Here is a 922,746-nt window from a genome sequence, read left to right on the forward strand (position 1 = left end):
GCGCTGGAGCAGGGCGACGGCCGCCGCCGCTTCCGGGGCGTCGCGATGGTGCCGACCGATGCGAGCGTTGACGACCTCACCGCGCTAAAGGCGCGCGGCGTCGCGGGCGTCGCGCTGAACGTGCCGATGTGCGGCGCGGATTACGTGCTGGCGTCGGCGGCGTTTTTGGAGACGCTGCGCTCGCTCGACCTGTTCGTGCAAATCCAGGTAGAAGGCGATCAACTCGCCGTCGTGCGCGGCGTGCTGGAGGCAAGCGGGGCGCGGGTGATCGTCGATCATTGCGGGCGGCCTGACGTCACTGCCCGCGCGGGACTCGGCCAGCCGGGCTTTCAGGCGTTGCTGGCGATGGCGTCGAACGGGCGCACGGCGGTCAAGCTTTCCGGCTACGCGAAGTTCTCGCGCGAGCCGCATCCGCACGCCGACGCCGCGCCGTATGTCCGCGCGCTGCTCGACGCGTTCGGACCGGATCAATGCGTGTGGGGTTCGGACTGGCCGTATCTGCGCGCGCCGGAACGGATCGACTACGGGCCGTTGCTGAAATTGTTCGAATCGCTCGTGCCATCAGCCGACGATCGGCGCCGCGTCCTTTACGACACGCCGCGCCGGCTTTTCGGATTCGACGACGCCTGAGCGGGCCGCCCGTACAATGCCCGTTCATTGTTTGCCCCAAAGCGGAGCGTCGGAACCATGCAAATTCTTCAGGCACGTCTTGTCCTCCGGGCGTTGATCGGCATCGTTGCGCTCGTGGCGCTGCTCGGCGCGAGCGGCTGCGCGAGCATCTTCAACCACGATCCGATCCGCGTGAACGTGGTCGGTCTCGAACCGATGGAAGGACAAGGCCTCGAAGTGCGTTTCGGGCTGAAGCTGCGCGTGCAGAACCCGAACGAATCGACGGTCGATTTCGACGGCGTCGCGCTCGATCTCGAACTGAACGGCAAGCCGTTCGCGTCCGGCGTCAGCGATCAACAGGGTCATATTCCGCGCTTCGGCGAAGCCGTGGTGACGGTGCCGGTCACGGTGTCTGCGTTCGCGGCGGCGCGCCAGGCGCTGCATCTCGCCGATACCGCGTCGCTCGACAACATTCCCTACGTGCTGCGCGGCAAGCTCGGCGGCGCGCTTGGCGGCGCGCGGTTTATCGATCAGGGCACGCTGAATCTTCCGGGCATGCGGTGAATAATTTCTCGGCCGGGTCATCTCGGAAGCGGTGCGCGCGATGGACCAGATCAGCGGGTCGTCGAAGAAAATCGGGGAAATCATCGGCACGATCGAGGCGATTGCCGCGCAGACCAATATCCTCGCGCTCAACGCGGCGGTCGAGGCGGCGCGCGCAGGCGACGACGGGCGCGGCTTCGCGGTCGTGGCGAACGAGGTGCGCAATCTCGCGAACCGTTCCGCCGATGCCGCGCGCCAGATCAAGGGGCTGATCGCGGAATCGGTGGCGAGTATCGGCGCGGGCAGCGAGTTGATCGGCCGGGCGAGCGCGACGATGGAAGGCGTGCTGGAAGGTGTCGAGCGCGTGACGCGGACGGTCGAAACCATCGCGGCGGCGAGCGTCGAGCAGGCGGAAGGCATCCGCCAGATGAACGACGCGATTGCGCAAATGGATCAGGTAACGCAGAGCAACGCGGCGCTGGTCGAGGAAGCCGCAGCCGCCGCCGACGCGGTGCAAAACCGCGCGACGGGGCTGGTTCACAGCGTGGAAGTGTTCAAGCTGGCGGTGTGATCGTCAGTCCGGCGACCCGTTGGATACGCAGCGGAATCCGGCGTACACGTGCGGGTAATGCGCCTGAAACCAGTTGCGGAACGCCGGGCGCAGCATGCACGCGGCCGTTCGCGGCGATCCGCCTTTGAGCACGAAATGCTGGTTGTCGAAGAAATTGGCCGAATAGCCTAGATAGAACGGGAACGGCTCGAAGCCCGGATGCGGCCCGAAATGGGTCGAGGTCCATTCCCAGCCGTTGCCATACTGACCTTCGACACCGAACGCGCTGCGGTTTTCCGGATGCGCCTGCACGGGCGACGGATCCCAGCGGCGGAAATCGAAGTTGCCTTCCGCCGCCAGCGGCGCGCCTTCGGCGGCGCGCTGCCATTGCGCTTCGGTCGGCAGCGACTTGCCGGCCCAGCGCGCGTACGCGCGCGCCTCAGCGTGGCTCACGTAGGCTGGCCAGTCGGGCGGCAGTGGGATTTCGTCGAACATCGTGCGCAGATTCCAGCCATCGCCCGCGCGCGACCAGAACGCCGGATGCGCGATGCCCTCGCTTTCCTTCCACGTCCAATCCACGTCGGTCCAGTACGCGCGATTCGTATAACCGTCCGCGCGGATGAAATCGAGATAATCGGCGTTCGTCACCATATACCGGTCGATCGAAAACGCCGGCACGTCTATCTCCTGCGTCCCGAACTCGTTGTCCCAGCCGAACACACCCGCATCGCGATCCATTCCGAGCGTGACCGTCCCAGCCGGGACGCGCAGCATTTCGCGCGTCGCTTTTAACGGATGTTCGGCGCGGCGTTCATCGGCGCGCGGACCGGTTTTGTGATTCAGCGACAGGCGATGCAGCATGTAGGCGAGCGTTTCCGCGTGCATCAGCCGATGTTCGATCGCCACTTCCAGCAGCGTCGCCGGCGGATATGCGCCCGGCGTCGAATCTGCGAATTTTGTAATTTCTATCGGATCGAATCGCGCGTCGATATCGGCGCGAATCTGTTGCGTGTACGCGCGGATTTTTTCGAGTGTCGGCCATTCTTCGGGTTGATCGGTCGGCAAACCGCCGTCCACCGGATCGATCCCGAACGCAAACAGCCGGTCGTATTCCGGATTCATGTCCGGCAGATCGAAAAGGCGTTTATCGAGGAGATTGCGGTCAAATGCTTCCAGATGACCGATATAGAACACAATCCGATGCCGTTCGGCGATCGGGCGTTCATAGAGGAATTCAGGTTTGACGATATCGAAAAGCGCGTCGGTCAGGCGGCGCGCTTCGTCGAGCCGCGTGAGCAGCGGATGACGCAGGGCGGGTTCGCGATTCATGTGCCGAGTCTCCGGGCAGAGGCCAGTGCAAAAGAGTAATCGCTAGCAGCGGTCATGCCAACCGCGAATTTATCCCGCCCTTCGGCCGCGTGGTCAGACCGCGCGCAAGCCGTCGAAATCGCGGATACGGATCAGTTTCCCGCGCGCGTCGATCAACCCGCGTTTCTGGAAGCGCGAAAGTGTGCGGCTGACGGTTTCGAGCGTCACGCCGAGATAGCTACCCATGTCGTCGCGCGTCATGCGCAGCGTGAATTCCGCCGCCGCGTAGCCGCGCCGCGTAAAGCGCGCCGACAAATCGAGCAGAAAGCGCGCGACGCGTTCGTCGGCGCGCAGCGTGCCGAGGGTCATCATCTGGCTGGTTTCGCGGACGATCTCGCGGCTCATCATCTGGTGCAGACGGCGCTGGATCGAGCCGGTTTCGCGGCACGCGCGCTCAAAATGCGCGTACGGAATCAGGCAGACGGAACTGTCTTCCAGCGCAATCGCATCGCAGGCGTGACGATTTTCCCCGATCCCGTCGAGTCCGAGCGCGTCGCCGCCGAGGAAGAGGCCCGTGACCTGCTCGCGCCCCGTTTCATGCATGACGACGGTTTTGATCGAGCCGGAGCGGATGGCGTAGAGGGTGTCGAACGTGTCGCCCGTGCGGAACAGCGCCTCGCCGCGTTTCAGCGGTCTCGACGTGGAGATAACGGCTTCGAGGCGGATGGTGTCGTCGGCCGAAAGGCCTTCGGGCATGCACAAATGCCGCATCGCGCAGGTCGAACACGTAGCCGCGCGGCGGGGCGCCACGGCGGCGAACGATAAGCGGGCGGCGGAAGGGGCTTCGGTATGTCCGGAGGAGTTCGGCATGGCGCGCTCGGTAGGTTGATCGATGACAAAGATTCTCCCATCTAACCTGCGCGCCACTGGGCGACATAGCGCCGCGTCGCCCCGCTAGGCGTTCCCGGCCGCCGCCGGAATCAACAAGACCGGCAACGTTGCCGAACGCAGACAGCGCTCGGCGACGCTCCCGAGTATCAGCCGCTGGAAACCTTTGCGGCCATGCGTGCCCATCACCAGCAGATCGGCGTTGAACGTTTTAGCAGCGTCGAGCACCAGCGCCGAAACATCGTCGAGCGACGATGCTTCGCCCACCGCGATCGACCCGGCGACACCGCGCGCTGTCATCGCCTCGGAGGCATCGCGTCCGAGTTCGCTGCCCTGGTCGATCAACTGCTGGCGCAAGATGGATGGATCGTAGCCGGGCACGTCGAAATAGACCGCCGCGTTTTCCACGACGTAATAGGCCTGAAGCGCCGCGCCATGCGTCCCGGCGAGATCGAGCGCCGCCTCGAATGCGAGCCGCGAGGTCCGGCTCCCGTCGATTGCCACGATAATGCGTTTGAACATGCTGTCCTCCCCAATGTGGGAAATGCCTGAGAAACTCAGATGAATGATGGCCGAGTCCGAGCGCATTTGCATTGACCTCGGATAAATTTGAGACAGCCGTGCTTGTAAGACTTCATTAAGCATCTACTGATGAAGTTGCCTTACAATTTGAACTGTCCTGTCCCGGCAGCTTGCCCACCGTCCGCCTAACTTTCGCCTTTCTCCGTGACCCAAGCCACGTCTGCCCTGCCGTTTCGCCACGCCCTCTTCGCGATGCTCGGCATCGGGCTCGTCAACATGCTCGTCGCGCTCGATCAAACGGTCGTGAGCACGGCGCTTCCGTCGATCGTCGCCGAACTTCACGGTTTCGAGTACTACGCGTGGATCGCGAGCGCGTATCTGCTGGCCTCGGTGGTGACCGTGCCGGTATTCGGCCGGCTCGGCGATTATTTCGGCCGCAAACGCTTTGTCATCGCGGCGGTCGCGACGTTCACGCTGGCGTCGGTGCTGTGCGGCGTCGCGAACAACATGCTGTTTCTCGTGTTCGCGCGCGGCTTGCAGGGCGTCGGCGGCGGGATGATGGTCGGCACGGCGTTCGCGTCCATCCCCGATCTCTTCCCGGACCCGCGCGCCCGCGTGCGCTGGCAAGTGGTGATGGCGGCGGCTTACGGCATCGGCACGGCAGCGGGTCCGTCGCTCGGCGGCTGGATGAGCGAGCACTGGGGCTGGCGCTCGACTTTTCTCGTGAATCTGCCGGTCGGCATGGCCGCGTTCTATTTCATCTGGGCGCATCTGCCGAACTTTCATCGTCCGCGCGATGGCGAAGTCCAGATCGACTGGCTCGGCGCCGCGCTTGTCGCGCTGGTGCTCGGCGGCTTGCAGGCGTTTATCGAGGCGGTGCCGAAAGACGGCCTGACGCCGGGCAACCTGGCGTTGGCGGCGGGCGTGGCGGTCGGCGCGGCGGCGCTTTTGATCTGCGAAAAGCGCGCGACTCATCCGATCATTCCGCTCGACCTCTTCCGGAACCCGCAGCTCGTCACGCTTTTCACGCTGTCGCTGTTGTCCGGATTCGTGATGTTTTCGCTGATTTTCTTCGCGCCGCTGTTGCTGCAAGGCGGGTTCGGCTTGTCGCCGCAGCAGGCCGGGCTGCTCGCCACGCCGATTGCCGCGTTTATCGCCATCGGCAGTCTCATCAACACGCGCATCGTGATTCATTTGCCGCGTCCGACGCTGATTCTCACCATCGGCTTCACGCTGTTGCTGTTCGCCGCCATCGCGCTGGGTTTCGCCAATATCTCGACGCCGCATATCTGGATTGAAGTGCCGATGGCGGCGGTCGGGATCGGTCTCGGATTCATCCTGAACAATCTAAACGTGTTCGGGCAGGAAATCGCCGGGCGCGAACGTTTCGGCATTACGACTGCGTTGCTGCAATCGACGCGGATGGTCGGCGGCATGCTCGGCACGAGCATCGTCGCGACGATCGTGTCGCACCATTACCGAAACGTCGTCACGCGTACGCTGAGCGTGATCGGCGAGCCGGCGGCAACCGTCTGGCTGCCGCGTTTCGCCGACCCGCGCATTCTTATCGACGAAAGCTTGCGCCGCACGCTCGTCGCCGATCTCCAGCCGACTAACCTCGACGCCGCCGCGCTGGTTGCCGCCGCGCGCGATGCGCTGGTGCAATCCATCCACATCGGTGTGTTGCTGACCGCCGTGGCCGCGCTGGCCGCCGCGCTGCTGGTGCGGCCGATCTCGCACATCACCTTCCGGCGCGCGAGTTGATCGGAATATTCTTGAGCGCTTCGCGGCGACGCGGGCGCGGCCGGGTTAAGCCAAGTTGTTTGACAAATTATTGGACGCGGTGCTAGTTTGGGCCGCGTCGATGCGACCGCGCATGGCACGGTCACGCCCGCCTTGCCGCGCGCGGGTGTCGACTCGGGAACGCCGCGTGCGCGCGCCGGTCTGCGTTAATGGTTGAAATTGCATGCTGGTCGGCGTTGTATGCGAAAACGTCATGCGAATACTGTTGGCAATTCGATCCATTCCACACGGTTCGCCTGCGCTCGATAGCGCGGGCGGCGTCTCAAAGGAGCTCTTATGAAGATCACCGGAGAAATGTTGATCGGTGCGAGTGCCGTGCGCGGCCAGGACGCGACGCTGCACGCGTTCGACCCGGTGCGCAACGCCGATCTCGAACCCGCGTTCGGCGGCGGCGGCGCGGCGGAAGTGGCGCGTGCCTGCGATCTCGCGGAAGACGCTTTCGACGCCTACCGCGCCGCGCCGCTGGAAACGCGCGCGCAGTTTCTGGAAGCCATCGCCGATAACATCATGGCGCTCGGCGACACGCTGATCGAACGGGCGCACGTCGAATCGGCGCTGCCGAAAGCGCGGCTGGAAGGCGAGCGCGCCCGCACGATCGGGCAGTTGAAAATGTTCGCGTCGCTCGTGCGCGAAGGCCGCTGGCTCACCGCGACGCTCGATTCCGCGCAGCCGGAGCGCAAGCCTTTACCGCGTCCGGATTTGCGTTTGCAGAAAATTCCGGTTGGACCGGTCGCCGTGTTCGGCGCGAGCAATTTCCCGCTGGCGTTCTCGGTTGCGGGCGGCGACACGGCGTCGGCGCTCGCGGCGGGTTGTCCGGTGGTCGTGAAATCGCATCCGGCGCACCTCGGCACGTCCGAACTCGTCGGCCGCGCGATCCAGAAAGCGGTCGCCGATTCGGGCTTGCCCGAAGGCGTGTTTTCGCTGGTGGTCGGCGGCGGGAATGCGATCGGCGAGGCGCTGGTCGCGCATCCGGCGATCAAATCGGTCGGCTTCACGGGATCGCGACGCGGCGGCCTGGCGCTCGTCGATATTGCCGCGAAGCGTCGCGAGCCGATTCCCGTCTTCGCGGAAATGAGCAGTATCAACCCGTTTTTCGTGCTGCCGGGCGCGCTGGCGGCACGCGGCGACGCGCTCGCGAGCGGATTTGTCGACTCGGTTGCGCTCGGCGTCGGTCAGTTCTGCACGAATCCGGGCCTCGTGATTGCGCTCGACGGCCCGCACGTCGAGGAATTCATCGAGGCTGCCGCCGTCGCGCTCGCCAAAAAGGGCGCGCAGACCATGCTGACGGCGGGCATCGCGGCGGCTTATTGCGAAGGCATCGCGGCGCGCGATGCCTCGGGCGTCGAGCAACTCGCGCGCGGTGAAAAAAGCGAGGCCGCCAGCGCCGCGCTGCCCGCGCTGTATCGCGCGAGCGCCGAGCAGTTTCTCGCGACGCCGCAACTCGAAGACGAAATTTTCGGACCGACCTCGCTGATCATCGTGTGCGACGACGAAGATGATTTGTTGCAAGTCGCGCGTCATATCGAAGGGCAGCTCACCGTCACGTTGCAAATGGAAAGCGACGATGTCCCGCTCGCGCGCCTTCTCATGCCAATCCTGGAGCGGCGCGCCGGGCGGATTCTCGCGAACGGTTTTCCGACCGGCGTCGAAGTGTCCTACGCGATGGTCCACGGCGGCCCGTTCCCGGCGACCTCCGATAGCCGCGCGACGTCGGTGGGCGCGACCGCGATCGAACGTTTCCTGCGGCCGGTCTGCTATCAGGACTTGCCCGCCGCGCTGTTGCCCGAATCGCTGAAAGACGACAATCCGCTCAATCTCTGGCGTCTGCGCGACGGCGAACTCGGGCCGAACTGACCCACGACGGCTTTAATTCAATTTGCGGGCGCATCGACGCCCGCTTTTTTCGTTATCTCAGGAGACACAATTCATGACTGGACAGGAGCGCCGTTATCCCGATCCCGCCGTCCGCGTGCTGGATCCGCGCTTCAAGGCGTTGCGGATCGCCTCGGCTTCGGTCGAATGCCTGTATCAGGGCGCGCGCTGGTCGGAAGGGCCGGTGTGGTTTGGCGACGGCCGCTATCTGCTCTGGAGCGACATTCCGAACAATCGGATCCTGCGCTGGGACGAGGCTTCGGGGCAGGTCGGCGAATTCCGCGCGCCGTCGAATAACGCGAACGGCAACACGCGCGACCGCGAAGGGCGGCTCGTCACCTGCGAGCACTTGACGCGGCGCGTAACGCGCACCGAATACGACGGCTCGATCACCGTGCTGGCCGATTCCTACAACGGCCGCCGCCTGAATTCGCCGAACGACGTGGTGGTGGCGCGCGACGGCGCGATCTGGTTCAGCGATCCGACGTTCGGGATCGACGGTTTTTACGAAGGCGAGCAGGCGTCGCCGGAACTGAAACCGGGGGTGTATCGCGTGGACGGGCAGAGCGGCGAAATCACGCTGATGTTCGACCACTACGTCGGGCCGAACGGACTGGCGTTTTCTCCCGATGAATCCGTCCTGTACGTGGTCGAATCGCGCTCGGTGCCGCGCAAGATTTTCGCCTTCGACGTCTCCCCCGATGGCCGCACGCTATCCAACGAGCGCGAGGTGATCGACGCCGGTCAAGACGGCACGCCGGACGGCTTTCGCGTGGATATTCACGGCAACTTGTGGTGCGGCTGGGGCATGGGCCGCGAGGAACTCGACGGCGTGCGCGTTTTTACGCCGCAAGGCGAGGCGATTGGCCATATCGCGTTGCCGGAACGCTGCGCCAATGTGTGCTTCGGCGGGCGTCATCGGAACCGGCTATTCATGGCCGCGAGCCACGGCCTGTATGCGCTGTATGTCAACACGCAAGGCGTGGCGGGCGGCTGAGACGTCAGCGGTGGACGGTATAGACGCGGCCGGTTTCCGCGCCTTCGACGCTGCGGCTGTACGCCAGCGCGACGCGTGTGCCGGGCGCGGCTTCGAAGCCGCGAAAATACGGGCCGAAGCTTTCGCGCGATTCTTCGAGCATCGTCGGGCTGACGGCGTTGATGCGCAGACCGCGCGGCAGTTCGATCGCCGCGCCGCGCACGAAACCTTCAATCGCCGCGTTGACCGCAGCGGCGCTGGCGCCATTGAGAATCGGTTCAGCGCCGACGATGCCGCTCGTCAGCGTGAACGAGCCGCCGTCGTTCAGGAAATCGCGCGCGGTGAGCACGAGATTGACCTGGCCCATGAGTTTGTCGTCGAGGCCGAGGCGGAACTGTTCGGGCGTCATCTCCGTCAGCGCGCCGAAATGGACGTGGCCCGCCGTCGCGACGATTGCATCGACGCGGCCAATCGCGCCAAATAGCGCGGCGATGCTTGTCGGATCGGTGAGATCGACCTGATGCGCGCCCCGCGTCCTGCCGATTGCGATGGTTTCGTGCCGCGACTGGAATTCGTGGAATACGGCACGGCCCACTGTGCCCGTTGCACCAATGACAGCAATTTTCATCGTTCGCTCGCTCGGTAAATGGGATGCGGACCGTTTTGACCCGTTCGCCAGCGGAACGTGCGAACGAGCGATTATGCGGGCGCGCGCTTGCCCGCATTCAGCAGGAAGATCGCCGCCGACACTTTGCAAGCGAGCGCCGCGCCGGAAACGACGGCCGCTGCGGGAAAGACGTGCCATTGCGTGGAGAGCGTCGGCGCGACGAACGCGACCGAGGCGAAGCCGAGCGCGACGGTCAGCCAGCGCGCCCACTGCAATTTCCCGGCGACACACAGATACAGTACGCCCACCAGCGCGCGCGCCACGATCGAAGCCGCCAGCGGATGCGCATCCGCGTCGCCCGGCAACCCGACCGCCGACGCGAGCGCGAGCTCGACCCAGGACAGCGCGTAGGCGACGCCGAGGCTCGCAAGCGCGGTCGTGAAACGGTCGGCGCGGACCAGCAGGCTGAAGCCGCGTTTCGCGTCGATCGCGTCGATCGCGGTGCCGGGTTGGCGGGAATACGCGTTGAGAGTGTTCATGGCCGGCTCCGTGGCGAGTGCGTCGTTTTAATTTGTACTTTGGTCAGAAGGTATCGCGATTCTCGCCCTCGCACGGCGCGTGCCCGCACATTGGGAATAATGATTGCTGCCTGTGAAAGCGGATCGAAACCATTCTGGGAGAGGCAAAATGAACCAACCGAAAGAGCAGAACCCGCATTCGGAGCGCGACGAGGAAGACGTCGATAAAGCCGTCGAAGACACGTTTCCCGCGAGCGATCCACCCGCGACCGGCGGCGTAACGCGCATCGAAACCGACGACGACGCCAAAAAGAAGACGTAAAAATGGGCCACGCATCGAGATGCGTGGCCCTTCTGATTTGAGCAGGACCGCGTTATTTGTCCCGGTTCAACTCGATCAGCCGCGACGGCCGCATGTGGTTGAGCGCGTAGTGTTTGCGACCGCGCAGCACGTGGCCGTGGGCATCGCGGCCATCGAAGCGTAGTTTCTCCTCGATCTCCACGACCGCGGGCGCAACCATTCCCTTGTCCACGAGGCTGAAGCCGCGTTCGAGCGCGAGCAACAGGCCGCTTCGTCCCGGACGGCTGTCGAATCCGCCCAGGCCGTCGCCCTGTTCGAACACGTAGTTATCGAGCGTTGCGTTGCTCTGGATGACCGAATCGGGTTCGTTCTGGCGCATTTCCATGTCGCGCGTGGCGTCGCGATTCTTGCCGTCGGCGTCCACGGTGTTGTCGAGCGTGCCATCGTTCAGCACGTCGATGCCCTCGCGCCGCTCGTTCGCCGCCTGGATCGGCGAATCGCCCGCGCGTTCGTCGCGCGAAATGGATTCGGCGGGCGCGCGCGGCTGCCCGGAATCCCCGGCAGCCGCTGCGTTGGCGACATCGTGCGGATGCGCGTGCGCGGTCTCCGTGGCCGGTTTTTTCATCGGACTTTCAGCGGCGCGCTGGCCCTGTTTATCCTGCGATTCATTACTTTCTGCATTGTTCATGGCGGCTCCATTTAGCGTGTCTGCATTAACACGACGCAAGAGTTGTTCCGGGTGGCGCTTAATTTTTTTCTGTTTCCGCAGATTGAATATTTGAAAATCTTCTAATCATTCAAGCAGATTTTTCAGCCCATCGCACAAATTCTAGAGAGTATTATTTGAAACTCGCCAGCCGCAACGCGTTACTCCGCGAACCGCGCGCAGCCCTTGATGGGCGCGCCCTCGCGCCCGTTCGGCCCCTCGCACGCGAGCATCGGCGAAGCGCTTCAGAACGGATTCCGGGACCGATATCAGCAGGGCACTTTCATACAGGGTGACTCATGCATCACGATGCTGCATTTTCACATCGCGGCTATTTACTGAATTGCACGCCCGCACGGGCAGGGGATGGCTGCTTTCAACCTTATGTGGTCATTTTGCGGTCGAGCGACGGCGAACTCGTCGCGAATCGTTTTTTCCCGTCCGAACTGCGATTCCGCGATTTCGACGAAGCCATCGCCCATGCACGCGACTGGGCGGTGCGCTGGATCGACGCGAGCAACATGAACGTGTGATGGCGCACACAGCGGCGTCCGGGCGGGCGATCCGGCGCCGCGACGACATTCCGAAAAGCAGGTAATCTTGGGGACAATTCACCGCTCCCGCCGTTTCTGGCGGCTGTCTTAAACCGTCGATCCCGCCCATGTCGAACTTGCCTTCTTCATCGCTCATGCTGCAGCCAGCGCCCGCTCCCGAGTGGGGCCTCGCGCAGATCGTCGGCGATCTGCGCGCGTCGCGCGAGGAACTGCACCGCACACGCCATCCGCTTGGCATTCGCGAGCTGCCGTCGCGCGACGCGATCGTCAAGATCGTGAACGGTCTGCGTTCCGCGCTTTTCCCCACGCACTACGGCGCAGCCGACCTGACCGACGAAAGCGTCGATTATTATGTCGGCCAGACCCTGGAAAGCACGTTGCGGCTGCTTCACGAGCAGATCCGGCGCGCGTTGCGGTTCCTGCCCGAGTTCAACGAAACGGGCGACGCCGAGTTGCGCGCCCATGCCTTCGAGATCGCGCGGAAGTTCGCGCACCAGTTGCCCGCGATCCGCGCGCTCCTGGTGAGCGACATCCAGGCCGCATTCACCGGCGATCCGGCCGCGCAGCACATCACCGAAATTCTGCTTTGCTACCCCGGCGTCTGGGCGATGACGCACCACCGTTTAGCGCACGGGCTGCATATGCTGGGCGTGCCGCTGCTCGCGCGCTTTATCAACGAGATTGCGCACTCCGCGACGGGTATCGACATTCACCCGGGCGCGACGATCGGGCCGAGTTTCTTCATCGACCATGGAACGGGCGTGGTGATCGGCGAGACGGCGGTGATCGGCGAGCGCGTGCGCGTTTATCAGGCGGTGACGCTTGGGGCGAAGTCGTTTCCGTCGGATAACGACGGCAAGCTCGTTAAGGGCAATGCGCGGCATCCGGTGGTCGAGGACGATGTCGTGATTTACGCTGGCGCGACGATTTTGGGACGAGTCACGATCGGGCGCGGCTCGGTGATTGGCGGGAATGTTTGGCTCACGCACAGTGTGCCGCCGGGGAGCAGCGTTTCGCAGGGGAAAGTGCGCGAAGGCGGACGGGATGGCGCGCCGCAGGCGCTGGATGATGGACGAGGAGGATAGGTTTTGCTGGCGCCGTTTGTTTTGGTTTCTTGGGCGCTTTCGGGGAACTTGCTTTCGTGTAGGTCTATTAGCACGCCGCTATGCGCGGCAGCAGTCACTTTCTTTGCTGCTGCAAAGAAAGTAACCAAAGAAAGCAGCTTATCCGCCTAAGTGTCCATTACGAATAACTGCGCGGATAGGCGCGCAGGCTGACTCGGTCAACTCGCAGTTCAAGGTATTGGCACAGCGCCTGTCAGGTCCATCCTCGCTGTGCTCGGACGATGGGCATATTCAGAAAAACGGCGGGTTAAGCTGCGGCCTTCGATTGACCTTAGATTTTGGCCTTGGCCTTGGATTTTTGGTTATGCCGTTCCGGCAGGCACTTTGTGCCTGAGGGGATGAATGAGCGGCTCCACTCTGTTGTGTGATGCGATGGCCGAATCAGCTTGCGCACCACTCCCGGTTGCGGTTCGTGGTGGACACTTAGTAGGTCACGCTGCTTTCTTTGGTTACTTTCTTTGCTGCTGTGTACAGACCGGAGACATAGCTGACAGGTGTACGGAGACATGGTTGACACTTTCGGGTAATCGAACGCCCGAAATCCTCCCATGCCCTGGAACGTAAAAGACACCATGAGTCTCCGACAGGAATTCGTTCAACTCGCCACCCAACGGAGCGTGCCGTTCAGCGAGTTGTGCCGACGCTTCAACGTCAGCCGCCAGACCGGCTACAAATGGCTTGCCCGCCACTCGACGCAAGGCCTTGAAGGTCTCGTCGATCGCTCGCGTCGTCCGCACGACAGTCCCGCGCGCTCACCCGATGAGATCGTCGCCGTCGTGCTCGACCTGCGCCGCGAGCACGGCTGGGGCGGACGCAAGATCGAGCGTCGTCTGCAAGATCTCGGCCACATCAATGTGCCCGCACCCTCCACGATCACCGAGATCCTGCGCCGTCACGACCTGCTCCACGCGCCTGAGGACAGACCGCAGCGGCCCTGGCAGCGCTTCGAGCACGAGCATCCGAATGCGCTGTGGCAGATGGATTTCAAGGGCGATTTCCCGACCCTGGAGGGTGGCCGCTGCGCGCCGCTGACCGTGCTCGACGATCACTCGCGCTTTAACATCGTGCTCGCCGCCTGCGGCCGGACAACCACGGAAGTCGTGCAGACCGAGCTCGAGCGGGCGTTTCGCTGCTACGGGCTACCGTCACGCATCAATACCGATAACGGTGCGCCGTGGGGTTCTCCGAGCGCGCCGGGCCAGTTGACCGAGCTTGCGGTGTGGCTGATCAGACTGGGTATTCACGTGAGCTACAGCCGACCGTATCATCCTCAGACGAATGGCAAGGATGAGCGATTTCATCGCTCGCTGAAAGCTGAAGTGCTGGCGCGGCACGTGTTCACGACCCACGCCCACGTGCAGCAGGAGTTGGAACGCTGGCGACAGGTGTACAACACGCAACGCCCGCATGAGGCGCTGGACCTGGCGACGCCGGTGAGCCGCTACCAGCCCAGCCCGCGGACGATGCCGGAGCATCTGCCAGAACCGCAATACGGGCCTGCCGACGAGGTGCTGCGGGTCAATTCAAATGGCCTGGTGCGTTTCAGAGGCGAGGCGCTGCGTCTGTCGACTGCGCTCAAAGGGCTGTACGTGGCCGCACGTCCAAAGCACGACGAAGACGGCTTAATTGAGTTCTGGCTTGCCCATCAACGCGTTGCGAAACTTGACCTGAAAGCAGCAAAACCCTGAACATCAGGTGTCAACGATGTCCTCGTACATGTGTCAACTATGTCTCCGATCTGTACACAGCAGCAAAGAAAGTGACTGCCGCCGCGCATAGCGGCGTGCTAATAAACCTACGCGAAAGCAAGTTCACAAGTAGCGCACGCAGACAAAATCCAAAGCGCCAGCAACCCTAAGCCCGTCCCCCCGGCACCCCTTCCTCAACCAAAACCGCAACCGGCATCGCCCGTAGCGCGTCGCGCAAGTACAACCGCGTGCCCTCGGACTTCGGCGCGTTCGTACTAAACCAGTCAAACAGCGCACGCGATGCCAACGCCTCCGGCAAGATCACGGCCGTGTCACTCCACCGCGAAGGATCGACGAGCGGCAAATCGCCATCGGCCAGCAACGAATCGGCCAGCCGCGTTGCGATCGTCACCGCATACGCGCTCCCCGCATGCCGCGCAAACGCAATCACGCGATCCGCATGCTCGCCTTCCACCTTCAGTGGCAAGTACTCACCCTGCGTGAACAGCGCCTCGGCGTGCGCGCGCAACGCTAGCGCCCGATGCACCAAACCCAGCTTCACGCGGCCGTCGCGCCAGTTCGGCAACTGCTCGGCAGGCGATCCCTGCGCGTTCCCATCGGCAAGCCACGCGCGACGCGCGGCGTAATCGACAGGACGACGATTGTCGGGATCGACGAGGCTGAAATCCCATAGCTCCGTGCCCTGATACAAGTCCGGCACGCCCGGCGATGTCAGCCGCAACACGGTCTGCTGAAAACTATTGATCGCGCCGGTCCGCGCAATCCGGCCCACAAACCCAGCCAGTTCCGTCAGGAATCCGTCGCGTCGCTGCGGCGCGAGGATGTCGAACAGGAACTCGCGGCAACCGTTCTCATACGCTTCGTCGGGCGCGAACCAGCTCGTGCGCAATTTGGCCTCGCGCAACGCCTTCAGTTGCCATTGCGCGACGCGTTCCGCCAGTTCCTTGACGCCCGCTTCGTCGTCGGGGGAAAGCGTTGGCGGCCAGCAACCGACCAGCGTCTGATAAAGCATCGCTTCCGGACCCGTGCCAGGCGCCCAGTCTTGACTATCGGCGCCGCCGGGCGCGCGACGTTGCGGCGTGTTCAGCGTGGACCAACTGCGCAGTGTCGCTGCCCATTCGTCGGGAATCTCGCTCAACGCCGCGATCCGCGCGCGCACGTCCTCGCCGCGCTTGTGATCGTGCGTGGCGGTCGCGAGCATCGCGTGCGGGAACGCGGTCGAACGCTCCAGATTCCCGCGATGAAACTCATCGACGGACAACGAAAATTCGCCCGGATCCGCGCCCACTTCGTTGCGCGACAGGAGCCGCCCATATCGATAACACGCGGTGTCCTCCACCGCCTTCGCCGCGACCGGCGAGGTGAGTTGCGAGAACAGCGTCTGTGCGGCGCGGCGCTGCGAACCGGTGATGCCGGCGGCGGCGTTGGCGGCCTGCGCGCTCGCGGACTGCGCGGCAGCGTGATTGCGGTCGCGTCCGCGATCGGCCGAGCGCTCGCGCGGTCGCGGCGCGGGCGCTTCCTCGGCATCTTTGCCGCCGAGCCATTGCGCGACTTGATCGAGCACGACGTGATCGGCGGGCGAAAGGGTCGCGCGCGCGGCGGCAAGTGCCTGCGCGAAGTAGCGTTCGTCTTCGTCGCTACGCACGGCGTTGACCGGATAGATCCGGTACACCGGAAACTGCACGACGAGTTCGCCGACGACGCGACGCAGCGACGAAAACGTGAAATCGCGCGTCATCGGGGAATCGCGGGCAATGCGATGCAGCGCGCGCGCCACACGGTCCCATTCCGCCGAGAGGTTCTCGGCCAGAATCTTGCGTCGCGCGGTGAGCGCCTCGTCGGCAAATTCGGCGGTGCGGCCCGACAGTTCCGCCCAAGCTTCGGCGAGCGGCGCGGCGCCTTTCGGGTCGTGCAGCAGCGCGCCGACGTCGTTCATGAAGTCGTAGCCCGTCGTGCCGTCGACATGCCAGTTCTGCCGCAGCGGCTCGCCGCGCGCGAGAATCTTCTCGACGACGAAATACGTGCGTCCCGTGTTCAGGAATGCCGGGCGCTGCGGCGCGAGTTCCTCCAGCCGCTGACGCAGGCGCTGGCAGTATTCGCGCGGTTCCGCGAGTCCATCGACGTGATCGATCCGCACGCCGTCGATCAGCGCCTCGGTGAAGAGCCGAAAGATGAGCGCGTGCGACGCCTCGAACACCTCGGGCCGCTCGACACGCACGCCGCCGAGCGTGCTGACGTCGAAAAAGCGCCGCCAGTTGACTTCGTCGGACGCGGTGCGCCACCACGCGAGACGGAAATGCTGCCGTTCGAGCAGGCGATGCAGCCGATCGCGGCCCGGCGCGGTCTCGCTCGAATGCGCGGCAAGCGCGGCCTCGATCGCGTTTTTGCCCGGCTGCGTCTCGGCGGCGGCGCGCAAGGCGTCGCGGGCGTCGTCGGCGCGCGGGTGATCGGCGGGCTGGGTCGTCAGGCCCGCGAAACGTTGCGCGAGGCTCGGCGCGTCCTGAAGGATGGACGGGTAATCGACCGGGCAGATGGGAAAGCGGTGCGTGTAGTACTCCGCGACGAAACGGCCTTCGGCGGCATCGAACGCCAGCTTGATCTTGCCGCCCTGCAATTCCTCGCCGTAGGCCGCGCCGAGAAACGGGGCGAGCACTTTGCCGCGCAGCGCGGGGTCGGGCGAATGCCAGTCCACGTCGAAATAGCGCGCGTGCGCGGCGTGGCGGCCCCACTCCAGAATATCGAGCCACCAGCCGTTCTCCGCGCCGCCGACGCCCATATGATTGGGCACGACATCGACGATCAACCCCATCTCATGCGCGCGCAACTTTTCGACCAGCCGCCGCAATCCTTCCTCGCCGCCGAGTTCCGGGTTCACGCGCGTGTAATCGACGGTGTCGTAACCGTGCGTGGAGCCGCGCGTCGCGGTGGTGATCGGCGATGCGTACACGTGGCTCACGCCGAGCGCGGCGAAATATTCGACCTGCGCGGCTGCGTCGTCGAAGGTGAAGTCGTGGTGCAACTGGAGCCGGAGCGTGGAGCGCGGTACGGTCATGGAGTGTCTTTGGGTGCTTGAGGCGGATTTTTCGGATCGAGCGGAGCCTGCGCGGCGCGGCGGCGCGCGCTGTCCACGGCGAGCAGACGGTCGACGAACGCGTCGTCGCTGGCGAACAGTTCGGCGACCGGTGCGCTCAGGCGGCGGCGCCAGTTCGGATGTTCGTCGATGGAGCCGGGCAGGTTCGGCTGCTCGGCGAGCGCGAGCAGGTCTTCGAGCGGATACGTGACGAGCGGCGCGGGCGTCGCGGCGACGAACGCGAGCGCTTCGTCCACCGGCGCGCTTTCGACCGGCGGCGCGGACACGCCCGGCGCGGCGACGCCGGCGTCCTGGAACGCTTTCCACAGCAGGTCGCGGTCGCCAGCGCGTTCGTCGAGCGCCAGCGCGACCGGATCGCGGCCATCCGCGCGCGCCGCCGTCTGGCCGATCTTCGCGCGCCACACGATATCCTCGCCGCGCCACCAGCCGGTCACGGTCGGCAGGTCGTGCGTCGTCGTGGTCGCCGCGACGTTGCGGTCCCAGTCGGCGGGCGGCTTGAAACCGGGGCCTTCCTCGGCGCCTTCGAACCACAGCACGCGGATGCCGAGCAGCCCGCTTTCGTCGAGCCGTTCGCGGAAACCGGGCGGCACGGTGCCGAGATCCTCGCCGATCACCACCGCGCGATGCCGCCACGATTCGAGCGCGATCAGCCGCAGGAGGTCGTCGAGCGGATAGCGCAGATACGCGCCGTTCTTTGCGCTTTCGCCGTCGGGCACGAGCCAGAGCCGCCGCAAGCCGAGAATATGGTCGATCCGGATGCCGCCCGCGCGGGCGAACGCGGCGCGCAGCATGTCGATGAACGCGCTGAAGCCCTGCGTGCGCATCGCGCGCGGCGAAAAGGTGGTGAGTCCCCACGATTGCCCGGCCTGATTGAACAGATCGGGCGGCGCGCCGACCGACACGCCGGTCAGCATTTCATCGCGATACGACCACGCGTGGCTTCCCGCGCTATCGCAGCCGACCGCGAGATCGGCGATCAATCCGACCGCCATGCCCGCGTCGCGCGCCGCGTGTTGAGCATGCGACAAACCCTTTGCTGCGAGCCATTGCATGAACAGATGAAACTGGACTTCACGCGCATGTTCCGCCGCGAACGCTTCGACCGCTTCGCTGCGCGGATCGCTCAGATCGTCGGGCCAGTTGCGCCAGTGGCCTTGGCCGCCCGACGCCAGTTGCTCCGCCTGCAACGCTTCGAAGCGCGCGTGATCGGTGAGCGCGCGGCCGCCCGACTTCACGAACGCGGCGAAATCGCGGGCGAGCGGCGAATCGCCGTCGGGATCGAAGGCGTCGAACAGCGCGCGCAGCACGGCGAGTTTCGCTTTCATCGCCCGCGGCCAGTCGATCAGTTGCGAGGTTTCGAGCGCAGCGAATTCGTCCGCGACACCGGTCGCTTGAATCGCGGCGCGCGCGGCGGCCACGCCGAACACGGCGGCGGGATCGATATGCGCGACGTTCAGGAATAGGCGCGACGACGGCGAATACGGACTGAACTTGTTCGGCTCCGCGCTGAACATGGCGTGCATCGGGCTGATCGCGACCGCATGCGCGCCGCGCTTCGCACTCTCGACACCAAGCGTCGCGAGCGCCGAGAAATCGCCGATCCCGCCGTCGCCGTCGCGCCGCAGGCCGTAAACCTGCGCCGCGACGCCCCACATCGGCGGGACGTCGCCTTGCGTGCCAAGCGCGCGCCAGGCGTCGGCGAGCGTGTAGCAGCGCGACGGCGCGACGGCGAGCGTGCTGCGCTGCTCGTTGATGACGAGCGTGTGATAGCCCGGTTCCGAGATCGGCGAGAGCAGCGCCAGTTCGCCTTTCGGCGCGGTGAATCGGCCGTCGATCACCGCGCCGCCCTGCAGTTCGATCCGGTAACGCGTGCCCGATTTAGCCACCGAAACCGGCAGCGCAATGGCGCGATCCACCTCTGCGGTAATGAGCGGCGGCAGCCGGCGGCCGGACAACTCGGCTTCGAGCGCGGTCATGCTCTGCTTCAACTGCGTGGCGTTGCCGCACGGCAAGCCGAGCCGTTCAAGCAGCACGCGCAAGGTTGGTTCCGGCACGCGCTGCATGTTCTTGTGCGCGTCGCGCCATTCGACTTCGAAACCGGCGCGCACCGCGAGCGCCTCCACGGCGCTTTGCGGACTATCGGTCGGGGTTCTGGACGTTGGGCTCACGAAGGTCTTCCTGTGGATGCGGCCGATGCATTGCCGGATGCTGCGCCTTCGGTCGCCTCGAAGCGGCGTCCGTCGTGTGCGATGGCGTAATCGTTGACCTGGCCGGTGAGCCACGCGACAAACGACTGAGCGCCAATCTCACCTTGCCGCGCGCGATCCTGCGCGCGTGCCGGCGTCTCGAAAATAACCTTGCCCGGCGGCGTTTCTGACAGCGCGACCGGCGTGTCCGCGAAATTGAGCGCGAACGTGAGCGTTTCGCCGTCGCCGAGTTTCCAGCGCGCGATCAACGCCTTTTCGCCGAGCACGGTCGCGCCAGCGGCCCGCGCGTGCTTCAGGCGCGGCGTGATGAGCTTGGCGCGCACGGTCAACGCCGAGCGGTAGAAGTGCAGCCAGTCGAGCCGGTCGGGCGCGCCCTCGGCCGTTCCCGGCGACGATGCCTTGAAGGTCGCCGCGTCGTTCGGATCGGGAATCTGCGCGCGGCGTTTTTCATCCGTGAACGCGGAGAATTTGGCGAATTCCCGCCGACGCCCTTCGCGCACGGCATCGGCGAGTTCGTCGTGGTAATCGGTGAAGAACAGGAACGGCTGCGTCGAGCCGTATTGCTCGTCCATGAACAGCATCGGAATTTGCGGCGACAGCAGCAGAAGCGCGGTTGCGGCGTACAGCGCGTCGGCGGACGTGAGCGAGCGCAGACGGTCGCCCATTGCGCGATTGCCGACTTGATCGTGGTTCTGCAGGAACATCACGAACGCCGTGGGCGGCAGGTCGCCGCTCGGCTCGCCGCGCGGTTTGCCATCGTGGATCGGCGACGGCTCGCCTTGGTACACGAAGCCTTCGGAAAGCACGCGCGCGAGCTTTTCGATCGGTTTGTCGATATACGCGCCGTAGTAGCTCTCGCTCTCGCCGGTCAAAAGGACGTGCAGCGTGTTGTGGGCGTCGTCGCTCCATTGCGCGTTGAAATGCGTGGCGAGCAGGTTCGACGTGTTGTGCTCGTTCTCCAGCACGAGATGCACATGACGGCCATGTTCGACCGAACTGCGGACGCGGTCGGCGAGTTCGCGCAGCCATTCGTCGTCGCCGATGGCGTGCACGGCGTCGAGCCGCAGGCCGTCGAAGCGATATTCGCGCAGCCAGTAGAGCGCGTTATCGAAGAAGAAATCGCGCACTTGCGGGCGCTCGAAGTCGATCGCCGGACCCCACGGCGTGTGGACGCCTTCGCGGAAAAACGTCTCGGCATACGCGTGCAGATAGTTGCCGTCCGGGCCGAAGTGGTTATAGACGACATCGAGAAACACCATCAGGCCGAGGCCGTGCGCGGTGTCGATCAGTTCTTTGAGCGCCTCGGGGCGTCCATACGACGAATCCGGCGCGTAAGGCAGCACGCCGTCGTAGCCCCAGTTGCGAGTGCCGGAGAAATCGTTGAGCGGCATCAGTTCGATGGCCGTCACGCCCAGTTCGGCCCATTCCGCGAGCCGCGCCGTGACGCCCGCGTAACCGCCGAGCGCGCCAACGTGGACCTCGTAAAGCACCGTTTCTTCCCACGGCCGGCCGTGCCAGTTCGTGTGCTTCCACGGATACGCGCGCGGATCGATCACTTCGCTCGGACCGTGGACGTCGTCCGGCTGGAAGCGCGACGCGGGATCGGGCACCGCGAGGTTTTCGTCCAGCCGGTATCGATACCGCGTGCCCGCGCCGCCTTCGGCTTCTGCTTCATACCAGCCGTCGCCGGTGTGCTCCATGCGGATCAGCTTCGGCGTGCCGTCCGGCTCGTAGAGTTCGAGCTGGACCGCATCGCGCGATGGCGCCCAGAAACGGTAGCGCGTGCGCGGACTGCGCCCGGCTGCGCCCGTCAGATGCGCGCCGAACGGCAGGCAATAAGCGTGGTGATGCTGATGCGGATCAATCGGACATTCGGACATGTTTTCTACCGTTCGGTGCTGTTCGGTACTACGTGTGATGACGGATCAGCCGGGCGTATCGGGCTCGTGCGGCGTGCTCGGCGTGAGTGTTCCGGGGTCGGGCGGCAGCGCCGTCAGCAACCTCGGCCCCTGATGCGCGCCGGCCATCCAGACGGCCTGCCAGTCGGCGTCGCTCGTCGGCTGCGCGCGCATCACGACCACGCTGTGCGCCTCGACCGCCCATTCCCCGCCGACCAGCGGACACGGCGGCATATCCGGCGCCGCGCTATCCAGAAGCACGTTCCATTCCAAGTGCGGCGGCGGCGGCGCGAACGTCAGTGCTTCCGACGAACCGTTCATCATGATGAGCAGCACGTCCGTTTCATCGCTTACGCCCGGTCCCGCGCGACGCAGTGTCAGCGCGCGTCCGGCCGGATCCTGCCAGGCTTGCGTCGCGAGCGCCGTGCCGCGTTCGTCGAACCAGCCGACGTCGTAAAGACCCGGCAGCACTTCGCGATCGCCGTACAGGAAGCGCGTTTCGCGCAACACCGGGTAGTTTTGTCGCAATGCAACGACGCGCGCGACGAACGCGTTCATCTCCTGCCCGTCGGGCGTTTTAGCCCGTTCCCAGTCGATCCACGAAATCTCGTTGTCCTGGCAATACGCGTTGTTGTTGCCGTTTTGCGTGCGGCCGAACTCGTCGCCCGCGAGCAGCATCGGCGTGCCGAGCGCGAGCAGGTTCGTCGCGATCAGCGCGCGCGCGACGCGGCGGCGCGTGGTGAGGATCGCGGGGTCGTCGGTCGGGCCTTCCACGCCCCAGTTATTGCTGCAGTTTTCGTTGTGGCCGTCGTTGTTGCCTTCCTGATTGATCTCGTTGTGCTTGTGCTCGTAGGCCGTCACGTCCGCGAGCGTGAAGCCGTCGTGCGAGGCGACGAAATTGATCGATGCCCACGGTTTCCGGAAGCGCCGGTTGAACAATTCCGCCGATCCGGTCAGGCGCGCCGCGAGGTCGGGGCGCATGCCCGCATCGCCGCGCCAGAAGCGGCGCACGCCGTCGCGGAACTTGTCGTTCCACTCGGCGAAACCCGGCGGATGATTGCCCACTTGATAGCCATCGGGGCCGATATCCCACGGCTCGGAAATCAGCTTGCGCTGCGAGAGAACCGGGTCTTGCAGAATGGCGTCGAAGAAGCCCGAGCCGGGATCGAAACCGTGGCCCTCGCGGCCGAGCGTCACGCCGAGATCGAAGCGGAAACCGTCGATATTGAACGCGGTCGCCCAGTAGCGAAGCGAGTCCATGACCATCTGGAGCACGCGCGGATGCGAAAGATTGAGCGTGTTGCCGCAGCCGGTGTCGTTGATGTAATGGCGCTCGTCGCCGGGCATCAGGCGGTAGTAGCTGGCGTTGTCGAGGCCGCGCCACGAGATCGTCGGGCCGAGTTCGCTCCCTTCGCAGGTGTGGTTGTAGACCACATCGAGAATCACTTCGATACCCGCCGCGTGCAGTTGCCGCACGGCGATCCGCATTTCGTTCAGGCGATGCGTGGAAAGATACGAGGGATCCGGCGCGAAAAACGCGGCTGTGTTGTAGCCCCAGTAATTGCGCAGCCCTTTTTCGACCAGGAAGCGGTCGTTGAGAAACGCGTGGACCGGGAGAAATTCCACGGCGGTGACGCCGAGCTTCTGCAGATGCTCGATGAACCACGGCGACGAGAGCGCGGCGAACGTACCGCGTTCGTGCTGACGAATCTCGGGGCGCAGCATCGAGGTGCCGCGCACGTGCGTTTCGTAGATCACCGTCTTGCCCCACGGCGTGTTGGGACGCGTATCGCGCGACCAGTCGAAGGCGTCGTCCACCACGATGCACTTTGGCATTGCAGCCGCCGAATCCCGCCGATCCATCGAAAGATCGCTGCGGTTCGAATGCGCGCGATAACCGAAGAGCGCGTCCGACCATCGCCATGGGCCGACGAGTTTTTTCGCGTAGGGGTCGAGCAGGAGTTTGTGCGGGTTAAAGCGATGGCCGTGGTTCGCCTGATAGGGGCCGTGCGCGCGCAGGCCGTACACGGTGCCGGGATGCGCGCCTGGCAGATAGCCGTGCCAGATTTCGTCGGTGCATTCGGGGAGTTCGTAGCGGATCAGTTCTTTTCGGCCGGTACTGTCGAAGAGGCACACCTCGATGCGGTGGGCGTTGGCGGAAAAGACCGCGAAGTTGACGCCGAGACCGTCCCAGTTGGCGCCGAGCGGGTACGGCACGCCCGGGAGCAACTTGTCGGGAAGTGCATTTGCCATAGAGTTATGCCCATGTGGGGTTGCTGGCGCCCCGGGTTTGGTTTGCTGGCGCTTGGGGTTTGGTTTGCTGGCGCCTTTGCTTTGGACGCTTTGCTTGCTTTGGTTGCTTGGGCGCTTCTTGGGAACTTGCTTTCGCGTAGGTCTATTAGCTCGCCGCTATGCGCGGCAGCAGTCACTTTCTTTGCTGCTGCAAAGAAAGTAACCAAAGAAAGCAGCTAGTCCGCCTAAGTGTCCACCACGAATAACCTCGCGGATAGGCGCGCAAGCTGATTAGGTTAGCGCGCATTCAACCTCATTGGCACAGCGCCTGTCAGTTCCGTCCTCGCTGCGCGCGGACGACGGGAACATCGAAAACCAGCGGTCGGGTTGGTTCGGTTTTTCAGTTATGCCTTACCGGCAGGCACTTCGTGCCTGCCGGGATGGATGAGCGGCTCCACTCTGTTTTGTGGTGCGATGGCCGAATCAGCTTGCGCACCACTCCCACATAACGCCAGCGGGGGACACTTAGGCGGTCACGCTGCTTTCTTTGCTTACTTTCTTTGCAGCAGCAAAGAAAGTAAGTCCCGCCCCGGACAGGGGCATCGCTAATAAACGCACACGAAAACAAGTTTCCAGGAAGCGCAAGCAAACAAAAGGAACGAGCGCCAGCGAACCAAAACCCGAGCAAGTTTCCAGAGGTCACAAGCGAACCACCCAAACCCCTCCCTCAGTCAGCCCGCAAAACAATCGTGGCCAAAGGCGGCAACACAAGCGCCGCCGAAAACTCCCGTCCATGACTGGAAATGTCCTGCGCGTGAATCACGCCACCATTCCCAAGATTAGCCCCGCCATAAATCGACGCATCGGAGTTCAGAATTTCACTCCACCGTCCGCCGCGAGGCAACCCAATCCGATACCCCTCGCGCGGCACCGGCGTCAAATTACAGATCACTACCAGCTCGCGACCCTCGCCGTCCGTGCGGCGGAACGCATAAACGCTATTGCCGCTGTCATCGCCGATCAGCCAGTCGAACCCGCCCGGATCGCTATCCAGCTTGTGCAGCGCCGGCTCCTCGCCATACACGCGGTTCAAATCGCGCACGAGCTTCTGCAAGCCGCCATGGAAAGGATCGTCGAGCAAATGCCAATGCGGCGTTTCGTCGTGATTGAACTCCGCGAACTGGCCGAATTCGCCGCCCATGAACAGCAGCTTCTTCCCAGGATGCGTCCACATGAACCCGAGATACGCTCGCAAATTCGCAAACTTCTGCCAGCGGTCGCCCGGCATCTTGCCAATCAGCGATCCCTTGCCGTGCACGACTTCATCGTGTGAAAGCGGCAGCACGAAACGCTCGGAATACGCGTAGACCATGCCGAACGTCATGTTGTGATGGTGGTATTGCCGATAAACCGGGTCCTCCTCCATGTAGTGCAACGTGTCGTGCATCCAGCCCATGTTCCACTTGAAATCGAAACCGAGTCCGCCATCCTCGACGGGCGCGGTCACGCCCGGCCACGCAGTCGATTCCTCGGCGATCGTCATTGCGCCCGGAATCTGCCGTACTTCATGATTCAACCGCTTGAGAAACGCGATGGATTCGAGGTTCTCGCGGCCGCCGTACATGTTCGGCACCCACTCGCCCGCCTTGCGCGAATAGTCGCGATACAGCATTGACGCCACGGCATCCACGCGCAGGCCATCGACGTGATAGCGCTTGAGCCACGCCAGCCCCGATGCGATCAGGAACGCGCTCACCTCGTTGCGGCCGAGGTTGTAGATCATCGTGTTCCAGTCCTGGTGATAGCCCTCGCGCGGATCGGCGTGCTCGTAAAGCGGCGTGCCATCGAACTCGATCAAGCCGTGCGCGTCGTTTGGAAAGTGCGCCGGAACCCAGTCGAGAATCACGCCCAACTCCGCCTCGTGCGCGCGATTGACGAACTCCGCGAACTGCTCGGGCGTACCGAACCGCGCCGACGGTGCGAACTGCCCAAGCGGCTGATAGCCCCACGATCCACCGAACGGATGCTCCGCGATCGGCATGAATTCGAGGTGCGTGAACCCCATGCCCTTTGCATACGGAATCAGCCGCTCGGCGAGTTCGTGCCAGTTCATGCCGCGATTGCCTTCATCCTGCACACGCAGCCACGATTCCGCGTGCACCTCGTAGATCGAGATCGGCGATTGCGGTGTTTGCTTCGCGCCGCGTCCGCTCATCCACGCGGCGTCGGTCCACGCGTAGGTTTCAACGGCGTCGGCATCCGCGACCACCGATGCCGTCGCGGGCGGAAGCTCGCTCTGCATCGCGCACGGGTCGGCTTTCAGCGGCAGCGTCTGGCCGTTCCGCGCGACGACCTCGTACTTGTAGCGCGTGCCCGCGCCGAGACCCGGCACGAACAGTTCCCACACGCCTGCGTTGTGCCGCAGCCGCATCGGATGACGCCGGCCATCCCACGAGTTGAAGTCGCCGACCACGGACACGCGCCGCGCGTTCGGCGCCCACACGGCAAACCGCACGCCCGCGACGCCGCCATGCGTGACCGGCCGCGAGCCGAGACAGTCGAGCACCGCATACGGATCGCCGCCGGCGAGACGGTTGAGCACATCGTCGGCGAGAACGGGGCCGAACGCGTAGGTGTCGTGCGTTTCCTGCGGCGTGCCATGCCAGTCGATCGCCAGCCGATACGGCTGCGCACCGTCGATAAATCCCGCGAACAGTCCGGCGTCGTGGATCTTCGTGAGCGTGCCGAGCGGCGCGCTGCTGTCGCTCGCGAGCACGCTTACCGCCGCCGCGCCCGGCAGCAACACGCGCACCACCGCGCCCGACGCGGTCTCGTGCAGGCCGAGCTGCGAGAAAGGATCGGGATGGCGAGCTTCGACGAGCGCGTCGATATCGAGCGGATGCAATCCTTCAGCCGGATCGCGTTCGTCCGTGCGCTTATTCATGGTCGGTTCCATCTGAGGTGTCCTTGTTTGCTTCGATCGACGGCCGCGTGCCGGGTACGGGCGGTGCGCCCGTGTCGCCGAGCAGGCGGCTCGCAAGCGATGCGAGGCCACGCAGCGGGAGGCCGATCCAGGTCGGCCGGTTCGCTGCTTCGTAGCGGATTTCGTAGGCGGCCTTTTCGATCAGGAAAAGGTCGAGCAAAGCCGCATGGACGGCGTCGGACGCGATCGGTTCGGGCGAGTGCGTGATTGCGTCGCGATACTGACGCAGGAAGCTCTCTTCGGCATGCACGCGCAGGCGTTCGAACAACGCACGCTTGCGATCCGCCGTCTGTTGCGGCGCGTTTTCCGAGGTCGGCTGCGCTGCCGCGCTCGCATAAGAGAACGAGCGGAGCAGTCCCGCCACATCGCGCAGCGGACTCGTCTTCTTGCGGCGTTCGTCGAGCGGACGCGCCGGTTCGCCTTCGAAGTCGATCAGATACGCGTCGCCTTGCGCCATCAGAACCTGGCCCAGGTGGAAGTCGCCGTGGATGCGGATGCAGAGCGCGTCGGCGTCGTCCGGCACGAGCTTTTCGACTGCCGCGATCAGCAGATCGCGCCGGTCGAGCAGGCTTTGCGCGAGACCGCGTTCGTGTTCCTGCAGATCGCGAATCCGTTCTGCGACGATATCGAGCGCCGTGACGAGCAACGCGCGCGTGCCGGAAATCCAGCCTTGCACGTCCTTCTTCGTTGCGCGCTGCGGGCTGAAGGCTTCGTCGTCGGTGGGCGAGGCGAGCGCGACGTGCAACTCACCAAGCCGCCGGCCGATGATGCCCGCAATCGCGCGATAGCCTTCGAAGCCCGGCAATTCGTGCTCGCGATCCGCCGAATGATCGTCGGATTCGACCGCGACCGCCATCTCGTCGATCGTGCGGCGCAGATAGTCGAGCGCGTAGTTCCACGCGTCGCCCTGGTTATCGACGAAGCCTTGCAGGATACAGAGCGTATGCGGCACGTTTTCAGGATCGACGCGCACCACTTCGCCGATCAGCGGACCCGTGTTCTTGTAGCCGAGCTTCGTCAGATAGCGGCTCATTTCCGCTTCCGGATGAATCCCGCCCACCACGCGGCGCACGAGTTTCAGCACGACCTTATCGCCGATCACGAGCGAGCTGTTGCTCTGCTCCGCCGCGAGCCAGCGAATCTCGGGCGGCGATGCGGGACTGAAGCCGAGCGCGTCGAAACGCTCGGTCGGGATGAAGCGGATTTCGCTCTTCTGCACCGTCGGAACGACGGCCCGCTCGTGCAGTTTTCTCAGCACGCCATAGGTGAAGGACGGCACGGAGAACGCGTCCGTCAAGTGACCAATGTTGCGGTTGCGGCGCACGCGGGCCAGCGCGAGTTGCATGTAAAGCGGCGAACTCGTCTCGCTGCCCCATGCAATCGCGAGCGGCAGAACGTAGCGTTCCGTGTGATCGCCGACATCGGCCTCGATTTCGGTGAACGCGAAACCCGCGCCTTCGATGGTCGTGAGCGCGGCCAGCCGCACGCCGTTGAGCTTTTGATCCTTCGATGCGAACCAGCGGCGCTTGCTCAGATACGACGGCAGCACTTCGGATTCGAGCAGACGCACGTTCTCGGGCGTCGGCCCGGTTTGGCCGGCGCGGATCACCATCGTCACGAATTCCGGCAACTGTTCCGACGGCGCCTGACTCCACGCCGGACGCAAATTGCCCGGGCAAAGCTGGAACCAGAGGAAGCCGTAGGGCGGGAACGTGAGCAGATACGTCAACTGGCCGATCGGCGGGAACGGCGAATCGGCGGTCATTTCGAGCGGCACTGAACCCGCGAATTCCGACAAATCGAGTTCCACTGCTTGCGGCGCACGCGACAAATTGGCGACGCACAGAATGGGCGGCTCGCCGGGCAATTCGCGCAGGTACGCGAGAATCTTGCGGTTATTCGGGCGCAGGAAGCGAATGTTGCCGCGGCCGAACGCGTGCTTCGAGCGGCGCACCGCGAGCATCTTGCGCGTCCAGTTGAGCAGCGAATGCGGATCGCGGCTCTGCGATTCCACGTTGACCGCGTCGTAGCCGTAGAGCGAACCCATCACCGGCGGCAGCACGAGCTGTTCGGGATCGGCGCGCGAGAATCCGCCGTTACGATCCGACGACCATTGCATCGGCGTGCGCACGCCGTCGCGGTCGCCGAGGTGGATGTTGTCGCCCATGCCGAGTTCGTCGCCGTAATAGATCACGGGCGTGCCGGGCATCGAAAGCAGCAGCGAGTTGATCAATTCGATCCGGCGCCGGTCGCGTTCCATCAGCGGCGCAAGACGGCGGCGAATGCCGAGATTCAACCGCGCGCGGCGATCGCTCGCGTAGGTATTCCACAGGTAATCGCGCTCGGAATCCGTGACCATTTCGAGCGTGAGTTCGTCGTGATTGCGCAGGAAAATCGCCCATTGATTTGTCTCGGCGAGGTCCGGCGTTTGACGCATGATGTCGGTGATCGGGAAGCGGTCTTCGCTCGCAATCGACATGTAGATACGCGGCATCAGCGGGAAGTGGAACGCCATGTGGCATTCGTCTTCGTCGCCGAAATATTCCTTCACGTCTTCCGGCCACTGGTTCGCTTCCGCGAGCAGCATGCGGTTCGGATATTCGGCGTCGATGGTCGCGCGGATCTTCTTCAGGATCGCGTGCGTTTCGGGCAGGTTCTCGTTGTTCGTGCCTTCACGTTCGACGAGATACGGCACGGCGTCGAGCCGCAGCCCGTCGATCCCCATGTCGAGCCAGAAGCGCATGACCTGCAGCACCTCTTTGAGGACGGCGGGGTTATCGAAATTCAGGTCGGGTTGATGGTTGAAGAAGCGGTGCCAGTAGTACTGCCCCGCGACGGGATCGTGCGTCCAGTTCGACGGCTCCGAGTCGATGAAGATGATGCGCGTTTCCTCGTACTTCTTGTCCGTATCGGACCATACGTAATAGTTGCGATGATTCGAGCCGGGCTTGGCGAGCCGCGCGCGCTGGAACCAGGGATGTTGATCGGACGTGTGGTTGATGACCAGTTCCGTGATGACGCGGATACCGCGCGCGTGCGCTTCCTGGATGAAGCGCTTCACGTCGGCAAGCGTGCCGTAGTCCGGGTGGACGTTGCGGTAATCGGCGATATCGTAGCCGTCGTCGCGGCGTGGCGAGGGATAGAAGGGCAGCAGCCAGATCGTATCGACGCCGAGTTCCGCGATGTAGTCGAGCTTGGCAAGGAGCCCGGGGAAGTCCCCGATTCCGTCGTTGTTGGCGTCGAAGAACGACTTGATGTGAATCTGGTAGATGATTGCGTCTTTGTACCAGAGCGGGTCGTTGCTCAATGTCGAGTTCTTGTTGCGCTTCACAATTTCGCTCCAAATTAGTCGCTGGTTTTTTTCTTGCTGGCGCTTTGGTTCTGGGTCGGTCTGGGTCGGTCTGGCTCGGTACACCGTTTGATCTTGACGCGCTTTCTGTGAACTTGCTTTCATGTCGGTCTATTAGCACGCCGCTATGCGCGGCAGCAGTCACTTTCTTTGCTGCTGCAAAGAAAGTAACCAAAGAAAGCAGCTTATCCGCCTAAGTGTCCACCACTCATAACCACCCGGATAGGCACGCAAGCTGAACAGAACAACCTGCATTCATTCGGATTGGCACAGCACCTGTCAGTTCCATCCTTGCTGCGCTCGGACGACCGGCATATTTAGAGACCCGGCGGTTTTCCGATGGTTCGTGCTGGCAGGCATTTATGCCGGCCAGGATGAATGAGCGGCTCCACTCTGTTTCGTGGTGCGATGTCACGGCTGTTCTATCGCACCACTCCCAGAAACCACTAGTGAACGACATTTAGACGGTCACGCTGCTTTCTTTGCTTACTTTCTTTGCAGCAGCAAAGAAAGTAAGTCCCGCCCCGGACAGGGGCATCGCTAATAAACGCACACGAAAGCAAGTTCCCCGAAGCGCCAGATCGACCACCCAACCCAACCCTTAATCCTTCGGCAAACCCCAAACCGGCGCGATGCGCCAAACCACGAACGGCCGCGTGTTCGGATCCAACCGCACATGCTGCCTACGTCCGCGCCACTCAAACCGTTCACCGGTCATCTGATCCTCGACCGCCAGCGCGTCCCACTCATGCACGCCCCAAGCTTCGAGCGTGCCCCACGGCAACTCGATATCCGCACCTTGCTCGTTGAACGGATCGAGATTGATCGCGACCAGCACGACGTTGTCACGCGCCGCGTTGGCCTTCTCGAAGAACAAAATATGCTCGTTGTGCGCGGTCAGGAAATTGACGCCCAAATGCGTCTGCAAGGCCGGATTCGCGCGCCGGATCCGATTGAGCGCCGTCACCTCGCCAACGATATTCCCCGGCCGGTTCCAGTCCCACGCGCGCAACTGATACTTCTCGGAATCGAGATACTCCTCGCTATTCGGCAGCGCGGCCGCTTCGCACAGCTCGAAGCCGCTATACACGCCCCAAAGCCCCGACAACGTCGCCGCCAGCGCCGCGCGAATCACGAACCCGGCGCGCCCGGAGCGCTGCAAAAAGCGCGGATTGATGTCCGGCGTATTCACGAAAAAGTTGGGCCGGAAATAATCCTTCGCGTCGGTTTGCGTCAGATCGTGCAGATAGTCGATAAAGTCGCGCTTCGACTCGCGCCACGTGAAGTACGTGTACGACTGCGAGAAGCCGAGCTTTGCCAGCCGGTTCATCACGCGCGGGCGCGTGAACGCTTCGGCCAGGAACATGACGTCGGGATGCCGCGCGCGCACATCGCCGATCACCCATTCCCAGAACGGCATCGGCTTGGTATGCGGATTATCGACGCGGAAAATCCGCACGCCCGCCGCGACCCAGAAGAGGAACACGTCGCGCAGCGCGAGCCACAGTTCGGGCTTTGCATCGGCGGCGTAGAAGTCGGGATTCACGATGTCCTGATACTTCTTCGGCGGATTTTCCGCATAGCGCAGCGTGCCGTCCGGACGCCACGCGAACCATGTGGGATGCTCCTTCAGCCACGGATGATCCGGCGAACACTGCACCGCGAAATCCAGCGCGATCTCAAGTCCATGCGCGTGCGCCGCTTCGAGCATCAGCTTGAAATCGTCGAGATTGCCGAGGTCTGGATGCACCGCCGTATGACCGCCTTCCTTGCCGCCGATGGCATACGGGCTGCCCACATCGCCGGGCTGCGCGGTCAGCGTATTGTTCTTGCCTTTGCGATTCGCCACGCCGATCGGGTTGATCGGCGGGAAATAGAGCACGTCGAAACCCATGTCGCGAATGCGCGGCATCTTGCCGATCACATCGACAAACGTGCCGTGGCGGCTCTCGTCGTCGCTCATCGAACGCGGGAAGATTTCGTACCAGCTTGCGAAGCGCGCGGCGGCGCGTTCGGCGTCGATGCGATAGGTGACCGGATCGCGCGACAGGAATGGCCGGTGACGCGCAACCGCGATCGCGCTCGCGGTTTCTTCGGCAAGCACGAGTTCGAGCCTGCGCTCGGCGCTCGCCTTCGCGAATTCCTTCACGATGCCTTCCAGCGGATCGGTCGCCGCGCCTTCGACCGTCTTCACTTCGGCGAGGATCAGCGCGAACAGATGCCGCGCTTCTTCCAGTTCGAGTTCGACGGTCTGCCCGGCCTTCAACTTCTTCTGCATGTGATCGACGAGCGATGCAAAGTCGTCGCGCCACGCGATCACGGTGAATTCATGGCGTCCAAGCCGATCGAGCGGAAGCTGCGCCGTCCAGAGATCGTTGCCGAGCGGGATCACGGCGCGCATCGGCGCTTCGTGCCATTCGGTTTCGTCGGCGGCGCGCCATTGCACGGCGGCCGCGATCTTGTCGTGACCTTCGGCAAAGATCGCCGCCGTCACCGTCACCGATTCCCCGACGATGCGCTTTGCCGGAAAGCGGCCGTGATCGACGGAAGGCATCACACTTTCGATCGCCACGCGCGGCGCAGTCAGCGCCTCGGTCACCGACTTCTTGTCGGCCGCCTTTGCGCCGCGCTTCACCTGCGGCTGGGCGAGCAGCACCGGCGGCTGGGAGGACGCGCGGAACAATCGCACGTCGCCCGGCGCGAGCGTGAACGCAGGGAGCGGCAACGCGGCTTCGGCGGGATCGTCGATAGGCAGGAAACGCGTGAAGTTGCCCGGTACGCCTTCCACGAGATGCGTCGGATCGATACGAACCGGCGTCGTCAGGTCGGGATTGATCACGATCAGCGCCGCGCTTGCCGAGTGCCGCAGATCCGGCCCGGCGGCGCGGATCAACGCGGCGAACGGCGTGCCCGCGCCGGTCAGCGCGCGCAGTTCGCCCGTGCTGCCAAGCGCCGCCGAGTCGCGCTGGAGCGCATTCGCGTGCGCGACTTCGGCCGAGAGATTGAAGCGCGCCTGATCCTTTGCGCGCTGGTACTCGGTGGCGCTGCCGTACTCATGCGAAAGCGGCTGCGTGACACCGAACTCGAAACCCATCGGCACGAGCAGGCCCGTGCCGACACCGGCCGCCGTATAAAGCGCCCGCCGATACGCCCGCTCGACCAGCGACGAATCGCTCGTATCGTGCAGGTCCGACAGCAGACGCGCGCCGTAGGGTTCCTCGGGAAACGCGATGGGCGGCGCGATCCGCACGAGCGCCGCATGTTCATCGACAAGCCAGCCGCCCTTGAAGTCCCACCAGCGAGCAGACGAAAACACCGCGTCGAAACCCACGCCCGCGAGCGCCGCGACGTCGTGGCGGCTCACGCCGACTGTCCACGCGAGCCAGCGTGTCTCGGGATGACGTTCGCGCACAGCCGCGCCCAAGCGCCGCCAGACATGCGCGGGCACCTTATGCGGTGCGTCGAAGCGGAAACCGCCCACGCCTGCATCGGCGAGCAGCGTCAGTTCGCGCGCCCACCACTCGGTGAGATGCTGGGCGGCTTCGCCATCGCCGAAATTCGCATACGCGACGTTCTCTTCGCGCGGTGCATGACGCGGATCGAGCCGCGCTTCCGCGCCTTCGAACGGATGAAACCAGTGTTTGTTCTGCTGAAAGAGACCGCCATCGGCACTCACGCGATCGATCACGACATCGAGCAGCACCGTCAGGCCGTGCTGCTTCGCTTGGGTTGCAAGCGCGCGCAGACCGTCGCTTGCCTCGCCGGTAAATTCGAAAACAGGATGCAGTTGATGATGATCCGCGACTGCTTGCCGCTGGCCGTTCACGCCCGGCACGAACGGCGCGCCGATCAGAACGTGATCGAAGCCGAGCGAGGCCGCGTGCTCGAACTGAGCGTTCCAGCCGGACATTGTTCCGACGAGAAGGGGGTCGAGAAAATAAATTCGTGGCGCAAAGGCGCGAGACGCAGATGCGTGAGACGCAGATCCATGATGGGCTTGATGGTTTTCCATCGGTCGTCGTTTCCAGAGTCGTCCTGCGGTGGCGGGGATGCGGGTAAAACGCGATCACGCTCACGTGGGCCAAGGAGCCGATCTACACCGCTTCACGGCGGCGGACGAACCTCGAACAGTCATCAAGCATCATAGCGAGGATCGCGCATCGGCTCGCACCGGCTTTGGCCGATACGCCGTTCGGTGTGGCGCTTAAAAGTCGCGAAGGACTGTGAGCACGTAACGTGCCGCAGTCCTTCGTCATTCGAGAAGCGCAACCTTCGACCGACCTCACGCGCTCCGCGCAACGAGCGGTTCGCGAGCGGCGGCCACCATCGGCCGTGCGGCGTCGGGCGTCCGGCGCACTCGCAGCGCCGAGCGTGCAGGACGTGCACCGCTCAAGTCCGAATAGAGTGTGGCGTACTTGGAGACAGCCTGCTTCCACCCATAGTCGCGCGACATTGCGTTGCGCTGAAGTGTGCGCCATTGCTGCGGGCGCATGAAGGCATCGATTGCACGGGTTGCGGCCGCGCAGAGATCGTGCGCCGTCTCGCCATCGAAGAGAAAGCCCGTCGCCAGCCGCGCGGCGCTCGCGCCTTCTTCATGCGCGATGGGCAGATCGTAGGTCGCCTCGCGCTGAATGACGTGTGCGCTCTCGGCATAATCGGCCAGGTCGAGTGCATCGACGATCGTATCGGCCAGTCCGCCCACGCGCGATGCCACCGGCAACGTACCGTAGCGCATCGCGTAAATCTGCGTCAGGCCGCACGGCTCGAAGCGGCTGCCATGCAGCAGGATGTCCGCGCCCGCGTGCAGCACATGCGCGCGGCGCTCGTCATAGCCGATATATACGCCCACGCGATCCGGCCACGTTTGCGCGAGACGCCGGAACGCGACTTCGAGATGCGCCTCGCCCTGACCGATCACCGCAATCTGCAAGCGCGGATGACGTTCGAGCAAGTGCGGGATCGCGTCGATCACCACGTCGGCCATCTTTTGCGTCGTCATGCGGCTGCCGATCGCCATCACCGGCACGAACGGATCGGCGGGCAGGCCGAACTGCTGTTGCAGCGCGCGCTTGTTGGCATGCTTGCCGCGCAGATCGTCGAAGGCGTAATGACGCGCGATCAGCGGGTCCGTCGCCGGATTCCACGCCGCCATGTCGATCCCGTTGATGATGCCCGAGAGCTTGTCGGCGCAGCTTTGCAGCACGCCTTCCATCAGATGGCCGAAGCGCGGCGTGAGGATTTCGCGCGCGTAAGTTTCGCTGACGGTCGTGACCTTGTCCGCGTGGACGATGCCCGCTTTCATCAGACTCAGCGCGCCGTAGAACTCGATGCTCTTCGGCTCGGTGAGCGCCGGCACGAGCCATTCGGGCGGCACGCCGAGCGTTGCACCAAGCGCGAGCGAGTAGTTGCCCTGAAACGCCAGATTGTGGATCGTGTAAACACTCTTCGCGTGCACGTTGGCGCGCTTCATCAGGAGCGGCGTCAAGCCCGTGTGCCAGTCGTGCGCATGAACGACATCCGGCTTCTTCACGCCGCGCAAGCCTTCCGCGACCCGCACCGCCGCCGCCGATAACGCCGCGAAGCGGATGGCGTTGTCCGTATAGTCGCGGCCCTGTTCGTCCTGATACAGCCCCTCGCGTGCGTAGAGCGCGTCCATGCGCAAGAGCAGCACGGGCACGCCGGTGTCCGGCATGCGGCCGCGCAGCAGGGTGCCGTCGCCGCCGGGAAGCCCTTCGAGCGTCGCCACTTTCTGCAGCCCGACGGCCCGCGCGACCGCGCCGGGATAGGCGGGCATCAGGATGGCGGCATCGACGCCGGCTTCGCGGAGCGCGGCGGCGTAAGCGCTTACCATGTCGCCGAGACCGCCGGTCTTGGCGAGCGGCACGGCTTCGGATGCGACTAGCAGAACGTTCAAGGACAAAATGGGCTCCCGGTGCGAGGGTGACTCGATGGTGCTGGAGGGAAGCGGCTCGGAGCAGAGCGCGACGCTAACGTTTCAACGCTGGCGTGACGCATGTTCCGGGGCTTCCTCGGGTTATCTTCTGAACAGTCGGAGGGACAGAGCAAAGCCTGTGCCATCCGCGTGACTTTTCGATGAACCCTCGGGAAAGCGATGAGTGCGAAAGCGCACCTTGGGATCGTGCGGGGCGAGGCGGGGAGAAGGACGGGGCTGGAGTGTAAAAGTAGCAGCGTCCTGGCGCGCTTTTTTACATGACACTGGGCGTCGGAATTATTAGGATTGCGATGCGGTAATTCATGCTTTTAAAACGAACCGGTTCGATAATATTTGCCGGTCCAAAAGAAATTACGATCCGAGCAAGCCCGCCGCGATATTCACGCTGAGCCCGATCACCGCCGAATTGAAAAAGAACGACAGCACGGATTGCGCGAGCGCCGTGCGGCGCACTTCGGTCGAGCGCAATACGACATCCGACGTCTGCGACGCCACGGCGATCGTGAACGAGAAATACAGGAAATCCCAGTAATCGGGCAAAAGGTGGTGGTCGGGAAATTTCAGTGAGGTTTCGTTATCCGGCGACTGGTAGTAATGGCGGGCGTAATGAAGCGTGAACATCGTCGGGATCAGGAACCAGCCGCCGAACATGGTCGCGGCGGTCAGCGCGACGCTCTCGAACGCCCCGCGATGCCCGAGCGTCTTCGCGGTCGCCAACTCCAGCACGATAGCGACGAAGCTCGCCACCGCCGCCACGCTCACGGCAGCGAGCACCGTGCCGGCGCTCTCGTCCTCGCGCTCGGCGAGTTGCTGCACGCTTTCCTGCCCGGCGCGCGCCATCTTGATCCAGATCAGCACCAGATAAAGCCAGACAGCGATGTCCCAGCCCAGCAAAACGCGAGTGACGGGCTGGAGATGCCATGGCGCGAGACTTGCTGCAAGGATGCCTATCACGAGGCCAATGACCGCGCGCGGGCGGTAACGCAGAGCTTGCGGAATCAGGTTCATCGTCTCGTATCGCTTAGGGAAATGTGGCCGGACGTGCCGATTATTGCGCAGACGCCTTTCAGCCAGCTAGACAGAAAGTGGATTCCGGCACAACGATGCCTTGCTGAACCCGTTCCACCGCGTTTTGCTGACGAAAGCGCTACAGCGCGCACACGGCTTTTCGATCGAGGATTAAGATTGTTCCCATGAATGCTCCTACCCATCCCGCGGTGCTCTGGCACCCCGCAAACACGGCAGGTCGCGACTTCGTGGTCGGCGATTTGCATGGCTGCGTCGATGCGTTGCGCTTTCTTCTGAACGAAATCGGCTTCGATGGCGAGCGCGACCGGCTGTTCTCGGTCGGCGATCTGATCGATCGGGGCAGCGCATCGCTCGCGGCGATCGACTTGATCGACAAGCCTTGGTTTCACGCCGTGCTCGGCAATCACGAAGAGTCGCTTTGCGACGTCGCGCGCGGCCGCATGCGGCGCGACGCGTGGTATTCCATCGGCGGCGGCTGGGCGCAAAGCCTGAGCGACGAAGAACTCGCCGTGCTCGCCGCGCGGCTGGAGACCTTGCCGCTGGTGCGGATTGTCGGCGATGGCCCGGCGCGCTTCAACGTGCTGCACGCCGAATTTTTCGGCAGCGACGCCGATCTCGAAGTGGCCGCTTTTCCCGAAGACGTGCGTCATCAACTGCTGTGGGGACGCGGCCTCGCGCTCGGCAGCGCCGCGCCGACGCGCCAGCTCGGACTGTCGCGCACTTACTGCGGCCACACGCCCGCGAAGACCGTGAAGCAGATCGGCTCGCAGATTTTCATCGATACCGGCGCGTTCATGAGCGAAGGCCGGCTCACCATCGTCGAGCCCGCGACCGATCGCCGCTGGTCCGTCAAAGAGGCGTGGGCGAGCGCGGAAGGCGCACGCGCGCTCGCTTTGCCGTAAGGCTTTTCCAAAAGCGTCCGGCACGTCGGCACACGCTTTGCTCGTTCGGTTGCATCGAACGAACTCTGCGGCGAGGTGCACAGTGACCCTTTCACGATCCAGCGACGTTTCTTGCCCGGAGGATCTTCCGCCGGGCCTGCGCTACGTCGACGATTCGCGTGCGGGTTATACGCGGCAATGGACCGACGGCGCTTTTGCTTATTTCAATACGCAAGGCACGCGAATCGCCGATGAAGCGGAGATTCGGCGTATCAACGCGCTGGCGATTCCGCCCGCTTATGCCGATGTGTGGATCTGCCCGGACCCGCGCGGCCATCTGCAGGCGACCGGACGTGACGCGCGCGGACGCAAGCAGTATCGCTATCACCCGCGCTGGCGCGAGACGCGGGATGCCACCAAATACGAGCGGCTGATCGCATTCGGCGCCGTGCTGCCGAAACTGCGCGCACGCGTAGCGCGCGATCTCGCCCTCGACGGCATGCCGCGCGACAAGGTGCTCGCGACCGTGGTGCGGCTCCTCGACACGACGCTGATTCGCGTCGGCAGCGAGGAATACGCGCGCGAGAATCGCTCTTATGGACTCACGACGCTGCGCAAAAAACATCTGAAGATGAAGGCGGGCACGCTGCGCTTCCAGTTTCGCGGCAAGAGTGGGATCGAGCACGATGTGTCGGTAAGCGACGCGCGGGTGGCGAAGATCGTGAAGCGCTGCATGGATCTGCCGGGACAGGACCTTTTCCAGTATCTCGATAGCGACGGCGCGCGGCATACGGTGGCGTCGTCCGATATCAACGACTATCTGCGCGACGTGACCGGTGCGGATTTCACCGCGAAGGATTATCGGACGTGGGCGGGGAGTGTCTTCGCGCTGGCGGCGTTGCGGCGGCTTTCGTGGGAAACGGTCAGCGAGGCGCGCAAGCACGTGGTCGGGACGATCAAGGACGTGTCGCAGTTGCTGCGCAATACGCCGGCGGTTTGCCGGAAATGTTATGTGCATCCGGCGGTCATCGAGGCGTTCGAAGCAGGCGCGCTGGCCGATTCTTTGCCCGCTGCGCGGCGGGCCGGTCTCAAGGTCGATGAAGTCGCGCTGGCGATTTTTCTGGAGAAGGATGCGCGGCGGCGGGTGAGGGAGGCGGCGCGGGCGGGTTCTTCCTCCTCTTCCTCGGATGCGCGGTTAACCAACCTGCTTGCCAAGTCGAGTCGTAAGGCTCGGGCTTTCAAAGGCAGCGATAAGGCGCTCGCCGATCTTGCTCAAGAGTCCGCTAAGCCGCGTGGGTCTGGGTCTGCTCGTAAAGCGGCTCGGCCCGCTGCTAAGAAGATTGCACGCACGCGGACGGGAGCGGCGGTGGCGATTCGATAGCTTTTTGCCGGCGTTCCGCACTTTCTGGGAACTTGCTTTCTACGTTGCATAGCGCTCGTCGCGTGCGCCGTGCCTGTCGCCAGTTATCCGACCCGGCTCGTTTCCATCACGTAATCCACCGTTTCTCCATTCCAGTTGTATTCCAGATAGGCCGCGTGCCGGCAATTGCGCAGCAACGTCGTCCGGAATGCCGCCAGGCACTCGCCGCCCGTATCCCGCACCGATGGATACGCGATTCCCGGTGCACCCGCTTCCCGCGCCGCCCGGCCCAGCGACTTGCCCGGGCCGTAATCGTCCGGCGCGAGGATGCGTGGATCGAGTCGCGCTTCCGCAATTCGCGCGCCGCGCAAATCCACGACGTCGCCTCGCGCCATCACCGTGTACAGACGCATTTGCTGGCGGGTCGGCGCTTCGTTCGTTGCGGCGAGGAAAAGTCCGGAGTGATAGCGCGTTTCCGCGATCGCCGTCCGGCGCTCGCGCGCGCAATAAAACACGCCATAGCCGCCATCGGAAAAACGGCTGCCGCTCGCGTTCAAGTGCGTGAATGCCGCCATGATCGGGCCGCAACCCGGGCCGAAGCAGCGTTCGTCGCGCGGGACGAGGTCGAGTTCGCCGGTTTCGGTGCGCAGGCGGTCGTTGGTCATGGCTTCGAGCGCGTACAACGCCTCGAAATCTTCCGGCGACGCCACGCGATCGAACAGGTTGACCGCCGGAAAACGCGTCGGGATCACCCGGTACGCAGGCGACCAATCCAGCGCGCCGTGCGGCCAGCGCGCGCGCCAGTTGTCTTGCAAGAACGGTTGCGTCACGCCCAGCCGCCTCGCATCGCATCCAGATATTGCCGCACCGCGATCAGGTCGCTCACGTTGCCCGCCAGCATGCGTTCGAGCGCCGGACGCCCGCCGAACGGCGGCGCACTGTTCGGGCGCTTGATCCAGGTATCGGCGGATTGTGGGTCAGGCAGCAGGATTTGCAGCGCCTTGTAAATGCCGAGAATCAGCGACAGCCGCTCCAGCGTGTCGCGCCCGAGCCGCGCCGATTGCGGCTCGCCTTTCCACTTAAAGAAGGTCGAACGGCCCGGCGAACCGAGCAGGACGATCTGTTCCTCGATACTCAGCGACCAGGCAAGTGCGATCTTGATAAACGCGCGAAGTCCGGCTCCGCTCAAGCCGGATAAATCGTGCGCGGGCCGGGGCGCGGGCGGTCGCAGCGGATCGGAATTGGAACGGGCGGCTTGCGGCATATAATGACTTTGGGTCTCGTTCGAAACTATGAACGCATATTAGTCCATATATGGATTAATTCAAGTATTACCGGCGTAAATGCAAAAAAGCGCCATTCGGACGAATGGCGCTTTCGAAAGCGAGAGGGAAGATGCGGTTATTGCGTGGGGGATTCGTCGTCGCTGGATAGCGTCGGCTCGAAGCTTTTGGCGCGCAGGCTGACCTTCTCCGCATACGCCTTCGATCCGCCGTAGCTCTTGAGCGCTGCGCCCACATCGCCTTGCGCGGACTGCAGATATCCGTGAAGGATCGCCGATCCCGCTTCGATATTCGCGGTCGGTTCCGTCAGGTCGATATTCTTGACGAGCCGCTTATGCGCGGTCGGGACAACCTGCATCAGTCCGGTTGCGCCATTCGCGCCGCGTGCCTTTTCCTTGAACCGCGATTCGATCGAAATGATGGCGAGCAGCAACGCGGGCGGCAGCGAATATTTGGACGCCGCGGACATCACCGCTGTCGAAATTTGCTCCGCCTTGACGCGCGCGACGCCGAATTTCTGGCTGATGAGATGCGAAACCTGCTCGGTGGCAGCGGCTTGATCGGCGTCGCTTTCTTCTTGCTGCGTGCGCTCCTGCGCGTGGACGCCTTGCGTCAACGTAAGGGAGAGAACGAGTGTGAAGAGAAGTCGATTCATCGGTCTGGCGGCTTGCTTGGGAAGTCCGCATTATATAGACGTTAAAAAATCCTTGCAAATCATGGGCTTGTAATTTTTCTGCGACGCGCTGCCGCAGCGCATACGTTGCGCAAACGTTTTCCCTACTCTGCGCATTCGCGCAAAAGATGCCCGCTTTCTTCCGCTGACGCGCGCCGATCGCCTCGAATCCGCAATTGTTTCAACAGAAATTTCCGGTTACCAACTGGTGCAGATATTTCTTCGCGATCCACTTAAGATTCGATCCATGTCCCGAGCACGGGATCTGGAGAAAGCCATGAAACGCGCAGCACTTGTCTTGTTGATGATCGGCAGTTTGACGGTAACCGGCGAAGCTTCGGCACATGGTTACGGGGGTGGCGGCGGTGACGGCGGCGCGATTGTCGGCGCGTTGATCGGCGGTGCGGTCCTGGGCGCGATCGTCGGATCGGTGGCGAACGCCGCGCCGGTTTATGCCGCGCCCGCGCCCGTCTACGCTCAACCGGTCTACGCACAGCCCGTGTATGCGCAACCGGTGTACGCGCAACCCGCGCCGCCGCCGCCGAACTACTGCTACGACGACTATCGCCGTGCGTACTACCCATGCGGCCCCGGTCCGCGCTGGTAAGCGTTTCCGAACGCCGGTTTTCGCAGTTTCCCGCCGCTCCACGCGGCACACCGATTGCGATCTCGTCGATACGGGCGCTCCAACATTCGTTGCCGCGCGCCGATATGCAAATCTGGGAGACTGCGATGAAATCGGCTACTAAGAAGCTTCTTGTTTCGGCGTTGGTTTTGGGCTTGTCGGGCGGCGTCTACGCGCAAGCGGGCGGCGGTGCCGGTGGTGGCGCGGGGGGTGGCGCCGGCGGCGGCGCGGCTGGCATGGGCGGCGGCAACGGCGGCAATGGCGGCGCGGCGGGTAACGGCGTCGGCATGGGCAGCCGCGGCATGGGCGGCGCGGCCGATGGCAGCACCGGCATGGGCAACCCGAGCGGCAATCAGATGAACAACGGCACGATGAACAATTCGACGCCCGGCGCCACGATGCAGAAAAACGTCCCGGGAAACAATATGAATTCCAACGGCACCGGCGCCGGAATGAAGAAGTCCTACTGAGCAAACGCATCCACGCGCGTCGTTCGGAAAAAGGTGCCCGCCATGGCTGGCGGGCTCCTCAAGCGGCGCGGATCGCGATGCGACGGAGAGGTCGTGGCGCGATCCGCATCCTGACCCGGGTACCCGGACCCCCCGGTTTTCAAAGCTCGTCTTTATTTGACGCCTACGGTTTGCAGGGGCGTCTACTTCCCGCTCACCACCTTGTAGACGGTCACGCCGCCGTAGTTCAGGTCGCCTTGTCGTTGTAGGCGCGTCATTGGTCGTCGCGGTGAAGGCGACGAGCGGCATGATCGTGGACGAGCAGTTCACCAACGACAAAGCCGCAAATCTTCGCTCGATCCTAATCCGCACTTTTGCCCCTGATATTCGAACACGCCGCGCAAGAGCGCGACGGCGAGCGCTTGCGGATCGGCGGACTCGTGCGCGAGCACGAAGTCTCTCCCGCCCGTCTCGCCGACCAAACGCGGATAGCTGCGCTCGGCGCACGCGCGCCAGAGCGTGTCGAAAACCGCCGTCGATCCGGGTGAAATGCGGGCCGTGAAACCGGGCGAGGCGAGCACGGTGACGGAAATCGTTCCCGCATCGCCGGGCACGAAATTGATCACGCCCGGCGGCAAGCCGGCCGCTTCCAGGAATTCCACGAACAAGACGTCGCTGAGCGAGGCCGTGGCGGCGGCCTTCCGTTTCCGACGACGCGATCCGCTTGCCGCCCGCGATCACCGGAATGTCCTTGACAGCGGCTAAATGATGATCGAGTGCGGCCGAGAGCGCGGTACGCTCGGGGGAGTGCGGTGAATAAGCTAAGATCCGCTCATTCTCAGGTGACGCGAACAACGACAAGCAGCCTCTAAATGGATTCTATTTTGGTTTAAAGTTATTCAAAATGTAGTTGATTGGATCCAAGAATGACGGCGCAAACTTTGACGACAACTTTTTTGTTGGCGGGCGTTCGGCCGGCCATTAACCGCGACTTCTCATGACATCTCTGCAGTCCAAGTCAGATCAGCGTTCGATGCCACAAGCCATCCGCGATCAGTTGCGCGACGACATCCTGCGCGGCGCGTTGCCGCCGGGTACGCAATTGCGCCAGGAAAGCCTGGCGGAGCGCTTCAACGCGAGCCGGATTCCGGTGCGCGAAGCGCTGCGCCAACTTGAAGCGGAGGGGCTGGTCGATTACCAGTTGAATCGCGGCGCGGTGGTGGTCGAGATGTCGACGGCGGAAATTTGCGAGCTGCTGGATATCCGCGCCGCGCTGGAAACCTACGCGGCCAAGCTGGCGGTGCCGAACATGGTGGCCGCCGATATCGACGCGTTGACCAAAATCCTGGAATCCTACGACGACGCCGCCGATGCTGGCGACTGGGCCGAATTCAACCGGCAGTTCCATCTGGCGATGTGCGCGCCGTCGAATAACGAGCGGTTGCAGCGGCTGATCGAGGAATACTGTTTATCGACGACCAACCGTTACCCGCACTTGCGCATGTCGCTCGACACGCAAAAGGACGACGTGCAGCGCGATCACTACCGGATCGTCGATGCCTGCCGGCGTCGCGCGGTGGACGAAGTGGTGGAGTTGATCGAGGAGCACATTCTGGAGACGAAGCGCGAAGTGATGGCGGCGGCGCGGCTCGCGAGCCGCTGAGCGCGGGTCCGCGCCGCCAGCGTGGCGTGTGTTTAGAGATCCGCGTCGCCGGGACCGCAGCGCCGGCCCGGCACGTGCGCGCGCAGCACGGCGGCGATTTGCGAAGTCGTGCAATCGACCGGCACGACGCGCCGCCGCACGCAGGGATCGTCCTTCATCACCCATTCGACCAGCCGGTACGGACGGCCCCACGGCTGCTCGAACGGCGCCGACAGCCGGCATTCACGTAGCGACAGCGCGTATTCGCTTTTCATCGCCGGGGCGAGGTTTTGAGACAGTGCTTCGACCGCCATGATGCATCCTCCCGATGGTTGCCGACTTAACGGACGAGCGCGCGGCCAATGCTGGCGCGGCTTGCGAGGAGACTGTGCCTATCTAGAATTAAGGGCAGCTTAAGGAGTACGGCCGCACCGGTTTTGTCGCGCGTGGTCTTTTCGCCACTTTTCTCCGACGCCGCGTTACTGTATATTCATACAGCTAAATTGCCTGACCGAGGCTCGTTCGACATGAATGCCCATCCTGATTCCGCCGAAGCCGCCGCGCTCGTCCGCCTCGTCCGCGCGACACGTGCGGTATCGGCGGCATTCGACGCCACGCGCGGCGAGCCGGAATGGCGCGGCAGCAATGGCGTGGCGCGTGCGCTCAGCCGGCTGGACGCCGCGCTGCTGGAGCTCGACACCTCGGAGCGCTCGCTCGACGCTATACTTTCGCGCGCCGCCGAACATTAAACATCTGGAGCGATATCCGTGAGATCCGTATTCCTCACCGTCCTGCTGTTCTTTATGGCCGCGCCGGTTTTCGCCGTGCCGGGACTCTCCGCCGAGCGATACAGCGAGGTCTGGAATCCGCCCGAATCGCAAGGTACGAAGGCTCGCCCGAAAGCGCACGCCGCCACGCAGACACCGGTTCAGGCGAAAAAGAAACGCAAGAGCGCGACCACGGTCAAGAAGATCGCCGATCGCGCCGCGCTCGAATCGTCGCCGGGCGCTGCGCCGTCAGCATCGGCGAAGGGAAAAACGCCGAAACAACCGCTTCCCATGATCGATTTGCCACGCAAGGTCGGGCCGGACGGGCGCGTGATGCGCGTGAGTTATCCGGGGGATTGAACGCGATTTTTCCGCAGGAATCCGCAAGAAAAAGGGCGCCTGAAAAGGCGCCCTTTTTCATCGGGAAGCAGAACGCGCCTCAGAAAGCAGAACGCACCACGCCGCCGTCCACGCGCAACGATGCGCCCGTTGTCGCCGATGCCGCTTCGGAGCACACATAGACCACCATATTCGCGACTTCCTCGGTCGTCGCGAAACGCCGGATCAGCGAACTCGGGCGTTCGGTCTCGAAAAAGCCCTTCTCGAATTCCGCGAACGACTTGCCGCCCGCGCCCTTCTTGGCCATTTCGTCGAGTCCGTCCGAATGCGTCGGTCCGGGCAAGACGGCGTTGACGGTCACGCCCGTTCCCTTGCAACTTTCCGCGAGCCCGCGCGACAAGCCGAGTTGCGCCGTCTTGGTCACGCCGTAATGAATCATTTCGACTGGAATCTGCACGCCGCTTTCGCTGCTGATAAACACGACGCGGCCCCAGTTCTTCGCCTTCATCCCCGGTAGATACGCGCGCGAAAGGCGCACGCCCGACATGACGTTGGTATCGAAAAAGCGCTGCCAGTCGTCGTCGGTGATGTCTTCGAACGGCGTTGGGTCGAAGATGCCGAGGTTGTTCACGAGCACGTCCACGGCCGGAAAACGCTTGAGCAGCGCGTCGATCTGCGTGGGATCGGCCAGATCGCCCGCGAAGCCTTCGACATTCGCGCCCGGCACCTGCTCGCGCACGAGGGTGAGCGCGGCATCGACGGATGCCTGCGTGCGGCCGTTCACGACCACGCGCGCCCCTTCGCGCGCGAGGCCGATGGCGATTGCCCGGCCAATGCCCTTGGACGAGCCTGACACGAGCGCGATCTTGTCTTTCAGGTGAAGGTCCATCGAATCGGTTCTCCTAAATGGACACGGCCGGCCGGAAATCCGGCCGGCCGTGCGGTGTCGGATCGAAGGCGGCATGTGCCGCCCCCGACATCCTGACATGACAAGCCACTTTCGCGCTTAAAGCCGTCCCATCAGCAACAGGACGATCACCACGACCAGCACGACCCCAAGAATGCCGCTCGGCCCATAACCCCAGCTACGGCTGTGCGGCCACGACGGAATAGCCCCGACCAGCAACAAGATCAGGATGATCAGCAAGATGGTTCCGATGGTCATTCGACTTCTCCTTTATTAAGACCGCTGGATGTGTTTCTCGCGTGCCTCCCAGTACGGCACACGCGTGCACGGAACACGCCGCCGCTCGTGACCGGTGTCCGGCGGTCGCGGCATCGTGTCCGATGCGTACCCACATACAGCAAAGCCCGTGCCACCTTGGTGCATGGCATGACAGGCAAGGGTCTTGGGCCGGGCGAACGTGGTGCGTCCGGCTCAGGAGTTCGAAGCGTCAAGGGAAAACTTGCATTTGATCGGCCACTTTTTTGTAATGTGTGGCCGCAAGCCGTTTAAAAGAAGGACTGGAACAGCCAGAAGAGGCCGCCCGCGAGCGCGATCGAGACCGGCAGCGTGAGCACCCAGGCGAGCGCGAGGCTGCGCACCGTCCGCCATTGCAGGCCCGAGCCGTTCGCGGCCATGGTCCCGGCGACGCCCGACGAAAGCACGTGCGTCGTGCTGACGGGCAGACCGTAGACGTCGGCCGCGCCGATCGTCAGCATGGCGACGAGTTCCGCCGACGCGCCTTGTCCGTAAGTCAGGTGCGTCTTGCCGATCCGCTCGCCGACCGTCACGACGATCCGCTTCCAGCCGACCATCGTGCCGAGACCGAGCGCGACGGCGACCGCCACTTTCACCCAGGTCGGGATGAACTTGGTCGCGTGGTCGAGCGAGCCCTTGTAGTTTTTCAGGACGGCGGCATCGGCGGCGGCGAAGGCTGGGTCTTTTTGCTTGTCCATCAGGCGCAGCGCCTCGGAGGCGATGTACATGTTGTTGCGCACGTTATCGACGATATTCTGCGGCACCGCCGCCATCGAGCCGCTCGGCCCGACTTGTTCCTCGATCAGATCCGTCACCTGCTTGAGCGCGATGAGCGTGTTCGGCGCGAGTGTTTTCGTCTGGACATAGCGCTCGACGGTGCCGCGCGGATCGGCGACCGGCGCCGCGCCGCCCGCGTACCGCTGGAGCGTTTCCGACGCGTGATGGCCGACCGACAGGAAGGTCTGCGTTTCCTCGGTCGTAACGGCCTTGTTGAGCGCGTAGGCGGTCGGCACGGTGCCGATCAGGATCAGCATGATGAGTCCCATGCCCTTCTGGCCGTCGTTCGAGCCGTGCGCGAACGACACGCCGGTACACGTCAGGATCAGGAGGCAGCGAATCCAGAACGGCGGCGGCGTGTTTTTCTCCGGCTCCTTGTAGAGCGCCGGAATCCGCACGACGAGCTTCAGGATGTACAGCAGAAACCCCGCCGCGATAAATCCGATCAGCGGCGAGAACAGCAGCGATTTGCCGACCGCCATCGCCTGCGCCCAGTCCACGCCTGACGTGCCGGTCGCGCCGTGCAGCGCCTGATTCATCAACCCGACGCCGATCACCGAACCGATCAGCGTGTGCGAACTCGATGAAGGAATCCCGAGCGCCCAGGTGCCGAGATTCCAGATGATTGCCGCGATCAGCAGCGCGAAGACCATCGCGAAACCTTGCGATGTGCCGACGCCGAGAATCAGCTCGACCGGCAGCAACTGGAGAATGCCGAAGGCGACCGCGCCGCTCGACACCAGCACGCCGATGAAATTCCACGCGCCGGACCAGACCACGGCGAGATTTGGCGTTAGCGAATGCGTGTAGATCACGGTCGCGACGGCGTTCGCGGTGTCGTGGAAACCGTTCACGAACTCGAAGCCGAGCGCGATCAACAATGCCACGCCGAGCAGGAAGTAGGGCAGCATGGAGCCGGAACGGATGGGCTGCAGATCGTCGAGCAGGTGCGTGACGCAATACACGATCCCCACGCCGAGCACGACCAGGAACAGGCCGAGTGCGAGACGCGGGCCGAGCTTGCGGCTGCCGGCGGGGCTATCGAAGGTGATATCGGGCATGAGGTGGAATCCTTGAGAAACGAATGTGCGGCAGGTCGCTTCCATGGTTGCACGCGCTTCGTGGCGCTTTGATGACAGCGCCACGAGGCGCGTAAATCGTATGAATTGAACGATGTTGGGTTACGTTGCCGGCGAAAACGACGGAGATTCGTATGAGGATCCGAACGGATAAGCCGCACGTGTACGCCTCGCTATCATTGAAACCTCTCCGGCTTTAAGAAGGCGCACGAACATGAACGACATTCCGGCCCGTCACGGTCTCGAAGTGGGCGGCTCCGTCTGGCTGCAAAGCGGCGACGAAACGCTCGGCGGGGCGGCGCGTATCGCGCTTCTGGCGGCGATCCGCGAAACCGGCTCGATCACCGGCGCGGCCAAGGCCGTGAACATGAGCTACAAGGCGGCGTGGGACGCCATCGACACGATGAACAATCTCGCCGGCGAGCCGCTCGTCGTGCGGGCGACGGGCGGGCGCGGCGGCGGCGGAACGACGCTCACGCCGACGGCGTTGCGCCTGATCGAAACGTTTCGCGCGATCGAGCGCGAGCATCGGCGGTTTCTGGAACGCGCGGGGGCAGCGATCGAAAATTTCGGCGACGACTGGAAACTGATCGCGCGGATGGGCATGCGCACGAGCGCGCGCAACCAGCTTTTCGGGATAGTCAGAAAGGTGACGCGCGGGTCGGTGAACGACGAGATCGAACTGGCGCTGACCGGCGGCCAGCCGATTGTCGCCGTGATCACGCACGAAAGCACGGCAGCGCTCGGCCTCGCGGAAGGCGCGCAGGCTTTCGCGCTGGTGAAGGCTTCGTCGGTGCTGCTGCTGGCTGACCCGCCGCCGAAAATATCCGCGCGCAATCAGTTGCGCGGCGTCGTGGCGCGGATCGAGCGCGGCGCGGTGAATGCGGAAGTTTCGCTCTCGCTCGACGACGCCACCACGCTCACCGCCGTCGTCACGAACCCGGCCGTGGACGCGCTCGGGCTCGTGGAAGGCGGCACGGCGTTCGCCGCGTTCAAGGCGTCGAGCGTGATTCTCGGCGTGACGGACTGAGTTCGGGCGCGGTCCGTTCAGTGCGTTCAGCGCGGGTGTGTTTCACCTGGCCTTCGGTCAATTCGATCACCTGATCGCCGAACGTGGCGACGTCGTCGGGATCGTGGGTAATCAGCACGATCGGCAAGTCGAAACGGCTCTGTAACTCCGACAACTCCTGCCGCATGCGCTGCCGCAGGTTCATATCGAGCGCGGAAAACGGTTCGTCGAGGAGCAAAAGACGCGGATGCGGCACCAGCGCGCGCGCGAGCGCCACGCGCTGCTTCTGTCCGCCCGACAATTGCGCCGGATGCTGGCGCGCGACCGGCATGAGATCGAAAGCGTTGAGCCAGTAATCGACGTCCGCGTGCGCGAACCGCGCCGGCGCGTTGAACCAGCCGCGCTTCAGCCCGAACGCGATGTTCTGCCGCACGTTCAAATGCGGAAACAGCGCGTAATCCTGAAACAAATAGCCGATCCGGCGTTCCTGCGGCGGCAAATCGATCTCGCGCGCGGTGTCGAGAAGCGGCTCGCCATTGAGCAAGATCGTGCCTTCGTCGGGCTGCAACAGACCCGCGATGGCCTGCAAGGTCAGGCTTTTCCCCGCGCCCGACGGACCGAACAGCACGATCCGCTGATGCGTGGCGTCGAACGCGATATCGAGCAGAAAATCGCGCTGCGGCGTGACGAAATGCTTTTTGAGACGAACGGAAAGCGTGGTCATGTCAGCGCGCCGCCGAGAGCGGACGTTGCGGCAGGAGCCTGCCGGCTGCGAGCAGCACCACGACGCACGTCACCGACGTCACGATCACCAGCACGTTCGCGGTGTGATCGTCGCCGGCCTGCACGGCCGAATAGACGGCGACCGACAGCGTCTGCGTGCGTCCCGGCAGGTTGCCCGCGATCATCAGCGTTGCGCCGAATTCGCCGAGCGCGCGGGCGAACGCGAGCAGCGCGCCCGCCAGAATGCCACGCGCGGCGAGCGGCAGGCTCACGCGAAAAAACACGGCCGCTTCCGTCACGCCGAGCGTGCGCGCGGCGCGTTCGAATTGCGGATCGACGGCTTCGAACGCCGTACGCGCCGATTTCAGGACGAGCGGAAACGCCACGATGGTCGATGCAACCACCGCGCCTTGCCACGTAAACACGAGCTGAATATCGAACTTGTCGAGCCATTCCCCGATCACCCCACGCCGCCCGAGCAGCACGAGCAGGTAATAGCCGAGCACGGTCGGCGGCATGACGAGCGGCAGCGTAAGCAGCGAATCGACGAGATCGCGCGCCGGCGAACGCCAGCGCGACAGGCCGAACGCCACCGCGACGCCGAACACGATGTCGAGCGCCGTCGCCCAGCCCGCCACTTTCAGCGAGAGGAGAAGCGGCGTCCAGGCCTGATCGACGATCACTTTTGCGGCGCCTTGAAGCCGTATTGCGCGAGCACGGCTTGTCCGGCGGGCGAGAGCACGAACGCGATGAACTGGTCGGCTTCCGCCGCGTGCTTGCTTTGGGCGACGCGGGCGATCGGATAAGAGATCGGCGTTTGCGTCGGCACGGTCAGCGCAACCTTCACCCGATCCGGCATGACGGCGGCGTCCGTGCCGAACACGAAACCGGCGTCCACTTCGCCGCGCGCGACGTAATCGAGACTTTGGCGCACGTTCGCGGCAAGCACGCCCTTCGCGCTCACGGCGTCCCAGACGCCCGCTTGCGTGAGCGCGCCCTGCGTGTAGCGGCCGACCGGCACCGATGCCGGATCGCCGTAAGCAATGCGTTTCACGCTCGCCGCGCTCAGGTCGCGCACGGTCGACGGCGCGAATTTGCTGTCGGTCGGCACGATCAGGACGAGCGAATTCGCGGCGAAGTCGCGGCGCGTATCGGCTGCGATCACTTTTTCGTCGTTGGCCTTGTCCATCGCTTTCTGATCGGCGGAGGCGAACACGTCGGCGGGCGCGCCTTTGACGATCTGCTGCATCAGCACGTCCGATGCGCCGAAGTTCATCAACACTTTCGTGTCGGGATGCGCCTTCTGGAATGCATCGCCCACGGCCTTGAACGCGTTCGTGAGACTGGCGGCCGCCGAGACGACGATCTCATCGGCGTGCGCCGCGCCTTGCGCGACAAGGGTTACGAGGGCGACAGCGGCGATCAGCGATTTCTTGACCATAGCGGAGACAGTGGACTGAGTGGAAGGAAACCGCATCGTAATATATTTGCGGTTATAACGGTCGGCGGTATGCGCGCTATGTGGGATTGACGCGGGTTGCATCCGAGCAGCGGATTGACGCGAGTTTCAGCCCAGCGGCGGCTTCGGCAAGTCGGCTTGAGTGCGTTGAGCGGGCGACGGCCGGGGCAGCGAATTGCGATCCGCCTTCCAGCGCGCGCGGATGTACGGGCGCTGGTGGCCGGACAGATGCAGCGCGATTCCGGTGATCCAGCGCTGCGTGGGCACTGGCATGCCGTGCAGCGTGACGGCGACCAGCAGGAGACTTGCCGCGACCGGCGCGGGCGAAAGCCGGTCGCCCTCCGCGCGCCACGAACACGCGACGAACACGAGCGCGACCAGTGCGCCGAGCGTGCAGCCGAACACCACTTCCGACACCGAATGCGCGCTCAGCACGACGCGCGACAGACCGACTGCCGCGCCGGCCGCAAGCCCGAGCACCACGCCTGCAGCCCGCCAACCCGCGCGCGCAGGCAGCAACGCGACGAACAGCGCGACAGGGAGGACCGCTGTTGCGACCATCGCGTGGCCGCTGATACCAGTGAAATCCCACGGGCGCACGCCGATTCCCCATCCCAGAAACGCAATCTTCGTCACGAAGACGAGCCCGCTCGCGACGCCGAGCAGCGTCAGCCAGCCAGCCGAATAGCGCCACGGATAGCCGAGCGCGAGCCACGCGGCTGCGGCGAGCGCGAGCGGGATCATCACGCCGACGCTGCCGAGCGCGGTGATCGAAATCCAGAGCGATGAAGGTAAATCGGGCATAAACCGTGAATGAAGTGTTTAAAACGCAAGAAATTACACGCAGGAACACCGGTTGCTGCAATGCGGCAAAGCAGCCGCGGTTTTAATGGTCAGATTAATCCTAAAACGTTGCGCGCCATGTAACCATTATACCGCTGCGGCAGTTGTTGAACTGTGTCCTTCAACCCCTTTAAACGTAGGCTACGCGCCGCGCAACTGCGCCCATCTCCGCGTAAAAGGGTTCAGAACGTTCTTATAAGCTCCTAAAGCAGGACGTGCAGCCCTTGCGCAAGGCTCGGCGTTTAATGTTATTGTGCGCTGCACCAACCCGAGCACGGCGGTCTGAATTGCGCCGTTTCTCAAGCCCTGTTTGTGGAGTTCATACGATGTCGAAGAGCCTTACGAAGATCTGGCTGCGCGGCTTGCGACGCCTCGTTGCGACGCAAGCCGAGATCCCTCGCGCGCTCACGGCGCGTAAGCCTGCTAAAGCGGCGAAAGCCGCGAAAGCCGCGAAACCGCGCGCCACGGTCGCGAAAAAAGCCGCTCCGGCCGCCGTTGCGCCGAAGATCGGCGCGCTCGGCCGCGCGAGTGCGCGCCCGGCGGCGCGCGAATCCCGCGTGCGGCCGCGTGCATCGGCCTGGGCGGGCGGAAAGTGGACGCGCTCGTTTCACAGCGCGCCGCCGTCGCCCGGACGTTTTGTCAATCATCTCGCTTACGCGCTCTATTTGCCGCCGGGCGCGGCGCTCGCCCGCATGCCGCTCGTCGTGATGCTGCACGGCTGCAAGCAAAATGCCGACGAGTTCGCGCAGGGCACGCGCATCAATCTGCTCGCCGATCGCTTTGGCTTTGCAGTGCTGTATCCCGAGCAGTCGAAACACGATCACGCGCACCGCTGCTGGCACTGGTACGACGACTCGGGAAGTGCGGGCGGCGGCGAGGCGGCGTCGGTGGTGTCGCTCGTCGAGGCGGTCGTGGCCGAGCATCGGCTCGATCCCGAACGCGTCTATGTCGCCGGGATGTCGGCGGGCGCGGGCCTCGCGTCCATGCTCGCGATGAAATATCCCGAAGTTTTCGCGGCGGTCGGCCTGCATTCCGGTGTGGTCTACGGCGATTCGCGCTCGGCTATCGGCGCGATGGACCTGATGCGGCGAGGCAGCCGCCAGGACCCGGTCGCGCTGATCAACGCGGCCGTCGACGTGCCGAATTATCCCGGCATGCCGGCGGTGATCGTGCACGGCGAACTCGATTCGGTCGTCTCGCAGACGAACGCCGAGCAGTTGACGACCGAATTCCTGCGCCTGAACGGCTTTATCGACGCGACCGGCGCGTGGCGCAGCGGCGAAGGCCGCGAAGAAAAGCTCGCCGATGCGACCGTCCGCGACTTCGTGAAGGGCGGCCGCCGCGTGGTGAAAACCTGCATCGTGCGCGGGCTAGGCCACGCGTGGAGCGGCGGCGACGATACGGTCGCATTTCATGCGGCCAAAGGTCCCGACGCCACGGCGATGATGTGGGAGTTCTTCAAGCACCAACGCCGCGCGCCCCAAGCCAGGCACGCCACACGGGCGGCCAGCGTGGCGTGATTGTTTAAAGTGTTGCAATTTTGCGTTTAGGATCAATGCTCTAGTGCGAAAGGTGTGGCGTTGGATCAGGGATTACCCTATAATGGCTTCACTAGGTAATAACCCTGATCCCCGAGGTGCCACATGTATCTGCTCAGCCAACTCTTTTTGTTCCTCACGAAATCGTCCGAACAACGCTCCAAAGATCGCGATGACGCGTATCTGGCCGAAGCCACGGACATTTACGACCTCGAATACCGTATGAAAAAGCTGGATCGCCGTGCTTCGGGCCGCCATCCTTCGTGGCTTGCCCAGTAAGATTCGCGCGATTCAAAGCGCAGCGCTCCGAGTGGGCGCGCATCAATGCAAAAATGCCGGCTAACTGAGCCGGCATTTGCATTTCTGGCGGCGCTTTCAGCACAACGCTGAGTACGCCGCCAGCATTTCAGACGATTTTCACGCGGACCGGCACGTTGTTGCGGGTCGCGTTCGAATACGGGCAGACCTGGTGCGCTGTATCGACAAGCTTCTGCGCCTGATCGGCGGGAATGCCCGGCAGCGACACGCGCAATTCGATATCCAGTGCGAAACCACCGTTGTCATTCGGCCCCACGCCGACATCGGCGCTGACCGTGGTATCGGCGGGCAGCGCCGTCTTTTGCTGGCCGGCGACAAACTTCATCGCGCTCAGGAAACACGCCGAATAGCCCGCCGCGAACAACTGTTCCGGGTTCGTGCCTTCCGCGCCCGTGCCGCCGAGCGCCTTCGGCGCGCTCAATTTCACATCGAGTTGCTCATCCGACGAAACTGCCCGGCCGTCGCGGCCGCCCGTGCTCGTTGCCGTTGCCGTGTAGAGAATGCTCATGGTTTTCTCCTGGTTTGACGCCGCGTGTAAGCGGCTAAAGGTTCGGTGGCTGCTGATCGGCATCGTTCGCGCCAACCACGGGATGAAATATAACGTGCTAATAGTTAGTGTGCAAATTAAATAATTTTAATAGCTCCGATGATCGGCCACTATCGGTGTTTGTCAGCCTTCGTTGTATTCCTCGATCGTCGATCGCAACTGCTTCAGTTCGTCGCGCAAGCGGATAAGCCGCTGCGCATCCGAGCCGGTCGCGCAATAAATCTCGTGTGGGATGCCTGTTGCCTGCGCCTTGAGCGCCTGTCCGGACGGGGTAAGCCGTATATTGACCTGCCGCTCGTCGTTGACGCCCCGCGTACGCGTGACGTATCCCTGCGATTCGAGCCGCTTGAGCAAGGGCGTCATGGTCGCGGAATCGAGGTTGAGCCGCTCGGCAATCGTCTTCACCGTCAGCCCGTCCGACTCCCAGAGCACGAGCATTGCGAGATATTGCGGATAGGTCAGGCTCAATTTTTCGAGCAGCGGCTTGTACGCCTTGGTCATCGCGAGCGAGGTGGAATAGAGCGCGAAGCAAAGCTGCTGATCGAGTTCGAGCGGGATGTCGGGCGTGGTCGTCATGGCGTTGCACCTGGTCGGTCGATTCGACAGTGTACGCATGTCCTTTGCGCACTAACAAAAAATGGGCGCCGAAGCGCCCATTTTCAAGCTGGCAATCCTCCGAGCCGTCAGATGCGCGGGGAGTTGTTTGTGTTTGGCGCGTCCGCGCTGTCGGCGTCCTGCACGCCGAAACATCCGCGATACGTCGCGTAAAACGAGCAGTAAAGGGCGGTCGTGACGAGGATCGACGCGGGCATCAACACGGCCAGCGCCATTTCCTGGCTCGCGCCGAACGCCTGCATCAGCGCGGTCAGTCCGAACGAGACGGCGAGCGCGATGGCGATCCACAGCACGCCGTACACGATAAACGCGTTGCGATTGCGCCAGCAACTCACGAAGCTGAAGAAGAGCGCCTTGGGCGGCGCGACGTCGTGCCACGCGACCAGAATAGGCGCGAACCAGAAAAGCATTGCGACCGGCACGTAACAGCCCATCGCGACGAGCACCGCGAGCGGGCTGAAACTGGCCGCCACGGTTTCCGGATCGCCCGACGGACCGCTGCCGAGCATCATGCTGAGCAGCAATCCGCCATCGACCAATGCCGACAACGCGAAAATCGCGCCCATCGCAACGATATAGAGCGCGCCAAGCACCAGCAGACGCCGCGCGACGACGCTGCCGTAGGAGCGAAATCCATCGACGAGAACGGTCGGCCAGACCGGCTTTCCGCCGATCGTGTTGCGGCACGCCGCCATGAAACCGACCGCGATGCCCGGGATCAGGAGCAGCGGCAAAAACGGGCCGATGAGCGGAAGACGCGAGATGAGCGTCATTGCGAACAGATACGCGAAGAACACCGTGAGAAACGCGAGCGGATTCCGGCGGAACAGCCAGATGCCCTGGCGGAACCACACATAGCCGGTTTTAGCGGGGACTTCGATCAGTTGCATGAATGGCTTACCGTTGAGCGGAAGTAGAGGCGGCGTCGACGCGCTCGCGCAAGATGCGTTCGAAATGGCCGGGATCGTGCGGCTTGAGCATTTCGGCTTCGCGCGGACGATAAAAATCGTATAGACGCGATACCCAGAAACGCAACGCGCCCGCGCGCAGCATATCGTTCCAGTGATGGTTTTCGGCGGGCGTGAACGGGCGCACGGTCTGGTAGGCACGTAGCATCGCATCGACACGCAGCGGGTCCAGCACGCCCGTCGCCAGGTCGATACACCAGTCGTTCACGCACACGGCAACGTCGAATAGCCACTTGTCGACGCCCGCGAAATAAAAGTCGAAGAAGCCGCCGAGTTGCGTTTCGCCCGCGCTCGGATGCGCGAACAGCACGTTGTCGCGGAACAGGTCGCAATGGCACGGGCCTTCGGGCAACGCGGCGAAGTCGTCCGACGCGAAGAACGCGGCCTGATGCGCAAGTTCGGTTTGCAGCAGATCGCGTTGGTCGCCGGTGATGAACGGCAACACCGCGGGCGTGGTTTCGCGCCACCACGACAGGCTTCGAAGGTTCGGTTGATGCTGCGGAAAATCGCGTCCCGCGAGATGCATCCGCGCGAGCATTTGCCCGACCTCGATACAGTGCTGCGGTCCCGGCGACAGTTCCGGCGCGCCGTCGAGCTTCGTCACGATGGTCGCGGGCTTGCCGTTCAGCATGGCGAACAACGCGCCGTCGCGGCGCGGCATCGGGTCCGGAACCGGCACGCGATGCGACGCCAGATGACGCATCAGATCGAGATAAAACGGCAGTTGCTCGGCGCTCAGGTTTTCGAACAGCGTGAGGACATATTCGCCACGCGTCGTCGTCAGAAAGAAATTGCTGTTTTCAATGCCTGACTGAATGCCGCGAAAATCGACGACCTCGCCGAGATCGTAGTTTTGCAGCCAGTCGGCAAGCTGGGGAGCGGTGACAGCGGTAAATACGGCCATGCAGGAAGCGTCGGTCAGGTTGAAAAGCTGGCGCGCGCGGTCGAGCGCAAGGCGGCCAGTCTGGCGCGCCGCGCTTCCATGTGAAAGGCGCGGCGTCGAAGCGGAACAGCGTGCGGACTACAACGAGTCAGTAGTGCAACTTAGTACCGCAGATTCACCGACGGCAAACGCGTGCTCGCGCGGCCATTGTCACGAACAGAAGGCGATGTATCGGCCGGCGCGCTCATTTGATAGCTCGTGCCGAAATTCGAACGAACGTTGATTTCGACGGGCTTGCCTTTATCGCGGTATTCGGTAATTTCCGTCCCGTTCGTGCTTTTTTCATAGTAGCTCGGCAGCCGGGGCGGCGAGATTTCGACTTTCGAGCTGACTTCGGCGGCGGGACGGTTGATGGCCTTCAGGTCAGGAAGCCCGGCGGCTTCCTCCGGCGACATCGTGTGCGCCGCCGGTGTGGGTTCCGCCGCGGGCGCCGGCTGCGCGAACGCGCTGATGCTTCCGGCGGCAAGGACTGCCGCGATGGCGACAGAAAAGAGCGGCTTCATGTTTGTTTCTCCAGATGAGTGGCCGGATTTTAGCAAAATCGAATCGGCCAAAGGGACGCGCAATGCCTTATTTTGCGCCGCTTTTCCCGATTATGACCGAACCCGCCTCCGCGTTTCCCCTTACGCATTTTTGATTGACTCGACGACGCGCCGGAACCACACTTCATTGCAAGTGTGATCACAGGTCACAGATACCAAAGTTCAGCAGGAGACACGACGTGGCGACGCGTTCTGCGGGAAATGATTTGCCACCGCTCGAAGTGGTGGCGCGCGAGACGATGGCCGGGCGCGTCTACGCGCAGTTGCGCGAGGCGATCATGACCGGCCGTTTCGCGCCCGGGCAGTTATTGAGCCTGCGCGGCGTTGCGGAGGCGGTGGGTTCGTCGACGATGCCGGTGCGCGGCGCGCTCACGCGCTTGCAGGCGGAAGGCGCGTTGATCGACGGGCCGGGCCGCGCGCTGATCGTCCCGCCGATGACCCTCGAATTGCTCGACGAACTGCGCGACGTGCGCATCGCACTCGAAGGTTGCGTGGCGCGCCGGGCGGCATCGCGGATGACCCGGCCGCACCTCGACGCGCTCCAGCGCGTGTTCGACACGATGGACGCGCACGTCGAGGCCGGCGACGCGCCCGCGTATCTGCGCAGCAATTTCGAATTCCACATCGCCATCTACACGCACGGCGCGAGCGATCTCACGCTCGCGACCATCCAGAACCTCTGGATGCGCATCGGCCCGTTTCTCAACCTCGTCGCGCCGGATATTCCGCACATGCGGCGGTCGATGGCGGCGCACCGGATGATCGTCGATGCGCTTTGGCGCGGCGACGGCGAAGGTGCGAAGGCGGGTATCGAACAGGATATCGGCGACGCGGCGGCGGACTTGCAGGATCGGCTGCAAAGCAGAGAAGCGGCGCGCGCCTGAGCCGTGCGCCTGAAGGCGTATCAACGACAACACCAGCGGGAGACAAGGCATGACGGTTCTACAGATGTTGAAACCGCACGCGGGACTGCGCGTGCTCGTGACGGGCGGCGCATCGGGCATCGGGCTCGTGATCGCCCGCGCGTTCGTCGACGCGGGCTCGCGTGTCCATGTATGCGACGCGAGCCAGGACGCCATCACGGCGTTGTTGCGCGAGGAAGAATCGCGCGAATGCAACGCGATCACCGCGACGCTCGCGGACGTATCGGATCGGGCGGCGGTCGGGCGCGTTTTCGACGACGTTCGCACGCATCTCGGCGGTCTCGACGTGCTCGTGAACAACGCGGGTATCGCGGGGCCGACCGGCGGGATCGACGCGATTGCCGAAGACGAATGGCAAGCGACCATCGACGTGAATCTCAACGCGCAGTTCTACTTCGCGCGGCAAGCCGTGCCGATGCTGCGCGAGGCGCGCGATGGCGGCGCGATCATCGCGCTTTCCTCGGTGGCCGGGCGGCTCGGCTACGCGTACCGCACGCCGTATTCGGCCACGAAATGGGCGGTGGTCGGCCTGACCAAGAGTCTCGCGATCGAACTTGGCCCGGACAACATCCGCGTCAACGCGATCCAGCCGGGGATCGTGAAAGGGCCGCGTATCGAGAAGGTGATTTCGGCGCGCGCGGCGCAGCTCGGCAAGTCCTACGAGGACATGGAAAAAGACTATCTCGCGAAAATTTCGCTGCGCCGGATGACGACGCCCGAGGAAGTCGCGGCGACCGCGCTTTTCTTGTGCTCGCCGGGCGGCAGCGGCATCTCGGGGCAGGCGATCTCGGTTTGCGGCAACGTCGAAGTACTTTAAAACGCGGCTTACCGCATAACAAACAAGCGGAGACGAACAGCATGGCAACGAAACGCAAGGTCATCATCACCTGCGCGCCGACCGGCGCGATCCACACGCCTTCGATGTCGCCGTATCTACCGGTGACGCCGCAGGAAATCGGCGACGCCGCGCTCGCCGCCGCGAAAGAAGGCGCGGCGATCCTGCATCTGCACGCACGCGATCCGAACGACGGCCGCCCGACGCAAGACCCCGCCGTGTTCCAGCAATTCCTGCCGCGCATCAAGGCGGAGACCGACGCGGTGATCAACATCACGAGCGGCGGCAGCCCGCACATGACGGTGGAAGAGCGCCTCAAGCCCGCGCATCATTTCAAGCCGGAAGTGGCGTCGCTGAACATGGGATCGATGAACTTCGGCCTCTATCCGATGCTCGACCGCTTCAAGGATCTCAAGCACGACTGGGAGCGGCAGCATCTGGAAAACAGCCGCGCACTGATTTTCAAGAACACGTTCGCGGACATCGAATACATCCTGACCTCGTGCGGCGCGAACGGCACGCGTTTCGAATACGAGTGCTACGACATTTCGCATTTGTACAACCTCGCGCATTTTGTCGATCGCGGGCTGGCGAAGCCGCCGTTCTTCGTGCAAAGCGTGTTCGGATTGCTCGGCGGGATCGGACCGCATCCGGAAGATCTGATGCATATGCGCCGCACCGCCGACCGCCTGTTCGGCAGCGACTACGTCTGGTCGATTCTCGGCGCGGGACGCCATCAGATTCCGCTCGCGACGCTCGGTGTCGCGCAAGGATCGAATGTGCGCGTCGGGCTTGAGGATTCGCTGTGGATCGAACCGGGCAAGCTTGCGGAATCGAGCGCGGCGCAGGTGATCAAGATTCGTCAAGTGATAGAAGGGCTTTCGCTCGATATCGCGACGCCCGCCGAAGCGCGCGCCATGCTCGGCCTGAAGGGCGCGGCCGAAACGAACTTCTAGGCGCGGAGGCCACCGTGGCGATTTCTACTGCTATTCCCAAGCTGAAAGTTGTCGCGATGCCGACCGGCTGGCTCACCGTCGATCGTTCGTCGCAAGTCTACGGCCGCTATTTCGGCCAGCAAATGAAGGTGCCGGTGTGGTCCACGGCCATCGTCGGCGCGGATAAAAAAATCGTCGTCGATACCGGCATTCACGATCCGGGCTGGGTCAGCAGTTTCGTGTGTCCGTGCGAGCAGGCGCCGGAAGAACGGCTCGAACGCGCGCTGAAGGAATACGTGGGCTGGAGCGCGGACGAGGTCGATATCGTCATCAACACGCATCTTCACTACGACCATTCGGGCGGCAACACGCTCTTTCGCAACGCGCGTTTCGTGATCCAGGCCGCCGAGTGGGAATACGCGGGACGGCCGCTGCCGACGCAGGCGACGTACTACCAGGAGTTCCTGATCGGCCGCGATCCGCTCGCGTATTTCCGCTGGTCGTTCGTGAATGGCGTGGCCGATATCGTGCCCGGCGTGCGCGTCGTGCCGACACCGGGCCACACGCCGGGACATCAATCGGTTGCGGTGAGTACGGCAGAAGGCGTCGTGCTGATCGCTGGCGATTGCGCGAACTGCATGGAGAACATCGTCGATCTCGTGCCGGTCGGGATCGTCCATGAGACGCAGGCCGAACTTGCTTCGCTCAAGCGCATCCGCCAGATCGCGGATTTCGTGATACCCGGACACGACCCGAACGTCGTGCCCGGATCGGCGGGAATTCAGCTTCCCGCCAGTGCACGTCTGCAGCACGTTGAAAGCTAGAACATAACGCTTCACTAAAAACGCAGGTCTGGAGGAAGACATGAAAGCACTCACGCGCACCATTCGAAGCGCGGGCCGGGTTGCACTCGGCGCCGCCGCAGTCACCGTATTTGCCGCGCTCGCGGTCTCGGGGCAAGCCAATGCCGCCGACAAGTACAAGGTTTTTCTATCGATGAGCTATGTCGGCAACGACTGGCAAACCGAGGCCGCCAACATGGTCAAGGCGATGGCGGCGACGCCCGCGCTGAAAGACAAGGTGGATCTCGAAGTGCAGGTCGCGGGCACCGACGCGCAAAAGCAGATCCAGCAGATCAACTCGATGGTGCAGGCGGGCGCGAAGGCCATCGTCATCTATCCGATCTCGCCGACCGCGCTCAATCGCGCGATCAAGAACGCGTGCTCGAAGGGCGTGGTGGTCGCGGCTTACGACGGCGAAGTGACGGAACCGTGCGCGCATAACGTGACCATCGACCAGAAACAGGCCGGCACCGTGACCGCCGAATGGCTCGCCAAGACCATCAACGGGAAGGGCAATATCGTGATGATCAACGGCGTGCCGGGCACGTCGGTGGATCGCGCGCGCACCGAGGCGGCGAAGGAAGTGTTCGCGAAGTTCCCCGGCATCAAGGTCGTGGCCGAAGGCACCGGCATGTGGAGCCAGGCGACCGCCAAGACGGAACTCTCGAAGATCCTCGCGACGAATAGCTGGGACAAGATCGACGGACTGTGGATGCAGGTCGGCTGCTTCACGGCGGCGTCGATGCAGCTTGACGCGGGCATCGCCGACGACAAGATCAAGCCGTGCGCGGGTGAATCGTCGAACGGCCACCGCGTGCAGATGTTGCCGCCGGGAGCCGTGAAGGGTGAGGGCGCGTATCGGTCGATCGGTTATCGCTCGATCTCCTACGGCGCGCCGCCGTATTCCGGCGCGATGGCGCTCAAGCTCGCCGTGCAGAAACTCGAAGGCAAGGATTTCCCGGCGCGCGTGACGCTCAAGCTGCCGCTCGTGCTGACGGCGCAGTCGAAACTTTGCAAGACGGGTTCGATCGATGAACTGAAGGCGGGCTGCACGGCGTTCATGCCGGACAAGGTGCCGCCGGGCTGGTTCGCCGACATCTATTCGGAAGAGTCCGCCGAAGTCGGCTTCAACGCCGCGCTGACCGGCAAGCCCGACTGACGCGAAACCGTCCACAGGAGAGAAGCTATGACGAGTGAATGGGCCGTCGATGTGTCGAAGGTCACCAAGCGGTTCGGCGCGACGGTCGCGCTCGACAACGCGTCGTTCCGGGTGAAGCGCGGCGCCGTTCACGCGCTGCTCGGCGAGAACGGCGCGGGCAAATCCACAACCGTCAAGCTGCTGTCGGGCCTGATCCATCCGGACGCCGGGAGCATCGCCATACTCGGCCGCAACGTCACGATGCGCAGTCCGAAGGACGCGCATCGGGCGGGCGTGCAGACCGCGTTCCAGGAGATGACGCTCGTGCGCGACCTGACCGTCGCGCAGAACCTGCTGATGTCGACGGAGCCGGTCGGCTGGTTCGGGCGCATCCGCCAGCGCGAGTCGCAGCGGCTCGCGGCGGAGTGGCTCGACCGGCTGGAACTCGGCGAAGTGCGGCCGGGCGCGTATATCCGCGATCTGGCGCTGCCGGTGCGCCAGAAGATCGAGATCGCGAAGGCGATCGTGCGCGCGCCGGAAGTGCTGCTGCTCGACGAGCCGACATCCGCGCTGTCCGGCCGCGACGTCGCGTGGCTCGCGCGGCGGATCGAAGAGATGAAGGCGCGCGGCGTCACGTTCGTGTTTATCTCGCACCGGATGCAGGAAGTGCGCGAGTTCTGCGACAGCCTGACGGTGTATCGAAACGGTCACGACGTGGGCGCGTTCGACACGAAGGATATCTCCGACGACGACGTGATCCGCCTCGTGATCGGCCGCTCGATGGACGCGAAATATCCGCCGAAAGTGGCGACGCCCTCGGCGCTCCCGGTGCCCGCGATGGAAGCGCGCGGCATCAAGGTGGACGGCGTGGTGGACGATTTCAATCTCACGCTGAAGGCAGGCGAGGTACACGGCATCGCGGCGTTGCAGGGCATGGGGCAGCGCGAGATTTTCGAGGCGCTGTTCGGCGCGCAATTTATCGACGAGGGCGAATTGCGGGTGGACGGCAAGCCGGTCACGCTGACCTGCACGGCCGATTCGCTCAAGGCGGGCGTATCGACAAGCTTTCTGCCGGAGGATCGCAAAACCGAAGGACTGTTCCTGCGGTTGCCCGGCGGCGAGAACGTGTCGCTGCCGGTGATCGGGCGCTTCTCGCGCTTCGGGTTGATTCAGAAGAAGCGCGAGCGCGCCGCGATTGGCCGCGTCCTCGCGCAGATGGAGGTCAATCCGCGCGCCGTGTACAAACCGTGCCTGTCGTTTTCGGGCGGCAATCAGCAGAAGATCGCGATGGCCAAGTGGCTGCTCACGCAAAGCCGCGTGTGGCTGATGTTCGATCCGACACGCGGCATCGACGTGGGCACCAAGCACCAGATTTTCGTGCTGATGCGCGCGTTCGCGGCGGCGGGCGGCGCGGTGCTGTTCTATTCCACCGACGTCCCCGAGCTCGTGAACGTGTGCGATCGCGTGTCCGTGGTGTATCGCGGGCGTAATGCCGCCGAGCTGGAAGGCGACGCGCTCACCGAGGAAAACGTGATGCGCAAGATGCTCGCCGCCTGAGCGCTTTTGCCTGCCGTTTGGCTTTTTTCAAAGACACGAGGTTCACCATGAACAACGCCATTGCGTCGCCCGACAGCGAGATCGTGCGGCCCGGCGCGCGAACCGGAATCGGCGCGCGCGTCGATCACTATCGCGGTCTCATCATCGCTATCGGCGCGCTCGCGGCCATGCTCGTGGCGTGGGTGTCGCTCTCGGCGACGCCAGTCGGGCTCTACGACGTCGGCTCCGTCATTTCGAGCAGCGCGACGCTCGCGCTCGCGGCGGTCGGGCAAACCATCGTCGTGCTCGGCGGCGGGTTCGACCTGTCGGCGTCCGCCGTGCTCTCGCTTGCCAACGTGCTCGCTGTGCGCTTCGTGCAAGGCTCGCCCGCCGAACAATGGGCGGGCGTCGCGCTGATCATCGCGATCGGCGGCGGGATCGGCTTCGTGAACGGCGCGGTGATCGCGTGGTTCCGCTTGCAATCCATCGTCGTCACGCTTGCCACGATGTTCATGGTGCAGGGCATTACGCTGTTGATCCAGAACAAGCCGGGCGGCAGTATCGGCGAGCAGTTCGGCGGTTTCGTCACGTCCGATCTGATCCCCGACAAATTGCCGATGTCCGCCGCCGTGCTCGTGCTGGCGCTGCTGGTCTGGACGTTCGTGAAGCGCACGCGCTTCGGCGTCGGTCTCTACGCGCTCGGCAGCGACGCGGACGGCGCCTACGCGAACGGCATGCCGGTGACGCGCTACCGGATCGGCAGCTACGTGCTCGCGGGCATGTTTTACGCGGCGGCGGGCTTGTATGTATCGGCGCAGACCGGTTCCGCCGATCCGCTCGTTGGCCGGCCGCTGCTGCTTTCGATGTTCACGGCCGTCGTGCTCGGCGGCACATGGCTCGGCGGCGGACGCGGCGGTTGCGTCGGCACGGTATTCGCCGCGATGACGCTGATGATCACGGTCAACATCCTGCTCGTGCTCAACGTGTCCGCGTTCTTCACGACCATTGCCGAAGCGACGATCCTGATACTCGCGGTGCTCGGCTCGTCGATCGGCAAGCAGTCGGCAGCGCACCAATGCGCGCGCTATGCGGGGCAATGGTTCAAGGCGTGGCGGACGAACACGCGCGCAAGGAACGACCCTGGCGCGCGCCGCGTCAAGTTCGAAGTGGAGGATTTCCGCCCGGTTGCGAATACGGAACTCAAGGGCCGCGTGCTCGCCGACTGGATCGAGCGAAACCGCGAATGGGTGAAGTACGTCGTTCCGGCATACCTGCTGTTTTTCGCGGTCGTGGCGATCACCGGCGTCGTCTACGGTCCCGGCGTGCTCGCGAGCGCGAACTTCTACACGAGCCTGCTGACGCTCACGCTCTTTCTTGCGATTCTCGGCCTCGGGCAAGGCGCGGTCATCCTGACCGGCGGGCTGGATTTGTCGGTGCCGTGGCTCATCACGCTCTCGGGCGTGCTGCTCACCGGTCTCACGCACGGCGTGAACGGCGCAGCGGTGTGGGCGGTGCCGCTCGTGCTCGGCGCGGGATTGCTGGTCGGCATCTTCAACGGTCTCGGCGTGGTGGTGCTTGGCTTGCCGCCGATTGTCGTGACACTCGCCGCGAACGGCCTGCTGCAAGGGCTGACGCTGATCTATTGCAACGGCTCGCCGCAAGGCTGGGCGCCATCCGCGATCAGCAATTTCACCAATGGCCGGCTCGGCCCGCTCTCGCTCGCCGCGTGGTGCGTGCCCTTGCTGCTCGTGTTCGCGCTGTTACTGCTGCATCGCACGCCGTTCGGCCGCCGCGTCTACGCGGTCGGCAATTCGCCGGTCGCGGCGAAGCTCGCGGGCGTGCGGGTCGGCGCGACGCTGGTCGCCGTGTATTGCCTGTCGGGCCTGTGTTCCGCCGTGGTCGGCTTGCTGCTCGCCGGGTTCAGCAGCCAGGCGTTCCTCGGCATGGGCGATCCGTACCTGCTGCCGTCGATCGCGGTGGTCGTGGTCGGCGGCGCGCTGATCACGGGCGGACGCGGCCACTATCTCGGCGTGTTCGGCGGCGCGCTGCTGCTGACCGCGCTCGGCACGCTGCTCGCGGGCACGACCGTGCCGCCCGCGGTGCGCGACATCATCAACGGCTGCGTCGTGCTGGCGGCGGTCATCACGTTGCGCGACAAGAAATCTTGAGGAGAGGTGAGATGAATTTGAATCCGGAGCGGCGCGTCGCAGTGATCGGGAGTGGCCGGATCGGGCGGGCGTGGTCGATCGTGTTCGCGCGCGCGGGCTTTCAGGTGCGCCTTCACGACGCCGATCCCGCGATGCTCGACGGCGCATTGCCCGCGATTGCCGAGAGCGTGCGCGATCTCGACTCGTTTGGATTGATCGACGAACCCGCCGATGCGCTAGTCGCGCGTATTGCGGTCTTCCCCGCGCTCGCGGACGCCGTCGCGGATGTCGAACTGGTGCAGGAAAACATCGCGGAGATCGTCGAGGCAAAACGCACACTGTTCGCCGATCTCGACCGGCTGACGCGCCCGGATACGCTGCTCGCCAGTTCGACGTCGGGCTTGCCCGCGTCCACGTTTACCGGACATTTGATGCATCGGTCGCGATGTCTGGTCGCGCATCCGGTGAATCCGCCGTCGCTCGTGCCGCTGGTCGAACTATGCGGCGCGCCGTGGACATCGGCGGAAACCATCGCGCGGGCGCGATCGCTTTACGAAACGGCGGGACAAAAACCCGTGACGGTGGCGAAGGAAATCGGCGGCTTTCTGCTGAACCGGCTTCAGGGCGCGGTGCTGCATGAAGCGATGAGCCTCTACGAACAAGGTTACGCGACGAGCGCCGACCTCGACACGGTGATGCGCGACGGCCTCGGGTTGCGCTGGTCGTTCATGGGACCGTTTGAAACCATCGACCTGAACGCACCGGGCGGCGTCGCCGATTACGCGGAGCGTTACGGCGCGATGTACCGCACGATCATGGCCGAGAGCGAGCCGTTCGAATGGTCGCCCGCGACGACTGCGCGGCTCGACGCCGAGCGGCGCGCCGTGCTGCCGCGCGAGCGGATCGAGGAACGCAGCCGCTGGCGCGACCGGCGGCTGATGGCGCTGCTCGCGCATCGCCGCGCGCTGGCCGCGAAAAAGGATGACGACTGAAGCCTCGTCGCGACGACCCAACAATAACCGGAGACAACGATGATCGAAACGCGCTTGCTGGTGGACGCCGATAACCATCTCGGCGAAGGCCCGCTCTGGGATGTGAAGGAACAGCGGCTCTACTGGATCGACAGCACGGCGGCGGAAATCAGCAGTTGCCGCGCGGACGGCAGCGACGTGCGGCGGTATTTCGTGCCGCGCCATATCGGCTCGATGGCGCTGCGGGAGTCGGGCGGCGCGGTGGTCGCGCTCGCGAACGGCCTGCATTTTTACGACTTCGACTCGCAAACCCTGAAGTTCATCGCCGATCCCGAAGCCGACGACACCGAAACGCGCTTCAACGACGGCAAAGTGGACCGGCGCGGCCGATTTGTCGCGGGGACGATGGCCTACGATTTCGATCGCTACGATGCCGACCGCGGCCAGCGCTCGACGCGCAGCGGCGGCCTTTACAGTCTCGACACGGATGGCCGCGTGACGCGGCTCGACGGCGGCATCAGTTGCTCGAATGGACCGTGCTGGAGTCCGGACAACCGCACGTTCTATTTCACCGATACCTACGACCGCCAGATGTACGCCTACGACTACGACATCGAAACCGGCGCGGTGGCGAACCGGCGCGTGTTCGCCTCGGCGCGCGACATGGCGGGCACCTTCGACGGGGCGACCGTGGATGCCGAGGGCTTTGTCTGGTCGGCGCTCGTGTTCGGCGGCCGGATTCTTCGATACGCGCCTGACGGCCGCCTCGATCGCGTCGTCCCGTTTCCCGTGCGCAACCTGACGAGCGTGATGTTCGGCGGCCCGGACCTGGATATTCTGTATGTCACGACGATGGGTCGGCCGATGTGGGGCATTCCGCAAAAGGAACGCGACAAGGGCGGCTTGTTCGCCGTGACCGGGCTTGGCGTGAAGGGCTTGCCGGAGCCGCGATTCGCGGGTTGAGCGCACTCGGCGGTTTGAGCGTGGAGCGCGCGGGAGGTGAGGCGCGCGTTCCTCGTGCGCGTCATGTGCGTCATGTGCATCACGGGCATCCCGCGCCTTACGTGCCTCACGCCAGATCGAGCGCGCCGGTGAGATCGCCCAGCGGCGCCTCGCCATTCGCCGCGAATGCGCGGTCGCGCAGCACAACGCCGTCGAGCGGTTCCAGTCCATGCACGCGGCTGATGAAGCGCAGGATGGAGTTCGTGTCGTACACAGTGTGATCGACGTAGCCTTTCTTCGCAAACGGCGCGATCACCAGCGCAGGAATGCGCGATCCCGGCCCCCACCGATCACCCTTCGGCGGCGCGACGTGATCCCACCAGCCGCCGTTCTCGTCATGCGTGACGATCACCACCGTGTTCTCCCATTGCGGCCCGCGCTGAATCCGCTCGATCACCTTCGCGATATGCCGGTCGCCCGACTCGACATCGGCGTATCCGGCGTGCATGTTCAGATTGCCTTGCGGCTTATAGAACGTGACGGCGGGCAGACGTCCCGCGTCGATATCGGCGATGAGCCGGTTGCTCGACGCGTCGTCACCCAGACCCGCGTCGCGCAGATGCTGAGTGCGCGCGGCCGTGCCGGGCGCGTAGTTCGTGAAGTAATTGAACGGCTGATGATGATGCTGGAAATCGGGCACCGAGCCGGTATCGCGATGCTCCAGCGCGTACTGCCACGCGCCGGCGTACCACGCCCAATCCACGTTGCGTGCCGAGAGCCGGTCGCCAATGGTCGCGTAGGTTTGCGGCGGCAACACGCGCGGGTTCGCGGGATCGGCGAGCATGGGATCGCCGCCTTCCGCCGGACCGATATTGCTAGGCTGAAAAGGCGGTGCCATCGTGTTCACCGCGTATCCGTCGGCGGTGAGCGCACCGTCGCGCACGAATACCGGCGGGCCGTCGAGCGCGGATTTCGGCGAATCCGGCGCAAGCCTCAGTTGCGTGCCGGTTGGATCGTCGCCTTCGACCACCGAGACGAGTTTCTTGGCCGGCCCGTTGTGCACATCCGGATAGAACGGCGCCTGCGCCGAAATGAGAAAGATGTGGTTCAGCCATGACCCGCCGAATGCGGCCATGAAAAAGTTGTCGCACAGCGTGTACTGACGCGCGAGATTCCAGAGCCGGAGCGAATCGGCCGAATTGCGGTAATGACCCATGACGAGGCCGCCCGAATCCGCCCACGCGGCGAACTGATTGTTACGCCCCGCGTTGATCTGCATCTGGTTCTGATAAAAGCGATGCCACAGATCGCGTGTAATCACACCGTTCGGCAGCGGCGCGCCCTGCGGATCGGCAAGCCGGAATGGTCCGTTGCGCAGGCCGTCGATATCCTTTTCCGAGATCATGTAGCGCTTGCCGTCCACGTCCTGTGCTTGCGGCACGAGACCACCCCAGATTTTCGGCAGCGTGGGCAGCGGTGTCACGCCGTCGCGGTCGAGTTGGGCATAACGGGTAGCGGGCACGGCCTCGAGCGGATATTGCACACCGGGAAAATTGCCGTACAGATTGCTGAAGCTGCGGTTCTCCGCATAGATCACGACGATCTGCCGGACCTTTGCCTGCAACGTGCGGTCCAGCGCGAGATCGGCGGCGGTCTTCGGGGTCGTGGGATGCGACTCCAGCAGATTGCAACCGCCGAGCGAAAGCCCTGCAAGACCCACGCCCGCAGCCAACAGGCGGCGGCGCACGGGATCGAGCGGTGCGTCGCTCGCGGTGGGGTGATCGTCACGCGGGTCGTCGTGCTGGCTCATTAGCTCGCTCCTGATACCGGAAATGATGGACGCGCCCGCCTACGTGGCGGAGGCGCGCATCACATTATCGTCATCGGGCGCGGGAGCGCAAACCGGGGAAACCTCGGACCGTTTCGCATCCGACAACGAACTCGACGGATGTTGCGCCAAAGTTGGCGCGGAAGAAACTCAGCCAAAAGTCATAGTCCGCACGTGCGTGCAAAACGCCTATGACTTTTGGCTGACTGGCGAGCGCCGCGGTGCGCGACTACTATCGACTGGAACTGTTTGGTATCGATCCGGATCAACTGAACACGAGCTTGGCGCCGACCAGCAGGAGCGTTGCGGCCAGCACGTTGCGCAGCAGCGCCTCGGGCGCTTTGGTGGACAGCATGCTGCCTATCGCGATACCGGGCAGCGACCCGACCAGCAACGAGGCGAGTAGGCTCCAATCCACCGAGCCGAGCAGCCAGTGGCCGGTCCCTGCTATGAGCGTGAGCGGCACCGCGTGCGCGACATCCGAGCCGACGATGCGCACCGTCGGCAGCCGTGGATACAGCAGTAATAAAACGGTCACGCCAATGGCGCCCGCGCCGACCGAGGTTATCGACACCAGCACGCCGAGCACGACGCCGGTCAGAACCGTCCATGCAGTGGTGCGGAGTTCGCTTTCGGTGCGCTCGCGGCCCTTTCGGTAAGCCAGGCGGGCCAATTGCGGACGGAACACGAGCGAAACAGCGGTGATGAGGAGCGCCGAGCCGAGTATCACCTGGATCAGCCGCGAGGCGCCGGGTGTATTCAGGCCGTAGCGGTGGAGCAGGAACAGCGTGAGCGCGGCGGCGGGCACGCTGCCGGCGGCGAGGCGGCCGGTGATGCGCCAGTCGACGGACCCTTTCATGCCGTGTACGAGCGTGCCGGTGGCCTTGGTCGCGGCCGCGTACAGCAGGTCCGTGCCGACTGCCGTCGCAGGATGGATGCCGAACAGGAGCACGAGGAGCGGGGTCATCAGCGAGCCCCCGCCCACGCCCGTCAGGCCGACGAGAAAGCCAACCGCAAGACCGGATGCGGAATAGAGTAGATCAATGTGCGGAAATGACATGCGGGTCGGAGAACCGGTTTGCGTTGAGTCGGTCGAAAAACCGTCGATGATAGCCCGACGCGCGGCCGGACGTCGGCGGAGTGGCCGGAACCGGCTTGAGCGGCGGGGAGCGACACCGCATTCGCGCTCGTCCGCCCGTACAATCGGACGCGAGTTTCGGTGCCGCGGCGTTCCAGCACGTCGAACCAATCTGAATCAATCAAGCGGGAAGGTGCAATGGAAACAAAGCAACAGCAGCAAGCCAGCGCGGTACATGACGACGCCTTCATCCCGACTGAGCACGCGAACATCGCGAGCGAGCGGCAACTGGTGCTGAAAGCGGGCAACACTTTCGTCGTCAACGACGCGAACGGCGACATTCGCGGACACGACGACGGCTTGTTCGTGAACGATACGCGGGTGCTGTCCGAACTGCTGCTGACCTTCGGCGGCCGCGCCCCGTCGCTTTTGTCGGGCAGCGTGTCGAGCGACAACTCCGTGTTCACCGCACATCTGACCAACCGGCCGCTGCCGCCCATCGGCGGCGCGACCACGCCGGAAGGTGTGATCCATGTCGAGCGAAAACGCGTGCTTTCAGGCCATGTGCTTCACGAAAGCGTCGTGTTGACGAATTACGGCACGGAACCTGCAACGGTGCCGGTGTCCATTTCGTTCGGCGCCGATTTTCTCGATATGTTCGAGGTACGCGGCAGCAAGCGTCAGCGTCGCGGCAAATTGCTGCCACCCGTCATCGAGAATGGCGAGGTGCTGCTGCGCTATACCGGTCTCGACGAAGTCGAGCGCACGGTTCGCATTCTTTTTTCGCCTGCACCCGACGCGCTGACCACGAGTCGCGCCGACTACGCGCTCCGGATCCAGCCAGAAACGGCGATGTCGATCTATTTGTCGGTGACAGCCACCACACACGCACTGAGCGACGCCAGCGAGCAAAGCAAGAAGAACGCGGCGGAAGGCGCGGAGTGCGCACCGGAATCCGGCCGGCCTGCTATTCGCGAGGCGCTGGTGGAAGCGCACCGGCGGATGCGCGAGCGACGGCGGGCGACGGCACGCGTGCATTCGAGCAATCCGCTCTTTAGCGAATGGATCGACCGTTCACTCGCCGATCTCGGCCTTCTCACGACCGATCTCGAGACCGGGCCGTATCCCTACGCGGGTATTCCGTGGTTTTCGACGGCGTTCGGGCGTGACGCCATCATCACGTCGCTTCAGATGCTGTGGCTGCAGCCTTCGCTCGCGGCCGGCGTGCTGCGCTTTCTCGCCGCGCATCAGGCACGCGAAGATTCCGCGTTCCGCGATGCGCAGGTCGGCAAGATCATGCACGAGACGCGCAAGAGCGAAATGGCCGCGACCGGCGAAGTGCCGTTCGCGATGTACTACGGCGGCGTGGACAGCACGCCGCTCTTCGTCGTGCTGGCGGGCGCCTACGCGGAACGCACCGGCGACAAAGCGCTGATCGACGAATTGTGGGGACCGCTGCAACTCGCCGCGCAATGGATCGCGCGACATTGCGACACCAACCCGTTCGGTCTGCTCGACTACCAGCGCGCGTCCGAGGGCGGGCTCGCCAACCAGGGCTGGAAGGACAGTCAGGACTCCGTTTTTCATGCCGACGGACGCTTCCCGGACGGGCCGATCGCCCTCGTCGAGGTGCAGGCTTACGCGTCCACGGCGTTCTCGACGATGGCGAAATTCGCGCGCGAGCGTGGCGCCGAGCAGGACGCGCTTTCGTTCGAAGCACGGGCCGAAAATATCCGCGAACGTGTCGAAGAGATGTTCTGGATGCCGGAGTCGGCGTTCTATGGCATCGCGCTCGACGGTCATGGCGATTTGTGCCGCGTTTTGTCGTCGAATGCGGGGCACTTGCTGGCGTTCGAACTCGTCAGCCGCGAGCGCGGCGAGGCGGTCGCGCGGCAACTCGAATCCACTATCTTTCACACCGGCTGGGGCGTGCGGACGCTCGCGGCGGATCAGCCGCGCTTCAACCCGATGTCGTATCACAACGGCTCGGTGTGGCCGCACGACACGGCGATGTGCGCGCGCGGCCTCGCGCGCTACGGCGATCGCGGCGGCGCGGTGCGCTTGTTGCAGGCGCTGTTCGAGGCGGCGGTGACATTCGACATGCGATTGCCGGAGCTTTTCTGCGGCTTCACGCGGCAACGCGGCGAGCGGCCGATCGCATATCCGGTCGCGTGTTTGCCGCAAGCGTGGGCGGCGGGCGCGCCTTTCATGATTCTCGAAGCGTGTCTCGGCATCACGATCGACGCTGTGCGCGAGGAAGTGCGGATCGACCGGCCGCAGTTGCCGGACGGTATCGACTGGCTGGAAATTGGCGATTTGAAGGTGGGCGAACGGTCGGTGTCGATCACCTTCCGGCGCGTCGGACGACAGGTCGTGCCTTCGGTGGAAGGCGACGTGCGCGTGGTAGCGCTGCTGTAAATGCGCGGCGAGCGGCGTGGCGGCTGAGTTCTCAACAGCCGCCACGACGACCGAAAACGATCAGACTGCGACGCTGCCCACGTAGTTTTCCGCGAGCGCGGTGGCGGCGGCGCGGGACGTCGTCACGTGCTCCAGTTCGGAGACTTGCAAACGTTGCTCGAACGGCGAGGTGTCGTCGAGACGGTGCAGCATGCGCGTCATCCACCACGAGAAATGTTCCGCGCGCCAGACGCGCTTGAGCGCGGTTTCCGTGTAGGCGTCGAGCTTGTCGCTCGTACCTTCCTTGTAGAACGCCTGGAGCGCAGCCGTCAGTACACGCACATCCGACACCGCCAGGTTCATGCCTTTGGCGCCGGTCGGCGGCACGATGTGCGCCGCGTCGCCCGCGAGAAAGAGCTTGCCGCACTGCATCGGCGTGGACACGAAGCTGCGCATGCCGACAATATTCTTCTGGAAGATCTTGCCTTCGGTGAGCTTCCAGCCGTCCGCCGTATCGACGCGTGCGTGCAGTTCGTTCCAGATACGGTCGTCGGACCAGCCGTCCACCGTATCTTTCGGATCGCACTGAAAGTACATGCGCTGAACGTTCGGCGAGCGCGTGCTGATGAGCGCGAAACCGCGATCGTGGCGGGCGTAGATCAGTTCCTCGGACGAAGGCGGCGCTTCCACGAGAATGCCGAACCAGCCGAACGGGTAGATGCGCTGGTAATCCTGCCGGAGCGATTCCGGAATCGAGCCGCGCGCCACGCCTTGGGAGCCGTCGCAGCCGACGATGAAATCGCACTCCAGTTCGTGATCCTGGTCTTCATGACGATATTTGATGCGCGGACGAGCGTCGCCGTTTGCGTCGAAATCGTGCAGCGAGACGTTCGTCACGTTGAATTTCAGCGCGGCATCGGCGGCCACGCGCGCGGCCACCAGGTCTTTGATGACTTCGTGCTGCGCATAGACCGTGATCGAATGGCCGGTGAGTTCGGTAAGCGCGATCCGGCGGCGCTGGCCTTCGAACGCGAGTTCGAAACCGTGGTGCAACGCGCCTTCGGCCTGCATCCGCGCGCCCACTCCGGCTTCGTTTAGCAGATCCATCGTGCCCTGTTCGAGCACGCCGGCGCGGATGGTCGATTCGATGTCGTTGCGGCTGCGCGATTCGAGTACGACCGATTCGATGCCGCGCAGATGGAGAAGGTGGGAAAGCAGCAAGCCCGCAGGGCCCGCGCCGACAATGCCGACTTGAGTACGCATGGTTGTCTCCTGAATGCGTGTGAATGTTTTGTGGACACAGTCTGCGGCGATTGGTCGCTATCGCGCAACGCGATAGCGCGGATAGCCCTTATTCGTTTTCGAGATAGAGGAGCATGCGCTCCGGCGTCGACGGGTCCGCGCTTTGCTGCAAGGCCCTCGATGACATTTAACGAACGAAATTGAGGAAAATCGCCATGACTCAGTACGACTATCCCGCGCCGCCGTTTCCCGATCAGCCGCAAAATCAGCAGCCGGGCCACACGCCGCCGATGGATCCGCAACCCGACCACGGCGAGCAGAGCTACAAAGGTTCGGGGCGCCTCGCGGGGAAGGCGGCGCTCATTACGGGCGCGGACAGCGGGATCGGCCGGGCGGTCGCGATTGCCTACGCGCGCGAGGGCGCGGATGTCGCGATCGCGTATCTGGATGAACACGAGGACGCGAAGGAAACGGCGCGCTGGGTTGAGGAGGCGGGGCGAAAGGCGCTGCTGCTGCCCGGCGATATCACCGATGCCGCGCATTGCCGCGATCTTGTCGCGAAAACGGTCGCCGCGTTCGGACGGATCGACGTGCTCGTGAACAACGCGGCGTATCAGATGACTTACGACGGCCTCGAGTCCATCAGCGACGAAGAGTGGGACAAGACCTTCTCGACCAATATCGGCGCGATGTTCCGCATCACGAAGGCCGCGCTGCCGCATATGAAGCCGGGGAGCGCGATCGTGAATACGAGTTCGGTGAACGCCGACAGCCCGAATCCGGGGTTGATCGCGTATGCGACGACCAAGGGCGCAATCCAGAATTTCACCGGCGGCCTCGCGCAACTGCTGGCCGAAAAAGGAATTCGCGCAAACTGCGTCGCGCCCGGGCCGATCTGGACGCCGCTCATTCCGTCCACCATGCCCGCCGAAAAAGTGAAGAATTTCGGCTCGCAAGTGCCGATGAAGCGGCCCGGCCAGCCGGTGGAACTCGCCGCCGCCTACGTCATGCTGGCATCTGACGAGGCGAGCTACATTTCCGGCGCGACCATCGCGGTCACGGGCGGCAAGCCGATTATCTAGGCGCGGCGGGGCGCTTCTGTATCATGGTCAGCGGTCAATTCCCGCCGTTCAAAAGCGCCCGCCATCATGCAGATTTACGTCGATGCCGATGCCTGTCCCGCCGTGGTCAAGGACATCCTGTTCCGGGCCGCGCCGCGCGTGCAGATTTGCGTGACTCTGGTGGCAAACCAGTGGTTGCGCACGCCGCCGTCGAAATTTATTAAAGCGGTGCAGGTTCCGGCGGGATTCGACGTGGCGGATCAGCGGATCGTCGAATTGGCGGAGCCGGGCGATCTCGTCATCACCGCCGATATCCCGCTCGCGTCCGGCGCGCTGGACAAAGGCGCGCTCGTGCTCGATCCGCGCGGATCGTGGTTCAGTGCCGAGAATATCGAGGAACGCCTGACGATGCGCGCGATGATGGACCAGTTGCGCAGCACGGGCGTCGATACGGGCGGACCGCCGCCCTACAGCCCCCGCGACGGCAAGACGTTCGCCGCGCAACTCGACCGCTTTCTGGCAAGGCATCGCGCGTCGAAACCGTCCGGCGCGCCGTGAAAACGACCGGAGAGCGGCCACCGGGTTCACGCAACATGTGCGCGCCGTGAATCCCGGATAAACCCAGCGCTTAAGCGTCCGCGCCGCCCGTCGATTCCTTCAGTTGCTTGCGTCGGCTTTCGCCCTGACGCTCGATCATCCAGCCCGGATATTCGCGCGGCAGATGGCTGATTTCGTCGAGCGCGGCCAGTTCGTCGCTATTCAGGCGCACGTCGGTGGCTTTCAGGTTTTCGTCGAGTTGCTCGATCCGCTTTGCGCCGACGATCACGCTCGTCACCACCGGCTGATGCAGCAGCCACGCGAGCGCGATTTGCGCGACCGAGACGCCTTTCGATTCCGCCATCCGCCGCATCGCGTCGACGCAATCGTAGACGCGTTCGCTATCCACCGGCGGGAAGTCGAATTTGCTGCGTCGCGAGCCTTCCTCGGTCGCGCCTTCGCGCGTGTGCTTGCCGGTCAGAAGGCCGCCCGCGAGCGGACTCCACACCATCAGCCCAACGTTCTCGCTTTGCAGCATCGGCACGATTTCGCGTTCCAGGTCGCGTCCGGCGATCGTGTAATACGCCTGCAGCGATTCGAAGCGCGCGAGGCCGAGCCGCTCCGAAATGCCGAGCGCCTTCATGATCTGCCACGCCGCCCAGTTCGACACGCCGACATAGCGCACATGCCCGTGCTGCACGAGCGTATCGAGTGCGCGCAGCGTTTCTTCCATCGGCGTGGCCGGATCGAAACCGTGGATCTGGTACAGATCGACGTGATCGAGTTGCAGGCGTTTCAGACTCGCCTTCACGCCGTCGATGATGTGAAACCGAGATCCGCCGCGCGAATTCACGTTTTTGGTGCCCGTTTCGCCATGAATTTTTGTCGCGACCACGACGTTTTCGCGCGGCACTTTCAGGTTCTTCAGCGCCTGACCGGTGATGATCTCGGACTGGCCGTCCGCGTAGACGTCGGCGGTATCGATGAAATTAATGCCCGCGTCGAGCGCGCGGCCGATCAGCGCGTCGCCGTCCGCCTGCTGCAGCGTGCCGATGTTTTCCCACATGCCGCCGCCGCCGAAGGTCATCGTGCCGAGGCACAGTTCGGAAACGAATAAACCGGTATTGCCGAATTTTCTGTAGCGCATGAGTGCTCCTTGTTTCTGACGGTCGCCGTCGCGCGGTGCGGTATGGCACCCGCGAATCCGCACGAGTGTTCGTGCCGTGGCGACGAGGACTTAGTATCGACCCGCCCGCGCGTTGCGCTCTAGCCTGATCCTGTCGAATCCTTGCCTGTTCCTGCAAACGCGGCGGGCCGCCGTGGGCGAAATCGGCGCTGCGCGAGTAAGCTAGCGTCAATCCTTGGCGTCAATCCATTTTCACCACGAAGATCATGGCTCTGAACGAAACGGCGGACCCGATCCGCGATGCAGCACACGACGCGCCCGCCGCGCTCACCGAATCGCTCGACCAGGCCCGGCTCGACCTGGTGGCGCTGCTCGACCGCTTCACGCTCGGCGTGGAAGGCACGGTGGAAACGGCGGTGCCCGGTTTCGCGCTGCATCGCGTGATGCAGCCGGGCGGTCCGAAGCACGGCCTGCAAACGCCCGCGCTCGGGCTGATCGCGCAAGGCTCGAAGCGCATCATGGTCGGCGACGACACTTATGTTTACGACCCGATGCATTACCTCGTCACATCCGTCGATTTGCCGGTGTGCGGTCAGGTTTCGGTCGCGAGTCCGACGCAACCGTATCTCGGTTTGCGGCTCGATCTCGACGTGGACGCGATCACCGAACTGATCCGCGACGAACATCTGCCGCCCGCCGCGCAGGACGAGGCGTCGCGCGGTCTTTACGTGAACCGGCTCGGCACGCCGATGCTCGACGCCGTGCTGCGCCTTTTGCGTCTGCTCGATACGCCCGAGGACATTCCGATCCTGGCGCCGCTGGTCAAGCGCGAGATTTTGTATCGGCTGCTGATGAACGGGCAGGGCGCGCGGCTGCGCCAGATCGCGCTCCAGGACAGCCAGACGCAGCGCATCGCCAAGGCGATTTTGCTGCTGCGCGAGAATTTCGCCCAGCCGCTGCGCGTGGAGTCGATCGCGCGCGACGTGCATATGAGCGTGTCGTCGCTGCATCACCATTTCAAGGCCGTCACCGCGATGAGTCCGCTGCAATATCAGAAGCAGTTGCGGCTGCAGGAAGCGCGGCGGCTGATGCTGATCGACGTGGTGGACGCGGCGACGGCGGCGCATCGGGTCGGTTATGAGAGCGCGTCGCAGTTCAGCCGCGAGTACAGCCGCCTGTTCGGCGCGCCGCCGTTGCGCGACACGCGGCGCTGGCGCGATGCGGCGGGTGCATAAACGACGGCTCAAGCAGCCGCGCGATTTTTTTAACACGGCGTGGAATAGTTAGGATGGTTCGCCCGTTTATCCCGTACTCACACGCGAAAAATAGGGGTAGACGATATGAAACCACGCCTCGCCGGGACGGCCGCAGCCGTCCTTTTTGCATCGATCCTCGCTTCGGCGCCGGTTTTCGCCGCGCAGCCGAAGGCGGCGAACGGCATGTTCGTCGACGATTCCGGCATGACGCTCTACACCTTCGATAAAGATCCCGCCTCGGGCCCGAGCGCCTGCACGGGCGGCTGCGCGCAGGCATGGCCCGCGGCGGCCGCGACCGGCGCGGACAAAGCCACCGGCGAGTGGGGCATGGCGGACGCAGACGGCGGCAAACAGTGGACCTACGAAGGGCATCGCCTTTACCGGTTCGTGAAGGATCAAAAGCCCGGCGACACCAACGGCGACAACTTCAAGAACGTCTGGCATATCGCCAAGCCCTGACGCCGCACGATCCAACCGGAGAGATGACATGAAACGTTCACTGACATTGCTCGCGCTGGTCGCGGCGTTCGGTGCAGGATTGCTCGCGGCGGGCTGCAGCGACATGAGCGGCGGCGGCACGTCGCCGTCGATGAGCGCGAAACCGGCGGGCGGCGGCTATTAACCGAACCGCCTGACACATTTCCGGACGCGCGCCCTTGAGTTTCCAGACCGATCTAGTCGTCCATCTTCCGCAGCTGCGCCGTTACGCGCGGGCGCTGACGGGCGACCGTGCCTGGGCGGACGACCTCGTCCAGGATGCGACCGAACGCGCGCTCGGCCGGTCGAGCGGCTTTCGTGTCGGCAGCAATTTGCGCGCATGGCTATTCACGATCATGCGTAATCTCTATATCGATCAGTTGCGCAGCCGCCGGGATATCGCCGTGGACGACGAAACCGCGCCGTGGCGTCAGATGGCCGCGCCCGTCGGCGAAGTGGACGGACTCGTGCTGCGCGACGTCCAGCGCGCGTTATATTGTTTGCCGATCGAGCAACGTGAAGTGATGCTGCTCGTTTGCGTCGAGGAAATGAGTTATCAGGAGGCTTCCGTGGTGCTGAACGTGCCGGCCGGAACGGTCATGTCGCGCCTTTCGCGCGCGCGCGAACACATGCGCGTGCTGCTCTCCGACGAACCCGAGCGCCGGACGTCTTCGCTGAAAGTGGTGAGGCGAACATGAGCACGCCCGAGCGTCCCGACGAAGCCGCGCACTTGCAATCGCTGTCGGCCTACGTCGATGATGAACTATCCGATATAGAACGCGCGGCGCTTGCGGAGCGCATCGCGCGCGATCCGGCGAGCGCCGCGACGCTTGCGGCTTACCGCGCGCAGGACGAAGCGCTGCGCGCGTTATTCGACGATTCGCAGTCGTCGCCGCCGATCGTCGTGATGCGGCCCCGCTCGCGTCTGCGTTACCTGATCGCGGCGAGCTGGCTGGCGGTCGGTATCGCGTGCGGATTCCTGTTGCATATGCTGCTGCCCGTTCTCGACGACGATCGTCCGCGCTTCGCCCAGCGCGCCGACATCGCCTACGCGGTGTACGCGCCGGAACAGCGTCACGCGGTGGAAGTCGCGGCGTCGCAGCAGGATCATCTGGTGAACTGGCTTTCGAAGCGGTTGAACCGCGCGCTGACGATTCCTTCGTTCACCGAGTACGGGTTCGAGCTGATCGGCGGGCGGCTGCTGCCGGGCGAGGATGGACCGGCGGCGCAGTTCATGTATCAGAACGCGGCGGGCGAGCGGCTGACGCTTTATATGACGACGGTCAAGCGGGAACAGGGCAACGTTCACATGTTGCGCGACGGGCCGCGTCGAACGTTTTACTGGACGACGGCGCACGTTGGTTATGCGCTGTCCGGACAGATCGGCGAGGCCAAGCTGCAGGCAATTTCCTACGATGCGTGCAGCGCGCTCGGCGGCGATCCGAAGCAATGGTGAACAGGTCCGAAACAAAAAAGCCGGGATTTCCCCGGCTTTTTGCGCTTATGCGGCCTGCTTAGCCGTGATGAAGCGGCTCGTCATGGTGCGGCGGGTGGCGGCGTTCCCACTCGTGACGGTCCCAATAACGGTGACCGTCGTAATAGCGGTCGCCATGCCATCCGCGCGACTCGGTGTGTACATAGCCCGCGTGCACGAAATGTTGGTCGGGCGCAGCCGAGGCTGCATTCATCAGGCCGAGGCCGAGCGAGGCGGCGAGCGTCGCGAGCAGAAGGCTCTTGTTGATCTTGTTGATCTTGATCATGGTCGTTTTCTCCAGCAGGTTGTTATGGGTCGTGCAGGTCGATTCGCCGGTCAATACCGGTAGTAATCGTGGTGGTGGTAGCCACCTCCGTCCGGCGGAAGCACGATGCAGCCTCCCAGCAAACTGCCAAGCAGAGCGCCGAGGGTTGCGAGGATCGCCAGCTTTTTCATCGGTTTCTCCCTGTGAAATCCGTGAAACCACTGTAGCGATTCCTTAAATAACAAGCCGTTTGCTTTTGTAAGAGAACGTGAGTGCTGAAATATTTGGTCTGGCGGTGCTGCTGCTGCTTTTGATTACGCGGGTCTTTCCGCGTCTTCGTCGTTCTTCCTTCGTCGATCGCTTACCGCTGCGAAATCTCGCTCGGGACTTGCGCGGGCGAGCCTTCCTTCACGCTGTCCTTGAAACTCTTGATCGCGCCGCCGACATCGCCACCGATGTTGCGCAGCTTCTTAGTGCCGAAAACCAGCGCGACGATCACGAGCACGATCAGCCAGTGTCCAATACTTAACGATCCCATTTTTTCTCCTAAGTGAATGCGTGCGTTGCGTGTCAGCGCGAAGTGAGCAGTGCGGGCCGCGTGTGCCGCGGCCCGTACCCGACGCCGGAATCCGGCGCCGTCCCAGTTTGACGCAACTACTGTTTCGCTCAGACCGGATTAGCGGCCACGAAGCTCTTGTACGCCGCGTAAGCGGGGTTCTGCGTGACGCCGTCGGCTTGAATCAGGCCATACGCCTTGTCGATAATGCAGTACATCATGATCGCCTCGATGTTGTACTGGCTGCGGATCGACGTGTATTGCGTGAGCGCCTTCGTGAGATAAGCCGACGCGGTATCGGTCGTGTCCGCCGAACCCGACCAGCCGAACTCCGTCAGCCAGATCGGCTTGCCGAACGAGTCCTTCAGGATCTGCAGCACGTCGATATTCGCCTTCGGACCCGCTGCCTGAATGTTGTAGTAGCTCTTGTACCAATGGCACGACGTGAAATCCCAGTTCAGCGATGCCGCGCCGGACACGCCGGTCGCGGAGCCGTCCGGCGTGACGCCGTTCCACAGCATCTGCAACGCGGTGTAGGCGAGCGGAATGCCGATATTGACACCGCACTGGATGGTCGGATCGACCGCTTTCACGCCGTCGATCATGCCGCGCTGCACGCCGCGATACGACGGCCAGAGCGCCGGGCTCCAGTCCGACATCAGGCTGCCGTTACCCGCAATCTTGAGGCCGACGGAATCCAGTTCGTTACCGCATTCGATGTGCGTCACAAGGCCCTTCAACACAGCCGCAACGCTTGAGCCGAGGTTATAGCCGAGCGTGTACGCGGTCGCTTCCGAGCTGGTCGGGTCCCAGTGGGCCGAGCGCGGGTTGAGTACCGGCAGGATCGAGACGCCGCTGCCTTTGAACGGGCCCGTGGTGAGCGCGGTGGCGAGCACCTGGGCCATGCCGGCGCTTGCGACGTCGGCGCGATAGTTGGTTGCGCCCAAATCCTGCAGCATCGCGAGTTGCTGCGCGACGGTCGTGGTCGCGTAGATGCCGGTGGGGTACGCCATGTGCCCGTTCATGCCGTAAAACAGTTTGGGCTTCGCTGCCTGCGCGGCCGCCCAAGCCTTGCGCGGATCGGCGCACTTGACCCACGCACTGTTGCTCCACGTATAGAACTGGCTGTTAGTGCCCATGTGGTAAATGCTGCCGCTCAGGAACGTGAGCAGCGTCACGCTGTGCGTGTTGCCCGCAAGCGCGCCGTTCAGGTAAATCACGCCGTTGACGACCGTCCAGACGCCGCCGGAGTTATCGGTAATAGATGCCGCTGGCGGAATAGACGTGCCATCCGTCGATGCCGTCACCGTGGCGGCTTTGGCCGTCACCTTGGCGGAACTTTCCAGGGCGCTCGATACCGAGTCTCCACCCCCGCCGCAAGCGGCCAGTGCAAGCGATCCTGCTCCCGCGACCATAGAGGAAAGGAACTTTCTACGCGGGAAAAGCGTCGATTCGCCCGTAACATTTTCACGTCCGGGTAATTGTTTCTGATCAGCGAGATCTTTAGAGGGGTTCATGGGTAGTAATTACGTTTATGTCTGGGAGATCGCAGTATAAACGTCAAATTTCTACCGATTTTGTAACTCAATGCAACTTTCTAAAACTAAGAAAAACTTGCTTTTAGCTTATGGTATGACGAAGTTGTTTTTTCCGATGTTTGCGTTGTTCGCGAGTCGTTGTTACTTTTATGAAACGTTTTCGCGCGTCAAAAAACCCATAGATTTGTGTGTGAGCGCTTACATGTGACTATTTTTTGATACACAAACAGGCAGTTTTTTCCGACGAAAAGGAGTTCCAATCGGATTTTGAGCAGAATCGTCATACGATTACTGAAAATGCGTCGATATATCGAATGACCGTCTTAAAACGGCATGAGCCGGGTATTTCCCGACTCAAGTTTTTGGATTTAAAGCGGGATAAGGCGCGCGCCGGTTCGGACCTGAAAATGGGTCGCTGACGGCTATTCGTGAGGCATCGACGGGCGCGTGAGTGTCGCCGGCGATGCGGTTTTGGAAGCTGGTTTGCGTGGACGCGGTTCGCTGGCGAACCGTCGAGAGGTTGAGGGACGCGATTTAGTCCGTCGAGAGTTCACGCGTCCTGACGGCCGGTGCGTCTTCGTTCACACCTTCCTTGAAGCCTTTGATCGCGCCGCCGAGATCGCCGCCGAGGCTGCGCAGTTTCTTCGTGCCGAACATAAGCGCCACGATGAGCAGAACGATCACCCAATGTCCAATGCTGATTGCACCCATTTTTTCCGTCCTTTGTTCCGATGCGCCGCGCGCCGCGCGGCGATTCATGTGCGGGCCGCGCGTCTCGCGGCCCGTTGCGGTTTCATGCGTTGGCGACTCGCTCAGACCGGATTTTCGGCGACGAACTTTTTGTACGCCGCATACGCGGGGAGCTTCGTCACGCCGTCCGCCTGAATCAGGCCGTAGGCTTTATCGATGATGCAGTACATCTGAATCGATTCGATGTTGTACTTGTCCTTGATCGACGTGTATTGCGTGAGCGCCTTGGTCAAATACGTCGCCGCCGAATCCGGCGTGTCCGCCGCGCCCGACCAGCCGAATTCCGTGATCCAGATCGGCTTGCCGAACGAGTCCTTCAGGATCTGCAACACGTCGATATTCGCCTTCGGACCCGCTGCCTGAATGTTGTAGTAACTCTTGTACCAATGGCACGACGTGAAGTCCCAGCGCAGCGACGCCGCGCCCGACTTGCCGGTCGCCGTGCCATCCGGCGTGACGCCGTTCCAAAGCATCTGCAACGCGGCGTAGGCGAGCGGAATGCCGATGTTGATGCCGCACTGAATGCTCGAATCGATCGCCTTCACACCGTCGATCATGCCGCGCTGCACGCCGCGATACGACGGCCAGAGCGCCGGGCTCCAGTCCGACATCAGGCTGCCGTTGCCCGCAATCTTGATGCCGACGGAATCCAGTTCGTTGCCGCATTCGATATGCGTGACGAGACCCTTCAACACCGTCGCGCAGTCCACGCCGAGTTTGTAGCCGAGCGTGTAAGCATCGGATTCCGAACCGTTCGGATCCCAGTGAGCGGAGCGCGGATTGAGCACCGGCATGATGACGACGCCGCTGTCCTTGAACTCGTTGCGCAGGGCATCGGCGAGCACTTGCGACATGCCGCCGCTCGCCACGTCGCAGCGGTAAGTGGTCGCGCCGAGGTCTTTGAGCAAGGCGAGTTGGGTGGCAACCGGCGTCGTCTTGTAGATGCCGCTGTTGTAGGCCATGTGGCCGTTCATGCCGTAGAAGAGCTTCTGGCTGGGCTTCGGTTTGATCGTGAGGCGCGGGTCGGCGCATTTGGTCCAGGCGCTCGTGTCCCAGCGATAAAACTGGCTATTCGTGCCGCGGTGATAAATGTTCCCGCCGAGCCATACGAGCAAGGTAACGCTATGGGTGTTCGCAGCTTTCGCCTGATTCTTGTAGATCACGCCATCGACAACCGTCCAGACCGCACCCGACGTATCGGTGATGGAGGCGAGCGGCGGAATGGTCGCGCCGTCGTCCGAGGGTCGGCCGTTCGCTTTTGCTTCCACGGGACCGGTGGTGTCAGGCACCGGGTCACTGCCGCCGCCGCCACAAGCGGCGAGCGCAAGCGTGCCGGCAGTGGCTGCGGCCACGGACAGGAACTTTCTACGCGGTAGCTGGAGCGATGTGAACGCAGTTTCGAGAAGATTTTGCTTGGTTGACGCGCTTTTCTTGGAGGTCATCAGTAGTCTTTACGTTTAGGCTGGGGATGAGTCAGCTTAAACGGCGACTTCTACCGATTTTCCAATGCGACGGCGGACGTCAAAACGGGAAACGCGCATGCGCGCCGACGCACTCAGAGGAGTAATTCCGCCGATGAAAAGCGTAATTGTGAGAATTTGTGACTTCGGTGGAACGGTGTCGTAAGGTGAAATATCCTAACGAATTCGCCTATTTGAGTGTAAATCCACAAAATCATTGGTCGATAAATAAGAGATGTCCTAAATTCGGCTAAGACAACTACGAACCCGAGGTGCCGATTGCGGTTAATCGCCGTTACGGATTCCGACACAGTTTCTTGCTCGCCGGATAAACACCCGTAGCCGGCAACCCAACTTTTGGTTATTAAAGAAAGCAAGCGGAAAGCGAGTACGTCGCCGCCAAAACGCGGCCAAATCGCGCCATTCCACTGCACATTTAGGCAAAAGAAGAATTGATAGGACGCGTCCCAAGCGCGCTGGCACGCGCCGTAATGCGCCTTTCAATATGGGCTTGAAGAAAATTCCAAATAACTTATGCTGAATCGGACCCCCTTTCAGGCCGCGCTTGCGGATGACTCGACGGATTCGTGCCCGATCAGATCAGGACCCGCTCTTTGGAGGTGAAAATGCAGCGCATGACACAACGGCCGCGGTCGGCTTCCGCCGGTCCGACTGCTTTTTGCGTTTCTCGTGATAAAGCTGACAAGAAGAATCGATCGGGATTTTCGCCTGCCTTGCGCACGTTTCAATTTCGGCCGCTGCGTCATCCGTGGCGGCTTTCGCTCGGCGCGGCGGCGATTCTTTCCGCGAGCGGTTTATGGGCGTCGGGCGTGCTCGCGGCCGGTCCCGTACCTCAGGGCGGGCAGTTCGTCGCGGGGCAGGGCACGATCGGCGCGAATGGCGCTGCGCTGAATATCGTGCAGACCACGCCGCGCGGCGTCATCAACTGGGACAGTTTCTCCATCGACGCCGGGCGCGCCGTCAATATCAACAACGGTACGGGCGCGACGCTGAACCGCGTGACCGGGCTGGAACGGTCGGACATCAACGGCGCGCTCAACGCCACCGGCAGCGTGTACCTGATCAACCCGCAGGGCGTGGTGATCGGCGCGAGCGGCATTGTGACGACCGGCGGGCGCTTCGTCGCTTCGTCGCTCGATCTCAGCAACGACGCCTTCATGAACGGCGGCGCGATGACCCTCAGCGGCACCGGCGACGGCGTCGTGGTCAATCTCGGCAGCATCAGTTCGAGCGGCGGCGACGTGTTTCTGATCTCGCGCAATCTCGTCGAGAATGACGGCACGATTGCCGCGCCGCAGGGCACGGCCGAAATGGCGGTCGGCAGCCAGGTGCTGCTGCGCGATGCGACGAGCGGGCCGCAGGTGTTCGTGCAGACGGGCAGCGCGGGCATGGTGTTCAATCGCGGCACCGTGAGCGCGGCGCAGATCGACCTCGCCGCCGCCGACGGCAACGTGTTCGCGCTCGGCGGCCGCAACAGCGCGTTGCGCGCGACCGGCACGGCGACGCGCGACGGCCACGTATGGCTCGTCGCGGAAACGGGCACGGTACACGCGCACGGCGACATTCAGGCGGTGAACGCGGACGCGAGCGGCGGCACGCTCGACATGAACGCCGCGACGTTTCACTTCGACAACGTTCAGATCGACGCGGCGCAGTGGAACCTCACCACGCCGCATTACACGATCGGCCCGCTCGCGGCGGAGGTGCTTCAGCGCACGCTCGCGAACGGCACGTCGATCACCGTGAACGCCAACGGCCACGGTCTCGCCGGCACCGATACAAGCGGCGACGTCGAGGTGCTTTCCAGCCTGAACTGGACCGGCAACGCGGCGCTCGTATTCAACGCAAGCCACTCGGTCTCGGTCGCGCCCGCAGCCACGATCGCGAACACGGGCGCGGCGGGACTGACCTTGCGCGCCGACGCCGAAGCGGTGAACAACGGCGGCAGCGTCGTCAATCAGGGGACGCTCGACTGGTCGGCGAGCCGCGGGGTGATCGCCGCGCTCTACGACATGAACGGCAGCTATGCGCCGGGCACGATCAAGACCAACGCGTCGTGGAGCGCCGCTGCATTCAGCGGGCTCAAGACGCAGGCGACCGCGTATCAACTCGTCAATTCCATGACGGACGTCGCGGCGATTTCAAACGATCTGACAGGCAGCTATGCGCTCGGCCGCGACATCGACGGCGGGCAGGCCTCGACGCGTTTCGTGCCGATCGGCCAGGCCGCGAACACGCCGTTCACCGGCGAGTTCGACGGCATGGGCCACGTCATCGACAGTCTCTTTATCTACGAAGGCGGTCCGGCGAGCGTCTGGGCGGGGCTCTTTTCGGTGATCGGCGAAAGCGGCGTCGTGCGCAATCTGGGCATGACGAATTCGGTGGCGTCGTCGATGTTCTCGCCGCTCGGGCTTATCGCGGGTCTGAATCGCGGGCTGATCACGAACAGCTATACCGATGGCGGATACCTGAATTCGCAAGCCACGCCGTCGGTCGGCGCGGGCGGGCTCGTCGCGCAAAACGACGGCACGATCGCGCGTTCGTGGAGCAACGCGAACGTCGGCGCGCAGGGCGAACTGGGCGGCCTCGCGGCGTACAACAACGGCACGATCATCCAGTCCTACGCCACGAACTCGGTGCAGGGCGGCGAGCATTCCACTGCGGGCGGACTGGTCGGCGTGAACGCAGGACGCATCGTGCAGTCGTATGCGACGGGCTTCGTCGGCGCGGTCGATAGCGGCGGCCTGGTCGATCAGAACACCGGCACGATCCAGGAATCGTTCTCAACGGCGGCGATCACCACCGACATCGGCCCGGGCCTCAAGTCCGGTCTCGCGAACTCGAACAGCGGCACGATCGCGGGCAACGTGTTCTGGGACAAGGAGACGAGCGGCCAGACGACGGGCGTGGGCGTAGGCACCGCGATCCCGGCGGCGAACGGCCTGACGACGGCGCAGATGAGCACCGCCGCGAGCTTCGGCCCGACCTGGGATTTCACCCCGACCACCGGAACATGGGCGATCCCCACGGGCGGCACGCATCCGGTCCTGCAATGGCAACTTGAGCATTGAGCGCGCGACCTCGGCAATACGTCGTCCTGTTCGACCGGCGCACGCGTTTCACGGGACGCGTGCGCTTCGGCATTCTCATGGCTGCGTCCGCGTTTGTGTCCCTGCTCGCGACGCACGCCGCCGCGCAGTCGTATCGCGATGTCACGCCCGCGCCGCCGCCCGCGCCGCTGCGGCCCGCCGCGCCGCCGGTGCCGCCCGCACCCGCCGACAACTCGGCGCAAGTCGCCGTCGAAACGCTGCACGGGCTTGCGTTCAGCGCGAGCGGCACGCCGGAAGGCACGCAAACCACGCGCGCCGCAACCGCCGACATTACCGCGACCGGCCTGCCGCTCCTCGACGCCGCCTTCCTCGATACCTTCGCCGCCGATATCGGCAAGCCGTTGACGTTCGGCCGCCTTGCGCAGATCCGGCGCGCGGTCGTGCAGCGTTATCGCGATGCCGGGCAGCCGCTCGTGGATGTATTCGCGCCGGAGCAGGATGTTTCGGAGGGCGTCGTCAGGATCGCGGTGGCGAGCTATCGGCTCGGTCAGGTTCGGGCGCAGGGCAACCGCTATTTCTCGGACGCGCTGTTGACCGGCGAGATGCCGCTCACGCCGGGCGCGTTGATCCACGAAGGCGATGTGTCGTCGGGCATTGCGTTGCTCAACGCCAATCCGTACCGCACGGTCGATGTGATCTACGCGCCGGGCGAAGCGGAGAACACGACCGACGTCGTGCTGCAAACGGCCGACCGTCTGCCGCTGCGTGTGAGCGCCGGCTACGATAACGCAGGCGTCACGCAGCTCGGCCGCGACCGCTTTTTCGCGGGTATCGATTACGGCAACCTGTTCGGCCTAGATCAGCAGATTGCCTACCAGATCACGGCCAGCAACGACGCATTCAGCGGCAATCCGGATATCGAAGGACGCCCCGACCGTCCGCGTTTTCTCGCGCATTCGCTCAATTACAGCGCGCCGCTGCCGTGGCACGACCGCGTCGAATTGTTCGGCGTGTACGCGCAGAGCACGCCGCGTTTGCCGGACAGTTACGGGCAGACCGGCATCTCGGCGCAGATGAGTTTCCGCTACGACTGGCGCATCGCGCCGCTCGGCAGCTGGCAGCAGCAAATTCAGTTCGGCTACGACTTCAAGCGTTCGAACAACGACCTTGAATTCGGCGGCTTTCAGGTCTTCAACTCGAACACGCACATTCATCAGTTCCTCGTGAACTACGACGCGAACGCGACCGATGCGCTCGGCTCATCGCACGCAAACGCATCGCTCGTGCTGAGTCCGGGCCGTCTCGACGGCGACAACAACGAAGCGGCGTTCGCGAGCGCGCGCAACGGCGCGACGCCGCGCTACATGTATATGCAGCTGTCGGGGCAACGCGACCTGCAGGTCGGCGCGGGCGTTTCGCTCTCGGCGCGCGGCACGGTCCAGTGGACGCCGAATACGCTCTTGCCGAGCGAGGAACTGGGTCTCGGCGGCGAGGGCAGCGTGCGCGGCTACGAACCGTATGTCGTGCAGGGCGATCGTGGCTGGAATTTGCAGACGGAGTTGCGCGCGCCGGCATGGGTGATCGGCGATAGCGGCGCGGCGTTGCAGCCGTTCGTGTTCATCGACGCGGGGCGCGTGTGGAACCGTATCGACCAGCCGACCGAGCCGAGCAACGGCGCACTCGTCAGCACCGGCGCGGGTTTGCGCTTTCAGTTGGCGCGCTATATCAACGTGCGCGGCACCTATGGTTTCCCGCTTCGCGCGCCGGTGCCGAACGGCTCGAAATCGCCGATGGGCATGGTGTATGTGGTGATCGGAAGCTGATCGGACGCTGAACGCCGGCTGCTCAGCGCACGATTTTCGGCTTGACGTTCGGCGTGAGCGATACGCCGACCACGCGTCCGTCACGCACGCCGCATTGACTGTCGACGCGGGTCCATAGCGGCTTTCCACGCGTCTTGGCGAAGGCGCGCATCACGATCACCTGATCGACTGGCACCGGATTTCCCGCGCTGAAAATGGTCGAATCGCTCTCGATCTTGGCGCTCAGAACGCGCCGGTCGGGCACGATGAAGGTGTCGTATTTGGGCGTCAGACGAACCCATTGGTCGAAGGCCGCGACGCACTGAATGACCGCGCTCGGCACATGCATGCGCCTGAGATATTCATAATCCTTCGATACGTCCGCGGTTTCCTGTGCGTGAACGGCCTGATACACGCAGGTCGAGGCGAGCATGGCGACGAGGGGGAAAAGTATTTTCATGGCGGCAGCGAAGACGGCGAGGCGTCGAAGTATACCGCGCGTCGTGCGCGAACCGTTATTCTGATGCATTCGGTAACATGAAAATCCGGAGGCTTTGCGATGAGATCCGTCCGCTGGATATCGGAAGACGGCAGCGGCCTTGAACATCTGGAATTCGACTCCAGTCCGTCCGGCTATGTCGTCGAAAGCGTGCTCGCGGGCGATCGTTTCGAGGGCCGCTACGGGCTGATCTATCGAGTGGAAATCGACCCGGCGTGGCGCGTCACGCGCGCGGTGATGAAGCGCGCGGGCGGCGGCACGCTGGAGATAAGAAGCGACACGCGCGGCAACTGGACCGACGGCAGCGGCGCGCCGCTCGACGCGTTGCGCGGTTGTATCGACATCGACATATCGGCTACGCCGTTCACCAATACGCTGCCGATACGCCGCCTGAAGCTGAAAAAAGGCGAGCGCCGCGCGATTCGCGTGGCGTATATCAAGGTGCCCGCCATGACGGTCGAACCCGGCGATCAGGCGTACACCTGCATCGAGCCGGACAAGCGCTATCTATACGAAGGCTTGTTCCGGCACTTCACGGCGGAACTGCCCGTCGATGAAGACGGCCTGGTTATCGACTATCCCACGCTGTTCCGGCGACAAGACGCGTGACGTAATCGCTTTCGCGGAACTCGCGCGCGGCACGCTTGAATTGCCACGCGAAGCCCGGCCATAACGTAGCGTTGCGCCCCGTGCGCGGGTCGATGTACCAGCTGGTACATCCGCCCGTCGCCCAGATCGTGTGCGCGAGTTTGCGCTGAATCGCCGCGTCATAGCGCGCTTCGATCTCCGGCTTCACGTCGATCGAGCCGATCCCGCGCTCACGCATATGCGTAAGCGCGCGCAGCACGTAGTCGGCCTGCGCTTCGATCATGAATACCATCGAGTTGTGCCCGAGACCCGTATTCGGGCCATACAGCATGAAGAAGTTCGGATAGCCCGCCGTCACCGTACCGAGATACGCGTGGGCGCCGTCACGCCACGCATCCGCGATATCGACGCCATCGCGCCCGAATATCAGTCCGCGCGGAAAAGCCTCGGCGGTCTGGAAGCCCGTGCCGAACACGATGCAATCCACTGCATGCCGCGCGCCGTCGGCGGTGACGATGGCGTTGCTTTCCACGCGTTCAATATGCGCCGTGACGATCTCCACATTTTGCCGCGAAATCGCAGGATAGTAGTCGTTCGACAGCAGAATGCGCTTGCAGCCGAGCGTGTAATCGGGCGTGAGGACGCGTCGCAGCGCTGGATCGCGGACTTGTCTTTTCAGATGCCTCAGCGCGATTTGCTGCACGATTTTCATCAGTGGCGGATGCAGGACGAAACCGATGGCGCGCGTTTCGAGCATCCAGAAAATCATCGTGCGCTGGATGCGTTGCGCGAACGGATGCCGGCCGAAAAGTCCACGCGCGCGCGGCCCAATTGTCCGGTCGGGTCTCGGCATGATCCACGGCGGCGTGCGCTGAAAGAGCGCGAGATGCGCGACGCGCGGCGCGATTTGCGGCACGAACTGAATCGCGCTCGCACCCGTTCCGATCACCGCCACGCGCGTGCCTTCGAACGCATACGCGTGATTCCAGTGTTGCGAGTGAAAGCACTGGCCCTGAAAGGTATCGAGACCGTCGAGCGCGGGCGTCGATGCACGCGACAATCCACCCATGCCCGACACCAGCACGCGCGCCGATACGCGTCGGCCGTTCGCGAAGTCGAGCCGCCAGCGCGCGGTGGGTTCGTCGAAGGTGGCGCGCTGTAGCGCTTCGTTAAAGCGCACGTGCGGCACGATGCCGAAGCGTTGCGCGCACGATTCGAGATATGCGCGAATTTCGCGCTGCGGCGCGAACATGCGCGTCCAGCCAGGATTCGGCGCAAACGAGAACGAATAGACCGGCGACTGCACATCGCACGCGCAGCCGGGATAGTCGTTGTCGCGCCAGGTTCCACCGAGCGACGCGGCGGCTTCCGCGATGAAAAAATCTTCGAGGCCCGCGAGCTTCAGCCGGATCGCCATGCAAATGCCCGCGAAACCCGCGCCGATGATCGCGATATCGGCGTGTTCTTCGTGCGAGGCAGAGGAATCGAACGAGGGCGTTTTTAGCATGTATCGATTTCAAACTATCCGCGCGGTGAGCGCCTTTACCCATGCAATCCCGACAACCACCATAATATCGGTCATCGCAACCTCGCACGATGCCACCGATATGACCGATACCACGTTGAAACTTCCCGCCTCGCCGCGCCTGACGAGCCTCTCGCACGGAGGCGGCTGCGGCTGCAAGATCGCGCCGGGTGTGCTGGCCGATCTGCTCAAGCGCGCCACGCCGATGCCGCTCTTTCCCGACTTGCTGGTCGGCAGCGAAACCGCCGACGACGCGGCGGTTTATCGACTGAACGATCAGCAGGCGATTGTCGCGACGACCGATTTCTTCATGCCTATCGTCGACGACCCGTTCGATTTCGGCCGTATCGCGGCGACCAATGCGCTGTCCGATGTCTACGCGATGGGCGGCAAGCCGATCCTCGCGCTTGCGCTCGTCGGCATGCCGATCAACGTGTTGCCGCACGAGGTGATCGCGCAGATCCTGAAAGGCGGCGAATCGGTGTGCGCCGACGCGGGCATTCCGCTCGCGGGCGGTCACTCGATCGATTCCGTCGAACCGATCTACGGGCTCGCGGCGATCGGCGTCGTGCATCCGGATCGCGTAAAGCGGAATGCGGCGGCGCGCGCGGGCGACGTGCTCGTGCTCGGCAAGCCGCTCGGCGTCGGCGTGTTGTCGGCGGCGCTCAAGAAAGATCGACTCGATGCCGCCGGTTACGCCGCGATGATCGCCGCGACGACCAAGCTGAACCGGCCCGGCGCGGATCTCGCCGCGCTCGACGGCGTGCATGCGTTGACGGACGTGACCGGCTTCGGCCTGCTCGGCCACACGCTCGAACTGAGCCGCGGCGCGGGCCTGACTGCGCGCATCCGCTATGCGTCGTTGCCGTGGCTGCCGGGCGTCGAAGCGTTCGCGCGGGCGGGCGTCGCGACCGGCGCGTCGGGACGCAACTGGAGCGCGTACGGGCGCGAGATCGTGCTTGCCGCGGCGCTCGACGATGTGGCACGGACCCTGCTCACCGACCCGCAGACATCGGGCGGCCTGCTCGTATCCTGCGCGCCGGAAGCGGTGGACGACGTGCTCGCGATCTTCCGCGCGGACGGTTTCCTGGATGCTGCGGTGATCGGCGAGATGGTCGATGGCGAGTGCCGCGTCGAAGTGAACTGACCCTGCGCGCGCTTCGTGCGCGGGTCGCTGGCTAACCGCAGGTCTATACGTAAATACATGAACGAAGAATCACCGAAGGCGATTTTCTACGCGCTCGCCGCCAACTTCGGCATCGCGGTCTGCAAGTTCGGCGCGGCCGCGTACACGGGCTCCGGGTCGATGTTCGCCGAGGCGATCCATTCCACCGCCGATTGCGGCAACCAGTTGCTTTTGCTGTTCGGACTCAAGCGCTCGCGTGCGCCGGCGAATGCGCTGCATCCGCTCGGTTCGGGACGCGAGATTTACTTTTATGCGTTGATCGTCGCGTTGTTGCTGTTTTTTGTCGGCGGCGCGTTTTCGGTGTACGAAGGCGTGCATCGCGTGCTGCATCACGAGCCGCTCAGCAATCCCATCGTGGCGCTCGTGATCCTTGGTGTATCGGTCGTGCTCGAAGCATTTTCGCTTGCGGGCGCGATGCGCGAGATTCGCCGTGGCACGCCGAACAAGACGTTGTGGCGATGGTTTCGCGAGACGCGCGAATCGGAATTGCTCGTGGTCGCGGGCGAAGATATCGCGGCGCTCGCGGGCCTTGCCATTGCGTTTTGCGCGGTGCTGCTGACCATGATTACCGGCAATCCTGTCTATGACGCGGCCGGGTCGATTGGTGTGGGCGTGTTGCTGATGGTGATTGCTTATCTGGTGGCGCGCGAGGTTAAGTCGATGATCGTCGGGGAATCGGCGAGTCCGGAAGTGCGGCGCTCGATCGATGCACACTTGCGCGCCCGGCCGGAGATTCGGCGGATCATTAGCCTTATCACGTTGCAGTGGGGCAAGCACGTGGTGGTCGCGGTGCAGGCGGAGATGATCGATTACGCAAGCGGACGGGCGTTGATCGATGCGATCAACGTGATCGAGGAGAGTTTGCAGCAGGCGTTTCCGCAGGTTAGATGGGTGTTTTTTGAGCCCGATGTGGGGCGCGGTTAAATTTTTCGCTGGCGCTGGCGCTGGCGCTTGGGGTTGGGGTTGGGGTTGGGGTTGGTTGTTTACGCCGTTTGATTTTGATGCGCTTCTTGGAAACTTGCTTTCGTGTCGGTTTATTAGCACGCCGCTATGCGCGGCAGCAGTCACTTTCTTTGCTGCTGCAAAGAAAGTAACCAAAGAAAGCAGCTTATCCGGCTAAGTGTCCACCTCGAATAACCTTGCGGATAGGCACGCAGGCTGATTCGGCTAACTCGCAGTTATTGGTATTGGCACAGCGCCTTTCGGTTCCATCCTCGCTGCGCTCGGACGACGGGCATATCCCACAACCGGCGGTCGGTTTGGTTTGGTTTGTTCTGTTATGCCGTTCCGGCAGGCACTTCGTGCCTGCGGGGATGGATGAGCGGCTCCACTCTGTGGTGTGGTGCGATGGCCGAGTCAGCTTGCGCACCACTCCCAGAAACGGTTCGTGGTGGACACTTAGACGGACAAGCTGCTTTCTTTGGTTACTTTCTTTGCAGCAGCAAAGAAAGTGACTGCTGCCGCGCATAGCGGCGTGCTAATAAACCTACACGAATGCAAGTTCACAGAAAGCGCCCAAGTAACCAAAGCAGAGGGCGCCAGCAAACCAAACCCCGAACGAGTTCCCACAAACCGCACTCAAACAAACCAAAGGGCGCCAGCAAAACCCAACCCCAACGCTTAAGGCAAATGCGCCGGTGGCCGTTCATAATGCGGACGAGGCGTAGCGGGCGTATACGGCACTTCCGTGCGCGCGCTCTCGGGCATTTGCATCGCCGGACTCTCGGGCATAGGTGCACCATCACCAACGGACGGAACAAACGCCCCCGAAGCCTCACGAGCCGTCCGCGCGCTCAAATTCTGCGCAGCAATGCCCCGGACGGGCGCAAGGGCGGGCGCAAGAAGTGCTACCCAGAGAGCCGTTGCCGTCAATCGGCTCCGATCTTTCGTAAAAGTGCGTTCCGCGTGGTAAGTCGTTTTCATCGTGGTCTTATCGAGTTGTTCTTGTGGTCAGCCGCATCACCGATAGCACGAACTGTTCCGGGGGCCGGGCCACGGCTTCCATCGCGCCCTCGCCTCGTCGCCCATCGAGTCCCTGAATCCGTGTTCTCATTCCGGCTTATGCGCAAATCTATAATCGCCTTCGTTTTCTTCGCCCTCGCGGCGCTTCTGTCGTCTCACGCATACGCTGCCGCGAGCACGCCGAATCCCGCACCGGTTTCGCTCACACCGCAGCAGGCGCACGACGCGCTCGCGGCGCTCAACGATCCCAAACGCCGCGCGCAAATCGAAGACACGCTGCGCGCGGTCGCCGCCGCCGGCGCGCTCGCCACGCCGCCGCAGACAGCTTCGGCGGCCGCCGCCGCGTCCGCCGCCGAACCGGCCAGCGGCGCGTCCGGCGTGCTCGCCAAGTCGCTGACAAGTAACGGTCTCGCGTCGCAGTTGTCGCATCAGGCCGGTCACTGGGTCGTCATGATCGGCGCGGGGCTGCATCGCTCGATGGCTGCACTGCTCGATTACAACTCGGTCGTCGCGTGGTGGCAGCAGCGCACGGCGAGCGCGTCGGCGCGCGCGGTGGTGTTGCATGTCGTCTGGACGGTCCTGCTTTCGCTGATTCCGGCGCTCCTGCTCGAAGCCGGTTGTACGCATTTTCTGCGGCGTCCGCGCGCGCGGATCGCGGCGCGCGGCGTGGTCGATGCCGACGTGGCCGAGCCGGATCTGGCGCGCGAGGAAAACGCGGCGGTTCGCGCAGAGGCTGTGGCCGAGCGCAGCGGCGACGAAGCCGCGCTGCAGATCGCGGAGAAAAAGACCGATACCGCGCGCGGCCAGCGTCACGCGGCGCGCCACTGGACGCTGCTGCAACGTCTGCCGAGCGCGCTGCTCTACACGTTGCTCGCCATCGCGCCGCTCGCGGTGTTTCTCGCGGCGGCGACGCTCCTCATGTCGATTTTCATCGACGACGGCACGGTCGAAGCGCAAGCCGCAGCGGCGCTGATCGACGTTTATCTGGTGTGTCGCAGCATCGTTATCGTAAGCGGGTTTTTTGTCGCGCCCGCCGCGCCGGGTTTGCGGTTGATCCAGATGCGCGATGCATCGGCGGCGTTCACCCATGACTGGGTGGTGCGCATTGTGGTGATCGCGGGCGCGGGCGTCGCGCTCGCGAACGGCGCGGAGCCGCTCGGGTTGTCGGAGGATGCGCACGCGGCCATTCTCAAGGCCGTCGCGCTGATCGCTCACGTGCTGGTCGCCGTGGTGATTCTCCAGTGCCGCACGAGCGTGGGCGCGCGCATTCGCGAACGCGCCGCGTCGCATCGGTCGATGGCGCTGCTCGGCAACTGGTTCGCCGACGCGTGGGCCGGGATCGCGGTGTTCGTCGTGTTCGCGCTGTGGTTCATCTGGGCGCTCGATGTGCAGAACGGCTATCGCACGCTGTTTCACCTCGGTTTCGTTTCGGTGATCGTGCTGGTGGCCGCGCGCGTCCTGGCGATCGTCGCGTTCGGTGCACTAGGCCGCGTCTTCCACGCCGCTGACGAAGACGACGACGCGAACCGTTCGATCGTGCATCGCCACGCGTATCGCTACTATCCGTTTTTGCGGCGCGCCGTGCAGACGCTGATCGGACTGGTGACGGTGATTGCGCTGTTGCAAGTGTGGGGCATTCACATTCTCCAGTTCTTCACGGCGGGCGGTGTCGGTCATCGGCTTGCGTCGGCGCTCGTGACGATTGCGGTCGCGGCCGTGTTCGCGGTGCTCGTCTGGGAAGGCGCGAACGTGATGGTCGAGCGGCGGCTCGAAGCGTGGCACACGAGCGGCGACCGTCTGCGTGCCGCGCGCCTGCGCACGCTCTTGCCGATGATGCGCACCGCGCTCTTTATCGTGATCGCGCTGGTGGTCGTGCTGACCGGACTCAGCGAGATCGGCGTGAACACCGCGCCGCTGCTCGCAAGCGCGAGCATCTTCGGCGTGGCGCTCGGGTTTGGCTCGCAAAAACTCGTGCAGGATCTGATCACCGGCATCTTCCTGTTGATGGAAAACGCGATGCAGGTCGGCGACTGGGTCACGCTCGCGGGCGTGTCGGGGACGGTGGAGTATCTGTCTATCCGCACGGTGCGTCTGCGCGGCGGCGATGGCTCGCTTTACACCGTGCCGTTCAGTTCGGTTTCGACGGTGAACAACACGAATCGCGGGATCGGCAATGCGGCGGTGCGCGTGTCGATCGCGCTCGGCCAGGACGTCGAACTCGCGACCGCGACGCTGAAAGAAATCGGCGGAGCGCTGCGTCAGGACGATGCGTTCAAGGACGGCATCCTGTCCGATTTCAGTTTTTGGGGCGTGGATGCGGTCGATGGATCGAGCGTGACGCTCGCGGGCCAGATCCAGTGCCGCGACAGCGCGCGGTGGTCCGTGCAGCGCGAATTCAACCGCCGCGTGCTCAACGAATTCACGGCCCGGGGGATCGAGATTGCGAATCCGCAGCGTAACTTCGTGATCTTGAACGGAACGCAGCCGCCGGCCGACGATACGGCACAGGCGTCGCCCGATCAGCGCGGCGGGCGCACCAGCACCGGCGATCCCTCGAACTCGCCGCCGCTGCGTTCGAATCCGAGCCGTTCGTAGAACGCTTCGAGCGCGTCCGCGTCGGGCGCGTGGCGATCCTCGGCCGGACCTTTCGGATCGAGCGGACGCGGCACCAGAGTAAGCATCACGCGATACCGGTCCGCCAGCGCGACGAGCCGGTCCATCGCAATGCGCGCGTGACCGCGATGATGTTCGCCCTCCGACCATATCGCCTGCAACGCGACCGCGCAATCGCCGGATTCCTCCAGCCACAGTTCGACCTGCTGCGCGTCTTCAATGCGGCTCCGATGAAACGCTTCGATCATCGTGGCGGCGGCGGACGCTGTGGTATCGGTCATCGAATGGGCTCGCGAACTTACGGTCCGCCACTATAGCGCGGCGAGCGCGTTGCGGAATGCGCAATCCGTGCCGCAGTGCAACGCCGCAAAACGCATGCCGCGCGCGGTCGGCTTCGCGCACCTATTTCCGTTGCTTACAGCCTTTTTTTCAAATCTATAATCGGACGGCAAGCCAAGCGCGCCGCAGCGTGCAGCGGGCGCGCTTATCGAAAATGAAACCGCAGTCAACCTAAACGGTGCCGCCAAGATGAAAAAACTCGTCACGTCGATCGGTCGTTCGGTATCCCGCACTACGCGTCGGCGCTTGCTGCGCGTCCTGGCTATAAGCGCAGTCGCGACAACGACGCTTTTCGGCGCGTGCGCGCCAACGTTTGCGCAGGACGACGACGACGCGCGCAGCTTCCACAGCGGCGGTTGGGGCGGCGGCGAAGGCGGACACGGCGGCCGGCACGTGAAGGTGATGATCATCTCGATGTTCGGTCCCGAAGGACAGGTCTGGCTCGACAATCTCGGGCCGTGGCAGACCGTCGCCGTGCCGGGCTTGTCGCCGGATTATCCCGATGTGCATTGCAACCGTCAGGACGTCTGCGTGATGACGACGGGTATGGGTCACGCGAACGCGGCGGCATCGCTGATGGCGCTTACGTTCTCCGATAAATTCGACTTGCGCCGCACGTATTTCATGATCGCGGGCATCGCCGGCATCGATCCGGCGCAGGGCACGCTCGGCTCGGCTGCGTGGGCGAAATATCTCGTCGATTTCGGCATTCAGTGGGAAATCGACGCGCGCGAGAAGCCGGATAGCTGGCCGAGCGGCTTCCTCGGCATCAACACGAAAGCGCCGGACCAAAAGCCGCCGCTCGACTACCGCACCGAAGTGTTCCAGTTGAATCCCGATCTTGCGAACGCGGCTTATGCGCTTTCACGCAATGTCGTGCTGAGCGACAGCTCGGACGCGCAAAAGGCGCGGGTCAAATACGGCTACGCGCCGGCGAATCTGCCGCCGAAAGTGATTCAGTGCGACACGCTCGCGGGCGATACGTGGTGGTCGGGCAAGGAAATCGGCGAACGCGCGCGCTACTGGACGCGCCAGCTCACCGATGGCAAGGGCGTTTATTGCACGACGCAGCAGGAGGACAACGCCACGTACGAGGCGCTCAAGCGGGCGGCGAGCACGCATCGGGTGGACTTGAACCGGGTGGCGGCGTTGCGCTCGGGATCGGATTTCGACCGGCCTTACGATGGACAGACGGCAGCGGATAATCTCGTCAATTACGCGACGCAAGGCGGTTTCGTGCCTGCAATCGCGAATCTTTATCTCGCCGGGAATCCGCTTGTGCAGGATATCGTCACGCACTGGAGCGAATGGCGCGACGGCGTGCCGCGCCGGTAAGCGCAGTGGCATCGGCCGTTATCGGCGGCGGCGATTTGTATCGACGAAACGCTTCGTAGCGCGGGCGGGGGCGGACTTCTATCATGTTGGCCTTCTGGCGTCGCGCGCTTTAAGGCTTGCCTCGCGCCTCGCGCCGCCACGGATAACGGAGACCGCATGACCGATCACCACGCTATCGACACCCCGCAGCTCGACGAATTGCTCGCCGCGCTCCGGGAAACGGCGCGGCAGCGCGACCGCGCGGGCGGTCATGCGGCGCGCGAGAAACAGTTGATCGCCGATGCAGGCTTGCTCACGCTCGCCGTTCCGCGCGCTTACGGCGGGCAGGGCGCGCGCTGGGTGGATGCGTACGCGACGATCCGCGCGATCGCCCGGGTCGATAGCGCGCTTGCGCATCTGCTCGGCTTTACCTACCTGCAGATCGTGAGCGTCGCCGTCTGGGGCAACGAGGCGCAGCGCGAGCGGTATCTGCGCGGCACGGTCGAGAACCGCTGGTGGTGGGGCAACGCGGTGAATCCGCTCGATACGCGGCTTGTCGCGCAAGCGGTGCCGGGCGGCGGCTACCGGATCGACGGCGTGAAGGGCTTTTGCTCCGGCACGGTCGGTTCGCAGATGATGACCCTGACCGCTCAGGATCCCGCGACCGGCAAGCCGATATTCGCCATCGTGCCGACCACGCGCGCCGGCATCACCGTGCACGACGACTGGGATCCGATCGGCCAGCGCCAGACGGATAGCGGCAGCGTGTCGTTCGAAAACGTGGAGGTGCGGGCGGAGGACGTGCTGCATCGCTCGGAGAATCCGCCGACGCCGCGCGCCACCTTGCGCACGCTCGTATCGCAACTCGTGCTGACGAATTTGTTTGTCGGCATTGCCGAGGGCGCGCTCGCCGAGGCGCGCGATTATGTCGTGCAAAACGGGCGGCCGTGGATTCATTCGAACGTAACCGACGCCACCGACGATCCCTACCAGTTGCACCGCTTTGCCGAAATGCGCCTGAAGACCGTGAGCGCCGAGGCGCTTGCGACGCGCGCCGCCGAAGCGCTCGACGCGGCGTGGGATCGCGGCGCGGCGCTCAGCGAGGAAGAACGCGCGCGCGTGGCGCTGGCGACCGCGGAGGCCAAGGTGCTCGCGCACCGCGCCGCGCTCGACGTGAGCGAGGCGCTCTTCGACGCATGCGGCGCGCGGGCGACGCACGCCGGACTCGCGCTCGACCGCTTCTGGCGCAACGCGCGCGTGCATACGCTGCACGATCCGCTCGACTATAAGTTGCGCGCCATCGGACGTTACGCGCTGTCGAATATCTTGCCCGAGGCAAATCTTTACAACTGACGGACGCAGTCGGGGCAAAAGCGGCGGATAGACTCGAAGGTTTCCCCGTCGATTCGTCTCTATCATGTCCGCTGCCCCGTTCGTCGAATCTGAGGATGTCTACACATCCGGTCCCGCCGCCGCGCTGAACGCCGCGCTCGCACTCCGCGCGGCGCGCGACTGGACCGCGCTCGGCGCGTTCTGCGCCGCCGCCCTGACACACTTTCCCGGCAACCCTGAGCTTTCCTGGCAACTGAGCCATAGCCAGTGGCAACGGTTCGACCCCGTCGCCGCATGCCGCACGATGCAGGAAGCCGCCGCCCACGCGCCCGGCGACGGCCTCGTCACCGGCGCAATCGCGGTGTATCTCGCCGAGCAAGGCCGTTACGACGAAGCCGAAGCGCTCTATCGCGTCGCGACGGCTGCCGCGCCTGACAGCGATGCGATTGGCGTCGAGCTGGCCGAACTGGAACTCCGGCGCGGCGCGTGGCGCGAAGGCTGGGCGCGTTACGAGCGGCGTCTCGAACGCGCGAATCGGGAGGCGCAGAACGTCGTGCGGGTGATCGAGGCGCACGCGCCGCGCTGGCGGGGCCAGAATCTCGCGGGGCGGCGTCTCGTGGTGTACAGCGAACTCGGACACGGCGACGATCTCCAGTTCGTGCGTCTGTACCGGCGTTTCGCCAGCGCGGTCGAGGCGCGCGGCGGCGAGTGCGTGCTCGCGTGCCGCGCGGTGCTGCATTCGCTGCTGCGCCGCTATGTGCCCGGCTGCGTCGCGCTGGAGCGGCACGATTTCGCGGGTACGGACTTCACCGTCCCGCTCATGAGCATGGCGCACTGGCTCGGCGTGCTGCCCGGCGAGATCGACGGGCGGGCGTATCTGCATGCAGAACCCGCGCGTGTCGAACACTGGCGCGAGGCGTTGGGCGTGCAGCCGGGTCGGTATCGCGTGGGATTGGCTTGGGCGGGCAGTCCGACGCACCGGCGCGACGGCCAGCGGACCATTCCGCTCGATGCGCTCGCGCCGCTCTGGCAACTTCCCAACGTCGATTACTACCCGGTCGCGCCGGGCCGCGACGCCGATGTCGCCGCGATGCGGGCGGCGGGCGCGTCCGTCTTCGATGTCACGGCGCATTTCACGGAAGACTTCCACGATTCGGCCGCGCTGCTGACCACGCTCGACGCGCTGGTCACGATCGACAGCGCGCCGCTGCATCTGGGCGGTGCACTCGGGCGGCCGGTGCTCGCGATGATCGATTACGCGTCGCACTGGTGTTGGGGCATTGCGGAAAGCCAGCCGTGGTACGACTCCGTGCGCCTGTTCCGGCAGAGCGCGCCGGGCGCGTGGGCGCCGGTGGTTGAGCGTATCGCGGCGGAACTGGCGGAGCGCGCCGCGCGTCGGTGAGCCATGCAGCAACGCCCGCGCAAACGCGCGAAAATATCGCGTTCAGGACCGCGTTCATCTCACGCGGCCGGATTTTCATCGACGGAGCCTTCCATGTCTGATTTCGCATCCCCTCTACCACGGCGTTTCGACATCGATCCGAAGCCGCTCGGCATCTCCGCCGGCCTGATCGTGCTCGGCGCGCTTTATCTGGCGCAAACCGTCAACGCCCGACAAGCGGCGCTTTATGTGGTCGGCGCACTGCTCGGCGTCGCGCTTTATCACGCGGCGTTCGGCTTTACGTCGGCGTGGCGGGTTTTTATCGCCGATGGCCGTGGCGCGGGCCTGCGCGCGCAGATGGTCATGCTCGCCGTCGGCGTGGCGCTGTTTTTCCCGGCGCTCTCGGCGGGCACGCTGTTCGGCATGCCGGTGACGGGACTCGTATCGCCGGCGGGCACCTCGGTTCTGTTCGGCGCGTTTATCTTCGGCATCGGGATGCAGCTCGGCGGCGGTTGCGCGTCCGGCACGCTGTATACGGTCGGCGGCGGCAGCACGCGGATGATCGTGACGCTGATCGCCTTCATCGCGGGATCGGTGATCGCGACCGCGCACATGCCGTTCTGGAGCGCGCTGCCGTCGCTCAAGCCCGTTTCGCTCGTCAAGACGCTCGGCGCGGGGCCGGCGCTGGCGCTCAACTGGGCATTGTTCGCGGCGATCGCGGCGGTGACGGTTGTCGTGGAAAAGCGCCGGCACGGGCGGCTCGTGCCCGCGCATACGCAGCCGCCGCATGCGTCGCCGTGGCTGCACGGGCCGTGGCCGCTCGTGGCGGGCGCGATCGCCCTCGCCGTGCTGAATTTCGCGACGCTCGCGCTGTCCGGCCGTCCCTGGGGCATCACGTCCGCGTTTGCGCTGTGGGGCGCGAAGGGGGCGGCGAGCTTGGGGATCGACGTCGCGCACTGGCCGTATTGGATGAGCCAGGCGAACGCCGCCGCGCTCGCAGCGCCGGTTTCGCGCGATGTGACTTCCGTCATGGATATCGGCATCGTGCTCGGCGCGATGCTCGCGGCCGCGCTGGCGGGCCGATACGCGCCTGTCTGGAAAGTGCCGTTGCGCTCGCTGGTCGCGGCGGTTGTCGGCGGGTTGCTGCTCGGTTATGGCGCGCGGCTCGCTTATGGCTGCAATATCGGCGCGTATTTCAGCGGAATCGTTTCGGGCAGCCTGCACGGATGGGTTTGGCTCGTCGCGGCATTCTTCGGGAATGTCGTCGGCACGCGATTGCGGCCGTGGTTCGGACTCACCGTGGAACGCGCTCAACCGACTGCGTGTTAATCGTTCGCAAGCATTCCTTTTGCGTAATCACCGTATTTAAATGTCAGGCGATAGTTGCCTGACTAATTCATCTGCATCGGCCTTTCCGGGCCGATTCTGTCATTTAAACGGGCGCGGTCAACCCCCGGCTGGGCGCGCTCGTTTTATCTCCAATCAAGTCGCTAAATCATTATCCGAATACTGGAAAACCCGCGTTTTCTTGTATTTGTCATAACAATAAAGCGGTTAATTTTGCCTGTTACAAAGCGCCGAAACTTTTACCGAAAAGGCAGTGTTGTTTTCCGGGAAAATATTATTGAGATGCCCTTGCTTTCCCGTTTGGCGGTACTTACAATCCGTTTCACAGTGTTGTTACAAGTTGTAACGGCCTGTATCAAGATTTATGTAACCGGGCAAATCAGCGCCCGGCGAGGCGCAAAAAAATATATCGGCAAAAAATGCCGGCCAAGTTCGGGGTTTTATCGGAAGCTGGAACATGAACGGTCGTGAAACGCTGGATTCGATCCGCGAAATCAATTTGTCGTACATCATGCTCGCTCAGCGCATGCTGCGCGAAGACCGCGCCGTCGGCATGTTTCGGCTCGGTTTGTCGGCGGAACTCGCCGACTTGCTTTCCGGCTTGACGCTGGCTCAGGTCGTGAAGCTCGCCGGTTCCGATCAACTGCTGTGCTTTTTCCGCTTCAACGATCACTCGATGCTGTCCGCTCTCACGCAGCCCGCGAAACACGCGAATATCGCGTCGACGCACGCCGCAATTCTGCTGGCCGGCCAACCCGCCGAACAGTTCGCTTAAGAGAGAGACGGAGCGAGCCATGTTGAAGAAAAGCCTCACCGAAGACGCACAAGAAGTGTTTCGCGCCATCGCCCTGATCGAACTGGGCGCGCGGATGCAGGTGCTCGAAAGCGAATTGACGCTGTCGCGCGACCGGATGATCCGGTTGTATCGCGAGGTGAAGGGCATGTCGCCGCCCAAGGGCATGCTGCCGTTTTCGGCCGACTGGTACATGACGTGGCTGGCGAACATCCACGCATCGCTGTTTTACAACACGTATGTGTTTCTGAAGAAAGAGGCGGGCTGTTCGCACCTCGATGCTTTGACTAAAGGGTATCGGCTGTATCTCGAACACTGCACGCATAGCGGTGTCGAGGCGGTACTCGATTTGACGCGGGCCTGGACCTTAGTGCGCTTTTTCGACGCCGACATGTTGCAGATGACGCGGTGCTGCCGCTGCACCGGCAAGTTCGTGGCGCACAAACATGATTTGCAGAACAACGTGGTGTGCGGGGCCTGCCAGCCGCCGTCACGCGCGGGGAAGACCAAGAAAGCGGCGGCCGCCCGTGAGGCGTCCCGAGAAGCCGTTCTGGAGGTGGTGATCGATAATGAAGTGCTGGAGGAAACGGCGCTCGAACACGCGGTGATGTCACAACCGCGAATAGACGGTCCGGTCGCACGGGCTGCTTGAACGGTAGCGGTGGGAAGGCTTCGAGGACCGGCCGTTTTACGGACGGGAAGCGTTCCTAGTGCCGCTACCGGGTTTTATTTTTTGGGCTCGCCAGAGGTTCGGCGGGCTTTTTGCTTTTTTGGCGATGCCGCGCGGCGGGTTCAACGATATTCAACCGCCCGCCATGCCCGTCGCCTACGTCGCCGCCTACGTCACCGTCTGCACGACCAGCCACGCATTCGCTGCCGTTATCACCGCGAACAGCGTCCACACAATCGCCTTCGTCCATGACCGGTTGGCGAATTCGCCCATGAGCGAGCGGTCGCTCGTCATCCGGATCAGCGGATACAGCGCGAACGGCAGTTGCAGGCTCAACACCACCTGACTCGCTACCAGCAACTTGCCGACCGCGCCGTTACCGAGCATGGCGACGCCGATCACCGCCGGAATCAGCGCGAGCGCGCGCGTGACGAAGCGGCGCTGCCAGCACGGAATCTTCAGCTTCAAAAAGCCTTCCATGATGACCTGGCCCGCGATCGTGCCGGTAAACGTCGAGCTTTGGCCGGAAGCGAGCAGCGTCACGGCGAACAGGACGGCGGCGAGCCCGCTGCCGACGATCGGCGCGAGCAGCTTGTACGCATCTTCGATCTCGGTCACTTGCGTGTGGCCGGTGGCGTGAAACGCGGACGCCGCCAGAATCAGGATCGCCGCGTTGATGAGCAGCGCGAGAAACAGCGCGGCGATGGTGTCGATGCGCGACAGGCGAATGGCCGATAACAAGCTCGACGGCGTGCGCTTGACGACACGCGTCTGCACGATCGACGAATGCAAGTACAGGTTGTGCGGCATCACGGTCGCGCCGAGGATGCCGATGGCGAGGTAGAGCGGCTCGCGTCCGCTGACCGCTTGCCACGAAGGCACGAGCCCCTGCAACACGGCCGGCCAGTGCGGCTTGACGAGCGCGAGCTCGATCACGTAACCCAGCCCGATGGTCGCGATCAGGCCGAGCATGATGGCTTCGAGGTCGCGGAAGTTCTTGCCCTTCAGCCCGAGCACGATCAGCGTGTCGAACGCGGTGAAAATCACGCCCCACATCAGCGAGCAGCCGAACAGAAGGTGGAACGCGAGCGCGCCGCCGAGCACCTCGGCCAAATCGCACGCGATGATCGATATTTCGGCCAGGATCCACTGCGCGCGGGCGACGGGTTTCGAGTAACGCTCGCTCGACAGTTGCGCGAGATCGCGGCCCGTGACGATACCGAGCCGCATGCTCAATGACTGCAGCGCCATCGCCGCGAGGCTCGACAGCACGACCACGAACAGCAGGTTGTAGCCGTAGCGCGACCCGGCCTCGATATCGGTCGCCCAGTTGCCGGGGTCCATGTAGCCGATCGACACGAGCAGGCCGGGGCCGGCGAATTGCGCAATCTTTTTCCAGAACGGCGCGCCGGCGGGCACGTCGACGGTGCCTTTGACTTCGGACGGACAGAACGGCGCGGTGGCGGTGGTCGGCAGCTTGAAGGACAACGGGCGGTTTCCTTGAGTCGGCGAAAATCGGGTGGTGCAGCATTATTGTCGAAAATCGCATTTTTTAAAGCGTTCGCGCGCGCCAATAAAAAACGCCGCCTCGAATCGAGGCGGCGTTTGCACAAGTAAAGGCTGGGCGACTACTTGACCACGTGCGGCAGCGTCGATCCGGCCGCAGCCGCAGTCACCGCCGAGACGGCGCTGGCGGGCAATGCGTCGTCGGCTGTCGTCCGGCCGCCGTCCTTGAAGAACGCCATTTCCGCGGCCTTGTTGAGCACGAGAATACTGATCCGGCGGTTGGTCGGTTCGTCGGCGACGTCCTTGTTGAGCGGCAGCACGTCGGACAGACCGCGCACCTGCAGCACCTTGGTTTCGTTCATGCCGCCCGCGACCAGCGCGCGGCGCGCGGCGTTCGCGCGCTCGCTCGACAATTCCCAGTTCGAGTAGCCGGCCTGGCCGCCCGAGTAGGGCACGGCGTCGGTGTGTCCGGCAATCGACACCCGGTTATCGACGTCGTTCAGCGACGCGCCGATCTGCGTCAGGATGGTCGTGACATAGCTTTCGAGGCGCGAGCTGCCGGAGGCGAACATCGGCCGCTTCAGCGAATCGACGATCTCGATGCGCAGTCCTTCGCTCGTGATCGCGATACGGATCTGGTCCTTGAACGCGCGCAGCGCCGGCGTATTTTCGATCAGCGCGGTGAGCTTCTGCTTGAGCTGCTGGAGCCGCTGCAAATCTTCCGCCGCCACCGCCGCGCGGGCCGCGACCGGCGTGACTTGCGGACGCGCGTTGGTTTCCATAGGCTGCTGGGTGGACATGTCGCGCCCGCCGCCGTTGATGACGCTGGAGCGCGCCGCGCCGCTGCCTTCCGTGCCGCCGAAGACCGAGGCGAGCGGGGTGTTGAAGTAATCCTCGATACCCTGCTTGTCGAATTTCGACGTCGATCCGAGCAGCCACATCAGCAGGAAGAAGGCCATCATCGCCGTGACGAAGTCGGCGTAGGCGATCTTCCATGCGCCGCCGTGATGGCCGCCATGGCCGCCGCCCTTCTTCTTGCGGCGCACGATGACGGTCGGTGCGAGTACCGATTGCAGCGGGTCGCGTGAAGGTCTTTCAGCCATGTTCGCAGCCTCGTGTTAAGCGGATTTCGGCGACTTCGTGGCGCGCACGGCGTCGTCGAGTTCCTTGAAGCTCGGGCGGTCCGCGGTGAACAGCACCTTGCGGCCGAACTCCACGGCGATGGTCGGCGCGTAGCCGTTCATCGACGCGAGCAGGACGGATTTCACGCACTGGAACGGCTTGGATTCGGCCTGGCCCTTGGCGTTGAGCAAATCGGCGAGCGGCCCGAAGAAGCCATAAGCCAGCAAAATGCCGAGGAACGTACCAACCAGCGCACCGGCGATCATCTCGCCGAGCACGGCGGGCGGCGCGCCGACCGAGCCCATCGTGTGAACCACGCCCATCACCGCGGCGACGATACCGAACGCCGGCAGGCCATCGGCCATTTTCTGGATCGCGTTGGCCGCAACCGTGCTTTCCGCGTGGTGCGTTTCCAGTTCCTCGTCCATCAGGTCCTGGACTTCCATCGCGTTCACGTTGCCGCTCGACATCATGCGCAGATAATCGACGATGAAATCCAGCAGGTGGTGATCCTTCAGCACGTGTTCGTATTTCTGAAACAGCGGGCTGTTTTCCGGCGCGTCGACATCCGCTTCGAGCGCCATCATGCCTTCCTTGCGCGCTTTCTGAAGCAGCTCGTACAGCAGCGCGATCAGTTCCACGTACACGGCTTTCGTGTACGCGGTGCCCTTGAAAGCGGTCGGCAAGGCCGCCAGCGTTTTCTTGAGCGTAGCGGGCGGATTCGAAACCACGAATGCGCCGACGGCCGCGCCGAAAATACACAGCAATTCAAAAGGCTGCACGAGCGCGGCCAGGTGCCCGCCCACGCCCATGAAACTTCCGATCACCGAGCCGATGACCAATATCCAACCGATAGCGACAAACATGTTTTCTCCGCGAGAGTCCCTAAATTCGCCGCCGTGCCACGCCGCAATTGGGTTCATGGCACGTGCGAAGTCGTCTAAGACCTTAACGGCAGACAGGCGATGACATTTAGGGTGCGGGGCAGGATTCTTTACGGAGCGCTATTGCTGCGCGCGTAATTTTTGCGGTCTTGCGGGCGTTTTTAGCAAAAAAGCCGCCGATCGAACGCGCGCTGCGTTCGGTCGACGGATTAATCAGACTATTGTTTAGGTCAACCGCGCAAAGGCGTTCAGCCGCCGACGATCGAGTCGAATTCGCTCGCATCCACCGTGTAGGAACCGGTCGCGCTGCCCGATTTCGCGGTCAGCGCGAAGGTGGTTGCGTTGATGGCGGTGACGGTTTCCGTCGCATCGACCGTGGTCAGTTCCACGGTGCCCGCGCTGATATCGCCGTTGGCGAGCGTGACGGGCGTGGGCGTCGTCACGTCGAACGCCATGACCACGTCGCTCGCGCGGATCGTGACATTGGCGACGGCCGCGAGCGTCTCGGACGCCGGATTCGCGCTCGCGGTACGCACGAACGACAGCCCGGCGATCGAAATCGTGCCGGTGATCGAGCCGTTCGAACTGGATTGCGTGCGGTCGATCGCAACCGTCGGCGCGCTGGCAGTGGTGATCGTGAGACCGGTCGCGACACTGTGCGCGACCGTGTAGGTCAGCGCGCCGTTCATCGTGGTCGTGCCGCCGGTGGTCGTCGCCTTGAGATTGGTGAGTGTTTCGGTCGCCGTGTAGGACCAGTCGGCCGTATCGTCGCCGATCGTGCCGGTCACTGCCTGAATCTGCACGCTAACGACGCCATCCACCGACGCGTCGCCCGAAATGGCCGGCACGTTCACCTGGCCCTTGCACGCCGCGAATGTCACCGTGCCGCTTTCGCCCGCCCGCAGGCCGGCCGTGGTCGCGTTCTGCGCCAGCACGTTCGCCGTGCCGCCCGCCGCGCACGCCACCGTGCTCGCGGCGGTGCCGGTGAGCGCGGCCGCGACGAAGGAATCGCCGATCGAGGTGAAGACCGTCGCGACGCCCGGTCCCGCCAGCACGCCAAACGCAGCCGCGTACTTCGCGACGTGCGCGCTTTGCACCGACGACGACAGCTTGAGCTGATTGTTCACCGGGCTGTCGCTCGCCGATCCGCCGCCGCACGCCGCAAGGGCGAACGCGCAGAGAAGACCCGCCGAGGCGGCCACGGCCATGCGCCGCGATCCAGAATACACACCCATAACTGCTCCAGTCGAAATTCGCGCCGCGCGCTGCACGGCTAATAAGGCACGGCGTCGCGCCGCATGACGAACGGCGCCGCACGTTCATGCGCGGTCCGTTTCGATGCCGCGATTATGGAGGGCCGGATGCGCGGCAATCGGTGGAATAACCGGGATAAACCAGCTCTATTCAGTGGACACTGCGCGCAAACGTTTAACCGGAATAATCGACCGCGGAGCCTTGACCGGCAAGGTGTTCCAAATTCTTGCGCGGACCGAATTAGACCGTGTTCGCGGTCCTGTTCGCGCATTTGAAGTGAAGGGTTAATCCGTAAAGTTGCGTCACCGGGAAAGCCGGCAACAACGGAGAAAGTGCGGTGAAGAAAGTCTGGAGCGCGGCCGCGGCCGCAACGTTCGCGATGTCGGCCGGGGCCGCTCACGGGCAGGAAGTGTATGTTCACGGCGGCACGCTGGGTCTGGGGATCGGCGGCGCGATGGGGTTGACGTCGTGGGCCGGCGTCCACGCGGAAGTGGAGGGGTTGGGCTTCTCGCATGCCGTACACGTCGACGAAAACCGCTACGACGGCCATTTGAGCCTGAAGCAAGGCGGGCTTTATCTCGATTTGTTCCCGTTTTCCGGCAGCGCGTTTCGCGTGACCGGCGGCGCGCTCATCAACGACGACGAATTGACCGCGCATTCGACGCCGAACGCGCAGGGCAATTACAAGATCGGCGACGACTACGTGCCGGCCGTCGGCGCGGCGCCGTCCGCGAAGGCGACGCTGCCGACCGTGATGCCGTATCTCGGCATCGGTTACGGTCACAAGCCGCAATCGAAGGGTTTCGGCTTCACGTTCGATCTGGGCGTCGCGTATGGCAAGCCGCGCGTCTCGTACAACGTTCCGGCGATCTATTCGAGCTTTACGTCGCAGGCGAATATCGACGAGCAGGAACGCAAGATCACCGAGAGCGTCGAGCGTTACAAGTGGTATCCGGTCGTGCAGCTTGGCGTGACGTATCGCTTTTAACGTGGGCGGGACGCCGCCGCGCGGACGCGAAACTTACAAAAGTTGAACCTCCCGCGCGAGTGAGACTCAATGAAATGAGGCAGGCGCGGCATTTGCGGCACGCATGCCTCGACTCACTCACACGAAAGGCGGACCCAACGATGATCCAGACATTCGAGCAGACCATCGGCGGCCAGCCGATGAAGTTTTGCGCCAGTATCGCGGAAGGCGGCGGACCGCAGCGCGTCATCATCAGCCGGGCGGATTCGGCGGAGTCGCTCGTCATCATCGACGCGGAAGGCATCATCGGCGCGATCAAGGCGGAAGTGGAAGCGCCGGAAAGTTTTGTCGCCGATGCCGTCCGGCTCGCGCAGCAAAAGGCGTTGATCGAACGCGCGCTCGAAACAGGCGAAGTGCAGACGGCCAGTTTGTAACGGCCGGCGCTGCCGCGCCGGTTGCCGTTTCAGAACGAAGAATGCCCGCCCGGCGAGATCGCCGGGCGGGCATTCTTGCTTGTTGCGTGGCCGTTGCGCGCTACAGACGCGGTGCGCCGTTTTTCGGATCGGCGGGAACGAGCGGCGTCGCGGAATCGGGGCCGTCGGGAAGATCGGGATCGTCGGGATTGGGCGGCGCGTCCGGGTCCCGGAGTTCGTCGGGATCGGGATCGGGATCGAGCGGGTCGACAGGCGTCGACATGGCGTTTCTCCTGAAGCGGCCTGCGGGCCGCGCGTTGCACCGGCGTGCGCTAAATCAGCTCGCAACCGGCGTTCCCGGCGCGGGCGTACGGCGTTGCGACTTTTGCGACGTTTGTGGCGTTTGCTGTAGCGTTTGTCGCTTTCGTGGCTCGCACGCGCGGCGGCGCACAAAAAAGCCGATCCGGATATGTCCGGACCGGCTTTCTTTTTTGGCTTGGAGGCTTCAGCGCGGCGCGGGCGCGTCCTTGATGAACAGCGTCGTCACCGCGCCGATCACGCACAGCGCGCCGACGTAGAGCGCGGGCGCCATCGGGTTCGATTTCATCATCAGTGAGACGACGATCGGCGTGAGGCCGCCGAACAGCGCGTATGCGACGTTGTACGAAAACGAGATGCCCGAAAAGCGCACGACCGCCGGGAACGCCTTGACCATCACGAACGGAATCGCGCCGATCACCCCGACCGTGAAGCCGGTGAAGGCGTAGAGCGGCAGCAGCACGGACGGATCGACGGCCAGTTGCTGGAACAGCGCGTAATAGGAAACGCCGAGCGCGACGCAACCGATGAAAATCGTCTTGCCCGCGCCGATCCGGCCCGCAACCGCGCCGGCCGTCACGCAGCCGATGGTGAGGCAGAGCGTCGCGAGACAGTTGGCGATCAGCGCGGTGGCGGGCGCGAAATTGAATTGCTTTTGCAGCAGCGTCGGCGTCATGAGAATCACGACGACGATCGCGGCGGACAGCATCCATGTAAGCAGCATCGAAATGACGACAGCGCGCCGGTGATCGCGCAGCACGGCTTTCAGCGGAATCTCGGCGGCGAGCGACTTGCGTTTCTGCAACTCGGCGAACACGGGCGTTTCATGCAGCCAGCGCCGCAGATACACCGAAAAGAGGCCGAACACGCCGCCGAGCAGGAACGGAATGCGCCACGCGAATTCCGTGACTTCGGCCGCCGCGAAATTCTTGTTGATCGTCGCTGCGACCAGCGAGCCGAGCAGGATGCCGGCGGTGAGACCCGCTGTCAGCGTGCCGCACGCATAGCCGACATGCCGGCTCGGGACGTGTTCCGAGACGAAGACCCAGGCGCCCGGCACTTCGCCGCCCACCGCCGCGCCCTGCATCACGCGGAACAGGAGCAGCAGGACGGGCGCGAACAGGCCGATCGACGCATAGGTGGGCAAAAGTCCCATCAGTAGCGTCGGCACGGACATCAGCAGCACGCTCAGCGTGAACATGCGTTTGCGGCCGAGCAGGTCGCCGAAGTGCGCCATGACGATTCCGCCGAGCGGCCGCGCGAGATATCCCGCCGCGAAGATGCCGAAGGTCTGCAACTGGCGCAGCCAGTCGGGAACGCTCGGCGGAAAGAACAACTGGCCGATCACGGGCGCGAAGAACACGAAGATGATGAAGTCGTAGAACTCGAGTGCGCCGCCGAGCGCGGCGAGCGACAGGGTCTTGTAATCGCTGCCGGTCAGACGGCGGGCGACGGCTGGCGTGGCGCCGCCGATTGGGGTTGCTTGCATCGGTGAAAAGAGTCGGTAGAGGAAAAAAGCCACGCGCGGTGCGTAGAACTAGGCATGGGCCCGACTGCGGAATCGCGATGCGCCGGATAAGCGCCTGGATGAAGCTCGAACTCCGCGGCCGCGTGCGCGACGGGGAAGTCGCGGTGCGGCGAGCGTCCACGCGAGTCTCGATAAAAACGCCGCGCAGAGGGAACTTTCTGCCAAAACGCGCGATTTTACAGGATGAAAGAAGAACCTCATCGACCCGGCGCGCCATTTCGAGACGGAATGACGCCGTTACGCGACAGCGCTGTCCCTCGCGACCCTTATTTTCGGCGAGAACATTCAGAGTTCTCTGATGGGACAACGCCCGGCGCTTGTCCAAAATCGCGCGCTTATCCCGTTCTCGTAACAATTTGCGAGATCGCACGGCGGCGCTTCCGGTGACACGGCGGTCCGCCTCGTCTCCCGCCAACTGGATCGACATCATGCGCGTCGCCGTTCTACAAACTGATTCCGCTCACCGCTTGCTTCTTGGCGATATCGTCAAGCGCCTCGGTCATACTCCCTTGCTTTTCGGCGACGGCCTCGTCATGTCCAAGGCGCTGTCGCGCTCGACGGTCGACATGCTGATCCTCGATTGGCAGACAACGGGCCTTTCCGGCCTCGATCTGCTGAAGTCCGTGCGTTCGAGCGTGGGCGAGCGCGTCCCCGTGATGTTCGTGTCGCCCGAGAACGTGGAGCACAACATCGTGCGCGCGCTTACCGCTGGCGCCGACGATTACGTTCCGTATCCGGTGCGTCCGGGCGAAGTCGGCGCGCGTATCGAAGCGTTGCTGCGCCGCGCTTATCCGGCGACGGCGGCGGGCGGTTTCGAGGTCGGCCCGTATCGTTTCAATTCGCGTCAGCAAACCGTGAGCGTGCGCGGACGCGCGGTGCAACTGAGCGGCACGCAATTCCGGCTCGCTGTGCTGTTCTTCTCGAATGTCGGCCGCGTGCTGTCTCGCGATCACATCTTCGCGATGGTCTGGGGCCGCGAATTCCGCGAAACCACGCGCACGATCGATAGTCATGTGTCGCGCTTGCGGCTCGCGCTCGAAATCGAGCCGGTCAACGATTTCCGCCTGCAGCCTGTCTATAAGAGCGGCTATCGGCTGCTGCACCTGTACGGCGAAGCCGGTGGTGCGATGGATGCGGCGGAAGGGATCGCCGCCTGAAAGCAGTAAAAAAGCCGTCGCGAGACGGCTTTTTTGTATCTACGGTCAAGAAAAACGCGCCTTATTTGCCCGCGATCGTATCGACGGGCGCGAAGTTGCCTTGCGTCACTTTATAGATGGTCACCGGCGCATCCTTCAGATCGCCCTTTGGGTCGTACTGGATCCGCGCGGCGGTCACGCCCCTGATATCCGTCTTCTGCAGATACGAAATGTAAGCTTTCGGATCGGTCGAATTCGCCTGCTTCATCGCGCTGAGCAGCGCCATCGTGCCGTCATAAGCATATGGCGAGTACGTGACGACATCCTGATTGAAGCGCTTCTTGTAACGCGATTCGAACCCGGCGTAACCTGGCATTTTCGTATTCGGCAGCCCGCCCATATAGACGATCGCGCCTTCCGCCGCCGCGCCGCCCACTTTCAGAAACGTCGGCGATTTCGACATTTCGCCCGTGATGAACGTCGCGTTCATGCCCAGTTGACGCAGCTTCTTGATCATCGGCGAGGATTGCGCGTCGCCGCCGCCGTAGAACACGGCGTCCGGTTTCAGCGCTTTCAGCGAGGTCAGGATCGCGGCGAAATCGAGCGCCTTGTCGTTCGTGAAATCGCGCTTGAGCACCGTGCCGCCCGCGGCTTTCACCGCGTCGGCGAATTCGTCGGCGACGCCCTGACCGTAGGCCGTGCGGTCGTCGATGATCGCGATCCGCTGCAGTTTCAAATTCTTCACGGCATAGGTGCCGATAATCGCGCCCGCTTGCGCGTCGCTCGTCAGCAGCCGATATGTGGTCTTGTAGCCGCGCGCCGTGTACTGCGGCGAGGTCGCCATCGAAACTTGCGGCAGATTGGCGCGCTCGTACAAATCCGACGCCGGAATGCTCGTCCCCGAATTGAAATGGCCGACCACGCCATGCACGCCATCGTCGATCAACCGTTGCGCGACCGTCGTGCCGGTGCGCGGATCGGCCTGATCGTCTTCCGACGTGAGTTCGAACTGCACCGGCTTGCCGCCGATCACCGGCTGCGTCGCGTTGAAATCGTCGATGGCGAGCTGCGCGCCTTTCTGCATGTCCGCGCCGTAGTTGGACTGCGGGCCGGTCAGCGGCGCGGCGAAACCGATTTTCACGGTATCCGCGGCGCTGGCGCTCGCGCCAACCACGGCCGTGCTCAAAGCAATTGCGATCTGCAAACTCTGGCGCTTCACCTTCACCTCCCCATGTGGGCCGCGCCGCCGGTGGCTCCGGCGGTTATCGGCAGGACTCGTGACTCGAACTCGGGTTTTGTTGTGATTAAACTTGCGGCAGCGTGGGACGCGTTTCGAGCGAGCGGCGAATCAGCGCTTCGACCTGCTGGCGCTCTTCGCCGACAAGCGGCAGACGCGGCGGGCGGACCGGCTCGGTGCCGAGACCGACCATCGTTTCGGCGAGCTTGATGTTTTGCACGAGCTTGTGCGAGACGTCGAGTGCGAGCAGCGGCGCGAACCAGCGGTAAATCGCGCGCGCTTCTTCGATGCGCCCGGCTTGCAGCAGCTTGTAAATCGCGACGGTTTCCTTCGGGAATGCGCAGACGAGACCCGCCACCCAGCCATGCGCGCCCATCAGGATCGCTTCCATCGCGAGGTTGTCGACGCCGCAGAAGATCGCGTAGCGGTCGCCCACTTCATTGATAAGGTCGGTCACGCGGCGCACGTCGCCGCTCGATTCCTTGATCGCGACGAACTTCTTTTCCTCGGCGAGTTCCGCGAACATTTGCGGGCTGACGTCCACGCCGTACGCGAGCGGATTGTTGTAGACCATCAGCGGTAACGCGCTCGCGCTCGCGACCATCCGAAAGTGGTTCAGCGTTTCACGCCGATCCGACAAATAGCGCAGGCCGGGCAGCACCATGTAACCGGCGGCGCCGTGCTTCGCGCCGCGCTCGGCCTGACGGCAACCGTCGAGCGTGCTGTTTTCCGCGATGGTCAGCAGCACCGGCACGCGGCCCCGGCTTGCATCGACGGCGATATCGAGCACTTCCAGCTTTTCGTCGAGCGACAGCGTGGAGGCTTCGCCGAGCGATCCGCACACGATCACGCCGTCCACGCCTGCGTCGATCTGCGCCTCGACGTTCTTTTTGGTCCAAGCGCGGTCTATGCTGAAATCCGCGTTGAACTTGGTGGTGACGGCGGGCAGGACGCCTTGCCAGATATGTGCCATGAACGTGCTCCTGAAGTGATTGACTGGATCGAAGTGTAAGCACCGAAAATAAGCGCGTCTTGCGCGTTTCGCGCGTGCGAAATGCCGATTTCGGCATAGCGGGTTTACGTTTATCTGGCCGCGAGAAAGGCTTTCTGGGCTTTTTGAGACTTGCTTCCAGTATTGGCGGGAGCGTCTGGATACACGCGCGAATGCGGGATTCCGGCACAACCGGGCCTGCGCTATCCTGCTTTATTTAGACCGGCGTCCGGGAGAGAACGTAAGCCCGAAACCTATGCTGAAATCGTCATCAAAAGCGCATAGTGTCGCCAAGACGCCCGCCGCGCGCATTTCTACGATATCGACATGAAAACCCTCGACATCATTGATTCCCACACGGGCGGTGAACCTACCCGCCTTGTCGTGTCGGGCGGGCCGGATCTCGGCGGCGGAACGCTCGTGGAACGGTTCGAACGCCTGCGCACCCACTTCGACGACTGGCGCGCGGGCGTCGTCACGGAACCGCGCGGCTCGGATGTCGTCGTCGGCGCGCTGCTCTGCGAACCCGACGATCCGGCCAGCGCCGCCGCCGTGATCTTCTTCAACAATGTCGGCTATCTCGGCATGTGCGGCCACGGCACGATCGGGTTGATCGTGTCGCTCGCGCATATGGGGCGGCTCGCGCCGGGGCAGCATCGGATCGAGACGCCGGTCGGCGTGGTCGAGGCGACGCTCAACGCGAACGGCAGCGTCAGCGTGCGCAACGTGCCGGCGTACCGGCATCGGCGCGCGGTCCACGTCGATGTGCCCGGCCACGGTCCGTTTCAGGGCGACGTCGCGTGGGGCGGCAACTGGTTTTTCCTGGTCGCCGAGCACGGGCGCGAACTCGTGCCGGCCAACCTCGCAGAGCTGACCGCGTTCACGGCGGCCATCCGCGATGCGCTCGCGGCGCAGGGCGTGACGGGCGCGCACGGCGCGATGATCGACCACATCGAATTGTTCGCGGATTCGCCGCGCGACGACGCCGATAGCCGCAATTTCGTGCTGTGTCCGGGCAGCGCCTACGACCGCTCGCCGTGCGGCACGGGGACGAGCGCGAAAGTGGCGTGCCTCGCGGCGGACGGCAAGCTGGCGGAAGGCGCGGTCTGGCGGCAGGAAAGCATTATCGGCAGCGTGTTCGAGGCGAGCTATGCCGAGGTGAAGGCGGGCGAGCGGATCGAATTGATCCCGACCATCACCGGGCGCGCGCACATCATGGGCGAAGGGCGGCTGTGTTTCGACGAAACCGATCCGTTTGCGTGGGGCATCCGAACGCCATGAGCGCGGATGCGATCGTGGTCGGCGCGGGCATCGTCGGCGCGGCGTGCGCGGCGGAACTGGCCGCGCACGGCTTGTCGGTGGAGGTGATCGACGCGCGGGGGATCGGCGGCGGGACGACGGCGGCGGGCATGGGCCATGTCGTCGTGATGAACGATTCGCCGGCGGAATTCGCGCTCAGCCGGCTTTCGCGCGAACTTTGGCTCGAACTGGCGCCGCAGTTGCGCGCCTGCGATGCCTTCACGCGTTGCGGGACGCTGTGGGTCGCCGCCGACGACGAAGAACTCGACGCCGCGCGCGACATGCGCGACGCGTTCGCGGTGCAAGGCGTGCGCGCCGACATGCTCGACGCGGCGGCGCTGCGCATGGCCGAACCCGCGCTCGATCCGGCGCTCGCGGGCGGTCTGCTGATTCCCGACGACAGCGTCGTCTACGCGCCGACCGCTAGCGAATGGCTGCTGCGCCAATCGCCGGATGCGCGGCGGATCGGCGTGCGCACGGACTGCGAAGTCGCGAGCGTGCAGCGCGGAGGGGTGACGCTCGCGAGCGGCGAGACGCGGTCGGCGGCGCATGTGGTGATCGCGAACGGGCTGGCCGCGCGCACCTTGTCGCCCGGTTTGCCGCTCGAAGCGAAAAAGGGTCATTTGCTGATAACGGACCGCTATCCTGACGTTATTCGACATCAACTTCTCGAACTCGGCTATATCAAGAGCGCGCATCACGCGACCGGAACTTCGGTCGCGTTCAACGCGCAGCCGCGCCCGACGGGCCAGCTTTTGATCGGATCGTCGCGCCAGTTCGGCACCGAAGATCCGGCCGTCGAAATGGACGTGCTCGCGCGGATGCTCGCGCGCGCCGCACGCTATCTGCCCGCGCTGCCGGCGCTCAACGCGATTCGCGCGTGGACGGGTTTGCGCGCGGCGTCGCCGGACGGTTTGCCGCTGATCGGCGCGGCGGGCGATCCGCGCGACGGAATCTGGGTCGCGGCGGGCCATGAAGGGTTAGGCGTCACGACGTCGCTCGGCACGGCCCGGCTGCTCGCCGCGCAGATGCTCGGGCTGGATCACGCGTTGCCCGCGGCGGCGTTTTCGCCGCAACGTTTTGCACTGGAACACGCGCATGGCTGAACAGGTTTCCATCACGATCGACGGCCATATGGCGCGCGTCCCGGCCTTCACGACCGTCGCGGCGGCGCTGGCGATGCACGCGCGCGACGGTACGCGGCGCTCGGTCGGCGGCGAGCCGCGCAGTGCGCTGTGCGGAATGGGCGTGTGTCAGGAATGCCGGGTTCGTGTCGATGGCCGCGCGCACGTTCTCGGATGCCAGACGTTTTGCCGCGACGGCCTTGTCATCGAGACGACGGCATGAGCGCCGAACATTTCGAAATCGTCGTGATCGGCGCGGGTCCGGCGGGCTTGCGCGCCGCGCAGATTGCCGCGAGCGAAGGCGCGCGCGTCGCGCTGATCGACGATAACCCGCGCCCCGGCGGTCAGATCTGGCGGCAAGGCCCGGCGTTCGCGCCCGCCGCGCCGCTGCAAGACTGGCTCGCAGCCACTCGCGACCACGCCGCGCTCACACTGATGAGCGGCGCGAAAGTCGTCGCGGCGGGTTCGCGCCGCCTTTCGATCGAACGCGCCGACGACAGCGTGGAAATCGGCTACGACGCGCTGATCCTGGCGACCGGCGCGCGCGAGCGGCTGCTGCCATTCGATGGCTGGACGCTGCCCGGCGTGACCGGAGCAGGCAGTTTACAGGCGCTCATCAAAGGCGGGATGCCGGTGGCGGGCGAGCGGCTCGTGATCGCGGGCAGCGGGCCGCTGTTATTCGCGGCGGCGGCGACCGCGAAAGCCTGTGGCGCGGACGTGCTGGCGGTCGTCGAGCAGTCGAGCGCCGCCCGCGTGGCGCGCTTCGGTGTGTCGCTGGCCGCGACGCCCGCAAAGCTGGCGCAGGCCGTGACGCTGCTGGGCGGGATCGGCGTGTCGCGGTATTGGACGGACAGCATGGTCGTTGCGGCAGAAGGCGCGGGGCGCGTCGAATCAGTGACAATTCGTCGTGGCGCGACGGCCCGCACGACCCGGCTTGCCGCCGATCGCGTCGCCTGCGGTTTCGGGCTGGTGCCGAACGTGTCGCTGGCGCAGGCGCTCGGCTGCGTGATTGAGGCGGACGAGGCGGGTGAGGCGGGCTCGATCCGCGTGGACGGCTCGCAGCGCACGTCCGTGAACGGCGTTTTCGCGGCGGGCGAGTGCACGGGCATCGGCGGGATGGAGCGCGCGGCCGCTGAAGGCGCGCTGGCGGCGTATGCGGCGCTGAATATCGACGACGCACGCAGTTCCGAAGCGCGGCGCGCGCGCGAGCGCTGGCATCGGTTTGCGGCGCGAGTCGAGCGGGCGTTCGAACTCGGCGATGGCGCGCGCGCCGTGCCGTCTGCGGCCACGCTCTTGTGCCGCTGCGAGGACGTGAGCGTCGGCGCGGTGGCCGAGCACGCAAACTGGCGCGACGCGAAACTGCACACGCGCTGCGGCATGGGCGCGTGTCAGGGACGGATTTGCGGCGCGGCGGCGCAACTGTATTTCGGCTGGGACGCGCCCGCGCCACGGCCGCCGTTCAGCCCGGCGCGGATCGGCACGTTGATCGCGGCGGGAGCGTCATGCGTCGATAGCGCCGTCGAACCGGACGCGTCGTAACGCGTTTGCAGGCCGCGGGCGGACCAATTTTGGCGCGCCGCTGCGGCCCCTATAATCGAGCGCACCACTCACGGACAACGCCCACGAATCGCGATGGACACGCCCGACTCACTTTCCGCGCCCACGGGCTTACCGGACGTCAAGAACGTCACCGGCCTGCGCGGGATGCTGCAGCATTTCATGCTGCTCGAACCCGTCTTCGACGCAATGCCGGACGTCGTGTTTTTCGTGAAGGACGAAGCCGCGCGTTACGCGATGGTCAACCGCACACTCGCCCGGCGTTGCGGGCAAAAAGACAAGCACGCGCTGATCGGCAAGACGGCGGAAGATGTGTTCCCGCGCCGATTCGGGCGCATCTACACGGCGCAGGACAAGTCGATCATCGCGCAGGGAATGCAGTTGATCGACCAGCTCGAACTGCATCTGTATCCGGCGCGCGAGCCCGGCTGGTGCATGACCTGCAAGCAGCCGCTGCATGACGCCGATGGCCGCGTGGTCGGCCTCGCCGGCATTTCGCGCGATCTGCAAGCCGCCGAAGGCACGCATCCGGCGTACAGCCGGCTTGCCGCCGTGGTTCTATATATTCAGGAAAATTTCGTCCAGCCGCTCAACATGCGCGAGCTCGCGGCGATGGCGAGCATGTCGATCGCGCAGCTCGAACGCTACTTTCACAAGGTTTTCCACCTTACGCCGCGCCAGGTGCTGCTGAAAACGCGGCTCGACGCGGCGACCGCGCTGCTCGTCTCCCACGACAAAGTCACGGACGTCGCCGCGCTTTGCGGCTACACGGATCACAGCGCATTCACGCGCCAGTTCAAGGCGACAGTCGGCGTCACGCCGACGGAATACCGGTCGCTGCTGCACGCACCCGCCAGCCCGCCGGTTGTCCCGTCAGCCGGCTGAAATCCTCCTACGATAAACGCTTAAAACCGGCGATCCGGAATTTACACGGCGAGGCACCGTAATGGCGCGTGCCGCGTGCTCGCTGCGGTCTCGAAATTCGCTGTGAGCCTTGCGTGGCAAGGGGTGGATGCGCGCGGCCCGGATTTTGCTAAAAAGGGTCCGGTGGCGATGAGGCATACTCTCGCCCGGGGCAATTACTACCGCGCGGCGCTATGGCACCGGCGTGCGCGGCAATCATACGGTGTCGTCGGAATTCGAGCCGCTTTTGCGGGTCCATGTCACTGGGGCCGCGCGGCAGTTGAGATGAGCTGGCACGGGAATTCCGTTTTTTGCTGTATCGAAAAGAAAATGATGAATGAAGTAGCGAGACTGGGGCATGCGCGGATTGTTCTGATCGAGGACGATCTGGAGAGCAGGGAAGCACTGCGGATGTTGCTGGAAGAGGAAGGCGCGGATGTCACCGCCGTGGCCGACGCCGAAGACGGCGCGGAGACCGCGATACGTATCCTGCCCGATGCAGTGATCTGCGATATCGATTTACCGATGATGGACGGCTTTTATCTCATCCAGCGTCTGCGCGACCACGAGATTCGCGGCAACTTGCCGGCGTCGGTAGCGATCGCGCTGACGGGGCATGAGGAAGAGGAATACCGGCTGCGCAGTATCGGCGAAGGGTTCCAGCACTTCATGACGAAGCCCGCGCATCCGGATGCGCTCGTCAAGTTGTTGCGCGATTCGCTCGATGCGCGGGTTTTGCTTTAGGGCGGTTTTTTGGCCGGTTTTTTAGCCGGTTTTTTAGGCCGTTTGTGGGGCATTTCTGCGGCTTTCTCATGGCGTCACGTTGCGTGACGCCATGAGCTTGGTGCCGCTCGACCTGCGGCGCTACGAGCGGTCGCGGCTGCGCACGCGCGTCGCGCCGGTAATCACCGCGATGCCGAGCATGATGACCGCGACGATCATCACCGTGTGCTGCGCGACGTGCATCGCGATGAGCGCCCACGAGACGCCACCGATCAGAATGAGCCACCCCAGTAGGTAGATTACGAGGGTCATTGAATTCTCCTTTTGCGCGGGTTTTGGGTTTGTGTGTGGAGGGCGATCGACTGGTTGGGTTCGCAGTCGGCTCGCGCTGTCAGGTCGGGATGATAAGCGGGCTTTTGGAAAAACGCCTTATGTTCGACGCGGATGGGGCAGAAGTTCAAGGGGGCGCGGGGGCGGAGTATCTCCGGGTGTGCGGAGGGGCACAGCAGAAATTGACCATCTGCCGTGATGCCGGGGTTATCTCCGCATGGCGGAGGAATCGTCGAACCACGCCACCGGTTGCGCCAATACGGCGGTCTATCACTGCTTGCGGAGGAACCGGCTGCGATGTCTCCGATGAGGCGACGGAAATGGGTCTATCTTCGCGTATTTGATGGACCGGCGCCCGGCAAAACGCCTCTATCCATGCGATGAGTCTATCTCCGCGTGCGCGGAGGAACCGTGCGGCGTGCCATCAATATCGTGGCTCCAGTGGGTCTATCTCCGCGTGCGCGGAGGAACCGCGTTATCGAGTCGATACGATCCGACATTGTTGGGTCTATCTCCGCGTGCGCGGAGGGACCGAAATTCGACGCCCTCGAACTGCGCGAGGATAGGGTCTATCTCCGCGTGCGCGGAGGAACCAAATCGTCAACGTGCAGCCGGGGTCTATCTCCGCGTGCGCGGAGGAACCATGCCGATTCATCGACCGGCTTCGTGGCGACCGGGTCTATCTCCGCGTGCGCGGAGGAACCGACACGATTACCGGCAAGATCAACGGCCGGCCGGGTCTATCTCCGCGTGCGCGGAGGAACCTGTGCACGATCTCGATGCCCGCGCGCGCCTTGAGGTCTATCTCCGCGTGCGCGGAGGAACCATGGTGACGCCGCGGCTCGCAATGGCGCCCGAGGGTCTATCTCCGCGTGCGCGGAGGAACCGTCGATTGTCATTTCTTCTAGCGCGAAGTCGCGGGTCTATCTCCGCGTGCGCGGAGGAACCGAGTGGGACAGACGGGCTGACACCGATGATCGGGGTCTATCTCCGCGTGCGCGGAGGAACCTTGTACTCAAGCTTGCGCAATAACGCCTGATAGGGTCTATCTCCGCGTGCGCGGAGGAACCCAACGTGCGGACCGCTTTGTTGCGATAGATGACGGTCTATCTCCGCGTGCGCGGAGGAACCCTTCAGACCGCCGCCCAAAACGAATTTCAATCGGGTCTATCTCCGCGTGCGCGGAGGAACCCGGCTGCGCTCGGACCTTGCTCAAGCACGGCGGGTCTATCTCCGCGTGCGCGGAGGAACCTGTCCTAAGGAGAGATCCATGTCTACAATCCTGGGTCTATCTCCGCGTGCGCGGAGGAACCCCAATGCAACATCCCTTAAAGCATTGTCAGTAAGGTCTATCTCCGCGTGCGCGGAGGAACCTATTCGCAGGAGAGCGATCCGACCACGAACGCGGGTCTATCTCCGCGTGCGCGGAGGAACCGTCTGTGTGATGGGGATGGGCTGTCAGTTCGTGGGTCTATCTCCGCGTGCGCGGAGGAACCTCTACCCTATAACTCCTTGACCCAAAAGGAGAAACCGTATTCCCCATCTAAATTTCAAAAGAGCGGATCGAAGCAAGAATCGCGCTTAACCACGCGCCTACGCCACTCCCGCCGCCCCGAACAATACCACCACCCACCCCACACCCCTCAACCCTGTGGTACAACTTCGCACGCCATTTTCCACACAAAAAACCTCCATGCTAACCGTCCATCACCTCAACAATTCGCGCTCGCAACGCGTGCTCTGGATGCTGGAAGAACTCGGCGTCGAGTACGAACTCAAGCGCTATCAACGCGATCCGAAAACCATGCTCGCGCCGCCCGAACTGCGCGCCGTGCATCCGCTCGGCAAGTCGCCCATCATCACCGACGACGGCCAGACCATCGTCGAATCGGGCGCGATCATCGAATATCTGGTCGAGCGTTACGGACAGGGACGTTTCGCGCCGCCGCACGGGACCTCGCCCGAACGTCTGCGCTACACCTACTGGATGCACTACGCCGAAGGTTCGGCCATGCCGCCGCTGCTGCTGAAGCTCGTCGCGTTGCGCATCGGCAGCGCGCCGATGCCGTTCTTCGTCAAGCCGATCGCGCGCCGTATCGCATCGACCATGCAAAGCAGCTTCATCGATCCGCAACTCAAACTCCACTTCGGCTATGTGAACAACGAGCTGGCGAAGTCGGAATGGTTCGTCGGCGATGAATTCAGCGCCGCCGACGTCCAGATGAGCTTCCCGCTCGAAGCCGCGGGCCAGCGCGCCGGCGCGAAGGAACTGCCGCATATCCGCGCGTTCCTCGCCCGCATCCACGCTCGCCCCGCGTACCAGCGCGCGCTCGCGCGCGGCGGCAAATACGACTTCGCGGACTGACCCGAAACCGCGCCTAGGCCGAACGGACGAATGGACGAACCACCGGGCGCGTTGCGTACAATGGCACGCTGTGAATAAGCGCTGAACGCGCGATGACGCACGCGCCGGGCGACCCCGCCGGGCGGCCATCAACGCGGCGCAAACCTCAGTCAAACCCAAGGCGAAGCATGGCGAGAATCGTTCCCGACGACTGGAAAAACCTCGAAGCGACCGGCGCGGCCGTGCGCGAGCTCGAAACGCTGTCGCTGCTCGAACGTCTCCCCGACGACTACACCGTCTATCACGGCGTCCACTGGACCCGCATCAACGAAGGCTTTTCGGTCTTCGGCGAGGCGGATTTCGTGGTGGTCGCGCCGTCGGGCCGCGTGCTCGTGATCGAGCAGAAGGCCGGCTTCCTGCGCGAAACGCCCGGCGGCCTTGTAAAGGTCTATCTGCAGAAGGAACGCAACGTCGCAATCCAGCTTGCCCGCACGCTCGAAAACTTGCATCGGCGCTTCACGGCGGCTTTCGGCGCGGGCACATACCGCATCGAGGAACTGCTGTATTGCCCGGACTACACGGTCAAAGATGCGTCGATTGCAGGCGTGCCGGCAGCGCGTATCGTCGATGCAAGCCGCAAGGCCTCGTTGCCTTCCGTCGTGCTGGAAATCCTGCCGCCCGACGAACCGCGCTTCGAGTCGTCGGCCCGCATTCACCATTTTCTCGCCGACGAACTCGCGCTCACGCCCGATACGAACGCGCTCGTCGGTCAGGCCGACACGCTCGTGACGCGGCTGTCGGGCGGTCTTGCAACTTGGGCGCGGCGGCTGGAATTCTCGCCGTTCCGGCTGCGCGTGATCGGCACGGCGGGCTCGGGCAAGACTCAACTGGCTGTCCAGGCAATGCGCGATGCCGTCGCGAAAGGCCGTTCCGTCCTTTATGTGTGCTTCAACCGGCCGCTCGCCGATCACATTCGCCTTGTCGCGCCGCGCGAGGCGAAAATCGCGAATTATCACCAATTGAGTGCGCAAGTTGCGCGCGACGCCGGCACGCCGCCGGATTTCAGCCACCCGAACGTTTTCACGACGCTGGAGGAGCGCTTTCTCGACGTGGCGGTGCCGGAGCACTGGAAGTTCGACGTGTTGATCGTCGACGAAGGGCAGGATTTTCAGGCCGCGTGGGTGGCCGCGCTCGAACGGCTGCTGAAGCCCGACGGCGCGTGGTGGTGGCTCGAAGATCCGATGCAAAATCTCTATTTTCGCGAGCCGGTGCCGCTGCCCGGCTGGACGACGCTGCGCGAAACCACCAACTACCGCAGCCCGCGCGACTTGCTTGCGTACATTCGGCGGATCGTCGGGCGTGAGGTTCGGCTGGATGCGGGCAGTCCGTTCGACGGCTCGGAAGTGAGCGTGTCGACTTATCGCGACGGACATCCGGACGAGGTGATCGAAGCCACCAAACGCGCGATCACGCAGGCGCTCGCGCTCGGTTTCCGCAAGCAGGACATCGCGGTGCTGTCGTTTCGCGGACGCGAAGGGTCGGTGCTGACCGCGCTCGAACATCTCGGCCCGCACCGGCTGCACAGCTTCACCGGCGCCTACGATTTGTTCGGCAACCCTGAGTATCGCGAGGGCGATGTGCTGCTCGAATCGATCTACCGGTTCAAGGGACAATCCGCGCCGTGCGTGATCCTGACCGAAGTGGATTTCGACGCGCTCGACGAACAGGTCGCGCGCAAATTCTTCGTCGGCGCGACGCGGGCAACGATGAAACTGATCGTCGTGGCATCCGAACGCGCCGCGCGGACGTTCGAACAGCAGCACTGAGGCGGCTTCACATGATGCAAATTTTTTACCGGACTGCCTTGCCGCTGCTGCTCGCAATCCCTTTTTTCCTGCTGCCGCAAGCGTCGCGCGCCGCGCCGCTCACGCTCGACATCCAAGGCCAGATCGCGAAAACGAACGACGCGGCGCACAGCGTCTATCGCATGTCCGGGGCCGAACTGCTCGCGCTACCCGTCCATTCGATCACGACATCCACGATCTGGACGCCCCGCGCCACGTTCACCGGCCCGCTGTTGAGCGATGTGCTGAAGTTCGTCGGCGGGAAGGGCGATCAGGTGGAACTGCGCACGCTCGACGACTACGCGGTCACCGTGTCCGTCGCGGAAGCGGTGCGCTACGGCGCGATTCTCGCCTACACCATGGACGGCCGACGCCTGAAAGTGCGCGATTTCGGCCCGCTTTTCCTGATTTATCCCCGCGACGCGTACCCGGCCGAACTGACGGGCGCGCTCGCCGACGCGAAATTCGTATGGCAGGTCAAAGGGCTTATTCTCAAGTGACACGGCCCTGGCTGCGCAGGCTCTGGTACGCCGCGCTGATCGCGTTGTCGATCGCGCCGCCCATCGGCGCGGTGAGCTACATGCTCTATTCCGGGCTGCTCGTGCGCGAAACCACGCATCAGGTCGTCGTGCCTTACGACGGCTTCTACTGGGACGCCGCGCAGTTCCAGGTCGCTTATGGCCGCTTCGCGAACCAGGTGCTGCTGTACCGCAACGGAATCGACGACGACCCGGACGATCTGCGCATGCGCTTCGAAATTCTGGAGTCGAAGCTCGGCATCGTTTCCGCGTCCACCGAGATGCTCGCGAACCATCCCGCGCTGCGCAGCCGGCAGGAAGAAATCCTGCGCCAGTTGCGCACCGCGATCGCGTCGATGGGCCAGGAACTCGACGCCGCGCTGAGCGACACCGAAACCGCGAGCGACGGCGGCCAGCACACGCTGCGTATCGTCGGCGTGCTGCGGCAGAATCTCGACGCCGTGACGGAACTCGCCAACGGCCGGCGCACGGTGGACGTGGGCGACCGCGAAGGCATCATCCGCGACATCGAGACGAAGCGTCACTATCTGCTCTACGGCGGCGTTTTGCTCGCGCTGCTGTCCACGGTCGCGACCACTTTGCTGCTTTTGAACGGCTACCGGCGCACGCGGCTGATCCATCAGCAGCGCGCCGCGCTCGACGCCGAGCATCAGGCGACGCGCGCCGCGCGCGAGGCGAGCCTCGCGAAGGACACGTTTCTCGGCATGATCAGCCACGAATTGCGCACGCCGTTGCACGCGATCGTTTCGTCGGTGGAATTGCTTGGGCTGAACCTGCACAGCGACGCCGACCGCAAGGTCATTCAGCGGCTCGAAACCGGCGCGCGGCACCTGGAAGCGCAGATGCGCGACCTGACCGATTACGCCCGGCTCGGCGCGGGCAAGCTCGAACTGCGCATGAGCGTGTTCGATCCGGCGGCGCTGCTGGAATCGATCGTCGATGCGAATACGCCCGGCGCAATCGAGAAAGGGCTGCAACTGCGCGGCGAGTTTATCGGCGAGCGCGGGCCGCTTTATTCCGATCAGCACCGGCTGCGGCAGATCGTCACGAATCTCGTGACCAACGCGATCAAATACACCGATACCGGTTCGATCGACGTGCGTTTCGAGTGCTCGGCCGAGCGCCTCGATATTTCCGTGACCGATACCGGGCCGGGCATTCCGCGCGAACAATTGCCGCTGATCTTCAAGGAATTCACGCAACTGGACTCATCGACCACCCGGCGTTTCGACGGCGCGGGCATGGGCCTCGCGATCGTGCGGGGGCTGGCCGATCTGCTTGGCGGTCATGTCGAAGTGTCGAGCGAGGTGGGGCAAGGCGCGGTGTTTCGCGTGAGTTTTCCGGCGTCGCGAATCTCCGCGCTGCCCGAACGCGATGCCGAGACCGCCGCGCTGCCGCCGCTCAGGAAAGCGCGCGTGCTGGTGATCGACGATCACGAGGCGATCCGCGAGTCGCTGATGGAAATGCTGACGCATCTGGGGTATGCGAGCGTCGGCATGCACGACGTGGACACGGCGCTCGCGTGGCTGGCGTCGAACGAAGCGGACGTAATCCTGGCCGATCTGCACATGCCGGGCAAGGACGGCTACACCTTCGCCGACGAATACCGTTCGCGCGAAGCGCCGGGCGCGAGCGTGCCGATTATCGCGGTGAGCGCGCATGCGCCGGAACTCGTCGATCCGGGCGCGGCCATCCTGTTCTTCGATTACCTGCTGAAACCGGTCCGCTACGAAGTGCTGAAAGGCGCGCTGCAACGCGCGGTCACCGCCACGCGGCGTCCGCGCGGCGAGCCCTAGCTGCGCAAAAGCCGCTTCGACAGGTCGGCCACGAGAATCGCGAGACGCGCCGGCTTCTCGAAACACGCGACGTTGTAATCGCGGATGATCTCGCTGATTTCCGACTCGCTCGCCTTGCCGGTCGTGAGTTCCCCGGTGAGCACGAACACGGGCGCGTCGGGATTGTCGGACGCGCGCACGGCGCGGATCGCGCCGGCGGACGTGTGCGAGCCGAACAGCCAGTCGATCACCACGGCGTCGAACACCTGCGACTGCAGTGCGTCGGCGAATGCGTCGAGTCCGTAGAACGCGCTCGCCGTGAAGCCGCTTTGTTCAAGATAGTCGTGCAGGTTGTCGGCGGAGGCGCGGTCGTCGTCCACCACCGCGATCACCGGCTTTTCGACGTCGGCGCGGCGCGGCAGGATTTCGATCTTGTGGACATCGAACGCGGCGTGCAGCAACACGCCTTCATGCTTGCAGATGAGCCAGCGGTTGTTCAGTTTCTGCGCGGTGAAATCCGGACGGCTGCCCGCATCGAGCGGCGCGCCGACCCACGCCATGCACGGAATTTCGACCGAACCGAGCTTGAACACGGCGTCGTGCGCGGTGCCTTCGGTGTCGTCGGCGACGGCGTTTTTAGCGTCGAAAAGCTGCAACGCGGGTTCGTCGAATGCGTCCGCCACACGGCGGATCTGGGCGAGCGTCCAAGGACTATTGCCGCGCAGTTTGCGATGACCCTGCGAAAAACTTAAGTCGAGAATGCGGCAAAGTTCCGCGGTCTGCTGCCGCTTGCCGATGCCGTGCCGGCTCATGAGTTCACGCACGCGCTCGGCGACCGAGAGCGATTCCAAAGATGACGTTTCTGTGACCATACAGCCGGATTCTGCCGAAAAGAGACACGCGCGAGTGGGCGCAGAGCGCGCCGCGCACCAATAGGCGACGCGGCGCAGTGCGGGGTCGCGCAAGCCTTGCGACGGACGCGTCCATTGTAAACGGGCGCGCGCCGCTTCGCTTCACGCGCACTGATCAATCGACAGGTTCGATCGCACGGCGGCATCAATGTTCAGATTTATTACGCTTGGCGGCCCGCTTGATGTCCTGCGCGGCGAACCTTCCGCGCCGTCGCGCTTCTAAACCGGGCGAACTCGAACCTGTTGATGCAATCGCATCCGCCCGCGCGACGAACTGTGGCCGACGGGTTCGAATTTATCGTGATACTTTGCAAGTGAATACTTCGCTTTGCGCGCGCAAACGCCGCGAAGCGACCGGCAATAACCCCAAACCCAACGGCGACAGACATGAACGTAGAAGCGAAGCGGCGAGCGCAGGACGAGTTGCTGGACACCGCTCGCGATGAGCAAAAGCTGGTGTCCATTTTTTTGGTCAACGGCATCCGCCTGATCGGCCATATCGAATCGTTCGATCATTATGTGTTGCTGCTGAAATCGGCCGGCGTCACGCAGGCCATCTACAAGCACGCGATCTCGACCATTCAGGAAGATTCGGGACGGCCGCCGTCGTCGCCGCGCACCGGCACGGGCGGCCCACGTACTGGCGGACATGGCGCCGGCCGAGGCGCGTACAAGCGCGGTCCGGGCTAAAAACGCAGTCGATCCGGTTTCGCTATCGCGTCATCGTGTTCTCGAATTGTCCGGCTATTGGCGTTCCACTATAGTGGCGACACAAACCCGACAGAGGAGACACGATGAACCAGATTGACCTGGCAGGACGCACGGTTGTCATCACCGGCGGCGCGCGCGGCATCGGCTACGCGGTGGCCGAACGAGCGCTCAAGTCCGGCGCGGAAGTCGCGCTTTGGGATATCGACGGCGAACGTCTCGACCGTGCGCGTGGCGAATTGTCGCGTCTCGGCAAGGTCAGTGCGTCGGTGGTCGAACTGACCGAGGAAGCGTCGGTGGAAGCCGCCGTGCAGGCCGCGCTCGGCGCGCACGGCAAGATCGACGTGCTCGTGAACTGCGCGGGCATTACCGGCGGCAACGGCTCGACGTGGGAACTGGCGCCGGACGTGTGGCGGCGGGTGATCGACGTGAATCTGATCGGCCCGTACCTGACCTGCCGCGCCGTCGTGCCGCACATGCTGAAGGCGGGCTACGGACGGATCGTGAATATTGCGTCCGTGGCGGGCAAGGAAGGGAACCCGAACGCGTCGCACTACAGCGCGTCGAAGGCTGGGTTGATCGGTCTCACGAAGTCGCTCGGCAAGGAACTCGCCACGCGCGGCATTCTCGTGAACGCGGTCACGCCCGCGGCGGCCAAGACCGAAATTTTCGATTCGATGTCGCAGCAGCACATCGACTACATGCTCTCCAAAATTCCGATGAACCGTTTCCTGCTGCCCGAGGAAGCGGCTTCGCTCATTCTCTGGCTGAGTTCCGAGGATTGCGCGTTCAGCACCGGCTCGGTGTTCGATCTGTCGGGCGGCCGCGCGACGTACTAAGCGCGCTTGCTCGAAAGCATAAGCAAAATCATAAACACACGACGCGGCCCTCAAGCCGCGCGCGCCGACACGCCTCGACGTGCCTGAAAAAGGCCTCAGGAGACAAGCATGAGCGACCCCGCTATCGCGGAGGACGCGGCGACAGGCAAGGTCATGCGCCGCCTGCTGCCGTTCCTTCTGTTGATGTACATCCTCGCGTTTCTCGACCGCGCGAATATCGGTTTTGCGCAAAAGGCGCTGCAGCAGGACACCGGGCTGTCGAACGCGGCGTTCGCGTTCGGCGCGGGCGTGTTCTTCGTCGGTTATGCGCTGTTCGAGGTGCCGAGCAACTTGCTGCTGCATCGGGTCGGCGCGCGTCTCTGGATGTGCCGCATCATGGTGACGTGGGGCCTCGTGTCGGCGGCGATGGCCTTCGCGCACTCGTCCACCGCGTTCTACGCATTGCGCTTCATGCTCGGCGTGGCGGAAGCCGGCTTCTTTCCCGGCATCGTCTATTACCTCACGCGATGGTTCCCGCAATCGGCCCGTGCTCGCGCACTCGGCGTGTTCTATTTCGGCGCGCCGCTCGCGTTCATCTTCGGCAGCCCGCTGTCGGGGATGTTGCTCGAATTGCACGGCGCGCTGGGTTTCGCGGGCTGGCAGTGGCTCTTTCTGGTGGAAGGCGGCCTCGCTTCGGCGGTGGGCGTGTGGGCGTTCTGGTATCTCGATAACGATCCGTCCAAGGCGCGCTGGCTGACCGCGACCGAACGCGACGTGCTGATGGCGCGCATCGGTCACGACGCGCGCACCGCGTCGTCGCACGGCCCGAAAAGCGTGCTCGCCGCGCTGGTCGATACGCGTGTGCTGTTGCTCTCGGCGATCTATTTCCTCATCCAGCTTTCCGTCTACGGCGTGATTTTCTATCTGCCGCAGCAGGTCGCGGCGCTGCTCGGCACGAAGGTCGGGTTGCAGGTCGGCCTCGTGACGGCCATTCCGTGGCTGTGCGCGGTCGCGGTGACGTGGTTCGTGCCGCGCCGCGCCGACCGCAGCGGCGCGCACCGGCCGCTCGCGATCGCCATGCTCGTGATGGCCGGCGTGGGAATCGCGGTGTCGGGACTGGCGCATCAGCCGATTGTTTCGCTAATCGCGCTGTGTTTCGCCGCGAGCGGCTTTATCGCCGCGCAGCCGCTGTTCTGGACATTTCCGACGCGCTACCTGAGCGGCGCGGCCGCTGCTGCCGCCATCGCGCTGATCAATTCGCTCGGCAGCCTCGGCGGATTCGTCGCGCCGATGGCCCGCACCGCCGCCGAGGGCATGGCGTCGTCGACGAGCGCCGGACTGGTCCTGCTCGGCGCGTCGAGTGTGCTTGCGGCGCTCGCGATCTTCGTGTTCGTGCGGCAACCCGAACTCACCGGCTACGCGCAGACGAAGCCGATCAAAGCGTCCTGAATCTCAAATCTCTCAAACGGAGTTCGACATGTCCATGCCCACCATCCGGCAAGTCCGCGCCTTTACCGTGCGAGGCGGCGGCGCCGATTACCACGATCAGGGCGCCGATCACTGGATCGACGATCACATTTCCACGCCGATGGCGCGCTATCCCGAATATCGCCAGAGCCGGCAGTCGTTCGGGCTCAATGTGCTCGGCTCGCTGGTCGTCGAAATCGAGGCGAGCGACGGCACGGTCGGCTTCGCGGTCACGACGGGCGGCGAGATCGGCGCGTTTATCGTGGAAAAGCATCTGGCGCGCTTTCTGGAAGGCCAGCGCGTGACGGACATCGAGAAGATGTGGGATCAGATGTACGCGGCCACGCTGTTCTACGGGCGCAAGGGCATCGTGCTGAATGCCATCTCCGGCGTCGATCTGGCGCTCTGGGATCTGCTCGCGAAGGTGCGCCAGGAACCGGTGTTTCAGTTGCTCGGCGGCCCGGTGCGCGACGAACTCCAGTTCTACGCGACCGGCGCGCGGCCGGATCTGGCGAAGGAAATGGGGTTTATCGGCGGGAAGATGCCGTTGCAGCACGGTCCGGCGGAAGGCGAGGAAGGGCTGGCGAAAAATATCGCGAAGCTCGCGGATATGCGCTCGAAGGTCGGCGACGACTTCTGGCTGATGTTCGACTGCTGGATGAGCCTTGATCTGACCTACGCAAAACGTCTCGCCGATGCCGCGCGCGAGCACGGCCTGAAGTGGATCGAAGAGGCGCTTCCGCCCGACGATTATTGGGGTTACGCCGAACTGCGGCGCTCGGTGCCGCGGGGCATGATGGTGACGACCGGCGAGCACGAGGCGACGCGCTGGGGTTTCCGGATGCTGCTCGAAATGGGCTGCGCCGACCTCATTCAGCCGGATGTCGGCTGGTGCGGCGGGATCACCGAACTCATCAAGATTTCGGCGCTCGCCGACGCGCACAACGTGCTGGTCGTGCCGCACGGTTCCTCGGTGTACAGCTATCACTTCGTCGTGACGCGCCACAATTCGCCGTTCGCCGAGTTCCTGATGATGGCGCCGAAAGCCGATGAAGTCGTGCCGATGTTCACGCCGCTCTTGCTCGACGAACCGGTGCCGGTCAATGGCCGCATGAAGGTGCCCGAGACGCCGGGCTTCGGCGTGCGCCTGAATCCGGAATGCACGCTCACGCGACCCTACACACATTGAGGTGAACGACGTGCTGCTCGAAAACAAAGTGGTTATCGTGACGGGTGGATCGCGCGGGATTGGACGCGCGATCGCGGTGGCGTGCGCGCGCGAAGGCGCGGACGTGGCGATCAATTACTGGGGCGACAACGACCGGTCGTATGGACGGTTGTCGGCGGTCGGGGAAGTCGTGGGCGAGATCGAAGCGCTCGGGCGACGGGTGATCGCGGTGGAAGGCAATGTCGCGGATCGCGCGAGCGCGCCCGAACTGGTGAAACGCACCGTGGAAGCGTTCGGACACGTGGACGTGCTCGCCAGCAACGCGGGAATTTGTCCGTTTCACGCGTTTCTCGACATGCCGGCCGAGGTGCTTGAAACCACGGTCGGGGTGAATCTGAACGGCGCGTTCTATGTGACGCAGGCGGTCGCGAACCAGATGAAGGCGCAGGGCACGGGCGGCGCGATCGTCGCGACGAGTTCGATCAGCGCGCTCGTCGGCGGCGCGATGCAGACGCATTACACGCCGACGAAAGCGGGCGTCCATTCGCTGATGCAATCGTGCGCCATCGCGCTCGGGCCTTACGGCATTCGCTGTAATTCCGTGATGCCGGGCACGATCGCGACCGACCTGAACGCCGAAGATCTCGCCGATACCGAAAAGCGCGCGTACATGGAAAAACGCATTCCGCTCGGCCGTCTGGGCGCGCCGGACGACGTGGCGCAGTGCGTCGTGTTTCTCGCGTCCGACCGGGCGCGCTACGTGACCGGCGCATCGCTGCTCGTGGACGGCGGCTTGTTCGTCAATCTCCAGTAACGGTGTGCGCGGAATATTTGCGCAGCAGCGCGATGAAGTATTCCGCGGGTTCGCTCAAGGTTTCGAATTTGCGCCGCAGCAGGCCGAAACCCGACAGGCTCTTGCCGATCTCGACGGGCAATTCGGTCAGCAACCGCGCGCGCAGATAATCGCGGACGACGGATTCCGGCAGCATCGCGATGGCATCGCAGTTCTGCAGCAGTTGCAGCGTCGCGAAGATCGACGCGCATTCGACGATGTTGGTCGGCGATGCCAGCCCGGCATGCGCGAGTTCTTCTTCGAACAGCGCGCGCGCCGGACTCGTGATGGGTTGCAGAATCCACGGCCATGCGATCAACCGGTCGAGCAGCAACGCACGGTCGGCGGCGAGCGGATGTGCCGCTCGCACGACCAGCCGCATCTGTTCGCGCGCGAGCGGTTCGAAGTCGAAGTCGTTGTGTTGGAGCGGCGTGGTCAGACGCCCGAGCGCGAGATCGACTTCGCGGCGGTGCAGCAGTTGCACCACCTGGTCGCTGGTTTCGCCGAGAATCCGCACGTTGAGCAGCGGCCGTTCCGATTTGAGTTCGGCGACCGCCATCGCGAGCATGTCGGGCGCCGCGCCCATGATCGCGCCGACGGTCAGTTGGCCGTGGCCGCCGCGCCGCTTGCTTTCGAGATCGGCGGCGAAACGGTTCAGGTCGGCAAGCGAGCGGCGCGCGTAGGCGAGCGTGGCGACGCCGAGCGAAGTGGGCTGCATCCCGCGCGCGTTGCGCTCGAACAGCAGGAAGCCGAACGCTTCCTCGATATCGGACAGCATGCGGCTCGCGCTCGGTTGCGCCACGTTGATGGCGTCGGCGGCCTGATGGAGATTGCGGGCGTCGTCGAGTGCGACGAGCAGCGCGAGGTGCTTGAATTTCAGTCGGTTGACGAGGGCGAGCTGCGACACATTCTGGTTCATTCGGCGGTCCGGCAAGCGATACGGTTTTGCGATCGGCCAATCCCACTTTCGGATTGTGATGTTATCGGTTGGCGAATTATAGTCGCAGCACAAAGCCCGAAAACCTCGGGCAATAACGATTAAAAGGCGAGCCGCAATGGAGACAATTGCGTTCCGCATGACCCTCAAACCGGGCATGCGCGATGAATACGAGCGGCGTCATCGTGAGATCTGGCCGGAACTGGCCGATGCGCTGCGTGCAGCCGGTATCCACGATTACTGGATCTTTCTCGACGAAACGAGCGGACACCTCTTCGCGACGCTCAAACGCGAACCCACGCACACGATGGACGCGCTGCCGGAATTGCCGGTCATGCGTCAATGGTGGGACAGCATGGCGGACCTGATGACGACCAACGCGGACAAGTCGCCCGAGGCGATTGCGCTCGCGCCGGTCTTTCATCTGCCCTGAACGCAAATTCGTTTCCTTCGGCGTCGAGCCGGACCATAGCGGCAAAAGGACACCATCATGCAGGTTGTCGATCCGCATATTCATCTCTGGGATCTCGCGACGCATCACTATCCGTGGCTCGCGAATCCGCAGACATCGTTCGTTGGCGACGCTAGGGCGCTCAAGCACGACTATCTGCTCGCCGATCTGCTGCGCGACGCACAAGAAATCGAAGTGCTGAAAGTGGTCCACGTGGACGCGAATCACGATCCGGCCGATCCGGTGGAGGAGACGCGCTGGCTGCAAGGCATCGCGGATGGCGAAGGGCGCGGGATGCCGAACGGCATCGTCGCGGGCGCGGATTTATCGGCGGATAACGCCGAAGCCGTGCTCGAAGCGCACGCGGCATTCGCGAACACGCGCGGCATCCGGCAGATTCTGAACGTGCACGCCGATCCGCTGTACGACTACGTCGGGCGGCATTATCTGCGCGACCCGGTGTGGCGCAAGAACTTCGCGTTGTTGCGGCGGCACCGGATGTCGTTCGATATGCAACTCTATCCGTCGCAGATGGAAGAGGCCGCCGCGCTCGCACGCGAGCACGACGAGACGCAGTTCGTCGTGAATCACGCGGGTATGTTCGTCGATCGTAATGCGGTGAGCGGATATCGCGCGTGGCGGGATGGCATGAAAGCGCTGGCCGCCTGCCCGAACGTCGCGGTCAAGATCAGCGGTCTCGCGATGTTCGATCATCACTGGACAGTCGAGAGCTTGCGGCCTTACGTGCTGGAAACCATCGACACGTTCGGTTGCGAGCGCGCGATGTTCGCATCGAATTTTCCGGTGGACCGCTTGTTCGCGACCTACGGTGCGCTCTGGAACGCGTATGCGTCGATTGTCGCGGATGCGAGCGCCGCCGAGAAAGACGCGCTGTTCGTGCGCAACGCGGAACGCATCTACCGGATCTGAGCGCATTGAATACGCGCGACACACGTACAAAGCAGGAGACGAGCATGACCACAATCACGCAGCCGAGGCTGGAACTCCGGCACGCGAGTAAATCGTTCGGGCGCGTGCGCGCGCTGAGCGACGGCAGTCTCGCGCTCTGGCCCGGCGAGGTGCATGCGCTGCTCGGCGAGAACGGCGCGGGAAAATCGACGCTGGTGAAACTGCTCGCGGGCGTTTATCAACCGGATACCGGCGAGTTGCTGATCGAAGGCACGGCGCGGCGTTTCGCGAATCCGGCGGAAGCGCGCGATGCCGGCCTTGCCGTGATCTATCAGGAACCGACGCTTTTCGCGGATCTTTCGATTGCCGAGAACATCTACATGGGCCGCCAGCCGCGCGACCGGCTGCGCCGGATCCGCTACGACGCGATGAACCATGAAGTCGATACGCTGCTCGCCTCGCTCGGCGTGAATCTGCGGGCGGAGCGGCTGGTGCGCGGGTTGTCGATCGCGGATCAGCAAGTGGTCGAGATTGCCAAGGCGCTGTCGCTCAACGCGAACGTGCTGATCATGGACGAACCGACCGCCGCGCTGTCGCTCACCGAAGTCGAGCGGCTTTTCAGCATCGTGCGGGCGCTGCGCGAACGCGACGTCGCCATTTTGTTCATCACGCACCGCCTGGACGAGGTGTTTGCCTTGACGCAACGCGTGACCATCATGCGCGACGGCGCGAAGGTCTTCGACGCGCTCACGCCCGACATGACGATCGATTCGATCGTAAGCAAGATGGTCGGCCGCGATCTCGATACGTTCTATCCGAAGGCCGATGTCGCGCCGGGCGAAGCGCGGCTTTCGGTGCGCGGACTGTCGCGCGACGGCGTGTTCAAGAATATTTCGTTCGACGTGCACGCGGGAGAAATCGTCGCGCTCGCCGGACTCGTCGGCGCGGGGCGCAGTGAAGTGGCGCGCGCGATCTTCGGGATCGATCCGGTCGATGCAGGCGAGGTGACGATTGCCGGCAAGCCGCTCGTGCTCGGACGTCCCGCCGATGCCGTCCGCGCCGGTCTCGCGCTCGTGCCGGAAGACCGCCGCGCGCAAGGGCTCGCGCTCGAACTCAGCATCGCGCGTAACGCGTCGCTCACGGTGCTCGGGCGGCTCATGAAGCACGGCTTGATCTCGGCGAAAAGCGAAACGGCGCTCGCCGCCGACTGGGGTGGCCGCTTGCGCCTGAAGGCATCGGATCTGGATGCGCCCGTCGGCACGCTGTCGGGCGGCAATCAGCAGAAAGTCGTGCTCGGCAAGTGGCTCGCGACGAACCCGAAGGTGCTGATTATCGACGAACCCACGCGCGGGATCGACGTGGGCGCGAAAGCGGAGGTGTATCGCACGCTCGCGGAACTCGTGCGCGAAGGCATGGCGGTGCTGATGATTTCGAGCGAACTGCCCGAAGTGCTCGGCATGGCCGACCGCGTGCTGGTAATGCACGAAGGCCGTATCAGCGCGGATATTTCGCGCGCCGATGCGAACGAAGAACGCGTAATGAGCGCGGCGCTCGGCGCGTCGCCACAAGAACTTGGGCGGGCCGCATGACTCGACACACTTCCACGATGCCCGCGATGCACGCACCCAAACCACGCCGCAATCTTTTCGCCGATCTGCTGCGCAGCCGCGAAGCGACGCTTTTCGCCGTGCTGATCGTGCTGATCGCGGCGACCGCGGCGGTCAAGCCGGACTTCCTGAATCTGCAGAATCTGCGGGACGTATTGCTCAATGTCGCGATTATCGGCTTGCTCACGGCGGGCATGACCGTCGTGATGCTGATGCGGCATATCGATCTTTCGGTCGCGTCGATTGTCGGCGTGAGCGCGTATTCGGTCGGCAGTCTCTTCGTGATGTTCCCGCATATGCCGGTGGTGGTGGCGATGCTCGCGGGCATCGGCGTCGGACTCGCGATCGGGGCGATCAACGGCGCGCTCGTCACGTTCGGGCAGGTGCCTTCGCTGGTCGCCACGCTCTCGACGCTCTATATCGTGCGCGGCGCGGATTACGCGTGGGTGCACGGCGGCCAGATCAACGCGACGAGCCTGCCCGATACCTTCGCGCTGATCGCAAGCGGCTCGATGCTCGGCGTGCCGAACCTCGTGCTGATTGCACTGGTGGTGTTGGTCGCGTTATCGGTGTATCTGAAGCAATATCGCGGTGGCCGCGAGCACTACGCGATCGGCTCGAACCCGGAAGCCGCGCGGCTAGCGGGTATCCGCACCGAGCGCCGCGTGATGATCGGCTTTCTGCTGTCCGGCGGGATTGCGGGTCTTGCGGGCGTCTTGTGGCTCGCGCGCTTCGGCACCGTCGATGCGAGCACGGCAAAGGGTATTGAACTGCAAGTGGTCGCGGCGGCGGTGGTGGGCAGCGTCGCGATCACGGGCGGCGTGGGCACGGCGCTCGGCGCCACGCTCGGCGCGCTGGTGCTCGGCGTGATCAATATTGCGCTCGTCGTGCTGCGCGTGTCGCCGTTCTGGCAGCAGGCTATCCAGGGCGCGCTGATTGTCGCGGCCATTGCGCTCGACACGATGCTCGCGCGCTCGGTCGCCAAACGAATGATGAGGAAACGCGATCATGGCTAAACCCGATTCCGCGCTCGCGACCACGAAGCGCCGTCACATGCAGTGGGAAGCGATGCTCGTCATCGTGCTCGTGGTGTCGCTCGTCGCCGGGCGCGTCATGTCGCCGGTGTTTTTGTCGGCGGCGAACATGTCGAACATGCTCGCTGATTTCACCGAGATCGCGCTGATCGCGCTGCCGATGACGCTTATCATCGTCGCGGCCGAGATCGATCTTTCGGTGGCGTCGGTGCTTGGCGCATCGAGCGCGTTGATGGGCGTTTTGTGGCACATGGGCTTGCCGATGCCGCTCGTGATCGCCATCGTGCTGGTCGCCGGAACGCTTGCCGGGCTGCTCAACGGCCTGGTGATCGTGCGCTTCAACTTGCCCTCGCTCGCGGTCACGATCGGCACGCTCGCTTTGTTTCGGGGCCTGGCGTACGTGCTGCTCGGCGATCAGGCCATCGCCGATTTTCCGCCCGCGTACACGGCGTTCGGTATCGATACGATCGCCGCGACTTTCCTGCCGATGCCGTTCGCGCTCGTGATTCTCGGCGCGATCGTGTTCACGGTGCTGCTGCAGGCCACGCCTTTCGGCCGCAGCCTCTACGCGATCGGTTCGAACCCGGTGGCCGCGCAATTTTCCGGCATCAACGTCGCGCGCACGAAGCTGCGGCTTTTCATGCTGTCGGGCGCGATGGCGGCGCTCGCGGGCGTCGTCTATACGCTGCGCTTCACGAGCGCGCGGGGCGACAACGGCGAAGGCTTCGAGCTGTCCGTCATCGCGGCGGTGCTGTTCGGCGGCGTCAGTATTTTCGGCGGACGCGGCTCGATGATCGGCGTGCTGCTGTCGCTGCTGATCATCGGCGTGTTGCGCAATGCGCTCACACTCTCCGACGTATCGAGCGAAACGCTTACCATCGTCACGGGCGCGCTGCTGCTGTCGTCCGTGCTGATACCGAATCTCGTCGCCCGCTGGCGAGTAATACGCGAAAAGCGCCTGATGACCCAGCCGCTTTCGCAAGCGAAGCAAGTTCCATAACCGGCGCGTCGAAGACTCCGCATCGAGCGGGGCCGCGCGCGACATCAGGAGACACAAGCATGTTCAGACCATTCAAGGCGATACGCGGACCGGTGCTATGCGCCGCGCTGCTGGCTGTGGGCGTCGCGATGTCCGCGAACGCGAATGCGGCCGGGCTGAAAAGCGGCCTCAAGATCGCCTTCGTACCGAAGCAGATCAACAACCCTTACGAGGTGATCGCCGACGACGGCGGCATGGCCGCGATCAAGGAGATGGGCGGGCAGGGCAAGGTGGTCGGGCCGTCGGATGCGGGCGCGTCGTCGCAGGTGCAATACATCAACACGCTTATCACGCAGCGGCAGGACGCGATCGTGATCGCGGCGAACGATGCCAACGCGGTCGTGCCGTATCTGAAGAAAGCGGTGGCGCAGGGTATCAAGGTCGTCACGTTCGACTCCGACACGGCGCCGGACGGCCGGCAGATTTTCGTGAATCAGGCGGACTCCGAGTCGATCGGACGTGGTCAGGTTCAACTGCTGTCGAAGCTGGTGGGCGGCGAGGGCGAGTTCGCCATTCTGTCGGCCACGCCGAACGCCACGAACCAGAACACGTGGATCAAGTGGATGCAGGAGGAACTCAAGAAGCCGGAGTATGCGAAGCTGAAGCTCGTGAAGATCGCCTACGGTAACGACGACGACCAAAAATCGTTCGTCGAAACGCAGGGCTTGTTGCAGGCGTATCCGAACCTGAAGGGCATCATTTCGCCCACGACGGTCGGGATCGCGGCGGCGGCGCGCTACATTTCGACGTCGCCCGCGAAGGGCAAGGTGATGGTCACGGGTCTCGGCACGCCGAACCAGATGCGCGCGTTCGTCAAGAACGGCACGGTCAAGGCGTTCCAGTTGTGGGATCCGGGTCAACTCGGTTATCTCGCGGCGTTCGCGGCGGCTAATCTCGCGTCGGGCACGATCACGGGCAAGGAAGGCGATTCGTTCGAGGCAGGCAAACTCGGCAAGCGCACGGTCGGCAAGAGCGGCGAGGTCATTCTCGGACCGCCGACCACGTTCGATAACAGCAATATCGATCAATTCAATTTCTGACCGATCGCTTCGCTTAAGAAAAAAGACGCCTCGTACCGAGGCGTCTTTTTTTTCGTCTTACTTCACCGGCGCGCCGCCGCGCAGCACTTGCACGGCCGTCGCCGAAACGAATTCGGCGCTGACGCTGTCGCCGACCTTGAGGTCGGCAAGCGAGACATCCGGTCCCGCCTGGAAGCTTTCCGTCCGGTTCGGTCCGCGCAGCGTGATGGTGCGCTTCGAGCGGTCCAGCTTCACGATAGTCGCGAGGATCTTCACGCGGCGTGCCGCCGCCGTGACGCCGCCGGACGCGGGAATGACCGCTGTTTCGTCCACGCGTTCGCGAATGCCGTTCGACTTCACCTTCGTCGCGCGGATCAGGAGCGCGTTTTGATACTGGATATTGAGCGTATCGCCGATCTGCAGCTTGGCGACGTCGCCCACCTGCGGATTCACGGCGAGATCCACGATCCGTCCGCGCGGACCTTGCAGCGTGACGCTGTTCGTCGCGGGGTCGATGCCGATCACCTTCGCCTGCACTTCCGCGATGGCCGCCGCGCCGACCGCGTCGGCCGAGGATGCGGGCGTTTGCGCGTAAGCCGTGCTCGCGAGGAGCGCGGCGGCGAGCGACGCGCTAATGGCGGTCCTGCGGATCAACGACGAATGTTTGAGCAACATGGAAACTCCCTCAAGGTAGACGCTCTTCGATGAGCGTCGATAAGGCGTTCCCGCGGGCGGGAAGCGCGTTCGAATGGGTTGCGGTACGCGGCGTCCGGGCGCTAGCGTTTCGACTTGGAGAGCACATGTCCCAGTCCCAGTTTCGTGGCGAGCTGCCACACGTAGACGCGGGAAAAGCGCACGCCGAACTTCTTTTCAATCACCGATCGCAGCCGTGCGTTCGTCCACGCGTCGCTCTCGAAACCGTACACGCGCGCCGAGTCCTGTAGCGCCGATGCAATCCACTTGAGCGCGTTTTCATCGAGCACCGAAACCCGCCCGCCGATGCCCAATTGCTTCAAGGCATCGAGTCCGTCCGCTTCGACGATCGCCCGATACCGTTTGACCGTCTGCCGCGAGAGATGCAGATGGTCGGCCACCTGCATGTCGGTCGCGCCATCCAGGATCATTCGCCCGGCGGTCATACGTCGCACAACGGTCGGCAGGTTGTCGGGCTGCGTTGGCATCTGCGCGCTCGGTGATGGTCGCGGGAGCGCGCTGGGACGCTGGCCGCCGCGCGCTGTCGTCGTGTCGAAACGGAATCTGCTTTGGGCCGCTGTAGTCGGCGTTATTCCGCTTGCGGATAAAAGATGCAAGCGGCGTGTTAGCTATCAATAATCGTTTTGTTCGATTTTCGGAAGAGAAATAGATAAATTTTCAGTCTTGATTTTCTCTCGTAACTATTCTATTTACGGGGTTTTATTGCGGGAATTAAACGCGCTTTTCCGTGAAACGAAACGCTCCATAATTGCGTTTGCCAAAAAAATTTCCTGGCAAATCGAAGACACGTTTGTTAGCATCTTTTAAACGCTGTAAGGTTGTGCTGTCTTAAGCCTCGTTCGGCATCCTTGTCCCCGAACGCGCGCCAGCAAACGCGCTGACGGTCCCTTCGCGTATCTGCGATCCGAAAGTAGGGAGGGCGGACTGTGAACCGATTAATCCGCTGAATCTCGCGCCGTGATCCGGCATTCGTAATTTTTATGCGCCCGCTTTAACCGCCGTAAGCCGGGCCGGAAGCGGCGTTTTATTGCCGATGACCGTTCCGTTTGGCATGAGCGGTGCCGTTCCCTTGAGTCAGGAACGTTAAATGAGAAAGCGTACTTTATTCGCCGTTCTTTTCTCGCAGTACGTCGTGGTTGCGCCGTCGCGGCGGGCCGCGTGCGTCCATGCGCATGTCGGCATTATCGGGGACCATGTGTGAAATCCGGCTACGCGCCGCGTCACGGACAACGAGGTCACGCGTTATCTCGGCAAGACCCTCGTGAACGGCGATACATCCGACAGCGCGCTCGGCGGTGCATTCGAATATCGCAGTGGCTTGATGGAATACCTGGACCTGACACTCGCCGTCGGCGCGGGTATTTACTAGGCGCTGAACGAACACAACGAAAGCACGTCGGCGGACCGGGCGAACATCGATTCTCGGGGCTTGTCTCGATCTCGGGTTCTTATCGTTTTACCGGTCACTGGGCCGCGCGGCCGATGCGGAATCGCGTCGTCACGCGGTACGACCGCGACACACCGGTGTAATCCTGGCGGGCATCGCGTACCGTTTTTGAAACCGCTTGCGAAGCGGTTTCACTTCATGCGGAAAGGTACTAGCTGGCTCGCGTGAGCATCACGATATACGTCACCGTGGACACCGCGATCACGCAAGCGCCGACGATGACTTTGCTGCTGTTGAACTCGATCAGTCCATTGACCGCGATGCCGATGCCGAACACCGCCGCCAGCGTGCCGATTGCCGCGACCAGCACCCGCAGCTTGTTACGCACCTGCATGCGTTCGTCGAGCCCGGCTGCGGATTTCCAGTGTCTGAGCTTCATGGCGTGTCCTTGTGCGTGGATGGTTCGGCGTCGGTAAGAGTGATTATAGGAAAGCCGATGAACATAGTCGGCACGACTTGCAAGTAACCGGAGCAGACCGATGACCCTTGCCTCATCTGCGGGACGAACGATGCGCGGCCGCGTGGCGCGCTCGCTCTTGCTTGCCGCTCTCCTCTGCGCGAACGCGCGGACGAGCATGGCGAGCGCCGTCGATCTGCCGAAATACTGCCCAGCATGGCGGGTTTAGGCGTTGGCTCGACGACGGACTACGCAGGCGGCAAGGATCGCATGATCGGCGTGGTGCCGGGCCTTCGTTACGTAACCGGCGGCGGGCGTCTGCTCGAATGGTACGGACCGTATGCCCAGTTCAACTTCGGCGACCTGACCGGATTTCAGTGGGGACCGGCGGGCTCGCTGCGGCTCGGACGCAAGGATGTCGACGACCCGGTCGTCGCGCAGATCCACGAGGTGCATACGACGGTTGAAGGCGGCGGATTCGTCGGCTACGAGTACATCAACACGGGCGGCGTGCCGTATCGGCTGCGCGGGTCGATGAGTGTCGTGACGAACGCGGGCGCGATCTACACCGGCGCCCGTGTCTCGCTGAACGGCAGCGCCTGGGTGCCGGTGCACTCGCGGGTATTCGCGGGCGTCGGACTCGGTGCGACGTGGGTGAGCGCGGGATTCAACCAGACCTACTTCGGCGTCACGCAGGACGACTCCGCGCGGAGCGGCTTGCCCGCATTCAGCCCGAGCGGCGGACTCGAACAGGTCACCGGATGGCTCGCCGCGATCTATCGGATCGACCCGCACTGGTTCGCGGGCGCGATGATCTACTACCAGCGCATCAGCGGGTCCGCCGCCGACAGTCCGATTGTCACGCAACGCGGCAACCGCAATCAGATCACCTACGGCGCGGGCGTGGCCTATGCATTCCGTTGATCGCTTGCAACCGAAATATCGCTTAGGGATGGGCAAAACCGCGCTGTCGTGGCGCGCGGCCAACATCGGCGGAGCGGCCGATGCGCGCACGAAATCGGTGTGCTAACTTTTCTTGCACGCGTATAGCCGACGTGCTTCACGTTTCCGGTTGGCGCGGTTTATCCCGAAGCTGATTGAGCGCTTCGTCTCGTTTTTTCGATACGCGGCGAGGCTTATGTTGCCTGTGCGGTGCCCTGTGAATGGAGATTTGCGATGCACGTTCAACGGTGGGTCGTGTTGGTCGCTTGTAGCGTGTTGCTGAGTCACATCGCCGAGGCCAAGAACCTCGGCAGCATCCCGGCGAAGGGTTCTGAACAGGGAACGGTCATGCTGAACGACGACCTCTCCACACTCGATTTTTGCAAAGGTCCCATCGCGTTCACGACGGATTCGCGACAACAGGCGCCGGTGGGTTGCTGGCGCAAGGTGCCCAATGGCGTGCGGATCTTCTGGGCGACGAAAACCGAAGCGTTCGTGCCGGACGGCGATATCAAATGGCTCGGTACGCCGCCAGCGGAAATGCGTCCATAGAAACGATGCCCGTATTTCGCGGGCACAAAAAAAAGCGGCTGGCTTCGTTGGAAGTCAGCCGCTTTTTTCATTGCGATCGCGGCGTGCCGCGTTCGCAATGCGCCTGAGGCAATCAATGCGCTTCGTGCTTGACGTGCTTTGCCGGCGGATGCTTATGGTGATGATGCGTCTTCGCGAACGAGACAGCGGGGACGGCGAAGGACGCCACGATAAGGACGGCGAGCGCTTTTTTCAGTGCGTTGTGCATGGATGAAACCCTGATGATCGAAAGGAATGAAAGCAAGAGGCGATACGCTTTTCAGCGCATCAGGAGTCTAACGCGCCAGTTAGCAATCCGGACGACATGGCGTCGCGTGAGAACGACACTTTAGTGGCGAATGTGCCGCCCATTTCATCAGATCAAAGCGCGCGGCGCGTTTGCATGGGCGATCCCGCACGCGGCGAGGTTATGATTTTTCTTCTGCGATGAAACCGGCTTCCAATCATTTCGCACACGACCATGACCGAACGCCTTCCGCCCTTCGATATCCCCAACGCCACCGACGCGCAACGCACCGTTCTCGAAGAAATCCTGAGCGGTCCGCGCGGCAATCTGAACGGGCCGTTTCTCGCGTGGATCCGAAGCCCCGATTTCGCGGTACATGCACAGCGGCTCGGCGCATTCTGCCGTTATCGCACGGGACTTCCGCTGCGGCTTTCCGAACTCGCAATTCTCGTGACCGCCGCGCACTGGCGCTCGCAGGGCGAGTGGTTCATTCATCATCCGATCGCGCTGGAAGCCGGCGTGCCGGCGGATGTCGCGGAAGCGATTCGCGTCGGCGAGACACCTGCGTTCGATTACGCGGACGCCGCCGACGACGCCCTCGTCCACGCGTTCGCGATGGAGTTGCACGAAACGAAGCGCGTCGGCGATGCCACGTATGCGCGCGCCATCGAACGTTTCGGCGAGACGGTCGTGGTCAACCTGACGGGATTGCTCGGCTACTACGCGATGGTCGCGATGACGCTGAACGTGTTCGGCATGCGCGCAGAAGGGCAGGACACGTTGCCGTTCGAGGAATAAACGGCGTGCCGGAAATCGCGCGGATGGCGTGCGTCAGGCAATAGCTCGCGCCGCCGGCTCATGCCGGAAGATCCCGAGGCCGAGCGTTAGCGGTCCAGGATTAACAATGAATTTGATTTGCGCGTCCGAGATGGACAAAACCCGACAAAACCCGACAAACCGGCCATTTCGGCCGATGCATTACCTGGAATATCAGACGGATAACGTAACTCAATATCCCGCCGATCGTCGAATCGGCCGAATCCGTCAAACCCGATAAAACTCGATATCCTGCCCGGCGTGTACGGCACGCTTCAGCCATTCGGGCATATCGCCCATGCCGTCCCAGGTATCGCCGCTCGCATTTCTGAATGCAGGCGTCGCGCCATTCTGCGTGGCGGGCATTTGAGGCATGGTGGGTAACGCACGCTTGGCTTGCGTGTTCGCGCCATTGCTTTTTAAAGCGATGGCGGGTTCGGGAACGGGCGTATCGGCCAGTGCTTCGGCCAGCGCGGTTTCGGTAATGCCGAACTCAGCCATACGGCTGCGCAAATAGGCAATGATGCTGTCTCGCTTTCTTTCGTCCACGGCTGTCCTGATTCAGCTTTTACTTTCTGCTAGGCGAGCCGGAATCCCGCGCGGACCGGGCGGCTCGATGAATTGAAATGAGTTTCACAAAGCGTGGCGTGCGGCGAACCGCTCGTCAATTAGTGTAATACCGCAATCGCCGTTTTTCGAGTGAATCGCTGAAAAGGGCGTTGTCGCGCGGATGGCTCATGCGTGGCTGGGGTCGATGCGAACGATGCGCGCATGTCACGGAAATGTGTGGACCCGGCCGGTCGCGCCAAGGCGCGGCAAATATCTCAATGCGCGCTATTGTAAGCGCTAAATCATTTTAGCGATTATGTTGTTCGCCTGGCAATTCCGCTCCGTGCGCCCGAATCGCGGCAATCAATTCCGCCGGCGTGATTTCATAGCGGACCTCGCGATGAATTCCCGCCTTGCGTTCATCGACTTCGATTAAAAGAACGGCCTTGCCGTCGGCGGCCGGTTCCAGACGCAAGGTGCGTAATTCCTGACCGGTTGCTTCATCGCGCTCCGTCAGCAAGGTCATCGATCCTGTGGCGGGACTTCTCGGCATCGCGTTCTCCAGTCTGATTTGCAGTGTCGTTTTTCTGGTGTCCCCATGCCGCGTGATGCACAAAAACCGGGCATGCGACTAGGCGGTGCGGGCGTGACAGACGCAGCGATGCTGCGTGCGGCCATCGCGCCCTCCACCTCATTATTGCTTGCCAAAACGATGCGCGTCCAGCATCGCACGCGTCGCCGGACGCCTTGCCGATTCAACGCGCGGCGAGCGCCTCGCGCGCTTCGGTCGTGATTTCAAACGAACGCAGGCGCGCGGCGTGATCGAAGATCTGCGCGGTGACCATCAGTTCGTCCGGCTGCGTTTGTTCGATCAGCGAAGCAAGCCCGGCTTCCACGCGCGCCCGGTCGCCGACGACCGAACACGCGAGCGAGTGCTCGACGCCCGCGCGCTCGGCCTCGCTCCACGCGATCTGCGCGGAGGGTGGCGGCAACTGGCCGGGCGTGCCGCGCCGCAGATTGATGAACTGCTGCTGGAGCGACGTGAAAAGCAGTTCGGCGTCCTCCTGACGATCGGCGGCGAAGACGTTCACGCCGACCATCGCGTAAGGGCGTTCGAGCGTCTTCGACGGCCGGAATTGCGCGCGATAAACTTCCAGCGCGGTCAGCAGATAATCGGGCGCGAAATGGGATGCGAACGCGAAAGGCAGCCCGAGCGCGGCGGCGAGCTGCGCGCTGAATAGCGACGACCCGAGCAGCCAGATCGGCACGTTCAGGCCCGCGCCCGGCACCGCGCGCACGCGCTGGCCTTCGACCGGATCGGCGAAATAGCGCTGCAGTTCCACCACGTCGTCGGGGAAACTGTCCGCGCTGCCTTGCAGATCACGGCGCAGCGCGCGTGCCGTGGTCTGATCGGTGCCGGGCGCGCGGCCGAGGCCCAAATCGATCCGCCCCGGGAACAGCGACGCGAGCGTCCCGAACTGCTCGGCGATCACGAGCGGCGCGTGATTCGGCAGCATCACGCCGCCCGAGCCGACGCGAATGGTCTTCGTGCCGCCGGCGATATGGCCGATCACGACCGATGTCGCGGCGCTCGCGATGCCGGTCATGTTGTGGTGTTCGGCGAGCCAGTAGCGCAGGTAGCCCCATTTTTCGGCGTGCTGCGCGAGATCGAGCGAATGGCGGAAGGCGTCGGCGGCGGTTGCGCCGGCCGGAATCGGAGATAAATCGAGAACTGAAAAGGGAATCATCACGGCGTCCAGAACGTCGCACGACGGGAGCGCCGCGCGGGTTAAAGGACGATTGTGCCGAAACTCGGCATTTCCTGCCGATCGCGGCCGTTGCGTCTTTACGCGAGCCGCGGATAGCCGAGCGCGATCGCTTCGCGCTCGATATCGCCGATCACGCCGTAATCGCTCGCCGGAAGCCGAGCGAATCCGCGCAGTTTGAGCTGGCGCGCGAGTGCGGGCTGATCGCGTACGGCGTCGTCGAGTGCTTGGGCGATCCGGCCGATCGCCTCGTCCGGCAACGCATTCGACGCGATCAACGGCAGGCCCGGCGCGCTCCGCGTGCGGCCGATCACCCGCACGAGCGCCGCCAGTTCCGGTAAATGCTCGCGCACGAAGGCGAACGTGACGGCGTCGATGGCGGCGACATCCGCATTCCGCTCCACGGCGAGCGCATGAAGCGAGGCGAGGTGCGCACCCGTTTTCAGCACCGACGAAAAGAACGGCCGTCCTTCCGCGAACGGCGCGACGGTGTGCCGCAGCAAGTTCATGCCGCTGTTGGAATCGTCGTCGTTATAGGCGGCGCGCAGGCCATGGCAATCCGCGATTCGCGTGGCATCGACGTGCGCGCCGGCCACGATCACGCTGTGATACGCGCCGTGCTCGCCGCCGTCGATATCGAATACGGGCGTTGCGACCACGCGCACGCGGCCCGCCAGCGCGTGAACGAGCGGATAACCGCACGTTTGCGAGAGGAGGAGATCGTCGCGTAACCAGTACGCGGCGAGCGGCTCGCCGGGCGCGGGCGGCGCGATCGCGAGCGTGTCGCCGAGCGCGCCGAACCATGGCGCAAGCCGTGCGAGGACGTCGGCGAGGAGCGCGTTCCAGCCGTCGCGTAGCAGGGGCGTGACGTTGTACATCGGCAGGCTGGCGACGCGTTTCATGCCGCGCGGCCTCCTGTTTTATCCGGCAAGGCGCGCCGAGCGATCGTTCCAGGCGCGGCGAGTGGTATCGATGGCATCGTCGTGATGAAGGTCGAGCAGGGGTTCGGGCGCATTGTCGAGCGGATGACGCGCGGGCGCGACCGCTGTCACGGCGAAGCGCAGCAGCCATTCGCGATACCCACGCACGATAAAACCGCCATTGTGCGCAAGATAAGCGTCCCGCCGCCGATGATAAACCGCTGGCAGGTCGAACCACGGCACGCCCGGCAGCGCGTGATGCACGGCGTGGAAATTGTTGTTCAGAAAAAGCAGACGCCAGGGCCACGCGGCTTCGTTGATCACCGTGCGCTCGCCGACTTCGCGGGCCGCGCGATGTTCCTGAAACGAACGAATCGTGCCGAGCGCGAGCGCCGGATAGCCGATGCCGAACACCAACGCCGCCCAGCCGATGCCGCAGCGCGTCTGCAGCCACGCGGCCAGCGCGCCGAGCGCGGCGAGATGAAACGCCCAGCTCGCCGCCGCGCGCCAGTCGCCGCGCCGCACGGCGGCGACGCCATCGGCGAGCGCGGTCGCCACCGAAAACCACGGACCGATCGCCACGCGGCCGATAAACGTGTTGCGCGCCCGCAGCAGCAGGCGGACCGGCGGCGCGGCGCGCTCCCAGTGTTGCGCGGACACGAAGTAGCTCTCGGGATCGAGATCGGGATCGGTCAGGTGCGCGTCGTCGTGATGACGCAGATGCGATTCGCGATACACGGCGTAGGGAAAAAACACGGCAAGCGGCGCGAGACCGAAAAGCGCGTTGAGCCATGCAAAACGGGTCGGATGGCCGTGCAGCAGTTCATGCTGCAGCGACATGTACCAGCACGACAGCACCGCGAGCACCGGGAGCGCAAGCGCGAGTCCCATCGCACGCGCGTTCGCCGCGACGCCAAACCAGCCGCCGTAAATCGTCGCGATCAGTAGCCACGTGGGCCATTGCGTGCGGCCGCGCCAGGTCGCGCGCATCCGCTGAAGTTCGTTCTGCTGGGCTGGATCGAGATAGACGGGCATAGAAATCGGGCAAAACAAGGCGTTCCGGCATGGTAGCCACGCGCGCCGGGCCGCCCAACCAACGATTGCCGCTAACGTTCTGCCGAATCGGGGAATATCGAAATGAGGCTTGGCGGTGCAGCGAGGCCAACGCACGCCTTTTCTTGGAATGTTTGATAATTTTCCGCACTCGTTCGATTTATTGTCATGGGGCCAAAGCACGTTATTCTTGAGGCCTTTGACAATTTTCCGCACTCGCATGAAAACTCCGCCCGGCTTCGCGACAATCCGCCCGATCACGACCCGATCCGGCGATACGGGCCGGTTTTCGGGCAAGGCACTCTGGATGTTCGGCGCGCTCGTCGGTGTCAATCTGCTTGCCTGGGCATGGGCTTTCATCGCGTTCCGGCATTTCCCGGTGCTGCTCGGCACCGCGCTGCTCGCGTATTCGCTGGGTTTGCGGCACGCGGTAGACGCCGACCATATTGCCGCCATCGACAACGTCACCCGCAAGCTGATGCAGGCCGGCCGCCGTCCGCTCGGCGCCGGCTTTTTCTTTTCGCTCGGCCATTCGACGGTCGTCTTGATCGCGACCGCGCTGATCGCCGCGACCGCGCTCGCAATGCAGGGCCGGCTCGCGGATTTCAAGGAAATCGGCGGGGTGATCGGCACATCGGTGTCGGCGCTGTTTTTGTTCGCGATCGCCGCGATGAATTTGATCGTGCTGCACGGCGTCTGGCAGGCGTTCAAGCGCGTGCGCCGGGGTGAGCCGTATCAGGCGGCCGATCTCGATCTGCTCGCGAGCGGCGGCGGGTTTTTTTCGCGTCTGTTAAAGCCGTTGTTCCGGCTCATCACGAAAAGTTGGCATATGTATCCGCTCGGGCTGCTATTCGGCCTTGGCTTCGATACGGCAACAGAGATCGGCCTGATGGGCATCGCGGCGGCGGAAGCGGCGCGCGGCATGTCGGTGTGGTCGATACTCGTGTTTCCGGTGCTGTTCGCGGCGGGCATGTCGCTCGTCGATACCGCCGACAGCATGCTGATGATCGGCGCGTATGGGTGGGCGTTCATGAAGCCGATCCGCAAGCTTTACTACAACTTGACCGTCACGCTTATTTCGGTGGTGATCGCGGTGCTGATCGGCGGGATTGAGGCGCTGGGATTGATCGCCGGCAAGTTGCAGCTCAAGGGCGGGGTTTGGGACGTGGTCGGCGCGCTGTCGGAGCATTTCGGCACGCTCGGGTATTTGATCGTCGGGGTGTTTGTTGTGGCTTGGGTGGTTTCTGCGGCGATCTATAAATGGCGTCGGTACGATGAGCTCGATCAGGGGGTTGCGCGGTGAGGGCGGGGTTGGTCGGGTTGAGGTACGCCGTTTGATGTTGTTCCGCTTCTCGGGAACTTGCTTTCGTGTGGGCCTGTTGGCTCGTCGATGTGCTCGGCAGCAGGGGTTTTGGTTTGCTGGCGCCGTTGCTTTTGATTGCCTGTGCTTTTTGGGTTGCTTTCGTGTCGGTTTATTAGCGCGTCGCTGTGCTCCGCAGCGGTGGGTTTTGGTTTGCTGGTGCCGTTTGCTTTTGTTTTCCTGTGCTTTTTGGGAACTTGCTCTCGCGCCGGTTTATTAGCGCGTCGCTGTGCGCGGCAGCATCGGGTTCTGGTTTTCTCGTGCCGTTTGCTTTTGTTTGCACGCGCTTCTTGTGAACTTGCTTTCGTGTAGGTCTATTAGCTCGCCGCTATGCGCGGCAGCAGTCACTTTCTTTGCTGCTGCAAAGAAAGTAACCAAAGAAAGCAGCTTATCCGTCTAAGTGTCCACCACGAATAACCTCGCGGATAGGCGCGCAAGCTGACCAGGCTAACTCGGCTTCTCTGGTTTTGGCACAGCACCTGTCAGTTCCATCCTCGCTGCACTCGGACGACGGACACATCCAACAACCGCGGTCGGTTTGTTTGGTTTTGGTTTTGGTTTTGGTTTTGGTTTTGGTTTTGGTTTGTTTGGTTATGCCGTTCCGGCAGGCACTTTGTGCCTGCGGGGATGGATGAGTGGCTCCACTCTGTAGTGTGGTGCGATGGCCGAATCAGCTTGCGCACCACTCCGGGTTAATGCCAGTGGTGGACACTTAGACGGTCACGCTGCTTTCTTTGCTTACTTTCTTTGCAGCAGCAAAGAAAGTGAGTCCCGCCCCGGACAGGGGCATCGCTAATAAACGCACACGAACGCAAGTTCCCAAGAAGCGCTAAACGACAAAAGCAAAGAGCGCCAGCAAAACCAAAACCGCCGCCCCGGACAGGGGCATCGCTAATAAACGCACACGAAAGCAAGTTCCCAGGAAGCGCTAAACGACAAAACCAAAGAGCGCCAGCAAACCCAAAACCGCCGCCCCGTACAGTGGCATCTCTAATAAACGCACACGAAAGCAAGTTCCCAAGAAGCGCTAACCGACAAAACCAAAAAGCGCCAGCAAAACCAAAACCGCCCCCAAGCGCCAGCGACCTACTTATTGCTCCCCGCCCCGGTCCCGTAAAGCCCATTATTAAACCCGCCGGCACCGTCGGACTTGTGTCCCTGACTCCCGGTCTTGCCGCGCTGTCCCCCGGCGGCATCCTTCGATTGTGGCTTGTGCGATTCTTGTTCGGCCGGCGCGCCGGCCTGCGGCGCGCTGCCCATCGCGCTGCTGCGGCTTTCCTGCTGCTCCGATCCGGTATTGCTCTGGATCTGCGCGAAGCCGCAAGTACTCGCGAAAAGGAACGCGCCGCCGATCAAGGCCGCAGCGAAATACCGCGACGGCGCACGATCCGTGGCGAGGCGGGCGGAGCCGGTGAAGGCGGCGAGGGTCGAACGGGTCATGGCGCTCCCTGATGCTGGGTTGGTGAGTTGGTGGGTTGAATAACCAACCTTACAGCACGGAAGATGCCCGATGCGCCGATCCGTCACACTTGAACAGCCGAGTAAAACCATGACGTGCGCGGTGCGCGGCGCCCGTCCGATCAAGTCGCGCCAAAGGCGCGAAAGGCGAAAGCGGTGCGTCAGGCCGCTTTCGCCCAAAGCCTGTTGGTGGTCTTTTTGCGCGACGGCGTGGTGTCGCGCGGCCCGTGAGCGATCGTGTCGAGCGCGCGGCGCAACGTCTCGACCTGACGCTTTTGCGCCGGCACGAGCGCGTAAGTGGATGCCACCGCCGCCAGCCGCTCATGCCAATATCCGACATTCAGCGCTCCCGGCGCGTGCTGCCGCATCGCCCTGAGTTGCGCGAGCGCGCGTTCGATATGCTGCAACTCCGTATCCGCCATCGACGCAGGCAGCAATCGTCCCTTGGTCTCGGATCTGATCTTTTTCATCTGTACCACCGTGTTCGCCACGCGGCGTCGGCATTCGAACACGCTGGTCCGAAGCCACATGGGCACCCCGTACATCTGCACGCTCGAGCGGCATGGCAGATGGCCCCCGGTTCTGTTTCGACCGTTTGTAAAAATGTACGCAACCGGGTATCGACCGATCAGTCTGCAATCGCACACTGATCGCTGGAATGACCGCTGGCGGGCGTCGCGCGTTCATGCGGCGCAACGGTATCGGCGTCGCGCGCGGGTTTTACGGCATTGCAGGCATTTTTGGGACGGCACAGAATTGAAGGCTTTTTCGCCGGACGTCCGCGTGATCCGTGGCGTCCGGCTTGGCCCGCAGAGAAAGATTCGGGCCGAACCTGCGCCCGCCCAAATTTTTTCCGGGACAGGTTCCATGACGTGGCGCAACCCGCGCCGCTTTCGCGAACACAAGACCGACGAGGTAGTGATGCAACTGAACGACATTCTCGACACGCTGGGCGTCGATCTCGGCCGCCACCGCGGCGAAGCGCTTACCGCGCGTTCGCCGCGCGACGGCGCAACCCTCGCGACGCTCGCCGCCGATACCCCCGCCGACGCCGCCGCCAAGATCGACGCGGCCCACGCCGCGTTCCTGACCTGGCGCACGGTGCCCGCGCCGCAGCGCGGCGAACTGGTGCGCGTGCTCGGCAACGTGCTGCGGGCGAACAAGGCGGCGCTCGGCCGGCTCGTCACGCTGGAGGCGGGCAAGATTGCGTCGGAAGGGCTGGGCGAAGTGCAGGAAATGATCGATATCTGCGATTTCGCGGTCGGACTGTCGCGCCAGCTATACGGTCTGACGATCGCGTCCGAACGTCCCGGTCATCGGATGATGGAAACCTGGCATCCGCTCGGCGTGTGCGGCGTGATCTCGGCGTTCAATTTTCCGGTGGCCGTGTGGTCGTGGAACGCGGCGCTCGCGCTCGTGTGCGGCGATTCGGTCGTGTGGAAGCCGTCCGAAAAGACGCCGCTGACCGCGATCGCCTGCCAGGCGCTCTTTGAAAAAGCGCTCGCCGAGTTCGCGAAGACGCATCCGGGCGTGGCGCCCGAAGGCTTGAGCCAGTTGCTGATCGGCGGGCGCGAGGTGGGCGAAGTGCTGGCGCAGTCGCCGCAGGTGCCACTCGTCAGCGCGACCGGCAGCGTGCGGATGGGCATGGAAGTGGCGCAGGTGCTGGCGAAGCGGCTCGGGCGCAGCATCCTCGAACTCGGCGGCAATAACGCGATGATCGTCGCGCCGAGCGCGGATCTCGACCTCGTGGTGCGCGGCGTCACGTTCTCGGCGGTCGGCACGGCGGGGCAGCGCTGCACGACGTTGCGGCGGCTGATCGTGCATCGGAGTATCGCGGATGCGTTGTTGCCGCGCCTCGAAAAAGCGTTCGCGTCGGTGAAGGTGGGCGATCCGCTCGATGCCGACACGCTCGTCGGCCCGCTGATCGACCGCGCGGCGTTCGAGGGCATGCAAAAGGCGCTTGGCGATGCGCGCGAGCAGGGCGGCGCGGTGACGGGCGGCGAGCGGGTCGAGGTGGGCGCACACACGGACGCGTTCTATGTGCGTCCGGCGCTCGTGCGGATGCCGACGCAAAGCGCGGTGGTCGAGCGCGAGACGTTTGCACCGATTCTGTACGTGCTGACCTACGACACCTTCGATCAGGCGCTCGCGTTGCAGAATGGCGTGCCGCAGGGGTTGTCGTCGGCGATCTTTACCAATGACATGCGCGAGGCCGAGTTGTTCATGTCGTCGGCGGGGAGCGATTGCGGGATCGTCAATGTGAATATCGGGACGAGTGGCGCGGAGATTGGCGGCGCGTTTGGGGGCGAGAAGGAGACGGGTGGCGGACGGGAATCCGGCTCGGACGCTTGGAAGGGATATATGCGGCGGGCGACCAATACGATCAACTACAGTCGCGAGTTGCCGCTCGCGCAGGGCGTGCGGTTTGAGGTTTAGCGCGGAGGCGGGGCGGGGCGGGTTTGGGTTGGGGTTGGGGTTTGGTCGTTCAGCGCTTTCTGGGAACTTGCACTGGATTGGTCTGCTGGCGCCCTCTGCTTTTGTTTGCCTGTGCTTCCTGGGAACTTGCTTTCGTGTAGGTCTATTAGCACGCCGCTGTGCGCGGCGGCAGTCACTTTCTTTGCTGCTGCAAAGAAAGTAACCAAAGAAAGCAGCTTATCCGTCTAAGTGTCCACCTCGAATGGTTTCCGGGAGTGGTGCGCAAGCTGATTCGGCCATCTCGCCACACAACAGAGTGGAGCCGCTCATCCATCCCGGCAGGCACGAAGTGCCTGCCGGAACGGCATAACCGAAGAAACCAAAACTAAACAAACCGACGCTGTTGTTAGATGTGCCCGTCGTCCGAGCGTAGCGAGGATGGAACTGACAGGCGCTGTGCCAAAACCAATGAAGCCGAGTTAGCCTGGTCAGCTTGCGCGCCTATCCGCGTGGTTATGCGTGGTGGACACTTCTGCGGACAAGCTGCTTTCTTTGGTTACTTTCTTTGCAGCAGCAAAGAAAGTGACTGCTGCCGCGCACAGCGGCGTGCTGATAGACCTACACGAAAGCAAGTTCCCAAGAAGCGCGTGCAAACAAAAGCAAACGGCGCCAGCAAACCAAAACCCGTGCAAAGTTCCCACAGAACAATCACCACCCACCACCCACCCCAACCCCGGCCCCGCCAAACTCACTCCTTCGATTTCCCGCTCCGGCGAATCTGCTCCTCCATCGCCAGATCGAGCTTACTAACGCGTTTCGGCTTCTCGGGCTTGAGCGCATTCACGAAAGCGACAAATTCGTCCATCGCAAGTGGTCCGGAGACTTTCTGATCGACGCTGGCCGCCCGATCGACGAGATAAAACAGGCCGCCGCTCAGACTAACGGCCGCGTACTGCGGATTACCGCTCCGGGTCTTGAGCCGTTCGACGGCATGAATAGCTTTGGTTGAGCGCATGACTAAACGCAGCCGCTCAAGGCGCGCACTTCTTGCCCGCGCCTTCGATCCACAAGTTCGACGCGTGACGTTGTCCCGGATAGTATCGATACGACGTCTCGCCGTTGTCGAACCGCACCTTCACCACGTTCGATTCGCCGAATTCAAGCATCACGCCCTGCGGAATGGACGTCTTCCTGAACGTGGCGTCGTGCTTCGCGGCTTCGTCGGTCATGCACTGGACGATGGTATCGACGGAATTGTTCTGGGTGGCTTTTTCGACTTCGGGCTGGCCGGCGTCGGCGTTGTGAAACTGTGCGCAAGCATTCAACAAGAGGGGCAGCGCGAGCGCGCCTAAAAGTTTTTTCATGGTCTCTTTGCGTATTTCGCGTTCCTTGAAACGTCATTAGAACATGCCGTCCTTACGTTCTCGACAATCGGACTGACACACGCCCAAACGACGCAGCAAGACCCGCGCCACTCGCCGTGCGCCACCAGCCGTGCGCCACCGCGCGCATTAAGCATCCGGCGGCACGCCGAGCAGTTGCATCGTCCCGCCGACCACCCCCGAAAACACCGGCCCCGCGACCGTGCCGCCGTAATACGAGCCGGTCGAGGGCTCGTCGATCATCACCGCGACGATCACGCGCGGATCGCTCATCGGCGCCATGCCGACAAACGACGCCCGGTATTTGTTCTTCGCGTAGACGCGGCCGATCTGCTTGCGCGCCGTGCCGGTCTTGCCGCCGACACGATAACCCGCCACCGCCGCCGCGCGGCCCGTGCCGTTCGGTCCCATCGCAAGTTCCAGCATGTCGCGGACCGCGGCGGCCGTCGCCGGGCGCGTCACGGCGAGCGGAGTCGGCCGCGTTTCGCCCTGCACGAGCGTCGCCGGGTGGAAATGGCCGGATCCGGCGTAAGCGGTGTAGATCTGCGCGATCTGGAGCAGCGAGAGCGAAAGGCCGTAGCCATACGCCATCGTGGCCTGCTCGATCGGCCGCCAGCGCGCGTGATCGCGAAGACGGCCCGTTGCCGCGCCCGGGAATGTGAGTTCCGGCGCGCGCCCGATGCCGTATTCGCGATACTTTTCCCAGATCGTCGCGGCGGGAAGCTGCAGCGAAAGCTTGGTGAGCGCGATGTTGCTCGACATCTGCACGGCTTCGGAAACGGTAATCACGCCGTGGTTCGACGTGTCGTGGATCACGTTCGGGCCGAGTTTGAAACTGCCCGGCGATGTATCGATACGCGTGTCCGGCCGTACTTTCCCCAGATCGATCGACAGCGCAGCCACCAGCGGCTTGATGGTCGAACCCGGCTCGAACGTGTCGGTGAGCGCGCGGTTGCGCAACTGTTCGCCGGTCAGCCGCGCGCGGTCGTTCGGATCGAACGTCGGATAGTTGGCGAGCGCAAGAATCTCGCCGTTCCTCGCGTCGAGTACGACGACGCTGCCCGCCCGCGCCTGGTGCCGCACGATCGCCGCTTTCAGTTGCGTGTGCGCGAGTTGCTGGATGCGCCGGTCGATCGTCAACTGAATGGTTTCGCCATTCTGCGGCTGATCGGTTTCGCCGATCTCCGAAATTACCCGCCCGAGCCGGTCGCGGATCACTTCGCGCTGGCCCTGTTCGCCGATCAAGCGCGAATCGGCGGCGAGTTCGACGCCTTCCTGCCCGCGATCCTCGCTATTCGTAAAGCCGACGATATGCGCCGCCGATTCGCCCTCGGGATAGAACCGCTTCGTATCCGGTACGAGTGTGACGCCCGCCAGACCCGCATCGGCGACATGCCCGGCGACGTCGGCATCCACCTGACGTTTCAAGAGCACGAAGGAGCGGCTCGCGTTCAGCCGCCGCGTGAGTTCCGGCGGCGGCATGCCGAGCAAACGCGCGACCGCCGCCGTCGAACCGGGCTCGAAATGCTTGGGCGTCGCCCAGATTTCATAGGTGGACAGGCTGACGGCCAGCATCGCGCCGTTCCGGTCGACAATCCGCCCGCGCGTCGCGGCGAGTTCCAGTGTGCGCTGGTAGCGCTTCTGGCCTTCGTTGATATAAAAATCCTGGTTGACCACCTGCACCCACAAAGCCCGCCCGGCGAGCGCGGCGAACGCGCCCGAAACGAGCAGCACGACGAAGGTCGAGCGCCACGCGGGCAGGCGGTTCGCGAGCATCGGATTTGGATGGGACGTCTGGAATGCCGCCCGGCCCCGGGTTTTCTTTTTGAACATCGCTTCGTGGTTTTCTACTTATCGGAGCCTGCCGGATCAGGATGCGAGCCGCGCCAGCATCGCGTCGAGGACGGCTGGATCGACGTCGCCGTTCTGGTCGGGCAGGCGAATGTGGAACGTGTTTTCGAGCGCGTCGCGCAACTGCGCGGTATCGGCGAGATGACGCACGTCGTCTCCGCCCGAGCCGTGCTCGTTCAGCCGCCGGTTCGTCAGCACATGACGCGTGGACGCGCCCAGCCGCGCGACCATCAGCGTCGAAACGAACGGCGAACCCGGATTGGTGGCAACGAAGTAGTTCGCCATCTCGTAATCGACGGGAAATTGCGGCTCAAGATTGAAGCGATAAATGGGCCGCCATTCATCGCCGATTTTCACTTGCAGCAGATAACCCGAGTCCTCGATAGCGTCGATCCTGAACGGCTCGTGCGGCGTCCGCTGCTCGCGGCCGGCTTCGAACACGAGCGGCGCGCTCAGCGTCATGCCGCCGAACCCGACATCGGCCAGGTACGTCGTGCCGTCTACCTCCACCAGCAGCAGCATGTGCGTACGCGGCGGCATGCCGTCGGCCGTGCGCCCCCACACCACGCGCGCGCCGAGACCGTGCGTGCGAAAGCCGAGCGCATCGAGTACGCTGCGAAACAGCAGGTTGTGCTCGTAGCAATAGCCGCCGCGCCGCGCGCCGACCAGCTTCGCCTGCACCGACTTCAGATCGATCCGCACGGCGCGGCCAAGCAGCGGGTCGAGATTTTCGAATGGAATGGCCTGCGGATGCAGCAGATGCAGCGCGCGCAACGTGTCGAGCGTGGCCGTGCGCGGGCCGTCATAGCCGATGCGCGCGAAGTAGGCGTCGAGGTCGATGGTCGAGGTGAAAGCGGTCATGAAAAGTAGTCGAAGAAAAATAGGTGAAGTCCGAAAACCGCACCCGGGCATAGCGCATATTCTACGTTACGCCAACGATAAAATTACAGAAAGCATACGCAATAGAGCCATTCGGATAAGGCTCGGTCACATCGATATTCACGCTTTTTGAACTGTGCGGCATCGGGCCGGGTCTGTTTCAAAGGTTCCCGAAGGTTCCAGACTGCCGCCACCGCGCCGCAGCCGCGTTATAGCAGCGTGCGCGCGCGCCACGCAACTTCACCGCTGCCCGTTCAGGGCGGCTATGTACTCAAACGGACCGCCATGCCGACCGAATCGAATACTCCCGCATCCTCAAGCGCATCTTCAGAAACGCCCGCGCCCGCCGGAACCAAGCGCGCGCCGCCGTGCACGCTCGTGATCTTCGGCGCGGGCGGCGATCTGACGAAGCGGCTGCTGATGCCCGCGCTCTACAACCTGTCGTCGGATGGATTGCTCGACGACGGCATGAAGATCGTCGGCGTGAATCATGGCGAGAAGGAAACCGCCGCGTGGCGCGACGAACTCACGGCGTCGCTGAAGGCGTTCGCCGCCGACCGCGCGAGCACCTTCCACACGTCGAAACTCGACGACAACGCGTGGAACTGGGTCGCGTCGCGTCTGCAATACGTCGCGGGCGAGTTCGAATCCGCCGATACGTTCGAGCATCTGAAGTCCATGCTCGGCGACGGAAACGTCATTTTTTATCTCGCCGTGACCGCGCGTTTTTTCAAGCCGATCGTCGAGCAACTCGGCCGCGCCGGACTGCTGAAGGAAGATGGGCAAGGTTTCCGGCGTCTGGTGATCGAAAAGCCGTTCGGCACCGATCTCGCCTCAGCGCGCGATCTCAACGCGCACATTCTGAATTACGCGAGCGAATCTCAGATTTATCGCATCGATCACTTTCTCGGCAAGGACACCGTTCAGAGCATTCTGGCCGTGCGTTTCGCGAACGCGCTGTTCGAGCCGATCTGGCGGCGCGAATATATCGACCACGTGCAGATCACGGCCGCCGAAACGATCGGGGTGGAAGGGCGCGGGCGCTTTTACGAGCAGACCGGCGCGTTCCGCGACATGCTGCCGAACCATCTGTTCCAGTTGCTCGGCATGGTCGCAATGGAACCGCCGAATTCGTTCGAAGCCGAGGCCGTGCGCGACAAGAAAGCCGACATCTTCGACGCGATCCAGCCGCTGACTTCACGCGATGTCGTGTTCGGCCAGTACGAGAAAGGTCCGGCCGGGCCGGGTTATCGGGAGGAGCCGGATGTCGCCCCGGACAGCACGACGGAAACTTACGCGGCGGCGCGCGTGTTTATCGAGAACTGGCGATGGGCCGGCGTGCCGTTTTATCTGCGTACCGGCAAGCGGCTCGCGGCGCGGCGCACGGAAATTTCAGTGCAGCTCAAGGCCGTGCCGTTCCGGCTGTTCCGCGACACGCCCGTCGATGCGCTGACGCCCAACGTGCTGACCTTGCGGATCGACCCGCTGCACGGCACCACGTTCGATTTCAACGTGAAAGTGCCCGGGCCGGTGATGCGGGTCGGTCCGGCGCAATCGTCGTTCAGTTACAGCGATTTCTTCGCGGAGCGCGCGAACGTCGGTTATGAGACGCTGCTGTACGACTGCATGCTCGGCGACGAAACGCTGTTTCAGCGCGCCGACAGTATCGAGACGAGCTGGGCCGCAGTCGATGCGGTGCTGCATCCGCAAGACGGCGCGCTGCCAGTGCATGGTTATCCGGCGGGCAGCGACGGCCCGGACGCGTCCGACGCGCTGCTCGCGCAAGATGGACACGCGTGGCGGCCGCTCACCGCGCCGCCCGCCAAGAAGTAAAACGACAACAGGGGATCTACGTGGCAACCAAGAAGACAGCAGCAAAGAAAGCGACGTCGCCGGAGCGCATTCTGGCGATCGACGTCGGCGGAACGGGGTTGAAAGCGGCGATCATCGACGCTAAAGGGGAGATGAAAACGGAGCGTCTGCGCGTCGCGACGCCGGATCCGTGCACGCCGGACGTGCTGGTCGACACGCTGGCCGCGCTGGTCGCGCCGCTCGTCGATCCCGCGCCGACGCATATTTCGATCGGCTTTCCGGGTTTCGTGCGGAATAACCGCGTGCTGACCGCGCCGCATTTCGGCAACGAAAACTGGCATGACATTCCGCTCGCCGACATGATCGCGCAACGGCTCGGCGGCGTGCAGGTTCGCATGATCAACGACGCCGAGATGCAAGGGCTGGCGGTGATCGAAGGTCACGGCATCGAATTCGTGCTCACGCTCGGCACCGGCGCGGGCACGGCGCTTTTTCGCGATGGCGAACTGATGCCGCACCTCGAACTCGCGCACCATCCGGTCGCGCGCAAAAAGACCTACGACGACTACATCGGCAACGCGGCGCGCATGAAGGCGGGCGGCAAGCGCTGGAACAAGCGCGTGGAACGGGTGATCGGCTTGCTCGCGACGCTCGTGAATTACGACAAATTGTGGATCGGCGGCGGCAACGCGGCGCATCTCAAATTCGACTTGCCGCCGAACGTGGCGGTGGTGTCCAACTCGGCGGGAATCGAAGGCGGCGCCAGACTCTGGCATCCGCGATCGGTGCGCGAAACGCGCCAGCTTCCCGCCGCCAACCAGCGCACGGGAGCATTCGAATGACTTCAACCGACCAATCCGGCTCCGGCCTTCAACTTGCGTCGGGCGGCGACGCGGCCGGCGCGCTGGACGCGCTCGCGCAGATCCAGCTAGTGATCTCCGACTGCGACGGCACGCTGCTGCTCAACGACAAATCGATCAGCCCAGCCGCCCAGGACGCCGTGCGCGGCCTGCACGCGGCGGGCGTGAAGTTCACGGTGGCGAGCAGCCGGCCGGGCGCGGGCATGCGCAGTATCGTCGAGACGCTCGCGATCAACATGCCGTATGCGTCGTACAACGGCGGAAATCTGGTCGAACCGGGGAGCTGGAAGGTGTTGCGCTCGCATAAATTGCCGCGCGACGCGGTGAAAACGTCGCTCGACAGTCTGGAGCGCGAGGGCATCGACGCGTGGGTGTTTATCGGCGATACATGGTATCTGACTAATCCCGACGGCGAATACGTGCCGCGCGAGCGGCGCACGGTGGGTTACGACGGCGTGCGCGTATCGAGCTTCGACGAACTGGATTTGAGCGCGGTGGACAAGATTGTCGGATCGACGTCGGACGCGCCTGGGCTCGAACGCATGGAGACCGAGTTGCAGTCGAGCTTGTCGGGGCGCGCGCTCGCATCGCGCTCGCAAAGCTACTACCTCGATATCACCAACCTGGAGGCCAACAAGGGCGAAGCGGTGCGCGAACTGGCGCGTCAGGCGAACGTGCCGCTGGAACGCGTGGCCGTCCTCGGCGACATGTCGAACGACATCGCGATGTTCGACGTCGCGGGTATCGCCATCGCGATGGGTCAGGCGACGCAAAACGTGCGCGATCACGCGCGATTCGTGAGCGCGCCCAATAACGACGACGGCTTCGCAATCGCAATCAACGCACTACTGGCCGCCCGGAAGCGTGCGCAGAACGGCTGAGCATCGAGGCGATTTGCGCAACGTCCAGATGCGACAAAACATTCGGGCCGAAGGCCAGAATGAAAAAGTAAGGTGAAGCGTGAGGGCGGAGAGCGCCTTCGACGCGCACGCATGCCGGCTAGCCGTTGGCCGGTTCGTGCAAGCGACGTCGAATCGTGCTCTGCCTCAAAAACGTTCAGTTGCAAGCGTCCGGAGAACGCCTGTCAGCCAAGAGCGGCTGCATGGCGCGGACGGCTTTTAACCGACGTTTAACGGCGGCGCATTTGCGGGCGAGGACCGCCGCTGCTTGCGCGTTCGTCTTTGTGACGGAAGTTGATGCGGCCTTTCGTCAGGTCATACACCGACAACTCCAGCGTCACGCGGTCGCCCGCGAGAATACGAATGTGATTTTTGCGCATGCGGCCCGACGCGTAAGCACCGACCACGACGCCGTTGTCGAGCGTCACGCGGTAGCGGCTATCGGGAAGCACTTCGTCGACAATGCCATCCAACTCGAGTAGTTCTTCTTTCGCCATAAAAAAGCTCCTTCCTGTATGAATTACGAGATTGTAGGTGACGCGCGCGTTTTGCGGGTTGCGCCACCAATACACCAATAAGATTTCAGTTTAAAGATCGGCGACCGTCTGGCCGTCGATCTGACCGTCGATCAGCTTCTCCGCGTGCTGCATGCAGGCGCGGCGCGCCTGGCCGCCGTTTTCGAACGGCGCGGGCTGGCTCAACCGGAACACGCGGCTTTCGCCCGCGGCTTCCTCGCCTTCGGGCACCGCACGGCGAATCCGCACCGACGCTTCATAACCAGCGTCCGCGGCACGCACCGCCACCCCGTCGCGCGCGCCGCGCGGGTAGATCAGCGGATGAATCTCGTAGCCCTTGTACGTCTTGACCGTTTCTTTCATGTTTCCAGGTGTCCTGTGTTGCGCCTGTCCGGCGCTTCGCCAAGCCGTCTCAATGACGACTACCCAACGACGACGCCTCGCGAAAAGTCTTTCGCGAGCGGAAAACCGAGCGCAGCGCGAGAATCCGCGCAATCGCTTGGTAGGCTTTAGGTAATGAGGAACGTCCCGGTAACAATGACCGCGGACGTCGCTATTGCTCAACCTTGAAGACGAATGTCGGGAAAAACCGTAGCCGACATTGCCGGGGCGAATGACATTCAGCGCCAAAATCACGCAAATTACGCTGAAATGTTGGGTGGTTCACTACCGCCGGGGGTGAAAACGTTGCGCGCTTTGCGCACCATGTTTCATTAGACAGCAAATCAGAAAAAAGTTCCGCTGTCGCCGGAAGCCCCGCCTCTCGATGCCGCAAGTGTGACGCGTTCAACGCATCGAAGCATCTATTATAACCAACCTGACTTACGGAACCGCCACCATAGGCAAATGTCCACCGCAAGCATCACCGCGAGGCACGCGGGATAGCCGTAAGTCCAGTCCAGCTCCGGGATCTTGTGAAAATTCATGCCGTAGATGCCCGCGACCATCGTCGGTACGGCGAAGAGCGCGGCGAACGAGCCGAGGCGCTTCGTCACCTCGCTCTCCGCGAGCGAAATCAGGCCGAGATTCACCTGAATTGCGGTCACGATCATCTCGCGGCGTCCTTCGATAGTCTTCACGATGCGCTGCAGGTGGTCGTACACATCGCGGAAATATTCCTGCATGCCCGCGCACACGCCCGGCGCGCGGCCGCCATACAGTTTGCTGACGGCTTCCAGCAACGGCGCCGTGTGATGCTGGAGCAAAACGAGACGGCGTTTCAGCGAATAGAGATCTTCGATAATCTCGCGCGACGCCGCCGACCCGTTGCGCGCGAAGATGCGCTCCTCCAGTTCGTCGAGTTCCGAGCCGAGCGATTCGAGAATCGGAAAGTAACGGTCCACGACGTTATCGATGAGCGCGTACATCACGAACGCCGGCCCGTGCCGCAGCAGATGCGGTTCGCGTTCGCAGCGCGCGCGCACGTCCTGAAAGCCTTGCGTGGTGCGGTTGCGCACCGAAAGCACATAACCCGGCCCGACGAAAACGTTGATTTCGCCCACCGCCAGTTCGCCGTCGGCATCCATTTCGACCGTGTGCAGCACCGTGAACAGCGAATCGCCGTATTCCTCGATTTTCGGTCGCTGATGGCCGTTGCGCGCATCTTCGACGGCCAGTTCGTGCAGTCCGAACTGCTGCATCATGTGCGCGAGTTCGCCCGGTCCCGGCTCCTTGAGCGCGACCCAGATGAAGCAGTCGGGCACGTCGCGATACGCGTTGATTTCATCGATCGCGACATCGGCGAGCTTGCGGCCGTTCTGATAAGCCGCGCAATTGACGAGCATGAAAAGTGCCTTCTGTACCGTAAATGAAAGCGGCGGAGTCGCCGGTCCGACTGCATCTTAGCGGATTTGACGGCCGTTCAAGCGCCGCGTTCAATCCTGATCGGACGCGCTCACGGTGGCCGCCGGAATGCTCTCGCGCCGCGTCAGTTTGCCCTCCACCGAGGCACCTACGTCCATGCGCAACTGCTGGTAATAAATGTCGCCGGTGATGTGTGCGTTCGACTGCAGTTCGATGAAGTGATCGACGGTCACGTCGCCCGCTATCGTCCCGTTCACGACGAGGTCGTAGGCATGCACGTTACCGGTAATCGTGCCTTGGTCGCTCAGGACAAGCAGCGTCTGCGCGCCTTCCCGGCCGCTGACATTGCCGGTCACGCGGCCGTCCATGCGCAGGCCCTGCTCGAATTCGAGATCGCCACGGATATGGACGTCGCGGGCGATCAGCGTGGCAAGCGACGTCTGGCCGACGCCTTGAGTTTTTTTCTTGGAGAACATGTTCGGATCCTGAGGTTGAAACGTTTATCGGCGCGTGCTTGACGTGCTTCGTGCTTAACGTGCTTTGTCGCTGTGCTGCCGCTGGAAAAACATGAGTTCGGTGCGCAGGCGCTGCAATTCGGCGTCGGACGTTTCCGCCTGTTTCTGGATAGCGGCGCGCTCGGCGCTTTCTTGTTCGAGCGACAGTTGTGCCCGTGCAAGCTGGTCGCGCAAGCCGGCCTCCGATACAGGCGGCGCGCATCGCGCATCTACCTGGTTCGCCTGTTCGCGCGATGCGTGCAGCGCGAAACCGGCTGCGCCGAGCGCAGCAAGCGCACAGGCCGCCGCGATCGCTGCAAAGAGGCGCTGCGACGTGCCGCGTGTCGTGAGCGCGTAGCGGCGGCCCGTCAGACGATGTGTGGCGGACGAAGACGTGGACTTACGCATCGGGTTTGAGCCGGAACAGGGAGAGGTATGGGCGCGGATCGATTTGCGCGCCGCCGGTAATCACCTCGAAGTGCAGGTGCGGTCCCGTCGAGCGGCCCGTCGAGCCGACCTCGCCGATTTTCTGTCCCGGCAAGACAAGCTGACCTTCCTCCACCAGCACCTTCGACGTATGGCCGTAACGCGTGACCAGCCCGTCCGCGTGCCGGATGTCGATGGCGAGTCCGTACCCGCCGTGCGCGCCCGCCGCGATCACCCGTCCGCCCGCGCTCGCGAATATCGACGTGCCGGCCGGCGCGACCAGATCGACGCCGGGATGGAAGTTGAGGTGCCCGGTGAACGGATCCACGCGGTTGCCGAACGGCGAGCCGCTGCGCGAGCCGGGCGCCGGATCGCGGCCGGGAAACGCCATCAGCGCGGCTTCGCGCGGCGTGATCGCGTTCTGGATGAGGTCGCTCGCTGCGGCGACGCAATCGAGCGTTTCACTCGTGCGCGCAAGCTCGCTCCCGACATTGCGGCGCGTCTCGATGCGCTCCGCGTGACACGGGCGCGGCGGCAGTTCGGGACCGCCCGCGCTGTCGAGCGGGGCGTCGCCGGGATGCTGCAGCGTTTCAGGAAGCGGCGGGACGCCATGGACGTCGCCGCGCCGCGCGTCGGCGAGTCGCGCGTCGAATGCGTTGAGCGCGTCCACGCGAGCGCGCAGTTGCGTGATGCGCGGCTCGATCAGCGTGAGCGCGGCGGCCAGCTTGCCGATTTCTTCGATTTCGTAGGTGCGTTTGGTCGACGCTGCGTGTTCGTCGGTCGCGCGATCGTGATCGAGCGACGCGCCGATCGCGATGCCCAGCGCGAGCGCGGCGGCGGTCAGCGCCAGCACGCCGCCGATCGCGAGCGCGCGCGCCGTGCGCGCCTCGACGAAGCGCACGCGCTGATGCGACAGTTTGCGTCGCGACCAGATGACGAACGCCATCAGCGAGGCGTCCCCGCCGCCGGAACGCGGCGGCGTAATGAATGGTTCGGGCGGAAAGACGAAAGCATGGCGGGAGGCGCTGATCGGTCGAAAAGCTGGCGATTATGCCTCATGCCGCGCGAGCTTCATCTCGAAAAGTAGGAATGCTTGGTAACGACTTTTTTTATCGTGGCCGGTTTCTGCATACAGGTCTGGGCCGGTTCAAAAAAAGCATTGCGTGCGGTCGCGCCGGCAAGACGGGGCGGGATAAAAATCCGGCAGTTCCGTCTCAATAATTTGGATAACTGAAGTTGCAGGGCGCGACGCGTGTTGCCGCGGTTTCGTTCGCGCCGCGCCGTTTCAGCCCGGCGCGCCGCCGATCCACGTCATGTCGTTCGTCTCTCCCGCGAGCAGCGCGCGGTTTTTGTCGGCGACGTCGCGCAGATAATCCCACGTCGCGGTGATGCGCTTGAGCTTTCGCAAATCCTCGCGGCAAGATAGATAAAACGCCCGCGTCACCACGATTTCCTCGGGAAGCACGGCTTCGAGCCTAGGTTCCTGCGCGGCCATGAAGCACGGCAGGATCGCGAGCGAGCGCCCCTGCAGCGCCGCGAAATACTGCGCGATCACGCTCGTGCTCCGCCAGCGCGACTGCGCGCCCGGCACCGCGCGCGCCAGATAAAGCAACTCGTAGCTGAACGCCAGATCGTCGATATAGCTTGCGAAACGATGCGCGCGCAGATCGTCCGTGGAGGTAATCGGCGCGTGGCGCTCCAGATAGTCGCGCGTCGCGTAGAGCTTCAGCCGGTAATCGCAAAGTTTTGTGTACACATACTGGCCCTGTTCCGGGCGTTCGAGCGTGATCGCGATATCGGCTTCGCGCTTCGACAAACTGACGAAATGCGGCACGGGCAACAGGTCGATCGAAATGTTCGGATGCGCGTCCTGGAAGCGCGCCAGATGCGGCGCGAGGAAAAAGCAGCCGAAGCCCTCCGTCGATCCAACCCGCACGAGGCCGGACAACGCGTGTCCGGTATTGGCGATCTGCTCGGTGGCCGATTGCACGGTGGACTCGATCGAATCGACGTAACCGAGCAGGCGCTGGCCTTCCGCCGTCAGCACGAAACCGCCGCTGCGGGATTTATCGAAGAGCAGCGTGCCGAGCGCGTCTTCCAGCGCGCGCACGCGCCGCGCGACCGTCGTGTAATCCACGCCCAGCCGTTTCGCCGCGCCGCTCGCGCGCTGCGTACGCGCCACCTCCAGAAAATAACGAAGGTCGTCCCAGTTCAGTTTTTCCAGATCCAGCAGCGTGCGTTTTTGCATATCGGTCGGGTGTTTTTATCGATACTTGATGGACTTTTGCATAACTATACTCAAAGCTGGCCGACCCGCCGCTTGAACGGCGGGCGATTAAAAGCACGGAGACAACGCCCTTTTGTGTCGATACGCGCGTGCACAACGCGCCGGCTGCGTCTTCGCGCTTCCACATCAGGAGCTCGACGTGAACCTTGCCGCTGAACATCCCGCGCGCGCCGCCCAAGGCGTGCGCACCGCCAAATTGCTGATCGACGGCGTGTTCGTCGAATCCGCGACCGACGAATGGCGCGATATCGTGAATCCGGCGACGCAGGAGGTGATCGGCCGCGTGCCGTTCGCGACCGCCGATGAAGTCGGCGCCGCGATTGCCGCCGCGCACAAAGCGTTCGCGACGTGGCGCACGACGCCGCTCGGCGCGCGCATGCGGATCATGCTCAGGTTCCAGGACCTCGTGCGGCAGAACATGAAACGCGTCGCGGCGACGCTCACGGCCGAGCAGGGCAAGACGCTGCCCGACGCCGAAGGCGATATTTTTCGTGGCCTGGAAGTGATCGAGCACGCATGTTCGATCGGCACGCTGCAGCAGGGCGAATTCGCGGAAAACGTCGCGGGCGGCGTGGATACATACACGCTGCGTCAGCCGATCGGCGTCTGCGCGGGCATCACGCCGTTCAACTTCCCCGCGATGATCCCGCTCTGGATGTTCCCGATGGCGATCGTCTGCGGCAATACGTTCGTGCTCAAGCCGTCCGAGCAGGACCCGCTTTCCACGATGGAACTCGTCGAACTCGCGATCGAAGCGGGCGTGCCGCCGGGCGTGCTGAACGTGGTTCACGGCGGTAAAAGCGTGGTGGACGCGCTGTGTACGCATCCCGATATCAAGGCGATCTCGTTTGTCGGTTCTACGCAGGTCGGCACGCACGTTTATCAGCTCGGCTCCCAGCACGGCAAACGCGTGCAGGCGATGATGGGCGCAAAAAACCACGCCGTCGTGCTGCCGGACGCGAACAAGGAGCAGACGCTCAACGCGCTCGCCGGCGCCGGCTTCGGCGCGGCGGGCCAGCGCTGCATGGCGACGTCCGTGGTCGTGCTGGTCGGCGCGTCGCAGGCTTGGCTGCCCGAGCTCGTCGAGCGCGCGCGCGGCCTCACGGTGAACGGGGGAACCGAGCCGAATACGGATGTCGGGCCGGTTGTCTCGAAGGCGGCGAAGGCGCGCATTCTCGGCTTGATCGAGGCCGGCGTGCAGGAAGGCGCGACGCTCGCGCTCGATGGCCGCGACGTGCAGGTTGCAGGCTACGAGGCAGGCAACTTCATCGGCCCGACGATTTTCTCGGACGTCACAACCGATATGTCCATCTACACGCAGGAAATCTTCGGCCCCGTGATCTGCGTGCTGTCGGCGGCGACGCTCGACGACGCCATCGCGCTCGTGAACCGCAATCCGATGGGCAACGGCGTCGGCTTGTTCACGCAGAGCGGCGCGGCGGCGCGCAAGTTCCAGAGCGAGATCGACGTGGGGCAGGTCGGCATCAATATTCCGATTCCCGTGCCGGTGCCGACCTTCAGCTTCACCGGGTCGCGCGGCTCGAAACTCGGCGATCTCGGGCCGTACGGCAAGCAGGTCGTGCAGTTCTACACGCAGACCAAAACCGTGACCGCGCGCTGGTTCGACGACGCCACTGTCAACGACGGCGTCAATACGACCATCTCGCTGCGCTGACCGGCATAAACACAAGGAGACGGCGATGCAAATCGCATTTATCGGCTTGGGGAACATGGGCGGTCCGATGGCCGCGAATCTGCTGAAAGCGGGCCATGCGCTGACGGTGTTCGATCTGTCCGACACCGCGCTCGACGCCGCGCGGCAAGCGGGCGCGGCGAGTGCCGCCTCGCCGCGCGAAGCGGTGGGGAAAGCCGAGGTCGTGATCACGATGCTGCCGGCCGCCGCGCACGTCAAAGCCGTGTATCTCGGCGATGACGGCGTGCTTGCGGGCGTCGCGCCCGCCGTGCCGCTCGTCGATAGCAGCACGATCGATCCGGCCACGGCGCGTCTCGTGGCAGACTCGGCGCGCGCGCACGGCAATCCGTTCGCGGACGCGCCGGTGTCGGGCGGCACGGGCGGCGCGCAGGCGGGCACGCTGACGTTCATGGTCGGCGCGGACGAGGCGCTGTTCGAAACGCTTCAGCCGGTGCTCGCCGGCATGGGCAAGAACATGGTGCGTTGCGGCGAAACCGGCACCGGACAGATCGCGAAACTCTGCAACAACCTGCTACTTGGCATCTCGATGATCGGCGTGGCCGAGGCGATGAAGCTCGGCGTCGCGCTCGGGATCGACGCGCAGAAGCTCGCAGGTATCGTGAATACGTCGACGGGCCGTTGCTGGAGTTCGGATACGTGTAATCCCTATCCGGGTATTTTGCCGAATGCGCCGGCGTCGCGCGGTTACAGCGGCGGCTTCGGCGCGGACCTGATGCTTAAGGATCTGGGTCTCGCCGTCGATGCCGCGCGTCAGGCTAAGCAGCCGGTCATGCTCGGCGCGCTCGCGCAGCAGCTTTACCAATCGATGAGCCAGCAGGGCATGGGCGGACTCGACTTTTCTGCGATCATCAAGCTGTACGGCGATGCATGAAACCCCTTGATTTACGGTGTTATTCGCCGCATGAAGCGCGCACGAACGTGCCTATTCGCGCGCGCCCTGTACACGCTTTATTAAGTTGCACTGCACAATGCCCACCGCTTGGCCAATCGGGGTGCGCGCATCGGGAATACGATGATTCGCTTTTCTAAGAATTGACCTATTCTGAAAGCACGACGTTCTGACCTTGCCGCGCAACTTGCCGCTAAACGCTACATAAGCGGACAGCGCGTCAAAGTGGTCGATGCGAGTAATTTGCCAGCGTAAATGCTGGGTCAAACCTGGAGGGCAGTATGCAAACGACTCGTCACTTTCACATGGAATTGCGCCACGCCACGATGCCGACCTACGTGGCAAGCTACATTTTCCCGCTGCTCTTGCTGATGTACGAAGTGTGGCGTGTGGGATCGTGGGTCACGATTCATGGTTTCAACTTCATGGACTTCAGTTCGATGGGCTATGAATTCGCGCTGATGCTCGCCGTCTTCGCGATTCAGGTAATTGTCGAAGTTGCGTTTCTCGCCGCCGCGTGGCTGACGAAACATCATGATTTCGAGCATCGCGTGGGGAATCTGTTGCTCGGCGTGTTCTGCTCGGTGGTCGTGCTCGGCTTCGACCTTGCACTGCAATACGCGATGTAGAACGCATTTAAGTTTGCCGCAGTGCAGTAAAAAAGCCAGTTGCGAATGCAACTGGCTTTTTGCTTTTCTGCCGGTCTATAAGCTATTTTTCGCTAGCATCCCGGCGCGCCCGGCAAATCCTCGAAGGATTCCGAGCGCTGCTCGCGACACTTCCGGCTTGCATCCTTCAACGCCGTGCGCAGCCCTTCCTCGACGACCGGATGATAGAACGGCAGCCTGAGCGTTTCGTCGACGGTCATCTTCAGTTGCAGCGCCCACGCGAGCAAATGCCCAAGATGTTCGACAGCCGGACCGCAGCCTTCCGCGCCGAGCAGCTTGCCCGTCTTCGCTTCGGCGTACACGTGCAAAAGCCCACGATTCTGCCGCATCACGCGGCTGCGTCCCTGCGTCTCGAACGATGCCGCGCCCGTGACGGTCATCTGGCGGTCGAGGATGTCGTAGGGCGTGCCGATCATCGCCACTTGCGGCTCGCAGAACACCAGTGAAAACGGCACCTTGCGTTCGACGTGCGTGACGTCGGGAAATTTAGCGGCGTTGTCGCCAGCGAGCTTGCCTTCGTCGGATGCGTCGGAAAGCCAGGGACGCGTACCGTCGCAATCGCCCGCGATGAAAATGCTGCTGTCGCCGCACTGCATCGAGGTTTCGTCGAAGCGCGGCACGCCTTTTTCGTTCAACGCGATTCCCGCCGCGTCCAGGCCGAGCGACTTAAGCGCGGGCGCGCGGCCGGTCGCGACCAGCACGGTATCGAACTGCTCGGTGCGTTCGGTGCCGTCGCGGGCGGTGAAGCGCACGGTCGGCACGCCGTTGTCGAGCGACATCGCGTGGATCGGCGCGTCGGGGTCGAAATAAAACTCGTCGGCGAGCGCGGCGGCGAGTTCGTCGCGCACCGGCGTATCCGATAACCCGCCGACGTCGCCGCCTTTGCCGAACATATGAACGCGCACGCCGAGCCGCGCCAGCGCCTGACCGAGTTCGAGCGCAATCGGTCCCGCGCCGAAAACGGCCACGCGCTGCGGCAACGCGCGCAGCTCGAAGAGGGCGTCGCTCGTGATGAGCGCGTCGCCGAACACCTTGAAGTCGTCGGGCACGCTGGGCGACGCGCCCGTCGCAATAACGACGCTCGCGGCTTCGATGCGCGTGGTGTCGTCGATGGAAAGCACATGGCGTCCCGCCGATCCCGCTTCGAACTTCGCGCGCCCGCGCACGATGGTTTCTTTTGGAAACGTCTCCATCTCTTCGAGCACGCCCGCGACGAAATGATCGCGTTCGCGGCGCACGTAATCGAGCACCTGAGCGCCGTTCGCGGCGAGCGCGTCCGTGCCTTCGATTCCGCGCGGCGCGAGTGTTTTCGCGTCGTGCAGCGCGTTGGCCGCCGCGAGCAGCAGCTTCGACGGCATGCAGCCGATACGCGCGCAGGTCGTGCCGAAGTCGCCCGCTTCGATCAGCACCGCGCGCTTGCCCGCCGCGCGCGCCGCGCGATACGCGGCGAGTCCGGCCGTGCCCGCGCCGATCACGGCGACATCCCAGCTTTTTGTTTCCATGGGGTCCTTCAAGGTTATGGGCGCGGCGCTTACGACCACGTCGCGTGCGCGCCGTCGAGGCTGCGATCGAGCTGAAACGCCGCGCTGATGAGCGCGAGATGCGTGAGCGCCTGCGGGAAGTTGCCGAGCGACTGGCCGCTCACCGCGACTTCCTCGGAATAGAGCCCGACATGGTTCGAATACGCGAGCATTTTCTCGAACACGAGCCGCCCTTCGTCGATCCGTCCCGCGCGCGCCAGCGCCTCCGCATACCAGAACGAGCACGCGCTGAAACCGCCTTCCTCGCCCACGAGACCGTCCGCCGTCTCACCGCGCGTGTAGCGGAAAATCAATGGATCGACGCGCAGATCGCGGCCGATCGCGTCGAGTGTCGAAAGCCAGCGCGCGTCCTTCGGGCCGATGAAGCGCACGAGCGGCATCATCAGCAAGGAGGCGTCGAGCGTTGCCGATCCGGCCGTTTGCACGAAGCTCTTGATGTCTTCGTTCCAGAAATTCTCGTAGATATCGCGATGGATCGCGTCGCGCACGTCGAACCATTCGGTGAACGGCGCGGGCAGCGAGCGCTTTTGCGCGAGACGCAGCGCGCGGTCGAGCGTGACCCAGCACATCAGCCGCGAATGCAAGAGCGGCCGCTGGCCATTGCGGAATTCCCAGATGCCGTGATCGGCTTGCCTCCAGTGTTGCGCCACGTAATTGACGGTGCGCAGCGCGTTTTGCCAGCCGTCGTAGGAAATGGCTTCGCCGTACTTGTTGTAGAGATACACGGCGTCCATCAGCGCGCCGTAGACGTCCAGTTGCATCTGGTCGCGCGCGGCATTGCCGATCAACGGCGGCTCTACACCGTTGCCGTGCAGCTCACGGATCTCGGTTTCTTCCGGCGGCGCTTCGCCATCGACCGCGTACATCACGCCGAACGATCCATCCGATCCGCAGCGCTGGTTGCGCTCGGCGATCCAGCGCACGAAATGCCGCGCCTCGCCGGTGTAGCCGAGCCGAAGCAACGCGTAGACGGAGAACGCGGCATCGCGAATCCATGTGTATCGATAATCCCAGCGTCGTCCGCCGTCGGGCGTTTCGGGCAGGCCGAACGTGGGCGCAGCGACGATCGCGCCGTGTTCGCGCGAACTGAGCATCTTGAGCAACAGCGCCGAGCGCATCACCACTTCGCGATAACGCCCGCGATACGTCGATTCCGACGACCACCCGCGCCAGAACGCGATGGTTTCGTCGAGCGCTTCGTTGCACGGAAACGCGTCGCGCAGCGGGTCCGACTCCGCGCCGAACACGAAGCACGCGGATTCGTCCTGAGCCAGATCGACGTGCGCAGTGGCATCGGCGCGATCGATTGAGAGTGGCACGGTCGCGTCCAGCACGAGCGTTTCGCTGTCGCCAGCGGGTCTGAACTGCACGGAACCGGCGGCGGTCTGCGTGGCTTCGTGCGTGCCGCGCGCGTAGTCGAAGCGCGGCGCGCAGCGCATCGCAAGCGTCATCCGGCCATACACCGCGCGCACCACGCGCACGACGCAGTTCGACTGGCGCTCGGGCGTCTCATCGCGCGTGACCGGCATGAAGTCGATCACCTCGCACACCGCGTCGAGCGACTGGAACCGCGTGACCAGAACATTCGTTTCGGGCAGATACATCTGCTTCACGCGCGCGTCGAAAGTCGGCGCGAGGCGAAACTCGCCGCCGCGCTCGGCATGGAGCAGCGCGCCGAAAACGGTGGGCGAATCCACGCGCGGATAACACATGAAGTCGATCGCGCCACCCATCGTGACGAGCGCGGTCGTGCGCATATTGCCGATCACCCCGTGCGCTTCGATCGGCGTGCTGCATGACGATTTGGAGCCGGGATCAGCCATTGTCGGCAAATCCCGGATAGAGCGTCATGCCGCCATCCACGAAGAGCGTCGTGCCGACGACGTAGTCGCTCTCGTCCGAGGCGAGCCATACGGCGGCGCGCCCGATATCGTCAGGCTCGCCGATCCGGCCATACGGCACGAGCTTAAGCAGTTTATCGAGCGCCTCTTTCGAATCCCAGGCGTCGCGGTTGATGGGCGTGCGGATCGCGCCGGGCGCGATGGCGTTCACGCGAATTCGCTGCGGCGCGACCTCCTGCGCGAGCGATTTCATCATCATCTGAATGCCGCCCTTCGACGCCGCGTAGTTGACGTGCCCGGCCCACGGGATCACTTCGTGAACCGAACTCATGCAGATGATTTTCCCGAGCGCCTTCGATACTTCCGGCCGCGGCCCGCGTCGCAGGAATTCGCGCACGCCGCGCTGCGCCGTCAGGAATTGTCCCGCGAGATTGACGTTCATCACGCCGTTCCACTCGTCGAGCGTCATATCGACGAACGACGCGTCCTTCTGCAGCCCGGAATTCGCGACGACGATATCGACTGTGCCAAAACGCGCGCGAATCGCATCGAACATCGCGTCGATCTGCGTTTCGTCGGAGACGTCGGCCTGAACCGCCAACGCTTCGCCGCCGGCTTTTTCGATGGCATCGGCCAGTTGTTCGGCCGGTTCGCCATGCGAGTGGTAATTGATGACGACGCGCGCGCCCGCGTCCGCGAGCGCCTGCGCGACGCCGTAGCCGATGCCTGAACTGGCGCCGGTGATCAACGCCGTCTGATTTTCCAGTGTCTTTTTCATGGCGAGCCGGTTGTGCCGCGAGGCGGCGAGGGTTTTGAGAATGCGTTTCGAGCCTTGGGAGAAGGGAGCAAGGCGCGGGCCAGCGCCTTGTGATCGTTGGTGCTCCGGGACAGGCGCTGCGGCTTATCGCGGCGCTTCGCTCAGGCGCACGGCGGGGAAGCGGTCGGTCGGATGCGCGATTTCTTCCTGCGATCCGACGATTTCCAGTTCATAGCGGCCGGCTTCGTACGTGTTCTTCACCACCGCGTTCACCGCCGCGAGCGTGTGTTCGAGCGCCGCGCGCAGGTTGTCGCCGAGCAGCGTCCGCGCGACGAACACGCCGCTCGTGAGATCGCCGACCCCGACCGGCTGCCGCGCGAACGGGTAGAGCGGGCGCTGGGCAAACCACGCTTCGGTGGCGCTCACGGCGAGCATGTTGAACGTATCGGCGCGGCTGTTGCGGTCGATGAGATGCTTCACCAGCATGATGCGCGGTCCGCGCGCGATCACTTCGCGGCACGCGGTCACGGCTTCCTCGACCGTTTCGATTCCGCGTCCGACGAGCTTTTGCAGTTCGCCGTGGTTCGGCATCATGGCGTCGGATATTTCGGGCATGGTGTTCACCAGAAACGCTTGAATGCCCGGTTCGACGTTGCAGCCGCCGGTCGAACCCATCACCGGGTCGCAAAAATAGCGCGCATGCGGGTTGACGGCCTTCACCATCTTTACGATTTCGATCACGCTCAGCGCCTGCTCGGGCGCGCCCAGGTAGCCGGAGAGCACGGCGTCGCAGCGCGACAGCACGCCGATCGCCCCGATGCCTTCGATCACCCGCTGGAGTTCGTCGGGATCGACGACACTGCCGGTCCAATGTCCGTATTGCGTGTGATTGGAGAATTGCACCGTATTGAGCGGCCAGACGTTCACGCCGAGACGGCGCATCGGGAACACGGCCGCGCTGTTGCCGGCGTGCCCGAAGACCACATGTGACTGAATGCTGAGGACGTTGTTGATCATTGTTATTCCAGGTCCGGACGTTTTGCCCGCCCGTGAGCCGCTTGAAAGCGCGTGCTGTTCGGGGCGTCGGTTATCGGGTATCGGTTATCGGTTATCGGTTATCGGGAGTCGCGTGAGCATTTCTGACGCCAGCGGGAAGGGCCGGCAGCCTGCTATTGTGCCGCGCGCGGCTCAACGCGGCGCGCGCGCGGCGTTATAAATTATCAACGTGTGGCCGATGCAGCGACTTGCGCCAAAGCATCGACATTGTTTTTTATAGGACGAATAGCGGACCAATGTGGAAAAAGAGAAAAAATCTGCGCGTTGGATAATCGGCGGTTTAGCGCGGCGCGTGTTCGACGCGAATAAAACGGGACTCGCCAAGTCGACTTAATGGTAATCACCGATATTAAAACCTGATTCCGTTGAATATCGCGTACGCACGTAAATGCGGCTTCCGCTCTGCTTCGTGCGGTGGCGAACGGACCGGCTCGGCGCAGTGCTCAACGGGCATGTGCCTTGCTCCCTTATTGACCTTTATGTCAGGGCTCGCGCGCAGGTTATAACCGGCATGCGCGGCCATTCCAATCTCGCCGCATTAAATTCGATAAAAAACATTTGATAACGCGCGATTAAACGTGGATGCAGTCCGATAATGGAAACTGCGCCTCGCAGAAAAGCTGCGCACCGGGAGAGTGCGAAGCGCGGAGGCGCTGAAGCGCAGGAGGAAGCAAGCGCGCAGGAATGGGAACAAGCGGGGAACCAGCGGGGAACAAGCCGGAAGCAAAGCCGGAAGCAAAGCCGGAAGCAAGGCGCGGGCAGCAAGTGCAGGAAGAACGCCTATAACGCAGGATTTTTCAGGAGGCTGCAATGGAGACGGTGCCAATCAATCGCAACGATTTGTCGAAGTCCACGCTCGCAATCGTTCTTGCCGGAGGACGCGGCACGCGCCTCGGCCCACTCACGAACAAGCGCGTCAAACCGGCGGTCCATTTTGGCGGCAAGTACCGCATCGTCGATTTCGCGTTGTCCAACTGTCTCAACTCGGGCATCCGGCGCATTGCCGTGGTGACGCAATACAAGGCGCATTCGCTCTTGCGCCACATGCAGCGTGGCTGGGGTTTCCTGCGCGGCGAGTTTAACGAGTTCATCGATATCTGGCCGGCGCAGCAACGCGTGGACGAAAGCTGGTATCGCGGCACCGCGGACGCCGTGTTCCAGAACCTCGACATCATCCGGTCGATCGCGCCGGAGTACATCATCGTGCTGGCGGGCGACCACGTGTACAAGATGGACTACACGCGCATGGTGCTCGACCACGTCGAAAGCGGGGCGGATTGCACGGTGGGTTGCATCGAGGTGCCGCGCATGGAGGCGGTGGCGTTCGGCGTAATGCACGTCGATGAAAACCGCCGCGTGACCGCCTTCCTGGAAAAGCCCGACGATCCGCCCGCGATGCCCGGCAAGCCCGATGTCGCGCTCGCGAGCATGGGCATCTACGTGTTCAGCGCGAAATATCTGTATCACCTGCTGGCCGAGAACATCGCGATGTCGGACACCGATCACGACTTCGGCAAGGACATCCTGCCGCGCGTCGTATCGAGCGGACGCGCCATCGCGCACCCGTTCGGCATGTCGTGCGTGACCTCCGAAACCGATCCGAGCGCGCCCGCGTACTGGCGCGATGTCGGCACGGTGGACGCGTACTGGTCGGCGAATCTGGACCTCGCCTCGACCATTCCCGCACTCGATCTCTACGACCGCAAATGGCCCATCTGGACCAATCAGGAGCAACTGCCGCCGGGCAAGTTCGTGCGCGATCTGCACGGACAGCAGGGCGCGATCACCAATCTGCTGGTCTGCGGCGGCTGCGTGATTTCGGGGTCGCAGGTGTCGAAGTCGGTGTTTTCGTCGGCGGTGCGCGTGCATTCGTTCTGTAACATCAACGAGGCAGTATTGTTGCCGCAAGTGACGATCGGGCCGAGTTGCAGGCTGAAGCGCGTGGTGATCGACCGGGGTTGCACGGTGCCGGAAGGGCTCGTGATCGGCGAGGATCCTGAATACGACGCCAAGCACTTCTACCGTTCGGAGAATGGCGTCGTGCTCGTCACGCAGGAAGCGCTCAGGAAACTGGAGCAGGGCTCGTAACGTCCTTGAGTTTTCGCGGAACCACAAAAACAGGAACTAGCCGATGACCGTATGCGTGCTGCACGTTGCAGCAGAGATGTATCCGTTGCTCAAGACCGGCGGGCTCGCCGACGTAGTGGGCGCGCTGCCGCCCGCGCAATCGCAGCTCGGCACGAACGCACGGGTGTTGCTGCCCGGCTTCCCTGCCGTGCTCGCGGGTTTGGGCGAGACCGAGCACGTCGCCGATCTTGGCCCGGCGTTCGGTCTCGCGAACGTGCGGCTGGAGCGCGCAGTGCTCGCGCCGCACGACACGGTCGTGTACGTGGTGCGCGCCGACGCGTTTTACGACCGGCCGGGCAATCCTTATTTCGATGCATCGCATCATTCGTATGCCGATAACGACCGCCGCTTCGCGCTGCTCGGCTGGGCGGGCGCGCGGATCGCGACCGGCGCCGATCCGGCGTGGCGGCCGCACGTTCTGCACGCGCACGACTGGCACGCGGGGCTTGCTCCGGCTTATCTGCGATCGTTCGAGCGCGCGAGCGGCGTGCCGCGTGTAGCGTCGGTGATTACCGTGCATAACCTCGCGTATCAGGGCGTGTTTCCGGCATCGGAATTCGGCGCGCTGCAGTTGCCCGGCGATTTTTTCGGGGTCGAGGGCGTCGAGTTTTACGGCCATGTCTCGTTCCTCAAAGCCGGGCTGTACTACGCGGACCGCATCACGACGGTCAGCCCGACCTACGCGCGCGAAATCCAGACGCAGGCACAGGGCGCGGGATTGCATGGCTTGCTGCAGAACCGGACGCACGATATCAGCGGCATCCTGAACGGCGTCGATTACACGGTGTGGAATCCGGCGACCGATCCCGCCATCGACACGCGTTTCACGGCCGCCAAGCCATCGGGCAAGGCCAAGTGCAAGGCGGCGTTGCAGGAGCGCATGGGCCTGGAACGCGACGACAACGCGCTGCTGTTCGGCGTGGTCAGCCGTTTGACGGAGCAGAAGGGACTGGACGTGCTGCTCTCCGCGATTCCGGACATCGTGCAGCGCGGCGGACAACTCGTCGTGCTTGGCACGGGCGACCCCGCGCTCGAAGCGGGCTTGAAGAACGCAGCGCTGGCTCATCCGAAGGCGGTCGCCGTGGAACTCGGTTTCGACGAAACGCTGTCGCATTCGATCATCGCGGGCAGCGACGTGGTGATGGTGCCGTCGCGCTTCGAGCCGTGTGGCCTGACGCAGCTTTACGCGCTGGCGTATGGTGCGCTGCCGCTGGTGCATCGCGTGGGCGGGCTGGCGGATACGGTGGTGGATTCGTCGCTGGAAAACCTCGCGGATGAACTGGCGACGGGTTTTGTCTTCGATGCGTTCGAGCGTACCGCGCTCGTTGCCGCGATTCGGCGCGCGTTCGCGCTGAAGAGCCGGCGGCAGGAGTGGAAGGCGGTTGCGCGGCGCGCTATGACGCAGAATTTTGGCTGGGAGGCTTCGGCGCTCGAGTACGTGGACGTGTATCGCTCGGTTGCTCGCTGAGATGGACGGGTTTGGTTTCGCTGGCGCTGTTTGATTTCGCTGGCGCTGTTTGATTTCGTTTGCGTGCGCTTTCTTGGAACTTGCTTTCGTGTAGGTTTATTCGCGCGCCGCTGTGCGTGGCAGCAGTGACTTTCTTTGGCTAGCTGCAAAGAAAGTAACCAAAGAAAGCTGGGTGGTGGTTGGCGCCGTGGGGCGGTTTGGTGTGGGTGGATTACACCGTCTGATGTTCGGGCGCTTCTTGGGAGCTTGATTTCGTGTCGGTTTATTAGCACGCCGCTATGCGCGGCAGCAGTCACTTTCTTTGCTGCTGCAAAGAAAGTAACCAAAGAAAGCAGCTTGTCCGTCTAAGTGTCCACCACGAACCGTTTCTGGGAGTGGTGCGCAAGCTGATTCGGCCATCGCACCACACCACAGAGTGGAGCCGCTCATCCATCCCCGCAGGCACGAAGTGCCTGCCGGTAAGGCATAACCGAACAACCAAACCAACCGCCGACCGGCGACCGGCGACCGCCGACCGCCGACCGCCGACCGGCGGTTTTTGTTGTGCCGGTCGTGCGAGCTCAGCGAGGACGGAACTGAGAGGTGCTGTGCCAATACCTTGAACTGCGAGTTGACCGAATCAGCCTGCGCGCCTATCCGCGGGGTTATGTGTGGTGGACACTTAGACGGACAAGCTGCTTTCTTTGGTTACTTTCTTTGCAGCAGCAAAGAAAGTGACTGCTGCCGCGCATAGCGGCGTGCTAATAGACCTACACGAAAGCAAGTTTCCAAGGCGCGCAGGCAAGCAACAGCAGACGGCGCCAGCAAACCCACACTCGCGCCAGCAAACCCAAACCGCGGCTCATGTTCTAATACCGGGCTTCGCCGGCCGCGCGTAATCGAGCGCGTCTATCGAAGCCGCGCGCGGCAGCGGCGGTCCCTGACCGCTCACCGTGCATGCAAAGGGGACTTAGAACAGAAAGGTGGAAGGCTGAATGAAACAAAACGCATTGGTAGCAGGAAAACTCGCCGTTATCGCGCTGGCCGTGGCCGCACTCGCGTTGAGCGCTTGCAGCAAGAAGGACGAAGCCTCGCAGACCGGCGCGAGCACCGCGCCCCAAACCGCTGGCGACGAAGTGGTAAAAATTGGTCACGTGGCGCCCTTGACCGGCGGCAGCGGGCATCTCGGCAAGGACAACGAGAACGGCGCGCGCCTCGCCGTGGAAGAGATCAACGCGCAAGGTCTGACGATCGACGGTCGCAAGGTACGCCTCGAACTCGACGCCGAAGATGATGCCGCCGACCCGAAAACCGGCACGCAGATCGCGCAAAAACTGGTGGATGAAAAAGTGGTCGCGGTGATCGGCCATCTGAACTCGGGCGTCTCCATTCCGGCTTCGCGCATCTACAACGACGCGAATATCACGGAAATCTCGCCGTCGTCGACGAACCCCGATTACACGCTGCAGGGCTTCAAGGCGACGTATCGCGTGGTGGCGACCGATGCGCAGCAAGGCCCCGCGCTCGGCAATTACGCGTTGAAATCGATGAACGCGAAGACCGTCGCGGTCGTCGACGACGCCACTGCCTACGGCAAGGGTCTCGCGGATGAGTTCGCGAAATCGATCGAAGCGGCGGGTGGCAAGATCGTCGCGCGCGAAGCGACCAACGACAAAGCCACCGATTTCCGCGCGATCCTCACCAAGATGAAGGCGCAGCAGCCCGACGTCATCATGTTCGGCGGCATGGATTCGACGGTCGGCCCGTTCATCCGCCAGGCCGCCGCGCTCGGTGTGAAGGCGAAAGTGATGAGCGGCGACGGCGCATGCACGAGCAAGGTGGCCGATCTCGCGGGCGACGCGGTGCAGAACCTGGTGTGCTCGGAAGCGAGCCTCGCGGTATCGAAGATGCCGAAGGGCGCGGAGTTCGAAAAGCGCTTCCAAACGCGCTTCAACGGTCCGATTCTCTTCAACGCGCCGTTCGCTTATGACGCGGTTTTCGTCGTGGTCGATGCCATGAAGCACGCCAATTCGACCGATCCGGCAAAGGTGCTCGCCGCGATGCCGTCCACCGACTACAACGGCGTGATCGGCCATATCGCGTTCGACAACAAGGGCGACATGAAGGAAGGCGCGATCACGCTCTACAACTATCAGGACAAGAAGAAAGCCATTCTCGATGTCGTGAAGATGTAGTTCGCCGATTGAATCAGTCGCGTCTTGCGGCCGGATTCCGGAAACGGAGTCCGGCCGTTTTTGCAATGAACTCGCCGATTTCGTCGATGCGGTTCAGATCGAGACACGGCAGGGATGTGTCGAGCGTGCCGGGCTGATCGGTGGCAATCGCGAGGATCGCCGTATCCGTACGATAAAGCGGCTCATTGCCGACGCCCGCGCGCACGACTTCGATGCGCGGCAGCGCCTCGCGCGTGAAGCCTTCCACGAGCGTGAGATCGGCGGGCGCGAGCCTTGCGAGCAGATCCGCGAGCGGCGGTTCCGGCGCGTCGCGCAGTTCTCGCGTGATCGCGTAACGGTATGGAGAAACGATCAGGACTTCGCCCGCGCCCGCGTGGCGAAAGCGGGCGCTGTCTTTGTGCGGCGGTTCAAGTTCGATCGAATGATGGCTGTGTTTAACTACGTTGACGCGCAAACCGCGCGCGCCGAACCACGGCAACAGCGCTTCGATCAACGTGGTTTTGCCCTGGCCCGAACGGCCTGAAATGCCGAACAGCGGCGGCTGCGGTGAAGTCATGCGGTAGTCCGTCAAGTCGGCGCGAAGTACGATAGGAACGATGCTCGAACGACGCAGCAGTGTAGCGGTAAACTGTCGCGCAGGCGCCGCTAAAACTTCAAAGCGCGCTATCGTGATCCGATCTTGCAGCGATGCGCGCCGCGTCCACGCGCGCTTGAAATTCAAGGAACGTCATGGCAGAAGATAACCCGAGCACGACCGTTGCGCCCCAGCAGTTTTCCGTCGACGTGATGCTCGAAAAGTACGCGAAAGGCGACGAAACGCTCGTCGACGACATCCACCGCCGCGTCGCGCGCGGCGTCGCGCTTGCAGAGCCGGAAGCGAAACGCGCGGAGGTGGAAGCCGAGTTCGTCGAGAACTTCCGGCGCGGCGCGCTCGGCGCGGGCCGCATCATGAGCGCGGCGGGCGCGGGTATCGACGCGACGCTCATTAACTGCTTCGTGCAGCCGGTCGGCGACGCGATTCAGGGCGTCGATGAAAACGGCCTGCCGGGCATTTACGTCGCGTTGTTGCAGGCCGCCGAAACCATGCGGCGCGGCGGCGGCGTCGGCTACAACTTTTCCGCGATCCGCCCGAAAGGCGCGCGCGTGCATTCCACGGGATCGGCGGCGTCGGGACCGTGCAGCTATATCGACGTGTTCGACGCGTCGTGCCGCACGGTGGAGAGCGCGGGGTCGCGGCGCGGCGCGCAGATGGGCATTCTCGACTGCACGCATCCGGACCTGCTCGAATTCATTTCGGCCAAGCACACGAAAGGGCGCTGGAACAACTTCAACGTGTCGGTCGCGGTCACCGACGAGTTCATGCAGGCAGTCGCCGACGACGCCGCCTGGGCGCTCGTTCATCGCGCCGAGCCTTCGCCCGCGATGCGCGCATCGGCGGATTTGCGGCAGCGCGACGACGGCAACTGGGTGTATGCCGAGGTCCGCGCGCGCGAGGTGTTCGACATCATCATGCGCTCGACTTACGACGTCGCCGAGCCGGGCGTCGTGTTCGTTTCGCGCATGAACGAGGACAACAATCTGCGCGCGATCGAAACTATTCGCGCGACCAATCCGTGCGGCGAGCAGCCTTTGCCCGCTTACGGATGCTGCAATCTCGGCCCGCTGAATCTCACGCGTTTCGTGCGCGATCCGTTCGGCCAGCGACGGGGATCGCCGCCCGTTTTCGACTGGTCGCTGCTTGCAAAAGCCACGCGCACGCAGGTTCGTTTTCTCGACGATGTGCTTGACGTGACGCTCTGGCCGCTCGACGAACAGCGCGCGGAAGCGCATGCAAAGCGGCGGATTGGCGTGGGTTTCACAGGACTCGGCGACACGCTTGTCATGCTCGGCATTCGCTACGACGCGCTGGAAGGCCGCGAATTCGCGGCGCGCGTGGCGCGCGAAATGCGCGACGAAGCGTATCGCGCGTCGGTCGAACTCGCGCGCGAACGCGGGCCGTTTCCGCTGTTCGACGCCAGGCAATATCTGGCGGAAGGCACGTTCGCGTCGCGCTTGCCCGACGATCTCAAGGCGGCGATTCGCGAAAGCGGCATCCGCAACAGTCACCTGCTTTCCATCGCGCCGACGGGCACGGTGAGCCTCGCGTTTGCGGACAACGCGTCGAACGGCATCGAGCCCGCGTTCTCGTGGACCTATCAGCGGGCGAAGCGCATGCCGGACGGCAGCCGCCAGACGTTCGCCGTGGAGGACCACGCGTACCGGCTTTATCGCGAGATGGGCGGCGACGTGAAGGCGTTGCCCGAATACTTCGTGAGCGCGCTCGACATGTCCGCGCAGGCGCATCTGGAGATGATGGCGGCGGTACAGCCGTTCGTCGATACGTCCATTTCCAAGACCGTCAACGTGCCGGGCGACTATCCGTTCGATGCATTCAAGGATCTGTATTTCGAAGCGTGGCGGCGCGGTCTGAAGGGACTTGCGACGTATCGTCCGAACAAGACGCTCGGCGCCGTGCTGTCGGTCACGCCCGAGGCGCCCGCGAATCGTTCGGACGACGCGAGCGATTCGAACGAGGCGGAACTCGATCCGCTGCGCATTGCCATCGACCATCGGCCGCGCGGGGAGTTGCCCGCGATCATCGAGAAAGTGGAATATCTGACGCAGGCGGGCAAGAAATCGTTGTACGTGGCGGTGTCGTTTATCGAAGTGACCGGGCGGCTCGGCGGTGAAGACGTGACGATCGAGCGGCCTATCGAGTTCTTCATTCCCACGGGGCAACGCGACGAATCGCAGCAGTGGATCACGGCGACCATGCGTTCGCTTTCGCTCGCCGCGCGCGGCGGTTTTGTCGCGCGCAATTTGCAGGATATGCGCAAGGTGTCGTGGGATCGCGGACAAGTGCGCCTTGGCGATGTCGAGCATTTCGACGGGCATCGCTCCCCGCGCTGGCACGACTCCGAGGTCGCGGCGCTGGCGTACGCGATCCAGCAGATTCTCGCGCGTCGCGGCTTTCTCGATACCGAAGGCAGCCAGGTGCCGTCACGCGTGTTATCGCAGCGCCGGGCCGCGCCCGCCGCAACGGCCGCCGTCGCCGAAGACTTTGCTCAACTCGAACCCGAAGCACCGGCCGATGCCAACTCGAACATGCTCTTGCAAATGCACGGCAAGAAGTGTCCGACGTGCGGCGCAAACGCGATGATCCGCAAGGACGGCTGCGACTTCTGCACCGCGTGCGGCGAAATCGGTGCGTGCGGATAGGTTGATTAAGCGGCGTCTTTGCCCGGAGCTTCGGGCTGGTCGCTCTGCACGCTCGGCGCATCAGCGCCCGCGTGCGAGGCGACCGACGGCCCGGCAATGGCCGTCACGAGAAATGCAACCACGAGGATCAGTGCGCCCATTCGGGCACCGCTCCCGCGACTTCCTGCGTACGCGGCGTGCTATGCGAGTAATGCGGAACGAAGGGGCGCCATGCGGGCGTATTCAGCGTCCAGTCTTCCAGCGTCGAATACTCGTCGAGGGGTTTGGTGTCGTCCATGATGGCTCCTTTGTGTCTTTGATTGAGGCTTGAAATCAGCGCACGTTGTTGCCGACCGGCACAGCCGAACCATTCGCGAATTGCACGATTTCGCGATTGCGTTCCTCGGCGACAGCCGCTTCTTGCGCGCGCTTGGCGTGTTGTGCCGCGATCGCTTCGCCGGCCATGCTCTTGTCCGGGTAGGTGTTGCGATTGAGCGCGGGCAGCGTGCCGTTCGAGTAAGCGGCGGCGAGTTCGGCGCGCACTTCGGCGCGCGTTTTCGGGGTTTGCGTCGTGGTGGCGCTGGTCGTTTGCGTTTGATAGGTGCCCGCGCGGCCGATGCCTTGTCCGCCATCGGCGAATGCGGTCGTGGCGACTAATGCGGAGATCGCGGAAAGCGAAAGGCCGGTCAAGAGATGGCGTGTCATGGTGTAGATCCTGTCGATTCGATTGCTTGGGAGCAGCGCCGGGGTACGTTTGCCTCGACGACGCTGCGACAGGACGAAATGTAGTCGACGGTATCGGCGGGATAAATGGCGAATGCGCGAAAAGATTAGTCGTGGGTGGCGAATAATCGGCGGGCGCCTTTGGGGGAAGGGGTTTGAAGGGACGTCCCTGGGCGCCGTTGCGGTATAGCCTTAACGTGGGCAGGGCTTAATGATTTTATTTTCGCGCGCGCACGGGGTACTTTTGTTGTTTTTTGCGGTCGCCTAGGGGTGTTGGCGCTGCCCGCTCTAGGTTTTGCTGGCGCTTATGGTTTTGGTTTTGGGTTTGGTTTTGCTTTTGTTTGCCCGTGCTTCTTGCGAACTTGCTTTCATGTAGGTCTATTAGCACGCCGCTATGCGCGGCAGCAGTCACTTTCTTTGCTGCTGCAAAGAAAGTAACCAAAGAAAGCAGCTTATCCGCCTAAGTGTCCACCTCGAATAACAACAGGGATAGGCGCGCAAGCTGATTAGGTTAGCGTGCGCTTCAGCCGTATTGGCACAGCGCCTGTCAGTTCCGTCCTCGCTGCGCGCGGACGACGGGCATATCCGAAAACCATTGGTTTGGTTTGGTTTCTTCGGCTATGCCGTTCCGGCAGGCACTTCGTGCCTGCCGGGATGGATGAGCGGCTCCACTCTGTAGTGTGGTGAGATGGCCGAATCAGCTTGCGCACCACTCCCGGAAACCATTCGTGGTGGACACTTAGGCGGACTAGCTGCTTTCTTTGGTTACTTTCTTTGCAGCAGCAAAGAAAGTGACTGCTGCCGCGCATAGCGGCGAGCTAATAGACCTACACGAAAGCAAGTTCCCAGAAGGCACAGGCAGACAAAAGCATAGGGCGCCAGCAAACCAAACCCAGCGCAAATCCCCAACGAGCGCGGGAACGGCTAACCCAACCCCAACCCCAACCCCAACCCCAACCCCAAGCGCCAGCGCCCCTCAAACCACGACATCAACCGTCCCGGCAACCTCCGGCGTTCCGTGCTTAACAACAGTCCCCGACCCCGTACACGTCGGCAAACACCGCTCCTCGGCATCCTCTTGCCCCGAAAGCAATGGACACCGCTCGAACAACTCCGCAGCCCAATCCACGAACACACGCACTTTCTGCGACAAATGCCGGTTATGCGGATAAACAGCGGAAATCGGCATCGGCAAGGGCTTCCATTGCGGCAGCACTTCAACCAGCTCGCCCGAACGCAAGTGCGGCAACGCCATGAAGCGCGCAACCTGCACGAGGCCCACACCTTTGACGCCGCAACTCAAATACGCTTCTGCATCGTTCACGGCAATATTGCCGCTCATCTTCACATCGACAGTCTTGCCGTCCACGACAAAATCCATATCCACCACGCGTCCGGTGCGGCTCGAAAAATAATTCACCGCGACGTGCTGCTGAAGATCCTCTAGCGTCTTAGGCTCGCCATGACGCGCGATGTAATCCGGACTCGCGGCAGTCAAACCCTGAAACACGCCGATCCTTCGCGCAACGAGACTCGAATCCTGCAGCGTGCCAACGCGGATCACGCAATCGACGCCTTCCTGAATCAGATCGACCGGCTTGTCGCCGAAACCGATCATCAATTCGATATCGGGATAGCGCGTGTGGAATTCGCAAAGCGCGGGCATCACGATCATCCGGCCAATCGAGCCGGGCATGTCCACGCGCAACTTGCCGCGCGGTCCCTTGCCGCTATGCGCGAACGAACTCTCGGTTTCCTCGATGTCGGCCAAGATGCGCACGCATCGCTCGTAGTACGCCGCGCCGTCGGGCGTGAGATTGAGGCGGCGTGTCGTGCGCTGCAAAAGCCGCACGTTGAGGAACGCCTCGAGGTTCTGAATGATGGTCGTGACCGATGCGCGCGGGAGGTCGAGTGTGTCCGCTGCGCGCGAGAAGCTGTTCGTATCGACAACTCGCGTGAATACCTGCATTGCCTGAAGCCGGTCCATATCTCTCTCACTGTCGAATGCTTCGTTTAGCGCCTTTTAAGCGCGTGACGAAGACAGGAATCGAAAGCATCCGGACGCGATTGTTCAGTGCGACCGAATTGTGTTGCCGGATTATAGGCATTTATCTCAAAGCCTGCGCCGTCCAGAATTCGCTCCATCGCAACTAGGCTGGGATGGCGCGAACGCGCCGCAATGACCATGACAACAGTGCAGGATACGGGGCTGTGTATCGAGGAAGTCCGCATCGCGGGGCACGCGCAACCGATCGTGCTGCGCAGCTACCGGCCGTCGCCGAACGGCGTCCTCGCACCCATCGTGCTGTATTTCCACGGCGGCGGCTTCACGCATGGCGGGCTCGACGACGGCGACCTCGCCGCATCGACCATCGCCCGCGATACGCCCGCGTGGGTCGTTTCGGTCGGCTATTCGCTCGCGCCCCTGTTCCCGTTTCCGGCCGCGCCGGAAGACGCCTACCGCGCGATGCAATGGGCCGTGGCGAACGCGCGCGGCCAGCGTGCCGACCCGAAACGCATCGGCGTGGCCGGGCACGACGCGGGCGGCAATCTCGCGACGTGTGTCGCCGCGATTGCGCGCGATCGCGGCGAAATCGTCGTTTCGGCGCAGGCGTTGCTCGCGCCGCTGCTCGATCCGAGCATGACGCGCATCGCCGATGAAAACAAAGTAACCGGCTCCGATTTTGGCGTGAGTGAATGCGCGCGATGCTATCGCGCGTATCTGCCGAACGCGTCCCAGCGTTTGCACCCTTATGCGGCGCCGCTCGAATCGCGGCGCCTGTGCGGCTTGCCGCCCGCGCTGATCGCGAGCGCCGAGCACGATCTGCTGCATATCGAGGCCGAAAAATACGCGGGCGAACTCATCGCGGCGGGCGTGCCGACCGAGGTCACGCGCCATGGCCGCGCGTCGCACGGCGGACTCGCGACGCATGCCGACGCGCTCGCCGATGTCGTTACTTTTTTCAGAAAACGTCTGCGTGCGTGACGCTCGTTCGTCGTGCATTGAACCGAAATCATAAATAAAACCATCAACGACCTTTTTGGAGTTTTAAACATGTCCTTCACTCGCAAACGCATCTATGCGGCCGTGGGCGCCGCGCTCGTCGTCGCCGGCATCGGCGGATTTTCGGCGCTGCACGGACGCGGCGATTCGCCGGTCAACACAGCCGAAGCGGCGGCTAAAACCGCGCCCGCCACCGAGGTGGACGTCGCGACCGTGGTCGCCGCGACGATCACCGACTGGCAGAGCTACTCGGGCCGCCTCGAAGCGGTGGACAAGGTGGATATTCGTCCGCTCGTGCCGGGCACGATCGTCGCCGTGCATTTCAAGGATGGCGCGCTGGTGAAGAAGGGCGATCCGCTTTTCACGATCGATCCGCGTCCGTATGCGGCGGAAGTGGATCGCGCGGCGGCTCAACTCGCGGCGGCGCAGGCGCGCAACGGCTATACGTCCACCGACGCCGCGCGCGCCGAGCGGCTCCTCTCGGACAACGCGATCGCCAAGCGCGATTACGACGAGAAGCAGAACGCCGCGCGCGAAGCGACGGCGAACCTGAAGGGCGCGCAGGCGGCGCTCGAAACGGCGCGCATCAACCTGGCGTACACGAATATCGTCGCGCCGGTGGCGGGGCGCGTGTCGCGTGCGGAAATGACGGTCGGCAATATCGTCTCGACGGGCGCGAACGCACCGCTGTTGACGACGCTCGTGTCGGTCTCGCCGATCTACGCATCGTTCGACGTGGACGAACAAACCTATCTGCGCTACCTGAGCCACGACGCGAAAGGCACGGTGCCGGTCTCGCTCGGTCTCGCGAACGAGGAAGGTTATTCGCGCGAAGGCGACGTCGCTTCAGTCGATAACCGGCTCGATACCGGTTCGGGCACGATCCGCGTGCGCGCGCGTTTCGACAACGCGGACGGCGTGCTCGTCCCGGGTCTCTATGCGCGCCTCAAGGTGGGCGGCGGCGCGCCGCATCCGGCCGTGATGGTGGACGACGCCGCGATCGGCACGGACCAGGACAAGAAGTACGTGATGGTCGTGGATCGAGATAGCCGCGTTCAGTATCGCGAAGTCACGCTCGGCTCGCAGCACGACGGCCTGCGCGTGATCTCGAAGGGACTGGAGCCGGGCGAACGCATCGTCGTGAATGGTTTGCAGCGCGTGCGTCCGAACGACGTCGTGAAGGCTAACGCGGTGGCGATGGCGAACAACGCCGCAGTCACGCCGAAATCGGCGTCGTGATCCGACGCGGACCTTAAGAAGAGTTCTCCAATGAACATATCCAAATTTTTTATCGATCGCCCCATTTTTGCGGGCGTTCTCTCCGTGCTGCTGTTATTGGCCGGTGTGATCTCGATGTTCAAACTACCGATTTCGGAGTATCCGGAAGTCGTGCCGCCTTCGGTGGTCGTTCACGCGCAGTATCCGGGCGCAAATCCGAAGGTGATCGCCGAAACGGTGGCGTCGCCGCTGGAGGAGCAGATCAACGGTGTCGAGAACATGCTGTACATGCAGTCGCAAGCCAATAGCGACGGCAATCTGAATCTGACCGTCACGTTCAAGCTCGGCACCGATCCGGACAAGGCGCAGCAACTCGTGCAGAACCGCGTGTCGCAAGCGTTGCCGCGCTTGCCGCAAGACGTGCAGCTGCTCGGCGTGACGACCATCAAGTCGTCGCCGACGCTCACGATGGTGGTCCATCTGAACTCGCCGAACAACCGCTACGACATGACGTATCTGCGCAATTACGCGCTGATCAACGTGAAGGACCGGCTGGAACGGATCGCAGGTGTCGGGCAGGTGCAGCTGTGGGGTTCGGGCGATTACTCGATGCGTATCTGGCTCGATCCGCAAAAGGTCGCGCAGCGCGGCATGACCGCAACCGATGTCGTCAACGCGATTCGCGAACAGAACGTGCAGGTCGCGGCGGGCGTGATCGGTTCGTCGCCGACGCTGCCTAACGTGCCGGTGCAACTGAACGTGAACGCGCAAGGGCGTCTTACGAGCGAAGCCGAGTTCAAGGACATCGTGCTCAAGACGTCGCCCGATGGCGCCGTCACGCACTTGCGCGATGTGGCGCGGGTCGAACTCGCGGCATCGGAATACGGCTTACGCTCGCTGCTCGACAACAAGTCGGCGGTGGCGATCGCGATCAACCAGCAACCGGGCGCGAACTCGCTGCAGATCTCCGATCAGGTCCGTCAGACCATGAAGGAACTGCAGGCGGACATGCCGTCAGGCGTCGAATATCAGATCGTCTACGACCCGACGCAGTTCGTGCGTTCGAGTATCGAGGCGGTGATCCACACGCTGATCGAAGCGATTGCGCTCGTCGTGCTGGTGGTGATCGTGTTCCTGCAGACGTGGCGCGCGTCGATCATTCCGCTGCTCGCGGTGCCGGTGTCGATCATCGGTACGTTCTCGCTCTTGCTCGCCTTCGGGTTTTCGATCAACGCGCTTTCGCTGTTCGGGATGGTGCTTGCCATCGGGATCGTGGTGGACGATGCGATCGTGGTGGTGGAAAACGTGGAGCGCAATATCGAGTCGGGGTTATCCGCGCGTGAGGCGACGTATCAGGCCATGCGCGAAGTGAGCGGGCCGATTATCGCCATCGCGCTCACGCTGGTGGCCGTGTTCGTGCCGCTCGCGTTCATGTCGGGCCTGACCGGCCAGTTCTACAAGCAGTTCGCGATGACCATCGCGATCTCGACGGTGATCTCCGCGTTCAATTCGCTCACGCTGTCCCCGGCGCTCGCGGCGATGCTGCTCAAGGGCCACGATGAACCGAAGGACTGGCTCACGCGCGGCATGGACCGTGTATTCGGCGGCTTTTTCCGCCGCTTCAACAAGGTGTTTCATCGCGGCTCGGAGAACTACGGCAAAGGCGTGACGAGCGTCATCAACCGCAAGGCGATCATGATGGGCGTCTACGCCGTGCTGCTCGGCGGCGCGGTGATGATGGGCAAGATCGTGCCGGGCGGCTTCGTGCCCGCGCAGGACAAGGAGTACCTGATCAGTTTCGCGCAGTTGCCGAACGGTGCGTCGCTGGATCGCACGGAACAGGTCGTGCGCCAGATGACGGACATCGCGCGCAAACAGCCGGGCGTGGAAAGCGCGGTGGAATTTCCGGGTCTCTCGGTGAATGGCTTCACCAATTCGTCGAGCGCGGGCATTGTGTTCGTGACGCTCAAGCCGTTCCATGAACGTCACGGCAAGGCGCTGTCGGCTAACGCCATCGCGGGAGCGCTGAACCAGAAATACGCTGGCATCAAGGGCTCGTTCATCGCCGTGTTCCCGCCGCCGCCGGTGCTCGGGCTGGGTACGCTCGGCGGCTTCAAGCTGCAACTGGAAGATCGCGGCGCGCTCGGTTACGCGGCGCTCAACGATGCAACGCAGGCGTTCATCAAGCGTGCTTCGCAGACGCCGGAACTCGGGCCGACGTTCTCCAGCTATCAGATCAACGTGCCGCAACTCAACGTCGATCTGGATCGCGTGAAGGCGAAGCAGCTCGGTGTGTCGGTGACCGACGTGTTCAACACGATGCAGGTGTATCTCGGTTCGCTGTACGTGAACGACTTCAACCGTTTCGGCCGCGTGTATCAGGTGCGTGTGCAAGCGGATGCACCGTTCCGCGCCAGTGCCGACGATATCGGTTTGCTGAAAACGCGTAACGCCGATGGCGAGATGGTGCCGTTGTCGTCGCTCGTGAAGGTGTCGCCGACGTACGGCCCGGAAATGGTCGTGCGCTACAACGGCTACACCGCCGCCGATATCAACGGTGGCCCGGCGCCGGGTTATTCGTCGGGACAGGCGCAGGCGGCGGTCGAACGGATCGCGGCTGAAACGCTGCCGCGCGGCATCAAGTTCGAATGGACCGACCTCACGTATCAGCAGATTCTCGCGGGCAACGCCGCGTTGTGGGTGTTCCCGATCAGCGTGCTGCTCGTGTTCCTCGTGCTCGCCGCGCTGTACGAAAGCCTGACCTTGCCGCTCGCCGTCATCATGATCGTGCCGATGAGCATCTTGTCCGCGCTGCTGGGCGTCTGGCTCACCGACGGCGACAACAACATCTTCACGCAGATTGGCTTGATGGTGCTGGTGGGACTGTCCGCGAAGAACGCGATCCTGATCGTGGAGTTCGCGCGCGAACTGGAGATGCAGGGACGGTCGATCGTCGAAGCGGCCATCGAGGCGAGCCGTCTGCGGCTGCGTCCGATTCTGATGACGTCGATCGCTTTCATCATGGGCGTGGTGCCGCTCGTGCTGTCGTCGGGCGCGGGATCGGAAATGCGCCATGCAATGGGGATCGCCGTTTTCTTCGGCATGCTCGGCGTGACGCTGTTCGGACTGATGCTGACGCCGGTGTTCTACGTGCTGCTGCGCAAACTCGCGGGCGGCGAACATCTCGTCGACAAGCACGGCCACAACCCGCACATGCGCGGCGTGAATGCTTCGGGGCAAGCGTGAGAGACAACATCATGAATACGACTTTATCGAAACGCTGGCTGGGCTTGTCGGGCCTTCTCGCCTCGATGCTGGTGGTCGCGGGCTGCTCGCTCGCGCCGACCTACGACAAACCCGACGTCGCCGCGCCGGCCGCGTTCAAGGAAACGCCGGTGGAAACCACGTCGAGCCTCTCGCCTGCTGAAGCGGGCACGTGGAAGACGGCGCAGCCTTCGGAAGCGGTGATGCGCGGCGAATGGTGGACCGTCTTCGACGACCCCGCGCTGAACGATCTCGAACGCCAGGCGCTCGACGCGAATCAGAACCTCAAGGCGGCGGTCGCGCGCGTGAAGGAATCGCGAGCGATCAACCAGACGGCGCGCGCCGGGCTGTTCCCGACCCTCGACGCCGGTTTTGGCCCGACGCGCGAACGCCAGTCCGCCGTCTCGCAGAACTTGCCGAACACCGCGAACGTTCCGGTGCAGACCATCTGGCGCGCACAGGCAAGCGCGTCGTATGAAGTGGATCTGTTCGGACGCGTATCGGATTCGGTCAAGGCCGCGAACGCCGATACCGAGCAAAGCGAAGCGCTCTTGCGCTCGGTGCAACTCGCGTTGCAGGCGGACGTCGCGCAGAACTACTTTACGCTGCGCGAACTGGATGCCGAATTCGAGGTGTACGACCGCACGGTGACTTTGCGTCAGGACGCGCTGAAACTGCTGCAACGCCGCTTCGACGAAGGCGAGATCAGCGAACTCGACGTCGCCCGCGCGAAGTCGGAACTCGCGACCGCCCGATCCGACGCGATGACCGTGCAGCGTCTGCGCGCCTCGTCCGAGCACAGTCTCGCCGTGTTGCTCGGCCGCGCGCCCGCGCAGTTCACGATGGCCGCGAATCCGCTGAAGCCGGTTGAAATTCGCGTTCCGCCGGGCCTGCCTTCGTCGTTGCTGGAACGGCGTCCGGATATCGCGGCGGCCGAACGCACGATGGCGGCGGCAAACTCGCGGATCGGCGTGGCGAAGGCGGCGTTTTTCCCGTCGCTGACGCTGACCGGCGCGGGCGGGTTCGAATCGGCGACGCTCGCGGACCTGTTCCAGTGGTCGAGCCGCGCGTTCCTGCTCGGTCCGCTGGTCGGTACGGCGCTCACCGTACCGCTCTTCGATGGCGGCCGCCGCAAGGGCAATCTGGCGAACGCACGGGCCATCTACGAAGAGGATGTCGCGAATTATCGGCAGCAGGTGCTGGTCGCGTTCCAGGAAGTGGAGGACAACCTCTCGGATCTGCGCATTCTGGAGGGGCAGACCGGCACGCAGGCTGATGCCGTCAGTGCGTCGACCCGCGCCGCACAGTTGTCGCGCCGGCAGTACACCGAGGGCGCGGTGACTTACCTCGATGTGATCGACGCCGAGCGGACCGTACTGCAATCGCAGCGCGTCGCGGTGCAACTGGCGGGCACGCAGGCGGTATCGACGGTGAACCTGATCCGCGCGCTGGGCGGCGGCTGGGGCGACTTGCCGCCTGCCGCCGATGCGCCGCCGAGCATCGCGCAACGCTAGTTTTTAAGGGGTTTTGACGTTTAGTGAAATACGCAGCGGCCGGCGGCATTGTTCGTGTTCAGGAACATATGTCTTCGGCCGCAGCGTCTTTTTCCGGAGGCTCCGGGTCCGTAGAATTTCATCATGGACGAAGGAGCACGCAATGAAAGCCTTGATCGAAAGACAACTGTATCAACCCGCCGTGGTGCTTCCGCTGCTGTTGCTGATGCGCCTGATGGTGACGCTCGATTTCAACCTCGCGCAGGTCATGCTCGTGATGATCGCGAAGGGTTCGCAGCACGCGTACCGGCTTATCTTCACGCGCCGCGCAGCGGACGTGGCGCGCTCGCAGGTTTGCAAGCACGTCTGCACGCACTGCTGAACGCAGCTCAGTATATTTCCGGCACGATCATGTTGCCCGGCACCGGCTGCCGCAGATAATCGTCGTTGTAGACGCGCGCCGGCAGATCGATCGCGGGATGTTCGATCTCGTGATACGGCACCTGACCCAGTAAATGATGGATACAGTTGAGCCGCGCGCGCTTCTTGTCCACCGCCTGAACCACCCACCACGGCGCCTCGGGAATGTGCGAGCGCTGCAGCATGACTTCCTTCGCCTGCGTGTACGCTTCCCAGCGGCGGCGGCTTTCCAGATCCATCGGGCTTAGCTTCCACTGCTTCAGCGGATCTTCGATACGCGCCTGAAAGCGGACTTCCTGTTCGTCGTCGGTGATCGAGAACCAGTACTTGATGATCTGCACGCCGCTGCGCACCAGCATTTTTTCGAACTCCGGCACCGAGCGGAAAAATTCCTCGTACTCGTCGTCCGTGCAGAAATTCATTACGCGCTCGACGCCCGCGCGGTTGTACCAGCTCCGGTCGAACAGCACGATCTCGCCGCCCGCCGGCAATTGGGATACGTAGCGCTGGAAATACCACTGCGTACGCTCGCGATTGTTCGGCGCGGGTAGAGCAGCGACGCGGCAGACACGAGGATTGAGCCGCTGCGTGATCCGCTTGATCGCGCCGCCTTTGCCGGCAGCATCGCGTCCTTCGAAGATCACCACCAGCCGATGCCCCGTATGCACCACCCAGTCCTGCAATTTGACGAGTTCGCCCTGAAGGCGGAAAAGCTCGCGGAAATAGACTTTACGCTGAGCGCGATCCTCGTCCGTCAGGGTCGATTCGCCGCCGAGCAGATGATCGTCGATCTCCATTTCGAGTTCTTCGTCGTAGCTGTCGATGAGATCGGCTTCGAAACGGCGCTGCTTGTCCTGCGAAATCATAGGAAGCTCCATTGATGTGGCTGCGGCTCGCACCGGGGCCTTTTTGGCCAAGGCGGTCCGGCATGCGGCTGTGCGTTTTCGTTGGCTGCGGGCGGCCGGTGCGTGACCGCCGATTGTTGCGGATAATGATTTCAGGCGTGTGACGGTCGCCTTCTTTTACACCGCATTGTAATTTCCCGCAGCGTCGTCCGGCAAAACTGCATTCTCTCCAGCGGCGCGCGCGAACCCGGATTCGTCTGCCTTTGACGCGGGCGCAGCGTTATGTGAGAAGCGGGAGAATGCGATTGCGCGCGAGTGAAATACGGCCGCGTCGCCACGCTGCATTTTTTTCTCTGACGAATTAACGACGTCGACATAGCAGCCTGGAATAATCCTTGCTGTTTGTCAGGCACGAGTCTTTTTCAGGCAGAGCCATGAACAGTCGATACTTACCCCATCGCGCGCACTACGGCGCGACTTTCGCAGCTCCGGATGCTTCTATGAATCAGTCTGGCAACGCCGCGCCGCCCGCGGGTTACTTTATTTCGGTGCTCGAACTCGCGACCGGTGAGAAGCTCGGCAACGACGAGCGTCTGCGGGCGGTGGCGATGCTGGAGTCCGAATTCGCGTCCGGCAAGCCGCGCACGCTGAAGGAAGCCGTGCGGATTTGCGCTAACGCGATCGATTCGTCGACGCTTCAGCGGATGGCGCGCGGCGCGAAGCCGTAGCCCTTGCACGCGGCCCTTGCACTCGGCGATCCTCACGCCGCTGTGCGATGGAGAATCCGCCAGCGCTGGCCGGATCGGCGGATGGTGAGCGTCGAAAGCGGCTCGAAATCCATCGCATAGACGGAATCGAGCGGCGCGTTCAGCGCGCGCGCCAGTGCTACTTTCAGCACGATCGCGTGCGTGACGATTATGGTTGCCTGCGGTTTATCTGCCGCGAGAGCCGTCAGCTCGCGCCACACTCTCTCGCCGAGCATTTCCAGACTTTCGCCGCCATGCGCCGCGCTTTGCGGGTCGCTGAGCCACGCGGCGAGCCCCTCAGGATCTTCATCATGCACGTCACGGACGGAGCGCCCGCGCCATCGGCCGTGATCGAGGTCGCCGAATGCATCGTTCACTTCCGGCGCCGCCGATAGCCACGCGGCTGTATCGCGTGCTGCGCGCGCCGGGCTTGTTAGCACGCGTGTTGCGTTGATCGACCGGCGGATCGCGTCCGGTTCGGCAACTGGCTCGATGGGGTCGTCGGCGGTCGGAAACAAGCCCGTCTTCATCGCGCGAGTCGTGGCGTGGCATAGCAAAACGAATTCGACTGTCATGGCTTAAAAGCGTTTCCTTTACTTTGCCCGGCATCATAAAATGGCAGGCTGCAGCGTGCGGAAGCCGGTGGAAACCCGGCACGGTCGCGCCACTGTGAGCCGGCGCCATGCGCCGAGCAAGTCAGACCCCCGCTGCAATCCTTCGTTCGTTCGTCTATCGGGACGCGCATTCCCTGGAGAGTGACATGACTTCACCCGCATTTTCGGCCCATTCCGGCGCATCCGGCGCGCCCTCATACGATGCACCCGTACCCATTCCGGTGCGTGAAGTGCTGCCGTGGGCTGTCTTTATCGGCCTGATTTTGCTTATCGCCATTTATTTTGTCGGCGCGGAACAGGGCGCTACTGCGATTTTCTCCGGTATGTACGTGCATGAGTTCCTGCACGACGGCCGCCATCTGCTGGGTTTTCCCTGCCACTGATTGACCTGCGCGGCATGGTCGCGTCACTCGCCATGCAAAAGGCGGCGCTTCGTGCGCCGCCTTTTTTATTCCACCGCTTGCGTCTTTCGTCCTAACAGTTCATCGAGCAGGCTCAGGCGGGCGGGATCGTCGAGCGTCTTCCACGCCTTGATCTCCGCGCGGCTGCGAAAGCAACCTTCGCATAAACCGGTATCGACATGCAGGCGACACACGTTCGTGCAGGGCGAACCGACCGGTTGCTGTTCCTTCGCGCGCCAGATCGTGAATTCGAGTTCGAGCGGCGCAGCCGGCACGCCTTTCGATGCAATCGTGCTCATAGCGGCTCGCCTTTGAAAAGCGCGGCGGCAGCGGGGTAATTCGAAGGCCAGTACGTGTGCATGTAAGTCGCGGAAATCGAACCGTGCCGATAGAGCGCTTCACCCGCCGCGCCGGTCGTGGCGTGCGCGGCGGTGAGGTGCGGTGTCATCGGCGTGGTCATAAATGAGTAATGAAACGTGTGTCCGGTGCAAGCGCCGCGCGATGTATCGAGGCGTTGCATCGCGAGGCGCGAGAGTTTCTTTTGCATGACGGCGCGGCCGGGAAGAAGGGCGAGCATGGGCCACGCTTCGCCGTCGATATCCGTCAGCGATTCGAGCAGATACAGCATGCCGCCGCATTCTGCCACGACCGCGCCGCTACGCGCCACGTGCGCGGCTATCGATGCGTGCGTTCGCGTGGCCGCGCCGAGTGTCGCGGCGTGCAGTTCCGGATAACCACCCGGCAGGTAGAGCGCGTCGGCGTCGGCGGGAACGGGTTCGTTTGCGAGCGGCGAGAACGGCGTGACGCGCGCGCCCATCGCCACGAGCGCATCGATATTGGCCGGATAGACAAAGGAGAACGCGGCATCGCGCGCCATCGCGATATGCACACCGTCGAGCAGGCGCGGCGGCGTGGGCAATGCGCATTCATCGAAATGCACCGGCGGCGGCAGATCGCACAACGTGGTCGCGGCGAGCGCATCGGCGGCGCGGTCGAGCCGCGCGTCGAGATCGGCCACTTCGCTCGCCTGCGTGAGACCGAGATGACGGTCCGGCAACGCGAGGGCCTCCTCGCTCGATAGAAAGCCGCAATAGCGCAAGTCGGCCGGAATGGTTTCGGCGAGCATCTGCGCATGCCGCGCCGACGCCACGCGGTTCGCGAGCACGCCATGAAACGGCAGGCCCGCGCGGTAATTCGCAAGGCCGAACGCGATTGCGCCGAAGGTCTGCGCCATGCCGTGCGCGCCGATCACGGCAAGCACCGGCACGCCGAATGTCGAAGCCAGATCCGCGCTGCTCGGCGTGCCGTCGAAGAGGCCCATCACGCCTTCGATCAGGATGAGGTCAGCCTCGCGTGCCGCGTCCGCGAGCATCGCGCGGCATGCGGCCTCGCCGACCATCGAAAGATGCAGCGAATAAACGGGCGAACCGGATGCACGTTCTAGGATCATCGGATCGAGAAAATCCGGACCTGTTTTAAAAACGCGCACGCGCCGGCCGAGCCGCGCGTGATGCCGCGCGATGCCGGCCGTCACCGTGGTCTTGCCCTGATGCGAGGCCGGGGCGCTGATGAAGAGGGCGGGGCAGGCGGGCATCGGCTCAGAACTCGACGCCGCGCTGCGCCTTCACGCCCTGCTCGCGATACGGATGCTTGACGAGCCGCATCTCGGTCACGAGATCGGCCGCTTCGATCAACCCATCCGGCGCATGACGACCCGTCACGACGACGTGCAGTCCAACCGGACGCGCGTTGAACACAGCGAGCACTTCATCGAGCGGCAGGTATTCGTATTTCAGCACGGCGCACAGTTCGTCGAGCACGACCATTTGATATTCGCCGCTTTCGATCATCCGGCGCGCCGCGTCCCAGCCCTTGCGCGCGGTCGCGATATCGGCGTCGCGATCCTGCGTGTTCCAGGTGTAGCCATCGCCCATCGTGATGAAATCGCAATTCGCGACCGCGCTCAGGAAATCGCGCTCGGACGTATGCAGCGCGCCCTTGATGAACTGCACGACGCCGAGCTTCATGCCGTGGCCGAGCACGCGCACGGCCATGCCGAACGCGGCGGTCGTCTTGCCCTTGCCGGTGCCGGTATTCACGATCAGCAAACCTTTCTCGCGATCGGCTGCGGCCTGCTTTTTCTCGTGGCCTTCCTTGCGACGCTGCGTCATGCGCAGATGGGATTCGGGATCGGTTTTCATGCACTTTTCTCGACAGAGGAAGACAGGTTTCGATCGGCGGCGACTGCAACGGTGACGTCGCCGATAATGGTTTTTTCGACGACGACGCGCCCTTCGCGCGACGCTAGCAGCGCGCACGGTTCGCACACGCCGCCGACGCCCGCGAGCGCGCGCACGCGCGCCGAATCCGTCGCGGCGGCCGCGTCGATTTGGGCAGCCGGAAACGACACGAGCGGCAAGCCGTGACGCGCGCAAAAATCGACGAGTCCGGGTTCGCGGGCTTTACGGTCGAGCGTCGCGACTGCGCGAACCTGCGCCAGCGCCGTGCCGTTCAAGACGGCCATGATGGCCGTATCGATTGCATCTGCGGACACACCGCGCCTGCATCCGATGCCGAGAACGAGCGGGACATCCCCGAATGATTCGCTCACGACGAAATGACCCCATGAAACAAGGCACATTCGCGGGCTGGCGAGCGTCGGGCGTGACGACGGATAGATGAATTCATGCGATACGAACGACTCGAAATTCGGCGCAGCCAATCCGTCCCTCGCGGAAAAGCGGCGATCGGCGAAACTCGCGGTAAGAAAAACGCGAGCGTTCGTCACACGCGCTGGCCGGTATCCGGGCTGGCGACCGCATTTTCGTTCGCCTTCCCGCGCGTTCGAAACGAGCAGTGGCGTTGAAGGAAATGTGCGGTTTTAGCGGGAAAACCGCAGGTCGCTGACCGTTGCGGGGACAGCACAGGCTGGCGATACGCGGTTAAGACCACCACGGCCGCTTCCTGTTTCCCGTTTAACTGCGCATGCTGAAACGCATGCGCGAGCACCAGACGCGCGGCAACGATATCACAGGCAAGAGTCGCGGCGAAGAGGCGGGAGCCGCGCGATTCTTGACGCTCCGGGGCGAGCGGCCTAGACTTGCTTGCAGTTTTGGTGCTCGCGCGTGGCGTCCGCTGCGCGCAGTTAAACGGGAAGCAGGACGCGCTCGCGGAAGTCCGACGAAACGCCAACCTGCGCTGCCCCCGCAACGGTAAGCGAAGGCCGCATCGTCACGATGCGGCAAAGCCGCCTTCAGTGTGTCGTCCGCGTTTCCGCGGGCCATGCATGTCTCCACTGCGCGATGTCGAACCTCGCGTGGGAAGGTGAAGCGGCGTTTTCGTCAGCCCGGATACCGGCCAGACAGACACGGATCGCCGTCGCGGGGAAGCGGCGCGATCCACGATTTCATCGAGCTGGGTTTGTCGTGCCTCATACCTGCATCCTGCAACCGTCGGGCGGCGGCACGCACATAAGACCCGCGAAACCCCACGGAGCAACGGATGCAAACGCGCAAAATCCCGGTCACGGTCGTCACCGGATTCCTCGGCAGCGGCAAAACCACGCTGATGCGGCACATTCTTTCGAACGCGAATGGTCTGCGCATTGCAGTGATCGTCAATGAGTTCGGCGAACTCGGGATCGACGGGGAAATCCTGAAGGGCTGCAATATCGGCTGCGAGGACGAAGCATCGACGGATCAGCCGAATCTCTATGAACTCGCTAACGGTTGCCTCTGCTGCACCGTGCAGGAAGAGTTCTATCCGGTGATGGAGCAACTTGTCGAGCGGCGCGGCCAGATCGATCATGTGCTGATCGAGACTTCGGGCCTCGCGTTGCCGAAGCCGCTCGTTCAGGCGTTCAACTGGCCGTCCATCAAGAACGCATTCACGGTGGACGCCGTCGTCACGGTGGTGGACGGCCCGGCCGCCGCGAGCGGTCAGTTCGCCGCGAACCCGCAAGCCGTGGACGCGCAACGTCGCGCCGATCCGAACCTCGACCACGAATCGCCGCTGCACGAATTGTTCGAAGACCAACTCGCGTCGGCGGATCTGGTGATTCTGAACAAGACCGATCTCATCGACGAAACCGCACAACGTGCCGTCGAAACGCTGATTCGCGGCGAGATTCCGGCGGAGGTGAAGATCGTGCGCGCCGAGCGCGGGCAGCTCGATCTGCATACGCTGCTCGGTCTCGACGCGGCATCCGAAGACACGATCCATCTGCGGCCGGATCACCACGGCTCGCTCGACGACCAAGGCCACGCGGATCATCATCACGACGACTTCGATTCGATCGTGGTCGAAGCTCGGGTCGAGTCGCGCGATGCGTTGATCGCTGCGCTGCAAACGCTCGTCGAGAATCACACGATTTATCGTGTGAAGGGTTTTGCCGCGCTGCCGGGCGCGCCGATGCGGCTCGTCGTGCAAGGCGTGGGACGCCGTTTCGATAGCTACTTCGATCGTCGGTGGGAAGCGGGCGAGGCGCAGAGCCGCTTTGTGCTGATCGGCGAAGACCTCGACCGCGCGAGTCTGCAACGTGCGTTCGATGCCGCGCTGCAAGCGACGCCCGCACAGGCCTGATTCATGCACCTTCTCCGCACGACGCCGGGTGGTTTCGTCGACGATGCCGCGGGCGTCATGCGCATCGAGCAGACGCCTGCGCCGATCGTCATCCTCAGTTCCGCCGATACGACGCTGTCGCTGCTCGCCAGCGTTTTCCCACGGCTGGATGCGGGTTTTCCTGAGGTGCGGCTCGCGAACCAGTCGTTCTTGCGGCAGCCGGCGTCGGTCGATTTCTATCTCGACGACGTGCTGCGTCACGCGCGCGTCGTGGTGGTCGATCATCTTGGCGGCGAAGCATACTGGCCGTATGGCATCGAGCGGATCGTCGCGCTCGCGAAGGCGCGCAAGCAAACGCTCGTGATGTTCTCCGGCGACTTGCAGGAAGACCCGAACCTGCTCGCAAAAAGCACCGCCGATCCCGCGCTGTGCCACGAACTCTGGCGCTATCTGCGCGAAGGCGGCGCGCAGAACGCGGAAGAATTTCTGCGCTGCATCGGCCACCGGATATTCGGTTACGGCCGCGAAGCTCGCGCGCCGGGCGCGTTGCCCGCTGTCGCGCTCTATCATCCGGCGCGCGATCTCGCGACCATCGCGGACTGGCGCGCGCGCTGGCGTCACGGCGCGCCCGTGGTGGCCGTCCTGTTCTATCGCGCGCATCTGCAATCGGGCAATACAGCGGTATTCGACGCGCTGATCGACGCGCTCGAAGCCGCTGGGATCAACCCGTTGCCGATCGCGATGTCGTCGCTGAAAGACGCGGTGAGCCGCGAGGTCGTGCAGCAGCTTTGCGAAGAGCTCGACGCGTCGCTCGTACTCAATACGACCGCGTTCGCCGCCGGGGTGATCGATGGACCCGAGCCGTTCGTGCTCGCGGGCGATGCGCCGGTGCTGCAAGTCATCCTGAGCGGCGGCAATCGCGACGACTGGCTGAAGGACAACCACGGACTCAATTCGCGCGACGTCGCGATGCATGTCGCGCTGCCCGAAGTGGACGGACGCATCATCACGCGCGCCATCAGTTTCAAGGGCCTCGCCTATCATTGCAAACACACGCAGGTGGACGTCGTGCGCTATCAGCCCGATATCGAACGCGTGCGCTTCGTCGCCGAGTTGTCCCTCCGATGGTGCCGCTTGCGCGCGCTCGACAACGGCGCAAAACGCATCGCGCTGATTCTCGCGAACTATCCGCTGAGCGAAGGGCGCATCGGCAATGGTGTCGGACTCGACACGCCTGCATCCGTCGTGAACATTCTCGCGATGCTTGGTATTGAAGGATATCGCGTGGGCGAGCCTCCCGCCGATGGCGATGCGCTGATGCGCGCGCTCACCTCGGGCGTGACCAACGATCCATCGGTGCGAGACTTGCGGCCCGCGCTGCAAAGTCTCGCACTCGACGACTACCTCGCGGCCTTCCATGCGCTGCCGCAAGGCGTGCAGCAGGCGCTGAACGCGCGCTGGGGACCGCCCGAAGCCGATCCAACTTTGCGGCGGGGCCGCTTCATGATCGCGGGCTGGCGCAGCGGCGAAGTATTCATCGGAATACAGCCGGCGCGCTCGCGTGAACGTGGCGACTATGCGAGCTATCACGATGCCGAACTGGTCCCGCCGCACGCGTATCTCGCGTTCTATTTCTGGCTGCGGCTGCGCTTCAATGCGGATGCCGTCGTGCATGTGGGCAAGCATGGCAATCTCGAATGGCTGCCGGGGAAAAGCGTCGCGCTGTCGGATGCGTGCTGGCCCGATCTGACGCTCGGGCCCATGCCGCATCTCTATCCGTTTATCGTCAACGATCCGGGCGAGGGCAGCCAGGCGAAGCGCCGCGCGCAGGCGGTCATCATCGACCATCTGATGCCGCCGCTCACGCGTGCCGAAAACTACGGGCCGCTGCAGGATCTTGAGCGGCAAGTGGACGAATACTACGAAGCGCTGATGGTCGATCCACGGCGCGCAACGCTTCTGCGCAAGACAATACTCGCCGGCATCGTCGAGCATCGTCTGCATGAGGAACTCGGCCTCGACGCGCCGCGCGATGCAAGCGGCGAAGACGCGTTGCTCACGCGCGCCGACGCGTATTTATGCGAACTGAAAGAGGCGCAGATTCGCGATGGCCTGCATACTTTCGGCACGTCGCCGCAAGGCGTCCAACGGCTCGATACGTTGCTCGCGCTCGGCCGTTTTCCTGTCGGCGATGCGCAAGGCGCGAACGCGAGCATCCTCACCGCATTGGCTCGCGATCTGCAACTCGGCGCTGCGTTCGATCCGCTCGATGCGGACTGGGCAGCGCCATGGACCGGACCGCGTCCCGCTGCGTTATTTGATGTGTCGGACGCGCCGTGGCGTCATCACGGCGACACCCGCGAACGGCTGGAATTGCTCGCCGCGCGCTTGCTTCGTGAGGACGCGGACGCGTCGCAATGGCCCGCCAGCACGCTCGTCCTGCGACGTCTGCGCGGCGATATTCTCGCGCGGCTCGACGCATGCGGCGAGCAGGAACTGACGCAGTTGCGGCGAGGACTCGAAGGTCGTTTCGTGCCGCCGGGGCCGAGCGGATCGCCGTCGCGTGGACGGCCCGACGTGTTGCCGACCGGCCGCAATTTCTACTCGGTCGATACGCGCGCGTTGCCGACGCAAGCGGCGTGGTCGATCGGGTTGAAGTCGGCGAACCTGCTGGTCGAGCGGCATCTTCAGGATCATGGCGACTATCCGCGCGCGGTGGGTTTATCGGTGTGGGGAACGGCCACGATGCGCACCGGCGGCGACGATATCGCGCAGGCGATGGCGCTGATCGGCGTGCGGCCGAAATGGGCGGCGGGCAGCCATCGCGTCACCGATTTCGAGATCCTGCCGGTCACGATCTTCAACCGTCCGCGTATCGACGTGACCTTGCGCGTGTCCGGATTTTTCCGTGACGCGTTCGCGAACCTGATGCATCTCTTCGACGCCGCCGTGCAAGCGGTCGCCGAACTCGACGACGAACCGGAGGACGTGAACCCGATCCGCGCGCGCATCCTTCGCGAGCGCGACGAACACATCGCGCGCGGACTCGATGCGAACGAAGCGCGTTTGCGCGCGGGCTGGCGCGTGTTCAGTACGCGGCCCGGCGCATACGGCGCGGGTTTGCAGGATCTTATCGACGCGAAGGCGTGGCAGAACGACGCCGATCTGTCGCTCGCGTATCAGCAAGCCGGCGGCTATGCGTACTCGCAGCAAGGCGACGGCGTGGCCGCGAGCGATGTGTTCGGCGCACGGCTCGCGAGTCTCGACGTGGTGCTTCAGAACCAGGACAACCGCGAGCACGATCTGCTCGATTCGAACGACTATCATCAGTTTCAGGGCGGCATGATGGCGGCGGTCCGGCATCTGTCGGGCGCGCAGCCGCAGGCGTATAACGCGGATCACAGCAACCCCGCCGCGCCGCGCATCCGCACGCTGAACGAAGAAATCTCGCGCGTGATCCGTTCGCGCGTGGTGAATCCGAAGTGGATCGACGGTGTGAAGCGGCATGGTTACAAGGGCGCGTCGGAACTGGCCGCAACGGTTGATTATCTGTTCGGCTACGACGCCACCGCGCGCGTCGTCTCGGACCATCAGTACGCGCTCGTGACCGATGCCTACGTGAACGACGACGCCACGCGCGCGTTCATGGAACGCCACAATCCGCACGCGCTGCATTCGATATGCGAGCGCTTGACCGAAGCGATGCAACGCGGTTTGTGGCAGAACCCGGGTGCGTATCGGGAGCAAGTCGAAGCGCATTTGTTGAACACCGAGCAGCAACTCGAAGGCACGCGAAATTGAACGATTCCAAGCTCACGCAGGTATTTCCCTTTACCGCGCTGATCGCGCAAGAGCCCTTGCGGCAGGCACTTTTGCTCGCAGCCGTCGATCCCGCGCTCGGCGGCGTGCTGGTGAGCGGTCCGCGCGGCACCGCGAAATCCACGAGTGCGCGCTCGCTTGCCGAACTGCTGCCCGAAGGCCGTTTCGTCACGCTGCCGCTCGGCGCGAGCGAGGAGCAACTGATCGGCACGCTCGATCTCGAAGCGGTGCTGCGCGACGGCGGCGTTCAGTTTTCGCCGGGCCTGATCGCGAAGGCGCATCAAGGCGTGCTGTATGTGGATGAAGTGAATCTGCTGCCGAATCCGCTCGTCGATTTACTGCTCGACGTCGCCGCGAGCGGCGTGAACACGATCGAACGCGATGGCATTTCGCATCGGCATGACGCGCGTTTCGTGTTGATCGGAACGATGAATCCGGAAGAGGGCGAATTGCGTCCGCAATTGCTTGATCGCTTCGGCCTTGCGGTGCATCTGGCGAACTGTTTCGATGCCGCCGTGCGCGAGCAGATCGTCCGCGCGCGGCTCGCGTTCGATCTCGATCCCGCCGCGTTTCGGGCGCGCCATGCGGTGGCGCAAGCGGAACTGTCCGCGCGCATTCGCGAAGCGCGCGCGGCATTGGGCAAGCTCGATTTCGACGCGACCGTGCATGCCCGCGTGAGCGAATTGTGCATCGCCGCGCAAGTCGACGGCTTGCGCGCGGACCTCGTGATGCTGCGCGCAGCGCGTGCGCTGGCCGCGTTCGATGCATCGGACGCGGTGCGCGTCGAGCATGTCGAGCGCGTGGCGGAGGCGGTACTGCTGCACAGGCGGCATGCGTCGGCAGACACGAGCGGCGCGGCTGCGGCGAGCGCGCCTTCATCGTCGCGAACGAACACGTCCGACACCGACTCAGGTTATCTGCCGCCCGAACCCGTCGGCACGGCGACGGTGAAGCAACTGAGGCCGCTTCCCTCAAAAAAATCCTGAGCCATCGCGAGCACGATGGTCCGGCTGAGACTCAACCCGGCCGCTCGCGATGGCTCGATCCTCACACGCGAGGCCGCACGAACGCGACGGCGGGTATCGCGAGCCGGTCGATAGACTGGCCCGGCACGTTGCGCGCCAAACGTCATGCCCGGCTTTCGACGGAACATCTCCGCTTCCGCGCGAGGCAGGGCGAGCGCGCCGTGCTGCATTGTTTCGTGCTCGATTGTTCCGGTTCGATGCTCGCGGGCGAGCGGCTCGCGTTTGCGAAGGGCCTGCTGGTCGCGTTATTCGATCGTGCGTATCGCGAGCGGGCAGACGTGTCGCTCGTGTGCTTCGGCGGCGGACGTGCGGAAGTGCGGCGTCAGCCGGGCGCGGCGCATTGGTGGAACGAACGCTGGTTGAATCCGATCGGCGGCGGTGGCGGCACGCCGCTCGCGCTTGGCGTGGACATGGCGGCGAACGTGCTCGCGCGTGCCGCGCGCAAGAAGCCGGCGCAGGCGCGCTGGCTGTGGTTGCTCACCGATGGGCGCAGTCCCGATTCGCCCGCGCGCCCGCTCCACGCGGATCATGTCGTGGTGGTCGATTTCGAGCGCGAAAGCGTGCGGCTCGGCCGCGCGGCGACCCTTGCGGCACGTTGGGACGCCGAGTACACGACCGGCGAATCGCTCGCTCAGGCGTACCAGCGCGGCGTGTAAATCCATTCGTCGGCGGTATCGGCGTGACGCGGGAAACCGCGCGTATGCGTCGAGCCGACGATCACCATCGTGCGCATATCCACCTGATCGCCGCGCACGGAGCCGAGCGTTGTCGTCACCATCGTTTCGCCGGGCCGGCCGATATTGCGGCCGAGCACCACGCGCGTTTCCGGCTTGCGATGCTCGCGCACGATGTCGAGCGCGCGGTCGAGTTGCCACGGACGCGCGCGCGATATCGGGTTATAGAACGCCATTACCAGATCGGCCTGCGCCGCATGTCGCAGCCGCGTTTCGATGACGCTCCATGGCTTCAGATTGTCGGAGAGCGACAGCATGCAGAAGTCGTGGCCGAGCGGCGCGCCGGCGCGCGCGGCGGTCGCGAGCGCGGCCGATACGCCCGGTTCGATGACAAGCGCCACGCCGCACCATTCGGGATGCGCGTCGCGGCCTTGATCGAGTGCTTCGAGCACGGCGGCGGCCATCGCGAAGACGCCCGGATCGCCGGACGATACGACCACCACGTTCCGGCCTTCGCTCGCGATTTCGAACGCGTGCGCGGCGCGCTGCATCTCCTCGCGATTATCGGTTTCGTGCAGACGCTGATCGGAGCGGAACGGGCCTGCCATGCGGACATACGTGTCGTAGCCGAGCACATCGCTGGCTTGATCGAGCGCGGCGCGTGCGGCGGGCGTCATGTGCGATGCATCGCCGGGGCCGAGTCCCACGACCGTCAGCGTGCCGCGCGCGCGGCCTTGGCTTTCGATATCGACGGGCTGTGCATGGATTTCAAGCGTGATGTCGTGTGCCTTGTCGGTGGAATCGAGAGTAAAGCGCAGCGGGACGCCAAGCGCGAGCGCGGCATCGGCAAGCGCTTGTGAGCCCGCGCGCGACGGCGGCGCAAGCAGCACCGCGAGCGCAGGTGCGGCAAGCCGCTGCTCGCGCATCGCATCGTGAACACGCGCGGCGATATCGCCAGCAGCTAGGTCATGCACGAACGCGACGACCGAACGCGGATGAATCAGCAGTTCATCGGCGGATTCGCTCGTATGCGGTGTCACGCGAATCGCGAGCCGCGAGGCATCGGCGCGCGGCAAATCCACCGCGTCGAGCCAGGGCGCAGCGCCTTCGATACGCGTCGTCTCCCCGCCGAGCAGATCCGACACGAAGCGCTTGCCGCGTTCGATATCGGCGAGCACGTAGCCGGGCGGCGGATTCAGCAGGCACGTACCGAAGCGCAACTCGCCGCTCGTCGTAATGGCGGGCGTCGTGCCGAGCGCCTCGGCAATCTCGCGCGCCATCGCATTCACGCCGCTTAAGCCACCCAGCAGCGGCACGACCGCGCTGCCGTCTTCTGCGACGGCCAGTACGGGCGGCTCCGCGCCCTTGTCCGAGAGACCGGCCGCGAGCGCGCGAATGACGATGCCCGCCGCGCACAACGCGATCACCGGCGTGCCGCGTGCATACAGTCCGCGCAGATGCGGGCCGAGTTCATCGAAGCCGACATCCACGTCCGCGTTCATCCGACGCGCGAGGCCATGCACGCGCGCGCCGGGATAAAGCGTCTGGATGCGTCGCGCGGTATCGAGCGCGCCTGCGCCGAGTATCACGATGGCGGGCGCTGGCACCGTGTTCATGCCTGCCATTTTTTCCCCGGCACGACGAGCAATGAGAAGTACGGCGACGCCATTGGATCGACATCGTCGAGCGGCACGATGCGCTGATTCGTCATGGTCGCGCGCTCGACGTACAGCGCGCGTTGCGCGAGGCCGAGCTCGTTCAAGACGCGTCGAACCTTGTCGAAATTGCGGCCGAGCTTCATCACGACAGCGGCGTCCGCCGCCGCGAGCCGCGTCTTGAGTTCGTGTTCCGGCAGCACGCCCGAGAGCACGGCGAGACTCTGATTGCGATACACGAGCGGCGCGCCGAGCACGGCGACACCGCCCAACATCGAACACACGCCCGGCACCACTTCGGTCTGAAAACGCGCGGCGAGCCGGTCGTGCAGATACATGTAGGAGCCGTAGAAAAACGGATCGCCTTCGCAAATCACCGCGACGTCGCGGCCCGCTTCGAGATGATCCGCGACCCGCAGTGCGGATTCATCGTAGAAATCGGCGATGATCGTCTCGTAGCAAAGCGGCGGTTCGAGCGCTTCGGTCGTGACCGGATACACGAGCGGCAAGCGCGTTTGCGCTTCGCCGAGATGCGCTTCGATAATGCCGAACGCGTTGCCTTTTTTGCCCTTCGCGACGAAATACGCGACAACGGGTGCGCTTTTAAGCAAACGCAGCGCCTTGACCGTGATCAGTTCCGGGTCGCCCGGCCCCACGCCGAGACCCAACAGACGTCCGCTCATTTATTCGATCTCCGTTGCGAGCGCGTTCACGGCCGCCGCCGCCATCGCGCTGCCGCCGCGTCGCCCGGCGAGCGCCACGAACGGCACGCCGCGACTGTCGGCGGCGAGCATCGCCTTCGATTCCGCCGCGCCGATGAAACCGACCGGAAAGCCGAGAATCAGCGCGGGCTTCGGGGCGCCCGTGTCGAGCAGATCGAGCAGGTGAAAGAGCGCGGTCGGCGCATTGCCGATCACCACGACGCTCCCTTCGAGCAACGGCCGCCACAGTTCGAGCGCGGCGGCCGAGCGCGTATTGCCGAGCGCGCGCGCGCGATCCGGCACGGAGGGATCGTTCAGCGTGCAGATCACGCGGTTGTCCGCAGGCAGCCGCGCGCGCGTGATGCCCTCGGCGACCATGCGCGCGTCGCAGAGAATCGGCGCGCCTGCCGCGAGCGCGGCGCGGCCCGCTGCGCCCGCGCCCGGCGAAAAGCGCAGGTCGTCGGCGGCGTCCACCATGCCGCACGCGTGGATCACGCGCACCGCGAGTTTTTCGAGGTCGGCGGGGATTGCATCGAGCCTGGCTTCGGCGCGGATCGTCGCGAACGATTGGCGGTAGATTTCCTGTCCGTCGCGGATGTAATCAAGCATCGGGGTTGCTCCGGGCGAGCCAGTCGGCTGCCTCTTGAATCGTCAGATGATGGGCCACGCAGACCCCGAAGCCTTCGGCTCTAGCGGCGTCTGCGTTTTGATAGAGATCGTAGCGGCCGGGCGCGACGGCGAGCAGCGTAAACGGTACGCGGTGCGCGGCGGCGCACGAGCGCGTGCAGCCACTGAGATGAACTTGCACCGAGGGCGGCAAGCGCGCGGCGAGACGAAGTGCGTCGGCCTTCGTATCGGCTGCGCCTTTCGCGCATCCCGTCGATCCCGCGCACGCGATCAACCGCGCGAACGGTTCGTCCGGCGCGATGGCGAAGCCGAGCGCGCGAAGTGTGGCGATCGTGGACGAGGCGTCGGCCGCGGCGATATCCGGCAGCAGCACACTTTGCCATGGCGTCATGCGCAGGCGCGCGCTGCCTTTTTGATCGGCGAGATGCGCGAGCGCGCGCAGGCTTGCTGGATCGAGGCGGCCGAGCACGGGTTGCGCGCCGACGTACATCGGTCCCGCCGCGCACTGAGCGTGCGCGCCGAGTCGCAGCGATGGATCGGCGGGCGGACGTCGCCACGCCTGCACGGTGGCGTCGCGAAGCAAAGGGATATTTGACAGACGGCTTATGAACGCGTCCGGCGGCAATGTCGCGAGCAGATCGCGCATGCGGGATCGATCGGGCGCGGCGAGATCGAGAAACGTGTGCAGCAGCGCATGCACGAGCGCGGGAACGTGCCGCGTCGCGACGGCGGCTAACGCGGGCGTGTCGTGTGCATCGACCGGCGGGCAGCCCGCGAGACCGAACGCGAAATGCTCGGCGTCCATCGCGGCGAGCCAGATATCGTGCGCGTGATCGAGCATCGCGAGTGGCTCGCCGCCATCGAGCAGCAGCGCGAATTTCGGCGAGAGCGCGTGCAGCCGCGTGTCGCGCTGCATCTGCGCGAGCAGGTTTGCGGCGAGCGTCGAGACATCGTTTTTAGCGGCGTGATCGAGGCCTGCGAGCGGACTCGTCATCAGGTTGCGCGTGTCGTCGGCGCCGGGCGTCGAGGGTCCGAGCCCGGCGTCGAGCAGCGTATCGACGAGCGCTTGCTGCGACTCGTCGCGCACGCCGCGCAACTGCAGATTCGCACGATTGGTCACTTCGATCGCGCCCGAGCCGAAGCGCGCGGCGGCATCGGCGATCGCGCGCCCCTGCGCCGCACTGAGTTCGCCGCCCGGCAGCCGGACGCGGCACAGCCCGCCGTCGCGCGCGGCGACCACGCGCAACAGCCCCGGACACGCGGATGCGCCCGGCGTGGATGCGCCCGGCGCGGCTGCGCGCGGCGCGGCTGACGCCGGTCGAGGCACGTGAGACGATGCGTGTGCAGGTAGTTTCAAAGCAGGACCCGGGACTTCTTCGCGATAGTAGCGCCGTGCCGCCAGCATGACGGCAACGGCTGCCGCGCCGGTACACCCCGCCCGGCACGGGCTTCACGCGAAACGGATGGTCGGCAGGTCTCTTGGCTGGCAGGTCACGATCCGCGCCGGCCTTCCCGGTAAAAACCAGTGGCAGTGGAGCGCGGACTCGCTGCGTACAATTGCGGGGGCAGCCACAGTGTTGCTGTGTTCCCTGTTAGGCCCGGAAGGGCACCGACGAACGCTGTATTATGCCCGCTTTTCAGGGCTCGACTGGCGCGATCCGCGTCGCGTTTGCGGCTCGCGCGCGCTCTAAGTTTTTCAATCGGCAGGAACCGGATCAAGAGGAAACGGCGGATGTCACCGTGGCTGACCGTGGTGGGGATCGGAGAGGACGGGTGGGACGGGATCGGCCGGCTCGCGCGGCGGGCGCTGCTCGACGCCGACGCGATCTACGGCGGCGAGCGGCATCTCGCGCTGCTGCCACGCGGTTTGCGTGCCGAGCGGATGCCATGGCCGAAGCCGTTTTCCGTCGATACGCTGCTCGCGCGGCGCGGCGGCCATTGTCTGTGCGTGCTCGCGAGCGGCGATCCGATGTTCTACGGTGTCGGCGCGACGCTCGCGCGTAGCGTGCCGCCCGAACAACTGCGTGTGTTGCCCGCGCCTTCTTCGCTCTCGCTCGCGGCCGCGCGGCTCGGCTGGCCGCTGCATGAAGTCGCGCATGTCTCGCTCGTCGGGCGGCCGCTCGCGGCGCTCCGGGCGCAACTCTTTCGCGGTGCGCGTCTTTTAGTTTTGAGCAGCGATGGCGCGAGTCCCGTCGCGATTGCCGCGCTGCTTTGCGACGCAGGTTTCGGCGCGAGCCGGGTGAGCGTGTTCGAGCATCTGGGTGGCGAGTTGGAACGGCGGATCGACAGTCGCGCCGATGCGTGGGGCGACGCGCCTGCCGCCGCGTTAAATCTGGTTGCCATCGAATGTCGTCGCGAGAACACGCACGCGGGGCTGCCGCTCACGCCGGGCCTTCCCGACGACGCCTATCGGCACGACGGCCAGCTCACCAAACGCGACGTGCGCGCGATCACGCTCGCGCGCCTCGCGCCCGCGCCGGGCGAATTGCTGTGGGATGTCGGCGCGGGTTGCGGCTCGATCGGGATCGAGTGGATGCGCGCGCATCCGTCTTGCCGCGCGATTGCCGTCGAAGCCGATGCCGGACGTCAGGCGCTGATCGAACACAATCGCGACGCGCTCGGCGTGCCCGCGCTGCAACTCGTCGCGGGCGAGGCGCCCGCCGCGCTCGACGGATTGTCCACGCCCGACGCGATTTTTATCGGCGGCGGGGTGACCGCGGCGGGCATGCTCGACGCGTGCTGGTCGCGTCTGCGAAGCGGTGGACGGTTGATCGCGAATGCCGTTACGTTGCAAAGCGAGGCAGCGCTGGTTGCGTGGCGCGAAAACCATGGCGGCGAACTGACGCGCATTGGCGTGGCACAGGCCGCGCCGCTCGGCGGCTTCGATACGTGGCGGCAAGCGTTGCCGATCACGCTGCTCCACGCGATAAAACCATGATGCGCGCTCGTGAATTCCGCCATGCGTGATGAGACCGGCGAGCAGCCCGCGCCGCTTCGCAGCGGCTACACCACCGGCAGTTGCGCGACCGCGACGAGCCTCGCCGCCGCACGCCTGTTGCTCGGCGGCGTGACAAGCGAGCGCGCGGAAATCACGTTGCCGAAGGGTCAGCATGTCCCGATGCCGCTCGTATTCTGCAGAAGGATCGGTGCGAACGAGGCGGAGGCGGGCATGATCAAGGACGCAGGCGACGACCCCGACGTGACACACGGCGCGATCGTGTTTGCACGCGTGCGCTTGATAAACGAGACTGGTGTGCGTTTTCTCGCCGGGCCGGGCGTGGGGACGGTGACGCGCGCGGGACTTGCGCTCGGCATCGGCGAACCGGCGATCAATCCCGTGCCGCGCCGGATGATGACCGATCATCTCGACGCCCTCGCCGACGAATACGGTTATACGGGTGGCTTTGAAGTGAGCATCGGCGTGGAAAACGGCGAGGCGCTCGCGCTCAAAACGATGAACCCGCGGCTCGGCATCGTCGGCGGATTGTCGATACTCGGCACGAGCGGGATCGTCCGGCCATTTTCATGCTCGGCCTATATCGCGTCGATCCATCAAGGCATCGACGTCGCGCGCGCGAACGGCTACACGCACCTCGCGGCATGCACCGGCAACCAGAGCGAAGACGCGATGCGTGCGCGCTATAGTTTGCCGGATATCGCGCTGATCGAAATGGGCGACTTCGTGGGCGCGGTGCTGAAACACTTGCGGCGCGCGCCGGTCGCGAAACTGAGCGTGTGCGGCGGCTTCGGCAAGATGAGCAAGCTCGCGGCGGGCCATCTCGATCTGCATAGCAGAAACTCGAGCATCGACCTTCCGCAACTCGCGTCATGGGCCGCCGATGCGGGCGCGAACGACGCACTGCAAGCCGCGATGCGCGCCGCCAACACGAGTCAGGAAGCGCTCGCGCTGGGGCGGGCGGAAGGCGTTGCGCTCGGCGATATCGTCTGCCGCCATGCGCGCCGTTTTGCGTTGACGGTCGTGCCGTCCGGCGTGGAAGTGGAAGCGTTCGCGATCGATCGGCAGGGGCGGCTTATCGGAGAATCGCGATGACGCGTGTGCTTTTGCTCGGCGGCACGGGCGATGCGTTGGCGCTCGCGCGGCATCTCGGCCCGGCGCACGTTTATAGTCTCGCGGGGCTTGGGCGCGTGCCGCAGGATCTCGCGTGTTCGGTGCGCGTGGGCGGTTACGGCGGCGCGGCGGGTTTGGCCGCGTTTATCGTGGCGGAGAGGATCGGTCTCGTGATCGACGCGACGCATCCGTATGCCGCGCAGATGAGCCGCAATGCCGCTGCCGCGTGCGCCACGGCACGCGTGCCGTGCTGGGCCGTGCGTCGCGCGCCGTGGCGCCGCCAGGCAGGCGACGACTGGCGCGACGCGCGCAATTGGGCCGATCTCGAGCGTTTGATAGCGCCGTTCGAGCGGCCATTGTGGACGCTCGGGCGCGAGCCGCTCGCGCATCTCGACGAGATTCCGGCGTCGCAATACTGGACCGTACGGTGTCTCGATCCGCAACCGCCTCACACACCGGATCATGCACGCGCGGCGATTCTCGATGCACGCGGTCCGTTCGCGCTCGATGCAGAGCGGGCGCTGTTCATCGAACGCAACATCGACGTATTGATCAGCAAGAACAGCGGCGGCGCGGCAACCGAGGCGAAGCTCGCCGTGGCGCGCGAATTGGGCGTGCCGGTGGTGATGCTCGCTCGGCCCGATTTGCCCGCTGTCGATCGTGAATTCGACGATGCCACGGCGGCGCGCGTTGCGCTCGCCGCGTGGCTCGACCCTGCACAACTTACAGAATAAGCCTTAAATGATGGTCTATTTCATCGGCGCGGGTCCGGGCGACCCCGAACTCATTACGGTAAAAGGGCAGCGCCTGATTCGCGCTTGCCCGGTGATTCTTTATGCGGGGTCGCTCGTGCCGGAGGCCGTGCTCGCCGGACATTGCGCGCGGCAAGTGGTCAACACCGCCGATCTCGATCTCGATGAAATCATCGTGCTGCTGGCCGCCGCGCATGCCGAAGGTCACGACGTCGCGCGCGTGCATTCCGGCGATCCATCGCTTTACGGCGCAATCGGCGAGCAGATTCGGCGGCTGAACGCGCTTGCGATTCCGTACGAGATCGTGCCGGGCGTGACGGCGGCGGCTGCATCGGCCGCGACGCTGGGTTGCGAGCTCACCTTGCCCGGCGTCTCGCAGACCGTCATTCTCACGCGCTACGCTACCAAGACCGCGATGCCCGAAGGCGAGCAGCTCGCCGATCTCGCGCGCCACAGGGCGACGCTCGCGATCCATCTCGGCGTGCGGCATATCGAGCGGATCGTTGAGATTCTCGCGCCGCATTACGGCATGGATTGCCCGGCGGCCGTCGTGTTTCGCGCGAGCTGGCCGGACGAGGAGAAGGTGCTCGGTACGCTTGCGGATATCGCGGAGAAGGTACGCACGAGGGGCATCGAGCGGACGGCGCTGATCGTGGTCGGACGCGTGCTTGACGCGGTTGATTTTAGCGATTCGTCGTTGTATGGGGGAGGGCTAGCCGGGTGAAGCGGCTAGCCCTCGCGCCTCAACGACGTTCCGCGATCCCCCCACCCGCCTTGCGCCCCTTCGCCCTTCTCGCCAGCATATTCAACCCCTCCACCAGCGCAGAAAAAGCCATCGCCGCATAGATATACCCCTTCGGCACATGCGAGCCGAAGCCCTCGGCCACCAGCGTCATACCGATCACGAGCAGAAAGCCGAGCGCCAGCATCACGACGGTCGGATTCCGGTCGATGAAGCGCGAGAGCGGACCGGCCGCGAACATCATCACCGTGACCGCCGCGATCACCGCGACGAACATGATCGGAATGTGCTCGGTCATGCCGACGGCGGTCACGATACTGTCGATCGAGAACACGAGGTCGAGCACGAGAATCTGGCCGATCGCCGAGAGCGGCGTGATGCTCGCGCCGCGTGTGCTGGCCTCGTTCGCGCTGTCGTCGTGGGAGACGTGGTGATGGATCTCGGTCGTCGCTTTCCACACCAGAAATAAGCCGCCCGCAATCAGGATCAGGTCGCGCCACGAGAAGTCGTGGCCGAACGCGGTGAAGATCGGCGCGGTCAGCCTGACGATCAACGCGACGGTGCCAAGCAAGCCGAGACGCATCAAAAGTGCGAGCGCGATGCCGAGTTTTTGCGTGCGCGCGCGATGTTCCTCGGGCAGTTTGTTGGTGAGGATCGAGATGAAGATCAGGTTGTCGATGCCCAGCACGACTTCCATGACGACGAGCGTCGCAAGGGCCGCCCACGCGGCGGGGTCGCTGGCAAGTGCTGCGAGATAGTCCATAAGGGCTTTGATTGACTCGGATGACGTTGACGAAATCTCGCGCGTCGAGGCGCGGGAGGGGCCAATGATACGTGATGCCCTGCTGAAACCGTAAGGCAAATGAAATATTCAGAGCGCCGATTCGAGCCGAAGTTCGATCGCGACCTCTACAGACTAGCTTCCGCCTCCCCAGTCGCGACTTTTTTTCAAAGAGCGGCGGAAAGGTGACGGTTTTTGGCGGTTCGGTCAGGCAATCGGACAGTTTCCATCCGGTCAGGACCGGCCCCAGTTCGAAGACAAAGATCGGATGTTAAAGCGATTTGCCGGAAATTGATTGCGCCTGTGCTGATTGGGCCTGTTTATTGCGTTCCATCTTTCGCGATGTCTGTTTGCCATTTGCGATGTGCCGGCCTTATGCGCCAGCCATCGTCCGACTCGCACTGCTGATCCGTAGTCCGACTGTTGCTTGACAGTCGCTGCCCGCTTCCGGGCATCGAACGGAATTCAGCCATCCGGTGGATCTCCACGTTGTTTCGGGCCGCCGTTCTGACGCTTTCAAAACGCCAGAAACCGGTTCCACCGGTTCTTTTATTTTTCCTCTGCGGTGGCGCGAAACGCGCTGCCCGCATCGCGTCGCTGGACGTCGAACGGTTTCCTTCCGGACTTCATCAGGTCCGTCGGCACCCTTCGACGCTCGAACGCCGATGCATCGAACAAGGAGGCTTGAATCCATGCAACATCGTCCTGCCAGAATCGCCGTCGGCGTGGCACTTGGCGTTATCGTGCTCGGGCTGCTCGGCCGGGCCATCGGTGCCGATGCGTTCCGTCAGTACGGCGCCGATCTGGTCTATTACACGGGACGCCATCTCGTGCTCGTCGGCTATTCGATGGCGGCGGCACTCGTCGTCGGCGTGCCGGCGGGCGTGCTGCTGAGCCGCCCGTCGTTCTCGCGCCACGCCGAGCGCTTCATGCAGGTGTTCAACATCGGCAACACGATTCCGTCGCTCGCGGTGCTCGCCATCGCGCTCGGAATTTTCGGGATCGGCGATCTGCCGGCGATCATCGCGCTCTTTCTCGCGTCGCTCCTGCCGATCACGCGCAATACCTACGAAGGCATGAAGAACGTTTCGGGCGCGTTGCGTGAGGCGGCGCGCGGGATCGGCATGACGCCGTGGCAGTCGCTGATTCGCGTGGAATTGCCGAACGCGCTGCCGATCATGATCGGCGGTATTCGCACCGCGCTTGCGATCAACGTGGGCAGCGCGCCGCTCGCGTATCTGATCGGCGCGGACAGTCTCGGCACGCTGATCTTTCCGGGCATCTATCTGAACAACCAGCAGCAGATGCTGCTCGGCGCGGCCGCCACGGCGCTCCTCGCGCTGGCGCTGGATGCGCTCGTCGCAGCAGGCAGCCGGCGCGCGCTCGCACGTCGCGGACTCGCGGCATGACGGGCGGCATCACGCGCGTCAATTCATTCAACACACGCAACGGAGAACGACAATGAGAGCTTCGATGCTCAGGCGCGGCCTCGCGCTCGCTGCGCTTCTCGGTGCTTGCCTTCAGGCGAGCGCGGCGCAGGCCGCGGAACTCGTGGTTGGCGGGAAGAACTTCACCGAGCAATACGTGCTGACCGAAATCACGGCGCAATATCTGCGCGCGAAGGGTTACACGATCGACGCGCGCACCGGCCTCGGCAGCGTGCTGATGCGCAGCGCGCAGGAGAACGGGCAGATCGACGTGGCCTGGGAATACACTGGCACGGCGGCGCTCGTCTATAACAAGATCACCGAGAAACTCGATCCGAAGGCGATGTACGAACGCGTCAAGGAACTCGATGCGAAGCGCGGTCTGGTGTGGCTCGATGCGTCGCCGCTCAACAATACGTATGCGCTCGGCTTGCCGCAGGAAGCGGCGCAAAAGAGCGGCATCCGCACGATTTCGCAGTTGGCGGCGCGGCTCAATGCCGAGCCGAAAACGAAGCACGTCTTCGCGATGGATGCGGAATTTGCAAATCGCGCGGATGGTCTGAAGCCGCTCGAAGCCGCTTACGACATGCATTTCAGCCGCGCCGAAATCAAGCAGATGGACCCCGGTCTCGTGTACACGGCGCTGCATAACAACCAGGTGCCGATCGGCCTGATCTACACGACCGATGGCCGCGTGAAGGGCTTCAACATCGTGCCGCTGGAAGACGACAAGCACTACTTTCCGGCCTACAACGCGACGCCGGTCGTGCGCAAACCGACGCTCGATGCAAACCCGCAACTCGCGGCGCAACTGAACGCGCTGTCGGCGGCGCTCAACAACGACACCGTGCTGGAAATGAACAAGCAAGTCGATATCGACGGCAAGTCGGTGCAGGCCGTCGCGGCCGATTTTCTGCGCACGCACAAGCTGCCATAACGAGGCCGACACATGAACGTATTCGACTATCTGTCGGCCAACTGGCCGGAATTGATTCAACTGACCCTGCAGCATATTTATCTGGTGGGAATCGCGGTGGGCTGCGCGATTGTCGTCGGCGTGCCGCTCGGCATTTTCATCAGCCGCCATGAATGGCTCGCCGCGCCGATGCTCGGCGTCGCGACAATCATCCTGACGCTGCCGTCCATCGCGCTGTTCGGTCTGATGATCCCGCTCTTTTCGCGCTTCGGGCAGGGCATCGGCGCGCTACCGGCGATCACCGCCGTGTTCCTTTATTCGCTGCTGCCGATCATGCGCAACACGTATCTCGCGCTGTCGAACGTGGACGCGGGCATCAAGGAAGCGGGCGTCGGTATCGGCATGACGTACTGGCAACGGCTGCGGCTTGTCGACTTGCCGCTCGCCGTGCCGGTGATTCTCGGCGGCGTGCGGACCGCGGTCGTGATGAACATCGGCGTGATGACGATTGCGGCGGTGATCGGCGCGGGCGGCCTCGGCAGCCTCATCATTCGCGCGATCGGGCAGAGCAACATGATGAAGCTGCTCGTCGGCGCGGTACTCGTGAGCCTGTTGGCAATCATCGCCGATTTGGCATTGCAGGCGCTCCAGCGTCTTTTGACACCGAAGGGAGTCCAGAAAACATGATCGAACTCGACCAACTCACCAAGACTTTCACGCAGAAGGACGGCCAGCAAGTGAAGGCCGTCGATTCAGTGAGCCTCACCGTGGGCGAAGGCGAAATCTGCGTGTTTCTCGGGCCGTCGGGCTGCGGCAAGACCACGACGCTCAAGATGATCAACCGCCTGATCGAACCGACCTCGGGCCGCGTGCTGATCAACGGCGACGACACCACGGGCCTGAACGAAGTCGAACTGCGCCGGCGGATCGGCTATGTGATCCAGCAGATCGGGCTGTTCCCGAACATGACGATCGAGGAGAACATCACGGTCGTGCCGCGTCTGCTCGGCTGGGACAAGAAGCGCTGCCGCGAACGCGCGACCGAACTGATGTCGATGGTCGCGCTCGATCCGAAGCAGTATCTGAAGCGCTATCCGAAGGAACTGTCGGGCGGACAGCAGCAGCGCATCGGCGTGATCCGCGCGCTGGCCGCCGATCCGCCGGTGCTCCTGATGGACGAGCCGTTCGGCGCGGTTGATCCGATCAACCGCGAGTCGATCCAGAACGAGTTCTTCCAGATGCAGCGCCAGTTGAACAAGACCGTGATCATGGTGAGCCACGATATCGACGAAGCCATCAAACTCGGCGACAAGGTGGCCGTGTTCCGGCGCGGCACGCTCGTGCAATACGACCATCCGGACACGCTGCTCGCGCACCCGCGCGACGAATTCGTCGGCGCGTTCGTCGGCGCGGACAGCACGCTGAAGCGCCTCTTGCTGATCAAGGCGGGCGACGCCGCGACCCAGCCGGAAACCGCGCGCGCCGACACGCCGCTCGGGAGCGCCTACCAGATCATGGAAGAGAGCGACAACCGCTACCTGACCGTGCTCGACGACAACCGTCGCGCGCTCGGTTACGTTCAGCGGCGCGTGGCGCGCACCGGACAAGGCGCGGCGGGCGAGCACTTGCGGCCGTTCGCGAGCACGGTGTCCGTCGACGATAACTTGCGGATCGTGCTGTCCAAAATGTATCAATTCAATTCATCGTGGATGCCGGTGATCGATCCGGACGGCCTCTACGTAGGCGAGGTGACGCAGGATTCGATCGCCGATTATTTGAGCTCCGGCCGCTCGCGCCAGCAGACCGGACAGCCCGCCGCGATCGTTTCGCCGGCGGTCGTCGCCGCGCAGGCTGCGGCCGATGCAGCGGTGTCCGTGCGCTGACGCCGAGTGAGAAACGGCGCATCGATGGTAAAAAATTGAAACGCTTTCAGTGCGCTTTCGATTTTCGCGATGCGCCGTTTACGGGTAAACTCTAGGTCCTTTCGAGCGGCCGCGTCCGCTCGCCAAATTCCCGTTCGCGCCGTCGAGTTATCCGGCGCGGGCGTTATCCGCGTTACCCGTGGCGCGCTAGGCAGCATGCAGGCTAAATCTCAACGTTACGTCGAGCTGGATTTCTTTCGGGGTCTGGTTCTGCTCATCATCGTCGTCGATCACATCGGCGGCAGCATGCTCTCGCGCTTCACGCTGCACGCGTTCGCGCTGAACGACGCAGCCGAAGTGTTCGTTTTCCTCGGCGGTTTCGCGACCGCGACGGCCTACGCGGCGCTCGCCGCGCGCAAATCGGAATCGGCGGCGCGCGCGCGGTTTGTGCGGCGCGCGTTCGAGATTTATCGCGCGTTTCTCATCACGGCAGCGTTGATGCTCCTCGCCAGCTTCGTGCTGCGCCCGTTCTACGGCAGCGCGCCGAACCTGGCGCTCGGCGATCTCGACAGCCTCATGTCCGCGCCCGCCGGCTCGCTGCTCGACATTCTGACCTTCAAACGACAGCCTTATCTCGCGTCGGTCTTGCCGATGTACGCGTTTTTCGCGCTCGCCGCGCCGCTGATGTTGCCGCTCGCGCGCAGCAAACCGTGGCTTTTGCTGGGCGCAAGCGTGGTGTTGTGGGCGCTCGCGCCGCAGATCGGCGAATACCTGCCTTCGGTCGACGACAACCTGTGGGACTTCAACCCGGCCGCCTGGCAACTCATGTTCGTGCTCGGCGTGCTCGCGCGCTGCCAGCCGGTCTACCAGCGCGTGAGCGCGCACCGGTTCGGCTGGATCGTCAGCGTTGCCGCCCTCGCGCTGGTCGCGGGGATGGCGTATTACAAGCTGCTCGTGCTGCCGGGGCCGATCGACGCTGATTTCAAGCGCAATCTCGCGGGCGCGCGCATTGCGAATTTTCTGGCGATCGCGTGGCTGGCGGCGAATCTGGTGCGGTATGGCATCGTTCGACGGATCGCGCTGCGGACGCCGTGGATCGGCGCGGTGGGGCGTGACGGCATGGTGTGCTTTATCGCGAGCGCGGTGATTTCGCTTGTCGTCGATTCGGTGCTGTTCACGCTGACCGATGGGCTTATCAACGTGCCGTTCGGTCTAGCGGCCGATGCGGTCGCCATTTCCCTTCTGCTGGCCGTGCCGCAATTGCGCAAGCCGCTGCTTACCGCGATCGCGCCGAGGCGCGCGGCTGAGGCCGCCGAGACGACGGCGAGCGGGGTGCGCTGAGCGCCTCGGGCGCCGGTGGCTTGGTTTTGCGCCGTTTCTCGGCGTCGTCTGAAACGCTACTAACGGTCAGCGTTTTGGTGCGCTCACCTGCGGCGGCGACGTTCGTCGCGCCGGCCGTAGGGGTTGCTAGGTATCGGACAGGTTTAAAGCTTTGACGTGGGTCGCTGCGGCGACTGCCCATGGCACGGGCTTTGCTGAGACGTCCCGACTTCAATCAAAATAACGGATGTTTTATGCTCAAGCTCGCTATTCTCTTCGCCGTGATTTCCGTGATCGCAGGGTTTTTCGGCTTCGGCCGGGTATCGTCGGGGGCGGCCGGGATCGCCAAGATCTGCTTCTTCATCTTCCTTGTGCTGTTTGTGATCTTCTTGATTGTTGCTATTTCGGCTGGGTCTTTGGTGCTGTGATTTGGGGTTTGGCGGCGCTGTCTGCTTGGCACGCTTGCGGTTTCTCTTTCTTTGGCTAGCTGCAAAGAAACTAAGCAAAGAAAGCCACGCGGGATTTGGCGCCGTGGGGCGGCTTCGGGGTGAGTGGGTTACACCGTTTGATGCTCGAGTGCTTTCCGGGAACTTGCATTCGTGTAGGTCTATTAGCACGCCGCTATGCGCGGCAGCAGTCACTTTCTTTGCTGCTGCAAAGAAAGTAACCAAAGAAAGCAGCTTATCCGTCTAAGTGTCCACCACGAATGGTTTCCGGGAGTGGTGCGCAAGCTGACTCGGCCATCGCACCACACTACAGAGTGGAGCCGCTCATTCATCCCGGCAGGCACAATGTGCCTGCCGGCACGGCATTACCGAAAAACCAGCGACATGGCAAACGGCTACGCCGAAACAAAAGCCAAAGCCAAAGCCAAAGCCAAAGCCAAAGCCAAAGCCAAAGCCAAAGCCAAAGCCAAGTTCGATGCGAGCACGGCAAACCACCGGCCGAGGTTTTTGATAGACCCGTCGTCCTCGCGCAGCGAGGATGGAACTGACAGGCGCTGTGCCAAAACGAGCGAAATGCGCGCTAACCGAATCAGCTTGCGTGCCTATCCCAGTTGTTATGTGGGAGAGACACTTAGATGGTCACGCTGCTTTCTTTGCTTACTTTCTTTGCAGCAGCAAAGAAAGTGAGTCCCGCCCCGGACAGGGGCATCGCTAATAAACGTACACGAAAACAAGTTCCCAAGGCGCGCCCAGGCGACCAAAGCGAAGAGCGGCAGCAAAACCACACGCGCAGCACCGAACCGAACCGAACCGAAAAAAAACCTGTCCCATTTCGCGACACAGCGAAGCAAAAAGTGTCCACGCCCGCGACACCCCACCCCCGCGGTCCACCCGCAAACCCATCCCCGCCACGATTGGCACACTTCTCGCAGAAGAACCCCCGCCACGCGCTACAAAACACCGCGCGGCACACTTCTAACGATATGCGAGGAGCACGCAATGAATCACGCAGAGATGAAGTTCCTGAACGCTGAATTCCCGTTCAAAAAGCAGTACGGCAATTTCATCGGCGGCGAGTGGGTCGCGCCTGTCGGCGGTGAGTATTTCGATAACATTTCGCCCATCACCGGCGAGCCGTTCACGTCGATCCCGCGATCGCGCGAAGCGGATATCGAACTGGCGCTCGACGCGGCACATCGCGCGAAAAGGGCCTGGGGCAAGCTACCGACGGCGGATCGCGCCAACATCCTGATCCGGATCGCGGATCGGATGGAACAGAATCTCGGGCGTCTCGCGCTCGCCGAAACCATCGACAACGGCAAGCCGCTACGCGAGACGACCGCGGCCGATATCCCGCTCGCCATCGACCATTTCCGCTATTTCGCGGGCTGCGTCCGGGCGCAGGAAGGCGCGCTCTCGCAAATCGACGACGACACGGTCGCCTATCACTTTCATGATCCGCTCGGCGTCGTCGGTCAGATCATTCCGTGGAATTTCCCGATCCTCATGGCCGCGTGGAAGCTCGCGCCCGCGCTGGCCGCCGGCAATTGCGTAGTGCTGAAACCCGCTGAGCAAACGCCGGCGTCGCTGCTCGTGCTGATGGAAATTATCGGCGATCTGCTGCCGCCCGGCGTGCTGAACGTGGTGAACGGCTTCGGGCTGGAAGCGGGAAAACCGCTCGCGTCGAGCAAGCGGATCGCGAAAATCGCGTTCACGGGCGAGACATCGACAGGCCGCCTCATCATGCAGTACGCGAGCCAGAATCTGATTCCCGTCACGCTCGAACTGGGCGGCAAGAGCCCGAACATTTTCTTCGCCGACGTGATGAACGCCGACGACAGCTACTTCGACAAGGCGCTCGAAGGCTTCGCGATGTTCGCGCTCAATCAGGGCGAAGTGTGTACGTGTCCGTCGCGCGTGCTGATCGACGAAAGTATTTATGACCGTTTCATGGAGCGCGCGCTCAAGCGCGTGGCCGCGATCAATCAGGGGCATCCGCTCGACATGAAGACGATGATCGGCGCGCAGGCTTCGCAGGAACAACTCGAAAAAATCCTTTCGTATGTGGATATCGGCAAGAGTGAGGGCGCTGAATGTCTGATTGGTGGCGAGCGGGCGCAATTCGACGGCGAACTCTCGAACGGTTACTACGTGAAGCCGACCGTTTTCCGTGGCAACAACAAGATGCGGATTTTCCAGGAGGAAATTTTCGGACCGGTCGTGTCCGTGACGACCTTCAAGACCGAGGAGGAAGCGCTGGAAATCGCCAATGACACGCTTTACGGCCTCGGCGCGGGCGTCTGGACGCGCGATGGCACGCGTGCGTATCGCGTGGGCCGCGAGATTCAGGCGGGCCGTGTATGGACCAATTGCTATCACGCCTATCCGGCGCACGCGGCGTTCGGCGGCTATAAGCAATCGGGTATCGGCCGCGAAAATCACCGGATGATGCTCGACCACTATCAGCAGACGAAAAACCTGCTGGTGAGCTACAGCGAAGCGCCGCTCGGCTTCTTCTGAGCGCACGTGGCGCGTCGCGCTTATCCGCTGCACGACTCGCTCGCGGATAAGCGCGCGCTTCACGGCCAGACAATGTTAAATTCCTCCGGAGACATTCATTCGACGGAACGGGCGCGATGCGACCCGTCCGCGATGAACACAAGGAGGAGACGATGCAGCGGCACTCGGTTTCCGCGTCGCGCAATCCGGACGGCATGCACGCTCCGGGCGACTCGCAAGACATGATCAGCAACTCACACGCACGGTCGGCCACGTTCGGCCTGACGTCTTCGATGCGACCCGATTACGGCGTCCTGCCGCGCGCCGATCTGGCGCTCAAGCTCGACCAGAATCACGCGCTCTTCACGCACGCGTTGCCCGTGATGGAGACGCTCTACGCGCAGATCGTGAACACGCACAGCATGATCGCGTTGACCGACGCGAGCGGGCTGATTCTGCATTCGCTCGGCGACGACGACTTCCTCGCCCGCGCCGATAAAGTCGCATTGCGCGCGGGCGCGGTGTGGAGCGAGGCGCAGCAGGGCACCAACGCGATCGGCACGGCCATCGCGGAACTCGGCGCGACGACCATCCACGGCGATCAGCACTATCTGCGCGCCAACCGTTTCCTGACCTGTTCGAGCGTGCCGATTCTCGATCCGCTCGGCAATCTCGGCGGCGTGCTCGACGTGACCGGCGATTGCCGCAGTTATCACCAGCACACGATGGCCCTCGCCAGGATGTCGGCGCAGATGATCGAAAACCGGTTGATTTCCAGCGCTTTTCCCGAGTCGATCCGCTTGCATTTTCATAGCCGGCCAGAATTTATCGGCACGCTGATGGAAGGCATCGCCGCGTTCGATCGAGATGGACGCTTCCTGAGCGCGAACCGCAGCGCGCAGTTTCAACTCGGCATGGCGCTCGCTGGACTTCGCGCGCAAACGCTCGATACGCTGTTCCTCGTTTCGTCCGATGAACTCCTGCCGCAAGCGGGCGCTGCCGCGTTTCCGCTCGGTCTGCATAGCGGCGTGAAGGTGTTTGCGCGCGTGGAATGCGCGCGGCGCAGCGTCGTCACGGCCACGCCGCCGCGCGAGGCGGCGTTCTCCAGCCTCGGTTATTTATCGACGGGCGACCGGCAAGTCGCGGATACGATCGCGCGCGTGCGCCGCGTGATCGGCAAAAATATTTCGATCTTGATCGGCGGTGAAACGGGGACGGGCAAGGACGTGCTCGCCAACGCCATTCATCGCGATTCGCCGCAGCGCGCGGGGCCGTTCGTCGCCGTGAATTGCGCGTCGTTGCCGGACACGCTGATCGAAGCCGAACTCTTCGGCTATTCGGAGGGCGCGTTTACCGGCGCGGCTAAGCGCGGCGCGCCGGGCCGGATTGCGCAGGCGCACGGCGGAACGCTCTTTCTCGACGAAATCGGCGACATGCCGCTCGCGCTGCAAAGTCGCCTGTTGCGCGTGCTGCAGGAGCGGGTGGTGCAGCCGCTTGGCGGCGCGCGCGCGACGCCTGTCGATTTCGCGCTGATCTGCGCCAGCAACCGCAATCTGCGCGAGCGCGTGGGTGCGGGCGAATTTCGCGAGGACCTGTATTACCGGATCAACGGTCTGCTCGTGACGCTGCCGCCGTTGCGCGAGCGCAGCGATCTCGCGGCGACGGTCGATAAAATCCTGCGCAGCGAGCGTTTCGCGGGGCGCGTGGTCGGCGTGGACGACGACGTGCTCGCGATGTTCGCGCGGCATCGATGGCCGGGCAATTTCCGGCAACTGAGCAACGTGTTGCGCACGGCGTCCGCGATGCTCGACGATGACGAATCGCACATCGGAATCGTGCATCTGCCGCAGGATTTCATCGACGATCTGAGCGACGCCGATGCGCCTTGCATTCGTGGATCGCGGCTGGATGACATCGCGGCGTCGGCGGTATCGGCGGCGCTCGATGCACATGGCGGCAACGTGTCGGCGGCGGCGCGCGTGCTCGGCGTGTCGCGCACGACTGTCTACCGGAAGATGAAGGGTTAGCTTTCGTCGGCGATTTTCGGTGGCGACGCGTCGGCCAGCAATGTGTCGCTGTGGTCTTTCAGGCTCACGCCCGTGAGCTTGAGGCGCCGCGCCTCGTTCAGCAGATAGTGCAGCTTGAACGCAGCGAGATCGTAGGCGAGACCTTCGGGACGCATGTTCGAAATGCAGTTGCGCTCCGCGTCGCTGCGCCCGACGCGCGGCGCGTAGGTCAGATACACGCCGAGACTATCCGGCGAACTCAAACCCGGCCGCTCGCCGATCAACATCACCACGATGCGCGCACCCAGCAGTTCGCCGATGCCGTCGCCGAGCGCGACGCGCGCCTGCGTCGCTACGACTACGGGGCCGATCTTCCACCCGTCGAGCTTCAGCCGCATGCGTTCGAGAAATGGCACCGCGTGGCGCGTAGCCGCATACGCCGACAAACCGTCCGCGACGACGAACACGATGTCCGGCGCGTCGTTTTCACTGGCGTGCGCCGCGATGTGCGCCGCGCTTTCATCGGCGAGCTTACGGCCCAGATCCGGCCGCCGCAAATAGTGATCGCGATCGGGGGCTGCGCTGAATGCGTCGAGCGTCTCGAAGCCGGCGGCGTGTAACGCTACGTTGAGCGCGGCGGTATCGAGCGGCTGATGCACGGCATCGCGCGCCTGCGCATGCGAGAGATTGAAGGCGAGCAGCGGCGCAGTCGGCAGACTGCTGCCCGCGCGGCCGAGCGCGATACGCGCCTGCGTAAAACGGCGCAACGTGTCCCACGGATTCGTGTTCACCGGGCCGGGCGGAAGATCGTCGCGATCGTTCATGATTCACTGATCCATTCGAGCAGCGGCTGGCGCGCGGCGTGATCGCGCAAGAGGCCGAGCGTGTCGGTAATGTGCATTTTTTCGAGCCACGTCTCGAACTCGGGCGCGCGCTTGAGTCCGAGCACGCGGCGCACGTAGAGTGCATCGTGAAACGACGTGCTTTGATAATTGAGCATGACATCGTCCGCGCCGGGCACGCCCATGATGAAGTTCACGTTCGCGACGCCGAGCAGCGTCAGGAGCGTGTCCATGTCGTCCTGGTCCGCTTCGGCGTGGTTCGTGTAGCAGATATCGCAGCCCATCGGCACGCCGAGCAGCTTGCCGCAAAAGTGATCTTCGAGGCCGGCGCGAATGATTTGCCGGCCGTCGTACAGATACTCCGGGCCGATGAATCCGACCACCGTATTCGTCAGGAGCGGCTTGAACTTGCGCGCGACGGCGTAGGCGCGGACCTCGCAGGTCTGTTGATCGACGCCGTGATGCGCGTCGGCCGATAGCGCGCTGCCCTGGCCGGTTTCGAAGTACATCAGATTGTCGCCGACGGTGCCGCGCTTCATCGATAAACCCGCTTCGTACGCTTCCTGAAGCAGTTTCAGCGAGACGCCGAAGCTCGCGTTCGCTTTCTCGGTGCCCGCGATGGACTGGAACACGAGATCGACGGGCGCGCCTTTTTCGATCGCGGCGATGGTGTTGGTCACATGCGTGAGCACGCACGATTGCGTGGGGACGTCGTAGCGCTGGCGGAATTCATCCATCATCTTGAGCAGCGTGGTGATCGCGTTGAGCGAATCCGACGCGGGATTGATGCCGATCACCGCATCGCCGCAACCGTACATGAGGCCGTCTAGCATCGAGGCCGCGATGCCTTTGACGTCGTCGGTCGGATGGTTCGGCTGAAGGCGCACCGAGAGTCTGCCCGGCAGGCCGATCGTGTTGCGAAAGCGCGTGACGACGGGGCGTTTTTTCGCCGCGAGGATCAGGTCCTGATTGCGCATCAGCTTCGATACGGCGGCGACCATTTCGGGCGTCAGGCCGTCCGCGATGCGGATCAGCGCGGCGGAATCGGTGGAATCGGCGAGCAGCCAGTTGCGGAAATCGCCCACGGTCAGATGCGAGATTTCCGCGAAGGCTTGGGGCGAGTGATCGTCGATGATGAGTCTCGTGACCTCGTCCGATTCGTAGGGGATTGTGGTTTCTTGCAGGAACGTGCGGAGCGGGATGTTTGCCAGCGCCATTTTTGCGGCGACGCGCTCCTCTTCCGTCGCGGCCGTGATGCCCGCGAGTTCGTCGCCCGAGCGGAGGGGGCTTGCTTTCGCTAGCACGGTTTTGAGGTCCGCGAAGCGGTAGGTCGTCGTGCCGATCGGTTCTTGGTAGCTCATCGCGGGGTTCTCGCTCTCGCTCGGGGACTTGGGTTTGCTGCGCAAGCTATTTTGCGCTGGTTTTGATTTTGGTTTTCTGCGGTTGCTGGACGGGTTCCGGTTTTGGGTTTGCTCGCGCCCCGCGTTTTGTTGTTCTGTGCTTCTTGGACGCTTGCACTCGGTTTGGTTTGCTGGCGCCGTTTGGTTTTGTTTGCCTGTGGTTTGTGGGAACTTGCTTTCGTGTAGGTCTGACTGGTGCCCCTTGCTTTTGTTTGCCTGTGCTTCTTCTGAACTTGCTTTCGTGTAGGTCTATTAGCTCGCCGCTGTGCGCGGCAGCAGTCACTTTCTTTGCTGCTGCAAAGAAAGTAACCAAAGAAAGCAGCTTATCCGGCTAAGTGTCCACCACGAATAACCGAGCGGATAGGCCCGCAGGCTGACTATGGCAACTCGCATTCGTTGGTATTGGCACAGCATCTGTCAGGTCCATCCTCGCTGCGCTCGGACGGCGCGCGCACCTACAACCAGCACTCGGTTTGGTTTATTCGGTTATGCCGTTCCGGCAGGCACTTTGTGCCTGCGGGGATGAATGAGCGGCTCCACTCTGTTGTGTGGTGCGATGGCCGAATCAGCTTGCGCACCACTCCGGGTTACGGTTCGTGGTGGACACTTAGACGGACAAGCTGCTTTCTTTGGTCACTTTCTTTGCAGCAGTGTACAGACCGGAGACATAGTTGACACATGTACGAGGACATCGTTGACACCTGATGTTCAGGGTTTTGCTGCTTTCAGGTCAAGTTTTGCAATGCGTTGATGGGCAAACCAGAACTCAATTACGCCGTCTTCGTCGTGCTTTGGACGTGCGGCCACGTACAGCCCTTTGAGCGCAGTCGACAGACGCAGCGCCTCGCCTCTAAAACGCACCAGGCCATTTGAATTGACCCGCAGCACCTCGTCGGCAGGCCCGTATTGCGGTTCTGGCAGATGCTCGGGCATCGTCCGCGGGCTGGGCTGGTAGCGGCTCACCGGCGTCGCCAGGTCCAGCGCCTCATGCGGGCGTTGCGTGTTGTACACCTGTCGCCAGCGTTCCAACTCCTGCTGCACGTGGGCGTGGGTCGTGAACACGTGCCGCGCCAGCACTTCAGCTTTCAGCGACCGATGAAATCGCTCATCCTTGCCATTCGTCTGAGGATGATACGGTCGGCTGTAGCTCACGTGAATACCCAGTCTGATCAGCCACACCGCAAGCTCGGTCAACTGGCCCGGCGCACTCGGGGAGCCCCAAGGCGCACCGTTATCGGTATTGATGCGTGACGGTAGCCCATAGCAGCGAAACGCCCGCTTGAGCTCGGTCTGCACGACTTCCGTGGTAGTCCGGCCGCAGGCGGCGAGCACGATGTTAAAGCGCGAGTGGTCGTCGAGCACGGTCAGCGGCGCACAGCGGCCACCCTCCAGGGTCGGGAAATCGCCCTTGAAATCCATCTGCCACAGCGCATTCGGATGCTCGTGCTCGAAGCGCTGCCAGGGCCGCTGCGGTCTGTCCTCAGGCGCGTGGAGCAGGTCGTGACGGCGCAGGATCTCGGTGATCGTGGAGGGTGCGGGCACATTGGCGTGGCCGAGATCTTGCAGACGACGCTCGATCTTGCGTCCGCCCCAGCCGTACTCGCGGCGCAGGTCGAGCACGACGGCGACGATCTCATCGGGTGAGCGCGCGGGACTGTTGTGCGGACGACGCGAGCGATCGACGAGACCTTCAAGGCCTTGCGTCGAGTGGCGGGCAAGCCACTTGTAGCCGGTCTGGCGGCTGACGTTGAAACGTCGGCACAACTCGCTGAACGGCACGCGCCGTTGGGTGGCGAGTTGAACGAATTCCTGTCGGAGACTCATGGTGTCTTTTACGTTCCAGGGCATGGGAGGATTTCGGGCGTTCGATTACCCGAAAGTGTCAACCATGTCTCCGTACACCTGTCAGCTATGTCTCCGGTCTGTACACAGCAGCAAAGAAAGTGACTGCTGCCGCGCACAGCGGCGTGCTAATAAACCTACACGAAAGCAAGTTCCCAAAAAGCGCAGGCAAACAAAAGCAACGGGCGCGAGCAAGTTCCCAAAAAGCGCAGGCAAACAAAAGCAACGGGCGCGAGCAAGTTCCCAAATGCGCCCAACTGACCAAAGCAAAGCGCAAGCAATTTCCCAGAGGCGCAAGCAAACAAAAGCGACCGAGCGCCAGCAAAACCCCGTACTAAATGTAATGAATCAAAATTCCCGAGTGTGACGGAAATCGTAACGAAAACCGACGAACCCAGCGGGCAATTTGTAAGGAGGATGCCGCCGCACGGCCATGCCAAAAGCGCGTGCATGCGATAATCCCACCCACGTGTCCGTCCCTCAGTACATTCCCCGCGCGACCCAAACTTGAAAAACCTGCTAGTAAAACTAGATCGACTGGCCGATTTCGACGAAATCGTCGACGTCCGGACGCCGCTCGAATTCGCCGAGGACCACATCCCCGGCGCGCTGAACGCGCCTGTCCTCAGCAACGAGGAGCGGGTCGTGGTCGGCACGATGTACAAGCAGGTTTCGGCGTTCGAGGCCACGCGCGTCGGCGCGGCAATGGTCGCGCGCAATATCGCCACGCTGCTCGATACGACGTTCGCCGACCGGCCGCGCAACTGGCGTCCGCTCATCTACTGCTGGCGCGGCGGCAAGCGTTCCGGCTCGATGACGACATGGTTCAACATGATCGGCTGGCAAGCGCGGCAGCTCGACGGCGGCTACAAGGCGTATCGTCATTCGACGCTCGAAGCGCTCGCCACCGTGCCGCAACAGTTCCGCTATATCGCGCTCGTCGGGCATACCGGCAGCGGCAAGACGCGGCTTTTGCAGGCGCTCGGCCAGGCCGGCGCGCAGGTGCTCGATCTGGAGGCGCTAGCCGCGCATCGCGGCTCGCTGCTCGGCGCATTGCCGGGCGAACCGCAGCCGAGCCAAAAGGGCTTCGATACCTCGCTCGTGCAGACGCTCGGCCGTTTCGACACGGCGCGGCCCGTGTTCGTCGAGGCCGAGAGCCGGCGGATCGGCGCGATCACGTTGCCCGAAACGCTGTTGACGGCGTTCCATCGCGGTGCGTGCGTCGAAGTGGAAGCCGCGCACGATGACCGCATCGCGTTTCTTTTGCAGGACTACGGCCATCTCTTCGATCAACCCGAGTCATTCAAGCAGCAACTCTCGAAGCTGATCGGATTGCACAGCCGCGAGCGCGTCAACGGCTGGCTTCTGCGGATCGACCGGGGCGAGCGCGCGGCGCTGTTTCGCGAACTGATCGATCTGCATTACGATCCGGCCTATGCCCGCAGCAGCGGCGCGCATTTCAGCGAATTGCCGCGGGCGACGCACGTGGTGTTCCGTCCGAACGATGCCGACAATATCGAGCAGGCGAAGGCGCTGCTCGACCGGCTGAACAATGTCGCCGATGCGCCCGCCTGACTTTTTTCTTTAAATCCACTGGTTACACACGTCAATGCAAACACTTCGACAACCGCGCGTGGCGCTCGGATGGGTGACGTTCCTGCTGATCGCAGTCGTCGGTCTGTTCTACGTCAAATGGTTTCCCTATTACAACCGGGCGTTCGTCGCGGCGAGCCAGCATTCGATCGGCAAGTCCATCCTGATGGGCACCGCCGCGAACGCGCCCGCGCCGTCGCTGCACGCCGCGCTCGACTACGCGCTCGCCTACGGCAAGGCCATCTGGCAGGCGATGGTGCTCGGCCTCTTGCTCGGCTCCGCCGTGCAGGCGCTGATTCCGCCGCAATGGGTCGCGCGCGCGCTCGGCAAGAGCGACTTCGGCAGCGTCGTGAATGGCGGATTGATGTCGCTGCCGGGCATGATGTGTACGTGCTGCGCGGCGCCGGTCGTCGCCGGTTTGCGTGCGCGTCAGGCGGCGCCGGGCGCGGCTATCGCGTTCTGGCTCGGCAACACCGTGCTCAATCCGGCGACGCTGATTTTCATGGGCTTCGTGCTCGGCTGGCAGTGGGTGGGTCTGCGGCTCGCGCTCGGCGTTCTGATGGTGTTCGGCCTCGGCTACGCGGTGAACCGGATGGTGACGCCGAAGGAAGCGGCGGCATCGCGTGAAGCGCTCGGCAAGCTAGTGGAAGAAGATGTGCCCGGCACGGCGTTTTCGCGCTGGATCAAGATCCTCGGGCGCATGACGCTGCGTCTCGTGCCGGAATACATCGTGCTCGTCCTGCTGCTCGGCGCCGCGCGCGCGTGGCTCTTTCCGCATATCGGGCCGGATATCGATAACAGCGTGCTGTGGATCATCGGCTTCGCGGTGGCTGGCATGCTCTTCGTCATCCCGACCGCCGGCGAAGTGCCGATCATTCAGGCGATGCTCTCGCTCGGCATGGCGGCCGGTCCGGCCGGCGCATTGCTGATGACGCTGCCGCCGATCAGCGTGCCGTCGCTCGCCATGCTCGGCCGCTCGTTCCCGCCGCGCGTGCTGGCGTTTGTGGCGTCGGCGGTGGTGCTGTTCGGGATCGCGAGCGGGATGCTGGTGGTGACGTTCGGGTTTTGATTCGTTGCTTGATCGACAAAGGGCCGCTTCATTCGAAGCGGCCCTTTTGCTTTGGCGCGCCGATACGTCTACCCCGCCGCCCGAATCAACAGCTTGAACGGCAACGCCAGCAGCATCGCGCCGCCCACGCCGCCGAACCACAACGCCACGAACCACGCGACCCGCTTGACCTTAGTGATAGTGATGTTCGCCATGTCGCACCTTGCCTCTGAAGACCCAATAACCGAGCGTCGTATAAGCGATGATCACGGGCAGGATCACCGCTGCGCCCACGATCGTGAATAGCTGGCTCGAATGCGGCGCGGCTGCGTCCCAGATCGATACGCCGGGGAAAATCGCGTGTGGCGACAGGCTCGCGAGCAGCCCGCCGTAGCCCAGCAGCACGAACGCCAGCGCCATCAAAAACGGCCGCTTTTCATGGCGCGACTGAATCGAGCGGCGCATCAGCCACGCGCAGCCGAGCACAAGCACAGGCACCGGCAGCATCCGGTAAAAGAGCGGGGAATCGAACCAGCGCGTCGCGATGCTCGCATCCTGCAGCGGCGTCCAGACGCTCACGACGGCGATTGTCGCGAGTTGCAGCACGGTGAGCGGCCACACGATCCGGTAGAAGCGCCGTTGCAGATCGCCTTCGGTTTTCGCGATCAGCCAGCAGCAGCCGAGCAGCGCGTAAGTCACGACGAGCGCAAGTCCCGTGAACAGGCTGAACGGCGTGAACCAGCCGAACGGATCGCCGGCAAAGCGCCCATCGGCAACAGGAATGCCGTTCAGGAATGCGCCGAGCGCCACGCCCTGAAAGAACGTCGCGCCCGCCGATCCCCCGATGAACGCCAGATCCCACAGATGCTTCGTGCGCGATGCCTTGGCCCGAATCTCAAACGACACGCCGCGGAAGATCAGGCACACGAGCATCAGAATCAGCGGCAGATAGAGCGCGGAAAGCACGGTCGAGTAGGCCATCGGGAAGGCGGCGAACAAGCCCGCGCCGCCGAGCACGAGCCACGTTTCGTTGCCGTCCCAGACGGGCGCGACGGTGTTCATCATCAGGTCGCGTTCGTGCTGCTCGGGGAAGAACGGAAACAGAATGCCGATCCCCAGATCGAAGCCGTCCAGCACGACATACATGAGCACGCCGAGCGCGATGATCGCGGCCCAGGCAATGGTGAGATCCATGATTTACGCTCCTTCGATGGATTGATTCGCGGCGGCGAGCGGACGTCGCGCGGTGTGATTCGGATCGTTCGACGAAGGCGCAGATTCGACCGCGCCGGGCAGGGCGGGGCCGTGCTTCAGCAACTTGAGCAAGTAGTAGATGCCGGTGCCGAACACCAGCGTGTAGACGATCACGAACGCCAGCAGCGACACGCCCACCTGCTGCGCGGTCACAGGCGAAGCGGCGTTCGCCGTGCGCATCACGCCATACACGACCCACGGCTGCCGGCCCGCCTCCGTCGTCACCCAGCCGGCCAGCAACGTGATGAAACCGGTCGGTCCCATCGCGAGGACGAAGCGCTGGAACGCGCGCGATTCGTAAATCCGCTCGCGACGGCGCAGAACCCACGACAAAAGCGCCATCGCGATCATCAGCACGCCGAGGCCCGCCATGATCCGGAAGCTCCAGAACACGATGGTCGAATTTGGCCGGTCTTCCTTCGGAAACGATTTCAGCCCGCGAATTTCGCCGTCCCAGCTATGCGTGAGGATCAGGCTGCCGAGGTGCGGAATCGACACGGCGTACTTCGTGGTTTCCGCGTCCATGTCCGGGATGCCGAACAGATTCAGCGCGGTGCCGCCTTTCTCCGTGTCCCACAAGCCTTCGATCGCCGCGATTTTCGCGGGCTGATATTCGCGCGTATTGAGACCATGCTGATCGCCGACGACCGCCTGGATCGGCGTGAGCACGAGCAGCAGCCAGAGCGCCATCGAGAACATTTTTTTGACCGGCGCATCGCGGCGGCCTTTCAGCAGATGCCACGCGCCGGTCGCGGCGACCACCAGCGCCGCGACGATAAACGCGGCGATCGCCATATGCGCGAGCCGATACGGAAACGACGGATTGAAGATGATCTTGAACCAGTCGACCGGCACGACGTGATCGCCTTCGATACGAAAACCCTGCGGCGTCTGCATCCAGCTATTCGACGCGAGAATCCAGAACGTCGAGATCAGCGTGCCGACCGCGACCATCAGCGTCGCACTTAAGTGCGCGCGCGGTCCGACCTTGTTCCAGCCGAACAGCATGATCCCGAGAAAGCCCGCTTCGAGGAAGAACGCGGTCATCACTTCATACGTGAGCAGCGGCCCCGTGATAGGGCCGGCGAAGGTCGAAAAGCCGCCCCAGTTCGTGCCGAATTCGTAGCTCATCACGACGCCCGACACGACGCCCATGCCGAATGCAACCGCGAATACCTTCGACCAGAACAGGCACAGTTCCTTGTAATGCGGCTTGCCTGTCTTGAGCCACGCGCCTTCGAGCACGGCGATAAAACTCGCCAGCCCGATGCTCAGCGCCGGGAAAATGATGTGGAACGAGACGGTGAACGCGAACTGGATTCGCGCGAGATCGAGTGCTTCCGGAGTCGGGTGCATGATGGCTTGCAAACGTCGCGATCGCGCTCGAACTAGCGCGGTGGCATCGGCCTGAATGTGAGTGAAAACGGGCGGAGCTTAGCGAGTTTTCGAGACAAAAGTTGCGCTGCATCAAAGTGCGCAGGATGCGCGAATATGCCGCATTTGAAGGGTTTTTATGTGCGTAAGCGCTTGATCGTTCTATGTTTTCGAGATGCGATAGCGATTCGGCGAACGGTGCGCATGAGCGATTTCCGCGACAATCGACCGCACTGCGTCAATCTGCCCGGCGCTTGGCAATCCCCGGCGCTTTTTACAGCGCGCGCGGCAGGCATTTCGCGTGCGGCGGTTACCATACGGTTTTCGCGAAGGCAGAACGGAGAACAAACATGCGCCTCGATGACGAACGGGAAAGTCAGAACGTAGAAGACCGGCGCGGCGCGGGCGGCGGCGGTGGTGGCGGATTCAGGATCGGTGGCGGCAGTATCGGCATCGGCACGATCGTGGTGGCGATCGCGGCGTCGTATTTTTTCGGCATCGACCCGATGTTGATTTTGAACGGCGCGTCCGTGCTGCAGGGCAACGCGCCGCAGCATCAGGCCGCCCCGAGCAATCAGGCCGCCAATCAGGCCACCAATCAGGCCGCCAATCAGGCACCTGCGACCGATCAGGGCGCGGTATTCGTCCGCCGCGTGCTCGGCAACACCGAGCGCACGTGGCAACAGATTTTCCGCACGCAGTTCAATCAGGACTATCCGGCGCCGACGCTCGTCATGTTCAGCGGCGGCACGCAGACGGCGTGCGGCACCGGCGAGGCCGCGATGGGCCCGTTCTATTGTCCGGCCGACCGCAAGGTCTATATCGACTTGTCGTTTTATCGCGAGTTGCGCGACCGGTTCGGCGCGAGCGGCGACTTCGCGCAGGCGTATGTGATCGCGCACGAAGTCGGGCATCACGTGCAGAACGTGCTCGGCATTTCCGACAAAGTCGATGCTGCGCGCCGCCGGATGACGCGCGAGCAGGCCAACCAGTTATCCGTGCGCGTCGAATTGCAGGCCGATTGCTTCGCGGGCGTGTGGGCCGCGACGGCCCAGAAAAATAACGCGAAGCTGATCGAGCCAGGCGATTTCAAGGACGGGCTGAACGCAGCGGGCGCGATCGGCGACGACCGGTTGCAGAAGGAAACGCAAGGGCGCGTCGTGCCCGAAGCCTTCACGCACGGCACGAGCGAGCAACGGCAACGCTGGCTTCAGCGCGGTCTCACGTCCGGCGACGTTCAGCAATGCGACACCTTTGCTGCAAAAGCGCTCTGACAATCCGCCGCGCGACGGCTCGCTCACGCTCCTTTCGGCATCTTTCCATCCGGGGCTGGATGGCCGCGCGCAGTGGAAAATGCAGTAGAGAATGCCGAGCTTTAGACCGATAATTCGGAAAGTTCTCGTGGCGTCGGCTTCAACGCGCCGATACCGCGAAGCATCGCCAATATCCCGAATCCGGACCACCGGCCCGCCGACAAGCGCCTCGCCCGCGCGGGCCGGGTCGCCGGACGAACCGAAGTTCTTCACTGCATCCCCATGAAGCGAATCCTGATTGTCAAAGTCACGTCGCTCGGCGATATCGTCGAGACGCTGCCGGTTGTTTCCGATCTGCGGCGCGCCTTTCCCGCAGCGAAGGTCGATTGGGCCGCAGACGCCGCGTTCGCTGAAATCATTCGCTGGAATCCCGAAGTCGATCGCGTGCTGAGCGCGCCGCTGCGCAAATTTAAGAAGGCGCGAAGCTGGAACGACCTGAAGGAAATCGGCGCGTCGATCGGCGAACTTCGCGCTGAAAAGTATGACGTTATCGTGGATATTCACGGCGTCTACAAGAGCGCGATCATCGCGTTTCTGGCGCGCGCGCGCCGCCGTTACGGCTACCGGAATCAGGATCTCGGCGAGCGCGGCGCGGCGTTTGCCTACAACGCGCGCTTCGGTCCACGTCCGGACACGGACGCGTGGCGCGGCATGCGCGTGAGCGTCGCGGACGCGCTCGGCTACACGCTGCAGGATCCCGCCGACTACAACGTGCGTCTCCCTGCGCTCGAAAAAGACCTCGGCATTCCGCACGACTTGCCGCTCGCGATGCTGTTTCACGCGACATCGGCCGATATCAAAAAGTGGCCGATCGAACGCTGGGCCGAAACGGGCCGCTCGCTGACCGCGCGCGGCTACCGGATCGCGCTGCCGTGGGGCACCGAAGGGGAGCGTGGCGAGGCCGAGCAGATTGCGGCGCTCGTGCCGGGCGCAATCGTGCTGCCGAAGCTCACGGTGACGGAATGCGCGCACTGGATTCAGGCGTCGGAACTCGTGGTCGGCATGGATACTGGGCTCGTTCACCTCGCGCATGCGTTGGGGCGTCGAACGGTCATGCTATTTAAGGCGACATCGCGCCATCATTTCGGCGTCGATCTGGCGGGACAGTCGGTTTCGGTCGGCGATCACGGCGCGTCGCCCGAGGTGCCTGAAGTGCTGGCGGCGATCCAGAGCGTAATCGCCGATCTGCCGCGCGGCTCGGCCAGCGAAATTGTGACCGTGACGTCTCACTGACGTCGCATTACGTCTCTCGGACATTTCAACCACGCCGCTCGCCCGATAAAAGGTTTATGCGCATAAATCTTGCGGACTGATCTTCGGCCCGCGGCGGCGGCCTTTTTCGGTCAAACGTTTGCTTCCGGCGCGTCCGGTTTTTGTTCTTGACGAGATACGTGTTAGGTATGAGGATTGCTCTACCGATACAAATTGTCCGACCAATGACCGCAGAAATCAGCGTCGATTCAATTCGGACGCCCCCGATCGTACTTCGTCCGGCTGACATTCCGATCGACACGCCGATTGATTGGCCGCTTGTCGATATGCGCGGCGCAACGCTGTTCGACGCCGGCACGCGTTTCCCCGATGAGGCCGCGCGCGCGTTTCTGTTCCGTCATTTCGAGCCGTATCGGCCAGCCGCCGACCACGCCGACGCACCGATTTCTGGCGAATCCGCGCCGAGCGCGCCCATCACACTCGACGATATCGGCCTGAAAATCGGCGCGCGGCTGGGTTTGCGCGCGCTCGTCGGCGCATCGACGAACATGTATTCCAGCCGCGTGATCGGATTTTCTTCGGCGCGGGTGAATGCACCACGCGCGCTTTTCATCACGCAACCGCTGATGGCCGGGCACGATCCGCTCGAATTGACGCGCGGTGAACAGGTCGATCTAGTCGCGTTGTCGAGCCGCGCGGTCGTCCGTTTCGCGTGCACCGTCGACATGGTGTGCCGCGAACCATTCCCTTATGTCGTGTTGTCGGAGCCGGGCTTGATCCGTAAATTGCGCGCACGCAAATTCGCGCGGATGGACACGCGGCTCGCCGCGCGTTTTGGCCGCGAGGGCAGCGCGCCGACGGAAATCGGCCGGATTTGCGATATTAGTCCGTTCGGGATGTCGCTCGCCGTGATCGCGGCGAACGCGAAGATGGGCGACCGGTTGCGGGTCGCGTTTCACTTCGAAACGGACGGAATCGCCGTGCATATCGACACGCGCGCGGTCGTCCGGCACGTGACGCAATCCGACGCGGCGCACCGGAACGCCGCTTATGGACTGGAGTTCGAATTGCTCGAACCGTCGCAGCGGATCGCGTTGAAATCGTTCATGGCGGACAGCGTTTAGGCGCGTTGCGCGCGGCGGCTGTTCCGCCGTGGCTTATAGGTTCAACCCGCCGGAAATCCGTCCGGGAAGAGACGTTCGACGGCCGCCTCGAAATGCTGGATGGGCGCCGCGCCGCGCAACGCGATGGGCGGCGGCGGTTCCTGATCCGGCGCGCCGTCGCGCGAAAGGACGGCGAACGGCACGCCTGTCACGCCGATCTTTTTCGCGAATTCTTCATCCTCGATCACGAGATCCGTATAGGTGCCGTCATCGAGTGATTCTTCCAGCATTTCCGGATCGATCCCGCAGGTCGCAGCGATGTCGAGCAGCGCGTCGGTGTCGCCGATGTCGATGCCATCCTCGAAAAAAGCCTTGAAAATCGCCCGATGCACGATGTCCTGCCGATTCGTCTCGCGGGCGAACAGCACGGTTTCGAACGCCTTGCGGCTGCGCGGCTGGACCGGCGGCAGACGCAGCGTCATGCCGCGCTCGGTCGCCATCGGATACACCGCTCGGTCCCAGGTGTCGTGCAGGGAATCGGCGTTCGGATCGAGCGTCGGCGTGGGTTCCGGACGAAGCTCGAACGCGTGCCAGCGAATTTCGACGGCGTCGCCATAGGCGTTGCGGAACTGGTCGAGGACGGGAAGTTCGAGGTAGCAGAACGGGCAGACGTAGTCCGACCAGACGTCAACGTAGAGGGTGGGGCTTGTCATATAAGGCTCGCGGCGGGTCTATCCAAAATCTATCCAAAATCTATCCAAAATTCCATTCAAAATTCTACCCTGCCTTGGCCTTCACTTCAGTCCACTCGCTGCCTCGGCTGTCGCGATACAGCGCGGTCATTTCTGCTGACTTGTGACCAGAGAGAGCCTGTGCAAATTCGGCGCCGAACTGTTCGGTATAAAGTCGCGCGGTAAGCGATCGTAATTAGTGGAAAGACGCGGGCGTCTTCCCGTCGGGCGGCACGACGCCGGCGGCATCGCGGATCGCCGCGAATTTCACGCTGAGATTCGTTGGCTGCAGGCGTCGCCTGGGGAGCTTTCTCCGTTCTTGCGAATTTAATGAATGACGTGTTTCGAGACCACGTTGTCTATGCAGCGCTTGAGCGTCTCGCCTAATGTGATTGGGTCGCGTGAGTGCGGTTTTGCGTCCTGCGGCGCGGCCATGCCCGATGCACGGCCGATGGCGGCCCGAACGAAGGTCTGCGGCACGGTGCAGTGCCGTGTCATCTGCAAGTCTTCGACGTAGTGATACAAGCTGGCTGGGTTTTCGTCATCGGTGGGTGCCCGTTTGTGTGTATGGTCGTTTTCACTGTCACGAATCGGGGTGCGCCGTCAGAGCGTCACCTTGTTGCCGTTGCCGTCGGTCAGCATGAGGTGCTCGCGCAGCTCGGGGTATTGCGTGGCAAACCAGAGAAGTGCGGCGCCTCCAACTCGGCGAGCGAACTCGTCGTCAATCTGATGATTCGCATCGACCTCATGCGACATCGCAAGATTCATCCGCGCGTCTTTCAGTACGTGCGCATCGACTAAGCCGGTCCGGACCGCTTTGGTTTCTGGATCGTAATAGCTCACGAAAAATTCAATCATCGATATCCTCTGCATGCTCGATAGTCTTGAAAGGCCTGCTCTTTACATGCCAAAAGAGTTCGCATGTCGCCGCCGTACATCTTGCTGAGCAAACCGCAATAGGTCATTCGCGCTTCGTACATGGCGTCGCATTCTGCCTCCTCCGCGGCGCTCACGCCGCGCGCCGCGATCTCCTCCACGTCGCCACTAATGGCGTCTTCACTGTACTCGAACGGCGCGGCGTCGCCGAGCGACGTCGATGTCTGTGCATCGGCGAAATGCGCGGCACGAGCTGCGAGACTGGCGTCCAGCTTCGCGGCGAGCCGGTCCATGCGGTAGTCATACTCGATGACGTACTGGGTGGCTGCGTCGTAGGATAGCCCCAGCGATTCCATAGCCATCTGGTGAAATGAGCGCGAGGCGGGCGGTGGGGCCGCGTGGCTTCCCGAGTAGCCTCCTGTCCGCGCCTCGCGAGCGATGAGCAAGACGCTGTCGCCGCGCACCATCGACATCAGCACCTCTACGACCTCGATGTCAGTTCCCGATTTCGCCAGTCGGTCGTGCCAGTGGAAATTCGCGCCTAGGAATTCACGCACGCGCCGCACGAGGCCTGCATCCTCAGCCCACACGTTGGCGTGCGCCCGCTCGGCAAATCTCTTCCCCTCGTCGACCGCCGCCTTTTCTGCGTCGGTTGGGTGGATGTCCCGCTGGTATTCGTCGCGCCGATACATCATCCAGCGATACTGCGAGTCTGTCCTGAGTTCTGTCGCCATGAGCCCGCCCATAAAAAAGCCGCCCGAGGAGGAGCGGCGAATGTGCGCTGCGTGCCGGCCGTGGTGAGGGCAGCGCAATGAGGGAATGTCGATGGTGCAGGGAGCGAGCGGGTCGCAATATCAGATCGGTCCGATATCCGGATAGCGGAAAAAAGAAAGCCCCGCGAACGCGGGGCTGGAGTAAAGAAGCTTGGATCGAACGCCCGTGTGACGCAGGGCTAGGCTGCCGCCGCGTCTTCATCGCGGCGCTAACTGCCAGGCTTTGCAGAGCTCCGCACGCTAGAGATACTGACTACATTGTCGGGCATAAGCGAGGGCGAAGATGGCAAAAACGAGTCCAATAAATCGGGTTGTACGTACATCTCACGAGCGACTGCAAACCGAGCTACGCCGAATTGTTCTCTCATATTCCGAAGACTCTCGACGATAACCTCTGGCTCTTCCTTTGGCATCAAATGGTCTTCGGTTTCCTGGACGGCTTCGCCGTGGCGTGTCAATCCAATGTGGCCAGATCTCGCCTGGTCGTCAGTGAGCGCTCCGAGCTGACGGCCCCGAAAAATAATAGCCGCCTTCGGGACCACCCACCGCAGCTTTAGCTCAGACAGTCCCGGCCAATTGAGGCGAGTGCCGCGGAGTGTCAGCTTGCACTCGGTAGCGAATGTACTTCGAGGCAGTAGGAGCGCGCTGGCGAATCGGTTGGCTTGCGTTTCCGTGAAACGATCACCTGCTTGTCATATAAGGCTCGCGGAAACTCGTTAAAAGCGTTGTCGCGAATTTTACCCCGGGCTTCGGATCACCTAAAGACCACGCCTAAAACCCACGCCTCAAAACCCGCCATCCATCACGATCTTCGTCCCGTCGCTGAAACGCGAAAGCCGGAACGCGTGGGGATCCACGAGCGGCGTATCGTTGGCGACCATATCCGCCATCAGCCGCCCTGCGCCCGGCCCGATGCCGAAGCCATGTCCCGAGAACCCCGTCGCGATAAACACGCCGCGTTTATCGGCGACGCTGGAGATGACCGGCACGGCGTCGGGCGTCACGTCCATATAGCCCGCCCACGCCTGCGCCACCTTCACCGGCCCGAGTTGCGGAAAGATCGCGCGGAATTCGTCGAGCGCGGTCTGGTTGAACGACTCGACCGGCGCTGGATCGAGCGTGCGGACTGTCTCGAACACGGTCGGCGCGTCAAGCCGCCAGCGTTTCGGACGACGCAATTCCTCGAAAAATCGCGCGTTGAAACCGAGCCGGATCGACCCGAACTGGCTTTTGAGCGCAGGCAGATATTTCGCGAACAGGCGAAAACTGTCGGGCGTGATATCGCTGTAACTGCGAAACGCGTTGGCGAGCGTGTAGCCGCCGTCGAGCCGCTTGCGGTAGCCGAGCGCGTGATTGCACGCGCTGACTTCCGGCCCGCCGTCGACGGGTTCGGTGCGCAAAACCGGCGAGCGGACCATCAACTGCGGCACGTCGATCCCCAGATTGCCCGCGAAAAGACGCGTCCACGCGCCGCCCGCAACGACCACGCTCGAGCAGCGGATCGCGCCGTATTCGGTGACGACGCCGCTCACCGCGCCGCCCGACATTTCCACGCCGCGCACGGCGCACGGCGTCAGCACCTTGACGCCCATGCCACGCAGCGCGCGGGCGATGGCGGGCGCGGCGCGCTGCGGTTCGGCGCGACCGTCGCTCGGCGTGAAAATGCCGCCCGCGAAGCGCCGTGCCGCGCCCGGCATCAGCGCGGCCACTTCCTCCGGCGAGACGATCCGCGAATCGATGCCGTCGCGCCCGACGAGCGCATGCGCGCGTTCGAGCCAGTCGCGATGCCCGCTCATGGCCGGTTCGGCGTCGGCGGCGTAGAGAATGCCGCATTGGCGAAAACCGGTATCGATGCCCAGTTTCGCGTCGATCCCGCGCCAGATCTTCAGGCTTTCGATGCTGAGTTCAAGTTCGCGCAAGTCGCGATGCGTCGCGCGGCACCAGCCCCAGTTCCGGCTCGACTGCTCGCCCGCAATATGGCCTTTCTCGCACAGCGCGACCGACACGCCTTTTTCGGCAAGAAAGAGCGCGGTACTCACGCCGATAATCCCGCCGCCGATCACGACGACATCGACCTGGCTTGGCAGCGCGCGGTCTTCCGCGACATATTCGACTGGTGGTCCCATTTGTTCCCCTGGTGCGCCGCTCCGCGGCTGACTGCGCCCTGCGCGCCGATCCGTTACGATGTAACGGCGCGAGAAGGCCCGGTGCGGTGATCGAAACGCACGATGATAAGTGTCCGCTGACAAATCGTCGACCGCCCAGGCATTGCGCGTTCTTCAAGTCTTAAGTCTTGTATCGGCGCGCTTTTCCGGATCCTCCGGGGCGCGCTGCTCGAAGGGCTCGCGTAACGTGACGGACGCTAACGTTTCCTCACTGCGCTTCAGCCCCAGGCATCCACACTCACATCAGGAGAAACTCGTGCAAAAGACAGCATCGGCCAAGTGGAGCGGTGGCATCAAGGACGGCAAGGGCTATATTTCGACGCAAACCGGCGCGCTCAAGGACGCACCGTACGGATTCGCAGCGCGTTTCGAAGGCGGGCCGGGCACGAATCCGGAGGAACTGATCGGCGCGGCGCATTCGGGCTGCTTCACGATGGCGCTTTCGCTGCAGCTCACCCAGGCAGGCCTGACGGCGGAGAGCATCGAGACGAAATCGACGGTCACGCTTGAAAAGGACGGCGACGGTTTCACGATCACCGCGTGCCATCTCGACGTGAAGGCGAAGATTCCGGGCGCCGACAAGGCTGCTTTCGAGCAGGCGGCGAACGGGGCGAAGGAAGGTTGCCCGGTGTCGAAGCTCTTCAAGGGCAACGCAAAAGTGACGATGAACGCGGAACTGGAGTCCTGACGCGCGCTCTGCGTCGTCTTGCGTGATAAAAAAACGCGGCCATCCGGCCGCGTTTTTCATAGCGCCGGCTTTCGCGCCTTGCTTGCGTGTTTATCGGCGTACATCGCGGTGTCGCTATCGGCCAGGAGATCGCCGATGGACGCGTGGCGCGCCGGGTCGAACTGCGTCACGCCGACGCTGAAGCAGACGTCGTAGCCGCGCCGCGCGGCGGCGTTCTGGGCGTCCAGCGCGTGGCGCAGGCGCGCGAGCACCTCAGTGGTTTCGTCGAACTTCGCGTCGGTCAGGAGCGCGACGAATTCGTCGCCGCCGAGCCGCCCGATCACGTCGCTGTCGCGGAGCGCCACGCGCAGCAAGCCGGCGAAGGTTTCCAGCGCGCGGTCGCCTTCGGCGTGGCCGTAGGTGTCGTTGATCTGCTTGAAGTCGTTGAGGTCGAAGAACAATAGCGACGCCGGCCGGTCGAGCCGCGCGCATAGGTTGAGCGCGTGCTGCGCGAGCGCCTCGAAGCCGCGCCGGTTCGAGAGCAGCGTGAGTTCGTCCATGGTGGCGAGATGGAGGGCGGCGAGTTCCTGCTCGGCCATCCGGCCGAGATCGCGCAGCAATTCGCGATCTTCCGCGTCGAACTCGCGCGGCTCGATATCGATCAGGCACAGCGTGCCGAGCTTGCTGCCGTTCGGCACGGTCAGCGGACATCCCGCGTAAAAGCGGATGCCGGGTTTGTCGAGGACGAGCGGGTTATCGTGGAAACGCGCGTCGTTCAGCGTGTCCGGCACGAGCAAAAGTTCGTCGCTCAAAATAGCGTGCGCGCAAAACGAGACGTCGCGCGGTGTTTCGGACACCGGCAGCCCGATGCACGACTTGAACCACTGGCGATCGGCATCGACGAGACTCACGAGCGCGATCGGCACGCCGAACAGGCGGCGGGCGAGCCGCGTGAGACGGTCGAAACGCTCCTCGGGCGCGCTGTCGAGCACGTTCAGCGCGCGGAGCGTGGCGAGACGCGCGGGCTCGTCGGCGGGCTTCGGTGGAAAGATCATCGGTGCGTCTCCTGTTATCAGCGGCGGATTGCCGGGCGCGGACGGCAACCGCCTTGCGGCATACGATCTTGTTCCGATTGCCTCGGCGCCAAGTGGTTCCGCGGCGCATGTCACGGCTTACGGCATGGTCCGGGCCGGCTTGACCTTGGCCGGTGCGGGCGGCGAGAAACTCGCGGGCCGCCGGGTGCTTTTCGCTATGATGACCGCGTGCCGGCTTTTCCGCTGCGCACAGCCTGCAGAAGCGTTTCAGCGGTCGAAGCCAAATGCTGCTTTTTTCCACCACCACGCACGGAGCGTCGATGAAATTCAAGCTGCACTGGACCGTAATCATGCCGATCGTCGCTGTCGCGGTGTTCTGCCTGACGCTTTTCGTGCCCAGCACGATGCTGCTCGTCATCTCGGCGATCGCGCTCGCGGGCGCGGTGTTCGCCGCCGTGCATCACGCGGAAGTGGTGGCGCATCGGGTCGGCGAGCCGTTCGGGACGCTCGTGCTCGCGGTCGCGGTGACGGTGATCGAAGTGGCGCTGATCGTGTCGGTGATGCTGTCGGGCGGCCCGGAAAAGGCCGGCTTGCCGCGCGACACGGTGTTCGCGGCGATCATGATCGTGTGTAACGGGATTGTCGGGCTGTGTCTGCTGGTCGGCGGCATGCGCCACCACGTGCAAAATTTCCAGTTGCAGGGCGCGAGTGCGTCGCTCGCCATTCTCTGCGCGCTGGCCGTGCTGACGCTCGTGTTGCCGAACTACACGAGCACGGTACCCGGGCCGACGCTCTCGACGTCGCAACTGGTGTTCGTCGGCGTGATTTCGCTCGTGCTTTACGTGGTGTTCGTGTTCGTGCAGACCGTCCGGCATCGCGATTATTTTCTGCCGTTCACGCCCGTGCGCGATCCGAACGCCGCCGAAGAAGAACACGCGCCGCCGCCGACCAACGCCGAGGCCTGGGCGGCGGTCGGCTGGCTGCTGCTTTCGCTGGTGTCCGTGGTCGGCCTGGCGAAGCTGCTTTCGCCGGCGGTCGAGGCGGGCGTCGCGAGCGCGGGCGCGCCCGAAGCGGTGGTGGGCGTGGTGATCGCGGCGCTGGTGCTGTTGCCGGAAGGACTCGCCGCATTGCGCGCCGCGCGCCTGAACCGCTTGCAGACGAGCCTGAATCTCGCGCTGGGATCGGCGCTCGCGAGCATCGGCCTGACGATTCCGGTGGTGGGCGTCGTGTCGATCATGATCGGCCAGCCGATCTCGCTCGGCCTCGCCGATAAGGAAACGGTCCTGCTCGCGCTGACGCTCTTGGTCAGCGTCATCACGCTCGGCACCGGCCGCTCGACGGTGTTGCAGGGCGTGGTTCACCTCGTGATCTTCGCGACGTTCCTGTTTCTTTCGGTCGTGCCGTAAGGCGGTTTCGCGCTGATCCACCGCAATCCTTCGACTCGCGGGACAAGCGGCCATTGGCCGCTTTGCGTTAGCATTCGGGGCTTTTCGCAAAAATCCGCTCTCCGGCGCGGCGTTTTTGCCAGCAATCCCTGAAAGTCTCGAAGGAAACTGGAATGTCACACAAGAACTACCCGTCGTTTGTCCGTCAGGCGATGATCGGCGCCCTTATCGCGGCCAGTTCGTTCGCCGTCGGCGCGCGCGAACTCACGCAAATCCGCTTTGCGGTGGATCCGTCGTATCCGCCGTTCGAATCGAAGCAGGCCGACGGCAAGCTCGTCGGCTTCGATATCGATCTGGGCAATGCGCTATGCGCCGAAATGAAGGTGAAGTGCGTGTGGGTCGAAAATAATTTCGACGGCATGATTCCCGGCCTGAAGGCCCGCAAGTTCGACGCCGTGCTGTCCGATATGGGCATCACGGAAGAGCGTCTGAAGCAAATCGACTTCACCGACCCGATGTACGACACCCATGCGCAACTCGTCGCGCGCGCGGGTTCCGGCCTGCTCCCGACCGCCGCGTCGCTGAAGGGCAAGCGCGTGGGCGTCGAGCAGGGCACGATCCAGGAACGCTACGCGAAGGCAAAATGGCAGCCGAACGGCGTGACCATCGTGCCCTACGCCGATCAGGAACAGGTGGAGTCGGATCTGGTCGCGGGCCGTATCGACGCAGTGTTCACCGATGCCGCGCAAGCCGCCATCGGTTTCCTGAAGAAGCCGCAGGGCAAGCCGTTCGCGCTGGTGGGGCCGATCGTCGAAGATCCGATTATTGGCCCGGGCACGGCGATCGGTCTGCGCAAAGGCGACGCCGATCTGAAGAACGGCCTCAACCAGGCCTTCGCGACGCTCAAGAAGAACGGCAGTTTCAAGCAGATCATGGGCAAATACTTCGCGACCGATATCTCGGTGCATTGAACCCCGGTCAAACGTTGCGCTTAGCCAAGCACCCCTTTCGAGGAGTGTTTTTTTATCTGGCGTCGTTACGCGCCAACGATGCGCGCGTTTCCCTTCGGCGGCGCGTCGCGGTATAACGCGGGAACTTCGTTTATCTTGCGCTCGCCATCATGCAGGTCCGTCACCATCCGCTTATCAGCCCGACGCTCGGCACCGCGCGCGAAATCCTGAGCTATCACTACGGCGATCCGCGCGCGCCGCATAAGGTCTACATTCAGGCCGCGCTGCACGCCGACGAACTGCCCGGCGTGGTTGTCGCGTGGGTGTTGAGGCAGCGATTCGCCGCGCTCGAACGAGCGGGGCTTTTGCGCGCGCATATTGTGATCGTGCCGATGGCGAACCCGTCCGGCATGGCTCAGCACTGGTTCGGCGCGCAGATGGGCCGCTTCGACATGCATTCGGGCCAGGACTTCAACCGCCGTTTCCCGGCGCTTGGGGCCGCGGTCGAGGCGCGCGTGACGCGCAAACTCAGCGACGATCCCGAGCACAACAAAGCCGTCATCCGCGCCGCGCTGCGTGACGAAATCGCGACGCGCCGCGCGGCCACCGAACTCGAATCGCAACGCATCGCGCTGCTCGCGCTCGCCTGCGACGCCGATCTCGTTATCGACCTTCATTGCGACTGGGAAGCCGTTCCGCATCTCTACACCACGCCCGAAGCGTGGCCCGCCGTCGAACCGCTCGCGCGCTATTTGGGCAGCGAGGCGCAATTGATCGCGGACATTTCGGGCGGCGAACCCTTCGACGAAGCGTGCGCGGGCGTCTGGTCCTATCTGCGCGAACGTATCGGCGCGCGTTTTCCGATCCCGTCCGGTCTCACGCCGGTGACGCTCGAATTGCGCGGCGTGCGCGACGTTTCACACGATCTGGCGACACGCGATGCCGACGGTATCGTCGATTATCTGACGCTGACCGGCGCGATCGCCGGGACGCCCGCGCCTTTACCGCCGCTGCTGCGGCCGGCCACGCCGCTCGCCGGTTGTGACTACGTCAGCGCGCCGGTTGCCGGCGTGATCCTGCACACGCGCCATCCCGGCGAGTGGATCGAAGCGGGCGAGACCGTCGCCGACCTGCTCGATCCGGCGAGCGACGCGCTGACGCCGCTTATCGCAAAGACGAGCGGCGTGCTTTATGCGCGCCACTGGTCGCGGTTCGCGACGGCGGGCATGCTGGTCGCGCGAATCGCAGGAGCAGCGGCGCTGCGCGACGGCGATTTACTGGTTCCTTAAAGATCCAGCAAAAAGGAACGGTAAAAGTGACCTCATTTTCAAACTTCGAATAACCGAATTGCGGTTTTTTCGCCACATCTTTTTGCAATGCAGCATCTTCAAGCGTATAGTGAGGGTATTCCCTTAGTGATTAACCCGGATACGACCATGAAGACCTCTGCTCAAACCTCGATTCTCGTTTCTTTCGGTTCCTGGCTCCGCAAGGCAACCGCTGCAGTTCGCCGTGAAGCGAACCGCGCCATCGACCTGCATCTGCAAAATTGCGAAGTGCTTGTCGAAGCCTATCGCCGCAAGTAAGCCTTGGTCGCGCTGCCGGTAGTTCAGACAGTCGTCCAGAAGAAAACGCCCCGAAAACCTTGCGGTTTTGCGGGGCGTTCGCTTATGGGGAGGACGGAACCTTCTGTCAGATTGCCCAGCCGCCGAGGTAAAACACCGCCAGCACCGCCGCGATAACCACGGTTCCCACGTTCAGCTTGCGGTATTCGCCTGCGATCACCCGGCCGATCACCAGCGTGCAGAAGCCGAGCATGATGCCGGTCACGATATTCGCGCTCAACACGATAAACACCGCGCAGACGAGGCCCGACATGGCGTCGATACTGTCTTCGCGATGCAGCTTGCTCACGTTGCCGAGCATCAGCAGCCCGACGTACATCAGCGCGGGCGCCGTGGCGTAGGACGGCACGAGGCTCGCGAGCGGCGAGAGGAACATGACGGCCAGGAACATCGCGCCGACCACCGTCGCCGCGAGGCCGGTTTTAGCGCCCGCCGCCACACCCACGGTCGATTCGATATACGCCGCCGCCGGCGCACCGCCAAAACACGCGGAGAAGATCGAACTCACCGAATCCGCCGTCAGTGCGCGGCCGCCGTTGATGATGCGGCCGTTTTCGTCGATCTGGCCTGCCTGACCGGCCACCGCGCGAATCGTGCCGGTCGCGTCGAAGACAGCGGTCATCACGAGTGCGAGCACGCTCGGCAAGACGGCCATCGAGAGCGCGCCCTTGATGTCCATCGCGCCGATCAGCGAAGCGTGGCCCGGCGTGCTGAGCGACGGCAGCGCGAAGATGCCGTGGAAGCGCACGGAGGGATCGAAGGCGAGGCCGAGCGCGGAAAGACCGACCACCACAAGCAAAATGCCGCCCGGCACGCGCCGGCGTTCCAGCCCGACGATCGCCGCGAGGCCGAATACCGACATCAGCACCGGAAACGCCGTGATATGACCGAGCGAAACCGGCATGCCCGCCGCCGGATTCTTCACGATCAAGCCCACGTCGTTAGACGCGATCAGCAGCAGGAACAAGCCGATGCCGATCCCCGTGCCGTGCGCGACGCCTGCCGGCAGGTTGCGCAGAATCCACGAACGCACGCCCGTTACCGAGATCGCGGTGAACACCACGCCCATCAGAAAGACCGCGCCGAGCGCCACGTTCGGCGACAAGCCCTTGCCGAGCACCAGCCCGAACGCCGTGAAGGCCGTGAGCGAGATGGCGCAGCCGATGGCAATGGGCAAGCGCGCCCAGAGTCCCATCAAGAGCGAGCCGAACGCGGTCGTGAGACACACGGCGACAAACACCGCGCTCGTGTCGAAGCCCGCCTTGCCGAGCATGCCGGGCACGACGAACACCGAATAGACCATCGCGAGAAACGTCGTGATACCGGCGACAACTTCGCGCCGTTGCGTGCTGCCGTTCGCGGAGATGCCGAAATAGCGGTCGAGCGGGCCACCTGCCTTGGCCGGAGTATGAGTGTGAGTGTGTTCCCCGGTGTCGTCGACACCGATACCGCCTAGCGGCTGGGCGTGGGGTTCCATCATGAGCTGCTCCTTTATCAGCGCGCTGAAACGGCTGGTCCGCGTTTGAGGCGGTCAGCTGTCATCAGGGTCGTCTCGTCTGTATTTTTAGGTTTGACCTCGAATCCGGCGTGGCTGGACTCGGTCAGGACAAAGACTAGGCGAACATAAAGCGCTGTCCAATCGCCGGATCGCCATGCCGGTCATGCCGTCGCCCTTATAGTTGCGCGCGCTTATCCCGCCGATAACAAAAAAAAGGCCGGATCGTAAGATCCGGCCTCGGGTTAAACCCGTATGCGTCTGCGTATGCGTCTACGTCAAGGAATCACGCGCGTGACGCCCCGGCCGCGCGGATCGGAGGCGGGTTCAGGCGTCGTTCCATCGATCCGGATAGCCTGGATATCGCCGTTGAAGCCTTGTTTCGTGAGCGTGTAGCCCTTCGCTTCGAGTTCCTTCGCGAGATCGCCGTCGATAGGCTTGTACGGCTCCCAGAAGATCGTGTTCGGCGGCAGCAACTGGTGGTGAAAGCGCATCGCGGCGACCGCGTCGGGCAGCGGCATCTTGAAGTCGTAGACGTTGTTGATGACCTGGAATATCGACGTGAAAATACGCGATCCACCCGGCGTACCGATCACCATCGCCACCTTGTCGTCCTTCGTGAGGATGGTCGGCGACATGGAGGAGAGCGGACGCTTGCGCGGCTCGATCGCGTTCGCGTCGCTGCCCACGACGCCGAACATGTTCGCGACGCCGGGCTTCGCCGAGAAGTCGTCCATCTCGTCGTTCAGCAGGACGCCCGTGCCTTCCGCCACGACACCCGAGCCGAAATAGCCGTTGATCGTGTACGTGTTCGAGACCGCGTTGCCCCATTTATCGACGACCGAAAAGTGCGTCGTCTCGGCCTTTTCAGGCATCGACGTACCGAGGCCGGGGACCACGCTCTTCGTGTCCGACGGTGTGTCGGGATTCACTTCGCCCGCGCGTTTCAGGATGTAGTCGTCGTTCGTGAGCTGCGCGATCGGCACCTTGTAAAAGTCGGGGTCGCCGAGATATTGCGCGCGGTCCGCGAACACGCGCTTCTCGATTTCCGCGACCAGATGGATGTATTGCGCGGAGTTGAGCGGCACGTCCGTGAACTTGTCCTTGAGGTCGGCCTTCATCTTGAGCAACTGCACGAGCCCGATGCCGCCCGAACTCGGCGGCGGCGCGGTGATGATGCGATAGCCGTTCCAGCTCGCGAGAATCGGCTGACGCCAGACCGCCTTGTATTCCTTCAGATCACGCTCGGTGATGAGGCCGTGGCCCTGCATCGAATCCGCGATCAATTCCGCCGTCTTGCCCTGATAGAAACCCTTCGAGCCTTTGTCCGCGATCCGCTGCAGCGTGGCCGCGAGATCGGGCTGCTTGAACGTCGTGCCCTTGTTCAGACCGCCGAAATACAGGTCGAAATTGGTTTTGCCGCCGAATTCCTTCGACGCGCGGTCGCGCCGTTCCTGCAACTGATCGTCCACTTCGAAGCCGTCCTGCGCGTACTTGATGGCGGGCGCGAGCACCTGTTTCCACTTCAGCTTGCCGAAGCGCTTCTGCGCCTCCCACATGCCCGCGACCGTGCCCGGCACGCCGACCGCGCGGTGTCCGTAAAGGCTCATGCCCTTGATGACTTCGCCCTTGTCGTCGAGGTACATGTTGCGCGTTGCCGCGAGTGGCGCGCGCTCGCGATAGTCGAGGAAGTACGGGCGATGATCGACGTAGAGCGTCATGAAACCGCCGCCGCCGATATTGCCCGCTTCCGGATACGTTACGGCGAGCGAAAACGCGATGGCAACGGCTGCATCGACCGCATTGCCGCCCTGGCTGAAAATCTGCTCGGCGGCATCGGCGGCGAATTTGTCGGCAACGGCCACTGCCGACGACGTCAGAACCGCCGGCTCGCTCGCCGCCGTTTTCGCATACGCGGGCGCGCTTTCGACAAACCCGATGGACACGCTCAACGCCACGGCTGACAACGCGCCGAGCGCGATCGACTTGACGCGGTATTCGAACTTCATGGACATCTCTTTTCTCCTTGTGACCTCAAGGGCATGTGCTTTTGTTCTGCAGTCTGAAATCAACGTGAAATCAGCCTGAAACCGGCTTATACCATGAGCCGGTTTTTGTCCGCTGCGAGCGCGCGGGTCAGGGCATCAACTGGCCGCCGTTGACGTCGATGATCTGGCCGGTCACATAGCGCGACATCGTCTCGGACGCGAGGTACAGGAACGCGCCGCTGCAATCGTCCGGCTCGCCGATAAAACCCATCGGTATGCTTTTGCGGAACGCGTCGAGTTGTTCGGGTGTCGTGAAGCGCTCTTGGAACGGCGTCTGGATCACGCCGGGCGCGACCGCGTTCACGCGAATCCGGTCGGGCATCAGTTCCTTCGCCATGCCCCGCGTGATCGTGCTCACGAAACCTTTCGACGCCGCGTACAACAGCGCGCCCGGCCCGCCGCCGTTGCGCGCGGCAACCGATGTCACGTTGATGATCGCGCCGCCGCCGCCCGACTTGAGCGAGGGCAGCGCCGCGCGCGTGAACGCCACGACGGAGCGCGCGTTGATGTGCATGACTTCGTCGAAGAGTTCGTCGGTCACGGACGCGAGCGGCTCGCGCTTGACGAGGCTCCCGGCGTTGTTGATGAGCACGTCGATCTTGCCGAGCGCATCGGTGGCCTCGGCGACCGCGCGGTCGATCGCCTGCGTGTCGCGCACGTCCGCGCCGACGATCACCGCGTTCACGCCGAGCGCCCGCACTTCCTGCGCGACGGCTTCGGCCGCGTCGCGCGACTGGTTGTAGTGGATCGCCACGTTCGCGCCGTACTGGGCGAACGCGCGGGCCGCCGCCGCGCCGATGCCGGTGCTCGCGCCGGTGATCAAAATGGCCTTGCCTTTCAGATCATGCATGAATGCTCCTTTGAAAGAGATGTGCGTCGGCTATTGTAAAGATGTCGGAGTTGAACAGCGGCTTTCGGTGTGCGAATCGCCCATAATCGAGCTAACGCGCCGGTTGTCAGAGCGCGCCCTCGCGGGGATCACGGAGGACGACATGAACGACAAAATTGATTCGATTCCGGCAGGCCGCGTCGGCGTACTGCCTTATTTGACGGTGAGCGACAGCGTCGCCGCGATCGATTTCTACGCGAAGGTGTTCGGCGCGGCCGAGTTGTTCCGGCTCGATTTGCCGGATGGGCGCGTCGGGCATGCGGAGTTGTCGATTGGCGGCAGCGTGGTGTATTTGTCCGATGAGTTTCCGGACATGAACGTGCGCTGTCCGGTCGCGTTTGGAGGGTCGCCGGTGATGCTGCACCTTTACGTCGACGACGTGGATGCGGTTGTGCAGCGTGCGCTGGATGCGGGGGCGACGTTGGAGCGGCCTGTTGTGGATCAGTTTTATGGGGATCGTGGGGGGAAGTTGCGGGATCCGTTTGGGCATTTGTGGTGGATCGCGACGCGTATCGAGGATGTTGGGCCGGAGGAGATGCGCTTGCGCGCTTTGAAGCTTTTTAGTGCGGATCCGGAGTAGGGAGTGGTCCTCCGGGGGGCTTCGCCTTGGTTTGGATTTGCTAGCGCCCGTTGCTTTTGCTTTTGCTTTTGTTTGCGTGCGCTTTCTGGAAACTTGCTTTCATGTAGGTCTATTAGCACGCCGCTACGCGCGGCAGCAGTCACTTTCTTCGGCTAGCTGCAAAGAAAGTAACCAAGGAAAGCAGCACGGGATTCAGCGCCGTGGGGCGGCTTCGGGGTGCGTGGGTTACACCGTTTGATGTTCGGCCGCTGCTTGTGAACTTGCTTTCGTGTAGGTCTATTAGCACGCCGCTATGCGCGGCAGCAGTCACTTTCTTTGCTGCTGCAAAGAAAGTAACCAAAGAAAGCAGCTAGTCCGTCTAAGTGTCCACCTCGAATAACCTTGCGGATAGGCGCGCAGGCTGATTCGGCTAACGCGCAGTTATTCGGATTGGCACAGCGCCTGTCAGTTCCATCCTCGCTGCGCTCGGACGACGGGCCCAGCTCACAACCAGCGGTCGGTTTCGTTTTGCGGTTATGCCTTACCGGCAGGCACTTCGTGCGTGCCGGGATGGATGAGCGGTTCCACTCTGTTGTATGGTGCGATAGCCGAATCAGCTTGCGCACCACTCCCGGATACGGTTCGTGGTGGACACTTAGACGGATAAGCTGCTTTCTTTGGTTACTTTCTTTGCAGCAGCAAAGAAAGTGACTGCTGCCGCGCATAGCGGCGTGCTAATAAACCTACACGAAAGCAAGTTCCCAAGAAACGCCCGAGCATCAGACGGTGTAACCCACCCATCCCCAGCCGCCCGACGGCGCCGAATCCCGTGCTTTCTTTGGTTACTTTCTTTGCAGCTAGCCAAAGAAAGTGACTGCTGCCGCGCATAGCGGCGTGCTGCTAAACCTACACGAAAGCAAGTTCCCAAGAAACGCCCGAGCATCAGACGGTGTAACCCACCCATCCCAAGCCGCCCCACGGCGCCGAACCCCGTGCTTTCTTTGGTTACTTTCTTTGCCGCTAGCCAAAGAAAGTGACCGCTGCCGCGCGTAGCGGCGTGCTAATAGACCTACACGAAAACAAGTTCACAAGAAAGCGCAGGCAAACAAAACCCCGTGTACGAAAGCAGCCCAATCCGCGGAACATTAGCGTTACTAACCAACGGTCAACGGGAAAGGGAAACTCATGCTCCGAAAAACTGCGACATAACACCCGCGCGCTGCACCGCCGCAAACCCCCCGTGCCAACCCCCAAGCGGGAGCGCCAATCCCTACAAATAAAAACATTTACATTACGTTTAACTTTCATCTATAAAGAGAGTGCACGTCGCGGATTGCCATGTCTCGCATCGTGTCTCGGCCCGACAGGAAACGCTGTCGGGCTTTTTTTATGTCCTCCCGATGATGTAAATATTCACTTTCAAAAGCATTACTCGGCAACATTTCGCTAGTGAAAACCCCGCCGATTCTTTCGCTTGACTTACTTGATATATCACATATTGTGTATATCTGATCGCTCCTCAAACGTGCATGGAGCGACCGGAGGCGCCAATTCGGCTCCCCGAACACAAGGCAGCGAATGCCTAGGAGACAGTCATGGAAACGAATCGCCAGGAAGTGGCGTCGCCGCTAGCGAAGCCGTGGGTGCAACTGGTTTTTGGCGTCATCTGTATGGCGATGATCGCGAACATGCAGTACGGCTGGACGCTGTTCGTGAATCCGATCGACGAAAAGCATCAGTGGGGCCGCGCGGCCATTCAAGTCGCCTTCACCATCTTCGTGGTGACGGAAACGTGGCTCGTGCCGATCGAAGGCTATCTCGTCGATAAATACGGCCCCCGTCCGGTCGTGGTCTGCGGCGGTCTGCTATGTGCGATCGCGTGGGTGCTGAACTCGGTCGCGTCGTCGCTGCCTATGCTTTACTTCGCGGCGGCCGTCGGCGGCGTCGGCGCGGGCGCGGTGTACGGCACGTGCGTCGGCAACGCGCTGAAGTGGTTCCCGACGCGGCGCGGTCTCGCCGCCGGCATCACGGCGGCGGGCTTCGGCGCGGGATCGGCGGCGACCGTCGTGCCGATTGCGCACATGATCAAGAACAGCGGTTACGAAGCCACGTTCCTGTGGTTCGGCCTCGGTCAGGGACTCGTCGTGTTCCTGCTCGGCATGGCGCTCTTCGCACCGCCCGCAAGTCTGCTTGCGCCGGTCAAGAACGCGCTCAAGCAAGCCGTCTACAACGCGAGCCCGAAGCAGGTGCTGAGTTCGCCGATCTTCTGGGTGATGTACCTGATGTTCGTGATGATGGCCGCCGGCGGCCTGATGGCGACAGCGCAGTTGGGCCCGATCGCGAAGGACTTCGGCCTGCACGATTCGCCGGTTTCGCTGCTCGGTCTGACCTTGCCCGCGCTCACTTTCGCGCTCACCATCGACCGCGTGCTGAACGGTCTGACGCGGCCGTTCTTCGGCTGGATCTCCGACCGGATCGGCCGTGAAAACACGATGTTCATCGCGTTCGGCGTGGAAGCCGTCGGCATTCTGCTGCTCTCGAAATACGGTCAGAGCCCGGTGGCGTTCGTGGTGCTGACGGGCATCGTTTTCTTCGCGTGGGGCGAAATTTACAGCCTGTTCCCGGCGACCTGCGGCGACACGTTCGGTCCGAAATTCGCCGCGACGAACGCGGGTTTGCTCTACACGGCGAAAGGCACGGCGGCGTTGCTCGTGCCGTTCAGCAGCGTGATCACCGCCGCCACTGGAAGCTGGCACGCGGTGTTCATGCTGGCATCGGGGATGGCGGCGCTCTCCGCGCTGCTCGCGTTGTTCGTCCTCAAGCCGATGCGCCACGCACACGTTCAGAAGCACGCGCGCTCGGTCGTCGAGATGCCTTACGGTCCGGTCGTCAAAGACTAGGGAAGCGCGTTCGCGCGTGACATCGAGCGGACGGCGTGGGACGCCGTCCGCTTTTCTATGCGAGCGCTGCTAAAGGCAGCGCTTTTCCATTTGTGGCGTCGTGTTTCGACACTAGGCGTTTTCCAGCATCGCGCGATCCAACCTGACAAAAACAGGTTCAACTTCGTCACGCCGGATTACATTGACGCTATCGACGTAAGCGGATTTATCTGTTCGAGATGCTAATCCGTATGGTTAACCCCGATTTCATCGAAAACGAACAAAAAGGAACATCCGTCTTGTTGTTTTGGTTTCCTTTTTGAAAATCGAGACCGGGCGATCGCCGCACCGGTGTCAAAATAAAAACAATGGAGACATGGATGGACAAGACCAGAAAGCGCATCCGCGCGCGTGCGGGAATAGTGCCGCTCATCCCTTTTCAGACCCGTCCCGCGCGATCTCGCTCAACGCGCGTTTGCACGGTTAGAACGCGTCGATAGGCGCTTGCCGACATCCTCGGCGCGCAGCGAAGGCAGAAGAACGGTATCGAAACGAGGAGCGCAATTTGGTCTTGGAACTGGAGCGGGTCACCGTCGTTTCGGGCGGTCAGACGCATCTGTACGGTGTCGATCTGAAGTTGACCCCGGGGGCGATCAACGTGTTGCTCGGACCGACGCAGGCCGGCAAGACGACGCTGATGCGCGTCATGGCCGGTCTCGATCGGCCGGCGAGCGGCCGCGTGCTCGTGGATGGCCGCGACGTGACCGGCGTGGGCGTGCGTGAGCGCAACCTCGCGATGGTGTATCAGCAGTTCATCAACTATCCGGCGATGTCGGTGTACGACAACATCGCGTCGCCGCTCAAACTGCAGAAGACCGCCGCGCCGGAGATCAAGCGGCGCGTACACGAGGTCGCCGAAAAGCTGCATATCGAGCATCTTCTGGCGCGGCGTCCGGGCGAATTGTCGGGCGGGCAGCAGCAACGCTGCGCGCTTGCGCGGGCGCTGGTGAAGCGTTCGTCGCTGGTACTGCTCGACGAACCGCTCGTGAATCTCGACTACAAGCTGCGCGAGGAATTGCGGGCGGAACTCGCCACGTTGTTCGCCGACGGCGCGACCACGGTGGTCTACGCGACGACCGAGCCGCTCGAAGCGCTTTTGCTCGGCGGCTATACGGCCATCGTCGATAAAGGGCGCGTGTTGCAGACCGGCCGCACGCTCGACGTGTACCAGGCGCCCGCGAACGTGGATGTCGCCGCCGTCTTCAACGATCCGCCGATGAACATGCTGGCAAGCGATTCGTCCGGCGAAGGCGTTGCGCGTCTTGCGCTCGGCATCGACGTGCCGTTGCCGCGCGATGCCGTGAATATCGGCGCGTGCCGGATCGGCATCCGGCCGGGTCATCTGCGGCTCGCCCCGCGCACGCCGCGCGCGGTTGCCGTGCGCTGCCGGCTTGAACTCGCGGAGTTGAGCGGTTCGGAAACGTTCCTGCATCTGCGAACCGAGCGTGGCGGCCTGGACCTCGTGGCGCAATTGCAGGGCGTGCATCAGATGGAACTCGGCCGCGAACTCGACGTCTTCATCGAGCCGGACGAACTGTTCATTTTTGGCGGAGACGCGCAACGCGTGGCCGGCCCGGAGGCCCGTCATGGCGCGTATTGAATTTCAGAACCTGGCGCACGCGTACCGCCCGAACCCCGCGTCGCTCGACGATTACGCGCTTCAGCCGATGAGCATGGTCTGGGAAGACGGCGGTGCTTATGCGCTGCTCGGGCCGTCGGGTTGCGGCAAGTCCACGCTGCTCAATATCGTCTCAGGGCTCGTGCAGCCTTCGGAAGGGCGCGTGCTGTTCGACGGACGCGACGTGACGAAGATGGGCGCGCGCGAACGGAACATCGCGCAGGTGTTCCAGTTCCCCGTGATCTACGACACGATGAGCGTCTTCGACAATCTCGCGTTCCCGCTGCGCAATCGCAAGATCGCGGCGGCCGAAGTGCGCACGCGCGTGCATGAGGTGGCCGAGATCCTCGACATGACGCGCGAACTCAATCGCAAGGCGAACAATCTTTCCGCCGATGCCAAGCAAAAGATTTCGCTCGGACGCGGCCTCGTGCGCAAGGACGTCGCGGCGATTCTCTTCGACGAACCGCTGACCGTGATCGATCCGCACATGAAATGGGTCTTGCGGCGGCAGTTGAAGAAGATCCATCAGCAACTGAAACTCACGCTGATCTATGTCACGCACGATCAGGTCGAGGCGCTCACGTTCGCCGACGAAGTCGTGGTGATGACGAATGGGCGCGTCGTGCAAAAGGGCGGCCCGGAGGCGTTGTTCCTGAGTCCGGATCATGCGTTCGTCGGCTATTTCATCGGCAGTCCGGGCATGAACCTGTGTCCGGTCGCGCTCGATGCAGAGGGCGTCGTGATCGGTTCGCAGCGTCTGAGCGTCGATGCCGCGACGCTCGCCACGCTCAGAGTTGCCAACGGTTCCCTCACGCTCGGTATCCGCCCGGAATTCGTGCGGCTTGCAGAAGGCGCAGAGGCGGGCGCGGTAAAGGCCACGCTCGTGCGCGCGCAGCAACTCGGCAACTATCAACTCGTCACGGCGGACTGCGAGGGGCGCGTGCTACGCGCGAAGGTCGAGCCGGATCTGCAGGTGGAAGAAGGGCCGCTCTGGCTGCGTCTTGCCGCGCCCGAAACCGTGTTCTTCAGCAACGACGAAAGGATCGGACGATGAACAAGCCCGTCAATCAGAAAGCGTGGCTGCTGGTCGTGCCCGTGTTCATCTGTGTCGCGTTCTCCGCGATCCTGCCGCTGATGACCGTGGTGAACTATTCGGTGCAGGACATCATCAGCCCGACGCAGCATGTGTTCGTCGGAACGGAATGGTTTCGCAACATCATGAACGACGACGACCTGCGAGGCGCGCTCGGCCGTCAGATGATCTTCTCGTTCTGCGTGCTGCTGTTCGAGATTCCGCTCGGCGTCGGACTCGCGCTCGCGATGCCCGCGTCGGGATGGCGCGCGTCCGCGGCGCTCGTCGTGCTCGCGATGCCGCTCCTGATTCCATGGAATGTCGTCGGGACGATCTGGCAGATTTTCGCGCGGCCGGATATCGGTTTGCTCGGCTACTGGCTCAATCATTTCGGCATCAACTACAATTACACGGCGAGTCCATCGGATGCGTGGGTCACGGTGCTGGTGATGGATATCTGGCACTGGACGCCGCTCGTCGCGCTGCTTTGTTATGCCGGTTTGCGCGCGATTCCGGACGCTTTCTATCAGGCCGCCGAGATCGATGGGGCGAGCCGCTTCGCCGTGTTCCGCTATATCGAGTTGCCGAAGATGCGTGGCGTGCTGATGATCGCCGTGCTGCTGCGCTTCATGGACAGCTTCATGATCTACACGGAACCGTTCGTGCTGACAGGCGGCGGACCGGGCGACTCGACTACCTTCCTCTCGCAATACCTCACGCAAAAAGCGGTCGGCCAGTTCGACCTCGGTCCCGCAGCGGCGTTTTCGCTGATTTACTTCCTCATCATCTTGCTGCTGTGCTTCATCCTCTACAACTGGATGGAGCGCGTGGGCAAGGGCGGACCCGCGACGACGGGAGACGATCATGCGTGACGACCGCCGCTGGATCCGCACGCTGACGCTCGTCGTCTATATTCTTTTCGCGCTCATTCCGCTTTACTGGATGCTGTCCATTTCGCTGCGCACGAACGAGGAAACGCTCGCGTCGTTCTCCACGTTTCCGCAGCACATCACTTTCGAGAACTACAAGGTGATCGCAACCGATCCTTCGTGGTACTGGGGCTATATCAACTCGATCATCTACGTGCTGATGAACACGGTGATGTCGGTGCTCGTCGCGCTGCCCGCCGCGTATGCGTTCTCGCGCTACCGGTTCCTCGGCGACAAGCACATGTTCTTCTGGCTGCTCACGAACCGCATGACGCCGCCCGCCGTTTTCCTGCTGCCGTTCTTCCAGCTTTATTCGAGCGTCGGATTGATGGACACGTATATCGCCGTCGCGCTCGCTCACATGCTGTTCAACGTGCCGCTCGCGGTGTGGATTCTCGAAGGCTTCATGTCGGGCGTCTCGCGCGAGATCGACGAAACAGCCTACATCGACGGCTATTCGTTCCCTGCGTTCTTCGTGAAGATTTTCCTGCCGCTCATCAAGTCGGGTGTCGGCGTGACCGCGTTCTTCTGCTTCATGTTCAGCTGGGTCGAACTGCTGCTTGCACGCACGCTGACGACCGTCAACGCCAAACCGATCGCGGCCGTGATGACGCGCACGGTGTCCGCGGCGGGCATGGACTGGGGCGTGCTGTCGGCGGCCGGCGTGCTGACCATCATTCCGGGCGCACTCGTCATCTACTTCGTGCGCAATTACATCGCGAAGGGCTTTGCGATGGGGAGAGTCTGATGATGACGTGGATGTACTGGACGCCCGAAGTGGCGATCTTTTTCGGCTGTATCGCGCTGATGCTCGCGGGCATGACCGCATGGGAAATCCGCTCGCCGACGGTCGAGCGCAAGGGCTTGCTCCCGATCGCGACGACGCGCGGCGACCGGCTTTTCATCGGCTTGCTGACGGCGGCCTATATCAATCTCGCGTGGGTGGGCGCGACCGCCGAGAACACGAGTTCGTGGCCGGGCTTCGCGGCATCGGTGGTCGTGTTGCTGCTGATTATGTGGAAGGGTTGAGCCGCCAAAGAATCCTGCATGAGGCCCGATAACACCGGCTCCGTTTGTTGCCCCGGGCGGGAGCCGGATGATGATCCAAGGGGTATGGAGACAGAGGAGAAAACCATGCAACACAGGAAACGGATCGTCGCGCTCGCGGTCGGGGCCATCGTCGCGTGCGGGTTTGCGGTCCAGCCCGCGCTGGCCGGCACGCCCGAAGCACAGAAATGGGTCGATAGCGAATTCCAGCCGAGCACGCTGTCGAAGCAGCAGCAGATGGACGAGATGAAGTGGTTCATCGACACCGCCGCGAAACTGAAATCGCAAGGCGTGAAGGAAGTTCACGTGGTGTCGGAGACGCTCGACACGCACATGTACGAATCGAAAACGCTGGCGAAGGCGTTCGCGGAAATCACCGGCATTCAGGTTAAGCACGACATCATCCAGGAGGGCGATGTCGTCGAAAAGCTGCAGACGTCGATGCAATCCGGGCAAAGCATTTACGACGGCTGGATTTCGGACTCGGACCTGATCGGCACGCATTATCGCTATGGCGTGATCGTGCCGCTCTCCGACTACATGACCGGCGAGGGCAAGGAATACACGAACCCCAATCTCGACATCAAGGACTTCATCGGCTCCAGCTTCACTACCGCGCCCGACAAGAAGCTCTACCAGTTGCCCGACCAGCAGTTCGCGAACCTCTACTGGTTCCGCGCGGACTGGTTCGCGCGCAAGGATCTGCAGGACAAGTTCAAGGCCAAGTACGGATACGAACTCGGCGTGCCGGTGAACTGGAGCGCTTATGAAGATATCGCGGAGTTTTTCACCAACGATGTGAAGACGATCGACGGCGAAAAAGTATACGGCCACATGGACTACGGCAAGAAAGACCCGTCGCTTGGCTGGCGCTTTACCGACGCGTGGCTCTCGATGGCAGGTGAAGCCGACAAGGGTATTCCGAATGGATTGCCCGTCGATGAATGGGGCATTCGCGTGACGCCGGACGGCTGTCATGCGGTGGGTGCATCGGTTTCGCGCGGCGGCGGCACGAACAGTCCGCCGGCCGTGTTCGCGACGACGAAGTACATCGACTGGCTGAAGAAATATGCGCCGCCGGAAGCGTCGGGCATGACGTTCAACGAAGCGGGACCGGTGCCCGCGCAAGGGCATATCGCGCAGCAGGTCTTCTGGTACAGCGCGTTCACGGCATCGATGCTCAAGCCCGGCAACGTGACCAACGCGGACGGCACGCCGAAGTGGCGCATGGCGCCGTCGCCGCACGGCCCGTACTGGAAGGACGGCATGCAAAACGGCTATCAGGACGTGGGATCGTGGACGTTCTTCAAGTCCACGCCACCGAATCAGCGCGCGGCGGCGTGGCTTTACGCGCAATTCGTGACGTCGAAATCGGTGTCGCTGAAGAAGTCGATTACCGGACTCACGTTCATTCGCGACTCGGACATTCATAGCGACTACTTCACGAAGAACGCGGACAAGTACGGTGGGTTGATCGAGTTTTATCGCAGCCCGGCGCGCGTCGCGTGGACGCCGACCGGCAACAACGTGCCGGATTATCCGAAGATGGCGCAGTTGTGGTGGAAGAACGTCGCGACGGCGGTGGCAGGCGAGAAGACGCCGCAAGCCGCAATGGACAATCTCGCGAAGGAAATGGATCAGGTGCTCGGACGCTTGCAGCGTGCCGGCATGAAGGTCTGCGCGCCGCAGCTCAACGCGGAAAGCGATCCGTCGAAATGGCTGTCGGATCAGCACGCGCCGTGGAAGAAGCTCGCGAACGAGAAGCCGAAGGGCGAGACGGTGAAGTACGACGAGTTGTTGTCGGCGTGGAAGAACGGCAAGGTGCGCTGAAGTCGGGTTGAAGGTAGCGAAGGTGCGATGTGTGTTTATAGGGCGGCACGGCGTGCCGCCCTTTTTTATGCATTAAAGCTGCACGCCCCAGCGCCGCACCGTGATCCGTTCGAACGTATCGAACACGACGTGCTCCACGATCAACCCGATCACGATCACCGCCGCCAATCCCGCGAATACGCGATCCGTATAAAGCTCATTGCGGTTCTGGAAGATGTACCAGCCGAGACCGCCGTTCCCCGAACTCGCGCCGAACACGAGTTCCGCCGCGATCAGCGTGCGCCACGCGAATGCCCAGCCCACGCGGAGTCCGGCAAGTATCGAAGGAAGCGCAGCGGGCACGAGAATCAGCAGCACGTGACGCAGTCCGGTCAGTCCGTAGTTGCGGCCAGTCATGCGCAACGTCGATGGGACGGCCTGAAATCCCGAGTACGTGTTGAGCGCGAGCGGCCACAAAACCGAATGCACCAGCACGAACAATAAGCTACCCGTACCGAGGCCGAACCACAGCAGCGCGAGCGGCAGGAGCGCGATCGACGGAAGCGGATTGAACATGGCCGTGAGCATGGAGAGCAGGTCGCGCCCGATACGCGTCGATACTGCAAGCGAGGTCAGCACGAACGCGAGCGCAACGCCGATCAGATAGCCGCGCAGCAGCACCGAGAGCGATATCGCGGTGCGTGCGAGCAGTTCGCCCGACATGACGCCCTGCACGAAAGCGACGAGCGTCGCGCTGAAACCCGGCAGCAGCAGGTCGTTATTGACCGCGCGCGCGGCGAGTTCCCATAGTCCGATCAGGACGATTGCGATCAGTGTCTTGCGCAGCCACGTTTGATCGGCGAGACGGCGCGCCAGCGGCAACGGCGCTTCCACCGCGAGTTCGCCGAGCGGTTCGGGCGCGCGCTCGTATTCGGCGCGAACGGGCGGTACGAGGCGAATGGGTGCGTCGATGGGGTTGGTCGAAAGACTCATTGAGCGGCTCCCGGTTGTTCGAAGAGGAGTCGATGGATGCGCGCGACGCTCTGCTGGAAATCGTTGCGGCCCGCGCTGTCCTGCGTGTACTGATGGCTATTTAGCTCGGCGCGCACGCGGCCGGGATGCGGCGTCAGCAGCAAAATACGATTGCCGACGATCAACGCTTCCTCGATCGAATGCGTGACGAACAGCAGCGTGAAGCTGGCTTCGTCCCAGAGACGCAGCATTTCTTCCTGCATCTTGCGGCGCGTGAGCGCGTCGAGCGCGGCGAACGGCTCGTCCATCAGGAGCACGCGCGGCTGCATCGAGAGCGCCCGCGCAATCGCCACGCGCTGCTTCATGCCGCCCGACAAGGTGTGCGGATAAGCATCGGCGAACGGCGCGAGGCCGACCTTGTCGAGAAAATGCAGCGCACGTTCGCGCGCTTCGGCGCGGCTCAGTTTCTTGGCCGTACGCAGCGGAAACATCACGTTTTGCAGCACCGTTTTCCACGGCGGCAACTGATCGAATTCCTGGAACACCACGATGCGATCCGCGCCCGGCCCGCGAATACGCTGACCGTCCAGCGCGATACTGCCCGACACCGGTTCGATAAACCCCGCCACTGCTTTGAGCAGCGTCGATTTCCCGCAGCCCGACGGCCCGAGCAGGACGAATCGATCGCCGCCGAAGACGTCGAAGCTGACGTCGTGTGTGGCGCGCACGATGCGTTCGCGCGTGCGGTATTCGAGGCTGACGCGATCGACGGAAAGCAGTTTCTCGCTTGGCTTGGCCGTGTGCGCGGGAACTTCGCCGCGCGCGGCCGAGGGATAAAGAATCGTGGGGTTGGCAACCATGATCGCGATGCTCGTGCTGAAAACATCAAGATAAAGGCGTCGCGCCGCAGCGTGAACCAATCATTGCGCATATTCAAAACACGCCGACGCATAAGCAGCGTTTTTGCTGCTCCGGTGACGGCTCGTATGCAAAAAAGCCCGCTCAATCACTGGCGGGCTTTGAAAGGAAACGCAGAGCTTTCAACTTCCTTTTGCGGTCGCGGGATCGGTGAAGAAATAGTCTTGCCACGACTTCGGCTCGTTCTTGATCGCGCCGACGCGATACATGAACTGCGCAAGCCCGAGCGTGTTCTGAGGCGCGATCTTGAACTGGACCTCGGGATTCTTGATGATCTTCAACAGCAGGTTGCGGTCGATCTTGGCGTTGTTCACACGGATATACGTATCGGCCGCAGCCTCGGGATTTTTCGTGACGAACTGCGCGGCGTCGGCGAGCGCATCGACGAAAGCGCGATACGTCTTGGGGTTTTCATCGCGATACTTCTGGGTCGCGTAGAGCACGGTGGCCGAACTGGGGCCGCCCAGCACGTCATACGAATTGAGCACGATGTGCGCCTTCGGATTGCCCGCGAGTTCCTGATCCTGGAACGGCGGATTGCCGAAATGCCCGGTGATTTCCGTGCCGCCCGCGATGATCGCGGCAGCCGCGTCCGGATGCGGAACGGCTTGCGTGAGCTTGTCGAGACGGTCGTAATCCTTGTCGCCCCAGCGCTTCGCGGCCGCGAATTGCAACACGCGCGACTGCACCGAAACCGATACGGCCGGCACGGCGATGCGGTCCTTCGGCGTGAAATCGGCAATGCTTTTCACCGATGGATTATTCGACACTAGGTAGTACGGCAGATTGCCTAGCGACGCCACGCCCTTCACATTCTGGCGGCCGTGCGTGCGGTCCCAGATCGTCATCAGCGGCCCGACGCCCGCGCCCGCGATATCGATCGAACCGGACAGCAAGGCGTCGTTGATCGCCGCGCCGCCCGAGAGCCGCACCCAGTCCACCTTGATATCGAGGCCGGCTTTCTTGCCTTCCTTTTCGATAAGCTGCTGGTCGCGCGCGACATTCAGCAGCAGATAGACCACGCCGAACTGTTCGGCCACGCGGATCGTGCCTTCCGCGCGCGCGGGTGTCGCGGCACCCAGCGCGCCAAGGCCGATGGAGAACGACAACATCGCGGCGACAGCGCGGCGAAAGCGAATGGGAAGGCGATGCAAATCGGCCTTCGCGTGAAGCGAAAACGGCATTGAGACTCCAGTCGTAAAGGCGTGCAAGAGGGGTGACGCGGCGCTCAGAAAGGCGCGTCGCCCTCGATGGTCGTGCGATACAGTTTGCGGCGCAGATGGTCGGGCGTGCCGGCGGCGAGGTGCATCAGCGAGCGGTTGTCCCAGAACACGAGATCGAACTCGCGCCATTGATGGCGATATAAATGCTCGGGCCGCACGCTATGTTCGAAGAGGGCGTCGAGCAGCGCGCGGCTCTCGTCTTCGGGCATGCCGATGACACGCGTGGTGAAGTGCTCGCTCACGAATAGCGCTTTACGTCCTGTCTCCGGATGCGTGCGCACGATCGGCTGGACGACCGGTTTCACCGCTGCGATTTGCTCGGCCGAAAGATTCGGACGCCACGGACTGCGCGCCTGCAATTCCGCATATTTCGCGAGATACGTGTGCTCCGCGTTCTTGCCTTCGACGGCAGCGCGCAGATGCGCGGGCAGCGAATCCCACGCGAGATGCATGTTCGCGAAGAGCGTGTCGCCGCCCTCGGAGGGCAACTCCTGCGCGTGTAAAAGTGAGCCTAAGCTCGGTTTTTCCTTGTACGAAAGATCGGAATGCCAATAGTGGCCGGCATCGCCCAGGCCGATGGGCTTGCCGTCTTCCATGATGTTCGACACGATCAACACCTCGGGGTGACCGGTCAACTGAAACTGGTGCAGCACGTGAATCTGCAGCGGACCGAAGCGCTGGCTGAACGCGATGTGCTGCTCGGGCGTGATGCGCTGGTCGCGGAATACGAGGACGTGGTGATCGAGATGCGCGCGATGAATGCGCGCGAATTCGTCCGCGCCGAGCGGCCTCGACAGGTCGAGGCCCAGTACTTCTGCGCCGAGCGGGGCGTCGAATGGACGGATTTCGATGGATTCAACCGGTGTGTCTTGTAAGGAGGCTGTCGTCACGCGGAACTCGTTATCGGTATCGGAGACCCTGAATTTAGGGGCGCGCGCGTGCCGGGTCAACGAACGAAAACCCATACGTTTATCTGTTTTAACGATAAACCGGCTGTTTTGCCGGAGGGCGCGTCAGTGCGCGAGCGCGGTCGTCGCGAGTCCCTCAAGCAACTCGGCGCGAATGATCCCAAGTTGTGGGTCGCGCCGATCGCGCGGATGCGGCGCGTCGATCACGATCTCCCGCGCGATCCGTGCCGACGCGCGGCCGTCGGGCGGCGTCATCAGCAGCACGCGATCGGACAGGTACAACGCTTCGTCCAGATCGTGCGTGACCACGAGCGCGGCGGTGCCATGTGCGCGCGTCACCGAGAGCAGCAGTTCTTGAAGCCGCATGCGCGTGATGGCATCGACGGCGCTGAACGGTTCGTCGAGCAGCAGCAATTCCGGCTGCGGAAAAAGCCCGCGCGCGATGGCGACACGCTGCGCCATGCCGCCCGATAACTGCTTCGGCCACGACGCGCCCGCACCTGCCAACCCGACTTCATCGAGCAATTCGGCGACGCGCGGATATGCGCCGCTATGCGAACCCGCCGCGAAGCCCACGTTATCCGCCACCGTCAGCCAGGGCAGCAGCCGAGGCTCCTGAAAGATCACACCGATTGCATCCGACGGGCCTGCTTGCCGCAGACCGCCAATCCGAACGTCGCCATCGAATTTGCGATCCAGCCCCGCGATAATGCGCAGCAATGTGCTCTTGCCACAGCCGCTCGGTCCGACGAGGCTGACGATTTCGCCACGCGCCAGATTTAACGAAACGCGTTCGAGAACGGCGCGTCCGGCATAGCGCTTTGCATCGACGCGAACTTGCAGCAGCGCGCTCATGGCCGTCTCCCGAGCGGCTCGGACGTATCGCGCCACGCGAGCAAGCGCGACTCCAGCGCCTTCATCGCGCCGTCGGAGAGCTTGCCCGCGAGCGCGAGCAAAAGAATCGCGCCAAATACGATATCGGGGCGGCCGGTCTCGCGGCCATCGCTCAGCAAGTAGCCGAGACCGCGCGTCGCCGCGATCAGTTCCGCCGCGACCATGAACATCCACGCAAGGCTCAATCCCGTGCGCAAACCGGTCGCGATGTGCGGCAACGCGGCGGGCAACAGGATGCGCAAAAACAGTCCGCGCGGACTCAGCCGATACACCTGCCCGAGTTCGATCAGCTTGCGGTCCACGCCGCGAATGCCCGACACCACGCTCAAATGCACCGGAAAGAACGCGCCGATCGCAACGAGCGCGATCTTCGGCGCTTCGTCGATACCCATCCACAACAGCAGCACGGGCACCCACGCAAGCGACGGAATCGCGCGCAGCGCCTGAAAACTCGGATCGAGCAATGCGTCGAGACGGCGGCTCAGGCCCATCGCCGCGCCGATCGCAATAGCAAGCGCAGCGCCGCACGCGAAACCGGCGAACACGCGCGCGGTGCTCGCGCCGATATGTCGCGCGAGCCGCCCCGCGCCCATTTCCCAGAGCGTCGCGGCGATGCTCGAGGGCGCCGGAACAAGATTTTCCGGCAGCACATGCACGCGCACGAGCACTTCGATCACGCCGAGAAACGCGAGCGGCAACAGCAGACCGGCGACGCGCCAGCACTGCTGCGAGGAGATCGTCCAGATCCGCGCACGCGGCGCGGGCCGTTCGATCGCGATGAGTGAATCGTCGGTCGCCATCGTGCGTTACTTGGCTGCCGACGCAAGCACCGGTTGCGCGATATGCGTATCGATCAACGCATCGATCACCTGATTCAAGTCCGTCCCCGGCTTCACCAATTGCTCTTGCGTGAGGATCGGCGCGGCGGACTTGAGCGCGTCGATTTGCTTTGCGCCCGGCTGCGGCGCGCTGAAATCGTTGCGACTCAGCTGAAGCTTCGCCACCGCAAACGAAAGTTTCGACTCTTCTGCCACGAGCTTCGCAGTGTCGTCGGGATGCGCGACGATCCAGACGCGGGCCTTCTCGTACACCTTCAGCACGCGCGCGACGGTATCCGGATATTGCTTGATGAACGCCTCGCGCGCGTTCAGAAAGCCGTACGTGTTGTAGTCCACGTTGCGATACAGAAGCCGCGCGCCGTCGTCGATTTCAGCGGCAGCCATGTGCGGATCGAGACCGGCCCACGCGTCCACTTGACCATTAGCGAGCGCGGTCCGGCCATCCGGATGCTGCAGATTGACGAGATCCACGTCGTCGCGCGAAAGCCCGGCCTGATGCAAGGCGCGCAGCGTGAAAAGGAACGGATCGGTGCCTTTGGTCGCCGCGATCTTCTTGCCCTTGAGATCGGCGACGCTCTTGATCGGCGAATCTTTTTTCACGACGAGCGCCGTCCATTCGGGGCGCGAAAAAATATAGATGGTGCGGATCGGATTGCCGTTCGCGCGTGCGAGCACAGCGGCGAGGCCCGCTGTCGAACCGATATCGATCGCGCCGCTGTTCAGGTATTCGAGCGCGCGATTGCTGCCGAGACTCAACACCCATTTCACTTGCGTACCGTCGGTTGCGAACTCCTGTTCGAGCCAGCCCTGACGCTTGATGACGAGACTTTCCGGCGAGTAGTACGCGTAATCGAGCTTGAGTTCGGCAGGCGCGGCGGCGTGCGCGGCCGTCGCGAGCGTGACGGTGAATAACGCCGCAAAACGCGCGGCAAAACGCGTGAAGGCACGACCCCGGATGTCTTTCATGTCTGGTCCTATTAGCTTTGGTTTTTGCACTAACCGGTCAATCTAACGACGAAGCCGCGTGCCGCGAACCAATCAATGTTCACAACCAAAGCACGCCACGCGATATCGGCGGTGCATGCCACAAGCGCGGGTTTTCCCGCATTACAAATCACGCGGGCGCTAAATTGCGAATGCCGAATGCTTGGTTCTGTTTTTGTAAGGCGGTCCCTAGGATCGGAGGCCCAAAGAACTCGTGAACAACACGTACAAGAGGAAGAACGATGAAACGAGTAGCACTTGCCGGCGCGGCCGGCATGCTGGTGGCCGCACCCGCGATGGTCCAGGCACAAAGTTCGGTCACGCTATACGGCGTGATCGACGCGGGCATCGCCTATACGAACAATCAGCGCGGCGCGAGCAACGTTCAGCAGACGAGCGGAAAACTGAGCGGCAGCCGCTGGGGATTCAAAGGGATCGAAGATCTCGGCGGCGGCTTGAGCGCGGTCTTTACGCTTGAAAACGGCTTCCGCATCAATGACGGAACAGCGGGACAGGGCGGCCGCGAGTTCGGCCGTCAGGCGTTCGCGGGCTTTGCGAAGAGGGGCATCGGCACGTTCACGCTGGGCCGCCAATACGAACCGCTCACCGATCTCGCCTCGCAATATGCGGGTCCGGGTATCTGGTCGCCCGCGACGCACATCGGCGATAACGACAACCTGAACCAGACCTTCCGCATTAACAACGCGGTCAAGTTTCGCAGCGATACGCTCGCGGGCGTGACCGTCGATGCACTCTATGCGTTCAGCAATCAGGCGAGCAACACAGCGGGACAGGGCTTCGGCAACAACCGCGCTTGGGGCGTCGCCGCGAACTACGTGAACGGCCCGCTTTCGCTGGGCGGCGGCTATGTGCTGCTGGACCATCCGAACACGACGACCAACACGAGCGGGGCGATCGGCGGCGCGAGCACGACCGCGGGCGACGACTACAGCGGCGCGTTTTTCTACGGGCTGAACGGCGGCGTCGCGCGTCAGCAGATCGCGGTCGCGGGCGCGAGTTACGCGTTCGGATCGACGGCGACGGCGGGCTTTGCGTTCAGCCATTCGCAACTCGACTATAACGACGGCTCGTCGCGCAAGTTCAATAACTACGACGTCAACGCGCGTTATCTCGTCTCGCCGGCCCTCACGTTGCTCGGTGTCTACACGTACACCGACGGCCGCGCGAACAGTCTGCCCGGCACTGGCGGCGCATCGCTCAAACCGCGCTGGCACCAGTTCACGCTCGGCCTGGACTATGCGCTCTCGAAGCGCACGGAACTGTACTTGTCGGGCGTCTATCAACTGGCCGCCGGCGACGCCTCCACGCGCGTCGGCAATGGCTACCAGAGGATCGCCGCCATCGCCGACGCAGGCACGGCTTCATCGACGAACCGTCAGGTCGCGATATTCAGCGGCGTGCGCGCGAAGTTTTAAGCGCCGCGTTTTTCAGCTCTACAACGCAAAACCTGCACGACCGAACGGTCGTGCAGGTTTTTGCTTTTCCACGTTCCAGACAGAAGCGCCTGCCTCCGGCCCCTATTTCCGCGCATTACCCGCATGACGCTGATTGCTCAAGTCGCGCGGAAATCTGCCGCTATTGGAGAGGTAGGGGCGCGTACACCGCGTGCTCCGAGAATTTCCAATAAATACTGAGAGCCGTTCCATGCGTTACCTGATCGTTCAAGAACGGCGCGGGCACGCGCACCGCCAGCGATGACCCGTCAGCCGTCCGGTCAGGCCGCCGCGTGCGCGCCGGTAGCATCGAGCGCCGTGCCTGAAGCGGCCACCGCACCCATGCGAAACCAACTGTTTCTTTCCTATTTTGTCGAGCGCTTCAAGGACACGCGCGTATCGCCGATGGTGGTGCGCCTCGGCGTGCTGGCCGCCATCGCCGGGCCGGCGTTCGGCGCCGGCTTGCTGCTGTTCGACGCGTCCGCGTGGATGGCCGCGCTCGCGGCGGCGAGCGTGCTCGGAACGTTTTTCATGGCGTCGCGCGCGGCTCGCGCTTACCGAACGCTCCGCGCGCGCGCCGATCAATTGCAGAACCTGTCGGGCGCGCTGCTCGCGACCAACGCGGACTGCCTGAAACTGATCGGCCTCGATGGCCGCATCATGGAAATCTCCGAAGTGGGCGCGGAACTGATGGAGGTGTCGTCGTCCAGTCAGTTGATCGGCGCGGACTGGCTCGGCTTCTGGAAAGGCGACGACGCCCACGCCGCGCGCGCTGCGTTCCAGCGCGCGCTCGACGGCAAGCAGGCGCGCTTCACCGGTTATTGCACGACCGCGCTCGGCACGCCGAAGTGGTGGGATTCGACGCTGTATCCGGTGAAATCGCCGCATGGCCGCGTGAGCGCTGTGTTGTGTCCGTCGCGCGATATCAGCGAGCAGACCGTCGCGCAGGGCGAGGCCGCGCGCGCGCTCGCGCTGCTGAAGGACGTCGAGGCGCATGTGCCGGTGGTGTTCTGGTCGGCGAGTCCGGATTTCCGCACGGTCTATCACGTCAGCGCCGGTTTCGACGCGATGTGGCGGCTTCCCCGTGAAGTGCTTTATCGCGATCCGAGCGCGTGGCAAGTGCGTCTCCCCGCCGAGGATCTCGCGCAACTGCGCCTCGCCATGCGCACGATGGCCCGGGACGGCCTGGCCGCGCAATCCGAATTCCGCGTGGCGCAGGAAGACGGCGGATGGCGCTGGGTGCGCGTGAGCGCGTCGCCGGTGCGTGACGCGAACGGCCGCGTCGAACGCGTGGTCAGCGTGTGTATCGACATTACCGAGGAACGGCGCCGCATTGCCGACCTCGACCGCCTCGCCCACACCGATAACCTCACGGGACTCGGCAACCGCCACGCGCTGATCGAACTTCTGCACCGGCGCTGCGAGGAAGTCCAACCGTTTTCGATCCTGCTCGCCGACGTCGATCGCTTCAAGGTGCTCAACGACACCGCCGGCGCGGTCATGGCCGACGCGCTCCTGCGCGATGTCGGCCAGGCGATTGCGCGCGCCGTGCCCGCCGACGCGTTCGTCGCGCGGCCCGGCGGCGACGAGTTCGCGATCGTGCTGGCGAACGCGCATTCCATCGACGAACTCATGCGCGTTTATGAAAACGTCAGGAGCGTGGTGGGCGAGCCGCATCTGCTCGGCGGCGTCGCCACGACGATCACCCTGTCGGCGGGCGTCGCGAGTTTTCCGCTCGACGCCGCGACGCCCGAAGCGCTGCTGAGCCGCGCCGATGTCGCGATGTACGCGGCGAAGCGCGCGGGCCGCGATCATTGCCGCGTGTTCGGCACCGAGGAAAGCGCGGCGATCCGCGAATTCCAGCTTGAACGCGAGTTGCGCCACGCATTGCCGCGCGGCGAATTCGTGCTGCATTTCCAGCCGCAGTTCCGCACCGCGACGCGCGAAATGACGGGCGCAGAAGCGCTGATCCGCTGGAACCGGCCGGAGCATGGCCTCGTATCGCCGGCGATTTTCGTGCCTTTGCTGGAGGAAACCGGGCTGATCGGCGAGGTGGGACTTTGGGTGTTCGAGGAGAGCTTGCGTCAGATGGTGGGGTGGCTCGGCGCGTGCGGTCCCGCGTTCGCGATGTCGGTGAACGTGTCGGCCAAACAGTTGAGCGACGAGACACTTCCGCAGCGCTTTTCTCAGAGCGCGGCGCGGCATGGCATCGCGACGCGGCAACTGACGCTCGAAATCACCGAATCCGCGCTGGTCGAACGCGCTGAAACGGCGCAATCGGTGCTGCGCGAATTGCAGCGGCTCGGTTTCCGGGTCGCACTCGACGACTTCGGCACCGGCTATTCCAGCCTGAGCTATCTCACGCGTCTGCGGCCCGACGTGCTGAAGCTCGACCGCTCGATGGTGGTCGATATCGACTGCGATCCGTCCGCGAGAACGGTCGTGACCGGCATCGTCGCGCTGGCGCAAGCGTTGAATATCCGCGTGGTGGCGGAAGGTGTGGAGCGGCAGAGCCAACTCGACGCGCTGCGCGAGATGGGCTGCGAACTCGTTCAGGGCTTTCTGCTCGGGCGGCCTGTCGCGGCGCCTGCCTTCCTGGACCGCTTCGTGCTGGCAGAGGCCTCAAGGGACTGATCGATGCAGAACGTGCAGATAGCCCCTTGCCCGGCTGGCCGCAAGGTCATTCATCCATGAACGCTTCCTGCCACCCTCAAGCGGTGTATTCGGCGGCGGACGCGCTCGTCGCGTCGCTCGGCGCGGGACCGATGCTGGTCGGCGTGTACGACGCGCGCGATGTGCTCGTGTACGCGAACGCCGCGTTTCAGGAAGTGTTCGCGCTGGAGGATGCACTGGGCGAAGGCCAAGCGCCGCTGACCTTCGCGGACGTCGTGTTGCGCGGCGTCGCGTGCGGACGCGGTGTGCGGATCGACCGGGGCGATCAGATGGCGTTCGTCGCCGACGCGCAGGCGCGCCGCCGCGAGCGTCCCGGACAGCGCTGTTTCGCGACCGACCTGATGGACGGACGCTGGTACTGGATGACCGAAACGCTGCTGCCGAACGGCTGGGTCACCGTGCTCGGCGCGGAAATCACGACGCTCAAGCGCGGCGAGGACGAACTCAAGCGCGCCCGCGATGCAGCGCTCGTGGATTCGCGCACGGACGTGCTGACCGGCGTGCCGAACCGGCGGCATACGCTCGAATTGCTCGATATCGCGCTGCACACGTTTGCGCGGCCGGAGGCGCCAGTGTCGCTCGCGCTGATCGACCTCGATGGTTTCAAGCAGATCAACGACCGCTACGGCCACGGCGCGGGCGACGCCGTACTGACGAATTTCGCGCGGGTCGCGCGGCGGCTGGTGCGGCGGCAGGATACGGTCGGACGAATCGGCGGCGAGGAGTTTTTGATCGTGATGCCCGGCGCGCCGGCCGACGAAGCGTTTCGCGTGATGGAGATGCTGCGGCGGGGCGTCGCGATGCAATGCGTACGCTCGCCCGCGGGCGACGACGTGCGCTATACGTTTTCCGCCGGCGTGACCGAAGCGCGGGCAAACGACAACGCGACGTCCGTGCTGAAACGCGCCGACGACACGCTGTATCGCGCGAAACGGCTTGGGCGCAACCGCAACGAGCGGGCGTAGACGGAAGGGCGAAAGCCCGAGCGCGACGCGCGCAGGCTTGACGCCACGCCCGCGCCGGGGCGATGCTTCGAGGGACAGAAGCCGAGAGGGCGTAACACTGTCTGCACACTTACAGCCGATGAACAAGACCTCGACCCGGCGCTGGCGCACGCCCTTCGACGCGAGGCGTCGTGCGGCGCGACTCAGAAAGCGCAACGCGGGACGCGTCTACGACGCGCTCGGCCAGCATCCGCTGCTCGCGGGCGCGGTCGGCACGGTGGTCGCGGTATCGATGGTGGCGTTGTCGTTCGTGACGCTGTATCAGGGGCGCGCGGAAGCGCTCGACCGCGCGCGAGAGACGTCGTGGAATCTCGTGTCCATCATCAGCGGCGATATCGCGCGCAATATCGAACTCGCCGATCTCTCGCTGCAGGCCATGGTCGACGGCGTCGAGTCGCGGGACGTGATGGCGCTCCCGCCCGACTTGCGCAGCAATATCGTGTTCGATCGCGCGACCTCCGCCGCGTTCATCGGCAGCGCGCTGGTGCTCGATGCAAACGGGCGGATCGTGATGGCGCAGCGCACGGATCCCGGCCCGCCCATCGACTACACCGCGCGCGACTACTTCATCATGCAGCGCGATCATCCGCATGCGGAGCTTTTCATCTCGCATCCGTTTCGCCCGACCCGCAGCGTCGAAACGCCGGGCGCGCCGCTCGCGATCGCACTGAGCCGCCGCATCGAGACGCCATCCGGCCAGTTCGCGGGCATCGCGCTCCTCACCATCCAGCTCGACTATTTCAACGCACTGCTCGCCAAGGTGAGCACGGGGCGCGCGGGCTCGGTGTTTATCGTCGAGCGCGACGGCACGCTGCTCGCGCGACGACCGTTACGGGCGGGCGACGCGGGCAAGAACATCGCCGCGTCGCCCACCTTCGGGCCGATGGCGCGCAGCGATTCCGGCGCCTACGCGGCGAAGGCGTCCGTGGACGGCGTGCGGCGCCTCTACACTTACGCGCGCGTTCCCGGCACGCCGATGATCACCGTCGTCGCCCCCGCCGAGGAAGACGTGCTCGCGCCGTGGCGCGGGCGCAGCGTGGTGGTCGGCGGGCTGACGGCGGTGTTCGGGCTGAGCTTTATCGTGCTGTCGTGGCTGCTCGCGTTCTCGCTGCACGCGCGGGCGCGCACGCAGGCCGAACTCGTGCGGCTGGCGGGCACGGATTCGCTGACGGGCCTGAACAATCGCCGCGCGCTCGACCGCCATCTCGACGACGAATGGCGGCGCGCCCGCCGCTCAGGCGCGCCGATGTCTGTGCTATTCCTGGATGTCGACAATTTCAAGGCTTACAACGACACCTACGGCCACGCGATGGGCGACGACGCGCTGGCCGCCGTCGCCGACTGTATCGAGGCGGCTATCCAGCGTCCCGGCGATATTCCCGCGCGCTACGGCGGCGAGGAATTCGTCGTGATCCTGCCCGATATGTCGAGCGACGGCGCGATGGTGTTCGCGGAAAAGCTGCGCGCGGCGGTCGAGAGTCTGCACATTGCACACAGCGGCAGCGCGTATCGCGTGGTGACGGTGAGCATTGGCTGCGCGTGTGGCTTGCCGCGTCGGGGCGGGGACGTGCTCGCGCTGATCGGCGCAGCCGACGCCGCCTTGTACGACGCAAAATCGGGCGGCCGCAATCGCGTGGCCGCCTCGCATATTCACGATGCCGACCGCGCAGGTGTGCAATAAAGCGTGCGTTCGAGCGCTTACCGCGAATTCGCGTGAACCGGCGTGTTCCTTGCATACTCCAAGCACACGCAATGTTCCTTTCGACCCCAACCTGAGGCCTCCATGGACGATCCTTACGAACGACGCGCGTTGCTGCTGCATCTCGGCGATGCGCTCGAAGCGCTTTTTTGCCTGTCCCGATGCGCCGACGCGCACCCGACTATCGGCGCGGCGCTATCGAATGAAGATTCGCTCGCGAGTTTCAGCCTGCTCGGTTTTGTCGATGCGCAGATGCCGCCGCGCCGCTTTATCGAGCGGACGGCGAGCGCGTTTTTCGTGTGGCCGAAAATGCTGCTCGACGAATCGCTGAATCGTCCGCTCCTGGCGGAAACCGTTCGTCACGATCTATTCGAGAACAATGCCGCCGGATGGACCGCGTATTCGCACGAATTGCAGATGAGCGTGCCGTGGTTCGGACGCGATTTGCCCGCCGAGCCGCTGGCGGGCACGGCAGAAACGGAAAGCGGGGACACGCTATCCCAGGACGCGGACGCGTCGCGTTATTCGACCTGGCCGTGGCCGGACAAGCAGGCCTGAGTCTGCGTTCCGCGGCTTCCTGCGCTACGGCTTCTTGCTCATGCTGTCCGCGCCGGCATCCATGCCTAAGCCGTTGGCGCGCCCCGTCGACGGCTGTTTGCCCGACGACACTTTGCCGGGCACGGTGTTGAGCGCCTTGTCGCGTGCGGCGGTGGCGCTCGCGGGCGGCGTCACGTTGCGTTCCTGATACGCGGGCGTGCTGTCGGCGTCCAGCTTGTTCGGCTGTTGCGCGGTGGCGTCGAACGCGGCGATGGCGAGCGTGCTGCTGAACAGGACGCCAACGGTTCTGCTCAAATTAGCGAGAGTGCGTTTCATATCGATCCCCTGTTTTCTTCTGCACATTACCGAATGCAGCAAGGAGCGGACCCGCTTTGCGCCGCAAAAACACACGGAAAAGCGCGCGCGGATAACGCGCGGATTTTCGTGCATCCGCGATAAAAACCGCCCGATCGAACGCATGCTTGAGCGCCGTCAACGCGTGCGCGCAGAATTCTTTCGAGAATGGTCATCTTCTTAAAAACCTAAAAGAACATGACCTCATCGACACGCTTTGCACTCACCACGCTGGCCTGCCTATTCGGGCTCGGCTTACTCTCGACCGCGGCGCGCGCCGACGACACATCGGCGGCGATGGGCGGCATCCACGCAGGCGACGTGCTTGTGCGTCTGCGCGCCATCAGCATCGAGCCGGATGTGCGCACGAACGGCACGCTGTCGGCGCTGCATACCGACGTGAACAACGCGCTCGTGCCGGAACTCGACTTCACCTACATGATCCGCGACAACATCGGCGTCGAGCTGATTCTCGGCACATCGCGCCATCAGGTGACATCCTCGCTTGGCAATCTCGGCGGTGTGAACGTGCTGCCGCCGACGCTGCTGCTCCAGTACCACTTCAACCATCAGGGGCGCGTGCGGCCGTACGTCGGCGCGGGGCTGAACTACACGTATTTCTACAACGACGGTCTGAGCGCGGGCGGCCAGCCGGTGTCGGTGAGCCGAAGCAGTTTCGGGCCGGCCTTGCAGGCGGGCGTGGACGTGCAGGTGACGAAGCAATTCTTCGTCAACGCCGACATCAAGAAGATCTGGATGCACACCGACGCATCGCTCAACGGTGCCTCGCTCGGCACGTTGCATATCGATCCGCTGGTACTCGGCGTCGGCGTCGGCATGAAGTTCTGACGCCGGACGGCGCGCGCCGCCGCAAGCGCGCGACGGAGGTAAAATTGTCGCCTTCGCGCGCTGCGCAGCCTTGAGTCAGGAACCCATGTTCATCGAAACGCCGCTGATCGAATCCCGCGCGCTGTCGCGCCGCTTCAATAAAGCCGTTTGGCTCAAGCTGGAGGCGCTCCAGCCGACTGGATCGTTCAAGGCGCGCGGCATCGGCCATGCGTGCGCGGTTTATCGCGAGCGGGGCGCGCAGCGATTCGTGTCGTCGTCGGGTGGCAATGCGGGGCTCGCGGTCGCCTACGCCGGCGCCAAACTGGGCGTGCCGGTGCTGGTCGTCGTGCCCGAGACGACCTCCGAGCGCGCGAAGCAGTTGATCGGCATGGAAAACGCGGAAATCGTCGTGCACGGCGCGTCGTGGCAGGACGCGAACGAGTATGCGCTGTCCGTTTGCACGCCGGCCGACGCATTCATTCATCCCTTCGACGACCCGCTGCTGTGGGAAGGCCACGCAACGCTCATCGACGAAACCGCGCGCGCCGGCCTGACGCCGGACGCGGTCGTGCTGTCGGTCGGCGGCGGCGGATTGCTGTGCGGCGTGGATGCGGGCATGGCGCGCAACGGCTGGTCGGCGACGCCGATCGTCGCGGCGGAAACCGCCGGCGCCGATTCGTACGCCCGGTCGCTCGCGGCGGGCGCGCGTGTCGCGTTGCCTGCGGTGACGAGCATCGCCACTTCGCTTGGCGCGCGCAGCGTGGCGCCGGAAGCGCTCGCGCTGGCCGCGCGGCGTCCGGTGGAAAGCGTCGTGGTGAGCGACGCACAGGCGGTGGCGGCGTGCCTCGCCTTCATCGACGACCACCGCGTGGTGGTCGAACCGGCGTGCGGCGCATCGCTCGCGGCGCTGGAGGCGGGCTCGCCGGCGCTGGATCGGGCGGAAACGGTGCTGATCGTGGTGTGCGGCGGGGTCGGCGTGAGCGTCGAGCAATTGCAGCGATGGAGCGCGGTGCTCGGGCATTGAGTCGGGCGTTGTTCCGGGCGTTGATTCAACCGTTATTCCGCGCGTCAATTCAGCCGCCGCCCGGAAAGCCGACACCGAATTCTCTTGACAGTCAATCAGACAACCCGTATTCTGCAGGTCGAAGTATTCAAGAAGTCCGATAGCTGTTCATCATCCTCCGTTTCCACCGCGGTATTTGTTGTCCTCTCTCCTCCTTGATGCTTCTTTCGCCCCACTCCGGGGTGGCAATCTTTATTTCAAGGAATTCTCATGGATACCGGTATCGTCAAGTGGTTCAACGACAGCAAGGGCTTCGGCTTCATCACGCCTGACGCAGGCGGCGACGATCTGTTTGCTCACTTCTCGGAAATTCGCAGCGAAGGTTTCAAGACGCTGGCTGAAAACCAAAAGGTGAGCTTCGAAACCAAGCAAGGCCCGAAGGGTCTGCAAGCTTCGAACATTACCCCGCTGTAAGTAGTTAGCTTTAAGCAGTAACGCTTCAAGCCACACGCTTAAGCAACAGTAAGAACGCTCGTCGCGGGCTGGCACAGCCGGCCTGCGACAGTAGCTGAAACCCTCGCGGAGCCGCCATCCGGCGTTTATGCTCCCGCAATGGCTTCCAGGTTAATTCCCGGAACTCACCGCAGCGCTTCTTCAGCACCTTCCCAGCGTTTTATTTGCGTCGATATGCGTTTTTTCGCATGTGTCGCGCACGCCTGTCGCCTTTTCCAGCGGTTCATCACGTTTTAATTTAGCGTTTCGTATTCGGCTCGGCTTTATGGCCGCAAGCGTTTGCGCGCGCTCGTTTGATTATGCATAACTCTAATATTCATCACTATAAAAGCTACAAAATCCTCCCTTCCGCGCATCGTTTGCCGGACGGATCGTTCGCATCTAATCTGCTTCTGGAACGTCATGGCGACGCCGGCGAAGCGATGCGTTTCTACCAGTTCCACGTCCTCGACTATTTCGACGACGAACAAACCGCGCTCGGCCACTCATGCCAGTGGGCCCACGAGTGGGTCGATACGCGCGGCTAAGCGCGCGCGTCCCGAAGCAACTGAAGATTGGCGGATGAAGCCTGTGGTTCTGGCGTGGAACGCGCAGCGAGCGCGGTATGCTTGACTCCTGCCCGGCGGCCATCGAGACGGCACGATCACCTTGCGAGGCGCTTCGTGCGGGCCGTCGCCGCAACAACTAAAACATCGCTTCGGGGTTCGCACGCCAATGAGACCTTCAATTTACGCAGGCATCTTTCTTGTCGTGGCTAGCGGCGCCGCACTTGCTCAGCGTCCGGCGACCGTTCCTGGCCGCTCGCAATCGTCGTGGCAGCAAAGCGTCGATAACGCCGCCTGCTACGCCTACGCAAATCAGCAAACCAAGGTCGTGATGGCGCACGAGTCGCAGGTCGCGCCGCGCGACCAAGGCGCCGCGACGCCGCGTCCGCTGAGTCCGCCGCGGCCGGTTGCGCCGCCGTTGCCGCCGTCGATTGCGGCTTCGGGCGCGTCGTCGGCATCGGCGGCTTCCGCGGCGTCTGCGCCTTCACCAGCTTCCGCGCCGTTGAGCGCCAGCGCGGCCATGCCCGCGAGCGGCGCGCCCAGTGCGTCGGTGGCTGCGGCGGCAAGCGCGTCCAGCGACGCGATCATGTCTGGCGACATGAAAATGCCGCCGCTTCCGCCGCCCGAACCGCCGATGGTCCGTTACTGGCGCGCGTTCGGCGAATGCATGCAGGACAAAGGCTACTTCGTGCGCTGATCGGCGGTATTCCGCGCGGGTTATTGCAGCAGACCGAACACCGCGACGCCGCTTTGGGTACCCACAAAAACGCGCCCGTTCGCGATCATCGGTGTGATGAATTTGTTGCCCGGTCCGAACTGGTCGCGCGCGCCTGCCTGATTGCTGTTGTACAACTCGTGCGCGAGATTTGCGGCGTCGTAGGCGTGCAATACGCCAATGGTCGCGCTATTTTCCGCCGCCCACACGATCCCGTTCGCCGCGCCGTTTGCGGAAATTGCGGGCGTCGTGCCGGGATACGGAAACGTCCCCGGACTTTTCGATGCGGGCGTCGAGGCGAGACGCGCTTCGGCGATCGGCAGCGCCTTCAGGTTGTCGTTCAGACCGCCGTAGTACACCGTGCCGTTGAAGTACGCGGGTGAACCCCAGATGCCGCCCGCGAGCGTGCCGGTCAATTGCTGCCAGATGTTATTGGACGCCGGATTGAATTTCCCCATCGCGTCGCGATCGACGACGTAGATCTTATTGTCTTTCCCCGCCGCGACCGCGAGCCGTTTCACCGTGCCGTTCGACATCGTCTGGTCGGGGAGCAGCATCGCGCCGCCCGAGCCGAAATCTTCGTCGGCGTTCGCTTGCGCCACCACGTTGAAGGTAGCGAAGTAGTCGGATACGGCGAGCTTCGGCGTGATCGACAATTTTACGAATGCGTTGCCATAGTCGCCGTCGACGGGGAAGCCGTTTGCGTCGAGCGTGGTGCCGAACGTGCCGTTTCCATCGACGAAATAAAGCGACGTGCCGTCCGACGCCATGCCCGATCCGGCCATCCAGATCGATCCCTGGCTGCCGTTCGCCGTGATGTTGAGCGCGCTTGTCTGCTGGAGCGTGTCGGCGCTGTAGGCCATCAGCCAGCCCGTGTAGGCGCCGCCCATGCAGTGCGCCGTCCAGCCCATGTAGACGTTGCCGTTGACGAGCGTGAGCGCGGCGCGCTCGGTGTGGAGTTGCGGGTCGAAGGTGATCACGCCGCCGACGCTGCCCGCGCCGTTGCCCGGATAGGTCGCGGCAATTTCGGTAGGACCGCCGAGCGCTTCCGCGCCGCTCGCGAGATCGAGCGCGTGGAGGCGGTGATGAATGCCGCCCGACGCGTCCTTGCTCATCGCGACCGCGTACAGCACGCCGTTCGCGCCGCGTCCGCGATCGATGACCGGCGTCGACGTGATGCCGATTTCCGGCATGATGTCCTGGCAGCCGCGACTGTCGCTTGGCGTTTCGGCCGCGCCGAGCAGGCTGCGTTGCCAGATAAGCCCGCCAGTGTCGGCGTCGTAGGCGTAGAGGCTCGCGTGCTCGGTCGCGACGTAGACCACGTTGTGCGCCGCGCCGCTAATGGTCAGGCCGGTGACGTAGAGCGGTTGCGCGTCCACTTTGCCGTCGGCGGGCAGGATGCGCTGGCGGCCGAAACTCCCCGACGCCACGTTCGCGGGCGTGAGGGTCGTCTCGGCGAGCATTTGGCCGGTTCTCGCGAGGTCGTTATGATGCGTGAGGACGTCGGTGGGGCGGGCGGTTGCAACGGGCGCGGCGCTTTGTCCTGTGCTTTGGCCCGCGCTTTGACCTGTTCCGGATGTCGAGCCGCTGCTGCCTTGCGGGTTCGGTGTCGTGGTGCCCGTGGTGGTTCCGCTGCTGCCGGTTCCGCCCGATGCGCTCGTTCCAGCCGACGACGCCGTATCGTTCGATCCACCGCCGCCGCTGCACGCGGCGCAGCACATCGCTAGCGCAAAATGGATTGCGCGGTTCACGGCCTTCGATGAGTGTGCGTGCATGTGAGTCTCCGGTCCGTGAGGCGCGCGGCGAGCAGTCGGCCGCTGGAAGGCCGCAGCGCATCGGGAGGGCGCGGCTTGCGGCATTCCACATGAGCAAGAAGAGCGCCCGTTCAATGCGTGCGCGGATTTTCACAATAGTGCTTGTGGCAAGGCAGTTTATGAACCGGCGATGCCATTTTTTACACGTTCGTGGTGTAGTTGTTGCTGCCTTAAATAATTCGGATGGCTATCTAATTGAATGACCGGTGCGCGCAATGGTCATTCCAAATGGAGATTGACGCATGAATACTCAGTCGATTCACGAAGGCGGATGTGCATGCGGTGCAGTGCGCTTTCGCGTAAGCGCCGAGCCGATCGAAGTCAATATGTGCCATTGCATGACGTGTCGAAAGGTGCAGGGCGCGGTGTTTGGGGTCTACGCGATTTTTCTTCTGGACACGGTTTCGATCAGCGGCGAGACGCGTGTGTGGAAAAGTTCGGCGCTGGGTCGCCGGCATTTTTGTGCGTTATGCGGGTCGCCGGTGTTTTTGAAGTTCGATGGTTCGGATGAGATTGAGATCCCCACTGGAGCGTTCGATGAGACCGGGCTTTGTGCTCCGGAGTTCGAGCTTTGGACGCGGAGGAGGGAGCCCTGGCTTGCGGGGCAGGGGATACCGCAGTATCGGGAGAGTTATCCGGACGGGGATTGAATATAGACGGGGTTTTCTGCTTGTGCTTTTGCTTTTGTTTGCTTGCGCTTTTGCTTTTGTTTGCTTGCGCTTTTGCTTTTGTTTGCTTGCGCTTTTGCTTTTGTTTGCTTGCGCTTTTGCTTTTGTTTGCTTACGCTTTTGCTTTTGTTTGCTTGCGCTTTTGCTTTTGTTTGCCTGTGCTTCTTGGGAACTTGCTTTCGTGTAGGTTTATTAGCACGCCGCTATGCGCGGCAGCAGTCACTTTCTTTGCTGCTGCAAAGAAAGTAACCAAAGAAAGCAGCTTTTCCGTCTAAGTGTCCACCACGAACGGTTTCTGGGAGTGGTACGCAAGCTGACTCGGACATCGCACCACACTACAGAGTGGAGCCGCTCATCCACCCCGGCAGGCACGAAGTGCCTGCCGGTAAGGCATAACCGCAAAACGAAACCGACCGCTGGTTGTGAGCTGTGCCCGTCGTCCTCGCGCAGCGAGGATGGAACTGACAGGCGCTGTGCCAAAAGGAATAACTGCGCGCTAACCGAGTCAGCCTGCGGGCCTATCCGCGAAATTATGTGTGGTGGACACTTAGGCGGACTAGCTGCTTTCTTTGGTTACTTTCTTTGCAGCAGCAAAGAAAGTGACTGCTGCCGCGCATAGCGGCGTGCTTATAAACCTACACGAAAGCAAGTTCCCAAGGAGCGCCAGCAAACAAAAGCAACTCACCAGCAAACCCTACCCCGAGCAAGTTTTCCGAAAACGTAGACCAACCCGCCTCGCGCGCCAGCACCTCCCCCCGTTCAAACCTCCACAATAGCCTTAACCACCCCCGCCTTAGGATCGAGCAAACCAGCAAACTGCTCCGGCACATTAGCAAGCGTCATCCGGTGCGTATTGAGCGCCGCGCTAGGCACTTCCCCAGCGCGCATCGCGGCAAGCACCGTCTCGAAGTCTTCCGGCGTCGCATTGCGACTACTGAGCAGCGTCGCCTCGCGCTTGTGAAACTCGGGATCGGCGAACGAAATGCGATCCGGCACGATCGATACCAACACGTATTTCCCGCCATGCGCGATAAATTCGAACCCGCGCTCCATCGCGCGCGAATTGCCAGTGGCATCGAACACGACGTCGAAGAATTCGCCATCGGTCAGGCGCGAAAGTTCGTCCTTGTCGCCTTCGCCGATAGCAACCGTCGACGCTGCCTTCAACTCGCGCTTGCAAAACTCAAGCCGATCCGCGCGCGTATCGAGCGCCGTCACGGTCGCGCCGCGCAACCGCGAGAACAGCAGTGCAGCCATTCCGATCGGCCCCGCGCCCACCACCAGCACGCGCTGCCCCAGCTTCACCTCGCCACGGCGCACCGCATGCGCGCCAATGGCGAGAAATTCGATCATCGCGGCTTCGTCGAGCGAGACGCCGTCGGCCTTGTGTACGAATTGCGAAGGCAGGCTGAGGTATTCGGTGAACGCGCCATCGCGATGCACGCCGAGCACCTGAATATTCGTGCAGCAATTCGTCTTGCCCTGACGGCACGCAATACATTTTCCACACGACAAATACGGCATCACGTACACCGGATCGCCCACCTTGAGGCTCGCGGCCGGATCGGCTTCCTCGACGATGCCCGACAACTCGTGGCCCATCACGCGCGGATACGCGAGAAACGGCTGGTTGCCGGTAAAGATATGAAGATCGGTGCCGCACACGCCCACGCGTTTCACGCGCACGAGCACTTCGTTCTCGCCGCGTTGCGGCTTGTCGCGCTGCTGCGCGCTGAGGGTTCCCGGTGTTTCGCAGATAACAGTAAGCATGGTGATCCTGAGTAAGTCGATAAGCGCCGGCGCGGCGAAACGCCGGCGCCGTTACATCAATACAGCACGTTCTTCGCTTCGGGCTTGTCGAGATTGCCCTTGTCCACCATCACGACGCCCGTATCGACGAACTTCGGCACGGGCTTCTTCTCGATCACGCTGACGATCGTCTGAATGCCCTTGTAGCCCATCTGATACGAACCCTGCACGGCGATCGCCTGCAGCGTGCCGTCCTTCACGAAGCCTTGCAGATCCTGATTGCCGTCGAAGCCGATCGCGACGATCTTGCCCGCCTTGCCCGATTGCGCGAGCGCGCGGCCCATGCCGATCGCAGTCGGTTCGTTCGCCCCGAAAATGCCCTTGAGGTCAGGGTTGGCGGCGAGCACATCGGTGGTCTGGTTAAGCGCGTTCGCCATTTGCGACTGCGAATAGAACGGGCCGACCACTTGCAGCTTTGAATGCGCAGACAAATATTCGCGGAATCCGCCGACGCGGCCGACTTCCGATCCCGCGCCCGCCACATACGACATCAACGCGATCTTGCCGGTCGTGCCGACCTTCGCGATCAACGCCTGCGCGCAGAGTTCACCGGCCTTCTTGTTATCGGTGGAGAGGAATGCCTGATAGTACTGCTTGCCCGAATCCGACAGCGCCGAATCGATCAGCACGACCGGAATGCGCGCTTCCCACGCTTTCTTGATGGCCGGGACGAGCGCGTCGGGATCGGACGGCGCGAGCACGATGCCCGCCACTTTCCGCGCCACCGCGTTTTCAACCATGTTCACTTCGCTCGCGATGTCGGATTCCGACGCCGGACCCTGGAACGTCATCGTGTAGCCCTTGGTGTCGGCGAGCGCCGCCGTCGAGCCTTTCTGCACGTTCTGCCAGTAATTCGAGTTGGCGGTCTTCACGATCACCGCGATTTCGCCGCCTGCCGCGCTGGCCGCCGTCGCGCTCACCGCGAACATTGCGCCGACCAGCATCTTGAGAGTGGTATTCATGTCTCGCTCCTTGTATTGATATGTGTACGACTCGTTTGTACTTCGCGCGCGCCGCTTGAGCGCGCGGTGTAACTCACCGCCGATTGCGAATCTGGTCGATCCACACAGTACCGAGAATGACCAGGCCGATGATGATCTGCTGGATAAAGCTCGAAACGCCGTTCATGTTCAACCCGTTGCGCAGAATGCCGATCACGAACGCGCCGATGGCCGTGCCCGAGATCGTTCCGATGCCGCCCATCAGCGACGTCCCGCCGATCACCGCGCTCGCGATCGCGTCGAGTTCGTACATCACGCCTTCGTTCGGTTGCGCCGTGACGAGCCGCGACATCAGCACGCAGCCGGTCAGCCCGGCGAGCAGCCCGGACAGCACGTAGGTGAAGAGCTTGATGCGCGCGACGTGAACGCCCGAAAGTCGCGCCGCTTCCGCATTCGATCCGACCGCGTAGATGTGCCGGCCGAGCGACGTGCGCGACAGCATGATCGCGACCACGATGGCGAGCACGACCATGATGATCACGGGATACGGAATGCCTGGAAACACGGTGTCCGGAAAACCATCCGCGCCGATATTCACGACCCGGAACAGCGCGCCGTTGCCGAGTTCGGCGAACGAGTCGCTCATGCCCGACACCGGACGCGCGCCGGTGATCTGCAAGGCCACGCCGCGCGCGACGAGCATCATGCCGAGCGTCGCGATGAACGGCGGCAAGCCCATCTTCGTCACGCAGATACCGTTCACGAAGCCGCACAATCCGCCCACGACGATCCCGCCAAGCATCCCGAGCGGCACTGGTATGCCCGCTTTCACGAGGAGCGCCGCGACGACGCCGGATAACGCGAGCACGGAGCCGACCGACAAGTCGATCCCGCCAGTGATGATGACGCACGTCGCGCCGATGCCGAGATACGCGATGGACGTGACTTGCAACGCCACGGTCATGCCGTTGCCGACGCTGAAGAAGGCGTTGCTCGTGAACGAGAACACGGCGATCAGAATAATCAGGCTCGCGAGCGCGGCGAATTTCTGGATCAGGTCGCGGCGGCGTTCGCGGGCACGCGCCTGATCGGCGTGTGCTTGATCGTGGGTCATTTCAAGCATGGCTGCTCCGTCCCGAGGCGTAGTGCATGATCTCTTCCTGATTGGTGTTTTTAGTGTCGAGAATGTGGGCGATCGATCCGGCGTGGAATACCGCGACGCGATCCGTCATGCCGAGAATTTCCGGCAGTTCCGAGCTGATCAGCACGACGCCGATACCTTGCGACGCGAGCTGATCCATCAATTCATAGATGGCGAACTTCGCGCCCACGTCGATCCCGCGCGTCGGTTCGTCGAAGAACAGGATCTTCGAATCGCGGAACAGCCATTTGCTGATGACCACTTTTTGCTGGTTGCCGCCGGAGAGGTTGCGCGTGATCTGGTTGACGCTCGGCGTGCGGATTTTCAGCGCGTCGACGTAACCCTGCGCGACCTTCGCTTCTTCCGCGAAACGGATGAAGCCCGCCACGCCCGAGACCGCGCCGATGTTGGTGAGCGTGACGTTGCGCGCCACCGTCATGCCGGTCGCCAAGCCTTCGCTCTTGCGATCCTCGGACAGATACGCGATGCCTTCGCGGATCGCGTCGATCGGCGAGGCGATCTTGACGACGCGTCCGCCCATGCGCACTTCGCCCTGGTCGGCGGTATCCGCGCCGAACACGGCGCGCGCGAGTTCCGTGCGGCCCGAGCCCATCAGGCCCGCGAAGCCGAGAATCTCGCCGCGTCGCAGATCGAAATCGATCGGACCGAACACGCCCTTGCGCGCAATCCCGCGCACGGACAGCAAGACGTCCGTCGTCGGCACGGATTTGCGCGGCGGAAAGACGTGGTTGAGATCGCGGCCGACCATCTGCGCCACGATCCGGTCCACGCTGGTGCGCGCGAAATCCTCGGTGCTGATATAGCGGCCGTCGCGCAGCACGGTGACGCGATCGACGATTTCCGCCATCTCGTCGAGCCGGTGCGAGATATAGACAATGCCCACGCCTTCCGCGCGCAATTCCTTGATGATGCGAAAAAGCTGCGCCGTTTCGGCTTCGGTGAGCGAGGACGTCGGCTCGTCCATGATGAGCAGTTGCGCGTTCAGCGACAGCGCCTTGGCGATTTCCACCATTTGCTGCTGCGCCACCGACAACGTGCCGACCAGCGCATTCGGCTTGAGCGTCAGGCCGATCCGTTCCAGACACGCCTGCGCGTCGGCCCGCAGCCGCGCGCGGTCGATAAAGAAACCGCGCTTCGGCTCCCGCGCGAGAAAGATGTTTTCGGCAATCGAGAGATGCGGGACGAGGTTGAGTTCCTGGTGAATGATCGCGATACCGACGGCTTGCGCTTCGAGCGTCGAGTTAAAGCGGACATCGCGGCCTTGATACGCGATCGTGCCTTCGTCGGGCTGATACTGGCCGCTGATGATTTTCATCATCGTCGATTTGCCCGCGCCGTTTTCGCCGCACAGCGCGTGGACTTCGCCGCGCCGCACGTCGAAACTAACCTGATCGAGCGCGAGGACGCCCGGAAAGCGCTTGCAGACGTTGTCGAGGCGCAGAAGCGGCTCGATGGCGGCGGGCACGGGCGACGAAGCGCGGTCCGGTGTCTTCACGGGCGCGCTCACGTCGGGCCGCGTCTGTTCATCCGCGACGCTCACCGCGCCGGTCCCGCGAAACCCGCCAGACGCATGCGTACGAAATGAATCATGGGTTGTCTCCTGTTGGTTGGCTTGACCGGTCTCGTTTGAAAGCGCCGGGGCCGCTCATCGTCGCGGGCGGGGTCGGGCGCGCCTGTCGTGTGAGCTTGATCTAATCTAGCCACGAAGTTTAATCTGGTCAAGCCAATTCAAACCCTAAGCCGATTGGCTTGACCGAGTGTTTGCCCCTAGATCCCATCTGAGGCTGCACCGCGCGCCGCGTTTGGACTTATATTGGCGTAACCCGTCTGTCAACTAGCAGAAATTGGTCATGCCACTTACCCTTGGACCTGCGCTTTCGCGCGCGATCACGATGCAGCCGAAACCTGTAGAAACCCGCCGCCTATATCAGTCGATCGCCGATCAGATCCGCTCGCTGATCGATCAAGGCAGCTTCGCGCCCGGCACGCGCCTGCCGCCGGAGCGCGAACTCGCGCATCAACTGGGCGTGTCGCGACCGTCGTTGCGCGAGGCGCTGATTGCGCTGGAGATCGGCGGCAGCGTCGAAATCCGGATGGGCTCGGGCGTGTACGTGTGCGAGCAGCCGCCCGCCGACAGCCGTCCGCCGCTGACGTCGATGGGCGAAAGTCCGACCGAACTGATGCAGGCGCGCGCGGCGATCGAAGGCTACGTGGTGGCGCTCGCGTGCGCGCGGATCGACGAAGCGCATCTGGACAAGTTGCGCCGCAACGTGGAAACCATGCGCGAACTGATCTCCGACGGCCGTTCGCCGCTCGAAGCCGACCGACAGTTCCACATCACCATCGCGGAGTTGAGCGGCAACTCGGTGCTCGTGCGTCTGGTCGGCCAGCTCTTCGACGGGCGCAATGACCCGGTTGCTGCCAAAATAAGCCGGCTCGCCGAAAACATTTCGACCTGGAACGTGGCGCTCGCCGAGCACGAACGGATTCTGCGCGAACTCGAAGCGGGCGATCCGGTCGCCGCGCAAGCCGCGATGCGCATGCATCTGCGAGAATCGGAGGCGCGCTGGGTCGGCGGCTGAAGAAGGGGTTTTTTTGAGCAATTTCAACGACAACGACGACGATCTGTACGCTTTCGTGCAGCGCCATCCGCGCCTTTTCGTGCTGTCCGGCGCGGGCATCAGCACCGAATCCGGCATTCCGTGCTATCGCGACCGCGAAGGCACGCGCACGGGCCGCGCGCCGATCCAGCTACAGGATTTTCTGCACTCCGAGCACGCGCGGCGGCGATATTGGGCGCGCAGTCTGGTCGGCTGGCCGATGGTCGCCGACGCCCGGCCGAACGCGGCGCACCGGGCGCTCGCGCGGCTCGCGGCACTCGACCGCGTACACCGGCTGGTCACGCAGAATGTGGACGGTCTGCACACGCGCGCGGGTCAGGCCGATGTGATCGAACTTCACGGCAACATCGGCCGCGTGCGCTGTCTCGCATGTGGTGCCGAGCATTCGCGCGCCGCGCTGCAGCGCACGCTGGAAACCGCAAATCCCGCATTTGCCGCGCTTACCGCGCTCGCCGTGGCCGACGGCGACGCGCATCTGGAAGACCTCGATTTCAACGCGTTCGATCCGCCCGTGTGCACCGTCTGCGGCGGCATGCTGAAGCCGGACGTCGTGTTTTTCGGTGAAGGCGTGCCGAAAAGCCGGGTCGAGGATGCCGCGCGCGCGCTCGACGAATCCGACGCGATGCTCGTGATCGGTTCGTCGCTGATGGTGTATTCCGGCTACCGGTTCTGCGAATGGGCGCGTCGCACGGACAAGCCGATCGCCGCGATCAATATCGGCCGAACGCGCGCCGATGCGCTGCTCGCGCTGAAAGTGGAGCAATCGTGCGCGGCCGCGCTCGATACGCTGCTCGCGCGTCTCGATCCGGCCTGACCGCGCTCAGTTTTCCCGCGCCAACTGCGCAAGCCCTTCGACCAGCCGCTCGACCGCCGCCGGCCGCGTGAAAATGGCGGGCGTCACGCGCACGACATCGCCCGCGTCGGGACCGGGACGCGCCACAGTGAACACGCCGAACCGGTCGCGCAGCGCCTCGACAACCGCTTTCGACGTTTTCCCACGCAGCCGGAACGACGTGATACCGGCGACCATCGTCGGGTCGTCGGGCGTGAGGATCTGTACGCGGGGCATCGCGCGCGTGGGCGCGACCCACGCGTTGCGTAACGCACGCAGCCGCGTTTCCTTGGTCTTCGCACCGATCTTCCGATGCAGCTCGAGCGCGGCGGGCAAGGTCGCCCACGCGGCGAAATTCGGCGAGCCGGTATGGACGCGCGAGCGGATGTCGTCGGCGGGATAGTCGCGGTCGCCCATGTACGGGTCGATGGCCGCGACGCTGCCGCGCCGGATATACAGCGCGCCGCAGCCGAGCGGCGCGCCGATCCACTTGTGCAGGTTGAACGCGGCGAACGGCGCATTCAGCGCGGGCGCGTCGAAATCCATCATGCCCCACGAATGCGCCGCGTCGACGATCACCTCTGCGCCCGCCGCCTCGGCCATCGCCGATAACTCGCGCACCGGCACGACCAGCCCGGTCGAGAAACTCAAATGCGAGAGCAGCACGAGACGCGTGCGCGGATGCGCGCGCAGCGCCGCCGCGTAAGTGTCGAGCACGTTTTCGCGCGTGGCCGGTTCGGGCATCGTCAGACGCACGGGAACGACGCCGCGCCGCTCGCGCAGCCATTCCATCGCGTTGCGGCCGCACGGGTAATCGAGGTCGCAATACAGCACGGTGTCGCCGGGTCGCAAGCGGTTATAGCCGCCGATCAGCGCGAGGAGCGCCTCGGTCGCGTTGCGCGTGAGCACGATCTCGTCGGCGTGACAGCCGAGCGTCGCGGCCACATCGGTGCGGATTTCGTCGGTCATGCGCGGCCAGTTTTCGCGAATCAGCAGCGTCGTTTCCGTATTGATGCGCGCAGTCCAGTGATTGAACATCGCCATCACCGGGTCCGCCATGGCGCCCCAGAAGCCGTTCTCAAGGTTGATCGGCGTGTCCGGTTGCGTGAAGAGCGCGCGCACGGCGTCCCAGTAGGGTTCGTCGTGCGCGATGCCGGAACGCGGCGGGGCGGGAAGTGCGGCGAGCGCTTCGGTGAAGGCGGGAAGGCGGAAATCGAGTTCGTGCATTGCGGGCGAGGTGAGGGTTGAAGGCGGCCTCAACGATAACCCGCCGGGCTTCGAGGGGCGAGAGCGCACTCAAAGTACACACAAGGCCGCGGAACGACCGACTGCAGATTTTCAAACCGGTACCGGATTCATCCGGTGGTAAACAAAACTTAGACCCTAAAAAGGCTGGAAGGCCGCGCCATTCTTAAGTCTTCGACTTTTAAGCATTTTTTCCATCGTTGCGCGCATCGAAATAAAAAGCACGTCATTTCCATCTTTACCCTTCAGGCCCGTGGGCGACTGTCGTTATCCGATTTAAGAGCGCCCAAAAGCGAGGGGTCCGATTGCCCTTCGCGCTGATTGAAGTGCCCGTTCACCCGGACGGAACACGACGCGCCGACCCAAGTCTGAATCTGAGAGAAAAAATGAACCTGAAGAATGTGACGATCAAAAACAAGCTGATCGCGGGATTCGGTGTGCTGGCGTTGCTGGTCGTGGTGGTTTCGGGCGTGTCGCTGCACGCGCTCGGCCAGTCGACCGACGGCTTCAAGCGCTACGTCAACGGAATCAACGCCCGCGCGGATGTCGCGAACCAGGTGCGCACAGCGGTCGACCGGCGCGCGATTGCGGCCCGCAATCTCGTGCTGGTGACGAAACAGTCCGATCTGGACATCGAAAAAGCCGAAGTCACGCGCGCCCACGAAGACGTGCAGGCGAGTCTCAAGCAGTTGACGAACATGATCGCCACGGCAACCGATTCGAGCGAAACGGCGCGCAGCCTGGTCGCCGAAATGACGCGCATCGAGGCGCTGTACAGCCCGGTCGCGATCGACATCGCCGGCCTGGCGCTCGCCAACAAGCACGACGAGGCGATCGTCAAGATGGACAACGAATGCCGTCCGCTGCTCGCCGCGCTCGTCAAGGCAACCAATAACTACGCCGAATACACGCGGGGCCGTCAGCAGGATCTGGTCCGCCAATACGAGGAACAGTATGCGTTTCAGCGCAACTTGCTGATCGCGTTGTGCCTCGGCGCCATGGCGCTCGCCGCGTTCGCCGGCGTGGTGATCGTCCGTTCGATCACGGGTCCGATCAGCACCGCCGTCGACGTGGCCCGCACGGTGGCGCGCGGCGATCTGCGCAGCAAGATCGTCGTGGACAGCACCGACGAAACCGGCGACCTGCTGCGCGCGCTGCGCGACATGAACGACCGTCTGACGGAAACGGTCGGGCAGGTGCGCGACAGCACTGGCGCGATCACGGTGGCGACCCGCGAGATCGCGACCGGCAACTCGGACTTGAGCCAGCGCACGGAAGAACAGGCGGCATCGCTCGAAGAAACGGCCGCGAGCATGGAAGAACTGACCTCGACGGTCAAGCAGAACACCGACAACGCGCAACAGGCGAGCTCGCTCGCGGGCACGGCCTCGGACGTCGCGAAAAAGGGCAGCGCGGTCGTCGGCCGCGTGGTTTCGACGATGCACGGCATCAGCGAAAGCTCGACGAAAATTGCCGATATCACCGGCATTATCGAAGGCATTGCGTTCCAGACCAACATCCTCGCGCTGAACGCGGCCGTGGAAGCCGCTCGGGCTGGCGAGCAGGGCCGCGGTTTCGCGGTGGTCGCGAGCGAAGTGCGCAGTCTCGCGCAACGTTCGTCGGCGGCGGCGAAGGAAATCAAGGAATTGATCGCCACTTCCGTGCAGAAGGTGCAGGACGGATCGGTGCTGGCGAGCGAAGCGGGCGAAACCATGTCGGAAGTGACGCAGGCGATTTCGCGCGTCACCGAGATCATGACGGAGATCGCGGCGGCGTCGGTCGAACAGAGCCGCGGGATCGAGCAGGTCAATCAGGCGATCACGCAAATGGACGAAGTGACGCAGCAGAACGCGGCGCTCGTGGAAGAAGCTGCCGCCGCGTCGCATTCGCTCGACGACCAAAGCCGCCAGCTCGATCAGGCCGTGGCGTTCTTCGTGATCGACGGCTCGTCCGCGAAGGTGCAACCCGCCCGGCCGGTTGTGCAACCGAGCCGCGCCAAGATCGCCGCCGCGCGGCCGCTGGCCCGTCCGGCGCGAGCGCCCATCGCTGCATTCAAGGCAGCCGCGCCGGTCGGCGACGATAGCTGGAGCACGTTCTGACCCGCCGGATGTAAGACTCGGTATTTACCCTCGACGCCTCAAGTCCCGGCGAACCCTGCCGACATACAGTTGATCCGCCCGCAGCCCGCCTTGTTCAAAATACGCGGGCGCGGCGGATTCAACCTGATTGACAGGGCGGGCATGAAAAAAAGAAAAACCATTCGCACGGTGCTCTGCGGAAATCCGCTGGCGATGGCATTGAGAGCGCGGATAAGGGCCGCATCGATCCGATTTGGAGAATCGCCGATTCTCGCCACCGTGGGACTCGCGGGAGTGATGATCGCGATTCCGGCGTTCGCGTTCTGGGGCGCGCACAAGAACTATGACGCGGGAATCGCGGCGCAGCGGGCCAATTCGATCAGCGACGCCTACGAGCAGGCGCGCTACAGCGTCGCGACCGAACTGGCGCTCGAACGCAAGTACCGGCTCGAACCCGCGCTGGAAGTGCGCGCGAGCCACGCACGCGCGGCGCAATCGCTGATCCGCTGGCTGCACGTGGCGCGCGATCTCGAAACGCACACCGGCGCATTGCGCATCGACGCGCTCGTCAACAAGCACGCCGCGTATCTGCGGGCGATCGACCGCATGTTCTTTGCCGTCGATGCGCGCGACGCCTCGCTCGCCTACGCGATCGACACGTCGCAAGCCGATCCCGCGTTCGAAAGTATCGTGCTGGATGTCGCGAATGCCGCCGACGCGCATCGCGAAGAGTCGCTTCGCCAGCTTCACCGGCTCGCGCTCGCGCAGGAACTGGTCTGGTACGCGACACCTGTCGTGATCGGCGCGGGTCTTGCGATGGCGGCGTTTTTCGCGGGCGTTTTGCGACGCTATCGCCGTCAATCCGCCAACGCGACCGCCGAGGCGAACCGCCGCAACGAACAGAAAACGCGATCGCTCTTGCGCAATGCGTCCGACCTCATCCTTATTTGCGACGGCGCGGGCGTGGTGCGCTATCAGGCGCCTACCGCCAAGAACGGCTGGAATCCAGCGGCCGATTCACTCTGCGGCCAAGGGCTCGGCACGCTGATCCATCCCGCCGACCGTCCGGCGCTCATCGAATTGTGGACGCGGCTCGTGGACGTGCCCGGCATTACGCGCACAGCCGAATTGCGCTGCCGGATCGGCGAGGAAGAGTGGCGGCACAGCGAATTCGTGATGACCAATCATCTCGAAGAACCCGGCGTGGAAGGCGTGATCGCGACCGCGCGCGATATCACCGAACGCAAGGCGTTCGAACAGCAACTTACCGAACAGGCGTTCTGCGATCCGCTGACGGGCTTGCCGAACCGGGCGCTGCTGCGCGACCGGATCGCGCAGGCTTTTGCGCGCGCCGCACGGCGTGGGGGATCGATCGGCCTGATGTTCGTCGATCTCGATAACTTCAAGCGCGTGAACGACAGCCTCGGGCATCGCGCGGGCGACACGCTGCTGATCGCGGCGGCGCATCGGCTGAGCGCGTGCGTGCGCGCCACCGACACGGTCGCGAGGCTCGGCGGCGACGAGTTCGTCGTGCTCCTCGACCAGCTGGGCGACGACGGCGTGGCCGAGGCGATGCTCGTGTCGCAACGCATTCTCGATCACTTCCAGCATCCGTTCGAAGTGGGCGGCAACGAATGCGTGGTGTCGGCGAGCATCGGGATTTCGTTCGCAGCGAGCGACGCCGCGATCGATGCGGACGTGCTGCTGCGCGACGCCGATGTCGCGATGTACCGCGCGAAAAGTAGCGGCCGCGGCCGTTGCGTGGTGTTCGAAGCGAGCATGCACGCGAATGCGCTTGGCCGCCTCGAACTCGAAACGGCGTTACGTCATGCGCTCGCGCGCCACGAAATGCGCGTGCATTTTCAGCCGATCGTGCAACTGCACGGCGGCGCGCTCACCGAAATCGAAGCGCTCGTGCGCTGGCAGCATCCGACGCGCGGGCTGATCTCGCCCGCCGAATTCATCCCGATCGCCGAGGAAAGCGGACTCATCATTCAGTTGGGGCAATGGGTGCTGGAGGCCGCATGCCGCGCAGGCGCGTCCTGGCAGCGCGAGTTCGGTTTCGAGCCGCCGCTTCAGGTGAGCGTGAATCTTTCGCCGCGCCAGTTCGAGCACACAGGACTTGTCGCCGATGTCGAACGCGCGCTAAAACTCAGCGGACTCGCCGCGACGAGCCTCAAGCTCGAAGTGACCGAAGGCGTCATCATGCGCGACACCGACGCGAGCATTCTCACGCTGCGGCATTTGAAGAGTCTGGGCATCCGCATCGCCATCGACGACTTCGGCACGGGCTATTCGTCGCTGAGTTATCTGAAGCGGCTGCCGCTCGACGTGCTGAAGATCGACCGGACGTTCGTTCAGGGTATCGGCGCGAACGCCGAGGACAACGCCATCGTGCAAGCCATTATTTCGATGGGTAAATCGCTTGGGCTCGCGGTCACGGCCGAAGGCATCGAGACCGAAGAGCAGGCGGCGCTCCTGCGCAGCTGGTCGTGCGAGCGCGGCCAGGGTTACCTCTTCTCAAGACCGCTCGATGCCGAGCAATGCAGCGAATTGCTGCGGCAAAGTCAGGGCGTCGAAGCTTGAGTTTTGCCGTTTTGCCGTTTTGCCGCTTTGCCGCTTTGCCGCTTTGCCGCTTTGCCGCTTTGCCGCTTTGCCGCTTTGCCGCTTTGCCGTTTCGCCGTTTCGCCGTTTCGCCGTTTCGCCGTTTCGCCGTTTCGCCGTTTCGCCGTTTCGCCGTTTCGCCGTTTCGCCGTTTCGCCGGATAAAAAAAGCGATGGCTTTAAAAGCCATCGCTTTTTTTTGGTTCAGGACAACAGCGCTCAGTGGTGATCGAACTCGGCGCGCGCGACCGGCGTGGCTTTCACCTTCGTGTACTGAAACTCCGGCAGCGCCTTGATTGCCGCTTTCGTCGCGCCCGCGAGCACGAGCTTGCCGCCGACGAAATCGAGCTGCTCGACCGGGATCGCCACATCATGGTGGGACACGCCGAGGAACTGGTTCGCCGCGACGATCGCGAACGAAACCGAGCGATCCGGCGCGACGATAATGTCGTGAATCACGCCGACACGTTCGTTATTTTCGTTGTAGACAGGCTTGTTGAGGATCGACTTTTTGACGCTCCAGCCGGCGAGAATAGCCGTGGATTCCTGCACGGTGATGCCGAGCGGCTGCGTGCCCGCGACTTGAGCGTGCGCAGCCGGCGCGAGAAGGGCGAACGTCGAAGATGCGATCAGCAAGGCGGCGAATTTCGATTTCATGTTTGCGTTCCTCAAAAAGTTGGACATCCCGGAGTGCGGGGCGCGTATGCAGCGCCGTTGCATTGTGCCGGTAAGCCGCGATGCGTGCAGTGACGGCAAGGTTGCACCAGTGCGGTGCTTGACGAAGCGCCGCGTGTCGAGCGACGGCCCATGACGCGAGTTCGCCTGAGTCGCGCAATATGTTTCGCTTAGCAAAATAACTGTCGCTCTACGCTGTCGGGAACGAGCTGAGAATTCAGTACCATTCACCTTCGATCAAAATATAAAACGGGGTTAGTTATGCACGATTGTCAAACGAGCAACGCATTACATTCCAGGTCTGCAAGTCAGGTTGGGTTCGGCGAGACACAAGCGTTCCGTCGTTTCGGTGCATACGTGACCTTCGACCTGAATGACGACGGCGTGCAGTACATCTTCATCTCAAGATAAGGACGCACCGATACGTCGTCCGCGAAATCACGTGGCTAAGACTCATGGTTTACGCGCGCGCCGATTTGATGTGTTTTTGATGTTTCGCCAGGGACGCAGCGCGCCATGGCCGGGCTAAGCTAGTCGCCTTAGCGATGCGCCCCGGCGCGTCGCCCGATCCATTCACCCAAGCGAAACCTGAGACATGACGATCAAAACAATCGGACGACGCATTCGCCTTGGGCTCATCGGAGGCGGCCCGGGCTCGATTATCGGCGAGACGCACAGGATCGCGGCCCGGCTCGACGGCCATTACGATATCGTCGCTTCGGCGCTCGCTTCGGACCCGGCGCGTTCGCGAGAGGCGGGCATCGAGCTGGGTATCGCCGCTGAACGTGCTTATGGTTCGTGGCAAGAGATGTTGGAGCGCGAATCCGCGCGCGACGACCGGGTCGATGTGGTCGCGATCATGACGCCCAACGACTCTCACTTCGATATTTGCATGGAGGCGCTGGACGGCGGTTTTCACGTCATCTGCGACAAGCCGCTCGCGCACAGTCTCGCGGCCGCGCGCGAAATCGCCGCAAAGGTCGGGCGCGTGCAGTCCGAGTTTTGCGTGACCTACTGCTATACCGGATACCCGATGGTCAGGCAGGCGCGCGACATGATCGCGGCCGGTGAATTGGGCGAGATCCGGCAGGTTCATGTCCAGTACATTCAGGGCTATCTCGCGGATCACGCGTTGCCGCCCGGATGGCGCACAGAAGGCAATCGGAGCGGCGATTCGCTGGTCCTGATGGATATCGGCACGCACGCATTTCATCTCGGCGGCTTTGTCACCGGCCTCGACGTCACGCAGGTTTGCGCGGACCTCGGCTCGGCGATTCCCGGCCGCAAAGTGGACGATTACGTCGGCGCGCTCACGCATTACGGAAACGGCGCGCGCGGCTCGCTCTATGTGACCAACGCGGCGGCGGGTGCGGAACATGGTCTGAGCTTTCGCATCCACGGCGACAAGGGCGGCCTTGAGTGGTATCAGGAAGAACCCAACAAACTGACGCATCGGCGGGCTGGCGACTTCGATCAAACCATCACGCGCCGGCTCGGCCCGGCAACGAGTCCGGGCGCGCAGCAATCGACCCGTATCGCAATCGGCCACCCCGAAGGTTACTTCGAGGCGTTCGCGAATCTTTATACCGAGTTCGCGAACCGCGTGGCTGACAGGCTGGCGAGTCGCGACGTGGCCAGCAAGCCACCGCTGTATCCAGGCGTCATGGATGGCGTGAAAGGCCTCGCATTCGTCGCAGCAGCGGTCGAGAGCGCGGCAACAGGCCGTTGGGCGAACGTCGCGCTCGAATGACCTTGCGGGCGCTATGTCGTCCAGGGGCGCTCCTCCAGCAAAGCGTCCATGAACATGCGCGCGATGGCTGACCATACGCGTGCGATTGCAACGCGAGCGCGGCGATACCGGGCCGGTCTGCTTAGCGATGGCCTCCGTCTCCTTCGTCGGCCTCCCACCTATCCGCCATCGCCGACTTGCACCCGCGATGAAACACAAGCCCGGCCCGGTCAACAACAGCCGGCGCGTCGTGAGCTAGACAAATCGAACACCACTGCGCGGTGCAAGAGAAATCAGGTGACGTCTTCCCGCCGATAGCGAAAGTCTCGATCCCTCGGCCGCAGCTGTAATATCGCCGTATTCCCCCTACTTGTATGAAGTCTCCGACTTCGCGAAACTGGCGCCAGTGAAAAACTGAGCGTCTAAGGTTCGCTGTACCGATTCGTCTTGACGGGACTGCATCGGAATCGCGCACGCTCGAAAATATCCAGACCGGTCGTCAAGTCGATCGAACTCGCCGAGGCTAACAAGGCGCTGAACGGCCCGCGCTGCGAAGACACCATCCATCACCGGAAGCGATGCCGCGAAAAAAACCACCACACGCCCGCATCATTCACGCCGTACCGACGGCCGCACGACGGCCCACACAAAGGAGATGACATGCTTAAGATTGCCGTGCTGGGCGCCGGTCGTATCGGCAAGATTCACGCAGCGAATGTGGCAGCGCGCCGTGACGTGCAACTCGTCGCCGTCGCCGATCCCTATGCGGACGCGTCCCACTCGTTAGCAGCGCTTTGGGGCTGCGAGGCGATGACGGATTGCGAAGCGGCGATCGATCGGGACGATGTCGACGCAATCGTGATCGGTACGCCGACCGATACCCACATCAACCTGATGCTGCGCGCCGTCAAACAAGGCAAGGCTGTGCTGTGCGAAAAGCCGATCGACCTCGACTTCGACAAGACGCGGGCGGCCGTCGAAGAAGTCGAGCGCAAGGAAGGGCGCGTGATGCTGGCCTTCAATCGCCGCTACGATCCCACCGCGCAGCAACTGCGCCGGTCGATCGATGCCGGTGAGATCGGCGATGTCCGTCAGGTGATGATCACGAGCCGCGATCCGGGCCTTCCGCCGCGCGAATATCTCCGCCATTCGGGCGGCATTTTCCGCGACATGGCAATTCACGATTTCGACATGGGCCGCTGGCTGCTCGGCGAAGAGCCGGTTGAAGTCATGGCGATGGCGAGCCGCCTGGTGGACAGTAAACTCGACGACGTACCCGACTTCGACACGATCATGGTGCAGATGCGCACCGCGTCGGGCAAGCAGTGCCATATCAACTGCTGCCGCGAAGCCGTGTACGGATACGACCAGCGCTTCGAGATTTTCGGGTCGAAGGGCATGCTGCTTCAGGACAACCTTCGGCCAACCACGATCCGCCGCTGGACGAGCGACATGACCGACGCGCGCGAGCCGTTGCTGAACTTTTTCCTCGAACGTTACGAGGAAGCTTACAAAATCGAACTCGGCTTGTTTATCGAAGCCCTGCGTACGAAAACCCCGATGCCGACGACCGTCCGGGACGGATTGAAGGCGTTACGTCTCGCGGAATGTGCGCTAACGTCCGCTACAACCGGTCAGGCAGTCGCCGTCTAACTAGAAACCCGTATTTCAACGAACTCGCCGGCAGGACAGTATGGCTGACAAATTAGAATGGGGCGAAAAGTTCGGTGTGGCATGTCTCGGCATCACGCATCCGCACGCGTCGGGCCGCGTCCGGGCGATGCAACGCATAGAAAACACGGTGGTCCTCGGCGCAGCGGACGATAGCCCGCTGCGCCAGCCGTTCGTCCAGGCAATGGGAATCGAGGCGCTGACGAAAGCAGACATATTGGGAAAACCGGACGTCCACGCGGTGCTGGTCGATATAAAGAGTGGCGTTCGCGGATACTTTCCGCAAAGGGACAGCATCGGTGATTTCGGCCGAGCAACGCTACAAGGTGAATCTGTTGATTGAGGCGCTGTACGCGTCTTCGAAGAAAGCTGTCAGCGTGGTCACGCTGCCCAGTCTGTAGCAACCCACTGCACCGGATGGGCCCGCTTCGCGGCAGGCCGACGAGTGTCAGATCCATTTACAACGTGATGTACCAGGAGACAAGAGATGAAAACACTAAAACTCGTTACCGCCGCGCTGGCTGTGTCCGTGACTGTCGCCGCGCCGCTCGCGAGCGCGCAGGATAAGGGAACGGTCGGCATCTCGATGCCGAACAAATCGTCGTCGCGCTGGATTTCCGATGGTCAGAGCATGGTGGCCGCCTTCAAGGCGAAGGGCTACGACGCCGACCTGCAGTATGCCGAAGACGAAGTTCCGAACCAGATCGCGCAGATCGAAAACCTCATTACTAAAGGCGTGAAAATCCTGGTCGTCGCGCCCGTCGACGGCACGACGCTGTCGAATTCGCTGAGCAAGGCCGAGAGCCGCGGGATCAAGGTCATCGCTTACGACCGCCTGATTCGCAACACGAAAGACGTCGATTACTACGCGACCTTCGACAACTTCGGCGTCGGTGCAATGATGGCGCAGTCCGTCGTCAAGTCGCTCGATCTCGCTAACCGCAAGACGCCCGCGAACGTCGAGATTTTCGCGGGGTCCGCCGACGACAACAACGCGCACGTCGTCTACGACGGCATGCTGTCCGTGATGAAGCCGTTTATCGATAGCGGCAAGGTGGTGGTCCGCAGCAAGCAGCTTGCCTTCGACAAGGTCGCGACGTTCCGCTGGGACGGCGCGACGGCGCAGGCGCGCATGGATAATTTGCTTAGCGCCTACTACGGCAACTCGCATGTCGATGCCGTGCTGTCGCCGTATGACGGCATCAGTATCGGCATTATTTCTTCGCTCAAGGGCGTGGGTTACGGCACGGCGCAGCAGCCGATGCCGGTCATCACCGGTCAGGATGCGGAAATCCCGAGCGTCAAGGCAATCATTCGCGGCGACCAGCGCTCCACCGTGTTCAAGGACACGCGCGAACTGGCCAAGGCGACCGCCGACATGGCCGATGCCGTGCTTAGCAAGAAGCCGGTGCCCGTCAACGACACCAAGACGTACAACAACGGCGTGAAGGTCGTGCCGACTTACCTGCTCAAGCCGGTTCTGGTCGATAGCGGCAACTGGCAGAACGTGCTCGTTACGAGCAGCGGCTACTACAAGGAAGCGCAGTTGAAGTAAGCAGCGGTTCGTCGCGGGGATTTTAGCGAGTCTCCGCGACGTCGGCTTTCGACGATTTCATCCGATGCTACAGGTAACAAGTTCATGGACACGATTCTGGAAATGCGCGGCATTCAGAAAAGCTTTGGCGGGATCAAGGCGCTGAATAACGTGAATTTGTCGGTTCGGGAAGGCGAGATTCACGCTATTTGCGGAGAAAACGGCGCAGGCAAGTCGACACTGATGAAGATCCTGAGCGGCGTCTATCCGCATGGTACGTATGTCGGCGACGTGGTTTATCGCGGCGAGGAGCGCAAATTTTCCGGCATCCAGGACAGCGAGGCGGCCGGCATCATCATCATTCATCAGGAACTGGCTTTGGTGCCGATGCTCTCCATTACGGAGAACATTTTTCTCGGCAACGAGCAGTCCAGAAGCGGCGTGATCGATTGGGATCTCTCGTATTCCAAGACCAAGCAGTTGCTGGCGAAAGTGGGCCTAAGCGACGCGCCCGATTCGCCGGTTGTCACGCTCGGTATCGGCAAGCAGCAATTGGTCGAGATTGCCAAGGCGCTCTCTAAGGAAGTCAAGCTGCTGATTCTGGACGAGCCGACTGCTAGTCTTAACGAGAAGGATAGCGACACGCTGCTAAGGTTGCTTGTCGAGCTGCGCGAGCGCGGCGTGACGGCGATCATCATTTCTCACAAGCTTAACGAAATCTCCCGCGTGGCCGATTCCATTACGGTCATTCGCGATGGCTCGACTGTCGACGAGCTTGACTGCAATGCTGAGACGATCAGCGAAGACCGCATCATCAAGGCGATGGTCGGCCGCGATATGGACGACCGTTATCCGCCGAGAACGCCGAATATCGGTGAAACGATGTTCGAGGTGGAAGACTGGAAAGTCCACCATCCGAGCCAGACCGACCGCCTCGTTATCAAGGGCGTCAGTATTCACGCCAAGCGCGGCGAGGTGCTGGGCATCGCGGGATTGATGGGCTCCGGACGGACGGAACTGGCGATGAGCGTGTTCGGCAAGTCATACGGCAAGAACATTTCCGGCACCGTCAAGATGGACGGCAAGAAGGTCGATGTCTCGACCGTCGAGAAAGCGATCAACCACGGTCTCGCCTACGTGACGGAGGACCGCAAAGGGGCGGGACTGCTGCTTGAAGACGACATCAAGAAGAACATCTCGCTGGCGAACCTGAAGTCGATCTCGCGCTATACGGTGGTCGACGAACATAAGGAAAGCGCGGTCGCGTCGGATTTCAAGCAGAAGCTGCGCATCCGCTGTCCCGACATCAATCAGAAGGTCGCGAACCTGTCCGGCGGCAACCAGCAAAAAGTGGTTTTGAGCAAATGGCTCTATTCGGCGCCGGAAGTGCTCATTCTCGACGAACCGACTCGCGGCATCGACGTAGGCGCGAAATACGAGATTTACAGCATCATCAATCAAGCGGCAAGCGATGGCAAATGCGTCGTGATGATTTCGTCCGAGATGGCGGAACTGCTCGGCATGTGCGACCGGATCTATGTCATGAACGAAGGACGAATCGTTGGCGAACTGCTCGGCGAAGAAGCTAGTCAAGAAAAAATCATGCGTGCCATCATGAGAAACGGAGGCAACTGAAATGCGCAAGACTCTATCGACGCCGGGAACCCCAGAGGTTCAAGGCGAGAACTCGGAATACTCGAAATCGTTTAAACGCGGTCTGCGCGAATATGGCCTGCTGGTGTCGCTCGTCATCATCATGGGCTTCTTTCAGGTGTCGACGAACGGCACGCTGATGCAGCCGCTAAACTTGACGAACCTGATCCTGCAGAACAGCTACATCGTCATCATGGCGCTCGGCATGCTGATGGTTATCGTGGCGGGACATATCGACTTGTCCGTCGGCTCGAGTTCCGGTTTCATCGGCGCGCTCGCGGCGCTGCTAATGGTGCAGTGGAACGTGAATCCGGTGATCGGCACGATTGCATGTGTGGTGGCGGGCGGCATCATCGGCGCGGCGCAAGGCTACTTCGTCGCGTTCTGGAAGATGCCGTCGTTTATCGTGACGCTCGCCGGCATGCTGGTGTTCCGGGGACTCACCATCACACTGCTGCAAGGCCAGTCGATCGGGCCTTTTCCGGACGCCTTCGCCATCGTCAGCTCGGGTTTCATCCCCGATTTCTTCCATGGCGAAAATCTTCGCATCACGTCGCTGCTGCTCGGGCTGCTGGTCGGACTCTCGTTTTTCTATATCGAGTTTCGCCAGCGTAGCAAGGCGGCAAAGCATGGCGTCGATAAAGGCTCGTTCGGCATGTTCGTGGTCAAGAATGTCATCCTGACCGCTCTTATCGTCTACTTCTGCTATTTGCTCGCGTCGTACCGTGGCATGCCGATGGTTCTCATCATCATGGGTGTGCTGATCGCGGCCTACACGTTCGTCATGAACCGGACGACCATCGGACGCCGGATCTATGCGGTGGGTGGCAACGTCAAAGCCGCCAAGCTATCCGGCGTCAACACGGAGCGGATTTCGTTCTATGCGTTCGTCAACATGGGTGTGCTCGCAGCGCTTGCCGGCCTTATTTTCGCCGCGCGTCTGAACAGCGCGACGCCTAAGGCAGGGACGGGATTCGAGCTCGACGTCATTGCTGCGTGCTTCATTGGCGGCGCGTCGGCATCCGGCGGTGTAGGCAAGGTCATGGGCGCGGTGATCGGTGCGTTCATCATGGGCGTCATGAACAACGGCATGTCGATCATGGGTATCGGCGTCGATTATCAGCAGGTCATCAAGGGACTTGTGCTCTTGGCCGCGGTGTTTATCGACGTCTATAACAAGAACAAGATTGCTTGATTGCGGATAGCCCGTTACGACGCGAGTTGCGACGGGCTACTTACTTAAGCCTAACCCTTCACTCGCGTAAGCGCGCTGCCACGATGCACCGCGCGCTTGCCGCTCTTTTCGCTTTCCACCTCGTATTGCGGTTCGTCGGCGGAAGCGGCGACCGTATGGCCGTTCACGTTCGTATGCGTCGCGATCACGCGCACTACGTGTCCGCTTGTCTCGCCTTGCGGCGTGTTCCAGCTTACATGATCGTGCGGTTTGAAATGGGTGGTCATGGCGGGTCTCGTGCAAAGATCAGGCAAATAAAAAGTTAGCGCAGCCGCGCGAGTGTGGCCGGGTCGTGCTGGCTACCGAAATAGCGTTGCAGCGCCTCGCGAAAGACGGTTTCGTTCGTGGCGCACGCGTCGAAGAGGGTCATCGACGAATGGAATTTCAGGTCGTCGGGATAGCCGAATATTTCGCCGACATTTTTCGCGGTGAGTCCATTCACGATCTGGGTCAGTTCGCGCAAGCGCGCGCCGAGCACCGGATGCGCAAGATAGGCCTCGGCCTCCTCGCGCGATGCGATTGCGTAGCGCTGCGCCATCTCGCTGTGCCCGAGTCCGGCAATCTGCGGAAACACAAACCACATCCAATGCGTGCGCTTTCGGCCTGCCGCAAGTTCTTCGCGCGCGTGATCGAAAGCATCGTGCTGCGCGTCGATAAAGCGCTGAAGGTTATGTGCATGGTTCATCGCGGACTCCTCGCGAAAAGGGTGACAGACGATGCAGCAACGCGCGTGCCGCCGCTTCAACGGCACGCGCCGACCCTATCCATATAAACACTGATTGTGACGCCAAATTCGCCGCTGCTATCGTTCGCAGGTCCTGTGGAAGCGCTTCCACTTCTCTGTGAGCGAAAGGAGTTTCCGTGGCGAACGATGCAATTTCCAGTGTTGGCGAGACGCTTTCTCCGCCTGCCGATTCCGCGCTCTGGCGCCGCGAATTCCTGTTGGGCGCGGCGACCGCGTCGTATCAGATCGAAGGCGCGATCGACGAAGACGGCCGGCTTCCCTCCATTTGGGACACATTTTCAGCGAAGCCGGGCAAGGTGCTCGCGGGCGATACGGGCGCGGTCGCCTGCGACCACTATCACCGCTGGGAGCAGGATCTCGATCTGCTGACGGCGCTCAACGTGGATGCGTACCGGCTTTCGATCGCATGGCCGCGCGTGATGGACGAAGCGGGGCGGCCGAACCAGAAGGGCATCGACTTCTACAAGCGGTTGATCGGCGCGCTGAAAGAGCGCGGACTTCAGACCTTCGTCACGCTGTATCACTGGGACCTGCCGCAACATCTGGAAGATCGCGGCGGCTGGCTCAATCGCGATACCGCCTACCGTTTCGCCGATTACGCCGACTTGATGAGCCGCGAACTCGCGGGCAGCGTCGATGCTTGGGCGACGCTAAACGAACCGTGGTGTTCCGCGTTTCTCGGCTATGGCAACGGTCATCACGCGCCCGGCTTGTCGAATCTGCGCTACGCAACGCAGGCGATGCACCATCTCCTGCTCGCGCACGGCAACGCCATTCCCGTGCTGCGCGCCAACGACCCGGCCTCGGGCAAGGGCATCGTCGCGAACGTGGGCAAGAGTTCGGCCGCGACCGATAGCGAAGCGGATCGTCGCGCGGCGCAGTTGTTCGAGACGCAGCACAACGCGTGGGTGCTCGATCCGCTGCTGAAGGGGTCCTATCCCAACGATCTGTGGGAATTGTGGCCGGGTGCCGAGCCGCTCGCGCTCGAAGGCGATCTGCAGACCATCGCCGCGCCGATCGATTTTCTGGGCATCAACTACTACTTCCGCACGAACGTAAAGAGCGACGGCGCGCATGGCTTCACGGAAGTGCCGCTGGAAGGCGTCGAGCGCACGCAGATGGGATGGGAAGTGTATCCCGACGGCTTGCGCGATTTGCTGATCGGCTTTCACAAGACGTACCCGTCGCTGCCGCCGATCTATATCACCGAGAACGGCATGGCGTCCGACGACCAAGTGATCGACGGTCGCGTGGACGATCCGCAGCGCATCTCGTTCCTGCGTCGTCACTTCGAAGCGGTGAACAGCGCGATGAGCGCGGGTGTCGATATTCGCGGCTATTTCGTGTGGTCGCTGATGGATAACTTCGAGTGGGCGTTCGGCTACGAGCGGCGCTTCGGCGTCGTGCACGTGAATTACGAAACGCAAAAGCGCACGCCGAAGCGCAGCGCCGAATTGATCGCAGCATTCCAGAAAGAACGTAAAGCGCGCTAACACACGCGCGCGATAACACGACGGAGACGCAGATGATCAGCACGAAAAAAGCGATGAGCCGCGCGGTGGCCGGTTGCGTGTTCGCGTTCGCCGCGAGCGGCGCGGCGCATGCCGATCCGCTCAAGGCGAACGTGATTCACTGGTGGACCTCGGGCGGCGAGTCGGCGGCAATCAAGCAGTTCGCCGATGCCTATAACAAGGCAGGCGGCCTGTGGGTGGACAACGCGGTCGCGGGCGCGGATCAGGCGCGATCGACCGCGATCAACCGCATCGTCGGCGGCGATCCGCCCACCGCTGCGCAGTTCAATACGTCGAAGCAGTTTCATGACGTGATCGACCAGGGTCTTCTGAACAACGTCGACGACGTGGCCGCGAAGGAAAACTGGGACAAGATCATGCCCCAGTCCATTCTCGACAGCATCAAGGTGAAGGGCCATTTTTACGCGGCGCCGGTGGACATTCACATGCCCGCGTGGTTCTTCTATTCGAAGCCCGCGTTTCAGAAAGCGGGCATTACGAGCGAGCCGAAGACCTTCGATGAGTTCATCGCCGATCTCGACAAGCTGAAGGCGGCCGGCGTGATTCCGCTCGCGCTCGGCGGTCAGGCGTGGCAGGAAAAGATCACGTTCGACGCAATATTCTCGAATGTCGGCGGGCCGGATCTTTTCCTCAAGGTGTATCGCGATCGCGATCAGAACGCAGTGAAATCCGACGCGTTCAAGAAGGTGCTGACAGCGTTCAAGCGTCTCAAAGGCTATGTCGATCCGGGGTCGCCCGGACGCAACTGGAACGATGCGACCGCGCTCGTCATCTCGGGCAAGGCGGGCGTGCAGATCATGGGCGACTGGGCGAAGGGCGAGTTCTCCGCGGCGAAACAGACTGCGGGCAAGGACTTCGGCTGCATTCCGGGCTTTGGCGCGCATTCGCCGTATCAGGTGGCAGGCGACGTGTTCGTGTTTCCGAAGACGGACAACGCCGAGGCGGTCAAGGCGCAGAAGCTGCTTGCAACCGTGATGACGTCGCCGGCGGCGCAGGTCGCGTTCAGCGAGCGCAAGGGATCGATCCCGATTCGCGACGACGTCGATGCATCGAGCCTCGATATCTGCGCGAAGGAAGGCATCGCGATCATGAAGGATAAGTCGCGTCAGTTGCCGAATCCGGAAATGCTCACGCCGCCCGATGTGAACGGCGCGCTGCAGGACGTCGTGACGAATTTCTGGAACAAGAACCAGTCGGTCGAGGACGCGCAAAAGGCGTTCGCCAGCGCGCTGAAAGGCTGATCGATGCGCGCGCGGCCGCTCAGGAAACGCTACCCGTTTGCCGCTTACGTGGCGCTCGTGCCGATGGCGCTGACCGTGGTCTTCGCCTATCTCGGCACGATGCTCTGGACCGCGCGCGTGTCCGTCAGCAACTCGCGGACGTTCCCCTCGAACGACTTCGCGGGCCTGACGCAATACGCGCGTCTCTTCGATAACGACCGCTGGCTGCTGTCGCTCCAGAACATCGTGCTGGTGGGCGTTTTGTTCATCGCGGCGTGTCTTGTGATCGGTCTGTTGCTCGCGATTTTCATCGATCAGAAAGTCGCGGCCGAAGGCGTGCTCCGCACGATGTTCCTCTATCCGTACGCGATGTCGTTCGTCGCGACGGGCCTCGTCTGGCAGTGGATTCTCAATCCCGAACTCGGCGTGCAGGCGTTGCTGCACCGCATGGGTTTTACGCATGCGCGCTTCGACTGGATCGTCGATCAGGACAAGGTGATCTACACGATCGTGATCGCGACCGTGTGGCAAGCCTCGGGTCTCGTGATGGCGTTGCTGCTTGCAGGATTGCGCGGCATAGACGAGGAAATCTGGAAGGCCGCGCGTATCGACGGCATTCCACGCTGGCGCGTGTACGCGAGCATTGTCGTGCCGATGCTCGGGCCGTCGATCTCCACTGCGTTCGTGCTGCTTTTCGTTATGGTGGTGAAACTCTATGACGCCGTAGTCGCGATGACGCAAGGCGGTCCCGGAACGGCGAGCGAAGTGCCGGCGAAATTCATCATGGATTATCTGTTCGGCCGCGCGAATATCGGGCTGGCATCGGCGGCGTCCATCGTGTTGCTGACGACCGTACTCGCGATACTCGCGCCGTTCGTTTATGCGCGTAGCCGGAGGACAGCATGAACGCCGCACATTCACGCAAACGCCGATCGAGCTTCACGCCGGCACGCTTCGGCGTCTACGCGTTTCTCATCACGGCTGCGCTCTTTTTCATGCTGCCGCTCTACGTGATGCTCGTCACCTCGGTCAAGCCGATGAGCGAGATTCGCTTGGGCAATCTGCTCGCGCTACCGCTGCACGTCACGTTCGAACCGTGGAAGACGGCGTGGCAATCGGCGTGTACGGGACTCGATTGCAACGGCATTCAGGTCGGCTTCTGGAACTCCGTGCGCATCGTCGTGCCGAGTACGATCCTCTCCATCTTCATCGGCGCGGTGAACGGTTATGCGCTGTCGTTCTGGCGTCCGCGCGGCGCGGGCCTGCTGTTCGCGATCCTGCTGATGGGCGCGTTCATCCCCGTGCAGGTGATGGTGTATCCGCTCGTGCGCGTGCTCGCGAGCGTGAAGCTTTTCAGCTCGCTGCCCGGTATCGTGCTCATTCATACGATCTTCGGCATGCCGGTGATGACGCTCCTGTTCCGCAATTACTACGCCGCGATTCCGCTCGAGTTGTTCAAGGCGGCGCGGATCGACGGCGGTGGATTCTGGCGCATCTTCCTGCAACTCATGCTGCCGATGTCCACGCCGATCATCGTCGTCGCCGTCATCATGCAGGTGACGGGCATCTGGAACGACTTCGTGCTCGGCCTGGTATTCGCGGGCACGAAGAATCTGCCGATGACCGTTCAGTTGAACAACATCATCAACACGACGACGGGCGAGCGCCTTTACAACGTCAACATGGCGGCCACCATCCTCACTTCGATGGTGCCGCTCGCGATCTATTTCATCTCGGGCCGCTGGTTCGTGCGCGGCATTGCATCGGGTGCAGTCAAGGGCTAGTTCATGTCGAATGTTTCGAATGTGCGCATCCGCGATCTGAAAATCGCGCTGGGCAACAATACCGTGATCGAATCGCTCGACCTCGATGTCGAGCCGGGCGAATTCATCGTGCTGCTGGGTCCGTCGGGCTGCGGAAAATCGACGCTGCTGCACACCATCGCGGGGCTGATCGACGTGAGCGAGGGCAGTATCGAAATAGGCGGTACGGACATGACGTGGGCCGACCCGAAAGATCGCGGCATCGCGCTCGTGTTTCAGTCCTACGCGCTGTATCCGACGATGAACGTCGAGCGCAATCTCTCGTTCGGCTTGCGCATCAACGGCACGCCGAAGGCGGAGATCGAACGGCGCGTCGGCCGCGCGGCCGAGATGCTGCAACTCGGGCCGCTGCTCAAGCGCCGTCCTGCGCAATTGTCGGGCGGTCAGCGCCAGCGCGTGGCGATCGGCCGCGCGATCGTGCGTGAAGCCGACGTGTTTCTGTTCGACGAGCCGCTCTCCAATCTCGACGCGAAGCTGCGCACCGAACTGCGCCGCGAACTCAAGCAACTGCATAAGCGCCTCGGCGCGACCATGATTTACGTGACGCACGACCAGGTCGAAGCGATGACGCTTGCGACCCGCATGGCCGTGATGCGCGGCGGCGCGATACAACAGATCGGCACGCCCGGCGATGTCTACGCGGAGCCGGTCAATTTGTTCGTCGCGACGTTTCTCGGGTCGCCGGGCATGATTCTGCTCAAAGGGCGACTCGAAACGGAGGGCGCGACAGTGCGCTTCAAGGCCGAGCATTTCGATCTGGACGTGACGGGTTACGCATTTCGCGCGCCGCCGGTGAATGGCGCTGCGTGCGTGCTCGGTGTGCGGCCTGAGGATGTGCGCGTCGGTCAGGGTCTTGAACATCGGGCAACGGTCACGCTCGTTGAGCCGATGGGTAACCATCGCGTTATTTGGCTCGATTATCACGGCGCGCAGATTGCATCCATTGCGCAGGACGATGCGGTGGTTGCGGTCGATGAGGCGACCGCTTTTACGCTGAATCGCGCGCGGGTTTCGATCTTCGATGAGGCCAGTGGAGCGCGGGTTTAGCAGTTTGTATGTTTGCTGGCGCTCGTTGCTTTTTTTGTTCTGTGCTTCTTGGGAACTTGCTTTCGTGTCGGTCTATTAGCACGCCGCTATGCGCGGCAGCAGTCACTTTCTTTGCTGCTGCAAAGAAAGTAACCAAAGAAAGCAGCTTATCCGCCTAAGTGTCCACCTCGAATAACCTTGCAGATAGGCACGCAAGCTGACTATGGCAACTCGCATTCGTTGGTATTGGCACAGCATCTGTCAGTTCCATCCTCGCTGCGCTCGGACGACGGGCGCACCTACAACCGGCGCTCGGTTTGATTTATTCGGTTATGCCTTTCCGGCAGGCACTTCGTGCCTGCCGGGATGGATGAGCGGCTCCACTCTGTTGTGTGGTGCGATGGCCGAATCAGCTTGCGCACCACTTCCGGTTACGGTTCGTGGTGGACACTTAGACGGTCACGCTGCTTTCTTTGCTTACTTTCTTTGCAGCAGCAAAGAAAGTAAGTCCCGCCCCGGACAGGGGCAGAGCTAATAAACGCACACGAAAGCAAGTTTTCAGGAAGTGCTAAGCGACAGAAGCATAGAGCGCTAGCAAACCAAAGACCGCCGCCCCGGACAGGGGCAGAGCTAATAAACGCAAACGAAAGCAAGTTCACAGGAAGTGCCAAGCGACAGAAGCATAGAGCGCTAGCAAACCAAAGACCGCCGCCCCGGACAGGGGCAGAGCTAATAAACGCACACGAAAGCAAGTTCACAGGAAGTGCCAAACGACAGAAGCATAGAGCGCTAGCAAACCAAAGACCGCCGCCCCGGACAGGGGCAGAGCTAATAAACGCACACGAAAGCAAGTTCACAGGAAGTGCTAAGCGACAGAAGCATAGAGCGCTAGCAAACCAAAAACCGCCGCCCCGGACAGGGGCAGAGCTAATAAACGCACACGAAAGCAAGTTCTCAAGAAGTACAAGCCGACCGACTAACCCCAACCAAATACAGCCTCCTAGGCAGGAATCCACCGTGGTAACGCTAAAGGATGTAGCGGCACTCGCTGGCGTCGGCATGTCGACAGCCTCGCGGGCGATATCGGGCAAAGGGCCGGTTTCAGCCGATGCCGCCGCGCGCGTGCAAGCCGCGATTGCCGAACTGAACTTCCGGCCGTCGTCGATAGGACGCGCGCTCTCGGCGCAGCAGCTCGGCATGATCGGATTGTTCGTGCCGTCGTTTTTCGGGCCGTATTACGGCACTATTCTCAACGAGACCGACCACGAATTGCGCGCGGTGCATCGGCATCTCGTGGTCGCGACCGGTTGCGGCGACACTTCGCCCCGCGAGCAGGCCATGGGCGCGGTGGAGTTTCTGATCGATCGCGATTGCGACGGCGTCGTGGTTGTGAGTCACGATCTGAGCGACGACGATCTCGTCAAACTGCACCGCATGCACCCGAAACTCGTGTTTCTCAACCGTGCATTCGGCCAGCTTCCAGACGCATCGTTTTGCGCCGATCATCATCGCGGCGGCGCGCTCGCCGCCAGCACGCTGCTCGCAAACGGCCATCGCGAACTCGCGGTGATCGGCGGTCCCGCGCTGGCATCGGACAATCAGGCACGCGTCGCCGGTTTTCTCGACGAACTCGCACGGCAGGGTATCGAACGGGCCGATGTTCAACTCGTCGAATCGGATTTCTCACCGGCAGGCGGCTTCGACGCGGCGCGCTCGCTGATCGATTCCGGCGCGCGTTTTACAGGGCTTTTCTGCGCGAACGACGAAATGGCGGTGGGCGCGCTGTCGGCGTTTCAGCAGGCGGGCGTGGCGGTGCCAGGCGATATTTCGGTGGTCGGTTACGACGACGATTACGCCGCCGCTTATTCCGCACCCGCCCTGACGTCGGTCCATATTCCGACCGCCGAACTCACGCGCAACGCGGTGCGCTGGCTGCTCAACGCGTGCTACGGCACGACGTACGAGATATTTCGCGAGTTTCCCGTCACGATCACCGAACGCGCCTCGCTCGCGCCGGCAACGCCGCCGGCAAAAAAGCGCGCGAGACGCAAGCCTTAAATCACCCGCCGATCGCCGCGACGATCCTCTTTCTCATCGTGTCGTCGGGATACGCGCCGAAACCCGCGCGCACGTTGTCGCGCATGTGTTCCGGCCGGCCCGTGCCGGGAATGACGCACGTCACCGCCGGATGCGCGAGCACGAACTTGAGCAGCATCTGCGCCCAGCTTTCGCAGCCGATCGCCGATGCCCACACGGGCAACGGCTTGTCGCGCAAACCGGCGAGCAGCCCGCCGCCGCCGAACGGCTGGTTCACGATGACCGCGACGCCGCGTTCGGCTGCGAGCGGCAGAAGACGCGCTTCGGCGCTGCGGTCGTCGGCGGCGTAGTTGATCTGGATGAAGTCGAGCGGCTCGGCTTCGATCACGGCTTCGACTTCGCCGAATGCGCTCGACGTGTAGTGCGTCACGCCGATATAGCGGATACGTCCCTCGGTTTTCCACTGGCGCAGCGTTGCGAGTTGCGTGCGCCAGTCGAGCAGATTGTGGATCTGCATCAGGTCGATCTGCGCTTGCTGAAAAAGCCGCATCGACGATTGCATTTGCGCGATGCCCGCCGCTCGGCCCTGAGTCCACACCTTGGTCGCGACGAACGCCTTTTTGTGCGCGTCGAGTTGCGTGAGCACCTTGCCCGCAACTTCCTCGGACGAACCGTACATCGGCGACGAATCGATCACCGAGCCGCCTGCGTCGAACAGCACGGTCAGCGTGTCGGCGAGACGAGCGAGGGCGGCGGGATCGTCGCCGACGTCGAAGGTGCGCCAGGTGCCGCAGCCGACGACCGGCAGCAGCTCGCCGGTGGACGGGATGCGGCGGCGGTTCATGGCGTCCGGGTTCTGCGCGCGTGCGGGCGCGAGCGGAAGTGCGAGTCCGGCAGCCGCAAGCCGCAAAAAGCCGCGTCGTTGGGGACGGTAAAGAGTCATGGCGGAAGGCTCGGAAACGGAACTGTCCACGTCAGACGCCGCGAACACGCGGATAGTTCGATATCGAGCCGGCTGCGGCATCTTCGAACTAGCGGACAAGTAGCGTTGATTCCGTTTAAGCATCCGGCACGGCACCGAAGCCTCTTCAGACGTCCCGACCCCTGACGACGCCGCAACTTTTTCTGGCGGTGTTCGAAGAAGGCACATTGACGCGCGCCGCCGAGCGCGAATCCATCGCGATGCCGGCCGCTCGAACCACGGCGCAACGATCTCGCGGCGAACGACTAACGCAGGGCCCGCCGCGCGATCCATGCGCCCCAGAACAGACTCGAAAAGAAGCGCTGCGGCCGCTCGAAACCCGTCTCGTCGAGCAGCCGCGCGACATGCGCTTCCGACTGCGGCGGATCGGCGCCTTGCAAAATGCGCCCGAGCTTCGCCTTCACCTCGTCCGCGCTCGCGCCGTTCATGCGCCAGCGCTCGCCCCACGCGGCGAGCAGCAGCGGCTGCGACGCATACGCGTGGTGGTTGCACGCGAGAATCAGCGGCGCGTTCGGCGCGAGCCGCGCGGCGATATCGGCGAGGATCGCGCGCTTGGCGTCGTCGCCGGGAAGATGGTGCAGCACGCCGATAAGCGTCGCGGCATCGAAAGAGCGCTTGTCCGGCAAATCCGCAACCACGCCGAGCACGCGCTCGGTGCGCTCGGCCAGCCCCGCGTCGGATACGTTCGTCATGCACAGGTCGAGCATCGGCGGCGACGGATCGACGGCGACGAAACGCCATGCCGGTTCCAGCCGCCCTGCAATGACGATCTCCTGTCCGGTGCCGCCCGCGCCCGCGATCAGCACGCGCGCATCCGTTCCCGCGCCGAGCGATGCCGCGAGCACGCACGCGGCCAGTTCGTGGCACGCGTCGTAGCCCGCGAGCGCAATGCGGCTTTGTTCGCGATAGTCCGCTGCCCGCGAAGGGTCGAATTTTGCGGCGGATGCCGTGCTCGAATGATTCATGGTCGGGTCCCGTTAAGCCGTTCATCCCGACGATAAAGCGCCCCGCGAAGCGCAACAAGGCGGGTAGTCATCCCGGTATGGATAGCACTTGCCAGGCGTGTCCCTATAATCGGCATTCGCTCACACACCGAATTTCAGGAGGCCGCATGTCGGGACCTGTGATCAATATCGGCGACGTACCGCTCGATCCGTTGCCGCCCGAGTTCGCGCCGACCGGCGACGCCGCCGAGCGCTATGCGCCGCGCATCGCCCGGCTGGGACGCGTGATTGGCGCGACGCAGCTCGGTTACAGCGTGATCGCGCTCGCGCCGGGCAAGCGCGCGTTCCCGTTCCACAATCATCGCGTGAATGAAGAAATGTTCTTCGTGCTGGAAGGGACGGGCGAAGCGCGGATCGGCGACGCGCGCTATCCGCTGCGTCCCGGCGATGTCATCGCGTGTCCGGCGGGTGGACGCGAGACGGCGCATCAGATCGCAAATACCGGCGACACCGAACTGCGCTATCTCGCAGTCAGCACGCAGCAATCGCCGGACGTGGTCGAGTATCCGCATACGGACCGCTACGCCGTGCTGGTCGCGGAGACAGCCGACACGCCGGGTTTGCGCGCGATCGGCCGGACGCGCGATTCGCTCGATTACTGGTCGGGCGAATGACGGCACCGTTGCGATTACAAAACGCTTTCTGGTGTGATAATCTTGGCGCCGTCTGTGGGGAGTAGCCGGCTTTCGCCGTCGTTTTGTTCTGGCGAGAGCGCTCATGTCAACATACTCGATCCATCCGGATCGTGGCATGAGCCGCCGTTTCACGGTTGGCAAGACCATCGATGTGTCGGCGCGACCGGTCGGGCGCGCGGACATGTCGTGTGTCCTTGCCCGACCTGAACCCCACACGATGAATATCGCCTCCACTCTGCTTCTCGCCGTCGCCATGTCGACGGACGCCTTCGCCGCCGCGGTAGGAAAAGGCGCCGCGCTGCATCGTCCCCGGATGCGCGAGGCGCTTAAAACCGGTCTCATCTTCGGCGTGATCGAAGCGCTCACGCCGCTGGTCGGCTGGGCGCTCGGCAAAGCCGCAGCGCCGTATGTCACGTCCTGGGATCACTGGATAGCGTTCGGTCTCCTCGCCGTCCTCGGATTGCGCATGATCCAGTCAGGCTTCAAAACGCCCGAACCCCACGCGGAAAAGCCGGACAAACACGGGTTTTGGCTGCTCGCGTTGACGGGCTTCGCCACCAGCATCGACGCGATGGCGGTCGGCGCCGGCCTCGCGTTCATCGACGTAAACATCTTCTCGACCGCCGCGACCATTGGCCTGGCGACCATGATCATGGTGACGCTCGGCGTGATGGTCGGCCGCTTTCTCGGCGCGGTCGTCGGCCAGCGCGCGGAGATCGCGGGCGGCGTGATTCTGGTCGGGATCGGGTCGCTGATACTCGCGGAACATCTCGGCTATCTCGCCTGAGGCCGCGCTTGGGCTGAGTGTGGACATGGCGTTCAGTGGTTCGAGAAGTAGGATTCGAGCAAGCCCGCGACGCGCCAGGTGGCGCACGGACGGCGGCAGTGGGCGTCGAAACCGGCGTCCTTGAGCGACTCGACCGGATCGGCGGGCGCGATGTTGCTGATGGCAACCAGCAGCCGGCAGGTGTTTCCCACGTCCACACGCAGTTGCCGGATCAATCGGTAACCGGTGTCGCTGTCGAGCCGCGTATCGAGCAGCAGCGCTTCCGGTTTCCAGTTCGCGACGAGCGAGCGCACGGTCTTCAAATCGTGCGCGATCATGACCTGCAGACCCTTCAACCGCAGCACGACAGCAAGCGATTCGCCGATCGGGCGGTCGGTATGCGCAATCAGCACACGCGGCCGGGCAACCGGCGCCGGTGCGCGTTCCAGGGTCCACCAGGCGAATTGCCGTTCGTCGTCGGTAGCGTGGCGAGTGATCATCTGCTCCTCCGTCAAGGTTCAAGGCCGTCTCTGTTGAACCCAGTGTCGCGATTCGAGGCGGACGCGAAAACCCGGCACGCGCGGGGGGAAAGCAGACTTCTTGGGGGTTGCCGAACCGATCCCTGCGAAAGGAGGGTGGCGCGGCCACGGCGGCGGATTACCATCGGGGGGTCAAGCGAGGGTGCAATGGAAAACGGTTACTTCAAGACGGTTTTGCTGGTGGAAGACGAGGGGCTCACGCGCAGCGCGATGAAGAGCCTCATTCTCGCCAACGAGCCGTTGCTCGAAATCGACGAAGCCGACGGTTTCGAGCAGGCCACCGCGCGCTTGTCGAGCGGCTCCTACGACCTGCTTTTCCTCGATTACCATCTGCGCGGCAGCGCGACCGGGCTGGATCTGCTGAACTGGATACGGGAAGAGGAACGGGAGGTTCAGACCATCATGCTGTCCGCGCAAGACGACCGCGACACCGTGCTGGAATGCATCCGTAACGGTGCGTGCGGGTTTATTTCGAAGGCGAGCGAGCAGGGCGCTGGAGTTTTCCGCGAGGCGCTGCGGACCATTCTGAGCGGCCGGGTGTATCTACCGAACAGTGTGCTCGGCAAGGGTGGGCATAGCCCGAAGCCGGTCTCGACGCATTCGGGCGTGACGATCGAATCGCTCAAGCTGCCGCCGCGTCTGACCGAGACGCTGCGTTATCTGCTGCAGGGTCTGTCGAACAAGGCCATCGCGCGGAAGATGAATATCAGCGAGAACACCGCGAAGGAATATTCAAGCGACCTGCTCGCGCGTTTTCACGTGACCCGGCGCACGTTTTTGATCGTGGAAATGGCGCGGCGCGGGATCGAGATGCCGACGGCCCAGACGCCGACGTCCTGATCAGAGCGGCAATGGCTCTTTCGTTTCGCCGCTCACCAGCGAGAGAATAAGCGAGCGCAACGCGGCCGGGCTGACCGGCTTGCTCGATACATCGTGGGCGCAGGCGAGCGGCACGATGGTCGCGGACGGTTCGCCCGTCACGACGAGACAGGGACACGGCCGTCCGAGCTTCGCGGTTGCGAGCATCGCGATCTCGCGCGCGGTCTTGAAATCGCGCAGACGGAAATCGGTAATCACGAGATCCGGAAACCGCTCGACTTCATCGAGCAGCACCTCGAATTCCTCGTAACTCGACGCGGAATCGAATAGCACGCCCCACTGCAACAGCAGCGCCTCGGTCGAGGCGCGCACCAGACCGTCGTCTTCCACGAGCATCACGTAAAGCCCTTCGAGCGTGGCGGTGCTCGCGCCGCTCAGCGCTGGTACGGGCGCGGCCGGTTGTTCGGTCGCCGCGCCGCACACGGGCAGTTCCACCGAAAAACGCGAGCCGCGTCCTTCGGCCGACTTCAATTCGATCCGGTGTTCTTCCAGCATCGAAATAACCGCATTCACGATGGAAAGTCCCAGCCCCAGGCCCTTGTCGCGATCCTGCTCCGGATTGCCGATCTGGAAAAACGGCTGGAAGATCGCGTCCCAGTGTTGCGGCGCGATACCGACGCCGTTATCCACCACGTCGATCCGCGCACGCGTCGCCGAGCGCACCACGCCGACGATCACGGCTGGCGTCGCCACGCTGTAATTCGCATATTTGATACCGTTGGCGACGAGATTGGCAACGGCGCGGCCGAGCCAGTGCGCGTCGCTGCGCACGCAGACGATCGTCTCTTTCGGCAGGCGCACGCGCAATTCGACACCGCGCAGCATGGCGGCCGGCCGCAATTGCTCGACCGCTTCGCGCACCACGGGATTCAGATCGAACACGTGATAGCGCGGCACCACGCGCCCCGATTCGAGGCGCGACAGATCGAGCACGGCGTTCAGGAGACGCGCGAGAATCTCCGAGGATTGGCCGGATTGTTCGATCAACCGCGTGGCCTCGGTGAAATCCTCGTGACGCAACGCCTCGACCGCGGCTTGCAAAAACAGGTTGAGCGCGTGCATCGGCTGACGCAGATCGTGCGTGGCGGCGGCAAGAAAATTGGACTTGTCGCGACTGGCGGTTTCCGCCGCGTGCATCTGCTCTTCCCTTAACGCGAGCAGCGCGTTGGTCTTCGTTTCCTGATCCTTTTTCGATTGCTGCAAGTCGTCGTGTTTGCGTTCGAGTTCGAGGTTCGTCATCAGCAATTCGCTGTTGAGCGACGCGAGTGCGCGCTCGGCCGAATAGCGCTCGCGCGAAACGCGTTCGGCATGCACGCACACGCCATGACCGACGACGATCACATTCACCAGATAGAACATTCCGGCCGCGAAGTCCTCGGGCGCGAGGAATTTGCCCATGAGTTGCAGCACGATCATCGAGGCGAGCGTGATTACGCTCGCGGTAAAAGCGGTGCGCGATTTCAGGTAAAAGAAACTGTACTGGAAAAAAATCGCGAGATAGAAGCCGATGAAATACTGCGTGTAGTTGTACGGCGCCGGCGCGCGAACCACCATCATCAGCAGCAGAAAGAGCAGGCCGTACACGCCGGTAAAAATCACACGATGCGCGACCGCGTGCTGGCGAAACGAGGGCTTCAACGTCAGCATGCCGACCCAAAGCAGCAGCGCGACGCCAAGAAGGCGCAGCGTCACGAGTTCGCCGATAAACCCTTCGAGGCCATGATGCCGGTGGGCGAAACTGATGTCCCACCAGACGAAGCTGGTCCACACCGCGAGCGCAAGCAGCGCGGAAGCGCGGCGGAACGCGCAGAATCGTTGCGCGTGATCTTCGAGGAAGCGCGCTTCGAGCGCGGCGTCGGGAAACGGCTTGGGGATCGCGAGATTCTTGATGAGGCTCGCGCCCGCTTCGCGCGCGGACGCCGCAAGCGTCGCCCAGCCATCGCGCGTTGCGGCTTGCGTTTGCCGATCGGGCACACTCATGGCACGCTCCTGCCTGCATCGAGAAAGTGAAGGCTTACTTTACGCGAACCGTATTAACGGACAAGGCGTGTTTTACCGACATCGCGACCGTCGTTCAGCATTCGGAAACGGCGACGCCATTGATCAGGATTCACGAAACGGTTCCAGCGGGCATAACGTCTGCTTGCTGATTAATCGATGTAATCGGCGATGTAATCGATGTGCCCAAATTTTAATCAACGCGTTTTATCAGGAGATTGCGCCATGCTTAAGCATCATTTCGTTTCGATCACCGTGGCCGCCACGGTTGCCGCGTCGTTCGTCTGCGCGCCGGTTGCCATGGCGCAGACGGCCGCCGACACCGCAGCCTCCACGCCGAGCCAGATCAAGAAGGCGCAGCGCAAACAGGCCCACGCAAAGAAAAACGCAGAGCTGAGCCAGTTGGAGAAGAACGGCTACAAGCCCAATTCCGACGACGCCACTTATCCGACCGACATCCAGAACGCGGAGCGCAAGACCCATCCGGCACAACCGGGCGCCGCATCGGCGCCGTAACGAAGCGCAGTGCTGCGGAGCGATATCTTGGAGCGGCCGGCGTGACAGGCTGGCTAAGCCGGCCGCTTTGACAGCCCGATTCCCGGGGCGCTAATCTACGCGGACTCAACGCCGCGAATCTATGCGAGTAAGACGCGGCGAGCGTTTCCCGCTTCAGTGGTCGAGCGGGATCGACGATAATCACGTTCGCTAGAAACGCAGCCCAGCGTTCTCCGAGGTAACGGCCCGATGACACACACCGACTTCAGTTCCACCATGCAACCGCCGGCTTCGGCCGAGGCGAATCCGCTCGGCATCGCCGGGCTGGAATTCGTCGAGTTCACGAGTCCCGATCCCGACGGCCTGCGCCTTTTGTTCGAGCGGCTCGGGTTCCATCCGGTCGCGCAACATATCAGCAAGGCCGTCACGCTGTTCCGGCAAGGCAGCATGAACTTCCTGCTCAACGCCGAGGAAGATTCGTTCGCATCGCGCTTCGCCGAGAGCCACGGCGTCGGCATTTGCGCGATCGGCATTCGCGTGTTCGATGCAGTGAGCGCGCACGCGCATGCGGTGGAATTCGGCGCGTGGGATTTCGAAGGGGAAAAGATCGGTCCGAACGAACTGGCGATTCCGGCCATTCAGGGGATCGGCGATTCGCATATCTATTTCGTCGATCACTGGCCGGGCAAGACCGAAGACAGCGGCATGTCGATCTACGACGTCGATTTCCGCCCGTGGACCGCGCCCGTTCACACGCCTTCCGCATCCGCGCTTGGCGAAACCGGCTTGCGCGAAGTCGATCACTTCACGCAGACGGTCGGCGCGGGGCGGATTCAGGAATGGCTCGACTTCTACCGCGAAGTGCTGCACTTCGAGGAGATTCATCAGGTGCATCCGGACTGGCACGTCTCGCGCGACTCGGCGGTGATCGTCTCGCCGTGCGGCGGGATCCGGATTCCGGTGTATGAAGAGGGCACGTATCGCGCCGACCTGATGCAGCAGTATCTGCCCGATCACGAGGGCGAGGGCGTGCAGCATATCGCGCTCGCATCGACGGACATCTTTGCGTCGGTCGATGCGCTCGCCGCGCGCGGCGTGCGTTTCGTCCAGCCGCCGCAAAAATACTACGATCAACTCGATGCGCGTCTGCCGGGCCACGGTCTGGATATCGCCGCGCTGCGCTCGCGCGGCATTCTCGTCGATGGCGAAATCGCCGCCGACGGCACGCCTCAGCTTTTTCTCCAGACTTTCCTCGAACGCAACCGGGGCGACATGTTCTTCGAGATCGTCGAACGCCGTGGCCATCATGGTTTCGGCGAGGGTAATCTGCGGGCGCTTGCCGACGCGCGCGCCGCCGGCCGGTCCTAACCCGCGAGCGCCGCTGCGCGGGACTTGCGGCGCGGCCGCGACGGCGGCTCGGCGCGACCGGGCGTATCGACGGCATCCAGATAATCCGCGCAATGCTGCACGGCGTTGCGAACCATGAAGTGAACGAGCGTCTGCGAAACCTGCAGCGCGCGCGCCGCGTCCTGCAGCGTTTGCTCGCGCAGGCGCACGAGTTCGAACGCCGCCTGCGTACGCTCGGGCAACTGGCCGAGCGCGTCGCAGGTGTGCTGCAACGCGTCGCGGGTCATCAGCGCGGCTTCCGGCGTCGGCTGAGGCGCGGGCACATCCAGCCCTTCGTCGTCGGCGGCGCGATACAAGCCCTCGAGCGTCTGGCGGCGCAAATTGTCGATCGACGCGTTGCGCACCATTTGCGTGACATACGCGAGCGGCCGCGCAATCGCGCCCTGCGCGGGCAACTGGATCAGTTTGATCAGCACGTCATGTACGACATCCTCGGCGTGCGCCCGGCATCCCACGACACCACGCGCCACGCCGATCAGCATCGAACGATGAGCGATCAACGCCTCGACCAGACTATCCCGAAATACGCACGAAACCGCCGATCCCGCGTCCCGCCGCACGCACTCTTGTTCTTGTTGCGCCATGCCGGTCGCCCTCGTTGTTATCTCCGAGCGCGAATGTAGCGTAAACGCGAATCATTCTCAAACGTATTTTGTACGATGCTTATGTGTTTCGAAGCGATCGAGCGCAGCGCGGATTTTCATCGTGCACGCGACGCGCGAGGGACTAGGCGAATTCGCTCGCGAGGCGCGCGGCCGTGTGCGTGAGCAACATCGTCATTGCTTGCCGGGCGCTGGGTGCGTCGCCCGCTTCAATGGCCTGCACGACCTGGCCAAAACGCTCGATCGCGAGGTCGCGCAGGTCGGCGGCGAGCGGCTTTTCCAGCGCGATGGCGCGCTGTCCGGACCGCACGACGTTCGCCAGTTGCGCGAGCAGTTCGTCGCCGCTTGCATCGACGATGGCTTTTTGCAGCGCCTCGACGGCCGCGTAATGTGTGCCGCCGCGCGCTTCCACATGCACGAGGTCCTGAAATGCGCTCTGGATTGCGGCGCGCTGAACGCGGCTCGCGCGCGTTGCGGCGAGCGCGGCGGCGCGCGGATCGATCATCGTCCGGAACTCGATCAGGCCGTGCAGAAACTCGGGATCGACGCGCGCGCGCAAGCGCCATTCGACCACTTCGTGATCGACGATCAGCCATTGCGTGGTGGGATTGATGAGCGTGCCGCGCTTCGGGCGCACGTCCACCATGCGCCGCGAAATCAGCACGCTCAGCGCTTCACGCATGATCGTGCGGCTGACACCGTGTTTCTTCGAGAGGATGACTTGCGGCGGCAGATAGTGGTCGGGATATTCATCGTTGACGATGCTGTCGACGAGTTCGTTCACCACCCGTTTCACCAACGATGCTTCGTAGCCGTGGCTCATTATTGTTCTCCCGTGAACTCGTGCAGCGGCCTCGGTGCGTGCTGCCTTTCCGCACGAAAGCAGGCGGACGACGCACGTTCTTGTGTTCCTCGTGATGCCACTCGCAAAGCAGCCACGAAACCGCGCTTTGCAGCCGCCGTTCCCGGGCACTCGCGACGCGCGCGAACGCGTTCCGGGAGCGCTCGGGATCGAGCCGGTTCGTGCGTGGTCTCCGGCCTCTCGCGAGGCACGCGGTGCGTGTTGGGTTGCGCCGCGCGCCCGCGTTCTTTAATGGGTTTGTGTTCTTCCGATGTCACAGCCTAGCGCGCACGCCGATGCCTTCACAATACGAACATCTGCGTATTCTGGCCGCCAGCGTGCGTATTCGTACACTGGGTGAACGCTCCGGCCGAAGCGGTGCGCAAAGCCGGCGTGATCGCGGTACGCGCGACCTGAAATTCGAGTGGCGGGCCGCTCACGTTTGCTTTTCGTCACGCCGTGAGAGCGATATCGCTCGACGCCGCAATCGCCTCACGATGACCGCCGTTTTCACGTTTTCCGCGTGAGAGAATCCGCCATTCCGCCATCCGGAGCCTGTCCGATGTCACCGAGTTTCCTCGATTCCGCCGCCATTTCCTGGCTTCCGCTCGATCCGGCGCTGCCCGGCGTGCTCGTCAAATATCTGAGCATCGATACCACCGCGCGCGAAACCGTCTCGCTCCTGCAAATGCCGGTCGGCGTGGCGCTGCCCGTGCATCGGCACGTCGGCCCGGTCTCCGTCTACACGCTCGAAGGCCGCTGGCGTTATCTGGAGCATGAGTGGATTGCCGGGCCGGGGAGTTTTGTCGCCGAGCCCGCGGGGTCGACGCATACGCCGCAAACGCTGGATTCCGCGTCCGGCGTGGTTGTGACGTTGAACTACGTGCGCGGCGATCTGGAAATGCTGAACGCGGCGGGCGAAGTGATTGGCGTGGAAAACTGCGCGACCGCGCTCAGGCGTCGGCGCCAGGCGGAACGGGCCGCGCGCTAGTTTCTCCGGGTTCACCCTCGGTCTCGGGCGAAATGGGGACGCAACGTATCCTGCTATATTGAATAATTGAGTGACAAATGCGCTTTCGGGTTCGGATCTGCTTTCGACTCGCCGATCACGAGCGCACCGGTCCGCTCCATTCAGTTATCTACGCCACGAAGTACGCGATGAAACACGCCACTCCGCCCAAATCCGTCATTTTTAACGGTGCGCCCTCGCAGGTCATCAACCTTCCGGCCTTGCTGAAAGGGGCTGTCGTCATTGCGTTGATCGGGGCGATCCATGCGGCGACGGCTAACCAGTTTCCGTTCGACTGGCGGATCGCGGTGGTTCAGGCCGTGCTGATTCTGGGCGGCGTCGGCTTGCCGTTTCTCAAGACGGCGTTCACGGAAATTGTCATCGATACCGAGCGGATCACGTGGCGGCAGGGCATTGTCAAACGCCGCGTGTCGAGCCTCGAACTATCGAGGATTCGCGGCGTCACGACCGTCCAGCCATGGTGGCAGCGGCTTTTCGGCACAGGTTCGGTCATGATCCAGACCAGCGAGCCCGCGCATCCGGTGCGTCGCTTGCCCGGTATCCGCGATGCAGAAGCGCTGCGCGCCGCGTTGAACGACGCCGTGCTCGCGTTGCGCGAGCCGGCGTAATTCAGGTTAGCGTTCGGTCGCCGCCGCGGTCTTGCGCGGACGACGCGCGGTCTTGCGTGCCGGAGCGCGCTTAGCGGCGGGCTCGGCTTCGGGCGCATCGGCTGCATCGGCCGTTTGCGCCGCTTTTGCCGCTTGGGCCGTTTGAGCCATTTCGGCCGGGCGCGCTTCCGCTTCCGCCTTCTCCACCGAACCGGCTTTTTTAGCCGCCGTCTTGCGTCCTCGACGCGGCGCGGCGCGTTTCGGCTTTCCTTCAACTTCAGCGGCGTCGGTGGTGGGAGCGTTTTCGGACGCTTCCAGATAATCCGTCGATTCGGCGATCGCCGGCGCGGATTCGAGGGCGGGCGGCGTCACGACCGGCTCAAATACCGGCTCGATTACCGGCTCGACGGCCACCCCAACAACCTGCTCGACACCCTGTTTCCGCGAATTCCGACCCTTCCTGCGGCCTTTTTCGGCGGCGCCGCGTCCGCTCGGCGCATCCGCGACCGGCGCGGGATCGGCTGCTTTCGCGACGATCGGCGGATTGCTGCGGAACACGAACGAGCCGGATTTATCGTCGCGGCCGACTTCCAGCAAACCGCGCGATTGCGCTTCGTCGAGCAGATTGCCGAACGCCCGGAAACCGTAGTACGACTCGTTGAAATCCGGCTTGCGGCGCTTGATCGCGCTTTTCAGCACCGACGCCCAGATCTTCCCGCTCTCGCCGCGCTCGGTCGAAAGCGCGTCGAACGTTTCGACGGCCAGCGCGATGGCCTTCGTTTTCCGTGCTTCGACTTCGTGTTTCGGCTGCTTGTCCTCGTCGGACGAGCGGCGCGCCGCGACGTTCGCCTCGCGCGTTTCGCGCTTGGCGTTCGCGCGCTGCTGTTCGCGCACGAGGTCGTCGTAGAAGATGAATTCGTCGCAATTGGCGACGAGCAAGTCGGACGTCGAGTTCTTCACGCCCACGCCGATCACCTTCTTGGCGTTCTCGCGCAGCTTCGACACGAGCGGCGAGAAATCCGAATCGCCGCTGATGATAACGAACGTGTCCACGTGCGACTTCGTATAGCAGAGGTCGAGCGCATCGACGACGAGCCGGATGTCGGCCGAGTTCTTGCCCGACTGGCGGACGTGCGGAATTTCGATCAGCTCGAAGCTCGCTTCGTGCATCGACGCCTTGAACGCCTTGTAGCGATCCCAGTCGCAATACGCCTTTTTCACGACGATGCTGCCCTTCAGCAGCAGCCGTTCGAGCACGGGACCGATATCGAATTTCTCGAACTTGGCGTCGCGCACGCCGAGCGCGACGTTCTCGAAATCGCAAAACAGCGCCATGCTGACGCTTTCCTGAGGTAAGGCCATGTCGGATTCTCCTGCCGGTGCCGGTCAATGCGCGGCGGTTTTTTGAGTTGCGCACATGATAGCCGGTTGCGCGGCGCGGCAGGCGCGGCGGGCGAATCCAAAGCAAAACGCCGTTCCAGGATTGGAACGGCGTTTTGGTATTTCGAGGGCGAACCGCGCGTTTTAGCGCTGTCCGTTCACCCAGCGCGTAGCGACTGCCGCGACGCGCTCGCCGAGCACTTCCGCCGTCAACTGGTCGCTGGAACGCGGCGCGACGTCGGCGCCCTGATCGGCGTTCGATTGGCCCATCGCGCCGAGGAACGAGCCGAGGCGGTTCAGGTCGTCGAGCGAGCCGGTGCTGCTGTTGTTGCCGGGCATCAGGCCGAGGCTCGTCCAGATCATCTGGTGCTGCGCGGCGAACACGGCGAGTTGAACGAGCGTGTTGAGTTTGTCGCCGCTTTGCGAGGCCGAGTTGGTGAAACCGGCGGCGATCTTGTCGCGCCACTTGCCCCAATGCTTCGACGATGCGTCCATGAACGTCTTGAACTGGCCCGACGCGCTGCCCATGTAGGTCGGCGCGCCGAACACGATAGCGTCGGCTTGGTCGAGTGTGTCCCAGTGTGCGTCGATTTCATCGACGGAAATCAGCTGGACGCTGGCGGTATCGACTTTTTTCACGCCGCGCGCGACCGCTTCGGCCAGAACGCGCGTGTGGCCGTAGCCGCTGTGGTAGACGATTGCAACTGAAGTCATGGGCTTGTCCCGTGAGATTGATTGAGAGAGCCGCACTATATTCGCTTTAGTTACTTTTAAAAAGTAGTTACCATTTAGTAACTAGGTCACCTGATTCTTTTTCGGAGCGAGTTTCTCATGCGTACATCCCGCCATCCGTCGCCTTGTCCCGTCGATTCCGTGTTGCGTCTCTTAATGGGACCGTGGACGAGTTACATCCTCTGGTTGCTTCATACACAAGGCGCGCAGCGCTTTGGCGCGCTCAAGAACGCGATGCCGGGCATCTCCGCGAAGGTGCTGACCGAGCGTTTGCGGATGCTGGAAGAGGCGGGCCTGCTCGTGCGCGACTACAAACCGACCGTGCCGCCGGAAGTGTCATATTCGTTATCGGCGCGCGGCGGCGATCTGCAGGGCGTGCTGAATGCGGTCGGCGATCTGGCGATGAAGTGGCAGGAAGAAGAGCGGCAGCGTGAGGTCGCGCCCGCTTGAGCGTCAAGCCGTGCGCGTGTTCCGCTCGAATTGCACGGCGACCAGACGTCGCGCGTAATCGGCGGGCATGAGGTGTTGTCGAGCAGCAGGCGCGACGACGCCTACGGTTTCACGCTCGTCGCGCTCGCGATAGTCACCGCTGCGACGAGCGGCATCGGAATCGTGGCGGCGCGGCGGCGCGGCGGCGCGCACTCCGGCCGTAACGCCGTCCGCCGTCGATCCGCGTGGGAACGCGGATTGCGCTTAAAACCTGACTTCACACTTATCTGTAAGGTCAGGCCGGCATGGCAGTCGCACTCAATCTCGATGAACCGCGCAGGCTTCTGCGTCTGAAAACGCTCGGTATCCTCGACACGCCCCGCGAATCGCATTTCGACGCCCTCACGCGCCTTGCCGCGCATGTGATGCGGGTGCCGGTTGCGATGATGAATCTCATCGACGAGGCGCGGGAGTGGTGCAAATCGGCGTGGGGCGCGGAGCGTCACTGCGTGTCCCGGCGCGATTCGCTGTGCGCGCACGCGCTCGCGACCAATGACAGCCTGCTGATTCCGGATGCCCGTGTGGACGAAACGTTCCGCGATCATCCCGCTGTCACCGGTGAGCGACAGGTGGTTTTCTATTTCGGCATCGTGCTGAAAACGTCCGATGGCATGGCGCTCGGCACGCTGTGCGTCGTCGATCATGAACCGCATGCGGTCAGCGAAAGCGACCGGATCGCGCTGTACACGCTGGCCGAACAGATTGTCGCCGTGCTGGAGAAGGGCGAAGTGTCGCGCCGGCTCGGCGGCGCGGAGTCTAAGCTGGAAGCGGCCGAGCGCAATCGCGACCAGTTTCTCGCCATGCTCGCGCACGAATTGCGCGCGCCGCTCGCGCCGATCCACACGGCCATCCAGGTGCTCGACCAGCCCGAGACGACCGGCGCGCAGCGCGCGTGGGCGCACCGCGTGGTGCGGCGGCACGTGAGATATATGAGCGAGATCGTCGATCACTTGCTGTCGGCGTCGCTTGTCTCGTTCGGCGCGGTGGATCTGACGCTCGCGCCGATGTCGCTCGCGGGATTGATCGACCGGTCCTGCGAACTGGCGGAACGGGCGATCGAGCGCGGCGGGCACACGCTCACGCGGCAAGGCGACGCCGACGTGACCGTGCACGCCGACGCCACGCAGTGCCCGCTCATCATCGCGAATCTGCTCAACAACGCCGCGGCTTATACGCCGCCGGGCGGGCAGATCGACATCATCGTGGAGACCGGGCAGGACACGGTCGAGATTCGCGTGCGCGATTCGGGCGTGGGGATCGCGGCGTCGGATATCGACGAAATTTTCGAGGTGTTCGGCCAGACGAAGCAACCGCTCGCGCGCTCGAAGGGCGGCATGGGGCTTGGTCTCACGCTCGCGCGGCGGCTCGCGAAATGGCACGGCGGCGAGTTGACGGCCGAGAGCGGCGGGATCGGCCACGGCAGCGAATTCACACTGACTTTGAAGCGCGCGACCCCGGGCGCGGCGTCCGGCGCGGCGTCCAATGTACGCCACGCGGCGATAGCCGAACCCACCGTGGCGGCGTCCGCGACGTGGCGCATGTTGATCGTCGAGGACAATCGGGATAGCGCCGATGCCCTCACGCTCTATTTCGAACTGGCGGGGCACGAGACGCGTGTCGCGTATTGCGCGGCCGACGCGCTCGCGCTGGCGTCCGCGTGGCGGCCCGACGTCGTGTTGAGCGATCTCGGCCTGCCGGGCATGGACGGCTTCGCGCTCGTGCGTTCGCTCAGGGCGCTCGACGCGATGCGCGGCGCGCTCTTCGTCGCGATCAGCGGCTACGCGGCCGATACGGATCGCGAAAAAGCGCTCGCGGCGGGCTTCGACGCGCATTTCGCGAAGCCAGTCGATGCGAACTTGCTGCAAAAGCGTCTCGCCGACATGCGCGCGGCGCAGGAAGGCCCGGGATGATTCTCGGCGACGGCGTGGCGGGCGCTCCGAATGATCCTGGTAAGCGGCGCCGTGCGAACGCCGCTCGAACGCCGCTCGAACACCGCTCGAACGCCGCTCGAACACCGCTCGAACACCGCTCGAACACCGCTCGAATACCGCTCGAATACCGCTCTAACGCCGCTCTAACGCTGCCCGGCCGCCGCCCAAACGCCGCCCGCTCGCCGCCCGACCCCGCCCGACCCCGCCCGACCCCGCCCGCTCGCCGCTCGAATGCAACAGCCACTAGAGCGGCACAGCGTTTGCTGGATTTAACGTGGAGCAGTTCAAACGCGTTCAACCGCAAGACAGCGGTCAGCGGCTCCCCGGGCGCGACCCATTGCCCGAAACCATTCCAGGAGGCTCTATGCAACATGCAGGCAAACTCGCGGCGGCGCTTGCGCTGACGTTCATGTGCGGCGCGGCGATCGCGCAAAGCGGCGGCGGCAACGGGCAGGGCGGCACGGGCGGCGGCAACGCCCATGGCGCAGCGACGGCCGGCCCGACGGCGGGGGGCGATCCGGCGAGCGGCGCGATGGCAAAGCCGAAGAAGTCGCATAAATCGATGACGCACAAGCCCGCCAACGACACGACCAACATGCCCGGCGCCAACGCGAGCAGCGACACCAAGGGCAGCTAGACCGGGACCGGCGAAGCGTGCCTGTCGGCAATCCCGGGCGAACCCGCGCACTTCGCGTCGTTGGACTTCGTGAGTGGCCTAGCGGGCAAACCCGGTCAAACGCGCTTCGCCACAACCGGTTCGGATGACGGCTCCTATTTAAGCGGTCTATCCCAAGCGGTCCGTGCGGGTTACGATATCGACTCGACATTCTTCGAGGCAGCCCGCTTGAACGCCACCGAGTCCGCGACTTTCGACCTGCCGCTTCCGTCGCGCAATTTCACCGCGACGCGCCGCGTGCTGATGGTCGTGCTGGTTGCATCGGTACTGATTCCGATTTTCTGTCTCGTCGCCTATGGCTATTACGATTTCCAGCGCCGCCTGTCCATCGCGAACGACCTGGTGGACCGCATGTCGCGGGTTATCGACGAGCACGCGCTCAAAGTGCTCGACATCAATCAGCAAATTGAAACGCGCATCGTCGATCTGCTAGGCGACAGCGACGACGGCGCCATCCGCGCGCGCGAGAAGGAACTCTATAGCCGGTTAGGCGTGATCGGCGGCGCATTTCCGCAGGTCGCCGCCATTTCCGTATTCGGCCGCGACGGCGCGCTGATCGCGAATAGCCGTTATTACCCCTTGCCACCGAACGTATCGATCGCGGATCGCGATGATTTCGTCTCCGCGCGCGCCATCGCGCCGGTCACTTATTTTTCGCTGCCGTTGCGCGGCAAGGTCGGCGGCGCGGACGTTTTCACAACGACGCTCGCGCGCATTTCGTCGAGCGGACAGTTTCTCGGCGTCGTGTCGGTGGCGCTGCGGCGCGAATATTTCGCCAACTTCTACCGGGAAATCTCGGCGGGCGACACGGCAATGACCCTCGGGCTGTATCGGCGCGACGGCGGCATTCTGGTGCGTTATCCGCTGCTCGCGCAAGAGGTGCAGCCCGCGCTCAACACGCCTTTCACCAACGCGTTCCGCAACAACGAGCTGTACGGCCACGTGCGGATGGTTTCGACCGTCGACGGCGCGGACAAGGTGGTGGCGTTTCGCAAGGTCGGCGATTACCCGCTCTATGTCGCGAGCGGCTACGCGACGAGCGAGGTATTCGGGCAATGGTGGCGGCAATGTCTGCTCATCGCGGGTTTCGCGCTCGCGCCGTGCATCGCCGTGTGGCTGCTGGTCGTCTTCTCTATCCGCCGTCTGGACTCCGAGCGCGCCGCCTGGGAGCAGTGGCAGGCGGAAGTGGCGAACCGGCTCTCGATGGAAGCGTCCAGCCGCCAGTTGCGCCGCATGGGCGCGCTCGGCAATCTGGTCGCGAACGTCGCGCACGACTTCAACAACTTGCTGATGGTGGTCGCGTCGAACATGGAACTCGCGCGCTGCAAGCAATTCAACAACGTCGAACACGAAGTGCTCGCGGTCGAACGCGCCACGTCGGGCGCGGAAGCGCTCGCGCGGCGGCTGATGAGCGTGGCGCGCAAGCAGCCGCTCAAGCAGGAACACATCGACCCCGCCGTGTTTTTGCCGGGCATTTCGGATCTGGTGCGTTCGTCGCTCAGAGGCACCGCGACGCTTTCTGTCGAGTTGTCGCCGGATCTCTGGACCGTGCTCGCCGATCCGATGGAACTGGAACTCGCCCTCGTGAATCTCGCGGTGAACGCGAGCGAGGCGATGCCGCGTGGCGGGCGGCTCGTGATCCGCTGCCAGAACGTGCGCGTCACGGCCGGAGAAAGCGAGTTGCCGAACGGCGACTATGTGCTGATCTCGGTGTCGGACAACGGCGAAGGCATGAGCGACGCGGTGCGCCAGCGCGCGTTCGAGCCGCTTTTCACGACCAAAGTGCAGGGCGCGGGGACCGGCCTCGGTCTCACGCAGGTGCTCGCCGCGTGCGAGCAGGCGGGCGGCACGGCGCGTATTACGAGCGTCGCGGGAGCGGGTACGACAGTGCGGCTTTATCTGCCGGGGCATCATCAGCCGGTGATGCAGCCGCCGGTTGAGCCGCTCGTTCAGTCGATTATTCCGCCTGCCGTGGCAACGGTTCCGGTGGTTGAGGAAGCGGCCGAGCCAGCGTTCGCGCCCGACCGGCAAGCCAGTGCCGCAGCCGCTCTCCCGGCCGGTTTCCGGGCGGCGTCGGTGCTGCTGGTGGAAGACAATCACGATGTCGCCGCAGGCGTCGCCGCGGTGCTCGAAGTGTTCGGCTGCAAGGTGCATCACGAATTGAGCGCCGATGCCGCGTTCAATTTGCTCGGCGAAGGCTACGGGTTCGACCTCGTTCTTTCCGATATCCAGATGCCGGGTCGCATGAACGGCGTCGATCTGGCCGAGCAGATCATCGAGCGGCTGCCGTTGCAACGCGTCGTCCTGATGACGGGTTACGCCGACGAACTCGCGCGCGCCCGCGATCTGGGCGTAAGAGTGCTGGCGAAACCCTTCGACATGGAAGACTTGCGCGAACTCGTCACGCCTGGCCTGGCGTGACATCGCCGGCATCGTCGAACGCGATGCGGCATGACAAATGCGTCGCCTTGGTGAACCAACCAAGGGCGGCAACGTGCGCAAACCTAAACTGTCGTTCCCCAAGTCGGCGCTGCTGCCGCCCGGCGCATCGAAATCGCGGGATGAACGCGACTTCGAAATCTACGCGTCGTACCAGGTGAACGCCTCCGGGCTGTACGTGGGCACGCTCAAGGTCGTCCGCAAAACGGATGGACGCCTGCTGTTTCCCTTCACGGGCGCGCCGGTCATTGGCCCGTTCGACACGCGCCAGGAAGCGCGGGCGGCTGCCGCGAGCTACGGCACGAAAATCGTCGAGGGCGATATCGACAATCCGGAGCCCTGAATTTCATGTCGTATTCGCCGAATGCGTTCCGGCCAGCGAAGGCGTTTCTATCGGCGCTCGGCAGATGCGAGCCGATGTCGACGGAAAAATAAATCGGAACAGGCGAAGGTTTGCGAAGAGCGTTATTGCTTGCCGCGTCCCGAAACGCCGCGTGCGCCGGCCAGCGGGCTGAATGCGGCGTTTTTCTTTTGCGCTGCCGCGTCGTCGCGAGGGGACTTGGCGCGCGTCGTCGACTTGTTGCCGGAGAGTTGGGCGAGGAGCGCTTCGTCGTCGTGGTCAGCGTCTTCCGGTTCTTCTTCAGCGCCGATGTCAGCGCGAGCGTCCACAATATGCGCGACCACCGACAAATAGTCCTTCTGCGCATTGCGTAGAGCGCGTCCGGGCATCATCGTCAAGACGACGATTTCGGCGAGCGACCGTTTATCCACGCTTCGCGCCGACGAGGTCGCGTTCCACTCGACCGCCTCGCCTGAAAAGGCGGCGAGCGTATGTTGCAGGATCGCGGGCGAGAGCAGCCCGGCGTCGTACAGGCCGATCAACTGACGCTCGGCGATACCGAACAGCGCGCTGGCTGCACTTCCAGCCTTGCTTCGTGCGCGCGCCACCATCACTGCTTATCCGACGCCGACGCCGACGCCGACGCCGGCGCCGACGCCGACGCCGACGCCGACGCCTTCGCGGGCGTCACGCGCCAGACCGCGTTGCCTACGTCATCGGCGACCAGCAGCGAACCGTCGCGCGCCACGGCGACACCGACAGGCCGCCCGTATGCGTGGCCGTCTTCGGAGAGAAAGCCGGTGAGAATGTCTTCGGGCGGGCCGGACGGCTTGCCGTTATCGAACGGGACGAAGATCACCTTGTAGCCCGCGCGCGGCTTGCGATTCCACGAGCCATGCTGGCCGATGAACGCGCCGTTTCGATAATGCTCGGGGAACGCCGCTGCGTCGTAGAAGGTCAGGCCGAGCGACGCGGTGTGCGAGCCGAGCGCGTAATCGGGCGGGATCGCGGATGCCACGAGGTCGGGCCTTTGCGGCTTCACGCGCGCATCGACGTGCTGGCCGTAATAGCTGAACGGAAAGCCGTAAAACGCGCCTTCGGTCACCGACGTCATGTAGTCGGGAACGAGGTTATTGCCGAGCTCGTCGCGTTCGTTCACGACGGTCCAGAGCGCTCCGCTTTGCGGTTGCCACGCCATGCCGTTCGGATTGCGCATGCCCGACGCAAACACGCGCCACTGTCCTGTCTCACGGTCTATTTCAAGTATCGACGCGCGGTTCCGCTCGGCGTCGAGTCCATTCTCGGCGGCATTGCTATTCGATCCGACGCTCGCATAAAGATGCTTGCCGTCGCGGCTTGCAATCAGGTTCTTGGTCCAGTGATGGTTGATCGGACCCGCTGGAAGATCGGCGAGTTTTTCGCCCGCGCCGGTAATGTGCGTGTCGCCGGTGTGATATTTGAAGTGCAGGACCGCGTCGGTGTTCGCGACGTACAGATCGTCGCCGACGAGCGCCATGCCGAACGGAGAATGCAGCTTGTCGATGAATACCGTCCTCGTTTCGGCGATGCCGTCGCCGTCCGCGTCGCGCAGCAAGATGATCCGGTCCGGACTCGGCACACCCGCGCCCGCGCGCTTCATGACCTGCTTCATCACCCAGCCTTTCGGCCCCGCGTTGCTGTCGTGTTGCGCGGGCGCGTTACTTTCGGCGACCAGCACGTCGCCGTTGGGCAGCGTCGCGAGCCAGCGGGGATGATCCAGTCCGGTCGCGAACGCCGTGACGCCAAAGCCAGCCGGAGAGATGGGTTGCGTCCCGGCGGGCCACGGCCTGGCAGGCGCGATGTGGACGGTCGGCAACGCGGATCTCTGCGGCTCGGGCAATTGCGGATTCGGCCCGAAACCCGTGGCGTCATCGCTCTCGGCGGCGTGGACGGATGAGATCAACGCACCCGTCAGAGCGATCGCGAATATGGCGATGATTCGAGGCCGTCGTGCAACGGTTAAAAGGCGATCGACAGGCAAGGGCGGCTCCGGTTAACACGCACGCGTCACAGAACGAAAACAGTTCAACCGCCGCCGATTCCCTCGACGACCTTACCCGTTCCACCGCACGTCGCGCACGTCTCGCCGTTCGCTTGCCCCGTGCCGTTGCATACGGGACAGACGTCCTCGCCCGTACCGGGCGTTCCCGGCTCGGCATCGTCGCCGGGATTGAGTGGGGGTTGTTGCGCCATGAGTGCCTCCTGAAGGGCCATGCCGGGCGAAAGCCGCCGTAATTACGACACACGGCAGCAAGCGCCGTTCCCCCGCCGTTCCCGCGCCGTTCCATCAAGCATCACGGCTTGCGGCCGAAGGCTTCGCGCAGGTGCTTCTTGGCTTGGTCGAGTGTGCGAAGCCGCGTTTTCGGCAGGTTCTTTCCGGCGCGGTTGATGTAGAAATTGAGCATCGACATCGCCGATTGAAACGGCGTGCCCTTGCGCCGCTTGCTGCGCGTGGACGAGCGTTTGAGCGAATCGGCGATTTCCTGCGCCGTGCCCGTTTTGAAAATATCGTGCTCGATATCCATCGCGTCGCTGCGCTCCATCACCTGATGCGACCAGCGGCGCTGGTGTCCGGAAGCGAGTGCGTGGCGCTGGCGTTTTGTCCGTTTTCCTGTGCTCATGGCGGTCCTCCAAGTCGATTCACGCTGCCGGTTCCACATTGGCGACACGGCGCGCCGCGTCGAGCGTAAGCGGTTCGCGCATCGCTTCGGCGAGCCGCGCGGTGGCCGCCTCGCGCTCGCACGCGACGACGGCGGCCACCATGCCGTCCTTCAGCAAATACGCGATGAACGATTGCGCGTCGAGATCGCCGTCGATGACGGTGTCGTCCGGATCTTTCACATGGCCAAGATAATCGAAACGCTTTTCGACGTGATAGGTCCAGAAATAGGGCACGCCCGCAAATGCCGTCTCAACGCCCGCCATATTGAGCGCGGCGACCCGCGCATGTTGCTGCGCGACGCGCCAGTGCTCGATCCGAACGGCGTTGCCCGAGCGCAGCGCGAATTGCGCGATGTCGCCGGCCGCGAAGAGTCCGGGCGCGGCCTGCATGTAAGTATCGACGGGAATGCTGTGGTCGTCGGCGAGTTCGATGCCTTCCACGAAGGCCGTCGCGGGCGTGACACCGGTGCCGATCACAACGAAATCCGCCGCAATTTTTTCGCCGTTTTCGAGCACGACAGCCGCGACCGCGCCGTCGCCTTCGAACGCGGTAGCCTTCGCTTTCACGCGGAACTGCACGCCGTTGCGCTCGTGCAAACGCTTGAACATGGCGCCGATCGTCGCGCCGAACTGGCTCGCGAACGGCACGCTGTCGGACGCGATCACCGTCACGTCGATCTCGCGCTTCGCCAGGCACGACGCCACTTCCAGTCCGATAAAACTCGCGCCGATAATCACGGCGCGTTTCGCCTCCGCCGCACTCTCGACGATGGCGCGCGCGTCGTCGAGATGGCGCAGAAAGTGAACGCGACGAAGCGTTGCGCCGGGAATATCGAGCGGTTTCGGTGTGCCGCCGGTGCAGATCAGCGCGGCGTCGTAATCGACGGTTTCGCCGTTTTCCAGATGCGCGCGCCGCGCTCGGGCATCGAGCCGGACGACGCGCGTCTCCATCCGCTCGATGCGCTGCTGAGTAATGAACGCCGGATCGAGAAGTGGCGGAACGTCGTCGGGCGGCATATCGCCCGCCACCACGAATTTGCTCAGCGCGGTGCGATCGTAGGGCATGCGCGCGTCGTCGCCTGCGAGCACGATGCGTCCGGCGAAACCGGTCTCCCGCAGCGCCGCGCACGCGGCGGCGCCTGCGGCGCCGGCGCCCGCGATCAGCATCGTCGACGATTCGCCGCGCGGCGGAGCGGCCGGCTCGGGTTCGGCTTCGGCTTCCGGCGACACCATGACATCGCCGCCGCGCACTTCGACCGGATAGCGGCTCAAGCCCTTCAGCGCCGGTGGTTCGACGAGCGAGCCGTCGCTGATCTCGAACGTGCCCTTGTGCCAAGGACAGACGATGCGGCCATTGCAAACGCCGCCTTCCTCAAGCGGCGCGCCGGCGTGCGGGCAGTCCGCGCTGTAGGCGTGCACGCGCTCGCCAGCGCGAATCAGCAGGATCGGCGTCTCGTCGATCATCACGCGAATGGCGTGGTCGAAACTGAGATCGGCGAGCGTGGCGACTTTCTGCATCGTGTTCTCCGTGAGAGGGCGATTGCGCGTTGGAGAACAAAGCAGCAAAAAGCGGACCGTTCCCGCTATGGCGCTGGGTACACGAGTTGCTGAAAACGCTTTAAACCTCGCTTCAACCTCGCATCATTAACCAAGGAGTTCGCGATGACCATCACGGAACGGGACAAGAGCACGGACAAGCCGCTCGGCGATTCGGGCAGCGGCGCGAGCGGCGGCGGGTCGCTTGGCAATCAACCGGGGCCGGGATCGGCGACCGGCGGCGATCCGCGACAAGGCGTGCGCGCGCCCGATGCCGCGCCGCCGAACGCGGGCGAGAACGAACCGGCGAATCGTCGGCTGGAGCAGGATCCGCAGCAGACCGCCGAAGTGCCGCTTGGTAGCGGAACGCGCCCCGAGCCACCGGGAGCGGGCGGGTTGAATGCACAAAACGCGGATTTGAAGGATCCGAACGCGAAGGTTTGACGCGTTATCGGGTGGGACGAGAAGGGTAAAAGTAAAACGGCCGCCAGAGGCGGCCGCTTGCGCGTTAGCGCGTAGCGATATACATGGTGATTTCAAAGCCAAAGCGCATGTCGGTAAAGCTAGGCGTTTCCCATTTCATCGTTTGCTCCTTCTGTGAGACAGCATAAACGCGCGGATGCGGCCGGTGCTGCCTGAGTGGCGTCGAATCGGCATGACTGCCAATAGCATGGTGCGCAAGCGCCATGCCGGACGAACGGCTCGCCGACGCGGCGCTCGTCTCATAATACGCCGATGGTCCGGGCGTGCTATTCGGGAAAGTCTCCTGTTTCCAGAGGTTTCCCCGACGTTTGACCCACGACTGGCCGACGTTCGGCCGACTTTTGCCTTTATCCGGTGTCAGGGTGGCGGCGTGGGGCGGAATCGTTGCAGTGCACAATGAAAGGTGGTTGCTGGCGCGGGGGTAGCGTCGCTGTTTGGGGCCGCTCGTGGGCTTCGGTCCATCGCCTTCTCCGCTCTATGCAATTGCGATTTTTTGGTCTGGGCTGGCGCTTTTGCTTTTGTTTGCTTGCGCTTCCTGGGAGCTTGCTTTCGTGTAGGTTTATTAGCACGCCGCTATGCGCGGCAGCAGTCACTTTCTTTGGCTAGCGCAAAGAAAGTAACCAAAGAAAGCAACACGGGTTTCGGCGCCGTAGGGGCGGCTTCAGGGTGGGTTACACCGTCTGATGTTCGGGCGGTTTCTGGGAACTTGCTTTCGTGTAGGTTTATTAGCACGCCGCTATGCGCGGCAGCAGTCACTTTCTTTGCTGCTGCAAAGAAAGTAACCAAAGAAAGCAGCTTATCCGCCTAAGCGTCCACCACGAATAACTGCGCGGATAGGCGCGCAGGCTGATTCGGTCAACTCGCAGTTCATGGTATTGGCACAGCGCCTGTCAGGTCCATCCTCGCTGTGCTCGGACGATGGGCATAATCAGAAAAACGGCGGGTTAAGCTGCGGCCTTTGATTGACCTTAGATTTTGGCCTTGGCCTTGGATTTTCGGTTATGCCTTACCGGCAGGCACTTTGTGCCTGTCGGGGTGGATGAGCGGCTCCACTCTGTTGTGTGGTGCGATAGCCGAATCAGCTTGCGCACCACTCCCGGATACGGTTCGTGGTGGACACTTAGACGGATAAGCTGCTTTCTTTGGTTACTTTCTTTGCAGCAGCAAAGAAAGTGACTGCTGCCGCGCATAGCGGCGTGCTAATAAACCTACATGAAAGCAAGTTCCCAGAAAGCGCCCGAACATCAGACGGTGTAACCCACCCTAGAGCCGCCCCGACGGCGCCGAATTCCGTGCTGCTTTCTTTGGTTACTTTCTTTGCAGCAGCAAAGAAAGTGACTGCTGCCGCGCATAGCGGCGTGCTAATAAACCTACATGAAAGCAAGTTCATAAGAAGCGCGCGAACATCAGACGGTGTAACCCACCCACCCCCAAGCCGCCCCACGGCGCTAGATCACCAACGCGTCCATCGGCGCAGGCCGAGCAAAATAATAACCTTGGGCCTGCGCAGCCCCCATCTCCCGCAACACGCCAAGCGTAGCGGCATCCTCGACACCTTCGGCCACGAGCGTGAGCCCGAGCGACTCCGCCATCCGCACGATCGCCCGGACAATCGCCCGGCTCCGCGGGCTGGCCGTGAGTTCGAGAATGAAGGACTTGTCGATTTTCAGCCCGCTAAAACGGTACTGATGCACATAACTCAGCGACGAAAACCCCGCGCCAAAATCGTCGAGCACCACCGACATGCCGTTGTCGGCGAGTCGCTGCATCGTGCTGCGCGCCAAATCCGGCTCGGCGACGAGCGCGCCCTCGGTCAGTTCGAGACACACCCGCGACGGCGCGACGCCATGCGCGCGCAACACGGCGAGCACGTCGTCAGCGAAATCGGGACGCGTCATGCTGTAGCTCGAACAGTTGACATGCACCGGCGGCCACGCGGCGTGCGCCGGGTCGGCCAGGATCACGGCGATACGCGTCAGCATGTACAGATCGAGCCTGCCGATGATCCGCAAACCCTCCACTGCCGGCAGAAAATCGCCCGGTCCAACCACGCGTCCGTCCGGCTGCCGCCAGCGCACGAGCGCTTCCAGCGCGACGACCTTGCCGCTCGCGACATCGACGATAGGCTGGAAGTAAGGCAGCAATTCGTTGTCGCGCTTGAGCGCGTTGCGCAGCGCGCCTTCGCGCTCGACCTGATCGGACACCTCGCGCCGCAGTTCCTGGTTGAACACGACGTAACTGTCGCGGCCGGCGTTTTTCACGCGATACATGGCGGTGTCGGCGTCGCGCAGCAGGTCCGCCGGCTCGGTGTGGAACTGGCTGTCGGCGCTCACGATGCCGATGCTGCATGACGAAAACACCACGTGATCGTCGATATGGAACGGCAGGTCGAACGCCGCGAGAATCCGTTCCGCGATACCCATCGTCGCGGAAACGGGCGCATTCGGCGAGAGCACGGCGAATTCGTCGCCGCCGAGCCGCGCGAGCAAATCGTTGTCGCGCAGGCAATCGGCGAGCCGGCCGGCCGCCTGCACGAGCAACAAATCGCCGTAGTGATGACCGAGGCTGTCGTTCACGACCTTGAAGCGGTCCAGGTCGATGAACATCACGGAAAGCTGCTGGCCGCGCTGCTGATAGTCGTCCCACGCGGTCTGCAAGCGGTCGAGCAGGTGGCTGCGGTTCGGCAGGCCGGTCAGCGCGTCGTGGGCGTTTTCATGCAGCAGACGCGCATTCGCGTTGTCGAGTTCGCGCGTGCGGACCTGGACGCGCGCCTCCAGTTCGAGGTTCGCCGCGTGCAGCACCTCGGCGGCGCGGCGGCGCGACAGCGCGGTATCGATGTGGCGCGACACGAACGTCAGCAGTTCCTGATCGCGCAGCGTGTAGCGCACGGTCGGCGTGTAGCTTTGCACGGCGAGCACGCCGCGCACGACGTCGCCGTCGAATAGCGGAATGCCGAGCCACGAACGCAGCCGCACATTGTGATTGCCGACCTCGATCGCGCCGGTTTCGATCAGCCGCAGCGCGGCGTCCAGGTCGATCAGGCAGGGTCGGCGCTGGCGGATCACGTATTCCGTCAGGCCGCGCTGACGGCGGCGCGGCGCGGGCGTATTGCCATACAGTTCATCGACGTAATAGGGAAACGAGACGGCCTCGCTGTCCGTCTCGAACAGCGCGATGTAGAAATTGCGCGCATACAGCAACTCGCCGACGATCCCGTGCAGGCTGCGGAAAAATTCCACCATGTCGCCGGGCCGGCTCGATAACTCGGCAATCTGGAAAAGCGCCGCCTGCAAGTGCTCGGCACGCTCGCGTTCGGCAATGCCTTCGCGCAGCACGGTATTGAGCGCCGACAATTCCGACGTGCGCCGCGCGACCTGTTCTTCGAGATCGGCGCGGTGCAGAATCCGGTCGAGCGCCATCGCGACGTGGCGCGCCACCACCAGAAAAAGCGCGCGATCCTCGGCGCTGTAGACGCGCGAGATGTCGTACACCTGCATCGCGAGCATGCCGAACACTTCGTCCGACGCGTTCTTGAGCGGCGCGCCCATCCAGAACTGCGGCCGGTCGCCGATGCAATAAAAGCGCCCCTCGGCCTCCGCCGCGTTGATGGCGGCCAGATCGACCAGGAGCGGCTGGCCGGTCGTGATGACCTGGCCCGTCATCGAGAGATGCGACGGATCGAGCACGTCGTAGTTTTCCGCCGCGATCACCTCGGTGTCGATCACATCGACGTAATACGGATACGTGATGACATTGCTTTGGCGGTCGTACAGCGCGAGATAGAAGTTCTCGGCGTCGATCAGCGTGCCGAGCCGTTCGTGCACGCCTTGCAGGAACGCGGCCCGTTCGCGCATCGAACTCGCAAGATAAGCGATTTCGTAGAGCACGCGCTGCGTGTTCTGCGCGCGCATGAGCGCTTCGGTCTGAACCTGTTCGCCGAGCCGCCGCGCGAGTTCCGAGAGCGTCGAATCGTTCGCGAATTCGAGCGGCGCGATGAGCCAGCCGAGCACGTTTTCGCCTCGACCGGTCGGCCAGCGGTGCCATTCGTGCGCCGCGCAGAGACTCGCGAGCTGCTCTTCCTCGATGCTCGCGGGCCACGGCTCGGGCGTGCTGCCCTTGCCCGCGAGGTGCAACTGCTCGCCCGCGCGATACCACGCCCACGCCGGCGTGCGTCCGCGACGGCGTGCCGAGCGCAGCAGAGTGCCGATCGACGGACTCGCGGCGCATTCGGTGCCGGCGCGCTCGACCTCGCGCTCAAGTTCGCGTAACTCGAGCGCGCTGTCGCTATCGCTATCGCCGGACAGCGCGGTTTTCATGGGAATGACATTCATCGGCGCTCCAGGCCAAAAGCCAGCCCTCGTGGCTGTTGATTGTCAGTATTCGCTCCATGCGATTCGTGATTTCCGGCGCGGCGTGACGTGACGTAATGCAACGTGACATGGCACAACACCACACCACGCCGCGCGCCGGAAGCCGCTCGGCACCGGACGATTTTCGCCGTCCAAATTTGCCGCGCGGGAAAAAGATACGAGGAATACGCGCAGTTTTACTGCTTCGGTCTACTCGTGCTAACGGCCGCGCCGCGAAAGCCTTGAGCAATTTTTTGCGACAGCCGCAGCGCCGCTTTTCCGGTCGCGGCGTTGTCCAGCGGTTCGATTACGCCGGATCCGCGTTTCCGGCGAAACGTTCGTGGTGCGGCGCCCGCGCAAACCTCCCGTTCATTCAAACCGTTTCTGCATAAAAACCCGCGCCCGTCCGGCCTGAAAGTCCGGCAACTCCCCAAACACGCAAAACCCGCAGCGTTCATACAACCGCCGCGCATCGGCGTTCAAAGTATCGAGCCACGCGCCCGTACATCCGCGCCGGATCGCTTCGTCCTCGGCGAGCGCCAAAGCCCGCGCCCCAAGTCCCTGCCCGCGATGCGCGTCGTCGATCCAAAGCCACTTGATAAAAAGCCAGTTCCACGCTGTCATGCCGACCAGCCCGCCCGCGAGCCGGCCATCCAGTTCGATCGTCACCGCCAGTTCGCGATGCCCCGACGCGCCGAGTTCCGCCGCGTTGAATCGCGCTAGCCCGTTGGCGATGGCATCCGATACTTCCGGGGCAATCGAATCGGCGACATCGAAGAGAAAGGGCATCGCCACGCAATCAGCCCTCGAGCGGCGCAACCGACGCGCCCTTGACGCCGTGACGGGCGAGCGCATCGGCGACGAATCCGCTCGCTTTCATCTCTTCGACGAACGCGCGCAAAAACGCGGCGGCCGCTTCGCCGCGGCTTTTCGGCACGCCCATCGCCTGCTGGATCACCATGAAACGCTCGTCGAGCAGACGCAAGCCGCTGTGCCCGGCGGTGTCAAGCTGAAGTTGCTGGCGCACGCCCGCCGCGACCTCGATTTCGTCGCGCAGGAATGTTTCGACGACGGTTTGCGACGACTCGGCGCGCACGATCCCGGCGTGTTTCAGCTCGCGCGTGAGGAACAGGTCGTAGGCGCTGCCGCGACCGACGATCACGCGGTTGGACGCCACGTCCACGTCCGCGTTGGCGCGCACGGGCGACGCGTCGCGCACGAGAAATACGCCTTCGATCAACACGTAAGGCGCGGTGAACGAAATGCCCGCGCCGCGCAGCGGGTCGATCGCGAAGAAGCCGATGTCGGCCTCGTCGCTCGTGACCGCTTCCACGGACTTGCTCGCGGTCTCGAACGCCACGAGTTCCAGCGGCACGTTCAGGCGTTCGGCGAGCCTGGTCGCGAGATCGACGGAAACGCCGCCAGGCGCGCCGCCCGCGCCGTTGCGGTTCGCGAGCACGGGATTGCCGAGATTGATCGAGGCGCGCAGGCGGGATGCCGGGGCGAAGGCGTGGATCAGGGAGGCGTCGAGTGTCATGGCGAAATCCGCTGGAAGAGGGAAGACGTTGATGAGAGGCGTATCGGCGTTGTATCAGAAAACCCCGGCGGGCGATTCGCGACGAATCGAAACCGCGGGCAAAATAGCGTTCTTCGAACACCGCTGAACGCGCATGACTCACGATCCCCACACGAAAGACGACTTGATTCGCCGCTTCGGCCTGCAGCCGCATCCGGAAGGCGGCTATTTTCGCGAGACGTATCGCGCGCCGATGCGCGTTACGCGGGAAAGTGCGCCGGACGGATCGACGCGCGCGGCATCCACGGCGATCTATTTCCTTCTGTGCGACGGCGCGGTCTCGACGTGGCATCGCATTCAGTCCGACGAAACCTGGCATTTTTACGCGGGCGACGCGCTCCTCGTGCATGTGATCCATGCGGACGGCGATGTCGCGACGCATCGCCTGGGCAACGCGCTAACGGACGCCGCCGCCGTGTTCCAGTTGACCGTGCCGGCGGGCGCGTGGTTCGCGGCGGAATGCGAAAACGGCGGAGATTTTGCGCTGGTCGACTGCACGGTCGCGCCGGGTTTCGAGTTCAGCGAATTCGAAATAGCCGATGCCGCGCGGCTTGCAGAAACTTATGCCGAGCATCGGACGTTGATCGGGCGGCTCGCCAGACGATGAGTCGTCGTTACGCGCAAACTGGCCTGTAAATTGCTTTCAACTGGAAACTTTTTACGAAAACGGGACGAGGTTCGCGGCGGCGACCGGCCGATTTTGCCGACTACACCGCAAGGTCGATTGCCGACGCCCGATTCTCTCGACCGACTGCCAAACCTATGATTCAGCCAAACAATTCAAGCGGGACCGCCGGGCGCATGACGACGGGGATCGTTGGTCTCGACAATATTTTAGGCGGCGGTCTTACGCCGAATCGTGTCTACCTGGTGGAAGGGTCACCGGGAGCGGGTAAAACTACGCTCGCCCTGCAATTCCTACTCGGCGGCGCGGCGTGTGGTGAGGCTGGCCTGTACATCACGCTGTCGGAAACGCGCAACGAATTGCTGGCGGTCGCCGACACCCACGGCTGGGACCTAGACGGACTTTCGATCATCGAATTGCTGTCGGACGAAGGGCTCGATCCCGAGTACGAGCAGAGCATTCTGCATCCGGCCGAAGTCGAGCTTGGCGAGACGGTCAAGAACGTCATGCAGCGCGTGGACGCGTTGCGGCCGGTACGAATTGTCCTGGACAGTTTGTCGGAACTTCGGCTGCTGTCGCAAAATCCGTTGCGCTATCGACGCCAGATTCTCGCGCTCAAGCGCTATTTCGCGACGCGCGAATGCACGGTGCTTCTGCTCGACGACAACACGTCGGATCCGAACGATCTTCAGTTGCACAGCATCGCGCACGGCGTCATCAGTCTCGATCAGCTCGTTCACGACTACGGCGGCGCGCGCAGGCGTGTGCGGATCGCAAAAATGCGCGGCATCAAGTTCAGGGAAGGCTTTCACGACTTCGTGCTGAAAACGGGCGGTATCGAGGTGTATCCGCGGCTGGTCGCAGCCGAACACCACGCCGCGTTTTCCAGCGAAACCGTAACCACGGGCTCGCCGGGTCTCGACGAAATCCTCGGCGGCGGTCTCGTGCCGGGAACGAACGCGCTTTTGATCGGGCCGTCGGGCGTCGGCAAAACCACTACGGTCGTGCGCTGCCTGCTCTCGGCGCTCGAACGCGGCGAGCCGTGCATCTACTATCTGTTCGATGAAACCCTCGGGACTTTGCTGCTGCGTTCGGCTTCGATCGGCATGGATCTGCGGCCTTATCTCGACAACGGGCTGCTTGCGCTGCGCCAGATCGATCCCGCCGAAATGTCGCCGGGCGAATTCACGAGCGACGTTCGGCGCGCGGTGGAGGAGACCGGCGTGCGGCAGGTCGCGATCGACAGCCTCAACGCGTATTTGCAGGCGATGCCCGGCGAGCGCTTCCTGCTGCTGCAGATGCACGAACTGCTCGGGTATCTGAATCAGCGCGGCATCGTCACGATGCTCGTGCTCGGCCAGCATGGCATTGTCGGCGAGGTCCAGACGGATATCGACATCAGCTATCTGTCGGACGTGATGATGCTGTTCCGCTACTTCGAGCATCAGGGCGAAGTGCTGACCGCCGTCGCCGCCGTGAAAAGCCGCGCGAGCGACCACGAGCGCACGATCCGGCAATTCCGGATGTCGAGTAGAGGTATCGAGGTGGGCGAAGCGCTGCGCGATTTCGAGGGCGTTCTGTCCGGCTTGCCGGCGTATCGCGGCGCCACGAGCATGCTGGGCGAGGACCCGCGCGGCGTCACCCTGCTGCGCGAGTAAGCCGTGGAGAATCGAGTCCTTATCCTTGCTCCGCGCGGCCGCGACACGTATGTGATTGCCGAACTGCTCGCGCGCGACAGTCGCGACTGCGTGCCTTGCGCGGACACGCTGGCGCTGTGCCGGGAGCTTGAGCGCGGCGCGGGCGTCGCGTTGATCGCGGAAGAAGCGCTTCTGCCCGATCAGTCCGCGCGTCTCTTCACCTGGCTCGACCAGCAGCCCACCTGGTCCGATTTCCCGCTGATCCTGCTCGCCACCAAAAGCCCCGGACGGCGTGCGCCGCAGGCGCTCGACATGCTGGAGCGGCTCGGCAACGTGGTCGTGCTGGAGCGGCCGCTGAACGCGGAAACGCTGCGGCGGGCGGTGTCGTCGTCGTTGCGGGCGCGGCTGCGGCAATACGAGGCGCGGCGGCAACTGTCCGAGCGCGTCGAGGCGCAGGAACGGCTGCATCTCGCGCTCGCGGCGGGACGGCTCGGTTCGTGGGAACTGGATCTGGAGACCGGCGTGCTGCGCACGACCGAGGCGCTCCGGAAAATCTTCGGACGCAAAGGGCCGACGCTCGAATACGACGAGCTGCTCGCGGCCGTCCATCCCGACGACCGTGCGATGCGTGAACGCGAACTGCGTCGCTGTCTCGACGAAAACACCAACTTGACAGTCGAATACCGCGTGATCTGGCCGGATGGATCGGTGCGCTGGATTCAGTCGCGCGGACATCCGAGCCGCGGCGGCGGACAGGGCCAGAACGGCGCTGCGGAAGCGCGCTGCACGCGGATGATCGGCGTCTCGATCGACGTTACCGACCGGCACGAGATCAACGAGAAGATCGTCGCGAGCCAGCTGGCGGTGGAACGGCTGAACGATTCGCTGGAGAGCCGGATCGAGGAGCGTACGCGCGAACTGGCGTCCGCCAACGACCGCTTGATGAAGGAAATGCACGAGCGCGCGAAGATGCAGGCCGCGCTCGTGCAGGCGCAAAAAATGGAAGCGCTCGGCCAGTTGACGGGCGGCATCGCGCACGATTTCAATAATCTGCTCAACGTCATCATGGGCAACGCCGAGCTGATCGCGCGGTTGTCGTCGGACGACCGCATCCGCACGCTCGCGCAGACCGCCAAGCGCGCGACCGAGCGCGGCGCGAAACTGACGAGTCAGTTGCTTACTTTTTCGCGCAGCAGCAATCTCGATCTGAAAGCGCTCGATATCGTCGCGTTGCTGGACGGCATGCGCGACATGCTGACGTTGTCGCTCGGCAACGGTATCCGGCTGCGCGCCGATTTCACCGCCGACGAAGTCTGGACGCAGGCCGACGCCAACCAGCTCGAACTCGCCATCCTGAATCTCGCGATCAACGCCCGCGACGCGATGCCCGACGGCGGTGTCATTTCGATCACGCTCGCCGAGCGGTCCGCGCCGGACGAATCGGTGAGTCCGGGGCGTTACGTGGTGATCGGCGTGAGCGATACCGGCACGGGCATCGCGCCGGAAGTGTTGTCGCGCGTGTTCGATCCGTTTTTCACGACCAAGCCGGTCGGTAAAGGCACTGGTTTGGGATTGAGCCAGGTCTACGGCATCGCGCGGCAGGCGGGCGGCACGGCGCTGATCCAGAGCGAAGCGGGCAAGGGCACCACGGTCGAAATCTGGCTGCCGCGCCGCGAACCGGCTGAAACGGCTGCCGCGCTCGTGCCGGGCGAGGACCCGCGCGCCGAAGGGCACGAGCGCGTGCTGGTGATCGAAGACGACGCCGATGTGCGGACGTTTCTGGTCGATTGCCTGGTGATGCTCGGCTACGAGGTGACGGAAGCCGCGAACGGCCGGGCGGGGCTGGCGCGCCTCGCGGACGACCGGCCGCACCTGCTGTTGGTGGATTTCGCGATGCCGGGGATGAACGGTATCGAAGTGATTACGGAAGCGCGCCGCCAGCAGCCGCAGTTGCCGGTCATTCTCGCGACCGGCTACGCGGATGTGGATGTGTCGCAGGTGTCGGTCGCGGCGGGCGACGGGTTTTCGATATTGAGGAAGCCGTTCAGGATCGGCGATCTGGCGCGGATGGTGAAGGCGGCGCTGGTGCGGACGACGGCTTAACGTCGTTCAGCTTCGTAGTTGGCGGGAGCGCAGGCCCCTCAAACCGCCGCCGCTTCCACCGCCGACCCACGCCGCTCCGTCGCAACGGACACGCCGAGCAGCACGATCCCGCCGCACGCCAGCATCGCGCCGACCCAGCCGGTCGCAGCGAGCCCGAAACCCGCCGCGATCACCGCGCCGCCGGCCCATGCGCCGATTGCGTTGGCGATGTTGAACGCCGAATGGTTCAGCGCGGCTGCGACGGTCTGCGCGTCGCCGGCCACGTCCATCAGGCGCGTCTGCACGGCGGGCACCACGGCGATGCCCGCGCCCATCGCGAACAGGTTGAGCGTCGCGGCCCACACGTTCGACGACGTGTAATAGAACGCGGCCAGCGCGACGGCATTCCAGATCAGCACGCCGAAAATGGTCCAGATGCGCGACCGGTCGGCGAGCCAGCCGCCCACGAGACTCCCGGTCGTCATGCCGACGCCCAGCGCGCCCAGCAACACCGGGACGAGCCACGCCGATACGTGCGTGACTTCGATGAGGGTCGGCGTGACGTAGGTGTAGACCGCGAACAGGCCGCCGAAACCGATCGCCACGACGGCGAGCGTCAGCCAGACCTGCGGTCGACTAAACACGCCGAGTTCGCGCATCGGCGTTGCACCGCCCGCTGGAATGGGCGGCAGGAAAAAGCGCACGCCGATGGCGGTCAGGAGCGCAAGCGCACCGACCAGCAGGAAGTCCGAGCGCCAGCCGAGCACCTGGCCGAGCCACGTCGCGAGCGGCACGCCGAAAATATTCGCGACCGTCAGCCCGAGCATCACACGCCCGACTGCGCGCGCCCGCCGGTCGGGCGGCACGAGCGACGCCGCCACCAGCGCGGCCACGCCGAAATACGCGCCGTGCGGAATGCCGGCGATAAACCGGGCAACAACGAGCGCGCCGTAGCTCGGCGCGAGCGCGCTTAGCAGATTGCCGAGCGCGAACATCAGCATCAGACCGATCAGCATTGCGCGGCGCGGCACTTTGGCGAAGAAGATCGTGATGAGCGGCGCGCCGACCACGACGCCGAGCGCGTAGGCGCTGATCATGTGGCCCATTGTCGGGAGCGGCGTGTCGAGGCCGTCCGCGATGACGGGCAGGATCGTCATTGAGGCAAACTCGCCGGTGCCGATGGCGAGACCGCCGATCGCAAGCGCGAGTTCAGCCAAGCCGGCGCCATAGGGCGCGGTGACCCGGGAAAGGGGATCGTTCATTGGAAACCTTGTGGGGGGTGCGTCGGGCGGCGACGGGTACGGGATTACCCGTATTATCCGGATAGTTCGTGGTTTGCGCACGCCCGGACAATAAAGTCCGTGCACGGAGTGAGGGTTTTGGGCTTGCTAGCGCCCTTTTGCTTTTGTTTGCACGCGCTTCTTGGGAACTTGCTTTCGTGTAGGTCTATTAGCTCGCCGCTATGCGCGGCAGCAGTCACTTTCTTTGCTGCTGCAAAGAAAGTAACCAAAGAAAGCAGCTTATCCGTCTAAGTGTCCACCACGAACCGTATCCGGGAGTGGTACGCAAGCTGATTCGACCATCGCACCACAAAACAGAGTGGAGCCGCTCATCCATCCCGGCAGGCACAAAGTGCCTGCCGGTAAGGCATAACCGAAGAAACCAAACCAAACCAAACCAAACCAAACCAAACCAAACCAAACCAAACCAAACCAAACCAAACCAAACCAAACCAAACCAAACCAAACCAAACCAAACCAAACCAAACCAAACCAAACCAAACCAAACCAAACCAAACCAAACCAAACCGATGGTTTTTAGATATGCCCGTCGTCCGAGCGCAGCGAGGACGGAACTGACGGGTGCTGTGCCAATCCGAACGACTGCGAGATAGCCGAGTCAGCTTGCGTGCCTATCCGCTAGGTTATTCGAGGTGGACACTTAGGCGGATAAGCTGCTTTCTTTGGTTACTTTCTTTGCAGCAGCAAAGAAAGTGACTGCTGCCGCGCATAGCGGCGAGCTAATAGACCTACACGAAGGCAAGTTCCCAGAAAGCGCCCGAACATCAAACGGTGTAACCCACCCACCCTCAAGCCGCCCAACGGCGCCGAATGACTGCGCGACTGTTTTCTTTAGTCACTTTCTCTTCCGCTAGCCAAAGAAACCAACGACTGCCGCGCATAGCGGCGTGCTAATAAACCGACACGAAAGCAAGTCTCCCGAGAGCAGAGGGCAACCGGCCGATTCCTCAACCGCGCCAGCGAAAAACCCCCGAACACTCACGCCAACGCGCGCAAAGAAACTACGGGTTCCTCAGCGGAAACCAAACAGAGCGGCTCGCTCCCCGCATCGAGAAGCAATTGCTCAATCGCCGCGGGCGTAATCGCGCGGCTGTAAAAATACCCCTGCCCAAGCGCACAACCGTGCGTGCGCAACCACCGTGCTTGCTCGCCCGTTTCAACACCTTCCGCGACCACGTCGATCCCCATCGCGTGCGCCATCGCGATCACGGCGGAAACGATCGGCTGGCTCGTCGAGGTGGAATGCAGCGCGCGAATGAACGACTGGTCGATCTTCAAACGATCCACCTTCAACGCGTGCAGATAGGACAGATTCGAATAACCGGTGCCGAAGTCGTCCACGGCGATCCGCACGCCCAGATTCTCGAGCTCGCGGAAAATGCCGCGCGCTTCGCCCATCTTGTCGAGCAGCGCGCTTTCGGTCACTTCGAGCTCGAGCAGCGATGCGTCGAGGCTGAAACGCTCGATCATCTGCCGCACGCAATCGACAAATTCGGGCCGCCGCAATTGCAGCGCGGACACGTTCACCGAAACCGGAATGTGCGCGCCGTAGCGATCCCGCCAGCGCGCGGCGTCGCTGCACGCGCGCCGCAGGACGGTCACGCCCAGTTCGGTTATCAGCCCCATTTCCTCGGCAATCGGAATAAAAACGGCGGGCGAGACTTCGCCGAGTTCCTCGTCGCGCCACCGCGCAAGCGCTTCGACGCCCGCCATGCGGCCGGTCGCGAGTTCCACCTGCGGCTGGTAATACACCTGCAGGTCGGTCTGGATGGCGGCGCGCAGTCGCCGCGCGATGCGGTACTTGACCGCCGCTGCCTCGGCAAGCTGCGCGTCGTAGAAACTGAACGTGCCTTTGCCTGCTTTTTTCGCCTCGTACATTGCGACGTCTGCCGTACTGATGAGCGTGGCAGCGTCGTGCGCGTGGACGGAAAACACACTGATGCCGACCGTCGCGCCAAACTTCAGCCGCGTGCCGTCGATGGAAACATCGCGCGAGAGATCGTCGATCAGGCGCGTGGCAATCGACGCGAGCGCATCGGTCGAGGCGGCATGCACGGCGGCCACGAATTCGTCGCCACCGTATCGTCCGATCAGGCCGCCCTGTTCGCCGATTTTCGAAAGCCGGCTGCTCAGACGCACCAGCACGCGGTCGCCGGCGCGGTGGCCGAGCGAATCGTTGATCGTCTTGAAGTTGTCGAGATCGATGAACAACACGCCGATCACGCTGTCCCGTCCACTGTCGCCGCGCAGCAGTTCGTCAAGCCGTTCGATGAAGGTCGGCCGGTTGAGCAGGCCGGTCAGCCGGTCGCGTTCGGAAAGCATCTTCATTTCGCGCGTCTGCCGCGTGAGCCGCGCGGACGCGTCGAACGCGAACTTGCCGATCAGCAACGGATAGATGAGCATCATCGGCAGCATGAAAAGGGTTGCGTAAGGCTCGTCGGGCCGATCGACCTGCACACCGAAACCAAGTGTGCCGAGCGCCATGCCCACCGCGCTCGTCAGCACGCCCGCGATCAAAAAACGCACGCCGCCAAGCGCGATGCTGTTCATCGCGACCGCCATCATCACGATGGCCGCCGGCAGCAGCCGGAAGTTGAGCAACGCGACGACCACGCCCGCGAGCAATGCATCGAAGAGCAGGTTGCGGCGTTCGGCGCGCAGCGGCTGCGCGGCGCGCCGCGACAATTCGTGAGCGACATGCGGCCAGGCGAGAAAAGCGGCGGCGAGAAGCGCGAGCACCGTCGACGGCGCGCGTTCCACCAGCACGGCGGGCGCGAACGAGATCAGGCCGATCACCATGCCGATCACGCGGACACGGTACAGCCCCGCGACGAAGCGCAGGCCGCTGCGTATCGCGGCGGGTCTTGCTTGTGCATTGCGTGCATTGCGTGCATTGCGCGCGTTGAGCGCACTCCAGATACTCACCCTTGTCTCCCAGCCGGTCCGGTCGCTGCGTCCAAGTGCGTTACCGGGCCTTCCTGTGTGAACCGGCATCTAAACGCGCCGTTTAACGAAAAATCGCGACGCCGTTCGTCGATGCCGTTCGTCGATTCCGCACTGCCAGTTCGCGGAATCGCTCACCGGTATACGGCGCGCGTTTCATAAAGTTTAGGGGAAAGGTCGAATATTTTGTCTGAGCAATCGTCGTTCCGCATCCCTCGCGGGTCGATCGGCGAACACATCGGGTCGGCGGCACGCTTGCTCGCCGACCGACGCATCGCCGACACAAAGCTTGCAAATGTCGCGCAATGCGCACGAGCTCCGCCGGCACAAGCCCGAAAAAACGCGTGTGTCTCCGATGCGACGTTCTAGGGTTTTCTTGGGTTGTGACTTTGATCCCGCGACGCCACGATCCTTAGTGTACTAGCTAGTTAAAAATGGTCAGACTTATGGCGCGCGTTTCGCTGGAGTCGGGCTTTGTCGTCGGCTTAACCGGAGGGCAGCATGACCGAGCCGTGCATTATTTCCGTCGCGATTACAGGTTCCGTTCCGCGCAAGAAGGACAACCCGGCCGTGCCCGTCACGATCGCCGAGCAGATTGAAAGCACGCAGGAAGCCTACGAGGCGGGCGCCACGCTCGTGCATCTGCACGTGCGCGACGAACAGGAAAATTCGAGTTCGGACCGCGCGCGCTTCGCGGAGCTTCAGGACGGCATTCGCCGGCATTGCCCGGAGATGATCATCCAGTTCTCGACAGGTGGCCGCGGACGCTCGTTCGAACAGCGCGGCGCGATGCTCGATCTCAATCCCGACATGGCATCGCTTGCGACGGGATCGGTGAATTTCCCGACCACGGTCTACGAAAATCCGCCGGATTTCGTGCGCTCGCTTGCGCAGATGATGCTCGACCACGACGTCAAGCCCGAAATCGAAATTTTCGATCTGGCGATGCTCTACAGCACTGGCGATCTGGTTGCGAAGGGTCTGCTTAAATCGCCCGTGCATGTGCAATTCGTGTTCGGCGTGAAGAACGCGTTGCCCGCGCGCCGCGAGATTCTCGAATTCGAGGTCGCGCAACTGAAGGCGCTATTGCCGGATGCGACCTGGACGGCGGCGGGGATCGGCCGGCATCAGCTTGAAGTGAACCACTGGACGCTGCAAATGGGCGGTCACTGCCGCACGGGACTCGAGGACAACGTGCGCTGGGACAAGGACACGCTCGCGACGAGCAATGCGCAACTGGTGAGCCGGGTCGTTGCGTTGTGTGGCGAATACGGCCGCGCGGTCGCGACGGCGGCAGAAGCGCGCGCGCTGCTCAAACTTTCGAAAACCGTTGCGAACAACTGACGGTTACCTAGTCAGCCAGATTACACGACGGTATTATCCGTCCCCAGAATAGCCATTCATAAAGCCCCCGAGAGCGCGAAATCATCGCGATTCACAGGGGCGCTGAACGCCAAAAACACCAACGTAGGTAGAGGAGAGAAGATGGGCAATTTCAACAAATCAAAGGCAGCCATCGTGGCCGGTGCAGCGTTCGTCGCAGCGCCGGTATTTGCACAGAGCAGCGTGACGCTCTACGGTATCGTCGACGATTCGATCGTCTACCAAAGCAGTCAGACGAACTTGGCTAAGACCAATCCGGGCCGTTCGAACGTCAAGACCGGTTCGGGCGTCTGGGCGGGTAGCCGCTTCGGCCTGAAGGGTTCCGAAGATCTGGGCGGCGGCACCAAGGCCATCTTCCAGTTGGAGTCGGGCTTCGATACCAACTCGGGTTCGGGTCAGTTCACCAACGCGCTGTTCGCGCGTCAATCGTGGGTCGGCGTGACGAACGCCGCCTACGGTACGGTTTCCGCAGGTCGCCAGTACGCGTCGTACTACACCATCATGTCGCCGTACAGCCCGACCAACTGGCTGACGGGCTACTACGGCGCGCACCCGGGCGATCTGGATGGTCTCGACACGATCTACCGCGCAAACAACTCCATCGTCTACACGTCGCCGGTGCTTTACGGCCTGACGCTGAGCGGTTCGTACTCGTTCGCGGGCGTCCCGGGCAGCGTGTACCAAGGCTCGACGTGGGCGACCGGCGCGCGATACACGGCAGGCCCGATCGGCCTGGCGGTGGCATTCTCGCGTATCAACAACGCAGCCAACGGCGGCGGCATCTACAGCGGCGCATCGACGACCGTCAACGACCCGACGAGCACGACGGGCGGCGGTCAGGCTGGCGTGTCGGCGATCACGGCTGGTTACCAACGTGCGCAAGCGCAACAGCGCTTCGCGGTCGGCGGTGGCTACACGTTCAACAGCGCGTGGGACATCACGGCGACCTACACGAATGTTCAATACATCCCGGGCGTGAATTCCGGCTTCGCGAGCGAAGCGGTCTTCAACACGGCTGGCACCGTGCTGCACTGGAAGGCATCCCCGACGTGGGACTTCGGCGCTGGCTACAGCTACACGTGGGCAAGCAAGGCGAACGGCATCAACGACGCAGCGTCGTACCACCAGTTCACCTTGTCCCAGTACTACTCGCTGTCGAAGCGCACGGGTCTGTACGCGCTTGAGGCATTCCAGCGCGCGAACGGCCGGACGCTGTTGGCAAACGGCAATCAGACGGCTGCCAACGCGTCGATCGGCGACGGCTTCCAAAGCGCACCGTCGGCATCGCGCAGCATGTTCGCAGGCGGCGTCGGCATTATTCACCGCTTCTAATCGAAAGCGGTGGCGGACTCCGGTCCGTGTGTCTCACGAAAAACTCCCGGCGCGTAACGCGCGCCGGGAGTTTTTTTATTGGGCGGTCCCTGGCGCTCAATCGCGGCAGTGGTCGTTCTCGCGACGGCTCGCGCATAAGCGCGCACGTCTGAACGCTGCGATCTTCACCGCAATGCTCGCGAGCACTGCAAGCGCGCCGATCGTGTCGAGGCAAGCGGACATCATGGATGCCTCCGCAGCGCCTTCGCGGTCAAAACAGAGGCCGCACGACCAGTTGCAGGCCGAGCAGCAGCAGGCACGCGAAAAAGCAGCGCTTGAACGTCGCGATGCTCACGCGGCGGCGGACATGCTGTCCGGCCCACATGCCGATCAACGCCGGCGCGACGGCGAGCGTCGAAGCGGCGATATCGCCGGTCGCGAACGCGCCACCGCCGGTCAGCCCGATCGCGAGCGCGACGGTCGATACCGTGAACGACAAACCGAGCGCCTGAATCAAATCTTCCTTGTCCAGACCGAGCGCCTGCACGTAGGGCACGGCGGGGATCACGAACACGCCGGTCGCGCCGGTGATCAGCCCGGTCGCGATGCCCACGACCGGCGACAACCATCGCTCGGCGCGCGGCGGGATCGCGAGCGGGCGTCCCGCCAGTCCGTAGCACGCGTAAAGCATCAGCGTTACGCCGAGCGCGACACGCGTCCAGCCGTGATCGCTCGCCATGAACCACGCGCCGGCAAGCGTCCCCGCGACGATGCCCGCCATCATCGTAGAGAGGCGCCGGGCAAGCGCGCCGAAACGCCGCCGCCCAAGCAACTGCCAGACGTTCGTGACGAACGAAGGAAGGATCAGCAGCGACGCCGCGCTCGCGGTCGGCATGACCGCGCCGAGCAGGCCCATGGCGACGGTCGGCAGGCCCATGCCGCTCACGCCCTTCACCATGCCGGCAACGAGAAACGTGAGCGCGATCAGCGCGATCCGCGCAGGAGAAGGATCGGTCATTCGAGGGTTTTTGCATCGTTGGAAGTGCCTTTATTCTGCGTGAATCCGCCCGTGCCGCAATGCGCGAGATTTTGAGTCTGCCTAAGGCTACGGCTTAGGCAGAAGCACCCAGCGCTGCTACTATCGCGAACATGCGCTTCGATCTCATCGACCTCAGGCTTTTTCTGCACGTGCTCGAAACCGGCAGCATCACGCACGGCGCGGCGCAGGCGAATCTGTCGCTGCCGTCCGCGAGCGCGCGGCTGCGCGGCATGGAAGAGACGATCGGCCTGCCGTTGCTCGAACGCGGCCGGCGCGGCGTCGAATCGACGCCAGCGGGCGATACGCTCGCGCATCATGCGCGGCTCGTCCTTCGTCAGATGGACGAGCTGCACGGCGAACTGGGCGAATATTCAAAGGGGTTGAAGGCGCAGGTCCGCTTGTGGACCAACACGGCCGCGATGACCGAATTTCTGCCCGCCGCGCTCGCGCCTTTTCTCGCGACGCGGCCGAACGTGGACATCGTTCTGAAAGAACGTTTGAGCGCGGAAATTGTGAAGGCGGTCGCGGGGGGCGTCGCGGAAGTGGGGATCGTCGCGCGCGCTGTCGATCACGCGAACCTGGCGCATTTTCCGTTCGCGGTCGATCGGCTCGTGCTGGTCGTGCCGCGCGACAGCGAGTTCGCCCAGGCCGGGCGAATCGCGTTTTCAGCGGTCGCAGCGTACCCGTTTGTGGGATTGAGCGCGGGCAGCCCGCTGCAGGATTATCTCGGCGAGCACGCGGCGCGCGCGGGGCACGCCGTCGCGTTTCGCGTGCGCCTGCGCACCTTCGACGCGATCTGCCGGATGGTGGCGCATGGTGTCGGCTTTGGCATCGTGCCGGAGACGGCCGCGCGACGATGCCGCCGCTCGATGTCCATCGCAACGGTCCGGCTGACCGATGCGTGGGCGACGCGGCATCTCGACGTCTGCGTGCGCGACGTCGATGCGCTCACGCCGGTTGCGCGCGAACTGGTCGAGTGTCTGTCGGCCAGTGCGCGCGCCTAAGTCTTACTGCGCGCCGAGCTTCTTGATGAGCACATCGAGTTGCGCCATTTCGTCTTCCGTCAGATCGGTCAACGGCGCGCGCACCGGACCGGCGCTATGGCCGACGAGCGTCGCGCCCGCCTTCACGATACTCACCGCATAACCCGCGCGGCGATTGCGGATCTTCAGATACGGCAGGAAGAATTCGTCGATCAAACGCCCCGTGGTCGCGTGATCTTCGGCTGCGATCGCGCGATAGAACTCCATCGCGGTCTTCGGGATGAAGTTGAACACCGCCGACGAATACACCGGCACGCCGAGCGCCTTGTACGCGGCGGCATAGACTTCCGCCGTCGGCAGGCCGCCAAGATAAGAGAAGCGATCGCCGAGACGACGGCGAATCGTCACCATGTTCTCGATCTCGCCGACGCCGTCTTTAAAGCCGATCAAGTTCGGGCACGAATCGGCCAGACGTTCGAGCATGTCGGCATTGAGCTTCGAATTGGCGCGGTTATAGATAATCACGCCGATATTCGGCACCGCCTTGCAAACCTGCTCGGCGTGATCGGCGATGCCTTCTTGCGACGCTTCGGTCAAATAATGCGGCATCAGCAGAACGCCGTTTGCACCAAGACGTTCGGCTTCCTTCGCATACTCGATCGCCACGCGCGTCGGGCCGCCCGCGCCCGCGAGAATCGGCACTTTGCCTTTGCAGGTTTCGGTCGCGGTGCGGATCACGTTCGTGTAATCGCTTTTCGTCAGCGAGAAAAATTCGCCCGTACCGCCCGCCGCGAACAGCGCCGTTGCGCCATAGGGCGCGAGCCATTCGAGTCGCTCGGCGTAGGTATCGGCGCGGAAATCGCCTTGGGCGTCGAAGTCGGTGATCGGGAAAGACAGCAGACCTTCCGATACGATTTGCTTGAGTTCTTGCGGTGTCGTCATGGGTGAATGAGTGTGGGAGTTGTGTCGTCTGCTTCTCGGGTGCTTCAATCGCTGCCTTGCGCGCGGCGCAGGCGCTCGCGGCTGTTGATCAAATGCACGCGCATCGCGGCGCGCGCGGATTCCGCATCGCGCCGCTCGATGGCGTCGAGGATCTGCTCGTGCTCGGCGTTCACACGCCGCAGATAATCGGCGAATTGATCGGCGGGAATCGGCGTCGCGACGATCCTCGTGCGCGGGATGATGCCTGCGCCGAAGTGGTCGAGCATCGCGCTGAAATGGTGATTGCCGGTCGCGCGCGCGATCTCGCGGTGAAAGCGAAAGTCTGGCGGAATGGTGTCGATGCCGGCGTCGATATTGCGCGCGATCTCTTCGATCGCCGCGCGCATGACCGCGAGTTGTTCGTCGCTGCGCCGTGCGGCCGCGAGCCCGGCGCACTCGGTTTCGAGACTCACGCGCAGTTCGAGCGCGGCGAGCACTTCATCGGATGCGGCCATGTCGGCGGGATGCAGGCGGAAAATCTCGCCGGGACGCCGGTTCTCGCCGTCGCGAAGATCGCGCACGAACGTGCCGATGCCGTGCCGTGTCTCGACAAGGCCGGCCGCCTGAAGGCGGGAAAGCGCCTCACGCACGACGGTGCGGCTGACGGCGAATTGCCGCGCCATCTCCGCTTCGGTCGGCAGACGGTCGCCAGCGAGTAAGTGATCCTCGCGGATCTGCGCTTCCAGTGCGCTCACGAGCACAGCGGTTCGGCTGCGGCGCGCGGGCGCGTTGACAGCCGCCGCGCGGGTCATCTCGTCAGGATTGCGGAGCACGGCGAATCTCCGTGAAAAGTGGGCTGGTCGGCAATTGCGTACCGTTGACAGGTCTCATGGCGACCGATGATAGTCGTCCCGATGTTATCTGACAACGTATCACATACCCGAGTGTGGACCCTTACTCCGCGCACTTGCCGGCAGTGATGCTCCCGCAAACGGCGAAACGCGCGATACCACAAATCGTCTGTATCCGCCTTGAGCAGCCGAGCGCGATTTTCTTTTCAAGCGTTCAGCATCGGATAAACCCTTACATAGTGATTTCGATAATGTACGTTGTCGTACATCGATGCTAGTGTTACCCAAATGCGTCGGGGCATCCTGAAAAACTGATTCATCCGGCCCGATCGCAAAGCATTTTCAGCATAGCGACCACGCCCGGCATCGCACGGGCGGGCGGATACCGGGCGAAGAAGCCGGTGTGCGCTCCACGACGAGACAAGCGCCGGTTATGAAATTCACTCTAGATTTCAGCAGTCTTTTGCCGTACTGGCCCGTCTTCCTGAAAGGCGCGTGGCTCACGCTCAAGATGACGACGGTCGCCATTTTCTTCGGTCTGATACTCGGCACGCTGGTCGCGTTCGCGAAGCGCGGACGCTCCAGACTGCTATCGCGCGTGTGCTCGGTTTATATCGAGGCGGTGCGCAATACGCCGTTCCTTGTGCAGATTTTCCTGCTGTATTTCGGCCTCGCGAGTATCGGCGTGCGCATGCCGACCTTCACGGCGGCGGCGCTTGCGATGATCATTAATATCGGCGCTTACGCAGCGGAAATCATTCGCGCCGGACTGGAATCGGTCCCGCGCGGGCAGATCGAGGCGGCTGAATGTCTCGGCCTGTCGCGCTGGCGGATCGGCTGGCATGTGATGCTGCAACCGTCGATCGAAAAGGTTTATCCCGCGCTCACAAGCCAGTTTTTGCTGATGATGCAGGCGTCGGCCATCGCGTCGCAAATCTCCGCCGAGGAATTGACGGCGACCGCCAACACCGTGCAATCCGATACGTTCCGCTCGCTCGAAACGTACATCGTCGTGGCGGCGCTCTATCTGGCGTTGTCGCTGCTCATCAAGCTGATTGCGTGGGCGGTCGGCGAGTATGCATTCAAGCGCCGCCGCGTGGTGCGCCGCGCCGCGCTGAATGCGGGCAAGACGCCGCCCGCGCCGCCGCGTATCGATACCGCCGTGAAGGGAGGTGCGGCATGACCGGCGGCTTCACGCTCGCGCACCTGATCTATCTCGCGAGTTCGATTGGCTGGACGCTCGTGCTCTCGGCGCTGGCGTTCGTGCTTGGCAGTATCGGCGGATTCGGCGTGATGCTCGCGCGCATCTCGCCGCGACGCTGGCTGAGCCGGACGGCGATCGTCTATATCGAGGCAATTCAGGGCATTCCGCTGCTGATCCTCTTGTTCATCGTGTACTTCGGTTTGTCGGTTTACGGCTTCGAGGTTCCCGCGCTCGTCGCGGCCGGTCTTGCGCTAATGGTCTACACGAGCGCGTATCTCGGCGATATCTGGCGCGGCTGCGTCGAAGCGATGCCGAAGCCGCAATGGGAAGCAGCCGAATGCCTTTCGCTGTCGCGCTGGCAGACCTTGCGGCTCGTCATCATTCCGCAAGCCGTGCGGCTCGCGCTACCGCCGACAGTCGGCTTTCTCGTGCAGGTCATCAAGATGACGTCGCTTGCTTCGGTGATCGGCTTTGTCGAACTGACGCGCGCGGGGCAGATTATCAATAACTCCATTTTCCAGCCGTTCCTCGTGTTCGGACTGGTCGGCGTGTTCTATTTCCTGCTGTGCTATCCGCTTTCGCGCTGGAGTCAATCGATGGAAAGGAAGCTCAATGTTGCCAATCGTTAAGCTCGACGATGTCTACAAGAGCTTCGGCTCGAATCAGGTCCTCAAAGGCGTTTCGTTCGAGGTCGCGAAGGGCGAGATGATCGCCGTGATCGGCGCGAGCGGCTCGGGCAAGAGCACGGCGCTGCGCTGTATCGACCATCTGGAAACCATCGATCAAGGCACGATTGAAGTGTGCGGCATTCGCGTGGACGATCCCGCCGTGAACCTGCATCAGTTGCGGCTCGAAGTGGGCATCGTATTCCAGAGCTATAACCTGTTCGCGCATCTGACCGTGCAGGAAAACATCATGCTCGCGCTGCGGCACGTCAAGAAGAAGCCACGCGACGAAGCGCGCCGGATCGCGCTTGCGGTGCTCGAACAAGTCGGACTGGAGCAGAAAGCCGATGCGTATCCCGAGCAATTGTCGGGCGGCCAGCAGCAGCGCGTGGCGATCGCGCGCTCGCTCGCGATGTCACCCAAGGTCATGCTGTTCGACGAAGTGACCTCGGCGCTCGACCCTCAGCTAACGGGCGAAGTGCTGCGCGTAATGGAGGATCTCGCCGCCGACGGCATGACGATGATCCTTGTCACGCACGAGATGGCGTTTGCCAAGCGCATGGCCGACCGCATCATCTATATGCACCATGGCAAGGTCTGGGAAGTGGGCGGCGGCGACATGCTCGATGCGCCGCAAACGCCCGAACTACGCGCCTTTTTGAACAACGGCCTTTGAAGCCGCCGAATATCGAACCGACTATAAAACGGAGACAACCATGAAACTGAACCGATTCGTGATGCGTGGATGTGTCGCGGCGCTCGTGCTTGCAGGCGTCTCGCACGCGGCATTCGCGGACCAGCTCGACGACATCAAGAAGGCGGGCAAGGTGCGCGTGGCGATCGCCATGGGCACGCCGCTTTTCAGCTACGCCGACGCCAACCTGCAACCCGCCGGCTCCGACGTGGACACGGCGGCGGCCCTCGCCAAGGATCTCGGCGTCAAGCTCGAACTCGTGCAGATCACGAACGCCGCACGCGTGCCGACGTTGCAGGCGCAACGCGCGGATCTCGTGATCGCCGATTTGTCGATTACGCCGGAACGCGCCAAAGTGGTCGATTTTTCGATTCCCTACGCGGTCATCACGATCATCGTCGGCGGCCCGAAGGAAATCAAGATCAAAAACTATGACGATCTGAACGGCAAGACCATCGGCCTCACGCGCGCAACGGTCAACGACACGATCACGACGCAAATGGCAAAGGGCGCGCAGATTCAGCGTTACGAGGACGACGCGACGCTGATCACATCGATGGTCACGGGACAAGTGGAAGTGTTTTCGAGCACGCCGTCGAATCTGGCTGAAATGGCGAAACGCGCGCCGCAGCGCAATCTCGAACTGAAATTCGAACAGAAGGATTTCGACCTGGGCATTGCGATGAACAAGGATCAGCCGAAGCTCAAGGAATGGGTCAACAACTGGGTTAGCACGAATCAGAAGAACGGCAAACTGAACGCGATCTACAAGAAGTATCACGGACGCGATTTGCCGGCTAGCGTGACGAAGGGCTAAGCGCTTAGCGCCATTTGCCGCTAAAGAAAAAGCCGCGCCATGTGCGCGGTTTTTCTTTCATTGCGGCGGCTTCGATTCGTCGAGTTTGATCATCTGACCATGCCGCAGCACGGTGAATTCATCGGGCGGCATGCCCGCTTTTTCAGTCGCTTCGGCGAGCAGTTTTGGCGCTTCGTCGAGGGGATCGTCCGCGAGTTCGAACGTACCCCAGTGCACGCCGATGGATCGTTTTGCATGTACGTCGCGATGAATCTGTACCGCTTCGGCGGGCGTCACGTGTTGCGCCTGCATAAACCAGCGCGGCGCGTAAGCGCCAATCGGAATGAGCGCTAGATCGAATCCGCCGAATTTCTTGCCGATATCGTCGAAGTCTTTTGAATACCCCGTGTCGCCCGCGAAATAAAACGAGAACGGATGCGCGCTCTGCGGCGGCGTCGTGACGACCCAGCCGCCCCACAAGGTTTCCGAACGATCCGTCAGCGTGCGTGCCGACCAGTGCTGCGCGGGCACGAACGTTATATCGAGACCCGCTGCGTGCGTCATATTCCACCAGTCGAGTTCCTGCACGTTCGTCACGCCATGATCGTTCATCCACGCCTTGATGCCGAGCGGCACGAGAAAGAGCGGCGGCCCGCCAGCCTGCGCGTTAAGCCGTTCGACGCTTGCTGTATCGAGATGATCGTAGTGGTTATGCGAGATCACCACGATGTCGATATGCGGCAGTTCATCGAGTGACAGGCCCGGCGGAACCTTGCGCTTCGGACCCGCGAACTGAACGGGCGACGCGCGCTCCGAAAAAACCGGATCGGTCAGAATATTGACGCCGTTCATTTGCAGCAGCGCAGTGGAATGCCCGATCCACGTGAGCGTGTTTTCTGCACGATTCGCCTTGAGCCACGCAACATCCGGATGATCGACGGGAAAGCGATAGCCATTCTCGGGCGGTTTGGGCAGGCCTTGCGTCCAGCGTTCCCATTGCCATTTCAGGAAGGAGGGACGCGGCAATTGCGTGTAGTTGTTGTGATAGCCGCGGGCGTCGTGATGCGGCGTATCGGCCGGGGAGGTTTGAGCACTGACGTGACCGGTCGCGGCCAGCGAGGCGAATGCGACAGTGGCAGCGACGGCGTGGAAGAAGGCGGGACGGGTCATGATGATGGTTGCGCAATGCGCGTTCCCGTCGCGGTTATCGTGAGGCCCAGAATTCGCGTTGCACGCGCAGCACTTCTTCTTCGATCTCGTCGATAGGTCCGATCAGTTCGACTGGCTTCTGACCGTGATCGAATACATAGCGCGAATCGACGCTCATCGTGGGGTTCTCGCTGTGATCGCCTGTCGCTTCGAGCAAGCGCGCTTCGGTCATACCGTAGACAACGCGTCCGATATTGGCCCAGTACGCGGTGCCGGCGCACATGCAGCACGGCTCGACGGACGTATAGAGCGTGCAGCCCCATAGATATTCCGGCGTGAAGTTGAGTGCCGCGACGCGGGCGAGCACGGACTCGGCGTGGTTCACGGTGTCGACATTGCCTTGCTCCATCAGGACGGTTTCCTGATCGGGACCGACGAGGATTGCGCCGAAGGGATGATGACCGAGCTTCGTTGCGCGTTCTGCGACGGCGCAGGAGTGGCGCAGGTGGCGCAGGATCTGTTCGCGTGTTGGGGTGAGTCCCTGTGCGGGGAGATCGGAGGCGGGTGCTTGTGCTGGCTTGACTGTGATGCTCATGTTCGGCTCCGGACGTTTGTTCGAGTGCTCGAAGGATACCGTAGGCGGGGTTTTTTATTTTTTGGTTTTGCTGGCGCTGGGTGGTCCTGTTTGCCTGCGCTTTTTGGGAGCTTGGTTTCGCCTAGGTCTGTTAGCGCGCCGCTGTGCGCGGCAGGTTGGCGCCGTGGGGCGGCTTGAGGGTGGGTTATAGCGTTCCGATGTTCGGGCAGAAAGCACTGAACGACAACAAACCATCAAACCCAACCCAGCGACGCCACAAAAAAATCACGCCTCAACGCGGTACCGCCGCGTCCTTCTCGCGGCCACCCCGCGAAGCCCGCTGCCCAACAGCGCGCCCGCCAAAAACCGCAACAACGAGCGTGGCGAACAGCAGCGAAAACAGTGCGAGACGCAGCCCGACCACACCTGCACCGAAGCCAATGAGCGGCGGCCCGATCAAAAAGCCCGCATAACCCGCGGTGGCGGCCATCGAGACACCGGTCGCGGGCACCGGCGTCGATCGGCCCGCGGCGCTAAAGATCACCGGCACGATGTTCGCGAGGCCCACGCCCACGAGCGCGAATCCGACGCAGGCCGTCACCGCCGAAGGCCATCCGAGTACAAGCGCCAGTCCCACGGCCGAAATGACGCCGCCAATCGCGACCACGCTGCGCGAGCCGAGCCGCTTCACCGACACATCGCCGATCACGCGGCACGCAGCCATCGCGAATGCGAACGACGTATAACCGAGCGCGGCGGCGCTGGCGTCGCCGTTGAGTGTGGCGCGCAGGAACACCGCGCTCCAATCGGCCACGGCGCCCTCCACGAGCATGCACAAAAAAGCCAGCATCGCGAGCTTCATCACGGCTGCACTCGGGATGGCGAGTCCGTGCGACGCCTCGCTTTCCTCCATGCCGTGGGTGTCGTGGATATCGCGGGATGCTCGAAGGTCGCGCAACGCGACGAGCGCCGCCGTGACGACGAGCGCACCGACGACCGCCGCGGGTATCGCCAGTCCGGCGGACACGCTCGGCGATGCCTTCTGAATGGCCGCGCCGAATGCCGCGCCGAGCAATCCGCCGAAACTCCACGCCGCATGAAACGACGACATGATCGGCGCGTGCCAGCGCGATTCGATCGTGCTCGCGTGTCCGTTCATCGACACATCGAGCGCGCCGTTCGATGCACCGAGCGCGAACAGCACAAGTGCGAGGCACGCAAAGTTGGGCATCAGCGCGGGGAGCGGCAGCAGGACGGCAAACGCGACGCCGAGCAACGCCGTGGCGCGCCCGCTGCCCATGCGCGGTGCGAGTTTCCCGGCGAGCGGCATCGCGATGATCGCGCCCAGCGCAAACGCGAACAGAGCAAGACCGAGCATGGTGTCGGAGAGACCGAGCATTTCCTTCACGCGCGGCACTTCCACGGCCCAGGCGCCGATGCCCAGCCCGTTCGCCAGAAAGATGGCGAGTGTGGCGAAACGTTCCTTGACGGGTCTCATGCGCGCGCCACCAGGACACGGCCGCAATGCGACTGATAGGCCGAGAAGATCATATTGCCCACGTCGGATTCGAGGATCAGGCAGTCTATCGACGCCGACGATGTCACGTGGTAAGGCGTTGCCGTCATCAATTTCTCGGTGAGCATGGCGAGGGCGACCTGTCCGCTGGATTCGACCATCGCCCGTTTGAGTTCGGCCTCTTCGGCGTCGAATGCGCCGACGCCTTCGAGCGGATCGATCGAGCACGCGCCGAGAAAGCACAGATCGGCGCGGATGCGCTGGACCTGCAACAGCGCCGTCGATCCCATCGATCCGCCGCTTTGCGCGCTCATCTGGCCGCCGATCAGGATGGTGTTGAAGCCGCCGCGCAGCGTGAGGCTCGACGCGGCATCGGGCGAATTCGTGATGACGGTGAGATTGATGTCGCTCGGCAGCGCCGCCGCGATGGCCGTGTTGGTCGTGCCGGCGTCGAGCAGCACGACGGAGTTGCTCCGGACCAGGGAAACGGCCGTGCGCGCGAGGCGCGCCTTGCGGTCGGACGCTTCGCGCGCACGCTCCGCTGCCGGCGCGCTGGCGGGTGAATTCAACAATGCGCCGCCGTAGACGCGCTTGCAGTGTCCGGCGGCCGCGAGCGCGCGCAGATGGCGGCGGATCGTATGTTCCGAGGTGCCGAATTCAACCGCGAGCGCCGACGCGGAAACTCGCCCTTGTTGGCGCAGGCGCGCGAGAATTTCCAGTTCGCGCTCGTTGGGAAGGAGGGATTCGGGGACATCGCGCAGCAGCATGATTGCGTTCCTTGCGGGATTAATCGAGCAACAATGTGCATCAGTGTGCAAGATCGAGCGGGATCGGTCAAGCGCAATCCGTTCGCACACGTGAACGCCGCTCGTGATAATTTTTGGCGCGAATACACTCGCTATCGATCAAAGAGGAGAGCGTCATGCCGCGTTTCGTCGTTCGCAGGTCAAGAGTGCATGGTCGCGGCGTCTTCGCGACAACCGGTATCGATTGCGGCACGCGGCTGCTGGAATACACCGGACGGGTGACCTCGTGGGGGCGCGCGGTGCAGACGTACCGCAGGAGCGGCGCAGAGAGCGGCCACACGTTTTTCTTCGGTCTGGAGGACGGGCGAGTGATCGACGGCGGATGCGGCGGAAATTCGTCGCGCTGGCTCAATCACGGCTGCGAGCCGAACTGCGAGGCGGTGGAGCTGGACGGACGCGTGTTTATCGAGGTGATCGCAGACATTGCGCCCGGCGACGAATTGCTGATCGACTACAGATTGCAGACAGAAGCACGGACCTCGGCGCGGCTGCGCGAGCAATACCGCTGCCGGTGCGGCGCGCAACATTGCCGCGGGACCATGCTCGAACGTGCATGAGGGACATCGCGAGACGGCGCTCAGGCGCGCCCGTCTGCATCTGTATTAAGCGGCGCTCAGCCCTTCACCAGCCCGCCGTCCACCACGAGATTTTGACCCGTCACCGCGCGCGCCCATGGCGAGAGGAAGAACAGCACGGCATCGGCGAACTCGGCGGGCGTCGTGACCCGGCGCAGCGGCGTGAGACTGGCAATCAAGTCGAACACCGCTTCCGGCGTGGCGGCGCTTGCGTCGGTGGTCCGCAACAGACCGCCCGACACCATGTTCACCGTGATGTTGTCCGGACCGAGATCGTTCGATGCCGTGCGCGTCAGCGATAGCAATGCAGCTTTCGCGGCCGTGTAGTCGTGATACGGCACGACAGGGTTCTGAAACAGGTTCGTCCCGACATTGACGATCCGCCCGAACTTCTTCGCGCGCATTCCGGGGAGCGCGGCTTGCAGCGTGTTGAGCGCGCCCTTCACCGAACCGTCGAGTTGCTGCTGCATGCGCGACCATTCGATCTCGCCGATCTTCGGCCGGGCGTCGCCGTCGAACTGAAAATGCGCGAGCGCATTGTTCACGATCGAGACGACGGGATGCCCGCTCGCGTCCTCCGCCGCCCGGAAAAGCCGCGCGACTTCGGTGGCGTCGGTTACGTCGGCTTGCAGCGCGATCACGCGCGGACCGAGTTCATCGGCGAGCGCGCGGGCCGCCTGCTCGCTTTGCCGGTAATTCACGATGACGCCCGCGCCTTCGCGCGCCAACGCACGCGTAATGGCCGCGCCCAGACCCCGCGCGCCGCCGGTGACGAGTACCCACTGTTCCGATAAGAGCATGTCGTTCTCAAAATTCGTTGAGCGCCGATTGTCGCCTAAAAAGCGCGAACGCGGTCGGTCGAAAGCTCGCGATAAAAGCAGGATAATAAGCATCGCGTGAGCGCGGCCCGATCGAGGCGCGAGCACTGCGACCGTTAGCGCTCGAACACCAGGAGAAAACCACATGGCTGGCTGGCAGAACCGACGCGTGCTCGATCTTTTCGGGATCGACGCGCCCTTGATCGTCGCGCCGATGGCGGGCGCCGGCACGCCGGAACTTGCGATCGCCGTGAGCGAGGCGGGCGGACTTGGCTCGCTGCCGTGCGCGATGCTGAGCGTCGATCAGGCTCGCGATGCAATCGAGCAACTCCGGGCAGGAACGAGCAAATCCATCAACCTCAACTTCTTCTGCCATACGCCGCCGCAACCGGACGGCGCGCGAAATCTCGCGTGGCGGGCGCGGCTTGCGCGCTACTACGTCGAACTCGGACTGGACCCGGAAGCCACGCCGCCGGCAACCAGCCGCAATCCGTTCGACGATGCCTATTGCAAGCTCGTCGAAGCGTTTCGTCCCGAAGTCGTCAGTTTTCACTTCGGGCTGCCCGACGGTCCGCTGCTCGGTCGCGTCAAGGCGACGGGGGCGAAGGTGATGGCATCGGCGACCACCGTTGCGGAAGCGCGCTGGCTCGAAGCGCATGGCTGCGATGCGGTGATTGCGATGGGACTGGAGGCGGGCGGCCATCGCGGCAACTTTCTGACCGACGACATGAACACGCAAGCCGGCACGTTCGCGCTCGTGCCGCAGATCGCGGACGCGGTGTCCGTGCCGGTGATCGCGGCGGGAGGGGTCGCCGATGCGCGCTCGATCGTGGCGGCGTTGGCGCTTGGGGCGTCGGCGGTGCAGATCGGCACGGCCTACTTGTTCTGTCCCGAGGCGAAGATCAGCGGCCTGCACCGGCGCGCGCTGCGTGCGGCGACCGAGGACGGGACCGCGCTCACGAACCTGTTCACGGGCCGTCCGGCGCGCGGTATCGTCAATCGAGTGATGCGCGAAGTCGGTCCGCTGTCGCCGCTTGCGCCCGCTTTTCCGCTCGCGGGCGGCGCGCTCGCGCCGCTGAAAGGGAAGGCCGAGCAGGCGGGTTCCGACGATTTCACGAACCTGTGGTCGGGTCAATCCGCTCGGTTGGGACGCGAAATGCCGGCGCGCGATCTGACGCGAACGCTTATTGAAGAAACGCTTGCGCGGCTTGCTTCGTTCTAGCGCTGATAGCTGCTTAGAACTCCACGACCGCGAAATCTTCCTTGCCCACGTCGCAAAGCGGGCATCGCCAGCCGTCGGGGATATCGGCGAACAGGGTGCCGGGTGCAATGCCTTCTTCGGGGCAGCCCGCTTCTTCGTCGTAGATCCATCCGCAAATCACGCAGACCCATTGCCTGAATTCGCGCGATTGCCTCACGCGCGGCGCGCTGGGCGCTGCGTCCCGAACGTGTTCGGACGGTGTATCGAGGCTGACGACCGCCGGCGCCGACGACGCTCCTTCGACGGCGATCCGCTGCGTGAGACGCGCGAATAATTCACGCGCTTCGGTGTCGGACAATGCGATCTTGCAATCCCCGGAGTCGCGCCGACTCAAACGATCCGGCGAGAACTGGATTTCGACTGCAATGCCTTTTTTATACATGAACGATCATGGTGCGATGTCAAGCGAGGGCTCGAGTTTAGGGACAATCAGCGCTTCGATAAAGACTCATCGTAGAGACGCGCTATTTCCGCACGCGAAAGGATAAGGATTCGCCGCGCCGACACTTACGGACCTTTTCCGCGGAAACTTTATTGAAGATACAGGTGCGATAAGCTGGCGAAACTTGGCGCGCAGAAGCGACGCAGAAGCGACGCAGAAGCGATACGGTGCCGATCGGGACCGAAACGCCCCTGAAAGAAGGACCTAAAAGAAGGTGCATTTGTCGTCGCGCTGGCAGATTCATGCCCGTCTAGGTACGATGTCGTCAGTCCCGGCGCGCGAGCGCTTTCGCGTATCGTCGCCGCGTAATAACGAGGGGCCTATGGTACGTCTTGTGTTGCTGCTGATGGGTGTCGATTATCTTCGCGAACGCTGGCGCGGTCTTTTCGCGCTCGGCGTGATCTGGCTGCTCGCGGGGCTGATCATATTTATCGACGCCCTCGATAACGCGCTCTATTTTCCCATCGATTTCTTCGCCTACCTTTTCCTCGCGGAAGGACTCGGCACGCTCGCGGTCGCCTCGACCGGCGTCGGCGGACAACGCATTCTGCGTTACGTGAAGGGGTTTGCCGTTGTCATTGCGGCGGCGTTGATCTTCGCCGGGCATCATCACGGTAACTTCATCCTGTCGATGATTTTCGGCACGCTGTTTCTCGCTGACGGATTGCTGCAGTGCCTGTCGGCATACATGGTGCGATACCGGCGCTGGCGTCTCGCCTTCGCCTGGGGCGCGACCGAAATAGCGATCGCGATATTCTTCTATCAACCGTATCCGACCCATTACGTCGGCACGCTGCCGTACTGCCTTGGCTTGTTCCTCCTGTTCGGCGGGCTCAATATGATTTCGCTCGCGATGCGCGTCCGGCGTCTCGCCCGTAATCCCGCTTTTGCCACCGCCCGCAATCCGTCGGTTGAAGCCGAGACGCTGCCCGGCTCGCCGCGTTCGCCTGCTTTTGCACAATCGGAATGGGACGGGCCGCCTGCCGCGGACGAACGCGCGCTCACCGTGCATGTGTGGACACCGACGGGTTCGTCGAAAGCCGAGGCGCAAAATTATCCGATCGTCGACCGCTATATCGCCGCGGTCGATATCAACGGCGTCATCTCGACCGGGCACGCCGCGCTCGAAACGCCCGAGGGTATCTACATCAGCCTGTATCCCGGCGTGGAGATCGACCGCTCACCGGACGAGTTCGCGCGGCTCTTGCGCGCCACGCGCGAGAACGATATTCCGGGCGTGTTTCAGCCGGACTATGCAACGGAATCGAAGGCATGGTGCGCATCCACGGTGCAGGTGCGAATCCGCAACTACGATCCCGCGAAACTCGCGGCGTTCTGGGAGCGCTATCAGCAAGAGAAGATTTACAACCTGACGCATCGCAACTGTTCGAGCACGGTCGCGTATGCGCTGGAGGCGGCGATCGACGGCGCAGTGGGCCGCCTGCGCGGCGACCGTGCGGGATGGGGCGCGTTCATGCGCGTGCTCGTGACGCCGGAGTTGTGGGTCGCCGCGCAGATTCGCAAACGCGCCGTCACGATGGCGTGGACGCCCGGCCTGACGCTCGACTACGCACGCGCGCTCAGCATGCTCGCCGATCCACGGCCGTTCGCGTGGTGGAAGGTGGCACGCACGGCGCTTGGCCGGATCGTGCGTTCGCGGCGCGCTTGGCGCGAAGCGGATAGCGAGGCGAGCGGGACGCCGCGCGGGTGATGTTTTAACGCTTGCTTGAATGCTATGGAACATCAGCGCTGAAGCTCGCCGATACGCCGCTGCATACAGTCAGACGCAGCGAAAAAAACGGCAGGCGCTGTAAAACGTCCACCGCTTTTTCCTGCCCCCGTTCAGCTTTCCTCGGCCCACGCCATGTTTTCGCGCGCCATCAACGCCGACGAAGCCGCCGGACCGAACGTCCCAGCCGTATAAGTACGCGGCCGGTCGTTGAGTTCCTTCCAGCCTGCGAGAATCGGCTCGGCCCATTCCCACGCCGCTTCGAGTTCGTCGCGGCGCATGAAGTGCGTGAGACGGCCGCGAATCACATCGATAAGCAGCCGTTCATAGGCTTCCGCGCGACGCTCGGTGAAGGCCTGCTGCAAGTCCAGATTGAGGTTCACCGGCAGCATGTGCATGCCGCTGCCCGGTTCTTTCGCGAGCATCTGCAACTGGATGGATTCCTCCGGCTGCAACTGGATGATCAGCCGGTTGCCGTAATTGCGCGGTCCGCTCGGAATGATGGAAAACGGCAAGTCGGCGAATTCGATCACGATCTCCGACTGCTTCTTCTGCAAGCGCTTGCCCGTGCGCAGAAAGAACGGCACGTTTGCCCAGCGCCAGTTGTTGATATGCGCGCGCAGCGACACGAACGTTTCCGCGCGGCTGTCGGCCGGCACGTTGTCCTCTTCGAGATAACCCTTCACCGGTTCGCCCGCAATCGCGCCCGCCGCGTATTGTCCGCGCACGGTGTCGCGTGCGATATCGGCGAGCGACATCTTGCGCAGCGAGCGCAGCACCTTGAGTTTTTCGTCGCGGACGGCGTCCGGATCGAGCGATACGGGCGGCTCCATTGCGACGATGCACAGCAGTTGCAGCAGATGGTTCTGCACCATGTCGCGCAGCGCGCCGGTCTGATCGTAGAAGCCCGCGCGACTTCCCACGCCGACCGTTTCCGCCACGGTGATCTGCACGCTCTTGATGTACGGCGCCTGCCACAGCGGACCGAAGATCGCGTTGCCGAAGCGCAGGACCATGAGGTTCTGCACGGTCTCCTTGCCGAGGTAATGGTCGATCCGGTAGATCTGCGCTTCCTTGAAATGCGTACCGACCGACGAATTGATCGCCTGCGCCGACGCGAGATCGTGGCCGAGCGGCTTTTCGAGCACGACGCGCGCACGCTCATCGACCAGACCGGCCGCCGCGAGGTTGTCGCAGATGGTGGTAAAGAGATCCGGCGACGTCGCGAGGTAGAACACGCGCTGCACATCCGGACGCGACGCTTGGGCGAGCCGCTCGTAATCGGCGGGCGAATCGATGTCGATACGCACGTACTCGAACAGCGCCAGAAACTTGTCCCATGCCTGGGGATCGAGCGCCTTTTTATCGACGAACGGTTTGGACTGTTCTTCCATGAACGTCAGATACTGGTCACGCGACCAGTCGCGGCGGCCGATCGCGATGATGCGCGTCTCGGGCGGCAAATTGCAGTGCAGATGCGCCATGAAAAGCGCCGGCAGCAGCTTGCGGGCGGAAAGATCGCCTGCGCCGCCGAAGATGATCATGTCGACAGGAAGGTCGGACTGTGCGGAACGGTTTTGCGTCGTCATAGTGCCTGGGGCATCGCCGGTGAAGGTTCGGAAAAGCGGGTGAAATTGCCTCGCGACGCTAATGGTGCATGTTTCCTGCGTTTTTTGCATGCTCGGTGCTGCAGAAAGCGTCCCGCACGCTCATGCGATGGCCGCGCGGGTGAGCGCGTCGGCGAGAAGGCGCGCGGCCGGCGCGAGCGGTACGCCGCGCCGCGTCACCAGCTCGTACGGTTCGCTGCGCGAGCCGATCGGCAGCGCCAACGTGTGTGTCAGACCGTGCATCGAGCAGAATCGAGCAACATCCACCGAGACGAGCGCCACGAACGACGGGTTCTTCTGAATGAGCGACAGCGTGGCGAAGGCGGACGTCGTTTCAAGCAGATGCAGCGGAAAACGCAGCCCCGCTTCGTGGAATTCTCGTTCGAGGAGCAGCCGCATCGGCATGTTCGCGCGATAGACGATCCAGCGAAACTGCGCAAGATCGCGCAGCGCGAGGTTCGGTGTATCGGCGCAGGGATGCGCGGCGTTCGCGACCACGGCAAGCGTCTCGTCCTGCACGACCGTGCTCTCGTAGAGATCGGGCGACGCGCTCACGCTGGTGCGGCAGACCGCCAGGTCGATGCGCCCGGCGTCAAGCAAACCGAGCAGCATCGCGCTCGTGTCTTCGACTATCTCGATCGACATCTCCGGCTGCTCCGCGATCACGCTTGTAATCGCGTCGGTCAGGAGCGGCACCGCACCCATGATGACGCCGACCGACACGCGCCCGCCGTGTCCGCGCATGATCCCGACGATTTCCTCGCGCAAGTGCGCCAGGTCCGTCTGGATCAGCCGCGCGTAGCGAATCACGCAATGTCCCACGGCGTTCGGGGCGAGTCCGCGATTCGTGCGGACAAACAGCGGCGTCCCGAAGGTGGTTTCGATCTCGCTCAGCGCCTTGCTCGCGCCCGGCTGCGTCAGCGCGACTTCGCGGGCGGCGGCGAGCAGCGAGCCGTGGTCGCCGAGCGCGATCAAGAGACGCAGTTGCTTCGTATGGAGCCGCGAGATGATGGAATTGAGCGAAGGCGTGGTCGGCATTCGGTTGTTTCCGATCTGAGTAAAAGTAATAGCTGTATCACATTCCGTCAGTTTCGGCGTGTCAATGCCGTCTCTATACTCGGACGGTCGTGTGCTCACTATAACTTTCCATCAATACTCCATGTCCCTTATCAACTACATCACGCAAATCCAGTTCGAATTCGGCGCAATCCGCCTGCTAAAGAGTGAATGCGAGCGCATCGGAATCCGCCGGCCGTTTATCGTGACGGACGCGGGCATCAAGGCGGCGGGCATTGTCGATACTGTGCTTGCCGCGCTCGGCGGCGAGACGAGCACGCCCGTGTTCGACCGCACGCCGCCCAATCCGAACGAGCGTGCAGTGCGTGAGGCCGTGGCGGAGTACCTCGCGCATGGATGCGACGGGATCGTGGCGGTTGGCGGCGGGTCGTCGATCGATCTGGCGAAGGGTGTCGCGGTGTGCGCGACGCATGAAGGGCCGCTGCAGAGTTTCGCCGTGATCGAGGGCGGCGCGGCCCGCATTACGGCCGCGACCGCACCGGTGATCGCCGTGCCGACGACGGCGGGCACTGGCAGCGAAGTGGGCCGCGGCGCGATCCTGATTCTCGACGATGGCCGCAAGGTTGGCGTTATTTCGCCGTACGTGGTGCCGAAATCGGCTATTTGCGATCCGGAACTCACGCTCGGATTGCCGCCTGCGATGACGGCCGCGACCGGCATGGACGCCATCGCGCACTGCCTCGAAACGTTCATGGCGCCGGTTTTCAATCCACCCGCCGACGGCATCGCGCTCGACGGCCTTTGGCGCGCCTGGCGGCACATTGAAACGGCCACGCGCGAGCCGGGCAATCGCGACGCGCGTCTGAACATGATGAGCGCTTCGATGCAGGGCGCGCTCGCTTTCCAGAAAGGGCTCGGATGCGTGCATAGCCTGAGCCATTCGCTCGGCGGCATCGATCCGCGTCTGCACCACGGCACGCTGAACGCGATCTTCTTGCCTGCGGTGATCGCGTTCAACGAGCCGGCCCCGTCGATGCAAACCGAGCACAAACTTGCGCGGATTGCGCAGGCGATGGGACTGGGACTCAACGCAAGCGCCGAAGTTGGCCCCGCGATCCGCGCGATGACCGCGCGCTTGGGTTTGCCCGGCGGCCTCGCGCAACTCGGCGTCACGCGCGAAATGTTTCCGCGCATCGTCGCCGGTGCGCTCAAGGACCATAGCCACAAGACGAATCCGCGCGAGGCGTCGGAAGCCGACTACACGGCGATGCTCGAAGCGTCCATGTAAGCATCCACGAGCGCGTGCTCGTTCATGCTCGCTGTCTCGATTAGCCGCGCGGGGGAATCTCCAGACCTTTCGCCACCGCCGGCCGGGCGACGAATGCGGCGAGCGCGCGCGTCACGTTCGGAAAGTCCTTGATGCCGACCAGATCGCCCGCTTCATAGAAGCCGATCAGGTTGCGCACCCACGGAAACGTGGCGATATCGGCGACCGTATAGGCGTCGCCCATGATCCACTCGCGCTCCGCCAGCCGCCCGTCGAGCACGCCGATTAGCCGCCGTGCTTCGGCCACGTAGCGGTCGCGCGGGCGCTTGTCCTCGTAATCCTTCCCCGCGAATTTGTTGAAGAACCCGAGCTGGCCGAACATCGGCCCGATGCCGCCCATCTGGAACATCAGCCACTGGAGCGTTTCGTAACGCGCGGCGGCGTCGTCGGGCATGAACTGGCCGGACTTGTCGGCGAGATAGATCAGGATCGCGCCAGATTCGAACAGCGCGAGCGGCTTGCCGCCGGGGCCGTCGGGATCCAGAATTGCCGGAATCTTGTTGTTCGGATTGAGCGACAGGAATTCAGGCGACATCTGGTCGTTGGTCTGGAAGCTGACGAGATGCGGCTCGTAGGGCAGGCCGGTTTCTTCGAGCATGATCGAAACCTTCACGCCGTTCGGCGTGGGCAACGAATAGAGCTGGATGCGCTCCGGATGGCTGGCGGGCCATTTTTTCATGATCGGGAAGGCGGAAAAATCAGGCATCGAGTGTCCTTTGGTCCTTTGATGGTTTAGTGGTCTAGGCAGCGATGGAAAGTCGGGCCGCTCGGCTCGCGCGCGGCGTGATCGTCAATATAAACACTTTGCGAAATTTTTGACGTGTCGGCGAAGGCTTCCCACGCGGTCGATCTCCGGGAAAACGGTATTAGACGATCGAGGCCATCAGGGAGGATGATGTGCTTCGCTCGGCCAGAAAATGAGCGCGTCTTCGACTCGCGGCGCGTGAACGTCTTACGGCGGCCTTTAGTGCGTCTTTCGGACTCTTTCGTGCAATAGGTAGGTTCACCACTTGCGGTGCGTGCATGTAAGGCGTGTTGTCAATGGACACGTATCACCGTTTTTCGCTAGCGAAGCAGCCAAGGGCAATGCCGAACGGCCGCAGGGCTTGCCGGGAATCGCAGCAAACAGCCACAGAAGCTGATCCGGCTTTTTCATTCAGGAGACGACAATGACGACGAAACCGCAATCACCCGGCGAGCCGGATGAACTGGACGCACACTCGGGCCAGAAGCGCTCGCAGACCCGCAAGGCGACTGCGAGCGGCTGGGTCGGCTCAGCGCTGGAATACTACGATTTCTTCATCTATGCGCAAGCCGCCGCGCTGATCTTCCCGCAGTTGTTCTTCCCCTCCGATAATCCTAAGACGGCCATCGTCGCATCGCTCGCGACTTACGGCGTCGGCTATGTTGCGCGCCCGATCGGCGCCATCTTTCTGGGTCACTGGGGCGACACTCACGGCCGCAAGAACGTGCTGCTGGTGTGCATGTTCCTGATGGGTTTCTCCACGATGGCAGTGGGCCTCTTGCCGACTTACCATCAGGTCGGCTTGCTCGCGCCGACCCTGCTCGTTCTGCTGCGGCTGATACAGGGCTTCGCGGTAGCCGGTGAAATCTCGGGCGCGAGTTCGATGATTCTCGAGCACGCGCCATTCGGGCGGCGCGGGTACTACGCGAGTTTCACGCTGCAAGGCGTGCAGGCCGGCCAGATCCTCGCGGCCGCCGTATTCCTTCCGCTCGCTTACTACATGCCGGAGGACGCCTTTAATTCCTGGGGCTGGCGCATTCCGTTCCTGCTGAGCGCGGGCGTGCTCATCGCGGGCTACATCATTCGGCGCGAAGTCACGGAGACGCCGGCCTTCGCGAAGGAAGGCGAAGGTGGCGAAGTCCCGAAGTCTCCGATCGTCGAGGCGTTCAAGTACAACTGGCGCGACATGGTGCGCGTGATCTGCTGCGCGTTGATGAACGTGATTCCGGTTGTCGCCACTATTTTCGGCGCGGCCTATGCGGTGCAGAAATCCTACGGAATCGGCTTCAGCAAGAGCGTCTATCTCTGGATCCCGGTGCTCGGTAATATCCTTGCCGTTCTGGTCATTCCGTATGTCGGCGATCTCTCCGACCGCATCGGCCGCAGATTGCCGATCATCGTCGGCGCGATCGGCTCGGGCCTCTGCTCGTTCGGTTATCTGTACGCGATCAGCATCTCCAGCGTGCCGCTCGCCATCGTCATGTCGCTGCTGATGTGGGGCGTCGTCTATCAGGGGTACAACGCGATCTTCCCGAGCTTCTATCCGGAATTGTTTCCGACGCGTTCCCGCGTATCGGCGATGGCGATTGCGCAGAACATCGGCACGACCATCACGGCGCTCATGCCGGCCTTGTTCGCGATCGTCGCGCCGCCCGGATCGACCAATGTCCCGATGGTAATCGGTTCGATCACGCTCGCCGTGACGATCGTCGCGGCCATCGCGGCTTGGAGCGCACGCGAAAACTATCGCGTGCGTCTGAGCGATCTCGGCGACCCGAATGCGGTGCCGATCGAGAAAGCGGAATACGACCGGTTGCGCGCGGAAACGCTGGTGGAAGAGAAAGCAGGCAAGAGTCGTAAAGTCGCCGCTTGAACGAAAGTGGCCGCACGTCGGCCACTTTCTGCGTTTTCAACCGGTCGGCGATAGTGGAAACGGGCTCGGGACACGCATTACAGGAGCGATTCAATGATCAGCGGAAAGACCACGCTCGTTGCCCACCTCGGGTATCCGACCGAGGCGTTCAAGGCGCCCATGATTTACAACCCGTGGTTCGACTCGCGCGGCATCGACGCCGTCGTCGTGCCGATGGGTGTCAAACCGGATGACTACGCCGCGTTCATCCCGTCCTTATTCCGCCTGAGCAATATTCGCGGGGCGCTTGTTACGATGCCGCACAAGATCGCGACGGTTGCACTCGTCGACGAGGTCACGCCGACTGCGCGTATCGCGGGCGCGTGCAACGCAATTCTGCTGCGCCCGGACGGTACGTTGCTCGGCGACCAGTTCGACGGCGCGGGCTTCGTGCGCGGCGTCGAAAGAAAGGGCTGCAAGCTGACGGGCGCGCGTGCAATGGTGCTCGGCAGCGGCGGCGTCGGTTCGGCGATCGCCGCGTCGCTCGCGGCGGCGGGGGTCGCGGATCTGGCGCTTTTCGATGCGAACGCGGCGTCCGTCGATGGGCTGGCCGAGCGCTTGCGCAGCCACTACCCGCAACTCGCGGTGACGACCGGCTCGAAAGATCCGGCGGGCTACGATGTGATTGTCAACGCAACGCCGCTAGGCATGAAGGACGATGATCCGTTACCCTTCGATATCGCGCGCATCTCGCCGTCCACGTTTGTCGGTGAAGTCGTGATGAAGTCCGAATACACGCCGCTTCTGCGCGCGGCGAAGGACAAGGGTTGCGCGGTGCAGGTCGGCACGGACATGCTGTTCGAAATGATTCCGGCGTACCTGGAATTCTTCGGTTTCGGCACGGCGACGCCAGACGAACTACGCGCGGTTTCGCAAATCAAATATTGACGCTCTTGGCGGGAAGGAAAATTCATGAAGAAAGTGCTCGTGCTTAACGGACCCAATCTCAACTTGCTGGGCCAGCGCGAACCGGGACAATACGGACACGACACGCTAGCGACCGTCGAAGCCATGTGCCAGGAGACGGGCAAGCGCCTTGGCGTGGAAGTGGAGTGCCGCCAGTCGAACCACGAGGGCGTGCTGATCGACTGGATTCAGGAAGCTGGACGTGAGGTTGCGGCGGGCAACATGCTCGGCGTCGTGATGAACCCCGGCGCGTACACGCATACTTCGGTCGCTCTGCACGACGCGATCAAAGGCGCGAGCGTACCGTTGATCGAACTGCACATTTCCAACGTGCATGCGCGTGAATCGTTCCGGCACCACTCGTTCATTTCGCCCGCGGCCCGCGGCATTATCGTCGGGCTGGGCGTGAAGGGGTATCCGATCGCCATCGACGCGCTCGTGCAGGTCACGCAGACGCAGTAACGCTCACAGTAGGGCTCGGAGACGGCGCCGCGTTCACTCGAACGTCTGCGCCATTTGCTGTGGCAAGGGCACGCGAAGCCACTTTTGCACGATGGTATTCAACTCGCCGTCCTTCTTGGCCGCGGTCAACACCGCGTTGACGCGGGCAAGCAGCGCGGGTTCGCTCTTGTTCAGCCCGACCCGGCAAGACGACTCGTGGATCACGTACTTCAGCACCGGCTTGTTCGGCGCGTCGGCGGGCATCATCGAGCCGAGCTTGGTCGCGACGAAATCGCCAGTGCCGATAAGCGGCACCTGACCCGCCACGTAAGCCGCGATCATGCCGTTGTTGTCGTCGTAGCGCTTGATCGTGGCCGTCGTCGGCACGGTCTTCGTGAGCATCAGATCCTGAAACGTGCCGCGCGCAACGCCTACGACCTTGTTCGCGAGATCGGCCGGTCCGTCCACCTTTAGACTTGCGGGACCGAAAACGCTGTTGTTATAGGGCGAATAGGGCTGCGAGAAATCGATCACCTTGTCGCGTTCCGCGTCCTTGCCCAAGGTCGAAATGACGAGGTCCACTTTATTCGTTTGCAAATACGGAATGCGGTTCGCGCTGGTCACCGGGACGAGTTCGAGCTTCGCGCCGAGCTTGCGCGCAAGCAGCCCAGCAACGTCGATATCGAGTCCCTCCACTTGCATGTTCGTCCCGACCGAGCCGAACGGCGCGAAGTCCTGAGGCACCGCCACGCGTAGCGTGCCGCGCTTTTGAATGTCGCCGAGCGTATCGGCGTGAACGGGCGCCATATGAACAAGCGTAGTGATAGCGGTCAGCGCAAGCGGCTGCAGAAAGCGTCGCAACAGGGTCGATATTTTCATGCGTGCAAGGGGCGTGTTGGCGTTTCGTGACGGCGCAAGACGCCGGGCGAGCCTTGACTATCGCATAAGAAAAACCGCCTCGGTCAAATTCGATCGGGCGGCGTGTGCTCATATCCAGCTACATCGCGCGGGCGCCGTCGTCGGTCATTTTCTTCGACGCCGACGACGCGTCGGTTTCCGGAGACGTGTCGGCAGGCTGTTTGGCCGGCGGCGCTTGATCCTTCGGCTCCTGATCCGTCACGTCGGTGCCGGGTTCGTTTTGCGGAATGCTCATCGCTTTCTCCTAAGGTTCGGACCTCGGCAATCGCAGCATCCGGCGTGCCTGCGCTCACTGCGAACGAATCACCTCCGAACGAAGCGTTTCATTCAAAGCGTCCGTGCGCGTGGCTTGTGCGTATTTATTGACACGCCTAAGCTTGAATGCGACCCGGGGCGAAATGGGGGCTAATGATGGGCGCTGCGTCTGGCAATGCGATGTTCGATCCGTGGCTAGCCGGTGCCTGGTGGCTGGCGCAAATGGCGGCTGCATCGCGTTCTCCATTTGGAGCCTTTAGTCTTACCGAGCCTGTTCTGCCTAACGGCACCTTTGCGGGTATTGTCATCAACGAAAACAATTCGACGGACCCGAGGGTGGAACATGCCATCGTGACCAAGGAAAGTTACGGCCGGCAGCTAGGACACATGATGGATGCGGTGGCCGTGCTGATCGACGAGCGGCCGGCGGCGGCTAAATCAAGCGATGCGCTGTCCGAATTCGAACGGCTTAAGCGAACCATCGACGGGATTAAGGAACGCGGTTCGCATGACCGCTTTGAGCGCGTCAAGACCGATCTCGAATGGCTTAGAAAGAATGCGGACGGCGAATATCGCGGACGCGTCCAGGAGCTTAAAGCGCTGATTGAAAAGCTCGGCTAGCTAGCCGCGACAATCACCGCCTCATTAGCGTGCAGATGGAATGCATCGCCGGCGGATGTTCCTTTGTCCCTGTCTTGCCGTGTCGACAGGACGATACTTCTCGCAGCCCGTGCGATTGTGGCGTTACTGTCACTCATGTTCAACGCGACGACGAACCGCCGGCCGGCAAGCACGCGTTCGTAGATCAGCACGTCGCCCATGACTTCTACGTGTTCGATCGATCCCGCCACAAACGCCGGCTCGCTTCGACGCAACGCCAATAGCCTTCGATACAACGCGAACATCGATGCATCGTCGTTCGATTGGGACGCCACGTCGTCACCATCGACACGGTTGACGGGAAGCCATGGCTCGCCGCTTGTGAAGCCCGCGTTCAGCGAGTTATCCCATTGCATTGGCGTGCGTTCGGGGTCACGCCCTTGACCGATGCCGGGCTGACGCAATTCGGCGGGATCGCGGATCCGGTCGGCGGGTATCGTGCCGTCCAGCATACCGAGTTCGTCGCCGTAATAGAGCGTCGGCGTTCCGCGCAGGGTGAGCAACAGGACGGCCGCGACCCGTGCCTGAGCCGGGCCGATTCGCGACGCGATACGCGGGTTGTCGTGATTGCCCAGCACCCAGTTCGGCCATGCACCGGGCGGCAACGCCCGCTCGTAATCCGTAATGGCGTGAGCAATGTCAACGGCTTTCCAGGGCGTCGTGACAAGCTGAAAATTGAACGGCATGTTCGCGCCGTCGCCTTCGTGGCCGTAGTAGCTCACGAGTTGCGTCACGGGCAAGTAGATCTCGCCAATCAGTACCCGCTCGCCGTATTCGTCAAGTGTCGCCCGCATCGCGCGAACGATGTCATGCACCTCCGGCTGGTCTTCGGTATAGGTCTGCAGCAAGCGGTGATGGTCCGGCTCGCCCGCGCGATAGAGCGGGTTAGGCGGGTTGTCGCGGAACTGCGCGTCCTTGATCAACAGCCACAGCACGTCGACACGGAATCCGTCGACGCCACGGTCGAGCCAGAAACGCAGTGCCGCAAGCATCGCGGCGCGTACGTCTGCGTTGCGCCAGTTGAGATCGGGCTGTTCGCGCAGGAACGCGTGATAGTAGTATTGCCCGGTCGTGGCATCCCATTGCCAGGCCGGTCCGCCCATGCGGCTGAGCCAGTTGTTCGGGGGTCCGCCATCGGCCGCCGGATCGCGCCACAAGTACCAGTCGCGCTTTGGATTGATTCGTGACGCGCGGCTTTCGAGGAACCAGGGATGCTGGTCGGAGGAGTGATTGGGAACGAAGTCGAGCAGAACTTTTAGCCCAAGCCGATGAGCTTTCGCAACCAGCCGGTCGAAGCCGGCTAGCGTTCCGAACATCGGGTCGATCGCGCAATAATCGGCCACGTCATAGCCAAAGTCCGCCATTGGGGAAGGGTAGACCGGCGAGATCCAGACCGCGTCCACGCCGAGTTGCACGAGATAGTCCAGGCGCTCCGTGATGCCGTCGAGATCGCCAATGCCATCACCATTGTGGTCCTGAAACGATCGCGGATACACTTGGTAGATGACGCCTTGCTGCCACCACGCGAGTTGCAACATAGTCCTTCCCATTAACGCTCAACGCAGGTTTGGAGACGACATAGAGACCTCATGCTAAACGATCTCTGGTACAAGAATGCGGTCATCTATTGCTTGTCCGTCGGCACTTTCATGGACGCGAACGGCGACGGAACCGGCGATTTTCAAGGGCTCATACGCCGTCTCGACTACCTGCAGGGTCTCGGCATTTCCACCGTGTGGCTGATGCCGTTCCAGCCGTCTCCCGGCCGCGACAACGGCTACGACATCTCCGATTACTACAACGTCGATCCGCGTTACGGCACGCTTGGCGATTTCGCCGAGTTCACGCACGCTTGCCGTCAACGCGGCTTGCGCGTGATGATCGACCTCGTGGTCAATCATACGTCGGACCGTCATCCGTGGTTTCGCGAAGCACGTAGCGATCCCGCTTCGAAATATCGTGACTGGTACGTATGGTCGGACAAGAAGCCGCCGAACGCTCGCGATGGCGTCGTGTTTCCCGGCGTGCAGAAGTCGACGTGGACCTACGATAAAGAAGCGAATCTCTGGTACTTCCACCGCTTTTACGATTTCCAGCCGGATCTGAACACAGCGAACCCGCATGTCCAGGCAGAGTTGCTCAAGATCATGGGATTCTGGATCCAGCTTGGCGTATCGGGTTTCCGGATGGACGCGGTGCCGTTCGTCATCGCGACTAAGGGCGCGAAGGTCAAGCGTCCGGTCGAGCAATACGACATGTTGCGGACGTTCCGTGAGTTCCTGCAATGGCGCAAAGGCGACGCGATCATTCTCGCCGAAGCGAATGTTCTGCCGGACACCGACCTCGATTATTTCGGCGATGACGGAGAGCGCCTGCAAATGATGTTCAATTTCCAGGTCAATCAGAACACGTTCTATACGCTTGCGACCGCGGACACCGCGCCGCTCAAGAAGGCGCTGATGTCGACGCGGCCACGCCCCGCGGCCGCGCAGTGGGGCGTGTTCCTCCGCAATCACGACGAGCTCGATCTCGGTCGCCTGACACCGGAACAACGCGCTGCGGTATTCGCGGAATTCGGTCCGGACGCGGATATGCAGCTTTACGGACGCGGCATTCGTCGCCGGCTTGCGCCGATGCTCAATGGCGACCGGAGGCGTCTGGAGCTTGCCTATAGCCTCATGCTCACGTTGCCGGGCACGCCGGTGATCCGCTATGGCGACGAGATCGGCATGGGCGACGATCTGCGGCTGCCCGAGCGAGAATGCGCACGCACGCCGATGCAATGGTCTGGCGAGCCGCACGCCGGATTCACGAAGAACGAACGGCCGGTTGCGCGCGTTATTTCGGATGGACCATACGGCTTCGAGCGCGTGAATGTCGCGAGTCAACGCCGCGATCCCGATTCGCTCCTCAACTGGACCGAGCGCGTGATTCGTATGCGTCGTGAGGTTCCGGAAATCAGCTGGGGCGATTTCGCCGTGTTGCGAACATCGCGGCAGGACGTGTTGGCTTTGCGTTACGACTGGCGTAACAACTCGGTGCTGTGCCTGCACAATTTCAGCGCCGCTGCGTGTACCGTGAAATTCCGCTCGGGCTGCTGCGATCCGGCCGAGGACCTGCTCGTGAGTCTCTTGTCCGACGATCACAGCCGCGCGGGCGACGACGGACGTCATAGCGTCGTGCTGGAGCCTTATGGATACCGCTGGTATCGCATGGGGGGGCTCGATTACCTGCTTAAGCGCAGCGAGGTCTAAGCGGATTGCTGCGGGTCGTCTACCCATCGGACATGGACGACTCGCACGGGAATGTCATGAGCCGTGCAATAGGCGAGCCAGCGGATCTGGTTATCTTGCAGCCGGTCTCCCGGACCCTTCACCTCGATCATTTCGTAGCGGCCTTCGGTCGGCCAGAATCGAATCAGATCGGGCAGGCCGGTGCGATGGCTTCCGACGTCGTTGGCAATGCGCGTGAAGCAAAGCTTGAGATGCGCGGCGGGAAAGCAGGTAAGCGCCGTTTCGAGCAGTTCGCCGGTCAGCACGCCCCAGTGAACGAACGGCGACTGTACGCCGCATTTCGCGGCGAATCGGGCTCGGATGAGCTGCTTGTATTCGTCGGTGTCCAGTTGCGTGAGACAGCGTTCGAACGCGTCGCGTCGACGCTCGTGGAAATCGGGCGCGTGGAGATCGGCGGGGCCGCGCTGAAAGGGATGGAAGAACGCGCCAGGCAGAGGCGCAAAAATCGCGTCCCAGCAGAGCAGACCGAACAGCGCATTGATCAAGGCGTTCTCGACATAGTGAACGGGTGCATCGGGATGAAACAGTGCTTCCCTGACCACTCTTTCGACAGAATCGGGCACCGTCGGCCTCGGTAGCGCGAGTTCGATACGATCGATACCTCGCGGCCGTTCGACGCGCTTCGCGGCGAGACCCAGCGTGCGCCGCAAACGCGGCAGCATCCGCGCGACCCGTTGGGCTTCCTCTTCGCTTTCTGGCTTGCCGTATGCGTCGAGCGCAAGATCGTAAGCGTGGGATACGAATCCGGATTGCTCGAGGACACGCAGACGCCGATGCCGTGCGCCTGGAAACCGGCAGTTCGAATACGCCTCAAGCGCGCGATCCCATTGCTTCTTGCGCTCGCAATACTGGCCGATTCGAAACAGCAGCTTCTGGCGCTTTTGTTCCAGCCAGGGCTGGCCGCAAGTCAGTGCTTCGATCTCGTGGATCATTTGTTCGAGCGTCGGTGCGCCATCGATCTGCTCGTAAGCATCCAGCAATTCGCGATAAGCGTGCAGTGACAGAAAGACGTCGATATCGAAGCGGCTTTGAAACGGCCGTGAGGTCGGATCGAATGCAACTTGCTCGTAACGAAACACGCCGAGATCCGTCAGAACGAATTCGGACCATCTCTGATGCAGATTGCCAAAAAACATCAGTCTTAGCCGATCGCAAAGCGAGTCGAGCTTGAAGCGAAAAATGCGCTCTGCGGAAGCGGGACGCCACGCGCCGTAGCGTTGCGCGGTCGTATCCCATGCATGCAGACTGTCGCGGAGTTCGGCCTTACGGGTATTCGAAGCCGCTAGCGCTTCCGGAAACATTTCGATGAGCTCGGCCTTGGTGTGCGAGTCGAATATTTCATCCAGCGTGAGTGTCGGATCGGCATCGATATAGCCTGGATCGCTAAGCCATTTAGCTGCCTGAACCGGACAGCCAATTTCCGCGTAGGCCAGCTTGCTTGTGCGAAAAAGCGGACCGTTGCGCATCAGCATGCGAACGACGAGCGCGCGCGATGGCAACGGCAACGCCGGGAATCGATCGAGAAACGCGCGTTCCTCGTCGTTCCACAGGTCGCCGTAGCGCGCGTTCAACCAGTCGAGTGCGCGCTCGAAATTCAGAAGATAGTAATAGCGCCGCTGAAATTCGGCCGGGATCGGGACAAGAGTCATAAGTGCTGTATGGATATACAGCGCTTATGATACCGTCATCGCGAAAATTCAGCGAGTCGGCAGAGCCGACGTGCGCAGTTCTGCACGGAGCGCCTTGGCGGCATCGACCATGATTGCGAGTCAGCGGATCGGAGCGCGATATCGCGTCGCGAAACGCGCATTGGCTAGCCGGTCCCGGAATCGCGTTCCGATTCGATCCGCGAGGTGCTCGAACTTGCCTAGATCAAGCCGGGCGCTTAGCGCTCGCCAGTCACATTTCCAGTTGCAACGTCGATGCTTCGGCGGCCGGCACGGCGCAGCAAATCAGCGCTTCATCGGCGGCCACATCGAAGGACGGCGCATTCGAATATGCCACTTCGCCCTTCACGATCTTTGTCCGGCAGGTCCCGCAAGTTCCTCCGCGACATCCGAACTCGGGCTTAAGGCCCTGGCGTTCGGCCAGTTCCAGTAGAGTGCCGCTGCCGGGCGTCCAGTTCGCTTCCTTGCCCGATATCACGAAGGCTACGGGAACCGAGTTGTCGGCGGCCTCGGCTGCATGGCTGCGATCGTTATCGCGTTTCAATGCCGAAGGTCCGAACGATTCGGCGTGAATGCGCGCGTCCGCGACATTCAGCGCGCGCAAACCGTCATACATGGCTTGCATGAACGCGGAGGGGCCGCACAAGTAGAAGTCGTAGTCGTCGAAGGGGAGCTTTGCCCGCAGCAGATCCATATCGATACGTCCCGTCGCTTCACGATCCCGTCCGTGCTCGGCGTCCTCGGCATCGGTTAGCGTGCGCACGAGTTGCACGCTGCCCTGAGCGCGCGTCACGAGTTGCCGAAGTTCCGTATCGAATGCGCGTTCCTTGAGCGAATGCGCCGAATAGAACAGCCAGGTCGGGCGAATGCGGCGCTTGCGGAGTCCTTCATACACGACATCCTTAAGCATCGCGAGCATCGGCGTGATACCGATACCTGCCGCGAGCAGCACCGCCGGACGCGTTTCCAAAGCATCGATCACGAAACTTCCCGCTGGCGCGCGCGTTTCAACTAGATCGCCGACCTTGAGCGTGTCGTGAAGATGGCGCGACACGGCGCCTTCGCGCTTGACGCTGATGCGATACACGCCGTCCGACGGTGCAACCGAAAGCGTATAGGTGCGAATCACGGGCGTCGTGGCGCCGGGCAGCGTCACGCGAATGGGCAGGTGTTGCCCGGCACGATGTGCAATCAGCCCGGCGTGGTCGGCGGGTTCGAGATGGAACGAGCGGATCGCCGCGCTTTCATCGACGATTTTCGCGATCCGCATGGCGCGCCACGTGTCGGCATGCGCTATGGCAGCGAGCCGGCCAGCGGCTTCGTCCCACGTTCCCGTCATCAACGCATTCGGCGACGCGCCTTCGTCGCGCAACTCGCCCGCATGATTGCGCTCGCGGGTCCAGACAAGCGGCAGCGCCTGCCGCCGATACACCACGCGACGCGGCATGAAGCGCCACACGCGTTCCGCGCCTTGAAACGCGGCGATATCCGGCGAGTCGAGAATGACCTCGGCGTCGCCCGACATTTGCAGCAAGTCGCCGGTCGAGAAGTCGGGGAACACCAGTCCCGCTTCCCCGTTCAACAGGATATTGCCGAGCGTGTTGAAGAAAAGATTCCCGGCGAAGTCCGGGATCGTCAGACCGCCGTCCGCATCGAGCCGGACGAACCCCGGCCTGCCGCCGCGATGCGATACGTCCACCTGTTGCCGTCCATCGTCGCGCTCTGCATATGACGCAACGAAAAACGTATCCGCTTGCGCGACGATCGCGCGAGCGCGCTCGTCGATATTCGTAGTCTCGCTTGCACCGAAGTCGGACGGCGAGCCGGGATCGCGCGTGAACGATGGTGCCCGCTTCTGAATGTATTGCGGACAGTTGCCGAAGCTCTGCTCGACACCGATCGCAAAGCCGTCCGCGTTCACGCGCCGCACCGTTCCGTTCATGCGGTTGCGACGGCGCGTAGAAAGGTCGATACCGAGCAGGGCAACAGGCTTCGCTTCGCCGATCCCGCGTGCCGCTGGGTCATCGGGTTCGGACGCGACGCGCAATTGCAGCGTCCGCGGATCCGGCGAATAGGTAAATCCCGGAAGCCCGGCGCGCACGGTTGCCCACGCGTCGCCGTTATCGTCGACCGTGCCGAGCACGACGAACGGCAACTGAGCGAAGAATGTCCGGTGTTGCTCGGGCATGCTCGATCTGACGACGCGCCGTCCGACTTCGCGCATTTTCTCTACCACGCCCGCATGCTGCTGCATCGCGAGCTCGCCGGCGTGCCACGCCGAGGCTTCTACTTGTGCAGACATGGCGATCACTCCGCGTAATCAAGCCGCCGTCAATCCGGCTCGGGTGGTCTGGAAGGGCACGAAGCCCGGCAGCGACTCGACGCGCGCAAGCCACGCGTTGACGTTCGCGTAGGGCGAGAGATCGACGAAGCCTTCGGGCGCGCGGGCGATATAGCTGTAGAGCGCGACATCGGCGATAGTCGGATGCGAGGCAGCGAGCCACTGCTCGCTGGCGAGATGCGATTCGATCAGCGTCAGGATGTGATGCGCACGCGCGATCACTTCGTCAGCGTTGAACGAGCGGCCGAACACCGTCACGAGCCGCGCCGCGGCGGGACCGTACATGATCTCGCCCGCCGCCACGGATAGCCACTTCTGCACCGCGGCTGCACCTTCGGGCGTCGTCGGCAACCAGTCGCTGCGCTTGAAGCGTGTCGCGAGATAAACGAGGATCGCGTTGGAATCGGTGACTACGGTTTCACCATCTACAAGCACCGGAATCTGCCCGAACGGATTCATCTTCAGAAACTCGGGCGCCCGGTGCGCGCCGTTAGCCAGATCGACTTCGATCAGCTCGGCGGCCACGTCGAGCAACGACACGAAAAGCACAGCGCGATGCGCGTGGCCGGACAGCGGGTGATGATATAGCTTCATTTTTTGCGGCTCCTTGAGTGCATACGTGGCGACATGAATGCATCCTAGGCGCGTTGCGCGCATTGAGAAACCAGCGCGGCGAGAATGCACTTTTCTCGTATCGAGAACGATCGGCGTTCCATTTAAGCTGGCTCAGGGCCTGCGGCGTGTTCACATCAATGGCCTTATTGAAAAGCTTTAAAAGAGGAGGTCACCGAAACTCCAATTTGAACGGCCGATTATTGATTGTCGCGTCAACGCGGCAAAGACAGCATGTCGAGCCTTGAAGCCGCATCTTCTCGCGATTGGACAAACCGGATGCGTTGTTTATCGCCTTCATCAATTTTGCGCTTGTCGCTGATGGGCTCAAATACTCTGCACATGCGCTAGCGAACACGAGCACTTGGCACAAAGGCCGTGCGGTGCTTACGCGGAACCGACTTGCAGCAGATTGCCGGCCATCTGCTGGCGCAAGGCGAGCCGCAATACGTGTTCTCGCTGAGGCCGATACCGACGCCGGGTGTGAGCGATACGCTGCTGACGCTCGACGCGCAGAAGCTGCATTACTACAACCAGCAGGAGACGTGGCAAATGCTGACGTGGCCGTCGAACGATCCGCAAAGTGCGGGCACGCGGCTCGAATGGCAGACCGACACGGCGGGCACGAACCGGAGCTTCGAGTACAGCGGACGGTGGGCGCTGCTGCGCATGCTGGAGCGCGCGACGGTCGAGCCCGTGGACAGCGCAACGTATCGACTGACGTGGCAGGCGAAACCCGCAAGCGTGGGTTCCATGCCAATGACGTCGCTGAAGGCGGACGCTCCGAAGGGCGAGTGGGACGAACCCGATACGGCGACGCTGACCGCGCAGGCACCGCTCGTCCCCGCGCCGTCGAACGTTACGCATCCGCTGCGCTACATGATCCGTACGGACGTGGGCAAGGGACCGCTCGAATTGCTTGCGTTGCGGGGTTTTGTGCTGCCCTCGCGGATCTTCGTCGAACGCGCCGCGCCGGCCGGTCGACTGCCGCAATCCAACGGTCCGCCGCCCCTGCCGAAGGCCGCTAGAGAGGCGGCGCGGCATGCGGAAGTGCCGATTCCGACGAGTCGCGGGCCGTCGTGAGAGATCGCCGAGCGGATGCACGATGCTGCGCAATGCTCAAATCGGGTTTCAGTGACTTCCATTTCCGAAGTTCACCGATAAACCCGTGAGCGTAAAAACATCCTAATTCAACCGGCTGTCCGCACGCAGCGTCTCGATGGCGAGATCAAGAAACGCGCGCACTTTGAGCGAGACATGTCGGCCTTCGCGATGCACCACGTTGATCGGCAACGCAGGCGGCTCGAACGTTTCGAGAAGCACCTTTAGCGTGCCGCTCCGCAACTCGGCTGCAATCTGATAAGAAAGCACACGCGCGATGCCGAAGCCCGCGACGGCCGCCGCGATGGCCGAGTCGTTCGTGGTCGTCGTTACGCGCGGTCGCAAATGCGCGATGGCTTCCTCTTGCCTTGCGTTGAAGCGCCACTCCGGCGACGCGGACCCGCCGCTCGATAGAATCGTCGTGTGATCGCCGAGATGTGCCGGGACGTGCGGCACACCGCGCTTCGCGAGATACGCGGGCGCGGCGCACACCACGCGGCGCACACTGCCCACACGCGTCGCCTGAAGCGAAGAATCCGGCAACTCGCCGATCCGCACGGCGACGTCGAGACCCTCGTCGACCAGATTGACGACGCGGTCAAGAAACCAGCATCCGAGCGTCACATCGGGATAGCGCGTCAGGTAGTCGAGCGCGATCGGCATCACGTATTCCTTGCCGAACAACATGGGCGCAGTCACGTTCAGCTGGCCGCGGGGCGCGGTATGCGCGCCTGCGGCCGCAATCTCCGCGTGATCGATTTCGCTGAGAATGCGCCGGCAGTCGTCCAGGTAAGCAGCGCCGATATCGGTCAGGCGGACGAGACGCGTAGTGCGCGTAAGCAGTCGCACGCCGAGATGTTCTTCGAGTTCGGTGACGACCCGGCTTATCACCGACGTCGAAATATCGAGCTTGCGAGCTGCCGCCGAAAACCCGCCGGTTTCCGCCACTGCGACGAAAGTGTGCATGGCCTGAAGTCGATCCATTCGATTCCCCGATATTTGTTCTGATTGCGCAAGCTTAGCCAATCGCAACGCACGCGCTAAATGCTGGCCAAAAATGGCGCGCTTCTAGCATGCACTTTTTCGGCGCTTACCGAAAACCCTTACCGGGAAACTCCGGGTATGGAAGAAAGCTTACGTTCCATACAATTTGTCGGAACAAGAAAACAAAACCTGGCTACGTTCCGGAGACCATCATGAGCATTCGTCTTAACTGCATTGCGTTCGCACTCGCCGCACTCGCTTCGAACGCGTACGCCGCCGACCCGATCAAGATCGGCGTGGATGGTCCGTTCACCGGCGGGTCGTCGTCGATGGGCGTCAGTATGCGCGACGGCGTGCGTCTCGCGACCGCTGAAATCAATAAGTCGGGCGGCGTACTCGGTCGCCAGTTGCAACTGGTCGAACGCGACGACGAGGCCAAGAACGAGCGCGGCGTGCAGATCGCACAGGAACTGATCAACAAGGAAAAAGTCGTGGCCGTGGTGGGCTATATCAACACCGGCGTCGCGCTCGCGTCGCAACGCTTCTTCCAGGAAGGCAAGATCCCCGTCTTCAATAATGTCGCGACCGGCTCGGTCATCACGAAGCAGTTCACCGATCAACCCGAGAACTATGTGTTCCGCAATGCGGCGGCGGATCGCATTCAGGCGCCGATGATCGTCGAGGAAGCGGTCACCAAGCGCGGCTTCAAAAAGGTTGCGATCCTCGCCGATTCGACTAACTACGGCCAACTGGGCCGCGAAGATCTGGATAAGGCGCTTGCAGCCAAGGGCGTCAAACCGGTCGCTGTCGAGAAGTTCAACATCAAGGACGTCGATATGACGGCGCAGCTTCTGAAGGCCAAGGAAGCGGGCGCGCAAGCGGTCCTGACCTATGGCATCGGTCCCGAACTCGCGCAGATTGCGAACGGCATGACGAAGCTCGGCTGGAAGGTGCCGCTGATCGGAAGCTGGACGCTTTCGATGGCGAACTATATCGACAACGCCGGCGCTAACGGCGAGGGCGCACGCATGCCGCAGACCTTCATTCAGGAGGCAAACACGCCTAAGCGCAAGGCGTTTATCGAGGCTTATCTGAAGGAGTTCAAGCCGAAGAACGACCGTATCGATTCACCGGTTTCAGCGGCGCAAGGGTACGACTCGATCTATCTGCTCGCCGCCGCGATCAAGCAGGCGGGATCGACGGATGGTCCCAAGGTCAAGGCCGCGCTCGAGTCGCTGAATACGAAAGTCGAAGGCGTAGTGATGGTCTACGACAAGCCTTTTTCTCGCGACGACCACGAAGCGGTGAGTCCTAACGTGCCGGTGGTGGGCGAAGTGAAGGGCGGTCGCGTGGTCTATGCCTACGACGCCGACAAGAGCGGCGGCGGACAGTTGCGCGCCAAGCAGGCATCGTCGAACTAAGCCGCGCGAGTGTATCGATCAAAAGCCGCGTCCGCTTAACAAGCGGAGGCGGCTTTACTTTGCGCGACGGCGTATCGCTTTAACGGCGCAACGCGGGTGCAACGCGGGTGCAATTCCTGGCCCCTGGCGCGGCATCCGGCAACCTTCGACATTCGGGCGGCACGCATGGCAATTCTTCTGCAACTTATCTATAGCGGCATCGCGCTAGGCATGATCTACGCGGTGATCGCGTTCGGTTATCAGCTAACGTTCGCGACTTCCGGCACGCTTAATTTCGGTCAGGGCGATGCGCTGATGCTCGGTGCGCTGGTCGGCCTGACACTCGTTTCGCTCGGCGTGAACTATTGGCTGATGATTCCCCTCGTGTGCATTTTCGGGCTGGCGCAAGGCGCGCTGGTCGAACGTGTGGGTGTGCGCCCGGCGATCAAGATCAAGTCGGAGTTCGGCTGGATCATGTCCACCATCGCGCTCGGCATCATCTTCAAGAACGTCGCGGAAAACGTCTGGGGGCGCGACGATCTGCGCTTTCCTTCGCCGCTGCCGGAAGCGCCGATCAAGATTTTCGGCGCGAACGTATTGCCGATGGAACTGCTGGTCGTGGCCGGCGCGCTCGTCATGATGCTTGCCGTGGAGTTCTTCAATCGCCGCACGATCTTCGGCAAGGCGGTCGTCGCGACCGCGAACGACCGCGATGCAGCCGCGCTGATGGGCATCAATACGGGGCTCGTCATCACGTTTTCGTACGCGCTGTCTTCGCTGACCGCCGCATTCGCGGGCGTGCTGATCGCGCCGCTCACGCTGACGGGCGCGACCATGGGCGCGGTGCTCGGCCTCAAGGCGTTCGCGGTGGCGATCATCGGCGGGTTGTCGAGCGGCATGGGCATTATCGTCGGCGGGATGATTCTCGGCATTGCAGAGACCACGACGGGCTTCTATCTGTCGACCGGTTACAAGGACGTGCCGGGGCTCGTGCTGCTGCTGATCGTTCTCGCGCTCAAGCCTGCCGGCCTGTTCGGCAAAACAGCGATCAAGAAAGTCTGAGGCCCGAGCGATGAACGCCGTCAAGCTATTGAAACTCCTTGCAGCCGTGCTCGGTCTGGCCGCGCTCGGCGCGTTTCCGGTGGTGTCGGGCAATCCGTACTACATCCACCTGATCGAAACCATCATGATCTACGCGATCCTGCTGTTCGGTCTCGACATCGTCGTGGGCTATACAGGGCAGGTTTCGCTCGGCCACGCGGGCCTTTTTGGCGTGGGCGCATACACGGCGGGCGTGCTGTTCATCAAGCTCGGCATGCCGTTTTACGTGACCGCGCCGCTCGCGATTTTCGTGACCGCCGGCTTCGGCGCGATCCTCGCGTTGCCCGCGTTGCGCGTCTCCGGTCCGTATCTCGCGATGGTGACGCTTGCGTTTGGCACGATCATCCAGATTCTCATCAACGAGATGGATTTTTTGACCAACGGTCCGATGGGGCTCAAGATTCCGAAGCCCGCGTTCGCCGGCCACAGCATGAGCGATAACGGCTTCTACTGGCTCGTCGCGGCGCTGCTGGTGGTGTCGCTCGTGGTCGTGCACCGCATACTGAAATCGCATTTGGGGCGCGCGTTCGAAGCGTTGCGCGACAGTCCGATCGCGTCCGACTGCATGGGCGTATCGGTGTATCGATACAAGGTCTACGCGTTCGTGATCAGCGCAGGATTCGCGGGTCTGGCGGGCTGCCTCTACTCGTATTCGGAGCAATACATCTCGCCGAATACGTATAACTTCGAACTCACGATCCTGTTCCTGCTTGCCATCATCATGGGCGGCCGCAAGACGCGCACGGGCGCGTTGCTCGGCTCGACCATCGTCGTGCTGCTACCCAAACTGCTCGACGATATTTCGATGTTTCGCGTGGTCGCAAGCGTGCTGGCTGCAGCGGTGGTCGTGGGCGCGGTGGTCGCGCTCATGCGCCGCGTCACCACGCCGCAAAAGGTGCTGATTCCCGTGGTCGGTACGGTCGGGCTCGCGGTGTTCTCTTTCTGGATCGATGCGCTCACGGATTGGCGGCTGACCATTTTCGGTCTGATGATTTTGCTGGTGGTGTACTACCTGCAGGACGGTGTGGTCGGATTTTTCCGCAAGATCGTGACGCACGGCCGGACGCGCACGGTGACCGTGGAAGTAGAAGATCTGAGCGGCGAAGGCCATGATGCGGTGAACGCGGTGAGTTCGGCGGACACCGGCAATATCATCGAGCTGAGCGGGATCGTGATGCAGTTCAGCGGCCTCAAGGCCCTGAACAATGTGGACTTGCGGGTGCGTCGCGGTTCCATTCATGGATTGATCGGCCCGAACGGTTCGGGCAAGAGCACGATGATGAACGTGCTGACCGGCATCTACGTGCCGACCTCGGGAACGATCGAATACGGCGGCGAATCGATTGCTGGACGGACGCCCGCGAAGATCGCGTTGTCCGGTATCGCGCGGACCTTCCAAAACGTGCAGTTGTTCGGCGAGATGACCGCGCTTGAGAACGTGCTGGTCGGATTGCATCATACGTTCCGGACCAGTCTCGCAGACGTCGGCCTGATGACGCCGCGCTATCGTCGCGAAGAATATGCGGCACGTGAGCGGGCTTTCAGTATGTTGCGGTTTGTCGGACTGGACGCGGTCGCTACTGAGGAGGCGCGCAATCTGCCCTACGGCAAGCAACGTCTGCTTGAAATAGCGCGCGCGCTTGCACTCGATCCGCAATTGCTGCTGCTCGATGAACCGGCCGCCGGACTGACCGCGCCGGATATCAAGGAACTCGTCGCCATCATCCGCAAAGTGCGCGCGCACGGCATCACGCTGATCCTGATCGAGCATCACATGGACGTGGTGATGAGCGTCTGCGATACCGTTTCAGTGCTGGATTTCGGGCAGAAAATCGCGGAAGGGCGTCCGGCGGAAGTGCAGGCGGACGAACGCGTGATCGAAGCGTATCTCGGCGGCCAGGCCGTCACGCACGCCTAGGAGGCGCGATGTTATCCATACGGGACCTGCATGCGGGATACGGCAAGGTGAAGGTGTTGCACGGCATTTCGATGGACGTGCCGAAGGCAAAAGTCGTGACCCTTATCGGCTCGAACGGCGCGGGAAAAACCACGACCATGCGCGCGATTTCCGGCATGATCCGGCCGACGTCTGGCGAGATCGTGATGGGTACGGGCGATCAGGCCAAGCGGATCGACTCGCTGGACGCGCACCGTATCGCGCGGCTCGGTCTCGCGCATTCGCCGGAAGGACGCCGCGTGTTCGCGACGATGTCGGTCACCGACAACCTCATTCTCGGTGCGTTTCCGCGCCTGACCTGGGCGCGTCCGCGAGGCGACGTGGCAGCGGATCTCGAACGGGCGATCGAATTATTTCCGCGTTTGAAGGAGCGGCGGCATCAGCTTGCCGGAACTTTGTCTGGCGGCGAACAGCAGATGCTCGCAATGGCGCGCGCGATCATGCTCAATCCCGACCTCGTACTGCTCGATGAACCGTCGATGGGTCTGGCACCTATTCTCGTCGAGGAAGTGTTTCGGATCATCGCTCGGCTGAAAGACGAAGGCGTGACGATGCTGCTGGTGGAGCAGTTCGCCGCGGCCGCGCTGAACGTCGCCGATTACGGATATGTGCTGGAAAATGGCCGCGTGGCGGCGCACGGGCCGGCGGAGCAGTTGAAGAACGATCCGTCAGTGCGCGCGGCCTATCTGGGCGCGGCTCATTAAACTTGCCCTCAATGCGACGGTGTGTCGCCAGCACCGGAATTCGCGTTCAAAACACGGTCGGCGCCCCCTGATACAATCGCCTTCTTTCAATATCGGTGCGCATTATGGGTTTCGAACAACTCGCTGAACTGAAGGACCAGCTCGCGAAATCGGCGAAGGCAGCGAAGGCGGCAAAGGCAGCGCAGTCGGCCAAGCCGGCCAATTCGCCACAGCCGGCGAAATCGGGCGGCTCGGCGAAACCGTCCGACGCGGCGAAAGCGGCGCATTCAGCCAAGCGCGGCAATGCGAGGCACAGCGATGCCAAGCGCGCCGATGCCAAGCCCGCCGATGCCAAGCGTGGCGACGCGAAGCACGCCGATGCCCAGAACGCCGATGCCAAGCGGTCGCCACGCCCGCCGCGCGCGCGCGCCGGCGCCCCTGCGGCTGCGCCGGTCAACGCCAAGCCCGTCGATCCCGTCGTGCATACGATCGGCAAGTTGCAAAAGCGTTTTCCCGCGGCTTTTCCGAAGAATCCGGCGCCCAAGGTGCCATTGAAGGTCGGGATTTTTGAGGACCTGCTGGCGCAATCCACGGAGCTTGGGCTTAGCAGCGCAGAGTTGCGCGATGCAATCAAGACGTGGTGTCGAGGCAGCCGCTATTGGTCTTGTCTGACGGATGACGCTGTGCGGGTCGATCTGACGGGCGGCGAAGCGGGTCGCGTCACGCAGCAGGAAGCGGCGGGCGCGGCGCGCCTGGAAGCGAACCGGATGGCGCGCGCGAAGGGCAAAACGGAAGCGAAAGCCGAGGTGAAGCCGGAAGCGGCGGCCGAAGCGAAGCCGGAAGCGGCGGCAGAGGTGAAGCCGGAAGCAGCGGCCGAAGCGAAGTCCGAAGCCACGCCCGAAGCCACGCCGGAAACTCCGCAAGACCCCAAGCAAGAAACCGTCGAAAATCCGCCGGGCGCCTAAGGCCACGGCGCTCGCGCGAGCCATTGCGCGAGCTTCAATCTGCGTATCCCGATACCGCCTCGTTCCTTCGGAACGAGGCGCGTTGCTTTGTGCCCCTGTGCCGCATTGATCTGTTTCACCTCGTCTCGCGATTTCGCCTAAAGAATCGTGTGCCTGCGCCGTTACCTAATCGAAAGGACACGCTTAAGTGGCCTAGAGACTAAACGCAGGCAAATCGATCCAGATGAAAAATATTAGCTTCAAGACCAAGCTTGTCAGCACGGTGTTATTCGTTTGGCTCAGCCTGTTGTTGCTGTGTACGCTCAACGCGCTCTCGACGCGAAACATGCTTGTGCATCAACGCGAGACCGCGCTCAAGGAGCAAGTCGATGCGTCGATGAGCGTGGTCAAGTACTACGTTCAGCAAGCGCAAAGCGGCAAGATGCCGCTTGCCGACGCCAAGAGCGCCGCGCTCACAAGTCTCCGCGCGATCCGCTACGGCGCGAGCGGTTATATGTTGATCGTCGATTCGCAGATGGTGCAGTTCCTGAATCCGATCCGCCCCGAGACCGAGATGAAGGTCAACGATCTCGTCGATCGTACCGGCAAGCACTTTACCGCCGAAATCGTGAAGCACGGCCTCGACGGCACTCATTTCACAAGTTACCTTTTCCCGAAACCGGGCGACACCGTACCGCTTCCGAAGCTCGCTTACGGCGACTACGTTCGCGAGTGGGACTGGCACGTCTACACGGGCGCATACCTCGACGACATCGATCGCGCGTTCTGGACCATCGCAATGAAGTCGTTCCTGATCGTATTCGCGATCGGCGTAGCGCTCACGATCGCGATGTCGTTCATCATCCGTAATGTGCTGCGAAGCATCGGCGGCGATCCGCTGGACGCGTCCGTGGTCTGCCGGCGGATCGCGGCGGGCGATCTCAGCGAGCACGTCGCGCTGAAAGAGGGCGACGGATCGAGCCTCATGCATTCGATGAAGACGATGCAGGAGCGTCTCACGGAAACGCTCGCGCAGATCAAGACGGTGGCCGACGGAATCACGGCGGCGTCGCGCGAAATCGCGGATGGGCACAACGATTTGTCGTCGCGCACGGAAGAGCAGGCGGCGTCGCTCGCGCAAACGGCGTCGAGCATGGACGAGTTGACGTCCACGGTCCGCCTTAATTCCGACAACGCAAGCCAGGGCAGTCAGCTTGCGGTCAACGCATCGTCCACGGTGGCGAGCGGCAACGGTATCGTCTCGCAAGTGGTCGAGACGATGGATCAGATCGCAGCGAGCTCGCGCAAGATCGTCGACATCATCGGCGTGATCGAAGGCATCGCTTTCCAGACCAACATCCTCGCGCTCAATGCAGCGGTCGAGGCGGCGCGTGCGGGCGAGCAGGGCCGCGGCTTCGCGGTCGTGGCATCCGAAGTCCGCGCGCTCGCGCAGCGCTCAGCGAGCGCGGCCAAGGACGTCAAGGTCCTGATCGACGAGTCCGTTGCCAAGGTGTCGAGCGGACAGGCACTCGCGCATCAGTCGGGCGAAACGATGCAGCAGATCCTGAGCGCCGTGATGCGCGTGACCGACATCATGGGCGAAATCTCGTCGGCATCGGTCGAACAGGCTCAGGGGATCGAACATGTGGGCGTCGCGGTTTCGCAGATGGATACCGTCACGCAGCAGAACGCGGCGCTCGTCGAAGAGGCGACGGCTGCGGCCGCTGCGCTCGCGGGCCAGGCCGATGAGCTTAAACGCACGATTTCGGTATTCAAGCTCGCCTGACGGTTCTAAAGCGCAGACTGTCCGTTAAGGACGAGGTTGTGTCCGGCGCGCCGGACTGCCTCGTGTACGGTGGAAGTTTGCAACGCACGCGGGACCCGTTTCGGCCCTTTCGAACGATGGCACAACTTCTCGAATCCTTGAATGAACTGGTCGTGCTCGTCGTACACCTGTTCACCCGCTAGCGTCCTCGTTACGCATGCGTGAAAGCGCATCGAATTCGCGGCCTGACGGCCGCGTTTTCAATTTCGGAGTTACGCTGCTGCGCTTGCCGCAGGGCCCCAAGTCCGGTCTAGCCGCGCTTACTCTTCATCGACCTCGCGGCCGCTATCCGGCTGAACGTCGCGATGATTGTCGGGAAGTAGCGTACGAAACGCCTCAATCTGCGCTTCCGACAACTCGACCGGCTTATCCAGCACGACCCAGTTCACTTGCTCGGTACAAGGCGGCGTCGTCAGCGAACCCACATAGCGCAATGCCCGGTATCCGTCCGGCAGCAATGCGGCCGGATCGATCGTCACGGGCGGTGCCGTCTCGCCTTCCGCCGGCAAATGGTCGAATAATGGAGCGAGCGCCTCGTTTTTTCGCCCTTCCTTGATGAACACGCCGACGACCGTCAGATTTCCTTTTCCGTCTTGATGAACCAGATGCAGTTCCATCGGATAACGCTTGCCGTCGACTTCGTGTTCGCTCGGCGTATGAAGGTGGAACTGCTTCAGTGTGTATGTATCGTTGTTAGAATCGAGAGCGTTTGCCGCATCGGCGGCACTTGCCTGGACCGTGTGACCGTTGTTCACCAGCGAAAATACGGCCGGCTGGTAATGGAACTGGAAATCGCGGGCATGACCGTGTTGCGCGCTTTCGGGGCGGAGATCGATCGGTGACTGAGAGTGACCGTCGCGACAAGTCGCGTTGTCCGCAGACAGGTCGGCCCAATGTGCCGGGCCGGTCTCGCCTTGATACGACCAGTGCAGCGTGCTAGCGTACGGGTCGGCCGCACAGGACATCGAGACGCGCAGGCTGCCGAGCAGCATCAGGTATTTTGGTAGCTTCATGGGAGATTTATGTCTGAAATGAGCAGCGAACGACTATCGCGCTCAGTGAGGATTGCGTAGTTAGCAAAGTGCGAAGGTTTTGGGCGATGTCGTCAAAAGTTAGCGAAGCTGCACACATCCGTTCGATGTTTGAGCGGTACTGTGAAGCCGGGTTCGCCTATCAGCGACGATACCCTGCGGCGAAAGTATCGAGGTGCGGCATGCGGGCGGCGATTCTACGCTTCAAAACATGCCTAAGAGATCGCTTTGTTTAGACCATGCGTAAATTTGACGAAACGTATAAACACGCTCGCGACGAAAGAGGTTCGGCTTTGCGGAAAGGGTCCGCCGCCGGGGAAAATTGTCGTGAGTCGCTGAGTTAAAACCGGTTAGACGCCAGGTGCGAAGTGCTTCGACATCGATCTGATTTTGCATTGCGCTTAAGCACGATAAAGCGAGGCTAAAGGGAACGGCTAGCCGTTCCCTTTAGCCTGCGCGAGCTTAAGCGCTAACGACCGAGGCTATGATAAAAGGCCGCGAGGTTGGCGATGTCGGCGTCGGACAAAGGCTGCGCCACCATCGACATCATCTCGTTCTTGCGCTCTCCGGATTTGAAATCGTTTAGCGCCTTCACGAGATAGTCCTCGTTCTGACCAGCCAGGTTAGCCGCTTCCGGAATCTTCGCGATACCGTCCATGCCGTGACACGACTGGCACAAGACGGCCTTCGCGCGCCCGGCGGCGACATCCGCCGCGTTCGCCACGCTCGCGACGCACACGGCCAGAACGCCGGCGATCACCAAGCGCCTCATTTCGATCCGCCGTAGGAAATGCGATAGATCGCACCGGCGTAGTCGTCGGAGACGAGGAGCGAGCCGTCCTGCAAGACCTGTACATCCACCGGACGCCCCATGTATTCGCCCGTGGACGTGAGCCATCCTTCAGCGAAGACTTCGGTTTCGCCAGCAGTGCCGTCGTCCTTGATGGCGGTATACATGATGCGCGCGCCGATCGGCTTGGTGCGGTTCCACGAGCCGTGTTCGGCGACGAAGATACCGCCCTGGTATTTCGCCGGGAACATCTTGCCCGAATAGAACGACATGCCGAGATCGGCCGCGTGCGGCGCGTATTCGACTTGCGGGAACACGACATTGGGCGGCGGCGTGCTGTCCTTGTAGTCCACGGTGCGGACCTTGCCGCCGCCGTACCACGGAAAGCCGAAGTTTTCGCCCGCCTTGGTCGCGTGATCGAGTTCGCCGGGAGGGGTGTCGTCGCCCATGCCGTCCACCTGGTTGTCGGTGAACCACAGCGTCTTGTCCTTCGGATTGAAATCGAGGCCGACCGAATTGCGCACACCGTGTGCGTATATTTCGCGATTCTTTCCGTCCTGATCCATCGCGATAATGCCTGCCAGACCGTTCTTGTCGAGCTCGGCCAGCTTGTCTTTGGCCGGCACATTCCAGGGCTGCCCCAGCGTGATGTAGAGACGCTTGTCCGGTCCGATGCGGCACGTGCGCGCGCCGTGATTGAAGCTCTCGAACTGCGTGGGGATCAGCTTGCCTTGCGGCACGACGACAGCCGCCGCGACATCGGGGCCGCCTTCGCCGAAGAACTGCGCCGCCGGAAACGCCAGCACGCGATTCTGCTCGACGATATACAGCACGCCATCCGGCGAAAAGCACACACCGTTCGGCACCTTGAACGTCACGGAACTCGCAAACGCCACGACGTCGTCGGCGACGCGCCGCTTCGTGCGATCGGTTACTTGCCAGACGCGCGCCTTGCGCGTGCCGACGAACACGACGCCCGTCGACGGCTCGATCGCCATGTGCCGTGCGTCGGGAACGACCGCGTATAACTCGATCTTGAAGCCGGGTGGAAGCTTGATGGTCTTCAGGTTTTCGCGAAGCGCGTCGGCGCGTGTGCCGGTCTGGGGCACTTGCTCGGCGGGCGCGGTGTTGCCGGTTTGCCTGAAGCCGGACAGCGTGCTGACGTTGTCGGACGCGGGTTGAGCGGGTTGCGCAGCTTGCGCCGCTGCGTGGAAGGTGAGTGCAGCACTGACGGCAATGGGCAAGAGCTTGAGCGTTGCGTTCATCTAAGTGTCTCCTGAGATGTGCTAAGACTTATGGAACTTCAAGTTCGACTGCAACTGCAAGAAAACGATGAACGCTCGCGGCGCGCCGGAGGGCGTCGAAGCGGGATTTAAGAGGAGGGGAGTGGAGTTGGTTGCGGCGCAGCAAGACGCTGCACTGCAGGAGCGCGACGCATTTGCCAAGCACACTGCGGTGGCTGACGCTTTCGCACACGTCGATTCCTGTCTTTTTCTTTATATGCGCAAATAAGTCTTCTTTATAGACGATAGATCGCTACATGGGGGGTTATTTCGCTACGCTCGGGGAATTGTCGCTGCGCTTGGGGATTGTCGCTGCGCTTGGGGATTGTCGCTGCGCTTGGATGGGTTGGGCTTTTGTATTTCTTGTTTTGGTGTGCTCGGTGGGTTTGCCTTCGTGCAGGTCTATTAGCTCGCCGCTGTGCTCGGCAGCAGTAGGTTCGGTTTCGTGGTGCCCTTTGCTTTTGTTTGCCTCTGCTTCTTGGGAACTTGCTTTCGTGTAGGTCTATTAGCACGCCGCTATGCGCGGCAGCAGTCACTTTCTTTGCTGCTGCAAAGAAAGTAACCAAAGAAAGCAGCTTATCCGCCTAAGTGTCCACCTCGAATAACAACAGGGATAGGCGCGCAGGCTGATTAGGTTAGCGTGCGCTTCAGCCGTATTGGCACAGCGCCCGTCAGTTCCATCCTCGCTGCGCGAGGACGACGGGCATAACAAAAAACCGGCGGTCGGCAGTCGGCAGTCGGCGGTCGGTTCGGTTTTTCGGTTATGCCTTGCCGGCAGGCACTTTGTGCCTGCGGGGATGGATGAGCGGCTCCACTTTGTAGTGTGGTGCGATGGCCGAATCAGCTTGCGCACCACTCCGGGTTACGGTTCGTGGTGGACACTTAGACGGTCACGCTGCTTTCTTTGGTTACTTTCTTTGCAGCAGCAAAGAAAGTGACTGCTGCCGCGCATAGCGGCGTGCTAATAGACCTACACGAAAGCAAGTTCCCAGAAACCGCAGGCAAACAAAAGCAAAGGGCGCCAGCAAACCAAACCGTTCGATACAGGTACATCAAGAAACCGACCCGACCACAAGCGCAAAAACGAAGCGCAACCCCCAAGCGAATGCAAAGAGCGCCCCGCCCCTAATCCCAAAAATTCCGAAACGCAGCCGCCGCGATCACCGGCACACAAAGCACGAGCGGAATCGCAAAATACGGAACCTCCATATCGACGACCCAGCTGTAGATCAGCCAGCCGATACCCGCCGCAAGCGTCGCAACGCCGATCAGCGCGGTGAGGATATTAAGCGTCAGGGCAGAGGGACGCCGGCGCGTGGGTTCTTTACTGGGAGGCGTATTCATCGCAAAGGGGCATCAAAAGTGCAACTGACAGATTGCCAATCTTACCCCAGCAGCGCCGCGAGCCAGCCCACAGCCCCATCAGCCCGCGATCAACTTCAGCCCCGCCGGCAGCGATTCTCCGAACACGCGGCGCTCATCCTCAGCGTCGAGTTCGACGACCTCGCGCACCATCGCGATCCAGTTGCCCGCCACATTCGCGTTTTCCAGCCGGCGAATCACACGCTCTCGGACATCCTGCGGCAAATCGCGCGAACGGTCGCCCGTCATGCGCGAAAGTTGGACTGCGGCGAACGCGGCCGGCTCGACCTTCTTCCAGTCGAGCGCAAGAATGGCGTCGAGCCACTCGCTCGCGATCTCCGGCGCGACCACGCCATGCGCGCTGCCATAAAACGGCCGGCGCGCGCCGATCCGCCCGATCGCCCACCATCCCTGATGATTCTCGGCGGGCTTAACGAGCCGCGCGAGCAGCTTCTGCGCAAGCGCAACCTTGCGCTCGACCGGCACGCGTTCGAGCGATGCGGCGAGCCGCACCATGTCGGCCACGCCGAATTTCGCGGGATCGAGCGTGGATTTTTGACGGCCCGTACCCGCTGCTTCGAGATAATCCATCGCGTCGAGCAGGCTCAGTTGCGCCGTTTCGTCGAGTCCGCCCGCCGCGCGCCGCCAGAGCGTCCACCATTCCGACCAGACCTGACTGTCGCCGACATACTGAATACCATCGTCGAAGAGCGGCCAGATTTGCGCGATTCGCCAGTCGTCGAGCGGGTAGCCAAAACCCGGACGCAGACAATATCCGACGAGGTTCAGCCAGAGACGTTCGTGATCGGCAGAGCGGCGGCGCCGTCGCGCGCGTTCGAGCAGCGCGCCGAATAATTCGCGCAGCAACGCAATGTCCCAGCTTTCGCGTGGCCCCAGCACGTGTTCCAGTTGCGCGCGCAAGCGCTTGATCTCTTTCGGTCCGACGTCGTGCGAACGCGCGCCGAAAGTGCGGTCGATCTGCTCGATGGCTTGATCGAGCAACGGGTGCGGCGTATCGAGCGATACAGCCGCGTTCGCGTCGTCGCGGCGTAGCTGGAATTCGAGTTGCCAGCGCTGTGGCGCACGCGGCGAAGCATCGGTTATTTCGATGCAATGCACTTCCAGCGTGCCGACTTCGGTCAGCGATGTCGTCAGGCGAACCCGCGTTTCGAGCGCGCGATTGTCGCCGCGCGGCTTCACGACGGTGGCGATCGGCGGCAAGCGGATGAAGTCGCCGGTCGAGACATCGGCCAGATCGCCCGGGCGATAAACCGTGTCGGCGGTGGACGAAACCAGGTGAAATTGCACGGGATGCCCGAGGCGCAGCGCGAAGACGCGATCGGCGAGTTCGATTTCGCGGCCTTCTTCCGTGCCGCGCGGCAACAGGCAGATGCCTTGCGCGGGTCCGTCAGCGACGGCGTTGTCGTCGAGCAGCAGGAAATAGCTGCGCGCCGCCCCGCCGCCGATGCGCGGCGCGTGTCCGTGGCGCGCGAGCCCGTAAGCCACAGCGCCTCGGGCGACGGCGACATCGGGATTGTCGTTGTGCAATACGGTCAGCGGCGCGCCGCGCCAGTTTTCCAGCGTGCTCGCGAGCCGCGCGGACAAGGCTTCGGCGCGAAACACGCCGCCGTTGAGCAACAGCGTGTCGGGCACCGGCAACGTTGCATCGGAAGCAGCATCGGACGCAGCATCGGACGCAGAAGCACCCGCGTGGCGACGCAAAAACGCGCCGATATGCCGCGTGATCGCCGGGTCGCTGGCATAGGGCAGGCCGAATTCGACCAGTCCGCCTCGCGCGCGGCGCGGCGCCTCGTCGGGTGACACCAGCGGGAAAAAGCCGTCCACGACGATCTGCTCGGCTTCCTGCCGTGTGATTTCCGCCGTCCGCGCCCCGCCGATCAACCGCGCGCCCGCGCCGAGCAGCGTCACCGAAGCCGATTCCGGCGCGTTCGGCCCGAGCAGCCGCTCCTTCGCGTCACGGCTGCGCTCGACCAGTTGCGACAAACTCGCAGCCGACAGACGCGGCCCGTCCGCGACAAGCCGCGTCTCGGCGAGATGCGCGAGCGCGAGATCCATGTTGTCGCCGCCGAGCATCAAATGATTGCCGACGCCCGTGCGCGTCAGGTGCGGCTCGCCGTCGCGCATGTCGACTTCGATCAGCGTGAGGTCGGTCGTCCCGCCGCCGACATCGCAGATCAACACGCGTTGCGTCGCGGCGAGATCCTGATCGAGCGTCGCGCGGTGACGGAATAGCCAGTCGTAGAACGCCGCCTGCGGTTCTTCGAGCAAGCGCAGCGCGGGCAGCTTCGCGATACGCGCGGCTTCTAGCGTGAGCGCACGCGCGCCGTCGTCGAAACTCGCGGGCACGGTGAGCACTACGTCCTGCTTTTCGAGCGGCGCGTCGGGAAAACGCTGGTTCCACGCGGCGCGCACATGTGCCAGATAGCTCGCGCTGGCATCGAGCGGCGAGACTTTGTTCACAGCATCGTCCGCGCCCCACGGCAGAATCGCCGCGCTACGATCGACCGAACCATGCGACAGCCAGCTTTTCGCGCTCGTGACGAGCCGTCCCGGAACCTGCGCGCCGAGCGTGCGCGCGAGCCGTCCGATCACGACCGGCGGCTCCGCGTTCTGCGCGCTCGGCCACGGCAGCGCCAGATCGTCGGCTTCAAGTTCGCCGCGCGCTGCGTGATAGCGCGCCGATGGCAGCAACGGCCGCGCGGCCACTTCGCCGGGCGCGACCAACTGGTCTATCTCGAAAACGCGAATATCCTCCGATCCCGCCGCGACATACGCGACGACCGTATTACTCGTGCCGAGATCGATACCGACGATATAGCGTTTCATCGCGGCGAGCGCCGATGCGTTTGTGCGCGCACTCAGGCGCTCGCCGCGCCGCGCACGTCGAATTCGACCTTCCAGCGCTCGTTCGTTCCGCGCGGCACGGCTTCGAGTTCGAGCGTGCCGGCCTCGGTCACGCGCGCGTGCAGCCTGACCGCGACCACTTCGCCGGGCGTGCGGCCTTCGGTCGGCAGCGTCGCCTGGATTTCGTCGAGTTCCTGGAGTTCGTCGGCAGTCCAGAAATCGAGCAAGGTGCCGACTTCATCCTGCCGCCGCACCGACGACCCGAAAAAGCGGAAATGCACCGGCTCGCCCACGACCAGCCCGAATTCCTGCGGCGGCAGTGCCGCTTCGGTGCCTTCCTCCATCCCGAACGGCGCGATGCAAAGCGCTTGCACGGGCGGTTCCATGCCGGGGACGGCCGGCATCGCCGATTCCACCGCGACGTAATACGCGCGCGCCGTGCCGCCGCGAATCCGCACGCCCTGACCGCGCCGCACGTAGCCGTAGTACGCCGCGCCGCGCGCGACCGCGCGGTCGAGATCCGCGCCTTCGAGCAGACGCGCCGCCGGTGCGCCTTCCGCCGCGAGCCAGCCGTTCAGATTGTCGAGAATGCGCTCGACCAGCAGCGCCGACTTGAACACGCCACCGTTGAACAGCACGGCGGTCGGATGCAGGAAAGTGCCGCCCGGCGAAACGAGATCGCGCAAGCCCTCGACATCGGCGAGCGCGGCGACCTGCTTGCCGAGAAACGCCGCCAGATGGCGGGTAATCGCCGCGTCCTGCGCGTAGGGCAGCCCGAGTTGCGTCAGGCCGACGCGCGCGCGGCTCGCGGGCCGCGCGGCTGCATCGACCCGCGGGAAAAAGCCTTCCAGAATGGTCTGCGTGAGTTCGGCGCGCGTGAGTTCCGTGCGCAGCGATCCGCCGATCAGCTTGGAGCCGCGGCTCGGGACGACGAGCGGAACGGTGTCGGTGGCGGGATCGGAGAGCAGTGTTTCCTTGGCCGCGCGGCACGCGTAGGTCAGGGCGCGCAACTGCCACGGGTCGGGCTGCGTGCCCGCCGCCGCGAGCTTACGTGCGACGCCGTAAGCGAGCGCGAGGTCCATGTTGTCGCCGCCGAGCAAAATATGCTCGCCGACCGCCACGCGATGCAGTTCCAGATTGCCTTCGCGCTCGACCACCGCGATCAGCGACAAATCGGTCGTGCCGCCGCCGACATCGACCACCAGAATCACGTCGCCGACTTTCACCTGCTTGCGCCACAGGCCGCCACTTTTCTCGATCCAGCTATACAGCGCGGCCTGCGGCTCTTCCAGCAGCGTCATGCGCCCGTAGCCCGCGGCTTCCGCCGCTTCGGCGGTCAGTTCGCGCGCGGCGGGATCGAAGGAAGCGGGGATCGTGACCGTGATGTCCTGTTGGTCGAACGGCGCGTCCGGATGCGCGTGATTCCACGCCTCGCGCAAGTGGACGAGATAACGCACCGACGATTCCAGCGGCGACACGCGCTCGACTTCCGGCGGTGCGTCGTTGGGCAGGATCGCCGCGCGGCGATCCACGCCGGGATGGCAGAGCCAGCTTTTCGCGCTGGAGACGAGGCGGATCGGCGTGGCCGCGCCCCGGCTGCGCGCCAGTTCGCCGACCGCGTAGTCGCGCCCGCCGGTCCACGGCAGGCCGAGATCGCCGGGCGTCAGTTCGCTCGGATGCGGCAGATAAAGGAACGACGGCAGCAGATCGTGCTCTTCGACCGCGCCGGGCGCGGTGAGCTGGGGGATCGGCAGGACTTGCTGCGTGGTCGTTTCGCCGTCGCTCGCGGTGAGATCGACGTAGGACAGCGCGCAGTGCGTCGTGCCGAGATCGACGCCGATGGAATAGCGGGCGGCGCTCACAGTTCCACCTCGGCCGGTGCGATGACCGAGGCGTCGTGGCGCGCCGCCAGTTTCGGCAGACGCACTTCCTCGACGCGCCAGCCGCGATGGCTCAGTTGACCGCTAAACGGCGCTTGACCGACGACATTGCCCGTCAGCCGGACCTCGCTCGCGTCGAAGCCGTCGGGCAAGGTGATGCGGCTGCCTTCGGTCTCGGCGCGGACCGGGCGGATCACGAAATGTTCGCGCAGCGTCGAGCGGCAGCCGTCGTGGACGAGGCGGGCGGCGGCGCCGATTTCGGCATCGGAATAAGCCGCGATGTCTTCTTCGACGAAATCGATGAACCGTGCGTCGCGCTGGAACAGGCCGAGAAGCTGGAGCGCGGCGTCGGGGCTGGCTTCCGTGAAGATGGGCGCGGCGGGCGCGGGCTGCTGAACCGGCGCGGGCGCGGCCTCCGTAGCGTCTGCATGAGCGACGCCGCTACGCAGACGCTGCACGCCCGCGGCCAGTTCGCCGCTGCCGAGAATGGCGAAGAAAGTCCCGATGGCAATGGAAATCCTGCCCAGGAAAGACGGATTCGACTCGGTCATAAATAGGCTCCTGATGATGTGCCGGCCGGTGGCGCGGGCTTTCCCGTCTCGCGAAAAAACTCTGGATGCCACCTGCCGTGGAATTCGATGTGCGCTCAAGCGTGCGGCCGAACCGCCGCGATACGGACGCTATTCTGCCCTGTGCCAAGGGAAATCTCGCGAAGCTGCGATTTTTCCGATTGCGGTGGCGTCCGGTTCCGCCCGGCTCCGCGCTGGAAAAAAGGCCGCCATGTTAGCGCAGTCGCCGTCCGCGAATCGCGTAATGCGCACAAAAGCGGCTCCGCAGGCAGCTATGGCCCGCAAAATCCCGGCCAAGCCCGCATTTATTGCAAATACCGTAAAACTTGCGTGTTAAATACGTCGAGCCGTCATATCCGATAAAATAGCGGGCTGACGGCCGAAATACGCCACGCGCGCGGCGTTCGTCGCCTGAACGCGCATCGCCATGCAATCGCCGTCCACGGTTTTTCAGGGCGCGATCTTGCCGGCCCGGTATCACCTTCGCTCCGCCTTTCATTTCACCACGCACCGAATCGAATATGTCCACATCGCCGAAGATCATCTACACCCTTACCGATGAAGCGCCCGCGCTGGCGACTTACTCGCTGCTCCCGATTGTCCAGGCCTTCACGCGCTCGTCGGGCATCGCGGTCGAAACGCGCGACATCTCGCTCGCCGGCCGGATCATCGCGGCGTTTCCCGACTATCTGACGGCGGAGCAAAAGGGTCCGGACGACCTCGCGGAGCTTGGTGCGCTCACCACGCGCCCGGAAGCGAACATCGTCAAGTTGCCGAACATCAGCGCATCGGTGCCGCAACTGAAGGCCGCGATCGCCGAGTTGCGCGATCAGGGCTACAAGCTGCCGGGCTATCCGGATGAAGCCAGGACCGACGCCGAAAAGGACGTCAAGGCCCGCTACGACAAGATCAAGGGCAGCGCGGTCAACCCGGTGCTGCGCGAAGGCAATTCGGATCGCCGTGCGCCGTTGTCGGTGAAGAACTACGCGCGCAAGCACCCGCACAAGATGGGCGCGTGGAGCGCGGATTCGAAGTCGCACGTCGCGCACATGAGCGCGGGCGATTTCTACGGCAGCGAGAAGTCGGCGCTGATCGGTGACGCGGGCAGCGTGAAGATCGAACTGACAGCCGCCGATGGCAGCAAGACGGTGCTCAAGGAAAAGACGGCGGTGAAGGCGGGCGAGATCATCGACGCGTCGGTGTTGAGCAAGAACGCGCTGCGCAGCTTCATCGAAGCTGAGATCGACGATGCCAAGCGCCGTGGCGTGCTGTTCTCGGTTCACCTGAAGGCCACGATGATGAAGGTGTCGGATCCGATCATCTTCGGTCAGGTGGTGTCGGTGTTCTACAAGGACGTGCTCGCGAAGCACGCGGAAGCGCTGGCGAAAGTCGGCTTCAACCCGAACAACGGTATCGGCGATCTGTACGCGCGCCTGAAGGATCTGCCCGCCGAAACGCGCGACGCCATCGAGGCGGATATCAAGGCGCAGTACGCCCAGCGCCCGCCGCTCGCGATGGTCAACTCGGACAAGGGCATCACGAGCCTGCACGTGCCGAGCGACGTGATCGTCGATGCGTCGATGCCCGCGATGATTCGCGAGTCCGGCAAGATGTGGGGCGCGGACGGCCAGTTGCACGACGCCAAGGCGGTCATTCCCGACCGTTGCTACGCGGGCGTGTATCAGGCGGTGATCGAGGATTGCAAGCAGCACGGCCCGTTCGATCCGGTCACGATGGGCAGCGTGCCCAATGTCGGCCTGATGGCGCAGGCGGCTGAGGAATACGGCTCGCACGACAAGACGTTCCAGATCGCAACGAACGGCGTGGTGCGCGTGACGGACGCGTCGGGCGCGGTGCTGATCGAGCAGCCGGTGGAAGCGGGCGATATCTGGCGCATGTGCCAGACCAAGGACGCGCCGGTTCAGGACTGGGTGAAGCTGGCCGTGAACCGGGCCCGCGCAACGGGCACGCCCGCCGTGTTCTGGCTCGATCCGGCGCGCGCGCACGACGCGCAGATCATCAAGAAGGTCGAGCAATATCTGAAGGATCACGACACGAACGGCCTCGATATTCGCGTGATGACGCCGGTCGAAGCCACGCGTTTTTCGATCGAACGTATTCGCGCGGGCAAGGACACGATTTCCGTGACCGGTAACGTGCTGCGCGATTACCTGACCGACCTGTTCCCGATCATGGAACTCGGCACCAGCGCGAAAATGTTGTCGGTGGTGCCGCTGATGGCCGGTGGCGGCATGTTCGAAACGGGCGCGGGCGGTTCGGCGCCGAAGCACGTCCAGCAACTCGTGGAAGAAGGTTTCCTGCGCTGGGATTCGCTGGGTGAATTCCTGGCGCTCGCCGCATCGCTCGAACATCTGGGCAATACGTATCAGAACGCGAAGGCGAAGGTGCTCGCGAAAACGCTGGATCAGGCGACGGGCAAGTTCCTCGATCTCGACAAGTCGCCCGCGCGGAAGGTCGGCGGTCTCGACAATCGCGGCAGCCACTTTTATCTGGGTCTGTATTGGGCCGAGGCGCTCGCCGCGCAAACCGAGGATGCCGCATTGCAGGCGCAATTCGCGGGCATCGCGAAGGCGCTCGGCGATAACGAAGCGCGCATCATCGAAGAACTGGGCGCGGCTCAGGGCAAAGCGGTGCAAATCGGCGGCTACTATCGTCCGAATGTCGATCTGACGAGCCAGGCCATGCGTCCGAGCGCGACGATGAACCGGGTGGTGGACGCAATCGCTTGATGATCGTTTGAGGTAGAACGGTCGCCGACCGGGCTTCGCGCCCGGCACGACGGCAACAAGCAGGTCAAAAGCGGGCGGATTGTGCGGTGAACCGGAAGCGGTTTGTCGCCGGTCCGCCCGTTTTGTTTCTGGCGCTCGAATGTCGCTCAGATATGGACGATTTCCCAATCGGCGATTTGTTCGGGAAGTTCGAGCGTCGCGGTATCCACTTCAGATGAATCCGGGCAGCAAAGACCGCGCGCCAGCACGTCCGCTGCCTGCTGCGCGCTCGCGAATGCGCCAAACGAATCGTTGCCCAACGTGGCTTCCCAGCCATCGCGTCCCGGCAAGATGTAGAACGATCCCTGCGCTGAGCCAAAGCGAAATCCTTTCATTTTTAGTCTCCGGAATGTCAAAAAAAGGGCGATTTCGTTGCGGTTCGTGCTTTCGACGCGCGGCGGCAGGATCGGCAATCTGGATGCCTCTCGGCGCTTACGCGTCATCTCATGTAAAAGAGTCTACGCGCCGGATCGTTTTCGACGAGGGCGAATATCGCTTCTTTCGAGATAAAAATCCCGTTTAAATTCAGTAATATAGCGATAATATTTCGTATTGTGGAAAGTGGGACGGCATTGCGAAACGGCGAATTTGTGCCTTGCACAACGGTTTTTTACAGTGCAACGACCCGTTCCGCATCGTGAAATTTTGCGGATTCATGCGTCCTGCCGTTTGCAGCCACGGTCGCGGCCACGTTCACGACCAGTGCGCCGGAATCCACACATTGCCGACCCAATGGCCCGGCACCCACACCACCGGACGCCGCGCGGGCGCGACGTACACGACGCGCGGCGCAACATACACGGCCGGCGGCGGCGGTGCATAGACGATCGGCGCAGGCGGCGGCACGACCACCACCGGCTTCGGCGCATAAACGACCGGCGGGGCATATACGGGCGGCGGCGGAGCATAGACAACCGGCGGCGCATAAACGACCGGCGGCGGCACATAGGCGACCGGCTTCGCCCCAACAACCACCGTCGCGCTGCCCGAAGTCGTGACGACACCCGTCGCGCTGCCCGACGTCGTGACGACACCCGTCGAGACCTGTGTCGCCGAACCCGCGTGATAGACGGACCCGCCGCTCGAACCCGTCGCCGTGCCCGAGCGGTAGCAGGTATTGCCCGCGCAACTCGTCGATGCAGCGTGGTTCACGGAGTTACCGTTCGCCCCAGTCACCGTCCCATTCGACGAATACTGTCCCGGCGCAGTGCGCGTCACATCGCCGGAAGTGGACGCCGTTTTGCCGTCCGGCCCGGTCATCGTGCCGGTGTGGGCGCACGTGCCGCCGGCGCAGCTCGTGTCGCCGGCGTGCTGGACCGAGTTGCCGTAGCGGCCGGTCGCCGTGCCCGAGTTCGAGAATTGGCCCGGTGACGTGCGCGTCACGGTGCCTGTGTTGGTCGCGAGGCCGCCGTCGGGGCCGACGACGCCGCCCGCGTGCGAGCAACTTCCGCCGCCGCACGATCCCGCGCGGCCGCCGTTGTACGTCCCGTGCGACGTGTAGGCGGTGCCGTGCTGCGACCAGGCGAATGCCGACGCGCTGCCGAGGCTCAACGCCGCCACGCCAGCGGTCAGCACGAGTTTGCGCAGCGCGCCGCGCACGAAGGGTGATTGGACGAACGAGCGGTTTTTCACGTTTTCTCCTTGATTCCAGGCCACGTTCGAATGAGCTCGGGTGGCGACGGAACGGAGTATAGGAGCGCGTCGCGGGCGGATCATCCGTGAAGATATGTCGCGCTGTTTCATGGGCGCGGAGGCCCACCAGTCAAGGGTTTACGGCTGAATGAACCCGCCCGCGACATCGCGTGACATACATTGTTGCGAAGATGTCATGGGGAAGCGCCGCAACCTTGCCGTGACGTCCGCAGCCGAAAAAGCCAGCGCTTTTGATACGATTGCGCCTCCCTTGCAGTCGGTAATGTCAGCGTGAAGCGTTTCGATCCCTCCGTTTTCAGCACTTTTCGTTCAAATCTTGTCGCGCGATTCCGGCCGTGCGCCGCCCAAACGTTCGCGCGGCTGCGGCATCCCACGCGCCGAGGCGTGTTGCGGACGCTCGCCGCCGTGCCCGCGTTGCTGCTGCTTTACGTGCTGGTGCTGATTCCGTTCACGCCGGGAATCGGCGATCTGCGCAAGGCCAAGATCGAGCAGCCCGCGCAGATTTATTCCGCCGATGGCAAGCTGCTCGCCGAATTCCGGCCGAGCAATCGTGAATGGGTGCATCTGTCGGAAATTTCGCCGAACGTAACCGCCGCGTTGATCGCGACCGAAGATCATCGTTTCTACGAGCATCACGGTCTCGACTGGCGGCGCACCGGTTCCGCCGCGCTGCACACGTTTTCAGGCGAGCGGCAGGGTGGATCGACGATCACGCAGCAACTCGCGCGCAATCTCTATCCCGATGAAATCGGCCGGTCGCAGACGCTCACGCGGAAGCTAAAGGAAGCGATCACGGCGCTGAAGATCGAGGCGCTTTACACCAAGGGCGAAATTCTCGAAACGTACCTGAATACGGTGCCGTTTCTCTACAACGCCTATGGCATCGAAATGGCGGCGCGGACCTATTTCGATAAATCCGCCGACCGCCTCGACGTGCTGGAGAGCGCGACGCTGATCGGCATGCTGAAGGGCAACAGCTACTACAACCCGGTGATCAATCCCGAGCGCGCGTTGCAGCGTCGGAACACGGTGCTCGCGCAGATGGTCAAGTTCGGGCATCTCGCGCCCGCGACGTATGAAACGCTGCGGCGTCGCCCGCTGCGGATCGATTTCGAGCGCCAGACGGAAGCGCCCGGACGCGCGCCGCATTTCGCGCAGCAGTTGCGCCGCTGGTTGATCGACTGGGCGGACAGCAACGATTACAACATCTACTCGGACGGGTTGATCGTCCGCACGACGATCGATTCGCGTCTGCAGGCGATGGCGACGCAAGCGGTCGTGTGGCAAGGCAATCAACTCCAGTCGATCGCCAACGCGGCGTGGGGCGGGCGGAGCTGCAACGGCGGCAACGTTGATCTGGTGCGCGCGTTTATCCGCGAAACGCCGGAATATCGCGCCGCGAAAGACCCGAGCAAAACCGACGCCGACGTGCTGAAGCAACTCACCGCCGACCGCCGCTTCATGCAGACGCTCTGCGACGCCAAAACGCGCGTGCAGGCGGGTTTTCTCGCGATCGATCCGCGTAACGGGCAGATCAAGGCCTGGGTCGGCAGCCGCGATTTCAGCACCGATCCTTTCGATCACGTCCAGCAGGCGCGCCGCCAGCCCGGCTCGACGTTCAAGCCGTTCGTCTACGGCGCGGCGTTCGCGCAAGGCGTGAAGCCGGAAGACACGTTCATCGATCAACCCGTCGGGATTCCGCTGGCGGGCGGCGAGATCTGGCGTCCCGACGACGACGTTCCGCCGAGCAACCGTCCGGTGAGCCTGCGCGACGGGCTGGCGTATTCGCGCAACCGCATCACCGCGCAACTGATGCAGACGGTCGGGCCGATCAAGGTGGCGCGCCTCGCGCGCGCGATGGGCGTGCGCGACAGCACGCTTGACGCCGTGCCGTCGCTCGCGCTCGGCACGAGCCCGGTGACGCTCAAAGAGATGGTGTCGGCTTACGGGACAATCGCCAATCGCGGCGCGCGGATCGAGCCGGTGCTGGTGACGCGGATCGAAGACCGCAAGGGCGAGGTGCTCGCGCAGTTCGCGCCCGCGCGGCCCGAGCAGGTGTTGCCGGCGAACGCGGCGTACGAATTGATCGATGTCATGCGCGACGTGGTGAATCGCGGGACCGGTACGGCGATTCGCAACCGCTTCGGGATTCGCGGCGATGTCGCGGGCAAGACCGGCACGACGCAGGACAACGCCGACGGCTGGTTCATCCTGATGCATCCGCAACTCGTCGCGGGCGCGTGGGTCGGGTTCAACGACAGCCGCGTCACGCTGCGCAGCGATTACTGGGGACAGGGCGCGCATAGCGCGTTGCCGATCGTCGGCGATTTCTTCCAGCGCTCGCTGCGCGCGCGGATCGTCGATCCGCGTGAGCGTTTCGTCCCCGAAGTGCAAACGAATTTCTTCGATTCGATGCGTGAGCGGCTGCGCGGCTGGTATCAGCGCGTGTTTCCGCCCGCGCCCGGGCCGAAGGTTGCGCGTGCGAAAGTCAGCGCGCCGCGCCGGACGGTGACGCCGAGCGCTGCGCCAGCTTTGACGCCAGCGGCGCCGCCCGAACCCACGATGGCCGTGAGCGAAACGCGCGAGACGGGCGGCGGTGCGGCGATTCCCGAATTGCCGCAGAAGCTGCCGCCGCTGTACGAAGTCGCGCCGCCGCCGGAAGCGGCGAGCGCGACGGCGGCGCCTTGAGCGGCGGCTTCAATGCCCGTGCCGCTCCTCGATCGCAACCGGCGCTTGTTTCGACTGACGGCTCAGCATCAGCGTGACGACCGCGGAGACAGCCAGCGTCGCGCCGACGACATACAAACCCGCTGAATATCCGCCCGTTACGTTCTTGAGCCAGCCGATCACGAACGGACCGACGAATCCGCCGAGATTGCCGACCGAATTGATCATCGCGATGCCCGCGGCGGCGCCCGCGCCCGACAGGAACATGCTCGGCATCGCCCACAGCGGCGCCTTGGCCGCGCTGATCCCGATATTCACGATCACCAGCGCCAGAATTATCATCGCCGCGCTCGCCGCGTTTCCGGCGAACACGAAGCCCAGACAGGCGACCACGCACGGTATGACGACATGCCACGTGCGCTCCTCCGTGCGATCCGAATGCTTCGCCCAGACGATCATCGCGACGACCGCGAGAATGCTTGGCACGCCCGCCAGAAGCCCCGTCTCGAACGAGCCGAAACCGTACTGGCGGATGATCAGCGGCGCCCACAGACCCAGCGTATAAAGTCCCGCCGACGTCCCGAAGTAGATCAGCGCGAGCGCGAGCACACGCGGATCGCGCAGCGCACTGAGCGCACCGGCGGTGTGGCCCGCGTGCGACCGCTTCGCATCGGCCTCGGTTTTCAGCTTGGCGATCAGCCATTCGCGCTCGTCCGGCTGGAGCCAGTGCGCTTTCGCGGGCGCATCGGTCATGTATTTCAGCACGACGAATCCGAGAATGATCGCGGGCACCGCTTCGATGATGTAGAGCATTTGCCAGTCGGCGAAACCTGCGATCGGCGGAAGCTTCATGATCGCGCCGGAGAGCGGCGAGCCGATCGCCGTGGAGATCGGCGCGGCCGCCATGAACCACGCCGCCGCCACGGCGCGCTGGCGCGACGGAAACCACAGGCTGAGGTACAGGATGATGCCGGGGAAGAAGCCCGCTTCGGCCACGCCGAGAATAAAACGCAATGCGTAAAAACTGTTCGGACCGACGACAAACGCCGACGCCGCCGAAACGATTCCCCACGACACCATCACGCGCGCAATCCAGCGACGCGCGCCGACCTTGTGAAGAATCAGGTTGGACGGCACCTCGAACAGAAAATAGCCGATGAAGAAAAGCCCGCCGCCGAGGCCGAACGCGGTCGGCGAGAGGCCGATGGCCTTGTTCATCGTCAGCGCGGCGAAGCCGACATTGACGCGATCGAGAAAACTGACGAAGTACAGCAGCATCACGAACGGAATGATCCGCCGCATGAGTTTGGCGGACACGCGACTTTCGAGATCGGAACTCATTGTCTCCTCCTTGGAGGCTTGAGCAGTGCTCTATTCGGATGCCGGAAGCCGGAGCGGACACGGCATCTCGGCGGACGGCTGGGTGTCGTTGGGCGACGCTCTTGCGGCTTCGTCGGCTATTCGGCAGCTTGAAGCGCGGCGCTCAGTTGCGCCCCGCTTGATTGCCGGAATGCCTGGCGCGTCGCGCTTACGCCGCGTTGGCCGCAGGCGCCGCCGCGCGTTCGATGAACGCGCAGACCGCAGCGGTCACTTGAGCCGTCGTCGCTGAGCCGCCGAGGTCGCGCGTGTGCAGCGAGGTGTCGGCGGTCACGGTTTCGACTGCCTGCATGACGCGCTTGGCCGCGTCGAATTCGCCGAGATGTTCGAGCAGCATGACAACCGACCAGAACGTGCCGACCGGATTGGCGAGACCTTTGCCCATGATGTCGAAGGCGGAACCGTGGATCGGCTCGAACATCGACGGGTAGCGGCGTTCCGGGTCGATATTGCCCGTCGGCGCAATGCCGAGACTGCCCGCCAGCGCGGCGGCGAGGTCGCTCAGGATATCGGCGTGGAGGTTGGTGGCGACGATCGTATCGAGCGTGGCCGGGCGGTTGATCATGCGGGCGGTGGACGCATCGACCAGTTCCTTGTCCCACTTCACGTCCGGGAATTCCTTCGAGATTTCGAGCGCGATCTCGTCCCACATCACCATTGCGTGACGCTGCGCGTTGCTCTTCGTAATCACCGTCAGCAGCTTGCGCGGGCGGGATTGCGCGAGGCGGAACGCAAAACGCATGATCCGCTCGACGCCCGCGCGGGTCAGGATCGAAACATCCGTGGCGGCTTCGATCGGATGGCCCTGATGCACGCGGCCGCCCACGCCCGAATATTCCCCCTCCGAATTCTCCCGGACGATCACCCAGTTCAGATCTTCCGGCGCGCACCGCTTGAGCGGCCCGTCGATGCCCGGCAGGATGCGGGTCGGGCGGACGTTCGCGTACTGGTCGAAGCCCTGGCAGATCTTGAGACGCAAACCCCATAGCGTGATGTGATCGGGAATGTCCGGGTCGCCCGCCGAGCCGAACAGAATGGCGTCCTTATTGCGGATTGCGTCGAGACCGTCGGCGGGCATCATCACGCCGTGTTTGCGGTAGTAATCGCCGCCCCAATCGAAATTTTCGAACTCGAACGCGAACGACTTCGTCGTTTTCGCGAGTGCTTCCAGGACTTGCGCGCCAGCCGGTACGACTTCCTTGCCGATGCCGTCGCCGGGGATGGTCGCGATGCGATAGGTTTTCATGTCTCCGTCCTTATCGTGTACAGGGGTGTGAATGAACTCTATCGACATCCCGACGCAAAAACCGGTGCTAAACTCAAAGCATCTTTAACTTGAATTCACAAGTGACAGGCCATGCCGCAAGCCATGCGCGAGACCGTCCAGCCCGCCGATCTAGGTTTCTTTTCGACGCTCGCGGCGTCCGGCAGCCTGAGCGCGGCGGCGCGCGAACTCGGCTTGACGGCGGCCGCCGTCAGTAAGCGGCTGACGCAAATGGAGAGCCGCGCGGGCGTCGCGCTGATCAACCGGACGACGCGCCGGATGATGCTCACGCCCGAAGGCGAGTTGTATCTCGCGCATGCCCGCCGGATCCTCGATGAGATCGACGAGCTGGCGGAATTGCTGGGCACGGCGAAGAAGAGCCCGAAAGGCTTGCTGCGCGTGAACGCGACGCTCGGTTTCGGACGCAGTCATATCGCGCCCGCCATTTCGCGTTTTGTCGCGAAGTATCCGCAGGTCTCGGTTCAGTTGCAGTTGTCCGTCACGCCGCCGCCTTTGACCGACGATACGTTCGACGTGTGCATCCGTTTCGGCGAGCCGCCCGATACGCGGGTGGTCGCGCGGCGTCTGGCGGCGAACCGGCGAGTGTTGTGCGCCGCACCTTCGTATATCGCGCTGCGCGGTCTGCCTGCGACGGCGCGCGACCTCGCGCGGCATAACTGCATCGGCATTCGCCAGGGCGACGAAGCCTACGGCGTGTGGCGGCTGAGTTCCGGCAGGGGCGCGGCGCGCAAAACGGAAGCGGTGCGGATCAACGGTTCGCTGACGACGAACGACGGCGAAATCGCCGTGAAGTGGGCGCTCGAAGGGCATGGCATCCTGATGCGCGCCGAGTGGGATATCAAACAGTATCTGGCGGATGGGTCGCTGGTTGTCGTGCTGCCCGATCACGGCACGCCCAACGCCGATATTTTCGCGGTCTACTCGCAACGGCATCAGATGTCGAACCGCATTCGCGCGTTCGTCGACTTTATCGCGGCGGAGCTTGGCGATGAGGCGTCCGTGCCGGCCTGAACGGTCCAAATTCTGTATGGACGGGCACATATTGCAATGCGGCGATCCTGCAGAATCGGAACCCTGACGAGCCGCTGCGTTTGTGCGGCTCTGCGCTCGATTCCATTTTGCATCGGAGAAATAATGGGCTGGAAAGACCTGCTGATCGAAGCGCCGGTATGGATGATCGGCTGGCTTCATCGTCCGCGATTCGACCCGCGCCGCGCCACGCCGCGCGAGATTCTCGTGCTGCGCCCGAACGACTTCGGCGAGTTGCTGACCACCACGCCGCTATTCGAAGCGCTGCGCAAGCGCTTTCCGACGACCCGCCTGATTGCCGGCGTCGGCAGTTGGGGACGTCCGGTGCTTGAAAACAATCCGTTCGTCGATGAAATTGTCGAGATCGATGCGCCCTGGAACAACAAGCTGGTCGAGGACCGGTCGCCGCGCAACGTGCTGCGTTTCCTGTGGAAGTCGCCGCAGGTCGCGGCGCTGCGCGCGCGGGGCGGCTTCGATGTGGGTATCGACGTGCTCGGCAGCTATATGGGCGCGGTGCTGCTGATGCGGGCGGGCGCGCGGTATCGCATCGGCGTGCGCGGTTATCGCGGCGGCTGGAGCGGCTGCCAGGCGTATATCGATTACGCGCGCCGCCAGTGCGGACGTGCCGCGCTCGCGCAGGGCGAATTGCTCGGCGCGACCGCGCTGCCCGACGTGCGCCCGCAACTCTTTCTGACGGACGACGAACGTGAGCTCGCCGCGCAAATCTGGAGCGCAGGCGATTCGGAGCGGCGTACGGTGCGGGTGATCGCCGGCGTCGGGGCCGGTGTTCCGACCAAGACGTGGGACGCACGCCAGATCGGCACGGCGCTGGCGCGGGTGGCCGCGGCTGTCGAGCGTGATGGCGATGTGTGCGAGATTGTGATTGTCGGCAGCGCGGCGGACCGGACGCGGGCGGTCGTGGCGATGGAGGCTGCGCGCGAGATCGGCCCGAACGTGCGGATTCGCTCGGTGGCGGGCGACGTGCCGTTGCGCACGGTGTTCGCGCTCACGGAATCGGCGAACCTGGTGCTCACGAGTTCATCGATGATGATGCACGTCGCGGCGGCTTTTCATCGGCCGACGGTTGCGGTGGTCGGCGGGAGCGTGACCAAGCCGGACGTACACGATGTGATCTGGGGTTATCCGCCGCCGTATCGCAGTGTGTCGCCCGAGCGGTATGTGCCGGGCGAGCACGCGCTGAACTGGCCGAGCGTCGAGCGGGTTGTGGAGGCTATGTTGGCTTCGATTCGGGCGGTCGGTGTTGATGAGCGTCGGACGGATGTGGTGGCGCCGCTGTAGCGGGGAGGCGGGGTTGGGTTGATTGGTTTTCTTGCGCTCCTTGGGAACTTGCTTTCGTGTAGGTTTATTAGCACGCCGCTGTGCGCGGCAGCAGTCACTTTCTTTGCTGCTGCAAAGAAAGTAACCAAAGAAAGCAGCTTATCCGCCTAAGTGTCCACCTCGAATAACCTCGCGGATAGGCGCGCAAGCTGACTCGGCTATCTCGCAGTCGTTCGGATTGGCACAGCACCTGTCAGGTCCATCCTCGCTGCGCGCGGACGACGGGCATGTCTCGCAACCGTCGGTTGGTTTGGTTTTTCCGGTTATGCCTTACCGGCAGGCACTTCGTGCCTGCCGGGATGAATGAGCGGTTCCACTCTGTTGTGTGGTGCGATGGCCGAATCAGCTTGCGCGCCACTCCGGGTTACGGGTCGTGATGGACACTTAGACGGTCACGCTGCTTTCTTTGGTTACTTTCTTTGCAGCAGCAAAGAAAGTGACTGCTGCCGCGCACAGCGGCGAGCTAATAGACCTACACGAAAGCAAGTTCTCAGAAAGCACAGGCAAACAAAAGCAAGACCACAAGCGCCAGCAAACATCCCCCGACCACCCTCTACCGCGCCTTCCCGCGCGAATTCCTCCGCGCACTCCCGCCACGCGGTGCATCCTTCGCCGCCACCACGCCGCCGCCGGCGCTAATCTGCTCGACCCACGACAACGCATCGACATAAGCCAGGAACTGCTGCAGATAAGCAGGCGACACATCGCGCATCAACGAGAGCGCCCGATGAACGAGGCTGCTCGAATTGAGCGGCCCGGCATTGCCGGGAACCTGCGCGAGCGATTGCAGCAACTGCCGCTCAGCGCTGAGCCGCGACCAGATTTCCCTGAAGTGATCGAGCGATGCCAGTTCCGGATATCCCGCGGAAACCGGCGACGCATGGCTCGCGATGTGATCGACCAGCGCGGCGAGCGGCCCGCGAACAGGATCGGCGGTCTCGGCCGTCTGCACTTCCGCGTGCGCCAGATCGCGCGCGTAGGCGTCGAGCAACGTGGCGAGCCGCGCGTCGATAACCCGCCGCGCCTCGCCGCCGTGCGCCGCCGCCCGCCGATCCAGCGCTTCGATAAGGCGGAACCGTGCGGGCGCGAACCGGTCCGCGCCCGATTCGCGCCACGCGTCGAGCATCGAGCGTGCGTCCGTCAGCCTAGCCACGAGGCGTCACCGTTGCATTCGACGGCTTCGGCACGGGCGCGATTTCGACCCGGCGATTCTTCGCGCGTCCCGCTTCGTCGGCGTTCGAGCCGACCGGTTGCGCCGAGCCGAACGCGGCCGCGAAGACCGAGGACGCAGGCACGCCCTCGTCGATCAACGCGCGCGTCACGGTGAGCGCGCGCTCTGCCGACAGTTCCCAGTTGTCCGCGAAGCGCCGGTTGCCTTCGCGCAATTGACGGTCGTCGGTGAAGCCGCTGACCATCAGGATTTCTTCGCGCGCCTTGAGATACGCGGTCAACGGCCCCGCGAGACTCTTCAGCACCTGCCGCCCTTCGGGACGCAACTGGTCGGAATTCAGTGCGAACAGCACGCTGCCGTTAATGCCGATCCGCCCGTCGATCAGCGTCACGCGTCCCGCCGCGAGCGGCCCGGCGAGCGCCTGTTCGAGCGTCTTGCGACGCTGCGTCTCCACCTGCCGCTGCTTGACCTCTTGCGTGAGCCGCGCCGACAGTTCGAGCTGCATGCCGATCACGCCCACGAGAATCAGCACGAACGCGCCCAGCAGCACCGACATCAGATCGCCGAACGCGGCCCAGACGGGTGTCGTCGGCTCTACACCGCCGTCGATATCCTCGTTCATGCGGCCTCGGCTCCGGTCCCGGCCATCGCGCGTTGTCCGGCGAGCCGCTGCATATCTTCGACAATCTGCTTCTGCGACATCACGCTCAAATCGACCACCTCGCGCGCCTGCGCGACGTAATAGGCGAGCTGCTCGTCACTGCGCGCGAGCGATTTGTCGAGTGCGCCTTCGATACGCTGCAGATGCGCCACGAGTTTCTCGTTCGACGCGCCGAACACCTCGACGGCCGCGCCGAATGCCTCGCCGAGGCTCGCCACCTCGACCGCGCCGCCGGTCACCTGCGCGGCGACGGCGGCGAGCTTGCCCGTCTCCGTTTCGACATGGCTGATGAAGCGATTACCGACCCGATCGAGCAAATCGGCCGAGGTCGCGACCAATGCATCGACGGCGGTGCGCTGTTCGGTGGACGCGTGATTCACGGCGTCGAGCAGCGTTTCCAGCGTTTCGAGCAGACGGCTGCGCTCGGCGAGCATCGCGGTATCGCGGACCATGCTGTCGGAGAGCTTCTGGCGCAATTCGCCGATCACGTCGGCGGCGGCCTTCGGCGCTTGCGACGCGGCTTGCACGAGCCGCGAAATCTCGGCGCTCGTCTCGCTGGCGTGCGCCTGCGTCCGGGCGGCGATATCGCGCGCGGTCTGCGCGAACGTATCGCAGATTTCCTGTTGACGGTTTGCCGTGCGCTCGCCGGTCTGCTCCCATTCGCGATTCAACGATTCGGCCATCGAGGCCAGCGAGCCGTTCCATGCTTCGAGCCGTTCTGCATCGCGCGAGGCGAGTTCCGTCTGCAAGTTCGCGTGCGACTCGCCGACCATGCGAATCAGCGACGCCGAGTGTTGTTCAAACGTAGCAGCGGCGAGTGTCATGGCGTGCTGGTTGTCGGCGGCGAGCTTTTCGCTCACGCGCGCCTGCTCCGACAGCGCGCGGTTCCACGCATCGGACACGCTGCCCGCCGTGGCGTCGAGCCGCGCGGAAACGCCGTCGAGCAGACCGGTCGAGCGTCGCTCGAAGATGTCGGTGAATTGATCGAGCGAGGCGCGCAGATGCGCCGCGTGTACGTCGCTCGTGCGCTGGTGATCGGCGAGCGACTGCTTCCAGATATCCGCGACGGCCGCGCTGGTCGCTTCGAAACCGTTCGTCACGCCGTTCAGTTGCCGCTCCACCGCGTGCGTGACGGTGTCGTGCAAGGTGGCCGTCTCGCGCGCGAGACCAGCCATCGTCGCCGCGATCACCGGCTGCAACGCGGCGCCGGCGGCCCGCGTGCTGTCGGCGATGCTGTCCTTGAGCGACCGTTCCACCGACGCAGCCAGCCGGGCATAAGCGGCTTCGGTCTTGCCGTGAAAGGCGTCCTGGTTCGCGACCTGCCGCTCGTTCGACGCGCGGCTTTGTTGCTCGATGGCGGCCATCATCGCCTGCAAACGGTCGATTAGCGTCGGCATCGCCTCCGCCTGACGCTGCAGCAGCCTGAAGCTTTCCTCGCGCTGATGTGTTTGCGAGTAGACGCGCAAGGTGGTCGAGATTTTCGCGTCCAGCCGCTGCGCTTCCTCGATCCGCTCGCGACGGCACAGTGCGGAGAGCAGCCCGAGCGTGGCGGAAGTCGCGACGCCTGCGATCGACGTGCCGAACGCGAAGCCGAGTCCCTTGACCGGCGCGGCCAGCGAATCGCGGATAGCCTGCAAGTCGGTCGCGCTTTCCAGCGCGATGCCCGTGCCGCGCAGCGTCATCACCATGCCGAGCAGCGTGCCGAGCATGCCGAGCAGCACAAGCAATCCGACCAGATATGGCGTCAACGCCGGGCCGGGCAACGCGACACGTTCGCCCTCGACGCGCTGGCGCACCGTCTGGCGCAAGCTCGGATGCAGCGGTTCCAGCCACGCGGCGAGGCCGTGCGGCGGCGCCGACAGATCCGCCAAGGCGCGTGACAGCGTGGCCGTGGCCTCGGTGTAGCGCTTGAGTTCGAGCGCGCCCGCCACGTAGCACGCGCCGACGAGCATCGTGACGGCCAGCGCCAGCGGATTCGAGGCGACGTAACCGGCGGCGATCCAGCACACAACGGCGAGACCTGCCGCGAAAACAACGAGATGAGTCAGATATCTGCGCATAGCGTGCCAGTTAGCGGGTGCGAAGGGCGGCGAGCAACCCTTCGACCGGTTGAAAACGAAGATCCAGTTCGGCCAGCAAAACGCTCTGCATGTCCTTGCGGAACGTGACGAGCCATGCGCCGGGTGTCATGGTTGCGGTATCGCCCGAGGCTTCGGCATCGGCGAGCGCTATTTGCTCCGCGCGGCGCAAACGCTCGAAATAGCCGGCGAGGATAGCCGGCACGCTCGCCAGCAGACTCCGCTCGCGTGCGCCGAGCGCCTGCTCCATGACGGCATCGACCATCGCGAGCCGGGTCGTGCCGGGCGCGCCAGCGGCAAGCACGCTCCGCAGACGCGCGCGCAAATCGCCGATGGCCGTCTCCATCGACTGCTGGAGCGCGAGATAGCGCTGCCGGAAAAGCGGGAAATCGGCGGCGGTCTCCGGCGCAGGCGCGGGCTCGCTCGCGCGCCGCTTCGGCGCGACGAAGGCGCTGTCGCCCGTGATGGCTTTCACTAGCGATGCGCGCACGCGGCGGCATTCATCCGCTTCGGCGTGGCCGTTCGTCCGCGCGCTCGCGGCGACCGTCGGCGGATTGCCGTTCAGCGCCGTCGACAAAGCGATGGCGTCGGTCCAGCCGAGCCATTGGCTCAGGCGCTCCGAGAGCGGCTGTGCGGCTTCGGGAATGTCGGCGTTCGAGAGGCGCGCAAGTAAGCGAATGAGCGCCGGGCCGCTGAGAGCTGTGCGCTGTGAGGCTTGCACCATATCGCCGGTCAAAAAGGCAGCAGTTTACACGTCCCGGCGCAGTCGCGGCGCGCGTTGCGGCATGCGCGTCCGGTTACGGATGCGGCGCAATTGGCGCTCTCCCGCGCCACGCATCGGCATGCGGATTTCGGGCCGGATCGACGGGAAATCTGGCGCGGCGGATTTAGCTGGTTCGTCTTTGCGTGTCGAAAGCACTTTTGATCGGAAAACACCGCGCTTTACAATGCGCGTATCGCAATTTCTGATGGATGGCGGAAACGATGCAATACGCGCAGCTCCGCGCTTTCCACGCGGTTTTCGAGCACGGCGGTTTTTCCAAGGCGGCGAACGCGCTGGGACTCACGCAGCCCGCCGTCTCCGATCACGTCAGGCGGCTGGAGCAGGCGTTCGGCGTGACGCTGTTCGTACGCAGCGGCCGCAGTGTCGAACCGACGGAACTCGGGCGGCGTTTGTCGGCGGTGACGCGGCAAATGTTCAATTGCGAGCGCGACGCACACGACATCCTGAGTTCCGCCGGGACGCTGACGTGGGGCACGCTGACGCTCGTCGCCGATGCACCCGACCTCGCCGTGAAGCTGATCGCCGCCTTGCGTACGACGCACCCCGCCGTGATGGTGAAACTGAGCATCGCGAATGCGGAGGCGTGCATCGAGCGCGTGCTGTCCAGTTCCGTCGATGCCGCCATCACCGCCGCCGCGCGCGTCGATAGCCGCTTGCAGTACGAAATCCTGCGACGCGAGCCGCTCGTCGCGCTGGTCCCCGCGCATCACGAACTGGCGCGCAAAAGCCGGATCACGTTTGCCGAATTCGTCGCGCAGCCGCTGATTTTTCGCGAGGCGCGTTCCGTCACGCAGCAGTTGCTTGCAGAGGAACTGGCGCGGCATGGGTTGCGCGCGGAGCCGGTGATGATCGTCGAGGGGCGCGAGGCGCTGGAGCAGTCGGTGGCGAGCGGGCTTGGGATCGGCGCGATTGCGCGGGCGGAGTTCAGCGGCGCGCGCCGGATTCGCGCCGTGCCGTTTGCGCAGGGGAAGGCCGAGATGGTCGAATCGCTCGTGCGGCTCGCCGAGCGGCCGCCGTCGCGTTTGCTCGACGTGCTGTTTGAAATCGGCGGCGCGCTGGCGGCCGATCCGGGCGGGTGACTCGCTTGGTGGCCGGGAAGCGTTCTTTTAGGGACGCTCGCCTCGCGCCAGACGTCCTTCGATGGCATGGACTACGGGCAATAGGTCGGCCACGCTGTCGATCACGTAATGCGCGCCGGCCGAAATCAGCTTGTCGCGCGCGACGGCGCGACGCCGCTCGAATTCATCGTGCGGGAGCGCCTTCGTGTCGCGCTCCGACAACCCGAACACGTTGCCGCTGACCGCCACGCCGACCGTCCACGTTCCTCCGTTGATGCCTTCCGCGATGCCGACTTCGGTATCGTCCACCTTGATGGCCGAGTGCGCGGGCCACACGCCGAGATTCAGCAGCGTCTGGTAGATCATGAACGGAGACGGCCGTCCTTCGGGCGTATCGCCGGTACAGACCAGACTGTCCGGCGCGAAGCCTTGCTGCGCCGCGCCCGGCGTGATGCGCGCCATGATCTCGCGGGTGTAACCGGTGGTCGAGCCAATCTTGATCTCGCGGGTCCGAAGCGCCGCTACGACTGCCGCGACGCCCGGAATCACCTGCGAAAAATCCGCCGCGACCGCGATGTTCTTCGGCACGAAGACGTCATAGACCGCGTCGATATCCTGTTCCGTCGGCGCGTGGCCGTGCTTGTCTTGCCACGCGGCGGCGACGCGCGGCAGCGCCATCAACGCGGCGATATGCGGACGTTTCGCCATGCCCATCGGGCCGCGCGCTTCCTCGATCGAAATCCTCACGCCGAATTCAGCGAACGTTTCGACGAACGCGCCCATCGGCGCGAGCGATCCGTAGTCGACCACTGTGCCGGCCCAATCGAAGATGACGGTCTTGACGTGTTTCATGGCGCTGTCCTGGAGAAGTAATCGGGCATCAGTCTTGAAGCGCGCCTAGCTCGGCCAGCGCACCGCGCTCGCCGAGGACGGCAGCGGGCGGCGCGGCGCTTGCCACGGCGAGCGCCGCGAGCGCATCGCGGGCAGCGGCGACGACATCGCGCATTACGTGCTCGTCCACCTGACCGATGCAGCCGATCCGGAAACTGTCCACTTCCGTCAGCTTTCCCGGATAAATGATGAAGCCGCGCGCCTTCATCAGGTCGTAGAAGCGGCTGAAGTCGAAGCGGGCGTCGGCGGGCGAGAAGAACGTCACGATGATCGGCGACAGCCAGCGATCGGCGAGCAGCGTTTCGAAGCCGGCCTCGCGCATGCCGGCCACGAGGACGTCGCGATTTTTCGTATAGCGCGCGAGCCGGCCGGGCTGGCCGCCTTCCGCCGCATAAAGTTCGAGCGCGTGGATGAAGGCGGCGACCGCGTGCGTCGGCGGCGTGAAGCGCCATTGGCCGGTGCGGTTCATCACGTCCCATTGATCGTGGACGTCGAGACTCAGCGAATGGCTTTGTCCCCTGGCCGCTTCGAGCGCCGACTTGCGCGCAATCACGAACCCGAAACCCGGCACGCCTTCGATGCACTTGTTCGCCGACGAGACGAATGCCTCGTAGGGAATCTCGCGCGCGTCGAGCGCGACCGCGCCGAACGCGCTCATCGAATCGATCAGCAGCTTGCGGCCCTGGCGCGCGGTCGCCGCCGCGATTTCCTCGATCGGATTCAGGATTCCGGAACTGGTTTCGCAATGCACGGCGACGACGTGCGTGATGGCGGGATTCGCTTCGAGCAGCGCTTCGACTTCCGCGCCGCGCGGCGGCTGATAGTCGCCCTTGTCGAGCACCGTGTGCGCGCGGCCAAGGTAGCGCAGCGTCGTGGCGATGCGTTTGCCATATGCGCCGTTGGCGAGCACCAGCGCGTGGCCGTCGCGCGGAACCAGACTGCCGAGCATCGCTTCGACGCAATAGCTGCCGCTGCCTTGCAACGGAACGCAGTCGAAGTCCGCTTCGGCGTGAGCGATGGCGAGCAGCGCGCGGCGCAGATGCGCGGTCATCGCGCGGAATTCGGCGTCCCACGATCCCCAATCGCGCAGCATCGCTTCTTTCGTCGAAAGCGCGGTCGTCAGCGGTCCGGGCGTCAGCAAATAAGGCTCTTTCGGCGCGGCTGGCCGGGTGCGTGCGTCGAGGCGGAGCGGGTTCGAAGGGGCAGTCATGGCGTATTTCACGAGTTCGAATGCGGTGCCAGCACGATACCCAGAGTGTTTGCGAATGTAAAATCGATATCGAAGATAGGTGTATCGGTAAAACTTATGAGCCGCGCACGTGTTGAATCGATCCATCCGATGAAAACGACGGTCCCGCGTGGCGAATCTCTGCTCAAGTTTTAAGCGGAACGGACGTAAAGCAGACAACTTAAAATTGTTGGTCGAGTGTCATGTTTATCGGAAAAAACAAAGCGAACGTCGCGCGCGCATTGCGCTCCCACGATCTGTTCGCGGACCGCGTGATGGCGGGGTTGATCGGCGGGATGCTGCTGCTGAGCGTCGCTCTGGGTGTTCGCACGATGACGCTCGGAGTCGCGTTCGGCGTCGGCGTGCCGCTCGCGGCGCTTGCGTTGATCGTGTGGCGCATGGCGCGCGGCACATTGTTATCGCGCGCGATATTCGCGACGTGCGCGATGAGTCTCGTCTCCCTGCATATTCATCAGGCGCGCGGTCTCGACGAACTGCATTTCGGCGTGTTCGTGCTGCTCGCTTTTCTGCTGGTGTATCGCGACTGGCGGCCGATCGCGATCGCGGCGGGCGTGATCGCCGTCGAGCATGTGTTGTTCGATTATCTGCAGATCGCGGGTGCCGGCGTGTATTGCTTTGCCAAGCCGGGCGTCGCGGTGGTGATCGGACACGCGACATACGTCGTGGTCGAATCGGCCGTGTTGGGCTGGCTTGCCATCGTAATGCGCGAGCAACTCGTGCAGGCGGAAGAATTGCGTTTTCTCGTGTCGCATCTTCAGCGCGAGGGCGGCGGCATCGATCTGGCGCAGAACGGACTGGCCGCGCAAAGCGAGACTGCTATACGGTTCCAGTCGTCCGTGAAGAGCATTCGCGAAACGCTGAGCGGAACATTCGATGCCGCCAACGTCGTGGCATCGGCGGCGGCCGCGTTGTCGAGCGGCAATACCCAACTGACTTCGGCGGCCAACGAACAGGAAGCGACGCTCGAAGAAACCGCGCGCCTGATCGAGGGATTGGCCGCATCCGCATCGACCAACGCACAATGCGCGTTGGCGACACAACACATCGTCGATGCATCGAGCGAGACCGCTGCACACGCATCGCGAGCGCTTGCCGAACTGAACGAGGTGATGAAGGAGATTACCGAAAACGCGACGCGTATCACGGAGATCAACGGTGTGATCGATTCGATCGCGTTCCAGACGAATATCCTTGCGTTGAATGCGGCGGTCGAAGCGGCGCGGGCGGGCGAGCATGGTCGCGGATTCGCGGTGGTTGCAACCGAAGTGCGCGGGTTGGCGCAGCGCAGTGCGGCTTCGGCGCGCGATGTGGCATCGCATGTCGCGGACGCGGTGCGCAACATGCAGCAGGGCGCGTCGCTCGCGGACGATGTACGCGGGCATATGACGAAGGTCGTGGATGCGTTTGGATCGGCGCGCGAGGCGATGCACGAACTCGCCGATACGTCGCAGCAGCAGGGGCGCGAGATCGATAGTGTTCGGACGGCGGTCGACGGGATTGAGAGTGGCGTGCGTCAGAGCGCGGGGCTGATCGCCGAGCAGCAGGCGACGGCTTTGAGGCTTGATACGCAGGCGTCGGTGCTTTCTGCGTCGTTGGAGGCGTTTACCCTGCGGGGGTGATTTGGTTTGCTGGCGCTTGTAGGTTGATTTGGTTTGCTGGCGCTTGTGGGTTTGCTTTTGTTTGCCTGCGGTTTCTGGGAACTTGCGTTCGTGTAGGTCTATTAGCTCGCCGCTATGCGCGGCAGCAGTCACTTTCTTTGCTGCTGCAAAGAAAGTAACCAAAGAAAGCAGCTTATCCGCCTAAGTGTCCACCTCGAATAACCACGCGGATAGGCGCGCAGGCTGACTATGGCAACTCGCATTCGTTGGTATTGGCACAGCGCCTGTCAGTTCCCTCCTCGCTGCGCTCGGACGACGGGCATATCTAAAAGCCATCGGTTTGGTTTGATTTGGTTTCTTCGGTTATGCCTTTCCGGCAGGCACTTCGTGCCTGCCGGGATGGATGAGCGGCTCCACTCTGTCTTGTTGTGCGATGGCCGAATCAGCTTGCGCACCACTCCGGGTTACGGTTCGTGGTGGACACTTAGACGGATAAGCTGCTTTCTTTGGTTACTTTCTTTGCAGCAGCAAAGAAAGTGACTGCTGCCGCGCATAGCGGCGTGCTAATAGACCTACACGAAAGCAAGTTCCCAGAAAGGCGCCTAAGAAACCAACGCAACAACGAGCGCCAGCAAACCCACGACCGCCCAACAACCAACCCCCAAAACCCCGCGAGTCAACCGAGCGCCCCCGACGTATGAAGACCCAAAATCTTCACACTTCCAGCAAAATAAAAAATCGCAAGCGCAAGGGCGTCCCTTGTCCAAAAAAATTTAGAACCCAAAGGGTAAAAATCCGCGCACGCGGTTCGTCAACACAATGAAAGCTGGAAAAGCCGTCGACATTCACGGCCCTGCGATCTGGCCGAACCGCACCAATTCGAGCGTCCATAACGCCGCATAAGCGCATCGGCGCGCGCCTTCTCGCGCGCTCAGTGCCGGCCAAGCGCATGGCCCAGGTCCGATCGACCAGCCGAATCAATTCAACAAGAAAACGGGATGAGCGCGGGCCGACAGGTCTTCGTTCTTTTACAAAGGCGCGGCCGCTTGGCCGCACCGCTATTGGGAGCATCGGAACATGGAGTGGGCAACGGGCACGCGTCGGAGTGCGATCGCGGCAGCGGTAAGCGTGGCGTTCTACGTCGCGGCGGCTAGCCAGGCCTACGCGCAAGAGACGCAGGCAACGGGTCAGGCACAACAGGACAACTCGACGCAACAAGGCACGACGCTGCCGCCGATCACGGTCAACGCGGCATCGGAAACGGATGGCACCGTCGGCATGGTCGCGCGGCGCACGACGAGCGGCACGAAGACCGATACGCCGATCAACGAAATTCCGCAGACGATCAACGTCGTCACCGCCGCGCAGATCGAGGCGACCGGCGCGACGAGTATCAACGAAGCGCTGCGCTACATTCCGGGCTTCTCGTCCTACGGCGCGGACGTTCGCTCCGATTGGTACTCGGCATTGCGCGGATTTACGCCAACCGTATTCGTCGATGGTCTGCAGGTGCCCAACACGCTGAATCTGGCGAGCTGGCGCGTCGATCCATACATGATCGACAGCCTCTCGATCTTGCGCGGTCCGACCTCGGTGCTGTACGGGCAGGGCGATCCCGGCGCGATCGTGGATATTCAGAGCAAGCTTGCCAATGGCGAACGCATCCGCGAAGTCGGCATGCAGATCGGCGACTACGCACGCAAGCAACTTCAGTTCGATATCGGCGACAAAATCGACAAGGACGGCACGCTGTCGTATCGCGTCGTCGGCGTGGGCCGCGACGGCAATTCGCTGACCGGACCGAACGCGGAGCAGCGCGTGTCGATCGCGCCTTCGGTGAAGTGGCAACCGAACGCGAGCACGTCGCTGATCGTGGACGCGACGTATCTGCAGGACTGGGGCGACGCGTCGAACAATTTCTTGCCCGCTGAAGGCACGGTGCTGCCGAATCCGAACGGGAAGATTTCGGAAAACCTCTACACCGGCGACCCGACCTACTCGTACTATCGCAAGAAGCAGTGGTCGGTCGGCTATCAGTTCGAACACAAGCTCGATCCGATCTGGACGTTCCGTCAAAACACGCGCTGGATGCATCTGTCGCTCGATCAGGGCGCGGTGTGGGGCGGCGGGCTCGACGCTACCGATCCGACGCAGCAGACGCTCTCGCGCTACGCGGGTCTGTTCCAGATGAATTACAGCCGCCTCGATATCGACAATCAGGCGCAGGCGCGCTTCGGCACGGGTCCGTTCGAGCACACGGTGCTGATGGGCTTCGAGTACAACCAGCAAAATACGACCGATAGCGAATGGCTCGCGCAAGCGCCGAGCCTCAACATGTATAACCCGGTCTATACACCGGTCACGACCGCGATCTTCAGCGGGCCGGATTCGTACGGCCAGACCAATATCCGCTCGACGCTCGATAACTTCGGCCTCTACGCGCAGGATCAGATCAAGCTGCAGCGCTGGGTGCTGACGATCGGCGGACGGCAGGACTGGAGCAACACGAAGCAGAACGATATCGTCGGCGGCACGCAACTCAAGCAGGACGATCACGCGTTCACGGGCCGCGTCGGCATGACGTATCTCGGCGACTATGGCCTCTCGCCGTACATCAGCTACTCGACCTCGTTCAATCCGATCGTCGGCGTCAAGATCGCGGGCGGCGGACTGGCCGCGCCGACGAAAGGCCGTCAGGTGGAAGCCGGTATCCGCTGGCAGCCGACGTCCAGGAATCTGATGCTGAACGCGGCGGTCTACCAGATCAACCAGTCCAACGTGGTCACGCCCGATCCGACCGATCCCACCGGCACGTTTTCCGTGCAGACCGGTGAAGTGCGTTCGCGTGGTGTCGAGTTGAGCGCGGTGGGTAACGTCACGCGCGATTTCTCGGTGATCGCGGCTTATGTGTATCAGGACGTGAAGAACGTCGCGGCCAACGACGAGTCGCTGAACAAGTGGCCGGTCTCGATCCCGCTGCCGCGTCAGATGGCGTCGCTCTTCGCCGACTGGACCTGGCACGGCGGTCCGCTCACGGGCCTCGGATTCGGCGCGGGCATTCGCTATCAGAGCGGTCTCGCGGGCGCCTACGACAACTCGTTGTACATCCCGAGCTACACCGTGTACGACGCAGCCGTTCACTACGACACGCGCAACTGGCGCTTTGCCGTCAATGCGCAAAACATCTTCAACCGCACGTTCGTGAGCGGTTGCCAGTCGTCGTCGGTGTGCTTCTACGGCAATCCGCGCACGGTGATCGCGAGCGCTCGCTACAACTGGTAAACATCGCCGGCGCGCAGCAGCATGACGCTGCGCGCCGGATCGATCACGCTGGAATGACCTTTTCGCGCTTGAGCCGCTCGAACAGGTCGATGAACGAATCGCGCGTGCTCTGATAGTCCAGAAAGCCCGCCTTGCGGCTCTTGCTCATGTCGGTCACGACTTCCATCGGGCGGCCCAGATCGGCGTCCGTATGCCACCACGAAGCGAGCTTTTCGATCGCGGGCTCTTGCAGCCGATGACGTTCGGCGATCTCCTTCCACGCAACCGCCGCGTCCTGCATCCGGCCTTCGAGCGGACGAACCGTGCCATCGAACGGTGCGGCTTCCACGCCGAAATATTCCGCGATTTGCGTCCACATCCATTTCCAGCGGAACACGTCGCCGTTGACGACGTTGAAGTCTTCGTCGCGCCCTTTTTCACTCGTCGATGCCCATTGCAGCTGCCGCGCGAGAAGCCGCGCATCGGTCATGTCGGTGAGACCGTGCCATTGCGCCGCCGAGCCGGGGAACACGAACGGCTGTCCGGTTTCCTTGCACAGGCTCGCATAGACGGCGAGCGTCACGCCCATGTTCATCGCGTTGCCGAGCGCGAATCCGATGACCGTATGCGGACGATGAACGCTCCATGTAAAGCCGTATTTGCGCGCGGCATCGAAGAGACGGTCTTCCTGCTCGTAATAAAAATTGGCGACATCCTGCCGGCCCTGTTCCTCGCGAAACGGCGTCACCGGCACGGCGCCGGTCGCATAGGCCTCGAAGGGTCCGAGATAGTGCTTGAGACCCGTGACGAGCGCCGCGTGACCGTCCTTCAGCTTCGGCCCGACCACGTCGAGCACATTGCGAACCATCGCGCCGTTGACGCGGATATTCTCCTGCTCGCTCGCCTGCCGCGACCACGCTGCGAAGAACACGCGATCCACCTCCAGCGCGTCGAGCGCCGCCTTGACGGCGTCCGGCGAGGTGAGGTCGGCCGTCAGGGGCAGGCATCCCGCGACGACCGGCGTGCGCCCGCGCGACAGCCCGTGCACGGTCCAGTCCTGTGCGAGCAACTGCTCGGCCAAAGCCGTGCCGATCACTCCGCTCGCCCCAACGATCAACGCGCGATTTGCCATGGTGCAACCTTCTTCAATGATTAGAGAGATCAAGGATACTCGCGACTCGGTTTCGCATTCACGCTAAGATTTCGCGTCATTCACGAAAATCATTCTCTAATCGGCATGCAACCCGCAGAACGCTTGAAGGGCATCACGCCATTCGTATACGCCGCCGAAGCGGGCAGTTTCGCGCTCGCGGCCGAGCGGTTGAATGTCACCAGTTCAGCCGTCAGCAAGAGCGTGGCCCGTCTGGAAGCGCGGCTGGGCGTGACGCTTTTTGCACGCACCACGCGCCGTCTCGCGCTCACCGATGCAGGCCGCGCCTATTACGAAACCTGCACGCGCGTGCTAATGGATCTCGCCGACGCGGAAGCCGTGCTGACCGCGCAAAAACTCGATCCGGCAGGGCGGCTGCGTATCGATTTGCCCGCGACCTTCGGGCGTCTTCGCGTGATGCCCGTGCTGTTGCGCTTTTGCGCGCAGTATCCGAATCTTCGCCCGCATGTCACGTTCACCGACCGCTTCGTGGATCTGATTGAGGAGAGTATCGACGTCGCCGTGCGGATCGGCGGCGGGCGCGACTGGCCCGCGTCGGTTGCGCATCGCGAGCTGAGCCGGGAGCGGCTGATCTTTTGCGCCGCGCCGTCGTATCTCGCGAAACGCGGCACGCCACAAGACGTGGCCGATCTCGCCGATCACGATTGCGTCGTCTACGTGCGGCCGGACGGGTCGATCGGCCCGTGGTCGTTCGCGGCGGCAGGCGGCATTATCGAGCGGCGCGCGGTGCCGCACCGGTTCGTCGCGAACGATGCCGAAGCGCAACTCGCGGCGGTGCTGAACGGACTCGGCGTCGCGCAACTCGCCACGTGGCTCGCGGAAGACGGCTTGCGCTCAAGCCAGTTGGTGGAAGTGCTGGCGGGTTTTTCAACCGACGGTTTGCCGCTGCAGGTCATATGGCCGCGCGCGCGTCAGCTGACACCGAAGATCGACGCGCTGCTGCAGATGTTCGACGCGGAACTGCGGATCGATTGATGTGCATCTGAAAGCGCACGCGGTCCATCGATTGCTCATACAATCGCGATCAGCGGGACGCGTCGTGCGGACCCGCTTTTGCGCTTGACGCTCAAGGAAACCACGCGAGGCCCGGCGGGCAAAATGGATAGCGGATCGTCAGCGGCACCCACGCAGGCGGAGAGCGCGAACGAACGGGCCATCACTTTGCGCTCGTTCCGGTCGCAACGAAACATGCTGCGTGCCGTTGCTATCGGGTCTGTGGCATTCGCATTCGGGTTCCTCGCCATCGTCGCCGCGAGCGACTGGACGTCTCGCGTTAGTTCATACGAGACGCTAGCGGTTCGCACGGCGCGGGCCGCCGAAGAACATGCGCTCAAGATGCTGGAACTTAACGAAGCGCTTAATCAACAGGTCATTGCTTCTATCAGCGAGTTCGACGACGACGCCGACATCGAGCGCAACGAAGCCGTCATCAACCAGCGGCTTAAGGCGATGGCAACGCGCATGCCCTCGGTGGCGTCGATTTTCATCTCCGGTTCCGATGGCGTGCTGCTCGCCTCTAGCGCGGCATTTCCGGTGCCGCATATCTCGATCGCAAATCAGGATTATTTCATCGGCGCGCGCAACGGCGATCCGTTGCAACGCGTGTCGCGTGTGTTCGTCGGACTGGTGACGCACGAACGCGTCTTCAATACGACCATGAAACGCACCCATCGCGACGGCAGTTTCGCGGGCGTCGTTTCGATCGCGCTGAGACTCGGCTATTTCGACGACTTCTACCGCGAGACGGTCGGCATCGAGCCGCACTGGCGCATCGACCTGACGCGCGCCGATGGCGAAATTCTCGCGCGATATCCGGCGGCCGCCCGCAAAGACGCGAGCACCGATCCCCAAATTCTCGACATGGTGAAACTCGGCAGCCCGGGCGGCTTATTTCGTTCATCGGGCGGCGCGGGATCGGGCCAGACACTGTTGGCGTTCAGCAAAGTGGACGGCTATCCCGTGTTCGTAACAGCGAGTTTTCCGCTCGACGCAATTCGTGCAGCGTGGCTGCGCTATGTCGGTTTGCTCGCGGCCTGCCTGCTCATTCCGTGTCTTATGTTGTGGAGCGTGATCGCGCTGTCGCTGAAACGGCTGACACGCAGCGAACGCGACTGGGAAGCGCTGCAAGCGGAAATGGCGGTGCGCAAGGTGGTCGAGGAGGCGTATCGCGAATCTCGCAAAATGGAGTCGCTCGGGCATCTCGTGGGCAGCGTCGCACACGATTTCAATAATCTGCTCATGGTGGTGTCCGCGAACATCCAGGTCGCGCGTCTGTCGGGCGGATCGAAATACGATGCGCAAATTGCGGCGATCGAGCGCGCGGTACACGAAGGACAGAACCTGACGCGTCAATTGCTGGGCGTCGCGCGCAAGCAGCCGTTGCGCGCCGAGACGATCGACTTGCCCGCGTGGTTCGGAGAGCGCCACGAGCGATTCGCCGAGCTGCTCGGCGCGCACGTCGAGGTCGACGTGCAAATCGACGACGCTGCATGGCCCTTTCACGCCGATCCCGACGAACTAGAACTCGCGCTGACCAACATCGCGTTGAACGCGCGCGACGCCATGCCGAACGGAGGAACCTTCCGGTTAAGGGCGTCGAATCTCGAGATCGGCGGTCCGCGAACCGTTTCGCTCAATGGGGAATTCGTCTGCTTGTCGCTCGAAGATAACGGCACCGGCATGAGCCAGGACGTTCTCTCGCGCGCATTCGAACCGCTCTTCTCGACCAAGACTTCCGGCCGCGGCGTGGGCCTCGGGCTCGCTCAGGTCTTTGCGTTTTGCGAGCAGGCGGGCGGCTTGGCGACGCTCGAAAGCAAGCTGGGCGAGGGCACCACGGTGCGGCTTTATCTGCAGCGCGAAACCGCGCCTGTTATCGCCCTCGAGCGCGGGGACGATCGCGAAAAGAGGGAAGCCGTTGCGTTGTCCGTGCTGCTGGTCGAGGACGACAACGACGTCGCGGAGGCGAACGAAGCACTGATGATGACCCTCGGCCACGTCGTCACGCGCGCGGCGAGCGCCGACGAAGCGCTCGCGATTCTCGACGCATCGCCGGCCTCGAAGATCGATGTCGTCGTGTCGGATATCCAGATGCCCGGCAGCATGAACGGCATCGACCTTGCCGACAATCTTCAGGATTCTCGACCGCAACTGCCGGTGCTCCTCGTGACCGGCTACGCCCGCGAACTGGAGCGCGCGCGCAGTGCCAACCGGGCGGTATTCTCGAAGCCTTTCGATATCCAGGCGCTCGATGTCACGCTTCGCCGGATCGGCGCACGCGCGAGCGCGTGAAAACATTCAGTCGCGCTAAACGTACGATTATTAATGGAATGGTAAAAGCGTTGACCTCGTTTTCCATTTATGTCGATAAACCCGGCGGTGGCTCGAAACATGCTGCTATGGGTGGCTTTATCTCGCGGATGTCTCGTCATTCAGAGGCCTGAACGCGACACTAAAATAGACGGAGAATCCGCATGTCTGCTCCCAATCCCGCCGACGTCCTTCCTTCGCTCGTCTGGCACGCGTCGCCGGACCGGCGCATCAAATACGTGAACAGCTGGAGTTGCGTCTATCTGGGAAAACACGCCGAGGCGCTGCATGAACAAAGTTGGGACGCTTTTGTGCATCGCGACGACGTCGGGTCGATTTTGCAAGCATGGCGCACGATGTGCCGTGGTGCATTTCTTCAGAGCGTCGATGTGCGTTTGCGGCGCGCCGACGGTGTCTACCGGTGGCATACCGTCCATCTGCAATCGGTGAGCAATGCGTTGCGCCGGATCGAATCGACCATTGGCGTCGGCATCGACATACACGACTGCAGGCAGGCCTGGGAACTGTATGAATCGAGCGAGCGCCGTCTGCAGGCAGCGTTCGACGGCGCGCGCGTCGGCGCCTGGGAGTGGAATATCGAAACCGGAATGACGCGCATGACGTCCACGCTCGTCGAACTTTACGGCTTGCCCTGCGGGACCGATACGGCGACCAGCGAACTACTCTGGCAGCGCGTGCCAAGCGGTTTTCACACCACCTTCAAGGAGGCGCTGGATCGCGGACTCGAAGGCCGAGCGCCGTTCGAGATCGACTATCCGATCTCGGCGGACGGCGGCGAGTGCCGCTGGCTGCGCATGCGCGGCGAGCCCGAATTCAACGCACACGGCGCGCTCGTGCGCGCCCACGGTGTGACGTTCGATATCACCGAGCAGCGCCGCGCCGAAGAGCGGCGGCGTCATAGCGAGCGTCGCTACCGGGCGCTGGTGGAATCGACCACGGCGCTCGTGTGGTCGGCGAATCCGCGCGGTGAAGTCAGTGTCGCCGGCGACTTGTGGTCGCGTTTCACCGGCAAGCCGGTCGAGCGTCTTACCGGACACGGCTGGCTCGACTCCGTGCATCCCGACGACCGCCCGAGCGTCGAGCGTGTATGGTCGAAGACCATGAACCAGGATCTCCCGGGGAGCTACGTCTTTCGCATTCGCCGGCACGATGGCGTGTATCGCGTGATGAAGGCTCAGGCGGTGCCATTGCGCGACGATCACGGCGGGCTGCTCGAATGGTTCGGCACGACCACCGACATCACCGAGCGGCACGAGCAGGAGGCCGCGAAAGATGCGCACAATCTTCGGCTCTCGGTCGCGATGCAGGCGGCGCATATCACGATCGTATCGATCAACCTTGGCGACTGGTCGTTGTTGTTCGATCGCGGCGCGCGCTCGAAACGCGGTGCGAGGGAAGCGGGTCAGGGGCTCAAGTATCAATCGGTGCTAAGGCGCGTTCACGCCGATGACCGAGAAAGATTCGACGCGTTCCTGGTGCGGCTTGCCGAAGGACACGATCCGGATTGTCCGTTCGAATTCCGTTTTCGCACCCATAGCGGCGAGCGCTGGCTGCATGGCAGCGCGCTCTTGCAGCGTACCGAGGATGGCCGGCCGCTGCGGATTATCGGCAGCGTCGCCGATATCACGGACTTCAAGCGCATGGAACTGACACTGCGCCAGACCGATCGGCGCAAGGACGAATTTCTCGCGATGCTCGCGCATGAATTGCGCAATCCGCTCGCGCCGCTGCGCACCGCGGTTGCGCTGATCGAACGTTCGGGAAGCGCCGACTCGCGAACCAGCGAACTCGTCGTCCTCATGCAGCGGCAGGTGGAACACATGACGCGCATTGTCGAGGATCTGCTCGAAGTGTCGCGCATCAGTCAGGGGCGGATCATCCTCAGGAAGGAGCCGATCCTCGTCGGCAGCGCCGTGTATAGCGCCGTCGAATCGATCATGACGATGGTGGAAAGTCACGCTCAAAAATTGCAGGTGAGCGTGCCGGATGCGACCGTCTGGGTCTGCTGCGACCCGACGCGCCTGGCGCAGATTCTCGTGAACCTGCTGAACAACGCGAGCAAATATACGCCGGACGGTGGGCGTATTTCCGTGGAAGTGGAGTCCGATGAGGCGCGCGTGTGGGTGTGTATCGCGGACACCGGAACCGGCATTTCCGCTGACCTTTTGCCGAACGTGTTCGAACTGTTTTCACAAGGCGACCGGACACTCGATCGAGCGAATGGCGGACTTGGAATCGGGCTTGCGCTCGTCAAGAAGCTGGTCGAGGCGCATAGCGGCACGATATCGGTCGAAAGTCCCGGTCCGGGATTAGGCACGACCGTGACGGTGCGTTTGCCGCGCTTCAATCAACACGAACGGCATGTCCACGCGCGTTCGCCGCTGCTGAAAAAGCGCGACAGCGCGCACGCCGCGTTGCAGATCCTCGTGGTAGACGACAATCGCGACGCCGCCGATTCGCTCGCGATGCTTTGCGAAACCGACGGCCATACGACGTGCGTCGCATACGGTTCGGAAGCTGCGATCAGCGCGTGCGAGCGTTTTGTCCCCGACGTAGCAATGCTCGATATCGGGCTGCCCGACATCGACGGATACGAGCTGGCGAAACGTTTGCGCCACAGGGGGGAATTGTCGCCGTTGCTGATCGCGATTACGGGGTACGGACAGGCGGAGGACCGGATGCGTGCGCAGTTGGCGGGCTTCGATTACCACTTTGTCAAGCCGGTCGATGTCGGCAAGTTGATGGGGCTGCTGGCGGACCATGCGAAGCGGATTTCGACGTAGGTACAAAGGGCGCTGTCGCCGGCAGAAACAAACGGTGCATTGCTTAAAGTTTTGGTGCATGCGCGCCGTCAACCTTGAAATGGAAAACGAACGCGAAGTACCTTACAGCCCCGACGATCCCTGGTTTTTGCGGGCGCGGGCAATCAGTCTCAGCGTGGCCGCCATCCGGCGCGCACGTGGAGTGTTGAATCCGAGCGATTTTCCGGTCGGATCTACCGAATGGCATGCGGCCATGAAGGATTTTGCCGGCGATGTACTGCGGGCGCTCGGGAATGGGTTTCCCGATTTTCAGCTTGATTTCGATGTGGGTAAGCGGGCAGCGAACGATTGATTTTCGCTGGCGCTTGGGGGTGGGGTTTGTCGTTCAGTGGTTGCTGTGAACTTGAGTGAGGTTTTCGTTTGCTGGCGGCGCTGTTTTTGTTTGCCTGCGGTTACCTGGAAACTTGCTTTCGTGTGGGTTCGTTAGCACGCGGGTATGCGCGGCAGCAGTCACTTTCTTTCGCTAGCTGCAAAGAAAGTAACCAAAGAATTCCGCGCCGTGGGCGGCTTTGGCGCGGGGCTACACCTTCTGATATTCCTGCGTCTTCTGTGAACTTGCTTTCGTGTAGGTCTATTAGCACGCCGCTATGCGCGGCGGCAGTCACTTTCTTTGGCTGGCTGCAAAGAAAGTAACCAAAGAATTCCGCGCCGTGGGCGGCTTTGGCGCGGGGCTACACCTTCTGATATTCCTGCGTTTTCTGTGAACCTGCTTTCGTGTAGGTCTATTAGCACGCCGCTATGCGCGGCGGCAGTCACTTTCTTTGCTGCTGCAAAGAAAGTAACCAAAGAAAGCAGCGTGACCGTCTAAGTGTCCACCACGAACCGCAACCGGGAGTGGTACGCAAGCTGATTCGGCCGTCGCACCACAAGACAGAGTGGAGCCGCTCATTCATCCCGGCAGGCACGAAGTGCCTGCCGGAACGGCATAACCGAAGAAACCAAACCAAACCAAGCCAAACCGATGGTTTTTAGATATGCCCGTCGTCCGAGCGCAGCGAGGACGGACCTGACAGGTGCTGTGCCAATCCGAACGACTGCGAGATAGCCGAGTCAGCCTGCGCGCCTATCCGCGAGGTTATTCGAGGTGGACACTTAGGCGGATAAGCTGCTTTCTTTGGTTACTTTCTTTGCAGCAGCAAAGAAAGTGACTGCTGCCGCGCATAGCGGCGAGCTAATAGACCGACACGAAAGCAAGTTCCCAGAAAGCGCAGGCAAACAAAACCAACAAGCGCCAGCAAAACCAAAACCGCCACTCCGGCGCAAAGAAACCGACGAACGTGGGCCTCAGACCACCCTCCGGTGCGAGCGTCATCGCGCGCGATTCGTTCTTGCCGTCGAGCAAATCGGTTTGCAATATGGACGCACGTATTGACCGGATCAAACCGCCCGGAGCGAACCCATTGCTTGGCCGCACCCAAGAGTGATTTGCCGCTGTTCGGCGGGCGTAGAATCGGCGGGGCGCGCGAGCGGAATGTCGCGCTAGCCGTTCGGCAATTCACGCGGCCGCGCGCTCATCCATCAGCGCAGTTTCACCAAGATGAGGATCTCAGAGCATGTACATCGCCATGAACCGGTTCAAGGTGGCACTCGGCTCCGAAGCGGCTTTCGAAGAACTTTGGACCACACGCGATACCCATTTGAAGGACGTTCCCGGCTTCGTCGAGTTTCATCTGCTGAAAGGCCCGAAGAAGGACGATCACACGCTGTATTCGAGCCACACGATCTGGGCCGATCACGCGGCCTTCGAAGGCTGGACGCAATCGGACGCTTTTCGCGCGGCGCATCGGAACGCGGGCGGCGAAACGCGGTCGTTATATCTGGGGCACCCGGAGTTCGAAGGTTTCGACGTGATCCAGACGGTGAAATAGAAACCACACGGGTGGCCACGTCCGTTAAGACAGAAAGGGGTTGAGTCTATGAAAGCTGATTTTCGTCGCACACGTAGAGCCGCCGCAGCCGCGGTTCTGATCGTCATGTCGGGCGTCGCGCCGCTCGCGCACGCGCAACTCGGCAACTTGCTGAACCAGGGCGGCTCGCAGGGATCGTCGGGTGGCCTGAGCGGCCTCGGCAGCCTGGGCAGCGCGCTGGGAGGACAGTCGCTAACCTCCGGCAGCATGGGCAACGTCGCCGGCGTGCTGGAATATTGCGTGAAGAACAACTACCTCAGCGGCAACGGGGTGTCCTCGGTGAAGGACTCGCTGATGAGCAAGCTGCCGGGCGGATCGAGCGCCGCTCCATCCGATGGCGGCTATACCGACGGCGCGAAAGGCATCCTCGACGGCGGCAACGGCAAGAAGCTCGACCTGAGCGCGAGCGGCCTGAAAGAGCAGATCACCAAGCAGGTCTGCGACAAGATTCTCGCGCAAGGCAAATCGATGCTGTAAAGCGCGGGCGGCGGTGCCGCCCACGGCGTGCGCGGAGCTTCGATCAAACGTCCGGATGCGCTCAATATCCCCGCGCGTAATCCACCAGCATCCGGTTCCTGTTTTCACTGGTCGTCGGGTTCGTGGCTTGCGTCGTGCGCGCGCCGCTCTCGTATCGACCGGCGGCAACGCCGCCCGACGCGCTGTCCGGTCCCGCGCACGCAGCAAGCACGACGATGGCGGGCAACAGCACCGCTGCCACTTTGAGGCTTTTCATAAACGATCCCTTCGCTTCGTGGACCGGGAAAAATGGCGCCCGGCATCGCCGATCTATACAATGACTAGATACCATTAAAGCGGGTGATCTATACAATGTCAAGTTTGAAAATGGCTTATCACCACGGCGATTTGCGGACAGCGCTGCTCGACGCGGCGCGTGCGATCGTCGCGGAAGAGGGCATCGGGGGGCTGACATTGCGGGCGTGCGCGCGGCGGGCGGGGGTCTCGCACGGCGCGCCGCTGCATCATTTCGGAAGTCTCGGCGGATTGCTGGCCGAGTTCGCGGCGGATGGCTACGAGCGGCTGGCGGCGTCGATGGACGAAGCGATTCGCGCATCGAGCGGCGATGTATTGCACGCGACGGGTCGAGGCTATGTGACGTTCGCGGTTCAATTCCCGCAGCATTTCCGCGTGATGACGCGCAACGAGGCTTCGCTCGCCGATTCACCGCGTCTGCGCGACGCGACGGCGGCGACGAAGCGTCGTCTGCACGACGCGCTCCGTCACGAATACGAGGCGGCAAATGGCGTGCCGCTGTCCGATGCGCAGTTGACGGTGCGCGCGGCGCTCGCGTGGTCGTGCGTTCACGGCTACGCGTGTCTCTGGGTGGACGGTTTGCTCGATGAACCCGACGCCGGCGCGCTCGACGCGTTGCTCACGCAACTGCATCCGGCGTTGATCGGCGCGTGAAAGCCGAATTCTCGATCAGTCTCGCGACTACGCTGAGCAACCCGAAGGCCGCACGAAAACGGCGATCTGGTACGGCATCTTCGCCGCGCTGTTGCCGCGGCATCCGTCCGGGTGGGTTTACGCCGCGTTGCCGCCGCTCGTGTTCGGCGTGGAAGCGGGGTGGTACACGGTCGTCGCGCTGTGTTTTTCGAGTCGGCGCCCGCGCGAAGCGTACTGTCGCGCAAAGCGCCGGGTCGACCGGATCGACCGGATCGCGGCTGCTGCTAGCGCGACGCTCGGTCTGCGGCCGGTTTTGAACGCCAGGCAGATCGGCTTGCAAGGCGCGTTAAAGCCGATTCAGCCGGCCAGCGAGAACACCGCGACGGCGCTCTTCAACTGCCGTGCCTGATCGGCCATCGACGACGCCGCGGCCGCTGCCTGCTCGACGAGCGCCGCGTTCTGCTGCGTGACCTCATCCATCTGCGACACCGCGCGGTTGACCTGCTCGATCCCGGTGCTTTGCTCCTGCGACGCCGACGAAATCTCGCCCATGATGTCGGTCACGCGACGCACCGCCTGCGTCACTTCGGCCATCGTGCGGCCTGCCTGCTCGGCGAGTTCCGCGCCGCCATCGACACGGGTGGTCGAATTTTCGATCAGTTCCTTGATCTCTTTCGCCGATACCGCGCTGCGCTGCGCCAGTGAGCGCACTTCGCCCGCGACGACCGCGAAGCCGCGTCCTTCGTCGCCCGCGCGCGCGGCCTCGACCGCCGCGTTCAGCGCGAGAATGTTCGTCTGGAACGCGATGCCTTCGATCACCGCGATGATGTCGGTCATGCGTTTGGAACCGGCTGCCAGTTCGCGCATGGTGTCGACGACGTCGCCGACCAGCGCGCTGCCGCGTGCCGCGATTTCCGATGCCCCGTTCGCGACGCCGCCTGCCTGCTGTGCGTTTTCGGCGTTCTGGCGCACGGTGGCGGTGAGTTGCTCCATGCTCGACGCCGTTTCCTGCAACGACGCGGCTTGTTCCTCGGTGCGTTGCGAGAGGTCCGTATTGCCCTGCGCGATTTCGCTCGATGCGGTCAGGATCGACTCGCTCGACTGGCTGATATCCGCGACGATTCCCGCGAGCCGCTCGCGCATGTCGCCGAGCGCGTACAGCATACTGGTGGTGTCGCCGGGACGCGTCGCGACACGCATGGCGAGGTCGCCGCCGGCGATACGCTGCGCGATATCGGCGGCGTAATCCGGCTCGCCGCCCAACTGGCGCGAGAGACGCCGCGCGATCAGCGAAGCCAGCAGCGCGCCGGCTGCAAGGGAGGCGAGCATCATCGCGGCCATCACGATCCGCATTTCGCCGTAGGTGTCCGCCGCCGCTTTTTGCGCTTCGACCGCGCTCTCACGACGATAATCGACCAGCGCGGCGATGCTGTCCCGCAGCGCCTCGCTCGAGGCGATCGCGCGGCGCACGAGTTCGGCGTGATCGATGTCGGCGGGCGGGGCGCTCAGTCCGGTTTCCTGATGGACGATCGTTTCCCAGTCTGCTGCTTTGCGCGTGACGTCCGCGAACATTTCGCGGCCCCGGCTGGTGACCATGGTCGGCTGGTATTTATCGAACGCGTCGTGCATGTCCTTCAGCGATCCGGCGATGCCGTCTTTCAGACGCTGGCGGGCGGCGTCGTCGGCGGCATAGCCGAGATTCGACGCGCCGAGATCGGCCGTCAACTTGCTGCGGTTGGCTTCTTCGAGCCAATACAGACCCTTCATGTGGAGGTTGCCGATCTGCTCGGTTGCGTTGTTCATCGTCGAGAGCGTGGACAAGCCTGTCGCTCCGACCACCAGACAGAAGCTGATGGCGATGCCAAACGACAACAACAATTTCCGGAATACGGTCATGCGGTCGAACCACTTCATTTCACATTCCTTACGAATTACGAATCGTCATGGCGTGCCGCGTCGATGCGGCTAGCCGTTGGTTTCCCAGTCTTACGGCGGCGCGGCGCGCGACTTGATGATGGAATAGAGGAAATAAAAGGGGCGTGATAATGGAACCGGAAGGGATTACCGGACGCGTGCTGGACAATGGGTGTCGAGCGATTTCCGGCTTCATGCTGAGCGAGCGCGCGCACTGACCGGCATGGCGCGTGGAAGCGGGCGTTTCCATCCTAAGGTTAAACACCGTCATTAACGCGCTGACCAAACTGATATTGTCCGACCGATGCAAAAGATTAACCTGAAGTCCTTCGACCTGAACCTGCTCGCCGTATTCGTCATGCTCTGGGAAACCCGCAGCGTGACGCGTGCAAGCGACCGGCTGGCGCTGACCCAGCCGGCGGTCAGCCACGCGTTGCGACGATTGCGCGACGCGCTCGGCGACGAGTTGTTCGTCAGCGCGAAAGGCGGTCTTGTGCCGACACCGCGCAGCGAGGCGCTGATCGAGCCGGTCCGCGAGTCGCTCGAGCGAATCGGACACGCACTTCAGGTAGACGACGCCTTCGAGCCATCGCTGGCGAAGCGGGAATTCAACATCGCGGCGGGCGATATGGTCGAGTTCTCCGTCGTGCCGCAGTTGGTCGAGCGCATCAGGCAGGTCGCGCCGGGGATCGTCGTCAAACTCGGGCCGTTGCCGGAAGGCGATCTGGCGAGTCAGCGCATGGAGACCGGCGACCTCGATGCGATCATCGGCGCGCAGCCTTCGAAAGGCGTGGGCATCCGTCACGAAGTCCTCACCGAAATCGAACTCTCCACGCTGATATGGCATCGTGAAAATCTGACGGCGCGGCGCTTTCCACTGGCGCTTTATCTGGAGCGGCCGCATGTCGTGATCCGGATGGCCGACCAGCAGGCGTCCATCGTCGATGTCACGCTCGCCGCGCGCGGCTTGTCCCGGCCGATCGGCGCGGTCGTGCAGAACTTCATGACCATGCTCATGGTCGCCGCCCGAACGGGCTACATCTGCAACGTCCCCAGCCGGATGGCCCGCACCTTCGCGCAACTCTTCGAGCTGAGCGTGCATAAACCGCCGGTCGCCTTCGATGCATCGCCGCTCTTTATCTCATGGCACCGCCGGTTCGACGCCGATCCGGCCCACGCCTGGCTGCTCGAGCAAATCCGCGCGGCGGTCGAGAGCGCTTGACGGCGCCGGATTTGCGCTGCGTGAATCCGCTGGACGCCGCTCCTTCGGAACCGACAGTCCGTCGCGCGTGCCATTAGCGCCGTGCATGGCATGGATGAAGACACTTCATTTTACTTATGGCCCCGTGCCTGTTGATATAGCGCAAAGAACATCTATCAACGGAGACGGACATGAGCAGTAAAACACCTCTTTCCATGGGCTGGTTTTGCCCCACGCTCGGCGACACCAGCGCGTTCGGCGATCCCTCGCAAACGCTGCCGCAGTCGATGGAACATTTCGAGCGCGTCGCCGTGGCCGCCGAAAACGCGGGCTTCGACTACATGCTGATTCCGGTCTCGGCGCATTGCTGGGACGCGTGGGTCGCGGCATCGTTCCTCGTGAGCCGCACGGCGCGAATCAAGGCGCTCGTCGCGATGAAACCGGGCTTCATTCACCCGGTCGCCCAGGCCAAGATGATCTCGACATTCGAGCAGTTATCCCAGGGCCGTCTGTACATGAACCTGATTGCCGGTATCAGCGAGAAGGATGCGATCGCCGAGGGGCAGCTCGCTTCGAAAGAAGAGCGCTACGAACAGCTCGAAGAGGAAGTCATCATTATCAAGAAGCTGCTCTCCGAAGAGCAGGTTCAATTCCACGGCAAGTATTTTCATATCGACAAGCCGGTCATTATCCCGAAGTCCATTCAGAAGCCTTTTCCGCCGTTCTTCCTCGGCGGCGGCTCGGATCAGGCGGCGGATATTTCCGCCCGGCATTCGGCCGTTCATCTGTTCTGGGGCGACTACCCCGAGCGGATCGCGGAACAGATCAAGGACCTGCGCGCGCGCGCCGCCAAGTACGGCCGCGAGGACGAATTGCGTTTTGCGATGCGCTTGCAGATCGTTTGCCGGGAAACTGAAGAAGAGGCATGGGACGCCGCGCATCGGCTGGTGGCGAACGCGGACGGGTGGAAGGAGCAGGTTAAGAACCTGAAAATGGATTCGGTCGCGAATCAGCGCCAGCAGGAACTTTCAAAGACCGTCGGCAGCAAGATGACGCCGCATCTGTGGACGGGCATTACCGATGTCCGGCCGGGCGCCGGTGTCGCGGTGGTCGGCAATCCGCAGCAGGTGGCCGATCAACTGAAGGCGTTCATCGAGGCCGGGTGCAGCGGCTTCTGCCTGTCCGGCTATCCGCATCACGAGGAAGCGGAGCGTTTTGGACGTCTGGTGATGCCGCTGCTCGTGTAACAGAACCATCCTTTATCTACCCTAGCCAAGTAACAGCAAATCAATAAGCGGCAGGGTGCTCAAGCAGGAGACAAGCATGAACATGGCAATCGATGCCAAGCAATTTCGCCGGGCCTTGAGTTCGTTCACGACCGGCGTGACGATCGTGACGACCCAGGGCGACGACGGCAACGATTACGGATTGACGGCGAACAGTTTCAACTCGGTTTCGATGGACCCGCCGATGGTGCTTTGGAGCTTGGGAAAGAAGTCGTCGAATCTGCCGGTTTTCGCGGCGACCGATCACTTCGCGGTTCACATTCTCGCGGCGGATCAGGAGCATTTGTCGAACCGGTTCGCGAAGTCGGGAACCGACAAGTTCGCCGGCTGCGCGCTCGACCGCGGGCACGGCGGCGTCCCCCTTCTGGACGGCTGTTCGGCGCGTTTCGAGTGCCGCGTGGTGCATCGGTACGAAGGCGGCGACCACGTGATTTTCGTCGGCGAGGTGATGAACTTCGACAGCTTCGACCATCCGCCGCTCGCCTTTCACGGCGGCAATTACGGTCTGGTCATGAAGAAATCCGACAGCGCCGCCGAAGCCATTGAAGCCGACGGCAGCTTCGGCGATGGCTGGCTCGGATTTCTGCTGGCTCGCGCCTATTACCAGTTGCTGATTCCGGTGCGGAAAAACCTGAGCCATCACGGCCTGCGCGAGATCGACTACAACATCCTGACCGTCCTCAGCATGGGCGAGGGACGAACGCTCGAAGAACTCGATCAACTGGTTTCAATTTCCGGCTCGCGCGTGACGCAGGACGACCTCGGACAGTTGGTCGAGCGTGGGCTTCTCGTGCTGAACCAGCGCGACGTATCGCGACGCGAGGTGAGCTTCACCGACGACGGCCGCCGTTACGCGATCGAACTATTAGCGATCGCGAAAGCCTCGGAAAGCGACGCGGAGCGCGATCTCGATTATCGCGAAGCGCAGGTCATGACGCTGCTGCTCAAGCGGCTGATCCGGTCGAGCGCATCGGAGCTTCCCGATCACTGGCGCAAGGAGCGGTTCTGGCAGGAAAGCAGTCTATGGCGCGATCGGGGGTTATCGAAGGTTCCTTGAGAGCCGGGAACACACCGGCGGAAAAGACGTTTCGTCCGTAGCGCGGTATCGCGGTATCGCGGTATAGCGGTATAGCGGTATAGCGATATCGCGAGCGGACGAATTCCCGACAGGTTGCCGAAGCGAAAATACAGGCAATCGGATATGAGGGGGAGACAAGCATGAAAACACAGAACAGACAGACGGCAGATCAAGAAGGTTCGAGTCTGAACGGCCGGCGCTCATGGTACGCGGTCGGGGTGCTACTCGTTGCGTACTTTTTTTCGATCATGGACCGGCAGATTCTCACGCTGCTCGTCGGGCCAATACAGCAGACCCTGCACGTCAACGACACGCAGATGGGCGTCCTGCACGGTTTTACCTTCGCGGCCTTTTATGCGCTGATGGGATTGCCTATCGCGCGTTTTATCGACCGTGGCGACCGGCGCTTCGTCATCGCGGCGGGCATCGCGCTGTGGAGTCTCGCCACGGCGGCGGGCGGGCTGGCGACGGAATACTGGCATCTGCTGCTGGCGCGGATCGTCGTGGCTGTCGGCGAAGCGGTGCTGATACCCGGCACGGTGTCGCTCGTCGCGGATCTTTTTACGCCCGGCCAGCGCGGCCGTCCGATGACGCTCTTCGGCGCGAGCGGCTCGTTCGGCTCCGGTGCGGGGCTGATCGCCGGCGGCTTGATACTCGGCGTCTTCACGCTCACGCCGCCGGTTCTGCCGGGATTGGGCGTCGTCTATCCGTGGCAGGCGACGCTCATGGCGTTGGGCTTGCCCGGCCTCGTGGTCGCGTTGCTGATGCTCGCGGTGCCCGAGCCGCGCAAAGCACGCGGCGCACGCGGTGACGCTGGCAGCGTGAACGACGGCGCGCCGACCGAGCCGCCCGTCGCAGCGGTGACCCGCTACTTCGCCGAAAACCGCAGGACGCTCGTCGCGCTCATGTTCGGCGCGGGCTTCTTCTACGCTTGCGTGTACGCCTGGGCATCCTGGATGCCGACGTATTTCGTCCGCGAATTCGGCTGGAAATATCCGCAGATCGGTAAAGCCATCGGCGTGCTGCTGGCGGTTTTCGGCCCGTTCGGTTCCGTACTCGGCGGCTGGCTGGGCGGACGGTGGCAACGGCGCGGCGTGCGTCATGCCTATCTTCGGGTCGCGCTGGCGGGAAGCATCGGAATCGTCGCTTCGACGCTCGGCATGGTGTGTATGCCGAGCGCAAATCTGGCGCTCGTGTTCATGGCAAGCGCTTCGATATTTTCGTTCTTCCTCTTCGCGGCGGGTCCGCTTGCGATCCAGGAAGTGTCGCCGGGACCGATGCGCGGCCAGTTCGCGGCGCTTTACACCGGCATCCTGACGCTGTTCGGCGCGGGTTGCGGACCTGTCGCGGTCGGCCTCCTGACCGACTACGTGCTGCGCGATCCGCTTGCGATCGGGGTTTCGATCGGATGCGTGTGCGCCGTGTTCGGCGGCCTTGCCTGCATCACCTTTCGACGCGGCTTCGCTTCTTATGCCGACACGCTCGATCGCGCAGCGGCGTGGGTTCCCGCGCCTTCGCAGTCGCCGCCGGCCAAGCCCGAGAAGCTTCGCACCGTGGCGCACTGACGCAAGGCGACCGGCTTAACCCCTGACACCTGGCTTTATCCACCGCGCGCCTTGAGCGACGCGCGCGTTTGCGCGCGCGTCTCACGGCGGCCAGTCCCACTACAACGAGGAAAGAACCAATGAAAATTCACGAAACTATCTACGTCGATGGTAAATGGGTGCGCCCGCACGGCGACGACTATGCGGAGGTGCGCAATGCCACGACCGAAGCCGTGATCGGACGTATCCCGCTCGGCACGGCGGCCGACGCCGACGACGCAGTGCGCGCCGCGCGCGCCGCTTTCGACGGCTGGTCGCGGACGACCCCGCAGCAACGCGCCGAATGGCTCGGCAAGATCGCCAAAGGGCTGGAAGCGCGGGCGGGCGAAGCGGCGCGGTTCGTGAGCGAAGAGGTCGGGACGCCGATCGGCTGGTCGCAGTTCGCGCAGGCCGGCGCGCCGGTCGCTCACTTCGCGGTGGCGGCTCAACTCCTCGAGTCCTTCTGCTTCAGCGAAACCGTGGGCAATTCCGACGTGCTGCGCGAGCCGGTCGGCGTGGTGGCGTGCATCACGCCGTGGAACTATCCGCTCACGCTGATGGCGGCGAAGGTCGCGCCCGCGCTCGCGGCGGGCTGCACGGTGGTGCTCAAGCCGTCGGAAGTCGCGCCGATGACCGCTTATCTGCTGGCCGAGGTGATCGATGAAGCCGGGCTTCCGCCCGGCGTGTTCAACCTCGTGCCGGGGCTGGGTCCGGTGATCGGCGAGGTGCTGGCGTCGCATCCGCAGGTGGACATGGTGTCCTTCACGGGATCGACCGCTGCCGGGCGGCGGGTCGGCGAACTGGCCGCGCGAAGCGTGAAACGCGTCGCGCTCGAACTGGGCGGAAAGTCGGCGGCGATCCTCCTCGACGACGCCGATTTCGCGAACGCGGTGCCCGGCGTCGTCCAGGCTTGCTATCTCAACAACGGCCAGACCTGCTTTGCGCACACGCGCATGCTCGTGCCCGCGCATCGCATGGACGAAGCCGCGCGCATCGCCGCGGACGTGGTCGGCGGCATGGCCGTGGGCGACCCGCTCGACGCGCGCAACGCGGTCGGGCCGCTGGTCTCGGCGGTCCAGCAACAACGCGTCCACGACTACATTCGGCAGGGAATACAAGGCGGCGCGAAGCTCGTCGCGGGCGGGCTGGGCGCGCCATCGGGCACGACGCGCGGCTACTTCGTCCAGCCGACCGTGTTCGCCGGCGTCACGCCGGACATGGCCATCGCGCGGGAAGAAATCTTCGGCCCGGTGCTGAGCATCCTTGCCTACGACGACGAAGCCGACGCGATATCCATCGCGAACGATTCGATCTTCGGCCTGAGCGGCGCGGTCTGGTCCGCCGATATCGAGCGCGCCAGACGCGTCGCGCGCGGCATGCGCACCGGTCAGGTGGATATCAACGGCGCGCCGTTCAACCTGCTCGCGCCGTTCGGCGGCTTCAAGCAGTCCGGCAACGGGCGGGAGTTCGGCAAGTACGGCATCGAGGAATACCTCGAATACAAGTCGGTGCAAATGCCGCTTCAGTGAGCCGGCGTTTTTTACGTCTGCATCGGATAAGGACTACACCATGCTTGGATCAATGATGGACCGGCCGCTGCTGGTTTCGTCCCTGCTCGGACACGCCGAGCGGCAGTTCGGCGATACCGAAATCGTGTCGCGCGAAGCGACCGGCGCGCTGCATCGATACACCTTCCGCGCGGCTGCATCACGGGCGCGGCAACTGGCCCGCGCGCTTGCCGGTTTGGGCGTTGCGCACGGCACGCGCGTCGGCACGCTGGCATGGAACGACTATCGGCATCTGGAGGCGTATTTCGCGGTGTCGGGCAGCGGCGCCGTGCTGCACACGTGCAATCCGCGTCTGCATCCCGACCAGCTCGCCTACATCGTGAACCACGCGGAAGACGAAGTCATGCTCTTCGATCCGGCCTTCCTGCCGCTCGTGGAAGCGATCGCGGCGCGCTGTCCCGCGCTTCGCCACTACGTCGTGCTGTGCGCCCGCGCGGACATGCCGCAAGCGAGCACGCTGCCGGATCTTCGATGTTACGAGGATCTGCTGTCGGCGTGCGACGACGCCTTCGCGTGGCCCGAATTCGACGAGCGCACCGCGAGCGCGCTTTGCTACACGTCCGGGACGACGGGGAATCCGAAAGGCGTGCTGTACACGCATCGCTCCACGATCCTGCACAGCTTCGCGCTGAGTCTGCCCGACACGCTCTCGCTCTCGGCGAGCGATTGCGTGCTGCCGGTCGTGCCGATGTTCCACGTCAACGCGTGGGGCATTCCCTACGCGGCGGCGATGAACGGCTGCAAGCTCGTCCTGCCCGGTCCGAAGCTCGACGGCGCGAGCCTCTACGAACTGATCGAAGGTGAGGGCGTGACGTGCAGCGCGGGCGTGCCGACCATCTGGCTCGGACTGACGCAGTACATGGAGCAACGCGGTCTCACGCTCACGACGATGAAGCGCAGCATCGTCGGCGGTGCGGCCATGCCGCTCGCGCTGATCCGCACGTGGACCGAGAAGTTCGGCGTCGAAGTGCGTCACGCGTGGGGCATGACGGAGACCAGTCCGCTCGGCACGCAGGGAAGTCTGCTGCCGAGGCACGCCGGCCTGCCGGTCGAGCAGCAATGCGCGCAGCGCGCGAAGCAGGGACGGCCGGTGTTCGGCGTCGAACTGCGCATCGTCGATGCCGACGGCGATGTGCTGCCGCGCGACGGTCACTCGGCGGGCGAACTGGAGGTGCGCGGTCCGTGGATCGCGGCGGCGTACTTCAAAGGCGAAAAGCCTGCGCTGCGTGATGGCTGGTTCCCGACCGGCGACATCGCGACCATCGACGCCGATGGCTACATGCAGATCACCGATCGCCTGAAGGACGTCATCAAGTCGGGCGGCGAATGGATCAGTTCCATCGATCTCGAAAACGCGGCGGTCGGGCATCCGGACATTTTGACGGCCGCGGTGATCGGCGCGAAGCATCCGAAGTGGGATGAGCGGCCGGTGATGCTGCTCGTGACCAGGCCCGGGCACGACGCCGACAAGGCCAGCGTTCTCGCGTATCTCGCGGACAAGGTGCCGAAATGGTGGCTGCCCGAAGAAGTGATTTTCGTCGATGCGTTGCCGCTCGGCGCGACGGGCAAGGTGCGGAAGATGGACTTGCGGCGGCAGTACGCGGAGGTGCTGTGCGCGGTGTGATGCGCCGGTAGCGCGGCGGATGTTGGATCGAAAGTAATAACTTGGAACGACGAGGAATCGATGAGTGAAATGAAGAATGAGATGAAAAGTGAACTGACAGGCGGGTGCCTGTGCGGAAGCGTTCGATACGAAAGCCGCGAGCCGGCGGTCGTGAGCGCGGTGTGTCATTGCTCGCATTGTCAGAAGCAGTCGGGGAGCGCGTTCTCGGTCAATCTGATGGTCCCGGCGGCGGCGTTTTCGGTGACGTCGCAGACGCTCGCCACGTTCGACGACATCGGCGACAGCGGACTCGGCGTCAAGCGGCATTTTTGCGGGCGTTGCGGATCGCCGATCTATTCGGAGCTGGAAGCGAATCCGGGCGTCGTGGCGATCAAGGCAGGCACGCTCGACGACCCGTCGCGGGTCGAGCCGCAAGTTCATTTGTGGCGCGCGTCGGCCCAGCCGTGGGTGCCGGTCGCCGACGGAGCGCAATGCTTCGACCGTAATCCGGCTTCATAGCGGAATCGCGAGACATGCGGATCCGGGATCGTTCGAACGCGGCGCGAAGACCAGCGGCGAAACCGGATCTCGTTACATCAAAAAAATAGAGGAGACGACATGAAGTCGAGATGGATGGTTGCGGCTGCTGCCGGTGCGCTCGGTGCGCTCGGCGGGACCGCGCAAGCGCAGTCTTCGGTGACGTTGTACGGCGTGATCGACGCCGGGGTGTTTTATCAGAGCACGGCGGCGGCCTCGTTCAGTCCGGCGGCCAGGAATCTGGGCAAGCTCTACCGGTTCAAGGACGCGGGCATTTATTCGAGCAACTGGGGCATGACGGGAACGGAGGACCTCGGCGGCGGCTATCGCGTCAACTTCAAGCTGCAGGGCACCTTCGATTCCGGCACCGGCAAATCCGGCCTGTCGGATACGCCCGGCGTCGCCGCGATGTTCAACCAGATCGCGAGCGTTGGCGTCTCGGGGAAATTCGGCTCCGTGAACGCGGGTCGCCAGATCGCGCCGATGGCTTACGCGATGGCCGAAACCGATGTTCGCGGCGGACGCTGGTTCGGCAGCATCCTGACCTCGTGGCTCGGCATGAATCAGGCGGCGGGCTGGCTCGGCGCGAGCACGAACGGCCCGCTCGGCGCGCTGTACGACAGCAACGCGATCGTCTACGAATCGCCGAGTCTCGGCGGCGCGAAAGCCTTGCTCGAATATGCGCCCGGCGGCGTTGCGGGCAGCCCGCAGGGCAACACGCGCGAGTCCGCCGTGCTGAAATATTCGAACTACGGCTTGAGGCTGTCGGCGGTCTATTACAACGGACACGACACGAATCCAGGACCGAACGCCGTTCCGAGCGGCCTGGCGAATAACCGGCTGATGTACCTCGGCGCGCTGTACACATTCCACGATGTATCGGTGTCGGCGTCGTACAGCAACGGCAAGAATCCCGCGCGCGCCAATCAGGTGGATATCGATATGTTCACGGCCGGCATCGGTTATCGCGCGACCCCCGCGCTCAACTTCACGAGCGGGATCTACTATCTGAAGGACAGGAATAATTCGGCCAACAAATCCACGGAAATCGCGGCGGGGGCCGAATACAGCCTGTCGAAAAGCACGATGATTTACGGCGAAGCGGGACACGTCAACAACAAGGGAAACATGACGCAAACCATCGCCTACGGCCAGCCGGTCGCGCCCGGAATGGCAACCACGGCGTTCATGATGGGATTGCGCCACGCGTTTTAACGTGCATCAAGCGGCATCAAGCGGCATCAAGCGGCATCAAGCGGCATCAAGCGGCATCAAGCGGCTGCGATCATCCACGACCCGGTCAGCACCAGCGCACACAGCCAGATCCGGTCGAAATTGATCCAGCCGCGCCGCAGCACGCCGACGGCGGCAGCAGCCTTTGGCAGCATCAATACTCGTGCCTTTCAGCGCGGAGAACTGGATGTGAGGGTGTTCCTGTGCAGGCTGTCGTTATAGCGGAGATAGTGACGTTGGCGCGTCGTGCAACGGTTGTACAGACGTTAAGCCAACCGATCCGTCGCCGCTTGACTTCGGTCCCGATACACCAGAATCGCCGCCGCGAGATCTTCGAGCGCGGAGCCGACCGACTTGAAAACTGTCCGCTGTCGAACGTCTTCGCGTCCACGCGCCTCGCCACGGCACAGCGCTTCGAGCGTGCCTTTGACATCGCCCGCGACGAACACGCCGCGCGACAGAGGACCGAGCAGGTCGCCCGATTTCGCCAGCGCCTCGTTCGTGTCGACGTATAGCGCGCTGCCCGCGAAGCAGTCGTCGTCGGCTTCGCGCAAGTGCGGCGCGAAGCTGCCGATCAGATCCAGATGCGTTCCCGGACGCAGCCATTCGCCCCGCACGAGCGGTTCGGTCGCGAGCGTCGCGCACGAGACGATGTCGGCATTGGCGGCCGCGCTCGCGAGATCGCCGGTGGCGACGGCGTTGAAACCTTCGTCGGTCCATCGCCGTGCCAGCGCCTCGGCTGTTTCGAAGCGGCGGCTCCAGACCGTCACCGTCTCGATCGGCCGCACCGCTCGATACGCCTCGGGCAAAAGCTGCGCGACCCGCCCGCTGCCGACAACCAGCAGGTGGCTCGCGTCCTCGCGGGCGAGATAGCGCGCCGCCAGCGCCGACGCCGCGACGGTCCGGCGCGACGTGATCTCGTTGCCGTCGATGTGCGCGAGCGGTTCGCCCGTGGTGGCGTCGTAGAGGAGGTAGGTCGAGAAAAGTCCGGGCAGGCCCCGGCTGGCGTTGTCCGCGAAGATGTTCACGGTCTTGATGCCGAGGAAGCCGCCCGGCTGCCACGCGGGCATGATGAGAACGATGCCCGGCGTCTGCTGCGGCACGCCGATCCGGTGCGTGTGCCGCAACGGCACTTCGCAGCCCTCGGCGAACAGGGCTTCGAGCGCGGGGATGAGCGCGTCGAAGGGCAGGGACTGGCGAGTCGTGAGCGCGTCGTAGGTTTTCATGGCGGCGTGAGGAGTGACCTAAGCGGTGCGTAATGCGTCGATATTAAACGCCCCGGCCACGCCGCCAATTTCAAGCCGCTCGACGCGCGGCGGATTCACGCGCCGATCACGCCTGCCGCAATTCGACGCGCTTGATGTCCTTCACGATCACGAGATAGCTGAACACGGTAATCAGCGCGTTCGCGCCGACGAACACCAGCGCGCCGTTGAACGAGCCGGTGGTCGCGACGAGATAGCCGATCACGATCGGCGTCACGATGCCCGCGACATTGCCGAACATGTTGAAGATCGCGCCGGAGAGGCCGATGGCTTCTTTCGGCGACGTATCCGCGACGACCGCCCAGCCGAGCGCGCCGATGCCTTTGCCGAAGAACGCGAGCGACATGAGCGCAACGACGATCCAGTCGGTCGAAACGTAGTTGCAGCCGATGATCGACACCGACAGCAGCATGCCCGCGACGATCGGCACCTTGCGGGCCACCGTCAGCGAATGGCCGCGCTGGATCAGCGCATCGGAGAAGACGCCGCCGAGCACGCCGCCGGTGAAACCGCAGATCGCGGGCAGCGAGGCGACGAGGCCCGCTTGCAGGATCGTCATGCCGCGCGCCTGGACGAGGTAGATCGGGAACCACGTGAGGAAGAAGTACGTCATCACGTTGATGCAATACTGCGCGAGGTAGACGCCGAGCAGCATCCGGTTGGACAGCAACTGCTTCACGTAGCGCATGCCACCGGTGCGCGTGCCGGGTTCGGACGCGGACGCGGCGCTGGCCGGCCGCTTGTGTCCGGCGATCACGCCGCCGCCTTGCTCGATATGATCGAGTTCCAGCTTGTTGACGCCCGGATGATCCGCCGGATTCTTCATCACCTTGAGCCACGTCAGCGCGAGCACGACGCCGGCTGTGCCCATCACGATATAGACGTGGTGCCAGCCGAACGCGTGCGTGAGCCACGCCATCAACGGCGTGAAAACGACGGCGGCGAAGTATTGCGCCGAATTGAAGATCGCCGATGCCGTGCCGCGTTCAGCCGTCGGAAACCAGCTTGCGACCACTTTTGCGTTCGCCGGAAAAGCCGGCGCTTCGGCCGCGCCCATCGCAAAGCGCAACGCGAACAGCATGAAGACCGCGCTCGCCGCCGTGCCGATCACGCCGACCGTGCTTTGCAGCAGCGTGAAAAACGACCAGAGAAAAATGCTCGCGGCATAGACACGGCGCGCGCCGAAGCGGTCGAGCAGCCAGCCGCTCGGCAACTGGGACAGCACGTACGCCCAGCTGAACGCGGAGAAGATGTAGCCCATCTGGATCGCGTCGAATCCCAATTCGCCGCGCATCGCGGACCCGGTGACGGAAAGCGTGGCGCGATCGGCGTAATTGAACGTGGTGATGATGAAGATCATCGCCAGAATTCCGTAGCGGACTTTCGAGCGTTTCGCGACGCCTGCGACGCTGGCGGTTCGGCTGATTTCCATGATGATTCCTGTATCCGGCATGCGCGGCAATGGATTCAACGACTTCGTGCATGCGGGTCGTGACCCGCAACTGTGGAAAACTGTCGTCGTATGACATTTTAGGGGCGACGCGAATGCGAATGACAGTCGGGGTTTTCCCTTTATTTTTTCGATAAAACTTATAGAACAATGGGTTGTAAAATATATCGATATTTTACTTTAACTCTAATCGCGCTCGATATGACTTCAAATAGCGCTAAATGTTATAGGTTGTCGTACTTCCTGTTACGTATCAAACCGCCCGTGACGCGTGACGCGTGAGCAATCCACGGCAGTTATTCATGCTTCCACGGGGTCCACGGGTATCGAGTGCGCCCGCCCGGTCCTTCTATTCGACGCGTCGTCAACGCGGGCATCCGCTATGTCTTTCTCGTTCGTCCTCCCAATACAATCTGGCATTCGCCGTTCCGGGCCGTTACGCGAGGCCGCTCAATGAATGCGGGGTCGAGGATGCATCGCCATTTTTCGTTTGGCCGGGTCGCGCTGTTGTCGGTGCTGTCGCTTGTCGCGTGTACGAGCGCGCCGCCGCCACGCCCGACAGAGCAGACGGTCTTCGTCTCCGGTATGGCCGAGTTGCCCTCATGGAAAGAAACGATCACCAAGGCATCGATCGCGGAATTCGTGATGCGCGTCACGACGGAAGGCGCGCCGGATTACCTGCCGCCGGCGCGACGCATCGCGGTGTTTCAGAACAACGGCGCGCTGTGTGTCGAGCAACCGGCCGATCTGCAGACGTTGTTCGTGATTCAGCGCGTTCAGACGCTCGCGCCGCAGCATCCGGCGTGGAAGGGCCGCGAGCCGTTCCGCTCGGCAATCGCCGGCAATATCAAAGGCGTGACTGCAAGCGGCGACAGCGCGAAGCGGCAACTTCTAGCCGCGACGCACGCCGGGACGAGCAGCGAGGCGTATCGGCGTGCGGTCGAGGAATGGTCGGCAACGGCAATCGATCCGCGTTTCAAGCGGCCTTACGGGCAGCTCGTGTACCAGCCGATGATCGAGATGCTGAAGTATCTGCGCGCAAACGGATTCGAAATCTATCTCGTTGCAACGGGCGATATCGACTTCATGCGCGCTTTCGCCGAGAAGGCGTATGGCATCGCGCCGTCGCATGTCATCGCGACCGCGCGCAGCGACGCGAATCCGCCGCCGAATCGGCAAACCTCGCGCAAAGCCCCGCGAAAAGGCGCACGGCCGCCATCGAAGCCCGACGACACCGCAGCAAAAGTGGCGCCCATTGCCGAGGCGATGAACGGCCGCTTGCCGGTCCTCGCGTTCGGCAGCGCCGACAACGACTTGCCGCTGCTCAAATGGACCGATAGCCAGGCGGGCGCGCATCTGGTGGGTATCGTCCGTCATACCGACGCCACCCGCGAATATAACTACGATGGCGCGGCGAAAAGCCCGCTTCCCGCCATCGTGCGTGAAGCGCGGACCAAGGGCTGGGTGATGGTCGACATGAAAGACGACTGGAAAACCATCTTCCCGGAAAGTCGCGCGGGACAGTAAGGCGCGTCATTACTGGACCTTAAGGTCCTGTCCGCGACATCCCATTTTTTCGGCCGCGACGCACTCGCCGCTTGTGGCCGGGCGCAGCCGCGCCACCGGCATGCCGACTTCCCAATACGCGATCCGAACCCGCGCTTAAACCTTCCAGTTATACGATGTCGCACAAACATCGCCGCAAGATACCCTTGTTTTGCAAACAAATTCCGCTCAGGCACAGATTTTGTCCGGGTAAATGCCTATTTGAGATGAACCTTGGGATCGTCGATAGTACGTTATCGTACAACTAGCGACCCATCCAACAGTCGCTTTCGCCACGGTTTGATCGCTGGCTACTGCCGACGCCTATCGAGCACTCGGCGCTTAAAGGAACGTTATGAAGAAAGTTGCCCTGAGTGGCGCGGGTGGTCAGCTCGGCTCGGTCGTGCGGCGCGCGTTTGTCGCGCGCGGCACGCCGTTGCGTTCGGCCGCCGGCTCCAAACCGCTCACCCCGCTCGTGGAAGGCGAGGACGTCATGCACGGCGATCTGCGCGATCCGGCCGTCGTCGATCGTCTCCTCGAAGGCGTCGATGTGCTGATCCATTTCGCAGGCACGAGCGTCGAGCGTCCGCTGCCGGAAATCATCGAGAACAATTTGCGCGGTCTCGTCGAAGTGTACGAAGGCGCGCGGCGGCACGGCGTGCAGCGCATCGTGTTCGCCAGTTCGAACCACGCGATCGGCATGTATCCGGTGACCGAGCATCTCGCGCTCGATTGCGCGTTGCGCCCGGACGGGTTCTACGGCCTGAGTAAGGTGTGGGGCGAAGCGCTGGCAAGAATGTATTGGGACAAGCACGGCATCGAGAGTGTTTGCGTGCGGATCGGCAGTTGTCTCGAACGGCCGACCGAGCCGCGCCACCTGAGCACGTGGTTCGGCCATCGCGACCTGATGCATTTCCTCGACCGCTGTATCGAAGCCGAGGACGTGGGTTACCTCGACGTCTGGGGCGTCTCGGCCAACACGCGCAGCTGGTGGGACAACAGCGGCGCCGCGCGGCTCGGCTACCAGCCGACCCAAAACGCCGAGGACTACGCGGCCGAAGTGCTCGCGAAACCAAACCCGCTCGATGCGCTGGGTCAACGCTTCCAGGGCGGCGGTTTCGTCGGCATCGATTATTCGCGCACGGACGGTGGCCCCGACGCTGCGACTGCGTCTGCGACTGCGCCCACCACCCAGCCGAACTGATCAGTTAAAGAGTTAGAGGAGACACGACAATGAAAATCAAGGGCATCCGCTGGTGGATGGTCAGTCTGGTCGCGGCCGGACTCATCATCAATTACCTCGCGCGCAATACGCTTTCGGTGGCTGCGCCCACGCTGATGAAGGACCTCAACATCAGCACCGCGCAGTACTCGCATGTCGTGGTCGCGTGGCAGCTTTGTTATGCGTTCATGCAGCCGGTCGCGGGCTATGTGCTCGATACGGTCGGCACCAAGATCGGTTTCGCGGCATTCGCGCTGGCGTGGTCGGTGGCGTGCGCGGCGGCGGCATGGTCGACGGACTGGCGCAGCCTCGCGTTCTTCCGCGGCGTGCTCGGGATTGCCGAAGCGGCTGGCATTCCGGCCGGCGTCAAGGCGACCAGCGAATGGTTTCCGGCTAAAGAGCGCTCGGTTGCGATCGGCTGGTTCAACATCGGCTCGTCCATCGGCGCGCTGCTCGCACCGCCGCTGGTCGTCTGGGCGTTGCTGCACGGACAATGGCAGTGGGCGTTTTTGATCGTCGGCGCGGCGGGCGTGGTCTGGACCGCGGTGTGGATGGTGCTGTACAAGCATCCGCGTCAGCAAAAGCTGCTCGGCGACACCGAACGCGACTACATCCTGAGTGGTCAGGAAGCGAAGCATAGCGACGCGGGCGCGCAAAAGCGCCGCTGGTCGGAAATGCTGCGCAGCCGCAACTTCTGGGCGATCGGCATTCCGCGCATTCTTTCCGAGCCGGCCTGGCAAACCTTCAACGCGTGGATTCCTTTGTACATGATGACCGAGCGTCACATGAACCTGAAGGAAGTCGCGCTGTACGCGTGGATGCCTTTCCTCGCGGCGGATATCGGCTGCGTGCTCGGTGGTTATCTCAGCCCGCTGTTCCATAAATACGCGAAGGTATCGCTGTTCACGTCGCGGAAGATGGTCTTCGTGTTCGGGGCGCTGTGCATGGTCGGGCCGGCGTGCGTCGGACTGGTTGCAAGCCCTTACGCGGCGGTTGCGCTGCTGTGCGTCGGCGGTTTCGCTCACCAGACCTTGTCGGGTGCGCTTTACGCCATCACGTCGGATATGTTCGGCAAGAACGAAGTCGCGACGGCGACAGGCATGGGCGGCATGGCCGGTTACCTGGGCGCGGCCGCGTTCACGGCGCTGTTCGGCGTACTGGTGACGCGAATCGGCTATAGCCCGCTGTTCGTCGTATTGGCCGTGTTCGATATCATCGCGGCCTGTGTGGTGTGCTGGCTGGCACGCAGCAGCGACCGCACGCCGGAGCCGCGTATGGTCGCCACGGGTGCTGCGGCCCGGTAAGTAGGGCGGCGCCAAGCGCCGGAACGTTTGGCAAACGGCGCCTGCGGGCGCCGTTTTGCATTTCAGCGCGTGATCAATATTGCTTGTAGGGAAGAAATTTTCCCGACAGCACGACCTTGACGCGATCGCCCTTCGGATCCGTTTCGCGCTGGATATCCATCGAAAAATCGATCGCGCTCATGATTCCGTCGCCGAACTCTTCGTGAATCAGTTCCTTGATGGTCGTCCCGTACACGCTGACGATCTCGTACCAGCGGTAGATCAGCGGATCGGCCGGCACGGCGGTGTCGAGCGATCCCTTGTACGGCACGATCTGCAGCCACGCGATGGCGTCGTCCGGCAGCCCGAACAATTCGCCCACTTTTTCCGCCTGTATCTTGTTGAGCGTCATCTGCCCGAGACATGCAGCGGTCGTCCATTCCTTGCTCTGGCCGATTTGCTCGGCGACATCGCGCCACGCAAGTCTTTTTGCAACCTTCGCGGCGACGATCATCTGCGACACTTCTGCGCGGCTCGAAATCATGGCGTTCTCCATCGATCAGGTTATCGGATGCCCGGCGCTGAATACGCGGGATTCGTCAGGATTCGTCGGGATTATTTCCGGCCAGAAATGCCGTGTCAGGCGTAAGCGCGCGATTTTTCCCATTCGACGCGCACCCTCGAAATATGTGATGATTCGCCGCCGAACGCGGGTCGGAGCGCGTGTCGGGTATGAAAATTGCGCGATTCTCGTACATTTATCGTGCGTCCTTTAGAATTTTCGGCGGTCGCCGCGACGCGCTTCGATCGACAATTCGCCCCTCCGCACCGGGCGCGATCCATTGGGATCGAGCCGCAGTCTCTTAAACCTTTGCGCTTCGCGGAGAACACGCGCCCATGTCACGCGACGAAATGCCCGATCCGTCGAGCGCGGGCGACCCTTTCGCGTCGCCTGTCCCGCCTTCGCCGGGATCGCCCGAATTTCCGGTTGTCGGCGTCGGCGCGTCGGCGGGCGGAATTCCGGCCTTGCTGCGCTTTTTCGAACACATGCCCGACAGTCCCGGCATGGCATTCGTCGTGGTGCTGCACCTGTCGCCGAAACACGAGAGTGTCGCCGATCAGATTCTCCAGCGCGTGACCCGCATGCGCGTCATGCAAGTCCGGTCGACGACGCGTATCGAAACCAACTGCGTCTACTTGATTTCGCCGTCGAACGACCTTTCGATGGTGGACGGCACGCTGCGCATCAGCGCGGCCAAGCGTCCGTACGGCCGTCCGGTCGCCATCGACCTGTTTTTCCGGACGCTCGCCGAAGTCCACGGCACGCGGGCATTTTGCGTCGTGCTATCCGGGACGGGCAGCGACGGCGCGGTCGGCATCAGCCGTATCAAGGAATGCGCGGGTCTTACGCTTGTTCAAAGCCCCGAAGACGCGCAATACGACGAGATGCCCCGCGCGGCAATCGCGACCGGCATGGTCGATTTCACGCTGCCGGTCAACGAGATACCGCGAAAACTCATTGCGCTCTGGCACAACGCGCGCGCCATCAAGTTGCCGGAAGCGGCGAGCGTTCCCGACCTGGCGGAGACCGCGAACAGATCGGCGCTGATGCACGCGCAGTCGTCGGTGCACGGCATCCTCACGACGCTGCAGCGGCGCACCGGTCACGACTTTCGCCATTACAAGCGCGCGACGGTCCTGCGGCGTATCGAGCGGCGCATGCAGGTGAACGCGCTCGCCGATCTGGCCGCTTATCAGGAATTTCTCGACGCGAACGTCGACGAAACGCCCGCGCTGCTGAAGGACATGCTGATCGGCGTGACCAACTTTTTTCGGGATCGCGAGGCGTTCGAGTCGCTTGAGCATGACGTCATTTCCGCGCTGTTCGAAGCGCGTCCCACGGACGACCAGGTGCGCGCGTGGGTGGCCGGATGCTCGACGGGCGAGGAAGTCTATTCGCTCGCGATGCTCCTCTCCGAGCGCGCGCAGCAAACCCCCGATGCGCCGGAGATTCAGATTTTCGGCACCGATATCGACGAGCGCGCGATCGATACCGGCCGGGCCGGCAGCTACCCGGAGTCGATTCTCGCGGACGTCAGCGCGAGGCGTTTGCGCCAGTTTTTCACCCACAGCCGCGCCCGTTATGTCGTGAACAAGGCGCTGCGCGAGCGCGTCCTGTTCGCGGCGCATAATATCCTGCGCGATCCGCCGTTCTCGCGCCTCGATCTTGTCAGTTGCCGGAATCTGCTCATCTATCTCGACCGGACCGTTCAGCGCCAGATTCTGCAAATGTTCCATTTCGCGCTGAAACCTGGTGGCTTTCTTTTTCTAGGCAACGCAGAATCTGCGGAGGCCGCGGACGACCTGTTCACCGCGGTGGACAAGAAGCACCGAATCTACCGGGCGAAGATTCTGATCTCGCGTCCGCGAACCAGAAGTCCGGCGCCCGTGGCGGGGCGGATATCTCAACCATGGCAACCAACCGTCGTGAAACCTGAAGTCAGACATTCCCGGTCTTCGCCCGCCGATCTGCATCAGCGGGTGCGCGAGTTTTACGCGCAACCGAGCGTTCTGGTCGACAAGAACGGCGAGATTCTGCACATGTCCGAGCAGGCGACGCACTTCCTGCGCTATGTCGGCGGCGAGCCGACCCACAACCTGCTGACCCTGATCAACCCCGACTTGCGGCTCGAAGTGCGGACCGCGCTCTTTCAGGCGCTCCAGCATGGCAAAAGCGTGGACGCGCGGCGCGTTCGTTTCGCGCGCGGTTCGATCAACGGGTACGTGAACATTTCGGTGCGGCCGTTTCGCGAAACGTCGGACGGCGCGGAAGTCGTCTTGATCTCGTTCGACGAAATTCCCGAGGCCGATCCGCGCGACGATTCCGATTCCTCCGCCGACAAAAATAATCCCGTGGTGACGCAACTCGAAGAGGAGTTGCATCGCGTGAAGGAGCAGTTGCTGCTGAGCGCCGAGCAGTCGAGTGTCTCGAACGAGGAACTGAAGGCGTCGAACGAGGAACTGCAGGCGATCGTCGAGGAACTGCGCTCGGCGAGCGAGGAACTGGAAACGAGCAAGGAAGAACTCCAGTCGGTCAACGAAGAACTGACCACCGTCAATGGCGAACTCGAAGCCAAGGTGAACGAGGCCGACAAGGCAAACGACGATCTGGAGAACTTGATCGTCTCAACTGGCATCGCGACGATTTTCGTCGACCGCGCGCTGCGTATCAAGCGCTATACCGCGCCGGCGGTCGCGCTTTTCAACCTGATCGAATCCGACGTTGGCCGGCCGCTGCTCGACCTGACGCACCGGCTCGAATTCCCCGAACTCGCCTCGGATGCCGCCGTCGCGTTCGAGCAACTCAGGGTCACCGAGCGCGAAGTGCGCAGCCACGAGGGCCGCTGGTTTCTCGCGCGGCTCTTGCCTTATCGCACACTGGACGACCGTATCGACGGCGCGGTGTTGACGCTGATCGACGTCACGGAGAGAAGGCAGGCGCAAGCGGAAGCGCGCACGAGCGAAGACCGGCTCAAGCTCGCGGCACTCGCGACCGACGACTACGGCATCATCGTGCAGGACGTCGACGGCGTGATCGTAAGCTGGAACAAGGGCGCGACGCGCGTGTTCGGTTACGAGGAAAACGAAGTCGTAGGCAAGCCGATCGACGTGGTGTTTTCGGCCGGCGATCGCGCTGAGGGCGTGCCGCGCGCGGAGCGTGAGCGGGCCGACGGCACAGGTCGCGCGGAAGACGAGCGCTGGCATGTGCGCCGTGACGGCACCGAGATTTATTGCAGCGGCGTGACGACGCCCATCGACGCGCAGACGTTCAAGGGCTACGCGAAAATCGTGCGCGACGTGACCGACCGCAAGAGCGTGGAGAGCCAGCAGCAGCTTCAACTGGCGCTGGAGCGCGCGGTGCGGGCGCAGGCGGAAGCGAGCAATCGTCTGAAGGACGAATTTTTCGCCGTGCTCTCGCATGAACTGAAAAATCCGCTGAACCTGATTCACGTCAAGGCGGAATTGCTGACGCGCGTGCCCGATGCACGCGATATTCCGGTCGTGCGCGATGCCGCCGACGCAATCAAGCGTTCAGTCGTGAGCCAGGCCAAGATCATCGACGATCTGCTCGATTTATCGCGTTCCCGCACGGGCAAACTCGCGCTGAACCTGGCGCTCGTCGATCTCGCGGCGGTCGTGCGCGCGGTCGCCGATGCGAGCGACGTCGATGCGGCGGCGGGCGGGATTCGTCTCACGGTGCGCGGCGCGGACAGCGAAGTGCGGGTGCACGCGGACGCGGTGCGTGTCGAGCAGATCGTGTGGAATCTCGTTCGCAACGCGCTCAAGTTCACGCCGCGAGGCGGCGACGTCACGCTGACTGTGAGCCGGTCGAACGGTATCGGATCTATCGAGGTCGCCGACACCGGGCAGGGCATCGCGCCGGCATTTCTGCCGCGCATCTTCGATATGTTCAGTCAGGAGGAAGGGGGCGGAAAGCGCGACCGGGGCGGCCTCGGAATCGGCTTGTCACTGGTGAAGCAACTTGCGGAAATGCAGGGCGGCATGATCGAGGCGCGCTCCGACGGGCTTGGTCGCGGCGCGTTTTTCCGGCTGTCGCTGCCAGAGATGAACGTCCTGGACGCGATCGGCACGCCGCCGGGCGCCGGCAATCCCGCGATCTTCGAGGGTTTGCGCATTTTGCTGGTGGACGACGCGCTGGAGGCCCTCGACGCACTTCGCACGTTGCTCGAACTCGAAGGCGCGATCGTGCATGCGGTCAATAGCGGTGAACGGGCGCTCTCCGCCGTGACCGAACACGACTTCGATCTGATTCTCTCCGACATCGGCATGCCGACGATGAACGGCTACGAACTGGTGCGCCGCCTGCGTGCGTCGGCGCGCACGGAAAAAGCGATCATTATCGCGGTGACGGGTTTTGGCCGGAAGCAGGATGTCGCCGAGGCGCTGAAGGCGGGCTTCGACGGGCATCTCGCCAAACCGGTTCCGCTCGAGCGCCTGTCGACCGAGGTTGCGCGCCTTTCGGAAAGCCGCCGTTAAACGGTGTGTATGCGCTCGCGTATCACGGGGAATCGACCTTGTGCTCCATATGCGTCAGGTCGAGCACACCGGTTCCATTGCCCGCCCGGTCAGGAGCCGGCGGTGGCAGGGCGGGAACTGAATCGTCTTTTTCGGTCCAGTTACCGGTATGGTAGTTGCCCGATTTATTTTGCATGAAGCCATAACGATCCAGCGAGATGGCTTTTAACGAAGCCGCGTCTTTTATGATGACCGGCCGGAGAAATATCAAGAGATTCGTCTTGACCCGGCTTTTCGTCTCGTTTCTGAATAACGTGCCGAGCAAGGGAATTTTCGATAACCACGGCACCCGGCTGTTGCCGTTGGTATAGGCGTCGCTAATCAGTCCGCCCAGCACGACGATCTGACCGTCGTCAGCCAGTATCGTCGATTGCAAGGATCGTTTATCTATGGAATATCCGCCGGATTGATCGGCCGTCCCGCTTTCGACGCTCGAATCCTCCTGATAAAGCTGCAACTTGATGGTGCCGCCCTGGTTGATTTGCGGTCTGACGTTCAACATGATCCCGACGTCCTTTCTATCGAAAGTATTGAACGCGGACACCGATGAAGAACTGGTGGTATTGGTTGAATACGTGCCCGATTCGATTGGAATATTGGTGCCGACCAATATGCGGGCTTCGTGGTTGTCGAGCGTGACGAGACTGGGCGTCGATAAAATGTTCACGTCGGAGTTGGTTTGCAGGGCCTGAAATAATCCTTTCGTTCCGAGAATATTGCCGAAGCCCGCCACGATGCCGACATTGGTGGTCGATGCGGCCAAAGTCGCCAAACCAGCAGGCGTCAACCATTCGATGCCGAATTGTCCTGTGTTATTCGACGATACTTCCATAATCAGCGACTCGATATAAACCTGGACTTTGCGTTGATCGAGCCGGGCGATAACCACGCTGAGATTTTGAAAGACGGGTTCGGAAGCCGTAATGATCAACGAGTTAGTGGATATATCGGCGACGATTTCTCCGCTGCCCCGGTCACTGTCCGAATTGGTCGAATCGGACCCGGTGCCGCTGCCGCCGAACGGTGAAGTAGCGGACGCCGACGAAGCGCCGGTCGCCGTGGACGCGGTGCTGCTGTCCATGCTCGGAAGCGGCGGCAGCGAGCCGTTGCCATTCGATAACCCCGACGAACTCTGGCCGCTTCCGCTGCTTTGCGTGCTGCTCGTCTTCGCATCGCTCGCGCTTTTCTGGCCCAGAATGCTTCGGAGCGTTTTCGCCAGCTCCGTGGCATCGGCGTTCCGTAACGTAACGATATGGATATTGCCCGGTGTCCGGGTCGGCGTATCGAGTTTGACGATCAGCGTCTCCGCTTCCGTCAGCCGCGTGGCGCCGCTGGACCGGAGCACGATGGAATTGGTGCGCGGGTCGGCCGCGACTGTCACTTTCTGAGTGGGATCGGAATTTCCGATCGCGCTCAAATCCAGCAGCTTCTGGGCTTGCGGAGCGATCGTGGCCGCATCGGCGAAATTGAGCTGTACCACGTTGATATTCGCGGCGGACGCGTTATCGATTCCGGCAATCACCGTCGCGATTCGCTGGATATTATCGGCGTAATCGGTGACGACAATCGTGTTATTGCTGGGATACGCCGCAATCGTATTATTGGGCGATATGAGCGGGCGCAGGACCGGTAACAGATTATTTGCAGATTCCCTGTGTAGCTGAAATATCTGCGTGATGATCTGATCGCCTTTTGCAGTTGGCGTATTTCCGACATACGTCGGAACACCTTGAAGTTTTGCATCGGCTTCCGGCACGACCTTTAGAACACCGTGATCCTGCAATAACGAAAACCCCTGCATTCTCAAGGCGGATTGCAAGGTTTTAAGGGCTTTATCTTCTGAAACCGGGGCTTCGGAGACGAGATTCAATTGACCCTTGACTCTCGGGTCCACAACAATGGTTTTTCCTGTCGCAGCCCCAATTGCGCGGGCTACTTCGTCAATATCGGAATTCACGAAGTTCATCGTGACAGCGGCGGATATTACGTGAGAATAAACTAACGACGACGCAAACAGAACGGCAAAAACCGTTTTAAAAATAGTCCGTTGTTTCATGGAAAGATTGTAAATGGCGCGCCATTCATTTCAAGACGCCAAATCGCTTCCGAAGAATATTAGATGACATCGTACGTGATGCTTAATATGCAAGCCGTAAGCCCGGAAAAGGCGATCGGGATCTCGCGAATCAGGCAAAATTCGGAATGTTCGAATTATGGTAGCACGGTTTTTTTGGCTGTCTTCGCAATCTCGGCGAATTAAGTATTATCAATTATCTTAATTACTTACCCCGCATTAATCCTATAAATCGCGAGTTCGCGGCGTCGTTGCCATCGTGGATTTATTTTTGGAAGATTTGCCGGGGAGTTTGAAAGCACGGCATCGGCTGGACCCGCAACCTGAGCACGTGGACGCAGTGTTCGTCGTCGCGGAAACGGCGGCGTCGGCAGACCCGTTGACACCCATCCAACAAAATTAGCAGGAAAGATAGGATCTTCACATTAGAAGATACGAGCATTACATTTGCGCCGTAACCGGCCCATTCTGCTTGCTGTTCGGAACGCAAATGTTAACGATTCATCATCGATGTGATACGAGCAGATCATAAAAGCGCGCGTCCAAACGCGTGCGCATAACAGAGAACAATTCGTCGTTTCGACGAAGGAGGCAGCGACATGAGTGAGCCGCTTGCGGCCGCTTCATCGCCTTTGAAGCCATTGATTCGCGTTGCAGGCGTGACCAAGCGGTTTGGCGGCGTGCAGGCGCTTCGTGGTGTGGACCTCGAAGTCCTTCCCGGAGAAGTCCACGCGCTGCTGGGCGAAAACGGCGCCGGGAAATCGACTCTGATCAAGATCCTGAGCGGCGTGCACGCTTACGATCAGGGCGCAATCGAGATCGATGGCGTGAACGTGGCGTTCGACTCGCCCGCCCAGTCTCGCGACGCAGGCGTGGCCGTGGTCTATCAGGACTTGAGCCTGGTCGAGTCGTTGTCGGTGGGCGCGAACCTGATGCTCGGGCGCGAACCGCGCACGCGTCTCGGCTTCATCAAGAAACGCGAACTCATGGCGACGGTCAGCGCATTTCTGCGCGAACACGGCATTCCGCTCGATCCCCGCGCGCTCGTCGGCTCGCTCCCGTTTGCGTATCGGCAGATGACGGAAATCTGCAAGGCGCTGATGGGCGACGTGCGCGTGCTGATCCTCGATGAACCCACGTCGGCGCTGACTGGCGGCGAGGAGGACATCCTCTTCAACGCGATCCGCACCGTTACGGCGCGTGGTGTTGGCGTGATCTACGTGACGCACCGGCTGAACGAAGTCTTTCGTATTTCGCAGCGCGTCACGGTGTTTCGCGACGGCTCGAACGTCGGCGTCTACGAGACGGCGCAGACCGATATGAAGCAACTGGTCGCCGCCATCGTCGGTCCGGGCCATGCGGCGCTCGAAGCCCGCGAGCGATCCGCCACGGGCGGGACAGTCGAGGAGTCCAGGCCCGTTCAGAGCGCCACGACGCCGCCTGTGCTCACGCTTTCCGGCGTGAGCAACGACCGCTTGCGCGACGTCAATCTCACCGTGCGCGAAGGCGAAATCCACGGCCTCGCCGGGCTGATCGGCAGCGGCCGCACGGAGATTCTGCAAACCATCTTTGGCCTGCGCGCAATCGAGACAGGCGCGCTCGCGATCGGCGGGACATCGCCCGCGCGCCTCAATCCGGCATCCGCGATCAAGCTCGGCATCGCGCTCGTGCCGGAGGACCGGCACGTGGAAGGTCTCGTGCTCGATCACTCGATCGAGCGCAATCTGACCTTGCCGTGGCTATCGATATTTTCACGGCTCGGCTGGTTGCGAAGCCGTGCCGCCGCGCGTCAGGCTCGCAGCGCCATGTCCATGCTCTCGGTGAAAGCGCCAGGTCCCTCGACCGATGTGAAGTTCCTCTCAGGCGGCAACCAGCAAAAAGTGGTGTTCGCGAAATGGAACAACCCGCGCCCGCGGCTGCTGTTGCTCGATGAACCGACGGTCGGTGTCGACGTCGGCGCGCGCGAGGAAATCTATGGCGTCGTGCATGACGCCGCGCGCGCAGGCACGGGCGTGCTCGTCGTGTCCTCGGACCTGGACGAAGTACTGCGCCTGTGCGACCGAATTTCCATCGTCGTGGACGGTGGCATCGTCAATACGGTCGAGCGCGCGGAAATCGCTAACGCAGAAGCGCTTCATCACCTGATCCAACTCCCTCGTTTTCTCGAAGAGCACGCAACATGAACGACTCCGTCACGCCGATGGTCGCCGACCGTCCGGCCACTTCACCGCAACGCAGCCGGGCGTGGCGGATCGCGCAGAGTTTGATTCAGGGCGACCGGCCCTACATGCTCTATTTCGCCTTCGCGATCCTGCTCGTGGTGTTCAGCTTCGCCTCGCCGTGGTTTCTTTCCGTCGATAACTTCCTGAACATCGGCCGGCAGACCGCGCTCGTTTCGATCATCGCGATCGGCATGACGTTCGTCATCATCGCGCGGCAGATCGATCTGTCGGTCGGCTCGACGCTCGCGTTGTCGGGCATGTCCGCCGCGCTCGCGATGGCGCACATCGGCGACTCCTGGGTCATCGGCGCACTGGCCGGGATCGGCACGGGCGCGCTTGTCGGCGCGCTTAACGGCGTGATCATCACAAGGCTGAACATACCGTCGTTCCTCGTCACGCTAGGCTCGCTTAGCGCGGCACGCGGGCTCGCGTTGCTCGTGACGACGACCAAGCCCGTGATCGTCACCAACGATTCGTTCCTGTCGATCTTCGGCGAGGGCGTTATCTTCGGCGTTCCCGTCCCCATTCTGTGGACCTTGCTGGCCGTGATCGCAGGCGTCCTGCTGCTGCACTACAGCGTATTCGGCCGCCAGATCTATGCGTCTGGCGGCAACCCGACGGCGGCGCGCTATTCGGGGATCAACATCAAGCGCGTCACGACGCTCGCGTTCATTTTGACCGGCGCGCTCGCGGGACTCGCCGCGCTCGTGCTCGCCGCCCGTTCGCATGCGGCGCGGCCGGACGTGGTGCAAGGTCTCGAACTCGACGTGATCGCGTCCGTGACGCTCGGCGGTTGCAGCCTCTTCGGCGGACGTGGCTTCGTGCTGGGCACGTTGCTGGGCAGCCTCATTATCGGCACCTTGAATAACGGCCTCGTATTGCTCGGCGTCAGTTCATCGCTTCAACTCGTCATCAAGGGCGCGATTATCGTCGCGGCGGTGGCGTTCACGAAAAAGTAGCAGCAACGAGGGCGCGTCGATCACTCGTGATGTGGCAATCCCGGCAACGCGCTGCGGGATTTTCAAAAAACGGCAAGACAGTGAGTAAAAAAGACCAACGGAGATAAGATCATGAAACATCGTCGTGCCTCGAAATCGATGCTAGTCAGCGTGATGGCTGCAGCAAGCGTCGCCGCGTTTTGTTCATCGCAAGCGGGCGCGCAATGCGTCACGGGCTTGCCGGCCGGATCGATCGGCCCCACGTCCATCATCGGACAAGGACCGAACGGCGAGAAAGCTTCGTCGGTCAGCGCCGTGCAATTGACCCCGGCAGAAGAAGCGAAAATCAAAGCCGGCAAATACAAGGTCGGCGTGTCGATGCAGACGATGAACCTCGACTGGTCGCAATTGCAAGTGGCCGGCATTACGGACACGCTAAAGAAATATGGCGTGGAAGTGATCGGCGTGGCGTCGGCGGAATATCAGGTCGACAAGCAAATCGCGGACATCGAGAACACGATCCAGCGTCACCCTGACGGCATCATCTCCATTCCCGTCGACGGCACGGCGACGGCCGCGACGTACAAGAAGGTATCGGCGGCGGGCATCAAGCTCGTGTTCATGGACAACGTGCCGACGGGCCTCAAGCATCCCGAGCAATACGCGTCGATGATTTCCGCCGACAGCGAAGGCAACGGCCAGATCGCGGCCAAAGTGCTGGCGTCGTGCGTGGCTAAGGGCAGCACGATCGGGCTGGTCAATTTCGGCGTGGACTATTTCAGCACGAAGGAGCGGACCAAGGCCGTCAATGACTGGATGAAAAAGAATCGGCCGGACCTCAAGATCAAGCAGGTCGATTTCACCGATCCCTCGAAGGTCGGCCAGATCGCGGGCGACTTCCTGACCGGCAATCCGGACGTGAAGGGACTGTTCGCGGTGTGGGACCAACCGGCGCTCGACACGCTCACCTCCATGCGCGCGCAGGGCGTGAATATCCCGGTCACGACCGTCGATCTGGGTCTCGAATCGGCGATCGAAATCGCCAAGGGCGGACCGCTCAAGGCAACCGGTTCGCAGCGTCCTTACGATCAGGGCGTGGCGGAAGCACTCGCGATGATGAAGGCGATACTCGGCCAGACGCCGCCTGCGTGGATCGGCATTCAGTCGTTGCCGGTGGTGCAGTCGAACGTGCTGGAATCGTATAAAACGGTGTTCAAGAAAGATCCGCCGCCGCCTCTCGCGGATGCGTGCAAGAAGGCGGGGCCCGCCTGCGGCTGACCGTCACGCAGGCGGCGCCGATATGCGCGTCGCCCGGTGTTCTCGACCTGGCGAACGGCATCTACGCATGACAAAAACCGAAAGACTGCGCGCGCTGGCGGACACGCTGCGCGAGCAGAGCGTATTGCGCCTGCGCGACGCGGCCGCGCTGCTCGATGTTTCGCAGATGACCGTGCGCCGCGATATCGCCGCCAGTCCGGGCGTCTTCACCTATCTCGGCGGCTACATCGTCCGCGCCTCGGATTTGCCCAACGGCGCGGACTACACCATCGACGAAGAGAAGGATCACTTCGCTCAGGCGAAGGCCGAGGCATCGGCGGCGGCGGCGCGATTGCTCACCGACAACGACACCGTGTTCATCGATTGCGGTACGACGCTCACCACGCTTGCGCGCCTCATTCCCGCCGACATGCATCTGACGGTGGTGTGTTACTCGCTCAACGTCGCGGAGATTTTGCGACGCAAGTCGAACGTGAGAATGATGTTGCTCGGCGGTGTGTACGCGGCGTCGTCCGATTCGTTTGCAAGCGACGAAAGCGTGGCTACGCTCAAACGCATGGGCATCAACAAGGCATTCATGTCGGCGGGCGGTGTCGATGAAACGCGCGGCGTCACGTGCTGGAATTTCCATGAAGTGGCGATCAAGCAGGCGGCTATGGCGAGTGCGGTCGAACGGCATCTCGTAGTGGACGGCAGCAAGATCGGGAAGGTGAGAGCGATGCGTTTTTCCGAACTGGGCGATTTCAATTCCTTGATTACCGAGAAAGGGCAGGGTCTGCGCAAAGCTTGAGATAGGCTGGTTCCGCGGCGAAGCCGCTTCAAGCCTCGCCCTACGGTCGTCGAGCAACGCTGGATCGACGATCTGGAAATTCTCTTCTCCATTGTCGATTGATTGCTTGCTTGTAGAACGGATTCAATGCGTCGTACTCGCTGTCGCGGCTGTCGAAAAAGCGCAGACATGGTAAGCGTCCATCTGAGTGCCCGCGATGGTAATGGGATTGTCCATTTGATCATTTCTGAAATTGAGCGCTCATCTCGCGGCGGGCGAGCCGTGATGCCGATGGATGTAACCCGACAATGCAATCACGAGCATCCCATTTTATGGCATCAATCCGTGAATTGCCCGTCGTTTCGGCGCTGTAGGGCGGTATATCGTTTGCGGCCGCGCCCCGGTCGCGGAGTAGGGCGCAGATATTGCAACGATCAGCGGGCAGCCGGCCGCCCAGACAGAAACTGTACCTTCCACGACGCGTAGAATCCGAGCTAATACTCGCTTCTTATCGGAACGCATCGTGGTGACAAAAAGCAAACGCCCATCATTGAAGCCGCGGAAGATGCCGCAACAATCCCGCGCCGAAGCAACCGTTTCGGCGATTCTGGAAGCCGCGGCGCGTATCCTCGAAACCAAGGGATCGGCGGGACTGAATACCAATTTCGTTGCGCAACGAGCGGGGGTCAGCGTCGGCACGCTCTACCAATATTTCCCTAACAAGGATGCGCTCATCGTTGCACTTAGCAAACGCGAAATGGCGGTGTTTTTCATGGACGCCGAAGCCGCATTGAACGAGTCTACGGGCCAGACTGCATTGAAGCATCTGATTGCGGTATCGGTCCACCAGCAACTGCGCCGTCCTTCGCTTGCTCGCGCGCTTGACTTTGAGGAAGCGCGCCCCGCGATTGCAAAGGAACTCGCTTCGTCCAAAGGCTCGTTTTATGAGGTGATCGGACAGATTCTTGCGCGCGACGACATTCCTGAACAACCTGATACGTCGATTGCCGCCGATGATCTCGTGGCCATTGTTCGCGCCATCGTGGATGGCGCGGGCGAGCGGGGCGAAACGGACCGGCGAGCGCTGGAGAGCCGAGTCGGCCGCGCGTTGTTCGGCTACCTGGGGATCGCAGAGGATCAGGTCAAAAAGCCTCGCCAACGAAAATGAGTTTTCATTGATTTTTTCGCACGAGGAAGCGCTTTTGGAGTGCCGCTGAAATGTGAGCAATCGTTCATATCCCAGCAATGGTGCAGGTCCAGATACCTTGTGTCTATTGGGTCTTGTGGGAAGTGAGGGAAAGTGTCGAATGCGAGTATGAAACACGAGTAAATACTCGCAAAATTGATCCCGCGGCAAGTTACTGGACCGGCACCGCGAGGTAGCGGAACGGGTGCGACATGCTTCCCGACCCTTCGAAACCATTGCTGAGAGATTAATCATGAACCTTCATAAGACGGCGAAACTGAACCACCTGAGTTTTCCCACGACCAACGTAGCCGAGACGGCTGCATTCTTTGAAAGATTCCTGGGCTGTGACGTGGTCGCCGCGGGCGAGCATCGGCTGCTAAAGCGCAATGGCTTTGACATTGTTCTTGAGCAAGTCACCGACGAAGCGCCGGTCTGGCCTAAGAACTTTCACTTCGGCCTGGAGGTTGACACGTTGGACGATGTGCACACCCTCCACGACGAATTCCTGGCGGGCGGTGCTCAGATGGAGACCGGCGTATTCAACAACACACGCGGATCGCGGTTCTTCTGCCGCGCGCCGGGCGGTGTGCTGATCGAGGTGACGACCCGCGCAGATATGCAGCAGGAACAGTGGCGGAAGTTGTTTTGATAGGGGGAGTCGTTGCCGGCGGTGTTGGCGCGCTAGGCGACTGACTCTGCTAAGTTTCGGTGTTTTCCATTCAGCGGCGAATGCCTCGTTGGGCTGGTTTTGCGAGGCTTCGATTTGCTGAGTTTCCGGTGTGCGCGAGGACGGGCGTTCTGATTCATTTGCGATGCGCTAAGCTGCCGCGCACGGCGGCGTGCCAATAGTTGCTAGAAAGCGCTGAACGACAATAGCGACACATGTGCGCGAGCAAGCAAAACGCTCGCGAAGGTCTATACCATGAGGTCGAACTGGGCCACGGCCTAACTGGTCGAATCCGCGCGGAATCTTGCGGGCTGCGAAACGCTCGCGGCTGGTAAACGTTAAATTGACATAATCATAATTATCGATGTTTTCGTTTGTTAGCGTTCAATAGTAGTGTCGGACTTTAGAGCAATAGAAATGTCGTACTGGTGGTTTCGGCGCACGCCGGTCAAGCATGTCGCCGAGGAATCGATCAACAACAAGCGTCGCTAGGCCGCCGATGAAGGCCGGCCACTGACCTATGAACACAATCCGACCCACGCATACTTCACTTACCCTTAAGCCACCGCTTCCACACGACGCGTGCTCGGCAGCATCCGGTCGAACTCGCGCTTGACGATTCCGTAGCATTCGCAAGCACGCGCTTCGAGCGCCGCGCGATCGAGCACCTTGATGCATCCACGGCTGTGATGGATCAAGCCGGCATCGTGCAGCTTGCCGGCCGCTTCCGTCACGCCTTCGCGACGCACGCCGAGCATGTCCGCGATCATCTGCTGGGTCACCCGGAATTGTTCCGACGACGTACGATCTGCCTGGATCAGCAGCCAGCGGCACAGTTGCTTGCTCAGCGTGTGATGGCGATTGCACGCCGCCGTTTGCGCCACTTGCGTGAGCAGCGCTTGCATGTACAGCAGCATGATCCGGCGCAGGAAATCCGAGCGGCCAAAGTGTTCACGCAACGCGCTCGCGCTCATCCGATACGCAAAGCCCTCGCGCTGAACCTGAACGCGCGTCGGCATCGTGTCGCCGCCGGTCAAGACGGGCACGCCCGTCATCCCTTCACGGCCGACCGCCGCGACTTCGGCGGTGCCGCCATCTTCCATCGTGTGGAGCAGCGACACGATGGCCGTCGTCGGGAAATAGACGTGATGAATGCGTTGGCCGGAGTCGCACAGCAGTTGCTCGGTGCGTAACTGGACGAGTTCGAGATGCGGTGCGAGCGCCTGCCATTCTTGCGCGGGAAGCGCGCCCAACAAATGATTGCCGTGCAGGTCGGACTGAAGGGTCAACATGATTTTTGCTTCTCTTGGTCTCGCGCGATGTGCGCTGTATTTTTATCTGGCGCGCTGCGGATTTCGTGTTCGCATCTGATGGCGTTCATCGAAAATCCGCAGCGACCAGCCCCGGAGCACATCTATCGCCGTTTGTATGAAACCCCTCACGGCTGTTTTGTGTGCTTTGTCAGACATAAGCGAGAGTCGTGCCAGGAACGACGAATCCGCTACCAGTAAGCAGGCTCACGATATGTCGCGCGCCGCACGCTGCGCTCGCGCGCGGATTTGATTCAGTTTTGAATAGACGAAATGAATTGAGGGCCTTGGGAATCGGCGCGGGAAGCGGCGTCGAAAATTAACGTTATCGTTTGCGCGTTCGCGCGGGTAAGGGACCACTCGCCTTCGGTCGCTAACGAGGCATATAACCGCAAGGGGCGTCAAAAGTGTTGCAAGTCTGACGTTTACCTAGCGAGGCGCCGCGCTTAGCGGGCGAGACAACGATACGAACTTGTCCGCGCAAGCCCCGCCTACTATGCGTTTGGCACATTCACCTTTCACTCGCTGTCCCGATGCAGGCACGCGGTGAAAGGAGGATGAAAACCGTTACGTTTTCGAAACGTCGACCGCCATTTGCGTTTCGGCTCTGTCGCGTGTCGAGTTTCGAAACTAGAAAGTCTCAACCTCGTATAGCGGACAAGTCCTGACTTGATCGTTGCTTCAACGGCGGCGTCCGACAAGTTCGCGCTCGCATACTCGGTGCCGATTGCATTGGCTTCGCCCTCGTTCAGGCTCTGGCGCTAATCGCAGCGACCGACCGTCATCGGAAGGGGAAATCCAACGAGCAGCGCGAGCAAAGTCAGGATCGATGTCTAAACGACGGTGAAGTCTTCGCGCTCTTCGTCCGTGAGCGCTAACATGCGCCGCACGACGGCCCGGCTAGCGCGACCGATGAGATCAGCAGCTATATCGCTCGGTTAGAAGGTCGCCTAAGCGGGATCTGCGTCGCTCGATTTCGGTGTATCGACCCGATCGAACACTTGAACACGTCCGTTTGCAAAACGGGTGATGAGCGACAAAAGTCTTCGCGCGACACCCCGGCAGCGTCGTCTCGTCGTCTCCGTCAACGGCAACCGCCCCCCCTATGTACTCAACATCGGGCTCCACGCGTTCAATGAGTAAATGCGGCACGGCTCTCGAAACATTCGGCCGGAATGGCATACTAAAGCTTAAGGAAACTGGCTGAAAACTCGCACGCTTTTTGCGAATCTGCCGACGCTAAAGTCTTAGCGTCTGGCAAGTCTTGCGGACATAGACCCTATCGGAACGGCACGCCGGGATCGATAGATGCAGGTCTCGCTTTGAAGTCAGCAAGCACGATGGCTATTCTCGCGCTTAGCTGGCTGAGGTGCTGCTGCTGGATTTCTGCTTCTTCGCTTTGCCGTGCTTCTTCGCCTTAGGCGAAGAAGCAGCCGGCGAACTGTGAGGAACGACGACCCCGCCCGGCAAAGCCGCCCCATTCTCGCCCGCGCCATTGGGTGTTCCAATTCCTGTGCCGCCGGCGCCCGCGCCTCCACCGCCTCCCCCTGCCGCTTGCACACCATTAAAAAGCGAAAATAAACTTACAAGAATTAGAGATTTCGTAAGTACGGTCTTCATATCCGCTCGCTATTCGGGTTCACAAAGATCCAGTCCCGGCCGATAATCGATAGAGACTTCAAGGACGGTCAATCGCAGAAGCGGCGATCAGGACCGGGCAATTGCCGACATCAATACGCTTTCCGATGCCAGGCAAGGACGCGAGTCGCCACTACATGGAACCCGCTTCCCAGCCGCCACTGTCGCACAGACTTACGACCGCTGCATCATAGACGAGGATTATCGTAGTGCGAAGCGGTGCCACGGCCGAGGCAGACAGACATCGGAGCCTTGCCGGACCAAGCCAAAGCGATGAAGGCCGATCCATTGAAGCGTTATCGAACGGCGGTTCGAGTCCGGCGATCTTGCGCAGTTCGAGATATTTTACGTTTCTAGCGCTTTGAGAACACAAGAAAAAGAGCGCACGTCCATCGAACGGCGCTCTGATTGCCATACAGTCATCGCATGTTTCGTAACGAAACCGCGCCCTTCATTGCGACTGCAACTGCCAGCGAAGAATCGGATGAGTGCCGCCCGCCGGGATCACCCATGTGCCGTTCGGCCCGAAGTCCCACGTCGCGCCGAAACTCTGCGGCACGCTCATTTGCGCGGTCGTAAGTCCCGTTACGCCGCTCGCTCCGGCGCCGTTGACGCCGATGGTCTTGCCGCTGGTCTGCGTGTCCCAGAAGTCATTCGAGATCGGTCCGCTATTTGCACCGATAAATCCAGCGATTAAATCAGGCCCGAAGAGCGTGACTGCTCCGGTCGAGAACGACTCCCGTACGGTGCCGGTGTTGTCGCCAACGAGGCCGCCGTTGTTACCCAAATCGAGGAACGTTTCTCCCGTCGCATACGACTGCGTGATTGTTCCTTTGTTGTCCGCGACCAGTCCGCCCACTCCGCTCCCATGCGAGCCGCTGGACGCGGCCCCGGTCGCGAAGGACTGGTTAATGGTCCCTGTATTCAAGGCGACAAGTCCACCGAGTCCTGCCTGGCCGCTCACCTCGGCCGTGCTCGACGAACGTTGAATCGTTCCGTCGTTTCTCGCAACGAACCCTGCCATGATCGAACCGAAGAACGCGTTTTCATCGTCGACGTTTCCTGCCGTATGCACATTGACGAGCGTCCCGCGATTCAGGCCCGCGAGCAAGCCCACCATCGCGCTGGTTTCAGTCGTCGCCGATCCGCTCACGGTGAGATTGCGCACGACGCCGGTCGTGCCGATGATGCCGAACATGCCGATATAGTCGTCGCTCGTGGTATTGACAGTGTCCGCAATGGCGAACCCGGAGATGGTGTGCCCCATGCCGTCGAACTGTCCGGTGAAGGCGCTTTGCGTCGTCACACCGATGCCGCCGCCACCGGTTGTCGTCAGCGAAAGATCCTTGCCCAATGCATAAATGCCGGCAAGATCGTTCGATACGGCATTAAGATCCGCCGCAGTATTCACGAGCCGATACGCCGTGTACTGCGTCTTGAGACCGCTATACGGCGCGGCTAGCCATAACGGATTCGTATGGATGGTTCCCGCCGTATACGTCCCGTTCATATCGCGCAGCGCGGCCGCGGCACCCGTGCTGTGCGACCAGTCGATGGTCCCGCGATTGCTCACGCTGCCGCCGTCGTCGATCCCGTTCGCGTCCGCGCGCAACGTGAGATTGCCCGCGCCCGTGTTGGCGACGGTCGCGCCCTGCCCGACCGACACGCTGTGACTCGCGTTCAACGCAAGCGATGCGTTGCCGTTCCAGCGCAGACTCGAAATCACGTCGATGTCGCCGGTCTTTCCACCTTTGCCGGTGGTGTCGATATCCACCGACACGCCGCCCGACAGCACCCTTGCGAGCGTCGCCGTTGCAAGCGGACCAGCGGTATAAGCGGGTGTGGTGAGATTCCATTGCGCCGCGTCGATCACTACGTTGTCGAAGTGAAACGTCGCTGCGTTCGTATCGACCGTGCCGCCGCTTCCGTTGGCATTCATCGCGCTGATGATGCCGTCCGCATTCACCGCGCCCGTATCGGCGACGAGCCACACATGACCGCTTCGCTTGGCCGTGCCCGTGGCGCGCAACTGACTGTTGGTGCCGGCGAACGCGAAGATGTTGCCGTCGGCGGCCTGCAGGCTGATCTGCGCTGCCTTGATCGCGCCCGTGTTGTAGATGCTTCCCTGACTGCCCGTCTGCACGAACACTTGCTGGCCGCTCGCCGAATCGTGCAGTAAAACCGAACTGCCCGCCGCGAGTTCGGCGGTCCCCTTGGCCGCGGTAATATCGCCACGATTCACGATCAAGCTCGGCGAGATGAGGAACACATCGCCGCCACTCGAACTGATCTTGCCGAGATTAACCGCGACGCCGGTACCTGTTCCAGTCAAGCTCAAATCGCCGCCGTTCATGAACGCGGTCGTGTCCGCGCCTAACGCCGATGCAACAAAGCGGCCGCCGGTCGATACGACACCCGTCGAGCTGATAACGACGCCTTGCGGATTAATCAGATATAGAGTTCCCGTCGCGCTAAGTTTTCCGTCGATCAGCGAAAGTCCGCTATTACCTGTTACGCGGTTAAGCGTCGCACCTGTGCCATTGTTGATGGAAACGCTATTGCCCTCGCCGACGGAAAAGCTGTTCCAGTTGATCACGCCGCGCGATGAAGTTTGGGTGACGCCCACTGAAGTGGCTTGCGTCGCGATCGAGCCTGCGCCCGCTACGAAATGACCGCCTTGGGGAAGCGCGCCCGCCGCCGATGCGCTCGCAACGTATGCGACGGCAAGCGCAATGGGTGTAAGCGAGAAAGCGTTTCGTAAGTTATGCGATGTGAAAATCCGCTCTCGATTTCTTTTCGATCTTGCCGTTTCATTGACGCTTACGAAATCGTAGAAGCGTGTAGCAGTCTGAAATATCCTTGCAATCGAGAACATGGTTTTACCTCGGCGCAATAGTCCAAAAGATCGCGGCGAATCAAGGCATCGTCGCTTACAACCCGTGAAGGGTCAGTAAAGAATAGTGCACAATTCGCGTGCGCCAACCTAGCGTTTACCTGTCAGGACTGTTGCGTTCGATCAGCAAGAAATGGACGCTGGATCAGCTGACGTGTCGCTCGCAAATCGAGCTATTTTCCGTATTACCGGCAGCCGTATAAATGATGAATAAGCACGGTAAAAACGACTTGAGATCAAAGCGATTTATCGACCCGCTACAATGTTTTCGATGAGTACACACCACCACGGTACCGAGCGCGAGACATGCTGACGTCCTATTACTGGAGCGGGGATGCTATGCGCAGTCGAAGCATTAGCGACATTGTTTTATCGGGCGTGGTGGACGTGCCTGTTCCGAATGCGCGTCTCTTAGCGGACTGGGAACGGGAAATATCGTCGCGCATGGTTCTGGAGCTGGGGGACGTCGAGCCAATGCCTTTGGCGCGAGCACGAACGCGCTGGCCTGAATACAAACACTGCGTGCAAGCGGCGTCCGACTGGACCTCCGCGCTTGGGTTGCCCTCGGCGCTTGCCGCGAGCGATGTTGCGCTGATGGCTTGCCGCGGCGCGCGCTATCACCACGATGCCGATCAATATGGCGGCGCGGCGTTCTGCAATCTCTTCCTAAGCGAAGACCGAGGGCTAGACCTGCATTTTCCGTCTCTAGACCGACGCATTCCGCTTGAGCGTGGCACCGTGGTCTTATTCGATACGGGCCAGCCTCACGGCGTCGTTCCGCGTGATGGTAGCGGCTTCGATGCAGCCGACTTTGCGCCAGGCCGGGACTACGTCCAGCTATTCCTGACGTGGGAGCTTCCTATCGAAGATGACAATGTTGGACGGGCACTCAAGCTAGTCTTCGATATCGCCGAGCCGGGTTCGTGGCAATCCGGCGAAGAGCAAGTGCAGTCAAACGGCGAACGGGTCATGGTGCGTCCGGAGTCCGGCCGGTGGTGCCCGGTCGAATAGCCATCGCGCGGGCGGTCGCTCTTGTCGCGCGAGCGCTGCTTGCCGCCGCCGACCGCCTGTATCATGCGATCTGGCGCACGCACAATCCGCCACGCCAACGCATCCATCAACGACGACCGAGAGGAAAGACCGCCATGACGGCCGCAGCACAATTCGATCAAGTTTCCGTTGTCAAACGCGCCAACGTCTATTTCGACGGCAAGTGCGTCTCGCATACCGTTCTTTTCGCCGACGGCACGCGCAAGACGCTTGGCGTCATCCTGCCGGGCGCCCTCAACTTCGGCACCGACGCCGCGGAGTTGATGGAGGTGCAGGCCGGCCAATGCCGCATTCGCCTCGAAGGCAGCGAAGAATGGCAAACCTATGGCGCGGGCGAAACGTTCTCCGTGCCGGGCAAGAGCCGCTTCGATATCGACGTGATCGACACGCTCGACTATATCTGCAGCTATCTGTAAGAGCGCTGGGCGCGCGCGATTCGATCATCGTTCGTCGCGCCCAAAGAAAAACCGCGTCCCGTTCTATTTCGCGTTCGTCGAATTTTATGGGCCGCGATGTGACCGCAATAAGTCAATCCCGAACATCGACGCCTCCGACCAACGCTTCGCCCTGACAGCAGCGAACCGAGCACTCGGCATTGTTTGCGGCACCGCAGCGGGGTGCGTAATATGGACGATGGCGCACATCCCGCGAGCAGTGCAAGGCTGCTGAACCATTTCGTCGTCTGCAACGTCGAAGCAACGGCATTCGTTTTCGGCAGCACGCGAGGGCGACACGTTCGCGTCCGCATCCGCGCCGAAGTACATCATCATGGACGTCACGCCTACGAGGTGGACATGAAACACGAAAAGTACGCGCTTCTGATCGAACGCTGCAAGGCGATTCCGCCCACGCCTACGGCGGTCGTGCATCCCTGTGACCAGACTTCGCTCGAAGGCGCGGTCGAGGCAGCGCGCCTCGGGTTGATCGCGCCGATTCTCGTCGGGCCGCGCGAGCGCATTCAGGCGGTCGCCGCGAAGTTCAACATCGACATCAGCGGCCTGCCGATCGTCGATGCACCGCATAGCACGGCAGCCGCCGCAACCGGCGTGCAGCTCGTGCGTGAAGGCCAGGCGGAAGCGCTGATGAAAGGCAGCCTGCATACCGACGAACTGATGGGCGCGGTCGTCAAGCGCGACACCGGCCTGCGCACGGCGCGCCGCGTCAGCCACTGTTTCGTGATGGACGTGCCGGGCTACGAGCACGCGCTCATCATCAGCGACGCGGCGGTCAACATCGCGCCCACGCTCGAAGAGAAAATGGACATCCTGCAGAACGCGATCGACCTCGGTCATGCGCTCGGCATGGTCGAGGTGCGGGTGGCGATTCTGTCGGCGATGGAAACCGTGAATCCCAAGGTTCCGTCCACGCTGGAGGCCGCGGCGCTCTGCAAGATGGTCGACCGGCACCAGATCACCGGCGCGCTGGTAGACGGCCCGCTCGCACTCGACAACGCCATCGACCCGGAAGCCGCGCGCATCAAAAAGATCGATTCGCCCGTCGCAGGCCGCGCGAACGTCCTGCTCGTGCCGGACCTGGAAGCGGGCAACATGCTCGCGAAAAGCCTCTCGTTTCTCGCGGGTGCGGACGCGGCTGGCATCGTGCTCGGCGCACGCGTGCCGATCATCCTGACGAGCCGCGCCGATTCGCTCCTGACACGGCTCGCGTCCTGCGCGGTCGCCGCGCTGGTCGCGAAGGCGCGCCGCGAAAACGCAAAAGTATTGGGGTAAGTCATGTCCGATGTGATTCTCGTACTTAACGCGGGCTCGTCGAGCATCAAGTTCAGTGCGTTCGAGGCCGGCGACGGCAATCTTGCGCTCCTGCTGCACGGGCAGATCGAAGGTGTCTATACCGCGCCGAAATTTTCGGCGGTCAATGCCGAAGGTGACATCATCGGCTCGAAAGCCTGGGGCGACGGCGTCGAACTCGGGCATGAGGGCGCGATGAGTTATCTGATCCAATTTTTGCAGGAGCATCGCGAAGATCATCGGCTCGCCGCGGTCGGTCACCGGGTCGTGCATGGCGGCATTCGTTTTTCGCGGTCGGTTGTCGTCACCGAAGAGGTGCTCGCATCGCTCTCGGCGCTGACGCCCCTCGCGCCGCTGCATCAGCCGCACAATCTCAAGCCTATCGAGATTCTCGCGAAAATGCGGCCGGACGTCCTTCAGGTAGCCTGCTTCGATACCGCGTTTCATCGCGTACAGCCCGACGTGGCGCAAGCATTCGCATTGCCGCCTTCGATCACCGACCTCGGCGTCCGGCGCTACGGATTTCACGGGCTCTCGTATGAATACATCGCGAGCGTGCTGGGGCAATTCGATCCGAAAGCGGCCTCGGGACGCAGCGTCGTCGCGCATCTCGGCAACGGGAGCAGCATGTGTGCGATCGTGGCGGGCAAGAGTGTTGCGAGCACGATGGGATTTACCGCTGTCGACGGCTTGCCGATGGGAACCCGCTGCGGCACGCTCGATCCCGGCGTGGTCCTGTATCTGATGAGCGAAATGCATATGGATGCACAGGCGATCGAGGACCTGATCTACAAGCAGTCGGGGTTGCTCGGCGTATCGGGAATATCGAGCGATATGCGTGCGCTACTCGCAAGCTCGGACACCCGCGCACGCTTCGCCGTCGATTTGTTCGGCTATCGGATCGGGCGAGAACTCGGGTCACTCGCGGCAGCGGCCGGCGGGATCGATGCGCTTGTGTTCACGGCGGGTATAGGTGAGCACGCGCCGCAGATCCGCGAGCGCGTGTGCCGCGACGCGGCGTGGCTCGGTGTGGAGTTGGACGCGGCGGCCAATCAGGCGGGTGGTCCGCGTATCACCACGGCGGCCAGCAAAATCCCGGTATGGGTCATCCCGACCAACGAAGAACTGATGATCGCGCGCCATACGGCGGCGCTCGCGGATGGACAGCCGAAGGAGTGACACCATGGCCCGCTTGCTGTTGGGAAACATCGAACCCGGCACCTCGGATGACGAGATACGCGCGTTTCTGACGAAGTATGGATTCCCGGAAATCGACGAAATCGCATCGATGCCCGGCGCCGGTTCGAGGCCGGGCGTGCTCGTGACGTTCCGCGATATGGACCTCGTCGTGCTCGGCAATCTGCAGAAGCGTATCCACGATATGCAGTGGAAAAACCGCAAGCTGAGCGCGCAGATACTCAGGGACGGCTTCAACTGATTCACCGCGCTATCGTGAATTCGCCGCGTCGTTCACGACGTTCAATGGACCGAGGTGTGTCGCGAAACGCCGCGCGCATTCCAGCCCGAATGCCGAAGGCGCGATGCCCCGATCGTGCTCGACATCGAAGCCCATTCGCCACGCCGCGATACGTTTGCCATAACAGGTGAGTGCATCGAGCGACTGCATCACGAAGACGATAGCGGGCAGCACTTGGGCATAGCGCTCCTCGGCCTGCTGCTCGCGACCATCCGCGAAGTCCCGTTGAATGGCGACCTGCCAGTCGAACATATCCGGCGCGACGATGAGGCCCGCGCAGCCCGCACGAAGATTGTCCACGAGTTCCTGACCGCCCCGGCCGTTGAAGACGGGGATCGTGTGTCCGAGCGCGCGCAATTGTTCGATGGTGTTGTGGATCGTGGTCGCCGGTCCCTCGCCTTTGAGTAAGCCGAAATTCTCGCAGCGCCGCGCAAGTGCCACGATCGATTCCGCCGACAACCCGACGCCCAGATACTCCGGCGCATTCTGGATTCCGGCCCGCGCGGACGTGCGCTGCATCACGGCCGCGAAGAAATCGAAGTAGAACGATTCCGGCCTGTCGCGCATCGAAGGCGGCTGAAAAATGAGCCACGATGCACCGCGCTCACACGCGTAATCGGCCAACGCGGATTGCGCGTCCACCGTGTCACCCGAGACCGTGACCGCAAGCGGCACGCGTTGCGCGATGTCTTCGGCGGCCCAGTCGATGAACCGCTGCTTCTCGTCGAGCGACAGACGGCCCACCTCCGTCGCGAGTCCCAGAATGACGATACCGCGCGCGCCGCCCGCGATGGTGAACTCGATCTGCGCGGTGATCGCTTCGCGACTCAGGCGATTGTTAGCATCGAAGTACGCATAGAGAACGGGCCACATCCCGCTCGGCGACGCATGGATATCGGAGGTCATCGGGTAAGGTCCATTCAATGCGAATCGCGCGGCACCGGCGCGCCGCTCGATCCGACCAGAAAGTCGAGATCCGCGCCTTGATCCGCCTGTAGAACGTGCTCGACGTAAAGCCGGTAGTAGCCGCGTTCCGGCAACGCGGGCGCTTGCCACGCGGCGCGCCTGCGTGCCAGTTCGTCGTCGGATACATCGAGATGCAGGCGGCGCGCGGCCACGTCGAGTTCGATCATGTCGCCGGTCTGCACGAGCGCGAGCGGACCACCCGCAGCCGCCTCGGGCGATACGTGCAGCACGACCGTGCCGTAGGCCGTGCCGCTCATGCGGCCGTCGGATATCCGCACCATATCCGTGATGCCTTTTTGCAGGACCTTTCTCGGCAACGGCATGTTGCCGACTTCCGCAAAGCCCGGATAACCCTTCGGACCCGCGCCCTTCAGCACCATGACGCAGTGTTCGTCGATGTCGAGCGAATCGTCGTCGATACGGGCGTGAAGTTCCTCCACGTTCTCGAACACGACCGCGCGCCCGCGATGCTGCAATAACTCGGGCGTCGCGGCGGACGGCTTGATCACCGCGCCGTTGGGCGCGAGATTGCCCTTGAGCACGGCGATACCCGCCTTCGGCTTGAAGGGTTCGGCGAATGTCGTGATGACTTTTTCGTCGTGGTTCGGCGCATCGCAGACGTTCTCCCAGATCGTCTTGCCGTTGACGGTCAGCGACTCGCGATGCAGCAGTCCTTGTTCGCCGAGTTGCCTGAGCACCGCCGGCAATCCGCCCGCGTAGTAGAAGTCCTCCATCAGATACTCACCCGACGGTTGCAGGTTCACGAGACATGGAACGTTCGTCCCCTGCTCCCAATCTTCCAGGTTCAATTCGACGCCGATCCGTTTCGCGAGCGCGATCAGATGCACGACCGCGTTCGTCGATCCGCCGATCGCCGCGTTCGTGCGGATCGCGTTTTCGAATGCCTCGCGCGTGAGAATCCTGTCCATCGTCAGATCGTCGCGGACCATGTCCACGATCCGTCTGCCCGCGAGATGCGCAAGCACCTGGCGGCGTGAATCGACGGCGGGAATGGCCGCGTTATGCGGCAAGCCCATGCCGAGAGACTCCACCATCGAAGCCATCGTGGACGCCGTGCCCATCGTCATGCAGTGGCCGCGCGAGCGGTTCATGCACGACTCGGCCTCGATGAAATCGTCCTGGGTCATCGTCCCCGCGCGCACGTCCTCGGACATCTGCCAGACGCCCGTACCCGAACCGATCGTGCGGCCGCGAAAGCGTCCGTTGAGCATCGGGCCGCCGGAAACCGCGAGCGCGGGCAGATTGCACGACGCCGCGCCCATCAGCAGCGCGGGCGTAGTCTTGTCGCAGCCCACGAGCAGAATGACGCCGTCGATAGGATTGCCGCGAATGGATTCCTCTACATCCATTGAAGCCAGGTTGCGAAACAGCATGGCGGTGGGCCGCAGATTCGATTCGCCGAGCGACATCACCGGAAACTCGAGCGGAAGTCCGCCCGCCTCGTGTACGCCCTTCTTCACATACTCGGCAAGCTCACGGAAATGCGCGTTGCAAGGCGTCAACTCGGACCACGTATTGCAGATGCCGATCACCGGACGTCCGTCGAACGCGTCGCGCGGAATGCCTTGATTCATCATCCATGAACGGTGGATGAAACTGTCCTTGTCGTTTTTGCCGAACCAGCTTTGCGAGCGAAGTTTGCGCATGATGTCTTGTTCCGGGTCTGTGGAGTTTGTTTGGGATAAACGCCGGTCAATCGCTAAGCAAGGGCTGGCCCGTTGCGCGCGACGGCGTCGAGGTCGCGGCGAGTCGCGAGCAGCAGCCACGTCATCGCGGCATGCGCCTCGGAAGATTGCCGCCGACGAATCGCTTCATAGACATTTCGATGCAGCCGCAGCGACTCTTCCGGGGACGTCGCGTGCTGACCCGTCACGCGGATTTCAGCGGCGAGCGCGGCGCGGATCGTCACGATTAGCTGTCGCAAGACCCAGTTGCCCGCCGCGTCGATGATCGAGGTGTGAAACGACAGATCGGCAGGGTTCCAGCCGGCGCCGCGCGTGCCATCGCCCTCTGCTTCCATCGCGATCAATGCGGCTTCGATCCGGTCCAGATCGCGCTCGCTGCCGCGTTGCGCGGCAAGTTCGGCGGCGCGCGGTTCGATGAGCAAACGCGCCTCGATCAGCGCCTGAAAAAACTCGAAGTCCGCGACATGGACGACGGCGACATCCAGCACGGCCGGATCGAGCAGATTCCACGCGCTGCGCGGGAGCACGCTTGCGCCCTTGCGCCGCCTCACTTCGATCAAGCCGAGCGCCTGCAGCTTTTGCATCGCCTCGCGCGCGGAGGTGCGGCTCACGCCTTTCGACTCCGCCAGTTCGATCTCGTTGGGCAATGCCGCGCCCGGCGCGTGGCGACCGGACACGATCGCGTCGATCATCTCGGCAACGATCGAATCGTGAAGCTTCAGCATTCTTTAGCTCATCGTGGCGGGCTGGAAGCCGCGTGAATAAAGCAGACGTATTGGCGCATTGATTTCGGTAAGCCGGTTTTTATCGGCTCAGACCGCAATATATGCCATACATATTCGGCCGGGAATAGCGGATGACCCTAAATAAGCGAACACGCCATTGAGCGGCGTGCCGGCAAGCAGGATGAGAGATGGCGGGAAAGGTCGACCGACGCGCAGCGCATCGCGCCGAGCGGTGTGAAGGCTGGCGATAGCGCTGCTATCGCCAGCTAAAGGTACGGTGCGCTGCGCAGCTTTAGCGCTTCACGATCCCGACCGCCCGGATCGCCTCGGCTACGGCGGGCCGCATTACCCAGCGCCATTGCGCTTCCTCGTCCTCCGACAAACCGTCGAGCAGACGGCCCGTGTCGGTGGCTTCCGGATCGGCGATAGAGAAGGTATAGACGAGGCTGTCGTCCCGGCGGCGCGGCAGATCGACCGGATGCTGCTCATACACCAGCCGGCCGAGAATGCCGTACTGCGCGTTCGCGCCGCGAAAATCGACATAGCCCGCCGCCTTCGCCAATTGCGCGGCCGTGATGGTCCGTTCGGGCGCGCGGTAATGCGCCCGCAGCATTTTCTGCTGGCCTTCCGTGATCGGCATGAGCGCTTCGAATGCAGTGATGTACGCCGCAACGGCTGCATCGCCCTCGCCCGGCGCCGGGCCGAGTTCGGCGTCGATTGCGGCGCGCACGGCCTGCTCGACCGCCTCGAGCGACTCGCCGCGTTCCTTGAACGGGGCCTTTTTGTCCTTCCACGCCCAGCACTGGGCCACACCGTTCGCGGCCTTGATGACCAGCTCGTATCCTCGATACGTCACCGTTGCTTGCGTCATTTGTTATCTCCCGAGTCGTTATGTTTGTTCTCGCGTGACGCGTCTCGCGCCAGGGTCACGCCGATAGCGCCCCTCTTTTTGCAGGCGGCAGTATACCCGACACATCCGATGAAGGCCGCGCGCGGGCGGCGCTCGAGTCCATACGTACGCCGCTTTTTTCCGCTCCGCCGCTTTTGTGATATCGATGGAACTCTGATCTGCTCAGCGTTCTGGAGTGCAAGCATGAAGACGTTCCGCAGTGCTCTCGCACTCCTGGCTTTCACGTTGCTATCGGCCTGTGCGAGCCTGCCGCCGCAAACCGGGCGCGCGGTCACGCACGCGATCGAACCGTCGGTCAGCACGCGGCTCGGCGCGGCGTTCGCCAGCGAAGAGAAGACCCATCCGGACGACAGCGCGTTTCATCTGCTCTCGACCGGTGTCGATGCGCTGCTGACGCGAATCGTGCTCGCCGACGCGGCCGATCGCACGCTCGACCTGCAGTATTACATCTGGCACGACGACCTGACCGGCCGTCATCTCGCGAATGCGGTGCTGCGCGCGGCCGACCGCGGCGTCAAGGTGCGCATGCTGCTAGACGATCTCGGCACGAACGGCGACGACAGCGTCCTGCTCGCGCTCGCTTCGCATCCGAATATCGAGGTGCGCCTGTTCAATCCGGTCGCGAGCCGGCACTTCAAGCGGCTCGGCTCGGCGCTGGAGTTCGGCCGGGTGAACCGGCGCATGCACAACAAGGCGATGATCGCCGATAACGAAGCGGCCATCGTCGGCGGCCGCAATATCGGCGACGAATACTTCGGTGCGTCAAGCGACGTGTCGTTCGGCGATCTGGATGTACTCACGTTCGGACCTGTCGTGCCGAAAATTTCCACTGCGTTCGACGAATTCTGGAACTCGGAAGCGGCCTATCCGATCGAGCGTTTGACGGGTCATCCGGCGGACCCCGAAACGGCGGCAGCGTATCGCGCGAAACTTGCGGCGTTCGTGGCGTCGGAGCGCGATTCGCCGTACGTCACGCAAGTCGAGCGGCGTTTTTCCGAAATGCTCGAACCCGGCGCGGTGAATTTTTCGTGGGGCGAGGCCACGCTGCTTTACGACGATCCCGCGAAAATAACGCGCTCGCCCGACGATCCGGAAGGCCATCTGATGTCACAGTTCAAGACGCTGAGCATCAATCCCGCGCATGACGTTCTGATCGTTTCGCCCTACTTCGTGCCGGGCAAAAAGGGCGTCGAGTGGTTTCGCGAACAGACCGCGCGCGGCGTGCGCGTGACGGTGCTGACCAACTCGCTCGCCGCCACCGACGTGGCGGCGGTCCACGCGGGATACCAGCGTTATCGCGAGGATCTGCTCGATGCCGGCGTGCGCCTCTACGAGCTGAAACCCGCTGCAAGCGAAGATCCGTCGGAGAAAAAGAAGTCGATCCTCGGCTCGTCGAAAGCGTCGCTGCACGCAAAAACCTATGTTTTCGACAGCACGAGCATCTTCATCGGTTCGATGAATCTCGACCCGAGATCGGTAACGCTCAACACGGAGATCGGCGTGTATTGCGAGAGCGCCCCGCTTGCCGCGCAGGTCGTGGATGGCCTTACACCGAAGCTCGACGAGATCGCGTGGCGCGTCGAAAAGCGAACCGACGCCAATGGCAAGAGCAAAATGGTGTGGATCGAAACCGCGCCGGACGGCACGCAAAAAGAACTCGGCGAGCCGGACGTGTCCGCGTTCAAGCGGATCGGAATCTGGTTCCTCGGTCTATTGCCGATCGAATCCCAGCTATGAAGAATGCCGGGATTCGCCGCTACGTTCGTTCAATTCGCGATGCCGTATGCGCGCCCGTTAGCGCAAGTTCGTCCGCGCGAGTTCGACGATCTCGTCGCCGCGCCCGTTCATGATCGCGCGCATCATGTAGAGGCTGAAGCCCTTGGCCTGAGCTAGTTCGATATTGGGCGGCATCGCGAGTTCGTGCTTCGACGTCACGACATCCACGACAGCCGGGCCGGGATGCGCGAATGCCTGTCTCAGGGCGTCCGCGACATCCTCGGACTCCTCCACGCGGATGCCGAAAATGCCGGCGCCTTGCGCAATCGCCGCGAAGTCGGTCTTGCTGAGATCGACGTTGGTGTCGAGATAACCGCTTGCCTTGAGTTCCATCGAAACGAATCCAAGCAGGCTGTTGTTGAACACCACGACCTTGATCGGCAGGTCGAGTTGCCGCGCGGTGAGCAGGTCGCCGAGCAGCATCGACAACCCGCCGTCGCCCGACAAGGACACCACCTGCCGCCCGGGATTCGCGCCTTGCGCGCCGAGCGCCTGCGGCATGGCGTTCGCCATCGAGCCATGATTGAACGAGCCGTGCAACTGGCGACGGCCGTTCATGGTCAGATAGCGCGCGGCCCACACGGTCGGCGTGCCGACGTCGGCGGTAAAGATCGTGTCGTCGTTCGCGGTTTCGTCGATCATCTTGGCCAGATATTGCGGATGGATCGGGCGGCCTGCGCCCGACGGCGTAGCAAGTTCGTCCAGTCCCTTTCGCGCCGACACGTAATGCTTGCGCGCGTTATCGATAAAGTTGCGATCGGCCTTGCGCGTGAGCTTCGGCAAGGTCGCGGCGATGGTCTCCTTGACCGTGCCCACCAGTCCGAGCGCAAGCGGTGCGCGATGGCCGAGTTGCGAGCCTTTCCAGTCCACCTGGATGATCTTGGCGTCTTTCGGATAGAACGGCCGGTACGGGAAGTCGCATCCGAGCAAGAGCAGCGTGTCGCACGACATCATCGCGTGATAGCCCGAGCTGAAGCCGATCAGCCCGGTCATGCCGACGTCGAAGGGATTGTCGTACTCGATGAACTGCTTGCCACGGAGCGCGTGGACGACGGGTGCGCCGAGCGTGTCGGCCAGCGCCACGACTTCGTCGTGCGCGCCCTGTGTGCCGCTGCCGCACATGATCGTGACCGCGTCCGACGCGTTCAGCATGGCCGCGAGCCGGTCGAGATCCGGTGCGGCCGGCAGGATGCTCGGCGGCAGGCTTTCGGTCCACGACGGCGCTTCCTCGGGGCCTTCGCTCAGTGCCACGTCGCCCGGCAGCACGATCACCGCGACGCCGCGTTCCTCGATGGCGGTGCGCATCGCGCGGGCGAGCACACGCGGAAACTGGGAGGCCGACGACACGACTTCGACAAAGTGGCTGCACTCCTTGAACAGTTCCTGCGGATGCGTTTCCTGAAAATAGCCGAGCCCGATTTCTGTAGACGGAATGTGCGCGGCTATTGCGAGGACCGGTTGCTGATTGCGATGACAGTCGAAAAGCCCGTTGATCAAATGCAGGTTGCCCGGTCCACAACTTCCTGCGCAGACGGCGAGTCGCCCTGTCGTGGCCGCATCCGCGCCGGCGGCGAACGCGGCGGCTTCCTCGTGACGGGTGTGCATCCAGCGAATGGATCCGAGCTGATCGAGGCTATACGCAAGTCCGTTCAGGCTGTCGCCCGTCACGCCCCAGATCCGCTCGACGCCTGCTGCCGCGAGGGTGCCTGCAAAATAGGACGCGATGGTATTTTTAGCCATGCTTCACTCCTGGTGAGGGAAAATTGAAAATCGACTGCGCGCCGGGCATGCCGGCTGGCGTCCGGTCCGGACCTTCGACGCTTCAATACCGGATGAAGTCACACACGCTATTGCACCGCCGGGGAAAAGTCCTGAAGAACACTAAAAAAACATAAAGGGAACTTGCGTTATAGACGCTTTGTATGACGGCAAGTTCGCGGCCCATTTATCGTGCGCGACTCGCCTCGTGCATCCAATGAGCGCAAGATTGCCTGAGTGATTCGATGCAAGCCAAGCCGGCTTGAACGCGTTACCGGGTCAAAGCGCTGAGCGCGAGCGCTCAGCGCAAGCCCAAAAAGCAAAGCCCGGGAGGCCGCGATGCAACGCGAAGAAAGACCGAACGTCAACGCACGCGTCATCAACATGGCGGTACTGCTTGGCCTGCTCGTGCTCGATGTATTCGTCTTGCCATTCGCCGTGGCATCGGACAGCGTGTTGGCGAGACTCATGCGCGACCTGTTGCTATCGCTCATTCTCTTAAGCGGCGCGACCACGGCGTCCGGTCATCGGCGGATTTTCGCGATCATCGCGGCAGTGGCTATCGGCGCGATTTTGTTGCGCTGGACCGAATGGATTTTTCCGGCGGTGCGCGCGCCGGAACTGGTCGATGAATCCGCGTTCGCCGCGCTCGGCGTGCTGAGCGTGGTGATAGGCATCCATGTGTTCGGACGGGGGACGGTGACGCTCGAACGGCTGCTGGGCGCCGTCGTGTTCTACGTCATGGTCGGCGTGGTGTGGGCGGAGGCTTACCGCCTTGTAAGCCTGCACACGCACGGCGCATTCACCGGTTTGCCGGCCGATGCCGCCCAAATCGGCCACTCGACCTGGATCTACTTCAGCTTCGTCACGCTCACCACCGTGGGCTACGGCGACATCACGCCGCTCGGGCCAATGGCACGTTCGCTCGCGATACTCGAAGCGCTGATCGGACAACTCTACCCCGCCATCGTATTGGCGCGGCTCGTGTCCTTGCATGCGGCGGGCAGCACCGCCGATTCAAACGGCAACGGCCAGCCGCGGTGACTCCGCGGTAACGATCAGCGCGCGGCCATGCCGCCGATCGCCACCGCAATGTCATGGCTCACCGTCGCGAGCGCACGGCTTTGCGCCGCCACCAGCGCGTCGTAGCCGGGGCCGCCGGCCGGCTCGCGCACCACGCTGCGGCCGCTGACCACCGCGCTCTTCTGCGTCCGGACGGACCACAGCGCGGCGATCGAAGCGGCATCGCCCGGTGACGACTCGAAGCTTTGAATATCGACGGACACGAGATAACCCGGCGTCGAATCCACCGTACCCGTATTGCCCGTGACGAACGCGTCCGGGAAAATCAGCGCGAGGTCGGCGGCGAGCACGCGCCGGATCTGGCTTTTCAGCGGGTCCGCCCAGCGCGCGAATTCATCGAACTTGACCTCGCCCGAATTGACCCGCAACGCAAGCTGAGGCCGGTCGACCATTTCGGGAACGGTCATCGCGGAAATCGTGATCGCGGAAGTAACGGACCTAACGGAAGTAACGGAAGTAACGGACGCGGCGGGCGGCTGCGCGCTTAGCGTGTAAAAACTCGCCGAGGGCGAACCCGCGCATCCGGAGAGACACGCGAGCGCAAGCAACAACGGCAGCGCTAATGCGGCGGGTGCGAAAGTCCGGTTCATTTCTTGTCCTCCGACTTGCCGCGAAGCAGCGCTTCCGGATGACGCTCCAGATAATCCGCGAGCGCGCGGAACGACGCGGCCGTGCTCGATAGTTCGCGCATGGTATCGACCGTACTTTGCGCCAGCGGCGAGTTCGGCTGAAGCGCGCTGTTGGCCGAGACGAGCGCCTCGTGGGCGGCCACAAGCGTCGCGCGCGCCTCGGGCGCAACCTGGGTCGAAAGTGTATTGAGCAGCACGTCGGCATTGGCGAGCGTCTTGCGCAGATCGTTCCCGATTCCTTCGAAAGGCACCTTGTTGATCTTCGCGATGAGACTCGTCAGCGAGTCCTGCAACGATTGCAGTCCGCCCGGCACGGTCGGCAGTTCCGGCAGCTTGCCGCTCCAGTTTATCGCGGCTTTCGGCGCGTTCGGGAAGAAGTCGAGCGCGACATAGAGTTGACCGGTGAGCAGGCTCGCGGTTTTCATCTGGGCGCGCAACCCGTGCGCAACCAGATAGTCCGCGAACGGCTTGCGATCCTGGACGACGCGCCCGGGCCTGTCGCCCGACGCGTAGCGCGAGGTGAAGCGTTCCGGATAGAGCCGCACCTCCACGGGTATGCTGAACTCCTTCTTGACCGGATCGAAGTGCGTATAGATTGCGACCACTTCTCCGATCACGATGCCGCGGAAATCGACGGGCGCACCCACGGTCAGGCCGCGCACCGTGTCCTTGAAGTTCATCACGTAGGTGTCCGAGATCGTGTCGTGCCGCTTCATCGCCTCTTCGCGAGTCGGGAACAGACGGAACTCCGTGCTGACGGCGGCCTCGGTCGTCGTGGGACTATCGGGCGGACTCTGGAACGCGAGGCCGCCGATCAATATCGACACGAGCGACTCCGTATTCACCTTCACGCCCGATGTATCGAGCGTCACGTCCACGCCGCTCGCGTGCCAGAAGCGCGTATCGGGCCTCACGTATTTGTCGTAAGGTGCGTTCACGAATACGTGCAGGGTCGTGCCTTCGCCGTCGGGATCGAGCGCGAACGACGTCACTTGACCTACTTGAAGGCGGCGGAAGAAAATCGGCGAGCCGACATCGAGCGAACCCATGTCATCGCTTCTCAGCACGAATTCGCGGCCCGCGACACCGCTCGCCACCACCGGCGGTGTCTCCAGACCGACGAAATCGCGCCGCCCCTTCTTGCTGCCTCCGACATCCAGACCGATGAACGAACCCGTTATCAAGGTGCCGATTCCCGACACGGTGCCGCCGGAGATGCGCGGCCGCACGACCCAGAAATGCGTGTCGTCGACGAGTAGCCGTGACGCGTCTTTCGTCAGTTCCGCCGTGGCGATCACCGATTTGTCGTCGGGCGACAGCACGACTTTCTTGACCGTGCCGATATCCACGTTCTTGAACTTGAGCTTGGTCTTGCCGGCCTCCAGACCATCGCCCGTGGCAAACGAAATGGTGATCACCGGCCCTTTCTCGAGGTAAGACTGCACCGCGAGCCAGCCGCCGATCAATATTGCGATCAGCGGCACCAGCCATACCAGCTGTATGCGCCAGCGCGGGCGACGCACCGCGATCGCCTCGGGGAAATCAGGCGTCGCGGGCTCGCCGGACGGCCCTGGCGGCTTATTCATGTCCGGGCTCCAGCGGATCCCAGATCAGGCGCGGATCGAAAGACATCGCGGCGAACATCGTCAGCACGACGACAGCGCCGAACGCGACCGCGCCGGGGCCGGCCTGGATCGTCGCGAGCGCGCTGAATTGCACGAGGGCGACGAGAATGGTGATGACGTAGATGTCGAGCATCGACCAGCGGCCAACGAGTTCGACGAGGCGATAGATGCGCGTGCGCTTTTCCGGCAGCGAGCGCCAGCGGAATTGCGCCGTCAGGATGAGCAGAAGCAGCGAGACGATCTTGAGCATCGGCACGGCGATGCTCGCAATAAACACGATGATCGCAAGCGGCCATGAACCCGAGGTCCAGAGATATTCCACGCCGCTCAGGATGGTGTCCTTCTCCGCGCCGAACAGCGAACTCGTGTTCATCACGGGCAGAACGTTCGCCGGAATGTAGAGCACGATGGCCGCGATCACGAACGCCCAGCTTCGCGCAATGCTGCCGGGCTTGCGAAAATGCAGCGCCGCGCCGCAGCGCGGACAGATTCCCTCGTGAGCGTGAGGCGGAGGCCTCGACAGCAGCGCGCAATCGTGGCACACGAACAGACCCGCCGCGGCCGCCGTTTTCGCGGAAGGATCGATACGCATCTCGCCGGGCGCGGGCCGTCCCCGGGCACGATCGATTCTCGCCCACAGGTCGCGTGAATCGAACGAGGCTCCGGTCGCGGCGAGCAGCACCATCACCGCCGCAAACGCGAACAGCGCGACGCCGGGCACCACGGCGGCGATGACCGCGAGCTTGACGAGCGCCACCAGCATGCCGAGGATCAGCACTTCGATCATGCCCCACGGCGACACGCGGGCAAGGAGGCGCAGCACGAGATCGGGCCTGCCGGGCACGCGCCCGAACCGCAGAGGCAGGAGCAGATACATGACCGACGCCATCTGCACCATTGGCATCAGGAGCGTCGTGACGAACACGAGCGCGGCGAGCGGCCACATACCGTCTGCGTAGAGCACCTGCGCCGCGCCGAAGAGGGTCGTCTGGACCAGTTCGCCGTTGACCGATAGCCCGACGACGGGATACGAATTGGCGACAGCGAAGAGGACGATCGCGGCAAGGTTAAGCGCGATCGCGCGATCCAGCCCGACTGGCAGGCTTCGATACAGCGCCGCGCCGCAGCGCCGGCAGCGCGCGGTCGCGCTCCTTCCGAGCGTGGCTTCCCGTTGCAGCAGATCGCATTCGTGGCACGCCGTCAGCCGACTCATCTTCATGGCGGCGGGCCTGCAACGGTCGCGGCCGGCGGCGACGTGCCGCCGGTTGTGCCTCCGGTCATTCCTCCATTCGCGCCATAAGCGACCGGCGTCATGCGCTCGGCATTACCCACCCAGCCGCCGCCCATCGATTTGTAGAGGTCTACGAGCGAGGTGAACACGGTGCCCTGCGTCTGCGCATAACTCAACTGCGCGTTGAACAGGCTCCGTTCCGCGTCGAGCACTTCGATATAGCTCGTATAACCGCCCTCGTAGCGCAGCCGGGCGAGCCGCGCGTAGGTCGAGAGCGCATCCACCTGACGTCCCTGCACGACGAGCTGGGCGCGCGTTTTCTGCAGCGCGACGAGTGCGTCGGCGACCTCCTTGAATGCGGTCTGGATCGCCTTTTGATAGGTGAACAGCGCCTGCTGCTGCAACGCCTCGGCCTGCTTGACCTGCCCGCCGATGCTGCCCGCGGTGAAGATCGGCAGCGTCAGCGCGCCGGCGTAGGACCATGCGCGAGCGGGTCCGGTGAAGAGCGAAGAGAACTGGCCGCTCGCGGTGCCGAACAGGCCGGTGAGAGAGATCGACGGAAAATACAGCGCACGTGCCGCGCCGATTTGCGCGTTCGCCGCGATCAGATCCTGCTCCGCCTGCCGCAAATCGGGCCGCCGTTCGAGCAATTCGGACGGCAGCCCGGCCGGGACGGCGGGCAACGCGAGATCGTCGAGTTCGCGGTCGCGCACGATCGGGCCGGGATTGTGGCCGAGCAGAATGGACAGCGCATCCTCCTGCTGAGCGATCTGCAATTCGATCTGCGGAATCGTCGCGACCGATGCCTCGTATTCCGACTGATTCTGCGCAAGCTGCATCTGCGAGACCTGGCCGCCAGCGAAGCGCAGCCCGAATACCTTCACCGACGCCGCGCGGCTCTCGACCGTCGCGTTCGCGATCTTGAGCTGCCGGTCGAGCGACAGCAGATTGACATACGTCGTCGCCACGGACGTCACGAGCGCGAGGATCGTCGCGCGACGGCCTTCCTCGGTTGCGAGCAGGCTCGCTCGCGCGCTCTCTGTCTGACGCCGCAGCTTGCCGAAGAAATCGATTTCCCACGACGCGGAGAGGGTCGCCTGAAACTGGTTGAAGACTGGACCGACTCCAGCGGGCAGTTGCGTCGTGCCGAGCGGAACGCGCTCGCGTTGCGCATCGCCGCCAGCGACCACTTGTGGGAACAGTTGCGAACGCGTGGTCTCGAACTGCCCGAGAAACTGCTCGACGCGAGCGGCGGCGATCTTGACGTCCTTGTTGTCGGTGAGCGCGGTGGCGATCAAATCGTTTAACGCGGGGTCCTGAAACTGCTCCCACCAGACGGTATCGACGACGTCCTTGGCATCCGAGTCGGCGAAACGAAACGTTGCGGGCGTATCCACGACAGGCCGCTGGTAGTCCGGTCCGAGGAGGCATCCGTTGAGCGCGAGCAGTACAAGCGCCGCCAGGAGCGAAAGAGCCGATGCGCGCATGTCAATCGCCCTCGCGTCTGGCGGACGGCGTGACGCTCGGCGCACCGCCGCTGCCGCTGCTGTCCCCGCTGCCCGCATCCGGCGAGCCTGCCGAAGGGCCTGGCGTCTTCGATTTGCTCGTGCGCTCCGAGAGCGATTCGAGCACGTAGAAGAACATCGGGATGAAAAATACGGCGATCACGGTCGCGCCCAGCATCCCGCCGATCACGCCCGTGCCGATCGAATGCCGGCTATTGGCCGACGCACCGACCGCGATGGCGAGCGGCACGCAACCGAGGATGAATGCGAGCGAAGTCATCACGATCGGGCGCAGGCGCTCGGTGGCCGCCGTCACCGCTGCGTCGTAGACGGACTCGCCCGACTCGCGGTTCAGCACCGCGAACTCGAAGATCAGGATCGCGTTCTTGGCGGCGAGCGCGACCAGCATGGTCAAGCCGATCTGGAAGTAGACGTCGTTCTCTAGACCGCGCAGCATGATCGCGAGCAGCGCGCCGAAAAGCGCGAACGGCACGGCCAGCAGCACGCCGATAGGCAGGCTCCATTTCTCGTATTGCGCCGCGAGGATGAGGAACACCATGATGAGGCCGAAGACAAACACCAGTCCCGAGGTACTGCCCGCCTGCTTCGCTTCGTAAGCTTCCCCGCTCCATCCGATACCGTAGTCCTGCGGCATCACTTCATGGCCGACTTCCTCGAGCGCTGCGAGCACCTGGCCCGAGCTATAGCCCGCCGCCGGATTGGCAGTGATCTTGACCGCCGGGAAGTTGTTGAAGCGCGTGACGAGGTCCGGTCCCGTGACGAATTTCGTCGTCACGACGGCCTTGAGCGGCACCATGCTGGCCGTCTTGCTGCGCACGTAGATCTGGTCGAGATCCTGCGGCTTCAGCCGGTAGGACGGCTCCGCCTGCACGATCACCTGCCAGAGACGGCTCGACCGGTTGAATTGCGAGACATAGAGCGAGCCGAACATCGTTTGCATCGCGCTATAGACTTCCTCGACCGGAACACCGAGCGTCTCCGCGCGGTCGCGATCGACATTGACCAGCAACTGCTGCGACGACGCGTTGAACGTTGACGTCACGCGCGCGAGTTCCGGGCGCTGCTTTGCCTTCGCGAGAAAATCGTTCACGACGCCCGCGAGTTGCGCCGTGTTCGCGTCGCCTTTGCTCTGGATCCACATCTCCGTGCCGCCGGTCGTGCCGAGCCCTGGAATAGACGGCGGATTGACCGGCAGGATGATCCCCTCCTTCACTTGCGACAGTTTCTCGTACGCACCGAGCAAAACCGCCTTCGCATTCTGCGTCCTGATGTTCGCGGATTCATAGCGCTCGTCGAAGCTCTTGAAGCCCACGAAGAACGTCGACGCATTGTTCTTGTTCTGGCTGTCGAGCAGACTGAAACCGTCCACGATGGTGACGCTGTCCACGGCTGGCTGCTTCATGAAGTAATCGGTAACGTGCTTCGAAACATCGCCGGTGCGGTCGAGGCTCGCCGCGTCCGGCATGATGACCGCGCCGAGCAGATAGCCCTGATCCTCCGGGGGAAGAAACGAGGTTGGAATCGCCCGCATCATGATCACGGCGAGCACGATCATGCCGGCGAAGAAAAACAACGCCACCGCGAAGCGCTTGATGACAAGCCGGACGGCGCGCGTGTACCCCTCGGTCAGGCGGCCGAACGCGTTATCGAACCATCGGAAGAAACCGCGCTTTTCGTGGTGTCCGGGTTTCAGAAGCAAGGCGGCCAGCGCGGGCGATAACGTCAGCGCGACCACGCCTGACAAGATGACCGAAATAGCGATGGTGATGGCGAACTGCTTGTATAACTGGCCCGTGATCCCGCCGAGGAACGCGACCGGCACGAACACCGCGCACAGCACGAGGACGATCGCGATCACCGGTCCCGCGACCTCGTCCATCGCGCGTTTGGCCGCATCTTTCGGATTCAGCTTGTGAACGTTCATGTTGCGTTCGACGTTCTCGATCACGACAATCGCATCGTCCACCACAATGCCGATCGCGAGCACCATGCCGAACAACGTCAGCATGTTGATCGAGAAGCCGAGCGCCAGCATACCCATGAAGGTGCCGACAATCGATACAGGTACGGCGAGCACCGGAATCAGCGTGGCGCGCAGGCTCTGCAGGAACACGAACACGACGACCACCACGAGCACGAGCGCTTCGAAGAACGTGTGGATCACATCCGAGATCGACGCGCGCGTGAACTCGGTCGTATCCATCGCGACCTTGTATTCCAGGCCTTCCGGGAAGCTCTTTTTCATCTTTTCGAGCGTCGCGCGAACCTGCTTCGAGACTTCGAGCGCGTTGGCACCGGGCTGCTGATACACCGCGAGCACCGTGGCCGGTTTGCCCTGGAACTTGCTGCGGATCGAGTAGTCTTTCTGCCCGAGCTGGGCGCGCCCGATGTCCTTCAGACGGACGATGGCGGCATCGCCGCTTGCTGCCCGGATGATGATGTTCTCGAATTCGGCGGCATCCGTCAGCCGCCCTGTCGTGGTCACGGCAAACGACTGCTCGACGGGCTTGCCGGTTGGAGACTGCCCGATGCTGCCGACCGCGAATTGCTCATTCTGGTTGGCAACCGCCTTTTGCACGTCGGAGGCCGTCACGCCCAGTTGCGCCATGCGGTCCGGCTTTAGCCAGATACGCATGGCGTAATCGGGTGTGCCGAAGATGCTGGCCTGGTTCGCGCCCGGAATGCGCTTGAGCGCATCGAGCACATAGATGTTCGCGTAGTTGGCGATGTAGGTCGGGTCGTAGCGGTCGGTCGGCGAATAGATCGCGACCACCATCATGAACGCCGACGATTTCTTCTGCACCTGAATGCCCTGCGCCTGCACCGACGAAGGCAATTGCGGCAACGCGAGGTTCACGCGGTTCTGCACATCGACCTGCGCGAGTTCCGGGTTCGTGCCGATTTCGAAGAAGACGTTCAGCGTGAAAGATCCCGTCGATGAACTCGACGAGTTCATGTAGATCATGTTGTCCGCGCCGTTGACCTGTTGCTCGATCGGCGCGGCCACGTTGTTCGCGACCACATCGCCCGTCGCGCCAGGATACGTCGCGGATATCGTGATCTGCGGCGGCGTGATGTCGGGATACTGCGCGATCGGCGAGGCGAGCATCGCCAGCGTGCCGCCAAGCGTGATGACAATCGAGATGACCGAAGCGAAGATGGGCCGGTCGATACAAAAATGGGAAATGTTCATTTCACCGGCCCGGTTAGTTCGTCGCGGTCGGTTGGGACTGACCCTGAGCCGCTTGCGGCGATTCGCCTTTCGCCGCTTGCGGCGATTCGCCTTTCGCCGCCTCGGGCGGCGCGTCGCTCACCTTGAGCGGTGCATCGGCCGCAACCCGGATCGCGCCATCCACCACGACGCGTTCGCCCGGCTTCAAACCGTCCGTGATGAACCAGTCGTCGCCGTGCCAGGAACCGACTTCAACGACGCGCTGATGCCCCTTCGAGTCCTTGTCGACGACCCATACGAAATGACTCTTCGAGCCTTGCAGCACCGCGCGCTGAGGGACGAGGATCGCATTGGGACGCACCGCGCCCGACACGCGTGCCCGCACGAACTGGCCGGGACGAAGGAGACCCTTCGGATTGGCGAACGACGCACGCACGAGGAACGTGCCGGTCTGCGCGCTGAATGCTGGGTTGGTGAAGTTGATATGGCCGGTGACCGGGAACACGGTGCCGTCCGCGAGCACGACGGTGACATCGAAATCGTTGCCGCGAGGAAAGCGCAGGCGGTTCTTCTCGACCTCGTCGCGATACTGCAGCAACTCGTTTTCCGAGACGCTGAAGTTCACCCACATCGGGTCGAGCTGATAGACAGACGTCAAAAGTCCCGTCGCGGCAGCGGTCACATAGCTGCCGTCTTGCTGCTTCGCGAAACTCGACAAACCCGCGAGCGGCGACTTGATCGTCGTGTAGCTGAGATTGAGTTCGGCGGTTCGCACCTGCCCACGCGCCGCGATCACCGCGGCTTCGGCTTCCTGCTCGCTGCCGGTTGCATCGTCGCGATCCTTCACGCTCAACGCGTTCTGTTCGACCAGCGGCAGCACGCGCTGCAAATTGGCTTTCGCTACCGTGAGCCGTGCCTGCTGCTGCGCAAGTTCGCCGCGCGCGGATTGCAGCGTGGCTTCGAAAGGCTTGGCGTCCATCAGAAAGAGCGTCTCGCCGGCGCGCACGGGCTGGCCTTCCGTATAGACGCGCTTCTCCAGGAAACCGTCCACGCGCGCTCGAATTTCGACTTCGCGCGAGCTTTCGGTCTGCGCGGTGAATTCGAAATCGACCGGGGTATCGCGCTCGGTCACCGTCATCACGGAGACTTCGATCGGACCTTGCGCTGGCGCCGCCGCCTCCTTGTGACACGCGCTGAGCAACGCGAGCGCCGCGCCAGCGATAGCCCATGTCAGGCGTGTCCGCCAGCGCGCGCGCGTGGCATCGGCACGATCGACCTGCGAAGCTGAGATCACCATGTGAGTCTCCAACCAGAAGCCCGGCGCGAGCGGTGTTCCGTATCCGGCGAACGCTGACCCTTGGCCGGAGTGAGGGTCGATCACTGGTTGCGGGTGTTTCATTCAAAGCCCGCGGCCAGACCATCGCGACGCGTCGAACGCGCGACAAAGCTGCCTCAAGGGTTGTATTTGGAAATCTTCTGTCCCGTTACGCCGAGTCCCGCCATCAAGCCCTGCTGGCCAAAAATGAAGGCATAGACATCGGACTGAAGCGTATCGCTGGTCAGCGTCTTCCCCACTCCTTCGTCTACCACGACCACGCTCGGACCCATGCCGACCGACCAGCCGTCGCTGCTGGTGAGGTAGCTCATCGCGGAGTCCGTCATGAGAAACATGGCTTGCGAGAACGACTGCCCGCCTGCCTGAAGGCCATAGGAGACTGCATCTATCGAGTAATACCCGAGCACTTGACCGTCAGGGCCGAACATGACGCCCTTGCCTGTCTGACCACCGACGATAAAGCCCGCCTTGAGAATGTCAGGGAACACCAGAACGCCTTTCGCCAGCTTTTGCAATTGCGCGGTTCGCGGCGCCGTACCGGCGAGTTGCTGCAGGGAGGCACGCGCCTTTGCTTCGAGATCGGGGTCGCCAATCGTCGAAGGCGCTTGCGTCGAGCAGCTTAGCGCCATGAGCAAAAGCGGAACCGCGAGCATCAGCCTTAAGTGCTTGATCATGGTGCGTACTCCATTCGGAAACGACGTCACGGTGTAAGCGCAAATCCGGCTCGGCCTAGCTCCGGGGTCTAGGCAATAGTGGTATTGGCATCGCACTAATGCAATTGGACCTTGGTCCAATAGATCTTTCCCCAAGCGGCGCGAAACGAGCATCGCCGCTCAAGCGTGGCCTGGACTTAACGCCGTGCGCACGGCCTCGATCAGCACTTCGTCGTTGAACGGTTTGCGCAGATACGCCGCCGCGCCCGCGGCCAGCGCCTGCTCGCGGACGCCGGCCTCGTCGTGGGCCGTGATGAAAATAACGGGAATGGCGCTCGCGCCTAGACGCCTTTGAATCTCGAGCCCGTTCAGGCCCGGCATCTGGACATCGAGCACGATGCAGGCGGGACGATACGAAGGGATCGAGTCGAACATCTCCAGAAACTCGTCGCCCGATTTGAAGGTTTCCGAGGCAAGCCCGGCGGAACGCAACAGCCGCTTGATCGCGCGACGCACCGATTCGTCATCATCCACAATTGCGACGAATGGGCTGTTCTGGCTCATGGCAAATGATCCTCATCCTGGCGCCTGGCGAATGTGGTTTGACCTTGCAACGAGGTTATGACAATTGATACATCGGTGCTATTGGACCTTGGTCCAATAGCACCGAGCCCCCGGCGAAACGGGCGGCGCCTGGAGATTGCGGAGGGTTTCAGGCGAAGGGATGCGGCGCTTGCGGACTGACAACCTTATCGACACAGCGCGCCAGTTCGACCATCGAGCGCGCTTCCATTTTTTCCATCACGCGAGCGCGATGCACCTTGATGGTCTTTTCGGTAATGCCGAGTTCGCCGGCGGCTTGCTTGTTGACCCGTCCGCCTAACAGGAGCGACAGGACTTCGCGTTCGCGAGGCGTAAGCCGCGCCATGCGCGTAGTGATGGAGGCCAGTTCCATTCGAGTTGCGGCAATTTCGGCGGCGCGCCGGAAGGCGCTTTTGATCGCATCGAGCAGCGCGGTATCGTTGACGGGTTTCGTGAGAAAGTCGGTGGCGCCCGCCTTCATTGCGCCGACCGTCATTGCGATATCGCCGCGTCCCGTCAGAAAGACGATTGGAATCGCATCGTGGGTACCGTTCAACTGGCGTTGCAGATCGAGACCGTTTATATCGGGCATTCCGACGTCGAGCACCAGGCACGCGGCCCCGTGCGAATCGTTAAACGCATCGAGAAATTCACGCGCGCATGCAAACGGCATCGCCGTGTAGCCCGCCGACCGAATCAGCCGCGACAACGCACGACGCACGCTGGCGTCGTCGTCCACTATGTAGACCGTGAAGACCTCTTCGTTCATGGCAGCCACTCCTAACGCGCGAGATTCGGTTCTTGCCTAGTCGGCAAGGTAAAGAAAAATGCAGCGCCCTGCTGCTGATTGCTCTCCGCCCAGATTCGGCCACCATGCATTTCCACGATCGAACGGCTGATCGAAAGTCCTAGCCCGAGGCCTTCGCGCTTGGATGTGAAATAAGGCGTGAACAGCTTGTCGAACGTATCGGCTGCAACGCCGGGGCCGTTATCGCGCACGGCGATCAAGATCTCGTCCGCGCCGTGCGAAACGGCCTCGGCCGACACGATCCGGCTGCGCAACGGCGACGACTCGACGGCATCGAATGCATTGAGAAGCAGGTTGATCACCACCTGCTGTAACTGCACCCTGTCACCGTGAACCGGCGAGAGATCGGCCGCGACGGATACCGTGAGGCCGATTCCGCGCACGACGGCGTCGCTACGCATGAGGAGCGCGACGTCGTCGAGGACACTCGCGATGCTTAAGGGAGCGCTTTCGAATTCACCTTTCTGTACGAGCGATCTTATCTTGCGGAGCACGTCGCTTGCGCGATGATTGTCATCGACGAGATCGCACAGTATTTCCCTTACTTCGTCGAGATCGATTGGGTCTGTTCCCATGAAACGCTGCGCGGCTTGCGCGTTGCTAAGTATTGCCGTTAGCGGCTGATTCAATTCGTGGGCAAGCGATCCGGCAAGTTCGCCTAGCGCGGACACGCGCGTCAGGTGCGCCAACTGCATTCGGTTTCGCTGCAACTCGTGCCGCTCTGTTCTATCGACGATACTCACTAGCGATCCCGCCGCGCCGTCTCGCGACATCGCGGACACGGTAATCTCGGCGGGAAATTCGCTACCGTCCTTGCGTCGAAAAACGCTTTCCGATTGATCGCCGATGTCGTTTAACGCATTCGTCGCCGTCGTTCGCCAAGGGATCAGAATGTCTAGAGGTGTTTCGATTAGCTCTTCGCGGCTATAACCCAGCAGCTTAATCGCCGACGCATTGACGCGAACGATTCTGCCGCCCCAATCGGCCACCATGATGGCAATCGGAAGATAGTCGATTACATCGCTTGCCGGATCGCCGTGGCGCTCTGACGATTGAGTCGCGTACTGCCCGGGCAATGCGTCGTACCGCGATCCGCGTGACGAAGCCGTTGGGCCAGCGGCGCGCTGAGACTGTGGCCGCGCGGCTGAGGGCGAGTCGTAATTCATGCGACCGACCGGTCGGGCGGTCGGCCAGAAGGGACGTGCGCTTCTTGCGTCGGCGGAGTGGGTGTCAGAACTTTGCTCACTGGCTGGCAAAGGCAATGGCAAAGGAAACGTCCCGGCGGCGCGAAGCGCGTTGCCTTTGCCGGCAGCAGGTTCATTCGAATTCAGAAAGCGATTAAAGAGTTGAGATCCCAATACACGCGCAGAGGAAACAAGCCTTCGGAATTGCGTCATGGTGTCCTGCTCTCCCAGGCGTTTCACAACTGGACACGAGTTCTCGCTGTGATTCCGTGGCCGTTCGTTTGGCGCTCGTTGGCGCTCGACCGGCGGGGAGCATAGACCCGTGCATATAGTCGGGAACATTGATCGTGTGACATCGCAGGAGTGACGCTTTCTCGCACGTCTATTACGCGCAACGTCGGTCATGCGTGTCGCATTGTTTCACTTATTGATTTTTCTATATTGGTCTTCACCAAGGGCACGGCACCGCACGGGTGCGGCTGGAATTGGCAGGTACGCGGCCGCACATCGGCGTTATATATCGGCAATAACTTCCGGATGCCTGAACAAATGGTAGTCACATAAGTTCAGAACGTAAAGACAATAGTTTGGCACGCACGGATGACTCACATCCTACGATTGTGTTGGGCCAAGGTCCAATACCGTGATAGTCCACAGTCGTCTAGTCTTGCTTTAGCGTGGGCGCTTGCGTGCGCGCTAAGCTTCCATCGAGGAAATGGGAACGCCGCTCGCCAGTATCGTGCGAGTATCGATTACGCCAATGCACGATACCCTGAACCGCTTAGGACAATAATCCGATCAGCGGTTGAACCAGCGATACTGACGCGCAAGCGAGATACGCTGAAAGTTGCCTCCGGTTGTCGTCGTCAAGCCATGCGATACCGCGAGCTTTCCCATGGGGCGTCAAAAGACCGACGATCGCGACGCGGCCTAGCAGATCGAAGCTATGCGAGAAGCCTAGCGAATAAGTATTGATCTGCGCGTGCAGATCGCTAACAGGAAGCGATGAGTTAAAAGCACGTCGCCGCTCGACCGGGTGTAATCGAGATCGACGAGGTTCGTTCCGGTCGGCACCGCCGAATATGCACGCGGCTCCATTCCCTGCGCTGTCGCCGAGACCGAATGAATCGCGACGAGTCCCGGTAATGCGAACCGCGAACACGTCGTTGAGATCGCCGCTAGCGGTGTTGTCACGGTGGCTTCCTTTGAGCGCTTATCGGCCTGCTTAACGGCCTCCTGGACACGCCGCTTAGCAACATTTAGCTACAACGGATCTGCTTACGCGATGTGAGAGTCGAACTTGACCATCGTTCATGCGCTAGCTGACCTACTATTCATTCAAGCGGACGACTTCCTCGCATTTTTGGCTAATCGAAAGGCGAAACAAACATGAAATTCTTAGCAGTTGCGATATGCATCGTGTTCGCGAGCCATGCCTATGCCGGATGCACCAGAACGGCGACAGGGCGTACGGTTTGCGAAAACGGACAAGAGGCTGGCGGCTACAACGCGCGGACCGGGAAAGCATGGTCGTCCGAGAAAAATCAGAATGGCGTCGCGACGAGCCATACGAGCAACGGCGGAGAAGCCAAGACGAAAAACGGCAAAGGTGTTTACCGTAGCCCGACTGGCAAGACCTGCGTAAAGACGGCATCGAATCAAGGCTGCAACTGATCGAGGCCGGCTCTATTGTCCGCTTGCCAGTTGCTCGTTGCGCTTTGTCAGGAACGTGAGCAAGCCATCGACACCGTGCTGTGCGACCTGTTCCGCGAACTGCTGCTGATAAACCTGAATCAGCCACGCTCCCAGAATGTTGATGTCGTACACGCGCCACCCTTGCGGCGTTTTGTAAAGGCGATAGTCCAGTTCCACCGCCGAGCCGTTGCTGGCGACCGTCGAACGCACGACGACATCGTTATCGGCGGGCAAAGCGCGCAGCGGCTGATAAGTAATCTCCTGATCGCGTACTTGCGACAACGCGCCTGCGTAGGTATGGATAAGCAGTTGCCTGAACTGGTCGATGAGCGCTTTCCTTTGCGGCTCGCTTGCCGAACTCCAGTTGCGGCCCATCGCGAGCCGCGTCGTACGCGTGAAATCGACATATGGCAGGATTGCACTGTTGACGAGCGCGGTAACGCGTGCCATGTCGCTGGCCTGAATGGCCTTGTCGCTCTTGATCTGCTGCAGAACCTGGCGCGTGACCGCCTTCATCATGTCGTCCGGCGCACCCATGGCGTCGGTCTGCGCGGCTAGCGAGCCGCTAATGCTCGCGAGCAACAGGATGCAAAACGCCCAACGCATCTTCCTTATCATGGCCGACACCGAGAGAGCTTGATGCATCGAGAAATGAAGCGAAGCGCGGCTGTCAGTTCAAAGGCGACGAATCGCGCGTGACCTTTACGGCCGTCGCTGTCACGAAATCGGCGCGAACGCTGTCGCCGACCTTGAGATCAGCCAGCGTTATATCCGGGCCAGCCTTCACGGTGCCTGTCTTGAGCGGACCGCGCAGCGTAATGAGGCGAGTTTTCCTGTCCACCTTTACGATCGTCGCCAGCACCTGTATCCGATGTGCGGACGCGGCCACGCCGCCCGACGCGGGAATAATTTCAGTCGAGTCGATTCGTTCGCGGATTCCGTTCGATTGCACCTTGTCCGCGTGAATCAGCAGCGATTCCTGATACGCGATAGCGACGGAATCGCCTATCTTCAGTTTGTTGATATCGCCTGCTTCCGGGCTCACCGTCACCTCGAAAGTCCGTCCGCCGACGCCGTGCAATGTCACGGTGAGGGTCGCCGCGTCGATGCCGATAACCGTCGCACGGGTCTGGATCAGCGCAGCCGCGCCGGCCCCGTCGGGTCCGGCGGCCGAAACTTCCGTCACGCTTTGGGCGCTCGCCGGAACCGGCAATGCGGCCATTGTCAGGACAGCCATGACAAGTGCGCTTAGCGATGCGCGCCGCTTCTTAACAAGGTACATGCTGAATTCTCCGGAATATCGACGCCTCGCTCGCGTCCTGCGATCCGGACGAGACTAGCTCAAGCCCTTCGCGCGCGATATTGGACCTTGGTCCCACATCACAGTCACGATTAGTCCGACGCAATCAACTCGTTCTCTTTCGACCAAAATAACTTCAGCACCGCCGACGTGTTAGCGCGGCTATAGCCGATCACGAGATCGATGGTGGGCGCGTTGCCTACCAGAAGCCGGCTAACAACCGGCCAAGGCAGCAGATTCTTAGCGTATTCGGGCAGCAAGACAAGGCCGCGTGTGGACGCCACGAGCGACATCGCCATCGCCATCGCCAGATTGTCGACACCGTGCTCGGGCGTGATCGTCACGCCGCTCTGCTGAAACCGATGCCGGGCGCGAGGTCACGCTCGGCATGCAGGCGCTCAAGCGCATTGCGCAACCCGGCGATATCGGCGGCGCCGTCGCGTTTCTCGCGTCGGACGGCGCGCACTGGATCACCGGTAAGACCCGGCACGTCGATGGCGGCTCGAAGCGCTAAGGCGCACGCCGCTTCGGCTCGCGCCGCTTCGGCGCACGCCGTTTCGGCGCACGCGTCACCATAGCGTGCGACCGAGGAAAGTAAGCGTCCGATCCCAGGCCAGTTGCGACCAGACCGGGTCGAACTGAGTCCTGGAGATTCGACCGGTGCCGACCGCATCTTCGTTGGCGAAAGCATGGTGCGCGAGGTAACGATGAAACTCGACATCGACGGTCGCGTCCGTCAGCTTGGTCTCTAAAGCATCGACCGTTTCGGCCGCGAAGAACGCATCCTGCGTAGCCCAGTGACCCAGCACCGGCGCTTTAATTTTGCTTGCATCGATATATTCGAGCGGCGGAAAGCCGTACCAGACGACGCCCGCCGACAGATCCGGAATATTCGACAGCGCGAGTAGCGTGAGCGCGCCGCCCATGCAAAAACCGGTCACGCCGATGCGCGTGGAATACGTCTTAAGATAATCGACCGCGCCGCGAATGTCCTGACTCGCAGCATCGCCGAAGTCGAGTTCGCCAAGGAAATGCTCCGCTTCCGCTTCTTCCACAGTCGTTTTGCCGCGAAAGAGATCCGGCACCAGCGCCACATATCCGCACTCGGCAAGCCGGTCCGCGACACCCCGAATCTGCGCGTTCACGCCCCACCATTCCTGAATCACGACAATGGCGGGCGCGCCTGCGGCTTTTTCAGGCTTTGCCAGATAACCCTGGACCTCTTGGCCGTCAGGCCGGCTAAAGGTGATCGTCGATCCAAGCGCGTGTTTCATCGGGTGACTCCTGGTTGGGCGGAGTCGCTAGCATAGCGCCAGAGCGGCGGCCATGCAGCCACCGGCGAGAAGATCCGCGCACGGTTCAAAACGCGGCGCGGGTCGTTCGTCTTCTTGAACGCGGGCGGACGGTAATCGCGTTTTGCGCAACCGCGACAACGTCCGCCGCATTGTGCGCAACGGTACGCGCGTCGCACCATTTATCGGGTTCGTTCGAATGTCGCGCACTCGAATTTTCAGCGTGAAAGAAACGCGCTTTCGAGACTCAAAAATACGCAGCATCCGACCGACGCTTAAGTCACGCTGACGGCTTTACTTTCTTGGCTCTCGTCCCGGCTAAGACCCGCGTACATCAAATCCCTGAGGAATTCCTATGTCTACACCTGCTCCCGATTCATCGCGCTCCGTCGATCTCGCCGCGGTCAAAGCCCGTCAACAAGGCGCTTGGTCCACCGGCAACTACGCGGTGGTCGGCACGACGCTGCAGATCGTCGGAGAAAACCTGTGCGAGGCGCTCGATCTGCGAGCCGGCACGCGCGTGCTCGATGTCGCGGCGGGCAACGGCAACGCGACGCTCGCAGCAGCGCGCCGCTGGTGCGAGGTCACGTCCACCGACTACGTGCCTTCGCTGCTCGAAGCGGGCCGCGCACGCGCCACCGCCGAAGGCCACACGATCCTGTTTCAGGAAGCCGACGCCGAGAACCTGCCGTTCGCCGATGCATCGTTCGGTGTCGTCATTTCGACCTTTGGTGTGATGTTCACGCCGGATCAGAAGAAGGCCGCCAGCGAACTCGCGCGCGTCTGCCAGCCGGGCGGCAAGATCGGGCTCGCAAACTGGACGCCGGAAAGCTTTATCGGTCAGGTGTTCAAGACGTTAGGCAAATATGTGCCGCCCGCGCCGGGCGTCCGGTCTCCCGCGCTGTGGGGCACGGTCTCGGCACTCGAGGAATTTTTCAGTGGCGTCGCGCGGGATATTCATACGACAAGCCGCCATTTCACCTTCCGTTATCGCTCGCCGGAGCACTGGCTCGACGTATTCCGCACTTATTACGGACCGCTCGCCAAGGCCTATGGCACGCTCGACGACACGCAGCAAAGCGCGCTGACGAAGGACATCATGGCATTGATGGAAAGCCACAATCGTTCGGGCGATAGCGCGCTGGTTCTACCGAGCGAGTATCTGGAGGTAGTGATAGAACGAAAGTAGCGGCGGCGCGTTGCCACGTGCCGTTCGCATGACCCGCTGCTGCCGAAGCCAGAGCGCTTTCATCGACATCTGGATCTAAAGATATAGACTGTGACGCGTCGCCGGAATCGCGGATAATCCGTGTTGCGCAACCCGGCGCTCAGTCCATGATCGATCCATAAACAGAACAGATGGCAACGAAACGAAGTCTCAAGCCGCTGTACTTACGCAGCGCAATGGCGAGCGAAACGCTGACCTCTAACGACGCATCGCTGCGTCTCGCGCCGTGAGCAACAGCGAACTGCTCAATCTGGCGCAACTGCGCGCATTTCGGCTTGTCGCCGAACTGGGCAGCGCGACGCGCGCGGCGGCGGCGCTCTTTCGCGCGCAATCCGCCGTGACGCGCTCCGTTCAGGAACTGGAATCGGCGCTTGGTGAACCGCTGTTCGATCGCAGCCCGGCCGGCATGCTGCCCACGGCAGTGGGACGCGCGGTCTTGACGCGTTGCGAGCGGATCTTCTCCGAACTGCAGGATCTCGCGCACTGGTGCGCGGCGCGGCAGGCACGACGGCGGCCGGCCGCCGAAGGCGCACTGCCCGCGTATCTGCTCAATACGCGACGGCTCCAGTTGTTCATCGCGCTCGCGCGTCATCGGCATATGCCGAGCGCGGCCAAAACATTCGGTATCAGCCAGCCTGCCGTGAGTACCGCTATTCGCGTGCTCGAGAGCGGCTCGGGTTTGAGTCTTTTTCATCGCAGCCCGCGCGGCATCCTGCTTACGGCCGAAGGCGAAACTTTTCTGCTTCACGTGCGCCGCGCGCTGAACGAGTTGCGCCACGTCCCCGACGATATCGCCGCGTTGCACGGCAAAATTCAGGGCGCGGTGAACGTCGGCGCGCTGCCGCTCGGCCGCACGTTGATCCTGCCCAAAGCGATCGCGCGGATGAGCGCGGAGAATCCCGGCGTGCAGGTCGTGACAGACGAGAGCAGTTACGACGCGCTGGTCGCCGGGCTGCGCGCAGGCGATATCGATTTCATCCTCGGCGCGCTGCGCGACAACGACGCGGCGAGCGGCCTGAAAAACGAGCGGCTGATGTCGGAAGACATGGTGATTCTGGCCCGCCGCGATCATCCGCTCACGCGCGCGCGCGATCTCACGATCATGGACATGCGCGACGCGCAATGGGTCTTGCCACGCAGCAACGCGCCGGCGCGGGCGCTTTTCGAAACGCAGTTCAAACGGCTCAAGGTCAAGCCGCCGATGGCGACCGTGGAGACTGCTGACCTCGCCGTTATCCGGGGTTTGCTAGTCGGCACGGACATGGTCGCCGCGCTGTCGGCGCAGCAGTTGCACTACGAGGTTCAGTCGGGTCAATTGGCCGTGCTCGAACTGAAGTTGCACAATACCGGCCGCGATATCGGACTCACCATGCGAGCCGCGGGCACGCCGTCACCTGCCGCTCGCGCATTGATCGACGCGATCCGTCTGTCGGTGGTCGATGTCACCCGCACAGTGAGCGCAGCGGGAAGCTAGCCGCTTTGAAGCCGCGCGGGTTACGGTGGCGCACCCGCCGAAACGTATCCGGTCGGCTTCGTTTCAGGATGCGCCGGGTCAGCGTGTTCGAGTGCGGCGAGCGACATGATGCGTTCCTCGGATGCGTCGTCGAAGCTGATCTCGCCCGCAAGATTGCCCGCACGCATCACCAGGATGCGATCCGATATCGTCAATATCTCGGGCAGATCGCTGGATATCACGAGGATAGCGAGACCGCCGGCGGCAAGCTCGCGCATCAGCGCGTAGATTTCGGCCTTCGTGCCGACGTCCACGCCGCGCGTCGGTTCATCGACGATCAACACGCGCGGTTTCGCCGCGAGCCATTTCGCGAGCACCACCTTCTGCTGGTTGCCGCCGCTCAACAGGCCGACCAGTTGTTCGACGGTCGGCGTCTTGATCTGAAAGCGCCCCACGTAGCCTTCGATCATCCGCGCTTCACGCCTCGGCCTGATGAAATTTCCGCTCGAAATGCGGCCGAGACCGAGTGCCGCGAGCGACAGATTACTGCCGACCGACATCCCGAGCACGAGTCCCTGATCCTTGCGGTCTTCGGGCACGAGGCCGATGCCGAGCTTCATCGCATCGCGCGGCCTCGATACGTTCACGGGTTTTCCTTCTATCGCGATGCTTCCCGAGGTCGGCGGCGGCGCGCCGAAGATGCCCATCGCGACCTCGGAACGCCCCGCGCCGACGAGGCCAGCGAGGCCGACGATCTCGCCACGACGCAGCGAGAACGACACGTTGCGGTAACGTGAATCGTCGCCGATACCCTGCACCGCCAGCACGACCGGTTGACCCTCGTGTTCGGGCCGGATGCGCCGCACCTCGGCGAGATCGCGACCGACCATCAGGCGCACGACTTCCTCGGGCGAGGTATCGGTGAGCCGCGCGGTCCGCACATGCTTGCCGTCGCGCAGTACCGTCACGGCGTCGCAATTGTCGAACACCTCGCGCATGCGATGCGAGATATAGAGAATGGTGACGCCGCGCGCGCGCAGATCGTGTACCACTTTGAAGAGAATCAGCGAGTCGGCCTCCGACAGGCTCGACGTGGGTTCGTCGAGAATGAGCAGACGCGGCTCGTGAATCAGCGATTTGCAAATCTCGATCAACTGCTGCTGCGCGATGGTGAGGTCGCCCAGGCGCGTGTCGGGATCGAGCGCGATTCCAAGGCGTTCCATCGCCTCCGTCGCCCTCGCGATGAGCACGCCGCGATCGACCAGCACGCCCGCCATCCGCGGTTCCGCGCCGAGGAAAATATTCTCCGCGACGCTCATGTTCGGCGCGAGCATCAGCTCCTGAAAAACGATGGAAATGCCCTTGCGCGCGGCGTCCCGCGTGCCGGAAAGATGCATCTCCTCGCCGTCGAAAACGAGCTTGCCGGAGGTGGGCTGATGCGCGCCCGCGATCACCTGCATCAGCGTCGATTTCCCCGCGCCGTTCTCGCCCATGACCGCATGGACGGTGCCCGCCTCGACTTCGAAGGACACGTCCTGCAGCGCCTTCACGCCGGGGTAGATCTTCGAAACATGTTCAACGCTTAGCAGCACGGTCATGGCGACACTCGCAGCACGAAAGTGAGCGCAACAGCGCGTTTAAGCGCCATCGCGCGTGTTGATTACTTGCCGGCCGTGAATTTGTCGACGTTCGACGAATCGACGATATCCACGCCGGTATCCGTCACCGCCGGCACCTTTCCGCCCTTCGTCAGCTTGTCCAGTTGATCCACCGATTCCGAACCCATGCGCGTCGGCCGCTGTCCGATCAGCGTGGTCGCGTAGCCGTCTTTCAACAGCTTGATCTGCGTAGGCAGCGTATCGAACGAGACGATCACGAACTTGCCGGCCTTGAGATCGGCTGCCTTGTTTTTAAGCGCGCGCGTATACGCCTCGGGCGCGAACATCGGCCATCCGCCCGCGAAGAAAATACCGTCGATATTCGGGTTCTTCGCGAGAATGTCCTGAATCAGTTGAATGGCCGTGCTGGAATCGTCATTGCAGGGAAAAGGCGATCCGGACACTTCCTTGAAGTTGCCGCCCAGCTTCGACTTGAAGCCCTTGATGCGGTCGTTGAGGTTCGCGGCCGAGAGTCCGCCCGTGATCACCGCGTAGTTGCCGCCTTTCGGCAAAGCCTTGGCGAAAGCCTCGCCGCCCGACGCGCCGCCCGCTTCGTTGTTGGTGCCGATGAACGCGACACGCTTGGATTTCGGCGCATCGGAATCGAATGTCACGACGGGAATATTCTTCGCCATCGCCGCACTGATGACGCCGCTGATCGAATCAGGATTGTTCGGGGCAATCGCGATGCCGGCCACTTTCTTCGTGATCAGGTCGCGTACGATGCGGCCCTGTTCGGCGTCGTCGAGTTGCGCCGGGCCGGTGAAGAGACATTCCGCGCCGATCTTCGCAGCCTCTTCCTTGCAGCCTTTTTCGGCATCGGCATAGAACGGCACGCCCAGCGCTTTCGGTACGACGGCGAAGACTTTTTTATCGGCGGATTGCGCCTCGTTCACGATCCCAAGTCCCACCAGAACCGTGGCGCCCACGACGCCGAGCAAGATGCGTTTCATTGTTTTCTCCAAAGAGTCGTTATGGGTCAATCAGTCATCGACGACGCCAGACGCCCTTTCTCAGCTGGTCGATGAATACGGCAAAGACAATGACGGAGCCGACGAATACGCCTTGCCAGTAGGCGTCCGTGCCGAGCAGCACGAGTCCGTTGCGCAGTACTTCGAGAATCACGGTGCCGACGAAAACGCCGATCACGGTGCCCTCGCCGCCACTGAGCGCGGTCCCGCCGATGACCGCCGCCGCGATCACGCTGAGCTCTTTGCCCAGACCCTGATTCGAGATCGCCGACGAGAGATAGCTGACCTCGATGATCCCGGCGAGACCGGCTAAAAGCGAGGACATCACGTAGACGCTGATCTTCAGGCGGTCCACGTTCAGGCCGGTCAGCATCGCGGCGCGTTCGTTGCCGCCAACCGCGTAAAGCTGCCTGCCGTAGACGCTGCGCTTGAGCACGACGGCGGCCACGATGGACAAGACCACGAAGATCAGGAACGGCACCGGCAAGCCGAGAAGGTCGCCGCCGCCGAGCGCAAAGAATGCATCGCCATCCGGCCTGAAGCCGTCGATCGCCTTGCCGCGCGTGATGATGAGCGCGAGCGCACGCGCGATACTCATCGTGGCGAGCGTCGGCACGAAGGGCAACATGCGCAGCTTGGTCACGCAGAAACCGTTGAACAGGCCGACCGCGCCAGCGATCAGCAACGTCAGAAAGCACGCCGGGAATACGCCCATGCCGGAGTGCATCATCGCGGCGGAAGCGACGGCCGCCAGGCCCCAGACACTGCCGACAGACAGATCGATACCCCCGGTAATCATCACCGCCGCTTGCCCGAGCACGACGATGCCGATGAACGACAGGTTGCGTGCATCGTTGAGCAGATTGTCGACGCTCGCGAAATCCGGAGCTGCAATCGACAACGCGATGACCATGATCAGAAGCGCGCCGATGATGCCCGTTTCGCGAGATCGCAAGAGTTGCCGGCCAAATCCGATCCGGGGTTTTACACTCGTTGCCGCCGCAGGGACCTTGCTCATTTTGTGCCTCGTGTACCGGTGTCGCCGGGCATGCTTCGCAACGCTTCGTGCCCGGCTGGTGCTGGAACGTCTCGTTACCATCGACCTCGCGAGACACCTCCGCGGCGCGTTCGGACGAGGTCTTGATGGCAGGTTTCAGCGCGTGAATCGTGCCGGTGGAAGTTGCGCTGCGCCGTCTATACCGTCGACCGCGGCATGCACTCGGCGCGCGGGAACGTTGTTCAAAAACGCGTTTGCGACTCAGGCCACGCGTGCGCGGCAAGGGAGCGCGCATGACGACGATTTGATGCGTGACATGCGTCACACCGAACGGATCGTCCGCGGTATCGAAACAGGCAATGAGATCGACGCTCGCAAGCGTCGCGACTTCACCGGTACGCTTGCCGGGCCTTCTTCTAGCGAGGTGGCGCGCAGTGATGCCGCACAGGGGCGGCCCCGCGTGATGATCGTCGTTCTCACGTCTCCTCCCATATCGATGGGCTTCGCTACTTTTGTTCTATTGCTGACCCAAGATTATTCATAAGCAATCGCTTGCGCAAGCGCTTGCGTTGGCCTGTTTACCCTCATATTCTGAAAGCAGCCGAGACGGGCCATGCACGGGTCATATCGTTTATAAACGCTTAAAACAGGACTCCAAATGTATCGGCATGGCGACACCGTCTGCATCGTCCGGCGAGCGAGCGATGGCAAACATTGCTGACGTAGCCCGGCTTGCGGGCGTCGCGACATCGACGGTCTCGCACGTTCTGAACGGCACGCGTTTCGTTAGCGCCGAGACGACGCACGCCGTTCAGGAAGCCGTGCGCGTGCTCGGTTACACGCCGAATATCGTCGCGCGTGCATTGGCGCGATCGACCACGAATACGATCGGGCTCGCCATCTCGTCGACGCGCAACCGTTACTTCTGCGACGTCATCAACGCCATCGAAGAAGAATGCGCGAAGCTCGGAATGATGGTGTTGCTGGCGAACACGCAGGACGATCCCGAGCGGGAATTCGAGATCGTCGCCGCGCTTCACAAGCGGCGCGTGGACGGGATCATCATCGCGCCGTCGTGCGGCGCGAACGAATGCGCCCTCACGTACCTGCGCGAACAGCGTATTCCGTCGGTGATGGTCGATCGCCTGCCCGACGTCGCGCTCGACGGCGTCGGCGTCGAGAACCGGCGATCCCTGGTCACGATGGTGACGCACATGGTTGGCCACGGCCATGAGCGGATCGGCTTTCTTGCGGGGCAGTCGAATTTCACGACCGCTATTGAGCGTGCAGACGGCTTTCGCGACGGATTGCGCGCTTGCGGACTCAGCGTCGATGAGGCGCGCATTTCAGTGGGACATACCGATCTTGCGAGCGCGGTAGAAGCCGCCGCGCATTTGCTCACTGGCGCGCGTCCGGTGACCGCGCTGATCGGCGGCAACAACCTCACGACGATCGGCATCATGCTCGCGGCCCGCAATTGTGGCTTGCGCGTTCCGGCGGATGTCGCCGTCGCGGGCTTCGACGATTTCGATTGGGCCGATGCGTTCGAGCCTCGTCTGACCACGATGGTCCAGCCCTGTCATGAGATCGGACGGACGGCGGCGGCGTTGCTCAGGCGGCGCATTGAGTTTGCTGCCGAGGGGAATGAGATTGTTCGGTTGGATCCTAGCTTTGCGATTCGCGATTCTTGTGGATGTACGGGGGGGAGCGCTTCGCGCTTTGATTGATTGTGGGTTTGTTGGCGCACTTTGCTTTTGGTTGCTTGCGCTTCTCGGGAACTTGCTCTCGTGTAGGTTTATTAGCACGCCCCTGTGCGGGGCAGCAGTCACTTTCTTTGCTGCTGCAAAGAAAGTAACCAAAGAAAGCAGCTTATCCGTCTAAGTGTCCACCACGAACCGCAACCGGGAGTGGTGCGCAAGCTGATTCGGCCATCGCACCACACAACAAAGTGGAACCGCTCATTCATCCCGACAGGCACAAAGTGCCTGCCGGAACGGCATAATCAACAAAACCAAGCCGACCGCCAGTTTCAATGTCCCCGTCGTCCGCGCGCAGCGAAGATCGAAATGACAGGCGCCGTGCCAGTTCGAACGAATGCGCGCTAATCAAATCAGCTTGCGCGTCTATCCAACTCGTTATGTGTGGTGGACACTTAGGCGGATCTGCTTTCTTTAATTACTTTCTTTGCAGCTAGCCAAAGAAAGCCCCACTGCTGCCGCACATAGCGGCGTGCTGATAAACCTACACAAAAGCAAGCTCCCAAGAAGCGCCCCAGTAACCAAAGCAAACAAAGCAAACAAAGCAAACAAAGCAAAATCCAACCCCAAATGGCGAGCCCCCGAGCGCCCACACACGCAATAAAAAAATCGTGGCTGATACAATCAACCACCCCTTTTACGCCACGCAAGTCCAACCCCTCCCCGACAATGCACGACAAAAACTGGTTGTCCGAGCCGAGTACCGCATCCAAACGGATCATCTTCGCGCGCCACGGCGAATATCCCTGCAATGTTCGCGGCGTATGCAACAGCAATCCCCGCAACGGTTTCAACCTCACCGAGAAAGGCCAGTCGCAAGCCATGGCGCTTGGCGAACGGCTCCGCGACGAGAAAATCGAACTCATCGTTACTTCGGAATTTCTCCGCGCGCGCGAAACGGCGTGGCTCGTGAATCAAGTCCTCAAGGTTCCTCAAGTCGTCAATCGGCTCGCCAACGAGAATCGGGTCGGCTCGGACTTCGAGGGAAAAACCGGCGCTGAATTCCAGCGCTTTATCGAACCCGCGCCGTCCACCACGGCAACGTTCGACGGCGAGCCGTTCATGGGCCTGCTCGCACGCGTCGAAGCGCTTATCGCCGATATCAAGCTGAGCAGCCCCGAAACCGTTCTCGTCGTGGCCCATGGCTGGACGCTTCAGGCCGTGCGCGTCATCCTCGGCGAAATCAGCGCGGACGACGGCGCCCGATGCGTCGGCATGCCGTCCAATTGCGAGATCGTCGAAGGCGTGTTCTAGCCGGGCGGTCCATTAGCTAAGACACACGAACGCCCCATTCTTTACTGCTTTTTTTGCATCACGCCGCGTGCGCGATCGGCGCGTCGCTTCTCCGAGAAGCCTGATCGATCGCGCGTCCTCGCGCTTATCGGACGGCCATTCCGGCTATTTTTCCTACGATTGCATCGACTCGCGTCGCAAGCAAATTGCAAGGCCGCGCCCACCGTCTGTGCGCGAAATCGTAACCCTCTGCATAATCGTCGGCGACCCCACGATAAAAAAGGAGCGGACGGTGCCTACTCTCGACATAAACGGCCAGACCCACACGGTCGACGCCCCGCCCGACATGCCGCTGCTCTGGGTCCTGCGCGACCTGGTCGGCCTCACGGGAACCAAATTCGGCTGCGGCATCGCGCAGTGCGGCGCGTGCACGGTCCACCTCGACGGTCAGGCGGTGCGCTCGTGCGTGCTGCCGGTCGCGGCCGTCGGGGAGCGCAAGATCACGACCATCGAAGCCATCGGCGCGACGCCCGCCGGCAAGAAAGTGCAGACGGCGTGGCTCGCGCTCGATGTCGTGCAGTGCGGTTACTGTCAGTCCGGACAGATCATGTCGGCAAGCTCGCTGATCGCGTCGAACCCGAATCCGACCGACGCGGATATCGACGCGGCCATGACCGGAAACATCTGCCGCTGCGGCACCTACAACCGCATTCGCGCGGCGATCAAGCAAGCCGCGAAGGAGACCTGACATGTCCAAAGGTCTCCTGGACGCGCAAAATCGCCGCGTAGAATCGGCCGTCGGTATCGACCGGCGCACGTTTCTGAAGTTCGGCGTGTCGATCGGCGCGGCTGCCGGCGGCGGTCTCATGCTCGGCTTCAGCCTGCCCGCGTCGAGTCAGGACGCGGCGAAGAACAGCCCGGCAATCGGCAGCGACGGCGACGAAGCGCCCCGAAGCGGTGTCTTCGAACCCAACGCATTCGTGCAGATCGACTCGGCGGGCAAGGTCACGCTCGTCATGCCGAAGGTCGAGATGGGACAAGGCGTCTATACGTCGATCCCGATGCTGATCGCCGAGGAACTCGAAGTGCCGCTCGACGCCGTGACGATCGCGCACGCGCCGCCCAACGAGGCGCTCTTCAAGGATCCGTTGCTCGGCGGCCAGCTCACTGGCGGTTCGACTTCGATCCGCTATGCGTGGGAACCGATGCGCCGCGCCGGAGCGACCGCGCGCGTGCTGCTCGTGAGCGCTGCCGCGCAGCAATGGAACGTCGATCCCGCCACCTGTCACGCCGAGCGCGGCGAAGTGGTCCACGCGGCGACGTCGCGTCGGATCGGCTACGGCCAGCTCGTCGACGCAGCCGCGAAGCTGCCCGCGCCGCAATCGGTGGCGCTCAAGGATCCGAAGGATTTCAAGCTGATCGGCACCGCGTTCAAGCGTCTCGATTCGCCGCAGAAGGTGGACGGCACGGCGCAGTTCGGCCTCGACGTCCGATTGCCCGACATGGTGTACGCGGCCATCGTGAACAGCCCGGTCTTCGGCGGCACGCTGGCAAGCGTCGACGACACTCATGCAAAGAAAATCCCCGGCGTGCGGCAGATCGTAAAACTGGACAACGGCGTGGCCGTGATCGGAGACCATACGTGGGCGGCCAAACGCGGCGCGGCGGCACTCGTCATCACGTGGAACGAAGGCCGGGGCGCGACGTATTCCACCGATAAAGTCGTGCAGGAACTCGCAAACGCCGCGAAGAAAAACGGCGCGGTAGCACGTCGCGACGGCGATGTGACGAAGGGCTTCAACGACGCCAAGACGCGTGTCGATGCCGTGTATCAGCAGCCGTTTCTCGCGCACGCCACGATGGAGCCGGTCAACTGCACGGTGTCCGTGCGGCCCGACGGCTGCGATATCTGGGTCGGCACACAAGTGCCGACACGCGCCGTGGATACCGCCGTGAAAATCACGGGCCTCCCCGCCGACAAAATCACGATCCACAATCACCTGCTCGGCGGCGGCTTCGGACGGCGCCTTGAGACGGACTTCATCGCGCAGGCGCTCAAGACCGGCAAGCAGCTCAGCGTGCCGGTGAAGGTCACGTGGACGCGCGAGGAGGACGTCCAGCACGACATGTACCGGCCGTATTACTACGACACGATTTCCGCCGGCCTCGACGCGAACGGCAAGCCGATTGCGTGGCAGCACCGCATCGTCGGATCGTCGATCATGGCGCGCTTCGCGCCGCCCGCGTTCAAGAACGGCCTCGACCCGGACGCGGTCGAAGTCTCGGCCGACCTGCCCTACGACCTGCCGAACCAGCTCGTCGATTACGTCAGGCAGGAACCGATGGACATACCCACGGCGTTCTGGCGCGGCGTCGGACCGACGCGCGGCACGTTCGTGGTGGAGAGCTTTATCGACGAACTCGCGGCGGCGGCGAAGGCCGATCCGGTGGCCTACCGTCGCGGTCTGCTCGACAAGTCGCCACGCGCGCGCAACGTGCTCGATGTCGCGAGCCGCGCGGGCGGCTGGGGTAACGCGCTGCCGAAGGGACAGGGACGCGGCGTGTCGGTCATGCACGCGTTCGGCAGCTTCTTCAGCATGGTGGTGGACGTGAGCGTCAACGGGAACGGCGAAGTCGCGGTCGATCGCGTGGTCTGCGCGGTGGATTGCGGCATGGTCGTGAACCCGAACACGATCGAAGCGCAGATTCAGGGCGGCGTCATCTTCGCCATCACGGCGGCGCTCTACAGCGAGATCACCATCAAGGACGGCCGCGTCGAACAAAGCAATTTCACCGATTACCGCATGCTGCGGCTCGATCAGACGCCGCCTATCGATGTGCATATCGTGAAGAGCGTGGAGGCGCCCGGCGGGATCGGCGAGCCCGGTACGGCCGCGCTCGCGCCCGCACTGACCAACGCGATTTTCGCCGCGACCGGCAAGCGCCTTCGGCAATTGCCCGTCGGCCGTCAACTTAGCGCATGAGGGCCGACCCGATGATCGATAACACGATGGTAAAGACAATGATCGCGGCTTTGGGCGCGCTTGCGCTGTCGGCGTCGATGGCCGTGCGCGCCGCGACGCCCGACGACGCGCTGGTCGCTCGCGGCGCCTACCTCGCGACCGCCGGCGATTGCGCCGCCTGTCACACCGCGCCGAAGGGCAAGCCATACGCGGGCGGCCTGCCGATGAACACGCCGATGGGCAAGATCTACACGACCAACATCACGCCCGACGCGCAGACGGGTATCGGCGGATGGACCGAGCAGGAATTCGATCAAGCCATGCGGCGCGGCGTGTCGAAGGACGGTCACAATCTTTATCCGGCGATGCCCTACCCGTCCTACGCCAAGATTCGCGACGACGACATCGCCGCGCTCTACGCGTATTTCACGAAGGGCGTGGCTCCCGTCATGCAGGCGAACCGTCCTTCGGATATCCCGTTTCCGATGAACATGCGCTGGCCGCTGAAACTCTGGAATCTGGTCTTCCTCGACAAGACCGTCTATCGCGACAAGGACGGCCACGACGTCGCGTGGAATCGCGGGGCTTACCTCGTCCAGGGACTCGGACACTGCGGCTCGTGCCACACGCCGCGCGGCATCGCGTTCCAGGAAAAGGCGCTCGACGAAAGCGGCGGCGCATGGCTCACGGGCGGCGTGCTCGACGGCTGGTTCGCGGCGAACCTCACGGGCGAAGGCAACGTCGGACTCGGACGCTGGTCGCAAGCCGAGCTGCACACGTTCCTCAAGACCGGCGCGAACGCGCATGCATCGGCGTTCGGTTCCATGACGGATGTCATCAACAACAGCACGCAGGCGATGAACGATCAGGATCTCGCCGCGATTTCGGGTTATCTGAAGTCGCTGCCGGCGGCCGGCGGCACGAACATGCCGCCGTACACCTACGACCCGAAAGCGACCGTCGCCCTGCTCGGACGTCCGGCGAACGATCCGGGCGCGAAGGTCTATACGGCGTACTGCATGCACTGTCACGGCGTGGACGGCCGGGCCTTCGCGCCGTTGCTCGCGCCGATCGCGGGCAATCCGAACGTGCTGGAGAAAGACGCATCGTCGCTGATCAACGTAACGCTGAACGGCACGAAGGATCTCGTCATTCAGGGCGTGCCCGCAGCGTACCCGATGCCGCAATACGCGAAAGTCCTGAACGACCAGCAGATCGCCGATGTCCTCACGTTCATGCGCGGCGGCTGGAACAACGGTGCGCCGGCTGTCGCCGCAAGCGATGTAGAGAAAATACGCAAGACTAAACCTTAGCGCGAATTTCGATCGCGGATCGCGTTGGCATGCCCTTGGGAAGTTCGCCCATATCGGTGCTAATGTGAGCACGGCGTGCAGGTCGCTCATGACTTGCACGCCGCGCAACAATCGCCGCTGAGTTGCCGAAAGCCGTTCCAATCGGATCACGCTGCTACCGCGAGGTGAAACGTGGAGTTCGTCAAGACGCTGCTTGAGCAGCAACCGTTGATGGCTGTGTTCTTCACCATCGCCATCGGTTATCTGGTGGGCGAGATCAACATCAAGGGCTTCTCGCTCGGCGTCGGCGCGGTGCTGTTCGTCGCGCTCGGCGTCGGCTGGTTCGCGCCCAAGTCGGCACCCGCGCCGATGGTCGGCACGCTCGGACTCGCGCTCTTTCTCTATACCGTCGGCGTCCAGTACGGCAAGCAGTTCTTTCTCGGCCTGACGAGCGCATCCGGGCGCCGCGCGAATCTGCTGGCGCTGATCGGCGTGCTGGCGTCGGGGTTCGCGAGTATCGCCATCGAGAAATTCATGCACTTGCCGCTGGGTCACGCGCTCGGTCTCTTTGCCGGATCGGGCACCAGCACGGCCGCGTTGCAGGCGACCATCGCCACGCTCGGCAACGACGATGCCGCCGTCGGCTACTCGGTCTCGTATCCGTTCGGCGTCGCCGGGCCGATCATCCTGCTCTACGCCGCGTTCATGATTTTCAAGCCGAAGATCGCGGCCACGGCGGGAACCGGGCTTGAGATCATCGAGATCGCGCTGCACAATCGCGACCTCTTCGGCAAGACGCTCGGCGAAGTGCTGACGCTGCTGCCGCCTTCGGTACAGGTTGTCGCTCGGCGCGCCGCGCACCACAACGAACCGGCGACGCCCGCCATGGTGTTCGCCGAAAACGATGTCGTGCTCGTGGTGGCGCCCGAGCGGCTGGCGCTCGAGGAAACCCGCAAACTGCTCGGCGATGCAGCGCCCGGCCGCTTGCTCAAGGACCGCAGCGACCTCGACTATCTGCGCGTGTTCGCTTCACGCGCCACCATCGTCGGACGCCCGCTGTCGGATCTCAGGTTGCCGAGCGAGAACGCGTCGATCGTCGCGCAGATCCGCCGCGGCGACGCCGACATGATGCCGAGCGCCGACCTCGTGCTGGAGTACGGCGACCGCGTCGGCCTGATTGCGAATCGCCGGGATTTCGCGGCGCTGCGCAAATACTTCGGCGATTCGATCAAGGGCACCGCCGAGTTCAGCTACATCTCGATCGGGCTCGGCATGGCGCTCGGCTTCCTGCTCGGCGCGGTGCAGGTGCCGTTGCCGGGCGTCGGCAAGCTCGCGCTGGGGTTGTCGGGCGTGTTGATCTTCGCGCTGATCCTCGGCAAATTGCGGCGCACGGCGGGCCTCTGCTGGACCTTGCCGCTCTCCGCCAATCTCGTGATCCGCAACCTCGGCCTGACGCTTTTTCTCGCGCAGGTCGGTATGGCGTCGGGACCGAAGTTCGCCGCGACCGTGACCGACACGGGCCTGATGATGCTTGGACTCGGCGCGATCGTCCTGCTTGCGCTCGTGCTGCCGATCCTGATCCTCGGCTTGCTCGTGTACCGGATGCCGTTCGACGAAGTCGCGGGCATCGTCGCCGGCGCGACCGGCAATCCCGCCATCCTTGCATTCGCGAACAAGCTCGCGCCGACGGAGCGCCCGGATATCGGCTACGCGATGATTTTTCCGGGCATGACGATCGCGAAAATCCTCTTCGTCGATATTATTCCGGCGATGTTTTGACACTGAGCCGTGATCAATATTTGTCACTCGCTCGATGCGGTCACGGATGAGACCCGCTGAACTCGCGCGAGCGTTCTCGTCGCCCACTGAACGGCCATCGCGACGATCGACGCCGAGATAAAGGCGACGGCCACGGTCTGCGTCCCGAGCGTGAACGTGAGACAAAGGCAGAACGCGGCGAACGAAAATCGCCCCAGAACCATGCCTCTGAGCAACGCGATAACGAAATCGGGGCCGTGCGCGCGATGCGACGACACCGACAGCACGCTGCCGAGCAGCGGAAAAACCGTGAGAATGCCGCTCCACTGAGCGCCCACGATCGTCGCCAATGCCGTGACTGCGATCGTGAGCACGACGCCAGCGGCCATGCGGACGGCGAGGTCGATCCGGGTCAGCGGTAAATTCCTAGCCGAGTGAAAACTGCGAGGCAGAAAGCGCTGGCCGAGTCCGACGGCAACGGCAGCCACCGCGATCGCCCAATCCGGCGAGACGGGCATGAAGGAAAGCGCCAAAGCCGCGACGAACCACGCGGCCAGCCCGGCGGCGAGCGAGACACGCCATGATCTGATCCGGCACGTCCACGCATAGGCAAAGTTGAACGACTCCGATGCCAACACAGCGGACAACGACAGGATCGCCGCGTGCGCGCCGAAGGCCGGTCCGTGCGACAAAACCAGCAGGAACAGGATCGGCCCGGCGACGACCGGCAGCCCGGCCAGCCATCCTGCGACCGCCGCGCCCCACCATTTGCCCGACATCGAAACGACCAGAATGAAGAACGGAACGAGTGTGAGCTTGAGCGCGAGCATCGGCGGATAGGAGGGTTCGAGCGCGGATTTAAGCGCAGGTTTAAAGCCCGATCCTACAGGACGGTTTCGCGGTATGAACGCGGAAACGCGAATCCAATGCAGGTCGCCGCGATCCGCGCAGTCGCTTTCTCCAAAAGCCCGCGTTCGCTACCCGATCATCCACGCCGGGATGGCGGAATTTCGCTAAGAATTGGCGCATCCGCTCGCCGGATAAGCACGTAATCACTGTGTGCCAGTACGTCCTGAGGCGCGTGTTTCGCCGAGGTCATTCTGTAATGTCCCACCGCCGCGAGCGTCCGGCGGGTGGGACAGATATTGCCGCGCCGGAGGCCGAGCGCGGGATTTTTAGGGACAGACGTCATGATGAATAACGCCATGCGTGTTTCCTCCGTTTTCGTTTTGACGGGGACGCTTACCATCGCCGCCTATGTGATGCTTCCGCACAAGGGCAAGTTTTCGGAAGACCAGAGTTTCTCCGGCCGCTACGACTCCGCCGATACCGCCCGCCCAAGCGATACGACAGCGCCGAACGCGGTGCCGCCTGCATCGTTGAAGCAAGGCGCGGTGGTGCCGCAAAGCGGATCGAGTACGGTTTCCGGACCGGTGATCCAGGCAGTCAAAGACAGTCTGCAACGTAACGATCTCGCTTCCGCCAAGGTCTTGCTGAACGCGGTCAGCACGCTGCATCAGGACGATGAACAGACGCTGAGTCTCAAGCGCGATCTTCAGGCGCGCGAAGGTGCGTCGGGCAATACGGCGCAGCTTGCAGCGCCCGTTGAACGCGCACGCGACCGGACGGCGGAACAGCCGGTGCGTCCCGTGGCCCAACCCGCTGGAATGGCGCGGCGCGTTCGCGGCGATTCCGTGAAGTATCGCGAGCGCACGGTCAGCGTGACGCGCCCGGCGCGCAGTCAGAGCGTCGCCAAGGTACAAGCCACGCCGGTCGATCATGTGGCGATGGAAAAGCCCACCGCCGATTCCGTTCCCGCCGCTCACGAGCAAGCCGTTCCGGTCGCCCAGGAGGCACCGCCCGCGAAGCCCGAAGCGCTTCCGGTTGCCGTGCAGCCAATCGTGCAGCCGATCGCACAGGCCGCGCCGCCGCCCGCGATCGCGCTGGATTCCGGTAAAACCGCGAAGACACGCGAACAGGTCCGCACGGAACTCGACCGTGCGCGGACGAACGGCTCCCTGCCGCGTTTCGGCGGCCCGAATCCGTATGGGCCGGGCGGCGCGCCGAGCACGACGATCTATTGATGAGCGGGCGATTTGAAACCGTCGCGTCTCGCAAGAGACGCTTCGGCAAGCGCGCCGGATGGATCATTTCCCTATCGATCGCGCTAGCCGCACATTCCTTCCGCGCGGAGGCGGCCACCGACTGCGCGACGCTCAAGGGCGCCGGGGCGCAAGTCACCGAAGGCCACGCCACGCATTTTCAGCCAGGCGCGTTTCCGTTGGTCGATCGCGCCAACGTCGCCCTCTTCGACACACAGGGCAAGCAGATTTTTGGCGTGCTCAAGATCACCCGCGCCGGCAACGACTATGAGGCGTACTGGCAGGCTCAGCCGAGCGGCAAGTTGTATCTGCTGGTGCTCAACGGCACTACGCAAGGCGCGCTGATGAGTTCCGGCACGCACTGGACACTTCCGTTCCCGCCCGGAACCGTCGTCGGGCCATTGGCAATGACGTCGTGCGCGGATCTGGGAAGCCGGTAGCGTATTGACGCAACCTCAATCCGCGCGCCGCTTGTCCGCGAGCGCGCGCGTGCAATCTTCGTACAGCCGAAGAACCAGTTCGGACTGGTAGTTGAGGTCTTCGCTATCGAGAAACTCCTCCACCGCATCGCGCGCCCAGTCGGCATCGACGAGGGCCACGCGCGTCTGCGCCACGTCGCGGGCGACAGCGGCGAGTTTCGCCACCGCGAGCCAGTCGGCCAGCCGATGATGCCGTTCGAGCCATTTGTGCGCGGCCTGAACGTGGAAAGAAGCCGGCGGCCACGAACCGTTCAGGTAGAACGCCCCGAGGCTTCCACAGGTCAGCCAGCAAAGCAGTTCCACGCGGTCGCGAGGACTTAGAGGGTGACGGACATCGTTCATGGCCGTGCTCACGAAGATGATTGCGGTGTGAAAACGATATCACGCTCCGCGCCGGGAAAGTATCGTCCGTGAGTGCCGACGGCGGAGTTTGTCTGATGCGCCACACTGCGCGCGCGGCGAGCCGTAGAAACCCGTATTGATCAGACCAGGCTTGAGCCGGTCGGTACTAATCGCCCGCTTTGAACCGATCGATGGAAATGCCGAGTTCGCCCGCCAGATGCTCGACCAGCGCCTGCAGCCGCGCAAGGTCGGCGGCCATCTGCTTTTGCTCGTTCTTGAGCGCTTCGAGTTCGGTATAGGAAACGGAATCGTCGACTGTGCCCTCGCCCGCCGGCACTTCGTCGGACGCGATTTCGCCGCACAGCAGATGCATCCAGCGGCTTTCGCGCGCGCCCGGCGCGCGCGCCAACCTGACCACGCGCGGCGGATCGTTCGCGGCGAGTTCGTTCAGGAAAGCCTCGACCGACGACACATCGGCGAAACCGTGCAGACGCGCCGCGTTCAGGCGCAATTCGGCGGGCGTCTGCGGGCCGCGCAAAAGCAGCGTCGCAAGCAGTGCCGCGGACTGGCTCGGCACGCCGAATACGCGATTCAGGTTGTGCTCGAAACGCGGCACGCGGCTGCTGCTGCCCTCGAACACGAGACTCAGCCGCTTAAGCCCGTCGATAGCCGCAACCACGTCCGCCTCGGTCACGTTCATCACCGGCATCCGCGCGGTTTTCTGGTTGCATCCGGAGGTCAGCGAATTGAGCGAAAGCGGATAAGTATCCGGCACGGTGTGCTGCTTTTCCAGCAGCACCGCCAGCACGCGCCCTTCGAGCGGCGTCAGGGCGCGAATGGCCGGGCGGGGAGAATCGGTAAGGGTGGAATTCATGGAAAAGGCTGGATGCGGATGATTGGAATAAGGCCCGGCGGAGCGCGGCCGACAGAGCCGCTGCTGCTTCGCGCCCTATGATATCCGCTGCGCGCGCGGCGTCATACAAGCTAGCTTGCCGTGACGGCGAGCCGTCAACCGGTCAGCCGGTCAGCTCGCCTCGCGCACGTCCAGCGCGTCGAGATGGCGCACGGCCGCCTCGCGCGCAGAAGCCAGCGCGGCGCGGCCCGTGCCGAACGGCTGGTCGCTGTCTTCGTAATAGTCGACGCCGCTCATCCAGAACGCCCAATGCCATTCGCCGCTCGCGGATGGAAAAAGACGAATGGTCACGGCCTGACCTCGGTATTCGAGATTCATCTCGTTCTCTATTCTTCTGGTGGCGCGAGCCGCGGGTAATGCGCGATGGGCGATGGACAACCGCCGTCAGTCACCGGGCATATTGATTGACCACGATGCTGCGCGCGCCCCAGCGCCGTTCGTCGATGCTGAAGCGCATCACGCGTCCGGCGCGAATGTCGCGCTTTAACCGGTCGATGCCATCGGCATCGCTGCAACGGTATTCGCCCGTGTCGATCCGGCACGGCTCGCCCGCGAGACAGTCCGCGCGGATGTGCACGAGCTGCGCGATGACCGCCCGCGCGGAGCACACGAAAACGGCCCGTTGGTCCCGGCTCGCAAAAGCCTGTTGATCGTCGCGTTCCGGAAAACTCACGCAGCGGGCCGCGCGCACACCGGCGCACTGCCCTGAACGTCGTTCGTTGCGTTGCGCAAATCGAGCGCGGTCAGCAAGCGATACAGCGTCACGCGCGAGATGCCGAGTTCCTGCGCGGCATCGCCGAGGCGGCCGCGATGACGCAGGAGCGCCAGTTCGATCGCCTGACGTTCGGCTGCTTCGCGGGCCTGCGCCAGCGAAACCGGCGCGACTTCCACGTATTCGCCGAGTTCGAGATCGCGTGCGGTGATCTGCCGGCTTTCGGACATCACGATGGCCCGACGCACGCGATTGATCAGTTCGCGCACGTTGCCGGGCCAACCGTAGTTATGGATCGCGGCGATCGCGTCCGGCGCAAAACCGCGCAAACGGCGGCTCGCGTCCTTCTTGAATCGATCGAGCATGTGCTTCGCGAGCAGCTCGATGTCCTTGCCGCGTGCGCGCAGCGGCGGTTCGTCGATTTGCAGCACGCACAGACGGTGATACAGGTCGGCACGAAAGCGCCCTTCGATCATCGCAGTCTGCATATCGACGTGCGTCGCGGAAATAATGCGCACATCCACCGGCGTGGAACCGTGTCCGCCGAGACGCTCGACCTTGCGTTCCTGCAAAAAGCGCAGCAGGCTCGCCTGGCTTTCGAGCGGCAGATCGCCGATTTCATCGAGGAACAGCGTGCCGCCGTTCGCCGCTTCCACCCGGCCGATCTTGCGCTGATTCGCGCCCGTAAATGCGCCGCGTTCGTAGCCGAACAACTCGGATTGCAAAAGATGCGCGGGAATCGCGCCGCAATTGATCGCGACGAACGGCTGCTCGCGGCGCACCGAACGCTCGTGGATCGCCACGGCCGTCAGTTCTTTACCCGTACCCGATTCGCCGGAGATAAACACGGGCGCGTCCGTCATCGCCACTTTGCGAATAGAGCGGAACAGCGCGAGCATCGCGTCGCACGAGCCGATCATTTCGCCCTCGGCAATTGCGCCCTCGGCGCGGACTTCGCCTGCGCCGGCCGGATCGTTCAACGCGACCATGCCGTACGCGTGACCGACTGAATCGGCAATACGATCGTTCGATGCCGGCAAGGTCACATAATCCGAGCAGTAATTGCGCAGCACGCGCCTGACCGCCGGCTCCGAAACCAGATCCGGCATGGCGAGCCCGACCCAGCCAATTCGCGTCGACGAAAATAGCTGCTGTAAATCCGGGTGATCGAGTTCGTCCAGGCAGGCGGCGAAATCGACCAGTCCCGCGCAGGCCTGGATGTCGGATCGCGGGCTTTTGAGCCGCTTGCCCGGCGTTACTGATTCAATCGTCCAGCCGCGTTCGAGTAATTGTTCCCGCAATGGAGCGGGCATTTCGCGGCCTACGAAGTAAAGTGTTCTGATATTCCCCGGCATGGCTTTTCTCTCGTCGTTTTATTATTCGAGTTCAGTATGCGGGTTTACCGACATTAAGCGCAAAAACGCAAACGTTTAGCGGCACACTAATTTTTTAGATCGGATTCTTCATTTGATTTAAATCTTTGTAGGATTAATTGCCGCGCATTCAGCGCTTTGTTATCAGGCCAAGTAAGTTTTGCGTATTCTCGACTAAACAACAGGTTTAGATCGTTCCGCTTGACTTCGACGCGGCTTCATTCCTGACCGCGTCTTTCCAGACAGTCACCCGTTTCACGCACCGAAAAGTTTCCCTCTCGCCGCGCTCATCATGGAGACGACGCCCGGATGGCTGATTCGCCGTTCGATTGAAATCGCGAAAAATTCCTCCACGATCGTGTCGATCCGCCCGATCGCGATCAGCCCGTGTTCGCGCTTCAACTGCGCGGCGAGCACCGTGGGCGCGAACAGCACGCCGCGCCCTTCCCGGCCGAACGCAATGGTGAGCGCGCCGTCGTCGAATTCGCCGACGATCCGCGGCGCGATACTGCGCGACTTCAGCCAGTGATCGAGTTTGCGGCGCGCGGCGGAGTCGGTGCCGGGCAACAGCATCGGCACGCCGCCGAGCGACTCGGGAAACCCTTTCGCGCACGACGCGGCAAGCGGTTTGGTGGCGAAGCAGCTCAATGTGGAGCGGCCGAGCGGGTGGTTGAACGCCTTCACGTTCACATCCGGCGGAATCGGCGCATCGGCGATGATCAAATCGAGCCGATGCACCGCGAGTTGTCCGAGCAGCGCGTGCAGCTTGCCTTCGTGACAGATGAGCCGCAGCGAATCCGGTCCGTTGAGCGCGGGATCGAGCAGCCGGTATGCAACCGCTTTCGGCACCGAATCCGCGATCCCCACGCGCAGAACGGTCTGCGCCGCCTCCTTGTCGCGCCGCACGGCGCTTTCGAGTTCCGCGCCGAGCGAGAAGATTTCGTCGGCGTAGTCGAGCGCCACGCGGCCCGCGTCGGTCAGTTCGAGCGAACGCCCGCTCTTCTTGAACAGTTTCTTGTCCAGCGATTCTTCGAGCAGCTTGATCTGGCCGCTCAGCGTCTGCGGCGTGATATGCAATTGCGCACCGGCGCGCGCGAGGCCACCCGCGTGCGCGGCGACCCAGAAATAATGAAGGTGTTTGAAGTTCACTGACGGTCCCCGATCTGAATTAAATCGTTCGGCTTTCTCGAATCTTTTAACGCGAAAATACGAATTTTATATGAAACCGAATTTCGATAAATTGAAGTCTCGCTAAACGGATTCAGGAGGCAGCGATGAAATGCCCGGTTTGCAAAACGCCCGATCTCGCGATGTCCGACCGTCATGGAATCGAGATCGATTATTGCGGGACGTGCCGGGGTGTGTGGCTCGACCGCGGTGAACTCGACAAGCTGATCGACCGCGCGATGGGACCGTCCGCGAGTCAGTCCGATATGCCCGCGCGGCCGCAGCAGGCGCAGGCCGCGCTGCTGCGCGAACCTCGACACGATCCGCAACGGCGCGATCACTGGAACGGCGAGCGCGGCAACGCTTATGGGGATCGCGAGCGGCGTCAACCGTATAAAAAGAAAAAGTCGCTGCTCGGCGAGATTTTCGATTTCGGCTGAGGCCGAGGGCGAGGCCGAGTTCAAGCACGGCGGCTGATTTAAGATGAGCATCATCCAATCCGCCATCGCCCCATGACTACCCTGCTCGACATCACGATTCCCCGCGCGCTGGACCGTATCGTCGAGCGTTTCACCCACGAAAACGCGACGCGTATCGAGGCGTGGCTTTTCGAAGATGCCGCCGCGCGCGAGGCGGCGCGTCAGCGGCTCGCGGCGGTGGGTATCGAGGCGCATTTTCGGAGCGCCTACAAGCCGCTGCTGCATTTCATGCTGGAAGAAACCGCGCTCGAAGGACTCGCGGATATCGTCGTCAAGACGCCTTTGGGCGATGCTCGCCGGTATCGGCTCGAAGCTTATCCGCTTGGCGCTTTGCTGGACCCGTCCACGCGGCTCGCGTTCGAACCGGGCGACGAACCCGCGCATTACGTCGTGACGATGCGTGGCGCGACGCATCGCGTGTTCGTGCCCGTTACCGGCGATCCGGCGCGTCCGTCAGCGTCCGGCTGGCTGCGGGTCTGGCAAGGCGACACGCTTGTCGAGGACGCGCCGCTCGTCACCGAATTCGAGGCCGCGTTCGCAGCGGCGATGCGCTGTATCGCGGCGCATCCGTGGCCGCGCGAGACGCCGTATTTCGAGCGGTTGACGGTGGCGATCGGCACGGGCGGCATCGAGCGGCGTCTGCCGTATTTCGACGAATGCATCAGCACGCGCGAGGCGCTTCACGAGGAACTGTACTTTTCGATCCTCGAATTTTTCCAGCATCGCGCGGATATGCCGCCCGGCGATCGCACGCTGCAACCGGGCCAGATCGTGCCGGTTATCCGCGCGCGCGACGGCGATACGACCGTGCGCGTGAGCTTGAGCCATTACGCGTCCGTAAACGAAGAACCCGAAGCCGACATCGAACTCGCCGCCACGCCGCGTCCGCCGACGCTCGCGCGGGTCGCCCGGGCGTTGCACGCGTTGAGCGGCACGCCGTTCGCGTGCCGCAGCCGCGAGGGCCGCGAAGTGGCCGGTACGCATATCGAAGGCACGTTGCCCGGGCTCGTCGTCACGGCGGGACAGCATGCCAATGAAACGTCGGGGATCGTCGGTGCGTTGCGGGCGGCGCACGCGCTCAAGGCGCGCGCCGATGCGAACTTCGCCGTGATCGGCGTGGAGAATCCGGACGGCTACGCGTTGCATCGCCGATTGCGACAGGACAATCCGCGTCACATGCTGCACGCGGCGCGCTACACCGCGCTCGGCGACGATCTGGAGGCGCGCATGTCGCCGCCGTTCGGCGAGAAGGCTGCGCGCCTCGATGCTATCGCGCGGACCGGGGCGGGCTTGCACATCAGCATGCACGGCTATCCGGCGCATGAATGGACGCGGCCGCTCTCCGGCTACATTCCGCGCGGCTTCGAGCACTGGACCCTTCCCAAAGGTTTTTTCCTGATCCTGCGGCATCACGCCGGGCTCGACGGCCTGCCGTTCCTCGAACGGTTGACGGCGCGCCTCGCCGAATCGGCGGAACTCGCCGCGTTCAATGCCGCGCAGTTGCGGACCTGGGAGCAGCACGCGGGCGCTCTGCCGTTTGCCGTGCTGAACGGCATTCCGTGCATGGTCGCCGAAGATCACCGCTCGAACGTGCCGTTCACGCTCGTCACCGAATATCCCGACCAGACGCTTTACGACGACGCTTTCCGCCTCGCGCACACCACGCAGATGCGCGCCGTGCTGATCGCCGCAAATCTTTACTGGTCGGGCGCGCTTCGCTTTTAACGCAGCGCCGAATACGCCGTCGGCGTGAGGAACTGGCTTTCGATCCGCTCGACGATAGGCCGCTCGGCCTCGGTCGCGGCGCGCTTCGCGACCCAGTCCGGATCGGACTGGAAGGCGTTCCACTTGGTCTCGCGATCGGCGAGGCTGTCCCATTTCAGCATATAGGTCAGCGAGTGGTTGCTCGGGCCGATGAGCGTCGTCCAGAAACCGATCTGCTCGATGCCGTACTTCTCGAAGAAGCCCAGCGTGATGTTGTTGAAGCGGTCGTTGAGCGCGGGCAGACGGCCCGGCGCGCAATGATAAGTGCGAAGTTCGACGATCATTCGAGTCCTTGTCTGAGTTGGATTGAATCGATGAAAGCGGCATGCCGCCGATTGATAGTCCAACCGCATGCTACCGGTTTCGATCCACTGCCGCAGAGCCAACGCCGCCCTTTCAAGAGATTACGCGTTGTGACCCGCCGTTTTTTCGATTACGCCGCGCGCGCCGCGAACCGCCCGCCTGACACGCCACGATCCGCCAGCCGGCGGGCAACCGAGGCCCGTGCACGCGCGCCCGCGCCCCGTTACATCTGCGACGCCCCGCAACTCGCGGTAAGCCCGGCCGTTGTCAGAACCCCACTGCGCACGCCCCGCAGCGCGGTTTAATGCGGCCTCTGCGCGGCGAACGTCGACTCGCCGCGCGGAACGCGATGCGCCGCGCATGCCGCGCGCTTCGTGGCCCAACTGTAAATTCGGAGAATCACAATGAAGAAATCCCTCTTGGCCCTCGGTGTGCTCGGCACCGTCGCGGGCGCGGCCCACGCACAAAGCAGCGTGACGCTCTACGGCCTGATCGACGCAGGTCTGACCTACACGAGCAACCAGGGCGGCAGCCACAACGTCCAGGCGACGAGCGGTTCCGTCAACGGCAGCCGCTGGGGCCTGCGCGGCGCCGAGGACCTCGGAGCCGGCCTGAAGGCGGTGTTCGTCCTCGAAAACGGCTTCAATATCGACACCGGCAAGCTCGGTCAGGGCAGCCGCGAATTCGGCCGTCAGGCCTACCTCGGCCTGTCGAGCGACCGCGCGGGCGCAGTGACGCTCGGCCGCCAGTACGATTCCGTGGTGGACTACCTCGGCCCGCTCGCGCTGACCGGCCAGCAGTTCGGTGGCACGCAGGCGGCGCACCCGTTCGATAACGACAACCTCGACAACTCGTTTCGCGTCAGCAACTCGGTCAAGTACCAGAGCGTGAACTACGGCGGCGTGAAGTTCGGCGGCCTGTACGGATTCTCGAACGCATCGGGCGGCTTCGCGACGAACCGCGCGTACAGCTTCGGCGCATCGTATAACTTCGGTCCGTTGAACTTCGCCGCCGGCTACATGCAGTTGAACAACGCGGGCGCGACGCTCAACGCGAGCGGCGCGGTCAGCGACGACGCCACCTTCGCGGCGAGCCGCCAGCGCACCTTCGGCGCGGGCGTGAGCTACGCGTTCGGCGCGGCGCAAGCGGGCTTCGTGTTCACGCAGACGCACCTCGACGGCGGGACGGGCATCGGCGCGTCGGCATCGGGTACGACGGCGGGCTTGACGCTCACCGACGGCAGCGCGCGCTTCAGCAACTACGAACTGAACGGCCGCTACAACTTCACGCCGGCGTGGTCGCTGTCGGGTGCTTACACGTACACCGACGGTCACGTCGATGGTGTGAATCCGAAGTGGAATCAGGTGACCGTGCAGACGGCCTACGCGCTGTCGAAGCGTACCGACGTGTATTTGCAAGGCGTGTTCCAGCACGTCAGCGATACCGACGGCTCGTCGATCACGGCGGCGATCAACGGCTTGAGCGCATCGTCGACGAATAGCCAGGTGGCGGCGACGATCGGCCTGCGTCATCGGTTCTAAGCGGGTTTTCCGGGAGTAGCGGTAGAGGTAGTCGGGAGTTTGACCCGGTGATGGCGCGAGAGGCTGTCACCGGGTTTTTTGTTTTTGGGGGGCGCGTTCACCGGCCGCGCGTCCGCTCGCCCTCCAACGGAATCTCCGCCGTAAACACAAACGGATCCGAAACGAACCCCGAATGAAAATATCCGCTGCACGCGCACACGGCGAGCCGCTCAAGATGCGCGGGGTCGTGTGGCGCTCGCGGCGGCATGCGGGCCGCAGGCCGCGCGCCGAACCATCGGCGCAAGCGTTCGGACCAGCGCGGTCGAGCGGGACTTTGTCGGACGGAATGGCGGCGGTTCGCGAACATGTCAGGCCTCCGGCGTGGCAGTTTGACCGGGCCGGCGCAAACAAACCGCCGCCCTCGAATCAAAGCTTAGTGCACCGCACAAGAAACCGGAAATGCCGGTTTCTCATAGGTTTATCGCCACTCAACTCGCCACTCAACTCGCCACTCAGCTCGCCGCCCGCCGCGCGCCGCCCAGATTGCGCCCCGCCGACGGCGACAGCCGCACATAGCCGATCACTGACGCCAGCGTCACCACGCCCGCAAACAGAAACGCCCAACGGAAATCGCCGAGCGTGAAGTGCGCCGTATCGACGCCCTCGCCGCGGATCGATGCGCCTATCCGCAACGACAGCGCGCCGAACGCGATGCCGAGTCCGATCGTCATTTGCGCAGCCGCGTTCCAGAGCGTGTTCGCGCTGCTCATCTGCGCGGGCGGAATGTCGGCGTAGGCGAGCGTGGCGAGCGTCGAGAACTGCATCGAGCGCGTGACGCCGTAGAGGAACACGACCAGCAAAATGAGCGCGAGCGGCGTGTCCGGTGTGAGGACGCCGCACAGCACGATAAACACGCCCGCGAACGTGACGTCGATAATCGCGGTCGTCCGAAACCCGTAGCGTGTCAGCACGCGCGTGGTCAGCGCCTTCATGCCGAGATTGCCGAGCGCGCTCGCGAGCAGCAACAGGCCCGAGCGAAACGCCGACAAGCCGAAACCGATCTGAAACAGCAGCGGCATCAGATAAGGCACCGCGCCGATCCCGATCCGCGTCACCGATCCGGTGATGACCGTCACGGAAAAAGTCGGCACGCGCAGCGTGGTGTAGTCGAGCAGCGGATGCGTCTGCCCCGCCGCGTGCCGCACCGCGATCACGCCAAGGACCAGGCCCGCGCCGACGAAACCCGCCGCCATCGCGAGACTCGACGATTGCTGACTCGCGAGTTCCGTGCCGTACAGAACGAACGTGAGCGTCGCGCCGCTCAACAGGAAGCCGACCTTATCCAGCGGCTTGTGCTCGGTCTCGCGCACGTTGCGCACCATCAGCATCGTCGCGATCAGTGCGGCGATGCCGAACGGCACGTTGAGCAGGAAAATCCAGCGCCAGGATGCGTAGGTCGTGATGAAACCGCCGATCGGCGGACCGACGACCGGCGCGGCGATCGCCGGCCACGTAATGGTGGAGATCGCCTTGATGAGCTCGCGCTTGTCGGTATTGCGCACGACGATCAAGCGCCCGACCGGCACCATCATCGCCCCGCCGATCCCCTGCAACACCCGCGCCGCCGTGAATTCGAGCAGTCCATTCGACATCCCGCACAGCACCGAGGCCACGGTGAACACCACGATCGCGCTGCCGAACACCGTCTTCGGGCCGAAGCGGTCCGCGATCCAGCCGCTGATCGGGATGAACACGGCGAGCGCGAGCATGTACGCGGTCATCCCGAGGCTCAGGTCGTTCGGGCCAACGCCGAACGAGCGTGCCATTTGCGGCAGCGCGGTCGCGAGGACCGTGGTGTCGAGATATTCCATGAAGAACGTCGCCGCGACGAGGTACGGAAGATAGCGGATCGGGTTGGTCGAAGACTTGTCCATGAGTCGGGGGAACGCGGCGTCGCGAAGCTTGGTGGAAGGCGAATGATATCGGGATGGGCCGGCTCTTGGGTATTGCAGGATTAACCGTTTGCATCAAAGCGCCGCTTTGAGTATTCATTTTCCACGGTCGTGTTTCGTTCTTTTGGGACAGTCGGCCGGCCGGCGGCCAATCCAACGGAGACACACCACCATGAATCTCGCGCTCTTTTTCGACGGCACCTGGAACGCGCCGGACGACAAGACCAACGCCTTCACCCTGTCCAACCTCTCCTTGCAGGATGCCGACCAGAAGGTGAAGTACATCATCGGCGTGGGCGCCGCGCCCGTGCGGGGCCTCTTCGGCATGGCGGATAAACTGCTCGGCGGCGCGTTCGGCGACGGCCTGAGCGAAAACATCAAGCTCGGCTACACATGGCTCTGCCAGAACTTCGAGCCGGGCGCGAAAATCTATGTCGTCGGTTTCAGCCGCGGCGCGTATTCCGCGCGCAGCCTCGCGGGACTCGTGCGCAAATGCGGCATTCTGAGAGATTCGAGCGACGCCGAAGTCGACGCTGCCTACGCGATCTATCGCGACGACACGCCCGCGACCGATCCTAAAACCGCCGATTTCCGCGCGACGCATTCGGTCGAAACGGACATCGAGTTCGTCGGCGTGTGGGATACGGTCGGCGAACTGGGTATTCCGCTCGGCGGCGTCACGATTCCGGGTTTCGCCGGCCACTATAAATTCCACGACACTACGCTCGGCAACACGACGCGGGCCGCGTATCACGCCATCGCCGCCAACGAATTCCGCTCGCTGTACGCGCCGACGCTCTGGACCGAAGCGCCGGACGACACACCGACACGCGATCCGTCGATGCCGGTGGAACAGCGCTGGTTCATGGGCGCGCACGCGAACGTGGGCGGCGGTTATACGTCGCCGCCGCTCAATCCGGAGGATCTGCTGCCGAGCATTCCCGCCGCGTGGCTGCTCGACATGGCCGTGAAGCACGGGCTCAAGACGAGCGGCGCGATCGACGTGTCGGCGGCCGCATTCCACGCCCAGCCGATCGATTCCTACGAACAGTTCGTCAAGGACAACCTGCTTCTCCGGCAGGTGTGTCACCGCCAGGCCCGTATCGCCGATCCCACCAGCACGCACGCGCTCAATCAGACCGTCGATCCGAGCCTGCTCGCGCGGCTGAAAGCGGGCGACTTCCTGGCGGAGTTTCCCGTGCTGCGGGACCAGTTGATGGCGTTGCCGCCGGGCGCCTGAACCCCGAGTCAGCGGGAAAGGCCGCGCGCGTCGATCGGCCAGACGGCTTCGACGCGCTCGCCCCGGAAACAGATGTATTCGTCGTAGAGGTTCGCGGTCGGGTCGCAATGGCCCGGCACGATCAGAATCCGCTCGCCCAGCAGCTTATCGGGCGTTTCGTGTGACGGAACGCGCAGGACGCCGTGCTCGTCGTTTGCGGCTTCGTAGTGAAACGCTTGAAACGCGTCGCCTGAGCGACGCACCGAGCGCGGCAAGCCGGAATCCACGGCGAGTCCTTTCAGCCCCACATCGCAAACCGCCGCGCCCGGCCGCGTGGCGCTCATGATGGTCGATGCAATGAAAAGGCTGTGTCGCGGATGCAGCGCGCCCGGCCATTCGTTCTCGCCGTAGTGGCCGTCCATGAAAAGGTACGAGCCGGGTTGCAATTCGGTATAGACGCCGCTCGCCGCATCGAATTCCATGGTGCCGGTGCCGCCGCCCGTCACCACGGCGCACGTTTGCCCGCGCGCCGCAAGCGCTGTGACATAGCGGGCGGCGGCGTCGGCGGCGAGCAGCGCGGCTTCGCGTCGTTGGCCGTAGTCCGCAATGTGCTGCGCGCCGCCGTGATACGCCTGCAATCCGTTAAATCGCAGCGATCCGGCCGCGTGGATCGCATCGGTCAGCGCGAGCAGCGCATCCGCGTTCGTCACGCCGCAACGCCGCTGCCCGACATCCACTTCGGGCAGCACATCGATCATGACGCCCGCCCGCTCCGCCGCCGCGCCGAGCGCTTCGACCTGCGACACGGCATCCACGCACACGCTCAGACGCACATGCGCCGCGAGTTCGACGGCCATCGCGAGCTTGTCCGCGCCAACGAATTCGTTACTGATATGGATACTCTCGATCCCCGCCGCCGCGAACGGATACGCCTCGCTCAGTTTCTGGCAGCACACGCCCGCCGCGCCCGCCGCACGTTGCAACAAGGCGATCCGGCTCGACTTGTGCGCCTTCGCGTGCGGGCGCAACGCAACGCGATTCGACGCGGCGAACGCGGCCATCTGTTGCAGATTGGATTCGAACGCATCGAGGTCGATCAGCAGCGAAGGCGTGCCGACCGCGTCGAGTGGACCGCCGGGCTGCGCGGCGGCGGGAACGTGAAGCGTCAAAAGATTCTCTCCGTGGTGAACGCCAGGATTTTAAAGCGCCATCGCCAGCACGCGCGCGACATGCAAAGCCTCGACGCCCGCGCCGTCGTAGATCTGATGGCGGCAACTCGTGCCGTCCGCGACCACGATTTCCCCCGGCGCGGCACGGCGCACGGCGGGCAGCAACGCGAGCTCCGCCATCGCCTTCGACGCCTCGACATGCTCCGCCTCGTAGCCGAAACTCCCCGCCATGCCGCAACACGACGATTCGATCGGCTGCACATCCAGTTGCGGAATCCAGCCGAGCACGGTCGTCACCGGCCGGAACGCGTCGAACGCCTTCTGGTGACAATGCCCGTGCACCCACGCGCGCGGCGTGCCGATCGCTTTCAGCGGCAGTTCCAGCGTGCCGGCGGCTTTCTCGCGGACCAGAAACTCCTCGAACAGGAACGCGAGACTGGCGAGACGGCGCGCTTCGTCGCCGTAACCATACTGGAGAAATTCGTCGCGCAGGGACAGCAGACACGACGGCTCCAGCCCGACCACCGGCACGCCGCGCGCGACATACGGCGCGAACGTATCGAGCAGGCGGCGCGCCTCGCGCTTCGCTTCATCGACCATGCCCGCCGCCAGGAACGTGCGCCCGCAGCACACCGGCCGCTCGCCCGCGCGCAGGCCGAAATGCACGGTGTAACCCGCCGCTTCGAGCACGCGCTGGGCCGCGCGGGCGTTTTCCGGCTCGATGTTGTCGTTGAAGGTATCGACGAACAGCAGCACTTCTTTTTGAGTAACGCTTGAAGCGCCGGAACGCCGCGCGTTCGACAGAAACGAGCGCTGGAACTTCGGCAGCGATCGTTCGGGCGCGAGGCCGAGACGCCGTTTCACGAACGCCGACACCATCGGCACGCGCTCGGCGAACGCGATCAATCCCGCCGCGCGGCTCGCATACGGCGCATAGCGCGGCATGAACGCGACGAGTTTCTCGCGCCACGCGACGCCGTGGCGCGCGGCCCACGCGGCGCGCGCCTCGATCTTGAACTTCGCCATGTCCACGCCGGTCGGGCAATCGCGCTTGCAGCCCTTGCAGGAAACGCACAGGTCGAGCGTTTCCTTCACCTCGACGCTCGCCAGCCCGTCGCCGCCGAGTTGCCCCGAAATGGCGAGCCGCAATGTATTTGCGCGGCCACGCGTCAGATGCTGTTCGTCCTTCGTCACGCGATAACTCGGACACATCGTGCCCGCATCGAATTTGCGGCAATGGCCGTTGTTGTTGCACATTTCGACGGCCTTCGCGAGTCCGCCGCTCAGATCGCCGCCGCTGCCGGGATCGGTTTCCTCGCCGCTCAACGGATCGCGCAAGACGTTCCACGCCGACCAGTCGAGCACCGGCTGGATCGATTTCTCGCGATAACCGGGCGCGAAGCGGAAGTTGCGCGTGTCGTCCATTTTCGGCGGACGCACGATCTTGTCCGGATTGAAACGGTTCCCGGGATCGAAAAGCTGCTTGATCTCGACGAACGCCTGATGGATGCGCGGCCCGTACTGCCACGCGACCCACTCGCCACGGCACAGGCCGTCGCCGTGTTCGCCGGAAAACGCGCCCTTGTATTCGCGCACGAGCGCCGCCGCTTCTTCGGCGATCGCGCGCATTTTCGCCGCGCCGTCGCGCCGCATATCGAGGATCGGCCGCACATGCAGCGTGCCGACGCTCGCGTGCGCGTACCACGTGCCTTCCGTGCCGTGTCGATGGAACACCTCGGTCAGCCGGCTCGTATATTCCGCGAGATGTTCGAGCGGAACCGCGCAATCTTCGATAAACGACACCGGCTTGCCGTCGCCCTTCATGCTCATCATGATGTTCAGACCCGCCTTGCGCACGTCCCAGAGCGCTTTCTGCTCGGCCGCGCCCGGCATCCGCACGACCGATCCGGGCAGGCCGAGGTCGTCCATCAATTCGACCAGCCGGTCGAGATTCGTCGTCTGCTCGTCTTGCGATTCGCCCGCGAACTCGACCAGCAAAATGGCTTCGGGCCGCCCGACCAGCGCGCGCGAAATCACCGGACGAAACGCCGGATTGCTCATCGCGAGTTCGATCATCGTTCGATCGACCAGTTCGACCGCGCTCGGTCCGAGCTTGACGAGATGCTGCGTCAGGTTCATCGCCTGATAGAAACTCGGGAAATTGACGACGCCGAGCGTCTTGTGCGCGGGCAGCGGCGCGAGTTTCAGCGTGATCTGGCGGCTGAACGCGAGCGTGCCCTCCGATCCGACCAGGATATGCGCGAGATTCGCGTGGCCGTCGTCGGTATAGGCGAGCGGATTCTGGCAATCGAACAGATCGATGTTGTAGCCCGCCACGCGGCGCAGCACTTTCGGCACGCGCTCGGCGATCTCGGCGCGCTCGGCGGTGGCGATGCGCCGCAATCCGTCGAGGATTTCTTGCATCCGCGCGCCTTGCGGCGGCTCGCGCAGCGAGGCGAAATGCGCGTCGGCGCCGTCGGCGAGCACGGCGTCGATGGCGTGCACGTTATGCACCATGTTGCCGTACTGGATAGAGCGCGAGCCGCACGAATTGTTGCCCGCCATGCCGCCGATCGTGCACTGCGCGCCCGTCGATACATCCACCGGAAACCACAGCCCGTGCGGCTTGAGCCACGCGTTCAGATGATCGAGCACGACGCCCGGCTCGACCGTCACCGTGCGCGCGTCGGCGTCGAAGTGAACGATATTGTTGAGCCATTTACTCGTATCGATCACCAGCGCCTCGCCCACCGTCTGGCCGCACTGGCTCGTGCCCGCGCCGCGCGCGAGCACCGGCACGCGTTCGGCGCGCGCCAGTTCGAGCGCGGCGCGGAGGTCCGCCTGATCGCGCGGGACGACCACGCCGAGCGGCGTGATCTGGTAGATCGACGCGTCGGTGGCATAGCGGCCACGGCTCGCGGTATCGAACAGCACGTCGCCGCGCAGCGCGCGCTTCAGGCGCGCGGCGAGCGGCGAGAGGCCGCGCGCCGCGCCGGGCACGAGGTGGATCGGCTTGACGAGTAAGCCAGCGCTAGGATTCAGCATGTCGGTCATGGCGCTCTATCCGGTAGTGAGATAGCGAAAAGCGGCCGTCATGCGCCGAGCCCCGGCGCGGGATGGACGCGGCCCGCTTCGGCGGCGTCGAACTTGCTTTCCGGCTGCATCCGCAAGGCGAGCACCACGCCGATCGCCATCAGCAGCATGCTGCCCGCGAACGGCAGTTCCCAGCTCCCGAAGCGGTCGATCACGAAGCCCGACAGCACCGGCGAGATGATCGCCGCGAGCGCGGAGCCGGTGTTCATCATGCCGCTTGCCGTGCCCGAGTATTCCGGCGCGATATCCATCGGGATCGCCCACATCGGGCCGATGGTCATCTCCGCGAAGAAAAAGCCCGCCGCGAGACACGTCATGGAGACGTAGAGGCTGTGCGTGAACATCAGCGGCACGAGCGAAATAAGCGTGAGCAGCATGCACACCGACACCATCCAGCTTCGCGCACGTTTCAGGCTGCGCGTCTTCTCGAACAGGCGGTCCGTGACGATCCCGCCGAGCGTATCGCCGATCACGCCCGCGAAGAACACGGCGGAGGCGAACATCGCCGATTTCTTGAGGTCGAGGTGATAGCTATGCAGGAAGTACTGCGGAATCCAGCTCAAGAACAGCCACAGCGTCCAGCCGTAGCAGAAATAAACGATAGTGACCGGCAGCATGCGTTTAAACAGCGGCTTGAACGGCACCTTGGCGGCTTTCGGCTTCGGCGGCGGCAGCACTTCGAGTTCGTCGCGGGTAATGCGCGGATGGTCCTTCGGGTGCTCGGTGAAGGTCAGGCACCACACGATCACCCACACCAGGCTGATCCCGCCGCAAATGTAGAACGATTCGCGCCAGCCGTAAGTCGCCATCACCAGCACGATCGCGCCGGGCGCGACAGCATTGCCGATCCGCGCGGCGGCGTGCGTGATGCCCTGCGCGAAGCCGCGCCGTTCCTTCGCGACCCAGCGCGACATCGCGGCAGTCGCGGCCGGGAAGGTCGCGCCTTCGCCGAGCCCGAGCAAGACGCGCGCGGCGAGCAGCGAAAAGAGGCCGCCCGCGAAGCCGGTCAGGAGCGTCGCCAGCGCCCAGAGCGCGCCGCAAAACACGAGCGTGCGCTTCGCCCCGAAACGGTCGCTGACCCAGCCGCCGATAATCTGGAACACGAGGTACGGGTACGCGAACGCCGAGAACACGAGGCCGATCTGCGTGTTCGACAGTCCGAACTCCTTGCCGAATCCCGCCGCCGCCGTGCTGACGTTCACGCGGTCCAGATAGGTAATGAAATACATGATGCAGAGCATTACTAGAACGATACTGGTCGCACTGGTGAGTCGGAACCGTTTCATCGTCTGTCTCCGTGACTTATATCGGCAGCCCGCCGAATGGCGAACCCAGCCGGGCGCGGCGCTGTCAGGTGTGAGGTGTCAGATGCGCGCGAAGCTTTTCGCGGGCCGCGTTCTCTGCGCGGCCTCGTGTTCTGGATAAGTTTTAAGCGTGCTCAGGCGGCGGCTTTCAGCGGCGACGTAGCGCGCGCTTGCTCGGTCAGGAACGCCATCGCAGCGGGCAAGCCGCTCGCGGCAAGCGGCACGCCCGCGAGTTGCAGCCCCATTTCGCAACCGGCGAGCGTCGCGAGCAGCGTCAGGTCGTTGCAGTCGCCGAGATGGCCGATGCGGAACATGCGCCCTTTCATCTTGCCGAGGCCCGTGCCGAGCGACATGTCGAAGCGCTCGTAGATCACCTTGCGCACCGCGTCGGCGTCCACGCCTTCGGGTGTCATCACGCCGGTCAGCACCGGGCTGTAGACGGCCGGATCGTCGCACTGGATTTCCAGGCCCCACGCGCGCACCGCGCGGCGGCAGGCTTCGGCGAGCCGGTCGTGGCGCGCGAACACGTTGTCGAGCCCTTCGTCGAGGATCATGTCGAGCGCTTCCGACAACCCGTACAGCAGGTTCGTGTTCGGCGTGTACGGCCAGTAGCCGGTCTTGTTCATCTCGATGATCTCGCCCCACGCCCAGAAACTGCGCGGCAGCTTCGCGGTTGCGCTCGCCGCGATCGCTTTCGGCGAGACGGCGTTGAAGCTGATGCCCGGCGGCAGCATCAAGCCCTTTTGCGAGCCGGACACGGTCACGTCAACGCCCCATTCGTCGTGGCGATAATCCGCGCAGGCCAGGCCCGAAATCGTATCGACGATCAAAAGCGCCGGATGCCCCGCCGCGTCGATCGCGCGGCGCACGGCGGCGATATCCGAGGTCACGCCGGTGGACGTTTCGTTATGGACGACGCACACGGCCTTGATCGCGTGACCGGTGTCTTCACGCAGCCGCGCTTCGATCATTTGCGGCTGCACGCCGCGCCGCCAGCCTTCCACGCCGGGCAGCCCGATAAATTCCGGCTTGAGGCCGAGGCTTTCGGCCATCTTCTTCCAGAGCGTCGCGAAGTGGCCGGTTTCGAACATCAGCACGGCGTCGCCGGGACTGAGCGTGTTCGAGAGCGCCGCTTCCCATGCGCCCGTGCCGGACGCCGGATAGATCACGACCGGCTGCTCGGTCTTGAAAATCTTCTTGATCCCGTCGATCACCTTCAGGCCCAGCGCGCCGAATTCCGGGCCGCGATGGTCGATGGTCGGATAGCTCATGGCGCGCAGGATCCGGTCGGGCACCGGGCTCGGTCCGGGAATTTGCAGGAAATGTCGGCCAGCGGGATGAAAATCTAACTTGAGCATTCGGCTTCTCCGGTTGAATATTGCATGCAAAAAACTATATCAACGGAATGTTACGATCCCAAGGTAAATATGCGCGGTGTTTACCCTGTTGGCTTGTTGGCCTGACAGTTGCGTTAGAATTAGAGCAACCTCCTAGTGGACTTTTGTATGCAAAATCCGGAAATCGAGGCAAGCGGCGCCATCGTTCCGCTCTTGCCGAAAGTGGAACGCCAGCGCCTGCACGACACGGTGGTCGATCACATTCGCCGGTTTATCGTTGAGGGCGTGCTGGAAGCGGGCAAGAAGCTGAATGAGCGCGAACTCTGCGAGACGCTCGGCATTTCGCGCACGCCGTTGCGCGAAGCGCTGAAGGTGCTCGAAGCGGAAGGGTTGATCGAGATATCGCCGAATCGCGGCGCGTCGGTGTCGAGAATGTCGGAAGCCGAGTTGCGCGAGACCTTCGAGCTGATGAGCGGCCTCGAAGCGTTTGCGGGCGAACTGGCGTGCGAGCGGATCACGGCGGCCGAAATCGCGGATATCAAGGCGCTGCACTACGCGATGCTCGCCTGCCGCGCCCAGAACGATCTGGCCGGTTACTACAGCCGCAATCAGGCGATCCACGACAAAATAAACGAAGCGGCGCGCAATTCGGCGCTGCGTCAGACGTATATCGCCGTGAACCGGCGCTTGCAGGCGCTGCGCTTTCGCTCCAATTTCCAGACGCCGAAATGGGATCGCGCAATCCACGATCACGACGAAATGCTCAAAGCGCTCGATGCGCGCGACGGCAAGCGCCTTGCCGCAATCCTTCGTCAGCATCTGCTCGACAAGCGCGACGCCGTGCTCCAGGTGCAATCGAACGCCGACGCGGCCGGAACGGACCTCACCGCGTAATCCAAGCGTGGCGCTGAGCGCGTGGCGCCGAGCACGTGGCGCTGCCTTTACCGAACCATGGCGGACAAGTTGAATACTTTCCGCCATATCGTCTCGTGTATGCTCAAGACACATTGTTTGACATTCGGCGCGGGCCGCGCCGCCTGAGGCCAGCCTGACGCGCGCTGGAAAGGCCAATCCAATCACTCAAGGGTTCATCATGGCACTCGAACGAGCGAGCGCGAATTGCCGTCGCGCTGCTGTCAGCCGCCGTGGCAACGCTCAGGACGGACTCCAATGAGCGCCCCGCAACGCCTGACCGTCCTTCACGTGAGCGTCTACCGGTACGCCGAGCCGGTCGATTTCGGCGAACACCGGATGATGTTCCGTCCGCGTTCCGGCCACGATCTGCGGCTTGTCACGAGCGAGTTGCGCATCACGCCCGAGCCGAGCCGCCTGCGCTGGCTGCATGACGTATTCGACAATTCCGTTGCCATCGCGACCTTTGCCGATCAGGCCAAGGAGCTGCGTTTCGTGAGCCAGGTGACGCTCGAACACTACGAATCGCCGCAACCCGAGTACGCGCTGGAACCCTACGCGACCACATTTCCGTTCATCTATACCGACGAAGAAGCCGCCGATCTCGTCCACGCGCGGCATCGGCTGGAGCCGGATCCGACCGTCGATCAATGGGCGCAGCGCTTTCTCGCGCCGGGCGTGACGAACGGCACCATGTCGCTCTTGCGCGCCATGACGCAGGAAATCAAGGACAAGTTCAAGTACGTCCGGCGCACCGAAAAAGGCGTGTACTCGCCCGCCGAAACGCTCCGCCAGAAAAGCGGAAGCTGCCGCGATTTCGCCGTGCTGATGATGGACGCCGTGCGCTTTCTCGGGCTGGCCGCGCGTTTCGTGAGCGGCTACATCTTCATTCCGGATCACGACACCACACGCGGCGGCGGCTCCACGCACGCGTGGCTGCAAATTTACTTGCCGGGCGCGGGATGGGTCGATTTCGATCCGACCAATAGCATTGTCGGCAATCGTCATCTGATCCGCGTGGCGGTGGCGTGGAACCATCAGCAGGCGTTGCCGTTGTGGGGAACCTGGTACGGGGCCGAGGGCGCATTTCGCGATCTCGAAGTGACGGTGGCGGTAACCGAGGACGAGGACGATTAATGGCACATCCGATGCAAATTGCCGCGCCGCTAAAACTGCGCGTAGGTTACGAACTGGAATACGAGTGTCCCCAGTCGACGCCGATGATCCTCATGCTGAACACGCATTTCTCGCATGCGCAGGACGTGCTGACCGCCGATCTGATGGTGGTCGATCCACCGGTGCCGATCACGCATTACCGCGACGGCTTCGGCAACTGGTGCAGCCGGATCGTCGCGCCGCCCGGGCGCATCCGGCTCTCGACGACCGCCGTGCTCGAAATTTCCGGCGAATTCGAGACGCCGCCGTTGCGCGGCGAGCAGCATCCGGTGGAAAACCTTCCCGACGACGCCCTCGTGTTCCTGCTCGGCAGCCGCTATTGCGAAACGGACGTGCTCTCGGATATCGCGTGGCAGCGTTTCGGCGATAAAGCGCCGGGGCGCGATCGCGTACAGGCGATCTGCGACTTCGTACACAACCACATCACCTTCGGCTACGGCCACGCCCGCTCGACCAAGACCGCGTGGCAGGTCTACGAGGAGCGGCTCGGCGTGTGCCGCGATTTCGCGCATCTGGCGGTCACACTTTGCCGCGCGATGAATATCCCGGCGCGCTACTGCACCGGCTATATCAGCGATATCGGCTTGCCGCCGCCCTACGCCGCAATGGATTTCGCCGCGTGGTTCGAGGCGTATATCGGCGGATCGTGGCAGACCTTCGACGCCCGCAACAACGCGCCACGGATCGGCCGCGTGCTGATGGCGCGTGGCCGCGATGCCGCCGATGTCGCCATCAGCAACACTTTCGGCCCAAGCGTGCTGCAAAAGTTCGTGGTGCATTGCGCGCCGCAGTAGGACGGCGGCGCCGATCGAATAGTTGATGCCTGATAGCCGGTATTCGCCCGTGCAGACCACGGGCGACGCCGCGCGCCTTATTCTTCTGCCGGTTCTCACGCGCGCTGCCGCCAGGCGGCGCTCATCGGCGGAGTTTCATGTCCACGTTTTGCTTTTCGTTCCCCACAACCCGCGCGCAAGCTCAGACCGGGCCGTTGCGTGCGCTTCTGCGCGGTATCGGCCAGATTGTCTTGCAGCGCAACGCCGCCACCGGCGCGCTGCTGTTCGCCGCCGTGCTGAGCCAGAGCGCGCGGCTCGCCTGCGCGCTCGTGATCGGCGCGGTGACGGGCAACGTGCTCGCGTCCATCGTGGATACGGACGACTCGCCGTCCGCGCGTCAGGACCTCAACGCGTTCAACGGCGCGCTGGCGGCGCTCGCGGCATTCGCTTTCATCCGCGACGATTCACAGGCCGGCGCGGTCGCCATCGTGGCCGCGATGCTAGCGACATTCCTCGCCGTCAAGCTCGCGCCGTATTTCGCCCGCGTTGGCTTGCCGCTCTTTTCCAGCCCGGCCGTGGTCGTCACCTGGCTGTGGCTGCCGCTTTTTGCTGATTCGACGGCCGTCACGCCCGCTGTCTGGCCCGTTCCTGGCGCGGTATTGGCCGGTTTATCGCCGATTCTCTTCGCGAGCGGCGTACTCGCGGGCGCGCTCGTCTGCGCCGCGCTCGCCGTGTCCGGCGTGCGTTGCGCCGGTGTGGCGCTCGCGGGCAGCGCCCTCGGGCTCGCACTCCACGCGATGTCCGGCGCGTCCGCCACGCTGCTGCTTTCCGGCGCGTGCGGTTTCAACCCCGCGCTCGTTGCGCTTGCCACCTCGCGCGCCGGAACACGCCGGATGCTTGGGGCCGTCGCGGTTTGCGTCGCGATCGAGCGCGCCGCCGCTTATTTCGGCTTTCCGGCGCTCACCGCGCCGTTCGTGCTCGCTGCGTGGTTCATGCATGCAACGACGCGCAGCCGGTCCGCGAGCGGGATCGCGGACCGGCTTGGCCGAAGCGGCCTGCTGAACGAGCGCCACCGCACGTAACACGCCGAATCCGCGCCCCGCGCCGAACATCGCGACAATTTCCTAAGGTATCTTGATTGCGCTGATCCCGCATTTGGCGCGCTATTTGTCTGTCAATTCGCGTTATTCCGCGTCATTTTCCACTCTTCAGGACAATTTAGCGTCGTTTCTTGCTTACATTTAGTTTCGGTTAATTTTCGATTCACCGTCACATCCGCACCCTCGCCGACGCCGCTACAAACGCGTCCTTTCATTCTTCCGGAGGGTTCCATGATCGTGTATCTGCTCGCTTTATTGATCGGCGTCGTCGCGGGCCTTCGCGCGATGACCGCGCCCGCCGCGATCAGTTGGGCCGCGCATCTCGGCTGGTTGCCCTTGCACGACACGCCGCTCGCCTTTCTCGGCAACACGGCGACGGCTTATATCCTGACGGCGCTCGCCATTGTCGAACTCGTCACCGATCAACTGCCGCAAACGCCCAGCCGCAAAGTGCCGATGCAATTCGGCGCGCGCCTCGTGACGGGCGGCTTGAGCGGCGCGGCGATCGGCGCCGCGAGCGGAATGTTGCTGGGCGGATTGATCGCGGGGTTGATCGGCGCGGTGCTGGGCACGCTCGGCGGTGCAGCGGCGCGCGGCGCGCTCGCGCAGATGTTCGGACGCGACCTGCCCGCCGCGCTGGTCGAGGACGCCGTGGCGATTGTCGGTGCGGCGCTGATCGTCACGCAGGTTCACTGACGGCGCGTTTCGTCGCCGGCTTGCGTGCTTTTTTTGCGCGTAAATTCAACTCGATCCACGTCGGCGCGTGATCGCTCGCGTGCGGCAGATCGCGCACCCAGCGGTCCACGCCCGCGTTCGCCAGACGCGGCGCGAGATCGGCGGACAGCAGCAGATGGTCGATACGCAGCCCCGAATTGGTCTGCCAGTGCTGGCGAAAATAATCCCAGAACGTGTAGATGCGTTCGTCCGGAAAGTGCGTCCGTAGCGCGTCGGTCCAGCCTGCCGCGAGGAGGCGCGCGTAACAGTCGCGGCTTTCGGGCTGGAGCAGCGCGTTCTTCAGCCACGAACGCGGGTTATAGATGTCCTCGTCGGTGGGCACGACGTTATAGTCGCCCGCGAGCACGACCGGATGGCCGCTCTCGCGCAACGCCGCCGCGTAGCGGATGAGGCGCTCGAACCAGGCGAGCTTGTAATCGAACTTCGGACCGGGATGCGGATTGCCGTTCGGCAGATAAAGACAGCCGATCAGCACGCCGTTGACCGCCGCTTCGAGATAGCGGCTGTGGGTATCGGCGGGGTCGCCGGGCAGGCCGCGCCGGCTTTCCAGCGGCTCGGTGCCTTTGGCGAGGATCGCCACGCCGTTCCACGAAGTCTGCCCGTGCCAGATCGCGCCGTATCCGGCGGCGTTTATCTCCTTGACCGGAAACGCGGCGTCGGGCGCTTTCAGTTCCTGCAGACACGCGACATCCGGTTGTTCGCGTTCGAGCCACGCCAGCAGCGCAGGCAGACGGGAGCGGATGCCGTTGATGTTGAAAGTGGCGATTTTGAAGGAAGTCACGGTGGGTTTGTGGGGTGGGCGGCACGCAGTCGATTGCACGATCCATTCCCGTCACCCTCGCGGCATCCCTCTCCCCTCAAACATTCGCCGAATCCGGCCACGACAGCCGCGACGCAGTCCAGTCGAGTTCAGCCCCCAGCACGATCGGCTTCGCGTCGATCACAACAGACAGCGTCACGCCGACACACGCCCGCCCGCTCGTCAGCGAAAGATACGGGCCGCTCGCCACCGGCTCGCCGGGACTAAACACCGCGCGGCGGAAATACGGCCGGTTGTCCCAGCGCGCCTCGCGCGGATCGGCGATCGGATAAAGCGGCGGCGCGTCGCTCACGAACGACGGCCCGCGAATCTCCGCGCCGATCTGCCGGCCGGTTTCGTCGAGGAGGAAACAACTGATGCAGTAATCGAGCGCCGCGAGCGTTGCAAACGCGGTATCGACACTAGCGCGTTGCGCGAGCGCATCGCCGGCGTCGCGAATGGCGGCCAGATACGGCTCGACCTGCGATTCGAACGTCGTGCGCCGATGCACGCGGCTTTCCGCGATCACATCGAACGCATGATCGATACGCGGACTCGCGGGTTCGCCCCGCCGGATCGCCGCAGCCGGCTTGCCGAGCAGATATCCCTGCGCGAAATCCACATTCGACTGCACCGCCAGAATCAGTTCCTCGGTCGTCTCGATGCCCTCCACCACCACGAGCATGCCCGCGTGATGCAGCAGCGCGACGAGGCTCGGCAGGATCGGCTGATTCGTGCCACGGCTCTTCGCGCGAATGAGTTCGCCGTCGAGCTTCACGAAATTCGGCTGGATGCGCAGCAGGCGGTCGAGATTGGAATGGCCCGCGCCGAAATCGTCGACGGCGATCAAAAAGCCGCGCTCACGATACCGCGCCGCCGCCCGCGACAATTCCTGCACGCTGCCGCCCTGCGATTCCAGAATCTCCAGCACGATATTCGCGGGATCGAAGCCGAGCGCGCGGGCTTTATCGTCGAGCTCGCGCGGATAATCCTCGTGGATGAACGTGGCCGGCGTCACGTTCAGAAACAGCCACGCGTTGAGCGGCAACACGCCACGGCCGGTTGCGAGATGAAGATCGTGCGTCAGGCGATCGAGCGCCGTGATATCGCTGTTCGCGGCGTTCGCGGGCGCGAACAGCAGCGCGGGCGAAATGCTCGCGCCGTCCGCCGTCGCGCCGCGCACCAGCGCCTCGAAGCCGACCTGCTTCTGGTGCGACAGGCTGTAAAGCGGCTGAAAATGCGACGACAGGAAATAATCGCCCCAGCGCCAGGTTTCATCCACCGTCTCCGGCATTGCGGCGGGCGCGGGAATAGTCGAATCCCGCGCAATGGCCACCGACTCCGCGCGCACGCGCCTGACCGCGTTCGACCGCTCGACGAACACGCGGTTGCGCCCGGCATGCTTCGCGCGCAGCAGCGCTTCGTCGGCGCGGTCGAGCAGTTCCATCGGCGTCTCGCCGGTCCGGTAGCGCGCGACACCAAAGCTCGCCGTCAAATGGCCGTCCGGCCGCCGGATTTCCGCGATCGCGCGGCGCAGCGCCTCGGCGCCTTTCAGCACATCTTCGAAACCGGCTGTCGTGCTGAGCGCGACGAATTCCTCGCCGCCGAGCCGCCCGATCCGGTCCTCCGGCCGCGCGTTCTCGCGCAGCGTGCGCGCGACTTCGCGCAGCGCGTCGTCGCCGGTGGCGTGGCCGTACTGGTCGTTGAGCGACTTGAAATGGTCGATATCGATGAAAATCGCCGTCGCCGAGCCGCCGTAACGATCGATGTGTTCGAGCAGTTCCGTCGCTTCGCCGAGAAACGCGCGGCGGTTCGCGAGGCCAGTCAGCGGATCGGTCGCGGCAATCTGCGCGAGTTTTTCTTCCAGCAGAAAGTGGTTGCGCCGGAACCGGTAGAAGCCGAAGTTGAACACAGTGGACGTCGGCACGCCGATCACCACCCACATCACGCACAGCACCCAGTCGTCGCGCCGCAGCGGCATCGAGAAAAGATACGGCAGTCCGGTCAGGTAGAACGCTGCCGTGCCCGCCAGAAAATGGCGCGGCGTGAGCCAGAGCGGCGCGGCGCAGATCGGAATCACGAGCGCGGCGGGAAAGAGCCACAGCAGCGGCTGCGGCAAGCCGTTCACGTTGAGCACTGCGCCCATTTGCAGCACGCAGATATACGCCACGCCGATCAACCCGAAACCGCGCGTCGTCTGCACGCGCGGAATCGCGGCCACCAGCGCTGCGAGCACCGCGCCGCAGCCGAGCCGGTAGATCAGCGGCGCGGGCGTCCCGGCGACAAACCCGCGCGCGCCCACGAACGTGAGAAACGCGACGACGGTGAACGCCATCGTGATGGTGGAAAGCGGACGTTGATGCTCAAGCGACCGTCGATGGAAGCGGACCTTGAAGTCGGCGGCAAACCTCGGTGACGCTGGCGGCGCAAACATGGGATGGCGAGGGCCTCGGGCCGCGAGTGGATCGGATCAGCCCTGCTTATCGGCAGATCTTTCCAAATCTTTAGCGGCTTTCAACTATGACGCGCGCAGTGCCCTGCTTTTGTTCAGGTGCAGACGCAATGCGGCAGACGCGCGGTGAAACGCGTGCCGTCCGTGTCGGACGAGGTGACCGAGAGGCTTCCGCCATGCTCTTTCACGATCTGCGAGCAGATATACAACCCGAGGCCGAGGCCGCCGCCCGGCTTGCTGTTGAGCGGCCGCCAATACGGCTGGAACACCTGGTCGAGGTCGGCGTGGGCGATCGGCTGGCCGTGGTTCTCGACGGACAGCAGCAACGAATCGCCGTCGATGGCGGCCGTGACCGTCACCGGCCGCTCCAGCGCGCCGTAAGCGAGCGCGTTGCCGAGCAGGTTCGACAGCAGTTGCTGAATGCGCCCGCGGTCGCAGTGAATGCTCACGTCGAGCGCGATACGATCGATCACCACGCGTCCTTCGTTCGCCTCGCGCGCCTCCGCGATCACTTCGCGCAACGCCTGCGGCAAATCCGCGAACGGCGCGGGCGCGACGCCGATGCCGGCACCGAGCCGGCCGCGCGCAAAATCCATCACATCGTCGATCAACCGCGCCATGCGCCGCGTGGTCGCCTGAAGTCGCCGGCCGACGTTGACGAGTCCGGCGTCGTCGGCGCGGCGCGCGAGCAGTTCCGCCGTCGCGCCGACCGCCGCGAGCGGGTTGCGCAGATCGTGGCCGAGCACGGCGATAAACTGTTCGCGCAGTTCGGCCGTCTCGCGCTCGGAGATGAGCGCCGATTCGACCGCGCGCTGATGCCGCTCGTTCTCCAGTTGCAGCGCGATCAGTTCCGCGAACGTCGTGAACATGGTCACCGTGCGCGGGTCCGAGACGACGTGCGGGCGCGGATCGATGGCGCACAGATTGCCGAAATACTCGCCGTCGGGCAGCACGATCGGCACCGAAATATAGCTTTCGATGTTGTAGATGCGCGGCGTGTGGTGATCGCGATAGGTCGGGTCCAGGCTCGCGTGATCGATCACGACCGGCTGGCGCGCGGCCCGCGCCTCGATGCACAGCGTAGTGTTGACGTCGAGCCGACCGCCCGATTTAAGGCCGAACGCGATGTCGTCCTGTACCGCGCACGCGGTCCACGATTCGTTCGAGACGCGCGCGACGGCCGCGAACCCCAGGCCGGTGTTCTTGCAGATGACGCGAAGAATCGCCGGCACCGCGCCGATCCGGCAGACTGCCGCCACGTCGCGGGCGATTTCGTCTTCGCTTTCTTTCATCGGCTGCACTTACGGCTGATTGACTGTGAGTAATGAATGTTAACGCATGCCGTGCGGTCCCGGTGACGGCTCGCGCACGATGCGCGACAAAAGAAACGCCGCCTTCGTCGAACGAAAGCGGCGCTTAAGCGGTGCAATCAGCGAAAAAACTCGGCGTTACTTCGCCGTCGGCATCGCGAATTCGGCCCCTTTTTCCGTGCTTTCGGGCCAGCGCTGCATGATTGATTTCTGGCGCGTGTAGAAGCGCACGCCTTCCTCGCCGTAAGCATGCATGTCGCCGAACAGACTGCGCTTCCAGCCGCCGAAACCGTGCCACGCCATCGGCACCGGGATCGGCACGTTGATCCCGACCATGCCCACTTCGATTCGTCGTCCGAATTCACGCGCGACGTGGCCGTCGCGCGTGTAACAGGCGACGCCGTTGCCGAATTCATGCGCGTTGACGAGATCGACCGCTTCGCCGAAATCCTTCGCGCGCACGCAGGCGAGCACCGGGCCGAAAATTTCTTCCTTGTAGATGCGCATGTCCGGCGTGACGTGGTCGAACAGCGTGCCGCCCGTGAAGAAGCCCTCTTCGTGTCCCGGCACCTTGAGTCCGCGCCCGTCCACCACCAGCGTCGCGCCCTCTTCCACGCCGAGCGCAATGTAGCCTTCGATCCGCTCCAGCGCCTGGCGCGTGACGACCGGGCCCATTTCGGCATCGGCTTCCATGCCGTTCTTGACGATCAGCGTGCGCGCGCGTTCGGCGAGACGCGGAATCAGCCGGTCGGCGACGTCGCCCACCAGCACCGCGACCGAAATCGCCATGCAGCGCTCGCCCGCCGAGCCGTATCCGGCGCCGACCAGCGCGTCGATGGCTTGATCGATGTCGGCGTCCGGCATCACGACCATGTGATTCTTCGCGCCGCCGAGCGCCTGCACGCGCTTGCCGTGCTTCGCGCCCGTCTCGTAGATATAGTTCGCGATCGGCGTCGAGCCGACGAAGCTGATGGCTTTCACATCGGGATGCACGAGCAGCGCATCGACCACGGTCTTGTCGCCCTGCACCACGCTGAACACGCCGTCCGGCAAGCCCGCTTCCTGCAGGAGACCTGCCATGAACAGCGACGCCGACGGATCGCGCTCGCTCGGCTTCAGGATGAACGTGTTGCCCGCCGCGATCGCGACCGGGAACATCCAGCACGGCACCATGCACGGAAAATTGAACGGCGTGATGCCCGCGACGACGCCGAGCGCCTGACGCGTCGTCCAGTTGTCGATGCCGGTGGACACCTGCTCCGTGTAGTCGCCCTTCAGCAGTTGCGGAATACCGCAGGCGAACTCGATCACGTCGATCCCGCGCGACACTTCGCCCTGCGCGTCGCTGAACACCTTGCCGTGCTCCGCCGTGATGATCGCGGCGAGTTCGTCGCGGTGCTTGTTCATCAGTTCGAGGAAACGCAGCATGACGCGGGCGCGGCGGATCGGCGGCGTGTTGCTCCAGCCGTCGAACGCGGCTTTCGCGCTCACGACGGCGGCATCGACGTCAGCCGTCGTCCCGAGACGCAGCGTGCGCGCTTCGGCGCCCGTCGCGGGATTGAAGATCGGCTGCGTGCGGTCGCCCGAGCCGGGCGTGCGGCGGCCCGCGATGAAATGGACGACGTCCGCGCGATCGTTGAAGCTTTGCATGTTGGGCACCTGATGGGTTGACGGTGACGACAGTGTAGAAAGGTCCGGGCCGCGTGCAAAGGCGCTATCATTGAACTGATTGTTTTCTGTCGTGAACAATGAGCGAGCGCGATGCTGAAAAATCAGCAACAAATCGAAGGGCTGTGGACGCACCTGCACTGGCTGACCGTGCTGGCGAGTCAAGGCAGCTATACGGGCGCGGCGACCCGGCTCGGCGTCAGCAAGGCGGCGATGAGCCAGCGTATCGCGGAACTGGAGCGCGCGGCGGGAGTATCGCTGGTGCAGCGCACCACGCGAAGCGTGCGGCTGACGGAAGCGGGCCAACGGCTCGTGGATGAAACGCGCGCTCAGTACGCGCAGATCGCGGAAAGTTTCGCGGGTGTGCGCGATCTGGCGGGCGTCGCGCGCGGCGTGTTGCGCGTCACCGCGCCGGTCGCGTTCGCCCGCCAGCAACTCGTGCCGAAGCTGGCCGCCTTTCTGCGGGAAAACCCCGAAGTGCGCGTGCAACTGGAATTGTCGGACCGGCTGAGTTCGCTCGCGACCGAAGGTTTCGATCTGGCGATCCGCCACAGCGCCGCCGCGCCGGAGACGCACGTCGCATGGACGCTGTGCGCGACGCAATCGGTGATCGTGGCGACGCGCGATTATCTGGATGCGCGCGGCACGCCGGTCTCGCCCGCGGACCTGAGCGCACATGACTGTCTCTACTATCCGCGCGCGCAAGAAGCGCCCGCGTGGACCTTCGAGCGCGCCGCCGCGCGGCGCGCGCCGCCCGAGCGCGTCACCGTGCCGATCGCCGGGCCGCTCGCCGCGAACAACAGCGAAGCGTTACGCGATGCCGCGCTCGACGGCCTCGGTATCGCCCTGCTGCCGGATTTCAGCGCGCAAGCCGCGCTCGCGGGCGGCCGCCTCGTGCGTCTGCTGCCCGACTGGCGGCCCGTGGGCGCGTTCGCGGAGCAGCTCTACATCGTGCGGCCGTATGCGTCGCATGTGCCGCGCGCGGTGTCGGCGTTCGTCGCGTATTTGCGCGAGACGTTCGCCAATGGCTTTGCGGCTTGAATCGGCGTTACTGCTTCTGCTCCTTCACGCGCGAGACGATCTGCGTCGGGCTGACGAATTGCAGCGCGATCAGCACCCAGACCAGCGTGATCGCCATATAGATCATCGCCATCGCGTCGATGGATTGCGACGCTCGCACCCCGGTCGAAAACACCGCGTAGTACAGCGCCACCACCAGCGTCTGCGTGGCCGGGCCAGCCGTGAAAAACGTCAGCTCGAACATGCCGATGGTCCGCACCAGCACCAGCAAACCGGCCGCGAGCATGCCCGGCACGAGCAGCGGCAGCAGCACGTAGCGGAAATACTTGAACGTGTTCGCCCCGAAAATGCGCGCCGCCGATTCCAGATTCGGATCGATCTGTTCGATAAACGGCGTCATCACGAGAATCACGAACGGCAGCGCGGGCACCAGATTTGCCAGGATCACGCCCGACAGCGTGCCGGCGAGACCGAACTTGTACATCACGGTCGCCATCGGAATGCCGTAGGTGACGGGCGGCACCATCAGCGGCAGCAGGAACACGAGCGTCGCGAACCGCTTGCCGCGAAACTGCACGCGGGCGAGCGCGTAAGCCGCCGGCACGCCAAGCGCGATCGACAGCAACACCACCGCGCCGACCACCTCCATCGTCACCCAGAGCACGCTGCTCAACTGGAAGTCGGTCCACGCCTGCGCGTACCAGTGCAGCGTGAAGCCCTGCGGCAAGAGCGTGCCGAACCAGCGCGTCGCCACTGAATTCACGGCGACGGTCGCGATCAGCAGCAGGACGTTCAGCAGGAAGAACCCCATGGCTCCCCATACGAGTGCTTTCCACACCCGGTCAGGCAAACTCGTGCGCGTTTTCATCTTTTTGCCCGGCTTGGCGCCGCTCGGCGAATGCGGCGCCGATGCGGCCCAGTTCGTGGCGTCGCGATTATCGGACGCCTGCGTGGTCAGGTCGGTCGTCATCAGCCTTTCCCTCCCGTGACCGGTCCCGTGTAGAAGAAGCGGCGCGCGCTGAGCATCCCCGCGACCACCAGTAACTGCACGAAGCCCATCACGATCGCGATAGCCGAGGCGAGCGAGTAATCGTAACTTTCGAACGCCGCTTCCGACGCCGCGATCGAGATGACGCGCGTCGGACCTGCCGGCGCGCCGAGCAGGATCGCCGACGGAAACACCGAAAACGCCTGCACGAACGAAAGACACGCGGCCATCGTCAGACCCGGCAGCAGGAGCGGCAGATAGATCTGGCGGAACTGCTGCCACGGACTTGCGCCGAGCGTGGCGGCAGCGCGCGCGAGCGTCGGGTCGATACCGGTGACGTAGGAAAGCGTGAGCAGGAACGCGAACGGAAAGCCTGAAACGATCAGCGAGATCAGCACGCCCCAAAAGTTGTGCGTCAGGCGAACTTCATCCGTATAAAGATGCAGCCCTTGCAGCGCCTGCGGAAACCAGCCGTTCGGGCCGAAGTACGTGAGCATGCCATCGGCGATCAACACCGTGCCGAGCGTGACCGGAATCACGAGCAGCGTCGTCACGAACTTCTGATACGGCGAGTTGCGGCGCAGCGCGAACGCGACCGGCACCGAGACGCCCACGTTGATGATCGTCGCCGGGACCGCCAGTTTCAGCGTGACGATGATGGTCGGCCACATCGCGGTGTCGGTGAAAAACGCGATGTAATTGGCCCACGCGCTGCCGCCGTTCATCGGATTGAACGACAGCACGAGACCGTACAGGAACGGGTAGATAAAGAGCGCCAGAATGAAGATCAGCGCGGGCGCGACGAGCCAGGCTTTCGCATCGCGCTTGACAGGCAGCGCGAGCGTGCTCATTTCTGTTCTCCGTCGTACACCAGCGTGCGCGACACCGGCACACGCAGACACACGCGCTCGCCCGCTTCGCATTCGCCTTCGATCCGCGCCCACATCTTGCCGAACACCGTATTGACGCGGATCAGCGAGTCGCGGCCGCCGTATTCGACGGTTTCCACCTGCGCATCGAACGCGTTGTCCGTGCCGGGCGCGACGCGCTCCATGTCTTCCGGACGCATCGCGACGCTGACGGTCTTGCTGTTGAAACCTTCCATCGGCGTGCCGGTGAGACGCACGCCGTTCGAGCTCACGGCGACCGCTTCGCCCTGCGTGCCTTCGAGCGTGAACGGCATCACGTTCCGGTAACCCATGAAGCGCGCGACGTGGAGGTTTTTCGGGCGTCCATACACTTCCTTCGGGGCGGCGACTTGCTGCACGACGCCTTCCTTCATCACCACGATGCGATCCGCCATCGAAAGCGCTTCGTCCTGATCGTGGGTCACGTAAATGGTCGCGCGTTCAAGCTGACCGTGGATGCGGCGGATTTCCGCACGCATTTCGATCCGCAGTTTGGTGTCGAGATTCGAGAGCGGCTCGTCCATCAGCACGAGCGGCGGTTCGATCACGATCGCGCGCGCAATTGCGACGCGCTGCTGCTGGCCGCCGGACAACTGGCCCGGCAGTTTGGCTTCGTGGCCGACGAGTTGGACGAGTTGCAGCGCCTCGCGCGCGCGGCGCGTGGTTTCGGCCTTCGACAACCCGCGCATCTTCAGGCCGAAGCCGACGTTATCGAGCACCGACATATGCGGAAACAGCGCGTAATTCTGGAAAACCATGCCGAAGCCGCGCTTTTCGGGCGGCAGCACGTCGATCCGCTTATCGTCGAGCCAGATTCCGCCGCCTGTCAGCGGCTGCAACCCGGCGATACAGTTGAGCGCCGTCGATTTGCCGCAGCCCGACGGCCCGAGCAGCGCGATGAATTCGCCGCGCCGGATGTTCAGGTCGAGGCCGCGCAACGCCGCGAGTTGCTGGCCTTCCGCGTTGGTAAAGCTGCGCGAGACCGAATCGAGGCGCAATTGCTCGAAATCATGCTTCATGGTGTTTGTCCGGAGAGCGCGGCGGCGCTGAGTCGCTGAAAGACCGCCGCCGCGCAGTTTGACGCTGAGAACGATGAGGTGCTTACTTCGACTTCTGCGATCCGACTTCGCGGTCCCACTTCTGGAACGCGGCCACCATGTTCGCGGCGCTGAGCGGCACGACGTGCGGACGGTCGGCCAAAAGCTTCGCGTATTCCGGACGGCCGTATTTCTGGATCGTTTCCTGGCTCTTCGCGGGCGCCTGTTCGATCGACACGCCCTTCACTGCCGGACCCGGATAGAAATAGCCGTCGTCGAAGGTCAGCGCCTGCTGCGCCGGTTCGAGCATGAAGTTCATCAGCTTGTAGATGACGGCGAGCTTTTCCTTCGGCACGCCCTTCGGCACGACCATGTAGTGCGCGTCGTTCACCCACGTCATGTTGTCGAACGCCTGCACCTTGAACTCGGCCGGCACGACGCCGAGCGCGCGCGGGTTGATGTCCCAGCCGGTCACGGTGAGCGTCATGTCACGCGTGCCTTCGCCCAGCTCCTTCATCACCGCCGACGTGCCGCCCGGATAGTACGGAATGCATTCGTTCAGTTCCTTGAGAAACGCCCAGGTCTTGTCCCAGCCGTTCACCGGATCCATCGGGTCCTTGTCGCCGAGCACGTACGGCAGGCCCATCAGGAAGGTGCGGCCCGGGCCGGAGTTGGCCGGACGCGCGTAGATCAGCTTGTTCGGATGCGCCTTGCACCACGCGAGCAGCGCTGCGGGCGTCTTCGGCACGTCGGTGACTTTCGCCGGGTTGTACTCGATCAACGGGCCGGCCGGCATGTACGTGACTTCCAGCCCATAACCCTGCGCGAGTTCCTGCATCTTGCGCGGACCGGGCGCGTATTTGTCGAGCACGCCGGGGAACGCGGCGGCGTTGTCCGGCAGCAGTTTCGTCCAGAGGCCCTGCTGGATACCGGCGGCGAGCGCGTCGGTGCCGGTCACGACGAGGTCGATATCCGAGCGGCCGGCCGCCTGCATCGCCTTGATCTTGCCGGGCAGTTGCGGCGCGGGCGCGTTGGTGAACGTGAAGTTCGAGACCAGATCCGGGTACTTCGTCTTGAACGCCTCGAAGCCCTTCTGCGTCAACTGCAGATTGCCCGCCACATCGACGATATTGATCGACACCGGTTCTGCATGCGCCGCCGTGGCGAACATCGCGCCTACGGCAACGCACACGGCGGCCAATTTGACAGACAACCCCGCGGGAATAGCCATTTCGTCTCCTCACTTCTCGTGTTTGGAAGGTTCCCGGTCGGCCATCGCGCCGCTGGAAATCATTGGTTGCTTTGATGCTCGAACATAACGAACTGCAAGCTTATATGTCAAGCAAGTCGGAACCCTGAGCGCGCGCCGGGTTCTTCGATAATTCCAGCGTTATCAACGAGTTGATCGCGGTTCGCGCCGATTATCGGGACAAACCCGAAGCCGCGTTTACGAAACTTGTTTGACTCATTTTGCCTACATGTTTCTTTCGATCTGGACGCTTTGGTCGCGTTCGAACGCCAGCAATTCCTGAGTCGCCGCGTCCACCGCCGCGATTTCCTTTTCCGGCGTCGCGCTGAGCAACGGCAGGATCGGACCCATATCGGCGATGCCGGATAAGGTCACGGCGTCGTGAAGCACGCGGATCAGCGAGATATCGTCGCGCAGGGTTTCGAGCGGCATGAACGCGTCGTAGAGCAACTGCGCGTCGCCGATACGCCGCTCCTTCGCCGCGCGCAGCAACGCCATGACCGAGTGCGGCGCGATACAGCCGGAGCCGGTCGTCCACGACGTCAGGCCGAAATCGCAGACGTGCACGAGCGCGGGACGCTCGCCCATACCGGAGATCACCTTGCTCGCCGGAACGCTTTGCAGCAGGCGCGCGAGGTAGGGATCGGTGGCGGGATCGGCGCGCGGGATCGCGTATTTGACGGCGATCAGCGTGCCCTGGCGAACGAGCCGCGCGAGCGTATCCACGTCCACGTAGTCTTCGTTCTTGATGTACAGCGTGAGCGGAATGCCCGCTGTATCGGCGATACGTTCGAGGCCCTGCGCCACGCCGTCCGGCGTCGTGAAACCGGCGAGCGGCAAGACCATGGCGGTGCGGTAAGCGGTTTGCGCGAGAATGCGCGCCTGATCGAGCATCTTGCCGAAATCCGGGCCGATCGCGGGAATGACACGCGTCTGCGGGCTGGCGCAATCGGCCAGCATATCGAGCAGTTCGCGATACTCGCTGACCGCGACGTGATAGAGATTCGCGTTGCCGCCATATAGCACGGTCCGCACGCCGCCCGCTTCGATGTGCGTCAGCAACGCGCGGTTTTGCGCGGCATCGAGCGAGAAATCTGCCCGGCGCGCGAGCGGCGGCACGGCCATGACGGATGCGGCGAATTCGGCTTCGGTGATCGGAGCGACGTTCATGGCACCTCGGACCCTGCAACGCATTGGAGCGTCCAAGGTTGCATCGGCGCCGATATGTTGTCAAACAACTTTACGTCGGTGTTTCCACGCAGACGCTTGGTTGTCAGGAGCCGAACATGCGTTCCAGCGCCCTTTCGAGGTGCTCGCGCATCGCTTTGCCCGCGCGCGCGGGATCGCGTGCGCGGATGGCGTCGAGCACGGCGAGATGTTCGGCCTGCACGAGCCGCTGCCGCTCGACGGTCTTCACTAGCGACAAATTGCGCGACAGGTTCATGCTGAACACCACCTGTTCTTCGATATACGACATCACCGTAATGAAGAACTGGTTCTTCGACGCCCGCGCGATCGCGACGTGAAACGCGAAGTCGTCCTTCGCGCCGATTCCCTGCGATTCAACGATCCGTTCGAGCTCTTCCCACGCGTGCGTAATGGCCGCGAGGTCGTCCTCGTCGGCCTTGATGGCGGCCAGCGCCGCCGCGCCGGACTCGGTCGTGACGCGGAATTCGTAGCAGCGGCGGATATCGGAAAGCGTTTCGAGCGGCGCGAAACGGCGCACGTCCGGGTCCGGCTTTTTGCCGACCGTCGTGCCGGAACCGCGCCGCGTCACGATGATGCCGTCCGCGCGCAGCCGGGCCAGCGCCTCGCGGATGGTCGGCCGCGAGGTCTCGAAGCGCTCCGCGAGCGCATGTTCGGTCGGCAAGCGGTCGCCCTCCTTGAAGTCGCCTTCGAGGATGCTGTTGAGGATGTCGCTGTAGATCCGGTCGGCGAGTCCCGGCGGTTTCGGCTCGTTCATTGTCGAGGCGCGTGCGCTTGTCTGGGTAGACACGAATTGTAAGGCAGATTTTCCGCACAACCGCGCGATTTGTATTCCGCTTTTTCCCTTATGCGCTGCCTCGATCGCCCGTCGAACGCGCCGTGCGATCCACATATTGAAGCGGTCATACCCTCATTGACGCGGTGATGCTGTTTAACTAAGTTCCACAGACACCGGCGATGACGCCGGGCAAACCCCGCGCCGGAACGGTGTCCATAACGGGGCGCGGCCATCATGGAGACTCGCGGTGAATCCCGAATCGCGCATCATCGGCCGGATGACGGCCAAGCTCATTCCCTTCCTCATCCTGCTCTACGTCGTCGCCTACGTGGACCGGTCGACACTCGGCTTTGCCAAGCTGCAGATGAACGTGGATGCAGGAATCAGCGACACCGCCTTCGGCCTCGGCGCCGGTCTCTTCTTCATCGGCTATTTTTTGTGCGAAGTGCCGAGCAACGTCATGCTCGTGCGCTTCGGCGCGCGCCGCTGGTTCGCGCGCATTCTGATCACGTGGGGCGCGATCACGGTCGCGATGTCGCTGATTCGGGGGCCGCTCAGTTTTTACGCGCTGCGTTTTCTGCTCGGCGCGGCCGAAGCGGGCTTTTATCCGGGCGTCGTGTTCTTTCTCGGCCAGTGGTTTCCGGCCCGTCATCGCGCGCGCATTTTCGGGCTGTTCCTGCTCGCCCAGCCGTTCGCGCTGATCGTGACCGGGCCGCTTGCGGGCGGCCTGCTCGGCATGGAAGGCATGGCGAATTTGCACGGCTGGCAGTGGCTCTTCATCCTGACCGGCCTCCCCGCGATCCTGCTCGCCTACCCGACGCTGCGCCTCTTGCCCGACACGCCGCGTGATGCGCACTGGCTCGCCGCCGAAGATCGCGTGTGGCTCGAAGCCGAACTGGAACGCGAACGCCGCGAGTCGCGGCTGGAGCAGCATGAGAATCCGCTGCGCGCGCTCAAGGACCCGCGCGTGCTGCTGCTCGCGCTGTATTTCCTGCCGTATCCGCTCGCGATCTACGGGTTATCGACGTGGCTGCCGACCATCATCAAGGCGTTCGGCGTGACGAATCTGGAAACCGGCTTCCTCTCGGCGATTCCTTACTTCTTCGCCGTGTTGGGACTGCTGACCATACCGCGCAATTCCGACCGGACCGGCGAACGTTTCTGGCACATCGCGATATCGGCGGCGATCGGCGCGGCCGGTCTTGCGGTGTCGGCGGCGGCGCAGTCGCATGTCGTGCAACTTGGCGCGCTCTGCTTCACCGCGTTCGGCCTGTACGCCGCGCAGCCGATTTTCTGGACGCTACCGAGCCGTTTTCTCGCCGGACCGACGGCGGCGGCCGGTATCGCCGTCATTAACTCGATCGGCAATCTGGGCGGTTATATCGGCCCGTTCGGGATCGGCGCGATCAAGGCGCATACGGGCAATCTCGCCGATGGGCTGTACTTTCTGGCGGGCGGCGTGGTGATTTTTGCCGTACTGCTCACGTTCGTGGTGAAGTCGGTGCTTCAGCGCAGCGACGCGCGCGCGGCGGCGGCGAGAGCCGCCTGAGTCCGACGTTTAATGGCTGCGGGCGCGCGTCAACAGCGCGTTCAGCGTGGCGGGATCGACGGGCTTGGTGAAATGATGGTCGAAGCCCGCATCCCGCGCCGCGCGTTTGTCCTGTTCCTGTCCCCAGCCGGTCACCGCGATCAATAACGCGCCGCCGCCCCACGGCTCCGCGCGGACCCGGCGGGCGATTTCATAACCGCTGATCTGCGGCAAGCCGATATCGAGTATCAATACGTCCGGCTTTAAATCGCGCGCGCGCTGAAGGCCGCTCGCGCCGTCGTAGGCGGTGTTCAGTTCGTGACCGCAGAGTTCGAGCACCAGCGCCATGCTGTCGGCGGCGTCGCGGTTATCGTCCACCACGAGCACGCGGCGGCTCGGCGCGTCTTCCGTCTCGTCGGTCTTGCGCTTGCGCGGCACGCGCGTTTCCGCGAGAACCGGCAGCCGCACCGTGAATTCGCTTCCGAGTCCCGGCCCCTCGCTCGACGCCGATACCGATCCGCCGTGCAACTCGACCAGCCCGCGCACCAGCGATAAACCGATCCCAAGCCCGCCTTGCGCGCGATCCAGCGCGGGCGTGAGTTGCGAAAACATCTCGAAGACACGCGCCAGATGTTCTTTTGCAATGCCGATCCCCGAATCGCGCACGCACACGATCGCGTGGCCGTCCACGCGTTCCGCCGAAAGCCAGATGCGCCCGCCGGGCGGCGTGTATTTCGCGGCGTTGTTCAGCAGGTTCAGGATGATCTGCGCGAGCCGCGTGGGATCGGCGTCGAGCAGCACGGGTTCGCGCGGCAGCTTGACCGTCAGTTCGTGCGCCGACTGCTGCACGAGCGGCCGCGCCGCTTCCACCGCGCTGCTCACCGCGCGCGCGAGTTCAAGACGTTCGCGCCGCAATTCGAGCTTGCCCTGCGTGATACGCGACACTTCCAGCAAATCGTCGACGAGATGCGTCATGTGCTGCAACTGCCGCTCGAAAATCTCGCGGCCCCAGCGCAGTTGCGGATCGTCGAGATCTTTCATGCGCAGCGCGGCGAGCACGCTTTGCATCGGCGCGAGCGGATTGCGCAGTTCGTGCGCGAGCGTTGCGAGAAATTCGTCCTTGCGGCGGTCGGCGGCGGAAAGCTGCTCGTTCAACTGGCGCAGTTGCGCTTCGTTGCGCCGCCGCTCGGAGATGTCGCGGCTCACGCTGACCGCGCCGTAAATCTGACCCGATGCATTCACGAGCAGCTTGACGACCGATTCGCACACGCCCTGGCTGCCGTCCTTGCGGATGAATTCCACCTCGCCGCGCCATTCGCCCGATGCCGCCACGCCCGCGCGCGCGGCGTGCACGACGCGCCGCCGTCCGCGGGCCTCGCACAGCCGCCAGATCGGACGGCCGAGTACTTCCGGCGCACTGTAGCCGAGCATGCGCTCGCAGCCGGGATTGAAATCGACGATCCCGCCGCGCAGGTCCGTGATGATGATCGCGTCGTTCTGATGCTCGAAAATCGCGGCCTGCCGCAGCACGATGCGCTCGGCTTCCTTGCGATCCGTGATGTCGATGCCAAGCCCGTAAAGCGACAGCGCGCGGCCCGCGCGATCGTAGGCCGCGCGGCCGCGCCCTTCCATCCAGCGCCACTCGCCGCTCGCGTGGCGAAACCTGAATTCGACGATGTAATCCGAGTGCTGCTCGATCGCCTGTTGCACCGCGCGGTTGACCGCCGGCCGGTCTTCCTCGTGGACGATCGTTAAAAACGCCGCCTCCGATCCGCCGAATGCGCCTTCCTCGAAGCCGACGAGATCTTCGAGTTCGCGGCTCCACCAGACGGCATCATTCGCCAGATTGCGCGACCACACGCCCATGCGTCCGCCGCGCATCGCGAGGCCGAGCACGTCGCGGCTTTCGTGCAGCGAGCGTTGCGCCTCGCGTTGTGCCGTGAGCGCGGCCTCGGCGTTTTCGCGCATGCGAATGAGTTCGCGTTCGTATTTGTGGCGGTCGCGCACGACCATGACGGCGATCTCGTCATAGATGAATTCGCCGTGCCGGCGGCGGATCGCGTTGATGAGCACCGGCACGGCGTGGCCATCGCGATGCACCATGTCGAGCTTCACCTCGGCGATCGACCCCTGCGTCTGGAGCAAGGGCGCGCAATGGGTCTGGTGGAAGATGCGCCCGCCCATCGTGAGGATTTCCTGCAGGCGGCGGCCCACGAGTTCCGGCTCGGTCGTCCCGAGCCAGTGGCAAAAGGTGGTGTTGGTGTGAAGGATCGCGCCGTCGGTCGCGGTCAGCAGCATCCCGCACGCCGCGTGCTCGGCGAGTGCGGCGAAGCCTGGCAGCGCATCGGCGGAGGGTTTCATGCGTCAGGCGTCCAGTGTGTGCGAGAGGGTTTGCAACATTCTTTCACACGAGAGGAATTTGTCCAGTTGCGCGGGCCGCCCGGCGGGAATAGACGTAAATCAGGCTCGGGCGGATCGGGTGCGGGGGGATCAGGTGCGGTTGGATCAGGCGCGGTTAGATCAGGCGCGGTTAGATCAGGCGCGGTTAGATTAGGCGCGGCTGGATCAGGCGCGGTTGGATCAAGCGCGGTTGGATCAAGCGCGGCCGGATCAGGCGCGGTTGGATCAAGCGCGCGCGTGCGCGATCAGATGCGATCAGGCGTGCGCTTTGGGATGATCGAAGAAAAACCTCAGCATTTCCGCGCTCGCGTCGGGACCGCTCGGGTCCGTGTAGCTGCCGCGCGCGTCGCCGCCTGCCCACGCGTGAGGCGCGCCGTGGATGGTCCAGTATTCCGCCGCCGCGCCGCTCGCCGAGCGGTATCGGCGGATGCTGCACGCGCGGCCTCCGGACGATGCGGCGCGAGGCGACGCCGCCGCGTCCGGCTCGAATCCGCGCAGCACGGCGTCCGCATTCGACGCATGGACGGTCGCGTCGGCATCGCCATGAAAAACGATCACCGGCCGATCCACAGCCGCAACCGGACCGCGCGATGCCACGCCTTTGCCGCCTCGCATGGCGGCGAGCGCCGACGGCAAATCGTGCGCGCTGCCCGCCGCCAGTCCCGAATGGACGCCGGCCGCCGCGTACAAGTCCGGATACGCGCGGAGCATGATCGCCGCCATCGCGCCGCCCGCCGACAGCCCGGCCACGTAGACGCGCGCGGGATCGACCGGGTGGTTCGCCATGACTTCGCGCGTGATGCCCGCGATCAGCGACGGTTCGCCGCTGTCGCGCCGTTGATCGGCGGGCTGAAACCAGTTCCAGCACTTCGATGCATTCGCGCCCTGCGCCTGCACCGGATATACGACGATGCATCCGTGCTGCTCGGCGAGCGCGTTCATGCGCGTGCCGGCGGCGAAGTCGTCGGCGTTCTGCGTGCAGCCGTGCAGCATCACGACGAGCGGCGCGGGTTCGCCGCGATACGACGCCGGGACATACAGCTTGTAGTCGCGCTGGCCCGCCGCGCCGCGAAAGGTGTGGCGGCTGAAATGGCCGCGATCTTCGGCTTGACGGGCTTGGGGGCGTGACTCGGGGCGCGACTCGGGGCGCGCTTCCGGGCGTGTTTTGAAATGAACGCCGGGCGCCGCGAAATGGGCTTCCAGCGGTTCCGGCATCTCGCCGCGCAGTGCGCGCTGGATCGCCTCGGTCGCCTCGACCGGTCCGTTCGAGCGCAACCGCGCCATGACGTCCTTCATGGTGTTCAAAAAGCCTGCATCGATTTTCATGGTTTCTATCCTGTCCGGTTCAATACAAAGTCAGCGGATCCGCCCGGCCAGCGCGGCTTTCACCGCGGCCGAGGCGTGGAATGCGCCGAGTACGACAATCGATTCGATGGTGGCCGCCGCAAGTTCCGCGCTCACATCGGCGGCAATGCTGGCGAGGCCGAGCACCTGAACGTTCAGACGTTCGTTGGCCGCGCGCACCGCTTCGAGGTCCGCCTTCGAAAAATGCTGAAGCCCGAGCACGAGTTCGCGGCGCGTGACCGTTTCATTCACGACCTGCGCGTGGATCGCAAGCTGATTGCGGATCGCCGTGCGGATCAGGTCCGTCCTGTTCGAGTAAAAGCCTTCTTCCACCAGCAAGTCGATCTGGCCGAGATCGACCGGACCGAGGTTGATAGTGATTTTTTCCGTCTCGCCGCCTTTCGGGCGCGGCGCTTCGACGAGTTGCACAGTCACGGCGGGCTCCTTTTTTCCATCCAATGGGATGGTTATAGGCTGGTATTCGGATGGAGTCAATGCTCAAATACGGGGACGTATCGATGGAAATTCGGGGTAAGGCGGCTGTCACATGGGCGTCGCGGGGCGCGCGTAACTTTCGCCTCAACGCTACTTTTGAACGACCTGATTGAACCCTCCCATGCAGATCCAGACGCCTTCGCAATCCCCGATCACCCGCGACACCGCCATGCGCGCGTTCGCCGCCCGCCTCGACATGACGCTCAAGCGCGCGCGGGTCAGCACGAGCCGCGTCGCGCGCTATGTGGGCGTGCCGGAGCAGGACGTGGCGATGTGGCGCGCGGGCGTGACCGCGCCCGAACGCGCAGAAATCCGGCGCTTGTCGGAAATGTTGCAAGTGGATTTCGGCTGGCTGAAAGCGGGCGGCGCGTAGTCGCTGATCCGGCGCGCTCGCGTCCCGGGCCGCAGAAAAAACCGCTCCCGAGCGCCGATGGAACTTATGATGGAGAACAATAGACACGCCTGGAGCGCGCCATGCAAAGTCCCGCCGGGAGTGTCGCCGCATTGAGTTCGGCCGCCGCGACGGTGTTTTCCATCGGTATCGTGTTTCTCGGCTACTGGGGCATGTACGAAGCCACCGAGTGGCATTTCGCTGACTTCGCGGTCGCGGTGCTCGCGCTCGGCGGATTCCTCTTCCTCGGTTCGGTGCCCTTTCTCGCCACTGCGCCGCAGAAAAATCCCGAAGACGAACGCATGCTCGGCATCGCGCGTCGCGCGTTTCTGATCGGCGTCGCCGCGATGTGGCTCTCCGTGCTTGTTTCGTTGTTCACCTGAACGCCGCTTTTCTGTAGGCGTTTAGCTGAAACGAGCCGCCGTTTCCCACCCGACGTTACAATGCACGCCGCGCGCATCTCACGAGGGCGCGCGCATCTCGCACGCATTTCAGCCATCGCGCGCCGGTCCATCCGCGCCTCGCGCCTCAAGCGAATTCCGACCGTCGCACCCGCAGCCACTCGAAAGGCTCGCGTAGAACGCGCGCACGCCGCACAAACACAACCGCTTCAAACAGGACCGTTTTCCATGCTTTCCCGCGTAACCCGCTTGTTTCCGATCTGGGCCGTGCTCATTTCGATCACCGCCTATTTCTCGCCGTCCACGTTCACCGGCGTCGCGCCGCACGTCACGACGCTCCTCACCATCATCATGCTGGCGATGGGCGTCACGCTCTCGTTCGCCGATTTTCGGCGCGTCATCACGCGACCCGCGCCGGTCGCCGCGGGCGTCGCGCTGCACTATCTCGTGATGCCGCTCGCCGCGTGGGGCATCGCGCGCGTATTGCGGATGCCGCCGGATCTCACGGCGGGCATGGTGCTGGTCGGAAGCGTCGCGAGCGGAACGGCGTCGAATGTGATGATCTACCTCGCGCGCGGCGACGTCGCGCTGTCGGTCACGATCAGCGCGCTTTCCACGCTGGTCGGCGTGTTCGCGACGCCGCTCCTGACGCGGCTTTACGTGGATGCGTCGATCGTCGTCGATGTCCACGGCATGTTGATGAGCATTCTGCAGATCGTGGCGCTGCCGATCGTCGTCGGGCTGTTCATCAATCACTTCTTCAATCGCGCGGTGCGGGCGGTCGAGCCGTATCTGCCGCTGATTTCGATGATCGCCATCCTTCTGATTATTTCCGCTGTCGTCGGCGCGACGCAGAAGAGCATTGCGTCGGTCGGGCTGCTGGTCGCGTTCGGCGTGGTGCTGCATAACGGCATCGGCCTGCTCGGCGGCTATTGGGGCGGCCGTCTGCTCGGTTTCGACGAAGCCGTTTGCCGCACACTGGCGATCGAAGTCGGGATGCAGAATTCCGGTCTTGCAGCCACGCTCGGCAAGCTGTACTTCACGCCGATCGCGGCGCTCCCCGGCGCGCTGTTTTCGGTCTGGCACAACCTGTCGGGATCGCTGCTCGCGGGTTATTGGGCTGGACGGCCCGCGAAAGGCGCGGTGAGTGAAACCGCTGAAACCGGCGAAGGCCGCGCGGCTTCCTAGAACGCGACGCGCGCCTTACAAATTGCCGTCGCGATCGCCCGTAAAAAGTAGCACACTGGCCTCGATCGACGAGCCGCCCTTCAGGCAAGACCCGCCGATGCATTGAACCCTCAACTCACGTTCAATCAGGAGACAGGTCATGCCAGTCGATTCGAACAAACTCGACGCTTTCATGGGCGCTTTCGTCCACGATCTCGGCGCGGTGATGCATGCGGCAACGGTCGTGGTCGGCGATCAGCTCGGCCTCTATAAAGCGCTCGCTGAGAAGCCGCTGACGGCGGCCGAACTCGCGGCGGCGACCGAAACCGACGCACGCTATCTGCGGGAATGGCTGTCCGCGCAGGCCGCGAGCGGCTACGTCACCTACGACGCAGCAAGCGACCGCTTCAGTCTCACCGCCGAACAAAGTTTCGCGCTCGCCGAGGAAGGTAGCCCGGCGTTCATTCCCGGCGCGTTCCAGATTGCCGTCGCGCAATTCCGCGCGATCCCCAAGATGGTCTCGACGTTCAAGACCGGCCTCGGTCTGGGCTGGCATGAGCACGATGTATCGCTCTTTCACGGCACCGAGCGCTTTTTCAGGCCGGGCTACGCGGCGCATCTGGTGGCGGACTGGATTCCGGCGCTCGATGGCGTCGGCGACAGGCTGCGCGCGGGCGCGCGCGTCGCGGACGTCGGCTGCGGGCACGGTGCATCGACGATCATCATGGCCGAGGCATTTCCGAACGCGACGTTTGCCGGCTTCGATTACCACGAACCGTCGATCCAGCACGCGCGCGACGCCGCAACCGCTGCGGGCGTCGGCGAGCGCGTGAGTTTCGAGGTGGCGACGGCGAAGGATTATCCGGGCCGCGATTACGACCTCGTGACCATGTTCGATTGCCTGCACGACATGGGCGATCCGGCGGGCGCGGCGGGTCACGTGCTCAAGAGCCTGAGCGCGGACGGCACCTGGATGATCGTCGAACCGTTCGCGAACGATCGTCTGGAAGACAACCTGAATCCGGTCGGACGCATTTTCTATTCGGCGTCGACGTTTATCTGCACGCCTGCATCGCGTGCGCAGGAAGGCGCGACCTGCCTCGGCGCGCAGGCGGGCGAGGCGCGGCTCGGCGGGATCGTCGGCGGCGCGGGCTTCAGCCGCTTTCGCCGCGCCGCCGAGACACCGTTCAACCTCGTATTCGAAGCGCGCGCCTGACGCACCTTTTTACGACACGGCCGCTTCACCCGATTCCGGCACGACGCGCTTCACCATGAACCAGTAAAACAGCGCCGAGCATCCCGCAATCAGGCCGCCCGTGACGAGCGCAACCGTATAGGACCCCGTGCGATCGACGATAAACCCCGCGACCACCGGCGAAAACGCGCCGCCAAAGTAGCCGCCGAAATTCTGGATCGCGCTGACGGAGGCGACCATCGAGCGCGGCGCGACGTCGGCGGCGAGCGCCCACGCCGTGCCGATGATCGCCGCGAGGAACGCGAGGCCGAGCGTCATCAGCGTGATGGTGAGCGCGAGCGAGGTGGCGAACGGCAGCGCGACCGCGGAAACCGCCGCGCCGACTGCGCAAACCGCGATCATCAGCCGCTTCGCGCCGATCGGCGTCGCCATGCCGCGATCGACCATTTTCTTCGTCAAATAGCCGACGATAATCTCGCCCACCGCGCCGCCCACCCACGGAATGCTCGCGTAGACGCCGAGTTGCGCGAGCGAAATGTGGAAGCGGTCGAGCAGATACAGCGGCAGGAACACGAGGAAGAGATTCCACAGCCAGATCGCGCAGAAGTAGCCGAGGATCATGCCCCACACGCTGCGGTGCGTGAAAAGGCCGGTCCACTGGCGCTTCGAATTGCTGATCGAGCGTTCCTGCCCGCCGCCGCCCGCTTCGATATACGCGAATTCCTCACGCGAGAGCCGCTTGCTTTGCGCCGGATTGCGATACAGCAGAAGAAACACGCCCGCGAAGACGATACCGACCGCGCCCGCGACGTGAAAGAGCGAGCGCCAGCCGAACGCGACCATCAGCGCGACGAGCAGCGCGGGCGCGAGCGCTGGCCCCCATTTCGACGACGAATCCCAGATGCCGGTGGCGAAACCGCGCTCCTTGGTCGGGAACCACGCAGCGGTGATTTTCGCGGATGTCGGCCAGCACGGCGCCTCGCCCACCGCGAGCAGCGCGCGCATCACGAGCAGCCCGGAGAGCGAGCCGACCACGCCGGTCATGTAGGTGGCGACGCTCCACCAGATCATCGCGACGGCGTAGGCGCGCTTCGCCCCAAACCGGTCGATCACCCAGCCCGCCGGGAGTTGCATGACCGCGTAGGTCCACGCGAACACGGTGCCGAGCAAGCCGATATGCGTTCGGGTCAGCCCGAGTTCGCGGATCATTTCGGGCGCGGCAATGGACAGGCTCGCGCGGTCGATATAGTTGATGATCCCGCCGATCACCAGCCAGATCAGTACCTGCCAGCGGATATTTCCCTGCGCGCCGGCCTCCGTGCCGACCGCGATCCTGTTGTCCATGAACGTCTCCTGATGTCGCGCGATTAAGGGTTTAGCGAACGATGAATAGTCACACTATATTCCCGCCTATTCGGGCCGGCATCCCAACGTTAACCCGCATGACAGTCGTAAATAGTATTACTATAATCACGATATTCGAGGAGATTCCATGTCCGACGCAAAACGCCCGCTGCGCTCCGCCCAATGGTTCGGCACCGCCGACAAAAACGGCTTCATGTATCGAAGCTGGATGAAAAACCAGGGCATTCCCGATCACGAATTCCACGGCAAGCCGATTATCGGCATCTGCAATACCTGGTCCGAACTCACGCCGTGTAACGCGCATTTCCGCAAGCTCGCCGAACACGTGCGGCGCGGCGTGTTCGAAGCAGGCGGCTATCCGGTTGAGTTTCCGGTGTTTTCCAATGGCGAATCCAATCTGCGACCGACCGCGATGTTCACGCGCAATCTCGCCAGCATGGACGTCGAGGAATCGATTCGCGGCAATCCGATCGACGCCGTCGTGCTGCTGGTCGGCTGCGATAAAACCACGCCTGCGCTGCTGATGGGCGCGGCCAGTTGCGACGTGCCGGCGATTGTCGTGTCGGGCGGCCCGATGCTCAACGGCAAGCATCACGGCAAGGACATCGGGTCCGGTACGGTCGTGTGGCAACTCAGCGAGCAAGTGAAAGCGGGCAAGATCACGCTGCACGAATTCATGTCGGCGGAAGCCGGCATGTCGCGCTCGGCGGGCACCTGCAACACGATGGGCACGGCTTCCACGATGGCCTGCATGGCCGAAGCGCTCGGCGTCACGCTGCCGCACAACGCCGCGATTCCGGCTGTCGATGCACGCCGCTACGTGCTCGCGCACATGTCGGGCATGCGCATCGTGGAGATGGCGCTCGACGATCTGCGGCTCTCCAAACTGCTCACGCGGGAAGCCTTCGAGAACGCGATCCGCGCGAACGCGGCGATCGGCGGATCGACGAATGCGGCGATTCATTTGAAGGCGATCGCGGGACGGATCGGCGTGAATCTGGAACTCGACGACTGGACGACAATTGGGCGCGGCACGCCGACGCTCGTGGATTTGCAGCCTTCAGGCCGCTTTCTGATGGAGGAGTTTTATTACGCGGGCGGCTTGCCGGGCGTGCTGCGCCGCCTCGGCGAAGCGGGTTTGTTGCCGCATCCGAATGCGCTCACGGCGAACGGAAAATCGCTCTGGGAGAACGTGAAGGAAGCGCCGATCTACGATGAAGAAGTGATCCGTCCGCTCGAAAAACCGCTGCTCGCCGATGGCGGTTTGTGCGTCGTGCGCGGCAATCTGGCGCCGGGCGGCGCGGTCATCAAGCCGTCGGCGGCGACGCCCGCGCTGCTCAAGCATCGCGGCCGCGCGGTCGTGTTCGAGAACTTCGACGACTACAAGGCGCGTATCGCCGATCCCGATCTCGACGTCACCGCCGATTCGATTCTCGTGATGAAAAACTGTGGGCCGAAGGGTTATCCGGGCATGGCGGAAGTGGGCAACATGGGCCTGCCGCCGAAGCTTTTAGCGCAAGGTGTGACCGATATGGTGCGTGTCTCCGATGCCCGCATGAGCGGCACGGCGTACGGCACGGTGGTGCTGCACGTCGCGCCGGAAGCGCGCGCGGGCGGGCCGCTGGCGGTCGTGCGCGAAGGGGACTGGATCGAAATGGATGCGTTCGCGGGGCGCTTGCATCTGGAGATAAGCGAGGCGGAACTGACGTCGCGCCTCGCCGACTGGAGCGAAGCGCAACGCGAAATTCCAGCGGATTCGAGCGGCTACCGCAAGCTCTACGTCGATCATGTACTGCAAGCCGATCAGGGCTGCGATTTCGACTTTCTGGTCGGCTGTCGCGGCGCGGATGTGCCGCGGCATTCGCACTAGCCCGACGCATCACGCCGCGCGATGCGGATCTTCCAGAATCGTGTCCGCATCGACGCGCGCGCTTTCCAATTGCACCAGGCTCGCTTGCCGCGCGCCGAGCGGATCGCGGCTTTGAATGGCCGTGAGAATGGCTTTGTGACGCGGCAACGAAAGCGCGTGCGTATCCGGATGACGGCTCGTCAAGCGGATGGATTCCGACAGCGCGAGCGACAGCATGTTGCCGATATACGCGAGCATGTCGTTGTGCGTCGCCGCCATGATCTCGCGATGAAATTCCAGGTCGGGATCGAGTAGCGCGCCGACGGTCTCGGCGTTCTCCATCCGCGCGTACGCGGCCCCGATACGCTCGACCTCCTCCGGCGTCGCGCTGCTCGCGGCGAGCGCGGCGGCAGCGGGTTCGATAATCCGCCGTACAGTCAGCAGCGAGCGGAAAAACTCGCCTTCGGGCACGCTGCTGAGCGTCCAGTAGAGCACGTCGGGATCGAGCATGTGCCACTCCGCGCGCGGCTTGACCACACTGCCCACACGCGGCTTCGACACCACCAAACCCTTCGCCACCAGCACGCGCGTCGCCTCGCGCAGCACCGGCCGGCTCACGCCATAGCTTTCGCACAGCTTGACCTCGGCGGGCAAACGCTCACCGGGCGCAACCTTGCCGCTCACGATATCCATGCCGAGTTCCTGCACGATCCGGCCGTGCAGACTCTTGCGTTCCTGTAGATGACGATAATCCATTGTTTTTGCGTGCGTTGGGGCGCGCGGGCGTTGCCATGAAAACATGGTTCGCCGCGCTGGTGACGGTCGATCGCGGCGTCGGACGCCGCAATTACGCGCGGAGAATAGCACGCGTTTTCCCGACAATACGCTGAAGAATTTTATCCAGCAATAGTCGGACTATTTCAAGGGTTTACGCGCATCCATCCTAATTACACGCCATTTAAGTCTTACTTTAAACAAGCTTTCACTGGAACCGGTCCCAATTCAGGCAATGCGCCCGCTGCGCGGCCATTCATTTCCCGCTAGCATCGCGGCGAGCGGATTAATGACGGGAGAGCATTCGCATGGTTTTCGATGAACGTATCCTGAATGGCATGGGCGTGCTGTCGGCTATCGTCGATAGTGGAAGTTTCGCGGGGGCGAGCGAGACGCTCGGCATGTCGCAATCGGGCGTGAGCCGGTCGGTTGCGCGGCTCGAAGCGCGCCTGGGCATTCGCCTCTTCGACCGCACGACACGCGTCGTGACGCTCACCGACGAAGGCCGGCGCTTCTACGAGCAGATCGTCCCGCTGCTCGGCGGTCTCGAAGAGGCGGCCGCGTCCGCAGCGGCGGGCGCAACCGCCGTGCGTGGCCGCTTGCGCGTGAACGTCGATCCGTTCTTCTCGCGGCTCGTGCTGGGTCCGAGCCTCGGTGCGTTCATCGATGCGCATCCGGACCTGCACCTCGAACTCATCAACCGGGATCAGCTCGGCGACATGATCGCGGATGGTTTCGATCTGGCGGTGCGATTCGGCGTGCCGCGCGTGTCCACGCTGATCGCGCGGAAACTCCTCGACACACGCATCCTGACCGTGGCGTCCCCGGCTTATCTGGAGAAACACGGGCGGCCGCTGCAGCCGAAAGATCTCGAAGCGCCGGAGCACTCGTGCATCAGGTTTCGCGATCCGGAGACCGGCCAGCCGTTTTCGTGGGAGTTTCATCGCGGACGCAAACGCGTCGTGATCTCGCCGCCGGGCCGCCTGATCGTCAACGACGTCGGCTCGATGCACAGCGTGTGCGCGGCGGGCTACGGCGTGGCGCAGATCATGGCGCTCGGGGCCGAGCCGTTGCTCGCGAGCGGCCGCCTCGTGAATCTCTTTCCAGACTGGCCCGACGAAAAATTCCCGCTGCACGCGCTATATCCGTCGCGCCATCATTTGCCGGCGAAGGTGCGCGCGTTCTTCGATTTCATCGTGAAGCTGATTTGAACGACGTTCGTTTCAACCTCTAGCGCCACAGTTCAGTCAACGCGCCGCCCTCGCCTTCCACCGGATCGCTCGACGGAAACGGCAGCAACTCCATCGCGCGCAGTTCGTCGGGAGACAGCGCATCGCGCCGGATATCCCATTGCTGTCCAGGCGGATACCCGCCGACCACCAGCAGCCGCCCGCCGCTCGACATCAGGCAGTGGCCCGTCCCGGCGGGCAGCACGAGCGCGTCGCCCGCCTCGACCCGCACGACCCGTCCATTCGGGCCGCCGATAATCAGGTCCGCGTGTCCGGCCGCGATGCCGAGCGCCTCATGCGCGGTCGAGTGGAAATGATGGTAATCGAAGATGCCGTCGCGCCACTGCGCGGGCCAGCCGTTGCCGCCGAATAGCGCCTCGAAGCGAGCGGCGCATTCGGTGCCCGCAGCGCCGCCTGCGCGCGCGGGATCGAGTGCGGCGCGCCATAGCAGCACGGGCAAGCGGGAATTGTTGGGGACCCATTGGTTTGGCGCCAAAGTAAAGGCTTCGCAACGCGCGGTTGCGGCGGGCAGTCGGTCATTCATGTGCGTTCTCCGAAGTATCTCGAATCGGTGTCCACATCATGCGCATACTGCGTTCCCGCTGCGTTGGTCCGCTGTTCCGGCCTGGTTAGCCGCCCCAGCTATCAATTCGGTAAACAGGCGCGAATATGCCCGCTTTCTCGGCCTTTTGTCCCGCCGCGACCCGGCCCAAACTGTATTTCATGGTGCTGACCGATGCACCATCCGCGCCGAGCGAAGCAGCCAGGCGCGGTGCTTTAACGAAGGATCGATTGACCGTAACACCGCAGTAAAGCAGCAGATGCAGTCTTTTCATCACGCTCCACGTTAAGCCCTGTTCCCGCGAAGACAGGGCTTTTTTTTCGTCCAGCCCGTTGCGGGACGCCGCGCAGATTGCACGATTCGCCTGGCATTTGTACAAGCGACGCGCGAGCATGGCGCAGCGCGTTCCCCGCACAAAACAATGCCCGGACGAAGCCGGGCATTCATCACATCAAACCGACACGCGCCTTTAGCTTCTGCCGAGCGGTTCCTCGACGACACCGTCCGCGTCCAGCGTCTTGCCGAGCGGCGCGGCCTCCTGCTCGCCCGTTTCGCTCGCCGCGGGCGATTCACTGGCGATACTCGCGGCCGCCTGATCCCAAAACTCATCCGCGCGACCATCCGGGCTGCCCTCGCGCTCCCAAAGCTCGTAGGCGCGCCTGCGAATCAGATCTTCCTGCGACGTGCTTTCCATGACTTGACCCTCCCAAAGGATCGGTTCCGTTGATTCGGCGCTCGCGTAACGTTGTGCCGGCGGCGTGCATGAAACCATTCGCCGACGCGCCATTCGCGCGAGCCATCGCGGCGTCGCCCGAAGACGAAGACATGACCGCGTAATGGATAGAGCAATCGCTATGCCGTTGCGGCTATCCTCAGGTCGTGGCGTAGCGTTTTCCGCGACGTCAGCGCATGGTTCCCGAATCGCACTCGGGTGGTCCCCGAATTGCGATCCATCTGCAAACCTCTACTCCACACAAGACCGCCATGATGAAAAAACTGATCAACGATCCGCTCCACGTCGTGCGGGAAATGCTCGAAGGCATTGTCATGCTGTCGCCGGAAACGTCGCTGCTGCGCGATGAAAACGTCGTCGTGGCACGCGTTCCCGCCGATCCCGCCGTGCGCCCCGTCGCGGTGATATCGGGCGGCGGCAGCGGTCACGAACCGGCGCACGCGGGCTATGTCGGCGCAGGCATGCTGACGGCGGCCGTCTGCGGCGAAGTGTTCACGTCGCCGAGCGCGGACGCCGTGCTTGCCGCGATCCGCGCATCCGCCGGCGCGCGCGGCGCGTTGCTGATCGTGAAGAACTACACGGGCGATCGCCTCAACTTCGGCCTCGCGGCGGAACTGGCGCGCGGCGAAGGGATTCCGGTCGAGGTCGTGATCGTCGCGGACGATGTCTCGCTGCGCCACACGGTCGAGCCGGAACGGCGGCGCGGGATCGGCGGAACCGTGCTGGTTCACAAGGTCGCGGGCGCGGCGGCGAGCGCAGGAAGCACGCTCGACGAAGTCGCGCGCGTCGCGCGGGACGCCGCGAAAAACCTCGGCACAATGGGCGTCGCGCTCGGCGGCTGCACGTTGCCGGGCGCGGACCACGCGGGCTTCGACCTCGGCGCGAACGAGATCGAACTCGGGCTCGGCATCCACGGCGAGAAAGGCGTCGAACGCACGACGATGCCGCGCGCCGACGAACTGGTGGAGACGCTGCTCGGGGTGATCGTCGAGGACGGCGCGCTGCAGGCAGGCGAACGCGTGGCGCTCGTCGTGAACGGACTCGGCGCGACGCCGCCGATGGAACTCGCGATCGTCGTGCGTGCGGCGATCGCGGGATTGCGGCAACGTGGTCTGAAGGTCGAGCGTGCGTGGAGCGGGACGTTGCTGTCGGCGCTGGATATGCCGGGCTGCTCGCTGTCGGTGCTGCGCCTCGACGAAGCGCGCCTCGCGCTGATCGACGCCGCCACCGCCGCGCCCGCGTGGCCAGGCGCGGGTCGTCTGAATCCAAACGATGCACCGCTCGTCCCGCCCGCCGCGCCTTCTTCCCGCGCGGCAACCGAACTCACCGGCCCCCCGGCGCGCGCGCTCGAAGCGGTCGCGCAAGCGTTGATCGACAACGAAGCCACGCTCACCGATCTCGATACGAAAGCCGGCGACGGCGATCTCGGCGCGAGCATGACGCGCGCCGCGCAAGCGATCCTCGCGATGCCCGCGCCCGCTTCGGCGTCGCCCGCCGACGTCCTGAGCGCGCTCGGCGCGACGCTGCGCCGGGCGATCGCGGGCAGTTCGGGACCTTTCTACGCGACCGCGTTGTTGCGGGCATCGCGACGGCTCGCGCAATCCGCCGCGCCCGCGCCCGACGACTGGGCGGACGCGTTGCACCTCGCAGTCGATGCGATCGCTGAACTCGGCGGCGCGAAACCGGGCGAGCGGACCATGCTCGACGCGTTGCGCCCCGCGTCCGACGCGTTTTCGGCGGCGATCGCGCGCAATGCGCCGCTGGCGGACGCGTGGGCGGAATGCGTCGCGGCGGCGCGCACCGGGGCGGACGCCACGCGCGACATGATTCCGCGCGTTGGACGGGCGAGTTATCTCGGCGCGCGCGCGGTGGGCTCGCCGGATGGCGGCGCGGTGGCGGTCGTGATCTGGATGGAGGCGCTGGGGGCGGTTATCGGGTAAATCATCAGGAGATAGCCAGCACCGCGCGCCGCCCGCGCCGCACGAGTCCCAGCCGCACGATCTCCTGCCCCACGCCATCGAGTTCGGTCAGGAAGCGCGGCTTGCCCGCGACCATTGCGCCGACCGGCACGCCATCGCGAAAGAGCACGCGATTGCCCGGCAGCGCGGGCACTTTCTCGCCGGGCAGCAACGTGCCGACGAGATTCAGCGGATCGACCGCGCTGATCGCGATCAGCGCGCCGTCGAGCGGACGGTTGCGCATTTCGCGCAGCAGCGGCACCGCTTCGGGCAGCGCGAATTGCTCGCCCGACAGACCCGCCACGAAGCGTCCGCCGCGAATGTCGCCGCGCGCTTCGAGCCGATGAAACACACGCAGCAGGTCGCGCCACGGCGGCAGCCAGTCGGCTTCGCGTTCGAGCAGACGCCAGAACACGACGCCGTATCGGCGCAGCACGGTCATCGCGACGTGTTCGAGCGCATCGCGTTTTTCGTTCGTGTCGGTGCTTGCTTCCACGGTAGGACGGCGCAGCAGCGCCCAGCGTCCGGCATCGTCCATACCGCCGATAAACATTCCGCCGCGACGTGGCCTGCGCGCGAAAACATTGCGTTTCGCCGCGGGCGTCAAGAGCGCGCGCAGACCCGCGAAACTATCCGCATTGACGATCCCGAGCGCCACCAGTTCGCCGAGCGCGGTCTCCAGTTCCGTGCGCAAGAGACGGACGTCGGCGAGCAGTTCGTCGAAGAACATCGCGCCGTGCGACTTGAGTGCATCGAACACGCGTTCGGCCCGCGACGACATTTCCGGCGGCGCGTCGCTTTGCATCAGCGCGGTCCAGGCGGCGAGATTGCGCCGTGGCAGAAGCACGATCGGCGTCGCGCGCACGGGGCCGCCGGCGGACTTCGCGCGGCCGCCCGGCCGCGTCCACACGACCTTGCCCGCGCGCGAAATCTCGTCGAGCCATTCGATCGAATAGCCTTCGACGCGGGCCGGAAGCAACTCTTCCTCCCAAGCGGCGGCGGGCGCTTCGAATCCTTCGAGCTGCTCGATCACCGACATCAGCGCTTCGCGTCCTTCGCCGCGCGTATCGGCGGATAAGCGCTGCCAGTCGAACAGGAAACGCATGAAATCCTGCTGCGCCACGGGTTCGATTTCGCGCCGCAGACGCCGCACGGTATAGCGATGGATGCGCGCAAGCAGATGCCGCTCGCACCATTCTTCCTCGATCGCGCCCGGCGTGAAGCGGCCGCGCATTACGTAGCCTTCGGCTTCGAGACGCGTGAGCGCGAGCGCTGCCGTGGACGCGGGCAGCGTCAGCGCACGCGCAATCACCGGCACGCTCGCCGGGCCCAGACCCGAAAGCCGCGCCCGCACGATGTCGACGATGGCGTCGTCGCGATCCCACGCTTGATCGAAACCCGGCGGGGGTTTCAGCGGCGGATCGGCCAAGAGTTCCGGATACACCGCCCGAAGGCAGCAGAGCCGCTCCACGGGCGTCCAGAGGCTGTCGCGCTCCGACACCCTCAGACGCGTCGCGCGGCCCGCCACGGCGAGCGTATCGAGCCACGCGCGCCAACCTTCGTTCTGCCCGGCTTCGGTGCTCGTGATGCACGAGAGCGCCATCAGCGCCTCGTGCATTTCATCGGCGTTCCGCACGGTCGGCCACGCTTCCTCACGCACGCCTTCTATCGCGTCGGCGTCGAGCGCGCCGAGATCGTCGGCGGATTCCGGATCGCTCCAGCGGCGGTTCAGCACGGCTTGCGTCCGGCGTTCTTCCAGCGGTGCATCGTCGAGAAACGCGTAAGGCCGCGCCGACAAAATTTCAGCGGCAAGCGGCGACGGCGCGGGCAGATCGCGCGTGACGAGCCGCACTTCGCCACGCTCGATCCGCCGCAACAGCGCAAGCCACGCGTCGCTGTCCATCGCGTCGTGCAGACAGTCGTCGATGGTTTGATCGACGAGCGGATGGTGCGGCACCTCGCGCTCGCCCACGACGTTTTCAAGGCACGCGACCTGATCCGGAAACACCAGCGCGAGCAGGTCCTCGCTGCGCATCCGCTGAAGTTGCGGCGCGATCTTGCGGCCGCCCGAAAAACGCGGCAACGCGAGCGCGTTCGTGGCATTCCAGCGCCAGCGCACGCCGAAGAGCGGCGCGTCGAGCAGCGCCTGAATCAGGAGATGCTCGGCCGTGTTCGAATGCAGATAACGCCACACTTCATCGAGCGCGAAGCTGTGACTGCCGGTGAGTGACAGCACGATCGCATCTTCGGTCGCGGCGGCCTGCAGTTCGAAGTTGAACGTGCGGCAAAAGCGCTTCCGCAACGTGAGTCCCCACGCGCGGTTCACACGGCTGCCGAACGGTGAGTGAATAACCAACTGCATGCCGCCCGATTCGTCGAAAAAACGCTCCATGACGAGGGTTTCCTGCGTCGGCAGCACGCCGAGCGCGGCGCGCGCCCGCGCGAGATATTCGACGATCTGCCGCGCCGCTTCACCGTCGATCCCCACCTCGGTTGCGAGCCAGCCGATGGCGGCATCGAGTGGCTTCCTGCCGGGTTCGCCGGTTGCGAGACGTCGATCGACTTCCTCGCGCAGCCGCGCGATCGCCGCCGACAATTCGTCGCTGCGCCCCGGCGCTTCACCGAGCCAGAACGGAATGTTCGGCGGCTGTCCGTTCGCGTTTTCAACCCGCACGCGGCCGCCTTCCACGCGAAGAATCCGGTACGACGTATTGCCGAGCTGAAACACGTCGCCCGCGAGACTCTCGACCGCGAAGTCCTCGTTGACCGTGCCGATCTGCAAGCCTTGCGGTTCGAGCAGCACGGCGAAATCGGCGTTGTCGGGAATCGCGCCGCCCGAGGTGACCGCCGTGAGCTTGCCGCCGCGACGTCCGCGCAGTGTGCGGCTCACCGCATCGCGATGGACGTACGCGCCGCGCCGGTTCGCGTAGCCATCCGATAAAAGGCGAAGCACGGCGTCGTATTGCGCGCGTTCGAGCGAGGCATACGGATACGCTCCGCGGATGCGTTCGAACAGCGCGTCCTCGTTCCATTCGCGGCACGCGACTTCGGCGGTGATCTGCTGGGCCAGCACGTCGAGCGGCGCGGACGGGATGCGTAACGCATCGAGTTCGCCGCGCCGCACGCAATCGAGCAGCGCGGCGCATTCGATCAGATCGTCGCGTGAGGTCGGAAAAAGCCGCCCTTTCGGCGTACCGCCCACCTGATGCCCGGAGCGACCGACGCGCTGCAAAAATCCGCCGATCGACCCGGGCGAGCCGATCTGACAAACCAGTTCGACGTCGCCGATATCGATGCCCAGTTCCAGCGATGCAGTCGCGATCAGCACGCGCAGTTCCCCGCGCTTGAGCCGTTGTTCGGCGTCGAGCCGATGCTCCTTGGCAAGACTGCCGTGGTGCGCCGCGACCGCTTCACGGCCGAGCCGGTCGGTCAGATGACGCGCCATGCGTTCGGCCATGCGGCGCGTGTTCACGAACACGAGCGTGGTGCGATGCTGCGCGACGAGATCGGCGAGACGATCGTAGATGCGTTCCCACGCGTCGTTCGACATGATGGCTTCGAGCGGCACCGGCGAGATATCGAGTTGCAGATCGCGCGCGCGAATATGGCCTACGTCCACAATCGCGCACTCGCGCTCGCCACCGGTCAGAAAGCGCGCGACCTCGCCGATAGGTTTTTGCGTCGCCGAGAGGCCGATCCGCACCGGCGGCGATTCGCACAATGCATCGAGCCGTTCGAGACTGAGCGCGAGATGCGAGCCGCGCTTCGACCCTGCCACCGCATGAATTTCATCGACGATCACCGTGCGCGTTCCTGCCAGCATCGCGCGGCCCGAGTCGGAACTGAGCAGCACGTAGAGCGACTCCGGCGTCGTCACGAGAATATGCGGCGCGCGGCGGCGCATTGCGTTGCGCTCCTGCTGCGTGGTGTCGCCCGTGCGCACCGCCGCGCGGATTTCGATCGGCGCGAGACCTTGCGCGGCAAGTTCATCCGCGATTCCCGCGAGCGGCTCCTGAAGATTCACGCGGATATCGTTCGACAACGCTTTCAGCGGCGACACGTAGACCACGGCCGTTCGATCAGGCAGCGCGCTGCCGTGCGCGAGCCCTTCGCGCACGAGTTCGTCGATCGCGGCGAGGAACGCTGTCAGTGTCTTGCCCGACCCGGTCGGCGCGGCGACGAGCGTCGAACGCCGCGCGCGGATCAGCGGCCACGCGCCGGTCTGCGCGGCCGTGGGCGCGGAGAAATGCCTGACGAACCAGGCGACGACGGCGGGATGAAAGCCGTCGAGCGCGGCGTGTGGCGCATCGGGCTTGAGGTCGGTTGCGGCGGGAAGGTTCATACCGCTAGTTTATTGGCGCGCGCGATTCCTTGCCGGACGCGCTTCAGCGTAGCGGTATCGTGCGCAAATAGCTCGTACCATTGGCGGCTTTCGCGCGATCGACGACGAGCAGTTGCCGATGCGCGGCATCCAGCGCCACGCCGCGCGCGTCCTGAAAGTCGTTCGCGATCGCCGTGACGGTGCCGTCCGCGGCGATGCGGCAAACGCTCGTCGAATTGCATTTCGTGTAGAGCGTGCCGTCCGTATCGACGGCGAGCAGGTCCGGTGCGGTCACGTGCGCGAAAGCCTCGCCCGTTTGCGCGGGCATCGCCACGCTCATCAACGTGGAAAGACGCGCTTTCACCACGTTGTCATTCATCTGATCCGATACGTACACGGTGTCGCCGAACACGGCCACGCCGACCGGCTTGCCCAAGCCGCTCATCAGATCGCGTTCGGTTGCAGTCTGCGCCTGACTATCGATTGTCAGCATGCTCAAGCCGCCTTGCGCGGGCGCCGAAGCGCGCTTGACGAACCATGTCGAGAGCAATCTTCCGCCGCCGATATCGGCCAGTCCCAAGCGGCGGCGCGCCGGATCGGGACCGCTGTACGTCACCACCGCGCCATGATTGTCGACACCGAGCAGCGCGCCCGCCGTACCGAATCCGAAGCGCGCGAGCCGCACCTCGCCGGACTCCGCGACGCTCACCTGACTCAGCCCGTTTGGTTGCCCTGCCACCACGGGAATCGTGGCGTAGAGCTTGAAATCATGATCGGCTTTCGACGACAGCACGCTGTTGGTGCGGTCGTCGGTGATGAAGATCGTGCCGTCCTGCGCGCGGATCGCGATGCCGTTCGGCACCGCGTTAAGCGCAAGCGAAGGCGGCCGGGGCGACGGAGCCGTTAGGCATCCGGTGAGCACCAGCGCGGCGCACCACACGAGCGTCTTCCGGCTCCATTTCGAAAAAATCAACATGTTGTCTCCCATGAGCGTCATGCGCTTTTCGATACACCGCGGCGCGGAGACGAAGCGTAATATATTCCCGGATACGCCGGTAGCCTTTCGCACGACCGGCGCGCCAGAGGGGTCAAGATGACATTGAGCCAGACCACTGCCAGTATCGCTCCGACGGAATGCGAAACCGGCGTTGCACTCTCGCTGGAAGGCGATTTCGTCAGACCGCTGACATTGACGCTCGGCGAACTGAACGCGCTCGGCAGCGACGCCGCCGCCGGCATCGCCGCCGATCCGTTCGATCTGCGCTGCTACACCACGAACCGGTTTATCCGCACGGTTGGATCGTACCGTGGCGTCCTGCTCAAAGAGCTTATTCTGCGCGCCGGACTCCGCAGCCATCCGCCCGGCGAGTTCAAGCGCACCGTTTTTCTGGCCGTCGCGCACGACGGCTATGTTGTCACGTTCTCGTGGCACGAACTGTTCAACACGCCGGTCGGCGAGCGCGTGTTGATCGCGCACGAATGTGACGGACGTCCGCTGAATCCCGAAGACGGCGCACCGATCCTCTTTTCCGGCGCGGATATTCTTCCCGCGCCGCGACACGTGAAGCGCCTCGCTCGCGTCGTCGCACGCGTACTCGCCGCCTGACGAAAAAAAGCGCCGCGAGGTTGCCCTCGCGGCGCCAAATGGCAACGGGTTTCGCCGGATTTCTCCGGCGAACAATGCCTTAGAACTTGGTGCGCAAACCGACGCGCGCGGCGAACTGGTTGCTCGTACCGGCACCCGAGTTGCCGATGAAGCTGCTGCTCGAACCGATCTCGGCTTGCACCGGAACATCGCGGCCTGCAATGGTGTTGCTGCCCAGCGCCTTTTGATAAATGGCGAGGACGTACACATCCGTACGCTTCGAGAGTGCGTAGTCGATGACACCGTTCACTTGATGCCACTTGCCGTCGAAACGGTCGTCGAGCTTCGAGAAGGTGTAGCCGAGACCGGCGCTCAACGCAGGCGTGAACGCGTACTTGCCGCCGAGTTCGTAGTTATTCAGCTTCGACGAAGCGCCTGCGATCGGTTCGAACGTCGTGTGCGTCCAGTTGCCCCAGATCGTGCCGCCGCCGATCGCATAGCGCGCGCCAACGCCGTAGGTTTCCAGATCGCGCAGACCGCCCGTGTTGATGTTCGCAATGCTCACGCTGAACGCCGGCGTCGCGCCGTTCGGGAAGCGGATGTTCGTATAGGCCGCGCCGATACCGAACGGTCCTTGCATGTAGTTCAGGCCGAAGCTGTATGCGCTCGACGAGCCTTGCGTGGTGACGCCGCCAGCGGTGGTCGTCGGCGATCCGGCGAACGAACCGGCCTGGTTCGAGAAGCCGTACATCGCGCCGAAGGTCAGGCCCGAGAAATTCGCGCTGCTGAACTTGATGGCGTTGTTGATGCGGCTCGACGTCAACTGGTCCAGATCGTTGATGTGATATGCGTAGTTGCCGGCAGGCGTCTGGCTGCCCATCGTGTAGTTGCCGCCGAGGTAGTCGGTCGAGAACGAGTACTGACGTCCCAGCGTGACGGAGCCCATGCCCTTCTGCGCGAGACCGATGAATGCCTGACGGCCGAACAGCGCGCCGCCCTGCCCGAGCGTGCCGTCACCGGAGTTGAAACCGTTTTCGAGAGTGAAGATGGCTTGCAGTCCGCCACCCAGATCCTCAGCACCGCGCATGCCCCAGCGGCTGCCCTGTGCCACGCCGTCGCCGTATTTGACGAGACTGTCGTGACCCGTCGCGGTCGCGGCGTGGTTCACGTAGGTCACGCCAGCGTCGATAATGCCGTACAGCGTGACGCTGCTTTGTGCGTGCGCAAGTGCGCCGAATCCGCCGAGCACGGCAGCGGCAATGATCTTCTTATTCATTTTTCTTCCTGATATGTGGCTCATCCCGGCAGCCTCTTTGTAGCTCGGGTGGCGTGGTTGCGATTCCTGCACGAGCGGCATCGACTGACGCGCGGCTTGATTCACCGCATCGCCACTCGTAATATCGAGCGAAATATAACGGGATGTTTTTCTAACGTAAACATCTCCCTTACGAATTGTTGGTATCTGGCGACACGTATCTGCTTAGGGCGTCCGCGTAGTATGTGAAGCAAATCAACGCGTCGATGCTCTCCATGTCCGATACGAATGAAACCGCGCTGGACGCGCACCTTTTCGCCACGCTCATCGCGGCGCGCGAGATGCGTGGCGAGATAGCGTTGCTTGGGTTGCCGCCGGAGGAACTGGACGCGCTTTGTCAGCGGCATTTCGGTAGGAACGGGCCGGTGTTGCGGTCGATCGCCGTGCTTCCCGAATCGCATGCGCGATTCGTCGGCGACCTGCGCGCGCTGATGCGGGATCTTGCGAATGCTTCGGCATCACCCGACGACGCAGCATGCGTCGCCACGATCGTCGCGCACGCGTGCTTGCGCCCGGACCATCTCTGGCGCGATCTGGGTTTGACCGGACGCGACGACGTCACCGCGATGCTCACGCGTTATTTTCCCGCGCTGGTCGCGCGAAACACGGGGAACGTGAGGTGGAAGAAATTCCTGGCGCGTGAACTCGCACACGCGACCGGCGACGCACCGGGACCCGCGCCGGGGTGCCCGGGTTGCGAGGATTTCACATTCTGTTTCCCGGCGAAGTGACGCGATCGGCCTGGCCCGTGCAAGCGAACGAATCGGGGGCGCGATCGTGTATCCTTGGCCGCTCGGCTCACCTTTGAATTCGACCATGACTACAGGCCACGAGAAACCCGAAGTCCGATTCCGGATGCGCGTGCGTCAGGCCGGCGTCGTCGCGATCGGCCCGGGCAAGATCGAACTGCTCGAAGCCGTCCAGCAGCAGGGTTCGATCTCGGCCGCCGCGCGCAGTCTCGGCATGTCGTACCGGCGCGCCTGGCTGCTGATCGATGAACTCAACCGCTCGTTGAAGCAACCCGCGACCGTGTCCGAGCAAGGCGGACAAACCGGCGGCGGATGCGCGCTGACGACCGTGGGCGAGAATATCGTCAAGCTGTATCGCGATATAGAAACGCAGGCAGAAAGGGCCTGCGCCAAGGAAATTTCGGCGCTGACGAAACTCGTCAAGCGCTAGCCCGCGACACGTCCGCGTCAGCCGTGGCGCATGCAGAAACGCGAACTCGAAGCCGCATCAGCATTCGCATCCTTCGTGCTGCTGAGCCGCGTGATCAACTCGACAAAACTCGCGACGCTCGCGGTGCGCACCGGGAAATAACTCACCTGATGGCGCACGCAGACGCGCTTGATCGTCCCCATCGAATCGTGGTCGATGCAATCCACCGGAAAGACCACGAGGTCCGCATTCGGTAAGGCGGCGGCAAACATGCCCTTGCGATCCTCGATGCCGCCATCGTGCACGAGCAGTTCACCGCCCGCCGTCTCGACAATTTGCTTAATCGCCGCATTCGAGCCGGGACGCCCGCCGACATACACTATTCGCTTGCCCGCCAGATGATCCAGTTGCACGCGACGCGCGCCGGAATGATCGGCCTTCTGAACCAGCGCCTGTTCGAGCGCGGTGCATTCGGCGCCGAGCGCCTGCAACACGGCCACGGCTTCATCGAGTTGGCGGCCGAGTGCGGACCCGCGCGCGTGTTCGTCGATTGCCCGCTGCTCTGCTGCTTCACGGCGGCTCGTATGCAGCGCGAGCCGTTCATCGCGATTCGCCAGCGCCTCTTTTAACCGCGCCAGTTCCGCTTCGAGTTCGGATCGATCCACGTCGGCGCGGTGCGGCGCTTTTGCGGCTTCTTCGAGATGATGCGCGAGCGAACGCTGCGCCTGATCGCGTTCGGCGCTCATTTCCTGAAGCCTGCGTTGCTGCCGCTCGCTCTTTTCCTTTAGCGCGGCATTCTCTTCTTCGAGCGCCATCAGACGCCGGATGTCCGCACGGTTGGCCGCGCCGACGAGATGCGAGAGCATATGCACCTCGCCGAACGCCGCCTGCCGCGTCGCCAGCGTCGCCTGCGGATGCGTCATCGCCGCCCAGTACCCCGCCGGAATATCGCCGCTTGCGAGCGACTCGCGCCAAAGCGTCATTAAAGCCGCGCTGTCCTTCGCTTTGTCGAAGCGACGCAGCGCGCCTGCATAACGCTCGTCCAGCGCCTTTTGCAGCGCCTTGCAGCCCGCGCCGCCCTGAATCGCGAGTTCCACCGCGGCATGATGAATCTGCAGATCGCTCGCATTTTCGCGCCCGAGGTCGGTGAAACGCGGCACCAGACGTCGCAGTTCAGTCGTACTCAGGCACGTACCGATGATCGAGCAATGCAGATGCGAATCCAGTTCCACGAGACGTGTCCGGCTGCGCGAAACGCGAGGCGGCGCGCCGGCCGGCCGGCAGCACAGATCGGCCGCCCGCAGATATGCGCTGTCCGCATCGGAATCGCGTTTCGCGGACGTGACGTCGATCAGGCGGAACGGAGAATTCTGCATATGCACCTCGAAAGCGGTTCTGATCCAAAGTCCTTCATCAAGCACGTCATGCCGCATCTGGATCGAAATATATCATCGAATATAGCGCTGGACGAGCGCGCGATTATTCGAACACCACGCGCAAAACCTCAGGCGGGCATTCCGCCGCGCCGCTCCATCACGTACTCGACACACAGCCCGACAAACGATGTATCGAGCCGTTCGAGATCGCTCGCGATGCGCCGGAGATGCGTGGCGTCGCTCGCGTGGTCGCTGAGGAAAATCGCGTCGCGCCGCCCTTCGACCGCGCGGGCTTCCTCGATCAAACCCGCAAGCTCCCGCAGACGCGCGAAACCAACCGCTCGTGCGCGCGTTTCGAGCGATACGAGCAAACCGTCGAGCGCGCAGTCCGGAGCGCTCGCATCCGTCGCCGCTTCGCCCTCCTCGTGCGCGAGCAGGATCATGAAACGCAATACGCTGCCATGGAGCCCTCGGAACGCATCGACGACATGACGTATTGCTTCGGTTCGTTCGTGATCGCGCGACGAACTCGTCGCGGTAATGGTCAATCGCAAGCCAGCCGACCCGACCTGCTCGGCGCTTGTGTCCGATAGAAATGGTTGACGCACCCCTGAATCTTCCCGATGCAATAACCGACGAAAGCACGACGTTTCAGCACACCGGAACGTCTACCGTAATATACCCTGAAATATAGCGAAACGCTCTCGCAGCCGCTACTGGAGGCTTCGATCCATCCAGCGCAGCCGCGTGTCTTTGCTAATACGAACGTCCAAGTTCGAACGATGCCCCGCCCGTCGCATCGCGAGAAAATCCTCGAAACCGGCCCTCGCGTGGTCGTCGAAAAAGGACTCGTCGGCGCGAGTGTGCGCGACATCATTCATGCGGCGGGCGTTCCTCAAGGCTCGATTCACAATCACTTTTCGTTGAAAGAAGCGTTCGACCTGGAAGTGCTGGAGCGTTATCGACGAACGATCAAGATACCCGGCCCGGATCATCCCATCACCGTCGAGCCGGCGCGTGCGCATATCGTCGTGAAGGCGGGCGGGCGCGTGATCGCCGATACACATCGCGCATGGGTGCTACGTGAAGCCGCGTATCCGCCGGTGCATTACATTCCGCGCAACGATGTGAACATGACGTTGCTGACGCGCACGGCGCACGCGACGTACTGCCCGTACAAGGGCGACGGCGCGTATTTCAGCATTCCGGCTGGCGGCGAAAAGGCGGCGAACGCCGTGTGGACTTACGAAGCGCCGTACGACGCGGTGGCGGAAATAGCCGGATATGTCGCGTTTTATCCGGATCGCGTCGATTCAATCGAGACGCGATCCGAAGCCTGAGGCGGCGAACGCTTTAGAGCGACTTGCGGAACGGCGCGCCGGAATGCTCGCGCAATTCGTTGAACACGATCTTCGGCCACGCCTTGCGCGCGACCTCGATCTCGGAGATATGCGAAGCCAGATAGGTAGGCGCATTCGACGCATCGAGCGCGATACGTGCGGAGTAAGAGTCCATGAAGCGGCGCAGTTCGGCGGCATCGTCGCACGTCACCCAGCGCGACATGCGATAACGCGCGGGCATGAGACGCACGTCCACTTTGTATTCCGCCGACAGCCGCGAAGCGACCACTTCGAACTGTAACTGCCCCACTGCGCCGAGGATGATCGAGCCGCCGACCACGGGGCGGAACACCTGAATCGCGCCTTCGTCGCCGAACTGGCGCAGCGCGTCGCCTAATTGCTTCGCGCGCATCGGATCGACCACTTCGATGGTCTGGAAAATTTCCGGCGCGAAGAAAGGCAAACCGACGAACTGCAGCATTTCGCCTTCGGTCAGCGTGTCGCCGAGACTCAGCGTGCCGTGATTCGGGATACCGATGATGTCGCCCGGATACGCTTCGCTCACCGTTTCGCGCCGCTGCGACAGGAACGTCACCACGTTATTCGCGCGGAACGTCTTGTTCGAACGCGTGACCTTGAGCGCCATGCCGCGCTCGAAACGTCCCGAACACACGCGGATGAACGCCACGCGATCGCGGTGCGCCAGGTCCATGTTCGCCTGCACCTTGAACACGACGCCGGTGAACTTCGGCTCGTCGGGCATCACGGGGCGCTGCACCGTCATGCGCATCGACGGCGGCGGCGCGAGATCCACGAGTGCGTCGAGAATTTCCTTCACGCCGAAGTTGTTGATCGCCGATCCGAACAGCACCGGCGACTGCTCGCCCGCGAGAAACGCCTTGCGGTCGAATGCCGGCGATGCACCCGTAATCAGTTCGACTTCTTCCTTCATGCGCGTCCAGCCCGGACCGAAACGACGCGCGCCTTCTGCATCGTCGAGACCTTGCAGCGTCTCGACCGCTCCGCCCGCCGTGTCCTGCCCGGCGCGGAAAACGCGTACCTGGTCGCGCGCGATATCGTAGACGCCCTGGAATTCCTTGCCCATGCCGATCGGCCACGTGAACGGCACGGCAGCCACGCCGAGATTCTGTTCGATCTCGTCGAGCAGTTCGAGCGGCTGGCGCACTTCGCGGTCGAGCTTGTTGATGAACGTGACGATAGGCGTGCGGCGGCTGCGGCACACTTCGAGCAATTTGAGCGTCTGCGCTTCCACGCCGTTCGCGCCGTCGATCACCATCACCGCGGCATCGACGGCCGTCAAAACGCGGTACGTGTCCTCGGAAAAGTCTTCGTGGCCCGGTGTGTCGAGCAGATTGATGACGGTGTCGCCGTATTCGAACTGCATGACCGAGCTCGCGACGGAAATGCCGCGCTGCTTTTCGATATCCATCCAGTCCGACGTCGCGTAACGATTGCTCTTGCGGCCCTTGACGGTACCCGCGATCTGGATCGCGCCCGAGAACAGCAGGAGCTTTTCCGTGAGCGTCGTTTTACCCGCATCCGGGTGGGAAATGACCGCGAACGTGCGGCGTCGGTTGAGTTCGGAGACTGACATCTGTGCTGGAAAGATCGGGCGGTGCGAACGCTGGATGCGCACGCGCCGGCAGGTTGCCGCGGGCTGCGCGGCCGGGACACGCGCTACAGCGGCCAGAATGCCGCGAGGCGGCACGGAAAACCGGTAGGCCGGATGATACACGTCATGCGGCGGGGAGGCACGGCAACGCCTCCACAACCGTTGTTGCATGCAGCGAAACGAGCAGGCCCACTGACTCGGTCCAGCGCGAAAACCGCGTGCCGCGCGCGGAACTCGGCACGCGGCGCGCTCTCGAACCGGGGCGCATCGCCAGATCGACTCTAACCGCATCGAAGGAGAGGCAATTGAACGAACGTCCGCAACAGGAACATCCCCTTTCTCCCGAACTATTGCAGAAAATCGACGCCTACTGGCGCGCGTGCAATTACCTCTCGGTCGGCATGATCTATTTGCGTGCGAATCCGCTGCTGCGCGAACGGCTGCGTCCCGAGCACATCAAGCGGCGTCTCCTCGGGCATTGGGGATCCGACCCCGGACAATCGTTCGTCTGGGTGCATCTGAACCGGCTGATCGTCGAGCAGGATCTCGATGTCATGTTCGTGTCCGGCCCGGGTCACGGCGCGCCGGCCACGCTCTCTAATTCGTATCTGGAAGGCTATTACTCCGAGGTCTATCCGGATCGAAGCGCCGATGAAACCGGCATGCTCAAGCTGTTCCGGCTGTTCTCGTCGCCCGGTGGCATCGGTTCGCATTGCACGCCCGAGACGCCGGGTTCGATTCACGAAGGCGGCGAGTTGGGCTATAGCCTCTCGCACGGTTTCGGCGCGGCATTCGACAACCCGGAGCTGATCGTGGCTGTCATGGTCGGCGATGGCGAGGCCGAGACCGGGCCACTTGCCACCTCGTGGCATTCGAACAAATTCCTCGATCCGGTGCTCGACGGCGCGGTGCTTCCGATTCTTCATCTGAATGGATACAAGATCGCGAATCCGACCATCCTCGCGCGCATTCCGCACGAGGAACTGGAGGCGCTATTCGTCGGCTATGGCTATAAGCCGTATTTCGTGGAGGGTCACGAACCTGCCGACATGCATCAGCGGATGGCGGCGACGCTCGCGCAATGCGTGGCTGAGATCAAGGCGATTCAGGCGCATGCGCGCGCGAACAACGACGCCACGCGTCCGCGCTGGCCGATGATCGTGCTGCGTTCGCCCAAGGGCTGGACGGGTCCGAAAGAGGTCAACGGGCACAAGGTGGAAGATTTCTGGCGCTCGCATCAGGTGCCCGTGCTCGACCCGGCGACCAACACGAAAAGCCTCAAGCTGCTCGAAGACTGGATGCGCAGTTACCAGCCCGAAGCGCTATTCGACGAACAAGGTCAGCTTATTCCCGAACTGCGCGCGCTCGCGCCCGTTGGCGAGCGAAGAATCAGCGCGAATCCGCACGCTAACGGCGGACGCTTGCGGCATGCGCTCGCGCTGCCCGATATCCGCGATTACGGATTCGAAGTCAAGAAGCCCGCTGCAACGTACGAATCGCCGACCGCCGTGCTCGCGACGTTCCTGCGCGACGTGATCCGCCGCAACATGAATAATTTTCGACTGTTCGGTCCGGACGAAACCGCGAGCAACAAGCTCGATGGTGTGTATGAAGCGTCGGGCAAACGCTGGATCGCGGAATACAAGCCCGAGGACAGCGACGGCGGCGCGCTCGCGACCGATGGCCGCGTGATGGAAATGCTGAGCGAACACACGCTCGAAGGCTGGTTCGAAGGTTACGTGCTGACTGGTCGGCACGGTCTTTTCGCGACTTACGAAGCCTTCGTGCACGTGATCGATTCAATGTTCAACCAGCACGCAAAATGGCTCGAAAAGGCCAAGAAGGAACTCGATTGGCGCGCGCCCGTTCCGTCGATCAACCTGCTCATCACGTCGCTCGTCTGGCGTCAGGATCACAACGGTTTCACGCATCAGGACCCCGGCTTTCTCGATGTCGTCACGAACAAGAGTCCTGAAGTGGTACGCATTTATTTGCCGCCCGATGCCAATTGCCTCTTGAGCGTGGCCGATCATTGCCTGCGGACGCACGACTACGTGAACGTGATCGTCGCGGACAAGCAGCCGCACCTGCAGTATCTCGACATGGCGGGCGCGATCGTCCATTGCGCGAAAGGCGTCGGCATCTGGGACTGGGCGTCCACCGATCAGGGCCGCGAACCGGATGTGGTCATGGCGTGCGCGGGAGACATCGCGACGATGGAATCGCTCGCGGCCGTCGAGATACTGAAGCAGCAGTTTCCCGACCTGCGCATCCGCTTCGTGAACGTGGTGGACCTGTTCCGCCTGATGCCCGATACCGATCACCCGCATGGCCTTTCCGCGCGCGACTTCGATTCGCTTTTTACGCGCGACCGCCCTGTCATATTCAACTTCCATTCGTATCCGACGCTCGTGCACAAACTCACGTACAACCGCACGAATCACGAGAACATGCACGTGCACGGCTACCGCGAGAAGGGCAACATCAACACGCCATTCGAGCTTGCGATCATCAACGAAGTGGACCGCTATAACCTTGCCATCGACGTGATCGACCGCGTGCCGCGACTCCGCGATACGGGCGCGCATGCAAAGAACTGGTTGAAGGATCAGATTATCGAAAGCATTCGCTACGCGCACGCGGAGGGTATTGATCGCGACGAAATTCGCAACTGGACCTGGACGGGATAAAGCGCAGCAAAAGCAGCGAGGCCGTGCAACGGCCTCGCTTTCTTTAACGCGACGTCGCGTTCAATGCGAGTGACGCGGATCGCCCCGCTGTTCGATCACCTTCAGATACAGCGTCGCGGGTTCGAGGCACGCGCCCGTCGAAAGCTGCCCGACAAGTTGGCGGTACAACTCCTGCCATGGAGTCTGCGATTCGGGCGCACGATAGCTTGCGTGTTCACGGCGCCGGGCGAGTTCGTCTGCATCCACTAGCACGTTGACGCTGCGCGCGTTGAGATCGACGCGAATGCGGTCGCCCGTTTTGAGCAGCGACAATCCCCCGCCCACGGCCGCTTCCGGCGACATGTTGAGGATCGACGGGCTCGCCGACGTGCCGCTCTGGCGACCATCGCCCATGCAAGGCAGCGACGTGATGCCCGCCTTGATGAGCGCGGTCGGCGGCGCCATGTTGACAACTTCCGCGCTACCCGGATAACCAACGGTGCCGCAGCCGCGAATCACGAGAATGCAGCGCTCGTCGATTTCAAGCGATGGATCGTTGATGCGCGCGTGGTAATCCTCCGGTCCTTCGAACACGATCGCTCGCGCTTCGAACGTGTTTTCCGCGCCCGGCTCGCTCAGATAGGTTCGCTGAAATGCCTCGCCGACCACCGACATCTTCATGATCGCGCTGTCGAAGAAATTTCCGGACAACACGATAAACCCCGCGCCATGCTTCAGCGGATCGCGATGCGACCGGATCACGTCGGCATCGGCATCGGGCGCGGCGGCCGCGATCTCACCGATGAGCCGCCCCGACACCGTCATGCACTCGCCATGGAGCAAACCCGCTTCGGACAACTGGCGCAATACGGCCGGCACGCCGCCCGAACGATGAAAACTTTCGCCGAGATACTCGCCTGCGGGCATGCAGTTCACGAGCATCGGAACGTCCACGCCCACGCGCTGCCAGTCGTCGAGGCTCAGTTCAACGCCCATGTGCCGCGCAATCGCAATCAAATGCGGCGGACAGTTGCTCGATGCACCTAGCGCGGATGCCACGACGATCGCGTTTTCAAACGCATCGCGGGTCATGATGTGCGACGGACGAATGTCCTCGCGCACCATCTCGACAATGCGCTTGCCCGTTGCATACGCCATCTGTCCGCGCTCGCGATACGCTGCCGGAATGCTTGCGCAACCTGGCAGCGACATGCCGAGCGCTTCGGCAAGACTGTTCATCGAAAGCGCGGTACCCATCGTGTTGCAATGGCCGACCGAGGGCGACGACGCGGTCGTCAGTTCCATGAATCCTTCATAGTCGATCTCGCCCGCCGCCAGCAGATTGCGCGCGTGCCAGATGACCGTGCCGGAGCCGACCCGCTTGCCCTGATGCCAGCCGTCGAGCATCGGTCCGCCGGAGAGCACGATGGCCGGCATATCGACGGTCGCCGCCGCCATCAGGCACGCGGGCGTCGTCTTGTCGCAACCGGTCGTGAGCACGACGCCGTCGAGCGGATAGCCGTGCAGTATTTCGACAAGACCGAGGTACGCAAGATTACGGTCGAGCGCGGCAGTGGGCCTGCGGCTCTGTTCCGCGAGCGGATGCACGGGGAATTCCATCGGAATGCCGCCGGCGTCGCGAATGGCCGCCTTCGTGCGCTGCGCGAGTTCGATGTGATGCCGGTTGCACGGCGCGAGGTCGCTACCCGTCTGCGCGATCCCGATGATCGGCCGGCCTGATTGCAGTTCTTCGCGCGTGAGGCCGTAATTCATGAAGCGCTCGACATACAGCGCGGTCATGTCGGCGTTGGAAGGATCGTCGAACCATTTCTGGCTTCTCAGACGACGCGGTGCGGGGTTCGATGTATCGCTCATTTTTTACGCTCGCTGCGGTAAATTTGTTACCGGTAACAGCACGATATCCTACGCGCGCGGCGGTGAGCCTACAACTGCGGGAAATCCCTGAGCGGGTTGCGTCAGGCGCTTTCGCGCGCAATCACAGCATAGTCGATCGCGACGCGCTTGCCGTCCGGCTTGCCGCGCTTTCCCGCCCGCGGCTCCGCCATGCCGAGCGCGACGAGCAGCGCTTCGCCGCTCTTCACGCCGATGCCATAGGCGTCGACCGACACCGTGGTGATGGTCGGGTGACAGCACCACGACACTTCGAAGTTGCCGAAACCCGCGATCGCGATATCGTCCGGCACCTTCATGCCGCGCCGCTGACACGCCATGATCGCGCCGAACGCAGACATGTCGCTCACGCACATTACCGCCTGCGTATCGGGCCATTGATCGAGCAGTGCCTCGACGGCGGGCCCGCCGTGATTCATCGTAATCGGCGATTCACCGAGTCGCACGACACGCGGCTCGCCTAATTGCAGCGCTTCGGTTTCGGCGAGATAGCCGCGCAAACGGTCCAGCCCGCGACGATCGAGTTCGCTCGCACCGCCAAGAAATCCGATCCGCTCATAGCCGCGTTCGTGAAGATAGCGGACCATCGCCCTTGCCGCCTTCACGTTCGAAAAACCGACCGCGCCGTCGATAGGCTTCATCGGCAGATCCCACATTTCCACCACCGGAACGCCTGCACGTTGCAACAGGGTGCGCGTAGCGTCCGTATGCTGGCCGCCAGTCAATGCGATACAGCGCGGCTGATGCCGAAGCATCGACCGCACGAGGCGCTCTTCCTGATCGAGGCGGTAATCGGTATCGCCGAGCAGCAACTGAAGACCGTGCGGTTCGAGCGTCGCCGCGAGCCCGCGCACGGTATCGGAGAAGTTGGAGCTTGCCAGCGACGGCACGAGCACCGCGACGAATTCCGAGCGGCCCGACGACAGCGCGCCCGCCGCCGCATCGGCCACGTAGCCGAGTTCATCGATGGCGTGCTGCACACGTTCACGCGTTGCCTGCGCGACGCTGTGCCCCGCGAGCACGCGCGAAACGGTCATCTTCGATACGCCGGCGAGTTGCGCCACGTCGGACATGCGCGGCGGGCCGGATTGCAATGTGACCTTGTCGATCATCGAGAGAGATAGGAAGTCGGAACAGGTTCGTATGATAACCAGCGTCGCCGTGCGCCTGCGCGTTTCTCCGATGCGCGGAGACGGTCTCTACGGGAAAACCATTGCACGGTTCGCCTTGTCGATGCGAAACAGCGCGTGCTAATTTAAAAATACGTTACCGGTATCATTTTGCGCGCCAAATGGCTGGAACGTACCCGTTCGGGCACTTTTCACCTTACCGCAGCGAATCCGCCGGCAACGCATCAGGAGGCAAAATGAATTCCCAGGCAACCCTCGAAACCAGTGCAGCCGGCGGTGAAACCGCGCGAAGCGCACCGTCGGTCGAGCAATTGCGCCGCGCGATCTTCACGGGCGCAGTCGGCAGCGCGCTCGAATACTACGACTTCGCCATTTACGGCCTGGCGTCCGCGCTCGTCTTCAATCACGTTTTCTTCGCGGGGCTCGGCAGCACCGCAGGCGTGCTTGCAAGTTTCGCGACCTTCGGCGCGGGCTTCCTGGCGCGACCGCTCGGCGGACTCTTCTTCGGTTCGCTCGGCGATCGCAAAGGACGCAAATTCGTTTTATTGGCAACGGTCGCGCTGATGGGCGTGGCGACCACGCTCATCGGTCTCTTGCCGACCGGCGCGATTGGCGCGGTTTTGCTCGTCGTGTTGCGCCTGATGCAGGGCTTCGGCGCGGGCGCGGAACAAACCGGGGCGGCCACGTTGATGGCGGAAATGGCGCCCGTCGAGCGACGCGGCTTTTATTCAGCGCTTCCCTTCATCGGCATCTTCACGGGCCTGACGCTCGCTACGCTCAGTTTCAAGATTCTCCAGCTCACGCTGAGCGAAGCCGAGATGCTTTCGTGGGGCTGGCGGATTCCGTTTGTCGGCAGCGTCGTGTTGATCGGCATGGCGATCTGGATTCGCTTGCGTCTCAAGGAAAGCCCGGTGTTCGAGCAACTCGAAGCGAATCGCGAAGTGATTCACGCGCCGATGCGATTGATGCTTAAGACCGGCCGCCGCCCGCTCGTCGCCACGGCGTTGATGCGGCTTGCCGAAACTGGCGGATCGACGATCTATACCGCCGTTGCCATTGCGTATCTGACCGGATTCACCGCTGTGCAGCGGCACATTCCCACAGCCGAACTCGCCGCCATCGGCACGCGCGCGGTGCTGATCGCGAGCTTGCTGAGCGTGTTCACGACGCCGCTATTCGGCGCATTGACGGACCGGATCGGCAGGCTGACGGTGTACAAGGCCGGCGCGATTTTTTCGGTTGTGTGGGCCGTCCCCGCGTGGTGGATGATCGGCACGGGCGACTCGTTGCTCGTCACGATCGCGCTGGTAGGCGGCTTCTCCATCGGCGCGAACAGCATGCTCGGGTCGCAGTGCGCGCACTTTGCGGAACTGTTCGGCAATCGCTATCGATACTCGGGTGTGGCGTTGTCACGGGAGATCGGCGCGATGCTCGCGGGGGGTCTTGCTCCGTTGCTCGGACTCTTTCTCGTGGGGTTGTCGGGTGGACAGTTTTGGGTGATGGGCGTTTATATGGCGACGCTTTCGGTGCTTACGCTTGTTGGGACGATGCTCTCTATCGAGACCAAGGGTCGGGATCTTACTGAACTTGGCAATGCGATTGGGCGCGGGCGAGCCGCTTGAGGTGCATGGGTTTGGTATGCCTGCGCTTACTGGGAACTTGCTTCCGTGTGCGTTTATTAGCACGCCGCTGTGCGCGGCAGCGGTGACTTTTTTTGGCTAGCTGCAAAGAAAGTGAGCAAAGAAAGCAGCACGGGTTTCGGCGCCGTAGGGCGGCTCCAGGGTGGGTTACACCGTCTGATGTTCGGGCGCTTCTATGGAACTTGCTTTCGTGTAGGTTTATTAGCGCGCCGCTATGCGCGGCAGCAGTCACTTTCTTTGCTGCTGCAAAGAAAGTAACCAAAGAAAGCAGCTTATCCGCCTAAGTGTCCACCACGAACCGTAACCCGGAGTGGTTCGCAAGCTGATTCGGCCATCGCTCCACACAACAGAGTGGAGCCGCTCATTCATCCCGACAGGCACGAAGTGCCTGTCGGTAAGGCATAACCGAAAAACCAAACCAAACCGACCGCTGGTCCTTGATGCGCCCGTCGTCCGAGCACAGCGAGGATGGAACTGGCAGGTGCTGTGCCAATACCTTGAACTTCGAGATAGCCGAATCAGCCTGCGCGCCTATCCGCGAGGTTATTCGTGGTGGACACTTAGGCGAACTAGCTGCTTTCTTTGGTTACTTTCTTTGCAGCAGCAAAGAAAGTGACTGCTGCCGCGCATAGCGGCGTGCTAATAGACCTACACGAAAGCAAGTTCCCAGGGAGCGCCAGCAAACCCAAAACCCCGCGTTCAACGCAAAACTAAAGTGCGAGGCGAATCTTCGCCGCCAACTCAACGATTCCAATCGAAATCAACTTCTCGCGCCGCGCATCGAGCCGCCCAACCGGCACACTCGTACTAACGGCCACACGCTTCCCCAACGGCGTCACGCCAACAAACGCCGCGAAGCACGCAAGCCCCGCCGTCACTTCCTCCCGCTCCGCAGCAAGCCCACTCTTCCTCACGACGTCCAATTCGCGGATAAAACTCGCACGCCGCGTAATAGTGCGTGGCGTCACCGCTTCAAGCCGCTCAGGGAGCCTCGCGACCAACACATCATTGGTCAAGCCCGCAAGCAGGGCCTTGCCAAGCGCACAGCAATGAGCCGGCAAGCGCGAGCCGAGATCGGAGACGAGACGCACCGGTCGCTGCGCATCCTCGCGAGCGATATAGACCACCTCCGCGCCGTCGAGCACCGCAAGTTGAACCACCTCGTTATGCTTGGCGATGAACGCACCCGCCTGCGCGCGAAACGCGGCCTGCATGCCATCGTGACGCACATAAGCATTACCCAGTTCGAAAAGCCGCACGCCGACGATATAGCCGTCGTCACGCTTCTCGATCCATTGAAGGCGTTCGAGCGTATCGAGCATCAAATACAAGGTGCTGCGCGAAAGCCCGGTCGCATCCAGCAATGCGGCGGCCCGCACCGGCTTGGGCGCGCCGGAGAGCAACTCCAGTAAGTCGTTCGCACGCCGCAGCGCGGGTACCTCGTAAGTCTTTTCCATTGCAGCGCCTCTTTTTTCGACCTCCCGATATTCCAACAGGTTGGATAAAGTTGCAACACAATGGACACCGCATCCCCCGCGGGCTACGATCGGTTTCCCTTCCGACACGCGCGATGGTACGAACAACATGCAGCCAGTCACAGCTTCCTCCTGTCTTCCCGACGACCTCGCCCAGGCAATCCTGATCGGCCGCGTCTGGCGTCCCGCTCCGGTGAACGGCCCGTCGGTCTTTGTCGTGCGCGACGCTCAGGTATTCGACATCACCCACGCCGTCGCGACGACAGCCGACCTCTTCGACCGCCCGGATGCGCTCGAACTTGCACGCAGCGCGCAAGGCGAACATCTCGGCTCGATCGAAGATCTGGTCCAGGCCACGCTCGATGCAAAGCCCGATGGCCTGCGCCTGCTCGCGCCGTGCGATGTGCAAGCCATCAAGGCGTGCGGCGTCACGTTCGCCGTGAGCCTGCTCGAACGGGTGATCGAGGAACAGGCCGGCGGCGACGCGGCGCGCGCGCAGGAAGTGCGCGAGACCATCAACAAGCTGATCGGCGCGGATCTTTCGCAAATCCGTCCAGGCTCCGAGAGCGCCGCGAAACTCAAGGCCGAACTCGAACGGCGCGGCGCGTGGTCGCAATACATGGAAGTGGGCATCGGTCCGGATGCGGAAGTGTTTTCGAAATCGCAGCCGATGTCATCGGTTGGACTCGGCGCGGAAGTCGGCCTCTATCCCACGTCGCAGTGGAATAACCCGGAACCTGAGATCGTACTGGCCGTGAACAGTGCGGGCCGCATCGTCGGAGCGACGCTCGGCAACGACGTGAACCTGCGCGATATCGAAGGCCGTAGCGCGCTGCTGCTCGGCAAGGCCAAGGACAACAACGGGTCGTGTTCGATCGGCCCGTTCGTGCGGCTCCTCGACGAGCACTTCACGCTCGACACCGTGCGTGCCTCTAGCGTTTCGCTGAAGATCGAAGGCGCGGACGATGGCTTCGTGCTCGAAGGCGTGAGCCACATGAGCGAGATCAGCCGCGATCCCGAAGACCTCGTCAGTCAGACTCACGGCGCGCATCACCAGTATCCCGATGGCTTCATGCTGTTTCTCGGCACCATGTTCTCGCCGATCAAAGACCGCGACACACCCGGCGGCGGCTTCACGCATCACTTAGGCGACGTCGTGACCATCTCGACACCGAGCCTCGGCGCGCTCGTCAACACCGTGCGCTTCTCAACCGAGATTCCGCCGTGGACGTTTGGCGTGCGCGCGCTTTATGCGAATCTCGCGGCGCGCGGATTGTTGCGCTAAGCAGACGACGAGGTCAGCATGAACGATGCAGCGAACCAGATCGTCGGCTTTCTCGGCACGGGCCTGATGGGCGAGCCGATGGCGCGTAACCTGCTCGACGCGGGTTATCGCGTGCAGGCATGGAACCGCTCGAAGGACAAGCTCGATGCGCTGGAAAAGGCGGGCGCGACCGTATGCGCGACGCCTGAGGACGCGGCGCGCGGGGCCGGTGTGCTCGTCGCCATGCTGAGTGACGGGCCGACTTGCGACGCCGTATTGTTCGGCGAAAACACGGGCGAGAACGAGGCCGCAAGTGGTGCAGTCGCGGCGCTCGACTCAGGCGCGATGGTGATCGTGATGAGTTCGATCCCGGTGGAAACAGCGCTCGATCACGCGCGTCGCTGCGTCGCACACGGTGTCCGCTATCTCGACGCGCCGGTCTCGGGCGGCCAGCCGGGCGCGATCGACGGCAGCCTCGCCATCATGGTCGGCGGCGACGAGGCGGCCTTCGAAGCCGCCCGTCCCTTGTTCGTCGCGATGGGACATCCGGTGCGGGTCGGCCCTGTGGGATGCGGACAGCTGACCAAGCTCGCGAACCAGTTGATCGTCGCGAGCACGATTGCGACCGTGGCCGAAGCGCTGCTGTTTGCCGAGCGTGGCGGTGCGGATCCGGCGAAGGTTCGCGAGGCATTAGGCGGAGGCTTCGCCGATTCGCCGATCATGCAGAAGCACGGCAAGCGCATGATCGACGAATCGTTCGCGCCCGGCGGCCCGGCGAAGTATCAACTGAAGGATACGCGCACCGCACTCGCACGCGCGGCGTCGCTGGGTCTGGAACTGCCGGTCGCGAAGATCGTCGATGCGTTGTTCGCCGCGATGGTCGAGCATGGGGACGGCGATCTCGACCACAGCGGCTTGATCCGCGAAATTCGGCGCGAGAACGGCCTGCCCGTCAGCCGTCGCGATTGATGCGCGACGGCGCGGCATGCATCGCGCATGCCAATCCCTGTTGCATCAAGCATTTGCGCGGCGTGCTCAGGAGTTATCAACAGCTCTGTCAACAGAATCTGTTGATAACTCTCGCGAACGCCAACATGTCATTCACTGTGAGATATTTGCGCCTCGCCCGGCAGATCGGCTGCATGCCATCCGCCGCCCAGCGCCTTCACCAGCGCGACGCTCGCGGCCATTCTGCGCCGCTCGATCTGCACGGCGGCGCGTTGATCGGACAAAACGATTGCTTGCGTCACCACCACGCTGAGGTAAGTGACTGCGCCATTCGAATATCGATCACCCACCTTGCCTAACGCGCGCTCCGCCGCCGAAACCGCGTCGCGCTGTGCATCGAGTTCGCGGCGCAAGACCCGCAGTGCATCCAGATTGTCTTCGACCTGACCGAACGCGGTAAGCACGGTTTGCCGGTAATCCGCGACGCTTTCGTCATACACGGCCCGCGCCGCATCGCGCGCGGCCGCTCGTCCGCCGAAGTCGAGCACCGTGAACGCAAGCTGGGGCCCGAGCGACCAGAAGCGGCTCGGCGCCATCAGCCATGAACTGAAATTGGTCGCCTCCAGGCCGCCTGTCGCGGCCAGCAGGAGGTTCGGAAAGAACGCGGCTGTGGCAACGCCCACGCGCGCGTTCGCGGCCGCCACGCGCCGCTCGGCCGCCGCGATATCGGGCCGCCGTTCGAGCAGTGCGGACGGAATGCCGAGCGGCAACGCATCGAGCGCGGCCGATGGGTTCGGCGAGTTCGCTTCGTTGAGCGCGGGAACGTCGAGCGTAAACGTGGAAGGCGACTCGCCGGTCAGGATCGCGATTGCGTTGACGAGACTGTTCTTCGCCGATTCCAGATCGATCGATTGCGCTTCGGTCGATTTCAACTGCTCCTCGGCCTGCGCGACATCAGACTCAGCCGCTACGCCGCCCGCGAAACGATCACGCGTGAGCGCAAGCGCTTTTTCGTAGGCACCGAGCGTCTGCTGCAGAAGGCGTTCTTCCTGAACCGTGGCGCGCAGCGTGAAGTAGTTCGTCGCGAGTTCGGCCTGCATCGACAGGATCGCGCTTTGAAGATCGGCGGCGCTCGCTTCTTCCTCGGCTTTCCCGCCTTCAACCGCGCGCGAGATGCGGCCCCACAAGTCGGGCTCCCACGAAATCTGCGCGTCGATGAGGTAGTCCGGCACGGTTACGCCCGCGCTCGATTTGTACAAGATGTTCGACGACGCGCTCGACTGATTGAACGCGGCATTCGCCGTCACCTTTGGAAAATACGCGGAACGGCTTTGCGCAACCGCTGCGCGCGCGCCACGAAAACGCGCGGCCGCCGCGGCCACGGACTGGTTCGCCGACGCGACCTTCTCCTCCAGCGCATCGAGTTGCGGATCGCCGTAGACGGTCCACCACGCGGTACGCGCGTGCATGTCGGCGGGTTCTGCGGGCTTCCAGTCCTGTGCGGTGCGCGGGTCGGCTGGATCGGCTGGATCGGCGGATTTGTACGCGGCGGGCGTCGGCATCGCGGGACGCGCGTAGTCGGGACCGACCGTGCAGCCCGCGAACGATGCGGCTAAAAGCGGCCCCGCGATCCACAGCAGCGGCTTCATGGCGCTTTCTTCCCGATGCGCACGCTCGCACCTTCGACAATCGAATCCGGCGGATTCACGATCACCCGTTCGTCGCCGGTCAGACCCGATTGGATCGCGACGCGCGTGCCGTAGTCCGTGCCCAGCACGATCGGCACGAGCTTCACACGCCCGTTCGTATCGACGGTCGCCGCGCGCACACCCTCGGGCCGGAACAGCAGCGCATTGCCGGGCAGCATCACGGCAGGGTTCGCGCTCGTCAGCTTGAAACGCACTTGCGCATACGCGCCCGCGAGCAGATCACCTGCTGGATTCTTCACATCGACCTCGACTCTCATCGTGCGCGCTACCGGATCGACCGCGCCCGCCGTGCGCACCGTCACGCCCTCGAACTTGCGGTCGCCCTGTTCCGTGAGCAGCAGTTCCGCCGGCAACCCGACATGCACGAGCCGCGCATACGCCTGCGGCACATCGACAAACACCCGCAACGTGCTCGCGTCCTGCACATGGAACAACTCGCGCCCGCCCGCGCCGCTGCCCGCGTCGATCAGTTGCCCGACGTCCGTGTTGCGCGCCGTGACCACGCCGTCGAACGGTGCGTAGATATTCTGAAACGACACGAGTTGCGAAAGCCGCGACACGTTCGCTTGCGACGCATTGAGCGCGGCCTGCTTCGCGAGCATGTCGCCGTTCTTCTCGTCGGTCTCCTGCCGCGAGACGGAATTGTTCCTGAGCATCTGCGCCCAGCGATCCGACGTGGTTTTCGCGAGCAGATAATTCGCGCGCGCCGTTTGTTCGTCGGCGCGCGCCTGACGCAGTTGGTCGTTGGTTTCCGGCGCGTCGATCTCCGCGAGCAACTGGCCCTTCTTCACATGCTGCCCGATATCCACGGTCCAGCGCTTCAAATAGCCGTTCACGCGCGCGAAAATCGGCGCATCGGAAAAGGCCCGGATATCGCCCGCCAGAATCAGATCCTGCGTGCCCTTCATGCGCGTCGGCGCGATCACTTCCACCGTCTGCACGCTGTATTGCGCGGCGTCGCGTTCGAGTTCCGCGTGCGCGGAACGTCGCGACAACACGCCTTGAGCGACGAGCGCGATCACCACCAGCGCGATGACCAGCAGCCATATTCGACCGCGCTTCGATGCTGGCCTTCGGCTGCTTTCCTGCTGTTCCATGAAGTCTCCAGATAATGCTTGATGCGTGTCTTGCGGCGCCTAGGATTGCTCTGCTGCGGGCGGTGCGTCGCCAGCAGCAGCATTGCGTTTGGCGAGCCGCGAATAGATCATCGAAAAAACGACCGGCACGAAGAACAGCGTCGCTATCGTGCCGACCATCAAGCCGCCGATCACCGCGCGTCCCAGCGGCGCGTTCTGTTCGCCGCCCTCGCCCAGGCCGATCGCCATCGGCACCATGCCGATCATCATGGCGAGCGCCGTCATCAAGACGGGGCGGAAGCGCGTGAAGCCGGCTTCGAGCGCGGCGGCCACCGGATCGCGGCCGTCGCGAAGCTCCGAACGCGCGAAGCTGATGACAAGAATACTGTTCGCGGTGGCGATACCGATACACATGATCGCGCCCGTCAGCGCCGGAATCGACAGCGTGGTGTGAGTGAGGAACAGCATCCACACGATGCCCGCGAGTGCGCCCGGCAGCGCTGTGATGATGATGAACGGATCGAGCCACGACTGGAAGTTCACCACGATCAGCAAATACACGAGCACGACCGCGAGGATCAAGCCGAACGCGAGCCCACTGAACGACGCGTTCATCGTCTCCACTTGCCCGCGTATCTCGACCGTCGACCCTTTTGGCAATGTGCCGCGAGAAGCGTCGATGATCTTCTGCACGTCGTCCGACACCGCGCCGAGATCGCGGCGCTCGGTCGTTGCAAAAAGATTGATGCTGGTTTGCGCGTTGTAGTGCGTGACCACCGCTTCGCGCGAGCCGCGCGAGAGCGTCGCGAGCGAGCCGAGCAGATTGGTCCGGCCGCTCGCGGAGGTCAGCGGAATATTCGCGACCGATTGCAGCGAATCCATGTCGTATTGCGGTGCTGAAGTAATCACGCTGTAGCTCACGCCGTTCGCTGGATTGAGCCAGAACGTGGGCGTCGTCTGCTGGCTGCCGGACAGTGTAATGAGCAGATTGTTCGCCACGTCGCGCTGCGTGAAGCCCGCCTGAATCGCTTTCGTGCGATCCACTTTCACGTCGATCGTCGGCAGGTCGGCGGGCTGCTGAATGCGCGCATCGACCAGGCCGGGAACGCGCCGGATCTTCTCCAGCAAATTGTTCGCGAACACGCGATTGCCCTTCACGTCGCGTCCGACGATCTGTATGTCGAGCGGCGCGGGCGTACCGAAGTTGAGAATCTGGCTAACGATATCGGCGGGCAGGAACGAGAAGGCGACGCCCGGAAATTCAGCGGGCAGGCGCTGGCGCAGCAGATGTACATAGTCGGCAGTCGGCTTGTGGTTTTCGTTCAGGCTGATGAGCACATCGGCATCGGCCGAACTGATGGTGCCGGTATTGCTGTACGAGAGGTTGATGCCCGACACCGGCAAGCCCATGTTGTCGATGATCGAACGCACTTCTTCCTTGGGAATGAGTTGCCGTATGCGCGCATCGACGCGATCCGTGAGCGCCGCCGTCTCTTCGATCCGCGTACCCGTTTTAGTGCGTAAATGAAGCGCTATTTCGCCAGAATCCACAGCGGGAAAGAAATCGCGGCCAAGGAATGGCATGAGTCCGAGCGACAGCACGCAGCACAACAGGAAGATCAGCGCGAAGCGGCCAGGATGTTCGAGCCGGGCCGCGAGAAAGCCGCGATAGCGTGTGCGTACCTTCTCGAAGCGATGCTCGAATGCGAGATGAATACGCAGAAACGGGTTACGTGTTTCGCGGATTCCCTCGATGTCGCCGCCCATGTGCTCGTGATGGCGAAGGAGGTACTTCGCCAGTGTCGGGATCAGCGTGCGCGAGAAAAAATACGACGCGAGCATCGCAAACACCACGGCTTCCGCCAGCGGCACGAACAGATAATGCGCGACACCGGTCAGCAGGAACATCGGAATGAACACGATGCAGATCGAGAGTGTGGAGACTAGCGTCGGCACTGCGATCTGCTGCGCGCCGTCGAGGATCGCCTGCTCCAGCTCCTTGCCCTGCTCCAGATTCTGACTGATATTTTCGATAGCGACCGTTGCGTCGTCCACCAGAATACCGACCGCGAGCGCGAGACCGCCGAGCGTCATGATGTTGATGGTCTGCCCGATTGCCGCGAGCAGCAGCACCGAGGCGAGCATCGAAAGCGGTATCGAGACCGCGATGATCAACGTCGCGCGCCAGCTTCCAAGAAAGAGCAGCACCATCAGCGCCGTCAGCCCCGCCGCGATCACCGCCTCGCGTAACACGCCGGAGACCGACGCCCGCACGAAGAGCGACTGATCCGACACCGGCTCGATCTTGAGCGACGCCGGCACGAGACCGTGCAACGTGGGCAGCAACGCCTTCACGCGCGCGACGATATCCAGCGTGGACGCGTTGCCGCTTTTATTGATGGTCAGAAGCGCGGCGCGCGTGCCGTCCACGCGCACGATGTTGGTCTGCGGCTGGAAGCCGTCGCGAACGTGCGCCACGTCGCGAATATAGATCGTGCCGTTCGGGCCGGTACGGATCGGCAGATCGTTCAGTCCTTCGATACTGTCCGGACTCGCGTTCAGGCCGACCGAATATTCGGTCGCGCCAATCTTGGCTGTGCCCGTCGGCAGAATCAGGTTCTGCGCGCTGATCGCGTTGACCACATCGGTGGGCGCGAGGTTCTTTGCCTGCAGCTTGCGCGAGTCGATATCGACCATGATCTGGCGCTGCTTGCCGCCATAAGGCAGCGGCACGGACGCGCCCTGCACGGTCGCGAGCTGCGTCTTGAGAAAGCTGTTGCCGAAGTCGTAAAGCTGCTGCTCGGTGAGTTCCGCCGAGGACAGCGCGAGCCGCAGGATCGGCACCGTCGACGCGTTGAAGCGCAGGATATTCGGCGGCGTGATGCCCGGCGGCAATGAGCGGAGCTGCGTCTGCGAGAGCGCGGTAATTTCCGCGATCGCCTCGTCCACGTTCGCGTTCGGCTGAAAATAAATGCGAATGACCGCGATGCCCGGCAGCGATTCCGACTCGATGTGCTCGATATCGTTGACCGCGACCGACAGCCCGCGCTCGTAGTTGAGCGTGATACGTCGCTCCATCTGGTCGGGCGGCAGGCCCGTATAACTCCAGATCACGCTGACGACCGGAATGTCGATGTTCGGAAAAATATCCGTGGGCGTGCGCATGATCGTCAGCGGACCGATGATCAGCAGGAGCAACGACAAAACGATAAAGGTGTACGGGCGCTTCAGCGCGAGTCGGACGATCCACATGAATGATTCGCTTGCCCGTTAGAACGTTGCCGCGTGGTTGAGTGAGTGCGCCTGTCTCGTGCAGGTCCGTCTTGTCGATTCGTATGACGCCAATACGATGACACAGAAGTTGCCTTCAGAACAAATGGCGCAAGCGTTTGCGTGACGGCGGGCCACTCGTGGAAAGCCCTTGGTCCGCCGGACTCAGGGCAAACGCTTATGCCCTTGCACTACATATTGCCAACGCCGCGCAGCCTGGTCTATGTTTCAGCCGTGTCGATCGTCAGACACTTGAACACTTATAAAAAGCTGCACGTAATCCGGCGCTCAGCCGCGGGGATCAGGAGACCGACCATGAATAGCACCACCCACGACCGGACAGTCAGACCGACGCCGGGATTTTTCTCCAAGGAAGCAACCATCGCCGGGCCGGGATTCTCGCGATGGATGGTGCCGCCTGCGGCGCTCGCCGTGCACTTGTGTATCGGGCAGGCGTATGCGTTTTCCGTATTCAACGCGCCGCTCACGAAGGTGATCGGCATTACGCAATCGGCCCCGGACGACTGGTCGCTCACCACGCTCGGCTGGATCTTCTCGCTCGCGATCGTTTTCCTTGGTTTATCGGCGGCGTTCGCTGGCAAATGGCTGGAGAAAGTCGGCCCGCGCCGCACGATGTTCACCGCAGCCTGTTGCTTCGGCGGCGGATTTCTGGTCGCGGCAGCGGGGGTTTACCTGCATCAGATCGTGCTTGTGTATCTCGGCTACGGCGTGATCGGCGGCATTGGACTCGGCCTCGGCTACGTGTCGCCCGTCTCGACTCTGATCCGCTGGTTTCCGGACCGTCGCGGCATGGCGACCGGCATGGCCATCATGGGTTTCGGCGGCGGCGCGATGATCGCCGCGCCCGCCTCGGTCGCGTTGATGAACCACTTCAAGACCGCGACAAGCAACGGCGTGGCGGAGACGTTTCTAGTTCTTGGCGTGGTGTACTTCATCTCGATGACCATCGGCGCGCTCGCGATCCGCGTGCCGCATCCCGACTGGAAGCCGGTGGGCTGGACGCCACCGACCGTCGCAAGCAAGCTCATCACGCGCAATCACGTCCACATCGACCAGGCGCTGAGAACGCCGCAGTTCTACCTGCTCTGGCTAGTCCTTTTCTTGAACGTGACAGCGGGTATCGGTGTGCTCGGGCAAGCCTCGGTGATGATCCAGGAAAGCTTCAAGACGTCGATTACCGCAGCCGCCGCCGCGGGCTTCGTCGGACTGCTCTCGCTCTTCAATATGGGCGGGCGCTTCGTGTGGGCGTCGGCATCCGACTGGCTTGGCCGCAAGAACACGTATTTCGTGTTTTTCGCGCTCGGCGCGGTGCTTTACTTCCTCGTGCCGCAGTTCGCGCAGAGCGGCAACATCGCGCTCTTCGTGCTTGCCTACGGCGTGATTCTCTCGATGTACGGCGGCGGTTTCGCGACCATCCCCGCGTATCTCGCGGACCTGTTCGGCACGGCGTTCGTCGGCGGCATTCATGGCCGCTTGCTGACAGCGTGGGCCGCCGCCGGTATCGCCGGTCCGGTGCTCGTGAACTACATCCGCGCGTATGAAGTGGCGCGCGGCGTGCCGAAAGCCGATGCCTACACGTTGACGCTGCACATCATGGCGGGACTGCTCGTGGCGGGATTCATCTGCAATCTGCTGCTGCGCCGCGTGCATGACAAACATCACATGAGCGCGTCTGCGCTTGCCGCAAAATAAAGACGGGGAGATTGCGATGAATGCCACTGAAGAACTGAACGCGCATCCGAGCAACAAGCTGCTGCTCGCGGTTTTCTGGATCTACGTGCTGGCACCGCTCGCGTGGGGTATCGTGAATACGATCACGCAGGCGATGAAGCTGTTCGGCTGATAGCAAAAACGGGCGCCGTCGAGGCGCCCGCTTCACTACGCTACGAGAGGTGATGCACCTCCTGCAGCCCGAAGACCGGCGTCGGCAGCCCTTCCATCCGCGCCTTCAATTGCAGCGACAGATATTGCGAGTAATGCCGCGACTGGTGCAGGTTGCCGCCATGGAACCACAACGCCTGCTGCTGCGTCGGCTTCCACATGTTGCGCAGTTCGCCTTCCCAGGGACCCGGATCTTTAGTCGTTGCCGAGCCGAGTCCCCACACCTTGCCGACCTTGTCCGCAACTTCTTTCGAGATCAGGTCCGCCGCCCAGCCGTTCATCGATCCGTAACCGGTTGCATACACAACTACATCCGCTTCCAGTTCGGTGCCGTCCGAAAGCACGACCGAGCGCTCCTTCAGTTCCTTCACGTCCACGCCGCTTTTCAGCTTGATCTTGCCGTCCGCGACGAGTTCGGACGCGCCCACATCGATGTAGTAACCCGAGCCGCGCCGCAGATACTTCATGAACAGCCCGGAATCGTCGTCGCCGAAATCGAGCATGAAGCCGCTCTTTTTCAGGCGGTCGTAGAACTCGGCGTCCTCGTCGCGAATCGTGTTGAAGACCGGCACCTGGAACTCGTGCAGGATCTTGTACGGGATCGACGCAAACGTAAGATCGGCCTTTCCGGTCGTCATGCCGGCGGCGACCGCGCGTTCCGAATAGAGGTCGCCCAGCGCGTGCTCCATCAGCGACGCCGACTTCACGATATGTGTCGACGAACGCTGCACCATCGTCACGTCCACGCCCGCTTCCCATAGCGCCGCGCAAATATCGTGGGACGAATTATTCGCGCCGATCACCACGACCTTCTTGTCGCGATAAGCGTCCGGCCCCGGATGCTGCGACGAGTGATGCTGCTCGCCCTTGAACACGTCCATACCCTTGAACGCAGGAATATTCGCTTTGCCCGACATGCCGGTTGCAAGCACGAGTTGCCTCGGGCGCAAGGTCATCTCCTCGCCGCCGCGTTCGACCACAACGATCCACTCGCCCGCGTCGTCGTCGTAGCGCGCGGACTTGCATACGGTCGATCCCCAGTAATTCAGCTCCATGACCTTCGTGTACATCTCCAGCCAGTCGCCGATCTTGTCCTTCGGCGTGAAGACCGGCCAGTTATCCGGAAACGGCAGATACGGCAAATGGTCGTACCACACCGGATCATGCAGGCAGAGCGACTTATAGCGCTTCCGCCACGCATCGCCGGGGCGCTCGTTCTTGTCGATGATGATGGCCGGCACGCCCAGTTGCCGCAGCCTCGCACCGAGCGCGATGCCGCCCTGCCCGCCGCCCACCACCAGACAATACGGCTGCCGTTCGCGGCCGAGTTCCGTCAACTCCGCCTCGCGCTCCTCCTTCCAGCTCTTGCGCTCCGTACGCACGCCGTGTACCGCGCCCATCGGCCGCTGCGTGCCCTTGGGTTCCTCATGGCCCTTCAGTTCGCTCATCGTCGTGAGGAGCGTCCAGATGCGTCCGTCCTTCAGTCGTATGAAGCCCGTACCGCGCGCCACTTCCGTCTCGAACGCGATCCAGCTTTGGGTCACGCCGCCCGCGTCGCTCGCGTGTTCGTCCGGGGCGATGCGAAAGTTCGACGGCCGCACCGCGCCGCTCGCGACTTGCGCGTCGAGCATCGCGGCAATCTGGTCAGGGCCTTCGAGCGTCTTGATGTTCCAGGTGAACGTGACGAGATCGCGCCAGAAGCAATCCGGATCGAACAGTTCGACCGCCTTCTTCGTATCGCGGTCCCGCAATGCTGCTTCGAGACGTTCCAGGACACCGGACACTTGCTGGTCCGGGTTGTTGTCTTGCTCAGACATGGTCGCTCCTCCACGATGAATGGATGTTGATTTTGATGCTGAGAAACGGGTGCATAGCCCGTGGGTTTTTTTTATCTTCGTTGCCTTCGATCTGTTCGCCGGCGGGTTGTTGGTTTGCATCGCTTGGGGTCTGTTGGTTACACCGTCGGGTTGCCTTACGCTTCTTGTGAACTTGCGTTCATGTAGGTCTATTAGCACGCCGCTATGCGCGGCAGCAGTCACTTTCTTTGGCTAGCTGCAAAGAAAGTAACCAAAGAAAGCAGCTTATCCGCCTAAGTGTCCACCACTCATAACCTCACGGATAGGCGCGCAAGCTGACTCGGCTAACTCGCAGTTCAGGGTATTGGCACAGCGCCTGTCAGTTCCATCCTCGCTGCGCTCGGACGACGGGCATATCTAAAACCATCGGTTTGGTTTGATTTGGTTTATTCGGTTATGCCTTACCGGCAGGCACTTCGTGCCTGCTGGGATGAATGAGCGGCTCCACTCTGTCTTGTGGTGCGATGGCCGAATCAGCTTGCGCACCACTCCGGGTTAATGCCAGTGGTGGACACTTAGACGGTCACGCTGCTTTCTTTGGTTACTTTCTTTGCAGCAGCAAAGAAAGTGACTGCTGCCGCGCACAGCGGCGTGCTAATAAACCTACATGAAAGCAAGTTCCCAGAAAGCACAGGCCAACAAAAGCAACGCGCCAGCAAAACAAACCGTGCAAATTCCCAAGAAGCACAAGCAAACACCCACCAACCCAACCGCCCCGGTTACCTCCTGTGCGGCGGCAAAATCCCATACTTAGCGATCCGCCGATACAACGTCGCCCGCGAGATCCCAAGCCGCTGGGCTGCCAACTGTGGCCGCCACTTGGCCTCGGTCAGCGCCGCGACGATGCGCGTTCGAAGCGCTTCCGCTTCGACGCCAAGCGTGGGCGCATTCAACACCGGCGATGTCACGCGACGATCAGAAAGAGTCGCACGCAACGGCGCGCGCACACGCGCATGCAACGACGAGCCTGAGGAAAGAATGCGAAACGATACGAACTCGCGGCCCGGACGGCCATCGAGCAGACGCTCCGGCGCAAGATCGAACAATTCGCTCGCGTGCGAGCCAGGCTCGCTTAAGGCCGTCACGCATTCGCGCGCGCGCCGGTTCGCCGCGACCACGACACCACGAGCATCGAAGGCGATCAGAATTTCAGGCTGCGCCTCGACGTAATGGCGGTTGCGATGCGCGAGCAACACCCAGCAATCGGACGTTGCGTTCAAAAAGTAGCCATCCTCGATCAGGATCGCGCTCTGACGCACTAGCTGGTTGATGAGGCGCTGGCTCGCGCGGTCGTCGGGCGAACGCACGGCGGATGCATCCAGCACGCCGATCAGTTCGCCGTTCGGCGCGAAGATCGGCGATGCGCTGCAGGTGAGCGTCGTGAATGCCGCGCGAAAATGATCGATCTTGTGCACGGTGATCGGCGCGCGATCGAGCAGCACACTCGCGATGCCGCACGTGCCTTCCTCGTGCTCCGCCCAGCACGATCCCGCATACAGTCCCGCGCGTTTGAAATCGTGACGGCGTTCGCGATCAACGCGATAGTCGATCGTCACGCCGAAGGAGTCGGTCAGCATCACGCAGTAATCGTCTTCGCGGATCATGTCGTGAAGGCGCGTCAGGCACTGGCCCGACGCGCGCAAAAACGCATCTTCACGCTGCTGGATCTGGCGCAGTTCCGGCGACGTGAGCACGCGCGGACCGATGGTTGCGCCGGGATCGAGATGATGCTGTTCGAGCGAACGCCGGTACGACAGCGCAAGACGCCGCGACTCGTCGCCGGGACGCGTGACGCGGCCTTCAATCACATTGCGCACGCGGTCGATATGAAGGGTCTGCGAAACATACGGCATGACAGCTCTCCCCGGCGTTTACCCGATCGGCCCGAAAATGCCGATGGCCGATTTTTATCACACAGGGATGGGCGAGACACACTGCAGTGCAGCATCGGCGCAATTGAGACGATCGTCTCAACGCAGCACTATTTCACCGGACCGGGCCGGTCGTTACGGTCAAGGCTAAAGACCCGCGCGATCATGCCGTCGACCATGCGGAAGAATCCCTCCGCGCCGTATCCGGCTAGAAAAGCGATCCCCGACGCAGTCAACGTGAGCACGCCCGATCCCGAACTCACCTGCGTCGCGACCGTGGTCGGACTGAAGAAGAGGCCGACCGCGACGCCTGCCATCAACCCGAGCGGAATGCGCAAGAACGCAAGCGCTTCGTCGCGCGGCGAGAGCACGCTCGCCGCGATTTTGTCGCCGACACCTCGCAGCATCGACGCAATGGTCCCGACCAGCCCGAACAGAATCGGCAACACATAAGTCGCGTACGTGGACAACACGAGCGTGATCGATTGAATATCTTCCTGAGCGGCATAGATATCGGGCGCGTCGGCGCTGTCCGGAACATCGGCCGTCTTCGCCGCGCCTTTCGGTTCTTCTTTCACGGCCGGCGCCGGCTTCCTGCCGCAGCCGAGTTTTTCGTAGCCAAGCTCCGAAGGAAACGCCTTGATAAGCCAGCGCGACGGCGCATTGGTCGCGAACATGCACGCGTCGGCGATGGTCTTCACGTAGCGCGCCTGAACGTAAGACCATTCGTTGCACAACTGGTTGATCTCGCTTCCTTCCTTCTTCACGTTGTCCGCGTTGCAGGTCGCGAAGATCGAATCGCGGGCCGCCACGCCCTTGCCGGCGCCCTCCTTATCGAGCGCCGTATAAATTTGCGCGGTCGTCGCCAGCACGCTCTTGCGGCCTTCCTCGAAGCGCGTTGTGATCTGCACGCCGTAGGCGACGTACCACAGCGAAATCGCCGCGAGCACCGTGCAGAACACGCCGAGATACGTCGTCGCGCGATGCACCTTGCGATACCGCCGCGCGCTTCTGTAAAGCCCCGGATACGCTTCTTTGGCCACCGAAATGCGCGTTTGCGGACCGCCGGTCTCGATCTTGTCCGCGAATACGAGCGAACCGGTCGGCTCGATGAAGCTATACGTGTAAGCGATGGTCATGCCGCGCGCCGGATACGCGAGCGAGGACAGCTTGTCCTTCACGAGCAGGAGCAGCGTGGCGTCGGCGGCGCGCAGGGCGCCGTGAGGGTCGGGCGGATAGCGCAGCTTGCAAATGTATTCGATGGTTTCGAACGCGCTCAGCGTTTCGTTCGGCGCATCCGGCTTGGGAATTTTCAGATCGATGCTGCCGATATGCACGTCCGGACGGCCCGAAATGAAATCGAGCAGCAGATACACCTCGTTGAGCTCACGCTTGAAGATGAGTTCATCGAACGAACTTGACGCGTCCTTCACAGGGACCATGTTCATCGGCTGCCTCGATCGGTTCGGATTGACCAGCATCGTTTCGACTGACGAATGCGCTGCTCTGATGCGCAATCCGCCCGCTGTTTAAAACGAAATGCGTGACGCACTTTTAAACGAACGCTCGCTTAAGCTCGAGCAAACAGCCCGCATCCTCGATGCTAAAATACTGTACATGCATACAGCCACCGAACTCTCCGCGCCTCTCGCCTACACCGTCGCCGTGCGCGCGCTGTGCGAATTCACGGCGAAACGCGGCGATCTCGACTTGCGCTTCACGCCTTCGCCCACGGCCCTGGAAGGCATCGTCGGACATGGTGTGGTCACGGCGCGCCGCCATGCGGGTTATCAGACCGAAATCACGCTGTCCGAGCAGATTGGAACGCTACTCGTACGCGGCCGCGCAGACGGTTACGATCCGGCCACGAACCGGCTCGAAGAAATCAAAACGCATCGCGGCAAACTCGACGCAATGCCCGAGAATCACCGGCATTTGCACTGGGCGCAGGTTCGCGTCTACGGCTGGCTGATGTGCAAGAAACTCGGTCTCGCGGAAATAGAACTGGCGCTTGTCTACTTTGATATCACAAGCCAGCGCGAAACCGTGCTGCTCGAAACGCAAACGGCCGCGTGGCTGCGCGAGCACTTTGAGCATCACTGCGCACGTTTCGTCGCGTGGGCGGCGCAGGAATTGCAACATCGCGGCGAGTGCGCCGCCGCGCTCACCGCGCTTGCTTTTCCGCATGGCGCGTTTCGCCCCGGACAACGCGAACTCGCGGAAGCGGTCTATCGCTCGGCGATCAAAGAGCGATGCCTGCTCGCGCAAGCGCCGACGGGTATCGGCAAGACCGTGGGCACGCTCTTTCCGCTGCTTAAAGCGTGGCCGGGCCAGCAACTCGACAAAATCTATTTCCTGACCGCGAAAACAGCGGGCCGTCAGCTTGCGCTCGATGCAATGGCAACACTCGATACCCCGTTGCGCGTGCTCGAACTCGTCGCCCGCGACAAGGCCTGCGAGCATCCCGACCGCGCTTGTCACGGCGAGTCGTGTCCGCTTGCTCGCGGCTTTTACGATCGACTTCCTGCGGCGCGCGCGGCGGCGCTGGATCGCGTCACGCTAGACCGCCAAGCGGTGCGCGAAACCGCGCTTGCGCACGACGTGTGCCCGTATTACCTCGCGCAGGAACTCGCGCGATGGAGCGACGTGATCGTCGGCGACTACAACTATTACTTCGACACGAGCGCGATGCTGTTCGCACTCGCCGAGGCGAACCGCTGGCGCGTGAGCGTGCTTGTCGATGAAGCGCACAACCTCGTCGAGCGTGCGCGCGGCATGTATTCCGCCACGCTCGATCAAGCCGCGTTCCAGGCCGTGCGCCGCCGCGCGCCGTCCATTCTGAAACGCGCATTCGATCGCGTGAATCGCGCGTGGAATGCGCTGACCCGCGAGCAGACCGAAGAATACGTGGTCCACGCCGCGTTGCCGGAGCGATTGATCGACGCGCTCGAACAGGCCATTTCGCTCGTCACCGAGAGTCTCGCGGAGCAACCCGACGTTATCGAACCGGACACGTTGCGGTTCTATTTCGACGCGATGCATTTCGTGCGTATTGCGGAAAAATTCGACACCCATTCCATCTTCGATATCTCGCTCAACGGTCGCCAAACCACGCTATGCGTGCGTAACGTCGTGCCCGCGCCGCATCTTCGCCCACGGCTCGCGCGCGCGCATTCCGTCGCGCTTTTTTCCGCTACGCTTACGCCCGCCGCGTTTTACGCGGACACCCTGGGATTACCCGAATCCTGCGCGCGTATCGATGTCGCCTCGCCGTTCCGGACCGAGCAATTGCAGGTCAAAGCCGTCGCCGATATCTCGACGCGCTTTCGCGATCGCGCGCAATCCGTCGCGCAAGTGGCCGATCTGATCGCCGCGCAATACGCGCGCATGCCCGGCAATTACCTGAGTTTTTTCAGCAGCTTCGACTATCTCGCGCAAGTCGCGGCCGAGCTTTCGGCACGCCATCCCGCCGTGCCGTTCTTCGCACAATCGCGTGCGATGCGCGAAGCCGAACAGCAAGCGTTCCTCGCGCGCTTTACGCCGGAGAGCCGCGGCATCGGCTTCGCCGTGCTCGGCGGCGCGTTTGGCGAGGCGATCGATTTGCCGGGCGCGCGGTTGATCGGCGCGTTCGTCGCAACGCTCGGGTTGCCGCAACTAAATCCCGTCAATCAGCAGATGAAAGCGTTAATGCAGCAGGCATTCGGCGCGGGATACGACTACACGTATCTTTTTCCAGGCTTGCAGAAAGTCGTACAGGCGGCGGGCCGCGTGATTCGCGGACCGCTCGACAGCGGCGTGGTGTATCTGATCGACGACCGTTTCGCGCGGCCCGAGGTGCGACGCCTTTTGCCGCCGTGGTGGCGCGTGGATATCGTTCGCGGCCTGACGTACAAGGGTTAACCGGCCACGCGCGGGTATCGGGTTTGCTCCTATGATGAACCTCATAAAACCTATACCGTCGCACAGGAGCCCGCCATGTCCGTTCAGGACGCCATCACCATTCTTCAGGCCGATCACCGCGCGTTCGAACAGCTTTTCGATGCGTTCGAACGCGCGGACAAGAACGATCTCGAACGCAAATCCACCATCGTGCAGCGCACTTGCGAGTTGCTCGCGATTCATGCGCTCGTCGAAGAGGAATTGCTGTATCCCGCCGCCAAGGAAGCGCTCGACCTCAAAGGCCGCGACGACGTTCTCGAAGCGGAAGTCGAGCACTATCTCGTCAAGTCGCTGATCGAAAAATTCGCGCTGCTCAAAGCGGGTGAGGAAGGCTTCGACGCTACCTTCAAGGTGCTGACGGAAAACGTCAGCCATCACGTCAAGGAAGAGGAAGACGACCTGTTTCCAAAGCTCCGCAAGACAAAACTCGACCTCGTTGCGATCGGCGAAAAGATCGTGGCGCGCAAGGCCGCGATGCAATCGCGCCTGACCGCAGTCGCCACGGCGACCGCGCGCTAGACGCCGCTTGGCGCCGTCTGATCGAATTCGAGCGCAAGTCCCGGAGTGCGAGCGCGGCGCGCGTGCCGCACACTGTTCGCATCGACTTCGGAGAGACGCAATGAATCTGGCTTTGGAACACACGCCGGGCACGGAAAAAATCGAGGAAAGGATTGCGGCTATCGATTGGGCTGGTGTGGCAGATGAACTCGACCGCTATGGCGCGGCCCCGCTCCCGCGTCTGCTCACGGCCGCCGAGTGCGGCGCGATGACGGCCCTGTATAAGCGCGATGCGTTGTTTCGCAGCCGTGTCGTGATGGAGCGTTACGGCTTCGGACGCGGCGAGTACCGGTATTTCGCGTATCCGCTGCCCGATATCGTCGATACGCTGCGCAGCGGGCTTTATCCACGGCTTGTGTCAGTTGCCAACCGTTGGAACGAAATCATGGGCGTGGAGGCGCGATATCCGTCGCTACACGCCGATTTCATCGACCGCTGTCACGCAGCCGGACAGACGCGTCCGACGCCGTTGATCCTTCAATATCGCGAAGGCGATTACAACTGTCTGCATCAGGATTTATACGGCGAACACGTGTTTCCGCTGCAGGTCGCCATTCTGCTGTCCGCACCGAACCGCGATTTTACCGGCGGCGAATTCGTGATGACGGAACAGCGGCCGCGCATGCAATCGCGTGCGGAAGTGGTGCCGCTTCAGCAAGGCGACGCCGTGGTATTTGCCGTGCATCATCGCCCGGTGAAGGGTACGCGCGGGGCGTATCGCGTGAATTTGCGGCATGGCGTGAGCCGGTTGCGCTCGGGGCATCGGCATACGCTCGGCGTGATTTTTCACGACGCCGAATGATGCCCCGCGTGATTTAAGCGCGACACGTAGCCCACTTATTCGTTTTCGTCGAAGTAGTGGCCGAAGCGCGCCTGCTTGGTTTTGATGTAACGCTCGTTTTCCTCGCGCATCGGAATGGCGAGCGCGACGCGTTCGCACACGGGAATGTCGTGCTTGAGCAGCGTGTCGAATTTCGACGGATTGTTGCTCATCAGACGCACGGATTTCACGTTCAGCGCGCGCAGGATCGCGGCGGCCGAATCGTATTCGCGGGCGTCGTCGGGGAGACCGAGATGCAGGTTCGCGTCCACGGTGTCCAGTCCCTGCTCTTGCAGCGCATACGCGCGGATCTTGTTCGCGAGGCCGATTCCGCGCCCTTCGTGACCGCGCAGATACAGCAAGATGCCGCGATCTTCCGCCGCGATATAGCGCAGCGCGAGATCGAGTTGCTCGCCGCAATCGCAGCGGTACGAGCCGAATACGTCGCCCGTCACGCACTCCGAATGGAGCCGCGTGAGCACGGACTCGCCGTTCTTCACGTCGCCCATGACGAACACGATGTGCTCGATGTCCGTGCGCTTGACGCGATACACATACGACGTGAACGTGCCGTAGCGAGTGGGAATGGTCGCGGTCGCGGCCAACTCGACGTCTTCCTGCGGCGCGCATTCGCCAAAGCGCGGCGCGGCATGGTGGATGTCGTGGGCGGCGGGTGCATCGTGTGATTCGGAAGCGGTTTTCATGTTATTTCGGCAGTTCTGCGCAGCGAGTCTGTGAGGCGCCGGATGAAGGCCGCCCGGGACGCCATGTTAAAGCCGGCGGGGAATCTTTGCTGACTCGTTTGCAAGCTCCCCGGCATCGAAGCCTGATTTTACCTGCCGCGCTCGTGTTCGCGTTCTGTGCGCGCGTTTTCATTACCGTGCCGCGCGCAACACACCTTCGCGCAAAATTAAGCACGGGTTACAGTAGGGTCCATCCTCAACTTCAGCGGACCCACGAAAATTGTCCAGATCCCTTACTTCGCAACGCCTGCGCATCCGCTCGATCAACACCGTCGCCGTCTCGCTCCTGCTCGGTTTGAGCAGCGTTACCGGCGTTGCGGCAGCGGCGTCCAAAACGCTCGTGTTCTGCTCCGAAGGAAGTCCGGCGGGCTTCGATTCCGCGCAATACACGACCAGCACGGACTTCGACGCGGGCGCGCATGCGGTGTACGACACGCTCGTCGAATTCAAGCGCGGCTCGCTCGATCTCGTGCCGGGACTGGCCGAAAAGTGGGACGAGTCGCCTGATGCGAAGACCTTCACGTTTCATCTGCGCCACGGCGTGAAGTTTCAGAATACGGCGTACTTCAAGCCCACCCGCGATTTCAACGCCGACGACGTGGTCTTTACGTTCAAGCGGATGATCGACCCGAACGATCCGTTCCAGAAAGCGCACCCGGTCAGCTTTCCGTATCTGAGCGATCTCGGCTACGACAAGAACATCGCGTCGGTCGAAAAGCTCGACGATTACACCGTGCGCTTCACGCTCAAGACGCCCGACGTCGTGTTCGTGCGCAACATCGCGATGGAGTTCGCGTCGATCGTCTCGGCCGAATACGCCGCGCAGCTGCTCAAGGAAGGCAAGCCCGAGGACATCAACCAGAAGCCGGTCGGCACCGGTCCGTTCGTGTTCCGCGACTACCAGAAGGACGCGACCATCCGCTACGACGCGAATCCGACCTTCTGGAACCGCAAGGACGTGCACATCGACAAGCTCGTCTTCTCGATCACCCCGGACGCCGCCGTGCGGATGCAAAAACTCGCGAGCGGCGAATGCCAGTTGACCGCGTTCGCGCGCCCGGCCGATATCGAGGCGACGCGCAAGAATCCGAGCTTGACCGTGCTGTCGGGCGTCGGCTTCAATGTGGCCTATGTCGGCTATAACACGCAGCACAAGCCGCTCGACAACGTGCTCGTGCGCCGCGCGCTCGACATGGCTGTCGACAAGCAGGCGATTCTGAAAACCGTCTATGAAGGCTCGGCGACCATCGCGACGAATCCGATGCCGCCGTCGCAATGGTCGTACAACAAGGCGCTGAAGGACGCGCCGCGCGATCCGGCGAAGGCGCGCGAACTGCTGAAAGAAGCCGGATTTCCGAACGGTTTCACCATCACGCTCTGGGCGATGCCGGTGCAGCGCGGCTACAACCCGAACGCGCGGCTGATGGCGCAGTTGATCCAGTCGGATTGGGCGAAGATCGGCGTGAAGGCGAACATCGTGAGCTACGAGTGGGCCGAGTACAACAAGCGCGCGAAGCAGGACGGCGAGCACGACGCCATCCTGTATGGCTGGCTAGGGGACAACGGCGATCCGGACAACTGGCTCGGCACGACGCTCGGCTGCGACGCCGTCCACGGCAGCAACATGGCGAAATGGTGCAACAAGCAGTTCGACGATCTGCTTGCAAAGGCGCGTCTCATCACCGACCAAAACGCGCGCACCAAGCTTTACGAGCAGGCGCAAGTGGTCTTCAAGGACCAGGTGCCGTACACGCCGATCGTCCACGCCAATGCCTATCAGCCCATCTCGAAGCGCGTGAAGGGCTACGAGATCAGCCCGCTCGGCGGTCATCGCTTCGACGGCATCACGCTCGACTGACGCCGCCGTCTTTCTATCTCCGATTCAGCGGGGATTTTCGAAGTCGCCGGGGCTTTCGTCGGAGGCCCGCCAGTCGGGCTTCCTCTCCTGACTGGCTGCCTGCAATCCGGCGCGCACGCCTTCTGCATCGAAATCGGACGTGTAGACCGGGCTTGCGGGCTGCTGACGCCACGATTCATCGAGCGTGCCCGCATCCACCGCGTCGAAACCGACCTCGCCGACCAGTTTCATCACGACCGCCTTCGCCGCCGGATCGTCGCCCGCAACCGGCAACGCGACGCGTCCCGGCGTGCCGTCCGGCGCGCCCTTGTTGCGCAGATGCGCGGCGTAGATATTGTTGAACGCCTTCACCACGGGCCGGCCGATCTGCTGCGACACCCAGCGGCTTTCGGTTGCGCCCTGCTCGATCCCGTCGATCCGACCGTCGCGCTGACGCGGATAGTAATTGCCGGTATCGATCACGATCACATCCGATGGCAAATCCGCGAACAGGTCATGCGGCAGATTCGGCACCTTGGCCTCGGGAATCGTCACGACAACCACCTGCGCGCCGGCCACGACCTCCGCAAGCTCGGCGGGCGTGGCGCCGGTTTCTTTTGCCACATCGCCCAAGGTATCGGGCCCTCGCGAATTCCCGATCCGCACGTCATGCCCATGTTCGACGAACCTGAGCGCCAGCACCTGTCCAATATTTCCCGCGCCGATAATGCCGATCTTCATACCGCCTCCTGGTTGTGAACCGAACGCCGCCATTGCTCGCGGCAGCACGTTCATGTTAAAACGCGCGCGAAAACGGCGCAGGCTGGTCCGCGATAGCCAAACCCAATGACACCGATTGACGCAATCGAATTTCAAAAGCGATAGTTTTCGCTCATAATGGCTCCACTGCTTCAAAACGCTGCATTAATCTTCATCACCCCAACGATCCAAACAAGGAACTCGTAAATGCCGATCATCAATACCCAAGTCAAACCGTTCAAGGCAACCGCTTATCACAACGGCGATTTCGTGACCGTTACCGACGAAAACCTCAAGGGAAAATGGTCCGTCGTCGTGTTCTATCCGGCCGACTTCACGTTTGTCTGCCCGACCGAACTGGGTGACCTGGCCGACCGCTACGCTGAATTCCAGAAGCTCGGCGTCGAAATCTACGGCGTGTCGACCGACTCGCACTTCACGCACAAGGCATGGCACGACACGTCGGACACGATCAGCAAGATCAAGTATCCGATGATCGGCGATCCGACGCTGGCAATCTCGCGCAACTTCGACGTTCTGATCGAAGAAGAAGGCATGGCGCTGCGCGGCACGTTCGTGATCAACCCGGAAGGCGAGATCAAGCTGTGCGAAGTGCACGACAACGGCATCGGCCGTGACGCGGGCGAACTGCTCCGCAAGGTTCAGGCCGCGCAATACGTCGCGTCGCATCCGGGCGAAGTCTGCCCCGCCAAGTGGACGCCGGGCGCTGAAACGCTGACGCCGTCGCTCGACCTGGTCGGCAAGATCTAAGCTTCACGCTTTAAGTTGCACAACGTCCGGACCCGTTCGGGTCCGGACTTCTCGCCTCACCTTGACGAGGCAGACCATCGCCACGCTCAACACCTCCTCGCTGAAGGAATCGGACTCGCCATGCTCGACGCCAATCTCAAGACTCAGTTGAAAGCCTATCTGGAAAAGGTCAGCCGGCCGATCGAGATCGTCGCTTCGCTCGACGACTCCGCGAAATCGGCCGAATTGCAAGACCTCCTGCGCGAAATCGCTACGCTGTCGGACCGCATCGCGGTGATCGAAAAGCGCGACGACGCAGAACGCACGCCCTCGTTTTCCATCGGCGAGCCGGGCAAGGCTGCGGGCATCCGCTTCGCGGGCATCCCGATGGGCCACGAATTCACGTCGCTGGTGCTGGCGCTGCTGCAAGTGGGCGGCCACCCGGTCAAGCTCGACGATGCGGTGATCGAACAGATCCGCAATCTCGACGGCGACTATCAGTTTGAAACGTACATCTCGCTCTCATGCCAGAACTGCCCGGAAGTCGTGCAGGCGCTGAACGTGATGAGCATCATCAATCCGCGTATCCGCCAGGTCACGATCGACGGCGCGCTGTTCCAGGGCGAAGTCGAAGCGCGCCAGATCATGGCCGTGCCGACCGTCTACATGAACGGCGAAGTGTTCGGCCAGGGCCGCACGGGCGTGAAGGAAATCCTCGCGAAGCTCGACAGCAATGCGGGCGCGCGCGCTGCGAAGGCGCTGGAAAACAAGCCGGTATTCGACACGCTGATCGTCGGCGGCGGACCGGCGGGCGCGGCGGCGGCGATCTACTCGGCGCGCAAGGGCATCACGACGGGCGTCGTGGCGGAACGCTTCGGCGGCCAGGTGCTGGATACGCTCGCCATCGAAAATTTCGTATCGGTGACGGAAACGGAAGGACCGAAATTCGCGACCGCGCTGGAACAGCACGTGAAGACCTACGACGTCGACATCATGGACGTCCAGCGCGCCGACGCGCTGATTCCGGGCCGCATCCACGAGGTGCGCCTTGCGAACGGCGCGGTGCTGAAGGCCAAAACCATCGTGCTCGCGACCGGCGCGCGCTGGCGTGAAATCAACGTGCCGGGCGAGCGCGAATACCGCAATCACGGCGTGGCGTACTGCCCGCATTGCGACGGCCCGCTCTTCAAGGGCAAGCGCGTCGCGGTGATCGGCGGCGGCAATTCGGGCGTCGAAGCCGCCATCGACCTCGCGGGTATCGTGAGCGCGGTGACGCTGATCGAATTCGGCGCGGAACTGCGTGCCGACGCCGTGCTGCAAAAGAAGCTGCGCAGCCTGAAAAACGTCACTATCGTGACCGAGGCGCAAACCACGGAAATCACCGGCGACGGCAAGAAGGTCAACGGTATCGTGTACAAGGATTTGCGCACGGGCGACGCGAAAAAGATCGAACTGGAAGGCGTTTTCGTGCAGATCGGGCTCGTGCCGAACACCGAATGGCTCAAGGGCACGGTCGAACTGTCGCGGCACGGCGAGATCGTCGTGGATGCGCGTGGCGCGACCTCCGTCCCCGGCGTGTTCGCGGCGGGCGACGTCACCACGGTGCCGTTCAAGCAGATCGTGATTGCTGTCGGCGAAGGGGCGAAAGCGTCGCTCGGCGCGTTCGATTACCTGATCCGCAACTCGGTCGCGGCCGAAGCGGAAGTGCAGGAAGCGGCGGGCGTGGAAGCGTAAAAGGCCTCTGACGCTAGCCACAAAAAGCGGCGAACGGTTTTTCCGTTCGCCGCTTTTTTATGCGCGAATCACACTTCGGGATCGAGTTTGATCGCGTAGAGCGAGCGGCCGTCGAGATCGTGGATAGACACCGTCATCGCGCGGCTCGCCGGGTCGATTTTCGCGCGGCCGTAGTATTGCTGCTTGGCCGCCGGCGACTGATTTTGCGGATTATTCGCGGGCACGCTCACGTAGCGCACTTCGGGGCCGAACGTCATGTCGGTTTCATTCGGCCCGAACGTACCCGCGTTCAGCGGACCGCCGACGAATTCCCAGAACGGCTTGAACTCCGTGAACTTCGCGCGCGACGGATGATAATGCGCCGCCTGCGCGTAATGAACGTCGGCGGTCACCCACACCACGTTCTGGATATCTTCCTGCTTGATGAAGCGCAGTATTTCCATCAGTTCGAGTTCGCGTCCCGACGGCGCGCCGTTATCGGCGTTCGCCCACGCCTCGAACGTGCCCTTCGGCACATCGGGATTCAGGTCGGGCACGACGAGCGAGATCGGCATGTCGCTCGCGATCACCTTCCACGTCGCCTTCGATTGTTTCAGCGATGCCGTCAGCCACGCGGTCTGACGGGGGCCGAGAAACGCGGATTCCCGATCGAGCCGCGTTTGCGTATTCGGCGAATTCGGCCCGCGATAACTGCGTTCGTCGAGCATGAAAACGTCGAGCAGCGGCCCGAACTGAAAGCCGCGATAAATCTGCTCGGGATCGAGCTGATTGATGCGGAACGGGTTGTATTCGAACATCGCCTGCTTCGCGCGCGCCGCGAGCAGCGACACGTTGCGCTCCTGATAGCGCTTCTCAGCCGCGCCGATCTTCTGCCCCGGATACCAGTTGTTGCGCACTTCGTGGTCGTCCCACTGCACGAGAAACGGCACTTCCGCCATGAAACGGCGCTTGCTGGCGTCGAGCTGGTTGTACGCGAACGCGCCGCGATAATCGTCGAGCGTCTGTGCGACGTGCGACTTCGCCTCGGTCACGAGGTTCGTCCAGATCGTGCCGTCCGGTAGTTTGACCTCGGCCTCGATCGGGCCATCGGCGTAAATCTGGTCGCCGGAATGGATGAAGAAATCCGGCGCTTCGCGACGCATCGCCTCGTACACGCGATACCCGCCGAAACGCTCGTTGATGCCCCAGCCCTGGCCCGCTTCGTCGCCTGAAAAGACGAACGTGACCGGCTGATCGGCGCGCACGCGCGCGGTACGAAAGCGCCCGGCAACCGGCTCGCTCACGGCTTTTTCGTCGGTCAGACTCTGAAAGCGCACGCGATAAAAAATGTCCGCGCCGGGCGGCAGTCCGGTCAGATCCATGCGCGACGTGAAGTCGCTGCTGTCGAGCGCCGCCGGGCCGATGCGCCGCTCGAAGGTCGCGAACGTTTCGCTCGTCGAATAATCGACGATCATCCGCGAAGGCCGGTCCGTGCGGCTCCAGACGATACCGCTCGTGGCCGTGGTGTCGCCCGACATCACGCCGCCGGGCAATTGCGGGCGCAAGCGCTCGGAGGTGACCACCGCAGGCGCGACGCCTTCTGCAAGCACATCGCCGATACGCGAGCCGGCGAGCCCGACGCCCGCCACAGAAACGAGACCTTTGAGCCAGGCGCGGCGGGACGGCAGATCGGACATAGGATGTTCCTTCGGAGCGGAAGAGCGAAGCTCACGATGGTAAAGACCGGGCGTGTCGTTTTTGTTTCAGCGCGCGCTGAAATTAACCCTATGTCTCGCGCTGCGGCTAGCGCGGCGCTTCGGGTTCGAGCACGCGCGGCACGCGCAGTTCGAACACGCTGCCCTGCCCTTTGAACGACTCGAATTCGATCGTGCCGTGAAGCATCCGCGCGAGTTCCTCGACGATCGCGAGTCCCAGGCCGCTGCCGGGAATATCCTCGCTGGTGGCGCGCTCGAACGCGCCGAACACGCGCGCGTGGTCTTGCGGGCTGATGCCGACGCCCGTGTCGGACACGCGCAGACGCCAGTGCGAGTCGCCATCGGCGAGCATCTGAAGATCGACCTCGCCCGAATGCGTGTACTTGATTGCGTTCGACAACAGGTTGTACGCGATCTGCTTGGTCTTCAACCGGTTTGACGTGACCGTGCCGAGCGCGGGATCGACGCGGCCCTTCAGCACGAGTCCTTTCGCCTCGGCGGGCGCGCGGCACGCGTCGATCAGTTCCTCGAAGAGGCCGTTCAGGTCGAAGGGTTCGACGCTCAAGCCCGAATCGTCGCCGAGTACTTTCGAATACTCGACCATCTCATCGACCAGCGTCCCCATGTCCGCCGCTTGCCGGGCCGCGAGCGCGATGGCGGCCTCGCGTTTGCTGGGCGAACGCTTGACGAGTTGCAGCGCCGTCGAAAAGACATTCAGGAAATTGCGCAAGTCGTGCGACACGCGGCGCGTGACCTGCATGCGCGATTCGTAAAGCTCGCTGATCAGCCGTTCGCGCAGCGTCAGTTCCTGATTCGCGCGTTCGAGCATGCCGGTGTATTCGTCGATCTTGCGTTCGCGCTCGCTCACGCTCTGGCGGATCGACGTGAGCGTGACGAAACTCAGCACCTCGTCGATCAGGAGACACGCGCGTACTTCGTGGGGCCGTTCGAACACGTCCGGTTCGGCGGACGCGAATTCGCCCGTGGCCCAGATCAGCACCTGCCGGAAGAGATCGAGTTCGCGCACGAGTTCGTCGATGCGATAGCCCTGGCTCCAGCGCCATTTTCCATGCTCGCGCGCGTCGTGTTCGAGCGCGCCGTCGCGGGCGTGGGGATCGTCCAGTTGCAGGACATCGCAGACTTCGTTGAAGATGGCCGGCAGATGATCCGCCAACTGGCGATGGGTCAACCGGTCCGAATGCTCGACATCGGCATCGCCGAAGACGATTTTCATCCAGCGCTCGGTCAGCGCGCCCTGCTGGTCGCGCAGCGCCGCGCCAAGCGCCTTCATTCCGCCGATACTGGGGTCGCGCATGGCCGGGCCCGCTCGCTGTGGTGGAGGTGTGTCCAGCGGCGTTTCGTCGAGGGGCGGACGGCGCGCGGACAGGGATTTGTTCGAGTATAGGCGCGTGCGTCGGTAAATTCCGCGCTATCGCGGGGTAAGTGCATCCATAAATGACTGAAGCCCGGTTTATCCCACACCCCGTATCCGCTCCCGCAACAACTGAACGAACTGCTTCGCGGTCGGCGATAACACGCCGCCGCGCCGCGTGACAATCCCGAACGTCTGCGATTTCGATTTGAGCCGCACCGGAAGAATCCGCAGCATCCTGTGTCGCGCGAACAATTCGGCGACGCCTGTCGGCAAGAGTGAAACGAGATCCGGGTTGCCCTGCAACAGCGCCACTGTCACGAAGGTGGACGCGGTGGAGATCGGATTGTCCGGCATCGGCAGTCCCGCGAGGTCCATTTCACGCGCGAGCAGCGCGCTCATCGGCATGTCGCCGGGATACATGACCCAACGGTGGCCCGCGAGATCGGCGAACGTGAGTTCCCTTTCCGCGTCGGCATCCTGAGCGGCGTCGAGCGGCGGGTGATCGTGGGCGACAACCACGGACACCGGCTCGTCGCCGAGCGCCTGATAGTGATATTTCGAAGGCTGCCCCGACACCGTCGAGCGGCCGATCACCAGATCGAGCCGACCATCGTCGAGCAAGGTCAGCATGCGCCCGCTCGTGTCCTCGACAATTTCGATCGACACGCCCGGATGGCTCCGGTGCAACTCGTTCGCGATCGGCACGACGACGTCCGGCAGCGACCCCATGATTGCGCCGACGGTCAGCCGCCCGCCCATGCCGGTGCGGATATCGGCGACTTCCTGGCACAGCGAAGTCAGATCGGTCGCGACCAGCCGCGCGTAACGGATTACGCAATGGCCGAACGGATTCGGGATCAACCCGCTCTTCGCGCGCTCGAACAGCGGCGCCTCCAGCATGCTTTCGAGTTCCGCGAGCGCTTTGCTGGCGGCGGATTGCGTCATGGACATCGCGGTCGATGCCTTATGCAGCGATTTATGGTCGTCGAGCGCGATGAGCAACTGGAACTGCTTCATGCGCAGCCGCGACATCAGCACGTCGAGCGTGGTCTTCATGGCGAAAAGCCGGACAATTCAGGCAAGAGTGAGTCGCAAAAGCGATCACCAGATGGAAAGGTTTCACTATACAGCGCGGCGCGGCGGGTCGTATAGTCGCCGCAGCACTCAATAAAAGGAGACAGCAGTGACGACTCAAAGCGCTCAAACGGTGTACCGCGGCGTGTTCCCCGTCGCGCCGACCATCTTCGACGAAAACGGCCGGCTCGACCTCGACGGCCAGAAACGCGCGATCGACTTCATGATCGACGCGGGATCGAACGGAATCTGCATTCTCGCGAACTTTTCGGAGCAGTTCGTCCTGACCGACGACGAACGCAGCATCGTGCAGAAGACCGTGCTCGACCACGTCGCGGGCCGCGTGCCGGTGATCGTCACGACGACGCATTTCAGCACGCACATCTGCGCCGAGCGCAGCCGGGCCGCGCAGGACGCGGGCGCGGCGATGGTGATGATCATGCCGCCGTATCACGGCGCGACGATCCGCGTGACCGAGCGCGGCATTCAGGATTTCTTCGGCCGCGTGTCCGACGCGATCGACATTCCGATCATGATCCAGGACGCGCCGGTTTCCGGCACGCCGCTGTCCGCGCCGTTCCTCGCTAAACTGGCGAAGGAAGTGAAGAACGTGTCGTACTTCAAGATCGAAACGGCGCAGGCGGCGTCGAAACTGCGCGAACTGATCGAACTCGGCGGCGACGCGATCGTCGGTCCGTGGGACGGCGAAGAAGCGATCACGCTGATTCCCGATTTCGACGCGGGCGCAACCGGCGCGATGACGGGCGGCGGCTATCCGGACGGCATCCGTCTGATCGTCGATGCGTACGCGGCCGGTGATGTGGATCGCGCCGCCGATCTTTATCAGCAATGGCTGCCGCTCATCAACTACGAAAACCGCCAGTGCGGCCTCGCCGCCTGCAAGGTGCTGATGAAGGAAGGCGGCGTCATCAAATCCGACACCGTGCGCCACCCGCTCGCGCCGATGCATCCGGCGGTGCGCGAAGGCTTGCTGAAAGTCGCGCGCAAACTCGATCCGGTCGTGCTGCGCTGGGGCCGCTAAGCCGCACCCGGTCATACTTCGAACACGCTAAAAACACGCTGAACACGGCGGACCGATCGGTTCGCCGTCTCCATTTCAAGGAACGGACATGCAGATCGCAGGCAATCTCCTCATCGGCCAGAAGGCCGTGCGCGGCACCAACGGCGCCATCAAGGCGGTCAACGCAGCCACAGGCGCGGCCATCGAGCCGGGTTTCGGCGGCGCGACGGCGGCGGATCTCGAAGCCGCGTGCGCGCTCGCGTGGGCCGCGTTCGATACTTATCGCGAGACGTCGCTCGACGCCCGCGCGACGTTTCTCGAAACGATCGCGCAGAACATTCTCGATATCGGCGACGATTTGATCGAGCGCTGCGTGACGGAAAGCGGCCTGCCGCGCGGACGGATCGAAGGTGAGCGTGGCCGCACGGTCGGCCAGTTGCGCATGTTCGCGTCCGTCGTGCGTAACGGCGATTTTCTCGGCGTGCGCATCGATCCGGCGCAGCCTGAGCGCAAGCCGCTGCCGCGCGTCGATCTGCGTCTGCGCTATGTGCCGCTCGGCCCGGTCGCCGTGTTCGGCGCGAGCAACTTCCCGCTGGCGTTCTCCACCGCCGGCGGCGATACCGCGTCCGCGCTGGCGGCGGGTTGTCCGGTTATCGTGAAGGCGCACTCGGCGCATCCGGGCACGGCGGAACTCGTCGGGCAGGCCGTGCAGAAGGCGGTCAAGGATTGCGGCATGCCGGAAGGCACGTTCTCGCTGCTGTTCGACAGCGGCCGCGAGATCGGTCAGGGACTGGTGAAGGATCATCGCATCAAGGCTGTCGGCTTCACCGGCTCGCGCGGCGGCGGCACGGCGCTGATGAAGCTCTCGGCCGCGCGCCGCGAGCCGATCCCGGTCTACGCAGAAATGAGCAGCATCAACCCGGTCCTGCTGTTCCCGAACGCGCTCAAGAACCGCGCCGAAGACATCGGCCGCGCGTTCGCCGCGTCGCTCGTGCTGGGCGCCGGTCAGTTCTGCACGAACCCGGGACTGATCCTCGCCGTCGATAGCCCGGACCTCGACCGCTTCATCGAAGCGGCGTCGGCGGCGCTCGCCACCCTGCCCGCCTCGACGATGCTCACGCCGGGCATTCACAAGACCTACGAAAGCGCCGTCGATAAAGCCGCGCATCACGCCGACGTCAAGACGCTCGCGCGCGGCGCGGAAGCGAAATCGCCGAATCAGGGTCAGGCGGCGCTGTTCTCTACCACCGCCGACGCGTTCCGCCAGCACGCCGAGTTGCAGGAAGAGATTTTCGGGGCGTCGTCGCTGGTCGTGCGCTGCCCGGATCTCGCGACGTTGCGCGAGCTGGTGGAATCGCTCGAAGGCCAGTTGACCTCGGCGCTGCATATCGACGAAGCCGATCACGCCGACGCCCGCAGCGTCCTGCCGGCGCTCGAACGCCGCACGGGCCGCATTCTGGTGAACGGTTTCGGCACGGGCGTGGAAGTCGGCCACGCGATGGTCCACGGCGGCCCGTATCCGTCTACCGCGGACGGCCGTTCGACCTCGGTCGGCAGTCTTGCGATCGACCGCTTCCTGCGTCCGGTCAGCTATCAGGACATGCCGGAAGGCTTGTTGCCGGACGCGCTGCAAACGGCGAATCCGCTTGGGCTGAATCGTCGTCTGGACGGCAAGCTGACGCTCGGCGAATAAGCGGTCCGATTGCAAAATGGCGCGCCGCGTTCGTTTTCCAACGAACGCGGCGCGCTTTTTCATGTTGCTCGCAACCGCCGATTTATCGACGGGATGAAACTGCGTTTCGAAAGTTTCACTTCGCTCGAAATGTGGCCGTATAAACAGACAATTTTGACTCTGCAAGTGCCAGGCCACTCGCGTGATTCATCGGCGAAACTTAACTGTCCCTTAGGTGTGAAACGCAATTGACGACGGGGCCGAGTTGACACATATTTGTCGCGTCGTTGCCCGTTAGCCGCGCATGAAGGCGGATACCGAGTACGAAGGATCGCTGCCTGCCGGCCACGCCCGAAGTCTAGTCGCGCGGTCGCTACGGGCGGCATTGGACATCGCATATGTCCGCGAGGGCTTCGGCATGAACCGTCTCACTTTTCCCGCATCCATCTTTTCCGTGGCCTGCCAGCGCTGCGGCAGCGCGCTTCGCAAAAACGCGGAGAGCTGCCCCAATTGCGGCGCGGACCGCGACGCCGCTTTCGGCGAATCGCCCGGCGCTTTCAAGCCCTCGGGTTCGACGGCGCTCGCCTCCGCGAGCCACGTCGGCGGCACCGGTGTTGCGTCCGCCGCACAGCCGTGGAACGCCAAAACACTGGACTATTCCGCCATCCCCGAAAAGGGCGAATTCCTGCCGGACGACGGCATCGATTCATCGGCGGAACGATGGACGCATGGCAAGACCGCCATCGTCGGCTCGGTTGCGCTGGCGCTCGCCGCGGGCGTCGCGATCTACTTGCAGCAGCAGCGCACGGGCGGCGCGGAATACGATTCGACGCTGCACAGCGTCTCCGGCGCGATCGACTCGCGTTCGGGCGATGCAAGCGGAGCGTCGCAGCGCCTTCTCGAACCGCTCAGTGCAGGCAGTGCCATGGATGCCGCCAAGCCTGCCGAGCAACCGCCCGCCGTCGTGGCAATCCGGCCGTCGGGCACGCGCGGCGGGATTCAGGCGGTGCGCGACGCCATGCTCGCGCATGACCTCGGCGCGGCGCGCGCGCACTTTCTCGCGCTCACGCCGCAACAACAAAACAGCGCGGAACTGGCGACCGTCACCGACGAACTCGCGCAACTCGAAATCGAACGCGATACGGCGCTGAAGCTCGCGCGCGCCTGCGAGAAAGCGGCGGCCTGGCCGTGCGTGCAGCAAAACGCGGGGGAAGCGCTTTCGCTCGACGGCAGCAATGTCGAATCGCAGGCGATGCTCGAACGGGTGATCGCGCATTCGGGGTGGTCGACGAATGCTAAATCGGGCGGAGCCGCAGCCACGCTCGCGGCTTCAGCTACGCCCGGCGCCGCGCCCGCGCCGCGCCGCAGACTCTGGGCCGGGCAATCGCGCAGCGCGGCGGCGAAGCAGGCGGCAGCCGAAGCCGCTGCTGACGCTGATTCCGCGCGCACCGGCGGCGCCGTCCCTCGCGAAGCCACGCTGGACGTCACGCGCCCGACTACGCGTGAACTGACCGCCGCGCCGGTCGATGCGCGCGCCACCACGGCGGTCACGCCGCCGCAGCCGACGCAAGCGCCAGCGCCAGCGCCCACGCAAACTCAAGCGCTGACCCAGCCCACGGATATCCAGCCCCAGCCCGTGCATCCAGCCGCAGCCACGACGGCGGCCGCGCCCGGCCCAGCCGATCTGCCGCCCGCAGCGGTGGCGACCCGCGCGAGCGCCGACACGCGCTCCGATCCGCGCCCGGCGCACGCGCTGTCCACCGATCCGGCGAACGCCGAGGATCTCGAACGCGCGATCAAGCAATACGGCTGGAGCGGGGACAACGCGCCAAACAAAACGCCGCACTAAAGACAAGCGAGCCGCTGGAGACGCGAGCGACACACCGGACGCCGACGGCCTCCGGTTCGACCCATAAAAAGTGCTGAATAACGCGCGCCGTGCCGTCAGCACGGCGCGCGACCCGTCCAACTCCGACACAAAGGGTTCAACATGCACAAGACGACCTTCATGCGCCGCGCTCTCCTCGCGCTGGCGTTCAGCGGGCTATCGGGCGTCTCACTGACGGCTTCCTCCGCGCCGCCGGCGCCGGTGGGCCAGTTCAAGATCGTCACGGGGCCGGAGCGCGGCACGTATATCCAGATCGGGCAGGATCTTTCGCGCTGGGTCGCGGATCCGATCAACATGGAACTCGAAGTGTTGCCGTCGAAGGGATCGGCGGAAAACGTGCAGCGCATGCGCTATGAACCCGGCGTGAAATTCGCGCTGGTGCAGTCGGACGTCTACCAGGCTTACGTGGACATGGCGTCGGCCGGCAACGCCGAAGCGGGCAAGATCATCCAGCCGCTGCGCCTCATCATGCCGCTCTACGACGAGGAGATTTATTTCGTCGTGCGCTCGGATTCCCCGCTCAAGTACATCAGCGATATCAAGGACAAAAACCTGAGCGTCGGGCTGATCGGCAGCGGCACGGCGCAGTCGTCGGCGACGCTCTACAAGCTCATGTTCGGCCAGCCCATTCCCGAGCAGAATGCCCAGCACTTCAGCAACGAGGATGCGCTCGCGAAGCTGATCGTGAAGAAGATCGACGTCGCGATCATCGTGGCCGGGCAACCGGCGAAGCTCTTCCAGGACATGAATCCCGAACTGCTTCAGCAGATCAAGCTGCTGCGTCTCGATCCGTCATCGCCCGAAACGGCGCGCGCGAAACAGACGTATTTCCCCGCGACGATCCGCACCACGAGCTATCCGAACTGGATCAAGGAAGACACGCCGACGCTGACCGTAAAGGCGTTCCTCGTCACCTACGATTACGGACTGCGCAATACCGTCGGCGCCATGACGCAGTTCGCCGATTCGCTCTGTACGAACTTCGACACGCTTCAGGCGAACGGCCATCCGAAGTGGAAGCAGGTTCACCTCGATCTGCCGCAACTCGGGCGCGGCTGGCGCTACTATCCGCCGGTCGAAAAGCGTCTGCGTGCGTGCGTCGCGCGCCGACTCGCCGCCGCCGATGCGCCGCCCGCAAGCGCGCGCGACACCAGCGCGCCGCCCGTGCAAAAAGTGAAGAAGCGCGAATGCACGGATCAGGAACGCGTGCTGATGCTCTGCGAGTGAGTTTGCGTCAGAGCGTCGGCATCAGCGCGGCGAGGCGGACGAGCGCATCGCGAATCTGGTCCGCGCTCACGCCGCCATAGCCGAACAACATGGCCTGCGTCGTGCGCTCGCCCGCATAGAAACCGCCGATCCCGTACATACCCACCGACACCGCGCGCGCCGCATCGACGACGCGCGTCTCATCGAAATCCGCGTTTAGCCGCGCGACCAGATGGATGCCCGCCGTCGCGTCGAGCGGTGCGAACCAGCGCGCGAGCGGCCCCGTCAGACCGTCGATCAACACCCGCCGCCGCTCCGCATACGCGCGGTGCATGCGCCGCAGATGCTTTGCGTAATCGCCGTTCAGCATGAACGCGCCGAGCGCGGTCTGCGTCAGCATGCAGCTATGCCAGTCGGCGGCCTGCTTCGCGCGCCATAGCGGCTCGCCGAGCGACGCGGGCGGCACCACGTAACCCATCCGCAGATCGGGAAACAGCGTCTTGGAAAACGTGCCCACATACGCGACCCGTCCCGTGCGATCGAGACTTTTCAGCGATTCCACCGGACGGCCTTCGAAACGGAATTCGCCGTCGTAATCGTCTTCCGCGATCAGCGCACCGCGCCGCTCCGCCCACGCCAGCAACTCGACGCGCCGCGCGAGGCTCATCGGCATGCCGAGCGGAAACTGATGCGACGGCGTGACATACACGAGCCGCGCGTTGTCCGGCAGCGCGCTCACCACGATGCCCTCGCGATCCACCGGCACGTGCGCGAGCCGCGCTCCGAGCGCCCCGAAAATGGTCCGCGCAGGCGGATAACCGGGTTCCTCGACCGCAACGACATCGCCGGGGCGAATCACGACGCGTGCGATCAGATCGAGCGCCTGCTGCGCGCCTTGCGTCACCACCACGTCTTCCCAGTTGCACGTCACCGCGCGGCTGAACGCCAGATAGCGCGCGATGCCGAGCCGCAATTCCTGTTCGCCCGCTGGATCGCGATATCCGGCGATACCGCCGCTCGCCCGCGCCTGCACGCGCAGCGCCTGATTGATGCAGCGGCGCCATGCATCGTAGGGGAACAGCGATTTATCGGTGACGCCGCCCATGAAATCGCACGCGAGCGCCGGACCGGCGGGCGGGCGCGGCATCGCCAGATGATGCGTCCTGCCGCGCCACTCCGCGCCCGGCCGCGCGGCGGTTTCCGACGGCAAGCGCTGCATCCCTTCGACCACGAACGTGCCCTTGCCGCGCAGACTCTGTAGAAAGCCCTCCGCGATCAGCCGTTCGAACACATCGAGCGTCGTTTTCCGCGATACGCCGAGTTGCAGCGCGAGATCGCGCGTGGAAGGCAACTGCGTGCGCGCCGCCAGCCGGCCTTCGATAATTCCCGCCCGCAACTGCCGGTAGACCTGCCCGGCGAGATCGCGTCGGCCATGGATCGTGACCTGGATGTCCATGTTTAGTGGCTACCTGTAATTAATCATTATTGGTTATTTTACATAGCCACGCGGGAGTCTAGGATTACTTCATCGCCGCACCCAATCCATTTAATGAGGAGATTCAAATGTCCGAACGTCTCGATTTCTACAAAGCCGGTCCCGAAGTGCTCAAGGCCATGCTCGGCCTGGAAGCGCGTATTGAAAAGAGTGGTATCGAAAAGCCGCTGGCCGAGTTGGTGCGTCTGCGCGCTTCGCAGATTAATGGCTGCGCGTTTTGTCTCGACATGCACGTGAAGGACGCGCGGCGTGGAGGCGAAGATGAACGCCGGCTCGCGACGGTTTCGGCTTGGCGTGAGACGCCGTTCTTTACCGATCGGGAGCGGGCTGCGCTTGAGTGGACGGAGTCGGTCACGCTGGTAGCGGCGGATCATGTGCCGGATAACGTTTGGGAAGCGGTTAAGCCGCATTTCAGCGAGCAGGAGATTGTTGATCTGACGCTGCTCGTGGTCGCGATTAATGGGTGGAATCGGCTTGCTATTGCGTTTCGGAAGATGCCGGCTTAACAGAGTCAGGCCGAGGCGCAGGTCTCGGCTGTTGGGGTTCTTTCTTTAGCTTTGGTTCGGTGGCGGTACATGGGGAATGTCTTCGTCGAGGGCTTCTCCTCGAACGCTAATCCGAGGTACATCTAACTTCGAACTATCGGCCGTACGATTCGCGTAGCTTTGAATTTTCCGTCGCGGGAACGGCGCGCTTCCGACGTTAGAAATAGCGAACGGCCGCTGTCGACCCTCAACGGTCCTTCTCCCTCACGTACCGACGACGACGGCTTTCAACGCTACAACGGTCATTCGACATTCCGCTATCGAGGCCCGTAAGAAGACTGCAGCAATAGGAACGTCATTCGAGCAATGATGCGATTTACATCTAAATTTTCAACTCGAAGTCTGCATAAGCCGCTCAGCTCTCCGTTCATCTGCTCGACGGGCGCGAGGCCAGGTAACGTTGTGGCGCCTCTCCCGTGACCTGACGAAACATGACGATGAAGGCACTGGCGTTGCGATAGCCAAGCTTCTTCGAAACCTGCGTCACAGGTTGTCCCAGCGTAAGGAGCGTGATTGCCTCCGCGACTCGTATCTGCTGGCGCCATGCGCCAAACGTCAATCCGGTCTCGGCAGTCAGATAGCGCGCCAATGTTCGCCCGCTGGTGTGAAACTGCTCGCCCCAGAAATCGAGCGTCAGATCGCTCGCCGGGTCGTTCATCATGTGCTCGCAGATCTGCAGCAGCCGTGCGTCGCGCGGCAAGGGCACGCCGGGCTCGGCGAGCGCGGGCGTCTCTCTCAACACCTTCAGCAACAGCGGCGCGCTGAGCGAGGCATGGCTCCCCTCGGCGTATCGCTCGCCCGCGGCGCCCAACACGATGGCCAGCTCTCTCATCAACGGCGACACGGCAATCACGGCCGGTTGATGCCACGACCACGGAAACACACGCGGTTCGAAATAAACACTGCACAGTTGCGTGTCGCCGACCGCGTGCAGTTCGTGATCGACATCGGATGGCAGCCAAACTGCGCGCGACTGCGGCAGCGTCCAGGTGCGCGCGGGCGTGAGCACACGCACGACGCCGCGCACGGCGAATACAAGTTGTCCGTGCTTGTGTTGATGCCAGGTTATACGCTCGCCATGACGATAGTCGACGAGGATCGCCATCACGTCTCGCGGCAGCGGGACGCGTTCGATCGGATAGCGTTTGAGCAGGAATTCTTTCATGGTCGCGAGAAAGTAGTACGCACAAGTTATCGATAAAACACCAATATTTGTCAGAAATTCGATATCCGATGTCGGCCTGCTTTTTCGACGAAACGCTAAACTCGTCGTCACTCAACGCTTTGCGCCGACTCATCGGTTGAAATGTTAATGATTCGCATTCTCGCATTTTTGTTGCCGCCCAATGCGCTTTACGGCCAGCCGCCTGCCTTGGTAGCTTTCAACGAGGGTGTGCGCACATGTCTCTGATAGCCTCGTCGATCCGCAGCGCGCGCGGGCTGTTGCCTGTCGCGCTGGTCGTCAGCCTCGTCAGCGGCGCGGCGAACGCGGCGCTCGTCGCGCTGATCAATCAGGCGCTGCGCGCAACCGGCGGCGAACTGCTCGCGCTCGGCGTGCGCTTCGCGGCGCTGGGCGTCGTGGTCATTCTCACCCGGGTGGTTTCGCAGATGCTGTTCATGTATCTCGGACAGCACGCCAAGGCGAGGTTGCGCTTGCAGACGATCGGCCGCATCGCGGGCGCGTCGTACCGCGATCTCGAGCGATGCGGCGCGGCGCGCGCTATCAACGCGCTCACGCAGGACCTCGACACCATCGTCGTGTTCTTCATCAGTCTGCCGTCGATTGCCATGCAGGGCGCGGTGATCGCTGGCTGCCTGGTCTATCTCGGCATGCTGTCCCTGCCGATTCTGCTGTTCGCGCTCGTCGTGATCGGCGCGGGATCGCTCGGCACGCATCTGATCGGCTCGCGGGCGCTCCGCCATCTGCGCGATTCACGGCAGCGTGAAGACGGCCTGTTGCAACGCTTTCGCTCGCTCTTCGATGGCGCGAAGGAACTGAAGCTGCATCGCGCGCGCGCCGATGCATTCGTCGCGCGCGATCTCGCGCCGCATGTCGAAGCCGTGCGCGCGCAACGCACGCGCGGCTACATGCTGCACGCGTTGGCCGCGAGCTGGGGCAATCTGCTGCTGTTCGGCTTCGTCGGCCTGACCCTCTTCGTGCTCGCGCGTCTCTTCGATGCCAACGCGCACGTGATATCCGGTTACGCGCTCGTCTTTCTGTACCTCATCATGCCGGTCGAAGGATTGCTGGCGGCCCTGCCCGCCATCGGCAGCGCGCGGATCGCGTTCGAGCGCATCGATCAGCTCGAACAAACCCTGCCGCCCGAGCCCGCAAGCGCCTCGCTCGACGCCGATGCGTTCGCGAGCATTACGCTCGAAGGCGTCGAACATCGTTACGTGCGCGAAGCCGAGGACGGTTTTTTCATGCTCGGACCTATCGATCTGACGTTCTGGGCGGGCGAACTCGTCTATCTCGTGGGCGGCAACGGTAGCGGCAAGACCACGCTCGCGAAGGTGCTGGTCGGGCTGTATGCGCCGGAGGCGGGACGCATCGTGATCGACGAAACGGTGGTGGACGACGGCAATCGCGCCGCTTACCGCCAGCTCTTCTCCGTCGTCTTCAGCGATTTCCATTTGTTCGATTCGCTGCTCGGCCTGCCCGCGCACCGCGAGGCCACGGCGCGCGCGCTGCTCGTGGCATTGCAACTGGAACACAAGGTGCGCATCGACAACGGCCATTTTTCGACGCTCGATCTATCGCAAGGCCAGAGGAAGCGTCTTGCCTTGCTGGTGGCGTTTCTGGAAGACCGCCCGTTCTATCTCTTCGACGAATGGGCCGCCGATCAGGACCCCGCGTTCAAGGACGTCTTCTATCGCGTGCTGCTGCCGCAACTGAAGGCGCGTGCCAAGACGGTGCTCGTCATCACCCACGACGACCGTTATTTCGATCTCGCCGATCGCATCGTCAAGCTCGACAGCGGTCAGGTGAGCTTTACGAAAAAGGCGGCGCTCGCATGAACGGCCACGTCTACCAGACGGCGTACGCGACCGCGACACCGCCCGCCTTCTCGCTCGAAGGCGTGTCGCGCTCGGCGGGCGGGCGCACGCTCTTGCATCCGCTGGATCTGCATATCGAACCGGGCCGCGTGACGGGGCTCGTCGGCCACAATGGCTCCGGCAAATCCACGCTCGTCAAGCTGCTCGCAGGACAGCTCGCGCCGGATACGGGCGTCGTCCGATGCGCGGGCCGGCCGCTCGCCGACTGGAGCACGCGCGAGTTCGCGCGCGAAGTCGCCTGGCTTCCGCAACAGACGCCATCGACCGATGGCATGACGGTGCGCGAACTCGTCGCGCTCGGCCGCTATCCGTGGCACGGCGCGCTCGGGCGCTTCACGGCCGGCGACGCCGCGCACGTCGACCGGGCGATGCAAGCCGCCGATGTCCATCGCTACGCCGACCGCACCGCGGACAGCCTGTCGGGCGGCGAGCGCCAGCGCGCGTGGATCGCGATGCTGGTCGCGCAGAACGGGCGCTGCATGCTGCTCGACGAACCGACGTCGGCGCTCGACGTCGGCCATCAGCTGACCGTGCTCGAACTCGTCAGGACGCTGTGCGCCGAACGCGCGATGACCGCCGTCATCGTCATGCACGACATCAACATGGCGACGCGCTTCTGCGACCGGATCGTCGCGTTGCGCGAGGGGCGTCTGCTGATGCGCGAGGATGCGGCAGTCATCGTCGATCCGGCGCGGCTCGAAGCCATCTACGGCGTGCCGATGTCCGTCACGACCGATGCGTCCACTGGCCGCCGCATGTGTTTTCCGTCATGAAGTCGCGACCGAGACGCACGCTGTTACGAGGCGCCGCCGCGCTGTTCGCGTTCCCGCGCGCCGCGCGCGTCGTGGCCGGACCGGCGCCGCGACGTATCGTCGTATTGAGCTGGGAGCTGACGGAGACGCTGCTCGCGCTCGGGCGCGCGCCGGTCGGCATTCCGCTGCCCGCGTGGTATGCGAACACGATCGCGGTTCCGCCGCTGCCGTCCGATGTCGCGGATATCGGCCTTCTCTATCAGCCCAATTTCGATGCACTGATCGCGCTCGCGCCGGACCTGCTGATCGTCACGCCCGCGCATGCGGGACTGCTCGCGCCGCTGCGGCGTATCGCCCCGACGCTCACGCTCGGCGCATATATGACCGCCGCGCATCCCTACGCGAGCCTGTGCGCCGAAACCCGCGTGATGGCCGATGCCTTCGACGCCCGCGCCCGGTTGGATGCGCTCTTCGCATCGACCGAGCGCGTCATGAGCGACGTCGCGGCGCGCGTGCCGCGCGGCCGGCCGGTGATCGTCGCGGACGTGATCGACGAGCGGCATCTGCGCGTGTACGGCAGGGGCAGTCTCTTCAACGACGTGCTCGCGAAAATCGGTGTGTTGAACGCCGCGACTGCGCGCGTGCGCTGGACGACGAACGCGATGGGTTCCACCGTCGTGCCGTTGCCCCGTCTCCTCGAAGCCGCCGACGCCGACATCGCGTTGACTCGGCCGCTCGCGCCCGACATCCGAGCGGCGCTGGCAACGAGCCCGCTCTGGCGCGCGCTGCCAGCGGTCCGCGAGAAACGCGTGGCCGTGTTGCCGGTGGTCGCCCCGTACGGCGGCCTGATTTCGATGCAACGTTTCGCGACCGCGATGGCGAATGCGCGCGCCATCATCGATAACGGCGGAGGCGGTCTTGCGTAGCAGCCGCGTCGCACTCACTCGCCCTTCGGCGCCGCCACGCGACTGGCGGCTCGCGCTTTTCGCCGGCCTGATGCTGCCCGCCTTGTGCCTCGCCGCGTTGCATTTGCATGGCGCGCTCGACGGCGCATCGTTCTGGAAGGCGCTCGTGTCGCCCGACCTCACCGACATGCGCGACGTGCTGGTGCACGAGAGCGTGCTGCCACGCATCGCCATGACGCTGCTGTGCGGCACGGCACTCGGGCTTGCGGGCGTGCTGGTGCAGCAGGTGTTGCGCAATCCGCTTGCCGAACCGATGACGCTCGGCATCTTCCCCGGCGCGTATCTCGCGCTCGCCGTCGTGAGCGTGTGGCTGCCGGGCTGGCTCGCAGCGGGCCGCGAAACCATCGCGCTCGCGGGTGGCGCGCTGGCAATGATCCTCGTGCTTGGCCTGGCATGGTTGCAAGGCATGTCGTCGCTTGCCGCGATTCTCGCGGGCATGGTGGTGAATTTGTACTGCGGCGCGATCTGCCTCGCGATCGGCGTCATGCATTTCGATCTGCTGCAGGGCTTGCAAATCTGGGGCGGCGGCGCGCTCGATCAGACCGGCTGGCATAGCGCCGCGCGCGTTGCGGCGAGCCTGGGCGGTTGCGCGCTGGCGTCGGCGCTCTTGCATCGACCGCTGCAACTCTTCGATGCCGGCGATGCCACTGCGCGCAATCTCGGCGCCGCCGTCGGCCGGATGCGCGGCGCGGCGCTGCTGGTCGCGGTCGTGCTCACGGCGAGCGTGGTGGCGCAAGTCGGCGTGATCGGGTTCGTCGGATTGGCGGCGCCGCTCCTCGCGCGGCTCGCGGGCGCGCGCCGCCTGCGCGAACGGCTCGTGTGGGCGCCGCTTGTGGGCGCAGCCCTGCTCTTTCTCACCGACGAACTCGTGCGAATCGTCTCGCAGGGCGAGCTGTTCTCGGCGCATCTGATTCCCACCGGCACGGTCACGTCGATGATCGGCGTGCCGCTCCTGGTCGTCCTGCTGCCGCGCCTTCGCACCACGCCGGACATCCGCGAAACGCATGATCGCGGCACTGCGCCGCACGCAGTGCGCACGATGCCGCTCGTGTGGGCAGCGCTCTTCGCGATCACGTGCGCGTTGTCGTTCGTCGTCACGCGCGGACCGGACGGTTGGCGGTTCGCGCATCCGGCCGACATCGACGCGCTCCTCTTCTGGCGCGTGCCGCACCTGCTGGCCGCGCTCGCAGCGGGCAGTCTGCTCGGCGCGGCGGGCGCGCTGCTGCAGCGCATGACCGCCAATCCGATGGCGAGTCCCGACCTGCTCGGCGTCGGTTCGGGCGGCATGTTCGGCGTCGTCGCGGTGCTGCTGATCGCGGGCAGCTTCGACCCGGCCGCGCTGTTCGCGGGAAGCGTGGCCGGCGCGTGCGTCACGCTCGGCTTGCTGCTGTGGCTCGGGCGTCGCGCGCAGTTCGCGCCAGAGCGGCTGCTGCTCGTCGGATTGTCGATCAGCGCGCTCTTTCAGGCCGTCGTCGGCGCGGTGATGGCGAGCGGCGATCCGCGCGCGGGCGTGCTGCTCGATCTGCTGGTCGGTTCGACCTATTACATCGAGCCGGCGATGGCCTGCGTCATGGCCGTGCTCGCGGTGCTGGTACTCGCCGTGGCGCCGCTGTTCGCGCGCTGGCTGGCGGCGCTCGGCGCCGGTCCGCAGGTGGCGGCGAGCATCGGCGTGCCGGTCGAGCGCGCGCACTTCGGCCTGTTGTTGCTCGCGGCGGTATCGACGGCGGCGGCGACGGTCGTGGTCGGGCCGCTGTCGTTCGTCGGGCTGATCGCGCCGCATATCGCGCGGCTCTCGGGCGGGCGGCGTCCGCTGCCGCAGCTCTATCTCGCAGCGATGCTCGGCGCGCTGCTGATGGTCGTCGCCGATTGGCTCGGCCGGCAGATTCCGTATCCGGAGCAACTTCCGGCCGGTCTCGTCGCGACGCTGCTCGGCGGTCCGTGGCTCGTCACGCTGATCCTGCTGCGCGGCGCGCGGCGAACATGAAGGTTGCCTCGAAGTAAAACGAACGGGGCCGCGCGTGCCTCGACCTATAAGACGAATGTCCCCCATCCGATTCAGGCCCGCCTCCAGCGGGACGACGCCGTTTGTCTATTCAACGATGGGATGAGAAAACATGAGAAGAGGGAAAGACCAGCGCGGCGCGATGCCCGCGCCGACGACGGGATGGCACGTGCGTGCGCCGCGCATCACGCCGCTTGCACTCGCGCTTTTGACGACGCTCGGCGCGATGTCGCCGCTCGCGCGCGCGCAGAACCCGCCAATCAGCGATGTGACGTTGCCCGCCGTCGTTGTGACCGACAGCACCGGCGCCGATGCGACGACCGAAGACAGCGGCTCGTACGCCGCGAAGAACGCGACCATCGCGGGCAAGAGCGCGCAATCGATCAAGGAGACTCCGTATTCAGTCTCCGTCGTCACGCGCCAGCAAATGGACGACCGCAACGACACGACCATCGAGGAAGCCTTGCGCTACGTGACCGGTGTCAACTCCGTCAGCTACGGCGACGGCACGGCCTACTTCCGTGCGCGCGGCTCGCAGCTCGGCATCGAATTCGATGGCACGCCCATCGTCAGCAGCCTGCAATATCTGACGCAATATGACCTCGAGATGTATGACCGCGTGGAAATATTGCGCGGACCGGCTGGCGTGATCGACGGCGCAGGAGAGCCGGGCGGCGTCGTCAATCTCGTGCGCAAGCGGCCGCAGAATCAGTTCCATCTGACGACCGACACCCAAGTCGATTCCTTCGGCAGCGTGCGGCAGATGATCGACGTCACCGGACCGCTCAACAAGGACGGCAGCCTGCGCGGGCGCGCGGTAATCGTCGGCGAGGCCGGGCATCAGTCCATCGACCGGGCGCGCAGCAAGGAATTCATGGCGTATGGCGCGATCGACTACGACTTCACGCCGCGCACGACGCTCTCGCTCTCAGGCGGCTATGAAGTCCTACCGATGTACGGCCTCGACTACGGCGCGAGCGGCGTGCTCAATGCGGATCAGACCGCGCTCGTCGGCCGCGTGCCGGGTTCGTATGCACAGAACTTCAGCCCGAGCTGGAACACGTCGTACACGTCGATTGAGGAAGCCAACGCGAACCTCGTGCATCGCTTCGAGAGCGGTTGGAAGTCGTCGACGACGCTGTTCTACCGGCACATGCTGACGCGGGCGTATTACGCGTACTCGGGACCGGGCGCGACCGCCGATGGCCTCAGCTTCTACGGCGATCAGAACCAGCGCAACACCTACAACTGGTTCGGCGCGGACAGCAACGTGTCCGGTCCCATCCAGCTTTTCGGGCAGACCCACACACTGACGGTCGGCGCGAATTATTCGGTGATGTCGTCGACGGCGCTCTCCGGCTTCCAGTCTGTCGATGGCCCGTTCGACGGCAGCACCTTCAGCCTGTTCGATCCCAACGCCGTGCCGCAGGTCGATACGCCCTTCAGCTTCGGCACGAACGAGCGCACCGTGCAGTACGGCATCTACGCGCAGGCGCGCATCAAGCTCGCGAATCCGCTGACGCTCGTGCTCGGCGCGCGCGAAGCGTTCGTGCAGGATCGCACGCAATCGACGCTGCCCGACCTCTCGGAATGGGCGACGAACGCGCAGATCGACCATCGTTTTCTGCCGTCGGCGGGACTCGTCTGGGATATCGTGCCGGCGGTCACCGCCTATGCGAATTACGCGCGCTTCCTCGACGCCCAGACGCAAACGACATTCTCCGGCGCGGGCATTCCGCCGCGTTCCGGCGAGCAATACGAGGTCGGCGTGAAGAGCAGCGTGCTCGGCGGACGCCTGAATACGAACATGGCGCTGTTCCGTATCAACGACAACAACCGCGCAGTCGACGATCCCGATCATCAGTTTTATTACCTTGCCGCCGGCAAGGCTCGCAGTCTGGGCGTCGAACTCGAAGTCACCGGGCAGCCGATGCCGGACTGGAACGTCTATGCGGGCTACACGTACCTGAACGAGCACTTCGAGAACGATGCGCCCGGCCTTACCGATGGCACGGACCCCAAGCATCTCTTCAAACTGTGGACGCGGTATCAGTTCACGCAGGGCACGTTGCGCGGGGTGTCGGTCGGCGGTGGCATGCTCGCGCAGACACGCATATCGCGCGGCGTCGAACAGGGCGCGTATGCCATCTTCAATGCGCAGGTCGGATATCGCTTCAACAAGCATCTCGAAGCGACGCTGCAGTTGAATAATATCTTCGACCGCGGCTATTACATTCGCCCACCCGGCCAGTTCTACAGTGTATTCGGCGACAGGCGTAACGTCATGTTGAGTGTGCGGACCGACTTCTAAGTTCACGATGACGCTTGGGCGGTTGTCGGGACGGAAGCACTGACCCTCTACCGTCGGGTAGTCGGCAGACAGGCGATGATCGCCATCGGCTGTCTGCTTCTGAGTAACATCAAGAACAGCAAGAAATTTCGTAAGACGAAGTCGCCCACCAATTCACCGGTAGCCACATGCTCCTTGCCGGTGCTTCGTGAAATCGGCTCCGTGTTCGGGTGCTTTTGGCGACGGCCGCTTTCTAAAGTGATCCGCCGCTCAAACCACCGCGCATACTCGAAGGCGAACGTCCGCAACTGGCCGAACTGAGCCGTCGGCCATCCCCGGCGCGATGCCGCCGCGCCATCCGAAAGCCGTCCCAAAATCGATTCCTCCGGGCGACCTTACTCGCTCTTCCCCATCTCGATCCGGGTCACCATGCGCAGGCCAAGCTCAAAAATTAATTAGCCAAAGTTAAGACCGACGCAAACCCCAACCCCACCCCTTCACTTCACCGCCGCCGCCTCAACCCCCACCTCCTCCCCCGCCACCGGCACCACTCCCGAACTCACCGCCGCCCTTGGCTGCAACAACAACGCCACCAGCCCGCTCCACCCGGTCTGATGCGACGTCCCGACCCCACGCCCGTTATCGCCATGAAAATACTCATGGAACAACACCAGATCACGCGAATGCGGATCCGCCTGCAGCATCGGATAAGCCGCCATCACCGGCCGCGACCCATCCTTATCCTTCAGAAACAGCGTAGTCACCCGCCGAGCAAGCTCATCGCCGATCTCGTTCAGCGATAACTTCCGCCCCGACCCAGTCGGATACTCCACACGAAAATCATCGCCGTAATAGCGGTGAAACTCATACAGCGATTCGATCAGCAGAAAATTCACCGGCATCCAAACCGGTCCGCGCCAATTCGAGTTGCCGCCGAACACCCGCGAATCCGATTCCGCCGGCAGATACTTCACGCCGAAGCTATTGCCGTTGTGATGATAGACAAACGGCTCATCGCGATGCACACGCGACAGCGCGCGCACGCCGTGATCGGAGAGAAACTCGGCTTCGTCGAGCACGCGTTTAAGCAGCGCCTTCATCCGATGTCCGCGCAGCAGCGACAGCAGCAAACTGTTGCCCTTGCCCGGCTCGTTCCAGCGCGACACGAGCCGCGCAAGATCGGGCCGATGTTCGAGGAACCACAGCAAACGGTCGCGCAATCCGGGGAGATCGCCGTGCAGTCGCTGTTCGAGCACATGCACGGCGAACAGCGGTATCAGCCCGACGATGGACCGCACGCGCATCGGGACGTTGGTGCCATCGGGCAGGCGCAGTTTGTCGTAGAAGAATTCGTCCTGCGAATCCCAGAGGCCGGTTTCGCAGCCGTCGTCGCAACTCACGGCTTCGGCGATATACAGGAAGTGCTCGAAGAACTTCACGGCGATATCGACGAACACATGGTTCGCAATCGCCAGTTCGAGCGCGATGCGCATGAGATCGAGCGCGTACGCGGCCATCCACGCGGTCCCGTCGGCCTGATCGATGCGGCCGCCCGTCGGCAGCGGCGACGAACGATCGAAAATGCCCACGTTGTCCAGCCCGAGAAAGCCGCCCTGAAAAATGTTGCGGCCATCGGTGTCCTTGCGGTTCACCCACCACGAAAAATTCAGCAGCAGTTTGTGGAACACGAGTTCGAGAAAATCGCGATCGGCGCGACCCGTGATCGCGCGGTCGATTTCGTACACGCGCCACGCGGCCCATGCGTGCACAGGCGGATTGGCGTCGCCGAGCGCCCATTCGTAGGCAGGCAACTGTCCATTCGGATGCTGGTAGCGGTCCTTCACCAGCAGCAACAATTGGCGCTTGGCGAATTCCGGGTCGATCAACGCGAACGCGGCCGCGTGAAACGCGAGATCCCACGATGCGTACCACGGATATTCCCACTTGTCCGGCATCGAAATGATGTCGGCGTTGCACAGATGCCGCCAGTCGGCGTTGCGGCCGCGCTTGCGGCCCTTCGGCGGCACGGGCTGCGCGGGATCGCCGTCGAGCCAGCGCTGGACGTCGAACTGGTAATACTGCTTAGACCAGAGCATGCCCGCGAGCGCCTGACGTTGCACAAGGCGCGCGTCGGGGTCCGGCATTTCGTGTTGCAGGGCGGCGTAGAACGCGTCGGCCTCGGCGATCCGCCGCGCGAACAGCGCATCGAGATCGAGCGGCGACGTATCCGGCGCGTTTTCCGGACGCCAGCGCATCAGGACGACTTCGCGGCTGTGCGGCGCGATCGAGAGCGATACGTGCGCGCCCGCCCGCGTGCCGGCGTTGCGTCGCACGGCATTTTCCTCGCCGTGGACGAGGTAATCGTTGAAGCCGTCCTTGAACGGACCCGCGCCGTCCATGCCGAACAAGCGGCGCACGTTCGTCTCGTTCTCGCAGAAAATCCATTCGACCGGCGCGCCGCTTTTCGCAGACGCCGTCAATATCAGCGCTTCGTGGCGGTCGTGGTGCTGATGCCGTGCGACGACGCGCGCCTGCCCGCTCGTGGTGTCGAGTTCGAGCGACGGTTTATCGGCGGTGCCTTTCCACGACCACGTATTGCGCGCCCAGAATTGCGGCATCACGTCGATCGCGGCCGCTTCGTCGCCACGATTTTCGATCGTCACGCGCATCACGATATCGTCGGCGGTGTGCTTCGCATATTCGACCGAGACGTCGAAATAGCGGTTGTCGTCGAAGATGCCGGTGTCGAGCACTTCGTACTCCGGCATGTCCGCGCCGCGCCGCGCGTTTTCCTGAACGAGGTCGTCGTAGGGAAACGCCGCGTGCGGATATTTGTACTGCATTTTCATGTACGAATGCGTGGGCGTGCCGTCGACGTAGAAGTACAGTTCCTTCACGTCCTCGCCGTGGTTGCCCTGCTCGTTCGTCAGGCCGTACAGCCGTTCCTTGATGATCGCGTCGCAGCGGTTCCAGAGCGCGAGCGACACGCACCAGTTGAGCTTGTCGTCGCTGAATCCGGCGATGCCGTCCTCGCCCCAGCGATACGCGCGGCTCCGCGCGTGATCGTGCGGGAAATAGTCCCAGGCGGTGCCGTTTTCGCTGTAATCCTCGCGGACGGTGCCCCATTGGCGTTCGCTGAGGTACGGTCCCCAGCGTTGCCAATGGGCGCATTCGGCGGAGTGCAGGCGGGCGCCTTCAATAGTGTCGAGCAAATTGGTGGCGCGCAGCGGCGGCATGGTGCGTCCTCGTGGCTGTGCTGAGCCTGGTTCGGAAGACCCACAATTTAGCGCGTTTGGCGGCGAGCGTCGCGGCCGGGCGCCGTCGGACGCGAACTGTTACAAGTCGCTCGCGTCGAGCAGCCGGCCGATCCGCAGCAATTCGCCCAGCGACCACGCCTGAAACGGCGCGCCGCCCGCGGCGTGCGGCGCATCGCCGTCCGCGACTTCGGAAACGTGATCCAGCCCGGCGGTATCGAGATGCGCGATCAGCGGCGCGAGAAAGCGCGTGCGCGCCTCGTCGCGGCGCTCGGCGGTGTTGCCGTTCACGCGCAGCCACGCTTCGACGAACGGCCCGATCAACCATGGCCACACCGTGCCCTGGTGATACGCGCCGTCGCGTTCGCGCGGCGAGCCACCGTAATGCGGCTGGTAAGCGGGATCGGACGGTGCGAGCGTGCGGAGTCCGAGCGGCGTCAGAAGATGCGTTTCGACTTCATTGATAACCCCGCGCGCGCCGTCGCCTTCGAGCAGCGCGAACGGCAAACCGCCGACCGCGAAAATCTGGTTCGGCCGGATGGCGGCGTCGGTTGTGCCCGCGACGTGATCGACGTCGATCACATCGTAAAGGCCGCCGCTCGCCGGATTCGTGAAACGCGCCGCGAACGAGGCCCGCGCGCGCGTCTCGAACGCCGCCCAGCGCGGGTTCCAGCGCGCGGCGATCGCCAGCGCGTTGATCCACAGCGCCTGCACTTCGACCGGTTTGCCGGCGCGCGGCGTCACCACCCAATCGCCGACTTTCGCGTCCATCCACGTCAGTTGCACGCCCGGTGCGCCCGCGCGGAGCAAGCCGTCGTCAGGATCGGCGGCGATGCCGTAACGTGTGCCGCGCGAGTACGCGTCGAGAATCGTGTCGGCGGCGCGCTGCAGGCGGCTTTCCGTGGCGGCGAGCGCGTGGCCGGTCGCCAGATAATCGTGCACGGCGACGATGAACCAAAGCGACGCATCGACGGCGTTGTACTCCGGCGCGCTCCCGTAGTCCGGGAAACGGTTCGGCAGCATGCCTTCGGAAAGCGTGTCGGCCCATTCGAGCAGGATCGATTCGGCATCCGCGTGACGGCCGGTGGCGATCAAGAGGCCGCGCATCGCGATGAACGTATCGCGGCCCCAGTCGGTGAACCACGGAAAGCCCGCGAGCACCGTCTGGCCGAGGTTGCGCGCGACGATGTACGCGTCCGCGCTGCGTTCCAGACGCGAGCCTAGCGCGGCCCGGCCGAGCGCGGCCCGGCCTAACGCGGCCCGGCCTAACGCGGCCCGGCGGGTCTGTTCGGCATCGGCGAGCGCGGTTGCGTGCGTGACCGGCGACAGCGTGCGCCGCGTGGTCGCCGCGCGATCGCTTGCCCGCGCCGCCGCGTCCGATAATGTGCGGGTGCGGTCGGCACCCGTTTGCGGCAGCCCATCCGCGCCGGGCAACGCGCCCGCCGACAGAATCATCACCGCCTCGCCCTTCGACAAATCGAACGAAAACACGCCGGGCGTCGCGAGATCCTCGGTGAAATCCAGACCGCGTTCGCGTTCGCGGACGTAGCAGAAATTTCGATACCAGTCCGGCGCGTGCGTGTAGTCGCCATTGCTCGCCACGGTGACGCGCGGCAAATCGCCATACGGCTGCCAGCTTATTTCAGCCGGGTCCGCCGCGTCCGTGTGCGCGGAAAAATCGAACGCCAGGTTTTCGTGATGCAGCGCGTGGTAATCGCGACCCGACAAGAGCGGCCGCACTTTCAGCGTGAATTCGGCGGGCGTTTCGAGCCGCCAGCGCAACACCGTCTCGCGGCTCGCCTTCGCGACGAACACCTCGGCCACGAGCGTGACGGGCCTGGTATCTGCGCCGATCCAAAACCGCCACGTCGGCCACGGTTCCGTACTAAAACCGGCGAGACTCGCGGATACATCGGGATACAGCAGATCCGGCGCGTAACGCTGCATGCTGAGCGGAAATCGCGTGTCGCCCGCCTCCAGCCACGCCTCGACGCCGTTCACGAGCACGACGCGCCCCGCTGGCGGCCGGGTCGCGGCGAGCAGCAGCGCGTGATAGCGCCGCGTGCGCGCGGTGCCCACCGTGCCCGATGCAAAACCGCCGAGGCCGTCGGCTTCGAGCCATTCGTCGTCGAAACGGGCGGGATCGATTGGAGACTCGATGCGCGTCATCGCGGATTATTCCGTCGATACTCCGCCAGCCCACGCCGCGCTTTCTCGCGGATCGCGTCCTGAACGAACGACGTGAACCCCAACAGCACGCCCTTCATGCCGAGCGCCTGACGGCTCCACGCCCAGAGATCGAAGCTGTCCGTATGCTCGACGATCAACCCATCGCGGATCATGAAGCGCGCCTGGATCGCATTCACCACCGGTCGCCCGGTCTGCGTGAACGTATAGCGCGCGGTCCAGTTAGCCGTCCCCGCCTGGCCGACCGTCGCAATATCGCCGTAAGTGAGGGAAAAATCCTTCGCGCGCGCGAGCAGCATGCGCCACATGTCGCCCGCCTCGCGGCCGTGGAGCGGGCCGAACACCGGATCGCTGAAACGCACGTCCGGCGCGTAGCACGCCGCCATCGCCTCGGCGTCGAGCCGCTGGAACGCGCTGTAGAAGCGCTCGATCAGCGCGGCGTTCGGATCGGTCATGGACGGCTCCCGGAAGATGGCGCGGATGTCAGGTCGCGGCGAGCGTCACCGCGTGGATCAGGAGGCCGACCGCGCCGCCGACCAGCGTGCCGTTCACGCGGATAAACTGCAAATCGCGCCCGATGTTCAGTTCGACGTCGCGCACGAGCGTCGCGTCGTCCCACTGCTTGACGGTGGTGGCGATATGTTTCGCGATGCCGTCGCGCAATTCCGGCGCGAGCGCGCGGAGTGCGTCGCGCATGTGGTCGTTGATCGAGTCGCGCAACGCCGGGTCGTTGCCGAGCGCCTGCGCGAAGGTGCCCGCGACGCTGACGATTTTCGCGTGCAGCGTCGAATCCTCGCGACCGAGATCGCGATGCAGCCACGCTTTGAAGTCATCCCAGAGACCGTTCACATACTCGCGCAATTCGGGACGGTCGAGCCATTCGCGTTTATGACGGTCGATACGTTCCTTGAACGCCGGGTCCGACTTCAGCCGCTCGATAAAGCCTTCCACGGCGCTGTCGAACGCCGCGCGGCGCTCGTGATCCGGGTTCGCGCTGATGTCCTGCAGCCAGTTGTTCGCGCCGCGCACGAGCCCGGCGGCGAACTTGTTGCCCAGTTCCTCGGCATTCAGGCCGATAAACCCGAGCGCGCCGATCAGCTTCGGATACTCCTCGCCCGCCACTTCGATAATCTTGCCCGCGAGCAACGCCTGCACTTCGCCGCGTTCGAGCCATTGCGCGAGTTGCTTAAGCCCTTCGTCGAGTACGCGCTGATGACGCCGCTCGGCCGTCAACGTGGACATCAGACTGCCCGCCGCGCCCGCGAGATCGAAATCGTCCGCGCGACGGCGCAGCGCGGCGTGCAGCGTGCTCTTGATGCGCTCATCGTCGACGAGATTGAGAATCTGGCCCGCCGCGCCGACCGCCTTCTTGCCGAGCAGCTCGGCGTTTTTCGGCTCGGAAAGCCACGCGGAGAGGCGCGTGGCGGGATCGAAGGCCGCGACCCGCGCGACCAGCGCCTCGGTGCCGAGGAACTTGTCGCGCACGAATTCCGCGAGGTTATCGGCGACGCGCGCCTTGTTCGCGGGCAGGATGGCCGTGTGCGGGATCGGCACGCCGAGCGGATGGCGGAACAGCGCGACGACCGCGAACCAGTCGGCGAGCGCGCCGATCATCGCCGCTTCCGCGAACGCCGAGAGCCACGCCCACGCGCCGGCGTCATGGCGGCTTTTCGCAAGCACGAAAAGTCCCGCCGATACGACCAGCAGCGCGGTCGCGAACCACTTCATTTTTTTCAGCGCTAGCGCTTTGTCCTGCGGGTTTTCCATCTTTTTCTGCTTTCTGGACGTGTTGTTTCGGGAAGGCGGAAGAATACCAGCCGGTTAGCCGCGTCGAGTGAGAGAGGACAGCGTACGCCCGGTTCAGCGACCCACACACTGCGAATCAAAACGGATTCTACCTACCGCCGGGTTCCAAACAAATGCGGCATCGTGTTCAAGCTGAACCGATGCCGCAACGCCGCCCTTATCGCGCCAGCACCGCCTTCAACGCCTGCCCCGTATGGCTGCGGGCATTCTTCGCGAGCGTATCCGGATCGGCCGCCGCGACGATACTCCCGCCGTTCACGCCGCCTTCCGGCCCGAGATCGAGAATCCAGTCGGCTTCCGCGATCACGTCGAGATCGTGCTCGATCACGACCACGCTGTGCCCGCCATCCACCAGCCGGTGCAGCACGCGGATCAACTTCGCGACGTCGGCCATGTGCAGCCCGACCGTCGGCTCGTCCAGTACATACAGCGTGTGCGGCGCCTTTTGCCCGCGCCGCCCGATATCGTCGCGAACTTTCGACAATTCCGTCACGAGCTTGATGCGCTGCGCCTCGCCGCCGGAAAGCGTCGGCGATGGCTGGCCGAGCGTCAGATAACCCAGCCCGACGTCCTTCATCAGTTGTAGCGGATGCGCAATGCTCTGCATGGCGGCGAAGAATTCGACGGCCTCGTCGATTTCCATCGTCAGCACTTCGCCGATGTTCTTGCCGCGCCACGTCACCGCGAGCGTCTCGGGATTGAAACGCTGGCCGTGGCAAACGTCGCACGGCACTTTCACGTCGGGCAGGAAGCTCATCGCGATGGTCCGCACGCCCTGACCCTCGCACGCCGGACAGCGCCCGTCGCCGGTGTTGAACGAGAAGCGCGACGGCGTGTAACCGCGCGCGCGGGATTCGAGCGTGTCGGCGAACAGCTTGCGGATCGTGTCCCACATGCCGATATACGTGGCCGGACACGAACGCGGCGTCTTGCCGATCGGCGTTTGATCGACTTCCAGCACGCGGTCGATGCTTTCCCAGCCGGTCACGCCCGCGCAACCTTGCCACGTGTGCGTCACGTCGAACTTCGGACGCGGCGCCTCGCGCGACAGCACGCTCGCGCGGTTGCGCGCCGGGGCGTCGGCCTGCGCGGTCTTGCGCGCGCGCCGCGTGGCGGGCGACGACAGCACCGAGCGCCCCACGGCGTCGAGCAGGTTGGTCATCAGCACGTCGCGGGCGAGCGTCGATTTGCCCGATCCCGACACGCCGGTGATCGCCACCAGCCGCGCGAGCGGCAGGCTGGCCGTGACGTTGCGCAGATTGTGCAGCGTCGCGCCCTCGACCGTCAGCCATTGCTCCGGCGTCGCGACGCGCTTCGCCGTCGCCGGTTTCACCTCGCGGCGCGTCTGCAGCGGATGTTTGATCGGATTAGCGAGGAACTGGCCGGTCAGCGAATCGGGCTCGGCCGCGAGATCCGCGACACTGCCCTGCGCCACCACCGTGCCGCCGCGCTTGCCCGCGCCCGGCCCGATATCGATGATGTGATCGGCGCGGCGGATCGTGTCCTCGTCATGCTCGACGACCACCAGCGTATTGCCCTTGTCGCCGAGCTTTTTGAGCGCGTCGAGCAGAATCTGGTTGTCGCGCGGATGCAGGCCGATGGTCGGCTCGTCCAGCACGTAGCACACGCCCTGCAAGTTGCTGCCGAGCTGCGCCGCGAGCCGGATGCGCTGCGCTTCACCGCCCGAGAGCGTGGGCGCGGCGCGGTCGAGGCTCAGATAACCGAGCCCGACTTCCTCCAAAAATTGCAGCCGGCCTTCGATTTCGCTCACGACGTCGCGCGCGATATCGGCGTCGCGGCCTTTCAGCGCGAGCTTGCCGACCCACGCCCGCGTGTCGCTGACGGTCCAGCGGCCGACTTCGGTAATCGGAAAATTGCCGAACGTCACCGCGCGCGCGACTTCGTTCAGGCGCGTGCCTTCGCAATCCGGACACGGCAGATCGCCGACGTCGTCCGGTTCCTGCTGCGCCGACGGAATGGTCTGCTCGCGGCCGCGCCCGTCTTCGGCGAGCACAGTGTCGTCGTAGGCCTCGCGCTGTTCGCGCGTGAGCGTCAGCCCCGTGCCGACGCAGGTCTGACACCAGCCGTGCTTGCTGTTGTACGAAAACATGCGCGGATCGAGTTCCGGATAGCTCGTGCCGCACACCGGGCACGCACGCCGGGTCGAAAATACGCGCGTTTCGCCGATGTGTTTCGTGCCCTTCTTGCCCGTGTTCAACGCGCCGTGCAGGTCGTCGAGCGGCGCGAGCAGATGCATCACGCCTTTGCCGAGTTCGAGCGTGTCGTCGAGCATCCGGCGCAAGGTGGCTTCGTCGTTCGCGGATACCACCAGATCGCCCACCGGCAGTTCGATCGTATGTTCCTTGAAGCGGTCGAGTTTCGGCCACGGATCGACGGACAGAAACTCGCCGTCCACGCGCAGATGCGTATTGCCGCGCGCTTTCGCCCACTTCGCGATATCGGTGTAGACGCCCTTCCGGTTCACGACCAGCGGCGCGAGCAGCCCGACATGCTGGCCTTTGAAGTCACGCAAAATCTGCGCGACGATGGATTCCGCGCTCTGCGCCTGAACCGGCGCCCCGTCGTGGATGCAATGCTGAATGCCAAGCTTGACGTACAGCAAACGCAAAAAATGCCACACCTCGGACGTGGTCGCGACCGTGCTCTTGCGGCCGCCGCGCGACAGACGCTGCTCGATCGCGACGGTCGGCGGAATGCCGTAGACGGCGTCCACCTCGGGGCGGCCGGCCGGCTGCACGATGGATCGCGCGTAGGCGTTCAGCGATTCGAGATAGCGGCGCTGTCCTTCGTGAAAAAGAATATCGAACGCGAGCGTCGATTTGCCCGATCCCGACACGCCCGTCACCACGTTGAACTTGCCGTGCGGAATATCGACGTCGAGCGATTTCAGGTTGTGCTCGCGCGCGTTGACGATCCGCACCACGTTCTCGCCCTGCAACGCGCGCCGCGCGCTCGCCACCTCGGCGGCGAGTTGCAGCGGCACGCCCGCCGCGCGCTTTTCTGCGGCGCCGGGCGCCATCGATTCTTCGTAATCGACCAGCGCGCGGCCCGTGTGCGAGTGCTCGCATTCGGCCAGATCGTCGGGTGTCCCGACGCACACGACCTGCCCGCCGCCGTCGCCGCCCTCCGGCCCCAGGTCGATGATCCAGTCGGCCGCGCGGATCACGTCGAGATTGTGCTCGATCACGATCAGCGAATGGCCGCGCTCCAGCAAACGGCGCAGCGCCTGCATCAACTTGGCGATATCGTCGAAATGCAGGCCCGTGGTCGGTTCGTCGAACATGAAGAGACGGCCCTGCTTCGCGTTCTTCTGCTGCGACGTTTCGGCGAGAAAACCCGCCAGCTTGAGCCGCTGCGCTTCGCCGCCCGAGAGCGTCGGCACCGGCTGGCCGAGCTTCACGTATTCCAGCCCGACATCGACGATAGGCTGGAGCACGCGCAGCACTTCCGCGTCGCGCTCGAACAGCGCCACGGCTTCGCTGACCGTGAGTTCGAGCACGTCCGCGACGCTCAATTCGCGGCCGCCGCGCTCGATTTTCACGTCGAGAATTTCGGCGCGGTATCGGCGTCCGTCGCAATCCGGGCAGCGCAGATACACGTCGCTCAGGAACTGCATTTCGACGTGCTCGAAGCCCGAGCCGCCGCAGGTCGGGCAGCGGCCGTCGCCGGAGTTGAAGCTGAACATGCTCGCGCTGTAGCCGCGCTGCGCGGCGAGCGGCGCTTTCGCGAACAACTTGCGGATTTCGTCGAACGCGCCGACGTAACTGGCCGGATTCGAGCGCGCGGTGCGGCCGATCGGCGATTGATCGACGAAAACCACGTCGCTCAAGGCGTCCGCGCCGATCAGCGCGCGAAACGCGCCGGGCGCCTCGGTCGCCTTGCCGAAGTGGCGGGCGAGCGCGGGCGCGAGCACGTCCTGGATCAGCGTGGATTTACCCGACCCGGACACGCCCGTCACGCAGACGAGCCGCTGCAACGGAATCTCGACCGTCACGTCGCGCAGATTGTGATCGCTCGCGCCTTCGAGCACGAGCCGCGGCGTGGCGGCATCGACCGTGCGGCGCAGCCAGTTCGACGCGTGCGCGACGTGCTTGCGGCCGCCGAGATACGCGCCCGTCAGCGTGTCGCTATTCTGGATCTCGTTCGGATCGCCGTCATAGACGATATCGCCGCCGCGCTCGCCCGGACCCGGCCCCATGTCGATCAGCCGGTCGGCCGCGAGCATCACGGAAGGATCGTGCTCCACCACGACGAGCGTATTGCCCGCGTCGCGCAGCCGGTGCATCGCCTCGACAATCCGGTTCAAATCGCGCGGATGCAGCCCGATACTCGGTTCGTCGAGCACGAACAACGTGTTCACGAGCGACGTGCCGAGCGCCGTGGTCAGGTTGATCCGCTGCACTTCGCCGCCCGACAGCGTGCGGCTCTGGCGGTCGAGCGTCAGATAACCCAGGCCGACATCGCACAGATATTTCAGCCGCGTGCGCACTTCGGCGTGCAGCAGTTTCAGCGCTTCGTCGAGCAGCGTGCTCGGCAGCGTGAGCGAGTCGAAAAAGCGGCGAATGCGCTCGATCGGCATCAGCATCAGGTCGTGCACGGTCAGGCCGGGAAGGCTTTCGAGCTGCGCCCGCGTCCAGTCGACGCCGTTCGGCAGGAACCGGTTTGCCGGCGCGAGCACCGCGTCGGCTTGCTCCTTCGTGCCTAGACGCCACAGCAGCGCTTCGGTCTTCAGCCGCGCGCCATCGCAAGTCGGACATTTCGTGTAGCTGCGGTATTTCGACAGCAGCACGCGGATATGCATCTTGTACGCCTTCGATTCCAGATAATCGAAGAAGCGCTGCACGCCGTACCAATGGCTGCCCCACTTGCCGTTCCAGTTCGGCGAACCGTCGATCACCCAGTCGCGCTCGTCCTGCGTCAGATCGCTCCACGGCACGCCGAGCCGGATGCCCGCCTTCGCGCCGTAGCGCAGCAGATCGTCCTGATTCTCTTTCCATGCGGGCGTCTGCAGCGTCTTGACCGCGCCTTCACGGAGCGTCTTGCGCTCGTCGGGAATCACGAGTCCGAGATCCACGCCGATCACCCGCCCGAAGCCCCGGCACGTCTCGCACGCGCCGTAGGCCGAGTTGAACGAGAACAGCGCGGGCTGCGGATCGGCGTAGCGAATATCGCTTTCCGGACTGTGCAGGCCGGTCGAGAAACGCCAGATTTCCGGCTCGGCTTCGTCCGCGAGCAGGTACACGTTCACGCGTCCGGTGCCGCGCAGCAGCGCACTTTCGATCGCTTCGAGCGCGCGCGAGCGCTCGGTATTCTGCAAACGGAAACGGTCCGCGACCACGTCGAGCAACTGGCGCGCGCCGCTCTCGGTCACGACATGGCGCTTCGCCTGCACGCGCGTGTAGCCGCTCGCGGAGAGCCATTGCGCGACTTCGTCGTCGCTGGCGGTGTCGGGCAGCTCGACCGGAAACGTGATCGCGATACGCGGATCCGTCTCGCGCGTGCGCTCCATCAATTCGGCGTAGATCGTCTCCGGCGTGTCGTGGCGCACCTGCAGCGACGACTTCCGGTCGAACAGCTCGGCGGCGCGCGCGTAGAAGAGCTTCAGATGGTCGTTCAGCTCGGTCATCGTGCCGACGGTCGAACGCGAACTGCGCACGGGATTCGTCTGGTCGATGGCGATGGCGGGCGGCACGCCGTCCACGCGATCCACCTGCGGACGGTCCATCCGGTCGAGAAACTGGCGCGCGTAGGCGCTGAATGTTTCGACATAGCGACGCTGGCCTTCCGCGTACAGCGTGTCGAACACGAGACTGGATTTACCGGAGCCGGACGGCCCGGTCACCACCGTCATCTGGCCGGTATGCAGATCGAGATCGAGATTCTTGAGATTGTGCTGACGAGCGCCGCGAATGCGGATTGCGTTATTGGATGACAATTTTTCCTAACCGGTTCAATGAGTTAGATCGCTTTCGAGAAATACGGCGAATGGTATGTGCGGACCGTTTACGGCCCGGCGCGCCACGCGCCCGACACTGTACACCTATACAGTAGTCGCTGCCAGAACGCGGGATCGGCGCGGCGCGCGTTGCGTTTCAGCGCAACGAAGTCGCAACAAACAAACCCGCGACGCGTTTTTATGTCGATTCGGACGCAGCGAGTTCGTATCTTGCCCGAGCGCGCGCATTTTCGCCGACGGCTCTAATATCATCGAGCCTCGCACTTTTTATTAACCGCTTGTTTAACGAAACCTATGGAATTCGATACGAAAGTCGCCCTGATCGTGCTCGACGATCTCGCCACGTGGCAAAAACTCAACGTCACCGCGTTCCTCGCGAGCGGCATCGCGGGCGCCGCGCCCGAGGCGATGGGCGAGCCTTACGAGGACGCCGCCGGCCGCCAGCACGCGCGCCTTCTGGGCCAGCCGATGATGATCTATCAGTCGGACAGCGCCGGCTTGCTGCGCGCGTTCCGGCAGGGCATCGAGCGCGAACTGACGCGCGCCGTCTACGTGCGCGCGATGTTTTCGACCGGTCACGATCAGGCCAATCGCGACGCGTTCCGCGCCGAACCGGCGGACGCGCCCGATCTGGTGGGGCTGGCGGTGCGCGGCCCGCGCAAGGCCGTCGATAAAGCCGTCAAAGGGCTGTCGCTACACGCTTGAGTGTGCTGTGGGCGCCGATTTTCGAGCGGCCGGCAAAGGCCGCCGCGCGCGGATAAAATCGGCGCATGGACCCGCAAACCGATCACGCCACCGACGCCCCCGACTTACCGCTACCGACGCCGAGTGTCGCGTCGGCGGGAATGGCCGCGCTGATTGCGAGCGTCGCGTGGATTGCCTTTGCCGCGCAGACCGACCTGACGATCGGCCGCATGCTCGCGCGCGGACTGACGGTGTTCGACGGCATCGAGCGCACCGGCAGTTATCTGACGAACCTGACCGTGCTGATCTGCGCGATCGTGTTTTCGTGTGTCGCGACGCGCGCCCGCGCGCCGGTCGCGCGGGTTTTGCGCGCGCCGCCGGTGGTGACGGCGGTCGTCGTGTATGTGGTGTTCGTCGGATTGGCTTACAACGTGTTGCTGCGCTATTTGTGGACGCCGTCGGGCTATCGCGCGGTGCTCAATGAATGTTTGCATACGGTCGTGCCGCTGCTGTGCGCGCTCTACTGGCTGCTGTTCGTACCGCGTTTTCACCCGAGCCGGCGCCAGTGCGCGCTGTGGCTCGTCTATCCGCTCGGCTATTTGTTTTTTACGCTGTGGCGCGGCAGCCGGTCCGATTTTTATCCGTATCCGTTTATCGACGTGAGCGAACTCGGCTACCGGCAAGTGCTGTTCAATTCGACGCTGCTCGTGATCGGCTTTCTCGTGCTGATGGCGATATTTCTCGCCATCAATCACCGGCGACCGCAGCCCGCGGCCGCGCGGAAGAAAGACGGCAGCTAGGCTGGACGGCGCTGGGTCGGATGCATCGAGGAATCGGTAATCTCGTGCAGTCCGTTCACGGTGCCCGCGCGCTCGACGGGAATCGCGAGCATGTTGATCGATACGACCTCGCCGTAGACATTCTCGGTTTTACCGAAGAAATTCGACTCGTTGAACACAACCGGCAGATGCCACCACAGGCGGTAATGCCGCGACCACAACCATTCGATCAGTTCGCGCGACAGGTCGGGCCAGTCGTTCTCGATATACATGACCGGCCGCGACCGCGCGATGGTCTCGTCCGCGCCTTGCAGCACCGCGAGTTCGAGACCTTCCGCGTCGATTTTAATCAGCCCGACAGGATCGCTGCCGACGAGATCGTCCAGCTTCACGCACGCAACAGGCACCGCGCCGGCCGCGCGCTCTTCTTTCATCGCGACCGCGCCGAAATTGCCGGGCGCGAGGTAATCCGGCTGGTCGAAATAGACCAAACCCGCCGCCGACGAACACGCGAACGGCCACGCGCGCACGTTGTCGATCCCGTTGATCGCGAGGTTGGCGCAAAGCTGTTGAAAGACCAACCGCTGCGGCTCGAACGCCAGGACCGATTGGCCGTGACGGCGGGCGGCGCGGGCCAGTTCAACCGTATGGACGCCGGTATTCGCGCCGACTTCCACCACCATTCCGGCGTTGTTGATCAACTGGACGAGAAAGCGCGATTCGATCTCGCAATACTCGCCGTACTGGATCAGCGCCTGGCCGATGCAGCGGTCGCCGGGATTGGCGATCATCCAGCCGTGGCGGCCGGCGACGAGTCGCAAGTGTGGGGAAAGTTCAAGCGTAATAGCGGGCATGGGATGGTTTTTGACGCGCGAAAGGGGAACCCTTATCTATACGGCGCGGCCCCGCTCGCTTAAACCGGACGACTCCGAATTCCCCGCCCGACTTCGCGTGTGCCCCGCTACACTCCATCAAGACAACGCTGACTTTATATCTCCATGAAACAGGCGCTACACCATCTGGACGTCCCGACGCGAACGCGCGGGCTTGTCGAAATCACGGGCAGCATTCAGAAGTGGATTCAGCAGCAGGAGATCCGCGACGGCTTGCTGACGGTGTTTTGCCGGCACACGTCGGCATCGCTGCTGATTCAGGAAAACGCCGATCCCGACGTCCGCACCGACCTCGAAGCCTTTTTCGAGACGATCGCGCCGGAACAGCGCGGCCGTTACGTGCACGATGCGGAAGGCCCCGACGACATGCCCGCGCACCTGCGTACCGCGCTCACGCAGGTGCAGCTTTCCGTGCCGGTCGAAAATGGACGGATGGTGCTCGGCACGTGGCAAGGCATTTATCTGTTCGAGCATCGCCGGGCGGCGCATCGGCGGGATATCGTCTTGCATCTGCTAGGCGAGTAGCCTAATATACGCTCCGCGTACATATTTTGGGAGCAAGCGCGTGGGCACGCAACAACAAACCGTTCTTCGCGACGCAATGCGCCGCCTCAACATGACCCGCGAGGCTTTCGCGAACCGGATCGGCGTATCGCGACGCGCACTCGATACCTGGTTGCTGCCCGACGAATCGCCGGAATCCCGCGCGATGCCCGAAATCGCGGGCCGTTACGTCTCCGAAATTCTGGAACGCGTCCCCACCGACGCAGATTATACGCAGCGCGTACACCCTGCCATTTCGTTCGAAGGCCGCCCGCAATTGCTCTCCGTCGATCAGTTCTCGCGCGATTCCGCCGAAGCGCTCTTTCGCGTCGCGGACATGATGCAGCCCATCGCGCGGCGGCAAAAAATCACGCGCGTGCTCGAAGGCGCCGTGCTCGCCAATTTGTTCTTCGAAGCCAGCACGCGGACGCGCGTCAGCTTCGGATCGGCGTTCTGCCGGCTCGGCGGCTCGGTGTGCGACACGACCGGCTTCACGTTTTCGTCGATGGCGAAGGGCGAATCCATTTACGACACGAGCCGCGTGATCGCCGGTTACGCGGACGCGCTCGTCGTGCGGCATCCGGAACAAGGTTCCGTCGCGGAATTCGCGCGCGCGACCAACATCCCGGTCATCAACGCTGGCGACGGCCCCGGCGAGCATCCGAGCCAGGCGCTGCTCGACCTCTACACGATCCAGCGCGAGTTTTCGCGGGTCGGAAAAATCGTGGATGGCGCGCATATCGCGATGGTCGGCGATCTGAAATACGGGCGCACCGTGCATTCGCTCAGCAAACTGCTCGCGCTCTACAAGGGCCTGAAATTCACGCTGATTTCGCCGGTTTCGCTCGAAATGCCGGACTATATTCTCGAAAAACTCTCGCAGGGCGACCACGTGGTCGAGCAGACCACCGACTTGCACGCGGGACTCGCGGGCGCGGACGTCGTGTATGCGACGCGTATTCAAAAAGAGCGCTTCGCCGATGAATCCATCGAAGGCTATACGCCGGATTTCCAGATCAATCAGGCGCTCGTCGATACCGTCTGCGGCCCGGACACGCTCATCATGCATCCGTTGCCGCGCGACGGCCGGCCGGGCGCGAACGACCTGAGCACGGACCTGAACCACGACTCGCGGCTCGCGATCTTCCGTCAGACCGACAACGGCATTCCAGTGCGGATGGCGATTTTCGCCGTGTTGCTGGGCGTCGAGAATCAGGTGCAGCATTCGATGCGCGACGCCGCGTGGAAATCGCCCGCGTATGTCGGCCCGGACGACGCGGTGTTTCACGGGATCGACTGAAACTCAGGTCGTTTCCCGCTCAATCAATTCGAACCCCACGTCGATCAGCGTCTGCCCCACCGCGCCGTTCAACCGGTCGATCAGGCAGCGCGCCGCGCTCGCGCCGATCCGCGTGCCGTCCACGCGCACGGTGGTGAGCGCGGGTGCGGTATCGGCGGCGAAATCGAGATCGCCGAAACCGCACACCGCGATCCGCTCAGGAATCGCCACGCCAGCCCGCCGCGCCGCTGAAACCACGCCGAGCGCGAGCAGATCCGAACTGCAAAAGATCGCGTCCACGCCGGGCCGATCGTCGAGGATGCGTTGCAGGCCCGCGCGCCCCATCGCGACCGAACTGGGCGGCGGCATCAGGACTTCGAACACATCCGCGATGCCGTGGCGCGCGAAGGTATCGGCGAAACCGCGCTGGCGGGCGCGCGCGCGGTCGTCGTTGGCCGACACGAGCGCCGGACACCGCGACCCGCGCGCGATAAACCGCGCAGCCACGGCCGCGCCGACCTGGTAATGCGAGAAGCCGACCAGCATGTCGATGGGCGCATCCGTCATGTCCCAGGTTTCCACGATCGGAATGCCGATCTTGAGCAGCCGTTCGCGCAGCGACGGCGCGTGCGCCACGCCGGTCAGCAGCACGCCTTCGGGGCGGCGACTCAGGATGGCGTCGAGGAGTTGATCCTCGTCGGCGTCGCTGTATCGGCTTAGGCCGAGCAGCACTTGATAGCCCGCGCGCGTCATGGTGTCGCTGAAGACCTGCATCGTCGCGGAGAAAAGCGAGTGCGCGAGCGTCGGCACGATGGCCGCGATGAGCTTCGATTTCGCCGATGACAACCCGCCCGCGAGGCGGTTGGGCACGTAGCCGAGTTGCTGCACGGCTTGCCGCACGCGCAGGAGCGTGTCGGGCGCGACCGATTCGGGCGCGTTGAAGACGCGCGAGACGGTGATGGGTGAGACGCCCGCTGAGGCCGCTACGTCGGTGATGCGGATGGACTTGGGGGCTCTGCGGGAGCGACGATGGAGGTTCGGCGCTGGCGCTGGGTCGGGTTCGGGCGGCTCGGTAGTGGGTTTCTTCGTGGTCGGCATTGGTCAGTTTGGGTCTTTGGTTTGTACGCGCTTGGGGTTTTGCTGGCGCTTGGGGTTTTGCTTGCGCTTGGGGTTTTGCTTGCGCTTGGGGTTTTGCTTGCGCTTGGGGTTTTGCTTGCGCTTGGGGTTTTGCTTGCGCTTGGGGTTTTGCTTGCGCTTGGGATTTTGCTTGCGCTTGGGATTTTGCTTGCGCTTGGGATTTTGCTTGCGCTTGGGATTTTGCTTGCGCTTGGGATGTTGCTTGCGCTTGCGATTCTGCTTGCGCCTTTTCTTTTGTCGTTTAGCACTTTGCACGAACTTGCTTTCGTGTCCGTTATTAGCGATACCCCTGTCCGCAGCGGACGGTTTGGTCTGCTAGCGCTCGTGCTTTTGTTTGCCTGCGCCCTTTGTGAACTTGCTTTCATGTAGGTCTATTAGCACGCCGCTATGCGCGGCAGCAGTCACTTTCTTTGCTGCTGCAAAGAAAGTAACCAAAGAAAGCAGCTTGTCCATCTAAGTGTCCACCACGAACCGTTTCTGGGAGTGGTGCGCAAGCTGATTCGGCCATCGCACGACAAAACAGAGTGGAGCCGCTCATTCATCCCGGCAGGCACAAAGTGCCTGCCAGTAAGGCATAACTGAAATCCAGAGCAAAATCCACCGGCAACGCCAAAGCCAAAGCCAAAGCCAACGCCATAGCCGAAACCGGAGCCGAAGCCAAAGCCAAAGCCAAAGCCGAAGCCGAAGCCGAAGCCGAAGCCAAAGCCAAAGCCAAAGCCAAAGCCAAAGCCAAAGCCAAAGCCAAAGCCGAAGCCAAAGCCAAAGCCGAAGCCGAAGCCAAAGCCAAAGCCAAAGCCAAAGCCGAAGCCGAAGCCGAAGCCGAAGCCGAATCCGAATCCGGAGCCGGAGCCGGAGCCGGAGCCGGAGCCGGAGCCGGAGCCGGAGCCGGAGCCGGAGCGAGGTTCGAGGTTCGAGGTTCGAGGTTCGAGGTTCGAGGTTCGAGGTTCGAGGCCAGCATGGCAAAACCGAAGGTTTTTGATATGCCCGTCGTCCGAGCGCAGCGAGGATGGGACTGACGGGAGCTGTGCCAATCCGAACGAGCGCGAGTTAGCCTAATCAGCTTGCGCGCCTATCCGCGAGGTTATTCGAGGTGGACACTTAGGCGGATAAGCTGCTTTCTTTGGTTACTTTCTTTGCAGCAGCAAAGAAAGTGACTGCTGCCGCGCATAGCGGCGTGCTAATAGACCTACATGAAAGCAAGTTCACAAAAAAGCGCCCGAGCATCAAACGGTTTACCCCGCCCACCCTGAAGCCGCCCCACGGCGCCGAATCCCGTGCTGCTTTCTTTGGATACTTTCTCAGCAGCTAGCCAAAGAAAGTGCCGCCGCGCGCAGGGGCGTGCTAATAAACCTACACGAAAGCAAGTTTCCAGAAAGCACAGGCAGACAAAAGCAAAAGCGCCAGCAAAGCCAAACCCGGCTAACCCTGCCCGCGCAGCGCGCGCTCCCTGCGCAGCGCGCGTTCCCTGCGCAGCAACCCCACCGTCACGACAGCAAACACCGTCAAACAAGCCGCCGGAATAAGCATCGGCGCCTTGACGCTGCCACTGGTCTGCCGTACCCACGGCACAAGATTCTGCGCGACAAACCCGCCGACATTCCCAAGTGAATTGATCGCCGCAATCCCCGCAGCCGCCCGCGCCCCAGTCAAAAACTTCGGCGGCAAAGTCCAGAAACACGGCAACAGCAAATACATACACGGCGCGCCAAGACAGAGCGCGGCGAACCGCAACGTATTGGTCGGCAGGAAAACGCTGCACAGAAAACACACGACACCAAGAAGCGCCGCGATCAGCATCGCAAGCGTCGTGTGATTGCCGGCCTTCAGCTTCGGCGGCAGCCAAAGCAACACGAGCGTCGCGGCTAGCCACGGCAAAATGTTCAGCAAACCGTTGGTCGTGTTGCTGACGCCAAATCCCTTGACCAGCGTCGGCAGCCAGTAACTCACCCCGTAGACGGACATCGACAGCATCATGTAGTACAAAGCCATGCCGATCACGCGCGGCTCCGTCAACACGCCAATCAAGTGCGACCCGCGCGTCTCGGATTTACGCGCGAGCGCGCGCTCTCCTTCGAGCGTGTCCGCGAGCCATTTCTTCTCGGGATCGGTGAGGAACTTGGCCTTCAGCGGCGACTCCGGCAGATACAGCAACACGACAGCGGTCAGCAGGATCGACGGTATGCCGGTTACGATGAACACAAGTTGCCAGCCCTGCAAGCCGAGCAGTCCGCCCTTGTCGAGCAGATAGCCGCAAATCGGCGCGCCCACCATGTTGCCGAGACTGCTGCCGACCGTGAAGTAGCCGAGCATCCGCGCGCGATGCTTCGACGGGAACCACAGCGTCAGGTAATAAATCACGCCCGGATAGAGTCCCGCCTCGGACGCGCCGAGCAAAAAGCGCAGCACGTAAAAACTCGTCGCGTTCTTCGTGAACGCGAGCAGCACCGTGACGATGCCCCATGTGAGCATGATCCGAGCGATCCAGCGCGGCGCGCCGTACTTGTGCAGCAAAACATTGCTCGGCACTTCGAATATCAAATAGCCGATAAAGAACAATGACGCGCCCAACCCGTAGGCCACTTCGGTAAGCCCGAGGCTGCCCATCATCTGCAGCTTCGCGAAGCCGATATTCGAGCGGTCGATATAAGCGACCAGATAAAGCAGCCCGACGAGCGGCATGAGCCGCAGCGCAAGCCGGTTGATGAGGCGCGATTCGTCGATCGCCGGATGCTGGACGCTATTCACACATGTCTCCTGTGTCCGCTTTATCGCGTGTTGCGCGGGCGGATCGTTGTGATGAAAGATATCGGACGGTCTCGCGCCGCCCTACGATTCAAGGCCGCGCGGCGCGCCACTCGGCATACGCGGCAAGCGTCGCTTCGTTCGGCGGATACGTGCCGCGCAGTGCGCTGCCCGCCGCGATGCGCTCGCTGATGAACGCTTCCATATGCTCCTGCTCGACCGCATCGCGCGCGACATCGGCGGCGAGATGACGCGGCACGATCACGACGCCGTCCGCGTCGCCCACGACGATATCGCCCGGATACACGGCCACGCCGCCACAGCCGATCGGCACGTCGATATCCACCGCGTGATGCTTGCCGAGATTCATCGGCGCGCTCGCGCCCGCGCAAAAGAGCGGCAGGCCGAGCGCGGCGATCGATGCGCTGTCGCGCACCGGGCCGTCGGACACCATGCCCGCGACGCCGCGCACCTTCAGCCGCGCGGCGAGGATCGAGCCGACCGACGCCACGCTGCGCTCGCCCCGGCAGTCCTGCACGAGCACGCTGCCCGGCGGCGCGGTTTCGACGGCCTTGCGCTGCGGATGATCCGGGTCCTGGAAAATGCCGACGTGATCGATGTCTTCACGCGCCGGAATATTGCGCAGCGTGAACGCCGGGCCGACGAGATTCGGCGCGTCGGCGTCCGGTTTGACGAGCGGCGCGACGCCCTGAAGGAACACGTTGCGCAGGCCGCGCTTGAACAGCACGGTTGTGAGTGTCGCGGTGCTGACGTGGCGGAGTTGATCGAGCGTGGTGTCGCTGATGGCGGTCATGGCGTTCGTGTCGATTGGAGTCAGTGGATTTCGGGCTCGCCGCGCGATGGGCCGTGTTCGGCCGCCGCGCTCACCTGCGCGACCGGCTCTTCGAGAAAATCGAAGTCGCAACCCTTGTTCGCCTGCGTGACGTGCAGTTGATGCATCACGCCGAAGCCGCGCTCGAACGGCCGTTTCGGCGCGACCCACGCGGCGCGGCGCGTGGCGAGTTCCGCGTCGCTGACGTGGAGATGAAGACGCCGCGCGGACACGTCGAGTTCGATCGTATCGCCGTCTTGCACCAGCGCGAGCGGCCCGCCCACGAACGACTCCGGCGCGACGTGCAGCACGCACGCGCCGTAACTCGTGCCGCTCATGCGTGCATCGGAGATACGCACCATATCGCGCACGCCCTGCTTCAGCAGCTTTTGCGGGATCGGCAGTTGGCCCCATTCCGGCATGCCCGGCGCGCCGACCGGTCCGGCATGCTGCAACACGATCACCGATTCCGCGTCGATATCGAGCGCTTCGTCGTCGATGCGCGCGGCCATGTCCGCGTAATCGCGAAACACGACAGCGCGGCCGCGGTGCTTCAGCAAGCGCGCTTCCATCGCGGCCGGCTTGATGACCGCGCCGTCCGGCGCGAGATTGCCGGTCAAAACGGCAAGGCCGTCATTCGGCACGAGCGGGTTATCACGGCGGCGGATCACGTCGTCGTTGAAAATCTCCGCGCCCGCGATGTTTTCGCCGAGCGTCGCGCCGTTCACCGTGCGCTGCGTTCCGTCGATCAACGTTCCGAGTTCGGCCAGCAGCGCGCGCAAACCGCCCGCGTAGAAGAAGTCCTCCATCAGGTACTGGCCGGCCGGACGCACGTTGGCGAGCACCGGCGTCACGCGCGCGAGTTCGTCGAAACGCGCGGTCGTGAGCGGAATGCCCGCACGGCGCGCGACCGCGACCAAATGCACGATCGCGTTGGTCGAACCCGACATCGCGAGCACTGTGGTGATAGCGTTATCGAATGACTTCGGCGTGAGCAGGTCGGACGGCTTGAGATCGGTCCATACCATCTCGACGATCCGCTGGCCCGTCAGCGAGGCGAACTGCGCGTGACGCGAATCGACGGCGGGAATCGACGAAAAGCCGGGCAACGTGAGGCCGAGCGATTCGGTGGCGGAGGTCATCGTGGACGCCGTGCCCATCGTCATGCAATGGCCCGGCGAACGCGCGATGCCGCTTTCGATGCCCTTCCACTCGTCCTCGGAAATCTTGCCCGCGCGGAGGTCGGCCCAGTATTTCCAGGTATCCGAGCCGCTGCCGAGCGTACGGCCGTTCCAGTCGCCGCGCAGCATCGGGCCGGCGGGCAGGTAGATCGCGGGCAGATCCATGCTGATCGCGCCCATCAGCAGGCCGGGCGTGGTCTTGTCGCAGCCGCCCATCAGCACACAGCCGTCGAATGGATACGAGCGCAGCAGTTCCTCCGTTTCCATCGCGAGGAAGTTGCGGTAGAGCATGGTCGTGGGCTTCTGAAACGGCTCGGCGAGCGTCATCACGGGCATTTCGACCGGAAAGCCGCCCGCCTGCCAGACGCCGCGCTTGACCTCCTCCACGCGCTGCTTGAAGTGCGTGTGACACGAATTGATCTCGCTCCACGTATTCAACACCGCGATCACCGGTTTGCCCATGTAATCGCTCGCGTGATAGCCCATCTGCGCGGTTCTCGACCGGTGCCCGAACGAGCGCAGATCGTTCGCGCCGTACCAGCGGTGACTGCGAAGCTGCTCCGGGGTCTTGCGGTTTGCTGTCAAGCTGCGTCTCCTCGGCATCGCGATAGTTCGCTTCGCCCTTTGTTTCGCCGATGGTAGCGTTACCATCGACGAAACAAACCTAGGGGAAACGTGGACATCTCCCTCTTTCTTACTTTGTCGCCAAGGAGAAATCGACGGCCGCGCGCGCATGGAGCGCTGTCGTGTCGAGAAGCGGCACCGGGCTGTCCGTCTGATTCACGAGCAGCGTGATTTCGGTGCAGCCGAGCACGATGGCCTCGGCGCCACGGTCCGCGAGCGCACGCATGACGTCGCGATATACGGCCCGCGACGCGTCGCTCACCACGCCGACACACAGTTCGCGATAGATGATGTCGTGGACGGCCGCTTGCGCGGTGGCGTCGGGCACGATGGTTTCGACGCCGTGACGTTCCATCAGCCGATCGCGGAAAAACGCTTCGCGCATCGAAAACGCCGTGCCGATGAAACCCACTTTCCGCACGCCGAGCGCGCGGGCTTCGAGGCCGGTGGGATCGACGATATGCAGGAACGGGATCGACACCGCCGCCGCAATCTGCGCCGCCACCAGATGCATGGTGTTCGTGCAGAGCACGACGCATTGCGCGCCGCCCGCTTCGAGATTGCGCGCGGCGTCGGCGAGACGCATGCCCGCTGTGTGCCACAGCGCGTCGCGCTGGAACCGTTCGATCTGCGCGAAATCCACACTATGCATGAGAATTTGCGCGGAATGCAGCCCGCCGAGCCGCGCGCGCACGTCACGGTTGATGAGCCGATAGTATTCCGCCGTCGATTCCCAACTCATTCCGCCGATCAACCCAATCGTCCGCATGTTCAAAGTCGCCTGCATGTTGAGTGAAGGTCTTCTATTTTGCGTCGAAGAGGCCGCGCGAAGCATCACAAATCTTCATGGCGCAGCCACCTTGCAGCCGTGGTCCTGCAATTCCTCGGACGACGCCGCATCGCCCGGGCCGGTCTGGTCGTTGAGCAGATAGAACGCGGGCGTGCCGTCCGCACGCACCGCGCCCGCCAGCAGCAAGGTCTCTTCGCCCATCGTGCGGCCTTCGCGGGCGACCGTCGGCGCAAGCAGCTTGAAGGGATCGGTGAAGTCGAGACCGGCGTCGTCGATGCGACGCACGCGATACGCGTGACCGCGCAGCAGCACCGGCAGCGGCGTCCAGTCCGTGCCGATACGCGCCTCGTTTGCACGCAGCGTCGCGATCACATCCACGGCGAGGCAATCGATATGAATGTGAAGCTGATTCTGCGTGCGCCCGCTTGCCGAATTGACGGCGAGCGACAGCGCCTCGCGCGGCAGATCGCGACCGAGCGCCGCCGCGACGCGCCCGCGCGACCGCCACGCCGCGCGCCAGTAGTTGGGCGAACCCGGCGTGAGCAGTTCGGCGCTTTCAATGCCCGCGATTCGCCGCGTCGGGATCAGCAGATATTGCGCTTGGCCGTTGATGTCCTTGAGCACCGCGTAGCCTTCGGCCACGTTCACCTCCGCGCATTTCTGCTGCACGCTCGCGCCGAGCGCCGCCGGTTCGCAATAGCCGTGAACGATCTCCCAGAGCGCGTTGGGGTTGTAGGCCTGGGCGCACGGCACGAAGCACAGCGCGGTGACGCCGCCGATCCAGCGCCACATGAAGGTCGAAGTTTTCATAGCGGTTCAAAGATGCGATGCGCGCATCTTAACTGCCCTTCGCGTCCCTCACATGACGGGCGAATGCAGATGATGCGGGTGATCGAGGGTATCGGCGATCATTCGCAGCGCGTCCTCGCATTCGTCGAGCGTCTTCGGGCCGCCGAGACACACGCGCACGGCTTCCGGCGGATTGCCGTCGGTCGAGAACGCCGCCGCCGACACCGCGCCGATCCCGCGTGTGCGAAGCTGCATCGCGAGTTCGGACGCGTGCCAGCCGGACGCGGGCGGAATCGGCAGCCACAGATGGAAGCCGTCGCGATCGGCGTCGAACGGCCAGTCGGTCAGCACGCGCGATGCAATCGCCTGCCGCGCGTTCGATTCGGCGCGGATCGCGAGCAGCATATCGGCGGCGGTGCCGTCCTGAATCCATTGCGTGGCGAGCAGCACGGTGAACGGACTCGCCATTACCGTGGTCGCCCGCAAGGCGCCCGCCAGATGCTGCGCGCGCCGCGCGTTCGGCGCGCGAATATACGCGACGCGCAAGCCCGCCCCGAAGCTCTTGGAAAAACCGGTCACGTAGTAGGTTAAATCAGGCGCGAGCGCGGCGAACGCTTCGGGCGCGCGTTCGGGGAGCATGCCGTAGGCGTCGTCCTCGATGATGGGCACGCTGTAGCGCAGCGCGACATCCGCGAGCGCCTCGCGCTGCTTGGCCGATAGCGTCGCCGTGCTCGGGTTCTGAATGGTCGGATTGCAATAGAACGCGCTCGGCTTTTCGGTCTTGCACAGCGCTTCGAACGCGTGCGCGAGCGGGCCTTCGTCGTCGCGTGCGAGCGCTTGCAGACGCACGCCGAGTTGCGCCGCGATCGCCTTGATGCCGGGATACGCGAGCGTATCGAGGCAGATCGTTCCGCCCGGTCGCGCGAGTTGCGAAACGAGCGCGACCAGCGCGCCGTGGATGCCGGGACACACGAGCACTTTGTCTTCGTCGCAATCGTCGAAACGGCGCTTGAGCCAGTGCGTTCCCGCCGCGCGGTCCTCCGCGCTCCCGCCGAAATCCTGATAGCGCAGCAGGCGATAGGGGTCGGCGGAAGCGAACAGCCGCGCCGACGACTCGCGCAGACGCGCCGCGAACTCGGCCGGCTCGGGCGGCATGTTCATGGTCATCTCGACACTGCTGCCGCCCGCGAGCGGCAACGTGGCCGTGCGGCCACGCACGAAGGTGCCGCTGCCCGCGCGCGAATCGAGCAGGCCGCGCTTGCGCGCTTCGGCGTAGGCGCGCGCGACCGTCGTGTAATTGAGCTGAAGCTCGTCGGCGAGATCGCGCAGACCGGGCAGCCGGTCGCGTGGACGAAGCCGCCCGCTCGCGAGATCTTCTTCTATAAGTTCCGGAATGAGCAGATAAGCCGGCTTCCGGCTTTCGGATAATTTTTTAATCCAGTGATGCAATGCGCCGGCCATGATTTTCTATCCCTGACGTGGATAAAAAACGATAACACGCCGATTGCATCGGCAACAATAATTGATCGGATTCCTGATCGCATTCGGGCTGCAAGGGAACGCGGTGTTGCGCCTCGAAAGCGTGCGTTGCACCATGCCTGCGCGACCGTTCCGGTGCATTCACGCCAGGCTGGTGCGCGCCCGGCGCTCAAGGCGGCGCGATGTGGCGCAGCGATTTGGCACGACCCAACTTTTTTTCGTCTCGCGCGACGTTCCGGCCTCGCATTGATTGGACGTTGATTGCTTTTCATTGCGTCTCCAATGGCACGGCGGTTGCATTGTCGTCACTGTCGTTTCGCCGCTGCGCCGAATAAAAAAGCGCAGGACATTTATTCATTTTCCACTGGAGATTGGAATGCCCGCCGTCAATAAACCGATGCATCAGAAAGGCGATTATCTGGTCGATTACGAAGAGAAGGTATTCGAGGACGTGAAAGCCGAACCGGGCGAAAAAGCGCTCGTCACGTTCCACACGGTCGCGTTCGAAGGGTCCATCGGCTTCGTCAACATGCTTCAGGCCACGCGTTTGCAACGCAAAGGTTTCGAGACCTCCGTGCTGCTCTACGGACCGGGCGTGACGCTCGGCCTTCAGCGCGGCTTCCCGACGCTCGGCGACGAAGCATTCCCCGGCCATCTGAACTTCAACAAGCAACTGACGAAGTTCATGGAAGAAGGCGGCAAGGTCTACGCGTGCCGCTTCGCGCTGCAGGCGCTGTACGGCCACGGCGAGGCGTCGCTTATCGAAGGCATCAAGCCGGTCAGTCCGCTCGACGTGCTCGATATTCAACTGCTTCACCGGAAGGACAACGCGCTCGTGATCCACACGTGGACGGTCTGACGCCTCTTCACGCCAACACCTAACGAGCGAACGGAGCGACCGCCACCATGTCAGAGAAACGAATCGTCCGCGCCGCCGCCGTCCAGATCGCGCCGGATTTCGAGCGGCCGGACGGCACGCTGGAACGCGTGTGCGGCGCGATCGAGGACGCCGCGCGGCAAGGCGTGCAGTTGATCGTCTTTCCCGAGACGTTCGTGCCGTATTACCCGTACTTCTCGTTCGTGCGGCCGCCGGTTGCATCGGGCGCGGAGCATCTGCGGCTCTACGAACGCGCCGTCACGGTGCCCGGACCCGTCACGCAGGCCGTGGCCGAGCGCGCGCGGCGTCACGGCATGGTGGTAGTGCTCGGCGTGAACGAACGCGATCACGGCAGTCTCTACAACACGCAATTGATCTTCGATACCACCGGCGAACTGGTCCTCAAACGCCGCAAGATCACGCCGACATTCCATGAACGGATGATCTGGGGCCAGGGCGACGCAAGCGGCCTCAAGGTCGCGGAAACGTCGATTGCGCGGGTCGGCGCGCTGGCGTGCTGGGAGCACTACAACCCGCTCGCGCGCTACGCGCTGATGACCCAGCACGAGGAAATTCATTGCAGCCAGTTTCCCGGCTCGCTGGTCGGACCGATCTTCGCGGAACAGATCGAAGTGACGATCCGGCATCACGCGCTCGAATCGGGCTGCTTTGTCGTCAATGCAACGGGCTGGCTGACCGAGCAGCAGATCGAATCCGTCACGACCGATCCCGCGCTGCAAAAAGCGCTGCGCGGCGGCTGCAACACGGCGATCATTTCGCCTGAAGGCCAGCATCTCGCGCCCGCGCTGCGCGAGGGCGAAGGCATGGTGATCGCCGATCTCGACATGGCGCTCATCACCAAGCGCAAACGCATGATGGATTCGGTCGGCCACTACGCGCGGCCCGAATTGCTGAGCTTGGCGATCAACGACCGGCCGGCCGCCACGTCCGCGCCGATGGCCGACTTCTCGAACGGAGGGATGAACCTTGAACGCGAACGCGAGCATGTCGGCCGCGAGCCGGCAATTGATGACTGAACTGCAATCGGCGGGCTTGCGTCTCGCCGATCCCGCCGCGGGCGCGAGCGTCGCGAGCCGTCGCGGCGGCGCGGGTCCGTCGGACCACAAAGCCGTGACCATCGACGGCGTGACGATCATGGTTCCGGTGCATACCAACACCGCGTGGCACTCGCCGTTCGTCGCGAGCGCGCCGGAAGCGGACGGCCGCAGCGCGCTGATGCGCGGCACGATTCGCATCGCGGACCTGAGCTTTCCCGCGTCGCCGCGTTTTTATCGTCTGCAGACTTTCGACGGCGTGCCCTATTCGCACATCGCGACGTTGCACGCTTCCGACGTGCTCGCCACGACGGTGCTGCAAACCTGTATTCGCTACGAAAGCCGCCGTAAAACATGCAAGTTCTGCGCGATCGGGCAATCGCTCGCGGCGGGCCGCACCATCGCGCGCAAGACGCCCGAGCAACTCGCCGAAGTGGCGCGCGCGGCCGTGCTGCTCGACGGGGTGAAGCACATGGTGCTGACCACCGGCACACCGCCCACGCCAGATCGCGGCGCGCAGATTTTGTGCGAGAGCGCGTTCGCCATCAAGGCCGCCGTCGATCTGCCGATCCAGGCCCAATGCGAGCCGCCCGACGACGACGCGTGGTTCGAGCGCATGAAGGCCGCCGGTGTCGATGCGCTTGGCATGCACCTCGAAGTGGTCACGCCCGCGTTGCGCGCGCAGATCATGCCGGGCAAGGCGAGCGTACCGATCGCGCGCTACATGAACGCATTTCGCGCCGCCGTGAAGGTGTTCGGGCGCGGTCAGGTGAGCACGTACATCCTCGCCGGACTCGGCGATACGCCCGAGGCGATCCTCGCGATCTCGCGCGAACTGGTCGAGATCGGCGTGTATCCGTTCGTGGTGCCGTTCGTGCCGATCAGCGGCACGCCGCTCGAAGATCATCCCGCTCCTTCGCCGGAACTGATGAAGTCGATCCTGCAGCCGCTCGGCGCGATGGTGTCGCAAGCGGGCTTGCGCTCGGCCGATATCAAGGCGGGCTGCGGAAAATGCGGCGCGTGTTCGTCGCTGGCTTCCTACGAGGTGTGACGATGCTCGCCGATACCGAAGATCTCGTCAGGACGTACACGCCCGTGGGTTTCGTCATCAAGTGGACGACGCTGCCGTGGGAAACCGATGAAGCGTATAAGCTGCGGCGTGCGGTTTTCTGCATCGAACAAGGCATTTTCGCGGGCGACGACCGCGATGAAATCGACGACCACGCGCAGCTTCTCGTGGCGGTCAGCTGCATCGCGGGCATGCCTGAGCAAGTGGTCGGCACGGTCCGCATTCACGAAGATGCGCCGCGCGTCTGGCTCGGCTCGCGGCTCGCGGTGCATCCCGCGTTCCGGCGTCATGGGCGGATCGGCGGGACGCTGATTCGCCTCGCGGTCAGCAGCGCGAACGCGCTCGGCTGCGAGACGTTTCTCGCGCATGTGCAGAGCCAGAACGCGGCGCTCTTTCATGCGCTCAACTGGCGGACGCTGCGCGAGGAGACGATGCACGGCAGGCCGCATCATCTGATGCAGGCGGACCTCGATTTCTATCCGCCCTGCGCCACGCCGCACAGCGGTTACATGAGTCATTCGCTCACGTTGCCGAGGGCCGCATGACGCTCGCCGAACTCGTCCGCGCGTTGCGCGAAACACGCGGCTTCCTGCACAAGACGGATATCGCGGAGGTCGTCGAGACGCTTGCGCGCAATCGTCCGCATGCGGATAACGCGCTCGTGCAGGCGGTCGGTATCGGCGACGACTGCGCGGCTATCGTCGATGGCGACGGCTATCTGCTCTTCGCCATCGAAGGCATGGTGAGCGACTTCGTGCGCGACATGCCGTGGTTTGCGGGCTACAGCAGCGTGATGGTCAACGTGAGCGACATCTACGCGATGGGCGGCCGTCCGCTCGCGGTGGTGGACGCGCTGTGGAGCGACGGCATCGAAGCGGGCGCGGAGGTGCTCGCGGGCATGGCGGCGGCGTCGGCGGCGTATGGCGTGCCGGTTGTCGGCGGACACAGCAATACGCGCAGCGATCGCGCGCAGCTCGCGGTATCGATCGTGGGCCGGGCGAAGCATCTGCTTTCGAGTTTCGATGCCCGCCCCGGCGACACGCTGATGATGGCTGTCGATTTGCGCGGCGCGTTCGAAGACCCGTATCCGTTCTGGAACGCATCGGTCGGCGCGCCATCCGAGCGGTTGCGCGCCGACCTCGAAATATTGCCGCATCTCGCGGAAAACGGCCTGTGCAGCGCGGCGAAAGATATCAGCATGGCGGGCGCGCTCGGCACCGCGCTGATGCTGCTGGAATGTTCGCAGGCGGGCGCGCGGATCGACATGGACAGCATTCCCGCGCCCGATAACGTGCCGTTGCTCCGCTGGCTCAGTGCGTTTCCGAGCTACGGCTTCGTGTTGTCCGTGCGGACTGAACACGTCGAGGAAGTGGCGCGACTTTTTCATGCGCGTGAACTCGCGTGCGCGGCGATCGGCAGCGTGGACGCATCGCGTGAAGTCGTGCTGTGCCGCCAAGATGAAACGGCGACGCTGTGGGACTTCAACGAGCGCGCGTTCATCACCGCGTCGCATCGACACTAACCGGAATCCGTCATGCCAGTCATGCACTTTCGCATTCAATGGCCCGATCGCAGCGAGGCTGTCTGCTATTCGCCGTCCACCGTGATCGGCGAATTCTTCACGGCGGGCGCGGATTATCCGCTCGACGACTTCATGAAACGCGCCCGTGAAGCGCTCGGCCTTGCGTCGGAACGCGTGCGGCAGAAGTACGGCTTCGCGTGTTCGTCGGCGATGGATCAGCTTGAGCGTATCGAACGCGAAGCGGAACGTTTCGCCGATCACCCCGGCGCGAGCGTCAAGGTCATCGGCTTTAACTAAAACCACGCACAGGAACGCATCATGTCGCAAGCAGCCCAGGAAGCGGACGACGCGCACTACAGCGTGATCGTGATTGGTGGTGGACAGGCCGGTCTGTCAGTGAGCCATTACTTGAAGAGCGCTGAAATCGATCATCTCGTGATCGAACGAAAGACGCTGACGCACACGTGGCGAAGCCAGCGCTGGGACACGTTCTGTCTCGTCACGCCGAACTGGCAATGCGCGCTGCCGGGCTATCCGTATCGCGGCGACGATCCGCACGGCTTCATGAAGAAGAACGAGATCATCGCGTATCTCGACGGCTTTATCGCGTCGCTCGATGCACCCGTGCTCGAACACACGGAAGTCAAACGCGTGACGCGCGGCGCGAACGGCCGCTATACGGTCGCGACGTCGCAAGGCACGTTCAGCGCGGATCAGGTGGTGGTTGCATCGGGCGGTTATCACACGCCTGTCGTGCCGCGCATGGCCGAGCGTCTGCCCGCGTCCATCGTGCAGATGCAGTCGTCCGAGTATCGCAATCCGGCGGCCATGCCCGAGGGCGCGGTGCTTGTCGTGGGCTCGGGGCAATCGGGCGCGCAGATCGCGGAGGACTTGCATCTCGCGGGGCGCAAGGTGCTGCTCGCGGTGGGCGAAGCGCCGCGTTGCGCGCGCTTTTATCGTGGTCGCGATGTGGTGGACTGGCTCGCCGACATGAAGTACTACGACATGCCCGTCGATCAGCATCCGCTACGCGAAGGCGTGCGCGACAACACCAACCACTACGTCACCGGACGCGACGGCGGACGGGATATCGACCTGCGCAAATTCGCGGCGGAAGGTATGGAACTCTACGGACGGCTCGATGGATTGCGCGACGGCGTATTGAGCTTCGCGCCGAACCTGGCCGCCAATCTCGACAGCGCGGACGGCGTGTACAACCGCATCAACGCGGGTATCGATGCGTATATCGCGAAGCATGGCATCGACGCGCCGCCCGAAAGCGTCTACGCGCCGATGTGGCGTCCCGAGCAAGAGCGTACCGCGCTCGATATCGGCGCGAGCGGGATCGGTTCGATCGTGTGGTGTATCGGCTTCACGCCGGACTTCAGTTGGCTCGATGCGCCCGTGTTCAACGGACGTGGCTATCCGGCGCATCAACGTGGCATAACGCCCTGCCCTGGGCTCTATTTCGTCGGACTGCCGTGGCTGCATACATGGGGATCGGGACGCTTTTCGGGCGTCGCGCGCGACGCCGCGTATATCGTCGATACGATCGTCCAAACGCGCGAGACGGCAATTACCCAGGCCGTCGCCGTTCCCGTTTGAGTTCGAGATCAAAACCGCATCGCTCGATGCGATGCGGTTCTGACCGCAGCATCAAGGCAGCGCGGTTTCCGAAACCGGCTCAGGCTTGCCGAGCGCCTGACGCACACCGGCCGCATACGCCGGGTCGATCTTCGCAAACAGATCGAGCTGGCGTTGCACGATTTCTTCATCCACGCCCGCGATAGCCTCGCCGATGTTGTCGAAGAGGCGCTCCTTCTCGCCTGCATCGAAGAGGTTGAAGAGCGCTCGTGCGTGGCTGTAGTAGTCGTCGTCTGCGCGATGGTCATAGCGCTCGATCGCGCCCTCCACGGCGAGCGGCGGCTCGTTCACGGACGCATCTTGCGGGAACGCGCCGAAGCGGTTCGGCTCGTAGTTCGCCGTGCCGCCGAGATTGCCGTCCGTGCGCATGCCGCCATCGCGATGATAAGGCGCGTGCGCGGGATTGACCGGCGCGTTGACCGGAATCTGATGGTGATTGATACCGAGCCGGTAACGATGCGTATCGCCGTAAGAGAAGAGCCGCCCTTGCAGCAACCGGTCCGGCGAGAAGCCGATTCCCGGCACCACGTTAGCGGGCGTGAACGCGGCTTGCTCGACATCCGCGAAATAATTCTCCGGGTTCCTGTTGAGTTCGAGCACGCCGACGTCGATCAGCGGATATTCTTTTTGCGACCACGTCTTCGTGATATCGAACGGATTTTCGTGGTGACTCCGCGCCGCTTGCTCGGTCATCACCTGGATGCAGAAGCGCCACTTCGGGAAGTTGCCCGCTTCGATCTGATCGTAGAGATCGCGTTGCGCGCTTTCACGGTCTTCGCCGATCACCTTCTTCGCTTCGGCGTTCGTGTAGTTCTCGATCCCCTGCATCGACTTGAAATGAAACTTCACGTAGAAGCGCTCGTTCTGCGCGTTGATGAACGAGAACGTATGCGAGCCGAAGCCGTGCATTTGGCGGTAGTTCTTCGGAATGCCGCGATCGCTCATCAAGATCGTGACCTGATGCAGCGACTCGGGCGTGCGCGACCAGAAGTCCCAGATGTTATCCGCGTTGCGCATATTGGTGCGCGGATCGCGCTTTTGCGTATGGATGAAATCGGCGAATTTCAGCGGGTCGCGAATGAAGAAGACCGGCGTGTTATTGCCGACGATATCCCAGTTGCCTTCCTCGGTATAAAACCTCAGCGAGAAACCACGAACGTCGCGTTCGGCGTCCGCCGCGCCGCGCTCGCCCGCCACGGTGGAGAACCGCAGAAACGCCTTCGTTTCGCCGCCGACCTTGCTGAAAACATGCGCCTTGCTGTACTTCGAGATGTCGTGGGTAATCTTCAGCGTACCGAACGCGCCCGACCCTTTTGCATGCACGCGGCGTTCGGGAATCACCTCGCGGTCGAAGTGCGCGAGCTTTTCGATCAGCCAGAAATCCTGCAGCGTGATCGGTCCGCGCGGCCCGGCCGTCTGCGAATTCTGATTGTCACCGACGGGCGCGCCGGCCGCCGTCGTCAAGATACGGTTCGTCATGGATGCTCCTCTTTCTGGTTCGTGGGGACACGATCCTGCGCGCAACGCCGTCGTTTGATGAGTCACGCGGTTCGCTCGCGGCGCAGGTGCTTCGTGCGAAGCGATTGCGCAATCGGTAAGAACAGAACAGCGCAAAGAGTTTAGCAAGTCACGCTGAAGGCTGCAGTCAACGTGACTATCGCGCTTGGGTCCATGAACGCTGAAAAGAAAAAGCCGGCGTGCAACGCCGGCTTTCACCGCAAATCACCTCCAAAAACTCACGCCGCCTTCACGGCCTTGTCGCCCACGCGCTCGACCGGATGCGTTTCCTTCAATTTGTTCGCCACGCGCGTGGCCTCGAAATACGAAGGATTCGGCGGACGCTTGAGATACCGCCCCGCGCCGCGCACTGCTCGCAGATCGCCATTGGCCCACGCCAGCGCGCCACGCGTCAGCGTATGCGTCGCGACGCCCTGCACCGTCATGCCTTCGAACACGTTGAAGTCGACCTTCTGATGATGGGTCTTGACGGAAATGGTCTTGCTCGCCGCCGGGTCCCACACAACGAGATCAGCATCCGATCCGACCTGTACCGCACCTTTTCGCGGATACAGATTGAAAATCTGCGCGGCGTTCGTGGACGTCACACGCACGAACTCGTTCGGCGTCAGCCGTCCCATGTTCACGCCGTGATGCCAGAGCACCGACATGCGATCTTCGACGCCACCGCAACCGTTCGGAATGCGCGTGAAGTCCTCGCGTCCCATCGCTTTCTGCGACGCACAGAACACGCAGTGATCGGTCGCGGTCGTATGCAACTGGCCCGATTGCAGGCCGCGCCACAACGCCTCGCGATGCTCGCTCGAACGGAACGGCGGGCTCATCACATGCGCGGCGGCGCGGTTCCAGTCGGGATCGCGATAGACCGATTCGTCGATCACCAGATGCCCCGGCAGCACCTCGCCGAACACACGCTGGCCTTCGTTGCGCGCGCGGGCGATCACATCGACCGCATCTTTAGACGACACATGCACGATATAGATCGGCACGCCGAGCACCTGTGCGATGCGGATCGCGCGATTCGCCGCCTCGCCTTCCACTTCGGGCGGCCGCGACAATGGATGCGCCTCCGGCCCGGTAAAACCGCGTGCAAGTAGTTGCTTCTGCAACTGGAAAACGAGCTCGCCGTTTTCCGCGTGGACGGTCGGCAGCGCGCCCAGTTCGAGCGAGCGCGTGAAGCTGTTCACGAGCACTTCGTCGTCGGCCATGATGGCGTTCTTGTACGCCATGAAATGCTTGAAGCTCGATACGCCGTGCTCATGCACGAGCGTGCCCATGTCGCGATGCACCGACTCGTCCCACCAGGTCACCGCAACGTGAAAGCCGTAGTCGGCGGACGCCTTCTCAGCCCAGCCGCGCCACTCGCGGAACGCTTCCATCAACGGTTGCTTCGGGCTTGGAATCACGAAGTCGATGATGCTCGTCGTGCCGCCGGAAAGTCCCGCCGCCGTGCCGGTGTAGAAGTCGTCGCTCGCGGTCGTGCCCATGAACGGCAGTTCCATGTGCGTATGCGGATCGATACCGCCGGGCATCACGTACTGGCCGCTGGCGTCGATGATCCCGGCTCCCGCCGGTACATCGAGATCGACGCCGATATCGAGAATCGTGCCGCCGTCCTGCGGGTCCGCGCACAGCACGTCCGCGCGATAAGTGCGGTCGGCGTCGATCACGGTACCGCCGCGAATGAGGATCGTCATGATGCAGTCTCCTGAATTTTCATGCGTTGGCGACGCGCGCGGTCGGGCTCTTGCCGAGCTTCATCCATGCGCCATAAACGATGGATGCGAGCGCCAGCCCGACAAACCACGCATAAGTGTAGAGCGTGTTGAAGAAAGCCGGAACGTTCGGAAACGACGCGGGAAACGCGACGTGCAGAAAGCCCGGCAAGTTCGGCAGGACGCCCGCGAGCAACGCGACGACGGCGGCGATATTCCAGCCGCCCGTGTAGCTGTATTCGCCGTGTTCGTCGAAGAGTTCGCGCGCGTCGAGCCGCGTGCCGCGAATGAAAAAATAGTCCACCATCAGAATGCCCGCGACCGGACCGAGCAACGCCGAATAGCCGACGAGCCACGTGAAAATGTAGCCCTGCGTGGTCGCCAGAATCTTCCACGGCATCATCACGATGGCGATGGTCGCGGTAATCATGCCGCCCGCGCGATACGAAATGCCCTTCGGCCAGAGGCTCGAAAAATCGTAGGCCGGACCGACGAGATTCGCCGCGAGATTGCAGCACATCGTATCGAGCGTGAGGATGATGAGCGCCACGCCCACGCCGATTCCCGTCATGCGGCTCGTGAGGTCGATCGGGTCCCAGATCGCCTTGCCGTAGATCACGACGGTCGCCGACGTGACCACCACCGAGATCACCGAGAGCAGCGCCATCGGCACCGGCAGGCCGACGGACTGGCCGATCACCTGATCGCGCTGCGAGCGGGCGAAGCGCGTAAAGTCCGGAATATTGAGCGCAAGCGTCGCCCAGAAACCGACCATCGCAGTCAGCCCCGGCCAGAATGTGACCCAGAACAAGCCCTCTTTCTTGCCGCCCGCGACGAACTGCGACGGCGCCGACAGCATCGAGCCGATGCCGCCCGCCTTCGACGTCGCCCACCACACGAGCGCGACGCACATCACCACTTTGATCGGTGCGGACCAGCTTTCAAGCCAGCGGATCGAGTCGGTGCCATGCACGATGAAGTAGATCTGCAGCGCCCAGAACACGAGGAAACACGCGAGCTGGCCGATTGAAATATCGATGAACGGCAACGCCGCGCCGTGCAGCGCGTTACCGGTGAGGATATTCAGGAGCGTGTAGATCGCGCTGCCGCCGAGCCAGGTCTGGATGCCGTACCAGCCGCACGCCACCACCGCGCGCAGCAACGCGGGCAATTTCGCGCCCTGCGTGCCGAACGACGATCGCACGAGCACCGCATACGGAATGCCGTGTTTCGCGCCCGCATGACCGATCAGCAGCATCGGCACAAGGACGATCAGGTTGCCGATGAGCACGGTCGCCACCGCCTGCCACGGCGACATGCCCTCTTCGGTCAAGCCTGCCGCGAGCATGTAAGACGCTATGTTCATCACCATGCCGACCCACAGCGCGGCGAAGTGATACCACTTCCAGGTGCGTTGCGCGGGGCCGGTCGGTGCGAGGTCGTCGTTGTAGAGGCTGCTGCTCGCCACGCCGGCCGCGAACTGCGGATCGACGGAATGCGGGGTCTGCTTCATCGGGGCTCTCCAGTCTTGTCGGTTATTTTCTAGCTCGCTTTATAACGATTCATGCAGCTTTGGCCGGTTGTTCCGCGTCCTCGCGGCCCGGGTTGTTCGGATGCGTGGTCCAGTTCGCGTATTCGCCGGCATCGACGCGTTCCATCGTGATGCACTGCTCGACCGGACACACATGCATGCACAGATTGCAGCCGACGCACTCCGAATCCACCACGTCGAAATGGCGCACGCCGTCCTTCTCGCGCGTGATCGCCTGATGCGAGGTGTCCTCGCACGCGATGTGACACAGGCCGCATTTGATGCACTTGTCCTGGTCGATACGTGCCTTGATGTCGTACTTGAGGTTCAGGTATTTCCAGTCGGTGACGTTCGGCACGGCACGTCCGCGAATGTCGTCGAGCGTGGCGTAGCCTTTTTCATCCATCCAGTTCGACAGGCCGTCGGCCAGATCCGACACGATGCGAAAACCATAGTGCATCGCCGCCGTACACACCTGCACGCTGCCCGCGCCGAGCACGATGAATTCGGCCGCATCGCGCCACGACGAAATGCCGCCGATGCCCGAGATCGGCAAGCCCGGCGTCTCCGTATCGCGGGCGATTTCCGCGACCATGTTCAGCGCGATCGGCTTGACGGCCGGCCCGCAATAACCGCCGTGCGTGCCTTTGCCATCCACGATCGGCAGCGGCGCCATTTCGTCCAGATCGACGGCCACGATCGAGTTGATCGTGTTGATGAGCGATACGCCGTCCGCGCCGCCCTGATAGGCCGCGCGCGATCCGAGCCGGATGTCGCTGATATTCGGCGTGAGCTTCACGAGGCACGGCAATTTCGTGCCTTCCTTGACCCAGCGCGTGACCATCTCGATGTACTCGGGCACCTGACCGACTGCCGCGCCCATGCCGCGTTCGCTCATGCCGTGCGGACAGCCGAAATTCAGTTCGACGGCATCCGCGCCGGTGTCCTCCACCAGCGGCAAAATCCATTTCCAGTCACGCTCGTTGCACGGCACCATCAACGAGACGATCATCGCGCGATCCGGCCAGTCGCGCTTCACCTGCGCGATTTCCTTCAGGTTCACATCGAGCGGACGGTCCGTGATGAGTTCGATGTTGTTGAGGCCCGCCATGCGCTGGCCGTTCCATTGCACCGCGCCGTATCGCGAACTCACGTTCACGACATGCGGATCGAGACCGAGCGTTTTCCACACCACGCCGCCCCAGCCCGCTTCGAACGCGCGATTCACGTTGTAGGCTTTGTCGGTCGGCGGCGCGGAGGCGAGCCAAAAAGGGTTCGGCGAAGTGATGCCTGCAATCGTGCAGCGAAGATCGGCCATATCGGCTCCGTAATTGTGGTGTCTATTGGCTCGGGTTCAGGCGGCCTTGATCGCCGCGAGCGCGAACGATGCATCGATCGACGCCGCCGCGAGCTTGCCGTCCTGCACGGCCTGCACGGTCAGGTCGAGGCCTTCGTGCGTGGCGCAATCGCCGCCCGCCCAGACGTCCGCGAGGGTCGTGCGGCGATCCGCGTCGGTCACGATGCGACCTGCTTCCAGCGTGAGCACGTCGTGCTCCAGACCGACCGGCACGAGCGTCTGGCCGATTGCCTTCAACACCATGTCCGCATCGACCACGAAGCGCGATTCGCCTTCGCCCGACGTGCTGCCGAACTCGACGCCGGTCACGTGCCCGTCCACGCCGATCATCCTGAGCGGCGTGGCCTGCGTGATGAGCGCCACACCGCTGGTCTGCGCGAATTCTCGTTCGGCCCAGGTCGCGCTCATGTGTTCGATGCCGCGCCGGTAGACCATCGTCACCATCGACGCCCCGAGCTTGCGGCTCTGCACCGCTGCATCGACGGCCGTATTGCCGCCGCCGATCACCACCACGCGGCGCCCGACCGGCACGCTCGCGAGCGGATCGGCCTGACGCACTTGCTCGATGAAATCCACCGCGTTCATCACGCCTTCCAGCGCTTCGCCTTCGAGCGCGAGTTCGCGCACGCCGCCAAGACCGATCGCGAGAAACACGGCGTCGTATTGTTTGCGCAACTCGGCGAGCGCGATATCGCGACCGAGCATCACGCCACTTTTCAACTCGATCCCGCCCGTCGAATACAGCCATTCCACTTCGCGTTGCGCGTAGTCGTCCACGGTCTTGTAGGCCGCGATCCCGTACTCGTTCAGACCACCCGGCTTCGCACGCGCATCGAAGATCGTTGCGCGATGGCCGGCGAGCGCCAGGCGATGCGCGCACGCAAGACCCGCCGGTCCCGCGCCGACGATCGCGACGTGGCGGCCGGTATCGGCGGCGCGTTTGAACAGATGCTCGCCGCGCGCCATCGCCCAGTCGGTCGCGTGGCGTTGCAGCGCGCCGATGGCGACGGCCTTGTCGCCGTCGTGATTGCGCACGCACGCGCCTTCGCAAAGAATCTCCGTCGGACACACGCGGGCGCACATGCCGCCGAGCGGATTCGCCGAGAGAATATCGACCGCCGCGCCCTTCAGATTGCCGTTGCCGATCTTGCGGATAAAACCCGGAATGTCGATTTGCGTCGGACACGCCTGAATGCAGGGCGCGTCGTAGCAATAGTGACAGCGGCTCGATGCCGCCGCCGCCGCGGTCGCGTCGAGCAGCGGCGCGACATCGGAGAACTGACACGCGAGTTGTTCGCTTGAGAGACGATGCGACGCGACATCGCCGGTTTGCTTGATCGTCATGCGCGGTCCTTTTGTTTTGTGGGGACGAGCGATACCCGCCGGCTTCGCGCGCGCGAAGCCGGTACGGTGTTGCTTCAAACGGATTTCAGCGGCTGCGGATGCGTTTTATGAAACCGGCTCCAACGCGCGTTCAAGCATCGCGTGAAGCAGGACATTGCCGCCCGCCTCGATCCATTCCTGCGATGCATCCTCGATTTCGTTGTGGCTGATGCCGTCCACGCACGGCACGAACACCATCGATGTCGGCGCGACTTGCGAGAGATAGCACGCGTCGTGTCCCGCGCCCGACACCATGTCGCGATGCGAATAACCGAAGCGTTCCGCCGCCGCGCGCACCGACTTCACGCAGGCTGCGTCGAAGGCGATGGGGGCATAGTAGAAGATCTGTTCGAGCGCGGTTTCGAGGCCGATACCGCCCGCAATCTTCGCGACGCCCTCACGCAATTCGGCGTCCATCTGCGCGAGCACGGCGTCGTCGGGATGACGGAAATCGACCGTGAAAAAGACGCGTCCGGGAATCACGTTGCGCGAGTTCGGATACACCTGCATCATGCCGACCGTCGCGCAGGCGAGCGGCGCATGAGCGAGGCCGATGCGGTTCACCAGATCGACCACGCGCGACGCACCGAGCAAAGCGTCCTTGCGGCGCGGCATCGGCGTCGGACCCGCGTGCGCTTCCTGTCCGGTCAGCGTGATTTCGTACCAGCGCTGACCTTGCGCGTCCGTCACGACGCCGATGGTCTTGTTCTCGGCTTCGAGAATCGGCCCTTGTTCGATATGCAGTTCGAACGCGGCATGCAGCGGACGTCCACCGCACGGCACGTCGCCCGCGTAGCCGATCCGCTCAAGCTCGCTACCGATCGTCTTGCCGTCCACGTCCTTGCGCGACAGCCCGTAGTCGAGTGTGAAGACGCCCGCGAAGACGCCCGAGGCGACCATCGCGGGCGCGAAGCGCGAGCCTTCCTCGTTGGTCCAGATCACGAGTTCGATCGGATGCTCGGTCTCGATGCCGTGATCGTTCAGCGAACGAATCACTTCCAGCCCGCCGAGCACGCCGTAGATGCCGTCGAAGCGGCCGCCGGTCGGCTGTGAATCCGCGTGCGAACCGGTCACGACCGGCAGCGCGTCGAGATTGCGTCCGGCGCGGCGCATGAACACGTTGCCCATTTGATCGACGCTGATCGTGCAGCCCGCCTCTTTTGCCCAACTCACGATGAGGTCGCGGCCTTCCTTGTCTAGATCGGTCAGCGCGAGACGGCAGACGCCGCCCTTCGGCGTCGCGCCGATTTTCGCCATCGTCATCAGGCTGTCCCACAGACGCTTGCCGTCGATCCGGATCGACGTATTGAGATTGGCGCCTGACACTGCATCCGTTACCGCGTTCATTCGACTCGCTCCTTTCAACTGAAATTGCGCTTCTGACTGACGTGAAACTGGTGCATCGGCGACGGGTTTTGGGGCGAACCCGCACGCGTGAGGTGCATGTCTTTTATTTTGTGCGACGATGCCTGAGAGGCGGTTTCGTCTGGCGCCCAATCCTGTCCGGTTGGACAGGTTGTAGCCGATTAAACCCTGCAAATCAACGTCTTTCGTGCACGCTCATGTAGAGCGAGAAGCGTGCCATTGCAACGCGGCACGACGCGCTCATGCACGCGCGCGCCGCACGCTTCACGCGGTGTGAGGGACGCCGGATATGGCTAGAATGAAGCGCGACGCGGCACATGAGCCGCGGAGGCAAATGATGAGAGATGAAGAAAGCGCGGCAGAAGCCACACCCGAGGTAGTGGAAAACGATAGCCAAGCCGAAGCGGTGGCGACGCCTTTGCGGCGGCGCAAGGCGCACATCCGCGAGACGAACGAGACGCATCTTTTGGCTTGCGCGGAGGCCGTTTTCGCCGAGCGCGGATTCGACGGCGCGAGCACCGCGATGATCGCCGAGCGCGCGGGTTTGCCGAAAGCCAACTTGCATTACTACTTTCCGACGAAGCTCGCGCTGTATCGGCGCGTGCTCGAAGATCTGTTCGAGGACTGGCATCGCGCCGCCGACACGTTCGAATGCAGCGACGATCCGGTCGAGGCGATCGGCGGCTATGTGCGCGCGAAAATGGCGTTGTCGCGGCGGCGGCCGCTCGGGTCGAAAGTGTGGGCGAGCGAGATCATTCACGGCGCGGAACACATGCAGGAAATTCTGCGCACGCGCGTCAAGCCGTGGCTCGATACGCGGGTGACGGTGATCGAAAGCTGGATCGCGCGCGGGCTGCTAGCGCCCGTCGATCCGCAGACGCTGCTCTTTCTGATCTGGGCCACGACGCAGCATTACGCCGACTTCGACGCGCAGATCGTCGCGCTCAAAGGCAAGCGCGCGTTCTCGCAGAAGTCCTTCGATACCGCGACCGACGAAGTGGTGCGACTGGTCATTCGCGCGTGCGGCGCGGTGTCGCCCGGATCGAATGCGTAGATCGCGCGGCACGAAAAAAAATCGCCGGGCGCTTGCGCGCTTCGGCGATTTTTTCATGGCGAGACCGGTGAGGTCTCGCGAACAGCTATTCGTCTTAGTGACCGAAGTAGACTGAATCGACAGGCGACGTCGGGACGATCCCAGCGCGAGCACCCGCTTGCGAGTGGCTGGCGGTCGGTGCGCCATAACCCGTTGCGTCACCGTTTTGAGCGTGCACGCGGGCTTCGGCGGCCTGCACGTCTTGCGGGTAGTACACCTCGCTCGAACCCGGGTTGTAGCCGGCCTTTTCGAGTTGGACCAGTTCGGCGCGAACTTGCGCGCGGGTCACGGGTGCGTTGCTTTGAGCAAAAGCGAAAGCCGGAGCAGCAAGGGCGGCGGCGATAACAACGGCGGGAACGAAAGACTTGATCATGATGAACCTCCAGTATTTGTTTTCAGATGCGAAGCAAATTCGAAAGTGTTTTAAGCAGGTTCTGAATTCGTTTCGATTGAAAACAAGTTTAGGCGGCCATTCACTAAGGAGAAACCCTTAATTACGCGAAACATTCTTGCAATATCGACAAGAATAGACTTCGGAATTTAAGGTGGGGTTAAGGTTGGTTTATGCTCGGTCGTTTTTGCGCTTTGCGTCGCGTTGGTCAGGCGCTCAGCCGGGTCAAACGTACTGCTGCCGACCATTCGTTCGTTTCTATGTGTTTGCCTGGAAGTTGGCATCCGCGCTTTTATAGATGGTCATAGCGCACGCGCTTTATCTCGCTCACAACAAGAATCCCGATGCGCCTCGCCCGCGATCAAGCCGCCTCGACGTGCGCGAGCGCGACCGCGACCAGTCGTTCCAGCAGCGGCTGCACTTGCGCGGCGCGGGCGTCATCGTAGGCGAACGGCATCGATTCCTGCATATAGGTGATCTGCGTCAGTTCGAGTTGCAGCGCGTGGATGCCGGTGGCGGGCTGGCCGTATCGGCGGGTGATGTAGCCGCCTTTGAAACGTCCGTTCGCGGTGGCCGTGTAGCGCCCGTCTTCGCTCACGATGTCGGCCAGCGCCTCGGCGAGTCCCGGCGCGGCGCTCGCGCCGTCCGCCGTGCCGAAGTTGAAATCGGGCAGACGGCCATCGAAAAAGCGCGGCACCACCGAGCGAATCGAGTGGGCTTCCCATAGCAAGACGCGCCCGTGCTGAGCACGCAATGCGTCGAGTTCGTGCGCCAGCGCGTCGTGATACGGCTGCCAGTAGGTCACGCGGCGCGCGTCGATTTCCTCGCGATCCGGCGCGCGGCCCGTTTGGTACAACGGCTCTTTCTCGAACGTATCGACCGGACACAGGCCCGTCGTATCGCGGCCCGGATACAGGTTTGCGTCGTCGGGCGGACGGTTCAGATCGATCACGTAGCGCGCGTTCGACGGCATCAGCAGCGTCGCGCCCTGCGCCTTCGCGAACGCATACAGCCGGTCCAGATGCCAGTCGCAATCCTCGACACGCGCGGCCACCGGCGTCATCGCGGCGGCGATCGACGCGGGAATTTGCGTGCCCACATGCGGGATGGAAATGAGTAGCGGCGCGGTGCCCCGTTCCAGCGTGAAAATCGGCGTCTCGGTCATGGCTGCCTTATTCTGCGTTTCGGTTTAAGCGGGGCGCGCCCGCCGCTATCGGACAAGCCCGTCGAGCGCGCGGCGATAAGCCGCGAAGGCTTCGTCCTGCAGCGCGTGGCGGCGCGCATCGATTACTTTACGCCCGCCCACGTAGACATCGCGGATCGGGCTCTCGCCATGCTCGCAAAAAACGACCCCGGACAGCCACGTTTCGCTAATCAGCCCCGCGATGCTCGGGTGATCGGCGTCGAGCACGAGCCAGTCCGCGCGGCATCCGGGCGCAAGCGCGCCGAGCGCGCGGCCGCTTGCACACGTGCCGCCGTCGAGCGCGGCATCGAAGAGACGATCCGCCGGACGGCTTTGCGCCGCGCTCGCCAGCACGTTGCGCTCGCGCCGCGCGAGACGCTGGCCGTATTCGAGCAGCCGGAGTTCCGAGCGCCAGTCCACGCCGATATGACTGTCCGAGCCCACGCCGATGCGGCCGCCTGCGTCCAGATACGCCCGCGCGGGGAAAATGCCGTCGCCGAGATTCGCCTCGGTCGTGAGGCACAGTCCCGCGACCGCGCCGCTTGCCGCGAGGCGCGCGCATTCGGTTTCATCGATATGTGTCGCGTGCACGAGGCACCAGCGCGGGTTCACGTCGAAGCGATCCAGCAGCCATTCGACGGGCCGCTGTCCGAGCGCGTTCAGGCACGCGTCCACTTCCGCGGTCTGCTCGGCGATATGAATGTGGATGGGCGCGGCATCGAAACGTTTGTCGAGTCCGTTCAGTAACGTTCCGAGCGACGATTCGGACACTGCCCGCAGCGAGTGCGGCGCGACGCCGTAGCGAAGCATGCCAGTTTCGGGATGCGCGTCGCTCAAAGTGTCGAGCATCGTCAGCAGCGTGTCGGGCGAATGCAGGAAGCGGCGCTGGTCATCGCGCGGCGCGCTCTCGTTCAGGCCGCTGTACTGGTAAAGCACAGGCAGCATCGTCATGCCGATACCGGCTTCGTGCGCCGCGTTCACCACGCGCCCGGCAAGCTCCGACGAATCCGCATACGGTTCGCCGCCAACCTGGTGATGCACGTAGTGAAACTCGCACACCGACGTATAGCCCGCCTTCAGCATCTCGATGTAAAGCCATCGTGCGATGGCGCCGAGCGAGTCGGGATCGAGCCGTTCGGCGAAGCGGTACATCAGATCGCGCCAGCTCCAGAAGGTATCAGTCGAATTCGCGCGATATTCGGCGAGACCGGCCATTGCGCGCTGGAACGCGTGCGAGTGCAGATTCGGCATGCCCGCGATCACCGGTCCCGCCGCGCGCGCCACGTCCTCGCGTGCGACGCTTCCCGGCGTGACCGCGACGAGCGCGCCGTCGTCGTTCCATTCGAGGAGCACGTCGCGATGCCATCCATCGCGAAGACGTGCGTGATCGCAAAAAAGCGCATGGTTCATCGCGGTGAATCCTCGTGACGGGTCGATTTGAGTCCGATATGGAGCCACTGCGCATCGTGACATGTGACGCGGCATGAGGCGCCGCCATTGATCCGCAATGTATCGCCATGTTCCAGCGTATACATCGCATCGCCGCATAAAACGTCGATCCGTCCGTGTACGCAGTAAAGCAGCGTCACTGTGTCTTCGACTGCGAAAGCCACCGCCTCGCGATGCGCACTTACCTGAGCGCTAACCAGTCCGCGACGCACCATGACGTTGAAATCGCGCGTCGGCTCGTTCGTGAGCGTCGCGTCGATGTGGGTTTCGCCCGCGAACGAAAGCATGTCGAGCGGTTTATCGAAAACGTGCTGCGTGCCGCCGCTTTCGCGCAGTGTCATGCCCGCGCCCGACAGCAGCACGAGCACGCGGTCCACGCCGTCGAAGCGGGAAAACGGACCCGCGTGCGCGATATCCGCGATACTCACGCGCCAGTCGAAGTGCCCAAGCGTCGCGCCCGCCGGCTCCGCCGCGATCTCACGCGTCACGCCGCCGCCGTTTTTCCAGCGCGCCGGCACGAGCGTCGCGCCAAGAATAATGCTTGTTTCAGGCACGATTATCGATAAACCGAAGGATTAGAAATGACCGGTGAACTGATAGCGGTCGCCCGGATGCCACAGTTGCGCGACCGATGCCACGGCATCCCGCGACCACGTACGCCGATGCAGCAGCAGACACGGTTCATGCGCGCTCATCGTCAGCGCGGCGCGCGTTTCATCGCCCGGAAGCGCGGCCTCGATACGGTATTCGACGCGCTGCAACGGCGCGGCCACCATCAGATACTGGTTCGGCGTGATGCGCGTGAAGTCCTGCCGTCCGTATTCGGGCGCGAGCGCCGGATTCACGTGACGTTCTTCCAGTTGCACCGGCGCGTCGTTTTCAAAGTGCAATACGCGCGAATGAAACACCAGACTGCCGGGCGATAACTGCATTTGCGCCGCGAGCGCATCGTCGGCGATAACTGCGCCAAGCGTCAGCACGTCCGCGCGATACGCGTGCCCGCGCGCGATGATTTCATCGGAGATACTGCGGATCGCGACTAGCGTGGACGCATATTTCGGTTTCGCCACGAACGTACCCGCGCCCTGCACGCGCGTCAGAATCTGCTCGGCCGTCAGTTCGCGCACCGCGCGGTTCACGGTCATGCGCGCGACCTTGAACTCGCGCGCGAGTTCGTTTTCGGAAGGCACCTGATCGCCCTCGCGCCACTCGCCCACGTGAATGCGCGTCAGGATGTAATCCTTGATCTCCTGATAGGCCGGCGTACTCATTCGGCTTGTTCCGACGCGAACGAAAACGGGCTGTGCTTCGCAATCTCGCCACCTTCGACCAGCCGCGCCATCGCCGCGATATCCGGCGCGAAATAGTGATCGAGATCGTAATGCGCGACGTCGGCGCGGATGGTCTGCATCACTTCGGCGAGGCGCGGACTGGTGCGATGCGGCGCACGCAAATCGACGCCCTGCGCCGCCGCCAGCAATTCGATCGCCAGAATGTTCGCCGTGTTGCTCGCGATATCGCCGAGCTTGCGCGCCGCGAACGTCGCCATCGAAACGTGATCTTCCTGATTGGCCGAGGTCGGCAGCGAATCGACCGAGGCCGGATGCGCGAGCGTCTTGTTCTCCGACGCGAGCGCCGCCGCCGTGACGTGCGCGATCATGAAGCCCGAATTCACGCCACCGTCGCGCACGAGAAACGGCGGCAAGCCGGACAGCGTCGCGTCGATCAACAGCGCGATCCGGCGCTCGGCCAGCGCGCCGATTTCGGCGGCGGCGAGCGCGAGATTATCGGCGGCGAAGGCGACCGGCTCCGCGTGAAAATTGCCGCCCGAGAGCACTTCGCCGGTATCCGGAAAGATCAGCGGATTATCGGACACCGCGTTCGCCTCGATCAACAGAACGTCGCCGGCGTGGCGCATCTGGTCGAGGCACGCGCCCATCACTTGCGGCTGGCAACGCAGGCTGTACGGGTCCTGCACCTTGTCGCAATTCTGATGCGACAGGTTGATGCCCGAGCCTTCCAGCAGCGTCCGGTAAGCGGCGGCTGCATCGATTTGTCCGCGATGCCCGCGCAGCGCGTGAATGCGCGCGTCGAACGGCACGACCGAGCCTTCGGCGGCATCGACGGAAAGCGATCCCGCGACCAGCCCGGTGCGGAACAGATCTTCGATCGCGAACATGTTGTAGAGCGCGAGCGCCGTCGACGCCTGCGTGCCATTCAGGAGCGCCAGCCCTTCCTTCGCCTGCAACGTGAGCGGCTGCAAGCCGGCCACGCGCAGACCGTCGAGCGCGCTCGCTCGTTCGCCGCGAATCGTGACCTCGCCGATACCGAGCAGCACAGTGGACATGTGCGCGAGCGGCGCGAGATCGCCCGAAGCGCCAACCGACCCTTTGACCGGAATGATCGGCAGGACGTCGGCGTTAAACAGCGTGATGAGCGCATCGATTACTTCACGGCGAATGCCGGAATGGCCGCGTCCGAGGCTCGACAGCTTGAGCGCGATCAGAAGTCGCACGACCGGCCGCGACATCGGCTCGCCGACGCCGACCGCGTGCGACAAGACCAGATTGCGTTGCAGGAGTTCGAGTTGATCGGCGGGGATGTGCGTGCTCGCGAGCCGCCCGAAGCCGGTATTGATACCGTAGGCCGGCTCGCCCTTCGCGGCGATATCGGCGACTGCTTGCGCGCTGGCGTCGATGGCGGCGAAACTTGCCGGATCGAGTTCCAGTGCGTCGGATGCGCGCGCGATGCGGCGCAGTTGGGGCATCGTCAGATGGCCGGGCGTGAGTTTAATCATGGCTTGATCCTGTCTATACAAGTTAGGGGCAAGTCTAAACGGACACGGACGCGGCGACAAGTGGGACATGTATGGCCAAGGCCGGACTGTTCGCACGGGGTGTACACCGATTGATTACCCCGCGCTTTCTGGGGCCTTGCTTTCTTGTAGGTCTATTAGCACGTCGCGTTGCGCGGCAGCAGTCACTTTCTTTGGCTAGCTGCAAAGAAAGTAACCAAAGAAAGCACGGGATTCGGCGCCGTGGGGCGGCTTGGGATGGGTTACACCGTCTGATGTTCGGGCGCTTCTTATGAACTTGCTTTCATGTAGGTTTATTAGCACGCCGCTATGCGCGGCGGCAGTTACTTTCTTTGGCTAGCGCAAAGAAAGTAACCAAAGAAAGCAGCACGGCTGTTTGGCGCCGTGGGGCGGCTTGAGGGTGGTGTACACCGTCTGATTTTGGTCCGCTTTCTGTGAACTTGCTTTCATGTAGGTTTATTAGCACGCCGCTATGCGCGGCAGCAGTCACTTTCTTTGCTACTGCAAAGAAAGTAACCAAAGAAAGCAGCACGGCTGTTTGGCGCCGTGGGGCGGCTTGAGGGTGGTGTACACCGTCTGATTTTGGTCCGCTTTCTGTGAACTTGCTTTCATGTAGGTTTATTAGCACGCCGCTATGCGCGGCAGCAGTCACTTTCTTTGCTGCTGCAAAGAAAGTAACCAAAGAAAGCACGGGATTCGGCGCCGTGGGGCGGCTTGGGATGGGTTACACCGTCTGATGTTCGGGCGCTTCTTATGAACTTGCTTTCATGTAGGTTTATTAGCACGCCGCTGTGCGCGGCGGCAGTCACTTTCTTTGCTGCTGCAAAGAAAGTAACCAAAGAAAGCAGCTTATCCGTCTAAGTGTCCACCACGAACCGCAACCGGGAGTGGTGCGCAAGCTGATTCGGCCATCGCACCACACAACAGAGTGGAGCCGCTCATCCACCCCGACAGGCACAAGTGCCTGCCGGTAAGGCATAACCGAGAATCCAAGTCTAAGGCCAAATCTAAGGTCAATCGAAGGCCGCAGCTCAACCCGCCGTTTTTCTGAATATGCCCATCGTCCGAGCACAGCGAGGATGGAATTGGCAGGCGCTGTGCCAATACCTTGAACTGCGAGTTGACCGAATCAGCCTGCGCGCCTATCCGCGCAGTTATTCGTGGTGGACGCTTAGGCGGATAAGCTGCTTTCTTTGGTTACTTTCTTTGCAGCAGCAAAGAAAGTGACTGCTGCCGCGCATAGCGGCGTGCTAATAAACCTACACGAAAGCGAGTTCCATAGAAGCGCCCGAACATCAGACGGTGTAACCCACCCTGGAGCCGCCCTACGGCGCCGAATCCCGTGCTGCTTTCTTTGGTTACTTTCTTTGCAGCTAGCCAAAGAAAGTGACTGCTGCCGCGCATAGCGGCGTGCTAATAAACCTACACGAAAGCGAGTTCACAGGAAGCACACGCGGACCAAAAAGCAAACGGCGCGAGCAGAAACCCAAACCCGTCGCAAGCCAGCCCAGCGTACCCGGGAATCTACCAATCCAATCCACCTTTCCACGCACGAAAGTTGTCTAGACAGGATAAATCCTGCCGCCGACACTGCTACCCGGAAATCAAGACCAGCGCAGATACGCCGTGTACGTTCACCGGAACACAGCCACGGTAGCAATCCCAAGCAGCGTCATCGCAACCGACGCCCCGACGTGGATCGCAATCTCGCCCACCGCCCAGCCAAGTCGGCCTTGCTGCAAATGCATGACGACTTCGGCGGAGAAGGTGGAAAAAGTAGAAAGGCCGCCCATCATCCCCGTGATGACGAACAGCCGCCATTCGAGCGCGACGCCCGGCATCCGCGCGAACCACGCGATCGCCACGCCAATCACGTAACCAGCGATCACATTCGCGGCAAACGTGCCGAGCGGCAAATTCGGAAAGAGCGCGTTCAGCCGCAGGCCGAGCACCCAGCGAAGCAGCGAACCGAGCGCGCCGCCCAGACCGACGGCGAGAATCGACAGATACATGGAAAAGTGACGTTGAGTTGTAAGCGCGCGGCGCCTGCCGCGAGGCCAGCGTGAATGATAGAGCAAGCGCGTTGATGCACAATACCGACCGCGCCATCCCTTTCTCATCCGCACGCCCGCATGAATTTCGACACCCTCTCCGACGAGTTGCAACAGCTCCTTCCCACGCATCCCTGGGCCCAGTTCGGCCTGGGCCTCGTGGCGCTCGCCCTCATTGCGCTGTTCGCGCAGTGGGTGGTCGCGCGGATCATGCTGTACTTCGCGCATCGCCTGCTCGTGCTCTCCGGCCACAAGACCTGGGACGAATCGCTCGCGCGGCGGCGCGCCTATCATCGGCTCTGGTACGCGGTGCCGTTCGCAACCGTGGCGCTCGGCATCGGCGAGGTGCCGTATGTCGGACCCGCGGCGACGGTAATCGAGCGGCTCGCGCACGCGGGCGCGTGGATCTGCGTGTTCCTGGCGGCGGGCAGCGCGCTGTCGGCATGGCAGGACGTGTACGCCGCGAGCAAGCAGGCGCAGACGCGCTCCATCAAGGGATATATCCAGATCGGCAAGCTCGCGCTCGCGCTGATCTGCAGCGTGCTCGTGCTGTCGATCGTGATCGACCGGTCGCCGCTCTGGATGCTCTCAGGCTTGGGCGCGCTCTCCGCCGTCGTGCTGCTCGTGTTCAAGGACACACTGCTCTCGCTCGTCGCGAGCACGCAGTTGACGTCGAACGACATGCTGCGGATCGGCGACTGGATCGAGATGCCGCAGTCGAACGCCGACGGCTTCGTGAAAGACATCGCGCTGCATACGGTGAAGGTGCAGAACTGGGACAACACAGTCACCACCGTGCCGACCTACAAGCTCTTTTCGGAGAGTTATCGCAATTACCGGCACATGTTCGAATCGGGCGGGCGGCGCATCAAGCGCACGCTCAGGATCGACGCGACGTGCGTGCGTTTTCTCACCGACGAGGAAACCGCGCGCCTGCTGCGCTTTCGCGTCCTGCACGATTATCTGCAGGAGAAGCAGACTGAAGTCGAGCAGGCGAACCGCAATCTCGGCGAACTCGCGAGCGAACCGGCCAACCGGCGGCGGCTGACCAACATCGGCACGTTCCGCGCCTACGGGCTGGCGTATCTGCAACGGCATCCGGAAATCCGCCAGGACATGTCGATGATGGTGCGCATGATGGAGCCGGAATCGCAGGGCATTCCGGTCGAGGTGTACTGCTTCACGGCAACCACGGCCTGGGCGCAGTACGAGCGCATTCAGGGCGACGTCTTCGACCACCTTCTGTCGATCCTGCCAGAGATGGGACTGCGGCTTTACCAGTCGCCGTCGGGCGCGGACATGACCGGACTGTCCGGCCGGTTGCGCGGCGAAATGCCGGTGCTATGAGCGCCGGGGCGGCAAAAATTCGGCAAGAGAACTAGGCAACAATCCGCGATTTTTGTGTATTCACGCGAGCCTTCTGGATCCTTACGATGTGAACCATGCCGGCAACCCGTCGCCGCTTCGCGAAAGCGCAGCGACGCACGCCGCCACGTCCAAACGTCAGCCAAGGAACTTCCGTGCTCGATCGCGTCCATGCAATGCGTGTTTTCAGTCGTGTCGTCGATACGAACAGCTTCACGCGCGCCGCCGAATCGCTCGGTTTGCCGCGTGCCAGTGTGTCCACCACCGTTCAGCAACTCGAAGCGCTCGTCGGCGTGCAATTGCTGGCGCGTACCACGCGCCGGCTCAACCTGACCGCCGAAGGCGCGGCGTATTACGAACGTTGCGCGCAGATTCTCGCCGATATCGAGGAACTCGAAACCGGCTTTCATTCCAGCGAGGACCGGCTGCGCGGACGCCTGCGCGTCGAGATGCCGGACACCGTCGCGACCGCGATCGTGCTGCCCGCGCTGCCGGATTTTCACGCGCGCTTCCCGCATATCGATCTCTCGATCGGCATCGGCAACCGCGCGGTCGATCTGGTCGGCGAAGGGGTCGATTGCAGCGTGCAACTCGGCGAACTGCCCGATTCGGGATTGATCGCGCGGCGGCTCGGCGCGTTCGAGCACGTGACGTGCGCGAGCCCGGCGTATCTGGAACAACGCGGCACGCCGCGCGTGCTCGCCGATCTCGCCGATCACGTCGCGGTGAACTGCGTCTGCGGCCGCACCGGCCGGCCGGTCGATTTCGACTTTGAAGTGGACGGTGAAAAAGTCGCGGTGAAAATGCCGGGCTTCGTGCAAGTGAGCGACGAACACGCGTATCTCGCGTGCGGCCTCGAAGGACTCGGCCTGATCCAGCCGCCGAGAATCGCCGCACTCCCGTATCTCCGATCCGGCCAGTTGCGCGAAGTGCTGCCCGAATGGAAGTCGATGCCGATGAACGTATCGGTCGCATTCCTGAAAAGCCGTCAGGGCGCGCCGCGCGTGAACGTGTTCGTGTCGTGGCTCGCGGAATTGTTCGAGCGCTCGCAGGAAATGGACGACGCGATGACGCGCATCTTCCGCACCGCCGGACGGCGTCCCCGGCCGGTCGCCGCCAAGCGCGATGACGAGGTAGAAGAAGTCGACTGAACGGCGCGCTGCTTTTTCGAGAGTGGAACGAGTCGAATCCGCCGCGCGCTGGCTGGGCCGGGCGAACTCGCCCGCATCGGGCGCGGAAATGATAAGAAATATCCTAACGGCAGACGCATTCCGCAATCCGCGTTCCACCTGTGCGATCATGGCGCACACGCGTTGTCCACACCTTGTCGACACGCTGGCTTTCGCACTCTTCTAAGACTCTGGCCCACGGCCAAATCCTCGAAGCCGTCGCTCAACTTCCGGCAATCCAGCCCGCGAATTCCGCGGCTGATCTCAGGAAATTTCTTGAAAAATATCGGCTTCGCGCTCGTCGTAGCGTTGCTGCGCGGTTTCGCGCTTCTTCCCTACGGCGTCGTTGCGCGCTTCGGCAGTTTCCTTGGCGGCGCGCTTTATGCACTGCCAAGCAGACGCAAGCGCATCGTGCTCGTCAACCTGCGGCTCTGCTTTCCGGACCGCACTGAGGACGAGTACGCGCAACTTGGCCGCGCGCATTTCCGCCATGTTGTGCGCAGTTACGTGGAACGCGGCGTTCAATGGTTCGGTTCGGCTCGCGCGATCGAAAATCTCGTGGAACTGGAAAGCCATATCGACCTCGACGATAAGGACATGCCCGCCACCATCTTCATGGGCTTTCACTTCGTCGCGATCGAAATGGGCTGCATGCTGTACTCGATCAAACTCCCGATCACCTCGCTCTACACGCCGATGTCCGACGCCCGCCTCTGCAATCTTGCGCGCGAGCAGCGCGGCCGCTTCGGCGCGGACATGGTGAAACGCGGCGACAGCGCGCGCAAGGTGCTCACGCTATTACGCCACGGCAAGTCGGTCATGCTCGCAGCCGATATGGATCACGGTATCGAAAACTCGGTATTCGTGCCGTTCTTCGGCGTGCCGGCTTGCACGCTGACGTCCGTCTCGCGGCTCGCGCGGCTCGGACGCGCGCGCGTTGTGCCGTTCGTCACCGAAGTGCTGCCGGATTATCGCGGCTACAAAATGACTATTTTCGAGCCGCTCGCCGATTTCCCCTCCGACGACGATGCCATCGACGCGCGCCGCATGAACGCGTTCCTCGAAACGCAAGTGCTGCGTTTCCCGGACCAGTATTACTGGGTTCATCGGCGTTTCAAGCATCGGCCCGAAGGTTTGGCGCCGGTGTATTGAAGCGTCGGAATTCGCACCGAGCGGTCTAGCGCGGCTTCTGAAAATCGTTATCGACCCACGCCTCGGCGCTTGTTTTCGTCAGCTTGAACGCCGGCGACACACGGACCTGCGCCAACTGCGCGCCGAACGGGTCGAACGCCTTGAGATCGGCATACGGGTCGTCTTCGTCGGGGACGATATCCAGCGTCACGGTGATGTCTTCCCCGCGCGCGCTCACCGTCACGTTCTTATGCAGCATTGCGTGACGCTGCTGTTCATGGCGGCGCAGCACCTCCGACGCCGTTTTCACGAGCGTCCGGAACGCGTTTCCATCCAGCGGCTTCGGGTTCCGCTTATCGCGGCCCATTGTCCACGGACCCACCAGCGAAGGTTCCACTTCGCCTTCCTTGACCATTTCGACCGCCCAGCCGTCGTCGTCCTCGTTCTTGATGACGCGCGCGGTCCAGCCGTCGTCGCGCCACAAGCGGTCTTCGTGAATCACGTTGTCGAGGGTATCGGCGGGGGGATCGAGATTGGAATCGGAATCGGTCATATTGGTCTGGATTTACGGCAGGTTTGAGGCAGAAGGACGCGGCGCGGAGACACTTGCGTTCCTGGATGCGTGATTTTACCTTGCGCGCTCCGCCGCCGCGCGCGCAACGCCGCGCATTGGCCGATCGGATAAGTCGGCACCAGCGATCAGACAGGCAAGCAACGAGCAAACAACAGGCACGCAGCGTGCTTGTCGGCACATACCCATTTCGTGCCGGCGTGCTACTTTGCACGAGTTCGGGAGATGCCCGGACGCGGCCACACACCGCTACACACCTATAGGAGCATCCGCATGTTCTCTTTCATCGGGACTTTGATAGTCGGGCTGGTCGTCGGCCTGATCGCGCGCGCGGTCAAGCCGGGCAACGACAGCATGGGCTGGATCATGACCATCGTGCTGGGCATTGCCGGCTCGCTGATCGCGGGCTATCTGGGCCGCGCGCTCGGCTGGTATCAGCCGGGGCAACCGGCGGGCTGGATTGCATCGGTGGTCGGCGCGATCATCCTGCTGGTGTTGTGGGGCCTCGTGACGCGCCGCCGCGCCTGAATCTTCGGCACGCCGGCCGCACAAGCGGAGCCGTAACAAGCGGAGCCGCAACAAGCGGAGCCGCAACAAGCGGAGCCGCAACAAGCGGAGCCGCAACAAGCAAAAAGCCACGCATCGCGTGGCTTTTTTTCATGCGGCGCGCCGCGCGCTCAAGCTCAGAGCGCGATGTCCTCGCCCGCCCGCACGACGCGCTTGTCCAGTTCGCCGCCCAGCCAGTACGCCAGTTCCGCCGGACGCCCGATCCGCCACGCGACGAAATCGGCCGCTTTTCCGGCTTCGAGCGAGCCGTGTGTCTCTTTGAGACCCAACGCCTTTGCGGCGTTCAGCGTCACGCCCGCGAGCGCCTCCTCGGGCGTCAGCCGAAACAGGGTGCAGCCCATGTTGAGCATCAGCCGCAACGACAACGCCGGCGACGTGCCCGGATTCAAATCACTCGCGAGCGCGATCGGGACGCCGCGCGAGCGCAACGCATCGACGGGCGGCGGTTGAGTTTCGCGCAGCATGTAAAACGCGCCCGGCAACAACACCGCCACCGTGCCCGCTCGAGCCATTTCGTCGGCGTCGTGCTCGGTCATGTATTCGAGATGATCCGCCGACAACGCGTTAAAGCGCGCCGCGAGGCTCGCCCCGCCCTGCGCCGACAACTGCTCAGCGTGCAGTTTCACCGGAATCCCGAGCGTGCGCGCCGTCTCGAAGACGCGGCCGACCTGCGCGGGCGTGAACGCCAGATGTTCGCAAAACGCGTCCACAGCATCGACGAGTCCTTCCGCCGCGAGCACCGGCAGCATCGTGTCGCAGACATACGCGATGTAATCGTCCGCGCGGCCCGCGAATTCGGGCGGCAACGCGTGCGCGGCGAGGCATGTCGCGCGCACGGTAACCGGCAATTCGCGCGCGAGCCGCCGCGCGACGTTCAGCATTTTCCGCTCGCCCGCGAGGTCCAGACCGTAGCCGGATTTCACCTCGATCGTCGTCACGCCGTCGCGCAACGACCCGAGCGCACGGACCTTCGCGCTCTCGAAAAGCGCGTCCTCGGTGGCTTCGCGCGTCGCCCGGACCGTGCTCGCGATGCCGCCGCCCTGCCGCGCGATATCCGCGTAACTCGCGCCTTCGAGCCGCGCCTCGAACTCGCCGCTGCGGTCGCCGCCGAAGACCAGATGCGTATGACAGTCGATCAATCCCGGCGTCACCCACGCGCCGTCGAGATCGACTGTTTCGACCGTTTCGTCATGCTGAAGGCGCGGCAACGCGGCACGCGGGCCGATCCACTCGATCCGTCCGCCATCGGTCAGGATCGCCGCGTCTTCGATGATGGAATAGCGGCCGCCGCGCATCGTCGCCGCGTGACAGCCTTGCCAAAGCCGTCTCATGCGCGCGGTCCCGTACCGGCGATCATCGGCAGATCCAGGCCGTTTTCGCGCGCGCAGTCGATCGCGATGTCGTAGCCCGCGTCCGCGTGACGCATCACGCCGGTCGCCGGGTCGTTGTGCAGCACGCGGGCGATGCGCGCCGCCGCTTCGTCCGTGCCGTCGCACACGATCACGACGCCCGCGTGCTGCGAAAAGCCCATGCCGACGCCGCCGCCGTGGTGGATCGAGACCCACGTCGCGCCGCTCGCCGTGTTGAGCAGCGCGTTGAGCAGCGGCCAGTCGGAGACGGCATCCGAGCCGTCGCGCATCGACTCGGTTTCGCGGTTCGGACTCGCGACCGAGCCGGAATCGAGGTGATCGCGTCCGATCACGACCGGCGCCGACAACTCGCCGCGCCGGACCATTTCGTTGAACGCGAGGCCGAGCTTCGCGCGCTGCCCGAGGCCGACCCAGCAAATGCGCGCGGGCAATCCCTGAAAACTGATGCGTTCGCGCGCCATGTCGAGCCAGTGATGCAGATGCGCGTCGTCGGGAATCAGTTCCTTGACCTTCGCGTCGGTGCGGTAGATGTCTTCCGGGTCGCCCGAGAGCGCCGCCCAGCGGAACGGGCCGACGCCGCGGCAAAACAGCGGGCGAATGTACGCGGGCACGAAGCCGGGGAAATCGAATGCGTTTTCGACGCCTTCATCGAGCGCCATCTGGCGAATATTGTTGCCGTAGTCGAAGGTCGGCACGCCCTGTTGCTGGAACGCGAGCATCGCGCGAACGTGCGCGGCCATCGACTGCCTGGCCGCCTTGACCGTGCCCGCCGCGTCGGTTTGCGCGCGGTCGCGGTACTGCGCCCAGGTCCAGCCTTGCGGCAGATAACCGTTCAGCGGATCGTGCGCGCTGGTCTGGTCGGTGACCATGTCCGGACGCACGCCACGGCGCACGAGTTCGGGCAGGATATCGGCGGCGTTGCCACACAGCGCCACCGAAATCGCGCGCTTTTCAGCCGTGTGGCGGGCGATGCGGGCGAGCGCGTCGTCCAGATCGGCCGCCTGTTCGTCCACGTAGCGCGTCTTGAGACGAAAGTCGATACGGCTCTGCTGGCATTCGATATTCAGCGAACAAGCGCCCGCGAGCGTCGCGGCGAGCGGCTGCGCGCCGCCCATGCCGCCGAGCCCCGCCGTCAGCACCCAGCGGCCGGCGAGATCGCCGCCGTAATGCTGCCGTCCCGCTTCGACAAACGTCTCGTAGGTGCCCTGCACGATCCCCTGACTGCCGATATAGATCCAGCTTCCCGCCGTCATCTGGCCGTACATCGCGAGGCCGCGCGCGTCCAGTTCGTTGAAATGCGCCCAGTCGGCCCAATGCGGCACGAGATTCGAATTGGCAATCAGCACGCGCGGCGCGTTCTCATGCGTGCGAAACACGCCGACCGGCTTGCCGGACTGGATCAGCAGCGTTTCGTCGGAAGCGAGCCGCTTGAGCGTCTCGACGATCTTGTCGTAGCACGCCCAATCCCGCGCCGCGCGCCCGATGCCGCCGTAGACCACCAGTTCCTTCGGATTCTCGGCGACGTCGGGATCGAGATTGTTCATCAGCATGCGCAGCGGCGCTTCCGTCTGCCAGCTTCGGGCGTTGAGCGTCGTGCCACGCGGCGCGCGAATTTCGATGTCGCGAAAACGGGGGGATTGGTCCACGGAAGACTCCTTGCGCGTGATGGGTCGATAGGCGCAATGGTCTTGTATATACAACTTGCGTTGTATTAGGGAATTCCCGGTGTACGCGGGTTTGCGGCAGCCGCGCTGTTCGGCGGCCGGCTCGACTAGACAGTCTCCAGCGCGAACTGGCCGAAGAAGCGAAGGATTTCGGTGGTGGCGTGCGGTCCGCGAGCGTCGGTATGCGTGCCGAGCGCGTGCCCGCCCGACCACGCGTGGCCGAGTCCGTGCACGAGCCATTGCTCGCCGAGCAACGAGCCTTCGCCGCCCTCGAACACATGGCGTGTGTACGCGTGACCGGATTGCACCGACAAAGGTGCTTGCACGCCGCCACCGCTCGCCGCGGCATCGCCGAATAACTGCCGGCTCATCGCCACGACCTGATCGCCATTGCGCGGATGCACGGTGTCGTCCGCATCGCCGTGAAAGACGATCAGCGGTACCGCGCGCGGCCGGTCGCCTTCTTTAAGCGACGCGGGAAGGCAAATCTTGCCCATGCCGTCGTTCATCGCGCAGAGCGCCGCGAACGGTTCGTCGGCGACGCCGAACGCCATGCCCGAATGGATCGCGGCGGCGGCGTACAGGTCCGGATGCGTGACCGTGAGATTGACCGCCATCGCGCCGCCCGCCGACATGCCCGCAACGTAGACGCGCGTGGGATCGGCGTTGCACATGGCGATGATTTCGCGCGTCAAGGCCGCGACCATCGCGGTTTCGCCCGACTCGCGCGCTTGATCGGCGGGGCGGAACCAGTTCCAGCACCGGAACGGATTGGCGCTCTCCGCTTGTTCGGGATAGACCACGATATAGCCGTGCATCTCGGCGGCGGCGTTCATTTCGGTCCCGGCGGCGAAGTCGTCGGCGTCCTGCTGCGCGCCGTGAAGCATGACGATGACCGGCAGCGGCTCGCCGTCGTAGCAGCCCGGAATATAGAGTTTGTAGCGATGCGACTCGCCGCCGTGGCTGAAGCGATTGTCGAGCCATTGCGGCGTGCCCGTGCGCCGCGCGAGGCGCGTAGACGGGACAACCGGCGCGTCGGTGGCGGGCGGATCGACGAAGAACTGCCCCGCGAGCCCGGCCGGGCCGCCTGTGAAAAGGGACCAAAACGCGTCATGCACCGAGGCGAGCGGATCAAACGGATTCATCGGGATTCCTCAGGTGCAACGAGCGCAATAAAAAGCCCGCGTGAAGCGGGCTTCGGAACAACGGCGAAACACGTGGATCAACGCTTCGAATTCGCTTTGGACGCACGAACCGGCGCTTCGGCTGCCTGTTGCACGGTATCGGTGACTTCGGCGCCTGCATCGGTGGACGTTTGCGCGATTTCGCCGCTCGCGTCGAGCACGACGTTCGTGGTTTCCTCTGCCGTAACGGCCGCTGCGCTGGTCGCGTCCGTCAGAAGCGCGCCCGCGTTCGCCGCTGCCGACTGGCCTTCCTGCGCCGCCGTGTCGAACATGCTCTTCAGGCCCGGGCCGAACTGCGCGAACTGGCCGCGCGTTTCGTTCAGGATGTCGGTTTCAGTCGACCGAACGATCGTCAGAAAATGGCGCGTGTAGGCCGCGGCCTTTTCCGGGCATTCGGCAAATAATGTCGATTGCCAGCTCAGAAAGTCAGCCGGATTCGCGCTGGAACCCGCCTTGAGCACGGACGAACTTTCTTCGAATACCGTCTTGACCGTCTGCACATTCAGCTCGGCGAGCTGCTGCAGCCCGCTTGTGTAGCGCTTCGTCACGTTGATAAATACCTGGAAGCCTGCTGTCGGAAGCGCGGAGGCCTGCTGGGGGAATTTAGGAAACATTGACCGCTCCTGGAAGACGCGCCGTGACCCGGTCGATCCAGGTCATTCTCGGCGTTTGCTGCATTGCAACAATATCCCCATGATACGGCAGATTTCGTGACGGTCAAGCGTCCCTTTTTAAATTTGTCCTCCTGAGCGGTGTGCGTCGGGCAGGGCAAAAAGTCTGCGGAATGGGCGTCCGTTCACAGCAGCGGCAGGCCGGTATTGCGCTTCACTTCGCGCAGCGACAGCATCGATTCGACCGCCGTCACGCCGGGCAGCGCGCGCAACACGTCGCGCATGAAAACGCCGTATTCGTCCAGATCGCGCGCGGCCACTTGCAGCAGGTAATCCGCCGTACCCGAAATGTTGTGGCAAGAAACGATCCGCGCAATGCCCTGAATTTCCCGCTCGAACCGATCCGACAACGCGCGGTCGTGAATGCTGAAACGCACCTGCGCGAACGCGATCACGCCTAGTTCGAGCGCCTGGCGCGACAGCACGGCGCGATACCCTTCGATAAAGCCATCGGTTTCCAGCCGCTTCAGACGCCGCGCGCAGGGCGTCTCGCTCAAGCCCACGCGCTCGGCCAGTTTCGCGACCGAAATACGTCCGTCGCGCTGAATCGCGGCGAGGATCGCACGGTCGGTTTTGTCGAGATCGTTCACGATGGTTTCCCCTAATATTGATGGATATTTTAGGGGCTTCCGCCAGGTTCAAGCATATTTTCAGCTCATAAAGCCTGAAAGCGCTCGTCGGCTGGCGGCATCATTGAGACCTTCTCGACGGAGGTCATCATGGTTTCGCTTCATCTGCTCGCGGTGTTTGTCGGCGCGCTGGCGCTGGTCTACGCGCTGCCCGGTCCCGACATGGCGCTGGTGTTGCAGACCAGCACGTCGCGCGGTTTCAGACACGGCATCGCGACGGCGGGCGGCCTCGCGATTGCGCGCGCTACGCATGTCACGCTCTCGGCATGCGGCGTCGCGGCGTTGCTGCGCAGCGCGCCGTGGCTCTACGACGGCGTGCGTATCGCGGGCGCGCTGTATCTGGCCTACGTGGCGATCCAGATTTTCCGCTCGCCCGCGTTCGGCCTCGATGCATCGACGGGAACGGGCGCGGGCGCGGGCACGCTGCGATCCGCGGCAGCGAAAGGCATGTTGAGCAGCATCCTGAATCCGAAGGCGCTGCTGTTCTGCTCGGTTTTGTTGCCGCAATTCGTGCGTCCGGAAGCGGGCGCCGTGTGGTCGCAAGTGCTGGAACTCGGTGTCGTGCTCGTCGCGATGGGCGTGGCCTTCGACCTGACGCTCGCGTTCGGCGCGGTGCGGATTTCGGGCTGGCTGCGTCGCCATCCGCGCGCGCAGACCGTGCAACGCTGGACGTTTTCCGCCGCGCTGCTGGCGTTCGCGCTCAGGCTTTCCATCGAGTGACGGCGGTAGCGAACCGCGAGGTGCGAGCTTTAAGGCGCTCGCTTCAAACCTGCTCCGGCGGCTTTAAAAACAACTCGTGCTTAGGCGCGAAATGCGCGTAAAGCGGCAGCATCGCGCCGCCCATCGCGCGCGCATCCGCGCCAATCTGCCCTTCCACGAGTTGCGGGCGCGACATGCCTTGCCAGTCGAACGCATCGAGCGCATCGAGCGTCCGGCGAATCACTTCGCGCAATAACTCGCGATCCAGCTCGCCGTCGATCACGATCGCATCCAGATCGAGCAGCGCCGACGACGCCGCCACCGTCCGCGCCAGTTCCGGACACGCCGCGTCGAGCCACGTCTCGGACAATCCGCGCAACTCCGCCGATAACGCACGGTCGTCGTGCGCGGCGGCAGCGGGCGCGCCAGCGTCGGTGAAGAGCTTTTCGAGCACGTAGATCGACGCCGCGTTCAGCAACTGCGGCGCGCGATGCTCGCGACCATGCAGTGGAAACGAGCCGACCGCGCCCGCGTTTCCGTTTGGCCCGGCGTGCAGCCGGCCGTCGATCACCAGCCCGCCGCCGATAAACGTCCCGATAAACACGTAGAGAAAGTTGCGCAGGCCGCGTCCTTGTCCCATGACGAGTTCGGCGGCGCACGCGGCGGTCGTGTCCTTCGCGATATCGACGGGTAGCGTGGTCAGCGCTTCCACGCGCGCCTTGATGTCGATATCGTTCCACGCCGCGAACACATCGGGCGGCGTGTTGAAAAAGTCACGCCATCCGCCGAGCCACAGCGGCGCGGCCACGCCGATCCCGCACAGTTTCCCCGCGTCCGTGCCGAGCGCCACCGTCACGCGCGCCAGCTTTTTCTTGAGGGTGGGAAAGAGCGTGCGCGGGTCGGGATACGCGTATTCCACGACTTCGCGCGCGCGAATATGGCCGGCGAAATCCATCGCGAGCACGTCGAGACTGCGCCGCCCCACTTTCACGCCGATCGAAAACGCGCCGTCCGCGCGCAGCGCGATCGGCACGGACGGCTGCCCGATGCGGCCCTGCACGCGCACGCGCGGCTGCCGTTCGAGCAGCCCGTCCTCGATCAACCGGTCCACGATCAAGGACACTGTCTGCATGGAAAGCCGCGTGACCCGCGCGATATAGGCTTTCGGCGACGGCCCGTGCAGACGGATCGTCTGGAGCACGATGCGCTCGTTGAACTGACGCATGCCGACCTGGTTCGAGCCGATCGAATGCGTCGGTGGCGGGCTCGCGCTGCGCTCTCGGTCGTTCATCGCGCGCTCACGCGATAGCCTGCACGTCGGCCTGCTTCGCGCCGGTCATGATCGCGACCGCCTCGGACATGTGGATATCGCGCGTGTTCACGAGCGCGGCGCGCCGCCCGAGCCGCTGAATGTGAATGCGGTCGGCGATCTCGAATACGTGCGGCATGTTGTGGCTGATGAGAATCACCGGCAAGCCGCGGTCGCGCACGCGCCGGATCAACTCCAGCACCATGTTCGACTCCTTCACGCCGAGCGCGGCCGTCGGTTCGTCGAGGATCACCACGTGCCGCGCGAACGCCGCGCTGCGCGCCACCGCGACGCCCTGCCGCTGGCCGCCCGACAACGTCTCGACCGCCTGCTTCATCGAGCGGATGCCGATCTGCAAGCCCTGCATGTGCGCGATGGCTTCCTGCAGCATGCGGCGCTTGTCGATCATCTGGAACACGGAGCCGAGAATCCCGGCGCGCTTGATCTCGCGGCCGAGAAACAAATTCTCCGCGATGCTCATCGCCGGCGCGACCGCGAGATCCTGATAGACGGTCTCGATGCCCTGCGCGCGCGCATCGAGCGGACTGCGAAAGCGCACGGGTTTCTGGTCGAGCAGGATCTCGCCTTCGTCGGGCACGAGCGCGCCCGACAGCGCCTTGATCAGCGACGATTTCCCCGCGCCGTTATCGCCGATCACGGCAAGAATTTCTCCCGGCAGCAGTTCGAAATCCACACCATCGAGTGCGGTAACCGAACCGTAGCGCTTCACGACACCGCGCGCTTCGAGCACGGGTTTAGCGGCTGTTTGCGTAGACATGTTCGGCTCCTTCAAGCGCGCGGACGGGCGAGTTTATCGGCGGCGACCGCGAGAATCACGAGAATGCCGGTAATCAGAATCTGGTACACGGACGACACGCCGATCAGCGTCAGCCCATTGCGAAACACGCCCACGATCAACGCGCCGAGCAGCGTGCCGATGATCGTGCCGCGTCCGCCGAAAAGGCTCGTCCCGCCGAGCACGACAGCCGTGATGCTGTCGAGATTCTCGGTTTGCCCGGCCTGTGGATCGCCCACGCCGGTCCGCGCCACCGACAGCAGCGCGGCGATGCCGTAGAACACGCCCGCGAGCGAATAGACCGTGATGAGAATGCGCTGCGACGAAAGGCCCATCAGGCGCGCGGCTTCCGCGTTGTTGCCGAGCGCATAGAGATGCCGTCCGGGCACCGTGTCGCGCAGCACGAACCACACGACGAGATACATCAGCAGCGTCAGCACCGTACCGTACGTCACTTCCGCGCCGCCGAGATGGAACGTGTTGCCGAAGAACATCATCGCGTCGGGGAGGTTCGAAATGCTCTCCGCGTGCGAGTAGACCTGCGTCAGCGCAAAGGCGATGTTCAGCGTCCCGAGCGTGACAATGAACGCGGGCAGTTTGATCTTCGTGATCAGCACGCCGTTAAGCAGACCGAAGGCCGCGCTCGCGCCGATCCCGCAAAAAATCGCGATCACCGGCGGAATCCCGAGCGTCACCGCGAACTTCGTCATCACGACCGAACCGAACGCCATCACCATGCCGCACGACAGGTCGATCCCGCCGGTCAGCACGATCAGCGTCTGCCCGATCGCGATCACCGCGACCACCATGGTTTGCTGAAGAATCAGCGAGAGATTCTGAATGGAGAGAAAGCGCTCGCTCTGCCAGATAAAGAACGCACACGCGATCACCAGCGCCGCGAGCGGGCCGATATCGGTGAGCGAAGGAAGGCGGTCCGCGATCGACGTGCGCGGCGCGCCTGCGGTGGTGGGTGTCTGCGTCATGGTGTCGAACCTCGCGACAAAGATGTGGCCGCGCGCCTGAACGGCGCGCGCGCTGTGCTTACTTGTTGCCCCAGCAGTTGTCGAGGCCGAACTTCGTGTCCTTGCCTTCCACGCCCTGAGCAGGTTTGTCGGTAATCAGCGTCACGCCCGTATCGACGTAACCGCTCACCTTCTTGCCCGTCTTCGCGTATTCGATCCCCGCCTGCACGCCCTTTTGCGCCATCACGAGCGGATATTGCTGCGAGGTCGCGGCGAACATGCCGGCCTTCACGTTGCGCACGCCTTCGCAGCCGCCGTCGATCGACACGATCATCACGCTCTTCTCCTTGCCCGCCGCCTTGAGCGCGCGATACGCGCCCGCCGCGGCCGGTTCGTTGATCGTGTAGACAAGGTTGATATCGGGCGATTTCTGCAGGCAGTTTTCCATCGCGGTCTGACCTTTCGACTGATCGCCGCGCGTGTCCTGGCTGCACACGACGCTCGGGTCGCCGTCCTTCACGCCGAAGCCCTTCAGAAAGCCGTTATGGCGCAGCACGCCGACCGACACGCCCGGCGCGAGATCGAGCGTCGCGATCTTCGCGGGCTTGCCGCCCATCGACGCCTTCGCGTATTCGCCGATCAGCACACCGGCCTTGAAGTTGTCGGTGGCGAAGAGCGCGTCGGTGGCTTCCTGCGGCTCGGTCGGCGTATCGAGCGCGATCACGAGGATGCCGGCCGCACGCGCTTTCTTGAGCGTCGGCACGATGGCCTTGGTGTCGCTCGGCGTGATGAGGATGGCCTTCGCGCCCGCCGTCATCATGTTCTCCACCGCCGTCACCTGGCTCGCGTTGTCGCCGTCGAACTTGCCGCTTGCCGTGAGGAGTTTGGCGCCACCTTGCTGCGCCGCTTGCTCCGCGCCCTGCTTCATCTTCACGAAGAACGGATTCGTTTCGGTCTTGGTAATGAGGCCGATCACGGGTTGATCGGCGGCGAGCGCGGCGCTCATCGTGCCAAAACTAAGCGCGGCGGCCACGCAAAGGACGGACGCGCGCACGGCGGCGCGTGGTGCATGGTTCATGTCTCTCTCCAGTTTTAACGACGTTATGAGCCGGCGGCGACCGCTTGATCGATGGCGATTGGGTTCTGCCGTCCGGCGACTAAATCTATTTGGTTTATTTAGTAAAGCCGTGTGGGCGAGCGAAGTCAAGCAGTACCCATCAAGCGGAACTGCTGCGACGCACTCGAAGCAGGAGAGAGGCGCCCGCAAAGGCTTGCGCAGCAAGCCTCTCGGACAATGACGCAACGCGTCTAGGGAGAAACGCTAACGCCCGATAAAACGGGCATCGACGTGGGCAAGCAGGCGTCGCGAGAAGCGTGTTGCCGAGACCTGGATCAGCCGGTCGGACAGCCGCGCGAGGACGTAGGACGCGGCGAGCGTCGCCACGATGGTCGTGGCGAAAAGCGCCAGCGACATCTCTTCGCTGGTCTGACCGAACGCGCGTTCGAAGAAGTGAAAACTCGCATACGTGCAGATGAAGTGCCACAGATAAATCCCGTAGCTTTCGCGTCCGATTGCGGTGGCGAGCGGCTTGAACGGGCGTGCCGCCGTGCGCGTGTCGGCTCGCGAGCACGCGAACAGCAGAAAGCCGACCGCGCCGCACGCAGCGAAGAACGGCGCGAATTCGTGCGCCTTGTCGAGCCACACGCCGAGCGCGGCCGTGACCGCCGCGAAACCGAGCGCGAGCGCCACGGCGATCCGCCCGCCGCGCCCGTCGAGCGCCGACGCTCCCGTGAGATATGGCCGGAACGCGAACCACGCCCACATGCCGACGATAAAGCACGGCACCTGCACCGGCGGCCAGAAGTACAGGAACGTGTTGTTTTCGACGCTGCATTCGGGCGCGGCGTTACAACCGCCCCACCACATTGTCATGGCCGATACCGCGAGCACGATCGCCGATGCCGCGACGATCCGCGCGCGTGTCTGCGTGAAAAAGAAGATCAGCGGCGCGAGCAGGTAGAACAGCATTTCGACGCCGATCGACCAGCCGCCCGGCACCACGTTGTTGATCGCCGTGGGCGAGAGCGCGTGCAGGAACAGGATGTTGAGCAGGACATCCAGCGGGCCGTGCGCGCCGAGCACCCACGCGCGCTCGTAGCCCGAGGTGTGCGCGCCCCAGCTGATCGCGCCGTAGATCGCGATGGCGACGTAGTAAAGCGGCGCGATCCGGAAAAAGCGCTTGATATAGAAACGCAACGTGACGTGACGCGCGTGATCGAAGCGTTCACGGTCCGCTTCGAGCGCCATGAAAATCGTAATCGCGCTGATGACGAAGAAGAGTTGCACGCCGTACTGGCCCATGCGCGCGACGAGCGCGACGGCTCTCGGCAGATGCGGAAACTGAAACGATAAATGCACGGCGATCACGCCGACGATTGCAATGGCGCGGCCTGCGTCGAGTGCGGCGATGCGTTGCGTACCGAATTTCTCCACCCGTGTCCTCCTCGTTGTCGGTCGGCGTGAAGTCACGCCGACGAGGTCCGTTGACACGGTCCGCTTTCACGAAGTTCCTGCCGATTTTCAACCGGTTCGTAAGTGCCTGAAACAAGGCGCTTTCTCGCGTCCGACGAGCCGGCTTCAATCGCAGAGGCAGGCGGAAAATTGTCCCGCCATCGTTTTGTTTAATTGTTTTCTGGAATTTTCTCGGGTTATGGTCGGGAAAACCCCTTACTTGAGCCTCTTACCCGGGCACCCCGCACCATGAGCACACTCGAAGCCCTTCACGCGATCGTCAACGACAACGACGCGCCGCAGATCATCCGCGATCACGTCGTGGATTCGATCCAGTTCGCTTTGCGCAACTATCCCGGCTATTTCACGACGAAAGAAGTGCAATGGCTTTCGCAATGGGACGACACGCGCATCCCGATCGCGGCGACGAAGGTGCTGAACGAAATCAAGGCCGCGTAGAGTCGCGAGGCGGCGCATCGGCGCATCGCGCCGGTTCCCGGCCCGATGCGCTCGCTCAGTGAAGATCCGCGCGAGCGCGCAGATCGTAGGTGTAATCGAGGGCGGGTTCGCTCAGCGCCTCGATAAACCGCAGCACTTCCGGATCTTTCACGAAACTCGCCGCCGACTGCGCCGTGAGAATCGCCGCGCTTTCCTGCGGCCGCGCGATCAGGAAACCCTGCACGTAGTCCACGCCGATTTCCTTCAGCGCCCGCAGCGTCTCCGCATCCTCGACCCATTCCGCCACGCTGCGCATACCCAGATTGCGGGCCAGCGCCACGATCGCCTCGACAATCGCGATATCCGCCGGATGCGCGCACATCGTGCGGATAAATTCGCCGTCGATCTTCAGCGCGTCCGCCGACAAATCCTTCAGGTACTTGAACGACGTGTAGCCCGCGCCGAAATCGTCCAGCGCGATCTTGCCGCCCATGTCGTGGACGCGCGAAATAAACCGCTGCGTGTTTTCCAGATCGTGCAGCGCGACGCTTTCGGTGATTTCCAGGCACAGGAAATGAACAATCGACCGGTACTGGCCGAACAGCGCGAAGATGTCTTCCATGAACTGTTCGTCGTTGAGCGAGCCGCCGCTCAGGTTCACGCAGATAATGCGCGTGTTCGCGAGCGAGTGCTGATGCGCCTGGATCCATTCGAGCAAGGTCGAGATGACCCACTTGTCGATGGCCGCGATGTTGCCCGATTCCTCAGCCGCCACGATCACCTTGCCGGCCGGCAGCGTCGATCCATCGTGCGCGCGCATGCGCAGCAGCACCTCGAAATTCAGCGATCCGTTCGGCTCCGAGAGCGACATGATCGGTTGCATCACGAGGAAAAGACCGGGCGGCAGACGGTTGCGTCCGAGCGTCTCGACCAGCCGCAATTCTTCCGCGCGCTCCTCGAACGCGGCTGCGCCCTTGCGATGCGTGACAAGCCGCGTATGCGTGCCCTTCTTGGCTTCGCGGCACGCGCGGTCCGCCTGCGAAAGCGCGTCCTGCACGCGCACGCCGTGCGAACATTCCACGAGTCCGATCGACGCCTTCACCTGGAACGCGCGATTGCCCACCTGATACGGCGCGGCGCTCAGCACCTGGATCAGTTCGTGACAGAGCGCGATGGCTTCGTCGATGGATGTCCCGGCGAGCACGCACACGAATTCGTCGCCGCCGATCCGGCCCACCGGAAAGCCGCGCGAAAAAAGCGCGCGCGTGCGGGCCGCGACCTGCTTGAGCACTTCGTCGCCCGCGCGATGGCCGAACAGATCGTTGACGAGCTTGAAGCGGTCGAGATCGACATAAGCGAGCGCCCATGGCGTCGTATCGTCGCTCTGCAACGCGATGGCCTTCTCCACGCCGCGTCGGTTCAGCGAACCCGTGAGCGGGTCGTGCTCCGTCAGAAAGCGCAGCCGCTCGATGGCTTTCGAGCGCTCGGTCACGTCCTGCAGCGACCCTTCGATCCACCCGTTCGAGCGGATCGCCTTCAACAGATAATGCCGGTCGCCCGTTCCGCGCGCCGTCGCGCCGCCCATTTCCAGTTCGCCTTCGCTGCCCTTCGACGCCAGCACTTGCAACGCGCCCCACGCGCCCGGCTCGAAATAATCGTTCCAGTGATGCGTCTTGTAGTCGGCTTTATTCAGCGTCAGCATCGCGCGCAACGCCGGGTTCGCGCGGATGAAATGGCCTTGCTCGTCGAGCGTGAAAAGGCCGATGGGCGTCACTTCGTACGTGTTGCGCAATTCGGTCTGCGCTTGCCGCCGATGCTCGCGTTCCGCGCGCATCTGCTCGGCGATCGCGAAGGCGGCCATCATGCTCGACGACAACGCGGCGGTCACCGTGTTCACGCCGCCGAACAGCAGCTTCAGGCCGAACGCCGCGCCGAGCACCTCGGAAAACGTCGCGAACAGCACGATGGCAAGCGACGCCACATACCAGACGAGCGTGCGCGAACGCGTCTTCCAGACGAGCCGTCCAAGCAGAAAAATCAGCACGCCGATGCCGAATCCGCCCAGCACCCAAAGCGCCGGAATGAAGCGCGAATACGGCAGAAAAATCGCGGCGGCCAGCAGCACGAGGCCGGCGTATTGCCCGGCGCGCAGCAGCCAGCGATAGCCGATCACCTTCAGTTCGCGCCGGAATAGCTGGCTGAACAGCGCGCCGGTCAGCAAGTAGTAAGCGGCGAACGTAACCTTGCGCAGCAGCGGGACGAATTCGGGCGAAATCACGCGGTCGAGCCATTGCGTGTCCCAGCCCATCGCATTCGCGCACAGGCGCAGATTGCCGACGAGCCACACCGCGAAAATCACATAGGTCCATTCGCGGTTGATGATCGCCGTCACGAAGACGAAGACGGCCAGCGTCAACAACCCGCCGCCGATCAATCCCGCGCTTTCCTGAAAGTCGAGCGCCGAGGTGCGCAGGCTCGCGGAATCCCACGCGAGCGCGCTGACCTGGGCGGGTCCGGAAAACGTGCCGCGGCACACGACGGGCACGGGCGTCGCGACCACGCCGAGATGCACCGCGAAACCCGCCTTGACGGGGCGCAGTTCGCCGGTCGCGGCGTAGCGGTCGGCGACGCCGAGCGGCTGGAGCGTCGAGGCGACCCAGCACGAAAGCGTTTGCGCATGGCGCGAGGGAAATTCGAGTTGCGTGCCGCCCTCCCGGCTCATGCTCGGTACGGTCACGGCAAACCAGATGGGTGCCTCGGAAAGATGGGTGCTATAGCGCGCGACGGCGGGCGTCGCGGCGAGCGCGTGAAAGGCGCTGGCGGGATCGAGCGTGCCGCGCGGATCGTCGATTACATGGAGCGCCAGCGTCGCCGAGCCCGTCGTCTCGTACTGACGCGGCAGCAGCAAAAGCGTCGCGATCGTGCCCGCCGCGATCAGCGCGGGCACGACATAAACCGCGAACACGTACAGCACGCGGTCGATGCACGAGCCGGTGCGCCGGTATCGGGATAGGGAAAACGGACCAACCGACGCCATACCTGGAAATCCCCCGTATTGCACGACATGCCATCCGCCGCGCGGCGGCGATTCGTGCGCCCTGATCGCGCCCCGCGCGTCAGACGCCGTGTATCGCCGCCAACCTGGTCAACCGGGCCATAAAGGGCCCGGTTTTGTTCTTTTACCTGCCAAAAGCGACCTGCTGCTCTTCCGGGCATCCTACCGTTTCCCGTCCGAAAGATAAATCTGCTGCACTTAAATCGATGTCCGGGTGACGCGTTTGAAATACAAACTGAAATAGCGGGTGCTTCGCTTCCTCCCAGCGCTGCCGCGCGACCCCCACTTCGCCCGCCAGCACGCGGTGCGGCAAGCCGCCGACGTGCGCCATCGGGATGAATTGTTTGTCGCCAAAAACATCCTCGAAAAGCATATGTTCGTATTCGCGGTCGAGCGGCGAACGTGCCGTAATGACCATCCAGTCGATTTGCTGCTGCTCGCAATATAAAAAGAGCGATTTAAACAGCATCATTTTCACCACCCGCCCAATCGATCCACCCGCCACCCCGAGCCGTGTCGCTTCGGCAAGCCGACCGTGGCCGAGCCACTCCGGCAATTGCACGGACTTCTGAACCCCCAATGGCGCGAATTCATTGGTCTGAATTCGCATCGTGCCGAGCGGCGCGCCGTCCAGTTTCGATTCCGCGAGAAGAATTGCCGTACCCGGTTCCTGATCGCAGGCTTCGACGACCATATTTTCCGCAAACTCGGGTAAATGACGGCCATACGCGGCGCGACGGATCTGTACGGCTTTCTCCAGGTCTCCGAACTCCCTCACGATACGAATAGTAAACGGCATCCGTTCCGGTTTCTGAAGCGCGATGACTGCCGCGAGTTCAGGACGTTGAGCGATTTCCGGACGAAATTGGAGGGCTTGAGTGGCGAGATTATTGCGGTCCATTATGTGATACCCCATATGAGCGATTAAGAGATCGCCGCACCGCGCACGTATGACTGACGGGCTTCGGACGCGACGGAATTAGCCTCTCACGAACGCAATTCCCGGGGTGCGCGAAACCAAATGTTTTCTTCCAACTTTTCGTTAAACACATGAGACGTTTTCCTCTAAACGCCCGTGTCGACTTCTCCGTCACATCCGCTCAAGCCAGGTTTCTGACTGTCGCATACAGGGGAAAAAAGACGCGCCTGTGAAACGTCGTTTCGGCGCACCGAGATAATCGGTGTCGCGAGGGCGCCTTTATGCGCTTTTATGACGCGCGGAGGCGCGGCGGATGCCGAAAAGCAACAACCGCCGTGCACCAAACGAAGGAATAAGCAGAAACCGCTAACGAGGGACCGGAGGCACGGCCAAACGAACGCTAAAGAAATGGAATGAAAAAGGATAAAAAAAAGCCGCCGGACTTTTGTCCGGCGGCTTTTTTCGAGCGGCCCGGCCAGCGTGAAAAACCGCTAAGCCGATAACCCGTGTCGCGCTTTAGTCTTCGTCGTCGAGCCAGGGAATATCGACATCGGTAATGAAGGCGACCATCGCAAGCGGACGCCCTTCCTGACGGCCGATCTTGCCGTCCGCGCGCTGCCACTCGCAGCGGAACACGGTGGCCGGGGTGTCGGCGAGCAACGTGATGGTGCGCAATTCGTCCGGGTCCGCGTCCTCGACCGGGCCGTCGAGCGACACGAGAAGCTGCTGCGGCCACATGCCGTCGGCGGGATCGTAGATTTTGTCGCCGTCGTGAATCACGACAAAGGCTTCGACGCCGATCGTCGCCGATGCCTCGACGATCATCTTGCCCACCGCGCGCAGCACAGCCGTGGCGCGGCCAGAGTTGGCCTGCCGGATCGCGAGATCGCCGCGCGTCAGCGCCTGCTCAAGTTTCGGATTGGTTTTTTGTTGCGCCATTCGTTCGCCTCTTTGTCTTCGATTCACGTTCGACGAGTGCGCCCCGTCGATAGTTGCAGGCGCGATCCTATCATTCCTGTCTCAAAGATAGCTTGCGCGGGCCGCCCCGGGCAATTATTTCTCGCCCTGTCCAACGCGGCCTGGCGCGGGCGCAAACGTTTGACTTGAAGTTCAGTCGCGAGCGGCCATCATCGAACCCTCAAGTCGCGCGCCGTCCGACCGATAACGCGTTAACTGAATTCCTTGATCGCTGGGCGCACCGGTTCGCCGGGTTCGCCGCGACTGACACCATGCTCGACCTGTCCGGCTTGATCGACTTTTTTGCGGCGACGCCGCCAGCGGCTCCCCGTTGATGGCGCGCCCGCCGAAGCTGTCCGCCGCCCATTCAGCGCTGCTCTCGCGCGCTGGCGACCTCACCGCCGACGCATTCGACGGGATCGCACTCAAGTCCCATTTCCAGCCGATCTTCAGCCTGCCGCACCAGCGCGCGGTCGGTTACGAAGCGCTGCTGCGCGGCGACAGCGGCGGCGCGACCATCGCGCCGTTCGATCTGTTCGCGAAGGCTATCGTCGGCGGCACGGTGCCGATGCTCGACCGCCTGAGCCACGCGACGCATCTGCGCAATGCCGCCACGCGCCTGCCCGAGGCCACCTGGCTCTTTCTGAACGTGAACCCCGCGACCTTTACGGACGCCGGTTATGCCGCGCGGCTCGCGGACCTCGCGCGCGGTTGCGGGCTGTCGCCGGAGCAGATCGTGATCGAAGTGCTGGAATCGGGCGGCAGCGACGTGAACGCCATCGCCGCGGCCACGCTCGCGTTTCGCGCGAACGGTTTTCTGGTCGCGGTGGACGATTTCGGCGCGGGTCATTCGAATATCGACCGGTTGCTGACGCTTCGGCCCGATATCGTGAAACTCGACCGCAGTCTCGTCCGGGCGCACGGCGCGCACACGCGCGACGCGCTGATGCCGAAGCTGGTCGGCTTGCTGCACGAATCGGGCATGTTCGTGGTCGCGGAAGGGATCGAGACCGAGCACGATTTGCTGCTCGCGGCGCGCTCGGACGTGGACTACGTGCAGGGCTTTCTGTTCGGCCAGCCCGCGCCCGCGATCGATGCGGACGGCGCGGCGACACCGCTTTTCGAGACGATATTCGATACGCTCGCGCAGGGACGGCAAGCCGAGCGGCTCGCGAGCGATTTGCTGCTGATGCCGTACCAGACGCGCCTCGGCACGGCGGCAAAAGCGCTCGCAGCAGGCGCGGGAACCGCGACCGCGTGCGCCCCGCTGCTCGCGCTGCCCTGCACGCTGTCGTGCTTTTTCCTCGATGCACGCGGCCGCGAGTTCCTGCCCGCGCTCGCCGGGTCGGGCGCGAAGCCGTTAAGCCGCCGTTTCGCACCGATCGCCGATCCGGCGTCCGGCCGCTGGGACAATCGGCCTTATTTCGTGCAGGCGCTCGCGCGACCGCGGCAGGTCGTGTCGAGCGCGCCGTATCTATCGGTGACGGGATCGTCGATTTGCGTAACGCTGGCGGTGGCGATCGACTATCGCGGCCGCCCGGTCATGCTCGGCGTGGATCTCGACTGGCGCGAACTCGCCGCGCCCGCCGCCGGGCTTGCGGACGATCGCGGCCTATAGCGGCACAATCAACTCGCGCTTAGCGCTCGCGCTTAGCGCCCGCGCCAGCGCTTCCCCGCCGCTCTTCAACGCGGCAAAGTTGCCGGGTTCGAACGTCCAGTGCCCGGCGGCATCGACGACAGTCAACTGCGCGCCCGGCCATGCGGCCGCCAGCGCCAACGCCTGATCGGCGGGACAGACCATGTCGAAACGGCCGTGCACGATCTGACACGGTAAATGGGCGATACGGCCCACACGCGGCAACAGCGGTTCAGGCGGCAGTTCCTGCGCCATGTAGTGGCGTTCGAGCAGCGCCATCGACACCGCCGACGAATTCGCTTCCGCCGTCTCCTTTTTCTCCTGCGCGGGTTGCGCCGGCGCGTTGTCCGGCTTCGCGTCCGTTTTGGCGTCTGTTTTGGCGTCTGTTTTGGCGTCTGTTTTGGCGTCCGTTTCCGCGTCCGGCTTCGGCGACACGCTTTCGGTCTTCCCGTCCTGTTGCGCGAGTTGCGCGGACACGCTTCCGGTCTTCGTCTCCGGCTTCGGCGGCGCGGGCCGATTGACGACCGACAGCGTCGCCTCGTAACCGGACCACGCGCGCGCGAGCCGCGCTCCAGCTTCGTCGAAGCGGGCGAGCGGCGCTTCAGTCAGCGTCAGGATCTCCGGCGCGCTTTGCGGACGCTGTCCGCACGCCGCTTCGATCGCATCGAGAAACGCGCGGTGCGCCTCGGGGAAAATGCGTTGCACGTCCCACAGGAACCAGTCGATATCCTGCCGCCGCGCGAGAAACACGCCGCGTAACAGAAAGCCGAGACATCGCGACGGATGCGCCGCGCCGTAAGCGAGCGCGAGCGTCGTGCCCCAGGACCCGCCGAACAGCGCCCATCGTTCGATCCCGAGCGCCTCGCGCAGTTTTTCCATATCGCCGACCAGCGCGTCGATGCCGTTGTGTTCCAGCCGGCCGAACGGCGTGGACTTGCCGCAGCCGCGCTGATCGAAGAAAACGATTCGCCACTTCGCGGCATCGAGCGCGTCGGCCCACTTCACGTTCATCGCGCCGCCGGGACCGCCGTGCACGACGAGCATCACCGGCGCGTCGCGCGGACCTTGCGCGCGCCAGTAGATTGCGTGGCCGTCGCCCACGTCGAGCATGCCGTCTTCGAATGCGCCTGTCGTCTGTGCTTCCATCTCGAATTCGCTCCCGTTATAAAGATAAGGCGCGCGCCTTTCGCTTTGTGCGATTTGTGAGTAGTTTTGACATGAAACCCTGCGCGTCGCGGCACGGAGCGTCGATAGCGGCTATGCTTCGGCTTCCGTGTAAACCCCTGTCGCTCCGCCCTCTGCGAGCGAAATCCGCTCGCTTTTCACTCTTCCATGCGCCGAAATCTTACTAAATGGCTGTTCGCCGTCTACCTCCTCGGCAGCGGGACACTCTGGTCGATCCTGATTCTGCCGTTGTTTCCGTTCGTCGGCCGCAACGGCCGCTATCGGCTCGCGCGCCTCTGGTGCCGCGCCATGATCACGATGATGCGTGTCATCACCGGCGTGAGCGTCTCGGTCGAAGGGCTGGAACATCTCCCCGACGAACCGTTCATCATGCTGTGCCGCCATGAATCGACCTGGGAAACCCTCGCGTTCATGGGACTTTTTCCGCGTCGCATCAGTTTCGTGTTCAAGCGCGAACTTAAAAAAATACCGTTTTTCGGCTGGGTGCTGACCGGGCTCGACATGGTGAGTCTGGATCGCGGATCGCCGCGTCAGGCGCATCAGGCGGTCACGAAGGAATGCGCGGAAAAGCTCGCGCTCGGCGATGTCGTAGTGATTTTCCCCGAAGGCACGCGCGTCGCGCACGACGCGCCGCTGAAACTGGCGTCGGGCGGCGTGCGGCTTGCTTGCGCGACGCAAGCGCCCGCCGTGCCCGTCGTGCATAACGCGGGCAAGTTCTGGCCCGCGAAGGGCTGGCCGGATCGGCCGGGTCATATCCGTGTGATCGTGCTGCCCGCATTGCCGGGCGATTGCGTGATTCCGCAGGAACTCAACCGCATCGCGCAGGCGGAAATGGAGCACGCCTTGGTGCGGCTTCGTTGAGCCTTGGTGCGGCTTCATTAAGCCTTGGCGCGGCTTCGTTGAGCCTTGGTGCGGCTCCATTAAGCCTTGGCGCGGCTCCATTAAGCCTTGGTGCGGCTCCATTAAGCCTTGGTGCAGCTCCATTAAGCCTTGGCGCGGCTTCATTAAGCCTTGGCGCGGCTTCGTTGAAATAACGACCGGCCGATTAATACATCGGCCGGCGTTTCGCCGCGCAAAGCCGGTTCACGGCCGAGAGCAACGTTTCCATTTCGACGGGCTTCTGCAAATAGCCGTCGTAATGAACGAAAGCGGGCGGATGCGGATGGCCGGAGATCATCAGAAACGGAATGTGCGAGAGCGCGGCATCGTTCTTCATGGTCTGGCAAAGCAGCGCGCCGCCGAGCACCGGCATCATCCAGTCGGACACCACGATATCCACGCGCGTCTCGCCGAGGATAAGGAGCGCGGCGCGGCCGTCCACCGCCGAGAGCACCGTGCAGTCGTCGCTCTGCATGCACAGGGTCCAGGCTTCCAGGGTAGCGGGGTCGTCGTCGACCAGGAGTACGGTCTTCATTACAGGAGCAGCTTTTACAGGCGCCTCGTTCAAGTCGATTCAAAAAGCAATAGCGGTTGTGACCGCGCCAGCACGCATTCGTTGCATCTTCCGCATTGCCCGCGCGACCGTCTTCATCTCGCTCGCGTGTCATTCGTCATTTCTTTGATCATTGATAGCACGCGGCGCGCCTACTTTGCCGGGTTTTATCGCGATGCGCTCAAATGGCAGTGTATGCCGCCACCTGCCCGGCGCGCGACTTGGGGGAAACAGCGAGACGCTACTTGATCCCGATCCGCGCGCGTCCGGCATCGCGGATCGCTTCGATCAGCGCATCTTCCGCTGCCCGGCGCGCCGTATCGTTGCGGCGCACAAGACCGATCGGTTCGTCGGTGCCCGCGAACGGCATCGCGAGCGGCGTGAGCAGGCCGAGCGTGATGTCGTTTTCGACGGCGCCCGCAGGCACGAACCAGACCGCGTCGTTGTGCAGTGCAAGCGCGCGGCCGAGCGACACCGACAGCGTTTCGACGAACGCCGTCAGCGAATGCGCGCCGAACGCGGTCAGCACGCTCTCCGCCGATTGCCGGATCAGCGTGCCGAACGGCGGCACGACCACGGGATAAGCGGCGAGCATCGTGGGCATGAGCGGCGCCTCGAACGAGAGCGCGTGCCCTGCCCGCACGACAACCGCCAGCGGTTCGCGATAAATCTGCTCGAAACTCAGGCCGTGCATGCCTTCCGGATCCGACACGCGGCCGACCACGAAATCGGTCTCGCCCGCCTTGAGCCGCGCGAGCAGTTGCACGTTCGAATCCGTCGAGATACTGACCGACACCGAAGGCCAGTGGCGCTTGAACGCCGCGAGCGCGGGCGGCAAGAGCGCGATGGCGACGGTCGGGAGAATGCCGATGGAGATCGAACCGGGAACATCGCCGCTCTCGCGCATCAGAACATCGACGCCTTCACGCAGCGCCGCCACGCAGGCGCTCGCGTGCGGCGCGAAAAGGCGCCCTTCGCGGGTCGGCGTGGCGCCTCGCCGTCCCCGCTCGAACAGCCGGACGCCTAGAATGTCCTCAAGCTCGCCGATTGTCTTCGAGACGGCGGGCTGCGTGATCGACAGGCTGTCGGCGGCGCGCTGCACGCTGCCGAGATGCGCGACCGCCAGGAAGCACTGAAGGTGGCGGAATTTGACACGCGTGTTCGGAATGTCGATATCCATGACGAATAGTTATGCCTGAGTGCATAAAACATCATTTTCCATAACTTCGCCGCTTCGATAAAGTTATCCCACGCAAATATGTGTCAATTCTTCCAAAAACAGGAGACAGTCGAATGACTTCCCCCATCCTCACTCCGCGTGACTGGGACGCTCACCCGCCCTATTCGTACCCTGGCTACAAGTCGTCCGTGCTGCGCAGCCCGTCGCGTCCGCTGATTCCGCTGAAGGAAAACCTGCGTGACCGCCGCGTGCCGGTGTACGGCGCGGAAGATTTGGGCGCGCTCGATAGCGATCTGACCAGGAACGCCGCGAAGAACGGCGCGCCGCTCGGCGAACGCATCATCGTGACGGGCCGCGTGCTCGACGAAGGCGGCCGTCCGGTTCGTAACACGCTGGTTGAAATCTGGCAGGCGAACGCGGCGGGCCGCTACGTCCACAAGGCCGATCAGCACGACGCGCCGCTCGATCCGAACTTTCTCGGCGCGGGCCGCTGCTTAACCGATAACGATGGCCGTTACCGGTTCCTGACCATCAAGCCGGGCGCATATCCGTGGGGCAATCATTCGAACGCATGGCGTCCGAATCACATCCACTTTTCGCTGTTCGGCGACTACTTCGGCTCGCGTCTCGTCACGCAGATGTACTTCCCCGGCGACCCGCTGCTCGACCTCGATCCGATCTTTCAAGGCACGCCCGAGAATGCGCGCATCCGCATGATCTCGCGCTTCTCGATCGATACGACGCAGGAAGCCTACGCGCTCGGCTACGAATTCGACATCGTGCTGCGCGGTCCCGACCAGACGCCGACGGAGTAACCATGACGACGCTCAAACAGACCCCTTCGCAGACGGTCGGACCGTATTTCGCCTACGGCCTCTGCCCCGAGCAATACAACTTCGACCTGAAAAGCCTGTTCACGCCGTCCATCGCGGATCGCGAATCGGCGGGCGAGCATATTTCGATCGTCGGCAATGTTTACGATGGCGCGGGCGCGGTAGTCGGCGACGCCGTGATCGAAATGGCGCAAGCGGATTCGACCGGCCGCTACGTGGAGACTGTGGCCGAAGCCCGCGAGACGGGCTTCCGGGGCTTCGCGCGAGTCGGCACGGGCACGGACCCGGAACTGCGCTATGTGGTGGATACGGTGAAGCCGGGCAAGACCGCCGACGACGCCGCGCCGCATATCGACGTGATCGTGCTGATGCGCGGCATGTTGCTGCACGCGTACACGCGCCTCTACTTCGACGACGAAGCCGACGCCAACGCGAAGGACGCCGTGCTCGCGCTCGTGCCGGCCGAACGCCGCGCGACGCTCGTCGCCAAACGCGTGCCGAATACGTCGAGCACGATCTATCGCTTCGACATTCACCTGCAAGGTCCGGAAGAAACCGTCTTCTTCGACCTGTAACGAGACTCGGCAGCGGTGCGTCCGGCACGATGGTTTATAGTGTCGGACGCACAAAAACCGCACCGCTGCCGCCATGACCGAAGCACACTCTCCCTCCGCTGTTTATCTCAACCTGCTCGCTGAAACGGCGCAGATCGGCTGGTCCGAACTCGAACGTTTTTTCGCGCGCGGCATTCTGCTGCGCGTGGCGCGCGACCTCGACCTCGTGAGCGTCGCGGAGGCCATCGCGAACGACGAAACCAAGCAAGTCGCCGAATGGCTCGCGTCCGGTCTGGTCGAGCGCGTGCAGGCGGAAACGGCCGCCGATTTCGCCGCGCGCGACCCGGAATTGTGGGCCGTGGTGGTGTCGCCTTGGGTGTGCGTGCAGGAACGCGGTACGCCCGGTTAAACGCCGCCGCTTTCAGCCCGGCTCGCTCCGCCGCGACGACTGGATCATCACCAGCGTATCGCCCGCCTCGATCACGCAGTGCGGGTCTTCGTAGAACTCCATCACGCGCGAACCGCGCGCTAGCCCGATCACGATCGCGCCCTCGACATCGTTCGACATGCGCCCGATTTCCAGCGGCGAAGCCTTCTTTTCGAGCAGCGTAACGCGCCCGCGCGCCGACAGCATGTCGGAGACGAACGGCACGAGATAACGGCTCTCGACGGCATCCGCGAGCAGCAGTCCGCCGATCTTCGTCGACGAAACGATCACGTCCGCGCCCGCCTGCCGCAATTGCCGCTGGAAAACGTGCTCCTGAATCCGCACGACGATCTTCACGTCGGGCGCGAAACTCCGCACGCTCAGGGCGACAAGAATGGCGGTGGGATCGTCGGTGACCGCGACGATCACCGCCCGCGCCTGGCGCACCTGCGCCTGATTCAGGATGTCCTCGCGCGATGGATCGCCGAGCAGTCCGGTCACGCCGAGCGACGTGGCCGCTTCGAGCGCGGCCTGATTCGTATCGATCACGACGATCCCGTGCGGGTCCACGCCGCTTTCCAGCAGTTCGCGCACGGCGATGGACCCGCTCAGTCCATAGCCGCAGACGAGCACGTGCTCGCGCAAGGTGCGTTGCAGACGTTTCATTCGATAGTCCTCGGCGACGCGCTGGATCACGAGCTGATACGCCGTGCCCAGAAAGATGAACCAGATAATGACGCGGATCGGCATGATGAGAAACGCGTCGATCAGCCGCGCGCGCGCCGTGACCGGCACGATATCGCCGTAACCGACGGTCGCGACCGTCACCATCGTGAAGTACAGCAGATCCGCGACGCCCATCGGCTCGCCGCCGGTCTTGGTGGCGTCGCGCAAGCCGGCGCGATCGGCGTAGAGAATCGCGAACGCGAGCGCACACAGCGCAAACACCATATACACGCGGCGTAACAGCATCCGCTGCGGCGAGATGCCAGGCCGCGTAAACAGCGTTCGCCGATTCGCCGCCTGCCACGGCATTCGCGCGCCGCGCGGCAGGCGCTTGCGCAGCGGCTTCGTGAAACTACGCGGGTTGAACACGGAACGCTCCGTCGGGGAGTCGATTATCGGGCGATTCTACCGGCTGATTTGCGGCGTGCAGACGGTTTTCGCCAGCGTGTTTCTTCAACGCACCCAGTCCACCCACAGCACGGTCAGGATGGTCATCAGCGCGGGGCCGATGAAAAGGCCGACCAGACCGAATGTTTCCGCGCCGCCGAGAATGCCGAACAGCACGAGCAGGAACGGCAGCCGCGCCGCGCCGCCGATCAGCACCGGCCGCACGAAATGCTCCGCGACGAACACGACGATAAACCCGAACGCAACCACGCAAATGGCCGCGACCGTCGCCCCTTGCGCGACGAGCCACAGCGACGCGCCGATGAACACGAGCGGCGCGCAGAACGGCAGCATCGCGGCGATCGCGGTCAGCATGCCAAGGAGCGTGGCGTGCGGGACGCCGGTGATCATGTACGCGACGCCGAGGAGCGCGCCCTCGCCGAGACCGACCACGACCAGCCCCGTCACCGTGCTGCGCACCGAGTCCGCCATGCGCCGGGCGAGCGCCGCGCCGTCCGCGCCGAACGCGCGGCGCGAGCCGTCGAGAAGCTGCTCGCCGAGCTTCGAACCCGCCTGAAACAGGAAAAACAGCGTGACCAGCATGAAGCTGAACACCACGAGTCCGTGCGCCACGCGGCTGCCGAAATGCCGCGTCATCGCGACGACCGTCCCGCCGTGCAACCCGCGCACAGCGGGCGACGAACCGAGCGGCGTCGCGAGATTGGCGTCCCACCATTTCGCGATTTGCGTCGCGCCGAACGGCAATCGCTCGATGATTTGCGGCATCGGGATGCCTGACCTGAGAATTTCATGGAACCAGTGCATCATGTCCCGGGCTTCGCTGCCGGCCTGCGCCGCGACGATCGCGAACGGCACGACGAAGAGCATCCCGACCGCCACCGTCAGCCCGAAGGCGAGCCAGGTGTTGTGCCGCTTGAACCACGGGCGCTCTTCGAGCCAGCGCAGCGCGGGCCACAGCGCGATCGCGATGACGGCGGCCCACACCACGGCCGGGATGAAGTCGCGGATCATCCACAACGCCACCGCGACCAGCACCGTGTAAAGCACAGCCGACGCCGTGCGCTGCAGGCGTCTCGTGCGAAGTTCGTTCTCGGACGACGTGGGTTGGCGTTGGGTCATCGGTAGAAGTCTGGCCTTGAAGGATTGCTATGGAGATGCGTCCGGCGTACGCATTGTAGAGCGCGCCGCGCGATGGCTATTTGCGAGCTTTATTGTTCTTTACAAATTGCGCCGGCCGGTTTCCCTATAATCGTCATACCTGTCCCGGGACAACGCAATCAGGATCGCAGTGAAAGTCATTCAATCGCTCAGCCGTGCCTGCACTACCGTCGCGTTTCTCGTTCCGTTGGCTCCGCTCCTTGGCGGTTGCACGCCGGGTCTCCACCGTTCCAAGGAAACCGCCGTCAATAGCCGATACGGCGTCCTGGTCGTGCCGGTGAATGGCGGCGTGGGCATGCGTCTGCTCGATTCCTCGCTGTTCGACGCCGACGATTCCAGCGTGCGCCCGGACAGCGGCCCCGCGCTGGACCGCACCGCCGAGCTTCTGAAGCGCAGCACGCGGCCTATCCTGATCGAAGGTCATACCGATAACGACGGCACGCTCGCGTATAACGACGCGTTATCGAAAGCGCGCGCGGAATCCGTCGCGCAAGCGCTCATCGCACGCGGCGTGCCCGCCGCGCGTATCAAGACAATTGGGCTTGGGCCGTTGCGGCCGGTCGCGAGCAACGACACGGCCCAAGGACGCGCGATGAATCGCCGGGTCGATATTCTGGTTAAAGCCGAAAGCGCCGAAACGATCCTCGGTCGATGAACCGTTCGGCGCCTGGAGCCGGACGTTACGCGAGGTCCATCACGAGCAGTTGCGCGCCGTCGGTCACCTGATCGCCCACGCCGAACAGAATCTCGCCCACACGGCCCGTCGCGGGCGCGACGATCGTGTGCTCCATCTTCATCGCTTCCATCACGAGAAGCGGCGCGCCTTTCTCAACCGTCGCGCCCGGTTCCACCAGCACCGCGATCACCTTGCCCGGCATCGGCGCGGTCAGCCGGCCTTCGCCGTGCTCGGCATCGGCGGCGTGCGCGAGCAGGTTCTGCCACTCGAACGCCCGCGACTCGCCGCGATAAAACACGTGGAACACATCGCCGTCGATAAACACACGGCCCTTGATGCGCGCCGTATCGAGTGAAACGATGAACGCGTTCGCGCCGTCCCCGCGCGACCAGTCGAAGCGCACCGATGTATCCATGAGCGTGAGGCGACTTTCGTGGACCTCGCCCGCCGTCGATTCGCGCGTGAACACAGCCTGCACGGTTGCGTCGTTCGCGACGTCGCGCCAGTTCAGATCCTGCCGGTAGCCGCCCGAAAGACGCCAGTGAGAGAGCGCGTCCCAGGGCGAATCGCCGTGCGCCTGTGCCGCGTCGCGCGCAAGCAGCGCCGCGCAAGCCAGCGCGAGCATGTCTCGCGCGGAAACCGTGGATGGCGCAAACAGCGCGTCGTGATTACGCTCGATCAACCCGGTGTCGAGATTGCCGCTCGCGAACGGATCGCTCGCCACGATCCGCTGCAAGAACTCGACGTTCGTATGCGGCCCGACCACTTCGCAATCGCGCAGTGCGCGCGTCATCAACGCGAGCGCATCGGCGCGATCGCGCCCGTGGACGATCAGCTTCGCGATCATCGGATCGTAGAACGGCGTGATGGCATCGCCTTCACGCACACCACTGTCGATACGAACCGCGCCGAGCGTCTCGAAGTGCGCGGCGTCCGGCATCCGCAGATGCTTGAGCGTGCCGGTCGACGGCAGAAAGCCGCGCGATGGATTTTCCGCGTAGATGCGCGCCTCGATCGCGTGGCCGCGCGCGCCTGACTCGCTAAGTTCGCTCTGAGAGAGCGGCAGCGGCTCGCCGCAAGCAACGCGCAGTTGCCATTCCACGAGATCGACACCGGTCACCATTTCGGTCACCGGATGCTCGACCTGAAGGCGCGTGTTCATCTCCATGAAGTAGAAACGGCCATCGGCGGCCATGATGAATTCGACCGTTCCCGCGCCCACGTAATTCACGGCGCGCGCGGCGGCCACGGCGGCTTCGCCCATCTCGCGGCGCACGGCTTCGGTTAAACCGGGCGCCGGCGCTTCTTCCAGCACTTTCTGATGACGCCGCTGCACCGAGCAATCGCGGTCGAACAGGTACACCGCGCCGCCGTGGGTATCGGCGAAGACCTGCACTTCCACATGACGCGGACGCTGCAAATATTTCTCGATCAACACGCGGTCGTTGCCGAAACTGCTCGCGGCCTCGCGCTTGCATGAAGCGAGCGCCGCGTCGAAATCCGCGCTTTTCTCGACCACCCGCATGCCCTTGCCGCCGCCGCCCGCGCTCGCTTTCAGCAGCACCGGATAGCCGATCGCGTCCGCTTCACGGTGCAGCAACGCGGCGTCCTGGCTGTCGCCGTGGTAGCCGGGCACGAGCGGCACGGCGGCCGATTGCATCAGCGCCTTCGCCGCGGCCTTCGATCCCATCGCGGAAATGGCCTCGACCGGCGGTCCGATAAACACCAGTCCCGCTTTTTCGCAGGCGCGGGCAAAGTCCTCGTTCTCGGAGAGAAAGCCGTAGCCCGGATGAATCGCCTGCGCGCCGGTCGCGAGCGCAGCGTCGACGATCCGCTCGATCCGCAGATAACTTTCACTCGCCGCCGATCCGCCGACATGCACGGCTTCGTCGCAAACGGCCACGTGTTTCGCGTTGGCGTCCGCGTCGGAAAAAACGGCGACGCTGCCCACGCCGAGACGCTTGGCCGTGGCCGCGACGCGGCAGGCGATCTCGCCGCGATTGGCGATCAGTATTTTGTTGAACATGGCAAAGCCCGAGTAAGAACGAAGGTCACATCCGGAACACGCCGAAGCGCGTGTCCTCGATCGGCGCATTCATCGCGGCGGCAAGCCCGAGGCCGAGCACGTCGCGCGTTTGCGCCGGGTCGATCACGCCGTCGTCCCAGAGGCGCGCGCTCGCGTAATACGGATGTCCCTGCACTTCGTATTGATCGCGGATCGGCGCTTTGAACGCTTCTTCCTCTTCCTTCGACCACTCGCCGCCCTTCGTTTCGATGCCGTCTCGACGCACCGTCGCGAGCACGGACGCGGCCTGTTCGCCGCCCATCACGGAAATGCGCGCGTTCGGCCACATCCACAGAAAGCGCGGCGAGAACGCGCGGCCGCACATGCCGTAATTGCCCGCGCCGAACGATCCGCCGATGATCACCGTGAATTTCGGCACCTTCGCGGTGGCGACCGCCGTCACCATCTTCGCGCCGTTTCGCGCGATGCCCTCGTTCTCGTATTTGCGCCCGACCATGAAACCCGTGATGTTCTGCAGGAACACGAGCGGAATCTTGCGTTGCGCGCACAGTTCGATAAAGTGCGCGCCTTTTAACGCCGACTCGGAAAACAGGATGCCGTTATTCGCGACGATCCCGACCGGATGCCCCCAGATATGCGCAAAGCCGCACACGAGCGTCGTGCCGTAGCGCGCCTTGAATTCGTCGAAGGCGGAATCGTCGACGATACGCGCGATCACTTCGCGGATATCGAACGGTTTGCGGGTATCGGCGGGAATCACGCCGTAGAGCGTGCGCGGATCGTAGCGCGGCGGCTGCGGCGTCTTCAGCGCGAGCGGCGTGATTTTCACGCGGTTCAGATTGCCGACGATACTGCGCGCGATGCCGAGCGCGTGCGCGTCGTTCTGCGCGAGATGATCGACGACGCCCGAGAGCCGCGTATGCACGTCGCCACCGCCGAGATCTTCCGCGCTGACTTCCTCGCCCGTGGCCGCTTTCACGAGCGGCGGACCGCCGAGAAATATCGTGCCCTGATTCTTCACGATGATCGACTCGTCGCTCATCGCCGGCACGTAAGCGCCGCCCGCCGTGCACGAACCCATCACCACCGCGATCTGCGCGATGCCTTGCGCCGACAGGTTGGCCTGGTTATAGAAAATGCGGCCGAAGTGATCGCGGTCGGGAAACACGTCGTCCTGATTCGGCAGATTAGCGCCGCCCGAATCGACCAGATACACGCACGGAAGACGGTTCTGTTCCGCGATTTCCTGCGCGCGCAAATGCTTTTTCACGGTCACCGGATAGTACGTCCCGCCCTTCACCGTCGCGTCGTTGCAGACGATCACGCACTCCTGCCCCGCGATCCGTCCGATACCGGTGATGATGCCCGCGCCCGGCGCGTCGTCGTTGTACATGCCGAACGCCGCGAGTTGCGAGAACTCCAGAAACGGCGTGCCCGGATCGAGCAGTTGCGCGATCCGGTCGCGCGGCAGCAGCTTGCCGCGCGCAACGTGCTTGTCGCGCGCGGCCTGACCGCCGCCGAGCGCGAGCTTCGCCACTTTCGCTTTCAGGTCGGCGACGAGTGTTTCGAGCGCCGCCGCATTGGCGCGGAATTCGTCGCCGCGCGGGTTCAGTTTCGATTCGAGGATCGGCATGCGGCGCGCCTCAAGCCGTTTCGGCAAAGAGTTCACGGCCGATCAGCATGCGGCGGATTTCGCTGGTGCCCGCGCCGATCTCATAGAGTTTCGCATCGCGCCACAGACGCCCGACCGGATACTCGTTGATATAACCATTGCCGCCGAGAATCTGGATCGCCTCGCCCGCCATCCACGTCGCCTTCTCCGCCGTGTAGAGAATCACGCCCGCGCAATCCTTGCGAACCTGCCGGCCGTGACCCGCGCCGAGCGTGTCGATCTGCCGCCCGACCGCGTAGAGATACGCGCGGCACGCCTGCAGCGTCGTGTAGAGATCCGCGACCTTGCCCTGAATCAGCTGGAATTCGCCGATGGATTGCCCGAACTGCTTGCGATCGTGGATATACGGCACGACCGCGTCCATGCACGCGACCATGATGCCCGTCGGGCCGCCTGCGAGCACGGCGCGCTCGTAGTCGAGGCCGCTCATCAGCACTTTTACGCCGCCGTTCAGTTCGCCGAGAATGTTCTCCTTCGGCACTTCCACGTTCTCGAATACGAGTTCGCCGGTATGCGAGCCGCGCATGCCGAGCTTGTCGAGTTTCTGCGCGACCGAAAATCCCTTCATGCTTTTTTCGACGATAAACGCCGTGATGCCTTTCGCGCCCGCTTCGACATTCGTCTTCGCGTAGACGACGAGCGTGTCGCAATCCGGGCCGTTGGTGATCCACATTTTGGTGCCGTTGAGCACGTAGTGGTCGCCTTTTTCCTCGGCGCGCAGCTTCATGCTCACCACGTCCGATCCGGCGTTCGGCTCGCTCATCGCCAGCGCGCCGATGTGTTCGCCGGACACGAGACCGGGCAGATATTTGCGCTTTTGCGCTTCCGTGCCGTTGCGATGAATCTGGTTCACGCACAGGTTCGAGTGCGCGCCGTAAGACAAGCCGACCGACGCCGACGCGCGCGAAATTTCCTCCATCGCGACCATGTGCGCGGTGTAGCCCATGTTCGCGCCGCCGTATTCCTCGGAGACCGTCATGCCGAGCACGCCGAGATCGCCGAATTTCTTCCAGAGATCCATCGGAAATTGATCGGTGCGGTCGATTTCAGCGGCGCGCGGCGCGATTTCTTTCGCGGCAAAGTGCGCAACCGAGTCGCGCAACATGTCGATATCTTCGCCCAACGCGAAGTTCAGGCCGGGAAGCTGGCTCATGGGCTTGTCTCCTGATGCAGGGTTCTATGGCGAGATTTTCTTTACCGTATTGAGTTTCGCTCACATCCTCGATACGCCGAATATTTCTGCCAATTGCACGCTTAAAATCGCTGTCCGTCAATAGGGTTTTGAGCTACGCTCACATTTGTCCCTGCTCACTTTCAGATCCCGCCATGTCGTCTGCCACCGCAACCAGCCGTCGCACGCCCACCGGCGTCAAATCCCAGCAACGCGTGCGGGACATCCTGAACGCGGGACGCGAAGTGTTTGCGGAAAAAGGCTACGACGCCGCGACGAGCGCCGAGATCGCGCAGCGCGCGGGCATTTCCGAGGCGACGGTTTTCAGCTATTTCAGCGGAAAGCGCGAACTTTGCGCGCGGGTGATCGCGGACTGGTACGACGAGATCGTCGATGCATTCGAGAGCGGCCTACCGGTCGATGGCACGGTGCGCCAGCAGTTCGCGTTTATCGTGAGGACGCATTTGCGGCTGATGCTCGTGAACGGCACCGGGCTGTGCGCGCTGGTGTTATCCGAGGGCCGGACGAAGCACCACGATCTCACCGACACGCTGACGGGCCTGCAGCGCCGATACACCGCACCGCTGATGAACGTGCTCGCGCGCGGGCAGGCGCTCGGCCAGGTGCGCGCGGACATGCCGCTACGGTTGATGCGCTCGGTCGTGTTCGGGCCGATGGAGCACGTGCTGTGGGACGCGACGCTCGCGAAGCGTCAGTTGAGCCAGGCTCAGATCGACACGACCGCCGATGAGTTGATCGACGTGCTGTGGGCTGCGTTGCAGCCGCCGAATGCGTCGGTGGCCGCGCTGGCTCAGTTCAAGGCGGACGTTGAAGAGGCGACGCGGCGGTTTGAAGGGAAGCGCCGTGACGGATGAAACACCGCGCCGTGACCGATCAGCCTGAAATTTCTTCGAGCGCGATATTCCGAGTACGCGGCCCGAGCGTGCCGATCGCAATCATCACGATCATCATCGCCCCGGAAATGAAGACGAACACGCCGGTTACGCCGAAACCCTTCAACACCGCCGCGATAATAAACGCGGTGAATATCGCCGAGAAGCGGCTCCACGAATAAACGAAGCCCACGGCCTGAGCGCGGATGCTCGTCGGAAACAATTCCGCCTGATACGCGTGAAAGCTGTAGGACATGATGTTATTGGCAAGCGTGAGGCCTACACCCATCGCAACCAGAAAAATCGGATTGGACGTTTGACTGAACAGCAATCCGCACACGATATTCAAACCTGCCATCGCCACGATCACGCTTTTACGCTCGAACCGGTCGCCGATTATCAAACCGATAATCGGACCAATCGGCGCCGCAATGGCGATAATGCTCGAATACATCAGACTCGTCGTTGTGGTAATACCCTGTCCGATCAACAAGGTCGGCACCCAGTTTGCAAATCCGTAAAACCCGACGGTCTGGAAAACGTTGAATATCACCATCATCAGCGTTCGCTTGCTGTAAGGCGCGATCCACATGTCGCGAAATCGCCCTTCGGACGAAACCGGGCGCGCGGACGCCGGCGCGGGCAAAGGCTTTCCGTATTCGGATTCCACTTTACGTTCGAGTTCGGAAAGAACGCGATCCGCTTCCGCGAAGCGTCCTTTTTGCGCGAGCCAGCGCGGGCTTTCGGGCAAATGTCGACGAATCCACCAGACAAAAATCGCACCGTGCGCGCCGATCAACACGACCCACCGCCATCCGTCGATTCCAAACGGCGCGCGAGGAACCAGAAGAAACGACAGAAAAGCGACGATCGGCACGGCGGTGAATCCGACTGCCTGTTCACACGCAAAAGCGCGTCCGCGAATTTCCTTCGGCACCAGTTCCGAGATATACGCGCCAATCGTCACCAGCTCGACGCCGATTCCCACGCCAGCTATAAACCGCCAGAAATTAAGTCCTGTCGCGGTGTGCTGAAATGCCATCACGACATTAGCAACAACATACCAAAGCAACGAATAAGTAAATATGGCGCGCCGGCCAAATTTATCGGCGAGGAAACCACACGCTATGGTTCCAATGAAAAGACCCGCGAATAACGCCGCGATGAAACTTGCAATTCCCGTAGTGCCGAAGAGACCGTGCGTGGTCGAAGTCAGAAGACCACTTTTGACCAGTCCGGGCGCGATATAAGCGGTGTACAGAAGATCGTAGAGTTCGAAGAAAAATCCGAGACTCAACATGACGACGAGCGTCCAGACCGAACGCGTCGGCGGAAGCCGGTCGAGCCGCGCCGAAATCGATCCGGCGCTGTGCGCGGCCGGTGAAAACGCGGAACTCGCGCGTGGGATAGCCATTTATTTGTCTCCTGATAAGGCCGATCTCGCGCCCGTCGCTTGCAGTCGTGACGCACGCCGGTGTCGAAGTCCGGCGCGCATTTTAACGGCTTGCACGCCGAGGCGCGCGGCCGTACACGACCGCGCACCTTTATCGACTCGCCGCGCGACTGCCGTCAGACCGGCCCAAGGCCGCGCGTCAGCAACGCGACCGCGTGCCGCGCGATCTGCTCGCTCGTCACCTTGTGCGCTCCCATACGCCACTTCGACGTAGCGAGCGGCAGCACCGTCAGGCCGAACAGCGAAACGAAAAGCAGCGAAGGTTCCAGATCCGGATTGAGCTTGCCCTCCTTCTGCCACTGCGCGATACGCGCGATCGTCGCCTTCTGATGTGCGTCGCCGAAACGCTGCGCGAGGCGCTCGCGCAGCAGTCCGCCGTCGCTCAGCGCTTCACGCACCCAGAGCTTGGCGAACCACGGATTCTTCTCGACGGTCGCGACGAGACTCTCCGCGAACGCCCGGAACGCATCGGCCGGTTCGGTGCCGCCGCCCACGAATGCGCGGCCGAGTTCGTTGCGCAGCGGCCCGAACCGCTCGTCGATCAGCACGTCGAGCAGTTGGTCCCGCGTCTTGAAGTAGTAGTGAACCATCGCCGGCGTCACACCCGCTTCACGGGCAATCGCGCCGAGCGTCGTCTCGACGATGCCTTGCCGCGCAAACAGATCCAGCGCGATCGCCATCAGATGCTCGCGCGTTTCCCCGCTCGGAGCGCCAGTAGGACGTCCAGGACGACGGCCGGAACGCGCACGCGGCAAAGCCTCAGCAGATTCGGTAACAACTTTTGTCATGGCAAGGAATTGACCCGATGAGTCGATTCGCCTATATTAATAGGCAAGTTAATTAATTACAATCGAGCCGCTGCATGGGAACGCTCCAACAGACCTCCGAACTGACGCCAGTCGCCGACAAGCCGCCGATACGCCTGCTCTTCACGGCGCTGCTGCTTGTCATGCTGCTCGGCGCACTCGATCAAACCATCGTCTCGACCGCGCTGCCGACCATCGTCGGCGAACTCGGCGGGCTTGAAAGCCTCTCGTGGGTCGTCACGTCCTACCTGCTCACGTCCACGATTGTCGTGCCGCTCTACGGCAAGTTCGGCGACCTGTTCGGCCGCAAGATCGTGCTTCAGGCGTCTATTCTGATCTTCCTCGCCGGTTCGATCCTGTGCGGCGTGGCGCAGGACATGACCCAGTTGATCGTCCTGCGCGCGCTGCAGGGACTGGGCGGCGGCGGCCTGATGGTCATCACGATGGCCGCTATCGCCGACGTCATTCCGCCCGCCGAACGCGGCCGCTTTCAAGGTTTGTTTGGCGGCGTGTATGGCCTCGCGACGGTCATCGGGCCGTTGCTCGGCGGGTTTATCGTCGAACATCTGTCCTGGCGCTGGATTTTCTATATCAACGTGCCGCTCGGGCTGATCGCGCTCGGCGTGATCGGCGTCGTGTTCAAGCCGCACGTGGCGCATGTCAAACATCGTATCGACTACATGGGCGCTGCGTTTCTCGCGGCCGCGCTCACCTGCATCATCCTTTTCACGAGCCAGGGCGGAACGCTTTTGCCGTGGACCTCGACGCAGCTGTGGTGCACGCTGCTGCTCGGGCTGATCTGTATAGGCGGTTTCGTGTACGAAGAACGCCTCGCCGCCGAGCCGATCATGCCGCTCTCGCTGTTCAGGGAGCGCACCTTCGTCCTGAGCGGGCTGATTGGATTCATCATCGGCTTCTCGCTGTTCGGCTCCGTCACGTTCCTGCCGCTGTATTTGCAGGTGGTGAAAGGTTCGACGCCGTCGCAAGCCGGCCTGCAAATCACGCCGATGATGGCCGGCGTGCTGATTTCGTCGATCGTCAGCGGCCGCGTGATCAGCCGGATCGGCAAATACAGGTTCTTCCCCATTGCCGGCACCGCTTGCGTCGCCTCCGCGATGCTGCTGCTCTCCACCTTGAAACTCGACACACCGCTCTACGTGATGTACGCCTACATGGGGCTGCTCGGCCTCGGCCTCGGCATGGTCATGCAGGTGCTCGTGCTCGCCGTGCAGAACGCCGTGGACTTCAAGTTCATCGGCGTGGCGACGTCGGGAACCACGCTGTTCCGCTCGATTGGCGGCTCGGTGGGTGTCGCGGCGTTTGGCGCGATCTTCACGAACGGGCTTCAGTCGCGGCTCGCCCAGGTCATTCCGGCGGGCGTCGAACTGCCGCGCTCGCTCGGCCCGCAAGCCATTCAGCACCTGCCCGCCGCGCTGCGCGACGACTATCTCCCTGCGTTCGCCGCGTCGATGCACACCGTGTATCTGGTCGCGGCCGCCGTCGTGTTGATCGCGTTCGCTCTTTCGTGGGGGATGAAAAATCAGCCCTTGCGCAAGCACTGAATTTCCCCTGACGCTTCCCGCAAAACTCGCCAATGAAGTCGATCAAACGCATGATGGTCACCGTGCTCTGCACGAGCACGATTTTCCCGGTTGTCGTACGTGCCGAAACCTATCATTTCGGAGAAGGCCAGTCCTCAATGACGGCTGACAAGCCCGCCCGCCACAACGCCTCGCCGACAAAACCAGCAAAAACGCCGAAGCAGAAAAAGCACCGCAGGCCCGCAACAGTCGACAGTTCTCGCCCATAACACACTAACCCGCTGCGAGACACGCCCAAGCTCAGGCGACCGCGAACACGAGATGGCCGGTCTCGGCGGATGTCGGCCGCACGGTAATTTCAATGTCGTAGCCGAGCCGGTTGAGGCAATCCATCAACTTGCGCTCGGAGAGATTCGAGAAATCGCCGCGCATCAAACCGGACACTTTTGGCTGGACGATGCCCATGCGGCGAGCCGCCTGCTCCTGCGTGAGTTCGAGACGCCGGATGGCCTTCGTGATTTCGAACACGAGCCCGGACTTGATCTTGAGTTTCTCCGCGTCGGGCAGGCCGAGGTCGGCAAAGACGTTGCCAGACCCGGTTTCGACTGCCACGCCATCAATGACACGCTTGTTCATTTCGTAGTTCCTTCGCCAACGTTTCAGCCACTTTTAGCCGGACGCGGATGACTTCCATGTCCTCTTTCGGCGTGGCACTGCCGAATTTGCTCTTTTTCTGAAAGCAGTGAAGTACAAATACCGCTTCGCCAAAGCGCACCGTATAGACCGCACGGAACGTCCCGCCGACATGGTCCTCCACCACTTCCAGTACACCCGCGCCGCCGAAGCCGCGCAACACCTTCACCGCGTCATGCCGACCGCCGCGCTGCGCGAAATCCAGTGCGTGTCCGAAGAACTGCCGCACCTCCGCCGGCAACGCACATAAATCCTTCTTGCTACTGCCGACCCAGACGATCGGTCTTTCATAAAGCGACATGTATTTATACTCTAAGTGGTATAGAAAAACAAGGCAAACGTGATCGCCATCGGTGACATGCCACTCGCTGGCTACGCGGATGCATCCGTGAATGCTTGCAGGACAAGCCCGCCCAGCATCGCCCGTCAGCGTGGCGAGGGTCAATCGACCGAACGGAGGATGGGCAGCGCGTAGATTCTGTGCATTAATGGCGACATGAAAAACGACACACGGAATGCGCAGAGGCGTCGAGCAACGGTTCTAATCGATGGCTATCGGGGCTTTCACTAGCTCCCCAACTATTTTGGCTTGGTAATCTGCTGCGGATTCCAAGCGGACACGATCCGTGGAATGCAACTGTCCGGTACGCTTGCACCGGACGCCCCGGAAACAGACCTGTCCGGGTTGTACTGACCACCTTCTGGAGTTTAAACAGTGAAAAAACTGCTCGCGGCTTTGACGATTTCCGTACTCGCCGTCACCTCGCTTTCCACCGTCACCGCGCAAGCCAAGGACTATTCCACGATCCGCTTCGGCGTCGACGCGAGCTACGCGCCGTTCGAATCGAAGGGACCGGACGGCAAACTGGTCGGCTTCGACATCGATCTCGGCAATGAAATCTGCGCGCGCATGAAGGCCAAGTGCGTGTGGGTCGAAAACGACTTCGACGGCATGATCCCGGCGCTGAAGGCGAAGAAATTCGACGGTATCCTGTCGTCGCTGTCCATGACGCCGCAACGTGGCGAGCAGATCGCGTTCTCGAGCAAGCTGTTCAACACGCCGACCCGCCTCGTCGCCAAGAAGGGCGCGAACATCCAGCCGACGGCCGAAAGCCTCGCGGGCAAGACGGTCGGCGTCGAGCAAGGCACGATCCAGGAAACCTACGCCAAAACGTACTGGGCGCCGAAGGGCGTGACCGTGACGCCGTATCAGAACCAGGACCAGGTCTACGCCGACCTGATCTCGGGCCGTCTGAACGCCGCGCTGCAAGACGCGGTGCAGGCTGAAATCGGCTTCCTGAAGACGCCGCGCGGTGCAGGCTTCGACTTCGCGGGCAAGGATATCGTCGATACGAAGATCCTCGGCGAAGGCGCGGGCATCGGTCTGCGCAAGGAAGACACGGAACTGAAGACGAAGATCGACAAGGCTATCGCCGAACTCATCAAGGACGGCACGTACAAGAAGCTCGAAAAGAAGTACTTCGACTTCGACGTGTACGGCGGCTAAGCTGACCTTGCGCTAGGCGCCGAGGCCGCACGGCCTCGCTAACACGACGGGCTCCGCGTTACACGCGGAGCCCGTTTTGCTTGGGTCGCGCGGCCGGCGTACGGATTTCGGCTAAGATCGAAGGTCAGGAGCGCGGCGGCCGCGGCCGGCAGACCGGCCTTATCCGTTCCCGCTCCCCTACTCTTGGTAACCCAAAAAGCGCGACGAGCCGTTTTTGTCGCGCCCGAACATCATGCAAACCAAAACGCACACCCTGATTTCGCCGACGCTCGGCACGTCGCGCAGCATCACGAGTTTTCACTACGGCCCCGGCGGCGGACAGAAAATCTACATCCAGTCGTCGCTGCACGCCGACGAACTGCCCGGCATGCTGGTCGCCTGGCGCCTGCGCCGCCAGCTCGCCGAATACGAAGCCGCGGGCAAGTTGCGCGGCGAAGTGGTGATCGTGCCGGTGCCGAATCCGATTGGACTGAACCAGTTGCTGCACGGCCAGTTGCTCGGCCGTTTCGAAGCGAACAGCGGCCACAACTTCAACCGCAATTTCCACGATCTCGCCGCGCTCGTCGCGCCGCGTATCGAAGGGCGGCTAAGCGACGATCTCGACGCCAACAAGCTCGCGGTGCGCGCGGCAATGCGCGAAGCGCTCGCCGAGCAGACGCCGCATACCGAACTCGAATCGCAGCGTCTCGCGCTGCAGAAGCTCTCCTACGACGCCGACGTCGTGCTCGACCTGCACTGCGACCTCGACGCCGCGCTGCATCTGTACACGAACCCGGATATCTGGAACGAAGTCGAGCCGCTCGCGCGTTATCTGGATTCGAAGGCGTCGCTCCTCGCGCTCAATTCGGTCGGCAATCCGTTCGATGAAATTCACAGCTTCTGCTGGTCGGATTTGCGCGCGAAATTCGGCGACCGCCATCCGATCCCGAACGGCGGCATTTCGGTGACGGTCGAACTTCGCAGCCAGCACGACGTGTCCTACGATTTCGCCGACAAAGACGCGCAAGGCGTAGTCAATTACCTGATCCATCGTGGCGTGATCGACGCGCCCGCCGCGCCGATGCCGCCGCTCGCGCATCCGGCCACGCCGCTCGCGGGCGCGGAGCCGATCGTCGCGCCCGTGTCGGGCATCCTCGTGTTCCGCGCGGCCGTGGGCGCGTTTATCGAGGCGGGTTCCGCAATCGCGGATGTCGTCGATCCGTTGACGGACACGGTCACGACGCTCACCTGCACGACCGCCGGCGTGATGTACGCGCGACATATCACGCGCTTCGCGACCGCGGGCCTGGAAGTGGCGCGCATCGCCGGTGCGAAGGCGTTCCGCACGGGATCGTTGTTGTCGGCCTGATCGATCGCTCACCGCATGAAAAATGCCGCGCCGACGAACGTTGGCGCGGCATTTTTCGTTCAGAACGCAATAAGGCTGCAATGCGCGGCGACGACGCGCCAGCCCGCGCCGGTTTCGCTCCAGACCCGCGTGTAACGGAGCGACCCCGCGAAAGGCGCGCCACCGAACGTGCCGCTGAGCGCCGCGCGCGTCACCGTCACCGCGCTCGCGCCGTAGAGCCGCACGTCCTGCTCCGCGATATCCAGCCGGTCGATACGCTGAACGCCGAAGCGATGCGCGTTGAGGTCGTCGGTCTTGCTCCATATCTTGCCGGTCGGATCGACGAAGCTCAGGTCGTCGGCGAGCAAAGTGTCGAGCTCGGTCACATCCGAGGCGAGCATCGCCTGTTGCAAGCGCGCTTCGAGTTCGAGAATTCCGTCACGGTCCATGGCTCGCTCGCAGTAAGTTCAAAACGCGAGCATACCGCTTTTAACGCACGTCTCAGAACGCGGGAATGATCGCGCCTTTGAATTGCGTGTCGATATAGCGCTTCACGTCCGGCGACTCGTAAGCGGCCACGAGCTTCTTCACCCACGGCTTGTCGCGATCCTGATTGCGCACGGCGATCAGGTTTGCATACGGGCCCTTGAGGTCCTCGATCGCGATCGCGTCCTTGACCGGCGACAAGCCCGCCTTTACCGCGTAATCGGTGTTGATCGACGCGGCGTCGAGGTCGCCCAGCGCGCGCGGCAATTGCGCGGAATCGAGTTCGACGAGCTTGATCTTCTTCGGATTCTCGGCGACGTCGAGCGGCGTCGCGTTCACGCCGTTCTGTCCGACGCCCGGTTTCAGCTTGATAACGCCGTACTTCTGCAGCAGCAGGAGCGCGCGATTGCCGTTCGACGGATCGTTTTGAATGCCCACCTTCGCGCCTTGCGGCAGGTCCTTGAGCGACTTGATGCGCTTCGAGTAGAAGCCCATCGGCGCGACATAGGTCAGGCCGACATTGGCGATCTTGTAGCCGCGCTGGCGTATCTGGCTGTCGAGAAACGGCTGGTGCTGAAAGCCGTTGGCGTCGAGATCGCCTGCATCGAGCGCCGCATTCGGCTGCACGTAGTCGTTGAACTCGATCACCTTCAGGTTCAGGCCGTCACGCGCGGCGACGCGTGCGACTTCGGTCCAGATCTGCGCGTCCGGACCGCTCATGGTGCCGATCTTAAGCACCGCGTCGTCCGCATGAGCGGCGGCGGAAGTCATGGCGAGTACCGCGAAAGCACTCAGGGCAAGCATTGAACGTCGGCGCATGGCAGGTCTCCGGATAGCGCTTTATCAGCGTGTGATAGGTGGACGCGAATCCTAGCGCGCGTTTTAGCCGCCGCTAACCAATCGTTTTTCATGTGCTTATCGTGACCACGAGGTGATCGGCCAGCGCATATAGCACGCGAGCGCGCCTAGGCGCCAGCCCGCGCGCGCCGGTGTGGCGCTAGCGATACAGCGGCCGAGCGCAACGCGACTGTCACATTCCCTTCTTGAGCGTCCGCTACATTTCGCCCGTCGCCACCACGGACCTCAGAGTCCGACGTGCCGCAGACGACTATCCATCACCGCTCACGGAGAATGTTTTGAACAAGAAATTGCTGGCTAGCGCCGCGCTCGCAGCCTTCGCATCGACCGCTCACGCACAAAGCAGCGTCACGCTGTACGGCATCATCGACGCCGGCATCAGCTACGCGAACCACAGCGGCGCAAACAGCGACCACCTCTTCAAGTACGACGACGGCGTGGCGCAAGGCAGCCGTTGGGGCCTGCGCGGCGCCGAAGATCTGGGCGGCGGACTGAAGGCGATCTTCACCCTCGAAAACGGTTTCAACAGCGGCACCGGCGCACTCGGCCAGGGCGGCGCGCTGTTCGGCCGCCAGGCTTATGTCGGCCTCTCGAAAACGGACGTCGGCTCGGTGACCTTCGGCCGTCAATACTCGTTCTCGACCGACTATCTCGGCAGCAACTATTCGATCGGCGGCCAGACCGTCGCGGGCAACTACGCGTATCACATCAACGACGTCGATCAACTGACGTCCAGCCGTATCAACAACGCGGTGAAGTTCAGCAGCGCGAATTTCTACGGCGTGACGTTCGGCGGCATGTACGGCTTCTCGAACCAGGCCGGCGCATTCGCGGGCGCGCCCACGACGACGACCGTGACGGGCTCGTCGCGCGCATACAGCTTCGGCGTGAACTACAAGATCGGCACGTTCGGCATCGGCGCGGCTTACACGGACATCCGTTTTCCGGGTTCGGCCACGCCGACGTTCAGCACGTCGCTCGCCAACGTCGCGACCGGCGGCAACAAGGATCTGCGCACCTTCGGTATCGGCACGAACTACGCGTTCGGCGCTGCAACCGTGTTCGCCCTCTGGACGAACACGCGTTTCGAGCCGGTCACGGGCGGTTCGTCGAAGCTGAACGCGTATGAAATCGGTGGCAAGTACGCACTCACGCCGGCACTCACGGGCGGCCTCGGCTACACGTACATGAAGCTCACGGATGCGACGACGGGCAAGTGGCAGCAAGTGGATGCCAGCGTCGACTACGCGCTCAGCAAGCGCACCGACGTGTACCTGCTCGCGATCTATCAGGACGCGTCGGGCTCGAATGCAGGACGCGACGTGCAGGCTCAGATCGGTTCGAGCACGAGCTACTTCGGTTCGTCGGGCACGGGTTCGAGCAACCAGGTGGCGGTCCGGATCGGCATGCGCCACAAGTTCTAAACGCAGGTCGAATGCGCTCCTGACCGGGCGCTTTCAATGAATGACAAAAGGCGGGTCAAGACAATGTCTTGACCCGCCTTGCTCATTTTCGAAGTCGCTTGGGAGCGTGCGCTAAGACGAGCATCGACGCAAACATCATAAATTTAGTCCCAAAATTTGAACGCGCGCGGTGGTTGTTTTCGACCGGCAATTAGTGCCGCCTGACTAAGCATTATCCCTAATTGGCTTAGCGCGATAGCTAAGTTTTGACCCGATTCAAGCGCGCGTTAAGCGTGGCATTTACTGCCCTAGTGCAATTCGCTTAGAAGATATCCGCATAATCGGACATTTGTTCCATAAGTGGAAAATTTCGCGTCATCGCGCAAGGGCATTAATACCTCGATCCGCGATACTTAGCACGATATTGAACGTCTCTCGCTAAGCTTAGGGAACTTTTCCCCATTTAGAGGCAATCTTCACTAACCCCGGCGACGCGTCGAAAAAGCGAGGCGATACTAAGGAGCACTTTCCTTTATGTGTCTTCTTTATCCCTCCTTTTATCCATTCATATCATGCCGCCAGCTAAATTCAGACACCGGTCCATTCCCGCCGCTTTAAACACTTCTTCTTCCTTTTCGGCCGTTTCGCGCAGACGTTTTCTTTCCATTCTCACTGCGGGCGCAGGCAGCATCGCATTGCCCGGATGCGGCGGCGATTCGAGTGGAACTTCGAGTGGCGCGGCCGTCGCCAATGCCTCGAGTGCCCCGCAGGCATTGGCTCACGCGTCGGCGAACGCATCTTCGGATGGTGCCACCGTACCGCCGCTCAATTCGCTCACGGATTCGAACGGAAGTGTGTGGACTATCAATCAGGGCGTAATAGAACGCGATGGGAATGCAATTGGTTACACACACAGCGCGACATTGCTGTTATGGGTCGGCGGCAAGATTTATCATCGCGGCACATTCGATCAGTTCTATGTGTGGAGCAGCGGCGACTGGATCAAATCCTCAGACCCGCGCGCAATGGCGGCGCTAGCGTCCTCAAGCAAGCTTTTCTATGGCATGAATGGGCATTTGGCCTACAACAGCGGGATTTACGAAAGCATGTCGGCGGGCGCTCAACTCGCCTTGCTCCAGAACTTAGGCGCCACTAATTACCGCGTGGATGTCGCTAGCGGCGGCATGGCTCAAACAATTGCCGATGCATTAAATGGATCCTTCGCGAATAGCGGCGTATCCATTCTTCCCGTAATCAATCCACGTTCGGCACATTGGGATCCGACCGGCAGTGAAAGCGATGCATATACGCTCGGCCATGCCTTGGGCGCGGCAGTCGCAACGCCGCTTAAGGGCCTTGTGAACTACATCGAGTGCGGAAATGAACTGGATACAATCGGTTTAAAGATCAGCGGAAGCGGCATTAGCCTGACAGATTGGAGCCCTGCGCTCTGGCCTTCGTTTCGCGGGATTATCCGCGGCATGGTGGACGGCGTGAGATCGGTCGACTCGACCATCGCCTGCGGTGTGGGTGTCGGCAACCCGATGGGATTTCGCGCGCTGCAGATGCTGTGGAACGGCGTCTCACCGGACGGCACCGCCGACGGAGCGGCCAACGCGCGCGCATTGCGGTGGGACTTCACGTGTTTCCACTGGTACGAAGGCTACGGCGACATTCAATGCGGCGGCGCGTACAACGCGTGCATCGACGTGCTGCAAATCCTCAAGGACTCGTTCGGCGTACCGATCTGGCTGACCGAGATCGGCTGGGCCGGGTCGCTCGACACAGCGTCCGGCGACGCCGAATACATTACGTCGGTACTGTCGCAATACCACTCGATCAAGGACCGCTACGGGCTGCAATCGGTGATGCCCTACGCGTTGATCGATGGCACTTACGGCTTCATCCAGCCCGACGGCACGACGCGAAACCCTGCGTACTACGCGTATCGCAATTACGTCGCGGCGAACCCCGTATAAGGGTCTTCGCGCCTTGTGACAGCTCCGGTGTTTGATGCCATCATGGCCGCTGGCGGATCGCCCCGCGTCCGCCGGAACCGGAGAAACGTCATGGTCACGGTCGCGCTGTACGTTCAGTTGGAAGCCAAGCCGGGCAAGGAAAGCGAGGTCGAGGCTTTCCTGCTCGGCGGTCTCGCGCTCGTCGAGCAGGAACCCGCTACGGTCGCGTGGTTCGCATTGCGCCTGGGTGCGTCGACCTTCGGTATCTTCGACGCATTCCCCGATGAGAGCGGCCGCCAGGCGCATCTTGCGGGCAAGGTGGCCGAAGCCTTGATGGCGCGCGCGGGCGAGTTGCTCGCCAAGCCGCCGTCGATCGAGAAGATCGACGTGATTGCGTCCAAGCTGCCGGGTTAAGCGCCGACCGCGCGTGAGCGTTTCTTAGCGCGCGGCGGCAATCGGCGTGAGGAATTCGGAGAAGCCGGTCAACATGATCTGTACGCCCACGCAAAGCAGCAGGAACGCAGACACGCGTCGCGCGACCGTCGTGCCTTCCCGGCCGAGGTAGCTGGAAAACAGCGCGGAACGGCTGAAGGTCAGGTACACCACGAGCGCGACCAGCAAGGATATCGTGATCGATGCGACCGCCGACATCAGGAACGCCGAGAGCTTGTGCGTGCGGTTCGCGTTGAGCGCGATGGCGGTCGCGATGGCGCCGGGACCAGTCGTGAGCGGGATCGTGAGAGGGAAGAACGCCTTGGACATCGCGTTGTCGGGATCGACGGGCCTGACGGTCGCCTGAGCCGGCGTCACGTCGGGTGCGTTGAGCATCTGCCAACCGCCCACGGCGACCGCCAGTCCGCCGCCGATCCGCAGCGCTTCGATCGAGATGCCGAACAGATGCAGGATAGGCGTGCCCGCGAAAAAGGCGACAAGCAGCACGCAGAGCGAATTGATCGCGACTTTTCGGGCGAGTTCCGTGCGCTCTTCATCCGTGAGCGTGCCGGTCCGGTCCAGGAAAACGAACGCGATGCCGAACGGGTTGATGATGCTGATCAACCCGGTAAAACCGAAAAGAATGTCCGACACCAGACTCTGGACCATAGGCCTCCCTGGGTTAGCGGACTTCGGAACAAGAATGTCCGCGCTCAAAAATAGCACAGGGGTGCGCCGCATGCCGTCCGCCGGGTCCGGGGCTTGCTGAGCGCTTTCACTTCCGTCAAAAATTCCACGCCCGTATGAGCGCCCGACACAAACCGCTCGCTTCGCCATCGCTCGCCGATCCCGCTAAAGCAGGCTACGTCAGCGTGCGCGGCGCGCGCGAGCACAACCTGAAGAACGTCGACGTCGATATTCCGTGCGACGCGCTTGTCGTCTTCACCGGTGTGTCTGGTTCCGGCAAGTCGTCGCTCGCGTTCGGCACGTTGTATGCCGAAGCGCAGCGTCGCTACTTCGAGTCCGTCGCGCCGTACGCGCGGCGCTTGATCGAACAAGTCGGCGTGCCTGAAGTGGATTCGATCACCGGCCTCCCGCCTGCCGTGGCCTTGCAGCAGCAGCGCGGCACGCCGAGCGCGCGTTCGTCGGTCGGCAGCGTGACGACGCTTTCCAGCCTCGTGCGCATGCTGTACTCGCGCACGGGGACGTATCCGCCGAAGCAGCCGATGCTCTTCGCCGAGGACTTCTCGCCGAACACCGTGCAAGGCGCCTGCCCGACCTGTCACGGACTCGGCCGCGTGTACGAAGTCACGGAACAGTCGATGGTGCCCGACGATACGCTTACGATCCGTGAGCGCGCGGTCGCCGCGTGGCCGCCCGCGTGGCATGGTCAGAACCTGCGCGACATTCTGGTGACGCTGGGTTACGACGTCGATACGCCGTGGCGGGATCTGCCGAAGAAGGATCGCGACTGGATTCTCTTCACCGACGAAACGCCAACCGTGCCGGTCTACGCCGGCTTCACGCCCGCCGAGACGCGCGCCGCGCTCAAGCGCCGCGCCGAACCGAGCTATCAGGGCACCTTCACCGGCGCACGCCGTTATGTGCTCCATACGTTCGCCAACACCCAGAGCGCGCTGATGAAAAAACGCGTGTCGCGCTACATGGTGAGCAGCGACTGCCCGACCTGCAACGGCAAACGTCTCAAGCGCGAGGCGCTTTCGGTCACCTTCGCGGGCGTCGATATCGGCGAGTTTTCGCAGATGCCGCTGGCACGCGTCGCCGCGTTGCTCGACCCGATCGCCCGCGGCGAGGCAACGGCTGCAAGCGGCGACATACTTGACCGCGACGCGCGCCGCGACGCAACCGATCGTCGCGTGGCAGCGGGCGGATCGGCGCACAAGGCTTCCCCCGACGTGCGGCGCACGCCGAACATGTCCGACGAAAAACGCGCGGCGGCGCAGCGGATCGCCGAGGAATTGCTGGAACGCATCTCGACCCTGACCGATCTCGGGCTCGGCTATCTCGCGCTCGATCGCAGCACGCCGACGCTCTCGTCCGGCGAGCTACAGCGTTTGCGGCTCGCCACGCAACTCGCGTCGCAGTTGTTCGGCGTCGTGTACGTGCTCGACGAGCCGTCTGCGGGCCTTCATCCCGCCGACGGCGAAGCGTTGTTCGCGTCGCTCGCGCGCCTGAAGGCGGCGGGCAACTCGCTTTTCGTCGTCGAACACGACTTGCAGATGATGCGCCGCGCCGACTGGCTCGTGGACGTCGGCCCGGCTGCCGGAGAAAACGGCGGTAACGTGGTGTATAGCGGGCCGCCAGACGGGCTGGCGTCGGTGGTTGGGTCGGAGACAGGCCGGCACCTCTTCGCGGGCGCTACGAAGGCTCTGCGCGCGCCGCGCACGCCGTCCGGATGGCTGCGGCTCGCGGGCGTCACGCGTAACAACCTGCACGAACTCGACGCCGCTTTCCCGCTCGGTTGCTTCACGACCGTCACCGGCGTCTCCGGATCGGGCAAATCGAGCCTGGTCAGTCAGGCGCTTCCCGAACTCGTCGCCGCGCGGCTCGGCCGGCCGTCCACGCAAGACAGCGACGAAGAAGCGGACCCGCTGTTCGCCAGCGCGAGCGCGCCGGCGGAGGGCGAGATCGTGAGCGGGATGGAGGCGATCCGGCGGCTCGTTCGCGTCGATCAAAAGCCGATCGGCCGCACACCGCGCTCGAATCTCGCCACCTACACCGGCCTTTTCGATCACGTCCGCCAGTTGTTCGCGTCGACGCCCACCGCCAGGCGGCGCCGCTACGACGCCGGCCGGTTCTCCTTCAACGTCGCGAAGGGGCGCTGCCCGACCTGCGAGGGCGAGGGTTTCGTGAGCGTCGAATTGCTATTTCTGCCGAGCGTGTACGCGCCCTGCTCGACTTGCCACGGCACGCGCTACAACGCCGAGACGCTCGAAATCGAATGGCACGGCAGCAACATCGCGGCGGTCCTCGGCTTGACCGTCGATGCGGCCTGCGCCTTTTTCGCCGACGAACCGCAGATCATGCGTCCGCTCAACGTGCTGCGCGAAATCGGGCTCGGTTATCTGCGGCTCGGCCAGCCCGCGACCGAACTCTCGGGCGGCGAGGCGCAACGCATCAAGCTCGCGACCGAATTGCAGCGCGCGCAACGCGGCGATTCGCTCTATATCCTCGACGAACCGACCACCGGCCTGCATCCCGCCGACGTCGACCGGTTGATGATCCAGTTGCAGGGCCTCGTCGATGCGGGCAATACGGTGATCGCCGTCGAACACGACATGCGCGTGGCGGCGGAGAGCGACTGGGTGATCGATATCGGGCCCGGCGCAGGCGATGAAGGCGGCAAGACGGTGGCGTGCGGCACGCCGCGCGAGGTCGCGAAAGTGAGTGAGAGCCGAACTGCGTTTTATCTGAAGAAGCACTTCTGAACGCCCACGTAGAAAAACAGCGGCCGGAGCCGCTGTTTTTTTGCTGCGCGTGGTCGACCAAACGCTTACTCGGTCGTTTCCAGCGTCGGGTAGTCGGTATAGCCTTCCGTGCCGCGTGCGTAGAACGTTGCCGTGTTCGGCGCGTTCAGCGGTGCATCGGTCTCGAAACGGCGCACCAGATCCGCATTGGCGATGAACAACTGGCCCCACGCCACCGCATCGGCGTCACCGCGATCCAGCGCCGCCTGCGCGCTCTCCTTCGTGAACTTTTCGTTCGCGATATACACGCCGCCGAACGCCTTCTTCAATTGCGGTCCGAGGCTATCCGGACCCGCCGCTTCGCGCGCCGCGATGAACGCGATCTTGCGTTTGCCCAACTCACGGGCCACATAGCCGAAGGTCGATGCGAGGTCGCTGTCGCCCATCGCATGCGAATCGGCGCGCGGTGCGAGGTGCACGCCCACGCGGTCAGCGCCCCATACGTCGATACACGCGTCCGTCACTTCAAGCATCAGACGGGCGCGATTTTCGATCGGGCCGCCGTAGTTGTCGGTACGCTTGTTGGTGCTGTCCTGCAGGAACTGGTCGAGCAGATAACCGTTCGCGCCGTGCACTTCCACGCCGTCGAAACCCGCGCGCTTCGCGTTCTCCGCGCCCTTGCGATAAGCCGCGACGATACCCGGAATTTCATCGATTTCCAGCGCGCGCGGCGTCACGTAGCCGCGCTGCGGACGCACCAGGCTCACGTGGCCCGACGGCGCGATCGCGCTCGGCGCGACCGGCAGTTCGCCTTCGAGGAACACCGGGTCCGAGACGCGGCCGACGTGCCACAACTGCAGGAAGATCTTGCCGCCCTTGTCGTGAACGGCCTTCGTCACGAGCTTCCAGCCCTCGACCTGTTCGTCCGACCAGATGCCCGGCGTATCGGCGTAACCGAGACCTTGCGGCGTCACCGAAGTCGCTTCGCTCAGGATCAGGCCGGCGGCGGCGCGATCGGCGTAATACTGCGCCATCAGCGCATTGGGGACGCGCTCGACGCCGGCGCGTTGACGCGTAAGCGGCGCCATGATGATGCGGTTGCGCAGCGTGAGGTCGCCTACTTTGAGCGGATCGAAAAGATTAGCCATTGTTTAAAGTAATCCTAAATAGTTTGAAATGTGCCTGTTCGTACTTCGACAGCTTGATGACACTGGGAAACGTACCCGCGTGCCGCTAAAGGCCGGTATTGATGTGATCGAGAAACGCCTGAATGACCGCTTCGTCGCGTTTGAAAAACACCCACTGGCCGATCCGCCGCGAACTCACCAGTCCCGCTTTGCTCAAAGTCGCGAGATGCGCGGACACGGTCGATTGCGACATGCCGCAGCGCGCGTCGATCACGCCCGCGCACACGCCGTTGTCGAGCGACATGTGCTGTTCGCTGAAATACACCGCCGGCTCCTTGAGCCAGGCGAGAATTTCGCGGCGAACCGGATTGGCAAGCGCCTTGTGAATCGCGTCGATGTCCATGGGGACGTACAACCCTTCTGAATCGTGTTGATGCGAAGTATATATCGGACTTTCCCGATATACAAGAAATAGCATTGTTTTTTGTAGGGGTAAGCCCTGACGCGAGCGCGACAAATGCGAAGGCCCGCGTTCGGCGGGCCTTCGTTGCGATCACTCTTCCAGCACGGAAAGGATGTTGCCGGAGGGATCCTTGAACCACGCGATCACCGGTCCACGGCTATCGCGACAAATGCCTTTTCCGTCCGTTTTCAGGTCCGGCTCGTCGTAATGCTCGAACTGAACGCCGCGCGCGCGGAGTGCATCGACAGTGTCGTCCACGCTCGACACCGGAAAGTTGAGAATCGTGAAAGTCGCTGGAACATGCGCCGCCTTCGGATAAAACATGACGTGGCCGCCGTTCGCGAAATGCAGCGTGCCCATTCCGTTTGCTTCGGAGACGTCGAGTCCGAGCGTTTCGCCATAAAAGGCCAGCGCCGCTTTTACGTCGCTGACCGAGAAGCCGCTAAACGCGCGGCTCGCTTTCAAAATGCCGTCCATGAATGTTCTCCTTCGTTCAGAGTGAGGCCGCGCGCGGGTGAAGCGTCTTCACCGGGCGCAACTCGACGCAGCCGAGCCGCGCGGGCGGAATGCGCGATGCGATGCGGATGGCGTCGTCGAGATCGCTCGCCTCGATCAGCACGAAGCCGCCGAGCTGCTCCTTGGTCTCCGCGAACGGCCCATCCGTCACGGACACGCGCTCGCCGCGCACGCGCAGCGTGATCGCGGATTTGACCGGTTCCAGCGCATCCGACGCGATGTAATGGCCGCTCGCGCGCATCTGCTCGTCGTAGGCGAGCGCCGAGTTCACCAGCGCGTCGAATTCGGCGGCGGGCATCGCGTCGAGCGTGGCTTCGTCGTAGTAGATCAGGCACAGGTATTTCATCGGCGTCTCCGGTTGTCCCGATACACGCTAGACGAGCGAAGACCCGGCGGATCGACATGTCCACGGTGAGAATTTGTAACCGCCGTGCGGCAAGGCGTCCGATGCCAACGCGGCGCGGGTCTGGTACTCTCCCCGCTTCAATTTTGATGCCACTTGCCACTCATGCACACGGACCTTCCCTTCAACGAACGCGGCGTCACGCTATCGCGCTCGGCACTCAGCGCCGCCGGTCAGATGTTCGCGCTGCGCGACCTGAGCGCCGCCACGGTCGTCATGGTGCCGCGCCAGAAGCCGCTACCGGTCACGGTCAGCGTCCTCGGAATGATCGCGCTCGCGACGGGCATCGCCATCGGTTCCGGACCGACGTTCGTGCTCGGTTTGATGGTCGCGGTGGTCGGCTATCTCGCGTGGATCACGCAGGACGTCATTTACCAATTGATGGTGACGACGCCCGAAGGCGAGCGCGAAGTGCTCATCACGCAGGATCAGGAATTCGCCGAACGCGTCGCCGCGATGGTGCGCGGGTTGATCGACGAACGCACGGCGCACGCCGCGGCCTGACACTATTTTTACGCGCGATGCCGCGAGCATTCTCGCCACGATTGCGTCCTCGCTCGATCAGGCGACGATCGGCCGCGCGAGACCGATCGCCGTCCTTCCATAGTGGCGCTTAACCCAGCGACAGCGGCTCGGTATGCCAGATATCGCGCGCATACTCCGCGATCGTCCGGTCCGACGAGAAAATGCCCATTCCCGCGACGTTTTCGATCGCGCTGCGGGTCCACGCGTCCTTGTCGCGGAACTTGAGATCGACTTCGGCCTGCGCTTTGTCGAAGCTGTCGAAATCGGCGAGCACCATGTAGTGGTCGCCCCAGTCCACGAGCGTGTGATAAATGTCGTAGAACCGGTGCGGCTCGTCCGGCGAAAAATGGCCGAGCCGGATTTGATCGAGCGCGAGTTTCAGCTCCGGATTTTCCTCGTAGATCTGCCGCGGCTGATAACCGGCCGCGCGCAACGCGTCGATCTCGTCGGTCGAATGACCGAACACGAACATGTTCTCGCGCCCGACCGCCTCGCAAATCTCGATGTTCGCGCCGTCCAGCGTGCCGATGGTCAACGCCCCGTTCAGCGCGAGCTTCATGTTGCCGGTGCCGGATGCTTCGGTACCCGCCATCGAAATCTGCTGCGAGAGATCGGCAGCCGGAATGATCAGTTCAGCCACGCTCACGCCGTAGTTCGGAATGAAGCCGACCTTCAGCCTGTCGCCGATCAGCGGGTCCTCGTTAACCTTCTTCGCCACATCGTTGATGAGCTTGATGATGTTCTTCGCCATCTTGTAGGCCGAAGCCGCCTTGCCAGCGAACATCACCACGCGCGGCGTCCAGTCGCGTTCCGGCTCCTCGCGAATCCGGTTATAGCGCACGATCACGTGCAGGATATTGAGCAGTTGCCGCTTGTATTCGTGGATGCGCTTAACCTGCAAATCGAACAGCGCATTCGGGTCGATGATCGCACCCGTCTCGCGTTTGGCGCGCTCAACGAGCCGCAGCTTGCTCGCGAATTTGGCCTCGTGAAATGCTTTGCAAAACTCGGGATCGTCGCGCCATTCGCGCAGACGCGCGAGTTCGAAAAGATCCGTGCGCCAGCGCGGTCCGAGCCGCTGGTCGATCAGCGACGAAAGCGACGGACTCGCCTGCGCGAGCCAGCGGCGCGGTGTAATGCCGTTCGTTACGTTCGTGAAACGCTCGGGATACATGCGCGCGAAGTCGGAGAAAATGTCCTGCGTCATCAACTGCGAATGCAGCTTCGACACACCGTTCACCGTATGACTCGCGACAATCGCAAGATGCGCCATGCGCACGCGCCGTTGCCCGTATTCATCGACGAGCGAAATGCGGCGAATCAGTTCGATATCGCGGCCGAATTTCTCGCCGACCTGCTTGAGGAAATGCGTGTTGATATCGAAGATGATTTCGAGGTGACGCGGCAACAGCCGCGACAGCATTTCAACATCCCACGTTTCGAGCGCCTCGGGCATCAGCGTGTGATTCGTGTAGGAGAACATCTGCTGCACGAGCCGCCACGCCTTGTCCCACTGCAGATGATGAATATCCACCAGAAGCCGCATGAGTTCGGGAATCGCGAGCACCGGATGGGTGTCGTTCAGATGCACCGCGACCTTCTCCGCGAGCCGTCCGAAATGCGTGTGCGTGCGCTGATAGCGGCGAATCAGATCCTGCATCGTCGCCGAGACGAAGAAGTATTCCTGCCGCAGACGCAGTTCGCGGCCCGCTTGCGTGGAGTCGTCGGGGTAAAGCAGCCGCGAGACGTGTTCGGACGTGTTCTTCGCTTCGACCGAGCGTCGATAGTCGCCCTGATTGAACGCGGAGAGATCGAATTCGTCGGTCGCGCGCGCCGACCAGAGGCGCAGCGTGTTCGTCGCGGTGGTCGCGAAACCGGGAATGACGGTGTCATAGGCCATCGCGTTCACATGCTCGGTCTCGATCCACTCGGTGCGGTCTTCGTGCCGCACGGTGCGTCCGCCGAAATGAACCAGATAGGTAACTTCCGGGCGCGGGAATTCCCACGGATTGCCGGCGCGTAGCCAGTAATCGGGCGTTTCCACCTGATTTCCATCGACGATGGTTTGCCGGAACATGCCGTATTCGTAGCGGATGCCGTAGCCGAAGCCGGGAATGCCGACGGTCGCCATCGAATCGAGAAAGCACGCCGCGAGCCGGCCGAGGCCGCCGTTGCCGAGCGCCGCGTCGGGTTCGAGATCTTCGAGCGTATTGATGTCGATGCCGAGACCGGCGAGCGCATCGCGTACTTCGCCGTGAATGCCGAGCGCCAGCAAGGCATTGGTAAACGTCCTGCCGATCAGGAATTCCATCGACAGGTAGTAGACGCGCTTCACGTCCTGTTCGTATTGAAGGCGAGTGGTTTTCATCCAGCGCGCGACGAGCCGGTCGCGCACCGCGAGTTCCACCGCGTGGAGCCAGTCGCGTGGCTGCGCGGTCACCGCGTCCTTGCCGACGCCGTACATCAGGCGGTTTGAAATGGAGCGCCGCAGCGCTTCGACAGTACTGTTGAGCTGGTCGAATTCCAGATCGACGGATGTCATCAGAGCCTCCGTGATAGTCGACGGGCGCTTAATGCAGGCCGGAGCCGCGGGCGGTCGCGCGGCCTTCGGCGTCATGCCCGCCGTACAAGGTGAAGGTGCAGGTTACGCTAATTTTATTTTTTTTGGTATGAACGTGAGGTGAACGGATGGCGGCCATCGCGAGTCGACGGCCGAAAATGACGAGTCCGCATTTTTTGACATAAATTTTGGAAAGACCTCGGCCCGTCTGCAACAAATCCGGGCAAATCGGCCCGATCGCGTCAATATAATTCGTGTCCCTGAAGCTTCAGAGACGGCGCGCCATGTCACGTTGTATCCATCACGCCCATGCCCGCGTGGCCGGTTTGCGGGCCTGCGCAAGGACCATCCTGCTCGCGGCAGCGGGGTTCGCGGCCGGGCCTTTGAGCGGAATCGACGCGACGCATGCGGAAGCGACGCGTCCGGAAACGCCGCCGGATTTTCATCTGGTCGGCGCCAATGTCCAGCGGCGCGCGAATGGCGTGCTTGCGTTGATGGGCTATTCCGCGGTCCCCGATTTATCGTCGAGTTCGCTCAGCATTCGCAACGGCTCGACCGACAATCCCTCGGTGGGGCTCTCGCAGTTCGGCGGCGGTTTCACGCTGAGCCGGAGTTTTCCGCTTTATCTTGAGGGTTCGATGGGCGGCAGCCGCTACGATCCGACGTTTGTCTTAAGCGACGGCGCGGAGCGGCGCAAGTTGCCTACACGTTGGACAAATTTTTCGGCGACGGGCGGAGTCGGCTGGGATTTCCCGCTGATCGAGAGCAAGGAACTCGTGTTCCGGCCGATCTTCAATGTCTCGCTCGGGCATGCGGTGAGCGACGCCAAGGCCGCGCAGTTTTTGATTAATCGTCGTGCGGGCACGGAACTCGATTTCCTCGATAACGGTTCGTTGAGTGCTTACGGACTTGGCGGCGCCGTCATGCTCGATCTCGAGCACGTGCGCGAGAATTACGAAATCGACGTCGAGTTGCGTTACACCTATATGCACCTTCAAACGTTCGCTTCGCCGCAGGCCGTCCGGGGCAGTTCCGATGCGCAGACTGCGAATCTCTATGCGCGGTGGAGAGCGCCCACGGGTGCGATCGTGCTGCACAGGCCGCTGCGTTACGTGCTCGAACTTTCGCACTCCACTTATCTTGGTAGCCAGGCGGGGATTCTCGGGTTTAATCACCTCACTTCGCTCGGTGCGGGACTTGAGGTGGACACGGGGGCAGTGACCAAGCTTTTTTCACGCGTGCGACTGGTCGGGCGTTATGCCTTTGGGCAGAATATTTCCGGGACTTCGGTGGGGCTTGCGCTTAGTTTTTGATAAGACGGGTATTGGCTCGCCGGGGCGCGCTGTCGCACGATTGCTTTGACGCTTTTCCGGGAACGTGCTTTCTCTTTCGTCGGTCAGACCGATTCCGTCTCTAGGGCTTTAGTTGCTCGCAACAGCAACAAGCGCCAGCAAAACCTAACCCCGCGCAACGCGCTCCACCACCTCCATAAAATACGCGACATCACGCGTACCCCGTCCGGGCGCTTTAGCCAGATCATCCCACCGCCGCAACTGCATCGCGTCCTGTGCAAAAGGCCGCTCCAAAAACGCGGCCGCCTCGTGCTCATCGAAGACCCCGCCCTGCAGTTCAAGACTACGCACAGAATCCGCAGAAAGCCGCGCAAAGTAAGAAGCGTCGATAGCGCACAAGCAGCGCTTCGCATCGACGTGAAGACGGATCGGCTCAAGCACCGCGTCCGAAAACAGCGGCCTGATAAAAGGCAGCGCAAAGTACTGGTGAAGATCGTCGATACCCCGTTCAGTCGGCGTCTCGCCCTGCAAATTCAGCAGATGCCCCAGATCGTGCAGCAACGACGCCGCGATCAGTTCATCGCTCGCGCCCGCCTCCTCCGCGAGCTCCGCCGTCTGCAACGCGTGCTCAAGCTGCGTAACCGGCTCGCCGGTATAAGCGATCCCGCCGTACGTATCGAACAAATGGCGGATATCGCCGAGACTCAATGCCATCGCATCACCTCAAGCCACACGCCGGCGCGGGACGCGCGCGGCAATCATCAACAACGCGGCAAGCGATACGGCCAGCAAGATCAGCGAAAGCGCCGACGCCGGCAAGTAATAGCCGCGATTCACCTGCCCCACGACCACGATCGGCACCGTCGCGAACCCCGGCGGATACACCGTCAGCGTCGCGCCGAGTTCGCCGAGCGACAACGCGAAACCGAGCGCGAGACTCGCGCGGATCGCGGGCACCATTTGCGGCAACACGACGCGCATCAGGACACGCTGCGGACTCGCGCCGAGACTTGCCGCGGCCTCGCGCAATACGGTCAATTCAGGACGCAACGCGGCGGCGGCGCACCGGTAGCAGAACGGCAGCACGAGCGCGAGTTGAACGAGCACGACGATCGCCGCCGACCCGGAAAGATCGAGCGGTCGCTTGTGATACGCGATCAACACAGCCAGCCCGAGCACGACGCTCGGCACGCCGTTGGGCATCATCGCGACGGTATCGACGATCGCGCCCAGTCCGCGCCGGTCGCGCCCTTCGAGCGCAAGCGCCAGCCACACGCCCAGCACCGTGCCGAGCACCGCGACGCCGAAACCGACTTCGAGGCTCGTCGTGAGCGCATCGAAGTCGCTCGATCCGAGCCGCTCGAACCAGCGCATGCTGAAGCCATCGGGCAGGACCGTGCCCGACCAGTGCGACGCCACGCTCGACAGCGCGACGACGATCACGGGCAACACGAACAACCAGAAGCACAGCAGCGCCATGAACGACATCAGCACCGCGCCGCCGATGCGCCTGATCAACGGCGCGCGGCTCGCGCCAGCGATGAGCGCAGGATTAGCTGCCATTGCGGCCTCCGATACGACGATTCATCCGCCGGTACAGCGCATAAAGCGATAGCGACATCACAAGCATCACGACCGATCCGGCGGCGGCTGTCGGCAGGTCGAGATCGACGGTAGCCGCCGTGTAGATCGCGATGGGCAGCGTGACCAGATGCGCGCTGCCGAGTACGAGCAGGATGCCGAATTCGTTGAGCGTCAGCAGGAAACACAGGATCGTGCCCGCCGCGATACCCGGCCACGCGATCGGCAACACGACCTTGAACGCGACGCGCCAGCCGCTCGCGCCGAGACTCCTGGCCGCTTCGATGAGACGCATGTCGAGCGTCGCGAACGAGGCGAGCGTCGGGCGCACGACGAACGGCGCGTAGAACACGACTTCCGCGAGAATCACGCCGCCGATGCCGAACAGGAAATCGAGCGGCGGGTTCTCAAGATGAAGGAGCCGCTGCAATCCGACGCTCACCGAACCCTGCGATCCATACAAAAAAATCAGCGTGAACGCGACCAGGAACGACGGAAACGCGACGAACAATTCGAGGAAGCGCGTCACCAGTTTCGCGCCGGGAAACGGCTTGAAAAAAAGCATCGACGCGATGGCGACACCGAGCAAGGAGGCGAGCGTCGCGCTGGCGAACAGGATGCCGAGCGTCGTGCCGATCACGCCGCGCGTCTCCGGATTGCTCAGGAACGCCGTGTAGGCGTGCAGGCTCATGCCGTGCTCGCCAGACAGGCTCAATTCCACGAGCCGCACGAGCGGATACACGACTAGCGGCCCGAGAATCACGACCAGAATGAACAGCAAATGCCACTGCGCGCCGCGCTCGCGGCGCTTCACCCGCGCCGCGTGCTCGGCGAACTGAGCGGTGAGACGCGCGTCGTCGGCGAGTGCGTCAGGGGCGGATAAGGACGACATCGGCAGCCTCGTAGCGAAGTGAAACGCGCGCGCCCTTTTCGGGCATCGCGCCGTGGCCGCGTTGCGCGGTGACGAGCACCGGTTGATCGGGCAAGGCATCGAGCGAGACGGCGATCGAAAGCGATGCGCCGTACCATTCCACCGACGCAATCGTGCCGTGCAAATGGCCTTCGCCGAGCGGCACGATGGCAAGCTGCTCCGGCCGCACGCACGCGACACGTTCGCGTTCCTCGCGGCGGGCATCGCCGATTGGAAACACGACCGCCGGCGGCAGCAAATTCGCCGCGCCCAGGTAGCGTGCGACGAAACCGTCGGCGGGTGTGTCGTAGAGTTCGCGCGGCGTGCCGAGCTGCGCCACGCGGCCGTCGCGCATCAATAGCGTGCGGTCGGACAGCACGAGGGCGTCGTCCTGATCGTGCGTGACGCACACGATGGTCAGGTTCGGTAGCCGCTCGTGCAGCGCCTTCAGTTCGGAACGCACCGATGCGCGCAAATTGGCATCGAGCGCGGACAGCGGCTCGTCGAGCAGCAGCACGTCCGGTTCGATCACGAGCGCGCGCGCGAGCGCCACGCGCTGCTGCATGCCGCCGGAAAGCTGCGCGGGCATGACGTGACCGGCATCGGAAAGCTGCACGAGCTTGAGCGCATCGGCGACACGCCGCGCGATCTCGCCCGCTTTCAAACCGCGCGCCCGCAGCCCGAACGCGACGTTCTCGAACACCGAAAGATGCGGAAATAGCGCGTAGTTCTGGAACAGCAGCCCGAGATTTCGCCGATGCGGCGGCACGTGAGTCAGATCGCGGCCGGCCACGCTCAGACTTCCCGCGAGCGCATCGGCGGCGACGAAGCCCGCGATAAACCGCAGCAGCGTGGTCTTGCCGCAACCGCTCTTGCCGAGCACGGTCAGCAATTCGCCGCGCTGGATGGTGAGCGACAGATCGTCGAGCACCGTCCGCGCGCCGAAGCGCACGGTCAGCCGGTCGATATGCACGCCGGGCAGCGCGTCTGCGTTTTGCCGGGCGGGCGCGGCGGCAGTGCCGTGCGGCGTGGGAGCGAGCGCCAGAGTGTTCACGTTTCTTCCTTCAAAAATAGGTCGCGCGACCTCGTGGCGGCTTTAGGACTTCGGCTTCACGACTTCGACCTGCTTACCCGACGTGCCGATCACCTCGTCCTTCCAGCGCGCGGTCCAGCCGGCTTTCTTCTCCATCACCTGGCTCCAGTCCACCGGAATCAGCTTCACGCCCGCGATGGCTTCCTTCACCGCCGTGCCGTTCTTGCCCGCGAGCGGAACATCGGTGCGCGCCGGAATGCCGTAGATATCCGGCACTTTCGACTGCACGTCCGTCGACATCAGATAGTCGATCAGCTTCTTGCCCGCAGCCTGGTTCGGTCCGCTCTTGATAAGGCCGATGGCGTAAGGCAACTGGAACGTCGTCGGCGCATCGCCCGGCTTGGCGGCGAGGAACAGCGGCTTCAGCGAAAGACCGCCGTTTGCAGCGTCGTCGAGGTCCATTTGCAGGTCGCCGTTCGCGAACGCGATCTCGTTACGCGAGAGCAGGACGTCCAGATAACCCGTGCCCTTGGTGTGGAACTTGGCGCTCTTTTCGAGCTTCTTGAGATAGTCGAATGCCTGGTCTTCGCCCATCAGCGCCGAGGTCAGGATGATGACGGCCATGCCGTCGCCCGCCGTCGCCGGGTTCGAATAAGCGACCTTGCCCTCGTAGCTCGGATGCAGGAGATCGGCGAAGGTTTTCGGCGCGGTCTTCGTCACTTCCGGGTTGATCGCGAACGAGAAATAGTTGTTCACGAAGGTCGCCCATGCGCCGTCGGTCGCTTTGGCGATTGCCGGCACGTTCTTGTAGTTCACGCTCTGGTACGACTGCAGCAGGCCCGACTGCGCCGCCTGCTGGATGAACGGCGGCAACGTCACGATCACGTCGGCCTTCGGCGAATCCTTCTCGACGGTCGCGCGGTTCACCACCTCGCCGCTGCCCGCCGTGACGATGTTCACCTTCACGCCTTCCTTCTTTTCGAACGCGGGCAACACGTCCTTGTACAGATTTTCCAGACCGTCGGCGGTGTAGAGCACCACGGCGTCGGCGGCGAAAGCCGGGGCGGCCGTGCCCGCGAAAGCCGCGACGGCGAGTGCCGGAATCAGCTTGAGCGTAAAGCGGCGTGCGGGTTGAAAGCGCTTGTTGTTCGTCATGGAGCGTGTCTCGCGTCGAAAAATCGGTGTCGGTGAAAAGCGGATTGAAAACGAGGAAAAGGCGTTCTGCGGCTGCGACGGATCATCACAAATCTGTATGACAGCACAGTGACGACGCCACATCCATCCAACAAATGACACATTTCGCCACTACACTGGCGATCATACAACGACGAATTTCGGAGAAAAAAATGTTCGGCGCGTCGCCTTCGATCCGGCTGGCCGGTGCGTTTGAACGCGTGAATTGCTTACGGGAACGTGACGGCCGGAGCGCGGCTTCAAGCGATCAGCAATTCGGGGCCGCGCGCCGCAAGCGCCCGGCAGAGCGCCTTGTCGGGGGCGCGTTCGGTCACGACGTAGCGCACTTTCTCGAAATCGCGGATACGCACCGGCGTGAGGCCGCCGAACTTCGAGCGATCCGCGATCACGACCGCCGTCGCCGCCGAGACGATCATCCGGCTGCGCACTTCGGCGGCGAGCCGCGAGTAATCGGTGAGATGCGCGTCCGGCGTGATCGCGCCCGCGCCGACAAACGCGAAATCGGCGTGATATTGGGAGAGCTGGGTGAGCGTGTCGAGGCCGAAAGTGGCGTCTTCGTGATCGGACAACTCGCCGCCGAGCAGCGTCACGCGGTTGTCGTTGTGGCGCGCGAGCAGCAGCGCGATCCGCCAGTCGTTCGTGTATACCGTCAACCGGTGATGCCCGGCGAGCGCGCGGCCGAGCGCCTGCGTCGTGCTGCCCGAATCGACGATCACCGACGCCCCGTCCGGCACCAGTTGCGCCGCGCGCTCGCCGATCGTGCGCTTGGCCGCCGCGTTCGCCGCTTCGCGCACATCGACGTGCGGTTCGCGATGATCGGTGGCGAGCGCGCCGCCATGCGTCGTCACGATCAGGCCGCGTATGGCCAGCGCGTTGAGGTCGCGCCGGACGGTCTCGCGCGAAACGTCGAGCGCCCGCACGAGTTCGGCGACCGACAGCGCGCCCGACTTCGACAACTCCGCAAGTATGTATTGGTGACGTTGTTCCGCAAGCATCGCTGGTCCGTTGCGCCGCGCGCTTAAAGCGCGAGCGTCGTAATAAATGGCGCGCGTATTGTAGTACGCGAGTAAGACGCGCGCTAACACCTCTGGAAAACCGATGAATACTTTGAATCAAACGAGTGTCGCGATTGTCGGCGCTGGCATTCTCGGCCTGTCGCACGCTTACGCTTTTGCGCGGCGCGGCTTGCGCGTGACCGTTTTCGAGCGCAGCGGAACGCCGCTCGGCGCGTCCGTCCGCAACTTCGGCGTGGTGCTCGTGACCGGCCAGCCGCCCGGCGCGATGCACGCGCTCGCACGCGAATCGCGGGCGATCTGGCTCGACTGGGCCGGGCGCGCCGGTTTGCACGTCCGCCGTTCCGGCTCGCTGCTGTTCGCGCGGACGGCAGCCGAGGCGCACGTGCTCGATGCGTTTATCGAAACGCGCGCGTCCCAGTGCGGCTACGACGCGGCTCTCTTGCCCGCCGCCGCGCTGGAACGGCTCTACGATGGGCGTTTCCGGCATCATCGCGCGGCGCTGCATGGGCGTGACGACCTGCAGCTTTACTCGCGTGAGGCGATTCCGGCGCTCGTCGAATTTCTGCAGCGCGAACACAACGTGGATTTCCGCTTCGGCGCGCTGGTGCGCGGGATCGATGGGACGCGGCTCGATACGACCGCCGGCACGTGGGATGCGGAGCGCGTAATCGTGTGCTCGGGCCACGATTATCAGACTTTGTATGCGCCCGAACTGGCCGCGCTCGAACCGTCGGTGTGCCGTCTGCAAATGCTGCGGGTGCGCCCGTCCACGCCGCTCGCGCTCGGTCACACCGTGCTGACCGGCTTGAGTTGTCTGCATTACGGCGCGTTCGCGGACTTGCCGGAAGCCGCCGCGCTGCACGCCGAAGTCGCCGCGACCGCGCCGCAGTTGCTCGAATACGGCATCCATTTGCTGGCAAGTCCGACGCCGCACGGCGATCTGGTGATCGGCGATTCGCACGATTACGCCGCCGATCCGTCGCCCTTCAACGCGCAACACGTCGACGATCTCTTGCTCGGGCTGGCCGAATCGACGTTCGGCGAGCGGGTCGATGTCGTCGAGCGCTGGCAGGGCGTCTACGGCGCGCGCAACGGCACGAGCGGCGCGCCGTTCAGCGTGCTGCAACCCGCGCCGCGCGTCGCGGGCGTGTTCATGCATTCGGGCGTCGGCATGAGCATCGGCCCGGCGCTGGCGGAAGCGGTCGCGCGCCACGCACTCGATGGCGCGCCGCTGCCGTGCTGATCGGCAAGGGATTGTTTCTCCTGCGGCGTTAATGCGAGCGGCTCGCGTTGGTAAACTACGTCGATCGACACGAATCCCCGGAACGAAGATGACCGAAAAATCCGCCGCGCTCGAATTGCAGTTTCCCCGTGAACGGCTGAACGACTCGGCAGGCGATCCTTTCTGGATCGACCTGACCGTCGATGAAGCCCGCCAGCTTCACGCGCAACTCGCCCGGCATTTTGAACCCGCGCCGGACGGCAGCCAAGCGCCGCTCGTCTTCGCGATCCGTTAAGGCGGCTCGGCTCAAACAATGCAGGGCTGAACAAGACGCGCCGGACCGAGCGCGCCGATACTGCGGTTTTTCCCAAAAGTCGCCATGTTCCAGTTCGCGGTTCCCGCCGTCTTCGTGTTCCTTTGGTCGACGGGTTTTATCGTCGCGCGCGCGATCACGCCCTACGTCGACCCCAATCTCTACCTGCTCGCTCGCTTTTGCGGCACGGCGCTGCTTTTCACCGCGATCGCCCTCGCCGCGCGCGTGCGCTGGCCGTCCGGACGCGATGTATTCAAGCATCTGTTGGCGGGCGCGCTTCTGCAGGGCGTCTACCTCGGCGCAGGTTACTGGGCGGTCGCGCACGGCGTCAGCGCGGGCGTGATGGCGCTGCTCGGCGCGCTCCAGCCGATCTTCACCGCCGCCGTCGCCGCGCGTTTGTTCGGCGAACGGCTGTCGGGCCGCGCGTGGTGCGGGCTCGTGCTCGGGCTGGCGGGCGTCGCGCTCGTGCTATGGCCCAAGTTGCACGGCGGCGCGGGCGGGTCGCAGGGGCTGGTGATCGGCGTGTCCTTGTTCGCGGTCGTCGCGATCACGGCCGGCACGCTGTATCAAAAGACGTCGCTCGCCGATGCCGATCTGCGCAGCGCGAGCGCGCTCCAGAATCTCGGCGCGGCGATGGTCGCCGCGCTGCTCGCGGTGTCGCTCGGCGAACACCGCTTCATTCCATCGCCGACGACCTGGTTCGCGCTCGCGTGGGGTGTGGTGATGCTGTCGGGCATCGCGACGACGCTGCTGGTCTGGATGGTCCGTCGCGGCGATGCAGCGCGCGCCACGGCGCTCTTGTTTCTCGCGCCGCCGCTCGCCGCGCTGGAAGGTTATTTCGCGTTCGGCGAGACGCTTGCGGCGGTGCAGTTGGTTGGGTTTGGCGTGGCGCTGGTGGGCGTGCTGCTGGCGCGGGCGGGATAAACGTCACGGCGTCCGGCCTGAAGCCACTCAATCCGCCGTATCCGCCGCAGCCGGAACCTTCGCCCGCGAGCTGCTCCCCGGCACAGGCGACCACGCCGGACGCGACTTGCGCGCTGTATCGATCACCACCAGATAGCGCCCCGCCCAAGGCGTCGCCTCGCGCTTGCTCTTGAGAATCCACAGCGAATCCCCGCGCGCGGCCCGCGCCTCGTATTCCATGTCGATCACCCCGCGATGGTCGAAGAACGTATTCAGCGTGGCCGGAATCCGCACGCATCCCTTCGAATGACGGATACCGAGGACGGCTTCGAGCTTGTCGGGATCGGTTGCGTGCATCTGGAAGCGCATCTCCGAGAAACCGCCCTTGCCCCAGCCGCGCTCGCCCTGCGTCCAGCCGAAATCGTAGATACGCATATCGCGCGCGCCGTAGCCGCGAATCCCGAACTCGTTCAGCGTCCCTTCCGCGCGGTAATCCATGTTGCGCGGCGTATGTTCGAACACGCCGAGCGGCGTCACGAAATGGTCGTAGGTGCCCGGACGGCCGGTCGAAACCGGCGCCGCGCCGATCATCGACCACGCGTCGGCCACCTTCGCCCGAAAGTAGATGAAGAGCGCCTGCACGTTCTCGCTGCGATCGACGAGCACCGCGTATTCGTTGGCGAGATCGCCGTGGCCCGCTGTATCGAGCGCGTGCTGGAGTTGCCGGCCGAAGGCTTGCTGGTCGGCGGCGGGCACGGTCAGGCGGCGCGCGACTTCCTTCGCGAACGTCGCGCGTAAGGCGAGCGCGCCGGCGGGGTTCATCGGCGATTGCTGCGCGAGGTTCAGCGCGGGCGGTTCGGGTTCGGGAGATTCGGCTTGCAACGCATCGCTCGCGCCCGAGCGGGGTTCAGGAGCCGCTGACGCTGACGCTGAAGCTGGAACCGGCGGCGGCACGGGCAAGCCCGGCAACGGCGCCGCGCCCGGCGGCTTCAGAATCGGCAGCGGAGCCGGCTTCAGAATCGGCGGCGGAATCGGCGTCAAAATCGGCGGCAAGGCTTGCGCGCCATGGCCACGCACCGCCGATGCGCCGCTCGCTGGCGTCGCCTGAGCGTTCGCGCCTGGAGATCCGGTCAGCGACGCGACCGCAGCCGTCGTCAGGAGTACGGTCCGAAAATACGTGTTGCCCAAGTGCTGCATGTAAAAGCAGGGTCCTCCGGCCGATGTGCGGGCGCAGAAAAAAGCCGGTGCGGCCGATGGCACCGGCTTCATCGGAAGCGACCGCGCCCAACGATCCCCTCGCCGGATTCGTCGCTTTCCGGCCGGCAAAGTTCACTGAAGCCGCGCCGATCCCTCGCCGGACACCAAAGCCCGCGCGTGCAGCATCAAGCGCGAAAACGCGGGACAGGCGATGAACAAGGCGGCCGCACTCACGACCCCGAGCACGTCAAACTGGACAGATTAGGAAACCGGTTCGGCCAGTCGCCCGAAATGGACGATTGCGCCTGCGCGAGCGTCAGGTCGCCGGTACACACGCAGCGCTTGAGAAACACCGCCAGCCGTTCCTTCCGGCGCTGGCCCGCGCGGCCGTCCCACGGCCGCAGGTCGAGGTTGATCGCCGCGCTCGGCAAGCCGCCGAGCAAGACCGGCATCCGGTGGTCGAGCGCGTAGTCCGACCCCTCGGTCGCGCCGATCCCGCGCTGCTTCAGCAGCCGGTCCTTCTGACGCATCTGCACTTCGAACGTGGGCGAGACGCGGTCGGCGTAACCCGGCACGCAGATCGTATCGACGATAGTGGCTTGCGTGACCCGCGGGTCCAGCCATTCGGCGCGCTGGGCGCACGCGGGCAACGCCCACGCGGCGAGGACGGACGCGAGCACGACCGCGTGCGCCATCGCGAGCGCACTCGGCGGCCGGCGGCCACGCGAAGTCGACGGCGGCTCAGGCGGCCGTCGATGCATGCGTCGAACGCGCGTGAACAACACCGGCGCGCGCGGAAAAGGGACCGATTAAGGCGGCAAATAAGCTGACCAATGCGCGGGACAATGAGCTGGACACCTGGCGATCCATTATTGAGACAGACGGATTCCAATTAAACCATAGGCGAAAAACCGCGCCGTGCGTTGCCTCGCCAAGCGGGGCAAAAATCGCCGGCGATCCGCGCATCAAGCGGCCGGTTCCGTGTAGTCGGCAAGCGCCGCATCGAGCGTGGCGGCGGCATCGGCGAAGGACGCGTAGGCATTCGCGACGCCCGCGCTGTGCGGCGTCGAAGGCGCGTCCAAGGCGGTCTGGCACGCCGCCTGGAGCGCGAGACACGCGGACGCAAACGGCGTCGCGCCCACCACGAACGCCGCGCCCTTCATGCGGTGCGCCGTCTCCCGCAGCCGACGATAATCGCGCGCCTCGAACGCGTTGCGGGCGGCGGCGAGGTCGTCGGTGTTCGCCGTCTTGAGCGCCGCGACGAGCGCCGCCGACTGTGCCCCGAACGCCGCGATCAGCGCTGAATCGTAGACGCGTTCGGTTTGCGCCGGCGTTTCCACGGCCGCTTCCGTGCGCGGCCCGGTACCGGCCGCCGCGCGCAGCGCGCGGCGCAACTCGTCGAGTGAGAGCGGTTTGACGAGACACGCCGTCATGCCCGCCGCGACCGCGTCCGCCGCCGCTTCCGGCTGCGCGTTCGCCGTCACGCCGAGAATCGGCACGGGGCGCGCGACGTAACGTTGCCGTTCGTCGGCGCGCACGGCGCGCGTCAAATCCTCCCCGCTCATCACGGGCATCGAGCAATCGGTCAGGATCAGATCGACGCACGCAGGATTCGCGCGCCACGCCGCCAGCGCGGCCGCGCCGTCCTCGCACGCGCGCGGCACGCAACCGAGCAACCGCAGTTGCGCGGTGAGCAGCATCCGGTTCGCCGGGTGATCGTCGACAACCAGCACGCGCAGGCCCGCAAACGCGGCTTGCCCGTGCTCAGGTTCGGCGGCGGGCGCGGACAGCGCGACGGCTTCGGCCGCGGCAAACGTCGCGCGCAGCGTGAAACAACTGCCTTGCCCACGCTCGCTCGCCACGTCGATCACGCCGCCCATCATCGTGACGAGGCGGCGGCAGATGGTCAGCCCGAGTCCCGTTCCGCCGTAGCGGCCGGCGCTGTCGGCGTGCGCCTGCACGAACGGCTGGAACAGTTCGGCGCGCTGCCCGGGCGCCATGCCGATGCCCGTATCCGACACCGCCAGCGTCACCGCGCGCGCGCCGTTCTCGACCGCGCCCGCGTCGTATTCCAGCGTCACCGCGCCCTCGCCGGTGAACTTGATCGCGTTCGACAGAAGATTGCCCAGCACTTGCCGCAGACGCAGCGCGTCGGCCTCGATCCAGACTTCGCCGATGTCCCGGCGCGCCCGCACGACGAACCCAATGCCTTTCGCGCGCGCCGCCGGTTCGTAGATGGCGGCGACGCTCGCGACCCACGCGCCGAGTTCCAGCGGCGCGGGCGTGAGCGTAAGCCGCTCGGCCTCGATTTTCGCGATATCGAGAATATCGTCGATCAAGCCCAGCAGATCGCGCGCCGCCCGATGCGCCGTGCTCAACGCGCGCTCGGTATCCGCGCGTTCGCCGGGATTGCGCAGTTCGAGTTCGAGCAGCCCGAGCACAGCGTTCATCGGCGTGCGGATTTCGTGGCTCATGGTGGCAAGGAACGTCGATTTCGCCCGGTTCGCCGTTTCGGCTTCCTCTTTCGCCGCGCGCATCGCCGCTTCCGCCGCGATCCGCCGCACGATCTGCACGCGCAGCGACACCGCCCACCCGCCGAGCAGCAGCACGATGGCAAGACCCGCCGCCGCGCCGAGCGCGACTTGCGGGCGGCGCCGCTCCCACTGCGCTTCCGGGTGTTCGACGAGCGACCAGCGGTTACGGATGGCGTCGAGTTCGGCGGGCGACATGTGGGCGATCGCGCGATTCAGGATCCCGAGCAGCACCGGCTCCTTCGCCGCGACCGCGAACGCGTGCGGCACCGGCTCCGCCGAGAACGCACCGCTTATCGCGAGCCGGTCGCGGTAAGCATTCCCAACCACGTAATTAGCGAAGCCCAACTCGATCACCGTCGCGTCGGCCCGGCCGTCCGCCACGGCGTCGAACTGATCGCCCCACAGCGCCGTATCGACGATTTTCGCCTCGGGTACGCGCCGGCGGACCAGCGCGCTCACGGGAAAACCTTTCGGCAGCGCCACGCGGCGCCCGGCCAGCGCGCTTGCCTCACGGATCGGCGGCGCACCGGCACGCGTGACGATGACAAACAGACCGTCGCCGAAGGCCCGGGACAGGATAAAGCCGGACGCGGCCGCTGCGCCGGTGATGCCGATCGGCGTAAAGGCGGCCCGTCCGCTGTTCACGTCGGCCGCGAGTTCGCTGACCTGGCGATGCGTCCGCGCTTCGAAACGCAGCCCTGTCACGCGCGCGATGGCCGCGAGTGTATCGACGACAAGCCCCGCCGGGCGGCCATCCGCGTCGAGAAACGAATACGGCGCGGCGCCCGCCAGCATCGAATAACGCACGACCGGATGCGCCGCGATCCAGGCGCGCTCTTCGTCGTTAAGCGCGAGCGGCTGATCGAAGGTGACAGGCGCGCTCAGCGCGCCCCAGCGCGCGCGAACTTCGAGCGGAAAGCGCGGCGGCAGCGCGGCAAGGGCCGTATCGACGCGTTGACGCAGCGCCTGTGCGCCGGGACGCGCGGGATCGAACGCGAAGCTGTAGCCGCCCTCGTCGAACGGCGCAAAACCGGTGATGGCGAGCGCGGCGAGATCGAAATGCTGAATCGCGAAGCTGGTCGCCACCAGATCGCCCACAAACGCGTCCGCTTCGCCGAACGTGACCGCGAGCAGCGCCGAGACGACGTCGGGATAAGCAGCCGGCCGCTTCGCCGGATAAGCGGCGGCGATCCGCGCGGGCGATGCCTGCGCCGCGACGAACGCGATGCGCCCGGACGGCGTGTGCCGCGCGCGCGCTTCGACGAAAACCTGCTTGGTCGCGATATACGGGCGCGACAGCGCGAGCGGCGGCCCGCTGTCTTCGCCGGTCGCGCAGGTCGCGGCGTCGATCTCGCCGCGCCTGAGCGCCGCAATCAGCGCCGCGCGATCCGGATAGCTGCGCCACGCAAGCGGCCGGTCGAGCGCCCGCGCGACTTCGACGGCGTAATCGGCGGAAATGCCGCGAATCGGCGGCGCTTGGGGCGGGTCCGGCTCCGGCGTTCGACCCGGCACGGGACGGGGGTCCGCTTCGCTCCGCAGTTCGAACGGCGCCAGCATGCCCGGCACCGCGCCGACGACGAACGCCGGCGCGGCGCGGGCCGGCGCGGCGCGGGCCGGCGCGGCGCGGGCGAGCGCGGCGAACCCGAAGCTGGCGGCCACGAGCAGCGCGCATGGTCCCCACCGCGCGAGCCAACGGGATCGATACTTCGACGGACCGCATGGGGAAAGTGCCAAGCCGGCTGACCCGCAAAATGTGTGCGTCAAGTGTCTCAAATATGCCGAGGATCGCCAAATCCTATGAAAGGTCCGGCGGAGAAAAAAAACCCACGCCAGAGCGTGGGTTTCTTACGCGCGATCACGACACAACTATCAAGCCGGCACGCTTTCCGCCTTCGCTGCGCGCGACCACACGCGGTGATTCGACAGCGCGTCGATAAACTTCTTCATCACGGTCTTCGCGTCGCCGCCGACACTCACGCCTTCGTCGCCGGTCGGCAGATGCGCGGCCGCGAGTACGTCCTCGCCATCGCCGATCGCGCCGATCGACTTCAGATGCTTGAACGCTTCAAGCACGAAATGGCGAGCGTCGCCGGATTCCGCCAGCAGCTTCGCGCTCGCCGCGCCGCCCGCGACCACCACGCCGTCGAACATGATCGACGGCAGGCCCTGAATGGTCGCGTCCACTTCGATGCCGTCGCCGAGCGAGCCAAGCATGGGCGCGATCACCTTGGCGTGCGCGCCGCCTGCCGCCAGCGCGTCCTTGATGGCCTTGATGCTGGCCGTGTCCGCGCCCTTCGCCGCGAGAATCGCGACCTTGCGCGTCTTGATCGACGGCTTGGCTTTCGCGATCAAAGACAGCGCGGGCGATTCTGCAATCGACGACTTGCCGAGTTCCTCCGCGCTCGCGCTCTTCGCGGGCGCCGGCAAACCCAGGTTTTCCGCGACGCGTGAGACGAGTTCATCGGCGATATTCGCGAGAATGGTCAACTGCCGTTCGCGGATGGGCTTGCGCTCGACCTTGCCCAGTTCGAACGTGTACGCGCCGACGATATGATCCTTCTCCGGCTGCGTCATGCTGTTCCAGAACAGCGTCGCCTGCGAATAATGGTCGAAGAACGACGGACTCCGCACGCGGATTTTCGCGCCGTCGACGCGTTCCTGATACGACTCGAAACCGCCGCCGGACGCCGCCGGTGGCGTTTCCTTCGGCCAGCCGCCGTCGATGGAATTCGGTTCGTAGGACGCTTGCCCCTTGTTGACCGTCACGCGATGCATCGCGTCGCGCTGACCGTTGTTCAGCGGCGCGAGCGGACGATTAATCGGAATTTCGTGGAAATTCGGGCCGCCGAGACGGCTGATCTGCGTATCGGTGTAGGAAAAAAGCCGGCCTTGCAGCAGCGGATCGTTCGAAAAGTCGATACCCGGCACGATATGGCCCGGACAGAACGCGACCTGCTCGGTTTCCGCGAAAAAGTTGTCGGGATTGCGGTTGAGCGTCAGCTTGCCGATCATCTTCAGCGGCACAAGTTCTTCCGGGATGATCTTGGTCGGATCGAGCAGATCGAAATCGAACTTGTGTTCGTCCTCTTCCTCGACGATCTGCACGCCCAGTTCCCACTCCGGGTAATCGCCGTTGTCGATCGCTTCCCACAAATCGCGCCGATGGAAATCCGCGTCCTTGCCCGCGAGTTTCTGCGCTTCGTCCCACAAGAGCGACGCCGAACCGATGGTCGGCCGCCAGTGGAATTTCACGAACCGGCCCTTTCCTGCCGCGTTCACGAAGCGAAACGTGTGGATACCGAAGCCTTCCATCGTGCGCAGGCTGCGCGGAATGGCGCGGTCGGACATCGCCCAGAGCACCATGTGCGCCGATTCCGGCACAAGCGATACAAAGTCCCAGAAGGTGTCGTGCGCCGAGCCGCCCTGCGGCATTTCGTTATGCGGCTCGGGCTTCACGGCGTGGACGAAATCGGGGAACTTGATCGCGTCCTGTATGAAGAAAACCGGCATGTTATTGCCGACCAGGTCGAAGTTGCCTTCGTCCGTGTAGAACTTCACCGCGAATCCGCGCACGTCGCGCACGGTGTCCGCCGAGCCGCGCGAACCCTGGACGGTCGAGAAGCGGACATACACCGGCGTTTCCTTCGCCGGATCCTGAAGGAAATCGGCTTTCGACAACTCGGCCTGCGATTCGTACACCTTGAAGACGCCATGCGCGGCGGAACCGCGCGCGTGAACGATCCGCTCCGGGATCCGCTCGTGGTCGAAGTGCGTGATCTTTTCACGCATGATGAAATCTTCCAGCAGCGACGGCCCGCGCGGACCGGCGCGCAGCGTGTTCTGGTTATCGCTGACCTTGACGCCCTGATTCGTCGTCAAGGCTTGATTGGTCGGGTCGTTGCGGAATTGTTCGAGGCTGTCGAGCTTCTTATTGGTATTGCTTTGCGAAGGGGTGCTCGCGGCCGCGCTGGCGGCGGCGGGCTTTTTCGTCGTGGGCATCGGGGAACTCCATGTTTGACAATTAGACCGGGCGCTTCGATAGCGCACCGGTCTTCGTCCGCAAACACTGTTCCCGCGCGCGCCGTTTTTACTCGATCTTGCGTTGCTGCAATGCACGAATGCGGCTCATCGCCGCGTGGTTGGTCGTGGCGGCGGTGTACATCTGCGCGAGATCGGCCTTGAGTTGCGTGCGCGAACCGGCATCGAGATAGACCATGTGGCCCGAGGGATAAAAGCGCGCGGAGAGGTTCTGGCGCACGGTTTTATCGATAAGCGGCATTTGCTGAAGATCCAGCACCGTCTGGTAGAACGGCGTGACGAAATCGTAGAAACCGTTCGCTGACAATACCTTCAGGTCCACGTTCAGCGCCATCACGGCGGCGAGATCGCCCGCCGTGTACAAAATGACGTTGTTCTTGCCGTCGAGTCCTTTCTCCGCGCCGGTCGGGTCGATGTGGTGGAAATCCCAGTTCTGGAACGCCTGATCGTTCAGGTCCGTGAACGACGACGTCGACGTGAACTTCAACTGTTCGTTCAGGTAACTGTTCCACATCGACGTGTAGACGCCGCTCACGGCCGTCATGGTCGGATCGTTGCCGCCGGAATTCGGATCGATTTTCCCGGCGATACCCGACGAAATCGCCGTCACGCGGCCATCGTAGGAACCGAGCGATTCGCCCTTGGACTTGAGCAAAGTAGTGAGGAACAGCGAATTGCCGCGGCTGTCGTAGGCGGCGATATCGAGACTCCACGCCAGCAAAGTCGCGCGGTCGATGCCGGTATATTCGGCGAGCTTTTCCACCACGTCGTCGTCGGTCTGCGGGAATTTGCGCAGCGCGTTCAGATAGTCCGTCCGCGCGAATTCGGCGACTTCTTCCGAGAAGGCTTCCAGATCGGCGGGACGCGGATGCACGCCGAGTTTCTTGTGATACCACGCGTCGGCGGCGGCGGTCGGCAATGCGCCGACCGGATTGCCGGCCTGCCGGTAATCCAGAATGGACGATTGGAGCGTGATCCCGTTCAGATCGACGCCGTCTTCGTGCAGCAAATACGCGAGCACGCAACTGCGCGCCGTGCCGTAGGACTCGCCGAACAGAAACTTCGGCGAATTCCAGCGGTTGTTCTTGGTGAGAAAGCGCTTGATGAACTGCTTGATCGACTTCGCGTCCTCATCCACGCCCCAGAAATCGCGGTTCTTATTCGGCGCGATGGCCGCCGAATAGCCCGTTCCGACCGGGTTGATGAACACGAGATCGCTCTTGTCGATCAGGCTGTCCGTGTTGTCCTCCATCGCGTAGGGCGCGGGCGGCGTGAAGTCGGGCATCGCGGTCTTGATGCGGCGCGGCGCGAACGAACCGAGCAGCACGAATACCGACGAAGACCCCGGCCCGCCGTTATAAAAGAACGTGACCGGACGCGTTTCCTCGGGCTGGCTGTCCTGCGTGAAGGCCACGTAGAACATCTTCGCGGCCGGCTTGGAACTGCTCGGATCGACGGTGACGAGGTGACCGGCGGTCGCCGTGTACGCGATTGCCTTGCCGCCGAGCTTGATCGAGTGATGCGTGACGGCCGCCGATTCGTCGGTCAGGCTCGCGTCGATGGAGTCGTCCGGGCCGTTGCCGTAAGGCGTTGGATCGAAGAACGGCTGGTCGGTCTTGGCAGAGCCGTGTTTCGCGGCGGGCTGGCTTGTGGTCCTAGTCGTGCTGCTGGATTTCGATGCCACCTGGTCGGAATTCGTCATCGTCGCTCCCGGGATGTGTCGTTGTTCTACTTCTGCTCTTTTTACTTCAGCGCCGCCGCGATGCCCGCGCCGTCCGGACTGCCGAGCCCGGTGCAGGCGTCCCAGCCCGCCGATGCCGCGAAACTGCCGTTATCGCCTTCCGTGATATCGCGGCACGCCGATTTCGCGCGATACAGCTTCGGATTGACGAACCCGGCCGGTTTCCCGGCTTGCGCGTTGATCCGCGCGATCAGCGCCGCCCACAGCGGCGCGACCGCGCTCGTGCCGCCCACCACCGTCTCATTCCCGCCGATCAACACTTCGTAGCCCGTTTGCGGCGACGCATCGCCCGCCACGTCGGGCACGCCGCGCTTGATGAGCGCCGTCGCCGTACCGTTGTTGCGCGTCACCGTCAGGCCCTTTTGCCAGACGGGTAAGGCGAACGTCTTGCTCACGCCGCCGCCGCCCGCGCCGCCCTGATCGCCGTCGTTCCACACCGTTTCCGACGACACCCCGCCGCTCGCCGACGCCGCGAGGCTCGTGCCGCCGCACGCCAGCACGTAGGGGCTGCTCGCGGGGAAATCGACGTGATCCGCGCCGTCGCCGACGCCGTCGCCCGAACCGCTGTCGCCCGACGCCGCCGTGACCGTGACGCCAAGCGCGGCGGCGGTTTGCAGCACGTCGTTGAACGCCTGGAGCGATTGCGCGGACCAGGTGGATTCTGGCCCGCCCCAACTAATCGATACCACGGACGGATGGTTCGTGGAATCGTGAATTGCGCGATTCACGGCGTCGATGAAACCGGCGTCGCTGTTCGGCGCGAAATACACGGCGATGGTCGCCGCGGGCGCAATCGCGCCGGCAATCTCGATATCGAGCGTGACTTCGCTATCCGGCCCGTTCGGATTGCCGGTCGGCGCGTTCTTGGCGTCGTCGACGCCCACGGAAAGGACTTTCGGCGCGCTCACGCCGAGTTTCGAGAAATACGCGTTCAGGTCGCTCGTCCGATAACCCCCGCCCAGTTCGACGATGCCGATACATTGCCCCGCGCCGTCGCCGGGCGGAAAACCGTAGATTCGAGCGAGATCGAGCGGCGTGAACGAAGTGGGCGCGAGCCCTCGCGCCGGACGGAACGGCGGCCGGAAGCGGAAATGCGGACGCGCCTGCGGACGGCTGTCGAGACCGAGCACGGCGGTCACCATCTCCGTCATGTCGTCCGGCACATTGACCGGGCCGCTCCGCCCGCGATACTGGCCAATGCCGTGGTGCTCGAACTTTTCGAGCTTCACGTCGAACGCTTTCTGGAACTGCTCGATCGTGCCGGTCAGGACGATACTGCGCGACGCCGGATCGGCGCGGGCGACTTTCAGCCCGTAATGCGCCGCGAACGCCGTGACCTTTTCGACATCCTTCGGCGACGCGCCGAAGCGCTTTTCGAACTCGGCGCGCGGCACCGGCTCGGCTTCGCCCGCGTCCACCTGCGTCATCAGCGCGCGAAATCCCGCCTCGTCCTGACGACGCAGCATCACGACGACTTCGATTTGCTCCGCCGGATCGCATGCGCCAATACACGTCGCGCCCTCCGGATGCTTCTCGCTGCCTGCTATCGGTTGCTTCGCCATTTCACTCCCTGTGAGTTGCGTTGCTGCAAACGGATTCGGCCGGTTTTGATCGGACCATTATTAAGGCGGCGTGGTTCCGTGAGAATCGTGGCGGTCGCGCTCGTACTCGGGACGCGCGTCCGCGGGCAGCCAAGGCTCGCGATGGATGCACCACAGTTCGTAATCCGGCGCGTAGAGCCCGGTTTCGTCGAAGGCGCCGATGGGCAGATCGATCTCGTCGTGATCGACATATTCCATGTACGCCACCGATCCACACAGCGCGCAGAAATGCCGCCGCGCTTCCGCCGAGCTTTCCCACGCCTGCGTGTGGCCGCGAAATTCGACATCGGCGCGCCGGAAGATCGCGTAGACACCGAATGGCGATCCACTCACGCGCCGGCAGGTCATGCAGTGACACATGCCGACGCGCTGCGGCGCGGCCTTCACGGTGAATCTCAGCGCGCCGCACGCGCAACCGCCTTCGTGAATCGCCTGGATAGTCATTGCCCGCTCCTTACTCGCCTGCTTCAAGGTAGCAACTCGCGCGCCGCATGCCGGACACCCAAGTGATTAATGGCGAACTGACCGCTCTTTGCTACGATGGGAGCCCTACGAGACGGAGATGGCATTCATGAGCACCTTATCCCTGCTGAAACTGCTTCCCGGCGAAGGGACCGAATCCGGCCCGACGGCAGCCGATCTGGTCGCGCACGTCCTGACGCACGAACGCGTCGATCCCGCGTCGAACGAGCCAGCGCCGCGCGCGGAATACGGCGCGGTCAGCATCGACGACATCATGACGGACGACTACGCGTTTCCGCTCGGGCAAACCGGCCAGTCGATCGTGCTGCCGGGTTACCGGATCGCGGCGGGTTATCTCGCCGAACGCGCCGCCGACGAATGGCTCGAACAGGCGCGCCGGGAACGGGCGCTGGCGGGCGAAAAATCAAACGACGCGCCGCTCGCGCCCGATCCCGAAGAAGCCGACCAGCTTCTAGACCGCGCGCTCGACTGCGTCCACGCGATTCTCGATCCGGTCGCCGCCTCTCCGCTTCGCTCGCTTTTCGAGACGCACTACCGTGGCGGCCGCGAATTCCTGCGTCTGACGTGGGAAGGACTGCCCGAGGATCTCGTGCCTGCGTCGCGCCGCCCGCTCGCCGCGCTGAGCGGTCCGGAAGGTAACCGCGAGAAACGCGATTACGACCCTTACGGCCTCGAAGGCACGCGCGATTACGACGTGGACCGGCCGCTCGCGTATCGCGAGAAGTTCGGCCCGTTCGTCCTGACGATGACCTATCGCCACGAGTATCCGCAAGTGGACGACGAGCGGCTCGGCACCGCCTTCGCCGTGCTGCACGAAGCCGGGACGGATATCGTCGCGGCGGCGCTCGAACTGAAACTCGTGAAAGTCCCGCCTATTCAGAGCAGCGCCGATCTGGTCTACGTACTCGATACCTATTCCGGCGAGATGCTCTCGCTCGCGCTCGCCGCCACCGAAGCGCTCGGCCCCGAGCGGCTGTGCGAGGTGTTCAACACGCATCGCGTGGTCTATATCAGCATGTGGGAAGTGCGCAAACCGTGGCGCGGCGAAGGGCTGGGCGTCGCGCTGTTGCGTGAAGCGCTGCAACGCCTTCCCGCCGATGTCGATGGCCGCCCGAACGCGCTGTGCGTCGCGCCCGATCCGTATCAGACGGAAATGAAGCACTTCGAAACCTTGCCGCGCGCGTTGCGCGAGGAATTACGCGCGCCGGCCGCGCGGCTCGCGGCGCATCTCGGCGGCTGGCTCGACCGTTCGGATCTGCCGGTCGCGATGCATTTCTTCGTACCGATGGCGAAGCACGCCGGGATCGGGTCGGCGGGGGAAAATGCGCGGCTGATCGACCGGATCATGGAGAGTGAAGCCTGACGCAATGCTGCTCGTGATCGATATGCCGGTGCGGTTGACCGTATATCGATCAAAGCGTGTGTGCGTTCGGTAGAGACTGGCATGCGTTTCCTAGACGTGCGGACGCGGAGCAAACAACCCCGTCCGCCCCACTCCAGCCATGACTCCAGATCATGGCGATCATGCGCAGATTTCGATTGTTGCGGCTTTTTGGCCTGCCTAGAGTGCGTGAACGCATCCTTCGGTTCCTTCACGAATTTCTTCGCAACAAGGCCCTCATCATGTCGAAACCGTTTCTCCGTCTCGCGCGGCACGCCTTCGCGCTCTTCACGCTGACTGCCGCGTGCGCTTCCGTCGCGCATGCCGATGCACTCGATACCATCCAGAAGAACGGCGTCGTGAAGATCGGCGTGTTCATGGATTACCCGCCGTTCGGCTCGATCGGTCCGGACATGAAACCGCAAGGCTACGATATCGAGATGGCCGAGTATCTGGCGCGCGCGCTGAAAGTGAAGGCGGAGCTGGTCGCGATCACCGGCGAGAACCGCATGGCGTATCTGGCGACGCACAAGGCCGACCTGTTGTTGTCGGTCGGACAGACGCCCGAGCGCGAGAAGGTGCTCGATTTCTCGCGTCCTTACGCGCCGTATTACCTCGCCGTGTTCGGGCCGAAATCGGTCGCCGTGAAGAGTACGGCCGATCTCGCGGGCAAGACGATTTCAGTTGCGCGCGGCACGCTGGAGGATCTGAGCGTCACCAAGGTCGCGCCGCCGACGGCCAATATCAAGCGTTTCGACGATCCGAACGGCGCGATTTCCGCGTTCCTGTCCGGTCAGGTGCAACTGATGGTGGTCGGTAACGATGTGGGCGCGACGATCATCGCGCGCAATCCGCCGATCGCGCCGGAGCAGAAGTTCGAACTGTTCAGCTCGCCGGATCACGTGGGGCTGAACAAGAACGAGCCTCGTCTGCTGAAGGAAGTCGATGCGGCAATCGTTCAGGCGAAGAAGGACGGCACGCTGAATACGCTTTCGACGAAGTGGTTGAAGGCGCCGTATCCCGCTGATCTTTAATGGTTTGAAAATGGCGTGGCGCGATCTATCAGGAAAGCGCCGCGCCGTGCTCGCGGCACACGCCCTGCGCGTTGCAGACCGGTTGAAACCTCGCCGAAAACCGCCCGCCAACTTCCGTGAGGCGTCCAAAAAAGACCGTTAGTTGCGAAATCACGAAAGACTTCGCCCGCCCGACACGCGCCTTTCAACGACAAAACGCCGCAATCGCTGCATATCCGACGCTTTTACCGGTTAATGCAGCATTTACCTGCGACGCCACCGCGCCCGCCGTTCTGCCATGCGCCGCCATCGCATGGCACTGGACTTGCTGTCTGGATGGGTCGCTGTCCGCTGCCGATCAGCGTGACACGCCCAGCCAGCCCGCCCATCGCAATCACCTATCGCGATGGCGTTCTGCCAGCCACGCGAGCGCGAGGAGCGTCGAATTCCCATGTCTCAGTCCCCCGATCAGCACGTTCATCCCGAAGACGCGGCCGAGCGGCCGTCGCGTCGACGCTTCCTGCAATCCGCCGCAGCCGCCGCCGCAGTGAGCGCCGCGCCACACGCGCATGCTCAGCAACGCGCGCAGCAGGAACAGGCCGAAACGCCCGCCGCGCTGCCGCCGTTATCGCCGGTGCGCCTCACGATCAACGGTCATCCCTACGAACTCCACCTCGACGCGCGCACGACGCTGCTCGACGCGCTGCGCGAATACGCGGGCCTGATGGGGACGAAAAAGGGCTGCGATCGCGGCCAGTGCGGCGCGTGCACGGTGATCGCAAACGGACGGCGCATCAATTCGTGTCTGACGCTCGCCGTGATGCACGAAGGCGAAACGATCACGACGGTCGAAGGTCTCGCGACCGGCGACGCGCTGAGTCCGATCCAGCGCGCGTTCATCGATCACGACGCGTTCCAGTGCGGCTACTGCACGCCAGGGCAACTGTGTTCGGCGACCGCGCTGATCGACGAATTCCGTGCGGGCGAGGCCAGCGCGGCCACCGCGAACGTGCGTTTCCGCCCGCCGCAACTTTCCGACGACGAAATCCGCGAGCGCATGAGCGGCAACATCTGCCGCTGCGGCGCGTATCCGAACATCGTCGCGGCGGTGAAAGCCGTCGCGGTGAAGACTTAAGGAGCGCGCCATGCAAGCCATTTCCTATGAACGCGCGGCCGATATCGGCGGCGCAATCAAGTCGGCGCAGCAGCCGGGCACGGTGTTTATCGGCGGCGGGACGAACCTGCTCGACCTGATGAAAGGCGGCGTCGCGCGACCGTTGAAGCTGGTCGATATCACGCATATCGGCGGGCTGGATCAGGTGACGGGCCTGCCCGATGGCGGTCTGCGCATCGGCGCGCTGGTGAGGAATAGCGACGCCGCCAATCACGCGTGGGTGCGCGATCGTTATCCGCTGCTGTCGCAGGCATTTCTCGCGGGCGCGTCCGCGCAACTGCGCAACATGGCGACCGTCGGCGGCAATCTGATGCAGCGCACGCGCTGCTATTACTTCTACGACACCGGTTTTACCCAGTGCAATAAGCGCAATCCGGGCAGCGGATGCGCGGCGCTGGAAGGCAATAATCGCATCCACGCGATCCTCGGCGCGAGCGCGCAATGCATCGCGACCAATCCGTCGGACATGAGCGTCGCGCTCGCCGCGCTCGACGCCGTGGTGCGCGTTTCAGGCCCGCGCGGCGACCGTACGATTCCGTTCGCGGACTTCCACCGTCTGCCCGCCGACCGCCCCGATCTCGACACGACGCTGCAACCCGGCGAACTGATTACGTCCGTCGATCTCCCGCCGCCCCTTTTCGCCGATCACTCGCACTACCTGAAGGTGCGCGACCGCGCGAGCTATGCGTTCGCGCTGGTATCGGTGGCGGCGGCCTTGCAGATGGACGGCGGCACGGTGAAAGCAGCGCGGATCGCGCTCGGCGGCGTCGCGCATAAACCATGGCGCGCCAGCGCCACCGAGCAGATGCTCGCGGGCAAACCGCTTTCGCGCGACACGCTGCAAAGCGCCGCCGCGCTCGCCGTGCGCGACGCGCACGCGTATCGCGATAACGGTTTCAAGATCGCGCTCGCCCAGCGCGCGATCGTGCGGGCTGTCGAACAGGCTGGAGGTGTCGCATGAGCGTGCTTGGAAAACCTCTCGACCGCACGGACGGTCTGCTGAAAGTGACGGGACAGGCGCGTTATTCCGCCGAATATCCCGAGGCGAAACTCGCGCACGCGGTGCTGGTGACGAGCACGATTTCGAAGGGACGCATCGCGTCGATCGATACCGCGCGCGTGCAATCCATGCCCGGCGTGTTGCTGGTGATGACCTGGCAAACCGCGATGCGTCTGCCGAACGGCGGCATAACCGATGCCCAGCCGCCCGCCGTGCGCAAGCTCACGTTGCTGCAAACGAACGAGGTGCGCTACAGCAACGAGCCGGTCGCCGTGGTGGTCGCGGATACGCTGGAGCGCGCGACCGATGCCGCGCAGCGCCTTCAGATCCGCTACGAAGCCGCCGCGCCCAACACGGACTACACCCGCGCGAAAGGCACCGCGTACACGCCCGAAAAGATGATGGGCCGGCCGATCAACACGCAACGCGGCGATATCGCCGCGGGCCTGACGCAAGGTCCGACGCGCCTCGACGCGGTCTACACGACGCCATACGAGCATCACAATCCGATGGAACCGCACGCGACGCTCGCGCGCTGGGACGGCCCGAACCTGACGCTCTACGACGCGACGCAAGGCGTTTCCGGTGCGCGCAGCGCGGTGGCGAAGATGTTCGGCATCCCGGATACGAACGTGCGCGTGATCTGTCCGTTTGTCGGCGGCGGGTTTGGCTGCAAGGGTTCCGTGTGGTCGCACGTCATGCTCGCCGCGATGGCCGCGAAGCAGACCGGCCGGCCCGTCCGCCTCGCGCTGGAGCGTCCGCAGATGTTCGGGATGGTCGGCAACCGGCCGTTCACCGAACAGCGCCTGCAACTCGCCGCGCTTGATGACGGCACGCTCACCGGCCTGCGTCACGACGTCATCTCGACCACCTCAACGCTCGAAGACTGGACGGAAAGCTCCGCCATCGTCACGCGCATGCTCTACGCCACGCCGAACCACGCGACCACGCACCGGCTCGTCAAGCTCGATATCGGCACGCCGACGTTCATGCGCGCGCCGGGCGAGACGAGCGGTTCGTTCGCGCTGGAATCCGCGATGGACGAAATGGCGTACCAGTTGCGCATGGATCCGGTCGCGTTCCGCGTCAAGAATTTCGCCGCGATGGAGCCGCAGGAAAAGAAACCGTGGTCGAGCAATTCGCTGCTCGAATGCTATCGCGTCGGCGCGGAGAAATTCGGCTGGTCGCGGCGGAATCCGAAACCGCGTTCCATGCGCGACGGCAATACGCTGATCGGTCTCGGCATGGCGACGGCGACGTATCCGGCGAATCGCAGCGAGGCATCCGCGATTGCGCGGATCTTGCCCGACGGCACGGCGATGGCCGCGTCCGGCACGCAGGATCTCGGCACCGGCACGTTCACGGTGATGACCCAGGTCGCCGCCGATGCGCTCGGCTTCGCGGTGGAAAACGTCAGCTTCGCGCTCGGCGATTCGTCGTTGCCGAAAGCGCCGGTCTCGGGCGGATCGCAATCGGCGGCGAGCGTTTCGCCCGCCGTGCGCGCCGCCGCGACGCAGGCGCGCGAGCAGTTGATCTCGCTCGCCATCACCGACACCGGTTCGCCGCTCGCGGGTCTGCCGCGCGACGACGTGAGCGTCGAAAACGGCTGGGTCGTCAGTCGCTCGACGCCCGCGAAACGCGATCCGGCGGCGGCGGTGATCGCGCGCAACGGTGGCAAGCCGATCGAGGCGACCGCGACCGTCAAACCGGGCGATGAAAAGAAGTCCCATGCGTTCCACTCGTTCGGCGCGGTGTTCGCGGAAGTCCACGTGGACGCCGATCTCGGTACGATCCGCGTGCCGCGCATCGTGGCGGTGTACGGCGTCGGCAATCTGCTGAACGAGAAGACCGCGCACAGCCAGTTGATGGGCGGGATCGTGTGGGGAATCGGCTCGGCGCTGCTGGAAAAGAGCGAACTCGACCCGCGTTTTGGCCGCTACACGAACGCGAATCTGGCCGAATATCACGTGCCGGTGAACGCCGATATCGGCACGATCGATATCACGGTGGTCAATGAAAACGACGCGCTGATCAATTCGCTCGGCGTGAAAGGCATTGGCGAGATCGGCATTACAGGCGTGTCGGGCGCGATCGCCAATGCCGTTTATCATGCGACCGGCGTGCGCGTGCGCGATCTGCCCGTCACGCTCGATAAAGTGCTGCCGACCGCGAGCGTCTGACCGCCGACGCCCGAATGACGCGCGGCGGCGCACGCCGCGCGTCTTTTTTTTCGGCTTTTTTTTCGGCTTGCGAGCACATTTTGCGCACGCCACAATCCCTCCTTACTGCGACCACGGGCGGCCGGCCATGACCTATTCATCGAACGCGACCGGAATTTTGCTCGCCGCCGGATTCGGTACTCGCTTCGATCCTTCGGGATTGCATAACAAATTGCTCGCGACCTTGCCCGACGGCACGCCGGTGGTGTTTCAGGCGGCGCGGCGGTTGTTATCGGTGGCGTCGCGGGTCGTCGCGGTCGTGCGGCCCGGCTCCGAGAAACTCGCGGAAGTCCTGAACGAAGCGGGCTGCGAGGTGATTTTCGCCGCCGATGCCGAGCGCGGCATGGGCGCGTCGCTGGCGGCGGTGGTGCGCGCGACGCAAGAAGAGGCCGATGGCTGGCTGGTCGCGCTCGGCGACATGCCGTGGATCGAACCCGCCACCATTCAGGCGGTCGGGCGAGCGCTCGACAGCGGCGTGCCGCTCGTCGCGCCGTTTTATCGCAATAAACGTGGGCATCCCGTCGGTTTTGGCACGTCGCAGGCCGCGCGTCTCGCCATGCTCGACGGCGATGCGGGCGCGCGCGCGTTGTTCGCCACTGAAATCGTGCATCGCGTGGAAGTGGACGACGCGAATATCCTGCGCGACGTCGATCTACCTAGCGATTTGCAGCCGGGTTGATGCGGGTCGATGCGATTTGACGCGGGATCGACGCCGACCGGCCCGCTCAGGCCGCCAGCGCGCCCGGCGCGGACGCCGCCGCTTCGTCCTCCGCGTTCGCAAAATATCGCCGGCTCACGTCCACGAGCGTCGCGCCGAAGCCGCGAATCGCCCGGAAATCGGTGCGCGCGCTCGTCACCACGCGCGGCGCAGCGCTCCACGCAATCCGAGCGCCGGAGCCGGTGAGCGCCTCGACCAGCGCCACATCTTCGTCCGCTTCGAGCGGCGGAACGCCGCCCGCGCGGATATACGCCGCCGCCGACACCCCCAGATTCGCGCCATGAATATGCCGATGCCCGTCGGCATCGGTGTAATTGCGCCCGAAATGCTCCCGCACGGCGGACAAATGCGGCGACCAGTCATGCACGCCGACCACGCCACATACGGCATCGGCGCAGCAATCGAGCTGCTGCACGAGCCAGTCGTCGGCGACGATCGAATCCGCGTCGGTGAATGCCAGCCACCGCGCGCCCAATGCCAGCGCCCGTTCCGCGCCCGTCGCACGCGCAATGCCGACGTTGCGCGCATCGACGCTCAACACGTCCGCGCCGAGCCGCCGGGCGATCGCGCCGGTGCTGTCCGTGCAGCTATCGAGCACGACGATGACCCGCACGTCTTCGCCGAGCAACTGGTAATGGTCCGCCGCGCGCCGCGCGGATGCCACACACGCGCCGATCGACGCCTCCTCGTTATGGGCGGGAATGATGATGCCGAGCATGGGTTCTCCGTTCTGTTCGGTCGTTCGGTCGATAAACGGCTGGACGCCGCCTCTCGCACCATCGAGCAAACGTCGTTCCCACGCTTGGCGGCGAGCCGCCACGGGCTTTGTGCGCGCGACTGCAAGGCAACTGAAACAGGACGTAACCGCGCGTCAACGTTCCTGTCGGCCATGCGTTATTGAGATAACCGCCGCAGCCCGGCGCCACTTCATGCACCTTTCACGCACGACGGAACCCGCCCAACTTATGGCCGCACTGCCGCTCTCCGCCCTCCAGCAACGCCAGCAGCACACCGCGCTCACGCCGAAAACGCGCGGACAGCTTCACGCGGAACGCATCCGCATCCACGCGCGCATGCGCCTGCTGCTGCGCGCGACGTTCGCGCTCGCGATCCTCGGGCTCGCCGGACTCGTCTATCTGCCGTTCTCCGCAGTGCCGGATGCGTATTGTTTCGGCGCTCAGGAAGTGCTCGCCGTGGCCGTGTTCGCGACGTGTTTGTTTCTGCTGCACGCGCGCACGGACTTGCATCTGCGGCTTTATAACTACGAGCCGGTCGAACAGACGACGCAAGGCGAATTGCGCGCGCTGCTGCATCGCGTGCCGGAGGGCGCGTCGTATCAGAACGCCCTCGCCGCCGACAACCGCACCTTCACCACCGGCGAAGTCGATCAGATCCGGCGCCGCGCCGAGGCGTTCGCGCCGAAAACGGTCGACGCCGATCCGAACGCCAGCACCGAAACCTGACGCGCGCGGCGCGTTCCAGTAGTTCTGCAACGCGTCGGGCACTCATGCAAAAAGCCGCCGCCTCGTATTCGCGAGGCGGCGGCTTTTTTCGTCGGAGATTAGTGATCGCGCGCGGGTCGACAAGGAAAACCCTGCGCGTCATGCAAGACTGCGGTCTATTCTCTTGACGATTGCGTTCCCGATGCCTTCAATACCCGCTGTGCCATTGCTGGCGGTTCACGAGCAGCCGGACGCGAGCCGGCTTCGAGAAGTCAGACCGAACGGTCGCGCGAACGGGACGTGAATCCTGGCGAAGCGGATCGGGCACGCGCGATGCTCAACGAATCCGGTCGGCCGCACGATTGGCCGTCGGCACGTCTGACGCAACGCTCCGCGTCTGCCGATCCAATCCCGTTCCTCCGCTCAAGGAGTTCCAATGCGCGTCTCTTCGCTTTTCACGACCGCCGAGGTCCTGCCGCTCCTCCCCGAAGCGCCAGAGCCCGAGGCTGAATCCGCCTCCGATTTCGGTTCCGATCCGCGCTGGAAGGCGTCCGACTATCCGCAATTGCTTGAATTTCACGGGATCGAGCCGCAACGGCTCGTGCTGATCCATCCGGGCAGTCACGCGGATGCACCCGCGTGGCCGGTCGAACATTACGCGGAAGTCGCGGACCAACTGGCCGCCGACGGCTGGCAGATCGCGATTATCGGCGATACGCTCGACCCCGAGCGCAGCGGCGCCGTGCTCGGCGAAATGCAGTCCGCCGCGCTGTTTCTGGCCGGCACGACGACGCCCGACGCGCTGGTGCGGTTGATCGGCGATGCGCGGCTTCTGCTTTCCGACGACGCCGCGCCGTCGTCGCCGGTCGCGGCGGCGAGCGCGCTCGGCACCCCGCGCATTGCAATCGACGAGCGGCGCGCCGACGCCGATTCGCTCCGCGCGGAAACCGTCGCCGCCGATGCCCGCGCCGCGCTCGCCCATCACGCCGCCGCGCGTCCGGGCGATCCCTTCACACTCCACACGCCGCATCTTTGCGACGCGGCGTAACTTTCGTGCGAGAAACCTCCATGAACTTTCAAATGCAGACGAACCCGGTGCCGGATCCGATCGCCGATCCGAACCGCGACCCGGAAGCCGATCCGCTGTCGCCGCCTTCGCCCGGCCATCGCCCGGACGAGCCGCAACACGACGACGCCCCGCCCGACAAGGACCCGATCTGAGCCATCAGACGCGCTCGATAACGGGCGCGTCGGCTTCGACTTCCGCTTCAGTTTCGTCCGCGGACCCGGCCCGGCGGTCGTCCGCGAACACCCGCACGCCGCGCTGATAGTTGAACGCGAACAGCACCACCGACGCCGTGGTCGCCACGACCGCGCAGAACACGAACACCGCGCGATATCCCCACGTCGCCGCGACGAATCCCGAGACGACGCCCGCCATCACGGAGCCCGTGCGCATCGTGTTGAAAAAAAGTGTGGTCGCTCGCGCGAGCGCGCCGGGCATGAGTTCCTGAAAGTACGACATGCCGAGGCACGACGTCACGGCGACCACCACCGCGTTCAAAATTTGCAGCGGCACGAGCACCCACAGATTCGGCGCGAACGCGATGCCGAGGAAATATACGATATGCGACAGCGACGCCCACGCGATCATGTTCGACTTCGTGATGCGCTTCGCCGCGCCGCCGAGCATCAGCATCATCGGGATTTCGGCGAACGCGCCGAGTCCGACCATCTGCGCGACGTGCGCGGTCGTGCCGTGCAGCTGATCGACGATCAGCACCGGCAGCATGATGATCGCAATGGCCGAACCCATGCCGATCAGCGTAAAGCTGGCCATCGCCGCGTAGACGTGCGCGTTGCGGCCCTGCGGCGGCAATTCGTTCACGCCGGGTTCGGTGTCGACGTAGGTGGCCGGCTCGCGCAGGAAAAGCACGATGACGCCCGCGAGCGCGAACGCCGCCGCCGCCGATAAAAACAGCCCGTTGAAGCCGATCGAGCCGAGCACGATCGCGCCGATCGCCGGGCCGAACACCCACGCGCACGAGAGCGTGGTGCGCAGCGTCGCCATCGGCAATTCGGTGTGCTCGACGCCTTCCGCGTGCAGCCGCGCCTTGCCGAAGGTGAAAAGCTGCGGAAAAACCGCCGCGCCGATACTCAGGAAGACGCAGCCGAAAATGGTCAGCAGGACGTAGTTGCGTGTCACGCACAAGAGCGCGTATCCCAGCGCCGATCCGGCGATCGACAACAGCACGATGCGTTTTTTATCGGCGCGGCGGTCCGCCACCCGGCCGAGATACGCGGACACGATCACGCTGCTGATCGCCGTCGACGACATGAAGATGCCGAGCCTGAGCGGCGTCATGTGCGCCTCGGTCGCGCCGAACAGCGACGTGTACGGCACCGCGAATGACGACGCAACGCCCGAGAGGAACATCGCGAGCGTGATGCCGGGATAGCCGGGAAGGCGGATCAGCGCGAGGAAAGTTTTGAAGACGGCGTTCATTGAGCGAAGTCGGCGGCGGGGAAAAACTGCGATTTTTGCAGCGAACACTTAAACACGCGTCGCGCGTTTTATCAATCGTATTAGCGATTGACGAAACAAGTGGGAAAGTTTCGCGCACGACAAGTTCCACGCTAGGCGGCGTCCAGACTCGTTGTGCATACGTTGCGCCGCAGCATCGCATCGGATTCCAGAGCGTTTTCGAGCGCCGATTGAATACGATGCGGGTATTCCCGCCCCTACATTCCGGCGTCGCACCGCCGTAATGCCATTGAGGTGTGGCGTTTTGCGCCGCAACAGTCAGACGGAATACACGTAATAGACGAACAGGCGCCCAGGCGAATTACATGAACAAAATGACGTTGAATCAAAAACTCGGCTCGATGATTGCCGTGTTGTGGATCGGGTTGATCGCGATCGGGGTGATCGGGGCCTGGCAAAACCGCGCGTCGATGATCGACGACCGCCGCGAGCAGCTAACTTCGCTGGTCGGCGAAGCAACCAGCATCGTCACGCATTATCAGGCGCTCGCGGCCAGCAAGACGCTGACCGACGACGACGCCAAGAAGCAGGCGCTCGCCGTGCTCGCGTCGCTGCGCTACGGCCGCGACGGCTACTTTTCGATCAACGATTCGCGCCCGTACATGGTCATGCATCCGATGAAGCCCGCGCTGAACGGCAAGGATCTGTCCAGTTTCGCCGATCCCGAGGGCACGCATCTGTTCGTCGAGATCGTGCGCGCGGGCAATCTGCCGAACGGCGGCTTCATCAATTATCTGTGGCCGAAGCCGGGCAGCGAAAAGCCGGTCGCCAAACTGAGCTATTCGCAGCGTTTCGCGCCGTGGGACTGGTACATCGTGACCGGCATGTACATGGACGACGTGCAAAGCGCGTTCTACGCGAGCGCGCTGCGCTGGTTCGGCATCACGGCCGTGCTCGGCGCGCTCGCCACCATCGCCATGATGCTGGTGTTGCGCAGCATCCGGCGCAACCTCGGCGGCGATCTGGAGACGGCGGTCGTCGCGGCGCATCGCATCGCACGCGGTGATCTGACGACCTCGGTCGCCGTCCAGCACGGCGATACGTCGAGCCTGCTGTTTGCGCTCGGCGCGATGCAGGACGGCTTGGTCGAGACGGTTTCACGCGTGCGGAACGGCACGGAAAACATTAACGTGGGGGCGTCGGAAATCGCGGCGGGCAACACGGATCTGTCGCAACGCACCGAGCAGCAAGCCGCCGCGCTCGTCGAAACGGCGTCGAGCATGGACGAGATGACCGCGAACGTGAAGCACAACGCGGAAAGCGCGACGCAAGCAGCGAAGCTCGCGGGCCAGGCGGCGGACGTCGCGACGCGCGGCAGCGGCGTAGTAAACGACGTCATTCACACGATGACGAAAATCACCGCAAGTTCGCGCCAGATCGGCGACATTATTGGTGTGATCGACGGCATTGCGTTCCAGACGAACATTCTGGCGCTGAACGCCGCGGTGGAAGCTGCGCGCGCTGGCGAGCAAGGTCGCGGCTTTGCGGTGGTGGCAGCCGAAGTACGCAGTCTCGCCCAGCGTTCCGCGACGGCGGCGAAGGAAATCAAGGCGCTGATCGAAACGTCGACGCATACGGTGGAAGAAGGCGCGTCGCTCGTGACGAACGCGGGCGCGACCATGGGCGAGATCGTGCAATCGGTGCGCCGCGTGAACGAGATCCTCGATGAAATCAGCCACGCGTCGCGCGAGCAGAGCGCGGGGATCGAGCAGGTGAATCGCGCGGTCGTCGAGATGGATCAGGTGACGCAGCAGAACGCGGCGCTGGTCGAGGAAGCAGCGGCGGCGGCTCATTCGCTGAAGGATCAGGTTGGTTCGCTGCGCGAGGCGATCGAGAGTTTCTCGCTGCCTGCCTGATTGCCAGGGTTTTTAGTAACTTAGCGCCTTGTCGCCCTCGCGGGCGGCGAGGCGTTTTTTTGTTGGTGGCGGTTTTTGTTGGTGGCGGTTTTTGTTGAGGGCGGTTTTTGTTGGTGGCGGTTTTTGTTGGTGGCGGTTTTTGTTGGTGGCGGTTTTTGTTGGTGGCGGTTTTTGTTGGTGGCGGTTTTTGTTGAGGCGGTTTTTGTTGAGGCGGTTTTTGTTGAGGCGGTTTTTGTTGGTGGGCGGTTTTTGTTGGTGGGCGGTTTTTGTTGGTGGGCGGTTTTTGTTGGTGGGCGGTTTTTAGGGCGCGTGGTCTTCATGTCATAATCCGGCTTTCGGGCAAAACAGCAACATTTGCCAACTATTGCCACTTTCGCGCGACCGCTCGCTTCGCCATGCAAACTTTAATTCTCGTGCTCGTGCTTTGCTCCGCCCTGCTCCACGCGACCTGGAACGCCTTTCTACACACGAGCGCCGATCGCTTTCGGCAACTTGGTCTGATGGCGATCCCGTATCTGCTCTGTTCGGTGGCCGTGTTGTTCGTGGTCCCGGCGCCGGCGCGAGAAAGCTGGCCATATATCGGTGCTTCGGCGTTGCTTCAGTTCGGCTATTGCGCGGCACTCGTGCGGGCCTACAGTTCAGGCGATTTCAGCCAGATCTATCCGATTGCGCGCGGGTTGTCGCCGTTGTTGATCGCCGTGGGCGCGCTCGTATTCGCGGGCGAGCGGCTGCATCCGCTGGCGGCGGCGGGGATCGCGCTGGTATCGGCGGGGATTGTGTCGCTGGCGTTCGCGCGGATGCGTTTTTCGGTCGAGAGCGTGCCGGCCGCCTTGTTAACGGGCGTGTTTATCGCGGGATACTCGATTGTCGATGGCATCGGCGTGCGGCTCGCGGGCAGCACGTTTGGTTATATCGCGTGGATTTATTTTCTGTTTAACGTGCCGATTGCGCTGATTGTCTGGCGGCGATACGGCACGCGTGCGTTCTTGCTCGACGATCCGAAAGGAACGATAACCGGCATCACGGGCGGCGTGATTGCGATGCTTGCTTACGGCATCGTGATTCAGGCGTTCCGCTTTTTGCCGATCGCGATGGTGTCGGCGTTACGCGAACTCAGTTCGATTTTTGCGGTTTTGATTGGGTGGGTTTTTATGAGCGAACGGCTTACGATGCGGCGGGTTTGCGCTTGCGCGCTGGTTACTGTAGGGGCCGTTTTGATGCGCGTTTAGGGAACGCGCGGGTTTGGTTTTGCTGGCGCCTTGGGTTTTGCTGGCGCCTTGGGTTTTGCTGGCGCCTTGGGTTTTGCTGGCGCCTTGGGTTTTGCTGGCGCCTTGGGTTTTGCTGGCGCCTTGGGTTTTGCTGGCGCCTTGGGTTTTGCTGGCGCCTTGGGTTTTGCTGGCGCCTTGGGTTTTGCTGGCGCCTTGGGTTTTGCTGGCGCCTTGGGTTTTGCTGGCGCCTTGGGTTTTGCTGGCGCCTTGGGTTTTGCTGGCGCCTTGGGTTTTGCTTTTGCTTGGCGCGAACGTTGAACTGGGTTTGGTTTGCTCGCTCTCTCTGCTTTTGTTGTTCTGTGCTTTCTGGGAACTTGCTTTCGTGTAGGTCTATTAGCACGCCGCTATGCGCGGCAGCAGTCACTTTCTTTGCTGCTGCAAAGAAAGTAACCAAAGAAAGCAGCGTGACCTACTAAGTGTCCACCACGAACCGCAACCGGGAGTGGTGCGCAAGCTGATTCGGCCATCGCACCACACCACAGAGTGGAGCCGCTCATTCATCCCCGCAGGCACAAAGTGCCTGCCGGAACGGCATAACCGAAAATCCAAGGCCAAGGCCAAGGCCAAATCTAAGGTCGAACGAAGGCCGCAGCTAAACGCGCCGTTTTTCTGAATATGCCCATCGTCCGAGCGCAGCGAGGATGGACCTGACAGGCGCTGTGCCAACACCTTGAACTGCGAGTTGACCGAATCAGCCTGCGCGCCTATCCGCGTGGTTATGCGTGGTGGACACTTCTGCGGATAAGCTGCTTTCTTTGGTTACTTTCTTTGCAGCAGCAAAGAAAGTGACTGCTGCCGCGCATAGCGGCGTGCTAATAAACCTACACGAAAGCAGGTTCCCAGAAAGCGCAGGCAAACAAAAGCAACGGGCGTGAGCAAGTTCCCAAAAAGCGCAAGCAAAACAACAGCCGACTGCTGCCGCGCCCAGCGCCGCGCTAATAGACCTACATGAACGCAAGTTCCCAAAAAAACGCAGGCAAACCACACCGTCCGCGCCCCCTCACCCCACCCCGCCGCCAGGCAAAAACCGCCCAATAACCCGCGCCAGCGTCCCGAACGCCGGTTCGATCTCCTCGTCCGGAACGCACGCATACCCGATCAATAACCCCGACGCCGCATCCCCGCGATCCGCGTAATACCCGGACAGCGGCCGCACCACAATATTCTCAGCCAGCGCAGCAGCGGCAACCGCGCGGTCATCGACGCCATCAGGCAGCCGCAGCACCAAATGCAGCCCCGCATCGCCGCCGACGATTTCGAGCGACTCGCCATAATGCGCGGCGATCGTCGCGAGCATCAGCTCACGGCGCTGGCCGTAAAGCGTGCGCATGCGCCGAATGTGCGAGGTGAAATGCCCCTCGGCGATAAATTCCGCGAGCACCGCCTGCTGCAACAATTGCCCCTCGCGATACAACTCGGCGGACGCCGTCGCGAAACTCGCCGCCAGCGCAGGCGGCACCACCAGATAACCGATCCGCAAGCCCGGAAACAACGTCTTGCCGAAACTGCCGACATAAATCACCTGCCCCGCCGAATCCAGCCCCTGCAGCGACGCCAGCGGCCGGCTGCCGTAACGAAACTCGCTGTCGTAATCGTCTTCGATAATCCAGCAGCGGTGCTGGCGCGCGAATTCGAGCAGCATCCGGCGGCGCGCGAGGCTCATCACCATGCCGAGCGGATATTGATGCGACGGCGTAACCAGCATCAGCTTCGGCGGACTCGCGAGATCGTCCGGTGACGGATTGATGCCCTCCTCGTCGACCGGAATCGCCTTCAGATCCAGCCCCGACACCTGCAGCACGCTGCGCACGCCCCAGTAACACGGGTCTTCGGTCCAGATCGTGTCGCCGGCGTCGGTGAGCAGTCGCACGGCGAGGTCGATCGACTGATGAATCCCCGTCGTCACGATGATCTGCTCGGGCGTGCATTGCACCGAACGCGCGGTGCGCAAGTAGTCGGCGAGCGCGTGGCGCAGCGTCGCGAGACCCCCGCCAGGGGCGTAAGTCAGCAGATCGGGCCGCAGACGCCGCCAGTATTTCGTGTGCAGGCGGCTCCAGACACGCGCCGGAAAACGCGACACATCGGGCACGCCCGGCATGAACGCGCCGCCCTGCCGCTTCGACACGCCCGCACCCGCGATCAACCGCGCGCCGCGCATCGAAAGGACGGGCGGCGCGTTGTCGATGGCGACGGGCACCGTACGCGGACCGTCGTGGAGGATGTCGTCGGGCGCGCTGTCGGCGACGAACGTTCCGCGTCCCGTTGCCGACGACACATAGCCTTCCAGCGCCAACTGCTCGTACACCTGCGTGACCGTATTGCGCCCGACGCCCAGTTCGGCCGCGAGCAGCCGCGAGGACGGCACCTTGCTGCCCGCCGGCAACTCACGCGACAAAATGGCCTGCTGCAACAGCCGATGCAATTGCCGATAAATCGGCTGCGCGCCGCCACGGTCGAGACGCTGGGCGAGCCAATCGGACAAAACACTCGCGCGCATCGAAAATTGGCTCCTATAGATTTATTGAAATGGCTCTGAACTTAAGAGCCAAATCTTACTATAGTCACTCTATCGCCTGAACTTTGAAACCGAGCATCCGCGCCGACGCGCGAAGGAGAATTTGTCGTGAGCCAGAATCTGAAGAACGCCGACCTGCACGCCCGCAAAAACGCCGCCACGCCGCGCGGCGTCGGCGTGATGTGCGATTTCTACGCGGCCCGCGCCGAAAACGCGGAACTGTGGGACGTCGAAGGCCGCCGTTTCATCGACTTCGCGGCCGGTATCGCCGTGTGCAATACGGGCCATCGTCATCCGAAGATCGTCGAGGCGATCCGCGCTCAGCTCGACCAGTTCACGCACACCGCTTATCAGATCGTGCCGTACGAATCGTATGTCTCGCTGGCGGAAAAGATCATCGAACGCGCGCCGGGCGATTATCCGAAAAAGGCCGCGTTCTTCACGACCGGCGCGGAAGCCGTTGAAAACGCGGTGAAAATCGCTCGCGCTGCAACGGGCCGGCCGGGCGTGATCGCGTTCACCGGCGGCTTCCACGGCCGCACGCTGATGGGCATGGCGCTGACCGGCAAGGTCGCGCCGTACAAGATCGGCTTCGGCCCGTTCCCGTCCGACGTGTTCCACGCGCCATTCCCGAACCCGCTGCACGGCGTGTCCGTCGCCGATTCGCTGCGCGCGATCGAGCATCTGTTCAAGGCCGATATCGAGGCAAAGCGCGTCGCCGCGATCATTTTCGAGCCGGTTCAGGGCGAAGGCGGCTTCTATCAGGCGCCGCTGGAATTCGTGCGCGCGCTGCGCAAAATCTGTAACGAACACGGCATTCTGCTGATCGCCGACGAAGTCCAGACCGGCTTCGCGCGCACCGGCAAGCTGTTCGCGATGCACCACTACGACGTCGTGCCCGACCTGATGACCATCGCAAAAAGTCTCGCGGGCGGCATGCCGTTGTCGGGCGTGGTCGGCCGCGCGGACGTGATGGACGCGGCAGCGCCGGGCGGTCTCGGCGGCACGTACGCGGGCAATCCGCTGGCGGTGGCGTCGGCGCACGCCGTGCTCGATATCATCGACGATGAGAAACTGTGCGAGCGCGCGGTCGTCCTCGGCGACAAGCTGAAGGCGAAACTGAACGCGCTGAAAGCCTCGGTGCCGCAGATCGCCGACGTCCGCGGCCCGGGCGGCATGATCGCGGTGGAATTCTGCCAGCCCGGCACGACGGACGCGGATGCCGATTTCGCGAAGCGCGTGCAGACGCGCGCGCTGGAACGCGGCCTGCTGCTGCTCGTGTGCGGCGTGTACGGCAATGTCGTGCGTTTCCTGTTTCCGCTCACCATTCAGGAAGCGGTTTTCGACGAAGCCCTGGCTATTCTTGAAAACGTGCTGACCGAGTCCATCGCGGCGACGGTCTGAATACGGGAGTCACAATGAAGCTGAAAGACCCGGCGCTGCTGCGCCACGAAGCATTCATCGACGGCGAATGGCAAGCCGCCGACAACGCATCCACCTTCGAAGTCGTCGATCCGTCGAGCGGCGCGTCGCTCGGCACCGTGCCGAACATGGGCGCGGCCGAAACGCGCCGCGCCATCGACGCCGCCAACGCCGCGTGGCCCGCGTGGCGCAAGAAAACGGCGAAGGAACGCGCCGTCATCATGCGCCGCTGGTACGAGCTGATGATCGAAAACGCCGACGACCTCGCGATGATCCTCACGACCGAGCAAGGCAAGCCGCTCGCCGAGGCGAAGGGCGAGATCACCTACGCGGCGTCGTTTATCGAGTGGTTCGCGGAGGAAGGAAAGCGCGTCGCAGGCGACACGCTCGCGACGCCCGCCGCCGACAAGCGCATCGTCGTGACGAAAGAGCCGATCGGCGTGTGCGCCGCGATCACACCGTGGAATTTCCCGGCCGCGATGATCACGCGCAAGGTCGGCCCGGCGCTGGCGGCGGGTTGTCCGATCGTCGTGAAACCGGCTGAAGCCACGCCGTTCTCGGCATTCGCGATGGCCGTGCTGGCCGAGCGCGCAGGCGTGCCGAAGGGCGTGCTGAACATCCTGACCGGCGACCCGAAGGCGATCGGCGCGGAAATGACGAGCAATCCGATCGTGCGCAAGTTGTCGTTCACCGGCTCCACCCAGGTGGGACGTTTGCTCGCGGCCCAAAGCGCGCCGACCATCAAGAAAGTCACCTTGGAACTGGGCGGCAATGCGCCGTTCATCGTCTTCGACGACGCCGATCTCGACGCCGCCGTCGAAGGTGCGATTGCATCGAAATATCGCAACAGCGGCCAGACCTGTGTGTGTACGAATCGTTTCTACGTACACGAGCGCGTCTACGATGCGTTCGCGCAGAAACTCGCGGCGGCCGTCGGCAAATTGAAGGTCGGCAATGGGACGGAAAGCGGCGTCGTGCTCGGACCGCTGATTAACGAAGCCGCCGTTTTGAAGGTCGAATCGCATATCGAGGACGCGCTGCAGAAAGGCGCGACCGTGACGACGGGCGGCAAGCGCCACGCGCTCGGTCACGGCTTTTTCGAGCCGACCGTGTTGACGGGCGTGACCACCGACATGAAGGTTTCGAAGGAAGAAACCTTCGGCCCGCTCGCGCCGCTCTTCAAGTTTTCATCCGATGAAGAAGTCGTGCGGCTCGCCAACGACACCGAATTCGGCCTCGCCTCGTATTTCTACAGCCGCGATATCAGCCGCGTCTGGCGCGTGGCGGAAGCGCTGGAATACGGCATGGTCGGCATCAATACCGGCCTGATCTCGAACGAAGTTGCGCCATTCGGCGGCGTGAAGCAGTCGGGACTCGGCCGCGAAGGCTCGCATTACGGCATCGACGATTACGTCGTCATCAAGTATTTGTGCATTGGCGGCGTTTGAGTTTTGAGCGTGCTTGAATAAAAAACCGGTCCGGAGATTTCCTCCGGACCGGTTTTTTTATCGCTTCATTTGCGCGTCAACCTGCAAAAAGATCACGGCGCGGCGTCTTTCGGCTTCACCTGAACGACGGCCGCCGAGACGAATACCGCGTGAATCGTATCGCCCGCTTTTAGCTTCGACACGTCCATGTCGGGCGCGATATCGAACGTGTCCGTCCGCCACGGGCCGCGCAGCGTGATGGTTCGAGTCTTCCGGTTGAGACTTTGCACGGTTGCGAGCACTTCGACCTGCCGCGTCGACGTGAATCCCGTGCCGCTCGCCGCCGGCTGGATAGTCTGGGTATCGACGCGCTCGCGGATGCCTTTATCGCCGCCCTTCGCCTTCTCGGCGCTCAGCAGCAGCGCGTTTTTATACAGCACGTCCACTCGGTCGCCGACGTTCAGCTGATCGAAATTGGCGACCTGATCGCTCACGATAGCCGTGGAAATCGCGCCCTTCGCACCCTGCAGCGTGATCGTGCGTGTGGACGGGTCGATGCCGATGATCCGCGCCTCGCGATGCACCGGTTGCGCCGCGCCGATCACGCCGTGCGCCTCGCTCGCCATCGCGTCGCTCGGCGCGTTGTTTTGCGCATGGACAGACGCAACGGGCAAGCTCGCCGATGCCAACACCGTGCCCGCGAAAACGAGCGCCACTTTCCAGTCCGGCTTCATGTTCTTGCTCCGTTAGCGTCATGCAGGGTTATTTATCCGCGATTCTTAAAAAACCGGCTGAGTCGCGATTAATGGGTTCGACGATTAACTTTAATACCAATGAAACGCGCGATTGTCCAACCTGCGACCGCCCCGCCCGCGCAGCGATACGTTTCACGCGGGGCGCGGTTTTTGACGAACCGGTAGAATCGTTTTTCGCGCGCGGCGAGGTCGCGGTTGAGCGCCGCGCCTCTTCCCTCTCTCCAGGCGCTCTATGCGACGCTCCGCATTTTTTATCCGCGTCATCGGTATCGGAATACTGTTTCATCTCTATATCGGGCTCCGGCTGATTCCCGCCGCGCCCGTCGACACGCCGCTTCGCGCACTTGCCGTGGTTTGCCTGATCGTGTCTTGCCTGCTGATTCCGCTTGGCATGGCCGCGCGCACGATCGAGCAGCAGCCGCTCTCCGACCGGCTCGCCTGGATCGGCCTGCTCGTGATGGGATTTTTCTCGTCGCTGCTCGTGCTGACGTTCGCACGCGATATCGTGCTGCTCGCGCTGCATTTGATCGACTGGACACGCGGCGCGGCACCCGGTTCGAGCGCATCCGGCGAGTTTATTGCCCGCAGCGCGCTGGCCGTTCCGGCGCTCGCGCTGGTCACGACGCTGATCGGCTTTTACAACGCACGGCGGCGCGCGCCGGTGAAATCGGTCGAAGTGCCGATCGACAATCTGCCCGCCGCGCTGCGCGGCTTCACGATCGTGCAGATCAGCGATATCCACGTCGGACCGACGATCAAGCGCCACTACGTCGAGAAGATCGTCGCGGCGGTCAACGGGCTGAAGCCAGATTTAATTGCGATTACCGGCGATGTCGTGGACGGCGCGGTGTCGCGCCTGTCGGGCCACACGCAACCGCTCGGCGGACTGAGCGCGCGGCACGGCGCGTTTCTCGTCACGGGCAACCACGAGTACTACTCGGGCGCGGACAAATGGGTCGCGGAATTCCGACGCATCGGTTTGAAAGTGTTGATGAACGAGCATGTGGTGCTCGACCACGACGGCGCGCGCGCTGTCGTGGCCGGCGTGACGGACTACGGCGCGGGCAGTTTCGATCCCGCGCATCGCAGCGATCCGGCGGCCGCGTTAAGAGGCGCGCCCGCCGATGCCACCATTCGGCTCCTGCTTGCGCACCAGCCGCGCAGCGCGCCGGCCGCAGCCGCAGCCGGATTTACGCTGCAATTATCCGGACACACGCACGGCGGGCAGTTCCTGCCGTGGAATTTCTTTGTGCGCCTTCAGCAGCCGTTCGTGGCGGGTCTCGACAGACTGGGCGCGCTCTGGGTCTACACGAGCCGGGGAACCGGTTATTGGGGTCCGCCGAAACGATTCGGCGCGCCTTCGGAGATCACGCGGATCACGCTCGTGTCCAGCGCCCGCTAAGCCTTGCCGCGCGATGCCCGCCAAACGCCGATCAACGCAGCGGCTGAGCGTCGAGCGAGTGCGGATCCGGCAGCGAGACGACAGCCCGCGTGCCCGTTTTCAAGCCGTTCAGCGTGACGGGATTGCGCGCGAGAATGGCGAATTTCGTGCCCTGAGCGTCGCTCACATTGACGATACCGGTGCCGCTGTCCGCGCTGTCCACTTTGACGACGAGCGGCTGCTGGCCGTTCACCGGAGCCGGCAGGGCGTTCGCCGCGACCGGCGTAAGCGCGATCGGACGCTGGATTGTGCCGGTCACTTTCGTGCCGAATTTAAGCTTATCGAGGTTCGGGACATCCGCGCCGACCTGCATGGCCGAGACGTTACCTTGTGCATCGCGCACCTGGACCGTCCGGGCCGCCAAATTGACGCCCTCGACCGTGCCGTTGACCTGCGTGGGGATCGTGCCCTCGATCACCGGGCCGGTCACTGCGTGTGCGCCGGAAGCGACGACGAGCGCTACAGCCGCCGAGGCGAGCATCGTGAGGGATTGAATCTTGAACTTCATGGTGTAACTCCAGCCGGACGAAAATAAGAATGCCGGAGATTGTCCGAACCGCCGGCAAGAAAATCAAAATATGCACCGCCGAGTCTGTTTTTCGAGATGTTTCATGTCAACATTTCGGCACCAATTACACCGGATTCCTAAATTGATACAACGGTCTTTAAGGATCCGCTAAGACCAATCCGATTAATCGTTGAGACCGTTGTTTTCGCACTTTGAATTAGGAGGCCTCACTCCATTACAATACGCACCTTGAATTAATGCCTGCATGCGGGCGCTGGAGAATGACCATGTCTAGGCTCGATATGGGCGGTGTCGATTACATCGGCGTCAATGTGCTTTTCAGGCATGTGAATATCGGAATTTTTGACGATCTCGATTCCGCCGACGAACCCGCCCGCTTTGCACGGATCAGGCGAAAAATCGATCGGTGTACCCAATTCGTGCGTTCGGGCGAAATGCTCGCGAACTATCCGTCGGTGCGTGGCTATCGCGTCGTGTTCGAGCTCATCTCGACACAACCGTTGACGCCCGCCGCAGCGCAGTTCTGGACGGCGCGCGAGCGTGCGATTCGCGCGTCGGGATTCGGGGTGCGACTGCGTCACGTCGATATTCGCCCGTCGCTCGGGATTGCCGTACCGCTTGCATCGGCCGATGCCGTCGATGCGTTGTCGCTCGAATTGGCCCGCGCACACGCGGAGACGGAGCCCGAGCCGACACCACCGGAGTCAGAACCCGTTTCCGTCGGTTTACCTCTCCCGCTCGGTCTCCTGCGCAAAAGCCGATCCGCGATCGTTTGATTGCGTCCTCGCGGTGAAAACAGCAGAACGGTGAGGTTTTCCGGGAGGCGCCGGGTGAGCCGATCCAGGGACGGGCGGTGAGTATCTACGGGAACCGTCAACGCCGAATTCCTCGATATCAGCTCCCCGCCCGAAGCATTGCCGCGCGCGCCATCTCACATTTGCGCTTGATGCGCGCCGAGATCGTGTAGCGGATGGTCATCGCGCCGCCACGGCGAGGTCAAAAAGTGCTGCACGCGCTCCGCTCGCACCTCGCAGAGCGTCGCGGGCGTCCAGCGCGGCCGCTGATCCTTATCGACAATCAGCGCGCGCACGCCTTCGCGAAAATCGCCCTCGGTGATCGTGCGATAAACAATCCCCAGTTCCATCCGGAAACAGTCCGCAAGCGCCATCTGACGGCCGCGCAGCAGCGCGTGACACGAGACGTTGAGCATCGTCGGCGAGTGGCTTTTCAGCGACGCCAGCGTGCTTTCCAGCCACGCGTCGGGCGCGCGGCCTTCGTCGGCGTCCTGCGCGACCGCCGCGCTCAAACTTTCGACCATCCGCTCGACGCCGCCCGGCACGAAATGACGCGTGATCGCCGCGCGATGGGCCGCGAGCGGCGCGTCGGCATCGACGTTTTCGGCGGGCACGAAAACTCCGCGCAGCGTTTCTGCGAGCGCGGCCGGGTCAGTCGGCACGCTCACGCTCTCGAGCCGCTCCGTCCAGCTGGCCAGCCACGTCGACGGCACGCAGGCGTCCGCGAGACCGAACGCGACGGCATCCGCGCCCGAGAGCATCGCGCCGGTCAGCCCGGCGTACAGCGCCATATCCACCGGCATCCGGCCCATGAAATGCGTCGCGCCCACATCCGGCACCATGCCGATACGCGTTTCCGGCATCGCCATGCGCGTGCGGTCGGTCGCGATCCGCAGCGCCGCGCCCTGCGCGAGTCCCATGCCGCCGCCCATCACGATGCCGTCCATCAGCGCGACGACCGGCTTCGGAAAGCGATAAATAGCGTAATCGAGCCGGTATTCATCGACAAAAAATGCCAGCCACGGCGTCTTCTTCGCGGTATCGGCGCTGGCCGATTCGTACAGCGCGCGGATATCGCCGCCCGCACAAAACGCCTTTTCGCCCGCGCCGCGCAGCACGACGGCGGCGATCGACGCGTCGTTTCGCGCGCGCTCGAATGCTTCGGCCAGCGCGCCGATCATGCCGTGCGACAGCGCGTTCAGCGCGCGCGGCCGGTTGAGCGTCAAAACAGCGACGCGGTTGATCACTTCGAAGCCGATTTCGGCTTCGGCTGGGGTTTCGGCGCTCGTTTCAGCGCGTGTCGGTGTATTCATCGCGTGCTCCGTGCGGGTTGGCGTTCTGCGACGCGGATTTAAACGTCGCGCGTCGAACTTATTATGCCGTTGCTGGAAAATAGCGCGGAACCGTTTAAGCCGCGTTTTCCGGTCGACGAAACTCCGGGAAATCCTCTTCCCAAAACTCGAACTCGCCGCGCACCGTGGCCGTACCGTCCGCGCCGCCCATGCTCCGTGCCGCCTCATGCCGCCGCAGATCGACGCGGCGGATTTTCCCCGAGATGGTCTTCGGCAATTCGGCGAACTCGATGCGCCGGATGCGCTTATACGGCGCGAGACGCGCGCGCGAAAACGCGAATACGCTGCGCGCCAGGTCCGGGCCGATTTCGTAGCCGTGACGCAGCGTGACGAACGCTTTCGGCACGGCGAGCCGCAGCGCGTCGGGGCTTGGCACGACTGCCGCTTCCGCGATCGCTTCGTGTTCGATCAGCACGCTTTCCAGTTCGAACGGGCTGAGCCGGTAATCGGACGACTTGAACACGTCGTCCGCCCGGCCGATGTAGACGTAGTAACCGTCGGCGTTGAGCGCGGCGACATCGGACGTCCGATACAAACCGTCTCGCATCGCGTTCGCGGTGGCGGCGGCATTGTCGGCGTAACCGGTCATCAGGCCGAGCGGCGCGGGATCGAGCGGCAGCGCGATTTCGCCTTCTGTGGCGGGCAAGCCGTCGGGATCGACCAGGGTCACGCGATATCCCGGCAAAGGCCGTCCCATCGAGCCCGGCACGAGACGTTGCCCCGGCGAATTGGCGATCTGCGCGGTGGTTTCCGTCTGGCCGTAACCATCGCGGATCGGCACGCCCCACGCCGCGCGCACCCGTTCGACCACTTCCGGATTCAGCGGCTCGCCCGCCCCGACGATCTCGCGCAGCTTGACCGTATAGCTCGCGAGCGGCTCCTGCACGAGCATCCGCCAGACCGTCGGCGGTGCGCACAGTGTAGTCACGCCGTATTGCACGAGCGCGTCCAACGTGCGCTTGGCGTCGAAACGCGCGAAATTGTAGATAAACACGCACGCGCCCGCGTTCCACGGCGCGAAAAAGCAGCTCCACGCGTGCTTCGCCCAGCCGGGCGAACTGATATTCCAGTGGATATCGCCGGGTTGGAGGCCGATCCAGTACATCGTCGAAAGATGCCCGGCAGGATAACTTTCGTGCGTATGGGCGACGAGTTTCGGCTTCGAGGTCGTCCCGGACGTGAAATAAAGCAAGAGCGGATCGGAGGCGCGCGTTTCGCCGTCCGGCTCGAAATGCGCGGGGGCGTCGGCGATGGCCGCGAAATCCCGCCAGCCTTCCGGTGTTGCACCCACGGCGATCCGCAAGCCCGGCACGCCGATTTCGTCGAATTTCGCGGTCTGTCCGGCATCGGCGATCACGTGCTGAACGCGCCCGAGCGCGATCCGGTCGCGCAAGTCGGGCACGCCGAGTTGCGTGGTCGCGGGCAGCACGACCGCGCCGAGTTTCATCGCGCCGAGCATCGCGTCCCACAACTCGACGCAGTTCGGCAGCATCAGCAGAATCCGGTCGCCGCGCGCGACGCCGAGCGCGCGCAAATGGTTCGCGGCGCGCGCCGAGCGCTCGCTCATCTGCGCGAAAGAGAAGCGCGTTCCCACGCTGCCGTCGTCATCGACGATCCACAGCGCCGGCGCGTCGTTCCCGCGCGCCATCGGGTCGAAATAATCCAGCGCCCAGTTGAAGCGGTCGAGCGCCGGCCAGCGGAAGTCGCGGTAGGCGGTGTCGTAATCGGTGCGGTGGCGCAGCAGGAAATCTCGCGCCTCGATAAAAGCGGCGGCTGGGTTCATCGCGTCTCCTTTGTTTTTATGGTGACTTCGTAGTCAAAGCTGCCGGGCGATCACCATCCGTTGCACTTCGCTCGTGCCTTCGTAAATCTGCGTGATGCGCGCGTCGCGATAGTGCCGCTCGACCGGATAATCCTGCAGATAGCCGTATCCGCCGTGAATCTGGATCGCGTTTGAACACACGCGCTCGGCCATTTCCGAGGCGAAAAGCTTCGCCTGCGACGCCTCCGACAAACACGGCACGCCTTCGGTGCGCATCCGCGCGGCGTGCAGGATCAAAAGCCGCGCGGCGTTGATGCTCACCTGCATGTCGGCGAGCAAATTCGCGACCGATTGATGCTCGCGGATCGGCCGGCCGAACTGCACGCGATCGGTCGCGTAGAGGCGCGCGGCGTCGAAGGCGGCGCGCGCGATGCCGAGCGCCTGCGCGGCAATCCCGATCCGCCCGCCCTCCAGATTCGACAACGCGATCTTCAGGCCCTCGCCGCGCGCGCCGAGCAAATTCGCGGCGGGAATCGCGCAGTTGTCGAGCGTGATCGGACAGGTGTCGGACGCGCGGATGCCGAGCTTGTGCTCGGGCGGTCCCGGCTGGAAACCGGGCGTATTCGTCGGGACGATGAACGCGGAAATGCCGCGCTTGCCCAAATCGGGATCGGTGAGCGCAAAGACGATCGCCACGTTCGCGCGGCCGCCGTTCGTCACGAACTGCTTCGCGCCCGACAGCACCCATTGGCCGTCGCGCTCGATCGCCCGCGTGCGCAGGTTGTGCGCCTCGGAGCCGGCTTGCGGTTCGGTCAGACAGAACGCGCCGATCATCTCGCCGCTCGCCAGCGCCGGGAGCCATGCGGCCTTTTGCGCATCGGTGCCGAAGTTCAGGATCGGACCGCAGCCGACCGAGTTGTGAACGCTCATCAGCGTGGCGCACGACGCGCAGCCCGCCGCGATTTCTTCGAGCGCCAGCGCGTAGGCGGTGTAGTCGCCGTAGGTGCCGCCCCACTCCTGCGGCACGATCATGCCGAGAAAGCCCAGTTCGCCGAGCTGGCGGACCACTTCGGCGGGCAAAGCGGCATCGCGATCCCACTTTGCCGCATTCGGCGCGAGCACTTCACGGGAGAATTCGCGCGCGGCGTCGCGGATCATGCGCTGCTCTTCGGTCAGAAAACTGTCGATCATCATGTCACTCGGTTTGAAGTGCGCTTGGGCGGTTCGGCGACCGGCGCACAACGCGTAAGCTTGCGTACACTTTTGCCCGGCACGGACAGACCCCGATACGGCCGTGGCCTGAAACGGCCTCGGCCCGAAACCGGTGCGACCCGAAACGTGCGAAAGCCAAGCCCAGTCTAGGCAATCGCCGCGCGCCTGCCGATGCCCAAAACGATCACGCTTCCTGAGCGCTTCCGCCACCTAGTGACTACCCCAACGCCTAAAAATTCGCGCATGAAGCGCGACGAACGCGGCACGATCGCCGTGAGTCTGGTCGAAGAGGCGCTGCGCTGCGCCGAGCGCGGCGGCGTGCCGCGCGAGCGGCTGCTGGCATCGGCGGGCATTGCGCCCGCGACGCTTGCGTCGCCGCTCGCCCGCGTCTCGGCGGCGCAGTACGGCCGCTTGTGGAACGCCGCCGCAGACTTGCTCGACGATGAATTCTTCGGCCAGGACCGTCATCCGATGAAGCGCGGCAGTTTCGTGCTGATGTGCCGCGCCGCGCTCGACGCGCGCGACGGCGGCGCGGCGCTTGGGCGGATCGCGGGTTTCTTGCGGCTCGTGCTCGACGACCTCACGATCACAACCGAAATCGACGCCACGCGCGTGCGGATCCATTTTCGCGACCGGCGCGGCGCGCACACGATGTTCGCTTACGCGACCGCGTTCATCCTGATCTACGGGCTTTTGTGCTGGCTCGTCGGCAGACGTGTTCCGGTGCTCGCGGCCAGCCTGCGCTGCCCGGAGCCGGCCGAGAGCGGCGAGTATCGCGTGATGTTTTGCGAGGATTTGCGCTTCGGTCAAGCGCAATCGTGGGTGGATTTGCCCGCTGCCTGCGCGAGTTTGCCCGTCGTGCAGAACGCCGCGACGCTGCGGACATTTTTGCGCAACGCGCCCGCGAATTTCATCGTGAAGTATCGCGATCCGGATTCGCTTGCCGCGCGTATCCGTCGACGATTGCGGCAGGTTGCGCCCGCCGAATGGCCGGATAGCAGCCAGTTGGCGGCTGCGCTGAATATCGGCGAGGCGACGCTCAGGCGGCGTCTCGCGCAGGAAGGCGCGACGTATCAGGGCATCAAGGACGACTTGCGGCGCGATCTCGCCATCGCCCGGCTCGCCGACACGACCGAAACCATCGCGGAAATAGCCGATGCGCTCGGATTCGCCGAACCCAGCGCGTTCCGGCGCGCCTTCAGGAAATGGACGGGCGTGCGCCCGGCGGATTATCGGCGGCGCCCCGCTGAAACCGTCGCGGGCTAACTGCGGGCGCCGAAAGCCGCTGCTATAGTGAAATGACGCTGGTCCACCCTGGAGCGCCACGATGACGAAGCCCAAGCACGATCCAACGCAAGACAAGCAGGCAAAGCAGGAAGCCGACGCGCACGAAACGGCGCTCGACGGAGAAGACGCGATCGACGAGGCGTTGCAGGAGACATTTCCCGCGAGCGATCCGATTGCCGTGCATCAGGACCCCGACCACAAGCACGACCGCAAATAGCGCCGCTTAAGCGGTTCTACAGTTCGTCGGTGCTGGCGAGCAGCGCGGCGAGCTTTTCGACGTGTTGCTGCAGCATCTTCTTGTGCTTGTCGATTTGTTCGAGGCGGCCCGAAAGGTCGGCCCGCGCTGCGTCGCCCAGACGGTCGGAGGCGAGCAATTCCTCGGCTTTCGGCGTCATGCTGTCGAGTTGCAGCAAAGACAATTGACGCTCCACGCGCCGCAAATCCTGCAGCAGCAGGTCGCGGTTGCGCCGGAACAGCAAATCCCGCCGATGCGTTTCCGCCTGCTGCGTCGCGAGATCCGCGACCCGGCGCGTCGCCTCGGTCTGCGACAAAAGCGGCTCCGGGCCGCGCAATACCGGGCGCTTCGGCGCCGGGTGCGCCGTACCGCGAAACACCGCCACGGGCGTTTCCTCGTCCAATGCGCGCTGCGCCTCGTCGGGGATCTGGTCCGACTCCCGGCGCTCGTCCATCCAGTGCGGCGGCAGGCCCGTCACCGTCTCCACGCCGCGCACGAACTCCTCGCTGAACGCCCGCCGGCCCGCCAGGATCAGCTTCATGTGGGACGGCGAAAAAGTCATCATCCGCGCGAGACGCGACGCGCCGCCCGGCGTTCCGGCCAGCACGTTGAGATTCGCCTGCCAAATCAGGTACTGCGCTTGATTGAAATCTTCCATAAGCCAAGTCTCCGGGCAGACACGTGCTTGGGTTCGGCTGGACGCGGTTGAACACGCGCTTGGATACACTCGGACGCGCCTGGACGCACTTCGGTTCCAGCCGCTGCCGGATGGCCGGATCGCCGCCACCCGCGACTCCTTGAGCACCGCGAGCAGTCCGCAAAAAAGACGGAGCATCGATTCGCGTCATCCCGATATTACCGTTATAGCGAATTCAGGCGATTGAGGCGAACCCGCGTTATTCGCGCGAACGCAACACCCTCAAGCCGCGGCACGAAAAACAACGCACGGTCGTGACCGTGCGTTTCGGATGTTTATCGCGGCGGCGGGATAAAACCGCGCGGCGAACTCAGTTCATTTTCACGGCTCGTTACGCAGATAACCTTCCTTGCTCGGATCGCGCATCCGCAACGAAACGATGCCGGAAATCGCGCACAACGCCGTCACGTACCAGTAAAACGTCGATTCGCTGCCGATCGACTTGAGGAACAGCGCGACATATTCCGCCGATCCGCCGAACACCGCGTTCGCCACTGCATACGACAGCCCGACGCCCAGCGCGCGCACTTCCGGCGGGAACATTTCCGCCTTGATGAGCCCGCTGATCGACGTGTACAGGCTCACGATCGCGAGCGCCGCCACGACCAGCCCGAACGCCGCGTACGGATTCGTCACGTCTTTCAGCGCGTGCAGGATCGGCACGGTGCCGAGCGTGGCGAGCGCACCGAACCAGAGCATCGACGTGCGGCGGCCGATCCGGTCCGACAGCGCGCCGAAGAACGGCTGCATCACCATGTAGACGAATAGCGCCGCCGTCATCACGTTGCTCGCCGTCTTGGCGTGCATGCCCGCCGTGTTGACGAGGTACTTCTGCATGTAGGTCGTGAACGTGTAGAAAATCAGCGATCCGCCCGCCGTGAAGCCGACCACCGTCAGGAACGCGCCCTTGTGCGCCATCAGGCCGCGCAGCGTGCCGGCTTCCTTCCTGCGGCGGCTTTCGGCGGTGGTGGTTTCGTCGAGCGATTTACGCAGATACAGCGAAACCAGCGCCGCGCACGCGCCGATCCCGAACGGAATGCGCCAGCCCCACGCCTTCAGTTCGTCGGCGCTGAGAAACTGCTGAAGCACCACGAGCACGAGCAGCGCGGCGAGTTGGCCGCCGATCAGCGTCACGTACTGGAACGACGCGAAGAAGCCGCGACGGCCCTTGAGCGCCACTTCCGACATGTAGGTCGCGCTCGTGCCGTATTCGCCACCGACCGACAAGCCCTGGAACAGCCGCGCGATCAGCAGGAAAAACGGCGCCCACGCGCCGATGCTCGCGTAGGTCGGCAGGAAGCAGATCACGAGCGAGCCGGCGCACATCATCAGGACGGAGATCATCATCGAGGTGCGGCGGCCGTGTTTATCGGCGATCCGGCCGAACAGCCAGCCGCCGATCGGCCGCATCAGGAAACCCGCCGCGAAGACGCCCGCCGTGTTGAGCAACTGCGTCGTCGGATTGCCGCTCGGGAAAAACGCCGACGAAAAATACAGCGCGAGAAAAGAGTAAATGTAGAAGTCGAACCACTCGACGAGATTGCCCGATGAAGCGCCGACGATCGCAAGAACGCGTCGCCGGGTGTCGGCTGCTTGAGTGAGTGTGTGGTCGGTCATGCTGTTGTCTTCCTGGGTCGCCGGAGGAAATGCCAGATTCGATCCCGCTCAGCCGGCCTGTCGAAGCAGTGCGCCACGAAAGATCCGGGCCGGGATAAACCGCGTTCAAGCGCTCTTTTTAGCGTTCGCGCCGAAGTTTATACGACGCATCGGGCGTTCGCGTACTGAACAATTCGCCAATGCCGTGTTAATCGGCTGAAAATTGCGTGTGCGCGGAGAGCGCGTGACCGGGCTGCTCGTCGGGAAAAACGCCGGATTCCGCACGGCGCAAGGCTTTCAGGTGCATTACCGGGCGTGGCGGAGCGTCTCGGAAGAGCGTCGACGCCGCTTATTAAGTATTTACCCTTAAACGACGTATTTTGCCGTCTATCCGCGCGGCTGGAACGCAATCACGCCCATGCCGATCAACGCGATCGCCACGCCCGCCGCGTCCCACGCGCTCGGGCGAATGCGCTCGACCACCCAGAGCCACGCAATCGCGACGCCGATATACACGCCGCCATACGCCGCGTAAACGCGCCCCGCGGCGGCGTCGTGGAGCGTCAGCAGCCACGCGAACAAAGCGAGCGAACACGCGCCGGGCAGCAGAAGCCAGGGCGAGCCGCCGAGCTTCAGCCAGCGATAGGGAAAGTAGCAGCCGGCGATCTCGGCTATCGCGGTCACGACGTACAGCAGGAAGGTTTTCATCGGCGCGCGAAAGATGGGCGATGGCGAATTATCGCGTCGTCGCGCCGGACGCGCGAGCGCCGGGCACATGAACTGCTTAAAGCATTGGAAAATCGAAACGGAGAGAAGTCATGGTGAGCTTCAGCGAATGCATCTATCGGGGATACCGGATCACGGCCTGGGCGCAGGCATCGCGCGATGCGTCCGCGCCCGGCTTCATCGCCCACGCGGTGGTCGCGGGCACGGCGGCGGCGGTGATGGATTACCGGCTGCCCGTGCCGCATCTCGATGCGCCGCACTTCGACCAGCCCGCGTCGGCACGGCATCACGCTGAGGGCGCGGCGCGGGCGTATATCGACGAACTGGTGCAGGCGCATACCATCGACGAGGAACGCTTCGTCGAACGCACGCGCGGCTACCGGCGTGAGCGCGACATGCGCGTCGCTGCCTGAGAATTTAGGCGCACGTTGCGCCGGGCGAGCGCTGTCGGGACAATAGCGCCCTTACCGTTTGCCCGGACTCGAACTTGAACTCGCAGCATTCCGAACACGCCGATCCCGCTTTGCCCGTGCGCTGGCATCGACGCGTACTGACGCTCGCGTTTCCGATCGTCCTCGCCAACCTGACGCAGCCGATTCTCGGCGCCGTCGATACCGCCGTCGCCGGGCATCTGGAAGGCTCGCAGTATCTCGGCGGCGTCGCGCTCGGCGGTTTGTTCTTCAGCTTCGTCTTCTGGAGTTTCGGCTTCTTGAGGATGGGCACGACGGGCCTCGTCGCGCAGGCTTTCGGCGCGCGCGATTCACAGGCGATCCGCGCGAGCGTCCTGCGCGCACTCCTCCTCGCGGCCGCGATCGGCGTCGTGGTGCTCGCGATGCAGACACCGTTGATCGGCATCGCCCTGCACGCGCTCGGCGGCAGCGACGCCGTGCAGCACACCGCGCGCCTTTACTGTCATGCGCGCATCTGGGCCGCGCCGCTCGCGCTCGGCAATTACGTCGTGCTCGGTTATCTGCTCGGCTGTCAGCGCGTGCGCGTGGCGCTCGTGATCCAGGTGTTCATCAACGCGATGAATATCGTTCTCGTGCTGCTGTTCGTCTATCGCTTCGACTGGGGCATCGCGGGCATGGGCGCCGCGACCGCCGCCGCCGATGCACTCGGCTTCGTGCTCGGTGCCGCCATCCTCTGGGCGATGCGGCCGCGCGGCCTCGCGCCGTTCGCCTGGCGCACGTTGTTCGATACGCACGCGCTCGCCCGCCTTATCGCCATCAATCGCGATATTTTTATCCGCACGTTGTGCCTGCTCGGCGCGATGGGCTGGTTCGCGCATCTCGGCGCGCGGCAGGGCGACACCATCCTCGCCGCCAACGCCGTGCTGCTGACCTTCCAGACCTTCATGGCATTCGGCCTCGACGGCTTCGCCCACGCAGCGGAAGCGCTGGTGGGCGCGGCGGCGGGCGCACGCGACCGGCACGCGTTCCGGCAAGCGGTGCGCGTCACGCTGATGTGGTCGGTGATCGGCGCAGCGGGCTTCGCGTTCGTGTACGGCGCGTGCGGCCCGTGGATCATCGCGACGCTCACCGATCGCCCCGACGTGCGCGCCGCCGCGCTGCAATTCCTGCCGTGGGCGGTGGTGCAGCCGTTGGCGTCGGTGGCGGGATTTCAGCTCGACGGCGTGTTTATCGGCGCGACGCGCACGCGCGAACTGATGCTCGCGATGACCGTTTCCGTTGCCGTCTTTGTGCTCGCGACCTGGCTGTTCGCCGGGCCTTTCGGCAATCACGGGCTGTGGCTCGCGCTGACCGTGTTCATGGTCGCGCGCGGGGTTTCCCTCGGGGTGCAGGTGCCAGCTATCGAGCGCCGCGTCACTTCATAGCGACGGCGTTCTTCGGCAACGCCGCGAGACCTTCCAGCAACGCATGATGAAACGCCGCCGGGTCCTGCATCTGCGGCGCGTGGCCGAGCTCCGGAAATTCGACGAGCTTCGCACCCGGAATCGCCTTCGCCGCCGCGCGGCCGAGTTCGGGGTAATTGCCGAGCGTCGCGCGAATCTCGGGCGGCGCGAGATCCTTGCCGATCGCCGTGGTGTCCTTCTGGCCGATCATCAAGAGCGTCGGCACGCTCACCTGCCCGAACTCGTACACAACCGGCTGCGTGTAGATCATGTCGTAGAGCAGCGCCGAATTCCACGCGACCGCGTCGCGGCCCGATCCGCGATACATGCCCGCGAGCATCTGCACCCACGGCTCATAGGACTCGCGCCAATGTCCCGCGTAGTACGTGCTCTGCTCGTAGCGGCGGATGCTGTCGGCGGTCGTTTTCATCTCGCGCGCATACCACTCGTCGATGGAAATGGACGGAACGCCCTTCGCCTTCCAGTCCTCCAGCCCGATCGGATTGACGAGCACGAGTTGCTCGGTCTCGCGCGGATACATCAGCGCGTAACGCACCGCGATCATGCCGCCGGTCGAATGCGCGATCAGCGTCGCGTTCTTCACGCCGAGCGCGGTGATGAGCGCGTGCGTGTTGCGAGCGAGTTGCTGGAACGTGTATTGATAGCGCGCGGGTTTGGTCGATTTGCAGAAGCCGATCTGGTCCGGCGCGATCACGCGATAACCGGCTTCGGACAAGGTATCGATGGTTTCGCGCCACGTCGCCGCGCAGAAATTTTTGCCGTGCAGCAGCACCGCCGTGCGGCCGTTCGGACGCTTCGGATGCACATCCATGTACGCCATCCGCACGACCTGATTCTGTGAAGTGATCGCGAATTTCGATACGGGATAGGGGTAGTCGAAGCCTTGCAGTTCTGAGCCGTAGGCGGGGCCGTCGTTGTCGGGCGGGGTTTGCGGCTGGGCCGCCGATGCGGGATCGTCGGCGCGGGCTTGCAATGTGAACGCGAACGCCAGCGCGAGTGACAGGACGGCGGCGAGCGAACGGCTTTTGAAGTTCATGGGCGCGGGATGATGGGCATGAGGATGGAGCGGGAAATTTTAACGCGCGGGCGTCTCGCATGTGCGCCGCAATCGCTATACTCTCGCCTCCCCGCAAACCACCCCGCCCTTCACTCCACGTTCAATGCGATTCACCAAACTCACCGTCGCCGTCCCGTTGCTCGTGGTCGCGCTGGCCGGCGCGGCGCTTGCCGGCGCATCGCTTGCCGGCGCTGAAACGCTGCTCCACGATCTCAGCCGCTTTCTGCATCCGTCCGCGCGCGTCACGCCGCTCAACGCGAGCGCATCGTATTCGCTTTGCTTCGTGCCCGACGGCGACAGTTGCCAGGACTTACTCGTCGATGCCATCGACCACGCTCGCGAATCGCTGCTGATCCAGGCGTACTCGTTCACGAGCACGCCGATCGCGGCGGCGGTCAAGCGCGCGAAGGATCGCGGCGTCGATGTGAAGGTGATTCTCGACAAATCCCAGGTCACGCAGAAATATTCGAGCGCGACCTATTTGCGTCATGCGGGCATTCCGGTCGTGATCGATACGAAGCCGGCAATCGCGCACAACAAGGTCATGATTTTCGATGACGAAGCCGTCTTCACCGGCTCGTTTAATTTCACGAAAGCGGCGGAACAGCGGAACGCCGAAAACGGCATTCTGATTCGCGGCGATACGCAACTCGTCAGAGCCTATGCGGATAACTGGAAAACCCGTTATGAAGCGTCGTCGCCTTATTGACGCAATTGTCGAAACGAGCACCGCATAAAAAGCCTCTTTGCCCACGCAGAGAGGTTTTTTCCTTTAACGAAGCTAGAGCGCATTTACGTTTCCCATTACTCGTTTTCCCTTATATCGAAAGCGATATCGCGAACGACGAATAATTGATTGGACTGTCATGTGTCGCGCCGCTAATGTTCAGTGCGGTACGTCGATGAAACCGGCGCGAACCGGCTAAAGCCGCCACCAAAACTTAGACCGCGGCCGTACCGAACACAACTAAATAGGAGACGGCAATGAGACACACCCGACGCGCCATGCTGGGTGCGCTGATCGGTTCCGTAGCAATGCTCGGAACGGCGCTGAACGCACACGCGGAAGACAAGAAAATCACGCTGGGTTTCGCCCAGGTCGGCGCGGAAAGCGCATGGCGGACGGCCAACACGGTTTCCGTGAAAAGCGCGGCGAAAGACGCGGGTATCAACCTGAAATTCTCCGACGCGCAGCAGAAGCAGGAAAACCAGATCAAGGCGATTCGCTCGTATATCGCGCAAAAAGTCGATGTGATCGCGTTTTCGCCGGTGGTCGAATCCGGCTGGGAGCCGGTACTCACCGAAGCTAAAGCCGCGAAGATTCCGGTCATTCTCACGGACCGCAATATCGACGTGAAAGATACGTCGCTCTACGTGACGATGATCGGCTCGGATTTCCTCGAAGAAGGCCGGCGCGCGGGCAAGTGGCTGGAGGAGCGCTACAAGAACGAACCCGGTCCGATCAATATCGCCGAGTTGCAGGGCACGGTCGGCTCGGCGCCGGCGAACGACCGTCGCGCAGGTCTGCTCGAAGTCATCAAGAACGATCCGAAGTTCAAGGTGATCGCATCGCAAAGCGGCGATTTCACGCTGGCGGGCGGCAAGCAAGTGATGGAAGCGTTCGTCAAGACCTACGGCAAGCAGATCAACGTGGTCTACGCGCATAACGACGACATGGCGCTCGGCGCGATCCAGGCCATGGAAGAAGCGGGCATCAAGCCGGGCAAGGACGTGAGCGTGGTGTCGTTCGACGCCACCAAGGGCGGCTTCCAGGCGATGGTCGCGGGCAAGATCAACGTGGATGTCGAATGCAGCCCGCTGCTCGGCCCGCAGTTGATGACCGCCGTGAAGGACGTGGTCGCGGGCAAGCAGTTGCCGAAGCGCATCGTGACCGACGAAACGGTCTTCCCGATGAGCGTCGCCGCCGAGGTGATGCCGAAGCGTAAGTACTAAGATCAGGTACTAAGCGCGCGTATCGGCCAGGTCCGCCGCCCACGGCGGCGGACTTCCCGTTTCTTATCCTCTGGGCTTACCTATGACCGGGACTCCCGTTCTCGAAACCATCGGCATATCTAAAACTTTCCCCGGGGTTCGCGCACTGCACGCCGTCGATTTTCGCTTGTTCCCCGGCGAAATCCACACGCTGATGGGTCAGAACGGCGCGGGCAAGAGCACGCTCATCAATGTCCTGACCGGCGTTCACACGCACGACGCCGGTTCGATCCTCCTCGGCGGCGAACCGGTCAACTTCGCGACGCCGCTCGAAGCGGAAGCCGCGGGCATCCGCACGCTGTATCAGGAAGTCAATCTGTGCCCGAACCTCTCGGTCGCCGAAAACGTGTTCGCCGGGCGTCAGCCGGTACGGCGCGGCGCGATCGACTGGAAAGCCATTCGCAGCGGCGCGGAAGCGGCGCTCGCCGAGCTGAACGTCTCGCTCGACGTGACCAAATCGCTCGATACGTACCCCATTGCCGTGCAGCAGATGGTCGCTATCGCGCGCGCCGTGTCGGTCGATGCGCGCGTGCTGATTCTCGACGAACCGACCTCGAGCCTCGATGACGGCGAAGTCACGCGCCTCTTCAACGTGCTTCGCAAGCTCAAGGAATCGGGCATCGGGATTCTGTTCGTCACGCATTTTCTGGAACAAACCTACGCGGTGTCCGACCGCATCACCGTGATGCGCAACGGCGAGCGCGAAGGCGAATATCTCGCGAAAGATTTGCCGGTCGAACTGCTGGTTTCGAAGATGGTCGGCCACGAGCGGATGACCGAGCGCCTGAAGCGCGCCGCTACCGAACCGGCCGCGCAAAAAGCCGCTGTGCCGCCGTTCTTCGCGATGCGCGGCATCGGGCGGCGCGGCGTGATGAATCCGGTCGATATCGACGTTCAGCCGGGCCAGATTCTCGGTCTCGCCGGTCTGCTCGGCTCGGGCCGCACCGAAACCGCCCGGCTCTTTTTCGGCGCGGAGCGCGCGGATGCGGGCGCGATGTCGATCGGCGGGAAGCCCGCAAAGCTGCATTCGCCGCGCGACGCGGTGCGCCACGGGATCGGTTATTGTCCGGAAGACCGCAAGAAGGAAGGCATCATCGCGGACCTGTCGATCCGCGAAAATATCGCGCTCGCGCTGCAGGCGCGGCGCGGCTGGTGGCGCTGCCTGAGCCGCGCGAAACAGCGCGCGATGGCCGACGACTACATCGAACGGCTAGGTATCAAGGCGCGCGACGCCGAGCAACCTATCGGTCTCCTGTCCGGCGGCAACCAGCAGAAAGTGCTGCTCGCGCGCTGGCTCGCGACCGAACCGAAAATGCTGATCCTCGACGAACCCACGCGCGGCATCGACGTCGCCGCCAAGTTCGAGATCATGGATCGCGTGCTGGCGTTGTGCGCGAAAGGCCTCGGCATCGTGTTCATTTCGTCGGAAGTGAGCGAGGTCGTGCGCGTGAGCCATCGCATCGCCGTGCTGCGCGACCGCCGCAAAGTGGCCGAAATCGAGGGGAATGCGGCCTCGGAAGACCAAATCTACCGGCTGATCGCCGGAGGTGCCGAATGACTGAAAAAGACAGCCTGTTCAGGCGCGCGACGCAGCATCCGCTCGTGTGGCCCGCGCTCACGCTCGTGCTGCTGGTCGCGATCGACTGCGGCTTTAACTCGCGCTTCCTGTCGCTCACGATGCTCGACGGCCACCTCTTCGGCGCGCCCATCGACATCCTGAACCGCGCCGCGCCGCTCGTGCTCGTGTCGCTCGGCATGACGCTCGTGATCGCGACGCGCGGCATCGACATTTCGGTCGGCGCGGTCGTGGCGATCGCGGGCGCCGCCGCCGCGACCCTTCTCGCCGACGACCCGTCGCGCATCATGGAAGCGCTCGGCGCGGCGCTCGTGGTCGGCGTGCTCGCGGGCATGTGGAACGGCCTCCTGGTCGCGTTCGTCGGCATGCAGCCGATCATCGCGACGCTGATCCTGATGGTCGCGGGCCGCGGCGTCGCGCAGTTGCTCACCGGCGGCCAGATCATTCCCATCGACGCCCCGGCGTATCTGAAAGTCGGCGGCGGTTATCTGGCGAGCGTGCCGTGTTCGGTGTGGGTCGCGACCGGCGCGGTGATCGTCACGGCGCTCCTGATGAACCGCACGGCGCTCGGTATGTTCATCCGCGCGATCGGCATCAATCCGGTGGCGACGCGACTCGCCGGATTGCGCTCGAACGCGATCGTGTTCGGCGTGTACACGTTCTCCGGCCTGACGGCGGCGATCGCGGGCATTCTGACGAGTTCGAACGTGCGCAGCGCGGACGGCAACAACGCCGGCCTGCTGCTCGAACTCGACGCGATCCTCGCCGTGACGCTCGGCGGCACGTCCTTGCTGGGCGGCCGGTTCAGCCTCGCGGGCACGGTGCTCGGCGCGTTGATCATCCAGACGCTGACATACACTACCTACTCCATCGGCGTGCCGCCCGAGGCGACGCTCGTCGTGAAGGCCGCGGTCGTGCTCGTGGTGAGCGTGATCCAGTCGCAAGCGGCGCGCACCGCGTTCCTCCGCCAACTGAAGCGCGTGTTTCCGTCCACGCCGGACAAGCGACTTACCGAGGCCGCAAAATGAGCCAGCGTTTGAGCCAGCTTTTCGATCGCATCGCCGATCCGCGCACGCTACCGATTCTCGTCACCATCGTCCTGTTCACCGCGCTGTTCGGCTTCGGATCGGCGATGTACACCGGCTTCTTCTCGCTTCAGGTGCTGCTCGGCCTTTTGATCGATAACGCGTTCCTCCTGATCGTCGCGATCGGCATGACGTTCGTGATCGTGTCGGGCGGAATCGACCTGTCGGTGGGATCGGTCGTCGCGCTGACCACCATTCTCTGCGCCGTCGGGGCCGAACGGCTCCACTGGCCCGTATGGGTCATCGTGCCGCTCGTGCTCGCTTTGGGCGCGCTGTACGGCGCGGCGATGGGCGCGCTGATCCACTTCTTCAAGTTGCAGCCGTTCATCGTCACGCTCGCGGGCATGTTCCTCGCGCGCGGCGCGTGCTTCCTCATCACGACGCAATCCATCACGATCAACGACCCGACCTTCCACGCGCTCTCCGCGTTCCACGTCGCGGTGGGCGGCGCGTCGCTCACGACCGGCGCGCTGATCGCCATCGTGACGCTTGGCGTCGCGATCTACGTCGCGCATTTCACACGCTTCGGCCGCAACATCTACGCGGTCGGCGGCAACGAACGCTCGGCGCTCTTGATGGGCCTGCCGGTCGCGCGCACGAAAGTCGGCGTGTATGCGCTGAGCGGCTTCTGCTCGGCGCTCGGCGGCGTCGTGTTCACGCTTTACGTGCTCTCGGGCTACGGCCTGCAGGGCCAGGGCATGGAACTCGACGCGATCGCCGCGACGGTGATCGGCGGTACGCTCTTGACGGGCGGTGTGGGTTACGTGATCGGCTCGGTGTTCGGGGTCGGCATTCTCGGCACGATCCAGACGCTCATCACCTTCGACGGCACGCTCAGTTCGTGGTGGACGCGTATCGTGATCGGCGCGCTGCTGTGCGCGTTCTGCCTGCTGCAACGGGTGATCGAGCGTCACGCCGCGCGACGCAAGTCGAACGGCACGGCCTCCGGTAAACGCATTCCCTCGAAGCGGCGCAGCAAGGCCGCCCCGCCCGATTCGGCGAACGGAGCCGACTCCGTCGCGATGATATCCCGTAGTTAAGTGAAGGTTCCAGGAACAGACATGTCCGACGCAAAACGCCCGCTGCGCTCCGCCCAATGGTTCGGCACCGCCGACAAAAACGGCTTCATGTATCGAAGCTGGATGAAAAACCAAGGCATTCCCGATCACGAATTCCACGGCAAGCCGATCATCGGCATCTGCAATACCTGGTCCGAACTCACGCCCTGCAACGCGCATTTCCGCAAGCTCGCCGAACACGTGCGGCGCGGCGTGTTCGAAGCAGGCGGCTATCCGGTCGAGTTTCCGGTGTTCTCCAATGGCGAATCCAACCTGCGACCGACCGCGATGTTCACGCGCAATCTCGCGAGCATGGACGTCGAAGAATCGATTCGCGGCAACCCGATCGACGCCGTCGTGCTGCTGGTCGGCTGCGATAAAACCACGCCTGCGCTGCTGATGGGCGCGGCCAGTTGCGACGTGCCGGCGATTGTCGTGTCGGGCGGCCCGATGCTCAACGGCAAGCATCACGGCAAGGACATCGGGTCCGGTACGGTCGTGTGGCAACTCAGCGAGCAAGTGAAAGCGGGCAAGATCACGCTGCACGAATTCATGTCGGCGGAAGCCGGCATGTCGCGCTCGGCGGGCACCTGCAACACGATGGGCACGGCTTCCACGATGGCCTGCATGGCCGAAGCGCTCGGCGTCACGCTGCCGCACAACGCCGCGATTCCGGCTGTCGATGCACGCCGCTACGTGCTCGCGCACATGTCGGGCATGCGCATCGTGGAGATGGCGCTCGACGATCTGCGGCTCTCCAAACTGCTCACGCGGGAAGCCTTCGAGAACGCGATCCGCGCGAACGCGGCCATCGGCGGATCGACGAATGCGGCGATTCATTTGAAGGCGATTGCGGGACGGATCGGCGTGAATCTGGAACTCGACGACTGGACGACGATTGGGCGCGGCACGCCGACGCTCGTCGATTTGCAGCCTTCAGGCCGCTTTCTGATGGAGGAGTTTTATTACGCGGGCGGCTTGCCGGGCGTGCTGCGCCGCCTCGGCGAAGCGGGTTTGTTGCCGCATCCGGATGCGCTCACGGCGAACGGAAAATCGCTCTGGGAGAACGTGAAGGAAGCGCCGATCTACGATGAAGAAGTCATTCGTCCGCTCGAAAAACCGCTGATCCCCGATGGCGGTTTGTGCGTCGTGCGCGGCAATCTTGCGCCGGGCGGCGCGGTCATCAAGCCGTCGGCGGCGACGCCCGCGTTGCTCAAGCATCGCGGCCGCGCGGTCGTGTTCGAGAACTTCGACGACTACAAGGCGCGCATCGCCGATCCCGATCTCGACGTCACCGCCGATTCGATTCTCGTGATGAAAAACTGCGGGCCGAAGGGCTATCCAGGCATGGCGGAAGTGGGCAACATGGGCCTGCCGCCGAAGCTTTTAGCGCAAGGTGTGACCGATATGGTGCGTGTCTCCGATGCCCGCATGAGCGGCACGGCGTACGGCACGGTGGTGCTGCACGTCGCGCCGGAAGCGCGCGCGGGCGGGCCGCTGGCGGTCGTGCGCGAAGGGGACTGGATCGAAATGGATGCGTTCGCGGGGCGTTTGCATCTGGAGATCAGCGAGGCGGAACTGACGTCGCGCCTCGCCGACTGGAGCGAAGCGCAACGCGAAATTCCAGCGGATGCGAGCGGCTACCGCAAGCTCTACGTCGATCACGTGCTGCAAGCCGATCAGGGCTGCGATTTCGACTTTCTGGTCGGCTGTCGCGGCGCGGATGTGCCGCGGCATTCGCATTGAGCGCGCGTTAGCCGAAACTTTTCTCTAGCAGACACACGCACACGGCGGGCCTCGCGGCCCGCCGTGTGCGTTTATTCGTCTTATTTATGGGCACGAAATCGAGCGCACAATGAAAAAAATGCGCCGCGACGATATCGTCACACGCCCGCTCACACGCAGCGCACGCATTCTCGGGGCTCCTACTCAACTCTCCCAAGGAGATAGTCATGCCGAAATTTGTGATCGAACGGAATATCGATGGAATTGGCGGATCGACGCCAGCGGATTTTCAGGCAATCTCGCAGAAGTCGTGCAGCGTCCTGCAGGAACTCGGCCCCGATATTCAATGGGTGCAAAGCTACGTGACCGACAACAAAATCTACTGCGTCTACAACGCGCCGAACGAAGAACTGATCCGCGAACACGCGCGCCGGGGCGGCTTTCCGGCCAATAGCGTCGCGCAGGTCCGCACGGTGATCGACCCGACCACCGCCGAAGCCTGAGCACGTTCTCACTGCAATCAATCGCTCAAATCCCGTGTCCCTCGCGATCCACCTCCTCGGCGTGCCGCGTGTGGAACGGGACGGCCAGACCATCCCCGCGCCGCGCGGCCACAAGGTCTGGGGCCTGCTCGCGTACCTTGTCCGCTGCGACGCGCCCGCGAGCCGTCAACATCTGGCGAGCTTGCTGTTCGAAGACGCCGACGACCCGCTCGCCGCGCTGCGCTGGAACCTGAGCGAACTGCGGCGACTGATCGGCGACGCCGGCCTGCGCGGCGACGCGCCCGCGTTGTCGCTGGACGCGTCGGTCCTGGTCGATGTGCGTATCGTGAGCAGCGGATCGCCCGAGGCCGCGCTTCAGATTCCTGCCTTCGACCGCGAATTGCTGGAAGGCATGCGCTTTTCGAGCAGTCCGTCGTTCGAGGTCTGGCTCGCGACCGAACGCCGTCATTTCCACGCGATGGCCGAAGCCGTGCTGCGCGAGGCCGCGCTGTCCCGGCTCGCGGCAGGCGCGCCCGCCGATGCCGCAAATCTCGCCGCGCGGCTCGTGCGCCAGAATCCACTCGACGAAAACTTCCAGGCGCTCCTCGTGCGCAGCCTCGCGGCGGCGGGCGACGGCGTGGGCGCGGCGCGGCAGGCGGCCGCGTGCCGCGAACTATTCATCCGCGAGCTGGGCGTGCATCCTGGCCCGACGCTCGACGCCGCCATGCGCACCGACACCGCCATCCCGACCGCGCGTCCTGCGACGGGCCGCGCGGCGGCGCTCGCGCAGATCGAAGCGGGCGAAGCGGCAATCCGCGCGGGTGCGCTGGACGCGGGTCTCCAGTGTCTGCGCCGCGCCATTACCGATGCCGACGCCACCGCCGATCCCGACTTGCAGGCGCGCGCGCGCCTCGCGCTTGGCGGCGCGCTGGTCCACGCCGCGCGCGGCCGCGACGAGGAAGGCGCGACGGCGCTGCACGAAGCATTGCGGGTGGCCGGAAGGACGATGCGCGCCGTGGCTGCGGCGGCTTGCCGCGAACTGGGTTACGTCGAATTTTTGCGCGGGCGTTATGCGCGCGCGCTGGCGTGGCTGCGCCGCGCGGCCCCGCTCGCGGGCAATGCGACCGCCGAACAGGCGCGCATCGCCACCGTCTGCGGCGCGGTGCTCAGCGATACCGCGCATTACGCCGCGGCGATTGCGATGTTGCGCAGCGCCGAATCGCTCGCTGCGCAGACCGGCGACACGAAGCAGGTCGCGTATGCGCAGTCGATGACCGGCCGCGCCCTGCTGCTGCGCGGCGATCTCGATGCCGCCACGACCGCGCTCGATGCATCGCTTGCCGTCGCGGCCGAAAACTGGACCGCGTTCGCGCCGTGGCCGCAGTCGCTGCGCGCGGAAGTGGACCTGCTGCGTGGCGATATCGACACCGCCGCCGAACGCTTCGAGCATGCGTTCGCGCTCGGCTGCCAACTCGGCGATCCGTGTTGGGAAGGCATCGCGGGCCGCGGACGGGGGCGCGTCGCCATCGCGCGGGGCGAGACGCAACTGGCCGCGAGCATTCTGCTCGACGCGATTCAGCGCAGCGTGCGCCTGCCCGACGCCTATCTCTGGTGCAAAGGCTACACACTCGACGTGCTGTGCGGCCTCGCGGTCGCGCACGATATGCCCGAGGCGCTGACGTGGATCGGCGAGTTGCAGGGACTCGCCGCGCAGACGGGCATGCGCGAACTCACAGCGCGCGCGCATCTGCACCGCGCGGCGCTCGGCGACAGCGCAAGCGCCGCTGCGGCGCGTCTGCTCGCGCGCGAGATCGACAATCCCGCACTGAGCGCGGATATCGCCCGTCTTTCCACGATACGACCGGCGCCCAAGACCGCACGTCCCGCACGTCCCGCACGCTCCCCGACGCCCCCTCGCCCGCTTCTATAAGATGACGGCACGCAGCCTTTCGGCGCATTTGCGGAGTATCGAATGATTGAATGTCACGTTGCACCCAGCCCGCTCGGGCATATCCTGTATCGCGCCGAAGACGACAGCCTGACCGGACTTTACTTCGCCGGGCAAAAGCATCTGCCGCCGGGTATTGCCGATGCCGCCGCGCACGCCGCGAAGGCCGCGCGTCCGTTGCCGCGCGTGATCGCCGAAGCGCGCACGCAGATCAACGAGTATTTCGCGGGCGAGCGGTCCGTGTTTTCGGTGAAGTTGCGACTCAACGGTACGGCGTTCCAGCAGCGTGTCTGGCAGGCGCTGCAGGAAATCGCTTTCGGCGACGCGTGGACTTACGGCGATCTCGCGCGCCATCTCGGCTTTCAGGCGGGTTCGTCGCGAGCGGTCGGCAGCGCGAACGGACGCAATCCGGTGAGCATTATCGTGCCGTGTCATCGCGTGGTCGGGAGCGACGGCGAACTGACCGGCTACGCGGGCGGCGTCGAACGCAAGCAGCATCTGCTCACGCTCGAAGGCGGCCCGGGACGCGCGCAACTCACGCTGTTCTAACGAAAAAAACCCCCGCAAGCACAGTGCTTGCGGGGGTTTTCATCGCGATTCGGCGAGTGCGCCGAGATTCAGCGCATCGCGAACTCGACGCAGGCTTATTGCGCAGTCACGCGCACATCCACCCGGCGATTCTTCGCGCGACCTTCGGCCGTCGCATTCGACGCGACCGGATCCGACTTGCCGAAACCACGCGCGACATAGCTTTGAGCGCGCAGGCCGTGCGCTTTCAGGTAGCTCATGACAGCTTGCGCGCGGCGTTCCGACAACTTCTGGTTATACGCGCTGGGACCCGTCGAATCGGTGTAACCCGCGACGGCGAGTTCCCGGAACGTGGCGTCGTCGCCCGCTTTGACGAACTGGTCGAGCGTGCGCATTGCCACCGGCGTCAGCGTTGCACGGTCGAGGTCGAAGTTGGCGTCGCCGCTCAGGTCCATCTGGCGAACCGGCTGAGCGACCGGCGCCGGCGCCGGCGCTTCGACTTGCGCTACCGGCGCGGGCGGCGGTGCCTGGACGGCCGCACCGCACTGGAACGTCAGGATACGCGGGTCGCTCGACTCCTCGTTCGGCGCGCGCAGGCGCTCCATCGTGTCGAGCTTGTAGGCGGGCAAATCGCCGCACGTTTCCTGGGCTACTTTCACGCAGGCATTCACGCCTTCGAGCAGGCCGTGACATTCGATGCGGAAAGCCTTCGAGCCATCCGAACTGTGGATTTCATTCAGGTTGAACGTGGGACCGGACGCGGTCGAACAACCGGCGAGCACGCCGATCGACAAAAGAACTGCTGCGATAATTTTTTGCGACATGTTTTACTTCCCTGAATTGCAGTGACTGAATGAACCGAGACAAATACGTACTGGGAGGGCACGAGAAAGTGACCCGATCCGCACAGCCGCTGTATTCGCCTCAAGCGCGCGATTTGAATATCAAAATAGTTTCGGAATCCGAAATCGCGCGGAATACTAGCACGCGCTATTTATCGTTCTTCACGCGATAAATCCTAAACATAGTCATGCTTAGTTTTCGAGATGAACGCGACGAAACCGCGGCCGAGACCGCGCCTGGGCCGCATGGGGCGAGACGCGGAAACTCAGCGCGCGGGCGGCGCGAGATCGCTGTCGGTCTGCTTCTGGAGGTCCTGCACGCGCAGCTGGAGCGCGCGAAGCTGGGTTTGCGCGGCGGCCTGTTCGGCGCGCAACGTCTTGATGGCGTCCTGTTGCTGCTGCTGGCGATCGGCGACCTGGCCTTGCTGCGCACGCGCGACATCGAGGTCGGCCTGCAGGCGGTCGGCGCGGGTTTGCTGCGCGGCGATCAACCGGTCGGCGTAGGCTTTTTCCGCTTCGAGCTTGGTGCGGCGAATTTCCGTATCGGCGAGGGTGGCGGAGTTTTTCGAAAACTCGCTGAAAACACTTTCCGCTCGCACGTCGTTTTGGGTTTTCACCACGCGCCAGAATTTCTTTTGCTGAAATAGCGTGACATAATAAATCAGTTCGTCGGGATAATACATCAGGCTCGCGCCATAACTCCCGTTATAAACGGTGCGTAATTCCGTGACTTTGCCATCGCGAATCATCCGTTCGAGTTCGGCGACATTGCCATTTGCCGTGGAGGGCGTTTCGTCGTCGGTCGCGCCGGAGAGAATACTGCGCCGCTGGCTGGAACTGGCGTCGGCGTCGGCGTCCACGCGCACGGCCTTGCCAAACGGGGCGGTGGCGGGTGAACGTGTGCCGTCCGCGCAGGCCGTGGCGCCCGTCAGAATTCCGAATAGCAGCGCGACAAGCTGGCTTTTATGGGTGGAAATCATCAAGGTCTTCTCAGCCGCGCTAGTTAAACCGGTGAATGACGATTAACGGTGACGAATCGCACGTTAATTATCGAAGGCGGGATTCACATTTGATTCCGTACAGCGTCTCAAGAAATAACCGCATCAAGCCGATTTGTCAAAGATCGAGATTGGCTTTTCGCTTTTCACGCAAATTCCGTGTGAATGGCGAGGGATCGGACGCCGACGCCGGCGCAAAGATGCCGGCATCGGCGGCGGCGCGCGGTGGTATCGAAATAGCCCGTGGGTCGCCGTTTGCCGCAAGTGGCGCTTTCGAGAAGATGCCGGCGTCGAGCGATGCGGGACAGGCGCGCGACAGCGTACTGCCAAAGCAGGCAAGCGCCGCGACCGACGAGATGCGCAGGAGAAAACAGAGGTTCATGGTGATCAATGGGAGCGGCGCGAAGGCTTGAGAAGCACGCGGCGGTGGCCGCGCGAAAGGGCCGCAATCAGACCACTCGCGAGTGCGAGCCGCCATGAGCGCGTTCCTAATTTTCGTCAGCACCCAGCGCAACAAGATTTCGGCCAATTACCGGGCGTGGATCTTGCTGCTAATGTACGAGGCCAGTCGACGCCCTTGCCGCCCAAGCGTTGCCCGTCATTGGCGCCCGCACGCGCCGCGCCAAACCGGCGATAATCGCGCTTTCGCGCCTCTCGAATCGCCACGGCAACTGACATAAATTATGCTCAAAGAAGACACGGCAAAGCAGCAGCCGGATATCGACCCGACCAACATCACGACCGGCGTCCCCGGCTTCGACGACATCCTGGGCGGCGGCCTCGTCCAGGGCGGTCTGTATTTGATAGAAGGCATGGCGGGCGCCGGGAAGACCATTCTTTCGTCGCAAATCGGCTTTCATCGCGTGGCCGCGGGCGATACCGTGCTGTACGTCACGCTGATCGCCGAGTCGCATTCGAAGCTCCTCACGCATTTGCAGGCGCTCTCGTTCTACAACGCCGACGCCATTTCGGACCGCATGCTGTTCGTGTCCGGCTATCACGAACTGATGCGCGACGGTCTCTCCGGTTTCCTCTCGCTGATCGCGCAGACCATCAAGACGAGCCGGCCGCGTTTCATGGTGATCGACGGGTTTCGGAGCGCGCGCGAATTCAGTTCGACCGAGCTGGAACTGTCGCAATTTATCCATGAACTAAGCGCGTTCGTGAGCGCCGCGCGCTGCACGACGCTGATTCTCGCGCCGCTTTCGGGCAACGAACCGCATCCGGAGCACACGCTCGTCGATGGGCTGATCGAACTGAACCGGTTCAACACCGGCATGCGCCGCGCGCGCGAGATCGAGGTTCACAAGCTGCGCGCACGCGATCATCTGCTCGGCAAGCACTTTTTCAAGATAACCGCCGATGGGCTCGTGATGTTCCCGCGCCTCGAAGCGCGGCCGTCGCTGCTCGAAGGCGCGCCGGATTTGAAGACGAAACTCGCGTTCGGCATGCCCGACCTCGACGCGACGATCGGCGGCGGATTGGTCAAAGGTTCGACCACGACACTGATCGGGCCGTCGGGCGTCGGCAAGACGCTGCTCGCGCTGAAGTTTCTCGAAGCGGGTGTCGAGAATGGCGAGCGCTGTGTGTATTTCGGCTTTTATGAAGCACCGGAGCGGTTGATCGCAAAGGCCGAGGCCGTCTCGATCAAGCTCGCGGCCGCGGTCGCGGACGGGCGGCTCACGATTCAATGGCAGCCGGCCGTCGAACTCGCCATCGACGAACTCGCGGCGCAGCTGATCGACGTGGTCGTGCGGACGAAGGCGTCGCGGCTGGTGGTCGATGGAATCGAGGGCTTTCACGATTCCGCGAACCGTGTCGAGCGCTTCGGCCTGTTTCTCAACGCGCTCACGCACCGGCTGCGCCAGGCGGCCGTCACGACCGTGCTCACGGAGGAACTGCCGCTTTATAGCGACGGCGTCCAGGCCACGTCGTTGCGCGCATCGGCCATGACTGAAAACATTGTGCTGCTGCGTTATGTCGAGACGAATTCGGGACTCGTCCGAATGCTGTCCGTTGTCAAATTGCGCGAAAGCGCGCACGACATGACGATCCGGCGTTTCGCGATCGACGAACGCGGGCTGCACGTGACCGATGGGTTTATCGGCTCGACGGGTCTTTTGTCCGGGCGCGGCACGATTTCGCCGATGCTCTCAGCGTCCGATACCGGCACGCGGACATGAAAAAGATTCTGGTAGTCGACGACGAATTCGATCTCCTGACGACCTGGCGGCTTGTGCTGGAGATGGAAGGCTACGAGGTCGTCACGGCGTCGAACGGCCTGCTGGCGCTGGAAGCGGCGCGGGCGGGCAAGCCCGACCTGATTCTGACCGACTGGATGATGCCGCGCATGGACGGCGTGGCGCTCGCGCGCGCCCTCGCCGACGACGACGCGCTCGCGCAGGTGCCGGTCATCCTGACGAGCGCGGCGGCGAAAGTGCCGGCTATCGAACACGCGGCGCTGGAGTTTCATCGCAAGCCGCTTTCCATCGACGATCTCATCGCGATCGTCGGCCGTCTCATCGGGTCCGCCTGAAGTGCCGCTCCGCCGGGCATGAACCGTGCTGCGTCTTCTGTTCCGGCCACGCTGGATACAGTCCGGGAACACGCCGGAAAACTCGGTAACCGCTACACACAGAACGGGAGGCACGAATGGTGCAGGATCAATTGGAAGGCGCGGCTCAGAACGTGGTGGGCAAGGTTCAGGATGCAGTCGGCGGGTTGACCGGCGACGCGTCGGTGCAGGCGGAAGGCAAGGCGCGTCAGGCGCTCGGCTCGCTGCAGCAAAGCTACGGCGAGACGCTCGACAACGTGCGCACCGCCGTCATCAATCAGCCGATCAATGGCTTGCTGATCGCGGGCGCGATCGGTTTCCTGCTCGGCGCAATCTGGAATCGTCAGAACTAAGCGCGGCGCGTGCAGAACAAAAACGGCGGTTCGCCTGAACCGCCGTTTTTTTTGGGTTTTTGCAGAACGACGCCAGAAAGACGCTATATGCAGCGCCGCTGCGCCGATAACGCGCCCGCATGCACCGCCGCGCAGCCGACCGCGAGCACGACGCCGACGACGATCATCGCCCCGCTCCCCGCCGCGACGCCCGCGGCCACGACCGAGCACGCGGCGAAGCCATCGAGTATCGACGAAAGCGCGCTCCATGCATCGCCGCCGAGCGCGACCGCCAGTTGCCCGCCGATCAACGCGATCATGCCGCCCACCTCGACCACGGCGACCGGACCCGGCTCCAGACCCGCGACATATGCGAGCAACGCGCACGCGCCCGCACAGGTGAAATGCCAGGGCGCGCCGCCGAGCTTCAGCCGCACGCCGGTTTCACGGAGAAGGATCGACGCCGCCCACGCGCCTGCCGCACCGGCCAGTGCGGCGGCGGGCATGATCGGCGCGTCGGGGGTGGTGGTTCCGGCGAGCAGCGGCAACGCAAGCGCCATCGCCGCGATGGGACCGAGCGGCTGGAACGACCCGCGTATCTTTTCCGACGACACGCCGCGCCCCGCCACCGCCGCACCGCCCACGCCGCCCGCGATTACGAGCGCGACCAGCATCGACATGACAGCGTCCGCGCGTCCGGCCATCGCATAAACGACAATCAGCACCGCGCCCATCGTGGCGATTTCCCACAAGACCCGCCGCCGCGCGGCCGGCAGCGCGCCGCGAGCGCGGATGCCGCGAGCGCGCACACTGCCCGCGCCGTCGCTGCTGGCGCGCAACGCGGCCAGCGCCGCGAGCACGGCCCACACGCACAGCGCACCGCCGAGAGCGTCGAGCATGCTCGCCTCCTTACGCCGCGAGCCGGTTCGTGAGCGTGCCGATTCCCGCGATGGACACGTCCACGCTCGATCCATCCTTGATCGAGCCGACGCCGATCGACGTGCCGCACGCGATCACGTCGCCGGGCATCAGCGTCATGTCCTGCGAGATCAGGCTCACCTGCTCGGCGGGCGTGAAAATCATGTCGTCGAGCGGATAGTTCTGACGTTCCACGCCGTCGAGCGTCGTCACGACGTGCGCGGCGCGCCAGTCGAAACCGGCGACGATAGCGGGACCGAGGCAACTGAAAGTGTCAAAGCCCTTCGAGCGGCACCATTGCGCGAAATTAGGATCTTCCTGAAGCAGTTCGACGGCGGTCACGTCGTTCACGCAGGTGTAGCCGAAGATTGCCGCTTCGGCTTCCTCGACCGACACGTTGCTGCATCGCGCGCCGATCACGATGCCCAGTTCGCCCTCGTAGGCGATCTTGCCGTGATAGCTTTTCGGACGGCGGATCGCTTCGCGCGGTCCGATCACCGACATCGGCGGCTTGATGAGAAAGAGCGGATGCTGCGGCGGCGCTTTGTCGAGTTTCTGCGACAGCGCGTGAAAGTTGTTCCACAGCGCGACGACCTTGGTCGGCTCGCACGGCGCGAGCAGCGTCAGGGTATCGAATGCAGACGTTTCGCCGGTCGGCTTGGGATGCTCGAAAAGCGAGCCGTCGTAATGGGCCACGCGCTGCGTGGTTTCATCGAGCGCGCCGAAGCCGATACGGCCTTCGGCGTCGCGAAAGCGGATCCAGGTAGTCACGGAAATATCCTTGAGAAGGCCACCGCCGCGTCGGTTTCGAGCGGCGGCGGCAGACAGGTTCAGCGCGAGTTTCAGCGCGTCAGATCGCGCCGAGGCTCTTGAGCGTGGCGATCTGGTCCGGCGTATAGCCGAGTTCCGCCATCACTTCGTCCGTGTGTTCGCCGAGCAGCGGCGAGCGCGTGACGTCCGTCGGGCTGTCGGAGAGTTTGATCGGATTACCGACCGTCAGATATTTGCCGCGCACCGGGTGATCCACCTCCACGATCGTGCCGGTCTTGCGCAGCGATTCGTCCTCGGCGATCTCCTTCATCGAGAGAATCGGACCGCACGGAATATCGCGCTTATTGAGGATTTCCATCGCCTGGAACTTGGTCTTCGACATCGTCCAGCGCTCGATCTCCGCGAAAATGTCCTTCAGATGCGGCAAACGCGCGGCGGGCGTCTTGTAATCGTCGTGATCGATCCACTCCTCGCGGCCGATCACCTTGCAGATTTCGCCCCACACCGGCGCCTGCGTGATGAAGTAGATATACGCATTCGGATCCGTCTCCCAGCCTTTGCACTTCAGAATCCAGCCCGGCTGGCCGCCGCCCGACGCATTGCCCGCGCGCGGCACCGCGTCGCCGAATTCGCCGTTCGGAAATTGCGGATATTCCTTCATCACGCCGGTGCGTTCGAGCCGCTGCTGATCGCGCAGTTTCACGCGGCAGAGGTTGAGCACGCCATCCTGCATGGCCGCGAGCACTTTCTGGCCGCGCCCGGTCGTCTTCCTCTGATACAGCGCCGCGACGATCCCGAGCGCGAGATGCAGCCCCGTGCCGGAATCGCCGATCTGCGCGCCGGAAACCACCGGCGGGCCGTCGTCGAAGCCGGTCGTCGAGGCCGCGCCGCCCGCGCACTGCGCCACGTTCTCGTAGACCTTGCAGTCCTCATACGGGCCGGGGCCGAAGCCTTTGACCGACGCCACGATCATCTTCGGATTCAGCTCCTGGATGCGCTCCCACGTAAAGCCCATGCGGTCGAGCGCGCCCGGCGCGAAATTCTCGACCAGCACGTCGCATTGTTTCACCAGCGCCTCCAGAACCTTTTTGCCTTCGGGGTTCTTGGTGTCGATGGTGATCGAACGCTTGTTGTGGTTCAGCATCGTGAAATAAAGGCTGTCGGCGTCGGGGATATCGCGCAACTGATCCCGCGTGATATCGCCCGCGCCCGCGCGCTCGACCTTGATGACGTCCGCGCCGAACCACGCGAGCAACTGCGTACAGGTCGGTCCGGACTGGACGTGCGTGAAATCGAGGATGCGCACTCCATCCAGTGCTTTGCTCATGGCTGTCTCCCTTGCCTGTCGGTCGTTGCCTTCGGCTTTCTAGTCCGCTTACTTGTACATCGTCTGCGCCATGGTTCCGGGCGCGTAGACCGACGGATCGACCCAGATATTGATGACCGCGCTCTTACGCGTTTTCTGCACGGATTCGCGAGCACGTTGCAACGCGCCGGCGATCATCGACGGATCGCGCACTTCCTCGCCGTAACCGCCGAGCATTTCCGCGAACTTGCCGTAAGGCACATCCGACAGCAGATTGCCGACGTTGCCGCGCTCGTCGCCGTACTTCGCCAACTGGCCGTAGCGAATCTGGTTCATCGCCGAGTTATTGCCGATCACCGCGATGTACGGCACGCCGAAGCGGTTCGCCGTTTCCATGTCGAAGGACGTCATGCTGAACGCGCCGTCGCCGTAGTAGCAGAGCACTTCTTTTTCCGGATTCGCCAAGCCCGCCGCCACTGCGAAACCCGTGCCGACACCCAACGAACCGAGCGCGCCCGGGTCCATCCACTGCCCCGGACGACGCGGCCGCACGGCTTGCGCGGAGATCGTCACGACGTCGCCGCCGTCGCCGATGTAGATCGTGTCGTCGGCGAGGAATTCGTTGATTTCGTAAGCCACGCGATACGGATGAATCGGGCTGCTGTCGGACTTGAACAGCGGCATCAGCTTGGCGGTTGCGACTTCTTCGGCGGCGGACAAATCGCGCATCCACGATTGACGCGCCTGGCGCTTGTCGTTCTTCAGACGGCTGTTGGCGGCATTCAACACCGCGCCGAGAATCGCGCCCGGATCGCCGACGAGGCCCAGATCGATATCGCGATTCTTGCCGACCGTGCGGTAATCCATGTCGATCTGCACCAGCTTCAAGTCCTTGCTGATGCGCTTGCCGTAGCCCATCCGGAAGTCGAACGGCGTCCCGACGATCACGATCACATCGGCCTTGGCAAAGGCTTGCGAGCGCGTGCGGTCGAAGTGGTGCGGATCGCCCGGCGGCAGCAAACCGCGGCTCGCGCCATAGAAATAGCCGGGGATATCGAGCCCGCGCAGCAACGCGATCGCTTCTTCGTGACCGCGCGCGGTCCAGACTTGCTGGCCGAAGAGAATCGCCGGACGTTCGGCGTTCACCAGCAGATCGGCCAGCGCTTCGATCGCCTGCGGATCGCCGATCGATTTGGTCGACGCGCGATAACGGCCCGGCTGCGGAATGACCGCCTTGGACTCGTCGATTTCACGGTCGAGCACGTCGCGCGGGATCTCGAGGTAAGCCGGACCGGGCGCGCCGTTGAAGGCTTCGCGCGCGGCCAGCGAGATCATGTCGGCGATGCGTTCGGTGGACGGGATGTTGGCCGAGAACTTGGTGATCGGCGCCATCATGTCGACGTGCGGCAGGTCTTGCAGCGAACCCATCTTGTGTTGCGTGAGCGCGCCCTGGCCGCCGATATGGATGATCGGGCTTTCCGAGCGGAAAGCCGTGGCGACGCCGGTGACCGCATTCGTGCAGCCGGGGCCGGCGGTAGTGACAACGCAGCCGAGCTTGCCGGTCTGGCGGGCGTAGCCGTCGGCGGCGTGGGCGGCGACTTGCTCGTGACGGAAGTCGATGATGCGGATGCCTTCATCGACGCAGCCGTCGTAGATATCGATGATGTGGCCGCCGCACAGCGTGAAGATGGTATCGACGCCTTCGTTCTTAAGGGCACGGGCGACCAGATGGCCGCCCGAGACGATGCCGGCGCCGCGGGATTTCTGCTTCAGGGTGTCGTCGGCCGTGGTGCTTCCGTGGGCGGCACTCTGGTCGACGGGGGGGCGGCTGCTGACGACTTCGGACATGGTGTCTCCTCCTCGATGGGGGTTGTATGAGGCATCCCGTGACGTGTCTCGCCGTCCGGTAGCTGTGATATACAATATTCCGAACACAGTATTAGTCAAGAGTATTTGAGATAAGGAAACCCTGTAGTGCAGTGCAGCATCCTATTTTTCCCGCTGAAATCTACGCTCCTCTGAAAGTTTTGTTGCGCTGCAACGTCGCTCAACTCGCCTTTAACATCAGCTAAAAATCCGCTTAATTCAACAATTCTGACCCATGTAAAACCTGATTTCGCTCGTTCAGATATGTGATATATCATATTTCAGCGCGTATTTTGGGATGTCCGCCGCGCGCACTATTCCCGTCAGAGGATCAGGAGACGGCATGAACATTCACGAATATCAGGCGAAGGCGCTGCTTCGCGAGGACGGCGTGGCCGTACCCGAAGGGCGTGTCGCCTTTTCGCCAGAGGAAGCGGCCGAAGCGGCGCGCACGCTCGGCGGCCCGGTCTGGGTGCTGAAGTCGCAGATTCACGCCGGAGGCCGGGGCGCCGGGCGCTTCACCAGCGACCCGGACGGAAAAGGCGGCGATCCGGTGAACGGCACGAATTTCATCGACTGCCTGGCGCTGTTTCTCGCCGACGACGCCACCGAAGGCATCATCATGATCGGCGAAATTGGGGGATCGGCGGAGGAAGAAGCGGCCGCGTTCCCGCGCGACGCGGGGACGAAAAAGCCGGTGGTCGGCTTTATCGCCGGGACGACGGCGCCGCCGGGAAGGCGCATGGGCCACGCGGGTGCGATCATTTCCGGCGGATCGGGCACGGCGAGCGCGAAGATCGACGCGATGAAAGCGGCGGGCATTCACGTCGCGGCGTCGCCTGCCGCGCTCGGCGAAACGATGCTGCACGCGCTGCGGTAAACGTTATGCGCATAAAAAAGCCGTCCGGGTCGCGGACGGCTTTTCCAAACTCAACTCGGGTTCAAACGCTCAATCGAGAAAATCGCAGTTCGCCTCGACGAAAGCCGCGAGATCCAGCGAATGTTGCCGCACAAGCCTTTCGACCAGTTCGGTATCGCGCTTTTCCAGCGCCTCGATAATCCGCATGTGATCGACGATCGAGCGCGACGCGCGGTCGCTCTGCGAAATCGTCATTTTGCGGATTGCGCGGACGTGCACGAAGATGTTCTTGATCGTGTCGAAAATAATCTGCGATTTCGCCAGTTGCACGATGGACTGGTGAAACGCGATATTCGCCTCCGAATACTCTTCGATATGCTCGGCGGGCGTCGTATCGCGGAAATTGTCGAACATATGACGCAACGCGGCGATTTCCGCGTCGCTTGCGCGCTGGGTGGCGAGGCGCGCGGCCATGCTTTCGAGCGCCGCCCACATATGAATCATTTCGACGATTTCACGCTTCGTCTTGCGCAATATGTACACGCCCCGGCGCGGCACGGTGCGCAGAAAACCTTCCTGCTCCAGCAGCGTCATCGCTTCGCGGATAGGCGTGCGGCTGACGCCGAGCGCTTCCGTCAGTTCTTTTTCATCGAGCCGGATTTCCTCGCGCGAGCGATAAATATCCGCCTCGGCGATCGCCTGCCGCAGCTTCGCGTACGCCTGATCGCGCAGCGAAACCGTGGCATTGATCGGTTCCAGCGAGAGCGTCAGCCCATTCGGACGGACGTCGGGACTATCTACAGACTGAGTTTCAGATGGCATTGATGGATTGATTTCCGAAGTTCGGCTGGCCGCTCGGCACGCGCTTGCCCGAACCGCCATTTTGATCGTCCGCCGCCAATCCGGCAAACCGACCGTGATCCTGTGCGCGCTGCAGCATGTCCTGCGGCACAGCCGACGCAATCATAAACGTAACGCCCACGCCAGCGCCCACCAACGCGATGCCCAACACGACCAATAATGCGATGCTCATTTCCGGCTCCAAGAATTCGTTCAAGAGCCTCTAGTATATGTTGCGTCGCAACAGTACGCAACATATTTTGCATCTTGTATATCAGAAACAACGTGGGCATCGCAAAAACTCAGTTTAGGCGGCTTTTTGGGTTTCTGTCGATTGTGGTGCGTGCGCCGTGGCTTGATTGACGCCCTCGCGCAGTTTGATCAGGCCCAGCACCGCATCGATCATCGGCGTATCGACCTTCACCAGCCGGCCGATTTCCTGCACGACGGTGACAATCGGGTCGATTTCCATCGGCCGCCCTGCTTCGCAGTCCATCAGCATCGACGTCTTGTGCGCACCCACCGCGCCCGCGCCATTGATCCGCTTTTCCACATCGACGCGGAAATGCACGCCGATCCGATCTGCGATGGCCTTGGCTTCCAGCATCATGGTTTTCGACAGCGCGCGCACGGCCGGGTCGCTGGTCAGTACGTCGAGCGTCGCGCCGGTCAGCGCGCTGATCGGGTTGAAACACAGGTTGCCCCAGAGCTTCAGCCAGATTTCGTCGCGGATGTTGTCGCGCATCGGCGCTTCCATGTCGCCCGCCGCCATGATGTCGTGGAACGCCTGCAGACGCGGCGTGATCTGGCCGTTCGGCTCGCCGATCGGAAATTTCTTGCCGTACACATGATGAATCACGCCCGGTTCGGCGATCACGGCCGCCGGGTTCAGCACGCAGCCGATCGCGCGTTCCGGCCCGAGCAGATTCCACTGCTTGCCGCCTGGATCGACGCTTTGCAGCGTCGTGCCCGCGAGCGCGCCGCCATGCTGATGAAAATACCAGTAAGGCAGGCCGTTCACCGCGGTGACGATCGCGGTATCGGGACCGAGCAGCGGCAAGATTTGATCGACGATTCCCGGCACCGAATGCGCCTTCAACGCGATGATCACGTAGTCTTGCGGCCCAAGTTCGGCCGGATTATTCGTACACCGGACCTTGACGGTGTGCTCCTCCCCGTCGATTTGCAGCCTGACGCCGTTCGCCTGCATCGCGGCCAGATGCGGCCCGCGCGCGACGAAACTCACTTCCGCGCCCGCCCGAGCGAGCTGCGCGCCCATGTACCCGCCGATGGCACCGGCGCCGTAAACGCAGATCTTCATGGTTGTCTCCTGAAGGGATTTATAAGCTTCTGATATACAACATACTACATTCAGCATTGCCCCATAACAAGGCGGATTACCCTTGTAAAGGCGAGCGAAAAACCGTGGTCGAGGCAGCGTTGCGCCTTGTCCCGCGGGGCTTTTAAGGGAGTATGGAATTCAGGCTTCGACGGATCGGAGCGCTTTTGTGCGCGCGGTCGGATTCACCTGCGAAGCCGCCAGCAAATGCGCCCATAGCGCCGCCGCGCCAGGCTTCATCGTGCGGCCGCGAGGGCGCACGATCATCACGGTCGCATCGACGCGCGGCAAAATCGGCACATGCGTGAGCCGCCCGTCCGCCGAATCGCGGCACGCGTGGTCCGGCATCACGCCGATCCCCATTCCCGCCGCGACCATCCGCGCGACCGCCGATGCTTGCGCCAGCCGCTGACGCACCACGCCCGCCACTTCGTGCAGCGCAAGCGCCTGTTCGATCGCGGCGTGCGTGCCGGTGTCGTCGTCGAGAAAAAGGAGCGGCGTCGTGCGCAGTTCGCGCCAGGCGATCGCCGCACGTCCCGCCAGCGCATGACGCGCCGGCAACAGTGCACAGAGGGAATCCGTATGCAGCGCCTCGGCTGCGAGTTCGTCGAGGGAACCGGCGTCTACTACCACGCCGAGGTCCACTTCGCCCGAGCGCACGAGATCGAGCACGACGCTTTGCGGTTTATCGGTGAGTGCCACCGAAATGTCGGGATGACTCGCGCCGAACGACGCGAGCCAATCCGGCAGCAAGCTCGCCGTCACGCTCGAACTGCTCGCGAGCCGTACGACGCCGATCGCGCTTGCATCGCCGCGATCCGGCCGCAACGTCGCTTCGAGTTCTTCGAGCAGCGGCGCGACGCGGGCGAGCAACTTGCGTCCGGTTTCGGTGAGCGTGACCTGACGCGTGGTGCGATCGAAAAGCCGCAGCGCGATTTCGTATTCGAGTTCGCGAATGCCCCGGCTCACCGCCGACTGCGTGATGCCGAACTCGTCGCCCGCGCGGGTGAAACTCCGATGCCGCGCGAGCGTGACGAACAACCGCAATTGATGCAGGGACACATTCACGGCATGCGCGGCATCGGCGCGCTCACGCATGTCGCGCCCTCATTGCGCCGACTTGCGCGGCGGTTCGGTCCAGCCGGGCGAGCGGAACCCGCCTTCGAGCGACGCCGATTCGGCCACCGTATTCTCGATCCAGCGCTTTCTCATCGGCGCGAGGACGAATTTCGCGCAGAGTCCGGCGGTGATCGAGATCACCGCCGCCGCGATGAACACCGCATTCCACGAGCCGATGGCCGATAGCACGGAGGCAAGCGGCACCAGCATCGAAGCCGTGCCCTTCGCGGTGTACAGCGTGCCCGCGTTGGCTGCCGCGTACTTGCTGCCGAAGGTATCGGCGCAGGTCGCCGGGAAAATCGAGAAGATTTCGCCCCAGCAGAGGAAGGTCATCGCCGCGAAGAAAATGAACGCGTACGGGTTGTGACCGAACTCCATCAGCCCGAGCAGCGCGAGCCCTTCACCGATAAAGATGAAAAACATCGTGTTTTCGCGGCCGATCTTGTCGGAGATGAAGCCGCACAGCGGACGCGTGAAGCCGTTGCAGAGGTTATCGATGGAAAGCGCCATCGTGAGCAGCGGCAGCGTGACGCCGAGCAAGCTGACCGGCATTTTGGCGAAGCCGTATTCCTTTGCGATCGGCCCGAGCTGCGCGGTAGCGATCACGCCGCCCGCCGCGACGAACACGAACATCATGTACATCACCCAGAAGAGCGGCGAACGCACCATCTGCCCGGTCGTATAGTCGATTTTCGTCGCGACGACGCGTTTTGCGCCCGCCACGGCTGCAGGCGGATTCGGACGCACCAGCAGCAACGCGAGCAGGAAGATGCAGACGCCCTGGAAAATGCCGAAGAACATGAACGCGTGTTCGTAGCCAGCACTCTGGATCATGTTCGAGATCGGAATGACCGTCACCGCCGCGCCCGCGCCGAAGCCGGCCGCCGTGAGGCCCGCCGCCAGGCCGCGCTTGTCCGGAAACCACTTGAGCGCCGTGCCGACGCAAGTGCCGTAGACGCAACCCGCGCCCACGCCCGCTACGACCGCCGCAATATAAAGATGCACGAGACTGGTCGCGTGGGCGTCGATGATCCAGCCGAGCGCCGCGCAAATCGAGCCGCCGATCACGACCGGACGCGGGCCAAATTTATCGACGAGCCAGCCTTCCACCGGCACGAGCCACGTTTCAGTCACGATGAAGATGGTGAACGCGGTCTGGATCGCCGCCTGGCCCCAGTGATGTTTCGCGTCCATCGGGACCACGAACAGCGTCCACGCATATTGAAGATTGGCGACGAGGCCCATGCATACGATGCCGACCGCCAGTTGGATCCATCTGTTGTGGTGCCGGCCGAGCGGTTGCCCGGACGCGACCGCGCCTGCGTTTGCCATGTCAGTCTCCGTTTTGAGTATTCAGCGCTCGTTCGGCGCTTGATCTACGGCGAAATTACCCGCGCTTTTTTTAGGCGCGGGTGCGAGAGCGGTCGGTCAGGGAACATGCTCGAACTTGATATGGATGAACCGTGCAACGCGGGCCGGCATTGCATGGCGCAAGCAGAAAGAATGGATTTCCATACGGGGCGATTTAAGAATCATTTTTAAACGATCCCCGACATCCGATTAAAAGCGGTAAAGGGTTAACGATAAGGCGACATCGTGCTGAGGCTTATGCAGCATGGCGCCGACACACGATGAACGCCGTTCGGCTTACAACAATTGCAGACCGTGAAAGCATCGTGCGTCACAAAAACGATTAAGGAAAATTAGAAAAAATTATTGTATAAGTTAAGGATCGTGAATGGATCGAGGGTATTGCCATGATGCGTAACGCCACGCTGCGACAGCTGAAGATCTTCGAAACCGTCGCGCGGCGCCTTAGTTTTTCACGTGCGGCCGAAGAGCTTTACCTGACGCAACCGGCCGTTTCCACGCAGGTAAAACAGCTTGAGGAACACGCCGGGTTGCCGCTTTTCGAGCAACTCGGCAAGCGCATCTACCTGACGCCCGCGGGCGACGAAATGCTGCACTACAGCCGCGCGATCCTCGAACAGTTCCGCGAAGCCGACGACGCGATGGCGCGCCTGAAAGGCATTTCGGGCGGCACGCTGAATATCGCGGTCATCAGCGCGGGCGATTATTTCTTTCCGCGCCTGCTCGCCGCCTTCACCAAACGCAATTCCGACGTCCGCCTGAACCTCGCCGTGCATAACCGCGAGGAATTGCTGCATCAATTGACGGATAACCTCACCGACCTCGCGATCATGGTTCGTCCGCCCAAGGACATGGACACGGCCAACGTGTCATTCGCGCCGCATCCGTATGTGATCGTGGCGCCGCCGGATCATCCGCTGGTCGGGCGCAAGAACATTCCGCTGGAATTACTCGCCGACGAAGCGTTCATCGTCCGCGAGAAAGGCTCGGACACCTGGAATTCGATGGAAGAAGGTTTCGCCGGGCGGCTGCCGAACATGAAAGTCGCGATGGAAATCACCAGCACGGAGACGATCAAGCAGGCGGTGATCGCGGGCATGGGCGTGAGTTTTCTGTCGGCGCACACCATCGCGATGGAGTTGCAGCTTGGGCGGCTCGCCGTGCTCGACGTCGAAGGCTTCCCGGTCATGCTCAACTGGTACGTCGTGCATCGAAACAACAAGCGCTTGCCGCCGGTGGCGGTCGCGTTCAAGGAATTTTTGATCGAGGAAGGTGCAGCGCAGATCGCCGAGATCACCCATATTGGTGAAAAAACCGGCAACGTCAATTCATAAAGTTTTAGTTATCGTTATTCGAAATAACTTTAACTATCGTATATGGATTGAAATTCCTATCCTGAATTTAAGCCAGACGGCCAAACCAGGAGACGATGATGATCCACTCGAACTACGGCGACGACCGCGAAATCCAGGCGCAACTCTGCGCGTACAACAGTGCATTCGAAGAGCTGGATCTGATGTTCCGCTGGGATGCCGACACCTTCCGCTCGCTCGCGACCGCCGATAGCGACCACGCGCGCATCGCGCAGTACATCGGCTCGCATTGCCCGCATCTGCTCAAGGCGTACAGCGCGGAATTCCTCTGCGAAGCGATCGTCGAGAAGAAGAACGCGTATTACGACGCCTGCCGCGCGAATACCGTTCAATATCAGGACAGCACGCACCGCGCGAAACTCTGGCGCGCCCGCAACGACCAGATGCTCGGCGCGACGGCAGGCGTTTGATCGGGCGGGTTTAAATTCGAGTCCACGGCGGCCCGGTTTTCCGGGCCACCTTTTGCATTGCAAAGCAAAAGCTTCTTACCGTGTTTATCAGGCTTAGCTTATGGTTCAAGGCGCAAATCGGGATTTTGCGCACATAAATCTGCGATCCACTCGCTCACCACGCGCACACGCGACGTGATATTCCGGCTGTGCGGATAAAGAATCGAGAGCGGCGTCGGCAGGCTGTAGTGCGAGGTCAATATCTCGACCAGCGCGCCCTGCTCGATCAGCGGCGCGACCATGAAGCGCGGCGGCTGGATCACGCCGATCCCATGCACGCCCGCGTTCACATAGGCTTCGCCGTCGTTCACGGACAGCACGCCGTCGAGCGGCACTTCCACGGTTTGACCGTCGAGTTGAAACTCGGGCGTCAGTTGCTTGCCGCTGCGCGCCATGAAGTAATTGACCGCGCGATGCTGGCGCAGCGCATCGAGCGTCTGCGGCGTGCCGTATTTTTCGAGATAGGACGGCGCGGCGCAGGTCGTCACTTTCGCCAGCCCGACCCGGCGCGCGACGAGGCTCGAATCTTCCAGCGAGCCGAGCCGGAGCACACAATCGACACCATCTTCGATCAAATCGATCATGCGGTCCGCGAGTCCCATCCGGATCGCGATGCCCGGATAGCGCGCGTAGAAATCCGGCAGCGCGGGCAACAAAATTTTGCCGACACTGCCCGACGTATCCAGGCGCACGAGTCCGGTCGGATCGCGCCGTTTGGCGGAGAGCGTCGATTCGGCATCGCTGATTTCTTCGAGGATGCGCACGCAGCGTTCGTAATAGAGCGCGCCGTCGTCGGTCACGCTGACACGCCGCGTGGTGCGGTTCAGAAGCCGCACGCCGACATACAACTCCAGCGCCTGGATGATGTTGCTCACCGACGCTCTCGGCAATTGCAAGAGGTCCGCGGTCTTGGAAAAACTGCTGTTTTCGACGACGCGCGTGAACACTTCCATAGCCTGCAGGCGATCCATGCGCACCTCGCTCGTCTCATGTTCTCGTGAACATGATAGTGGAGGCGGATGGGAAAGGCTGCGGAGGGAGAAACGCTGGTGGGCCGGGTGGGATTCGAACCCACTGTCGGTCGATTATGAGTCGACAGCTTATACCAATTAAGCTTCCGGCCCTTTTGAGGACTTTTAGTACCGCCGAAACAAACGCGCCGCCAGAAGGCGCGCCGCATCGGGGTTTGCGAGTTTGCCTTGAAACCCGCTGCAAAACAAGCGGGGCGGACCGTTTTACCGATCCGCCCCGCTTAAGTGCTACTAATAACGCTAAATCACCGCGATCAATTCCCTTCGAGGAAGGACTTGAGCTTGTCCGACCGGCTCGGATGACGGAGCTTGCGCAACGCCTTCGCCTCGATCTGACGAATCCGCTCGCGCGTCACGTCGAACTGCTTGCCAACTTCTTCGAGCGTGTGATCCGTGCTCATTTCGATCCCGAAACGCATGCGCAGCACCTTCGCTTCACGCGGCGTCAGCGAGTCGAGCACGTCCTTCACCACATCGCGCATGCTGGCGTGCAGCGCAGCGTCGGCCGGGGCGACCGTGTTCGTGTCTTCGATAAAATCGCCGAGATGCGAATCGTCGTCGTCACCGATCGGCGTTTCCATCGAGATCGGCTCTTTCGCGATCTTCATGATCTTGCGGATCTTGTCTTCCGGCATCTCCATCTTCTCAGCCAACGTCGCCGGATCGGGCTCAAGACCGGTTTCCTGCAAAATCTGCCGCGAAATACGGTTCATCTTGTTGATCGTTTCGATCATGTGAACCGGAATCCGGATGGTGCGCGCCTGGTCGGCGATGGAACGCGTAATGGCCTGACGAATCCACCACGTCGCATACGTCGAAAACTTGTAGCCGCGACGATATTCGAACTTGTCCACCGCTTTCATCAGGCCGATATTGCCTTCCTGAATCAGGTCGAGGAACTGCAGCCCGCGATTCGTGTACTTCTTCGCGATAGAAATAACGAGTCGCAAGTTCGCTTCCGTCATTTCGCGCTTCGCCTGACGCGCTTTCAGTTCACCCGCCGCCATCTGACGGTTGGTTTCCTTCAGGTCCTTCAACGGCAAAACCACGCGCGCCTGCAGGTCGAGAAGACGTTGCTGCTGCTCGCGGATCGCCGGAATATTGCGCTCCAGAATCGCGCTGTAGCCGTGACCTTCGCCGACAACCTTCTCCGACCACTCCAGATCCGTCTCGTTACCCGGGAAACGCGTGATGAATTCCGAGCGCGGCATGCCGCACTTGTCGACCACCGTGTGCAGAATCTGACGTTCCACCTGACGCACTTCGTCCACTTGCGCGCGCAGCGTGTCGCACAGGCGCTCGACGGTCCGCGCGGTGAAGCGAATCGACATCAGTTCCGTCTGAATGGCTTCCTGCGCCTTCAGATAAGCCTTCGACTTGTAGCCTTCCTTCTCGTAGGCGCGGCGCATCTTGTCGAACCATTCGCTGATGAGCGAGAACTTTTCGAGCGACGCGCGCTTGAGCGCTTCGAGCTGGGCCGCATTGGCATTCGCCTGCGCCGTGCTTTCGTCCTCTTCTTCCTCGTCCTCGTTCGCTTCGTCCGTGGTTTCTTCTTCCTCGCTCTCGATCGCTTCCGCTTCCTGCTCGGAGAAACCGTCGGCATCGGCCGCGTTCGGGTCGATCAGGCCGTCCACCAGTTCATCGACGCGCGTTTCCTCGTTCTGCACGCGCTCCGCCATCGCGAGAATGTCCGCGATGGTGGTCGGGCAGGCGGAAATGGCCATGACCATGTGCTTCAGGCCATCTTCGATCCGCTTCGCGATCTCGATTTCGCCTTCGCGCGTGAGCAACTCGACCGTGCCCATTTCGCGCATGTACATGCGGACCGGGTCGGTCGTGCGGCCGAATTCGGAATCGACGGTGGAGAGCGCGACTTCGGCCTCTTCCTCGACTTCGTCGTCCGACGATGCGGCCGGCGCGTTGTCGTTCAGCAACAGCGTTTCAGCGTCGGGCGCCTGCTCGTAGACGGCCACGCCCATGTCATTGAACGTGCTGATGATGCCTTCGATCGCCTCCGTTTCCGTGAAGTTATCGGGCAGGTGATCGTTGATTTCCGCGTAGGTCAGGAAGCCGCGCTCCTTGCCGAGCTTGATCAGCGCGCGCAGTTTCGCGCGGCGCTCCTCGAGCTCTTCGAGCGTGCCGGGGGCGGCGGAGGCGAACGCGTCTTTCAGCAGCGCTTTTTCCTTCGCGCGGCGATCGCGGGCCTTGGCCTTTTCGACCTTGGCCGTCGGAGCGGCGGCGACGGGTTCCGCGTTCTGCGTTGCTTCGTCGTCGACGGGTACTTCGTTCAGCTTTTTCGTCATGGAGTTCGCCGTACCGGCTTTAGTCTCGACTCGCGGCTGCTGGACGGCAGCCGATGGAACCGTGGATGCTGAATGTGCGCGCGCTGCTTCGTCCTGCGTGCCCTGCTTCGGGTCGTATCTCGGGTCGTTCGTACTGTCGCTCATCACGTCATCCATACGATTTCGACCCTCGATAGCAGCCGCCTCCCTAACGCTCGCCTGCTCGTCCGTCTGCGCGTGGCCGGGCTTGCCCGGCGGTTTGACGGTTCGCCCCGGAGGCGGAACCGTCGCTTTTGCACTGCGCACCGTCGACGAAGCGAGCGTTTTTATCCTCGTACCCGGCGCCGCTCTGGCTCTCGACACTCCGGGGGAAGAAGCTGAAACAGTCTGGGCCACTGCCCGTTTCGGCCCATCCGAGCCGTGGTCTGCCGCTTTCTTCCCGCTAGTGTTTTTTGCCATGCGTCTTCACCTGTCGCCTTTTGCCTAATTTCACACGACGGATCGTTTGCCAGGACTACAAAAGACTACAAAGTCCCGGAATCGACCGTCACCGCGCGAACAAACGCTGTACAAGAAAAACAAACTCGAAAAACAACTTGCTGAAAACCTTTAATTGTAGCATGCCGGCCTTACCACGATTTCAGCTATCCCGGCTCACTACCCGCGCCGCCTTTATCTGCGCAGCTTTCGCAGATAAATCGGTAAATTCCGCGATTTCTTCCGGCGTCAGCGCCGATTGCCGCGCCAATTCATCCAGCCGCGCGCGATAACTGTCGTGCCGAAGCTTGACTACCGTCGCCGCAAGCTCCTCCGCGAGCAGTTTCTTCTGCTCTTCAACGCGTTCCGACGCACTTTCGTCTGCCGGATCACGCATCAGGAGATCGCGCACATTTTCATCATAGGCGAGAATTTCCTGGAAGATATCCTCGTAAGTGGGGGCGTTCGCGGCATTTCGCAACAGCACCGAGAGGATTTCGAATTCCGCGCCCTCGCCTAGTTCGCGCGCAAAGCCGACCACTTCGCTGAACAACTCGCCATGCTCCGTCATGGTCACGAGCGTCTGTTCGCTGTCGTGATCGAGACGGGCGGCGATCGCCGGATACATCACGAGATTGCGCAGCGCGCGTTGCTCCTTGCCGGTCACGCGCCGGCGCTCGCTCTTCGGCACCGCCTTGCGGGCGACCGCCGCCGCGCGCGAATCGATATCGCACAGCGCCGCGATCTCGCCAAACGGCGTATCCAGCCGATCCGCCAGCATGTGCAAAATCTGCACGCGCAGTGCGTTGGCCGGCAGCGCCTGCAGCAGCGGCTTTGCGTCGAACAGCGCCTTCGCGCGGCCTTCCGGCTGATCCAGCTCCTTGTCGTTCAGCACTTCGTTCAGCAAAAACTGCGACAACGGCATCGCGCGATCGACCTGCTCGCCGAAACCATCGGTGCCGAACTCGCGCACGTAGCTGTCCGGATCGTGCTCTTTCGGCAGGAACAGAAAGCGGATCGTGCGGTTATCGGCGGCGTGCGGCAGACACGCATCGAGCGCGCGTCGGGCGGCGCGCCGGCCGGCCGAATCGCCGTCGAAACTGAAGATGACAGTATCGGTCTGACGGAACAGCTTCTGCACATGCACGGGCGTACAGGCCGTGCCGAGCGTCGCCACGGCGTTCGCGAAGCCGAGCTGCGCCAGCGCGACGACATCCATATACCCTTCGACGACCAGCGCATAACCCAGTTCGCGAATCGCGAGACGCGCCTCGAACAAGCCGTACAACTCGCTGCCCTTGCTAAATAGAGGCGTTTCCGGCGAATTCAAATACTTCGGCTCGCCGCTATCCAGAATGCGTCCGCCGAAGCCGATCACGCTGCCTTTTACATTGCGGATCGGGAACATGACGCGTTCGCGGAAGCGGTCGTAGCGCCGCGCCTGACCTTGCGAATCGCTCTTTTCGCTGACGATCACGAGTCCCGCCTCGACCAGATTGTCGTTGCGGTAATCGGGAAAGGCGGTTTCGAGGTTCTGCCAGCCGTCCGGCGCATAGCCGAGACCGAAACGTTGCGCGATCTCGCCAGTCAGCCCGCGCTTTTTAAGATACGCGATCGCATTCGGCGCGCCACGCAACTGCTTGCGATAAAAATCGCTGGCGGTCTGCATGACTTCGGTCAACGCGACGCTCACCGCCTTGCTCGGCGAAGGGGAAAAACCTTCGCCACCGCCGCGGAAATTCGACGGTTCCTGCGGCACCGTGAGGCCGCAGCTTTGCGCGAGTTCCTGGACGGCCTCGGGGAACGTCAGGCCGGTGTGTTCCATGAGAAAGCTGATGGCCGTGCCGTGCGCGCCGCAGCCGAAGCAGTGATAGAACTGCTTGGTCGGGCTCACGGTAAACGACGGGCTTTTCTCGTTATGGAACGGGCACAAGCCCATGAAATTCGCGCCGCCCTTTTTCAACTGGACGAAGCGGCCCACCACGTCGACGATATCGACGCGGTTGAGCAGGTCCTGAAGAAACGAGTGCGGGATCAATGCTTTGCGGGCGGAGCGACGTTATTTCGACAACGCGGTCTTCACCAGCGCCGACACCGCCGTCATGTCCGCGCGGCCGGCGAGCTTCGGCTTGAGCATGCCCATCACCTTGCCCATGTCCTGCGGGCCGGCAGCGCCGGTCGCGGCGACCGCGGCCTGCACTTCGGCGGCGATATCGTCCGCCGACAATTGCTCCGGCATATACCCGGCGAGCACGACGAGCTCGGCCTGTTCCTTCGCGACGAGATCGTCGCGGCCAGCCGCCTGGAACTGGCTGATCGAGTCCTTGCGCTGCTTGATCATTTTGTCGATGACGCCCGTGATGGCGGCGTCGTCGAGCGTAATGCGCTCGTCCACCTCGCGCTGCTTGATCGCGGCGAGCAGCAGCCGGACCGTGCCGAGGCGCTCGGTTTCACGGGCACGCATGGCCGCTTTCATGTCGTCGCTGATCTGGTCCTTGAGGCTCATCGTTCACCTGGTGCAAATGCAATTAGAAAATAAAGATAAATCTAACCGCCGTCACGCGCGTAGCGGCGGCGCCGCTAAAGCAAAAACCCGCTTGCGGATCCATCCTCAAGCGGGGCCGTGACCACGGTCGGACTGCTCGCCCGCTCATCCGAAAACCTGTTCCGATGCCGCGAACGTGAGTAGCATTTTTGAAACCGACTTGGATAAAGACGTTCCGCGCGCCGCCGTATTTACCACGGCATCGAAACGCTTATCAACCACCCAGTATAGCAGGTGAAATTGCCGATTTCGAGATTCGCGCCGCTGCCAAACGGTGCACGTTGTCGGCCGCAAACCCTTGCTGGATATGGCGCAGTTCGCATCAATCTGGCGCTGCCGGCGGAATTTCGCGAGCGAACTCGGCTGCGGCGAGTCCCGCCGCGACACCCGACGCCCACGCCCACTGAAAGTTGTATCCGCCAAGCCACCCAGTCACATCGACCGACTCGCCGATGAAATAGAGACCCGGCACGCGCGCGCTCATCATCGTGGTGGAGGAAAGCTCGCGCGTGTCCACGCCGCCGCGCGTTACTTCGGCTTTGCGATAACCCTCGGTGCCGTCGGGCGTGAGCGTCCAGCGCGACAGCGATTCGCCGAGCGTTTTTAGCGTGCGGTCCGGCAGATCGGCAAGACGTGCGTCGGATGCGACGCGCTGCACGTCGAGCCACGTTTGCGCGAGCCTCGCGGGCACGCGCTCGGCCAGAAAATTGCCGATCTGCCGCTTCGATCCAGCTTTTGCCGCGAGCAATTCGGCGACGGTATCGACGCCCGGCAACAAGTTGATGTGCACCGGCTCGGAAGGATTCCAGTAGCTCGAAATCTGCAGCACGCCGGGCCCCGACAAGCCGCGATGGGTGAGCAGCAGGTCTTCCGCGAACTCGCCGCGCGCCTTGCCGCGCCCGGTTGCAAGTTCCACTTCGAGCGACAAACCGGACAACGCCGCGAACGGCGTCCAGTCGGCGGCGGCAAAGGTCAGCGGAACGAGCGCCGGACGCGTATCGATCAATTTGTGGCCGAACTGCTTCGCCACCCGATACCCAAAATCGGTCGCACCGATCTTCGGGATCGACAGGCCGCCGGTCGCGATCACGAGCGCGGCGGCGTCGATCTGGCCGCCGCTCGTATCGAGCGCGAAACGTTCGCCTTCGCGGCGAATCTGCTCGACCGTCACCGGACGCCGCCACGCCACGCCGCCCGCGTCGCATTCGCGCCGAAGCATCTCGATAATCGATTCGCTGGAGTCGTCGCAGAAAAGCTGGCCTTTGTGCTTCTCGTGCCAGCTCACGCGATGCTGCTTGAGCAAGCCGAGAAAATCGCGCGGCGTGTAGCGCGCGAGCGCCGAGCGGCAAAAATGCGGATTCGCGGACAGGAAATTGCCCGGCCCGGCGTTGATATTCGTAAAGTTGCAGCGGCCGCCGCCCGAAATGCGGATTTTCTCGGCGAGCCGCGCGGCGTGGTCGATCAGCACCACGCGGCGGCCGTTCTGGGCGGCGACGGCCGCGCACATCATGCCGGCCGCGCCCGCGCCGATCACGGCGATGTCGAAGGATTTCATGGCGCGCATTGTACCGGCGTGGGGGCGTGCGAGCTTGCAGGGGCGCGGCGCGCGAGCCTCGCGCGCCTGCGTCCGCGTCCGGTCGCGCACGAAGCCCGCTGTTATAATTTCATGTTCCCCTCAAGCCCCGAAAGCCACCGCCATGCTCGTTCTCGGCATCGAAAGCTCCTGCGATGAAACCGGTCTCGCGCTCTACGACACCGAGCGCGGCCTGCTGTCGCACGCGCTGCATTCGCAAATTGCGATGCATCGCGAATATGGCGGCGTCGTGCCCGAACTCGCGTCGCGCGATCACATCCGGCGCGCGCTGCCGCTCCTCGAACAGGTGATGGCGGAAGCCGGCGCCACGCGCGGCGATATCGACGCGATTGCGTACACGCAGGGTCCGGGCCTCGCGGGCGCACTGCTGGTGGGCGCGAGTGTCGCCAATTCGCTCGCGATGGCATGGGACAAGCCGACGGTCGGGATTCATCATCTGGAAGGCCATTTGCTCTCGCCCCTTTTGGTGGACGCGCCGCCGCCATTTCCGTTCGTCGCGCTCCTGGTGTCGGGCGGCCACACGCAATTGATGCGCGTGACCGACGTCGGCGTGTACGAAACGCTTGGCGAAACGCTCGACGACGCCGCCGGCGAAGCCTTCGACAAAACCGCCAAACTGCTCGGCCTGGGTTATCCGGGCGGCCCGGAAGTGTCGCGGCTCGCCGAATTCGGCACGCCCGGCGCGGTGACGCTGCCGCGCCCGATGCTCCATTCCGGCGATCTCGACTTCAGCTTTAGCGGCCTGAAAACCGCCGTGCTGACGCAAAGCCGCAAGCTCGGCGCGAATATCTGCGAGCAGTCGAAGGCGGATCTGGCGCGCGGTTTCGTCGATGCAGCCGTCGATGTGCTGACCGCGAAATCGGTCGCGGCGCTTAAAAAGACGGGCCTGAACCGGCTCGTGGTGGCGGGTGGCGTCGGCGCGAACCGGCAGTTGCGCGACGCGTTGTCGGCGGCGGCGAAGAAGCGCCGCTTCCACGTCCACTATCCCGATCTGTCGCTGTGTACCGACAACGGCGCGATGATCGCGCTCGCCGGTGCGCTGCGTCTCGCGCGCTGGCCCGAGCAGGCCGTCCGCGACTACGCGTTCACCGTCAAGCCGCGCTGGGACCTGGCCTCGCTCGCCGGCGCGTGAATTTCAGTTCGGCGGACTGAACGCCTGCACCGCGCCCTGGAACGCGGGAAGCGACTCGCAACGGTCGGAATGCGCGATCAGCGTCGGCCAGCGCGTCGGCGAGAACACGTCCGGATGCGCCTCGCGCGCAAAGCGCAGCGCGCAGCCGACAGCGATATCGGCGTGACCGGGCGTGTCGCCGAACCACCACGACGTGGCACGCTCCGCCCGATCGGCTTCGAGCGCGTCGAGTGCGCCCTGCAACTGCCGCTGGCAACGCTCCACCCACATCTGCGATTTCTCCGCGTGCAGCGCCCGCTCGTACACCAGCGCGACGGCTTTATCGGCGAGACCGGTGGCGAGCGCGCACACCTTGAGCGCCCGCCGCCGCGACTCGCCGCGTTCGGGCAAGAGCGCGCGGTCCGGTCCGGCTTGTTCATCGAGATAATCCAGAATCAGCGCGCTTTCGATCAGCGTTTCGCCCGAATCCAGCACCAAAATCGGCACGCGGACGAGCGGATTGAACGGCGTGACTTTCTCGACATCGCCGAAAACCGAGAGCGGCTGCTGCTCGAACGGCATGCCGTAAAGCGTCAACGCGACGGCGACACGCCGCACGAAAGGCGAATCGTACTGGCCGATCAAAATCACGATAAAACTCCGCTTCTCTCTTGGGGAACGAAAATTTTAACGGCGTCCCGGCTTCGGAAACAACGGATAGGCGCACAGCGCACACGCGGCGGCGACCAGCCAGACCGTCGCCCACGATCCGGCGGCGAGCACGTGGGGAATGGCCATCGGCGTCACGAAAAGGCCGATATAGACCGCCGAATTCGCCATGCCGAGCGCGGTGCCGGCGCGCGCCGTTCCCGCGAGCGTCGCGAGTTCCGTGTAGGCGACGCCGTGCCACGCCGAGACGCAGATTCCCGCCGCGGCCAGGATCGCCATCAGCCACGCAGCACTCGCGTGCTGCCTGCCCGCAAGCGCGACCGTCACGGCCAGCGCGACGAAACCGGCGACGGCGACCAGCGCCGAGCCGCGCAGATAACCGCGCCGGTTGCCGCGCTGGTCGGTAAACCGGCCGCTCCAGACACGCATCACCATCGCGCCCGCCTGAATCGCGACCATCGTGACCGTGATCCCGCCAATTCCCGCGTGCGCGAAATCGTGGAGGAACACGGTCGCGAAGGTCAGCACGGCGAATTGCGGCACGCACAGCACGCCGATCGCCGCCACGATCCGCCACACCTGCGCATCGCCGAGCGGTCCGCCCTTTGACGCAACCGGATTTTCCGCGTGGAACGGCGCTTCGCGCAACCAGCGCCACGCGAAGAACGCCGAGACGGCGCACATCGCGGCGAGCACGCCGAACACCGAGGCGAACCCGCGCGATGCCGCCAGCCACGGCAAGATCAGCGCGCCCAAGCCGCCGCCGAGCGGCACGGCGGTCTGCCGGATGCTCATCGCGAGGCCGCGCTCGCCTTCGCGAAACCACGCCATCACCGCCCGTCCGCTCGATCCGTTGACGCTCCCGCCGAGCAGTCCGGCCAGCGCCATCGCAAAAATCAGCCATCCGAGGGCGGACGCGCCGGGCGTCAAGCCGACCGCCATCGCGGCAAGCACGGCGGCGGTGCCGAGCAGGCCGGAAATCAGCACGGGACGGTCGCCCCAGCGGTCGGTGAGCATGCCCCACGGCAATTCGGACACCGCCACGCCCAGCCCGATTGCACCGAGCACGACACCGAGTTCGGCGTTGCTCAGGTGATAAGCCGTTCGCATCCAGACGGCGGTGGTCGGGATCCCAGCCGCCGCCGCCGAGAAGCTGGCATTGGCCGCGACACCCGCGCCGAGCACTTTCCAGCGATGCGACGCCGCGTCCGCGCCGCGCCAGATAAGAGGTTGAGTTGTCATTGCATGCACTCCGGGATTGAACCGGTTCAGTGTGCCGCCTTGACATCGTTCGGAATATCAGAAAATATTAAACCCATCATTCGATAAAACAGGACGGTTGAACGCCATGAGCCACGTTACTTTCGACCTCGCCGTGCTCCGCAGTTTTGTCGCGGGAATGGATTTGGGAAGTTTCGCGAAGGCGGCGGATCGCGTGGGCCGATCGACGTCTGCCGTGAGCGCGCAAATCCGCAAGCTGGAAGAGCAAGCCGGAACGCCACTGTTCCGCAAGTCGGGACGCGGATTGGCGCTGACGGAATCCGGCGAGACGATGCTCGCCTACGCGCGGCGTCTGGTCGAATTAAACGACGAAGCCGCCGTCGCCGTGCGCGGCGTCGATCTGGAAGGCTGGGTTCGGCTCGGTCTTCAGGAAGATTTCGGCGAGGCGTTTTTGCCGCAAGTGCTCGGCCGATTTGCGCGCGCGCATCCGAAAGTGCGGATCGAGGCACGGGTCGCGCGCAATGCCGATCTGCTCGAACGCGTCGCCGCGAACCAACTCGATCTGGCGCTCGTGTGGGGCGGCGACGGGCTCGTCGGCGTGGGCCCGGCGGAACGTCTCGCGATGCCGTCGATGTGCTGGATCGGCGCGTCCAATCGGCCGCTTCCCTTCGATACCGCCGAGCCGCTGCCGCTCGTCGCGTTCGATCGCCAGTGTCTTTTCCACACGGCGGCGACGGCGGCGCTGGATCGCGCGGGAATCGCGTGGCGCGTGGCGTTCACGAGTCCGAGCCTGTCCGGTTTATGGGCGGCGGCGGCGGCCGGCCTCGGCGTGACGGTGCGCACGCGCTTCGGTTTGCCTGCGAGTGTCGAGCCGCTCGACGACCGCGCGCTCCCCGCGCTGCCCGCCATTCCGCTCGCGCTGCATCGATCGACCGCGACGTCCACGCCGCCGGTCGATCGACTGGCCGCGATTCTCATCGAAGCGGTGCGCGGCGAACCTGCGCCGTGGGAACGCGCGGCGGCATGAAAAAAGGCCGATCGGAGATCGGCCTTTTCACACGCGGCGTGAGCAATAAGCACTACGCGCTGCGTTTGTCACGCTCGATCACGGCATACGCGCTGTGATTGTGGATCGACTCGAAGTTCTCGGCCTCCAGCACATACGCGGCGATGCGCGTGTCGGCGTTCAGGCGCGTGGCGACGTCGCGCACGAGATCCTCGACGAATTTCGGATTTTCGTACGCGCGCTCGGTCACGAATTTTTCGTCCGGGCGCTTGAGCAAACCCCAAAGCTCGCACGACGCTTCTTCTTCCGCGATCCGGATCAGGTCTTCCACCGGCACGTCGGCCGCGAGTTCGGCGGCGATCGTGACGTGCGAGCGCTGATTGTGCGCGCCGTATTGCGAGATCTTCTTCGAGCACGGGCACAGGCTCGTCACCGGCACCAGCACCTTGAGCCAAAGCCGCGTCTCGCCGCCGCGCAATTCGCCGGTCAGCGTCACTTCGTAGTCGAGCAGGCTTTGCACGCCCGACACCGGCGCGGTTTTCATCACGAAGTACGGAAACGACACTTCGATCCGCCCCGCTTCCGCTTCCAGTTTCTCAAGCATCGCAGCAAGCATCGCGCCGAACGCGGCCGGATCGAGCGGCGCGCGATGTTCGTCGAGCAGCGCGACGAAACGCGACATGTGCGTGCCTTTTTGATCGGCGGGAAGATGAACGTCGAGATTCCACACGCCGACGCTCGGCTGCAACTCGCCGCCCGCCGTGCGCACGGTCAGCGGATGGCGCACTGCCTTGACGCCGACGCGCTGGATCGGGATTTGCCGCGTATCGGGCGAGCTTTGCACGTCGGGCATCGCAAACGCGGGATTCATCTGATTCATTTCTTCATTCCTTATTCACCGCGCCCACAGCCGGGTCCGAGCGGCGTCGAAAGCCAAATAGACCCGGCACGATGCACGCGCGGGTCGTAAAAATCAATGTCACAGCCGATATGACCGACATGGCCCACTTCCCCGGCGCGCCAGGCCGACTTCGATGAAAAGCGCTTAGGCGACGCGCTTGCTGAGTTTGCTGGATGCCACGCCGCTGGCTTCAGCGGGCGCGAGAAAGCGTTCGCGGATCGAACGGGCGATGCCCGCGCCATCGAGGCCGCAGCCCGCGAGCAGCTTGACCGGATCGCCGTGATCGATGAAAACGTCGGGCAAACCGAGTTGCAGCACCGGTTTCACGACCGCGTTCGCGAGCAGCGATTCGACGCACGCCGAACCCGCGCCGCCCATGATCGACCCTTCCTCGACCGTGACCAGCGCGTCGTGCGTCGCGGCGAGTTCGCGGAGCAGTTCGGCGTCGATCGGCTTCACGAAACGCATATTGGCGACCGTCGCGTCCAGTTCCTCGGCGGCTGCGAGCGCGGGCGCGACCATCGTGCCGAACGCCAGAATGGCGATCCGGCAGCCCGAGCCGAGCTTTTGCGACGATTCGCGTCGAATTTCGCCCTTTCCAAGCGGAATCGCAGTCATTTTCTTGACCGTGGCAACGCCCGTCCCGGCGCCGCGCGGATAACGGACCGCCGTCGGATTCGGTTGCTGGAGCGCGGTGTACAGCATCTGGCGGCATTCGTTTTCGTCGGATGCGGCCATCACCGTCATGTTCGGGATGCAGCGCAGGAACGCGAGATCGTAATTGCCCGCGTGCGTCGCGCCGTCCGCGCCGACCAGACCGGCACGGTCGATGGCGAACACGACCGGCAGGTTTTGCAGCGCGACGTCGTGAATCAACTGGTCGTAGCCGCGCTGCAGGAACGTGGAATAGATCGCGACGACCGGCTTCATGCCGTCGGCGGCGAGACCGCCCGCGAACGTCACCGCGTGCTGCTCGGCGATGCCGACGTCGAAATAACGGTCGGGGAAACGCTTCTCGAACTCGACCATGCCGGAACCTTCGCGCATCGCCGGCGTAATGCCGACCACCCGCGAGTCCTGCTCGGCCGCGTCGCACAGCCATTCGCCGAATACCTGCGTGTAGGTTTTCTTCGACGGCGCCGTGGACGGCTTGATGCCTTCGGCCGGATTGAACTTGCCGGGGCCGTGATACAGCACCGGATCGGCCTCGGCCAGCTTGTACCCCTGGCCCTTTTTCGTCACGACGTGCAGGAATTGCGGACCGCGCAGTTCCTTGATGTTTTGCAGCGTCGGAATAAGCGAATCGAGATCGTGCCCGTCGATCGGACCGATGTAATTAAAGCCGAATTCCTCGAACAGCGTGGCCGGCACGATCATGCCCTTCGCGTGCTCTTCGAGCTTGCGGGCGAGATCGAGCATCGGCGGGGCGACGCGCAGCACGCGCTCGACGCCCGCGCGCGCGGCGGCGTAGAAGCGGCCGGACATCAGTCGCGCCAGATGGCGATTCAGCGCGCCGACGGGCGGCGAGATCGACATGTCGTTGTCGTTCAGGATGACGAGGAGCGGCACGTCGTCTTCGACACCCGCGTTGTTCATCGCCTCGAACGCCATGCCGGCGGTCATCGCGCCGTCGCCGATCACCGCGATCGAAAAGCGGTTGTCGCCCTGCAATTTGCTCGCGATCGCCATGCCGAGCGCGGCCGAAATCGAGGTGCTCGAATGCGCGGTGCCGAACGTGTCGTAAGGCGATTCGCTGCGGCGCGGGAAGCCGGAAATGCCGCCGGCCTGGCGCAGCGAATGCATCTGGTCGCGGCGGCCGGTCAGGATTTTGTGCGGATAAGTCTGATGGCCGACGTCCCAGACGATGCGATCGTCGGGCGTGTCGAATACGTAATGCAGCGCGATCGTCAGTTCGACCGTGCCGAGATTCGACGACAGGTGACCGCCCGTCTGCGAGACGCTGTCGAGCACGTAGGCCCGCAGTTCATCGGCAAGCGGTTGCAGTTCGCGGCGATCCAGGGCGCGGAGAGCGGCCGGATCGTCGATTTTTTTCAGCAAGTCGTACATCGTCGTTCCATTTTAGGAAATCTGGCGCGTGGCCGCCATCTCAGCGGATTTCGCGCATTCAGCGTTCAATGCACCCGGTTCACGACCAGGTCTGCAAGCTCGGCCAGGCGCTGTGCGCGCGAGCCGAAGGGTTCGAGCGCGGCGTGCGCGTCGCGGCGCAAGTGAGCCGCCAGTTCGCGCGATGCGTCCAGCCCGATGATCGAAACATACGTGGGCTTGTCGTCCTTCGCGTCTTTCCCGGCGGTTTTGCCGAGCGTCGCGGAGTCGGCGGTGACGTCCAGAATGTCGTCCACCACCTGAAATGCCAGCCCGACCGCCGCCGAGTACGCGTCGAGCGCCGCGAGCGCCGCGGCGTCGGGCGTCGATCCCGCCAGCGCGCCCATGCGCACCGAAGCGCGCAGCAACGCGCCGGTCTTTTTCCGATGCATCGTTTCGAGCTCCGGCCGCGTCAGCTTACGGCCGACGCTGTCCAGGTCGATCGCCTGACCGCCCGCCATGCCGAGCGAGCCGCTCGCCACCGCCAGTTCGCGCACGAGCGCGGCCTGCTGCGTCGCGTCGAGCGCTCCGTTCGCGTCCGTCAGCGCGACAAACGCCTGCGACTGCAACGCATCGCCGACGAGCAGTGCCGTCGGTTCGTCATATTGCACGTGTACCGTGGGCTTTCCGCGACGCAACGCGTCGTCGTCCATTGCGGGCATGTCGTCATGCACGAGCGAGTACACGTGGATCATTTCCAGCGCGGCACTCGCGGCTTCGAGCGCCCGCGCGCTCGCGCCCGTCAACTCGCCGGCCGCGTGGCACAGGAGCGGACGCACGCGCTTGCCGCCGCCGAGCACGGCGTAGCGCATCGCTTCGTGCAGCTTGACCGGCGCGACGTCCGCGCCCGGCAAATAGTGATCGAGTGCGGTTTCGACGCGATCGAGCACGCCGCGCATCCATATATCGAATGTCATAGGTCGTCTCCCGCGGGGCCGTCTTGCGCCAAGCGCGCGACATCGGCGGGCAGGTTCTTGAGCGTTTCGCCGTCGAGGACGCGCACTTGCTGCTCGACTTTTTCGAGTTGCTGCTGGCAAAAGCCTACGAGCGACGCGCCCCGGCGGTACGCCGCGAGCGATTCCTCAAGGGACAGCGCGCCGCCTTCCATACGCGCGACAAGTCCTTCGAGCTCTGCCAGCGCCGCTTCATAGTTCTCTGGAAGCGGCGCGCCGTCCGTGCTGGCGGCAGCTTCCTGCGTTGCGGTTTTCGCCATGAATCGTTGGTCTGGAATCGAATTTTGGGAACAAGTCGCACATTCTACGGCAAAAGCCGGTTTTCCGACCTCCACCCTGCCCCGACCCTTTGCTGCGGCCCTTTCCCGCCGCACCCCGTTTTCTCTCAAGTTCTTGCCCACGTCTTAAACCTGTCCGAAAACGACGCTAAAAAGCCGGAACTAGCCGCTGGAAATTGACCCAAAACAAGGCTTTAGCGCCCCGGGAAAGGGGTTTTGGGTATAATCGCGGGCTCCCTAAATCGAATTTTCGATGGTTGGGTTGTTCACTGCTTTCACGTCTTCACGGGAGTGGGAATGTCCAATCTGAGCAATGCATTGCAGTTGAATTCTGTTCACAGCCAGCTGCCAGTCACGGCTTACTTTGACGAAGCGCTTCTTACGCGCGAAATCGAAACACTTTTCAAGCAAGGTCCGCGGTATATCGGGCACGAGCTCATGGTTCCCGAGACGGGAAACTATTTCGCGCTTCCAGGCGAAGGCGAAGGGCGTCTGCTCGTCCGTAGCAAGGATTCGCAGCAGCAGTCGCAGATCGAACTGCTGTCGAATGTCTGCCGTCACCGGCAGGCCATCATGCTGAACGGGCGCGGCCGCGCGGACAATATCGTCTGCCCGCTGCACCGCTGGACCTACGATCTGAACGGACAATTGCTCGGCGCGCCCCATTTCGCCGATAAACCGTGCCTGAATCTAGGCTCCACGCCACTGCAAAACTGGCAAGGATTGCTGTTCGAGGCTGAAGGCCGCAACGTCGCGGCGGATCTCGCGCGCCTCGGCACGGCGAAGCATTTCGACTTTTCGGGCTTCATGTTCGATCACGTCGAAGTCCACGAGTGCGACTACAACTGGAAGTCCTTCATCGAGGTTTATCTGGAGGATTACCACGTCGCGCCGTTCCATCCGGGCCTCGGCAGCTTCGTGTCCTGCGACGACCTGACCTGGGAATTCGGCGACTGGTACAGCGTCCAGACCGTTGGCGTTCACAAGAATCTGGAAAAGCCGGGTAGCCCGACGTATCGGAAATGGCACGATGAAGTGCTGAAATTCCGTGGCGGAAAGCCGCCCGAATTCGGCGCGATCTGGATGGTGTATTACCCCGGTCTCATGATCGAGTGGTATCCGCACGTGCTCGTTGTTTCGTGGCTCATTCCGCGCGGCACGCAGAAAACTACGAATATCGTCGAGTTTTATTATCCCGAGGAAATTGCGCTGTTCGAGCGTGAGTTTATCGAGGCGGAGCGCGCTGCCTATATGGAAACGGCGCGCGAAGACGACGAAATCGCCGAGCGCATGGACGCCGGACGGCGCGCGCTGATGTCGCGCGGCGAATCGCAAGTCGGGCCGTATCAAAGTCCGATGGAATCCGGCATGCAGCACTTCCACGAGTTTTTGCGGAAACAGCTTGGCGAGATTTAAGGCCGAACAGCCTTGGACGGCCAGACAGACAGCGGAAAGACGGGCTTCGGCCCGTCTTTTTTTGTTTAGACTAGGCGTTTCGGCCAGCTTGATCGAGCGTCAAAAACAAGCGATAACAAACACGTCCCGCCGTCTTCCGCGTCCACGAAGCCCGCGCGGCCCTTATCTGGAGCAGTCATGCCACACACTCACTACACCACGCTAATTTCCGCCGCCAATCTGGCGGAGCGCCTCGCCGCCGCGCCCGGCAGCGTGCTCGTTTTCGATTGCCGTTTCGATCTCGCCGCACCCGATGCGGGCGAAGCCGCGTACCGCGCCGGGCATCTGCCGGGCGCGCATTATCTGCATCTCGACCGCGATCTTTCCGGCGCGAAGACGGGTAAAAACGGGCGGCATCCGTTGCCGGATCGGGTGGCGCTCGTCGAAACGCTTGCTGAGTTCGGCTTGACCGAAGGGCGTCAAGTCGTCGCCTACGACGCGCAAGGTGGCATGTACGCCGCGCGGCTCTGGTGGTTGCTGCGCTGGATCGGTCACGATTCGGTTGCGCTGCTCGACGGCGGACTGCATGCGTGGGAAGCGGCGGGCCAAGCGCTCGAAACCGATGTTCCCGCTAAAACGCCCGGCGATTTCAAGCCCGGCGCGCCGCTTTCGGTGACGATCGACGCGCAGGCCGTCGAGCGCAATCTGACGACGCGCGAACGGCTGTTGATCGACGCGCGCGCGGCTGATCGGTATCGCGGTGAAAATGAAACGCTCGATGCGGTCGGCGGCCACATTCCGGGCGCGCTGAACCGCTTTTTCAAGGACAACCTGACCGCCGATGGCCGTTTCAAGACCGCGCACGAGCTGCGCGAGACGTTCGCGGCGCTGCTCGGCGCGACGCCGCCGGACCGCGTGGTGCTGCAATGCGGCTCCGGCGTGACGGCGTGCCATAACGCGCTGGCGATGGAAATCGCCGGATTTCACGGCGCGGCGCTGTATTCAGGATCGTGGAGCGAGTGGTGCTCGGATCCGGCTCGCCCCGTGACGACCGGCGCCACGCCCTGACGCGTTTTATTTCACGCCGTGTTCCTTGAACCACGCAAGGGCGCGGCGCCAGCCGTCCTCGGCGTCTTCTTTGCGATAACTCGGCCGGTAATCGGCGAAAAAGGCATGCGGCGCGTCGTCGTAGACCACGAACTGCGAACTGCGCCCGACGGCCGGGCCGCTCGCGATCGCGGTCTTCATCTGCGCGATCGTGTCTTGCGGAATGCTTGGATCCTGCTTGCCGTATAGGCCGAGCACGGGCGCCTTGAGATCGGCGACGAGATCGAGCGGATTTTGCGGCGTGTTCGCCGTCTTGTTGCCGACGAGCCGCCCGTACCAAGCCACCGCCGCCTTCACGCGCGGATTGTGCTCGGCATACAGCCACGTGATGCGCCCGCCCCAGCAAAAGCCCGTCACGCCCAGCCGGTTCAGGTCGCCGCCGTGCTCGCCGGCCCACGTGACCGTTGCGTCGATGTCCGAAATCACTTGCGAATCCGGTACTTTCGAGACGAGTTGATCGTTGAGTTGCTGAATGCTCGGATAGACCGATGCGTCGCCTTCCCGCGTGTACAGATCCGGCGCGATCGCCAGATAACCGAGCTTGGCGAAGCGCCGGCAGACATCGGCAATATGCTCGTGGACGCCGAAAATCTCATGCACCACGATAATCACCGGCAGCTTCGTGCGGCCTTTCGGCTGTGCGCGATACGCCGGGACAAGCGTGCCGTCCGCCGCATGAACGCCGATCGCGCCGGCCTCCAGCCCGTCGCTATCGGTATGAATGGTTTGCGCGGAAACCGGCAGCACGGCGGCCGCGAAACCGGTGCCGAACGCGGCTTTGATGAAGGTGCGTCGGTTGAACGGAACGTGCGGGATCAGGCTGTCTACATCAGGCGTAAGCATGCGAGGCTCCTGCGGCTAAAGCGCCGCGACGATGCGAATCGATCAAGCCGCGCGGGTCATGCGCGGCGCGGCCATGAATGGGTGCTGCGGCGCGGCTTGAGTTGCTTGGGCTCCCGAGCCGCGCCGAGCCTGCCCATTCTAAACAGCTTTGCGCTGGTCACGGAGGTGGGGTACGGGCGGGGCGGCCGTGGTCGGGTACTAACACGGGGCTTCGGTTCGGGTTCGCGTTCGGGTTCGCGTGCACCGTCTGGTTGGCTTGCGCTTTTCGGGGAACTTGCTTTCGTGTAGGTTTATTAGCACGCCGCTATGCGCGGCAGCAGTCACTTTCTTTGCTGCTGCAAAGAAAGTAACCAAAGAAAGCAGCTTATCCGCCTAAATGTCCACCTCGAATAACCACGCGGATAGGCACGCAAGCTGATTCGGCTGTCACGCGCATAACCGGATTGGCACAGCACCTGTCAGTTCCGTCCTCGCTGCGCTCGCACGACCGGCACAACAGAAACCGGTGGTCGGTGGTCGGTGGTCGGTGGTCGGTGGTCGGTGGTCGGTGGTCGGTGGTCGGTGGTCGGTGGTCGGTGGTCGGTGGTCGGTTTGGTTTCTCGGTTATGCCTTACCGGCAGGCACTTCGTGCCTGCCGGGATGAATGAGCGGCTCCACTTTGTTGTGTGGAGCGATGGCCGAATCAGCTTGCGCACCACTCCCAGAAACCGTTCGTGGTGGACACTTAGACGGTCACGCTGCTTTCTTTGGTTACTTTCTTTGCAGCAGCAAAGAAAGTGACTGCCGCCGCGCATAGCGGCGTGCTAATAGACCTACACGAAAGCAAGTTCCCAAGAGCGCCTAGTAACCAAAGCAACAACAAGCGTAAGCAAGACCCACCCGCGGCAAAAAACCCAACACCGCTTAAACCTCAGTGCAACTTAACCCGCGGCGCGGTAGACCGCCGCAGCCAGTGCGCAAACGTATCGAGGACCATGCGCGGATACCCATGCAGCGCCGCGATATGCAACCGGTACAACGACATGTACATAAACCGCGCAAACAACCCTTCGATCAGCATATTCCCGCCGATCAACCCGCCCATCAGGCTGCCGACCGCGCTGTAATGCCCGAGCGAGACCAGCGATCCGAAATCGCGATACGTATACTCCGGCAACGGTTTACCGTCCATCCGGCGTTCGAGCGCGCGCAGCAGAAAACTCGCTTGCTGATGCGCGGCCTGCGCGCGCGGCGGCACATTGCGCTCGTTGCCCGGCCACGGACAGGCGGCGCAATCGCCGAGGGCGAACACGTTGTCGTCGATTTCGGTTTGCAGCGTGCGGCGGACGATCAACTGGCCGAGCCGGTTCGTCGTCAGGCCGTCGAGTGTCGCCAGCACCGCCGGCGCCTTGATGCCCGCCGCCCACACCGTCAGATCGGCGCGCACGGTCTTGCCGCTCGCCGTGCGGATCGAATCGCGCGAGACTTCCGCGACCGTTTCGCCGGTCATCAGTTCGACGCCCAGTTTCGTAAGCAAATCGGCGGTTGCCGTCGATACACGCTCCTGCAACGCGGGCAGAATGCGCGGCCCGGCCTCGATCAGCGCAATGCCGATATCGTGGCGCGGATCCAGTTTGTGCAGCCCGTAAGCGGCCAGCACCTGCGCCGTATTGCGCAATTCCGCCGACAACTCCACGCCCGTCGCGCCGCCGCCGACAATCGCGACCTGAATGCGCGGCAAGCGCGGCGCGCCTTCCACGACGGCATCCGGCGTGCGGTATTCCGCGCGGATGCACGCGGCAATCAGGCGCTTGCGGAACAGTTCGGCCTGCGACACGGTATCGAGCGCGATCGAATTTTCCTGCGCGCCCTGCACGCCGAAAAAGTGCGTCGTGCTGCCAATGGCGATCACCAGTGTGTCGTATTCCAGATCGCGCTGCGGCACGAGTTCGCCGGCTTCTTCGTCGAGCAGCGGGCCGATCGTCACGCGTTTCGCCGCGCGGTCGAGGTTCAGCAATTCGCCCTGCTGGAACTCGAAACCGTGCCAGCGCGCCTGCGCCGCGTATTCGAGCTCCTGCGTGAACGGGTCCATGCTGCCCGCCGCCACTTCGTGCAGCAGCGGCTTCCAGATATGCGTGGGATTGCGGTCGATCAGGGTGACCTGCACGCGCGGCGTCTTCTTGCCGTCCGTCGCGCCGAACTTGTCGCCGAGACGCGTGGCGAGTTCAACGCCGCCCGCGCCTCCTCCAACGATGATGAAACGATGCATTCAGCTTCTCCCTATGTCGTTATCGTAAGCGTTGGCGCGCGTGTCCGAATCGCGCGCCCCGTCAATGCGCTTCCTCCCAGTTCGCGCCCGCGCCGACTTCCGCGACGAGCGGCACCTTGAGCGCCGCCACGCCGCACATCAGTTCTGGCAGACGCTGGCGAACTTCGCTGAGTTCGTCTTCGGGCACTTCGAGCACGAGTTCATCGTGGACCTGCATGATCATCTTCGTCTTCATGTCCGACGCTTCGAGCCAGTCCTGCACCGCGATCATCGAAAGCTTGATGAGATCGGCCGCCGTGCCCTGCATCGGCGCGTTGATCGCCGCGCGTTCGGCGCCCTGACGGCGCGGCCCGTTGCCGCCGTTGATCTCCGGCAGCCAGAGGCGCCGGCCGAACACGGTCTCGACGAAACCGTCGCGCTTCGCCTTCGTGCGTGTGCCTTCCATATACGCCGCGACGCCCGGATAACGCGCGAAATAGCGGTCGATATAAAGCTTCGCCGCGTCGCGCGTGATGCCGAGATTCGACGCCAGACCGAACGCGCTCATGCCGTAGATCAAGCCAAAATTGATGACCTTCGCGATGCGCCGCTGATCGCTCGATACCTCGATCGGCGTGACGCTGAAAATTTCCGACGCGGTCGCGCGGTGCACGTCCTCGCCCTGCGCGAACGCGCGCATCAGCGACGCGTCGCCCGAAATGTGCGCCATGATGCGCAGCTCGATTTGCGAGTAATCCGCCGATACGATCTTCGCGCCCGGCGGCGCGATGAACGCCTCGCGAATGCGCCGGCCTTCCGCCGTGCGCACCGGGATATTCTGCAGATTCGGCTCGTTCGACGACAGCCGCCCGGTCACCGCCACGGCCTGCGCGTAGTTCGTATGCACGCGGCCCGTCGCCACGTTGACCATGCGCGGAAGCTTGTCGGTGTACGTGGACTTCAGCTTCGACAAGCCGCGGTGTTCGAGCAGGATCTTCGGCAGCGGATAGTCTTCCGCGAGCTTTTGCAGGACTTCTTCGTCGGTGGACGGCGCGCCGCTCGGCGTTTTCTTGACCACCGGCAGTTGCAGCTTCTCGAAGAAAATCTGGCCGATCTGCTTCGGCGACCCGAGGTTGAATTCGCCCTCCGCGAGCACGTACGCCTCGGTTTCGAGTTCGATCAAACGCGCCGCGATCTGCGTGCTCTGCGCACGCAGTTTCTCGCCGTCGATCAGCACGCCGTTACGCTCGATCTTGCGCAGCACGCGCGCGGTCGGCATTTCGATATCGCGGTACACGTGCAGCAGCCCGGTCTCGTCGGCGACTTGCGGATAGAGCGCCTGATGCAAACGCAGCGTGATGTCGGCGTCCTCCGCCGCGTAGGCCGCGGCCTGTTCGAGCGCGACTTCGTCGAAGCCGATTTGCGACGCGCCCTTGCCCGCCACTTCCTCGTACTTGATCGTCTTCACGCCGAGGTGGCGCAGCGCGAGATTGTCCATGTCGTGCGGACGATGCGACTCCAGCACGTAGGATTGCAGGAGCGTGTCGTGCGCGACGCCATCGAGCGTAATGCCGTAATTGGCGAGCACCTGTGCGTCGTATTTCAGATGCTGGCCGACCTTCTTCTTCGACGGATCTTCGAGCCACGCCTTCAACTTCGCGAGCACTTCGTCGCGCGGCAACTGAACGGGCGCGTCCGGCCCGCGATGCGCGACCGGAATATACGCGGCGTGTCCCGGCTCGACCGACACCGACAACCCCACGAGTTGCGCGACCATCGGATCGAGCGACGTGGTTTCGGTATCGAACGCGGTCAGTTCGGCGGCGTCGATTCTCGCGAGCCACGCGTCGAACTGTTCCCAGTTCTGCACCGTCTCGTAGTGATGGACGATATCCGTCGCGGGTGCGGGCGGCGTATCGACGGGGCCTTCCACCGCGTCCGCGATCTCCACTTCGCGCAGCCAGGTCTTGAAACCGTGCCGCGTGAACAGGTCGCGCAATTCGTCGCGCGCTTCGGGACGGCTCGGCAGGGTTTCGTCGATGGACACGATTTGCGCCGCCAGATCGCATTCGGTGCGCACGGTCACGAGTTTTCGCGCCATCGGCAGGAAATCGAGCGCACGTCGCAGATTGTCTCCTACCGCACCTTTGATCTCGTCCGCGTGTGCGACGATGCCATCAAGCGAATCGAATTGCGTCAGCCATTTGAGTGCGGTTTTCGGACCGCATTTATCGACGCCCGGCACGTTGTCCACCGTGTCGCCGATGAGCGAAAGGTAATCGACGATCCGCTCCGGCGGCACGCCGAACTTGGCAATGACGCCCGCGCGATCGAGCGTCTCGTTGGTCATCGTATTGATGAGGGTGACATGATCGGTCACGAGCTGTGCCAAATCCTTGTCGCCCGTCGAGACGATGACTTTCATTCCACGCTTCTCGCCCGCGACGGCGAGTGTTCCGATCACGTCGTCGGCCTCGACGCCTTCGATCATGACGAGCGGCCAGCCGAGCGCGCGCACGGTCACGTGAATGGGCTCGATCTGACGCGAGAGATCGTCCGGCATGGACGGGCGGTTAGCCTTATAGTCGGGATACCAGTCGTCGCGAAACGTCTTGCCTTTGGCGTCGAATATGCACGCGCTATACTCTGCATTGATCTCGCGCCGCAAACGGCGCAGCATGTTGATCATGCCATACAGCGCGCCGGTTGGGCCGCCGTCTGGGCCACGCAGGTCGGGCATCGCGTGATAGGCCCGGTACAAATAGCTAGAACCGTCGACCAATAGCAGGGTCTTACCTTCAAGGTTTAGTTCTTCAGGCATTATGAACAAGAGAAAAGTGATTCCGAGTCTGCGATCGCTCGCAGATCAAGAGCGCGCGACGGCCAAAAAGGCTCGCGCATCGTGGCAGATGTTCACGATTATGGCAGAGTTTATCGAGGCGACCGAGTACCTCTCGGAGATCCGTCCGGCCATCAGCATCTATGGCTCGGCGCGGCTCAAACCGGAGTCGCCTTACTACAAACTCGCCATCGAGATTGCGCAGAAATTCTCCGATGCGGGCTTCGCCGTCATCTCCGGCGGCGGTCCCGGCATCATGGAAGCGGCCAATAAAGGCGCGCATGCGGGCAAGTCTCCTTCGGTCGGCCTGAACATCGAGTTGCCGCACGAGCAGTCGGGCAATCAGTGGCAGGACATTTCGCTGCGCTTCCGGCACTTCTTCACGCGCAAGGTCACGTTCGTGAAGAACTCGGATGCCGTGGTGGTGATGCCCGGCGGCTTCGGCACGCTCGACGAAATGGCCGAAGTGCTCACGCTCATCCAGACCAAGAAGTCGCGCCATGTGCCGATCGTGCTCGTCGGCGCGGACTTTTGGGCGGGGCTGCTCGCGTGGTTCAAGGACACGCTCGTGCCGACCGGCGTGATCAGCGCGAAAGATTTGGACCTGATGCAGGTGATCGACGATCCCGATCTCGTGCTCGACGCGGTGCTGAAGTGGTACGAAGACCGCGAAGATGCGGGCGAGCAGCCGGCTGAAGGCAAGTCGGACGAAGACCGCATGTTCTATCTGTAAGCGGTTGGCGATTTAAAAAGAGCGGCCTTTCGAGGCCGCTTTTTTTTTGGCTTCCTGCGCGTTCCTGCTTTCGCGGCGCATTGCGCGAGCCAACGAGAATGCCGAGCGGGTGCGTCAGGCGAAACCGCTTTAAGACCAATCTGGTATCGGGCCATGCACCTGCCCAGCACCATCAGTCTCCCTCACCGCGTTCAATACCCGACCTCGGGCAGCGCGGTATTTTCACGAGCGAGACGATGGCGATAAAACTCAAGACGGACTCGCGGCATCGCTACATGATGTATCGCCGCGATGAATTTCACAGCAGCATCTTTCCGACTGAAGACGAAAAGGCAGCAATCGACGCGGGGAAACAATACGCGGCGCGTGCGCACGCTGACGTCTGGGCGAACGATCCAGATCTCGTAAGGCGCGTACGCGCGTTCCTCGGCGAGAATTTTCACTGGCACGATCGGCTGGCGAAGTCTGGCTCGGATTTCGAGGTCGTCGAGGCGCTGATGGACATGGTGCGCGGCGAGGGCGTCGTCCTGAAGGCGATCGATCCGCCACGATATGGGGGAGGATATGCGTCTCCTTTTTTTCAATCGCTCGAACAGGTACCACATACACGAACGACGCGCCCGGAGGTGAACCGTAGCTCATGGATTCCCTCAGGCCCGGGCTCTTACGTCAAATGGTACGACGCTGCGGTAGCCCAACATAGCGCGTTCCTCAAGGAGCACGGGGGAATTGGCCGGAGCGTTGCAGACGCGAAGACTTTGACGCCGCTCGGCAATGCGACGCCATTCGAGTATGACCCGCCAGCCCTCGTGACAGATGTCACCGAAATCGCCGCCCGCGGCGTCGACGAAGCGCATGAAGCGCTATGCGAAGCCCAATACGAAATTGACCTTGCCCAGTGCAGCGTATACGGTGCGATGAGAAGGGATCCTTACACATATTTCTTCTGCAAACAACGCGCTTTCGAGCGGTACAACCAGTGCCGGGGCTATTGATGAAATCACGAATCAAACAATGCGTACTGCTTGCCTACAACGAGGACGAGCACAAATTCGTCACGTGCCCTGTTGACGAAACCGCCGTGCAAGGGCTGATCGCGGACGGCCTTGCGATGGACTGGCGGTTTCCGAATTTGGATCGGACCTGAACGACGAATTTGCGCGCCTCATCGGCGCGACGATGATGCTGTTACTGGCGACCACCCATCCAAACTTGAACCCCTACCTTACGTTCACGAGGAGCCCGATCGATCCTTCACCGCGGGGCTGAGCAGAACGCCGCCGGCCGTCCCGGCGCGCATCCTCATATCCCGACCGCGCGCCCAATGGTCCGAACACCGCCGCATCCCGAGCAAAAAAAAAGCGGCCTGCCAAGGCCGCTTTTTTGTTTTGGCTCCTACACGCTCACTGAAACGCAACCTCCGCAAAGCTCCGCAGCTTCCGGCTATGCAGCTTCGACAACCCGTTCATCCTTAGCAACTCCATCGCCTTCACGCCGATCTGCAAGTGCTGATCGACTTGCGCGCGATAAAACTGGTCGGCCATGCCGGGCAGTTTCAGCTCGCCGTGCAGCGGCTTGTCCGACACGCACAGCAACGTCCCATACGGCACGCGGAACCGGAATCCATTCGCCGCGATCGTCGCGCTTTCCATGTCGAGCGCAATCGCCCGGCTCTGCGACAAACGCTGCACCGGCTCGCGATGATCGCGCAACTCCCAGTTCCGGTTGTCCACGCTCGCCACGGTCCCCGTGCGCATCACGTGTTTCAGATCCACGCCCTCCAGCTTCGTCACCTGCGCGACCGCTTTTTCAAGCGCGACCTGCACTTCGGCCAGCGCCGGAATCGGCACCCACAACGGCAGATCGGCGTCGAGCACGTGATCCTCGCGCACATAGCCGTGCGCGAGCACGTAGTCGCCGAGACGCTGCGTGTTGCGCAATCCCGCGCAGTGTCCGAGCATCACCCACGCGTGCGGCCGCAACACGGCGATATGGTCCGTGATGGTCTTCGCGTTCGACGGTCCCACGCCGATATTCACCATCGTGATGCCGCTGCCGTCCGCGCGTTTCAGGTGATACGCGGGCATCTGCGGCAGGCGCGCGGGCGCCGTGCCTTGGTCGCCGGAAGGCTCGCTCAGGTTCGCGTTGTAGGTGACCACGTCACCCGGTTCCACGAACGACGAATACTCGCAGCGATACGCGCGGGTCGCTTCGTCGTCGGTCGCGGACATCATCTCGCGGCCGAGCTTCACGAACTCGTCGATGTAGAACTGGTAGTTCGTGTAGAGCACGTAATTCTGGAAATGCGTCGGTGAAGTCGCCGTGTAATGGCGCAGCCGATGCAGCGAGAAATCCACGCGCGCCGCCGTGAAAAGCGCGAGCGGATGCGGCTCGCCCGGACCCGGCTCATACGTGCCGTTGACAATGCGGTCGTCCAGCAGCGCGAGGTCCGGGGTGTCGAAGATATTGCGCATCGCGAGCAGCCGGTCGCGATCGAGATCGCCTTCCAGATGAATGCCTTCGGCGAACGCGAAGTGGATCGGAATGGGTTGCGCGGAGACGCCCACTTCAATCCCGACATGATGGTTCTTCGTGAGCAGGCGCAGTTGCTCGCGGTAGTAATCTCCGAAAAGATCCGGCCGCGTCAGCGTGGTTTCGAAAATGCCCGGCCCGGCGACGAACCCGTACGAGCGGCGCGAGTCGATCTGCGTGTTGAGTTCGGTGCGGATACGCACGAACGGATAGCAGGCGCGCACGCGATGCGTGAACGTTTCCTGCCGCCGATAACGCGCGAAGGCGTCGCGCAGGAAAGCCGTGTTCGCTTCATAGATGGCCGAGAGGCGCGCAACGGCGGCGGCGGGATCGTCGAAGGATTCGGTCGGGAAGTCGTTGGCGGGAGTGGCCTGGCTGCTCTGGGTCCGGTCGTTTGTCATGGTGTGCATGCGCTCTTGTGATGTGAAGTTCTCAGGTCCAGCGTGTCTCGCTTCGAAACACGGATGCCGCGCGAAGCCCGCGCTTTTGGCGCGGCTCCTGGTTCCGATGGTACACATTTCAATTCGAAGCGGGTTTTGTCCGGGCGATATTTGCGCGGACCTGCGTCGGCGGGCGCGCTTTGTGCCTCGAAAAAAAAGCGGGCGGCAATTGCTTGCCGCCCGCTTTAAATAACACCGCCGTGTGACGGCGCAGGGAATCAGTGACCGAGCGGTTCGCCGCGCGGAATCGGATCGGCGGCCGATTGCGGATGCGCCATGTGCTTGACGAGCAGCGCGGCGCACGACACCAGACCCGCCACCGCGACGACCGCGAAAATGCCGCCGAACGTGAAGTGCTGGCGCGTCAGTTCCGCCACCAGAAACGACCCGGCGATCCCGCCAAAACGGCCGATGCCCAGCATCCACGCGACGCCGGTGCCGCGCCCTTGCGTCGGATAAAACGCGGCGGCGAGCGCGGGCATCGACGACTGCGCGGTGTTCATCAGCACGCCCGCCACGAACACGATCAGCACGAGCCAGCCGACATTGCCCACCGCCTGGCCGATCGCCCAGACGCTCACGGCGGTCAGCGCGTAGCACGCCGCGATGATCTTGTTCGGGTTGAAACGGTCCATCAGCACGCCGCACAGCACTGCGCCGACACCGCCGAGCGGGAACAGCGCGGAAATCAGCGTCGCGCGTTGCGGGGAGAGGCCGGCTTCCTTGAGCAGGATCGGCATCCAGTTGATCGACGCGTAGAAGATCACGAGACCCATGAAATACGCGAGCCACAGCATGATCGAGCCGACGATGTACGAACGCGACAGCACCACGCGGATACCCGTCTTGCCCGCGACGGGCGGCGCCTGCTCGGTCATGATGAACGAACCGGCATTCGCGGCGGCGCTCGAAATGCGGCCCAGCGTCGCGCGGATTTTTTCCACCGGACGATTCTTCGCGACCATGTAGCGCACCGATTCCGGCAGCGTCAGCAGCAGCAACACCGCGAGCAGCAGCGGCGCGGTGCCGCCCGACAGCAGCACGCTGCGCCAGCCGAAGTGCGGGATCATCCACGCGGCGAGAAAGCCGCCGAACGCCGCGCCGAGCGGAAAGCCGCAAAACATCAGGTTGATGAGCGTCGCGCGGCGGCGGTCGGGGCAGAACTCGCTCATCAGCGTGACCGCGTTCGGCATGGCCGCGCCGAGACCGAGGCCGGTGATGAAGCGCAGCACGGTCAGATGCGCGAGATCGGCGGAAAATGCCGACGCGAAACACGCCACGCCGAACACGATCACCGACGAAATCAGCAACACGCGGCGGCCGAGCTTATCGGACAGCGGCCCGGCGCACAGCGCGCCGAACGCGAGGCCGAAGAGCGCCGCGCTTAAGACCGGCGCGAGCGCGGGTCGGCTGATGCCCCATTCCGTAATCAGCGAAGGCGCGATGAAACCGATGGCCGCTGTATCGAAACCGTCCAGCAGGACGATGATGAAACACATGGCGAACACGAGCCACTGGAACCCGGAAAACGGGTGCTCGTTGATAAACGTCTGAACGTTGACTGCTGGACCTCTGCTCACTGCCTTCCCCTTCGTCCGATGCCGCGTGGACGCGCGCGCGGTTTCGTTTCCGCGCGGCCCATGCCTGCTGTCTCTTGTGATGTGCCGCTCTGGCCAAACTCGCACCAGCCCCGAATTTTCTTTTAATGTTCGCTATACGAACCGTGATTCATATAGCGAACAATCGCCGCAAGCGTACCGAAAGTGTTGCAAATTCGTCAACGCGGGCTAACCCGACTATTGGAGGCGAGGAAGTCGTGGAGCTTGATCGCGCGGGGTGAATTTCGGAGCGTTGCGAGGCGGGCGAAAGCCGACCGAAATCGTCTGACAGCGGTTTTGTGGTCAAATCCCGCAGACGCCGCCGGATGTGTTCCACCCGAGATATCCCCTTCCATGCCCGATTTCGATCACGATTCAAACCGCTCCGGCCGTTTCACGCAACCCGAAATCGACGCGGTTTACCGCGCGATCCGCGAGCGCCGCGACATGCGTCATTTCACGCCCGATCCGGTCGATCCCGATCAGCTCAAACGCCTGCTCGGCGCCGCGCATCTCGCGCCGAGCGTCGGCTTCATGCAGCCGTGGCGGTTTGTCCGCGTGACCGACCGCGCGTTGCGCGTGGCGCTGCACGATATCGTGGAAACCGAACGGCGCGCGACCGCCGAGGCGCTGAACGAACGCGCCGACGAATTCATGAAGCTCAAAGTGCAGGGGATTCTGGATTGCGGCGAAGTGATCGTCGTCGGGCTGATGGAAGATCGCGAGCGGCACGTTTTCGGCCGTCGAACGCTGCCCGAGATGGATCTGGCATCGGTGGCGTGCGCGATCCAGAACGTCTGGCTCGCAGCGCGCGCGGAAGGACTCGGCCTCGGCTGGGTGTCGCTCTTCGATGTCGCGGCGGTGCAGCGCCTTTTGCACATGCCCGCCGGCGCGCGGCCCGTGGCGATTTTGTGTCTCGGCCACGTCGCCCGTTTCTACGACGAGCCGATGCTGCAGGCCGAAGGCTGGGCGAAGCGCATGCCGGCGGCGCTTTGTGTCGATGAAAACCGCTGGCCCGCAGCGGCGTCTTGAGCGTCTTGATCAGGCTGTCTTGAGCCACGCACGCGCGTTGTCGGGCCGTTCGAGTGCGAGGTGTTCGCGCAGCGTCGTGCCCTCGTAATCGCGGCGGAAAATGCCGCGCCGCTGCAGGATCGGTACGACGCCATCGACGAAATCCTGCAGGCCGCCCGGCAAGACATCGGGCATCAGATTGAAGCCGTCGACGGCACCGCCCGCGAACCATCGCTCGATATCGTCCGCGATCTGCTCGGGCGTTCCCACCACCACGCGATGCCCCGTTCCGCCCGCCAGCGCCCGCACCAGTTCGCGCGCGGTGTGTCCATGACGACGCGCCTCCGCGACCATCGCGTTGAAGAACGTGTGATTGCCGTTGCCGTCGAGCGGCAGTGCGAGATCGTTGGGCAGGCGCTCGTCTGGTTTCAGACGATCCGCCGCGATCCCGAGCGTCCCGGCCAGCCGGTTGAGACTGTAATTCCACGGAATCAGATCGACGAGTTCGTCCCGGCGGCGCAGTGCGTCGGCCTCCGTTGCACCGATGATCGTCGTCAGGCCGGCCAGCACTTTGATCGCGTTTGGTCCGCGCCCGTAGGCCGCCGCGCGCGTCCTGAGATCGCGGGCATATTCAAGCGATTCCTCGAACGACTGCGACGCCGAAAACACGGCCTCGGCGTGACGCGCGGCGAGTTCCCGCCCGTCGCCGGACGCGCCCGCCTGCACGAGCACCGGATGCCCCTGCGGCGAGCGCGGCAGATTCAGCGGCCCTTGCACCGAAAAATATTTTCCGCGATGCGCGAGCGGATGAATTTTTGCGGGATCGGCGAAGCGGCCGGCGGTTTTGTCGCCGATAAACGCGTCGTCTTCCCAGCTATCCCACAATTGCTTCACGACGTCGGTGAATTCGGCGGCGCGCGCGTAGCGTTCGGCGTGATCCGGCACCGCGTCGCGGCCGAAATTGCGCGCCGAGGCGAGATCCGCGGTCGTGACGACGTTCCAGCCCGCGCGTCCCGCGCTCACGTGGTCGAGCGTCGCGAAACGCCGCGCGATGTTGTACGGCTCGTTATAGCTCGTCGAAGCCGTTCCGATCACGCCGATCCGCGTCGTCGCTGCCGCCACGCTCGCGAGCAGCACGGTCGGTTCGAGCGCGGTGATTGGGCGGAAGTCGATTTGATCGGCGATGGCGGCGTTATCGGCGAGAAACACGGCGTCGAACTTCGCCGATTCCGCGAGTTTCGCGATCCGCACGTAATGCGCGACGTCGACGAACGCTTTCGGGTCGGCTTCGGGTACGCGCCACGCGGAAGGCAGGAAGCCGGAATGCAGCACGTTGATGTTGAGATGGAGCTGGCGCGGCGGGGTTTTCTGGCTCATCGAGGGGTCCTGATGGCGGGCATGGCTTGGCACCGTCGGAGAGAGGCGATCACGTTATTTTGTCGGCGATGGCGCGCGGGGGCCACGAAGAAATCCGTCGAAGGTTATTCGTGTATGGGGTTTAGGCGGACGGGTTCGGTTTGCTGGCGCCTTTGCTTTTGTTTGCCTGTGGTTTTTGGGAACTTGCTTTCGCGTAGGTCGATTAGCACGCCGCTGTGCGCGGCAGCAGTCACTTTCTTTGGCTAGCTGCGCGGGATAGTAACCAAAGAAAGCAGCACGGGGTTTGGCGCCGTGGGCGGCTTGGTGTGGGTGGATTACACCGTCTGATGTTCGGGCGCTTCTTGGGAGCTTGATTTCGTGTCGGTCTATTAGCACGCCGCTATGCGCGGCAGCAGTCACTTTTTTTGGCTAGCTGCAAAGAAAGTAACCAAAGAAAGCAGCACGGGGTTTGGCGCCGCGGGCGGCTCGGTGTGGGCGGGTTACACCGTCTGACGTTCGGTGCTTCCTGTGAACTTGCTTTCATGTAGGTCTATTAGCACGCCGCTATGCGCGGCAGCAGTCACTTTCTTTGCTGCTGCAAAGAAAGTAACCAAAGAAAGCAGCTTGTCCGTCTAAGTGTCCACCTCGAATAACCCAGCGGATAGGCGCGCAAGCTGATTCGGCCATCGCACCACACTACAGAGTGGAGCCGCTCATTCATCCCGGCAGGCACGAAGTGCCTGCCGGAACGGCATAACCAACAAATCGGAAAGCCAAACCCGCGGTTTTTGATGTGCCCATCGTCCGAGCGCAGCGAAGACGGAACTGACGGCGCTGTGCCAATACGAACGAACGCGAGTTGGCCTAATCAGCTTGCGTGCCTATCCCTGTTGTTATTCGAGGTGGACACTTAGCCGGATAAGCTGCTTTCTTTGGTTACTTTCTTTGCAGCAGCAAAGAAAGTGACTGCCGCCGCGCATAGCGGCGTGCTAATAAACGCACGCGAAAGCAAGTTCCCAAGAAGCACAAGCAAACAAAAGCAAACGGCGCCAGCAAACCAAACCCAGTGCAAGTTCCCAGAAAGCGCCGAACGACCACATCACACCCCTACCTCTACCCAAGCCCTCGCAGAAATCTCCAACAAATACCCAAAGTGCAACGCGCCGACAGGCACCACGGCCCGCGCCGGTTTCCACTCCCCAAAATGCCGCGCATAGATATCGTTGAACTCCTGCCAGTGATCCACGCCGACAAGATAAACCGTCACCTCGATCACATCCCGCAACCCCGCGCCCGCGGCAAGCAACACCGTCCGCAAATTCGAAAGCGTCTGCTCGGCCTGAAAGGCGAACGGCATGTCCCCGGTATGCGTCCCGTCCGGCCGGATCGGCAACTGTCCCGACACGCAGATCAGGTTGCCCGCGCGCGTCGCGTGGCTGTAATGGCCGCCGGGAACCGGCAGGCCGGGCGCATTCAGTGCTTCGATCGTCATTTGGCTGGCTCGACGTGTAATGAAGGTTGAACCGCCAAGGATACCGAGCCTCGCGCGATTCGTGCTCTCAAATCAAGAATGATTTGAAATTATGCGGGTTTTTGCGCGCGCCGTTCCCGCCGATACTCCCCACATCAACTCAGACACGGAGCAACAAACATGAAAATCTTCATCACGGGCGCAGGCGGCTTTATCGGCGGATCGATCGCGGCGGGACTCGCGCGCGACGGGCATCACGTGCGCGGCCTCGTGCGGCGCGCGGAACAAGCGGACGAACTGAAGCAGATCGGCGTGGAACCGGTGATCGGCAGCCTCGACGATCACGATCTGCTCGTGCGCGAAGCACGCGCGTCGGACGGCGTGATCAATGCGGCGGACAGCGACCATCGCGGCGCGGTCGAAGCGCTGATCGAAGGGCTCGAAGGCTCAAATAAGCCGCTGCTGCATACGAGCGGGTCGAGCATCGTCGGCGATGCCTCCGGCGGCGAAGCGTCGGACGCCATCTATCACGAAGACGCGCTGCCCGAACCGACCGCCGACAAAGCGCCGCGCGTGGCGATCGACAACCTCGTGCTCGACGCGGCCAAACGCGGCGTGCGCGCGTCCGTGCTGTGCAACACGCTGATCTACGGTCACGGCGCGCTTGCATCGAGTAAGAGCGTGCAGTTGCCGCGTCTGCTGTCGCAAGCGCAGAAAAGCGGCGTGGTGCGTCACGTCGGGCCGGGTCGCAATATCTGGTCGAACGTGCATATCGACGATGTCGTCGATGCGTATCGCCGTGCGCTCGACACGTCGCCCGCCGGCACGTTCTATTTCATCGAAAGCGGCGAGGCTGCGTTCAACGAAATGACCGCCGCGATGGCCCGCGCGCTGAAACTCGGCGCGCCGCAAGACTGGCCGCTCGATGCAGCGAAGCAGGAATGGGGTTACGAGATGGCGTCGTATGGGCTTGGATCGAATAGCCGCGTGCGCGGCAAAAACGCGCGCGAACTGCTCGGCTGGACGCCGAAGCGGACTTCGGTGCTGGAGTGGATCCAGCACGACATGTTGCGCTGAGATTTTCGCCGCCACCCGGCAAAAAGCCGTTTCCGCCTTGGCTGCGGAAACGGCTTTTTATTTTCGAAGGGGTCTGGATAACTTAACGCAGCGCCTCGGCGAACGTCTCGATTTCACTCGTCGCCATGCCCGCTTTCTCGGCGGCTTCGCGAATCTGCCGCCAGGTGGTCGGGTCGATCGCTACGCCCGCCGCGCCTCGCTCTGCGCGACGCGCTTCTTCCGGCTCGCCCGGCGCGTAGATCTGTTCGACGCCCGCGCTGCGCGGCGACGCCTTCACCCACTCGACGAACGCTTCCGCCTCGGCTTGCGCGGCGGGCGCGTCGAAGGCGTTGGGGTCGAGAATCACCGACGTCATGCAGTTGATGATCGCGCTGGTTTTCTGCAGCGTGCTTTCGCGTGTGGTGTAGCCGCCCGACAACGCGCCGCCGAGAATCTCGCACATCGCCGCCAGTCCGAAACCCTTGTGGCCGCCGAACGGCAGCAACGAGCCGAACGGCTCTTCGTGCATCACGCTCGGATGGTTGGTCGGCGTGCCGTCGTGTTCGATCAGGTAGCCCGGCGCGACGTCCACGCCCTTGTTGTAGGCGACGCGCGTCTTGCCGTAGGCGATACCGCTCGTCGCGAAATCGAGCACGAGCGGCGTCTTGCCGTCGCGCGGAAACGCGGCGCAGAACGGGTTCGTGCCAAAGCGCCGGTCGATCCCGCCGAACGGCGCGACCAGCGGATCGCCCGCCACGTTCACGAAGTGAAACGACACCAGTCCGGCCTTCGCGCACTGCTCGGCCCAATGTCCGATCCGCCCGATGTGATGCGCGTTACGCAAGCCGACCGCGCACACGCCGAGTTTCTTCGCGCGCTCGATGCCGTGCTCCATCGCCTCGAACGCCACCACCTGGCCGAACCCCTTGACGCCGTCGATCGACAGCACCGCGCCCGCATCGCGCACGATCTCCGCGTGCGCGTTGAGTTTCAATTCGTTGTCCGCGAGCGAGCTCATGTAGCGCGGAATCATGCCGACGCCATGCGAATCGTGGCCCGACAGATTCGCCATCACGAGATGGTCCGCGACGAGTTCCGCCTCGCGCGGCGTACTGCCCGCGCGCTCCCAGATGGCGCGCACGTAGGCGTGCAGGGTATCGACGGGAATGCGCAGTTCCGGCGCGGCGTTCGGGTGAAGGTCGTTCATTGCGACGTTGTCTCCTTGTGAAAAAACAGAACAGGTGCGGCAGTCAGACAGGTAGTGTCACGGCGCCGCCGCGATCACTTCCGCGACCGCCGATGTCAGTTTCTTGCCATACGGCACATGCAGGAATTCGTTCGGTCCGTGCGCGTTCGACTTCGGACCGAGCACGCCGCACACCATGAATTGCGCGCTCGGGAAGCCTTCCTTGAGCGTGTTCATCAGCGGGATCGTGCCGCCCTGGCCCATGAACGCGACGTCCGCGCCGAAGTGGCTGCGCGATGCGCCGTTGAGTGCGCCGTAGAGCCACGGCGCGAGATCGGGCGCGCTCCAGCCGGTCGCCGGCCCCGCTTCCGGGCGGAACGTGACCTTCGCGTTGTACGGCGGATCGAATTCGAGCAGCGACTTGAGTTCCTCGACCGCGCCCGCCGCTTCCACCAGCGGCGGCAGACGCAGCGACAGCTTGAACGCGGAGCGCGGCGCGAGCACGTTGCCCGCATCGGCGAGCGGCGGCAGGCCGGACGCGCCCGTCACCGTCAACGAAGGCCGCCATGTGGATGCAAGCAGCGCCTCGCGCGGATCGGTCGTGGTCGGCAGGACCGGACCGCCGTCCTGGCCGCAACTCCACGGCAGCTTTTTCCAGACGTCGTCGCCGAGAATGCGCGCGGTCGCTTCCGCCTCGCGCAGGCGGTCGGGCGGGATCGGGCAGTGAAAACCGTTCGGCAGCAGATTGCCCGTACCGGCGTCTTCGAGCCGTTCGAAGAGCTTGCGCATGATGCGGAACGTGGACGGCGCGATGCCGCCATAACCGCCCGAATGCAGCCCTTCTTCGAGCACCTCGATTTCGAGATCGCCGGAGACGAGACCGCGCAGCGACGTGGTGAGCCACAACTGATCGTAATTGCCCGCGCCCGAATCGAGGCAGATCACGAGGCCGACGCGGCCAAGGCGGCTGCGCAGCGCGTCGATATAGGGCAGCAGGTCGTAACTTCCCGACTCCTCGCACGTCTCGATAATGCCGACGCAACGCGGCCGCTCCACACCTTGCGCGTCGAGCGCGGCGATCGCGCTGATGCTCGCGTAGGTTGCGTAGCCGTCGTCCGCGCCGCCGCGTCCGTAGAGCTTGCCGTCTTCGAATTTCGGCGTCCACGGGCCGAGATCGCGCCGCCAGCCTTCGAACTCGGGTTGCTTGTCGAGATGACCGTATAGCACGATGGTTTCCGTGCTGTTCGAGCGCGTGGCGGGCGCTTCGAAGAAGATCACCGGCGTGCGGCCTTCGAGCCGCACGATCTCGACGGTCAGCCCTTTCACCGGCTGCTGCTCCGCCCATTGCGCGGCATCGGTCACGACACGTTCGATAAAACCGTGGCGCACCCAGTCGGCGTCGAACATCGGGCTTTTGGCCGGCACCGCGATGTAGTCGGTGAGCGCGGGCACGATCTCGTCGTTCCATTTGCGCTCGACGAAAGCGGCGAGCGCGTCGCGATCGAGCGTGGCGGGCGCGTCTTGCGTGGCTTGGGAATGTGATGCGGTAGGGTCGGAGATCATCGCGGGTTTCCAGCCGGTTAAAACTCAATGATAGACGGGTTTGACTTCGACGCTTTCAGCGCGCGACCGCGCGTGGGCCGATCAGCGTCGATGCGCTCGCGCCGGCGTCGGCGCCGATGGCGTCGTCGGTGAAGGGGAAACGGGTCCAGCGCTTTTGCGAGTAAGCGCGCGTGGCGTCGCCGAAATGCGGCGATGCGGGGTCGTCGGATTCGGAATGCGCGAGCATCGTGTCGGCCTCGACGCCGTCCGCGCCGAACGACACGACCTGCAGATAACTGTTGCCGTAACCGTTGTCGTCCATCGGATAACCCTTTTCGTCGAGCGGCCGTTTCGCGCAGGCGATGGCGAAGTAACCCGCTTCGTCGCAGCCGCCGTACAGCGGCACGCGCGCGCCGTCGCGCGTCACGTAGAGCAGCGCGCCGCGCGGCGAATCCAGCGCGAAGCCCTTGAGCCTGAGCGCGAGCGCCGCGCCGCCGAGCGCCTGCCGCAAGTCCTGCACGACCGAGCTATTCGACGTGTTGAAACCGTTCGGCGTGGTGAGCGGTTGAGCGGGATCGAACGCGTTCGCGTACAGCCGTTCGGGCGCGATCTTCGTCACGCGCTGCCAGAATTCGTCCCAGAGATTCGCGCCGCGCGACGCGGGATCGGCGGTGCCGTTCCACGCACGCAATACGTCGCACGGCTCGCGCAGGCCGTCGTCCGGCGTAGTCGCGCCGCACACCGCGCCGATCAGTTGCGCCTTGTAGAGGCGCTGCGAGTAGGAATCGGTGTCGAGCGCGGCGCGCTTCAACGCGTCCCGCGTGATGCCGTCCGGCTCGCGCTGGAGCTTCGCCGCGAGCGCATGGCCGTAGCGCGTGCGCAACGTCTGCTCGCCGCCGACCACGCCCGCGACGCGCGGATAACCCGTCATCGGTGCGTTCGCGTTCGTGAGCCAGTAGCTGCCATTGAAATTGCCGACGTAGTCGCCGCGCGCCATGCCCGGCATCTGCGATACGGGCAGCGCGCCCGGCTGGACGCTCGCCGCTTCGACGCGCCACGCGCACGCGTTCTTCGATCCATCGAGGAACGGCACGCCCGGCGCTCTCGCCGCGAACGCGCGGCCGAGCGGCGGCGTGCAGGCGTCGGCGAGCGCGTCGGGCACATCGGGCATCGCGCCGATATCCGCGAACCACGTGCGCGCGTCGCCCCGGCCGATCGCGAAGGTATTGACCCACGGCGTGGCCGCGAATCGCTTCTGAATATCGATAAACGCCGTCAGCGAGGCCGCGCGGTCCCACGCGAGGAAGTTGTCGAACGCGCGCAGATTCTCGGCGTTGACGTCGCGCAGCGCGAACGCGTGCTGGGCGTTCCAGGCGAGCGCGGGCGACATCGCGGAGAGGTCGATCAGCGGGCCGAAACGCGATAAATACAGCGTGCGCGTGACGCGTGCGGGCGTGCCGTCGGCGCGGCGTGTCTCCACGGCGATCGACACCGGCGTCATCGGCTCGCTTTTTCCATCGACGAGATAGCGCGTCGGATTGGCGGGATCGAGTGTCAACTGGAAGATGCCGAAACGCCGCGCGCTCGACACCGTGTGCGTCCACGCGACGTTTCCGTTGAAGCCGAGCATGATGACCGGCACGCCGAGAAACGACACGCCCGCCACGTTCAACTGGCCCGGAATGGTGAGCTGCGCCTCGTAAAAGCGATCCGGCCCATGCCAGAACCAGTGCGGATTACCGAACAGCAGGCTCGCGCGATCGTGCGTGACCTGCGCGCCGAACGCGAGCGCGTTGCTGCCGAGGCCGGATCGTCCGGCGATATCCAGATCAAGCGCGGCTTGGGGCGCGGTGGATGCAGCGGCAGGCGCGGCGGCGGCGATCTGCTGGACGAAACGCGCCGCGCCGCCCGCCAGATTCGCCGCGATCAGCCGCCGGTAGATGTCGGCGGGCGCAATGGCCGACACCCACGGCTGGCCCTTGCACGCGGCGTGCGCGCGCGGAAAGTGCCCGGCGGCGAGATCGGCCACATAACGGTTGTAGCCCGCCGCGAAGCCTTCCACCAGTTCGCGAAGTTCGGGCGGCTGCGCATCGCGATATCGATCCGCGGCGGCGGCGTTATCGACGAGGCGGAAGAAGAAATCGGCGTCGAGATTGCGCGGCTGGCCGAACGTCGCGGCGGCGGGCGGCCGCGCGTCCGGGCCGAATACCGACGAGCGCTCGCCGCGATACGTCACGAAGGCGTCGGCGAGCGTGCACAGATTGTCTTCGGCTTGCACGTAGCCGTAGCCGAACCCGAGACTGCCCCAATCGTTCGCCCGGATGTGCGGCACGCCCGCCTCCGTGCGCCGGACGTCCGCGCTGTAAGGCGTGGCGGATGGCGCGCTCGCTGGCTGCTGCGCACAAGCGCCTAGCAACACGAGCACGAACACGGCGGCGAATCGGGCAAGGAATGTCATGAACGCAGCCCTACGCATCCGACACCCCGGTCACCTGACAAAGCGTTGCGTTCGACGGTCATTGGCGATCCAGGACAAGTTGAGAAGCCCGAGCCGGATCAGGTTAGATAGTTTGAGCAACGCAGGCAAGCCGGTTTCAATATGCGCGGGCGTGGCCCGGCCAGCCGATCCAAGCGCCGTCGCGGCCCCCGCGCTATCCTGCATGTCCGCTCAGACGCTGAATCCGGCGCTCGCTGAGACGTCCAATAAACCGCCCAGGAGAAAAACATGTCCCTTACGATGTATCGCGCGTCCCTTCCCGTCTTCGTGCGCGGCCTCGACGTGCTTGCCGCCTTGCTGAAAAAGGCCGAAGCCCATGCCGACGAACACGGCACGCCGCATCGCGAGATTATCGAGGCGCGGCTCGCGCCCGATATGTTTCCGCTCGCCGGTCAGATCCAGCGCGCAACCGACACGTCGAAGCTGTCGGCGGAACGCCTCTCCGGCGTGGCCGCGCCGCGTTTCGAGGACAACGAGACGACGTTCGCCGAATTGCACGCCCGTATCGCGAACACGAAGGCGTATATGAGCGGGATCGGCGCGGCGCAACTGGACGGCAGCGAAAGCCGCGAGATCGTGCTGAAATTCGGCAGTCTCGCGCCGGTTTTCAGCGGCGACGACTATCTGCTGAGTTTCGGCCTGCCGAACTTCTACTTTCACGTCACGACCGCCTACGACATTCTTCGCCATCTCGGCGTGCAGATCGGCAAGCGCGATTTTCTCGGCCCTTACGCGTAAGCCATCCCGAGCGCGCTCAGATCAATTCTGAAATTTCGATGAGATTGAGATCCGGATCGCGCAGGTACACCGAGCGGATCTTTTGCGTGGCGCCGGTGCGTTCGACCGGCCCTTCGATAATCGGCCAGTTGCACTGGCGCAGGTGCGCGATCACGTCGTCGAGCGGCACGGCGGCGATAAAACACAAATCGAGCGCGCCCGGCACGGGCAGATGCGCCTTCGGCTCGAACTCCGCGCCGCGCACGTGGAGGTTGATCTTCTGATTGCCGAAGCGAAATGCGAAACGGCCCGAACCGAAGGTTTCGAGCCGCATCTGGAGTACATCGACGTAAAAGTGCCGGGTCGCGTCGGGATCGACGCAGGTGAGAACGAGGTGGTCGAGATGATCGATCAGCGCCATGCCGGAACTCCTTCGTTTGAAGTTCCGACAGGGTAACAAACCTTAACCGCGTGCCGCGATCTGCTTCTGCCAACTATTCAGGATGCGCCGGGCGAGCGCGTCGTAATCGCCGCCGAAATGGTGATCGCCGGTCGTGCGGATCACTTCGATCCCCGTCTTGGTCAGCGCCGGACACAACGTGTCCTCTTCCTTCTCGCCGTAGATGCACTGCACCATCGCGGGCGGCAGCTTCGCGAGTTCCGGTCGCACTTGCAGCGCTTTATCGGAGGCGGGCATGCCGAGCCAGCCGGTCACGCGGATCTGGAAATCGGCCGACGGCGCGAAACCCATCAGCGAGACGAACGACACTTTCGAGCGCACATTTTCCGGCAGCAAGTTATAGGCAAACGGCATCACGTCCGCGCCGAACGAATAGCCGATCAGCGCAACCTGCGTCGTATGCCAGCGCGCGCTGTACGTCTGAATGACGCGCGCGAGGTCGCGGCTCGTCTGCTGCGGCGTCTTCGCGCTCCAGAAATAGCGCAGCGCGTCCCAGCCGATCACCGATACCCCGTCGCGCTGCAACGCTTCCGCGACCGTTTTATCGAGATCGCGCCAGCCGCCGTCGCCGGAAATCACGATCGCGAGCTGCTCGGTCGGCTTGGCCGCGCGCAATTCGATCAGCGGCAGATCCGACACGTCTTCCTCGTGCATTTCCTGCACCCGCAGATGCGGCGCGGCCAGCGCGGCCAACGCCGTCGCTTTCGTCGTGCCGGCCTGCAACGCGCCTTTCTCGATGAATCCGGGCAAGCCCTTGCTGTGCGTGATGGTCGGATCGGGCGCGCACGGCTTGAATGCGGCGTCGAGTTGCGGGTCGGCGTCGAGCGAGATCGCGCCCGCCACCGTGTTTTCCGGCGCCTGCGCGAGCGCGCGTTCCGCGAGAATGCCGCCCTGACCGGTGCCCGCGAAGATCGGCGAGAAATAGCGGTCGGATTTCACTTCACGTTCGAGCTGGTGGCTGACGCTCTCGGCATCGCCGACCAGTTGATGGCAACTCTCCGACGCCGCGACGCTCTTCAGCTTCGCGGCATAACGCGCCGTATCCACGCCGACCACCATCGCGCCGTTCTTCGCGAGCGCGTCGGCGGCGTCCTGATCGGCGGGCGTCCAGCCGCTTTTCTCGGAAAACAGCACGACGAAACCGCGCATCGGACCGACCGGCTTGGTGAACGCGACGTCGCCGTAACGGCCGCCGGAAATCGTCGTCGCGGCCTGCGCCTGGGCCGCCGCGAAAACGACTACCGACATCGCGGCGAGTTTGAACAGAAATTTCATGAACGCCAGCCTCCCGCCAGCAACGAGAGATCCGCCAGCGTGAAAAACACGCCGACCGAGCCGGATGCCGCCAGATAACGCGGCTCCCAGCGTGGCTGGAACTTGCTCTTGAACCCGCGCAATCCGCGGAAATTGTAGAAACGCCCGCCAAAGCGCCAGACCAGACCGGCGAGCCGGTGCCACGGCGAAGCGAGCGGGCTCGGCTGCATGCCCGACAAGGGCGCGATGCCGAGGCTCAGGCTGCGGAATCCGGCTTGCTTCAGATGCAGCGCGAGCTTGGTGAACAGATATTCCATTGCATACGGCGAGGCGTCGGACACATGACGCATCACGCCGACGGTCGCCTCGGTGTTGAGATCGGTGGTCATGAACGTGACGAACGCGACCGGCGTGCCTTGCTGGCGCACGAGCAGCACCGACTGCGCGGCGAGATACTCTTCCGTGAACGCCGCCACCGAGAAGCTTTTCTCACGCGCGACGCGGCTATCGAGCCACGCGTTCGAGATTTCGCGCAGCATCGGCAGATGCGCGGGGACGGCGGCCGAGTCGATCACCTCGACGTCGAATCCATCGCGCTCGCCGCGCTTCAACGCATAGCGCAGATGCGCGCGGTGCGAGCCTTTGAGATCGAAATCGTCGAGCACGACGTGCGCTTCCTCGCCGAGTTTCATCAGCGTGAGGCCGGCGTCGAGATAAAGCGGCAGCGCATCGGCGCGCACCTGATAGAACGCGGCGCGGCCGTTATGCGCGTGCGCCAGTTCGACGAACTTGCGGATCAATTCCGCCCATTCGCGGCGCGGCCCGACCGGATCGTGCAGCGCGGCCCAGGTGCGGCCGTGCTTTGCGTACATCAGGAACGCTTCGCGCGATTCGGAAAACAGGAAACTCTTGTCGCCCATCATCGCGAGGCCGGCGTCGCTGCGTTCCTGCGCACGGACGATCCGCGCGGCGTCGAGCAGATCCTGACCGGCCGGCTTCACGAAGCGGCCCGCCGCCGGACGCAGCAATTGCCACAGCGCGAACACGGCGGCGAACAGCGTCGCGCCGAGCGTCGCGCGCAAGGCGCGCGGCGCGCGTTCGTCGAAGGCGAACTGCCACCAGAGGTCGCTGCTGTACTGGACATCGCGGAAGGCGAAGAACATCACCCATACCGCGAGCACGATCACGACGGCCACGGAAGCAAGCCACGTCATCGTGAAACGCTCGGCGAAGAGTGCGGAACGGCGATTGAAACGATCGCGCGTCGCGATCAGCAACACGATGAGGAAACCCAGCACGCCCATTTCGACGAACGCGAGCCCTTTCGCGAGCGACAGCGCCAGATTGGCGACGGCCAGAATGATCGCGAGCCACCACGCGGCGTCGAGCCGGCGCATCAGGCCGCGCGCGACGAACAGCAGCAGCACGCCCATCACGCTGCCGAGCAATTGCGAACTTTCGAGCACCCACAGCGGCAGAATCGTCTGCAACAGCGCGATCCGCTTGCCGAACGCGGGCGTCGCGCCCGAAATCACGAGCATGCCGCCCACGACGAACGTCACGATGCTGAGGAACAGCGGCGCGAGCGGCGAGACGTGGCGCGCGCTGATCGACGCGACCCGGCCGCGCAGCGCCCGGCCTTCGAACGCGGCCATCACGGCGGCGGAGAGAATCAGCGGCAGGCCGAAATAGATCGCGCGATAGGCGAGCAGCGCGGCGACCATGTCGGGCGTCTGCACGTTGCGGCCGAGCGCGAACACCATCGCCGCCTCGAACACGCCGACGCCGCCCGGCGTATGGCCGATCATGCCGAGCAGCATCGCGGCGGAATAGACGGTGATGAAATTGCCGAAACCGACCTGCGCGTGCGGCAGCACGGCCCACAGCGCGAGTCCGGCCGCGACCACGTCGATCATCGCGAGCGCGACTTGTCCCACCAGATCGCGGCGTGCGGGCACGGTGAAACGCAGTCGCTCGCGGAAAAAGACCAGCGTTCGCGGCGTTTTGCCGCAAAAGACGAACATCGTCGCGAACATCGCGATCAGCGCCCCGCCGACGACGCGCAGCACGGCGGGCGGCAGGCGCAGCATGCCGGCGAGCGTATCGGCGGCGCACAGCATGCCGATCGCCGTCATCAGGGCAAGCGAAAGCGCGAGCGTGACGCTCGTGAACAGCGTGAGCCGGCCGACCTGCGCGGGCGTGACCTTCGCCGCGCCATATACGCGGCAGCGCACCGCGCCACCGGTCAGCGCGCCGAAACCGGTCGCGTTGCCGAGCGCCGAGCCGACCGTCGCGCCAACCCACAAGAGCGCGCGCGGCACCGGCGCACCGACGTGCCGGAGCCCGACCGCGTCACGGCCGACGAGCGCCGCGAAACTGAGCACGGTGGCGAACAGCGCACCGGCCCAGGCGGCGATATCGAGACCGCGCAACTGATGGACGACCGAGTGGTAATCGACGGCGCGGGAGAGATGCTGGAACACCAGCAACAGCAGCGCGCAGACCACGACCGTCAGGACGGGCGCGACGAGGCTTTGCAGGCCGCGCTTGTCGAGACGGTGGCGCAGCGCCGCGATGGCGCGGGTAGGACTCAATACGTTTCTGCGAGACATGCGTGGAACTAACTTCCCGGATCGCCGCTCAAGGCATGGCCTTGAACGGCTTTAATTGTATGGTCGGCGACGGCGGTATTCACCGTTGCCCTACGCGGCCGGACAGCGGCGAGAAACCGCGCTGTCTCGGGCACTTCTCTGTAAGCGCGCACCGGACACGTAGCACTTAAGGAACGCCTGTATATCGGCGCAGGTTGACCGGACTTAAGAAAACAGCAGGGTTCGTCCGAAGGGAAATGTAACGTTCGGGCGCGGCTGGCTAGGTGCGGCCGGTCAGGCGCGGCTGGCTAGGCGCGGCGCGCTTCGTCCAAAGTGACGAAACGCAGGTTCCGCTGGCGCGCTGCGTCGGCGAGACGCGGCAAAACGGGAAGAATGACCGGTTCGCCGCTCGACGTGCGCGCGGCGTTGGCGTCGTGGAGCAGCAGGATGTCCCGCGCGGCGAGACCGTCCAGCAGCCGCCCGGCGACCACATCGGGATCGCGTTCGCGCGTATCGAAACCGCGCCGGGTCCACGCCGCAAGCCGCAAATCCAGCTTTTGCAGCACCGGTTCGAGAAAAATATTGCGTAATCCGGCCGGCGCGCGGAAAAACGACGGCTCGACGCCCGTCAAATCCGCAATCGTCGCCTGCGCGGCGGCGATCTCGCGGGCGAGCGCGCCCGGCGGCGTCACGGAAAACGTATGCACGTGGATCTGCGAGTGATTTTCGACCGCGTGGCCGCGCGCCACGATCTCGCGCGTCAACGCTGGATACGCCCGCGCCCGCGCGCCGATGCAGAAAAACGTCGCGCGGATGCCGAGCGTTTCGAGCAAATCGAGCACGCGCGGCGTGACTTCGGGGTCCGGACCGTCGTCGATGGTCAGCGCGATGGCGTTCCCGTTGCCCGTCCTTGCGGGAAGACGCGTCCAGTTCGGGCCGAGCAGCGACGAGCGCGGCCAGAGACCCGCCGCCGTGACCGCTGCGTGGTTCAGCGCGGTTCCAGCGAGCCACCAGCCCCACGTCGAAGGCTCGGCCGCGACGCCGGCCAGCGCCATCGCGTGCCAGGCGGCAGACGCGGCGAGGGTCGGCGGAAAACGGCCCGCCGGCCAGCGCCGGTTCAATTCATTCATATCCGTTCGTCATGCCGATAACGCCGCCGGAAGACCGGCCACGCGCCGCGAGGGCCGCAGATCGTCATCTTGTCTCAAATTCAAAGGGCGGATGATACCGGCTCGCGCGCCCTCCCGGCTTTGCCCTTTGCGGGCGGTGCGGTTAGGATCGAGGAGGAAATTGGGGAACGACGCCGCCGGCCTGCATAAAACGCCGCCGCGGGCCGTCGCACACGACTCACTGAAAAGGCTCGACCGCATGAAAAAACTCGCCCTCCCGACACTCGCCTCGTGCGCCCTGCTCACCAGTCTGCTTGCGGGCTGTCAGACGCAGGACACCACGCTGATCCAGAACGTGCCGGTCGGATCGGGGACCTCGACGCTCGTCGTCGTGCCGTTCGTGGACTGCATCAAGGCGAAATGGGGCGCGCATGGCGGGAAGCTTCGCCAGTATTCGCAAGACGCGGAGGGCGAAATTGTCGACGTGCGCGGCCCCGACGGGCGCACGGTGGTCATGCTGGTCGCCGAGCCGTCCGCGCACGGCACCGGCTACACCATCTACGGCGACATCGCCGCCGCGTCCTACGTGACCGAAGCGCACACCTGCGACTGAGCGAGGCGCCGCCGCCGTTGCCTCAAGACGCCGAGCCGCCGCGCATGTCGACGCTCGCGCGATGCGTGCCGACAATGCGCCCGATCAGATAGCCGTCCGACGCGCACGCGTTCACGCGCTCGTTGCCGTTCCACTGGATCGCGTATTGATCGTCCTGCAGATGGATCGTGGCGGGATCGAATTTCGGGATCGCGGCGGCTTTCGCGGCCCCCTTTGCGCCGCCTTCGCGCATCTGTTCCAGCACGAGCCGGTTCCACGTGTAGGCATAGCCGTAGCGCACGCCGTCGGCGAAGGCATCGGCGTCGCACACTTGCGATGGCGGCGTGAGCGTGAGCGTCGTCTGATGACCGCCCGCCGCGCCGACCACGATCCGCTGCTCGCCTTGCAGGCCGTTCTGCGGCGCGACGGCACGCGGTGCCGGCTTGAGCGAACCCGCCGTTGCGTTCGCTTGCACTCCGGACGCGGCGGCGGCTGCGGCGGGACCGGTATCTTGCGGAAGCGGCGCGCACGCCGCCAAAACGAAGATCGACGCGCTCAAGGCCGCGCCGACGCCTTTCAACAATCGGTAGACAATCACCCTGCGTGTTCCATCTCAAAATAAACGATCGCTACCTTACCATCTTGACGCTCGCACAACCGAGGACACTCCGATGACGATGGACGAATTGCTCGAACGTGCCGAGGCGGCGCGCGAACGGGCCTACGCGCCGTATTCGCGTTTCCGCGTCGGCGCGGCCTTGCTGGCGAAGGACGGCCGCGTGTTCGACGGCTGCAATGTCGAAAATAGCGCTTATGGCCTCTGCAATTGCGCGGAACGCACCGCGTTTTTCAGCGCGATCGCGGCGGGCTGCGAGCGCGATAGCTTCGCGGCGCTTGCGGTGATCGGCGATACCGACGGCCCGATTGCGCCGTGCGGCGCGTGCCGTCAGGTCATCATGGAACTGGGCGGCCCGGACCTGCCGATCCGCCTCGGCAACCTGCGCGGCGCGACGCGCGACACCACCGCGCGCGAGCAATTGCCCGACGCGTTTTATCTGTGAGCGACGCGCGATGACCCGCCATCATGTGATCTACGACACAGACCCCGGCGTCGACGATGCCATGGCGCTCGTGTTTCTCGCCCGGCATCCCGATATCGACTTGCTTGGCGTGACGAGCGTGTTCGGCAACGCGACCATCGACACCACCACGCGCAACGCGCGCACGCTCGCCGCGCGCTTTGCGCCGGGCGTGCCCGTCGCGCAAGGCGCCGCCGCGCCGCTCGATGGCGACGCGCCCGCGCCGGTCGGCTGGATCCACGGCGACGATGGCCTCGGCAATCTCGATCTGCCGCCGCCCGCGCCCGGCGATGCGCCGCTCGACGCGCGATCCGCGTGCCGTTTCATTATCGATACCGTGCGCGCGCGGCCCGGCGAAGTGACGTTGCTGGCGGTCGGTCCGCTGACCAATCTGGCGCTCGCGCTCGACGCCGATCCGGACCTCGCCCAATACGTCAGACAAGTGGTCATCATGGGCGGCGCGTTCGGCACCGGCGGCGTGTACGGCAATGTCACACCCGCCGCCGAGGCGAATATTTCCGCCGATCCGGACGCCGCCGACCGCGTGCTGGGCGCGGCGTGGCCGGTCTCGATCGTCGGGCTGGACGTTACGCAGAACACGATCATGTCGAACGACTGGCTCGCGGATATCGCCCAGCGCGGCGGCGAAGCCGGGCGCTTCGTGTGGGCGGTGTCGCGTCATTACGCGGATTTTCATCGGAAGAGCGCGGGGATCGACGGGATTTATGTGCACGATTTCTCGGCCGCCGCCTATCTGCTCGCACCGCATCTTTACGAGACGCGGCGCGGTCCGGTGCGCGTCGTGACCCGCGGAATCGCGCGCGGCATGACGATCCAGAAACCCGCGTCGATGTCCGTTTCCGCGCCCGAATGGGACGAGCGTCCCGCGTGCTCGGTCTGCATCGCCGTGGACGCCGACGCCGTGCGCGCGCTTTACGATCAGACGCTCTGCACGGATTAAACCGCCGCCGCGAGCCGCGCGTTGAACCAGACGCGCAGCGCGTCGATTTCCTCGGCGCACACGGAATGCGGCATCGGATACGCGTTCCATTCCACCGGCACGCGCTGCGTCGTCGCGAAATCGCGAGCGCGTTCGCCGAGCTGGATCGGCAGCACGTCGTCCTGCGTGCCGTGCGCGGCGAACACCGGCGTCGCGCGGTTCGCTTCGCTGAAATTCGCCTCGATCAGCGCCTGCGACGGCAGATATCCCGACAACACGATCAACCCGGCAAGCGTTTCCGGATGCGTCAGCCCGGCGGAATACGTCATCGCCGCGCCTTGTGAAAAGCCGGCCAGAAAGATCTTGCGGGTGGGAATGCCGCGCGCATTCTGCTCGGCGATCAGCTTGCGGATCGTGATGCACGAGGCTTCGATTCCCGCTTCGTCGACGCGCCGGTCGATGCCCTGGAACGACAGAATGTCGTACCACGCGCGCATCACGTAGCCGTTGTTGGCCGTCACCGCGATCTCCGGCGCGTTCGGAAACACGAAGCGCACGGCGGGCGCATCGGCTAAGCGCAGTTCCGAGATGAGCGGCACGAAGTCGTTGGCATCCGCGCCGAGGCCGTGCATCAGGATCACCGCGAATTCGGGATCCGGCGACGTTTCGACTTCGATGGTGGGCGGTTGGTCGTTCATATTGCAGCTCCGGGAGACAGCGGTTTCAAATGATTGGAATCAGCACGGAGACGATGCCCATCACGGACACCAGCCACACGAGCGAGCGCACGTAGGGCACGCCCGCGGCGTACAGCGGCACGTAGATCACCCGCGCGGCGATATACAGCCACGCGCCGCGCTCGGTGAGCGCGTTTTCGCGCCCGGCGACATGCGCGATCAGAATGGCCGCTGCGAACACCGGCAGCGTCTCGAAAAGATTGTGCTGCGCGCGCCGCAGACGTCCGGAGAGACGGCCGACGGGCGGCCCCGATTCGTCGCGCGGGCCGGCATTGTAGGCGATGCCGGTCTCGCGGCTGCGCACCACGGCGGGCAGCAACACCTGGACGAGCGCCAGCACGAGCACCCAGGCCAGGATCGTCAATTCGGTGGTCATCTGCGTCTCCTTCGCGTTTTTGCTGTGTTTTCAGCGTATCGACACGCGTTTGTGGGGCAAACCCGCACGCCGCGAGGCCCGGCATCCGCGCACATCATGCCATCATAGGTTTTTTGGCCCTATGGCCCTAAATGGCCGATTAGTCCACTTTCCGGCCCCATGAAACCATCGGCACTCGCGGAGCACGTTCAATGCGCCCTCTCATGGAAACTCATCCGCTGCGGCTCGCCCCAGGCGACGACTTGCGAGGCGCGCTAGAGGCCGCCGCCCGCGAGCAGGAACTCAGCGCCGCGTTCGTGTTGCAGGGCATCGGCAGCCTGAGCGTCGCGCAACTGCGTTACGCGGGCGTGGACACGACGACCGAATTGCGCGGCGATCTCGAAATTCTCACGCTCGCAGGGTCGCTGGCGATGGATGGCGCGCATCTTCATATTAGCGTCGCCGACGCAGAAGGCCGCGTGATCGGCGGGCATGTCGCGACGGGCTGTGTCGTGCGCACGACAGCCGAGATTCTGATTGCGTATTTGCCCGCGCACCGTTTCACGCGCGAACTCGATCCGCGCACCGGTTTTCCCGAACTCGCGATCCGCCCCGCCGAGCCGCGCTAGCGCACTGGTTTGCGCATGCGCCAAGGTGCGCGCCGAATCATTTCGATACTCACGATAGACGCCACCAGCCACGCCGTGCCGGACGCAAAACCCGCCAGCACGTCGCTCGCGAAATGCACGCGCAGGAACACGCGGCTCGATGCGGTCGTCACCGCGACGACGCTCGCCGCGACGAGCACGCTTACGTGCCAGCGCGGCGGCAGCGTGCGCAGCAGCACGTAGGCAAGCATGCCGTAGGTCACGAGCGAACCCGATGTGTGGCCGCTTGGAAAACTCCAGCCGGATGCCGTCGCCACGGCCACGTCGTGAACCGGGCGGGCACGCTCGAAAATGTGCTTGAGCGTGGTGTTGAGCAGGCCGTTGCCGGCGATCGCGAGCACCAGTCCGAAGGCGAGCAGCCGCCGCTGCGACAGCAAGAGCACCAGCGCCCCGCCGATACACCACGCGGTGAGCACCCACGGATCGCCGAGATGCGTGATCCACGCGAACGCCCGCACGACGCCGGGCGGCAGCGCTTCGCCTACCGCGCTCGAAAACGCCTGATCGAGGATGGGCAGCGTTTCGCCCGCGCCGATTTCGTCGGCGATTGCGGCGAATAGCGCGCCCGCACCCGCGATCAGCAAAAAGCTGAGCGAGAAATACACAAAAAGACGCGTGCGCGCCGAAATCCGGCTTGTTTCGCGCGAGACGCCGTAACGGTCGACGAGCCGCGAAGCAGCCAGCACTGCACCCGTGACGACGATCAAAAGCACGCAAAACCCGGCAAGCGCGTGCGCGCCCGCCGCGCGCGCCAGCGCAAGCAGCGCGGGATCGACGGTCTCGGGCGTCACGGCGTCGCCGCCAGTTGCGGGGCGCTGATATCGAAGTTCAGTTCGTGATGCGTGATGCGCCCGAATTCAGCGGTCTTTTCCGAATAATCCCAGCGCTCGATCACCGCGCGCCGCTCGTCGGCCGTGTAGTGGATCAGGTTGACGGAATTGTTCACCTCGCCGCGCACCCTCGACGACAACGCCGTCCCCGCCTGCACCGCCCACATCCGGCGCGGCAGGCCGCCGAACAGATCGTGCAGCGGCAGCACATACGGCAGATGAATATGACCGCCGAGCACGAGATCCGCGCCCGCGCGCGCCCAGCGCTGCACGGCGCGCTCGCGTCCGTGCAGCAGGTTCGCCTCGTCGCGGGCGCGCGTGACCGCGACCGGCTGATGCGTCACCACCACGCGCAACTGGCCGGACGACGCGCGTTCGAGCCGCCCGGCGACGCGCCGCACTTGCCGCATCGACACTTCGCCGTCCTTGTGACGATACGCGCGCGTCGTGTTCAGCCCGATCACCAGCAGTTCCGGCGATTCGAACACGGGTTCGAGATCGTCGCCGAACGCGCGGCGATGGTTCGCGTAGGGATCGAATGCGCGGATCAGCGGATTGAAGAGCGGAATGTCGTGATTGCCCGGGATGACGAGCGACGGAACGGGCTTCAACCGGTCCACGAACGCGCGCGCCGCGCTGAACTGCGAGCGGCGCGCGCGCTGCGTGAGATCGCCCGACATCACGACGAGATCGGGCGGCATCTGCTCGACCAGCCGCAGCAGCGCAGCGACGACGGGCGCGCGTTCGGTGCCGAAATGCGGATCGGAGATCTGAAGCAGCAACGTCATGAGCGGTTGGCCTCGGCGACCTCGGGTTCCGGTTTGAGCAGGAAAAGCGGTTCGGGCGCGACGTGAAATTCGAGCGGCATCGTGAGCCACGTCACCTCGCCGTCCGTCGCAATCTTCACGCGGCGCGGCTTTTTCGACGGATGCGTCACGGTGATGCGCCGGAACGCGAAGCTGACGACGTGGTCGGCATCGCTTAGACGGCCCGCCGCGCCGAGCAGCGACAGCAGAATCTGCTTGAAGCGGCCGACCGCGCGCGGCGCAATCGCGGCAAGCAAGCCGCGTTCCAAGAGCGGCGCTTCTTTCATGCCGATCTGTTCCAGTTGCAGCCGGTTATTGCCGACGAAAAGTGTGGATGTGCGCAGTTCCTGCTGGTTGCCTTCATGGTCGATATGGAGCCGCAAATGGCGATGCCGCCGCAGCATCGTAACGAGCGCCGATCCGAGCGCGATCAACCGGCTTCGGCCGAATTGCTGTTTGTAGATCTCGCGATCTTCGAGCAGTTTCGGATACAGACCGAGACTGGCGTTGACCAGAAATACCCGGCCATTCACGACGCCCGCCTGCACCGGATAGGCACGCGCGGTGAGCAACAGCCGCGTCGATTCTTCCAGATCGGCCGAGATGCCGTGATCGCGGCTGAAATAGTTGAACGTGCCGCGCGGCAGCACCGCGAACGCGCAGCCGCTGCCGATCACTTCCGCCGCGACCGCGCACAGCGTGCCGTCGCCGCCCGCGCCGACCACGACGCCGCCGTGCGCGCGGGCATCGGCCACCGCCTGGCGCGCGGTATCGGCGAGGCGCGCGGGATCGTCGACCAGACGCAGTTCATAGCGCCGGCCCGCGCCGCCGAGCACGCGCGCGAGCATGGCGTCGGTCGCATCGGCTTGACGACGGCCCGAGCCGCCGTTCATCACGATATAGAACGGTGCGTCGGCGGGAATTTCGCGCGCGCGTGTGACGGTGCTTGCAGGCAGCGTGTCTGAAGAAATCATGTTCGCGTTTTCCAGTGCAGAAGTGAGTCGGGCAAGTCCGCACAATATAACGATTGCCTTACAGGTGTGGCCCCGTCGAATTTTTTGACGGGTCGGACTATGGTAAAAAGCCACCCGTTCACCTACTTTTTTCGCAATGCACGCTGAATCGACTGCCATCTTCATGCTCGGCATCCTGCTCGTGCTGATCACGCCCGGACCGACCAATACACTGCTGGCGGCTGCCGGACTGCGCCAGGGCGTGCGCCGCTCGTTACCGTTGATCGGCGCGGAACTCGCGGGCTATCTGCTCTCGATTTCCGTGTGGGGATGCTTTCTGCTCGCGGCCGCGAAAGCGTTTCCGTGGCTTGCGAGCGCGTTGCAGATCGCGAGCGGCGGGTATATCGCGTGGCTCGCCGTGCGGATGTGGCGCGCGGCCCGGGCGCGCGCGGACGTCGGCCAGCCGTCGATCACGATCGGCACGCTGTTCGTCGCGACCGTTCTGAACCCGAAGGGCTTGTTGTTCGCGAGCACGATTTTTCCGGCGAGCGCGTTTGGGAGCGCGTATGCGTACGTTTTCGCGATGGGCAGATTCGCCGCGCTGCTCATGCCGGTCGCGCTTGGGTGGATCGCGTTCGGAGCGGGAATGGGCAGCGGCGCGGTGCCGTGGGTCGATCCGGTCAAGGTCCAGCGCGGGGCATCGATCGTACTTGGGGTGTTTTCGCTTTCGCTGGCTTGGGCTGCCATGCACTAGGGTTTTGCGAGGGTCGCGGGGGGATTGTGGGTTTGGGCGGCGCTTGCGGGGAAGTTGTCGGGCTTACGGTTTATCAGCGTTTTGCCCGTTCCCGAGCGGGCGGTTCTGGCCTGCTTGCGCTTTGCATTTGTATGCGTGTGCATGCTGGGAACCTGCTTTCGTGTAGGTCTATTAGCTCGCCCTTGTGCGGGGCAGCAGTCACTTTCTTTGGCTACCTGCAAAGAAAGTAACCAAAGAAAGCAGCTTGTCCGTCTAAATGTCCACCTCGAATGGCCTCGCGGATAGGCGCGCAAGCTGACTCGGGCAACTCGCATTCGTTCATATCGGCACAGCTCCTGTCAGTTCCCTCCTCGCTGCGCGCGGACGTTGGGCATAGCTAGCCTATGCAAGCGCTTTCTGAGAATTTGCTTTCGTGTAGGTCTATTAGCTCGCCCCTATGCGGGGCAGCAGTCACTTTCTTTGCTGCTGTGTACAGACCGGAGACATAGCTGACAGGTGTACGGAGACATGGTTGACACTTTCGGGTAATCGAACGCCCGAAATCCTCCCATGCCCTGGAACGTAAAAGACACCATGAGTCTCCGACAGGAATTCGTTCAACTCGCCACCCAACGGAGCGTGCCGTTCAGCGAGTTGTGCCGACGTTTCAACGTCAGCCGCCAGACCGGCTACAAGTGGCTTGCCCGCCACTCGACGCAAGGCCTTGAAGGTCTCGTCGATCGCTCGCGTCGTCCGCACGACAGTCCCGCGCGCTCATCCGATGAGATCGTCGCCGTCGTGCTCGACCTGCGCCGCGAGTACGGCTGGGGCGGACGCAAGATCGAGCGTCGTCTGCAAGATCTCGGCCACGCCAATGTGCCCGCACCCTCCACGATCACCGAGATCCTGCGCCGTCACGACCTGCTCCACGCGCCTGAGGACAGACCGCAGCGGCCCTGGCAGCGCTTCGAGCACGAGCATCCGAATGCGCTGTGGCAGATGGATTTCAAGGGCGATTTCCCGACCCTGGAGGGTGGCCGCTGTGCGCCGCTGACCGTGCTCGACGATCACTCGCGCTTTAACATCGTGCTCGCCGCCTGCGGCCGGACAACCACGGAAGTCGTGCAGACCGAGCTCGAGCGGGCGTTTCGCTGCTATGGGCTACCGTCACGCATCAATACCGATAACGGTGCGCCTTGGGGCTCCCCGAGCGCGCCGGGCCAGTTGACCGAGCTCGCGGTGTGGCTGATCAGACTGGGTATTCACGTGAGCTACAGCCGACCGTATCATCCTCAGACGAATGGCAAGGATGAGCGATTTCATCGCTCGCTGAAAGCTGAAGTGCTGGCGCGGCACGTGTTCACGACCCACGCCCACGTGCAGCAGGAGTTCGAACGCTGGCGACAGGTGTACAACACGCAACGCCCGCATGAGGCGCTGGACCTGGCGACGCCGGTGAGCCGCTACCAGCCCAGCCCGCGGACGATGCCCGAGCATCTGCCAGAACCGCAATACGGGCCTGCCGACGAGGTGCTGCGGGTCAATTCAAATGGCCTGGTGCGTTTCAGAGGCGAGGCGCTGCGTCTGTCGACTGCGCTCAAAGGGCTGTACGTGGCCGCACGTCCAAAGCACGACGAAGACGGCGTAATTGAGTTCTGGTTTGCCCATCAACGCGTTGCAAAACTTGACCTGAAAGCAGTAAAACCCTGAACATCAGGTGTCAACGATGTCCTCGTACATGTGTCAACTATGTCTCCGGTCTGTACACAGCAGCAAAGAAAGTAACCAAAGAAAGCAGCTTATCCATCTAAGTGTCCACCACCCATAACCTTGCAGATAGGCACGCAGGCTGACTATGGCAACTCGCATTCGTTGGTATTGGCACAGCATCTGTCAGGTCCGTCCTCGCTGCGCTCGGACGACGGGCGTACCTACAAACCGGCGCTCGGTTTGGTTTATTCGGTTATGCCGTTCCGGCAGGCATTTATGCCTGCCGGGATGAATGAGCGGCTCCACTCAGTTTGGTGGTGCGATGGCCCAATCAGCTTGCGCACCACTCCCGGAAGCCGTTCGTGGTGGACACTTAGGCACCCTAGCTGCTTTCTTTGGTTACTTTCTTTGCAGCAGCAAAGAAAGTGACTGCTGCCGCGCATAGCGGCGTGCTAATAAACCGACACGAAAGCAAGTTCCCAGAAAGCGCCGGAGCATCAGACGGTTTACCCCGACCACCCCCAACGGCGCCTACGTATGTTCGCCTCGAATGTAATACTCGAGTTGCTGAATCGTGAACTGCTGCTCGGAAATGATATTGGCCACCAGATCGCCGATCGAAATCATCCCGATCAGCTTGCCGCCGTCGATGACCGGCAAATGCCGCATCCGCTTTTCGGTCATCAGCGCCATGCAGTCTTCAGTCGTCTGATCGGGCCGCACATAACGAACCTGCGTGGTCATGATGTCGCGCACCGGCGTCTGCCGCGACGCGCGATCCATCAGCACGACCTTGCGCGCATAGTCGCGCTCCGTCACGATCCCGACAATCTCCTCGCCTTCGGTCACCAAAACCGCGCCGATATGCTTCTCCGCCATCGTGCGGATAGCGTCGAACACCGACGCGGTCGCATCGATCGTGACCACCTTCTGATTGGGCTTCGCGTTGAGAACCTGTGCGACTGTTGCCATCGAGCGCCTCCTTTGACCACACGGCGTGCATCGGCCGATGCACGCCCGCAACCGGGGCCGCCGCGCTTCTGCACGGTCGCACTTACGTGTCGATTACCCCGATCATTCAAAAAGTATAGGACAGACGCCCCCGCTTAAGCGCTCGCCGGCGCGCACAAATGTGTGTTCTTCGGTCGAGGGGCCGGATCCGGGGACGCGGTAAACCCTCGTTGCGATGCGAAATTCCTTCAGTTTGCCGATGCGCTGCCGCTAATCAGGAATCCGTTGCTTGAGGCCGATGCCTCGGGCGGTATCGCGAAAGCATGGGAACGAGGGAAAAAGAGTGAGCAATTCACAACAGGATATTGAACAGCGCGTCCGGCTCGCCGGCAGCAACATGTTCGAATTGTTGCTGTTCCGTCTGGGCGAAGCGCCGGACTCGGAGCAGCGCGAGCTTTACGGCATCAACGTGTTCAAGGTACGCGAGATTCTCGCCATGCCGACCATCACGGTCGTCGCCGGCGCTAACGAGGAAATCCTCGGCGTCGCGGATATCCGCGGACACATCATTCCAGTCATCGATCTGGCGAAAGTCACCGGCTGCCGGCCGAAAAACGGGCCGAAAATCCTGCTCGTGACGGAATTCGCCCGGACGACGCAAGGTTTCGCGGTCGAGGAAGTCGACGATATCGTCCGTCTGGAATGGAACCAGGTGTTGTCCGCCGAATCGCATTCGAGCGGCAAGACGGTGACGAGCTTCGCGCGTCTCGATGGCAACGTCGACGGCACGCGGCTCGCGCAAGTGCTGGACGTCGAGCAGATCCTGCGCGATGTGCTGCCGTCGAGCGAAGCCGAGATCAACGAAGCCAATACCGGCCGTCTGCGTCTGAAGCCGGGCTCGAAAGTGCTCGCCGCCGACGACTCGGGCGTCGCGCGCAGCCTGATCGAACAAAGTTTGACCGCGATGGGCGTGCCGTTCGTCATGACCAAAACCGGTCAGGAAGCGTGGGATTTCCTCGAAGGCGCGCAGGAACGCGCGCTCAAAGCCGGCACGACGGTCAGCGATGAGATCGCGCTCGTGCTGACCGACCTCGAAATGCCGGAAATGGACGGCTTCACGTTGACGCGCCGGATCAAATCGGAAGCTGCATTGCAGCATATTCCGGTGGTGATTCACTCGTCGCTGTCGGGATCGGCCAACGAGGAACACGTTCGCAAGGTCGGCGCGAACGCGTATGTGTCGAAGTTCGTTGCGGCCGAACTGGCCTCCGTGATGCGCGACGCGCTCGAGCGCACGGGAACTTAAGAAATCACAAACGGTTGTGTAGCGCACGCAGCCGCCCGGTAGACGAAAGCCGGGCGAATATTGCAACGCATCAGCGCGTTTTTTCCGATGTTATTCGTCTGCTAATAGCACACGCACCGACGCCCGGTGAATCGAGACCTTTTGGGTCGGAATTCACCGGGCGTCGGTGTTTTACTGCTTCGGAGCGCGCTTGGCCGGGTTGACCGGCCGCGCGTTCAGTTGGCCTTATTGACCGGCCGTGTTCGTGTTGCCGCCTTGAGCACGTGCGCCGGATTGGGACAGCGAAGCGGTCGAGCCGCCGAACGCGCGTCCGTCCGTGCTGTACGTGGCTTCTTCGGCTGCGATCGTCTGCGCGCTTTGGCCGCGTTGCGAGACCGGTGCGCCGACGTTCGGGCGATACGACGGTGCCGGGCCGTAGCCGCTGGCAAAGGCCGGTGCTGCAACAGCAGCGGAGACAGCGATCAGGAGAGTAGCGATCAGATTCTTTTGCATGGTGAGCTCCAAATTCGTTTCAGGGTAAGCGCCGCAGCGGTCTGGCTGGGAAGTGCTGCTGGTCGATGAAATGCAGTGTATACCCCTACTATCAATTTATTATCTCAATGAATTTCAATTCACTTTTCAAGATCGCAGAACAATCCCGGTCCGATTAGTGCAAGGATTTCGCTGAAAGTCATATGGGATAAGGAGCTACAGAAAACCCCGAATTTTCGGTTGTTTTGGGGGACAAAACAATTAAACGTGACGATTCGTCGCGCCTGTCTAGCGACATCGTCTGATATGGCTCAATACGCGGAAATTAAATTACAGACAGCTTCCATGGGAAGCCGTCAGTGAACCATTTGTCCGATCAGCCGAACCAGTTCGCCGGTGGGATTGCCTTTTTGGCAATAACCGTCGAAACCAGCGCTGAGACCTCGCAAACGCACGTAATCCTCGCCGAGCGCGGTGAACGCGATGATGCCCGCATTGCGCGTCGGCGGAATCCGGCGCAGCACGCGGGCGGTGGCGAATCCATCGTGTTCCGGCATGCTGATATCGAGCACGATCACGTGCGGCACCCAACCGTCGATGGCCCGCAGCGCATCCACTCCGCTCAGCGCAAAACGCGCGTCGTAGCCGTCGGACGCCAACGCGGCGGAAAGACTTTCTGCGCTTGCGGGGTTGTCGTCGACAACCAGAATGCGCCAGCGCTCAACATCGACATCGACACTACGGTCGGTCCACAACGCACATTTTGGGGAATGGGAGACTGATTGCATGAGCGCTCGATAAATTCATCTGAGCGAAAGCAGAGCATTTTTCGCGCCAGCGACAAGCGATCTCGCCGCCGGCGTCGTGCAATTTCTATTCGGATTCGCCTTTTTTAGGCTTGCGACGCTTGCTCACCGATTCGTCGTCCGAGCGCAGTTTTGCGTTCGCCTGCACGAGCAGACTGGCGTCGCTCTGACGCAGCGCGCGGTCGAGCGAGGCGAGCGCATCGCGCAATGCGGCCTTTTCCGTCTTGCCCAGATGCGCCGGCCCGGCTTCTTCAACCAGCTTCCCCTCCTTCTCCAGACGTTTGAGAAGCTTGGCGCCGAAACGGCTGTCGATCGACTTCTCGCCGAGCAATTCGCCGATCCGCGCGGCAAGCTGTGTCAAGCCGGTTGCTGTCGTCTGCGTGGGTTCGTCTTGTTCGTCGCGCTCATCCACCGTTTTTCTCCCCGAATTCACCAGGCGCCCGAGCCGTATCGGCCGCGGAGACCGCCTTGCGTGGCGATAGGTTATCGCCAGAATGTGACAAGAATGTGTTCGTTTCCTCAGACCGAGTCAAATGTTTTTCGGGACGGGCAAAGGGGTGCGCGCGGCGCGCGGCGATGTGAAAATACCCGTCAAACGCCCAACCAAAAAGCCGATGACGCCTCCCACCGCCCACTCGCCGAGCCCCGGCCTTCCTCGTTACGGCTCCGATTTTTCGGGGCTGGTCTGCGGCTTTCGTTTCACCCGGGACGAGTGCGGCGTGCCGATCGATTCGGACGGCGCTGCGGTATGGATGGCACAGCCCGAGCCGGCCCATGAATTCCTTTGGCTCCATTTCGATCTCGCCAATAGTTCGAGCGAACGCTGGATCCGCACGCACCTCGGACTGCCCGAAACATTCTTCGAAACCTTACGCGACGGTTCACATTCGACGCGAATCGAGCATCAGGAAGGCGCACTGCTCGCCGTCATCAACGATGTCATCTTCAATTTCGAACTGACGCCCGCGGAGATCGCGACGCTTTGGGTCTACACCCATCAAAAACTGCTGGTGACGGCGCGGCTGAAGCCGCTGCGATCGGTCGACACGCTCCGTGAATCCGTGCGGCGCGGCGAAGTATTTCGCTCGCCCGCCGAACTGCTCACGCATCTGCTGCGCGATCAGGCCGAATTGCTCGTGCAAATCGTCCGGCGCACGAGCGTCGAACTGGACGGTATCGAAGACCGCTTTCTCTCGATGCGCGCGCCCACCAGCCGATCCGACCTCGGCGCGATGCGACGCGTGCTGGTGCGCCTTCAACGACTGCTCGCACCGGAGCCCGGCTCGGTTTTCCGCCTGCTGGCGCGGCCGCCGCGCTGGCTGCAACTGCACGACGTCCAGGATCTTCGCGACGCGACCGAGGAATTTTCGCTGGTGCTCGGCGATCTCGCCGGGTTGATCGAGCGAATCAAGCTGCTGCAGGAAGAAATCGCGACGCGTCTCGATGAACAAAGCAACCGGACGCTCTTCACCCTGACGCTCGTCACCGTGCTCGCGCTGCCGATCAATATCGTCGCGGGCTTTTTCGGGATGAACGTGGGCGGGATTCCGTTTGCCGAAAACCGTCACGGCTTCTGGCTGATGGTGGTGATTGTCGCGACCTTTACCGTGCTCGCCGGATGGTGGGCGTTCCGGCGCCGGCGCGAGCGCGTCTAGCGTACGCATTCAGCGTGAAAATCGAGCGTGCAAGTTCAGCGTTCAAAGCGCACCGCGAAGAACCGCGCAAGGCGGTTCTTTGCGGATGCTGCTGGAATCAGGGCGCGGACGCCGGCTTCGCTTTCGACGCATCCACCTTCTTCTGCGCGTCCTGGAGATTTTGCGGGTAGTTGGTCTGGCTGCCGCCCGGCTGATAGCCGTTCTTCTCGAGTTCCTTCAGTTCCGCGTTTTTCTTGTCGCGTGCCGCCTTGCGCTGAGCTTTCTTGCTCGGCTTAGCGACGGAGGCAGCGGTATCGGCGGCGGGCGTCTGCGCCATTGCAACCGGCGCCCAGGCGAGCGCGAGGCCGATCGATGCGGCTATCGCTACGGAAACCACTCGGATTCGAAGCATCAGGCAATCTCCAAAGAGAACATCGGTCAATTCAAACTCAGGGGGAACCGGTGAGGCGCGATTCGGGAGCCATCATCGTCGGACCATATTAACCAAGCGCGATGCACGCGACAATCGACCATTTGGCATAAGCGTTTCGCACAAACAGGCACGCGGCGCCAAAAGCGTCAGACGCCGCGCCGGAAGTCGAGGGCGACGGCGGCGAACGCCGCGAGCTTGCCGATACATTCGACTGCCGTCAGGGCCGCCAGCAGCCGCGAGCGCTCATATTCGCCAGGAATTTCGGGCGCCATGGCGAGCACGCTCATCAGGCAGACGAAGAGAAACGCATAGCGCGCGAACCGCGAACCGCGCAGCGAAAATCCGACGATCGCGAATAGCAGCGCTTTTGCCGCAACGATGGCGGCGACCTCCTGCACGTCGCTGCTGGCGTCGAGTTCCCACGGCAATTCCACGACCGACCACGCAAGCACGAAGCACTTCGACGCCTGAGCGAAGCTGCTGACGCCACTGCGTTCATTTTCCTGCGCCGACGCGGACGGCGCGCCGGCTTGGCGTTCGAGCGGCCAAAGGTTCGCGGCGGACGAATCATCGTGGGAAGGCGGTCGGCGCATGACGGTTCTCGGCGGGCGTTGCGTTGACCGGCGCGAGATCGTCGCAGCCAGCAAAGCGCGCCGGCGGGTAGACCAGCGCGAAGGGTCGCCGCACGCGGTCGGCGCGGCATCTCGATTCAGCGTAGTCGATCAAAAAGAACGCGTCCTGAAGGGCGTCTCTACTCTCCGCAACGGCTTCCAATGAGCAAAATGCCCGTCCCATAAGGCTCCGGTGCGGTTCGGCCGACCACTGAATCCCGAGGACACCGTCTGCCTCGGTACTCATCCCGATGGACAAGTCATAGACGCTCGCGCGATTTACATTGCATTGCAGCATGAGTGTCGTTTCCCGGCGACGAGCGTTTCTGGAAGCGCGGATGGACGTTTTCTGGACGCTTGAAGCGCACATTCCGGCGTACTTGAACCATTTGGCCAACTCATCATTTCGAGCTTGCGTTGCAGTTCCGAACACGTAGAATACTGTATAAATGTACAGTATTGGTGGATTTATGGAGTTGCCCGAAAAGCTGGAAATCCTCGCCGACGCAGCCAAATACGACGCGTCCTGCGCAAGCGGCGGCGCGCCGAAGCGCTCATCGCGCGGGGTCGAAGGGCTTGGCGCCAGCACCGGCGCGGGCATTTGCCACAGCTTCACGCCGGACGGGCGCTGCGTGTCGCTGCTGAAAATCCTGCTCACCAATTTTTGTCTGTATGACTGCCAATACTGTGTGAACCGGCGTTCGAGCAACGTGCCGCGCGCGCGGTTCACGCCGGAAGAAGTGGTCGATCTCACGCTCGATTTTTATCGGCGCAACTATATAGACGGCCTGTTCCTCAGCTCGGGCATCATCCGTTCTTCGAATTACACGATGGAGCAACTCGTGCGCGTGGCGAGATCGCTGCGCGAAGACCATCAGTTTCGCGGTTACATTCATCTCAAAACCATTCCCGACGCAGACCCGCAACTGATCGCCCAGGCGGGCCGGTACGCCGACCGGCTGAGCGTGAATATCGAATTGCCGACCGAAGTCGGCTTGCAGCGGCTCGCGCCGGAAAAAAGCGGACGCACCATCAAACTTGCGATGGGTTCTATCCGGCTCGCGCAGGAAGAAGCGCAAAGCGAGCCGCGCGCACCGCGCTTCGCGCCCGCCGGGCAAAGCACGCAGATGATCGTCGGCGCGGATGAAACCGACGATCGCACTATTCTGTCGACCGCTGAAACGCTTTATGGGTCGTATCGGCTGAAGCGCGTTTATTACTCGGCGTTCAGCCCGATCCCGGACAGCCCGTCGGGGGTGCCGTTGCAGCCGCCGCCGCTATTGCGCGAGCATCGGCTGTATCAGGCTGATTTTCTGTTGCGCGGTTACGGTTTTACGGTCGCCGAACTGCTCGATACCCCCGGCAACCTGCCGCTCGACGTCGATCCGAAACTGGCCTGGGCGCTGTCCCATCGCGAAAATTTCCCCGTGGACGTGAACCGCGCGCCGGTTCGCATGATCGCGCGCGTGCCAGGTATCGGCATGCGCAACGCTAAACGCCTCGTGGAATTGCGCCGCTCGCGCCGCATTCGCTACGCCGATCTCGCGCGGCTGCGCTGCGGCATGGCGAAAATCAAACCTTTCGTCGTCACGGAAGATTACCGGCCCGCGCTGCGTGAAACGCCGTCAGAGCAATTGCGACGCGCGCTCGCCGCCGCGCCGCAACAGCTCGCGCTGCTCTAGCCCCAAACGCGCCATGGAAGTCATCACCATCCAGGACGATTTTCAGGCGTGGCGAACGGCTGCATTAGAGGCGCTCGGACGCAAAACGCGGCCGGAAGAAATCGAATGGCGCGTGCCGGACGGCGACACGCTGGATCCTTCGCTCTTCGATCCCCCCGGCCCGATCCAGCGTGGAGCGCCGGTCGAAAGCGCGTCGGTGCGGGTATCGAAGGAATTCGGCGCGCTGCTGAACGACGCCGCGCATTTTCGGGACGCCCAGCGCTGGGGGTTCCTCTACAAAGTGTTGTGGCGCTGGGCGTCGGGCGACCGCGCGACCGCGTCCGCCGCCGACGAAGACGGCGCGCGGCTTTATCGCATGGCCAAAGCGGTGCGGCGCGCGCAGCACGACATGATCGCTTATGTGCGATTTCGCCAGCGCCCGCCGGAACTCGGCGCGCCGGAATACGTGGCGTGGTACGCGCCGGACCACGACGTGCTCGAATGGGGCGCGGAGCATTTCACGCAGCGCATGGGGCGATCGACCTGGCTCATCACCACGCCGCACGGCGCGGCCATGTGGAACGGCCAGGCGCTCCGGCTCGAAAAGCGCCGCTCGGTGGCCGCCGACCATCTGCCCGACACGCCCGACGAAGCCGAATCGCTCTGGCTGACCTACTACAAGAGCATCTTCAATCCGGCGCGGCTGAACGAGCAGGCGCTCGCTCAGCACATGCCCGTGCGCTTCTGGAAAGGCTTGCCCGAAGGCGCGCTGATTCCGCAGATGGTGAGCGACGCGCGAACCGGCGCGCAGCGGCTTGCGCAGACGCGCGAAGTCGGCGCGCTCGAAGGAAAAGCCATCGCGGTCGACGCCGAACAGGCGCAGCCGAATCGCGCTGCGCCGTCGTCGCTCGATGCATGCCGGCGTTGCGATCTCTGGAAGAACGCGACGCAGGCCGTGCACGGCGTGGGTCGCAGCGACGCGCGCATCATGCTGCTCGGCGAGCAGCCCGGCGATCACGAAGACCTGAAAGGCGAGCCGTTCGTCGGTCCGGCGGGCCAATTGCTCGACGACGCATTGCGGCGGGCATCACTGCCGCGCGCCGACGTGTATCTGACCAATGCCGTCAAGCATTTCAAGTGGGAGCCGCGCGGCAAGCGGCGTCTGCACAAGACGCCCGCGCAACGCGAGGTGGACGCGTGTGCGTACTGGCTCGAAAAGGAACTGGAGACGATCGACTCCCGCGTGATCGTGACGCTCGGCGCAACGGCGCTCAACGCGCTGTTCGGCAAGCAAGCACGGTTGCAGAGCTATCTTGACCGCGTGACGACGCACGGGGGACGGTGGGTGGTCGCGACATATCACCCTTCGTACGCGCTGCGTCAGACCGATGAAGCGTCGCGCGAACGCACACTGCTCGCGATTGTCGACGCGCTCGAGCGCGCGCGCATCCTCGCGAAAGAGCCGCCGCCAGGTGCCTGACGCATCGAGTTGCTAGAAGCCGAGATCGGAAAGACCCGGGTGATCGTCGGGACGGCGGCCGAGCGGCCAGTGATACTTCCGGTCGGCTTCCTGAATCGGTAAATCGTTGATCGACGCATGCCGGTGTGTCATCAGCCCTGCCTCGTTGAACGCCCAGTTCTCGTTGCCGTAACTGCGAAACCAGTGCCCCGAATCGTCGCGCCATTCATAGGCAAAACGCACGGCGATCCGCGCATCCGTGAAAGCCCACAGTTCCTTGATGAGCCGGTAATCCAGTTCGCGCGCCCACTTGCGTTCGAGAAAGCGCTCCACGTCCGCGCGGCCGGTCACGAATTCCGCGCGGTTACGCCAGCGCGTGTCCTCGCTATAAGCCAGCGCAACGCGCTTGGGATCGCGGCTGTTCCAGCCGTCTTCTGCAAGACGGACTTTCTGTTTCGCGGATTCGAGATCGAACGGCGGAAACGGCGGTTTGCTTTCCATGAACCCTCCTGAATTTTCAACAGGTAGACAGATTTGTCTACTGACGCACTCTAGCGCACGGAGACAGACCTGTCTACAATCGTGCACATGGCTACCGAATCCGTTATTTCCTCCGACACAAACACCGCCGACCTCGCGCCGCCCGACCGCATCCTGCTCACCGCGCACGACCTGTTCTACCGCGACGGGATCCGCGCGACCGGGATCGATCGGGTGATCGCGGAATCGGGTGTCGCGAAGAAAACGTTCTATCGGTACTTTCCGAGCAAGAACGATTTGATCGTCGCGTTTCTGGCGTATCGGCACGAGCGCTGGATGACGTGGTTCCGCGAAGCGTTGCAGCGCCATGGCGCGCGGCCTTCGTCGCTCGTACCCGCGCTCGCGGAATGGTTCGGCAGCGACGCGTTTCGCGGTTGCGCGTTCATCAACGCAGTTGTGGAAGTGGGCGCGACGGTGCCGGATGCCGTCGATATTTCGCGCCGCCACAAACAGGATATGACCGACGCAATCCGTACTTTGCTGCCCGCTTCCTCGCGAACGGCTCGCGCCGACGCGCAGGCGCTCGCGGTGGCGGTGGATGGTGCGATCGTCGGCGCGCAGTTCGAGGACACGCCGGCTGCTGCGTTGAAAAGCCTCGCGCGACTGGTGCGCGCGGTCGCGCCCGAATGAGCGACATGACCAGGCAACATCACAAAAAGAAACACCGGCGCGAAGGCCGGTGCGAGCAAAACGGTTGAGAGAACTCAACCGACGAGCGTTTCAACTCAGCGCCGCATTCAGATAGCCGCGCTTACGCCAATTTACCGCGCAAGCACGATCTGCGCGATGATGCCCGAGGCCGCCGCGACCAGCAGGTAATCGCCGCCTACGCCGACCCATTGATAACCACGCGGCGGCTGGCGCAAGCCGTAGCCGCGCCAGTCGTCCACCACATACTGGCGGTCGCGATAGTCGCGCGGCACGCGGTCACCCTTGCGCCATTCGCCATGATCCGGGCCGTCGCCGGGACCGGGGCCGTGCGGGCCGCCTTGTGCCTGCATCGGCGGATGGCTGTTGTCGTGGTGATCGCCGCCGTGATTGGCCGCGCTCGGACCGCCTTGCGGACCATGGCCCGGCTGCCCGCCGTGCATTTGCTGACCTTGCTGACCTTGCGGGCCTTGCTGACCATGCGGGCCTTGCTGACCATGTTCACCGCCATGCTGCTGATCCGGGCCGCCTTGCGCGAAGGCAGCGGTAGAAAGCGCGACGCTCGCGCACAGTACAGCAGCAACGATTCGGTTCTTCTTCATAAGACTCCCCTTTTAACGATGTGACCGAGTCACAGGAACAATTGCATCAGCGCGAAGGCTTAAGCACGCGGCGTTCCTGGCCCGTCATTTAAAAATCATCCGGCGCGGTAATCGACGCGGGATGATCGTTGAATGTCACTCTACGCAAAGCGCACGATGACTGGGGTGTCATTTTGTAAGCGATGCTTACCATATCTTACGCGCCCATCGCGCGCGTCGGCTTCGCCTTCTCCAGACCACGTTCGATCACGTCGCCGAGAATGGCGAACGACGGCTCGATCTGCGCGTTCGGTACGCACGCGTAGCCGAGCATGAGGCCTGAGCGCCCGCGAGCGGCATCGGCGTAGTAATTCGCCAGCGGCCGCGTGACCACGCCGGCGGCGAGCGCGGCGGCGGCGATCGCCCGGTCGTCGGTGCCGTCGGGCAACCCCAGCACGAGATGTAATCCAGCTTCGTCGCCCATGACCGGCAGCGAATCGCCGAAGCGCGTCGTGATCGAGTCGATCAGCAACTGCCGACGTTCACCGTACAGCGTGCGCATCCGCCGCACGTGCGAGGTGAGATAGCCGTCCATGATGAACTCGGTCAGCACGGCCTGCTGCATCAGTTGCCCTTCGCGATACAACTCCGCAATGCCCGTGCGGAAAATATCGACGAGATGTTCCGGCACGACCATATATCCCATGCGCAAACCGGGATAAAGCATTTTGCCGAGACTGCCGACATAGATCACGCGCCCCGCGTCGTCGAGTCCCTGCAGCGACGCGAGCGGCCGGCTGCCATAGCGAAACTCGCTGTCGTAATCGTCTTCGATGATCCACACGTCGTGCCGCCGCGCGAATTCCAGCAGCGTGCGCCGCCGTGCGAGGCTCATCACCATGCCGAGCGGATACTGATGCGACGGCGTGACGAGCGCGAGACGCGGCGGCTGTTCACGGTCGCGATCGGACGGATTCAGCCCTTCGTGATCCACCGGCACCGGGACGAGCGTCAGTCCCGACGACTGCAGCACGCTCCGCACGCCCCAGTAACATGGATCCTCGACCCACGCGCGGTCGCCGACATCGGCGAGCAGCCGAACGGCCAGGTCGATCGACTGGTGGATGCCGGTCGTGATGATGATCTGGTCCGGCGTGCATTTCACCGAGCGCGCGACCCGCAGATAATCCGACAGCGCGCGGCGCAGCGGCCGGTAGCCGCCGCCCGGCGCGTAAGTCAGCAGGTCCGGATTGGCGCGTTTCCAGAGCCGCGCCTGCAAGCGGCTCCAGGTCCGCGCCGGAAACTCGGCGACATCCGGCACGCCCGGCATGAACGCGCCCCACTGTTTCGGCGACACGCCCGCCTGGGCGATCAGCCGCGCGCCGCGCCGGGAGATCGCGGGCGCGCCGGGCATCTCGGCGCCCGACGCGCGCGCGGGCGGCGGCACCGCCGCGAGCGCGGGCGGCGGCACCGCCGCGAGCGCGGGCGCTTGCGGACGCGTATCGGCGACATAGGTCCCGCTGCCCGTCGACGAAATCACGTAGCCCTCGGCCGTCAACTGGTCGTAGACGTGGAGCACCGTATTGCGCGCGATATCGAGGTCGGCGGCGAGCGTGCGCGAACTCGGCAGTTTGGTGCCCGGCGCGAGCTGGCCGGTCAGGATGGCCTGCTGCATGAGGTCGAGCACCTGCCGGTACATCGGCGCGGCGTTCGCCCGGTCGAGCCGCGCGCTCAGCCAGTCCGACAGAATGATGGTGTCCAAGCGGCTCCCGGGACGAGTGCGTTTTCCGCCGATGAGTGGTTCCATCGGGATTATTGAAATGGCTCCACGTGGTGGAACCGTACCGGATTATAGTAAGCCTGAGCAGTTGAAGAAAAACCCGGCGCGGCGACACGGCTTCGCGCTCGCCCGTAAAAGCAATAAAGGAGATCCGGACGATGAAATCCGACCAGGTGATCGTCAGTTTTCGCGGCGTGCGAAAGACCTACGACGGCGAAACGCTCGTGGTGAAAGGGCTTGACCTGGATATTTACCAGGGCGAGTTCCTGACGCTGCTCGGGCCGTCCGGCTCGGGCAAGACCACTTGCCTGATGATGCTCGCGGGCTTCGAATTTCCGACCGGCGGCGAAATCTGGCTCGACGGCAAGCTCCTGAATCGCGTGCCGCCGCATAAGCGCGACATCGGCATGGTGTTTCAGAACTACGCGCTGTTTCCGCATTTGTCGGTGCAGCAGAACGTGGAATATCCGCTCACCGTGCGCAAGATGCCCGCCGACGAACGCGCGCATCGCGTCGATAACGCCCTCAAGATGGTGCGCATGGACAGCTTCGCGAAGCGTTTTCCCGCGCAGTTGTCGGGCGGTCAGCAGCAGCGGATCGCGCTCGCTCGCGCGCTCGTGTTCGAGCCGAAGCTCGTGCTGATGGACGAACCGCTCGGCGCGCTCGACAAGCAGTTGCGCGAGCACATGCAATACGAACTGAAATCGCTGCACGAAAAGCTCGGCGTGACGTTCGTGTACGTGACGCACGATCAGGGCGAGGCGCTGACCATGTCGGATCGTGTTGCCGTGTTCGACAAGGGCATCGTGCAGCAGCTCGACACCGTCGATCACCTCTACGAAGCGCCGTGCAACGAGTTCGTGGCGAACTTTATCGGCGATAGCAACCGGCTGCGCGGCACGATCGAGCGTGCGGAAGGCGATTTCTGCGATATCCGTCTCGCCGACGGCACGCGCCTCTCTGGCCTGAACGTCGCGAACGCGACGCCGGGCGCGCCCGCTATCGCGTGTATCCGGCCGGAACGCATGAAGCTGGTCGCGGGCGGCGCGCGCGACGGCGCGAACGCGCTGGCCGGTGAAGCGCGCAGCCTGATCTATTTCGGCGATCACGTCCGCATGCGCTGCGGCGTGCGCGAACAGGACGAATGTTTCGTGAAGGTGCCGCTCGGCACGCACGCACTCGACGGCTTCGCACCCGGCGCGCCGGTCGCGCTCGAATTCGCGCCCGAGCATCTGCGCGTTTTTGCCTGAAATTATTAGAAAAGCCGTAAAAATCCGCAGTCCAGTCGATAACAAACCAAGCAGACAGAGGAAACATCATGAAGAAGTTCGCCAAGTCTTCCTTCGCGGCCGCGGCTGCGCTTTTGTGCGCCTCGGGCGCGATGGCGGCGGAATTGACCGTCGTCAATTTCGGCGGCGCGAATGGTGCGGCGCAGAAAGCGGCGTTCAACCAGCCGTTCGAAAAGGAATCGGGCAATAAGGTGACGGTCGTCGAATACAACGGCGAGCAGGCCAAGGTCAAGGCGATGGTCGAGGCGAAGCACGTGAACTGGGACGTCGTCGAAGTGGAGTCCGGCGATCTCGGACGCGGCTGCGATGAAGGCCTGTACGAGAAGCTCGACTGGTCGAAGATCGGCAAGAAGAGCGATCTCGTCAGCGAGTCGCCGGCGACGTGCGGCGCGGGCTTTTTCGTATGGTCCACGGCGCTCGCCTATAACGCCGACAAGCTCAAGACCGGTCCCGCGGGCTGGGCCGATTTCTGGGACGTGAAGAAATTCCCGGGCAAGCGCGGCATGCGCAAGGGCGCGCGCTACAACCTGGAATTTGCACTGATGGCCGACGGCGTTGCGCCGAAAGACGTCTACAAGGTGCTCGGCACGAAGGCCGGTGCGGATCGCGCGTTCAAGAAACTCGACGAACTGAAGCCGAATATCCAGTGGTGGGAAGCGGGCGCGCAGCCGCCGCAGTTCCTGGTCGCGGGCGACGTGGTGATGTCCACCGCCTATAACGGCCGGATCGACGCGGCGCAGCGCGAAGGCAAGAACCTGAAAGTGGTCTGGAACGGCAGTATCTACGATCTCGACTACTGGGCGATCCCGAAAGGCTCGCCGAACAAGGACGAAGCGACCAAGTACATCGCGTATTCGCTCTCCGACAAACCGCAGCAGGAATACGCGAAGAACATCGC

General features: G+C 63.3%; 798 protein-coding genes, 1 tRNA gene, 7 pseudogenes, 1 CRISPR repeat array and 4 riboswitches (2 of these 811 only partly in view). Of the genes and pseudogenes, 391 read left to right on the plus strand and 415 right to left on the minus strand.

Translation table 11 applies throughout. The features are described 5' to 3' along the window. The 3 genes and pseudogenes from AC3D25_RS25005 to AC3D25_RS25015 form a co-directional block, all read left to right on the plus strand. On the plus strand, positions 1-630 hold the 3' portion of the coding sequence (locus AC3D25_RS25005) for an amidohydrolase family protein (protein ID WP_488891177.1). Its footprint begins 216 nt before the window's first position; the window shows 630 of its 846 coding nt (coding positions 217-846); its start codon lies off the left edge, out of view; it ends in the stop codon at positions 628-630. Positions 631-687: 57 nt separating this feature from the next. Then, the gene (locus AC3D25_RS25010; protein ID WP_488891178.1) at positions 688-1,173 is read left to right on the plus strand and encodes an LEA/WHy family protein; all 486 of its coding nucleotides are present in this window, start codon (positions 688-690) and stop codon (positions 1,171-1,173) included. Between the two features lie 10 nt (positions 1,174-1,183). Further along, positions 1,184-1,723: pseudogene (locus AC3D25_RS25015) on the plus strand (methyl-accepting chemotaxis protein); the annotation flags it as partial. A gap of 3 nt (positions 1,724-1,726) precedes the next feature. On the opposite strand, the gene AC3D25_RS25020 reads toward AC3D25_RS25015, so the two are convergent. The 3 genes from AC3D25_RS25020 to AC3D25_RS25030 all read right to left on the minus strand — a co-directional run bounded on the left by AC3D25_RS25020 (position 1,727) and on the right by AC3D25_RS25030 (position 4,420). Continuing rightward, positions 1,727-3,031 (minus strand): SUMF1/EgtB/PvdO family nonheme iron enzyme, encoded by a 1,305-nt coding sequence (locus AC3D25_RS25020; protein ID WP_488891179.1) that lies wholly within the window; start codon positions 3,029-3,031, stop codon positions 1,727-1,729. Positions 3,032-3,124: 93 nt separating this feature from the next. Further along, the gene (locus tag AC3D25_RS25025; protein WP_488891180.1) at positions 3,125-3,880 is read right to left on the minus strand and encodes a helix-turn-helix domain-containing protein; all 756 of its coding nucleotides are present in this window, start codon (positions 3,878-3,880) and stop codon (positions 3,125-3,127) included. A gap of 84 nt (positions 3,881-3,964) precedes the next feature. Next, entirely contained in the window at positions 3,965-4,420 is a 456-nt protein-coding gene (locus AC3D25_RS25030; protein WP_488891181.1) for a universal stress protein, read from the minus strand. A gap of 252 nt (positions 4,421-4,672) precedes the next feature. Between AC3D25_RS25030 and AC3D25_RS25035 the strand changes: the two genes are divergently transcribed. The 3 genes from AC3D25_RS25035 (at position 4,673) to AC3D25_RS25045 (ending at position 9,092) form a co-directional block, all read left to right on the plus strand. Next, complete coding sequence (locus AC3D25_RS25035) at positions 4,673-6,184, plus strand: MFS transporter (protein ID WP_488892147.1); 1,512 nt, start codon at positions 4,673-4,675, stop codon at positions 6,182-6,184. Positions 6,185-6,499: 315 nt separating this feature from the next. Beyond that, complete coding sequence (locus AC3D25_RS25040; RefSeq protein ID WP_488891182.1) at positions 6,500-8,077, plus strand: aldehyde dehydrogenase (NADP(+)); 1,578 nt, start codon at positions 6,500-6,502, stop codon at positions 8,075-8,077. Between the two features lie 73 nt (positions 8,078-8,150). Continuing rightward, on the plus strand, positions 8,151-9,092 hold the full coding sequence (locus AC3D25_RS25045; protein WP_488891183.1) for an SMP-30/gluconolactonase/LRE family protein: 942 nt from the start codon (positions 8,151-8,153) through the stop codon (positions 9,090-9,092). A gap of 4 nt (positions 9,093-9,096) precedes the next feature. Here AC3D25_RS25045 and AC3D25_RS25050 read toward each other — a convergent pair whose 3' ends face one another. Together AC3D25_RS25050 and AC3D25_RS25055 are read right to left on the minus strand one after the other, a co-directional pair. After that, positions 9,097-9,699: a short chain dehydrogenase gene (locus tag AC3D25_RS25050; protein ID WP_488891184.1), complete on the minus strand. Its 603-nt coding sequence runs from the start codon at positions 9,697-9,699 to the stop codon at positions 9,097-9,099. A gap of 71 nt (positions 9,700-9,770) precedes the next feature. After that, on the minus strand, positions 9,771-10,217 hold the full coding sequence (locus AC3D25_RS25055; protein ID WP_488891185.1) for a hypothetical protein: 447 nt from the start codon (positions 10,215-10,217) through the stop codon (positions 9,771-9,773). Positions 10,218-10,365: 148 nt separating this feature from the next. Between AC3D25_RS25055 and AC3D25_RS25060 the strand changes: the two genes are divergently transcribed. Then, the gene (locus AC3D25_RS25060; RefSeq protein WP_488891186.1) at positions 10,366-10,518 is read left to right on the plus strand and encodes a hypothetical protein; all 153 of its coding nucleotides are present in this window, start codon (positions 10,366-10,368) and stop codon (positions 10,516-10,518) included. Between the two features lie 52 nt (positions 10,519-10,570). Here AC3D25_RS25060 and AC3D25_RS25065 read toward each other — a convergent pair whose 3' ends face one another. Further along, entirely contained in the window at positions 10,571-11,185 is a 615-nt protein-coding gene (locus AC3D25_RS25065; protein WP_488891187.1) for a DUF3005 domain-containing protein, read from the minus strand. A gap of 317 nt (positions 11,186-11,502) precedes the next feature. Between AC3D25_RS25065 and AC3D25_RS25070 the strand changes: the two genes are divergently transcribed. The 3 genes from AC3D25_RS25070 to AC3D25_RS25080 all read left to right on the plus strand — a co-directional run bounded on the left by AC3D25_RS25070 (position 11,503) and on the right by AC3D25_RS25080 (position 14,569). Further along, positions 11,503-11,736 carry a hypothetical protein gene (locus AC3D25_RS25070; RefSeq protein ID WP_488891188.1) on the plus strand — a complete coding sequence of 78 codons (234 nt, stop codon included), beginning with the start codon at positions 11,503-11,505 and terminating at the stop codon, positions 11,734-11,736. A 128-nt stretch (positions 11,737-11,864) separates the two neighbouring features. Then, the gene (gene epsC, locus AC3D25_RS25075) at positions 11,865-12,842 is read left to right on the plus strand and encodes a serine O-acetyltransferase EpsC (protein ID WP_488891189.1); all 978 of its coding nucleotides are present in this window, start codon (positions 11,865-11,867) and stop codon (positions 12,840-12,842) included. Between the two features lie 587 nt (positions 12,843-13,429). Further along, complete coding sequence (locus tag AC3D25_RS25080) at positions 13,430-14,569, plus strand: IS481 family transposase (RefSeq protein WP_488891190.1); 1,140 nt, start codon at positions 13,430-13,432, stop codon at positions 14,567-14,569. 166 nt (positions 14,570-14,735) lie between these two features. Here the strand turns inward: AC3D25_RS25080 and treY are convergent, their stop codons facing one another. The 9 genes from treY to AC3D25_RS25125 form a co-directional block, all read right to left on the minus strand. Continuing rightward, a complete protein-coding gene (gene treY, locus AC3D25_RS25085; protein ID WP_488891191.1) occupies positions 14,736-17,642 on the minus strand; it encodes a malto-oligosyltrehalose synthase in 2,907 nt (968 codons plus the stop codon). After that, a complete protein-coding gene (gene malQ / locus AC3D25_RS25090) occupies positions 17,639-19,849 on the minus strand; it encodes a 4-alpha-glucanotransferase (protein ID WP_488891192.1) in 2,211 nt (736 codons plus the stop codon). The genes treY and malQ overlap by 4 nt, the downstream gene beginning before the upstream one ends. Next, entirely contained in the window at positions 19,846-21,768 is a 1,923-nt protein-coding gene (treZ, locus tag AC3D25_RS25095; RefSeq protein ID WP_488891193.1) for a malto-oligosyltrehalose trehalohydrolase, read from the minus strand. The genes malQ and treZ overlap by 4 nt, the downstream gene beginning before the upstream one ends. A 45-nt stretch (positions 21,769-21,813) precedes the next feature. After that, positions 21,814-24,039 carry a glycogen debranching protein GlgX gene (gene glgX, locus AC3D25_RS25100; protein WP_488891194.1) on the minus strand — a complete coding sequence of 742 codons (2,226 nt, stop codon included), beginning with the start codon at positions 24,037-24,039 and terminating at the stop codon, positions 21,814-21,816. A gap of 706 nt (positions 24,040-24,745) precedes the next feature. Then, positions 24,746-26,962 carry a 1,4-alpha-glucan branching protein GlgB gene (gene glgB / locus AC3D25_RS25105; RefSeq protein WP_488891195.1) on the minus strand — a complete coding sequence of 739 codons (2,217 nt, stop codon included), beginning with the start codon at positions 26,960-26,962 and terminating at the stop codon, positions 24,746-24,748. Then, positions 26,955-30,332 (minus strand): maltose alpha-D-glucosyltransferase, encoded by a 3,378-nt coding sequence (treS, locus tag AC3D25_RS25110; RefSeq protein WP_488891196.1) that lies wholly within the window; start codon positions 30,330-30,332, stop codon positions 26,955-26,957. The genes glgB and treS overlap by 8 nt, the downstream gene beginning before the upstream one ends. A gap of 619 nt (positions 30,333-30,951) precedes the next feature. Continuing rightward, positions 30,952-34,362, minus strand: coding sequence for a maltotransferase domain-containing protein (locus AC3D25_RS25115; protein ID WP_488891197.1), 3,411 nt, complete (start codon positions 34,360-34,362; stop codon positions 30,952-30,954). A 270-nt stretch (positions 34,363-34,632) separates the two neighbouring features. Then, positions 34,633-36,270 carry a glycogen synthase GlgA gene (gene glgA, locus AC3D25_RS25120; protein WP_488891198.1) on the minus strand — a complete coding sequence of 546 codons (1,638 nt, stop codon included), beginning with the start codon at positions 36,268-36,270 and terminating at the stop codon, positions 34,633-34,635. A 384-nt stretch (positions 36,271-36,654) separates the two neighbouring features. After that, positions 36,655-37,311: a DUF1345 domain-containing protein gene (locus AC3D25_RS25125; protein ID WP_488891199.1), complete on the minus strand. Its 657-nt coding sequence runs from the start codon at positions 37,309-37,311 to the stop codon at positions 36,655-36,657. A gap of 185 nt (positions 37,312-37,496) precedes the next feature. Here AC3D25_RS25125 and AC3D25_RS25130 point away from each other — a divergent pair, with 185 nt between their 5' ends. Together AC3D25_RS25130 and AC3D25_RS25135 are read left to right on the plus strand one after the other, a co-directional pair. Further along, complete coding sequence (locus tag AC3D25_RS25130) at positions 37,497-38,234, plus strand: metallophosphoesterase (protein WP_488891200.1); 738 nt, start codon at positions 37,497-37,499, stop codon at positions 38,232-38,234. An 82-nt stretch (positions 38,235-38,316) separates the two neighbouring features. Next, the gene (locus AC3D25_RS25135) at positions 38,317-39,594 is read left to right on the plus strand and encodes a DNA topoisomerase IB (protein ID WP_488891201.1); all 1,278 of its coding nucleotides are present in this window, start codon (positions 38,317-38,319) and stop codon (positions 39,592-39,594) included. 83 nt (positions 39,595-39,677) lie between these two features. On the opposite strand, the gene AC3D25_RS25140 is transcribed toward AC3D25_RS25135, so the two are convergent. The 3 genes from AC3D25_RS25140 to AC3D25_RS25150 all read right to left on the minus strand — a co-directional run bounded on the left by AC3D25_RS25140 (position 39,678) and on the right by AC3D25_RS25150 (position 41,511). Then, positions 39,678-40,403, minus strand: coding sequence for an RES family NAD+ phosphorylase (locus tag AC3D25_RS25140; RefSeq protein ID WP_488891202.1), 726 nt, complete (start codon positions 40,401-40,403; stop codon positions 39,678-39,680). Further along, positions 40,400-40,837 (minus strand): MbcA/ParS/Xre antitoxin family protein, encoded by a 438-nt coding sequence (locus AC3D25_RS25145; RefSeq protein WP_488891203.1) that lies wholly within the window; start codon positions 40,835-40,837, stop codon positions 40,400-40,402. Before AC3D25_RS25145 ends, AC3D25_RS25140 begins: the two co-directional genes overlap by 4 nt. A 137-nt stretch (positions 40,838-40,974) precedes the next feature. Beyond that, a complete protein-coding gene (locus tag AC3D25_RS25150) occupies positions 40,975-41,511 on the minus strand; it encodes a transglycosylase SLT domain-containing protein (RefSeq protein WP_488891204.1) in 537 nt (178 codons plus the stop codon). Positions 41,512-41,806: 295 nt separating this feature from the next. Here AC3D25_RS25150 and AC3D25_RS25155 point away from each other — a divergent pair, with 295 nt between their 5' ends. Both AC3D25_RS25155 and AC3D25_RS25160 read left to right on the plus strand, forming a co-directional pair. Further along, positions 41,807-42,136: a hypothetical protein gene (locus tag AC3D25_RS25155; protein ID WP_488891205.1), complete on the plus strand. Its 330-nt coding sequence runs from the start codon at positions 41,807-41,809 to the stop codon at positions 42,134-42,136. 125 nt (positions 42,137-42,261) lie between these two features. Continuing rightward, the gene (locus AC3D25_RS25160; RefSeq protein WP_488891206.1) at positions 42,262-42,624 is read left to right on the plus strand and encodes a hypothetical protein; all 363 of its coding nucleotides are present in this window, start codon (positions 42,262-42,264) and stop codon (positions 42,622-42,624) included. A 305-nt stretch (positions 42,625-42,929) separates the two neighbouring features. On the opposite strand, the pseudogene AC3D25_RS25165 reads toward AC3D25_RS25160, so the two are convergent. Continuing rightward, positions 42,930-43,292 (minus strand): annotated as a pseudogene (locus tag AC3D25_RS25165) (aldehyde dehydrogenase family protein); the annotation flags it as partial. A gap of 308 nt (positions 43,293-43,600) precedes the next feature. Between AC3D25_RS25165 and AC3D25_RS25170 the strand changes: the two are divergent. Further along, positions 43,601-44,266, plus strand: coding sequence for a GntR family transcriptional regulator (locus tag AC3D25_RS25170; RefSeq protein WP_488891207.1), 666 nt, complete (start codon positions 43,601-43,603; stop codon positions 44,264-44,266). A gap of 32 nt (positions 44,267-44,298) precedes the next feature. Here the strand turns inward: AC3D25_RS25170 and AC3D25_RS25175 are convergent, their stop codons facing one another. After that, positions 44,299-44,559 carry a DUF2866 domain-containing protein gene (locus AC3D25_RS25175; protein WP_488891208.1) on the minus strand — a complete coding sequence of 87 codons (261 nt, stop codon included), beginning with the start codon at positions 44,557-44,559 and terminating at the stop codon, positions 44,299-44,301. Positions 44,560-44,772: 213 nt separating this feature from the next. On the opposite strand from AC3D25_RS25175, the gene AC3D25_RS25180 reads away from it, so the two are divergent. Then, positions 44,773-44,994 carry a hypothetical protein gene (locus tag AC3D25_RS25180; RefSeq protein WP_488891209.1) on the plus strand — a complete coding sequence of 74 codons (222 nt, stop codon included), beginning with the start codon at positions 44,773-44,775 and terminating at the stop codon, positions 44,992-44,994. 18 nt (positions 44,995-45,012) lie between these two features. Continuing rightward, positions 45,013-45,372 carry a hypothetical protein gene (locus AC3D25_RS25185; protein WP_488891210.1) on the plus strand — a complete coding sequence of 120 codons (360 nt, stop codon included), beginning with the start codon at positions 45,013-45,015 and terminating at the stop codon, positions 45,370-45,372. Between the two features lie 79 nt (positions 45,373-45,451). Here the strand turns inward: AC3D25_RS25185 and AC3D25_RS25190 are convergent, their stop codons facing one another. The 3 genes from AC3D25_RS25190 to AC3D25_RS25200 all read right to left on the minus strand — a co-directional run bounded on the left by AC3D25_RS25190 (position 45,452) and on the right by AC3D25_RS25200 (position 48,390). Continuing rightward, a complete protein-coding gene (locus AC3D25_RS25190) occupies positions 45,452-46,240 on the minus strand; it encodes an SDR family NAD(P)-dependent oxidoreductase (protein WP_488891211.1) in 789 nt (262 codons plus the stop codon). Positions 46,241-46,357: 117 nt separating this feature from the next. Then, entirely contained in the window at positions 46,358-46,516 is a 159-nt protein-coding gene (locus tag AC3D25_RS25195; protein ID WP_087134915.1) for a DUF3309 family protein, read from the minus strand. Positions 46,517-46,803: 287 nt separating this feature from the next. Then, a complete protein-coding gene (locus tag AC3D25_RS25200; protein WP_488891212.1) occupies positions 46,804-48,390 on the minus strand; it encodes an inorganic phosphate transporter in 1,587 nt (528 codons plus the stop codon). Between the two features lie 232 nt (positions 48,391-48,622). On the opposite strand from AC3D25_RS25200, the gene AC3D25_RS25205 reads away from it, so the two are divergent. Beyond that, complete coding sequence (locus AC3D25_RS25205; protein WP_488891213.1) at positions 48,623-49,438, plus strand: TOBE domain-containing protein; 816 nt, start codon at positions 48,623-48,625, stop codon at positions 49,436-49,438. On the opposite strand, the gene AC3D25_RS25210 is transcribed toward AC3D25_RS25205, so the two are convergent. The 4 genes from AC3D25_RS25210 to AC3D25_RS25225 all read right to left on the minus strand — a co-directional run bounded on the left by AC3D25_RS25210 (position 49,401) and on the right by AC3D25_RS25225 (position 52,403). Then, on the minus strand, positions 49,401-50,141 hold the full coding sequence (locus AC3D25_RS25210) for an ATP-binding cassette domain-containing protein (protein WP_488891214.1): 741 nt from the start codon (positions 50,139-50,141) through the stop codon (positions 49,401-49,403). The two genes, AC3D25_RS25205 and AC3D25_RS25210, sit on opposite strands and share 38 nt — an antisense overlap. Before the next feature lies 1 nt (position 50,142). After that, on the minus strand, positions 50,143-50,820 hold the full coding sequence (modB, locus tag AC3D25_RS25215; RefSeq protein ID WP_488892148.1) for a molybdate ABC transporter permease subunit: 678 nt from the start codon (positions 50,818-50,820) through the stop codon (positions 50,143-50,145). Next, entirely contained in the window at positions 50,820-51,581 is a 762-nt protein-coding gene (gene modA, locus AC3D25_RS25220) for a molybdate ABC transporter substrate-binding protein (RefSeq protein ID WP_488891215.1), read from the minus strand. Before modA ends, modB begins: the two co-directional genes overlap by 1 nt. Before the next feature lie 126 nt (positions 51,582-51,707). Then, on the minus strand, positions 51,708-52,403 hold the full coding sequence (locus AC3D25_RS25225) for a phosphatase PAP2 family protein (RefSeq protein ID WP_488891216.1): 696 nt from the start codon (positions 52,401-52,403) through the stop codon (positions 51,708-51,710). 365 nt (positions 52,404-52,768) lie between these two features. On the opposite strand from AC3D25_RS25225, the gene AC3D25_RS25230 reads away from it, so the two are divergent. Together AC3D25_RS25230 and AC3D25_RS25235 are read left to right on the plus strand one after the other, a co-directional pair. Next, positions 52,769-53,962, plus strand: coding sequence for an extracellular catalytic domain type 1 short-chain-length polyhydroxyalkanoate depolymerase (locus tag AC3D25_RS25230; RefSeq protein WP_488891217.1), 1,194 nt, complete (start codon positions 52,769-52,771; stop codon positions 53,960-53,962). Positions 53,963-54,085: 123 nt separating this feature from the next. Further along, positions 54,086-54,259 (plus strand): DUF3563 family protein, encoded by a 174-nt coding sequence (locus AC3D25_RS25235; protein ID WP_488891218.1) that lies wholly within the window; start codon positions 54,086-54,088, stop codon positions 54,257-54,259. A gap of 127 nt (positions 54,260-54,386) precedes the next feature. On the opposite strand, the gene AC3D25_RS25240 is transcribed toward AC3D25_RS25235, so the two are convergent. From AC3D25_RS25240 to AC3D25_RS25260, 5 genes are all read right to left on the minus strand, one after another. Further along, entirely contained in the window at positions 54,387-54,806 is a 420-nt protein-coding gene (locus AC3D25_RS25240) for an organic hydroperoxide resistance protein (RefSeq protein ID WP_488891219.1), read from the minus strand. Between the two features lie 162 nt (positions 54,807-54,968). After that, positions 54,969-55,421: a MarR family winged helix-turn-helix transcriptional regulator gene (locus tag AC3D25_RS25245; RefSeq protein ID WP_488891220.1), complete on the minus strand. Its 453-nt coding sequence runs from the start codon at positions 55,419-55,421 to the stop codon at positions 54,969-54,971. A gap of 107 nt (positions 55,422-55,528) precedes the next feature. Then, positions 55,529-56,350 (minus strand): BPSS1780 family membrane protein, encoded by an 822-nt coding sequence (locus tag AC3D25_RS25250; protein ID WP_488891221.1) that lies wholly within the window; start codon positions 56,348-56,350, stop codon positions 55,529-55,531. A 7-nt stretch (positions 56,351-56,357) separates the two neighbouring features. Then, the gene (locus AC3D25_RS25255) at positions 56,358-57,332 is read right to left on the minus strand and encodes a homoserine kinase (protein WP_488891222.1); all 975 of its coding nucleotides are present in this window, start codon (positions 57,330-57,332) and stop codon (positions 56,358-56,360) included. A gap of 140 nt (positions 57,333-57,472) precedes the next feature. Further along, entirely contained in the window at positions 57,473-57,874 is a 402-nt protein-coding gene (locus tag AC3D25_RS25260) for a hypothetical protein (protein WP_488891223.1), read from the minus strand. 278 nt (positions 57,875-58,152) lie between these two features. On the opposite strand from AC3D25_RS25260, the gene AC3D25_RS25265 reads away from it, so the two are divergent. From AC3D25_RS25265 to AC3D25_RS25305, 9 genes are read left to right on the plus strand one after another with little or no spacing between them, the layout of a single operon-like run. Next, positions 58,153-58,797, plus strand: a complete 645-nt coding sequence (locus AC3D25_RS25265; RefSeq protein ID WP_488892149.1) for a GntR family transcriptional regulator — start codon at positions 58,153-58,155, stop codon at positions 58,795-58,797. Between the two features lie 49 nt (positions 58,798-58,846). Continuing rightward, the gene (locus tag AC3D25_RS25270; protein WP_488891224.1) at positions 58,847-59,653 is read left to right on the plus strand and encodes an SDR family oxidoreductase; all 807 of its coding nucleotides are present in this window, start codon (positions 58,847-58,849) and stop codon (positions 59,651-59,653) included. A 41-nt stretch (positions 59,654-59,694) separates the two neighbouring features. Further along, positions 59,695-60,627: a 3,5-dioxohexanoate:acetyl-CoA acetone transferase gene (kce, locus tag AC3D25_RS25275; RefSeq protein WP_488891225.1), complete on the plus strand. Its 933-nt coding sequence runs from the start codon at positions 59,695-59,697 to the stop codon at positions 60,625-60,627. Positions 60,628-60,683: 56 nt separating this feature from the next. Beyond that, positions 60,684-61,430 carry an N-acyl homoserine lactonase family protein gene (locus AC3D25_RS25280; protein ID WP_488892150.1) on the plus strand — a complete coding sequence of 249 codons (747 nt, stop codon included), beginning with the start codon at positions 60,684-60,686 and terminating at the stop codon, positions 61,428-61,430. Positions 61,431-61,470: 40 nt separating this feature from the next. Further along, entirely contained in the window at positions 61,471-62,607 is a 1,137-nt protein-coding gene (locus tag AC3D25_RS25285; RefSeq protein ID WP_488891226.1) for a sugar ABC transporter substrate-binding protein, read from the plus strand. Between the two features lie 27 nt (positions 62,608-62,634). Further along, positions 62,635-64,143, plus strand: coding sequence for a sugar ABC transporter ATP-binding protein (locus AC3D25_RS25290; RefSeq protein WP_488891227.1), 1,509 nt, complete (start codon positions 62,635-62,637; stop codon positions 64,141-64,143). Between the two features lie 47 nt (positions 64,144-64,190). Continuing rightward, positions 64,191-66,290 (plus strand): ABC transporter permease, encoded by a 2,100-nt coding sequence (locus AC3D25_RS25295; protein ID WP_488891228.1) that lies wholly within the window; start codon positions 64,191-64,193, stop codon positions 66,288-66,290. A gap of 11 nt (positions 66,291-66,301) precedes the next feature. Beyond that, positions 66,302-67,261: a 3-hydroxyacyl-CoA dehydrogenase gene (locus AC3D25_RS25300; protein ID WP_488891229.1), complete on the plus strand. Its 960-nt coding sequence runs from the start codon at positions 66,302-66,304 to the stop codon at positions 67,259-67,261. A 39-nt stretch (positions 67,262-67,300) separates the two neighbouring features. Then, positions 67,301-68,203, plus strand: coding sequence for an SMP-30/gluconolactonase/LRE family protein (locus tag AC3D25_RS25305; RefSeq protein ID WP_488891230.1), 903 nt, complete (start codon positions 67,301-67,303; stop codon positions 68,201-68,203). A gap of 106 nt (positions 68,204-68,309) precedes the next feature. Here AC3D25_RS25305 and AC3D25_RS25310 read toward each other — a convergent pair whose 3' ends face one another. Then, positions 68,310-69,992, minus strand: coding sequence for an acid phosphatase (locus AC3D25_RS25310; protein WP_488891231.1), 1,683 nt, complete (start codon positions 69,990-69,992; stop codon positions 68,310-68,312). Positions 69,993-70,275: 283 nt separating this feature from the next. Continuing rightward, entirely contained in the window at positions 70,276-71,070 is a 795-nt protein-coding gene (locus tag AC3D25_RS25315) for a sulfite exporter TauE/SafE family protein (protein WP_488891232.1), read from the minus strand. Between the two features lie 216 nt (positions 71,071-71,286). On the opposite strand from AC3D25_RS25315, the gene AC3D25_RS25320 reads away from it, so the two are divergent. Next, positions 71,287-73,506 carry an amylo-alpha-1,6-glucosidase gene (locus tag AC3D25_RS25320; protein WP_488891233.1) on the plus strand — a complete coding sequence of 740 codons (2,220 nt, stop codon included), beginning with the start codon at positions 71,287-71,289 and terminating at the stop codon, positions 73,504-73,506. Positions 73,507-73,566: 60 nt separating this feature from the next. Here the strand turns inward: AC3D25_RS25320 and AC3D25_RS25325 are convergent, their stop codons facing one another. Beyond that, positions 73,567-74,748 carry a 4-hydroxybenzoate 3-monooxygenase gene (locus AC3D25_RS25325; RefSeq protein WP_488891234.1) on the minus strand — a complete coding sequence of 394 codons (1,182 nt, stop codon included), beginning with the start codon at positions 74,746-74,748 and terminating at the stop codon, positions 73,567-73,569. Positions 74,749-74,942: 194 nt separating this feature from the next. On the opposite strand from AC3D25_RS25325, the gene AC3D25_RS25330 reads away from it, so the two are divergent. Together AC3D25_RS25330 and AC3D25_RS25335 are read left to right on the plus strand one after the other, a co-directional pair. Continuing rightward, entirely contained in the window at positions 74,943-75,809 is an 867-nt protein-coding gene (locus tag AC3D25_RS25330; protein WP_488891235.1) for a glucose 1-dehydrogenase, read from the plus strand. A gap of 66 nt (positions 75,810-75,875) precedes the next feature. Beyond that, on the plus strand, positions 75,876-76,346 hold the full coding sequence (locus AC3D25_RS25335) for a YaiI/YqxD family protein (RefSeq protein WP_488891236.1): 471 nt from the start codon (positions 75,876-75,878) through the stop codon (positions 76,344-76,346). Positions 76,347-76,416: 70 nt separating this feature from the next. Here the strand turns inward: AC3D25_RS25335 and AC3D25_RS25340 are convergent, their stop codons facing one another. Further along, positions 76,417-77,472, minus strand: a complete 1,056-nt coding sequence (locus AC3D25_RS25340; protein ID WP_488891237.1) for an aldo/keto reductase — start codon at positions 77,470-77,472, stop codon at positions 76,417-76,419. Between the two features lie 245 nt (positions 77,473-77,717). On the opposite strand from AC3D25_RS25340, the gene AC3D25_RS25345 reads away from it, so the two are divergent. The 5 genes from AC3D25_RS25345 (at position 77,718) to AC3D25_RS25365 (ending at position 80,640) form a co-directional block, all read left to right on the plus strand. Next, the gene (locus tag AC3D25_RS25345) at positions 77,718-78,686 is read left to right on the plus strand and encodes an AraC family transcriptional regulator (RefSeq protein ID WP_488891238.1); all 969 of its coding nucleotides are present in this window, start codon (positions 77,718-77,720) and stop codon (positions 78,684-78,686) included. A gap of 105 nt (positions 78,687-78,791) precedes the next feature. Beyond that, positions 78,792-79,166: a COG4315 family predicted lipoprotein gene (locus AC3D25_RS25350; protein ID WP_488891239.1), complete on the plus strand. Its 375-nt coding sequence runs from the start codon at positions 78,792-78,794 to the stop codon at positions 79,164-79,166. A gap of 28 nt (positions 79,167-79,194) precedes the next feature. Next, a complete protein-coding gene (locus AC3D25_RS25355; RefSeq protein WP_488891240.1) occupies positions 79,195-79,329 on the plus strand; it encodes a hypothetical protein in 135 nt (44 codons plus the stop codon). Positions 79,330-79,363: 34 nt separating this feature from the next. Continuing rightward, positions 79,364-79,882 carry a sigma-70 family RNA polymerase sigma factor gene (locus tag AC3D25_RS25360; protein ID WP_488891241.1) on the plus strand — a complete coding sequence of 173 codons (519 nt, stop codon included), beginning with the start codon at positions 79,364-79,366 and terminating at the stop codon, positions 79,880-79,882. Then, positions 79,879-80,640, plus strand: coding sequence for an anti-sigma factor family protein (locus AC3D25_RS25365; protein ID WP_488891242.1), 762 nt, complete (start codon positions 79,879-79,881; stop codon positions 80,638-80,640). The genes AC3D25_RS25360 and AC3D25_RS25365 overlap by 4 nt, the downstream gene beginning before the upstream one ends. A 58-nt stretch (positions 80,641-80,698) precedes the next feature. Here the strand turns inward: AC3D25_RS25365 and AC3D25_RS25370 are convergent, their stop codons facing one another. The 5 genes from AC3D25_RS25370 to AC3D25_RS25390 all read right to left on the minus strand — a co-directional run bounded on the left by AC3D25_RS25370 (position 80,699) and on the right by AC3D25_RS25390 (position 85,119). Then, the gene (locus AC3D25_RS25370) at positions 80,699-80,935 is read right to left on the minus strand and encodes a hypothetical protein (protein WP_488892151.1); all 237 of its coding nucleotides are present in this window, start codon (positions 80,933-80,935) and stop codon (positions 80,699-80,701) included. Positions 80,936-81,284: 349 nt separating this feature from the next. Next, positions 81,285-81,461 carry a Sec-independent protein translocase subunit TatA gene (gene tatA, locus AC3D25_RS25375; RefSeq protein ID WP_488891243.1) on the minus strand — a complete coding sequence of 59 codons (177 nt, stop codon included), beginning with the start codon at positions 81,459-81,461 and terminating at the stop codon, positions 81,285-81,287. Positions 81,462-81,589: 128 nt separating this feature from the next. Then, entirely contained in the window at positions 81,590-82,807 is a 1,218-nt protein-coding gene (locus AC3D25_RS25380; RefSeq protein ID WP_488891244.1) for a glycosyl hydrolase, read from the minus strand. A 744-nt stretch (positions 82,808-83,551) separates the two neighbouring features. Further along, positions 83,552-83,728: a Sec-independent protein translocase subunit TatA gene (gene tatA / locus AC3D25_RS25385; protein WP_488891245.1), complete on the minus strand. Its 177-nt coding sequence runs from the start codon at positions 83,726-83,728 to the stop codon at positions 83,552-83,554. A gap of 101 nt (positions 83,729-83,829) precedes the next feature. Continuing rightward, entirely contained in the window at positions 83,830-85,119 is a 1,290-nt protein-coding gene (locus AC3D25_RS25390) for a glycosyl hydrolase (RefSeq protein WP_488891246.1), read from the minus strand. Positions 85,120-85,961: 842 nt separating this feature from the next. Between AC3D25_RS25390 and AC3D25_RS25395 the strand changes: the two genes are divergently transcribed. Together AC3D25_RS25395 and AC3D25_RS25400 are read left to right on the plus strand one after the other, a co-directional pair. Further along, a complete protein-coding gene (locus AC3D25_RS25395; protein WP_488891247.1) occupies positions 85,962-88,319 on the plus strand; it encodes a two-partner secretion domain-containing protein in 2,358 nt (785 codons plus the stop codon). Positions 88,320-88,396: 77 nt separating this feature from the next. After that, positions 88,397-90,121 carry a ShlB/FhaC/HecB family hemolysin secretion/activation protein gene (locus tag AC3D25_RS25400; protein WP_488892152.1) on the plus strand — a complete coding sequence of 575 codons (1,725 nt, stop codon included), beginning with the start codon at positions 88,397-88,399 and terminating at the stop codon, positions 90,119-90,121. Between the two features lie 22 nt (positions 90,122-90,143). Here the strand turns inward: AC3D25_RS25400 and AC3D25_RS25405 are convergent, their stop codons facing one another. Beyond that, complete coding sequence (locus tag AC3D25_RS25405) at positions 90,144-90,560, minus strand: BspC domain-containing protein (protein WP_488891248.1); 417 nt, start codon at positions 90,558-90,560, stop codon at positions 90,144-90,146. Positions 90,561-90,659: 99 nt separating this feature from the next. On the opposite strand from AC3D25_RS25405, the gene AC3D25_RS25410 reads away from it, so the two are divergent. Next, positions 90,660-91,208 (plus strand): putative glycolipid-binding domain-containing protein, encoded by a 549-nt coding sequence (locus AC3D25_RS25410; RefSeq protein WP_488891249.1) that lies wholly within the window; start codon positions 90,660-90,662, stop codon positions 91,206-91,208. Here AC3D25_RS25410 and AC3D25_RS25415 read toward each other — a convergent pair. Then, positions 91,168-92,694, minus strand: coding sequence for a flavin-containing monooxygenase (locus AC3D25_RS25415; protein WP_488891250.1), 1,527 nt, complete (start codon positions 92,692-92,694; stop codon positions 91,168-91,170). The genes AC3D25_RS25410 and AC3D25_RS25415 overlap by 41 nt on opposite strands. Before the next feature lie 100 nt (positions 92,695-92,794). Here AC3D25_RS25415 and selD point away from each other — a divergent pair, with 100 nt between their 5' ends. The 3 genes from selD to AC3D25_RS25430 all read left to right on the plus strand — a co-directional run bounded on the left by selD (position 92,795) and on the right by AC3D25_RS25430 (position 98,455). Further along, on the plus strand, positions 92,795-93,859 hold the full coding sequence (selD, locus tag AC3D25_RS25420; protein ID WP_488891251.1) for a selenide, water dikinase SelD: 1,065 nt from the start codon (positions 92,795-92,797) through the stop codon (positions 93,857-93,859). Positions 93,860-93,916: 57 nt separating this feature from the next. Beyond that, positions 93,917-94,822, plus strand: a complete 906-nt coding sequence (locus tag AC3D25_RS25425; protein WP_488891252.1) for a cation diffusion facilitator family transporter — start codon at positions 93,917-93,919, stop codon at positions 94,820-94,822. A gap of 1,137 nt (positions 94,823-95,959) precedes the next feature. Beyond that, entirely contained in the window at positions 95,960-98,455 is a 2,496-nt protein-coding gene (locus tag AC3D25_RS25430; RefSeq protein ID WP_488891253.1) for a mechanosensitive ion channel domain-containing protein, read from the plus strand. Here the strand turns inward: AC3D25_RS25430 and AC3D25_RS25435 are convergent. After that, on the minus strand, positions 98,380-98,754 hold the full coding sequence (locus AC3D25_RS25435) for a hypothetical protein (RefSeq protein ID WP_488891254.1): 375 nt from the start codon (positions 98,752-98,754) through the stop codon (positions 98,380-98,382). The two genes, AC3D25_RS25430 and AC3D25_RS25435, sit on opposite strands and share 76 nt — an antisense overlap. Positions 98,755-99,001: 247 nt before the next feature. Here AC3D25_RS25435 and AC3D25_RS25440 point away from each other — a divergent pair, with 247 nt between their 5' ends. The 6 genes from AC3D25_RS25440 to flhC all read left to right on the plus strand — a co-directional run bounded on the left by AC3D25_RS25440 (position 99,002) and on the right by flhC (position 105,631). After that, positions 99,002-100,147, plus strand: a complete 1,146-nt coding sequence (locus AC3D25_RS25440) for a purine-nucleoside phosphorylase (protein ID WP_488891255.1) — start codon at positions 99,002-99,004, stop codon at positions 100,145-100,147. A 156-nt stretch (positions 100,148-100,303) separates the two neighbouring features. Next, positions 100,304-101,479: an acyl-CoA dehydrogenase family protein gene (locus AC3D25_RS25445; RefSeq protein WP_488891256.1), complete on the plus strand. Its 1,176-nt coding sequence runs from the start codon at positions 100,304-100,306 to the stop codon at positions 101,477-101,479. A 64-nt stretch (positions 101,480-101,543) separates the two neighbouring features. Further along, complete coding sequence (locus tag AC3D25_RS25450; protein ID WP_488891257.1) at positions 101,544-102,860, plus strand: glycosyltransferase family 9 protein; 1,317 nt, start codon at positions 101,544-101,546, stop codon at positions 102,858-102,860. 93 nt (positions 102,861-102,953) lie between these two features. Next, a complete protein-coding gene (locus AC3D25_RS25455) occupies positions 102,954-104,168 on the plus strand; it encodes a YeeE/YedE family protein (protein WP_488891258.1) in 1,215 nt (404 codons plus the stop codon). Between the two features lie 475 nt (positions 104,169-104,643). Next, positions 104,644-104,961, plus strand: coding sequence for a flagellar transcriptional regulator FlhD (gene flhD, locus AC3D25_RS25460; protein WP_488890887.1), 318 nt, complete (start codon positions 104,644-104,646; stop codon positions 104,959-104,961). Positions 104,962-104,980: 19 nt separating this feature from the next. After that, on the plus strand, positions 104,981-105,631 hold the full coding sequence (gene flhC / locus AC3D25_RS25465) for a flagellar transcriptional regulator FlhC (protein WP_488891259.1): 651 nt from the start codon (positions 104,981-104,983) through the stop codon (positions 105,629-105,631). 186 nt (positions 105,632-105,817) lie between these two features. On the opposite strand, the gene AC3D25_RS25470 is transcribed toward flhC, so the two are convergent. From AC3D25_RS25470 to AC3D25_RS25485, 4 genes are all read right to left on the minus strand, one after another. Further along, on the minus strand, positions 105,818-107,137 hold the full coding sequence (locus AC3D25_RS25470; protein WP_488891260.1) for an Nramp family divalent metal transporter: 1,320 nt from the start codon (positions 107,135-107,137) through the stop codon (positions 105,818-105,820). A gap of 140 nt (positions 107,138-107,277) precedes the next feature. Next, on the minus strand, positions 107,278-108,258 hold the full coding sequence (motB, locus tag AC3D25_RS25475; RefSeq protein ID WP_488891261.1) for a flagellar motor protein MotB: 981 nt from the start codon (positions 108,256-108,258) through the stop codon (positions 107,278-107,280). Positions 108,259-108,273: 15 nt separating this feature from the next. Further along, complete coding sequence (gene motA / locus AC3D25_RS25480) at positions 108,274-109,143, minus strand: flagellar motor stator protein MotA (RefSeq protein ID WP_488891262.1); 870 nt, start codon at positions 109,141-109,143, stop codon at positions 108,274-108,276. A 266-nt stretch (positions 109,144-109,409) separates the two neighbouring features. Continuing rightward, entirely contained in the window at positions 109,410-110,396 is a 987-nt protein-coding gene (locus AC3D25_RS25485; protein WP_488891263.1) for a hypothetical protein, read from the minus strand. A gap of 356 nt (positions 110,397-110,752) precedes the next feature. Between AC3D25_RS25485 and AC3D25_RS25490 the strand changes: the two genes are divergently transcribed. Both AC3D25_RS25490 and AC3D25_RS25495 read left to right on the plus strand, forming a co-directional pair. Then, positions 110,753-111,403, plus strand: coding sequence for a hypothetical protein (locus tag AC3D25_RS25490; protein WP_488891264.1), 651 nt, complete (start codon positions 110,753-110,755; stop codon positions 111,401-111,403). A gap of 140 nt (positions 111,404-111,543) precedes the next feature. Continuing rightward, on the plus strand, positions 111,544-111,816 hold the full coding sequence (locus AC3D25_RS25495) for a hypothetical protein (RefSeq protein WP_488891265.1): 273 nt from the start codon (positions 111,544-111,546) through the stop codon (positions 111,814-111,816). A 100-nt stretch (positions 111,817-111,916) separates the two neighbouring features. Here AC3D25_RS25495 and AC3D25_RS25500 read toward each other — a convergent pair whose 3' ends face one another. Together AC3D25_RS25500 and AC3D25_RS25505 are read right to left on the minus strand one after the other, a co-directional pair. After that, positions 111,917-112,078, minus strand: a complete 162-nt coding sequence (locus tag AC3D25_RS25500; RefSeq protein WP_488891266.1) for a hypothetical protein — start codon at positions 112,076-112,078, stop codon at positions 111,917-111,919. Between the two features lie 222 nt (positions 112,079-112,300). Continuing rightward, complete coding sequence (locus AC3D25_RS25505) at positions 112,301-113,602, minus strand: MFS transporter (protein WP_488891267.1); 1,302 nt, start codon at positions 113,600-113,602, stop codon at positions 112,301-112,303. Positions 113,603-114,069: 467 nt separating this feature from the next. On the opposite strand from AC3D25_RS25505, the gene AC3D25_RS25510 reads away from it, so the two are divergent. Then, positions 114,070-114,798, plus strand: coding sequence for a response regulator transcription factor (locus AC3D25_RS25510; protein WP_488891268.1), 729 nt, complete (start codon positions 114,070-114,072; stop codon positions 114,796-114,798). Positions 114,799-114,859: 61 nt separating this feature from the next. Here the strand turns inward: AC3D25_RS25510 and AC3D25_RS25515 are convergent, their stop codons facing one another. Beyond that, the gene (locus tag AC3D25_RS25515) at positions 114,860-115,996 is read right to left on the minus strand and encodes a branched-chain amino acid ABC transporter substrate-binding protein (RefSeq protein WP_488891269.1); all 1,137 of its coding nucleotides are present in this window, start codon (positions 115,994-115,996) and stop codon (positions 114,860-114,862) included. Between the two features lie 85 nt (positions 115,997-116,081). Beyond that, a complete protein-coding gene (locus tag AC3D25_RS25520; RefSeq protein ID WP_488891270.1) occupies positions 116,082-116,987 on the minus strand; it encodes a dihydrodipicolinate synthase family protein in 906 nt (301 codons plus the stop codon). A gap of 345 nt (positions 116,988-117,332) precedes the next feature. On the opposite strand from AC3D25_RS25520, the gene AC3D25_RS25525 reads away from it, so the two are divergent. The 6 genes from AC3D25_RS25525 to AC3D25_RS25550 all read left to right on the plus strand — a co-directional run bounded on the left by AC3D25_RS25525 (position 117,333) and on the right by AC3D25_RS25550 (position 122,632). Continuing rightward, entirely contained in the window at positions 117,333-118,286 is a 954-nt protein-coding gene (locus AC3D25_RS25525; protein ID WP_488891271.1) for a 4-hydroxyproline epimerase, read from the plus strand. Then, complete coding sequence (locus tag AC3D25_RS25530; protein ID WP_488891272.1) at positions 118,283-119,410, plus strand: NAD(P)/FAD-dependent oxidoreductase; 1,128 nt, start codon at positions 118,283-118,285, stop codon at positions 119,408-119,410. The genes AC3D25_RS25525 and AC3D25_RS25530 overlap by 4 nt, the downstream gene beginning before the upstream one ends. Next, positions 119,403-119,651 (plus strand): (2Fe-2S)-binding protein, encoded by a 249-nt coding sequence (locus AC3D25_RS25535; RefSeq protein ID WP_488891273.1) that lies wholly within the window; start codon positions 119,403-119,405, stop codon positions 119,649-119,651. The genes AC3D25_RS25530 and AC3D25_RS25535 overlap by 8 nt, the downstream gene beginning before the upstream one ends. Then, positions 119,648-120,967: an FAD-dependent oxidoreductase gene (locus AC3D25_RS25540; RefSeq protein ID WP_488891274.1), complete on the plus strand. Its 1,320-nt coding sequence runs from the start codon at positions 119,648-119,650 to the stop codon at positions 120,965-120,967. The genes AC3D25_RS25535 and AC3D25_RS25540 overlap by 4 nt, the downstream gene beginning before the upstream one ends. Before the next feature lie 165 nt (positions 120,968-121,132). Continuing rightward, the gene (locus AC3D25_RS25545) at positions 121,133-121,870 is read left to right on the plus strand and encodes a helix-turn-helix domain-containing protein (protein WP_488892153.1); all 738 of its coding nucleotides are present in this window, start codon (positions 121,133-121,135) and stop codon (positions 121,868-121,870) included. 348 nt (positions 121,871-122,218) lie between these two features. Beyond that, positions 122,219-122,632, plus strand: a complete 414-nt coding sequence (locus tag AC3D25_RS25550; protein ID WP_488891275.1) for a response regulator — start codon at positions 122,219-122,221, stop codon at positions 122,630-122,632. Between the two features lie 120 nt (positions 122,633-122,752). Here the strand turns inward: AC3D25_RS25550 and AC3D25_RS25555 are convergent, their stop codons facing one another. After that, a complete protein-coding gene (locus tag AC3D25_RS25555) occupies positions 122,753-122,923 on the minus strand; it encodes a hypothetical protein (RefSeq protein ID WP_488891276.1) in 171 nt (56 codons plus the stop codon). 400 nt (positions 122,924-123,323) lie between these two features. Then, positions 123,324-124,437: direct repeats of the CRISPR family, unit length 29 nt; unit sequence GGGTCTATCTCCGCGTGCGCGGAGGAACC. A gap of 197 nt (positions 124,438-124,634) precedes the next feature. On the opposite strand from AC3D25_RS25555, the gene AC3D25_RS25560 reads away from it, so the two are divergent. The 4 genes from AC3D25_RS25560 to AC3D25_RS25575 all read left to right on the plus strand — a co-directional run bounded on the left by AC3D25_RS25560 (position 124,635) and on the right by AC3D25_RS25575 (position 129,464). Continuing rightward, a complete protein-coding gene (locus AC3D25_RS25560; RefSeq protein ID WP_488891277.1) occupies positions 124,635-125,306 on the plus strand; it encodes a glutathione S-transferase family protein in 672 nt (223 codons plus the stop codon). A 167-nt stretch (positions 125,307-125,473) separates the two neighbouring features. Continuing rightward, positions 125,474-127,111, plus strand: a complete 1,638-nt coding sequence (locus AC3D25_RS25565; protein WP_488891278.1) for an ATP-binding domain-containing protein — start codon at positions 125,474-125,476, stop codon at positions 127,109-127,111. 11 nt (positions 127,112-127,122) lie between these two features. Next, on the plus strand, positions 127,123-127,629 hold the full coding sequence (locus AC3D25_RS25570) for a putative pterin-binding protein (RefSeq protein ID WP_488891279.1): 507 nt from the start codon (positions 127,123-127,125) through the stop codon (positions 127,627-127,629). Further along, positions 127,599-129,464, plus strand: coding sequence for an ATP-binding response regulator (locus tag AC3D25_RS25575; protein ID WP_488891280.1), 1,866 nt, complete (start codon positions 127,599-127,601; stop codon positions 129,462-129,464). Before AC3D25_RS25570 ends, AC3D25_RS25575 begins: the two co-directional genes overlap by 31 nt. Here the strand turns inward: AC3D25_RS25575 and AC3D25_RS25580 are convergent. Beyond that, on the minus strand, positions 129,461-130,315 hold the full coding sequence (locus AC3D25_RS25580) for a helix-turn-helix domain-containing protein (RefSeq protein WP_488891281.1): 855 nt from the start codon (positions 130,313-130,315) through the stop codon (positions 129,461-129,463). The genes AC3D25_RS25575 and AC3D25_RS25580 overlap by 4 nt on opposite strands. 426 nt (positions 130,316-130,741) lie before the next feature. Between AC3D25_RS25580 and hfq the strand changes: the two genes are divergently transcribed. From hfq to lra1, 5 genes are all read left to right on the plus strand, one after another. Beyond that, the gene (gene hfq, locus AC3D25_RS25585) at positions 130,742-131,044 is read left to right on the plus strand and encodes an RNA chaperone Hfq (RefSeq protein ID WP_488891282.1); all 303 of its coding nucleotides are present in this window, start codon (positions 130,742-130,744) and stop codon (positions 131,042-131,044) included. Positions 131,045-131,148: 104 nt separating this feature from the next. Beyond that, on the plus strand, positions 131,149-131,901 hold the full coding sequence (locus AC3D25_RS25590) for an SDR family NAD(P)-dependent oxidoreductase (RefSeq protein ID WP_488891283.1): 753 nt from the start codon (positions 131,149-131,151) through the stop codon (positions 131,899-131,901). 108 nt (positions 131,902-132,009) lie between these two features. After that, a complete protein-coding gene (locus AC3D25_RS25595; protein ID WP_488891284.1) occupies positions 132,010-133,329 on the plus strand; it encodes an MFS transporter in 1,320 nt (439 codons plus the stop codon). A 28-nt stretch (positions 133,330-133,357) separates the two neighbouring features. Beyond that, complete coding sequence (rhmD, locus tag AC3D25_RS25600; RefSeq protein WP_488891285.1) at positions 133,358-134,536, plus strand: L-rhamnonate dehydratase; 1,179 nt, start codon at positions 133,358-133,360, stop codon at positions 134,534-134,536. Positions 134,537-134,546: 10 nt separating this feature from the next. Continuing rightward, on the plus strand, positions 134,547-135,329 hold the full coding sequence (gene lra1, locus AC3D25_RS25605) for an L-rhamnose 1-dehydrogenase Lra1 (RefSeq protein ID WP_488891286.1): 783 nt from the start codon (positions 134,547-134,549) through the stop codon (positions 135,327-135,329). Here the strand turns inward: lra1 and AC3D25_RS25610 are convergent. Next, positions 135,316-136,266, minus strand: coding sequence for a LysR family transcriptional regulator (locus tag AC3D25_RS25610; RefSeq protein ID WP_488891287.1), 951 nt, complete (start codon positions 136,264-136,266; stop codon positions 135,316-135,318). The two genes, lra1 and AC3D25_RS25610, sit on opposite strands and share 14 nt — an antisense overlap. Positions 136,267-136,402: 136 nt before the next feature. On the opposite strand from AC3D25_RS25610, the gene rhaM reads away from it, so the two are divergent. Genes rhaM through rhaS form a run of 6 tightly spaced genes read left to right on the plus strand, consistent with a single transcriptional unit; the run spans position 136,403 to position 142,364 of the window. Further along, entirely contained in the window at positions 136,403-136,717 is a 315-nt protein-coding gene (rhaM, locus tag AC3D25_RS25615) for an L-rhamnose mutarotase (RefSeq protein ID WP_488891288.1), read from the plus strand. A gap of 57 nt (positions 136,718-136,774) precedes the next feature. Then, positions 136,775-137,665, plus strand: coding sequence for an amidohydrolase family protein (locus tag AC3D25_RS25620; RefSeq protein WP_488891289.1), 891 nt, complete (start codon positions 136,775-136,777; stop codon positions 137,663-137,665). 44 nt (positions 137,666-137,709) lie between these two features. Continuing rightward, entirely contained in the window at positions 137,710-139,233 is a 1,524-nt protein-coding gene (locus AC3D25_RS25625; protein WP_488891290.1) for a sugar ABC transporter ATP-binding protein, read from the plus strand. Continuing rightward, entirely contained in the window at positions 139,230-140,267 is a 1,038-nt protein-coding gene (locus AC3D25_RS25630; protein ID WP_488891291.1) for an ABC transporter permease, read from the plus strand. Before AC3D25_RS25625 ends, AC3D25_RS25630 begins: the two co-directional genes overlap by 4 nt. Beyond that, positions 140,260-141,285 carry an ABC transporter permease gene (locus tag AC3D25_RS25635; RefSeq protein WP_488891292.1) on the plus strand — a complete coding sequence of 342 codons (1,026 nt, stop codon included), beginning with the start codon at positions 140,260-140,262 and terminating at the stop codon, positions 141,283-141,285. The genes AC3D25_RS25630 and AC3D25_RS25635 overlap by 8 nt, the downstream gene beginning before the upstream one ends. 59 nt (positions 141,286-141,344) lie before the next feature. Beyond that, the gene (gene rhaS, locus AC3D25_RS25640; protein ID WP_488891293.1) at positions 141,345-142,364 is read left to right on the plus strand and encodes a rhamnose ABC transporter substrate-binding protein; all 1,020 of its coding nucleotides are present in this window, start codon (positions 141,345-141,347) and stop codon (positions 142,362-142,364) included. A gap of 57 nt (positions 142,365-142,421) precedes the next feature. Here the strand turns inward: rhaS and AC3D25_RS25645 are convergent, their stop codons facing one another. From AC3D25_RS25645 to AC3D25_RS25655, 3 genes are all read right to left on the minus strand, one after another. Continuing rightward, a complete protein-coding gene (locus tag AC3D25_RS25645) occupies positions 142,422-143,018 on the minus strand; it encodes a hypothetical protein (RefSeq protein ID WP_488891294.1) in 597 nt (198 codons plus the stop codon). A gap of 101 nt (positions 143,019-143,119) precedes the next feature. Beyond that, positions 143,120-143,524, minus strand: a complete 405-nt coding sequence (locus tag AC3D25_RS25650) for a helix-turn-helix domain-containing protein (protein WP_488891295.1) — start codon at positions 143,522-143,524, stop codon at positions 143,120-143,122. 1,131 nt (positions 143,525-144,655) lie between these two features. After that, on the minus strand, positions 144,656-144,883 hold the full coding sequence (locus AC3D25_RS25655) for a DUF2964 family protein (RefSeq protein WP_488891296.1): 228 nt from the start codon (positions 144,881-144,883) through the stop codon (positions 144,656-144,658). A gap of 234 nt (positions 144,884-145,117) precedes the next feature. Here AC3D25_RS25655 and AC3D25_RS25660 point away from each other — a divergent pair, with 234 nt between their 5' ends. After that, positions 145,118-145,825 carry a MipA/OmpV family protein gene (locus AC3D25_RS25660; protein ID WP_488891297.1) on the plus strand — a complete coding sequence of 236 codons (708 nt, stop codon included), beginning with the start codon at positions 145,118-145,120 and terminating at the stop codon, positions 145,823-145,825. A gap of 252 nt (positions 145,826-146,077) precedes the next feature. Continuing rightward, complete coding sequence (locus AC3D25_RS25665; protein WP_488891298.1) at positions 146,078-146,395, plus strand: hypothetical protein; 318 nt, start codon at positions 146,078-146,080, stop codon at positions 146,393-146,395. A gap of 112 nt (positions 146,396-146,507) precedes the next feature. Here AC3D25_RS25665 and AC3D25_RS25670 read toward each other — a convergent pair whose 3' ends face one another. Next, on the minus strand, positions 146,508-146,642 hold the full coding sequence (locus AC3D25_RS25670) for a hypothetical protein (RefSeq protein ID WP_488891299.1): 135 nt from the start codon (positions 146,640-146,642) through the stop codon (positions 146,508-146,510). 252 nt (positions 146,643-146,894) lie between these two features. On the opposite strand from AC3D25_RS25670, the gene AC3D25_RS25675 reads away from it, so the two are divergent. Next, entirely contained in the window at positions 146,895-147,458 is a 564-nt protein-coding gene (locus AC3D25_RS25675; RefSeq protein ID WP_488891300.1) for a carboxymuconolactone decarboxylase family protein, read from the plus strand. A 246-nt stretch (positions 147,459-147,704) separates the two neighbouring features. Here the strand turns inward: AC3D25_RS25675 and AC3D25_RS25680 are convergent, their stop codons facing one another. The 5 genes from AC3D25_RS25680 to AC3D25_RS25700 all read right to left on the minus strand — a co-directional run bounded on the left by AC3D25_RS25680 (position 147,705) and on the right by AC3D25_RS25700 (position 151,746). After that, complete coding sequence (locus tag AC3D25_RS25680) at positions 147,705-148,025, minus strand: H-NS family nucleoid-associated regulatory protein (protein WP_488891301.1); 321 nt, start codon at positions 148,023-148,025, stop codon at positions 147,705-147,707. Between the two features lie 307 nt (positions 148,026-148,332). Further along, on the minus strand, positions 148,333-148,551 hold the full coding sequence (locus AC3D25_RS25685; RefSeq protein ID WP_488891302.1) for a hypothetical protein: 219 nt from the start codon (positions 148,549-148,551) through the stop codon (positions 148,333-148,335). Positions 148,552-148,780: 229 nt separating this feature from the next. Then, complete coding sequence (locus AC3D25_RS25690; RefSeq protein WP_488891303.1) at positions 148,781-149,773, minus strand: luciferase-like monooxygenase; 993 nt, start codon at positions 149,771-149,773, stop codon at positions 148,781-148,783. A gap of 98 nt (positions 149,774-149,871) precedes the next feature. Further along, entirely contained in the window at positions 149,872-150,693 is an 822-nt protein-coding gene (locus AC3D25_RS25695) for a phosphate/phosphite/phosphonate ABC transporter substrate-binding protein (protein ID WP_488891304.1), read from the minus strand. 18 nt (positions 150,694-150,711) lie between these two features. After that, positions 150,712-151,746 carry a fatty acid desaturase gene (locus AC3D25_RS25700; RefSeq protein WP_488891305.1) on the minus strand — a complete coding sequence of 345 codons (1,035 nt, stop codon included), beginning with the start codon at positions 151,744-151,746 and terminating at the stop codon, positions 150,712-150,714. Positions 151,747-152,071: 325 nt separating this feature from the next. Here AC3D25_RS25700 and AC3D25_RS25705 point away from each other — a divergent pair, with 325 nt between their 5' ends. Next, a complete protein-coding gene (locus tag AC3D25_RS25705) occupies positions 152,072-153,067 on the plus strand; it encodes a HoxN/HupN/NixA family nickel/cobalt transporter (RefSeq protein WP_488892154.1) in 996 nt (331 codons plus the stop codon). A 1,143-nt stretch (positions 153,068-154,210) separates the two neighbouring features. Here AC3D25_RS25705 and AC3D25_RS25710 read toward each other — a convergent pair. Together AC3D25_RS25710 and AC3D25_RS25715 are read right to left on the minus strand one after the other, a co-directional pair. After that, a complete protein-coding gene (locus tag AC3D25_RS25710; protein ID WP_488891306.1) occupies positions 154,211-154,564 on the minus strand; it encodes a beta-xylosidase in 354 nt (117 codons plus the stop codon). Between the two features lie 179 nt (positions 154,565-154,743). Continuing rightward, positions 154,744-155,052 (minus strand): hypothetical protein, encoded by a 309-nt coding sequence (locus AC3D25_RS25715; protein WP_488891307.1) that lies wholly within the window; start codon positions 155,050-155,052, stop codon positions 154,744-154,746. A gap of 451 nt (positions 155,053-155,503) precedes the next feature. Here AC3D25_RS25715 and amaB point away from each other — a divergent pair, with 451 nt between their 5' ends. After that, the gene (gene amaB / locus AC3D25_RS25720) at positions 155,504-157,018 is read left to right on the plus strand and encodes an L-piperidine-6-carboxylate dehydrogenase (RefSeq protein ID WP_488892155.1); all 1,515 of its coding nucleotides are present in this window, start codon (positions 155,504-155,506) and stop codon (positions 157,016-157,018) included. A gap of 727 nt (positions 157,019-157,745) precedes the next feature. Here amaB and AC3D25_RS25725 read toward each other — a convergent pair. The 4 genes from AC3D25_RS25725 to AC3D25_RS25740 all read right to left on the minus strand — a co-directional run bounded on the left by AC3D25_RS25725 (position 157,746) and on the right by AC3D25_RS25740 (position 161,091). Continuing rightward, positions 157,746-158,012 carry a hypothetical protein gene (locus AC3D25_RS25725; protein ID WP_488891308.1) on the minus strand — a complete coding sequence of 89 codons (267 nt, stop codon included), beginning with the start codon at positions 158,010-158,012 and terminating at the stop codon, positions 157,746-157,748. Positions 158,013-158,028: 16 nt separating this feature from the next. Next, positions 158,029-158,361 (minus strand): hypothetical protein, encoded by a 333-nt coding sequence (locus tag AC3D25_RS25730; RefSeq protein ID WP_488891309.1) that lies wholly within the window; start codon positions 158,359-158,361, stop codon positions 158,029-158,031. Between the two features lie 147 nt (positions 158,362-158,508). Continuing rightward, positions 158,509-160,212 carry a peptidoglycan D,D-transpeptidase FtsI family protein gene (locus tag AC3D25_RS25735; RefSeq protein ID WP_488891310.1) on the minus strand — a complete coding sequence of 568 codons (1,704 nt, stop codon included), beginning with the start codon at positions 160,210-160,212 and terminating at the stop codon, positions 158,509-158,511. Between the two features lie 36 nt (positions 160,213-160,248). Next, a complete protein-coding gene (locus AC3D25_RS25740; protein WP_488891311.1) occupies positions 160,249-161,091 on the minus strand; it encodes an arylamine N-acetyltransferase family protein in 843 nt (280 codons plus the stop codon). 303 nt (positions 161,092-161,394) lie between these two features. On the opposite strand from AC3D25_RS25740, the gene zwf (AC3D25_RS25745) reads away from it, so the two are divergent. Genes zwf (AC3D25_RS25745) through AC3D25_RS25755 form a run of 3 tightly spaced genes read left to right on the plus strand, consistent with a single transcriptional unit; the run spans position 161,395 to position 164,662 of the window. Further along, on the plus strand, positions 161,395-162,942 hold the full coding sequence (gene zwf, locus AC3D25_RS25745; RefSeq protein ID WP_488891312.1) for a glucose-6-phosphate dehydrogenase: 1,548 nt from the start codon (positions 161,395-161,397) through the stop codon (positions 162,940-162,942). Positions 162,943-162,962: 20 nt separating this feature from the next. Further along, positions 162,963-163,763, plus strand: a complete 801-nt coding sequence (locus AC3D25_RS25750; protein WP_488891313.1) for an ROK family protein — start codon at positions 162,963-162,965, stop codon at positions 163,761-163,763. Further along, positions 163,760-164,662 carry an HAD family hydrolase gene (locus tag AC3D25_RS25755; protein ID WP_488891314.1) on the plus strand — a complete coding sequence of 301 codons (903 nt, stop codon included), beginning with the start codon at positions 163,760-163,762 and terminating at the stop codon, positions 164,660-164,662. Before AC3D25_RS25750 ends, AC3D25_RS25755 begins: the two co-directional genes overlap by 4 nt. Before the next feature lie 248 nt (positions 164,663-164,910). On the opposite strand, the gene infA is transcribed toward AC3D25_RS25755, so the two are convergent. The 7 genes from infA to AC3D25_RS25790 all read right to left on the minus strand — a co-directional run bounded on the left by infA (position 164,911) and on the right by AC3D25_RS25790 (position 170,166). Then, positions 164,911-165,177 (minus strand): translation initiation factor IF-1, encoded by a 267-nt coding sequence (infA, locus tag AC3D25_RS25760; protein ID WP_488891315.1) that lies wholly within the window; start codon positions 165,175-165,177, stop codon positions 164,911-164,913. A 90-nt stretch (positions 165,178-165,267) separates the two neighbouring features. Continuing rightward, positions 165,268-165,558, minus strand: a complete 291-nt coding sequence (locus AC3D25_RS25765) for a hypothetical protein (RefSeq protein ID WP_488891316.1) — start codon at positions 165,556-165,558, stop codon at positions 165,268-165,270. Between the two features lie 443 nt (positions 165,559-166,001). Beyond that, the gene (gene corA, locus AC3D25_RS25770; protein ID WP_488891317.1) at positions 166,002-166,979 is read right to left on the minus strand and encodes a magnesium/cobalt transporter CorA; all 978 of its coding nucleotides are present in this window, start codon (positions 166,977-166,979) and stop codon (positions 166,002-166,004) included. 90 nt (positions 166,980-167,069) lie between these two features. Beyond that, positions 167,070-167,474, minus strand: coding sequence for a bactofilin family protein (locus AC3D25_RS25775; RefSeq protein ID WP_488891318.1), 405 nt, complete (start codon positions 167,472-167,474; stop codon positions 167,070-167,072). A gap of 54 nt (positions 167,475-167,528) precedes the next feature. After that, the gene (locus tag AC3D25_RS25780) at positions 167,529-167,900 is read right to left on the minus strand and encodes a hypothetical protein (RefSeq protein WP_488891319.1); all 372 of its coding nucleotides are present in this window, start codon (positions 167,898-167,900) and stop codon (positions 167,529-167,531) included. Next, on the minus strand, positions 167,893-168,864 hold the full coding sequence (locus tag AC3D25_RS25785) for a M23 family metallopeptidase (RefSeq protein ID WP_488891320.1): 972 nt from the start codon (positions 168,862-168,864) through the stop codon (positions 167,893-167,895). The genes AC3D25_RS25780 and AC3D25_RS25785 overlap by 8 nt, the downstream gene beginning before the upstream one ends. A gap of 339 nt (positions 168,865-169,203) precedes the next feature. Continuing rightward, positions 169,204-170,166 carry a LysR family transcriptional regulator gene (locus tag AC3D25_RS25790; protein ID WP_488891321.1) on the minus strand — a complete coding sequence of 321 codons (963 nt, stop codon included), beginning with the start codon at positions 170,164-170,166 and terminating at the stop codon, positions 169,204-169,206. Between the two features lie 178 nt (positions 170,167-170,344). On the opposite strand from AC3D25_RS25790, the gene AC3D25_RS25795 reads away from it, so the two are divergent. The 3 genes from AC3D25_RS25795 to AC3D25_RS25805 all read left to right on the plus strand — a co-directional run bounded on the left by AC3D25_RS25795 (position 170,345) and on the right by AC3D25_RS25805 (position 173,437). Continuing rightward, positions 170,345-171,880, plus strand: coding sequence for a CoA-acylating methylmalonate-semialdehyde dehydrogenase (locus tag AC3D25_RS25795; protein ID WP_488891322.1), 1,536 nt, complete (start codon positions 170,345-170,347; stop codon positions 171,878-171,880). A gap of 25 nt (positions 171,881-171,905) precedes the next feature. Continuing rightward, positions 171,906-172,790 carry a 3-hydroxyisobutyrate dehydrogenase gene (gene mmsB / locus AC3D25_RS25800; protein ID WP_488891323.1) on the plus strand — a complete coding sequence of 295 codons (885 nt, stop codon included), beginning with the start codon at positions 171,906-171,908 and terminating at the stop codon, positions 172,788-172,790. Between the two features lie 299 nt (positions 172,791-173,089). Continuing rightward, entirely contained in the window at positions 173,090-173,437 is a 348-nt protein-coding gene (locus tag AC3D25_RS25805) for a hypothetical protein (RefSeq protein ID WP_488891324.1), read from the plus strand. Between the two features lie 92 nt (positions 173,438-173,529). On the opposite strand, the gene AC3D25_RS25810 is transcribed toward AC3D25_RS25805, so the two are convergent. From AC3D25_RS25810 to pdxY, 4 genes are all read right to left on the minus strand, one after another. Next, positions 173,530-174,978, minus strand: coding sequence for a dihydrolipoyl dehydrogenase (locus AC3D25_RS25810; protein ID WP_488891325.1), 1,449 nt, complete (start codon positions 174,976-174,978; stop codon positions 173,530-173,532). Positions 174,979-175,007: 29 nt separating this feature from the next. Beyond that, a complete protein-coding gene (locus AC3D25_RS25815) occupies positions 175,008-176,840 on the minus strand; it encodes a glycoside hydrolase family 15 protein (RefSeq protein WP_488891326.1) in 1,833 nt (610 codons plus the stop codon). Beyond that, positions 176,833-177,636 (minus strand): SDR family oxidoreductase, encoded by an 804-nt coding sequence (locus tag AC3D25_RS25820; RefSeq protein ID WP_488891327.1) that lies wholly within the window; start codon positions 177,634-177,636, stop codon positions 176,833-176,835. Before AC3D25_RS25820 ends, AC3D25_RS25815 begins: the two co-directional genes overlap by 8 nt. Positions 177,637-177,759: 123 nt before the next feature. Continuing rightward, positions 177,760-178,632, minus strand: a complete 873-nt coding sequence (pdxY, locus tag AC3D25_RS25825; RefSeq protein WP_488891328.1) for a pyridoxal kinase PdxY — start codon at positions 178,630-178,632, stop codon at positions 177,760-177,762. A gap of 849 nt (positions 178,633-179,481) precedes the next feature. Between pdxY and glgC the strand changes: the two genes are divergently transcribed. The 3 genes from glgC (at position 179,482) to AC3D25_RS25840 (ending at position 184,440) form a co-directional block, all read left to right on the plus strand. Beyond that, a complete protein-coding gene (glgC, locus tag AC3D25_RS25830) occupies positions 179,482-180,759 on the plus strand; it encodes a glucose-1-phosphate adenylyltransferase (RefSeq protein ID WP_488891329.1) in 1,278 nt (425 codons plus the stop codon). A 43-nt stretch (positions 180,760-180,802) separates the two neighbouring features. Further along, positions 180,803-182,266 carry a glycogen synthase GlgA gene (glgA, locus tag AC3D25_RS25835; RefSeq protein ID WP_488891330.1) on the plus strand — a complete coding sequence of 488 codons (1,464 nt, stop codon included), beginning with the start codon at positions 180,803-180,805 and terminating at the stop codon, positions 182,264-182,266. Positions 182,267-183,240: 974 nt separating this feature from the next. Continuing rightward, a complete protein-coding gene (locus AC3D25_RS25840; protein ID WP_488891331.1) occupies positions 183,241-184,440 on the plus strand; it encodes a branched-chain amino acid ABC transporter substrate-binding protein in 1,200 nt (399 codons plus the stop codon). 13 nt (positions 184,441-184,453) lie between these two features. Here AC3D25_RS25840 and mobB read toward each other — a convergent pair whose 3' ends face one another. Then, on the minus strand, positions 184,454-184,996 hold the full coding sequence (mobB, locus tag AC3D25_RS25845; RefSeq protein WP_488891332.1) for a molybdopterin-guanine dinucleotide biosynthesis protein B: 543 nt from the start codon (positions 184,994-184,996) through the stop codon (positions 184,454-184,456). A 173-nt stretch (positions 184,997-185,169) separates the two neighbouring features. Between mobB and AC3D25_RS25850 the strand changes: the two genes are divergently transcribed. Continuing rightward, positions 185,170-187,698 carry an adenosylcobalamin-dependent ribonucleoside-diphosphate reductase gene (locus AC3D25_RS25850; protein ID WP_488891333.1) on the plus strand — a complete coding sequence of 843 codons (2,529 nt, stop codon included), beginning with the start codon at positions 185,170-185,172 and terminating at the stop codon, positions 187,696-187,698. A gap of 5 nt (positions 187,699-187,703) precedes the next feature. Here the strand turns inward: AC3D25_RS25850 and AC3D25_RS25855 are convergent, their stop codons facing one another. The 4 genes from AC3D25_RS25855 to AC3D25_RS25870 all read right to left on the minus strand — a co-directional run bounded on the left by AC3D25_RS25855 (position 187,704) and on the right by AC3D25_RS25870 (position 190,387). Further along, on the minus strand, positions 187,704-187,838 hold the full coding sequence (locus AC3D25_RS25855) for a hypothetical protein (RefSeq protein WP_488891334.1): 135 nt from the start codon (positions 187,836-187,838) through the stop codon (positions 187,704-187,706). After that, positions 187,826-187,975, minus strand: a complete 150-nt coding sequence (locus tag AC3D25_RS25860) for a hypothetical protein (RefSeq protein ID WP_488891335.1) — start codon at positions 187,973-187,975, stop codon at positions 187,826-187,828. Before AC3D25_RS25860 ends, AC3D25_RS25855 begins: the two co-directional genes overlap by 13 nt. 35 nt (positions 187,976-188,010) lie before the next feature. Continuing rightward, entirely contained in the window at positions 188,011-188,382 is a 372-nt protein-coding gene (locus AC3D25_RS25865; protein WP_488891336.1) for a DUF4148 domain-containing protein, read from the minus strand. 994 nt (positions 188,383-189,376) lie between these two features. Then, complete coding sequence (locus AC3D25_RS25870) at positions 189,377-190,387, minus strand: LysR family transcriptional regulator (protein ID WP_488891337.1); 1,011 nt, start codon at positions 190,385-190,387, stop codon at positions 189,377-189,379. A 192-nt stretch (positions 190,388-190,579) separates the two neighbouring features. On the opposite strand from AC3D25_RS25870, the gene AC3D25_RS25875 reads away from it, so the two are divergent. From AC3D25_RS25875 to AC3D25_RS25895, 5 genes are all read left to right on the plus strand, one after another. Then, complete coding sequence (locus AC3D25_RS25875; RefSeq protein WP_488891338.1) at positions 190,580-191,386, plus strand: alpha/beta hydrolase; 807 nt, start codon at positions 190,580-190,582, stop codon at positions 191,384-191,386. A gap of 69 nt (positions 191,387-191,455) precedes the next feature. After that, positions 191,456-192,643 (plus strand): efflux RND transporter periplasmic adaptor subunit, encoded by a 1,188-nt coding sequence (locus tag AC3D25_RS25880; RefSeq protein ID WP_488891339.1) that lies wholly within the window; start codon positions 191,456-191,458, stop codon positions 192,641-192,643. 30 nt (positions 192,644-192,673) lie between these two features. After that, positions 192,674-195,868 (plus strand): efflux RND transporter permease subunit, encoded by a 3,195-nt coding sequence (locus AC3D25_RS25885; protein WP_488891340.1) that lies wholly within the window; start codon positions 192,674-192,676, stop codon positions 195,866-195,868. A gap of 11 nt (positions 195,869-195,879) precedes the next feature. Then, positions 195,880-197,400, plus strand: a complete 1,521-nt coding sequence (locus AC3D25_RS25890; protein WP_488891341.1) for an efflux transporter outer membrane subunit — start codon at positions 195,880-195,882, stop codon at positions 197,398-197,400. A 142-nt stretch (positions 197,401-197,542) separates the two neighbouring features. Continuing rightward, the gene (locus AC3D25_RS25895; RefSeq protein WP_488891342.1) at positions 197,543-197,761 is read left to right on the plus strand and encodes a hypothetical protein; all 219 of its coding nucleotides are present in this window, start codon (positions 197,543-197,545) and stop codon (positions 197,759-197,761) included. 7 nt (positions 197,762-197,768) lie between these two features. On the opposite strand, the gene ppk2 is transcribed toward AC3D25_RS25895, so the two are convergent. Next, positions 197,769-198,665 (minus strand): polyphosphate kinase 2, encoded by an 897-nt coding sequence (gene ppk2, locus AC3D25_RS25900; RefSeq protein ID WP_488891343.1) that lies wholly within the window; start codon positions 198,663-198,665, stop codon positions 197,769-197,771. A 479-nt stretch (positions 198,666-199,144) separates the two neighbouring features. On the opposite strand from ppk2, the gene AC3D25_RS25905 reads away from it, so the two are divergent. Next, positions 199,145-199,372, plus strand: coding sequence for a hypothetical protein (locus tag AC3D25_RS25905; protein ID WP_488891344.1), 228 nt, complete (start codon positions 199,145-199,147; stop codon positions 199,370-199,372). A gap of 32 nt (positions 199,373-199,404) precedes the next feature. Here the strand turns inward: AC3D25_RS25905 and AC3D25_RS25910 are convergent, their stop codons facing one another. Further along, positions 199,405-199,965, minus strand: coding sequence for a histidine phosphatase family protein (locus AC3D25_RS25910; RefSeq protein ID WP_488891345.1), 561 nt, complete (start codon positions 199,963-199,965; stop codon positions 199,405-199,407). Positions 199,966-200,150: 185 nt separating this feature from the next. Between AC3D25_RS25910 and AC3D25_RS25915 the strand changes: the two genes are divergently transcribed. Further along, positions 200,151-200,387 (plus strand): CbtB domain-containing protein, encoded by a 237-nt coding sequence (locus AC3D25_RS25915; RefSeq protein ID WP_488891346.1) that lies wholly within the window; start codon positions 200,151-200,153, stop codon positions 200,385-200,387. A gap of 65 nt (positions 200,388-200,452) precedes the next feature. On the opposite strand, the gene AC3D25_RS25920 is transcribed toward AC3D25_RS25915, so the two are convergent. The 4 genes from AC3D25_RS25920 to AC3D25_RS25935 are packed head-to-tail and all read right to left on the minus strand — an operon-like array spanning position 200,453 to position 203,046. After that, a complete protein-coding gene (locus AC3D25_RS25920; RefSeq protein ID WP_488891347.1) occupies positions 200,453-200,704 on the minus strand; it encodes a DUF1289 domain-containing protein in 252 nt (83 codons plus the stop codon). Further along, on the minus strand, positions 200,701-201,999 hold the full coding sequence (locus tag AC3D25_RS25925) for a cobyrinic acid a,c-diamide synthase CobB (RefSeq protein WP_488891348.1): 1,299 nt from the start codon (positions 201,997-201,999) through the stop codon (positions 200,701-200,703). The genes AC3D25_RS25920 and AC3D25_RS25925 overlap by 4 nt, the downstream gene beginning before the upstream one ends. Before the next feature lie 4 nt (positions 202,000-202,003). Beyond that, complete coding sequence (gene cobO, locus AC3D25_RS25930) at positions 202,004-202,606, minus strand: cob(I)yrinic acid a,c-diamide adenosyltransferase (protein WP_488891349.1); 603 nt, start codon at positions 202,604-202,606, stop codon at positions 202,004-202,006. Further along, positions 202,603-203,046, minus strand: coding sequence for a cobalamin biosynthesis protein (locus AC3D25_RS25935; RefSeq protein WP_488892156.1), 444 nt, complete (start codon positions 203,044-203,046; stop codon positions 202,603-202,605). Before AC3D25_RS25935 ends, cobO begins: the two co-directional genes overlap by 4 nt. A 138-nt stretch (positions 203,047-203,184) precedes the next feature. Further along, positions 203,185-203,433, minus strand: a riboswitch (cobalamin riboswitch). A gap of 68 nt (positions 203,434-203,501) precedes the next feature. Further along, a riboswitch (cobalamin riboswitch) is annotated at positions 203,502-203,781 on the plus strand. A gap of 125 nt (positions 203,782-203,906) precedes the next feature. On the opposite strand from AC3D25_RS25935, the gene cobW reads away from it, so the two are divergent. From cobW to AC3D25_RS25955, 4 genes are all read left to right on the plus strand, one after another. Further along, positions 203,907-204,986 (plus strand): cobalamin biosynthesis protein CobW, encoded by a 1,080-nt coding sequence (gene cobW / locus AC3D25_RS25940; protein WP_488891350.1) that lies wholly within the window; start codon positions 203,907-203,909, stop codon positions 204,984-204,986. Between the two features lie 3 nt (positions 204,987-204,989). After that, the gene (cobN, locus tag AC3D25_RS25945; protein ID WP_488891351.1) at positions 204,990-208,766 is read left to right on the plus strand and encodes a cobaltochelatase subunit CobN; all 3,777 of its coding nucleotides are present in this window, start codon (positions 204,990-204,992) and stop codon (positions 208,764-208,766) included. Further along, positions 208,763-209,770 carry a magnesium chelatase ATPase subunit I gene (locus tag AC3D25_RS25950; RefSeq protein ID WP_488891352.1) on the plus strand — a complete coding sequence of 336 codons (1,008 nt, stop codon included), beginning with the start codon at positions 208,763-208,765 and terminating at the stop codon, positions 209,768-209,770. Before cobN ends, AC3D25_RS25950 begins: the two co-directional genes overlap by 4 nt. Positions 209,771-209,898: 128 nt before the next feature. Beyond that, complete coding sequence (locus AC3D25_RS25955) at positions 209,899-210,465, plus strand: vWA domain-containing protein (protein WP_488891353.1); 567 nt, start codon at positions 209,899-209,901, stop codon at positions 210,463-210,465. Here AC3D25_RS25955 and cobJ read toward each other — a convergent pair. The 4 genes from cobJ to cobG are packed head-to-tail and all read right to left on the minus strand — an operon-like array spanning position 210,441 to position 214,793. Further along, positions 210,441-212,108: a precorrin-3B C(17)-methyltransferase gene (cobJ, locus tag AC3D25_RS25960; RefSeq protein WP_488891354.1), complete on the minus strand. Its 1,668-nt coding sequence runs from the start codon at positions 212,106-212,108 to the stop codon at positions 210,441-210,443. The two genes, AC3D25_RS25955 and cobJ, sit on opposite strands and share 25 nt — an antisense overlap. Then, positions 212,096-212,821: a precorrin-2 C(20)-methyltransferase gene (locus AC3D25_RS25965; protein WP_488891355.1), complete on the minus strand. Its 726-nt coding sequence runs from the start codon at positions 212,819-212,821 to the stop codon at positions 212,096-212,098. The genes cobJ and AC3D25_RS25965 overlap by 13 nt, the downstream gene beginning before the upstream one ends. Continuing rightward, positions 212,822-213,448, minus strand: a complete 627-nt coding sequence (locus tag AC3D25_RS25970; RefSeq protein ID WP_488891356.1) for a precorrin-8X methylmutase — start codon at positions 213,446-213,448, stop codon at positions 212,822-212,824. Continuing rightward, a complete protein-coding gene (gene cobG / locus AC3D25_RS25975; RefSeq protein WP_488891357.1) occupies positions 213,441-214,793 on the minus strand; it encodes a precorrin-3B synthase in 1,353 nt (450 codons plus the stop codon). Before cobG ends, AC3D25_RS25970 begins: the two co-directional genes overlap by 8 nt. 125 nt (positions 214,794-214,918) lie before the next feature. Next, a riboswitch (cobalamin riboswitch) is annotated at positions 214,919-215,095 on the minus strand. 103 nt (positions 215,096-215,198) lie between these two features. Between cobG and cbiE the strand changes: the two genes are divergently transcribed. Genes cbiE through cobM form a run of 4 tightly spaced genes read left to right on the plus strand, consistent with a single transcriptional unit; the run spans position 215,199 to position 219,011 of the window. Continuing rightward, entirely contained in the window at positions 215,199-216,404 is a 1,206-nt protein-coding gene (gene cbiE / locus AC3D25_RS25980) for a precorrin-6y C5,15-methyltransferase (decarboxylating) subunit CbiE (RefSeq protein WP_488891358.1), read from the plus strand. Between the two features lie 21 nt (positions 216,405-216,425). Beyond that, entirely contained in the window at positions 216,426-217,517 is a 1,092-nt protein-coding gene (locus tag AC3D25_RS25985; protein ID WP_488891359.1) for a cobalt-precorrin-5B (C(1))-methyltransferase, read from the plus strand. Then, positions 217,514-218,269: a cobalt-precorrin-6A reductase gene (locus AC3D25_RS25990; RefSeq protein ID WP_488891360.1), complete on the plus strand. Its 756-nt coding sequence runs from the start codon at positions 217,514-217,516 to the stop codon at positions 218,267-218,269. The genes AC3D25_RS25985 and AC3D25_RS25990 overlap by 4 nt, the downstream gene beginning before the upstream one ends. Before the next feature lie 7 nt (positions 218,270-218,276). Beyond that, a complete protein-coding gene (cobM, locus tag AC3D25_RS25995) occupies positions 218,277-219,011 on the plus strand; it encodes a precorrin-4 C(11)-methyltransferase (protein WP_488891361.1) in 735 nt (244 codons plus the stop codon). 19 nt (positions 219,012-219,030) lie between these two features. On the opposite strand, the gene AC3D25_RS26000 is transcribed toward cobM, so the two are convergent. Next, entirely contained in the window at positions 219,031-219,792 is a 762-nt protein-coding gene (locus AC3D25_RS26000; RefSeq protein WP_488891362.1) for a TerC family protein, read from the minus strand. A 710-nt stretch (positions 219,793-220,502) separates the two neighbouring features. Here AC3D25_RS26000 and AC3D25_RS26005 point away from each other — a divergent pair. The 9 genes from AC3D25_RS26005 to AC3D25_RS26045 all read left to right on the plus strand — a co-directional run bounded on the left by AC3D25_RS26005 (position 220,503) and on the right by AC3D25_RS26045 (position 230,307). After that, complete coding sequence (locus AC3D25_RS26005) at positions 220,503-221,219, plus strand: ABC transporter permease (RefSeq protein ID WP_488891363.1); 717 nt, start codon at positions 220,503-220,505, stop codon at positions 221,217-221,219. Positions 221,220-221,271: 52 nt separating this feature from the next. Beyond that, a complete protein-coding gene (locus AC3D25_RS26010; protein WP_488891364.1) occupies positions 221,272-222,174 on the plus strand; it encodes a glycine betaine ABC transporter substrate-binding protein in 903 nt (300 codons plus the stop codon). Between the two features lie 12 nt (positions 222,175-222,186). Then, the gene (locus tag AC3D25_RS26015) at positions 222,187-222,840 is read left to right on the plus strand and encodes an ABC transporter permease (RefSeq protein WP_488891365.1); all 654 of its coding nucleotides are present in this window, start codon (positions 222,187-222,189) and stop codon (positions 222,838-222,840) included. After that, entirely contained in the window at positions 222,837-224,036 is a 1,200-nt protein-coding gene (locus AC3D25_RS26020) for an osmoprotectant ABC transporter ATP-binding protein OsmV (RefSeq protein WP_488891366.1), read from the plus strand. Before AC3D25_RS26015 ends, AC3D25_RS26020 begins: the two co-directional genes overlap by 4 nt. Positions 224,037-224,231: 195 nt before the next feature. Further along, entirely contained in the window at positions 224,232-225,356 is a 1,125-nt protein-coding gene (gene opgC, locus AC3D25_RS26025) for an OpgC domain-containing protein (protein WP_488891367.1), read from the plus strand. Between the two features lie 233 nt (positions 225,357-225,589). Beyond that, positions 225,590-225,763 carry a DUF1328 domain-containing protein gene (locus AC3D25_RS26030; protein WP_035964337.1) on the plus strand — a complete coding sequence of 58 codons (174 nt, stop codon included), beginning with the start codon at positions 225,590-225,592 and terminating at the stop codon, positions 225,761-225,763. 402 nt (positions 225,764-226,165) lie between these two features. Beyond that, positions 226,166-226,468: a hypothetical protein gene (locus AC3D25_RS26035; protein WP_488891368.1), complete on the plus strand. Its 303-nt coding sequence runs from the start codon at positions 226,166-226,168 to the stop codon at positions 226,466-226,468. 312 nt (positions 226,469-226,780) lie between these two features. Further along, complete coding sequence (gene adh, locus AC3D25_RS26040; protein WP_488891369.1) at positions 226,781-228,301, plus strand: aldehyde dehydrogenase; 1,521 nt, start codon at positions 226,781-226,783, stop codon at positions 228,299-228,301. A 116-nt stretch (positions 228,302-228,417) separates the two neighbouring features. Further along, entirely contained in the window at positions 228,418-230,307 is a 1,890-nt protein-coding gene (locus AC3D25_RS26045; protein WP_488891370.1) for a sigma-54-dependent Fis family transcriptional regulator, read from the plus strand. Here AC3D25_RS26045 and eutC read toward each other — a convergent pair. The 3 genes from eutC to AC3D25_RS26060 all read right to left on the minus strand — a co-directional run bounded on the left by eutC (position 230,304) and on the right by AC3D25_RS26060 (position 234,376). Beyond that, a complete protein-coding gene (gene eutC, locus AC3D25_RS26050; RefSeq protein ID WP_488891371.1) occupies positions 230,304-231,110 on the minus strand; it encodes an ethanolamine ammonia-lyase subunit EutC in 807 nt (268 codons plus the stop codon). The genes AC3D25_RS26045 and eutC overlap by 4 nt on opposite strands. Continuing rightward, the gene (locus AC3D25_RS26055) at positions 231,107-232,489 is read right to left on the minus strand and encodes an ethanolamine ammonia-lyase subunit EutB (protein ID WP_488891372.1); all 1,383 of its coding nucleotides are present in this window, start codon (positions 232,487-232,489) and stop codon (positions 231,107-231,109) included. The genes eutC and AC3D25_RS26055 overlap by 4 nt, the downstream gene beginning before the upstream one ends. Before the next feature lie 747 nt (positions 232,490-233,236). Beyond that, the gene (locus AC3D25_RS26060; protein ID WP_488888149.1) at positions 233,237-234,376 is read right to left on the minus strand and encodes an IS481 family transposase; all 1,140 of its coding nucleotides are present in this window, start codon (positions 234,374-234,376) and stop codon (positions 233,237-233,239) included. Between the two features lie 501 nt (positions 234,377-234,877). Between AC3D25_RS26060 and mnmH the strand changes: the two genes are divergently transcribed. Continuing rightward, positions 234,878-235,945 carry a tRNA 2-selenouridine(34) synthase MnmH gene (mnmH, locus tag AC3D25_RS26065; RefSeq protein WP_488891373.1) on the plus strand — a complete coding sequence of 356 codons (1,068 nt, stop codon included), beginning with the start codon at positions 234,878-234,880 and terminating at the stop codon, positions 235,943-235,945. A gap of 34 nt (positions 235,946-235,979) precedes the next feature. After that, entirely contained in the window at positions 235,980-237,032 is a 1,053-nt protein-coding gene (locus AC3D25_RS26070; protein ID WP_488891374.1) for a permease, read from the plus strand. A 68-nt stretch (positions 237,033-237,100) separates the two neighbouring features. On the opposite strand, the gene AC3D25_RS26075 is transcribed toward AC3D25_RS26070, so the two are convergent. From AC3D25_RS26075 to AC3D25_RS26085, 3 genes are read right to left on the minus strand one after another with little or no spacing between them, the layout of a single operon-like run. After that, positions 237,101-237,226, minus strand: coding sequence for a hypothetical protein (locus tag AC3D25_RS26075; RefSeq protein ID WP_488891375.1), 126 nt, complete (start codon positions 237,224-237,226; stop codon positions 237,101-237,103). Beyond that, positions 237,204-238,205 carry a cytochrome d ubiquinol oxidase subunit II gene (gene cydB / locus AC3D25_RS26080; protein ID WP_488891376.1) on the minus strand — a complete coding sequence of 334 codons (1,002 nt, stop codon included), beginning with the start codon at positions 238,203-238,205 and terminating at the stop codon, positions 237,204-237,206. The genes AC3D25_RS26075 and cydB overlap by 23 nt, the downstream gene beginning before the upstream one ends. A gap of 3 nt (positions 238,206-238,208) precedes the next feature. Next, positions 238,209-239,621, minus strand: coding sequence for a cytochrome ubiquinol oxidase subunit I (locus AC3D25_RS26085; RefSeq protein ID WP_488891377.1), 1,413 nt, complete (start codon positions 239,619-239,621; stop codon positions 238,209-238,211). 368 nt (positions 239,622-239,989) lie between these two features. Between AC3D25_RS26085 and ypfJ the strand changes: the two genes are divergently transcribed. From ypfJ to AC3D25_RS26100, 3 genes are all read left to right on the plus strand, one after another. Next, entirely contained in the window at positions 239,990-240,913 is a 924-nt protein-coding gene (gene ypfJ / locus AC3D25_RS26090) for a KPN_02809 family neutral zinc metallopeptidase (protein ID WP_488891378.1), read from the plus strand. Between the two features lie 261 nt (positions 240,914-241,174). After that, entirely contained in the window at positions 241,175-242,185 is a 1,011-nt protein-coding gene (waaC, locus tag AC3D25_RS26095; RefSeq protein WP_488891379.1) for a lipopolysaccharide heptosyltransferase I, read from the plus strand. 203 nt (positions 242,186-242,388) lie between these two features. Beyond that, positions 242,389-243,288: a flagellar brake protein gene (locus tag AC3D25_RS26100; RefSeq protein ID WP_488891380.1), complete on the plus strand. Its 900-nt coding sequence runs from the start codon at positions 242,389-242,391 to the stop codon at positions 243,286-243,288. Positions 243,289-243,329: 41 nt separating this feature from the next. Here the strand turns inward: AC3D25_RS26100 and AC3D25_RS26105 are convergent, their stop codons facing one another. The 5 genes from AC3D25_RS26105 to AC3D25_RS26125 all read right to left on the minus strand — a co-directional run bounded on the left by AC3D25_RS26105 (position 243,330) and on the right by AC3D25_RS26125 (position 247,773). Beyond that, positions 243,330-243,980 (minus strand): DsbA family oxidoreductase, encoded by a 651-nt coding sequence (locus tag AC3D25_RS26105; RefSeq protein WP_488891381.1) that lies wholly within the window; start codon positions 243,978-243,980, stop codon positions 243,330-243,332. Positions 243,981-244,325: 345 nt separating this feature from the next. Next, complete coding sequence (locus AC3D25_RS26110; protein ID WP_488891382.1) at positions 244,326-244,496, minus strand: hypothetical protein; 171 nt, start codon at positions 244,494-244,496, stop codon at positions 244,326-244,328. A gap of 105 nt (positions 244,497-244,601) precedes the next feature. Continuing rightward, positions 244,602-244,856, minus strand: a complete 255-nt coding sequence (locus AC3D25_RS26115) for a hypothetical protein (protein WP_488891383.1) — start codon at positions 244,854-244,856, stop codon at positions 244,602-244,604. Continuing rightward, entirely contained in the window at positions 244,853-245,608 is a 756-nt protein-coding gene (locus AC3D25_RS26120) for a hypothetical protein (protein WP_488891384.1), read from the minus strand. Before AC3D25_RS26120 ends, AC3D25_RS26115 begins: the two co-directional genes overlap by 4 nt. A gap of 824 nt (positions 245,609-246,432) precedes the next feature. Then, on the minus strand, positions 246,433-247,773 hold the full coding sequence (locus AC3D25_RS26125; protein WP_488891385.1) for an NAD(P)/FAD-dependent oxidoreductase: 1,341 nt from the start codon (positions 247,771-247,773) through the stop codon (positions 246,433-246,435). 295 nt (positions 247,774-248,068) lie between these two features. On the opposite strand from AC3D25_RS26125, the gene AC3D25_RS26130 reads away from it, so the two are divergent. Beyond that, a complete protein-coding gene (locus tag AC3D25_RS26130; RefSeq protein ID WP_488891386.1) occupies positions 248,069-248,500 on the plus strand; it encodes an OsmC family protein in 432 nt (143 codons plus the stop codon). A gap of 56 nt (positions 248,501-248,556) precedes the next feature. On the opposite strand, the gene AC3D25_RS26135 is transcribed toward AC3D25_RS26130, so the two are convergent. Continuing rightward, positions 248,557-249,534 (minus strand): GGDEF domain-containing protein, encoded by a 978-nt coding sequence (locus AC3D25_RS26135; protein ID WP_488891387.1) that lies wholly within the window; start codon positions 249,532-249,534, stop codon positions 248,557-248,559. A 299-nt stretch (positions 249,535-249,833) separates the two neighbouring features. Here AC3D25_RS26135 and AC3D25_RS26140 point away from each other — a divergent pair, with 299 nt between their 5' ends. The 4 genes from AC3D25_RS26140 (at position 249,834) to AC3D25_RS26155 (ending at position 253,434) form a co-directional block, all read left to right on the plus strand. Next, on the plus strand, positions 249,834-250,919 hold the full coding sequence (locus AC3D25_RS26140) for a calcium:cation antiporter (protein WP_488891388.1): 1,086 nt from the start codon (positions 249,834-249,836) through the stop codon (positions 250,917-250,919). Between the two features lie 152 nt (positions 250,920-251,071). Beyond that, the gene (locus AC3D25_RS26145) at positions 251,072-251,869 is read left to right on the plus strand and encodes an ABC transporter substrate-binding protein (protein ID WP_488891389.1); all 798 of its coding nucleotides are present in this window, start codon (positions 251,072-251,074) and stop codon (positions 251,867-251,869) included. Positions 251,870-252,018: 149 nt separating this feature from the next. Continuing rightward, complete coding sequence (locus tag AC3D25_RS26150) at positions 252,019-253,137, plus strand: succinylglutamate desuccinylase/aspartoacylase family protein (protein ID WP_488891390.1); 1,119 nt, start codon at positions 252,019-252,021, stop codon at positions 253,135-253,137. A 147-nt stretch (positions 253,138-253,284) separates the two neighbouring features. Next, positions 253,285-253,434 (plus strand): hypothetical protein, encoded by a 150-nt coding sequence (locus AC3D25_RS26155; protein WP_488891391.1) that lies wholly within the window; start codon positions 253,285-253,287, stop codon positions 253,432-253,434. Positions 253,435-253,540: 106 nt separating this feature from the next. On the opposite strand, the gene AC3D25_RS26160 is transcribed toward AC3D25_RS26155, so the two are convergent. The 3 genes from AC3D25_RS26160 to AC3D25_RS26170 form a co-directional block, all read right to left on the minus strand. Then, entirely contained in the window at positions 253,541-254,953 is a 1,413-nt protein-coding gene (locus AC3D25_RS26160; RefSeq protein ID WP_488891392.1) for an NCS2 family permease, read from the minus strand. 293 nt (positions 254,954-255,246) lie between these two features. Then, positions 255,247-256,977: a gamma-glutamyltransferase gene (gene ggt, locus AC3D25_RS26165; RefSeq protein WP_488892157.1), complete on the minus strand. Its 1,731-nt coding sequence runs from the start codon at positions 256,975-256,977 to the stop codon at positions 255,247-255,249. Positions 256,978-257,104: 127 nt separating this feature from the next. Beyond that, a complete protein-coding gene (locus tag AC3D25_RS26170; RefSeq protein ID WP_488891393.1) occupies positions 257,105-257,866 on the minus strand; it encodes an SDR family NAD(P)-dependent oxidoreductase in 762 nt (253 codons plus the stop codon). Between AC3D25_RS26170 and AC3D25_RS26175 the strand changes: the two genes are divergently transcribed. The 8 genes from AC3D25_RS26175 to AC3D25_RS26210 all read left to right on the plus strand — a co-directional run bounded on the left by AC3D25_RS26175 (position 257,865) and on the right by AC3D25_RS26210 (position 267,902). Then, on the plus strand, positions 257,865-258,485 hold the full coding sequence (locus tag AC3D25_RS26175; RefSeq protein WP_488891394.1) for a VOC family protein: 621 nt from the start codon (positions 257,865-257,867) through the stop codon (positions 258,483-258,485). The two genes, AC3D25_RS26170 and AC3D25_RS26175, sit on opposite strands and share 2 nt — an antisense overlap. Before the next feature lie 1,574 nt (positions 258,486-260,059). Further along, positions 260,060-261,364, plus strand: coding sequence for an oxalate/formate MFS antiporter (oxlT, locus tag AC3D25_RS26180; RefSeq protein WP_488891395.1), 1,305 nt, complete (start codon positions 260,060-260,062; stop codon positions 261,362-261,364). A gap of 544 nt (positions 261,365-261,908) precedes the next feature. Next, entirely contained in the window at positions 261,909-263,003 is a 1,095-nt protein-coding gene (locus tag AC3D25_RS26185; protein WP_488891396.1) for an ABC transporter ATP-binding protein, read from the plus strand. Next, positions 262,990-264,078 carry an ABC transporter ATP-binding protein gene (locus AC3D25_RS26190; RefSeq protein WP_488891397.1) on the plus strand — a complete coding sequence of 363 codons (1,089 nt, stop codon included), beginning with the start codon at positions 262,990-262,992 and terminating at the stop codon, positions 264,076-264,078. Before AC3D25_RS26185 ends, AC3D25_RS26190 begins: the two co-directional genes overlap by 14 nt. After that, the gene (locus tag AC3D25_RS26195; protein WP_488891398.1) at positions 264,075-264,968 is read left to right on the plus strand and encodes a carbohydrate ABC transporter permease; all 894 of its coding nucleotides are present in this window, start codon (positions 264,075-264,077) and stop codon (positions 264,966-264,968) included. Before AC3D25_RS26190 ends, AC3D25_RS26195 begins: the two co-directional genes overlap by 4 nt. Further along, on the plus strand, positions 264,961-265,773 hold the full coding sequence (locus tag AC3D25_RS26200; RefSeq protein WP_488891399.1) for a carbohydrate ABC transporter permease: 813 nt from the start codon (positions 264,961-264,963) through the stop codon (positions 265,771-265,773). Before AC3D25_RS26195 ends, AC3D25_RS26200 begins: the two co-directional genes overlap by 8 nt. Continuing rightward, entirely contained in the window at positions 265,773-266,054 is a 282-nt protein-coding gene (locus AC3D25_RS26205; RefSeq protein ID WP_488891400.1) for a DUF2160 domain-containing protein, read from the plus strand. Before AC3D25_RS26200 ends, AC3D25_RS26205 begins: the two co-directional genes overlap by 1 nt. A 105-nt stretch (positions 266,055-266,159) precedes the next feature. Then, positions 266,160-267,902 carry an ABC transporter substrate-binding protein gene (locus AC3D25_RS26210; RefSeq protein ID WP_488891401.1) on the plus strand — a complete coding sequence of 581 codons (1,743 nt, stop codon included), beginning with the start codon at positions 266,160-266,162 and terminating at the stop codon, positions 267,900-267,902. Positions 267,903-267,974: 72 nt separating this feature from the next. On the opposite strand, the gene AC3D25_RS26215 is transcribed toward AC3D25_RS26210, so the two are convergent. From AC3D25_RS26215 to AC3D25_RS26245, 7 genes are all read right to left on the minus strand, one after another. Then, positions 267,975-268,874 carry an ABC transporter permease gene (locus tag AC3D25_RS26215; protein WP_488891402.1) on the minus strand — a complete coding sequence of 300 codons (900 nt, stop codon included), beginning with the start codon at positions 268,872-268,874 and terminating at the stop codon, positions 267,975-267,977. Further along, positions 268,871-269,713: an ABC transporter ATP-binding protein gene (locus tag AC3D25_RS26220; RefSeq protein WP_488891403.1), complete on the minus strand. Its 843-nt coding sequence runs from the start codon at positions 269,711-269,713 to the stop codon at positions 268,871-268,873. Before AC3D25_RS26220 ends, AC3D25_RS26215 begins: the two co-directional genes overlap by 4 nt. Before the next feature lie 180 nt (positions 269,714-269,893). After that, positions 269,894-270,955, minus strand: a complete 1,062-nt coding sequence (locus AC3D25_RS26225) for an ABC transporter substrate-binding protein (RefSeq protein ID WP_488891404.1) — start codon at positions 270,953-270,955, stop codon at positions 269,894-269,896. A gap of 44 nt (positions 270,956-270,999) precedes the next feature. After that, positions 271,000-271,884, minus strand: coding sequence for a TauD/TfdA dioxygenase family protein (locus AC3D25_RS26230; protein WP_488891405.1), 885 nt, complete (start codon positions 271,882-271,884; stop codon positions 271,000-271,002). A 123-nt stretch (positions 271,885-272,007) separates the two neighbouring features. Next, the gene (locus tag AC3D25_RS26235; RefSeq protein ID WP_488891406.1) at positions 272,008-272,757 is read right to left on the minus strand and encodes an ABC transporter ATP-binding protein; all 750 of its coding nucleotides are present in this window, start codon (positions 272,755-272,757) and stop codon (positions 272,008-272,010) included. Further along, on the minus strand, positions 272,754-273,596 hold the full coding sequence (locus AC3D25_RS26240; RefSeq protein ID WP_488891407.1) for an ABC transporter permease: 843 nt from the start codon (positions 273,594-273,596) through the stop codon (positions 272,754-272,756). The genes AC3D25_RS26235 and AC3D25_RS26240 overlap by 4 nt, the downstream gene beginning before the upstream one ends. A 6-nt stretch (positions 273,597-273,602) precedes the next feature. Further along, entirely contained in the window at positions 273,603-274,601 is a 999-nt protein-coding gene (locus AC3D25_RS26245; protein ID WP_488891408.1) for an aliphatic sulfonate ABC transporter substrate-binding protein, read from the minus strand. A gap of 260 nt (positions 274,602-274,861) precedes the next feature. On the opposite strand from AC3D25_RS26245, the gene AC3D25_RS26250 reads away from it, so the two are divergent. The 5 genes from AC3D25_RS26250 to AC3D25_RS26270 all read left to right on the plus strand — a co-directional run bounded on the left by AC3D25_RS26250 (position 274,862) and on the right by AC3D25_RS26270 (position 282,007). Next, positions 274,862-276,055: a porin gene (locus AC3D25_RS26250; RefSeq protein WP_488891409.1), complete on the plus strand. Its 1,194-nt coding sequence runs from the start codon at positions 274,862-274,864 to the stop codon at positions 276,053-276,055. Positions 276,056-276,334: 279 nt separating this feature from the next. Then, on the plus strand, positions 276,335-278,707 hold the full coding sequence (locus tag AC3D25_RS26255; protein WP_488891410.1) for a putative bifunctional diguanylate cyclase/phosphodiesterase: 2,373 nt from the start codon (positions 276,335-276,337) through the stop codon (positions 278,705-278,707). Between the two features lie 56 nt (positions 278,708-278,763). Then, positions 278,764-279,711, plus strand: a complete 948-nt coding sequence (locus tag AC3D25_RS26260) for a GGDEF domain-containing protein (protein WP_488891411.1) — start codon at positions 278,764-278,766, stop codon at positions 279,709-279,711. Positions 279,712-279,829: 118 nt separating this feature from the next. Then, a complete protein-coding gene (locus AC3D25_RS26265) occupies positions 279,830-281,431 on the plus strand; it encodes a sensor domain-containing diguanylate cyclase (RefSeq protein WP_488891412.1) in 1,602 nt (533 codons plus the stop codon). Positions 281,432-281,533: 102 nt separating this feature from the next. After that, positions 281,534-282,007: a hypothetical protein gene (locus tag AC3D25_RS26270; RefSeq protein WP_488891413.1), complete on the plus strand. Its 474-nt coding sequence runs from the start codon at positions 281,534-281,536 to the stop codon at positions 282,005-282,007. Between the two features lie 24 nt (positions 282,008-282,031). Here the strand turns inward: AC3D25_RS26270 and AC3D25_RS26275 are convergent, their stop codons facing one another. Beyond that, positions 282,032-282,322, minus strand: coding sequence for a hypothetical protein (locus AC3D25_RS26275; RefSeq protein WP_488891414.1), 291 nt, complete (start codon positions 282,320-282,322; stop codon positions 282,032-282,034). A 216-nt stretch (positions 282,323-282,538) separates the two neighbouring features. On the opposite strand from AC3D25_RS26275, the gene AC3D25_RS26280 reads away from it, so the two are divergent. From AC3D25_RS26280 to AC3D25_RS26295, 4 genes are all read left to right on the plus strand, one after another. Then, complete coding sequence (locus tag AC3D25_RS26280) at positions 282,539-283,189, plus strand: OmpW/AlkL family protein (protein ID WP_488891415.1); 651 nt, start codon at positions 282,539-282,541, stop codon at positions 283,187-283,189. Positions 283,190-283,274: 85 nt separating this feature from the next. Next, complete coding sequence (locus AC3D25_RS26285; RefSeq protein WP_488891416.1) at positions 283,275-284,192, plus strand: pyridoxal-phosphate dependent enzyme; 918 nt, start codon at positions 283,275-283,277, stop codon at positions 284,190-284,192. A 249-nt stretch (positions 284,193-284,441) separates the two neighbouring features. Next, complete coding sequence (locus AC3D25_RS26290; protein WP_056365119.1) at positions 284,442-284,645, plus strand: cold-shock protein; 204 nt, start codon at positions 284,442-284,444, stop codon at positions 284,643-284,645. Between the two features lie 338 nt (positions 284,646-284,983). Beyond that, positions 284,984-285,211 (plus strand): hypothetical protein, encoded by a 228-nt coding sequence (locus tag AC3D25_RS26295; RefSeq protein WP_488891417.1) that lies wholly within the window; start codon positions 284,984-284,986, stop codon positions 285,209-285,211. 330 nt (positions 285,212-285,541) lie between these two features. Here the strand turns inward: AC3D25_RS26295 and AC3D25_RS26300 are convergent, their stop codons facing one another. Together AC3D25_RS26300 and AC3D25_RS26305 are read right to left on the minus strand one after the other, a co-directional pair. After that, positions 285,542-285,829: a hypothetical protein gene (locus tag AC3D25_RS26300; RefSeq protein ID WP_488891418.1), complete on the minus strand. Its 288-nt coding sequence runs from the start codon at positions 285,827-285,829 to the stop codon at positions 285,542-285,544. Positions 285,830-285,946: 117 nt separating this feature from the next. Beyond that, the gene (locus AC3D25_RS26305) at positions 285,947-287,719 is read right to left on the minus strand and encodes a pyrrolo-quinoline quinone (protein WP_488891419.1); all 1,773 of its coding nucleotides are present in this window, start codon (positions 287,717-287,719) and stop codon (positions 285,947-285,949) included. 281 nt (positions 287,720-288,000) lie between these two features. On the opposite strand from AC3D25_RS26305, the gene AC3D25_RS26310 reads away from it, so the two are divergent. After that, a complete protein-coding gene (locus tag AC3D25_RS26310) occupies positions 288,001-288,408 on the plus strand; it encodes a GFA family protein (protein ID WP_488891420.1) in 408 nt (135 codons plus the stop codon). Between the two features lie 777 nt (positions 288,409-289,185). On the opposite strand, the gene AC3D25_RS26315 is transcribed toward AC3D25_RS26310, so the two are convergent. The 4 genes from AC3D25_RS26315 to AC3D25_RS26330 form a co-directional block, all read right to left on the minus strand. Continuing rightward, positions 289,186-290,196 (minus strand): zinc-binding alcohol dehydrogenase family protein, encoded by a 1,011-nt coding sequence (locus tag AC3D25_RS26315; RefSeq protein ID WP_488891421.1) that lies wholly within the window; start codon positions 290,194-290,196, stop codon positions 289,186-289,188. A 56-nt stretch (positions 290,197-290,252) separates the two neighbouring features. Continuing rightward, positions 290,253-291,197, minus strand: coding sequence for an ABC transporter substrate-binding protein (locus tag AC3D25_RS26320; protein ID WP_488891422.1), 945 nt, complete (start codon positions 291,195-291,197; stop codon positions 290,253-290,255). 73 nt (positions 291,198-291,270) lie between these two features. After that, the gene (locus tag AC3D25_RS26325) at positions 291,271-292,299 is read right to left on the minus strand and encodes an ABC transporter permease (protein WP_488891423.1); all 1,029 of its coding nucleotides are present in this window, start codon (positions 292,297-292,299) and stop codon (positions 291,271-291,273) included. After that, positions 292,292-293,803 (minus strand): sugar ABC transporter ATP-binding protein, encoded by a 1,512-nt coding sequence (locus AC3D25_RS26330; RefSeq protein ID WP_488892158.1) that lies wholly within the window; start codon positions 293,801-293,803, stop codon positions 292,292-292,294. Before AC3D25_RS26330 ends, AC3D25_RS26325 begins: the two co-directional genes overlap by 8 nt. Before the next feature lie 385 nt (positions 293,804-294,188). Here AC3D25_RS26330 and AC3D25_RS26335 point away from each other — a divergent pair, with 385 nt between their 5' ends. Beyond that, positions 294,189-294,920: a FadR/GntR family transcriptional regulator gene (locus AC3D25_RS26335; RefSeq protein ID WP_488891424.1), complete on the plus strand. Its 732-nt coding sequence runs from the start codon at positions 294,189-294,191 to the stop codon at positions 294,918-294,920. Between the two features lie 13 nt (positions 294,921-294,933). After that, positions 294,934-295,773, plus strand: a complete 840-nt coding sequence (locus AC3D25_RS26340) for an NAD-dependent protein deacetylase (RefSeq protein ID WP_488891425.1) — start codon at positions 294,934-294,936, stop codon at positions 295,771-295,773. A 6-nt stretch (positions 295,774-295,779) separates the two neighbouring features. Here AC3D25_RS26340 and AC3D25_RS26345 read toward each other — a convergent pair whose 3' ends face one another. Then, positions 295,780-297,051 carry an aminotransferase class V-fold PLP-dependent enzyme gene (locus AC3D25_RS26345; RefSeq protein WP_488891426.1) on the minus strand — a complete coding sequence of 424 codons (1,272 nt, stop codon included), beginning with the start codon at positions 297,049-297,051 and terminating at the stop codon, positions 295,780-295,782. A 371-nt stretch (positions 297,052-297,422) separates the two neighbouring features. Between AC3D25_RS26345 and AC3D25_RS26350 the strand changes: the two genes are divergently transcribed. Both AC3D25_RS26350 and AC3D25_RS26355 read left to right on the plus strand, forming a co-directional pair. Next, on the plus strand, positions 297,423-299,135 hold the full coding sequence (locus tag AC3D25_RS26350) for a methyl-accepting chemotaxis protein (protein WP_488891427.1): 1,713 nt from the start codon (positions 297,423-297,425) through the stop codon (positions 299,133-299,135). A 141-nt stretch (positions 299,136-299,276) separates the two neighbouring features. After that, positions 299,277-301,700: a putative bifunctional diguanylate cyclase/phosphodiesterase gene (locus tag AC3D25_RS26355; RefSeq protein ID WP_488891428.1), complete on the plus strand. Its 2,424-nt coding sequence runs from the start codon at positions 299,277-299,279 to the stop codon at positions 301,698-301,700. A 236-nt stretch (positions 301,701-301,936) separates the two neighbouring features. On the opposite strand, the gene AC3D25_RS26360 is transcribed toward AC3D25_RS26355, so the two are convergent. Next, positions 301,937-302,374, minus strand: coding sequence for a PRC-barrel domain-containing protein (locus AC3D25_RS26360; RefSeq protein WP_488891429.1), 438 nt, complete (start codon positions 302,372-302,374; stop codon positions 301,937-301,939). A gap of 613 nt (positions 302,375-302,987) precedes the next feature. On the opposite strand from AC3D25_RS26360, the gene AC3D25_RS26365 reads away from it, so the two are divergent. The 6 genes from AC3D25_RS26365 to mmsB (AC3D25_RS26390) all read left to right on the plus strand — a co-directional run bounded on the left by AC3D25_RS26365 (position 302,988) and on the right by mmsB (AC3D25_RS26390) (position 310,174). Beyond that, positions 302,988-304,142, plus strand: coding sequence for a Gfo/Idh/MocA family protein (locus tag AC3D25_RS26365; protein ID WP_488891430.1), 1,155 nt, complete (start codon positions 302,988-302,990; stop codon positions 304,140-304,142). Between the two features lie 639 nt (positions 304,143-304,781). Then, entirely contained in the window at positions 304,782-305,774 is a 993-nt protein-coding gene (gene iolG, locus AC3D25_RS26370; RefSeq protein WP_488891431.1) for an inositol 2-dehydrogenase, read from the plus strand. A gap of 40 nt (positions 305,775-305,814) precedes the next feature. Then, positions 305,815-306,135: a hypothetical protein gene (locus AC3D25_RS26375; protein WP_488891432.1), complete on the plus strand. Its 321-nt coding sequence runs from the start codon at positions 305,815-305,817 to the stop codon at positions 306,133-306,135. A 144-nt stretch (positions 306,136-306,279) separates the two neighbouring features. After that, on the plus strand, positions 306,280-307,347 hold the full coding sequence (gene chvE, locus AC3D25_RS26380; RefSeq protein ID WP_488891433.1) for a multiple monosaccharide ABC transporter substrate-binding protein: 1,068 nt from the start codon (positions 306,280-306,282) through the stop codon (positions 307,345-307,347). Between the two features lie 84 nt (positions 307,348-307,431). Further along, positions 307,432-308,961: a multiple monosaccharide ABC transporter ATP-binding protein gene (gene mmsA, locus AC3D25_RS26385; RefSeq protein ID WP_488891434.1), complete on the plus strand. Its 1,530-nt coding sequence runs from the start codon at positions 307,432-307,434 to the stop codon at positions 308,959-308,961. A gap of 1 nt (position 308,962) precedes the next feature. Further along, the gene (mmsB, locus tag AC3D25_RS26390; RefSeq protein WP_488891435.1) at positions 308,963-310,174 is read left to right on the plus strand and encodes a multiple monosaccharide ABC transporter permease; all 1,212 of its coding nucleotides are present in this window, start codon (positions 308,963-308,965) and stop codon (positions 310,172-310,174) included. A gap of 50 nt (positions 310,175-310,224) precedes the next feature. On the opposite strand, the gene AC3D25_RS26395 is transcribed toward mmsB (AC3D25_RS26390), so the two are convergent. Next, positions 310,225-310,440 carry a hypervirulence associated TUDOR domain-containing protein gene (locus AC3D25_RS26395; protein ID WP_488891436.1) on the minus strand — a complete coding sequence of 72 codons (216 nt, stop codon included), beginning with the start codon at positions 310,438-310,440 and terminating at the stop codon, positions 310,225-310,227. A gap of 35 nt (positions 310,441-310,475) precedes the next feature. Beyond that, positions 310,476-310,898: a DUF1810 domain-containing protein gene (locus AC3D25_RS26400; protein ID WP_488891437.1), complete on the minus strand. Its 423-nt coding sequence runs from the start codon at positions 310,896-310,898 to the stop codon at positions 310,476-310,478. A 176-nt stretch (positions 310,899-311,074) separates the two neighbouring features. Here AC3D25_RS26400 and AC3D25_RS26405 point away from each other — a divergent pair, with 176 nt between their 5' ends. The 6 genes from AC3D25_RS26405 (at position 311,075) to AC3D25_RS26430 (ending at position 318,617) form a co-directional block, all read left to right on the plus strand. Beyond that, positions 311,075-312,451 carry a GH1 family beta-glucosidase gene (locus tag AC3D25_RS26405; protein WP_488891438.1) on the plus strand — a complete coding sequence of 459 codons (1,377 nt, stop codon included), beginning with the start codon at positions 311,075-311,077 and terminating at the stop codon, positions 312,449-312,451. A gap of 53 nt (positions 312,452-312,504) precedes the next feature. After that, entirely contained in the window at positions 312,505-313,731 is a 1,227-nt protein-coding gene (locus AC3D25_RS26410) for an ABC transporter substrate-binding protein (protein WP_488892159.1), read from the plus strand. A gap of 3 nt (positions 313,732-313,734) precedes the next feature. Then, positions 313,735-314,616, plus strand: coding sequence for a carbohydrate ABC transporter permease (locus AC3D25_RS26415; protein WP_488891439.1), 882 nt, complete (start codon positions 313,735-313,737; stop codon positions 314,614-314,616). Next, complete coding sequence (locus AC3D25_RS26420; RefSeq protein WP_488891440.1) at positions 314,613-315,494, plus strand: carbohydrate ABC transporter permease; 882 nt, start codon at positions 314,613-314,615, stop codon at positions 315,492-315,494. Before AC3D25_RS26415 ends, AC3D25_RS26420 begins: the two co-directional genes overlap by 4 nt. A gap of 3 nt (positions 315,495-315,497) precedes the next feature. After that, entirely contained in the window at positions 315,498-316,580 is a 1,083-nt protein-coding gene (locus tag AC3D25_RS26425) for an ABC transporter ATP-binding protein (RefSeq protein ID WP_488891441.1), read from the plus strand. 996 nt (positions 316,581-317,576) lie between these two features. Beyond that, the gene (locus AC3D25_RS26430) at positions 317,577-318,617 is read left to right on the plus strand and encodes a LacI family DNA-binding transcriptional regulator (RefSeq protein ID WP_488891442.1); all 1,041 of its coding nucleotides are present in this window, start codon (positions 317,577-317,579) and stop codon (positions 318,615-318,617) included. Position 318,618: 1 nt separating this feature from the next. Here AC3D25_RS26430 and AC3D25_RS26435 read toward each other — a convergent pair whose 3' ends face one another. Further along, positions 318,619-319,539 (minus strand): aldo/keto reductase, encoded by a 921-nt coding sequence (locus tag AC3D25_RS26435; protein ID WP_488891443.1) that lies wholly within the window; start codon positions 319,537-319,539, stop codon positions 318,619-318,621. Between the two features lie 284 nt (positions 319,540-319,823). After that, positions 319,824-320,543, minus strand: coding sequence for a class I SAM-dependent methyltransferase (locus AC3D25_RS26440; RefSeq protein ID WP_488891444.1), 720 nt, complete (start codon positions 320,541-320,543; stop codon positions 319,824-319,826). Positions 320,544-320,689: 146 nt separating this feature from the next. On the opposite strand from AC3D25_RS26440, the gene AC3D25_RS26445 reads away from it, so the two are divergent. Both AC3D25_RS26445 and mntP read left to right on the plus strand, forming a co-directional pair. After that, positions 320,690-321,196, plus strand: coding sequence for a cupin domain-containing protein (locus AC3D25_RS26445; RefSeq protein ID WP_488891445.1), 507 nt, complete (start codon positions 320,690-320,692; stop codon positions 321,194-321,196). A 41-nt stretch (positions 321,197-321,237) separates the two neighbouring features. Then, positions 321,238-321,426: riboswitch (yybP-ykoY riboswitch) on the plus strand. 8 nt (positions 321,427-321,434) lie between these two features. Then, positions 321,435-322,004: a manganese efflux pump MntP gene (gene mntP / locus AC3D25_RS26450; protein ID WP_488891446.1), complete on the plus strand. Its 570-nt coding sequence runs from the start codon at positions 321,435-321,437 to the stop codon at positions 322,002-322,004. A 32-nt stretch (positions 322,005-322,036) separates the two neighbouring features. Here the strand turns inward: mntP and AC3D25_RS26455 are convergent, their stop codons facing one another. Next, the gene (locus AC3D25_RS26455; RefSeq protein ID WP_488891447.1) at positions 322,037-322,483 is read right to left on the minus strand and encodes a response regulator; all 447 of its coding nucleotides are present in this window, start codon (positions 322,481-322,483) and stop codon (positions 322,037-322,039) included. A 186-nt stretch (positions 322,484-322,669) separates the two neighbouring features. Between AC3D25_RS26455 and AC3D25_RS26460 the strand changes: the two genes are divergently transcribed. Next, entirely contained in the window at positions 322,670-323,362 is a 693-nt protein-coding gene (locus AC3D25_RS26460) for a response regulator (protein WP_488891448.1), read from the plus strand. Here AC3D25_RS26460 and AC3D25_RS26465 read toward each other — a convergent pair whose 3' ends face one another. Continuing rightward, positions 323,363-325,381, minus strand: coding sequence for an ATP-binding response regulator (locus tag AC3D25_RS26465; RefSeq protein WP_488891449.1), 2,019 nt, complete (start codon positions 325,379-325,381; stop codon positions 323,363-323,365). 243 nt (positions 325,382-325,624) lie between these two features. On the opposite strand from AC3D25_RS26465, the gene AC3D25_RS26470 reads away from it, so the two are divergent. Then, positions 325,625-325,915, plus strand: coding sequence for a DUF4148 domain-containing protein (locus AC3D25_RS26470; RefSeq protein WP_488891450.1), 291 nt, complete (start codon positions 325,625-325,627; stop codon positions 325,913-325,915). A gap of 228 nt (positions 325,916-326,143) precedes the next feature. Next, entirely contained in the window at positions 326,144-327,262 is a 1,119-nt protein-coding gene (locus AC3D25_RS26475; protein ID WP_488891451.1) for a 4-hydroxyphenylpyruvate dioxygenase family protein, read from the plus strand. On the opposite strand, the gene AC3D25_RS26480 is transcribed toward AC3D25_RS26475, so the two are convergent. After that, positions 327,259-327,885, minus strand: a complete 627-nt coding sequence (locus AC3D25_RS26480) for an RNA polymerase factor sigma-70 (RefSeq protein WP_488891452.1) — start codon at positions 327,883-327,885, stop codon at positions 327,259-327,261. The two genes, AC3D25_RS26475 and AC3D25_RS26480, sit on opposite strands and share 4 nt — an antisense overlap. Before the next feature lie 142 nt (positions 327,886-328,027). Then, a complete protein-coding gene (locus tag AC3D25_RS26485) occupies positions 328,028-328,726 on the minus strand; it encodes a FadR/GntR family transcriptional regulator (RefSeq protein ID WP_488891453.1) in 699 nt (232 codons plus the stop codon). Between the two features lie 580 nt (positions 328,727-329,306). Here AC3D25_RS26485 and AC3D25_RS26490 point away from each other — a divergent pair. Then, positions 329,307-329,735: a 2,4'-dihydroxyacetophenone dioxygenase family protein gene (locus tag AC3D25_RS26490; RefSeq protein WP_488891454.1), complete on the plus strand. Its 429-nt coding sequence runs from the start codon at positions 329,307-329,309 to the stop codon at positions 329,733-329,735. 167 nt (positions 329,736-329,902) lie between these two features. After that, positions 329,903-330,382: a PH domain-containing protein gene (locus AC3D25_RS26495; protein WP_488891455.1), complete on the plus strand. Its 480-nt coding sequence runs from the start codon at positions 329,903-329,905 to the stop codon at positions 330,380-330,382. Positions 330,383-330,388: 6 nt separating this feature from the next. On the opposite strand, the gene AC3D25_RS26500 is transcribed toward AC3D25_RS26495, so the two are convergent. Then, complete coding sequence (locus AC3D25_RS26500) at positions 330,389-331,723, minus strand: NYN domain-containing protein (protein WP_488891456.1); 1,335 nt, start codon at positions 331,721-331,723, stop codon at positions 330,389-330,391. Between the two features lie 162 nt (positions 331,724-331,885). Next, positions 331,886-332,455, minus strand: coding sequence for a flavodoxin family protein (locus AC3D25_RS26505; RefSeq protein ID WP_488891457.1), 570 nt, complete (start codon positions 332,453-332,455; stop codon positions 331,886-331,888). A 117-nt stretch (positions 332,456-332,572) separates the two neighbouring features. Between AC3D25_RS26505 and AC3D25_RS26510 the strand changes: the two genes are divergently transcribed. From AC3D25_RS26510 to AC3D25_RS26530, 5 genes are all read left to right on the plus strand, one after another. After that, positions 332,573-332,923 (plus strand): winged helix-turn-helix transcriptional regulator, encoded by a 351-nt coding sequence (locus AC3D25_RS26510; RefSeq protein WP_488891458.1) that lies wholly within the window; start codon positions 332,573-332,575, stop codon positions 332,921-332,923. Positions 332,924-333,207: 284 nt separating this feature from the next. Continuing rightward, positions 333,208-334,872: a hybrid sensor histidine kinase/response regulator gene (locus AC3D25_RS26515; protein ID WP_488891459.1), complete on the plus strand. Its 1,665-nt coding sequence runs from the start codon at positions 333,208-333,210 to the stop codon at positions 334,870-334,872. Between the two features lie 385 nt (positions 334,873-335,257). Then, positions 335,258-335,530 carry a hypothetical protein gene (locus AC3D25_RS26520; RefSeq protein ID WP_488891460.1) on the plus strand — a complete coding sequence of 91 codons (273 nt, stop codon included), beginning with the start codon at positions 335,258-335,260 and terminating at the stop codon, positions 335,528-335,530. Positions 335,531-335,737: 207 nt separating this feature from the next. Further along, positions 335,738-337,990, plus strand: a complete 2,253-nt coding sequence (locus AC3D25_RS26525) for a hybrid sensor histidine kinase/response regulator (RefSeq protein WP_488891461.1) — start codon at positions 335,738-335,740, stop codon at positions 337,988-337,990. A gap of 73 nt (positions 337,991-338,063) precedes the next feature. Then, the gene (locus tag AC3D25_RS26530; protein WP_488891462.1) at positions 338,064-338,351 is read left to right on the plus strand and encodes a DUF6723 family protein; all 288 of its coding nucleotides are present in this window, start codon (positions 338,064-338,066) and stop codon (positions 338,349-338,351) included. A gap of 122 nt (positions 338,352-338,473) precedes the next feature. Here AC3D25_RS26530 and AC3D25_RS26535 read toward each other — a convergent pair whose 3' ends face one another. The 5 genes from AC3D25_RS26535 to AC3D25_RS26555 all read right to left on the minus strand — a co-directional run bounded on the left by AC3D25_RS26535 (position 338,474) and on the right by AC3D25_RS26555 (position 342,566). Beyond that, on the minus strand, positions 338,474-338,959 hold the full coding sequence (locus AC3D25_RS26535) for a hypothetical protein (protein WP_488891463.1): 486 nt from the start codon (positions 338,957-338,959) through the stop codon (positions 338,474-338,476). Beyond that, positions 338,959-340,290 (minus strand): PQQ-dependent sugar dehydrogenase, encoded by a 1,332-nt coding sequence (locus AC3D25_RS26540; RefSeq protein WP_488891464.1) that lies wholly within the window; start codon positions 340,288-340,290, stop codon positions 338,959-338,961. Before AC3D25_RS26540 ends, AC3D25_RS26535 begins: the two co-directional genes overlap by 1 nt. Positions 340,291-340,412: 122 nt before the next feature. Beyond that, positions 340,413-340,580, minus strand: coding sequence for a hypothetical protein (locus tag AC3D25_RS26545; RefSeq protein ID WP_488891465.1), 168 nt, complete (start codon positions 340,578-340,580; stop codon positions 340,413-340,415). 101 nt (positions 340,581-340,681) lie between these two features. Further along, on the minus strand, positions 340,682-341,047 hold the full coding sequence (locus AC3D25_RS26550) for a DUF3175 domain-containing protein (RefSeq protein WP_488892160.1): 366 nt from the start codon (positions 341,045-341,047) through the stop codon (positions 340,682-340,684). Then, complete coding sequence (locus AC3D25_RS26555) at positions 341,028-342,566, minus strand: FAD-dependent oxidoreductase (RefSeq protein WP_488891466.1); 1,539 nt, start codon at positions 342,564-342,566, stop codon at positions 341,028-341,030. Before AC3D25_RS26555 ends, AC3D25_RS26550 begins: the two co-directional genes overlap by 20 nt. Positions 342,567-342,710: 144 nt before the next feature. Here AC3D25_RS26555 and AC3D25_RS26560 point away from each other — a divergent pair, with 144 nt between their 5' ends. Further along, complete coding sequence (locus tag AC3D25_RS26560) at positions 342,711-343,028, plus strand: hypothetical protein (RefSeq protein ID WP_488891467.1); 318 nt, start codon at positions 342,711-342,713, stop codon at positions 343,026-343,028. A 64-nt stretch (positions 343,029-343,092) separates the two neighbouring features. Here AC3D25_RS26560 and pqqA read toward each other — a convergent pair whose 3' ends face one another. The 4 genes from pqqA to AC3D25_RS26580 all read right to left on the minus strand — a co-directional run bounded on the left by pqqA (position 343,093) and on the right by AC3D25_RS26580 (position 348,953). Further along, entirely contained in the window at positions 343,093-343,167 is a 75-nt protein-coding gene (gene pqqA, locus AC3D25_RS26565; RefSeq protein ID WP_008353049.1) for a pyrroloquinoline quinone precursor peptide PqqA, read from the minus strand. 1,348 nt (positions 343,168-344,515) lie between these two features. Then, positions 344,516-347,398, minus strand: coding sequence for a bifunctional diguanylate cyclase/phosphodiesterase (locus AC3D25_RS26570; RefSeq protein WP_488891468.1), 2,883 nt, complete (start codon positions 347,396-347,398; stop codon positions 344,516-344,518). 387 nt (positions 347,399-347,785) lie between these two features. After that, positions 347,786-348,205: a GNAT family N-acetyltransferase gene (locus AC3D25_RS26575; protein ID WP_488891469.1), complete on the minus strand. Its 420-nt coding sequence runs from the start codon at positions 348,203-348,205 to the stop codon at positions 347,786-347,788. Between the two features lie 10 nt (positions 348,206-348,215). Next, positions 348,216-348,953, minus strand: a complete 738-nt coding sequence (locus AC3D25_RS26580) for an ABC transporter substrate-binding protein (RefSeq protein WP_488891470.1) — start codon at positions 348,951-348,953, stop codon at positions 348,216-348,218. A gap of 133 nt (positions 348,954-349,086) precedes the next feature. Here AC3D25_RS26580 and AC3D25_RS26585 point away from each other — a divergent pair, with 133 nt between their 5' ends. From AC3D25_RS26585 to AC3D25_RS26595, 3 genes are all read left to right on the plus strand, one after another. Next, positions 349,087-349,599 (plus strand): cupin domain-containing protein, encoded by a 513-nt coding sequence (locus AC3D25_RS26585; RefSeq protein WP_488891471.1) that lies wholly within the window; start codon positions 349,087-349,089, stop codon positions 349,597-349,599. Between the two features lie 194 nt (positions 349,600-349,793). Next, complete coding sequence (locus AC3D25_RS26590; protein WP_488891472.1) at positions 349,794-351,275, plus strand: ATPase domain-containing protein; 1,482 nt, start codon at positions 349,794-349,796, stop codon at positions 351,273-351,275. 3 nt (positions 351,276-351,278) lie between these two features. Beyond that, on the plus strand, positions 351,279-353,357 hold the full coding sequence (locus AC3D25_RS26595; protein ID WP_488891473.1) for an ATP-binding protein: 2,079 nt from the start codon (positions 351,279-351,281) through the stop codon (positions 353,355-353,357). Positions 353,358-353,395: 38 nt separating this feature from the next. Here the strand turns inward: AC3D25_RS26595 and AC3D25_RS26600 are convergent, their stop codons facing one another. Both AC3D25_RS26600 and AC3D25_RS26605 read right to left on the minus strand, forming a co-directional pair. Then, complete coding sequence (locus tag AC3D25_RS26600) at positions 353,396-354,598, minus strand: MFS transporter (RefSeq protein WP_488891474.1); 1,203 nt, start codon at positions 354,596-354,598, stop codon at positions 353,396-353,398. 1,017 nt (positions 354,599-355,615) lie between these two features. Next, entirely contained in the window at positions 355,616-357,562 is a 1,947-nt protein-coding gene (locus AC3D25_RS26605) for a putative bifunctional diguanylate cyclase/phosphodiesterase (protein ID WP_488891475.1), read from the minus strand. A 519-nt stretch (positions 357,563-358,081) separates the two neighbouring features. On the opposite strand from AC3D25_RS26605, the gene AC3D25_RS26610 reads away from it, so the two are divergent. Both AC3D25_RS26610 and AC3D25_RS26615 read left to right on the plus strand, forming a co-directional pair. Further along, entirely contained in the window at positions 358,082-358,924 is an 843-nt protein-coding gene (locus tag AC3D25_RS26610) for a 3-oxoadipate:acetyl-CoA acetyltransferase (protein WP_488891476.1), read from the plus strand. Positions 358,925-359,065: 141 nt separating this feature from the next. Next, positions 359,066-360,295 (plus strand): porin, encoded by a 1,230-nt coding sequence (locus AC3D25_RS26615; RefSeq protein WP_488891477.1) that lies wholly within the window; start codon positions 359,066-359,068, stop codon positions 360,293-360,295. 96 nt (positions 360,296-360,391) lie between these two features. Here the strand turns inward: AC3D25_RS26615 and AC3D25_RS26620 are convergent, their stop codons facing one another. Then, positions 360,392-360,520, minus strand: a complete 129-nt coding sequence (locus AC3D25_RS26620) for a hypothetical protein (protein WP_488891478.1) — start codon at positions 360,518-360,520, stop codon at positions 360,392-360,394. Between the two features lie 25 nt (positions 360,521-360,545). Further along, entirely contained in the window at positions 360,546-361,292 is a 747-nt protein-coding gene (locus AC3D25_RS26625) for a sulfite exporter TauE/SafE family protein (RefSeq protein WP_488891479.1), read from the minus strand. Positions 361,293-361,423: 131 nt separating this feature from the next. Here AC3D25_RS26625 and AC3D25_RS26630 point away from each other — a divergent pair, with 131 nt between their 5' ends. Next, the gene (locus tag AC3D25_RS26630) at positions 361,424-362,317 is read left to right on the plus strand and encodes a LysR family transcriptional regulator (protein WP_488891480.1); all 894 of its coding nucleotides are present in this window, start codon (positions 361,424-361,426) and stop codon (positions 362,315-362,317) included. Positions 362,318-362,320: 3 nt separating this feature from the next. Here AC3D25_RS26630 and kdgD read toward each other — a convergent pair whose 3' ends face one another. Continuing rightward, positions 362,321-363,238 (minus strand): 5-dehydro-4-deoxyglucarate dehydratase, encoded by a 918-nt coding sequence (gene kdgD, locus AC3D25_RS26635; RefSeq protein WP_488890716.1) that lies wholly within the window; start codon positions 363,236-363,238, stop codon positions 362,321-362,323. Positions 363,239-363,282: 44 nt separating this feature from the next. Continuing rightward, positions 363,283-364,050 (minus strand): FadR/GntR family transcriptional regulator, encoded by a 768-nt coding sequence (locus AC3D25_RS26640; RefSeq protein WP_488891481.1) that lies wholly within the window; start codon positions 364,048-364,050, stop codon positions 363,283-363,285. Between the two features lie 451 nt (positions 364,051-364,501). On the opposite strand from AC3D25_RS26640, the gene AC3D25_RS26645 reads away from it, so the two are divergent. Genes AC3D25_RS26645 through AC3D25_RS26660 form a run of 4 tightly spaced genes read left to right on the plus strand, consistent with a single transcriptional unit; the run spans position 364,502 to position 367,448 of the window. Further along, positions 364,502-365,251, plus strand: a complete 750-nt coding sequence (locus tag AC3D25_RS26645; protein WP_488891482.1) for an amino acid ABC transporter permease — start codon at positions 364,502-364,504, stop codon at positions 365,249-365,251. After that, positions 365,248-365,901, plus strand: coding sequence for an amino acid ABC transporter permease (locus AC3D25_RS26650; protein WP_488891483.1), 654 nt, complete (start codon positions 365,248-365,250; stop codon positions 365,899-365,901). The genes AC3D25_RS26645 and AC3D25_RS26650 overlap by 4 nt, the downstream gene beginning before the upstream one ends. Then, on the plus strand, positions 365,885-366,613 hold the full coding sequence (locus AC3D25_RS26655) for an amino acid ABC transporter ATP-binding protein (RefSeq protein ID WP_488891484.1): 729 nt from the start codon (positions 365,885-365,887) through the stop codon (positions 366,611-366,613). The genes AC3D25_RS26650 and AC3D25_RS26655 overlap by 17 nt, the downstream gene beginning before the upstream one ends. A 40-nt stretch (positions 366,614-366,653) precedes the next feature. Further along, entirely contained in the window at positions 366,654-367,448 is a 795-nt protein-coding gene (locus tag AC3D25_RS26660) for a transporter substrate-binding domain-containing protein (RefSeq protein ID WP_488891485.1), read from the plus strand. A gap of 57 nt (positions 367,449-367,505) precedes the next feature. Here the strand turns inward: AC3D25_RS26660 and AC3D25_RS26665 are convergent, their stop codons facing one another. The 4 genes from AC3D25_RS26665 to AC3D25_RS26680 form a co-directional block, all read right to left on the minus strand. Continuing rightward, positions 367,506-368,597, minus strand: a complete 1,092-nt coding sequence (locus AC3D25_RS26665) for an MBL fold metallo-hydrolase (RefSeq protein WP_488891486.1) — start codon at positions 368,595-368,597, stop codon at positions 367,506-367,508. 34 nt (positions 368,598-368,631) lie between these two features. Continuing rightward, positions 368,632-369,171 carry a nucleoside deaminase gene (locus tag AC3D25_RS26670; RefSeq protein WP_488891487.1) on the minus strand — a complete coding sequence of 180 codons (540 nt, stop codon included), beginning with the start codon at positions 369,169-369,171 and terminating at the stop codon, positions 368,632-368,634. Positions 369,172-369,442: 271 nt separating this feature from the next. Further along, positions 369,443-370,648: an MFS transporter gene (locus AC3D25_RS26675; protein ID WP_488891488.1), complete on the minus strand. Its 1,206-nt coding sequence runs from the start codon at positions 370,646-370,648 to the stop codon at positions 369,443-369,445. After that, positions 370,645-371,433, minus strand: a complete 789-nt coding sequence (locus AC3D25_RS26680; protein WP_488891489.1) for a DeoR/GlpR family DNA-binding transcription regulator — start codon at positions 371,431-371,433, stop codon at positions 370,645-370,647. The genes AC3D25_RS26675 and AC3D25_RS26680 overlap by 4 nt, the downstream gene beginning before the upstream one ends. A 155-nt stretch (positions 371,434-371,588) precedes the next feature. Between AC3D25_RS26680 and AC3D25_RS26685 the strand changes: the two genes are divergently transcribed. Continuing rightward, the gene (locus AC3D25_RS26685) at positions 371,589-372,029 is read left to right on the plus strand and encodes an SET domain-containing protein (protein WP_488891490.1); all 441 of its coding nucleotides are present in this window, start codon (positions 371,589-371,591) and stop codon (positions 372,027-372,029) included. A 56-nt stretch (positions 372,030-372,085) separates the two neighbouring features. On the opposite strand, the gene AC3D25_RS26690 is transcribed toward AC3D25_RS26685, so the two are convergent. Next, a complete protein-coding gene (locus tag AC3D25_RS26690) occupies positions 372,086-372,847 on the minus strand; it encodes a 3-oxoacyl-ACP reductase (protein WP_488891491.1) in 762 nt (253 codons plus the stop codon). A 163-nt stretch (positions 372,848-373,010) separates the two neighbouring features. Between AC3D25_RS26690 and AC3D25_RS26695 the strand changes: the two genes are divergently transcribed. Then, on the plus strand, positions 373,011-374,087 hold the full coding sequence (locus AC3D25_RS26695) for an NAD(P)H-dependent flavin oxidoreductase (RefSeq protein WP_488891492.1): 1,077 nt from the start codon (positions 373,011-373,013) through the stop codon (positions 374,085-374,087). Positions 374,088-374,100: 13 nt separating this feature from the next. On the opposite strand, the gene AC3D25_RS26700 is transcribed toward AC3D25_RS26695, so the two are convergent. Further along, positions 374,101-374,508 carry a rubredoxin gene (locus AC3D25_RS26700; RefSeq protein WP_488891493.1) on the minus strand — a complete coding sequence of 136 codons (408 nt, stop codon included), beginning with the start codon at positions 374,506-374,508 and terminating at the stop codon, positions 374,101-374,103. A gap of 382 nt (positions 374,509-374,890) precedes the next feature. Between AC3D25_RS26700 and AC3D25_RS26705 the strand changes: the two genes are divergently transcribed. Next, positions 374,891-376,279 (plus strand): HdeD family acid-resistance protein, encoded by a 1,389-nt coding sequence (locus tag AC3D25_RS26705; protein WP_488891494.1) that lies wholly within the window; start codon positions 374,891-374,893, stop codon positions 376,277-376,279. Positions 376,280-376,410: 131 nt separating this feature from the next. Here the strand turns inward: AC3D25_RS26705 and zwf (AC3D25_RS26710) are convergent, their stop codons facing one another. Together zwf (AC3D25_RS26710) and AC3D25_RS26715 are read right to left on the minus strand one after the other, a co-directional pair. Next, positions 376,411-377,886 carry a glucose-6-phosphate dehydrogenase gene (gene zwf, locus AC3D25_RS26710; protein WP_488891495.1) on the minus strand — a complete coding sequence of 492 codons (1,476 nt, stop codon included), beginning with the start codon at positions 377,884-377,886 and terminating at the stop codon, positions 376,411-376,413. A 120-nt stretch (positions 377,887-378,006) separates the two neighbouring features. Continuing rightward, entirely contained in the window at positions 378,007-378,942 is a 936-nt protein-coding gene (locus AC3D25_RS26715; protein WP_488891496.1) for a LysR family transcriptional regulator, read from the minus strand. Positions 378,943-379,063: 121 nt separating this feature from the next. On the opposite strand from AC3D25_RS26715, the gene AC3D25_RS26720 reads away from it, so the two are divergent. After that, positions 379,064-380,209, plus strand: a complete 1,146-nt coding sequence (locus AC3D25_RS26720) for an iron-containing alcohol dehydrogenase (protein WP_488891497.1) — start codon at positions 379,064-379,066, stop codon at positions 380,207-380,209. 40 nt (positions 380,210-380,249) lie between these two features. Here the strand turns inward: AC3D25_RS26720 and AC3D25_RS26725 are convergent, their stop codons facing one another. Further along, a complete protein-coding gene (locus AC3D25_RS26725; RefSeq protein ID WP_488891498.1) occupies positions 380,250-380,954 on the minus strand; it encodes a glutathione S-transferase N-terminal domain-containing protein in 705 nt (234 codons plus the stop codon). A 463-nt stretch (positions 380,955-381,417) separates the two neighbouring features. Between AC3D25_RS26725 and AC3D25_RS26730 the strand changes: the two genes are divergently transcribed. The 3 genes from AC3D25_RS26730 to aroQ all read left to right on the plus strand — a co-directional run bounded on the left by AC3D25_RS26730 (position 381,418) and on the right by aroQ (position 384,273). Next, a complete protein-coding gene (locus AC3D25_RS26730) occupies positions 381,418-382,866 on the plus strand; it encodes an MFS transporter (RefSeq protein WP_488891499.1) in 1,449 nt (482 codons plus the stop codon). Between the two features lie 93 nt (positions 382,867-382,959). Continuing rightward, the gene (locus AC3D25_RS26735; protein ID WP_488891500.1) at positions 382,960-383,793 is read left to right on the plus strand and encodes a shikimate dehydrogenase family protein; all 834 of its coding nucleotides are present in this window, start codon (positions 382,960-382,962) and stop codon (positions 383,791-383,793) included. Positions 383,794-383,817: 24 nt separating this feature from the next. Beyond that, positions 383,818-384,273 (plus strand): type II 3-dehydroquinate dehydratase, encoded by a 456-nt coding sequence (gene aroQ / locus AC3D25_RS26740; protein WP_488891501.1) that lies wholly within the window; start codon positions 383,818-383,820, stop codon positions 384,271-384,273. 33 nt (positions 384,274-384,306) lie between these two features. Here aroQ and AC3D25_RS26745 read toward each other — a convergent pair whose 3' ends face one another. Next, positions 384,307-385,131, minus strand: a complete 825-nt coding sequence (locus AC3D25_RS26745) for a transporter substrate-binding domain-containing protein (protein ID WP_488891502.1) — start codon at positions 385,129-385,131, stop codon at positions 384,307-384,309. Between the two features lie 118 nt (positions 385,132-385,249). Then, positions 385,250-385,405 (minus strand): hypothetical protein, encoded by a 156-nt coding sequence (locus AC3D25_RS26750; protein ID WP_488891503.1) that lies wholly within the window; start codon positions 385,403-385,405, stop codon positions 385,250-385,252. A gap of 200 nt (positions 385,406-385,605) precedes the next feature. Between AC3D25_RS26750 and AC3D25_RS26755 the strand changes: the two genes are divergently transcribed. Continuing rightward, positions 385,606-386,046, plus strand: coding sequence for a hypothetical protein (locus AC3D25_RS26755; RefSeq protein WP_488891504.1), 441 nt, complete (start codon positions 385,606-385,608; stop codon positions 386,044-386,046). Here AC3D25_RS26755 and AC3D25_RS26760 read toward each other — a convergent pair. Further along, the gene (locus AC3D25_RS26760) at positions 386,043-387,623 is read right to left on the minus strand and encodes an alpha-amylase family glycosyl hydrolase (RefSeq protein WP_488892161.1); all 1,581 of its coding nucleotides are present in this window, start codon (positions 387,621-387,623) and stop codon (positions 386,043-386,045) included. The two genes, AC3D25_RS26755 and AC3D25_RS26760, sit on opposite strands and share 4 nt — an antisense overlap. A 51-nt stretch (positions 387,624-387,674) precedes the next feature. On the opposite strand from AC3D25_RS26760, the gene AC3D25_RS26765 reads away from it, so the two are divergent. Next, positions 387,675-389,339: an alpha-amylase family protein gene (locus tag AC3D25_RS26765; protein WP_488891505.1), complete on the plus strand. Its 1,665-nt coding sequence runs from the start codon at positions 387,675-387,677 to the stop codon at positions 389,337-389,339. Here the strand turns inward: AC3D25_RS26765 and AC3D25_RS26770 are convergent. From AC3D25_RS26770 to AC3D25_RS26780, 3 genes are all read right to left on the minus strand, one after another. Beyond that, positions 389,336-391,027 carry a VRR-NUC domain-containing protein gene (locus AC3D25_RS26770; RefSeq protein WP_488891506.1) on the minus strand — a complete coding sequence of 564 codons (1,692 nt, stop codon included), beginning with the start codon at positions 391,025-391,027 and terminating at the stop codon, positions 389,336-389,338. The genes AC3D25_RS26765 and AC3D25_RS26770 overlap by 4 nt on opposite strands. A gap of 250 nt (positions 391,028-391,277) precedes the next feature. After that, complete coding sequence (locus AC3D25_RS26775) at positions 391,278-393,347, minus strand: pyridoxamine 5'-phosphate oxidase family protein (RefSeq protein WP_488891507.1); 2,070 nt, start codon at positions 393,345-393,347, stop codon at positions 391,278-391,280. 18 nt (positions 393,348-393,365) lie between these two features. Next, positions 393,366-393,980: a glutathione S-transferase family protein gene (locus AC3D25_RS26780; protein ID WP_488891508.1), complete on the minus strand. Its 615-nt coding sequence runs from the start codon at positions 393,978-393,980 to the stop codon at positions 393,366-393,368. Positions 393,981-394,400: 420 nt separating this feature from the next. Between AC3D25_RS26780 and AC3D25_RS26785 the strand changes: the two genes are divergently transcribed. After that, positions 394,401-395,081, plus strand: a complete 681-nt coding sequence (locus AC3D25_RS26785) for a type VI secretion IcmF C-terminal domain-containing protein (RefSeq protein WP_488891509.1) — start codon at positions 394,401-394,403, stop codon at positions 395,079-395,081. Between the two features lie 102 nt (positions 395,082-395,183). Here AC3D25_RS26785 and AC3D25_RS26790 read toward each other — a convergent pair whose 3' ends face one another. Continuing rightward, on the minus strand, positions 395,184-396,083 hold the full coding sequence (locus AC3D25_RS26790) for a LysR family transcriptional regulator (RefSeq protein WP_488891510.1): 900 nt from the start codon (positions 396,081-396,083) through the stop codon (positions 395,184-395,186). Between the two features lie 212 nt (positions 396,084-396,295). Between AC3D25_RS26790 and AC3D25_RS26795 the strand changes: the two genes are divergently transcribed. From AC3D25_RS26795 to AC3D25_RS26820, 6 genes are all read left to right on the plus strand, one after another. After that, on the plus strand, positions 396,296-397,504 hold the full coding sequence (locus tag AC3D25_RS26795; protein ID WP_488891511.1) for an ABC transporter substrate-binding protein: 1,209 nt from the start codon (positions 396,296-396,298) through the stop codon (positions 397,502-397,504). 165 nt (positions 397,505-397,669) lie between these two features. After that, positions 397,670-398,545, plus strand: a complete 876-nt coding sequence (locus tag AC3D25_RS26800; protein WP_488891512.1) for a branched-chain amino acid ABC transporter permease — start codon at positions 397,670-397,672, stop codon at positions 398,543-398,545. Between the two features lie 10 nt (positions 398,546-398,555). Further along, positions 398,556-400,502, plus strand: a complete 1,947-nt coding sequence (locus AC3D25_RS26805; protein ID WP_488891513.1) for a branched-chain amino acid ABC transporter ATP-binding protein/permease — start codon at positions 398,556-398,558, stop codon at positions 400,500-400,502. 8 nt (positions 400,503-400,510) lie between these two features. Further along, positions 400,511-401,245: an ABC transporter ATP-binding protein gene (locus tag AC3D25_RS26810; RefSeq protein WP_488891514.1), complete on the plus strand. Its 735-nt coding sequence runs from the start codon at positions 400,511-400,513 to the stop codon at positions 401,243-401,245. A gap of 104 nt (positions 401,246-401,349) precedes the next feature. Next, positions 401,350-402,189 (plus strand): ProQ/FinO family protein, encoded by an 840-nt coding sequence (locus AC3D25_RS26815; RefSeq protein ID WP_488891515.1) that lies wholly within the window; start codon positions 401,350-401,352, stop codon positions 402,187-402,189. A gap of 223 nt (positions 402,190-402,412) precedes the next feature. Next, entirely contained in the window at positions 402,413-403,954 is a 1,542-nt protein-coding gene (locus AC3D25_RS26820; protein ID WP_488891516.1) for a methyl-accepting chemotaxis protein, read from the plus strand. Positions 403,955-404,253: 299 nt separating this feature from the next. Here the strand turns inward: AC3D25_RS26820 and AC3D25_RS26825 are convergent, their stop codons facing one another. From AC3D25_RS26825 to AC3D25_RS26835, 3 genes are all read right to left on the minus strand, one after another. Next, complete coding sequence (locus tag AC3D25_RS26825) at positions 404,254-405,006, minus strand: carbonic anhydrase (protein WP_488891517.1); 753 nt, start codon at positions 405,004-405,006, stop codon at positions 404,254-404,256. 487 nt (positions 405,007-405,493) lie between these two features. Further along, positions 405,494-405,784, minus strand: coding sequence for a c-type cytochrome (locus AC3D25_RS26830; RefSeq protein WP_488891518.1), 291 nt, complete (start codon positions 405,782-405,784; stop codon positions 405,494-405,496). Between the two features lie 8 nt (positions 405,785-405,792). Next, positions 405,793-407,079: a PQQ-dependent sugar dehydrogenase gene (locus AC3D25_RS26835; protein WP_488891519.1), complete on the minus strand. Its 1,287-nt coding sequence runs from the start codon at positions 407,077-407,079 to the stop codon at positions 405,793-405,795. A gap of 67 nt (positions 407,080-407,146) precedes the next feature. On the opposite strand from AC3D25_RS26835, the gene AC3D25_RS26840 reads away from it, so the two are divergent. Further along, the gene (locus tag AC3D25_RS26840; RefSeq protein ID WP_488891520.1) at positions 407,147-407,326 is read left to right on the plus strand and encodes a hypothetical protein; all 180 of its coding nucleotides are present in this window, start codon (positions 407,147-407,149) and stop codon (positions 407,324-407,326) included. Between the two features lie 896 nt (positions 407,327-408,222). Here the strand turns inward: AC3D25_RS26840 and AC3D25_RS26845 are convergent. From AC3D25_RS26845 to AC3D25_RS26865, 5 genes are all read right to left on the minus strand, one after another. Next, on the minus strand, positions 408,223-408,441 hold the full coding sequence (locus AC3D25_RS26845; RefSeq protein ID WP_488891521.1) for a hypothetical protein: 219 nt from the start codon (positions 408,439-408,441) through the stop codon (positions 408,223-408,225). A 78-nt stretch (positions 408,442-408,519) separates the two neighbouring features. Then, complete coding sequence (locus tag AC3D25_RS26850; RefSeq protein WP_488891522.1) at positions 408,520-411,306, minus strand: Hsp70 family protein; 2,787 nt, start codon at positions 411,304-411,306, stop codon at positions 408,520-408,522. A gap of 32 nt (positions 411,307-411,338) precedes the next feature. After that, positions 411,339-413,186, minus strand: coding sequence for an Hsp70 family protein (locus AC3D25_RS26855; RefSeq protein ID WP_488891523.1), 1,848 nt, complete (start codon positions 413,184-413,186; stop codon positions 411,339-411,341). Continuing rightward, positions 413,183-413,755: a DUF2760 domain-containing protein gene (locus tag AC3D25_RS26860; protein ID WP_488891524.1), complete on the minus strand. Its 573-nt coding sequence runs from the start codon at positions 413,753-413,755 to the stop codon at positions 413,183-413,185. Before AC3D25_RS26860 ends, AC3D25_RS26855 begins: the two co-directional genes overlap by 4 nt. Before the next feature lie 232 nt (positions 413,756-413,987). Then, positions 413,988-414,317, minus strand: a complete 330-nt coding sequence (locus AC3D25_RS26865) for a hypothetical protein (RefSeq protein ID WP_488891525.1) — start codon at positions 414,315-414,317, stop codon at positions 413,988-413,990. On the opposite strand from AC3D25_RS26865, the gene AC3D25_RS26870 reads away from it, so the two are divergent. After that, positions 414,295-416,523: an NADP-dependent isocitrate dehydrogenase gene (locus AC3D25_RS26870; RefSeq protein WP_488891526.1), complete on the plus strand. Its 2,229-nt coding sequence runs from the start codon at positions 414,295-414,297 to the stop codon at positions 416,521-416,523. The two genes, AC3D25_RS26865 and AC3D25_RS26870, sit on opposite strands and share 23 nt — an antisense overlap. A gap of 146 nt (positions 416,524-416,669) precedes the next feature. Here the strand turns inward: AC3D25_RS26870 and AC3D25_RS26875 are convergent, their stop codons facing one another. Further along, entirely contained in the window at positions 416,670-416,897 is a 228-nt protein-coding gene (locus AC3D25_RS26875; protein WP_488891527.1) for a hypothetical protein, read from the minus strand. A gap of 358 nt (positions 416,898-417,255) precedes the next feature. Further along, a complete protein-coding gene (locus tag AC3D25_RS26880; protein ID WP_488891528.1) occupies positions 417,256-418,194 on the minus strand; it encodes a hypothetical protein in 939 nt (312 codons plus the stop codon). A gap of 405 nt (positions 418,195-418,599) precedes the next feature. On the opposite strand from AC3D25_RS26880, the gene AC3D25_RS26885 reads away from it, so the two are divergent. Further along, positions 418,600-420,903, plus strand: a complete 2,304-nt coding sequence (locus tag AC3D25_RS26885; protein ID WP_488891529.1) for a penicillin-binding protein 1A — start codon at positions 418,600-418,602, stop codon at positions 420,901-420,903. Between the two features lie 9 nt (positions 420,904-420,912). Here AC3D25_RS26885 and AC3D25_RS26890 read toward each other — a convergent pair whose 3' ends face one another. Both AC3D25_RS26890 and AC3D25_RS26895 read right to left on the minus strand, forming a co-directional pair. After that, positions 420,913-422,223: an MFS transporter gene (locus AC3D25_RS26890; protein ID WP_488891530.1), complete on the minus strand. Its 1,311-nt coding sequence runs from the start codon at positions 422,221-422,223 to the stop codon at positions 420,913-420,915. A gap of 187 nt (positions 422,224-422,410) precedes the next feature. Further along, positions 422,411-423,505 (minus strand): tartrate dehydrogenase, encoded by a 1,095-nt coding sequence (locus AC3D25_RS26895; RefSeq protein WP_488891531.1) that lies wholly within the window; start codon positions 423,503-423,505, stop codon positions 422,411-422,413. Between the two features lie 123 nt (positions 423,506-423,628). Between AC3D25_RS26895 and AC3D25_RS26900 the strand changes: the two genes are divergently transcribed. Both AC3D25_RS26900 and AC3D25_RS26905 read left to right on the plus strand, forming a co-directional pair. Beyond that, positions 423,629-424,555: a LysR substrate-binding domain-containing protein gene (locus tag AC3D25_RS26900; RefSeq protein ID WP_488892162.1), complete on the plus strand. Its 927-nt coding sequence runs from the start codon at positions 423,629-423,631 to the stop codon at positions 424,553-424,555. A gap of 123 nt (positions 424,556-424,678) precedes the next feature. After that, positions 424,679-425,872: a glycosyltransferase family 9 protein gene (locus tag AC3D25_RS26905; protein ID WP_488891532.1), complete on the plus strand. Its 1,194-nt coding sequence runs from the start codon at positions 424,679-424,681 to the stop codon at positions 425,870-425,872. Positions 425,873-426,464: 592 nt separating this feature from the next. Here AC3D25_RS26905 and AC3D25_RS26910 read toward each other — a convergent pair. From AC3D25_RS26910 to AC3D25_RS26925, 4 genes are read right to left on the minus strand one after another with little or no spacing between them, the layout of a single operon-like run. Beyond that, the gene (locus AC3D25_RS26910) at positions 426,465-427,037 is read right to left on the minus strand and encodes a DUF2894 domain-containing protein (RefSeq protein WP_488892163.1); all 573 of its coding nucleotides are present in this window, start codon (positions 427,035-427,037) and stop codon (positions 426,465-426,467) included. A 19-nt stretch (positions 427,038-427,056) separates the two neighbouring features. Further along, a complete protein-coding gene (locus AC3D25_RS26915) occupies positions 427,057-427,704 on the minus strand; it encodes an OmpA family protein (protein WP_488891533.1) in 648 nt (215 codons plus the stop codon). Next, complete coding sequence (locus tag AC3D25_RS26920; RefSeq protein WP_488891534.1) at positions 427,701-429,803, minus strand: DUF802 domain-containing protein; 2,103 nt, start codon at positions 429,801-429,803, stop codon at positions 427,701-427,703. The genes AC3D25_RS26915 and AC3D25_RS26920 overlap by 4 nt, the downstream gene beginning before the upstream one ends. A gap of 10 nt (positions 429,804-429,813) precedes the next feature. Beyond that, a complete protein-coding gene (locus tag AC3D25_RS26925) occupies positions 429,814-430,545 on the minus strand; it encodes a DUF3348 domain-containing protein (protein WP_488891535.1) in 732 nt (243 codons plus the stop codon). A 260-nt stretch (positions 430,546-430,805) separates the two neighbouring features. On the opposite strand from AC3D25_RS26925, the gene AC3D25_RS26930 reads away from it, so the two are divergent. Then, positions 430,806-431,684 (plus strand): LysR substrate-binding domain-containing protein, encoded by an 879-nt coding sequence (locus tag AC3D25_RS26930; protein ID WP_488891536.1) that lies wholly within the window; start codon positions 430,806-430,808, stop codon positions 431,682-431,684. A 27-nt stretch (positions 431,685-431,711) separates the two neighbouring features. Here the strand turns inward: AC3D25_RS26930 and phnX are convergent, their stop codons facing one another. Then, on the minus strand, positions 431,712-432,515 hold the full coding sequence (gene phnX, locus AC3D25_RS26935; RefSeq protein WP_488891537.1) for a phosphonoacetaldehyde hydrolase: 804 nt from the start codon (positions 432,513-432,515) through the stop codon (positions 431,712-431,714). A gap of 28 nt (positions 432,516-432,543) precedes the next feature. Beyond that, positions 432,544-433,764, minus strand: coding sequence for a 2-aminoethylphosphonate--pyruvate transaminase (locus tag AC3D25_RS26940; RefSeq protein WP_488891538.1), 1,221 nt, complete (start codon positions 433,762-433,764; stop codon positions 432,544-432,546). Between the two features lie 221 nt (positions 433,765-433,985). Here AC3D25_RS26940 and AC3D25_RS26945 point away from each other — a divergent pair, with 221 nt between their 5' ends. Continuing rightward, positions 433,986-435,422 (plus strand): methyl-accepting chemotaxis protein, encoded by a 1,437-nt coding sequence (locus AC3D25_RS26945; RefSeq protein WP_488891539.1) that lies wholly within the window; start codon positions 433,986-433,988, stop codon positions 435,420-435,422. 1,056 nt (positions 435,423-436,478) lie between these two features. Next, a complete protein-coding gene (locus tag AC3D25_RS26950; protein ID WP_488891540.1) occupies positions 436,479-438,683 on the plus strand; it encodes a TonB-dependent siderophore receptor in 2,205 nt (734 codons plus the stop codon). Positions 438,684-438,726: 43 nt separating this feature from the next. On the opposite strand, the gene AC3D25_RS26955 is transcribed toward AC3D25_RS26950, so the two are convergent. Next, positions 438,727-439,794, minus strand: coding sequence for an SDR family oxidoreductase (locus AC3D25_RS26955; RefSeq protein ID WP_488891541.1), 1,068 nt, complete (start codon positions 439,792-439,794; stop codon positions 438,727-438,729). Positions 439,795-439,899: 105 nt separating this feature from the next. Between AC3D25_RS26955 and AC3D25_RS26960 the strand changes: the two genes are divergently transcribed. From AC3D25_RS26960 to AC3D25_RS26985, 6 genes are all read left to right on the plus strand, one after another. Next, on the plus strand, positions 439,900-440,808 hold the full coding sequence (locus AC3D25_RS26960; protein WP_488891542.1) for a LysR family transcriptional regulator: 909 nt from the start codon (positions 439,900-439,902) through the stop codon (positions 440,806-440,808). A gap of 213 nt (positions 440,809-441,021) precedes the next feature. Beyond that, on the plus strand, positions 441,022-443,121 hold the full coding sequence (locus AC3D25_RS26965) for a hybrid sensor histidine kinase/response regulator (RefSeq protein ID WP_488891543.1): 2,100 nt from the start codon (positions 441,022-441,024) through the stop codon (positions 443,119-443,121). 182 nt (positions 443,122-443,303) lie between these two features. Continuing rightward, positions 443,304-445,943, plus strand: a complete 2,640-nt coding sequence (locus AC3D25_RS26970) for a hybrid sensor histidine kinase/response regulator (protein WP_488891544.1) — start codon at positions 443,304-443,306, stop codon at positions 445,941-445,943. Positions 445,944-446,001: 58 nt separating this feature from the next. After that, complete coding sequence (locus AC3D25_RS26975; protein ID WP_488891545.1) at positions 446,002-446,274, plus strand: hypothetical protein; 273 nt, start codon at positions 446,002-446,004, stop codon at positions 446,272-446,274. Positions 446,275-447,535: 1,261 nt separating this feature from the next. Further along, positions 447,536-447,850: a heme-degrading protein HmuQ gene (hmuQ, locus tag AC3D25_RS26980; RefSeq protein WP_488891546.1), complete on the plus strand. Its 315-nt coding sequence runs from the start codon at positions 447,536-447,538 to the stop codon at positions 447,848-447,850. 48 nt (positions 447,851-447,898) lie between these two features. Beyond that, on the plus strand, positions 447,899-448,366 hold the full coding sequence (locus tag AC3D25_RS26985) for a YjjA family protein (RefSeq protein ID WP_488891547.1): 468 nt from the start codon (positions 447,899-447,901) through the stop codon (positions 448,364-448,366). Between the two features lie 61 nt (positions 448,367-448,427). Here the strand turns inward: AC3D25_RS26985 and AC3D25_RS26990 are convergent, their stop codons facing one another. Further along, on the minus strand, positions 448,428-448,622 hold the full coding sequence (locus AC3D25_RS26990; RefSeq protein ID WP_488891548.1) for a hypothetical protein: 195 nt from the start codon (positions 448,620-448,622) through the stop codon (positions 448,428-448,430). 95 nt (positions 448,623-448,717) lie between these two features. Between AC3D25_RS26990 and AC3D25_RS26995 the strand changes: the two genes are divergently transcribed. Next, a complete protein-coding gene (locus tag AC3D25_RS26995) occupies positions 448,718-449,314 on the plus strand; it encodes a TetR/AcrR family transcriptional regulator (RefSeq protein ID WP_488891549.1) in 597 nt (198 codons plus the stop codon). Positions 449,315-449,369: 55 nt separating this feature from the next. Next, positions 449,370-449,630 (plus strand): annotated as a pseudogene (locus AC3D25_RS27000) (LysE family translocator); the annotation flags it as partial. 20 nt (positions 449,631-449,650) lie between these two features. Here AC3D25_RS27000 and AC3D25_RS27005 read toward each other — a convergent pair. Next, positions 449,651-451,207 carry a methyl-accepting chemotaxis protein gene (locus AC3D25_RS27005; RefSeq protein WP_488891550.1) on the minus strand — a complete coding sequence of 519 codons (1,557 nt, stop codon included), beginning with the start codon at positions 451,205-451,207 and terminating at the stop codon, positions 449,651-449,653. A 304-nt stretch (positions 451,208-451,511) separates the two neighbouring features. On the opposite strand from AC3D25_RS27005, the gene AC3D25_RS27010 reads away from it, so the two are divergent. From AC3D25_RS27010 to AC3D25_RS27045, 8 genes are all read left to right on the plus strand, one after another. After that, positions 451,512-452,429 (plus strand): LysR family transcriptional regulator, encoded by a 918-nt coding sequence (locus AC3D25_RS27010; protein WP_488891551.1) that lies wholly within the window; start codon positions 451,512-451,514, stop codon positions 452,427-452,429. A gap of 170 nt (positions 452,430-452,599) precedes the next feature. Further along, a complete protein-coding gene (locus AC3D25_RS27015) occupies positions 452,600-453,655 on the plus strand; it encodes an LLM class flavin-dependent oxidoreductase (RefSeq protein WP_488891552.1) in 1,056 nt (351 codons plus the stop codon). 76 nt (positions 453,656-453,731) lie between these two features. Continuing rightward, entirely contained in the window at positions 453,732-454,751 is a 1,020-nt protein-coding gene (locus AC3D25_RS27020) for a flavin reductase (RefSeq protein WP_488891553.1), read from the plus strand. Positions 454,752-454,912: 161 nt separating this feature from the next. Further along, the gene (locus AC3D25_RS27025) at positions 454,913-456,337 is read left to right on the plus strand and encodes a spinster family MFS transporter (protein ID WP_488891554.1); all 1,425 of its coding nucleotides are present in this window, start codon (positions 454,913-454,915) and stop codon (positions 456,335-456,337) included. Between the two features lie 119 nt (positions 456,338-456,456). Continuing rightward, positions 456,457-457,884: an aldehyde dehydrogenase family protein gene (locus AC3D25_RS27030; protein WP_488891555.1), complete on the plus strand. Its 1,428-nt coding sequence runs from the start codon at positions 456,457-456,459 to the stop codon at positions 457,882-457,884. Positions 457,885-457,924: 40 nt separating this feature from the next. Further along, complete coding sequence (locus AC3D25_RS27035) at positions 457,925-459,547, plus strand: 3-(methylthio)propionyl-CoA ligase (protein WP_488891556.1); 1,623 nt, start codon at positions 457,925-457,927, stop codon at positions 459,545-459,547. Positions 459,548-459,628: 81 nt separating this feature from the next. Next, positions 459,629-460,045, plus strand: a complete 417-nt coding sequence (locus tag AC3D25_RS27040; protein ID WP_488891557.1) for a GFA family protein — start codon at positions 459,629-459,631, stop codon at positions 460,043-460,045. Positions 460,046-460,144: 99 nt separating this feature from the next. After that, positions 460,145-461,278: a porin gene (locus AC3D25_RS27045; RefSeq protein WP_488891558.1), complete on the plus strand. Its 1,134-nt coding sequence runs from the start codon at positions 460,145-460,147 to the stop codon at positions 461,276-461,278. Between the two features lie 284 nt (positions 461,279-461,562). Here the strand turns inward: AC3D25_RS27045 and lhpI are convergent, their stop codons facing one another. Next, a complete protein-coding gene (gene lhpI / locus AC3D25_RS27050; protein ID WP_488891559.1) occupies positions 461,563-462,522 on the minus strand; it encodes a bifunctional Delta(1)-pyrroline-2-carboxylate/Delta(1)-piperideine-2-carboxylate reductase in 960 nt (319 codons plus the stop codon). A 106-nt stretch (positions 462,523-462,628) separates the two neighbouring features. Beyond that, complete coding sequence (locus tag AC3D25_RS27055) at positions 462,629-463,993, minus strand: MFS transporter (RefSeq protein ID WP_488891560.1); 1,365 nt, start codon at positions 463,991-463,993, stop codon at positions 462,629-462,631. 489 nt (positions 463,994-464,482) lie between these two features. On the opposite strand from AC3D25_RS27055, the gene AC3D25_RS27060 reads away from it, so the two are divergent. The 3 genes from AC3D25_RS27060 (at position 464,483) to AC3D25_RS27070 (ending at position 468,082) form a co-directional block, all read left to right on the plus strand. After that, positions 464,483-465,538 carry a haloacid dehalogenase-like hydrolase gene (locus AC3D25_RS27060; RefSeq protein WP_488891561.1) on the plus strand — a complete coding sequence of 352 codons (1,056 nt, stop codon included), beginning with the start codon at positions 464,483-464,485 and terminating at the stop codon, positions 465,536-465,538. 373 nt (positions 465,539-465,911) lie between these two features. Then, on the plus strand, positions 465,912-466,760 hold the full coding sequence (locus AC3D25_RS27065) for an NAD-dependent epimerase/dehydratase family protein (RefSeq protein WP_488891562.1): 849 nt from the start codon (positions 465,912-465,914) through the stop codon (positions 466,758-466,760). A gap of 29 nt (positions 466,761-466,789) precedes the next feature. Beyond that, positions 466,790-468,082, plus strand: coding sequence for an MFS transporter (locus AC3D25_RS27070; RefSeq protein WP_488891563.1), 1,293 nt, complete (start codon positions 466,790-466,792; stop codon positions 468,080-468,082). Between the two features lie 73 nt (positions 468,083-468,155). Here AC3D25_RS27070 and cynS read toward each other — a convergent pair whose 3' ends face one another. Continuing rightward, positions 468,156-468,605: a cyanase gene (gene cynS, locus AC3D25_RS27075; RefSeq protein WP_488891564.1), complete on the minus strand. Its 450-nt coding sequence runs from the start codon at positions 468,603-468,605 to the stop codon at positions 468,156-468,158. 353 nt (positions 468,606-468,958) lie between these two features. Between cynS and AC3D25_RS27080 the strand changes: the two genes are divergently transcribed. Beyond that, positions 468,959-473,119 carry a CheR family methyltransferase gene (locus AC3D25_RS27080; protein ID WP_488891565.1) on the plus strand — a complete coding sequence of 1,387 codons (4,161 nt, stop codon included), beginning with the start codon at positions 468,959-468,961 and terminating at the stop codon, positions 473,117-473,119. Between the two features lie 22 nt (positions 473,120-473,141). Here AC3D25_RS27080 and AC3D25_RS27085 read toward each other — a convergent pair whose 3' ends face one another. Continuing rightward, positions 473,142-475,214, minus strand: a complete 2,073-nt coding sequence (locus AC3D25_RS27085) for a secretin N-terminal domain-containing protein (protein WP_488891566.1) — start codon at positions 475,212-475,214, stop codon at positions 473,142-473,144. Positions 475,215-475,831: 617 nt separating this feature from the next. Here AC3D25_RS27085 and AC3D25_RS27090 point away from each other — a divergent pair. The 6 genes from AC3D25_RS27090 (at position 475,832) to AC3D25_RS27115 (ending at position 482,277) form a co-directional block, all read left to right on the plus strand. Beyond that, on the plus strand, positions 475,832-477,415 hold the full coding sequence (locus AC3D25_RS27090) for a sugar ABC transporter ATP-binding protein (RefSeq protein ID WP_488891567.1): 1,584 nt from the start codon (positions 475,832-475,834) through the stop codon (positions 477,413-477,415). Then, positions 477,412-478,413: an ABC transporter permease gene (locus AC3D25_RS27095; RefSeq protein ID WP_488891568.1), complete on the plus strand. Its 1,002-nt coding sequence runs from the start codon at positions 477,412-477,414 to the stop codon at positions 478,411-478,413. The genes AC3D25_RS27090 and AC3D25_RS27095 overlap by 4 nt, the downstream gene beginning before the upstream one ends. Positions 478,414-478,524: 111 nt before the next feature. Then, positions 478,525-479,670, plus strand: a complete 1,146-nt coding sequence (locus AC3D25_RS27100) for a substrate-binding domain-containing protein (RefSeq protein WP_488891569.1) — start codon at positions 478,525-478,527, stop codon at positions 479,668-479,670. 67 nt (positions 479,671-479,737) lie between these two features. Beyond that, positions 479,738-480,460, plus strand: coding sequence for a DeoR/GlpR family DNA-binding transcription regulator (locus AC3D25_RS27105; protein WP_488891570.1), 723 nt, complete (start codon positions 479,738-479,740; stop codon positions 480,458-480,460). A gap of 502 nt (positions 480,461-480,962) precedes the next feature. Next, positions 480,963-481,607, plus strand: a complete 645-nt coding sequence (locus tag AC3D25_RS27110; protein ID WP_488891571.1) for a TetR/AcrR family transcriptional regulator — start codon at positions 480,963-480,965, stop codon at positions 481,605-481,607. A 271-nt stretch (positions 481,608-481,878) separates the two neighbouring features. Further along, the gene (locus tag AC3D25_RS27115; protein ID WP_488891572.1) at positions 481,879-482,277 is read left to right on the plus strand and encodes a VOC family protein; all 399 of its coding nucleotides are present in this window, start codon (positions 481,879-481,881) and stop codon (positions 482,275-482,277) included. Positions 482,278-482,852: 575 nt separating this feature from the next. On the opposite strand, the gene AC3D25_RS27120 is transcribed toward AC3D25_RS27115, so the two are convergent. From AC3D25_RS27120 to AC3D25_RS27130, 3 genes are all read right to left on the minus strand, one after another. Further along, on the minus strand, positions 482,853-483,587 hold the full coding sequence (locus AC3D25_RS27120) for a Crp/Fnr family transcriptional regulator (protein ID WP_488890004.1): 735 nt from the start codon (positions 483,585-483,587) through the stop codon (positions 482,853-482,855). 1,374 nt (positions 483,588-484,961) lie between these two features. Then, on the minus strand, positions 484,962-485,225 hold the full coding sequence (locus AC3D25_RS27125) for a hypothetical protein (protein ID WP_488891573.1): 264 nt from the start codon (positions 485,223-485,225) through the stop codon (positions 484,962-484,964). Between the two features lie 469 nt (positions 485,226-485,694). After that, a complete protein-coding gene (locus AC3D25_RS27130; protein WP_488891574.1) occupies positions 485,695-487,869 on the minus strand; it encodes a beta strand repeat-containing protein in 2,175 nt (724 codons plus the stop codon). A gap of 573 nt (positions 487,870-488,442) precedes the next feature. Here AC3D25_RS27130 and AC3D25_RS27135 point away from each other — a divergent pair. From AC3D25_RS27135 to AC3D25_RS27155, 5 genes are all read left to right on the plus strand, one after another. After that, the gene (locus tag AC3D25_RS27135) at positions 488,443-489,147 is read left to right on the plus strand and encodes a hypothetical protein (RefSeq protein WP_488891575.1); all 705 of its coding nucleotides are present in this window, start codon (positions 488,443-488,445) and stop codon (positions 489,145-489,147) included. Positions 489,148-489,281: 134 nt separating this feature from the next. Beyond that, complete coding sequence (gene ppnP / locus AC3D25_RS27140) at positions 489,282-489,602, plus strand: pyrimidine/purine nucleoside phosphorylase (RefSeq protein ID WP_488891576.1); 321 nt, start codon at positions 489,282-489,284, stop codon at positions 489,600-489,602. A 372-nt stretch (positions 489,603-489,974) separates the two neighbouring features. Beyond that, complete coding sequence (locus AC3D25_RS27145) at positions 489,975-490,913, plus strand: phosphate acetyltransferase (RefSeq protein WP_488892164.1); 939 nt, start codon at positions 489,975-489,977, stop codon at positions 490,911-490,913. A 3-nt stretch (positions 490,914-490,916) separates the two neighbouring features. Continuing rightward, positions 490,917-492,110, plus strand: coding sequence for an acetate/propionate family kinase (locus tag AC3D25_RS27150; RefSeq protein WP_488891577.1), 1,194 nt, complete (start codon positions 490,917-490,919; stop codon positions 492,108-492,110). 4 nt (positions 492,111-492,114) lie between these two features. Beyond that, on the plus strand, positions 492,115-492,369 hold the full coding sequence (locus AC3D25_RS27155; RefSeq protein ID WP_488891578.1) for an RNA-binding protein: 255 nt from the start codon (positions 492,115-492,117) through the stop codon (positions 492,367-492,369). A 9-nt stretch (positions 492,370-492,378) separates the two neighbouring features. On the opposite strand, the gene AC3D25_RS27160 is transcribed toward AC3D25_RS27155, so the two are convergent. The 4 genes from AC3D25_RS27160 to AC3D25_RS27175 all read right to left on the minus strand — a co-directional run bounded on the left by AC3D25_RS27160 (position 492,379) and on the right by AC3D25_RS27175 (position 496,676). After that, entirely contained in the window at positions 492,379-493,314 is a 936-nt protein-coding gene (locus tag AC3D25_RS27160; RefSeq protein WP_488891579.1) for a dihydrodipicolinate synthase family protein, read from the minus strand. A 14-nt stretch (positions 493,315-493,328) separates the two neighbouring features. Beyond that, positions 493,329-495,041, minus strand: coding sequence for an IlvD/Edd family dehydratase (locus AC3D25_RS27165; RefSeq protein WP_488891580.1), 1,713 nt, complete (start codon positions 495,039-495,041; stop codon positions 493,329-493,331). A gap of 53 nt (positions 495,042-495,094) precedes the next feature. Further along, positions 495,095-495,805, minus strand: a complete 711-nt coding sequence (locus tag AC3D25_RS27170; RefSeq protein ID WP_488891581.1) for a FadR/GntR family transcriptional regulator — start codon at positions 495,803-495,805, stop codon at positions 495,095-495,097. Positions 495,806-496,097: 292 nt separating this feature from the next. Continuing rightward, positions 496,098-496,676: a hypothetical protein gene (locus AC3D25_RS27175; protein WP_488891582.1), complete on the minus strand. Its 579-nt coding sequence runs from the start codon at positions 496,674-496,676 to the stop codon at positions 496,098-496,100. A 222-nt stretch (positions 496,677-496,898) separates the two neighbouring features. On the opposite strand from AC3D25_RS27175, the gene AC3D25_RS27180 reads away from it, so the two are divergent. Beyond that, positions 496,899-498,452 (plus strand): phospholipase D family protein, encoded by a 1,554-nt coding sequence (locus tag AC3D25_RS27180; RefSeq protein ID WP_488891583.1) that lies wholly within the window; start codon positions 496,899-496,901, stop codon positions 498,450-498,452. 57 nt (positions 498,453-498,509) lie between these two features. On the opposite strand, the gene poxB is transcribed toward AC3D25_RS27180, so the two are convergent. After that, the gene (gene poxB, locus AC3D25_RS27185; protein WP_488891584.1) at positions 498,510-500,231 is read right to left on the minus strand and encodes a ubiquinone-dependent pyruvate dehydrogenase; all 1,722 of its coding nucleotides are present in this window, start codon (positions 500,229-500,231) and stop codon (positions 498,510-498,512) included. 357 nt (positions 500,232-500,588) lie between these two features. On the opposite strand from poxB, the gene AC3D25_RS27190 reads away from it, so the two are divergent. Beyond that, positions 500,589-501,293: a potassium channel family protein gene (locus AC3D25_RS27190; protein WP_488891585.1), complete on the plus strand. Its 705-nt coding sequence runs from the start codon at positions 500,589-500,591 to the stop codon at positions 501,291-501,293. A gap of 14 nt (positions 501,294-501,307) precedes the next feature. On the opposite strand, the gene AC3D25_RS27195 is transcribed toward AC3D25_RS27190, so the two are convergent. From AC3D25_RS27195 to AC3D25_RS27240, 10 genes are all read right to left on the minus strand, one after another. Then, positions 501,308-501,922, minus strand: coding sequence for a PqiC family protein (locus tag AC3D25_RS27195; protein WP_488891586.1), 615 nt, complete (start codon positions 501,920-501,922; stop codon positions 501,308-501,310). Next, positions 501,919-503,547, minus strand: a complete 1,629-nt coding sequence (locus AC3D25_RS27200) for a PqiB family protein (RefSeq protein WP_488891587.1) — start codon at positions 503,545-503,547, stop codon at positions 501,919-501,921. The genes AC3D25_RS27195 and AC3D25_RS27200 overlap by 4 nt, the downstream gene beginning before the upstream one ends. Then, positions 503,540-504,805 (minus strand): paraquat-inducible protein A, encoded by a 1,266-nt coding sequence (locus AC3D25_RS27205; RefSeq protein WP_488891588.1) that lies wholly within the window; start codon positions 504,803-504,805, stop codon positions 503,540-503,542. The genes AC3D25_RS27200 and AC3D25_RS27205 overlap by 8 nt, the downstream gene beginning before the upstream one ends. Beyond that, entirely contained in the window at positions 504,802-506,304 is a 1,503-nt protein-coding gene (locus AC3D25_RS27210; RefSeq protein WP_488891589.1) for an efflux transporter outer membrane subunit, read from the minus strand. The genes AC3D25_RS27205 and AC3D25_RS27210 overlap by 4 nt, the downstream gene beginning before the upstream one ends. A 1-nt stretch (position 506,305) precedes the next feature. Next, positions 506,306-509,536, minus strand: coding sequence for an efflux RND transporter permease subunit (locus tag AC3D25_RS27215; RefSeq protein WP_488891590.1), 3,231 nt, complete (start codon positions 509,534-509,536; stop codon positions 506,306-506,308). 13 nt (positions 509,537-509,549) lie between these two features. Next, a complete protein-coding gene (locus tag AC3D25_RS27220) occupies positions 509,550-510,812 on the minus strand; it encodes an efflux RND transporter periplasmic adaptor subunit (protein ID WP_488891591.1) in 1,263 nt (420 codons plus the stop codon). A gap of 155 nt (positions 510,813-510,967) precedes the next feature. Then, positions 510,968-511,525, minus strand: a complete 558-nt coding sequence (locus tag AC3D25_RS27225) for a lipid-binding SYLF domain-containing protein (protein ID WP_488891592.1) — start codon at positions 511,523-511,525, stop codon at positions 510,968-510,970. A gap of 159 nt (positions 511,526-511,684) precedes the next feature. Beyond that, complete coding sequence (locus AC3D25_RS27230) at positions 511,685-512,068, minus strand: response regulator transcription factor (protein ID WP_488891593.1); 384 nt, start codon at positions 512,066-512,068, stop codon at positions 511,685-511,687. Between the two features lie 148 nt (positions 512,069-512,216). Beyond that, complete coding sequence (locus tag AC3D25_RS27235) at positions 512,217-512,855, minus strand: response regulator transcription factor (RefSeq protein WP_488891594.1); 639 nt, start codon at positions 512,853-512,855, stop codon at positions 512,217-512,219. Between the two features lie 11 nt (positions 512,856-512,866). Continuing rightward, positions 512,867-514,291 carry a two-component system sensor histidine kinase NtrB gene (locus tag AC3D25_RS27240; protein ID WP_488891595.1) on the minus strand — a complete coding sequence of 475 codons (1,425 nt, stop codon included), beginning with the start codon at positions 514,289-514,291 and terminating at the stop codon, positions 512,867-512,869. Positions 514,292-515,467: 1,176 nt separating this feature from the next. Here AC3D25_RS27240 and AC3D25_RS27245 point away from each other — a divergent pair. Then, on the plus strand, positions 515,468-515,752 hold the full coding sequence (locus AC3D25_RS27245) for a hypothetical protein (RefSeq protein WP_488891596.1): 285 nt from the start codon (positions 515,468-515,470) through the stop codon (positions 515,750-515,752). A gap of 12 nt (positions 515,753-515,764) precedes the next feature. Here AC3D25_RS27245 and AC3D25_RS27250 read toward each other — a convergent pair whose 3' ends face one another. The 3 genes from AC3D25_RS27250 to AC3D25_RS27260 all read right to left on the minus strand — a co-directional run bounded on the left by AC3D25_RS27250 (position 515,765) and on the right by AC3D25_RS27260 (position 517,417). After that, positions 515,765-516,391 carry an MlaC/ttg2D family ABC transporter substrate-binding protein gene (locus AC3D25_RS27250; RefSeq protein WP_488891597.1) on the minus strand — a complete coding sequence of 209 codons (627 nt, stop codon included), beginning with the start codon at positions 516,389-516,391 and terminating at the stop codon, positions 515,765-515,767. 52 nt (positions 516,392-516,443) lie between these two features. Further along, a complete protein-coding gene (locus AC3D25_RS27255; RefSeq protein WP_488891598.1) occupies positions 516,444-517,010 on the minus strand; it encodes a hypothetical protein in 567 nt (188 codons plus the stop codon). Between the two features lie 155 nt (positions 517,011-517,165). Then, on the minus strand, positions 517,166-517,417 hold the full coding sequence (locus AC3D25_RS27260; protein WP_488891599.1) for a type 2 periplasmic-binding domain-containing protein: 252 nt from the start codon (positions 517,415-517,417) through the stop codon (positions 517,166-517,168). Between the two features lie 11 nt (positions 517,418-517,428). On the opposite strand from AC3D25_RS27260, the pseudogene AC3D25_RS27265 reads away from it, so the two are divergent. Continuing rightward, positions 517,429-517,587: pseudogene (locus AC3D25_RS27265) on the plus strand (SDR family oxidoreductase); the annotation flags it as partial. Between the two features lie 55 nt (positions 517,588-517,642). Here AC3D25_RS27265 and AC3D25_RS27270 read toward each other — a convergent pair. Further along, the gene (locus AC3D25_RS27270) at positions 517,643-518,347 is read right to left on the minus strand and encodes a dienelactone hydrolase family protein (protein ID WP_488891600.1); all 705 of its coding nucleotides are present in this window, start codon (positions 518,345-518,347) and stop codon (positions 517,643-517,645) included. Positions 518,348-518,720: 373 nt separating this feature from the next. Between AC3D25_RS27270 and AC3D25_RS27275 the strand changes: the two genes are divergently transcribed. Both AC3D25_RS27275 and AC3D25_RS27280 read left to right on the plus strand, forming a co-directional pair. Further along, positions 518,721-519,554, plus strand: coding sequence for a class I SAM-dependent methyltransferase (locus AC3D25_RS27275; RefSeq protein ID WP_488891601.1), 834 nt, complete (start codon positions 518,721-518,723; stop codon positions 519,552-519,554). Positions 519,555-519,819: 265 nt separating this feature from the next. Beyond that, the gene (locus tag AC3D25_RS27280) at positions 519,820-521,067 is read left to right on the plus strand and encodes a LysR family transcriptional regulator (RefSeq protein ID WP_488891602.1); all 1,248 of its coding nucleotides are present in this window, start codon (positions 519,820-519,822) and stop codon (positions 521,065-521,067) included. Between the two features lie 20 nt (positions 521,068-521,087). Here AC3D25_RS27280 and AC3D25_RS27285 read toward each other — a convergent pair whose 3' ends face one another. From AC3D25_RS27285 to AC3D25_RS27295, 3 genes are all read right to left on the minus strand, one after another. Continuing rightward, the gene (locus AC3D25_RS27285; RefSeq protein ID WP_488891603.1) at positions 521,088-522,644 is read right to left on the minus strand and encodes a sugar ABC transporter ATP-binding protein; all 1,557 of its coding nucleotides are present in this window, start codon (positions 522,642-522,644) and stop codon (positions 521,088-521,090) included. Between the two features lie 62 nt (positions 522,645-522,706). Next, on the minus strand, positions 522,707-523,657 hold the full coding sequence (locus AC3D25_RS27290) for a sugar-binding protein (protein ID WP_488891604.1): 951 nt from the start codon (positions 523,655-523,657) through the stop codon (positions 522,707-522,709). Between the two features lie 34 nt (positions 523,658-523,691). After that, positions 523,692-524,693, minus strand: coding sequence for an ABC transporter permease (locus tag AC3D25_RS27295; protein ID WP_488891605.1), 1,002 nt, complete (start codon positions 524,691-524,693; stop codon positions 523,692-523,694). Positions 524,694-524,979: 286 nt separating this feature from the next. Between AC3D25_RS27295 and AC3D25_RS27300 the strand changes: the two genes are divergently transcribed. From AC3D25_RS27300 to AC3D25_RS27330, 7 genes are all read left to right on the plus strand, one after another. Next, entirely contained in the window at positions 524,980-525,216 is a 237-nt protein-coding gene (locus AC3D25_RS27300) for a hypothetical protein (protein WP_488891606.1), read from the plus strand. A 160-nt stretch (positions 525,217-525,376) separates the two neighbouring features. After that, entirely contained in the window at positions 525,377-526,399 is a 1,023-nt protein-coding gene (locus tag AC3D25_RS27305) for a LacI family DNA-binding transcriptional regulator (RefSeq protein ID WP_488891607.1), read from the plus strand. 699 nt (positions 526,400-527,098) lie between these two features. After that, a complete protein-coding gene (locus AC3D25_RS27310; RefSeq protein ID WP_488891608.1) occupies positions 527,099-527,683 on the plus strand; it encodes a histidine phosphatase family protein in 585 nt (194 codons plus the stop codon). A gap of 271 nt (positions 527,684-527,954) precedes the next feature. Next, entirely contained in the window at positions 527,955-528,410 is a 456-nt protein-coding gene (locus tag AC3D25_RS27315; RefSeq protein WP_488891609.1) for a (2Fe-2S)-binding protein, read from the plus strand. A gap of 1 nt (position 528,411) precedes the next feature. Beyond that, positions 528,412-530,646, plus strand: coding sequence for a xanthine dehydrogenase family protein molybdopterin-binding subunit (locus tag AC3D25_RS27320; protein WP_488891610.1), 2,235 nt, complete (start codon positions 528,412-528,414; stop codon positions 530,644-530,646). 26 nt (positions 530,647-530,672) lie between these two features. Then, positions 530,673-531,938, plus strand: coding sequence for a c-type cytochrome (locus AC3D25_RS27325; RefSeq protein ID WP_488891611.1), 1,266 nt, complete (start codon positions 530,673-530,675; stop codon positions 531,936-531,938). Between the two features lie 171 nt (positions 531,939-532,109). After that, complete coding sequence (locus tag AC3D25_RS27330) at positions 532,110-533,696, plus strand: aspartate:alanine exchanger family transporter (protein WP_488891612.1); 1,587 nt, start codon at positions 532,110-532,112, stop codon at positions 533,694-533,696. A gap of 23 nt (positions 533,697-533,719) precedes the next feature. Here the strand turns inward: AC3D25_RS27330 and AC3D25_RS27335 are convergent, their stop codons facing one another. Next, on the minus strand, positions 533,720-534,505 hold the full coding sequence (locus AC3D25_RS27335; RefSeq protein ID WP_488891613.1) for a hypothetical protein: 786 nt from the start codon (positions 534,503-534,505) through the stop codon (positions 533,720-533,722). A gap of 360 nt (positions 534,506-534,865) precedes the next feature. Here AC3D25_RS27335 and AC3D25_RS27340 point away from each other — a divergent pair, with 360 nt between their 5' ends. Continuing rightward, positions 534,866-535,759, plus strand: a complete 894-nt coding sequence (locus tag AC3D25_RS27340; protein WP_488891614.1) for a DUF4148 domain-containing protein — start codon at positions 534,866-534,868, stop codon at positions 535,757-535,759. Further along, a complete protein-coding gene (locus AC3D25_RS27345; protein ID WP_488891615.1) occupies positions 535,759-536,217 on the plus strand; it encodes a hypothetical protein in 459 nt (152 codons plus the stop codon). The genes AC3D25_RS27340 and AC3D25_RS27345 overlap by 1 nt, the downstream gene beginning before the upstream one ends. 15 nt (positions 536,218-536,232) lie before the next feature. Here AC3D25_RS27345 and AC3D25_RS27350 read toward each other — a convergent pair whose 3' ends face one another. From AC3D25_RS27350 to nhaR, 6 genes are all read right to left on the minus strand, one after another. Then, complete coding sequence (locus tag AC3D25_RS27350; RefSeq protein WP_488891616.1) at positions 536,233-536,598, minus strand: hypothetical protein; 366 nt, start codon at positions 536,596-536,598, stop codon at positions 536,233-536,235. 166 nt (positions 536,599-536,764) lie between these two features. After that, on the minus strand, positions 536,765-537,472 hold the full coding sequence (locus AC3D25_RS27355; RefSeq protein WP_488891617.1) for a YceH family protein: 708 nt from the start codon (positions 537,470-537,472) through the stop codon (positions 536,765-536,767). A 150-nt stretch (positions 537,473-537,622) separates the two neighbouring features. Continuing rightward, a complete protein-coding gene (locus AC3D25_RS27360; RefSeq protein ID WP_488891618.1) occupies positions 537,623-537,829 on the minus strand; it encodes a hypothetical protein in 207 nt (68 codons plus the stop codon). A 70-nt stretch (positions 537,830-537,899) separates the two neighbouring features. Next, on the minus strand, positions 537,900-538,184 hold the full coding sequence (locus tag AC3D25_RS27365) for a hypothetical protein (RefSeq protein ID WP_488886939.1): 285 nt from the start codon (positions 538,182-538,184) through the stop codon (positions 537,900-537,902). After that, entirely contained in the window at positions 538,181-539,578 is a 1,398-nt protein-coding gene (locus AC3D25_RS27370) for a sigma-54 dependent transcriptional regulator (protein WP_488891619.1), read from the minus strand. Before AC3D25_RS27370 ends, AC3D25_RS27365 begins: the two co-directional genes overlap by 4 nt. A 273-nt stretch (positions 539,579-539,851) precedes the next feature. Further along, the gene (nhaR, locus tag AC3D25_RS27375; RefSeq protein WP_488891620.1) at positions 539,852-540,745 is read right to left on the minus strand and encodes a transcriptional activator NhaR; all 894 of its coding nucleotides are present in this window, start codon (positions 540,743-540,745) and stop codon (positions 539,852-539,854) included. A 125-nt stretch (positions 540,746-540,870) separates the two neighbouring features. Here nhaR and AC3D25_RS27380 point away from each other — a divergent pair, with 125 nt between their 5' ends. After that, a complete protein-coding gene (locus AC3D25_RS27380) occupies positions 540,871-541,203 on the plus strand; it encodes a TFIIB-type zinc ribbon-containing protein (protein ID WP_488891621.1) in 333 nt (110 codons plus the stop codon). Between the two features lie 72 nt (positions 541,204-541,275). After that, entirely contained in the window at positions 541,276-542,967 is a 1,692-nt protein-coding gene (locus AC3D25_RS27385) for a M14 family metallopeptidase (protein WP_488891622.1), read from the plus strand. Here AC3D25_RS27385 and AC3D25_RS27390 read toward each other — a convergent pair. After that, positions 542,964-543,290: an NIPSNAP family protein gene (locus AC3D25_RS27390; RefSeq protein WP_488891623.1), complete on the minus strand. Its 327-nt coding sequence runs from the start codon at positions 543,288-543,290 to the stop codon at positions 542,964-542,966. The two genes, AC3D25_RS27385 and AC3D25_RS27390, sit on opposite strands and share 4 nt — an antisense overlap. A gap of 423 nt (positions 543,291-543,713) precedes the next feature. Between AC3D25_RS27390 and AC3D25_RS27395 the strand changes: the two genes are divergently transcribed. After that, a complete protein-coding gene (locus AC3D25_RS27395) occupies positions 543,714-544,850 on the plus strand; it encodes a porin (protein ID WP_488891624.1) in 1,137 nt (378 codons plus the stop codon). Positions 544,851-545,341: 491 nt separating this feature from the next. Here AC3D25_RS27395 and AC3D25_RS27400 read toward each other — a convergent pair whose 3' ends face one another. Further along, the gene (locus tag AC3D25_RS27400; RefSeq protein WP_488891625.1) at positions 545,342-546,763 is read right to left on the minus strand and encodes an MFS transporter; all 1,422 of its coding nucleotides are present in this window, start codon (positions 546,761-546,763) and stop codon (positions 545,342-545,344) included. A gap of 190 nt (positions 546,764-546,953) precedes the next feature. On the opposite strand from AC3D25_RS27400, the gene AC3D25_RS27405 reads away from it, so the two are divergent. Next, positions 546,954-548,021, plus strand: a complete 1,068-nt coding sequence (locus AC3D25_RS27405; RefSeq protein ID WP_488891626.1) for a T6SS phospholipase effector Tle1-like catalytic domain-containing protein — start codon at positions 546,954-546,956, stop codon at positions 548,019-548,021. 8 nt (positions 548,022-548,029) lie between these two features. Here AC3D25_RS27405 and AC3D25_RS27410 read toward each other — a convergent pair whose 3' ends face one another. The 4 genes from AC3D25_RS27410 to AC3D25_RS27425 form a co-directional block, all read right to left on the minus strand. Beyond that, the gene (locus tag AC3D25_RS27410) at positions 548,030-549,169 is read right to left on the minus strand and encodes a DSD1 family PLP-dependent enzyme (protein ID WP_488891627.1); all 1,140 of its coding nucleotides are present in this window, start codon (positions 549,167-549,169) and stop codon (positions 548,030-548,032) included. Between the two features lie 30 nt (positions 549,170-549,199). Beyond that, the gene (locus AC3D25_RS27415; protein WP_488892165.1) at positions 549,200-552,214 is read right to left on the minus strand and encodes an FAD-binding and (Fe-S)-binding domain-containing protein; all 3,015 of its coding nucleotides are present in this window, start codon (positions 552,212-552,214) and stop codon (positions 549,200-549,202) included. A gap of 47 nt (positions 552,215-552,261) precedes the next feature. After that, positions 552,262-553,548, minus strand: coding sequence for an MFS transporter (locus AC3D25_RS27420; RefSeq protein ID WP_488891628.1), 1,287 nt, complete (start codon positions 553,546-553,548; stop codon positions 552,262-552,264). 152 nt (positions 553,549-553,700) lie between these two features. Then, the gene (locus tag AC3D25_RS27425) at positions 553,701-554,924 is read right to left on the minus strand and encodes a pyridoxal-phosphate-dependent aminotransferase family protein (protein WP_488891629.1); all 1,224 of its coding nucleotides are present in this window, start codon (positions 554,922-554,924) and stop codon (positions 553,701-553,703) included. 147 nt (positions 554,925-555,071) lie between these two features. Between AC3D25_RS27425 and AC3D25_RS27430 the strand changes: the two genes are divergently transcribed. From AC3D25_RS27430 to AC3D25_RS27450, 5 genes are all read left to right on the plus strand, one after another. Beyond that, positions 555,072-555,797 carry a GntR family transcriptional regulator gene (locus AC3D25_RS27430; RefSeq protein ID WP_488891630.1) on the plus strand — a complete coding sequence of 242 codons (726 nt, stop codon included), beginning with the start codon at positions 555,072-555,074 and terminating at the stop codon, positions 555,795-555,797. Between the two features lie 276 nt (positions 555,798-556,073). Further along, positions 556,074-556,952 (plus strand): transglutaminase family protein, encoded by an 879-nt coding sequence (locus tag AC3D25_RS27435; RefSeq protein WP_488891631.1) that lies wholly within the window; start codon positions 556,074-556,076, stop codon positions 556,950-556,952. Next, entirely contained in the window at positions 556,952-557,785 is an 834-nt protein-coding gene (locus tag AC3D25_RS27440; RefSeq protein WP_488891632.1) for a transglutaminase-like domain-containing protein, read from the plus strand. Before AC3D25_RS27435 ends, AC3D25_RS27440 begins: the two co-directional genes overlap by 1 nt. A gap of 137 nt (positions 557,786-557,922) precedes the next feature. Then, a complete protein-coding gene (locus tag AC3D25_RS27445; RefSeq protein WP_488891633.1) occupies positions 557,923-558,846 on the plus strand; it encodes an urea transporter in 924 nt (307 codons plus the stop codon). A gap of 249 nt (positions 558,847-559,095) precedes the next feature. Continuing rightward, positions 559,096-559,560 (plus strand): DUF4126 family protein, encoded by a 465-nt coding sequence (locus AC3D25_RS27450; protein WP_488891634.1) that lies wholly within the window; start codon positions 559,096-559,098, stop codon positions 559,558-559,560. Here AC3D25_RS27450 and AC3D25_RS27455 read toward each other — a convergent pair. The 4 genes from AC3D25_RS27455 to AC3D25_RS27470 form a co-directional block, all read right to left on the minus strand. After that, a complete protein-coding gene (locus AC3D25_RS27455; protein WP_488891635.1) occupies positions 559,544-560,380 on the minus strand; it encodes an exodeoxyribonuclease III in 837 nt (278 codons plus the stop codon). The two genes, AC3D25_RS27450 and AC3D25_RS27455, sit on opposite strands and share 17 nt — an antisense overlap. Before the next feature lie 76 nt (positions 560,381-560,456). Continuing rightward, positions 560,457-562,832 carry a diguanylate cyclase gene (locus AC3D25_RS27460; RefSeq protein ID WP_488891636.1) on the minus strand — a complete coding sequence of 792 codons (2,376 nt, stop codon included), beginning with the start codon at positions 562,830-562,832 and terminating at the stop codon, positions 560,457-560,459. A 113-nt stretch (positions 562,833-562,945) separates the two neighbouring features. Next, the gene (locus AC3D25_RS27465; RefSeq protein ID WP_488891637.1) at positions 562,946-564,142 is read right to left on the minus strand and encodes a GAF domain-containing sensor histidine kinase; all 1,197 of its coding nucleotides are present in this window, start codon (positions 564,140-564,142) and stop codon (positions 562,946-562,948) included. Between the two features lie 156 nt (positions 564,143-564,298). Beyond that, positions 564,299-565,810, minus strand: coding sequence for a CoA-acylating methylmalonate-semialdehyde dehydrogenase (locus AC3D25_RS27470; protein ID WP_488891638.1), 1,512 nt, complete (start codon positions 565,808-565,810; stop codon positions 564,299-564,301). Positions 565,811-565,921: 111 nt separating this feature from the next. Here AC3D25_RS27470 and AC3D25_RS27475 point away from each other — a divergent pair, with 111 nt between their 5' ends. After that, positions 565,922-566,869, plus strand: coding sequence for a LysR family transcriptional regulator (locus AC3D25_RS27475; RefSeq protein ID WP_488891639.1), 948 nt, complete (start codon positions 565,922-565,924; stop codon positions 566,867-566,869). A 7-nt stretch (positions 566,870-566,876) separates the two neighbouring features. On the opposite strand, the gene AC3D25_RS27480 is transcribed toward AC3D25_RS27475, so the two are convergent. The 6 genes from AC3D25_RS27480 to AC3D25_RS27505 form a co-directional block, all read right to left on the minus strand. Beyond that, positions 566,877-567,818 (minus strand): ABC transporter permease, encoded by a 942-nt coding sequence (locus AC3D25_RS27480; protein WP_488891640.1) that lies wholly within the window; start codon positions 567,816-567,818, stop codon positions 566,877-566,879. Then, entirely contained in the window at positions 567,818-568,687 is an 870-nt protein-coding gene (locus AC3D25_RS27485) for an ABC transporter permease (protein ID WP_488891641.1), read from the minus strand. Before AC3D25_RS27485 ends, AC3D25_RS27480 begins: the two co-directional genes overlap by 1 nt. Next, entirely contained in the window at positions 568,684-569,763 is a 1,080-nt protein-coding gene (locus AC3D25_RS27490; RefSeq protein WP_488891642.1) for an ABC transporter ATP-binding protein, read from the minus strand. Before AC3D25_RS27490 ends, AC3D25_RS27485 begins: the two co-directional genes overlap by 4 nt. A gap of 82 nt (positions 569,764-569,845) precedes the next feature. Continuing rightward, a complete protein-coding gene (locus AC3D25_RS27495; protein WP_488892166.1) occupies positions 569,846-570,952 on the minus strand; it encodes an extracellular solute-binding protein in 1,107 nt (368 codons plus the stop codon). Between the two features lie 303 nt (positions 570,953-571,255). Next, positions 571,256-572,200 (minus strand): dihydrodipicolinate synthase family protein, encoded by a 945-nt coding sequence (locus AC3D25_RS27500; RefSeq protein WP_488891643.1) that lies wholly within the window; start codon positions 572,198-572,200, stop codon positions 571,256-571,258. Between the two features lie 103 nt (positions 572,201-572,303). Next, positions 572,304-572,993, minus strand: a complete 690-nt coding sequence (locus tag AC3D25_RS27505; protein WP_488891644.1) for a FadR/GntR family transcriptional regulator — start codon at positions 572,991-572,993, stop codon at positions 572,304-572,306. Between the two features lie 268 nt (positions 572,994-573,261). On the opposite strand from AC3D25_RS27505, the gene AC3D25_RS27510 reads away from it, so the two are divergent. Continuing rightward, positions 573,262-574,563: an MFS transporter gene (locus AC3D25_RS27510; protein ID WP_488891645.1), complete on the plus strand. Its 1,302-nt coding sequence runs from the start codon at positions 573,262-573,264 to the stop codon at positions 574,561-574,563. Between the two features lie 9 nt (positions 574,564-574,572). On the opposite strand, the gene AC3D25_RS27515 is transcribed toward AC3D25_RS27510, so the two are convergent. From AC3D25_RS27515 to AC3D25_RS27525, 3 genes are all read right to left on the minus strand, one after another. Then, entirely contained in the window at positions 574,573-576,903 is a 2,331-nt protein-coding gene (locus AC3D25_RS27515) for a hybrid sensor histidine kinase/response regulator (RefSeq protein ID WP_488891646.1), read from the minus strand. A gap of 294 nt (positions 576,904-577,197) precedes the next feature. Then, positions 577,198-578,268: an extracellular catalytic domain type 1 short-chain-length polyhydroxyalkanoate depolymerase gene (locus AC3D25_RS27520; protein ID WP_488891647.1), complete on the minus strand. Its 1,071-nt coding sequence runs from the start codon at positions 578,266-578,268 to the stop codon at positions 577,198-577,200. Positions 578,269-578,298: 30 nt separating this feature from the next. Further along, positions 578,299-578,721, minus strand: a complete 423-nt coding sequence (locus tag AC3D25_RS27525) for a CopG family transcriptional regulator (protein ID WP_488891648.1) — start codon at positions 578,719-578,721, stop codon at positions 578,299-578,301. 181 nt (positions 578,722-578,902) lie between these two features. Here AC3D25_RS27525 and AC3D25_RS27530 point away from each other — a divergent pair, with 181 nt between their 5' ends. From AC3D25_RS27530 to AC3D25_RS27545, 4 genes are all read left to right on the plus strand, one after another. Beyond that, positions 578,903-579,154: a helix-turn-helix domain-containing protein gene (locus AC3D25_RS27530; protein ID WP_488891649.1), complete on the plus strand. Its 252-nt coding sequence runs from the start codon at positions 578,903-578,905 to the stop codon at positions 579,152-579,154. Positions 579,155-579,255: 101 nt separating this feature from the next. Further along, complete coding sequence (locus tag AC3D25_RS27535) at positions 579,256-579,555, plus strand: hypothetical protein (RefSeq protein ID WP_488891650.1); 300 nt, start codon at positions 579,256-579,258, stop codon at positions 579,553-579,555. Positions 579,556-579,801: 246 nt separating this feature from the next. Continuing rightward, positions 579,802-580,761 (plus strand): ketopantoate/pantoate/pantothenate transporter PanS, encoded by a 960-nt coding sequence (gene panS / locus AC3D25_RS27540; RefSeq protein WP_488891651.1) that lies wholly within the window; start codon positions 579,802-579,804, stop codon positions 580,759-580,761. A 139-nt stretch (positions 580,762-580,900) separates the two neighbouring features. Continuing rightward, the gene (locus AC3D25_RS27545) at positions 580,901-581,956 is read left to right on the plus strand and encodes a class I SAM-dependent methyltransferase (RefSeq protein WP_488891652.1); all 1,056 of its coding nucleotides are present in this window, start codon (positions 580,901-580,903) and stop codon (positions 581,954-581,956) included. A gap of 9 nt (positions 581,957-581,965) precedes the next feature. Here the strand turns inward: AC3D25_RS27545 and AC3D25_RS27550 are convergent, their stop codons facing one another. Continuing rightward, the gene (locus AC3D25_RS27550) at positions 581,966-583,279 is read right to left on the minus strand and encodes an MFS transporter (protein WP_488891653.1); all 1,314 of its coding nucleotides are present in this window, start codon (positions 583,277-583,279) and stop codon (positions 581,966-581,968) included. A gap of 148 nt (positions 583,280-583,427) precedes the next feature. On the opposite strand from AC3D25_RS27550, the gene AC3D25_RS27555 reads away from it, so the two are divergent. Beyond that, the gene (locus AC3D25_RS27555; RefSeq protein ID WP_488891654.1) at positions 583,428-585,170 is read left to right on the plus strand and encodes an IlvD/Edd family dehydratase; all 1,743 of its coding nucleotides are present in this window, start codon (positions 583,428-583,430) and stop codon (positions 585,168-585,170) included. A gap of 9 nt (positions 585,171-585,179) precedes the next feature. On the opposite strand, the gene AC3D25_RS27560 is transcribed toward AC3D25_RS27555, so the two are convergent. Continuing rightward, the gene (locus AC3D25_RS27560) at positions 585,180-585,905 is read right to left on the minus strand and encodes a FadR/GntR family transcriptional regulator (protein ID WP_488891655.1); all 726 of its coding nucleotides are present in this window, start codon (positions 585,903-585,905) and stop codon (positions 585,180-585,182) included. Positions 585,906-586,231: 326 nt separating this feature from the next. Between AC3D25_RS27560 and AC3D25_RS27565 the strand changes: the two genes are divergently transcribed. Continuing rightward, positions 586,232-587,134, plus strand: coding sequence for a LysR family transcriptional regulator (locus AC3D25_RS27565; RefSeq protein WP_488891656.1), 903 nt, complete (start codon positions 586,232-586,234; stop codon positions 587,132-587,134). A gap of 19 nt (positions 587,135-587,153) precedes the next feature. Here AC3D25_RS27565 and AC3D25_RS27570 read toward each other — a convergent pair whose 3' ends face one another. From AC3D25_RS27570 to AC3D25_RS27580, 3 genes are all read right to left on the minus strand, one after another. Further along, positions 587,154-587,696, minus strand: coding sequence for a cupin (locus AC3D25_RS27570; RefSeq protein ID WP_488891657.1), 543 nt, complete (start codon positions 587,694-587,696; stop codon positions 587,154-587,156). Positions 587,697-587,781: 85 nt separating this feature from the next. Continuing rightward, positions 587,782-588,108, minus strand: a complete 327-nt coding sequence (locus tag AC3D25_RS27575; protein WP_488891658.1) for a hypothetical protein — start codon at positions 588,106-588,108, stop codon at positions 587,782-587,784. A 75-nt stretch (positions 588,109-588,183) separates the two neighbouring features. Next, positions 588,184-588,408, minus strand: coding sequence for a DUF2934 domain-containing protein (locus tag AC3D25_RS27580; RefSeq protein ID WP_488891659.1), 225 nt, complete (start codon positions 588,406-588,408; stop codon positions 588,184-588,186). Positions 588,409-588,701: 293 nt separating this feature from the next. Here AC3D25_RS27580 and AC3D25_RS27585 point away from each other — a divergent pair, with 293 nt between their 5' ends. Further along, a complete protein-coding gene (locus AC3D25_RS27585) occupies positions 588,702-590,387 on the plus strand; it encodes a dihydroxyacetone kinase family protein (RefSeq protein WP_488892167.1) in 1,686 nt (561 codons plus the stop codon). Positions 590,388-590,391: 4 nt separating this feature from the next. Here the strand turns inward: AC3D25_RS27585 and AC3D25_RS27590 are convergent, their stop codons facing one another. After that, positions 590,392-594,747: a DEAD/DEAH box helicase gene (locus AC3D25_RS27590; protein WP_488891660.1), complete on the minus strand. Its 4,356-nt coding sequence runs from the start codon at positions 594,745-594,747 to the stop codon at positions 590,392-590,394. A gap of 43 nt (positions 594,748-594,790) precedes the next feature. Continuing rightward, positions 594,791-595,723, minus strand: coding sequence for an NHL repeat-containing protein (locus tag AC3D25_RS27595; protein WP_488891661.1), 933 nt, complete (start codon positions 595,721-595,723; stop codon positions 594,791-594,793). A gap of 96 nt (positions 595,724-595,819) precedes the next feature. On the opposite strand from AC3D25_RS27595, the gene AC3D25_RS27600 reads away from it, so the two are divergent. Further along, complete coding sequence (locus tag AC3D25_RS27600; protein ID WP_488891662.1) at positions 595,820-596,332, plus strand: molybdopterin-dependent oxidoreductase; 513 nt, start codon at positions 595,820-595,822, stop codon at positions 596,330-596,332. A 79-nt stretch (positions 596,333-596,411) separates the two neighbouring features. On the opposite strand, the gene AC3D25_RS27605 is transcribed toward AC3D25_RS27600, so the two are convergent. Next, the gene (locus AC3D25_RS27605) at positions 596,412-597,587 is read right to left on the minus strand and encodes a porin (protein ID WP_488891663.1); all 1,176 of its coding nucleotides are present in this window, start codon (positions 597,585-597,587) and stop codon (positions 596,412-596,414) included. Positions 597,588-597,841: 254 nt separating this feature from the next. Between AC3D25_RS27605 and AC3D25_RS27610 the strand changes: the two genes are divergently transcribed. Together AC3D25_RS27610 and AC3D25_RS27615 are read left to right on the plus strand one after the other, a co-directional pair. Then, the gene (locus AC3D25_RS27610; RefSeq protein ID WP_488891664.1) at positions 597,842-598,357 is read left to right on the plus strand and encodes a nitrogen fixation protein NifQ; all 516 of its coding nucleotides are present in this window, start codon (positions 597,842-597,844) and stop codon (positions 598,355-598,357) included. 85 nt (positions 598,358-598,442) lie between these two features. Beyond that, positions 598,443-598,805, plus strand: a complete 363-nt coding sequence (locus AC3D25_RS27615) for a winged helix-turn-helix domain-containing protein (RefSeq protein WP_488891665.1) — start codon at positions 598,443-598,445, stop codon at positions 598,803-598,805. Positions 598,806-598,822: 17 nt separating this feature from the next. Here the strand turns inward: AC3D25_RS27615 and AC3D25_RS27620 are convergent, their stop codons facing one another. Together AC3D25_RS27620 and AC3D25_RS27625 are read right to left on the minus strand one after the other, a co-directional pair. Continuing rightward, the gene (locus AC3D25_RS27620) at positions 598,823-600,160 is read right to left on the minus strand and encodes a DUF2325 domain-containing protein (protein ID WP_488891666.1); all 1,338 of its coding nucleotides are present in this window, start codon (positions 600,158-600,160) and stop codon (positions 598,823-598,825) included. 128 nt (positions 600,161-600,288) lie between these two features. After that, on the minus strand, positions 600,289-600,768 hold the full coding sequence (locus tag AC3D25_RS27625) for a hypothetical protein (RefSeq protein ID WP_488891667.1): 480 nt from the start codon (positions 600,766-600,768) through the stop codon (positions 600,289-600,291). A 174-nt stretch (positions 600,769-600,942) separates the two neighbouring features. Here AC3D25_RS27625 and AC3D25_RS27630 point away from each other — a divergent pair. Continuing rightward, positions 600,943-601,086, plus strand: a pseudogene (locus AC3D25_RS27630) (TetR/AcrR family transcriptional regulator); the annotation flags it as partial. A 21-nt stretch (positions 601,087-601,107) separates the two neighbouring features. Continuing rightward, positions 601,108-601,500: a DUF427 domain-containing protein gene (locus tag AC3D25_RS27635; RefSeq protein ID WP_488892168.1), complete on the plus strand. Its 393-nt coding sequence runs from the start codon at positions 601,108-601,110 to the stop codon at positions 601,498-601,500. Between the two features lie 13 nt (positions 601,501-601,513). Here AC3D25_RS27635 and AC3D25_RS27640 read toward each other — a convergent pair whose 3' ends face one another. Further along, positions 601,514-603,115, minus strand: a complete 1,602-nt coding sequence (locus AC3D25_RS27640; RefSeq protein ID WP_488891668.1) for a peptide chain release factor 3 — start codon at positions 603,113-603,115, stop codon at positions 601,514-601,516. A gap of 323 nt (positions 603,116-603,438) precedes the next feature. Here AC3D25_RS27640 and AC3D25_RS27645 point away from each other — a divergent pair, with 323 nt between their 5' ends. Continuing rightward, positions 603,439-605,823: a phosphoketolase family protein gene (locus AC3D25_RS27645; protein WP_488891669.1), complete on the plus strand. Its 2,385-nt coding sequence runs from the start codon at positions 603,439-603,441 to the stop codon at positions 605,821-605,823. A gap of 60 nt (positions 605,824-605,883) precedes the next feature. Here AC3D25_RS27645 and AC3D25_RS27650 read toward each other — a convergent pair whose 3' ends face one another. Together AC3D25_RS27650 and AC3D25_RS27655 are read right to left on the minus strand one after the other, a co-directional pair. Further along, entirely contained in the window at positions 605,884-607,677 is a 1,794-nt protein-coding gene (locus tag AC3D25_RS27650) for an IlvD/Edd family dehydratase (RefSeq protein ID WP_488891670.1), read from the minus strand. Positions 607,678-607,778: 101 nt separating this feature from the next. Further along, on the minus strand, positions 607,779-608,786 hold the full coding sequence (locus AC3D25_RS27655) for a LacI family DNA-binding transcriptional regulator (RefSeq protein WP_488892169.1): 1,008 nt from the start codon (positions 608,784-608,786) through the stop codon (positions 607,779-607,781). A gap of 293 nt (positions 608,787-609,079) precedes the next feature. Here AC3D25_RS27655 and AC3D25_RS27660 point away from each other — a divergent pair, with 293 nt between their 5' ends. Then, positions 609,080-610,465 carry an MFS transporter gene (locus AC3D25_RS27660; protein WP_488891671.1) on the plus strand — a complete coding sequence of 462 codons (1,386 nt, stop codon included), beginning with the start codon at positions 609,080-609,082 and terminating at the stop codon, positions 610,463-610,465. Between the two features lie 728 nt (positions 610,466-611,193). Here AC3D25_RS27660 and AC3D25_RS27665 read toward each other — a convergent pair. Next, positions 611,194-611,940 carry an IclR family transcriptional regulator gene (locus AC3D25_RS27665; protein ID WP_488891672.1) on the minus strand — a complete coding sequence of 249 codons (747 nt, stop codon included), beginning with the start codon at positions 611,938-611,940 and terminating at the stop codon, positions 611,194-611,196. Positions 611,941-612,067: 127 nt separating this feature from the next. On the opposite strand from AC3D25_RS27665, the gene AC3D25_RS27670 reads away from it, so the two are divergent. Both AC3D25_RS27670 and AC3D25_RS27675 read left to right on the plus strand, forming a co-directional pair. Beyond that, on the plus strand, positions 612,068-613,243 hold the full coding sequence (locus AC3D25_RS27670; protein ID WP_488891673.1) for a fumarylacetoacetate hydrolase family protein: 1,176 nt from the start codon (positions 612,068-612,070) through the stop codon (positions 613,241-613,243). Positions 613,244-613,261: 18 nt separating this feature from the next. Continuing rightward, positions 613,262-614,191: an NAD(P)-dependent oxidoreductase gene (locus AC3D25_RS27675; protein WP_488891674.1), complete on the plus strand. Its 930-nt coding sequence runs from the start codon at positions 613,262-613,264 to the stop codon at positions 614,189-614,191. Positions 614,192-614,319: 128 nt separating this feature from the next. On the opposite strand, the gene AC3D25_RS27680 is transcribed toward AC3D25_RS27675, so the two are convergent. From AC3D25_RS27680 to AC3D25_RS27690, 3 genes are read right to left on the minus strand one after another with little or no spacing between them, the layout of a single operon-like run. Further along, positions 614,320-615,819, minus strand: coding sequence for an efflux transporter outer membrane subunit (locus AC3D25_RS27680; RefSeq protein WP_488891675.1), 1,500 nt, complete (start codon positions 615,817-615,819; stop codon positions 614,320-614,322). Next, complete coding sequence (locus tag AC3D25_RS27685) at positions 615,816-616,976, minus strand: efflux RND transporter periplasmic adaptor subunit (RefSeq protein WP_488891676.1); 1,161 nt, start codon at positions 616,974-616,976, stop codon at positions 615,816-615,818. Before AC3D25_RS27685 ends, AC3D25_RS27680 begins: the two co-directional genes overlap by 4 nt. A 39-nt stretch (positions 616,977-617,015) precedes the next feature. Then, complete coding sequence (locus AC3D25_RS27690) at positions 617,016-620,207, minus strand: efflux RND transporter permease subunit (protein WP_488891677.1); 3,192 nt, start codon at positions 620,205-620,207, stop codon at positions 617,016-617,018. A 333-nt stretch (positions 620,208-620,540) separates the two neighbouring features. On the opposite strand from AC3D25_RS27690, the gene AC3D25_RS27695 reads away from it, so the two are divergent. Continuing rightward, positions 620,541-621,938, plus strand: a complete 1,398-nt coding sequence (locus AC3D25_RS27695; protein WP_488891678.1) for an L-lactate MFS transporter — start codon at positions 620,541-620,543, stop codon at positions 621,936-621,938. Positions 621,939-621,954: 16 nt separating this feature from the next. Further along, positions 621,955-622,089, plus strand: coding sequence for an MFS transporter small subunit (locus AC3D25_RS27700; RefSeq protein WP_488891679.1), 135 nt, complete (start codon positions 621,955-621,957; stop codon positions 622,087-622,089). Positions 622,090-622,129: 40 nt separating this feature from the next. On the opposite strand, the gene AC3D25_RS27705 is transcribed toward AC3D25_RS27700, so the two are convergent. The 3 genes from AC3D25_RS27705 to AC3D25_RS27715 form a co-directional block, all read right to left on the minus strand. Beyond that, positions 622,130-623,944, minus strand: a complete 1,815-nt coding sequence (locus tag AC3D25_RS27705) for an NAD(P)/FAD-dependent oxidoreductase (RefSeq protein WP_488891680.1) — start codon at positions 623,942-623,944, stop codon at positions 622,130-622,132. Between the two features lie 758 nt (positions 623,945-624,702). After that, positions 624,703-625,836 (minus strand): sigma-54-dependent Fis family transcriptional regulator, encoded by a 1,134-nt coding sequence (locus AC3D25_RS27710; RefSeq protein WP_488891681.1) that lies wholly within the window; start codon positions 625,834-625,836, stop codon positions 624,703-624,705. Positions 625,837-625,964: 128 nt separating this feature from the next. Then, the gene (locus AC3D25_RS27715) at positions 625,965-627,302 is read right to left on the minus strand and encodes a hypothetical protein (RefSeq protein WP_488891682.1); all 1,338 of its coding nucleotides are present in this window, start codon (positions 627,300-627,302) and stop codon (positions 625,965-625,967) included. Between the two features lie 169 nt (positions 627,303-627,471). Between AC3D25_RS27715 and AC3D25_RS27720 the strand changes: the two genes are divergently transcribed. The 3 genes from AC3D25_RS27720 (at position 627,472) to AC3D25_RS27730 (ending at position 631,153) form a co-directional block, all read left to right on the plus strand. After that, positions 627,472-629,754, plus strand: a complete 2,283-nt coding sequence (locus AC3D25_RS27720) for an ATP-dependent DNA helicase (protein WP_488891683.1) — start codon at positions 627,472-627,474, stop codon at positions 629,752-629,754. A gap of 75 nt (positions 629,755-629,829) precedes the next feature. Further along, positions 629,830-630,312, plus strand: a complete 483-nt coding sequence (locus AC3D25_RS27725; RefSeq protein ID WP_488891684.1) for a hemerythrin domain-containing protein — start codon at positions 629,830-629,832, stop codon at positions 630,310-630,312. Between the two features lie 100 nt (positions 630,313-630,412). Then, positions 630,413-631,153 (plus strand): 2OG-Fe(II) oxygenase, encoded by a 741-nt coding sequence (locus tag AC3D25_RS27730; RefSeq protein ID WP_488891685.1) that lies wholly within the window; start codon positions 630,413-630,415, stop codon positions 631,151-631,153. Positions 631,154-631,188: 35 nt separating this feature from the next. Here the strand turns inward: AC3D25_RS27730 and ribA are convergent, their stop codons facing one another. Continuing rightward, on the minus strand, positions 631,189-631,875 hold the full coding sequence (gene ribA / locus AC3D25_RS27735) for a GTP cyclohydrolase II (RefSeq protein ID WP_488891686.1): 687 nt from the start codon (positions 631,873-631,875) through the stop codon (positions 631,189-631,191). A gap of 259 nt (positions 631,876-632,134) precedes the next feature. On the opposite strand from ribA, the gene AC3D25_RS27740 reads away from it, so the two are divergent. Next, positions 632,135-633,772 carry an ABC transporter substrate-binding protein gene (locus AC3D25_RS27740; RefSeq protein ID WP_488891687.1) on the plus strand — a complete coding sequence of 546 codons (1,638 nt, stop codon included), beginning with the start codon at positions 632,135-632,137 and terminating at the stop codon, positions 633,770-633,772. Between the two features lie 24 nt (positions 633,773-633,796). On the opposite strand, the gene AC3D25_RS27745 is transcribed toward AC3D25_RS27740, so the two are convergent. After that, a complete protein-coding gene (locus AC3D25_RS27745) occupies positions 633,797-634,492 on the minus strand; it encodes an NADPH-dependent F420 reductase (protein WP_488891688.1) in 696 nt (231 codons plus the stop codon). A 225-nt stretch (positions 634,493-634,717) separates the two neighbouring features. On the opposite strand from AC3D25_RS27745, the gene ahpC reads away from it, so the two are divergent. Both ahpC and ahpF read left to right on the plus strand, forming a co-directional pair. Continuing rightward, the gene (gene ahpC, locus AC3D25_RS27750; protein ID WP_488891689.1) at positions 634,718-635,281 is read left to right on the plus strand and encodes an alkyl hydroperoxide reductase subunit C; all 564 of its coding nucleotides are present in this window, start codon (positions 634,718-634,720) and stop codon (positions 635,279-635,281) included. A gap of 120 nt (positions 635,282-635,401) precedes the next feature. After that, positions 635,402-636,994, plus strand: a complete 1,593-nt coding sequence (ahpF, locus tag AC3D25_RS27755) for an alkyl hydroperoxide reductase subunit F (RefSeq protein WP_488891690.1) — start codon at positions 635,402-635,404, stop codon at positions 636,992-636,994. 68 nt (positions 636,995-637,062) lie between these two features. Here the strand turns inward: ahpF and AC3D25_RS27760 are convergent, their stop codons facing one another. From AC3D25_RS27760 to AC3D25_RS27770, 3 genes are all read right to left on the minus strand, one after another. Continuing rightward, a complete protein-coding gene (locus tag AC3D25_RS27760) occupies positions 637,063-638,670 on the minus strand; it encodes an alkaline phosphatase D family protein (RefSeq protein WP_488891691.1) in 1,608 nt (535 codons plus the stop codon). Positions 638,671-638,776: 106 nt separating this feature from the next. Continuing rightward, the gene (locus AC3D25_RS27765; protein WP_488891692.1) at positions 638,777-640,003 is read right to left on the minus strand and encodes a sensor histidine kinase; all 1,227 of its coding nucleotides are present in this window, start codon (positions 640,001-640,003) and stop codon (positions 638,777-638,779) included. A gap of 156 nt (positions 640,004-640,159) precedes the next feature. Beyond that, a complete protein-coding gene (locus tag AC3D25_RS27770; protein WP_488891693.1) occupies positions 640,160-641,119 on the minus strand; it encodes a LysR family transcriptional regulator in 960 nt (319 codons plus the stop codon). Positions 641,120-641,246: 127 nt separating this feature from the next. Here AC3D25_RS27770 and AC3D25_RS27775 point away from each other — a divergent pair, with 127 nt between their 5' ends. From AC3D25_RS27775 to AC3D25_RS27790, 4 genes are all read left to right on the plus strand, one after another. Then, positions 641,247-642,179, plus strand: coding sequence for a dihydrodipicolinate synthase family protein (locus tag AC3D25_RS27775; RefSeq protein WP_488891694.1), 933 nt, complete (start codon positions 641,247-641,249; stop codon positions 642,177-642,179). Between the two features lie 88 nt (positions 642,180-642,267). Continuing rightward, positions 642,268-643,851, plus strand: coding sequence for an aldehyde dehydrogenase (NADP(+)) (locus AC3D25_RS27780; protein ID WP_488891695.1), 1,584 nt, complete (start codon positions 642,268-642,270; stop codon positions 643,849-643,851). 397 nt (positions 643,852-644,248) lie between these two features. Continuing rightward, positions 644,249-645,679 (plus strand): zinc ribbon domain-containing protein, encoded by a 1,431-nt coding sequence (locus tag AC3D25_RS27785; RefSeq protein WP_488891696.1) that lies wholly within the window; start codon positions 644,249-644,251, stop codon positions 645,677-645,679. A gap of 141 nt (positions 645,680-645,820) precedes the next feature. Beyond that, the gene (locus tag AC3D25_RS27790; protein WP_488891697.1) at positions 645,821-646,945 is read left to right on the plus strand and encodes a TAXI family TRAP transporter solute-binding subunit; all 1,125 of its coding nucleotides are present in this window, start codon (positions 645,821-645,823) and stop codon (positions 646,943-646,945) included. A gap of 7 nt (positions 646,946-646,952) precedes the next feature. On the opposite strand, the gene pdxR (AC3D25_RS27795) is transcribed toward AC3D25_RS27790, so the two are convergent. Continuing rightward, complete coding sequence (gene pdxR, locus AC3D25_RS27795) at positions 646,953-648,380, minus strand: MocR-like pyridoxine biosynthesis transcription factor PdxR (protein ID WP_488891698.1); 1,428 nt, start codon at positions 648,378-648,380, stop codon at positions 646,953-646,955. A 107-nt stretch (positions 648,381-648,487) separates the two neighbouring features. On the opposite strand from pdxR (AC3D25_RS27795), the gene AC3D25_RS27800 reads away from it, so the two are divergent. After that, positions 648,488-648,925: a carboxymuconolactone decarboxylase family protein gene (locus tag AC3D25_RS27800; RefSeq protein WP_488891699.1), complete on the plus strand. Its 438-nt coding sequence runs from the start codon at positions 648,488-648,490 to the stop codon at positions 648,923-648,925. A 406-nt stretch (positions 648,926-649,331) separates the two neighbouring features. Here the strand turns inward: AC3D25_RS27800 and AC3D25_RS27805 are convergent, their stop codons facing one another. Then, complete coding sequence (locus AC3D25_RS27805) at positions 649,332-650,129, minus strand: AraC family transcriptional regulator (RefSeq protein WP_488891700.1); 798 nt, start codon at positions 650,127-650,129, stop codon at positions 649,332-649,334. 236 nt (positions 650,130-650,365) lie between these two features. Here AC3D25_RS27805 and AC3D25_RS27810 point away from each other — a divergent pair, with 236 nt between their 5' ends. The 5 genes from AC3D25_RS27810 to AC3D25_RS27830 all read left to right on the plus strand — a co-directional run bounded on the left by AC3D25_RS27810 (position 650,366) and on the right by AC3D25_RS27830 (position 658,051). After that, positions 650,366-651,982, plus strand: a complete 1,617-nt coding sequence (locus AC3D25_RS27810) for a cyclic peptide export ABC transporter (protein WP_488891701.1) — start codon at positions 650,366-650,368, stop codon at positions 651,980-651,982. Beyond that, positions 651,979-652,794 carry an ABC transporter ATP-binding protein gene (locus tag AC3D25_RS27815; RefSeq protein ID WP_488891702.1) on the plus strand — a complete coding sequence of 272 codons (816 nt, stop codon included), beginning with the start codon at positions 651,979-651,981 and terminating at the stop codon, positions 652,792-652,794. Before AC3D25_RS27810 ends, AC3D25_RS27815 begins: the two co-directional genes overlap by 4 nt. Next, positions 652,791-653,699, plus strand: coding sequence for an ABC transporter substrate-binding protein (locus AC3D25_RS27820; RefSeq protein ID WP_488891703.1), 909 nt, complete (start codon positions 652,791-652,793; stop codon positions 653,697-653,699). The genes AC3D25_RS27815 and AC3D25_RS27820 overlap by 4 nt, the downstream gene beginning before the upstream one ends. Continuing rightward, the gene (fhuB, locus tag AC3D25_RS27825; protein WP_488891704.1) at positions 653,692-655,722 is read left to right on the plus strand and encodes a Fe(3+)-hydroxamate ABC transporter permease FhuB; all 2,031 of its coding nucleotides are present in this window, start codon (positions 653,692-653,694) and stop codon (positions 655,720-655,722) included. The genes AC3D25_RS27820 and fhuB overlap by 8 nt, the downstream gene beginning before the upstream one ends. 130 nt (positions 655,723-655,852) lie before the next feature. Continuing rightward, positions 655,853-658,051, plus strand: coding sequence for a TonB-dependent siderophore receptor (locus AC3D25_RS27830; protein ID WP_488891705.1), 2,199 nt, complete (start codon positions 655,853-655,855; stop codon positions 658,049-658,051). A 476-nt stretch (positions 658,052-658,527) separates the two neighbouring features. On the opposite strand, the gene AC3D25_RS27835 is transcribed toward AC3D25_RS27830, so the two are convergent. The 5 genes from AC3D25_RS27835 to uvrA form a co-directional block, all read right to left on the minus strand. After that, positions 658,528-661,266 (minus strand): MGH1-like glycoside hydrolase domain-containing protein, encoded by a 2,739-nt coding sequence (locus AC3D25_RS27835; protein WP_488891706.1) that lies wholly within the window; start codon positions 661,264-661,266, stop codon positions 658,528-658,530. Between the two features lie 99 nt (positions 661,267-661,365). Next, on the minus strand, positions 661,366-663,453 hold the full coding sequence (locus AC3D25_RS27840; RefSeq protein WP_488891707.1) for an amylo-alpha-1,6-glucosidase: 2,088 nt from the start codon (positions 663,451-663,453) through the stop codon (positions 661,366-661,368). Further along, entirely contained in the window at positions 663,450-663,926 is a 477-nt protein-coding gene (locus tag AC3D25_RS27845) for a nuclear transport factor 2 family protein (RefSeq protein ID WP_488891708.1), read from the minus strand. Before AC3D25_RS27845 ends, AC3D25_RS27840 begins: the two co-directional genes overlap by 4 nt. A gap of 28 nt (positions 663,927-663,954) precedes the next feature. After that, positions 663,955-665,238: a DUF445 domain-containing protein gene (locus AC3D25_RS27850; RefSeq protein ID WP_488891709.1), complete on the minus strand. Its 1,284-nt coding sequence runs from the start codon at positions 665,236-665,238 to the stop codon at positions 663,955-663,957. Between the two features lie 196 nt (positions 665,239-665,434). Beyond that, positions 665,435-671,233, minus strand: a complete 5,799-nt coding sequence (gene uvrA / locus AC3D25_RS27855; RefSeq protein ID WP_488891710.1) for an excinuclease ABC subunit UvrA — start codon at positions 671,231-671,233, stop codon at positions 665,435-665,437. A 315-nt stretch (positions 671,234-671,548) separates the two neighbouring features. On the opposite strand from uvrA, the gene AC3D25_RS27860 reads away from it, so the two are divergent. Next, positions 671,549-671,959, plus strand: coding sequence for a DUF2000 family protein (locus tag AC3D25_RS27860; RefSeq protein ID WP_488891711.1), 411 nt, complete (start codon positions 671,549-671,551; stop codon positions 671,957-671,959). A gap of 65 nt (positions 671,960-672,024) precedes the next feature. Continuing rightward, on the plus strand, positions 672,025-672,738 hold the full coding sequence (locus AC3D25_RS27865; RefSeq protein ID WP_488891712.1) for a Pr6Pr family membrane protein: 714 nt from the start codon (positions 672,025-672,027) through the stop codon (positions 672,736-672,738). Here the strand turns inward: AC3D25_RS27865 and AC3D25_RS27870 are convergent. Further along, on the minus strand, positions 672,735-673,571 hold the full coding sequence (locus AC3D25_RS27870) for an FkbM family methyltransferase (protein ID WP_488891713.1): 837 nt from the start codon (positions 673,569-673,571) through the stop codon (positions 672,735-672,737). The genes AC3D25_RS27865 and AC3D25_RS27870 overlap by 4 nt on opposite strands. A gap of 144 nt (positions 673,572-673,715) precedes the next feature. On the opposite strand from AC3D25_RS27870, the gene AC3D25_RS27875 reads away from it, so the two are divergent. Together AC3D25_RS27875 and AC3D25_RS27880 are read left to right on the plus strand one after the other, a co-directional pair. After that, positions 673,716-674,135 carry a secondary thiamine-phosphate synthase enzyme YjbQ gene (locus AC3D25_RS27875; RefSeq protein WP_488891714.1) on the plus strand — a complete coding sequence of 140 codons (420 nt, stop codon included), beginning with the start codon at positions 673,716-673,718 and terminating at the stop codon, positions 674,133-674,135. Between the two features lie 76 nt (positions 674,136-674,211). Then, positions 674,212-675,453 carry an aspartate carbamoyltransferase gene (locus tag AC3D25_RS27880; protein ID WP_488892170.1) on the plus strand — a complete coding sequence of 414 codons (1,242 nt, stop codon included), beginning with the start codon at positions 674,212-674,214 and terminating at the stop codon, positions 675,451-675,453. A 3-nt stretch (positions 675,454-675,456) separates the two neighbouring features. Here the strand turns inward: AC3D25_RS27880 and AC3D25_RS27885 are convergent, their stop codons facing one another. The 9 genes from AC3D25_RS27885 to AC3D25_RS27925 form a co-directional block, all read right to left on the minus strand. After that, on the minus strand, positions 675,457-676,530 hold the full coding sequence (locus AC3D25_RS27885) for a LacI family DNA-binding transcriptional regulator (protein WP_488891715.1): 1,074 nt from the start codon (positions 676,528-676,530) through the stop codon (positions 675,457-675,459). Positions 676,531-676,533: 3 nt separating this feature from the next. Beyond that, complete coding sequence (locus AC3D25_RS27890) at positions 676,534-676,824, minus strand: hypothetical protein (RefSeq protein WP_488891716.1); 291 nt, start codon at positions 676,822-676,824, stop codon at positions 676,534-676,536. Between the two features lie 146 nt (positions 676,825-676,970). Next, the gene (locus AC3D25_RS27895) at positions 676,971-677,600 is read right to left on the minus strand and encodes a hypothetical protein (RefSeq protein WP_488891717.1); all 630 of its coding nucleotides are present in this window, start codon (positions 677,598-677,600) and stop codon (positions 676,971-676,973) included. A gap of 388 nt (positions 677,601-677,988) precedes the next feature. Then, positions 677,989-679,248, minus strand: a complete 1,260-nt coding sequence (locus tag AC3D25_RS27900; RefSeq protein WP_488892171.1) for an MFS transporter — start codon at positions 679,246-679,248, stop codon at positions 677,989-677,991. Between the two features lie 154 nt (positions 679,249-679,402). Continuing rightward, entirely contained in the window at positions 679,403-680,125 is a 723-nt protein-coding gene (locus AC3D25_RS27905; protein ID WP_488891718.1) for a ribonuclease activity regulator RraA, read from the minus strand. Positions 680,126-680,145: 20 nt separating this feature from the next. Beyond that, positions 680,146-681,909, minus strand: a complete 1,764-nt coding sequence (araD, locus tag AC3D25_RS27910) for an L-arabinonate dehydratase (protein ID WP_488891719.1) — start codon at positions 681,907-681,909, stop codon at positions 680,146-680,148. A gap of 109 nt (positions 681,910-682,018) precedes the next feature. Beyond that, complete coding sequence (locus AC3D25_RS27915) at positions 682,019-682,717, minus strand: aspartate/glutamate racemase family protein (RefSeq protein ID WP_488891720.1); 699 nt, start codon at positions 682,715-682,717, stop codon at positions 682,019-682,021. 75 nt (positions 682,718-682,792) lie between these two features. After that, positions 682,793-683,548 carry a CDP-diacylglycerol diphosphatase gene (locus AC3D25_RS27920; RefSeq protein ID WP_488891721.1) on the minus strand — a complete coding sequence of 252 codons (756 nt, stop codon included), beginning with the start codon at positions 683,546-683,548 and terminating at the stop codon, positions 682,793-682,795. Positions 683,549-683,596: 48 nt separating this feature from the next. Beyond that, positions 683,597-684,988, minus strand: coding sequence for an aminotransferase-like domain-containing protein (locus tag AC3D25_RS27925; RefSeq protein WP_488891722.1), 1,392 nt, complete (start codon positions 684,986-684,988; stop codon positions 683,597-683,599). Between the two features lie 394 nt (positions 684,989-685,382). On the opposite strand from AC3D25_RS27925, the gene AC3D25_RS27930 reads away from it, so the two are divergent. From AC3D25_RS27930 to AC3D25_RS27960, 7 genes are read left to right on the plus strand one after another with little or no spacing between them, the layout of a single operon-like run. Beyond that, entirely contained in the window at positions 685,383-685,865 is a 483-nt protein-coding gene (locus AC3D25_RS27930) for an MSMEG_0572/Sll0783 family nitrogen starvation response protein (protein WP_488891723.1), read from the plus strand. Between the two features lie 47 nt (positions 685,866-685,912). After that, positions 685,913-686,920, plus strand: coding sequence for a Nit6803 family nitrilase (locus AC3D25_RS27935; RefSeq protein WP_488891724.1), 1,008 nt, complete (start codon positions 685,913-685,915; stop codon positions 686,918-686,920). Continuing rightward, positions 686,913-687,989 (plus strand): MSMEG_0568 family radical SAM protein, encoded by a 1,077-nt coding sequence (locus AC3D25_RS27940; protein ID WP_488892172.1) that lies wholly within the window; start codon positions 686,913-686,915, stop codon positions 687,987-687,989. Before AC3D25_RS27935 ends, AC3D25_RS27940 begins: the two co-directional genes overlap by 8 nt. Before the next feature lie 2 nt (positions 687,990-687,991). Then, positions 687,992-688,552, plus strand: coding sequence for an MSMEG_0567/Sll0786 family nitrogen starvation N-acetyltransferase (locus AC3D25_RS27945; RefSeq protein WP_488891725.1), 561 nt, complete (start codon positions 687,992-687,994; stop codon positions 688,550-688,552). Then, positions 688,549-689,529, plus strand: coding sequence for a sll0787 family AIR synthase-like protein (locus AC3D25_RS27950; protein ID WP_488891726.1), 981 nt, complete (start codon positions 688,549-688,551; stop codon positions 689,527-689,529). Before AC3D25_RS27945 ends, AC3D25_RS27950 begins: the two co-directional genes overlap by 4 nt. Before the next feature lie 12 nt (positions 689,530-689,541). After that, positions 689,542-689,826: an MSMEG_0570 family nitrogen starvation response protein gene (locus tag AC3D25_RS27955; RefSeq protein ID WP_488891727.1), complete on the plus strand. Its 285-nt coding sequence runs from the start codon at positions 689,542-689,544 to the stop codon at positions 689,824-689,826. 21 nt (positions 689,827-689,847) lie between these two features. Continuing rightward, positions 689,848-691,134 carry an MSMEG_0569 family flavin-dependent oxidoreductase gene (locus AC3D25_RS27960; RefSeq protein ID WP_488891728.1) on the plus strand — a complete coding sequence of 429 codons (1,287 nt, stop codon included), beginning with the start codon at positions 689,848-689,850 and terminating at the stop codon, positions 691,132-691,134. Between the two features lie 51 nt (positions 691,135-691,185). Here the strand turns inward: AC3D25_RS27960 and AC3D25_RS27965 are convergent, their stop codons facing one another. The 6 genes from AC3D25_RS27965 to AC3D25_RS27990 all read right to left on the minus strand — a co-directional run bounded on the left by AC3D25_RS27965 (position 691,186) and on the right by AC3D25_RS27990 (position 700,024). After that, positions 691,186-692,652, minus strand: a complete 1,467-nt coding sequence (locus AC3D25_RS27965; RefSeq protein WP_488891729.1) for a catalase — start codon at positions 692,650-692,652, stop codon at positions 691,186-691,188. A 257-nt stretch (positions 692,653-692,909) separates the two neighbouring features. Then, a complete protein-coding gene (hydA, locus tag AC3D25_RS27970; RefSeq protein WP_488891730.1) occupies positions 692,910-694,388 on the minus strand; it encodes a dihydropyrimidinase in 1,479 nt (492 codons plus the stop codon). Positions 694,389-694,407: 19 nt separating this feature from the next. Next, positions 694,408-695,919, minus strand: coding sequence for an NCS1 family nucleobase:cation symporter-1 (locus AC3D25_RS27975; protein WP_488891731.1), 1,512 nt, complete (start codon positions 695,917-695,919; stop codon positions 694,408-694,410). 49 nt (positions 695,920-695,968) lie between these two features. Beyond that, entirely contained in the window at positions 695,969-697,255 is a 1,287-nt protein-coding gene (gene preA, locus AC3D25_RS27980; protein WP_488891732.1) for an NAD-dependent dihydropyrimidine dehydrogenase subunit PreA, read from the minus strand. A gap of 36 nt (positions 697,256-697,291) precedes the next feature. Next, positions 697,292-698,638 (minus strand): NAD(P)-dependent oxidoreductase, encoded by a 1,347-nt coding sequence (locus AC3D25_RS27985; protein WP_488891733.1) that lies wholly within the window; start codon positions 698,636-698,638, stop codon positions 697,292-697,294. Between the two features lie 105 nt (positions 698,639-698,743). Then, positions 698,744-700,024, minus strand: a complete 1,281-nt coding sequence (locus tag AC3D25_RS27990; RefSeq protein ID WP_488891734.1) for a Zn-dependent hydrolase — start codon at positions 700,022-700,024, stop codon at positions 698,744-698,746. 316 nt (positions 700,025-700,340) lie between these two features. On the opposite strand from AC3D25_RS27990, the gene AC3D25_RS27995 reads away from it, so the two are divergent. Further along, on the plus strand, positions 700,341-701,096 hold the full coding sequence (locus AC3D25_RS27995) for a TetR/AcrR family transcriptional regulator (RefSeq protein WP_488892173.1): 756 nt from the start codon (positions 700,341-700,343) through the stop codon (positions 701,094-701,096). A 94-nt stretch (positions 701,097-701,190) separates the two neighbouring features. Here AC3D25_RS27995 and AC3D25_RS28000 read toward each other — a convergent pair whose 3' ends face one another. The 8 genes from AC3D25_RS28000 to crcB form a co-directional block, all read right to left on the minus strand. After that, entirely contained in the window at positions 701,191-701,505 is a 315-nt protein-coding gene (locus AC3D25_RS28000) for a DUF4148 domain-containing protein (RefSeq protein WP_488892174.1), read from the minus strand. A gap of 382 nt (positions 701,506-701,887) precedes the next feature. After that, complete coding sequence (hutG, locus tag AC3D25_RS28005) at positions 701,888-702,691, minus strand: N-formylglutamate deformylase (protein ID WP_488891735.1); 804 nt, start codon at positions 702,689-702,691, stop codon at positions 701,888-701,890. A 45-nt stretch (positions 702,692-702,736) separates the two neighbouring features. After that, a complete protein-coding gene (locus tag AC3D25_RS28010) occupies positions 702,737-704,119 on the minus strand; it encodes a formimidoylglutamate deiminase (RefSeq protein WP_488891736.1) in 1,383 nt (460 codons plus the stop codon). Beyond that, positions 704,116-704,712, minus strand: a complete 597-nt coding sequence (locus tag AC3D25_RS28015; protein ID WP_488891737.1) for a HutD/Ves family protein — start codon at positions 704,710-704,712, stop codon at positions 704,116-704,118. The genes AC3D25_RS28010 and AC3D25_RS28015 overlap by 4 nt, the downstream gene beginning before the upstream one ends. Positions 704,713-704,733: 21 nt before the next feature. Further along, positions 704,734-705,429: a histidine utilization transcriptional repressor HutC gene (gene hutC, locus AC3D25_RS28020; RefSeq protein WP_488891738.1), complete on the minus strand. Its 696-nt coding sequence runs from the start codon at positions 705,427-705,429 to the stop codon at positions 704,734-704,736. Then, positions 705,426-706,955, minus strand: coding sequence for a histidine ammonia-lyase (gene hutH / locus AC3D25_RS28025; protein ID WP_488891739.1), 1,530 nt, complete (start codon positions 706,953-706,955; stop codon positions 705,426-705,428). Before hutH ends, hutC begins: the two co-directional genes overlap by 4 nt. Before the next feature lie 325 nt (positions 706,956-707,280). Beyond that, the gene (locus AC3D25_RS28030; protein WP_488891740.1) at positions 707,281-707,664 is read right to left on the minus strand and encodes a hypothetical protein; all 384 of its coding nucleotides are present in this window, start codon (positions 707,662-707,664) and stop codon (positions 707,281-707,283) included. Between the two features lie 943 nt (positions 707,665-708,607). Continuing rightward, positions 708,608-708,985, minus strand: coding sequence for a fluoride efflux transporter CrcB (gene crcB, locus AC3D25_RS28035; RefSeq protein ID WP_488891741.1), 378 nt, complete (start codon positions 708,983-708,985; stop codon positions 708,608-708,610). Positions 708,986-709,105: 120 nt separating this feature from the next. On the opposite strand from crcB, the gene AC3D25_RS28040 reads away from it, so the two are divergent. The 3 genes from AC3D25_RS28040 to AC3D25_RS28050 all read left to right on the plus strand — a co-directional run bounded on the left by AC3D25_RS28040 (position 709,106) and on the right by AC3D25_RS28050 (position 712,710). Then, entirely contained in the window at positions 709,106-710,371 is a 1,266-nt protein-coding gene (locus tag AC3D25_RS28040; protein WP_488891742.1) for a mechanosensitive ion channel family protein, read from the plus strand. A gap of 173 nt (positions 710,372-710,544) precedes the next feature. Beyond that, complete coding sequence (locus AC3D25_RS28045; protein ID WP_488891743.1) at positions 710,545-711,540, plus strand: LysR family transcriptional regulator; 996 nt, start codon at positions 710,545-710,547, stop codon at positions 711,538-711,540. 294 nt (positions 711,541-711,834) lie between these two features. Then, positions 711,835-712,710: a lipid A biosynthesis lauroyl acyltransferase gene (locus AC3D25_RS28050; RefSeq protein ID WP_488891744.1), complete on the plus strand. Its 876-nt coding sequence runs from the start codon at positions 711,835-711,837 to the stop codon at positions 712,708-712,710. Positions 712,711-712,735: 25 nt separating this feature from the next. On the opposite strand, the gene AC3D25_RS28055 is transcribed toward AC3D25_RS28050, so the two are convergent. Continuing rightward, the gene (locus tag AC3D25_RS28055; protein ID WP_488891745.1) at positions 712,736-713,242 is read right to left on the minus strand and encodes a hypothetical protein; all 507 of its coding nucleotides are present in this window, start codon (positions 713,240-713,242) and stop codon (positions 712,736-712,738) included. Positions 713,243-713,533: 291 nt separating this feature from the next. Here AC3D25_RS28055 and AC3D25_RS28060 point away from each other — a divergent pair, with 291 nt between their 5' ends. Beyond that, positions 713,534-713,788 (plus strand): GlsB/YeaQ/YmgE family stress response membrane protein, encoded by a 255-nt coding sequence (locus tag AC3D25_RS28060; RefSeq protein WP_488891746.1) that lies wholly within the window; start codon positions 713,534-713,536, stop codon positions 713,786-713,788. A 155-nt stretch (positions 713,789-713,943) separates the two neighbouring features. Here the strand turns inward: AC3D25_RS28060 and hutI are convergent, their stop codons facing one another. The 5 genes from hutI to AC3D25_RS28085 form a co-directional block, all read right to left on the minus strand. Beyond that, on the minus strand, positions 713,944-715,158 hold the full coding sequence (gene hutI / locus AC3D25_RS28065; RefSeq protein WP_488891747.1) for an imidazolonepropionase: 1,215 nt from the start codon (positions 715,156-715,158) through the stop codon (positions 713,944-713,946). Continuing rightward, positions 715,155-716,843 carry a urocanate hydratase gene (gene hutU, locus AC3D25_RS28070; RefSeq protein WP_488891748.1) on the minus strand — a complete coding sequence of 563 codons (1,689 nt, stop codon included), beginning with the start codon at positions 716,841-716,843 and terminating at the stop codon, positions 715,155-715,157. The genes hutI and hutU overlap by 4 nt, the downstream gene beginning before the upstream one ends. A gap of 125 nt (positions 716,844-716,968) precedes the next feature. Further along, on the minus strand, positions 716,969-718,006 hold the full coding sequence (locus tag AC3D25_RS28075) for an extracellular catalytic domain type 1 short-chain-length polyhydroxyalkanoate depolymerase (RefSeq protein WP_488891749.1): 1,038 nt from the start codon (positions 718,004-718,006) through the stop codon (positions 716,969-716,971). Positions 718,007-718,083: 77 nt separating this feature from the next. Beyond that, positions 718,084-718,659 (minus strand): TIGR01841 family phasin, encoded by a 576-nt coding sequence (gene phaP / locus AC3D25_RS28080; RefSeq protein WP_488891750.1) that lies wholly within the window; start codon positions 718,657-718,659, stop codon positions 718,084-718,086. A gap of 182 nt (positions 718,660-718,841) precedes the next feature. Beyond that, positions 718,842-719,306, minus strand: a complete 465-nt coding sequence (locus AC3D25_RS28085; protein WP_488891751.1) for an Lrp/AsnC family transcriptional regulator — start codon at positions 719,304-719,306, stop codon at positions 718,842-718,844. Positions 719,307-719,435: 129 nt separating this feature from the next. On the opposite strand from AC3D25_RS28085, the gene AC3D25_RS28090 reads away from it, so the two are divergent. Then, entirely contained in the window at positions 719,436-720,065 is a 630-nt protein-coding gene (locus AC3D25_RS28090) for a LysE family translocator (protein WP_488891752.1), read from the plus strand. 43 nt (positions 720,066-720,108) lie between these two features. On the opposite strand, the gene AC3D25_RS28095 is transcribed toward AC3D25_RS28090, so the two are convergent. The 5 genes from AC3D25_RS28095 to AC3D25_RS28115 all read right to left on the minus strand — a co-directional run bounded on the left by AC3D25_RS28095 (position 720,109) and on the right by AC3D25_RS28115 (position 725,605). Beyond that, complete coding sequence (locus AC3D25_RS28095; protein ID WP_488891753.1) at positions 720,109-721,335, minus strand: ROK family protein; 1,227 nt, start codon at positions 721,333-721,335, stop codon at positions 720,109-720,111. Between the two features lie 7 nt (positions 721,336-721,342). Next, positions 721,343-722,131 (minus strand): ATP-binding cassette domain-containing protein, encoded by a 789-nt coding sequence (locus AC3D25_RS28100; protein WP_488891754.1) that lies wholly within the window; start codon positions 722,129-722,131, stop codon positions 721,343-721,345. Positions 722,132-722,142: 11 nt separating this feature from the next. Continuing rightward, positions 722,143-723,132 (minus strand): ABC transporter permease, encoded by a 990-nt coding sequence (locus tag AC3D25_RS28105; RefSeq protein ID WP_488891755.1) that lies wholly within the window; start codon positions 723,130-723,132, stop codon positions 722,143-722,145. 58 nt (positions 723,133-723,190) lie between these two features. Further along, on the minus strand, positions 723,191-724,117 hold the full coding sequence (locus AC3D25_RS28110) for a sugar ABC transporter substrate-binding protein (protein WP_488892175.1): 927 nt from the start codon (positions 724,115-724,117) through the stop codon (positions 723,191-723,193). A gap of 315 nt (positions 724,118-724,432) precedes the next feature. Next, positions 724,433-725,605 carry an acyltransferase family protein gene (locus AC3D25_RS28115; RefSeq protein ID WP_488891756.1) on the minus strand — a complete coding sequence of 391 codons (1,173 nt, stop codon included), beginning with the start codon at positions 725,603-725,605 and terminating at the stop codon, positions 724,433-724,435. 267 nt (positions 725,606-725,872) lie between these two features. On the opposite strand from AC3D25_RS28115, the gene AC3D25_RS28120 reads away from it, so the two are divergent. After that, positions 725,873-726,082 (plus strand): hypothetical protein, encoded by a 210-nt coding sequence (locus tag AC3D25_RS28120; protein WP_488891757.1) that lies wholly within the window; start codon positions 725,873-725,875, stop codon positions 726,080-726,082. 55 nt (positions 726,083-726,137) lie between these two features. Here the strand turns inward: AC3D25_RS28120 and AC3D25_RS28125 are convergent, their stop codons facing one another. From AC3D25_RS28125 to AC3D25_RS28135, 3 genes are all read right to left on the minus strand, one after another. Then, positions 726,138-729,098, minus strand: coding sequence for a putative bifunctional diguanylate cyclase/phosphodiesterase (locus AC3D25_RS28125; RefSeq protein WP_488891758.1), 2,961 nt, complete (start codon positions 729,096-729,098; stop codon positions 726,138-726,140). Between the two features lie 142 nt (positions 729,099-729,240). Beyond that, positions 729,241-730,017, minus strand: a complete 777-nt coding sequence (locus AC3D25_RS28130; protein WP_488891759.1) for an N-acyl amino acid synthase FeeM domain-containing protein — start codon at positions 730,015-730,017, stop codon at positions 729,241-729,243. 534 nt (positions 730,018-730,551) lie between these two features. After that, positions 730,552-730,974: a hypothetical protein gene (locus AC3D25_RS28135; protein WP_488891760.1), complete on the minus strand. Its 423-nt coding sequence runs from the start codon at positions 730,972-730,974 to the stop codon at positions 730,552-730,554. A 352-nt stretch (positions 730,975-731,326) separates the two neighbouring features. On the opposite strand from AC3D25_RS28135, the gene AC3D25_RS28140 reads away from it, so the two are divergent. After that, on the plus strand, positions 731,327-732,610 hold the full coding sequence (locus AC3D25_RS28140) for an EAL domain-containing protein (RefSeq protein ID WP_488891761.1): 1,284 nt from the start codon (positions 731,327-731,329) through the stop codon (positions 732,608-732,610). Here the strand turns inward: AC3D25_RS28140 and AC3D25_RS28145 are convergent. Beyond that, entirely contained in the window at positions 732,605-733,774 is a 1,170-nt protein-coding gene (locus AC3D25_RS28145; RefSeq protein WP_488891762.1) for an alpha/beta fold hydrolase, read from the minus strand. The genes AC3D25_RS28140 and AC3D25_RS28145 overlap by 6 nt on opposite strands. Before the next feature lie 186 nt (positions 733,775-733,960). Here AC3D25_RS28145 and AC3D25_RS28150 point away from each other — a divergent pair, with 186 nt between their 5' ends. Next, positions 733,961-734,674 carry a lysophospholipid acyltransferase family protein gene (locus tag AC3D25_RS28150; protein ID WP_488891763.1) on the plus strand — a complete coding sequence of 238 codons (714 nt, stop codon included), beginning with the start codon at positions 733,961-733,963 and terminating at the stop codon, positions 734,672-734,674. Positions 734,675-734,858: 184 nt separating this feature from the next. Here the strand turns inward: AC3D25_RS28150 and AC3D25_RS28155 are convergent, their stop codons facing one another. After that, a complete protein-coding gene (locus tag AC3D25_RS28155) occupies positions 734,859-735,227 on the minus strand; it encodes a response regulator (protein WP_488891764.1) in 369 nt (122 codons plus the stop codon). Between the two features lie 259 nt (positions 735,228-735,486). After that, the gene (pcaQ, locus tag AC3D25_RS28160; protein ID WP_488891765.1) at positions 735,487-736,425 is read right to left on the minus strand and encodes a pca operon transcription factor PcaQ; all 939 of its coding nucleotides are present in this window, start codon (positions 736,423-736,425) and stop codon (positions 735,487-735,489) included. A 113-nt stretch (positions 736,426-736,538) separates the two neighbouring features. Between pcaQ and pcaH the strand changes: the two genes are divergently transcribed. The 3 genes from pcaH (at position 736,539) to AC3D25_RS28175 (ending at position 738,221) form a co-directional block, all read left to right on the plus strand. Continuing rightward, entirely contained in the window at positions 736,539-737,240 is a 702-nt protein-coding gene (pcaH, locus tag AC3D25_RS28165; RefSeq protein WP_488891766.1) for a protocatechuate 3,4-dioxygenase subunit beta, read from the plus strand. Between the two features lie 2 nt (positions 737,241-737,242). Beyond that, positions 737,243-737,833, plus strand: a complete 591-nt coding sequence (gene pcaG / locus AC3D25_RS28170; RefSeq protein WP_488891767.1) for a protocatechuate 3,4-dioxygenase subunit alpha — start codon at positions 737,243-737,245, stop codon at positions 737,831-737,833. Between the two features lie 73 nt (positions 737,834-737,906). Then, entirely contained in the window at positions 737,907-738,221 is a 315-nt protein-coding gene (locus AC3D25_RS28175) for a DUF2288 domain-containing protein (RefSeq protein WP_488891768.1), read from the plus strand. A 12-nt stretch (positions 738,222-738,233) separates the two neighbouring features. On the opposite strand, the gene AC3D25_RS28180 is transcribed toward AC3D25_RS28175, so the two are convergent. Together AC3D25_RS28180 and AC3D25_RS28185 are read right to left on the minus strand one after the other, a co-directional pair. Next, entirely contained in the window at positions 738,234-739,274 is a 1,041-nt protein-coding gene (locus AC3D25_RS28180) for a potassium channel family protein (RefSeq protein WP_488892176.1), read from the minus strand. Positions 739,275-739,418: 144 nt separating this feature from the next. Next, positions 739,419-740,492, minus strand: a complete 1,074-nt coding sequence (locus tag AC3D25_RS28185) for an AI-2E family transporter (protein ID WP_488891769.1) — start codon at positions 740,490-740,492, stop codon at positions 739,419-739,421. A 169-nt stretch (positions 740,493-740,661) separates the two neighbouring features. Between AC3D25_RS28185 and AC3D25_RS28190 the strand changes: the two genes are divergently transcribed. Continuing rightward, positions 740,662-741,186: an OmpA family protein gene (locus AC3D25_RS28190; RefSeq protein ID WP_488891770.1), complete on the plus strand. Its 525-nt coding sequence runs from the start codon at positions 740,662-740,664 to the stop codon at positions 741,184-741,186. Between the two features lie 25 nt (positions 741,187-741,211). Here the strand turns inward: AC3D25_RS28190 and AC3D25_RS28195 are convergent, their stop codons facing one another. From AC3D25_RS28195 to AC3D25_RS28205, 3 genes are read right to left on the minus strand one after another with little or no spacing between them, the layout of a single operon-like run. Then, on the minus strand, positions 741,212-743,233 hold the full coding sequence (locus tag AC3D25_RS28195) for an acetyl/propionyl/methylcrotonyl-CoA carboxylase subunit alpha (protein WP_488891771.1): 2,022 nt from the start codon (positions 743,231-743,233) through the stop codon (positions 741,212-741,214). 25 nt (positions 743,234-743,258) lie between these two features. Further along, on the minus strand, positions 743,259-744,866 hold the full coding sequence (locus AC3D25_RS28200) for a carboxyl transferase domain-containing protein (RefSeq protein WP_488891772.1): 1,608 nt from the start codon (positions 744,864-744,866) through the stop codon (positions 743,259-743,261). 10 nt (positions 744,867-744,876) lie between these two features. After that, positions 744,877-746,058 (minus strand): isovaleryl-CoA dehydrogenase, encoded by a 1,182-nt coding sequence (locus AC3D25_RS28205; protein WP_488891773.1) that lies wholly within the window; start codon positions 746,056-746,058, stop codon positions 744,877-744,879. A gap of 173 nt (positions 746,059-746,231) precedes the next feature. Here AC3D25_RS28205 and AC3D25_RS28210 point away from each other — a divergent pair, with 173 nt between their 5' ends. Then, a complete protein-coding gene (locus tag AC3D25_RS28210) occupies positions 746,232-746,951 on the plus strand; it encodes a TetR/AcrR family transcriptional regulator (protein WP_488891774.1) in 720 nt (239 codons plus the stop codon). Between the two features lie 19 nt (positions 746,952-746,970). On the opposite strand, the gene AC3D25_RS28215 is transcribed toward AC3D25_RS28210, so the two are convergent. Beyond that, positions 746,971-748,383, minus strand: coding sequence for an MFS transporter (locus tag AC3D25_RS28215; protein WP_488891775.1), 1,413 nt, complete (start codon positions 748,381-748,383; stop codon positions 746,971-746,973). Between the two features lie 155 nt (positions 748,384-748,538). Beyond that, on the minus strand, positions 748,539-749,102 hold the full coding sequence (locus AC3D25_RS28220; RefSeq protein ID WP_488891776.1) for a TetR/AcrR family transcriptional regulator: 564 nt from the start codon (positions 749,100-749,102) through the stop codon (positions 748,539-748,541). A gap of 182 nt (positions 749,103-749,284) precedes the next feature. Between AC3D25_RS28220 and AC3D25_RS28225 the strand changes: the two genes are divergently transcribed. After that, positions 749,285-750,790: an MDR family MFS transporter gene (locus AC3D25_RS28225; protein ID WP_488891777.1), complete on the plus strand. Its 1,506-nt coding sequence runs from the start codon at positions 749,285-749,287 to the stop codon at positions 750,788-750,790. Between the two features lie 32 nt (positions 750,791-750,822). After that, a complete protein-coding gene (locus AC3D25_RS28230; RefSeq protein WP_488891778.1) occupies positions 750,823-751,038 on the plus strand; it encodes a hypothetical protein in 216 nt (71 codons plus the stop codon). 31 nt (positions 751,039-751,069) lie between these two features. Here AC3D25_RS28230 and AC3D25_RS28235 read toward each other — a convergent pair whose 3' ends face one another. Together AC3D25_RS28235 and AC3D25_RS28240 are read right to left on the minus strand one after the other, a co-directional pair. Further along, positions 751,070-751,405, minus strand: a complete 336-nt coding sequence (locus AC3D25_RS28235) for a helix-turn-helix domain-containing protein (protein WP_488891779.1) — start codon at positions 751,403-751,405, stop codon at positions 751,070-751,072. Beyond that, positions 751,386-751,763, minus strand: coding sequence for a type II toxin-antitoxin system RelE/ParE family toxin (locus AC3D25_RS28240; protein ID WP_488891780.1), 378 nt, complete (start codon positions 751,761-751,763; stop codon positions 751,386-751,388). The genes AC3D25_RS28235 and AC3D25_RS28240 overlap by 20 nt, the downstream gene beginning before the upstream one ends. A 414-nt stretch (positions 751,764-752,177) precedes the next feature. On the opposite strand from AC3D25_RS28240, the gene AC3D25_RS28245 reads away from it, so the two are divergent. Together AC3D25_RS28245 and AC3D25_RS28250 are read left to right on the plus strand one after the other, a co-directional pair. Beyond that, positions 752,178-752,969, plus strand: a complete 792-nt coding sequence (locus AC3D25_RS28245) for an ABC transporter substrate-binding protein (protein ID WP_488891781.1) — start codon at positions 752,178-752,180, stop codon at positions 752,967-752,969. A 232-nt stretch (positions 752,970-753,201) separates the two neighbouring features. Continuing rightward, entirely contained in the window at positions 753,202-754,317 is a 1,116-nt protein-coding gene (locus tag AC3D25_RS28250) for a succinylglutamate desuccinylase/aspartoacylase family protein (RefSeq protein ID WP_488891782.1), read from the plus strand. Positions 754,318-754,376: 59 nt separating this feature from the next. Here the strand turns inward: AC3D25_RS28250 and AC3D25_RS28255 are convergent, their stop codons facing one another. Together AC3D25_RS28255 and AC3D25_RS28260 are read right to left on the minus strand one after the other, a co-directional pair. Beyond that, positions 754,377-754,745 carry a nuclear transport factor 2 family protein gene (locus AC3D25_RS28255; protein ID WP_488891783.1) on the minus strand — a complete coding sequence of 123 codons (369 nt, stop codon included), beginning with the start codon at positions 754,743-754,745 and terminating at the stop codon, positions 754,377-754,379. A gap of 52 nt (positions 754,746-754,797) precedes the next feature. Further along, on the minus strand, positions 754,798-755,601 hold the full coding sequence (locus AC3D25_RS28260) for a MetQ/NlpA family ABC transporter substrate-binding protein (protein WP_488891784.1): 804 nt from the start codon (positions 755,599-755,601) through the stop codon (positions 754,798-754,800). Between the two features lie 317 nt (positions 755,602-755,918). On the opposite strand from AC3D25_RS28260, the gene AC3D25_RS28265 reads away from it, so the two are divergent. From AC3D25_RS28265 to AC3D25_RS28275, 3 genes are all read left to right on the plus strand, one after another. Next, on the plus strand, positions 755,919-757,064 hold the full coding sequence (locus AC3D25_RS28265; protein ID WP_488891785.1) for a porin: 1,146 nt from the start codon (positions 755,919-755,921) through the stop codon (positions 757,062-757,064). Between the two features lie 515 nt (positions 757,065-757,579). Next, a complete protein-coding gene (locus AC3D25_RS28270; RefSeq protein ID WP_488891786.1) occupies positions 757,580-759,022 on the plus strand; it encodes a glycosyl hydrolase in 1,443 nt (480 codons plus the stop codon). 90 nt (positions 759,023-759,112) lie between these two features. Further along, positions 759,113-759,415 carry a putative quinol monooxygenase gene (locus tag AC3D25_RS28275; protein ID WP_488891787.1) on the plus strand — a complete coding sequence of 101 codons (303 nt, stop codon included), beginning with the start codon at positions 759,113-759,115 and terminating at the stop codon, positions 759,413-759,415. Positions 759,416-759,439: 24 nt separating this feature from the next. Here AC3D25_RS28275 and AC3D25_RS28280 read toward each other — a convergent pair whose 3' ends face one another. Further along, entirely contained in the window at positions 759,440-760,102 is a 663-nt protein-coding gene (locus AC3D25_RS28280; protein WP_488891788.1) for a MarC family protein, read from the minus strand. Positions 760,103-760,236: 134 nt separating this feature from the next. Here AC3D25_RS28280 and AC3D25_RS28285 point away from each other — a divergent pair, with 134 nt between their 5' ends. Further along, a complete protein-coding gene (locus AC3D25_RS28285) occupies positions 760,237-762,882 on the plus strand; it encodes an excinuclease ABC subunit UvrA (RefSeq protein ID WP_488891789.1) in 2,646 nt (881 codons plus the stop codon). Positions 762,883-762,947: 65 nt separating this feature from the next. Here AC3D25_RS28285 and AC3D25_RS28290 read toward each other — a convergent pair whose 3' ends face one another. The 4 genes from AC3D25_RS28290 to AC3D25_RS28305 all read right to left on the minus strand — a co-directional run bounded on the left by AC3D25_RS28290 (position 762,948) and on the right by AC3D25_RS28305 (position 765,313). After that, positions 762,948-764,009: an alkene reductase gene (locus tag AC3D25_RS28290; RefSeq protein WP_488891790.1), complete on the minus strand. Its 1,062-nt coding sequence runs from the start codon at positions 764,007-764,009 to the stop codon at positions 762,948-762,950. Between the two features lie 85 nt (positions 764,010-764,094). Beyond that, positions 764,095-764,391, minus strand: a complete 297-nt coding sequence (locus AC3D25_RS28295) for an ArsR/SmtB family transcription factor (RefSeq protein ID WP_488891791.1) — start codon at positions 764,389-764,391, stop codon at positions 764,095-764,097. A gap of 150 nt (positions 764,392-764,541) precedes the next feature. Further along, entirely contained in the window at positions 764,542-764,928 is a 387-nt protein-coding gene (locus AC3D25_RS28300) for a VOC family protein (protein ID WP_488891792.1), read from the minus strand. A 16-nt stretch (positions 764,929-764,944) separates the two neighbouring features. After that, positions 764,945-765,313: a YciI family protein gene (locus AC3D25_RS28305; RefSeq protein ID WP_488891793.1), complete on the minus strand. Its 369-nt coding sequence runs from the start codon at positions 765,311-765,313 to the stop codon at positions 764,945-764,947. Between the two features lie 162 nt (positions 765,314-765,475). Between AC3D25_RS28305 and AC3D25_RS28310 the strand changes: the two genes are divergently transcribed. Then, the gene (locus AC3D25_RS28310; protein WP_488892177.1) at positions 765,476-765,874 is read left to right on the plus strand and encodes a DUF6232 family protein; all 399 of its coding nucleotides are present in this window, start codon (positions 765,476-765,478) and stop codon (positions 765,872-765,874) included. A gap of 109 nt (positions 765,875-765,983) precedes the next feature. Here the strand turns inward: AC3D25_RS28310 and AC3D25_RS28315 are convergent, their stop codons facing one another. Next, positions 765,984-768,437 (minus strand): glycogen/starch/alpha-glucan phosphorylase, encoded by a 2,454-nt coding sequence (locus AC3D25_RS28315; RefSeq protein WP_488891794.1) that lies wholly within the window; start codon positions 768,435-768,437, stop codon positions 765,984-765,986. Positions 768,438-768,739: 302 nt separating this feature from the next. Between AC3D25_RS28315 and AC3D25_RS28320 the strand changes: the two genes are divergently transcribed. Continuing rightward, a complete protein-coding gene (locus AC3D25_RS28320; protein ID WP_488891795.1) occupies positions 768,740-769,768 on the plus strand; it encodes a hypothetical protein in 1,029 nt (342 codons plus the stop codon). A gap of 144 nt (positions 769,769-769,912) precedes the next feature. Here the strand turns inward: AC3D25_RS28320 and AC3D25_RS28325 are convergent, their stop codons facing one another. The 6 genes from AC3D25_RS28325 to AC3D25_RS28350 form a co-directional block, all read right to left on the minus strand. After that, positions 769,913-770,461, minus strand: a complete 549-nt coding sequence (locus AC3D25_RS28325) for a phosphonate degradation HD-domain oxygenase (protein WP_488891796.1) — start codon at positions 770,459-770,461, stop codon at positions 769,913-769,915. 9 nt (positions 770,462-770,470) lie between these two features. Beyond that, positions 770,471-771,310: a 2-aminoethylphosphonate ABC transport system, membrane component PhnV gene (gene phnV / locus AC3D25_RS28330; protein ID WP_488891797.1), complete on the minus strand. Its 840-nt coding sequence runs from the start codon at positions 771,308-771,310 to the stop codon at positions 770,471-770,473. Then, on the minus strand, positions 771,300-772,220 hold the full coding sequence (locus AC3D25_RS28335; protein WP_488891798.1) for a 2-aminoethylphosphonate ABC transporter permease subunit: 921 nt from the start codon (positions 772,218-772,220) through the stop codon (positions 771,300-771,302). Before AC3D25_RS28335 ends, phnV begins: the two co-directional genes overlap by 11 nt. After that, positions 772,198-773,292: a 2-aminoethylphosphonate ABC transport system ATP-binding subunit PhnT gene (gene phnT, locus AC3D25_RS28340; protein WP_488891799.1), complete on the minus strand. Its 1,095-nt coding sequence runs from the start codon at positions 773,290-773,292 to the stop codon at positions 772,198-772,200. The genes AC3D25_RS28335 and phnT overlap by 23 nt, the downstream gene beginning before the upstream one ends. A 42-nt stretch (positions 773,293-773,334) precedes the next feature. Beyond that, the gene (gene phnS / locus AC3D25_RS28345; protein ID WP_488891800.1) at positions 773,335-774,426 is read right to left on the minus strand and encodes a 2-aminoethylphosphonate ABC transporter substrate-binding protein; all 1,092 of its coding nucleotides are present in this window, start codon (positions 774,424-774,426) and stop codon (positions 773,335-773,337) included. Between the two features lie 278 nt (positions 774,427-774,704). Then, complete coding sequence (locus AC3D25_RS28350) at positions 774,705-775,460, minus strand: DeoR/GlpR family DNA-binding transcription regulator (protein WP_488891801.1); 756 nt, start codon at positions 775,458-775,460, stop codon at positions 774,705-774,707. A gap of 103 nt (positions 775,461-775,563) precedes the next feature. On the opposite strand from AC3D25_RS28350, the gene AC3D25_RS28355 reads away from it, so the two are divergent. The 3 genes from AC3D25_RS28355 (at position 775,564) to AC3D25_RS28365 (ending at position 777,940) form a co-directional block, all read left to right on the plus strand. After that, positions 775,564-776,724, plus strand: a complete 1,161-nt coding sequence (locus tag AC3D25_RS28355) for a TIGR03364 family FAD-dependent oxidoreductase (RefSeq protein WP_488891802.1) — start codon at positions 775,564-775,566, stop codon at positions 776,722-776,724. A gap of 88 nt (positions 776,725-776,812) precedes the next feature. After that, the gene (locus AC3D25_RS28360) at positions 776,813-776,998 is read left to right on the plus strand and encodes a hypothetical protein (protein WP_488891803.1); all 186 of its coding nucleotides are present in this window, start codon (positions 776,813-776,815) and stop codon (positions 776,996-776,998) included. Positions 776,999-777,082: 84 nt separating this feature from the next. Further along, positions 777,083-777,940 carry a DMT family transporter gene (locus AC3D25_RS28365; RefSeq protein WP_488891804.1) on the plus strand — a complete coding sequence of 286 codons (858 nt, stop codon included), beginning with the start codon at positions 777,083-777,085 and terminating at the stop codon, positions 777,938-777,940. Between the two features lie 27 nt (positions 777,941-777,967). Here the strand turns inward: AC3D25_RS28365 and AC3D25_RS28370 are convergent, their stop codons facing one another. The 7 genes from AC3D25_RS28370 to AC3D25_RS28400 all read right to left on the minus strand — a co-directional run bounded on the left by AC3D25_RS28370 (position 777,968) and on the right by AC3D25_RS28400 (position 789,474). Further along, on the minus strand, positions 777,968-779,116 hold the full coding sequence (locus tag AC3D25_RS28370; RefSeq protein WP_488891805.1) for a L,D-transpeptidase: 1,149 nt from the start codon (positions 779,114-779,116) through the stop codon (positions 777,968-777,970). Between the two features lie 230 nt (positions 779,117-779,346). Beyond that, entirely contained in the window at positions 779,347-779,877 is a 531-nt protein-coding gene (locus AC3D25_RS28375) for a hypothetical protein (protein WP_488891806.1), read from the minus strand. Between the two features lie 204 nt (positions 779,878-780,081). Next, positions 780,082-783,309 (minus strand): ATP-binding protein, encoded by a 3,228-nt coding sequence (locus AC3D25_RS28380; RefSeq protein WP_488891807.1) that lies wholly within the window; start codon positions 783,307-783,309, stop codon positions 780,082-780,084. Positions 783,310-783,519: 210 nt separating this feature from the next. Beyond that, positions 783,520-785,649, minus strand: a complete 2,130-nt coding sequence (gene katE, locus AC3D25_RS28385) for a catalase HPII (RefSeq protein WP_488891808.1) — start codon at positions 785,647-785,649, stop codon at positions 783,520-783,522. A gap of 88 nt (positions 785,650-785,737) precedes the next feature. Further along, complete coding sequence (locus AC3D25_RS28390) at positions 785,738-787,390, minus strand: S10 family peptidase (protein WP_488891809.1); 1,653 nt, start codon at positions 787,388-787,390, stop codon at positions 785,738-785,740. Between the two features lie 41 nt (positions 787,391-787,431). After that, positions 787,432-788,991 carry a S53 family peptidase gene (locus AC3D25_RS28395; RefSeq protein WP_488891810.1) on the minus strand — a complete coding sequence of 520 codons (1,560 nt, stop codon included), beginning with the start codon at positions 788,989-788,991 and terminating at the stop codon, positions 787,432-787,434. A gap of 60 nt (positions 788,992-789,051) precedes the next feature. Continuing rightward, complete coding sequence (locus AC3D25_RS28400) at positions 789,052-789,474, minus strand: GFA family protein (protein WP_488891811.1); 423 nt, start codon at positions 789,472-789,474, stop codon at positions 789,052-789,054. A 127-nt stretch (positions 789,475-789,601) separates the two neighbouring features. Between AC3D25_RS28400 and AC3D25_RS28405 the strand changes: the two genes are divergently transcribed. The 6 genes from AC3D25_RS28405 (at position 789,602) to AC3D25_RS28430 (ending at position 796,979) form a co-directional block, all read left to right on the plus strand. Further along, a complete protein-coding gene (locus tag AC3D25_RS28405; protein ID WP_488891812.1) occupies positions 789,602-790,876 on the plus strand; it encodes an inositol monophosphatase in 1,275 nt (424 codons plus the stop codon). Between the two features lie 260 nt (positions 790,877-791,136). Beyond that, a complete protein-coding gene (locus AC3D25_RS28410) occupies positions 791,137-791,928 on the plus strand; it encodes a transporter substrate-binding domain-containing protein (protein WP_488891813.1) in 792 nt (263 codons plus the stop codon). A gap of 430 nt (positions 791,929-792,358) precedes the next feature. After that, positions 792,359-793,042, plus strand: a complete 684-nt coding sequence (locus tag AC3D25_RS28415; protein WP_488891814.1) for a 2Fe-2S iron-sulfur cluster-binding protein — start codon at positions 792,359-792,361, stop codon at positions 793,040-793,042. A 10-nt stretch (positions 793,043-793,052) separates the two neighbouring features. Then, complete coding sequence (locus tag AC3D25_RS28420; protein ID WP_488891815.1) at positions 793,053-794,042, plus strand: FAD binding domain-containing protein; 990 nt, start codon at positions 793,053-793,055, stop codon at positions 794,040-794,042. Further along, positions 794,039-796,261 carry a xanthine dehydrogenase family protein molybdopterin-binding subunit gene (locus tag AC3D25_RS28425; protein ID WP_488891816.1) on the plus strand — a complete coding sequence of 741 codons (2,223 nt, stop codon included), beginning with the start codon at positions 794,039-794,041 and terminating at the stop codon, positions 796,259-796,261. The genes AC3D25_RS28420 and AC3D25_RS28425 overlap by 4 nt, the downstream gene beginning before the upstream one ends. 127 nt (positions 796,262-796,388) lie before the next feature. Beyond that, the gene (locus AC3D25_RS28430) at positions 796,389-796,979 is read left to right on the plus strand and encodes a nucleotidyltransferase family protein (RefSeq protein ID WP_488891817.1); all 591 of its coding nucleotides are present in this window, start codon (positions 796,389-796,391) and stop codon (positions 796,977-796,979) included. Between the two features lie 46 nt (positions 796,980-797,025). Here AC3D25_RS28430 and AC3D25_RS28435 read toward each other — a convergent pair whose 3' ends face one another. Then, the gene (locus tag AC3D25_RS28435; protein ID WP_488891818.1) at positions 797,026-797,736 is read right to left on the minus strand and encodes a glycosyltransferase family 2 protein; all 711 of its coding nucleotides are present in this window, start codon (positions 797,734-797,736) and stop codon (positions 797,026-797,028) included. A 247-nt stretch (positions 797,737-797,983) separates the two neighbouring features. On the opposite strand from AC3D25_RS28435, the gene AC3D25_RS28440 reads away from it, so the two are divergent. From AC3D25_RS28440 to AC3D25_RS28450, 3 genes are all read left to right on the plus strand, one after another. Next, complete coding sequence (locus AC3D25_RS28440) at positions 797,984-798,481, plus strand: hypothetical protein (RefSeq protein ID WP_488891819.1); 498 nt, start codon at positions 797,984-797,986, stop codon at positions 798,479-798,481. Between the two features lie 415 nt (positions 798,482-798,896). Then, entirely contained in the window at positions 798,897-799,508 is a 612-nt protein-coding gene (locus AC3D25_RS28445; RefSeq protein WP_488891820.1) for a glycosyltransferase family 9 protein, read from the plus strand. A 20-nt stretch (positions 799,509-799,528) separates the two neighbouring features. Continuing rightward, entirely contained in the window at positions 799,529-799,681 is a 153-nt protein-coding gene (locus AC3D25_RS28450; protein ID WP_488891821.1) for a hypothetical protein, read from the plus strand. 4 nt (positions 799,682-799,685) lie between these two features. On the opposite strand, the gene AC3D25_RS28455 is transcribed toward AC3D25_RS28450, so the two are convergent. Further along, positions 799,686-800,966 carry a sugar efflux transporter gene (locus AC3D25_RS28455; RefSeq protein WP_488891822.1) on the minus strand — a complete coding sequence of 427 codons (1,281 nt, stop codon included), beginning with the start codon at positions 800,964-800,966 and terminating at the stop codon, positions 799,686-799,688. Between the two features lie 353 nt (positions 800,967-801,319). On the opposite strand from AC3D25_RS28455, the gene AC3D25_RS28460 reads away from it, so the two are divergent. Continuing rightward, the gene (locus tag AC3D25_RS28460) at positions 801,320-802,861 is read left to right on the plus strand and encodes a methyl-accepting chemotaxis protein (RefSeq protein WP_488892178.1); all 1,542 of its coding nucleotides are present in this window, start codon (positions 801,320-801,322) and stop codon (positions 802,859-802,861) included. 20 nt (positions 802,862-802,881) lie between these two features. Here the strand turns inward: AC3D25_RS28460 and AC3D25_RS28465 are convergent, their stop codons facing one another. Then, the gene (locus AC3D25_RS28465) at positions 802,882-803,181 is read right to left on the minus strand and encodes a hypothetical protein (RefSeq protein WP_488891823.1); all 300 of its coding nucleotides are present in this window, start codon (positions 803,179-803,181) and stop codon (positions 802,882-802,884) included. Positions 803,182-803,256: 75 nt separating this feature from the next. Here AC3D25_RS28465 and AC3D25_RS28470 point away from each other — a divergent pair, with 75 nt between their 5' ends. Beyond that, the gene (locus AC3D25_RS28470) at positions 803,257-804,090 is read left to right on the plus strand and encodes an EamA family transporter (RefSeq protein WP_488891824.1); all 834 of its coding nucleotides are present in this window, start codon (positions 803,257-803,259) and stop codon (positions 804,088-804,090) included. A gap of 30 nt (positions 804,091-804,120) precedes the next feature. Next, entirely contained in the window at positions 804,121-804,387 is a 267-nt protein-coding gene (locus AC3D25_RS28475; protein ID WP_488891825.1) for a hypothetical protein, read from the plus strand. A 742-nt stretch (positions 804,388-805,129) separates the two neighbouring features. Here the strand turns inward: AC3D25_RS28475 and pdxR (AC3D25_RS28480) are convergent. Further along, positions 805,130-806,626 (minus strand): MocR-like pyridoxine biosynthesis transcription factor PdxR, encoded by a 1,497-nt coding sequence (pdxR, locus tag AC3D25_RS28480; protein ID WP_488891826.1) that lies wholly within the window; start codon positions 806,624-806,626, stop codon positions 805,130-805,132. A gap of 138 nt (positions 806,627-806,764) precedes the next feature. Between pdxR (AC3D25_RS28480) and gabT the strand changes: the two genes are divergently transcribed. Both gabT and AC3D25_RS28490 read left to right on the plus strand, forming a co-directional pair. Next, a complete protein-coding gene (gene gabT, locus AC3D25_RS28485; protein ID WP_488892179.1) occupies positions 806,765-808,048 on the plus strand; it encodes a 4-aminobutyrate--2-oxoglutarate transaminase in 1,284 nt (427 codons plus the stop codon). Between the two features lie 14 nt (positions 808,049-808,062). Beyond that, complete coding sequence (locus AC3D25_RS28490; protein ID WP_488891827.1) at positions 808,063-809,514, plus strand: NAD-dependent succinate-semialdehyde dehydrogenase; 1,452 nt, start codon at positions 808,063-808,065, stop codon at positions 809,512-809,514. A gap of 92 nt (positions 809,515-809,606) precedes the next feature. Here the strand turns inward: AC3D25_RS28490 and AC3D25_RS28495 are convergent, their stop codons facing one another. Then, on the minus strand, positions 809,607-810,227 hold the full coding sequence (locus AC3D25_RS28495) for a hypothetical protein (RefSeq protein WP_488891828.1): 621 nt from the start codon (positions 810,225-810,227) through the stop codon (positions 809,607-809,609). Positions 810,228-810,480: 253 nt separating this feature from the next. Between AC3D25_RS28495 and AC3D25_RS28500 the strand changes: the two genes are divergently transcribed. Continuing rightward, positions 810,481-811,650: a metallophosphoesterase gene (locus AC3D25_RS28500; protein ID WP_488891829.1), complete on the plus strand. Its 1,170-nt coding sequence runs from the start codon at positions 810,481-810,483 to the stop codon at positions 811,648-811,650. Positions 811,651-811,681: 31 nt separating this feature from the next. On the opposite strand, the gene AC3D25_RS28505 is transcribed toward AC3D25_RS28500, so the two are convergent. Further along, positions 811,682-812,197 (minus strand): hypothetical protein, encoded by a 516-nt coding sequence (locus tag AC3D25_RS28505; RefSeq protein WP_488891830.1) that lies wholly within the window; start codon positions 812,195-812,197, stop codon positions 811,682-811,684. 287 nt (positions 812,198-812,484) lie between these two features. On the opposite strand from AC3D25_RS28505, the gene AC3D25_RS28510 reads away from it, so the two are divergent. Continuing rightward, a complete protein-coding gene (locus AC3D25_RS28510; RefSeq protein ID WP_488891831.1) occupies positions 812,485-812,994 on the plus strand; it encodes a DUF6572 domain-containing protein in 510 nt (169 codons plus the stop codon). A 155-nt stretch (positions 812,995-813,149) separates the two neighbouring features. On the opposite strand, the gene AC3D25_RS28515 is transcribed toward AC3D25_RS28510, so the two are convergent. The 3 genes from AC3D25_RS28515 to AC3D25_RS28525 all read right to left on the minus strand — a co-directional run bounded on the left by AC3D25_RS28515 (position 813,150) and on the right by AC3D25_RS28525 (position 817,314). Continuing rightward, positions 813,150-814,325 (minus strand): enoyl-CoA hydratase/isomerase family protein, encoded by a 1,176-nt coding sequence (locus AC3D25_RS28515; protein WP_488891832.1) that lies wholly within the window; start codon positions 814,323-814,325, stop codon positions 813,150-813,152. A 94-nt stretch (positions 814,326-814,419) separates the two neighbouring features. Further along, entirely contained in the window at positions 814,420-816,147 is a 1,728-nt protein-coding gene (locus AC3D25_RS28520; protein ID WP_488891833.1) for an AMP-binding protein, read from the minus strand. Positions 816,148-816,180: 33 nt separating this feature from the next. Next, the gene (locus AC3D25_RS28525; RefSeq protein WP_488892180.1) at positions 816,181-817,314 is read right to left on the minus strand and encodes an acyl-CoA dehydrogenase family protein; all 1,134 of its coding nucleotides are present in this window, start codon (positions 817,312-817,314) and stop codon (positions 816,181-816,183) included. A 267-nt stretch (positions 817,315-817,581) separates the two neighbouring features. Here AC3D25_RS28525 and AC3D25_RS28530 point away from each other — a divergent pair, with 267 nt between their 5' ends. Continuing rightward, complete coding sequence (locus AC3D25_RS28530) at positions 817,582-818,604, plus strand: AraC family transcriptional regulator (protein ID WP_488891834.1); 1,023 nt, start codon at positions 817,582-817,584, stop codon at positions 818,602-818,604. A 61-nt stretch (positions 818,605-818,665) separates the two neighbouring features. Further along, positions 818,666-818,842 (plus strand): hypothetical protein, encoded by a 177-nt coding sequence (locus AC3D25_RS28535; RefSeq protein ID WP_488891835.1) that lies wholly within the window; start codon positions 818,666-818,668, stop codon positions 818,840-818,842. 16 nt (positions 818,843-818,858) lie between these two features. On the opposite strand, the gene AC3D25_RS28540 is transcribed toward AC3D25_RS28535, so the two are convergent. The 3 genes from AC3D25_RS28540 to AC3D25_RS28550 form a co-directional block, all read right to left on the minus strand. Continuing rightward, the gene (locus tag AC3D25_RS28540; protein WP_488891836.1) at positions 818,859-819,518 is read right to left on the minus strand and encodes a hypothetical protein; all 660 of its coding nucleotides are present in this window, start codon (positions 819,516-819,518) and stop codon (positions 818,859-818,861) included. 360 nt (positions 819,519-819,878) lie between these two features. After that, positions 819,879-821,174, minus strand: a complete 1,296-nt coding sequence (locus AC3D25_RS28545; protein WP_488891837.1) for an MFS family transporter — start codon at positions 821,172-821,174, stop codon at positions 819,879-819,881. Positions 821,175-821,540: 366 nt separating this feature from the next. Beyond that, positions 821,541-821,861, minus strand: coding sequence for a YnfA family protein (locus AC3D25_RS28550; protein WP_488891838.1), 321 nt, complete (start codon positions 821,859-821,861; stop codon positions 821,541-821,543). A gap of 110 nt (positions 821,862-821,971) precedes the next feature. Here AC3D25_RS28550 and AC3D25_RS28555 point away from each other — a divergent pair, with 110 nt between their 5' ends. After that, positions 821,972-822,292, plus strand: coding sequence for a hypothetical protein (locus AC3D25_RS28555; RefSeq protein WP_488891839.1), 321 nt, complete (start codon positions 821,972-821,974; stop codon positions 822,290-822,292). Between the two features lie 74 nt (positions 822,293-822,366). Beyond that, positions 822,367-823,713, plus strand: coding sequence for an MATE family efflux transporter (locus AC3D25_RS28560; RefSeq protein ID WP_488891840.1), 1,347 nt, complete (start codon positions 822,367-822,369; stop codon positions 823,711-823,713). On the opposite strand, the gene AC3D25_RS28565 is transcribed toward AC3D25_RS28560, so the two are convergent. Beyond that, complete coding sequence (locus AC3D25_RS28565; protein ID WP_488891841.1) at positions 823,703-824,788, minus strand: alpha/beta fold hydrolase; 1,086 nt, start codon at positions 824,786-824,788, stop codon at positions 823,703-823,705. The two genes, AC3D25_RS28560 and AC3D25_RS28565, sit on opposite strands and share 11 nt — an antisense overlap. A 124-nt stretch (positions 824,789-824,912) precedes the next feature. Between AC3D25_RS28565 and AC3D25_RS28570 the strand changes: the two genes are divergently transcribed. The 9 genes from AC3D25_RS28570 (at position 824,913) to AC3D25_RS28610 (ending at position 835,224) form a co-directional block, all read left to right on the plus strand. Then, positions 824,913-825,518, plus strand: a complete 606-nt coding sequence (locus AC3D25_RS28570; RefSeq protein ID WP_488891842.1) for a phospholipase D family nuclease — start codon at positions 824,913-824,915, stop codon at positions 825,516-825,518. A gap of 296 nt (positions 825,519-825,814) precedes the next feature. Continuing rightward, on the plus strand, positions 825,815-826,762 hold the full coding sequence (locus tag AC3D25_RS28575) for an ABC transporter substrate-binding protein (RefSeq protein WP_488892181.1): 948 nt from the start codon (positions 825,815-825,817) through the stop codon (positions 826,760-826,762). Between the two features lie 82 nt (positions 826,763-826,844). Next, on the plus strand, positions 826,845-828,359 hold the full coding sequence (locus tag AC3D25_RS28580) for a sugar ABC transporter ATP-binding protein (protein ID WP_488891843.1): 1,515 nt from the start codon (positions 826,845-826,847) through the stop codon (positions 828,357-828,359). Further along, on the plus strand, positions 828,356-829,405 hold the full coding sequence (locus tag AC3D25_RS28585; RefSeq protein WP_488891844.1) for an ABC transporter permease: 1,050 nt from the start codon (positions 828,356-828,358) through the stop codon (positions 829,403-829,405). The genes AC3D25_RS28580 and AC3D25_RS28585 overlap by 4 nt, the downstream gene beginning before the upstream one ends. After that, a complete protein-coding gene (yjfF, locus tag AC3D25_RS28590) occupies positions 829,402-830,502 on the plus strand; it encodes a galactofuranose ABC transporter, permease protein YjfF (RefSeq protein WP_488891845.1) in 1,101 nt (366 codons plus the stop codon). The genes AC3D25_RS28585 and yjfF overlap by 4 nt, the downstream gene beginning before the upstream one ends. Before the next feature lie 21 nt (positions 830,503-830,523). Next, a complete protein-coding gene (locus AC3D25_RS28595) occupies positions 830,524-832,266 on the plus strand; it encodes an IlvD/Edd family dehydratase (protein ID WP_488891846.1) in 1,743 nt (580 codons plus the stop codon). 206 nt (positions 832,267-832,472) lie between these two features. Further along, on the plus strand, positions 832,473-832,748 hold the full coding sequence (locus AC3D25_RS28600; protein ID WP_488891847.1) for a DUF4242 domain-containing protein: 276 nt from the start codon (positions 832,473-832,475) through the stop codon (positions 832,746-832,748). A gap of 34 nt (positions 832,749-832,782) precedes the next feature. After that, entirely contained in the window at positions 832,783-834,657 is a 1,875-nt protein-coding gene (locus AC3D25_RS28605) for an AfsR/SARP family transcriptional regulator (RefSeq protein ID WP_488891848.1), read from the plus strand. A gap of 42 nt (positions 834,658-834,699) precedes the next feature. Further along, positions 834,700-835,224, plus strand: coding sequence for a methylated-DNA--[protein]-cysteine S-methyltransferase (locus AC3D25_RS28610; protein ID WP_488891849.1), 525 nt, complete (start codon positions 834,700-834,702; stop codon positions 835,222-835,224). A gap of 95 nt (positions 835,225-835,319) precedes the next feature. On the opposite strand, the gene AC3D25_RS28615 is transcribed toward AC3D25_RS28610, so the two are convergent. The 3 genes from AC3D25_RS28615 to AC3D25_RS28625 all read right to left on the minus strand — a co-directional run bounded on the left by AC3D25_RS28615 (position 835,320) and on the right by AC3D25_RS28625 (position 837,572). Further along, positions 835,320-836,027 carry an OmpA family protein gene (locus tag AC3D25_RS28615; protein WP_488891850.1) on the minus strand — a complete coding sequence of 236 codons (708 nt, stop codon included), beginning with the start codon at positions 836,025-836,027 and terminating at the stop codon, positions 835,320-835,322. A 284-nt stretch (positions 836,028-836,311) separates the two neighbouring features. Then, on the minus strand, positions 836,312-837,025 hold the full coding sequence (locus tag AC3D25_RS28620; protein WP_488891851.1) for a DUF2968 domain-containing protein: 714 nt from the start codon (positions 837,023-837,025) through the stop codon (positions 836,312-836,314). A 136-nt stretch (positions 837,026-837,161) separates the two neighbouring features. Next, the gene (locus AC3D25_RS28625; RefSeq protein WP_488891852.1) at positions 837,162-837,572 is read right to left on the minus strand and encodes a hypothetical protein; all 411 of its coding nucleotides are present in this window, start codon (positions 837,570-837,572) and stop codon (positions 837,162-837,164) included. Between the two features lie 154 nt (positions 837,573-837,726). Here AC3D25_RS28625 and AC3D25_RS28630 point away from each other — a divergent pair, with 154 nt between their 5' ends. The 3 genes from AC3D25_RS28630 (at position 837,727) to AC3D25_RS28640 (ending at position 839,950) form a co-directional block, all read left to right on the plus strand. Next, positions 837,727-839,226, plus strand: coding sequence for an ATPase domain-containing protein (locus AC3D25_RS28630; protein WP_488891853.1), 1,500 nt, complete (start codon positions 837,727-837,729; stop codon positions 839,224-839,226). Then, positions 839,223-839,579 (plus strand): response regulator, encoded by a 357-nt coding sequence (locus AC3D25_RS28635; RefSeq protein ID WP_488891854.1) that lies wholly within the window; start codon positions 839,223-839,225, stop codon positions 839,577-839,579. The genes AC3D25_RS28630 and AC3D25_RS28635 overlap by 4 nt, the downstream gene beginning before the upstream one ends. A gap of 116 nt (positions 839,580-839,695) precedes the next feature. Continuing rightward, positions 839,696-839,950, plus strand: a complete 255-nt coding sequence (locus AC3D25_RS28640) for a CsbD family protein (RefSeq protein WP_488891855.1) — start codon at positions 839,696-839,698, stop codon at positions 839,948-839,950. An 83-nt stretch (positions 839,951-840,033) separates the two neighbouring features. Here the strand turns inward: AC3D25_RS28640 and AC3D25_RS28645 are convergent, their stop codons facing one another. The 4 genes from AC3D25_RS28645 to AC3D25_RS28660 form a co-directional block, all read right to left on the minus strand. Then, positions 840,034-840,828 (minus strand): hypothetical protein, encoded by a 795-nt coding sequence (locus tag AC3D25_RS28645; RefSeq protein WP_488891856.1) that lies wholly within the window; start codon positions 840,826-840,828, stop codon positions 840,034-840,036. 10 nt (positions 840,829-840,838) lie between these two features. Further along, a complete protein-coding gene (locus tag AC3D25_RS28650) occupies positions 840,839-841,618 on the minus strand; it encodes a fumarylacetoacetate hydrolase family protein (protein ID WP_488891857.1) in 780 nt (259 codons plus the stop codon). A gap of 79 nt (positions 841,619-841,697) precedes the next feature. Then, a complete protein-coding gene (frc, locus tag AC3D25_RS28655) occupies positions 841,698-842,945 on the minus strand; it encodes a formyl-CoA transferase (protein WP_488891858.1) in 1,248 nt (415 codons plus the stop codon). A 48-nt stretch (positions 842,946-842,993) separates the two neighbouring features. After that, positions 842,994-844,772 carry a thiamine pyrophosphate-binding protein gene (locus tag AC3D25_RS28660; protein ID WP_488891859.1) on the minus strand — a complete coding sequence of 593 codons (1,779 nt, stop codon included), beginning with the start codon at positions 844,770-844,772 and terminating at the stop codon, positions 842,994-842,996. A 361-nt stretch (positions 844,773-845,133) separates the two neighbouring features. Between AC3D25_RS28660 and AC3D25_RS28665 the strand changes: the two are divergent. Together AC3D25_RS28665 and AC3D25_RS28670 are read left to right on the plus strand one after the other, a co-directional pair. Beyond that, a pseudogene (locus tag AC3D25_RS28665) lies at positions 845,134-845,244 on the plus strand (ATP-grasp domain-containing protein); the annotation flags it as partial. Positions 845,245-845,322: 78 nt separating this feature from the next. Continuing rightward, positions 845,323-845,670, plus strand: a pseudogene (locus AC3D25_RS28670) (succinate--CoA ligase subunit alpha); the annotation flags it as partial. A 69-nt stretch (positions 845,671-845,739) separates the two neighbouring features. Here AC3D25_RS28670 and AC3D25_RS28675 read toward each other — a convergent pair. The 5 genes from AC3D25_RS28675 to oxlT (AC3D25_RS28695) all read right to left on the minus strand — a co-directional run bounded on the left by AC3D25_RS28675 (position 845,740) and on the right by oxlT (AC3D25_RS28695) (position 850,279). After that, the gene (locus AC3D25_RS28675; RefSeq protein WP_488891860.1) at positions 845,740-846,471 is read right to left on the minus strand and encodes a GntR family transcriptional regulator; all 732 of its coding nucleotides are present in this window, start codon (positions 846,469-846,471) and stop codon (positions 845,740-845,742) included. Beyond that, positions 846,461-846,682: a hypothetical protein gene (locus AC3D25_RS28680; RefSeq protein WP_488891861.1), complete on the minus strand. Its 222-nt coding sequence runs from the start codon at positions 846,680-846,682 to the stop codon at positions 846,461-846,463. Before AC3D25_RS28680 ends, AC3D25_RS28675 begins: the two co-directional genes overlap by 11 nt. Before the next feature lie 114 nt (positions 846,683-846,796). Further along, the gene (locus AC3D25_RS28685; RefSeq protein ID WP_488891862.1) at positions 846,797-847,810 is read right to left on the minus strand and encodes a 2-dehydropantoate 2-reductase; all 1,014 of its coding nucleotides are present in this window, start codon (positions 847,808-847,810) and stop codon (positions 846,797-846,799) included. A gap of 159 nt (positions 847,811-847,969) precedes the next feature. Continuing rightward, on the minus strand, positions 847,970-848,926 hold the full coding sequence (locus AC3D25_RS28690; protein ID WP_488891863.1) for a LysR family transcriptional regulator: 957 nt from the start codon (positions 848,924-848,926) through the stop codon (positions 847,970-847,972). A 9-nt stretch (positions 848,927-848,935) separates the two neighbouring features. Then, entirely contained in the window at positions 848,936-850,279 is a 1,344-nt protein-coding gene (oxlT, locus tag AC3D25_RS28695; protein WP_488891864.1) for an oxalate/formate MFS antiporter, read from the minus strand. A 428-nt stretch (positions 850,280-850,707) separates the two neighbouring features. Here oxlT (AC3D25_RS28695) and AC3D25_RS28700 point away from each other — a divergent pair, with 428 nt between their 5' ends. Further along, on the plus strand, positions 850,708-851,652 hold the full coding sequence (locus tag AC3D25_RS28700) for a LysR family transcriptional regulator (RefSeq protein WP_488892182.1): 945 nt from the start codon (positions 850,708-850,710) through the stop codon (positions 851,650-851,652). A gap of 95 nt (positions 851,653-851,747) precedes the next feature. Beyond that, entirely contained in the window at positions 851,748-852,101 is a 354-nt protein-coding gene (locus AC3D25_RS28705) for a hypothetical protein (RefSeq protein ID WP_488891865.1), read from the plus strand. A 98-nt stretch (positions 852,102-852,199) separates the two neighbouring features. On the opposite strand, the gene AC3D25_RS28710 is transcribed toward AC3D25_RS28705, so the two are convergent. The 6 genes from AC3D25_RS28710 to AC3D25_RS28735 all read right to left on the minus strand — a co-directional run bounded on the left by AC3D25_RS28710 (position 852,200) and on the right by AC3D25_RS28735 (position 860,030). Beyond that, positions 852,200-853,111, minus strand: coding sequence for a LysR family transcriptional regulator (locus AC3D25_RS28710; RefSeq protein ID WP_488891866.1), 912 nt, complete (start codon positions 853,109-853,111; stop codon positions 852,200-852,202). 76 nt (positions 853,112-853,187) lie between these two features. Next, a tRNA-Ile gene (locus AC3D25_RS28715) sits at positions 853,188-853,264 on the minus strand. A gap of 161 nt (positions 853,265-853,425) precedes the next feature. Beyond that, positions 853,426-855,618 carry an RNA polymerase sigma factor RpoD gene (rpoD, locus tag AC3D25_RS28720; RefSeq protein ID WP_488891867.1) on the minus strand — a complete coding sequence of 731 codons (2,193 nt, stop codon included), beginning with the start codon at positions 855,616-855,618 and terminating at the stop codon, positions 853,426-853,428. A gap of 475 nt (positions 855,619-856,093) precedes the next feature. After that, complete coding sequence (gene dnaG / locus AC3D25_RS28725) at positions 856,094-857,968, minus strand: DNA primase (RefSeq protein ID WP_488891868.1); 1,875 nt, start codon at positions 857,966-857,968, stop codon at positions 856,094-856,096. Positions 857,969-857,989: 21 nt separating this feature from the next. After that, on the minus strand, positions 857,990-858,436 hold the full coding sequence (locus tag AC3D25_RS28730; RefSeq protein WP_488891869.1) for a GatB/YqeY domain-containing protein: 447 nt from the start codon (positions 858,434-858,436) through the stop codon (positions 857,990-857,992). A 361-nt stretch (positions 858,437-858,797) separates the two neighbouring features. After that, positions 858,798-860,030: a BaiN/RdsA family NAD(P)/FAD-dependent oxidoreductase gene (locus AC3D25_RS28735; protein ID WP_488891870.1), complete on the minus strand. Its 1,233-nt coding sequence runs from the start codon at positions 860,028-860,030 to the stop codon at positions 858,798-858,800. A 142-nt stretch (positions 860,031-860,172) separates the two neighbouring features. Here AC3D25_RS28735 and tsaD point away from each other — a divergent pair, with 142 nt between their 5' ends. After that, positions 860,173-861,201 carry a tRNA (adenosine(37)-N6)-threonylcarbamoyltransferase complex transferase subunit TsaD gene (gene tsaD, locus AC3D25_RS28740; RefSeq protein WP_488891871.1) on the plus strand — a complete coding sequence of 343 codons (1,029 nt, stop codon included), beginning with the start codon at positions 860,173-860,175 and terminating at the stop codon, positions 861,199-861,201. 3 nt (positions 861,202-861,204) lie between these two features. Here the strand turns inward: tsaD and AC3D25_RS28745 are convergent, their stop codons facing one another. Continuing rightward, complete coding sequence (locus tag AC3D25_RS28745; RefSeq protein ID WP_488891872.1) at positions 861,205-861,831, minus strand: glutathione S-transferase family protein; 627 nt, start codon at positions 861,829-861,831, stop codon at positions 861,205-861,207. Positions 861,832-861,867: 36 nt separating this feature from the next. Continuing rightward, positions 861,868-863,091: an MFS transporter gene (locus AC3D25_RS28750; RefSeq protein ID WP_488891873.1), complete on the minus strand. Its 1,224-nt coding sequence runs from the start codon at positions 863,089-863,091 to the stop codon at positions 861,868-861,870. A gap of 106 nt (positions 863,092-863,197) precedes the next feature. On the opposite strand from AC3D25_RS28750, the gene AC3D25_RS28755 reads away from it, so the two are divergent. Further along, a complete protein-coding gene (locus AC3D25_RS28755; protein WP_488891874.1) occupies positions 863,198-864,097 on the plus strand; it encodes a LysR substrate-binding domain-containing protein in 900 nt (299 codons plus the stop codon). Positions 864,098-864,149: 52 nt separating this feature from the next. Here the strand turns inward: AC3D25_RS28755 and folE2 are convergent, their stop codons facing one another. From folE2 to AC3D25_RS28775, 4 genes are all read right to left on the minus strand, one after another. After that, the gene (folE2, locus tag AC3D25_RS28760; protein ID WP_488891875.1) at positions 864,150-864,956 is read right to left on the minus strand and encodes a GTP cyclohydrolase FolE2; all 807 of its coding nucleotides are present in this window, start codon (positions 864,954-864,956) and stop codon (positions 864,150-864,152) included. A 165-nt stretch (positions 864,957-865,121) separates the two neighbouring features. Beyond that, the gene (gene dxs / locus AC3D25_RS28765) at positions 865,122-867,044 is read right to left on the minus strand and encodes a 1-deoxy-D-xylulose-5-phosphate synthase (protein WP_488891876.1); all 1,923 of its coding nucleotides are present in this window, start codon (positions 867,042-867,044) and stop codon (positions 865,122-865,124) included. Positions 867,045-867,109: 65 nt separating this feature from the next. Then, complete coding sequence (locus AC3D25_RS28770) at positions 867,110-867,997, minus strand: polyprenyl synthetase family protein (RefSeq protein WP_488891877.1); 888 nt, start codon at positions 867,995-867,997, stop codon at positions 867,110-867,112. After that, entirely contained in the window at positions 867,994-868,293 is a 300-nt protein-coding gene (locus tag AC3D25_RS28775) for an exodeoxyribonuclease VII small subunit (RefSeq protein ID WP_488891878.1), read from the minus strand. Before AC3D25_RS28775 ends, AC3D25_RS28770 begins: the two co-directional genes overlap by 4 nt. A 315-nt stretch (positions 868,294-868,608) precedes the next feature. Between AC3D25_RS28775 and AC3D25_RS28780 the strand changes: the two genes are divergently transcribed. After that, complete coding sequence (locus AC3D25_RS28780) at positions 868,609-869,727, plus strand: aromatic ring-hydroxylating oxygenase subunit alpha (RefSeq protein WP_488891879.1); 1,119 nt, start codon at positions 868,609-868,611, stop codon at positions 869,725-869,727. A 177-nt stretch (positions 869,728-869,904) separates the two neighbouring features. Beyond that, entirely contained in the window at positions 869,905-870,774 is an 870-nt protein-coding gene (locus AC3D25_RS28785) for a sulfurtransferase (protein ID WP_488891880.1), read from the plus strand. A 6-nt stretch (positions 870,775-870,780) separates the two neighbouring features. On the opposite strand, the gene AC3D25_RS28790 is transcribed toward AC3D25_RS28785, so the two are convergent. From AC3D25_RS28790 to polA, 3 genes are all read right to left on the minus strand, one after another. After that, the gene (locus AC3D25_RS28790; RefSeq protein WP_488891881.1) at positions 870,781-871,656 is read right to left on the minus strand and encodes a dienelactone hydrolase family protein; all 876 of its coding nucleotides are present in this window, start codon (positions 871,654-871,656) and stop codon (positions 870,781-870,783) included. Between the two features lie 910 nt (positions 871,657-872,566). Continuing rightward, complete coding sequence (locus AC3D25_RS28795) at positions 872,567-873,904, minus strand: NAD(P)/FAD-dependent oxidoreductase (RefSeq protein ID WP_488891882.1); 1,338 nt, start codon at positions 873,902-873,904, stop codon at positions 872,567-872,569. 61 nt (positions 873,905-873,965) lie between these two features. Next, on the minus strand, positions 873,966-876,704 hold the full coding sequence (polA, locus tag AC3D25_RS28800) for a DNA polymerase I (RefSeq protein ID WP_488891883.1): 2,739 nt from the start codon (positions 876,702-876,704) through the stop codon (positions 873,966-873,968). A 1-nt stretch (position 876,705) separates the two neighbouring features. Here polA and AC3D25_RS28805 point away from each other — a divergent pair, with 1 nt between their 5' ends. The 3 genes from AC3D25_RS28805 (at position 876,706) to AC3D25_RS28815 (ending at position 878,602) form a co-directional block, all read left to right on the plus strand. Further along, positions 876,706-877,455, plus strand: coding sequence for an LOG family protein (locus AC3D25_RS28805; protein ID WP_488891884.1), 750 nt, complete (start codon positions 876,706-876,708; stop codon positions 877,453-877,455). A gap of 236 nt (positions 877,456-877,691) precedes the next feature. Next, a complete protein-coding gene (locus tag AC3D25_RS28810; RefSeq protein ID WP_488891885.1) occupies positions 877,692-878,450 on the plus strand; it encodes a hypothetical protein in 759 nt (252 codons plus the stop codon). Further along, positions 878,450-878,602, plus strand: a complete 153-nt coding sequence (locus AC3D25_RS28815; protein WP_488891886.1) for a hypothetical protein — start codon at positions 878,450-878,452, stop codon at positions 878,600-878,602. The genes AC3D25_RS28810 and AC3D25_RS28815 overlap by 1 nt, the downstream gene beginning before the upstream one ends. A gap of 256 nt (positions 878,603-878,858) precedes the next feature. On the opposite strand, the gene AC3D25_RS28820 is transcribed toward AC3D25_RS28815, so the two are convergent. Together AC3D25_RS28820 and AC3D25_RS28825 are read right to left on the minus strand one after the other, a co-directional pair. Continuing rightward, on the minus strand, positions 878,859-880,388 hold the full coding sequence (locus AC3D25_RS28820; protein ID WP_488892183.1) for an AMP nucleosidase: 1,530 nt from the start codon (positions 880,386-880,388) through the stop codon (positions 878,859-878,861). A gap of 257 nt (positions 880,389-880,645) precedes the next feature. Then, positions 880,646-882,007: an MFS transporter gene (locus tag AC3D25_RS28825; RefSeq protein ID WP_488891887.1), complete on the minus strand. Its 1,362-nt coding sequence runs from the start codon at positions 882,005-882,007 to the stop codon at positions 880,646-880,648. 372 nt (positions 882,008-882,379) lie between these two features. On the opposite strand from AC3D25_RS28825, the gene bluB reads away from it, so the two are divergent. Then, positions 882,380-883,057, plus strand: a complete 678-nt coding sequence (gene bluB / locus AC3D25_RS28830; protein ID WP_488891888.1) for a 5,6-dimethylbenzimidazole synthase — start codon at positions 882,380-882,382, stop codon at positions 883,055-883,057. Positions 883,058-883,066: 9 nt separating this feature from the next. Here the strand turns inward: bluB and AC3D25_RS28835 are convergent, their stop codons facing one another. Together AC3D25_RS28835 and AC3D25_RS28840 are read right to left on the minus strand one after the other, a co-directional pair. Beyond that, the gene (locus AC3D25_RS28835; protein WP_488891889.1) at positions 883,067-884,413 is read right to left on the minus strand and encodes an LLM class flavin-dependent oxidoreductase; all 1,347 of its coding nucleotides are present in this window, start codon (positions 884,411-884,413) and stop codon (positions 883,067-883,069) included. A gap of 1,078 nt (positions 884,414-885,491) precedes the next feature. Then, on the minus strand, positions 885,492-885,884 hold the full coding sequence (locus AC3D25_RS28840; RefSeq protein ID WP_488891890.1) for a RidA family protein: 393 nt from the start codon (positions 885,882-885,884) through the stop codon (positions 885,492-885,494). 159 nt (positions 885,885-886,043) lie between these two features. On the opposite strand from AC3D25_RS28840, the gene AC3D25_RS28845 reads away from it, so the two are divergent. Further along, on the plus strand, positions 886,044-886,940 hold the full coding sequence (locus AC3D25_RS28845) for an NAD-dependent epimerase/dehydratase family protein (protein ID WP_488891891.1): 897 nt from the start codon (positions 886,044-886,046) through the stop codon (positions 886,938-886,940). Positions 886,941-887,022: 82 nt separating this feature from the next. On the opposite strand, the gene AC3D25_RS28850 is transcribed toward AC3D25_RS28845, so the two are convergent. The 3 genes from AC3D25_RS28850 to AC3D25_RS28860 are packed head-to-tail and all read right to left on the minus strand — an operon-like array spanning position 887,023 to position 892,105. Continuing rightward, entirely contained in the window at positions 887,023-888,126 is a 1,104-nt protein-coding gene (locus AC3D25_RS28850) for a malate/lactate/ureidoglycolate dehydrogenase (RefSeq protein WP_488891892.1), read from the minus strand. Positions 888,127-888,183: 57 nt separating this feature from the next. Further along, entirely contained in the window at positions 888,184-889,668 is a 1,485-nt protein-coding gene (locus AC3D25_RS28855) for a M20/M25/M40 family metallo-hydrolase (protein WP_488891893.1), read from the minus strand. A 55-nt stretch (positions 889,669-889,723) separates the two neighbouring features. Next, positions 889,724-892,105: a penicillin acylase family protein gene (locus AC3D25_RS28860; RefSeq protein ID WP_488891894.1), complete on the minus strand. Its 2,382-nt coding sequence runs from the start codon at positions 892,103-892,105 to the stop codon at positions 889,724-889,726. 267 nt (positions 892,106-892,372) lie between these two features. On the opposite strand from AC3D25_RS28860, the gene AC3D25_RS28865 reads away from it, so the two are divergent. After that, positions 892,373-892,882, plus strand: a complete 510-nt coding sequence (locus AC3D25_RS28865) for a DUF1993 domain-containing protein (protein WP_488891895.1) — start codon at positions 892,373-892,375, stop codon at positions 892,880-892,882. Between the two features lie 16 nt (positions 892,883-892,898). Here AC3D25_RS28865 and AC3D25_RS28870 read toward each other — a convergent pair whose 3' ends face one another. From AC3D25_RS28870 to AC3D25_RS28885, 4 genes are all read right to left on the minus strand, one after another. Further along, entirely contained in the window at positions 892,899-893,282 is a 384-nt protein-coding gene (locus AC3D25_RS28870; RefSeq protein ID WP_488891896.1) for a VOC family protein, read from the minus strand. Between the two features lie 42 nt (positions 893,283-893,324). After that, positions 893,325-894,596, minus strand: coding sequence for a virulence factor family protein (locus AC3D25_RS28875; RefSeq protein WP_488891897.1), 1,272 nt, complete (start codon positions 894,594-894,596; stop codon positions 893,325-893,327). Continuing rightward, on the minus strand, positions 894,593-897,187 hold the full coding sequence (gene mprF / locus AC3D25_RS28880) for a bifunctional lysylphosphatidylglycerol flippase/synthetase MprF (RefSeq protein WP_488891898.1): 2,595 nt from the start codon (positions 897,185-897,187) through the stop codon (positions 894,593-894,595). The genes AC3D25_RS28875 and mprF overlap by 4 nt, the downstream gene beginning before the upstream one ends. Before the next feature lie 287 nt (positions 897,188-897,474). Next, positions 897,475-898,296, minus strand: a complete 822-nt coding sequence (locus tag AC3D25_RS28885) for a polysaccharide deacetylase family protein (RefSeq protein ID WP_488891899.1) — start codon at positions 898,294-898,296, stop codon at positions 897,475-897,477. Positions 898,297-898,534: 238 nt separating this feature from the next. Here AC3D25_RS28885 and AC3D25_RS28890 point away from each other — a divergent pair, with 238 nt between their 5' ends. Continuing rightward, on the plus strand, positions 898,535-898,888 hold the full coding sequence (locus AC3D25_RS28890; protein WP_488891900.1) for a hypothetical protein: 354 nt from the start codon (positions 898,535-898,537) through the stop codon (positions 898,886-898,888). Between the two features lie 22 nt (positions 898,889-898,910). On the opposite strand, the gene AC3D25_RS28895 is transcribed toward AC3D25_RS28890, so the two are convergent. Further along, positions 898,911-899,465: a hypothetical protein gene (locus AC3D25_RS28895; protein ID WP_488891901.1), complete on the minus strand. Its 555-nt coding sequence runs from the start codon at positions 899,463-899,465 to the stop codon at positions 898,911-898,913. Between the two features lies 1 nt (position 899,466). Here AC3D25_RS28895 and AC3D25_RS28900 point away from each other — a divergent pair, with 1 nt between their 5' ends. Both AC3D25_RS28900 and AC3D25_RS28905 read left to right on the plus strand, forming a co-directional pair. After that, positions 899,467-899,928: a cytidine deaminase gene (locus AC3D25_RS28900; RefSeq protein ID WP_488892184.1), complete on the plus strand. Its 462-nt coding sequence runs from the start codon at positions 899,467-899,469 to the stop codon at positions 899,926-899,928. Between the two features lie 10 nt (positions 899,929-899,938). Then, complete coding sequence (locus AC3D25_RS28905; RefSeq protein WP_488891902.1) at positions 899,939-900,907, plus strand: nucleoside hydrolase; 969 nt, start codon at positions 899,939-899,941, stop codon at positions 900,905-900,907. Here the strand turns inward: AC3D25_RS28905 and AC3D25_RS28910 are convergent. Together AC3D25_RS28910 and AC3D25_RS28915 are read right to left on the minus strand one after the other, a co-directional pair. Beyond that, the gene (locus AC3D25_RS28910) at positions 900,904-901,584 is read right to left on the minus strand and encodes an alpha/beta hydrolase (RefSeq protein WP_488891903.1); all 681 of its coding nucleotides are present in this window, start codon (positions 901,582-901,584) and stop codon (positions 900,904-900,906) included. The genes AC3D25_RS28905 and AC3D25_RS28910 overlap by 4 nt on opposite strands. Before the next feature lie 25 nt (positions 901,585-901,609). After that, entirely contained in the window at positions 901,610-901,999 is a 390-nt protein-coding gene (locus tag AC3D25_RS28915) for an MAPEG family protein (protein WP_488891904.1), read from the minus strand. A 203-nt stretch (positions 902,000-902,202) separates the two neighbouring features. Here AC3D25_RS28915 and AC3D25_RS28920 point away from each other — a divergent pair, with 203 nt between their 5' ends. Continuing rightward, the gene (locus tag AC3D25_RS28920; protein ID WP_488891905.1) at positions 902,203-902,607 is read left to right on the plus strand and encodes a PPC domain-containing DNA-binding protein; all 405 of its coding nucleotides are present in this window, start codon (positions 902,203-902,205) and stop codon (positions 902,605-902,607) included. Here AC3D25_RS28920 and AC3D25_RS28925 read toward each other — a convergent pair. Genes AC3D25_RS28925 through AC3D25_RS28935 form a run of 3 tightly spaced genes read right to left on the minus strand, consistent with a single transcriptional unit; the run spans position 902,604 to position 905,256 of the window. Further along, a complete protein-coding gene (locus AC3D25_RS28925; RefSeq protein WP_488891906.1) occupies positions 902,604-903,437 on the minus strand; it encodes a phosphatase PAP2 family protein in 834 nt (277 codons plus the stop codon). The genes AC3D25_RS28920 and AC3D25_RS28925 overlap by 4 nt on opposite strands. After that, positions 903,434-904,264, minus strand: a complete 831-nt coding sequence (locus tag AC3D25_RS28930) for a metallophosphoesterase family protein (protein ID WP_488891907.1) — start codon at positions 904,262-904,264, stop codon at positions 903,434-903,436. Before AC3D25_RS28930 ends, AC3D25_RS28925 begins: the two co-directional genes overlap by 4 nt. Then, entirely contained in the window at positions 904,261-905,256 is a 996-nt protein-coding gene (locus AC3D25_RS28935; RefSeq protein WP_488891908.1) for a diacylglycerol/lipid kinase family protein, read from the minus strand. Before AC3D25_RS28935 ends, AC3D25_RS28930 begins: the two co-directional genes overlap by 4 nt. A gap of 163 nt (positions 905,257-905,419) precedes the next feature. Between AC3D25_RS28935 and AC3D25_RS28940 the strand changes: the two genes are divergently transcribed. Then, positions 905,420-905,989: a LysE family translocator gene (locus AC3D25_RS28940; protein ID WP_488891909.1), complete on the plus strand. Its 570-nt coding sequence runs from the start codon at positions 905,420-905,422 to the stop codon at positions 905,987-905,989. Between the two features lie 549 nt (positions 905,990-906,538). Further along, a complete protein-coding gene (locus AC3D25_RS28945) occupies positions 906,539-907,678 on the plus strand; it encodes an IS481 family transposase (RefSeq protein WP_488891910.1) in 1,140 nt (379 codons plus the stop codon). Between the two features lie 531 nt (positions 907,679-908,209). Here the strand turns inward: AC3D25_RS28945 and AC3D25_RS28950 are convergent. After that, positions 908,210-908,650, minus strand: a complete 441-nt coding sequence (locus AC3D25_RS28950) for a CBS domain-containing protein (RefSeq protein WP_488891911.1) — start codon at positions 908,648-908,650, stop codon at positions 908,210-908,212. A gap of 322 nt (positions 908,651-908,972) precedes the next feature. Here AC3D25_RS28950 and AC3D25_RS28955 point away from each other — a divergent pair, with 322 nt between their 5' ends. Further along, positions 908,973-909,935 (plus strand): chemotaxis protein, encoded by a 963-nt coding sequence (locus tag AC3D25_RS28955; protein WP_488891912.1) that lies wholly within the window; start codon positions 908,973-908,975, stop codon positions 909,933-909,935. A gap of 225 nt (positions 909,936-910,160) precedes the next feature. On the opposite strand, the gene AC3D25_RS28960 is transcribed toward AC3D25_RS28955, so the two are convergent. The 3 genes from AC3D25_RS28960 to AC3D25_RS28970 all read right to left on the minus strand — a co-directional run bounded on the left by AC3D25_RS28960 (position 910,161) and on the right by AC3D25_RS28970 (position 911,624). Beyond that, positions 910,161-910,427, minus strand: coding sequence for a hypothetical protein (locus AC3D25_RS28960; protein ID WP_488891913.1), 267 nt, complete (start codon positions 910,425-910,427; stop codon positions 910,161-910,163). Between the two features lie 335 nt (positions 910,428-910,762). Next, the gene (locus AC3D25_RS28965) at positions 910,763-911,194 is read right to left on the minus strand and encodes a response regulator (RefSeq protein ID WP_488891914.1); all 432 of its coding nucleotides are present in this window, start codon (positions 911,192-911,194) and stop codon (positions 910,763-910,765) included. 85 nt (positions 911,195-911,279) lie between these two features. Continuing rightward, positions 911,280-911,624, minus strand: a complete 345-nt coding sequence (locus AC3D25_RS28970; protein ID WP_488891915.1) for a hypothetical protein — start codon at positions 911,622-911,624, stop codon at positions 911,280-911,282. Positions 911,625-911,826: 202 nt separating this feature from the next. Here AC3D25_RS28970 and AC3D25_RS28975 point away from each other — a divergent pair, with 202 nt between their 5' ends. Beyond that, positions 911,827-912,867, plus strand: coding sequence for a transporter (locus tag AC3D25_RS28975; protein ID WP_488891916.1), 1,041 nt, complete (start codon positions 911,827-911,829; stop codon positions 912,865-912,867). Between the two features lie 97 nt (positions 912,868-912,964). Here the strand turns inward: AC3D25_RS28975 and AC3D25_RS28980 are convergent, their stop codons facing one another. The 3 genes from AC3D25_RS28980 to AC3D25_RS28990 form a co-directional block, all read right to left on the minus strand. After that, on the minus strand, positions 912,965-913,258 hold the full coding sequence (locus tag AC3D25_RS28980; protein WP_488891917.1) for a DUF4148 domain-containing protein: 294 nt from the start codon (positions 913,256-913,258) through the stop codon (positions 912,965-912,967). Between the two features lie 167 nt (positions 913,259-913,425). Next, on the minus strand, positions 913,426-913,872 hold the full coding sequence (locus AC3D25_RS28985; protein WP_488891918.1) for a hypothetical protein: 447 nt from the start codon (positions 913,870-913,872) through the stop codon (positions 913,426-913,428). Next, complete coding sequence (locus AC3D25_RS28990) at positions 913,847-914,188, minus strand: hypothetical protein (protein ID WP_488891919.1); 342 nt, start codon at positions 914,186-914,188, stop codon at positions 913,847-913,849. Before AC3D25_RS28990 ends, AC3D25_RS28985 begins: the two co-directional genes overlap by 26 nt. 172 nt (positions 914,189-914,360) lie before the next feature. Between AC3D25_RS28990 and AC3D25_RS28995 the strand changes: the two genes are divergently transcribed. Both AC3D25_RS28995 and AC3D25_RS29000 read left to right on the plus strand, forming a co-directional pair. Continuing rightward, a complete protein-coding gene (locus AC3D25_RS28995) occupies positions 914,361-915,572 on the plus strand; it encodes a putative DNA modification/repair radical SAM protein (protein ID WP_488891920.1) in 1,212 nt (403 codons plus the stop codon). 13 nt (positions 915,573-915,585) lie between these two features. Continuing rightward, complete coding sequence (locus AC3D25_RS29000; RefSeq protein WP_488891921.1) at positions 915,586-917,031, plus strand: UdgX family uracil-DNA binding protein; 1,446 nt, start codon at positions 915,586-915,588, stop codon at positions 917,029-917,031. A 12-nt stretch (positions 917,032-917,043) separates the two neighbouring features. On the opposite strand, the gene AC3D25_RS29005 is transcribed toward AC3D25_RS29000, so the two are convergent. Next, a complete protein-coding gene (locus tag AC3D25_RS29005) occupies positions 917,044-917,511 on the minus strand; it encodes a nuclear transport factor 2 family protein (RefSeq protein ID WP_488891922.1) in 468 nt (155 codons plus the stop codon). A gap of 87 nt (positions 917,512-917,598) precedes the next feature. Between AC3D25_RS29005 and AC3D25_RS29010 the strand changes: the two genes are divergently transcribed. Then, positions 917,599-918,180, plus strand: a complete 582-nt coding sequence (locus tag AC3D25_RS29010; protein WP_488891923.1) for a TetR/AcrR family transcriptional regulator — start codon at positions 917,599-917,601, stop codon at positions 918,178-918,180. A gap of 131 nt (positions 918,181-918,311) precedes the next feature. Here the strand turns inward: AC3D25_RS29010 and AC3D25_RS29015 are convergent, their stop codons facing one another. Beyond that, positions 918,312-918,800, minus strand: coding sequence for an RcnB family protein (locus tag AC3D25_RS29015; protein WP_488891924.1), 489 nt, complete (start codon positions 918,798-918,800; stop codon positions 918,312-918,314). 196 nt (positions 918,801-918,996) lie between these two features. Further along, positions 918,997-920,541, minus strand: coding sequence for a MocR-like pyridoxine biosynthesis transcription factor PdxR (pdxR, locus tag AC3D25_RS29020; RefSeq protein WP_488891925.1), 1,545 nt, complete (start codon positions 920,539-920,541; stop codon positions 918,997-918,999). A gap of 176 nt (positions 920,542-920,717) precedes the next feature. Here pdxR (AC3D25_RS29020) and AC3D25_RS29025 point away from each other — a divergent pair, with 176 nt between their 5' ends. Further along, positions 920,718-921,809 (plus strand): ABC transporter ATP-binding protein, encoded by a 1,092-nt coding sequence (locus tag AC3D25_RS29025; RefSeq protein WP_488891926.1) that lies wholly within the window; start codon positions 920,718-920,720, stop codon positions 921,807-921,809. Between the two features lie 68 nt (positions 921,810-921,877). Then, positions 921,878-922,746, plus strand: partial view of an ABC transporter substrate-binding protein gene (locus AC3D25_RS29030; protein ID WP_488891927.1) — the 5' portion only. 169 nt of this gene lie beyond the right edge of the window; only the first 869 of its 1,038 coding nucleotides appear in the window; the start codon lies at positions 921,878-921,880; its stop codon lies beyond the right edge, outside the window.

The sequence above is a fragment of the Caballeronia sp. SL1002 genome (assembly GCF_057814995.1).

Bases quoted from the DNA above. Each gene is read 5' to 3' on its own strand.
- AC3D25_RS25010 (WP_488891178.1), top strand. From the start codon at position 688: ATGCAAATTCTTCAGGCACGTCTTGTCCTCCGGGCGTTGATCGGCATC.
- AC3D25_RS25020 (WP_488891179.1), bottom strand. From the start codon at position 3,031: ATGAATCGCGAACCCGCCCTGCGTCATCCGCTGCTCACGCGGCTCGAC.
- AC3D25_RS25025 (WP_488891180.1), bottom strand. From the start codon at position 3,880: ATGCCGAACTCCTCCGGACATACCGAAGCCCCTTCCGCCGCCCGCTTA.
- AC3D25_RS25030 (WP_488891181.1), bottom strand. From the start codon at position 4,420: ATGTTCAAACGCATTATCGTGGCAATCGACGGGAGCCGGACCTCGCGG.
- AC3D25_RS25035 (WP_488892147.1), top strand. From the start codon at position 4,673: ATGCTCGGCATCGGGCTCGTCAACATGCTCGTCGCGCTCGATCAAACG.
- AC3D25_RS25040 (WP_488891182.1), top strand. From the start codon at position 6,500: ATGAAGATCACCGGAGAAATGTTGATCGGTGCGAGTGCCGTGCGCGGC.
- AC3D25_RS25045 (WP_488891183.1), top strand. From the start codon at position 8,151: ATGACTGGACAGGAGCGCCGTTATCCCGATCCCGCCGTCCGCGTGCTG.
- AC3D25_RS25050 (WP_488891184.1), bottom strand. From the start codon at position 9,699: ATGAAAATTGCTGTCATTGGTGCAACGGGCACAGTGGGCCGTGCCGTA.
- AC3D25_RS25055 (WP_488891185.1), bottom strand. From the start codon at position 10,217: ATGAACACTCTCAACGCGTATTCCCGCCAACCCGGCACCGCGATCGAC.
- AC3D25_RS25060 (WP_488891186.1), top strand. From the start codon at position 10,366: ATGAACCAACCGAAAGAGCAGAACCCGCATTCGGAGCGCGACGAGGAA.
- AC3D25_RS25065 (WP_488891187.1), bottom strand. From the start codon at position 11,185: ATGAACAATGCAGAAAGTAATGAATCGCAGGATAAACAGGGCCAGCGC.
- AC3D25_RS25070 (WP_488891188.1), top strand. From the start codon at position 11,503: ATGCATCACGATGCTGCATTTTCACATCGCGGCTATTTACTGAATTGC.
- epsC (WP_488891189.1), top strand. From the start codon at position 11,865: ATGTCGAACTTGCCTTCTTCATCGCTCATGCTGCAGCCAGCGCCCGCT.
- AC3D25_RS25080 (WP_488891190.1), top strand. From the start codon at position 13,430: ATGCCCTGGAACGTAAAAGACACCATGAGTCTCCGACAGGAATTCGTT.
- treY (WP_488891191.1), bottom strand. From the start codon at position 17,642: ATGACCGTACCGCGCTCCACGCTCCGGCTCCAGTTGCACCACGACTTC.
- treZ (WP_488891193.1), bottom strand. From the start codon at position 21,768: ATGTCCGAATGTCCGATTGATCCGCATCAGCATCACCACGCTTATTGC.
- glgX (WP_488891194.1), bottom strand. From the start codon at position 24,039: ATGGCAAATGCACTTCCCGACAAGTTGCTCCCGGGCGTGCCGTACCCG.
- glgB (WP_488891195.1), bottom strand. From the start codon at position 26,962: ATGAATAAGCGCACGGACGAACGCGATCCGGCTGAAGGATTGCATCCG.
- AC3D25_RS25115 (WP_488891197.1), bottom strand. From the start codon at position 34,362: ATGGAAAACCATCAAGCCCATCATGGATCTGCGTCTCACGCATCTGCG.
- AC3D25_RS25125 (WP_488891199.1), bottom strand. From the start codon at position 37,311: ATGAACCTGATTCCGCAAGCTCTGCGTTACCGCCCGCGCGCGGTCATT.
- AC3D25_RS25130 (WP_488891200.1), top strand. From the start codon at position 37,497: ATGAATGCTCCTACCCATCCCGCGGTGCTCTGGCACCCCGCAAACACG.
- AC3D25_RS25145 (WP_488891203.1), bottom strand. From the start codon at position 40,837: ATGCCGCAAGCCGCCCGTTCCAATTCCGATCCGCTGCGACCGCCCGCG.
- AC3D25_RS25150 (WP_488891204.1), bottom strand. From the start codon at position 41,511: ATGAATCGACTTCTCTTCACACTCGTTCTCTCCCTTACGTTGACGCAA.
- AC3D25_RS25155 (WP_488891205.1), top strand. From the start codon at position 41,807: ATGAAACGCGCAGCACTTGTCTTGTTGATGATCGGCAGTTTGACGGTA.
- AC3D25_RS25160 (WP_488891206.1), top strand. From the start codon at position 42,262: ATGAAATCGGCTACTAAGAAGCTTCTTGTTTCGGCGTTGGTTTTGGGC.
- AC3D25_RS25170 (WP_488891207.1), top strand. From the start codon at position 43,601: ATGACATCTCTGCAGTCCAAGTCAGATCAGCGTTCGATGCCACAAGCC.
- AC3D25_RS25175 (WP_488891208.1), bottom strand. From the start codon at position 44,559: ATGGCGGTCGAAGCACTGTCTCAAAACCTCGCCCCGGCGATGAAAAGC.
- AC3D25_RS25180 (WP_488891209.1), top strand. From the start codon at position 44,773: ATGAATGCCCATCCTGATTCCGCCGAAGCCGCCGCGCTCGTCCGCCTC.
- AC3D25_RS25190 (WP_488891211.1), bottom strand. From the start codon at position 46,240: ATGGACCTTCACCTGAAAGACAAGATCGCGCTCGTGTCAGGCTCGTCC.
- AC3D25_RS25195 (WP_087134915.1), bottom strand. From the start codon at position 46,516: ATGACCATCGGAACCATCTTGCTGATCATCCTGATCTTGTTGCTGGTC.
- AC3D25_RS25200 (WP_488891212.1), bottom strand. From the start codon at position 48,390: ATGCCCGATATCACCTTCGATAGCCCCGCCGGCAGCCGCAAGCTCGGC.
- AC3D25_RS25205 (WP_488891213.1), top strand. From the start codon at position 48,623: ATGAACGACATTCCGGCCCGTCACGGTCTCGAAGTGGGCGGCTCCGTC.
- AC3D25_RS25210 (WP_488891214.1), bottom strand. From the start codon at position 50,141: ATGACCACGCTTTCCGTTCGTCTCAAAAAGCATTTCGTCACGCCGCAG.
- modA (WP_488891215.1), bottom strand. From the start codon at position 51,581: ATGGTCAAGAAATCGCTGATCGCCGCTGTCGCCCTCGTAACCCTTGTC.
- AC3D25_RS25225 (WP_488891216.1), bottom strand. From the start codon at position 52,403: ATGCCCGATTTACCTTCATCGCTCTGGATTTCGATCACCGCGCTCGGC.
- AC3D25_RS25230 (WP_488891217.1), top strand. From the start codon at position 52,769: ATGTCGAAGAGCCTTACGAAGATCTGGCTGCGCGGCTTGCGACGCCTC.
- AC3D25_RS25235 (WP_488891218.1), top strand. From the start codon at position 54,086: ATGTATCTGCTCAGCCAACTCTTTTTGTTCCTCACGAAATCGTCCGAA.
- AC3D25_RS25240 (WP_488891219.1), bottom strand. From the start codon at position 54,806: ATGAGCATTCTCTACACGGCAACGGCAACGAGCACGGGCGGCCGCGAC.
- AC3D25_RS25245 (WP_488891220.1), bottom strand. From the start codon at position 55,421: ATGACGACCACGCCCGACATCCCGCTCGAACTCGATCAGCAGCTTTGC.
- AC3D25_RS25250 (WP_488891221.1), bottom strand. From the start codon at position 56,350: ATGCAACTGATCGAAGTCCCCGCTAAAACCGGCTATGTGTGGTTCCGC.
- AC3D25_RS25255 (WP_488891222.1), bottom strand. From the start codon at position 57,332: ATGGCCGTATTTACCGCTGTCACCGCTCCCCAGCTTGCCGACTGGCTG.
- AC3D25_RS25260 (WP_488891223.1), bottom strand. From the start codon at position 57,874: ATGAAGCCGCTCTTTTCTGTCGCCATCGCGGCAGTCCTTGCCGCCGGA.
- AC3D25_RS25265 (WP_488892149.1), top strand. From the start codon at position 58,153: ATGGCCGGGCGCGTCTACGCGCAGTTGCGCGAGGCGATCATGACCGGC.
- AC3D25_RS25270 (WP_488891224.1), top strand. From the start codon at position 58,847: ATGACGGTTCTACAGATGTTGAAACCGCACGCGGGACTGCGCGTGCTC.
- kce (WP_488891225.1), top strand. From the start codon at position 59,695: ATGGCAACGAAACGCAAGGTCATCATCACCTGCGCGCCGACCGGCGCG.
- AC3D25_RS25280 (WP_488892150.1), top strand. From the start codon at position 60,684: ATGCCGACCGGCTGGCTCACCGTCGATCGTTCGTCGCAAGTCTACGGC.
- AC3D25_RS25285 (WP_488891226.1), top strand. From the start codon at position 61,471: ATGAAAGCACTCACGCGCACCATTCGAAGCGCGGGCCGGGTTGCACTC.
- AC3D25_RS25290 (WP_488891227.1), top strand. From the start codon at position 62,635: ATGACGAGTGAATGGGCCGTCGATGTGTCGAAGGTCACCAAGCGGTTC.
- AC3D25_RS25295 (WP_488891228.1), top strand. From the start codon at position 64,191: ATGAACAACGCCATTGCGTCGCCCGACAGCGAGATCGTGCGGCCCGGC.
- AC3D25_RS25300 (WP_488891229.1), top strand. From the start codon at position 66,302: ATGAATTTGAATCCGGAGCGGCGCGTCGCAGTGATCGGGAGTGGCCGG.
- AC3D25_RS25305 (WP_488891230.1), top strand. From the start codon at position 67,301: ATGATCGAAACGCGCTTGCTGGTGGACGCCGATAACCATCTCGGCGAA.
- AC3D25_RS25310 (WP_488891231.1), bottom strand. From the start codon at position 69,992: ATGAGCCAGCACGACGACCCGCGTGACGATCACCCCACCGCGAGCGAC.
- AC3D25_RS25315 (WP_488891232.1), bottom strand. From the start codon at position 71,070: ATGTCATTTCCGCACATTGATCTACTCTATTCCGCATCCGGTCTTGCG.
- AC3D25_RS25320 (WP_488891233.1), top strand. From the start codon at position 71,287: ATGGAAACAAAGCAACAGCAGCAAGCCAGCGCGGTACATGACGACGCC.
- AC3D25_RS25325 (WP_488891234.1), bottom strand. From the start codon at position 74,748: ATGCGTACTCAAGTCGGCATTGTCGGCGCGGGCCCTGCGGGCTTGCTG.
- AC3D25_RS25330 (WP_488891235.1), top strand. From the start codon at position 74,943: ATGACTCAGTACGACTATCCCGCGCCGCCGTTTCCCGATCAGCCGCAA.
- AC3D25_RS25335 (WP_488891236.1), top strand. From the start codon at position 75,876: ATGCAGATTTACGTCGATGCCGATGCCTGTCCCGCCGTGGTCAAGGAC.
- AC3D25_RS25340 (WP_488891237.1), bottom strand. From the start codon at position 77,472: ATGCGCTACAGAAAATTCGGCAATACCGGTTTATTCGTTTCCGAACTG.
- AC3D25_RS25345 (WP_488891238.1), top strand. From the start codon at position 77,718: ATGGCTCTGAACGAAACGGCGGACCCGATCCGCGATGCAGCACACGAC.
- AC3D25_RS25350 (WP_488891239.1), top strand. From the start codon at position 78,792: ATGAAACCACGCCTCGCCGGGACGGCCGCAGCCGTCCTTTTTGCATCG.
- AC3D25_RS25355 (WP_488891240.1), top strand. From the start codon at position 79,195: ATGAAACGTTCACTGACATTGCTCGCGCTGGTCGCGGCGTTCGGTGCA.
- AC3D25_RS25365 (WP_488891242.1), top strand. From the start codon at position 79,879: ATGAGCACGCCCGAGCGTCCCGACGAAGCCGCGCACTTGCAATCGCTG.
- tatA (WP_488891243.1), bottom strand. From the start codon at position 81,461: ATGGGATCGTTAAGTATTGGACACTGGCTGATCGTGCTCGTGATCGTC.
- tatA (WP_488891245.1), bottom strand. From the start codon at position 83,728: ATGGGTGCAATCAGCATTGGACATTGGGTGATCGTTCTGCTCATCGTG.
- AC3D25_RS25400 (WP_488892152.1), top strand. From the start codon at position 88,397: ATGGCTGCGTCCGCGTTTGTGTCCCTGCTCGCGACGCACGCCGCCGCG.
- AC3D25_RS25405 (WP_488891248.1), bottom strand. From the start codon at position 90,560: ATGAAAATACTTTTCCCCCTCGTCGCCATGCTCGCCTCGACCTGCGTG.
- AC3D25_RS25410 (WP_488891249.1), top strand. From the start codon at position 90,660: ATGAGATCCGTCCGCTGGATATCGGAAGACGGCAGCGGCCTTGAACAT.
- AC3D25_RS25415 (WP_488891250.1), bottom strand. From the start codon at position 92,694: ATGCTAAAAACGCCCTCGTTCGATTCCTCTGCCTCGCACGAAGAACAC.
- selD (WP_488891251.1), top strand. From the start codon at position 92,795: ATGACCGATACCACGTTGAAACTTCCCGCCTCGCCGCGCCTGACGAGC.
- AC3D25_RS25425 (WP_488891252.1), top strand. From the start codon at position 93,917: ATGAACGAAGAATCACCGAAGGCGATTTTCTACGCGCTCGCCGCCAAC.
- AC3D25_RS25430 (WP_488891253.1), top strand. From the start codon at position 95,960: ATGCGCAAATCTATAATCGCCTTCGTTTTCTTCGCCCTCGCGGCGCTT.
- AC3D25_RS25435 (WP_488891254.1), bottom strand. From the start codon at position 98,754: ATGACCGATACCACAGCGTCCGCCGCCGCCACGATGATCGAAGCGTTT.
- AC3D25_RS25440 (WP_488891255.1), top strand. From the start codon at position 99,002: ATGAAAAAACTCGTCACGTCGATCGGTCGTTCGGTATCCCGCACTACG.
- AC3D25_RS25445 (WP_488891256.1), top strand. From the start codon at position 100,304: ATGACCGATCACCACGCTATCGACACCCCGCAGCTCGACGAATTGCTC.
- AC3D25_RS25450 (WP_488891257.1), top strand. From the start codon at position 101,544: ATGTCCGCTGCCCCGTTCGTCGAATCTGAGGATGTCTACACATCCGGT.
- AC3D25_RS25455 (WP_488891258.1), top strand. From the start codon at position 102,954: ATGTCTGATTTCGCATCCCCTCTACCACGGCGTTTCGACATCGATCCG.
- flhD (WP_488890887.1), top strand. From the start codon at position 104,644: ATGAACGGTCGTGAAACGCTGGATTCGATCCGCGAAATCAATTTGTCG.
- flhC (WP_488891259.1), top strand. From the start codon at position 104,981: ATGTTGAAGAAAAGCCTCACCGAAGACGCACAAGAAGTGTTTCGCGCC.
- motB (WP_488891261.1), bottom strand. From the start codon at position 108,258: ATGGCTGAAAGACCTTCACGCGACCCGCTGCAATCGGTACTCGCACCG.
- motA (WP_488891262.1), bottom strand. From the start codon at position 109,143: ATGTTTGTCGCTATCGGTTGGATATTGGTCATCGGCTCGGTGATCGGA.
- AC3D25_RS25485 (WP_488891263.1), bottom strand. From the start codon at position 110,396: ATGGGTGTGTATTCTGGATCGCGGCGCATGGCCGTGGCCGCCTCGGCG.
- AC3D25_RS25495 (WP_488891265.1), top strand. From the start codon at position 111,544: ATGATCCAGACATTCGAGCAGACCATCGGCGGCCAGCCGATGAAGTTT.
- AC3D25_RS25500 (WP_488891266.1), bottom strand. From the start codon at position 112,078: ATGTCGACGCCTGTCGACCCGCTCGATCCCGATCCCGATCCCGACGAA.
- AC3D25_RS25505 (WP_488891267.1), bottom strand. From the start codon at position 113,602: ATGCAAGCAACCCCAATCGGCGGCGCCACGCCAGCCGTCGCCCGCCGT.
- AC3D25_RS25510 (WP_488891268.1), top strand. From the start codon at position 114,070: ATGCGCGTCGCCGTTCTACAAACTGATTCCGCTCACCGCTTGCTTCTT.
- AC3D25_RS25520 (WP_488891270.1), bottom strand. From the start codon at position 116,987: ATGGCACATATCTGGCAAGGCGTCCTGCCCGCCGTCACCACCAAGTTC.
- AC3D25_RS25525 (WP_488891271.1), top strand. From the start codon at position 117,333: ATGAAAACCCTCGACATCATTGATTCCCACACGGGCGGTGAACCTACC.
- AC3D25_RS25530 (WP_488891272.1), top strand. From the start codon at position 118,283: ATGAGCGCGGATGCGATCGTGGTCGGCGCGGGCATCGTCGGCGCGGCG.
- AC3D25_RS25535 (WP_488891273.1), top strand. From the start codon at position 119,403: ATGGCTGAACAGGTTTCCATCACGATCGACGGCCATATGGCGCGCGTC.
- AC3D25_RS25540 (WP_488891274.1), top strand. From the start codon at position 119,648: ATGAGCGCCGAACATTTCGAAATCGTCGTGATCGGCGCGGGTCCGGCG.
- AC3D25_RS25545 (WP_488892153.1), top strand. From the start codon at position 121,133: ATGCTGCAGCATTTCATGCTGCTCGAACCCGTCTTCGACGCAATGCCG.
- AC3D25_RS25550 (WP_488891275.1), top strand. From the start codon at position 122,219: ATGATGAATGAAGTAGCGAGACTGGGGCATGCGCGGATTGTTCTGATC.
- AC3D25_RS25555 (WP_488891276.1), bottom strand. From the start codon at position 122,923: ATGACCCTCGTAATCTACCTACTGGGGTGGCTCATTCTGATCGGTGGC.
- AC3D25_RS25560 (WP_488891277.1), top strand. From the start codon at position 124,635: ATGCTAACCGTCCATCACCTCAACAATTCGCGCTCGCAACGCGTGCTC.
- AC3D25_RS25565 (WP_488891278.1), top strand. From the start codon at position 125,474: ATGGCGAGAATCGTTCCCGACGACTGGAAAAACCTCGAAGCGACCGGC.
- AC3D25_RS25570 (WP_488891279.1), top strand. From the start codon at position 127,123: ATGATGCAAATTTTTTACCGGACTGCCTTGCCGCTGCTGCTCGCAATC.
- AC3D25_RS25575 (WP_488891280.1), top strand. From the start codon at position 127,599: ATGGCAGGTCAAAGGGCTTATTCTCAAGTGACACGGCCCTGGCTGCGC.
- AC3D25_RS25580 (WP_488891281.1), bottom strand. From the start codon at position 130,315: ATGGTCACAGAAACGTCATCTTTGGAATCGCTCTCGGTCGCCGAGCGC.
- hfq (WP_488891282.1), top strand. From the start codon at position 130,742: ATGAACGTAGAAGCGAAGCGGCGAGCGCAGGACGAGTTGCTGGACACC.
- AC3D25_RS25590 (WP_488891283.1), top strand. From the start codon at position 131,149: ATGAACCAGATTGACCTGGCAGGACGCACGGTTGTCATCACCGGCGGC.
- AC3D25_RS25595 (WP_488891284.1), top strand. From the start codon at position 132,010: ATGAGCGACCCCGCTATCGCGGAGGACGCGGCGACAGGCAAGGTCATG.
- rhmD (WP_488891285.1), top strand. From the start codon at position 133,358: ATGTCCATGCCCACCATCCGGCAAGTCCGCGCCTTTACCGTGCGAGGC.
- AC3D25_RS25610 (WP_488891287.1), bottom strand. From the start codon at position 136,266: ATGAACCAGAATGTGTCGCAGCTCGCCCTCGTCAACCGACTGAAATTC.
- rhaM (WP_488891288.1), top strand. From the start codon at position 136,403: ATGGAGACAATTGCGTTCCGCATGACCCTCAAACCGGGCATGCGCGAT.
- AC3D25_RS25620 (WP_488891289.1), top strand. From the start codon at position 136,775: ATGCAGGTTGTCGATCCGCATATTCATCTCTGGGATCTCGCGACGCAT.
- AC3D25_RS25625 (WP_488891290.1), top strand. From the start codon at position 137,710: ATGACCACAATCACGCAGCCGAGGCTGGAACTCCGGCACGCGAGTAAA.
- AC3D25_RS25630 (WP_488891291.1), top strand. From the start codon at position 139,230: ATGACTCGACACACTTCCACGATGCCCGCGATGCACGCACCCAAACCA.
- AC3D25_RS25635 (WP_488891292.1), top strand. From the start codon at position 140,260: ATGGCTAAACCCGATTCCGCGCTCGCGACCACGAAGCGCCGTCACATG.
- rhaS (WP_488891293.1), top strand. From the start codon at position 141,345: ATGTTCAGACCATTCAAGGCGATACGCGGACCGGTGCTATGCGCCGCG.
- AC3D25_RS25645 (WP_488891294.1), bottom strand. From the start codon at position 143,018: ATGTTGCTCAAACATTCGTCGTTGATCCGCAGGACCGCCATTAGCGCG.
- AC3D25_RS25650 (WP_488891295.1), bottom strand. From the start codon at position 143,524: ATGCCAACGCAGCCCGACAACCTGCCGACCGTTGTGCGACGTATGACC.
- AC3D25_RS25655 (WP_488891296.1), bottom strand. From the start codon at position 144,883: ATGAAGCTCAGACACTGGAAATCCGCAGCCGGGCTCGACGAACGCATG.
- AC3D25_RS25660 (WP_488891297.1), top strand. From the start codon at position 145,118: ATGGCGGGTTTAGGCGTTGGCTCGACGACGGACTACGCAGGCGGCAAG.
- AC3D25_RS25665 (WP_488891298.1), top strand. From the start codon at position 146,078: ATGCACGTTCAACGGTGGGTCGTGTTGGTCGCTTGTAGCGTGTTGCTG.
- AC3D25_RS25670 (WP_488891299.1), bottom strand. From the start codon at position 146,642: ATGCACAACGCACTGAAAAAAGCGCTCGCCGTCCTTATCGTGGCGTCC.
- AC3D25_RS25675 (WP_488891300.1), top strand. From the start codon at position 146,895: ATGACCGAACGCCTTCCGCCCTTCGATATCCCCAACGCCACCGACGCG.
- AC3D25_RS25685 (WP_488891302.1), bottom strand. From the start codon at position 148,551: ATGACCTTGCTGACGGAGCGCGATGAAGCAACCGGTCAGGAATTACGC.
- AC3D25_RS25690 (WP_488891303.1), bottom strand. From the start codon at position 149,773: ATGATTCCCTTTTCAGTTCTCGATTTATCTCCGATTCCGGCCGGCGCA.
- AC3D25_RS25695 (WP_488891304.1), bottom strand. From the start codon at position 150,693: ATGAAACGCGTCGCCAGCCTGCCGATGTACAACGTCACGCCCCTGCTA.
- AC3D25_RS25700 (WP_488891305.1), bottom strand. From the start codon at position 151,746: ATGCCCGTCTATCTCGATCCAGCCCAGCAGAACGAACTTCAGCGGATG.
- AC3D25_RS25705 (WP_488892154.1), top strand. From the start codon at position 152,072: ATGTTCGGCGCGCTCGTCGGTGTCAATCTGCTTGCCTGGGCATGGGCT.
- AC3D25_RS25710 (WP_488891306.1), bottom strand. From the start codon at position 154,564: ATGACCCGTTCGACCCTCGCCGCCTTCACCGGCTCCGCCCGCCTCGCC.
- AC3D25_RS25715 (WP_488891307.1), bottom strand. From the start codon at position 155,052: ATGAAAAAGATCAGATCCGAGACCAAGGGACGATTGCTGCCTGCGTCG.
- amaB (WP_488892155.1), top strand. From the start codon at position 155,504: ATGCAACTGAACGACATTCTCGACACGCTGGGCGTCGATCTCGGCCGC.
- AC3D25_RS25725 (WP_488891308.1), bottom strand. From the start codon at position 158,012: ATGCGCTCAACCAAAGCTATTCATGCCGTCGAACGGCTCAAGACCCGG.
- AC3D25_RS25730 (WP_488891309.1), bottom strand. From the start codon at position 158,361: ATGAAAAAACTTTTAGGCGCGCTCGCGCTGCCCCTCTTGTTGAATGCT.
- AC3D25_RS25735 (WP_488891310.1), bottom strand. From the start codon at position 160,212: ATGTTCAAAAAGAAAACCCGGGGCCGGGCGGCATTCCAGACGTCCCAT.
- AC3D25_RS25740 (WP_488891311.1), bottom strand. From the start codon at position 161,091: ATGACCGCTTTCACCTCGACCATCGACCTCGACGCCTACTTCGCGCGC.
- zwf (WP_488891312.1), top strand. From the start codon at position 161,395: ATGCCGACCGAATCGAATACTCCCGCATCCTCAAGCGCATCTTCAGAA.
- AC3D25_RS25755 (WP_488891314.1), top strand. From the start codon at position 163,760: ATGACTTCAACCGACCAATCCGGCTCCGGCCTTCAACTTGCGTCGGGC.
- infA (WP_488891315.1), bottom strand. From the start codon at position 165,177: ATGGCGAAAGAAGAACTACTCGAGTTGGATGGCATTGTCGACGAAGTG.
- AC3D25_RS25765 (WP_488891316.1), bottom strand. From the start codon at position 165,558: ATGAAAGAAACGGTCAAGACGTACAAGGGCTACGAGATTCATCCGCTG.
- corA (WP_488891317.1), bottom strand. From the start codon at position 166,979: ATGCTCGTCAATTGCGCGGCTTATCAGAACGGCCGCAAGCTCGCCGAT.
- AC3D25_RS25775 (WP_488891318.1), bottom strand. From the start codon at position 167,474: ATGTTCTCCAAGAAAAAAACTCAAGGCGTCGGCCAGACGTCGCTTGCC.
- AC3D25_RS25780 (WP_488891319.1), bottom strand. From the start codon at position 167,900: ATGCGTAAGTCCACGTCTTCGTCCGCCACACATCGTCTGACGGGCCGC.
- AC3D25_RS25785 (WP_488891320.1), bottom strand. From the start codon at position 168,864: ATGGCGTTCGTCATCTGGTCGCGACGCAAACTGTCGCATCAGCGCGTG.
- AC3D25_RS25790 (WP_488891321.1), bottom strand. From the start codon at position 170,166: ATGCAAAAACGCACGCTGCTGGATCTGGAAAAACTGAACTGGGACGAC.
- mmsB (WP_488891323.1), top strand. From the start codon at position 171,906: ATGCAAATCGCATTTATCGGCTTGGGGAACATGGGCGGTCCGATGGCC.
- AC3D25_RS25805 (WP_488891324.1), top strand. From the start codon at position 173,090: ATGCAAACGACTCGTCACTTTCACATGGAATTGCGCCACGCCACGATG.
- AC3D25_RS25810 (WP_488891325.1), bottom strand. From the start codon at position 174,978: ATGGAAACAAAAAGCTGGGATGTCGCCGTGATCGGCGCGGGCACGGCC.
- AC3D25_RS25815 (WP_488891326.1), bottom strand. From the start codon at position 176,840: ATGGCTGATCCCGGCTCCAAATCGTCATGCAGCACGCCGATCGAAGCG.
- AC3D25_RS25820 (WP_488891327.1), bottom strand. From the start codon at position 177,636: ATGAAAAAGACACTGGAAAATCAGACGGCGTTGATCACCGGCGCCAGT.
- pdxY (WP_488891328.1), bottom strand. From the start codon at position 178,632: ATGATCAACAACGTCCTCAGCATTCAGTCACATGTGGTCTTCGGGCAC.
- glgC (WP_488891329.1), top strand. From the start codon at position 179,482: ATGGAGACGGTGCCAATCAATCGCAACGATTTGTCGAAGTCCACGCTC.
- glgA (WP_488891330.1), top strand. From the start codon at position 180,803: ATGACCGTATGCGTGCTGCACGTTGCAGCAGAGATGTATCCGTTGCTC.
- AC3D25_RS25840 (WP_488891331.1), top strand. From the start codon at position 183,241: ATGAAACAAAACGCATTGGTAGCAGGAAAACTCGCCGTTATCGCGCTG.
- mobB (WP_488891332.1), bottom strand. From the start codon at position 184,996: ATGACTTCACCGCAGCCGCCGCTGTTCGGCATTTCAGGCCGTTCGGGC.
- AC3D25_RS25850 (WP_488891333.1), top strand. From the start codon at position 185,170: ATGGCAGAAGATAACCCGAGCACGACCGTTGCGCCCCAGCAGTTTTCC.
- AC3D25_RS25855 (WP_488891334.1), bottom strand. From the start codon at position 187,838: ATGGGCGCACTGATCCTCGTGGTTGCATTTCTCGTGACGGCCATTGCC.
- AC3D25_RS25860 (WP_488891335.1), bottom strand. From the start codon at position 187,975: ATGGACGACACCAAACCCCTCGACGAGTATTCGACGCTGGAAGACTGG.
- AC3D25_RS25865 (WP_488891336.1), bottom strand. From the start codon at position 188,382: ATGACACGCCATCTCTTGACCGGCCTTTCGCTTTCCGCGATCTCCGCA.
- AC3D25_RS25870 (WP_488891337.1), bottom strand. From the start codon at position 190,387: ATGGACCGGCTTCAGGCAATGCAGGTATTCACGCGAGTTGTCGATACG.
- AC3D25_RS25875 (WP_488891338.1), top strand. From the start codon at position 190,580: ATGACCATGACAACAGTGCAGGATACGGGGCTGTGTATCGAGGAAGTC.
- AC3D25_RS25880 (WP_488891339.1), top strand. From the start codon at position 191,456: ATGTCCTTCACTCGCAAACGCATCTATGCGGCCGTGGGCGCCGCGCTC.
- AC3D25_RS25885 (WP_488891340.1), top strand. From the start codon at position 192,674: ATGAACATATCCAAATTTTTTATCGATCGCCCCATTTTTGCGGGCGTT.
- AC3D25_RS25890 (WP_488891341.1), top strand. From the start codon at position 195,880: ATGAATACGACTTTATCGAAACGCTGGCTGGGCTTGTCGGGCCTTCTC.
- AC3D25_RS25895 (WP_488891342.1), top strand. From the start codon at position 197,543: ATGAAAGCCTTGATCGAAAGACAACTGTATCAACCCGCCGTGGTGCTT.
- ppk2 (WP_488891343.1), bottom strand. From the start codon at position 198,665: ATGATTTCGCAGGACAAGCAGCGCCGTTTCGAAGCCGATCTCATCGAC.
- AC3D25_RS25905 (WP_488891344.1), top strand. From the start codon at position 199,145: ATGAATCAGTCTGGCAACGCCGCGCCGCCCGCGGGTTACTTTATTTCG.
- AC3D25_RS25910 (WP_488891345.1), bottom strand. From the start codon at position 199,965: ATGACAGTCGAATTCGTTTTGCTATGCCACGCCACGACTCGCGCGATG.
- AC3D25_RS25915 (WP_488891346.1), top strand. From the start codon at position 200,151: ATGACTTCACCCGCATTTTCGGCCCATTCCGGCGCATCCGGCGCGCCC.
- AC3D25_RS25920 (WP_488891347.1), bottom strand. From the start codon at position 200,704: ATGAGCACGATTGCATCGAAAGGCGTGCCGGCTGCGCCGCTCGAACTC.
- AC3D25_RS25925 (WP_488891348.1), bottom strand. From the start codon at position 201,999: ATGCCCGCCTGCCCCGCCCTCTTCATCAGCGCCCCGGCCTCGCATCAG.
- cobO (WP_488891349.1), bottom strand. From the start codon at position 202,606: ATGAAAACCGATCCCGAATCCCATCTGCGCATGACGCAGCGTCGCAAG.
- AC3D25_RS25935 (WP_488892156.1), bottom strand. From the start codon at position 203,046: ATGTGCCTTGTTTCATGGGGTCATTTCGTCGTGAGCGAATCATTCGGG.
- cobW (WP_488891350.1), top strand. From the start codon at position 203,907: ATGCAAACGCGCAAAATCCCGGTCACGGTCGTCACCGGATTCCTCGGC.
- cobN (WP_488891351.1), top strand. From the start codon at position 204,990: ATGCACCTTCTCCGCACGACGCCGGGTGGTTTCGTCGACGATGCCGCG.
- cobJ (WP_488891354.1), bottom strand. From the start codon at position 212,108: ATGGCAGGCATGAACACGGTGCCAGCGCCCGCCATCGTGATACTCGGC.
- AC3D25_RS25965 (WP_488891355.1), bottom strand. From the start codon at position 212,821: ATGAGCGGACGTCTGTTGGGTCTCGGCGTGGGGCCGGGCGACCCGGAA.
- AC3D25_RS25970 (WP_488891356.1), bottom strand. From the start codon at position 213,448: ATGCTTGATTACATCCGCGACGGACAGGAAATCTACCGCCAATCGTTC.
- cbiE (WP_488891358.1), top strand. From the start codon at position 215,199: ATGTCACCGTGGCTGACCGTGGTGGGGATCGGAGAGGACGGGTGGGAC.
- AC3D25_RS25985 (WP_488891359.1), top strand. From the start codon at position 216,426: ATGCGTGATGAGACCGGCGAGCAGCCCGCGCCGCTTCGCAGCGGCTAC.
- AC3D25_RS25990 (WP_488891360.1), top strand. From the start codon at position 217,514: ATGACGCGTGTGCTTTTGCTCGGCGGCACGGGCGATGCGTTGGCGCTC.
- cobM (WP_488891361.1), top strand. From the start codon at position 218,277: ATGATGGTCTATTTCATCGGCGCGGGTCCGGGCGACCCCGAACTCATT.
- AC3D25_RS26000 (WP_488891362.1), bottom strand. From the start codon at position 219,792: ATGGACTATCTCGCAGCACTTGCCAGCGACCCCGCCGCGTGGGCGGCC.
- AC3D25_RS26005 (WP_488891363.1), top strand. From the start codon at position 220,503: ATGCAACATCGTCCTGCCAGAATCGCCGTCGGCGTGGCACTTGGCGTT.
- AC3D25_RS26010 (WP_488891364.1), top strand. From the start codon at position 221,272: ATGAGAGCTTCGATGCTCAGGCGCGGCCTCGCGCTCGCTGCGCTTCTC.
- AC3D25_RS26015 (WP_488891365.1), top strand. From the start codon at position 222,187: ATGAACGTATTCGACTATCTGTCGGCCAACTGGCCGGAATTGATTCAA.
- AC3D25_RS26020 (WP_488891366.1), top strand. From the start codon at position 222,837: ATGATCGAACTCGACCAACTCACCAAGACTTTCACGCAGAAGGACGGC.
- opgC (WP_488891367.1), top strand. From the start codon at position 224,232: ATGCAGGCTAAATCTCAACGTTACGTCGAGCTGGATTTCTTTCGGGGT.
- AC3D25_RS26030 (WP_035964337.1), top strand. From the start codon at position 225,590: ATGCTCAAGCTCGCTATTCTCTTCGCCGTGATTTCCGTGATCGCAGGG.
- AC3D25_RS26035 (WP_488891368.1), top strand. From the start codon at position 226,166: ATGGCAAACGGCTACGCCGAAACAAAAGCCAAAGCCAAAGCCAAAGCC.
- adh (WP_488891369.1), top strand. From the start codon at position 226,781: ATGAATCACGCAGAGATGAAGTTCCTGAACGCTGAATTCCCGTTCAAA.
- AC3D25_RS26045 (WP_488891370.1), top strand. From the start codon at position 228,418: ATGCGACCCGTCCGCGATGAACACAAGGAGGAGACGATGCAGCGGCAC.
- eutC (WP_488891371.1), bottom strand. From the start codon at position 231,110: ATGAACGATCGCGACGATCTTCCGCCCGGCCCGGTGAACACGAATCCG.
- AC3D25_RS26055 (WP_488891372.1), bottom strand. From the start codon at position 232,489: ATGAGCTACCAAGAACCGATCGGCACGACGACCTACCGCTTCGCGGAC.
- AC3D25_RS26060 (WP_488888149.1), bottom strand. From the start codon at position 234,376: ATGCCCTGGAACGTAAAAGACACCATGAGTCTCCGACAGGAATTCGTT.
- AC3D25_RS26070 (WP_488891374.1), top strand. From the start codon at position 235,980: ATGCAAACACTTCGACAACCGCGCGTGGCGCTCGGATGGGTGACGTTC.
- AC3D25_RS26075 (WP_488891375.1), bottom strand. From the start codon at position 237,226: ATGGCGAACATCACTATCACTAAGGTCAAGCGGGTCGCGTGGTTCGTG.
- cydB (WP_488891376.1), bottom strand. From the start codon at position 238,205: ATGGATCTCACCATTGCCTGGGCCGCGATCATCGCGCTCGGCGTGCTC.
- AC3D25_RS26085 (WP_488891377.1), bottom strand. From the start codon at position 239,621: ATGCACCCGACTCCGGAAGCACTCGATCTCGCGCGAATCCAGTTCGCG.
- ypfJ (WP_488891378.1), top strand. From the start codon at position 239,990: ATGCGCCTCGATGACGAACGGGAAAGTCAGAACGTAGAAGACCGGCGC.
- waaC (WP_488891379.1), top strand. From the start codon at position 241,175: ATGAAGCGAATCCTGATTGTCAAAGTCACGTCGCTCGGCGATATCGTC.
- AC3D25_RS26100 (WP_488891380.1), top strand. From the start codon at position 242,389: ATGACCGCAGAAATCAGCGTCGATTCAATTCGGACGCCCCCGATCGTA.
- AC3D25_RS26105 (WP_488891381.1), bottom strand. From the start codon at position 243,980: ATGACAAGCCCCACCCTCTACGTTGACGTCTGGTCGGACTACGTCTGC.
- AC3D25_RS26110 (WP_488891382.1), bottom strand. From the start codon at position 244,496: ATGACACGGCACTGCACCGTGCCGCAGACCTTCGTTCGGGCCGCCATC.
- AC3D25_RS26115 (WP_488891383.1), bottom strand. From the start codon at position 244,856: ATGATTGAATTTTTCGTGAGCTATTACGATCCAGAAACCAAAGCGGTC.
- AC3D25_RS26120 (WP_488891384.1), bottom strand. From the start codon at position 245,608: ATGGCGACAGAACTCAGGACAGACTCGCAGTATCGCTGGATGATGTAT.
- AC3D25_RS26125 (WP_488891385.1), bottom strand. From the start codon at position 247,773: ATGGGACCACCAGTCGAATATGTCGCGGAAGACCGCGCGCTGCCAAGC.
- AC3D25_RS26135 (WP_488891387.1), bottom strand. From the start codon at position 249,534: ATGATCTTTCCACCGAAGCCCGCCGACGAGCCCGCGCGTCTCGCCACG.
- AC3D25_RS26140 (WP_488891388.1), top strand. From the start codon at position 249,834: ATGAAATTCAAGCTGCACTGGACCGTAATCATGCCGATCGTCGCTGTC.
- AC3D25_RS26145 (WP_488891389.1), top strand. From the start codon at position 251,072: ATGTCACACAAGAACTACCCGTCGTTTGTCCGTCAGGCGATGATCGGC.
- AC3D25_RS26150 (WP_488891390.1), top strand. From the start codon at position 252,019: ATGCAGGTCCGTCACCATCCGCTTATCAGCCCGACGCTCGGCACCGCG.
- AC3D25_RS26155 (WP_488891391.1), top strand. From the start codon at position 253,285: ATGAAGACCTCTGCTCAAACCTCGATTCTCGTTTCTTTCGGTTCCTGG.
- AC3D25_RS26160 (WP_488891392.1), bottom strand. From the start codon at position 254,953: ATGATGGAACCCCACGCCCAGCCGCTAGGCGGTATCGGTGTCGACGAC.
- ggt (WP_488892157.1), bottom strand. From the start codon at position 256,977: ATGAAGTTCGAATACCGCGTCAAGTCGATCGCGCTCGGCGCGTTGTCA.
- AC3D25_RS26175 (WP_488891394.1), top strand. From the start codon at position 257,865: ATGAATGCTCCTTTGAAAGAGATGTGCGTCGGCTATTGTAAAGATGTC.
- AC3D25_RS26170 (WP_488891393.1), bottom strand. From the start codon at position 257,866: ATGCATGATCTGAAAGGCAAGGCCATTTTGATCACCGGCGCGAGCACC.
- oxlT (WP_488891395.1), top strand. From the start codon at position 260,060: ATGGAAACGAATCGCCAGGAAGTGGCGTCGCCGCTAGCGAAGCCGTGG.
- AC3D25_RS26190 (WP_488891397.1), top strand. From the start codon at position 262,990: ATGGCGCGTATTGAATTTCAGAACCTGGCGCACGCGTACCGCCCGAAC.
- AC3D25_RS26195 (WP_488891398.1), top strand. From the start codon at position 264,075: ATGAACAAGCCCGTCAATCAGAAAGCGTGGCTGCTGGTCGTGCCCGTG.
- AC3D25_RS26200 (WP_488891399.1), top strand. From the start codon at position 264,961: ATGCGTGACGACCGCCGCTGGATCCGCACGCTGACGCTCGTCGTCTAT.
- AC3D25_RS26205 (WP_488891400.1), top strand. From the start codon at position 265,773: ATGATGACGTGGATGTACTGGACGCCCGAAGTGGCGATCTTTTTCGGC.
- AC3D25_RS26210 (WP_488891401.1), top strand. From the start codon at position 266,160: ATGCAACACAGGAAACGGATCGTCGCGCTCGCGGTCGGGGCCATCGTC.
- AC3D25_RS26215 (WP_488891402.1), bottom strand. From the start codon at position 268,874: ATGAGTCTTTCGACCAACCCCATCGACGCACCCATTCGCCTCGTACCG.
- AC3D25_RS26220 (WP_488891403.1), bottom strand. From the start codon at position 269,713: ATGGTTGCCAACCCCACGATTCTTTATCCCTCGGCCGCGCGCGGCGAA.
- AC3D25_RS26225 (WP_488891404.1), bottom strand. From the start codon at position 270,955: ATGCCGTTTTCGCTTCACGCGAAGGCCGATTTGCATCGCCTTCCCATT.
- AC3D25_RS26235 (WP_488891406.1), bottom strand. From the start codon at position 272,757: ATGAGCGCGCTGCTGCAAGTTCGCGTCGATGCAAAGCGCTATGCCGGA.
- AC3D25_RS26240 (WP_488891407.1), bottom strand. From the start codon at position 273,596: ATGGCGACCGACGATTCACTCATCGCGATCGAACGGCCCGCGCCGCGT.
- AC3D25_RS26245 (WP_488891408.1), bottom strand. From the start codon at position 274,601: ATGAAAGACATCCGGGGTCGTGCCTTCACGCGTTTTGCCGCGCGTTTT.
- AC3D25_RS26250 (WP_488891409.1), top strand. From the start codon at position 274,862: ATGAAACGAGTAGCACTTGCCGGCGCGGCCGGCATGCTGGTGGCCGCA.
- AC3D25_RS26255 (WP_488891410.1), top strand. From the start codon at position 276,335: ATGACCCGTCAGCCGTCCGGTCAGGCCGCCGCGTGCGCGCCGGTAGCA.
- AC3D25_RS26260 (WP_488891411.1), top strand. From the start codon at position 278,764: ATGAACGCTTCCTGCCACCCTCAAGCGGTGTATTCGGCGGCGGACGCG.
- AC3D25_RS26265 (WP_488891412.1), top strand. From the start codon at position 279,830: ATGAACAAGACCTCGACCCGGCGCTGGCGCACGCCCTTCGACGCGAGG.
- AC3D25_RS26270 (WP_488891413.1), top strand. From the start codon at position 281,534: ATGGACGATCCTTACGAACGACGCGCGTTGCTGCTGCATCTCGGCGAT.
- AC3D25_RS26275 (WP_488891414.1), bottom strand. From the start codon at position 282,322: ATGAAACGCACTCTCGCTAATTTGAGCAGAACCGTTGGCGTCCTGTTC.
- AC3D25_RS26280 (WP_488891415.1), top strand. From the start codon at position 282,539: ATGACCTCATCGACACGCTTTGCACTCACCACGCTGGCCTGCCTATTC.
- AC3D25_RS26285 (WP_488891416.1), top strand. From the start codon at position 283,275: ATGTTCATCGAAACGCCGCTGATCGAATCCCGCGCGCTGTCGCGCCGC.
- AC3D25_RS26290 (WP_056365119.1), top strand. From the start codon at position 284,442: ATGGATACCGGTATCGTCAAGTGGTTCAACGACAGCAAGGGCTTCGGC.
- AC3D25_RS26295 (WP_488891417.1), top strand. From the start codon at position 284,984: ATGCATAACTCTAATATTCATCACTATAAAAGCTACAAAATCCTCCCT.
- AC3D25_RS26300 (WP_488891418.1), bottom strand. From the start codon at position 285,829: ATGTCGCCAGACATGATCGCGTCGCTGGACGCGCTTGCCGCCGCAGCC.
- AC3D25_RS26305 (WP_488891419.1), bottom strand. From the start codon at position 287,719: ATGCACGCACACTCATCGAAGGCCGTGAACCGCGCAATCCATTTTGCG.
- AC3D25_RS26310 (WP_488891420.1), top strand. From the start codon at position 288,001: ATGAATACTCAGTCGATTCACGAAGGCGGATGTGCATGCGGTGCAGTG.
- AC3D25_RS26315 (WP_488891421.1), bottom strand. From the start codon at position 290,196: ATGCTTACTGTTATCTGCGAAACACCGGGAACCCTCAGCGCGCAGCAG.
- AC3D25_RS26320 (WP_488891422.1), bottom strand. From the start codon at position 291,197: ATGAATACCACTCTCAAGATGCTGGTCGGCGCAATGTTCGCGGTGAGC.
- AC3D25_RS26325 (WP_488891423.1), bottom strand. From the start codon at position 292,299: ATGCTTGAAATGACCCACGATCAAGCACACGCCGATCAGGCGCGTGCC.
- AC3D25_RS26335 (WP_488891424.1), top strand. From the start codon at position 294,189: ATGCCACTTACCCTTGGACCTGCGCTTTCGCGCGCGATCACGATGCAG.
- AC3D25_RS26350 (WP_488891427.1), top strand. From the start codon at position 297,423: ATGAACCTGAAGAATGTGACGATCAAAAACAAGCTGATCGCGGGATTC.
- AC3D25_RS26355 (WP_488891428.1), top strand. From the start codon at position 299,277: ATGAAAAAAAGAAAAACCATTCGCACGGTGCTCTGCGGAAATCCGCTG.
- AC3D25_RS26360 (WP_488891429.1), bottom strand. From the start codon at position 302,374: ATGAAATCGAAATTCGCCGCCTTGCTGATCGCATCTTCGACGTTCGCC.
- AC3D25_RS26365 (WP_488891430.1), top strand. From the start codon at position 302,988: ATGACGATCAAAACAATCGGACGACGCATTCGCCTTGGGCTCATCGGA.
- iolG (WP_488891431.1), top strand. From the start codon at position 304,782: ATGCTTAAGATTGCCGTGCTGGGCGCCGGTCGTATCGGCAAGATTCAC.
- AC3D25_RS26375 (WP_488891432.1), top strand. From the start codon at position 305,815: ATGGCTGACAAATTAGAATGGGGCGAAAAGTTCGGTGTGGCATGTCTC.
- chvE (WP_488891433.1), top strand. From the start codon at position 306,280: ATGAAAACACTAAAACTCGTTACCGCCGCGCTGGCTGTGTCCGTGACT.
- mmsA (WP_488891434.1), top strand. From the start codon at position 307,432: ATGGACACGATTCTGGAAATGCGCGGCATTCAGAAAAGCTTTGGCGGG.
- mmsB (WP_488891435.1), top strand. From the start codon at position 308,963: ATGCGCAAGACTCTATCGACGCCGGGAACCCCAGAGGTTCAAGGCGAG.
- AC3D25_RS26395 (WP_488891436.1), bottom strand. From the start codon at position 310,440: ATGACCACCCATTTCAAACCGCACGATCATGTAAGCTGGAACACGCCG.
- AC3D25_RS26400 (WP_488891437.1), bottom strand. From the start codon at position 310,898: ATGAACCATGCACATAACCTTCAGCGCTTTATCGACGCGCAGCACGAT.
- AC3D25_RS26410 (WP_488892159.1), top strand. From the start codon at position 312,505: ATGAGCCGCGCGGTGGCCGGTTGCGTGTTCGCGTTCGCCGCGAGCGGC.
- AC3D25_RS26415 (WP_488891439.1), top strand. From the start codon at position 313,735: ATGCGCGCGCGGCCGCTCAGGAAACGCTACCCGTTTGCCGCTTACGTG.
- AC3D25_RS26420 (WP_488891440.1), top strand. From the start codon at position 314,613: ATGAACGCCGCACATTCACGCAAACGCCGATCGAGCTTCACGCCGGCA.
- AC3D25_RS26425 (WP_488891441.1), top strand. From the start codon at position 315,498: ATGTCGAATGTTTCGAATGTGCGCATCCGCGATCTGAAAATCGCGCTG.
- AC3D25_RS26435 (WP_488891443.1), bottom strand. From the start codon at position 319,539: ATGACTCTTTACCGTCCCCAACGACGCGGCTTTTTGCGGCTTGCGGCT.
- AC3D25_RS26440 (WP_488891444.1), bottom strand. From the start codon at position 320,543: ATGAATCATTCGAGCACGGCATCCGCCGCAAAATTCGACCCTTCGCGG.
- AC3D25_RS26445 (WP_488891445.1), top strand. From the start codon at position 320,690: ATGTCGGGACCTGTGATCAATATCGGCGACGTACCGCTCGATCCGTTG.
- mntP (WP_488891446.1), top strand. From the start codon at position 321,435: ATGAATATCGCCTCCACTCTGCTTCTCGCCGTCGCCATGTCGACGGAC.
- AC3D25_RS26455 (WP_488891447.1), bottom strand. From the start codon at position 322,483: ATGATCACTCGCCACGCTACCGACGACGAACGGCAATTCGCCTGGTGG.
- AC3D25_RS26460 (WP_488891448.1), top strand. From the start codon at position 322,670: ATGGAAAACGGTTACTTCAAGACGGTTTTGCTGGTGGAAGACGAGGGG.
- AC3D25_RS26465 (WP_488891449.1), bottom strand. From the start codon at position 325,381: ATGAGTGTGCCCGATCGGCAAACGCAAGCCGCAACGCGCGATGGCTGG.
- AC3D25_RS26470 (WP_488891450.1), top strand. From the start codon at position 325,625: ATGCTTAAGCATCATTTCGTTTCGATCACCGTGGCCGCCACGGTTGCC.
- AC3D25_RS26475 (WP_488891451.1), top strand. From the start codon at position 326,144: ATGACACACACCGACTTCAGTTCCACCATGCAACCGCCGGCTTCGGCC.
- AC3D25_RS26480 (WP_488891452.1), bottom strand. From the start codon at position 327,885: ATGGCGCAACAAGAACAAGAGTGCGTGCGGCGGGACGCGGGATCGGCG.
- AC3D25_RS26485 (WP_488891453.1), bottom strand. From the start codon at position 328,726: ATGAGCCACGGCTACGAAGCATCGTTGGTGAAACGGGTGGTGAACGAA.
- AC3D25_RS26490 (WP_488891454.1), top strand. From the start codon at position 329,307: ATGTCACCGAGTTTCCTCGATTCCGCCGCCATTTCCTGGCTTCCGCTC.
- AC3D25_RS26495 (WP_488891455.1), top strand. From the start codon at position 329,903: ATGAAACACGCCACTCCGCCCAAATCCGTCATTTTTAACGGTGCGCCC.
- AC3D25_RS26500 (WP_488891456.1), bottom strand. From the start codon at position 331,723: ATGGCCTTACCTCAGGAAAGCGTCAGCATGGCGCTGTTTTGCGATTTC.
- AC3D25_RS26505 (WP_488891457.1), bottom strand. From the start codon at position 332,455: ATGACTTCAGTTGCAATCGTCTACCACAGCGGCTACGGCCACACGCGC.
- AC3D25_RS26510 (WP_488891458.1), top strand. From the start codon at position 332,573: ATGCGTACATCCCGCCATCCGTCGCCTTGTCCCGTCGATTCCGTGTTG.
- AC3D25_RS26515 (WP_488891459.1), top strand. From the start codon at position 333,208: ATGGCAGTCGCACTCAATCTCGATGAACCGCGCAGGCTTCTGCGTCTG.
- AC3D25_RS26520 (WP_488891460.1), top strand. From the start codon at position 335,258: ATGCAACATGCAGGCAAACTCGCGGCGGCGCTTGCGCTGACGTTCATG.
- AC3D25_RS26535 (WP_488891463.1), bottom strand. From the start codon at position 338,959: ATGGTGGCGCGCGCACGAAGCAAGGCTGGAAGTGCAGCCAGCGCGCTG.
- AC3D25_RS26545 (WP_488891465.1), bottom strand. From the start codon at position 340,580: ATGGCGCAACAACCCCCACTCAATCCCGGCGACGATGCCGAGCCGGGA.
- AC3D25_RS26550 (WP_488892160.1), bottom strand. From the start codon at position 341,047: ATGTGGAACCGGCAGCGTGAATCGACTTGGAGGACCGCCATGAGCACA.
- AC3D25_RS26555 (WP_488891466.1), bottom strand. From the start codon at position 342,566: ATGCAGAAAGTCGCCACGCTCGCCGATCTCAGTTTCGACCACGCCATT.
- AC3D25_RS26560 (WP_488891467.1), top strand. From the start codon at position 342,711: ATGACCATCACGGAACGGGACAAGAGCACGGACAAGCCGCTCGGCGAT.
- AC3D25_RS26570 (WP_488891468.1), bottom strand. From the start codon at position 347,398: ATGAATGTCATTCCCATGAAAACCGCGCTGTCCGGCGATAGCGATAGC.
- AC3D25_RS26575 (WP_488891469.1), bottom strand. From the start codon at position 348,205: ATGCCCTTTCTCTTCGATGTCGCCGATTCGATTGCCCCGGAAGTATCG.
- AC3D25_RS26580 (WP_488891470.1), bottom strand. From the start codon at position 348,953: ATGACACTCGACGCCTCCCTGATCCACGCCTTCGCCCCGGCATCCCGC.
- AC3D25_RS26585 (WP_488891471.1), top strand. From the start codon at position 349,087: ATGACTCACGATCCCCACACGAAAGACGACTTGATTCGCCGCTTCGGC.
- AC3D25_RS26590 (WP_488891472.1), top strand. From the start codon at position 349,794: ATGACGACGGGGATCGTTGGTCTCGACAATATTTTAGGCGGCGGTCTT.
- AC3D25_RS26600 (WP_488891474.1), bottom strand. From the start codon at position 354,598: ATGAACGATCCCCTTTCCCGGGTCACCGCGCCCTATGGCGCCGGCTTG.
- AC3D25_RS26610 (WP_488891476.1), top strand. From the start codon at position 358,082: ATGACCGAGCCGTGCATTATTTCCGTCGCGATTACAGGTTCCGTTCCG.
- AC3D25_RS26615 (WP_488891477.1), top strand. From the start codon at position 359,066: ATGGGCAATTTCAACAAATCAAAGGCAGCCATCGTGGCCGGTGCAGCG.
- AC3D25_RS26620 (WP_488891478.1), bottom strand. From the start codon at position 360,520: ATGATGTCCGCTTGCCTCGACACGATCGGCGCGCTTGCAGTGCTCGCG.
- AC3D25_RS26625 (WP_488891479.1), bottom strand. From the start codon at position 361,292: ATGACCGATCCTTCTCCTGCGCGGATCGCGCTGATCGCGCTCACGTTT.
- AC3D25_RS26630 (WP_488891480.1), top strand. From the start codon at position 361,424: ATGCGCTTCGATCTCATCGACCTCAGGCTTTTTCTGCACGTGCTCGAA.
- kdgD (WP_488890716.1), bottom strand. From the start codon at position 363,238: ATGACGACACCGCAAGAACTCAAGCAAATCGTATCGGAAGGTCTGCTG.
- AC3D25_RS26645 (WP_488891482.1), top strand. From the start codon at position 364,502: ATGAAATTCACTCTAGATTTCAGCAGTCTTTTGCCGTACTGGCCCGTC.
- AC3D25_RS26650 (WP_488891483.1), top strand. From the start codon at position 365,248: ATGACCGGCGGCTTCACGCTCGCGCACCTGATCTATCTCGCGAGTTCG.
- AC3D25_RS26655 (WP_488891484.1), top strand. From the start codon at position 365,885: ATGTTGCCAATCGTTAAGCTCGACGATGTCTACAAGAGCTTCGGCTCG.
- AC3D25_RS26660 (WP_488891485.1), top strand. From the start codon at position 366,654: ATGAAACTGAACCGATTCGTGATGCGTGGATGTGTCGCGGCGCTCGTG.
- AC3D25_RS26665 (WP_488891486.1), bottom strand. From the start codon at position 368,597: ATGACCCGTCCCGCCTTCTTCCACGCCGTCGCTGCCACTGTCGCATTC.
- AC3D25_RS26670 (WP_488891487.1), bottom strand. From the start codon at position 369,171: ATGAGCATCACAGTCAAGCCAGCACAAGCACCCGCCTCCGATCTCCCC.
- AC3D25_RS26675 (WP_488891488.1), bottom strand. From the start codon at position 370,648: ATGAGACCCGTCAAGGAACGTTTCGCCACACTCGCCATCTTTCTGGCG.
- AC3D25_RS26680 (WP_488891489.1), bottom strand. From the start codon at position 371,433: ATGCTGCTGCGCGATGTCCCCGAATCCCTCCTTCCCAACGAGCGCGAA.
- AC3D25_RS26685 (WP_488891490.1), top strand. From the start codon at position 371,589: ATGCCGCGTTTCGTCGTTCGCAGGTCAAGAGTGCATGGTCGCGGCGTC.
- AC3D25_RS26690 (WP_488891491.1), bottom strand. From the start codon at position 372,847: ATGCTCTTATCGGAACAGTGGGTACTCGTCACCGGCGGCGCGCGGGGT.
- AC3D25_RS26695 (WP_488891492.1), top strand. From the start codon at position 373,011: ATGGCTGGCTGGCAGAACCGACGCGTGCTCGATCTTTTCGGGATCGAC.
- AC3D25_RS26700 (WP_488891493.1), bottom strand. From the start codon at position 374,508: ATGTATAAAAAAGGCATTGCAGTCGAAATCCAGTTCTCGCCGGATCGT.
- AC3D25_RS26705 (WP_488891494.1), top strand. From the start codon at position 374,891: ATGGTACGTCTTGTGTTGCTGCTGATGGGTGTCGATTATCTTCGCGAA.
- zwf (WP_488891495.1), bottom strand. From the start codon at position 377,886: ATGACGACGCAAAACCGTTCCGCACAGTCCGACCTTCCTGTCGACATG.
- AC3D25_RS26715 (WP_488891496.1), bottom strand. From the start codon at position 378,942: ATGCCGACCACGCCTTCGCTCAATTCCATCATCTCGCGGCTCCATACG.
- AC3D25_RS26720 (WP_488891497.1), top strand. From the start codon at position 379,064: ATGTCCCTTATCAACTACATCACGCAAATCCAGTTCGAATTCGGCGCA.
- AC3D25_RS26725 (WP_488891498.1), bottom strand. From the start codon at position 380,954: ATGCCTGATTTTTCCGCCTTCCCGATCATGAAAAAATGGCCCGCCAGC.
- AC3D25_RS26730 (WP_488891499.1), top strand. From the start codon at position 381,418: ATGACGACGAAACCGCAATCACCCGGCGAGCCGGATGAACTGGACGCA.
- AC3D25_RS26735 (WP_488891500.1), top strand. From the start codon at position 382,960: ATGATCAGCGGAAAGACCACGCTCGTTGCCCACCTCGGGTATCCGACC.
- aroQ (WP_488891501.1), top strand. From the start codon at position 383,818: ATGAAGAAAGTGCTCGTGCTTAACGGACCCAATCTCAACTTGCTGGGC.
- AC3D25_RS26745 (WP_488891502.1), bottom strand. From the start codon at position 385,131: ATGAAAATATCGACCCTGTTGCGACGCTTTCTGCAGCCGCTTGCGCTG.
- AC3D25_RS26750 (WP_488891503.1), bottom strand. From the start codon at position 385,405: ATGAGCATTCCGCAAAACGAACCCGGCACCGACGTGACGGATCAGGAG.
- AC3D25_RS26755 (WP_488891504.1), top strand. From the start codon at position 385,606: ATGTTCGATCCGTGGCTAGCCGGTGCCTGGTGGCTGGCGCAAATGGCG.
- AC3D25_RS26760 (WP_488892161.1), bottom strand. From the start codon at position 387,623: ATGTTGCAACTCGCGTGGTGGCAGCAAGGCGTCATCTACCAAGTGTAT.
- AC3D25_RS26765 (WP_488891505.1), top strand. From the start codon at position 387,675: ATGCTAAACGATCTCTGGTACAAGAATGCGGTCATCTATTGCTTGTCC.
- AC3D25_RS26770 (WP_488891506.1), bottom strand. From the start codon at position 391,027: ATGACTCTTGTCCCGATCCCGGCCGAATTTCAGCGGCGCTATTACTAT.
- AC3D25_RS26775 (WP_488891507.1), bottom strand. From the start codon at position 393,347: ATGTCTGCACAAGTAGAAGCCTCGGCGTGGCACGCCGGCGAGCTCGCG.
- AC3D25_RS26780 (WP_488891508.1), bottom strand. From the start codon at position 393,980: ATGAAGCTATATCATCACCCGCTGTCCGGCCACGCGCATCGCGCTGTG.
- AC3D25_RS26790 (WP_488891510.1), bottom strand. From the start codon at position 396,083: ATGGATCGACTTCAGGCCATGCACACTTTCGTCGCAGTGGCGGAAACC.
- AC3D25_RS26795 (WP_488891511.1), top strand. From the start codon at position 396,296: ATGAGCATTCGTCTTAACTGCATTGCGTTCGCACTCGCCGCACTCGCT.
- AC3D25_RS26800 (WP_488891512.1), top strand. From the start codon at position 397,670: ATGGCAATTCTTCTGCAACTTATCTATAGCGGCATCGCGCTAGGCATG.
- AC3D25_RS26805 (WP_488891513.1), top strand. From the start codon at position 398,556: ATGAACGCCGTCAAGCTATTGAAACTCCTTGCAGCCGTGCTCGGTCTG.
- AC3D25_RS26810 (WP_488891514.1), top strand. From the start codon at position 400,511: ATGTTATCCATACGGGACCTGCATGCGGGATACGGCAAGGTGAAGGTG.
- AC3D25_RS26815 (WP_488891515.1), top strand. From the start codon at position 401,350: ATGGGTTTCGAACAACTCGCTGAACTGAAGGACCAGCTCGCGAAATCG.
- AC3D25_RS26820 (WP_488891516.1), top strand. From the start codon at position 402,413: ATGAAAAATATTAGCTTCAAGACCAAGCTTGTCAGCACGGTGTTATTC.
- AC3D25_RS26825 (WP_488891517.1), bottom strand. From the start codon at position 405,006: ATGAAGCTACCAAAATACCTGATGCTGCTCGGCAGCCTGCGCGTCTCG.
- AC3D25_RS26835 (WP_488891519.1), bottom strand. From the start codon at position 407,079: ATGAACGCAACGCTCAAGCTCTTGCCCATTGCCGTCAGTGCTGCACTC.
- AC3D25_RS26840 (WP_488891520.1), top strand. From the start codon at position 407,147: ATGAACGCTCGCGGCGCGCCGGAGGGCGTCGAAGCGGGATTTAAGAGG.
- AC3D25_RS26845 (WP_488891521.1), bottom strand. From the start codon at position 408,441: ATGAATACGCCTCCCAGTAAAGAACCCACGCGCCGGCGTCCCTCTGCC.
- AC3D25_RS26850 (WP_488891522.1), bottom strand. From the start codon at position 411,306: ATGAAACGCTATATCGTCGGTATCGATCTCGGCACGAGTAATACGGTC.
- AC3D25_RS26860 (WP_488891524.1), bottom strand. From the start codon at position 413,755: ATGACCGAGTCGAATCCGTCTTTCCTGGGCAGGATTTCCATTGCCATC.
- AC3D25_RS26870 (WP_488891526.1), top strand. From the start codon at position 414,295: ATGTCCACATCGCCGAAGATCATCTACACCCTTACCGATGAAGCGCCC.
- AC3D25_RS26865 (WP_488891525.1), bottom strand. From the start codon at position 414,317: ATGATCTTCGGCGATGTGGACATATTCGATTCGGTGCGTGGTGAAATG.
- AC3D25_RS26875 (WP_488891527.1), bottom strand. From the start codon at position 416,897: ATGAAAGGATTTCGCTTTGGCTCAGCGCAGGGATCGTTCTACATCTTG.
- AC3D25_RS26890 (WP_488891530.1), bottom strand. From the start codon at position 422,223: ATGAGTTCCGATCTCGAAAGTCGCGTGTCCGCCAAACTCATGCGGCGG.
- AC3D25_RS26895 (WP_488891531.1), bottom strand. From the start codon at position 423,505: ATGAAAACCTATCGCATCGCGACCATCCCCGGCGACGGCATCGGCAAG.
- AC3D25_RS26900 (WP_488892162.1), top strand. From the start codon at position 423,629: ATGCGCGAGACCGTCCAGCCCGCCGATCTAGGTTTCTTTTCGACGCTC.
- AC3D25_RS26905 (WP_488891532.1), top strand. From the start codon at position 424,679: ATGGGCTGGAAAGACCTGCTGATCGAAGCGCCGGTATGGATGATCGGC.
- AC3D25_RS26910 (WP_488892163.1), bottom strand. From the start codon at position 427,037: ATGCTCGACGCGTGGCGCGAATCGGGCGCGGACCGGTTCGCGCCCGCA.
- AC3D25_RS26915 (WP_488891533.1), bottom strand. From the start codon at position 427,704: ATGAACGAGGATATCGACGGCGGTGTAGAGCCGACGACACCCGTCTGG.
- AC3D25_RS26920 (WP_488891534.1), bottom strand. From the start codon at position 429,803: ATGCGCAGATATCTGACTCATCTCGTTGTTTTCGCGGCAGGTCTCGCC.
- AC3D25_RS26925 (WP_488891535.1), bottom strand. From the start codon at position 430,545: ATGGTGCAAGCCTCACAGCGCACAGCTCTCAGCGGCCCGGCGCTCATT.
- AC3D25_RS26930 (WP_488891536.1), top strand. From the start codon at position 430,806: ATGCAATACGCGCAGCTCCGCGCTTTCCACGCGGTTTTCGAGCACGGC.
- phnX (WP_488891537.1), bottom strand. From the start codon at position 432,515: ATGAAACACGTCAAGACCGTCATCTTCGATTGGGCCGGCACAGTGGTC.
- AC3D25_RS26940 (WP_488891538.1), bottom strand. From the start codon at position 433,764: ATGACTGCCCCTTCGAACCCGCTCCGCCTCGACGCACGCACCCGGCCA.
- AC3D25_RS26945 (WP_488891539.1), top strand. From the start codon at position 433,986: ATGTTTATCGGAAAAAACAAAGCGAACGTCGCGCGCGCATTGCGCTCC.
- AC3D25_RS26950 (WP_488891540.1), top strand. From the start codon at position 436,479: ATGGAGTGGGCAACGGGCACGCGTCGGAGTGCGATCGCGGCAGCGGTA.
- AC3D25_RS26955 (WP_488891541.1), bottom strand. From the start codon at position 439,794: ATGGCAAATCGCGCGTTGATCGTTGGGGCGAGCGGAGTGATCGGCACG.
- AC3D25_RS26960 (WP_488891542.1), top strand. From the start codon at position 439,900: ATGCAACCCGCAGAACGCTTGAAGGGCATCACGCCATTCGTATACGCC.
- AC3D25_RS26965 (WP_488891543.1), top strand. From the start codon at position 441,022: ATGCTGCGTGCCGTTGCTATCGGGTCTGTGGCATTCGCATTCGGGTTC.
- AC3D25_RS26970 (WP_488891544.1), top strand. From the start codon at position 443,304: ATGTCTGCTCCCAATCCCGCCGACGTCCTTCCTTCGCTCGTCTGGCAC.
- AC3D25_RS26975 (WP_488891545.1), top strand. From the start codon at position 446,002: ATGCGCGCCGTCAACCTTGAAATGGAAAACGAACGCGAAGTACCTTAC.
- hmuQ (WP_488891546.1), top strand. From the start codon at position 447,536: ATGTACATCGCCATGAACCGGTTCAAGGTGGCACTCGGCTCCGAAGCG.
- AC3D25_RS26985 (WP_488891547.1), top strand. From the start codon at position 447,899: ATGAAAGCTGATTTTCGTCGCACACGTAGAGCCGCCGCAGCCGCGGTT.
- AC3D25_RS26990 (WP_488891548.1), bottom strand. From the start codon at position 448,622: ATGAAAAGCCTCAAAGTGGCAGCGGTGCTGTTGCCCGCCATCGTCGTG.
- AC3D25_RS26995 (WP_488891549.1), top strand. From the start codon at position 448,718: ATGTCAAGTTTGAAAATGGCTTATCACCACGGCGATTTGCGGACAGCG.
- AC3D25_RS27005 (WP_488891550.1), bottom strand. From the start codon at position 451,207: ATGAAGTGGTTCGACCGCATGACCGTATTCCGGAAATTGTTGTTGTCG.
- AC3D25_RS27010 (WP_488891551.1), top strand. From the start codon at position 451,512: ATGCAAAAGATTAACCTGAAGTCCTTCGACCTGAACCTGCTCGCCGTA.
- AC3D25_RS27015 (WP_488891552.1), top strand. From the start codon at position 452,600: ATGAGCAGTAAAACACCTCTTTCCATGGGCTGGTTTTGCCCCACGCTC.
- AC3D25_RS27020 (WP_488891553.1), top strand. From the start codon at position 453,732: ATGAACATGGCAATCGATGCCAAGCAATTTCGCCGGGCCTTGAGTTCG.
- AC3D25_RS27025 (WP_488891554.1), top strand. From the start codon at position 454,913: ATGAAAACACAGAACAGACAGACGGCAGATCAAGAAGGTTCGAGTCTG.
- AC3D25_RS27030 (WP_488891555.1), top strand. From the start codon at position 456,457: ATGAAAATTCACGAAACTATCTACGTCGATGGTAAATGGGTGCGCCCG.
- AC3D25_RS27035 (WP_488891556.1), top strand. From the start codon at position 457,925: ATGCTTGGATCAATGATGGACCGGCCGCTGCTGGTTTCGTCCCTGCTC.
- AC3D25_RS27040 (WP_488891557.1), top strand. From the start codon at position 459,629: ATGAAAAGTGAACTGACAGGCGGGTGCCTGTGCGGAAGCGTTCGATAC.
- AC3D25_RS27045 (WP_488891558.1), top strand. From the start codon at position 460,145: ATGAAGTCGAGATGGATGGTTGCGGCTGCTGCCGGTGCGCTCGGTGCG.
- lhpI (WP_488891559.1), bottom strand. From the start codon at position 462,522: ATGAAAACCTACGACGCGCTCACGACTCGCCAGTCCCTGCCCTTCGAC.
- AC3D25_RS27055 (WP_488891560.1), bottom strand. From the start codon at position 463,993: ATGGAAATCAGCCGAACCGCCAGCGTCGCAGGCGTCGCGAAACGCTCG.
- AC3D25_RS27060 (WP_488891561.1), top strand. From the start codon at position 464,483: ATGCATCGCCATTTTTCGTTTGGCCGGGTCGCGCTGTTGTCGGTGCTG.
- AC3D25_RS27065 (WP_488891562.1), top strand. From the start codon at position 465,912: ATGAAGAAAGTTGCCCTGAGTGGCGCGGGTGGTCAGCTCGGCTCGGTC.
- AC3D25_RS27070 (WP_488891563.1), top strand. From the start codon at position 466,790: ATGAAAATCAAGGGCATCCGCTGGTGGATGGTCAGTCTGGTCGCGGCC.
- cynS (WP_488891564.1), bottom strand. From the start codon at position 468,605: ATGATTTCGAGCCGCGCAGAAGTGTCGCAGATGATCGTCGCCGCGAAG.
- AC3D25_RS27080 (WP_488891565.1), top strand. From the start codon at position 468,959: ATGTCACGCGACGAAATGCCCGATCCGTCGAGCGCGGGCGACCCTTTC.
- AC3D25_RS27085 (WP_488891566.1), bottom strand. From the start codon at position 475,214: ATGAAACAACGGACTATTTTTAAAACGGTTTTTGCCGTTCTGTTTGCG.
- AC3D25_RS27090 (WP_488891567.1), top strand. From the start codon at position 475,832: ATGAGTGAGCCGCTTGCGGCCGCTTCATCGCCTTTGAAGCCATTGATT.
- AC3D25_RS27095 (WP_488891568.1), top strand. From the start codon at position 477,412: ATGAACGACTCCGTCACGCCGATGGTCGCCGACCGTCCGGCCACTTCA.
- AC3D25_RS27100 (WP_488891569.1), top strand. From the start codon at position 478,525: ATGAAACATCGTCGTGCCTCGAAATCGATGCTAGTCAGCGTGATGGCT.
- AC3D25_RS27105 (WP_488891570.1), top strand. From the start codon at position 479,738: ATGACAAAAACCGAAAGACTGCGCGCGCTGGCGGACACGCTGCGCGAG.
- AC3D25_RS27115 (WP_488891572.1), top strand. From the start codon at position 481,879: ATGAACCTTCATAAGACGGCGAAACTGAACCACCTGAGTTTTCCCACG.
- AC3D25_RS27120 (WP_488890004.1), bottom strand. From the start codon at position 483,587: ATGTTGACCCTTCAGTCCGACCTGCACGGCAATCATTTGTTGGGCGCG.
- AC3D25_RS27125 (WP_488891573.1), bottom strand. From the start codon at position 485,225: ATGAAGACCGTACTTACGAAATCTCTAATTCTTGTAAGTTTATTTTCG.
- AC3D25_RS27135 (WP_488891575.1), top strand. From the start codon at position 488,443: ATGCTGACGTCCTATTACTGGAGCGGGGATGCTATGCGCAGTCGAAGC.
- ppnP (WP_488891576.1), top strand. From the start codon at position 489,282: ATGACGGCCGCAGCACAATTCGATCAAGTTTCCGTTGTCAAACGCGCC.
- AC3D25_RS27150 (WP_488891577.1), top strand. From the start codon at position 490,917: ATGTCCGATGTGATTCTCGTACTTAACGCGGGCTCGTCGAGCATCAAG.
- AC3D25_RS27155 (WP_488891578.1), top strand. From the start codon at position 492,115: ATGGCCCGCTTGCTGTTGGGAAACATCGAACCCGGCACCTCGGATGAC.
- AC3D25_RS27160 (WP_488891579.1), bottom strand. From the start codon at position 493,314: ATGACCTCCGATATCCATGCGTCGCCGAGCGGGATGTGGCCCGTTCTC.
- AC3D25_RS27165 (WP_488891580.1), bottom strand. From the start codon at position 495,041: ATGCGCAAACTTCGCTCGCAAAGCTGGTTCGGCAAAAACGACAAGGAC.
- AC3D25_RS27170 (WP_488891581.1), bottom strand. From the start codon at position 495,805: ATGCTGAAGCTTCACGATTCGATCGTTGCCGAGATGATCGACGCGATC.
- AC3D25_RS27175 (WP_488891582.1), bottom strand. From the start codon at position 496,676: ATGACGCAAGCAACGGTGACGTATCGAGGATACGAGCTGGTCATCAAG.
- AC3D25_RS27180 (WP_488891583.1), top strand. From the start codon at position 496,899: ATGAAGACGTTCCGCAGTGCTCTCGCACTCCTGGCTTTCACGTTGCTA.
- poxB (WP_488891584.1), bottom strand. From the start codon at position 500,231: ATGGCTAAAAATACCATCGCGTCCTATTTTGCAGGCACCCTCGCGGCA.
- AC3D25_RS27190 (WP_488891585.1), top strand. From the start codon at position 500,589: ATGCAACGCGAAGAAAGACCGAACGTCAACGCACGCGTCATCAACATG.
- AC3D25_RS27195 (WP_488891586.1), bottom strand. From the start codon at position 501,922: ATGAACCGGACTTTCGCACCCGCCGCATTAGCGCTGCCGTTGTTGCTT.
- AC3D25_RS27200 (WP_488891587.1), bottom strand. From the start codon at position 503,547: ATGAATAAGCCGCCAGGGCCGTCCGGCGAGCCCGCGACGCCTGATTTC.
- AC3D25_RS27205 (WP_488891588.1), bottom strand. From the start codon at position 504,805: ATGAAGATGAGTCGGCTGACGGCGTGCCACGAATGCGATCTGCTGCAA.
- AC3D25_RS27210 (WP_488891589.1), bottom strand. From the start codon at position 506,304: ATGCGCGCATCGGCTCTTTCGCTCCTGGCGGCGCTTGTACTGCTCGCG.
- AC3D25_RS27215 (WP_488891590.1), bottom strand. From the start codon at position 509,536: ATGAACATTTCCCATTTTTGTATCGACCGGCCCATCTTCGCTTCGGTC.
- AC3D25_RS27220 (WP_488891591.1), bottom strand. From the start codon at position 510,812: ATGGTGATCTCAGCTTCGCAGGTCGATCGTGCCGATGCCACGCGCGCG.
- AC3D25_RS27225 (WP_488891592.1), bottom strand. From the start codon at position 511,525: ATGATCAAGCACTTAAGGCTGATGCTCGCGGTTCCGCTTTTGCTCATG.
- AC3D25_RS27230 (WP_488891593.1), bottom strand. From the start codon at position 512,068: ATGAGCCAGAACAGCCCATTCGTCGCAATTGTGGATGATGACGAATCG.
- AC3D25_RS27235 (WP_488891594.1), bottom strand. From the start codon at position 512,855: ATGAACGAAGAGGTCTTCACGGTCTACATAGTGGACGACGACGCCAGC.
- AC3D25_RS27240 (WP_488891595.1), bottom strand. From the start codon at position 514,291: ATGACGCAATTCCGAAGGCTTGTTTCCTCTGCGCGTGTATTGGGATCT.
- AC3D25_RS27245 (WP_488891596.1), top strand. From the start codon at position 515,468: ATGAAATTCTTAGCAGTTGCGATATGCATCGTGTTCGCGAGCCATGCC.
- AC3D25_RS27250 (WP_488891597.1), bottom strand. From the start codon at position 516,391: ATGATAAGGAAGATGCGTTGGGCGTTTTGCATCCTGTTGCTCGCGAGC.
- AC3D25_RS27255 (WP_488891598.1), bottom strand. From the start codon at position 517,010: ATGGCTGTCCTGACAATGGCCGCATTGCCGGTTCCGGCGAGCGCCCAA.
- AC3D25_RS27270 (WP_488891600.1), bottom strand. From the start codon at position 518,347: ATGAAACACGCGCTTGGATCGACGATCACCTTTAGCCGGCCTGACGGC.
- AC3D25_RS27275 (WP_488891601.1), top strand. From the start codon at position 518,721: ATGTCTACACCTGCTCCCGATTCATCGCGCTCCGTCGATCTCGCCGCG.
- AC3D25_RS27285 (WP_488891603.1), bottom strand. From the start codon at position 522,644: ATGACCGTGCTGCTAAGCGTTGAACATGTTTCGAAGATCTACCCCGGC.
- AC3D25_RS27290 (WP_488891604.1), bottom strand. From the start codon at position 523,657: ATGAAACGCATCTTGCTCGGCGTCGTGGGCGCCACGGTTCTGGTGGGA.
- AC3D25_RS27295 (WP_488891605.1), bottom strand. From the start codon at position 524,693: ATGAGCAAGGTCCCTGCGGCGGCAACGAGTGTAAAACCCCGGATCGGA.
- AC3D25_RS27300 (WP_488891606.1), top strand. From the start codon at position 524,980: ATGCGTGACATGCGTCACACCGAACGGATCGTCCGCGGTATCGAAACA.
- AC3D25_RS27305 (WP_488891607.1), top strand. From the start codon at position 525,377: ATGGCAAACATTGCTGACGTAGCCCGGCTTGCGGGCGTCGCGACATCG.
- AC3D25_RS27310 (WP_488891608.1), top strand. From the start codon at position 527,099: ATGCACGACAAAAACTGGTTGTCCGAGCCGAGTACCGCATCCAAACGG.
- AC3D25_RS27320 (WP_488891610.1), top strand. From the start codon at position 528,412: ATGTCCAAAGGTCTCCTGGACGCGCAAAATCGCCGCGTAGAATCGGCC.
- AC3D25_RS27325 (WP_488891611.1), top strand. From the start codon at position 530,673: ATGGTAAAGACAATGATCGCGGCTTTGGGCGCGCTTGCGCTGTCGGCG.
- AC3D25_RS27335 (WP_488891613.1), bottom strand. From the start codon at position 534,505: ATGCTCGCGCTCAAGCTCACACTCGTTCCGTTCTTCATTCTGGTCGTT.
- AC3D25_RS27340 (WP_488891614.1), top strand. From the start codon at position 534,866: ATGATGAATAACGCCATGCGTGTTTCCTCCGTTTTCGTTTTGACGGGG.
- AC3D25_RS27345 (WP_488891615.1), top strand. From the start codon at position 535,759: ATGAGCGGGCGATTTGAAACCGTCGCGTCTCGCAAGAGACGCTTCGGC.
- AC3D25_RS27350 (WP_488891616.1), bottom strand. From the start codon at position 536,598: ATGAACGATGTCCGTCACCCTCTAAGTCCTCGCGACCGCGTGGAACTG.
- AC3D25_RS27355 (WP_488891617.1), bottom strand. From the start codon at position 537,472: ATGAATTCCACCCTTACCGATTCTCCCCGCCCGGCCATTCGCGCCCTG.
- AC3D25_RS27360 (WP_488891618.1), bottom strand. From the start codon at position 537,829: ATGAATCTCGAATACCGAGGTCAGGCCGTGACCATTCGTCTTTTTCCA.
- AC3D25_RS27370 (WP_488891619.1), bottom strand. From the start codon at position 539,578: ATGCCGGGGAATATCAGAACACTTTACTTCGTAGGCCGCGAAATGCCC.
- AC3D25_RS27380 (WP_488891621.1), top strand. From the start codon at position 540,871: ATGAAATGCCCGGTTTGCAAAACGCCCGATCTCGCGATGTCCGACCGT.
- AC3D25_RS27385 (WP_488891622.1), top strand. From the start codon at position 541,276: ATGACTACCCTGCTCGACATCACGATTCCCCGCGCGCTGGACCGTATC.
- AC3D25_RS27390 (WP_488891623.1), bottom strand. From the start codon at position 543,290: ATGATCGTCGAACTTCGCACTTATCATTGCGCGCCGGGCCGTCTGCCC.
- AC3D25_RS27395 (WP_488891624.1), top strand. From the start codon at position 543,714: ATGAAGAAATCCCTCTTGGCCCTCGGTGTGCTCGGCACCGTCGCGGGC.
- AC3D25_RS27400 (WP_488891625.1), bottom strand. From the start codon at position 546,763: ATGGACAAGTCTTCGACCAACCCGATCCGCTATCTTCCGTACCTCGTC.
- AC3D25_RS27405 (WP_488891626.1), top strand. From the start codon at position 546,954: ATGAATCTCGCGCTCTTTTTCGACGGCACCTGGAACGCGCCGGACGAC.
- AC3D25_RS27415 (WP_488892165.1), bottom strand. From the start codon at position 552,214: ATGCTGAATCCTAGCGCTGGCTTACTCGTCAAGCCGATCCACCTCGTG.
- AC3D25_RS27420 (WP_488891628.1), bottom strand. From the start codon at position 553,548: ATGAAACGGTTCCGACTCACCAGTGCGACCAGTATCGTTCTAGTAATG.
- AC3D25_RS27425 (WP_488891629.1), bottom strand. From the start codon at position 554,924: ATGCTCAAGTTAGATTTTCATCCCGCTGGCCGACATTTCCTGCAAATT.
- AC3D25_RS27430 (WP_488891630.1), top strand. From the start codon at position 555,072: ATGCAAAATCCGGAAATCGAGGCAAGCGGCGCCATCGTTCCGCTCTTG.
- AC3D25_RS27435 (WP_488891631.1), top strand. From the start codon at position 556,074: ATGAGCGCCCCGCAACGCCTGACCGTCCTTCACGTGAGCGTCTACCGG.
- AC3D25_RS27440 (WP_488891632.1), top strand. From the start codon at position 556,952: ATGGCACATCCGATGCAAATTGCCGCGCCGCTAAAACTGCGCGTAGGT.
- AC3D25_RS27445 (WP_488891633.1), top strand. From the start codon at position 557,923: ATGTCCACGTTTTGCTTTTCGTTCCCCACAACCCGCGCGCAAGCTCAG.
- AC3D25_RS27450 (WP_488891634.1), top strand. From the start codon at position 559,096: ATGATCGTGTATCTGCTCGCTTTATTGATCGGCGTCGTCGCGGGCCTT.
- AC3D25_RS27460 (WP_488891636.1), bottom strand. From the start codon at position 562,832: ATGTTTGCGCCGCCAGCGTCACCGAGGTTTGCCGCCGACTTCAAGGTC.
- AC3D25_RS27465 (WP_488891637.1), bottom strand. From the start codon at position 564,142: ATGAAAGAAAGCGAAGACGAAATCGCCCGCGACGTGGCGGCAGTCTGC.
- AC3D25_RS27470 (WP_488891638.1), bottom strand. From the start codon at position 565,810: ATGCAAAGCTTCAACGATCGCGCGGACGTCGTCCATTTCATCGCGGGC.
- AC3D25_RS27475 (WP_488891639.1), top strand. From the start codon at position 565,922: ATGCTGAAAAATCAGCAACAAATCGAAGGGCTGTGGACGCACCTGCAC.
- AC3D25_RS27480 (WP_488891640.1), bottom strand. From the start codon at position 567,818: ATGACGACCGACCTGACCACGCAGGCGTCCGATAATCGCGACGCCACG.
- AC3D25_RS27485 (WP_488891641.1), bottom strand. From the start codon at position 568,687: ATGAGCACGCTCGCGCTGCCTGTCAAGCGCGATGCGAAAGCCTGGCTC.
- AC3D25_RS27490 (WP_488891642.1), bottom strand. From the start codon at position 569,763: ATGAAGCATGATTTCGAGCAATTGCGCCTCGATTCGGTCTCGCGCAGC.
- AC3D25_RS27495 (WP_488892166.1), bottom strand. From the start codon at position 570,952: ATGTTCGCCACGGCGGCGCATGCAGAACCGGTGTCGATCAATATCGTC.
- AC3D25_RS27500 (WP_488891643.1), bottom strand. From the start codon at position 572,200: ATGAACGTCGCTCCGATCACCGAAGCCGAATTCGCCGCATCCGTCATG.
- AC3D25_RS27505 (WP_488891644.1), bottom strand. From the start codon at position 572,993: ATGAACGAGCCGAAACCGCCGGGACTCGCCGACCGGATCTACAGCGAC.
- AC3D25_RS27515 (WP_488891646.1), bottom strand. From the start codon at position 576,903: ATGAAACCCTCCGCCGATGCGCTGCCAGGCTTCGCCGCACTCGCCGAG.
- AC3D25_RS27520 (WP_488891647.1), bottom strand. From the start codon at position 578,268: ATGAAAATCGATGCAGGCTTTTTGAACACCATGAAGGACGTCATGGCG.
- AC3D25_RS27530 (WP_488891649.1), top strand. From the start codon at position 578,903: ATGCAGATCCAGACGCCTTCGCAATCCCCGATCACCCGCGACACCGCC.
- AC3D25_RS27535 (WP_488891650.1), top strand. From the start codon at position 579,256: ATGCAAAGTCCCGCCGGGAGTGTCGCCGCATTGAGTTCGGCCGCCGCG.
- panS (WP_488891651.1), top strand. From the start codon at position 579,802: ATGCTTTCCCGCGTAACCCGCTTGTTTCCGATCTGGGCCGTGCTCATT.
- AC3D25_RS27545 (WP_488891652.1), top strand. From the start codon at position 580,901: ATGCCAGTCGATTCGAACAAACTCGACGCTTTCATGGGCGCTTTCGTC.
- AC3D25_RS27550 (WP_488891653.1), bottom strand. From the start codon at position 583,279: ATGGACAACAGGATCGCGGTCGGCACGGAGGCCGGCGCGCAGGGAAAT.
- AC3D25_RS27555 (WP_488891654.1), top strand. From the start codon at position 583,428: ATGTCCGACGCAAAACGCCCGCTGCGCTCCGCCCAATGGTTCGGCACC.
- AC3D25_RS27560 (WP_488891655.1), bottom strand. From the start codon at position 585,905: ATGGATTATCGTCATCTACAGGAACGCAAGAGTCTGCACGGCCGGATC.
- AC3D25_RS27565 (WP_488891656.1), top strand. From the start codon at position 586,232: ATGGTTTTCGATGAACGTATCCTGAATGGCATGGGCGTGCTGTCGGCT.
- AC3D25_RS27570 (WP_488891657.1), bottom strand. From the start codon at position 587,696: ATGAATGACCGACTGCCCGCCGCAACCGCGCGTTGCGAAGCCTTTACT.
- AC3D25_RS27575 (WP_488891658.1), bottom strand. From the start codon at position 588,108: ATGCTCGCGCGTCGCTTGTACAAATGCCAGGCGAATCGTGCAATCTGC.
- AC3D25_RS27580 (WP_488891659.1), bottom strand. From the start codon at position 588,408: ATGGAAAGCACGTCGCAGGAAGATCTGATTCGCAGGCGCGCCTACGAG.
- AC3D25_RS27585 (WP_488892167.1), top strand. From the start codon at position 588,702: ATGAAAAAACTGATCAACGATCCGCTCCACGTCGTGCGGGAAATGCTC.
- AC3D25_RS27590 (WP_488891660.1), bottom strand. From the start codon at position 594,747: ATGAACCTTCCCGCCGCAACCGACCTCAAGCCCGATGCGCCACACGCC.
- AC3D25_RS27595 (WP_488891661.1), bottom strand. From the start codon at position 595,723: ATGACGCTCATGGGAGACAACATGTTGATTTTTTCGAAATGGAGCCGG.
- AC3D25_RS27600 (WP_488891662.1), top strand. From the start codon at position 595,820: ATGACATTGAGCCAGACCACTGCCAGTATCGCTCCGACGGAATGCGAA.
- AC3D25_RS27605 (WP_488891663.1), bottom strand. From the start codon at position 597,587: ATGAATAAGAAGATCATTGCCGCTGCCGTGCTCGGCGGATTCGGCGCA.
- AC3D25_RS27610 (WP_488891664.1), top strand. From the start codon at position 597,842: ATGTCCGATACGAATGAAACCGCGCTGGACGCGCACCTTTTCGCCACG.
- AC3D25_RS27615 (WP_488891665.1), top strand. From the start codon at position 598,443: ATGACTACAGGCCACGAGAAACCCGAAGTCCGATTCCGGATGCGCGTG.
- AC3D25_RS27620 (WP_488891666.1), bottom strand. From the start codon at position 600,160: ATGCAGAATTCTCCGTTCCGCCTGATCGACGTCACGTCCGCGAAACGC.
- AC3D25_RS27640 (WP_488891668.1), bottom strand. From the start codon at position 603,115: ATGTCAGTCTCCGAACTCAACCGACGCCGCACGTTCGCGGTCATTTCC.
- AC3D25_RS27650 (WP_488891670.1), bottom strand. From the start codon at position 607,677: ATGAGCGATACATCGAACCCCGCACCGCGTCGTCTGAGAAGCCAGAAA.
- AC3D25_RS27655 (WP_488892169.1), bottom strand. From the start codon at position 608,786: ATGTCCGACGTGGCGCAACTCGCCGGCGTATCGAAGATGACCGTTTCG.
- AC3D25_RS27660 (WP_488891671.1), top strand. From the start codon at position 609,080: ATGAATTCCCAGGCAACCCTCGAAACCAGTGCAGCCGGCGGTGAAACC.
- AC3D25_RS27665 (WP_488891672.1), bottom strand. From the start codon at position 611,940: ATGGAAAAGACTTACGAGGTACCCGCGCTGCGGCGTGCGAACGACTTA.
- AC3D25_RS27670 (WP_488891673.1), top strand. From the start codon at position 612,068: ATGCAGCCAGTCACAGCTTCCTCCTGTCTTCCCGACGACCTCGCCCAG.
- AC3D25_RS27675 (WP_488891674.1), top strand. From the start codon at position 613,262: ATGAACGATGCAGCGAACCAGATCGTCGGCTTTCTCGGCACGGGCCTG.
- AC3D25_RS27680 (WP_488891675.1), bottom strand. From the start codon at position 615,819: ATGAAGCCGCTGCTGTGGATCGCGGGGCCGCTTTTAGCCGCATCGTTC.
- AC3D25_RS27685 (WP_488891676.1), bottom strand. From the start codon at position 616,976: ATGGAACAGCAGGAAAGCAGCCGAAGGCCAGCATCGAAGCGCGGTCGA.
- AC3D25_RS27690 (WP_488891677.1), bottom strand. From the start codon at position 620,207: ATGTGGATCGTCCGACTCGCGCTGAAGCGCCCGTACACCTTTATCGTT.
- AC3D25_RS27695 (WP_488891678.1), top strand. From the start codon at position 620,541: ATGAATAGCACCACCCACGACCGGACAGTCAGACCGACGCCGGGATTT.
- AC3D25_RS27700 (WP_488891679.1), top strand. From the start codon at position 621,955: ATGAATGCCACTGAAGAACTGAACGCGCATCCGAGCAACAAGCTGCTG.
- AC3D25_RS27705 (WP_488891680.1), bottom strand. From the start codon at position 623,944: ATGTCTGAGCAAGACAACAACCCGGACCAGCAAGTGTCCGGTGTCCTG.
- AC3D25_RS27710 (WP_488891681.1), bottom strand. From the start codon at position 625,836: ATGCCGTATGTTTCGCAGACCCTTCATATCGACCGCGTGCGCAATGTG.
- AC3D25_RS27715 (WP_488891682.1), bottom strand. From the start codon at position 627,302: ATGAACATGGTCCCTGTGAAGGACGCGTCAAGTTCGTTCGATGAACTC.
- AC3D25_RS27720 (WP_488891683.1), top strand. From the start codon at position 627,472: ATGCATACAGCCACCGAACTCTCCGCGCCTCTCGCCTACACCGTCGCC.
- AC3D25_RS27725 (WP_488891684.1), top strand. From the start codon at position 629,830: ATGTCCGTTCAGGACGCCATCACCATTCTTCAGGCCGATCACCGCGCG.
- AC3D25_RS27730 (WP_488891685.1), top strand. From the start codon at position 630,413: ATGAATCTGGCTTTGGAACACACGCCGGGCACGGAAAAAATCGAGGAA.
- ribA (WP_488891686.1), bottom strand. From the start codon at position 631,875: ATGAAAACCGCTTCCGAATCACACGATGCACCCGCCGCCCACGACATC.
- AC3D25_RS27745 (WP_488891688.1), bottom strand. From the start codon at position 634,492: ATGAAGATCGGCATTATCGGCGCGGGAAATATTGGACAGGTGCTGGCG.
- ahpC (WP_488891689.1), top strand. From the start codon at position 634,718: ATGCCGATCATCAATACCCAAGTCAAACCGTTCAAGGCAACCGCTTAT.
- ahpF (WP_488891690.1), top strand. From the start codon at position 635,402: ATGCTCGACGCCAATCTCAAGACTCAGTTGAAAGCCTATCTGGAAAAG.
- AC3D25_RS27760 (WP_488891691.1), bottom strand. From the start codon at position 638,670: ATGTCCGATCTGCCGTCCCGCCGCGCCTGGCTCAAAGGTCTCGTTTCT.
- AC3D25_RS27765 (WP_488891692.1), bottom strand. From the start codon at position 640,003: ATGCGCGACCCCAGTATCGGCGGAATGAAGGCGCTTGGCGCGGCGCTG.
- AC3D25_RS27770 (WP_488891693.1), bottom strand. From the start codon at position 641,119: ATGAAGACCACGCTCGACGTGCTGATGTCGCGGCTGCGCATGAAGCAG.
- AC3D25_RS27780 (WP_488891695.1), top strand. From the start codon at position 642,268: ATGCAGATCGCAGGCAATCTCCTCATCGGCCAGAAGGCCGTGCGCGGC.
- AC3D25_RS27785 (WP_488891696.1), top strand. From the start codon at position 644,249: ATGAACCGTCTCACTTTTCCCGCATCCATCTTTTCCGTGGCCTGCCAG.
- AC3D25_RS27790 (WP_488891697.1), top strand. From the start codon at position 645,821: ATGCACAAGACGACCTTCATGCGCCGCGCTCTCCTCGCGCTGGCGTTC.
- pdxR (WP_488891698.1), bottom strand. From the start codon at position 648,380: ATGGACATCCAGGTCACGATCCATGGCCGACGCGATCTCGCCGGGCAG.
- AC3D25_RS27800 (WP_488891699.1), top strand. From the start codon at position 648,488: ATGTCCGAACGTCTCGATTTCTACAAAGCCGGTCCCGAAGTGCTCAAG.
- AC3D25_RS27805 (WP_488891700.1), bottom strand. From the start codon at position 650,129: ATGAAAGAATTCCTGCTCAAACGCTATCCGATCGAACGCGTCCCGCTG.
- AC3D25_RS27810 (WP_488891701.1), top strand. From the start codon at position 650,366: ATGTCTCTGATAGCCTCGTCGATCCGCAGCGCGCGCGGGCTGTTGCCT.
- AC3D25_RS27815 (WP_488891702.1), top strand. From the start codon at position 651,979: ATGAACGGCCACGTCTACCAGACGGCGTACGCGACCGCGACACCGCCC.
- AC3D25_RS27820 (WP_488891703.1), top strand. From the start codon at position 652,791: ATGAAGTCGCGACCGAGACGCACGCTGTTACGAGGCGCCGCCGCGCTG.
- AC3D25_RS27830 (WP_488891705.1), top strand. From the start codon at position 655,853: ATGAGAAGAGGGAAAGACCAGCGCGGCGCGATGCCCGCGCCGACGACG.
- AC3D25_RS27835 (WP_488891706.1), bottom strand. From the start codon at position 661,266: ATGCCGCCGCTGCGCGCCACCAATTTGCTCGACACTATTGAAGGCGCC.
- AC3D25_RS27840 (WP_488891707.1), bottom strand. From the start codon at position 663,453: ATGACGCGCATCGAGTCTCCAATCGATCCCGCCCGTTTCGACGACGAA.
- AC3D25_RS27845 (WP_488891708.1), bottom strand. From the start codon at position 663,926: ATGACCGATCCGAACGCCGCGCTGATCGAGCGCTTCTACAGCGCGTTC.
- AC3D25_RS27850 (WP_488891709.1), bottom strand. From the start codon at position 665,238: ATGGAAAACCCGCAGGACAAAGCGCTAGCGCTGAAAAAAATGAAGTGG.
- AC3D25_RS27860 (WP_488891711.1), top strand. From the start codon at position 671,549: ATGGAATTCGATACGAAAGTCGCCCTGATCGTGCTCGACGATCTCGCC.
- AC3D25_RS27865 (WP_488891712.1), top strand. From the start codon at position 672,025: ATGGACCCGCAAACCGATCACGCCACCGACGCCCCCGACTTACCGCTA.
- AC3D25_RS27870 (WP_488891713.1), bottom strand. From the start codon at position 673,571: ATGCCCGCTATTACGCTTGAACTTTCCCCACACTTGCGACTCGTCGCC.
- AC3D25_RS27875 (WP_488891714.1), top strand. From the start codon at position 673,716: ATGAAACAGGCGCTACACCATCTGGACGTCCCGACGCGAACGCGCGGG.
- AC3D25_RS27880 (WP_488892170.1), top strand. From the start codon at position 674,212: ATGCGCCGCCTCAACATGACCCGCGAGGCTTTCGCGAACCGGATCGGC.
- AC3D25_RS27885 (WP_488891715.1), bottom strand. From the start codon at position 676,530: ATGCCGACCACGAAGAAACCCACTACCGAGCCGCCCGAACCCGACCCA.
- AC3D25_RS27900 (WP_488892171.1), bottom strand. From the start codon at position 679,248: ATGCCGCTCGTCGGGCTGCTTTATCTGGTCGCTTATATCGACCGCTCG.
- AC3D25_RS27905 (WP_488891718.1), bottom strand. From the start codon at position 680,125: ATGACCGCCATCAGCGACACCACGCTCGATCAACTCCGCCACGTCAGC.
- AC3D25_RS27915 (WP_488891720.1), bottom strand. From the start codon at position 682,717: ATGCGGACGATTGGGTTGATCGGCGGAATGAGTTGGGAATCGACGGCG.
- AC3D25_RS27920 (WP_488891721.1), bottom strand. From the start codon at position 683,548: ATGAAAACTTCGACCTTCATGTGGCGCTGGATCGGCGGCGTCACCGCG.
- AC3D25_RS27925 (WP_488891722.1), bottom strand. From the start codon at position 684,988: ATGGCCGGCGCATTGCATCACTGGATTAAAAAATTATCCGAAAGCCGG.
- AC3D25_RS27930 (WP_488891723.1), top strand. From the start codon at position 685,383: ATGCCCGCCGTCAATAAACCGATGCATCAGAAAGGCGATTATCTGGTC.
- AC3D25_RS27935 (WP_488891724.1), top strand. From the start codon at position 685,913: ATGTCAGAGAAACGAATCGTCCGCGCCGCCGCCGTCCAGATCGCGCCG.
- AC3D25_RS27940 (WP_488892172.1), top strand. From the start codon at position 686,913: ATGACTGAACTGCAATCGGCGGGCTTGCGTCTCGCCGATCCCGCCGCG.
- AC3D25_RS27945 (WP_488891725.1), top strand. From the start codon at position 687,992: ATGCTCGCCGATACCGAAGATCTCGTCAGGACGTACACGCCCGTGGGT.
- AC3D25_RS27950 (WP_488891726.1), top strand. From the start codon at position 688,549: ATGACGCTCGCCGAACTCGTCCGCGCGTTGCGCGAAACACGCGGCTTC.
- AC3D25_RS27955 (WP_488891727.1), top strand. From the start codon at position 689,542: ATGCCAGTCATGCACTTTCGCATTCAATGGCCCGATCGCAGCGAGGCT.
- AC3D25_RS27960 (WP_488891728.1), top strand. From the start codon at position 689,848: ATGTCGCAAGCAGCCCAGGAAGCGGACGACGCGCACTACAGCGTGATC.
- AC3D25_RS27965 (WP_488891729.1), bottom strand. From the start codon at position 692,652: ATGACGAACCGTATCTTGACGACGGCGGCCGGCGCGCCCGTCGGTGAC.
- hydA (WP_488891730.1), bottom strand. From the start codon at position 694,388: ATGACGATCCTCATTCGCGGCGGTACCGTGATCGACGCCGACCGCACT.
- AC3D25_RS27975 (WP_488891731.1), bottom strand. From the start codon at position 695,919: ATGAAGCAGACCCCGCATTCCGTCGATCCGCAGTTCGCGGCCGGCGTG.
- preA (WP_488891732.1), bottom strand. From the start codon at position 697,255: ATGGCCGATCTTCGCTGCACGATTGCAGGCATCACTTCGCCGAACCCT.
- AC3D25_RS27985 (WP_488891733.1), bottom strand. From the start codon at position 698,638: ATGACGATCAAGCAAACCGGCGATGTCGCGTCGCATCGTCTCTCAAGC.
- AC3D25_RS27990 (WP_488891734.1), bottom strand. From the start codon at position 700,024: ATGAACGCGGTAACGGATGCAGTGTCAGGCGCCAATCTCAATACGTCG.
- AC3D25_RS27995 (WP_488892173.1), top strand. From the start codon at position 700,341: ATGAAGCGCGACGCGGCACATGAGCCGCGGAGGCAAATGATGAGAGAT.
- hutG (WP_488891735.1), bottom strand. From the start codon at position 702,691: ATGACCGAGACGCCGATTTTCACGCTGGAACGGGGCACCGCGCCGCTA.
- AC3D25_RS28010 (WP_488891736.1), bottom strand. From the start codon at position 704,119: ATGAACCATGCGCTTTTTTGCGATCACGCACGTCTTCGCGATGGATGG.
- hutC (WP_488891738.1), bottom strand. From the start codon at position 705,429: ATGAGTACGCCGGCCTATCAGGAGATCAAGGATTACATCCTGACGCGC.
- hutH (WP_488891739.1), bottom strand. From the start codon at position 706,955: ATGATTAAACTCACGCCCGGCCATCTGACGATGCCCCAACTGCGCCGC.
- crcB (WP_488891741.1), bottom strand. From the start codon at position 708,985: ATGTATCTGTCGATTCTCGCCGTCGGTCTGGGCGGCGCGCTCGGTTCG.
- AC3D25_RS28040 (WP_488891742.1), top strand. From the start codon at position 709,106: ATGAATTTCGACACCCTCTCCGACGAGTTGCAACAGCTCCTTCCCACG.
- AC3D25_RS28055 (WP_488891745.1), bottom strand. From the start codon at position 713,242: ATGACCGATTCCGATTCCAATCTCGATCCCCCCGCCGATACCCTCGAC.
- AC3D25_RS28060 (WP_488891746.1), top strand. From the start codon at position 713,534: ATGTTCTCTTTCATCGGGACTTTGATAGTCGGGCTGGTCGTCGGCCTG.
- hutI (WP_488891747.1), bottom strand. From the start codon at position 715,158: ATGAGACGGCTTTGGCAAGGCTGTCACGCGGCGACGATGCGCGGCGGC.
- AC3D25_RS28075 (WP_488891749.1), bottom strand. From the start codon at position 718,006: ATGAATCCGTTTGATCCGCTCGCCTCGGTGCATGACGCGTTTTGGTCC.
- phaP (WP_488891750.1), bottom strand. From the start codon at position 718,659: ATGTTTCCTAAATTCCCCCAGCAGGCCTCCGCGCTTCCGACAGCAGGC.
- AC3D25_RS28090 (WP_488891752.1), top strand. From the start codon at position 719,436: ATGGTTTCGCTTCATCTGCTCGCGGTGTTTGTCGGCGCGCTGGCGCTG.
- AC3D25_RS28095 (WP_488891753.1), bottom strand. From the start codon at position 721,335: ATGAACGACCGAGAGCGCAGCGCGAGCCCGCCACCGACGCATTCGATC.
- AC3D25_RS28100 (WP_488891754.1), bottom strand. From the start codon at position 722,131: ATGTCTACGCAAACAGCCGCTAAACCCGTGCTCGAAGCGCGCGGTGTC.
- AC3D25_RS28105 (WP_488891755.1), bottom strand. From the start codon at position 723,132: ATGACGCAGACACCCACCACCGCAGGCGCGCCGCGCACGTCGATCGCG.
- AC3D25_RS28110 (WP_488892175.1), bottom strand. From the start codon at position 724,117: ATGAGCGCCGCGCTCGCCGCCGATCAACCCGTGATCGGCCTCATTACC.
- AC3D25_RS28120 (WP_488891757.1), top strand. From the start codon at position 725,873: ATGAGCACACTCGAAGCCCTTCACGCGATCGTCAACGACAACGACGCG.
- AC3D25_RS28125 (WP_488891758.1), bottom strand. From the start codon at position 729,098: ATGGCGTCGGTTGGTCCGTTTTCCCTATCCCGATACCGGCGCACCGGC.
- AC3D25_RS28130 (WP_488891759.1), bottom strand. From the start codon at position 730,017: ATGGACCGCAATAATCTCGCCACTCAAGCCCTCCAATTTCGTCCGGAA.
- AC3D25_RS28135 (WP_488891760.1), bottom strand. From the start codon at position 730,974: ATGGCGCAACAAAAAACCAATCCGAAACTTGAGCAGGCGCTGACGCGC.
- AC3D25_RS28140 (WP_488891761.1), top strand. From the start codon at position 731,327: ATGGCGCGCCCGCCGAAGCTGTCCGCCGCCCATTCAGCGCTGCTCTCG.
- AC3D25_RS28145 (WP_488891762.1), bottom strand. From the start codon at position 733,774: ATGGAAGCACAGACGACAGGCGCATTCGAAGACGGCATGCTCGACGTG.
- AC3D25_RS28150 (WP_488891763.1), top strand. From the start codon at position 733,961: ATGCGCCGAAATCTTACTAAATGGCTGTTCGCCGTCTACCTCCTCGGC.
- AC3D25_RS28155 (WP_488891764.1), bottom strand. From the start codon at position 735,227: ATGAAGACCGTACTCCTGGTCGACGACGACCCCGCTACCCTGGAAGCC.
- pcaQ (WP_488891765.1), bottom strand. From the start codon at position 736,425: ATGGATATCGACATTCCGAACACGCGTGTCAAATTCCGCCACCTTCAG.
- pcaH (WP_488891766.1), top strand. From the start codon at position 736,539: ATGACTTCCCCCATCCTCACTCCGCGTGACTGGGACGCTCACCCGCCC.
- pcaG (WP_488891767.1), top strand. From the start codon at position 737,243: ATGACGACGCTCAAACAGACCCCTTCGCAGACGGTCGGACCGTATTTC.
- AC3D25_RS28175 (WP_488891768.1), top strand. From the start codon at position 737,907: ATGACCGAAGCACACTCTCCCTCCGCTGTTTATCTCAACCTGCTCGCT.
- AC3D25_RS28180 (WP_488892176.1), bottom strand. From the start codon at position 739,274: ATGCCGTGGCAGGCGGCGAATCGGCGAACGCTGTTTACGCGGCCTGGC.
- AC3D25_RS28185 (WP_488891769.1), bottom strand. From the start codon at position 740,492: ATGACCCAACGCCAACCCACGTCGTCCGAGAACGAACTTCGCACGAGA.
- AC3D25_RS28195 (WP_488891771.1), bottom strand. From the start codon at position 743,233: ATGTTCAACAAAATACTGATCGCCAATCGCGGCGAGATCGCCTGCCGC.
- AC3D25_RS28200 (WP_488891772.1), bottom strand. From the start codon at position 744,866: ATGCCGATCCTCGAATCGAAACTGAACCCGCGCGGCGACGAATTCCGC.
- AC3D25_RS28205 (WP_488891773.1), bottom strand. From the start codon at position 746,058: ATGAGCCAGCTTCCCGGCCTGAACTTCGCGTTGGGCGAAGATATCGAC.
- AC3D25_RS28210 (WP_488891774.1), top strand. From the start codon at position 746,232: ATGTCGTCTGCCACCGCAACCAGCCGTCGCACGCCCACCGGCGTCAAA.
- AC3D25_RS28215 (WP_488891775.1), bottom strand. From the start codon at position 748,383: ATGGCTATCCCACGCGCGAGTTCCGCGTTTTCACCGGCCGCGCACAGC.
- AC3D25_RS28220 (WP_488891776.1), bottom strand. From the start codon at position 749,102: ATGGCGATCGCGCTGGATCTGTTTGCGCGGCAAGGCATCGTCGAGACG.
- AC3D25_RS28225 (WP_488891777.1), top strand. From the start codon at position 749,285: ATGGGAACGCTCCAACAGACCTCCGAACTGACGCCAGTCGCCGACAAG.
- AC3D25_RS28230 (WP_488891778.1), top strand. From the start codon at position 750,823: ATGAAGTCGATCAAACGCATGATGGTCACCGTGCTCTGCACGAGCACG.
- AC3D25_RS28235 (WP_488891779.1), bottom strand. From the start codon at position 751,405: ATGAACAAGCGTGTCATTGATGGCGTGGCAGTCGAAACCGGGTCTGGC.
- AC3D25_RS28240 (WP_488891780.1), bottom strand. From the start codon at position 751,763: ATGTCGCTTTATGAAAGACCGATCGTCTGGGTCGGCAGTAGCAAGAAG.
- AC3D25_RS28250 (WP_488891782.1), top strand. From the start codon at position 753,202: ATGCAAACCAAAACGCACACCCTGATTTCGCCGACGCTCGGCACGTCG.
- AC3D25_RS28255 (WP_488891783.1), bottom strand. From the start codon at position 754,745: ATGGACCGTGACGGAATTCTCGAACTCGAAGCGCGCTTGCAACAGGCG.
- AC3D25_RS28260 (WP_488891784.1), bottom strand. From the start codon at position 755,601: ATGCGCCGACGTTCAATGCTTGCCCTGAGTGCTTTCGCGGTACTCGCC.
- AC3D25_RS28275 (WP_488891787.1), top strand. From the start codon at position 759,113: ATGGTCACGGTCGCGCTGTACGTTCAGTTGGAAGCCAAGCCGGGCAAG.
- AC3D25_RS28280 (WP_488891788.1), bottom strand. From the start codon at position 760,102: ATGGTCCAGAGTCTGGTGTCGGACATTCTTTTCGGTTTTACCGGGTTG.
- AC3D25_RS28285 (WP_488891789.1), top strand. From the start codon at position 760,237: ATGAGCGCCCGACACAAACCGCTCGCTTCGCCATCGCTCGCCGATCCC.
- AC3D25_RS28290 (WP_488891790.1), bottom strand. From the start codon at position 764,009: ATGGCTAATCTTTTCGATCCGCTCAAAGTAGGCGACCTCACGCTGCGC.
- AC3D25_RS28295 (WP_488891791.1), bottom strand. From the start codon at position 764,391: ATGGACATCGACGCGATTCACAAGGCGCTTGCCAATCCGGTTCGCCGC.
- AC3D25_RS28300 (WP_488891792.1), bottom strand. From the start codon at position 764,928: ATGGACGGCATTTTGAAAGCGAGCCGCGCGTTTAGCGGCTTCTCGGTC.
- AC3D25_RS28305 (WP_488891793.1), bottom strand. From the start codon at position 765,313: ATGAAATACCTGTGCCTGATCTACTACGACGAAGCCACGCTCGACGCG.
- AC3D25_RS28310 (WP_488892177.1), top strand. From the start codon at position 765,476: ATGCACACGGACCTTCCCTTCAACGAACGCGGCGTCACGCTATCGCGC.
- AC3D25_RS28315 (WP_488891794.1), bottom strand. From the start codon at position 768,437: ATGACATCCGTCGATCTGGAATTCGACCAGCTCAACAGTACTGTCGAA.
- AC3D25_RS28320 (WP_488891795.1), top strand. From the start codon at position 768,740: ATGTCACGTTGTATCCATCACGCCCATGCCCGCGTGGCCGGTTTGCGG.
- AC3D25_RS28325 (WP_488891796.1), bottom strand. From the start codon at position 770,461: ATGGCATTGAGTCTCGGCGATATCCGCCATTTGTTCGATACGTACGGC.
- phnV (WP_488891797.1), bottom strand. From the start codon at position 771,310: ATGGCAGCTAATCCTGCGCTCATCGCTGGCGCGAGCCGCGCGCCGTTG.
- AC3D25_RS28335 (WP_488891798.1), bottom strand. From the start codon at position 772,220: ATGTCGTCCTTATCCGCCCCTGACGCACTCGCCGACGACGCGCGTCTC.
- phnS (WP_488891800.1), bottom strand. From the start codon at position 774,426: ATGACGAACAACAAGCGCTTTCAACCCGCACGCCGCTTTACGCTCAAG.
- AC3D25_RS28350 (WP_488891801.1), bottom strand. From the start codon at position 775,460: ATGCTTGCGGAACAACGTCACCAATACATACTTGCGGAGTTGTCGAAG.
- AC3D25_RS28355 (WP_488891802.1), top strand. From the start codon at position 775,564: ATGAATACTTTGAATCAAACGAGTGTCGCGATTGTCGGCGCTGGCATT.
- AC3D25_RS28360 (WP_488891803.1), top strand. From the start codon at position 776,813: ATGACCGAAAAATCCGCCGCGCTCGAATTGCAGTTTCCCCGTGAACGG.
- AC3D25_RS28365 (WP_488891804.1), top strand. From the start codon at position 777,083: ATGTTCCAGTTCGCGGTTCCCGCCGTCTTCGTGTTCCTTTGGTCGACG.
- AC3D25_RS28370 (WP_488891805.1), bottom strand. From the start codon at position 779,116: ATGCAGCACTTGGGCAACACGTATTTTCGGACCGTACTCCTGACGACG.
- AC3D25_RS28375 (WP_488891806.1), bottom strand. From the start codon at position 779,877: ATGCATCGACGGCCGCCTGAGCCGCCGTCGACTTCGCGTGGCCGCCGG.
- katE (WP_488891808.1), bottom strand. From the start codon at position 785,649: ATGCCCACGACGAAAAAGCCCGCCGCCGCCAGCGCGGCCGCGAGCACC.
- AC3D25_RS28390 (WP_488891809.1), bottom strand. From the start codon at position 787,390: ATGACGAATTCCGACCAGGTGGCATCGAAATCCAGCAGCACGACTAGG.
- AC3D25_RS28395 (WP_488891810.1), bottom strand. From the start codon at position 788,991: ATGGCGAAGCAACCGATAGCAGGCAGCGAGAAGCATCCGGAGGGCGCG.
- AC3D25_RS28400 (WP_488891811.1), bottom strand. From the start codon at position 789,474: ATGACTATCCAGGCGATTCACGAAGGCGGTTGCGCGTGCGGCGCGCTG.
- AC3D25_RS28405 (WP_488891812.1), top strand. From the start codon at position 789,602: ATGAGCACCTTATCCCTGCTGAAACTGCTTCCCGGCGAAGGGACCGAA.
- AC3D25_RS28410 (WP_488891813.1), top strand. From the start codon at position 791,137: ATGTCGAAACCGTTTCTCCGTCTCGCGCGGCACGCCTTCGCGCTCTTC.
- AC3D25_RS28415 (WP_488891814.1), top strand. From the start codon at position 792,359: ATGTCTCAGTCCCCCGATCAGCACGTTCATCCCGAAGACGCGGCCGAG.
- AC3D25_RS28420 (WP_488891815.1), top strand. From the start codon at position 793,053: ATGCAAGCCATTTCCTATGAACGCGCGGCCGATATCGGCGGCGCAATC.
- AC3D25_RS28425 (WP_488891816.1), top strand. From the start codon at position 794,039: ATGAGCGTGCTTGGAAAACCTCTCGACCGCACGGACGGTCTGCTGAAA.
- AC3D25_RS28430 (WP_488891817.1), top strand. From the start codon at position 796,389: ATGACCTATTCATCGAACGCGACCGGAATTTTGCTCGCCGCCGGATTC.
- AC3D25_RS28435 (WP_488891818.1), bottom strand. From the start codon at position 797,736: ATGCTCGGCATCATCATTCCCGCCCATAACGAGGAGGCGTCGATCGGC.
- AC3D25_RS28440 (WP_488891819.1), top strand. From the start codon at position 797,984: ATGGCCGCACTGCCGCTCTCCGCCCTCCAGCAACGCCAGCAGCACACC.
- AC3D25_RS28445 (WP_488891820.1), top strand. From the start codon at position 798,897: ATGCGCGTCTCTTCGCTTTTCACGACCGCCGAGGTCCTGCCGCTCCTC.
- AC3D25_RS28450 (WP_488891821.1), top strand. From the start codon at position 799,529: ATGAACTTTCAAATGCAGACGAACCCGGTGCCGGATCCGATCGCCGAT.
- AC3D25_RS28455 (WP_488891822.1), bottom strand. From the start codon at position 800,966: ATGAACGCCGTCTTCAAAACTTTCCTCGCGCTGATCCGCCTTCCCGGC.
- AC3D25_RS28460 (WP_488892178.1), top strand. From the start codon at position 801,320: ATGACGTTGAATCAAAAACTCGGCTCGATGATTGCCGTGTTGTGGATC.
- AC3D25_RS28465 (WP_488891823.1), bottom strand. From the start codon at position 803,181: ATGAAGACCACGCGCCCTAAAAACCGCCCACCAACAAAAACCGCCCAC.
- AC3D25_RS28470 (WP_488891824.1), top strand. From the start codon at position 803,257: ATGCAAACTTTAATTCTCGTGCTCGTGCTTTGCTCCGCCCTGCTCCAC.
- pdxR (WP_488891826.1), bottom strand. From the start codon at position 806,626: ATGCGCGCGAGTGTTTTGTCCGATTGGCTCGCCCAGCGTCTCGACCGT.
- AC3D25_RS28490 (WP_488891827.1), top strand. From the start codon at position 808,063: ATGAAGCTGAAAGACCCGGCGCTGCTGCGCCACGAAGCATTCATCGAC.
- AC3D25_RS28495 (WP_488891828.1), bottom strand. From the start codon at position 810,227: ATGAAGCCGGACTGGAAAGTGGCGCTCGTTTTCGCGGGCACGGTGTTG.
- AC3D25_RS28500 (WP_488891829.1), top strand. From the start codon at position 810,481: ATGCGACGCTCCGCATTTTTTATCCGCGTCATCGGTATCGGAATACTG.
- AC3D25_RS28505 (WP_488891830.1), bottom strand. From the start codon at position 812,197: ATGAAGTTCAAGATTCAATCCCTCACGATGCTCGCCTCGGCGGCTGTA.
- AC3D25_RS28510 (WP_488891831.1), top strand. From the start codon at position 812,485: ATGTCTAGGCTCGATATGGGCGGTGTCGATTACATCGGCGTCAATGTG.
- AC3D25_RS28515 (WP_488891832.1), bottom strand. From the start codon at position 814,325: ATGAATACACCGACACGCGCTGAAACGAGCGCCGAAACCCCAGCCGAA.
- AC3D25_RS28520 (WP_488891833.1), bottom strand. From the start codon at position 816,147: ATGAACCCAGCCGCCGCTTTTATCGAGGCGCGAGATTTCCTGCTGCGC.
- AC3D25_RS28530 (WP_488891834.1), top strand. From the start codon at position 817,582: ATGAAGCGCGACGAACGCGGCACGATCGCCGTGAGTCTGGTCGAAGAG.
- AC3D25_RS28535 (WP_488891835.1), top strand. From the start codon at position 818,666: ATGACGAAGCCCAAGCACGATCCAACGCAAGACAAGCAGGCAAAGCAG.
- AC3D25_RS28540 (WP_488891836.1), bottom strand. From the start codon at position 819,518: ATGGAAGATTTCAATCAAGCGCAGTACCTGATTTGGCAGGCGAATCTC.
- AC3D25_RS28545 (WP_488891837.1), bottom strand. From the start codon at position 821,174: ATGACCGACCACACACTCACTCAAGCAGCCGACACCCGGCGACGCGTT.
- AC3D25_RS28550 (WP_488891838.1), bottom strand. From the start codon at position 821,861: ATGAAAACCTTCCTGCTGTACGTCGTGACCGCGATAGCCGAGATCGCC.
- AC3D25_RS28555 (WP_488891839.1), top strand. From the start codon at position 821,972: ATGGTGAGCTTCAGCGAATGCATCTATCGGGGATACCGGATCACGGCC.
- AC3D25_RS28565 (WP_488891841.1), bottom strand. From the start codon at position 824,788: ATGAACTTCAAAAGCCGTTCGCTCGCCGCCGTCCTGTCACTCGCGCTG.
- AC3D25_RS28570 (WP_488891842.1), top strand. From the start codon at position 824,913: ATGCGATTCACCAAACTCACCGTCGCCGTCCCGTTGCTCGTGGTCGCG.
- AC3D25_RS28575 (WP_488892181.1), top strand. From the start codon at position 825,815: ATGCTGGGTGCGCTGATCGGTTCCGTAGCAATGCTCGGAACGGCGCTG.
- AC3D25_RS28580 (WP_488891843.1), top strand. From the start codon at position 826,845: ATGACCGGGACTCCCGTTCTCGAAACCATCGGCATATCTAAAACTTTC.
- AC3D25_RS28585 (WP_488891844.1), top strand. From the start codon at position 828,356: ATGACTGAAAAAGACAGCCTGTTCAGGCGCGCGACGCAGCATCCGCTC.
- yjfF (WP_488891845.1), top strand. From the start codon at position 829,402: ATGAGCCAGCGTTTGAGCCAGCTTTTCGATCGCATCGCCGATCCGCGC.
- AC3D25_RS28595 (WP_488891846.1), top strand. From the start codon at position 830,524: ATGTCCGACGCAAAACGCCCGCTGCGCTCCGCCCAATGGTTCGGCACC.
- AC3D25_RS28600 (WP_488891847.1), top strand. From the start codon at position 832,473: ATGCCGAAATTTGTGATCGAACGGAATATCGATGGAATTGGCGGATCG.
- AC3D25_RS28610 (WP_488891849.1), top strand. From the start codon at position 834,700: ATGATTGAATGTCACGTTGCACCCAGCCCGCTCGGGCATATCCTGTAT.
- AC3D25_RS28615 (WP_488891850.1), bottom strand. From the start codon at position 836,027: ATGTCGCAAAAAATTATCGCAGCAGTTCTTTTGTCGATCGGCGTGCTC.
- AC3D25_RS28620 (WP_488891851.1), bottom strand. From the start codon at position 837,025: ATGATTTCCACCCATAAAAGCCAGCTTGTCGCGCTGCTATTCGGAATT.
- AC3D25_RS28630 (WP_488891853.1), top strand. From the start codon at position 837,727: ATGCTCAAAGAAGACACGGCAAAGCAGCAGCCGGATATCGACCCGACC.
- AC3D25_RS28635 (WP_488891854.1), top strand. From the start codon at position 839,223: ATGAAAAAGATTCTGGTAGTCGACGACGAATTCGATCTCCTGACGACC.
- AC3D25_RS28640 (WP_488891855.1), top strand. From the start codon at position 839,696: ATGGTGCAGGATCAATTGGAAGGCGCGGCTCAGAACGTGGTGGGCAAG.
- AC3D25_RS28645 (WP_488891856.1), bottom strand. From the start codon at position 840,828: ATGCTCGACGCTCTCGGCGGTGCGCTGTGCGTGTGGGCCGTGCTCGCG.
- frc (WP_488891858.1), bottom strand. From the start codon at position 842,945: ATGAGCAAAGCACTGGATGGAGTGCGCATCCTCGATTTCACGCACGTC.
- AC3D25_RS28660 (WP_488891859.1), bottom strand. From the start codon at position 844,772: ATGTCCGAAGTCGTCAGCAGCCGCCCCCCCGTCGACCAGAGTGCCGCC.
- AC3D25_RS28675 (WP_488891860.1), bottom strand. From the start codon at position 846,471: ATGCCATCTGAAACTCAGTCTGTAGATAGTCCCGACGTCCGTCCGAAT.
- AC3D25_RS28680 (WP_488891861.1), bottom strand. From the start codon at position 846,682: ATGAGCATCGCATTATTGGTCGTGTTGGGCATCGCGTTGGTGGGCGCT.
- AC3D25_RS28685 (WP_488891862.1), bottom strand. From the start codon at position 847,810: ATGAAGATCTGCGTTTACGGCGCCGGTGCCATCGGCGGGTACATGGGC.
- AC3D25_RS28690 (WP_488891863.1), bottom strand. From the start codon at position 848,926: ATGCGTGAGCGCGCCGATGCCGCGCATGCCGTGAATGTGTCCCTGCAT.
- oxlT (WP_488891864.1), bottom strand. From the start codon at position 850,279: ATGGCAAACGCAGGCGCGGTCGCGTCCGGGCAACCGCTCGGCCGGCAC.
- AC3D25_RS28700 (WP_488892182.1), top strand. From the start codon at position 850,708: ATGCGTAACGCCACGCTGCGACAGCTGAAGATCTTCGAAACCGTCGCG.
- AC3D25_RS28705 (WP_488891865.1), top strand. From the start codon at position 851,748: ATGATGATCCACTCGAACTACGGCGACGACCGCGAAATCCAGGCGCAA.
- AC3D25_RS28710 (WP_488891866.1), bottom strand. From the start codon at position 853,111: ATGGATCGCCTGCAGGCTATGGAAGTGTTCACGCGCGTCGTCGAAAAC.
- rpoD (WP_488891867.1), bottom strand. From the start codon at position 855,618: ATGAGCGACAGTACGAACGACCCGAGATACGACCCGAAGCAGGGCACG.
- AC3D25_RS28730 (WP_488891869.1), bottom strand. From the start codon at position 858,436: ATGAGCCTCAAGGACCAGATCAGCGACGACATGAAAGCGGCCATGCGT.
- AC3D25_RS28735 (WP_488891870.1), bottom strand. From the start codon at position 860,030: ATGAAATCCTTCGACATCGCCGTGATCGGCGCGGGCGCGGCCGGCATG.
- tsaD (WP_488891871.1), top strand. From the start codon at position 860,173: ATGCTCGTTCTCGGCATCGAAAGCTCCTGCGATGAAACCGGTCTCGCG.
- AC3D25_RS28750 (WP_488891873.1), bottom strand. From the start codon at position 863,091: ATGACAACTCAACCTCTTATCTGGCGCGGCGCGGACGCGGCGTCGCAT.
- AC3D25_RS28755 (WP_488891874.1), top strand. From the start codon at position 863,198: ATGAGCCACGTTACTTTCGACCTCGCCGTGCTCCGCAGTTTTGTCGCG.
- folE2 (WP_488891875.1), bottom strand. From the start codon at position 864,956: ATGAATCAGATGAATCCCGCGTTTGCGATGCCCGACGTGCAAAGCTCG.
- dxs (WP_488891876.1), bottom strand. From the start codon at position 867,044: ATGTACGACTTGCTGAAAAAAATCGACGATCCGGCCGCTCTCCGCGCC.
- AC3D25_RS28770 (WP_488891877.1), bottom strand. From the start codon at position 867,997: ATGACATTCGATATATGGATGCGCGGCGTGCTCGATCGCGTCGAAACC.
- AC3D25_RS28775 (WP_488891878.1), bottom strand. From the start codon at position 868,293: ATGGCGAAAACCGCAACGCAGGAAGCTGCCGCCAGCACGGACGGCGCG.
- AC3D25_RS28780 (WP_488891879.1), top strand. From the start codon at position 868,609: ATGTCCAATCTGAGCAATGCATTGCAGTTGAATTCTGTTCACAGCCAG.
- AC3D25_RS28785 (WP_488891880.1), top strand. From the start codon at position 869,905: ATGCCACACACTCACTACACCACGCTAATTTCCGCCGCCAATCTGGCG.
- AC3D25_RS28790 (WP_488891881.1), bottom strand. From the start codon at position 871,656: ATGCTTACGCCTGATGTAGACAGCCTGATCCCGCACGTTCCGTTCAAC.
- AC3D25_RS28795 (WP_488891882.1), bottom strand. From the start codon at position 873,904: ATGCATCGTTTCATCATCGTTGGAGGAGGCGCGGGCGGCGTTGAACTC.
- polA (WP_488891883.1), bottom strand. From the start codon at position 876,704: ATGCCTGAAGAACTAAACCTTGAAGGTAAGACCCTGCTATTGGTCGAC.
- AC3D25_RS28805 (WP_488891884.1), top strand. From the start codon at position 876,706: ATGAACAAGAGAAAAGTGATTCCGAGTCTGCGATCGCTCGCAGATCAA.
- AC3D25_RS28810 (WP_488891885.1), top strand. From the start codon at position 877,692: ATGGCGATAAAACTCAAGACGGACTCGCGGCATCGCTACATGATGTAT.
- AC3D25_RS28815 (WP_488891886.1), top strand. From the start codon at position 878,450: ATGAAATCACGAATCAAACAATGCGTACTGCTTGCCTACAACGAGGAC.
- AC3D25_RS28820 (WP_488892183.1), bottom strand. From the start codon at position 880,388: ATGACAAACGACCGGACCCAGAGCAGCCAGGCCACTCCCGCCAACGAC.
- bluB (WP_488891888.1), top strand. From the start codon at position 882,380: ATGCCCGATTTCGATCACGATTCAAACCGCTCCGGCCGTTTCACGCAA.
- AC3D25_RS28835 (WP_488891889.1), bottom strand. From the start codon at position 884,413: ATGAGCCAGAAAACCCCGCCGCGCCAGCTCCATCTCAACATCAACGTG.
- AC3D25_RS28840 (WP_488891890.1), bottom strand. From the start codon at position 885,884: ATGACGATCGAAGCACTGAATGCGCCCGGCCTGCCGGTTCCCGGCGGC.
- AC3D25_RS28845 (WP_488891891.1), top strand. From the start codon at position 886,044: ATGAAAATCTTCATCACGGGCGCAGGCGGCTTTATCGGCGGATCGATC.
- AC3D25_RS28850 (WP_488891892.1), bottom strand. From the start codon at position 888,126: ATGAACGACCTTCACCCGAACGCCGCGCCGGAACTGCGCATTCCCGTC.
- AC3D25_RS28855 (WP_488891893.1), bottom strand. From the start codon at position 889,668: ATGATCTCCGACCCTACCGCATCACATTCCCAAGCCACGCAAGACGCG.
- AC3D25_RS28860 (WP_488891894.1), bottom strand. From the start codon at position 892,105: ATGACATTCCTTGCCCGATTCGCCGCCGTGTTCGTGCTCGTGTTGCTA.
- AC3D25_RS28865 (WP_488891895.1), top strand. From the start codon at position 892,373: ATGTCCCTTACGATGTATCGCGCGTCCCTTCCCGTCTTCGTGCGCGGC.
- AC3D25_RS28870 (WP_488891896.1), bottom strand. From the start codon at position 893,282: ATGGCGCTGATCGATCATCTCGACCACCTCGTTCTCACCTGCGTCGAT.
- AC3D25_RS28875 (WP_488891897.1), bottom strand. From the start codon at position 894,596: ATGAAATTTCTGTTCAAACTCGCCGCGATGTCGGTAGTCGTTTTCGCG.
- mprF (WP_488891898.1), bottom strand. From the start codon at position 897,187: ATGTCTCGCAGAAACGTATTGAGTCCTACCCGCGCCATCGCGGCGCTG.
- AC3D25_RS28885 (WP_488891899.1), bottom strand. From the start codon at position 898,296: ATGAATGAATTGAACCGGCGCTGGCCGGCGGGCCGTTTTCCGCCGACC.
- AC3D25_RS28890 (WP_488891900.1), top strand. From the start codon at position 898,535: ATGAAAAAACTCGCCCTCCCGACACTCGCCTCGTGCGCCCTGCTCACC.
- AC3D25_RS28905 (WP_488891902.1), top strand. From the start codon at position 899,939: ATGACCCGCCATCATGTGATCTACGACACAGACCCCGGCGTCGACGAT.
- AC3D25_RS28910 (WP_488891903.1), bottom strand. From the start codon at position 901,584: ATGAACGACCAACCGCCCACCATCGAAGTCGAAACGTCGCCGGATCCC.
- AC3D25_RS28915 (WP_488891904.1), bottom strand. From the start codon at position 901,999: ATGACCACCGAATTGACGATCCTGGCCTGGGTGCTCGTGCTGGCGCTC.
- AC3D25_RS28920 (WP_488891905.1), top strand. From the start codon at position 902,203: ATGGAAACTCATCCGCTGCGGCTCGCCCCAGGCGACGACTTGCGAGGC.
- AC3D25_RS28930 (WP_488891907.1), bottom strand. From the start codon at position 904,264: ATGACGTTGCTGCTTCAGATCTCCGATCCGCATTTCGGCACCGAACGC.
- AC3D25_RS28935 (WP_488891908.1), bottom strand. From the start codon at position 905,256: ATGATTTCTTCAGACACGCTGCCTGCAAGCACCGTCACACGCGCGCGC.
- AC3D25_RS28940 (WP_488891909.1), top strand. From the start codon at position 905,420: ATGCTCGGCATCCTGCTCGTGCTGATCACGCCCGGACCGACCAATACA.
- AC3D25_RS28945 (WP_488891910.1), top strand. From the start codon at position 906,539: ATGCCCTGGAACGTAAAAGACACCATGAGTCTCCGACAGGAATTCGTT.
- AC3D25_RS28950 (WP_488891911.1), bottom strand. From the start codon at position 908,650: ATGGCAACAGTCGCACAGGTTCTCAACGCGAAGCCCAATCAGAAGGTG.
- AC3D25_RS28960 (WP_488891913.1), bottom strand. From the start codon at position 910,427: ATGCAAAAGAATCTGATCGCTACTCTCCTGATCGCTGTCTCCGCTGCT.
- AC3D25_RS28965 (WP_488891914.1), bottom strand. From the start codon at position 911,194: ATGCAATCAGTCTCCCATTCCCCAAAATGTGCGTTGTGGACCGACCGT.
- AC3D25_RS28975 (WP_488891916.1), top strand. From the start codon at position 911,827: ATGACGCCTCCCACCGCCCACTCGCCGAGCCCCGGCCTTCCTCGTTAC.
- AC3D25_RS28980 (WP_488891917.1), bottom strand. From the start codon at position 913,258: ATGCTTCGAATCCGAGTGGTTTCCGTAGCGATAGCCGCATCGATCGGC.
- AC3D25_RS28985 (WP_488891918.1), bottom strand. From the start codon at position 913,872: ATGCGCCGACCGCCTTCCCACGATGATTCGTCCGCCGCGAACCTTTGG.
- AC3D25_RS28990 (WP_488891919.1), bottom strand. From the start codon at position 914,188: ATGCTGCAATGCAATGTAAATCGCGCGAGCGTCTATGACTTGTCCATC.
- AC3D25_RS28995 (WP_488891920.1), top strand. From the start codon at position 914,361: ATGGAGTTGCCCGAAAAGCTGGAAATCCTCGCCGACGCAGCCAAATAC.
- AC3D25_RS29000 (WP_488891921.1), top strand. From the start codon at position 915,586: ATGGAAGTCATCACCATCCAGGACGATTTTCAGGCGTGGCGAACGGCT.
- AC3D25_RS29005 (WP_488891922.1), bottom strand. From the start codon at position 917,511: ATGGAAAGCAAACCGCCGTTTCCGCCGTTCGATCTCGAATCCGCGAAA.
- AC3D25_RS29010 (WP_488891923.1), top strand. From the start codon at position 917,599: ATGGCTACCGAATCCGTTATTTCCTCCGACACAAACACCGCCGACCTC.
- AC3D25_RS29015 (WP_488891924.1), bottom strand. From the start codon at position 918,800: ATGAAGAAGAACCGAATCGTTGCTGCTGTACTGTGCGCGAGCGTCGCG.
- AC3D25_RS29025 (WP_488891926.1), top strand. From the start codon at position 920,718: ATGAAATCCGACCAGGTGATCGTCAGTTTTCGCGGCGTGCGAAAGACC.